At 71.0% G+C, this 922,746-nt stretch carries 750 protein-coding genes, 2 tRNA genes, 67 pseudogenes and 1 riboswitch (1 of these 820 only partly in view); of the genes and pseudogenes, 398 read left to right on the forward strand and 421 right to left on the reverse strand.

The features are described from left to right. The first annotated feature begins 1,069 nt into the window (after positions 1-1,069). The 4 genes and pseudogenes from SSPS47_RS00005 (at position 1,070) to SSPS47_RS00020 (ending at position 6,247) form a co-directional block, all read left to right on the forward strand. Positions 1,070-2,127: pseudogene (locus SSPS47_RS00005) on the forward strand (IS1380 family transposase). 202 nt (positions 2,128-2,329) lie between these two features. Continuing rightward, a protein-coding gene (locus tag SSPS47_RS00010; RefSeq protein WP_239064695.1) for an IS5 family transposase occupies positions 2,330-3,138 on the forward strand; the annotation gives its coding sequence in 2 pieces (ribosomal slippage) (positions 2,330-2,677 and positions 2,680-3,138; 807 coding nt in all). Between the two features lie 303 nt (positions 3,139-3,441). Then, the gene (locus tag SSPS47_RS00015; protein ID WP_164254299.1) at positions 3,442-5,268 is read left to right on the forward strand and encodes an RNA-binding domain-containing protein; all 1,827 of its coding nucleotides are present in this window, start codon (positions 3,442-3,444) and stop codon (positions 5,266-5,268) included. Positions 5,269-5,473: 205 nt separating this feature from the next. Next, positions 5,474-6,247, forward strand: a complete 774-nt coding sequence (locus SSPS47_RS00020; RefSeq protein ID WP_164247446.1) for an AAA family ATPase — start codon at positions 5,474-5,476, stop codon at positions 6,245-6,247. Between the two features lie 316 nt (positions 6,248-6,563). Here SSPS47_RS00020 and SSPS47_RS00025 read toward each other — a convergent pair whose 3' ends face one another. The 4 genes from SSPS47_RS00025 to SSPS47_RS00040 all read right to left on the reverse strand — a co-directional run bounded on the left by SSPS47_RS00025 (position 6,564) and on the right by SSPS47_RS00040 (position 11,681). Next, positions 6,564-7,184: a hypothetical protein gene (locus SSPS47_RS00025; RefSeq protein ID WP_164247448.1), complete on the reverse strand. Its 621-nt coding sequence runs from the start codon at positions 7,182-7,184 to the stop codon at positions 6,564-6,566. After that, the gene (locus SSPS47_RS00030) at positions 7,185-9,974 is read right to left on the reverse strand and encodes a DnaB-like helicase C-terminal domain-containing protein (protein ID WP_164247450.1); all 2,790 of its coding nucleotides are present in this window, start codon (positions 9,972-9,974) and stop codon (positions 7,185-7,187) included. A 551-nt stretch (positions 9,975-10,525) separates the two neighbouring features. Then, positions 10,526-11,350: a helix-turn-helix domain-containing protein gene (locus SSPS47_RS00035; protein WP_164247452.1), complete on the reverse strand. Its 825-nt coding sequence runs from the start codon at positions 11,348-11,350 to the stop codon at positions 10,526-10,528. Between the two features lie 58 nt (positions 11,351-11,408). Then, positions 11,409-11,681, reverse strand: coding sequence for a hypothetical protein (locus SSPS47_RS00040; protein ID WP_147878444.1), 273 nt, complete (start codon positions 11,679-11,681; stop codon positions 11,409-11,411). A gap of 182 nt (positions 11,682-11,863) precedes the next feature. Between SSPS47_RS00040 and SSPS47_RS00045 the strand changes: the two genes are divergently transcribed. Continuing rightward, positions 11,864-12,100, forward strand: a complete 237-nt coding sequence (locus SSPS47_RS00045) for a SpoIIE family protein phosphatase (RefSeq protein WP_164247454.1) — start codon at positions 11,864-11,866, stop codon at positions 12,098-12,100. 299 nt (positions 12,101-12,399) lie between these two features. On the opposite strand, the pseudogene SSPS47_RS00050 reads toward SSPS47_RS00045, so the two are convergent. Then, positions 12,400-12,690 (reverse strand): annotated as a pseudogene (locus tag SSPS47_RS00050) (HNH endonuclease); the annotation flags it as partial. A 74-nt stretch (positions 12,691-12,764) separates the two neighbouring features. Then, positions 12,765-13,277 carry a hypothetical protein gene (locus SSPS47_RS00055; protein WP_164247456.1) on the reverse strand — a complete coding sequence of 171 codons (513 nt, stop codon included), beginning with the start codon at positions 13,275-13,277 and terminating at the stop codon, positions 12,765-12,767. A gap of 280 nt (positions 13,278-13,557) precedes the next feature. Here SSPS47_RS00055 and SSPS47_RS00060 point away from each other — a divergent pair, with 280 nt between their 5' ends. Continuing rightward, entirely contained in the window at positions 13,558-14,262 is a 705-nt protein-coding gene (locus tag SSPS47_RS00060) for a hypothetical protein (RefSeq protein WP_164247458.1), read from the forward strand. An 18-nt stretch (positions 14,263-14,280) separates the two neighbouring features. Here the strand turns inward: SSPS47_RS00060 and SSPS47_RS00065 are convergent, their stop codons facing one another. From SSPS47_RS00065 to SSPS47_RS00085, 5 genes and pseudogenes are all read right to left on the reverse strand, one after another. Further along, positions 14,281-14,754 carry a hypothetical protein gene (locus SSPS47_RS00065; protein ID WP_164247460.1) on the reverse strand — a complete coding sequence of 158 codons (474 nt, stop codon included), beginning with the start codon at positions 14,752-14,754 and terminating at the stop codon, positions 14,281-14,283. A gap of 379 nt (positions 14,755-15,133) precedes the next feature. Then, a tRNA-Met gene (locus SSPS47_RS00070) sits at positions 15,134-15,207 on the reverse strand. A gap of 58 nt (positions 15,208-15,265) precedes the next feature. Further along, positions 15,266-15,838 carry a transcriptional regulator gene (locus SSPS47_RS00075; protein ID WP_164247462.1) on the reverse strand — a complete coding sequence of 191 codons (573 nt, stop codon included), beginning with the start codon at positions 15,836-15,838 and terminating at the stop codon, positions 15,266-15,268. Continuing rightward, a pseudogene (locus SSPS47_RS00080) lies at positions 15,839-17,336 on the reverse strand (helix-turn-helix transcriptional regulator). Positions 17,337-17,350: 14 nt separating this feature from the next. Further along, entirely contained in the window at positions 17,351-17,683 is a 333-nt protein-coding gene (locus SSPS47_RS00085) for a hypothetical protein (protein WP_164247464.1), read from the reverse strand. Positions 17,684-17,832: 149 nt separating this feature from the next. Here SSPS47_RS00085 and SSPS47_RS35910 point away from each other — a divergent pair, with 149 nt between their 5' ends. From SSPS47_RS35910 to SSPS47_RS00095, 3 genes are read left to right on the forward strand one after another with little or no spacing between them, the layout of a single operon-like run. Then, the gene (locus SSPS47_RS35910; RefSeq protein ID WP_275405127.1) at positions 17,833-17,961 is read left to right on the forward strand and encodes a hypothetical protein; all 129 of its coding nucleotides are present in this window, start codon (positions 17,833-17,835) and stop codon (positions 17,959-17,961) included. Between the two features lie 52 nt (positions 17,962-18,013). Beyond that, complete coding sequence (locus tag SSPS47_RS00090) at positions 18,014-18,313, forward strand: transposase (RefSeq protein ID WP_164247466.1); 300 nt, start codon at positions 18,014-18,016, stop codon at positions 18,311-18,313. Then, the gene (locus SSPS47_RS00095; protein WP_164247468.1) at positions 18,310-19,197 is read left to right on the forward strand and encodes an IS3 family transposase; all 888 of its coding nucleotides are present in this window, start codon (positions 18,310-18,312) and stop codon (positions 19,195-19,197) included. Before SSPS47_RS00090 ends, SSPS47_RS00095 begins: the two co-directional genes overlap by 4 nt. A gap of 30 nt (positions 19,198-19,227) precedes the next feature. On the opposite strand, the gene SSPS47_RS00100 is transcribed toward SSPS47_RS00095, so the two are convergent. Further along, the gene (locus SSPS47_RS00100) at positions 19,228-19,578 is read right to left on the reverse strand and encodes a hypothetical protein (RefSeq protein WP_164247470.1); all 351 of its coding nucleotides are present in this window, start codon (positions 19,576-19,578) and stop codon (positions 19,228-19,230) included. Between the two features lie 241 nt (positions 19,579-19,819). Here SSPS47_RS00100 and SSPS47_RS00105 point away from each other — a divergent pair, with 241 nt between their 5' ends. The 4 genes and pseudogenes from SSPS47_RS00105 to SSPS47_RS00120 all read left to right on the forward strand — a co-directional run. Next, positions 19,820-20,752, forward strand: a complete 933-nt coding sequence (locus tag SSPS47_RS00105) for an ISL3 family transposase (protein WP_239065191.1) — start codon at positions 19,820-19,822, stop codon at positions 20,750-20,752. Positions 20,753-20,790: 38 nt separating this feature from the next. Next, a complete protein-coding gene (locus tag SSPS47_RS00110) occupies positions 20,791-21,099 on the forward strand; it encodes a transposase (protein WP_164247473.1) in 309 nt (102 codons plus the stop codon). Further along, the gene (locus tag SSPS47_RS00115; RefSeq protein WP_164247475.1) at positions 21,096-22,013 is read left to right on the forward strand and encodes an IS3 family transposase; all 918 of its coding nucleotides are present in this window, start codon (positions 21,096-21,098) and stop codon (positions 22,011-22,013) included. Before SSPS47_RS00110 ends, SSPS47_RS00115 begins: the two co-directional genes overlap by 4 nt. A gap of 29 nt (positions 22,014-22,042) precedes the next feature. Further along, positions 22,043-22,243 (forward strand): annotated as a pseudogene (locus SSPS47_RS00120) (integrase core domain-containing protein); the annotation flags it as partial. A gap of 7 nt (positions 22,244-22,250) precedes the next feature. Here the strand turns inward: SSPS47_RS00120 and SSPS47_RS00125 are convergent. Both SSPS47_RS00125 and SSPS47_RS35915 read right to left on the reverse strand, forming a co-directional pair. After that, positions 22,251-22,793, reverse strand: coding sequence for a hypothetical protein (locus SSPS47_RS00125; protein ID WP_203557750.1), 543 nt, complete (start codon positions 22,791-22,793; stop codon positions 22,251-22,253). Between the two features lie 204 nt (positions 22,794-22,997). After that, positions 22,998-23,129 carry a hypothetical protein gene (locus SSPS47_RS35915; protein WP_275405128.1) on the reverse strand — a complete coding sequence of 44 codons (132 nt, stop codon included), beginning with the start codon at positions 23,127-23,129 and terminating at the stop codon, positions 22,998-23,000. A gap of 288 nt (positions 23,130-23,417) precedes the next feature. On the opposite strand from SSPS47_RS35915, the gene SSPS47_RS00130 reads away from it, so the two are divergent. Further along, on the forward strand, positions 23,418-24,854 hold the full coding sequence (locus SSPS47_RS00130; protein WP_164247477.1) for a WD40 repeat domain-containing protein: 1,437 nt from the start codon (positions 23,418-23,420) through the stop codon (positions 24,852-24,854). Between the two features lie 60 nt (positions 24,855-24,914). Here the strand turns inward: SSPS47_RS00130 and SSPS47_RS00135 are convergent, their stop codons facing one another. Next, complete coding sequence (locus SSPS47_RS00135; protein WP_239064696.1) at positions 24,915-25,247, reverse strand: hypothetical protein; 333 nt, start codon at positions 25,245-25,247, stop codon at positions 24,915-24,917. 121 nt (positions 25,248-25,368) lie between these two features. Between SSPS47_RS00135 and SSPS47_RS00140 the strand changes: the two genes are divergently transcribed. Further along, positions 25,369-26,595 carry an IS256 family transposase gene (locus tag SSPS47_RS00140; RefSeq protein WP_203558006.1) on the forward strand — a complete coding sequence of 409 codons (1,227 nt, stop codon included), beginning with the start codon at positions 25,369-25,371 and terminating at the stop codon, positions 26,593-26,595. Positions 26,596-27,032: 437 nt separating this feature from the next. On the opposite strand, the gene SSPS47_RS00145 is transcribed toward SSPS47_RS00140, so the two are convergent. From SSPS47_RS00145 to SSPS47_RS00190, 9 genes and pseudogenes are all read right to left on the reverse strand, one after another. After that, a complete protein-coding gene (locus tag SSPS47_RS00145; RefSeq protein WP_239064697.1) occupies positions 27,033-28,043 on the reverse strand; it encodes a Dyp-type peroxidase in 1,011 nt (336 codons plus the stop codon). A gap of 88 nt (positions 28,044-28,131) precedes the next feature. Next, the gene (locus SSPS47_RS00150; RefSeq protein ID WP_164247481.1) at positions 28,132-28,527 is read right to left on the reverse strand and encodes a hypothetical protein; all 396 of its coding nucleotides are present in this window, start codon (positions 28,525-28,527) and stop codon (positions 28,132-28,134) included. A gap of 350 nt (positions 28,528-28,877) precedes the next feature. Further along, positions 28,878-30,257 carry an RHS repeat-associated core domain-containing protein gene (locus SSPS47_RS00160; RefSeq protein WP_164247483.1) on the reverse strand — a complete coding sequence of 460 codons (1,380 nt, stop codon included), beginning with the start codon at positions 30,255-30,257 and terminating at the stop codon, positions 28,878-28,880. A gap of 21 nt (positions 30,258-30,278) precedes the next feature. Continuing rightward, complete coding sequence (locus SSPS47_RS00165) at positions 30,279-35,966, reverse strand: IPT/TIG domain-containing protein (protein WP_164247485.1); 5,688 nt, start codon at positions 35,964-35,966, stop codon at positions 30,279-30,281. Positions 35,967-36,013: 47 nt separating this feature from the next. Beyond that, a pseudogene (locus tag SSPS47_RS00170) lies at positions 36,014-37,147 on the reverse strand (ISAzo13 family transposase); the annotation flags it as partial. A gap of 658 nt (positions 37,148-37,805) precedes the next feature. Further along, positions 37,806-40,868 carry a glycoside hydrolase family 38 C-terminal domain-containing protein gene (locus SSPS47_RS00175; protein WP_164247487.1) on the reverse strand — a complete coding sequence of 1,021 codons (3,063 nt, stop codon included), beginning with the start codon at positions 40,866-40,868 and terminating at the stop codon, positions 37,806-37,808. A 96-nt stretch (positions 40,869-40,964) separates the two neighbouring features. Further along, entirely contained in the window at positions 40,965-41,948 is a 984-nt protein-coding gene (locus SSPS47_RS00180) for a LacI family DNA-binding transcriptional regulator (RefSeq protein ID WP_203558007.1), read from the reverse strand. Positions 41,949-42,136: 188 nt separating this feature from the next. Then, entirely contained in the window at positions 42,137-43,126 is a 990-nt protein-coding gene (locus SSPS47_RS00185; protein WP_164247492.1) for an ROK family protein, read from the reverse strand. Further along, positions 43,123-44,775 (reverse strand): class I mannose-6-phosphate isomerase, encoded by a 1,653-nt coding sequence (locus tag SSPS47_RS00190; protein WP_164254302.1) that lies wholly within the window; start codon positions 44,773-44,775, stop codon positions 43,123-43,125. Before SSPS47_RS00190 ends, SSPS47_RS00185 begins: the two co-directional genes overlap by 4 nt. 346 nt (positions 44,776-45,121) lie before the next feature. Between SSPS47_RS00190 and SSPS47_RS00195 the strand changes: the two genes are divergently transcribed. From SSPS47_RS00195 to SSPS47_RS00220, 6 genes are read left to right on the forward strand one after another with little or no spacing between them, the layout of a single operon-like run. After that, a complete protein-coding gene (locus tag SSPS47_RS00195) occupies positions 45,122-46,435 on the forward strand; it encodes an extracellular solute-binding protein (RefSeq protein WP_164247494.1) in 1,314 nt (437 codons plus the stop codon). Beyond that, on the forward strand, positions 46,432-47,391 hold the full coding sequence (locus SSPS47_RS00200; RefSeq protein ID WP_164247496.1) for a sugar ABC transporter permease: 960 nt from the start codon (positions 46,432-46,434) through the stop codon (positions 47,389-47,391). Before SSPS47_RS00195 ends, SSPS47_RS00200 begins: the two co-directional genes overlap by 4 nt. Before the next feature lie 2 nt (positions 47,392-47,393). After that, on the forward strand, positions 47,394-48,254 hold the full coding sequence (locus SSPS47_RS00205; RefSeq protein ID WP_164247498.1) for a carbohydrate ABC transporter permease: 861 nt from the start codon (positions 47,394-47,396) through the stop codon (positions 48,252-48,254). Positions 48,255-48,303: 49 nt separating this feature from the next. Further along, positions 48,304-49,485, forward strand: a complete 1,182-nt coding sequence (locus tag SSPS47_RS00210; RefSeq protein ID WP_164247500.1) for a glycoside hydrolase family 76 protein — start codon at positions 48,304-48,306, stop codon at positions 49,483-49,485. A gap of 57 nt (positions 49,486-49,542) precedes the next feature. After that, positions 49,543-52,650 (forward strand): glycoside hydrolase family 38 C-terminal domain-containing protein, encoded by a 3,108-nt coding sequence (locus SSPS47_RS00215; RefSeq protein WP_164247502.1) that lies wholly within the window; start codon positions 49,543-49,545, stop codon positions 52,648-52,650. Positions 52,651-52,708: 58 nt separating this feature from the next. Further along, positions 52,709-53,644: a transposase family protein gene (locus SSPS47_RS00220; protein ID WP_203557751.1), complete on the forward strand. Its 936-nt coding sequence runs from the start codon at positions 52,709-52,711 to the stop codon at positions 53,642-53,644. Between the two features lie 614 nt (positions 53,645-54,258). Here SSPS47_RS00220 and SSPS47_RS00225 read toward each other — a convergent pair. Further along, positions 54,259-54,428: pseudogene (locus SSPS47_RS00225) on the reverse strand (DUF302 domain-containing protein); the annotation flags it as partial. 156 nt (positions 54,429-54,584) lie between these two features. On the opposite strand from SSPS47_RS00225, the gene SSPS47_RS00230 reads away from it, so the two are divergent. Genes SSPS47_RS00230 through SSPS47_RS00240 form a run of 3 tightly spaced genes read left to right on the forward strand, consistent with a single transcriptional unit; the run spans position 54,585 to position 57,095 of the window. After that, a complete protein-coding gene (locus SSPS47_RS00230; protein WP_164247506.1) occupies positions 54,585-55,949 on the forward strand; it encodes an MBL fold metallo-hydrolase in 1,365 nt (454 codons plus the stop codon). 40 nt (positions 55,950-55,989) lie between these two features. Further along, positions 55,990-56,355, forward strand: coding sequence for a rhodanese-like domain-containing protein (locus SSPS47_RS00235; RefSeq protein WP_203557752.1), 366 nt, complete (start codon positions 55,990-55,992; stop codon positions 56,353-56,355). Then, positions 56,352-57,095 (forward strand): sulfite exporter TauE/SafE family protein, encoded by a 744-nt coding sequence (locus SSPS47_RS00240; RefSeq protein WP_164247508.1) that lies wholly within the window; start codon positions 56,352-56,354, stop codon positions 57,093-57,095. Before SSPS47_RS00235 ends, SSPS47_RS00240 begins: the two co-directional genes overlap by 4 nt. A 24-nt stretch (positions 57,096-57,119) precedes the next feature. On the opposite strand, the gene SSPS47_RS00245 is transcribed toward SSPS47_RS00240, so the two are convergent. After that, complete coding sequence (locus tag SSPS47_RS00245) at positions 57,120-57,398, reverse strand: metal-sensitive transcriptional regulator (RefSeq protein WP_124276065.1); 279 nt, start codon at positions 57,396-57,398, stop codon at positions 57,120-57,122. Positions 57,399-57,490: 92 nt separating this feature from the next. On the opposite strand from SSPS47_RS00245, the gene SSPS47_RS00250 reads away from it, so the two are divergent. Further along, a complete protein-coding gene (locus tag SSPS47_RS00250; RefSeq protein ID WP_164247510.1) occupies positions 57,491-58,057 on the forward strand; it encodes a rhodanese-like domain-containing protein in 567 nt (188 codons plus the stop codon). 23 nt (positions 58,058-58,080) lie between these two features. Here SSPS47_RS00250 and SSPS47_RS35040 read toward each other — a convergent pair whose 3' ends face one another. Next, positions 58,081-58,584 carry a hypothetical protein gene (locus tag SSPS47_RS35040; RefSeq protein ID WP_239064698.1) on the reverse strand — a complete coding sequence of 168 codons (504 nt, stop codon included), beginning with the start codon at positions 58,582-58,584 and terminating at the stop codon, positions 58,081-58,083. Positions 58,585-58,598: 14 nt separating this feature from the next. After that, a complete protein-coding gene (locus SSPS47_RS00260; RefSeq protein ID WP_164247512.1) occupies positions 58,599-59,516 on the reverse strand; it encodes an IS3 family transposase in 918 nt (305 codons plus the stop codon). 53 nt (positions 59,517-59,569) lie between these two features. Between SSPS47_RS00260 and SSPS47_RS00265 the strand changes: the two are divergent. After that, positions 59,570-60,009 (forward strand): annotated as a pseudogene (locus SSPS47_RS00265) (DNA starvation/stationary phase protection protein); the annotation flags it as partial. Positions 60,010-60,077: 68 nt separating this feature from the next. Here the strand turns inward: SSPS47_RS00265 and SSPS47_RS00270 are convergent. After that, positions 60,078-60,335 carry an HU family DNA-binding protein gene (locus SSPS47_RS00270; protein ID WP_164247514.1) on the reverse strand — a complete coding sequence of 86 codons (258 nt, stop codon included), beginning with the start codon at positions 60,333-60,335 and terminating at the stop codon, positions 60,078-60,080. Between the two features lie 199 nt (positions 60,336-60,534). Here SSPS47_RS00270 and SSPS47_RS00275 point away from each other — a divergent pair, with 199 nt between their 5' ends. The 3 genes from SSPS47_RS00275 (at position 60,535) to SSPS47_RS00285 (ending at position 62,901) form a co-directional block, all read left to right on the forward strand. After that, the gene (locus SSPS47_RS00275; RefSeq protein WP_164247516.1) at positions 60,535-60,948 is read left to right on the forward strand and encodes an SRPBCC family protein; all 414 of its coding nucleotides are present in this window, start codon (positions 60,535-60,537) and stop codon (positions 60,946-60,948) included. A gap of 81 nt (positions 60,949-61,029) precedes the next feature. After that, positions 61,030-61,245, forward strand: a complete 216-nt coding sequence (locus tag SSPS47_RS00280) for a hypothetical protein (protein WP_164247517.1) — start codon at positions 61,030-61,032, stop codon at positions 61,243-61,245. A gap of 813 nt (positions 61,246-62,058) precedes the next feature. Next, entirely contained in the window at positions 62,059-62,901 is an 843-nt protein-coding gene (locus SSPS47_RS00285; RefSeq protein ID WP_239065192.1) for a SpoIIE family protein phosphatase, read from the forward strand. 66 nt (positions 62,902-62,967) lie between these two features. Here SSPS47_RS00285 and SSPS47_RS00290 read toward each other — a convergent pair whose 3' ends face one another. From SSPS47_RS00290 to SSPS47_RS00300, 3 genes and pseudogenes are all read right to left on the reverse strand, one after another. Continuing rightward, a complete protein-coding gene (locus tag SSPS47_RS00290) occupies positions 62,968-63,363 on the reverse strand; it encodes a hypothetical protein (RefSeq protein ID WP_164247520.1) in 396 nt (131 codons plus the stop codon). Between the two features lie 280 nt (positions 63,364-63,643). Then, entirely contained in the window at positions 63,644-63,925 is a 282-nt protein-coding gene (locus SSPS47_RS00295; RefSeq protein WP_164247522.1) for a hypothetical protein, read from the reverse strand. Then, a pseudogene (locus SSPS47_RS00300) lies at positions 63,922-64,182 on the reverse strand (hypothetical protein); the annotation flags it as partial. The gene SSPS47_RS00295 and the pseudogene SSPS47_RS00300, both read right to left, overlap by 4 nt. Before the next feature lie 2 nt (positions 64,183-64,184). Between SSPS47_RS00300 and SSPS47_RS00305 the strand changes: the two are divergent. From SSPS47_RS00305 to SSPS47_RS00315, 3 genes and pseudogenes are all read left to right on the forward strand, one after another. Continuing rightward, positions 64,185-64,670, forward strand: a pseudogene (locus tag SSPS47_RS00305) (PP2C family protein-serine/threonine phosphatase); the annotation flags it as partial. Positions 64,671-65,093: 423 nt separating this feature from the next. Further along, on the forward strand, positions 65,094-65,972 hold the full coding sequence (gene uppS / locus SSPS47_RS00310) for a polyprenyl diphosphate synthase (protein WP_164247523.1): 879 nt from the start codon (positions 65,094-65,096) through the stop codon (positions 65,970-65,972). Further along, positions 65,969-67,441 carry an oxygenase MpaB family protein gene (locus SSPS47_RS00315; protein WP_164247525.1) on the forward strand — a complete coding sequence of 491 codons (1,473 nt, stop codon included), beginning with the start codon at positions 65,969-65,971 and terminating at the stop codon, positions 67,439-67,441. Before uppS ends, SSPS47_RS00315 begins: the two co-directional genes overlap by 4 nt. Before the next feature lie 228 nt (positions 67,442-67,669). Here SSPS47_RS00315 and SSPS47_RS00320 read toward each other — a convergent pair whose 3' ends face one another. Further along, a complete protein-coding gene (locus tag SSPS47_RS00320; RefSeq protein ID WP_164247527.1) occupies positions 67,670-68,266 on the reverse strand; it encodes a TetR family transcriptional regulator in 597 nt (198 codons plus the stop codon). Positions 68,267-68,320: 54 nt separating this feature from the next. On the opposite strand from SSPS47_RS00320, the gene SSPS47_RS00325 reads away from it, so the two are divergent. From SSPS47_RS00325 to SSPS47_RS00340, 5 genes are all read left to right on the forward strand, one after another. Beyond that, a complete protein-coding gene (locus SSPS47_RS00325; RefSeq protein ID WP_239064699.1) occupies positions 68,321-69,208 on the forward strand; it encodes an NAD(P)H-binding protein in 888 nt (295 codons plus the stop codon). A 124-nt stretch (positions 69,209-69,332) separates the two neighbouring features. After that, on the forward strand, positions 69,333-69,467 hold the full coding sequence (locus SSPS47_RS35920; protein ID WP_275405129.1) for a hypothetical protein: 135 nt from the start codon (positions 69,333-69,335) through the stop codon (positions 69,465-69,467). A gap of 469 nt (positions 69,468-69,936) precedes the next feature. Beyond that, on the forward strand, positions 69,937-70,875 hold the full coding sequence (locus SSPS47_RS00330; protein WP_275405130.1) for an AfsR/SARP family transcriptional regulator: 939 nt from the start codon (positions 69,937-69,939) through the stop codon (positions 70,873-70,875). A 177-nt stretch (positions 70,876-71,052) separates the two neighbouring features. Then, on the forward strand, positions 71,053-72,390 hold the full coding sequence (locus SSPS47_RS00335; RefSeq protein WP_164247531.1) for a tetratricopeptide repeat protein: 1,338 nt from the start codon (positions 71,053-71,055) through the stop codon (positions 72,388-72,390). 18 nt (positions 72,391-72,408) lie between these two features. Continuing rightward, on the forward strand, positions 72,409-73,017 hold the full coding sequence (locus SSPS47_RS00340) for a tetratricopeptide repeat protein (RefSeq protein ID WP_164254307.1): 609 nt from the start codon (positions 72,409-72,411) through the stop codon (positions 73,015-73,017). 722 nt (positions 73,018-73,739) lie between these two features. Here the strand turns inward: SSPS47_RS00340 and SSPS47_RS00345 are convergent. From SSPS47_RS00345 to SSPS47_RS00360, 4 genes are read right to left on the reverse strand one after another with little or no spacing between them, the layout of a single operon-like run. After that, positions 73,740-74,870 (reverse strand): XdhC/CoxI family protein, encoded by a 1,131-nt coding sequence (locus SSPS47_RS00345; RefSeq protein WP_164247533.1) that lies wholly within the window; start codon positions 74,868-74,870, stop codon positions 73,740-73,742. Next, on the reverse strand, positions 74,863-77,034 hold the full coding sequence (locus SSPS47_RS00350) for a xanthine dehydrogenase family protein molybdopterin-binding subunit (protein WP_164247535.1): 2,172 nt from the start codon (positions 77,032-77,034) through the stop codon (positions 74,863-74,865). Before SSPS47_RS00350 ends, SSPS47_RS00345 begins: the two co-directional genes overlap by 8 nt. Continuing rightward, a complete protein-coding gene (locus SSPS47_RS00355) occupies positions 77,031-78,023 on the reverse strand; it encodes a xanthine dehydrogenase family protein subunit M (RefSeq protein WP_164247537.1) in 993 nt (330 codons plus the stop codon). The genes SSPS47_RS00350 and SSPS47_RS00355 overlap by 4 nt, the downstream gene beginning before the upstream one ends. Further along, complete coding sequence (locus SSPS47_RS00360) at positions 78,020-78,598, reverse strand: 2Fe-2S iron-sulfur cluster-binding protein (protein ID WP_164247539.1); 579 nt, start codon at positions 78,596-78,598, stop codon at positions 78,020-78,022. Before SSPS47_RS00360 ends, SSPS47_RS00355 begins: the two co-directional genes overlap by 4 nt. Positions 78,599-78,860: 262 nt before the next feature. Between SSPS47_RS00360 and SSPS47_RS00365 the strand changes: the two genes are divergently transcribed. Then, positions 78,861-79,457, forward strand: a complete 597-nt coding sequence (locus SSPS47_RS00365; protein WP_164247541.1) for a TetR/AcrR family transcriptional regulator — start codon at positions 78,861-78,863, stop codon at positions 79,455-79,457. Between the two features lie 534 nt (positions 79,458-79,991). Next, complete coding sequence (locus SSPS47_RS00370; RefSeq protein WP_164247543.1) at positions 79,992-81,611, forward strand: cytochrome bc complex cytochrome b subunit; 1,620 nt, start codon at positions 79,992-79,994, stop codon at positions 81,609-81,611. Between the two features lie 639 nt (positions 81,612-82,250). On the opposite strand, the gene SSPS47_RS00375 is transcribed toward SSPS47_RS00370, so the two are convergent. Then, a complete protein-coding gene (locus SSPS47_RS00375) occupies positions 82,251-83,048 on the reverse strand; it encodes a DUF427 domain-containing protein (protein ID WP_164247545.1) in 798 nt (265 codons plus the stop codon). A 51-nt stretch (positions 83,049-83,099) separates the two neighbouring features. Between SSPS47_RS00375 and SSPS47_RS00380 the strand changes: the two genes are divergently transcribed. Continuing rightward, positions 83,100-83,252 carry a hypothetical protein gene (locus SSPS47_RS00380; protein ID WP_164247404.1) on the forward strand — a complete coding sequence of 51 codons (153 nt, stop codon included), beginning with the start codon at positions 83,100-83,102 and terminating at the stop codon, positions 83,250-83,252. A 67-nt stretch (positions 83,253-83,319) separates the two neighbouring features. Here SSPS47_RS00380 and SSPS47_RS35045 read toward each other — a convergent pair. Together SSPS47_RS35045 and SSPS47_RS00385 are read right to left on the reverse strand one after the other, a co-directional pair. Further along, positions 83,320-83,427: pseudogene (locus SSPS47_RS35045) on the reverse strand (IS30 family transposase); the annotation flags it as partial. A gap of 164 nt (positions 83,428-83,591) precedes the next feature. After that, the gene (locus SSPS47_RS00385; protein WP_164247547.1) at positions 83,592-84,260 is read right to left on the reverse strand and encodes a hypothetical protein; all 669 of its coding nucleotides are present in this window, start codon (positions 84,258-84,260) and stop codon (positions 83,592-83,594) included. Between the two features lie 431 nt (positions 84,261-84,691). On the opposite strand from SSPS47_RS00385, the gene SSPS47_RS00390 reads away from it, so the two are divergent. From SSPS47_RS00390 to SSPS47_RS00405, 4 genes and pseudogenes are all read left to right on the forward strand, one after another. Then, the gene (locus SSPS47_RS00390; RefSeq protein WP_239064700.1) at positions 84,692-86,083 is read left to right on the forward strand and encodes a DUF4331 domain-containing protein; all 1,392 of its coding nucleotides are present in this window, start codon (positions 84,692-84,694) and stop codon (positions 86,081-86,083) included. After that, complete coding sequence (locus SSPS47_RS00395; RefSeq protein WP_164247549.1) at positions 86,080-87,375, forward strand: tetratricopeptide repeat protein; 1,296 nt, start codon at positions 86,080-86,082, stop codon at positions 87,373-87,375. The genes SSPS47_RS00390 and SSPS47_RS00395 overlap by 4 nt, the downstream gene beginning before the upstream one ends. Then, positions 87,372-88,862 (forward strand): High-affinity nickel-transporter, encoded by a 1,491-nt coding sequence (locus SSPS47_RS00400; RefSeq protein WP_164247551.1) that lies wholly within the window; start codon positions 87,372-87,374, stop codon positions 88,860-88,862. Before SSPS47_RS00395 ends, SSPS47_RS00400 begins: the two co-directional genes overlap by 4 nt. A gap of 310 nt (positions 88,863-89,172) precedes the next feature. Further along, positions 89,173-89,433 (forward strand): annotated as a pseudogene (locus tag SSPS47_RS00405) (GNAT family N-acetyltransferase); the annotation flags it as partial. Positions 89,434-89,618: 185 nt separating this feature from the next. Here SSPS47_RS00405 and SSPS47_RS00410 read toward each other — a convergent pair. Continuing rightward, positions 89,619-89,783: a hypothetical protein gene (locus SSPS47_RS00410; protein ID WP_164247553.1), complete on the reverse strand. Its 165-nt coding sequence runs from the start codon at positions 89,781-89,783 to the stop codon at positions 89,619-89,621. Positions 89,784-90,011: 228 nt separating this feature from the next. Between SSPS47_RS00410 and SSPS47_RS00415 the strand changes: the two genes are divergently transcribed. Next, a complete protein-coding gene (locus tag SSPS47_RS00415) occupies positions 90,012-91,283 on the forward strand; it encodes an APC family permease (RefSeq protein WP_164247555.1) in 1,272 nt (423 codons plus the stop codon). Between the two features lie 19 nt (positions 91,284-91,302). Here SSPS47_RS00415 and SSPS47_RS00420 read toward each other — a convergent pair whose 3' ends face one another. Beyond that, the gene (locus tag SSPS47_RS00420; RefSeq protein WP_164247557.1) at positions 91,303-91,665 is read right to left on the reverse strand and encodes a DUF6223 family protein; all 363 of its coding nucleotides are present in this window, start codon (positions 91,663-91,665) and stop codon (positions 91,303-91,305) included. Positions 91,666-91,893: 228 nt separating this feature from the next. On the opposite strand from SSPS47_RS00420, the gene SSPS47_RS00425 reads away from it, so the two are divergent. Both SSPS47_RS00425 and SSPS47_RS00430 read left to right on the forward strand, forming a co-directional pair. Then, positions 91,894-93,021, forward strand: a complete 1,128-nt coding sequence (locus tag SSPS47_RS00425) for a sensor histidine kinase (protein WP_164247559.1) — start codon at positions 91,894-91,896, stop codon at positions 93,019-93,021. Continuing rightward, complete coding sequence (locus SSPS47_RS00430; protein ID WP_164247561.1) at positions 93,018-93,680, forward strand: response regulator transcription factor; 663 nt, start codon at positions 93,018-93,020, stop codon at positions 93,678-93,680. Before SSPS47_RS00425 ends, SSPS47_RS00430 begins: the two co-directional genes overlap by 4 nt. A gap of 345 nt (positions 93,681-94,025) precedes the next feature. On the opposite strand, the pseudogene SSPS47_RS35050 reads toward SSPS47_RS00430, so the two are convergent. Continuing rightward, positions 94,026-94,477, reverse strand: a pseudogene (locus tag SSPS47_RS35050) (aminoglycoside phosphotransferase family protein); the annotation flags it as partial. After that, positions 94,476-95,417 (reverse strand): SDR family NAD(P)-dependent oxidoreductase, encoded by a 942-nt coding sequence (locus SSPS47_RS00435; protein WP_164247563.1) that lies wholly within the window; start codon positions 95,415-95,417, stop codon positions 94,476-94,478. The pseudogene SSPS47_RS35050 and the gene SSPS47_RS00435, both read right to left, overlap by 2 nt. 109 nt (positions 95,418-95,526) lie before the next feature. On the opposite strand from SSPS47_RS00435, the gene SSPS47_RS00440 reads away from it, so the two are divergent. Further along, a complete protein-coding gene (locus tag SSPS47_RS00440) occupies positions 95,527-96,192 on the forward strand; it encodes a TetR/AcrR family transcriptional regulator (protein WP_164254309.1) in 666 nt (221 codons plus the stop codon). Between the two features lie 37 nt (positions 96,193-96,229). Continuing rightward, positions 96,230-96,448 (forward strand): annotated as a pseudogene (locus SSPS47_RS35055) (transposase); the annotation flags it as partial. A gap of 246 nt (positions 96,449-96,694) precedes the next feature. Here SSPS47_RS35055 and SSPS47_RS00445 read toward each other — a convergent pair. Continuing rightward, positions 96,695-97,300, reverse strand: a complete 606-nt coding sequence (locus tag SSPS47_RS00445; RefSeq protein WP_164247565.1) for a lytic polysaccharide monooxygenase — start codon at positions 97,298-97,300, stop codon at positions 96,695-96,697. Between the two features lie 268 nt (positions 97,301-97,568). Here SSPS47_RS00445 and SSPS47_RS00450 point away from each other — a divergent pair. Next, positions 97,569-97,997, forward strand: a pseudogene (locus SSPS47_RS00450) (IS701 family transposase); the annotation flags it as partial. Between the two features lie 28 nt (positions 97,998-98,025). Continuing rightward, a pseudogene (locus tag SSPS47_RS35060) lies at positions 98,026-98,339 on the forward strand (IS5/IS1182 family transposase); the annotation flags it as partial. A gap of 8 nt (positions 98,340-98,347) precedes the next feature. On the opposite strand, the gene SSPS47_RS00460 reads toward SSPS47_RS35060, so the two are convergent. Beyond that, positions 98,348-98,944, reverse strand: coding sequence for a TetR/AcrR family transcriptional regulator (locus tag SSPS47_RS00460; RefSeq protein ID WP_164247569.1), 597 nt, complete (start codon positions 98,942-98,944; stop codon positions 98,348-98,350). Between the two features lie 92 nt (positions 98,945-99,036). Between SSPS47_RS00460 and SSPS47_RS00465 the strand changes: the two genes are divergently transcribed. Next, positions 99,037-99,933: an EamA family transporter gene (locus SSPS47_RS00465; RefSeq protein WP_239064701.1), complete on the forward strand. Its 897-nt coding sequence runs from the start codon at positions 99,037-99,039 to the stop codon at positions 99,931-99,933. Positions 99,934-100,637: 704 nt separating this feature from the next. Here SSPS47_RS00465 and SSPS47_RS00470 read toward each other — a convergent pair. Genes SSPS47_RS00470 through SSPS47_RS00480 form a run of 3 tightly spaced genes read right to left on the reverse strand, consistent with a single transcriptional unit; the run spans position 100,638 to position 103,192 of the window. Then, positions 100,638-101,432, reverse strand: coding sequence for a MerR family transcriptional regulator (locus SSPS47_RS00470; RefSeq protein WP_147875994.1), 795 nt, complete (start codon positions 101,430-101,432; stop codon positions 100,638-100,640). A gap of 12 nt (positions 101,433-101,444) precedes the next feature. Then, positions 101,445-102,239, reverse strand: a complete 795-nt coding sequence (locus tag SSPS47_RS00475) for an ABC transporter permease (protein WP_164247571.1) — start codon at positions 102,237-102,239, stop codon at positions 101,445-101,447. Further along, entirely contained in the window at positions 102,236-103,192 is a 957-nt protein-coding gene (locus SSPS47_RS00480) for an ATP-binding cassette domain-containing protein (protein ID WP_164247574.1), read from the reverse strand. Before SSPS47_RS00480 ends, SSPS47_RS00475 begins: the two co-directional genes overlap by 4 nt. A 783-nt stretch (positions 103,193-103,975) precedes the next feature. On the opposite strand from SSPS47_RS00480, the gene SSPS47_RS00485 reads away from it, so the two are divergent. Next, on the forward strand, positions 103,976-104,605 hold the full coding sequence (locus SSPS47_RS00485; RefSeq protein WP_239064702.1) for a M23 family metallopeptidase: 630 nt from the start codon (positions 103,976-103,978) through the stop codon (positions 104,603-104,605). 184 nt (positions 104,606-104,789) lie between these two features. Here SSPS47_RS00485 and SSPS47_RS00490 read toward each other — a convergent pair whose 3' ends face one another. After that, positions 104,790-107,573 (reverse strand): BTAD domain-containing putative transcriptional regulator, encoded by a 2,784-nt coding sequence (locus SSPS47_RS00490; RefSeq protein ID WP_239064703.1) that lies wholly within the window; start codon positions 107,571-107,573, stop codon positions 104,790-104,792. Between the two features lie 1,586 nt (positions 107,574-109,159). On the opposite strand from SSPS47_RS00490, the pseudogene SSPS47_RS00495 reads away from it, so the two are divergent. Then, a pseudogene (locus SSPS47_RS00495) lies at positions 109,160-109,896 on the forward strand (SDR family oxidoreductase); the annotation flags it as partial. A gap of 99 nt (positions 109,897-109,995) precedes the next feature. After that, the gene (locus SSPS47_RS00500) at positions 109,996-110,340 is read left to right on the forward strand and encodes an ester cyclase (RefSeq protein ID WP_164247578.1); all 345 of its coding nucleotides are present in this window, start codon (positions 109,996-109,998) and stop codon (positions 110,338-110,340) included. Positions 110,341-110,615: 275 nt separating this feature from the next. Here SSPS47_RS00500 and SSPS47_RS00505 read toward each other — a convergent pair. Continuing rightward, positions 110,616-111,526, reverse strand: a pseudogene (locus tag SSPS47_RS00505) (MerR family transcriptional regulator). Positions 111,527-111,871: 345 nt separating this feature from the next. Between SSPS47_RS00505 and SSPS47_RS00510 the strand changes: the two are divergent. Further along, entirely contained in the window at positions 111,872-112,603 is a 732-nt protein-coding gene (locus SSPS47_RS00510) for a hypothetical protein (protein WP_164247580.1), read from the forward strand. Positions 112,604-113,160: 557 nt separating this feature from the next. Here SSPS47_RS00510 and SSPS47_RS00515 read toward each other — a convergent pair. Both SSPS47_RS00515 and SSPS47_RS00520 read right to left on the reverse strand, forming a co-directional pair. Continuing rightward, the gene (locus tag SSPS47_RS00515; RefSeq protein WP_239064704.1) at positions 113,161-114,036 is read right to left on the reverse strand and encodes a S1 family peptidase; all 876 of its coding nucleotides are present in this window, start codon (positions 114,034-114,036) and stop codon (positions 113,161-113,163) included. A 240-nt stretch (positions 114,037-114,276) separates the two neighbouring features. Then, a complete protein-coding gene (locus tag SSPS47_RS00520; RefSeq protein WP_164247584.1) occupies positions 114,277-117,246 on the reverse strand; it encodes a family 16 glycoside hydrolase in 2,970 nt (989 codons plus the stop codon). A 556-nt stretch (positions 117,247-117,802) separates the two neighbouring features. Between SSPS47_RS00520 and SSPS47_RS00525 the strand changes: the two genes are divergently transcribed. Further along, on the forward strand, positions 117,803-118,999 hold the full coding sequence (locus tag SSPS47_RS00525; protein ID WP_203557754.1) for a hypothetical protein: 1,197 nt from the start codon (positions 117,803-117,805) through the stop codon (positions 118,997-118,999). A 194-nt stretch (positions 119,000-119,193) separates the two neighbouring features. Here SSPS47_RS00525 and SSPS47_RS00530 read toward each other — a convergent pair whose 3' ends face one another. After that, on the reverse strand, positions 119,194-120,024 hold the full coding sequence (locus SSPS47_RS00530; RefSeq protein ID WP_164247588.1) for a phytanoyl-CoA dioxygenase family protein: 831 nt from the start codon (positions 120,022-120,024) through the stop codon (positions 119,194-119,196). Between the two features lie 118 nt (positions 120,025-120,142). Between SSPS47_RS00530 and SSPS47_RS00535 the strand changes: the two genes are divergently transcribed. Then, complete coding sequence (locus tag SSPS47_RS00535; protein WP_164254311.1) at positions 120,143-121,009, forward strand: AraC family transcriptional regulator; 867 nt, start codon at positions 120,143-120,145, stop codon at positions 121,007-121,009. Between the two features lie 259 nt (positions 121,010-121,268). After that, the gene (locus SSPS47_RS00540; protein WP_164247590.1) at positions 121,269-122,162 is read left to right on the forward strand and encodes an aminoglycoside phosphotransferase family protein; all 894 of its coding nucleotides are present in this window, start codon (positions 121,269-121,271) and stop codon (positions 122,160-122,162) included. 504 nt (positions 122,163-122,666) lie between these two features. Here the strand turns inward: SSPS47_RS00540 and SSPS47_RS00545 are convergent. Continuing rightward, positions 122,667-123,164: an NUDIX domain-containing protein gene (locus tag SSPS47_RS00545; protein ID WP_239064705.1), complete on the reverse strand. Its 498-nt coding sequence runs from the start codon at positions 123,162-123,164 to the stop codon at positions 122,667-122,669. A 156-nt stretch (positions 123,165-123,320) separates the two neighbouring features. Here SSPS47_RS00545 and SSPS47_RS00550 point away from each other — a divergent pair, with 156 nt between their 5' ends. From SSPS47_RS00550 to SSPS47_RS00560, 3 genes are all read left to right on the forward strand, one after another. Next, positions 123,321-123,545, forward strand: coding sequence for a hypothetical protein (locus tag SSPS47_RS00550; RefSeq protein ID WP_164247406.1), 225 nt, complete (start codon positions 123,321-123,323; stop codon positions 123,543-123,545). 5 nt (positions 123,546-123,550) lie between these two features. After that, positions 123,551-124,609 carry a hypothetical protein gene (locus SSPS47_RS00555; protein ID WP_164247592.1) on the forward strand — a complete coding sequence of 353 codons (1,059 nt, stop codon included), beginning with the start codon at positions 123,551-123,553 and terminating at the stop codon, positions 124,607-124,609. A 571-nt stretch (positions 124,610-125,180) separates the two neighbouring features. Next, a complete protein-coding gene (locus tag SSPS47_RS00560) occupies positions 125,181-126,047 on the forward strand; it encodes an NAD-dependent epimerase/dehydratase family protein (protein WP_164247594.1) in 867 nt (288 codons plus the stop codon). A gap of 755 nt (positions 126,048-126,802) precedes the next feature. Here SSPS47_RS00560 and SSPS47_RS00565 read toward each other — a convergent pair. The 4 genes from SSPS47_RS00565 to SSPS47_RS00580 all read right to left on the reverse strand — a co-directional run bounded on the left by SSPS47_RS00565 (position 126,803) and on the right by SSPS47_RS00580 (position 129,458). After that, entirely contained in the window at positions 126,803-127,396 is a 594-nt protein-coding gene (locus SSPS47_RS00565) for an isochorismatase family protein (RefSeq protein ID WP_164247596.1), read from the reverse strand. 307 nt (positions 127,397-127,703) lie between these two features. Next, a complete protein-coding gene (locus tag SSPS47_RS00570; protein WP_239064706.1) occupies positions 127,704-127,853 on the reverse strand; it encodes a hypothetical protein in 150 nt (49 codons plus the stop codon). 723 nt (positions 127,854-128,576) lie between these two features. Next, complete coding sequence (locus SSPS47_RS00575; RefSeq protein WP_239064707.1) at positions 128,577-129,029, reverse strand: ATP-binding protein; 453 nt, start codon at positions 129,027-129,029, stop codon at positions 128,577-128,579. Between the two features lie 78 nt (positions 129,030-129,107). Further along, entirely contained in the window at positions 129,108-129,458 is a 351-nt protein-coding gene (locus tag SSPS47_RS00580) for an STAS domain-containing protein (protein ID WP_147876015.1), read from the reverse strand. 272 nt (positions 129,459-129,730) lie between these two features. Here SSPS47_RS00580 and SSPS47_RS00585 point away from each other — a divergent pair, with 272 nt between their 5' ends. Genes SSPS47_RS00585 through SSPS47_RS00595 form a run of 3 tightly spaced genes read left to right on the forward strand, consistent with a single transcriptional unit; the run spans position 129,731 to position 132,929 of the window. Beyond that, positions 129,731-131,383, forward strand: a complete 1,653-nt coding sequence (locus SSPS47_RS00585) for a PP2C family protein-serine/threonine phosphatase (RefSeq protein ID WP_164247599.1) — start codon at positions 129,731-129,733, stop codon at positions 131,381-131,383. Further along, positions 131,380-132,534 carry a cobalamin B12-binding domain-containing protein gene (locus tag SSPS47_RS00590; RefSeq protein WP_164247601.1) on the forward strand — a complete coding sequence of 385 codons (1,155 nt, stop codon included), beginning with the start codon at positions 131,380-131,382 and terminating at the stop codon, positions 132,532-132,534. Before SSPS47_RS00585 ends, SSPS47_RS00590 begins: the two co-directional genes overlap by 4 nt. Further along, a complete protein-coding gene (locus SSPS47_RS00595; protein WP_164247603.1) occupies positions 132,531-132,929 on the forward strand; it encodes an STAS domain-containing protein in 399 nt (132 codons plus the stop codon). The genes SSPS47_RS00590 and SSPS47_RS00595 overlap by 4 nt, the downstream gene beginning before the upstream one ends. 44 nt (positions 132,930-132,973) lie before the next feature. Here the strand turns inward: SSPS47_RS00595 and SSPS47_RS00600 are convergent, their stop codons facing one another. Next, on the reverse strand, positions 132,974-133,213 hold the full coding sequence (locus SSPS47_RS00600; protein ID WP_164247605.1) for a hypothetical protein: 240 nt from the start codon (positions 133,211-133,213) through the stop codon (positions 132,974-132,976). 98 nt (positions 133,214-133,311) lie between these two features. Between SSPS47_RS00600 and SSPS47_RS00605 the strand changes: the two genes are divergently transcribed. Continuing rightward, on the forward strand, positions 133,312-135,285 hold the full coding sequence (locus tag SSPS47_RS00605; protein WP_203558008.1) for an ABC transporter ATP-binding protein: 1,974 nt from the start codon (positions 133,312-133,314) through the stop codon (positions 135,283-135,285). Positions 135,286-135,353: 68 nt separating this feature from the next. Here SSPS47_RS00605 and SSPS47_RS00610 read toward each other — a convergent pair whose 3' ends face one another. Beyond that, positions 135,354-135,965, reverse strand: coding sequence for a substrate-binding domain-containing protein (locus SSPS47_RS00610; protein ID WP_239064708.1), 612 nt, complete (start codon positions 135,963-135,965; stop codon positions 135,354-135,356). Between SSPS47_RS00610 and SSPS47_RS00620 the strand changes: the two genes are divergently transcribed. The 3 genes and pseudogenes from SSPS47_RS00620 to SSPS47_RS00630 all read left to right on the forward strand — a co-directional run. Then, positions 135,946-136,914 carry an extracellular solute-binding protein gene (locus SSPS47_RS00620; RefSeq protein WP_239064709.1) on the forward strand — a complete coding sequence of 323 codons (969 nt, stop codon included), beginning with the start codon at positions 135,946-135,948 and terminating at the stop codon, positions 136,912-136,914. The two genes, SSPS47_RS00610 and SSPS47_RS00620, sit on opposite strands and share 20 nt — an antisense overlap. A 4-nt stretch (positions 136,915-136,918) precedes the next feature. Then, on the forward strand, positions 136,919-137,902 hold the full coding sequence (locus tag SSPS47_RS00625) for an acetylxylan esterase (protein WP_164247609.1): 984 nt from the start codon (positions 136,919-136,921) through the stop codon (positions 137,900-137,902). 44 nt (positions 137,903-137,946) lie between these two features. Further along, positions 137,947-138,634, forward strand: a pseudogene (locus SSPS47_RS00630) (septum formation family protein); the annotation flags it as partial. Between the two features lie 103 nt (positions 138,635-138,737). Here SSPS47_RS00630 and SSPS47_RS00635 read toward each other — a convergent pair. Together SSPS47_RS00635 and SSPS47_RS00640 are read right to left on the reverse strand one after the other, a co-directional pair. Further along, positions 138,738-139,034 (reverse strand): DUF4235 domain-containing protein, encoded by a 297-nt coding sequence (locus SSPS47_RS00635; RefSeq protein ID WP_147876031.1) that lies wholly within the window; start codon positions 139,032-139,034, stop codon positions 138,738-138,740. A gap of 147 nt (positions 139,035-139,181) precedes the next feature. Then, positions 139,182-139,496, reverse strand: a complete 315-nt coding sequence (locus SSPS47_RS00640; protein WP_164247611.1) for a glycosyltransferase — start codon at positions 139,494-139,496, stop codon at positions 139,182-139,184. 280 nt (positions 139,497-139,776) lie between these two features. Between SSPS47_RS00640 and SSPS47_RS00645 the strand changes: the two genes are divergently transcribed. Further along, positions 139,777-139,977 (forward strand): DUF1918 domain-containing protein, encoded by a 201-nt coding sequence (locus tag SSPS47_RS00645; protein WP_147876033.1) that lies wholly within the window; start codon positions 139,777-139,779, stop codon positions 139,975-139,977. A 334-nt stretch (positions 139,978-140,311) separates the two neighbouring features. Here SSPS47_RS00645 and SSPS47_RS36140 read toward each other — a convergent pair whose 3' ends face one another. Together SSPS47_RS36140 and SSPS47_RS00655 are read right to left on the reverse strand one after the other, a co-directional pair. Further along, the gene (locus SSPS47_RS36140; protein WP_343234860.1) at positions 140,312-140,566 is read right to left on the reverse strand and encodes a hypothetical protein; all 255 of its coding nucleotides are present in this window, start codon (positions 140,564-140,566) and stop codon (positions 140,312-140,314) included. A 439-nt stretch (positions 140,567-141,005) separates the two neighbouring features. Continuing rightward, on the reverse strand, positions 141,006-142,088 hold the full coding sequence (locus SSPS47_RS00655) for an epoxide hydrolase family protein (RefSeq protein WP_164247613.1): 1,083 nt from the start codon (positions 142,086-142,088) through the stop codon (positions 141,006-141,008). A 145-nt stretch (positions 142,089-142,233) separates the two neighbouring features. On the opposite strand from SSPS47_RS00655, the gene SSPS47_RS00660 reads away from it, so the two are divergent. Then, on the forward strand, positions 142,234-142,716 hold the full coding sequence (locus tag SSPS47_RS00660; protein ID WP_164247615.1) for a MarR family winged helix-turn-helix transcriptional regulator: 483 nt from the start codon (positions 142,234-142,236) through the stop codon (positions 142,714-142,716). Positions 142,717-142,777: 61 nt separating this feature from the next. Here the strand turns inward: SSPS47_RS00660 and SSPS47_RS00665 are convergent, their stop codons facing one another. Together SSPS47_RS00665 and SSPS47_RS00670 are read right to left on the reverse strand one after the other, a co-directional pair. After that, positions 142,778-143,608 (reverse strand): XRE family transcriptional regulator, encoded by an 831-nt coding sequence (locus SSPS47_RS00665; RefSeq protein WP_164247617.1) that lies wholly within the window; start codon positions 143,606-143,608, stop codon positions 142,778-142,780. Continuing rightward, positions 143,605-144,423, reverse strand: coding sequence for a peptidoglycan-binding protein (locus tag SSPS47_RS00670; protein ID WP_164247619.1), 819 nt, complete (start codon positions 144,421-144,423; stop codon positions 143,605-143,607). The genes SSPS47_RS00665 and SSPS47_RS00670 overlap by 4 nt, the downstream gene beginning before the upstream one ends. A gap of 303 nt (positions 144,424-144,726) precedes the next feature. Between SSPS47_RS00670 and SSPS47_RS00675 the strand changes: the two genes are divergently transcribed. The 3 genes from SSPS47_RS00675 to SSPS47_RS00685 all read left to right on the forward strand — a co-directional run bounded on the left by SSPS47_RS00675 (position 144,727) and on the right by SSPS47_RS00685 (position 146,911). Continuing rightward, the gene (locus tag SSPS47_RS00675; protein WP_164247621.1) at positions 144,727-145,176 is read left to right on the forward strand and encodes a peptidoglycan-binding domain-containing protein; all 450 of its coding nucleotides are present in this window, start codon (positions 144,727-144,729) and stop codon (positions 145,174-145,176) included. A gap of 124 nt (positions 145,177-145,300) precedes the next feature. Then, on the forward strand, positions 145,301-146,053 hold the full coding sequence (locus SSPS47_RS00680) for a hypothetical protein (protein ID WP_164247623.1): 753 nt from the start codon (positions 145,301-145,303) through the stop codon (positions 146,051-146,053). Between the two features lie 183 nt (positions 146,054-146,236). Further along, complete coding sequence (locus SSPS47_RS00685) at positions 146,237-146,911, forward strand: hypothetical protein (RefSeq protein ID WP_239064710.1); 675 nt, start codon at positions 146,237-146,239, stop codon at positions 146,909-146,911. 185 nt (positions 146,912-147,096) lie between these two features. On the opposite strand, the pseudogene SSPS47_RS34665 reads toward SSPS47_RS00685, so the two are convergent. Continuing rightward, a pseudogene (locus tag SSPS47_RS34665) lies at positions 147,097-147,774 on the reverse strand (LmbU family transcriptional regulator); the annotation flags it as partial. 118 nt (positions 147,775-147,892) lie between these two features. Between SSPS47_RS34665 and SSPS47_RS00690 the strand changes: the two are divergent. Then, on the forward strand, positions 147,893-150,310 hold the full coding sequence (locus SSPS47_RS00690; protein WP_239064711.1) for an ATP-binding protein: 2,418 nt from the start codon (positions 147,893-147,895) through the stop codon (positions 150,308-150,310). After that, positions 150,307-150,963 (forward strand): response regulator transcription factor, encoded by a 657-nt coding sequence (locus tag SSPS47_RS00695; protein ID WP_203557755.1) that lies wholly within the window; start codon positions 150,307-150,309, stop codon positions 150,961-150,963. The genes SSPS47_RS00690 and SSPS47_RS00695 overlap by 4 nt, the downstream gene beginning before the upstream one ends. A gap of 9 nt (positions 150,964-150,972) precedes the next feature. Here the strand turns inward: SSPS47_RS00695 and SSPS47_RS00700 are convergent, their stop codons facing one another. Beyond that, a complete protein-coding gene (locus SSPS47_RS00700; protein ID WP_164247625.1) occupies positions 150,973-152,439 on the reverse strand; it encodes an NF041680 family putative transposase in 1,467 nt (488 codons plus the stop codon). Positions 152,440-152,650: 211 nt separating this feature from the next. Here SSPS47_RS00700 and SSPS47_RS00705 point away from each other — a divergent pair, with 211 nt between their 5' ends. Both SSPS47_RS00705 and SSPS47_RS00710 read left to right on the forward strand, forming a co-directional pair. Next, entirely contained in the window at positions 152,651-153,034 is a 384-nt protein-coding gene (locus SSPS47_RS00705) for a hypothetical protein (protein ID WP_164247627.1), read from the forward strand. A gap of 112 nt (positions 153,035-153,146) precedes the next feature. Beyond that, positions 153,147-153,503 (forward strand): DUF1801 domain-containing protein, encoded by a 357-nt coding sequence (locus SSPS47_RS00710; protein ID WP_239064713.1) that lies wholly within the window; start codon positions 153,147-153,149, stop codon positions 153,501-153,503. 151 nt (positions 153,504-153,654) lie between these two features. Here the strand turns inward: SSPS47_RS00710 and SSPS47_RS00715 are convergent. From SSPS47_RS00715 to SSPS47_RS35070, 3 genes and pseudogenes are all read right to left on the reverse strand, one after another. Then, positions 153,655-154,066: pseudogene (locus SSPS47_RS00715) on the reverse strand (transposase); the annotation flags it as partial. 127 nt (positions 154,067-154,193) lie between these two features. Next, positions 154,194-154,628, reverse strand: a complete 435-nt coding sequence (locus SSPS47_RS00720; protein ID WP_239064714.1) for a hypothetical protein — start codon at positions 154,626-154,628, stop codon at positions 154,194-154,196. Positions 154,629-155,003: 375 nt separating this feature from the next. Further along, positions 155,004-155,723 (reverse strand): annotated as a pseudogene (locus tag SSPS47_RS35070) (transposase); the annotation flags it as partial. Between SSPS47_RS35070 and SSPS47_RS00725 the strand changes: the two are divergent. Then, positions 155,720-156,661 (forward strand): annotated as a pseudogene (locus SSPS47_RS00725) (monooxygenase); the annotation flags it as partial. The pseudogenes SSPS47_RS35070 and SSPS47_RS00725 sit on opposite strands and share 4 nt — an antisense overlap. Before the next feature lie 217 nt (positions 156,662-156,878). Then, entirely contained in the window at positions 156,879-157,163 is a 285-nt protein-coding gene (locus tag SSPS47_RS00730; RefSeq protein ID WP_164247629.1) for a hypothetical protein, read from the forward strand. A gap of 50 nt (positions 157,164-157,213) precedes the next feature. On the opposite strand, the gene SSPS47_RS00735 is transcribed toward SSPS47_RS00730, so the two are convergent. After that, positions 157,214-157,882, reverse strand: coding sequence for an O-methyltransferase (locus SSPS47_RS00735; RefSeq protein WP_147876046.1), 669 nt, complete (start codon positions 157,880-157,882; stop codon positions 157,214-157,216). Positions 157,883-158,344: 462 nt separating this feature from the next. Between SSPS47_RS00735 and SSPS47_RS00740 the strand changes: the two genes are divergently transcribed. Further along, the gene (locus tag SSPS47_RS00740) at positions 158,345-159,457 is read left to right on the forward strand and encodes an integrase (RefSeq protein ID WP_164247632.1); all 1,113 of its coding nucleotides are present in this window, start codon (positions 158,345-158,347) and stop codon (positions 159,455-159,457) included. A 190-nt stretch (positions 159,458-159,647) separates the two neighbouring features. Here the strand turns inward: SSPS47_RS00740 and SSPS47_RS00745 are convergent, their stop codons facing one another. The 10 genes from SSPS47_RS00745 to SSPS47_RS00790 form a co-directional block, all read right to left on the reverse strand. Then, positions 159,648-160,736, reverse strand: a complete 1,089-nt coding sequence (locus tag SSPS47_RS00745) for a polyprenyl synthetase family protein (RefSeq protein WP_164247634.1) — start codon at positions 160,734-160,736, stop codon at positions 159,648-159,650. A gap of 7 nt (positions 160,737-160,743) precedes the next feature. Continuing rightward, the gene (locus SSPS47_RS00750) at positions 160,744-161,748 is read right to left on the reverse strand and encodes a UbiA family prenyltransferase (protein ID WP_164247637.1); all 1,005 of its coding nucleotides are present in this window, start codon (positions 161,746-161,748) and stop codon (positions 160,744-160,746) included. A gap of 112 nt (positions 161,749-161,860) precedes the next feature. After that, entirely contained in the window at positions 161,861-163,051 is a 1,191-nt protein-coding gene (locus tag SSPS47_RS00755) for an FAD-dependent monooxygenase (RefSeq protein ID WP_164247639.1), read from the reverse strand. A 72-nt stretch (positions 163,052-163,123) separates the two neighbouring features. After that, positions 163,124-164,746 (reverse strand): NAD(P)/FAD-dependent oxidoreductase, encoded by a 1,623-nt coding sequence (locus SSPS47_RS00760; protein WP_164247642.1) that lies wholly within the window; start codon positions 164,744-164,746, stop codon positions 163,124-163,126. 103 nt (positions 164,747-164,849) lie between these two features. Further along, the gene (locus tag SSPS47_RS00765) at positions 164,850-166,007 is read right to left on the reverse strand and encodes a PhzF family phenazine biosynthesis isomerase (protein ID WP_164254318.1); all 1,158 of its coding nucleotides are present in this window, start codon (positions 166,005-166,007) and stop codon (positions 164,850-164,852) included. A 2-nt stretch (positions 166,008-166,009) separates the two neighbouring features. Beyond that, complete coding sequence (locus tag SSPS47_RS00770; protein WP_164247644.1) at positions 166,010-166,318, reverse strand: hypothetical protein; 309 nt, start codon at positions 166,316-166,318, stop codon at positions 166,010-166,012. Beyond that, positions 166,315-166,938, reverse strand: coding sequence for an isochorismatase family protein (locus SSPS47_RS00775; RefSeq protein WP_164247646.1), 624 nt, complete (start codon positions 166,936-166,938; stop codon positions 166,315-166,317). Before SSPS47_RS00775 ends, SSPS47_RS00770 begins: the two co-directional genes overlap by 4 nt. Beyond that, entirely contained in the window at positions 166,935-168,158 is a 1,224-nt protein-coding gene (locus SSPS47_RS00780) for a 3-deoxy-7-phosphoheptulonate synthase (protein WP_164247648.1), read from the reverse strand. The genes SSPS47_RS00775 and SSPS47_RS00780 overlap by 4 nt, the downstream gene beginning before the upstream one ends. Positions 168,159-168,187: 29 nt before the next feature. Beyond that, entirely contained in the window at positions 168,188-168,676 is a 489-nt protein-coding gene (locus SSPS47_RS00785) for a PhzA/PhzB family protein (RefSeq protein ID WP_164247650.1), read from the reverse strand. Between the two features lie 610 nt (positions 168,677-169,286). Further along, positions 169,287-169,664 (reverse strand): GNAT family N-acetyltransferase, encoded by a 378-nt coding sequence (locus SSPS47_RS00790; protein ID WP_239064715.1) that lies wholly within the window; start codon positions 169,662-169,664, stop codon positions 169,287-169,289. Positions 169,665-169,959: 295 nt separating this feature from the next. Between SSPS47_RS00790 and SSPS47_RS00795 the strand changes: the two genes are divergently transcribed. Then, a complete protein-coding gene (locus SSPS47_RS00795; protein ID WP_164247654.1) occupies positions 169,960-170,598 on the forward strand; it encodes a GntR family transcriptional regulator in 639 nt (212 codons plus the stop codon). A 21-nt stretch (positions 170,599-170,619) separates the two neighbouring features. On the opposite strand, the gene SSPS47_RS00800 is transcribed toward SSPS47_RS00795, so the two are convergent. After that, a complete protein-coding gene (locus SSPS47_RS00800) occupies positions 170,620-171,423 on the reverse strand; it encodes a carbon-nitrogen hydrolase family protein (protein WP_203557756.1) in 804 nt (267 codons plus the stop codon). Positions 171,424-171,465: 42 nt separating this feature from the next. Further along, positions 171,466-172,830, reverse strand: a complete 1,365-nt coding sequence (locus tag SSPS47_RS00805; protein ID WP_164247657.1) for an MFS transporter — start codon at positions 172,828-172,830, stop codon at positions 171,466-171,468. 142 nt (positions 172,831-172,972) lie between these two features. Between SSPS47_RS00805 and SSPS47_RS00810 the strand changes: the two genes are divergently transcribed. After that, positions 172,973-173,659 (forward strand): DUF2848 domain-containing protein, encoded by a 687-nt coding sequence (locus SSPS47_RS00810; RefSeq protein WP_164247660.1) that lies wholly within the window; start codon positions 172,973-172,975, stop codon positions 173,657-173,659. Between the two features lie 39 nt (positions 173,660-173,698). Here SSPS47_RS00810 and SSPS47_RS00815 read toward each other — a convergent pair whose 3' ends face one another. From SSPS47_RS00815 to SSPS47_RS00845, 7 genes are all read right to left on the reverse strand, one after another. Continuing rightward, positions 173,699-174,481, reverse strand: a complete 783-nt coding sequence (locus SSPS47_RS00815; protein ID WP_164247662.1) for a thioesterase — start codon at positions 174,479-174,481, stop codon at positions 173,699-173,701. A 58-nt stretch (positions 174,482-174,539) separates the two neighbouring features. Continuing rightward, the gene (gene fabG / locus SSPS47_RS00820; protein ID WP_164247665.1) at positions 174,540-175,280 is read right to left on the reverse strand and encodes a 3-oxoacyl-ACP reductase FabG; all 741 of its coding nucleotides are present in this window, start codon (positions 175,278-175,280) and stop codon (positions 174,540-174,542) included. Beyond that, complete coding sequence (locus SSPS47_RS00825) at positions 175,277-175,522, reverse strand: acyl carrier protein (protein ID WP_164247667.1); 246 nt, start codon at positions 175,520-175,522, stop codon at positions 175,277-175,279. Before SSPS47_RS00825 ends, fabG (SSPS47_RS00820) begins: the two co-directional genes overlap by 4 nt. Positions 175,523-175,548: 26 nt before the next feature. Continuing rightward, on the reverse strand, positions 175,549-176,580 hold the full coding sequence (locus tag SSPS47_RS00830; protein WP_164247670.1) for a beta-ketoacyl synthase N-terminal-like domain-containing protein: 1,032 nt from the start codon (positions 176,578-176,580) through the stop codon (positions 175,549-175,551). Further along, complete coding sequence (locus tag SSPS47_RS00835) at positions 176,577-177,710, reverse strand: beta-ketoacyl synthase N-terminal-like domain-containing protein (protein ID WP_164247673.1); 1,134 nt, start codon at positions 177,708-177,710, stop codon at positions 176,577-176,579. Before SSPS47_RS00835 ends, SSPS47_RS00830 begins: the two co-directional genes overlap by 4 nt. Continuing rightward, positions 177,707-179,542 carry an AMP-binding protein gene (locus SSPS47_RS00840; protein WP_164247676.1) on the reverse strand — a complete coding sequence of 612 codons (1,836 nt, stop codon included), beginning with the start codon at positions 179,540-179,542 and terminating at the stop codon, positions 177,707-177,709. Before SSPS47_RS00840 ends, SSPS47_RS00835 begins: the two co-directional genes overlap by 4 nt. Before the next feature lie 302 nt (positions 179,543-179,844). Beyond that, a complete protein-coding gene (locus SSPS47_RS00845; RefSeq protein ID WP_164247678.1) occupies positions 179,845-180,279 on the reverse strand; it encodes a VOC family protein in 435 nt (144 codons plus the stop codon). Positions 180,280-180,485: 206 nt separating this feature from the next. Between SSPS47_RS00845 and SSPS47_RS00850 the strand changes: the two genes are divergently transcribed. Together SSPS47_RS00850 and SSPS47_RS00855 are read left to right on the forward strand one after the other, a co-directional pair. Continuing rightward, positions 180,486-182,279 carry a histidine kinase gene (locus tag SSPS47_RS00850; RefSeq protein WP_239064717.1) on the forward strand — a complete coding sequence of 598 codons (1,794 nt, stop codon included), beginning with the start codon at positions 180,486-180,488 and terminating at the stop codon, positions 182,277-182,279. A gap of 104 nt (positions 182,280-182,383) precedes the next feature. Further along, positions 182,384-183,028 (forward strand): annotated as a pseudogene (locus SSPS47_RS00855) (response regulator transcription factor); the annotation flags it as partial. A gap of 58 nt (positions 183,029-183,086) precedes the next feature. On the opposite strand, the gene SSPS47_RS00860 reads toward SSPS47_RS00855, so the two are convergent. Beyond that, positions 183,087-183,782: a type 1 glutamine amidotransferase domain-containing protein gene (locus SSPS47_RS00860; protein WP_203557757.1), complete on the reverse strand. Its 696-nt coding sequence runs from the start codon at positions 183,780-183,782 to the stop codon at positions 183,087-183,089. 140 nt (positions 183,783-183,922) lie between these two features. Between SSPS47_RS00860 and SSPS47_RS00865 the strand changes: the two genes are divergently transcribed. Together SSPS47_RS00865 and SSPS47_RS00870 are read left to right on the forward strand one after the other, a co-directional pair. Continuing rightward, on the forward strand, positions 183,923-184,327 hold the full coding sequence (locus SSPS47_RS00865; protein WP_164247686.1) for a nuclear transport factor 2 family protein: 405 nt from the start codon (positions 183,923-183,925) through the stop codon (positions 184,325-184,327). Between the two features lie 742 nt (positions 184,328-185,069). Then, complete coding sequence (locus tag SSPS47_RS00870; RefSeq protein ID WP_164247689.1) at positions 185,070-185,963, forward strand: S1 family peptidase; 894 nt, start codon at positions 185,070-185,072, stop codon at positions 185,961-185,963. 156 nt (positions 185,964-186,119) lie between these two features. On the opposite strand, the gene SSPS47_RS00875 is transcribed toward SSPS47_RS00870, so the two are convergent. Further along, entirely contained in the window at positions 186,120-188,252 is a 2,133-nt protein-coding gene (locus SSPS47_RS00875) for an MMPL family transporter (protein ID WP_164247692.1), read from the reverse strand. A gap of 109 nt (positions 188,253-188,361) precedes the next feature. After that, a complete protein-coding gene (locus tag SSPS47_RS00880; RefSeq protein ID WP_239064718.1) occupies positions 188,362-188,856 on the reverse strand; it encodes a MarR family transcriptional regulator in 495 nt (164 codons plus the stop codon). A gap of 347 nt (positions 188,857-189,203) precedes the next feature. Between SSPS47_RS00880 and SSPS47_RS00885 the strand changes: the two genes are divergently transcribed. Continuing rightward, entirely contained in the window at positions 189,204-190,298 is a 1,095-nt protein-coding gene (locus SSPS47_RS00885; protein WP_164247695.1) for a polyprenyl synthetase family protein, read from the forward strand. Between the two features lie 242 nt (positions 190,299-190,540). Here the strand turns inward: SSPS47_RS00885 and SSPS47_RS00890 are convergent, their stop codons facing one another. Then, on the reverse strand, positions 190,541-192,610 hold the full coding sequence (locus SSPS47_RS00890; RefSeq protein ID WP_164254322.1) for an FAD/NAD(P)-binding protein: 2,070 nt from the start codon (positions 192,608-192,610) through the stop codon (positions 190,541-190,543). A gap of 413 nt (positions 192,611-193,023) precedes the next feature. Between SSPS47_RS00890 and SSPS47_RS00895 the strand changes: the two genes are divergently transcribed. From SSPS47_RS00895 to SSPS47_RS00930, 8 genes are all read left to right on the forward strand, one after another. Further along, complete coding sequence (locus tag SSPS47_RS00895) at positions 193,024-193,653, forward strand: hypothetical protein (protein WP_164247698.1); 630 nt, start codon at positions 193,024-193,026, stop codon at positions 193,651-193,653. Between the two features lie 85 nt (positions 193,654-193,738). Next, positions 193,739-194,746, forward strand: a complete 1,008-nt coding sequence (mvk, locus tag SSPS47_RS00900; RefSeq protein ID WP_164247701.1) for a mevalonate kinase — start codon at positions 193,739-193,741, stop codon at positions 194,744-194,746. After that, complete coding sequence (gene mvaD / locus SSPS47_RS00905) at positions 194,736-195,791, forward strand: diphosphomevalonate decarboxylase (RefSeq protein ID WP_164247704.1); 1,056 nt, start codon at positions 194,736-194,738, stop codon at positions 195,789-195,791. The genes mvk and mvaD overlap by 11 nt, the downstream gene beginning before the upstream one ends. After that, entirely contained in the window at positions 195,788-196,912 is a 1,125-nt protein-coding gene (locus SSPS47_RS00910; protein WP_164247707.1) for a phosphomevalonate kinase, read from the forward strand. The genes mvaD and SSPS47_RS00910 overlap by 4 nt, the downstream gene beginning before the upstream one ends. Further along, positions 196,909-198,072 (forward strand): type 2 isopentenyl-diphosphate Delta-isomerase, encoded by a 1,164-nt coding sequence (gene fni / locus SSPS47_RS00915; RefSeq protein ID WP_164247710.1) that lies wholly within the window; start codon positions 196,909-196,911, stop codon positions 198,070-198,072. Before SSPS47_RS00910 ends, fni begins: the two co-directional genes overlap by 4 nt. 14 nt (positions 198,073-198,086) lie before the next feature. Beyond that, entirely contained in the window at positions 198,087-199,148 is a 1,062-nt protein-coding gene (locus tag SSPS47_RS00920) for a hydroxymethylglutaryl-CoA reductase (protein ID WP_147876078.1), read from the forward strand. Between the two features lie 2 nt (positions 199,149-199,150). Further along, positions 199,151-200,320, forward strand: coding sequence for a hydroxymethylglutaryl-CoA synthase (locus SSPS47_RS00925; RefSeq protein WP_164247712.1), 1,170 nt, complete (start codon positions 199,151-199,153; stop codon positions 200,318-200,320). Between the two features lie 155 nt (positions 200,321-200,475). Beyond that, positions 200,476-201,459 carry a ketoacyl-ACP synthase III gene (locus SSPS47_RS00930; RefSeq protein ID WP_164247715.1) on the forward strand — a complete coding sequence of 328 codons (984 nt, stop codon included), beginning with the start codon at positions 200,476-200,478 and terminating at the stop codon, positions 201,457-201,459. 121 nt (positions 201,460-201,580) lie between these two features. On the opposite strand, the gene SSPS47_RS36145 is transcribed toward SSPS47_RS00930, so the two are convergent. The 8 genes from SSPS47_RS36145 to SSPS47_RS00970 form a co-directional block, all read right to left on the reverse strand. Then, on the reverse strand, positions 201,581-201,874 hold the full coding sequence (locus tag SSPS47_RS36145) for a hypothetical protein (protein WP_343234861.1): 294 nt from the start codon (positions 201,872-201,874) through the stop codon (positions 201,581-201,583). Positions 201,875-202,027: 153 nt separating this feature from the next. Then, positions 202,028-205,702: a condensation domain-containing protein gene (locus tag SSPS47_RS00940; RefSeq protein WP_164247718.1), complete on the reverse strand. Its 3,675-nt coding sequence runs from the start codon at positions 205,700-205,702 to the stop codon at positions 202,028-202,030. A 443-nt stretch (positions 205,703-206,145) separates the two neighbouring features. Beyond that, on the reverse strand, positions 206,146-206,895 hold the full coding sequence (locus SSPS47_RS00945) for a thioesterase domain-containing protein (protein WP_164247720.1): 750 nt from the start codon (positions 206,893-206,895) through the stop codon (positions 206,146-206,148). A 327-nt stretch (positions 206,896-207,222) separates the two neighbouring features. Next, positions 207,223-208,044 carry an AfsR/SARP family transcriptional regulator gene (locus tag SSPS47_RS00950; protein WP_164247723.1) on the reverse strand — a complete coding sequence of 274 codons (822 nt, stop codon included), beginning with the start codon at positions 208,042-208,044 and terminating at the stop codon, positions 207,223-207,225. A 212-nt stretch (positions 208,045-208,256) separates the two neighbouring features. Further along, entirely contained in the window at positions 208,257-208,970 is a 714-nt protein-coding gene (locus tag SSPS47_RS00955) for a ScbR family autoregulator-binding transcription factor (protein ID WP_164247726.1), read from the reverse strand. Between the two features lie 752 nt (positions 208,971-209,722). Further along, positions 209,723-210,604 carry an AfsR/SARP family transcriptional regulator gene (locus tag SSPS47_RS00960; RefSeq protein ID WP_147876085.1) on the reverse strand — a complete coding sequence of 294 codons (882 nt, stop codon included), beginning with the start codon at positions 210,602-210,604 and terminating at the stop codon, positions 209,723-209,725. 306 nt (positions 210,605-210,910) lie between these two features. After that, positions 210,911-212,497, reverse strand: a complete 1,587-nt coding sequence (locus tag SSPS47_RS00965; RefSeq protein ID WP_164254323.1) for an acyl-CoA carboxylase subunit beta — start codon at positions 212,495-212,497, stop codon at positions 210,911-210,913. A 127-nt stretch (positions 212,498-212,624) separates the two neighbouring features. After that, the gene (locus SSPS47_RS00970; protein ID WP_147876106.1) at positions 212,625-212,813 is read right to left on the reverse strand and encodes an acyl-CoA carboxylase epsilon subunit; all 189 of its coding nucleotides are present in this window, start codon (positions 212,811-212,813) and stop codon (positions 212,625-212,627) included. Positions 212,814-213,186: 373 nt separating this feature from the next. On the opposite strand from SSPS47_RS00970, the gene SSPS47_RS00975 reads away from it, so the two are divergent. Continuing rightward, positions 213,187-214,185: a ScbA/BarX family gamma-butyrolactone biosynthesis protein gene (locus SSPS47_RS00975; protein ID WP_164247729.1), complete on the forward strand. Its 999-nt coding sequence runs from the start codon at positions 213,187-213,189 to the stop codon at positions 214,183-214,185. Between the two features lie 99 nt (positions 214,186-214,284). On the opposite strand, the gene SSPS47_RS00980 is transcribed toward SSPS47_RS00975, so the two are convergent. Continuing rightward, positions 214,285-215,151: an NAD(P)H-binding protein gene (locus tag SSPS47_RS00980; RefSeq protein WP_164247731.1), complete on the reverse strand. Its 867-nt coding sequence runs from the start codon at positions 215,149-215,151 to the stop codon at positions 214,285-214,287. A 192-nt stretch (positions 215,152-215,343) separates the two neighbouring features. On the opposite strand from SSPS47_RS00980, the gene SSPS47_RS00985 reads away from it, so the two are divergent. Further along, complete coding sequence (locus SSPS47_RS00985; protein WP_164247734.1) at positions 215,344-216,021, forward strand: ScbR family autoregulator-binding transcription factor; 678 nt, start codon at positions 215,344-215,346, stop codon at positions 216,019-216,021. Here SSPS47_RS00985 and SSPS47_RS00990 read toward each other — a convergent pair. Both SSPS47_RS00990 and SSPS47_RS00995 read right to left on the reverse strand, forming a co-directional pair. Beyond that, positions 216,014-217,633 (reverse strand): FAD-dependent monooxygenase, encoded by a 1,620-nt coding sequence (locus SSPS47_RS00990; protein WP_164247737.1) that lies wholly within the window; start codon positions 217,631-217,633, stop codon positions 216,014-216,016. The two genes, SSPS47_RS00985 and SSPS47_RS00990, sit on opposite strands and share 8 nt — an antisense overlap. A 46-nt stretch (positions 217,634-217,679) precedes the next feature. Continuing rightward, positions 217,680-218,264 (reverse strand): TetR family transcriptional regulator C-terminal domain-containing protein, encoded by a 585-nt coding sequence (locus SSPS47_RS00995; protein WP_164247740.1) that lies wholly within the window; start codon positions 218,262-218,264, stop codon positions 217,680-217,682. A 70-nt stretch (positions 218,265-218,334) separates the two neighbouring features. On the opposite strand from SSPS47_RS00995, the gene SSPS47_RS01000 reads away from it, so the two are divergent. The 3 genes from SSPS47_RS01000 to SSPS47_RS01010 all read left to right on the forward strand — a co-directional run bounded on the left by SSPS47_RS01000 (position 218,335) and on the right by SSPS47_RS01010 (position 220,359). Beyond that, positions 218,335-219,336, forward strand: coding sequence for a PEP/pyruvate-binding domain-containing protein (locus tag SSPS47_RS01000; protein ID WP_203557758.1), 1,002 nt, complete (start codon positions 218,335-218,337; stop codon positions 219,334-219,336). Continuing rightward, positions 219,230-219,793, forward strand: a complete 564-nt coding sequence (locus SSPS47_RS01005) for a GPP34 family phosphoprotein (protein WP_239064719.1) — start codon at positions 219,230-219,232, stop codon at positions 219,791-219,793. Before SSPS47_RS01000 ends, SSPS47_RS01005 begins: the two co-directional genes overlap by 107 nt. 128 nt (positions 219,794-219,921) lie before the next feature. Then, positions 219,922-220,359, forward strand: coding sequence for a nuclear transport factor 2 family protein (locus tag SSPS47_RS01010; RefSeq protein WP_164247746.1), 438 nt, complete (start codon positions 219,922-219,924; stop codon positions 220,357-220,359). Between the two features lie 286 nt (positions 220,360-220,645). Here the strand turns inward: SSPS47_RS01010 and SSPS47_RS01015 are convergent, their stop codons facing one another. After that, positions 220,646-221,344, reverse strand: a complete 699-nt coding sequence (locus tag SSPS47_RS01015) for a haloacid dehalogenase type II (RefSeq protein WP_164247749.1) — start codon at positions 221,342-221,344, stop codon at positions 220,646-220,648. 84 nt (positions 221,345-221,428) lie between these two features. On the opposite strand from SSPS47_RS01015, the gene SSPS47_RS01020 reads away from it, so the two are divergent. Next, positions 221,429-222,001 carry a CGNR zinc finger domain-containing protein gene (locus tag SSPS47_RS01020; RefSeq protein ID WP_164247753.1) on the forward strand — a complete coding sequence of 191 codons (573 nt, stop codon included), beginning with the start codon at positions 221,429-221,431 and terminating at the stop codon, positions 221,999-222,001. A gap of 58 nt (positions 222,002-222,059) precedes the next feature. Here SSPS47_RS01020 and SSPS47_RS35075 read toward each other — a convergent pair whose 3' ends face one another. Then, positions 222,060-222,335: a hypothetical protein gene (locus SSPS47_RS35075; RefSeq protein WP_239064720.1), complete on the reverse strand. Its 276-nt coding sequence runs from the start codon at positions 222,333-222,335 to the stop codon at positions 222,060-222,062. Positions 222,336-222,855: 520 nt separating this feature from the next. On the opposite strand from SSPS47_RS35075, the gene SSPS47_RS01030 reads away from it, so the two are divergent. Continuing rightward, a complete protein-coding gene (locus SSPS47_RS01030; protein WP_164247756.1) occupies positions 222,856-224,421 on the forward strand; it encodes an MFS transporter in 1,566 nt (521 codons plus the stop codon). 308 nt (positions 224,422-224,729) lie between these two features. Here the strand turns inward: SSPS47_RS01030 and SSPS47_RS01035 are convergent, their stop codons facing one another. Beyond that, positions 224,730-225,857 (reverse strand): AI-2E family transporter, encoded by a 1,128-nt coding sequence (locus SSPS47_RS01035; protein WP_164247759.1) that lies wholly within the window; start codon positions 225,855-225,857, stop codon positions 224,730-224,732. 192 nt (positions 225,858-226,049) lie between these two features. Between SSPS47_RS01035 and SSPS47_RS01040 the strand changes: the two genes are divergently transcribed. Continuing rightward, on the forward strand, positions 226,050-226,592 hold the full coding sequence (locus SSPS47_RS01040) for a DUF1707 domain-containing protein (RefSeq protein WP_164247762.1): 543 nt from the start codon (positions 226,050-226,052) through the stop codon (positions 226,590-226,592). 114 nt (positions 226,593-226,706) lie between these two features. Here SSPS47_RS01040 and SSPS47_RS01045 read toward each other — a convergent pair whose 3' ends face one another. Continuing rightward, positions 226,707-227,045 carry a hypothetical protein gene (locus SSPS47_RS01045; RefSeq protein ID WP_164247408.1) on the reverse strand — a complete coding sequence of 113 codons (339 nt, stop codon included), beginning with the start codon at positions 227,043-227,045 and terminating at the stop codon, positions 226,707-226,709. Positions 227,046-227,809: 764 nt separating this feature from the next. On the opposite strand from SSPS47_RS01045, the gene SSPS47_RS01050 reads away from it, so the two are divergent. After that, positions 227,810-230,668, forward strand: a complete 2,859-nt coding sequence (locus tag SSPS47_RS01050) for an AAA family ATPase (RefSeq protein WP_164247764.1) — start codon at positions 227,810-227,812, stop codon at positions 230,666-230,668. Between the two features lie 230 nt (positions 230,669-230,898). Here the strand turns inward: SSPS47_RS01050 and SSPS47_RS01055 are convergent, their stop codons facing one another. The 10 genes from SSPS47_RS01055 to SSPS47_RS01100 form a co-directional block, all read right to left on the reverse strand. Further along, positions 230,899-241,584, reverse strand: a complete 10,686-nt coding sequence (locus SSPS47_RS01055; protein ID WP_164247767.1) for a type I polyketide synthase — start codon at positions 241,582-241,584, stop codon at positions 230,899-230,901. A 127-nt stretch (positions 241,585-241,711) separates the two neighbouring features. Then, on the reverse strand, positions 241,712-252,577 hold the full coding sequence (locus SSPS47_RS01060) for a type I polyketide synthase (protein WP_164247770.1): 10,866 nt from the start codon (positions 252,575-252,577) through the stop codon (positions 241,712-241,714). Positions 252,578-252,668: 91 nt separating this feature from the next. Next, a complete protein-coding gene (locus SSPS47_RS01065; protein WP_164247773.1) occupies positions 252,669-253,979 on the reverse strand; it encodes a methylaspartate mutase in 1,311 nt (436 codons plus the stop codon). Then, positions 253,976-254,449: a cobalamin-dependent protein gene (locus tag SSPS47_RS01070; RefSeq protein ID WP_164247776.1), complete on the reverse strand. Its 474-nt coding sequence runs from the start codon at positions 254,447-254,449 to the stop codon at positions 253,976-253,978. The genes SSPS47_RS01065 and SSPS47_RS01070 overlap by 4 nt, the downstream gene beginning before the upstream one ends. A 5-nt stretch (positions 254,450-254,454) precedes the next feature. Continuing rightward, positions 254,455-255,699, reverse strand: a complete 1,245-nt coding sequence (locus SSPS47_RS01075) for a type III PLP-dependent enzyme (RefSeq protein ID WP_164247779.1) — start codon at positions 255,697-255,699, stop codon at positions 254,455-254,457. Next, entirely contained in the window at positions 255,696-257,195 is a 1,500-nt protein-coding gene (locus SSPS47_RS01080) for an AMP-binding protein (RefSeq protein ID WP_164254324.1), read from the reverse strand. The genes SSPS47_RS01075 and SSPS47_RS01080 overlap by 4 nt, the downstream gene beginning before the upstream one ends. 35 nt (positions 257,196-257,230) lie before the next feature. Then, positions 257,231-258,937: an AMP-binding protein gene (locus SSPS47_RS01085; RefSeq protein WP_164254325.1), complete on the reverse strand. Its 1,707-nt coding sequence runs from the start codon at positions 258,935-258,937 to the stop codon at positions 257,231-257,233. A 24-nt stretch (positions 258,938-258,961) separates the two neighbouring features. Further along, positions 258,962-259,213, reverse strand: a complete 252-nt coding sequence (locus SSPS47_RS01090) for a phosphopantetheine-binding protein (RefSeq protein WP_164247782.1) — start codon at positions 259,211-259,213, stop codon at positions 258,962-258,964. 94 nt (positions 259,214-259,307) lie between these two features. Further along, positions 259,308-260,306, reverse strand: coding sequence for an ACP S-malonyltransferase (locus SSPS47_RS01095; protein ID WP_164247785.1), 999 nt, complete (start codon positions 260,304-260,306; stop codon positions 259,308-259,310). A 73-nt stretch (positions 260,307-260,379) separates the two neighbouring features. Then, positions 260,380-261,276, reverse strand: coding sequence for a proline iminopeptidase-family hydrolase (locus SSPS47_RS01100; RefSeq protein WP_164247788.1), 897 nt, complete (start codon positions 261,274-261,276; stop codon positions 260,380-260,382). A 413-nt stretch (positions 261,277-261,689) separates the two neighbouring features. Here SSPS47_RS01100 and SSPS47_RS01105 point away from each other — a divergent pair, with 413 nt between their 5' ends. From SSPS47_RS01105 to SSPS47_RS01120, 4 genes are all read left to right on the forward strand, one after another. Beyond that, positions 261,690-262,913 (forward strand): cytochrome P450, encoded by a 1,224-nt coding sequence (locus tag SSPS47_RS01105; protein ID WP_164247791.1) that lies wholly within the window; start codon positions 261,690-261,692, stop codon positions 262,911-262,913. 89 nt (positions 262,914-263,002) lie between these two features. Then, on the forward strand, positions 263,003-264,232 hold the full coding sequence (locus tag SSPS47_RS01110; RefSeq protein ID WP_164247794.1) for a cytochrome P450: 1,230 nt from the start codon (positions 263,003-263,005) through the stop codon (positions 264,230-264,232). A 28-nt stretch (positions 264,233-264,260) separates the two neighbouring features. Further along, on the forward strand, positions 264,261-264,452 hold the full coding sequence (locus SSPS47_RS01115) for a ferredoxin (protein WP_164247797.1): 192 nt from the start codon (positions 264,261-264,263) through the stop codon (positions 264,450-264,452). A 19-nt stretch (positions 264,453-264,471) separates the two neighbouring features. Further along, positions 264,472-265,233 carry an alpha/beta fold hydrolase gene (locus SSPS47_RS01120; RefSeq protein ID WP_164247799.1) on the forward strand — a complete coding sequence of 254 codons (762 nt, stop codon included), beginning with the start codon at positions 264,472-264,474 and terminating at the stop codon, positions 265,231-265,233. A gap of 82 nt (positions 265,234-265,315) precedes the next feature. On the opposite strand, the gene SSPS47_RS01125 is transcribed toward SSPS47_RS01120, so the two are convergent. Genes SSPS47_RS01125 through SSPS47_RS01140 form a run of 4 tightly spaced genes read right to left on the reverse strand, consistent with a single transcriptional unit; the run spans position 265,316 to position 270,709 of the window. Continuing rightward, positions 265,316-265,960, reverse strand: coding sequence for a response regulator transcription factor (locus tag SSPS47_RS01125; RefSeq protein ID WP_164247802.1), 645 nt, complete (start codon positions 265,958-265,960; stop codon positions 265,316-265,318). After that, positions 265,924-267,387 (reverse strand): sensor domain-containing protein, encoded by a 1,464-nt coding sequence (locus tag SSPS47_RS01130; RefSeq protein WP_343234862.1) that lies wholly within the window; start codon positions 267,385-267,387, stop codon positions 265,924-265,926. Before SSPS47_RS01130 ends, SSPS47_RS01125 begins: the two co-directional genes overlap by 37 nt. Further along, the gene (locus tag SSPS47_RS01135) at positions 267,384-269,909 is read right to left on the reverse strand and encodes an ABC transporter permease (protein ID WP_164247805.1); all 2,526 of its coding nucleotides are present in this window, start codon (positions 269,907-269,909) and stop codon (positions 267,384-267,386) included. The genes SSPS47_RS01130 and SSPS47_RS01135 overlap by 4 nt, the downstream gene beginning before the upstream one ends. Next, complete coding sequence (locus SSPS47_RS01140) at positions 269,909-270,709, reverse strand: ABC transporter ATP-binding protein (protein WP_164247808.1); 801 nt, start codon at positions 270,707-270,709, stop codon at positions 269,909-269,911. The genes SSPS47_RS01135 and SSPS47_RS01140 overlap by 1 nt, the downstream gene beginning before the upstream one ends. Before the next feature lie 360 nt (positions 270,710-271,069). On the opposite strand from SSPS47_RS01140, the gene SSPS47_RS01145 reads away from it, so the two are divergent. Continuing rightward, positions 271,070-271,336, forward strand: a complete 267-nt coding sequence (locus tag SSPS47_RS01145; protein ID WP_164247811.1) for a hypothetical protein — start codon at positions 271,070-271,072, stop codon at positions 271,334-271,336. A gap of 7 nt (positions 271,337-271,343) precedes the next feature. Here SSPS47_RS01145 and SSPS47_RS01150 read toward each other — a convergent pair whose 3' ends face one another. The 4 genes from SSPS47_RS01150 to SSPS47_RS01165 all read right to left on the reverse strand — a co-directional run bounded on the left by SSPS47_RS01150 (position 271,344) and on the right by SSPS47_RS01165 (position 301,331). Then, complete coding sequence (locus tag SSPS47_RS01150) at positions 271,344-275,270, reverse strand: type I polyketide synthase (protein ID WP_164247813.1); 3,927 nt, start codon at positions 275,268-275,270, stop codon at positions 271,344-271,346. A 39-nt stretch (positions 275,271-275,309) separates the two neighbouring features. After that, positions 275,310-291,068: a type I polyketide synthase gene (locus tag SSPS47_RS01155; RefSeq protein WP_164247817.1), complete on the reverse strand. Its 15,759-nt coding sequence runs from the start codon at positions 291,066-291,068 to the stop codon at positions 275,310-275,312. 64 nt (positions 291,069-291,132) lie between these two features. Further along, the gene (locus SSPS47_RS01160; protein ID WP_164247819.1) at positions 291,133-295,890 is read right to left on the reverse strand and encodes a type I polyketide synthase; all 4,758 of its coding nucleotides are present in this window, start codon (positions 295,888-295,890) and stop codon (positions 291,133-291,135) included. Continuing rightward, on the reverse strand, positions 295,890-301,331 hold the full coding sequence (locus SSPS47_RS01165) for a type I polyketide synthase (RefSeq protein ID WP_164247822.1): 5,442 nt from the start codon (positions 301,329-301,331) through the stop codon (positions 295,890-295,892). The genes SSPS47_RS01160 and SSPS47_RS01165 overlap by 1 nt, the downstream gene beginning before the upstream one ends. Positions 301,332-301,665: 334 nt before the next feature. On the opposite strand from SSPS47_RS01165, the pseudogene SSPS47_RS35080 reads away from it, so the two are divergent. Beyond that, a pseudogene (locus SSPS47_RS35080) lies at positions 301,666-302,142 on the forward strand (SDR family NAD(P)-dependent oxidoreductase); the annotation flags it as partial. Positions 302,143-302,249: 107 nt separating this feature from the next. Then, positions 302,250-302,489: a hypothetical protein gene (locus SSPS47_RS35085; RefSeq protein WP_239065373.1), complete on the forward strand. Its 240-nt coding sequence runs from the start codon at positions 302,250-302,252 to the stop codon at positions 302,487-302,489. A gap of 36 nt (positions 302,490-302,525) precedes the next feature. Here the strand turns inward: SSPS47_RS35085 and SSPS47_RS01175 are convergent, their stop codons facing one another. Further along, positions 302,526-303,554 carry an aldo/keto reductase gene (locus SSPS47_RS01175; RefSeq protein WP_164247825.1) on the reverse strand — a complete coding sequence of 343 codons (1,029 nt, stop codon included), beginning with the start codon at positions 303,552-303,554 and terminating at the stop codon, positions 302,526-302,528. Positions 303,555-303,793: 239 nt separating this feature from the next. Between SSPS47_RS01175 and SSPS47_RS01180 the strand changes: the two genes are divergently transcribed. The 5 genes from SSPS47_RS01180 to SSPS47_RS01200 all read left to right on the forward strand — a co-directional run bounded on the left by SSPS47_RS01180 (position 303,794) and on the right by SSPS47_RS01200 (position 311,047). Beyond that, positions 303,794-304,297 (forward strand): hypothetical protein, encoded by a 504-nt coding sequence (locus tag SSPS47_RS01180; RefSeq protein WP_164247827.1) that lies wholly within the window; start codon positions 303,794-303,796, stop codon positions 304,295-304,297. Then, positions 304,267-305,685, forward strand: a complete 1,419-nt coding sequence (locus SSPS47_RS01185; protein WP_164247830.1) for a hypothetical protein — start codon at positions 304,267-304,269, stop codon at positions 305,683-305,685. The genes SSPS47_RS01180 and SSPS47_RS01185 overlap by 31 nt, the downstream gene beginning before the upstream one ends. Then, positions 305,682-307,046 (forward strand): VWA domain-containing protein, encoded by a 1,365-nt coding sequence (locus tag SSPS47_RS01190; RefSeq protein WP_164247833.1) that lies wholly within the window; start codon positions 305,682-305,684, stop codon positions 307,044-307,046. The genes SSPS47_RS01185 and SSPS47_RS01190 overlap by 4 nt, the downstream gene beginning before the upstream one ends. A gap of 63 nt (positions 307,047-307,109) precedes the next feature. Continuing rightward, entirely contained in the window at positions 307,110-308,222 is a 1,113-nt protein-coding gene (locus SSPS47_RS01195; protein WP_164247836.1) for an AAA family ATPase, read from the forward strand. After that, on the forward strand, positions 308,219-311,047 hold the full coding sequence (locus SSPS47_RS01200) for a DUF5682 family protein (RefSeq protein WP_164247839.1): 2,829 nt from the start codon (positions 308,219-308,221) through the stop codon (positions 311,045-311,047). The genes SSPS47_RS01195 and SSPS47_RS01200 overlap by 4 nt, the downstream gene beginning before the upstream one ends. Before the next feature lie 19 nt (positions 311,048-311,066). Here the strand turns inward: SSPS47_RS01200 and SSPS47_RS01205 are convergent, their stop codons facing one another. The 3 genes and pseudogenes from SSPS47_RS01205 to SSPS47_RS01215 all read right to left on the reverse strand — a co-directional run bounded on the left by SSPS47_RS01205 (position 311,067) and on the right by SSPS47_RS01215 (position 313,531). Continuing rightward, a complete protein-coding gene (locus SSPS47_RS01205) occupies positions 311,067-311,900 on the reverse strand; it encodes an NAD(P)H-binding protein (RefSeq protein ID WP_164247842.1) in 834 nt (277 codons plus the stop codon). 241 nt (positions 311,901-312,141) lie between these two features. Further along, positions 312,142-312,453 (reverse strand): annotated as a pseudogene (locus SSPS47_RS01210) (NPP1 family protein); the annotation flags it as partial. Between the two features lie 217 nt (positions 312,454-312,670). After that, entirely contained in the window at positions 312,671-313,531 is an 861-nt protein-coding gene (locus SSPS47_RS01215) for an NmrA family NAD(P)-binding protein (protein WP_164247845.1), read from the reverse strand. 119 nt (positions 313,532-313,650) lie between these two features. On the opposite strand from SSPS47_RS01215, the gene SSPS47_RS01220 reads away from it, so the two are divergent. From SSPS47_RS01220 to SSPS47_RS35925, 7 genes are all read left to right on the forward strand, one after another. Beyond that, on the forward strand, positions 313,651-314,049 hold the full coding sequence (locus tag SSPS47_RS01220) for a helix-turn-helix domain-containing protein (protein WP_164247849.1): 399 nt from the start codon (positions 313,651-313,653) through the stop codon (positions 314,047-314,049). A gap of 451 nt (positions 314,050-314,500) precedes the next feature. Beyond that, on the forward strand, positions 314,501-315,448 hold the full coding sequence (locus SSPS47_RS01225) for a hypothetical protein (protein WP_164247852.1): 948 nt from the start codon (positions 314,501-314,503) through the stop codon (positions 315,446-315,448). Between the two features lie 258 nt (positions 315,449-315,706). Next, positions 315,707-316,678, forward strand: a complete 972-nt coding sequence (locus SSPS47_RS01230; protein WP_164247855.1) for a sugar phosphate isomerase/epimerase — start codon at positions 315,707-315,709, stop codon at positions 316,676-316,678. A gap of 119 nt (positions 316,679-316,797) precedes the next feature. Next, positions 316,798-320,082: a PQQ-dependent sugar dehydrogenase gene (locus SSPS47_RS01235; protein ID WP_164247858.1), complete on the forward strand. Its 3,285-nt coding sequence runs from the start codon at positions 316,798-316,800 to the stop codon at positions 320,080-320,082. Between the two features lie 314 nt (positions 320,083-320,396). Further along, the gene (locus SSPS47_RS01240; RefSeq protein ID WP_164247860.1) at positions 320,397-321,584 is read left to right on the forward strand and encodes an ROK family transcriptional regulator; all 1,188 of its coding nucleotides are present in this window, start codon (positions 320,397-320,399) and stop codon (positions 321,582-321,584) included. A 100-nt stretch (positions 321,585-321,684) separates the two neighbouring features. Continuing rightward, positions 321,685-322,041, forward strand: coding sequence for a PRC-barrel domain-containing protein (locus SSPS47_RS01245; protein WP_164247863.1), 357 nt, complete (start codon positions 321,685-321,687; stop codon positions 322,039-322,041). A 183-nt stretch (positions 322,042-322,224) separates the two neighbouring features. Next, positions 322,225-322,356: a hypothetical protein gene (locus tag SSPS47_RS35925; protein ID WP_275405131.1), complete on the forward strand. Its 132-nt coding sequence runs from the start codon at positions 322,225-322,227 to the stop codon at positions 322,354-322,356. Between the two features lie 276 nt (positions 322,357-322,632). On the opposite strand, the gene SSPS47_RS01250 is transcribed toward SSPS47_RS35925, so the two are convergent. Together SSPS47_RS01250 and SSPS47_RS01255 are read right to left on the reverse strand one after the other, a co-directional pair. Further along, positions 322,633-323,472, reverse strand: a complete 840-nt coding sequence (locus SSPS47_RS01250; protein WP_239064721.1) for a serine hydrolase — start codon at positions 323,470-323,472, stop codon at positions 322,633-322,635. A 145-nt stretch (positions 323,473-323,617) separates the two neighbouring features. Beyond that, positions 323,618-324,394 carry a chitinase gene (locus SSPS47_RS01255; RefSeq protein ID WP_343234863.1) on the reverse strand — a complete coding sequence of 259 codons (777 nt, stop codon included), beginning with the start codon at positions 324,392-324,394 and terminating at the stop codon, positions 323,618-323,620. 354 nt (positions 324,395-324,748) lie between these two features. Here SSPS47_RS01255 and SSPS47_RS01260 point away from each other — a divergent pair, with 354 nt between their 5' ends. The 4 genes from SSPS47_RS01260 to SSPS47_RS01275 all read left to right on the forward strand — a co-directional run bounded on the left by SSPS47_RS01260 (position 324,749) and on the right by SSPS47_RS01275 (position 327,123). Beyond that, positions 324,749-325,369 (forward strand): L-threonylcarbamoyladenylate synthase, encoded by a 621-nt coding sequence (locus tag SSPS47_RS01260; RefSeq protein ID WP_147876144.1) that lies wholly within the window; start codon positions 324,749-324,751, stop codon positions 325,367-325,369. 128 nt (positions 325,370-325,497) lie between these two features. Next, on the forward strand, positions 325,498-326,097 hold the full coding sequence (locus SSPS47_RS01265; protein WP_147876145.1) for a molybdopterin-dependent oxidoreductase: 600 nt from the start codon (positions 325,498-325,500) through the stop codon (positions 326,095-326,097). Next, the gene (locus tag SSPS47_RS01270; RefSeq protein WP_203557759.1) at positions 326,097-326,831 is read left to right on the forward strand and encodes a ferredoxin reductase; all 735 of its coding nucleotides are present in this window, start codon (positions 326,097-326,099) and stop codon (positions 326,829-326,831) included. Before SSPS47_RS01265 ends, SSPS47_RS01270 begins: the two co-directional genes overlap by 1 nt. Position 326,832: 1 nt before the next feature. Continuing rightward, complete coding sequence (locus SSPS47_RS01275; protein WP_164247868.1) at positions 326,833-327,123, forward strand: DUF6510 family protein; 291 nt, start codon at positions 326,833-326,835, stop codon at positions 327,121-327,123. A gap of 41 nt (positions 327,124-327,164) precedes the next feature. Here SSPS47_RS01275 and mmsB read toward each other — a convergent pair whose 3' ends face one another. The 6 genes from mmsB to SSPS47_RS35090 all read right to left on the reverse strand — a co-directional run bounded on the left by mmsB (position 327,165) and on the right by SSPS47_RS35090 (position 334,328). Then, positions 327,165-328,400, reverse strand: a complete 1,236-nt coding sequence (gene mmsB, locus SSPS47_RS01280) for a multiple monosaccharide ABC transporter permease (protein WP_187280210.1) — start codon at positions 328,398-328,400, stop codon at positions 327,165-327,167. Positions 328,401-328,405: 5 nt separating this feature from the next. Further along, positions 328,406-329,947: a multiple monosaccharide ABC transporter ATP-binding protein gene (gene mmsA / locus SSPS47_RS01285; RefSeq protein WP_164247871.1), complete on the reverse strand. Its 1,542-nt coding sequence runs from the start codon at positions 329,945-329,947 to the stop codon at positions 328,406-328,408. Next, positions 329,944-331,059, reverse strand: coding sequence for a multiple monosaccharide ABC transporter substrate-binding protein (gene chvE / locus SSPS47_RS01290; RefSeq protein ID WP_164247874.1), 1,116 nt, complete (start codon positions 331,057-331,059; stop codon positions 329,944-329,946). Before chvE ends, mmsA begins: the two co-directional genes overlap by 4 nt. 12 nt (positions 331,060-331,071) lie before the next feature. Next, positions 331,072-332,037, reverse strand: a complete 966-nt coding sequence (locus tag SSPS47_RS01295) for a hypothetical protein (RefSeq protein WP_164247877.1) — start codon at positions 332,035-332,037, stop codon at positions 331,072-331,074. Positions 332,038-332,154: 117 nt separating this feature from the next. Then, complete coding sequence (locus tag SSPS47_RS01300) at positions 332,155-333,168, reverse strand: alcohol dehydrogenase catalytic domain-containing protein (protein ID WP_239064722.1); 1,014 nt, start codon at positions 333,166-333,168, stop codon at positions 332,155-332,157. Next, complete coding sequence (locus tag SSPS47_RS35090; protein ID WP_164247895.1) at positions 333,165-334,328, reverse strand: mandelate racemase/muconate lactonizing enzyme family protein; 1,164 nt, start codon at positions 334,326-334,328, stop codon at positions 333,165-333,167. Before SSPS47_RS35090 ends, SSPS47_RS01300 begins: the two co-directional genes overlap by 4 nt. A gap of 184 nt (positions 334,329-334,512) precedes the next feature. On the opposite strand from SSPS47_RS35090, the gene SSPS47_RS01310 reads away from it, so the two are divergent. From SSPS47_RS01310 to SSPS47_RS01325, 4 genes are all read left to right on the forward strand, one after another. Beyond that, a complete protein-coding gene (locus tag SSPS47_RS01310) occupies positions 334,513-335,280 on the forward strand; it encodes an IclR family transcriptional regulator (RefSeq protein ID WP_164247898.1) in 768 nt (255 codons plus the stop codon). Positions 335,281-335,865: 585 nt separating this feature from the next. Further along, complete coding sequence (locus tag SSPS47_RS01315; protein ID WP_164247901.1) at positions 335,866-338,868, forward strand: family 16 glycoside hydrolase; 3,003 nt, start codon at positions 335,866-335,868, stop codon at positions 338,866-338,868. Between the two features lie 124 nt (positions 338,869-338,992). Beyond that, positions 338,993-340,003, forward strand: a complete 1,011-nt coding sequence (locus SSPS47_RS01320) for an SPFH domain-containing protein (RefSeq protein ID WP_164247903.1) — start codon at positions 338,993-338,995, stop codon at positions 340,001-340,003. Beyond that, on the forward strand, positions 340,000-340,902 hold the full coding sequence (locus SSPS47_RS01325) for a hypothetical protein (RefSeq protein ID WP_164247906.1): 903 nt from the start codon (positions 340,000-340,002) through the stop codon (positions 340,900-340,902). The genes SSPS47_RS01320 and SSPS47_RS01325 overlap by 4 nt, the downstream gene beginning before the upstream one ends. Before the next feature lie 263 nt (positions 340,903-341,165). Here the strand turns inward: SSPS47_RS01325 and SSPS47_RS01330 are convergent. After that, positions 341,166-341,726: pseudogene (locus SSPS47_RS01330) on the reverse strand (xylosidase); the annotation flags it as partial. Between the two features lie 200 nt (positions 341,727-341,926). Between SSPS47_RS01330 and SSPS47_RS01335 the strand changes: the two are divergent. After that, positions 341,927-342,319, forward strand: coding sequence for a hypothetical protein (locus SSPS47_RS01335; protein WP_164247909.1), 393 nt, complete (start codon positions 341,927-341,929; stop codon positions 342,317-342,319). Positions 342,320-342,328: 9 nt separating this feature from the next. On the opposite strand, the gene SSPS47_RS01340 is transcribed toward SSPS47_RS01335, so the two are convergent. From SSPS47_RS01340 to SSPS47_RS01350, 3 genes and pseudogenes are all read right to left on the reverse strand, one after another. Beyond that, entirely contained in the window at positions 342,329-342,613 is a 285-nt protein-coding gene (locus tag SSPS47_RS01340) for a hypothetical protein (protein ID WP_164247911.1), read from the reverse strand. Positions 342,614-342,745: 132 nt separating this feature from the next. Beyond that, a complete protein-coding gene (locus tag SSPS47_RS01345; RefSeq protein ID WP_147876166.1) occupies positions 342,746-343,117 on the reverse strand; it encodes a hypothetical protein in 372 nt (123 codons plus the stop codon). An 83-nt stretch (positions 343,118-343,200) separates the two neighbouring features. After that, positions 343,201-343,828: pseudogene (locus SSPS47_RS01350) on the reverse strand (hypothetical protein). Positions 343,829-344,328: 500 nt separating this feature from the next. Between SSPS47_RS01350 and fusA the strand changes: the two are divergent. After that, positions 344,329-346,458, forward strand: coding sequence for an elongation factor G (gene fusA, locus SSPS47_RS01355; RefSeq protein ID WP_239065198.1), 2,130 nt, complete (start codon positions 344,329-344,331; stop codon positions 346,456-346,458). A gap of 117 nt (positions 346,459-346,575) precedes the next feature. On the opposite strand, the gene SSPS47_RS01360 is transcribed toward fusA, so the two are convergent. The 4 genes from SSPS47_RS01360 to SSPS47_RS01375 all read right to left on the reverse strand — a co-directional run bounded on the left by SSPS47_RS01360 (position 346,576) and on the right by SSPS47_RS01375 (position 350,977). Then, on the reverse strand, positions 346,576-348,159 hold the full coding sequence (locus tag SSPS47_RS01360) for an AbgT family transporter (protein ID WP_164247917.1): 1,584 nt from the start codon (positions 348,157-348,159) through the stop codon (positions 346,576-346,578). 28 nt (positions 348,160-348,187) lie between these two features. Next, positions 348,188-349,201 (reverse strand): poly(3-hydroxybutyrate) depolymerase, encoded by a 1,014-nt coding sequence (locus SSPS47_RS01365; RefSeq protein WP_164247920.1) that lies wholly within the window; start codon positions 349,199-349,201, stop codon positions 348,188-348,190. 187 nt (positions 349,202-349,388) lie between these two features. Beyond that, positions 349,389-350,189, reverse strand: a complete 801-nt coding sequence (locus SSPS47_RS01370) for a creatininase family protein (RefSeq protein ID WP_164247923.1) — start codon at positions 350,187-350,189, stop codon at positions 349,389-349,391. Beyond that, positions 350,186-350,977: a GntR family transcriptional regulator gene (locus SSPS47_RS01375; protein ID WP_203557760.1), complete on the reverse strand. Its 792-nt coding sequence runs from the start codon at positions 350,975-350,977 to the stop codon at positions 350,186-350,188. Before SSPS47_RS01375 ends, SSPS47_RS01370 begins: the two co-directional genes overlap by 4 nt. Before the next feature lie 278 nt (positions 350,978-351,255). Between SSPS47_RS01375 and SSPS47_RS36150 the strand changes: the two are divergent. Further along, a pseudogene (locus SSPS47_RS36150) lies at positions 351,256-351,360 on the forward strand (fic family toxin-antitoxin system, toxin component); the annotation flags it as partial. A gap of 121 nt (positions 351,361-351,481) precedes the next feature. On the opposite strand, the gene SSPS47_RS01385 reads toward SSPS47_RS36150, so the two are convergent. Further along, positions 351,482-351,970: a hemerythrin domain-containing protein gene (locus SSPS47_RS01385; protein ID WP_164247929.1), complete on the reverse strand. Its 489-nt coding sequence runs from the start codon at positions 351,968-351,970 to the stop codon at positions 351,482-351,484. A gap of 274 nt (positions 351,971-352,244) precedes the next feature. On the opposite strand from SSPS47_RS01385, the gene SSPS47_RS01390 reads away from it, so the two are divergent. From SSPS47_RS01390 to SSPS47_RS01405, 4 genes are all read left to right on the forward strand, one after another. After that, on the forward strand, positions 352,245-352,712 hold the full coding sequence (locus SSPS47_RS01390) for a DUF5709 domain-containing protein (protein WP_147876171.1): 468 nt from the start codon (positions 352,245-352,247) through the stop codon (positions 352,710-352,712). Positions 352,713-352,763: 51 nt separating this feature from the next. Next, positions 352,764-353,453, forward strand: coding sequence for a DNA polymerase ligase N-terminal domain-containing protein (locus tag SSPS47_RS01395; RefSeq protein WP_164247931.1), 690 nt, complete (start codon positions 352,764-352,766; stop codon positions 353,451-353,453). Continuing rightward, a complete protein-coding gene (locus tag SSPS47_RS01400; RefSeq protein WP_164247933.1) occupies positions 353,434-353,808 on the forward strand; it encodes an MmcQ/YjbR family DNA-binding protein in 375 nt (124 codons plus the stop codon). Before SSPS47_RS01395 ends, SSPS47_RS01400 begins: the two co-directional genes overlap by 20 nt. A gap of 84 nt (positions 353,809-353,892) precedes the next feature. Then, entirely contained in the window at positions 353,893-354,807 is a 915-nt protein-coding gene (locus SSPS47_RS01405; RefSeq protein ID WP_164247936.1) for an alpha/beta hydrolase, read from the forward strand. A gap of 24 nt (positions 354,808-354,831) precedes the next feature. On the opposite strand, the pseudogene SSPS47_RS01410 reads toward SSPS47_RS01405, so the two are convergent. Further along, positions 354,832-355,319: pseudogene (locus SSPS47_RS01410) on the reverse strand (carbonic anhydrase). A 420-nt stretch (positions 355,320-355,739) separates the two neighbouring features. Between SSPS47_RS01410 and SSPS47_RS01415 the strand changes: the two are divergent. Continuing rightward, positions 355,740-356,741: pseudogene (locus SSPS47_RS01415) on the forward strand (homoserine O-acetyltransferase); the annotation flags it as partial. On the opposite strand, the gene SSPS47_RS01420 reads toward SSPS47_RS01415, so the two are convergent. Beyond that, positions 356,711-357,316, reverse strand: coding sequence for a DJ-1/PfpI family protein (locus tag SSPS47_RS01420; RefSeq protein ID WP_147876177.1), 606 nt, complete (start codon positions 357,314-357,316; stop codon positions 356,711-356,713). The pseudogene SSPS47_RS01415 and the gene SSPS47_RS01420 overlap by 31 nt on opposite strands. A 52-nt stretch (positions 357,317-357,368) precedes the next feature. Then, positions 357,369-358,340, reverse strand: coding sequence for a DJ-1/PfpI family protein (locus SSPS47_RS01425; protein WP_164247939.1), 972 nt, complete (start codon positions 358,338-358,340; stop codon positions 357,369-357,371). 169 nt (positions 358,341-358,509) lie between these two features. On the opposite strand from SSPS47_RS01425, the gene SSPS47_RS01430 reads away from it, so the two are divergent. After that, the gene (locus SSPS47_RS01430) at positions 358,510-359,700 is read left to right on the forward strand and encodes a S8 family peptidase (RefSeq protein WP_239064723.1); all 1,191 of its coding nucleotides are present in this window, start codon (positions 358,510-358,512) and stop codon (positions 359,698-359,700) included. A gap of 165 nt (positions 359,701-359,865) precedes the next feature. Next, complete coding sequence (locus SSPS47_RS01435; protein ID WP_164247942.1) at positions 359,866-360,210, forward strand: hypothetical protein; 345 nt, start codon at positions 359,866-359,868, stop codon at positions 360,208-360,210. Between the two features lie 170 nt (positions 360,211-360,380). Here the strand turns inward: SSPS47_RS01435 and SSPS47_RS01440 are convergent, their stop codons facing one another. Further along, on the reverse strand, positions 360,381-361,334 hold the full coding sequence (locus SSPS47_RS01440) for an FkbM family methyltransferase (protein ID WP_164247945.1): 954 nt from the start codon (positions 361,332-361,334) through the stop codon (positions 360,381-360,383). A 214-nt stretch (positions 361,335-361,548) separates the two neighbouring features. On the opposite strand from SSPS47_RS01440, the gene SSPS47_RS01445 reads away from it, so the two are divergent. Next, the gene (locus tag SSPS47_RS01445; protein ID WP_164247960.1) at positions 361,549-362,436 is read left to right on the forward strand and encodes an LLM class F420-dependent oxidoreductase; all 888 of its coding nucleotides are present in this window, start codon (positions 361,549-361,551) and stop codon (positions 362,434-362,436) included. A gap of 169 nt (positions 362,437-362,605) precedes the next feature. On the opposite strand, the gene SSPS47_RS35095 is transcribed toward SSPS47_RS01445, so the two are convergent. Then, the gene (locus tag SSPS47_RS35095; RefSeq protein WP_147876182.1) at positions 362,606-363,010 is read right to left on the reverse strand and encodes a nitroreductase family deazaflavin-dependent oxidoreductase; all 405 of its coding nucleotides are present in this window, start codon (positions 363,008-363,010) and stop codon (positions 362,606-362,608) included. A gap of 395 nt (positions 363,011-363,405) precedes the next feature. Then, positions 363,406-363,801: pseudogene (locus tag SSPS47_RS01455) on the reverse strand (hypothetical protein); the annotation flags it as partial. A 348-nt stretch (positions 363,802-364,149) separates the two neighbouring features. On the opposite strand from SSPS47_RS01455, the gene SSPS47_RS01465 reads away from it, so the two are divergent. Both SSPS47_RS01465 and SSPS47_RS01470 read left to right on the forward strand, forming a co-directional pair. Next, entirely contained in the window at positions 364,150-365,982 is a 1,833-nt protein-coding gene (locus SSPS47_RS01465; RefSeq protein ID WP_239064724.1) for a hypothetical protein, read from the forward strand. Positions 365,983-366,120: 138 nt separating this feature from the next. After that, positions 366,121-366,948, forward strand: a complete 828-nt coding sequence (locus SSPS47_RS01470; protein ID WP_164247963.1) for a nucleotidyltransferase domain-containing protein — start codon at positions 366,121-366,123, stop codon at positions 366,946-366,948. Positions 366,949-366,964: 16 nt separating this feature from the next. Here the strand turns inward: SSPS47_RS01470 and SSPS47_RS01475 are convergent, their stop codons facing one another. From SSPS47_RS01475 to SSPS47_RS01490, 4 genes are read right to left on the reverse strand one after another with little or no spacing between them, the layout of a single operon-like run. Beyond that, positions 366,965-368,920, reverse strand: a complete 1,956-nt coding sequence (locus SSPS47_RS01475; protein WP_164247966.1) for a glycogen debranching N-terminal domain-containing protein — start codon at positions 368,918-368,920, stop codon at positions 366,965-366,967. Further along, entirely contained in the window at positions 368,917-370,326 is a 1,410-nt protein-coding gene (locus tag SSPS47_RS01480) for a hypothetical protein (protein WP_239064725.1), read from the reverse strand. Before SSPS47_RS01480 ends, SSPS47_RS01475 begins: the two co-directional genes overlap by 4 nt. Beyond that, the gene (locus tag SSPS47_RS01485; RefSeq protein WP_164247969.1) at positions 370,323-371,123 is read right to left on the reverse strand and encodes a sugar phosphate isomerase/epimerase family protein; all 801 of its coding nucleotides are present in this window, start codon (positions 371,121-371,123) and stop codon (positions 370,323-370,325) included. Before SSPS47_RS01485 ends, SSPS47_RS01480 begins: the two co-directional genes overlap by 4 nt. A gap of 12 nt (positions 371,124-371,135) precedes the next feature. Beyond that, complete coding sequence (locus SSPS47_RS01490) at positions 371,136-372,209, reverse strand: zinc-binding alcohol dehydrogenase (RefSeq protein ID WP_164247972.1); 1,074 nt, start codon at positions 372,207-372,209, stop codon at positions 371,136-371,138. A gap of 192 nt (positions 372,210-372,401) precedes the next feature. Here SSPS47_RS01490 and SSPS47_RS01495 point away from each other — a divergent pair, with 192 nt between their 5' ends. The 8 genes from SSPS47_RS01495 (at position 372,402) to SSPS47_RS01530 (ending at position 383,044) form a co-directional block, all read left to right on the forward strand. Then, complete coding sequence (locus SSPS47_RS01495; RefSeq protein WP_164247976.1) at positions 372,402-373,802, forward strand: extracellular solute-binding protein; 1,401 nt, start codon at positions 372,402-372,404, stop codon at positions 373,800-373,802. A 31-nt stretch (positions 373,803-373,833) separates the two neighbouring features. Beyond that, positions 373,834-374,862 (forward strand): sugar ABC transporter permease, encoded by a 1,029-nt coding sequence (locus SSPS47_RS01500; protein ID WP_164247979.1) that lies wholly within the window; start codon positions 373,834-373,836, stop codon positions 374,860-374,862. Then, positions 374,862-375,743: a carbohydrate ABC transporter permease gene (locus SSPS47_RS01505; RefSeq protein WP_164247983.1), complete on the forward strand. Its 882-nt coding sequence runs from the start codon at positions 374,862-374,864 to the stop codon at positions 375,741-375,743. The genes SSPS47_RS01500 and SSPS47_RS01505 overlap by 1 nt, the downstream gene beginning before the upstream one ends. Positions 375,744-375,789: 46 nt before the next feature. After that, entirely contained in the window at positions 375,790-376,986 is a 1,197-nt protein-coding gene (locus SSPS47_RS01510; RefSeq protein WP_164247985.1) for an ROK family protein, read from the forward strand. An 81-nt stretch (positions 376,987-377,067) separates the two neighbouring features. Beyond that, on the forward strand, positions 377,068-377,979 hold the full coding sequence (locus tag SSPS47_RS01515) for a Gfo/Idh/MocA family oxidoreductase (protein ID WP_164247988.1): 912 nt from the start codon (positions 377,068-377,070) through the stop codon (positions 377,977-377,979). 85 nt (positions 377,980-378,064) lie between these two features. Further along, positions 378,065-380,122 (forward strand): bifunctional aldolase/short-chain dehydrogenase, encoded by a 2,058-nt coding sequence (locus SSPS47_RS01520; protein ID WP_164247991.1) that lies wholly within the window; start codon positions 378,065-378,067, stop codon positions 380,120-380,122. A 127-nt stretch (positions 380,123-380,249) separates the two neighbouring features. Further along, a complete protein-coding gene (locus SSPS47_RS01525; RefSeq protein WP_275405187.1) occupies positions 380,250-381,695 on the forward strand; it encodes a rhamnulokinase family protein in 1,446 nt (481 codons plus the stop codon). Positions 381,696-382,084: 389 nt separating this feature from the next. Then, complete coding sequence (locus SSPS47_RS01530; RefSeq protein ID WP_164254334.1) at positions 382,085-383,044, forward strand: TauD/TfdA family dioxygenase; 960 nt, start codon at positions 382,085-382,087, stop codon at positions 383,042-383,044. Positions 383,045-383,114: 70 nt separating this feature from the next. Here SSPS47_RS01530 and SSPS47_RS01535 read toward each other — a convergent pair whose 3' ends face one another. Next, positions 383,115-383,399, reverse strand: a complete 285-nt coding sequence (locus SSPS47_RS01535; RefSeq protein WP_147876192.1) for a hypothetical protein — start codon at positions 383,397-383,399, stop codon at positions 383,115-383,117. A 180-nt stretch (positions 383,400-383,579) separates the two neighbouring features. Here SSPS47_RS01535 and SSPS47_RS01540 point away from each other — a divergent pair, with 180 nt between their 5' ends. Then, positions 383,580-384,779, forward strand: a complete 1,200-nt coding sequence (locus SSPS47_RS01540; protein ID WP_164247993.1) for a PP2C family protein-serine/threonine phosphatase — start codon at positions 383,580-383,582, stop codon at positions 384,777-384,779. A gap of 66 nt (positions 384,780-384,845) precedes the next feature. Here SSPS47_RS01540 and SSPS47_RS01545 read toward each other — a convergent pair whose 3' ends face one another. Both SSPS47_RS01545 and SSPS47_RS01550 read right to left on the reverse strand, forming a co-directional pair. Then, positions 384,846-385,742, reverse strand: coding sequence for a PRC and DUF2382 domain-containing protein (locus SSPS47_RS01545; protein ID WP_164247996.1), 897 nt, complete (start codon positions 385,740-385,742; stop codon positions 384,846-384,848). Positions 385,743-386,029: 287 nt separating this feature from the next. Then, entirely contained in the window at positions 386,030-387,700 is a 1,671-nt protein-coding gene (locus SSPS47_RS01550) for a glycoside hydrolase family 13 protein (RefSeq protein ID WP_164248000.1), read from the reverse strand. A gap of 308 nt (positions 387,701-388,008) precedes the next feature. Here SSPS47_RS01550 and SSPS47_RS01555 point away from each other — a divergent pair, with 308 nt between their 5' ends. Continuing rightward, on the forward strand, positions 388,009-388,437 hold the full coding sequence (locus SSPS47_RS01555) for an SRPBCC family protein (protein ID WP_164248003.1): 429 nt from the start codon (positions 388,009-388,011) through the stop codon (positions 388,435-388,437). Positions 388,438-388,842: 405 nt separating this feature from the next. On the opposite strand, the gene SSPS47_RS01560 is transcribed toward SSPS47_RS01555, so the two are convergent. Together SSPS47_RS01560 and SSPS47_RS01565 are read right to left on the reverse strand one after the other, a co-directional pair. Continuing rightward, positions 388,843-389,166 (reverse strand): L-rhamnose mutarotase, encoded by a 324-nt coding sequence (locus SSPS47_RS01560; protein ID WP_147876198.1) that lies wholly within the window; start codon positions 389,164-389,166, stop codon positions 388,843-388,845. A 186-nt stretch (positions 389,167-389,352) separates the two neighbouring features. Further along, positions 389,353-389,988 (reverse strand): hypothetical protein, encoded by a 636-nt coding sequence (locus tag SSPS47_RS01565; RefSeq protein ID WP_164248005.1) that lies wholly within the window; start codon positions 389,986-389,988, stop codon positions 389,353-389,355. Positions 389,989-390,189: 201 nt separating this feature from the next. Between SSPS47_RS01565 and SSPS47_RS01570 the strand changes: the two genes are divergently transcribed. Next, positions 390,190-390,543 (forward strand): PRC-barrel domain containing protein, encoded by a 354-nt coding sequence (locus SSPS47_RS01570; RefSeq protein ID WP_187280214.1) that lies wholly within the window; start codon positions 390,190-390,192, stop codon positions 390,541-390,543. Positions 390,544-390,625: 82 nt separating this feature from the next. Here the strand turns inward: SSPS47_RS01570 and SSPS47_RS01575 are convergent, their stop codons facing one another. Next, a complete protein-coding gene (locus SSPS47_RS01575; protein WP_023543681.1) occupies positions 390,626-390,829 on the reverse strand; it encodes a cold-shock protein in 204 nt (67 codons plus the stop codon). A gap of 325 nt (positions 390,830-391,154) precedes the next feature. On the opposite strand from SSPS47_RS01575, the gene SSPS47_RS01580 reads away from it, so the two are divergent. Then, positions 391,155-391,904: a class I SAM-dependent methyltransferase gene (locus SSPS47_RS01580; RefSeq protein WP_164248008.1), complete on the forward strand. Its 750-nt coding sequence runs from the start codon at positions 391,155-391,157 to the stop codon at positions 391,902-391,904. 4 nt (positions 391,905-391,908) lie between these two features. Here SSPS47_RS01580 and SSPS47_RS36155 read toward each other — a convergent pair whose 3' ends face one another. The 8 genes from SSPS47_RS36155 to SSPS47_RS01615 all read right to left on the reverse strand — a co-directional run bounded on the left by SSPS47_RS36155 (position 391,909) and on the right by SSPS47_RS01615 (position 398,372). Continuing rightward, positions 391,909-392,142 carry a DUF6629 family protein gene (locus SSPS47_RS36155; RefSeq protein ID WP_343234920.1) on the reverse strand — a complete coding sequence of 78 codons (234 nt, stop codon included), beginning with the start codon at positions 392,140-392,142 and terminating at the stop codon, positions 391,909-391,911. Continuing rightward, a complete protein-coding gene (locus SSPS47_RS01585) occupies positions 392,139-392,534 on the reverse strand; it encodes a hypothetical protein (RefSeq protein ID WP_164248011.1) in 396 nt (131 codons plus the stop codon). The genes SSPS47_RS36155 and SSPS47_RS01585 overlap by 4 nt, the downstream gene beginning before the upstream one ends. A gap of 137 nt (positions 392,535-392,671) precedes the next feature. Beyond that, complete coding sequence (locus tag SSPS47_RS01590; protein WP_164248014.1) at positions 392,672-394,804, reverse strand: alpha-galactosidase; 2,133 nt, start codon at positions 394,802-394,804, stop codon at positions 392,672-392,674. 197 nt (positions 394,805-395,001) lie between these two features. Further along, complete coding sequence (locus SSPS47_RS01595) at positions 395,002-395,517, reverse strand: GNAT family protein (protein ID WP_164248017.1); 516 nt, start codon at positions 395,515-395,517, stop codon at positions 395,002-395,004. 57 nt (positions 395,518-395,574) lie between these two features. After that, positions 395,575-396,003, reverse strand: coding sequence for a pyridoxamine 5'-phosphate oxidase family protein (locus tag SSPS47_RS01600; protein WP_164248019.1), 429 nt, complete (start codon positions 396,001-396,003; stop codon positions 395,575-395,577). Between the two features lie 47 nt (positions 396,004-396,050). Further along, complete coding sequence (locus SSPS47_RS01605; RefSeq protein WP_164248023.1) at positions 396,051-397,034, reverse strand: aldo/keto reductase; 984 nt, start codon at positions 397,032-397,034, stop codon at positions 396,051-396,053. Between the two features lie 68 nt (positions 397,035-397,102). Continuing rightward, a complete protein-coding gene (locus tag SSPS47_RS01610; protein ID WP_164248025.1) occupies positions 397,103-397,465 on the reverse strand; it encodes a VOC family protein in 363 nt (120 codons plus the stop codon). Positions 397,466-397,616: 151 nt separating this feature from the next. After that, a complete protein-coding gene (locus tag SSPS47_RS01615) occupies positions 397,617-398,372 on the reverse strand; it encodes a VOC family protein (RefSeq protein WP_164248028.1) in 756 nt (251 codons plus the stop codon). 135 nt (positions 398,373-398,507) lie between these two features. Here SSPS47_RS01615 and SSPS47_RS01620 point away from each other — a divergent pair, with 135 nt between their 5' ends. Continuing rightward, the gene (locus SSPS47_RS01620) at positions 398,508-399,104 is read left to right on the forward strand and encodes a hypothetical protein (RefSeq protein WP_164248031.1); all 597 of its coding nucleotides are present in this window, start codon (positions 398,508-398,510) and stop codon (positions 399,102-399,104) included. Positions 399,105-399,164: 60 nt separating this feature from the next. Here SSPS47_RS01620 and SSPS47_RS01625 read toward each other — a convergent pair whose 3' ends face one another. Then, entirely contained in the window at positions 399,165-399,692 is a 528-nt protein-coding gene (locus SSPS47_RS01625; RefSeq protein ID WP_164248035.1) for an SRPBCC family protein, read from the reverse strand. Between the two features lie 351 nt (positions 399,693-400,043). Between SSPS47_RS01625 and SSPS47_RS01630 the strand changes: the two genes are divergently transcribed. Then, complete coding sequence (locus SSPS47_RS01630) at positions 400,044-400,523, forward strand: hypothetical protein (protein ID WP_164248038.1); 480 nt, start codon at positions 400,044-400,046, stop codon at positions 400,521-400,523. Between the two features lie 158 nt (positions 400,524-400,681). Here the strand turns inward: SSPS47_RS01630 and SSPS47_RS01635 are convergent. Together SSPS47_RS01635 and SSPS47_RS01640 are read right to left on the reverse strand one after the other, a co-directional pair. Continuing rightward, positions 400,682-401,518: pseudogene (locus SSPS47_RS01635) on the reverse strand (chitinase); the annotation flags it as partial. Between the two features lie 174 nt (positions 401,519-401,692). Next, on the reverse strand, positions 401,693-402,601 hold the full coding sequence (locus SSPS47_RS01640; RefSeq protein ID WP_164248041.1) for a glycoside hydrolase family 16 protein: 909 nt from the start codon (positions 402,599-402,601) through the stop codon (positions 401,693-401,695). 340 nt (positions 402,602-402,941) lie between these two features. On the opposite strand from SSPS47_RS01640, the gene SSPS47_RS01645 reads away from it, so the two are divergent. The 6 genes from SSPS47_RS01645 to SSPS47_RS01670 all read left to right on the forward strand — a co-directional run bounded on the left by SSPS47_RS01645 (position 402,942) and on the right by SSPS47_RS01670 (position 408,671). Further along, positions 402,942-403,790 (forward strand): endonuclease, encoded by an 849-nt coding sequence (locus tag SSPS47_RS01645; protein WP_164248044.1) that lies wholly within the window; start codon positions 402,942-402,944, stop codon positions 403,788-403,790. Between the two features lie 188 nt (positions 403,791-403,978). Then, positions 403,979-405,409: a glutaminase A gene (gene glsA, locus SSPS47_RS01650; protein ID WP_239064726.1), complete on the forward strand. Its 1,431-nt coding sequence runs from the start codon at positions 403,979-403,981 to the stop codon at positions 405,407-405,409. A gap of 86 nt (positions 405,410-405,495) precedes the next feature. Further along, positions 405,496-405,858 carry a DUF1304 domain-containing protein gene (locus tag SSPS47_RS01655; RefSeq protein WP_164248047.1) on the forward strand — a complete coding sequence of 121 codons (363 nt, stop codon included), beginning with the start codon at positions 405,496-405,498 and terminating at the stop codon, positions 405,856-405,858. Beyond that, positions 405,855-406,463, forward strand: a complete 609-nt coding sequence (locus tag SSPS47_RS01660) for a TetR family transcriptional regulator (protein WP_164248049.1) — start codon at positions 405,855-405,857, stop codon at positions 406,461-406,463. Before SSPS47_RS01655 ends, SSPS47_RS01660 begins: the two co-directional genes overlap by 4 nt. Positions 406,464-406,537: 74 nt before the next feature. Beyond that, on the forward strand, positions 406,538-407,071 hold the full coding sequence (locus tag SSPS47_RS01665) for an SRPBCC family protein (protein WP_164248052.1): 534 nt from the start codon (positions 406,538-406,540) through the stop codon (positions 407,069-407,071). A gap of 187 nt (positions 407,072-407,258) precedes the next feature. After that, positions 407,259-408,671: a SpoIIE family protein phosphatase gene (locus tag SSPS47_RS01670; protein WP_164248055.1), complete on the forward strand. Its 1,413-nt coding sequence runs from the start codon at positions 407,259-407,261 to the stop codon at positions 408,669-408,671. 13 nt (positions 408,672-408,684) lie between these two features. Here SSPS47_RS01670 and SSPS47_RS01675 read toward each other — a convergent pair whose 3' ends face one another. Beyond that, complete coding sequence (locus tag SSPS47_RS01675; RefSeq protein WP_164248058.1) at positions 408,685-410,175, reverse strand: hypothetical protein; 1,491 nt, start codon at positions 410,173-410,175, stop codon at positions 408,685-408,687. Between the two features lie 230 nt (positions 410,176-410,405). Between SSPS47_RS01675 and SSPS47_RS01680 the strand changes: the two genes are divergently transcribed. After that, positions 410,406-411,527, forward strand: coding sequence for an aminoglycoside phosphotransferase family protein (locus SSPS47_RS01680; RefSeq protein WP_164248061.1), 1,122 nt, complete (start codon positions 410,406-410,408; stop codon positions 411,525-411,527). 71 nt (positions 411,528-411,598) lie between these two features. Here SSPS47_RS01680 and SSPS47_RS01685 read toward each other — a convergent pair. Then, positions 411,599-412,258, reverse strand: a pseudogene (locus SSPS47_RS01685) (carbohydrate-binding protein); the annotation flags it as partial. A gap of 58 nt (positions 412,259-412,316) precedes the next feature. On the opposite strand from SSPS47_RS01685, the gene SSPS47_RS01690 reads away from it, so the two are divergent. Together SSPS47_RS01690 and SSPS47_RS01695 are read left to right on the forward strand one after the other, a co-directional pair. Next, complete coding sequence (locus SSPS47_RS01690) at positions 412,317-412,928, forward strand: ROK family protein (protein WP_239064728.1); 612 nt, start codon at positions 412,317-412,319, stop codon at positions 412,926-412,928. 340 nt (positions 412,929-413,268) lie between these two features. Next, positions 413,269-415,269: a peptidoglycan recognition family protein gene (locus tag SSPS47_RS01695; RefSeq protein ID WP_164248068.1), complete on the forward strand. Its 2,001-nt coding sequence runs from the start codon at positions 413,269-413,271 to the stop codon at positions 415,267-415,269. Between the two features lie 93 nt (positions 415,270-415,362). Here the strand turns inward: SSPS47_RS01695 and SSPS47_RS01700 are convergent, their stop codons facing one another. From SSPS47_RS01700 to SSPS47_RS01715, 4 genes are all read right to left on the reverse strand, one after another. Then, positions 415,363-416,478: a chemotaxis protein gene (locus SSPS47_RS01700; RefSeq protein WP_164248071.1), complete on the reverse strand. Its 1,116-nt coding sequence runs from the start codon at positions 416,476-416,478 to the stop codon at positions 415,363-415,365. Between the two features lie 178 nt (positions 416,479-416,656). Then, entirely contained in the window at positions 416,657-418,987 is a 2,331-nt protein-coding gene (locus tag SSPS47_RS01705) for a glycoside hydrolase family 95 protein (protein WP_164254336.1), read from the reverse strand. A gap of 157 nt (positions 418,988-419,144) precedes the next feature. Further along, the gene (locus tag SSPS47_RS01710; protein ID WP_147876234.1) at positions 419,145-419,645 is read right to left on the reverse strand and encodes a hypothetical protein; all 501 of its coding nucleotides are present in this window, start codon (positions 419,643-419,645) and stop codon (positions 419,145-419,147) included. Between the two features lie 78 nt (positions 419,646-419,723). Beyond that, positions 419,724-419,966, reverse strand: a complete 243-nt coding sequence (locus tag SSPS47_RS01715) for a DUF397 domain-containing protein (RefSeq protein WP_023543626.1) — start codon at positions 419,964-419,966, stop codon at positions 419,724-419,726. 280 nt (positions 419,967-420,246) lie between these two features. On the opposite strand from SSPS47_RS01715, the gene paaK reads away from it, so the two are divergent. Continuing rightward, complete coding sequence (gene paaK / locus SSPS47_RS01720; protein WP_164248074.1) at positions 420,247-421,551, forward strand: phenylacetate--CoA ligase PaaK; 1,305 nt, start codon at positions 420,247-420,249, stop codon at positions 421,549-421,551. Between the two features lie 46 nt (positions 421,552-421,597). Here the strand turns inward: paaK and SSPS47_RS01725 are convergent, their stop codons facing one another. Next, positions 421,598-423,112 (reverse strand): acyl-CoA synthetase, encoded by a 1,515-nt coding sequence (locus SSPS47_RS01725; RefSeq protein ID WP_164248077.1) that lies wholly within the window; start codon positions 423,110-423,112, stop codon positions 421,598-421,600. Positions 423,113-423,211: 99 nt separating this feature from the next. Continuing rightward, the gene (locus SSPS47_RS01730; protein WP_164248080.1) at positions 423,212-424,318 is read right to left on the reverse strand and encodes an ionic transporter y4hA; all 1,107 of its coding nucleotides are present in this window, start codon (positions 424,316-424,318) and stop codon (positions 423,212-423,214) included. 131 nt (positions 424,319-424,449) lie between these two features. On the opposite strand from SSPS47_RS01730, the gene SSPS47_RS01735 reads away from it, so the two are divergent. Then, positions 424,450-426,285, forward strand: a complete 1,836-nt coding sequence (locus SSPS47_RS01735) for a serine hydrolase domain-containing protein (protein WP_164248083.1) — start codon at positions 424,450-424,452, stop codon at positions 426,283-426,285. Between the two features lie 45 nt (positions 426,286-426,330). Continuing rightward, positions 426,331-427,032 carry a DUF6882 domain-containing protein gene (locus SSPS47_RS01740; protein WP_239064729.1) on the forward strand — a complete coding sequence of 234 codons (702 nt, stop codon included), beginning with the start codon at positions 426,331-426,333 and terminating at the stop codon, positions 427,030-427,032. A gap of 24 nt (positions 427,033-427,056) precedes the next feature. Here the strand turns inward: SSPS47_RS01740 and SSPS47_RS01745 are convergent, their stop codons facing one another. The 3 genes from SSPS47_RS01745 to SSPS47_RS01755 form a co-directional block, all read right to left on the reverse strand. Next, complete coding sequence (locus SSPS47_RS01745; protein WP_164248086.1) at positions 427,057-428,649, reverse strand: NAD(P)/FAD-dependent oxidoreductase; 1,593 nt, start codon at positions 428,647-428,649, stop codon at positions 427,057-427,059. A gap of 414 nt (positions 428,650-429,063) precedes the next feature. Next, complete coding sequence (locus SSPS47_RS01750) at positions 429,064-431,331, reverse strand: serine/threonine-protein kinase (RefSeq protein ID WP_164248088.1); 2,268 nt, start codon at positions 431,329-431,331, stop codon at positions 429,064-429,066. Next, positions 431,313-432,209 (reverse strand): oxygenase MpaB family protein, encoded by an 897-nt coding sequence (locus tag SSPS47_RS01755; RefSeq protein WP_164254338.1) that lies wholly within the window; start codon positions 432,207-432,209, stop codon positions 431,313-431,315. The genes SSPS47_RS01750 and SSPS47_RS01755 overlap by 19 nt, the downstream gene beginning before the upstream one ends. A 261-nt stretch (positions 432,210-432,470) precedes the next feature. On the opposite strand from SSPS47_RS01755, the gene SSPS47_RS01760 reads away from it, so the two are divergent. Further along, on the forward strand, positions 432,471-434,024 hold the full coding sequence (locus SSPS47_RS01760; protein ID WP_164248091.1) for an ATP-dependent DNA ligase: 1,554 nt from the start codon (positions 432,471-432,473) through the stop codon (positions 434,022-434,024). A gap of 318 nt (positions 434,025-434,342) precedes the next feature. Here the strand turns inward: SSPS47_RS01760 and SSPS47_RS01770 are convergent, their stop codons facing one another. The 4 genes from SSPS47_RS01770 to SSPS47_RS01785 form a co-directional block, all read right to left on the reverse strand. After that, the gene (locus tag SSPS47_RS01770) at positions 434,343-435,383 is read right to left on the reverse strand and encodes a phosphatidylinositol-specific phospholipase C domain-containing protein (RefSeq protein ID WP_239064730.1); all 1,041 of its coding nucleotides are present in this window, start codon (positions 435,381-435,383) and stop codon (positions 434,343-434,345) included. A 208-nt stretch (positions 435,384-435,591) separates the two neighbouring features. Next, positions 435,592-437,538, reverse strand: a complete 1,947-nt coding sequence (locus tag SSPS47_RS01775) for an NAD(P)-binding protein (protein WP_164254339.1) — start codon at positions 437,536-437,538, stop codon at positions 435,592-435,594. 151 nt (positions 437,539-437,689) lie between these two features. Then, positions 437,690-438,901, reverse strand: a complete 1,212-nt coding sequence (locus SSPS47_RS01780) for a methyltransferase (RefSeq protein ID WP_164248096.1) — start codon at positions 438,899-438,901, stop codon at positions 437,690-437,692. A 64-nt stretch (positions 438,902-438,965) separates the two neighbouring features. Further along, positions 438,966-439,259 (reverse strand): hypothetical protein, encoded by a 294-nt coding sequence (locus tag SSPS47_RS01785; RefSeq protein ID WP_164248098.1) that lies wholly within the window; start codon positions 439,257-439,259, stop codon positions 438,966-438,968. 631 nt (positions 439,260-439,890) lie between these two features. Here SSPS47_RS01785 and SSPS47_RS01790 point away from each other — a divergent pair. From SSPS47_RS01790 to SSPS47_RS01800, 3 genes are all read left to right on the forward strand, one after another. Next, complete coding sequence (locus SSPS47_RS01790) at positions 439,891-440,562, forward strand: hypothetical protein (RefSeq protein WP_164248102.1); 672 nt, start codon at positions 439,891-439,893, stop codon at positions 440,560-440,562. A gap of 82 nt (positions 440,563-440,644) precedes the next feature. Then, on the forward strand, positions 440,645-441,352 hold the full coding sequence (locus SSPS47_RS01795) for a class F sortase (RefSeq protein ID WP_239064731.1): 708 nt from the start codon (positions 440,645-440,647) through the stop codon (positions 441,350-441,352). A gap of 58 nt (positions 441,353-441,410) precedes the next feature. Continuing rightward, on the forward strand, positions 441,411-442,205 hold the full coding sequence (locus tag SSPS47_RS01800; protein ID WP_164248106.1) for a GNAT family N-acetyltransferase: 795 nt from the start codon (positions 441,411-441,413) through the stop codon (positions 442,203-442,205). Here the strand turns inward: SSPS47_RS01800 and SSPS47_RS01805 are convergent. Further along, the gene (locus SSPS47_RS01805) at positions 442,202-443,155 is read right to left on the reverse strand and encodes a sensor histidine kinase (RefSeq protein WP_239064732.1); all 954 of its coding nucleotides are present in this window, start codon (positions 443,153-443,155) and stop codon (positions 442,202-442,204) included. The two genes, SSPS47_RS01800 and SSPS47_RS01805, sit on opposite strands and share 4 nt — an antisense overlap. Positions 443,156-443,169: 14 nt before the next feature. Beyond that, entirely contained in the window at positions 443,170-443,439 is a 270-nt protein-coding gene (locus SSPS47_RS35105) for a hypothetical protein (RefSeq protein ID WP_239064733.1), read from the reverse strand. Positions 443,440-443,812: 373 nt separating this feature from the next. Here SSPS47_RS35105 and SSPS47_RS01810 point away from each other — a divergent pair, with 373 nt between their 5' ends. Next, positions 443,813-444,016 (forward strand): cold-shock protein, encoded by a 204-nt coding sequence (locus SSPS47_RS01810; RefSeq protein WP_023543603.1) that lies wholly within the window; start codon positions 443,813-443,815, stop codon positions 444,014-444,016. A gap of 375 nt (positions 444,017-444,391) precedes the next feature. Further along, positions 444,392-445,915: a DEAD/DEAH box helicase gene (locus SSPS47_RS01815; protein WP_164248110.1), complete on the forward strand. Its 1,524-nt coding sequence runs from the start codon at positions 444,392-444,394 to the stop codon at positions 445,913-445,915. Between the two features lie 97 nt (positions 445,916-446,012). Here SSPS47_RS01815 and SSPS47_RS01820 read toward each other — a convergent pair whose 3' ends face one another. Next, positions 446,013-446,315: an SCO5918 family protein gene (locus tag SSPS47_RS01820; RefSeq protein WP_147875601.1), complete on the reverse strand. Its 303-nt coding sequence runs from the start codon at positions 446,313-446,315 to the stop codon at positions 446,013-446,015. A 294-nt stretch (positions 446,316-446,609) separates the two neighbouring features. On the opposite strand from SSPS47_RS01820, the gene SSPS47_RS01825 reads away from it, so the two are divergent. Further along, on the forward strand, positions 446,610-446,927 hold the full coding sequence (locus tag SSPS47_RS01825; protein WP_147875602.1) for a hypothetical protein: 318 nt from the start codon (positions 446,610-446,612) through the stop codon (positions 446,925-446,927). 45 nt (positions 446,928-446,972) lie between these two features. Here the strand turns inward: SSPS47_RS01825 and SSPS47_RS01830 are convergent, their stop codons facing one another. From SSPS47_RS01830 to SSPS47_RS01840, 3 genes are all read right to left on the reverse strand, one after another. Then, positions 446,973-447,617, reverse strand: coding sequence for an endonuclease (locus SSPS47_RS01830; protein ID WP_164248113.1), 645 nt, complete (start codon positions 447,615-447,617; stop codon positions 446,973-446,975). Continuing rightward, positions 447,614-448,009, reverse strand: a complete 396-nt coding sequence (locus SSPS47_RS01835; protein ID WP_164248116.1) for a hypothetical protein — start codon at positions 448,007-448,009, stop codon at positions 447,614-447,616. The genes SSPS47_RS01830 and SSPS47_RS01835 overlap by 4 nt, the downstream gene beginning before the upstream one ends. Positions 448,010-448,293: 284 nt before the next feature. After that, positions 448,294-450,981 carry a SpoIIE family protein phosphatase gene (locus tag SSPS47_RS01840; RefSeq protein WP_164248119.1) on the reverse strand — a complete coding sequence of 896 codons (2,688 nt, stop codon included), beginning with the start codon at positions 450,979-450,981 and terminating at the stop codon, positions 448,294-448,296. 223 nt (positions 450,982-451,204) lie between these two features. On the opposite strand from SSPS47_RS01840, the gene SSPS47_RS01845 reads away from it, so the two are divergent. Together SSPS47_RS01845 and SSPS47_RS01850 are read left to right on the forward strand one after the other, a co-directional pair. Continuing rightward, positions 451,205-453,391 carry a DUF6351 family protein gene (locus SSPS47_RS01845; RefSeq protein WP_164248123.1) on the forward strand — a complete coding sequence of 729 codons (2,187 nt, stop codon included), beginning with the start codon at positions 451,205-451,207 and terminating at the stop codon, positions 453,389-453,391. Beyond that, positions 453,388-454,275 (forward strand): SMP-30/gluconolactonase/LRE family protein, encoded by an 888-nt coding sequence (locus tag SSPS47_RS01850; RefSeq protein ID WP_164248126.1) that lies wholly within the window; start codon positions 453,388-453,390, stop codon positions 454,273-454,275. The genes SSPS47_RS01845 and SSPS47_RS01850 overlap by 4 nt, the downstream gene beginning before the upstream one ends. A 251-nt stretch (positions 454,276-454,526) precedes the next feature. On the opposite strand, the pseudogene SSPS47_RS01855 reads toward SSPS47_RS01850, so the two are convergent. Continuing rightward, a pseudogene (locus SSPS47_RS01855) lies at positions 454,527-454,775 on the reverse strand (helix-turn-helix transcriptional regulator); the annotation flags it as partial. Positions 454,776-454,853: 78 nt separating this feature from the next. Continuing rightward, entirely contained in the window at positions 454,854-455,375 is a 522-nt protein-coding gene (locus tag SSPS47_RS01860; protein ID WP_164248129.1) for a hypothetical protein, read from the reverse strand. Positions 455,376-455,495: 120 nt separating this feature from the next. Between SSPS47_RS01860 and SSPS47_RS01865 the strand changes: the two genes are divergently transcribed. The 3 genes from SSPS47_RS01865 to SSPS47_RS01875 all read left to right on the forward strand — a co-directional run bounded on the left by SSPS47_RS01865 (position 455,496) and on the right by SSPS47_RS01875 (position 458,584). Next, positions 455,496-456,854, forward strand: a complete 1,359-nt coding sequence (locus tag SSPS47_RS01865) for a BTAD domain-containing putative transcriptional regulator (RefSeq protein ID WP_164248131.1) — start codon at positions 455,496-455,498, stop codon at positions 456,852-456,854. Between the two features lie 154 nt (positions 456,855-457,008). After that, the gene (ligD, locus tag SSPS47_RS01870; protein WP_164248134.1) at positions 457,009-458,016 is read left to right on the forward strand and encodes a non-homologous end-joining DNA ligase; all 1,008 of its coding nucleotides are present in this window, start codon (positions 457,009-457,011) and stop codon (positions 458,014-458,016) included. A gap of 136 nt (positions 458,017-458,152) precedes the next feature. Then, positions 458,153-458,584: a VOC family protein gene (locus SSPS47_RS01875; RefSeq protein WP_164248137.1), complete on the forward strand. Its 432-nt coding sequence runs from the start codon at positions 458,153-458,155 to the stop codon at positions 458,582-458,584. A gap of 83 nt (positions 458,585-458,667) precedes the next feature. Here the strand turns inward: SSPS47_RS01875 and msrA are convergent, their stop codons facing one another. Together msrA and SSPS47_RS01885 are read right to left on the reverse strand one after the other, a co-directional pair. Beyond that, positions 458,668-459,186: a peptide-methionine (S)-S-oxide reductase MsrA gene (gene msrA, locus SSPS47_RS01880; protein WP_164248140.1), complete on the reverse strand. Its 519-nt coding sequence runs from the start codon at positions 459,184-459,186 to the stop codon at positions 458,668-458,670. Between the two features lie 92 nt (positions 459,187-459,278). Beyond that, complete coding sequence (locus tag SSPS47_RS01885; protein WP_164248143.1) at positions 459,279-459,905, reverse strand: NAD(P)-binding domain-containing protein; 627 nt, start codon at positions 459,903-459,905, stop codon at positions 459,279-459,281. A 332-nt stretch (positions 459,906-460,237) separates the two neighbouring features. Between SSPS47_RS01885 and SSPS47_RS01890 the strand changes: the two genes are divergently transcribed. Then, positions 460,238-461,362 carry an acetate/propionate family kinase gene (locus tag SSPS47_RS01890; protein ID WP_239064734.1) on the forward strand — a complete coding sequence of 375 codons (1,125 nt, stop codon included), beginning with the start codon at positions 460,238-460,240 and terminating at the stop codon, positions 461,360-461,362. A gap of 242 nt (positions 461,363-461,604) precedes the next feature. Here SSPS47_RS01890 and SSPS47_RS01895 read toward each other — a convergent pair whose 3' ends face one another. The 4 genes from SSPS47_RS01895 to SSPS47_RS01910 all read right to left on the reverse strand — a co-directional run bounded on the left by SSPS47_RS01895 (position 461,605) and on the right by SSPS47_RS01910 (position 463,692). After that, positions 461,605-462,102: a hypothetical protein gene (locus SSPS47_RS01895; RefSeq protein ID WP_164248149.1), complete on the reverse strand. Its 498-nt coding sequence runs from the start codon at positions 462,100-462,102 to the stop codon at positions 461,605-461,607. After that, a complete protein-coding gene (locus SSPS47_RS01900) occupies positions 462,086-462,577 on the reverse strand; it encodes an RNA polymerase sigma factor (RefSeq protein ID WP_164248152.1) in 492 nt (163 codons plus the stop codon). Before SSPS47_RS01900 ends, SSPS47_RS01895 begins: the two co-directional genes overlap by 17 nt. A 117-nt stretch (positions 462,578-462,694) precedes the next feature. Next, a complete protein-coding gene (locus SSPS47_RS01905; RefSeq protein ID WP_164248155.1) occupies positions 462,695-463,330 on the reverse strand; it encodes a class F sortase in 636 nt (211 codons plus the stop codon). Then, positions 463,327-463,692, reverse strand: coding sequence for a Tat pathway signal sequence domain protein (locus SSPS47_RS01910; protein ID WP_164248158.1), 366 nt, complete (start codon positions 463,690-463,692; stop codon positions 463,327-463,329). Before SSPS47_RS01910 ends, SSPS47_RS01905 begins: the two co-directional genes overlap by 4 nt. A gap of 163 nt (positions 463,693-463,855) precedes the next feature. Here SSPS47_RS01910 and SSPS47_RS01915 point away from each other — a divergent pair, with 163 nt between their 5' ends. The 3 genes from SSPS47_RS01915 (at position 463,856) to SSPS47_RS01925 (ending at position 466,380) form a co-directional block, all read left to right on the forward strand. Continuing rightward, entirely contained in the window at positions 463,856-464,764 is a 909-nt protein-coding gene (locus tag SSPS47_RS01915; protein WP_164248160.1) for a hypothetical protein, read from the forward strand. Next, positions 464,761-465,522 (forward strand): hypothetical protein, encoded by a 762-nt coding sequence (locus SSPS47_RS01920; RefSeq protein ID WP_164248163.1) that lies wholly within the window; start codon positions 464,761-464,763, stop codon positions 465,520-465,522. Before SSPS47_RS01915 ends, SSPS47_RS01920 begins: the two co-directional genes overlap by 4 nt. A gap of 201 nt (positions 465,523-465,723) precedes the next feature. Next, complete coding sequence (locus tag SSPS47_RS01925; RefSeq protein WP_164248165.1) at positions 465,724-466,380, forward strand: maleylpyruvate isomerase family mycothiol-dependent enzyme; 657 nt, start codon at positions 465,724-465,726, stop codon at positions 466,378-466,380. A 22-nt stretch (positions 466,381-466,402) separates the two neighbouring features. Here the strand turns inward: SSPS47_RS01925 and dhaK (SSPS47_RS01930) are convergent, their stop codons facing one another. The 3 genes from dhaK (SSPS47_RS01930) to SSPS47_RS01940 all read right to left on the reverse strand — a co-directional run bounded on the left by dhaK (SSPS47_RS01930) (position 466,403) and on the right by SSPS47_RS01940 (position 468,344). Beyond that, entirely contained in the window at positions 466,403-467,398 is a 996-nt protein-coding gene (dhaK, locus tag SSPS47_RS01930; protein ID WP_164248168.1) for a dihydroxyacetone kinase subunit DhaK, read from the reverse strand. A gap of 78 nt (positions 467,399-467,476) precedes the next feature. Further along, positions 467,477-468,133 carry a dihydroxyacetone kinase subunit DhaL gene (gene dhaL / locus SSPS47_RS01935; protein ID WP_164248171.1) on the reverse strand — a complete coding sequence of 219 codons (657 nt, stop codon included), beginning with the start codon at positions 468,131-468,133 and terminating at the stop codon, positions 467,477-467,479. A 22-nt stretch (positions 468,134-468,155) separates the two neighbouring features. Further along, a complete protein-coding gene (locus SSPS47_RS01940) occupies positions 468,156-468,344 on the reverse strand; it encodes a hypothetical protein (RefSeq protein ID WP_164248174.1) in 189 nt (62 codons plus the stop codon). An 82-nt stretch (positions 468,345-468,426) separates the two neighbouring features. Between SSPS47_RS01940 and SSPS47_RS01945 the strand changes: the two genes are divergently transcribed. The 3 genes and pseudogenes from SSPS47_RS01945 to SSPS47_RS01955 all read left to right on the forward strand — a co-directional run bounded on the left by SSPS47_RS01945 (position 468,427) and on the right by SSPS47_RS01955 (position 470,313). After that, positions 468,427-468,975: a GNAT family N-acetyltransferase gene (locus SSPS47_RS01945; RefSeq protein WP_164248177.1), complete on the forward strand. Its 549-nt coding sequence runs from the start codon at positions 468,427-468,429 to the stop codon at positions 468,973-468,975. Positions 468,976-469,437: 462 nt separating this feature from the next. Further along, positions 469,438-469,827 (forward strand): annotated as a pseudogene (locus tag SSPS47_RS01950) (DUF2267 domain-containing protein); the annotation flags it as partial. 228 nt (positions 469,828-470,055) lie between these two features. Beyond that, on the forward strand, positions 470,056-470,313 hold the full coding sequence (locus SSPS47_RS01955) for a hypothetical protein (RefSeq protein ID WP_164248180.1): 258 nt from the start codon (positions 470,056-470,058) through the stop codon (positions 470,311-470,313). A gap of 461 nt (positions 470,314-470,774) precedes the next feature. Here the strand turns inward: SSPS47_RS01955 and SSPS47_RS01960 are convergent, their stop codons facing one another. Then, positions 470,775-472,109: a DUF1996 domain-containing protein gene (locus SSPS47_RS01960; protein WP_239064735.1), complete on the reverse strand. Its 1,335-nt coding sequence runs from the start codon at positions 472,107-472,109 to the stop codon at positions 470,775-470,777. A gap of 207 nt (positions 472,110-472,316) precedes the next feature. After that, positions 472,317-473,788, reverse strand: a pseudogene (locus SSPS47_RS01965) (discoidin domain-containing protein); the annotation flags it as partial. On the opposite strand from SSPS47_RS01965, the gene SSPS47_RS01970 reads away from it, so the two are divergent. From SSPS47_RS01970 to SSPS47_RS02015, 10 genes are all read left to right on the forward strand, one after another. Continuing rightward, positions 473,784-474,752, forward strand: coding sequence for a LacI family DNA-binding transcriptional regulator (locus SSPS47_RS01970; protein WP_164248186.1), 969 nt, complete (start codon positions 473,784-473,786; stop codon positions 474,750-474,752). The pseudogene SSPS47_RS01965 and the gene SSPS47_RS01970 overlap by 5 nt on opposite strands. Positions 474,753-475,009: 257 nt before the next feature. After that, entirely contained in the window at positions 475,010-476,017 is a 1,008-nt protein-coding gene (locus tag SSPS47_RS01975) for a DUF3048 domain-containing protein (protein WP_164248189.1), read from the forward strand. A gap of 413 nt (positions 476,018-476,430) precedes the next feature. Further along, positions 476,431-477,132 carry a hypothetical protein gene (locus tag SSPS47_RS01980; RefSeq protein WP_164248220.1) on the forward strand — a complete coding sequence of 234 codons (702 nt, stop codon included), beginning with the start codon at positions 476,431-476,433 and terminating at the stop codon, positions 477,130-477,132. Between the two features lie 7 nt (positions 477,133-477,139). Next, positions 477,140-477,775 carry a MauE/DoxX family redox-associated membrane protein gene (locus SSPS47_RS01985; RefSeq protein WP_164248223.1) on the forward strand — a complete coding sequence of 212 codons (636 nt, stop codon included), beginning with the start codon at positions 477,140-477,142 and terminating at the stop codon, positions 477,773-477,775. Further along, positions 477,751-478,284 (forward strand): hypothetical protein, encoded by a 534-nt coding sequence (locus tag SSPS47_RS01990; protein WP_164248225.1) that lies wholly within the window; start codon positions 477,751-477,753, stop codon positions 478,282-478,284. Before SSPS47_RS01985 ends, SSPS47_RS01990 begins: the two co-directional genes overlap by 25 nt. Further along, entirely contained in the window at positions 478,281-479,195 is a 915-nt protein-coding gene (locus SSPS47_RS01995) for a peptidoglycan-binding protein (protein WP_164248228.1), read from the forward strand. Before SSPS47_RS01990 ends, SSPS47_RS01995 begins: the two co-directional genes overlap by 4 nt. Further along, complete coding sequence (locus tag SSPS47_RS02000; protein ID WP_164248231.1) at positions 479,196-479,384, forward strand: hypothetical protein; 189 nt, start codon at positions 479,196-479,198, stop codon at positions 479,382-479,384. A 72-nt stretch (positions 479,385-479,456) separates the two neighbouring features. After that, complete coding sequence (locus SSPS47_RS02005; protein ID WP_239064736.1) at positions 479,457-479,960, forward strand: hypothetical protein; 504 nt, start codon at positions 479,457-479,459, stop codon at positions 479,958-479,960. Positions 479,961-480,765: 805 nt separating this feature from the next. Then, positions 480,766-482,514 (forward strand): glycoside hydrolase domain-containing protein, encoded by a 1,749-nt coding sequence (locus SSPS47_RS02010; protein ID WP_164248234.1) that lies wholly within the window; start codon positions 480,766-480,768, stop codon positions 482,512-482,514. Positions 482,515-482,561: 47 nt separating this feature from the next. Further along, on the forward strand, positions 482,562-483,500 hold the full coding sequence (locus tag SSPS47_RS02015; RefSeq protein ID WP_239064737.1) for a penicillin-insensitive murein endopeptidase: 939 nt from the start codon (positions 482,562-482,564) through the stop codon (positions 483,498-483,500). 60 nt (positions 483,501-483,560) lie between these two features. On the opposite strand, the gene selD is transcribed toward SSPS47_RS02015, so the two are convergent. Then, entirely contained in the window at positions 483,561-484,604 is a 1,044-nt protein-coding gene (gene selD, locus SSPS47_RS02020; RefSeq protein ID WP_164248237.1) for a selenide, water dikinase SelD, read from the reverse strand. Between the two features lie 56 nt (positions 484,605-484,660). Between selD and SSPS47_RS02025 the strand changes: the two genes are divergently transcribed. The 3 genes from SSPS47_RS02025 to selB all read left to right on the forward strand — a co-directional run bounded on the left by SSPS47_RS02025 (position 484,661) and on the right by selB (position 487,886). After that, a tRNA-Sec gene (locus SSPS47_RS02025) sits at positions 484,661-484,754 on the forward strand. Between the two features lie 34 nt (positions 484,755-484,788). Beyond that, entirely contained in the window at positions 484,789-486,096 is a 1,308-nt protein-coding gene (selA, locus tag SSPS47_RS02030; protein WP_164254344.1) for an L-seryl-tRNA(Sec) selenium transferase, read from the forward strand. Positions 486,097-486,098: 2 nt separating this feature from the next. Next, positions 486,099-487,886 carry a selenocysteine-specific translation elongation factor gene (gene selB, locus SSPS47_RS02035; protein WP_164248240.1) on the forward strand — a complete coding sequence of 596 codons (1,788 nt, stop codon included), beginning with the start codon at positions 486,099-486,101 and terminating at the stop codon, positions 487,884-487,886. 321 nt (positions 487,887-488,207) lie between these two features. Here the strand turns inward: selB and SSPS47_RS02040 are convergent, their stop codons facing one another. Beyond that, positions 488,208-488,771: a C40 family peptidase gene (locus tag SSPS47_RS02040; protein ID WP_164248242.1), complete on the reverse strand. Its 564-nt coding sequence runs from the start codon at positions 488,769-488,771 to the stop codon at positions 488,208-488,210. A gap of 337 nt (positions 488,772-489,108) precedes the next feature. After that, positions 489,109-489,879 carry a M15 family metallopeptidase gene (locus tag SSPS47_RS02045; protein WP_164248244.1) on the reverse strand — a complete coding sequence of 257 codons (771 nt, stop codon included), beginning with the start codon at positions 489,877-489,879 and terminating at the stop codon, positions 489,109-489,111. 916 nt (positions 489,880-490,795) lie between these two features. Between SSPS47_RS02045 and SSPS47_RS02050 the strand changes: the two genes are divergently transcribed. Beyond that, the gene (locus tag SSPS47_RS02050; RefSeq protein ID WP_164248246.1) at positions 490,796-492,016 is read left to right on the forward strand and encodes a metallophosphoesterase; all 1,221 of its coding nucleotides are present in this window, start codon (positions 490,796-490,798) and stop codon (positions 492,014-492,016) included. A gap of 645 nt (positions 492,017-492,661) precedes the next feature. Here SSPS47_RS02050 and SSPS47_RS02055 read toward each other — a convergent pair. After that, positions 492,662-493,470 (reverse strand): IS5 family transposase gene (locus SSPS47_RS02055; protein WP_239064695.1). Its coding sequence is split into 2 segments (ribosomal slippage): positions 492,662-493,120 and positions 493,123-493,470, totalling 807 coding nucleotides; the frame shifts between segments, so codons are not numbered across the junction. Between the two features lie 185 nt (positions 493,471-493,655). Between SSPS47_RS02055 and SSPS47_RS02060 the strand changes: the two genes are divergently transcribed. From SSPS47_RS02060 to SSPS47_RS35115, 4 genes and pseudogenes are all read left to right on the forward strand, one after another. Beyond that, entirely contained in the window at positions 493,656-494,240 is a 585-nt protein-coding gene (locus SSPS47_RS02060) for a DinB family protein (protein ID WP_164248248.1), read from the forward strand. Between the two features lie 46 nt (positions 494,241-494,286). Then, positions 494,287-494,874 carry a transposase gene (locus SSPS47_RS02065; RefSeq protein WP_164248250.1) on the forward strand — a complete coding sequence of 196 codons (588 nt, stop codon included), beginning with the start codon at positions 494,287-494,289 and terminating at the stop codon, positions 494,872-494,874. A gap of 19 nt (positions 494,875-494,893) precedes the next feature. Further along, positions 494,894-495,211: pseudogene (locus SSPS47_RS36160) on the forward strand (GNAT family N-acetyltransferase); the annotation flags it as partial. Positions 495,212-495,552: 341 nt separating this feature from the next. Beyond that, positions 495,553-495,726: pseudogene (locus tag SSPS47_RS35115) on the forward strand (HNH endonuclease); the annotation flags it as partial. Positions 495,727-495,777: 51 nt separating this feature from the next. Here SSPS47_RS35115 and SSPS47_RS02075 read toward each other — a convergent pair. Further along, a complete protein-coding gene (locus SSPS47_RS02075) occupies positions 495,778-496,725 on the reverse strand; it encodes a lytic polysaccharide monooxygenase (protein WP_164248254.1) in 948 nt (315 codons plus the stop codon). A gap of 346 nt (positions 496,726-497,071) precedes the next feature. On the opposite strand from SSPS47_RS02075, the gene SSPS47_RS02080 reads away from it, so the two are divergent. Together SSPS47_RS02080 and SSPS47_RS02085 are read left to right on the forward strand one after the other, a co-directional pair. Continuing rightward, entirely contained in the window at positions 497,072-498,463 is a 1,392-nt protein-coding gene (locus SSPS47_RS02080; protein WP_164248256.1) for a glycoside hydrolase family 6 protein, read from the forward strand. 165 nt (positions 498,464-498,628) lie between these two features. Further along, positions 498,629-498,958, forward strand: a pseudogene (locus tag SSPS47_RS02085) (N-acetyltransferase); the annotation flags it as partial. 143 nt (positions 498,959-499,101) lie between these two features. Here SSPS47_RS02085 and SSPS47_RS02090 read toward each other — a convergent pair. After that, positions 499,102-499,729: pseudogene (locus SSPS47_RS02090) on the reverse strand (transposase family protein). Positions 499,730-500,291: 562 nt separating this feature from the next. Here SSPS47_RS02090 and ureA point away from each other — a divergent pair. The 6 genes from ureA (at position 500,292) to SSPS47_RS02120 (ending at position 505,463) form a co-directional block, all read left to right on the forward strand. Continuing rightward, positions 500,292-500,678, forward strand: a complete 387-nt coding sequence (gene ureA / locus SSPS47_RS02095; protein WP_164248258.1) for an urease subunit gamma — start codon at positions 500,292-500,294, stop codon at positions 500,676-500,678. A gap of 212 nt (positions 500,679-500,890) precedes the next feature. Next, positions 500,891-501,289, forward strand: coding sequence for an urease subunit beta (locus SSPS47_RS02100; protein ID WP_239064738.1), 399 nt, complete (start codon positions 500,891-500,893; stop codon positions 501,287-501,289). Between the two features lie 33 nt (positions 501,290-501,322). Continuing rightward, entirely contained in the window at positions 501,323-503,197 is a 1,875-nt protein-coding gene (gene ureC / locus SSPS47_RS02105; RefSeq protein ID WP_164248262.1) for an urease subunit alpha, read from the forward strand. Between the two features lie 7 nt (positions 503,198-503,204). Continuing rightward, the gene (locus tag SSPS47_RS02110) at positions 503,205-503,858 is read left to right on the forward strand and encodes an urease accessory UreF family protein (protein ID WP_164248264.1); all 654 of its coding nucleotides are present in this window, start codon (positions 503,205-503,207) and stop codon (positions 503,856-503,858) included. 25 nt (positions 503,859-503,883) lie between these two features. Further along, positions 503,884-504,609: an urease accessory protein UreG gene (gene ureG, locus SSPS47_RS02115; protein WP_164254345.1), complete on the forward strand. Its 726-nt coding sequence runs from the start codon at positions 503,884-503,886 to the stop codon at positions 504,607-504,609. Beyond that, positions 504,606-505,463 carry an urease accessory protein UreD gene (locus SSPS47_RS02120; RefSeq protein WP_239064739.1) on the forward strand — a complete coding sequence of 286 codons (858 nt, stop codon included), beginning with the start codon at positions 504,606-504,608 and terminating at the stop codon, positions 505,461-505,463. Before ureG (SSPS47_RS02115) ends, SSPS47_RS02120 begins: the two co-directional genes overlap by 4 nt. A gap of 238 nt (positions 505,464-505,701) precedes the next feature. Here the strand turns inward: SSPS47_RS02120 and SSPS47_RS02125 are convergent, their stop codons facing one another. Continuing rightward, complete coding sequence (locus SSPS47_RS02125; RefSeq protein WP_164248266.1) at positions 505,702-507,126, reverse strand: non-reducing end alpha-L-arabinofuranosidase family hydrolase; 1,425 nt, start codon at positions 507,124-507,126, stop codon at positions 505,702-505,704. Between the two features lie 1,103 nt (positions 507,127-508,229). Here SSPS47_RS02125 and SSPS47_RS35120 point away from each other — a divergent pair. Further along, positions 508,230-508,385, forward strand: a pseudogene (locus SSPS47_RS35120) (1,4-beta-xylanase); the annotation flags it as partial. Position 508,386: 1 nt separating this feature from the next. Here the strand turns inward: SSPS47_RS35120 and SSPS47_RS02130 are convergent. The 5 genes and pseudogenes from SSPS47_RS02130 to SSPS47_RS02150 all read right to left on the reverse strand — a co-directional run. Continuing rightward, positions 508,387-509,748: pseudogene (locus tag SSPS47_RS02130) on the reverse strand (bifunctional serine/threonine-protein kinase/ABC transporter substrate-binding protein); the annotation flags it as partial. Further along, a complete protein-coding gene (locus SSPS47_RS35125) occupies positions 509,745-510,239 on the reverse strand; it encodes a hypothetical protein (protein WP_164248270.1) in 495 nt (164 codons plus the stop codon). The gene SSPS47_RS35125 and the pseudogene SSPS47_RS02130, both read right to left, overlap by 4 nt. A 587-nt stretch (positions 510,240-510,826) precedes the next feature. Then, positions 510,827-512,038 (reverse strand): MFS transporter, encoded by a 1,212-nt coding sequence (locus tag SSPS47_RS02140; protein ID WP_164248272.1) that lies wholly within the window; start codon positions 512,036-512,038, stop codon positions 510,827-510,829. A gap of 95 nt (positions 512,039-512,133) precedes the next feature. After that, positions 512,134-513,087, reverse strand: coding sequence for an EamA family transporter (locus SSPS47_RS02145; RefSeq protein WP_164248273.1), 954 nt, complete (start codon positions 513,085-513,087; stop codon positions 512,134-512,136). A gap of 54 nt (positions 513,088-513,141) precedes the next feature. Then, on the reverse strand, positions 513,142-513,807 hold the full coding sequence (locus SSPS47_RS02150) for a disulfide bond formation protein DsbA (protein ID WP_164248275.1): 666 nt from the start codon (positions 513,805-513,807) through the stop codon (positions 513,142-513,144). 258 nt (positions 513,808-514,065) lie between these two features. Here SSPS47_RS02150 and SSPS47_RS02155 point away from each other — a divergent pair, with 258 nt between their 5' ends. The 10 genes from SSPS47_RS02155 to SSPS47_RS02200 all read left to right on the forward strand — a co-directional run bounded on the left by SSPS47_RS02155 (position 514,066) and on the right by SSPS47_RS02200 (position 523,564). Further along, the gene (locus SSPS47_RS02155) at positions 514,066-514,941 is read left to right on the forward strand and encodes a LysR family transcriptional regulator (protein ID WP_164248277.1); all 876 of its coding nucleotides are present in this window, start codon (positions 514,066-514,068) and stop codon (positions 514,939-514,941) included. Between the two features lie 46 nt (positions 514,942-514,987). Next, positions 514,988-515,446, forward strand: a complete 459-nt coding sequence (locus tag SSPS47_RS34675; RefSeq protein ID WP_239064740.1) for a transposase family protein — start codon at positions 514,988-514,990, stop codon at positions 515,444-515,446. A gap of 321 nt (positions 515,447-515,767) precedes the next feature. Beyond that, positions 515,768-516,034 carry a hypothetical protein gene (locus SSPS47_RS35130; protein WP_239065201.1) on the forward strand — a complete coding sequence of 89 codons (267 nt, stop codon included), beginning with the start codon at positions 515,768-515,770 and terminating at the stop codon, positions 516,032-516,034. Between the two features lie 485 nt (positions 516,035-516,519). Further along, positions 516,520-517,512 carry a dihydroxyacetone kinase subunit DhaK gene (dhaK, locus tag SSPS47_RS02170; RefSeq protein WP_164248279.1) on the forward strand — a complete coding sequence of 331 codons (993 nt, stop codon included), beginning with the start codon at positions 516,520-516,522 and terminating at the stop codon, positions 517,510-517,512. 97 nt (positions 517,513-517,609) lie between these two features. Next, positions 517,610-518,209 (forward strand): dihydroxyacetone kinase subunit DhaL, encoded by a 600-nt coding sequence (gene dhaL, locus SSPS47_RS02175; protein ID WP_164254347.1) that lies wholly within the window; start codon positions 517,610-517,612, stop codon positions 518,207-518,209. Beyond that, complete coding sequence (locus tag SSPS47_RS02180) at positions 518,206-518,616, forward strand: PTS fructose transporter subunit IIA (RefSeq protein WP_164248281.1); 411 nt, start codon at positions 518,206-518,208, stop codon at positions 518,614-518,616. The genes dhaL (SSPS47_RS02175) and SSPS47_RS02180 overlap by 4 nt, the downstream gene beginning before the upstream one ends. 121 nt (positions 518,617-518,737) lie before the next feature. Further along, the gene (locus SSPS47_RS02185) at positions 518,738-520,765 is read left to right on the forward strand and encodes an NADPH-dependent 2,4-dienoyl-CoA reductase (protein ID WP_164248283.1); all 2,028 of its coding nucleotides are present in this window, start codon (positions 518,738-518,740) and stop codon (positions 520,763-520,765) included. A 29-nt stretch (positions 520,766-520,794) separates the two neighbouring features. Continuing rightward, positions 520,795-521,436, forward strand: coding sequence for a PadR family transcriptional regulator (locus SSPS47_RS02190; protein WP_164248285.1), 642 nt, complete (start codon positions 520,795-520,797; stop codon positions 521,434-521,436). A gap of 209 nt (positions 521,437-521,645) precedes the next feature. Next, the gene (locus tag SSPS47_RS02195; RefSeq protein ID WP_239065202.1) at positions 521,646-523,028 is read left to right on the forward strand and encodes an FAD-dependent monooxygenase; all 1,383 of its coding nucleotides are present in this window, start codon (positions 521,646-521,648) and stop codon (positions 523,026-523,028) included. A gap of 80 nt (positions 523,029-523,108) precedes the next feature. Beyond that, positions 523,109-523,564: a tellurite resistance TerB family protein gene (locus SSPS47_RS02200; RefSeq protein WP_147875669.1), complete on the forward strand. Its 456-nt coding sequence runs from the start codon at positions 523,109-523,111 to the stop codon at positions 523,562-523,564. A gap of 99 nt (positions 523,565-523,663) precedes the next feature. On the opposite strand, the gene SSPS47_RS02205 is transcribed toward SSPS47_RS02200, so the two are convergent. Together SSPS47_RS02205 and SSPS47_RS02210 are read right to left on the reverse strand one after the other, a co-directional pair. Beyond that, positions 523,664-524,674 carry a M56 family metallopeptidase gene (locus SSPS47_RS02205; protein WP_164248287.1) on the reverse strand — a complete coding sequence of 337 codons (1,011 nt, stop codon included), beginning with the start codon at positions 524,672-524,674 and terminating at the stop codon, positions 523,664-523,666. A 4-nt stretch (positions 524,675-524,678) separates the two neighbouring features. Then, a complete protein-coding gene (locus SSPS47_RS02210) occupies positions 524,679-525,086 on the reverse strand; it encodes a BlaI/MecI/CopY family transcriptional regulator (RefSeq protein WP_147875671.1) in 408 nt (135 codons plus the stop codon). Positions 525,087-525,221: 135 nt separating this feature from the next. Here SSPS47_RS02210 and SSPS47_RS02215 point away from each other — a divergent pair, with 135 nt between their 5' ends. Further along, positions 525,222-525,797 carry a TerD family protein gene (locus SSPS47_RS02215; protein ID WP_164248289.1) on the forward strand — a complete coding sequence of 192 codons (576 nt, stop codon included), beginning with the start codon at positions 525,222-525,224 and terminating at the stop codon, positions 525,795-525,797. 104 nt (positions 525,798-525,901) lie between these two features. On the opposite strand, the gene SSPS47_RS02220 is transcribed toward SSPS47_RS02215, so the two are convergent. The 3 genes from SSPS47_RS02220 to SSPS47_RS35135 form a co-directional block, all read right to left on the reverse strand. Continuing rightward, entirely contained in the window at positions 525,902-527,185 is a 1,284-nt protein-coding gene (locus tag SSPS47_RS02220; protein WP_164248291.1) for a cation:proton antiporter, read from the reverse strand. 6 nt (positions 527,186-527,191) lie between these two features. Next, positions 527,192-527,677: a TrkA C-terminal domain-containing protein gene (locus tag SSPS47_RS02225; RefSeq protein WP_078078737.1), complete on the reverse strand. Its 486-nt coding sequence runs from the start codon at positions 527,675-527,677 to the stop codon at positions 527,192-527,194. A gap of 335 nt (positions 527,678-528,012) precedes the next feature. Beyond that, positions 528,013-528,291, reverse strand: a complete 279-nt coding sequence (locus SSPS47_RS35135) for a hypothetical protein (RefSeq protein WP_239065203.1) — start codon at positions 528,289-528,291, stop codon at positions 528,013-528,015. Here SSPS47_RS35135 and SSPS47_RS02230 point away from each other — a divergent pair. The 3 genes and pseudogenes from SSPS47_RS02230 to SSPS47_RS02240 form a co-directional block, all read left to right on the forward strand. Continuing rightward, positions 528,241-528,804 (forward strand): annotated as a pseudogene (locus tag SSPS47_RS02230) (sensor histidine kinase); the annotation flags it as partial. The gene SSPS47_RS35135 and the pseudogene SSPS47_RS02230 sit on opposite strands and share 51 nt — an antisense overlap. After that, positions 528,801-529,568 carry a response regulator transcription factor gene (locus SSPS47_RS02235; RefSeq protein ID WP_164248295.1) on the forward strand — a complete coding sequence of 256 codons (768 nt, stop codon included), beginning with the start codon at positions 528,801-528,803 and terminating at the stop codon, positions 529,566-529,568. The pseudogene SSPS47_RS02230 and the gene SSPS47_RS02235, both read left to right, overlap by 4 nt. 86 nt (positions 529,569-529,654) lie before the next feature. Next, entirely contained in the window at positions 529,655-530,515 is an 861-nt protein-coding gene (locus SSPS47_RS02240) for an ABC transporter substrate-binding protein (RefSeq protein WP_164248297.1), read from the forward strand. A 74-nt stretch (positions 530,516-530,589) separates the two neighbouring features. On the opposite strand, the gene SSPS47_RS02245 is transcribed toward SSPS47_RS02240, so the two are convergent. Continuing rightward, the gene (locus SSPS47_RS02245) at positions 530,590-530,805 is read right to left on the reverse strand and encodes a hypothetical protein (protein WP_164248299.1); all 216 of its coding nucleotides are present in this window, start codon (positions 530,803-530,805) and stop codon (positions 530,590-530,592) included. A 288-nt stretch (positions 530,806-531,093) separates the two neighbouring features. Here SSPS47_RS02245 and SSPS47_RS02250 point away from each other — a divergent pair. Both SSPS47_RS02250 and SSPS47_RS02255 read left to right on the forward strand, forming a co-directional pair. Next, positions 531,094-533,526: pseudogene (locus tag SSPS47_RS02250) on the forward strand (beta-L-arabinofuranosidase domain-containing protein). Between the two features lie 292 nt (positions 533,527-533,818). Further along, the gene (locus tag SSPS47_RS02255; protein WP_164254349.1) at positions 533,819-535,543 is read left to right on the forward strand and encodes a coagulation factor 5/8 type domain-containing protein; all 1,725 of its coding nucleotides are present in this window, start codon (positions 533,819-533,821) and stop codon (positions 535,541-535,543) included. Between the two features lie 115 nt (positions 535,544-535,658). Here the strand turns inward: SSPS47_RS02255 and SSPS47_RS34680 are convergent, their stop codons facing one another. Further along, positions 535,659-535,808: a hypothetical protein gene (locus SSPS47_RS34680; RefSeq protein ID WP_167756268.1), complete on the reverse strand. Its 150-nt coding sequence runs from the start codon at positions 535,806-535,808 to the stop codon at positions 535,659-535,661. Positions 535,809-536,003: 195 nt separating this feature from the next. Between SSPS47_RS34680 and SSPS47_RS02260 the strand changes: the two genes are divergently transcribed. Both SSPS47_RS02260 and SSPS47_RS02265 read left to right on the forward strand, forming a co-directional pair. Next, positions 536,004-536,486 carry an NUDIX domain-containing protein gene (locus SSPS47_RS02260; protein WP_164248301.1) on the forward strand — a complete coding sequence of 161 codons (483 nt, stop codon included), beginning with the start codon at positions 536,004-536,006 and terminating at the stop codon, positions 536,484-536,486. 33 nt (positions 536,487-536,519) lie between these two features. Beyond that, entirely contained in the window at positions 536,520-537,281 is a 762-nt protein-coding gene (locus SSPS47_RS02265; protein ID WP_164248303.1) for a glycoside hydrolase family 75 protein, read from the forward strand. An 82-nt stretch (positions 537,282-537,363) separates the two neighbouring features. Here the strand turns inward: SSPS47_RS02265 and SSPS47_RS02270 are convergent, their stop codons facing one another. After that, positions 537,364-538,887, reverse strand: a complete 1,524-nt coding sequence (locus SSPS47_RS02270) for an amino acid permease (protein WP_164248305.1) — start codon at positions 538,885-538,887, stop codon at positions 537,364-537,366. Positions 538,888-538,990: 103 nt separating this feature from the next. Continuing rightward, a complete protein-coding gene (locus SSPS47_RS02275) occupies positions 538,991-539,989 on the reverse strand; it encodes a hypothetical protein (protein ID WP_164248307.1) in 999 nt (332 codons plus the stop codon). A gap of 257 nt (positions 539,990-540,246) precedes the next feature. Here SSPS47_RS02275 and SSPS47_RS02280 point away from each other — a divergent pair, with 257 nt between their 5' ends. From SSPS47_RS02280 to SSPS47_RS02290, 3 genes are read left to right on the forward strand one after another with little or no spacing between them, the layout of a single operon-like run. Beyond that, positions 540,247-541,752, forward strand: coding sequence for an FGGY family carbohydrate kinase (locus SSPS47_RS02280; RefSeq protein ID WP_164248309.1), 1,506 nt, complete (start codon positions 540,247-540,249; stop codon positions 541,750-541,752). Further along, a complete protein-coding gene (locus tag SSPS47_RS02285; RefSeq protein WP_164248311.1) occupies positions 541,749-543,218 on the forward strand; it encodes an NAD(P)/FAD-dependent oxidoreductase in 1,470 nt (489 codons plus the stop codon). The genes SSPS47_RS02280 and SSPS47_RS02285 overlap by 4 nt, the downstream gene beginning before the upstream one ends. Then, positions 543,215-544,531, forward strand: coding sequence for an FAD-dependent oxidoreductase (locus tag SSPS47_RS02290; protein ID WP_164248313.1), 1,317 nt, complete (start codon positions 543,215-543,217; stop codon positions 544,529-544,531). Before SSPS47_RS02285 ends, SSPS47_RS02290 begins: the two co-directional genes overlap by 4 nt. Before the next feature lie 135 nt (positions 544,532-544,666). Here SSPS47_RS02290 and SSPS47_RS35140 read toward each other — a convergent pair whose 3' ends face one another. Beyond that, complete coding sequence (locus tag SSPS47_RS35140) at positions 544,667-546,799, reverse strand: aldehyde dehydrogenase family protein (protein WP_239064741.1); 2,133 nt, start codon at positions 546,797-546,799, stop codon at positions 544,667-544,669. Between the two features lie 583 nt (positions 546,800-547,382). Between SSPS47_RS35140 and SSPS47_RS02305 the strand changes: the two genes are divergently transcribed. The 5 genes from SSPS47_RS02305 (at position 547,383) to SSPS47_RS02325 (ending at position 554,162) form a co-directional block, all read left to right on the forward strand. After that, positions 547,383-549,128 carry a TIGR03767 family metallophosphoesterase gene (locus SSPS47_RS02305; protein ID WP_164248315.1) on the forward strand — a complete coding sequence of 582 codons (1,746 nt, stop codon included), beginning with the start codon at positions 547,383-547,385 and terminating at the stop codon, positions 549,126-549,128. 258 nt (positions 549,129-549,386) lie between these two features. Further along, a complete protein-coding gene (locus SSPS47_RS02310; protein WP_164248317.1) occupies positions 549,387-549,917 on the forward strand; it encodes a subtilase-type protease inhibitor in 531 nt (176 codons plus the stop codon). A gap of 406 nt (positions 549,918-550,323) precedes the next feature. Continuing rightward, positions 550,324-550,515 (forward strand): putative ATP-grasp-modified RiPP, encoded by a 192-nt coding sequence (gene tgmA, locus SSPS47_RS02315; RefSeq protein ID WP_147875692.1) that lies wholly within the window; start codon positions 550,324-550,326, stop codon positions 550,513-550,515. 16 nt (positions 550,516-550,531) lie between these two features. Next, positions 550,532-551,464: an ATP-grasp ribosomal peptide maturase gene (tgmB, locus tag SSPS47_RS02320; protein WP_164248319.1), complete on the forward strand. Its 933-nt coding sequence runs from the start codon at positions 550,532-550,534 to the stop codon at positions 551,462-551,464. Between the two features lie 763 nt (positions 551,465-552,227). Continuing rightward, positions 552,228-554,162 (forward strand): RICIN domain-containing protein, encoded by a 1,935-nt coding sequence (locus SSPS47_RS02325; RefSeq protein WP_164248320.1) that lies wholly within the window; start codon positions 552,228-552,230, stop codon positions 554,160-554,162. Here SSPS47_RS02325 and SSPS47_RS02330 read toward each other — a convergent pair. Continuing rightward, positions 554,155-554,967: a UbiA family prenyltransferase gene (locus tag SSPS47_RS02330; protein WP_239065204.1), complete on the reverse strand. Its 813-nt coding sequence runs from the start codon at positions 554,965-554,967 to the stop codon at positions 554,155-554,157. The two genes, SSPS47_RS02325 and SSPS47_RS02330, sit on opposite strands and share 8 nt — an antisense overlap. A 208-nt stretch (positions 554,968-555,175) precedes the next feature. Between SSPS47_RS02330 and SSPS47_RS02335 the strand changes: the two genes are divergently transcribed. Genes SSPS47_RS02335 through SSPS47_RS02345 form a run of 3 tightly spaced genes read left to right on the forward strand, consistent with a single transcriptional unit; the run spans position 555,176 to position 557,842 of the window. Continuing rightward, on the forward strand, positions 555,176-556,282 hold the full coding sequence (locus SSPS47_RS02335; protein WP_164248324.1) for a 3-oxoacyl-[acyl-carrier-protein] synthase III C-terminal domain-containing protein: 1,107 nt from the start codon (positions 555,176-555,178) through the stop codon (positions 556,280-556,282). Between the two features lie 13 nt (positions 556,283-556,295). Beyond that, positions 556,296-556,832 (forward strand): isoprenylcysteine carboxyl methyltransferase family protein, encoded by a 537-nt coding sequence (locus SSPS47_RS02340; RefSeq protein WP_164248326.1) that lies wholly within the window; start codon positions 556,296-556,298, stop codon positions 556,830-556,832. After that, positions 556,829-557,842, forward strand: a complete 1,014-nt coding sequence (locus tag SSPS47_RS02345) for an NAD(P)/FAD-dependent oxidoreductase (protein ID WP_164248328.1) — start codon at positions 556,829-556,831, stop codon at positions 557,840-557,842. Before SSPS47_RS02340 ends, SSPS47_RS02345 begins: the two co-directional genes overlap by 4 nt. 35 nt (positions 557,843-557,877) lie before the next feature. Here the strand turns inward: SSPS47_RS02345 and SSPS47_RS02350 are convergent, their stop codons facing one another. The 4 genes from SSPS47_RS02350 to SSPS47_RS02365 form a co-directional block, all read right to left on the reverse strand. After that, entirely contained in the window at positions 557,878-558,363 is a 486-nt protein-coding gene (locus SSPS47_RS02350; RefSeq protein WP_147875699.1) for an NUDIX domain-containing protein, read from the reverse strand. A 22-nt stretch (positions 558,364-558,385) separates the two neighbouring features. Next, positions 558,386-560,065 carry an apolipoprotein N-acyltransferase gene (gene lnt, locus SSPS47_RS02355; RefSeq protein WP_164248329.1) on the reverse strand — a complete coding sequence of 560 codons (1,680 nt, stop codon included), beginning with the start codon at positions 560,063-560,065 and terminating at the stop codon, positions 558,386-558,388. A gap of 252 nt (positions 560,066-560,317) precedes the next feature. Continuing rightward, on the reverse strand, positions 560,318-560,905 hold the full coding sequence (locus SSPS47_RS02360; protein ID WP_164248331.1) for a hypothetical protein: 588 nt from the start codon (positions 560,903-560,905) through the stop codon (positions 560,318-560,320). 123 nt (positions 560,906-561,028) lie between these two features. Then, positions 561,029-561,817 (reverse strand): aspartate/glutamate racemase family protein, encoded by a 789-nt coding sequence (locus SSPS47_RS02365; protein WP_203557764.1) that lies wholly within the window; start codon positions 561,815-561,817, stop codon positions 561,029-561,031. Between the two features lie 58 nt (positions 561,818-561,875). On the opposite strand from SSPS47_RS02365, the gene SSPS47_RS02370 reads away from it, so the two are divergent. Further along, the gene (locus SSPS47_RS02370) at positions 561,876-563,048 is read left to right on the forward strand and encodes a glycosyltransferase (RefSeq protein ID WP_164248333.1); all 1,173 of its coding nucleotides are present in this window, start codon (positions 561,876-561,878) and stop codon (positions 563,046-563,048) included. Positions 563,049-563,087: 39 nt separating this feature from the next. On the opposite strand, the gene SSPS47_RS02375 is transcribed toward SSPS47_RS02370, so the two are convergent. Next, positions 563,088-564,386, reverse strand: coding sequence for a TerD family protein (locus tag SSPS47_RS02375; RefSeq protein ID WP_164248335.1), 1,299 nt, complete (start codon positions 564,384-564,386; stop codon positions 563,088-563,090). Between the two features lie 241 nt (positions 564,387-564,627). Here SSPS47_RS02375 and SSPS47_RS02380 point away from each other — a divergent pair, with 241 nt between their 5' ends. The 4 genes from SSPS47_RS02380 to SSPS47_RS02395 all read left to right on the forward strand — a co-directional run bounded on the left by SSPS47_RS02380 (position 564,628) and on the right by SSPS47_RS02395 (position 569,552). After that, positions 564,628-565,146, forward strand: coding sequence for a DUF6643 family protein (locus tag SSPS47_RS02380; protein ID WP_164248337.1), 519 nt, complete (start codon positions 564,628-564,630; stop codon positions 565,144-565,146). 82 nt (positions 565,147-565,228) lie between these two features. Further along, on the forward strand, positions 565,229-566,194 hold the full coding sequence (locus SSPS47_RS02385) for an MOSC N-terminal beta barrel domain-containing protein (protein WP_164248339.1): 966 nt from the start codon (positions 565,229-565,231) through the stop codon (positions 566,192-566,194). A 132-nt stretch (positions 566,195-566,326) separates the two neighbouring features. Further along, positions 566,327-566,935 (forward strand): hypothetical protein, encoded by a 609-nt coding sequence (locus tag SSPS47_RS02390; RefSeq protein ID WP_164248341.1) that lies wholly within the window; start codon positions 566,327-566,329, stop codon positions 566,933-566,935. 187 nt (positions 566,936-567,122) lie between these two features. Beyond that, positions 567,123-569,552, forward strand: coding sequence for a right-handed parallel beta-helix repeat-containing protein (locus SSPS47_RS02395; protein ID WP_164248343.1), 2,430 nt, complete (start codon positions 567,123-567,125; stop codon positions 569,550-569,552). Here SSPS47_RS02395 and SSPS47_RS02400 read toward each other — a convergent pair. Then, the gene (locus SSPS47_RS02400; protein ID WP_239065205.1) at positions 569,522-571,927 is read right to left on the reverse strand and encodes a hypothetical protein; all 2,406 of its coding nucleotides are present in this window, start codon (positions 571,925-571,927) and stop codon (positions 569,522-569,524) included. The two genes, SSPS47_RS02395 and SSPS47_RS02400, sit on opposite strands and share 31 nt — an antisense overlap. A 270-nt stretch (positions 571,928-572,197) precedes the next feature. Here SSPS47_RS02400 and SSPS47_RS02405 point away from each other — a divergent pair, with 270 nt between their 5' ends. Next, positions 572,198-573,028: a DeoR/GlpR family DNA-binding transcription regulator gene (locus SSPS47_RS02405; protein ID WP_147875711.1), complete on the forward strand. Its 831-nt coding sequence runs from the start codon at positions 572,198-572,200 to the stop codon at positions 573,026-573,028. Next, positions 573,025-573,486 carry an SRPBCC family protein gene (locus SSPS47_RS02410; protein WP_164248347.1) on the forward strand — a complete coding sequence of 154 codons (462 nt, stop codon included), beginning with the start codon at positions 573,025-573,027 and terminating at the stop codon, positions 573,484-573,486. The genes SSPS47_RS02405 and SSPS47_RS02410 overlap by 4 nt, the downstream gene beginning before the upstream one ends. 174 nt (positions 573,487-573,660) lie before the next feature. On the opposite strand, the gene SSPS47_RS02415 is transcribed toward SSPS47_RS02410, so the two are convergent. Continuing rightward, the gene (locus tag SSPS47_RS02415) at positions 573,661-574,770 is read right to left on the reverse strand and encodes a PLP-dependent cysteine synthase family protein (RefSeq protein WP_147875713.1); all 1,110 of its coding nucleotides are present in this window, start codon (positions 574,768-574,770) and stop codon (positions 573,661-573,663) included. Positions 574,771-575,037: 267 nt separating this feature from the next. Here SSPS47_RS02415 and SSPS47_RS02420 point away from each other — a divergent pair, with 267 nt between their 5' ends. Beyond that, positions 575,038-575,355 (forward strand): hypothetical protein, encoded by a 318-nt coding sequence (locus SSPS47_RS02420; RefSeq protein ID WP_078078698.1) that lies wholly within the window; start codon positions 575,038-575,040, stop codon positions 575,353-575,355. Between the two features lie 214 nt (positions 575,356-575,569). Further along, positions 575,570-576,130: an ATP-binding protein gene (locus tag SSPS47_RS02425; RefSeq protein ID WP_203557765.1), complete on the forward strand. Its 561-nt coding sequence runs from the start codon at positions 575,570-575,572 to the stop codon at positions 576,128-576,130. A 753-nt stretch (positions 576,131-576,883) separates the two neighbouring features. Here SSPS47_RS02425 and SSPS47_RS35145 read toward each other — a convergent pair. The 4 genes and pseudogenes from SSPS47_RS35145 to SSPS47_RS02445 form a co-directional block, all read right to left on the reverse strand. Next, positions 576,884-577,030: pseudogene (locus SSPS47_RS35145) on the reverse strand (ABC transporter ATP-binding protein); the annotation flags it as partial. After that, positions 577,027-577,353: an SHOCT domain-containing protein gene (locus SSPS47_RS02435; RefSeq protein ID WP_164248349.1), complete on the reverse strand. Its 327-nt coding sequence runs from the start codon at positions 577,351-577,353 to the stop codon at positions 577,027-577,029. The pseudogene SSPS47_RS35145 and the gene SSPS47_RS02435, both read right to left, overlap by 4 nt. A gap of 179 nt (positions 577,354-577,532) precedes the next feature. Next, positions 577,533-578,270 (reverse strand): YhjD/YihY/BrkB family envelope integrity protein, encoded by a 738-nt coding sequence (locus SSPS47_RS02440; protein ID WP_239065206.1) that lies wholly within the window; start codon positions 578,268-578,270, stop codon positions 577,533-577,535. A 298-nt stretch (positions 578,271-578,568) separates the two neighbouring features. Further along, positions 578,569-579,783 carry an ROK family protein gene (locus SSPS47_RS02445; RefSeq protein ID WP_164248353.1) on the reverse strand — a complete coding sequence of 405 codons (1,215 nt, stop codon included), beginning with the start codon at positions 579,781-579,783 and terminating at the stop codon, positions 578,569-578,571. A gap of 76 nt (positions 579,784-579,859) precedes the next feature. Here SSPS47_RS02445 and SSPS47_RS02450 point away from each other — a divergent pair, with 76 nt between their 5' ends. Then, the gene (locus SSPS47_RS02450; protein ID WP_164248355.1) at positions 579,860-581,233 is read left to right on the forward strand and encodes an MFS transporter; all 1,374 of its coding nucleotides are present in this window, start codon (positions 579,860-579,862) and stop codon (positions 581,231-581,233) included. A gap of 71 nt (positions 581,234-581,304) precedes the next feature. Continuing rightward, complete coding sequence (locus tag SSPS47_RS02455) at positions 581,305-581,676, forward strand: hypothetical protein (protein WP_239064742.1); 372 nt, start codon at positions 581,305-581,307, stop codon at positions 581,674-581,676. A 7-nt stretch (positions 581,677-581,683) separates the two neighbouring features. On the opposite strand, the gene SSPS47_RS02460 is transcribed toward SSPS47_RS02455, so the two are convergent. The 3 genes from SSPS47_RS02460 to SSPS47_RS02470 form a co-directional block, all read right to left on the reverse strand. Next, the gene (locus SSPS47_RS02460) at positions 581,684-582,349 is read right to left on the reverse strand and encodes a response regulator transcription factor (RefSeq protein WP_164248357.1); all 666 of its coding nucleotides are present in this window, start codon (positions 582,347-582,349) and stop codon (positions 581,684-581,686) included. Beyond that, positions 582,346-583,587 carry a sensor histidine kinase gene (locus tag SSPS47_RS02465; protein ID WP_164248359.1) on the reverse strand — a complete coding sequence of 414 codons (1,242 nt, stop codon included), beginning with the start codon at positions 583,585-583,587 and terminating at the stop codon, positions 582,346-582,348. Before SSPS47_RS02465 ends, SSPS47_RS02460 begins: the two co-directional genes overlap by 4 nt. Positions 583,588-583,750: 163 nt before the next feature. Beyond that, positions 583,751-585,163 carry a geranylgeranyl reductase family protein gene (locus tag SSPS47_RS02470; RefSeq protein WP_239064743.1) on the reverse strand — a complete coding sequence of 471 codons (1,413 nt, stop codon included), beginning with the start codon at positions 585,161-585,163 and terminating at the stop codon, positions 583,751-583,753. Positions 585,164-585,262: 99 nt separating this feature from the next. Between SSPS47_RS02470 and SSPS47_RS02475 the strand changes: the two genes are divergently transcribed. Together SSPS47_RS02475 and SSPS47_RS02480 are read left to right on the forward strand one after the other, a co-directional pair. After that, positions 585,263-586,627, forward strand: coding sequence for a dipeptidase (locus tag SSPS47_RS02475; protein ID WP_164248361.1), 1,365 nt, complete (start codon positions 585,263-585,265; stop codon positions 586,625-586,627). Positions 586,628-586,773: 146 nt separating this feature from the next. Continuing rightward, the gene (locus SSPS47_RS02480) at positions 586,774-587,517 is read left to right on the forward strand and encodes an MBL fold metallo-hydrolase (protein WP_147875723.1); all 744 of its coding nucleotides are present in this window, start codon (positions 586,774-586,776) and stop codon (positions 587,515-587,517) included. Here SSPS47_RS02480 and SSPS47_RS02485 read toward each other — a convergent pair. Then, a complete protein-coding gene (locus SSPS47_RS02485) occupies positions 587,458-588,504 on the reverse strand; it encodes an NUDIX hydrolase (RefSeq protein ID WP_147875724.1) in 1,047 nt (348 codons plus the stop codon). The two genes, SSPS47_RS02480 and SSPS47_RS02485, sit on opposite strands and share 60 nt — an antisense overlap. Positions 588,505-588,733: 229 nt before the next feature. On the opposite strand from SSPS47_RS02485, the gene SSPS47_RS34685 reads away from it, so the two are divergent. Next, on the forward strand, positions 588,734-588,901 hold the full coding sequence (locus tag SSPS47_RS34685; RefSeq protein WP_187280177.1) for a hypothetical protein: 168 nt from the start codon (positions 588,734-588,736) through the stop codon (positions 588,899-588,901). Between the two features lie 177 nt (positions 588,902-589,078). On the opposite strand, the gene SSPS47_RS02490 is transcribed toward SSPS47_RS34685, so the two are convergent. Continuing rightward, positions 589,079-590,062, reverse strand: coding sequence for an ROK family protein (locus SSPS47_RS02490; RefSeq protein ID WP_164248362.1), 984 nt, complete (start codon positions 590,060-590,062; stop codon positions 589,079-589,081). Between the two features lie 172 nt (positions 590,063-590,234). Between SSPS47_RS02490 and SSPS47_RS02495 the strand changes: the two genes are divergently transcribed. Further along, entirely contained in the window at positions 590,235-591,281 is a 1,047-nt protein-coding gene (locus SSPS47_RS02495; RefSeq protein ID WP_164248364.1) for a LacI family DNA-binding transcriptional regulator, read from the forward strand. 278 nt (positions 591,282-591,559) lie between these two features. Here SSPS47_RS02495 and SSPS47_RS02500 read toward each other — a convergent pair whose 3' ends face one another. The 4 genes from SSPS47_RS02500 to SSPS47_RS02515 all read right to left on the reverse strand — a co-directional run bounded on the left by SSPS47_RS02500 (position 591,560) and on the right by SSPS47_RS02515 (position 595,508). Continuing rightward, positions 591,560-592,864 carry an aldolase/citrate lyase family protein gene (locus SSPS47_RS02500; RefSeq protein WP_164248366.1) on the reverse strand — a complete coding sequence of 435 codons (1,305 nt, stop codon included), beginning with the start codon at positions 592,862-592,864 and terminating at the stop codon, positions 591,560-591,562. 181 nt (positions 592,865-593,045) lie between these two features. After that, entirely contained in the window at positions 593,046-594,008 is a 963-nt protein-coding gene (locus SSPS47_RS02505; RefSeq protein ID WP_147875742.1) for an electron transfer flavoprotein subunit alpha/FixB family protein, read from the reverse strand. Positions 594,009-594,095: 87 nt separating this feature from the next. After that, positions 594,096-594,887, reverse strand: coding sequence for an electron transfer flavoprotein subunit beta/FixA family protein (locus SSPS47_RS02510; RefSeq protein ID WP_164248368.1), 792 nt, complete (start codon positions 594,885-594,887; stop codon positions 594,096-594,098). Positions 594,888-595,085: 198 nt separating this feature from the next. Beyond that, positions 595,086-595,508: a thioredoxin family protein gene (locus SSPS47_RS02515; RefSeq protein ID WP_164254353.1), complete on the reverse strand. Its 423-nt coding sequence runs from the start codon at positions 595,506-595,508 to the stop codon at positions 595,086-595,088. Between the two features lie 92 nt (positions 595,509-595,600). Here SSPS47_RS02515 and SSPS47_RS02520 point away from each other — a divergent pair, with 92 nt between their 5' ends. Further along, on the forward strand, positions 595,601-596,017 hold the full coding sequence (locus SSPS47_RS02520; protein ID WP_164248370.1) for a DUF4395 domain-containing protein: 417 nt from the start codon (positions 595,601-595,603) through the stop codon (positions 596,015-596,017). A gap of 176 nt (positions 596,018-596,193) precedes the next feature. Then, on the forward strand, positions 596,194-596,916 hold the full coding sequence (locus SSPS47_RS02525; protein WP_164248372.1) for a lysophospholipid acyltransferase family protein: 723 nt from the start codon (positions 596,194-596,196) through the stop codon (positions 596,914-596,916). Positions 596,917-596,976: 60 nt separating this feature from the next. Here the strand turns inward: SSPS47_RS02525 and SSPS47_RS02530 are convergent, their stop codons facing one another. The 4 genes from SSPS47_RS02530 to SSPS47_RS02545 form a co-directional block, all read right to left on the reverse strand. Next, complete coding sequence (locus SSPS47_RS02530; RefSeq protein ID WP_164248374.1) at positions 596,977-597,669, reverse strand: phenylalanine--tRNA ligase beta subunit-related protein; 693 nt, start codon at positions 597,667-597,669, stop codon at positions 596,977-596,979. Between the two features lie 97 nt (positions 597,670-597,766). Continuing rightward, complete coding sequence (locus tag SSPS47_RS02535; RefSeq protein ID WP_164254355.1) at positions 597,767-598,837, reverse strand: low specificity L-threonine aldolase; 1,071 nt, start codon at positions 598,835-598,837, stop codon at positions 597,767-597,769. Next, entirely contained in the window at positions 598,834-599,604 is a 771-nt protein-coding gene (locus SSPS47_RS02540) for an SDR family NAD(P)-dependent oxidoreductase (RefSeq protein WP_164254354.1), read from the reverse strand. Before SSPS47_RS02540 ends, SSPS47_RS02535 begins: the two co-directional genes overlap by 4 nt. Before the next feature lie 85 nt (positions 599,605-599,689). Next, a complete protein-coding gene (locus SSPS47_RS02545) occupies positions 599,690-601,087 on the reverse strand; it encodes a DUF6421 family protein (RefSeq protein WP_164248376.1) in 1,398 nt (465 codons plus the stop codon). A gap of 261 nt (positions 601,088-601,348) precedes the next feature. Here SSPS47_RS02545 and SSPS47_RS02550 point away from each other — a divergent pair, with 261 nt between their 5' ends. Beyond that, positions 601,349-602,032 (forward strand): glycerophosphodiester phosphodiesterase family protein, encoded by a 684-nt coding sequence (locus tag SSPS47_RS02550; protein WP_147875748.1) that lies wholly within the window; start codon positions 601,349-601,351, stop codon positions 602,030-602,032. A 93-nt stretch (positions 602,033-602,125) separates the two neighbouring features. Here the strand turns inward: SSPS47_RS02550 and SSPS47_RS02555 are convergent, their stop codons facing one another. Both SSPS47_RS02555 and SSPS47_RS02560 read right to left on the reverse strand, forming a co-directional pair. Continuing rightward, entirely contained in the window at positions 602,126-602,683 is a 558-nt protein-coding gene (locus SSPS47_RS02555; RefSeq protein ID WP_164248378.1) for a GNAT family N-acetyltransferase, read from the reverse strand. Positions 602,684-602,919: 236 nt separating this feature from the next. After that, complete coding sequence (locus SSPS47_RS02560) at positions 602,920-604,044, reverse strand: glycoside hydrolase family 71/99-like protein (RefSeq protein WP_239064744.1); 1,125 nt, start codon at positions 604,042-604,044, stop codon at positions 602,920-602,922. Positions 604,045-604,600: 556 nt separating this feature from the next. Here SSPS47_RS02560 and SSPS47_RS02565 point away from each other — a divergent pair. From SSPS47_RS02565 to SSPS47_RS02590, 6 genes are all read left to right on the forward strand, one after another. Beyond that, positions 604,601-605,314 (forward strand): DUF5134 domain-containing protein, encoded by a 714-nt coding sequence (locus tag SSPS47_RS02565; RefSeq protein WP_164248380.1) that lies wholly within the window; start codon positions 604,601-604,603, stop codon positions 605,312-605,314. A gap of 144 nt (positions 605,315-605,458) precedes the next feature. Continuing rightward, positions 605,459-606,394 (forward strand): M56 family metallopeptidase, encoded by a 936-nt coding sequence (locus SSPS47_RS02570; RefSeq protein ID WP_164248382.1) that lies wholly within the window; start codon positions 605,459-605,461, stop codon positions 606,392-606,394. A gap of 32 nt (positions 606,395-606,426) precedes the next feature. After that, a complete protein-coding gene (locus SSPS47_RS02575; protein WP_164248384.1) occupies positions 606,427-607,131 on the forward strand; it encodes a phosphatase PAP2 family protein in 705 nt (234 codons plus the stop codon). A 19-nt stretch (positions 607,132-607,150) separates the two neighbouring features. Beyond that, positions 607,151-607,846: an HAD-IA family hydrolase gene (locus tag SSPS47_RS02580; RefSeq protein WP_164248386.1), complete on the forward strand. Its 696-nt coding sequence runs from the start codon at positions 607,151-607,153 to the stop codon at positions 607,844-607,846. 398 nt (positions 607,847-608,244) lie between these two features. Then, positions 608,245-609,591 carry a M14 family metallopeptidase gene (locus tag SSPS47_RS02585; RefSeq protein ID WP_164248388.1) on the forward strand — a complete coding sequence of 449 codons (1,347 nt, stop codon included), beginning with the start codon at positions 608,245-608,247 and terminating at the stop codon, positions 609,589-609,591. A 169-nt stretch (positions 609,592-609,760) separates the two neighbouring features. Beyond that, positions 609,761-610,381: a TetR/AcrR family transcriptional regulator gene (locus tag SSPS47_RS02590; RefSeq protein WP_164248390.1), complete on the forward strand. Its 621-nt coding sequence runs from the start codon at positions 609,761-609,763 to the stop codon at positions 610,379-610,381. 1 nt (position 610,382) lies between these two features. On the opposite strand, the gene SSPS47_RS02595 is transcribed toward SSPS47_RS02590, so the two are convergent. Beyond that, positions 610,383-611,876, reverse strand: coding sequence for a hypothetical protein (locus SSPS47_RS02595; RefSeq protein WP_164248392.1), 1,494 nt, complete (start codon positions 611,874-611,876; stop codon positions 610,383-610,385). Between the two features lie 153 nt (positions 611,877-612,029). Between SSPS47_RS02595 and SSPS47_RS02600 the strand changes: the two genes are divergently transcribed. Further along, complete coding sequence (locus SSPS47_RS02600) at positions 612,030-612,743, forward strand: DUF305 domain-containing protein (RefSeq protein ID WP_164248394.1); 714 nt, start codon at positions 612,030-612,032, stop codon at positions 612,741-612,743. 41 nt (positions 612,744-612,784) lie between these two features. Here SSPS47_RS02600 and SSPS47_RS02605 read toward each other — a convergent pair whose 3' ends face one another. Further along, complete coding sequence (locus SSPS47_RS02605) at positions 612,785-613,495, reverse strand: DUF6214 family protein (protein WP_239064745.1); 711 nt, start codon at positions 613,493-613,495, stop codon at positions 612,785-612,787. Between the two features lie 214 nt (positions 613,496-613,709). Here SSPS47_RS02605 and SSPS47_RS02610 point away from each other — a divergent pair, with 214 nt between their 5' ends. The 4 genes from SSPS47_RS02610 to SSPS47_RS02625 all read left to right on the forward strand — a co-directional run bounded on the left by SSPS47_RS02610 (position 613,710) and on the right by SSPS47_RS02625 (position 618,285). Further along, complete coding sequence (locus SSPS47_RS02610; protein WP_164248396.1) at positions 613,710-615,119, forward strand: FAD-dependent oxidoreductase; 1,410 nt, start codon at positions 613,710-613,712, stop codon at positions 615,117-615,119. 474 nt (positions 615,120-615,593) lie between these two features. After that, positions 615,594-616,268 carry a uracil-DNA glycosylase gene (locus SSPS47_RS02615; RefSeq protein WP_164248398.1) on the forward strand — a complete coding sequence of 225 codons (675 nt, stop codon included), beginning with the start codon at positions 615,594-615,596 and terminating at the stop codon, positions 616,266-616,268. Beyond that, positions 616,265-617,269 carry a BadF/BadG/BcrA/BcrD ATPase family protein gene (locus tag SSPS47_RS02620; protein ID WP_239064746.1) on the forward strand — a complete coding sequence of 335 codons (1,005 nt, stop codon included), beginning with the start codon at positions 616,265-616,267 and terminating at the stop codon, positions 617,267-617,269. Before SSPS47_RS02615 ends, SSPS47_RS02620 begins: the two co-directional genes overlap by 4 nt. Positions 617,270-617,364: 95 nt before the next feature. Beyond that, on the forward strand, positions 617,365-618,285 hold the full coding sequence (locus SSPS47_RS02625) for a hypothetical protein (protein WP_147875762.1): 921 nt from the start codon (positions 617,365-617,367) through the stop codon (positions 618,283-618,285). A 98-nt stretch (positions 618,286-618,383) separates the two neighbouring features. Here the strand turns inward: SSPS47_RS02625 and SSPS47_RS02630 are convergent, their stop codons facing one another. After that, positions 618,384-619,415, reverse strand: coding sequence for a lactonase family protein (locus SSPS47_RS02630; protein WP_239065207.1), 1,032 nt, complete (start codon positions 619,413-619,415; stop codon positions 618,384-618,386). 265 nt (positions 619,416-619,680) lie between these two features. Next, entirely contained in the window at positions 619,681-620,610 is a 930-nt protein-coding gene (locus tag SSPS47_RS02635) for an SDR family oxidoreductase (RefSeq protein ID WP_164248402.1), read from the reverse strand. Positions 620,611-620,750: 140 nt separating this feature from the next. Here SSPS47_RS02635 and SSPS47_RS02640 point away from each other — a divergent pair, with 140 nt between their 5' ends. Next, positions 620,751-621,431, forward strand: coding sequence for a TetR/AcrR family transcriptional regulator (locus SSPS47_RS02640; protein ID WP_164248404.1), 681 nt, complete (start codon positions 620,751-620,753; stop codon positions 621,429-621,431). Here SSPS47_RS02640 and SSPS47_RS02645 read toward each other — a convergent pair. Further along, positions 621,423-621,716: an antibiotic biosynthesis monooxygenase gene (locus SSPS47_RS02645; RefSeq protein WP_164248406.1), complete on the reverse strand. Its 294-nt coding sequence runs from the start codon at positions 621,714-621,716 to the stop codon at positions 621,423-621,425. The two genes, SSPS47_RS02640 and SSPS47_RS02645, sit on opposite strands and share 9 nt — an antisense overlap. A gap of 157 nt (positions 621,717-621,873) precedes the next feature. On the opposite strand from SSPS47_RS02645, the gene SSPS47_RS02650 reads away from it, so the two are divergent. After that, positions 621,874-622,590, forward strand: a complete 717-nt coding sequence (locus tag SSPS47_RS02650; protein ID WP_164248408.1) for an HAD family phosphatase — start codon at positions 621,874-621,876, stop codon at positions 622,588-622,590. Here the strand turns inward: SSPS47_RS02650 and SSPS47_RS02655 are convergent. The 4 genes from SSPS47_RS02655 to SSPS47_RS02670 form a co-directional block, all read right to left on the reverse strand. Then, complete coding sequence (locus tag SSPS47_RS02655; RefSeq protein ID WP_239064747.1) at positions 622,526-622,951, reverse strand: metalloregulator ArsR/SmtB family transcription factor; 426 nt, start codon at positions 622,949-622,951, stop codon at positions 622,526-622,528. The genes SSPS47_RS02650 and SSPS47_RS02655 overlap by 65 nt on opposite strands. A 52-nt stretch (positions 622,952-623,003) precedes the next feature. Further along, complete coding sequence (locus tag SSPS47_RS02660; RefSeq protein ID WP_147875770.1) at positions 623,004-623,480, reverse strand: VOC family protein; 477 nt, start codon at positions 623,478-623,480, stop codon at positions 623,004-623,006. Positions 623,481-623,578: 98 nt separating this feature from the next. Next, a complete protein-coding gene (locus tag SSPS47_RS02665) occupies positions 623,579-623,998 on the reverse strand; it encodes a TOBE domain-containing protein (protein ID WP_147875771.1) in 420 nt (139 codons plus the stop codon). Positions 623,999-624,166: 168 nt separating this feature from the next. Further along, positions 624,167-624,598, reverse strand: a complete 432-nt coding sequence (locus SSPS47_RS02670) for a cold shock domain-containing protein (RefSeq protein WP_164248410.1) — start codon at positions 624,596-624,598, stop codon at positions 624,167-624,169. Positions 624,599-624,731: 133 nt separating this feature from the next. Between SSPS47_RS02670 and SSPS47_RS02675 the strand changes: the two genes are divergently transcribed. Both SSPS47_RS02675 and SSPS47_RS02680 read left to right on the forward strand, forming a co-directional pair. Further along, positions 624,732-625,712, forward strand: coding sequence for a YihY/virulence factor BrkB family protein (locus SSPS47_RS02675; protein WP_164248412.1), 981 nt, complete (start codon positions 624,732-624,734; stop codon positions 625,710-625,712). Between the two features lie 43 nt (positions 625,713-625,755). Beyond that, positions 625,756-625,986, forward strand: a pseudogene (locus tag SSPS47_RS02680) (alcohol dehydrogenase); the annotation flags it as partial. A gap of 106 nt (positions 625,987-626,092) precedes the next feature. On the opposite strand, the gene SSPS47_RS02685 reads toward SSPS47_RS02680, so the two are convergent. Further along, complete coding sequence (locus SSPS47_RS02685; protein ID WP_147875776.1) at positions 626,093-626,668, reverse strand: TerD family protein; 576 nt, start codon at positions 626,666-626,668, stop codon at positions 626,093-626,095. 290 nt (positions 626,669-626,958) lie between these two features. Between SSPS47_RS02685 and SSPS47_RS02690 the strand changes: the two genes are divergently transcribed. The 3 genes and pseudogenes from SSPS47_RS02690 to SSPS47_RS02700 all read left to right on the forward strand — a co-directional run bounded on the left by SSPS47_RS02690 (position 626,959) and on the right by SSPS47_RS02700 (position 631,067). After that, on the forward strand, positions 626,959-627,423 hold the full coding sequence (locus SSPS47_RS02690; RefSeq protein ID WP_239064748.1) for an ATP-binding protein: 465 nt from the start codon (positions 626,959-626,961) through the stop codon (positions 627,421-627,423). Between the two features lie 818 nt (positions 627,424-628,241). Beyond that, positions 628,242-629,426: pseudogene (locus tag SSPS47_RS02695) on the forward strand (Ig-like domain-containing protein). Positions 629,427-629,558: 132 nt separating this feature from the next. After that, positions 629,559-631,067 (forward strand): phosphoesterase, encoded by a 1,509-nt coding sequence (locus tag SSPS47_RS02700; RefSeq protein ID WP_164248414.1) that lies wholly within the window; start codon positions 629,559-629,561, stop codon positions 631,065-631,067. On the opposite strand, the gene SSPS47_RS02705 is transcribed toward SSPS47_RS02700, so the two are convergent. The 7 genes from SSPS47_RS02705 to SSPS47_RS02735 all read right to left on the reverse strand — a co-directional run bounded on the left by SSPS47_RS02705 (position 631,054) and on the right by SSPS47_RS02735 (position 640,181). Next, a complete protein-coding gene (locus tag SSPS47_RS02705; RefSeq protein WP_147875785.1) occupies positions 631,054-632,982 on the reverse strand; it encodes a GAF domain-containing protein in 1,929 nt (642 codons plus the stop codon). The two genes, SSPS47_RS02700 and SSPS47_RS02705, sit on opposite strands and share 14 nt — an antisense overlap. Before the next feature lie 67 nt (positions 632,983-633,049). Beyond that, positions 633,050-634,534 carry an MFS transporter gene (locus tag SSPS47_RS02710; protein WP_164248416.1) on the reverse strand — a complete coding sequence of 495 codons (1,485 nt, stop codon included), beginning with the start codon at positions 634,532-634,534 and terminating at the stop codon, positions 633,050-633,052. Positions 634,535-634,629: 95 nt separating this feature from the next. Further along, positions 634,630-635,427 (reverse strand): 3-hydroxybutyrate dehydrogenase, encoded by a 798-nt coding sequence (locus SSPS47_RS02715; RefSeq protein ID WP_147875787.1) that lies wholly within the window; start codon positions 635,425-635,427, stop codon positions 634,630-634,632. Positions 635,428-635,577: 150 nt separating this feature from the next. Next, positions 635,578-637,041, reverse strand: coding sequence for a 3-hydroxybutyrate oligomer hydrolase family protein (locus SSPS47_RS02720; protein ID WP_164248418.1), 1,464 nt, complete (start codon positions 637,039-637,041; stop codon positions 635,578-635,580). Positions 637,042-637,108: 67 nt separating this feature from the next. Continuing rightward, a complete protein-coding gene (locus tag SSPS47_RS02725; protein ID WP_239065208.1) occupies positions 637,109-638,551 on the reverse strand; it encodes a PHB depolymerase family esterase in 1,443 nt (480 codons plus the stop codon). A 186-nt stretch (positions 638,552-638,737) separates the two neighbouring features. Then, positions 638,738-639,397 carry a CoA transferase subunit B gene (locus SSPS47_RS02730; protein WP_164248422.1) on the reverse strand — a complete coding sequence of 220 codons (660 nt, stop codon included), beginning with the start codon at positions 639,395-639,397 and terminating at the stop codon, positions 638,738-638,740. Then, a complete protein-coding gene (locus tag SSPS47_RS02735) occupies positions 639,381-640,181 on the reverse strand; it encodes a CoA transferase subunit A (RefSeq protein WP_164248423.1) in 801 nt (266 codons plus the stop codon). The genes SSPS47_RS02730 and SSPS47_RS02735 overlap by 17 nt, the downstream gene beginning before the upstream one ends. 203 nt (positions 640,182-640,384) lie before the next feature. Here SSPS47_RS02735 and SSPS47_RS02740 point away from each other — a divergent pair, with 203 nt between their 5' ends. Then, entirely contained in the window at positions 640,385-641,095 is a 711-nt protein-coding gene (locus SSPS47_RS02740; RefSeq protein WP_164248425.1) for a family 16 glycosylhydrolase, read from the forward strand. Between the two features lie 49 nt (positions 641,096-641,144). Here SSPS47_RS02740 and SSPS47_RS02745 read toward each other — a convergent pair whose 3' ends face one another. From SSPS47_RS02745 to SSPS47_RS02760, 4 genes are all read right to left on the reverse strand, one after another. Further along, complete coding sequence (locus tag SSPS47_RS02745; protein WP_164248426.1) at positions 641,145-641,870, reverse strand: cation:proton antiporter; 726 nt, start codon at positions 641,868-641,870, stop codon at positions 641,145-641,147. 301 nt (positions 641,871-642,171) lie between these two features. Continuing rightward, positions 642,172-643,113 carry a hypothetical protein gene (locus SSPS47_RS02750; RefSeq protein ID WP_164248428.1) on the reverse strand — a complete coding sequence of 314 codons (942 nt, stop codon included), beginning with the start codon at positions 643,111-643,113 and terminating at the stop codon, positions 642,172-642,174. A 102-nt stretch (positions 643,114-643,215) separates the two neighbouring features. Beyond that, on the reverse strand, positions 643,216-644,142 hold the full coding sequence (locus tag SSPS47_RS02755) for a serine hydrolase (RefSeq protein ID WP_164248430.1): 927 nt from the start codon (positions 644,140-644,142) through the stop codon (positions 643,216-643,218). Next, positions 644,139-645,065 carry a LysR family transcriptional regulator gene (locus SSPS47_RS02760; RefSeq protein ID WP_239064749.1) on the reverse strand — a complete coding sequence of 309 codons (927 nt, stop codon included), beginning with the start codon at positions 645,063-645,065 and terminating at the stop codon, positions 644,139-644,141. The genes SSPS47_RS02755 and SSPS47_RS02760 overlap by 4 nt, the downstream gene beginning before the upstream one ends. Before the next feature lie 242 nt (positions 645,066-645,307). Between SSPS47_RS02760 and bla the strand changes: the two genes are divergently transcribed. Then, on the forward strand, positions 645,308-646,285 hold the full coding sequence (bla, locus tag SSPS47_RS02765; protein ID WP_164248434.1) for a class A beta-lactamase: 978 nt from the start codon (positions 645,308-645,310) through the stop codon (positions 646,283-646,285). Here the strand turns inward: bla and SSPS47_RS02770 are convergent. From SSPS47_RS02770 to SSPS47_RS02835, 14 genes are all read right to left on the reverse strand, one after another. After that, the gene (locus SSPS47_RS02770; RefSeq protein WP_164248436.1) at positions 646,269-646,997 is read right to left on the reverse strand and encodes a DUF6390 family protein; all 729 of its coding nucleotides are present in this window, start codon (positions 646,995-646,997) and stop codon (positions 646,269-646,271) included. The two genes, bla and SSPS47_RS02770, sit on opposite strands and share 17 nt — an antisense overlap. A 1-nt stretch (position 646,998) precedes the next feature. Next, positions 646,999-647,991, reverse strand: a complete 993-nt coding sequence (gene hypE, locus SSPS47_RS02775; RefSeq protein WP_164254360.1) for a hydrogenase expression/formation protein HypE — start codon at positions 647,989-647,991, stop codon at positions 646,999-647,001. A 116-nt stretch (positions 647,992-648,107) separates the two neighbouring features. Further along, on the reverse strand, positions 648,108-649,211 hold the full coding sequence (hypD, locus tag SSPS47_RS02780; RefSeq protein WP_164248438.1) for a hydrogenase formation protein HypD: 1,104 nt from the start codon (positions 649,209-649,211) through the stop codon (positions 648,108-648,110). Beyond that, positions 649,208-649,510, reverse strand: a complete 303-nt coding sequence (locus SSPS47_RS02785; RefSeq protein ID WP_147875806.1) for a HypC/HybG/HupF family hydrogenase formation chaperone — start codon at positions 649,508-649,510, stop codon at positions 649,208-649,210. Before SSPS47_RS02785 ends, hypD begins: the two co-directional genes overlap by 4 nt. Positions 649,511-649,553: 43 nt before the next feature. Then, the gene (hypF, locus tag SSPS47_RS02790; protein ID WP_164248440.1) at positions 649,554-652,175 is read right to left on the reverse strand and encodes a carbamoyltransferase HypF; all 2,622 of its coding nucleotides are present in this window, start codon (positions 652,173-652,175) and stop codon (positions 649,554-649,556) included. A gap of 2 nt (positions 652,176-652,177) precedes the next feature. Continuing rightward, positions 652,178-652,711, reverse strand: a complete 534-nt coding sequence (locus SSPS47_RS02795; RefSeq protein ID WP_147875808.1) for a hydrogenase maturation protease — start codon at positions 652,709-652,711, stop codon at positions 652,178-652,180. A gap of 1 nt (position 652,712) precedes the next feature. After that, a complete protein-coding gene (locus SSPS47_RS02800) occupies positions 652,713-653,030 on the reverse strand; it encodes a hypothetical protein (protein ID WP_164248442.1) in 318 nt (105 codons plus the stop codon). Positions 653,031-653,085: 55 nt separating this feature from the next. Beyond that, complete coding sequence (locus SSPS47_RS02805) at positions 653,086-653,292, reverse strand: hypothetical protein (protein WP_147875810.1); 207 nt, start codon at positions 653,290-653,292, stop codon at positions 653,086-653,088. Positions 653,293-653,437: 145 nt separating this feature from the next. After that, positions 653,438-654,919, reverse strand: a complete 1,482-nt coding sequence (locus tag SSPS47_RS02810; RefSeq protein ID WP_203557766.1) for a hypothetical protein — start codon at positions 654,917-654,919, stop codon at positions 653,438-653,440. Beyond that, positions 654,916-655,614 (reverse strand): DUF6084 family protein, encoded by a 699-nt coding sequence (locus SSPS47_RS02815; protein ID WP_164248444.1) that lies wholly within the window; start codon positions 655,612-655,614, stop codon positions 654,916-654,918. The genes SSPS47_RS02810 and SSPS47_RS02815 overlap by 4 nt, the downstream gene beginning before the upstream one ends. Continuing rightward, positions 655,611-656,369, reverse strand: coding sequence for a DUF5947 family protein (locus SSPS47_RS02820; protein ID WP_203557767.1), 759 nt, complete (start codon positions 656,367-656,369; stop codon positions 655,611-655,613). The genes SSPS47_RS02815 and SSPS47_RS02820 overlap by 4 nt, the downstream gene beginning before the upstream one ends. Next, positions 656,366-657,427, reverse strand: coding sequence for a NifU family protein (locus SSPS47_RS02825; RefSeq protein ID WP_203557768.1), 1,062 nt, complete (start codon positions 657,425-657,427; stop codon positions 656,366-656,368). Before SSPS47_RS02825 ends, SSPS47_RS02820 begins: the two co-directional genes overlap by 4 nt. Beyond that, complete coding sequence (locus SSPS47_RS02830; protein WP_147875812.1) at positions 657,420-659,192, reverse strand: nickel-dependent hydrogenase large subunit; 1,773 nt, start codon at positions 659,190-659,192, stop codon at positions 657,420-657,422. Before SSPS47_RS02830 ends, SSPS47_RS02825 begins: the two co-directional genes overlap by 8 nt. A gap of 106 nt (positions 659,193-659,298) precedes the next feature. Beyond that, positions 659,299-660,354, reverse strand: coding sequence for a hydrogenase expression protein HypE (locus SSPS47_RS02835; protein WP_164248446.1), 1,056 nt, complete (start codon positions 660,352-660,354; stop codon positions 659,299-659,301). 199 nt (positions 660,355-660,553) lie between these two features. Here SSPS47_RS02835 and SSPS47_RS02840 point away from each other — a divergent pair, with 199 nt between their 5' ends. From SSPS47_RS02840 to SSPS47_RS02855, 4 genes are all read left to right on the forward strand, one after another. Beyond that, positions 660,554-660,874, forward strand: a complete 321-nt coding sequence (locus tag SSPS47_RS02840; RefSeq protein WP_203557769.1) for a hydrogenase maturation nickel metallochaperone HypA — start codon at positions 660,554-660,556, stop codon at positions 660,872-660,874. A gap of 4 nt (positions 660,875-660,878) precedes the next feature. Next, a complete protein-coding gene (gene hypB / locus SSPS47_RS02845; protein WP_164248450.1) occupies positions 660,879-661,607 on the forward strand; it encodes a hydrogenase nickel incorporation protein HypB in 729 nt (242 codons plus the stop codon). Positions 661,608-662,183: 576 nt separating this feature from the next. Then, the gene (locus tag SSPS47_RS02850) at positions 662,184-662,636 is read left to right on the forward strand and encodes a hypothetical protein (RefSeq protein WP_147875816.1); all 453 of its coding nucleotides are present in this window, start codon (positions 662,184-662,186) and stop codon (positions 662,634-662,636) included. 101 nt (positions 662,637-662,737) lie between these two features. Further along, positions 662,738-663,580 carry an SAM-dependent methyltransferase gene (locus SSPS47_RS02855; RefSeq protein ID WP_164248452.1) on the forward strand — a complete coding sequence of 281 codons (843 nt, stop codon included), beginning with the start codon at positions 662,738-662,740 and terminating at the stop codon, positions 663,578-663,580. On the opposite strand, the gene SSPS47_RS02860 is transcribed toward SSPS47_RS02855, so the two are convergent. Next, entirely contained in the window at positions 663,561-664,481 is a 921-nt protein-coding gene (locus SSPS47_RS02860; protein WP_164248454.1) for a helix-turn-helix transcriptional regulator, read from the reverse strand. The two genes, SSPS47_RS02855 and SSPS47_RS02860, sit on opposite strands and share 20 nt — an antisense overlap. Positions 664,482-664,574: 93 nt before the next feature. Then, positions 664,575-664,802, reverse strand: a complete 228-nt coding sequence (locus SSPS47_RS02865; RefSeq protein ID WP_164248456.1) for a DUF397 domain-containing protein — start codon at positions 664,800-664,802, stop codon at positions 664,575-664,577. A 300-nt stretch (positions 664,803-665,102) separates the two neighbouring features. Between SSPS47_RS02865 and SSPS47_RS02870 the strand changes: the two genes are divergently transcribed. The 3 genes from SSPS47_RS02870 (at position 665,103) to secD (ending at position 668,475) form a co-directional block, all read left to right on the forward strand. Continuing rightward, positions 665,103-665,363 (forward strand): hypothetical protein, encoded by a 261-nt coding sequence (locus SSPS47_RS02870; protein WP_164248458.1) that lies wholly within the window; start codon positions 665,103-665,105, stop codon positions 665,361-665,363. Between the two features lie 208 nt (positions 665,364-665,571). Further along, complete coding sequence (locus SSPS47_RS02875; protein WP_164248460.1) at positions 665,572-666,030, forward strand: hypothetical protein; 459 nt, start codon at positions 665,572-665,574, stop codon at positions 666,028-666,030. Positions 666,031-666,105: 75 nt separating this feature from the next. Further along, entirely contained in the window at positions 666,106-668,475 is a 2,370-nt protein-coding gene (gene secD, locus SSPS47_RS02880; RefSeq protein WP_164248462.1) for a protein translocase subunit SecD, read from the forward strand. A gap of 113 nt (positions 668,476-668,588) precedes the next feature. Here secD and SSPS47_RS02885 read toward each other — a convergent pair. The 6 genes and pseudogenes from SSPS47_RS02885 to SSPS47_RS02905 all read right to left on the reverse strand — a co-directional run bounded on the left by SSPS47_RS02885 (position 668,589) and on the right by SSPS47_RS02905 (position 675,455). Continuing rightward, positions 668,589-669,799, reverse strand: a pseudogene (locus SSPS47_RS02885) (S8 family peptidase). Positions 669,800-669,972: 173 nt separating this feature from the next. Then, complete coding sequence (locus tag SSPS47_RS35930; RefSeq protein WP_275405133.1) at positions 669,973-670,095, reverse strand: hypothetical protein; 123 nt, start codon at positions 670,093-670,095, stop codon at positions 669,973-669,975. After that, positions 670,092-672,641, reverse strand: coding sequence for a glycoside hydrolase family 2 TIM barrel-domain containing protein (locus tag SSPS47_RS02890; RefSeq protein WP_164248464.1), 2,550 nt, complete (start codon positions 672,639-672,641; stop codon positions 670,092-670,094). The genes SSPS47_RS35930 and SSPS47_RS02890 overlap by 4 nt, the downstream gene beginning before the upstream one ends. Positions 672,642-672,946: 305 nt before the next feature. Continuing rightward, positions 672,947-673,942, reverse strand: a complete 996-nt coding sequence (gap, locus tag SSPS47_RS02895) for a type I glyceraldehyde-3-phosphate dehydrogenase (RefSeq protein WP_164248466.1) — start codon at positions 673,940-673,942, stop codon at positions 672,947-672,949. A gap of 112 nt (positions 673,943-674,054) precedes the next feature. Then, complete coding sequence (locus SSPS47_RS02900; RefSeq protein ID WP_164248468.1) at positions 674,055-675,011, reverse strand: helix-turn-helix domain-containing protein; 957 nt, start codon at positions 675,009-675,011, stop codon at positions 674,055-674,057. A 21-nt stretch (positions 675,012-675,032) separates the two neighbouring features. After that, entirely contained in the window at positions 675,033-675,455 is a 423-nt protein-coding gene (locus tag SSPS47_RS02905; protein WP_147875829.1) for a YjbQ family protein, read from the reverse strand. 134 nt (positions 675,456-675,589) lie between these two features. Between SSPS47_RS02905 and SSPS47_RS02910 the strand changes: the two genes are divergently transcribed. Beyond that, on the forward strand, positions 675,590-676,651 hold the full coding sequence (locus SSPS47_RS02910; protein WP_239065209.1) for an NAD(P)-binding domain-containing protein: 1,062 nt from the start codon (positions 675,590-675,592) through the stop codon (positions 676,649-676,651). 57 nt (positions 676,652-676,708) lie between these two features. Here the strand turns inward: SSPS47_RS02910 and mltG are convergent, their stop codons facing one another. Continuing rightward, a complete protein-coding gene (mltG, locus tag SSPS47_RS02915; RefSeq protein WP_164248472.1) occupies positions 676,709-677,563 on the reverse strand; it encodes an endolytic transglycosylase MltG in 855 nt (284 codons plus the stop codon). A 106-nt stretch (positions 677,564-677,669) separates the two neighbouring features. Continuing rightward, complete coding sequence (locus tag SSPS47_RS02920; protein WP_164248474.1) at positions 677,670-679,514, reverse strand: NovA family novobiocin export ABC transporter; 1,845 nt, start codon at positions 679,512-679,514, stop codon at positions 677,670-677,672. A gap of 99 nt (positions 679,515-679,613) precedes the next feature. Between SSPS47_RS02920 and SSPS47_RS02925 the strand changes: the two genes are divergently transcribed. The 4 genes from SSPS47_RS02925 (at position 679,614) to SSPS47_RS02940 (ending at position 685,690) form a co-directional block, all read left to right on the forward strand. Then, on the forward strand, positions 679,614-680,069 hold the full coding sequence (locus tag SSPS47_RS02925) for a MarR family transcriptional regulator (protein ID WP_164248475.1): 456 nt from the start codon (positions 679,614-679,616) through the stop codon (positions 680,067-680,069). Between the two features lie 191 nt (positions 680,070-680,260). After that, on the forward strand, positions 680,261-681,745 hold the full coding sequence (locus SSPS47_RS02930; RefSeq protein WP_164248477.1) for a Gfo/Idh/MocA family oxidoreductase: 1,485 nt from the start codon (positions 680,261-680,263) through the stop codon (positions 681,743-681,745). 283 nt (positions 681,746-682,028) lie between these two features. Continuing rightward, complete coding sequence (locus tag SSPS47_RS02935; RefSeq protein WP_164248479.1) at positions 682,029-683,903, forward strand: ABC transporter ATP-binding protein; 1,875 nt, start codon at positions 682,029-682,031, stop codon at positions 683,901-683,903. Continuing rightward, positions 683,900-685,690, forward strand: coding sequence for an ABC transporter ATP-binding protein (locus SSPS47_RS02940; RefSeq protein WP_164248481.1), 1,791 nt, complete (start codon positions 683,900-683,902; stop codon positions 685,688-685,690). The genes SSPS47_RS02935 and SSPS47_RS02940 overlap by 4 nt, the downstream gene beginning before the upstream one ends. A gap of 146 nt (positions 685,691-685,836) precedes the next feature. Here the strand turns inward: SSPS47_RS02940 and SSPS47_RS02945 are convergent, their stop codons facing one another. Then, a complete protein-coding gene (locus SSPS47_RS02945) occupies positions 685,837-686,628 on the reverse strand; it encodes a metal-dependent hydrolase (protein WP_164248483.1) in 792 nt (263 codons plus the stop codon). Between the two features lie 168 nt (positions 686,629-686,796). Here SSPS47_RS02945 and SSPS47_RS02950 point away from each other — a divergent pair, with 168 nt between their 5' ends. The 4 genes from SSPS47_RS02950 to SSPS47_RS02965 all read left to right on the forward strand — a co-directional run bounded on the left by SSPS47_RS02950 (position 686,797) and on the right by SSPS47_RS02965 (position 691,524). Continuing rightward, positions 686,797-689,319: a DEAD/DEAH box helicase gene (locus SSPS47_RS02950; RefSeq protein ID WP_164248485.1), complete on the forward strand. Its 2,523-nt coding sequence runs from the start codon at positions 686,797-686,799 to the stop codon at positions 689,317-689,319. 85 nt (positions 689,320-689,404) lie between these two features. Then, positions 689,405-690,277 carry an acyl-CoA thioesterase II gene (locus SSPS47_RS02955; protein WP_164248487.1) on the forward strand — a complete coding sequence of 291 codons (873 nt, stop codon included), beginning with the start codon at positions 689,405-689,407 and terminating at the stop codon, positions 690,275-690,277. A 50-nt stretch (positions 690,278-690,327) separates the two neighbouring features. Then, the gene (locus SSPS47_RS02960; protein ID WP_164248489.1) at positions 690,328-690,816 is read left to right on the forward strand and encodes a glutathione peroxidase; all 489 of its coding nucleotides are present in this window, start codon (positions 690,328-690,330) and stop codon (positions 690,814-690,816) included. A gap of 192 nt (positions 690,817-691,008) precedes the next feature. After that, positions 691,009-691,524 (forward strand): excalibur calcium-binding domain-containing protein, encoded by a 516-nt coding sequence (locus SSPS47_RS02965; protein WP_164248491.1) that lies wholly within the window; start codon positions 691,009-691,011, stop codon positions 691,522-691,524. A gap of 66 nt (positions 691,525-691,590) precedes the next feature. Here the strand turns inward: SSPS47_RS02965 and SSPS47_RS02970 are convergent, their stop codons facing one another. After that, the gene (locus tag SSPS47_RS02970) at positions 691,591-692,823 is read right to left on the reverse strand and encodes an acyl-CoA dehydrogenase family protein (protein ID WP_164248493.1); all 1,233 of its coding nucleotides are present in this window, start codon (positions 692,821-692,823) and stop codon (positions 691,591-691,593) included. 152 nt (positions 692,824-692,975) lie between these two features. On the opposite strand from SSPS47_RS02970, the gene SSPS47_RS02975 reads away from it, so the two are divergent. Beyond that, positions 692,976-693,629: a TetR family transcriptional regulator gene (locus tag SSPS47_RS02975; protein ID WP_164248495.1), complete on the forward strand. Its 654-nt coding sequence runs from the start codon at positions 692,976-692,978 to the stop codon at positions 693,627-693,629. Positions 693,630-693,708: 79 nt separating this feature from the next. On the opposite strand, the gene def is transcribed toward SSPS47_RS02975, so the two are convergent. Continuing rightward, positions 693,709-694,245 carry a peptide deformylase gene (def, locus tag SSPS47_RS02980; protein ID WP_164248497.1) on the reverse strand — a complete coding sequence of 179 codons (537 nt, stop codon included), beginning with the start codon at positions 694,243-694,245 and terminating at the stop codon, positions 693,709-693,711. 257 nt (positions 694,246-694,502) lie between these two features. Here def and SSPS47_RS02985 point away from each other — a divergent pair, with 257 nt between their 5' ends. From SSPS47_RS02985 to SSPS47_RS34695, 11 genes are all read left to right on the forward strand, one after another. Beyond that, a complete protein-coding gene (locus SSPS47_RS02985) occupies positions 694,503-695,789 on the forward strand; it encodes an ROK family protein (RefSeq protein ID WP_164248499.1) in 1,287 nt (428 codons plus the stop codon). Between the two features lie 5 nt (positions 695,790-695,794). Then, a complete protein-coding gene (locus SSPS47_RS02990) occupies positions 695,795-696,019 on the forward strand; it encodes a hypothetical protein (RefSeq protein WP_164248501.1) in 225 nt (74 codons plus the stop codon). Further along, positions 696,004-696,204, forward strand: a complete 201-nt coding sequence (locus SSPS47_RS02995) for a hypothetical protein (RefSeq protein ID WP_164248503.1) — start codon at positions 696,004-696,006, stop codon at positions 696,202-696,204. The genes SSPS47_RS02990 and SSPS47_RS02995 overlap by 16 nt, the downstream gene beginning before the upstream one ends. Before the next feature lie 312 nt (positions 696,205-696,516). Further along, complete coding sequence (locus SSPS47_RS03000) at positions 696,517-697,194, forward strand: sugar ABC transporter permease (protein WP_164248505.1); 678 nt, start codon at positions 696,517-696,519, stop codon at positions 697,192-697,194. Continuing rightward, positions 697,191-699,500 (forward strand): glycoside hydrolase family 3 N-terminal domain-containing protein, encoded by a 2,310-nt coding sequence (locus SSPS47_RS34690; protein ID WP_203557770.1) that lies wholly within the window; start codon positions 697,191-697,193, stop codon positions 699,498-699,500. Before SSPS47_RS03000 ends, SSPS47_RS34690 begins: the two co-directional genes overlap by 4 nt. A 26-nt stretch (positions 699,501-699,526) precedes the next feature. Beyond that, a complete protein-coding gene (nagA, locus tag SSPS47_RS03015) occupies positions 699,527-700,684 on the forward strand; it encodes an N-acetylglucosamine-6-phosphate deacetylase (RefSeq protein WP_203557771.1) in 1,158 nt (385 codons plus the stop codon). Positions 700,685-701,022: 338 nt separating this feature from the next. Continuing rightward, positions 701,023-702,261, forward strand: a complete 1,239-nt coding sequence (locus SSPS47_RS03020; protein ID WP_078078556.1) for a MurT ligase domain-containing protein — start codon at positions 701,023-701,025, stop codon at positions 702,259-702,261. A gap of 48 nt (positions 702,262-702,309) precedes the next feature. After that, positions 702,310-703,038: a glutamine amidotransferase gene (locus tag SSPS47_RS03025; protein ID WP_147875850.1), complete on the forward strand. Its 729-nt coding sequence runs from the start codon at positions 702,310-702,312 to the stop codon at positions 703,036-703,038. A 138-nt stretch (positions 703,039-703,176) separates the two neighbouring features. Beyond that, a complete protein-coding gene (locus SSPS47_RS03030; protein ID WP_147875851.1) occupies positions 703,177-704,202 on the forward strand; it encodes a 6-phosphofructokinase in 1,026 nt (341 codons plus the stop codon). A gap of 137 nt (positions 704,203-704,339) precedes the next feature. After that, positions 704,340-705,290 (forward strand): cytochrome c oxidase assembly protein, encoded by a 951-nt coding sequence (locus SSPS47_RS03035; RefSeq protein WP_147875852.1) that lies wholly within the window; start codon positions 704,340-704,342, stop codon positions 705,288-705,290. Between the two features lie 61 nt (positions 705,291-705,351). Next, positions 705,352-705,516: a hypothetical protein gene (locus SSPS47_RS34695; protein ID WP_187280182.1), complete on the forward strand. Its 165-nt coding sequence runs from the start codon at positions 705,352-705,354 to the stop codon at positions 705,514-705,516. On the opposite strand, the gene SSPS47_RS03040 is transcribed toward SSPS47_RS34695, so the two are convergent. Next, on the reverse strand, positions 705,502-705,891 hold the full coding sequence (locus SSPS47_RS03040; RefSeq protein WP_147875853.1) for a helix-turn-helix domain-containing protein: 390 nt from the start codon (positions 705,889-705,891) through the stop codon (positions 705,502-705,504). The genes SSPS47_RS34695 and SSPS47_RS03040 overlap by 15 nt on opposite strands. 132 nt (positions 705,892-706,023) lie before the next feature. Between SSPS47_RS03040 and SSPS47_RS03045 the strand changes: the two genes are divergently transcribed. Continuing rightward, positions 706,024-706,995 carry an NADP-dependent oxidoreductase gene (locus SSPS47_RS03045; RefSeq protein ID WP_203557772.1) on the forward strand — a complete coding sequence of 324 codons (972 nt, stop codon included), beginning with the start codon at positions 706,024-706,026 and terminating at the stop codon, positions 706,993-706,995. A 40-nt stretch (positions 706,996-707,035) separates the two neighbouring features. Here the strand turns inward: SSPS47_RS03045 and SSPS47_RS03050 are convergent, their stop codons facing one another. Continuing rightward, entirely contained in the window at positions 707,036-707,500 is a 465-nt protein-coding gene (locus tag SSPS47_RS03050; protein ID WP_164248508.1) for a DUF2000 domain-containing protein, read from the reverse strand. A gap of 10 nt (positions 707,501-707,510) precedes the next feature. Between SSPS47_RS03050 and SSPS47_RS03055 the strand changes: the two genes are divergently transcribed. Then, positions 707,511-707,720, forward strand: coding sequence for an Lrp/AsnC ligand binding domain-containing protein (locus tag SSPS47_RS03055; protein ID WP_239064751.1), 210 nt, complete (start codon positions 707,511-707,513; stop codon positions 707,718-707,720). Positions 707,721-707,741: 21 nt separating this feature from the next. On the opposite strand, the gene SSPS47_RS03060 is transcribed toward SSPS47_RS03055, so the two are convergent. From SSPS47_RS03060 to SSPS47_RS03075, 4 genes are all read right to left on the reverse strand, one after another. Next, the gene (locus SSPS47_RS03060; RefSeq protein ID WP_164248510.1) at positions 707,742-707,984 is read right to left on the reverse strand and encodes a hypothetical protein; all 243 of its coding nucleotides are present in this window, start codon (positions 707,982-707,984) and stop codon (positions 707,742-707,744) included. A gap of 105 nt (positions 707,985-708,089) precedes the next feature. Next, positions 708,090-708,239: a hypothetical protein gene (locus SSPS47_RS03065; RefSeq protein WP_164248512.1), complete on the reverse strand. Its 150-nt coding sequence runs from the start codon at positions 708,237-708,239 to the stop codon at positions 708,090-708,092. A gap of 259 nt (positions 708,240-708,498) precedes the next feature. Further along, entirely contained in the window at positions 708,499-709,065 is a 567-nt protein-coding gene (locus tag SSPS47_RS03070) for a hypothetical protein (RefSeq protein WP_164248514.1), read from the reverse strand. A gap of 175 nt (positions 709,066-709,240) precedes the next feature. Then, positions 709,241-709,837: a hypothetical protein gene (locus SSPS47_RS03075; RefSeq protein ID WP_164248516.1), complete on the reverse strand. Its 597-nt coding sequence runs from the start codon at positions 709,835-709,837 to the stop codon at positions 709,241-709,243. Positions 709,838-710,368: 531 nt separating this feature from the next. On the opposite strand from SSPS47_RS03075, the gene SSPS47_RS03080 reads away from it, so the two are divergent. Continuing rightward, positions 710,369-711,085 carry a lysophospholipid acyltransferase family protein gene (locus tag SSPS47_RS03080; RefSeq protein ID WP_164248518.1) on the forward strand — a complete coding sequence of 239 codons (717 nt, stop codon included), beginning with the start codon at positions 710,369-710,371 and terminating at the stop codon, positions 711,083-711,085. An 87-nt stretch (positions 711,086-711,172) separates the two neighbouring features. On the opposite strand, the gene SSPS47_RS03085 is transcribed toward SSPS47_RS03080, so the two are convergent. The 8 genes from SSPS47_RS03085 to SSPS47_RS03120 all read right to left on the reverse strand — a co-directional run bounded on the left by SSPS47_RS03085 (position 711,173) and on the right by SSPS47_RS03120 (position 718,234). Continuing rightward, positions 711,173-712,786 (reverse strand): alpha/beta hydrolase, encoded by a 1,614-nt coding sequence (locus SSPS47_RS03085; protein WP_239064752.1) that lies wholly within the window; start codon positions 712,784-712,786, stop codon positions 711,173-711,175. 145 nt (positions 712,787-712,931) lie between these two features. Then, complete coding sequence (locus SSPS47_RS03090; protein ID WP_164248522.1) at positions 712,932-713,705, reverse strand: urease accessory protein UreD; 774 nt, start codon at positions 713,703-713,705, stop codon at positions 712,932-712,934. Further along, positions 713,702-714,397, reverse strand: coding sequence for an urease accessory protein UreG (gene ureG / locus SSPS47_RS03095; RefSeq protein WP_164248524.1), 696 nt, complete (start codon positions 714,395-714,397; stop codon positions 713,702-713,704). Before ureG (SSPS47_RS03095) ends, SSPS47_RS03090 begins: the two co-directional genes overlap by 4 nt. A gap of 57 nt (positions 714,398-714,454) precedes the next feature. Next, positions 714,455-715,129, reverse strand: a complete 675-nt coding sequence (locus SSPS47_RS03100) for an urease accessory UreF family protein (protein WP_164248526.1) — start codon at positions 715,127-715,129, stop codon at positions 714,455-714,457. Next, a complete protein-coding gene (locus SSPS47_RS03105; protein ID WP_147875866.1) occupies positions 715,129-716,850 on the reverse strand; it encodes an urease subunit alpha in 1,722 nt (573 codons plus the stop codon). Before SSPS47_RS03105 ends, SSPS47_RS03100 begins: the two co-directional genes overlap by 1 nt. Continuing rightward, positions 716,843-717,154, reverse strand: a complete 312-nt coding sequence (locus SSPS47_RS03110; RefSeq protein ID WP_164248534.1) for an urease subunit beta — start codon at positions 717,152-717,154, stop codon at positions 716,843-716,845. The genes SSPS47_RS03105 and SSPS47_RS03110 overlap by 8 nt, the downstream gene beginning before the upstream one ends. Before the next feature lie 15 nt (positions 717,155-717,169). Beyond that, on the reverse strand, positions 717,170-717,472 hold the full coding sequence (locus SSPS47_RS03115; protein WP_164248536.1) for an urease subunit gamma: 303 nt from the start codon (positions 717,470-717,472) through the stop codon (positions 717,170-717,172). Between the two features lie 135 nt (positions 717,473-717,607). After that, the gene (locus tag SSPS47_RS03120; RefSeq protein ID WP_147875868.1) at positions 717,608-718,234 is read right to left on the reverse strand and encodes a TetR/AcrR family transcriptional regulator; all 627 of its coding nucleotides are present in this window, start codon (positions 718,232-718,234) and stop codon (positions 717,608-717,610) included. A gap of 125 nt (positions 718,235-718,359) precedes the next feature. Here SSPS47_RS03120 and SSPS47_RS03125 point away from each other — a divergent pair, with 125 nt between their 5' ends. Beyond that, a complete protein-coding gene (locus tag SSPS47_RS03125; RefSeq protein ID WP_164248538.1) occupies positions 718,360-719,364 on the forward strand; it encodes an ABC transporter permease in 1,005 nt (334 codons plus the stop codon). A 496-nt stretch (positions 719,365-719,860) separates the two neighbouring features. Here SSPS47_RS03125 and SSPS47_RS03130 read toward each other — a convergent pair whose 3' ends face one another. Beyond that, the gene (locus SSPS47_RS03130; RefSeq protein WP_164248540.1) at positions 719,861-720,151 is read right to left on the reverse strand and encodes a type II toxin-antitoxin system Phd/YefM family antitoxin; all 291 of its coding nucleotides are present in this window, start codon (positions 720,149-720,151) and stop codon (positions 719,861-719,863) included. Positions 720,152-720,235: 84 nt separating this feature from the next. On the opposite strand from SSPS47_RS03130, the gene SSPS47_RS03135 reads away from it, so the two are divergent. The 3 genes from SSPS47_RS03135 (at position 720,236) to SSPS47_RS03145 (ending at position 722,192) form a co-directional block, all read left to right on the forward strand. Beyond that, a complete protein-coding gene (locus SSPS47_RS03135; protein ID WP_164248542.1) occupies positions 720,236-720,871 on the forward strand; it encodes an ATP-dependent Clp protease proteolytic subunit in 636 nt (211 codons plus the stop codon). A 7-nt stretch (positions 720,872-720,878) separates the two neighbouring features. After that, a complete protein-coding gene (locus SSPS47_RS03140; protein ID WP_147875883.1) occupies positions 720,879-721,187 on the forward strand; it encodes a hypothetical protein in 309 nt (102 codons plus the stop codon). A gap of 348 nt (positions 721,188-721,535) precedes the next feature. Then, a riboswitch (cyclic di-AMP (ydaO/yuaA leader) is annotated at positions 721,536-721,718 on the forward strand. 3 nt (positions 721,719-721,721) lie between these two features. Then, a complete protein-coding gene (locus tag SSPS47_RS03145; RefSeq protein ID WP_164248544.1) occupies positions 721,722-722,192 on the forward strand; it encodes a C40 family peptidase in 471 nt (156 codons plus the stop codon). A gap of 56 nt (positions 722,193-722,248) precedes the next feature. Here the strand turns inward: SSPS47_RS03145 and SSPS47_RS03150 are convergent, their stop codons facing one another. Both SSPS47_RS03150 and SSPS47_RS03155 read right to left on the reverse strand, forming a co-directional pair. Continuing rightward, positions 722,249-722,680, reverse strand: a complete 432-nt coding sequence (locus SSPS47_RS03150; protein ID WP_164248546.1) for an ATP-binding protein — start codon at positions 722,678-722,680, stop codon at positions 722,249-722,251. Positions 722,681-722,925: 245 nt separating this feature from the next. Continuing rightward, on the reverse strand, positions 722,926-724,134 hold the full coding sequence (locus tag SSPS47_RS03155) for an 8-amino-7-oxononanoate synthase (RefSeq protein ID WP_239064753.1): 1,209 nt from the start codon (positions 724,132-724,134) through the stop codon (positions 722,926-722,928). 143 nt (positions 724,135-724,277) lie between these two features. Here SSPS47_RS03155 and bioB point away from each other — a divergent pair, with 143 nt between their 5' ends. The 4 genes from bioB to SSPS47_RS03175 all read left to right on the forward strand — a co-directional run bounded on the left by bioB (position 724,278) and on the right by SSPS47_RS03175 (position 728,262). After that, a complete protein-coding gene (gene bioB, locus SSPS47_RS03160; protein WP_164248548.1) occupies positions 724,278-725,420 on the forward strand; it encodes a biotin synthase BioB in 1,143 nt (380 codons plus the stop codon). Continuing rightward, positions 725,413-726,729, forward strand: a complete 1,317-nt coding sequence (locus SSPS47_RS03165; protein WP_164248550.1) for an adenosylmethionine--8-amino-7-oxononanoate transaminase — start codon at positions 725,413-725,415, stop codon at positions 726,727-726,729. The genes bioB and SSPS47_RS03165 overlap by 8 nt, the downstream gene beginning before the upstream one ends. Before the next feature lies 1 nt (position 726,730). After that, the gene (gene bioD, locus SSPS47_RS03170) at positions 726,731-727,498 is read left to right on the forward strand and encodes a dethiobiotin synthase (RefSeq protein ID WP_164248552.1); all 768 of its coding nucleotides are present in this window, start codon (positions 726,731-726,733) and stop codon (positions 727,496-727,498) included. An 83-nt stretch (positions 727,499-727,581) separates the two neighbouring features. Further along, positions 727,582-728,262, forward strand: coding sequence for a class I SAM-dependent methyltransferase (locus tag SSPS47_RS03175; protein ID WP_164248554.1), 681 nt, complete (start codon positions 727,582-727,584; stop codon positions 728,260-728,262). A gap of 34 nt (positions 728,263-728,296) precedes the next feature. Here the strand turns inward: SSPS47_RS03175 and SSPS47_RS03180 are convergent, their stop codons facing one another. Genes SSPS47_RS03180 through SSPS47_RS03190 form a run of 3 tightly spaced genes read right to left on the reverse strand, consistent with a single transcriptional unit; the run spans position 728,297 to position 729,875 of the window. Next, positions 728,297-728,710 carry a fic family toxin-antitoxin system, toxin component gene (locus tag SSPS47_RS03180; RefSeq protein ID WP_164248556.1) on the reverse strand — a complete coding sequence of 138 codons (414 nt, stop codon included), beginning with the start codon at positions 728,708-728,710 and terminating at the stop codon, positions 728,297-728,299. Positions 728,711-728,726: 16 nt separating this feature from the next. Beyond that, on the reverse strand, positions 728,727-729,575 hold the full coding sequence (locus SSPS47_RS03185; RefSeq protein ID WP_164248558.1) for a protein phosphatase 2C domain-containing protein: 849 nt from the start codon (positions 729,573-729,575) through the stop codon (positions 728,727-728,729). A 33-nt stretch (positions 729,576-729,608) separates the two neighbouring features. Beyond that, the gene (locus SSPS47_RS03190; RefSeq protein WP_164248560.1) at positions 729,609-729,875 is read right to left on the reverse strand and encodes an antitoxin; all 267 of its coding nucleotides are present in this window, start codon (positions 729,873-729,875) and stop codon (positions 729,609-729,611) included. Between the two features lie 168 nt (positions 729,876-730,043). Between SSPS47_RS03190 and SSPS47_RS03195 the strand changes: the two genes are divergently transcribed. The 7 genes from SSPS47_RS03195 (at position 730,044) to mug (ending at position 736,682) form a co-directional block, all read left to right on the forward strand. Next, positions 730,044-730,490, forward strand: coding sequence for a GNAT family N-acetyltransferase (locus tag SSPS47_RS03195; protein ID WP_164248562.1), 447 nt, complete (start codon positions 730,044-730,046; stop codon positions 730,488-730,490). Positions 730,491-730,550: 60 nt separating this feature from the next. Continuing rightward, a complete protein-coding gene (locus tag SSPS47_RS03200) occupies positions 730,551-731,189 on the forward strand; it encodes a LysE family translocator (protein ID WP_164248564.1) in 639 nt (212 codons plus the stop codon). A gap of 143 nt (positions 731,190-731,332) precedes the next feature. Continuing rightward, positions 731,333-732,688 carry a hemolysin family protein gene (locus SSPS47_RS03205; RefSeq protein WP_164248566.1) on the forward strand — a complete coding sequence of 452 codons (1,356 nt, stop codon included), beginning with the start codon at positions 731,333-731,335 and terminating at the stop codon, positions 732,686-732,688. Further along, positions 732,685-733,707, forward strand: coding sequence for a hemolysin family protein (locus tag SSPS47_RS03210; RefSeq protein WP_164248568.1), 1,023 nt, complete (start codon positions 732,685-732,687; stop codon positions 733,705-733,707). Before SSPS47_RS03205 ends, SSPS47_RS03210 begins: the two co-directional genes overlap by 4 nt. A 46-nt stretch (positions 733,708-733,753) precedes the next feature. Next, on the forward strand, positions 733,754-734,560 hold the full coding sequence (locus SSPS47_RS03215) for an SGNH/GDSL hydrolase family protein (protein ID WP_164248570.1): 807 nt from the start codon (positions 733,754-733,756) through the stop codon (positions 734,558-734,560). A gap of 117 nt (positions 734,561-734,677) precedes the next feature. After that, entirely contained in the window at positions 734,678-736,120 is a 1,443-nt protein-coding gene (gene purB, locus SSPS47_RS03220) for an adenylosuccinate lyase (RefSeq protein ID WP_164248572.1), read from the forward strand. Between the two features lie 10 nt (positions 736,121-736,130). After that, complete coding sequence (mug, locus tag SSPS47_RS03225; protein WP_164248574.1) at positions 736,131-736,682, forward strand: G/U mismatch-specific DNA glycosylase; 552 nt, start codon at positions 736,131-736,133, stop codon at positions 736,680-736,682. 7 nt (positions 736,683-736,689) lie between these two features. On the opposite strand, the gene SSPS47_RS03230 is transcribed toward mug, so the two are convergent. Then, positions 736,690-737,127 carry a hypothetical protein gene (locus SSPS47_RS03230; protein ID WP_164248576.1) on the reverse strand — a complete coding sequence of 146 codons (438 nt, stop codon included), beginning with the start codon at positions 737,125-737,127 and terminating at the stop codon, positions 736,690-736,692. A gap of 185 nt (positions 737,128-737,312) precedes the next feature. Between SSPS47_RS03230 and SSPS47_RS03235 the strand changes: the two genes are divergently transcribed. Beyond that, the gene (locus tag SSPS47_RS03235; RefSeq protein ID WP_164248578.1) at positions 737,313-738,470 is read left to right on the forward strand and encodes an ROK family protein; all 1,158 of its coding nucleotides are present in this window, start codon (positions 737,313-737,315) and stop codon (positions 738,468-738,470) included. Positions 738,471-738,729: 259 nt separating this feature from the next. Next, on the forward strand, positions 738,730-739,683 hold the full coding sequence (locus tag SSPS47_RS03240) for an IS481 family transposase (protein ID WP_164248580.1): 954 nt from the start codon (positions 738,730-738,732) through the stop codon (positions 739,681-739,683). A gap of 230 nt (positions 739,684-739,913) precedes the next feature. Here the strand turns inward: SSPS47_RS03240 and SSPS47_RS03245 are convergent, their stop codons facing one another. Next, positions 739,914-740,678: a GntR family transcriptional regulator gene (locus SSPS47_RS03245; RefSeq protein WP_164248582.1), complete on the reverse strand. Its 765-nt coding sequence runs from the start codon at positions 740,676-740,678 to the stop codon at positions 739,914-739,916. 322 nt (positions 740,679-741,000) lie between these two features. Continuing rightward, a pseudogene (locus tag SSPS47_RS35160) lies at positions 741,001-741,510 on the reverse strand (EamA family transporter); the annotation flags it as partial. Positions 741,511-741,887: 377 nt separating this feature from the next. Between SSPS47_RS35160 and SSPS47_RS03255 the strand changes: the two are divergent. Further along, complete coding sequence (locus tag SSPS47_RS03255) at positions 741,888-743,495, forward strand: alkaline phosphatase D family protein (RefSeq protein WP_164248584.1); 1,608 nt, start codon at positions 741,888-741,890, stop codon at positions 743,493-743,495. A gap of 201 nt (positions 743,496-743,696) precedes the next feature. Continuing rightward, on the forward strand, positions 743,697-745,157 hold the full coding sequence (locus tag SSPS47_RS03260; RefSeq protein ID WP_164254366.1) for a GNAT family N-acetyltransferase: 1,461 nt from the start codon (positions 743,697-743,699) through the stop codon (positions 745,155-745,157). On the opposite strand, the gene SSPS47_RS03265 is transcribed toward SSPS47_RS03260, so the two are convergent. Then, on the reverse strand, positions 745,138-746,391 hold the full coding sequence (locus tag SSPS47_RS03265) for a PLP-dependent transferase (RefSeq protein WP_239064754.1): 1,254 nt from the start codon (positions 746,389-746,391) through the stop codon (positions 745,138-745,140). The genes SSPS47_RS03260 and SSPS47_RS03265 overlap by 20 nt on opposite strands. Before the next feature lie 83 nt (positions 746,392-746,474). On the opposite strand from SSPS47_RS03265, the gene SSPS47_RS03270 reads away from it, so the two are divergent. Together SSPS47_RS03270 and SSPS47_RS03275 are read left to right on the forward strand one after the other, a co-directional pair. Then, positions 746,475-746,975, forward strand: coding sequence for an Lrp/AsnC family transcriptional regulator (locus SSPS47_RS03270; protein WP_078078511.1), 501 nt, complete (start codon positions 746,475-746,477; stop codon positions 746,973-746,975). A 41-nt stretch (positions 746,976-747,016) separates the two neighbouring features. Continuing rightward, the gene (locus tag SSPS47_RS03275) at positions 747,017-748,699 is read left to right on the forward strand and encodes a DUF885 domain-containing protein (protein ID WP_164248586.1); all 1,683 of its coding nucleotides are present in this window, start codon (positions 747,017-747,019) and stop codon (positions 748,697-748,699) included. Between the two features lie 618 nt (positions 748,700-749,317). On the opposite strand, the pseudogene SSPS47_RS03280 reads toward SSPS47_RS03275, so the two are convergent. From SSPS47_RS03280 to SSPS47_RS03295, 4 genes and pseudogenes are all read right to left on the reverse strand, one after another. Next, a pseudogene (locus SSPS47_RS03280) lies at positions 749,318-750,170 on the reverse strand (SDR family oxidoreductase); the annotation flags it as partial. 66 nt (positions 750,171-750,236) lie between these two features. Beyond that, positions 750,237-753,260, reverse strand: a complete 3,024-nt coding sequence (locus SSPS47_RS03285) for an SMC family ATPase (RefSeq protein ID WP_164248588.1) — start codon at positions 753,258-753,260, stop codon at positions 750,237-750,239. Beyond that, on the reverse strand, positions 753,257-754,423 hold the full coding sequence (locus tag SSPS47_RS03290) for an exonuclease SbcCD subunit D (protein ID WP_164248590.1): 1,167 nt from the start codon (positions 754,421-754,423) through the stop codon (positions 753,257-753,259). Before SSPS47_RS03290 ends, SSPS47_RS03285 begins: the two co-directional genes overlap by 4 nt. Positions 754,424-754,516: 93 nt before the next feature. Further along, positions 754,517-755,143 carry a YigZ family protein gene (locus SSPS47_RS03295; protein WP_164248592.1) on the reverse strand — a complete coding sequence of 209 codons (627 nt, stop codon included), beginning with the start codon at positions 755,141-755,143 and terminating at the stop codon, positions 754,517-754,519. A gap of 99 nt (positions 755,144-755,242) precedes the next feature. On the opposite strand from SSPS47_RS03295, the gene SSPS47_RS03300 reads away from it, so the two are divergent. Then, positions 755,243-755,650, forward strand: a complete 408-nt coding sequence (locus tag SSPS47_RS03300; RefSeq protein ID WP_164248594.1) for a CoA-binding protein — start codon at positions 755,243-755,245, stop codon at positions 755,648-755,650. A gap of 25 nt (positions 755,651-755,675) precedes the next feature. On the opposite strand, the gene SSPS47_RS03305 is transcribed toward SSPS47_RS03300, so the two are convergent. Together SSPS47_RS03305 and SSPS47_RS03310 are read right to left on the reverse strand one after the other, a co-directional pair. Then, positions 755,676-756,239 carry a YbaK/EbsC family protein gene (locus SSPS47_RS03305; RefSeq protein ID WP_164248595.1) on the reverse strand — a complete coding sequence of 188 codons (564 nt, stop codon included), beginning with the start codon at positions 756,237-756,239 and terminating at the stop codon, positions 755,676-755,678. An 81-nt stretch (positions 756,240-756,320) separates the two neighbouring features. Next, positions 756,321-756,893: an XRE family transcriptional regulator gene (locus tag SSPS47_RS03310; RefSeq protein WP_164248597.1), complete on the reverse strand. Its 573-nt coding sequence runs from the start codon at positions 756,891-756,893 to the stop codon at positions 756,321-756,323. Positions 756,894-756,988: 95 nt separating this feature from the next. Between SSPS47_RS03310 and SSPS47_RS03315 the strand changes: the two genes are divergently transcribed. Further along, complete coding sequence (locus SSPS47_RS03315) at positions 756,989-757,855, forward strand: DMT family transporter (RefSeq protein WP_164248599.1); 867 nt, start codon at positions 756,989-756,991, stop codon at positions 757,853-757,855. Positions 757,856-757,915: 60 nt separating this feature from the next. Here the strand turns inward: SSPS47_RS03315 and SSPS47_RS03320 are convergent, their stop codons facing one another. Next, positions 757,916-758,659 (reverse strand): acyltransferase, encoded by a 744-nt coding sequence (locus SSPS47_RS03320; protein ID WP_164248601.1) that lies wholly within the window; start codon positions 758,657-758,659, stop codon positions 757,916-757,918. A 422-nt stretch (positions 758,660-759,081) separates the two neighbouring features. Between SSPS47_RS03320 and SSPS47_RS03325 the strand changes: the two genes are divergently transcribed. From SSPS47_RS03325 to SSPS47_RS03335, 3 genes are all read left to right on the forward strand, one after another. Continuing rightward, on the forward strand, positions 759,082-759,255 hold the full coding sequence (locus SSPS47_RS03325) for a hypothetical protein (protein ID WP_164248604.1): 174 nt from the start codon (positions 759,082-759,084) through the stop codon (positions 759,253-759,255). Next, the gene (locus SSPS47_RS03330) at positions 759,252-759,905 is read left to right on the forward strand and encodes a hypothetical protein (protein ID WP_164248606.1); all 654 of its coding nucleotides are present in this window, start codon (positions 759,252-759,254) and stop codon (positions 759,903-759,905) included. Before SSPS47_RS03325 ends, SSPS47_RS03330 begins: the two co-directional genes overlap by 4 nt. Before the next feature lie 100 nt (positions 759,906-760,005). Beyond that, a complete protein-coding gene (locus SSPS47_RS03335) occupies positions 760,006-760,536 on the forward strand; it encodes a gamma carbonic anhydrase family protein (RefSeq protein ID WP_147875917.1) in 531 nt (176 codons plus the stop codon). A 13-nt stretch (positions 760,537-760,549) separates the two neighbouring features. Here the strand turns inward: SSPS47_RS03335 and SSPS47_RS03340 are convergent, their stop codons facing one another. Both SSPS47_RS03340 and SSPS47_RS03345 read right to left on the reverse strand, forming a co-directional pair. Next, positions 760,550-761,224 (reverse strand): DedA family protein, encoded by a 675-nt coding sequence (locus SSPS47_RS03340; RefSeq protein WP_164248608.1) that lies wholly within the window; start codon positions 761,222-761,224, stop codon positions 760,550-760,552. Between the two features lie 131 nt (positions 761,225-761,355). Then, positions 761,356-761,793: a DUF4442 domain-containing protein gene (locus SSPS47_RS03345; protein ID WP_164254367.1), complete on the reverse strand. Its 438-nt coding sequence runs from the start codon at positions 761,791-761,793 to the stop codon at positions 761,356-761,358. 108 nt (positions 761,794-761,901) lie between these two features. On the opposite strand from SSPS47_RS03345, the gene SSPS47_RS03350 reads away from it, so the two are divergent. Continuing rightward, a complete protein-coding gene (locus tag SSPS47_RS03350; RefSeq protein ID WP_164248610.1) occupies positions 761,902-762,972 on the forward strand; it encodes a hypothetical protein in 1,071 nt (356 codons plus the stop codon). Positions 762,973-763,028: 56 nt separating this feature from the next. Here the strand turns inward: SSPS47_RS03350 and SSPS47_RS03355 are convergent, their stop codons facing one another. From SSPS47_RS03355 to SSPS47_RS03365, 4 genes are all read right to left on the reverse strand, one after another. Further along, positions 763,029-763,874: a fused MFS/spermidine synthase gene (locus SSPS47_RS03355; protein WP_164248612.1), complete on the reverse strand. Its 846-nt coding sequence runs from the start codon at positions 763,872-763,874 to the stop codon at positions 763,029-763,031. Positions 763,875-763,962: 88 nt separating this feature from the next. After that, entirely contained in the window at positions 763,963-765,141 is a 1,179-nt protein-coding gene (gene tuf, locus SSPS47_RS03360; RefSeq protein WP_164248614.1) for an elongation factor Tu, read from the reverse strand. 97 nt (positions 765,142-765,238) lie between these two features. Continuing rightward, entirely contained in the window at positions 765,239-765,376 is a 138-nt protein-coding gene (locus tag SSPS47_RS34700; RefSeq protein ID WP_187280186.1) for a hypothetical protein, read from the reverse strand. Positions 765,377-765,481: 105 nt separating this feature from the next. Continuing rightward, positions 765,482-766,180: a DNA alkylation repair protein gene (locus SSPS47_RS03365; protein ID WP_164248616.1), complete on the reverse strand. Its 699-nt coding sequence runs from the start codon at positions 766,178-766,180 to the stop codon at positions 765,482-765,484. A 139-nt stretch (positions 766,181-766,319) separates the two neighbouring features. On the opposite strand from SSPS47_RS03365, the gene SSPS47_RS03370 reads away from it, so the two are divergent. Then, entirely contained in the window at positions 766,320-767,063 is a 744-nt protein-coding gene (locus SSPS47_RS03370) for a TVP38/TMEM64 family protein (protein WP_164248618.1), read from the forward strand. 58 nt (positions 767,064-767,121) lie between these two features. Here SSPS47_RS03370 and SSPS47_RS03375 read toward each other — a convergent pair whose 3' ends face one another. Genes SSPS47_RS03375 through SSPS47_RS03390 form a run of 4 tightly spaced genes read right to left on the reverse strand, consistent with a single transcriptional unit; the run spans position 767,122 to position 773,279 of the window. Further along, entirely contained in the window at positions 767,122-768,189 is a 1,068-nt protein-coding gene (locus SSPS47_RS03375; RefSeq protein WP_164248620.1) for an enoyl-CoA hydratase/isomerase family protein, read from the reverse strand. Further along, positions 768,186-769,196, reverse strand: a complete 1,011-nt coding sequence (gene meaB / locus SSPS47_RS03380) for a methylmalonyl Co-A mutase-associated GTPase MeaB (RefSeq protein ID WP_239064755.1) — start codon at positions 769,194-769,196, stop codon at positions 768,186-768,188. Before meaB ends, SSPS47_RS03375 begins: the two co-directional genes overlap by 4 nt. 4 nt (positions 769,197-769,200) lie before the next feature. Then, on the reverse strand, positions 769,201-771,402 hold the full coding sequence (scpA, locus tag SSPS47_RS03385) for a methylmalonyl-CoA mutase (RefSeq protein ID WP_164248622.1): 2,202 nt from the start codon (positions 771,400-771,402) through the stop codon (positions 769,201-769,203). Further along, positions 771,399-773,279 carry a methylmalonyl-CoA mutase family protein gene (locus SSPS47_RS03390; protein ID WP_164248624.1) on the reverse strand — a complete coding sequence of 627 codons (1,881 nt, stop codon included), beginning with the start codon at positions 773,277-773,279 and terminating at the stop codon, positions 771,399-771,401. The genes scpA and SSPS47_RS03390 overlap by 4 nt, the downstream gene beginning before the upstream one ends. Before the next feature lie 437 nt (positions 773,280-773,716). Here SSPS47_RS03390 and SSPS47_RS03395 point away from each other — a divergent pair, with 437 nt between their 5' ends. Beyond that, positions 773,717-774,589 carry an undecaprenyl-diphosphate phosphatase gene (locus SSPS47_RS03395; RefSeq protein ID WP_164248626.1) on the forward strand — a complete coding sequence of 291 codons (873 nt, stop codon included), beginning with the start codon at positions 773,717-773,719 and terminating at the stop codon, positions 774,587-774,589. Positions 774,590-774,777: 188 nt separating this feature from the next. Here SSPS47_RS03395 and SSPS47_RS03400 read toward each other — a convergent pair whose 3' ends face one another. From SSPS47_RS03400 to SSPS47_RS03420, 5 genes are all read right to left on the reverse strand, one after another. Then, positions 774,778-775,035 carry a hypothetical protein gene (locus SSPS47_RS03400; RefSeq protein ID WP_164248628.1) on the reverse strand — a complete coding sequence of 86 codons (258 nt, stop codon included), beginning with the start codon at positions 775,033-775,035 and terminating at the stop codon, positions 774,778-774,780. A 317-nt stretch (positions 775,036-775,352) separates the two neighbouring features. After that, positions 775,353-775,565 (reverse strand): hypothetical protein, encoded by a 213-nt coding sequence (locus SSPS47_RS03405; RefSeq protein WP_164248630.1) that lies wholly within the window; start codon positions 775,563-775,565, stop codon positions 775,353-775,355. Positions 775,566-775,611: 46 nt separating this feature from the next. After that, positions 775,612-776,379 carry a hypothetical protein gene (locus SSPS47_RS03410; protein WP_164248632.1) on the reverse strand — a complete coding sequence of 256 codons (768 nt, stop codon included), beginning with the start codon at positions 776,377-776,379 and terminating at the stop codon, positions 775,612-775,614. Positions 776,380-776,382: 3 nt separating this feature from the next. Further along, positions 776,383-778,035: a hypothetical protein gene (locus SSPS47_RS03415; RefSeq protein ID WP_164248634.1), complete on the reverse strand. Its 1,653-nt coding sequence runs from the start codon at positions 778,033-778,035 to the stop codon at positions 776,383-776,385. Positions 778,036-778,225: 190 nt separating this feature from the next. Further along, positions 778,226-778,657: a hypothetical protein gene (locus SSPS47_RS03420; RefSeq protein ID WP_164248636.1), complete on the reverse strand. Its 432-nt coding sequence runs from the start codon at positions 778,655-778,657 to the stop codon at positions 778,226-778,228. A gap of 389 nt (positions 778,658-779,046) precedes the next feature. On the opposite strand from SSPS47_RS03420, the pseudogene SSPS47_RS03425 reads away from it, so the two are divergent. Next, a pseudogene (locus tag SSPS47_RS03425) lies at positions 779,047-780,000 on the forward strand (IS1380 family transposase); the annotation flags it as partial. Between the two features lie 421 nt (positions 780,001-780,421). On the opposite strand, the gene SSPS47_RS03430 reads toward SSPS47_RS03425, so the two are convergent. The 3 genes from SSPS47_RS03430 to SSPS47_RS03440 all read right to left on the reverse strand — a co-directional run bounded on the left by SSPS47_RS03430 (position 780,422) and on the right by SSPS47_RS03440 (position 782,410). Further along, positions 780,422-780,772, reverse strand: coding sequence for a hypothetical protein (locus SSPS47_RS03430; protein ID WP_164248638.1), 351 nt, complete (start codon positions 780,770-780,772; stop codon positions 780,422-780,424). Between the two features lie 2 nt (positions 780,773-780,774). Further along, complete coding sequence (locus SSPS47_RS03435; protein WP_164248640.1) at positions 780,775-781,239, reverse strand: prevent-host-death protein; 465 nt, start codon at positions 781,237-781,239, stop codon at positions 780,775-780,777. Between the two features lie 739 nt (positions 781,240-781,978). Beyond that, positions 781,979-782,410 carry a hypothetical protein gene (locus tag SSPS47_RS03440; RefSeq protein WP_239064756.1) on the reverse strand — a complete coding sequence of 144 codons (432 nt, stop codon included), beginning with the start codon at positions 782,408-782,410 and terminating at the stop codon, positions 781,979-781,981. Positions 782,411-782,573: 163 nt separating this feature from the next. Between SSPS47_RS03440 and SSPS47_RS03445 the strand changes: the two are divergent. Further along, positions 782,574-782,798, forward strand: a pseudogene (locus SSPS47_RS03445) (IS1380 family transposase); the annotation flags it as partial. Between the two features lie 261 nt (positions 782,799-783,059). Further along, entirely contained in the window at positions 783,060-783,995 is a 936-nt protein-coding gene (locus tag SSPS47_RS03450) for a transposase family protein (protein ID WP_203557751.1), read from the forward strand. A 111-nt stretch (positions 783,996-784,106) separates the two neighbouring features. Here the strand turns inward: SSPS47_RS03450 and SSPS47_RS03455 are convergent, their stop codons facing one another. From SSPS47_RS03455 to SSPS47_RS03535, 17 genes are all read right to left on the reverse strand, one after another. After that, complete coding sequence (locus SSPS47_RS03455; protein WP_164248642.1) at positions 784,107-784,877, reverse strand: transposase; 771 nt, start codon at positions 784,875-784,877, stop codon at positions 784,107-784,109. Positions 784,878-784,978: 101 nt separating this feature from the next. Beyond that, a complete protein-coding gene (locus SSPS47_RS03460; RefSeq protein WP_203557751.1) occupies positions 784,979-785,914 on the reverse strand; it encodes a transposase family protein in 936 nt (311 codons plus the stop codon). A 108-nt stretch (positions 785,915-786,022) separates the two neighbouring features. Further along, on the reverse strand, positions 786,023-786,952 hold the full coding sequence (locus SSPS47_RS03465) for a family 16 glycosylhydrolase (RefSeq protein WP_164248644.1): 930 nt from the start codon (positions 786,950-786,952) through the stop codon (positions 786,023-786,025). Between the two features lie 1,001 nt (positions 786,953-787,953). After that, on the reverse strand, positions 787,954-788,733 hold the full coding sequence (locus SSPS47_RS03470; RefSeq protein ID WP_103546187.1) for an NAD(P)-dependent oxidoreductase: 780 nt from the start codon (positions 788,731-788,733) through the stop codon (positions 787,954-787,956). Between the two features lie 273 nt (positions 788,734-789,006). Further along, complete coding sequence (locus tag SSPS47_RS03475; protein ID WP_103546188.1) at positions 789,007-789,654, reverse strand: bifunctional 4-hydroxy-2-oxoglutarate aldolase/2-dehydro-3-deoxy-phosphogluconate aldolase; 648 nt, start codon at positions 789,652-789,654, stop codon at positions 789,007-789,009. Between the two features lie 38 nt (positions 789,655-789,692). Beyond that, positions 789,693-790,694, reverse strand: a complete 1,002-nt coding sequence (locus SSPS47_RS03480) for a sugar kinase (RefSeq protein ID WP_275405135.1) — start codon at positions 790,692-790,694, stop codon at positions 789,693-789,695. 127 nt (positions 790,695-790,821) lie between these two features. Next, positions 790,822-791,955, reverse strand: coding sequence for a galactonate dehydratase (gene dgoD / locus SSPS47_RS03485; RefSeq protein WP_164248649.1), 1,134 nt, complete (start codon positions 791,953-791,955; stop codon positions 790,822-790,824). A gap of 210 nt (positions 791,956-792,165) precedes the next feature. Continuing rightward, positions 792,166-792,918 (reverse strand): SDR family oxidoreductase, encoded by a 753-nt coding sequence (locus SSPS47_RS03490; RefSeq protein ID WP_275405188.1) that lies wholly within the window; start codon positions 792,916-792,918, stop codon positions 792,166-792,168. Beyond that, a complete protein-coding gene (locus SSPS47_RS03495) occupies positions 792,918-793,940 on the reverse strand; it encodes an alcohol dehydrogenase catalytic domain-containing protein (RefSeq protein ID WP_164248652.1) in 1,023 nt (340 codons plus the stop codon). The genes SSPS47_RS03490 and SSPS47_RS03495 overlap by 1 nt, the downstream gene beginning before the upstream one ends. 11 nt (positions 793,941-793,951) lie before the next feature. Next, positions 793,952-794,938: a C-terminal binding protein gene (locus tag SSPS47_RS03500; RefSeq protein ID WP_239064757.1), complete on the reverse strand. Its 987-nt coding sequence runs from the start codon at positions 794,936-794,938 to the stop codon at positions 793,952-793,954. Positions 794,939-795,347: 409 nt separating this feature from the next. Next, positions 795,348-798,290: a glycoside hydrolase family 2 TIM barrel-domain containing protein gene (locus SSPS47_RS03505; protein WP_239064758.1), complete on the reverse strand. Its 2,943-nt coding sequence runs from the start codon at positions 798,288-798,290 to the stop codon at positions 795,348-795,350. Between the two features lie 184 nt (positions 798,291-798,474). Then, a complete protein-coding gene (locus tag SSPS47_RS03510) occupies positions 798,475-799,560 on the reverse strand; it encodes a mandelate racemase/muconate lactonizing enzyme family protein (RefSeq protein ID WP_103546195.1) in 1,086 nt (361 codons plus the stop codon). 61 nt (positions 799,561-799,621) lie between these two features. Then, a complete protein-coding gene (locus SSPS47_RS03515; protein WP_239064759.1) occupies positions 799,622-800,764 on the reverse strand; it encodes a glycosyl hydrolase in 1,143 nt (380 codons plus the stop codon). Further along, positions 800,761-801,642, reverse strand: coding sequence for a carbohydrate ABC transporter permease (locus SSPS47_RS03520; RefSeq protein WP_103546196.1), 882 nt, complete (start codon positions 801,640-801,642; stop codon positions 800,761-800,763). The genes SSPS47_RS03515 and SSPS47_RS03520 overlap by 4 nt, the downstream gene beginning before the upstream one ends. Positions 801,643-801,653: 11 nt before the next feature. Then, positions 801,654-802,601: a sugar ABC transporter permease gene (locus SSPS47_RS03525; protein WP_164248658.1), complete on the reverse strand. Its 948-nt coding sequence runs from the start codon at positions 802,599-802,601 to the stop codon at positions 801,654-801,656. 35 nt (positions 802,602-802,636) lie between these two features. Beyond that, on the reverse strand, positions 802,637-803,947 hold the full coding sequence (locus SSPS47_RS03530) for an extracellular solute-binding protein (RefSeq protein WP_011029023.1): 1,311 nt from the start codon (positions 803,945-803,947) through the stop codon (positions 802,637-802,639). Positions 803,948-804,128: 181 nt separating this feature from the next. Further along, a complete protein-coding gene (locus tag SSPS47_RS03535; protein ID WP_164248660.1) occupies positions 804,129-805,178 on the reverse strand; it encodes a LacI family DNA-binding transcriptional regulator in 1,050 nt (349 codons plus the stop codon). 161 nt (positions 805,179-805,339) lie between these two features. Between SSPS47_RS03535 and SSPS47_RS03540 the strand changes: the two genes are divergently transcribed. The 6 genes and pseudogenes from SSPS47_RS03540 to SSPS47_RS03565 all read left to right on the forward strand — a co-directional run bounded on the left by SSPS47_RS03540 (position 805,340) and on the right by SSPS47_RS03565 (position 811,891). Continuing rightward, on the forward strand, positions 805,340-806,818 hold the full coding sequence (locus tag SSPS47_RS03540) for an aldehyde dehydrogenase (RefSeq protein ID WP_164248662.1): 1,479 nt from the start codon (positions 805,340-805,342) through the stop codon (positions 806,816-806,818). A 442-nt stretch (positions 806,819-807,260) separates the two neighbouring features. Next, positions 807,261-809,597, forward strand: coding sequence for a beta-galactosidase (locus SSPS47_RS03545; protein WP_239064760.1), 2,337 nt, complete (start codon positions 807,261-807,263; stop codon positions 809,595-809,597). A 201-nt stretch (positions 809,598-809,798) separates the two neighbouring features. Further along, positions 809,799-810,232, forward strand: a pseudogene (locus tag SSPS47_RS03550) (transposase); the annotation flags it as partial. 170 nt (positions 810,233-810,402) lie between these two features. Further along, positions 810,403-810,822 (forward strand): class I SAM-dependent methyltransferase, encoded by a 420-nt coding sequence (locus tag SSPS47_RS03555; RefSeq protein ID WP_203557774.1) that lies wholly within the window; start codon positions 810,403-810,405, stop codon positions 810,820-810,822. A gap of 211 nt (positions 810,823-811,033) precedes the next feature. Beyond that, positions 811,034-811,324: pseudogene (locus tag SSPS47_RS35165) on the forward strand (diacylglycerol kinase); the annotation flags it as partial. Positions 811,325-811,465: 141 nt separating this feature from the next. Next, on the forward strand, positions 811,466-811,891 hold the full coding sequence (locus SSPS47_RS03565; protein ID WP_239065210.1) for a potassium channel family protein: 426 nt from the start codon (positions 811,466-811,468) through the stop codon (positions 811,889-811,891). A 103-nt stretch (positions 811,892-811,994) separates the two neighbouring features. Here SSPS47_RS03565 and SSPS47_RS03570 read toward each other — a convergent pair whose 3' ends face one another. Both SSPS47_RS03570 and SSPS47_RS03575 read right to left on the reverse strand, forming a co-directional pair. Then, positions 811,995-812,363 carry a hypothetical protein gene (locus tag SSPS47_RS03570; RefSeq protein ID WP_164248666.1) on the reverse strand — a complete coding sequence of 123 codons (369 nt, stop codon included), beginning with the start codon at positions 812,361-812,363 and terminating at the stop codon, positions 811,995-811,997. Positions 812,364-812,683: 320 nt separating this feature from the next. Beyond that, positions 812,684-812,779, reverse strand: a pseudogene (locus SSPS47_RS03575) (IS6 family transposase); the annotation flags it as partial. 173 nt (positions 812,780-812,952) lie between these two features. On the opposite strand from SSPS47_RS03575, the gene SSPS47_RS03580 reads away from it, so the two are divergent. Next, positions 812,953-813,234, forward strand: coding sequence for a hypothetical protein (locus SSPS47_RS03580; protein WP_203557775.1), 282 nt, complete (start codon positions 812,953-812,955; stop codon positions 813,232-813,234). Positions 813,235-813,673: 439 nt separating this feature from the next. On the opposite strand, the gene SSPS47_RS35170 is transcribed toward SSPS47_RS03580, so the two are convergent. Continuing rightward, positions 813,674-813,883, reverse strand: coding sequence for a hypothetical protein (locus tag SSPS47_RS35170; RefSeq protein ID WP_343234921.1), 210 nt, complete (start codon positions 813,881-813,883; stop codon positions 813,674-813,676). Positions 813,884-813,898: 15 nt separating this feature from the next. Between SSPS47_RS35170 and SSPS47_RS35175 the strand changes: the two are divergent. Both SSPS47_RS35175 and SSPS47_RS03590 read left to right on the forward strand, forming a co-directional pair. Next, positions 813,899-814,108, forward strand: a pseudogene (locus tag SSPS47_RS35175) (IS256 family transposase); the annotation flags it as partial. Between the two features lie 197 nt (positions 814,109-814,305). Next, a pseudogene (locus tag SSPS47_RS03590) lies at positions 814,306-815,706 on the forward strand (NF041680 family putative transposase). Between the two features lie 40 nt (positions 815,707-815,746). On the opposite strand, the gene SSPS47_RS03595 reads toward SSPS47_RS03590, so the two are convergent. Then, positions 815,747-816,409, reverse strand: a complete 663-nt coding sequence (locus SSPS47_RS03595; protein WP_164248667.1) for a class I SAM-dependent methyltransferase — start codon at positions 816,407-816,409, stop codon at positions 815,747-815,749. A 353-nt stretch (positions 816,410-816,762) separates the two neighbouring features. Between SSPS47_RS03595 and SSPS47_RS35180 the strand changes: the two are divergent. From SSPS47_RS35180 to SSPS47_RS03620, 7 genes and pseudogenes are all read left to right on the forward strand, one after another. Further along, positions 816,763-817,055 (forward strand): annotated as a pseudogene (locus SSPS47_RS35180) (DUF1524 domain-containing protein); the annotation flags it as partial. Beyond that, positions 817,052-817,336: a hypothetical protein gene (locus SSPS47_RS03600; RefSeq protein WP_164248669.1), complete on the forward strand. Its 285-nt coding sequence runs from the start codon at positions 817,052-817,054 to the stop codon at positions 817,334-817,336. The pseudogene SSPS47_RS35180 and the gene SSPS47_RS03600, both read left to right, overlap by 4 nt. Positions 817,337-817,739: 403 nt before the next feature. Continuing rightward, positions 817,740-818,729, forward strand: a complete 990-nt coding sequence (locus tag SSPS47_RS03605) for a TIGR00341 family protein (RefSeq protein ID WP_239064761.1) — start codon at positions 817,740-817,742, stop codon at positions 818,727-818,729. Between the two features lie 449 nt (positions 818,730-819,178). After that, positions 819,179-820,594, forward strand: coding sequence for a hypothetical protein (locus SSPS47_RS03610; RefSeq protein ID WP_203557776.1), 1,416 nt, complete (start codon positions 819,179-819,181; stop codon positions 820,592-820,594). After that, positions 820,524-821,060 carry a hypothetical protein gene (locus SSPS47_RS34710; RefSeq protein ID WP_203557777.1) on the forward strand — a complete coding sequence of 179 codons (537 nt, stop codon included), beginning with the start codon at positions 820,524-820,526 and terminating at the stop codon, positions 821,058-821,060. Before SSPS47_RS03610 ends, SSPS47_RS34710 begins: the two co-directional genes overlap by 71 nt. Before the next feature lie 611 nt (positions 821,061-821,671). Then, positions 821,672-822,145, forward strand: a complete 474-nt coding sequence (locus SSPS47_RS03615) for a VOC family protein (protein WP_203557778.1) — start codon at positions 821,672-821,674, stop codon at positions 822,143-822,145. 303 nt (positions 822,146-822,448) lie between these two features. Then, positions 822,449-823,515, forward strand: a pseudogene (locus SSPS47_RS03620) (YihY/virulence factor BrkB family protein). 447 nt (positions 823,516-823,962) lie between these two features. On the opposite strand, the gene SSPS47_RS03625 reads toward SSPS47_RS03620, so the two are convergent. Then, on the reverse strand, positions 823,963-824,535 hold the full coding sequence (locus SSPS47_RS03625; RefSeq protein ID WP_103546212.1) for a Uma2 family endonuclease: 573 nt from the start codon (positions 824,533-824,535) through the stop codon (positions 823,963-823,965). A gap of 573 nt (positions 824,536-825,108) precedes the next feature. Between SSPS47_RS03625 and SSPS47_RS03630 the strand changes: the two are divergent. The 4 genes and pseudogenes from SSPS47_RS03630 to lnt (SSPS47_RS03640) all read left to right on the forward strand — a co-directional run. After that, positions 825,109-825,237, forward strand: a pseudogene (locus SSPS47_RS03630) (undecaprenyl-diphosphatase); the annotation flags it as partial. A gap of 194 nt (positions 825,238-825,431) precedes the next feature. Then, positions 825,432-825,602, forward strand: coding sequence for a hypothetical protein (locus SSPS47_RS34715; protein ID WP_203557779.1), 171 nt, complete (start codon positions 825,432-825,434; stop codon positions 825,600-825,602). A 191-nt stretch (positions 825,603-825,793) separates the two neighbouring features. Continuing rightward, positions 825,794-826,267 carry a nuclear transport factor 2 family protein gene (locus tag SSPS47_RS03635; RefSeq protein WP_203557780.1) on the forward strand — a complete coding sequence of 158 codons (474 nt, stop codon included), beginning with the start codon at positions 825,794-825,796 and terminating at the stop codon, positions 826,265-826,267. A 128-nt stretch (positions 826,268-826,395) separates the two neighbouring features. Next, complete coding sequence (gene lnt, locus SSPS47_RS03640) at positions 826,396-828,012, forward strand: apolipoprotein N-acyltransferase (protein ID WP_164248675.1); 1,617 nt, start codon at positions 826,396-826,398, stop codon at positions 828,010-828,012. Here the strand turns inward: lnt (SSPS47_RS03640) and SSPS47_RS03645 are convergent. Next, positions 827,957-828,862: a Gfo/Idh/MocA family oxidoreductase gene (locus SSPS47_RS03645; protein WP_164248676.1), complete on the reverse strand. Its 906-nt coding sequence runs from the start codon at positions 828,860-828,862 to the stop codon at positions 827,957-827,959. The genes lnt (SSPS47_RS03640) and SSPS47_RS03645 overlap by 56 nt on opposite strands. A 168-nt stretch (positions 828,863-829,030) precedes the next feature. Between SSPS47_RS03645 and SSPS47_RS03650 the strand changes: the two genes are divergently transcribed. Further along, positions 829,031-829,471 carry a hypothetical protein gene (locus SSPS47_RS03650; RefSeq protein ID WP_164248678.1) on the forward strand — a complete coding sequence of 147 codons (441 nt, stop codon included), beginning with the start codon at positions 829,031-829,033 and terminating at the stop codon, positions 829,469-829,471. A 30-nt stretch (positions 829,472-829,501) separates the two neighbouring features. Here SSPS47_RS03650 and SSPS47_RS03655 read toward each other — a convergent pair whose 3' ends face one another. The 10 genes and pseudogenes from SSPS47_RS03655 to SSPS47_RS03695 form a co-directional block, all read right to left on the reverse strand. Further along, entirely contained in the window at positions 829,502-829,960 is a 459-nt protein-coding gene (locus tag SSPS47_RS03655) for a hypothetical protein (protein ID WP_164248680.1), read from the reverse strand. Positions 829,961-830,103: 143 nt separating this feature from the next. Continuing rightward, positions 830,104-830,787, reverse strand: coding sequence for a uracil-DNA glycosylase (locus SSPS47_RS03660; RefSeq protein WP_147875932.1), 684 nt, complete (start codon positions 830,785-830,787; stop codon positions 830,104-830,106). 78 nt (positions 830,788-830,865) lie between these two features. Continuing rightward, complete coding sequence (locus SSPS47_RS03665; RefSeq protein ID WP_164248682.1) at positions 830,866-832,446, reverse strand: ABC transporter substrate-binding protein; 1,581 nt, start codon at positions 832,444-832,446, stop codon at positions 830,866-830,868. A 107-nt stretch (positions 832,447-832,553) separates the two neighbouring features. Further along, on the reverse strand, positions 832,554-833,330 hold the full coding sequence (locus tag SSPS47_RS03670; RefSeq protein ID WP_164248684.1) for an SDR family oxidoreductase: 777 nt from the start codon (positions 833,328-833,330) through the stop codon (positions 832,554-832,556). A gap of 17 nt (positions 833,331-833,347) precedes the next feature. Continuing rightward, the gene (gene fabG, locus SSPS47_RS03675) at positions 833,348-834,109 is read right to left on the reverse strand and encodes a 3-oxoacyl-ACP reductase FabG (protein WP_164248686.1); all 762 of its coding nucleotides are present in this window, start codon (positions 834,107-834,109) and stop codon (positions 833,348-833,350) included. A gap of 174 nt (positions 834,110-834,283) precedes the next feature. Then, positions 834,284-834,667, reverse strand: a complete 384-nt coding sequence (locus tag SSPS47_RS03680; RefSeq protein WP_147875936.1) for a DUF3037 domain-containing protein — start codon at positions 834,665-834,667, stop codon at positions 834,284-834,286. Continuing rightward, positions 834,664-835,515 (reverse strand): HipA family kinase, encoded by an 852-nt coding sequence (locus tag SSPS47_RS03685; RefSeq protein WP_164248688.1) that lies wholly within the window; start codon positions 835,513-835,515, stop codon positions 834,664-834,666. Before SSPS47_RS03685 ends, SSPS47_RS03680 begins: the two co-directional genes overlap by 4 nt. Before the next feature lie 76 nt (positions 835,516-835,591). Continuing rightward, a pseudogene (locus SSPS47_RS35185) lies at positions 835,592-835,846 on the reverse strand (site-specific integrase); the annotation flags it as partial. A gap of 150 nt (positions 835,847-835,996) precedes the next feature. Then, entirely contained in the window at positions 835,997-837,916 is a 1,920-nt protein-coding gene (gene htpG / locus SSPS47_RS03690) for a molecular chaperone HtpG (protein WP_164248690.1), read from the reverse strand. Between the two features lie 130 nt (positions 837,917-838,046). Beyond that, a complete protein-coding gene (locus tag SSPS47_RS03695) occupies positions 838,047-838,697 on the reverse strand; it encodes a type III effector protein (protein ID WP_164248692.1) in 651 nt (216 codons plus the stop codon). Between the two features lie 128 nt (positions 838,698-838,825). On the opposite strand from SSPS47_RS03695, the gene SSPS47_RS03700 reads away from it, so the two are divergent. The 4 genes and pseudogenes from SSPS47_RS03700 to SSPS47_RS03710 all read left to right on the forward strand — a co-directional run bounded on the left by SSPS47_RS03700 (position 838,826) and on the right by SSPS47_RS03710 (position 842,379). Beyond that, on the forward strand, positions 838,826-839,257 hold the full coding sequence (locus SSPS47_RS03700) for an Hsp20/alpha crystallin family protein (protein ID WP_164248694.1): 432 nt from the start codon (positions 838,826-838,828) through the stop codon (positions 839,255-839,257). 104 nt (positions 839,258-839,361) lie between these two features. Beyond that, positions 839,362-839,757: a DUF2267 domain-containing protein gene (locus tag SSPS47_RS03705; protein WP_164248696.1), complete on the forward strand. Its 396-nt coding sequence runs from the start codon at positions 839,362-839,364 to the stop codon at positions 839,755-839,757. A 128-nt stretch (positions 839,758-839,885) separates the two neighbouring features. After that, a pseudogene (locus tag SSPS47_RS35190) lies at positions 839,886-840,251 on the forward strand (DUF2267 domain-containing protein); the annotation flags it as partial. A gap of 415 nt (positions 840,252-840,666) precedes the next feature. Continuing rightward, positions 840,667-842,379 carry a SpoIIE family protein phosphatase gene (locus tag SSPS47_RS03710; protein WP_164248698.1) on the forward strand — a complete coding sequence of 571 codons (1,713 nt, stop codon included), beginning with the start codon at positions 840,667-840,669 and terminating at the stop codon, positions 842,377-842,379. Positions 842,380-842,570: 191 nt separating this feature from the next. Here SSPS47_RS03710 and SSPS47_RS03715 read toward each other — a convergent pair. After that, positions 842,571-843,574 (reverse strand): annotated as a pseudogene (locus SSPS47_RS03715) (ice-binding family protein). A gap of 324 nt (positions 843,575-843,898) precedes the next feature. Here SSPS47_RS03715 and SSPS47_RS03720 point away from each other — a divergent pair. Next, positions 843,899-845,227, forward strand: coding sequence for a PP2C family protein-serine/threonine phosphatase (locus SSPS47_RS03720; protein ID WP_239064762.1), 1,329 nt, complete (start codon positions 843,899-843,901; stop codon positions 845,225-845,227). Positions 845,228-845,768: 541 nt separating this feature from the next. Here SSPS47_RS03720 and SSPS47_RS03725 read toward each other — a convergent pair. The 6 genes and pseudogenes from SSPS47_RS03725 to SSPS47_RS03750 form a co-directional block, all read right to left on the reverse strand. After that, a pseudogene (locus SSPS47_RS03725) lies at positions 845,769-845,879 on the reverse strand (cysteine hydrolase); the annotation flags it as partial. A 43-nt stretch (positions 845,880-845,922) separates the two neighbouring features. Beyond that, positions 845,923-847,464, reverse strand: coding sequence for an FAD-dependent oxidoreductase (locus SSPS47_RS03730; protein ID WP_164248700.1), 1,542 nt, complete (start codon positions 847,462-847,464; stop codon positions 845,923-845,925). A gap of 230 nt (positions 847,465-847,694) precedes the next feature. Beyond that, positions 847,695-848,102, reverse strand: a complete 408-nt coding sequence (locus SSPS47_RS03735) for a DUF3618 domain-containing protein (protein ID WP_164248702.1) — start codon at positions 848,100-848,102, stop codon at positions 847,695-847,697. Next, positions 848,099-848,512 (reverse strand): phage holin family protein, encoded by a 414-nt coding sequence (locus tag SSPS47_RS03740; RefSeq protein ID WP_164248704.1) that lies wholly within the window; start codon positions 848,510-848,512, stop codon positions 848,099-848,101. Before SSPS47_RS03740 ends, SSPS47_RS03735 begins: the two co-directional genes overlap by 4 nt. A gap of 84 nt (positions 848,513-848,596) precedes the next feature. Then, complete coding sequence (locus tag SSPS47_RS03745; protein ID WP_164254373.1) at positions 848,597-849,850, reverse strand: SpoIIE family protein phosphatase; 1,254 nt, start codon at positions 849,848-849,850, stop codon at positions 848,597-848,599. Then, positions 849,850-850,659, reverse strand: a complete 810-nt coding sequence (locus SSPS47_RS03750; protein WP_164248706.1) for an alpha/beta hydrolase — start codon at positions 850,657-850,659, stop codon at positions 849,850-849,852. Before SSPS47_RS03750 ends, SSPS47_RS03745 begins: the two co-directional genes overlap by 1 nt. A 321-nt stretch (positions 850,660-850,980) precedes the next feature. On the opposite strand from SSPS47_RS03750, the gene SSPS47_RS03755 reads away from it, so the two are divergent. Both SSPS47_RS03755 and SSPS47_RS03760 read left to right on the forward strand, forming a co-directional pair. Then, on the forward strand, positions 850,981-851,916 hold the full coding sequence (locus tag SSPS47_RS03755) for an SDR family oxidoreductase (RefSeq protein ID WP_164248708.1): 936 nt from the start codon (positions 850,981-850,983) through the stop codon (positions 851,914-851,916). 171 nt (positions 851,917-852,087) lie between these two features. After that, positions 852,088-853,701, forward strand: coding sequence for an MFS transporter (locus SSPS47_RS03760; RefSeq protein WP_164248710.1), 1,614 nt, complete (start codon positions 852,088-852,090; stop codon positions 853,699-853,701). Between the two features lie 73 nt (positions 853,702-853,774). On the opposite strand, the gene SSPS47_RS03765 is transcribed toward SSPS47_RS03760, so the two are convergent. The 10 genes from SSPS47_RS03765 to SSPS47_RS03810 form a co-directional block, all read right to left on the reverse strand. Beyond that, positions 853,775-854,617, reverse strand: coding sequence for a methyltransferase domain-containing protein (locus tag SSPS47_RS03765; RefSeq protein ID WP_147878977.1), 843 nt, complete (start codon positions 854,615-854,617; stop codon positions 853,775-853,777). A 399-nt stretch (positions 854,618-855,016) separates the two neighbouring features. After that, the gene (locus SSPS47_RS03770; protein WP_239064763.1) at positions 855,017-856,447 is read right to left on the reverse strand and encodes a BBE domain-containing protein; all 1,431 of its coding nucleotides are present in this window, start codon (positions 856,445-856,447) and stop codon (positions 855,017-855,019) included. 441 nt (positions 856,448-856,888) lie between these two features. Beyond that, positions 856,889-857,428, reverse strand: a complete 540-nt coding sequence (locus tag SSPS47_RS03775) for a GNAT family protein (protein ID WP_164248715.1) — start codon at positions 857,426-857,428, stop codon at positions 856,889-856,891. Positions 857,429-857,508: 80 nt separating this feature from the next. Then, complete coding sequence (locus SSPS47_RS03780; RefSeq protein WP_164248717.1) at positions 857,509-859,191, reverse strand: MFS transporter; 1,683 nt, start codon at positions 859,189-859,191, stop codon at positions 857,509-857,511. 226 nt (positions 859,192-859,417) lie between these two features. Next, positions 859,418-860,461, reverse strand: coding sequence for a methyltransferase (locus SSPS47_RS03785; protein ID WP_239064764.1), 1,044 nt, complete (start codon positions 860,459-860,461; stop codon positions 859,418-859,420). 87 nt (positions 860,462-860,548) lie between these two features. Then, on the reverse strand, positions 860,549-861,613 hold the full coding sequence (locus SSPS47_RS03790) for a methyltransferase (protein WP_164248718.1): 1,065 nt from the start codon (positions 861,611-861,613) through the stop codon (positions 860,549-860,551). Between the two features lie 102 nt (positions 861,614-861,715). Continuing rightward, positions 861,716-862,768 (reverse strand): hypothetical protein, encoded by a 1,053-nt coding sequence (locus tag SSPS47_RS03795; RefSeq protein ID WP_147878972.1) that lies wholly within the window; start codon positions 862,766-862,768, stop codon positions 861,716-861,718. 51 nt (positions 862,769-862,819) lie between these two features. Then, on the reverse strand, positions 862,820-863,545 hold the full coding sequence (locus tag SSPS47_RS03800; RefSeq protein WP_147878971.1) for a GPR1/FUN34/YaaH family transporter: 726 nt from the start codon (positions 863,543-863,545) through the stop codon (positions 862,820-862,822). Between the two features lie 76 nt (positions 863,546-863,621). Next, on the reverse strand, positions 863,622-872,921 hold the full coding sequence (locus SSPS47_RS03805; RefSeq protein WP_164248720.1) for a non-ribosomal peptide synthetase: 9,300 nt from the start codon (positions 872,919-872,921) through the stop codon (positions 863,622-863,624). A 67-nt stretch (positions 872,922-872,988) separates the two neighbouring features. Then, positions 872,989-875,004, reverse strand: a complete 2,016-nt coding sequence (locus SSPS47_RS03810) for an AMP-binding protein (RefSeq protein WP_164248722.1) — start codon at positions 875,002-875,004, stop codon at positions 872,989-872,991. 363 nt (positions 875,005-875,367) lie between these two features. Here SSPS47_RS03810 and SSPS47_RS03815 point away from each other — a divergent pair, with 363 nt between their 5' ends. The 8 genes from SSPS47_RS03815 to SSPS47_RS03850 all read left to right on the forward strand — a co-directional run bounded on the left by SSPS47_RS03815 (position 875,368) and on the right by SSPS47_RS03850 (position 892,381). Further along, entirely contained in the window at positions 875,368-876,093 is a 726-nt protein-coding gene (locus SSPS47_RS03815; protein WP_239064765.1) for an alpha/beta fold hydrolase, read from the forward strand. Then, positions 876,090-879,221, forward strand: coding sequence for a condensation domain-containing protein (locus SSPS47_RS03820; protein ID WP_164248726.1), 3,132 nt, complete (start codon positions 876,090-876,092; stop codon positions 879,219-879,221). Before SSPS47_RS03815 ends, SSPS47_RS03820 begins: the two co-directional genes overlap by 4 nt. A gap of 67 nt (positions 879,222-879,288) precedes the next feature. Beyond that, positions 879,289-879,489 carry an MbtH family NRPS accessory protein gene (locus SSPS47_RS03825; protein ID WP_164248735.1) on the forward strand — a complete coding sequence of 67 codons (201 nt, stop codon included), beginning with the start codon at positions 879,289-879,291 and terminating at the stop codon, positions 879,487-879,489. A gap of 33 nt (positions 879,490-879,522) precedes the next feature. Further along, the gene (locus SSPS47_RS03830) at positions 879,523-883,974 is read left to right on the forward strand and encodes a non-ribosomal peptide synthetase (RefSeq protein WP_164248737.1); all 4,452 of its coding nucleotides are present in this window, start codon (positions 879,523-879,525) and stop codon (positions 883,972-883,974) included. Between the two features lie 70 nt (positions 883,975-884,044). Continuing rightward, entirely contained in the window at positions 884,045-885,049 is a 1,005-nt protein-coding gene (gntD, locus tag SSPS47_RS03835; RefSeq protein ID WP_147878635.1) for a guanitoxin biosynthesis L-enduracididine beta-hydroxylase GntD, read from the forward strand. 88 nt (positions 885,050-885,137) lie between these two features. Further along, entirely contained in the window at positions 885,138-887,717 is a 2,580-nt protein-coding gene (locus SSPS47_RS03840; protein ID WP_164248739.1) for an amino acid adenylation domain-containing protein, read from the forward strand. Positions 887,718-888,066: 349 nt separating this feature from the next. Next, positions 888,067-889,920 carry an AfsR/SARP family transcriptional regulator gene (locus tag SSPS47_RS03845; protein ID WP_164248741.1) on the forward strand — a complete coding sequence of 618 codons (1,854 nt, stop codon included), beginning with the start codon at positions 888,067-888,069 and terminating at the stop codon, positions 889,918-889,920. Continuing rightward, complete coding sequence (locus SSPS47_RS03850) at positions 889,901-892,381, forward strand: M28 family peptidase (protein WP_164248743.1); 2,481 nt, start codon at positions 889,901-889,903, stop codon at positions 892,379-892,381. The genes SSPS47_RS03845 and SSPS47_RS03850 overlap by 20 nt, the downstream gene beginning before the upstream one ends. A 183-nt stretch (positions 892,382-892,564) precedes the next feature. On the opposite strand, the gene SSPS47_RS03855 is transcribed toward SSPS47_RS03850, so the two are convergent. From SSPS47_RS03855 to SSPS47_RS03875, 5 genes are all read right to left on the reverse strand, one after another. Then, on the reverse strand, positions 892,565-893,077 hold the full coding sequence (locus SSPS47_RS03855) for a hypothetical protein (protein WP_147878639.1): 513 nt from the start codon (positions 893,075-893,077) through the stop codon (positions 892,565-892,567). A 73-nt stretch (positions 893,078-893,150) separates the two neighbouring features. Beyond that, complete coding sequence (locus SSPS47_RS03860; RefSeq protein WP_164248745.1) at positions 893,151-894,155, reverse strand: 3-oxoacyl-[acyl-carrier-protein] synthase III C-terminal domain-containing protein; 1,005 nt, start codon at positions 894,153-894,155, stop codon at positions 893,151-893,153. A gap of 14 nt (positions 894,156-894,169) precedes the next feature. Then, positions 894,170-896,398, reverse strand: a complete 2,229-nt coding sequence (locus SSPS47_RS03865; RefSeq protein WP_164248747.1) for a 2-oxo acid dehydrogenase subunit E2 — start codon at positions 896,396-896,398, stop codon at positions 894,170-894,172. Further along, positions 896,395-896,661, reverse strand: a complete 267-nt coding sequence (locus SSPS47_RS03870) for an acyl carrier protein (protein WP_164248749.1) — start codon at positions 896,659-896,661, stop codon at positions 896,395-896,397. Before SSPS47_RS03870 ends, SSPS47_RS03865 begins: the two co-directional genes overlap by 4 nt. Beyond that, on the reverse strand, positions 896,649-897,665 hold the full coding sequence (locus SSPS47_RS03875; RefSeq protein WP_164248751.1) for a thiamine pyrophosphate-dependent dehydrogenase E1 component subunit alpha: 1,017 nt from the start codon (positions 897,663-897,665) through the stop codon (positions 896,649-896,651). The genes SSPS47_RS03870 and SSPS47_RS03875 overlap by 13 nt, the downstream gene beginning before the upstream one ends. Positions 897,666-897,964: 299 nt before the next feature. On the opposite strand from SSPS47_RS03875, the gene SSPS47_RS03880 reads away from it, so the two are divergent. Beyond that, a complete protein-coding gene (locus SSPS47_RS03880; protein ID WP_147878644.1) occupies positions 897,965-899,443 on the forward strand; it encodes an FAD-dependent monooxygenase in 1,479 nt (492 codons plus the stop codon). A gap of 12 nt (positions 899,444-899,455) precedes the next feature. Further along, complete coding sequence (locus SSPS47_RS03885; protein WP_164248754.1) at positions 899,456-900,784, forward strand: metallophosphoesterase; 1,329 nt, start codon at positions 899,456-899,458, stop codon at positions 900,782-900,784. A gap of 71 nt (positions 900,785-900,855) precedes the next feature. Here SSPS47_RS03885 and SSPS47_RS03890 read toward each other — a convergent pair whose 3' ends face one another. After that, a complete protein-coding gene (locus SSPS47_RS03890; protein ID WP_164248756.1) occupies positions 900,856-903,357 on the reverse strand; it encodes an excinuclease ABC subunit UvrA in 2,502 nt (833 codons plus the stop codon). Between the two features lie 118 nt (positions 903,358-903,475). Beyond that, on the reverse strand, positions 903,476-903,886 hold the full coding sequence (locus tag SSPS47_RS03895; RefSeq protein WP_164248757.1) for an ACT domain-containing protein: 411 nt from the start codon (positions 903,884-903,886) through the stop codon (positions 903,476-903,478). A 191-nt stretch (positions 903,887-904,077) separates the two neighbouring features. On the opposite strand from SSPS47_RS03895, the gene SSPS47_RS35195 reads away from it, so the two are divergent. The 8 genes and pseudogenes from SSPS47_RS35195 (at position 904,078) to SSPS47_RS03935 (ending at position 910,833) form a co-directional block, all read left to right on the forward strand. After that, positions 904,078-904,599, forward strand: a complete 522-nt coding sequence (locus SSPS47_RS35195) for an erythromycin esterase family protein (protein ID WP_164248759.1) — start codon at positions 904,078-904,080, stop codon at positions 904,597-904,599. Beyond that, positions 904,596-905,508: pseudogene (locus SSPS47_RS03905) on the forward strand (dihydrodipicolinate synthase family protein). The gene SSPS47_RS35195 and the pseudogene SSPS47_RS03905 overlap by 4 nt, the downstream one beginning before the upstream one ends. Next, positions 905,505-906,737 (forward strand): annotated as a pseudogene (locus SSPS47_RS03910) (dihydroxy-acid dehydratase); the annotation flags it as partial. The pseudogenes SSPS47_RS03905 and SSPS47_RS03910, both read left to right, overlap by 4 nt. Positions 906,738-907,011: 274 nt before the next feature. Then, on the forward strand, positions 907,012-907,353 hold the full coding sequence (locus tag SSPS47_RS03915) for a hypothetical protein (RefSeq protein WP_164248761.1): 342 nt from the start codon (positions 907,012-907,014) through the stop codon (positions 907,351-907,353). 19 nt (positions 907,354-907,372) lie between these two features. Next, positions 907,373-908,398 carry a polyprenyl synthetase family protein gene (locus SSPS47_RS03920; protein WP_239064766.1) on the forward strand — a complete coding sequence of 342 codons (1,026 nt, stop codon included), beginning with the start codon at positions 907,373-907,375 and terminating at the stop codon, positions 908,396-908,398. 108 nt (positions 908,399-908,506) lie between these two features. Further along, the gene (locus tag SSPS47_RS03925; RefSeq protein ID WP_164248765.1) at positions 908,507-909,709 is read left to right on the forward strand and encodes an oxygenase MpaB family protein; all 1,203 of its coding nucleotides are present in this window, start codon (positions 908,507-908,509) and stop codon (positions 909,707-909,709) included. A 182-nt stretch (positions 909,710-909,891) separates the two neighbouring features. Continuing rightward, positions 909,892-910,209 (forward strand): annotated as a pseudogene (locus tag SSPS47_RS03930) (endonuclease/exonuclease/phosphatase family protein); the annotation flags it as partial. 153 nt (positions 910,210-910,362) lie between these two features. Continuing rightward, positions 910,363-910,833: a Rieske (2Fe-2S) protein gene (locus SSPS47_RS03935; RefSeq protein WP_164248767.1), complete on the forward strand. Its 471-nt coding sequence runs from the start codon at positions 910,363-910,365 to the stop codon at positions 910,831-910,833. A 230-nt stretch (positions 910,834-911,063) separates the two neighbouring features. Here SSPS47_RS03935 and SSPS47_RS03940 read toward each other — a convergent pair whose 3' ends face one another. Then, a complete protein-coding gene (locus SSPS47_RS03940) occupies positions 911,064-911,981 on the reverse strand; it encodes a LysR family transcriptional regulator (protein WP_164248769.1) in 918 nt (305 codons plus the stop codon). Between the two features lie 73 nt (positions 911,982-912,054). Between SSPS47_RS03940 and SSPS47_RS03945 the strand changes: the two genes are divergently transcribed. Beyond that, positions 912,055-913,140: a DMT family transporter gene (locus tag SSPS47_RS03945; protein ID WP_164248770.1), complete on the forward strand. Its 1,086-nt coding sequence runs from the start codon at positions 912,055-912,057 to the stop codon at positions 913,138-913,140. On the opposite strand, the gene SSPS47_RS03950 is transcribed toward SSPS47_RS03945, so the two are convergent. Continuing rightward, positions 913,131-914,462 carry an aminotransferase class I/II-fold pyridoxal phosphate-dependent enzyme gene (locus SSPS47_RS03950; protein WP_203557781.1) on the reverse strand — a complete coding sequence of 444 codons (1,332 nt, stop codon included), beginning with the start codon at positions 914,460-914,462 and terminating at the stop codon, positions 913,131-913,133. The two genes, SSPS47_RS03945 and SSPS47_RS03950, sit on opposite strands and share 10 nt — an antisense overlap. A gap of 36 nt (positions 914,463-914,498) precedes the next feature. Between SSPS47_RS03950 and SSPS47_RS03955 the strand changes: the two genes are divergently transcribed. After that, entirely contained in the window at positions 914,499-915,173 is a 675-nt protein-coding gene (locus tag SSPS47_RS03955) for a pyridoxamine 5'-phosphate oxidase family protein (protein WP_164248774.1), read from the forward strand. 43 nt (positions 915,174-915,216) lie between these two features. Here the strand turns inward: SSPS47_RS03955 and SSPS47_RS03960 are convergent, their stop codons facing one another. From SSPS47_RS03960 to SSPS47_RS03970, 3 genes are all read right to left on the reverse strand, one after another. Further along, entirely contained in the window at positions 915,217-916,191 is a 975-nt protein-coding gene (locus SSPS47_RS03960) for an EamA family transporter (protein WP_164248776.1), read from the reverse strand. A 161-nt stretch (positions 916,192-916,352) separates the two neighbouring features. After that, positions 916,353-917,405 (reverse strand): EamA family transporter, encoded by a 1,053-nt coding sequence (locus SSPS47_RS03965; RefSeq protein ID WP_164248779.1) that lies wholly within the window; start codon positions 917,403-917,405, stop codon positions 916,353-916,355. Positions 917,406-917,489: 84 nt separating this feature from the next. Further along, positions 917,490-917,978 (reverse strand): Clp protease N-terminal domain-containing protein, encoded by a 489-nt coding sequence (locus SSPS47_RS03970; RefSeq protein ID WP_239065212.1) that lies wholly within the window; start codon positions 917,976-917,978, stop codon positions 917,490-917,492. A 301-nt stretch (positions 917,979-918,279) separates the two neighbouring features. On the opposite strand from SSPS47_RS03970, the gene SSPS47_RS03975 reads away from it, so the two are divergent. Continuing rightward, positions 918,280-918,531 (forward strand): hypothetical protein, encoded by a 252-nt coding sequence (locus SSPS47_RS03975; protein WP_164247410.1) that lies wholly within the window; start codon positions 918,280-918,282, stop codon positions 918,529-918,531. Positions 918,532-918,562: 31 nt separating this feature from the next. Here the strand turns inward: SSPS47_RS03975 and SSPS47_RS03980 are convergent, their stop codons facing one another. Continuing rightward, positions 918,563-919,168 carry a PadR family transcriptional regulator gene (locus SSPS47_RS03980; protein ID WP_164248782.1) on the reverse strand — a complete coding sequence of 202 codons (606 nt, stop codon included), beginning with the start codon at positions 919,166-919,168 and terminating at the stop codon, positions 918,563-918,565. Positions 919,169-919,318: 150 nt separating this feature from the next. Between SSPS47_RS03980 and SSPS47_RS03985 the strand changes: the two genes are divergently transcribed. Further along, positions 919,319-920,140 (forward strand): PhzF family phenazine biosynthesis protein, encoded by an 822-nt coding sequence (locus SSPS47_RS03985; RefSeq protein WP_164248784.1) that lies wholly within the window; start codon positions 919,319-919,321, stop codon positions 920,138-920,140. Positions 920,141-920,165: 25 nt separating this feature from the next. Here SSPS47_RS03985 and SSPS47_RS03990 read toward each other — a convergent pair whose 3' ends face one another. Then, positions 920,166-920,945, reverse strand: coding sequence for a CPBP family intramembrane glutamic endopeptidase (locus SSPS47_RS03990; RefSeq protein ID WP_203557782.1), 780 nt, complete (start codon positions 920,943-920,945; stop codon positions 920,166-920,168). A gap of 182 nt (positions 920,946-921,127) precedes the next feature. Here SSPS47_RS03990 and SSPS47_RS03995 point away from each other — a divergent pair, with 182 nt between their 5' ends. Further along, positions 921,128-922,746: the 5' portion of a substrate-binding domain-containing protein gene (locus tag SSPS47_RS03995; protein WP_164248788.1), read on the forward strand. Its footprint extends 142 nt past the window's final position; only the first 1,619 of its 1,761 coding nucleotides appear in the window; it begins with the start codon at positions 921,128-921,130; the stop codon falls past the right edge of the window.

Genomic DNA, 922,746 nt, shown 5'->3' on the forward strand with positions numbered 1-922,746 from the left:
CTCCTCCGGAGACATGACGCGCCGTCACTACGTGACGGAGCGTTGCACCGCTGCTCCGCAGCGGTTATGTAACGCCGCTCCGCGGCGTTACCCGGCTGACTAAAGGGGAGCGTCCGCAGTACCCTCGCCTCGCCAGGCGTTACATAATTAGGGGTGGGGGCAGTCGGCGCCCCAGAGATAAAAACGCAGGTCAAGGCAAGAAACATTCTCGGCTCAGCTGGTGGCGAGAGGGTGGAGCTGACTTGTGTTCAAGTGCGCCACCTCTCCTGCACATAATGTGTACCCATTGCGTAACGCCCTCAAGATCGATTGAGTAATTATGTAACGGCTACTCTTTGTGATGGGATTGGTGGTCTGGACCTCTTGTGAAATCTTTGATGCTTTAAAGAGGTGACAGGAAACCTCTCGGAGGGATTATGCAACTCGCCGAGAAGGCGGCATGCATTTCTGGTGCATTCATTGCGTTACATTTTTCTGTTTTCTGGTGGGGTGTTGGGGATTCTGTACCGATTCTCTCCGGGGTGGTGTTCTCCAAAGGGGTATTACGACGCAGAATGTCAGAACCTAATCCAGGCCTCGTTTTCCTTGTGCTCGGGTTTCTTTGGTCGGTTCTTGGGAGGTGTGTGGGGGAGCTGGTGGGAGGCCCGTATGACCTTTGTGTCTTCTGCCGGTCTCGTTGCCGTAGTACCGCCCAACGGTGCTTCAGTGCCTACGCCTGGGCGTAGCAGGAACGGTGTCGACGGCCGGGCGTTCGAGAAGCGGGACTTGGACCTGCTGACGGCGGCCCCGCATACTGCCCCGCCGGCTGCAGTAGTCGAGTGGGTCGACAGCCTCAGCGCTGACGAGTTCGAGGTCAGGGCCAGGCCGCAGCCGGATCGGGGCTGGACTTGCGCGCCGAGCTGGCTGCCTACGCTGCCCGGTCTCGCCCAGGGATGTGACGGGCTTAGCCTCGCGCTTTCACGAGGCGGGCTGTCCAAGAGTTGATCAGAAACACGGAAAGTGCCCTTGACCTGCAACGATAGGACTTGCTGAGGGTCCTGTTGGCTGCAAGGAAAAGAGCACTTTCCAGGTGAGAGAGCCTATCTCGTCGTACCCACGTGTCCGTGTCCAGGGAGACGGTCGGCAGGTGGTCTCGCAGGCCGGTGCGGTCCTGCTGCTGGAGACGGTCCGCAAGACGGGCCTTGACCAGGCGATATCCGCAGCTCTGGCTCCGTGGCGGAAGCGGCGGGCCGTCCACAATCGAAGAAGACCTACGGCCATCACCCGCTGACGGCCTTCGTCGACCACGGACCGGGCGGAACCGGAGAGCCCGTCGCCGCCCTCCTCCGACCGGGAAACGCGGGCTCCAACACCGCCGCCGACCACATCACCACCGCCCAACTCGCCCTGGCCCAACTACCCAAGCGCTACCGACGAGGACGGCAGACGCTGATCCGCACGGACTCCGCCGGCGGCACCCACGACTTCGTGTCCTGGCTCGCGAAGCGGGGCCGATGGCTGTCCTACTCGGTCGGCATGACGGTCACCGAAACGATCCACGAACACGTGCTGAAGGTCCCCGCCTCAGCCTGGACCCCGGCCGTCGAGGCCGACGGTGAGACCCGGGACGGGGCCTGGGTCGCCGAGCTCACCGGCAAGCTCCTGGACGGCTGGCCCCAGGGCATGCGGCTCATCGTCCGAAAGGAACGGCCCCATCCCGGCGCCCAGTTGAGGATCACGGACGCGGACGGCATGCGGATCACGTGCTTCGCGACCAACACCACCAGCCGGCCGATCGCCGAGCTCGAGCTGCGTCACCGGCTCCGGGCACGGGCCGAGGACCGGATCCGGGCCGCCCGGGCCACCGGCCTGCGCAACCTGCCCCTGCACGACACCGCCCAGAACCGGGTCTGGATGGAGATCGTCCAAATCGCGCTCGACCTGCTGGCCTGGATGCCCATGCTCGCCCTGACCGGCCGGACGAGGCTCTGGGAACCGCGTCGCTTGCGGTTCCGCCTGTTCTCCGCAGCCGGCCAGCTCGTCACCACCGGTCGGCGCAGGATTCTCCGCCTCGCCCGGCACTGGCCCTGGACCGGCGAGATCACCGCCGCCCTTGAACGGCTCGCGCTCCTGCCCAACCCCGGCTGACCAGCAACCCACCGTCCCTGCGACAGCATCACCCGCCCCGGGCAGTGGAACCCGGCGCCCACCCGACGCGACAGCCGGGCCACCGGCCCGCCCGGCATCAGCTCCGGAAAGCAAAAGGATCCACCGACTCCGTCGGCGGACCCTCAAGAAAGATCGAGGTTAGACGTCGTTTCCTTTGGCTGGGTGGGTCGTTGGGCAGTGTGTGACGAGTCTTGTTGTGCGGTTGGTGCCGGATGAGTTGTGGGTGTTGTTCCGTCGGGTGGTGCCGCCGACGGAGGTGATACGTCCGCAGGGTGGTGGCCGGGCTCGGGCGGGTGATCGTGAGGTTTTGGCGGCGATCTTGTTCGTGGCCACGTCGGGCTGTACGTGGCGGCAGTTGCCGCCGGTGTTCGGGCCGGCCTGGCCCACGGTCTACCGGCGGTTCGCGCAGTGGTCGCAAGCGCGGGTGTGGGCCCGGCTGCACCGTGTTGTCCTTGATGAGCTCGGTGCCCGCGGTGAGCTGGACTGGTCGCGTTGCGCGATTGATTCCGTCAGTGTCCGGGCGGCAAAAGGGGGTCACTGACGGGACCGAATCCGACCGACCGTGGCAAGGCGGGTTCGAAAATCCACCTGATCACCGACCGGAACGGTCTTCCGCTGTCGCTGGGAATTTCCGGCGCGAACACGCACGACAGCCAGGGCCTGGAGCCGCTCGTGCGCGGCATTCCGCCCATCCGCTCCCGGCGTGGCCCCCGCCGCCGGCGGCCCGGCAAACTGCATGCCGACAAGGGCTATGACTACAACCACCTGCGCCGATGGCTCCGCAGTCGCGGTATCACCCACCGCATCGCCCGCAAAGGTGTCGAGAGTTCACAGCGGCTCGGCCGCCACCGATGGGTCGTAGAACGGACCGTCTCGTGGCTGGCCGGCTGCCGACGCCTCCACCGCCGCTACGAACGCAAAGCCGAGCACTTCCTCGCCTTCGTCGGCATCGCAGCCACACTCATCTGCCACCGCCGCCTAACCAAATGAAACGACGTCTTAGGAAGCCGGGCTGGTGGTTGCCCGGGGTTCCGGTGCATCAGTCGCCTTGCGGCAAACCGATGCTCGTGTGTCTTGGCATGGTCGGTTCGTTGCGTGACAGTCGCCGCCTGGCCTGAACGGAGGCCAGGAGCTGCAGGGTGTGCGGGCGGACGTTGGTCTTCGTGCAGCCGGGCGCGGAGAACCATCAGAGCGAGCGGCCGGGGTGGGTGGCTGTTTGGTGTCCTCGGCCGTGCGGAGTTGGGGAATTCGATCGGCTGGGCAAGTTCTGGCCGGGATACTTTCGGGGTGTCGATGATGGATCTCGAAGCCGTCCGTGCTGCGCTGCGCGCGCAGAAGCCCGATCTGCTGCTGGAGCAGCCGGAGGGGCAGTGGCTGGACGCCAAGGCGGTTCCGTACGAGCCGCGTGAGCCGCGCGCTGTGGAGGAACTCGCCAAGGACGTCTGCGCCTTCGCCAACGGTGGCGGTGGTGTCCTCGTGCTGGGCATCGGCACGCGCGTGGTGGACGACGTGGAGATCCTCGACCAGATCATCCCGGTCCACCGCGCCTCGGTCGACCGCGACCAAATCCGCAAGCTGATCCGCGCGCACATCACCCCTGCTCCGCGCGGGGTCAGCGTGGAGTGGTCCGACGACCAGCAGGGCTGTCGCGTGCTCTACATCGACGTACCTGCGCAGCAGGCGGGCACCCTGTTCGTCGTCGCGGCACCGGTCGGCAAGCCTGGTGCGCCGCGCACGGACACGGTCGCGGTGCCCGTGCGCGAGGCCGACGGGACACACTGGCTCGCGCGCACCGAAATCCAGCGCCTGCTCTCCGCGGGTGTCGCCACCTCTGGTATGCCCACCGCCGAGACGCTGTCGAGGCTCCTGCGCGAAGCCGTCGCCCACTCCCCGTCGGGGCCGGCTGCTGTGCGCGTGGGGCAGGGCCTGCCCGCGTGGGAGCGGGAGATGCGGGAGGCGTACGAGGAACTGGCCGGTGCGGGTCTTGGGGCCCCGGTGGGTGAGGCGTACCGTCACGGGGCGGCTGCGCTGCAGGATCTGGGCCCTGCCCGGGACGGGGAGGCGGGGTGGGTGCTGTGCGTGGCTCCTCCGCACCCGCCGGTCGTGGTCGTCGCGCCTGTGTGGCAGGCGATCGTCACCGCAGGCCGCAGCAATGTCGGCGGGGATCCGCTGGCGGCGATCGGCTACCCCGTACCGCCGGGAGCGGGCGAGGGAGGGCGGGCGTGGGTGGTGGCCGCCGACGCCGTGCGGGTGGACCTGGACGGCGGCACGTGGGGCGCTGGCCGTCTGGTGCGCTCGCAGACGGATGGATGGCGGTGGGAGCCCGCTGTGCGCTTCAGCCTTGAGCAGACCCGGTCCGCACAATGGTGGACGAGCCAGGTGCCGCCGCCGCAGCTGCGCCTGCGCGCCCTGGTGACGCTTCCCTGGACCGACACCCCCGCTCTGGAGATCACCCGAACGCGGCGCCAGGACCTGGAGCAGCACCTGCCGCACAGTGCGCTGGCCGGTGCGGTGACCCTGCTGTCCCAGCGGCGCGGCGGCAGCCTTCCTGCGGCCCGGTGGAAGGCGGGCCCGCACGACAACTCGCTGCACGCCGCAAGCTATACGAGTGTGGTCACCGCCCCGGACAGGCGCCCGGCCGTGACGGCCGCCGCCATGATCACGCTCCCCGGTGTGATGGACTCTGCTGTCGTGTCCTGCGCAGACGTGCTGGTCGAGGACGCGGCGGCCTGGATGGCAGCGCTGGGCGGCCATCGGGGCGTACCGCTGGGCTTCGAGGAGGCCCAGGACGTCCTCTTCCACGCATGGGAGATGGCGGCTGAGCTGCTGCCTGCGGTCTTCGGCGTCCTGGCCCTTCGGCGGTGGGCGGCACCGCCCACGACCGAGCTGCGGCTGAGCGCCGAACGGTATGACGACGTCGATGTGGCTCCCGCTCTGTCGTCGTTCGTCGACTTCGAGCAGCTCGGTCCCGGCGGCCGCAGCTCCCGGCGGGAGATGGCAGTCACGATCACCGCCGAGCCCTCCATGCGGCGTGTCGAGCGCCAGGACGTAATGCGCCGCGCGGTGGTCCATATGGCGCAGGCTTTCGGTCACGTCCATGCGGAGGCGGGGCTGCTGTAGTGGGAGGGCGCGCGTCGGCCGGGGAAGCCGGCCGTGTGTGGTTGTCGTTGTCAGCTGCGGATGGTCGCCGCAGGGGCGGCGTTGCTGTGCTCGTCGTCCTGGCCAGCAGCGTCGCCTTTGGTGGGGGCGTGAGAATGTAAGGCATTGGTGCCCCGCGAGGCTCTGTTCGTGTGGGGGCGAGGCGGAGGATGGAGGCAGAGCGCGGGTGTATGTCACGAGGGTCCAGCTCAGGAACATCAAGGGCTTCACCGGTAGGCGGGCGGCCGATCTGATCTTGCCTGGGCGTAGCGGCTGGACGGTGCTTGCGGGTCGCAACAGTTCGGGCAAATCCACTGTGCTGCAGTCGATCGCCCTGGCACTGGGTGGACCGGCGGTCGCGCGGGCGCTGGTGTCGGACTTCACCGGCTGGATCTCGACGCGTGCCAAGAAGGGGGAGGTGGAGGTCCACGTCGTCAGCGACCCGGTGAACGATGGCTTTACGGGATCGGGCAACAAGCCTCAAGGTGAGATCTCTTTGGGCCTGCGGTGGACACACCCTGAGCCTGATCGTCATGCTCCTCGGCCTGTGATGGCACCGCTGGGTACCGGCAAGAGTGGCCCTCGCGGGCCGTGGGTGGAGAACCCGATCGGCTGGTTCTGTGCCGGATACGGGCCGTTCCGGCGGTTGACCGGCGGCTCCAGCGAAGGCGGGGCGCGGCGCGCTGAGTGCCCGCTCTTCCCATACGAGGTCGCCTTGTTCTGCACTGTCCTGCATTCCCCCGCGTCCTTGCTCCTGCTCGCGAGTGTCTTGTTCTTCTTCGTGCCGCCCTCCCTGTCCTGGTGGAGGGGTAAGGTGCGGGCCGGCTCCGAGTGGGTGCGGGCCCGTGTACGGGCCCGGGTCTGGTGGCTGCAGATGCGAGTGCGCGTCTGGCTGCTCAGCGGGCATCCGGGGTGCTCTCAGGAGGACGTCTGCGGAGACCGTGACACTGACAGGAACTGAGCCCGTTGCGTCCGGGGTGCGGTCCTCGCGCCCCGGGTAGCGTCTCGACTGACGGTCCGCACTGGGCGGACGACCTGCCGGGCCGGCACCGCTCCCGGCAGCCGGCCCGGACTCTCCAGCATGGAGGATTCATGTGAACCCAACGCGGCGCCGACCGAGGGCGCGTTGGTGGTGGTTGGCGTGAGAATGACATGGTCCTTCGTCACTCATGCCAGCAACGAGTGAGTGCAGTCCGTCAGCGTCAACGACCAAGTCACCGCGCCTGCGCCACTGACGCCCAGACGACGACGTTCAACTAGCACTCCCCCGCAGACCATCAGGCGCCGATGCCGATGTAGGAGACGTAGGTGTAGGCGCCCCAGTCGGAGTCGAGTTCGGCAATGACATCGTCCCAGAGGTCTCCCATGGCATCCAGATCGCTGGCGACGAGGGCGTCGACGGCGTCGTCCCAGATGTAGCGGACCTGCCGGTGCTGGCTCCTCAGGTTGGCGCGGCGGCGTGGCTCGTCGACGGTGGCCTGGTTGACGGGGTGGATCTCGATGCGGGTGCCGCGGCCGTTGCGGTTGAGGTGTTGCTTGAGGGCGCCGGGGTTGGTGAGCACGTTGTGGGCGCGCAGGTTCCAGTAGGCGGTGTCGATCGCTTCGAGGTTGGCTTGGCGTGGGCGCTGGGTGCCGCGGGTCCAGGCGCGAATGGTGGCGGGGGTGGCGCGGATGCCAGCGTCGGCCAGGGCTTGGGGGCCGCCTTTGGTGGTGGTGAGGTAGCGCATGCGGGCTTTCAGGCCGCGGCGGGTGTCGGCTGGGGATTTGATTCCGCCGTCGATGATCATGCGTTCGAGGGCGTCTTCGAGGGCGCGGGCGAGGGCGATTTTGCCGTGGACGTTTCCGGGGTCGCGGTCTGCGCCGTAGTTGCCGAAGTTTTTCCATCCGTCGGTCGACATCTATCGGGCGCTCTTCCTCGGCAAGGGGTATTGGTCTTTTTGTTTCATCTGGGTGGTGAGGCGGCCTTCGGTGAATACCGTGCGCCAGTCGCCGGCGACGTGGAGTTCGTCGGTGCCGCGGGCGCGGACGACGGTCAGGCCGTTGCTGTGGACGCGGTGGGATTTGTACCAGAGGTTGGCGAATGCCTGGGAGCGGATGATGTGCATCCAGTCGGGTCGGCGGATGTCGCGGTTGACGCTTGATTCTCCGATGGTGGAGGTGAATTTCGAGTACATGGATTTGATGTATTCGACGGTCACCGTGTCGTCGGCTTCGATGGCGTTTGCGCGGGCCTCGGTCAGGACCCGGCGGAATTTTTCCAGGAGGCCTTCGCTGGTGCCGGAGGTCCAGCATTCGGTGATGTGTGGGGCCTCGCACAGGCCGAGGCGGGCGCAGCGGATGAGGAGGCGGATGGTGGCGTCGTCGAGGAGGACGGGGCCGTCTTCTCGGCGGTTGCCGATGGGGTCGGGCAGGTGGGGGTGGTGCCAGGTGGGGCGGGTGGGGAGGCGGTAGATGCCGGAGCGTTTGGGGTCGAAGCCGCCGTAGGGGTCGTGGATCAGGGCGCCGATGGGCAGGTGGGTCTTGAAGGCGGACAGGAAGCTGGCGTTGGTGTCGAGGGCGTTGACGGTAATCGGGTGGTGGGTGCCGTTTTGGAGGGCGTCCATGAGGCGGGTGTTGGTCCAGTTGTGGCGGCCTTCCCAGATTTCGTCGGCGCCGTCCTTGGTTTTCTTTCGGAGGAATTCGAGGGTTTCCGGGTAGACGGTGTGTTCGTAATTTCCGCCGACGCGGGTTGCTTCGAACAGGGCCATTGCGTTCGGTACGGCCTTTTTTACCAGGGCTTCGGTTGCGGTCGTGATGTCACCGTCGTGGTCGTGGAGGGCTTCATCGACGGCGCGGGTGATCATGCCGGTGAAGTAGCTGTAGTCCCGGCTTGCGTAGCCGCCCTGGGGCGGGGCCAGGGGTGGAGCGCTGGTGCGGTGGCGCGATGGCCTGCGTGGAGCGGCGGTGTGGACTGTCGGGGCGGGCTCGGTGGGTGTGGGGGCTTGGGGATGCGCCTGCGGGGGCTGTGCGGGGGTGTGCGGGGTCACGGCCGGGGGTTGGGGTGGTGCCTGTGGCGCTGGGGTGGCCGGGTCGGTGATGCGGGCGTGGGCCAGGTCGGCGTGGAGAGTGAGGGTGGCCTGCGCGCCGAGGTCGCGTTCGGTGATGGTGGCGTGGATCTGGTCGGCGTCGCGGGTCAGGGTGATGGTGATATCGAGGCTGAGCGCGGCGATCAGCTGGGGGTCGTCAGTGTCGACGGCGGCGAGGACCGGAAGTTCGTGGGTGCGGGCCAGGTGTGCGAGCGCTTGGGCGGCGTCGGTGATCTGAGTCGGGCCGGAGAGCGGGAGCCGGGGATCTTCGGTGGTCTGCAGGCGGTCGACCACGACGAGGGCCAGGCCCGGCAGGTCCGGGACGCTTTCGGCGATCGCGCCGGTGGTCAGGTCGGTGCCGTCGTCGATGTACAGCGGAGCTTGGGCCAGGTGGTGGTGGAGGGCTGCGGTGTCGTCCTGCTCGGTGGGGGTGAGGCGGCTGGCTCGCAGGCGGCGGTAGTCGACCGGCAGGTGCGCGGCGACGATGCGGGCGGCGATGTCGGCGCGGGTGAGTCCGGAGGCGGCGTACAGGACGGGTTGGTGCTGGTCAAGGGCGCTGGTGCGTGCGGCGGCGGTGGCGATCAGGCTGGATCCGGCGCCTGGGGCGGCGGCAACGAGATAGAAGCGGCCGGGCTGGAGGCCGCCGAGGGCGTCGTCCAGGGTGCGGAGGCCCGTCGGCAGGCCCATCAGGGGTGTGGGCGTGGTGGTTTCACCGGTGGGGACGGTGGTGGGGAGGACGGTGTCGAGGGCCTGGGCGAGTGCGGCCAGACGTCGCGGGGTGCGCGGCGCAGTGATGGCTGGTGGGGCGCTGGCCGGGATGGTGGTCTCGTGACCGGCATCGGGCGTGACGGGAGTGGGGGCCGGCGGGCCCGACTGGGGCGGGGCCGAGGGGGGTACGGGGAGGGCGGTCGACGGTGTGGCCGGGTGCTGAAGTGTCGGAGTGCCGGGTGTGGGGGTGGCGGGGGTTGGAGTGGTAGCGGCTGGCGAGCCGGTGGGGGTGGTCGGGGTGGTGCCGGGTGAGGCGGGGGGCGTATGGGCAGGTGTAGACGTGTCTTGGGCTGCTGGCACCGGTTCCGGCTGTGGTTCTGAGGGCGTGGTGAGTGCAGCGGCCGCTTCGGCAGGGGTAGTTGGTAGCGCGGGTGCGAAGTCTCTGGCGGCTTCGGCTGCTGTGGTCTTCTGGACTGCCTGCTGGCCCTTAGCAGGTGGTGTGGAGTCCGGGGCTGCTGTGTCGGGTGCGGGCTCGGCTTGAGGTGCGGGCGGGGTGGGGGTGCCGTCCGCGTCTGCGGGGAGCAGTACAGCGACGGGGGTCCTGTGGCGGCACAGCACCTGGGGGTGGCCCTCCGCTCCGTGCTGGATCAGGTCCCCGAGCTTCTTGCGGGTGTCCGCGAAGCTGTGGGTGAGGGCTTCGGTGAGGTCCCAGCCCAGTTCGGTTGCGTGGGCGGGAGTGGTGAGCAGTGCATGGTGCGGGCCGCGCGTCAGGGGTGTGGGGTGCCCTTCGATGGCGGCGTTGATCAGCTGCTTGAGTGTGCTGCGAGCCTCGTGCAGCGTCGCTGGGCCGGTGCGCGCCAGGGCGTGTGGTGTTTCCTCGTCAGAGGCGGTGGAGGCTGTTCCCGGCTTGGTCAACGGGTCCTCAACTGACTCGAGTTGACTGTCCTCGCCGTGTCGGCGCGCGGCGTCTTCGGAGGCTGTCTTGGCCGCTGCGGACGGGGTGGAAGATGTCGGGAAACTCAGGGGCCAGTTGCCCGCCCAGCGCGGAGCCTGGTCGGACGGCTCCGTCGAGGCTGCAGGCGGGGCAGCGTGGGCGGGGTTGTCCGGCACGGCAGCGCCGGAAGACGCCTCACCGGTGTGGGATGAACGCGAGGAGGACACCCGGGGACTCCAAGAGCAGAAGCGGCAAGCGGGTTGTGAGGGGAAGGTCGGACAAGTCGGCTCGGCAGCGGCCGTCAGCAGGAGCGGAACGCCCACGCCGTAAAAAATGTAACGCTACCGCCTAGTCTAGCTGGCGGTACATAAAATTGGTCAGAATTATGTAACGCCGGGGTGGGAGTCGCGGGTGATCACGCCCGATCCTGCCCGGGAGGATCGGTGGCGATGGGCGGAAGACGGTAGGCCGGTAGAGCTGTCAGGCGTGATCGACAACCTGTCCCGTGGGGTGGCGCGCTCTGCCAAGGCATTCAGCTGAGCTCGGAAGGCGGCCTGCTCAGCGGCCCGTGTTTGCCTTTGGCCTCGTCCTCCGGTTCGTCGTAGTCCTCGTACGTCTCGTCCGGATGGATCTGCCCGGTACGGCGCTTGATCTCCTCGTCGCGCTCGCGGCGTTCGAGGTACTCCTGCACGGCCGGGTCGGCGTCCGCGCACGCGTACCCTCTGCCTCGCCAGGTCGGCTCGGGCGGTCGCCGGCGGTCCTCGATGCGGTCGAGGACCACGTGCCACCGGGCGGCGTCCGCCACGCTCACGTCGAAGGCTTTCAGGAGCACGGACAGCTGCTCTCGGCTGGGCAGGACCTTCCCGTTGAGGATCAGGTGGGCTGTCGAACGCGGTACACGGTGCCCGTCGGCCTTGGTCGCCTTCTCAATGGCGCAGTAAGAGGGCCGGCCGGCCCGCAGGCGCAGCCGAGTCAGTTCCTGGCCCAGGGAGGCGGGGGTGCGGACCTGCCGGGTCCGTCGGCCGCAGCCGGCCAGGTGTGGGCGGGCCTTCTCGATCGCAGCTGCCTTCCACAGGCTCAGGGCTGTTGCTTCCCGCCGCTGCGTGGAGTGGTTGCCGGGGTCACCGGCAGCGCGGGCATAGGCGAGGACGGTCTCGAACGGGGGCAGGTGGGTGCCGCGGGCGACCTGGCTGAGGGTGGAGGCTCCGCGGTACCCGGGCGCGTTCGGTGGGCCGGTGCGCTCGGACAGGGTGGCGTAGGTGGTACGGGTCTCGTCCTTGAGCTGGCGCAGGTAGGCGGCCAGGGCCCGCAGCCGAGGGCTGGCGCCGACGGCGACAGGTTTGGTGGGGCGGCCCATCGTCACCGGTTGTGACGCGGGTACCCGGGGCTCCGTACCCGCGTCACCACGAAAGGGTTCAGCCGGAGGGGGTCAGCCTCTTGGCGGTACTGCAGTGAACAGTCTTCTGATGCCGCCACAGCTGCACCACCGCCAGCCCGAGCAGCACGGTGAACACCACCACCAGCACGGCGGCGATCTCCGACTGCTGACCGCTGCCTTCCCTGCCCGACTGCAGGACCAAGCCCAGCACGGACAGCATCATCCCGACCAGGTACACCGAACGGACACGGCGCAGCTGCCGCACCGCACGGGGAGCAAGGGCAACACGCACACGCTTCATCGAGGCCATATCCGCCCGATACCCCCACCCGCCCGGAACAGACATCGAACGTTCCCGGCCGAAAGAGCGTTCACAGCCCTTACTTCGCCCCTTCACTGCTCGCAAGGGCTGCGCTCATGTCGTCAACACGGCGTTGGGACGGGGCCGCTGAGGATGCGGGGCCTCGCGCCGGGCACCGGCGGCCCGCAATCGTGCGACTTCCCGCCTGCACCGTCCTGCTGTGCGTCACGGACGGAGTGGCGGAGGCCCGGAACGCGGTCAGGGCCCCTTCTACGACCCTGCCGAAGCTGAGGCCGGTCCCGGGCAGAGACCCAGAGAGGCTGATCGACACCCTCTTCTCGTCGGCCGGCCGCTGGATCAGAAGCGAGCGCGACGACGACATGGCGGTAGTGGCCTTCGCACACCTCGGCGTCGGCGGCCAGGGGTGATGCGAACGAGTGCGTACCAGCTGAGCAGCGAACCGCTGGGGACGCAAGACGCGTTGGGCAGGGCATTGACCGTGTGCCGCGATGGCGGGGTCAGAGCGCCTGTGGGGCCACCTCCAGTGTCACCCCTGTGAGACGGGAGTCCGGGGTGCCGGGAGTCCGGGGTGCCGGGAGTCCGGGGTGCCGGGAGTCCGGGGTGCCGGGAGTCCGGGGTGCCGGGAGTCCGGGGTGCCGGGAGTCCGCGCCCGCGCGGGCGCGGACTCCCGGCGCCCCGGCACCCCGCCCAGTCCCCTCGGCTCGCCTTACGGTGCGGGGGTGTAGACGACGGCGGTGTTCTCGCACGGCCCGTCGGAGAGGACCTTCAGCGCCTCCAGTTCGCGCTTGTCGACGTTCAGGTTCCAGCGGAGCTTGGTGGCGACCCACTCCCCCACGTAGCGGCACTGCTGCCCGGCAGCCGGCGGCAGCCAGTCGGCCGGGTCCTTGTCGGACTTCTGCCGGTTGGTGCGCGCGGTCACCGCGACCAGCGAGGTGTCCGCGTCCTGGTCGTTGGCGTACGCCTCACGGCGCTGCGCGGTCCACGCGGAGGCGCCAGTTGGCGGGGAGCGTCATTCCAACTGTGCTGTATTCGAAACTGCGGTGGTCTCGGCGAGGGTGTCAGGGGCGAGCGCTAGGGTGCGTGGCCGTGGACGTCACTGATCTTGACTACCGGGCCCGGACGCGGTCCGGCTGCATCCCGCCGGAGCTGGTCTCGCGGCTGCTCGAACGCGGCCACGTCGACGTGGCCGAGGTGCAGGCCGGTCGCGGAGAGTGGTTCTGCGCGTTGGCGCGGGCGCGGTTGCTGGGTGAGCAGGGCCGACAGGCCGACGCGTTGGAGGTACTCGCCCCGTACCTGGCAACCGGCTGGTGGACGGCCGTCGTAGCTGCGGCCGAGCTGCTGGAGGGCTGGGGCCGTGTCGACGAGGCGATCGAGATCACCCGGGTCCGTATGGAGGCCGGGCATCCGATGGCGCTGGAGTCCTACACGCGCCTCCTCGCCCGACACGGTCGCGCCGAGGAGGCGTTCACCCTGCTGCGCCCGCACCTCGGCGAGCCATCTCTCGCCGAGGCTCTGGTCGATGTCGCAGGTCCCGCCGGACGCGACGAGGAAGCCGCCGCACTGCTCACCACCCGGACCGAGCACCAGTGCTCCGACTTCCCGTGGTGCTGCCGAGGCCTCGATCGCGACACGGCAATCGGGCTGCTCGCAACGGTCCGCGAGCGTCAGGGCCGCACCGACGAGGCGATCACCCTGCTGCGCACCGGCAGCACCACGATACTCAACAACTGTGAGCAACTGGCCGCACTGCTGGCACGGCACGGCCGGCTCGACGAGCTTCGGGCAACTGCGGCAACTGATAACTCGAGGTACGCCGTGCAACGGCTTGCGAGGCTGCTGGAGGAGCGCGGCGAGACTACGGGAGTTGGAGTCGGCAACCTCCGCCCTGGCGTTCACGAAGCTGACGCGCCCCGTGGACCTGCAGTGGGTCCTCGACGAGGACTCCGCCCTGGCATGGTCCGGCAGTCAGGACCCCTTGCTGGAAGTCCATGTCCTGCCGCTGGACTTTCACGGCTACTCGGCCCGAGAACTCGAACAGCTCAACACCTCGCTGCCCAACCGGATCCGCACCTCCGGAAAGGTCGGGCACGATGTCGCTCTCACCCCGTCGAAGTTCGCCGCACACGCGGCTGTGAGCATCCCCGCACGCCGCCCGCAGTCCTGGAACGAACCCCCGCAGGGCGAGCTCGCGGAGGTCCGCCTCTACAAGAGCGGACAGCTCACCGTCCGGGCCTCACTCCCCCGGGACGGGCTCGGCGCGATCCTGGATCCGATCGCGCTGCCCGAACAGCTCACCGAGCTGCTGCAGTTCGCCGGTGCGCTGAACATCGTCCAGCACGAGCGCATCGTTGTGGCGACCGCCGTATCCAAGACGTCGATGGTCAGCCTCGGCACCTTCGACCCACACCGGGAACGGCAAAGGGTCAGGCTCGCACCCCAGTCAGGCTTCACACTGCGCACCGACCCCGACGAGACCGTCACCCTCACCGCGCTGAGCACCGGCGCCCAGGAGGTCGCCACCTCCCTGGCGCGCCTACTCATCTCCCAGCACCCGCACTGGGCCGGATAGAACCTGCTTCGGCAGCACTCAGCGGCGTATCGACAGTTTCACGCGCACATGGGTGGTGAGCCCGGCGTGGATCGCGGGATCGACACAGGTCGGGTCGGCCATCGGCCCGGTGATGATCACGACGTCGCCGGTGGCGGCGACGTCACGCCGCCACCTCTGTTCGGTCGGCATGCTCCCCTCGTAGAGGGAACCCTGCCCGGGAAGCCGCACCACAAGCGACTCGCCAGACAGTCGCAGCACCACTCTCCAGCCCGGCGTGCGCACAGGGGCGAACAGTGACGGCAAGGTCAGCTGCTGTCCGCCGGCTTCGCGTACCAGGACCTCCAGGAGATCCGGTATCTCCACCTTCCCCTGGGCGTCATGCACCTGCATAGTGTGGGGCCGCAGCATGAAGATCACTGCCTCGTCGGCGAAGTACCCGCTCTGCGCGGCGAGTTGCAACTCGCTTCCAGTCGGGACGTATCGCGGCAGCTCGGTGTCATGGTCTTTCATCGGGCACCTTCTCCTGCGTGTCAGGCGGTAGCGGGCCGGCTGGGTGTCACCGGTGGAGGAAGTCCGTCCACCACTGGCAGAAGCCGGCCACGACGACGCCAACTCCGTCGCCCCCATGGCCTGTTACGTAACCGTAGGGCTGAGGAATTACGCGGCGTTCCACACACGGCAGCCAAAAAAGCGACGAACACGCCGTATGGCAGCAGATCTTCCGGTAGAGGGCACCGGCGCCGCTGCAGAGCGCGTGCGGGCGGGGAACGCGGGCCGCACGCACGCCGTGCCGGGCACTCGCACACGTAGCCCAGCGGGCCCCACCGCTGGCGGCCCGGAAACGCGACAGGGTCCGGATCCTCGAATGGATCCGGACCCTGCTCGGCAGTAGCGGGGACAGGATTTGAACCTGCGACCTCTGGGTTATGAGCCCAGCGAGCTACCGAGCTGCTCCACCCCGCGTCGGTGAAGCCAACCGTACGCCATCCCGCGATCTGCGGAGACCACCTCCGGCCAGGGGCTATGCAGCGAAGCCAACGTTGGTGCAGTACTCGTACGCCCCGTACTGGGATCCAAGATCAGGCAGGATGTCGTCGGTCCAGGCCGCGTCCAAGCCCTGGTGGTCACCGGCCGCCCACGCCCCGACGATCCTGTCCCAGCGGCGCACGTTCATGTGCCGGAAGGGAACGTCGCGCTGCAGCGGGCGGGCGACGCCGGACTGGTTGAGGGGGTGGATCTCCACCCTGGTGCCGCCGTTCGCGTTGAGGCGCTTGAGCAGGTGCCGGGCCACGTTCTGCCGGCGCACCGCCCGGTAGGCGTCGTCGATCTTCTTCAGGTTCTTCGCCGAGGGGTGGCGCTTGGCCTCCAGCCATGCCTTCAGCGTGCGGTCGGTCACCGTCAGCCCGGCATCCCTGGCGGCCTGACGGGCGTGGTCGGACCTCGTCAGATAGTTGAGGCGCGCCATGAGACCGCGCTTCGCGGTGATGGGGGTGGCGATGCCGCCGGCGAGGTCGTCGAGCTTTTGCCCGACGAGTTCGCTTCCCCTGATGCCGCTCGCGCCGAACCTTCCGAAGTCGTTGTTCCTCTCCGGCATCTACTGCTCCTCCCCCATCGTGTCGGTGCCCGCGGTGTAGAGGTCTTTGACCTTGACCTCGGTAACCCCACGGCCTTCGGGGAAGACACGGCGCCAGTCGCCGATGACGTGGAGTTCGTCGGTGCCGATCGCCCGGACGACCGGGAGGCCCTCGTCGTGGGCTTTGAGCGCCTTCATCCAGAGGTTGGCGAAGGCCTGGGAGCGGATGATGTGCATCCAGTCCGGTCGGTACAGCTCCCGGTTGTAGTTCGACTCCCCCATGGTGGAGACGAACTTCGAGTACATCGCTTTCACGTACTCCAGGGTGACCGCGTCGCCGTCGGCGATGGCGGTGTCACGGGCGTCCTTGAGCGTGATGCGGAACTTCTCCAGCAGGTTCTCCGTCGCCCCCGATGTGTAGGACTCGTGGACTTCCGGCGCCTCGCACAGCCCGTACTTCGGGCTGGACAGGCGCATCAGGAGACGCAGGGTGGGTTCGGTGACCCATAGGGGTCCTGGTTCGTCGCGCTCGCCGATCGGGTTGGGCAGCACGGCGCCGTACTCCCAGGCGGGTGGAGTGATCAGGTGGACTCCGGCGCGGCGGCGGTCGTGCGGCATGCCGGTGGTGTGCTCGAGCTGCCCGAGCGGCAGATGAGTCTTGAGGGCAGACAGATAGGCGCCGTTGATGTCCAGTGCCGTCACCTCATGAACGCCGGGCGGCATTTCGGCGCGGGTCCACTTGGGGCGCGCCTCCCAGATCTGGTCCGCACCCCGGGAGGTCTGCTTCTTCAGGATGTCGGGAATCCAGGGATGGGCGATCACGTCGTACCGGGCACCCTTGCGGGTCTCGTCCAGCAAACGCATCGTGTCCGGGATCGCCTTCTTCAACAGCGCCGCGGTGGCCGCTTCCACGTCGCCCAAGTGCTCGGCGAGCGCACCCTCAACCGCCGCACGGATCAAGCCCACCGGACCTGACAGCTCCTGGAATGCCCGGCGGGCCGGGCCCTTGGCACGCTCCGACGGCTTCGAGGCCGGGGCAGGCCGGACGGCGACCGGGGCGGTAGGGGCGGGCAGCACCTCGGCTGTGCTGTCCTGGCATCCGGCCGGGTCCAGGTGCTGGGCGAAGCCCTCCACCCGCTGCCCAGCCGGACGCCCGCACAGCACACACCGCTCCGGCGCGGTGAGTACCTCCACTTCGCCCCCGCCCTCGAACTCAGAGGAAGCGGGCTCGGCCACAGCGGACTCCACCGCCGGCTCGGTTTCAGACGTGATGTCGATGGCGAACTTGGCGCTCAACCCGTCCAGAAGGTAGGCGTACTTGACGCGCACATCGCCGGCCGGATCCCGGCCGGCTTCCCCAGGCACTGACCGTGGACGGGCTCACCCCAAGAGCACGGGCCACCTGCGCCTTGGACAGCTGAGCCTGCTCGCGCAAGGCACGGCGGGCCTCGGGGTCCGGGAGGTCGGTCTGCGGGCCGACGGAAGCGAGGAGCGAGTCGATCGCGTCGAAGTCACTCACCGGGGACGCTCCCTTCAGATGTAGGTGACGGGGTTGCGGGACAAGTGCGGGCTCTTGGTGGCGCGGCCGACGCGGTCGTCACCGCGCAGGAGTTCGCCCTGGAGGGCGTAGCGGTCGCCGTGCTTGGAGATGCCGGTGATCGTCGCGACGGCGAGGACGGTGCCTGACGTGTTGATGATCTGCACCTCGTCCTGTGAAAGGGCGCGGTCGGCGTTGAACTTCCAGATGCCGCGGCCGGCCTCCCAGGCTTCGTCCTCGCTCATGCCGGGCCGCCAGCCAATGGTCGTCCGTTCGAGCATGTCGTCCGGGCCCGCCTCGCGCTCGGGGCCGATCTGGATCTGCAGCACCCGCCCACCTCCCAGAGATTGATCTCTTTAACTTGTTGCAAAGTTACCATTCAGACACGTGACTTCGCAACAAGTTTGGAAGTAGCCAACTCGGCTGGCTCCAGCACGACTTCACCGCTCCGACCCTCGACGCGAAGGAGACCCACTCCATGGCCAAGGTGTACGGCGAAGTACTGCGCGGCATCCGCACCGACACCTGCTCCACCTGCCGCACGACCGGCGTGGAGCTGATCCACGTCCGGTTCACCGACGACTGGGACATTGAAGCTTCCCCTTGATCGTGGACACCTGGAGACTGGGACCTTGAGGTTCCAGAGGAAGTAGCACCAGGTGGGAAGCAAGTACACAAAGCGGTACACCGAAGAGTTCAAGCGGGACGCGATCGCGCTCGTCGACTCCTCTGGCAAGACGGTCACCGCCGTAGCCCGGGAACTCGGGATCAGTTCGGAGTCCCTGCGCGGCTGGTACCGCCGGGCGAAGACGGATCGGGGCGAGGGTGGATCCGGTGAACTGACCAGCGTCGAGCGCGAGGAGCTCAAGCGGCTGCGCAAGGAGGTCCGTGAACAGCAGCAGACGATCGAGATCCTGAAAAAAGCGACGGCCTTCTTCGTGAAGGAAAACGACCGGTGAGCGAGCTCTGCCAGTTGATCCACGCGGAGAAGGCGACCTACCCGATTGCCCTGCTGTGCCGGGTGCTGAAAGTCGCCCGCTCCTCCTACTACGCCTGGCGCGAGGGCGAGGCCGCCCGCCGTGCCCGGCAGGCTGCCGACGAAGCGCTCGCCAACGAGATCACCGTGCTCCACATCGCCTCCCGCCACACCTACGGCGTCCCGCGCATCCACGCCGAACTGCGCCGCCTGGGCCGGCGGGTGAACCACCAGCGCATCGCCCGCGTCATGCGCGAGCGCGACATCCGCGGTGCTACCCGCCGCAAGAGGCGTTCCCTGACCCGACCGGATGCGAAGGCGAAGCCGGCCCCGGACCTGATCGACCGCGACTTCCACGCCGAGCGGCCCGGGACCCGGCTGGTCGGCGACATCACCTATCTGCCCACCGCGCAGGGCTGGCTCTACCTCGCCTGCTGGCTGGACCTGGCCACCCGCGAGGTCGTCGGCTGCGCGATGGCCGGCCACCACCGCGCCGAGCTCGTCGTCGACGCACTGAACACGGCCCACGGCCGGGGCGGTCCGGAGTCCGGCTGCGTGGTTCACAGCGATCCCGGCAGCGAATATACATCAACCCAATTCCGGCATCACATACGGGAGTTGGGGCTACGGCAGAGCTGTGGACGCACCGGATCATGCTTCGACAACACCGCCGCGGAGAGCTTCTGGGCCCTCCTCAAGGAGGAGATCGGCACCCGCATCTGGCCCGACCGGGCCACTGCCCGCGCCGAGGTCTACTCCTTCATCGAGACCTTCTACAACCGCCGCCGTCTGCGCAAACACAAGATATTCGGCTACCTCACCCCGGCCGAGGCCAGGCAGCGGCACCAGCACACCCTTGCCGCATAACGATCACGTGTCCGAGATCGCGGGAAAACTTCACCCCGAGACATAGCCGAGGACCTTGGTGCGCTTGTTGACAACCAGGCTCCATGCGGCTGTATTCGAGCCATCCGGGCAGACCACAAGAGGACCGGGGTCCGACTTGTAGTAGTAGGCGCAGTCTCCTGTGTTCGCGACTCCGATGACCGCACCGCCAGGGCTATTGCGCATGTTGATGTTGGTGCCCTTGAAATCGGTGTGCCCGTCCCCGATCTGACAGCTGGCGGTGGTTCTGGCGACGGCGGTTTCCACACTCCGGGGCGCCGCGTGGGCGGTGGCCGGAGCACCCATCAGAGTCACCGCGACGGCGACGATGGTGAGCAGAGTCGCAGACTTGGTTTCATGCATGGTTTGAGCGTCACCTCTTCATGTATGCAGTGTGATGCCGAGAAGAACGCTATTTTCCAGCCCTTACTCTCGGGGTCGATTCGATCAGAATCGAAAGCCGACGCCGAGGTTGCGTCTCTTCGGGTAGGAGTCGTTGGCTTCGTTCACTTCAAGCGGTTCTGGCTCAACTTCCGTGCAAGGGCGACTCTGAGTGACGGTGGGCGGCTGCCGGGTGGAGCGAGAAGCAGACCGAAAATTGATCATGATCGTCGTGGTGGGGCTGACAGTCTCGCCCGTGAGAGAAGTCGTGCTCCGGTTGCAGGAGCTGTTGTTCCCGTCGGTCGCGGACGTCGCGGTGCTGTCGGTAGACGTCGATATCGCGATAGTCCGTGTTGACGCGCACAGCACTTCGCGGGGTGCCTCCTGCCCGCAGTGCGGCATGTGGTCGGCCCGAGTGCACAGCTCCTACCTGCGGTTTCCCGCCGATGTCCCGAGCGGCGGGCGAAGAGTCGTACTCCGCCTGCGCGTCCGGCGCTTCCGGTGCCAGAACAGGTCGTGTCCGCGCCGGACCTTCGTCGAGCAGATACCCGGCTTGACCCGCAAGCACGGCCAGCGCACCGAGCGGCTGCGCTCGACGCTCGCTTCGGTGGGTCTCGCCCTGGCGGGCAGGGCCGGCGCCCGGCTGTCCGCGGTTCTGGGCGTGTCTGTCAGCCGGAGCACGGTCCTGCGCCTGGTCAACGCCCTGCCCGAGCCGGATATCCCGTCTCCTCGGGTGGTCGGCGTCGATGAGTACGCCACCCGCAAGGGCCATGCGTACGGCACCGTGCTGGTCGACGTCGAAACCCGGCGACCGGTGGACCTGCTGCCCGACCGGGAGGCAGCCAGCGTGGCCGGATGGCTTGCCGCTCGTCCCGGGATCGAGGTCGTCTGCCGCGATCGTGCACCGTTCTTCGCGGAAGGCGCCAGGGCCGGGGCGCCACAAGCCGTCCAGGTCGCTGACCGGTGGCACTTGTGGAACAACCTCGGTGATGCCGCCGAGCGTGCTGTCGCCCGGCATCGCCAGTGTCTGCGCGTCCTCCTGCCCGAATCAGCCGGGAAGGAGGAGGTGGACGAGCCTGTGCTGTCGGGGGAGACCCCGGCCTCGCCGTGGAAGAGCGAGCGGTTTGAGGTTCCCCCGAGATGCGGAAGTCGATGACAGAGGGTCAGATGGTTCTCATGAGAGGAACATCGACCATGGCTGCCCCCAGAAAATACTCACTGGAGTTGCGTGAGCGTGCGGTGCGGATGTACCGCGCGTCGGATCCGAAGCCGCAGATCAAGAAGCTGGCCGTCGACCTTGGCGTCCACCCCGAGGCCCTGCGGGGCTGGATCCGGCAGGCCGAGGCCGATGCCGGCGAGCGGGATGACCGGCTGACTACCGACGAACACGCCGAGCTGGTGGCACTGCGGAAGGAGAACGCCCAGCTCAAGCGGGCGAACGACGTGCTGCGGACGGCCTCGGCGTTTTTCGCGGCGCAACTCGACCCGACCCGGCCCAGGTGACCGCGCTCCTCGACGAGCATCCACACCTGGGAGTCGAGTGCGTACTCCGGGAGCTTTCCATCGCCTCCTCCACCTACTACCGCTGGCGCCGCGCTGAGAAAGAGCCCTGCGAGCGGCGGCGCCGCGACGTCGAGCTCACCGAGAAGATCAAGGCGATCCATACCGGGTCCGGTGGCATCTACGGGTCGCCACGGGTGCACGCCATACTGAAACGCGAGGGCGTCCACGTAGGCCGCAAACGCGTCGAGCGGTTGATGCGCGAGGCCGATCTGGCGGGTCTCAGCCCGCGCCGGAGCGGTTTCACGCGCCGGGATCCCAAGGCCGCGCTCGCCCCGGACCTCGTCAACCGGGACTTCACCGCCCAGGGGCCGAACCGTCTGTGGGTCACCGATCTGACGATGATCCCGACCGCCGAGGGACCGCTGTGGCTGTCCGCGATCCGCGACGCATTCTCCCGCCGGGTCGTGGCCTGGGAAACCTCCGCCCGCGCGGACGCCGACCTGGTCCTGTCCAGCCTGGAGTACGCGCTCGCCTCCCGCGAGGTCGAGCCCGGCAAGCTCATCCACCACGCCGACCACGGCTGCCAATATACGTCCATCAAGCTGACAACACGCCTGATGAGGGCAGGAATTGACGCGTCGATGGGCTCGGCCGGCGACAGTTACGACAACGCCCTCGCGGAGAATCTGTGGATGCTGACGAAGACCGAGTGCGTCCGCGGCCGCGTCTTCACCACCAGGGCCGAAGCCAACCTCGCACTCTTCGAGTACTTCGATGGCTTCTATAACAGCCGGCGCATCCAGAAGCGGCTCGGCTACCTCAGCCCGATCGAGTTCGAGGAGAAGCACTACGCCGAGCAGACAACGACCAAAAGAGCGAACCTGAAACCCCGTCAACCCTCCCTGACCAGCTGATCAGCACCTCCCGAGCAACGGGGGAACCTCAGCCCCAGACCAACGGCAAAGTCGAACGCTTCAACCGCACCCTGCTCGACGAATGGGCCTACCTGCGGCCCTACACCTCGAACACCGAGCGGACCGAAGCCCTGACAGACTTCCTCCACACCTACAACCACCACCGCTGCCACACCGCACTCGACGGACACCCGCCCATCACCCGCGTCAACAACCCTCCGGGTCAATACAAGATTCTCATGCGGAGTCCTCGTTCATGGTGGTGCGGGCGGCGTCGATCTCGGCAACGACGCCGAGGGCTCGGTCGTAGTCGGCCTGGAGCCGGATGCGTTCGGTCTTGCGGGTGGTGCCGAGTTGGCCGATGAAGATCTTTGTTCTGTCGGCGTGCTCGACCCAGACGGGGCGGTGACCGGGATGGTAGGTGGCCTGCGGACAGCGGGCGGAGTCACACATCCCGATCAGCGGACGGTCCGCGGTGGGGGTGCCGGCGAGTTTGAGACAGAGTGCCCGGGAAGGATCGGTGAACCAGCAGTAGTTCGCCGGTCCGAGGTGCAGGACGTTGGCGCGTTTGGTCAGGAGGTTGAGGACGTCGCGGTCGTTGCGCTGGGTTTTCGGGGCCGCGGCCGAGGCGGTATCGAGTTGGGTGTCGATGCCGGCGAAGAACTCGGTGAGGCTGCGGGCGCCGGGACCGGCGGGCAGAACGCCTTCCCGGTAGTTTCGGAACTCATCCAGTACCAGCTGGAGATTGCGCTCGCTCTCGTGCTTGTTGACCTCGGCCAACAGCTCGGCCTGGGCCCCGCCAGGGCGCGATAGCGGTGGAGTCGGGTATTGGAACTGTCCCAATGCCCTTGATTGAGGTACTGGGGGGAGGGCCGGCATAGGGGTTCGAGCTGCCTCTGCTTTCCGTTCATGAGCCTCGCTAAGCGCTGACGAGGATCAGTTGGCTGGCAGGAGAGCAGGTCTCCGGCCAGCCAACGAGGACTGTCAGGTCGTGTGCTGGCCAAGCAGCCAGCTGACTATGGCCCGCACTGCGCCGGAGAGAGCGCCGCCGATGATGATCCGGTCCCACCGAGCCGCCGGGTGTCCGAGGCAGGTGTGCTTGTCTTGTGCAGACATGGGTCTTCCTTCCGCGTTGCGATCAGTTGTGCGGCGCCGCTTCTCCACTCTCAAGCACCTGCGAGTGCCAAGTCGGCTTGCTGGAGCTCATTGATGAGAACTGCCTGCGCTGGCAGGCCAGGGCTAGCAAACTTGGCGGTAGTTGACGCGAGTTGGCACAGCTGCGGTTGGAGCATCATGGCGATTCCAGAACCGGATGAGGCGTCTTGCCCTCCGGGCCCCAGGCGAGATCTAGTCGAAGCGTTTCATGCGCTCTACAGACAAGCGGGAACCCCTGGTACCCGCAGTATGTCCAGGAAGATTGGTGAGGCAGATGAGTCACGTGCTCCTGTCAGCCACGAGACGCTCGCCAAGTTACTGCGTGGAGAGGCCGTGCCCTCCTGGGCCCGGGTAGAGGCCGCCGTCCGCTATCTCGCCAGCCTGTCGGTGCACCGTCCAGATCCCGATGTGACAGTGAGGAATTTCCACGCCCTTTGGGAAGCCGTCCAGTACGGCCTGCCCGGGCCCATGGAAAGCGGGGCATCGGGATCAGGTACACACGATGTTTTTGTTGATGTTGCCGAACAGCGATATCAGAAAGAGATTTCAGAGACCAAGCAGACAACCGAAAATCCGAATTCGGACAGTAGGCCATCGGACCTATCATGGACCGTCAAGCAGCTCCAGGTCGATATTTTGCAGCTTCGGCGACGACAGGAACAATTCACAAAGGGAGGGCTGGCGACGCAGGTTGTATTGAATGTTTTGCAAGGAGGGTGCAGTTACCCGCTGGCCACTTTGACCGGTCACGCCAAAGCGGTCACCTCGCTGGCATTTTCGTGCGACGGACGCTATCTGGCATCCGGCAGCAACGATCACGAGATCCGACTCTGGGACACATCCACTCACGATCAGATCGATCTACCTCTTAGGGGTCATGCGGGCAGGGTCACCTCCGTGTCGTTCTCACCCCAAGACAGCAGGCTGCTCGGCACAGGCAGCTATGACGGCACGATACGGCTATGGGACTGCGATATCAGACAGCAGCGCGGGCCTTCCATCAGCACCGCGACGGTTTGGTCGCTGGCGTTCTCGCCCGATGGCGAAGTGCTGGCTGCGGCTGTAGGGCCGCATACTAAAGTCGTGCTATGGAATGTTGAGACTTGCGAGTCCATTGGTGTGCCGCTGCCGACGAAGTTCAACAAGCGAGGCCCCGTCAGGATAGCTTTCTCCCCCGATAGCAAAATGATCGCCGCAACAGGCATGAATTCGTCGCATGTCGGATTTTGGGAGTCCTCAACGCAGCATGCCGTCGGCGACACACTGCAAGGCCCCGCCTATTATAGAAACTCGCTGTGGTCACTCCTAAACCGTGGCATTCCCGCAGGTTTCCATGCAATTGACTATTCACGCGATAGCTCATACGTTGCAACTGGTGGAGATGACCGGACGGTGCGCCTTTGGGATCCCGTCACCCGTGTACAGATAGGAAAACCCCTTACAGGACACTCCAGACGAATTACAAGCGTCGCATTCTCTAACGAAGGGCTACTTGCCTCGGCGAGCCGGGATAAGACAGTTCGGCTATGGAACCCGGTCACCCGCGAATGTGTCGGGTATCCTCTCGTCGGACACACGAAGGCAGTCACAACCCTGGCGTTCTCGCCAGACGGTCGGATCCTAGCGACCGGTAGCGAAGACCAGACCGTGCGGCTATGGGTCCTACCCCCTCTCGGCAAGAGATGACCCAATTCCACCCAGAGTCCAACGGTTGCTGCCCATACGTTCCGGCGCGGGTCGAGAGCATTACAACCCGTCTCGGCGGCTGATGTCGGCGGCGTAGGCGGCCCAGTCCCCGCCTGATGCCTGCTGCCACTGGACGGCCACTTTGATGTGGACCCCGAGCATCCGGGCGAGGATCGCGGCGGGGACTTCGGTGGCGAGGGTGAACAGCGCGGTGGAGCGGTCCTGCCTCGGCTGAATCCCGATCTTGTGGAGGCGCTGGCCGATCCGGTCGTCGCCGAGGGGGTGCCCTGGGCGTCCTCCGGGGAAAAGCCAGCGGATGTCGTCGGGGGTGCCGATCTTGGCTTTGCCGCGGCGGGTCGCGACGAGTTCGAGGACGAGGCCGGCCAGCGGCACGGGAAGGGGGACTGTAAAACGTTCGGTGTAACTCCCGATCATGGAAGATGCATCGATGACCAGCAACAACGTGACCGAGGCCGAGACCGTCGAGCCGTCTCAGGCCGTGGTGCCGAAGTCCATGGACGACCGGCTGATCGACGAGCTCGTGAGTCGGGCCCAGGCCGAGGGCCTGCAGCTGACCGGCGAGGGCGGGCTGCTCCAGCAGCTGACCAAGCGGCTCCTGGAGTCCGCTCTCGAGGGCGAGATCACTGACCACCTGGGCTATGACAAGCATGATCCCGCCGGGAAGAACGGCGGCAACAGCCGCAACGGCACCCGCACCAAAACCGTGCTCACCGACGTCGGCCCGGTGGAGATAACTGCGCCCCGCGACCGCGAGGGCTCCTTCGAACCGAAGATCGTCAAGAAGCGCCATAAGCGCTTGTCCGGCGTCGACGAGATGGTCATCTCACTCGCGGCAAAGGGCCTGACCACCGGTGAGGTCCAAGCCCACCTGGCCGAGGTATACGGCGCCGACGTGTCGCGCCAGACGATCTCCACGATCACCGACAAGGTCCTCGAAGGCATGGCCGAATGGCAAAACCGGCCCCTGGACGCCGTCTACCCGGTGGTCTTCATCGACGCCATCCACGTGAAGATCCGCGACGGCGCGGTCGCCAATCGGCCCATCTACGTGGCCCTGGCCGTCACGACCGAGGGTCGGCGGGACATCCTCGGGCTGTGGGCCGGCGACGGCGGCGAGGGCGCCAAGCACTGGATGCACATCCTCACCGAGATCAAGAACCGCGGCGTGAACGACATCCTCATGCTGGTCTGCGACGGGCTCAAGGGCCTGCCCGACGCAGTCGAGACCGTCTGGCCCCGCACCGTCGTGCAGACGTGCGTGGTCCACCTGCTGCGGAACTCCTTCCGCTATGCAGCCCGCCAGGACTGGGACAAGATCGCCAAACTCCTCAAGCCCGTCTACACCGCGGCGACCGAGGAGGCCGCACTCGAGCGGTTCGCGGAGTTCGCCGACGCGTGGGGCAAAGAATATCCGGCGATCGTCCGGCTCTGGGAGAACGCCTGGGAGGAGTTCACTCCCTTCCTCCGCTTCGACACCGAGATCCGCCGCATCGTCTGCACCACGAACGCGATCGAGTCCGTCAACGCGCGGATCCGACGGGCGGTCAAGGCCCGCGGCCACTTCCCGAATGAGCAGGCCGCCCCGAAGTGCGTCTACATGGCGATCATGTCCCTGGACCCGACCGGCAAGGGTCAGGCCCGCTGGACCATGCGCTGGAAGACCGCCCTGAACGCCTTCGACATCACCTTCGACGGCCGACTCTCCGCAGCCCGCCAGTAACCCTCAACAACCCGAGATACACCGTTCGTTTGACAGACCCAAGCCCGGCTGCTCGCTCTCCAGTGCGCGCTGCGCACCGACAGTCGCGGGCGAACACACCTGCCCGCCGGGCTCCTGCGCGGTATGCGCCTGCGCGACAACCCCGCCCCGTGGCAGGAACTCGAAGCGGCCCGCTGGCTGCACTCAGCAGACAAAGCGCCCCGCGATTACGCCCTCACCGTTCAACTCCTCGACCCCGGCGTCCTCAACCAGGCCCCCACCCGCACCGACCGGCACCAAGCATCAGCGAAGAGGTGCACTGGGCACCAGCCCTGCCCGCCCTTCACACATCCCGGGCACAGGCCGGCGTGTGACGTGAGGCGGCAGACTTCACAGGACTCACCAGCGAGAACATATACGAAGAAAGTGCGTGCCCGTCGACAGAGTTCACGCGAGCTCTAACTGAGGGCATCGATCCACGCGTCGCCGGGCGGAGGTACGAAGAAGTACCCACCGCCGGTCGTGAGGACGTACTTCGCCAGTGCCTCACCCTCGAGCCGTTTCTGGACAGCCTCGAATCCCTTGGCCAGGTCCCGCTGGTAACAGTTGAAGATGATGCCGGTGTCACCATCGCCCCGGTCGTAGCTGTAACTACGGCGCACGAGTTGGGGCGGATTGCGGCGATCAGGGGCAGCAAGCCGCACGTGCGAGTCGAGCGGGGTCCGCCGACCCTTCGGGTCAGCCGCGAAATTCGGCTCCTCACCAACAGGCGCCCCGTCCTGCCACCTCCCGTCACGCCGCCGTCCCATGATCCGCTCCTGCTCGTCCACAGAATCCTTGTCCCACAACTCCGTCGCGAACCGAATCACCCGAACAACCTGATACCTCCCTCCGACAGCCCACTCCGGCTCACCCTGCCCCTCCCGCACAAGAACCCGGTCAGCGACCTCACCCTCGGACTCCGGATTCCCAAACCCCTCCGTGAAGTGAAACGGGTTACGGGCAGGCCCCCGGCCACCCTCGACACGATTCTCCGCCCGGAACCCGTCAATGGCCCAACGAACGGCCCAACCCACCTTGTCGGCAACAGCCTTGACACTCTCCACAGCCTTCCGCACCGCAGCGGTGTCCTCCCCCGCGACCCACACAAGAAGGTCACCGTGCGACAGCGCGGGATCAAGCAGATCCCCGAGGAGGGACGGCATCACTTTCAACTGCCGCGGCGCCTGGACTTCTGCGCCCTCGAAAAGGGCCGCCCCCGCCCCGAAGGTCACCAAAATCCGATCCCCGCCAATGGTCCGCACACCCCGAACTAACGCCTTCACTGCGCGCCCACGATCGAGCACTACTATTCCTACGCAACGCTCTGGCAGCTCGGCCCCCACAACGGCAAGCCTGCCATGTGCAGTTGCCGCTCCAAAGCTGTTCTCCGCCTCCGACGAGCCACTCCTCAGGTTTGCTGCGACCACGCCTCCTCCTACGAGACCCAGTCCGGCCGCCGACCCTGAAACCACTACCGTTCTACGCCGCACTCGGTCCTCCTGACTTCGACCGTGCTCACTCGGCAGTGATACGAAGAACGACGCTCTGCGCCATCTGTGGATCGTCAACACTGACTCTTACGCGGACTCTGGATCCGGCCACGGCGAATCGATGACAGAAGTCCTCACCCACAAGGTCCGCCACTTCGACCTCACCGTTTGGGACGTCAAATAGCCCGTCGAAGATCCCGACAGCCGCTTCCGCACCGCCCTCCCCTAGAAGAACCGTGACATCTACGGGCCCGATGTCGGGGTGAACGACCGCGATCACCATGCAGGTCGTGTTCGCCTCAACCGGCGAATCCACCGGATCAATATCTGGAATATCTCCGTCACCACCGACCGATTCAAAGCGAAGCACTCCCCACGGGACCCCCACTCGAAAGGAAGAGGCTCCGCCTTCCGCATCCACCAGTTACCCCTAGAAGTCTGTGTACGGATTAATTTTGTCGCGTATGAACTGCGCGGCCGCAATGCCCTGTTGAGAACTACACCTTCGACAGTGCGGGAACAATTGCTGCGGTACCGATTTATCCACGAATGTCAACACAGGCTGATGATCTTTAACCCAAGTCCCATTCGGGTACCCCGAGTTCATGGCGCCGCATGCATGGCAGCCGAATTTATTGCCGAGCTTATTGATGTCAACTATTTCTGTGCTATTGAATGCACGCGACTGGTTGCGCGCATCGATCGAACCACCCGCATACTTGCCAGGATAGAAGAGCTTACATGCATCACCATATCCACCCTTTTTACCGCCTATGTTATGGGCGAGTACTGGAGTGTCACCCGCCAGCACATAATAGGTGTGGAGGTCGTTAACAGTGAGGTTGTAGACGGTCGTTGACTTGGTTTGGCGGGCGATGGCCGTGATCTGGACCCAGGTTCCGGTGCTGGTCTGGAGCCGTTGACCTTCCGGCCGGAGAGGCGCTGGCCCAGCCAGTCCAGGCCCGCCTCTCCCAGGCCACCGATCACGCAGCCGGCCAGCATCGGGCTGTTGCCTGTCGGGTCGGTGTAGGTCGTCGGGGAGCTGAGCGCGTACTGGTAGAGGTTGGTGCCGCCCGCGTGGCCGATCGGGTCCTGGGAGATGAAGCGGCCGGACTCGGGGTCGTAGTAGCGGTTGCGGTAGTGGAGCAGGCCCGTGCCGTCGGACTCGCGGCCGGTGAAGGTGTACGGGTTGGTCGACGCCGCCCCGGACGTCGTCGGTTGGCCGTACGGGTCGTACGTGTAGCTCGTCGCGACCGTGCCGTCCGCGTTCGCCAGGCCCACCACCGTGCCCAACGCGTCCGTCAGATAGACCTGCGTCGCGCCCTTCTCCGTGCGGGTCAGGTACTGGTCCAGGCCCGACGTCGCGACCGTGGCCGACGTCTCGCCCGAACCATCCTGTTCCACCAGCGGGTTCGAGCCGTCCGTCAGGTACTTCTGGGTTGTGTCGCCCAGCTTCTTCGAACTGCGGGTGCCCAGGGGGTCGTAGGTGAACGTGCCCGTCGGGCCGTCCGCCACCGGGTCCAGGGCCGACAGTTGGCCTCGCGCGTTCCAGTCGTACGTCCGCTTGCCGTCCGACTTCAGTTGGCCGTCCGCGTCGTACGTGAAGGAACGGCCGCCCAGGGACGTGACCCTGTTGTCCTTGCCGAACACCGACCCCGTCTCGGCCGCGGGGAGTGCGACGGACACCAGACTGCCCGTCAGGCCCGTCTGGAGGCCTCGGATGTCGCGCGTGTAGGAGAGGTCACCGATGTCGGCGGTACCCCGCGCGTAGTCGATCGCCGAGATCGCGCCCGTCTTGTCGAGCGTGGTGGTGCGCGTGATGCCGCCCGGCAAACTCGCCGTCTTCTCACGGCCCACGGCATCGAGGCCGAACGTCACCTCCTGGCCGCCCGAGGTGACGGACGTCAGGATGCTGGAGGTGTCGTAACCGTAGAGCGTGGTCGTCCCGGCCGCCGTCATCTCCTTGCGGCGGTCCGCCGCGTCGTAGTCGTAGCCCACCGTGCCCGTGGGGCCCGTCACCGTCGTCAGTCGGTCGTAGGCGTCGTAGCCGAAGCTCTCGTCGCCCGCCTGGGTGTCCGTGATCGTCTTCGGCAGGTCCACCGCGTCGTACGCGTACGTCACCGTCGACTCGGCGACACCCGCCGCGTTCACGCCGTACTTGGTGTTCTTCGATCAGCCCAGCAGGTCGTACTCAGCCGTCGCGACCAGGCCCGAACGGCTCGTCGCCTTCGTCAGCCGACCCGCCGCGTCGTAGCCGAACAGCGCCTGCGCGCCCAGCGGGTCCGTCACCGACTTCGTACTGCCCGCGTCGTCGTACGCCCACGACGTGCTGTTCTCACGGGCGTCCGTCAGCCTGGTCAGGTTGCCGTTCTCGTCGTAGTCCAGAGCCGTCGACCGGCCCAGCGGATCGGTGATCTTCCGCGTCTGGTTCAGCGCGTCATACGTCAGCGTCGTACGCGAACCCGCCTCGTCCATCACCACGGTCGGACGACCCGCCGCGTCCAGGAACTGACTGCCGGTACGGCCCTCCGCGTCCTTCGCCGAGACCAACTCGCGGTTGCGGTAGGTGTACTCCGTCACCGCGTCCGACGCGTCAGTGACCGTCTTGATCTGGCCGTCCGGCGTGAACGTGAAGTCGGTCTCCCTGGACTCGGGATCCCGGACCGTCCGCAGGTCACCCGCCGCGTCGTACTCGAGGATGGTGGTGTTGCCCAACGGGTCCGTGACGGAGGTGGGTTGGTCGTAAGGGCCGTTGTAGACCGTCGTACCCGACTGGCGCGCCTGTGCGGTGCCTGCGAGTTCGGTGGTTCGGGTGACGTAGCCGTTGGCGTCGTACGTCAGCTCCGTGCGCCGGCCGTACGGATCGGTCACCGCGTCGATCCGGTGCTTCGGGCCTCGGTGGTACTGCGTCGCCCGCGCCAGTGAACTCCCGTACGCCTCCGTGTCCTTGACGCCGTAGCCGTCCGTGTCGAACTCCACGCGCCGTACGGAGCCGCCCGGCTGGGTCACGTTCGCCGACGTGATCTTCCCGGCGCCAGTCTCGGTGTACGCGAACGAGTACTTCGCATCCTCGGTGAGGGTCTGCTCCTTCACCCGCCCGTCCGCGTGGAAGGTGTTCGACATATACGTGATGCCGCGTGCGTCGGTTGCCGTCTTGATCCGGTTCGACGTGCCGTCGTACGTGTATCGGCTGACCTTGCCCGCGGGATCCTTCACCGTCTCCAGACGGCCCGCGCTGTCATAGGTGTAGGAGGTGGTGCGGCCGGTGTTGTCCTTCGCCGTGTCGACGCGGTGCTGGGTGTCGTAGGCCAGCGAGATCCACCTACCGCCGGAGGTGGTGATACGGGTGATCTCGCCGTTCTTGCCGTCCCGGCGCGTCAGCTTGATGCTGTTCCCGTGCCGGTCGCGGATCTCTTTCAGCGCCGCGTACTGCGGGAACACCCACACCGTGCCGTCCCGGAACGTCAGGTCCCAACCGCTGTTGTAGCCCTTCCAGATGATCTTCGAGCCCTGGAAGTCGGACGAGGTGTCGACCGGCTCGAACACCGCGTCCGTCCAGCCGGTCCCCGATGAGGTACGGGTGAAGTGGGTCTTGCTGCCGCCCGGCAGGTAGAGGTCGACCTCCTGCCACTGTTTCTTGGAGTGCAGGAAGGCGTTGCACGACAGGTCACGGCCGATGCCGAACGCCCGCTTCTCCTTGTCGCCCTGCCAGTAGGTACGCGTGACATCGGCCGACGCCGTCGAACCGGCGACCGCCAGGTCCGTACGGGAGTCGGTGAGCAGGCCCGTGGAGAGCTCGACCGGGTCGCCCGACAGCCAGTCGATGACGTCTTCGATCCAGGTGTCTTCCCACGGGATCAGGTCGTCGATGTTGAACATCGCGCCGTGGAAGGCCCAGACGCGGGTCTTCTTGTCGGGTATGACCTGGCGGCCGTCCGCCGAGACCTCACCCTTGCCGTAGACGTACCAGCCCTTCTTCTTCGGGTCGTAGTCCTGGAACTTGACCCGGGTGCCGGGGGCTTCGCGCGTGTAGTTCGGGTAGATGATCTGCGCGCCCTCGGGGAACACGTACGTTCCGCCCGGCTGCACGGTGAAGTAGACCGGGACGATGCCGTTCTCAGGCAGCGGGAACGGCGGCCGGTCGATCGGGATCGCCGTGATCCCCAGCTCCGTGACCGGATTCCCGTGCTCGTCACGGACCACCGAACCCTTGGGGATACGGACTTCGAGCCCCGGGATCTTCGGGGTCTTCAGCACGACATCGGCCTTCGCCGGAGCCGCGAACCTCACCGTGTTCTTCATGTCCAGCGGTGTCATCCACACCGGGAACCCGAGATCGACCGTCCGCCCGGCCGTCGGGCTGATCCGGATGTCGTAACGGCCATAACTACGCTTCGAGTTGTTCGCACTCGCACCCTCCACCACGAGGGTGGTGGACGTGTCGGCGATACCGCTCAGCAGGAACCGGCCGCGCGCGTCCGTCTTCGACGACTTCTTGCCCACGGAGACCGTGACCTTCGCCAGCGGCTTGCCGTCGAGCTTGAGGACGCGACCGGTCAGCGCGGTGGTCTCGGGCGGGGCGCGGAGCGCGGCCGGGCCCTTGGGAACGTCGCCGCGCCGGGTCAGCCAGTCGTAGCCGGCGAGATTCCCCTTGTCCGGCTGCCACGCGTCCGGCCCGCTCGGAGTGACGCGAGCGGCGGGGGATGCGGTGTCGTCGCTGCCGGTTTTCGGTTTGTCCGCGGACCGGCTGGGGCTGTCTGCTCCGGTGATGGCCGCGGCCGCGGTCAATCCGAGGGTGTAGGTGCCGGTCTTGAGGGTGTTGGGGTCGACCGTGAGCGTGTAGGTGCCGGTGGCGGGGAGCATCGGCAGGGCGTAGGTGACGGCGGTCACGCTCATCGAGCGCGCGTCGACCAGCCATTTGCCGTCCGGGCCGTACACCGACAATGCCCAGGCGGCGGGTGGGGTGTTCAGCCCGAGGGTGAGCTTCTGTCCCTGGGTGCCGGTGACGGTGTAGCGGCCGTTCTGGCCGGCCGTGGCGAGGGTGACGGGTTTACGCGTGCCCGTGGTGGCCAGTGCTCCGCCGTCCGCGTCGGGGATCAGCGTCGCACTGGTGGTGCCGGTGACCGGCTCGCTGGGGCGTACGAACACCCGGTGGGTGCCTGCGGTCAGCGGAGCGCGCAGATCGGCCTCCGCTGAGGATGTTCTGGTCAGCGAGCCAAGGCTCTCCTCCGTACCGTCGGGGGCGCGGTGGAAGAGCGTCGAGGTCTTGGCGAAGGTGGTGGTGTCGAAGACGACGGCCGCACCGGCGCCGGCCACCGCGTCGGTCTTGTACTCGAGCTGCTGGCCGGCGCGGGTGATCTCCCCGACGCGCGGCGCGGATCCGGCGGTCAGCGTGCCTGCCTGCACCGGCTTCGAGAGCCAGAGCGTCATGCCGCCCTTGGCCGCTTCCTCCGGTTCGAAGAGCAGGGTGTAGGAGGCCCCCGGCGTGAGGTCGTTCAGGTAGTACGCGTCGGGCGCCGTACGGGCCATGCGACCGACGACCGTTCCCGTACCGCCGGCCGGGCCGATGAGCGTGATCTCGGTGATTTCCGGCATGGTGTTCGCGGTGATGCCGATACCGAGGGACGCCGAGTCGGGTGCGGTGAACTGCGCCCGCACGCGCTGACCCGCGCGGGCGGTCGTCGTGGCCTGCTGGGGGCCGTCCGGTGTCAGGGACGTGGCTATGTCGGCGGAGAGGATCATCGAGAGTGTTCCGACCGCGCCGTCGTTCGGATCCGCGTACACACGGTAGGTACCGGTCTCCGTCAGTGGCGGGAGTCCGATGGTGGTCGACTCACCGGCGGTCACGTTGACTCCGTCGACGACCTTCGCTCCGGACGGCGCGACCACGGTGACGTCCACGTACTCGGTGAAGGTGCTGCCGGTCGCACCGAGGGAGAGGGTGTCACCCTGCTGCCCCTGGAAGACCGTCTCGGCGTCCTGGCCCGTGCGGCCGATGTCCATCGCAACCGCGGAGCCGGCGACGCTGAGCTGAGCGACGCTGACCGGCCGGGAGAGCGACAGTGCGATCTCGCCGGTCGCCAGGTCGTGGCTGGGGTGCACCGCGACGGTGTAGAGGCCGGTGTCCGGGAGGGGTTCGCTGTCCCAGTCCTCCGTGCCGTCGGCGGGGGCGGAGAAGGAGCCGACCTCGGATCCGTCGGGGCGACGGATGTCGACCCGGACGTAGCCGCCGAATCCCGTGGTTGTCGCCCCGAGGGACACGCGCTGGCCTGCCTGGGCGGAGAACCGGGCGATTCCGTCCTGTCCCGGGCGGGTGAGCGAGAGGACGACGGGCGGTCCCGTCAGGGCGAGCGTGCCGGCGTCGGCGTAGGGCGACGCGGTCACCGTGAGGGTGCCGCCGCCTCCCGCGTTGGGATCCAGCGCCAGTGTGTACGTTCCCGACTGCGGGAGCGTATCCACATCGATCGCGCCGCTCTTCCCGCCGCTGACGGCGATCGATTCGACCTGGTCGCCGTTCGGGCTGTACAGCCGGACGGTGAGTCCTCCGGGCATCTGGGCGGCGTCGATTCCCAGGCTCAGCGAGGTGCCCAACGCGCCGGTGAAGGTCAGCAGTTGGTCCTGTCCGGGTCGGGTGAGCTGCGCGGTGACGGGTGCTCCGGAGATGGCCAGCGCGGCGGTCTTCGGGTTCGAGACCACGACGGTGGCGGCGCCGATGTTGTTCGCGCCGGGGTCGAGCAGCAGCGAGTACTGGCCGCTGACGGGCACGTCGGTGAACTCGCCGTCGGCCTGCTCGCGTGAGAAGGCGAAGGAATCCACCCGCTTGCCTTGCGGGTCCACCAGCCGGGCGTTCACCGACGTGTTGAACGTGGAGCCCGTGATGCCGATGTTGATGTTGTCACCGGCGAACGCGTTGAACAGCACTTGCGCCTGATTGCCCGGAGTGGTGATCGACACCGTCGGCGGGGTCTCGTCCCCGACCGTCGTCTCCTCGGACGTCTCGATCTCCCCGCCGCCGTCGCCGTAGGCGACCCGGAAGCTTGTGGCGGAGGCCGCCTCGCCGTCCGAGGTGGCGATCTCCAGCGGGCCGCTCACCGCACCGAGCGGTACTTCGACCGTCAGCGCCGTGCTGGTGCGGGTTACGACCTCGGCGATGACACCTCCGGCGAACCGCACCACGTTCTCCGACGCCGTCGGGGCGAAGTTCGTCCCGGACAGCACCACGCGGGAGCCCACGACACCCGACGCCGGCTCGACCTTCGTGATCGACGGCGCGGGCGTGGCCAGGGTGAACGACTCCGGTGACTGGACTGTTGTGCCGCCCGTGGTCACCGACACCTTGCCGTTGACCGCAGCGGCCGGGACGCTGACCACCAGACGGGTCGCGGTAGCGGAGGTGACCGTGGCCGCCGTCGTACCGAACTCGACCGTGTTGGAGGCCGGGGTGGTCGAGAAACCGGTGCCGGAGAGGGTGACCTTCGCGTCTGCCTGGGCGCGGACGGGGACCAGGGAGAGGACGGACAGGGTGCTCGACTCGTAGCGGTCGACGCCGAGGCGGTTGCCCGCCGCGTCGTAACGGTAGCGGGCCGTCTCACCTGCCGGGTCCGTCACACCGACCAGACGGGATGCCGCGTCGTAGGCGTACACGGCGTTCTTCGTGGTCGGCTCGGCGGCAGCCGCACTCGCCGGAGCCACCGGTCCCGCCCGGCCGTTGGACAGCTTCGCCTGCGCGGAGGAAAGCTCCGAAGACGGGGAGGAGGCTCCCGATGGCGGGGCAGGAGGCGCCGCCTCGGCCGACACCAGACCCGCCGACAGGGCCAGCGCGAGCAGACCGACCGTCAGCGACCGTCGGCGTGCGGACATACGTATCCCAAAGCGTTCGCCGTGCATGCGCACCGCACCCCTCCCACGTCGCCGATTTTCACTCCGGTGGGGTAGCTGTTGGTGTCGAGGGCGGCCCTCACGCGCAGTCCGGTGCTGGTGGTGGTCGCCGCGATGCTGTTCACGATGACTTCGTGGCTGGTCAGCGGGCGGCCACGCCAGTTCATGGTGATGTGGGAGAACAGCCGGTGCTCGATCTTGTTCCACTTCGACGTGCCCGGAGGAAGGTGACACACGGTGATCGTGAGCCCGGTTTCGGCGGCGAGCCGGGCGAGTTCGAGTTTCCAGGCCCGGGTGCGGTAGCCGTTGGAGCCGCCCGCGCCGGCGGTGATCAGCAGTCGTGTTGCCCGCGGGTAGGCGGGGCGGCCTTGGCCGTGCCACCAGCGGCGGATCGACTCCACGGCGAACGCGGCGGTGTCGTGGTCGGTGCCGACGTTGACCCGGCCGGTGTTCGCGGCCAGGTCGTAGATCCCATAGGGGACGGCCTTGCCCAGCTGCGGGTCGGCGAAGTCGTGGACACCCACCAGTACTGGCTCACCTGTAGGGCGCCACTGGCGGCCGCTGTTCTCGAATGCTCCGAGGAGTTCCTTCTTTCTGGTGTCCACGCTGATCACCGGCCGGCCGGCATCCCGGTGTCCGCGGGCCTGCTCGTTCAGATAGCGGAACTGGGCATCGCGGTCGCCGTGTTGGCTGCCCTCGATTGTCTCGGCGTTGGCCCGCAGGCTGAAGCCTTCCTCCCGCAGCAGGTTGGCGACGGTGTCGGCGCTGACCTGGTGCCCGGCCCGTTTCAGCTCCCGGGCCAGGGTGCGGGTCGACTTCACCGTCCAGCGCAGCGGCGACATCGGATCCCCGCGCTCGTCCGGCTCGACCAGCGCCAGCAGGGCCGGACGCAACCCCTGGTCGAGAACTGCGACCCGTTCACGTCCTCCGCCCGGCCGCCGCACCCGGCCCAGGGGCTCCTCGCCGGCCTCAAGCCCGAACACGCCCTTGCGGACCGTCGTCTCACTCACCACCGCGGCCTGCGCGACGGCCCGGACGCCGCCATGCCCCAGCATCCCGGCCTCCGCGGCCATCAGCAGCCGCCGCTGCCGTTCGTCCAGGTGCGGGAGCAACACCACGAACCTCACGGCAAGTTGATCACGAGTCTCGTCCGGGATGCGCATACCACAACAACGATCCCCGGAACGGGAAGCAACACCTTGATTCCCTGCAAGCCCTTAGCATTCCGTGCGCGCCCGGCGATTGGCAGGGCGGACTCACTTATTCTCGAACCTGCTTCTCAGAGCCGGTGTCCTGGAGATCCATCCCCGGCAGCACCTCACGGTAGAGCGCCGAGGATCCGTTCAATTCCGGCTCCGGCAGATGACCCGGCCAGCGCAGCGCCAGAGTCCTCCCTCGGTCTGTCGTCGGTGACCGTGACGGCTTGCTCATCACCCCGGATCGTGGGGTCGCTCAAGGCGAATCGGCGCTATCCGCCCACGCCGGCCAACGGTTACTGGACAGACCTTAAGCGGAGGCGACAACACCCTCGGCGCGTCTGCCGAAGATTAGTTGTCCGGACAGACACCGCAGCGCATGGGTGGGCAGATCGATTGAGGACGGATAGAGAAGTGACCGAAGCCCCTGGTAAACGGTAGATCTTGGCCGTGACCCCGTCTACCAGGAGCTTCTTCACGTTGCAGAACGAACGAACTGGCTACCTCACCGCAAGGTTGGAAGAGCCTCATTGCCAGTCCTCGGACCGGTCACCGTCCAGCTGGCCGCGCTTGACGGTCGCTTACGGGCGGACCGAACACTGGTTGGGCGCCACCCACGGCGGACTCAGTCGCGCGGGAGCAGGCGTACGGTCACGATCTGGAACGGGCGGAAGGCGAGTGTTACGTGGTCGGTGGTGAGGGTCAGTTCAGGTTCGTCCATGAGGGGGCGTTCGAGTAGGTCGGTCAGGGTGGCGGTGGCCAGGGGGAATCCGGCGCGGAGGGTCGTCTTGGCACGGCTGCCGAGCGACTCGTAGAGCCGCACGATCACGTCTCTTGAGCCGTCGTCGGCGAGCTTGACTGCTTCGATCACGACGCCGGCGTGGTCGACCTCGACCAGTGGGGCGACGACGCTTGTGCCGGCGACGGTGCGTTCGGCAAGGTTGAAGCCGTAACCCTCGCGGACGGCGTCGCCGATGTCCGCGCCGAGCACCAGGCCGTAGCGGAACCGGTGTTCGCCCTGGTCGGCTTCCGGGTCGGGGAAGAGGGGTGCGCGTAGCAGCGAGAGCCTTGCCGTGGTTGTCGTACCGCCGGCGGGCCGTACGTCGTGGGTGACGTCGTGACCGTAGGTGGAATCGTTGACCAGGGCCGTTCCCCAGTCAGGCTCTGCGAGGTGCAGGAAGCGGTGGGCGCAGATCTCGAAGCGGGCCGCGTCCCAACTGGTGTTGGAGTGGGTGGGCCGTTGGACGTGGCCGAACGGGATCTCGCTGGTGCAGTGGCCGGCCCGGAGGTCGAAGGGGAACGCGGCCTTGAGGATCTTCTCGCGCTCTCTCCATTCGACGATGGTGTCGATGTCGAGTCGGCGGGCCCCTTCGGGCAGGGACAGCCGTTGGCGGATGCGTGACTCGTTGACGCTTCGTACGACCTCAATGGCGTTGCCGTCGGAGGTGACTTCGTCGGCCTGGGTGAGGTCCTGCACGGTGTTGCGGTAGAAGGCGTCGATGTCCCAGGCGTCCCATTGGTTGGGGAAGTCCTGGTGGAGTTGGAGTAGGTTGCCCACCGTTCCGGGGGCGAGTGCTTCGCGCTCGGCGGTCAGGTCGTACGCGGACGTGATCAGCCCACGGGCATCGACCGTGATGCGGACAAGGCCGTTGTCCAGGACGAGGCTGTCGTCGTCGCCGACTCGTACGGGTACCGACGGAGGCGCCGTGCTGCGGGGCATGGCGCCGAGGGCGGGCACGCCGTCGCGGCTGTGTGGGGCTGCGTTGAAGACGACCTCGCCGCCGTCGGCGTCCGGCGGGCCGGCGAGGGCTCGCTGGGCAGCGTCGATGAGGGCGTTCAGTTCGCGGGCTGCCTCCTGGTGGGCCTCTTCCGTTTCCCGGTGTACCCAGGCGATGGACGAGCCGGGCAGGATGTCGTGGAACTGCTGCAGGAGAACGGTCTTCCAGATGCGGTCAAGTGCGGCGTACGGGTACGGCTCGTCAGTGCGCACGGCGGCCGTGGCGGACCACAACTCCGCTTCCCGCAGGAGGTGTTCGCAGCGCCGGTTGCCCTGCTTGGTGGCGAGCTGGCTGGTGAGGGTGCCGCGGTGGAGTTCCAGGTACAGCTCGCCGACCCATACCGGCGCGTTGGCGTACTCCTGCTGTGCCTTGGTGAAGAACTCGGCGGGGCTCTCCAGCTCGACCTTCGCTGAGCCCTCAAGATCTGCGAGCCGGTCGGCGCGTGCCAGCATCTCGCGGGTGGGTCCGCCCCCGCCGTCACCGTAACCGAACGGCACCAGGGAGCGGTTGGCCGGCCCCTTGTCGCGGAAGTTGCGTTCGGTATGGCCGATGTCGGCGCCGGAGAGGTCGCCGTTGTAGGAGTCGACGGGTGGGAAGTGGCTGAAGATGCGGGAGCCGTCGATGCCCTCCCACCAGAAGGTGTGGTGGGGGAACGCGTTCGTGGTGTTCCAGGAGATCTTCTGCGTGAGGAACCAGTCGATGCCGGCGAGTTTCATGAGCTGGGGGAGTGCGGCGTTGTAGCCAAAGGTGTCGGGAAGCCACATGTCGCGCGTCTCGACGCCGAATTCTTCAAGGTAGAACCGCTTGCCGTGGACGAACTGACGGACCAGGGACTCGCCGCCAGAGAGGTTGGTGTCGGGCTCGACCCAGAGGCTGCCGGTCGGCAGGAACTGCCCGGTCGCCACTTTCTGCTGCACCCGGGCGTACACCTCGGGGCGCTGTTCCTTGAGCCAGGCCAGTTGCTGGGCCTGGGACATGACGAACCGGAAGTCGGGGTGGTCGTCCATCAGTGCGGTCACGTTCGAGACGGTGCGGGCCGCTTTGCGGACGGTTTCCCGGACCGGCCACAGCCAGGCCGTGTCGATGTGTGCATGGCCGACGGCCGAGATGCGGTGGGCGCTCGCGTGCGCGGGCGCGGAGAGCGCGGGGGCCAGCAGGGTCCTGGCCTGGCCTGCGGTGCCGCTGATGTCCTGGAGGTCGATCGCGTCGAGGGCCCTGCTCACCGCGTGCCGGATCTGACTGCGGCGCGTGGAGTCCTCGGGAAGCTGATGCATGAGCCCGGACAGCACGTCGAGGTCCTGGACCAGCTCCCACACGGTGGCGTCGAAGACGGCGAGATCCATGCGGGTCAGCCTGTACAACGGTTCGCTCGCAGGCCCGGTGGGGCCGTCGGCGCACAGCCAGGAGGCAACGTCGCCCGCACGGGTGGGGATGAAGGGATCGCCGGCGGCGTCGAAGTCGAAGATCAGCGGATTGGCGGCGGCCTCGATGTGAAACTCGAAGCCCTCTCCGCCCTGGGCCTGTTCGGCTATCAGGAGCCAGGAGTTGCGCGGATTGAGGGCCTTCACCGGTGTGCCGTCCGTCCGGTACACGAGCCCTTCGGCGGAGAACCCGGGCTGAGTGGTGCCGAAGCCGAGGTCGAGCACTGCTTCGACCCGTTCTCCTGCCCAATCCGCAGGTACGGTGCCGCGGATCCTGAACCAGCTGGTGGACCAGGCCGGTCCCCAACGCTCGCCGCTGCCGATCGGCTTGTAGGGCCCGGCGATCCCCTCACTCACCGGTACGGGTTCGCCGCAGATGTGGTGGGCGCTGACGTCGAGGGCGAGGGAGCGGGGGTGGACTGCGGGCCTGAGACGCTGGTCGAGTACCCGAGCGAGTCGGTCTTCGGTCAGCGTGCGGTCGTCGTGCATGAGACTCCGTCCAGAATTCCGCGCGCGTGGGCGGCAGGTCTGTGTGCCGAGCCTCGCCGAGTGACGGCGGGTCCGGAAGGGGCGGATGGGAAACGCTCAGGTGAGGTCGGTCCCGTATCGGATGACCTCGATGGGGACCACCGAACGTCGCACGGGCAGCGGGGTGTCGGGCCCGGCGTCAATGCGGTCGATGAGCATCTGGCCGGCCCTGCGCCCGATCTCGTCGGCGTCGTAGGAGGCGATCGTCATCGGGAGCCCAAGGACGTCCGCGAGATCGAAATCGTCGAATCCGGCCAGGGAAACCGGGGCGTCGAGGGCGCGAACCGCCCGGATGGCGCCGTGGGTGAGACGGTTGTTGGTGCAGAAGAGGGCGGTGGGGGCGTCTGGTGCGCTCAGCAGGGCGACGGCGGCGCGTTCGGCCGCAGCCACGTCGGACAGTCCACGGCGGATGTGACGCTCGTCGGGTTCCAGGCCGGCTTCTTCGTGGGCGGCCCAGTAGCCGCGGAACCGTTCGGCACCGGTGTAGAGCGCCGGGGGGTTGCCGAGGAAACCGACACGCCGGTGTCCGTCCTCGATCAGTCGGCTGGTGGCCGCTCCGGCTCCGCCGAAGTCGTCCACCAGCACGCAGTCGGCCTCCAGTCCCGCCGGCGGCCGTGAGGCGAGGACCAGGGGCATGCCGCGCAGCGCGGCCGGTGTCAGATGACGGTGGCTGCCGCTGGCCGGCACCACGATCATTCCGTCCACCTGGCTGGCGGCCAGATCTTCCACCAGTCCCCGTTCCCGGTCGACCTGCTCGGCGGTGTTGCCGAGCAGGACCCGCAGGCCGTGTGCGTAGGCCACCTCCTGGACGCCCAGCGCGAGCCGTGAGTAAAAGGGGTTGGCCAGGTTGGTGACGAGCAGACCGATCATCCCGCTGCCGCCGACCCGTAGACGGCGGGCGGTTTCGTTGCGCCGGTAGCCGAGCGCGTCGACGGCGCTCAGTACCCGACTCCTGGTCGCCTCGGTGACACGGGGGTCGTCCTTGAGTACCCGGGAGACGGTCATCGCACTGACCTCGGCACGAGCGGCGACGTCACGCATGGTCGGCGCGGCGGCGTCGCTCGGTCGGTGCTGCGCCACGGCCGGTCCTTCCTTCGTGCCGTCAGGGGTTGTTCGCCGTCGGTGGGTTGCGGGAGCCGCAGGCGCCGCCATTGTAGAGAGTGTCGAGCCCGCTGTGTCGTCCGCCCCGGCGGGTGAATGCTGCGGCCTGGCCTCGTGGGTCGGGACGGTCATGGCCGAGCTGCTCGGTGGACGACACCAGGTGCGCGGGCGGCAGCGAAGACGACCGGATCCTGCGGCTCGCCCTCCGTCCGGTGTCCCAAGGTCCAGTGCGCGGCGCCGATCAAGGGTGCGTCATCGGGCCGTCGGGCGGTGCACAGTTCCATCGTGGCGACGGTTCGATCGGCTTGTGGCCCGGTGGTGAGGCCGGCCTGCAGCGCGGGGCCGATGAGGTCGAAGGACCTGGCCATGGAGCCGCCGATCACCATCACGTCCGGCTGGAAGGCGGCACACCAGGGTGCCAGGGCCCGCCCCAGGGTGGTGAAACACTCGCTGATCGTCTCGGCCGCGTGCCGGTCGCCTCGGCGGGCCAGTCCGGCGATGGCGCTGACGTCCGGGCCTTCGGCCGGTCCGTCAAGACCTGCGGCCCGGGCATACCGCGTACGGATCGCCCACCGCGAGACCACCTCCTCCAGGGGCAGTCCGTCGACGCTGATGCGGTGGGCCCGGCCCCCGGGCGGGACCGTGGGGCCCTCGGTGACAGGGCGTCCGTCACACAGGAAGGAGGATCCGACGCCGGTGCCGAGGGTGATGCACACCGACCGGCTTCGTCCCGCCGCGGCCCCACGGTGGTGTTCCCCCAGGGCGAAGGCGTCCGCGTCGTTGAGGAAGCTGATGGCCCGCGGATGCGGCAGCCGATCGCGCAGTCCCGCTCTGACGTCGAGGTCGTGCAGCGCCTCGAACTTGCCGATGCCCCAGAACTTGCCTACGCCGGCCGTGTAGTCGAACGGCCCCGGTATGGCGACGCCCCAGTGCGCCCCGCCGGGCGCCGGGATGTGCCGGGCGGCCTCGGCGAAGGAGTCGAGGATCTCCGTGGCGCCCGCGTGGGCAGGCACCGGTCTACGAACGACGGAGTCGGTGACCGGCAGTCCGGTCGTCATGTCCACCAAGGCGGCGGTGACGTGGGTGCCGCCTACCTCCAGCACGGGCAACCGGGTCATGAGGGTGTCACCAGGGACTTGACGACCTGTACGGGCCGTGTGCCGATGGGGTGCAGACGGTAACTGCCTACCGCCGCCGGCACGGTAAGCGTCTCGGCGAACGCGAGGTCGTGACGCCGGCCGTCGGCGGTCTCCACTACCACTCCGTCACCGGCGGCGACGTTGAGGATGTGGAAACGGCCTTCCGTGTCGTCGTGTGCCGGGCCTGACCCGTCGAGTGCGAAGCGGTGGACTGCGTAGAACATCTCGGGCAGGGAGCCGACAAGCTCCTCGCGCCAGCCCGCGCCCTCACGCAGGACGCGCGGCTGCTGGACGAGATCCTCCACGACCTCGGTGCCGCGCCGCGCGGTGTCGAGGTTCGCGAAGGCGTGCTGGTGTGACAACGGCCTGGGCACCCCGGAGGCGCGGCGCAGCCAGTCGTAGAACCGCAGCGAGTACAGGTACGGCGTGGCGCTGATCTCCAGGACCAGGTTGCCCGCGCCGGAGGTGTGCGGGGTGCCGGCCGGGATCATGAACAGCTGGCCGGGCTCGGCCGGGAATGTCTGGACGTGGTCCTCGACGCGCAGCGGTGTGCCGTGTGCAGCGGACTCCTCCACTTCCTTGCGCAGCAGGTCCACGTCCGTATTTTGCCGCAGCCCGAGGAATACCCGGGAGTCGGGCTCGCTGGCGGTGACGTAGTAGGTCTCGTGCTGGGTGTAGGTCCAGCCGAAGTGCTCCCGCATGTATTGCTCCTGCGGGTGGCAGTGCAGGGACAGATTGCCGCCGCCGACAGTGTCGAGGTAGTCGAAGCGGATCGGGAACGAGGTGCCGTAGCGCTCGTGTACGTCCGTGCCGAGGAACTGTTCGGGGTGCAGGACGCACAGGAGCTGGAAGGGCAGCTCCACCTGTGCCCCGGCGTCCTGGCCGACGAGGACGCCGGCTTCGGGAGCGATCAGCTCGTAGCCGAGTGCGGTGTTGCCGTTGTCGGGCTCGAAGCCGAGCTTCTCCGCGGCCCATTTCCCGCCCCAGGCGGTGGAGTTGAAGTACGGGCGGGTGCGCACGGGCTGCCGGGCGAGCTCGGCGAGGGTGGCGCGCACCGCCGCGCCGTCCAGGGAAGCGGGGGCCTGCGGGTCCTGTACGTCGATCCAGCGGTCGATCCGGGGCGCGAGCGCATCGCGGTGGCGGTCGGCTACCGGCCAGTCCGTGTAGAAGAGACGGCGCAGCTCGCCCGGCACGTCGGGGCGTCCGAGGTTGACGCCCACGGGCAGGGTTCCGGCGGCCATGGCGCTCTCGGCGTACCGCTTGGGAAGGTCCGCCCACCAGATCAGATCGGGTGAGCACAAGGCGGCGCCGGGGCCGAAGACCAGCAAGACGCCGTTCGTGGGCCGTTCGACGGTCAGCAGGCCCTCGAAGAGGTCGGTCATCTCGAACTCGGCGAGCGGCAGGAAGAAGTCGTCGGCGTCGGCGTGAGGGGTGCAGAGCCGCTCGAGGGCTGTCGATGACCAGCGCTCGCGCACATCGAGGACGCCGACTTCGGTGGACCGCGCACGCAGCGCAGCGGCGATCCCGCTGGCGGCCTCGTCCCAGTCCAGGGCCGCGGGCCCGTCCAGGGCGAGCACGGTCGGCTGGTCGGGCAGGGTCGCCACGGCTTCGTTCCAGCCGCTGACCACGGCGGCGGTGGCCGGGTACCGGGGGTTGCGTTCGTACGGTCGGGGCTCTGAGTGCACAGGTACTCCTGAAGAAGTGAGCGGGGCAATCACTGGAGGGTTAACGATAACCATAAGGGAGAACAAGGAGTGTGCCTCCCTGTGGGGAATAGCTGCAGATGGATGGGCATACGCCTGGGAATCTTGTCACGGAGTCTTGTTTCAGCCAGATGTTGTCGTTAACATCCTCGCAATCCGAACCGCCACTGCCGCGCGGTACGGCGAGATCTCGCGGAGGGCCCCGAGCCCTCCCACCCCACCACACCCCAGAGCCAGGGATCCCCGCCGGGATCCGCAGGGAAGGGAACCCATGAGATCAACAGGCGGGGCGACACACTGGTCGTCCCACCCACTGGGCCGCCGCAGCGTGCTCGCGGGCATCGGAGCAGGGGCCGTGGCCACATTGGCCGGTTGCGCCCGGGGCGACAGCACCGCGGTGAAGCCCGGCACCATCTCGCTCGCCAATGACAACGCCACCTGGGACCAGGGGTATGTCGCGGCGGGGCAGGAGCTGAAGAAGTTCACTGGGTACTCACTTCGCCCCCTGTCCAACCCGAACCCCACGTCGTACAAGCAGGTCACGCAGATCTCACTGCAGACGACCAAGGCCACCGACATGATCAAGTGGGCCTCGGGCTACTACCTCAAATCACTGGCCCGCACCGGGGAACTCAGCGATCTCTCCTCGATCTGGACCGACTACGAACGCAAGGGCTGGGTCACTTCCCAGGCGCGTGAGGCGATGTCCTATCGCGGCTCCGTGTATGGGATACCGCTCTACGAGTCGTACTACGTGCTCTTCTACAACACGACCCTCTTCCGCAAGCACGGCCTCAAGGCGCCGGACACCTGGGATGAGCTGCTGCACAACGCCGAGGTGCTGAAGAAGGCCGGTGTCGTCCCGTTCGTCGCCACGCAGACCGGCAACTGGCCCGCCTACGAGTGGTTCCAGGAGCTTGTCAGCAAGGTGGACCCCGACTTCTACGCGGAATTGATCAAGGGGAAGGCGCAGTACACCGACCCGCAGGCGCAGAAGGCGCTGCAGATCTGGCAGGACTTCATGGACAACGGCTGGATGACGCCGGCCGACTTCGACCAGAACAACGGCCCTGCCGCGCTCAAGGCCGGCCGGGTCGGGATGTTCCTGCATGGTTCCTGGCAGTCGCAGGGGCTCGCCGCCACCGGCATGAAGCCGGGTGTCGACTTCGACGCCTTCGTCATGCCGCCTGTCGAATCCTCGGTACGCCGTTCTGTGATTACCGAGTCAGGTGTGCTCGCCGTCCCGCGCAAGGCGGTCTCGCACGAGGCGGCGATGGCCAACGCGGCGCACTGGCTGGACCCGAAGGTCCAGAAGGTGTGGACCGACTTCCTTCAGGACGCCTCGGCCAATCCGCTCTCCCGTCCCGGAAACCCGGTGATGGCAGGCCTCAAGGCCCATGCACTGAAGGAGCGTTGGACGCTGCTGCCCCGCTACGGCGAGTCCGGCCCGCCCAACCTCATCCAGGGCAACACCGACGACCTGGGGAGCTTCATGACCGGCGCCTCCTCACCGCGCGCCACACTGCGCAGCATGGCTAGCCGGGCGTCGAAGGAGTGGGCCGAGTGGGAGAGGGACGAGGCATGAGTTCTTCCGTCGAGCAGCGGCGATCGCCGCTCCCCGCGTCACCGGCCCCGACCGACCCGCGGCCCCTCCGCTCCACGCCCGGGCAGCGTCCCGGGAGGCGGATACGGGAGAAGCTGGCCGGGGCCGGGTTCCTGGCTCCCGCCGTACTCGTGGTGAGCGCACTGCTGCTGCTCCCCTTCGCCTCGACCGTCTACCGGAGCTTCTTCGACGACCGGCGCATCTCGGGCTTCGCCGGTCTCGACAACTACGCCCTCTTCCTCAGCGACCCGGCGCTGACCCGGTCGATCCAGAACACCCTGATGTGGGTGGTCGGCACAGTCGCACTGCCGATGGTGCTGGGCCTGGCCATCGCGGTGCTGACGCACAGCGGCGGGTGGTCCCGTGGGGCACGCCTGCTCGTCGTCCTTCCTTACGCTCTGTCCGGATCGGCCGTGGCGGTGGTGTGGAACTTCGTTCTCACCACCGACGGCGCCGCGAACCAGGTGCTCAAGGCGTTCGGCATGGATTCGTTCGCCCAGGGCTGGCTCCTGGAGTGGCCGGGCAACACGCTGGTGATGATCGTCGCCAACACGTGGCAGGCCGCGGGCGTCGCGGTGATCCTCTTCCTGGTCGGCCTCCAGACCATCCCGCCCGAGACCCTGGAGGCCGCCGACCTGGACGGTGCGACGGGCTGGCGGAAGTTCTGGTTCGTCATCCTGCCCCAGCTGCGGACCGTCTCGGTGATCGTCGTCGGCACCAGCCTGGTCGGCGGGCTCAAGTCCTTCGACCTGATCTGGGTGCTCACCCAGGGCGGGCCCGGTCGGCAGTCAGAGACGCTCGCGGTCTCGATGTACCAGGAGACCTTCCTCGCCCTGCACCCCGGAGCGGGCGCGGGGGTCGCGGTCGTCCTTACCGCAATCGTGCTGCTCGCCTCGTGGCTGTATCTACGGCGTCAGCTGACCCCGAAAGGCAACTGATCATGACCACCATCCGCACCACACGGAGGTCCGCTCCGCGAGCGCGGCCCACGCCGGGCCGGATCCTGCGCAACACGACCCTGGTGGTCATATCTCTGGCCTGGGCCGCGCCCACCTGGCTGCTCCTTGTCAACGCCATGGTGCCGGCCGCCGATTACAGCGGCGCGCCCCACTGGTGGCCGCAGGGCTTCGGTCTCTTCGACAACATGTCGCAAGCCTGGACGAAGGCGGACCTCGGCCCCTCCATGGGCAACAGCCTGCTCTACGCCGTCACCAGTGCCGCCGCCGCCATCCTGGTGGCCACCACGGCCGCGTTCGCGACGGTCATCATGCCGGTCAAGCACAAGACGCTGTGGTTCTGGCTGATCTACTCGGGCACCCTGCTGCCGCTCCAGGTCTTCCTGCGGCCACTGTTCCTGGCGTACGCCGATATCGGGCTCTATGACGCCCAGTTCGGGCTGTTCCTGGTGTACGTGGCCATCGCCATCCCGTTCGCGTATTTCATCATGCGCAACTTCGCGCTGACCTTGGCGCCGGAGATCATCGAGGCCGCCCGCATGGACGGGGCGTCGTGGTGGCGGATCTTCTGGCAGATCCACGTGCCGCTGTCCCGGTCCGCCATGGTGGCCGCGTTCGTCTTCCAGTTCGTCGCCGTCTGGAACGACCTGCTGTTCGGCATCACGCTGTCCACCAGCAGCAACATCCGCCCGGTGATGGCCGCGCTTGCCGAACTCCAGGGCAACTACTCCAACGTTGGCCCGCCCGTGGTCCTCGGCGGCGCGCTGCTCGTCTCGCTGCCGACCGTCGTCCTGTTCTTCTCGGCACAGCGCTTCTTCGTCAGCAGCCTCAAGCTGCACGGCTGAGCCGTATCCCGGCCGCCCCTCACCGATCCACCTTCCCGAAAGGCAGACCATGGTGAAGACATCCGCACGCGCCACACTTGCCCTCGGCGTCCTCTCCGGAGCGCTGTGGGCGAGCCCCGCCGCAGCAGCCGACAACGACCGGGGCACCACGCCTGCTACCTGGGCCCACCACGCCGAGGTCAGCTACGACGCCCTGCAGCAGCACCTCTACCAGGGCCCGCAGGAGCACGGCCTGTACCTGGAGAAGACGCCGCGCAAGGAGGAGGAGAACGCTCACTCGTACCTCTGGCCTCTGCGTGAGGCGGCCGCCGCCACCGTCGACATGTCAAAACTGCCGGGTGTCGGCGCCCGCTACGACCGCGATGCCGCCGAGCGTTTCACAACGCTGCGGCTGTACTTCAACCCCCGCGACGGCAGGCCCGGTTACGACTCCTACCTGCCCGCCCCGCTCGGCCAGGGCGGCGACGTGTTCTACGACGACAACGCCGTCGTCGGGCTCACCTTCCTGGACCAGTACCGGGCAACCGGCAAGAAGATCTACCTCGAGCGGGCGGCGGAGACCTTCGACGTCGTCGGCCGCGGCTGGGACGACGACCCCACCAAGCCGTGTCCCGGGGGCCTGCAGTGGGTCGACTCCCCGGACAACTTCATGCGCGCCGCCAACGTGACGGGCCTGTCCGCCCAACTGGCCGCCGAGCTCTACGCCATCGAGCGCGACGACCGGTACCTCGCAAGCGCGAAGAAGTGGTACGAGTGGAACTGGTCATGCCTGCGCCGCTCCCCCGGTCTGTACGACAACAGCCGCGACGACGACGGCACCGTCAACAAGACCCTGTGGACATACAACTCCGGCGCGATGATCGGCACCGCGACCACCCTCTACCAGGCGACCGGTGAGCGGAGTTACCTCGACCGTGCCGTCGAGGACGCCAACGGGTCACTCGACTACTGGAAGCAGGGCGACCGGCTGCACGACCAGCCGGCGATCTTCAACGCCTTCTACTTCGACAACCTCCGCATCCTCGACGAGGTGCGGCCGAACCGCGCGTACCGAAAGACGGCCGCCGCCTACGCCGAACAGACCTGGAAGGACAACCGAACACCTTCCGACGGCCTGTTCCGCTTCCAGCCTTCCGGCGGCGGTGACCACGCCCCGGCCGCCCAGGCCGAGACTCTCCACCAGTCCGCCATGATCCAGATCTTCGCTGGCCTCGCCTCCGACCGTTCCTGAGTCCCGCCCGCACCGAGCAACACGTCCCAGCACCGCACACGAGTGGAGACCCGTTTCATGCCCCGCCCCGAACTTGCCCGTCCCTCCTGGTGGGACTCGAACACGGCCCGCGACATCCTGCGGGACCGCGCCGTGTCCGCCGAGGGCGCCCTCGGCGGACACCCGATCAGGTTCGCCTGCGAGCCCCTGCTCCGTCAGGACGGCACGGGCGGCCTGCTCCAGTCCGTGCGGGTGACCGCGGGCCGGCCGGTCACACGCGCCCGTGTCACGACTGTCACGGGCAGTGCGTTGCGCTGCGACGCACTGCCGGGCCCCGGCAATGACACCCGGCTCCTCGTCCCGGAGGTGGACGCGCCCACCCTCGTTCTGGTTGAACTCCCGGAGCTGGCCGAGGGCGAGAGCGTCGAGGTACTTCTGACCCCGCAGCGCCACTGGACGCTGCACCTCGTCCAGCACGCCCACCTGGACATCGGCTACACCGACCCGCAGAGCACCGTGCTCGCCGAGGGCCGCAAGTACCTCGACTCCCTGCTCGAACTGTGCCGCACCACGGACGACTGGCCGGACGAGTCGAAGTTCCGCTGGGCCGTCGAAGGGTTCTTCAGCTACGAGAACTGGTCGCAGAACCGCCCGCCGAGGATGGTCGCGGAGTTCCTGGACCGGGTACGCGAAGGCCGCATCGAACTCGCCGCGATGCCCTTCAATCTGCACACCGAGACCTGTTCCACCGACGAGCTGCACGAACTCCTGCGCCCCATCCGCGAGCTGCGGGAGCGCGAGGGCATCGCCATCACCACGGCGATGCAGACGGACGTGCCGGGACAGGTCGTCGGCCTTCCCGACGTCCTCGCTGATAGCGGGATCCGCTATCTCTCGGTCGCCCACAACTGGGCAGGGCGCGCGGTGCCGCACCACGTCGGCGGCCAGGACCTGCCGCGCCTGTTCCGCTGGCGGGCGCCGAGCGGACGCGAGGTGCTGGTGTGGCGCACCGACACCCCGCACGGCCTCGCGTACATGGAGGGGTCGATCCTCGGGTTCGACGAATCCTTCGACCGCGTCGACGACCTGCTGCCGAACTACCTCACCGCACTGGCGAATCACCAGTACCCGCACGAGGGCCGCGGAATTCCCGGATTCCCCATCCTGGACGAGGAGTTCAAGGGTGACCCATACCCGTGGGACATCCTGCACCTGCGGGTCCTGGGCAAGTTCGCCGACAACGGACCGCCGCGCCGCATCATCGCAGACACCGTGCGTCGGTGGAACGAGGAATGGGCCTTCCCCGTCCTGCGCACCTCGCGCAACGAGGACTTCTTCATCGACGCCGAGGAAAGGCTCGGCGACCGGATCGAGACGTTCGAGGGCGACTGGACGGACTGGTGGGTCGACGGGGTCGGCGCGGGCGCCGTGCCGCTGGCCGCCACCCGCGACGGGCAGGCGGCGCTCGCCGACGCGCAGACCCTCGCGGGCCACGCGGAGATCCTGGGGGCATCAGACGGGACACGGATCACCGAAGCCGCGTCGGAGGTGTACCGCGCCGCCTCTCTGTTCAACGAGCACACCTGGGGTGCCGGCGACCCCTGGACACACGGCGACCACAGCCACGCCTCGGGCGAGAGGCAGTGGCACTGGAAGTACGCCCAAGCCCTGAATGCCTACGACGGGGCACACACCCTGCTCGACGCCGCGAGCGCAGCACTGGGGGAGCGGCTTTCCCCGCGCGAGGGGACGCTCGCCGGCTACTACGTCGTCAACACGTGCAGCTGGGAGCGGTCCGAGACGGTCCGGCTCTTCCTGCCCGAGAGCACCGTGCCCCTTGCCGACCCGGTACGGGTTGTCGACTCCCGCGACGGAACCCCGCTGAATGTGGTGGAGGAAGAGCAGAGCAACGAACTCCACCGCGCGGCAGGACGTTTCCTGCTGTTCCGGCTGGCCGGCGTACCGGCCCACGGGGCGGTACGAGTGGACATCGAGCCCGCTTCCTGCCCTTCGATCGAGCTGTCGGCAGAAGACAGCGCTGCGGCCGATGCCTCCACGATCCTGGAGAACGAATTCCTGCGTGTCCACGTCGACCTGTCGTCCGCGTGCATCGACTCGATCGTGGACAAGCGGTCGGGCGCCGAGCTGGTCCGCCAGGACGCCACGGTCGGCTTCAACGGCTATCTGTACGACGAGTACGCGACGGCTGGCGGGTTCAACCACCAGTCGAGCAAGACCACCGCCGACAGTTCGATGCACCTGCTGGCCACGCGGCAGACGGCACCCCCGGCGGGCCTGGTGGAACGGACATCGGACGCCACCGGCGAGACGCTGGTCTACGAATGCGCCCCGGCTGGCACGCGACGGCTGCGGGTGAAGGTTCATCTGCCGCGCGCGAGCGCACGAGTCGATCTGGAGAACCGGATCGACAAGGCCGCGACCCTGACGAAGGAGAGTGCGTTTTTCGCCTTCCCGTTCGCGATGAACTCCCCGGTCGTACGGATGGAGGCGACTGGCGGGGTCACGGGAACGGGACTGCCCACGGTGCCGGGCTCCGCCCAGCACATGCGGGCGATCCGCCGCTGGGTCAGCCTCCAGGAGGACGGCACCGGTGCAGCGCTGGCCACCCAGGACGCACCGCTGATCCAGGTGGGCGGAGTGGCTATCCCCTATGCTCCCTACCCACAATCGCTGGCACAGGAGGAACCCGGGACAGTGTTCTCGTGGGTCCACAACAACATCTGGGACACCAACTTCCCCTCGGAGCAGGCATTCGACCATGTCTTCCGCTACAGCATCGGATGGCAGAAAACACCGGCCAATGGCGGTGCGGTACTCGGCATGCGCACGGCCGCCGTCGGCAGCCGACCCCTGGTGCCGGTACGAGCCAGGCGAGTACCCGATGCCAGCCCCGGCACCACCTACTCGCAGCTGACCCTTGACGACCCGCGCGTACGGGTCGTCGGTCTGACCGTGCCGGAACCGGGACGTGTCCTCGTACGCCTGCAGTCCTTCGCAGAAGAACCTGTCATCTGCCGACTCACCCCGGGGGTTTCCGTAACTGGCGCAGCATCCGCCGACTACCTCGGCACGGTGGGTGCCACGTTGCGCGTCGAGGCGGACGGCTCCCTGCCAGTGCCAGTGTCCCGGCTCGGCACCACAGCGGTGTCGCTGACGACAATCTAACGAGCTCGTGCATGGTTGGCGGTGAGACGCCGAGTCCGTGATCGTTGATCATGGTTGCGTGGTGGGGAACTCGGCTCGTGCACTGGTCATCAGCAACCGGCGGATCACGGGCCTGACGGCCGATGTGATCGCTGAACTCGTCGCCGAAGTGGGTCCGTTGTGGCACGAGCGCCACCAGGCCAGGCTTGCCTCCCGGCCGCGCAAGCGGGCCATGGGCGCCGGCGCGAAGCACCGGCTGGTGTTTGTCGACCGGCTGCTGGCCACTCTCGTCCATCTCCGTCACGGGACTACCCACGACGTGCTGGCCTGCTGGTTTGGCGTGGACCGCTCCACCATCACCCGGGCCATCAACGAGGTGCGGCCCCTGCTCGCCGAGCGAGGGTGCACCATCAGCCCCGACGTACGGCTGCGGACTCTGGCCGAAGTCGTCGACCATCTCGGCGCGACAGGGAAGACCGGCATCATCGACGGCACCGAGATCCGGGTCCGGCGGCCGGCCCAAGGACGCAAGGACCGGGACAAGTTCATCTCCGGCAAGAACAAGCAGAACGCCGTCAAATCCATGGTGGTCACGGACGGCGAAGGACGCATGCTGTGGTGCAGCCCGACCAAGCCCGGGAGTTGCGCGGACATCACCCACGCACGCCAGTTGGGGCTGGTGGAGCTCCTGGCCGGTGGGCCTGCGGTCGAGATCCTCGCCGATGCCGGCTACCAGGGGCTCGGCGCACAGACCGGCGGACGCGTGGTGACGCCACCGCACCGCAAGTTCAAGAAGAACGCCCCGGACTGGTACGAGGATATGTACGAGCGCCAGCGCAAGGCGCACTCCTCACGCCGTATCCGGGTCGAGCACGGCATCGCACATCTCAAGAACTGGCGGGCACTCGCACGCCACCTCGGCCGCCGCGAGCACATGAGCGACACGGTCCAGGCCATCGCCGGCCTGCTGTCTCATCAGCAGGGCGCAGACCTGACATCGGCACGGCAGATGTGACCCCCGGGCCCCACCGAAGTCCTCGACGTCTCACCGCCAACCATGCACGAGCTCGTTAGCGCGGCCCGAACCCCACGTGGGATGAGATTCGGGGCGATGCGGGGCTTCCGATTGGTTATGGAACCCGGCCACCCCACGCGGGCCGTGCTCGCGCATGCCAGTGACTCATTGGTCCCGGCCCGGGTGGGGCTGGGTCGGCAGCACCCGGACCGGGGGCTGGGCTGGGACAGCGCGTGGAACAGCTGCCGGTTGTGCGCGGTCGGTTGGTTGACGACGCGGACGAGGTGCTCGACGCCGGTCCGCAGCTGAGCGAGCTCGGTGACGTCCTGGGCGCGGAGTTCCTTCAGTTCCCAGACACGTTTGTGTGCGATCTGCGTCTCGGCCGCCTTCCGCGAAGCCCTCAACGTCGTACGCCTCGAAGGCCCCGACCTCGTCACCAACCCCGCCGAAGGCCTGGAGACAGCCCTCTCCCCCACCACCGCCGTACACCTGCCAACCCGCACACGACCGGTTCCTCACCGCAGCCCGTGCCGCCCTTACCTCGGGCTCCTGATACTCCAGAAGCACCGGCCAGACGAACATCAACGCCTGACTTATCACGTCGTGATAAGTCAGGCGCCGAGGATCAGGTAGTCCTCCATCTCGTGGCCCGGCTTCTCCTTCAGCGTGGCCCGCACGTTGATCTCGGTCAGGATCCCGGAGCCCTGCTCGGCCAGTGCTTCGCGTACGGCAGCCACGTCCGTGCGAAGTCGCCGTCCACGTGCACGGTGCGGCTGTAGTCCATGGCCGTTCTCCTTCTTGTCGTCCGGTGCGTTGACACGTCCGATGTTCGGCGGGTCCGAACCGGGCAGCCTCTGACCTGAAATATACCCCCGGGGGTACTGGTGTTACGGTGGAAACAGATACCCCCGGGTAATTTCCATTCGTTAGGAGTATCGGCGTGTTCTTCGTTGACACCATTGAGCTGGAAGGTCTCGGCAACCGCAGCTATCTGGCCGGCGGCGAGAGCGCTGCGGTCGCGGTGGACCCTCCGCGCGACGTCGACCAGGTCCTGGCGGCGGCCGCCCGGCGCGGGGTGCGGATCTCCCACGTAATGGAGACCCACCTGCACAACGACTACGTGACCGGCGGGCTCGAACTCGCCCGGATCACCGGTGCCCGCTACCTCGTGCCGGCCGGCGCGAACGTCTCCTTCACCCACGTCCCCGTCGCCGACAGCGACAGCGTGGACATCGACCCCGGCAGCGGGGTGAGCCTGGCCGCGATCGCGACGCCGGGCCACACCCCGCACCACACCTCCTACGCGCTGCGCGAGGCGGGACGTGCGGTGGTCGTCTTCACCGGCGGGTCGCTGCTGATCGGTACCGTGGGCCGCCCGGACCTGGTCGAGCCGCGGCTGACCGAGGAGCTGGCCCGTGCCCAGCATGCCTCCGCCCACCGGCTGGTCTCCGATCTGCCGGACGAGACGGCGGTGCTGCCCACACACGGTTTCGGCAGCTTCTGCTCCTCGGCCCAGTCCGAGGGCGAGGTGACCACCATCGGCAAGGAAAAGAGCGCGAACAGCGCGCTGAACGTCGACGTGGACACCTTCGTCGCAGACCTGCTGGCCGGGCTGGAGGACGTGCCCGCCTACTACGCGCACATGGGCCCGGCCAACGCCGCTGGCCCCGCACCCCTCGACCTGACCCCGCCCGCCCTCGCGGACCCCGCCGAGATCACCGCCCGCCTCGCGGCCGGGGAGTGGGTGGTCGACCTGCGCAACCGTGTCGCGTTCGCCGAAGGACACGTGACCGGGGCGTTCAACTTCGAGGCCGATGGCAAGCTCGCCACCTACCTCGCCTGGATGATCCCCTGGGGCAAGCCGGTCACCCTGCTCGCCGAGTCTGCCGAGCAGCTCGCCGACGCCCAGCGCGAACTGGTGCGGGTGGGCATCGACCGCCCGGCCGCCGCCGCCACCGGCACCCCCACCAACTGGCTGCCCGCAGGACAGGCCCCGGCCTCCTTCGCCCGCTCCACCTTCGCCGGACTCGCCGCCCAAGACAGCAACGGGGTGGTGGTCCTGGACGTCCGCCGTGACTCCGAGCGGGCGAACGGCTGGATCGACGGGTCGGTGCACATCCCCGTCCATGAGCTCCACGGCCGCCTCGGTGAGGTGCCGCCAGGGACGGTGTGGGTGCACTGCGCCGGGGGCATGCGCGCTGCGATCGCCGCGTCTCTGCTGGACGCCTCCGGCCGCGACGTCGTGGCCGTCGACGACGGCTTCGACGCCGCCACCGACGCCGGCCTGCCCCTGACCACCGGCTGACACCCACCCACCGCACGAGAATGGAGAGGGGAGAACCCTGATGTTCCTCTTCCGCCGCAGCCAGCCGCGCGTCAGCGTGGACCAGGCCCACAGCCGCACCAGTGGCGACACCCCGAACGCGATCCTGCTCGACGTCCGCGAGAAGCCGGAGTGGGACGTGGGCCACGCCCCCGGCGCGGCCCACGTCCCACTGTCGAAGCTCGTCGCCGGTGCCGGCCTGCCGCCTGAAGCCTCCGACCGGCCGCTGGTGGTGATCTGCCGCAGCGGACACCGCTCCCAGCAGGCCGCGAAACTCCTCACCGAGCGCGGCGCGCAGGCGGTCGACGTCAAGGGCGGCATGAACGCGTGGGCCGCCGCCGGGCACCCGGTCCTCGACGAACGCGGGAACAGCGGCCGGATAGCGTGACCGCGCTCGTTCTCGCCCTCATCGCCGGGACCGTCGTCGGCCTCGCCCTCGGAGCCCTGGGCGGCGGCGGCAGCGTCCTGGCCGTGCCCACCCTGATCTACCTGCTCGGCTTCACCCCGTCCGCGGCCACCACGGCCAGCCTGATCATCGTGGCCGCCACCTCCGCCACCGCCCTGTACGCCCACGCCCGCGACGGTCACGTCGCCTGGAAAGCCGGATCGCTGTTCGCCGCCGCCGGCATCATCCCCGCCTACCTCGCCGGGGCTGCCGCCGACCGTGTGCCGGAAGCCGTACTGACCGTCGCGTTCGCGGTGATCGCCGCACTGGCGGCCCTACGGATGTTCCGCCCGTCCTCGTCGAAGCCGCCGGAGCGGATACGGCCCGGCAAAGCGGCCGGGGCAGGCGCCGGACTCGGCGCGGTGACCGGCTTCCTCGGCGTCGGCGGCGGCTTCCTCGCCGTCCCGGCCCTGGTCGGCGTCCTCGGCCTGACCATGCGCCGCGCGGTGGGCACCAGCCTGCTCGTCATCACCGTCAACTCACTCGCTGCCCTGACCGCCCGCACCGGGACCGGCGGCGGCCTGGACTGGGCGCTGATCGGGCCGTTCACCGGAGCGGCGATCCTCGGCGCCTGGGACGGCAAACGCCTCAGCATCAAGGTCTCCGGCAACCGCCTGCAAAAAGCCTTCGCCGGGGTTCTCCTCGCGGTGGCCGCCTTCATGCTGATCGACGTGATCGCATGAACACTCCAGCCACCGCGGCCCGGCTCAGGCCAGGGAAAGGAACAGCTTCTCCAGCCTCGCCCGCATCTCATCGCGGTCACCGGCCGCCTGTCCACCCTCGGCCATGCAGTGCTGCAGCCCGGTCGCGATGATCGCGAACCCGGCCCGGTCCAGCGCGCGGGAGACCGCCGCGAGCTGCGTGATCACGTCCTCGCAGTCCCGGCCCTCCTCGATCATCTTGATGATTCCCGCGATCTGGCCCTGAGCCCGCCGCAGCCGATTGAGGACCGACTTCAGCTCGTCGGCCGCCATCTCCAGCTCCACCGTCCACCTCCATGGAATCAAATACCCCTAGGGGTATCATACCGGGTCTGGTCACCCGACCCCCGGAACCGTACGGAAGGACCACCCCGCACATGAGCACCCCCACCGCCCTCATCCCCGCCCAGGCCGCCGCACGCCTCGACGACTACACGGTCATCGACGTGCGCACCCCCGGGGAGTACGCCTCCGGGCACCTTCCCGGCGCCCACAACATCCCCCTCGACCACCTCCACACCGCCCTGCCCGCCCTCAAGGCCGCAGCCACCCGCGGCAACCTCCTCATGGTCTGCGCCTCCGGCAACCGCTCCACCACCGCCTGCACCCAACTCGCCGCAGCCGACATCCCCGCCACCACCCTCACCGGCGGCACCACCGCCTGGGCCGGCGAAGGCCACACCCTCCACCGCCCCGCAAGCGCACAGGCCCCCTGGCCCATGGAACGCCAGGTCCGCCTCGCCGCCGGATCCCTCGTCGTCCTCGGCCTCGCCGCAGGCACCCGCTGGCACCCCGCCCGCTGGCTGTCCGCCGCCATCGGCACCGGCCTGATCTTCTCCGCCGCCACCAACACCTGCGGCATGGCCGCCGTCCTCGCCAAACTCCCGCACAACCAGCCCCGCACCACCGACCTCCACACCACCCTCCGGGCACTGCAGGACTGACGGGTGACTCGGCGGAACGTTCGTCACCGGGGCAGGCTTGCTGTGCGTTCAGGGTGGGCGGCAGTGACGTAGTGCGTAGCGGTCTTCTCGGTGATCCCGAAGAGCCTCATCAGCCTGAGGGGGTCGGCGGTTTCTGCTGCCTCGTTGAGGATGCGGTCCTGGCGCAGGCCGACCAGGGTGAGCCCCTGGGGCACGTCGTCGCGGAGCAGGGTCTTGCCGACGGCGGGATGGTCGGGGTCGAGCGGCGCTCTCTCACTGGCGATCAAACGGGGGTTGGTCGAGGCGGGCCAGCGGCGGTGGCGGTAGTCCAGCCAGTCGGCGGCGACCTGGTGAGTAAGTTCCTCCAGGTAGAGGGTGTGCCGTCGGAGGCCGCGGCGGATGACGAGGGTGCCGCATGCAAGGTCCAGGTCGCAGGTGAGGATCGTGCGGAGTTCGTGGACGGGCACGGCGTGGACAGCGGCCAGGACGAGGACCGGACGCCCGAGCGCGGCGGTCTTCGTCTGCCGCACCTGAGGTTCCCCCGTCATGCGGGAGCCGCTGATCAGCTGGTCAGCAGGGGTTGACGGGTGTTCAGATTCGTTGGTTCGGCCGTCGCCTGCTCGGCGTAGTACTTCTCTTCGAACTCGATCGGGCTGAGGAAGCCGAGGCGTTCCTGGATGCGGCGGGAGTTATAGAAGCCGTCGATGTACTCGAAGAGCGCGAGATTCGCCTCGGCCCTTGTCGTGCAGGTGCGGCCACGGATGCATTCGGTCTTGATGAGCATCCAGAGGTTCTCCGCGAGGGCGTTGTCGTAGGAGTCCCCGACGGAGCCCATGGAAGCCTCAACTCCCACCCGCATCAGTCGAGTTGTGTGCTTGATGGACGTGTACTGACAGCCGTGGTCGGCGTGGTGAATGAGCTTGCCCGGCTCGACCTCGCGGGACGCGAGCGCGTACTCCAGCGTGGTCAGGACCAGGTCGGCGTCCGCGCGGGCGGAGGTCTCCCACGCGACCACGCGGCGGGAGAATGCGTCCCGGATCGCGGAGAGCCACAACGGTCCCTCGCCGGTGGAGACCATCGTGAGGTCGGTGACCCACAACCGGTTCGGCGCCGGTGCGGTGAAGTCCCGGTTGACCAGGTCCGGGGCGGGGCTGGCCTTGGGATCGCGGCGTGTGAAGCCCTTCCGCCGCGGGCTGATCCCCGCGATGTCGGCCTCGCGCATCAGGCGCTCGACCCGCTTGCGGCCCACGCGTTTGCCCTCGCGTCTGAGGACGGCGTGCACGCGCGGCGAGCCGTAATTGCCGCCGGATTCCGCGTGGATCTCCATGATCCGCTTGGCCAGTTCGATGTCGCGGCGTCGCCGTTCGCACGGTTCCTTCTCCGCACGGCGCCAGCGGTAGTAGGTGGAGGAGGGGATGTGCAGTTCCCGCAGGACGCACTCGACTCCCAGGCGGGGATGTTCGTCAACGAGCGCTGTCACCTGGGCCGGGTCGGGTCGAGTTGCGCCGCGAAAAAAGCCGAGGCCGTCCGCAGGACGTCATTGGCCCGCACTTCATCGCCGTACACGAGATGATCGACCCGCGGGTCGAGAAGGTCCGCTCCATGACGGACGATCTCGCCGAGCGCATCGCGACTCTCGGCGGCGAGCCGAACGGAACCCCCGGCTCCCTGGTCGACGCGCGCAGCTGGAACGACTACTCGATCGGCCGCGCCGAAGCCATCGAGCACCTCGGGGCCCTCGACCTCGTCTACACCGCCCTCATCAAGGACCACCGGGAGGCCATGCGGGCCACCGAGACGGCCGACCCGGTCACCCAGGACATGCTCATCGAGCAGCTCCGCGGCCTGGAACTGTTCCAGTGGTTCGTCCGCGCCCACCTCGATCCAGCGGCGGCAAGCTCAGCACCCTCGGCGCGACCACCGAGTCCGGTGCCGCCGGACAGACATCCGACCAGGCCCGAAGCCAGCCCTGACCGCGCCGGGCAGCAGGCCCGGCCCCGGCCGTCCGGCGGGGCAGCGGTCAGCGGTCAGCGGTCAGCGGTCAGCGGACGGTGCCGTTGAGATACTCCTCAAGCGCCTGCCCCGGCCGCAGCGCCGGGCCGGAGCCCTCCAGGTGAAAGCCACCGAAACCGATCAAGGTCACCTGTTCACCGCGCTTCAGGCTTTCGGCGATCACCCCGGCGTGCTCCACCGTGCCGAACAGTGCGTCGACCACCCGCCCGACCTCTTCCCGCGTAAGCCGCTCACCAGTCCGGGCCGTCTTGCCTGCTACCGCTTCGACCAGTGCGTCCTTGTCCATCCGGACCCCTTCTCGGTGATCATCATGCTGCCGCCGGAGCGGTCTGGGGCTGCCATGACGCTCGCAGCGTGCCCACGTATAGCAGGCCGGCCGTGCCCTCTCCTCGTGGCGCGCGGGTGCCGCCGCCCGCGCAGGTCATCAGAGCGATGAATTCAGGATTCCGTTTGTCTGGGGCGCCGCTCAGGGCAGAACGGGACTCATGGGTGACTACGACAATTCGATCATGGTGGCGGTCGGGCCGGAGCGGCTGTTCTCCTACCTCGCCGACGTGCAGAACCTGCCCGCCTACATGCCCCGGCTGACCTCCGCACGTCCCCATGACGGCGACCGGGTCACGGTGACCGCCCACATCGACCCACCAGACGCGCCCGACCACGACGTCACCAGCGAAGCCTGGATCCGCGTCGTCGAGGAAGGCAAGAGCCTTCAGTGGGGAGCGCCCGGACCCCACGACTACCGGGGCCACCTCCATGTCGCGCCCGGCGACAACCCGGACAGCTCCCGGCTCACCGTCGAACTGCACACCCAGACCACCGAAGGCAGCCACGTCGACCACGGCCTTCAAGAAGCGCTGAACGGCATCAAGACCGCCGTCGAGAACGCCGAACACTGAGCAGCGCCCGCCATCGACGCCGTCCCCGGCCAGCGGGCGGCCGGCCCGAGTCTCACCCGCCCCAGAAAGTGAGTGATCCACATGTTCGTCAAGAAGCTGCACGAGTCCGGAGTCCGCGCCGAGCACGCTTACACCGCCGGCTTCATCTCCATCGGCCTGTCCGTCATCTCCTGGTGCGGATCGCTGAACGTGGAGAACAAGGGCGAGGAACGCGCCGACCGGGTGGGCATCTTCGTCGGGGAATGGGCGCCCACCTTCTTCGCCCTCGGCCTGGCCCTGTCCACCTACGAGAAATAGCGCCCCACGGCAAGCGGCACCTGCTCAGAGCGGCTGCCAGGCCCCGCGACTTACCCGGCCCGCGAACTTCCGGCGGACCACGACAGGGATGGGGAGCGAGCTTGAGGAGGGCGTCAGGAGCCGCTAGTCCGGCCGGATGCTTGCACCGGACGGCGGGTACACGCCCGGTCCACGCGACGAAGAGAAGCCCCCCATGGTGTCTGGCACGATGCCCCGGATGCTGGGCGCGGCGACTGCCGCCTACAGCGTCGCGATCTGGGGAGCGCTGTGCGCCGCAGCCGCCGGCCACGTCGGCCACATGTCCTGACACCGCCGACAGGACAGAACCGCGGTCCTCCGGCACCGGCCCGCAAGCCACGGCCTACGCGGGACGGCGGGGGGCGTCCTCACTCGGGCCCGTTGACACATCTCGTGGCAGAACGACTGACGTTCTCGTGGCAGGAGACATGGCAGAGCTCATCGCACCCACCGCACCCACCGCACCCACCTGCGGAAACGCCATTGAGGGCTCATAGGGAGCGGGCCGGGTTGCCGGGAGATCGCCTTTTCGACCAACGCGCTATGGCGGATCAGAGCGAGGCACAGGGCGGGCCGGGGCGGGCGCAGCTGGGCGCTGTCCAGCCGCCTGGTGACACCTGCGTGTCACCACCGATGGTTCAAACACTTCGGGCGAACGGCGATAGATTCACCTAAATCGGTGGCCCGGTTTCCGGACCTAGGCTGCTACGACCGTAGGGGGGCGGCACGGTGGCGAGGCCTCCTGAGGAACGCGGAGTCACGCACAGCGCTGGTGCGCGGGACAGGTTGCTGCCCGTGCTGCCTGCTCTGCTGCTGTTCATCGGCCTGTTCATCGGCCTCTTCACACCCAGCGACGTCAGGCCGGTTGCCTTCCTCGCCACGGGCATGGTTTCTGCCGCCTCGCTGCTGTCCCTCTGGGGGACCGTGCTCACCGGAGTGGGCGCGTGCGTCATCCTTTTCGGCCTGATGGTGCACTTCAATGCGCTGCGGGATGCGACCGCCTACTCGGAGCTGGCCACCGTCGCGGCAATCGCGGTATTCGCCGTCTTCCTAAACCGCCTACTCTCCCGACGCACCCGGCAGCTGGTTCAGGTCCGCTCAGTGGCCGAGACCGCCCAGCTGGCGGTGCTGCATCCGGTACCACGCCACCTCGGGCACGTCACGCTCGAGAGCGTGTACCTGGCCGCCGCGGCGGAAGCCCGGATCGGCGGCGACCTGTACGAGGCAATCCGCACCCCGCACGGCGTACGGCTGCTCATCGGCGACGTACGCGGCAAGGGCCTGCTCGCAATCCAGGCGGCCGCGAGCCTGCTCAGCGCCTTCCGCGAGGCCGCCCACGACGCGCCTGACCTGCCTCACCTCGCGCGCCGCCTGGAGACGAGCATCAGCCGCCGCGCCTCCCAGTACCCGGGGGTCCCGGGCTCGGAGATCGCCGAACGTTTCATCACCGCTCTCCTCGCCGAGATCCCGGACGACGAACCGGTCGTCCGGACCGTCACCTGCGGCCACCCGCCCCCACTGCTGCTGCACCGCGGCGAGGTCCGGGAACTGCAAGCCGCCGCCCCCTCGCCGAGCGCATCCGCTCGTGGAGCGGCGAGGCGCCCCACCAGCTCCTCAAACATCTCCACCGCGACCTGATCGCTTACAGCGGCGGCGAGCTCGACGACGACATCGCCGCCCTCATCGCATGAAAGATCACGATCGTCAGCGGCGCAGGGCGTCGCGCAACGTGATGCCGTGCCGGGTGCGAAGCCTGCGGAGCTCCCATGTCGCGACCGGGGTCACGGCCGGGGGCGGCCCGAGGGTGAGCATCAGCCGTGCTCCGAACGGCGCGCTCACGGCGCTCACCACTGGTCGGTGGTGTCGGGCGGTGGTGTCGGGGCGGGCCCAGCACCACTGGTCGAGCCGGTAGGTGTGCAGGGCGTGCAGCGGGATCTGGTGGCGCTGGCCGTGTTCGTCTTCGACCGTGATCTGGTCGCTGTCACGGTCGATGATGAGGAGCAGTCCGGGGGCGGGGCCTGTGGCCTCGGGGCGCAGGGCCCATGCCTGGCCGGGGGCGGCGAGCAGGAACGGGTCACTCGCCAGGACGTCTTCGTACACGACCCGGTAAGCGACCAGCTCGGGCAGCAGGTCCTGGGCGATGAGGTCGCGGGCCAGGCCGCTGATGAACTCGGCGGCGCGCTCGGGGCCGATGAGAAAGTCCAGGGGACTACGGGGAACTGCATGGCGAAGGACTCCTGGGACGTGAAAGTGAAGGGGTCCCAGGGGTGTCCGGCCGACCGTGTGGCCGGTGACTCAGCGGACCGCCCCTGGGGCGTTGCCGTGCCCGCGCGCCGCCCTCCGGTCACAGGGGCGGTTGTCACAAGGGGCGCGGTGAGGGTCAGGCATGGTCGTCGGCCTTGTCGCGGGTCTCGGGCTGGATGTCGGAGGCGAACCTGCCGAGGCGCGCCTCGGCCGCGTTTCCGGTGATCCAGCTGTCCGCGCAGGCCTTGTGGACGGGCTCGCCGTAATGGGAGCGCATCGGCGTGCGGCTGCCGCACAGCACGCACGGCAGGGTCCGGCCAGCGTCGACGTGACGGGCGTCGCGCCAGTCCAGCAGACCGCCGGGTGCCGGAATGCAGCCCTGCTCGAACAGCGGCGTCTTGCCTCGTCTGCGGGTCACGGCAGCAGGCCGGGCAGTTGCTGGAGCACCTGCGCGACCAGGTCCTCTGTGGGCTTTTGCCGCCCGAGCTGCCCACGTGCGGGGATCGGCAGCGCGAGCTCCTGGACGTCGGCGAGTACCAGGTGCCACGGGCCGGGTTCCGCCCACTCGGTACAGGGCGGGGAGCCGTCCGGATCCTGGTGGCAGTCGGCCAACCGGGCGACGCCGATCACGGCGCCGGTGACCAGCTCGCGGCCACGGACCGTCCGGCTGACCAGCCGACCTGGCCGGCCAGGCCCACAAGATCCACCAGGCCCTCCGCGACCACGGCCACCACACCCTCACCACCGGCCAGCTCCCGCGCATCGCCCTCGACGGAACCGGCGCACAGCTCGTCAACGCCGGACACCCCTGGCCACTGCTCCTGCGCGACGGCACGGTGAGCGAGGTACACCTGGACATCGATCTGCTCTTCGGCGCCCCCGGAGGCACTGTCTACCACGTGCAGGACCTCGACCTGCGCCCCGGGGACCGCCTCCTGCTCCACACCGATGGCATGCAGGAACGACAAGCCGGGTCCGTCGACCTGCCCGGCCTCATTCGCAACACCGCCTGCGAACATCCCCGCGAGGTCGTGCGCGTCCTGACAGCAGCGGTCACCGACACCTGCGACGGCCACTTGGCCGACGACGCCACCGTGCTGTGCCTCGACTGGTACGGCCCTCACCACGACACCCGCCACACCCACACCGGAGCCCGCCGATAAGGACCGCGCCCCGTCCCGCCGGAGACCGGCGATGGCGTCTGACGGCGAACTCACCGCCCCCGAGCCTGCCGGCGAACGCACGCGGGCCCGCCCAGGCGGTGAGCCGGGGGGCCGAACGCGGCGAGGACGGTGTCACCGGCCGCATGGCCGAAGCCGTCGTTGACCTGGTTGAAGTGGCCGGCGTCGGAAGCGCGCGAGTTCGCGGATTCTTGGGTGCGGTCACGCTCCAACCCGCGCATCGACCGGAGCTTCGAAAGGGCCTGTGCGCGAGTTCGCCGCTCTGGCACTCGGACGGATTCGATCGTACGAGTCAAGGGTGACGGCCACTCGTTCGGCCGGTCAGGGCCCTTTCGCGCTGTCAGACTTCCGGGAGGGATCGCGCCGGTGGGGCGTGGGCGAGGCGGGAGCGGCGAGGCAGGGTGGGTGACCGAGCGCGGTACGGCCGGTCGTGCCGCTTCGGACGGGGCGGGGCCGGACATGACGGACTACGGCGTGCCGCGCGCACGCGCGGTGACAGAGGACAGGCCGGGCGGGCGACACTGCGTTGGCGGACCCGGCGGGCAGCGGCGTGAAGAGGGGGCGGCGCGTGCGGGGCCGCGGCATGTGGCCTGCGTGATGGACGGCAACGGCCGTTGGGCGCAGCGGCGTTCGCTTCCCCGTACGGCGGGTCACCGGGCCGCGGAGACCGCCGTCATCGACGTCATCGAGGCGGCCCGGGCCGCCGGCGTGGAGTGGCTCAGCCTGTATGCCTTCTCCACCGAGAACTGGAACCGCCCTGGCACCGAGGTCGAGTTCCTGATGCGTATGGTGCGCCGGGTTGTGCGCAAGCATGCGCCGCTGCTGCTCGCGCGCGGCATCCGCTGCCGTTTCCTCGGGGTCGCCGACCCGCGCATCCCCCGTGAACTGGCCCAGGACTTCGACGACTTGGCGGCGCTGACCGCCGGCAACCGGGGGATGACGCTGACCGTCGCCTTCGACCACGGCGGGCGCCGGGACATCGTCGAGGCCGCAAGGTCGCTGATCCGCAGCGGGACGCCCGCCGACGAGGTGACCGAGCGGCTTTTCGCGGACCACCTGCCTTTCCCCGACACTCCCGATGTGGATCTGGTCATCCGTACATCCGGTGAGCAGCGCATCTCCAACTTCATGCTCTGGCAGGTCGCCTATGCCGAGTGGGTCTTCCCCGAGGTGCTCTGGCCGGACTTCAGGGCTCCCGACTTCGTCGCCTGCCTGCACACCTACCGGCGCCGCGACCGCCGCTTCGGCGGCGTGCCCGCCCGGACGAATGGAGACCCATCATGAGCACCGAAATCACGGGAACGGCCGACGAGGCATCCTTGTTCGGCCCGAAATCGCAGTTCAGCACCCTCTTCGACGACCCGCGCTGGGCCCTGGCCATGATCCGCGCCACCGTACTGGAGGCCGCTCACCCGCAGATCGGCGCCGCCCTCATGGACAACTCCACCTTCGTCGCCCACCCCTGGCGCCGACTGCGCAACACCTTCCTCAGCATGCGGCGTATGTTCGGCACCGACCCGACGGTACTCGAACGGGAGGCCTCCCGACTCAACCGGCTGCACGCCCGCATGAGCGGCTCCGACTCCCGCGGCCGAGCCTACGACGCGATGGACCGCGCGACCCGCGCCTGGGTGGTCGCCACCCTCTTCGAGAGCGCCGTCACCATGTGCCGGCTGAGCGGCCAGCCGCTGGACCAGGACACGATGGAGCGGATGTACGCGGAGTACCGCGCGTTCCTCGCCGCGCTCGACGGCGACGCCGCGGAACTCCCCGAGGACCTCAACGACTTCTGGCGATACTTCGACCGGGTTGTCGAAAACGAGCTGGAGAACACCGAGGCGGCCCGCGTCATCCTCTACCGGCTCTTCGACCACCTGCCCGCCCCTGCGATGCTCGACGGCGCGCCGACACTGTGGGCGGCCGGCCGCACTGTCGCCGGGCCGCTCCTGGGCGCGATCACCGTCGCCTCGCTCCCCGAGCCCTACCGGCGCCGGGCCGGCCTGCCCGAGATGCCCGGCGCCCCAACCCTCATGCAGGGCGCCTACCTCGCCGCCGGGCTCGCCCGATTCCTGCCCGAGGGCTGGATCAACGCCGAAAGCATCATCGAAGCCCTTTCACTCTCGCCGGACAGCGACGACCCCCGGGCCCGCACCGTTGCCGCCCTGCGCGTCCGCATGAAGCGGGCATCGGCCCTGCTCCGCCTCCTCACACCACTGAGCGGCAACCCCAGCCCTGCCCCGGCACCTTCGGCGGGCGCAGAAGAGAACCGGCGCTCGGCGGAGGAGTTCTTCCGCCGAGTGCTGGATCAGACCGGCGACGGTCATCTCGACTGGCCTGACCTCGCCGCCATGGCACGCGAACTGTCCACCCGCCTCGACCTGGACGAACCCGAGGAGACCCGGCTCTACGACGCCTTCGCCGCCTGGTGGCGCGAGCTCCAGGCGGCCCTCGACACGGACGGCGACGGCCGCGTCAGCGCCGAGGAGTACGCCACCGCCGTCCCCTCCCTCGCCGGACCCGCGCTCATCCGCGTCGCCGAGGTCCTCTTCGACGCCACCGACAAGGACGGCAACGGGACCATCGACGCGGACGAGTACCGGGCCCTCTTCCGCACCGCCTTCCACCGCGACCTCACCACCACCGACGGCACCGACGGCACTTACGGTCGGAGCGCCTTCGTGGGCGACTTCCTCTCCTTCATGGCGGGCCGCCGCGCGGGCACCCTGTACGACCCCCTCCTCGCCGACGCCTGACGAGCTCATGCATGCTCCAGACCAGAGTGGCCATCGTCAGAGCCTTGAACGGCGACGTGCGTCGGTGGACCGAGCAGAGCCGCGCCCTCATGAACCGGACCGTTGTCGCCTCCGGCGATGGTCGGAGGACGCCGGCACCGATAGAAACAGCGCGAAAGCGGGCTGAGCGGGCCGGTGGCAACGCGTGCACCGGGCTGCGGAGCCTTCTTCTACCGGGAGTGTCGCCTGTCACCGCAGTTGTTTGAATGCGTGGTCGGCGTCGGCTACGGCCTCGGGGTGGACGTCGTGGGCGGTTCGACCGTCGGCGACCTTCTGCCAGTTGGTTCGGGCGAGCACCCGTTGGACCGCGAGTACCTGGGCGGCCTGCAGGCGTGCGTGGATGCCCTCGCCGAGGGCGTCCGCCAGCGCCTCCTCGTCATCGAGCTGGTACCGCGTGAGCCTTCCCGCCAGGCTCGGTGTGGTGAACACCAGCCGGTGGAACGCCACCACTTCGGGATGATCGTTGAGGCCGGTGACGGGGTTGTACCGATCGAGGCCGTCCCGGAAGTGCCGGTGCAGCGCCGTCACCGGCTTGATGCCGGACCTGCGGTCACGTACCACGCGTGCCGCCTCTCCTTGGTGGTCCGCAAACCGGTGCAGCACCAGGTCTTCCTTGGTGGGGAAGTACCTGAAGAGGGTCGGCTTGGAGATCTCGGCCGCCGCGGCGATGTCGTTGACCGAGACGCGGTCGAAGCCGCGCTCCAGGAACAGCGATACGGCCGCGTCGCCGATGGCGTCGCGCGTCCGCTCCTTCTTGCGGGCCCGCAGTCCCGTCGACTCGCTCATCTGACCACCGTAACATTCATTACCAGGTTGCTTTTTTAACCTAGTAACGTTTCCATGAGCGGCATGAATCAGATCGACATTCCTCCCGTGCTCGTAACCGGGGCGACGGGCCGGGTCGGCCGCGTCGTCATCGACCAACTCCTCGACGCGGGCGTACCGGTCCGCGCCCTCACCCATCGCCCCGAGGCTGCGGCGACGCTGCCGGCGAAGGTCGAGGTCTTCACCGGCGACCTCACCGTGCCCGAGACGCTCGACCGGGCATTGAATGGCGCCGGAGCGGTCTTCCTCGTCTGGACCGCCCCGCCTCAGACCGCCGAAGCGGTCGTCGAGCGGCTGGCGGCCCACGTGCGGCGTGCCGTCTTCCTCTCCTCCCCGCATCAGACGCCGCACCCCCTCTTCCGGCAGCCCAATCCCATGGCGGTGCTGCACGCCGACATCGAGCGCCTCATCGCGGCCACCGGACTCGAGTCGACGATCATCCGGCCGGGGATGTTCGCGTCGAACTCGCTGGCCTGGTGGGCGCCCGCGATCCGGGCCGGCGAGGTCATCCGGTGGCCTTACGGCGCGGCCGAGTCGGCACCGGTCGACGACCGCGACGTCGCAGCCGTCGCGGCGCGGACGCTCTATCAGGGTGGATACGTCGGAGGCGACTACGTCCTCACGGGCCCCGAATCACTTTCCCAAGCCGCCCAGGTGGACGTCATCGGTGACGCCCTGGGGCGCCGGATCGCATTCGAGGAGATGACGCCGGACGAGTTCCGAAGCCTGTGGGAGGGCACGGCGCCCAACTCGGTCGTCGACATGCTGCTCGCCGCGTGGAGCGCGGCGGTCGGACAGCCCGCGTACGTCACCACTGCGGTGGCCGACATCCTCGGAACGGCGCCGCGCACGTTTCGCCGGTGGGCCGCCGACCACGCCACCGCGTTCACGGAGGGTTCGTAACCTCATCGACCGCGATCTGCGCCCCTGGCCGCCTCGCCGGTGTTGTCCAGGAAGCACGGCAGCGGATGGAAACCGAGGCCGCGTACTTCCGGCCGGGGCTGGGGTCGTCGACGACCTGGCGGACGTGTTCGGCAAGGTTGGCGGTGGTGACCGGCTCGCCGTGCGGGCGGGCGTGTCGGGCGCCGGCACCGTCCACTTGCCCACCTCGGCCTTCTTGGTGCCGTCCTGGCAGTACAACACCGAAGCGTCACTGCGGTAGAAGCAGATCTTGGCGTAATTGGTGACGTTCGGCCAGATGTTGACGCACGTCGTAGCTGGCCTTGCCGTCATAGCAGGCATCGGCCGCGCCGGCCGCCGGTGCGGTGGCTGCCGGCTGGAGTGAACAGCCGCACAACCGGTCGCGCCGCGACGTGCAGGAACCTCCAGGCGCCCATCGGGTCAGGTCGAACGCTCATGGGCGGAATTCCTCCCCGTTGACGTTGTTCGGTCTGTGCGGAGTGCGAGTGCCTCAGCGGCGGTTGGGCCGGACTCATCCCCGGTAAGGGTGGAGGTGACGGCTGCGGTGTCCGCGGTGGCGGTTACCACCATGGCGAGCCGTCGTGCAACACCCCTGCAGGAAACCTAGGGTTCGCTTGGTGGGGCCGTGTCTGCGGCCGGGCGCACGGGCGGGGGCTGGTGTGGAGTTTCGGTTGCTGGGTGGTGTTGAGGCACGGTCGGACGCGGGCCCGGTGGAGCTCGGACCAGCCCGGCAGCGGACGGTGCTGGCAGCTCTGCTCGTGGACGCGAACCGGCCGGTGCCGGTGGATCAGTTGGCTGACCGGGTGTGGGCGGACGGGCCACCGCATCGAGCCACGCAGACCCTGTACGGCTATGTGTCCCGGTTGCGCCGCCTGCTGCCGGGGGTGATCGCCCGGGGGCCGGGCGGTTATGTGTGCACCGTCGACGAAGAGATGGTCGACGTGTACCGGTTCCACCGGCTGCTCGGGGCGGTCCGGCAGGCCGACGACGATGCGCGGGCGGTGGCGCTGTTCCAGAAGGCGCTGGCGCTGTGGCGCGGCGAGCCGTTCGCCGGGGCCGACACCCTCTGGTTCAACACCGTCCGCGACACCCGCCAGAAGGAACGGTGGGCCGCCGAACTGGACTGCGCCGACCTGCGACTGCGGCTCGGTGAACACACCGCGCTGCTTGCCCTGCTCGCCGGGCACAGCACCGCCCATCCGCTGGACGAGCGGCTGGCCGCCCAGTACATGCTCGCCCTGTACCGCTGCGGCCGGCAGGCCGACGCCCTCGCCCACTACCGGCACCTTCGCGGCATCCTCCGGCACCGACCCCGGGCAGGCCCTTCAGCGCCTTCACCAAGCAATCCTCGCCGGGGACACGGAGCTGAGCCCCACCGTGCGCCCGGGTCCCCGACCGGCAGCCGCACCTGCGCCCACGGCTGCGCCGACCACCGCCTCGCCCGGCGTGGGCACCGCCGGCGAACGCGCCGACCCGATGCCGTCCCACCTGCCCCTCGACGTCCGGGTTTTCGCCGGCCGGGACGCCGAGCTCGACGAGCTGGACGGCCTGCTGTCCGCCGGCTCACCCGCGGTCATCGCAACCCTGGCCGGCACCGCAGGGGTCGGCAAGACGGCGCTGGCGGTGCGGTGGGCGCACCGGATGCGTGACCGGTTCCCGGACGGCCAGCTCTATGTGGACCTGCGTGGCTACGGCCCGGACGAGCCGGTGTCGGCAGCCGACGCGCTCGCCGGCTTCCTCCGCGCGCTCGGGTCGGACGGAGCCGCGCTCCCCGAGACCTCGCCGAGCGCACGGCCCGCTTCCGGTCCCTGCTCGGCCGGCGCCGGATGCTGGTCCTGCTGGACAACGCCCGTACCGCGGCTCAGGTGCGCCCGCTGCTGCCGGCCGGCATGTCCTGCTTCACCCTGGTGACCAGTCGTGACTCGCTGGCCGGGCTCGTCGCCAGGGAGGGCGCGCACCGCATCGGGCTCGACCGGCTGCCGCAAGCCGAGGCTGTCGGCCTGCTGCGCACGTTGCTCGGCGCGTCCGCCGACGCCGAACCGGCCGCGGTCGACTCCCTGGTCGAGCGGTGCGCAAGACTGCCGCTGGCACTGCGCATCGCGGCGGAACTGGTCCGTTCACGACCGGCCCATACCATCGGCGGCCTGGCCGACGAACTGACCGAGCAGGTCACCCTGGACCTGCTGGAGGTCGACGGAGACCCGCAGACGGCGGTGCGCGCAGTGTTCTCCTGGTCGTACCGGCAGCTTGACCCGCCCGTGGCGCGGGTCTTCCGGCTGCTCGGCGTGTATCCCGGACACGACACGGACGCCTACGCGGTGGCGACGATGACCGGGACCGGGCTGCGGGACACCCGCAGGGCGCTCGACGTGCTGGTCCGTGCCCACCTCGTTGAGCAGACTCCCGGCGGCCCCTACCAGCCGCACGACCTGCTGCGTGTCTATGCCGCCGAGCTTGCCGAGACCGCCGGCGACAACACGGGACCGCTGACCCGGCTGTTCGACTACTACCTCGCCGCCGCGGCCGCCGCGATGGACACCATCGTCCCGCACGAGGCCGAACGCCGGCCCGATATTCCCGCACCGGACGCCGGGACACCGACATTCGGCGACTACCACGCGGCGCTCGGTTGGCTGGACAGCGAGCGCACCAACCTGCTCGCCGCCACACAACACGCCGAGCCGGACTACGTGATCAGGATGTCCGACACCGTGTGGCGCTACCTCAACATCGGCGGATACCACGACGACGCCATCGTGTTGCATACACGCGCACTCCATGCCGCCGAAGCTCTGGGCGACGTCAAGGCCGAGGCCAACGCGCGGCGGGCATTCGGCGGCGCGGCACTGAGGACGGGAGTCGTGTTACCGGCGGTCGCTCACCTGGAGCGGGCTCTCGCCCTCTACCGGCAGGTCGGCGACCGGTCATTACAGGCAGCGACGCTGAACAACCTCGGCGTCGGGAACCGGCGGCGGTCGAACCTGGTCGCGGCGGCGGACTGCTTCCGCCAGGCTTTGACCCTCTACCAGGAGCTCAGCGACCAGCGCATGCGCGCGCCGGCCACGAACAACCTCGCACGTGTCCTGCACATCCTGGGCCGGTCCGACGAGGCGCTCGAACTGTTCGGGCAGGCTCTGGCCATCGCGCGGGAGAACGGGAGTTGAGGCAGCGAGGCGAGCACGCTGTGCGGTCTGGCGGACGCCAGCGCCGCGGCCGGTCGTCACCAAGAGGCGCTGGACTACGCGCATCGTGCCCTGACGAACGCGCGCAACGCCGGTCACCGCAGCCTCGAAGCCACCGCCATGCGGGCGCTCGGAGTCGTGCACCGCTGCCGGGGGGATCACGAGTCGGCGATACGCCACCTCGACACCGCACTGCGGATCACCCAGCGCGTAGGCGATCTGGAGGAGGTCGTGGCGACGCTCAGCGCGCTGGCCGAGGCGCACGCCGCCGCGGGGAACCCAGGCGAGGCGCTCCGGCTCTACCAGGAGGCGTTGGCCGTGGATATCGGGAGCGGCCAACGCGACCTTCGGGCCCACGCGCTCGGGGGCATCGGTGACATCCACGCCGCACTCGGCGAGCACGGGTTGGCCCGCGATTTCTGGCAGCAGGCGCTGGTGATCCACCGGGAGCTGGGCATGCCGCAGGCCGACGGGGTGTCGGCGAGGGCCAACGGGCACAGCCGCCCCTCGCCTCCTGCCGAACAGAGCCCGCGGAACCTGACACAGCCGGGCGGGACCCCAGCGGATCCGGACCACCTTGCAACGGCCGGCCATCGGCTGCCTGAATAGCTACGTCCTCGTCTGGCACCGCCTGCCCCACGGCATCGCGTCCTACCTCGGTGCGACCCCCCGGGAGTGGCCGTGCTCGCCCGACCGACCGGCGGCGTCGAGGCGGAGCTCCGCAACGAGCGACGTCCGCGAGGCCGGGACAGACACGTTTCTGGCTCTCAGCGACATCGCCAGTGATCTCCCGCTGCCCGCAGCGGGAGAAACAGCCGATGACGCCGGCGACACGCTCGTCGGTGAGCTGTTCGTCCGCGGCTGGCGCGCGGCGTTGCAGAAACCCACTGCGGCTGGACGACCCGCGTCTGGGCGCATGGCTGGACTCCCCCGGTTGTCCGACGGACAGGTCCTGCCTCGGGCAGCGGCGGTGCTGTACGGCCGTCGCGGTCAGCACGGTGCGGCCGAACCGCTGGTGGGCTCCTCCGACAGCTCCGACCTGGGCAGGACGCGCCGCAGGCTGGTGGTCGACCTGCTGATTGCCGAGCAGACGCTCTCCCCTGCGGAACACGGACTGACAGGCCCCGCAACGACGCCGGCGTCACGGCCGCGTGAGCATCGTCCCCTGGCGCCACCCAACCGCACAGCCCGTTTCCCATGCGGCGCAGACCAACGGACACAGCCGCTCGTCATGACCGACGATCAGGTGACCGCCCCGACGATCTCCTCGGTCGTTTCACAACTGGACGGGCCCGGTCATCAACACCACCTCAGCCACGCCGGCGCCCCGTTCAGGCTCTCGCCCCCGACAGGTCGCGGTGGATGGGCTCCGCCCGGCCGGTCAGCGGCAGGCCCGTGCCGCCCCGCCGGGCCGCGACGACCTCCGCCGCGATGGACAGGGCAGTTTCCTCGGGCGTACGGGCGCCGAGGTCCAGGCCGATGGGCGAACGCAGGCGGTTCAGCTCGCCCTCGCTCAGGCCCGCCTCTCGCAGGCGCCGTATCCGGTCCTCGTGGGTACGGCGTGAGCCCATCGCGCCGATGAACGCGATCGGCATCCGCAGCGCTTCCGTGAGCAGCGGCACGTCGAATCTGGCCTCGTGCGTGAGCACGCACACGACCGTCCGCGCGTCGGTAGGGGTGCGCCGCAGATAACGGTGCGGCCAGTCGACGACGACCTCGTCGGCCTCGGGGAAACGGGCTTCGGTGGCGAAGACGGGCCGTGCGTCGCACACGGTCACGTGATGGCCCAGGAGCTTCCCCGCCCGCACCAGTGCCGCGGCGAAGTCGACCGCGCCGAAGACGATCATGCGGGGCGGCGGCGTGCTGGTCTCGACGAGCAGGGTAAGTCCGCCCGGGCAGTGCGACCCGTCCTCCGAGAGTGCGACGGCGCTGGTACGGCCGGCGTCCAGCAGGGCCCGGGCCTCGGCCATGGCGGTGCGGTCCAGTTCCGGGTGGCCTACGAGCGAGCCCTGATGGGTGCCGTCGGCCCGGACGAGCAGGGCCCGGCCGAGCAGTTCCTCCGGGCCGCGTACCACCCGGGCCAGGGCAGCCGACTCGCCGGCGGCCGCCGCGGACAGCGCGGACCGCAGCACCGCCCGCTCCGGCGAGTGGGCGCGGACCGGCGTGACCATCACGTCGATGGTCCCACCGCAGGTGAGCCCGACCGCGAAGGCGTCCTCGTCGCTGTAGCCGAACCGTTCGCGCACGGACCGGCCGTCCTGGAGTGCCCGCTCGCACCGTTCGTAGACCGCGCCCTCCACGCAGCCACCGGACACCGAGCCGATCGCTGTGCCCTCGCTGTCGACGGCGAGGGCGGCTCCGGGTCCGCGCGGCGCACTGCCGCCGACGGAGACGACGGTGGCGACGGCGAACTCCCGGCCCTCCTCCGTCCAGCGGTGCAGCTCGCCGGCGATGTCAAGCATGCGCGGCTCCTCCGCCCTCCGGGGGCGCCCCGGCCGGGCCCCGCATGGCGGCTGTGAGTACGCGGTCGGGGCGGATCGGCAGGTTCCGGTGACGTACGCCGGTGGCGTGCCAGACCGCGTTGGCGACAGCCGCCGCCGCACCCACGATGCCGATCTCACCGATGCCCTTGATGCCGACCGGGTCGTCCGGGTCGTGGTCGTCCACCCAGTCCGCCTCGATGTCCGGGACATCGGCGTGCGTCGCGACGTGGTAGCCGGCGAGGTCGGGGGCGTAGAGGCGGCCGGTGTTCCGGTCGCGTACCGCCTCCTCGTGCAGCGCCATGGAGATGCCCCAGGTCATGCCGCCGACGAGCTGGCTTCGGGCGGTGAGCGGATTGACGATCCGGCCGGCGGCGAAGATGCCCAGCATGCGGCGTACCCGGATCTCTCCAGTGGTGACATCCACGGCGACCTCGGCGAACTGGGCACCGAAGGAGTGTCGTTCCTTCTGCGCGAGGGCACGGACAGCCTCGGTGGTGTCGGACCGGACGGTCAGCCCCTCCGGGGGGATGACCGGGGTCAACGCCAGCCGCTCCCGCACCTCGGCCGCCGCGGCCGTGACCGCCCAGGCCCACGAGCGGGTGCCCATCGAGCCGCCGGCGATCATCGCGGGGCCGAAGTCGCTGTGCCCGATACGGACTTGGACGTGTTCGGGCGCGGTTTCCAGCGCATCGGCGGCGATCAGGGTGAGAGCGGTGCGGGCGCCGGTGCCGATGTCGGCGGCGGCGATCCGTACGGTGAAGGAACCGTCCGCCCCAGCCGTCGCCAGGGCCGTGGAGGGCGCGGCCCCGGCGCCGAAGGACGCCGCCGCCGTGCCGGTGCCAAGGAGCCAGCGTCCGTCCTGGCGCACGCCGGGACGCGGGTCGCGGTCCGACCAGCCGAATCTGCGGGCGCCCTCGCGGAAGCAGGCCGACAGGTTCCGGCTGCTGAACGCGAGCCCGGAGACGGGGCCGGTCTCCGGCTCGTTACGCAGGCGCAGCTCGATGGGGTCGACACCGCACCGTTGCGCGAGTTCGTCGAGGGCCGCCTCGATCGCGAACGATCCCGGGGCCTCGCCCGGTGCGCGCATCCAGGTCGGGGACGGCACGTCGAGCCGTACGACGTGGTTGGCCGTGCGGTGTGCGTCGGCGTCGTACATCACCCGGGCGACGCCGGCACCGGGCTCAACGAACTCGTGCACGGTCGACGTCTGGTTCAGCGAGAGGTGTTCCAGGGCGCGCAGCCGGCCGTCGGGGTCGGCGCCGAGCCTGACGCGCTGCGTCGTGGGGCTGCGGTAGCCGGCCAGCGAGAACATCTGACGTCGGGTCATGACGACCCGTACGGGGCGTTGCAGGGCGGTGGCGGCCATCACGGCGGACACCTGGTGGGCGCGCAGGCCCTTGCTGCCGAAGCCGCCGCCGATGTGCTCGGAGCGCACCCGCACCGAGGATTCGTCGAGCGAGAACATCTTGGCCAGCTCGCCGTGGATCCAGGTGGTGCCCTGGTTGGAGTCGACGACCTCCAGCCGGTCGCCGTCCCACAGTGCGGTCGCCGCGTGCGGCTCGATCATGCTGTGGTGTTCTTCGGGGGTGGAGTACCGGGCGTCCACGACGACTGCGGACGCGGTGAGCTGGGCCGCCAGATCGCCCTTCTCCGTCTCCGCAGGCATGTGTCCCTGGGCGGGGTAGGCGCCGGGGTGGTCGGCGACGAGCTCGGTGTCGTGCGGCTCCTCGTCGTAGGTGACGACAAGCGCTTCGGCGGCCTCCCTGGCTTCCTCGGGTGTCGTGGCGACGACCAGCGCGACCGGCCAGCCGGCGTACGGCACCCGATCACCCTGGAAGACGGCGGCGGTCGGGTCCGGCGGAACGCCGAGCAGGCCGACGTAATCGGTGTTCAGGCGTGGGGCGTTGCCGTGGTGCAGAACGGTGAGGACGCCCGGCATGCCGAGGGCCGGGGCGGTCTCGACCGAGCGTATTCGGCCGCGGGTGATGGTGGACAGGACCAGCCAGCCGTGGGCCAGGTCGGCGAAGGGGATCTCTCCCGCGAAGCGGGCAGCGCCGGTGACTTTTGCGCGGCCCTCGACGCGGGTGTGCGCGACGCCGACGGCCTGTCGCAGCGCCGCGGCTCCTGGCGTGGTGAGCGTCATCGGACGTCCCCCTCGGCGAGTTCGGTCAGGACGGAGACCACGAGGTTGCGTATGAGGGTCACCTTGTATCCGTTGTCGGGCAGTGGTCTGGCGGCCGCGAGTTCGGCGTCCGCGGCGGCCGCGAAGGTCTCGCTGTCGGCGGGGGCCCCGGTCAGGACGGCTTCGGCCGCGCGGGCGCGCCAGGGCCGGGATGCGACGGCCCCGAAGGCCAGACGTGCTTCGCGTACGCGGCCGTCATCGATGTCGAGTGCGGCGGCGACCGAGCCGATGGCGAAGGCGTACGAGGCGCGTTCGCGCACCTTGCGGTAGCGGGAGCGGGCGGCGACCGGAGCCGGCGGCAGGCTGACGTGGGTGATCAACGCGCCGGGGGGCAGGGTGGTCTCCCGGTGCGGGGTGTCGCCGACGGGAAGGTAGAAGTCGGTGAACGGTATCTCGCCCGGCCCGTCGGGGGTCTCGTAGGAGACCACGGCGTCGAACGCTGTCAGTGCCACGCCCATGTCGGAGGGGTGGACCGCCACGCAGTGGTCGGAGGCGCCGAGGACGGCGTGATTGTGGTGCTCGCCGTTGATGGCGGGGCAACCGCTGCCCGGGGCACGCTTGTTGCAGGGTTTGCTCACGTCGGAGAAGTAGCCGCAGCGGGTGCGCTGGAGCAGGTTGCCGCCGGCGGTGGCCATGTTGCGCAGTTGCCCGGAGGCGCCGGCCAGTACGGCCTGGGTCAACGCCGGGTAGCTGCGGCGGACTTCGGGGTGGGCAGCGAGATCGCTGTTGGTGACGGTCGCTCCGATACGCAGACCACCGTCCGCGGTGCGCTCGACCTGGTCGAGCGGGAGTTCACGGACATCGACCAGCCGGGCGGGGCGTTCGACGCCGGTCTTCATCAGGTCGACGAGGTTGGTACCGCCGCCGAGGAACCGCGCGTCCGGGGCGGCGGCGAGGAGGGCGAGCGCACCGGCGACGTCATGGGCGCGCTGATAGCCGAACTCCCTCATGCGACTGCCTCCTTCGCGGCTGCCGTCCGCTCCTCTTCGTAGGCCTCGGCCGCACGGGTGACGGCCTGGACGATCGAGACGTAGGCGCCGCAGCGGCACAGATTCCCGCTCATCCGCTCGCGGATCTCGGCCGGTGTGAGTGGTGGCGGCCCCGCCTCGGGACCCACGTCGTCGGTGACGGCGCTCGGCCAGCCGGCCGCGTGTTCCTCGATGACGGCGATGGCGGAGCAGATCTGTCCCGGGGTGCAGTAGCCGCACTGGTAACCGTCGAGGTCGAGGAAGGCCTGCTGGACGGGGTGCAGCTCGCCTTCCTCGGCCACTCCTTCGACGGTCGTGATCTCGCGCCCCTCGGCCGCGACCGCGAGGCTCAGGCAGGACACGACGCGACGCCCGTCGACCAGGACGGTGCAGGCGCCGCACTGGCCTTGGTCACAGCCCTTCTTGGTGCCGATGAGATCGAGCCGCTCGCGCAGGGCGTCGAGCAGGGTGGTGCGGTGGTCGATGGACAGATGATGCTTCTCGCCGTTGATGTTCAGGATGATCGCACTGGAAGTCGACGAGGGAGCTGGGGCCATGATCAGCCTTCTCTGTGTCTGTTGACAGGAATCGGGCCGTGGTCAGCGGTCAGGTTTCGGTGGTAGCGGGATAGGGGCCGCCGGCAACAACGGAGAGTCGGGGGTGGGGCATGACGTGAAGGCTCGTCAGGAGGCTGCGGCTCGGCGGCGGCCAGCACTAAGATGGGAGCTAACCGGACTGCTGTCCACTCACACCGAACGTAACGGACAGCTGTCCGGTTAACAAGGACGGGATTCGGCCACGAACCCGTAAGGAGGACGCGTGCCCCACTCGAAGAAGGACACCCCCCTGCGTTCGGACGCACAGCGCAACCGCGAACGCATCCTGCAGGTCGCCATGGCCGAACTGACACGGCAGGCGGACGTCCCGCTGAGCACGATCGCCAAGAAGGCCGGCGTCGGCCAGGGCACGTTCTACCGCAACTTCCCCCACCGCGAGGCCCTCGTCCTGGAGCTCTACCGCCACGAGATGCAGCAGGCCGCCGACGCGGCAGCCGACCTGCTGGACACACACGCACCCGAACAGGCCCTGCGTGAGTGGATGAACCGCCTCGCGGGGTTCGCCATGACCAAGGCCGGTCTGGCGGACGCGATCCGACTGGTCACCAGCACGCCGGGCGGCCCCGCCAAACCGGGCCCCACCCCGGTGATGGACGCTGCCGGAATCCTGCTCCGCGCCAACGAGAAGGCCGGCACCATCCGCCACGGAGTGACCCCGGACGATTTCTTCCTGGCCATCGCGGGTCTCTGGCAGATCGATCCGCACGAGGACTGGCAGCCGAGATCCACCCGGCTCCTGGACATCGTCATGGACGGACTGCGCGCGGGGGCGCCCGGGCCCGGCGCCCCAACCACCTGAACACGCCCCAGAACCACCGCAGATGCTGTACCGGGATCACGTCGCCCTGCCGAACGCGCAACGACGAACACTCCGGCCCCACTCCGGCCGGCGCTCCACACGGACCTGCGTCCACGCCGCATCCAGCCACCGCCGGCACCGTTCACACCCTCACCCCGCCGACCCCGCCCCGCACGCACGTGCCAGTCGTGGTCCCCGCCTGTGGCTGACGGAACCGGCAGCCACACCGACAACTGCTCCAACGGCAGCGCCGCCGGCCACCCCGATCTGCTGCCGACCTGGCGACCTGCCGCCCTGGCGAGCAAAGACATCCGCCAACGCGAACCCGCTCCCTCACCCTCCGCTCGATCCACATCGCACAGAAACCCGTACCGACCCGAGCCCGTGATACCTCCCGCCACGCCGGCCCTGGGTCCGGACACCGCCACGTACTGGTGAAAGCGGCCGCGCCGTCCGTCGGTCGCGGTCGTGCGAGGTATTGATCCTCCCGGGCGAGCACCGCGCGAGTGCCCCATGGCACGAGGGGTGAGAACGATGGGCACCGAGGATCGACCGGCCGAGTCCGGGCAAGGGCGTCGGAAGCGCTCCGGGGAGAAGCTCGCGCACTGGGCGGACGGCCGCTTGGGCCTCCACCGGGTGGTGAGAGCCACGATACGGAAGGCCTTCCCGGATCACTGGTCCTTCATGCTGGGGGAGATCTGTGTCTACAGCTTCCTCGTCATCATTCTCACGGGTGTGTATCTGACCTTCTACTTCCACCCGTCATCGGCACAGGTCACGTACGACGGCAGCTACGCGCCTCTGCGCGGGCAACTGGTCTCCGAGGCATTCGACTCGACGATGGACATCTCCTTCGATGTCCGTGGCGGCCTGCTCATCCGACAGGCCCACCACTGGGCGGCGCTGGTGTTCGTCGCCGCCGTGCTGGTGCATATGATGCGCGTCTTCTTCACCGGCGCGTTCTGCAAACCGCGCGAGGTGAACTGGCTGCTCGGCTTCTCGCTGCTGGTCCTCGCCATGTTCGCGGGGCTGACCGGTTACGACCTGCCGGACGACCAACTCTCCGGAACCGGGCTCGCCATCGTGAACGGCACGCTTCTCTCCACGCCGATCATCGGCTCCTACCTGTCGTTCTTCCTTTTCGGCGGGGACTTTCCCGGCAACGACCTGGTGCCTCGTTTCAACACCATCCATATTCTGGTGATCCCCGGGATCATGGCGGCAATTGTCGTCGCCCACCTGGCCCTGTTGCTCTATCACAAGCACACCCAGTTCGCCGGCCCCGGCCGTACGAAAACCAATGTGGTCGGTCCGCCCGTTCAGGTGTACGCGGTGAAGTCGGCGGGGTATTTCTTCATGGTCGCCGGTGTGATCTTCACCGCCGCGGCAATCGCGCAGATCAACCCCATCTGGCGGTACGGCCCTTACCGCCCCGACCAGGTCTCGGCCGGGTCGCAACCCGACTGGTACATGGGTGTGGCCGACGGCCTTCTGCGCGTCATGCCCGGCTGGGAGCTCAACTTCTGGGACCACACCCTGGCTCTCGACAATTTCCTCCCGCTGATGGCCGGCGTCTGCCTCTTCCTGGCCATGGGCGTCTACCCCTTCGTCGAGGCCTGGGTGACCGGCGACGACCGGGAACAGAATCTCCTCGACAGACCACGCGACCGGCCCGTCCGTACGGGCCTCGGTGTCGCCTGGCTGAGTGTCTACGTCGTGGCACTGCTCGGTGCGGCGAACGACCTGATCGCCACGCACTTCCATCTCTCCGTGAATACGGTGACATGGGCGGTCCGGTTCGGGCTTTTCGTCGTCCCGGTGCTCGCTTACATCGTCGCGAAACGATGCGCTCTCGGTCTCCAGCGCCGCGACCGGGAAAAGGTGCTGCACGGCCGCGAGACGGGCGTCGTCAAGCGCCTCTCGTACGGCGAGTTCGTCGAAGTGCACGAACCGCTCACCCGTGAACAACTGCATTCGCTCACGGCGCACCAACAGTACAAACCGCTCCCGGCGGGCACCGAACAGACCACGAACGGCGGGCGTGCCTGGACCCGGCGGCTGCGGGTCAAGCTCAGCCGGGGCTATTACGGGGAAAACGCACAGATCACCAAACCCACCCCACGCGAATACGAAGAAATCACCAACGGGCACTGATCGCGGTCCGTCCTCACACGACACGCACACCCCCCGTCGTCCTGACCGCCGATGACGGTGGGAACCGACGGGTGGCCGGTCGCCCGCCTCCTGTATCAGAGCGTGTCCCACCACCGTCACGGGCTCGGACTGCTTGACCGTTCGGGCGCCACGCAGAAGCCGCGCGCCCTCCGGGAAGGAGGCGTCCGCCTTGAGCAGCGATCCGCGCGCCGGTCGTCGGCCGCGACCCGGGCTGTGATCCGCCCGGCACCGGGGTCGCTCAACCGGTCGACGCGCAGCACTTCGTCGTCCCCCAGCGCCAGCGTGGCCTGTACGACGTGCCAGGCGGTCACCTGCCATGCCCCACCCTTGCACTTGGGATCAGAAGAACCATGAGTGGGGGGAGTTGATCGGATTCTCCGTCAGCCGTATCAAGTATTTGGCCACAGCGGTTGGGATCTATTCGCTCGTGATAGATATTTCCTGTTCTTGTTCAATAAACGCTTCTGATCATTCGACAGCGACCGCTTCACAACAGAAGTCGGCGTGTGACTGCCATGAGCCGGGGCAGCCGCGCAGTCGAGCACCAGCAGTGCGCATCGTCCGCGTGCCGTCGGTCCTCACGCCTGGAAGCGGGGCTTGTGGTTCACCCGTGAGGCGTCAGTCGGATCTACGCGCGGCGGTCCGGTTGACAGGGGCGGGACGAGGGAGCGCGCGGCCGTCGAGGAAAATGTCGGTCTGTTCGTTGTAGAAGGCCACGAGACCGGCGATGGGCGCGAGTTGTCGGGTCGGGAAGTCGTAGGACCACGCGATGTCCGCGTGGCTGCCCGCATGCGTGGTGACGGACCAGTACGCGCTGGTGCTGCCCTTGTAAGGGCAAGCGGTGACGGTGTCGCTGGGCGTCAGCCGGGTGAGATCGGCGTGCACGAGATCGAGGTAGTAACGGGTCGGCAGGCCGGTTTCGAACACCATGACGGTCGAGGGCGCCTCGGCCAGGACCTCGCCGTCCAGCTCGACGCGGACGCTGCGGCTCGACCGGAGCGCGTCCACCCGTGTGTAGGGGCTGCGGGGATGCACGAACACCTGCTCGTCCTCCTCGAACCATGCGTCGGGGGCAGCCCAGTCGATACGTACGGTGCCCGCGAGACCCGGCGGCGCCTCTTGTGTCCACAGCCGTGCCGAGCCGGGCCGCGCGACCTCGCCGACACGCAGCCCATGGCGGCGCGCCACCCCCAGGCTCAGCTTCTGCGTGTGGTCCTCATCGACGAGAACTCCTTCGGTGAAGTCCTCCGCCGGCACGCAGTACTGCGGATAGCCGGGCCACTCCCATACGTAGACAGCCCGCATGGTGTCGAACAGCATGTGGCCGGCCAGGAAGGCGCGGATACGACGGGCGACTGGTTCGACATGTCCCGTCGGGACGATCATCTGTGGAAAGTACTGGGCGTTGTCAGGCATGAACGCTTCCCGTCCCTGGTCAGTGGTAGGGCCTGCCTGACCCACCATCACATGGTCGAGCGCGTCAAGCGCGTCGCGTGGGCCACCGGCGCGGGCGCGCACCGGCGCCAGAGACGACCGCCCGGCCTCCTGCTCGGACAAGGCCTGGTCCTGGTCCTGGCGCGGGCGGTCGGCCTGGTCCTGGTCCTGGCGCCTGGGGCCTGATACATGGGCTGTCGTGGCGATCAGGTGGCCACAGAGCGCTCCACATCCACCAAGGGATGACCTCGGCCGCTACCGCGTCACGGTGCTCGCGAGGATGGACCGAAAGGTCGGTGCCCTTGGGGAAACACTGCCACAGCAGGCCGTTGGTGTTCTCGTTCGAGCCGCGCCGCCTGGGCTGCCGGCCTTGACGAACGTCGTGGCGCGGAGCCAGGGCAGTTGCCCCCGCGCCCAGGGGCCGGATCGGCCTGCGCGAGCGGCTCGATCCGGTACCCATCGCATGAGTGCACTGACCGGACGGCTACGAGCGGTCAGCCGGCCGGCCCGTCAAAGGGCCACCCTCTAGCCGCGGGTGGGGATGTAGTCGAAGTTCGGCGTCAGCGTCCCGAACAGGCTGCCGACGCGAGGCGCCTGGCCGCCCGTCACCGAGGTGAACAGGTCTGCGGCCTCCTGCGTCAGGTAGAAGGGGGCCTGCTTGATGCGGAAGCCGGTGAAGCTGGGACGGGCCCCGGCCATGACCTCGATGTAGGTGGACTCGGCGATCGAGACCTCCTCGGAGAGACGCTTTCCGTCGACCGACACGCCCGCCGAGTAGGCCGGGGTGGGCATCACGCGGATGAAGGTGGACTGGAGCGTGATGGTCTTGCCGGAGGTCTTGTGGTGGAAGCTCAGCCCGCCGGGGTAGAAGATCCGGCCCTTCGAGTCGAGACCGTCACCGGCCGTCGAGCCGATCGGCATGGAGAAGCCGCGCTTGTCCGCGTCCATCTTGAACGGGCTGATGGCCTTGAGTGTGATGCCCTCGCGCTTCATCCAGGCCAGCGCTTCATCCCCCAGGGCCACCTGCGCGTCTCCCCACGGGGAGATGTAGGCGCCGGGGAAGGGATCGGCGACCGCGGCCGTGGGGGCGGTTGCCGACTGCTGCGGGGCGGATGCCCCGGCGGCGGTCATGCCGAGCGGCACGGTGAGTGCGGCCGCTGCGGCGAGGACGGTGAGACGACGGAGTGCGCGCATGGGTATGTGCTCTTTCTCTACCGGTGACGTGGAAAGCGCCCTGGGTCCAGGGCGCGCCGGAACCCAACAGACGTGCGCATCAACAGAGTTCGTCCGCAGTCCGGCTGGCGGACGAAGGCGCACCTTTAGCCGGGTGCGCCCATTGATACATAGAAATGTACGACTCGGACCGTTCGTTAGCCCGAAAGGCGGAAAGATCAGCGCGATTCGGTGATGCGGAGCGGCTTTGGCCTTTCGTAGATCAACAGCGCCTCACTCTGGTGGAACTCCCCCACACAGCACTGGAGAACGTCATGCCCGAAATGGCAAGCACTCCTGTATTCAGCCGATACGCCGGTCAAGGGCCGGGACTCCCGGATCGAAGGCCCGGCCCCGCCCGCCGGAGGCTTCGAGCGCTCGCCGCGACCGCTGCGGCGCTGACCGCCGCGTCGGTGGCGGGCCCGCTCACCGGCGTCGGTGAGGCGGGTGGTCACGTCGACGCGCCCTCCTCGCTGCGGGACACCGCGACGGACATCACGGACGTCTATGCCTTCACCAGCCCCGAGGACACCGGCACGGTCACCCTCATCGCGAACGTACGGCCCTTCCAGCTGCCGGGGACGGCGGCCAACGCGCTGGTGGACCATCCGTTCGCGACGGGGGCACGGTATGAGATCCATACGGACGCCGACGGGGACGGAGCGCCCGACGCGACCTACCGCTGGACGTTCCGCAACGAGGACCGCCGCCCGTTCGGCACGGGTCCGAAGGTCGGTCCGCTGCCCGTGAATTCCCTGGACGACCGGTCTCTGGGTGTCCGGCAGAAGTACACCCTGGAGAAGGTCACCGCGGACGGCACCGTCACGACGCTGTTGCGCGACGCCATCGCGGCACCCACCCATACGGGTCGCACCCTGATGCCGAACTACGGCAAGCTGCGCACCCAGGCGATCCGGGACCTGCCGGGCGGTGGCCGTACGGTCGCCACGCAGGCGGCGGAATCGTTCAAGGCTGACACCCAGGTCTTCGGCCTGTTCGTCGCCGGGACCTCGGGGCCGGTGCCCGGCTGGCTGCCCGACGCCCAGCCACTGTCCGCCCTCAACGTGAACAGCCTGGTGCTGCAGGTGCCCAAGAGCGAGGTGGCGCTGGCCGGTGACGCGCGGCGCAACCCGGTCGTCGGCGTCTGGTCGTCCGTCTCCCGCCAGAGTGCGGACCTCGGACGGAGTCTGGCCGAGCAGGCCCCCGTCTACCGGCAGGTCTCCCGGAACGGCACCCCGCACGTCGCCTTCGCCGTCCACGGGTCGACCGTCGGGCTCGCGAAGCCGGGCGGGCCCGAGGACCGCTTCCAGGCACGTGCCCCGAAGGACGACCACTTGGACGCCGACTTCCTGGCGGCGACGCTCGATCCCGTACCGCCGCGGCGCATCGAGCGAGCCCAGGGACGCAGGGCTCCGGCAACCCCGCGTCGCGACATCCAGGCCCTGCTCATGAAGGGCATCGGGAAGTCCAACGGGTCGTTGTTCGGCTTCGACCTCACCACCCACACCATGAACGCCGACGCGGATCGGTCGCGCATCGTGCTCGCCGAGCAGCTGCGGCTCAACCTCACCACCCCGGTGGCAGCGGACCCGAAGGCGCACGGCGTGCTCGACGGCGACCTCCAGGGCTTCCCCAACGGGCGGCGCCTCAACGACAACATCGACGGGCCTCTGATCAGGATGCTGGAGGGCGAGCCCGCGGGGCCGTCCGCGCGGGATCTGCTGCCCGATCCCGTCGTACGCCTCGAACCCGCCGACGCGCAGAGCACGTTCCCCTACCTCAACCTCCCGCACGCGGGCCCGTGAAGCCTCTGATCACCGCAGCGGGCGGAGCGGTGGCCGTGGCCGGCTGTGTGGCGGGACTCCTGTATCTGGGTCCGGCCGCCGAGAGCCCTGCGGCCACCGCCCCGGCCGCAGCCGCACCTGCCGGTGGTGCTCCCGCGGCAGAGGCACTCGGCACGGCCAGGAAGCGTACGAAGGCCTACCCGCGGGACCCGGTGGGATGGGCCCTGCTCGCCCGCGCCGAGATCGAACAGGCCCGGACCACGCTGGACGCCGCCCGGCTGGAGGCCGCCGACCACGCCCTACGCCGCTCTGTGGCCCTGGACAGCACACGCAACTACGACGCGGTCGTCGGCCGGGGGCAGCTTGCCAACGCCCGGCACCTGTTCACCCAGGGCCGTGAACACGGTCTGCGGGCCACCCGCATGGCACCGGACCGGCCCGACGGGTACTCGGTCCTGGCAGACGCGGAGATCCAGCTCGGCCACTACCCGGCGGCGCGCGCCGCCGCGCAGCGCCTGCTCGATCTGGCGCCCGGCTCCGCGGCGTACAGCAGAGCGGCCTACGACCTGGAGACGAACGGCAGGCCGCCCGATGCCGGCATCGCCCTGGAACGGGCGGTGGACAGCGCGTCGACGACCGGCGAGCGCGCCTTCGCGCAGACACGGCTGGGTGACCTGGCCTGGTCGCAGGGGGACGCCGACCGGGCGGCGAAGCACTACCGGTACGCCCTGGACAGCGAACCGGAGTATCCGTACGCGGTCGCGGGGACGGCCAGGGTGCTCGCGGCACGGGGTGAGCCGGACAAGGCGCTCGACATGTACGAACGGCTGACGGAACGGACTCCGCTGCCGCAGTTCCTGCTGGAAACGGTCGAGCTGCGAGCCTCGATGTCCGAGCCCGGTGATTCCGGGCCGGGCGGAGCGGAGGCCGCGCTGACGGCCCAGGTGCGGCTGTCGCGCGCGGACGGCGGCCCCGTCGACCCGCATCTGGCGCTGTTCGCCGCCGACCACGGCGACCCGGCAGTCGCGGTGGAACTGATGCGCAGGGAGTGGAAACACACCCGCGGTGTGGTCACGGCCGATGCCCTGGCCTGGGCACTGCACCGGGACGGGCACAGCGGCGAGGCTCTGGAGTACGCGCGGCGGGCGGCCGCGACCGGCTGGGACAACGCGCTGTTCCACTACCACCGAGGTGCGATCGAGCGGGCACTCGGCCTGCCCGGGGCCCGGCGCCACCTGCGCGAGGCGCTGGAGAGGAACCCCCACTTCTCTCCGTACCATGCCGTGCGGGCCAAGGAGTTGACCAGGAAATGAGGCACGTCCGCCGGACGGCCGCCACCGTATCCGCGTCGATCGCGCTGGCACTCGCGGCGGCAACGCCCGCGCAGGCACACCCCTTGGGCAACTTCAGCGTCAATCACCACGACGGTCTGCGGCTGGCGGCGGACCGGATCCAGGACACGGCGGTTGTCGACAGCGCGGAGATCCCCACCGCGCAGGACCGGGGCGCCACCGACACCGACCGCGACGGGACGGTCTCGGCCGGGGAAGCGGCCCACCGGGCGACGGAGCGCTGCACGGAGCTGGCCGGGCGGACCGGGGCGACGGTGAACGGACGCGCGCTCCGGTGGCATACGCGGAAGGCGACACTGACGTACGCCGCCGGCGCGGCGGGACTGCCTGTCGCCCGGCTGACTTGCGCACTGACGGCGGAGGCGGATCTGACCGGGCCCGCCGAGGTCGGCTTCGTTTCGGGCGCGGACACCGCGCGGACCGGGTGGAAAGAGATCACCGCAGTCGCCGGGGCCGGGGTGCGGCTGGCACGCTCCTCCGTGCCCGCGACGAGCCCGAGCGGGGCGCTGCGGCGCTACCCGGCGAACGGCGGTGAACAACCACTGGCTGTGACGTCCGCGACGCTGCGGACGCAGCCGGGGGACGCCGGTTACGGCGGGCCTGCCGGTGCGCGCGACACCCGCGCCGTGGCGAAGGAGGCGGTACTCTTCCCCGCCCTGGAGAACCGGCTCACCGACCTCACGGCGGGCCGCGATCTCACCTGGCCGGTGGGGCTGTTCGCGGTGCTGCTCAGCCTGCTTCTCGGCGCCGGGCACGCGGCGCTCCCCGGGCACGCCAAGCTGGCGGTGGCGGCCTGTCTGGCCCGCGGGAAGGGCGGTGCGCGCGCTGCCGTGGCGGTCGGCGCGACGGTGACGGCCACGCATACGGCGGGAGTGCTCGTGACGGGCCTGCTTCTCACCGCGGGCGGAGGGCTGCTGGGGGAGCGACTGCTGGGACTGCTCGGTGCCGTGAGCGGGGCAGTGATCGCGGGGCTGGGAGCGATGCTGACAGTGACGGCTGTACGAGGGCTGAGAGCCGGCGCCACGCCAGCCCACGGCCACAACCACACGCACGGGGACGGGCACTCGCACGGGCAAGGGCACACGCACGGACAGACGCACAGCGACCATCGCCACGGGAAGGCGGGCCGTACCGGGCTTCCCGCCCTCCTCGGTGTCGGGCTCGCGGGCGGACTGGTACCCAGTCCCTCCGCGCTCGTCGTCCTGCTGGGCGCGATCGCCCTGAGCCGAACGTACTTCGGCGTGCTGCTCGTCATCGGCTACGGCCTCGGCATGGCGCTCACCCTGACCTCGGCCGGGCTGCTGCTCGCCGGTGGCGGGAGCCGGCTCGCGACGCTGGGCGAGAGACGGCTGCCGGCCCTGCGCCGCTACACCCCGTACGGGGCCGTTCTGACCGCGTTCGCGGTCCTGGCGGTAGGGATCGGGCTGACGGTACGCAGCCTGGTATGAGGCCCGGGCGAGCGGCAGCGGCTGAACGACCCGCCCGGGCACCGCCGTTGCGTCCAGGCACTGAGGGACGAGGCCCACACCGCCCTCCGGAAAGCACACTGCTTTTTTATGATTTTGATGCGGTTTACGGTGGTCTTGTGGCGGGGTGAACCTGCTGTTCCCGTGATGTGGTGGCTGAACGGAGAGACGCGGTCAAGCGGACAAGGCCCGGCGACATGGACGAGCGGCATTCCCGCATCCAGCAGTACCCCTGGCTGTCCCCGGTGCTTCTCGCCGGGGCCGTCGGCCTGGAACTGCTGACTCCCGCGACGTGCGCGTCTGGGCGGCTGACGGCGGGGTGGTCATTCTCGGCCGGGGCGTGGCGGGCCGCTGGGAGACGGCGATCGAGGTGGACGAGGGGGCACGCCACCGGGGCCTGGGCCGGGCACTGGCGACGGCCGCACGGCATCTCGTGCCCGCCGGGGAGCAGGTCTGGTCACAGCAGGCTGCGGGCAACGCGCGCAGTGTGCGCGCGTTCCAGGCCGCCGGAGTCCGGCCGGTCGGCGCGGAGGCGCTCCTTATCGCGTCATAGGGGTGCCGCTCATCGGCGAACTCCGCGAGCGAGCACGGGCCGGGGGTTGACTGCGCAGAGGAGAACGGCGCGTACGCCTCGGCGTATGCCATGCGCGGCGGTAGCCGTCCGACGGACTGCACCGCTGTTCCAGATCGCTGGGCAGCCCCGTGGCCGTCCAACCCGCCTCAGGGGCACGCCGCCCGCTACCCACCGCGTCGGCTCTGCGGGCGCAGGAACCCGTATGTGTGGACCGCACCGGCGGTGTCGGCGCGGTCGACGGTGGCCGCTGCGGCGTAGTGCGAGCCTTCGGCTCCGGGGGTGACCTCGAACGCCGCGTTGCCGGCGGTGGACGCGACCGGCGTGGGCACGTACACAGGGGACAACAGGGCCTTCAGGCACGGCTCCTGGCTTCAACGGGCCCCGCCTCCAAGCACCGGCGCACGGCGGATACGAAGCTGGGCCCGCTCACATACGGAAGGTGGAAGGGGCCTTGGACCGGCCGTACCCGCGGCTGACACGCTGGGTAGCGTGGCTCGACCGGGCCGGCCGATATCGGAGTCCGTAAGAGACGCGGCTCTGCCGCTGAGGAGTGGTCCATGCGCAAGCCATCGCCGGCGGCCGTTCCGGATGAGTTGCAGCGGCGGCTCGGGGTGTTCGATGCCGTGGTGATCGGCCTGGGGGCGATGATCGGTGCGGGGATCTTCGCTGCACTCGCGCCGGCCGCGCACGCCGCCGGCTCCGGACTGCTGATCGGCCTGGCCCTCGCCGCCGTGGTCGCGTACTGCAATGCGACCTCCTCCGCGCGGCTCGCGGCCCGCTACCCCGCCTCCGGTGGCACCTACGTCTACGGCCGGGAGCGGCTGGGGGACTTCTGGGGCTACCTCGCGGGGTGGGCGTTCGTGGTCGGCAAGACCGCCTCCTGCGCGGCGATGGCGCTCACGGTCGGCTCGTATGTGTGGCCCGGACAGGCTCACGCGGTCGCGGTCGCGGCGGTGGTGGCGCTGACGGCGGTCAACTACGCCGGGGTGCAGAAGTCGGCGCTGCTGACCCGGGTGGTCGTGGCGGTGGTTCTGGCGGTGCTCGCCGCCGTCGTGGTCGTCTCTCTCACCTCTTCCTCATCGAGCGCGGCCCGGCTCGGTGTCGGGGACGACGCAACGTTCGGCGGGGTGCTCCAGGCGGCGGGCCTGCTGTTCTTCGCATTTGCCGGGTACGCGCGCATCGCCACCCTCGGCGAGGAGGTCCGCGACCCGCAGCACACCATCCCCCGGGGCATCTCGATCTCGCTCGGTATCACCCTGGTCGTCTACGCAGTCGTCGCCATCTCCGTGCTGACCGTGCTGGGCCCCAAGGGCCTGGCCGAGGCCGCCGCGCCCCTGTCGGACGCGGCCCGGGCGGCGGGCGCAGACCGGCTGGCGCCGGTCGTGCGTGTCGGGGCCGCCGTGGCCGCGCTCGGCTCGCTGCTCGCGCTGATCCTCGGCGTCTCCCGCACCACTCTGGCCATGGCCCGCGACCGGCATCTGCCCCACGGCCTGGCCGCGGTGCACACGAAGTTCAAGGTGCCGCACCGGGCCGAGCTCGCGGTGGGCGCCGTGGTGGCGGTGGTCGCGGCGACGGTGGACGTGCGCGGGGCGATCGGGTTCTCCTCCTTCGGTGTCCTGGCGTACTACGCCGTCGCCAACGCCTGCGCCTGGACCCTGCGACCTCTGGAGGGCCGTCCCGCGCGGATCATCCCCGTGATCGGGTTCGCCGGTTGCCTGGTCCTGGCCTTCGCCCTGCCGCTGTCCTCGGTGGTCGCCGGGGCCACGGTGCTGGCCGTAGGTGCCGCCGCCTACGGGGTGCGCCGCTCGGTGGCCGCACGCACACCGTGACCCGGCAGCGCTCAGCGGGTCATCCCATCGGCTGCCCGGCGCCGACGGCGCGGGTCAGCGCCCGGCGGCCGAGGAGTACGCCGCCCAGCCCCAACGGCAGCGCGACGACGGCGCCGACAAGCCCGTTGCCGGTACCGGGACCGCCACTGGAGGTGGCCAGGTGCAGCACCGCGAGGACCACGCCGGCCATTCCGACCGCGATGGCCGACATCCCACCGGTGCGCGCGCTGCCGGTACTGATCCGGCCGCCGGCACGAGTCGAGGCCAGCCGGCCGATCACCAGGCCGAGCAGTCCTGCCCCGAGGGCCAGGTTGGCCCCGGTCCGTCCGTCCCCGATGAGCCCGCCCTCGGCGGCCACCATCAGCGCTGCTGAAGTACTCATACCGCTCTCCATCCTCTCCGTCGCAGACCGCGATCTCCGCTACGCCTTGAGCATGCGCCCCGGCCCCCTGCCGGTCCTCCGGCAGACGCAGGCACTTTCCGCTGTCACCCCTGCGGCATCCGGCTACTGCGGACACAGCAGACGGCGCGCGAGTACCGCACGCGCAGCAGCCCACCTCTCCTCCCCGGGCCGGACCCGTCCACCACCTCATCCGGCTACGGTTCACCCATGAACAAAGGGCGGTTCGCTGTCCCGGCCGGGGTCACCGACTGGTTGATCGCCGTGGGCGTGGCGGCGCTGCTGCTGGGCTCCGGGTTGTCCGGGCCACACCCCTCCGGGGACCGGGAGTTGCTCGGCTCCGCGCTGCTGGCGGCCGGCGGGCTGGCGCTGGCTGTGCGCCGCCGGGCACCGCTCGTGGCCCTGGCCGTCGCCGGGCTGTCCGCAGTGGGCTACCAGGCGGCCGGATTCGAAGTGCTCGCCGTCTCCTACCTGGTGGCGGTCTACGCCGCCGTACGCGCCGGGCACCGCTCCGCCACACTGGCCCTGACCGTGGCCCTGCTGGCTGTGCTCCAGCTCTCCGCCCTGCTCTCGCACGACGGGCCCGCGCGCGAGGCCGTGACACAGGCCCGGAGCACCCTGGAGATCGCCTGGCTCATCGCCGCCTTCTCCGCCGGGGAGGCGGTGCGCCTGGCCGAACGGAGGGCGGCCGAAGCCGAGCACACCCGCGAGGAGACCGCCAGGCGCCGGGCCGACGAGGAGCGACTGCGCATCGCGCGGGAGCTGCACGACTCGCTCACCCACCAGATCTCGGTCATCAAGGTGCAGTCGGAATCCGCGGTCCACGTGGCCCGGCGGCGGGGTGAGCAGGTGCCGGAGGCACTGCTGGCGATCCAGGAAGCCGGCCGGGAGGCGAGCCGGGAACTGCGCGCCACCCTTGAGGCACTGCGCGACGACGGCACCGCCCCGCCGCCCGGACTCGACCACATCCACCACCTGGTGAAACAGTTCCAAACGACCCGCCTCAAAACGACGCTGACGATCGATGGGCACCCGCACGCCCTGCCTGCCACGGTGGGCCGTACCGCGTACCGGATCGTCCAGGAGTCGCTCACCAACGTCTCCCGGCACGCCGCCGCCACCACCGCCGCGGTGCTGATCCACTACCGTTCGGACACCCTCGCCATCCGCGTCGACGACAACGGAGAGACCACGCAGGACACCACACAGATGCCCGGCCTCGGACTACTCGGCATGCGCGAACGCGTCACTGCCCTGGGAGGACGCCTGCACACCGGGTCGGGCAGCTCAGGCGGCTTCACCGTCCAGGCCGAACTCCCCACCGACGGAGCGCCGTGATCCGTGTCCTGCTGGTCGACGACCAGCCGCTCATCCGCAGCGGCTTCCGCGCGCTGCTCGACCTCGAAGACGGCATAAAGGTGGTGGCCGAGGCCGCCGACGGCGAAGAAGGCCTGGCGCTCGTCAAGAAGCATCTGCCCGACGTCGTGCTCATCGACATCCAGATGCCCGTCATGGACGGCATCGAAGCGACCCGTCGCATCGCCGCGGACCCGGCCCTGGCCGGCGTACACGTCGTCATGCTGACCAACTACGGCATGGACGAGTACGTTCTCGACGCGCTGCGCGCCGGCGCCGCCGGCTTCCTCGTCAAAGACATCACGGCGGAGGACTTCCTGCACGCTGTACGCGTCGCCGCCCGCGGCGACGCCCTGCTCGCGCCCTCGATCACCCGTAAGCTCATCGACCGCTACGTCACCCAGCGCCCCTCCACACGCGCCGGCAGCGGGCTGAAGGAACTGACCAGCCGCGAACGCGAGGCGGTCGCACTCGCCGCACAGGGCCTGACCAACGGCGAGATCGCCGACCACATGGTCATCACCCCGTTGACGGCCAAGACCCACCTCAACCGGGCCATGACCAAGCTCCACGCCCGTGACCGCGCCCAACTCGTGGTCCTCGCCTACGAATCCGGCCTGGTAACGCCGCGCAACCCCTGACCCGGAACGCCCCTTGACCGGCCAGGCACTACGGCCCCTCGCCGCGCAGGTGCACCCACTCCGGAGGCGTGAGGGGATTGATCACGCCCCGGACAGCTGAAGTCCTCACCGGACATGAAGACCGCCGCCAGGGCGAACGGCGCAGCAGTTCTTGCGTTCACGAATTTCACTCGGCCCTCCCTATCTGTAGATGGTTTCGGTCCACTCGATGGCCCGACGCCACTTCGGGGGCCACGCGGGTGGGCGGGCGGAGCGTCCGCCCGGCCCGTCCCCCGGAAGGCGTTCAACGTGGATGCCGGGCTCCAACCGCAGTCCGAACCTTCGCGCTCCGCCGGGCGGGGCCGATCATCCGAAGCGGCGCGGGAGTCCCTCAAGACAGTCCTCAAGTCTGCTTGTGAACAGGGCCGTAGTCAGGTCATCGCGTCCGAGCTCGCGCCGGGGGACGGCCAACTTCTCGGCATCCGGCGCGAAGGCGAGCGCATCGAGCACACGCCGGTAGAGGTGAGCGGCCGGGTCCTCACTCAACGTGCAGCCGGAAGCCAGATGGCGATCAGCCAGCCGCATCCCCTCCTGGGGGCCGTGCAGGAGAGCCAGGGCCGTCGCACCCGGTCGGGCGATGTCCACGCCTGGTACGCGCGCGGCCGGGCCCCGGCCGGTACGCGCACCTGGTGAACGCCGACGAGTTGCCGGGCCAGGAGCTCGGTCCGCAACCCCGCTTGCTCCTGCCCCAACCGCACACCGCCGGGCAGCAGTGACATCAGCAACGACGGGTGGTCGCGGTACACCGCCGTCGCATCATCGGCGTGGAATGACGCCACCTGCGCACCGGTCTCGCTGAACGACGGGGAACTTCACCCCGGTGAGGTCTTCGGAGACGGCCCACAGCCGCTGCTGGACGGCCACCTCGTACGACTGCGGGCTGGAGGTGACCAGCCGGGGGTGGCCCATGACCTCGTTGCGTCCGCCGGGACCGTAGTACTGGCCGCCGAGCGCGGCGGGGTCGGTGGCGGCGCGCAGGGTCGGCAGCGCGCCCATCGCCGGCGTCTGGGTGATCAGCGGCGCGGCCCAGGTGAGTGGGAGCCGGAGGGCCGCGGGGGTGTTGCGAGCGAGCTCGGTGCTGGACATGCCGGGGTGCGCGGCCATCGCGACGGTGGTGCCGTGCGTGGCGAGTCGGCGCTGCAACTCGTACGTGAACATCAGGTTGGCCAGCTTGGACTGGCCATAAGCGGCCGCCCGGCTGTAGGACCGCTCCCACTGCAGGTCGTCGAAGTGGATCGCGGCCCGGATGCGGTGGCCGGTGCTGCTGACGGTCACCACGCGCGAGCCGGGCACCGGCAGCATCAGGTCCAGCAGCAGCCCGGTGAACGCGAAGTGGCCGAGGTGGTTGGTGCCGAACTGCATCTCGAAGCCGTCCCGGGTGGTCTGCTTCGGGGTGTACATCACGCCGGCGTTGTTGATCAGCAGGTCGATCCGGTCGAGCCGGGACCGCAGCGCCGCGACCGAGGACCGGACGGAGTCGAGCGAGGTCAGGTCCAGGGCCTGCACTGTCACGTCGCCCGTCATGCGGGCCGCGGCCTGCTCACCCTTCTCGACGTTGCGCACCGCGAGCACCACGGACGCCCCGTGCTCGGCGAGCGCCTTGGCGGTCTCGTACCCCAGTCCGGTGTTGGCCCCGGTCACCACGGCCACCCGCCCGCTCTGGTCCGGAATGTTCGCCGTCGTCCACTTCTCACTCATGTCAGGCTCTCCACTAACTAACGTACCGAAGGTATCTTCCATCGACGACGCTAAAGTACTCTCGGTACGTTGTCAACGTACCGCCGGTACCTAAGTTAGGCTGGTGATCGTGACTTTCCAGCGGGCGCGAACCGAAGAGCAGCGGGAGATCCGCCGACGGGCGATCCTCGACATGGCGTCGGCGATGCTCGACGAGATGCCCGTGGCCGCGGTCACGCTGAACGAGCTCAGCCGCCGGGTAGGCCTGGCGAAGCCGAACGTGCTGCGCTACTTCGAGTCCCGCGAGGCGGTGCTGCTGGAACTGCTCGATCACTTCCTGCAGGAGTGGCTGACGGAACTGGCAGGCGAGTTGGCCGCCGGCGTCGACGAAAAACTACCCATGACCGAGCGAGCGGCAGCGGTGTCCGAGATCCTCAGCCGCTCGCTCTCCGGCCGAGTGGTGCTGTGCGACCTCTTCGGCGCACAGGGCGGCGTCCTGGAACACAACGTCTCCGTCGAGGTCGTCGCACGCTACAAGCGCGCCTCCCTGGACCGCCTGACAACCATGACCGCCCTGATCCAGAAGTACCTGCCGGAGCTGGGTGAGAACGCAACACTGTTCAGCCTGCAAACCATGGTCATGGCCGGCGCGCTGTCGGCGTACAGCACCCCCCCACCCAGTCTGCAGGCGGCCTACCAGGCCGAGCCCGACCTGGCCCACTTCCACCTGGAGCTGAAGGACTCCTTGAGGCTGGCCCTGACCGCAACCCTCCTGGGAGTGCTACCCCGCCGCTGACCCGCGTCGCACTTGACAGGCCAAAGCCTCCGCGGTCGTGGGGAGTGGACGGTGGGGATGGATCGTCCCGGACAGGCCGTGGGAGATAGTGAGGGCCGTTGCTGCCGCAAGCTCGGGTGCGCCCGCAAGGCGGCGGGGTCGCGAACATCGATGACGAGGCGGACTTCGCGGCGGTCATCTATGCGTTGGTCAGCAGGTGTGCCTGGCGGGCTTACCACCGTGCTTCGGGGCGTCGAAGTCGACCGTGCACCGCCGTTCGTCGTTCGAACGGGACTGCTGTGGCCGGTGAAGGGTGAGCGGATGTTGAGCCCGACCATCCAAGACCCCCGACATCTCCAGCCGCTTGACGATCTGTAGAGCTTCAGAGTCAAGTGAGGAACGCAGGAAGCCCCGTCGGGGCAGGGTGACCAATTGGGGTCCCTGCCCCGACGGGGCTCGGTCGGCCGGGCGGCGGGTTACCGGCGCCCGGCAGAGGCCGGTGCCGTGTGCGGTGCTTTGCGGCTCAGCCGAAGTTCACGTCGCTGCACCACATGTAGGCCTGGTCGAGGTGCGAGGCCTGCCAGATCACGAACAGGATGTGGTGTCCGGTGTAGCCGGAGGTCTGGACGGGGAACGTGATGTCCTGTGCCGGGGCGAAGCGGCCGGTCTGCGTGATGAAGTCGAGGTTGCTCCAGCCCAGGGTCTGGGTCTTGGGGTCGAAGCCCTGCTTGCTCACGTAGACCTTGAAGTAGTCGGCACCGTGGGACGCCTGGTCGTGCATGTGGACCGAGAAGTTGTTGCCGATGGTGGTGGTCTTCCACGGTCCCGGCTTGTCCAGGCTGGCGTTCCTCGAGAGGTTGTTACTGCAGAGTGTCCCGTCGGGGGTCCGCGCCTGGAACTGGCCCCCGAGGCCGTCGCGGAGCGAGCTCATCCAGTTCCACATGGTGTCGGGGTTGGCCTGGAAGGCCTGCCAACACATGGGGTCTTGGGTCTGCATGGCCGGGTTCGCGTGGTCGGTGCCCCACGTCTTCCAGCACTGGTACGCGCGGGTGGCGGGGCCGACGACGGTGCCGTGAGCCTGGGCGGGGGTCGACCAGGTGAGGGCGCCGACCGCCACTGCGAACAGCATGACGAGCGCCTGGAGAGGCCGGCGGAGGGACGCTCGCGAACGCCCGGTTAACGGACTCTTTTTGCGCATGGTGGGGGACTCCTTCCAGTTGCAAGGCCGTGATGGGAGCGCTCCCAAAGATAGGTCTTCCGAGTGAGATGTCAATGAAGCAGACGGAGTTGACTACAGGGGTGGGTGGCGAGCAGGGAATCTGCCGTGAGCCGGAGTCAGAATCGTTCGCGGGACCGGAAAACGAGGATGCGGCCTGGACCGGTATGCCTGGCCGACGATGCCACGCTCTCCTGGCGCGAAGCCCTCCGCAGGGGCCGGGGCCAGGGGCCACCGCGTCTACAACTGGGCAGTCATCGACCTCCCCGACCCCCGACCCGGGAGTCGTCAGCTACTGATCCGCCGCAGCCGCAGCACCGGCGAACTCGCCTACCACCGCTGCTACTCGCCCGCGTCCGTGCCGCTGACCGTGCTGGTCGGAGTCACCGGATCAAGATGGCGGGTGGAGGAGTTCTTCCAGTCGGGCAAGGGCCTGGCCGCACTCGACGAGCCCCAGGTCCGCCGCTATACCTCCCGGTCCCCTGGGTCACCCTCGTCGTCCGACCCGTCCACGACACAGCCCACCGGGCTCGGTTGGTCGAACTGGCGACGCCGCCACCAGGCCCGATCCCAAGCCAGCCACTACCGACGACAAGCCACTCAGGAATGAAGATCACGAACCGCGGCTGGAGCACTAAGAAGGGGGCGAACTTGCAGGTCCGGGCCCCGTGGACCGGGGCAGCCAGGTTCCGAGATGCACGTCCTGTCCGACGCGGGCGGACTGCCCTTACGCGTCGGGCTCACCGCGGCCAACACCCACGACAGCCTCGGACTGAAGCCCTTGATGTCCCATTTCCACATGGGACACGCCATGTCCTGGCTGGCTGACTGACTGACTGGCTACCGCAGACTCGATCACCGCTATGAACGCGACCCCGGCAACTAGTTTGCCTTCCTCGCCCTCGCCGCCGCGCTCTCCTACTACAAACGGCTGCACAAACCGACCCGGTAGACACGGCCCTATTCGGTCTCGATCGCGTTCTGGATCAGGCGACTTGCCAGCGTCCGGCCATGGCCGAGGGGATCTGGTGTCCGTCCTCGTTGGAGGCCGGCCATGGCTCCGTCGTGCACGAGCAGTACGTCACCTGCCAGGGCGGCGGGATCGTTGGTGGTGACGGTCTCCGCCAGCTGGTTCAGCCGCGTGAGGAGGAGCGTGGACTCCGCCTCAATCACGGCGCGGACGGGGTGGTCGAGGTCGGCAAGCTCGGTGCTGGTCGCGAGGAAGGCGCACCCGCGGCCTGGGGTATACCGGCTCCGATAGGTGGAGACCGCGTCGAAAATGGCCAGGAGCTTCTCGGCGGGTGAGGCCGCGGCGTCAATGGCTTCCCGCCATATCCGATTCCAGCGGTCCAGGCGCCGGTGCAGTGCGGCGGTGATCAGACCGTCCTTCCCACTGAAGTGCGCGTACAGCGTGGCGGGGGCGACGTGGGCGTGGTGCAGCACCTGATCGACGCTGGTGCGGGCGATGCCGTCCCGGGAGAAGAGCTCGTCGGCCGCGTCCAGCAATCGGTCCCTGGCGGACGGTCTGGCCATGGCTTCGGCGGTGTCCTGGTCCATGCACCTCAGCATAACGAGCGTTACAGTGAAACGGTCGTTTCAGTGAGGTGGGGAGGATCGAGTCCCTCCTGCCCTCAGCCGGAGGTGCGCACGTGAAAGAGCTGACCAGCACGGGACCTGCCGGTACCCGAGCGTTCCTCGGTGCGGGCCTGGTCCTCGTCAGCTGCCTCAGCGTGCAGGCCTCGGCAGCACTCGCCCCGACACTCTTCGACCGGCTGGGTGCTCCCGCAGTCGCCGGACTGCGGCAGCTCTGCGCTGCCCTCGTCCTGATGGCGCTGGTGCGTCCGAGGGTCCGTGGCCACACGCGGCAGGAATGGGCCGGCATGGCTGTCTACGGCGCGGCGATGGCCGTGATGAACGTGGCCTACTACTGCGCGGTGGGCCACGTCCCGCTCGGCGTGGCGGCGACGCTCCTGCTCCTCGGACCCTTCGCCGTGGCGGTCGCCTCGGCGCGCGCTTGGCGCGAAGCGCTCCTCCCGGCAGTCGGCCTGGCGGGCGTAGCGCTGGTCACGAAACCGGGCGGGGCAGTCGAGTGGGCGGGAATCGCCTTCGGACTACTCTCCGCGCTCGCCCTTGCCTGCTACACCGTCTTCGCGCAGCGCGTGGGCCGGGCCTCCTCAGGACTGGAGGGACTGGCCGTGTCGGTCTGCGTCTCGGCGATGCTGCTCCTGCCCTTCTCCCTTCCCGCCGCTCCAAGCGTCGACGGATCCGACTGGGGCCTGGTCGCTGTCTCCGGCGTCGTCGGGGTGGCCCTCGCGTTCACCTTGGATTTCCAGGCCGTGAAGATGGCCACCGCCAAAGTGGTCGCGACGTTGTTCGCCCTCGACCCGGTGATGGGAGCACTGGTCGGCGCCCTCGCCCTCGCCGAGAGTCTCTCCGCGCCGGTGTTCGTCGGCATGGGACTGATCGTGGCAGCCGGTGCCGTAGCGACGTGGCGTGCTGAAAGCCTCCCAGTTTTGTCGATGCCGACCAGCACAGACCGCCCGTGACACGGCAACGGGCAAGATCATCGGTCGGCAGCTGGATGGTCGCACCCCATCAGCAGCCACTCCTTCTGCCCGGCAGCCGACGAACAGCCATGTGGGATACGGCCTCAGGCGCGGCAACAAGGCCCGCACGTGCTCTGGGACGGTCTCCAGCGGCCGGCAATCGCTCCCCGCGTCGTAGCGCGAGGCCCGGTCGGCTGGTGTCGCTGAGCACTTGGGTATCACCGACATGTCGGAGGCTGACCGCGGTACCAGCGACGTTCCCCGGTATGAATCCAGGAATCGGCCCAATGAGCTGCACGGTTTCGCGGCGTGATGAGCTCCGAGACGATGTCCGTGATGTCCGCGTCGAGCCCTGCTGCGACGTCGCGGTTCCAATCGTCGCCAGGCTGCCATGATTGCTGCTTCGGGTGCCGTTTCGGCTACCTCACGCAGGACGACAAAGGCTTCTTGAGCGTCCGGCGCTTCGGAGCGGCTCAGTGGATGAGTGAGGGTGGCTGCCTCCGCCTCTGTATCGACCGCGGCTTCCAGGGCGGCATCGTGAAGGTGGTTTACGTCGGCCGCGAACTCCAGGTCCCTGACGCGCGACGGTACAAGCCTTGAGGTTCAGCCCGCTGAGCCTCAGTTGCAGGTGGCGGTAGGGCGCCGCGGAGGCTGGCTGGGGCAGGGAATCAGGACCCACCCGGTGAACACCGCACCGCAGCCTCCTACCGCGTTCCGGCCGCACCCCGTGTCGGGTTCACGCGTTCAAGCTGGGTCCAGCCGGTCCAGCCTCGCTTCGTCAGCAACTCGATCAGACGACGGGCCGGCGGCAGGGTGTCGAACACATGCGTATCCAGCAGCTCGGCGAACGGTGGCTCCAGGCCGGTGTCGTCGACGTAGAACTCGCCCTGGTCGTTGGCCATCTGCGTGATGCAGGCGGCCAGCTTGTCGGCCAGTTCGACCAGCTGTGGGTCCGCGTCGGTGCGGTCGAGAGCTCTGCTCAGGGTGAGATAGAAGTCGATGAACTGTGGGTTGGCGATCTGCTCCCGCTTGCGTTCCATCCACTCCGGGACCCGCTCGGGTGAGCGCGCGGCCAGCGGGATCCAGCCGTCGCGCTCGACCTGGACAATCCGTTCGTCGACCCCGAGCGCCCGCAGCCGGTCAAGGTACTCGACCACCTCCTGGGGCAGTGCCAGGCTGTCCCCGGCGGCGAGACGGGCGATCCGCTCGCGGTGCCGCTGCCGCGCCCGGATCTCCCCCCGCAGCCGCTTGTCGATATCCGCGACCGCCGCGGCGAACTCCTCCTCGTCCGCCTGCAGCAGTTCCCGCACGCGCGCCAGAGGAACCCCGGCCTCGGCGAGGGTCCGGATCTTGACCAACTCGACGACGGCGCCCGCGCCATACCTCCGATAGCCGGAGTGGTCGCGCTCCGGCTCCGGCAGCAACCCCTTGGCGTGATAGTGCCGCACCGCGCGCACCGTCACTCCGGCATACGACGCCAGCTCGCCGATAGTCAGCATCGGACCAGTCTCCTAGTTCGCGGCGCGGGTCCGGTAGAGACGCCGTGACCAGAGATGGCCGACCAGCCCGATCACCACACACCAGCCGATGGCCCGGAGCGCGTCCGAACCATCGGGCGATCCGGCCAGCAGGCTGCGGAGGGCGTCGATGACCGGCGTGAACGGCTGGTACTCGGCGAACCACCGCAGCCCGGTCGGCATCGACTCGACCGGCACGAACCCGCTGCCCACGAACGGCAGCATGATGAAGATCATCGGCCAGTTGCTCGCGGCCTCCGGGTTCGGACTCGCCAGCCCCAGCGCCACGGTGAACCAGGTCATCGCGAACGACAACAGCGCGAGCAGACCGATCAGACTCAACCACGGCATCGCCGAGGCGGCGGTCTCCAAACCGAGCAGGAACGCAACGCCGAAGACCGTTGCGAGTGCCAGCGCAGTCTGGACCATTGCGCCCAGGACATGACCCGTGAGCACCGAGACCCTGGCAATGGCCATGGTTCGGAACCGGTCGATGATCCCGCCTGTCATGTCGGTGGCGACCGAGACCGCGGTGCTGATGGACACGCTTGCCACCGCCATCACCAGGACCCCGGGAGTGATGAACGTCAGGTAGTCGCCGCGGTCCCCCGCCGGGGCTCCGGGCAGACCGGCGCCCAGCGTGCCGCCGAATACGTAGACGAACAGCAGCAGGAACACCAGCGGCAGGCCGATGAGCATCAGCGTCTGCGACGGGTTCCGGGCCATGTGTCTCAGGTTGCGGCGCAGCATGGTCGCCGAATCGCGGACGGCATACGTCGCGGTGTTCATGCCGGAACTCCCTCGGGAGACTCGTCGGCGGTGGAGTGGTCGGTGAGTGCCAGGAACACGTCGTCCAGGTCCGGGGTGTGCACGGCGAGCCCCGTGACCGCGTCGTCGTCGATTTCGGCCAACAGCCGTCGCAGCGTGGTGAGGCTGCCGTCGTGCGGCAGGGTCAGGGTCAGCACCGCGGCGTTCGGGTTCGCCTCGGGGAACTGGCGCGCCAATTCGGCCAGCCGTTCACTGTCGGCGGCCTGAAGCTCGACATGGCCGCCCGGGACCAGCCGCTTCAGTTCGGCGGCGGTGCCCTCGGCGACCAGCCGGCCACCGTCGAGCACACCGATCCGGTCGGCGAGCTGGTCGGCCTCCTCCAGGTACTGGGTGGTGAGGAAGACGGTGATCCCGTCGGCCACCAACTCCCGCACGATTCCCCACAGGTCACGGCGGCTGCGCGGGTCGAGGCCGGTGGTCGGCTCGTCGAGAAAGATCAGCCGCGGCCCCGCCACCAGGGTCATGGCCAGGTCCAGCCGCCGCTTCATACCGCCGGAGTACGTCACCGCCCGCCGGTCGGCGGCATCAGCCAGGTGAAACCGCTCCAGCAGTTGCGCTACCGCGCTCTTCGCATGGCGCCGGTCGAGGTGACCGAGGTCTGCCATCAGCCACAGATTTTCCCGCCCGGTCAGTAACTCGTCCACGGCGGAGAACTGTCCGGTCACTCCGATCGCCGCACGCACCCGGTCTGCCTCGCGGCGTAAGTCGTACCCGGCGACCCGAGCCTCACCGCCGTCTGCGGGCAGCAAGGTGGACAGGATCTTGACTGTGGTGGTCTTGCCGGCGCCGTTGGGTCCGAGCAGGGCGTAGACGGTGCCTGCGGGGACGGTCAGGTCGAATCCCGCCAGCACCTCGTGGTCGCCGTACCACTGGCGTAGCCCGGCGACCTCGATCGCATTGGTTCTCGTCGTCATGCCGACCATGTTGAGAGGTTGCCCCTGCGTCAGGGTCAACTGCCGCGGCTACGGCCTCGTACTCCCCGCCGTGCCCGAGACCGTGGTGCGAGATCAGCACCGGGCGATGGTCCACTCCCACCCGACGCCGCTGTCCGAGGGCTTCAACGAGATCGCCTTCGCCGACAGCCTCTACCGGCTGGAGACGTCTCCGCCGCCTGTCCGAGGTGCGCGAAGGCGACCTCGGCCGAAACGGCACGGGCTTGGGTGATCTGCTGCCGGCCCGTCACGCGGTCCGGCACGGCAGGCCGGACAGCTACGCCGATGGCCCGCGGGTCGAGGCGCAGCGGGCCGAGGCGCAGCAGCGGCTCGCCGGGGAGTTCACCGCCGACGAAGTCCGCCGGGCCGACGCCTACTTGGCTGCGGGGTCCCGGACACCGAACGCCTGGGCGCGGGCAAAGCGCGGCTGGATCAACACCCTGGTCGTCGCACAGGAACAGAGTGCCGAGTCTGCCGCCGCGGCCGCCGTCACGGTTCCTGCCGGTGTGGATGAACCGCTGCGGTGGGCGGAGCAGCACCAGCCGGCCCGGGTACGGAACCGGGCGGCCCGCGTCGGGAGAGCGAGCTCGCCGACTTCACCGCCCGCCGCAGCGAACGCCGTGTGCGTCGGACCGTACATCTGCGATGTCGAGGACCATGCCTGCCGCGACGGTGATACGCCGTCGTGGCAGCTCGGCGAACTCCTCGCCGTCAGTGGGCCGTTGACCGCAGCCGCTACCGGTCACGGAGTTGTATCCGCTTTGTATGGCCGCCTCCTTGAATCGTCCAGTTACCGACTACAAGGGGAAGAGCATGCAGAGACATATCGGTCGGCTTCTGGCGGCTGCGAGCGTGGTTGTCACTCTCACCGTCACGGCTTCGGCTGCCGTCGCGGCGCCGCAGGAAGCCTCCCCAACAGATGCGCTGATCGCCAGCCGGCCCATCTTCAAGATGCCGTTCGACTGCGGCCAGAGCTGGCGCGGCAGCAACTGGAACGGACACAGCCCGGCGCACTCGATCGACTGGAACCACTACGACTCCAGCGGCACCCCGGACGACTCCGGCCGCCGCGTGTTCGCCAGCGCCGGCGGCACGGTCCTCTCCTCGTACTACGCCACGGACACCGGTTACGGCAACACCATCGTGATCGGGCACGGAAACGGCTGGCGGACGCGCTACGCGCACCTGAAGACCCGTGACGTCCAGCAGGGCCAGACGGTCACGATCGGTCAGCGGATCGGAGAAGTCGGCGCAACGTCCGCGCTCTACGACATCTCTCCGCACCTGCACTACGAGCAGATACACAACGGATCGGTCGTCGTTTCGGTCATTCAGGGCGTGCAGTGGAACGATTACCTGACGCGCTATCAGACCAGCAACAACAGGTGCGGCTGACGGAGTGTCTGCGACCGGTGCCGGCCCCTCGGCCGGCACCGCGTTCGTCGTGCACGGTCCACAGGTCTGCCTCTCGGGCGAAGCCGAACATGAGCTGCCGCGGGTTCGACGCCACGACGCCCGTCCTGTCGCACGGGGGAGGCCACGTCGAGGTACCTGGGACCGGGCGGCCCGCCGGCGCCCGTCAGTTCAGCAACCGCAGCTTCGCGTCGACGAGTTCGGCCTGATCACGAGCATCGAGGCGACGCCAGGTGGACAGCGAACGGTGGAAGTAGCGCCTCGCGGTCCGCTCCCGGCCGGTCGCGTGGTGCAACTCGCCCAGAAGGCATGCGACGCGCGCCTCCGCCCGGCGATCACCGAGCCGCTGTTGTACGACGAGCGCATCGGCCAGCAGCGCCGACGCCTGGCCGGCGTTGCCCTGTTGCAGGCACAGCTCCCCGATGCTCTCCTGCACACAGGCCGCGCAGTGCGTGTCGGCCAGATTGTCGAAGATGCCGAGCGCGCACTCCAGTTCGGCCTGCGCGAGGTCCGGTTCGCCGCGCAGTTCGTGCATCACCGCGATCCGGCGGCGCACCTGTGCCTCGCGGTGCCGGTCGCCGACCTCGCGGGACAGCTCCAGAGCACCGTCGAGCCACGGCGCCGCGGCTTCGGGATCCCGCCGCTCCAACCACACCGAGGCGATCGCGTTGCATGCGACCGCTTCGCCGTGCCGGTCGCCCGCCGTGCCGAATCCGCGCAACGCCGCGACGAACGTCTCCAGCGCGGCGTCGAGGTCATCGATGACCCGGTACACGGACCCGGTCCCCACCGCGGCCATCGCCTCGCCGGACAGGTGCCCGAGACCGGCGAAGAGAGCGCGCGAGGTCTCGAACGACGCGACCGCGTCGGTGTACCGGTCCCTGTAGAGGTGGAGCTGCCCGAGGTTGCGGAGCAGCGCCGCGGTCTGCGCGTCGGACGGAGCCGGCGTCGCGTCGAGCACGAGCTGATGCGTCCGCAGCCAGTCGCCGTAGTAGCCGCGCATGTCGAAGAAACTCGCCAGCTCGATCGCGAGATCGGCGGCCCGGGAGACATCACCGAGCCATAACGCGGATTCCACGGCGGCGACAAGAATGCGGCGTTCTGTTTCGAACCACTGCACGGGCCAGGCACGCACCGCGTGCGAGATCGCGGCGGCGGGCCCGGCCGGTCGAGCCGACTCGCCGAGTACGCCGAGGAAACGCGCGGGCATCGCCGCATTGGCGCAGCGGGCGAGCGCGATCAAGGTGTCGATTGCCTCAAGCCGGCGCTGCGCGCGTACGCCGGCATCGTCCGACTCGGCCAGCTCCTGGGCGTAGCAGCGCAGCAGGTTGTGCATGCGGTAACGCTGCAGCCCGAGGCGGTCGGTACCCACTACTTCGACCAGATGCTCGTCAGCCAGCGTCTCCAGTTCCTTCGCGGCCTCGTCGGCACGCCCCATGGCCGCCGCGACGAGCCAGCCCGCCACCGGCTCGTCGGCCAGTTGCCCGAAGGCGCGGAAGGCCGTCGCCGCCTCCTCGGGCAGATGCCGGTAGCTCAGCTCCGCGCTCGCCCGTACCTCCATCTCACCTGTCTGGAGCTGGTCCAGCCGTCCGCGCTCGTCGTGCAGGAGGTCGGCCAGCGTGCCGACGGTCCAGCCCGGCCGGTTCGCCAGCCGGGAGCCGGCGATCCGTACGGCCAGTGGCAGCGAGCCGCAGTCGGCGAGCACCCGGTCGGTCTCCGCTCCTTCCAAGTGCAGCCGGTCCGGTCCGACGATCGTGCCGAACAGTGCGCGGGCCTCGTCGTGTTTCATCACGCCGATGGGGAGGTGGTGCGCCGGCAGCCCCGGCATACGCCGGCGTGAGCTGACGAGCACCGCTGATCCCCCGGTGCCCGGAAGCAGGGAACGCACCTGTGAGCTGCCGAAGGCCTCGTCCAGGACGATGAGGAAGCGCCGCTGTGCGAGGCGTGAGCGGAACAGCGCGGCCCGCTCACTCAGTTCACCGGGAATGGCGCTGTCGATGACACCGAGACCGCGCAACATCTCGGCCAGGACGTCGGCCGACTCGCGCGGCTGATCGCCCACTCCGCCCAGATCGACGAAGAGCTGGCCGTCGGGAAAGGCCTCACGCACACGATGCGCCACGTGAACCGCCAGTGTGGACTTTCCAGAACCCGGCGGACCCGACAGGACCACGACGACCGGCTGTCGGCCGGCCGCTGACAACAGTCGTTCCAGCAGGGCGATCTCCTCGGTGCGACCGGTGAAGTCCGGCACATCGATGGGCAGTTGGCTCACCGGTGCAAGCGATGTACGGCGTCGGCCGACATACCCGTTTGCCTCCTCCCCCGCGTTGCGCAAGGACGCGCCCGGCTCGATGCCGAGCTCGGCGGCGAGGATCCGCTCGGCCTTGGCGTACGCGGACCGGGCCTCGATGATGCGGCCCGAGCTGTGCAGTGCGCGCACCAGCATCTGCCACAGGTCCTCCCGCAGCGGGTCCTCGGTGAGCCGGGACCGCAACTCCGCGACCAGCGGCACGTAATCCCCCATGCGCAGCCGCACGTCGAGACATTCGTCGACGGCGACCGATCGCGCTTCCTCTGCCCTGGTGATCGCCGGATCCCACACCACACTGGACGGCACGTCCTGCAGCACGCTGCCGCGCCAGAGGCCGAGTGCGGATTCGTAGCCGCGCAACGAGGCGGCGTTACGGCTGCGGTCGCGCTCCGCGCGCGCCCGGTCCAGCCGCTGTTCGAAGAGCAGCATGTCGATGTCGTCGGGTGCGACATCGAATGAGTACCCCGACGGCCGGGTGCCGAGTCCGTCGGTGGCGACCCCCGCCTCCGACAGCGCCTGACGGAGCGCGCGCACGTACGTACGTACGTTGGCGACCGCGGACCGGGGTGCGCCGCCGGGCCACAGGACCTCGGTCAGTACGTCGAGCGAGACGAAGCCGCCTGGCTGCAACAGCAACGTGGCGAGAATCGCTCTCGGTTTGGGACCCCCGATGCGGACCGGGACACCGTCCACCCGCACCTGTAGTGGACCCAGCACCCCGAATGTCGGTTCCCCCACCCGTGCCTCCGCGACAGTCGGTGACTCCGGGCACAGCGTACTGGTGCGCGATGAGGTCGAACAGGCCCATCGCTCGCTGCCACGCGGCCCTGCCCTGCCCCTGCCCTGTCCCGCCCTGCCCTGTCCTGTCCTGTCCTGCCGACGGGATGCCGAATCCAGCACGGGCGAACGGCGAACGGCGAAAGTGAACAACCACGGCCGTGGAGGCGCTGTCGGGGCGCCCACGCCATCGCCGTTGGTCGCTGCGGGGCGCGACTTGCGGCGACTGTTCCGGGCCCCGCCGTAGCGGTGACGATGGCTCAGCTGCCACCTCGGGTCGGGGCAGCCGTCCTCCAGGGCTGGTGCCGGTGGTGCTGGTGGTCGTGAGCGGCCAGTTCCACCGGTGAGGACCGTCTCGGTCCGCAGAGCCAGATGACGAGGATCATGACCAGATGCAAGAAGTGCGGGGCGCAGAAGCGCCGGTGGCCTCGTCCCTGTTCCCGGTGCCGCACCGGAGATGACAGGCTGGAAACGGCCACGGACGCCGCCGAACTGGCTGCGGAGGTCGGCCTGTTCCAGTGGATCGCAAGGGGAGCCGTGGGAGTCGTGCGGCTCCTGGCCCGCGCTCTCGGATGACCCTTGGCCCACCACGGCCAGGCCCTCGCGAGCACCGGCGGCAGGACAACACGGCCGAACGCGCCGCCCTGAGGTGTCGCGCAACGGCGACTACGAGCAGGCCCTGCGCACACCGGCGGACACGGCCCCTCCACGCCGCCGGGACCGCCGTGGAGGGGCGCTGTCTGCGGGCGGGCGCCACCATGACGCCGCGCCTACCGGGGCGGATTCGCCGCCACCACTCCCCCTGGTCGGCTTTCCCCACAGACGACGGAGGACGGGCAGCTCGGCAACGGTGCTCCATCGGACCTGAACGGGGGCAGTCGCGGCCGTTGTCGGGCAGGTCCGTACCGTCGGCGGCCGAAGTCCCTGTGCCTCGTCCTCGACGCCTGCCGCGCCGAGCCGCCCGTCGGCAGCGCAGGGCCGGCTCCGCCGCCCGGCGGAGTCGGGCCGTGGCTGGTGGCCGGCTACGCAGGGCCATGCCGGTCACCTGCCGGAGCTCGTCGCGAGTGGTGCCGCTGACGGCCTGGACGGCCATGCCGTTTGCCATGGCCATGAGGTAACGGGCGAGTAGTTCGGGGTCGGTGCCCGGGGGCAGGCCGCCTTCCTCGACGGCTTGGCGGAGCCGGTAGTGGCCTGGACGGAGCCGTTCGGGAACGCGGTGGCCACCTGGCGGGCGGTCGGTTCCCGCAACGCACGCGCTCCGTAAGAGGCAGGGCCCTCGGTGGAGCGCTCGGCGACCTCGCTGACGGGTCCTCCTTGTTACCGAAGCGGTGCCTTTTGTCGCATCTCCACGCAATCGACCGCACTCTTTCCGTATCGATCGGTACGGAAGATGCTACAGTCTCATTCTGTATCGATCGGTACTTAAATTTGCGGAGGTCGTACTCATGGGACAACTTGACGGCAAGACCGCAGTCGTCACCGCCGGCAGCACCGGGATCGGACTGGCGACCTCGAAGCGACTCGCGGCCGAGGGCGCGCACGTGTTCATCACCGGCCGGCGCGAAGCGAGCTGCAGAAGGCGGCCGCCGCCATCGGCAACGCCACCGCGGTCTCCGGTGACGTCAGCGTCGCGGCCGACGTGGACCGCCTGTACGAGCGAGTGCGGGAGCACGGGCAGGGCCTGGACGTGCTGTTCGCCAACGCGGGCATCAACCACATCGCGACGTTGGCCGAGCTCACCGAGGACATCCATGACGCGGTCTTCGACATCAACGTCAAGGGCACCTTCCTCACTGTTCAGAGGGCCCTCCCGCTGCTCAACGACGGCGCCTCGGTGATCCTCACCGCGTCCACCGCCGCCGAGGGAGGCGCGGCGGGCATGAGCGCGTACGGAGCGTCGAAGGCGGCTGTACGGGCCTACGCCCGCGCCTGGGCCGACGAGCTCGGCAGCCGGGGTGTCCGGGTCAACGCGATCTCGCCGGGCCCGGTGAACACCCCGCTGTGGGACACCGCCTTCGGCGATCGCGCCAAGGAGATGAAGGAGACCGTCGCGGCCGGCCTGCCGCCCAAGCGGGTCGCCGACCCGGACGAGATCGCCGCCGCCGTGACCTTCCTCGCCTCGTCGGGCAGCAGCTTCGTCTACGGCGCGAATCTCTACGTCGACGGCGGAATGAACCAGATCCGACCGGCCCGCCGGTGGCGCTCAGGGGAGCGGGCAACCGGGGCATCGCAACTCGTCACCCTTCGAATAAACCCCGATCCGGGGCACTGAGAGGCAACCATGTCTGACGCCGAACTGCGCAACTTCTTCCAGCGCTACATCGACGCGCTCAACTCCCATGAGTTTCAGCGCATGACCGAGTTCATCCACGACAACCCCGTCATGAACGGTCACCCGGTCACCCGGGACGACGTCATCGCGGCCCTGGAGGGCCACACCGACGCGGTCCCGGACTTCACCTGGCGGGTCGAGGACCTCGCCATCGGCGGTGATCGAGTGGCGGCCCGTCTGTTCAACAAGGGCACACCCGCGAAGGAGTGGTTGGGCGTGCCCCCCACCGGCGCCACGGTCGAGTTCGCCGAGTACGCCTTCCACAGGGTTCGTGAGGGCGCTTCTACGAGATGAACTATCTGATGACGCCCAGGCAGTAGAGCGACAGCTGACCTGACCTGCCTCTGACGGCCCGTCCGGGCCGTCTGCGCGGAGTGCTCGCTCAACCTTGGCTGCGACAGGTCACGTCCGGTGCCGACCGGGACCGCTGCAGCACCCGCTCCGAGTGGACCAGGGGGCCGACGACTGGACTCCCCGGCGGCGCGGGGGCGTACTCCAACGACTTCGGTGTCTTCGACTGGGATGTCGAACGGGCCCCGGGGGCGCCGACGTGCTGCCTGGGCCGTGTTTCAAGTGGCGGGTGAGTCCTGGGCGGACAGTTCTTCCGCCAGTTCAATACAGCGCAGGCGGGCCGGTGAGAAGTCGTAGGGCATCTTGCCGATGGCTGCGAACGCGCTCATGGAGCCGGCCTCCCGCCTGCCGGAACCGGGGTCGGCCCCGTCATCGCCGTCATCGGCGGTAGCAGGGTGCAAGGTGTCCCAGGCGTCGAAGAGGCATCGTCGTCCTTGTCCAGGCCGGACTCCTCGATGACGGCGTGCAGGGCGTTTTCCAAGGCGTGCCGCTCGCCGGCCACTTGAGCCACCCGTGGATCATCGACGGCGACGCCGTCATCGAGTGCCTCCTCGGCGTCATCGATGCGGCCGGACTCCTCCCGCAGCGTGGGATGCGTGGCCAGGGCGATGAAGCGGGTGGCCTGGACAGCCGCGCCGAGCGGACCGAAGATCCGCTCGGTGACCAGCAGGGTGTCCAGGTCATCCTGACGCAGGGAACCCTCGGGAAGGCTCTTGAGGCGTTCGGTGACGAAGCCGGAGAGCAGGCCCATCCGGCTGCCTTCGGTGCGCATCCGCTGCACGGCGGTCCGTTGCCGCCGCAACTCCGCCTCCTGCTCGGCAAGGGTTTCCTCCAGCCGCTCCAGGATGCCCGCGATACCTTCTCCGCTGTCCGCACCGGCGGAAGCCGTGTCAGTGGTAAAGGCGTCACGGATGTCGTCCAGGGCGATCCCGGCGTCGGCCATCCTGCGGATCCACAGCAGGCGGATCATGTCCTCGTACCCGTAGCGGCGGCGGTCGTCGCCGCCCCGCTCAGGCTCGGGGAGCAGGCCGATCTCGTGGTAATGGCGAATCGCCCGTGGCGTACTGCCGGCGAAGGCCGCCGCGTCACCGATCTTGACCTGGCGGGGTGGCATGAAAGACCAATGCATGAGCGGGGACCTTTCCTCAAGGCATCGGGGCCCAGGGTCTGTCGTTTGGATCAGGCCGGATCAGGGAGCGGGGTCCGGTGCGTGCGATCGCAGGGCGGAGGAGGGAGGCATGGCGGAGCCGTGCCGACCGACGACAACGCGGCGGGCGTGCGTGCCGGGGACCGCGAGCCCGGCAAGATCCAGACGACAGACCCTAGGTCCACCGGACCACATGCCGCTACGGAAGGTGCAACCCCCGTACACCCGGTCCGGGCTCGCACTCGCCGACCCGCCCTCTCGGCCGGAAGGGACGGGGCAGGCGTTTAATCGGATGTGCGTGCGGCGCGGGGTTGTTAGGTTCGCCGTGTGCCGAAGTTGAATCAGATCATCGCAGTCGAAAAGGGCGTCAAGTCCAAGGCCCTCCAGGAGCTCACCCAGGCTCACCAGGACGTGCAGAAGCCCGCCCTGCTGGCCGGCATCTCCCGGACCTACCAGCCCAAGGACGAGGAGGGCGAGCAACTGCCGCCCGAGTCCACGCGGGTGCAGATCAAGGCCGAGGACGCTCTGCGGGCGACCGCCGGGACGCTGACGCGGCTCTTCGACGTGACCGCGACGAAGGACTGGGCGAACCGGTCCGCGGTCGCGGACGTGGTGGTCGACGGTACGGTGCTGTTGCCCCAGGTGCCCGTCCCGTACCTGTTGTTCCTGGAGAAGCAACTCACCGACCTGCACACCTTCGTGCGCAAGCTGCCGGTGCTCGACGCCTCCGAGTCGTGGAACCTGGACCCCTCGACGGACTCGTGGAAGACGGACCCGGTGCGAACCATCCGCACGAAGAAGGTTCCGCGCAACCACGTGAAGGCCGAGGCCACGGAGAAGCACCCGGCGCAGGTCGAGGTGTACTACGAGGACGTCCCGGTCGGTTACTGGACCACGGTGAAGTTCTCCGGCGCGCTGCCCGCCCGGCGGGTCAACGAGCTCCTCGACCGGGTCGAGATGCTCCAGCAGTCCGTCAAGTTCGCCCGCGAGGAGGCGAACAGCACCGAGGTCACCGACCAGCGGGTCGGCGAGGCGGTATTCGGCTACCTCTTCCGGTAGCCCCCACATACGCCCTCCGTCGCGAGCGGAGGGTGCGCGATGAGCGCAAGCTGAAACTGATGTTGAAGCTGATAAGGGTGTCAGTTGGGGGTTCGAATCCCTCTCCCCGCACCACGTGCGGGGGTGGCCCAAGCCCGGCAGAGGCGGCCCCGTGAAACTCAGATTCTCGCTCCAGTCTCAGTATTCGCCGCCGAACACCGGATCGACCGAGCGTGGGCGAACATCGACGGATGGGGGTTCAAGTCCCCCCGGCGCCTCTCTCGTGGCGCTGTAGTTCAAAGGCAGAACACGTCGATCTCAATATGACCCGCGGTTCTTAAACGCCGCCGGTGTGCGCAAATGGGTGGCAAGCTGGAGCCCGGGAGCTGGACATGCTCCCGGGCTCCGTCACATTCCGTCCCGTGGTCTGTGCTGTGACCGGGAAGGTTCACCGGGGTTGAGTAATCAGGGAGGCCTGTCTCCTTGGATGCTCTTTGAGCTGGTGACGCGATTTCAGGATTCCTGAAGCGTGCTCAGTTCTTCCCGTCCGGTCGATCCGTGGGGTGAGCCCGGTGCGATCAGTAGACGGACACGCCGTAGACGGCGAGGGGCTCGACCACCGGTTGGGCGAAGGTGGTGCCACCCGAAGCGCAATTGCCGCTGCCGCCGGAGATCAGGCCGATGGCCCGGGTGCCCGAGAAGACCGGGCCGCCGCTGGAGCCCGGTTCGGCGCAGAGGGTGGTCTGGACCAGGCCGTAGACGATGTCGCCGCCACCGTAGTTGACCGTGGCGTTCAGCGCGGTGACCGTGCCACTGTGTACGCCCGCTGTGGGGGCGCTGCTCATGACCTGCTGTCCGACGGTGGGATTACCGGCGGTGGTGATGTCCTGGTAGGTGCCGTTCTGGAGGGAGACGGAGCCCTCGGCGGCACTCTGGTCCGTGTAGCGGATGAGGGCGTAGTCGTTGCCCGGGAAACTGGAGTTGACGGTGGTGCCGATGCTGGAGACGTCGCCCGTGTTCGTGCAGTGACCCGCGGTCAGGGCGTATTTGATGCCCGCGCTGTCCCGCACGTTGAAACCGACCAGACACCGGATACCACCGGGCAGCTGGATGTACTCGCCTCCGGCGACGTACTTGGTGAGAATTCCGGTGGTGCGGTTGATCTCGGGCGCCCCGGCCGCAGTGGTCGCCGCCTGTGTGAGTGCGGTGAGTTCGCCGGCGTCGACCGTGCTGTCCACGGTGACGACCACCGTGCCGGTCGCCGCGTTCGTGTGCCACGCGCTGCCCCCGATATCCGCACGCGCCAGGGCGGCGTGCGCTGCGGTGAGCTGCGCCGCGGTGGGTCTGCCCGCGCCCGAGTCGGCGGCGGCGCCCGGTGCGGTCAGCGCGGTGGCGGCCAGCAGCCCGGAAGCTACGGCGACCAGTCGTGCGCGAGGGGCGGGAGTACGGTTCACGGAGTCCTCCACCATGTCATGCCTGCATCAATTTCGGTCCGCTCATGCTTCACCGCCAAACGCCGGCCGACAAGGTGGGGATTGAGCCGCCGCACGAGGAGTCCGGCGGTGGGGGCGCGATCGACGCCGCCGAACAGCTCCGGCGGCGTTCGGGGTGCTTCCGTGCGGGCGCGCACACGCTGGTGGCGGAGCCGTCACCATGTATCGGAACGGGTCGGCCACCAGCGGTGATCAGGGTGTTCAGAGACGTTCGATCCAGATGTTGCGGAACCTCGGGTTGTCGCCGGGGTCTCCGTGGTCCTGCAACCGGATGTGGCCCGGTGCCGGGCCCTCGGGCCGGCCCGCACCTGTGGTGCCGTCGATGCTGACGTCGTTGTGCACCGACCTGCCGTTCCAGCGGAGGGTCACGCGGGCGTTCTCCACCTTGTCGCCGTCGCTGTTGAAGCGAGCCGCCCGGAACTCGATGTCGTAGCTCTGCCAAGTGCGCGGCGCGGTCGACGCGTTGACGTCCGGTGCCTTCTGCCGGTAGATCGCGCCGGCATCGTCGTTACGGGGGGTGGCGACCCCGAAGGACTCCAGTACCTGCATTTCGTAGCGCTCCTGGATGTAGACCCCGCTGTTGCCCCGGGCCTGTCCGGTCACCTCCGGGGGGTAGTCCGGCTGGTACCACTCTGCGTGCATCCGGAAGTCGCCGAACTTCTCCTTCGTACGGATGTCCCCGCCGAGCGACTCCACCGAGCCGTCCGCCACGGGCCACTTCGCCGGACCACCGGCGGCCGACTCCCAGGCGTCAAGGTTCCCCCCGTCGAACAGGCTGACGCGCTTCGTCGGAGTGACGGTCAGATTGTCGAGGTTCACATGGCCGTCGTCCTCGGACTCGTAGACGTAGGCGATGGTGTTGGCGCCCTTCCGCAACGGCACCGACTCGACGTGGGTCGCCCATGTGTTCCAAGTGCGTGTGCTGTCCAGCCAGATCTGCTTCCAGCGCTCGCCGTTGACGTACACACTCATCGACCTGGGAACGGGCTCCGGGTCCGAGTTCATCCCGCTGGCGTACCGCAGCGCGAGGTCGTGCCGGCCGGCCTTGTCGGCCCGGACGGCGAAAGTGGTGCGTGCACCCGGTTCCCAGTTGCGGTCGATGAACCCTGCGCCCGAGTAGCCGGAGTGGTTGTCGTTGAACCCGGTCCCGCCGTCCAGCGACGCGGACTCCGCCTCGTACACCGGCGGCGGCTTTGAGCCGTTGGGCAGCCTGTTGAGGCTGTACCACGCCTCGGTGCTCCACAGTTCGGCGCCGGACTCCGCGGCGAACGGACGCGGGGAGTGCAGGTGCACCACCCGGCCGGGCCGCAGGCCGTCCATCTTCAGCGTGACGGTCTTGCGGTCCGCGGAGAGCGTCGCCGAGGTGATGTCGAGGGTCTCCTCGTCGACCTTCGGGCCGCCGTACCTCGGGGTCGCCACGTATCGCCACTGTTCGGCGGTGTACTTCGCCGCCAGGTCTTTCGCGGTCTCCTCGGACAGCGGCTGGGTGTACTCGATCGTGAACCCGCCGTCGACCGCGCGCATGGCGCGCATGTCGAACGCGTCGTCCCCGGTGAGCGAGAGCTTCTGCAGGCCGTGCTTGAGCTTGCCCTGCTGGCCCCAGTTGCCCGAGTCACCAATGCCGCCGGCATAGATCGCCCCGTCCGGACCGAGGCTGATCCGGCTGACGCCGGCCTCCAGACCCTGCGCCATACGGAAGACCGCGCCCTGGTACTCGCCGCCGATCTTCTCCAGATACGCCCGCTGCAGGCCGCCGTAGGTCACGTCACCGAACACCATCTGGCCGGCGAAAGGACCCTTGGGCAGTACGAGGGGATTGCTCGGCGAGTTGGAGATCTCGCCGTGCGGCAGCCAGAGCACGGGCTCGGTCACCGGCTGGCTGTCGTACACGCCGTCGGGGTTCGTGTGGTGGTTGTAGAAGGCGCCCTGCTTGATCCGCACCAGCTTCGATGTCGGCACGTACGCGCCCTGGTTGTCGGTGACGAAGATGTCGCCCTCCGGGCCCCAGCCGAGGCCGTTCGGTGTACGCAGCCCTCCGGCCACGTAGGACACCTTCCCCGTGTCCTTGTTGATCTTGAGGGTGCTGCCGCGGTTGGGCACGAGCTGCGGGTCCCTGGTCGCACCGCCGGGGACCATGGCGATGCCCGTGCTGACGTAGAAGTGCCCCTTCTCGTACAGCAGACCGAAGGCGAACTCGTGGTAGTTGCCGCCGAACGGCCAGGTCGCGATCGTTCGGTACTCGTCGGTGACCTCGTCACCGTCCTTGTCGATAAGGGCGGTCAGGCCGTCCTTATCGGACACGTAGAGGGTGCCGTCCACGTACTTGAGGCCCATCGGCTCCAACAGGCCCTTGGCGACCAGCTTCTTGGTCACCTTCGACGGGTCGGTGGCGCCGGTGACGTTGTCCAGCAGGTACACCTCGCCGAGCTCGCTCTCCCTGCTGCCGCCCCACGTGCTGATCGCCATCCGGCCGTCCGGCAGCCAGTCCATGCCGGTGACCTGCGGCTCGAAGCCGTCGGGACGCAGGTTCGTCAGCGTGTAGTCGGGGTGCACGCCGGCCAGCGGCAGACCGTCCCCCGGAGACTCGTCGACGCCCTCGCACGCCTTGCGTCCCGGTGAGGTGACGCGGGTGACGTCGGCGTCGGTGCTCAGCGCGGAGTTGGGTACGGGCGAGAACCCGGCCGCGCCCGGCGGCTGCCACTCCAGCAGGAGGCGCTGGGTGAAGGCACCGTCCCAGTGGTCGATGCGCAGCGGGTGGAGCCCCTCGGCCAGCTCGATCGAGCCGTCCTTCGACTCGGGGCCGTGCGTGCCACCGTTGTCGATGACCTCCGTGCCGTCGACGATCAGCCGGGACCCGTCGTCGCTGGTGACACGGAAGTTGTGCTTGCCGGACGTCGGGATGCCGAGGTAACCGGTGACCTCGGTGACGAAATTGTCGGTGAGCCCGAAGTCCTCCGAGGTGGTCCAGTCGATCGTCGGCTTCAGCTTGTCGATGTTGGGTGTCTGGCCGGGCTTGAGCGTGCAGAAGTCGTCGAGAGGCACCTGCACGTCGAACACCCGCATGGTCACGCCCGGTTCCTGCGGCGGTATGTCGGGTGGTTCCGCGGCGGCCTGGCCCGGGACGAGCGGCACCAGGAACAGTGCTGAGAAGAGTGCGACGAACGGCCGCATGGGCCTTCCTCCTTGAGCGCCGAGGCAGCCGGCGGTCCAGTGGCTGACGGGCTGCCGTTCTCAGTGAAGGTGAGCCTCCACTGAAAAGGCAACGAGTGGGAAAGCGCTTTCAGCTCGCGACTGAAGAATCTGCGCCCTCCAGCCGCCGCAGCTCGCCCAGTTGTGCACCGGGAGGCTGAAAAACAGGCACAATACCGGCAGTTGGTGACCGGCCTTCATCGAATCGAGGAATGGGAAGCGCTATCTCTCATGGCGAGGACCGGTGAAGGACGACGGCATGACGCCGACCGGGTCCACGCCGCCATGGACGGGGGCCGGCGGAGCTCGTGAGCGCCGGATCATCGTGACGCGCGGCGGCTCCCAGGCATACGTCGTGGCGTCCTGGATCAAGGCGCCGATCGGGTCGACTGGCCACGCCGGCGCCCGAGTAGCCCTTGCCGGCGCCGCCCGCCACCTGTCGGCCGGATCGATCGGCTCACCGGACGGCGAGCCGCCCGGGGGCACTCTGGTGGAAAGCGATCGGCGGGCGGAAACTGCTGGAACGAGTTCGATGCGGGTGGGTGAGGGGGGCGGGGCGGATCGCCGGACCGCCACGGGAGCGGCCGGGCGGGGGCGCGGCGGGCGGGCCAGTGTCGACAGGGGCCGGTGGTTCCCCGAGCGGAGGGGCTACGCCGAGGACACCCGTCGATACGTCCAGAAGCTGCTTGACGAGGGCCGGATCGAGGAGCTGCGGTCGGCGGCCCTCACCGGTACGGCACCGGCCCGCGCACGCCTGGCGGAGCTCTACGCCGAGCAGGGCCGGATCGAGGAGCTGCGCGCACTGGCCGGCACCGGGAACGCGCGCCTGGCACTCCTGCTGACCGGCACACTGGCCGACACGACGGCCGGGCAGGACGACCTCGAAGCGGCGGTCGCCGTGCTGAAGGTGCGCCTGGAGATCCTTGAGAAGGACGCCCTCGACCAGTTGATCGAGCTGCTTCGCGCGCAGGACCTGGTCGAGGAGGCCATCGCCTTCCTCCAGGCGCGCCCGGAAGACAGTGACTACGCCGGTTGGCACCTGCTGGTCCATCTGCTCCTCGTCCAGGGCCGGATCGAGGACGCACGGACGATGGCCGGCGACAGCAGGCGCCCCTACGCCCGCACGCTGGTGACGGGCGTCCTCGCCGAGCAGGGCCGGATCGAGGAGATGCGAGCACTCGCCGCTCCATACCCCCTGGTGGCCCATGCGCTGGTCGGGCAGGGGCGCGTCGACGAGGCAATCGCCTTGCTGCAGGAGCGCGTCGACGCCGACGAGGAGTACGCACACGGCTATCTGATCGATCTGCTGGTGTCACAGGGGCGCGCCGATCAGGCCCTGTCCGCCCTGGAGGCCAAGTCGCACAACCCCTACGACGTGACCTCCACCGGACCTCTCGACGTGGCCCGGCTCCTGGACGAACAGGGCCGCGCCGAGGAGGCGATCAGAATCCTGCGGACCCGTGGGCCCGCGCCTCGACAACTCGCCGCGCTGCTGGCCGGGCAGGGGCGTACCGACGAAGCCGTCAAGGTTCTCGACCGCGCGATGGCCGACGTCAAGCACTCGTCCGTCGTTGAGGAGTTGGCCGAGGTCCAGGCCGACCTGCTCATCGAGCACGGCCGGATCGACGAGCTGCGCGCCCGCGCCGAAACGGGCCACCGGGTATACGCCGTGCGGCTGGCGGCTCATCTGGGGGAGCCCGACCCGTTGACCGGGTGGGCGGTGCCGAGCCACTGAGGGGGGCGAACGCGTCGTCCACACCGCGGACAACTGCCGACACGTCACCGGTGGGCGAGCCGCTTCCGGTTGGCCGCCCGCGCCTTCCCCGGGCAGTCAACCGGGCAGGTCACCGACTTCCCAGGCACGCCCCAGGCCGAGTCCGGAAAGTCCCGCCCGGCCTGCGGGCGGACGGCGCTGCTTCCGGACACGGCCTAGTGACGGAGCTGGGAATTCCGGTTGGCGGGTGCGGCGTCCTCGCCGTCCGGACCGGAGGTGGTCCGCCCCAGGCCCCGGCGGATCGCGATCTCCACGGGTGAGTACGCGCCGTCGGCCCGCTCCAGTTCGTACGGCGCGGCCGGCATCAGCGGCGGCTGGGCCATGAAGCGCGGCCGTGCCCCGTGGTGCGGCTGCGCCGCGTGCACCAGGAACGGATGGCACAGGAAGACGTCACCCGGGGATCCGGTGGCGAGGGTGAGCGGCCGGTGGTCGGATGCCGCTACGAGGTCCGGCGCGATGGCCAGGCCGCTCGCGCCTTCCTCCCCGTACGGCTCCAGCACCTTCGGCACGTCGAGGTGGGAGCCGACCCGGATCCGGGTCGGGGCGTCCTCTTCGCCCACCTCGCTGAACAGGAACAGCATCAGCAGGGCCCGGCCACGTGAGCGGAGGTTGGTGAAGGGCCAGGTCTCCCCCTCCACCGCGTAGCTGCCCTCGATGTGCCAGCCCGCGTCGTCGGGCTCCTCCTCGTGCGGAAAGCGCAGCGGGAAGCTGCCGAGCGAGTAACGCGGCTCCCAGCGCCCGGCGCCGGCCAGCAGGTCGTACGCCCGGTGCAGGGCCGGGGAATTGGGTGCGGCGGCGAACGGTCCCTGTGCCATCCCGCCGACCCAGTGCACGGGCTGCGTCCATGTCTCCGGGCGGTCCGGGTCCGAGCCCGTCTCCCTCCACAGCAGCCGCGCGCAGCTCGCGGCCACGCGGGGCGCGACGGCACCTTCCAGCTTGACGTAGCCGTCGCGGAGGAAGCGGGTCACCAAGGTCGTCTCGTTCATGCCGCCATCGTGCGGCGCCGCACGTCCCGGTCACCCGACACTTGCCGCACCGCTCTTCTCGGGTGCGGCGAGCAGGCCGCGCCTGATTGAATCGATGGTCGGGATCTTGGAGGCGGGCGTGCTGGAGCGGCTCAATCAGGCCATGGAGCACATCGAGCGGCGGCTCGGCGGTTCCATCGACGTGGGCGAGCTGGCGCGGGTCGCGGCCACCTCGGAGTACCACCTGCGGCGGATGTTCTCGGCGCTCGCGGGGATGCCGCTGTCGGAGTACATCAGGCGCCGGCGGCTGACCGTCGCGGGCGCGGAGGTGCTGGCCGGTGAGCGGACGCTGCTGGACATCGCGGTGCGGTACGGATACGGCTCGGGAGAGGCATTCGCGCGGGCGTTCCGCGCGGTGCACGGCGTCGGGCCCGGCGAGGCGCGGCGCACCGGCGCGGCGCTCAGCTCCCAGCCCCGGGTGGCCTTCCGCCTCATCGTCGACGGGAGCAGCAGTATGCGCTACCGCGTCGTACGCAAACGGGAGTTCAGCATCGTCGGGGCGAAGTCCCGGGTACCGCTCGTGCACTCGGGTCCGAACCAGGCGATCATCGATTTCGTCCGCGGGATCGGCGGCCGTGGAAGGGAGCTGCTGGAGAAGCTGTCCGACCAGGAGCCGCACGGCATCCTCTCGGTCTGCGACGACCTCGATCCCAGCCGGGCGGAGGGCACCGACCTCGACTTCTACCTCGGGGTCGTCACCTCGGTGTCCGCGCCGGAGGGCATGGCCACGCTGCCCGTGCCGGGCGGGACATGGGCGGTCTTCACCACCTCGGGGCAGGCGCCGCAGGCGATGCAGGCGCTGTGGCGGACCGTGTTCACCGAGTGGTTCCCGTCGAACCCGTACCGGAGCCGTCCCGGGCCGGAGATCCTTCGTACGCGGACGTCGGCGGACGGCGGCGAGGCGGACGCCGAGCTGTGGCTGCCGGTGGAACGGGAGGCCGATTGACCCCTGCCCGGCCCCAGGTCCTGTCTTCACACTGGTGTCGTTCGCCCGCAGGGCGGGGCTCACGGCGTCCGGTGCGTGCGATCGCAAGACGGAGGATCGCATCCGTACCGGCGTACTCGGGCGAGTCCGGCAACGCGGCGGGCGTGCGTGCCAGGCGTCGTGAGCCAGACGCCAGTTCGAAGACAGGACTAGGTCACAGCGAGTGATGTTCCGGAGAGCGAGAGCCGTTCCGCCTGTCGCCTCAGTACTGTGACTTTGCATGACCGACACCGAGATCGAGATCACCACAGAGCTGGTTCGCGACCTGCTGCGGGAGCAGCATCCAGACCTTGCGGGGCTGGCCATCCGCGAGGTGGCGGGCGGGTGGGGCAACCAAATGTGGCGTCTCGGGGACGAGTTGGCCGTGCGCATGCAGCGCATGGACCCCACCCCGGAGCTCCAGCTCAAGGAGCGGCGGTGGCTGCCCGTGCTGGCTCCGCGCCTTCCGCTCCCGGTGCCGACTCCGGTGCGGTTCGGCGAACCGTCCGAGCGCTTCCCCAAGCACTGGACCGTGATGACGTGGGTTCCCGGCGAACCGCTGGACCACGGCTCGATCAGCCGCGGCGCCCACGCGGCCGACACGCTGGCGGGCTTCCTCCGGGCGCTCCATGCGGAGGCGCCCGCCGACGCCCCGATCGCTGCGGACCGCGGTGCCCATCCCGGGAACTGCACGGACGGCTTCGAGGACTTCCTCCGTGCCGTCGCCCCCGACGACATCGCCGATGTCCGGGCCGTCTGGGACGACGCCGTCGCTGCCCACGCGTGGGAGGGCCCGCCGGTGTGGGTGCACGGCGACCTCCATCCCGCGAACGTCGTCGTCTCGGGCGGAACGCTCTCGGGCATCGTCGACTTCGGTGACATGTTCGCCGGCGACCCGGCGTGGGACCTCGCCGCCGCGTGGGTGCTGCTGCCCGCGGGCACGGCCTCACGGTTCTTCGAAACGTACGCGCGCGCGGACGAGGCGGCGATCCGGCGCGCCCGCGGGCTGGCCGCCATGAAGAGCCTCTTCCTGATGCTGATGGGGCAGAACGGAGATCGGGGCCTTCCCGGCGGCAAGCCGAACTGGGGGCCTCTGGGCCGGGCGGCACTTGATCGCGTCCTGAAGGGCGTCTGACGCGCGCTTCTTTTGACCTTTTCAGCGGTGGCTCCCTGTCCAGGGGGCACCTGCGCACACGTCGTCGGAGAGGCTTTCGGCCTCCCGGCGCCCGTGGACGAGGCGCCCAGCGGGTCGGCCGGCCCGTCGAAGGCGCCAGGCCGGCGGGGCTCGTCGACGGCACCGCGGTCCGGGAGCACCCGTTCCGGGTGTTCGGACACCCGGATGGCGCGGATCACGGAGTCTGGGTGCTGGGCACCCTGCGCGCCGGCCAGGCAGCGGGGCTCCAGCGGATGGAGGCGCATCTGCCCGGTCCCCGCGTCACGCACGGAAGGCCACAGCGGCTCCCCGGTGTGGGACGACGCCCAGGGCGGGTTCGTCGGAATGACCGTCGCCGCGGCATTGTCAGTGGGAACGGACAGGCGCATCTGACGGTCACCGCACCTGGAAACAGGAACAGCACAAGGCCCCCGGCTCCTGACCGCCGAGGAGGGCGGCGGACGGCTTCATACCCATCACGGCCGGCTACCGACCCGAGCCGCCGAGCTCCCGTGTAAGGGCGGCGATACGGGCGTCAAGCGGCTGGACATCTTCCGGAAGACCTTCGAGGAGGTCCCACCAGGCAATGGCTGTGGTCTCCTCGTTGGCCCGGAAGTCGCGGGCCACGGAGCAGCGACCTGTGAACACGGCCAGGTACTCGACTCGCCGGTCGGGCGCCAGGACGAACTTCGCGTATCCGATGAACCGCAACGGTTCGTCGGGCGCCTGCCCGCTCTCCTCCGACAGTTCACGCACCGCCGCCCGGCGAGGTGATTCGCCCTGCTCTATGCACCCGCCGGGCAGTTCCCAGGACCGGCGGTGCCGGTCGAGGACCATGAGGACCCGGCCGTCTCGCCACAGAGCGACCAACGCCGCCGGCAGTGGGGCATCCCCGGGCTCCGCGTCCTCGTCGCCTCGTGTGAACGAGAGCAGGGTGTTCCCGCGGTCATCGGTTGCGAGTGGTGGGTTGCCGGAGTCGACCACGTCCCGATGCTGCCCGGCCCACCCTGGTCGCACTCGTCTTCGGAGTAGTCGCCGGGGACGGCGGGAGGATGTGGAGGGCCTGGACGTTCGAGTACGAGCCCCGCTTCGGCCCGCTGGCTGAGTCGATGTCAGAGCGGTCCCCTAGTGTAATTCGGCATGAGAAAGGTGACTGTCGCCGACGTGATGACCAGAGGTGGCCGCTCCGACGGCCGGGAGCTGGAGATCACCGACGAGCGGCTGACTGTGTGTGAGCTGATCCGGCGGGTCTTCCAGAGGGTGGCCGGTCACAACGCGCGGCCGACCGAGGGGTTCCAGGGCCTGGCCCGGTCCGAGGACGCCGAGGTGACGTCCCGGAAGCCGGTTTCACTGGTGGGGGGCTGAGCGAGATGGGTCTCCCCCACCGCATCGCCGAGGGTGACATCGAGCTCGCGGACAGGACTCTCAACGCTATGGGAGTCAGGGACAGCGGCTATCGGGGCGTCGGCTGGTCGGAGCAGCTGCTGGATCAGCTGCGTCATCTTCCTCCGGAGCGTCGTCGCAGCCTCGCCCTTTCCCTGGTCGAGCGTCACCACCGCCTCGCGGAAGCCTCCGAGTTCCGGGCGAGGACACTGCTGCTGGCAGGGATCCTCGCCGCGGATCTCCCCGAGGACCCGCTGTCCGCCGAGCGGGTCGAGGTGCTCGACGACCTCGGCGCATGTCATTCCTTCTGGTACGGGGAGCACTTCTCGGTTCTGGTGGAGGCGGAGCTGGCCGCCGGCCGTTCCCTCACCCCGGCTGCGATCGCCGCCTTCCGGCGCAGTGGCATGGAGTACGGCTTCCCGGCCGCACCACTCTTCCGCGCCGGTGAGATACCCACCGACCCGGTCCTCAACGTGGGTGAGAAGTGGGCCGAGCACGCTCTGGAGGAGGTGGGGCCCGGTCCCGACGACCCGTGGCGGGCGCTGCTGGCGCACGCCCTCACCGCCACGTCCGTCAAGCCCAGCGCGAAGTGGGACAGGGTGGCTCGGCAGCTCGTCGTGCCGCTGGGCCCCGAGCCGGTGCGGGAGAACGTGGTGTCCTGGCTCGCTCTGGTCGGCGTCCCGCGCACCTTCCGGGTGGAACCCGTGTTCTGCGAGGACCGGAACTTCAACGAGGTCTTCGACCCGTACAACGCCCTCGCGGTGCGTGGCCTTGCCTGGCTGTTGTCCCTGCTGCCACCGCATTCCGACGCGGTTCGTGCGCTCGGGGCGTTGGTGGAGATCTCGCTGGAGAAGGTGCCCGCGCGGGGCCCGCGCAGTGCCAAGGTGGCGTATGCGGCCGCTTTCGCCCTCGGCCGGGTCGAAGGGGCCACCGCGCCGGCCGAACTGGACCGCCTCGCCGCCCGGGTGACGCACAAGGCCACCGCGAAGGCGATCGCCACCGCCCGGGAGGCACACGCGACTGCCCGTGGTCCGGAGGCGCGGTGAGCGAGTTGTCCGTCCGTAGGCGTCTCCCACCAGGCAGCCCGTATGTGCCGGGTGGCGCACACTCCACCGGCGTCGAACCCGTCCGCGGCCCTTGGAGTGGTGATTCCACCGCGCCCCGCCCGCGCGGGGATGGGCCCGCGGTGTCTTGACGGGCCGGGTTTGCTTCAGGCCCCCGGCGCCGTCCCCGAGTGACGCGACCTCCCCGACCGGCCCAGCGGTGGGGGGCCGGACCGCGGCTCGCGTTCGGCGGAGTCGGAGGAGAAGCCGGAGCACGTCGCGAGACCGAAGGCGTCCTCGTCCTTCCGCTGTCCACCGCGGCCCGCCGCACCCATACCGGTGTCGCGCGTGTGGCCGTCGGCGACATCGGTCCCAGCGAGAGGCCTGCCTCGCCCGGAGCGCTCACCGGCACTTCCCGCTGATGCCGGCATGCGCCGATGTCGCCGCTGCCCGGCACCGATGTCCTGAGCGGCATCGCCAATGGCGGAAGAGGTCTTGGATGCCCCTGCGCCGCAGGCCCAAGGTGGGAGGAGCGGCGGACCTCCCACCGCCATCCGAAAGGGCAGTGAGGGCGATGAAGGTCTTCATCACAGGCGGCACCGGCTACATCGGCCGCCCCACCGTCCAGGCTCTGACCCGGCGCGGCATCGAGGTGACGGCGCCGGCACGCAGCACGCACTCCGCGCGGGCCTTGTCCGAGCTTGGCGCCACGCCCGTCGCGGGCGCGCTCACCGACACCGATGTCCTCAGGCAGGCGGCAAGCCGGGCCGAGGGAGTGATCCACCTCGGGGTGGACTACGCCGAGGGCACCTCGGACGTCGACCGTGCCGCGGCGGAGGCGATGCAGGACGGCGCGGCGAGCAGCCCGTACGTGCACACCGGCGGCGCCTGGGTGTACGGCGACACCGATGGGGTCGTGGACGAGGATGCCCCGACGAGCCCGCCGGCCATCACCGCCTGGCCACTGGAGAACGAGAGGCGTGTACTCGCCAGGGCCGCCTCCGGGGAGCATCCCGTGGTGGTGAGGCCCGGGCTGGTCTACGGCCACTCCGCCGGTCTGGTGCAGTCGTTCTTCGTCGATCCGGCACGCGACTCCGGTGCGGTCCCCTGCATCGGGGACGGCTCCAACCACTGGGCCCTGGTCCATGTCGACGACATCGCCGAACTGTTCGTTCTGGCCCTGAACGCCCCGGCCGGTTCCGTCTCCACCGGGGTCAGTGACCAGAACCTCCCGCCGGCGGACGTCGCCCAAGCCCTCAGCCACGCCGCAGGTTGTCCGGGCAAGATCGACTCGGTCATGATCGAGGAGGCCGTACGGCGGATGGGACCGATTGCCGAGGCATTCGCCCTCGACCAGCAACTCACCGGTGCGCGGGCCCGCCGCGAGCTCGGGTGGGCGCCCACCCACCTCGACGCCCTGGCGGAACTCGCCCGGGGCTGAACCTCACGCCCCCGGCCGGACGACACGTTGAGGTGGCCGTCCCACCCCCTCGGCCGGCCTGGGGGTCCCGGGGACCAGTTGCGTCAGTACTGGTCGATCGCCCTTTGTCCCCGCGCGTTCCGGGATGGGCCCGTTGTCGCGATTCGATGAAGCACCGGCTGAACGACGTTCGACGGCGGTGCGATGCAGCGTGGACCAGAGTGTCGGGACCGGGTTCGTGTCGGGGGTCCCGTCGGCCGGCTGTCACCCGGCGAACCTGGCGCTGAGTCGGCCGGGACGCCGGAGATCGGGTCGTCGAACGCCTCGGGCCCGTAGTCGAACATCAGGAGTCGTACGCCGGGGGCGGCACGCTTCGTGAGCCCGGCCGCATAGGGGTCGCCGCGGTGCCGTGGAATCCCGCAGTAGCAGATCAGGCCGGAGAACAGGTCGTAGGGGCCGGGCGCGCCCACCTCGTCGAGTCGGGTGGCACCCCGCCACGGTTACGAACTCGGGCGGGGTGCCACCGCAGTCCCACGGCGGGTTGCCGTCCCGGTAGAAGTCCCCAAGCTCAACGGTTCTGCAGGTACCGGCTCGTACGCCTGGTCGACCGGATCCTTCGCCGCGAACGTCTGTTGGTCGCCCTCGTCATCACCCGATGACACCGGACCCAAAAGGACCGACAGCGGCGAACCAAGCACTGCCAGGATCATGGGCCGGTGTGTCGAAGTCCGCGGCCGACCGGATCATCGACCACCGGGCAGTGCTCGGGAGGGCCGCTATCGCGGTACGGGCGTTTCGCCGGAGACGGCGACGCCTGCCTGGCGGAAGTCGTCCAGGGTCGACGCCGTGGTGTCCGGGGCGACGCCGACGGAGTAGTCCAGGAGTACACGGGCGCGGAACCCGGCCTTGACGGCGTCCAGCGCGGTCGCGCGCACGCAGTGGTCCGTGGCGATGCCCACCACGTCGACGTCCTCCACCCCGCGAGAGCGCAACCAGTCAGCGAGGGCTGTGCCGTGTTCGTCCGCGCCTTCGAAGCCGCTCTTGGAGGCGCTGTGGGCGCCCTTGAAGAAGACGGCGTCGATCCTGCCGTCGGCGACTGCGGGGGCGAAGTGGGGGTGGAACTCTCCGCCTTCGTTTCCTGCCACGCAGTGGACGGGGAAGCTGTCCTTGAAGTCGGGGTTCTCGGAAAAGTGACTTCCGGGGTCGATGTGGTGGTCCCGGGTGGCGACGACGTACTGGTAGTCGCTGCCCCCGCTCCGCCCCACCAGTTCAGCGATCGCCGTGGCGATCCGGGCGCCGCCCGCGACGGGGACGCTGCCTCCTTCACAGAAGTCGTTCTGCACATCCACGACGATCAAGCCTCGGCTCATCACGAACACCCTTCAGCACGACGGTATGAAACAGGGAAAAGGGATGGAAGTCATCCGTCCGGGGTGCCGGGGCCATCAGGCATCGGCACCCCGGAGCGGGGAACAGCTGCTACGGGGCGGGGGTGCGGACCACGGCCGTGTTGTCGCACGGCCCGTCCGCGAGGGCCTTCGGCGCCACCGGCTCGCGCTTGTCGACGCTGAGGTTCCAAGTGATACCGGCCCCTGTCGGGCATCGGGCTGAAACCCGTGGCCACTGCCCCGTACGGACGCAGACTTTCACCGCGGACACCTCGCGGAGCCCGGTCGGTCAGGTCAGGAGTGCGATGCGGATGGCTCGTTCGACGTGGGCGGCGGTGTTGGCGTGTCCTTCGGCGTTGGGGTGGACCAGGGTGGCGCGCTTGCTGATGGGAGCGCAGTTGAGCGCTCTCGTGCGCAGGCGGGAGACAGGGTGTCGCATGGATCCTCCAGGATCGGCAAAAGACGCCCCGGGCCGGAGAATTCCCCAGGGCAGAAGGCACCTCGGCCAAGATCATCCACGCCGCCGGCCGACCCTTTCGACGAATCGGGCCTATGACCCCCGAACGAGCTAAATGATCAGATCTTTCGCGCCGTCACCGGGCACCGTCTGTCAACACACCACCCTGGCGCACTCCTTCAGAAGGTCACTCCGACAGGAGCGCTGGGATCACTTCCGAACACACACCCTGGTGCACTCACGATCACCGCCCGAGCCCGGCCGCGCGGACGGCCGCGGGCACCGGCTGCCGATCATCGTCGTGCCGGGCTCGACCCATGCTGAGCCGATGTCCGACAACGGTGCGCCACCGGGCAGTTCGGACGATGCAGAGCCCGGCGTTGAGCGCAACCACCCGCGACCTTGCGTATCGCCGGGGTTGTGAGGCCACCCTCAATCTCGCTCACGACATCATGAACGGATTCGATGTCTCCGCCGGGCAGGCTCTGGAGTACTGCCGACGTCGAGGGCCTCGACGACGAGGAATGAGCCGTTCGACGCGCTGCCGGGCGTGTGTTCAGGTGTGGGGGTCGTCGCGGTTCGCCCCGGCCGGGCCCGGTCCGGCGGGGATCCATGGCGGACCCGCGCTCGGTCCGCGCCCTGTCCACAGGTGGGTTGGTGTGCTCATGCGCGTTGTCGAGAGGCTGTTGATCGGAGCCTGTCGGCTCAGGAGAGCCTCAGCAGCGCTTCGATCCGCTTGCCCGAGCCCGTCATCGTGACGGCGACACTCTCGGCCAGCCGGCAGACGAGCAGCCAGCCGTATCCGCCGGCGGTGTGTTCACCGGGACGGCGCGTGACGGTGACCGGTGGCTGGTCGCTGGCATCGGCCACCGTGATCCGCAGCCTGTCGTCGGCCAGTTCGGCGACGAAGTCCGTGATACCGCCGCCGTGTCGCAGCGCGTTGGTGACCAGCTCGGAGGTGACGAGCAGCGCGTCGGCGAGCACGACATCGTCGAGAGTGGTCTCGTCTATCGCGCAAAACCCGCTGTGCAGCAGCGCCAGGACGTGCGCCCGCGCCGCTGCCGCGTTCGCCGGCAGGGCCGGGAGCGGCCCGGCCTCCACGGAGTCCGCGCTCGGAGCTCCGCCCTGGGTCTCGTCTTCTGCCTGTTCCGCGTTCACCGTATGCCCCGCCTGCCCCGGCGACCGGTCTTCACGCGGTGGGTTCCGGGATCGTGCGCCGTCCGTCATGTCACAGCTCTACGAGGTCACTGCGGCGTCGAGGGTCGGGGCCATGGTGAAGAAGTCCGAAGTCCCCGTGACTTCGAACAGGCGCAGCACGGTTGGGCCGAGTGGTCCGGCGACCACCATTCGGCGCCCCGCCGCGCGGTGTTCGCGCTGGGCGCCGAGCAGTACGTGCAGTACCGCGGAGTCGGCGAACATCAGCCCGGACAGGTCGACCACCGTCCTCGGGCTGTCCGCCCGGCACGCTTCTGCCAGCGCCTCCTTCAGCTCCCCCGCACTGTCGAAACCGATACCGCCCTTCACCGTCACGATGAAGACGCCCTTGTCGGCGGTTCCTGTGACCGCGCTCTCCGAGTCCTCGAACACCGGGTCAGCTTGCCATGAGCGGTGCCCGACTCCGCAACGGCGGGGGTCGGAAGCGCGCCTCCGGCCGGAGCACCTCAAGGCAGGAATGGTGATTTGCGCCTTTCACGCGCTTTAGGTGTGATTCGTTGGTATTTGCCGTCAAGGTCGGAGGTGCGGGACGGTTCTCAGGGGGCAACCGTTCCATGTCGAGATGAAAGGGGTGACGAGGCCGCACTGCGGACCTCACGAGTGTGGCGACTTCCGCGGAACAACCGACCGATACGGGTGGTGGCATGAAGAGATCCGCTCTCCGTCTGGCGCCGTATCCGGTGCTCGTCGCGGACGGGCACGGCGTCGTGCGCTTCCTCAACGACACCGCATCGGCCCTGCTCCCGCGCGCACGCCCGGGGGCGAACGTGACCCACGCGGTGCCCGCGTGGCTGGCCACCGCGCACCAGAACCTGGCCTCCGTTCCGGTCGGGAGCCGTACGCGTACGGAAGCGGCCGTCACGGCCACCTCCGTAAGCCCCGCCGTCCGCGGTGAGATCGGCGAGCGCAGCTTCGAGGCGCACCCCACCTGCGAGGAGACCGGTGAGGTCGTGTGGTGGCTGGTGGACGACACCGATCACCGGCTGGCCCGCAAGGCGCTGCACATGGAGCGCGAACGGACCGCCTTTCTGGGTGACGCCTCGAACGCGCTTCTGTCGTCGCTCAATCTGGCCCGCTGCACGGCGACGACCGCGAGGCTCGCCGCCGGACACCTCGCCGACGCCGCCCTGGTGATCGAGCCGCCCGCCGGCCGTGGGCTGGCGATGGTCTCGTGCACGCGTGACGGCGAGCCGGTGCGCCGCCAGCTCGGCGTCGAGCCCGACCTCGTCCCCGGCCTGCCCGAGGCCCTCCAGGGTTTCCCGCCGGTGCCCTCACGCTGGATCGACCCCGCCGCCGCGCCCGCCTGGATCGTTCCGGAGGGCTTCGGCACGGTCGGCTCGATAGTGGTGACCCCGCTGCCCGGCCATGGTGTGCCGGCCGGCGCCCTGGTGCTGCTCCGGGGTGCGGATCAGGCGCCGTTCACCGAGAACGAGGAGGTCTTCACCCGGCTGTTCGCGGCCCGTGCGGGGGCCGCGCTCTCCGCGGCCCGGCTGTACGCGGAGCAGAGCTCCATCACCGAGACGCTGATGCGTGAACTGCTGCCGCCGGTGCTGCACAACGTGTCCGGCGTGGAGTTCGCCGGCGCCTACCGGCCCGCGGCCGACAGCGAACGTGTCGGCGGTGACTTCTACGACGTCCACCTCGCGCCCGCCGACGCGGAGGGGCAGGAGTCCCTCGTCATCCTCGGTGACGTGTGCGGCAAGGGTCTGGAGGCCGCCGTGCTCACCGGCAAGATCCGCAACACGCTCCACGCGCTGCTCCCGATGGCCGACGACCACCAGCGGGTGCTGAGCCTGCTCAACGGCGCCCTGCTCAACTCGCACCACACCCGTTTCGCGACCCTCGTCCTCGCCTCGGCCGTACGGCACGCGGGCAGCGTGCGGTTGCGGCTGACCAGCGCCGGCCATCCGGCCCCGCTGATCGTGCGCGGCGACGGACACGTCGAGGAGGCGCGCACTCGCGGCACCCTGGTGGGCGCGCTGCCCGAGGCGACGGCCGTCACGGTGGAGGCCAGTCTCGCGCCCGGTGAGACCTGTGTGCTGTTCACGGACGGCATCACCGAGGCCAGGGGCGGCCCCCTCGGCGGCGACCTGTACGGCGAGGAGCGTCTGCACAGTGCCCTGTCCCAGTGCGCCGGGATGCCGGCCGCGGCTGTGGTGGAGCACATCCAGATGCTGGCCTCCCAGTGGGTGCGCGGTGGACGGCACGACGACATGGCCGTGGTCGCGATCACCGCCCCGCGCAACAACCACCTCAGCGCGGTGGGCGGACGCGGACCGGGCAGGTTCACCGCATGAGTACCTCCCCGCAGCACCCCGTACCGGCCCGCCCGACCCCGTTCGGAGAGGCCGAACTCCGCGGCGCCGTCGAGAAGTTGTGGGAGGCGGTGTCGCGCGGCGACGAATACGCGGCGTACGGCGTCGTCCTGGGCGCCCACGGCCAGGGAGCCGATGACGAGTCCCTCCTGCTCGACGTCATAGGCACCGTCCAGCGCAAGGTGGGCGAGGAGTGGGCCGCGAACCGGATGAGCGTGGCGATGGAGCACGCGGCGACGGCGGTCAACGACCGGATGATCGCCGCCCTCGCGGCGCGCCGCGCTCCGGACCCGGCCCTGGGCCGGCCCGGACGCGTCACCGGCCAGGACGGTCCCGGACGTATCACCGTCGCCTGTGTGGACGGTGAGTGGCACGCGCTTCCCGCCCGGCTGCTCGCCGAGGTGCTGCGGCTGCGCGGCTGGCACGTCGACTACCTCGGTGCCCAGGTGCCCACCCCGCACCTGATCGCCCATGTGCACCGTACGGGCCCGGACGCCGTCGCGCTGTCCAGTTCGCTGGCGACCCGGCTGCCCGCCGCGCACGCCGCCATCACCGCCTGCCAGTCGGTGGGCGTCCCCGTGCTGGTCGGCGGCGCCGCCTTCGGTGAAGACGGCCGTTACGCCCGGCTGCTGGGTGCCGACGCGTGGGCGCCGGACGGCCGCGCCGCGGCGGATCTGCTGGCGAGGCGCCCACTGAAACCGCCGCTCACCGGCCATCAGCCCGTCGACGACCTGCCCCATCTCGTGGACCAGGAGTACACGATGGTGCGGCGGGACAGCAGCCGCCTCGTCAAGGCCGCTCTCGCGGGACTGGAGGACCGTCTCCCCGCCGTGCGGTCCTACACGGACCGCCAGCGCCAACACACGGCGGAGGACCTCGGCCACATCGTCGACTTCCTGGTCGTCGCCCTCTACATGGACTGCGAGCAGTTGTTCACCCGCTTCCTCACCTGGACGGCGGGCATCCTCACCGCCCGCGGCGTCCCCGCGGCCTCCCTGACGCCCACCCTGGACGTCCTCGGGACGGAACTGAAGGAGTTCCCCCGGGCCGGCCGCTTGATCAACCACGCCCGACAGGCGCTGGACCGCTCCGCCGTTCCCGCCGCACGATCCGGATCAGGAGTGCTCCGATGACGACCATTCCGCCCGCCGGCCTGCTGCTGACCGTCTCGCTGACCAATGAGCACACCGTGTGCGTGAGCATCGAGGGCGACCTCGACTACGACAGCTCCCAGCGGCTCCTCGACGAGGCCCGCCGGCAGCTGTCCCGCCACACCGGCACGCGCCATCTGCGCCTGGACTGCTCCCGGTTGGTCACCTGCGACTCCATGGGCCTGGCCACCCTGCTGGCGGTCCACCGGGTCACCGACGCGGCCGGGGTGCGGCTGCATCTCGACGGGCGCCCGGCCTCCCTGGACCGCATCCTGCGGCTGACCGGCACCCTGAGACACCTGACCGACCCGCCGGTCGGCGCCGGGAGCGTTCTCGCCGAGGAACAGCAGGACGTCCCCGGCGGCGAACACTCCTGAGACCGGGCCCGCGCTCAGATACGTGCCGCGGACGTCACGGGACGTCACGTTGCGGTCGCCGACGCGGCGGACGAGGGCGAGAGCGTGGTGGCGCGGCCGGTCTCGCGGGCGGAGCGCCGGCCGTTCGCCCGGCCGGTCCTCTGCCGGATCTCCGAGAACCCGTACCGAGCGGCCGGCTCCCCTCGCCCGCACGGTTCGGCGCGGCGCACCGGTACGGTCGCCGCGCCGGTCGCGCTGGTGCCGGGGGATGTCACCCGCCCGGCCTCCCCCTCCAGGTCGGCCACCGCTCATACGGGACTCGGGAACGGGTCGGGCGGCTCCCGGTAACACGGGCGTGGCTTGACCTGAACGTCGGTTGAGGTTCTACGGTCCTCGCATGAGTATGGAGTCCACAGCCTGGACGCAGTTGCACAACGTCATGAACGCCCGCCCGGAGCGCAGATCGTTCGACCGCGCCACCCTCCGGAGAATCGCCGGCTTTGCCCGGCCGCACCGCCGTCGCATCATCCAGTTCGTCCTGCTCGGGGTCGCCACCGCGCTGCTCGCGGTGGCGACTCCCGTCCTCGCGGGCCGTGTTGTCGACGCGATCGTGTCCGGCGGTGACGAGCGGCTGGTGGTTCAGCTCGCTCTGCTCATCGCGTTCATCGCGGTCGCCGAAGCCGGTCTCGGCCTGCTCGGCCGCCGGCTCTCCGCCACCCTTGGCGAGGGGCTGATCCTGGACTTGCGGATCGCGGTCTTCGACCACGTCCAGCGCATGCCCGTCGCCTTCTTCACCCGCACCCGTACCGGAGCGCTGGTCAGCCGGCTCAACAATGATGTGATCGGTGCACAGCGTGCCTTCAGCAACACGCTCTCCGGTGTCGTCAGCAATGTGGTGACACTGGTGCTGACCCTCGCGGTGATGCTCACACTCTCCTGGCGCATCACGCTCCTCGCGCTCGTGCTGCTGCCCGTGTTCGTGGTGCCCGCGCGCCGGATGGGCTCGCGCATGGCGCGGCTCCAGAGGGAGGCGGCCGACCTGAACGCCTCGATGGGCAACCGGATGACCGAGCGGTTCTCGGCACCGGGCGCGACGCTGATCAAGCTGTTCGGGCGGCCTGCCGACGAATCCGCCGAATTCGCGGCGCGGGCCCGCAGGGTACGGGACATCGGGGTCCGTACGGCCATGGCGCAGTCCACGTTCATCACGGCCCTGACGCTCGTCTCCGCACTGGCCCTGGCGCTCGTCTACGGGCTCGGTGGCTCCTATGCCCTGCGGGGCAGCCTCGACCCCGGCGCGGTGGTCGCGCTCTCCCTGCTTCTCGTGCGCCTCTACGCGCCGCTGACCGCGCTCGCCGGTGCGCGCGTCGAGGTGATGAGCGCCCTCGTCAGCTTCGAGCGGGTCTTCGAAGTCCTCGGTCTCCGGCCCCTGATCGTCGAGCGAGCCGATGCGCGGCGGGTTCCCGACGGGCCGGTCTCCGTCGAGTTCGACGCCGTACGCTTCAGCTATCCCTCCGCAGACAAGGTCTCCCTGGCCTCGCTGGAGGAGGTCGCCTCGCTCGACACCCGGGGCGGCGACGAGGTCCTCCACGGCATCTCGTTCCGCGCCGAGCCCGGCTGGACGGTCGCTCTCGTGGGCTCGTCCGGGGCGGGCAAGTCGACCCTGGCGCAACTGCTCCCCCGGCTCTACGACGTCGACGCGGGCGCCGTCCGCATCGGCGGTGTCGACGTACGCGACCTGTCGGCCACATCGCTGCGCGACACGCTCGGCATGGTGACCCAGGACGGCCACCTCTTCCACGAATCCGTTCGCGCCAACCTGCTGCTCGCCCGGCCCGAGGCCACCGACGAGGAGCTGTGGGACGTCCTGCGCCGGGCCCGCCTCGACGGTCTCGTCCAGTCACTGCCCGACGGCCTCGCCACCGTCGTCGGTGAACGCGGCTACCGGCTCTCCGGCGGCGAACGCCAGCGCATGACCATCGCCCGGCTGCTCCTCGCCCGTCAGCGTGTGGTGATCCTCGACGAGGCGACCGCGCATCTCGACAACACCTCGGAGGCCGCGGTCCAGGCGGCGCTCGCCGAGGCTCTGGAAGGCCGCACCGCCGTCGTGATCGCGCACCGTCTCTCCACCGTGCGGGCCGCCGATCTGATCCTCGTGGTGGAGGACGGCCGGATCGTGGAACGGGGCACACACGAAGGACTTCTGAGTGCGCGGGGGCGCTACGCGGAGCTGTACCGCACGCAGTTCGAGGGCGGGGATGCGGGCGAAGGCGTGACGCACGACGGGAATCCGGGCGAGCCGGCGCGCTGTGACCTCCCGACCCGCGCGGACTTCGGCGCGGGGGTCACCCCGGACGTCGCGCCCGCGGCCGGGTAACTCGCGCACCACCGGCCCGAACAGCCGGAACGCCCGGACCCGGCGGAGCGTCGGCGTCGTCGTCGTCGTCAGCCGGCCTCGACGTCTTCGGCTCCCGCCGCCGCGAGTGCGGGAGCGGTGGACTGGGCCGGAACGGTGGTCGGCGCCGGTGCCGTCGATTCCCTGATCACCAGCCGGGGCCCGATCAGCAGTGACCGTCCGGCCGCCGGGGCCGATTCGATCCGGGCCCGCAGCTGCTGGAAGGTCTCGGCCGCCATCTCCGGAAGCGGCTGGCGGACCGTGGTCAGCGGCGGTTCGAAGAGATCGGCGAGCAGGATGTCGTCGAACCCGACCACCGCGACGTCCCGCCCGGCGCGGAGTCCGACGTCCTTGGCACCACGGCAGATGCCGATCGCACACATGTCGTTGATCGCGACGAAGCCGGTGGGCGGACGCGGCCGCGACAGCAGCTCGCGGGACGCGTTGCGGCCCAGCTCGGCCGCGTCCTTGTCGCCGAACTCGGTGGTGTCCGCGCCGGGCCACACGATCGCGTCGGCCGGGTCGAGGCCCGCCGATTCGAGCGCGGACCGGAAGCCGCGGAGCCGCTCGCGGCGGTTGACGCTGTTCACCGAACCGGAGACGAACGCCAGTCTTCGGTGGCCCAGTTCGATCAGATGGCGCGTGGCGAGCTCCGCGCCCATCGCGTTGTCCACACTGATGCTGGACAGCTACCGCAAGGACCACTTCGCGGAGGCCGGGATCAAGAAGACCCCGGCCAACTGGGCGGAGTTGCGCGCCGTGGCGAAGCAGCTGACGAAGGACGGCCGGCTCGGCTTCGACCCGTTCTCCATCGATCTGCGCCAGTGCTGGGAGACCTTCCTCTTCGCCAACGGCGGCCGGCTGTTCAGCGAGGACGGCAAGAAGGTGCTGTTCACCGAAGCGGGTGGCGTCGAGGCGCTGCAGTTCTTCAAGGACCTGATCAAGGACGGCTCGGCCGACTACGCGAAGAGGACGGACGCCGGCGCCCCCGGGGCGCGGTGGCTGCACGCCGAAGGGACCGGCGGCTACGTCTTCCCGAAGCCGGCCACGCTGCGCGCTCTGCGTGAGGAACGCACCGCGACCTGGCGGGAGATCAACCTCAAGTACGGCACGGACACTCCCGTCACCCGCCCCTATCTGACGCTGTGGCAGGACCACGGGGCGGCACCGGCCGGCGCGAGCTACTTCTGGCTGCAGGCACCGGCCGCGTCCGCCGGGCGCACCAGGCAGTGGGCGGCCGCGCCCCCGGTGGAGCTCGTCTCCGACTCGACGGCGGTACATGCCGTGCGCCGCCGCGCGGACGGCCTGCTCGCCGCGAACTTCTGGACCGCGAACTTCTGGACCGCGGGCGCGTCGCCGTCGCAGGAGCTCGCCGCGGACGGCCCCGCCTCGGTGCTGGTGCGGCCGGAGGGCCGGACCGTCACCGTGGCCCTCTCGGATCCGACGCAGTTGCGCTCCTCGGCGGTCGTGGATCTCGCCCGGCGCGGCCTGACGGTCGCCGCGGCCGACCCCGGTGTACGCGCCACCGCCACCGGGCGGGGCAGCCGGATCACCGCCGACACGGCGAACCTGCACGGCGCGACGCTCAACCTCACCCTGAAGAGGAACTAGACCCTTGCTGTTCGACATGCCCCTGGAGCGGTTGCGCGAGTACCGGCCGCGGCCGGAGGAACCGGCCGACTTCGACGCCTTCTGGGAGAAGACGCTCAGCGAGACGGCCCGTCACGGCCTGGACGCCACGTTCGAGCCGTACGACGCCGGATTCGCGACCGTGGACGTGTTCGACGTGACGTTCCGCGGCTGGGGCGGGCAGCCGGTGAAGGCCTGGCTCATGCTGCCGCGCGTCCGCTCGGGACCGCTGTCGGCCGTGATGCAGTACATCGGCTACAACGGTGGCCGCGGCATCCCGTACTCCTGGCTGACCTGGAGCGCGCTCGGCTACGCCCACCTCGTCATGGACAACCGGGGCCAGGGCGGCGGCAAGAACACCTCGGACACCCCGGACTTCGGCCCGGACGGGCACGGCTCGTCCTCCCCCGGGTTCCTGACCCGGGGCATCGAGGATCCCGCCCGGCACTACTACCGGCGGCTCATCACCGACGCGGTACGGGCCGTCGACGCGGTCAAGGCACACGAGGCCGTGGACTCCTCCAGGGTCGCGGTCCTCGGCGGCAGTCAGGGCGGCGGTCTCGCCCTGGCGGTGGCCGGGCTCCGCGAGGACATGGCGGCAACCGTCGCCGATGTGCCGTTCCTGTGCCACTTCCGGCGCGGATCGCAGATCACGGACGCGGGACCCTACGCGGAGATCGCCCGCTGGCTGTCCGGGCACCGATTCCGGGTCGAGGAGGCGATGAACACCCTGTCGTACTTCGACGGGGTCAACTTCGCGGCGCGGGCCACCGCGCCCGCGTGGTTCTCGGTGGGCCTGATGGACCGGATCCGCCCGTCCTCGACGGTGTACGCGGCCTACCACGCCTACGCCGGTCCGGCCGAGATCGAGGTGTTCCCGTACGACGGCCACGAGGGAGGCGCGGAGTACGACCTGCCGCGCAAGCTCGCGGCGCTGCGCGGTGTGTTCGGTGAGCCGTGTGCGCCGTGAGGTCACTGATCATGGGGCCGACGTGCGCGGGGATACAACCCTCGACCGCGTACACCGTCGAGATCGTGCCCTGCGACGAGGCGCACGAGGGCCAGGTCCGTCGGCGAGTTCGCGATCGACAAGGGCGTGGAGTACCCGGGCGACGACGGGATCGCGACGGTCGCGGACGACCGGTGTCCGGTCGAGGCGCAGAAGTACGCCGCGGACACCTGGGCGCTCCCCAAGGGCGTCGCCCTCTTCTACTACACCCCGACCAAGGAGAGCTGAGCGACGGGTGACCGCGCGGTGAGCTGCACCTACACCGCGGAGAAGGGCACGTTCAGCGGCACGCTGGAGACGGCGAAGTCGCTCAAGCCGGAGCAGAACACCTACCTCAAGGGTTCGAACGCGCTCTACGAGGCCCTGTGGGCGAACCAGTCCGAGAACGACACCGTCGAGGACGACCTTCCCGGCTACAAGGCGCAGGCCAAGGCCGTCGCGGCCGCGCTCGACGCGCACGTCGAGGGCCTGGACGGCATCGAGGGCACCGAGGTCGGCAAGCTCCGCGCGACACTGACGAAGGCGGCGGGGAACTGGAAGAAGACGGCGGACGCCGCCGACGCCGACACGTTCTACCTCGCCTACGACTCGGCGTTCACCGGCATCGACCCGAACAAGTCGGTCGCCGCCCGCGAGGAACTGGGCCTGGCCACCACCGTCCCGGCCGACGAGGCCGAGGTCTGGGCGAGCTGACGCTCCGCCGGACGGGCGGGGCCGTGTCCGTCAAGGACCGGCCCCGCGCTTCCGGGTATCCGGCGCGCAACGTGCGCTTCTCCGGAGGCGCGGGGAAGCGCCGTCAGTCGCGGCCGCCCTTGTCCGAGGCCGGCCAGGTGCCGGTGGCCCGTTCGATGGCCTTGGCGCCCGACCGGTCCACGGCACTGCGTACCACGGCGAAGATGGCGCCCTGCACGGCGGCGGCGAACAGCACCTCGCCCCACCCGCGATCGCGGTCCAGGGCGTCGGGTGCGTCGTCCTCGTGACGGATCACCTTCCACGTCTTCCGGAAGGCGATCCCGGCCAGCGTTCCGCCCACCCATCCGAGGGCGAATCCGACGGGCTTGTAGACGAGGGGCAGTTTCTGCTTCTTCTTCACGCGGTGTCTCCCTCTCCGGTACCGGCCCCCTGTCCGCGGGCTCGTGGGACACCTCACGGGTGCCCTCCGACAGCACCCCCACACCGCGGCCCGGCACGTGGCCCGGCCGGAGAGCGACTCCCCCGGCCGGGCCACGCGTCAGCGCCGTCAGACGTAGACGACGGCCTCGGCGCGTATCCAGCCACGGCCGTCGGCCACCGCGTCGGTGGCGACCAGCACGTAGCTCCACTCGTCGTAGGTGGCGCCCTCGCAGGTCGAGGCGCCGACGATGTCACCTGCGTACTTGGTCTTCACCACGGCGCTGTTGGGCTGCGGTGACTCGTAGACCCCGGCCGTCGGCCACACCACCTTGTACTGGCAGCCGGCCCGGTCAGCGGCGCCGGCGACCGGGCCGGTGGCGAGTGCGCCGGCGAGGCCGAGCGCGGTGGCCAGAACAGCGGTGGTGAGACGGGTTCTGCGCATGCCTGTGTGTCCCCCCCTTGGGAGTTGATGATGTGTCAGTCAGGTCGCACAGGATGACAGATCATCCGGCGCCACCGAGCACCGCCCTCCGCCTCAGGGACCGTCCGTCGCCGGGCGGGGCCGGCCGGGCCCGGTCCGGAGCCCCATGTGTCCGCGGAGCGTGAATGGGTGACTGCGCCTCAGCTGTTCGTGTCTCGAGGCGTCAGTTCACCGCTCCCGGCGTTACGCCCTGGTTAGGTCGGAGAAGCCACCCTGCCGCCCGACGAAAGGAACCGGTGAGATGCACGCCACCAAGGGAGACCGACTCGTGGTCCACGGCCGGGTCGTGGGCATGCACGACCAGATCGTCGAAATCATCGAAGTCCTGGGCACCGACGGCTCACCCCCGTACCGCGTGCGGGCGGAGAACGGACACGAGACGATCATGTCCCCGGGCCCCGACTCCGTCGTCGAGCACCGACGCGCCGGCGAAGACGGCTGACCTCGGGCGCCGCGGCGGACCGTGTTCGTGCGCCTCGGCGCGGTCGCCCGTCGGCCTCGACGAGGTGGCGCCGCGCACCCGTCCGGTGGGAGCGCGGCGCCGGTCCCCCGCTGCTCGACGGGCAGCGGGGAGCCGCCGGGTCCCGGAGCGCGGTCGACGTCCCGGCCGCGTCGCCGTTGCGGGCCTCCCGGCCGAGGGTGCCCATCCAGGCGTGGTCGCCCTCGTACACGTCGGCTTCGGAAGGGGGGAGACCGCACCGGGGTGCGGTCGTCATCGGTTCAGCGCGTCGAGACCGACGTCGTGGTGTTCGTGCGCAGAGCATCAGGCCGACCGGTCACCCGCCGTCACCGGGTACGTCGGCGGACCGGCGACGCGCGAGGATCATCCCGCCGAGTCTGCTCCCGGCCGAGGTGAGCGTTCTGTGCGACTCGACGACGAAGCCGGCGTCGCCCAGCCACGTGAAGAGTTGGGCGTGTTGCCGCCGGTGGACACGCACCTTCATCGGGTGCCCGCCGTAGCCCTCGGTCTTCAGCGTCGCCTCGTCGCCGACATGGAAGCCGAGCAGCAGCGGCCCGCCGGGGCGAAGCACGCGCTTGAAGTGCGCGAGGACCGACCGGATCTCGTCGTCGGGGACACGGATCAGCGAGTACCAGGCGACCAGGCCGGTGATCGAGGCGTCGGCGAGGGCGAGGCCGGGCGACAGGTCGATCCCCTAGGCGTCGACGCCCAACTGACGCAGATGCGCCGTAATCCTCCCCGTCCCGCATCCCACGTCGGCGACCCGGCCCCCGCCCTCGGCACGCACGTGGTCTGCGAACAACGCCAGGAAGGCGCGTTCCTCGGGTGTTTCGTCCAGGAAGTGGCGGGTCAGCTCCGCAGCTGGTGGCCACGGTGTCGTAAGACGTCCGGGTGTCTTCCAGCCAACTGCCGGTGTTCGGTCTCTCTTCCACGGCCGCAGGCTACCCAACGGCCCCGATGCCGATCCGCGGGGCCGGATCCCGGCGACGCCTGTCGGCGACCGGGTCGTCCTACCCGGTGTGGGTGAGGAAGAAGTCCCGGACATCCCCGGCGAGCAGCTCCGGCACCTCCATCGCGGCGAAGTGGCCGCCGCGGTCGAACTCCGACCAGTGCCTGATGTCGTACAGCCGCTCGGCCAGCGGCCGTACCGACTGTGTGATGTCGTGCGCGAACACCGCGACGCCGACCGGTACCGGGCACGGCTCGATCCGCCGGGGAGCGTCGTGGTGCAGCCGCGCCGAGGAAGCCGCCGTGGCGGTCAGCCAGTACAGCGAGATGTCGGTGAGCATCCGATCGTCGCCGACCGGCGTGCGGGGGTCGGTCCACTGGGCGAAGCGCTCGGCGATCCAGGCCAGTTGGCCGACCGGCGAGTCGGTCAGCGCGTAACCGATGGTCTGCGGTGTGGCGGCCTGCAGTGCCTGGTACGGGGGACGATTCGCCATCAGCTGCCTGACCTTGTCCAGCCGGGCCTCGTCCGTTTCGGACAGTTCGACGCCGGCGTCGGGGACCGGCCGGGTCGGCAGGTAGTTGACGTGCACCCCGACGACCTGCTCGGGTGCCACCGCGCCGAGCGCCGTTGAGATGCCCGAGCCGAAGTCGCCGCCCTGCGCGCCGTAGCGCTCGTACCCGAGACGCCGCATCAGCTCGGCCCAGGCCCGTGCGACCCGGACGATGTCCCAGCCGCGCTCGTGGGTCGGCCCGGAGAAGCCGTAACCCGGGATGGAGGGAATCACCAGGTGGAAGTCGCGCGACAGCGGCTCGATCACGTCGAGGAACTCCAGGAACGAACCCGGCCAGCCGTGGGTGAGGATCAGCGCGAGGGCGTCCGGTTTCGAGGACCGGACATGGACGAAGTGGATGTTCTGGCCGTCGATCCCGGTGGTGAAGTGCGGAAGTTCGTTGAGCTTCGCCTCGTGCTCGCGCCAGTCGTAGCGGGTGCGCCAGTACTCGGCCAGTTCCTTGAGCCGCGCCAGCGGGAAGCCGTAGTCCCACCCGGCGTCGGCGACCTCGTTGGGCCAGCGGGTTCGGGTGAGCCGGTCAGTGAGGTCGTCGAGATCGGCCTGGGGTATGTCGATGCGGAACGGCTTGATCATGGTCTCTTGACTCCAGGGGCGTCATTCGGCGTCCGGAAGGCCGGGCAGCCGGGCGTTTGACGTACGAAATCGTTTGTCACACCAACGTTTCTCTTGTCGGCGACGATAGTTTGTTAGTGGGACTAACGCAACGTACGATCTCGGCATGAGCGACGGCACACCCGACCTGGCGAGTTCGACCGATTGGCCGGCCACGGCCGCACGGCTGCGGAATCTGGGGACCCGGCTTCTGTCACTGGCCGCGATCCATTCGGATCGCCTGGTGAACGAGGAGTTGGCGCGCGTGGGCGCCCGTAAGTGGCACTACGCGGTGCTCGCCACACTGGACGAGTTCGGACCCGCCAGCCAGTCGGAGCTGAGCCGCCGCACGGGGATCCATCGCAGCGACATGGTCGCGGTGATCAACGAACTGGCCGAGCAGGGACGGGTGGAACGCTCACCCAACCCCGCCGATCGCCGGCAGAACATCATCGCCGTCACCGAGCAGGGCCACCGGCTGATACTGGAGCTGGACAGTCTGCTCGCCGAGGTGGAGAACGTGGTGCTCGCACCTCTGAACCCGTCGGAACGCGAGGAGTTGACCCGACTCCTCACCGCGCTGGTGGACCACCACGGCCGGAGCATGTGATCGAAGCGCGCGCTCCGGCCTTCCGCCCGCGCAGTTGAGGCGGCCCGCGTCCGGACGCGGGCTAGCCCACGCGGGCCTCGACGCACTCCCGTTCGCCGTTGGGCGGCGTGGGGCTGAAGCAGGCCCGGACGGTGCCGCCGGGGACGGCCGCGGTCATCTGGGTGTAGACGTAGGTTTCCTCGTCGGCGGTGTCCTTGATGCGTACGTCTCGGGTCGGGCCGGCCGCCGTGACCTCCACCAGGTCGCCGATCCGGGCCCCCCACACCCGGGCCCAGGTCGCACCGCACTTCTCGCTGTAGCGCAGTTCCACGTGGGCGCCGGTGGCGGTGCGGTAGGTGGTGAGGGTGGCGGGGCCGACGCTGCAGATCAGGCGCATCGGGTCCCGGCCCTCGCAGGCGTCTCCGTGGCACTGGGGGCCGAGAGAGTAGGGGGCGGAGTCCACAGGCGGTTCGTCCGCGGGGCTCCCCCGGTCCGACAGCAGGAAGAACACCAGTGCCGCACCGCCGACGATCACGGCGTACGCCGACACCAGCACCACCATGAGACGGCCCCTGCGGCCGCGGGGCCGTCCGCTCTCAGCGGGCCGGGGCGGATGCTCGGCTTCGGTGGTGGGGGGCGGCGCGTCCTCGGCCGCGGGGGCCGGGGACGCCGCGCGTCCGCTCCAGCCGGACTCGGCGATCTCCCACAGGGCCGACAGCCGCCCGTGCGGCTCGTTCGCGAGTCGACACAGCTCCTGTACGGCCTGACGAGGGGGCAGGCTCTTGCCGTTGAGGTAACGCTCCCACGAGGACTTGCTGTACGGGGTCCGTTCCGACAGCGCCGCCAGGCTCAGACCGGTACGGGCCCGCAACTCCCGCAGTGCCGCGGCCAACCGGTCGTTCTCCGCGGTCACTCGGGCGCCGCCGCCCGCAGGGACTTCCAGGTGTGCGAGCCGATGACACCGTCCACGACCAGCTTGTCCCGCTTCTGTATTCGCTCGACGGCGCGCTGCGTCCGCGGGCCGAAGACGCCATCGATGTCACCCGGCGAGAAACCGGCCCGGCGCAGCAGGCACTGCGCCTCGGCCACCTCCCGCCCCACGTGCGTGTACGCCAGGATGATGTCCGTGGTGTTGCTGTGGCCCGCGTACCAGCGGCCGTCATGCCGGGCCAAACGGCAGGTGTAGGAGACCGGTATCAGGGTCTCCGACACGGTGGCCGGGGTCGCCGGGGCCGTGCCGGCCCGGTCCGCGAGCTCGGCGCGGGCGTCGGCGAGGCGTACGGCCAGCAGGAACACCGCGGAGACGGACAACACCAGCGCCACCGCTCCGGCCATGACCGCGGCGCGCAGAGAACGCCCGTACGGCTGCTGCTCCGTGGGGGCGTGGAGCGGCGTCACCGGAGCGCCTTCCCGGCCGCTCTCCGAAGCGCTCTCCCCGCCGTCGGGGGCGGCCGGGCGTCCCCGGGCCCAGTGTTCGGCCGCTGTCTCGTGCAGCGCCAGCAGCCGCGCCGGATCCTCACCGCCGATGCGGGCCATCGCCTCGACGGCCTCCCGGGGCGGCAGTGACCGACCGTTCAGACAGCGCTGCCACGATCTCGCGCTGTACCCGGTTTTCACGCCCAGCCGGCGCGTGCTCAGCTCCCCGCGGTCCTTCAGTCTGCGCAGTCGCACGATCAACTGGTGCACGTGCGGGTGCAGTTCGGCGGGCAGCGGCTTCCAACGCGACATGTTTCCCCCATTCGCGTTCGGGACCGCTGGTCCGGCCCCGTCTTCCGCGCTCATTCTGCATCATCACCGCGCCTGCCGAGGGGGGACCCCGCCCCGGCGCGAAATCGGCGTCCCCGTTCGCGGTCGTCCCGCCGTGCGGACTCGACGGGCGACGTTCCAGCAGGTCAGAGGGTGAGACGTCCCAGGATGACGTCATTTCCCCGTCGGGCTGGCGGGGCATCGCGCCGAACCGGCAGCATCGTGGCGGAACCGGCCCGGCGCCGACGGCTCCGCTCAACGCACATCCATGAAGGAGAAAACAGCATGCGAGCTCTCACGAAGGCACTTGTCGGTGTCACCACTGCCGCAGGGGTTGCCGCCGGTGGGCTGGCCCACGCGGGGGCGGCCGTGGCGGCTCCCGCCCCGACCCAGCAGGCAAGCACGGAGGTCGCGCCACTCGCTGTGGTCAACCTGGGACTGAGCACCGCCCAGGCGAAGGACTGGCAGTGCCAGCTGCGCGTGTTGGGCTACAACACCGGGACGCCCGACGGGCTACTGGGCACCAGCAGTTGGAAGGCGGCGCAGAGGTTCTTCAACGACCTGGGCCTCGAGGCCGGCAAACCCGACGGGGTGGTCGGCGCGAACACCGTCATGGCGCTGCAGCGCTTCCTGAACATGAACCTCAAGGAGAACCTGGTCGTCGACGGCGACCCGGGTGCACGCACCAAGGCCGCGTTCGCCGAGTACGCCAACCTGCTCTCCAGCGTCTGCTGAGCCGGCCCGAGGACCATTCACCCGCCGGGGCCCGTCCGCCCCGCCTGCGCCCGCTCCCAAGGAGACGGCTCTGAGGAAGAACACCTCGCGGTGGTTGATGCCGGCCGTCGCTTCCGTGCCGGCCGTGCCCTTGTCGAGCGGCTGCGCCATCGACAAGGGCACGGCGCTCGCCGCGGATTTCGAGAAGGACTGGGCCGGCACGGCGGACGTGGCGAGGATCCACACCACCAGGAACAACACGCTGCCCTTCAGCGGGACGGCCACCGGCGTGCTGGTCCTGGCGGAGGGCGCGTCTGCCGACCTCGTGTCCGAACGGGCCGAGGAGTTGAGGGACTACGTCGCCCGTCACAGCGACATCACCGGCCGGATCACGGCGGGCGGCATCACGTTCACCCTTGTCGCGGAGCAGCGACGCACCCGTGAAGTGCTGGCACTCTGGCGGTCGTTGACGGCCGACGACCAGGTGGTGGACGGCGACATCAACAACGCGTCGCGGAAGAACACCCGCGGCTGGCGGTCCGGGATCACCGCGGCCGATGCCACCGGCGCGATGACGGTGTTCAAGGACATGGTCTCCGACGGCGGCCGGCACCGGCCCCTCTCGGACGTGACGTCCCTGACCGTCAGCCCGGAGCGAGGGGTGCGGCCGGGGCTCTCCGTTGGGACCGGCTTCGACGGCACCCTGCCGACCGAGGCGATCGCCGCGTACGAGGCGGTGGCCGCCGAGCATCCGGTCGTCTCCGCGGGTCTTCACCCTGATCGGCTGACCGTCGTCGTGGCCGAGGGGGCGGACCCGGTCCGTGCCGGGGAACTCGCCAGGAGCGCGGCGCCGGGTCTCGGTGACGCCGTCGAGGTCAGAAACGACAGCGGTGGCTGATCTCCGACGGGGCGAATCTGGCGTTCCGTCATCCGGAGATCACGCCCCCGGCGCACCGGCCGGTCGGTCGACGACGGCCCCGGCGGCACGCACGGCCGACCGGGGGAGCCGCCACGTCACCCACCCGGGTGCGCCCCCTCGTACCGAACGTTGGACACGGAAACGCAAGAAGGAGCCCATCGGGTGACCAGTACTCTGGAACTGCGAGCGCTGCGGCGGCTGCGGGCGGCTCCCGGCGGGCACTTCGACTGCCATATCGACTTCTCCGACGGAGCGGGAACCTCCCGGACAGTCGCCTACGTGGAACGCCAATTGCCGCCGGGCGGCATATCCGCCTACCTCGCGGCACGCAAGAACGGCGCACGCTCGTTCGTCCTGTGGGCGGATGAGCACCGACAGACGCGGGTCGCCTGCCTCGTCACCCTCACCGAAGGGCGGCGGGCACAGTTCGAGGTGCTCGGGCCGCAGGGCGAAACACTCGGCAGGGTCACGCGCGACAAGGCGTTCAGCCGGGGCATACGCACACGCTGGGCGGTGAGCCGCCCCACCGCCCCCGACGCCGTCGGGTACAAGGGCCGGCTCTTCTGGTGGTGCGTGTGGTGGCTCTGCTCACCCCTCCTGCCTTTCGTCATCCTCGCCCCGCTGTTCAACGGCGGTCTCGGCGGTGACTGGCCACGTGGCCCCCGCCGTATCAAGTGGCGCGCCGGCGGACGGATACCGCTGGAGTTCAAGTCCTCCGGCGACACGGTGCGTATGAAAGCACCCGACCTGGACTGGCGGCTCGGCGCGGCCCTCGCGGCCCTGATCCCCTCGTTCGACAGCCGGATGGGGAATCCGTGGGACAGCCGGACGGACTGACGTACGGGAGCGCGGGGGGTGTTACGCGCCGGTGGACAGCTCTCGCCCCGCTCCCGCCGCACGGTCCGGCGGCAGGCCGGACCGTCCTCGCGGGGGCGGCGCTGTCCCCGCGCCGTCGACCGTCCCCGCGCCGTCGATCTCCGGTGACCGCGTTCACCGAGGACGGGCTCGGCCGCCCGGTCGAGCGTGGTCAGCACCCACTGCTCCAATTCGATGCCCGACCACTCGGCGGCCTCGTGCCACCACGGGATACGGCCGCGGGGAACCACGAGCCGCCCCACGGCGCCGGACCGCTTCTCGTGTCCCGCTTCGGCCCCGGCCCCATCCCCCGCTTCGCGCGAGGCGCGCAGGGCGGTACGGAGTTGCTTGGTGGACCACTTCATCCGCTCGGCACGATCGAGCCACGCTTCCTGCTCGTCGACCGGAGTTGAGGTCAATTCGGCGTGGTGCTGGAAACTCAGCGCCGCTCGCCGTCGGTTGAACTCGAATCGCCGTGAGACCCAGGCATAGTTCCGGAGAGTCTGATATCGCAGGCCCACAGCGCGAATTCCTCGTTGGTACCGGTCCGTGTAGTGGTCTTTCCCGTACACGAGCCAGTCGCCGAGCCACCATGAGGACGAATCCAGGATTCCGGACAGCTGGCGCCCGGCCTGCTCCCAGTCCTCGAAGGCCATTGCGGCCGGTATGCGCAGACCGGTCTTCGTGGTCAGCAGCCGGCCCCGATCGGGTCCACCACCCATCGCCCCCCGCTGTCGTGGCAGCGTCCGGGCGTCCGTGCGAAGCGCCGGCGCTTTCGCGTTTCCGGAATTGGTCATCCGATTCGTCACCACGCGAATTCGTTCATCAACTGCTCGCCCCGTCATGCGCGCCCGCCACGGCGGGTCTCAACCCGTACGACGGGCACAGTAGCCCGGCTCGGTCACGGAGTGTGCCGGTCGTTCGACCCACAAGGAACGGCGGTCGCCCTCACCGGAGACCGCGGTGAGGGGATACGCGGACGGGGCCGCCGGGACGCCTGAGGGCAGCAGGTCCGGCGAGCGCCTGCTGAACGCGACCGTCGAGCGGTACGGGGTGTGGCTGCGGTCCGCCGTGCTCTGTGTGTGCGGTGCGCTGGGCATCGTCGCGGCGGACGCGACGGACATTCCTCCGGCGCTGTCTCTGCTGGTGCCCGCGCTGCTCGCCTGCGGCGTGCGGCTGTACGGGCCGCGGGCCCCGCTCCCGTTCTCCGTGCTGTGGGCGTCGGACGTGGCCGTGGTGGTGCTGACGGGGCTGTCCCAGCCGGTCATCGGCGGCGCCGGCGGGAATGTGATGGTGGAGGCGGTCGTCGGCATCTGCGCCATCACCTTCCAGCAGGAGTGGGCGCCGCGCCCGGTGGTCGGCGCCATCCTGGCCGTGCTCGGGGCCGCGGCCTGCGCGCTGGGCGACGTCCTCTCCTCCCCCGGGCGCGTCCCGGAGTCGGCCTCGTTGGTGCGACTGCTCTTCGTGGCGGGTCTGTCCAGGGCCGCGTACCTCGTCGTCCGGGAACGGGCCAGGGCGGCCGACCGGTCGGCCGCGCTCAGGGCCGCGTCGCGCCGGGAGGCCGATGTCGCCGCCGCGCGAAGGGCGACCGAGCGCGAGTACCTGGCGACCTTGCACGACACGGCGAGCGCGACACTGCTGATGGTCTCCCAGGGCGTCGGCCGGGACTGGTCGTGGCTCGCTCCACGTGCCAGACAGGATCTGGAGGCGCTGTCCACCGTGCCCGGATTCGAGACGGGGCGTGTCGACCTCGCCGAGCTTCTCGGCTGTGTGCCCGGTGCCGGGGCCTCCGGGGGCGAGGGTCGGGCACTGGTGCGGCTCAGGACGCGCATCGACGGCCCGCTCACGGTGCCGTCCGGCCCCGGCCTGGCGATATTCAACGGGGTCCGGGAGGCCGTGACCAACGTGGCCCGCCATGCCGGGGTCCGGGAAGCGGGGCTCAGGGCATGGGCGCAGGAGGGCGGCGTCGTCGTCGAACTGTCCGACGCGGGGCGCGGTTTCGACCCGAAGACCGTCCCCGCGCGGCGCCGGGGCATCTCCGGTTCCATCATCGGCAGGATGCACACGGTCGGCGGCTCCGCCACGGTCACCTCGCAGCCGGGCACCGGGACCCGGGTGCGGTGGGACTGGCAGGCCCGCCCCCGGGCGTCAGCTGTTGGGGACGCGGGGGACGTGACGCGGGTGGAGCGGGTGCCGCGACCACCCCGCCCCCCCGCCGCCCAGCACCCGGCCGTCGTCCGCCTCTTCCGCGGGCAGCTGCTCCACGGGGCCCAACTGGCGGCGCTGTTGATCAGCCTGCTGTCGCAGTTCACCCTCTCGCTCAACCGACTCACGGCCCACCAGGACGTGTACCGTCCCGCGTGGGCGCAGACGGCGGCCTTCGTCTGCCTCACCGTCGTCGCGGTGACCGGGGCCACCCATCTGCTGCGCGGCAGGCGGATCCCGCCGAGGGTGCGCGGGTGGGGGCTCGCCGCGGTGCTGGGCGCGTCGGCGGCGTGCGCGTTCACCCTCCCTCCGGAGCGGCTGACGGGTGCGGAGGACTGGGCGTTCGGACTGGTCGGCTGGCATGCGCTGGTTCTGCTGGCCGACCTGCGGGTCAGGGTGTTCGCGACGTTCCTCGGGGTGCACATGGGGCTCAACGCGACAGCTGTGCTGCTCTCGGGGCCCCCCGACGCCGCGCAGTCGGCCGTCATGGGGATCGCCGCGGTCTCCAACTGCGGCTTCCAGCTCTCCGTCGGCGTACTGACGCGCCGGCTGCACGCTGCGGCGCTGACGGCGGCGGCCGAGGCGGCACGTGAGGAGGAGCTGCGTACCCGCGAACGCATCCACGCCGACATGCAGCGCGACCACAAGGAGCGCTATCGCGCCCTGACGGCGACGACGGTTCCCCTGCTCGTGGGCCTCGGTCACGGTGTGCTGAGCCCGCACGACGAGGACGTCAGGCTGCGCTGTGGCGTGGAAGCCGCCCGTATGCGCCGCCTGTTCGCGGAGAGCGACACCGTCGCCGACCCGCTGCTGAACGAGTTACGGGCATGCGTGGAGCTGGCCGAGCACCAAGGGGCGACGATAAGTCTTGCCGTCCGGGGCCGGCCGGGTGAGGTGCCGGTGGAGATACGCCGGGAGTTGATCGACCCGGTGGCGGTGGTGGTGGGCCGTACCCGATCGGTCGCACGGGTGACTGTCGTGTGGACTCCCCGCTCGGTACGTGTGAGCGTGATCGGCGAGGACTTCGAGGACGGCCGCCCTTCGGGAGAGTCCGCTGGAGCCGGTGGCCGTGAGCCGGACGCGAGGGTGGCGGTGGCCAGAACCACGCGGGGCAAAAGTCTGTGGGTGGAGGCCAGTTGGAGACGGTCGGCGACCTCGGGAGTTGATCCGACATGAGTGACAGCGCACCGGTCAGCGTGGTTGTCGTCGACGACCATCCCGCCATCCTCTCCGGCATCGAGGCGTGGTACGCCGCGTCGCTGCGGCCCGTCACCGTGGTCGCGGCCGGCGCCTCCGTAAAGGAGGCGTGGACCGCGCCCGGCAGCACGGCCGACGTCGTCGTCCTTGATCTGCAACTGGGCCAGGGCGGACCCGCCTTCGGCAGCCTGCGAAGACTCGTCGACGCCGGACGGCAGGTGGTCGTCTACTCGATGCGGGACGACGAGAAGACGGCGCTCAACTGCCTGGACCTGGGGGCCGCGACCTTTCTGACCAAGAGCGAGGGCCGGCAGCACCTGGTGGAGGCGACGCTGGCGGCAGCCGACGAGCGGCCCTACATGCCGCCCGCGCTGGCCGGCGCGCTGGGAACGAACGCCCGCGCCGACCGCCCCCAGCTCTCCGTACGCGAGGAGAACGTGCTCATCGAGTGGTTCCAGTCGGAGTCGAAGGAGCTGGTCGCGCAGCGTCTCGGTATCTCGGTACGGACGGTCAACTCGTATCTGGACCGGGTGCGGATCAAGTACGCGAACGTCGGCCGCCCCGCGCGCACCAAGGCCAGCCTGGTGGCTCGCGCGGTCCAGGACGGGCTGGTCGACGTGGACGATCTCTGAGCTTGTTGTTTAACCAGTTCGTCGTGGTTGGGTGCCGACCTTGTGGTGGGCTGGTCGCTGGTATGCCTCGCTGCCGGTAAGGACTCGTCCCACGTCGTGGCGGGTTGCGGGTCGTCGGTTCTTCGAGCCCGGCGGCCGGCCGGGACCGGGTGTGGTGGGTTTCGGTGCACCGGCTGGAGAACCAGTCGTCGTGCGGAGGTTCCGGAACCCGCGCCGGACCCGGGCCGGGGTGAGCTTGTGCGGCGGGGCTGGCCTCTCCCACGGCCGGCGCAAGTCGGTGGCGAGCGGGCGGGCGAGGCGGAGTTGTGTATGGGCGGCGATGATCAGCCAGGTCCAGCGGTCGGCGGCTGCGGAGTCGCGCAGGCGGGGCCGGGTCCAGCCAAGGGTCTGCTTGAGCATGCGGAAGGTGTGCTCGATGTCGAATCGTCGCAGGAACGCCTGCCAGCAGCGGTCGACGTCGGCCGGGGTAGCGCCGGTGCGCGACCACCACAGCCAGACCGGCTTGTTCACCCCGCCGGACGGCAGGTGTTCGACGGCCAGGCGGATGACGGTGCCCTCGATGACCGGCAGCGGGCCGTCGTGGTCAAGCCACGCGGCCCGCTGAGTCAGCCGCGGGTGCAGCCGGTCCCAAGCCTGGGCCGTGGCCTTGCCGTAGAGGCGGGTGTCGGTGACGGTGACGGCCCGCTCGACACCCCAGGTCGAGGAGTCGCCGAAGACGAACTCCCCGCCGTGCTTGGGCGGCCGTCCGCCCTTCGGATTGGCCAGGTGGAACTCTTCCCGCGAGGGTGCCGGGCGGCGCATCACACGGTCCGACCGGGTCCGGCCCAGGATCTCGACCGGCAGCCCGGACAGGAGATGGGCGATGCGCGGGGCGTCGTATCCGGCGTCCAGCACGATCAGGACGTCCGGATCGCCCTCGGTCCACTGGCCCGCCGCGACGAGCCGTTCGACAACCTCGCCAACCTGGCGGGCGGTGACCGCCGCCAGGTCCGCGCCGGGGGCCAGCCGGACCGCGTCCAGGAACGCCGACCAGGAAGTGCGGCCGGCCTCCAGTGCGACGACGACCGAGTACGGCCAGCCGGGCATCATCTGGTGCTTGGCGTTGCCACGGCCGTAGGTGTGACAGAACGAGCGGTCCGGCACGGTCCCGGCGTCAGGCCGAAGCCACGGCGAGACATCCACCGCTAGGACCAGCCGCCCGTCGGCCGCCCGGGGCAGCGGCACCCCGGCCAGAGCCCGTCGCAGCCGGGTGACATCGAGCCCGCCGCGGTTCAGGCCGGCGTAGAGGGAACCGTGACCCCGGCGGTGCTCGGGTGCCAGGGCGAGGTCGACCAGCGACCGCACCGGCCCGTCGGTGCACAGCACGGCGTCGGTCAGCTCGAACAGCGCGTCCGCACGGGCGGTCAGGCAGTCGTAGAAGTCGGTCCGGAACCGGGACAACACGGTCAGGGACTCGACGCGTACAGCGTCGTACAACAGACTCACCCTCGCGGCCTTGACATGATCAACAGCGTCTCGACAACGCACATGATCACATCAGGGCCGCACCGCTGTCGCACCAGCTCTCAGCAGCCAACAGGCGTCAACTTCTCTTTCCGGAAGGGGCGTTAAAGAGCATCTATCCCCTCTAGATCATTTGATCTAGAGGGGATAGACTCACCACCTCGTCCCCAGAGAGGTGCCGAAGATGGACTTGCCCAGGATCGTGGCTCGTCGAGCCGGCGGCGGCTGGATGCTTGAAGTGAACGGCCTCGCGCCGGCCTACGTTCGCCGACTGGGTGAAGCGGTCGAGTGTGGACGTGCGCTCTTGAAGGCTGCCGATGCTCCTGGGGCTGACCAGGGCGTGCAGCTCCAGGTCGACTTGGGCGACGAGCTCAACCGCCGGGTCAAGGCTGCAACCCAAGCCACCGTTGACGCCCACAGGGCCCAACTTCAGGCTGCGGTGGAACTTCGAGAGACCGCCGCAGCACTCAAGAGTCAGGGCATGACCGGCCGAGACATCGCCCACGTCCTAGGCGTCTCACCCCAACGCGTCTCGCAACTACTCACCCAGCCCGACACCCGAGGTTAAAGAACAAGCTGAGTGCCTGTCTTCGATCCCCGGTGCTGGCGTACCTGCGGGGGTCAGGGCACGTACAGGAACCGGCGAGCTAGAGTTCCTCTCCTGAGAGGAAGGCATAGACATGGCAACTATCCCTGATCACGACTCCTACATCGCTGCTGCGCCGGAGGCGTTCCGCCCGGTTCTCAACCACCTCCGGGACCTCCTGCGCGGGGCCCTCCCGGATGCGGAGGAGATGGTGGCGTACAACATGCCGGGGTTCAGAATTCGTGGCACGGTCGTCGCGAGCTACGCAGCGTTCAGCAAGCAGGTCGGGGTGTATTTTCTCGCCCCTGCGATCTCAGGTCATGCCGAAGAAATCGCACAAGCTGGCCTCACAGCGAGCAAGACCGGCGTCACTTTCCCGCCGCACAAGCCGGTCCCGGATCATCTCGTGACACGGCTCGCAAACGCATCAAGCGAGCACGTTGACGACTGAGGTCCGGGTTCCCAGGCGGGGAGTCGGGCGGGCGTGAGGATGTGGGTCAGGGGACGGTCCTCGGGGAGTGATGGTGGCGACGCTGGTCAGCGTCGCCGTGCGGATCAGTCCCGGTGAGCTTCGCGGGAGTCGGGTTGGCCGCGGCGGCGGGAGGTCCGGCGGGTGATTCGCCTGGTCATTAAAGTGATTGCGGCCCAGGTGATGAGCGATTCCGAGTGCTGGATCAGCCGTTCGTAGTCTCTCGCGTGACGGCGTGCGTGCATGATCCAGGCCAGGGACCGCTCGACGACCCAGAGGCGGGGCAGGATCACGAAGCCCGGGGTGTTCTTCGGCCGACTGACCGTTTTCAAAGTGAGGTCGAGGTGTCTCTTCGCCCAGGTCACGAGCTGTCCGGCATAGCCGGAGTCGGCCCAGGCGATCGTGAACTCGGGGTGCATGAGACGCAGCCGAGACAGGACTTCCTTCGCTGCGTCGCGGTCGGTCATGTCGGCCGGGGTGACCATGACGAACAGCGGCAGGCCCTTGGTGTCGACCACGAGGTGGCGCTTGCGCCCGTTATCTTGAGCCATCGCAATGAGAACGACCTCGAACAGGGACAATGCGATGTGAGCGGTGTCCTCGACGCGGAGGATTCGAGACCTTTCCGGCTGCGGAGATTGTGTCGCCCGGCGTGTCGCTCGCTCCGGACGGTCAGCCGGATGATGTCTCGACTGTCACTCCGACGGACTGGTGTCGGAGCCGGGCGGCTACGAGTTCCATCTCGACGAACGTGCCCACGAGGCCGGTCGTCTTCAACTCGTCTGCCAGGGCCCGTGCTTGTGCCAGTGACAGGCCGTGCACCTCTCGAAGAGCGCGAAGGACGGGCACTGCACTCGCCTCGGGCGCTGTCAGCCGGAGCCGGGCGGGTCCGTGTTCCGCGAGGAGGGGCTGACGGATCGCCTCCGGAGTCGCGTCGCCGAAGTCATGCTCGCACCAGGCGACGGGGCAGGACTGGCAGGTCCCCTCAATTCCCCACCGCAGGCGCTCGCGTTCGATGGACTGGCCGGTGTCGAGTATCAGAACACCGCCGCAGGCTTCGCATCGTGTTGTGAGCTTCACGCCCTGGCTTATCACCGTGCTCCTCATCATCGGACCTTGCCCCGGATAGTGCCGTAACAGCGTCCCTTCGTCGACCGCGTATCCTCGCCGACCTGAAGTTTCCCCGCGATCACGTGTCCGAGATCGCGGGGAAACTTCACTGAGCTTGTGATTTAACGTTCGGAGTCGCGTCGGATCGCGCTGATTCCTATCCGTTCCAGATCACAGCCCCCAACCAGAACGGGAACCAGAACACCTCCTCCGGTAAGAAGGGGGTGGCGATGAACCAGATGAGGGGTAAGGCAGCGAACAGCAGGCAGCAACCCCTGCCACTCCTGCTAGAAGCGGATGACGGCGGTGTCGGATTCGTGGGCATCTCGCGAAGGTGGGGGGCGCCTACAACTCGCGCATGAGTAGCCGTACTTACGGCGTCGGCTGTGATCGCTCCTGGGATGTCCGCCGTGGCTTGGTGCCTACCTTGTGGTGGGTGGGGCGGCTGAAAGCCTCGCCGGTTGCAAGGACTCTGCCCACATCATGACGGGTGGCCGGCCGGCGATTCTTCGAACCCGGCGGCCGACCTGGGCCAGGGTGAGACGGTTTCGGTGCACCGGCCGGAGAGCCGATCTTCGTGCACAGGTTCCTGAACCCTCTCCGGACGCGGGCAGGTGTCAGTTTGTTCGGCTCGGCCGGCTTCTCCCAGGGCCGCCGGAGGTCGGTGGTGAGCGGGCGGGCGAGCCGGAGCTGGGCGTAGGCGGCGATCACCAGCCAGGTCCACCGGTCGGCCGCCTCTGAGCTGCGAAGCCGGGGCCTGGTCCACCCGAGCGTCTGCTTGAAAAGTCGAAACGTGTGCTCGATATCGAAACGGCGGAGGAACGACTGCCAGCAGCGATCAACATCCTCGGAGGCGGCCCCGGTCTTGGACCACCACAGCCATACTGGCTTGTTCAATCCGCCGCTGGGCAGCTTCTCCACGACCAGGCGCACGCCCGTGCCCTCGATGACGGGCAGCGGTCCGTCATGGTCGTGCCAGGCCGCACGGCGGGTCAGCCGAGGGTGTAACCGGTCCCATGCCTGCGCGACCGCCTTGCCGAAGAGGCGGGTGTCTGTGGCGGTCGCAGCCTGCTCCGTGCCCCAGGTTGCGGGCGACGGCGCGGGACGTGGGCGCCGAGCGCGACGGCTGGGCCCGCGAGCGCCGTGACAACTTCCTGCGCATCGTCTCGGGCGAGGAGTCCGGCGTGGATCTGGTGGCGGACGGGTGGACGTCGTCGGCCGGTCTCCTGGAGAAGCTGCTGCCGAGCTTCCGCCGCTCCGGCGGCCGGGATGCCTTCGAAGCCGCCTACGAGGCAGCCGACGCCGCCAAGATGAACGAGGTCCGCGCCCGCGTCGAGCGGACGGTCACGGACCCGGCGACGGCTGAGAGGCTCAAACCCTGGTACCGGTACGCCTGCAAGCGCCCCGCCTTCTCCGACCCGTACTACCCGGCGTTCAACCGGAGCAACGTCACCCTGGTCAACACCGCGGACACCCACGGCATCGAACGCGTCACCGAGAACGGCGTCGTGGTCGGCGGCACCGTCCACGAACTCGACTGCCTGATCTTCGCCACCGGATTCTCCGTCGGCGTCTCCGGCATCCACTCCGGGAAGCTCCCCGTCCTCGGCCGGGGAGGAAGCACACTGCTCGACGCGTGGGCACGGCACGGCGTCCGCACCCTTCACGGCGCCACCAGCAACGGCTTCCCGAACCTGATCCAGATGGGCTCACTGCAGAACGCCAGCAGCGTCAACTTCACACACGTCCTGGACGAGCAGGCCGTCCACGCCGCCGCCCTCGTGGCGGCGGCCGAGGCCGAAGGCGCCCTGATCGAGCCGGCCCGCGAGGCGGAGGACGCCTGGATCGCCACCATGGCGCGCGACGCACCCGACCACGAGTGGTTCCACGCGGACTGCACGCCCGGCTACTACAACCGGGAAGGGCGCGGCCGTCCCAACGGCCCGAGCGCCTACCCGCACGGCGCCCGTGCCTTCCACGAACTCCTGCGCCGTTGGAGGGAGGAGTCCATCGACGAGGTGCTCGCGTAAGGGGTCGCGGGAATCCGGCGCCTCGGCGGCGGGCGCCGGGCGCGCGCCGCCCGGCCACCGGCCGTACGCGATCCGGGAGCGAGGCCCGGAGCCGCCATCCGGATCACCGCGGGCGGCCCTTCCGGTGACCGCGCACCACCTCGCGGGCGAGGGGACCGCCGAGGGGGTACGGCACCTCAGCACAGGACCGAACCCGGAACCCGCGAGGAGACCAGCCATGTACGCAGCAGTACGGCGGTACGAAGGCGTGATGGACCCGCCCGAGGTGGCACGCCTCGTCAGAGAGGGTTTCGTGCCGCTCGTGCGCGGGATCCCCGGCTTCGTGGCCTTCTACCGGGTCGACGGCGGGGACGGCGTATTCGTCTCGACCAGCGTCTTCCAGGACCGGGCCGGAGCCGCGGAATCGACCAGGAAGGCATCGCACTTCGTACGCGACAACCTCGCCTCACGGCTCCCCAACCCACCCCAGGTCACGGCGGGAGAGGTCGGGGCTTCCGCATAGCCGGACCTAACGGGGACGGCCAGCAACACCTCGGACGCCCTGGCGGGCCGTCAGCGTTTGCGGGCGAGGGTCAGGCCGTCCGCGATCGGCAGGAGGAGCGACTCGACGCGGTCGTCGGCGCGGACATGGGCGTTGAACTCACGGATGGCCAGGCTGTTGCCCTCGGCATCGGCGCTTGCCGCCGCGCCGCCGTACAGCACATTGTCGGCGAGGAGCAGCCCGCCCTGACGCACGCGCGGTACGAGTTCGTCCCAGTAGGCGCGGTAGCCGGTTTTGTCGGCGTCCAGGAAGACGATGTCGATGGACGGCTCCGCGGGCAGGGACCGCAGGGTGTCGAGGGCGGGGGCGATACGGAGGTCGATGCGGTCCCTGAGGCCGGCCTCCTCCCATGCCTCCTCCGCGATGGCGGTCCACTGCGTGGAGATGTCACAGGTGAGCAGGGTGCCGCCAGGGGCCAGCCCTTCGGCGAGAGCAAGGGTGGAGTAACCGGTGAAGGTGCCCACCTCGACGATGCTGCGGGCGCCGGTGAGCCGCGCCAGCAGGGTGAGCAGAACGCCCTGTTCGTGCGGGATCTGCATCTCGGCAGGGCCGCCAAGTGCCCTGGTGCGCGCGATCAGACGGTCTTGGACGGGGGTGGGCGGTTCCGCCTGGGCCACGATGTAGTCGTACAGGGCGGGGGTGAGAGGGACCGACTTGATCTGGTCCGCGGGGCTGCTCATGTCGTCAGTTCCTTCGCCGGGAGTGGGGTTGGGGGGCCTGCCGCCGGTCGCGCCCGAGCCGGAGCGACAGTTGCGGTCCCTGATGTGCCAACTCATACAACACCAAACGGCACTCCCCTCACCGTTGCTGATCGAGCCTGTCGACGCGCCGCCGAGCGGGGTCGCAGCGGCGACGCGAGGGATCCTCCGTCCGGTTGCGACCGATCCACGAGCGATAAGTTCGCCGCACTCCATCGGTCCGGGCCATCGTTCCTCAGACGTACCGGTAGAAGCCTCGCGGGAAGGCCGAAGCCACATGGGGGAATGTTGATCAGCCCGGTCGGCAGCACAGTTCGGACGAGGTCGGAGCAGGCGGCGCGCGACCGCCCCTCACCACCGCCGCCATCCGCACCGAATCCGACCGCCGGGTGTGCCGCAGGGATTCCGGTCGGCGCGGCCACCGCGTCCCTGGCCGAGCGCCGGATGCTGGTCACCGCACTCGCCACCCGATACGCCGAGGCGGGCAGGGAGGAGAAGACGCAGACCCTCGACCGGTTGTGCGCGGCGACCGGTTGGCACCGCAGCCATGCCCGTAAGGCGCTGCTGACGGCCGTACGTCCGAAGCCGGCCAACCCACCGCGCGGGTACGCGAAGTACGACACCGACGTCGTCGCCGCGTTGCTGTTCTGCTGGACCGTGCTGGACAGGCCCGCGGGTAAGCGGCTGGCCCCGGTGCTGCCGGAACTGGTGCCGGTACTGCGCCGCCACAACGAGTTGGACATCGACGACGGGACCGCGAAGCTGCTGACGGAGATGTCCGCGGCGACGATCGATCGCCGCCTGGCGCCGCACCGGCGGCCCGGCCGCACGGCGACCCGCATACGGGCAGGTTCGCTGCTGCGCAACGAAGTCCCCCTCCTGGCCTGGTCGGAGTGGGACAACACCAGTCCGGGGTTCATGGAGATCACGGTCGTCGGCCACGGCGCCGGTGCGTCCAGTGGCGACCATCTGCACACGGTGTCCGCCACCGACATCGCCACCGGTTGGACCGAGAACCGCACGGTGCGGATGATCAACGGCGTGGGCGTCGCCCTGGACGAGATCTCCCGGATGCTGCCGTTCCCGATCCTCGGGCTCGATTCCGGGGACCACGACACGGGAGTTGACGAGATCCTGCTGCGCTGGTGCGGTCAGCGCAGAGTGACGTTCACACACGCGCGCCCCGCCCACGACGGCAGTCGGCACGTCGGCCAGAAGAACTGGAGCATGCTGCGTTCCATCGCCGACGAGTTCCGCTACGACACCACCGCGGAACTGGATCTCCTCAACAAGATCTGGGCAGCGCTGTCCGGACTCTCCAACTACTTCTGTCCGCAGCAGCACTCCGTGTCGGCGGGCGAGCACGACGGCCGGCGCCGCAAGGAGTACGACACCGCCACGCCCTACCACCGCACCCTGCGCCATTCCGCTGTCACCAGCGAGGACAAGGCGATCCTCGCCGACATCCACGTCAGCATCAATCCGGCGGACCTGCACCGGCAGATCGGGGCGATGACCGGGCGGCTGCATCTGATGGCGGCGGACAAGGCGGCGTAGCAGTCGATCCGGGGACGGGGACCCGCTCACCGGCAGGCCGCAGGAACGGCCCGGCGGGGCGGACGGATCGGGGTGATCCGTCCGGCCCGCCGGACGGTGTCGCGCGGTCGATGAGCACGGGGTGCGCCCGGTACCCGGTCGGCCGCCTTCGAATTGCCGGGCGCGATCTGTCCCGCCGCCTCTCACGGCCTTACGAGACGCGCTGTGTCGCGCTGATCGCCATCTCGGCGAGCCGGTCCTTCGCCTGATCGGTCGCGCCGCTCGTCCCGAGGACGGTCAGTGCCCGGTCGGTGCGACGGGCGATGTCCCGTTCGATGTGGTCGACCGCGCCGGTCGCGGTGATGACGGCGCGGATCCTGCCGAGTTCGTCGTCGGAGATGTCGGTACCGATCTTCGCCCTGAGGAACTCCGCCCCGGCCGGATCGCTCTCGTCGGCGCGTCGCAGCGCCGAGGCCAGCAGCACCGTCCGCTTGCCTTCGCGGAGATCGTCGCCCGACGGCTTGCCCGTCACCGCGGGGTCGCCGAAGACCCCCAGCAGATCGTCGCGCAGCTGGAAGGCGATACCGACGTTCACGCCGAACGTGCGGTAGGCGGCGACGAGACCGGGGGCCGCGCCCGCGATCGCGGCGCCGATGTGCAGCGGGCGTTCCACGGTGTACGAGGCCGTCTTGTACCGGTTGACCCGCAGCGCCGAATCGATGTCCTCGTCGCCGCTCGCCTCGGCGGTCAGGTCGAGCAGCTGCCCGCCCAGGACTTCCGTGCGTATCGCGGACCACACCGGCATGACGCGCGCCTTCGCGTCCGCCGGGAGACCGGAGGTGTGGACCATGTCGTCGGCCCATGCCTGGGCCAGGTCCCCGATCAGGATGGCGGCGCCCGCGCCGAACGCCTCCGGATCGCCGGACCAGCGCCGTGCCCGGTGCCGGTCGGCGAACGTCACATGCGCGGCGGGAAGACCGCGGCGGGTCAGGGACGCGTCGATGATGTCGTCGTGGATCAGGGCCGACGCGTGCAGCAGCTCGAGCGCCGTACAGCAGCGCAGTACCGCGTCGGCGGCCGGCCCCGACCCGTCGCCACCGGCGCCGATCCAGCCCGTCCAGGCGAAGGCCGGCCGCACGCGTTTGCCGCCGCGCAGGACATAGCCCTCCAGTTCGGCGACCGCGGTCGCGAAGCCGGGTCCGATCGCGTCGGCGTCGGCCCGGCGATCGGCGAAGAAGCCCCGGAGCGCGGCGTCGACGGTGCCCGCGCTCACGAGGGTGTCGGGGGTTTCGACGCTCATGACCGGCTCACCGGCCGATCAGGACGAAGACCGCCAGCAGCACGGTCGTCCAGCCGACGAGCGCGGCGTGGTAGGGACCGATGAGGGACTTCTTGTGCAGGGCCGCGATCGCCGAGTCCATCGTGGCGCCGCGCACGTCGCGCACCACCGTGAACAGCAGTCGCTGGCTCAGCAGCCAGGCGGCGACGAGGGGGACGAGCGCCCAGGTGAAGCCGAAGGTGGCGTACACGGAGGAGATCATCAACAGCGCGCCCACGAACAGCATCGTGGACTGGATGTACATCGTCTTGGTGAGTCCCCAGGCGACGGTGTAGGTCCGGATCCCGAACTGCTCGTCCTCCAGGTAGTCCTCGGCATGGCTGGTGACGAACAGCGACACCAGGGCCATCGCGAAGCCCGCCAGGGTCACGACGCTGCCCCACTCCAGTTCCTGTTCGTAGGAACGGAGGACGAAGAGCCCCGGCAGGAACACGAGGCTGAGCTGGAGCGTCGGCAGCTGCCAGGCTCCGGCGCTCTTCAGCTTCAGCGGGGGAACCGAGTACTGGAAGCCGAGGATTCCCACGACGGCCGCGATCAGGAGAAGATCCCAGTGTTCGGTCCGCACGGCGAGGATCGTGGCCAGCGCGGCGCAGACGACCGTCGACACGGCGATGTGGACGACGACCCGCGAGACCCCGAGCCCGTAAATGGCCTCCGACTGACGGGACTTGTACAGGGCGTCCTGCTCACGGTCGGCCAGGGCGTTCGTCATGTTACCGATCTGCATGCCGGAGATGGCGTAGAGCACGGCGAGGACCATGTTGAGCGAGAGGAAGTCCCCCCAGGAGTGCGCGCCGAGGAGGGCCGGTGCGAGGGCGACGGTGAGGATGACCGGCATGAATTCGAATCGCCGGATCACACACACGTACCGCACGCGGGTGGCCAGTGAGGGACGTTCAGCGGGTGCGCCCTGTGGATCGGTCAGAATCTCGGTGAGTTTTTCGGTAAGTGTCGCGGTGTCGGCGCTCGACATGGTTCCTTGCCTTTCTCTGCGGGAGCTCTGAGATTGCGGGGCGGCCGGCGGACGGCCGACCGCGCGGGTTGAGCGGTGGGCGGCGGTGGTCCCAAGTACCGGCGGCGGGCCGCTATCGGCGTTCGACCGTCTCGCGGTAGTCGCGGGTGATCGCCCTCAGCTCGGTGGACACATCGCCGTCCAGGCGCCCCGCGAGGGACCGTTCGGAGCGGTCCATGGTCCGGTTGGCGTGCACGATCGCGGTCGTGGCCGGCAGACGGTCCTCTTCGTACCGGCGGAGCGCGGCCACCGCGTCGTCGCCCGCGGCGAGTTCGCCGGCGAGCGTGACACCGTCGAGGACCGCCTGGGACGCGCCGTGCGCACCGATCGGATACATCGGGTGCGCCGCGTCGCCGAGGAGGGTGACCCGGTGCTCGCCCCAGGAGGGCAGCGGGTCGCGATCGACCATCGGGTAGTGCAGGATCCCGGTGGCGGTCGACAGCGTGGCGCGGATGTCGAGCCAGCCGAAGTCCCAGTCCGCGAAGTGGGGCAGCAGGTCGTCGAGACGGCCGGGGCCTGCCGGTGACGAGCCGGATCCGGTCGCGTCGGCGGCCAGGGCGACCCAGTTGAGCAGTACGGTGCCGCGTTCGGCGTGGCGCCGCGAGCAGGGGTAGGCCACCATGCGGTTGCCGCGGTCGTCCGCCGCGATGATCATCGTTCGCCCGTCGATGAACTCGGGCAGCTCCGTCAGGCCGCGCCACATCCGTACGGCCGTGGTGCGCAAGGGCGGTTCGTCCGGGTGCAGTCGCGCCCGCACGGCCGAGTGCAGTCCGTCCGCGCCGATCAGTACGCCGGCCTCCACCGTGGTCTCGGCCCCGGGCCCCGCGAGCACCCGCACGCCGTCGTCGGACTGCTGGTACCCGCGTACGTCGACACCGGTGCGGACCGCGTCCGCCCCGAGCCGCTCGCGCACCGCTTCGAGCAGCATCATCTGCAACTCGCCCCGGTGGATGGCGTACTGCGGAGCCACGTGCCCCGCGGCCACGCCGCGCTCCTCGGTCCACAGCGTGGCACCACCGCTGTTGAGGTAACGGTGCTCACGAGTGGCGATGGCGGTGGCGGCCATCGCGTCACCGAGGCCGAGCCCGGTCAGTTCGGCGACCGCCACGGGCTGGATGTTGATCCCGACGCCGAGCGGGCGGATGACCGGCGCGCTCTCCAGCACGGTGGCGTGCAGTCCGCGGGCGTGCAGCGCCAGCGCCGTCGTGAGTCCTCCGATGCCGGCTCCGACGATCACGATGTCTGCCGGGGCTGCCCTGGTCATGAAGACTGCCGCCTTTCTGTACGGATGTGCGAGGGAATGGGGTCGGGGGGCCGGTATGGGGCGGGCCCTCGCTCAGGCGGGTGTGAGGGAGGACTGCCCCTCCAGGCTGAATCCCTCGTAGTCCGCGGCGGCGACCTCGCGCAGCTTCTGCCGGTAGTTGCCGATGCCGCCGAAGTAGAACAGGGTGCGCCGTTTCCGGCCGGGGATGTTCGTGCCGAAGATCCACGAGTCGGTCTGCGCGAACAGGCTCTGCTCCGCCATCTCCCGGCACATGCCGGTCCACTCGTCCTCGGCGGTGGCGGTGGCCTCGATACGGGTGATGCCGCGCCGCCGGGCCGATCCGATCATCTCCGAGATCCACTCGACCTGGGTCTCGATGCCCGGAGGCAGGTTGCAGAACACACTGTTGGGGCCGTACACCATGAACAGGTTCGGGAATCCGTGGGTGGCGACTCCGAGGTAGCTGCTGGGGGTGTCGCCCCAGCTCTCCCGCAGTGTCGTGCCCGCACGGCCCTGAATGCCGATCCGGTTGTAGCTGCCCTCCATGGCTTCGTAACCGGTCGCGAAGACCAGGACGTCCAGTTCGTGCTCGGTGCCGTCCTCGGTGACCACGCCGGCCGGTGTGATCCGGACGACAGGGTTCTCCTTGGTCGACACCAGCGAGACGTTGTCGCGGTTGTACGTCTCGTAGTAACCGCTGTTGCAGATGGGCCGCTTGGCGTAGTAGTCGGTCGGCATGAGCTTGCGGGCGGTCTCCGGGTCGCGCACCGTCTGCGTGATCTTCGACTTGATGAACGAGGCGGCGGCTTCGTTCGCCGCCGGGTTGAACGCGATGTCGCTGAAAATGCCGAACATGAAGCGGAATCCGTTGCCCGCGTCCCAGCTCTCCTGGAAGAGCCGCTCACGTTCGGCCGGGGAGACGCTCGTCGCGGATATCTCGCTCTCCTTGAAGCCGCATCCGACGCGCGAGTTGAAGACCTGGTCCCAGATCTGGTCGTAGGTCTCGCGGCATTCGGTGAGGTAGGCGTCGCTGAGCGGGCCGTCGCCGGAGGGGACGACGTACTGCGCGGAGCGTTGGAACACCGTGAGGTGCGTGGCGGTCCGTGCGGCGGCGCAGATGAACTGGGTGCCGGTCGATCCGGTGCCGACGACGCCGACGCGCTTGCCCGTGATGTCGAGGTCCCGGGGCCAGGCCCCGGTGTGTACGAGCGGGCCGGCGAAGGTGTCCCTGCCCGGGATGTCGGGGAAGTTCGCGGTCGACAGTGGACCGAGCGCGCCGACCACGTAGCGCGCGGTGACCTCCTCGCCGCCGTCGGTCCGCGCGGTCCAGAGGTTGCTCTCCTCGTCGTACGCCAACGACTCGATGGCCGTGTTCAGTTGGATGTCCTCGCGCAGGTCGTGGCGGTCGACGACGTGCTCCAGGTAGGCGAGGATCTCCGGCTGGGTCGCGTAGCGGTTCTTCCAGTTCCACTCCTGGAGCAGCTCCCGGTCGAAGGAGTAGCGGTAGACGATGCTGTCGACGTCCGCGGCCGCCCCCGGATAGCGGTTCCAGTACCAGGTGCCTCCGACACCGTCGGCCTTGTCGAAGACCCGTGCGGTGAGGCCGAGTTCGTTGCGAAGCTTGTGCAGCATGTAGATGCCGGCGAATCCGGCGCCTATGACGAGTGAGTCGAGGTGCGTCGTCTTCTGGGTCATGACGGCCTTCCGAAAGGACGGTTGGAGAGGGAGGGTGGTGGGGAGGAGCGGCGCGCCGCCCGGTCACGGCCGGTGCGGGGGCCGGCTGCTCAGGTGTCTGCCGTCAGACATGGATGGTGCCTTCGGCGACGACAGCTCCGTGGCCGCTCACGCGCACCCGGGCGACCTCGCCGCCATCGCCCACGGTCGCCTCGGCGAACATGACCGAATGCCTGCCGAGTTCGACGCCCTGGTGGATCTCGACGGTCTTCCCGTAGTCGACGACACCGTGCCTGGCGAGGTGGATCGCCAGCGGGCCGGCCGCCGATCCGGTGGCCGCGTCCTCGACGACGCCGTAGGCGGGTGAGAACATCCGTGAACGCCACCGCTCGCCCTCCGGGGCGAAGCAGTTGGCCGCCATGTCGGGGAAGGCGGCGAGCGCCCGGTGGTCGGGCCGCAGAGCGGACAGCGCCTCGGTGTCCGGGAGCCCCACGAAGACGTGCCGGGGGCCGTTGCGGTAGATCTCCACCGGCAGGGTGGACGAGGTGATGCCGAGCGCCGCCAGCAGGGCGTCGGCGTGCTCGTAGGCCTCCCGGACCGGAATCGGCTGATCCATGGAGGCGTGGGCCCTGCCCGCGCCGGGCCCGTCGCCCGGTGCGCGGTCGATGTCGAACGGCACGACGCCCATCGCGGTCTCGAAACGCAGCCGGTCCGTGCGGCGGTCCAGCGCGACCGCCACAGCGGTGCCGAGGAGCGGATGTCCGGCGAAGGGGAGTTCGTTCACCGGGGTGAAGATCCTGACCCGCACGTCCGCGTCGACGGTCGGCGCGAGGAGGAACGTCACCTCGGACAGGTTCATCTCCTGTGCGATGCGCTGCATCTGGGTGCCCGTCAGGTCGTCCGCGTCGAAGAACACGGCGACGGGATTGCCACGCAGGGGCTCGTCGGCGAAGGCGTCGATGACGACGTACGGGTGGGATCCGTCAGGGCCGCCGGCCGAGCCCGGCCCCCGGACGGCGGCCTGGACCTCGAACCGGTCCCGGTGCGTCACCGGCCTGCCTATCAGCTCGGTGGCCCGGTTCTCCGGCAGTACCGTGGGGCGGTCGTCGTCCCAGACCATGACGGCGCCCCACCGGTTTCCGTCCGGGTCGGCGATCCAGAACTTCTCGCGCAGGCCGCTGACGGCCCGCCAGTCGTCGACGACGCCGTCCTCGCACAGGTGACGCGCCAGGTCCTCCGTCGTGACGGGTGAGCCGTCGAGGGCCCACCACGCGATCTCCATCTTCACTGCCCCAGCACCCAATCGGTCGTGTCGGTGAGAATGTGCGGCCCGTCGACGGTGAGCGGCGGCTCCGGGCGGAACCGGAGCCGGGCGGAGCGCCGTCCGCGCGGCGCGTACTCCTCGCCGGCCGCCGGGTGGCGACCGATCTCCGCGGTGCCGACCAGCCCGATGACGTCGCCGTAGTGGCCCCGGCCCTGCGGCTCGTGGCGTGTGTCGGCCCGCGCGGCGCGGCCGTGTCCGCCGGTCCCGCCGACCGGGGCGAGTTCGCCGGCGGTGGCGTCGATGACGGTGTCCGGCAGATCCCTGGTCATGACAGGAGCTCGTCGGCGGTCGTGACCTCCGCGCAGCAACGCGCGGTGTACTCCAGGGTCCGCCGGTGGTCCGCGGCGGAGAAGTCGCCGATGGCGTCGCCGGGCAGGAAGACCTCCAGGTCGTTGCTGTAGGCGTCGAGCGCGGTGGCGAGGATGCCCACGTGGCCGTACACGCCGCACACCACGAGCTGGTCGCGGCCCTCCGCACGTGCACGCGCCAGCAGTTCGGTACGGAAGAACGCGCTGTAGCGCCACTTCACGAACGTCCAGTCGTCGGCCCCCGGCGTCAGCTCGGCGGTGATCTCGCGGTCCGACGCGGAGCTGGTCATGCCGGGCCCCCAGAAGTCACGCAGGAGGCCGCGGTCCTGCGGGGTCATCCGGCCCGGCTGAGCGGTGTAGGCGATGCGAACGCCCTGATCGGCGCAGCGCTTGCGCAGCGCCGACACCCTCTCGACCAGTTGGGCGCGCATGTCCCCGTCGAACGCGGACAGGAAGTAGTTCTGCATGTCGTGGATGAGGAGGACCGCCCGGTGCGGGCGCAGACGCCAGTTGACGACGTTGGCCGGCAGGTCGTCCCGGGTCGGCAGGTCGTACGGATCGATCCGCAATCGCATGCTCATGACGTCCCCTGCCTCGTGAGAACGGTCTCCTCCCGCGAGGCGCCGGCGCGTGGCCAGACCGACACCACCTCCGCGGCCTGCTCGGGATCGAGCCGCGGGTCGCACAGGCTCGGCGCCCCCACGGCGGTGGGCGGCGTGCTCCCGGCGCCGCCGACGCATTCGGCGACCGCGTACGGGCTGGCTTCCAGATGCAACCCGTGCGCCGGTACACCCGCCTCGTCCAGGATGGAGAGGAACGCGCGCACCTCGTCGACGACCGTGGAGACGACACGGGTCTTGGTGCCGTCGGCGCGTCTGACCGTGTTGCCGTGCAGGGGATCGCTGAGCCAGAGCACCGGGCGGCCGTCGTCCCGGACCGCGCGGACGAGAACGGGCAGCCGGTCGGTGATCGCCTCCGCGCCCATCCGTACGATGAGCGAAAGCCGGCCGGGCTCGCGGCGCGGATCCAGCCGCTCGCACAGGTCGAGCAGCTCCTCGGGGGTCGTACTCGGCCCCACCTTGCAGCCGACCGGGTTGACGACCTCGGACAGCAGAGCCACATGGGCGCCGTCGAGTTGCCGGGTGCGTTCGCCGATCCACGGCCAGTGGGTCGAGCCGAGCATCCACCGCGCGTCGTCGAGCCTGCGGAGCTGCGGCTGCTCGTAGTCCATCAGCAGCGCCTCGTGGCTCGTCCAGACCGGGGCCTCGATGTCGCGCCCGGCCGGGCTGTCGTCCGTCCGCCATCCGAGGTGCCGCATCGTCTCGCGGGCGGTCATGAAACACATGACCATGCGCGCCGGGTCGGCTCTGCGGCTGCGGACGTCGGGCTCGGGCAAGTTGACCATGTGCCCGCGGTAGACGGGGAGCAGGAGCGTCCCGTCGATGTCCTCGACAGGGTTCGAGCGCGGTTTCGCGAACTGCCCTGCGATTCGGCCGACCCGGACGACCGGCAGACCGGACCGGTCGCTCAACAGGTCGGCGAGGCCGTGTACGAGACGGGACTTGGCCGCGATGTGCGGCTCGCCGCACTCGTCCGGGTGCTCGGCGCAGTCGCCGGTCTGGACGATCAGCGCCTTCCCGTCGGCGACCAGTTCCAGCGACCGCCGCAGCGTGGCGATCTGGTCGGCGCTGACGAGGGGCTGGGCCGCCGACAGGACATCGCGAACCTCGGCGAGCCGGCGCGGGTCGTCCCAACTCGGTTGCTGGGCGGCGCGGAGCTGCCGCTTCAAGCCTGCGTGCATCACGTTCGAACCCTCCCCCGGCCTCTCGCTCAAGTCGGTATTCCGGCCCGCACGACACGCGGCACCTCGATACCGAGCGAACGGAACTGCTGGCACGGGTTCATGAATTCCCGCTGCAACTTGATTTTCCCGTTCTCAAAAAGGAAGTTGTGGATGAAGTGATTCTCGTAGTGGCCTTCCGGATAACCCGGAAAGCGAATCTTGCCGGCGCCCCTGCACTCCACCCAGAACCGGTCGGGGTCCTGGGTGTCGAAGATCTCGATGTCGGTCCACTCCCAGTCGGGGAAGCACTGGAGCGACCAGACCGCGTGCTCGGCCAGCCGGTCCCGGCCCCGAATAACGATCGGCTCACCCGTCTCCGTCGTCCAGAGACCGCCCTGGCCGTCCTCGGTGAACAATTCATGGCGACGCAGCCGGTCCTGTCCGAGCGTGTGCATGTACTGGTCGACGATCCGTCGATTGTGTTCACGATTCCGAACGTCTTCCTCGGCCCGCGCGACAGTGCTCGCATTCGGCATTTCCCCGCCTTACTACGCTGTTCCGGCATGAACGCCTGTTCGACGTTGCCGGACCATATCAATGTCGACTCGGCGGCTGCAATTATCGGTTGCCTCACGAAAAATGCGCGCGCTCAACGTTTGCCGAAATTCTTCAAGTTGAACCAGGAATTCCGGCGGCTATTCGCGACCCGACCATGATCCGTGTCACCGATCGACCCAGGTCAGAGGGCAGATCGACCCAAATTCCCGAGGGCATCGAAAGGCTCGGGTGCTCCACCCGATTACGAGTGGTTCTCTAGTTCCGCAAGGCGCGATTCAAGAAACTCGCGTTCGACTACATTCTCGGTCAAGAACAGTGTTCAGCGACAGGAGATCCGCGCCTCGTCGGCGCGGCACGGTCACCACAGCAGGTCCCGGCCGGGCGGGACCGGGGTGTCCGGCCACGTCCTGGGATCCTGCCGGCAGGTCGCGGTTCGTGACCGCCCTGCGGCGCTGGTCACCGTTGCCGGTGCCACCCGGTCCGGACGGCGAGCCTTGAGTGCCGGGGCTTCGGCCAGGCCGGGGACGCCGGGGAGACGAGCGGCCGTCCGGTCGTGATCGCGCATGCCCTACCCGGACGGGCAGTTGGTCACTTGGTCGCGGCTCGTGGCTCGTCGTTCACGAAACCGAGCCGTCGGTTCATGCCGATGGCCGCCGCGTTGTCGGGGTGGTGGAAGGTCCGCAGCCGGCGCGCGCCCTGCGAACGCGCGAAGCCGATGGCCAGGAGCTTCATGGCCAGCGAGATTCCCCTCCCCCGGTAGCCCGCCAGCAGCCCGGTCATCTCGCTGAAGGCGTGCCCTTCGGGCTGGATCGACGTGGTCGCCATGCCGATCCATGATCCGCCGTCCAGGGCGAGAACGACGCCTCGGGGATCGTAGGCCGGAGTCTCGATGCGCTGGGTGACGTACTCCCCGAACGTGTAGAACTCCCCCCGCTGCGGGATGTCGGCGGAGCACGTACTGTTCAAGTCGTAGAGCGCACGCCGGTGTTCAGCCGTGTCGCCGACAGCGGCCATGGTCGTGAACTCGATACCCGCCTGCCCGCACCTTCGGAGGCGGGGCTCGAACCGGGCATCGTCGAAGGTGTCCAGGTCGAGTGTGAGCCGAACCCATTCGACGGAGATGACGGCACCTCCAGGACCACCCGCCCGAACACGTTCCGGCAGCCTATCGACCCGGAGCGCGCCGCATCACCGGAGGGCGGCGAAGGACGTCAAAGCTGTATACTTACTGTATGCAGTCATTTGGGTCGCGGGGGAAATCATGACGTCGGAACGGACCTCGGGCCGGGAGAAGGCGTACGCGTTCCTCAAGGAGAACGTCCTGACCGACCCGGACCGGCAGGGTGAGTTCCTCTCCGAGCAGGAGCTCGCCGACCGTATCGGGGTCTCCCGCACCCCCATCCGCGAGGCACTGCTGCTCCTCGCGGCCGAGGATCTCGTACGGCTGGTGCCCAAGCGCGGGGCGCAGATCGTACCGCTGTCGGGGCGGGAGATCACCGAGGTGATGGAGCTGCGCGGCATCGTCGAGCGGTACGCGGCGGAGCAGGTCGTCCCCGAGGACCGGGATCTCCTGGCGGAGCTGACCGAACTCCTCGAGCGTCAGCGCGCGTTGAGCGGGCCCGAGCACGCGAAGGAGTTCATCGCGGTGGATCACCTCTTCCACGCGACAATCGTCGCCGCGGCGGGCAATTCCCTGCTCAACCGACACTACGACGGGCTCCGCAGCCGGCAGATCCGGGTGGGTGTGGTGGCTCTCTACAACCAGCAGGGCCGCCAGGAGTCCGTACTGACCGAGCATCGGGCGATCCTGGCGGCGATCGCCTCCGGTGACCGGCGTGCCGCGCGTATCGCGATCGACAGTCATCTGGAGTCGACTCTCAAGGTCCTGCTGGCGGGCTGACGCCCGGCACGGGGCGGCCGGTCACCCTTCGAGCCGCAGGCGGCGATTGGCCAGCACCGGTACCGCCCGCCGGACCGCGGAGACCTCGTCGAGGTCCAGATCGGCCAGCAGCATCCCCGGCCCTTCTCCGAGGCGCTGCTGTACGGTCCCGTCCGGACCGATCAGCGCGCTGTGGCCGATGCCGGTGGGAGCGTTCGAGGTCGCGGGAGTGCCGGACGCCGCCGGGTCCGCCTGGCCCACGGCCGCGAGCCAGAGGGTGGCGTCGAGGGCGCGGGCGCGGGTGAGCAGCTCCCACTGCTCGCGCTTGCCGGGTCCGGCACCCCACGAGGCGAGCAGCAGCGAGAGGACCGCTCCCGCGTCGGCGTGCGCCCTGAACAGCTCGGGGAAGCGGACGTCGTAGCAGGTGGCGAGGCCGATACGGGCGCCGTCGACTTCGATGGTGACGATCTCGGAGCCGGGTGCCACGGAGTCGGACTCGGCGTAGCCGAAGGCGTCATAGAGGTGGATCTTGTCGTAGGCCGCCTCGACACCGGGACCGGTGGCGAGCAGGGTGTTGGCGACTTTCCCGTCCGGGGCCGGCGTGAACATGCCCGCGACCAGGACGAGTCCGGTCTCCTTGGCGATCCGGCGGACGGCTGTGGCCCATGGGCCGTCGAGCGGTTCGGCCAGCGGTGCCAGAGGAGTCCCGAAGCAGGCCATCGCGGCTTCGGGGAAGACGACGACGCGGGCGTCCGCGTCGGCCGCTCGACGGGCCTGTTCGCGGAGGACCGCGAGATTCTGCCCGGGGTGGGGGCCGGTGGTGATCTGGCTCAGTGCGATGCGCACGGTGCGGCTCCGGATCTCGCGAGGCGGGTGTCGGACGGGGTGTCAGTTACGTTTCTCGGTGGGCGAGTTGCGCTCGGTGAGGGTGCCGACGGGCGACTGCGCCGTGGCGTCCTCGACGCTGTCGCCGGACTCGTCCCCGTCGCGGCCCAGGGACAGTCCGGTGATCGTGACCGCCGCCGTGACCGCGACATAGAGAGCCAGGGGCACCCAGGAGTCGTGGGCGTCGAGCAACGCCGTGAAAATCAGGGGCGCGACGGCCCCGCCGATGACTCCGGCGAGCGTGTAGGCGAGGGAGGAGCCGGTGTAGCGCAGCCGCGGGGAGAACTGTTCGGCGATGAACGCCGCCTGCGGCCCGTACATGAACGAGTGGATGCCCAGCGCCACCACGACGCCGAAGGTGAGCAGCGGCCAGCTCCCGCCGCCGGTCATGGAGAAGAACACGAACGGCCACACCCCGGCGGCGAGGGCCGAAAACCCGTACAGCAGGCGCCGGTTGACGCGGTCGGACAGGGCCCCGGCCAGGGGGATGAGAAAGACCTGGAAGGAGGATCCGATGAGTACGGCGGCGAGCGCCGAGCCGCGCGACATGCCGAGTTCGCCCGTCGCGTAGGTCAGCACGAAGACGGTGAACAGCGCGTACAGCACGTCCGGGGCGACGCGGCTCAGGATCGCGGCCACCAGCGCACGGGGGTGTGTGGCGAACACCTCGCGAACCGGGGCCGTGGGGCGCGTCTGTTCGGCCTCCATCGCCTTGAAGACGGGGGTCTCCTCCAGCTTGGTACGGATCCACAGGCCGAAGACGACGAGAACCCCGGAGAGCAGGAACGCCACACGCCAGCCCCAGGACACGAACTGGTCCTCGGACAGCAGCGCGCCGAGTGCCGCGAGCACGCCGTTGGCCATGAGGTTGCCGGCCGGCGGGCCTATCTGCGCGGCCGAGGCGTAGAAGCCGCGCCGGCGCGGGTCGCCGAACTCGCTGGAGAGGAGTACGGCCCCGCCCCACTCGCCGCCGACACCGACGCCCTGGGCGAAGCGGAGGATGACCAGCGCGATGGGCGCGGCCACGCCGATCGTGGCGTAGGAGGGCAGCAGACCGATGAGGAGGGTCGCGACCCCGATCAGTACGAGGGTCGCGATGAGGACCTTCTTGCGGCCGATCTTGTCCCCGAGGCGGCCGAAGACGAAACCGCCCAGCGGGCGGGACACATAGCCGACGGCGTACGTGGAGAAGGCCAGCAGGGTGCCGGTGGCGGGATCCTCCGAGGGGAAGAAGACATCACCGAAGACCAGCGCCGCGGCCACGGAGTAGATGGCGAAGTCGTACCACTCCAGAGCGGTGCCGGTGAGGCTGGCGAGGAAGGCGCGGCGTACGGCGGACCCGCCGTCGTCGCTGGTGCTCTTGTTCACAGTGCTTGTTCCTTCATGAGGGGCGCCGGGGTGCGGGAAGCTGTCGACCTACCGGCATACTTATTGTATACAGGTCGTATGCGCAAGCCTTCCGCGCAAAGTTAACCTCGCCGATACCGCGATCGATGTGGAGAGACAACCCATGGCGCTGCTCACCTTCGAACTGCCCGACGGCACCACACGGAGCATCGATGTCGTCCAGGTGCTCAACGCCGGCTATGCCGGACGCAGCCAGGCCGACGTGGCCGCGCACGTGGCCGAACTCGCCGAGCTCGGCGTGCCCGCGCCGTCCGTGACGCCGGCGCTCTACCCGGTTTCCCCCTATCTCGCCCAGCACACCGAACACGTCAGCGTCCAGCACGGCCGCACCTCGGGCGAGGCGGAATGGGCCCTGGTGGTGGACGGCGAGGGGGAACTGCTGCTGACCGCCGCCTGCGACCACACCGACCGTGAGCTGGAGGTCCACGGTGTCGCGTGGAGCAAGAACGCGAGCCCCGATGTGCTCGCCCGCCGCGCCTGGCGGCTCGCCGACGTACAGGAGCGGCTGGACGATCTGGCGCTGCGGGCCTGGGTGACCCACGACGGGCGGGAGACGCTCATCCAGGACGGCACTCTGGCCGAGCTGCTCACCCCCGGCTACTGGGCCGGTGTACTGCGTGAGCGCGGCGATCTGGTGCCCGGTACGGTGCTGATCTCCGGCACGATTCCGATGGCCGAGGGTGTCGACCAGTTCGCGGACCGCTGGCGTGTCGAGCTGAGCGACCCGGCCACCGGGGACGTGATCGCCCTCGCCTACGACGTGGTGCGCATGCCCGCCCCCATCGGGTGAGGGAGGAGTCGGCCGAGCCGGGACGCGCGTCGGCAGCGGCTATACGCGAGGCGGCGGACCGAGCTGGTCGAGCACGGTCCGGGTGATGAGTCCGGCCAACCGCTCCCGGTGGTCGTTCAGGTAGAAGTGGCCTCCCGAATAGGTGTGCAGCCCGCGGTAGTCGGCGGTCAGGCGCGGCCAGTTGTCCAGCTGGCGGAGGGGCACGACGGTGTCGTCGGTGCCGCCGAACACGGTCAGCGGCACCGGCAGAGGCGTTCTGGGTGTCTCGCGGTCCCAGGTGTCCGCGAGTCCCAGATCGCAGCGCAGCACCGGAGCGAAGGCGTTCCACAGGCTGTCGTCGCTCAGCAGCCGGTCCGGGGCGCCGCCGGTGTCTGTGAGCCAGTCGCGCAGGGCTGTGTCGGATCGCAGACTCCGGCTCAGTGACGGCCCCGTCGAATCCGGCTGCGGTGCGCGGAAGGAGGACATCCCGAGCCAGAGGGGGAGTTCGCGCGCCCTCTCCTGGAGGCGGCGCGTGAGCGCGTAGGCGACGCGGGCGCCCACGCTGTGGCCGAAGAACGCGAACGGCCGGTTCAGCAGCGGGGCGAGGGCCTCGTCGAAGAACGCCACGAGATCGGCGCAGTCGTCGATGAGAGGTATCGCCTGCGCGTTCCCGCGGCCGGGCGCGTCCAGCAGACAGATGTCCCAGTCCTCCGGGAAAAGGCGCGTCCAGCCGCGGTAGAGCAAATGGGAGCCACCCGCGTGGTGGAAGAAGAACAGCCGCACCGTGGGATCGTCGACCGGCCGGCGCCGGGTGACCGGGCCGAGCGGGGCGGTGGGTCTCATACGCGTCCTTCTCCCCGCGGGGGGTTCGAGCCCTGTCCGACGAGGGCGGCCATGTTTCTCACATCACCAACCCGCCGTCGACGCCCAGGACTTGGCCGGTGATGTAGGAGGACCGCGGGGACAGGAGGAAGGAGACCAGATCGGCCACCTCCTCCGATGTGCCGAACCTCGACAGCGGAATCTGGCCGAGGTATTTCTTCCTGGCCCTGTCGGACATGTCGGCCGTCATCTCCGTTTCGATGAATCCGGGGGCCACGGTATTGGCCCGCACGCCGAATTTGCCGTACTCCTTCGCCATGGCCCGGGTGAATCCGATGATCCCGGCCTTGGACGCGGAGTAGTTGGTCTGCCCGACACTGCCGCGGACACCGGCGATCGAGGACAGCGTCACCAGACAACCCGCCCGCCGCATGGCCATCCGTTCGATGGCGGGGCGGCAGACATGGTAGGTGCCGTCCAGATTCGTTGTCAGCACGTCGTGCCACTGGGCGTCCTCCATCGTCGCCAGCGGCTTGTCGCGGGTGATGCCCGCCGCCGTCACCACGGCGTCGACCGGGCCGAGTTCGTCCTCCGTCGCGGCGATGAAGGCACGGCTCTGACCGGCGTCGGCGACATCGACCTGCCGGGCGAAGACGCGGGATCCTGATTCGGCCGCCTCTCGTTCGGTCTCCTTGGCGGCATCGGCGCGGGAGAGATAGCAGAACGCGACGTCGAATCCGTCCCGCGCCAGTCTGGTGACGACGGCCCTGCCGATCCCCCGGGACCCGCCGCTCACCAGAGCGATTCGCCTTTCGGTCACGCCGCCGACTCCCCGGCCAGCAGGGACTCGACCAGACCGCGCAGTTCGGTGAGATTCTCCACCGATCCGATGGACTCGTCCTTCACCGATATGCTGTAGCGCTGCTCCAGCCTGGACGATATTTCCAGGACCATCAGCGAGTCCATTCCGAGGTCCTCGGCGAAGTGGTCACCGTCACCGACCTCTTCGGGTTCCAGCTCAAGAGACTCGGCGACGATCGTGCGCAATTCCTCTGAGTCCACGGCCAATTCCATAAGGGATTTCCCAATCATTCGTTGTATTCACCGGTCAGCAGGAGGGCGGCTGCCGCGTCATCGGCGTCGGCGCCTCCGGTGAACGCGAGCACCGCTCTCGTTCCGTGCGTCCTTATATGCATGGCGCCGACGGCGCCCTGGAGTACTCCCAGCGCGCCCGAGCACTCTCCGAGTCGCGCGGTGAGATCCAGGCTCTGCCCGGCCGGGGCGGCCGGCGGTTGAGCGAGCCCGCCGGTGAGCCGGAGCCCGACCGGGGCGGGGGCCCCGGATTCGGTGAGCGCGACAGTGGGCGCGAGTTCGGCACCGCGCGTATAGGCCGACAGGTGTGCGTAGACCTCTGCCTGGCGCGCGGAGGCTTCTGCCACCGATTCGAGCACCACCGCGCACGCCACGTCGGGGGCCGTACGGCCGAGCAGTCTGCCGGCGTGTTCGGTGGCCGGCTCGACACCGACCACCACCGCTCTCCGGCAGCGCCCCGCCCCGATGAGGTTCCGGGCCCAGTGCAGGGCGTCCAGGCCGCTGGTGGCGCCGTTGCAGACGGTGAGGTTAGGGCCCCGCAGTCCGTAGCGGATGGCGACCCAGCCGGCGACGACGTTGCTCGACGTCTGCGGCAGGCCGAGCGGGCTCAGTCCGGTGACCGAGTCGCGGGCGATGGTGTCGGTGAAGTCACAGACGGTCTGCAACGAGCCCAGGTTCGAACTGGCCACCACGGCCGTGGCGTTGGCCGTGGCCCCCCGGAAGTGTCCTTTCTCGTCGAGCAGTCCGGCATCGCCGAGCGCCTGCTCGGCGGCGTACAGGGCCAGGCGCGAGGCGCGGTCCTTGTTGCGCATCTCCCGGCCCTTCAGGGCCGTCGCGGGATCGAAGCCGTCCGCGGGGGGCCGGTCGGTGAGCAGGTCCCGTACGGACCGGAGGCCGGGGACGGCGAGACCGACGCCGGTGACGACGGTCCCGTCCGGTGGTGTGCGTACGGGAGCGGCGGAGGCCGCGGGGACTTCGGGCGCCCCCGGGGACGCCTGCGAACCGCCGGGCGCCTCGGTGCCGTTCACGCTGCCGCCCCGACCAGCGCGACCGCGTTGATCCCGCCCAGACCGAAGGCGTTGATCTGCGCCGTGGTGATGTCGGCGGCGGTGGCCGCGCCACGGACCAGCCCGAGTCCGGCCGCCTGCTCGATGGGCTCGGCGAGACCGAGTACCGGCGGCACGGTGTTCCGCGCCATGGCCAGGACGGCGACGACCACGCTGAGCAACCCGGATCCGCCGAGCGTGTGGCCCGTCATGGATTTGATGGCGGTCATCAGCGGGCCTCGGCCCGGGCCCGCGAACACCTCGGAGAGGACGGCGGCCTCGGTCTCGTCGTTACGGGGCGTGCCGCTGCCGTGCAGCATCACCAGGTCGATGTCCCCGGCTCCGACACCGGCACGCCGATGAGCGTCGAGAACGGCCTCCCGTATGCCGTCGGCGTCGGGCGCGGTGGCGTGGTGGGCGTCGCAGTTCATGCTGACGGCCCTGAGCCGGGCGAGGGGGCGCCGTTCGTGGGTACCGGCGCGCCGGAGGACGACCGCGACCGCGCCCTCCCCCATCAGCATCCCCTTGTGCGAGACGTCGAACGGCCGGAGCATTTGCGGCGACTCGTTCTGCACCCGGTCGAGCATCCCGAAGGCGCTCTCGGTGAGGGCGTCCGTGCCCGCGACGACGACCGTGTCGGTCGCGCCGGACTCGATCATGTCGGTGGCCAGCCCCAGGGCGTACAGCGAGGCGGAGCAGGCGTTGGCGAAGGTGTACGTGGTGACCGCCCCGAACGCTTCGCGCAGGGCGCCGCCGAAGTGGAGGTCGGCCGGGCGGACGGAGGCGCCCTCGGTCCACCACAGTTCCGTACTGCGCTGCTCCCGAAGCGTCGTCCCGACGAGCACCGGTGTCCCGGAAAGGTCGTCCGGCAGACCGGCGTCGGCGAGGGCCTGCCGGACGGCGAGGATCAGCCACTTGGTCGCCCGCAGGGGCTCGTCACGGCCGGCGGGGCGGTCGTCGATCTCGTAGGCGTGGCGGGTCCGGTACTTGCTGACGTCGAAGGCTCTGAGCGCGCCGCGCGTCTCCTGTCCGGCACAGAGCGCGTCGAATATCTGCCCGGGTGTGCGGCCGATGTTGGCGACCGCCCCGGTGCCCGTGATGTCCCAGGTCAAGGCAGGGTCACCCGGTTCCGGAGCTGGAAGGAGGCCAGTTTTCCGGTGGAGGTGACCGGCAGTCTGTCGAGGAACTCCACCCGTGCCGGGCGTTTGAAGGGGGCCAAGCCGGTGCGGATGGCGGCGGTGATGGAGCGGCGGATCTCGCCGGTGTCGGCTCCGCTCTCGGCGACGGCGTACAGGATGGCCTGTTCCAGCCCGTGCGCGTCGGCCTGTCCGACCACCACGCACTCCCGGACGCCTTCGACGGCCCGTGCCACCGCCTCGATCTCGCCGGGCGGGACCTTGTAGCCGCCCAGGTTCAGCAGGTCGTCGGCGCGGCACAGGTGCGAGAGGGTCCCGTCGTCGTTGCGGATCGCGATGTCGCCGGTGTACACACCGCCGTCGGCGAACGTCCCCGCCGCGGCTTCGGGCCGGCCTATGTAGCCGAGCGCGACCGTGGGGCCGCTGATGTGGAGCCGTCCTTCGACTCCGTCCGCCACCTGGATGCCGTCGGTGTCACGAATCGTGGCCCGCACGCCCGGCACGGGTAAGCCGATGGTTCCGGGCATGGCCCGGCCGGCGGGGGTGGCCACGACGATGTGCAGCACCTCGGTCGCACCGAGGCCGTTGATCAGGTCGGCGGAGAAGGTGTCCCGGATCCGCTCGCTCAGCCGGGCCGGCAGGTTCTCGCCGGCGGCGACGCACAGCCGCACCGATTCCGTTCGCGGACCCCCGTCGGTGGTGCCCGCCGCGTCGACCAACGCCGCGTAGAGGCGCGGCACCGACCAGAGAACCGTCGGCCGGTACTGGTCCAGGGCGGCCGTCACGGTGTGCAGGTCGATGCTGCCGCGTACGAGGACCGCCCGGGCCCCGGCCGCGAGCGGGAAGAGCACCGTCCCGCCGAATCCGTACCCGAAGGACATACGTGCCGTGGACAGCACGGTGTCGTCCTCGCGCAGGGCCAGGGACGAGCCGAAGCCGGCCAGGACCGCCGCGATGGCACCCGCGCTGTGCCTGACCCCCTTGGGCAGTCCGGTACTTCCCGATGTGTACTGGATCAGCGCCTCACGGTCGGACGGCCACGGGGCGGCGCCGTCCCGGAGGGGAGGTCCGCCGTCTTCCTGGGCAGGGGCTTCGACGGCGTCCTGGCGTATCTGCCGGCCGGTGATCCGGCGGCGGTCCGAGAAGAGCGCTTCCAGCGCTCGCTGCCGCTTGGGCGGGGCGTCCAGGTGGATCACGTTCGCCTGGCAGTCGTCGGCGATGTAGGCCAGCTCCTCGTCGGTGAGGAGAGGACTGACGACAGCGGGTACGCATCCGTGCCACCACAGGCCGAGGACGGCCGCGACCGTGGTGACGGAGTCGTCGGAGACGACAAGTCCGCGCGTGCCGGCGGGAGTTTTGTTCGCGACCAGCGTTGCCGCGTAGCGCAGGGCCGCGTCGTACAGGCCGCGGTAGGAGACGTCACCGGCATCGGGGTCGGTGTACGCGATCCGCTCCCCGCGCCCCTGCGCGAGGTGGCACCCGACCAGCCGCTCGACGAGATCGACAAGCTCCGCCCCGGTCTTCGGCGGTCCGCTCAGCTTGCTCCGCAGCACCGCCGCGGAGTCCTCGACGCAGCGCATTGCCGCGGCGTCGACAGCACTGAGCTTCACATCGAATTCCCGCTCGACGCGGACGACCACCTCGGTCTTCTCCAGGGAATCGATGCCGAGGTCTTCGAAGAAGAGCGCGTCGTCCTCGATGCTCTCTTCGGCCGTTTCCAGAACATCGGCCACGATCGACCGCACTCTCTGCAGCGGCGTGCCGATACTCGCTATGCCGGACAAAAGGTGACACTCCTTCCCGTACATGACTTTCCGAGGATTTCAAATAATGACGAAGCACGTATTTCAGAACGCCACTCCATACAAAGGCGCTTCAAATGTCAATTATCGAACAAGGTCGATCGATACCCCTGGATCCAGATTTCCCAAACGTCGAGAACCAGCCACTTGATCCGAACGGGTCGCCATCGCTCCACGTTCGCTTCCGCTAGTCGACACGATTAAACGCACGACTCTTTGCCACACAAAAAACGGAAATACCGGCGCGTACGAATACCGGCCAGAAGTGGCGAAAAAACGCTGTCGTAAGCCGTCGTCGCGTTCGCCGCTCAGTCGAGACAGAACTCGTTGCCCTCGATGTCCTGCATCAAGAGGCACGACTCGTTGTCGTCGTCGGCGGTCAGGAGCCGCCCGCGTACCGCGCCGAGCGCGACCAGCCGTGCGCATTCGGCCTCAAGTGCGGCCAGGCGCTCCTCACCCACGAGCCCGCTGCCGACCCGTACGTCGAGGTGCACCCGATTCTTGACGACCTTCCCTTCGGGCACGCGCTGGAAGAACAGCCGCGGGCCCACACCTGAGGGATCAGCGCACGCGAACGCGGCGCCCTGACGCTCGGGCGGCAGCGAACGGTCGCAATCGCTCCAAGTGGCGAACCCCTCCGGCGGCGGCGGCACGACGTACCCCAGGACCTCGCACCAGAAACGGGCGACGCGCTCGGGTTCCGCGCAGTCGAAGGTGACCTGGATCTCTCTGATCGACGCCATCGGCCCATCGTAGAGGCGGGGTCACGCCGGCGTGATCGCGGCGGCGCCCCGGAGCAGCCGCCGGAAGTCGCGGCCCGCAGCGACCAACGGCGGCGCTCCGGGCCGGCTCAACCCCGGCCGGACCAGTTGTGGTTGTCAACTTTCGTCGCATCCCGGCACGACGCCGGGACGATGCGGCGCCCACGGGCGCTGACTATCGTCGGCCCGTGGAACTGGACGAAGCACATACCGCCCGCATCGCCTTGCCGCTGCGACACCGTCTCGCCGCCGCCTCCCCGTGGAGCCGTAGCCGGATCGCCGGGGAGAGCGTGCTCACCGTTGTCCTCGCCGGACTCGCGGGGCTCCTCGAAACCGCGTGGGACGGGGTCGGCGTGCGGACCGTGGCTGTCGTCGCGGGCATCGCCGTGCTGTCGCTGGCCAGGCGCGCGCTGCCGGCGACGGTGCTGGTCGTCTCGGCCTGCGCGGCAGCGGTGCTGCCTGCCGCGGTGCCTCTGCTGATCTACGCGAGCTGGTCCGCGGGAAGCCGCATCATGAAACCCGGGCGAACAGTCGCCGCCTACGCCGGCGCGCTCGTCCTGAACACCGCGCTGTCCACCTACGACGAGATCAGTGCGGGCTCCGGCCTGTCGATGCCTGTCACGGGTGTGCTGAGCACGGCGGTGTTCTTCATGCTGGCGATCGTGCCCGGCCTGGTGGCCCGTTACCGGGCGCAGCGCCGGTCGCTGCTGGAGGCGCAGCGGCGCAACAACGTCCAGTTGATGCGCGAGCAGACGATGGTCGCTCAGCAGGCACGCCTGCTGGAGCGGGGCCGCATAGCCCAGGACATGCACGACAGCCTCGGCCACCAGCTCGTCCTCATCTCGGTGCACGCGGGCGCCCTGCAGGTTGATCCGGACCTGACCGATCGCCAGCGGGAAGCGGTCCAGATCCTGCGGGACGCCTCGGTGGCCGCGATGAGGGAGCTGCGCGAGGCCGTTGGCATCCTCCATGAGGACCGGGACGACCGGGACAGGCCCGACGAACGTACCGAGCACGCCGCGAAGGGGACCGGACCCTCGGGGGGCACCGCCGGCGCCGCGGGCGGCAAACGTCCGTTGTCCCGGGCGGTGGCCTCCATCGACGGCCTGGTCGCGTCGTCCCGGGCCGCGGGCACGACCGTGGAAGTGCGACGGTCAGGAGCCGTACGGCCGTTGGCGCCCGCCGCCGACCACGCGGCGTTCCGCATAGCCCAGGAGGGTCTGACCAACGCCCACAAGCACGCCCCCGGCGCCCCGATCACCCTCGCCCTGCGCTACGAGTCGGACAGTCTGGTCGTGGAGGTCGCCAACGGGCCCGCGCCGTCCGGTCCGCCGGGCGCGCCGTCCGCGATCAGCGGCCGCCAGGGGCTGACGGGCCTGAAGGAGCGGGCCCGGCTCGTCGGCGGCATGGTGCACACCGGGCGCACCCCGGACGGCGGTTTCCGCATCGCGGGCATGCTGCCCTACGGCGCCGGCGACGGCGGGCCGGCCCGCCCGGACGACGCGACCTCCGTCGCACCGGACGACGACTTTGCGGGACAGCCGGCGGGGGGAGCGGCGGGCAACAGTGGGGCGGACATCAACCTCAGTAATACACAAGGGGAGTTCGCCTCCATCATGAGCAGCAGGAAGAACCTGGCCATCGGCTGCGCCGTCACCGCCGTCGTCCTCGTCCTCGGTACCGTCGCCCTCGGGGTCTGGGGGGTGAGCGCGCTGATGGACGAGTTGAAGAAGGCCACGATATCGCCGGGCGTGTACGAGTCGGCGAAGGTGGGCGATCCCGAGGCCGACGTGCAGGGCGAGCTGCCCGACGAGGACTCGTTCCTGACCTCGGACCTGGAGGACAAGGGCCCTCGGGCGCCCGAGGGCGCGACGTGCCGCCACTTCGCCTCCGACGACCCCGACGACACCTCGACCATCTTCCGGTTCTGCTTCGCCGACGGGGAGCTGGTGGCGAAGCAGACCTTCAAGGACAAGGGTTGACGGACAGGTCCGCCGGCCGACCCGCGAGTCCGGCCCCCGGTCCGGCTAGGGCATGATGGCGAAGCCGTACCATCCGCTTTGATCGACACCGCGCAGGAGGCCGCGTGATCCGGGTCCTCGTCGCCGACGACGAGCCGCTCATCCGGGCCGGCATCAGGATGATCCTCACCTCGGCCGACGACATCGACGTGGTCGCGGAGGCGGGCAACGGCCGCGAGGCGGTGGAAACCGCCCGTGGCACCGCCGTTGACGTGGCCCTGCTGGACATCCAGATGCCGGTGATGGACGGGTTGACGGCCCTGGCCGAACTGCGCACGGCGGCGCCGCACGTACGGGTCATGATCCTGACCACGTTCGGCGAGCGTGACAACGTACTGCGTGCGCTGGGCCACGGCAGTGCGGGCTTCCTCCTCAAGGACACGGCGCCCGGCGAGCTGATCCACGCGGTGCGGGCGGCCGCGGCCGGGAACGCCTACCTGTCACCGACGGCGACCCGGCACGTGGTGGACTCCCTCTCCTCCCCGGGGGCCACCGCCCGCACGGAAGAGGCGAGGCGCCGCCTCGACGGGCTGACCGGCCGGGAACTCGACGTGCTCGCCCTCCTCGGCGAGGGTCTGTCCAACGCCGACGCGGGCAAGCGGCTGCACATGAGCGAAGCCACGGTGAAGACCTATGTCAGCAGGATCCTGACCAAACTCGGGTGCGACAACCGCGTCCAGGCCGCGCTCGTCGCCCACGACGCCGGACTGCACCGGGACACGGTGCAGCTCGGGACGGGAGCTCATCCTCGGGCCGCCCAGGGCGGGTTCACCCGAGGATCTCCAGCAGGCGCTTCGCCAGAACCGCGGCGGAGGCGGGGTTCTGCCCCGTGATGAGGTTTTGGTCCTCCACCATGTACGGCTTCCAGGTCTCGCCGCGGCTGTACTCGACGCCGACCTTGTTCTTCAGATCGTCCTCCAGCAGCCAAGTCGCCCTGGGGGCCAGCCCCACCCCCTCTTCCTCCTCGTTGGTGAAGCCCGTGACTCTGCGGCCCTTGAAGGGCGACTCGCCGTGGATCCTGGTGGCCAGCATCGCGGCGGGGGCGTGACACACGATCGCGAGCGGCCTGCCCGAGGCGAGTTGCGCCGTCAGCAGCCGTCCCGCGTCGGCGTCGAACGCCAGGTCCGCCATCGGACCGTGACCGCCCGGCAGATAGACCGCGTCGTAGTCCTCGAGACGGACGTCGGAGAGCTTGAGCGGACGCCGCATCACCTCCGCGCCGCGGATGATGCCCTCCAGTTCAAGGGCTCCCTGTTCGCCACCCGCCATTGCCGGGCGCAGACTCATCATGTCGACATTCGGGGTCACGCCGCCCGGTGTCGCGACCACCACCTCGTGACCGGCGTCCGTGATCGCCTTGTACGGGTTCGCGAACTCCTCGGCCCAGTATCCCGTCGCGTATCTGGTGCCGTCCGCCAGCACCCAGTACGTCGCTCCGCTCACTATGAAGAGCACCTTCGCCATCACACGCCTCCTCGCGAGAGGTCCGAGGCAAACGACTCATTCCAGCGTAAACACGCGTTCGGCCGGACGCATACGGACAGCATCCCGGTTACCGTCCCCGCCTCGAATCAATCCGGACGCGCACAGAAGGGACGAGCACGATGGATCCCGACACCCGGCACAGGGCCGCGATCGAGGAGCACTGGCGAGCCTCGGAACGGGGGGACACCGAAGCCGAGCACGCCATCTACGCGCCGGACGCGATCCTCGACTACCCGCAGTCGGCCGAACGGTTGCGGGGCCGCGCGGCGATCTCGGTGCAGCGAGGCGGGCACCCTGCCGGCAGGCACTTCACGGTCCACCGGATCGTGGGCGGCGGGGATCTGTGGGTGAGCGAGTGCGTCATCACGTACGACGGCGTGCCCACCCACTCGGTGAGCGTCATGGAATTCGCCGGCGGACATGTGGTGCACGAGACGCAGTACTTCGCGGACGCGTTCGGCGCGCCCGGGTGGAGGGCCGCGCTCGCGGAGCCGATGCCGGGCCGGCACATCACCGGAGCCTGATTCACGGCCGGTTGGCCGGACGGTCCCGCGCGGGCCGAGGGGGCCCCGCGGTCCGCGCGGCCGGCTCGCGGCCCGAGGCGGCACTCGCGCCTCACCCGTGCCGGGAGTCGACCCGCTCCACGAGCCCGCGCAGCACACCCCCGCGGCCCTTCGCAAGAGCGCTCTGCCGGACGTATCCCTGGCTCAGAGCAACGGCACCTCGGGGACGGAGGTAAAGATTCGGCCATGTTGAGTACATGGGCAATTCAATCGAAGGGCATGCATACGGCTCGCCCCCGGAAGCCGTACCACTCGGCGCAGAGACCTCAGCAGGCGCAACGCGCCCCATCCGCACCAGACGACCGATCGACCTGTGAACCAGGTGTGTTCGCAACGTGACCCGTCGCAACCCTTCTGTAAAGACACTGCAAACAGGCTCGAACCAGCTGCCCAAAGAGGAATTCCCGGCGCGGAACGCACAAGCCGGCAGCCCGTACGTGCTTTGCAGCAACACACCCGCGGCGCCCCCGGAAAGGCGGGCGGGCCCGGCGGCCCGGGGGTCGGGAGCGGCCGTCGGGCACCCGGAGCGATGCTCCGCCCGCGGTCCGGAAGTGGTCCTTGCATCAGGAGCCGTTGCCGTCAACGATTCCAACGCGCAACTTGACAGGTCCACGTCCAGCGATCGCTGGTCAGGGAGCTGCACGCACCGACTGCCCAACCCCACCCGATGGGCTGTCCATCCCCCATACCTACGGAGGATCTCGTGATCTTCAAGCGCTTCTCTCCCCTCGCCGGCACGTCCAGACGGGCTCGGCTCCTCGCCGTGACGTCCGGTCTGGTGACCGCCGTCGCGCTCGCGGCCCCCTCGGCCGTCGCCGCCCCGGCCCCCGAGGCCAAGGCGACCGCCTCGCAGCTCGCCGACGCCAGCTCCGCCGTTCTCGAAGCGGACGTGGCCGGCACCGCGTGGTACACCGACGCGAAGACCGGCAAGATCGTCGTGACCGCCGACAGCACCGTGTCGAAGGCCGAACTGGCCGAGGTCAAGAGCGCGCTGGCCGACTCCAAGGCCGACCTGACGGTCAACCGCACCGCCGGCAAGTTCACCCCGCTCATCGCCGGCGGCGAGGCCATCACGACCGGCGGCAGCCGCTGTTCGCTCGGCTTCAACGTGACGGTCGGCGGCGTGGCCCACGCGCTGACCGCCGGTCACTGCACCAACATCAGCGCCAGCTGGTCCATCGGCACGCGCACCGGCACCAGCTTCCCGACCAACGACTACGGCATCATCCGCCACTCCAACCCGTCGGCGGCGGACGGCCGGGTCTACCTGTACAACGGCACGTACCGGGACATCACCGGGGCCGCCAACGCCTCCGTCGGCCAGTCCGTGCAGCGCAGCGGCAGCACCACCGGTCTGCGCGGCGGCTCGGTCACCGGCCTCAACGCCACGGTCAACTACGGTTCCAGCGGCATCGTGTACGGCATGATCCAGACCAACGTCTGCGCCGAGCCCGGCGACAGCGGCGGCGCGCTCTTCTCCGGCAACACCGCGCTGGGCCTCACCTCCGGCGGCAGCGGCAACTGCTCCTCCGGCGGCACCACGTTCTACCAGCCCGTCACGGAGGCCCTGAGCGTCTACGGCGCCACGATCATCTAGTACCTCTCACGACCGGCGCTCCGGGGGTGGCCGACCGAACCCCCGGAGACCCGTGGAGTGACGTGCCACCGGCGGACCGCGCTCCACGCGCGGTCCGCCGTGCTCGTGCCCGCGGGTTGTCGTACCGGGCCTGTGGCACCGGGTCGGCCGTGGCCCTCAGTGTCCGGCGGCGGTCGGTCCGTTCCCCTGCCGCCGCTGCCCGGGGCCGCGGCTCAGGGCACCGGGCCACCAGGCCGTCGGGCCGATGTCCAGGACGAGCGCGGGCACCAGGAGGGATCTGACGACAATGGTGTCCAGGAGCACGCCGACGGCGACGATGAACGCGATCTGGACCAGGAAGGCCAGCGGGATGACGCCGAGGGCGGCGAAGGTGGCGGCGAGGACGATGCCCGCGGAGGTGATGACGCCGCCGGTCGCCGTGAGGCCGCGCAGGACCCCCTCACGTGTGCCGTGCTTGAGCGACTCCTCCCGGACGCGCGACATCAGGAAGATGTTGTAGTCCACGCCGAGCGCGACGAGGAAGACGAATCCGTAGAGCGGCACCGAGGCGTCGGTGCCGGAGAAGCCGAGTACGCCCTGGAAGACGAGTGCGGAGATGCCGAGCGTCGCCAGGAAGTTCAGTGCCACGGTCGCCACCAGGAGCACGGGCATCAGCAGGGAGCGCAGCAGCCCCATGAGAACGACCAGGATGATGGCCAGCACGACGGGCACGATCAGCATGCGGTCGCTCTCGGACGTTCGCTGGGTGTCGTAACTCTGGGCGGTGTAACCCCCGACCAGGGCGTCGGCCCCCGGGAGCGCGTGTACGGCTTCGCGCAGCCGGGCGACGGTCTCCTTGGCCGCGTCGCTGTCCGCCGGGGCTTCGAGTGTCGCGTTGATCCTGACCCTGCCGTCGGCTGTCTGCGGTGCTCCGACGCCCGGTCGCCCGGATTCCGTGACGGGCAGCGCGGTCTCCACGCCCTCGGTCCCACCGGCGGCCGAAGTGACCTGGTCGACCGTGTCCGCGTTGGCGATGACGACGGCCGGGTTGCCCGAACCGCCGGGAAAGTGCTCGCTCAATGCCGCCTGCGCGGCGACGGACGGCGCTTCGTTGACGAAGAGTTCGTCGAGCGGAACGCCCTTCGAGTCGAGGGTCGGCGCGAAGGCCGCACACGCGAGCAGTCCGGCGAGCGTGACGGCCCAGACCTTGCGGGGAGCGCGATCCACCAGGGCCGCGACCCGGGGCCACACGCCGCGACCGCTGTCGTCCTTCCCCGCGTGACCGGCCGGCTTCGGGCGAGCGGGCCAGTAGGCGCCGCGGCCGAGCAGTACCAGCACCGCGGGGAGGAACGTGAGCGTACTGAGGACCGCGCACACGATGCCGATGGCGCCGACCGGTCCCAGTGCGCGGTTGTTGGTCAGGTCGCTGAGCAGCAGCGCGATCAGGCCGAGGGCGACGGTGGCGGCGCTTGCCACGATCGTCCCCGCCGACTCCCGCAGTGCCGCGCGCATGGCCTTCACGCGGTCCTCCCGGCGCTCCAACTCCTCTCGGAAGCGGGCTGTGAGCAGGAGCGCGTAGTCCGTCGCGGCGCCGATCACCAGGATCGACAGGATCCCCTGCACCTGTCCGTCGACCCGCACGATGTCGCGCTCCGCCAGGGCGTACACCACGCCGCAGGCGAGGCCGAGCGCGAGGACGGCACCGACGATGATGACGAGGGGGAGGATGACGCTCCGGTAGACCAGGAGCAGGATGATCAGCACCGTCGCGAGGGCGACGCCGAGAAGCAGGCCGTCGATACCGGCGAACGCGTCGGACAGGTCGGCCTGGTTGGCCGCAGGACCGGCGATCCGCACGGTCGTGTCCGGCACTTGCTCCGCCGCCTCGCCGATCTTCCGCAGCACGGTGGGGAGTTGGTCGTCGAGGTCGGGCCGCAGTTGGACGACTCCCTGGAGTGCCCGCCCGTCCTTGGAGGGGATGGCCGCGGACGCGGTGCCCACGGTTCCGCTCACGTCCCCGAGCGAGGCCAGGGCGCCGGTCGCGGCTTCGCGCTGCGCGGCGGTCATCTCGCCGCCGTCCCCGGTCGTCCAGACGACGATGGCGGGGAGCGTCTCGTCCTGGCGGAAGGCCCGCTGCTCGTCGATGACCTTGGTGGACTCGGCGTTCCGCGGGAGGAAAGCCGCCTGGTCGTTGGTCGCGACCTCGCCGAGCTTGCCGGCGTAGGGACCGAGTGTCCCGCCGATCCCCAGCCAGGCGACGAGCAGTACTACGGGCACGAGCCATCGCGCGAGCCGTGTGGACGTGGACATTGCGCTCCCGGGTGCGAGGGTCGAGCGATACCTTGATCGCAGACTATCTCAATCATCAAGATACTTGGGGTCCGGCCCGGCCGAACGCGCACGGGCCGCCGGGCGGCGTTCAGGACTCCTGGCGGAGCTGACCCAGTTCGTCGTTCAGAGCGTCCAGGAAACGCAGCACCGTCGCGAGTTCGTCGCTGCTGAACTGCTCCTGGGCGTGGGCCGCCGCCTGGGCGAGCGGCATGAAATGGGCGCGGGCGACCGACCGGGCGTCCGGAAGGTAGTGCAGGTGCACCACGCGCCGGTCGGTGCTCTCGCGCGACCTGCGGATATGACCGGCCTTCTCCAGCCGGTCGAGGCATGCGGTGACCGCACCGGACGTCAGACCGAGATGCACACGCAAGCGGCCCGGCGTGATCGGCGTCTCGGAATCCAGGATCGCGGCCAGCGCCTGGAGGTCTGTGGCGTGCAGCCCCTGATCCGCGGTGAAACCGTGTGCGATGCGGTTGATCTCACCGTTCATTCTCCGCAGCCGGACGGCCAGGGCCTGCAGTTCCTGTCTGCGGGGCTCGACGCCGGGGTCCGCCGCCTGCTGGGTCTTTCTGGTACTCGCCACGCGTTCACCCTATGGGCAGGGGGTGAGGGCCCGCGGGTCCGCGTCGACGGCCGGGGGCGGGTGAGGTGGGGAGGGGCTGCGCCCGATGCGGACGGAGCGGACGGAGCTGACGGAGCCGGCCCGATCCGGCTCGACCGGACCTCAAGTCACCTGACCAATACTCCCGGAGTGTAGGGACCGCACGGACCCGCGTCCTCCACCACGTCTCCGTGTTCGTCGACCGGCGAGAAGATCCGCGAGTTCCGGTCGTACGACCGGTTCGAGTCCTGACCGAACCCGATACCGGCGTCCGGATCCGACAAGCACCGGGTCGGCTGATCCTCCGTCCGTCTCAGAGAAGGGACAGCATGACCAGCACCCGACCCCGCACCGGGGCCGCCGTCCGGGCCGATGCCGTCAATGCCGCGCTCCGACAGTTCCTCGGCGCCCGCCGAGCCGAGGCCGAGGCGATCAGTCCGGCGTACGCGGCCGCCGTAGCCGAGTTGGAGGGCTTCGTCCTGCGCGGCGGCAAGCGTGTGCGGCCGGCCTTCGCCTGGCTCGGCTGGATCGGCGCCGGGGGCGACGAGCACGGCGCCACCGCCGAGGCGGTCCTGCGCACCTGCTCCGCGCTGGAGTTGTTCCACGCGTACGGCCTGATCCACGACGACGTGATAGACGCGTCCCTGACGCGCCGTGGCTCCCCCTCCGCGCACATGCTGTTCGCCGGCCGGCACCGGGAGCGGTGCTGGTCCGGCGACCCGGAGCTGTTCGGCGTCGGCGCCGCGATCCTGATCGGAGACCTGGCCCAGGTCTGGGCCGACGACATGATCCGTACGTCCGGGCTGCCGGCGCGGGAGCTGGAGCGGGTGGCTCCGGTGTGGTCGGCCCTGCGCACCGAGGTCCTGTGCGGTCAGGTGCTCGACCTGACCGCCGAGGCATCGGGCGACGAGGACGTCCGCACCCCGGTGCTGGTCGACCAGTACAAGACCGCGTCCTACACGGTGGAGCGTCCGCTGCACATCGGCGCCGTGATCGCCGGCGCGGACGCCGAACTCGTCGCCGCCTACCGCACGTTCGGCGTCGACATCGGCGTCGCGTTCCAGCTGCGCGACGACCTCCTGGGGGTGTTCGGCGCCCCCGAGGAGACCGGCAAGCCGTCCGGCGACGACCTGGTCCAGGGCAAGCGGACCGTGCTCTTCGCCGCCGCGCTCGAAAACGCGGACGCGCAGGACCCGGACGCGGCGAAGTTCCTCAGGGCCAGGATCGGGACGCAGATCTCCGACGACGAACTCAGCACGATGCGCTCCATCATCACCGGCGTGGGAGCGGTGGACCACGTCGAGCGCGACATAGCCACCCGCACCGAGCGGGCGCTCGCGGCGCTGCGGGCGAGCAGCGCGGTCGACTACGCGAAGGACGAGCTGGCCGCCATGGCGATCAGCGCGACACAGCGGACCTCATGAGCGATCGCCGCCGACGGGGTTGCCGACCGGGTCGCTGACACCCGCGCCGACAGAGCCGGCCCTGGTCTCCGGGGCCGGCTCCGCGTGCTGCGCACCGATCACGAGCCGGCCCCGCCCCCGGTGACCGACGATGCCGTGAGTGGTCCCCCGAGCCGAGGCCCATGAGCGTCCGTGCGTGGCCGCGGGGTTCGGCCCGGTCCGTGGCGGCCCCGGGCACGGGTCGGGGCCGCCACGGCGGGGCGTCATGCGGGGAGGTCGGGTGTCCGGCCCCGGGCCGGGGGCCGGCACGGCGGCAGGGCGAGGACCGTCGCCGCGATGGCGTCGGAGTCCTCCAGGGTGACCGAGCCGACGCCGGGTCTGATGCCCGCCGCGGTCACCCAGTGCACCGACTCGGTCGGCACCCCGTAGGCGAAGCGGCGGGGATGGGGTACGCCCCGGGCGTCGATCAGGTGGTAGGGGCGCTCGGAGACGGCGAGGCCCCCGGTCTCGTGGTCCGCGGCGTCGTCGCCTACGTCCCCGGTGGTGCCGGTGCCGTTGTCTTTCCGGCCGTGGGGTACGCGGTAGGGGCGGCACTGCCCGGTGCTCAGCAGCCGGCCCATCAGCGGGTCCGCGGTGCGCCGCAGATCGATCTCGGGCAGGCGGGCCTCGATGAGAACCGTGGCCCGCACCCGTGCGCCCGTCTCGCTCGACGTACCGGTGAAACAGGGGCCGGCCGGGTCGTCGGCGTCGGCGGACACCCGCAGACCGGGGCCGGTCACGTCGAGGACGCCCGCGTCCATGAGCGCCGCCATCTCCTCGATGCGGGACGCCGGCGGGCCGATGGACAGATAGGCGTTGAGCGGTGTGTACCAGTGGTCGAGGTCACCGCGGTGGGAGGCGGCGCTCAGGCCGGCGTGGTCGACGGCCAGGCGCAGTTCGTTGCGCAGGTCCCGCAGGACGTCGAGTGCGGCCTTGACCGGTCCGCCGACGTTGCCCTGGCGGGCCAGGCGGACGTCGTCGTCGAGGTGGCCGCGCAGCCAGCGCCTGAAGGCGGCCGGGCCGGTGACGTCGCGGGGGACGTAGGGGCGGGCGACACGCTGCCAGTCCCAGCGTTCCGCCGGGTCGATCCCGGCCTCGTCGAGGAGCCGGTCCTCGGCCCGTCCCGACTCCGCGCGCAGATACCTTTCGGCGAACTCCTCGGTGGCCGGGCCGGGTTCGCCGCGCGCCGTGAGCAGCCCCGCGTAGTAGACACCGCGCACCTCCTTGGAGATCAGTGGCCACAGGTCGGCGGCGAAGTCGATGGCCGCGCCGCCGCGGTCCCGTCGGCCGCGCAGCGCGGCGATGTACTCGGCGGTCAGGAGCCGGGGGAAGTAGCGGCCGTGGGCGCCCTTCTCGTTTTCGCCGCGCGCCTGGTAGGGCACACCGCGGCGGGAGCCCGCGTACAGGCGCGGCTCGCGGCCCGAGGGCCGGTAGACCAGCCGGTCGCCGGTACGGGTGAAGACACCGCCGCGGCCCTGGGTGAACAGGGCCATGTAGTCGAAGAAGTTGAGTCCCAGCCCCCGCAGCAGCACGCTCTGTCCGGCCCGGATGCCCGAGAGATCGACATCGGCGGGGTTGGCGGGGGCCACGTACGTCAGCGCGTGCCGGGCGGCGAATCGGGCCAGTCGCCGTTCGGTGCCGGTGGGCCGGGCCGGCAGGTGGCCCTGGGCGAGGACGACGGCGGACAGTCCGGTCAGCCGGGTGCCGTCCTCCAGGGTGACGGTCTGCGGGGCGCCGGAGTCGGTGTCCCTGCCCGTGTCCGTGTCGGCGTCCTCCAGGGCGACGGCCCGTACGGGGTGGACGAGCACCGTCAGGTGGGCGGCGGCGTTGGCCACGACCTGGTCGAACGCCCAGCGCAGATAGGAGCCGTAGAGCGCGCGGGTGGGATAGGAGTCGGGGCCCAGCCGGCGCGCCTCGGCGATGACCTCTCCGTCGTGGGCGGTCTCCCGGCCCGCGTCGAGCGTGCCCGATTCCAGGGCCTTGGCCCACTGGTACAGGCTCGGCCCCTCCTCCATCGGACCGTCGATGCGCACGCTGGCGTCGGTGTAGACCGTCACCTGGCAGGCGACCGTGTTCATCAGCAGATGGCGGGACTGCGTCGGGCGCCACACCCGTCCCGCGCCCGCCGGGTCCGGATCGACGACATGCACGGTGACGGCGTCCCAGCGGGGCGACTTCCGTTCCTGCGCGCAGAGCCGTTCGAGTACGGACAGGCCCCGCGGGCCGGCGCCGACGAGGCACACCTCCAGACGGGCCGTGTCCGGGGCAGGCGGGGCGGATGCGCGGGACTCCAGGGGTCCGGGGAGAAGTGGTTCCTCCGGGGGAAACCGAGCGGCCGCCGTCACCGGCGGTCCTGCGGGGATTCCGACGTCTGCTGCGCCTTCTTCTCCGTGCGTACGGTCCACAGTTCCTCCTTCCTCGGTCACCGTCGGGGCAGGCGCTCAATCAGGGATCGGTTCCGGCTGGAAGCCGACTGGAGGCGCCGGGGTCGGAGCGGCTCCGGAGCCGGTGGCCGTGCCCGCGGCCCGGGGCCGCGCCCTCCACCAGCGGGCCCCGAACGCCGCTCTATCGGGACTCAAGTCCCCGGTCGGCTAATGGGACTGCCCGCGGGGCGCGACCCCGCCGGATCAGGGCACGGAACGGAATGTGGAGATCCATCTGACGTACAGCGGTTGCCGGGGGCGATCCGCCTCATGAAGGAGCTTCGATGACGTTTCACACCTGCCCCAGAGGTCACGCTCGCGAGAGCGTCAGCATCGCTGGGTCCGTGCTCTGCGGTACCTGCGCCGGACGCGTCGAGGGCCAGCTGCGCGCGCTTCCCGCTCTGCACCAGGAATGCCTGCACCAGGCTTCGCCGACCGTCAGGCGGACCAACCCGACGAAGGTCTCGTCCGGTCGCCGCCGGGATCACCTCAACGTCTCGGTGCTCGACACCCGTCACCGCGCGCTCACCATGCTCGAGTCGTGGTCGGGAATGGTCGTGGACAAGCTGGGGACCCCTCCCCCGCCGCGTACCGTGCCCCACCTGGCGCGGTTTCTGCTGCGCCATCTCAAGTGGCTCGCGGCCCAGCCCCCGGCGGCCGACTTCGCGGACGAGATCGAGGGACTCGTCGTCGAGCTGCGGCAGACCGTCGATCCCGCGCCGAGTGTTCCCCACGCCGTCATCAGGAAGTGCGTGGTGGACAACTGCGCCGGGACGATCAGCGCCCTGCCGCAGGGCGGCGGGAGTGCGGGGAGCAGGCACATCGCCTGCTCCGCCGGGCACTCCTGGGAGATGCGTGAGTGGCTCGGCCTCCGCAGGCTCATGAAGCGGCAGCGTGAAGGGGTCGACGGATGACCGGGTCCGGGTCCGAGTCCGGGTCCGGGTCACCGGCCGAGGCACGCGATGCCGCCATGAGAGATGACAGAGGGAGCTGGGTGCGTTGACCCTACCGATCGCAGCCGAGGGGTTGTCGGAGAGCCGCCGGGCCCGCTCGGTCGGCATCGGCCGCGCCCACGCCAAGGCCATCCTGCTGGGAGAGCACGCCGTCGTCTACGGGGCACCGGCGCTCGCACTGCCGGTTCCGCAGCTCACGGTCACGGCGAGCGCCGGGTGGTCCTCCGGCAGCTCCGGCGGCCGGGGCGGCCTGTCCTTCACGATGACCGGTTCCGCGTCGCGGGAGCTGGTGACACAGGCCTCCGACGGACTGCGACGGCTGACCGAGGAGTTCATCACGCGCATGGGCGTGCCGGGCGCGCCGGCCCTGGAGGTGATCCTGGACGGTGCGATCCCGCACGGCCGGGGGCTCGGATCCAGCGCGGCCGTCTCCCGTGCGGTCGTCCTCGCCCTCGCCGATCTGCTGGGCCGTGAACTGACCGAGAGCATGGCGTTCGACCTGGTGCAGACGGCCGAGAACGTGGCGCACGGCCGGGCCAGCGGGGTGGATGCCATGACGGTCGGCGCGTCGCGGCCGTTGCTGTTCCAGGCGGGCCGGGCGGAGGAACTGGCCGTCGGCTGCGACGGGTTGTTCATCATCGCCGACAGCGGCGTCCCCGGCAGCACCAAGGAAGCGGTCGGGCTGCTGCGTGCGGGATTCGGGCGCCGCGCCGGAGCGCAGGACAGGTTCGTCGGCCGGGCGTCCGAGCTGGCCGAGGCGGGCAGGCGGGCCCTCGCCGACGGCGACCCCGGGGAACTCGGCTCGTGCCTCACCGACTACCACGAACTGCTCCGCGCGGCCGGTCTCAGCACCGGGCCGATCGACACGCTGGTCGAGGCCGCGCTGAAGGCGGGCAGCCTCGGAGCCAAGATCACCGGGGGTGGCCTGGGCGGCTGCGTGATCACTCAGACCCGGCCCGAACAGGCCCGGCAGGTCACCCGGCAGCTGCACGAGGCCGGCGCCGTACAGACCTGGGTCGTACCGCTGAAGGGGCTCGACAACCATGCGCACTGAACACTCGACCGCACCTGTGGCGGGACCGTCCGGGCAGGGCGCCACGGGAAGCGCGACCGCCGTCGCGCACCCGAACATCGCCCTGATCAAGTACTGGGGCAAGCGCGACCAGCGTCTCGTACTGCCCTGGACGTCCAGCCTGTCGATGACACTCGACCTCTTCGCGACGACCACCCGGGTGCGGCTCGATCCCGGGGCCGGGCACGACACGGCGGCGCTGAACGGCGTACCCGCGACGGGCGAGACGCTGCGGCGTATCACCGCCTTCCTCCAGTTGGTGCGGGAGACGGCCGGCAGCGGCGTGAGGGCCGTCGTGGACACGGAGAACACCGTTCCCACCGGGGCGGGTCTGGCGTCCTCCGCCAGCGGGTTCGCCGCCCTCGCCGTGGCCGCCGCGGCCGCGTACGGGCTGGATCTCGACGCCACCGCGCTGTCCCGGCTGGCGCGGCGCGGATCCGGGTCCGCGTCGCGGTCGCTGTTCGGCGGCTTCGTCGTCTGGCACGCGGGCGCGGAGACCGGTACGGCGGCGGAGGCGGACCTCGGCTCGTACGCCGAGCCGGTGCCCGCCGCGGGCATCGACCCGGCGCTGGTCGTCGCCGTCGTCGACGCCGGGCCCAAGGAGGTCTCCAGCAGGGAGGCCATGCGCCGCACGGTCGACACGTCACCGCTGTTCCGGCCGTGGGCCGCTTCCAGCGAGGACGACCTGGCCGACATGCGGGCGGCCCTGCGGCGGGGCGACATCGACGCGGTGGGCGAGATCGCGGAGCGCAACGCGCTCGGCATGCACGCGACGATGCTCGCGGCCCGGCCCGCGGTGCGCTATCTGTCGTCGGCCACGGTCACCGTGCTCGACAGGGTGCTCCAGCTGCGGCGGGAGGGCATCGCGGCCTACTCGACCATGGACGCCGGGCCGAACGTGAAGGTGCTGTGCCGCCGCGCGGACGCGGAGCGGGTGGCCGGAGCCGTGCGCGACGCCGTCCCGGACGACACAGTCCTGGTGGCCGGACCGGGCCCCGGCGCCCGTCTGCTGGGCGAGGGCACATGACGGCGTCGCGTGGCACGGTCGTACGGCGCGCGCCGGGCAAGCTGTTCGTCGCGGGCGAGTACGCGGTGGTCGAGCCCGGCAACCCGGCGATCCTGGTCGCGGTCGACCGGCACGTCACCGTCACCGCCACCGCGGCACGGAGCGGCGCTGCCGATGTCGTGGTCTCCTCCGACCTCGGCGGGCGCTCGGTGGGCTGGCACTGGCACGACGGCCGGCTCGTCTTCCACGGCGCCGGCGACGGGCGACGGAGGCGCGAAACGCTGGCGCACGTCGTGTCGGCGATCGAGACGGTGGGCCGGCTGCTGGCCGAACGCGGCCTTCCGGTACCCCCGTTGGACATCTCGGTCAGCAGCCGGCTGCACGAGAACGGCAGGAAGTTCGGCCTGGGCTCCAGCGGCGCGGTGACCGTGGCCACCGTCGGGGCCGTCGCGGCCTTCTGCGGACTGCGACTGCCCCGGGAGGACCGGTTCCGGCTGGCCCTGCTCGCCACCGCGGAGCTCGATCCGAAGGGCTCCGGCGGTGATCTCGCCGCCAGTACGTGGGGCGGCTGGATCGAGTACCGGGCACCCGACCGGACCCATGTGCTCGACCTGGCCCGGCGTCTGGGGGTCGACGGGGCACTGCGCGCACCGTGGCCGGATCACGCGGTGCGCCGGCTGCCGCCGCCCGACGGCCTGTCACTGGAGGTCGGCTGGACGGGGAATCCCGCCTCCACCGCCTCCATGGTGTCGGCTCTGCACCGCCGCACCTGGCGGGGCACCGCATCGCACCAGAAGTTCGTGGAGACCACGAGCGACTGTGTGCGCTCCGCGGTCGCCGCCCTCGACACCGGCGACGGTCCGGGCCTGCTGCACCAGATCCGCCGGGCCCGGCAGGAGCTCGCGCGCCTGGACGACGAGGTCGGCCTCGGCATCTTCACACCCGCGCTGACGGCACTGTGCGACACCGCCGAGGCCGTCGGGGGCGCGGCCAAGCCCTCCGGGGCAGGAGGCGGCGACTGCGGCATCGCCCTGCTGGACGCCGGGGCCGCGCGGGAGATCACACATCTACGGCAACGGTGGGAGAGGGCCGGGGTGCTGCCCCTGCCCGTCCGTCCCGCCCTGGAAGGGACCGAGGAATGAGCGCTCAGCGCAAGGACGACCACGTCCGGCTCGCCATCGAGCAGCACCACGGGCACAGCGGGCACAACCAGTTCGACGAGGTGTCGTTCGTCCACCACGCCCTGGCCGGCATCGACCGGCCGGACGTGTCCCTGGCCACGGAGTTCGCCGGCATCGGCTGGCAGGTGCCGATCTACATCAACGCGATGACCGGCGGCAGCGTCAAGACCGGTGCCATCAACCGGGATCTGGCCACCGCCGCCCGCGAGACCGGGGTGCCCATCGCGTCGGGGTCCATGAACGCCTACCTCAAGGACCCCTCGTGCGCGGGCACGTTCCGCGTCCTGCGCGAGGAGAACCCGGACGGCTTCGTGATGGCGAACATCAACGCCACGACGTCGGTCGACAACGCGCGGCGCGCCGTCGACCTGCTGGAGGCCAACGCCCTTCAGATCCACATCAACACGGCGCAGGAGACGCCGATGCCGGAGGGCGACCGGTCGTTCTCCTCCTGGGGCCCGCAGATCGGGAAGATCGCCGCGGCGCTCGACATCCCGGTCATCGTCAAGGAGGTCGGCAACGGGCTCAGCCGTCAGACCCTCCTGACTCTCCAGGACCTGGGGGTGCGGGCGGCGGACGTCAGCGGCCGCGGCGGCACGGACTTCGCCCGGATCGAGAACGGCCGCCGGGAGCACGCCGACTACGCGTACCTGCGTGGCTGGGGACAGTCCACCGCCGCCTGTCTCCTGGACGCGCAGGGCCTGACCCTGCCCGTACTGGCCTCCGGTGGTGTGCGCCATCCGCTCGACGTGATGCGCGCGCTGGCACTCGGCGCCCGCGCGGTCGGCTCGTCCGCGGGATTCCTGCGCACGCTGCTCGACGGCGGTGTCCCGGCACTGGTCGAGCAGCTCACGGCGTGGCTGGACCAACTCGCCGCGCTGCAGACCATGCTCGGCGCGCGTACCCCCGCCGACCTCACCCGCTGCGACCTGCTGATCCGCGGCGAACTGCGTGACTTCTGCGCCAACCGGGGCATCGACCCGCGGCCACTGGCCCAGCGCTCCGGCTCCCGCCCCCGCTCCTTCCCGGGCCCGGACCTCGGCCCGGACTCCGTCTCCGTCCGGGACGCGGGCCGGGGCGCCGTCCCCGGCTTCGTCCCGGCGAGAAGCTCCACGCACTGAAGGGAAAGCACACGATGACCGACGCACACGCCATAGCCGGGGTCCCGATGCGGTGGGTGGGACCCGTGCGTATCTCGGGGAACGTCACCACCACCGAGACGCAGGTACCGCTCGCCACCTACGAGTCGCCGCTGTGGCCGTCCGTGGGCCGCGGGGCCAAGGTCTCCATGCTGGCCGAGCGCGGCATCGTCGCCACTCTGGTCGACGAGCGGATGACACGCTCGGTGCTGGTGGAGGCGACGGACGCGCAGACCGCGCTCATGGCCGCACGGAACATCGAGGCGCGGGAGGAGGAGCTGCGTGAACTGGTGCGCGGCTGCAGCAGGTTCGCCCGGCTGATCGGCGTGCGGCACGAGATCAACGCCAACCTGCTGTTCGTCCGGTTCGAGTTCGCCACCGGTGACGCCTCCGGGCACAACATGGCGACACTCGCCTCCGACGTCCTGCTGAAGCACCTGCTGGAGACCGTTCCGGGCATCTCCTACGGTTCGATCTCGGGGAACTACTGCACGGACAAGAAGGCCACCGCGATCAACGGGATTCTCGGGCGCGGCAAGAACGTGGTCACCGAACTCCTCGTACCGCGCGAGGTGGTGAGCGAAGTCCTGCACACGACGGCCGCACGGATCGTCGAGCTGAACATCCGCAAGAACCTCCTCGGCACCCTGCTCGCCGGCGGCATCCGTTCGGCCAACGCCCACTTCGCGAACATGCTGCTCGGCTTCTACCTGGCCACGGGCCAGGACGCGGCCAACATCATCGAGGGCTCGCAGGGCGTCACCATGGCCGAGGACCGGGACGGCGACCTCTACTTCGCCTGCACACTGCCCAACCTGATCGTGGGCACCGTCGGCAACGGCAAGGGCCTCGGCTTCGTGGAGACGAACCTGACCCGGCTCGGCTGCCGGGAGGACCGCGAACCGGGGGACAACGCCCGCCGGCTGGCGGTCATCGCGGCGGCCACGGTGCTGTGCGGTGAACTCTCGCTGCTCGCGGCGCAGACCAACCCCGGTGAACTCATGCGCGCGCACATCCAGCTGGAACGCGACAACACGACCGCAAAGGTGGGTGCATAGGCATGTCCCTGTCCATCGGAATCCACGACCTGTCGTTCGCGACAACCGAGTTCGTCCTGCCGCACACGGCACTCGCCGCGTACAACGGCACCGACATCGGCAAGTACCACATCGGCATCGGCCAGGAGTCGATGAGCGTACCGGCCGCCGACGAGGACATCGTGACCATGGCCGCGACCGCGGCGGCGCCGCTCGTCGCACGGCACGGCGCGAGCCGGATACGGACGGTCGTGTTCGCGACGGAGTCGTCGATCGACCAGGCCAAGTCGGCGGGGGTGTACGTGCATTCGCTGCTCGGGCTCCAGTCGGCCTGCCGGGTCGTGGAGCTGAAGCAGGCGTGCTACGGGGCGACGGCGGCCCTGCAGTTCGCCATCGGGCTGGTGCGGCGCGACCCCGCCCAGCAGGTCCTCGTCATCGCCAGCGACGTCTCCAAGTACGAGCTGGACAGTCCGGGTGAGGCGACGCAGGGCGCCGCCGCGGTGGCCATGCTGGTGGGCGCGGATCCCGCCCTGGTGCGCATCGAGGAGCCGTCGGGCCTGTACACCGCCGACGTCATGGACTTCTGGCGGCCCAACTACCGCGAGACCGCGCTGGTCGACGGGCAGGAGTCCATCAACGCCTACCTCCAGGCCCTCGAAGGCGCCTGGAAGGACTACGCGCAGCAGGACGGCCGAGCGCTGGAGGAGTTCGCCGCGTTCATCTACCACCAGCCGTTCACGAAGATGGCCTACAAGGCGCACCGGCACCTGCTGAACTTCTGCGGGCACGCCGCCGGCCAGGACGCGGTGGCCGAAGCCCTCGGCCGGACCACCGCGTACAACACGGTCATCGGCAACAGCTACACCGCGTCGGTGTATCTCGGCCTGGCCGCGCTGCTCGACCAGGCGGACGACCTGACCGGCCGGGCCGTCGGCTTCCTGAGCTACGGGTCCGGCAGTGTGGCCGAGCTGTTCTCCGGGACCGTCGTCGCCGGGTACCGCGAGCGTCTGCGGACCGGGGCCAACCGGGAGGCGATCGACCGGCGCAGGACCCTGGACTACGCCGGCTACCGCGAACTGCACGAGCGGTCCCTCCCGGCCGACGGCGGCGACCACCGGACCCCGGCGCAGACCACCGGACCCTTCCGGCTGGCCGGGATCAGCGGCCACAAACGTCTCTACGAGGGGCGCTGACGATGCCTCGTCCCGGACCCGTGAGTGCGCGGGCGGCCTCCGCGCGCGTACGGCCCGTCTTCCCCCCCGGCATGCGGTGCGCCACCGGGAGTGGCGCACCGCATGCCGGGCGTTCGCACGCCCATGTCAGGACCACTTGAGGGGAGGGCGGCCGCATGAGCGACGTCACCATCCACGTTCTCGGTACGGGTGCCTACGTACCGGAACGGATCGTCTCCAACGATGAGGTCGGCGCACCGGCCGGGGTCGACGACGACTGGATCACGCGCAAGACCGCGATCCGCGAGCGGCGCTGGGCCGCCGACGGCCAGGCCACCTCGGACCTGGCCACCGCCGCGGGGCTGGCGGCACTGAAGTGCGCAGGCATCTCCCCGGAGCAGCTGACCGTGATCGCGGTCGCCACCTCGACGCCGGACCAGCCGCAGCCGCCCACGGCGGCCTATGTCCAGCACCACCTCGGTGCGGCCGGCACGGCGGCGTTCGACGTCAACGCGGTCTGCTCGGGCACGGTGTTCGCGCTGTCCTCGGTGGCGGGCACTCTGGTGCACCGGGGCGGCTACGCGCTGGTCATAGGCGCCGACGTCTACTCACGCATCCTCGATCCGGCCGACCGCAGGACGGTCGTGCTGTTCGGGGACGGGGCGGGCGCGATGGTCCTCGGGCCGACCGGCAAGGGCCCGGTCGTCCGGCGGGTCGCGCTGCACACCTTCGGCGACCTCACCGGACTGATCGGAGTGCCCGCGGGCGGCAGCCGGCGCCCCCTCGACGCGGCCGGACTCGGCGCCGGTCTCCAGTACTTCGCGATGGACGGGCGCGAGGTGCGCCGCTTCGTGGTGGAACAACTGCCGCAGCTGACCAAGGGGTTCCTCCACGAGGCGGGTGTCGAGGCCACCGACATCAGCCACTTCGTGCCGCACCAGGCCAACGGGGTGATGCTCGACACCGTTTTCGAGGAGCTGCACCTGCCGCGGGCCACCATGCACCGCACGGTCGAGACGTACGGCAACACCGGAGCGGCCTCCATCCCGATCACGATGGACGCGGCCGTCCGCTCCGGTTCCTTCCGGCCGGGCGAGCTGGTCCTGCTGGCCGGCTTCGGCGGTGGCATGTCCGCGAGTTTCGCCCTGATCCAGTGGTAGCGGCCCGCGAGCGGCGGACTGGCGGCGGCGCGCTGTAGGGAACGTGCGGGGGTGGCGGCGGGGCCCCGGTACGGGTGACCCGTACGCTCACCCCACCGCTGCTGCCTGGCATCCAGGCGTGTCAGGACAGCGGCCAGCCGCGCAGTGCTGCGTCGGTCATCTCCTGGAGTTCGTCGCGGCCGACACCGCTCGCGGCCTGTACGGCGATGCCGAACGCCAGGGTGGTGACACAGCGGGCCGGCAGCCCCGGATCGGCCCGCGGCGGCAGGCCGCCGCAACGGCCGGAGTCCAGCCTGCCGTTGGCGCTCTGCTCCGCGTCCGAGTCGGCCGCCACCATGCTCACGGTCCGGTACGCCAAGTCCCAGCCGGGCATCAAGTCCAACGCCGTCGAGCCCGGCCCCACCGCCACCGACATGACCGCGGCCTTCGGAATCGGCAGGCCGCCTCAGGACAGTGCACGCGGTCGTCGTGCGGACGGCGACTCCCGGCGCGGACGGCCCGACGGGAACCCTCCGGGACGAGAACGGGGAACTGCCCTGGTAGGCGCGGGAGAACTGCCCCCCGACGGTCACTGCTGTTCCGTCACCGGATCCGCCTCCGCCTCCCTGCGTGCCGCCGGGGCCGGGCCCTCCGGGACGCCGGCGTCCCGGAGGGCCCGGGCCAGATCGCGGGCGCGTTCCTGCTCGTCCCGCGCCCTGTCGGCGAGCACCACCCGCGGCGGCCGACCGCCGTCCTCCGCGATGTGCCGGGCGAGGTCGCAGGCGAGCGCGCCGGCCCCGGAGTAACCGCCCAGCAGCAAGGAACGGCCCGCGGCGTACGAGGCCAGGGCGTCGCGCGCGCCGTCGGCGCCGGTGCGCAGCACCAGTAGTTCCTGGGGCCCGGGGTAGAGGTCGGACAGCAGGTCGTAGCAGGTGGCGGGCGCGCCCGGGGGCGGTATGAGACAGATGGTGCCCGCCCGCTCGTGCCCCGCCGCCCGCAGCGTGACCAGCGGGCCGACCCGCCTGGCCGCGACGCCCACGCCCGGGTGCGGTACGGCGCTGTCCTCCAGGATTCCGAGGACTTCGCCGACGGTCGTGTGCTCGCCCGCCGACAGGGAGAGAGTGCGCAGCAGCATGGCGCTCTGGGCGAGCAGTTCGGCGGCCGCGTCCGCGTTGAACAGGGCCCGGTCGTACACGCCCGTCAGGACCAGGCCGCCCGCGCTGTCGTGGTGGGCGAGCAGTCCGACGGGCGGCGCGCAGCGGGCCGGGACGGTGACGGGGAACTCGGCCTTGATGCCGTGGACGGCGAGTTCGGCCTCCAGGCCGTCCACCGGGTGCGGCGAGTCCTCGAAGACGACGACGGTGTCCGTGCATCCCGTGTCGCGGGATCCGCGCCCGTCCCAGGCGTGGATCCAGTCGCCGGGAACCCACTCGTAGGCGGCCAGGTCGAGGGCGCGCTCGCGCAGTTGCCGCAGCAGGTCGGGCAGGGTGGCCGCCGGGTCGACGTCGACGTGCATGGGCAGCGGGTTGCGCAGCGGGCCCGGCATCAGGGCGGCGCCGTCGAAGAGCACGCCTCTTCCCGAGACGGTCACCGTGAAGCGGACGGGGGCCGACGCGGTGGCGCCGGAGCCCCAGTGGATCAGCAGGGCCCAGACGGCCTGCAGCACGCTGCTCTCGGCGATACCCCAGGTGGCCGCCCAGCGCGTGAGGCGGGTGGTCTCGACGGAGTCCAGGCGCAGCCGGGTGTGACCGGTGCCGGTCAGGCCGGTGGGTCCGGCGGGCCGTCCCGGCCAGGAGGCCGCGCCGTCGGGCGGCGTACGGCCCGCCCAGAGGTCCTGGGCGGGACGGGGGTCCTGGGCGGCGGCCCAGGTGGTGTAGTCGCGCAGGTCGGGGCGGCGCTCACCACCGGGCAGAGTGCCACCGGCGAGATAGGCGCGGTAGAACTCGCGCAACAGGATGTTCGCGCTGCGGCTGTCGAGCAGGGCCCGGTGGTAGGTGACCAGGATCCAGATGGGTTCCTCGGGCGGGGCGGGCTCCCGCTCCAGCAGCGTCAGGCGCAGCGCGCCGGGGCGGCGCAGTTGGAAGCCGCGCAGCCGGTCCTGCTCCAGGAGGGCGGACCAGTCGCCGTCGCGGAAGGTCCGGCGGGCGATGTCGGGCGTGACCCGCTCGTGGACCACCAGCCGCGGTTCATCGTCGTCGGTGAACGCGGTGCGCAGGACGGTCTCGCAGTCCAGGACCGACTGCCAGGAGGCGGTGAAGCGCGCGGTGTCGAGCGGGCCGTGCCAGATCCAGACGAGTTGCTCGACGTGGCGTCCGGTGCCGGGCCGCGTGTCACCTCCCGCGTGCAGCGCTGCCTGCTGGGGGGTGGCCCGGAAGGCGGGCAGGACGCGGGCGGCGGGTGAGTCCGCCAACTCCGCCAGCAGCTTCCGCAGTTGGCGGGCGAGGGCGTGGACGGAGGTGTCGGTGACGCCCTCGTCGGGGTCGGTGGTCCAGTTGAGGTCGACGTACAGCCTGCCGTCGCGGACATGTGCGCGTACCTCGACGCGGTGGGTGGGCGGGGCGGAGCCGGGCGGCGGGTCGCCGAGGAGCAGACAGGTCTGTGCGGGTGGCATCTCGCGCAGCGCGCGGTGCGTCTGCGGGTCGGGGCTCCACTCACGGCAGGCCCCGAAGCCGGCGCCGGCGCCGGCCCGGCCGGCACAGGCGGCCAGGGAGTCCACGAGTGCCGTCAGCCGGCCGAGGGGGCCGAGGCCGGTGTCGAGGGTGAGCTGGACCGGGTACGGCTCGGCGAGCCGTCCGACGTGCCGCCGCAGACCGTGGCGGCCCGCCCGCGGATCGCCGAGTACGTCGAAGCCGACGGACCCGGATCCCTGCCGGTGGCCGAGGGCCAGGGCGAACACACCGATCAGCACCTCCCCGGTGGTCAACGCGAGCCGCCGGGCCAGTCCATGGGTGATCCGCTCGGTGATCTCCTCCGCCAGGACGAACCCGGCACGCCGCCGCACCTCGTCGGGGACGGCGCGCGGCGTGTCGCCCGGTTCGGACACCGGGGCGGCGCCGGACGCACCACCGCGGACGGGCGACGCGGCAGCATCGGGACGTTGCCCCAAAGCGGGTAACGGGGCGGGCTCGGAGGGATCACCCGACGCGAACACCGGTGCGGCACCGGGCCTTTCATCCGGTGCGGGGAGCGGGGTGGCACTGGGCGCATCGCCCGGTGCGGGAGATGGAGCCACGCCCAAGGCGTCGTCTCGTGCGACCACCGGGGCGGCGCCGGACGCTTCACCGCGCCCGGACGACGGGGCGGCGTCGTACGCATCACCCCGTCCAGACGCGGGGTCGGCGGCGGACGTATCGCCTTGCCCGGGCGTACCGGTGGGCAGGGCACGCGCGGTCTCACGGGATCTGCGCCCCGCGACTTGGGTCCAGTGCCGTGCTTCGGCGGTGTCACCGGCCAGCTCCCGCAGTTCGGCGAGCCAGTCGGTCAGTGCGTCGTCGCGTACGGGCTGCGGGCCACCGGTCGCCGTGCCGAGGGCGGCGGTCAGGTCGTCGAGCAGGATGCGCCGGGACGCGGTGTCCACGGCGAGTTCGTGGACGACCAGGGCGAGCCGGTCGGCACGCGGTCCGGCTGTACGGCGGTCCCTGGCGAGCACGGCCCGCAGCTGTGTCCCGGTGTGCGCGTCGAGCGTGCCGCCGGCCGATTCCAGCAGTGCGGCGTATCCGGCCTCGTCGGTGAACTCCCCCTCCGCCAGCGGATCCTGGCCGCCCGCGCTCGCGTCCGCGGCCCGCGCGGTGCGCCAGCCGTCCGTGGCGTCGAGGCGCGAGCGCAGTTGCGGGTGGGCGGCCACGACGTTCCGCAGCGCCTCGCGCAGCGCAGCCGTGTCCGGCACGGGCACCGGTTCGAGCAGCAGTACTTCGTAGCGGCGTTCGCCGGGGCGGGCGAGGGCCGCGCGCTGGGCGGGCGTCAGGGGGCGGTCGGCGGGCGGCGGCTGGGTGAGCCGGTCGGCGACGCGGCCCGCGATGAACGCGGCCGGTGCTCCGTGCGGTTCGGAGAACCGCAGGGTGTGGTGGTCGGGGCCGTGCCTCAGGAGCCGGTGCCGCCAGGCGGGCCGGCCCGCGTCCTCGGCGGTCAGCTCGCCCAGGAGGCGTTCGAGCGCCGCGGCGTCGAGCGGGCCGTGCAACTCGACGTCCCAGGGCGCGGGGTAAGGAGGCCGCCCGGGGTCGACGACCACGGATATCGGAGCGTGCGGGAAGTGGTGAGCAGTCATGGTGTCCGGGGGTGTGTGGTCAGCCGCGCGTGGCCGGGTCCCCGTCTCTCCCTTCTGCGAGCGCGAAAAGAGCGTGCGGGGAACGTGAACCGCCCGGGGCACCGTGCTCCGGACGGGTGCCGTGCGAGCGCGTGGGCCGGGGACGTACGGGCGTACGAACAGGCGCGGCCGTCCCGGCTACCGCCCAACTGCCTCTCCCCCATTGACAGCCCCCTGCCCTGCCGATGCCGACGACGGTCGGCGAGCACTACGTTACGGGCAGTACGCGCCCCAAGTCCGGTTCTCCGAGCAGGTATACAGCCGGGTGCGAGCAGTGCCCGAGCGCCACCGACGCCCGCGTACGCGTACAAGTGCCCGGCGGGGCAAGGGAAACCAAGGTCCGGGGCGGTGCCGGCAGAGAGGAGAGAGGGCGGCCCGCGACGGGTGCCCGGCGCTCGACGGGGTCAGCCGACGGGCGCGGACTCCGGGAGGAGGCGGCGGGCGACGCGGCAGGCCCGGCCCAGCAGTTGAGGGAGTTCACCGCTCCCGCGGGCGAGGAGCCGGCCGGGGACGGTCCGCGATCGTACCGGCCCCAGCGTCCACCGGCGCCAGTCGTCGGCAGCGTCGACCGCGGCCGGCGGATCGTCCTCGGAGGCGACGACGAGCACCGGGGTGGTGAGCGGTCCGGCCCGCCAGGGTCTGCCGGCCGCCTCGCGCAGGTCCTGGGCCAGCTCCAGGTCCGCGCGGAGCACCGGCAGTACGGCCCGCAGCATGATCCCCTCGTCGCTGCCGGGCGGCACGACTCGCCCGCCGCCGAGGACATGCAGCAGGTCGGTGTCCGTCGCCCGGCGGACGTCCGGCAGCTCTGCGGGCGGGAGGGGCGGGGGCCAGGCGCCGACGCCGAGGAACACCGGGCCCGGCAGGCCCTTCTCGTGCAGGGCACGGACCACGGTGAGCGCCGCCAGCGAGCCGAGTCCGTGCCCGTACAGGGCGTACGGGCCGGGGCGGGGGACCGTGAACAGCGGCAGCACCTCGGCGAGAAGCCCCGTGCGCGTGGTCAACCGGGGCTCGGTACGCCGCTGGGTACAACCCGGCAGAAGGACCGGGACCGGCTCCACACCGGGTCCCACGTCCGCCGCCCAGTCGCCGAAGGCGAAGACGCCCTCGGCGGAGTGTCCGAAGCAGTACAACCGAACCGGCCGGTCGACCGACATGTGCGCCCCCTGTTCCGCGTCCGCTCCTGGTACCGCCCGGGGCGGAGATTCGATGATTGCCGGGCCGGCTCGAACGCGGCTGGAGACCTGGCCGAGACCGCGGCTCCGAGCACACGGCCCGCGGCCAGGTCCTGACCGCTGGATATCTCCGGGGAGCCGCCCCGGTGGTGTGCGCGGGTACGCCGCGAGGCGCGGGACCGTCCCCCGTACGGCCCTGCCCCCGGTGTCCCCACGAACGTTGCCGACGAGGTGGAATCCGAACCGGGCGACCCCGGGTCCTCGCCACGGCTGTCCCGGGATCGTGACGATCCGCCGGACGGCTACTAGCTAGGCGGCGTACCGGTCGAAGGTGGAGCCGCGGCGCAGGCCGGCCACCACGTCGAGTTCGGGATCGACCGCGAGCATCGCCTGGTGCAGGCGCTGGAGTTGGGTTGAGGGCTCCACCCCGAGTTCCTCTATCAGCCCCTCCCGCAGTCTCCGGTACACGTTCAGGGCGCCGGCCTGCCGCCCGGACCGGTACAGCGCCACCATCGCCTGCGCGTGCAGGCCTTCGTGCTGGGGGTGACGGGCGATCAGGTCGACCAGTTCGGCGACGAGTTCGGCGTGCCGGCCGAGCCGCAGATCGGCGTCGATACGCCGCTCGGTGGTCATCAGCCGGGACTCCTCCAGCCGCGTGACCTCAATGTCCAGGACCGGGCCGAGCCGTACGTCGACCAGCGCGGGCCCCTGCCACAGGGCGAGGGCCTGCCGGAAACTACGGGCGGCCCGCCGGTCGTCCCCCGACTCGAAGGCTTCCTGGCCCTCGGCGACCAGGCGTTCGTAGGTGTAGACGTCCACGGACTCCGGCGGGATGCGCAGCAGGTAACCGCCGTGCCGAGTGGCCAGAACGTTCTTCGCCCCGCCCGGGACGCCGGGCCCCATCGCGGAGCCGAGGCAGCGGCGCAGTTGCATGATGTACGTCTGGAGCGTGGTCATCGCGCTCTGCGGCAGCTCCGTCCCCCAGATCTCCTCCATCAGCGTCGACACCGGCAGGACGCGGCTCGGGTACAACGCCAGAAGGGCGAGAACCTGTCGTGGCTTTCCGGCGGTCGGGACGATCGAGTCCCCGTTCTCGGCGGCACTCAGCGGGCCTAAAACCTGAATCTCCATTGCTCTCCCCGTTCGTCGTCGGGTACTCCCGATGGCGGAAATTCGTCGGCGAACCAGCACGCTAACCCCACGCGCACCGGAGGCACCGGTTCCTTCAGCGGCACTTGAGTAATCCTCCAACCGCAGTTAAACGGGGAGTGCGAACCACGCAAGCAGAAGACAAACCCGTGGACATACCGCGAACGCCCTTGTACACACGGGCACCGACCGTGCTAATGCCCGAAGGTCCCCCATGCCTGCTCCGGTGCGGATGCGGGTGCGGGTGTGAGCTCCGGCTCGGGTACGAGGGAGGGCTCGGGCGCGGCGGCCGGCGGCCGGGAGCCGGCGCAGAGCAGGGTGCCCAGGTCCCGCCGGTCGGCGAGGAGCGGCAGCAGCAACTCCCAGGAGCGGGTGATGTTCTGCCGGGACAGCCAGGACGCGTCCCTGCCGCCCAGCACTTCGAAGCCCGTGGTCGCGGCGACGATGACACGAGCGGCGACGGTCCAGGGCACCCCCCGCGCGAGCGCGCCGCTGCTCTCGGCCCGGCACAGGCTGTCCTCGACCCAGCGCTGCCACTCCTTGTGCAGCGGGGACACGGCACGGCGAGCGATGTCACCGGCGAGCCCGAAGCCCCCGCGGACCACGACGTCCTGAGCGAGGGCGGCCATCAGCTCGTGCGTGGCGTCCACCACCGCTTGCAGGGAGTCGCCCTGCCGGGCCCGCGCCGACTCGGTGAGCCGGCGGACGGTCTCGGCGGCCTCCGCCTCGACCGCCTCGGCGAGCACGCCCTTGTTCGCGAAGTGGAAGTGCAGCGCCCCGTTGCTGACACCGGCCCGTTTGCTGATGACCGTCAGCGACGCGGGGACGAAACCCACCTCGGCGAACGTCTCGGCCGCGGCCCGTATCAGCGAACGCCGCGTGCGGGCGGCCCGCTCCTGTCTGACCATGCTCTGCCTCCTGGGCAACAGGCACTGAGGGGTGCCGCGCCCTGCGGGACCGCAGGCCGGCGCGGGTGCCACGCGGCGCCACTCACGGCGCCACCGGCCGCATTCGCGGTCGGCAGGGTCACGCGGAACAGACTAACAAACCGCTTGAGCGGTTTCATATACGAGGGCTGTGAACATCATTGATCATCACCGCCCACCGGACACGGGCGGACCGGCACCCACGACGGGCACGGACGCGGGTACAGGTGGGCCGAACGCGCGGCGCAGGGAAGGGGCGCGGGGCGACCGCCGCAGCGGAGACCGGAGCGGAGCCGGCGCAGGGCGGAAGTTCGCCGTGGTGGGACTTGTCTGTCGTCACATCACTGCGATGCGCGGCCGCATACCGCGGGCGGGGGCTTCATGTGTGCGCTCCTGGCCGGGGCCGTGCCCGCAGGGCTGTGGGGCGCCCTGCGGAGGCCGGGGAGGAGTCGGGCCACGCCCAAGTCCAGGGACCGGACGGACTCCCGGGTCACGCCGCCGCGGCTCGGACCCTTGGCCGGGACGGCCGAAGCGAGGGGCGGAGTGGGCGGGCGGCCGAAGGAGACGACGCCGGCCGTGGCAGGAGCGAGGTCGGAGTCGGCGTCGACGGCACAGCGGCCGTCACGAGATCGTGCGAGTGGTCCCCCTGGGACCCGGGCGGGTCGGCTTCCGGAAGGCGACCGGACCGGACCGTTCCCGGCAGACCCACGCCTTTCGGGGCCGTCGTGTTTTCGTCAGTTGACGCGTAAGGAGTTCGTACTGCCGCCCTTGCGGGGTCCGGGGACAGGAGCCACGGCGGGCGTCTGCTGCTCCGCCAGTGGGGTCTCCGGTGCGGCGGTCAGGATGGACTGCTGGAGCTGGCGCAGCCGCGACGAGGGCTCCAGCCCCAGGTCCCGTACCAGGGTGCCGCGCAGTCGGTGGTAGACGTCCAGGGCCTCGCCGCGCCGGCCCGAACGGTGCAGCGCCAGCATGAACTGGGCGTGCAGATTCTCGTGAGTGCTGTAGCGACTGGTCAGCACGGTGAGTTCCGCCAGCAGTTCGCGGTGCCGGCCGAGCCGGAGATCGGCCTCGATGCGCTGGTCGAGGGCGCACAGCCGGCCCTCCTCCAGCCGCCTGGCCTCCATCTCCAACTGCGCACCGGTCTGCACGTCGGCGAAGGCGGAGCCGGTCCACAGGGCAAGCGCCTCGCGCAGCAGCCGCGAGGCACCCTGGAAGTCCCCCTGGTCGATCGCGCGGTAGCCCATGCCCGCGAGGCGTTCGAACTCACGGACGTCACTGCTGCCCTCGCCCAGAACGAGCATGTACCCGCCGGGCGAGGTGACCAGGACGTCCTTGGCCCTGCGCCGCGAGGGCGAGCCCGAATCGACGCCGGGCTCCTGCCGGTCCAGCGCGAGCGCGATGAGGTCGCGCAGTTGCAGCACATAGGTCTGCAGCGTGGTGCGAGCACTGCGCGGTGGCTTGCCCGCCCACAGCTCGTCGATGAGGGCGGAGACCGGCACCACCCGGTCGGCATGCAGCGCCAGCAGGGCGAGCACCTGCCGGGGCTTCGGCGCGGTGGGGGCGACGGACACCCCGTTCTCTCTGACGTCCAATACGCCCAATACGTCGATCCGCACGCCGTTGCCCCCTAGTTGAGTGTGCAGTCATCCGGCACCTCACGAGTACAAAACAGGACAGACGGTTTGTCAACAGCAAACCGCTCGCGCTGTTTCGATGCACCGTACAGCAGAGCCTCTCTCAACTCTCCTTATAAAACGCTGACTTGGGCGTTTCTCTCCTTCGCACCCGCCGCCCCACAGGGCCACATCGGGGTGCCACTCGCGCCCGGTGAACGAGCGGCCTTGCACCCTGAGCGCTGTTTTCGGACAGGGCGAACAGACCGGCCGTGCTGCTCGGCCGGCGCAGTGGTCACAGATGTGCAGTTACTGCGGCGGGTTGCCGTGCTTGCGGGACGGCAGGTCCGCGTGCTTCGTACGGAGCATCGCGAGGGCCGAGACGAGGACCTCGCGGGTCTCGGCCGGGTCGATGACGTCGTCGACCAGACCGCGCTCCGCGGCGTAGTAGGGGTGCATCAGCTCGGCCTTGTACTCCTTGACCATGCGTACGCGCATGGCCTCGGGGTCCTCGGCCTCGGCGATCTGCTTGCGGAAGATGACGTTGGCGGCGCCTTCCGCGCCCATCACCGCGATCTCGTTGGTGGGCCAGGCGTAGGTGAGGTCGGCGCCGATGGACTGGGAGTCCATGACGATGTAAGCACCCCCGTACGCCTTGCGCAGGATGAGCGAGATCCGGGGCACGGTCGCGTTGCAGTACGCGTACAGCAGCTTCGCGCCGTGGCGGATGATGCCGCCGTGCTCCTGGTCGACGCCGGGCAGGAAGCCGGGCACGTCCAGCAGGGTGACGATCGGGATGTTGAAGGCGTCGCACATCTGGACGAAGCGCGCGGCCTTTTCGGACGCCTCGATGTCCAGGACACCGGCGAGGGACTGCGGCTGGTTGGCGACGATGCCGACCACGCGGCCGTCGAGCCGGGACAGCGTGCAGATGATGTTGGTGGCCCAGCGCTCGTGGATCTCCAGGAAGTCGCCGTCGTCGACGAGTTCCTCGATGACCTTGCGCATGTCGTAGGGGCGGTTGCCGTCCGCCGGGACCAGGTCCAGGAGCACGTCGGAGCGGCGGTCGGCCGGGTCCTCGGACTCGGTGGTGGGCGGGTTCTCGCGGTTGTTGGAGGGGAGCATCGCCAGCAGGTAGCGGACCTCGGCGATGCACGTCTCCTCGTCGTCGTACGCGAAGTGCGCGACGCCCGAGGTCTCGGCGTGCACGTCCGCGCCGCCGAGGCCGTTCTGGGTGATCTCCTCACCGGTGACCGCCTTGACGACGTCGGGGCCGGTGATGAACATCTGCGACGTCTCACGGACCATGAACACGAAGTCGGTCAGGGCGGGGCTGTAGGCCGCGCCGCCCGCGCACGGGCCGAGCATCACGCTGATCTGCGGGATGACACCGGAAGCCCTGGTGTTGCGCTGGAAGATGCCGCCGTAACCCGCGAGGGCGCAGACGCCCTCCTGAATACGCGCGCCCGCCCCGTCGTTGAGCGAGACGAGCGGCGCACCGGCCGCGAGAGCCATGTCCATGATCTTGTGGATCTTGGTGGCGTGGGCCTCGCCCAGCGCGCCGCCGAAGATCCGGAAGTCGTGCGCGTACACGAAGACCGTGCGGCCGTCGACGGTCCCCCAGCCGGTGACCACCCCGTCCGTGTACGGCTTCTTCGCCTCCAGGCCGAACCCGGTGGCCCGGTGCCTGCGCAGCTGTTCGACCTCCCGGAAGGAGCCCTCGTCGAGCAGCAGCGCGATGCGCTCGCGGGCGGTCAGCTTGCCCTTGGCGTGCTGCGCCTCGGTCGCGCGGTCGCTCGGCCCCGCCACAGCCCGGGCCTTGATCACGTGCAGCTCCGCCACATGACCGTGCAGATCGCCCGGTCCCGCGGCGGCCGGCACGGAGGCAGTCTTCATCGCCATCCCTGGTCCCTTCCTGGGACAAGGCCGGGAGATCTCGCCCGGCCTTGTGGAGAACATTCCCCAACCGCGTGTGCGGTCGCGTTTCCCGTGGCGGACTGCGCGCCGTGCGGTGGCGGCAGGCTCACCGCCAACTGCCGGGCGCCACGTAGCCCCCGGGCCGCTTCCACCAGTCCCACCCCCGTGGCAATCCACGAGCGGTCTCCGCCCGTGCCTGCGCCCGCAGCGCGAGCAACACCACCGCCACCGCGGCGAGTTCCTCCTCACCGGCCCGGCCGCGTTCCAGGCGGAGCACCGCCGGTGCACGCTCCATCCGTCCCACCCCCTGTCTCCTCGAGCCCGGTCATGGTCGATCAGGAGACTAGAGAAGCGCTGAGGGACCGCTTGAGGTCCGCCACGGGCGGTCCGGACAACCGGCCCTGAGAACCGCGAGTCGACCATGCGCCAGGAGGGCGGGACACCGCGATGTTGTCCGAGGTTCCCCCTGGCCAGCGGCCGAAAACATGCGGCTCACATCAGGCCCGCGGGGCCCGATAGGGAACCACCCCTTCCACAAGCGGTGCAGACGGAGGGCCCCGTACCGCTGGAATGCAAACAGGTCGGTATGTATGTTCGCCACCCGTACACCCACACCGACACCATCAGCAACAGCACCTACAGGCCAACGCCGCTCAGGGGGAACAGACATGTCTGCGAGCACGTGTCGTGCCATACACGCGTTACCCACCGCCGGCCACACCGAGTGCGACAGCAACACCCGGAGAACCACCGCCCCCCGCTACCACCCGTCCCTGACCACCACGGTCCCGAAGGAGTTCGTGCACCGCGCCAGCATCGCGGAGGTGATGCTCACCGCCTGGGAGCGCGTGGACGACAACCGCTTCACCGTCACCGCCCAGTGGCCCCGCGGACACAGCTTCTACGCCAACGTGGACGGCTGTCACGACCCGCTGATCGCCGCCGAGACGATCAGGCAGACCGGACTTCTCCTGGCGCACGCCGAGTTCGGCGTCCCCCTCGACCACCATCTGCTCGTCGGTGAGCTGGACTTCACCATCCGCCCCCCGCACTTCCGCGTCGGACCCACACCCCCCACGCTCCAACTCGACGTCACCTGCACCAAAGTGGAAGAACGCCGCGGCACCCTGACCCGCTGCCGCGTCGATGTGGAGATCCGCCGGGAGGGCCATCTCGCCGCCACCGGCGGCGGCTCGTTCACCTGCATCGGCCCCAAGATCTACCAGCGGCTGCGCGCCGCGAAAATCCTCACCGGTGAACGCGCACCGGCCATCTCCCCGGCACTCTCCGAAACCCCGCGAGCCGTCGGAAGGACCTCACCCGCGGATGTCGTGCTCTCCCCCACGGGACGGCCCGGCCGCTGGCACCTGAGGGTCGACACCCTCCACCCCATCCTCTTCGACCACCCCGTCGACCACGTCCCCGGCATGCTCCTCCTCGAAGCCGCCCGCCAGGCCACCACGGCCACCCTCGGACACGCCTCCCTGCCGCTCGCCGTCACCAGCGAGTTCACGCGCTACGTCGAGGTCGGCACAGCCTGTGTCATCGAGGCACGCCGACTCCCCGCATCAGGAGCCGACCACGAGGAAACCGTCCGAGTAACCGCCCACCAGGACGGAACAGCCGCCTTCCACGCGACCGTGACCATCGCCTCACCCGCCACGTGATCCCGGGTCCGGTGCCCGGCACCCGCCGGGCACCGGACCACTCTCCCGACGCGCCTACGGTCTCCAACTCCCGTTCCAAGCCGGGTAACTGACTGATCGTCAGGTCATTTCATTCTCCGCGAGTGGGGCGAAGACGTCGAGATGATCCTCAGCCCACTCCCGGAACGACCTCGCCCGGCGGCCCGTCAGCGTACGGACGGTGTCGTCCACCTGGGCCTTCGCACCGGCCCGCTGCCGTTCCGCGCTCTCCAGCAACGCCTCCGCGACCGGCGCCGGGTAGCGCCGCTCCAGCCCCGCGCGCGCCTCGTCCCGGCTCAGCTCCTCGAAGCGCAGCCGGACGCCCAGCAGCAGGCCGAGTTGCCGTGTCTGCCCGACCGCCGTGAGGGCCCGCGGTCCGGTCAGCGTGTACGCACACCCCGCGTGCCCCTCCTCGGTCAGAACCCGCACGGCGGCCTCCGCGACATCTCCGGGATCCACACAGGCGTTGGCCGATGTCCCGTAGAGCGCGCGCACGGTCCGCTCGGACCGTATGGAGGCCGCCCAGGCGAGGGAGTTGGACATGAACGCGCGCGGACGCAGCAGGGTCCACTGCGTCCCGGACGTCCGCAGCAGTTCCTCACTCGCACGCTGCCACCGGGTGATGAGGTCGTCGGCCCGCCGGTCCAGGACTGCCGCCGCGGACAGTTTCACCACCCGCCGCACCCCCGCCGCCCGCGCGGCATCGATGATGCGCGCGTCGTGGTCCCCCCCGACCCGGGTGGTCACCAGGAACACCGTGCGCACCCCCGCCACTGCCCGGGCCAGTGCCCGCGGATCCTCGTAATCCCCGCCGACCCTCTCCACCGCCGGCGACAACCCGGCGACCTTCGCGGGATCCCTGGCCCAGACGCGGACCCGCCGACCGGCGGGCAGGCGCCGCGCCACCTCCCGCCCCACCGTTCCGGTCACACCCGTCACCAGAATCACCCGGCCTCCCCCTTTGTAAGAACTCCCCGCTCCGGGCCCATGTCCCCGTGCCCGCGTCCGTCTCCGTCCCCGTGCCTCACCGAATCCGGTTGGCACCAGGGACAGGCACGGGAGGGACCACATGGCGGTAAGATACGGACTGGACGGTTTTTGTCGGGGTCTCCGGGCTCAGTGAAGAAAAGGAGGCCGACAGTGGTGCAGCAGGACCGTGCGATCCGCACTCGGCAGACGATCCTCGCAGCCGCGGCCAAGGTCTTCGAGGAGCGAGGGTACCGGGCGGCGACGATCAGCGAGATCCTCACCACCGCCGGCGTCACCAAAGGCGCCCTGTACTTCCACTTCCCCTCCAAGGAGGACCTGGCGGAGGGAGTGATCAGCGAGCAGGACCACCAGCTGCCCGTCCCCGAACGCCCCTGCAAGGTCCAGCAAATGGTCGACACGATATTCCTTCACACCTACCGCCTGCAGACCGACCCACTGGTCCGGGCCGGCGTCCGGCTCGCCCTCGACCAGCAGGCCCAGGGGCTCGACCGCAGCGGCCCCTTCCTGCGCTGGAGCCAGGTCGGCACCGATCTGCTGAACAAGGCCCAGGCACAGGGCGAGCTGATGCCCCATGTCGTACCCGCCGAGACCTCCGACGTGCTGGTAGGAGCCTTCGCCGGCATCCAGGCCATGTCCCAGGCCACCTCCAACTACCGGGACCTGCCCCACAGAGTCGCCATCCTGCTGCGTCACGTACTGCCCAGCGTCGTGGTGCCGTCGGTGCTCGCCGCGGTCGACGTCTCCGAGAACAGAGGGGTCTCCGTCCACCGGGCACTCCAGAACACCCGCACCACCGGACAGCAGCGGCACCCGGCGCCCCTCAACTGACCGCGCCCGGAAGGGCGTCGCGCACTCCCGCTCCCCCGCCTCCACCGAAGTACGCCCGGAGAGCGGACGCGAGACCGCCGCCCCCCGCCGCCCAGCCGACGTACCCGTCGGGCCGCACCAGCACCGCTCCGTACGGCAGACCCGGCACCGGCTCCGCACGCACCACCCGCAACACCCCTTCCCACGGCCGCGCCTGTGCCTCGTAGCCACCCGCGTCCACACTCGCGCTCTCGCCCTCGCGTGTGACTGCATCCTCGCCCGTGGCGAACAGCAGCAGCAACGGCCGCCCCCCGGCCAGCAGACGGATCACATCGGTACGTCCCTCCCCCGTCACCAGTGGGACGTTGGCCAGGAAGCTCCCCTCCCAGGGAGAGGAGTCCGCACCGCGCGCCGGCAGCACCGTGTCCTGGCCACTGACCATCGACGCCAGCACACCACCCTCCGGCGCCCCGGCCAGCAACTCACCGAACAGAGCCCGCAGCGGGTCGAGTTCGGCGTCCGGCCGCATCAGCTCCAACTGTGCCCGCGTGTGGTCGATGACCCGCTGCGCCGCGGGCCGCCGCTCCCGGTCGTACGTGTCCAGGAGCCCCTCACCCGCCCATCCACGCACCGTCAGCGCCAGCTTCCACCCGAGATTCAGGGCATCCAGCACCCCCGCGCTCAGGCCCTGACCACCGATCGGGAAATGCACATGCGCCGCATCCCCCGCCAGCAGCACCCGCTCCTTGCGATAGCACCCCGCCAGCCGGGAGAAGTCACTGAACCTGCTCAACCACCTCGGCGACCCCATCCCCACCTCCCGCCCCACAATCCGCGACACCTCCCCGCGAAACTCCTGCAACGACAGCGGCGCTCCACGCGCAGCCGAAGCACCCTCACAGTTCAACGTCCGCAACCGCACCCCACCACCCGCGACATCCTTCACCACCACCCATCCACGCGGCGTCCGATGCCACCCCGCCGCCAGGGCCCCCGTCTCCTCCAACCGCACATCACCCGCCATCGCGGACACCGTCGCCGGGTACGACCGCGATGCGAAACCCGCCAACTCGCGCACCACACCACGCGCACCGTCCGCCCCCACCACATACTCCGCGACCCACTCCACCGCCCGCCCACCAGGCCCGACCGCCGAGACTCGCACCCCCTCCGCCGTCTCACGCACCCCACTGACCCGATGGCCGCGCAGTACCGACACCCCCGCGGCCCGCGCCCGCTCCTCCAACGACCTCTCCAACGCCTGCTGTTCACACTTCAGCACCGCCACCGGCTCCCCCACCGGCACCGAGATCGTCAGCCCCGGCATCCCCGCGAAGTGAAACCCACCATTCCCACTCCCGGCACCGGTCCGGGCACCCGCGAACCCACCCAGATAACCGCGCCGCACAAGAGACTGCACCGACCGCGCGTGCAGCGTCGTGGCCCTCGGCCGACCCGACACACTCCCCCGTGCCTCCACCACCGACACCCCGACCCCGAACGCCGCCAGCTCACACGCGACGAGCAACCCCACGGGGCCCGCGCCCACCACGACCACGCCCGCCCCAACGCCGCCCACAGCCCCCACCCCGTCCCCCGGCCAAACCCCACCCGCCCCGGCACCCGGAAACATACCGCACAAGCGGTACCCACAGCGGTGCACTGCGGTCAGGCACGCACTAAACCGACCGGCCACCGAAGAGCAGGGCGAGTTGGGCGTCGAGCGCCGCCACCGCGTCGTCCTCCGCGTACTGCAGCGACAGCAGTTGCAGACCCAGCCCGTCGACGAGCGCGAGCAGACCGGCGGCCGCACGCTCCGGATCCACACCGTCCGCCGGACCGGCGGCCCGGAGCTGGTCGGCGATGAACGTCCGTGTCTCCGCAGCGAGTTGACGCAACCTGGACGCGATCGACGGCTTGACCGCGGCGTAAGCCAGAAACGCGAGCACGACGTGGTTCTCCAGGCGGCGCGTCTCGTCCAGCGGCAGCACCTGCAGCAGCAGACCGCGAACGAGTTCGAGCGGCGGCCCCGGCACGAGTTCGGCCTGTGACCGTTCGCGGATCCGGTCCATGACCATGCCGAGAGCGAACGTCATCATCTCGTCCTTGGTGCGGAAGTAGTGCTGCACCATCCCGGTCGAGACGCCCGCCTCCGCGGCGACGTGCCGCAGGCTCACCTTCTCCAGGCCGCCCGAGGCCGCCAGTCTCATCAGCGCGTCGGCGAGCAGCTCGCGGCGCTCACGGTGGTCGACCTTGCGGGGCACGCCCCCACTTTACATTGCGCCTGTAATGCCTCCGGGATACATTGCAACTGTATTGAAAAGGAGGTCCGCGATGGACGTGCTCGAACTGTCGGTGATCGACCCGGAGCAGCGGGAGCTGGTGGGCGGGAAGGCCGCCGGGCTCGCCGCGCTGATCCGGCTGGGCGAGCGGGTGCCGGACGGGTTCTGTGTCACGACCGGGGCGCACAGCCGCGGCGAGGTGCCGCGGGCCGCATTCCTCGCCGCGTACGAGCGGCTCGGCGCCGGACCGGTCGCGGTCCGTTCGAGCGCGACCGCCGAGGATCTGCCGGACGCGAGCTTCGCGGGCCAACAGGACACCTCCCTCGCGGTCGAAGGCGCCGACGACGTACTCGCGGCGGTCCGGGCCTGCTGGAACTCACTGCACACGGAGCGGGCCACCGCCTACCGCGAGGCCGCCGGCATCGCGCACGACACCGTACGGATGGCGGTCGTCGTCCAGCGCATGGTCGATGCCGAGGTCGCCGGCGTGCTGTTCACCGCCAACCCGGTCACCGGCTCGCGGAGCGAGTGCGTCGTCGACGCCGCCCCCGGCCCGGGCGCGGCCGTGGTCGACGGCGCGGCAGCCGCCGACCACTATGTGCTGGACGGTACGGCGCCCGAGGTACGAGGCTGCCTCACCCCGGCCCGGTCGAACGAACTCCGCGAGGTCGGTGACCGGCTCCAGAGCCGGCAGGGCGCACCGCAGGACGTCGAGTGGGCGTACGACCACGACGGCACGTTGTGGCTGCTCCAGTCGCGGCCGATCACCACGCTGTTCCCGGCGCCCCCGGCGCCCCCGGCGAGCGGGCGGCCGGGGCCGCGCCTGTATGTCGAGTTCGGTCATGTCCAGGCAGACCCTTCTCCCGGCCCGGACGTCGGACGGCCGCACATTCACCGGCACGGGCGCCGCGACGGGGCGGGCCAGGGGTCCGGCCAGAGTGGTCCGCGTGTCACTCGCGCTCGCCGGCGGCGAGCTGATCGATCTGCCGAACGCGCGAGCCGCGAGGCTGGACGGCGACCGTGTCGTGCCGGACAGGAGCGGGGCGGTCGATGACCATCTGCTGAACGAGGCGTCGGCCGCCCTCGCCCGGCAGGCGCCGTACGAGTCGGTCGAGGACTGGCTGTGGCGCCGGGGCCGGGGCCTCGCGGCCGTCTACCTCACCGCTCTCAAGTCGCAGGGGGAGATCACCTGGCGGCGCCGCTCCCGCTGGGCCCCCTTCGGGAGCAGCCGGGCCGTACTGACCGATACGCCCGCCCTCCGCTCGGCGCGGGAACGCCGGACATCGGACGAGCCCGTCCTCGCCTCCCTCGGTACGGCCATCGGAATCCACGATCAGGAACGCCCGCAGGACCAGCGGGACCAGCGGCTCGAAAGTCCCCCCGATGTGGCGGACGAGGCAGTGGAGACGGTGCTGGCCACGGTCCACAACGCGGTGAGGGACCTGGAAGCCGAACGGCAACGGCGGTCCATCGAGGATGCGGCCTTCGACAACATCTGGCGAGGTCAATGACACCTCTCCCGGCGGGCGGCACCGCCGGGACGCCCACATGGCCGGGTCATTGCCGGGGCCGACCCGGTCATGATAGTCATGAAACTGACTAGTACCATTCATGACTATCCAGAGGCCGGGGCCACACCATGAGCACCGCAGACCGATTCCGCGAAGCCGTCGACAACCGTGACCTGTCGTCCCTGGACGGCCTGTTCACCGAGGACATCCGCCTCTACAGCCCCGTGAAGTTCGCACCGTTCGAAGGCAAGCCGATGGTGCTGGGCCTGTTCGGGGTCCTGCTGCGCACGTTCGAGGACTTCCGCTACGTCGGTGAGCACACCGGTACCGCGCGGACCAGCGGCGACGGCGCATCCGCCCCGTCGGCGGTTCTGCTGTTCCGGGCCACGGTCGGCGGCAAGGAGATCCACGGCATCGATCTGCTGCACTTCGACGGCGACGGGCGGATCAAGGAATTCACCGTGATGGTCCGGCCCAGGTCCGCCGTCCACGCCCTCGGTGAGGCCGTACTCGCCGGGTTGGTCGCGGACGGACTCGTACCGGCAGAGGCACCGGCGCGTCCGTGACGCGTCCGTGACGCCGCCACTGCGGTGGTTGTCGGTGCCGGTGTGGAGGCGGGCGGTCCGCGCACCGTGCTCGCGGCATGTGGCACGACCTCTCCTCGACAACGTTGTCAGGGGAGGGTCATTGTTTGGCCGAAACACGCTCACGTCAAGGTCGACGGTTCGTCCCTTTCGGCCCGCCCGGCGTCCAACTCCGGCACACCGGCCGGGCGACGTGTCGCCCAGGCCGGCCGCGCGTTCGGCCGGTCCCACGACGGGGCGCGGTGCGGCGACGCCCGGGTGTGCTGGACTACGTCGCCGTCAACTCGGTGACCAGTTCGTCCAGTTCGTCGAACCGCCCGTCGAATTCGTCGGTGTCCGTCGGAGGGTCCCCGCCGGGTCGCCGGACGTAGGCGGTCCGCATGCCGCTCGCCTGGGCCGCGCGGAGGTCCCAGGCGTGGGCGGCCACCATGAGTACGCGTTCCGGTGGGCACCCGGCGGTGTCGACGGCGAGGCGGTAGACCTCCGGCGCCGGCTTGTAGGCGCGGACGGACTCGGCGGACAGGGCTTGGTGCCAGCGCAGCCCGGCATGTGCGGTGAGCCGGAGCAGAGTGGTGCGGCCGGCGTTGGAGAGTCCGACCACGGGAAAGCGGCGGGCGAGCCGGTCGAGACCGGCGACGGAGTCGTCCCAGGGTGGCAGGCGCCGGCTCGCCGTGGCCAGGCGGGCGATGGCCGCCGGTGCGGTGAGTCCGCTGTGGTCGGCGACCAGTTGGGCGGCCTCCGCGTCGATGACGTCGGTACCGGCGTACGCGCGCCGGCCTTGCCCGACGCGCCTCTGCTCGCGCTCGCGATGCCGCTCCCACAAGGAGAACGACTCGTCGACGAGGACGTCGGCGTCCCCGGACTCCGGCACGGCGGCGCGGATCTGCGCACGGAGCCCGCCGGGTTCGTCGACCAGTGTGCCGAGGACGTCGAAGACGACGACCTCGATGTCGTGGATGCGGGCCATACGTCCTCCCGTTCGAGCCGACACGTCACCGGCTCAGCAGGTGACGACCTTGCCAGCGGTACCGTCACCGGTCAAGATGGTGACGTGCATTTCGCGTATGTGAGCGGCAACGCGGCCCTCGATCTGGCCGGCACCGTGGGATCCCGCCGGGACGCGCCCGTCGACGCCCTGGCGACGCCCGCGGACCTCGGACGATGGGTGGCCGAATGCGCCGAGCTTCCCGGCCTTCCCGGTCCTTTCACCGCCGATGTCGCGGCGTTCGAGTCCGCGCGGTCACTGCGGGAGGCGGTCTACCGGCTCGCTCTGGACCGTGTGCTCGGCCGGCCCTTCGACCCGGACAGCCTCCGAACCGTCAACGACGCGGCCACCGGGCCGGCGCTCACGATCGAGTTGGGTGACGCGGGACTTCACATGGAGGGAGACCTCGCCGCGGTGCTCACGCACGTGGCCAGAAGCGGTATCGCCGCGCTCGCCGATCCGCACGCCTGTCTCAAGGAGTGCGGCCGCCCCGGCTGCACGCGAATCTATCTCGACCGCTCGCGGGGCGCCCGGCGCACCTGGTGCGGAATGGACGAGTGCGGCAACCGCGTGAAGGCCGCCGCCTACCGGGCGCGCAGACGGGCTACGGGCACAACATCTCCCCGGGGCGCGCGGTAGGTCCGTGCCGCAGGCGTACGCGGATGGCGTACGCCTCAGTCGGCCCGCGGCGCCCGGCTCAGGTCCCGCAGACCGGCACCGTCCGCACATGTCCGCCGAGGTTCTCGTCGTCGGTTCCCGCAACGGCGTCGGCGCAGCCGGGCAGACACTCCACCGCTTCGACCTTGTACCGCGGATACGTCCCCGGTACGGCGGGGGACGCCGCGAGCGTGACCCGTACCCGGCCCGCCGCCGACACGCTCACCCGGCCCGCGCCGCTCACCGCGGAGTCGAACGGGCCGTCGTCACCGGCGTCGGACGCCGAGCCCACGATGATCCGGCCGGAGCCGGTCACCGGGATGTCGGAGATGTGGCGCGTACCGTCGCCGGTCGGGTACGCCGCCCGGTACGCCTTGCGTCACGGCGCCGAACAGCGGCCGGCCCCACGAGGCGAACGTCAGCGGAGCCGCGTACAGCGTGGCGGGACGGTCGGCGCCGGCTCCCCGGTCCGCCCACAGCACGGCGAACTTCCCCTGCTGAGCGACGAGCGCGAAGCTTTCGCCCCGGCCGCCGCCGGACGCCTTGCGTACACGGTGGGTCGCCTGGGGCGGATCGTACGGCCGCGCCCTGTGGCGGCCCTGCGCCACACGCGGGCGGCGGACCACGCACAGGCCGGGTCGGCCGGGGTCAGCCGTCGTCGTCGGCCAGGGGACCGGCGACGCGTCCGGCGACAGCACGCCGCGGCTCGCGGTCCAGCCGCGCGTCGGTCGCGACCCGGGTCCAAAGAGGCAGGGCGGTCCGATTCATGGTGTTCTGACCTCAGCGCCGAGCGGCTGAGGCAGGGCCGTGGAGGTCCACTGCGAAGGAAGACATCGATGAGCGATCCGTCGATCCCCGGCCGGCCGGGCGGGACAGCGAGCGGCAGGACGGGGGACGCGGAGACCTCCGCCCCCAGACAGCCGGTGGACGAACCGGATCCGCACCGCTGGTGGGCGCTGGCCGTCATCGCGACCGCCCAGCTCATGGTGGTGCTCGACGCGACCATCGTGAACATCGCGCTTCCCTCGGCACAGCGCGCCCTCGGCATCAGCAACGGGAACCGCCAGTGGGTGATCACCGCCTACACTCTGGCCTTCGGCGGTCTGCTGCTCCTCGGCGGGCGGATCGCCGACCTCGTGGGCCGCAGGCGTACGTTCATCATCGGCCTCATCGGGTTCGCCGGTGCCTCCGCGATCGGCGGCGCGTCCACCGGACAGGAGATGCTCTATCTCTCCCGCGCGCTCCAGGGCGTCTTCGCCGCCCTCCTGGCACCGTCCGCGCTCTCCCTGCTCACCACGACCTTCCCCACCGGCAAGGAGAGGGCCAAGGCCTTCGGCATCTTCAGCGCCATCGCGGGCGGCGGTTCTGCCATCGGGCTGCTGCTCGGCGGCATCCTCACCGAATGGCTCAGCTGGCGGTGGTGCCTGTACGTGAACGTCCCCATCGCCCTCCTCGCCGTCATCGGCGCGTTCACGCTGCTCAAGGACCGAGCGGGCACCAAGGGCGCGCACCTCGACATTCCGGGTGTCTTCCTCGGCTGCGGCGGGCTCGTCGCGATCGTGTACGGATTCAGCCGGGCCGAGGCGATCGGGTGGACCTCCGCGGAAGTCCTCACCGTGCTGAGCATCGGCGTCGCGCTGCTCGTCACGTTCGCCTGGTGGCAGACCAGGTCATCCGGCCCGCTGCTGCCCCTGCACATCGTCCGGGAGCGCAACCGGGGCGGTTCGATGATCGTGATGGCGATGACGACGATCGGCCTGTTCGGCGCGTTCCTGTTCCTGACGTACTTCCTCCAGACCATCCTCGGGTACTCGCCGCTCAGCGCCGGTCTGGCGTTCCTGCCGCTCTCCGCCGGCATCATCATCGGCTCGACCCAGATCTCCGCCCGGCTGCTCCCCCTCGTACCGCCGCGCATGCTGCTGGTCCCCGGTCTGCTGCTGAGCGCCGGCGGCATGTTCTCGCTGACGTTCCTCGACACCCACTCCACCTACGCGGGGCACATCCTGCCGGGCACCATCCTGCTGGGCTTCGGGCTCGGACTGACCTTCCTGCCCATCATCTCGACGGCCACCAGCGGGGTCGCCCCGAGGGACTCGGGCGTCACGTCGGCGACCGTCAACACGGCTCAGCAGGTGGGCGGTTCCATCGGTACGTCCCTGCTGAACACGATCGCGACCACCGTCACGGCCTCCTACCTGACCAGCCATCTCGCCGCCGCGGCGCGCGAGGGCGGTCTGACACCCGCGGAGCGCAGGAACATCGTGAACACCGGCACGGTCCACGGCTTCACGGTGGCCATCGCCTGGGCGGCGATCATCCTTCTCGCGGCGGCGGTCCTCGGCGCCGTCATGATCAACGGCAAGTCACCCAGGGCCCGCGCGGCGGAGGAGTCGGCCGCCTAGGGTCTGTCGTTCGGATCAGGCCGGATCAGGGAGCGGGGTCCGGTGCGTGCGACCGCAGGGCGGAGGAGGGAGGCATGGCGGAGCCGTGCCGACCGACGACAACGCGGCGGGCGTGCGTGCCGGGGACCGCGAGCCCGGCAGGATCCGAACGACAGACCCTGGGTCCGGGCCGGCGGGTCTTCGGGAATCAGCCCGGGCCCGTCGCGGGCCCGGCCCTGCGGGCGGACGGCGCTGCGTTCCGGACACGCCCCAGGACCCCCCGCCGGCCGCGCCGCGCATCGCCGCCCGGGCGGCGTACCGGCTGCCGTCTACTGCGAGGGGATGGTCGCACCGGGGGCCGGTGACGGCGACGGGTCGGCCGCCGGCTCCTGTTCCGGGTCGGAGAGTTGCTCCCGCAGGTAGTTCCAGACCACCGCGAGCAGCGCGGCGACCGGTACGGCGAGCAGACTGCCGACGATCCCGGCCAGGCTGGCGCCCAACGTCACCGCCAGCAGGATCACCGCGGCGTGCAGGCCCAGCCCCCGGCTCTGGATCATGGGCTGGAACACGTTGCCTTCGAGCTGCTGCACCACGATGATGATCGCCAGCACGATCAGGGCGTCCGTCGGGCCGTTCGACACCAGTGCGATGAGCACCGCGACCAGTCCGGCGAACAGCGCGCCCACGACGGGTACGAACGCGGAGACGAAGGTCAGCACCGCGAGCGGGAGCACCAGTGGTACTCCCACGATCCAGAGCCCCAGACCGATGAAGACGGCGTCCAGCAGACCGACGAAGGCCTGCGAGCGCACGAACGCCCCCAGCGTGTCCCAGCTCCGCTCCGCGACGACCGGGATGTCGGTGGCGAGCCGGCCGGGCAGCTGACGGGTCAGCCACGGCAGGAACCGGGGCCCGTCCTTCAGGAAGAAGAACATGAGGAAGAGTGCCAGGACAGCGGTGACAACGCCGTTGACCACCGTGCCCACTCCCGTGACGGCAGCCGTGACGATACTGCCGACACTGTCCTGGACACGGGCGACGCCGGTGTCGAGCGCACCGGAGATCTGGTCCTCACCGATGTTCAGCGGCGGTCCGGCCGCCCACTCCCGTACCTTGTCGATGCCGTCGCTCACACCTTCCGTCAGCTCGCCGGACTGGGAGGCCACCGGCACCGCGATGAGCGCCACCACACCGGCGGCGGCCAGCAGGAAGAGGAGCGTCACCGTCGAGGCGGCCAGGGCGGCGGGCCACCCGTGCCGGCGCAGGAAGCGGGCCGCGGGCCAGGTGAGCGTGGTGAGGAGCAGGCCGACCACGAGCGGCCACATGATCGACCACATCTGCCCCAGAAGCCACACCGCCACCCCCGTAATGGCGAGGACGACCAGCAATTCGACGGAAACGCGGGCCGACGTACGCAGCGCGGCGCGGCTCTTCGCGGAGTTCAACGAGGCAGACATGGAGGTCACCCTAAAGGCACGCGCCGCGTGCGCCGTCCGTGCGCCGCCATTCAAGACCGCCCCCGGACGCCGGCACGGCCCCGGCCACTTCGACGCGCTCGGCGGCGGCGCCGGAGAAGCAGGTCGGCGCTACGGGCGCCGAACGGGCGGGTGGGCAAGTCGCGGGCGGCGGCGCGGCATTAGAGTGACGCGGTGACCTCTCTGCCGGAAAACCGGGCGCAACTGATCAGCGACCAAGACCGCGACACCGCTGTGCGCCGTCTGCAGGAGGCGTACGCCGAAGGCCACATCTCGCACGAGGAGATGGACGAGCGTCTCAACCACGCGCTCGCCGCGAGGACCCGCGGCGACCTCGCGCCTGCGCTGGACTCGCTCCCCGAGGAGAAGGCGCCCGCCACGTCCACGATCGCCGCCGCGGGCGGACGCATCAAGCGGCGCGGCGCCTGGCGGGTGCCGCGGACCCTGAAGGTCGAGTCGGCGTTCGGCGGGGTGCGTCTGGACCTGTCCCGGGCGATCATCGAACATCCGGTGATCGACATCGAGTTGCAGATGGGTACCGGCGGGGCCAGGATCACGGTGCCCCGCGACGCGATCGTCGACATCGAGGGTCTGCACACCGGCTGGAAGGATGTGCGCTACCGGGCTCGCCGGCCCTCCGGCCCCGGCGGGCCGACGATCCGGATCTCCGGGGCCATGGGGTACGGACGGTTGAAGATCCGCCACGCGTGGCGTTGAGACGGTCGGAGCGGGGCGGCCGGCTCGACTCGGACCCCGCGTCGGCGGCGACGCACTCCGGGCCGGCGGACAGCCTCGGGTGAGAACCGGACGCCGGTCCGAAGACGGACGCCGTCAGCCCGGATCCCGTCCGAGCGCGGCCACCGCCCATTTCGCCCGGGTGGACAACTCGCCGAGCGCCTCGGCGTGTTGCCGGGCGATCGTCGACAGCAGTTCCTTGCCGTGTGACATCGTCTCGCGGGCCGGCGGGGCGTCGCCGGCCTCGGCCGCGGGGAGCGCCGGTTCCAGCGCCTCGGTGACGCTGTCGGCCATCAGCACGGCGTCGCCCTCGGAGGAGGCGAGATGGACGTCCGCGACGTGGTACGCCCGGTCCACATCGAGATCGAAGGGAAAGGCCGCGAGGGCGGCCAGATCGGGGCGGGTGCGGAGCAGTCGCAGGACGCGGTCGGTCATACGGACGGACCCTGACGGGGCGTCGCCCCGGGGCGGATGGGCGGTGTCGCGGGACGGGCGGGGGGCGCGCCGGGCGCACCCGCGTGGGAGCCGATGTCTTCGGGCGGGCGGCGTCATGTCCGGCGGGTTACGAGAAGCGGAGTGCCCGCATTCTCCACTGTGACGTCCGACGCAGCCCCGCCCCCGGTCGGAGCGCGGGTCCGCTCTTTCGAGCCGGAAACGGGCGGCCCCTTGCCCGTTTCCGGCTCTTTTCACGCCCGGAACAGGTGGCAGTCATGGCAAACAGCTGACATTGGTAACTTCTGAGCAAAGGGCAATGCAGACTCGACTCCAATAGCGCACCGAGGAGTGCGTTGACATCCATTAGTGGCATCCATACTCTTCCCGCATACAGCATCGCCGCTGAAATCCCCCACTCACCGCACGGTCGAATATTGTGAACTCACCGATGGCACGGAAAATTCACACAGTCGTAGCATTCCGTCGCCCCTCCTTAACTCAGGGGCGCCGCACGGGTCGACCAACCCGGACTCGACAATCGGACACCTCGCGGCAACGAATAGCGGTCAGTAAGCAGTTCGACGGCATATGCCGAACGGAAAGCTTCTTCCGCCCCGCGCGACACTCGCGTTCCGGGCGGCATGAGCGGCAGGGCGACATACGCCAGGGCAGTCGATCACCACCGCAACCCTGCACTCCCCACCGAGTGCCGCAGCCGCGGCCTCGCAGCGAACGCCACCGCCGGATCCAGCCAAAGGGCCAGTATGCGTCTGTTCGAACGATCCAGGGAAGCAAACACGCTCGCAAAGGCTTTTGACGCCTGCTCGGCTGGAATAGGGCAATTCGTAATCATTACGGGCGGCCCTGGCTCAGGGAAGAGTGAACTTGTCCACGACACACTGAAAACGGTCGGCGAAGTCGGCGCGACCGTTCTTCTCGCCACCGCGTCGCCGACCCAGACCAAGCAACCACTCAGCATCTTTCGGCAATTACTGCGGGACGCAGAGGTGTCTTGCGTCACACTCGAACAGCTGACATCGACGCACCCTGGATGGTATCAGGAGGACAGCGGCGGTACCGGCGTCATAGAAGAACAGGATTGGCCGAATGTGGGCAGCGAAAGAGCTGTCGCACTGGCGGCCGAGGAGGCCACGGCCGCACTGATCGAACTGTCGTCTGAACGCCCGTTGATCATCGCGGTCGATGACGCTCATCTGATGGACGACGATTCGCTCGCGGCAATGCTGAGCCTTTTGCACCGGATACGGAAGAAGAGAATCCTTGTCCTCTGTGTGAGCTGGGAGCAATCGGGCGTCCGGGGGCCGGTCGTGCACCGGCAGCTCATCAGACAGCCGCACGAACGCGTACGCATCGCTCCCCTGACCGAGGACGGAGTCGCGGCGCTGCTCAGCCGGCACGCGGGCCGCCCGGTCCCGCGTGAGACGAGCGACGCCTACCACCGGGCCAGCGGCGGCAACCCGATGCTCGTCCACGCGCTCCTCGACGACAGCGCCCGTTTCGGCTCGGAGCCGGGAGAGCCCGTCGCGAGTTCCGCCTACCGGCAGGCCGTACTCACCTGCCTCGGCGGCACCAGCCCCGCGCACACGCGGATCGGCGCCGCGATCGCCGTGCTCGGCGACTTCGCCTCCGCCCGCACCGTGGCCCTGGTGTCCGGCGACTCCCCCACCACCGTCCTGGAGACCGTCAGCGTCCTCAACTCCATTGGTCTGCTGTCGGACTACGGCTTCCGTCATCCGGCGGCGGCCGAGGCCGTGCTGAGCGCCCTGCCGGAGAACGACCTGGCCCGCGTCAACACGGACGCCGCGCAACTGCTTTACCAGGCCGGAGCGCCCGAACGCGACGTGGCCGCCCGGCTGCTGGCCGCCGACGAGGTCGTCCAGCCCTGGGGACCGAAGGTGCTGCGCGGCGCGGCCGACCTCGCGCTCGGGGCCGACAACGTACGCGAGTCGATGAGTTATCTGCGTCTGGCGCTGCGCGACCGCACTGACGAGCACGACCGGCACCGGCTCCTCGCCGCACTGGGCCGTGCGGCGTGGCGGGTGAATCCCGCGGCGGCGGAGGCGTCCCTGGCGCAACTGCGCCGGGCGGTCTTCGACGGCTGTCTGGACGCGGACGACGCGGCGACCGTCCTGCGGTACATGCTGTGGCAGGGCGAGGACGCCGAGCAGGTCGCCATCGCGATCGAAGCGCTGAGCAGCCCCGTCGCCTCGGAACGGGACAACCAGTCCATCGCCGAGGTGGAGTTCATCAGACAGTGGTTCTACGGCGTTCCCGGTGTGCGCCGCCCCGGCGGATCCGACGAGAGCGACGGAACCCGGCCGGACGACTTCGACGGCGGTCCGGCGGGCAGCGGCGCGGGCGGCGGGACGGGACTGGCGGGGCTCAGCCCCAAACTGGCGCAGCTCATCGCCGGCGCGTCGGACGAGGTGGTCGCCTCCGTGGTCCAGTCGCTCCAGGGACTCCAGCTCGACCGGATGAAGCCCGAGTTGGTCGCCATGTCGCTGCTCGCCATCGCGCACACGGATCGCGGCGGGACGGCGGCCGAGGTGTGCGAGACGCTGCTGGCCTACGCGGCGCGGCGCAAGGCCACCACGTGGCACGCCCTGCTGACCGCCGTGCGTGCCGAGATCGCGCTGTTGCAGGGGGATCTGGAGACCGCGGACGCCAAGTCCGCCGAGGCGCTGGACATGATGCACACCCGTGGCTGGGGCGTGCTGATCGGACTGCCCCTGGGCACGGCGGTGTTCGCGAACACGGCTCTGGGCCGGCACGACCGGGCCGCCGAACTCCTGGAGCGGGAGCTGCCCGACGCCGTCTTCCTTACGGTCTTCGGTGTGCAGTACCTGCGTGCCCGCGGCCATCACTACCTTGCCACCGACCGGGCGTTCGCCGGACTCAGCGACTTCGAGACATGCGGCCGGCTGCTGCGCGACGCCAACGCCGAGCTGCACAAGGGCATTCCGTGGCGGGCCGACCTCGCCGAGGCCAATCTCCGCATCGGCCGGACGAAGACGGCGCGGGAGTGGGCCGAGGCGCAGGTCGAGGTGGGCGGCAGCAGGCCCAGTTCGCGGGCGCGGGGCGTCGCGCTGCGGCTGCTGGCGCAGATGAGCAGGCCCAATGTCCGGACGTCGCTGCTGCACGAGGCGATCGACCTGCTCAGGGCCTCGGGCGACCGTCGTGAACTCGCCGTGGCGTTCTCCGACCTGTCCGCCACCCACTACGAACTGGGCGACTACGCTCGCGCCCGGCTGGTCGCCCGGCATGCCGCGCAGGTGGCCGCGACCGGTCCCGTGGAGACCACCGTGGGCAGCAGGCTGGTGGCTCTGGAGCACCTCGGCCTGCCGGAGGAGCCGGGGGCGGCGATGCTGCTGACCGACGCGGAGTGCCGGGTCGCGGGGCTGGCGGCGCTCGGCTACAGCAACCGTGAGATCAGCCGGCGCATCCACGTCACCATGAGCACCGTCGAGCAGCACCTCACGCGTGTGTACCGGAAGTTGAAGGTGGCCAGCCGGGCGGATCTGCCGTCGAAGATGCTGGAGCACCGCATCCCGACGCTGTCGGACCACTTCGCGCCGGGCGAGACGGCCGCGCCCGCCGTGTAGCACGGTCGGCGGAGCGGCCGCGGGGAAGGGACAGAGACGGCACGGGGGCGTACGACGGGCCCCGTGCCGTCGCCGTGTCCGGCGTACGCGCGCGGGGCCGGCGCCCGGACCACTCCACCGGTCGGGGTGGCGGTCCGCCGCCCACGGACCTCCGTGTCCGGGCGCGGGGCCGGCCACGGAGGTCGGTTCGGTACGTCGCTGTCGCACCGTCGTGCGTGGGTGTCCACAGCTCAGTCGAAGCTTCCCAGCTCGTCGTCCAGGATGCCGAGCAGTTCCTCGGCGGACGCGGAGGACAGTTCGGGCCGGCCGGCGTCGGACCGCTCCGTGTCCTGCGGTTCGTCGGACCCCGCCCACCTGGCCGACAGGGCCCGCAGCCTGAGCGCGACCCTGGACCGCTGTTCCGCGTCGACCGACTCCGGGTCGACGAGGGCTTCGAGCCGGATGACCTCCGCCTCCGCGTCCGGGGTGCCCGGGATGTCGTCCGGCGTGATATCCAGCTCGTCGAAGAGATGGGCGGCGAGCGCCGTCGGTGTCGGGTAGTCGAACGTGAGGGTGGTCGACAGGCGCAGGCCGGTGTCCGCGCCCAGGCGGTTGCGCAGTTCGAGCGCGGAGAGTGAGTCGACGCCCAGTTCGCCGAAGCCCCGGTCGGTGTCGACGGCCTCCGCCCCGGTGTGACCGAGTACGTCACCGACGTGTTGGCGCACGGTCTCCACCAGCAGTTTCATGGCGTCGACGGCGCCCAGGGACGCGAGCCGCTCCGGCAGTGCCCGGGTGTCGGCAGCGGGCGCCGCCGGTACGTCGGCCGCCCGTGCGGTGGGGCGTGTCGTCGGCAGCAGCCCGCGGACCAGCGGCGGCGCGTCCTTGGTGGCGCGCAGCCGTACGGGCAGCAGGGCGGGCGCGTCTGTCGCCAGCGCCCGGTCGAGGAGAGCGAGCGCGTGGCCGGGGGTCAGCGGTTCGATGCCGTCCCTGGCCAGCCTGCGCAGTTCCGCGTCACCGAGTCCGCCCGCCATGCCCGTGCCGGTGTCCCAGAGGCCCCAGCCCAGGGAGAGGGCGCCGAGGCCGGTGTCCCGCCGGTGTGCGGCGAGCGCGTCGAGGAAGGCGTTGGCGGCGGCGTAGTTGGCCTGTCCGGCGGCGCCCAGCGTGCCGGCGGCCGAGGAGTAGAGGACGAACGCCGTCAGATCCAGGTCGCGCGTCAGCTCGTGCAGATGCCAGGCCGCGTCGACCTTGGGGCGCAGCACGGTGGCGAGCCGCTCCGGAGTCAGTTCGGTGACCAGGCCGTCGTCGAGCACACCGGCGGCGTGTACGACGGCGGTCAGCGGGTGCTCGGACGGGATGTCCGCCAGCAGGGCGGCCAGCGCCTCGCGGTCGGCGGCGTCGCAGGCCGCGACGGTCACCTCGGCGCCGAGGTCGCGCAGTTCCCGGACGCCGGAGGGGTCGCCGCCCCGCCCGCACAGCAGCAGGTGGCGTACGCCGTACTCGGTGACGAGATGGGCCGCGAGCAGCCGTCCGAGTGTGCCGGTGCCGCCGGTGAGCAGCACGGTGCCGCCGGGTGCGAAACCGCCGAACGGCGCTGCGGGCGGGGCGGGTTGCGTCAGCTTCGGGAGATGTACGCGGCCGGCGCGCAGGGCGATCTCCGGCTGTCCGGTGGCCACCGCTGCGGGCAGCGCCGCCTCGGAGGCGGGGTCGCCGTCGGTGTCGACGAGGACGAGCCGCCCGGGGTGTTCGACGGCCGCCGAGCGGATCAGGCCCCAGATGCCCGCGAGGGCGAGATCCGCGGGGGCCTCGACGCCGACGGCGCCGTTGGTGACGACCACCAGCGGGCCGCTTCGCTCGTCGCTGTCGGACAGCCGCTCCTGGAGGGCGGCGAGGGCGCCGCTGACGGCTTCCCGTACGGCGGCGGGTACGTCGGCCGGCGTACCGGTCGTCGCGGGGAGCCGCAGCAGGGTGGGGGCGGGTGCGTCGGGGGCGACGGCCGCCGGTGCGGGTGCGGGGACCCAGTTCAGCTCGTACAGGTCGCCGCCTCGGCCGGGCGGTGCGGGCGATGCGGCGTCGAGCTGTTCGGCGGTGATCTGACGGATGCGCAGTGCGGCCACTTCCGCGACGGGTGCGCCGGCGCCGTCGTACAGCCGCAGTGCCATCCGCTCCGTGCCCTGGGGGGTGAGCCGCAGTCTGAGGGCGGTCGCGCCGGCCAGGTGGAGGGTCACGCCCTCCCAGGAGAACGGCAGGGTCATGACGGTCGGGTCCTGCCCGGCGAGCAGGTCGATGGCGTGCAGGGCGGAGTCGAGCAGCGCCGGGTGGAGGCCGAAGGCGTCGGCGGGAACGTCGTCGGGCAGGGCGAGTTCCGCGTACACCTCGTCGCCGTGCCGCCAGGCGGCGCGCAGGCAGCGGAAGGCCGGGCCGTAGTCGTAACCCTGTTCCGCCAGGTGCGCGTAGGTGCCGGTGACGTCGACGGGCTCGGCGCCGGTGGGCGGCCATGCCGGGAGCGGGGCTGGTACGGGCGGGGCCCCGGGCAGCAGGAAGCCGGTGGCGTGCCTGTCCCACCGCGCGTCGGCGGCGTCGGGGCCGTCGGGTCGTGCGTGGACGGTGAGGGTCCTGCGTCCTGTGCTGTCGGGCGCGGCGGCGACCACCTGGATGTGTACGGCGCCGCCGGCGGTGAGGACGAGCGGCCGTTCCAGTGTGAGTTCGTCGATCCCGGCGCAGCCCGCCCGGTCGGCGGCCTGGACGGCGAGCTCCACGAACGCGCTGCCCGGCAGCAGTGTCACACCGGCCACGGTGTGGTCGGCGAGCCAGGGGTGGGTGTCGGTGGCGAGTCGGCCGGTCAAAAGCACCGTGTCGCTCTGCGCGAGGGCGACCGCCGCGCCGAGCAACGGGTGGGACGCGGCGTCCTGGCCCAGGCTCCGGGCGTCCGACGGCGCGAGTGGCCCGTCGTCGAGCCAGAACCGCCGGCGCTGGAAGGGGTAGGTGGGCAGGGTCACGTGGCCGGTGCCCGTAGGTGTGAACACCCGCTCCCGGTCGATCGGGACGCCGCGCACCTGGAGGGCGGCCAGGGCGGTGGCGAGGGCGACGGAGTCGTCCCGGTCGCGGCGCAGCGCGGCGACGAGGGTGGCGCGCTCGGGGTCGGCCAGGCTCTGGGTGCCCATAACGGTGAGGACGGAGTCGGGCCCGAGTTCGAGGAAGGTCCGGGCGCCTTCGTTCTCCAGGGCGCGTACCGCGTCGTGGAAGCGGACGGCGTCGCGGGCGTGCCGCACCCAGTACGCGGGTGAGGTCAGCTCCTCGTCCGTGGCGAGGGCACCGGTCAGGGCCGAGACGACGGGCACGGTGGGCGGTGCGAACTCGACGGCGCGCGCGACCTCTCCGTACGCGGCGAGCATCGGGTCCATGAGCGGGGAGTGGAAGGCATGGCTGACGCGCAGCCGTTTGGTCCGGCGTCCGGTGAAGTGGGCGGCGAGTTTCTCGACCGCGCCTTCTTCGCCGGACACGACGACGGCGGTGGGGCCGTTCACGGCGGCGATGCCGACGAGCGGGCCGAGATGGGGCAACACCTCGTCCTCGGTGGCGTCGATGGCGAGCATGGCGCCACCCTCGGGCAGTTCCTGCATGAGCCGGCCCCTGGCGGTGACGAGACGGGCGGCGTCGGGCAGCGTCAGCACGCCCGCGGCATGGGCGGCGGTCAGCTCCCCGATCGAGTGGCCGGCGAGCAGGCCGGGGCGTACGCCGAAGGAGTCGAGCAGCCGGAACAGCGCGGTCTCGACGGCGAACAGCGCGCTCTGGGTGCAGAGGGTGCGGTCGAGCGCGGCGGCCTCGTCGGTGCCCGGCTCGGCGAAGATCACGTCGCGCAGCGGCAGGTCGAGGTGGCGGTCGAACTCCGCGCACACGGTGTCGAGCGCGTCGCGGTAGGCGGGGAAGGTGTCGTACAACTGACTGCCCATGCCGATGCGTTGGGCGCCCTGGCCGGTGAAGAGGAAGGCGAGGGTGCCGGGCGCGGGCCTGCCCCGTACCGCCAGGGGTGAGACGCCGCCCTCGGCGAGGGTGGTGAGGCCCGCGACGAGTTCGTCCCGGTCACGGGCGACGACGGCGCCCCGGTGGGCGAGGGCCGCCCTGCCGGTGGCGAGCGCGTGGGCGAGGTCGGGCAGGGGGGTGTCCGCGACGGCGAGCAGGGCGCGGGCCTGGGCGGCGAGTCCTTCGGGAGTGTTTCCGGAGAGGAGTACGGGGAGCAACGGGCGCTGTGCGTCGGCCGGTTCGGCCGGCCGGCCGGCGGCGGGATCGCGCACGTCGGGCGCGGCCGGTGCTTCGAGGACGACGTGGGCGTTGGTGCCGCTGATCCCGAAGGACGACACCCCGGCCCGGCGCGGCCGGCCGGCCTCCGGCCACTTCCGCGCCTCCGGTACCAACTCCACGGCCCCCGAAGCCCAGTCGACCTGATGTGACGGCTCGTCGGCGTGCAGCGATCCCGGTACGACGCCGTGGCGCATGGCGAGCACCATCTTCATGACACCCGCGACACCGGCGGCGGCCTGGGTGTGCCCGAGGTTGGACTTCACCGAGCCGAGGAGCAACGGCGCACCGTCCGGGCGCCCTTGGCCGTACGTCGCCAGCAGCGCCTGCGCCTCGATCGGGTCTCCCAGCACCGTTCCCGTGCCGTGGCCCTCCACGACGTCGACCTCGGTGGCGGAGAGCCGGGCCCGCGACAGGGCCGCGCGGATCACCCGCTGCTGCGAGGGACCGTTCGGCGCCGTCAGACCGTTCGACGCACCGTCCTGATTCACCGCCGAACCCCGTACCACCGCCCACACCTCGTGGCCCGACCGCCGTGCGTCCGACAGCCGTTCGAGGAGCAGCATGCCCGCGCCCTCGGAGAGGGAGGTGCCGTCGGCGCCCGCCGCGAAGGACTTGGTGCGGCCGTCGGCGGCGAGGTTCCGCTGCCTGCTGAAGTCGACGAAGGCGTCCGGGGTGGACATGACCGACACACCGCCGGCCAGGGCGAGATCGCACTCGCCGCGCTGGAGTGCCTGGACCGCGAGGTGCAGCGCGACCAGCGACGAGGAGCACGCCGTGTCGACCGACAGGGTCGGGCCCTCCAGACCGAGTGTGTAGGCGACCCTTCCCGAGGCGACGCTGCCCAGGCTGCCGTTGCCGAGGTAGTCCTTCACGGCGTCCGGCACGCTTGAGAGCCTGCCGCCGTAGTCGTGGTACATGACGCCGGTGAAGACGCCGGTACGGCTGCCGCGCACCGAGTGCGGATCGATGCCCGCGCGCTCCAGCGCCTCCCAGGACGTCTCCAGCAATAGGCGCTGCTGCGGGTCCATGGCGAGCGCCTCGCGGGGGCCGATACCGAAGAATTCGGGCTCGAAGTCGGCGGCGTCGTGCAGGAATCCGCCGTGGCGGGTGCTGCTCCGGTCCTGTTTGCCCGGCTCCGGGTCGTACAGGGTGTCGAGGTCCCAGCCGCGGTCGGCGGGGAAGGCGGAGATGGCGTCGCCGCCCTCGGCGAGCAGGGTCCACAGCTCCTCCGGCGTACGGACACCGCCGGGGAACCGGCAGCTCATCGCGACCAGCGCGACGGCCTCTTCCGTTCCGGCGGCTCCGGTGAGCGCCGTGCCCGCGAGGGCCGGCAGGTCGTCCGCGCCGACCAGCCGTTCCCGGAGGAAGCCGACCAGGGCCGTGGCGTCCGGGTAGTCGAAGACGAGCGTCGCGGGCAGCCGGAGCCCGGCCGCCGCGCCGAGCCTGTTGCGCAGTTCGACCGCCGTGAGCGAGTCGAAGCCGGACTCACGGAAGGAGCGGCGCGGGTCGAGCACCATGTCGCGGCCGTGTCCGAGCACGTCGGCCGCGTGGGTGCGGACGAGTTCCAGGAGCAGCGCGTCCTGCTCGCCGCGCGCCAGGGCGGCGAGCCGGTCGCCCAGGGTGGCGCCGCCACCGTGCGCGGCGGTGCGCCTGCGGGCCTGCGGGGGCACCAGGGCGCTCAGTACGGCGGGCACCCGGCCCGCGCGGCGCAGCACCGCGAGGTCGAGACCGATCGGCAGGGCGACGGGATCGTCGCCCGCCAGTGCCCGGTCGAGCAGGGCGAGTCCCTCCGCCGTGGGCAGGGGGCGCACACCGGAGCGGCGCATCCGCTCGACGTCGGCGTCGGTGAGGTGCCCGGTGAGGCCGGTGCGCTGCTCCCAGTAGCCCCAGACGAGTGAGACGGCGGGCAGGCCGAGTCCGCGGCGGTGGTGGGCGAGGCCGTCGAGGAAGGCGTTGGCGGCGGCGTAGCCGGACTGGCCGGCGCCGTCGAGTGTGCCGGCCGCGGAGGAGAACAGCACGAACGCGGACAGGCCGAGATCGCGGGTGAGTTCGTGCAGGTGCCAGGCCGCGTCGGCCTTGGGCGCCAGCACCGCGTCGAGCCGTTCGTCCCCGAGCGCGGTGACGAGTCCGTCGTCCAGCGCGCCCGCGAGATGGACGACACCGGTCAGCGGCCGGTCCGGTGGCAGGGAGGCCAGCAGGGTGGTCAGTTGGTCCCGGTCGGCGACGTCGCAGCGCGCGACGCTCACCTCGGCGCCGAGTCCGGCGAGGTCTTCGAGGTCGGCGAGTTCGTCGGTGGTGCCGCCGCTCCGGCTGACGAGCAGCAGACGGCGGACCCCGTAGATCTCGGCGAGGTGGCGGGCGACGAGGCGGCCGAGTACGCCGGTGCCGCCGGTGATCAGGACGGTGCCGTTCGCGGTGAAGACGGGGTCGGCGGTGGCGCTGTCGGGCGTGGCCTCCGTGGGGCGGGCGGGACGGACGAGGCGCGGGACGAGCACCGCCCCGTCGCGCAGGGCCAGTTGGGGTTCGGCGGAGTTCACGGCCGCCGCGACGATCTGCGCCGGCGGGGTGGTGGGGCCGGCGTCGACGAGGACGAACTGGTCCGGGTTCTCCTCCTGCGCGGCGCGGACGAGTCCCCATACGGCGGCGGCGGCCGGGTCGCGTACGTCCTCCCCGCCCGCCGGTACGGCGTGGTCGGTCAGGACGAGCAGCCGGGCCGCGCCGGTGCGTCCGTCCGCGAGCCAGGTGCGCAGGGCGGCGAGTACGGGGCGGGCGGCGGTCCGCAGGCCGGGGACGGCGTCGGCCGGGCCGGCGGCGACGGGCAGCACGACGACGTCGGGGAACGGCTGTTCGTCGCTCTGTTCGAGCAGTGACTCCAGTGCGGCGACCGGGTCCCCGGCGCCGTCTGGCGGGCCGTCGCCGTCGCCGGGGGCGCCGAGGACCGCGTACGAGGCTGGGGGCTGCTCCCGGACCGCCGGGGCCGGGACCCACTCGAGCGCGAACAGCGCGTCGGAGCGGGCGGCCGTGTCCAGTGCGCCGGTGTCGACCGGGCGGGAGTGCAGGGCGCCCACGGTCGCGACGGCCGCGCCGGTGGTGTCGGCGAGGTACAGGGCGGGTGTGTCACCGCCCTCGACGCGCACGCGCAGCGCGCGTGCGCCGGTCGCGTGGAGCGCCACGTCGTTCCAGACGAACGGCAGCCGGGCGGGTCCCTCCGCGGGCGCGCCGGCGCCCACGGCGTGCAGGGCCGCGTCGAAGAGCGCGGGGTGCAGGGCGAAGGTGTCCGGTTCGACATCGGCGGGGAGCTCGACCTCGGCGAACGTCTCGTCGCCGCGCCGCCAGAGGGCGCGCAGCCCCTGGAAGGCCGGACCGTAGTCGTAGCCCTGTGCGGCGAGGTCTTCGTACAGACCGTCCAGGGGTACGGCTTCGGCGCCGGCCGGGGGCCAGGCGGCCAGGTCGAAGCCGGGCTCCGCCGACTGGGGTGCCATCAGGCCGGTGGCGATCCGTGTCCAGTCGGCGTCGTGGTCGTCGGGGCGGGCGTGCACGATCAGCTCACGGCGGGCGGTCTCGTCGGGTTCGGTGAGGCGTACCTGGAGCTGGACGGCGCCGCGCGCCGGGACGGGCAGCGGGTATTGCAGGGTGAGTTCTTCGAGGTGGCCGCAGCCGACCTCGTAGCCGGCGCCGATGGCCAGTTCGACCAGCGCGGTGCCCGGCAGCAGTACGGTCCCGCCGACTCCGTGATCGGCCAGCCAGGGCATGGCGGCGGCCGACAGCCGGCCGGTGAGGAGCATGCCTGCGTCGGCCAGGGTGACGGCGGCGCCCAGCAGCGGGTGGCCGGTCGCCGCGAGGCCGGCCGCGCCGAGGTCGCCGGTGGCGGTGGAGGCCCCGAGCCAGTAGCGCTCGCGCTGGAAGGCGTACGTGGGCAGTTCGACGGGGTGCGCGGGGTGTCCGGCGCCGGACGGCACGAGGGCGGGTGACCAGTCGACCGGTACGCCCCGGACGAACGCCTCGGCGAGGGAGGTGAGGAACCGCGCGGGCCCTCCCTCGTCGCGGCGCAGCGAGCCGACACCCGTGATCTCGGTGCCCGCGGCGTCGGCGGTCTCCTCGATGCTGTGCAGCAGCACGGGGTGCGGGCTGCATTCGACGAACACCCCGTAACCGGCGCCGAGCAGGACCTTGGTCGTGTCGCCGAACAGGACACTGCCGCGCAGGTTGGTGTACCAGTACTCGGCGTCCATGACGGTGGTGTCGAGGAGCCCGCCGGTGACGGTGGAGTAGAACGGCACCTCGGCCGCCCTGGGCCGGATGTCGGCGAGTTCGGCGAGCAGCCGGTGACGGATCGTCTCGACCTGGGCACAGTGCGAGGCGTAGTCCACGGGGAGGCGCTTGGCCCGGGCGCCGTCGGCGACGAGGGCGTCGCGCAGCTCGTCCACGGCGTCGGCGTCGCCGGAGAGCACGACGGAGGAGGCGCCGTTGACGGCGGCCACCGACAGACGGCCTTCGTAGGCGGCGAGCTTCGGCCGTACCTCCTCGACGGGCAGGCCCACCGACATCATGGCGCCGTGTCCGGCGAGCTCGTCGGCGATGGCTCGGCTGCGCAGGGCCACCACCTTCGCGCCGTCTTCCAGGGAGAGCGCACCGGCCACGCAGGCGGCGGCGATCTCACCCTGGGAGTGGCCGATCACGGCGGCGGGCTCCACGCCGTGCGCGCGCCACAGTTTCGCCAGGGAGACGAGGACGGCCCAGAGCGCGGGCTGCACGACGTCGACGCGGTCGAGGGAGGCGCCGTGCCGCAGTACGTCGAGCAGGTCCCAGTCCGTGAGCGGTGCCAGTGCTCGGGCGCACTCGGTCATCGAGGTGGCGAACTCCGGTGAGGAGTGGAGCAGTTCTCGGGCCATGCCGGTCCACTGCGAGCCCTGTCCGGGAAAGACGAAGGCGGTGCGGGACTCACTGCGGCGCTCGCCGCGCACGGTTCCGGGGGCGCTCTCGCCGGCGGCGAGGGTCGCGAGCGCGGCGGCGACGGCGGGCCGGTCGGCTCCGACGACGACGGCGCGTCGGTCGAGTGCGGCGCGTGAGGTGGCGAGGGCGTGGGCGAGGGCGGGCAGCGGGGTGTCGGTGCGGTCCAGGTGCTCCAGGAGGCGCGCGGCCTGGCCGGCGACTCCGTGCTCGCCACGGCCGGAGAGGACCAGGGGCAGGGGGCCGTGCGGGGTGCCGGCCGGGGCGGCCGGCCGGCTCTGCCGCTCCTCCTCGCTCTCCTCCGGCGCCGCTTCGACGATGACGTGCGCGTTGGTGCCGCTGATGCCGAAGGAGGAGACGGCGGCGCGCCGGGGCTCGTCGGTCTCGGGCCACGGCCGGTTCTCGGTGAGCAGTCGGACGGCGCCGGCCTCCCAGTCGACCTGGGGGGTGCGGTCGTCGGCGTGCAGTGTCATGGGCAGCCTGCCGTGCCGTATCGCCATGACCATCTTGATCACGCCGGCGACACCCGCGGCGGCCTGGGTGTGCCCGATGTTCGACTTGACGGAACCGAGCCACAACGGCTCCCCCTCGCCGCGGTCCTGGCCGTACGTCGCGAGCAGGGCCTGCGCCTCGATGGGGTCGCCGAGCGGGGTGCCGGTGCCGTGTGCCTCGACCGCGTGTACCTGACGGGCTGTCAATCCCGCGCCGGCCAGGGCCTGTCGGATCACTCGCTGCTGCGAGGGGCCGTTGGGCGCGGTGAGGCCGTTGGACGCGCCGTCCTGGTTGGTGGCGCTCCCGCGGATGACGCCGAGCACCCGGTGTCCGTTGCGGCGGGCGTCGGAGAGCCGTTCCAGCAGCAGCATGCCGACGCCCTCGCCCCAGCCGGTGCCGTCGGCGGAGGCGGCGAACGACTTGCACCGGCCGTCCAGCGCGAGCCCGCGCTGCTTGCTGAAGTCGACGAACGTGTCGGGCGTCGACATGACGGTGACGCCGCCGGCCAGCGCGAGCGTGCACTCCCCCTGGCGCAGCGACTGGACCGCGAGGTGCAGGGCGACCAGCGAGGACGAGCAGGCCGTGTCGATGGTGACGGCGGGGCCCTCGAGGCCCAGGGTGTACGAGACGCGGCCGGAGGCCACGCTGCCGAGGCTGCCGTTGCCGAGGTATCCCTCGACGCCCTCGGGCACCTCCGTGAGCCAGCTTCCGTAGTCGTGGTACATCACACCGGCGAAGATGCCGGTGCGGCTGCCCCGGACGGTCTCGGGGTCGATGCCCGCGCGCTCGAACACCTCCCACGACGTCTCCAGCAGCAGTCGCTGCTGCGGGTCCGTGGCGATGGCCTCGCGCGGGGAGATTCCGAAGAACTCCGCGTCGAACAGGGGGGCTTGGTGGAGGAATCCACCCTCGCGCACATGCGTCTTGCCGGGCGCGTCCGGGTCGGGGTCGTAGAGCGCGTCGGCGTCCCAGCCACGGTCCGCGGGGAAGTCGCCGATCGCGTCGGACCCCTCGTCGACCAGCCGCCACAGTTCCTCGGGCGAGGTCACGCCGCCGGGGTAGCGGCAGCTCATCGCCACGATGGCGACGGGCTCCCGCGCGGCGTCGGTCAGCTTCTCGTTCTCCTGGCGCAGCCGCTCGCTCTCCAGCAGCGACTCGCGCAGCGCCTCGACGATCTGTTCGACGGATGTGTCCACGGTTCGGGTCGCTCCCTGGTTGCTCGACCGTGCCTGTGTCGCGCGGCCGCGGGTCGTGTGGCGTGGGGTCGTGCGGCGGAGGGGTCGTACGGCGTGTTGTGGAGAGGTCGTACGGTGTGCGGCGCGGTCAGCCGGAGGCGCCGCGGTCGAGTGCGGCGCGTACGAGATCGGCGACTGCCATGTCCTTGATCTCGTCGCTCCGGTCGGCCGTCTGCGCCGCCGGTACCGGCGGTGTGCCCGGGGCGGCGTCCGGCGAGCCGGCGTCGCGCCCCCACGCCATCAGCGTGTCGAGCAGCCCGGCGTGCCGCAGCCGGTCCACCGGGATCCGGGCCAGCAGATCGCGGACGGTGCCCTCGTCCTGGTCCCCCGACTCACCGTCGGCGGAGGCGCGTTCGCGCTCGGGGGCGATCGTGGCCAGCAGGAACTCGGCCAGCGCCGCCGGGGTGGCGTGGTCGAAGATCATCGTGGAGGGCAGCCGCAGGCCGCTGACGGTGTTGAGCCGGTTGCGCAGTTCCACGGCGGCCAGGGAGTCGAATCCGAGGTCGGTGAACGCCTTGCGGGGCTCGACCGACCCGGCCCCGTCGTGGCCGAGTACGGCGGCGACCTCCGTCCTGACCGCTTCGAGCACGGTGAACGGGTGGTCGGGCGCCGGGATCGTGGCGAGCCGTTCGGCGAGGGTGACCGCCGTGGTCCGCCGCACCTCGCGGCGCGCGGCGGTGGGCACGAGACCGCGCAGGACCGCGGGCAGGTCGTCGCCGCGCCGGCGCAGCGCGGCGGTGTCCAGGTGGACGGGTACGAGCGTGGTCAGCCCCGATGCCACGGCCGCGTCGAAGAGAGCCAGTCCCTCGTCCGCCGTCAGGGCGCCCGTACCGGCGCGCTCGATGCGTCGCAGGTCCGCGTCGGCGAGCCGCGCGCCCATGCCGCCGCCTTCGGCCCACAGGCCCCAGGCGAGGGAGAGTGCGGGCAGTCCCGAGTCCCCGCGGTGCTCGGCAAGGGCGTCGAGGAAGGCGTTGGCGGCGGCGTAGTTGCCCTGGCCGCTCGCGTCCAGGGAGCCGGCCGCCGAGGAGAACAGGACGAAGTGCGCGAGGTCCTGGGACTTCGTCAGCTCGTGCAGATGCCAGGCGGCGTCCGCCTTGGGCCGGAGCACCGTGTCGACGCGCTCGGGGGTGAGCGTGGCGACGGTGCCGTCGTCGAGGACACCCGCCGTGTGCACGACGCTGTCGACGCGGTGGCGCGAGAGCAGCCGGGCGAGCGCCGCCCGGTCACCCACGTCGCAGCTCACCACCCGCGTGCGGGCGCCCAGTTCGGCCAGCTCCGCGACGAGTCGCGCGGTGCCTGGGGCGTCGTTGCCGCGCCGGCTCGCCAGGACGAGGCGGGTGACGCCGTGCCGGGCGACCAGATGCCGGGCGACGAGCGCGCCGAGACCGCCGGTCCCGCCGGTGATCAGCACGGTGCCCCAGTCCCTCGTCTCCGCCGCGGTGGCCGCCGGCCGGGCCCTGGTCAGCCGGGGTGCGCTCAACTCCGTGCCGTGCAGGATCAGTTCGGGCTCTCCGCTGTCGAGCACCGCGGCGATCCTGGACCGGGTGAGACCGCCCTCGTCGATGCGCACCAGTACCGTGCGGCCGGGGTCCTCGGCCTGGGCGGCGCGTACGAGACCACGCACGGTGGCGCCCACGAGCCCGGGTCCGGTCGCGACGACCAGGGTGGAGTCGGCGTGCCGGGCGTCGCGCGGCCACTGTTTGAGCACGGGGAGCACCGCGTCCAGCGCCGTACGCAGCGCGGCCGGGACGTCGCTCGGCACGCCGTGCGTCTCGGGTACGGGCAGGACGACGACGTCGGCGGGCTCGTCGAGTCCGTCAGGTGTGGCGGCGACGGCGGCGCCGAGGCCGAGGTCGTCGCCGCCGCCGAGTACGGCGTAGCCGAGCGCGGTGCGTGTCCCGGTGTGCGGGGGCAGGGGTACCGGCACGACGGTGTACAGGGAGTCGGTGTCACCGGTGAGCGCGGCGACGGCGACCGGGCGGGTGAGGTAGGACGCGACGGACACCAGGGGGACCCCGTCGGCGTCGGCGAGGTCGAGCCGCAGCTCCTTCTTCCCGGTCCGCACCAGCCTGACCCGCGCGGCCGACGCTCCGGCCGCGTGCAGCGTGACACCGCTCCACGCGAACGGCAGGTGCACGCCGTCCCCTTCACCGCCGTCGCCTTCGCCGCGGGTCCGGTCTTCGTCGTCAAGGAGCGACGAGACGTGCAGCGCGGCGTCCAGCAGCGCGGGGTGGATCCCGAAGCGCGCGGCGTCCGGCCGGGCATCGGCGGGCAGCGCGAGTTCGGCGTAGACCTCCTCGCCCCTGCGCCATGCCGCGCCGACACCGCGGAAGACGGGGCCGTAGTCGTAGCCGTCGGCTCCCATGCGTTCGTACAGCGTGTCCACGTCGACGGCGGTGGCGCCGGGGGGCGGCCAGGAGCCCACCGGCTCGGCGGGGGTGGTCCGGCGGGTCAGGGTCCCGGTGGCGTGACGGGTCCAGTCGGCGTCCTCGCCCTCGCTCTCGGCGCGGGAGAAGATCTGTACGGTTCCGTCGGCGCCGGCCGCGACCTGGAGCTTCACGGCTCCCGCTCCGGGCAGTACCAACGGCGCCTGGAGGGTGAGTTCTTCGAGCACCGGCAGACCGACGAGGTCGCCCGCCCGGATGGCGAGGTCGACCAGGGCCGTGCCGGGCAGCAGGGTCGTGCCGAGTACGGCGTGCTCGGCGAGCACGGGGTGGGTGACGGTGGAGATCCGGCCGGTCAGCAGGACGTCGTCGGAGCCGGCCCGCCGGATCACCGCGCCGATCAGCGGGTGGTCGACGGGGGTCAGCCCGAAGCCGTCCGCGTCGCCCCTGGCCGCCGGGGCGTCGAGCCAGAAGCGGCGGTGCGCGAACGCGTAGGTGGGCAGTTCGACGGGCCGGGACCGGTGGTCCCCGTACAGGGCGGGCCAGTCGACGTGCGCCCCGCGGGTGTGGACCGAGGACACCGCGGCGAGCAACTCCCGCAGCGGATCGCGGTCCTTGCGGGCGACGGGGACGAAGGAGGTCACCGCCGTCTCGGGGAGGCAGTCGGGGCCGAGGGCCGTGAGGACGGCGGCGGGGCCGAGTTCGAGGAAGGTGTCGACGCCCTGGTCGTGGAGTGCGGCGACGGCGTCGGCGAAGCGGACCGTCTCCCTGATGTGCCGGACCCAGTAGTCGGCGGAGCGGAGTTCGTCGGCGGTCGCGGTGCGGCCGGTCAGCGTGGACACCAGTGGGATGTGCGGCTCGGCGGTCGGCAGGGCCGCGACGACGGCGCGGAAGTCGTCGAGCATGGCGTCCATGCGCGGCGAGTGGAAGGCATGGGACACCCGCAGCCGCTTGGGCGAGTCCAGGCGGGCGGTGATGTCCAGGACCGCGTCCTCGTCGCCGGAGACCACCACGGCGCGGGGGCCGTTGACGGCGGCGATGCTCGTGCGGCCGTCGAGCAGGGGCCGTACCTCCTCCTCCGTGGCCCGGACGGCGACCATCGCGCCGCCCTCGGGCAGCGCCTGCATGAGCCGGCCACGGGCGCCGACGGCCGTGGCGGCGGCCTCCAGCGACCAGACTCCCGCGACATGCGCGGCGGCGAACTCGCCCACGGAGTGACCGGCGAGCGCGTCGGGGCGCAGCCCCCAGGACTCCAGCAGGCGGTAGAGCGCCACCTGGGTCGCGAAGAGGGCGGCCTGGGTGTACGCGGTCCGCTCCAGCAGGTCGGGGCGGGCGCCGAACACCACGTCGGCCAGGGGGTGTTCGAGGTCCCGGTCGAGAAGGGCCGCCGCCGCGTCGAAGTGGGCGGCGTACACGGGCCAGTTGTCGTACCAGGCGCGCCCCATGGCGGGACGCTGGGCGCCTTGGCCGGAGAAGAGGAAAGCGGTGCCGCCCTCGGTGACGGTTCCGGTGACGAGCCCGTCGTGGCCGGCTCCCCCGGCGAGCGCGTCGAGCGCGGCGGCGGTCTCGGTCCGGTCGGCGGCGAGGAGTACGGCGCGGTGCGGGTGGGTGGCTCGTGTGGTGGCGAGGGCGGGGCCGAGGTCGGCCGGGTCGGCGTCGACGGACCGCAGGGCGGTGGCCTGGCCGCGCAGCGCGTCGGCGGAGCGTGCGGAGACGGGCACCGGGACAGCCAGGGGTACGAGGTCCGGGTGGGCCGGTTCCCCGGCCTCGGGCTCCGGCTCGGCGCCGGGCTGCTCGATGATCACGTGGGCGTTCGTCCCGCTGATGCCGAACGACGAGATGCCCGCGCGCAGCGGTCCCTCGGGCCTGTCCCAGGCCTGGTCCTCGGTGAGCAGCCGGACCGCTCCCGACTCCCAGTCGACCTGGTCGGACGGGGCGTCGACGTGCAGGGTGCGCGGGAGGGTACGGTGCCGCATCGCCATGATCATCTTGATGACTCCGGCCACTCCGGCCGCGGCCTGGGTGTGTCCGATGTTCGACTTGATCGAGCCGAGCCACAGCGGCCGGTCGGCCGGCCGGTCCCGGCCGTACGTGGCGAGCAGGGCCTGCGCCTCGATGGGGTCGCCGAGGGTGGTGCCCGTGCCGTGGCCCTCGACCGCGTCGACGTCGCCGGGCCGCAGTCCGCCCGCTTCGAGCGCGGCGCGGATGACGCGCTGCTGGGAGGGGCCGTTGGGGGCGGTGAGGCCGTTGGACGCGCCGTCGGAGTTGACGGCGGAGCCGCTGACCAGCGCGAGTACACGGTGGCCGTTGCGGCGGGCGTCGGAGAGTCGCTCCATCACCAGCATGCCGACGCCCTCGCCCCAGCCGGTGCCGTCGGCGGCCGTGGCGAAGGACTTGCACCGTCCGTCGCTCGCGAGGCCCCGCTGCCTGCTGAAGTCCACGAACGTGTCGGGGGTGGACATCACGGTGACGCCCCCGACCAGCGCGAGGGAGCACTCGCCGCCGCGCAGCGCCTGCGCCGCCAGGTGCAGGGTCACCAGCGAGGAGGAGCAGGCGGTGTCGACGGTGAGCGCGGGCCCTTCGAGCCCGAGCGCGTAGGCGACCCGGCCCGAGACGACGCTGCCCAGGCTGCCGTTGCCGAGGTACGCGGCCACGTCGTCGGGCACGTCGGTGAGCCGGCTCGCGTAGTCGTGGTACATCACCCCGGCGAAGACCCCGGTGTCGGTGGAGCGAAGGGTGTCGGGGTCGATGCCCGCGCGCTCGCACGCCTCCCAGGACACTTCGAGCAGCAGCCGCTGCTGCGGGTCCATCGCCGCGGCCTCGCGGGGGCTGATGCCGAAGAAGTCCGCGTCGAACTCGGCCGCGTCGTAGAGGAATCCGCCCTCGCGGGCGTACGTCCTGCCGGGCTTGCCGGGCTCGGGGTCGTACAGTGCCTCGGCGTCCCAGCCCCGGTCGGCGGGGAAGTCACCGATCGCGTCCGTCCCCTCGGCGACCAGGCGCCACAGCTCCTCCGGGGACCGTACGCCGCCGGGGAAGCGGCAGCTCATGCCGACGATCGCGATCGGCTCGTCCGGCCGCGCCGCCGCGGTGGCTCCGGCGGCGGGCGCGGCGGCAGTGTCGTCCTCGGCGCCGTACAGCGCCTCGCGGAGATGGGCGGCGAGTGCCTTCGGGCTGGGGTGGTCGAAGACCAGGGTGGACGGCAGGCGGAGCCCGGTGGCGGTGTTGAGCCGGTTGCGCAGTTCGACGGCGGCGAGGGAGTCGAAGCCGAGTTCGGTGAAGGCGCGGCCCGGCGGGACGGCGGCGGCGCCGTCGTGGCGCAGGACGGCGGCGACCTCGGTCCGCACCAGCTCCAGCAGGGCGCGGTCGCGCTCCTGGGGCGGGAGCGACGCGGTGGCGGGGGCGCCGTGCGTGGCCGGCGCGGCGACCGGGGCGGTACGCCGGGGCGCCGGCCGGACGATCCCGCTGAGCAGGGGCGGTACGCCGCCCGCGCGGCCGCGGACGGCCGCCGCGTCGACCTCGACGGGCACGACGCGTGCCTCGCCGGTCCGTACGGCGGCGTCGAAGAGTTCGAGGGACCTGGTGGCGCTCAGTCCGGGCAGGCCGTGGCCGGCGATGCGCTCCAGGGCCGTGGCGTCGAGTGCGGCGCCCATGCCGGTGTCGGTGGCCCACAGGCCCCAGGACAGGGCGGTGGCGGGCAGGCCCAGGGCGGCGCGGTGTTCGGCGAGCGCGTCGACGAAGGAGTTGGCGGCGGCGTAGTTGCCCTGGCCCGCGCCGTCCAGGACGGCGGCCAGTGAGGAGAAGAGCACGAACGCGGACAGCGGCCGGTCGCGGGTGAGTTCGTGCAGGTGCCACGCCCCGTCGGCCTTGGCGCGGAAGACCTCGTCCACCAGCTCGTCGGTGAGGGTGCCGATCACACCGTCGTGGACGATGCCGGCCGCGTGGACGACGGAGTCGACGGGATGCCGGTCCAGCAGTCCGGCGAGGGCCGCGCGGTCGCCGACATCGCAGCCGACGACGGTGACGGTGGCTCCCGATCCGGTGAGTTCCGCGGCCAGTTCGGGCGCGCTGCCGCGCCGGCCGACGAGGACGAGGTCGCGTACGCCGTGCCGGGTGACGAGGTGACGGGCCAGCAGCCCGCCCAGCCCGCCGGTGCCACCGGTGATCAGGACGCGGCCCCAGACCGGCGGCGCCTCGGTGCCCGCCGGCAGCGCGGCCAGCCGGGGGACGGTCAACTCGGCTTCCGAGACGAGTACTTCCGGCTCCCCGGTGGCCAGGGCGGACCTGAGCAGGGCGTCGGGCAGCTCGCCCTCGTGCCGTACGAGCACGAAACGGCCGGGGTTCTCGGCCTGGGCCGAGCGCACCAGACCCTCGATCGGGGCGTGTGCGAGGGACGCCGGGGTGACGACGGCGAGAGGTGCGGCGCCGAACCGGTCGTCGGTGAGCCAGGCCTGGAGCACCCGCAGGGTGCGGGCGGTCGCGGCGCGGGCGCCCGCGAGGGGGTCCTCGTCGGCGAGCGGGACGCGGAACACGACGGCGGACGGCGCACTGTCCCCCAACTCCGCGTGTGGGGCGTCCAGTTCGACGAGGTGGTCGTCATCAGCGCCCGCGGGGACCGGGACCGGGAGCCTTCGCAGTGTGTACATCGTGTCGGCGCCCGGCACGGGGCGCGAGACCAGGCCGGCGATCTCGGCGACCGGTGCGCCCGCGCCGTCGGCGAGCAGCAGGGCGAGGGAGTCGTCGCCGGTGCGGGTGAGGCGTACGCGCAATGCGGCGGCGCCCGACGCGTGGAGCGTGACGCCCGTCCAGGCGAACGGCACGAGGACGTCGCCGCCGCGGCCGGGCGTCTCCGAGCCGTGGGGGCCCGCGCCGTAGGTGTCCGGGTCGGACGCGTGGAGGGCGGCGTCGAGCAGTGCCGGGTGCAGGCCGAAGCCCGCCGGGTCGGCGGTTCCGGACGGCAGGGCTACCTCCGCGTACACCTCGTCACCGAGCCGCCAGGCGGCCGTGACGCCCTGGAACGCGGCACCGTACGCGTACCCCTGGCCGGCCAGTGTCCCGTACAGGCCGCTCACGTCGACGGGTTCGGCGCCGGGCGGCGGCCAGGACTCCAGTCCGGCGGGGCGCGGCGCCGGGGCCGTGGCGAGGACGCCCGCGGCGTGCTGGGTCCAGGAGCCGGGCTCGGCCGTGTCGTTCTCGGGGCGCGAGTGGATCGTCAGCGGCAGCCGGCCGCTCGCGTCCTGCTCGCCCACCGCCACCTGCACGGCCACGCCGGTCCCCTCCGGCGACAGGACGAGCGGCGCGCCGAGTGTCAGCTCCTCGACGGACGCGGCCCCGACGTGGCCGGCGGCGCGCAGCGCCAGCTCCACGAACGCGGTGCCGGGGAAGAGGACGCGCCCGTCGACGACGTGGCCGGCGAGCCACGGCTGTGTACGGGTGGAGAGCCGTCCGGTGAGCACCACACCCTCGGCCCCGACCGCGACGACCGCGCCCAGCAGCGGGTGATCGGCGGGCAGTTGGCCGAGTCCGGCGGCGTCCACGGTGCCCGCGCCCTGTTCGAGCCAGAAGCGCCTGCGGCGGAAGGGGTACGTCGGCAGCGCGATACGCCGGGCCCGGTTGCCGGCGTGGAAGCGCCGCCAGTCCACGGGGACCCCCCGGCGGTACGCGAACGCCAGCGCGCCGACCGCCTCCGGCACTTCGGGCCGCTCGCGGCGCAGGAGCGGTGCGAAGGCGGCGTCCTCGTGGCGCGCGCAGTCCTGGCCCATGACGCTGAGGACGGCGTCGGGCCCGAGTTCGAGGAACGTGAGGACGCCGGAGTCCTCCAGGGCCCCGACGGCGTCGTGGAAGCGGACCTGGGCGCGGACGTGGTCGACCCAGTACTCGGGGTCGAGGATCTCCTCGCCCGCGAGGCGGCCCGTCACGGTGGACACGACCGGGATGGCGGGCGAGGTGTACTTCAGCGTCTTGGTGACGCGGCGGAACTCCTCCAGCATCGGTTCCATCAGCGGCGAGTGGAAAGCGTGGGAGACCCTGAGGCGCTTGGTGTTCCTGCCCCGCTGCGCCAACCGACCGGCCAGGGCGAGCACTTCGTCCTCGGCGCCCGACACCACGACCGCGTCGGGCCCGTTGACGGCCGCGACGCCGGTTCGCGCGGTGAGCAGTGGCTCGACCTCGTCGGCCGTCGCGCGCACCGCGACCATGGCTCCCCCGGCGGGCAGCTCCCGCATGAGCCGACCGCGCGTGGCGACGAGGATCGCCGCGTCCTCCAGGGAGAGGACGCCCGCGACATGGGCGGCGGTGATCTCGCCGATGGAGTGGCCCGCCAGATAGTCGGGGGTCAGCCCCCAGCTCTCCACCAGCCGATAGAGGGCGGTCTCGACGGCGAAGAGGGCGGGCTGCGCGTAATCGGTGCGGTGCAGCAGGGCCGCGTCGTCCTCGTCGGCGGGATCGGCGAACAGTACGTCGCCGAGCGGCCGGTCGAGGTGCATGTCGAGGTAGGCGCAGGCGTCGTCCAGCGCGTCGGCGAACACCGGGTAGGCGGAGGCGAGTTCGGCGCCCATGGCGAGACGCTGACTGCCCTGGCCGGTGAAGAGGAACGCGAGTTTCCCGGCGACGGCCGTGCTCACGGGGGTGCTGCCCTCGGCGAGCGCCGCCAGCGCCGTGCGCAGTTCCTCCCGGTCGTCGGTGACGACGACGGCCCGCTCGTCGAGGGCGGTGCGGGTGGTGGCGAGGGAGAAGGCGAGGTCGGGCAGGTCGGCGGGCGCGGCGTGGTCGACCAGGGGGAGGAGGTCGGCGGCGCGGGCGCGCAGCGCCTCCTCGCCCCGGCCGGACAGCACGAACGGCAGCACGGCGGGCACGTCGGCACCCGGTCCGCCGTCCGTCGCTCCGGTGCCGGCCGCCACGGTGTCCTCGGTGGCGTGCGAGGCATCGGGGGCCCCGGGGGCCTCCAGGACGAGGTGGGCGTTGGTGCCGCTGACGCCGAACGACGAGACACCCGCCCGCCGGGGCCGGCCTTCGGCGGCGGGCCACGGCAGCGCCTCGGTGACGAGTTCGACGGCGCCGCCGGTCCAGTCGACGTGCGGCGTCGGCTCGTCGATGTGCAGGGTCCGGGGCACCCGGCCGTGCCGCATGCTCAGGATCATCTTGATGACCCCTGCCACGCCCGCCGCGCCCTGGGTGTGCCCGAGGTTGGACTTCACGGAACCGAGCAGCAACGGCGCGTCGTCGGGACGGTCCTGGCCGTAGGTGGCGAGGATCGCGTCGGCCTCGATGGGGTCGCCGAGCCTGGTTCCGGTGCCGTGGGCGTCGACGACGTCGACATCGGCGGGTGTCAGGCCGGCGTTGGCGAGCGCCTGCCGGATGAGCCGCTGCTGGGAGGCGCCGCTGGGCGCGGTCAGTCCGTTCGAGGCGCCGTCCTGGTTGACGGCGGATCCCCGGACGACGGCGAGCACCCGGTGGCCGTTGCGGCGGGCGTCGGAGAGCCGTTCCAGGACGAGTATGCCCACGCCCTCGGCGAAGCCGGTGCCGTCGGCGCCGGCGGCGAACGCCTTGCAGCGCCCGTCGGGGGCGAGCCCGCGCTGCCGGCTGAACGCGGTGAACACGCCCGGCCCGCCCATCACGGCCACGCCGCCCGCGAGCGCGAGCGTGGACTCACCGCGGGCGAGCGACTGACAGGCGAGGTGCAGGGCGACGAGGGAGGCGGAGCAGGCGGTGTCCACGGTGACGGCGGGGCCTTCGGCGCCCAGGACGTAGGCGACGCGCCCGGAGATGACGCTGGAGGCGTTGCCGGTGAGCAGGTAGGCGTCGAGCCCGTCGGGGGCGTCGTGCAGGCGCGGCCCGTACTCCTGGACCTCGGCGCCGACGAACGTGCCCGTCGGACTGCCGTGCAGGGTTCGCGGATCGATGCCCGCGTCCTCCAGTGCGTGCCAGGCGGTCTCCAGTACGAGCCGCTGCTGCGGATCCATGCCGAGCGCCTCGCGCGGGCTGATACCGAAGAAGTCGGCGTCGAACTCGGTGGCCGTGTCCAGGAATCCACCGGCACGCGCGTAGCTGCTGCCGGGCCTGTCGGGGTCGTCCTCGAAGAGCGAGCCCAGATCCCAGCCCCGGTCGTCGGGGAACGCGGACAGCACCTCACCGCCCCGGTCGAGCAACTCCCAGAGGTCGTCGGGTGTGTTCACCCCGCCGGGGAAGCGGCAGCCGATGCCCACGACGGCGACCGGCTCGTCGTCGCCGACGTGCTCGGCGGCGACCGGCGCACCGGGGGCGGCGCCGAGGGCTTCCGCGATCAGCCGGTCGGTGAGTGCTTCGGCGGTGGGGCAGTCGTACGCGACGGTCACGGGCAGCCGCAGTCCGGTCTCGGCGGTCAGCCTGCGGTGCAGGTCGACCGCGGCCAGCGAGTCGAGGCCGAGGTCCGCGAACGGCAGGGAGGTGTCGATCCGGCCGAGTTCGGGGCGAGCGGCCCGCAGGGCGGCGGTGACGTGCGCGCTCACCCGTTCGAGGACCAGCCTGCGGCGCTCCGACGGTGGAGTGGCGGCCAGCAGCCGTGACAGTGCCGAGCCCGAACCGGTCGTGTTCATCGACGCATCTCCATTCATCGACACATGTCCATATCGGTCGACACCCGTTTGACGTGAACCGTAATTACGCGCGAAGAGAGCCCATAACCCCTTACGCCCCCCTAGCGGGCGACCCGCTCGTCGGCGGGCGAATACCGGGGCGTTCGGAATCGAACGTCCGGCGAATGTAGGACAGCGAGGAGAGGAGTTCCGTCGACGAGACCGCCCGCGCCGTGCCCGGCCCGGCGAGCCGGGGAAGCGGCATTTTCCCGGTGGTCGCCCAGCGGAGCCGGCCTTCGTCGTCCAGATAGCTCCTGCTGAGTCCCGCGTTGTCCGGATGAAGACAGTACGGGACGTCGAGATAGCCGCGCCCGAACGCCGTCAACAGCCCTTGTCCGACGTCGGATCCGAGATTCAGCACCGCTTCGACCAGCGCGGACGCCTCCGCGTAGGTCTCGGAGTCGGCCGCGGGCTCCGGGCCGCGCGAGGTGCCCTCGGCGACTGCCGAGGCGTGTTCCAGCGCGCTGACGTTCTCCTCGATGGTGGGAATGCGCAGGGATTCCGAGACCGTCTTCACGATGAGCCGCTCCGCCCCGGTGGTGACCGCCAGTTCCGCCGCCTGTCCGAGCAATGCGAAGGTGCCGGCGGGTGTTTGCGGATACAGCCCCATGTAGGCGTAGACGACGACATGCCACTGCGCGCCGGGAATTAATTCCGCGCACAGCCTGCGCAGCGCGGCGACGGCTTCCTCGTCCTGGGCGCGATGGGTCTGCTGTGCGTAGCTGACCGAGATGCTGCGCAGCCCGTATTCGTAGAAGAACCGTGCCTCCAGCGCGCTGATGGCGACCAGCAGACTGGGCGGGCAGAGCTGGCCGAGCATGCAGCCGCCGAATGTCTCCAGGTGCGGTTCGAGGCCGGGGCGCCGGCCGGAGGCGAACAGCGCGGACGAGCGGGCCCAGTTGGCGACGGACCGGGCGAGCGGGGTGCGCCCGTACGGCAGGCAGTACGAGACGGGGCCGCCCTCCGAGGCGTCGAGGCCTGCCGCCATGAGCGCCTTGAAGATGTCCTCGGGGACGGCGGAGCCGTGCCGGACCTGGACGGGGAAGTCGTCGTCGCGTATCCCGTCGAGGATGCCGTGGGTGGTGTCGAGGCCGTGGCTGACGATGGGGTAGCCGTTGAGCGCGACACCTTCGAGCAGGGCCAGTTCGGCGGATTCCAGGTCCCCCACCCTGGTGTAGCTGTCCAGGGTGAGGGTGCCGACCGTGGTGGCGCGCGCCCGTCTGGTGGCCAGCAGGCCGGCCCGCATGACGGCCGGGTCGCTCATCCCCATGCGCGGCTGGACCACCAGTCGTCCCGCTCCGTGGGCCCGGCGGACGAACGCGCCGAACCCGGCGTCGTGCGCACCGGACCCGGCGTCGTTCACACCGCGGCCCGCTGCGGCATCGAGGTGAGCATGCGCCGGAAGGTGACGATCCCCTCGGCGGTGTCGTCGAAGACCGCGTCGTAACCGGCGGCCATCAGTCCGACCGTTTCGTCCGCGCTCTGTTCGCCGTGGATGCCGAGCTTGCCGCCGATGACGACGGGGACGTCCGCCAGGTCGGCGCACTCGCGCAGGCCGGTGATGGCCCGCATGCCGTCCCGGTAGCCGTGGCCGTTGACGCTGCTCATGACGACGAGCGCGGGGCGTTCGGCACGGACCGTGCCGATGAGCAGGTCCTCGGGGACGCACGGGCCGAGGTTGACGACGCGGTGGCCGTGCTCCTCCAGCAGCAGTTGCAGGAAGACCAGACCCCAGGTGTGGGAGTCGGACATCGCGCCCGCGACGACGACGGTCGAACCGTCACCGGCGGAGGCGGCGGGTGAGGGGGTGGTGGTCTCTGTCGTTGTACTCATCAATGTCACAGGGCCTGTCCGTGTTCGTAGCCGCGTATGTGTTCGATCCGGGAGACGGAGACCAGCTCCGTACCGCGTACGACGATCTCCTTGGGTGCCGGCCTGCCGAGGAACATCAGCAGGCTCGCGGTGGTCCCGTAGGCACCGGAGTTGGGGATGGTGACGAGGTCTCCGGGCGCGAGGTCCCGCAGGCGCAGATCACGTCCGAGCAGGTCGCCGGGGGTGCACAGGGGGCCGACGAGACTGGTGGTGCGCTCGGCGGCGGGGTCGGCCTCCAACGGGCCGACGGTGACGGGGAAGATACGGCCGAGGCCGGACATCCCGCCGAACACGTTGATGCCGCCGTCGAGTACCGCGAAGCGCCGGCCGCGGCTCTCCTTCAGATTGACCACCGCCAGGAGCAACGACCCGCAGTCGCCCACGAGATGGCGGCCCGACTCGCAGGCGATGCGCGGGGCGCCCTCGCGCCAGCCGGGGAAGTGCTCGTCCAGGTCGGCGGAGAGCGCGGCGCGCAGGTTCGCGTAGACGGGCCGATCGCCGCTGACGGCGTACGGCGCGGCGAATCCGCCCCCGATGTCCAGGAAGCGCAGCGGTACGCCGAGTTCGCGCTGGAGGTGCGCCGCGGTCTCGATGGTGTTGCGGAACTCCGCGATGAGGCTGGGCTCGTCGCCCGCGTTGCTGAGCGGGAAGAAGTGCAGACCCTCCACGACCGTGCCGGGCACGTCCGTGACCTCGTGCCGCAGCTCCGGGAGCGTCTCGCTGTCGAAGCCGAACTGCGAGGGCACACCGGTCATCCTGATGCTCGTGGGCGCGCTCGCCGCGGCGCTGTTCACGCGCAGCAGACACTTGGCGACGACGCCGAGCGCGTCGGCCCGCGCGCCGACGCGCCGGAGGTCGCCGAGGGACTCGACGGAGAACCTGCGTACGCCTCGCGCGAGCGCCTCGGCCAGCTCCTCGTCGGTCTTGCCGGGGCCGGTGTACAGGATGTCGGAGCCGGGGAAACCCGCCTGGAGCACGGCGTCCAGCTCGCCGGTCGAGCTGATCTCGGCCCGGCAGCCCCGCCCGTCGTCCCCGCGCATCTCCCGCAGGATCTCGGGGTGCGGGTTGGCCTTCGCCGCGTAGTAGAGCGCGACTTCTTCGGGGAGCGCGTCGAGCAGGTCGCGGCGGGCGGTGGCGACGCGATCGAGGTCGTACACGTAGCTCGGGGTGCCGAAGTGTTTGGCGAGCTCGTGGAAGTCGGTGCCGGTCACCGCGGGGTCCCTTCGAGGAGGCGGGTGAGCTGCTTGCGGTCGTGCTTGCCGTGCTGGGTGAGCGGCAGCTCGTCCAGGACCTGGCAGGTGGCGGGGACCTTGGCGAGTTCGAGCCGCAGGGAGAGTTCGCGCAGGACGGTGTGCGGCGCGATCTCCCCCTCGACGAAGACGGCCAGATCGCGGGCCCCGTCGGGCGGTACGGCGACGGCGGCGCGTACGCCGGGGATGTCGGTGGCGGCGGCCTCGATCTCGATGGTGCTCATCCGCACGCCCCTGCGTTTGAACATGTCGTCGCGCCGGCCCTCGTAGTAGAGGAATCCGTCCTCGTCGAGATGTCCGAAGTCGCCGGTGTGCAGGCGCGGTTCACCGCTGGGCGAGGTGCGGAAGGTGCGTGCGGTGACCTCCGGGGCCCGCCAGTAGCCGGGCATCACGTGCGGCCCTTCCACGACGATCTCGCCGGTGACGCCGGTCGGCAGCTCACTTCCGTCCTCGCCGAGGACGCGCACCCGGGTGCCGGGCAGCGGCCGGCCGACGGAACCGCCCTTGCTGTCCTCGAACTCCGGGGGCAGCACGGAGATCCGCTTGCACTCGGTCTGCCCGAACTGGCGCACCACGGCGACCGAGGGAAACGCGGCGCGCAGTCCGTCCGCCGTGGTCTTGGGCAGCGCGGCGCCGGTGTTGGTGAACATCCTGACGCGGGAGGGGCCGTCCGCGCGCGTGTACGGCTCGCGCTCGGCGAGCGCGCAGATCATGGCGGCCAGGGACGGCACGATCGGCACGACCGTCGCCCCGCACTCGCGGATGCGCTCCAGCAGGACCAGGTCCGACTCGCCGTCGGCCAGGACGAGTTCGCTGCGGCCGAGGGTGGCGAGCAGGATCTTGTAGAGGCCGTAGTCCCAGGAGATGGGGAAGCGGCAGAAGACGACGTCGTCGGGCCGGTAGCCCAGTTCGAGCTGGATGGCCTCCGAGGCGAAGACCATCCGGCCGTGCGGGCAGACGACCGCCTTCGGCGCCGCCGTACTGCCGGAGGTGTAGACGAGGACGGCGATGTCGTCGGCGGACTCCCGCGCGGCGGGCCCGCCGCGCGCTCCGCGCTCGCGCAGGCCGGTCACCTCGTCCCAGAGGGTCTCCAGCGCGAGTGCCGGCGCGTCGGCGAGCGCGCCGATCCGCTCCACCGCGTCCTGGGGGACGACGACGAGGGCCGGTTCGCAGTTCTCGGTCACCGACCTCAGGTGGTAGTCCTTCATGCCGGTGTTCACCGGTACGAGGACGGCGCCGTGGCGCGCCGCGCCGTAGAAGAGCGCGACCAGTTCCCGGGTGCTGGGGACCTGGACCAGGATCCGTTCGCCCCGCCGGATTCCGCGCTCCGCCAGCCAGGCGGCGAACGCGCGGCTGTGGTCGTCGAGTTGGCTGTAGGTCCAGCGTCCGGCCGCGTCACGTACGGCCCACGCGTCGGCGGCCTGTGCCACGGCCTCGTCGAGCAGCGTGTGCACCATGACGTCCGAGCGGGCCCCGATGCCCCGTTGAGTGTTCACTTCGCCCCGCACGACCTTTCTTGGGTTCCCTCGCGTGTCCCGGTGTCCGCGGCGGCCGGCGCCGGGGCGCCGGCGGCCAGGACGGCGAGTTGCCTGCGGTCCGTCTTCCGGTTGGAGTTGAGCGGGAAAGCGTCGAGATGCGTGTAGCGCTTGGGTACGACGGCGACGGGCAGCGTCCGGCGCAGTTCCCGGGCCAGTTCGGCCGGTGGGCTCGGACGGCCCGTGTAGAAGATGGCCAGCTCGACCGTGCCGCCGGCCGGTACGGCGACGGCGACCGCGTCCTGGACTCCGTCGCAGTCGCGCGCCGCGGCCTCGACCTCGGCGAGTTCGATCCGTACGCCGTGGACCTGGACCTGTGAGTCGCCCCGGCCGAGGTAGTGCAGGACACCGTCGGCGTCACGCCTGACACGGTCGCCGGTGCGGTACCAGCGGTGCCCGTCGCGGTCGAAGAACCGGCCCTCGTCGTCCTGCGGATCGAGGTATCCGGCCGTCAACTGGGGCCCCGCGATGCAGAGTTCGCCCTCCTCGGAGGTCGAATCAAATCCCGGACCGCCTGTCGGGGCCCGTTCGCCGTCCGGTGCCAGGAGCAGCACGCCGTGGCCCTCGTGGACGGCGCCGATCGGCACCATGCCGTTGAGCCCGCGGTCCTGGCCCGGTGTCCAGCGGTGCGCGCTGACGGTGATGGTCAGCTCGGTGGGCCCGTAGAGGTTCTCGATCACGGAGCCGGGTGCGGCGGCGGCCCAGTCGTCGGCGTCCCGGCTGCTCAGCGCCTCGCCCGCGAAGAAGCTCCAGCGCAGCGTTTCCATGGCGCCGGGGCGCAGCCCGCCCATGCGCCGGACGAGAGCGACGGCGCTCGGTGTGGAGAACCAGACGGTCAGGCCGTGTCCGGCGGCGAACGCGGGCATGTCGCGGTAGGCGGCGGCCGGGGGCGGTACGAGTGTGCCGCCGGAGCCCCAGGCGCAGAAGAGGTCGAACATGCCGCAGTCGAAGTTGAGGTCGAAGTTCTGTGTGAAGACGTCGTCGGGCCCGAAGTCGTAACGCGCGTCGAGCAGCCGGAAGTAGTGGTCGGTGTTGGCGTGGGTGACCGGCACTCCCTTGGGTCGCCCGGTGGAGCCCGAGGTGAACAGGACGTACGCGACGTCCTGGGGCCGTGCGGGCACGGGCTCGGCCAGGGCGGCGTCCGCGCGGTACGGGATCCACGGCATCGGGACCGGCCGTATCGCCGCGCCGCCGATGCCTTCGCCGCCGCCGGGCCCCTCGGTGCCGCCGAGGCCCTCGGTGCCCGCCGTCAGTTCGGTGTGGGCGCGGAAGAGCGCCGGCAGGCGGGCGCCGGCGGCGGCGAGTTCGAGGAGCGCGGGGAGCGAGTCGTCGTCGGCGATGAGCGCGTCCACCCCGCTCGCCTCGATCATCCGCAGGGTGCGGGCGGCGGGGAACGTCTGCTGGAGCGGCACCGTCGTGACGCCGGTGTACAGGCCGGCGAGCAGTGTCGGGTAGGCGGAGACGCCCTTGCCGACGAGTACGCCGACCGCGCGGGGTCCGGCGGGCACCGCGGCGAGCAGTGAACCGGCGAGCCCCAGTGCCCGTTCGTGCAGTTCCCGGTAGGTCAGGGTCCCGTCGCCCGCCCGCACGGCGGGGCTGTCTGCGGAGCGTGCCAGGCCGCGCAGGAACCGTCCCGGCAGCGTGGCGTCCGTCGTGAGGGTGATGGTGTCCACGGTGGGCCCCCGCCCTCAGCCCGCGTCGCGCTGGGTCAGGCTGTCGACGGTCTTCCAGAGGATGCCGGGGGTCTCGAACGAGCCCATGGTGAGCTCGTCGCCGAGGAAACGGATCTGGTAGGTGTCCTCCAGCGCGCCGAGGAGCTGCACCATGCCCAGCGAGTCGAGTCCGAGGTCGCGCAGTTTGACGTCGTCGTCGAGCGGCTCGTCGGGGGCCGCGAAGGGGAGGAACTGGCGCAGCAGCGGCGCGAATCGGTCGTCCTGCACGGTGACTCCAAGGTGTCGTGAGGGGTGGTCGTCGTACGGCCGCCCGCAGGGCGGCGCGGTCCCCCGGGCGCTCTCGCTCGGGCGGCGTTGTCGCTCAGGCGGCGCCGACGCGGGTACGGCGTTCGTGCGTGCGGCGGGTGTTCGTGCGGCGCGGCGTCATCGCGGCGCGGGGGTTGGCGGGCACGACCTCGAAAGCCTCCGTCGTACGGCCGACCCGGCCGAACAGGTTGTCCGGGCCCGCGACGCAGACGCGGCGGGTGCCGAAGGACCGCAGCCCGTCGATGACGTCGGGCCAGTTCAGCGGGCGGGTGAAGCTGTCCAGCAGCATCGCCCGCAGGCCGGCCCCGGTCTCCACGAGCGCGCCGTCCTGGTCGGCCACGACCGGCAGCCGCGGGTCGGCGAAGTCGAGGTCGGACAGGACCTCGCGCTCGACGCGGTCACGGAGCGGGGCGAACGCGGCGCAGTGCATGGGCGGGCGCATGGTGTAGAGCGAGAGCGCGCCGACGTCGCGCAGCCGGGAGCGGAACCAGTCCACACGGTGTTCGCCGAGCGAGACCATGTAGAAGCCGTCGTCGATGTAGCAGGAGATGTCGTGCCACTCCCCCGCGGCGTCGAGGTCGGCGAAGATCGCCGTCAGTCCCTCCTCCGGGGCGCGGACGAAGGACAGCGTGACGATGTCCTGGTGGGCGTGGCGGAAGTAGTCGTCCATGCATCGCGCGAGTTCGGCGGTCATCCGGATCGCCTCGGCGACGGTGAGCGCGCCGCAGTAGGCGAGGGCCGCCTTCTCGCCGAAGCTCGGTCCCGTCACCACCGAGGGGACGATGCCCAGTTCCCGCTCCGCCCATCTCGCGGACGCCAGGCAGTTCACCAGGAAGGCGACCTGGGCGGCCTCCGAGTAGTCGCCCTCCGCCTCGCGGAAGGTGTCCACGAGGGAGTAGCCGAGTACGTCGTCGGCGATCGCGACCAGCTCTCTGGCCTCCGGGTTGACCACCATGAAGCGGCCCACGTCCGAGAAGGGCGACGGCCCCATGCCGGGGAACACCATGGCGGTGGCGTCCGGGCCGGCCGTGCCGTCGTTCGCTGTGCTTTTCATGGCCTCCCCTTGCCGGGCGCGCGTCGAAGCGCGTACCGGATCGTGTGATGGGTCGGGACGCCGCGCCGCCGCTCTACAGACTCTTCAGGAAGTCGACCATCACCTCGGTGAACCGCTCGGGTTCCTCCAGGTGCGGCAGATGGCTCGACTCCTCGAAGATCTCCCAGCGCGCGCCGGGGACCAGGTCGGCGTAGGGCCGCATGACGGCGGGCGTCGCCTCGTCGTGCCGGCCGCCGATCAGCAGGGTCGGGGTCCTGATCCGGTGCAGATCGTCGATGATCGACCAGTCGCGCAGGGTCCCGATGACATGGAACTCGTTCGGCCCGTTCATCGTGTGGTAGACGGTCGGATCGTTGTAGATCTCCATGAACGAGGACAGGAAGTCCTGCGGCCACGGCTGGATCCGGCACACATGGCGGTCGTAGAAGACCCGCATGGCGGCGAAGTACTCGTCGGTGTCGGTGGTGCCCGCCGCCTCGTGGCGCAGCAGGGTCTCCTGCACCTCGGGTGGCAACCCGGCCCGCAGCGCCGCCATTTCGCTGAGCCACAGCGGCATGGAGGCGGGTGCGTTGGCGACGACGAGTCCGCGCAGCCCGGCCGGGTTCGTCATCGCGTGCGACGCGGCGAGCGGGCCGCCCCAGGACTGGCCGAACAGGACGTAGTCGTCGGCGACGCCGAGCCGGTCGACGAGGTTGTCGAGTTCGGCGAGGAAGAGGTCCACCGTCCAGAAGCCAGCGTCTTTGCCGGGGAGATGGGTGGATCCGCCGTTGCCGAGCTGGTCGTAGTGGACGACGGGCCAGCCCTCGTCGGCGAGGGCCGCCAGGGCGAGCAGATAGTCGTGCGTGCTGCCGGGGCCGCCGTGCACGGCGACGAGCGCGGGCCGGCCTGCCTTGAGGTCACCGGTCACGCGGTACCAGGTGCGGTACTGCCGGAAGGGGACTGTGCCCTTGTCGCTGGGATCCGGTGACACGGTGAGCACCCCGTTCCAGTTGTCTGAGTGGGGACCACGGAGGCGTGATCGGGATCGACGCTAACCCCGCCGCGGGGCTGATCTGGACCCCCTAACCGCCCCTACCGGACCGGGGCGGTCGGGGCCGTCCACCGGCCGGTGTGTGGGCGGCCGGTGGCGCCTTCGTCCCTGGTCCGGGACCGGACAACCGGCAGGGGGAGGTAGGGGGGTTCGGCGGTCACGGGGGGCGGATTACTGTGCGGGAGGCGGCCGGGCCGGACACCGAGCACCGCCGGATCCGGGCCCAGGCTCCCGCCGTCGTGGGGCGTGTGGACCGCTCTCCCCCGGAGCGTCACGCGCTCCGCGGACACGTGCCGCGACCGCCGACGGGTCCGCGCCCGCCACCACCCACGTACCGAGTTCGAGAGGGCACCATGAACCCTGCCGACCGTGCCGGCGAGGCCGAGCACCCGCCGTTCCCCATGACCCGCGCCTGCCCCTTCGCACCGCCCGCCCGCTACGCCGAACTGCGCGAGAACGAGCCCGTCTCGCGGGCGTCCCTGAAGGTGAACGGCAAGCCGGCCTGGCTGATCACGCGGCACGACCATGTGAAGCAGATCCTGAGTGACTCGCGGGTCAGCGCCAACCTGAAGCTGCCGGGCTATCCGCTCCAGGTCCCGGTGCCCGACGAGATGCTCCAGGCGGTGCCGCTGACGTTCCTGTCCATGGATCCGCCGGACCACACCGTCCAACGGCGCATGCTCGCGCCCGAGTTCAGCCTGCGCCAGATGCGGGCGATGCGGCCCCGGGTGCAGGAGATCGTGGACGAGCGTGTCGACGCGATGCTGGCGGCCGGAGGCCCCGTCGACCTGGTCGCGGCGCTCGCCCTGCCCGTACCGTCGCTCGTCATCTGCGAACTGCTCGGCGTGCCCTACGAGGACCACGGCCGGTTCGAGCACTGGGCGTGGCAGATCATGAACCACGAGATCAGCGACGAGGAGCGCGGCGCCGCGCACTACGAGCTCGACAAGTACGTCGACGGGTTGGTCACCCTGAAGGAGTCCGAGCCGGGCGACGACATGATCAGCCGGCTGATCGCGCTGAACCGCGCCGAGCCGGCCGTCGAGCACTCCGACATCGTGAGCATGGCGCGGCTGATGCTGGTCACGGGCCACGAGACGACGGCGAACATGATCGCCCTCGGCATGCTCGCCCTGCTCGAACACCCGGAGCAGCTCGCCGCGGTGCGTGACGAACCGGCTCTCCTGCCGCAGGCGGTCGAGGAGTTGCTGCGTTTCTTCAGCATCTCCGACGCGGGCACCGCGCGCGTGGCGAAGGAGGACATCGAGATCGGCGGCACGGTGATCCGCGCGGGTGAGGGCATCATGCCGCTGAACAACTCCGCGAACCACGACGAGAACGTCTTCCCCGACGCCGACACCCTCGACGTGCGCCGGTCGACGCGCAGCCATCTCGCCTTCGGCTACGGCGTGCACCAGTGCATCGGGCAGAACCTGGCACGTCTGGAGCTGGAGGTCGTCTACGACACGCTCCTGCGCCGGATCCCCGGTCTGCGTCTGGAGAAGCCGGCCGACGAGCTGCGCTACAAGGACGACGCGATCGTGTGGGGTCTGTACGAACTCCCGGTGAGCTGGTAGCCGCCTCGGGGCGTGTCCTGAGAGTCCCGTGCGGCCGAGCGGGCCGTACGGAGCGAGCCAGACCCAGAGCGACTGCCAGAGAGGGCACCATGACCCAGTCAGCCGACCGGAGCGCGGACACGACCGCCCTGCCGGAGTTCCCGATGCGCCGCGCCTGTCCCTTCGCGCCGCCGGAGGAGTACGCGAAGCTGCGCACGGGTGAACCCGTCTCGCGCGCCGCGCTCAAGGTGAACGGCAAGCCGACGTGGCTGCTCACGCGCCACGACCACGTCCGCAAGGTCCTCGGGGACGCGCGGGCGAGTTCGAATCTCAGACTGCCGGGATATCCGCACCAGTTCCACATCCCGGAGGAGATGCTCCAGCACATCCGGCTGATGCTGCTGTCGATGGATCCTCCGGAGCACACCGCCCAGCGGAGCATGCTGCTCTCGGAGTTCACGGCGCGCAAGGCCAGGGAGATGCGTCCCCGGATCCAGCAGCTGGTGGACGAGCGGATCGACGCGATGCTGGCCGCCGGCGGCCCCGTCGACCTGGTCGCGGCGCTCGCCCTGCCCGTACCGTCGCTCGTCATCTGCGAACTACTGGGCGTGCCGTACGACGACCACGCCAAGTTCGAGGAGTGGTCGGCGCGGCTGATGAACCGAGACCTCAGCCAGGAGGAGTACGGCGCGGCCGTGGCCACGCTCGACGGCTATCTGGACAAGCTCGTGACCCGCAAGGAGAGCGAGCCGGGCGACGACCTGCTCAGCCGGTTCATCGAGAAGAACCGCGTCACCGAGGCGTGCGACCACCTCGACATCGTGACGATGGCCAGGCTCATGCTGGTCGGCGGGCACGAGACGACGGCGAACATGATCGCCCTGGGTGTCCTGGCGCTGCTCGAACACCCCGACCAGCTCGCCGCGGTCAGGGACGAGCCCGGGCTGATGCCGAAGGCAGTCGAGGAGCTGCTGCGTTTCTTCTCCATCTCCGATTCGGGCACGGCCAGGGTCGCGGTCGAGGACATCGACCTGGACGGCACGGTGATCCGCGCGGGTGAGGGCATCATGGCGCTCAACAACGCCGCGAACCACGACGAGAACGTCTTCCCGGACCCCGACACCCTCGATGTGCGGCGCGACGCGCGCGGCCATCTCGCCTTCGGTTTCGGTATCCACCAGTGCATCGGGCAGAACCTCGCGCGGGTGGAGCTGGAGGTGGTCTACGAGACCCTGTTCCGCCGGATTCCCGGGCTGCGGACGGCCGCGCCGGTGGACTCCCTGCCGTTCAAGGACGACGCGATGGTCTACGGCGTCTACGAGCTGCCCGTCACCTGGTGACGGGTCACCCATTTCGAGGAGGACAGCGATGCGCGTCCATATCGACCGCGACAGGTGCACCGGCTCCGGCCAGTGCGCGCTGCTCGTCCCGGAGGTCTTCGACCAGGGGGAGGACGGTCTGACCCTGCTCCTGACGGAGGAGCCGCCGGAGGACAGTTACGAGGACGTGCTCCAGGCGTCCCTCACCTGTCCGACGCAAGTCATCAGCGTCACCGACTGACGAGCGAAGGAATCCCGTCATGACCGGCACGACCGACGACACCTGGATACGTGTTCCGCACCGCAACCCCGACAGCGGGACCCGGCTGGTGTGTCTGCCGCACGCGGGCGGCGCGGCGTCGTACTACTTCCCGATGTCGGCCGCCCTGGCCCCGGACGTCGAGGTTCTCTCCGTGCAGTATCCGGGGCGCCACGACCGGCGCCACGAGCGGCCGGTGGACGATCTGCACCTGCTCGCGGACCGGATCGCCGAGGCGCTGGGGCCGTGGACCGACCGGCCGTTCGCGCTGTTCGGCCACAGTTACGGGGCGCTGCTGGGATACGAGGTGGCGCGCCGGCTCCGCGCGGCGGAGCATCGTCCGCTCGCGCTGTTCGTCTCGGGGCGCCGCGCGCCGTCGACGCACCGGGACGAGCGGCTGCATCTGAAGCCGGACGCGTCGCTGATCGCCGAACTCAAGTCGCTGGACGGCACGGTGGGGAAGCTGCTGGACAACGAGGAGATCATCGCGATGGTCATGCCGGCGTTGCGGGCGGACTACCGGGCGGTGGAGACGTACGTCCACGGGCCGGGGCCCGAACTCGACATCCCCGTCGTCGCGTTCCTCGGTGACGACGACCCGAAGGTCACCTCACAGGAGGCGGCCCGCTGGCGCGACCACACCACGGCGGACTTCTCCCTGGAGATCTTCCCCGGCGGCCACTTCTATCTGGCCGAACGGTGGAAGGAGGTGACGAGCAGTCTGCGGCGGCGGCTCGACGGGGTGGTGCACAGCACGACGTGACACAGCGACGAGGAGGGGAAAGGCCCTCTGTGACCGGTGCGTTCACCGGCCACAGAGGGCCTTTCGCTGTGCCGATGACGTGTCAGGCGTTCAGATAGGTGAGGACTGCCATCACCCGCCGGTTGACGTCGCTGTCCTGAGGGAGCGTCAGCTTGGTGAAGATGCCTGAGATGTGTTTCGCGACGGCGCCCTCGCTCACGGTGAGCCGGCCCGCGATGGCGGCGTTCGAGCAGCCCTCGGCCATGAGTTCCAGCACCCGCCGCTCGCGCTGCGTCAGTGTTTCGATGCCCGCGTCCATCGAGTGACTGACCATCAACTGGGCGACCACGGCCGCGTCCATGGCCGTGCCGCCGTTCGCCACCCGGCGGATCGCCTCCACGAACTGCTCGTCGTCGAGGACGCTGTCCTTGAGCAGGTAGCCGATGCCGCCCGTGCCGTCGGCGAGCAGTTCACGCGCGTACATCTGCTCGACGTGCTGGGACAGGACGAGGATGGGCAGGCCCGGCATGTCGCGGCGGGCCTGGAGCGCGGCTCGCAGGCCCTCGGTGGTGAAGGTGGGCGGCAGCCGTACGTCCACGATGGCGATGTCGGGGCGGTGTTGCGCCACGGCTTTCGCGAGATCCTCCCCGTTGTCCACCGCCGCCGCGACCTCGAAATCGAACGATGTGAGGAGCTGCACGAGCCCCTGCCTCAGGAGGAAAAGGTCCTCGGCGAGGACGACGCGCACGGAATCTCCAACTCGGTCACGGTGGGGCCGCCGGGTGGGCTGCTGATGTCGATCGTTCCGTCGAAGGCGGCGAGCCGCCGCCGGATTCCGGCGAGGCCGGACCCTTCGCTCATGCTCGCGCCGCCCCGGCCGTTGTCACTGACGCGCGCACGGAGCACGCCGCGTTCGTATCCGACGGACAGTTCGCCGCGGCTCGCCCCGGCGTGTTTCAGCACGTTGGTGAGCAGCTCGGACACCGAGAAGTATACGGCGGATTCGACGGGCGCCGAGAGCTGTGGGGGGATGGTCACCCGCACCTCGAAGGGCAGCGGGCTCGCGATGGCGAGGGCGCGCAGGGCGTCGGCGAGTCCGCGTTCGGCGAGGACGGGCGGGTGGATGCCCCGTACGAGGTCGCGCAGTTCACGAAGGGCGAGAACGGACGAGGCGCGCGCCTCGCGCAGGAGGCGCCGGGCCTCCGCCGTGTCCTTGTCGAGGTGGCGGTCGGCGGCGCCGAGAGTCATGCCGAGGCCGACGAGCCTGGCCTGCGCGCCGTCGTGCAGATCACGTTCGATCCGGCGCAGTTCGGCGGCCTGGGTGTCCAGGGCGCCGGACCGGCTCTCCGCCAGGTGCCGGACGCGGGAGGCCAGCCGTGTGGTGTCGGTGTGGCCCAGCAGGTAGCGGGTGAAGTAGGCGTAGCCCTTCAGGATGAACGGCGTCGTCCAGAGCCAGACGGCGAAGACTCCGAGGGACAGGAAGCCGGCGGTGACGGCGGTCGGGTGGCTGTCGACGACGATGCCGCAGTACATGCGGCCCGTGCCGTCGCCGACGAGCAGGGAGTGCCAGAGGCCGCCCGCCAGGACCAGGCCCTCACCCACGTAGTAGAGGAGTGCGGCGGGGATGAACCCGATCATGCCGACGGCGGTGTTGAGGAAGAGCCAGAGGAGGTCGCGCCAGGTGGCCCGGTCGGTGAGGATCCACTTGCAGCGGCGCATCCAGCCGACGATGTCCTTCTCGAACTCCGGCGGTTCGGGCTGGTACGGCACCTCGACCGGCACGCCGGCCCGACCCGCCAGCCGCCGGGCCCGGTTGCAGAGCCAGCGGACGGCGGGGATGCAGATGGGGAGCGCCACGGCGCCGATACCGATGACGAACAGGATCACGAAGTAGGCCGTCACCAGGAAGAGGGCCAGGGACGGCATCGTGCTCGCGCCGGCCACCGTGCCCATGGCCGTGTCGAGCGTGGCCCGCCGGGTGCGACGGCGGACCGCGGCGACGGCGAACCGCCCGAGGGCCAGGGCGCGTTCGCGCGCGTACCGCGCCCGCCCGCGCCCGGTGGAGGGCCCGCCCGCCGGTGGAACGGTCGCCGGTGGAACGGTCGCCGGTAAAACGGTGTCCGGACGTTCCCGGTCGGACACCGGCCCTTCGGCCACCATGGTGTGCTCCCTCACTCGGCGGCCACCGTCTCGACCGGCGGGGTGCGCATACCGCGCCAGGACGGGAAGAGCGTACCGCCGAAGATCAGCAGCAGGGATCCGCCGACCACGGCGAGGTAGATCCCGATGGAACCGGACGGCAGGAACGAGTCGTTCTTGACCATCGCGTACGGGACGATCGTGGTCGCGGCGGCCGCCGTGCCGAGCACGACCGCGACGACGGAGATCAGTGCCCCTTCGACGCTCAGCATGCCGAAGACCTGGGCGCGGGTGGCGCCCGTCAGCCGGGAGAGCCCGATCTCCCTGCGCCGCTTACGGGTCACCACGACCAGGGTGTTGACCACGGTGATGGCCGCGTATCCCACGATCATGGCGACGACCGTGTAGTTGGCGGTCACCAGGATTTGCTGGATGGAGTCGCTGGAGCCGCTGAGGGTGGAGCTGTCGGCCACCCGGGCTCCGGGCAGTTGCCCGGCGAAGGAGGCCAGTTCGGTGTTGAGGGCGCCCCGGTCCGCGTCCTTGTCGGCGCGTACGAGGATGTGCTCGGCGAGGCCCGCGGTGGTGTGCGGGGCGAGCGTGCCGGCCGGCAGCAACAGGAACTCCTCGTCGGGGTCGCCGGCGAAGAGGGCGACGACCTTCGGTTCGGACCGTGTCCCGTCGCCGAGCCGGACGGGCAGCCGGTCGCCGACAGCGACGCCGAACTCCTCGGCCCGGTCGGTGGACAGGGCGACGGTGTCCCCGCTCAGCGACTCCAATGAGCCGGTGACGTCGCTCAGGGACAGGTTCAGGCTCGCGCCCCCGGCGTCGACACCGCGCAGGGCGATGCCGCTGGAGCCGGATTCGGCCTCCACGAAGCCACGCGAGGTGACGAGGCCGGACGCCGCCGCCACCCCGGGCAGTCCGGCGACCTGTCCGGCCACGTCGGACCGGAATCCGCCGGCCCCGGATTCGAGTACGTAGTCGGCGCCGATGCCCTGCGCGTAGCTCTCGGCGGAGACACTGTCCTCGGTGGACTGCATGTAGAGCGTGCCGGTGGCGATCGCGATCAGCATGATGACGGGGGCGGCGGCGCTCGCCATACGGACGGGGTTGGTGGCCGTGTTGCGTACGGCGAGGCGTCCGGGGAGCCCGGTCAGCAGCCGGACGGGCCCGCGCAGGACCGCGACGACGGCCGCGCAGATGCCGGGTGCCAGCAGGGCGATGCCGATGCTGAAGAAGACGGACGCGGGGCCCGCGGTGCTCGCCAGCGTCGGACCGTTCTCCATGACCAGCAGGGTGGTGGCGGACAGGGAGATGCCGACGGTGAGGAAGAACAGGGCCAGCAGCAGGCGGTTCCTGGTGAACCAGCGGGGCCGTACCTCGCTGTCGGCGAGCGCCGCGACGGGTTCCGTGCGTGCCGCCTTGCGGCCGGCGAAGCGGGTGGCTCCCGCGGCGGCGAGGATCGCGGTGACGGCTCCCACCAGCATCGGGACCCAGCCCTGGTGGAAGACGATCACCGAGGAGAGGACTCCGCTGTCGGTGAGGATCGAGCAGATGAGCTTGCCGAGCAGATAGCCGGGCGCCACGGCGAGGGCGGTGGCGACGACGGACAGGACGGAGGTCTCCCACAGGATCATCCGACGCAGCTGGCTCGACGTGGTGCCGATGGAGCGCAGCAGGGCCATCTCTCGGGTGCGCTGCTGGAGCGTCAGGCCGAGGGTGGAGGCGACACCGAAGAGGACGACGAGCACCGCCCAGCTGCCGAAGACGGCGGCCAGGATGATGACGGTGCGCTGGGCGGTCAGGGCGCCCGGTGCCTCGGCGAGGCCGAGGCGTTCGCCGCTGAGCACACTCGCCTCGTCGTCCACCGCCGCCTCGACGGCGGCGGTGACGGTCGCGACGGAGGCGCCGTCGCCGGGCACCACGCCGATGTTGTCGACGCTCCCGCCGGTCAGCTCGTCCGCGCGGTCGTCGGAGAGGAAGACGGCGGGGTCGCCGCCGGAGCCGGACCGCGTGACGATGCCGCTGACCAGGTAGGAGTGGGAGACACCCTGGACGGCCAGTTCGACGCGGGAGCCGACGGAGGCGTCGGCGCGGTCGGCGAGGGTCTTGTCGAGTACCACCTGGCCGGCGCCTTTGGGTGCGGCGCCGTCGGCGAGGGTGTACGGGGCCAGGGACGACGAGGCCCAGTTGTGGCCGGCGGTGGATCCGCCGTCGGCGTCGGCGATGTCGGAGGCGCCGGAGCCGCCGGGGATCACGACGGCGGGGAAGGACACGTCGGGCACGGCCTTCGCCACGCCCGGAACGGAGCTCACGGTGTCCACGAGCCCGGCGTCGAGACGGCCCCGCTCGGACAGGGCGCCGGAGCCGGCGCTCTGATGGCCGGTGACCACGATCGGGGCGGCGGCGAGCCGCTTCGGCTGCGCGTCCATGCGGATGCCGGTCTCCATGAGACCGCCGCAGGCCATGACGATCGCCGCGCCGAGGAACATGGCGACGAAGGTCGCGATGAAGCTCGCCTTGCGGAACTTGAGGGTGCGGAAAGCAAGGAGACCCATCAGAACCGGCCGCCCGTCGCGACGGGCGCGGCCGGCCGGCCGTCGCCCTCCCAGGCACCGAGGCGGGTCATGCGCGCGGCGACGGCGTCGGCGGTCGGCCGCTGGAGTTCGCCCGCGGGCATGCCGTCCGCGAGGAACACCACGCGGTCCGCGTAGGAGGCGGCGACGGGGTCGTGGGTGACCATCACCAGGGTCTGCCCGGCGACGGTCACCGACTCGCGCAGCAGCGCGAGGACCGCGCCGGCCGTACGGGTGTCGAGGGCGCCCGTCGGCTCGTCGGCGAAGACGACGGCGGGCCGCGTGACCAGGGCGCGGGCGATCGCCACCCGCTGCTGCTGGCCGCCGGAGAGTTCGCCCGGCAGATGACGGGTCCGGTCGGCGAGGCCGACCCGGTCGACGACGGAGCGGATGAGCTCCTTGTCGGGGCGGCGGCCGGCCAGTTCGAGCGGCAGCAGGATGTTCTGCATCACGGTCAGCGCCGGGAGCAGGTTGAACGCCTGGAAGATGAACCCGATCCGGTCCCGGCGCAGTTTCGTCAGCTGGACCTCGTCCATGTGCGCGAGATCCGTGCCGCCGACGAAGACGGAGCCGGAGGTGGGCTTGACAAGGCCGGCGGCGCAGTGCAGGAAGGTGCTCTTGCCGGATCCGGACGGGCCCATGACTGCGGTGAAGGTCCCCGCGCCGAAGCTCAGGGTGAGTTCCTTGAGCGCGGCGACCCGATTGTCGCCGTCACCGTAGATCTTGGCGACGGCTTCGAGCCGTACCGCCGTTTCGCGGGTGGCATGTTCATTGGCGTACACAGGGACTCCCCTACCGAAATTTGATATGTATGACTCGTCGTCGAGCACAAGCGTAGGCAATGCGCGGGTTCCGGGGCATTGGCTCCAGGCGGTGTATCGGCGGTAGAACTTCTTCTACCTCCGGTCCGGAGGAAACCTCCCGGCAGACCACATCACGCCTGATGGGAGTTATTTTCGGCCAGCTCTCCCACAGTTTTCGGAGGGGCCTGGTGTCAAGGTGCACACAGCCCCACTACCGTCGGTGTCGTTTCGTGCACCTGAATTTCGGGAGTCCGCTGTATTACGCGGCGATGCGCTCGTCAATATGCTCGAACCGCACACCGAAAAAGCCCCCCACGGCAATTGGAGGATTGAGTCGCCATGCGATCGGAAAACGGTCTGGAGACGCAAGTTCTGCCCGACGGCAAGGTCGACTTCTTTCTTCCCCGGACGGGTTTGCGGCATCGCTGCGGCCCCACGGGCACCCTGATGTGGATCGTTCTCCAGCGGCAGGAGTGGCAGCCGGAGCGCGCGGCCGAGGTTCTGGCCGAACAGTGGGGCATCGCCTCCGAGTCGCTGCGTCCCGAGGTGGACGCCTGGGTGAGGCACTTCCAGAACGAGGGCCTGGTGCGCCGGTGCTCGGCGTGACGTGAGGTCACCTGCCGGGCGCACTGCCGCCGCCCGGCAGCCCCGCGAGCCAGTCGTCGACCGCCAGCGCCGTCGTGGTCGCCGACTCCTCCAGGAGCGTGAAGTGATTGCCGGGCACCTCCCGCAGGGTGTGGTCCGCGTCCCAGCCGGCCCGCCAGTCGTCGTTGCCCGCCCCGCCGGACGTGAACGACTCGGCGGGACGTACGAACAGGACGGGCGCCGTGAGCGCGCCGGGCGACCGGTCGAGGATCAGCTCGCTGTAGCGGCTCATCGCGGCGAGCCGTGGGGCGCTGAAACCGCCGAAGCTGTCCTCGCGGTCCAGCATCCCCTCGAACATCTCCCGCCACAGGTCGTCGTTGCCGCCGCCGTCGGGCAGATAGGTGTCCAGCAGGACGATCGCGTCCGCGGGGGTGCCCGCCTTCTCCAGCGACTCGGCGACGGCGTGGGCGAACTGACCGCCCGAGGAGTAACCGAGCAGGACGAAGGGCGCGTCGTCGGCCGCCGCCCGTGTCCCCTCGGCCAGAACGTCCACGACCGCGTCGAATGACAGCGGCAGCGGCTCGTCGCGGCCGAAGCCGGGCACGGCCGGCACCGCGACCTCCCTGCGGCCGTGGAAGTGCGCGGCGAAGCGGGCGTACTGGTGCGCGCCGCCGAGCGCCATGGGCGAGGGAACGCAGATCAGACGCCGGTCGGCGGGGCCGCGCGAGAGGCGTACGGCCGGTGCGACACCGCCCAGTTCGGCGACGGTGGTGAAGCCGGGCAGGATGGCGGCGACCGCGCCGAGCAGGTCCATGCCCTTCGACATCCGGCCGCCGGTCGCGGCCATCCGCAGCAGACCGCTGACGGACTCGCGGTCGGGTGCGGGGGCGGTCACGGCGTGTTCCCGGCTGCCTTCCTCGGCCTTCTCGTCCGGGACGGACACGACCCCGCGGTCGTACTCCTGACGGAGTACGGCGGCGAGCCGGGCGGGCGTGCCGTGGTCGAACACGGCCCCGGTCGTCAGGGTGAGTCCGGTGGCGGCGCGTACCGCGCCGCGCAGTTCGGCAGCGGTCACCGAGTCCATGCCCGCTTCGAGGAAGACGGTGTCAGGGCCCATGGCGCCGTCCGCCCCGTAGCCGAGCAGCGCGGCGGCCTCGGCGCTCACCAGGTCGGTCAGCACCCCGGTCGCCTCTTCCGGGGTCAGCCCGGCCAGCCGGTCGCCCAGTGGCTCACGCGCCGCGGTGGAGGCAGTGGACAGGTGCTGCGGCGTGTCGAGGGCGGGCGCGGTGAGGGCGACGTCCGCCGCGATCCAGTAACGCTCGTGCTGGAAGGCGTACGTGGGCAGCGGCGAGGCCGCCGTACCGGGGAACACGGCGGGCCAGTCGGGCGTGAGCCCGTCCGCGTACAGGCGCGCGAGACCGGTCGCGACCGCGGCGCTCTCCGCCGTCCTGCGGCGGCCGAGCGCGACGAACAGCGCGTCGTCGGGAACCGCGCACTCGCGTGCCATGCCGGTCAGCACGGCGTCGGGGCCCAGCTCCACGAAACGGCCGGCGCCGCGCTCCACGAGTGTCCGCGCGGCGTCCGCGAACCGCACCGGCTCGCGCACGTGCCGGACCCAGTACTCGGGGTCGGTGAGCAGACCGGGCCCGGCGATGTCGCCGGTGACACCGGAGACGAGCGGGATACGGGGCTCGTGGAGGACGGTCTTCTCGCAGACCGCCCGGAAGTCGCCGAGCATGTCGTCCATCAGCGCGGAGTGGAAGGCGTGCGAGACCGTGAGCCGCTTCGTCCTGGCGAAGTTGTCCGCGGTGGCGAGTACGGCGTCGGTCTCACCCGAAATCACCACCGCGGAGGGGCTGTTGACGGCGGCGATCGCGACGCCCGGCCCGAGCAGGGGCCGGACCTCGCCCTCGGTGGCCTGGACGGCGACCATCGCCCCGCCCTCCGGGAGCGCCTGCATGAGCCGTCCCCGGGCGGCCACCAGCCTGCCCGCGTCCGCCAGTCCCACGACTCCCGCCACATGCGCGGCGGCGAGTTCACCGATGGAGTGACCGGCCAGGAAGTCGGGCCGGACGCCCCAGGACTCCAGCAGACGGAACATCGCGACCTCGAAGGCGAAGAGACCGGCCTGGGCGTACAGCGTGCGGTCGGCGGCCGCGCCGTCCGCGCCCGCCAGCACCTCGCTCAGTCCGACGCCGAGAGCCGCCTCGGCCTCGTCGAAGGCGGCGGCGAACACCGGGAAGGCGGCGCGGAGTTCGGCGCCCATGCCGAGCCGCTGCGCGCCCTGGCCGGTGAACAGGTAGGCGGTGCGCGCCTTCGCACGCGTACGGCCGCGTACGACCGCGGGAGCGCTGTCCCCCCGCGCCAGCGAGTCCAGCGCGGTGAGCAGACCGGCGCGGTCGGTGCCGGTGACGGCCGCCCGGTGGGCGAAGGCGGTACGCCGGGTGCCGAGGGCCCGCGCCACCGCTGCGGGGGTGTGCTCCGGGCGCCCGGCGGTGAAGTCCCGGAGCCGGGCGGCCTGCGCCGCCAGGGCCTCGGGGGTACGGGCGGACAACGGCCAGAGCAGGACCGGCGGTTCGGCCGGGTCGGGGTACGCGGGTTCCGCAGTCGCCGGGGCCTGTTCGAGGACGACGTGGGCGTTGGTGCCGCTGATCCCGAAGGACGACACCCCGGCCCGGCGCGGCCGGCCGGCCTCCGGCCACTTCCGCGCCTCCGGTACCAACTCCACGGCCCCCGAAGCCCAGTCGACCTGATGTGACGGCTCGTCGGCGTGCAGCGATCCCGGTACGACGCCGTGGCGCATGGCGAGCACCATCTTCATGACACCCGCGACACCGGCGGCGGCCTGGGTGTGCCCGAGGTTGGACTTCACCGAGCCGAGGAGCAACGGCGCACCGTCCGGGCGCCCTTGGCCGTACGTCGCCAGCAGCGCCTGCGCCTCGATCGGGTCTCCCAGCACCGTTCCCGTGCCGTGGCCCTCCACGACGTCGACCTCGGTGGCGGAGAGCCGGGCCCGCGACAGGGCCGCGCGGATCACCCGCTGCTGCGAGGGACCGTTCGGCGCCGTCAGACCGTTCGACGCACCGTCCTGATTCACCGCCGAACCCCGTACCACCGCCCACACCTCGTGGCCCGACCGCCGTGCGTCCGACAGCCGTTCGAGGACGAGGACACCGAGTCCCTCGGCGAAGCCGGTGCCGTTCGCGTCGGCGGCGTACGACTTGCAGCGGCCGTCCGGGGAGATGGCGCCCTGCCTGCTGAACTCGACGAAGGTGCCGGGGGACGCCATCACCGTGACCCCGCCGGCCAGGGCGAGGTCCGCCTCGCCCTGCTGAAGTGCCTGCGCGGCCAGGTGCAGCGCGACCAGGGACGACGAACACGCCGTGTCGACCGACAGGGTGGGCCCTTCGAGGCCCAGGGTGTAGGCGACCCGGCCCGCGACCATGCTGCCGGTGCCGAAACTGCCGAAGTAGTCGTGGTACATCACCCCGGCGTAGACGCCGGTCCGGCTGCCCTTCAGGGTCGTCGGGTCGATGCCCGCGTGCTCCAACGCCTCCCACGCCCCTTCGAGGAGGAGCCGCTGCTGCGGGTCCATGACCAGGGCCTCACGGGGCGAGATCCCGAAGAAGGCGGCGTCGAACTCCCCCGCGTCGTGCAGGAATCCGCCCTCGTCGGTGACAGACCTGCTCCGTCCGTCGGCGTCACGCAACGCCTCCTCCCAGCCCCGGTCGGCGGGGAACGCCGTGACGCCGTCCCGGCCGCCCGCCAGCAGCTCCCACAGATCGTCAGGAGAGCCGACGCCGCCGGGATAGCGGCACGCCATGCCCACGATCGCGACGGGCTCGCGCTGCGCGGCGGTGAGCGCGCGGTTCTGCTCGCGCAGCCGCTCGGTCTCCTTGAGCGAAGCGCGCAGCGCTTCGAGCATCCTGGTGTCGGGCTTGGCGGGCTCGGCCACGTTCCTACTCCTCGTCACGGTTCTCGTCGCAGGGTCTCGTCACAGGGCGTCGTCGTCCTTGACGAGGTCGTCCAGAGCGAGGCTGATCAGGCTCTCCGCGTCCATGGCATCGATCGATTCGCGGCCGTCGTCGGCGGCGTCGGTCTCCGCGGCCCCCTGCGCGCGGACGCCCGCGAGCCGCAGCAGCCCCTCCATGAGGCCGGACTCGCGCAGGTCGGCGAACGGGATGGTGGCGAAGACCCGGCGGACCGTCTCCTCGTCGCTGCCCGGCGCGCCCCCACCGGCCGGTGCGGTCTCCGTCGTCTCCGGGGCGAGCTGTCCCGCCAGTTCGACGGCGAGGACCGAGGGGCTCGGATGGTCGAAGATCAGCGTGGCGGGCAGCCTGAGGCCGCTCACCTCGTTGAGCCGGTTACGGAACTCCACCGCCGTGAGCGAGTCGAAACCCAGCTCACTGAAGGCCAGTTGGGGGTCGATCTCGCCGGTGCCGAGCACCGCCTCCGCCTCCGCGGTGACGACGTCGAGCAACGCGGCGGTCCGCTCGTCGGGCGTCAGCCCCGTCAGGGTGGTGCGCAGCGCCGCCGACGCGGTGGACGCGGCGCGGGCCGGCCTGCGGGAGGGCCGGACGAGGCCCCGCAGCTGCGGCGGGATCCGGCCGGCGCGCGCCATCGCCGCCAGGTCGAGGGCGGCGGGCATCAGGACCGGTTCCGGCCGTCCGGCGCAGGTGTCGAAGAGGGCGAGTCCCGCCGCCTCGTCGAGCGCGGTCACACCGCCCTGTGCCAGTCGGCGCGAGTCGGTGTCGCCGAGGCGGTCGGCCATGCCGCCGCTGCCCGTCCAGGCGCCCCAGGCCAGCGACACGGCGGGCAGTCCGAGCGCCGACCGGTGGGCGGCCAGGGCGTCCAGGTAGGCGTTGGCCGCCGCGTAACCGGCCTGTCCGGGGCTGCCGAGCAGACCGGCCGCCGAGGAGAACAGGACGAACGCGCCGAGGTCCAGGTCCCGGGTGAGCCGGTGCAGGTTCCAGGCCGCGTCCACCTTCGGCCGCAGGACGGCGGCCAGGCGCTCGGAGGTGAGTGAGGTGAGGATGGCGTCGTCCAGGACGCCCGCGGCGTGCACCACGGCGTCGACCGGGTGCTCGGCGAACACGTCCGCCAGGGCGTCGGGGTCGGCGGCGTCGCAGCCGACGACGGTCGCCTCCGCGCCCAACCGGGCGATCTCCGCGACGAGTTCGGCGGCTCCTTCGGCGTCAGGGCCGCGCCTGCCGAGGAGTACGAGACGGTCAGCGCCGTGCTCGGTGACGAGATGGCGGGCCACCAGCCGGCCGAGCGCGCCGGTGCCGCCGGTGATCAGGACGGTGCCCCGCCAGTCCGGTGCGGTGTGCGCGGAGGTGCGCGGTGCCCGGACGAGCCGGGGTACGGCGAGCGTGCCGTTCCGGACGACGACCTGGGGTTCACCGGCCGCGACGGCGGAGGCGACGGCCTGCGGCAGCAGCAGCCACGACGCGTCCGCGAGGTCGGTGTCGACCAGCACGATGCGGTCCGGGTGTTCGGACTGGGCGGACCTGACAAGGCCCCAGGCCGCCGCCGCTCCAGGATCGGCGTCCGCTCCGTCGCCACGGGCGATCGCGCCCGAAGTCACGACGGCCAGTGTGGTGTCCGCGCGCCGCTCGTCGGTGAGCCAGGCACTCAACCGGCCGAGGAGTACGGCGAGTCCGTCGCGGACCTCGGCGGGTTCCGCGCCCGAGGCGTAGTGCAGGACGACGGTGCCGGCGTCCGGTGCCGCGTCGAGCGAGTCGGCCGCCGTCACCCGGACGCCCTGGCCCGCCAGGGCGTCCACGATGTCACCGCCGGTGGCGCCGACGACGGCCCAGCTGTGGCCGGACGGGACCGCGGCCACCGGCAGCTCGGCCCAGCCCTGGGTGAACAGGGTGTCCCCGCCGCCCGCCGCACGTGCGGCGAGATCGCGGGGCGGCTCCCTGAGGGCCAGTGAGTCCACCTGGACGACGGGGGTGCCGAGCGTGTCGGTGGCCTCGACGCGTACGGCTCCGGGCCCGCTCGGCCCGATCCGTACCCGCAGGGCGCTCGCGCCCGTGGCGTGGAGCCGTACACCGCTCCAGGCGAAGGGCAGAGCCAGATTCTCCGCCGCGTCCTCGCGCAGTCCCACGGCGTGCAGCGCGGCGTCGAACAGGGCCGGATGCAGTCCGAACGGCCCGACCGGATCGGCTCGCTGATCGACCGTCACCTCGGCGAGGACCTCATCGCCGAGGCGCCAGGCGGCGCGCAGCCCCTGGAAGGCGGGGCCGTAGTCGGCGCCGATCTCGGCCAGCCGCTCGTACATACCGGTCACATCGACCGGCTCCGCGCCCGCCGGTGGCCAAAGCGCGGCCTCCGCTCGCGGGGCCGGGCCGGTGGCGGGCCGCAGCAGCCCGGCGGCGTGCTCGGTCCAGGGACCGCCGGCGACCGCGGAGGAGTACGCGTGGAACGGGCGTGCGCCGCTCTCGTCGGGGGCGCCGACCGCGCACTGGACCGGTACGGAGCCCTTCTCCGGCAGGAACAGCGGTTCGGCGAGGGTGAGTTCGTCGACGGTGTCGCATCCGGCGCGGGCGCCGGCCGCGAGCGCCATCTCGACGAAGGCGGTCCCGGGCAGCAGGGTGGCGCCGCCGATGGTGTGGTCGGCCAGCCAGGGACGCTCGCGCATCGACAGGGTGCCCGTGTAGAGCGTGCCGCCGGAGCCGGCGAGGTCCACCTCGCTGCCGAGCAGGGGGTGTCCGCCGCCGGCGCCGCCGGCCTGCGGTTCGCTGTCCATCCAGTACCTGCGCCGCTGAAAGGCGTAGGTCGGCAGGTCGACACCGGCGCCGTCGGGCAGCAGCCGTGCCCAGTCGACGTCCCCGCCGCGCACGTGCAGCGCGGCGAGCGCGGCGACGACCGAGGAGGGCTCGTCCCGGTCCCTGCGCAGTACGGGCACGACGAGCGAGTCGCCGGTCAGGGAGCCCATGGCCATGGGGGTCAGCGCGGCGCCGGGTCCCACCTCCACGAACCGCCGCACACCCGTCTCCTCCAGAGCGCGTACGGCGTCGTGGAACCGTACGGCCTCACGGGCGTGCCGCACCCAGTAGGCGGCCGTACGGAGGTCGTCGTCCGCCGCCGGGGCGCCGGTCAGCGCCGATACGACGGGCAGCCGGGGCCGGTGGTAGGTGACGCTGTTCGCGACGTCCTCGAACGCGGCGAGCATCGGCTCCATCAGCGGTGAGTGGAAGGCGTGGCTGACGGCCAGTTCCCTGGTCCGCTCGAAGCGGCCGGCCAGGGCTCGTACGGCGTCGGCGGTGCCGGAGACGACCACGGCGTCGGGTCCGTTGACGGCGGCGACGGCGACGCCCTCGGTGAGCAGCGGCCGTATGTCGTCCTCCGTCGCCTTGACGGCCACCATGACGCCGCCCGCGGGGAGTTGCTGCATCAGTCGGCCGCGGGCGGCGACCAGGGCGCAGGCGTCCTCCAGGGTGAGGATCCCGGCCACATGGGCCGCGGCGAACTCGCCGATGGAGTGGCCGGTCACGACGTCGGGGGTCACACCGAGGGATTCGAGCAGGCGGTGGAGCGCGACCTCCACGGCGAAGAGGGCCGGCTGGGTGAACTCGGTGCGGGCGAGGGTCTCTTCGGACTCCATGACCTCGGCGAGCGGGCGGGAGAGCAGTGGGTCGAGCACGGCCCGCACGTCGTCCAGGGCGCGGGCGAAGACCGGGAAGGCGGCGGCGAGTTCGCGCCCCATGCCCGCGGTCTGGGAGCCCTGGCCCGAGAAGAGGAAGGCGAGTCTGCCGTCCCTGGCGGAGCCGGTGAGCACGGTGGCCGAGCCCGTGCCGTCCGCCAGGGCCCGCAGGCCGTCGAGGAGTTCGGCCGGGGTGCGGCCGACGACGGCGGCGCGGTGCGTGTGACGGGCCCGGGTGGTGGCGAGGGCGCCCGCGACGGTCCGGGCGGAGCCGAGGAGGTCCGTCGTCGCCGCCGGGTCGGCGTTCTCGCGCGGGAGGCCCTCGAAACGGTCGAGCAGCCGGGCGGCCTGGGCGCGCAGGGCTTCGGCCGTGTGCCCGGAGAGCACCCAGGGCACGGTGTCGGGCGGCGCCGAGGTGTCCCAGGCGGCGGTGGCCGGCGTCTCGGGAGCGGGTTCGGCAGCCGCCTCGATGACCACATGCGCGTTGGTGCCGCTGAGGCCGAAGGAGGAAACGCCCGCGCGCCGGGGCCTGTTGTCGTACTCGGGCCACTCGCGCGCCTCGGTGAGCAGCCGTACGTTGCCGTCCTCCCAGTCGATGTGCCGGGAGGGCGCGTCGACGTGCAGGGTCGGCGGCAGGACGCCGTTGCGCAGCGCCTGCACCATCTTGATGACGCCCGCGACGCCGGCGGCCGCCTGGGCGTGGCCGATGTTGGACTTCACCGAGCCCAGCCACAGCGGCCGTTCCGCGCTGTGTCCGGCGCCGTAGGTGGCGATGATCGCCTGTGCCTCGATCGGGTCGCCGAGGGTGGTGGCGGTGCCGTGGGCCTCGACGGCGTCGACGTCGGCGCCGGTGAGCCCGGCCGATTCGAGTGCCTTGCGGATGACCTTCTGCTGGGCGGGGCCGTTGGGCGCGGTGATTCCGTTGGAGGCGCCGTCCTGGTTGACGGCCGTGCCGCGCAGGACCGCCAGGATCCGGTGGCCGTTGCGGCGGGCGTCGGAGAGCCGTTCCAGTACGAGCACGCCGGCGCCCTCGCTGAAGCCGGTGCCGCCCGCCGAGTCGGCGAAGGACCGGCACCGTCCGTCGCTCGACAGCCCGCGGTGGCGGCTGAACTCGACGAAGACGCCCGGGGTCGCCATCACCGTCACGCCGCCTGCCAGGGCCAGCGAGCAGTCGCCCTGGCGCAGTGACTGGGCCGCGAGGTGCATGGCGACGAGGGACGACGAGCAGGCGGTGTCCACGGACAGTGTCGGGCCCTCCAGGCCGAGGGTGTAGGCGATGCGGCCGGACACGACGCTGCCGGAGCCGAAGCTGCCGAAGTAGTCGTGGTACATGACGCCTGCGAAGACTCCGGTCTGGGAGCCGCGGAGGGTCGCGGGGTCGATCGCGGCGCGTTCCAGAGCCTCCCAGGAGGTCTCCAGCAGGACGCGTTGCTGCGGGTCGGTGACGAGGGACTCCTCGTCGTCCATGGCGAAGAACTCCGCGTCGAAGTCGGCGGCGCCGCGCAGGAATCCGCCTTCGCGGGTGTAGCTGGTGCCGGGGCGGTCGAGGGTGGGGTCGTAGAGCGCGTCGAGGTCCCAGCCGCGGTCGTCGGGGAAGTCGCCGACGGCGTCGGCGCGGTCGGCGACGAGCCGCCACAGGTCCTCGGGGGACTCGACGCCACCGGGGAAGCGGCAGCCCATGCCGATGATGGCGATGGGCTCGTCCGGGTCGGCGGTGGTCCGGACGGTGCCCGCCCGCGCGGTGTCGGCCGCCGCACCGGACGTGAGACCGTCGGTGAGCCGGGCCAGCAGGAAGCCCGCCAGTGCGGAGGGCGTCGGATGGTCGAAGACGAGAGTCGCGGGGAGCCGGAGCCCGGTGGCCACGCCCAGGCCGTTGCGCAGTTCGACGGCGGCGAGCGAGTCGAAGCCCAGCTCCTTGAAGGGGCTGGTGCGATCGACCGCGTCGGCCGAGCGGTGGCCGAGAATGGCGGCCACCTGGGAGCGGACGAGGTCGACGAGCAGCGGTTCGCGCTCGCTGTCGAGGAGCCCGGCGAGCCTGCCGCGCAGCGAGTCGGCGCTCTGGCCGCCGCCCGCCGCAGCCGCCGCGCGCCGTACGGGAACCAGACGGCGCAGCAGCGGCGCGAGCGCGTCGCCCTGGGCGCGGAGGCCGGCCAGGTCGAGCTTGACCGGCAGCAGCGCGGACTCCTGACCGGCGAGGGCGGCGTCGAAGAGCGCGAGCCCTTCGTCGGTGGCCAGCGGGGCGACTCCGCCGCGCGCGATACGGGACTTGTCGGTGCCGTCGAGTGCGCCGGTCATTCCGCTCGCCTGCTCCCACAGGCCCCAGGCCAGCGCGTGCGCGGGCAGCCCACTGGCGCGGCGGTGGGTGGCGAGCGCGTCGAGGAAGGCGTTGGCCGCCGCGTAGTTGCCCTGGCCGGGCGAGCCGAGCGTGGCGGCGGCCGAGGAGAACACGACGAACGCCCTCAGTCCGAGGCCGGCGGTGAGTTCGTGCAGATGCCAGGCGGCGTCGACCTTCGGCCGGAAGACGATGTCGACGCGCTCGGGGGTGAGGGAGGACAGGACGCCGTCGGCGAGGACACCCGCGGCGTGCACCACACCGGTCAGGGGCGCCTGTTCGGGGATGCCGGCCAGCACGGCGGCGAGTGCGTCACGGTCCGCGACGTCGCAGGGCGCGGTGTCGACCTCGGCTCCCAGCGCGGTGAGTTCGGCCACGAGTGTGGCGTCGGCGCCGCGCCTGCTGAGCAGGAGGAGCCGGCGGACGCCCCAGTCGGTGACGAGGTGCCGGGTGATGACGCGGCCGAGCGCGCCCGCGGCGCCGGTCACCAGGACCGTGCCTTCGGTGAGGTCGGGGCGGGTGTCCGGGGCGTCGTCGGCGGGGGCGGTCCTGACGATCCTCGGTACGGACAGCGCGCCGTCGTCGGCGGCGGCGAGGTGCGGTTCGCCGGTGGCGAGGGCGGCGGCGACCAGGCCGTCCGGCAGCGGGTCGGCGGCGGGCCCGTCGTAGGAGAGGAGCACGATCCGGTCCGGGTTCTCGGTCTGCGCCGAGCGGACGAGGCCGCCGACGGCCGCGCCCGCGAGGTCGGTTCCGGTGATCACCACCAGGTCTGCGTCGGCGGTCGCCTCATCGGCGAGCGCGGCGCCGAGTTCGCCGAGGACGGCGTCGAAGCTCGCGCGTACCTCGGCGGCGTCCGTGCCGGCCGGTGCGCGCAGGATTCGCACGGGGCGGTCGGTCGGCGCTCCGTCGGCGGGGCCGGCGGGAGCGATCGGTGCGATCGGCTCCCAGGCCACGCGATGCAGCGAGCCCGCCAGATTCAGGCGCGCGGCTGCGGCGATCTGTTCGGTGGAGACCGCCCGCAGCGCGAGTGAGCCGACGCTCGCCACGGGGGCGCCTGTCGGGTCGGCGAGGTCCAGTGCCACCGCGCCGTCGTCCCACCCGGCGCCTTCGGCGGGGCGCAGACGTACACGCAGGGCGGTCGCGCCGGTCGCGTGGAGCTGGACGTCGGACCAGGCGAACGGCAGGAGCGCGGCGTCGCCCGCCGCGTCGGTGAGGCTGACGGTGTGCAGGGCCGCGTCCGCGAGCGCCGGGTGGAGACCGTAGCCGTCGGTCTGCTGGTCGAAGGCGACCTCGGCGTAGATCTCCGCCCCGAGCCGCCAGGCGGCCTTGAGGCCCTGGAAAACCGGCCCGTAGGACAGGCCCACGTCGAGCAGTTGCTCGTACAGCCCGTCCAGCGGGACCGGTTGGGCGCCCTCGGGCGGCCACACGGCGAGGCCGGGGTCGTCCGTGGCCGGGATCGCGGCGGCGAGCAGCCCCTGCGCGTGGCGGGTCCAGGCGACGTCGTCGCCGGAGCTGCCGGGGCTCTCGGGGCGGGAGTGGATGGTGACGGGGCGGTTGCCGTGGCCGTCGTCGGCGCCGACGACGGTCTGGAGCTGTACGGCTCCCTGCTCGGGCAGGACGAGCGGTGCCTCCAGGGTGAGTTCGGCGATCCGTCCGCAGCCGGCCTGGTCACCCGCGCGCAGGGCGAGTTCGAGATGGCCGGTGCCGGGGAAGAGGACCTGGCCGGCGACGACGTGTTCGGCGAGCCACGGGTGCGTACCCGCGGACAGGCGGCCGGAGAGCACGACGCCCTGGCCGTCGGCGCGCACCATGGCCGCGCCGAGCAGCGGGTGTCCGGTGCTGTCGAGTCCGGCGGAGGTGACGTCGCCGTTGCCGAAGACGCTGTCGAGCCAGTACCAGTCGTGCTGGAAGGCATACGACGGCAGGGGCACGCGGCGCGGCGCGTGCACGGCGAGGACGGTGTCCCAGTCGACGTCGGCGCCGCCGGTGAAGGCCTGGCCGAGGGCGGTGACGAAGCGGGCGAGTCCGCCCTCCTCGCGGCGCAGCGAGCCGACGGCGGTCACGGACTCGTCGGTCTCGCGGACGCCGATGGTCAGGACCGGGTGCGGGCTGGACTCGACGAAGAGGGTGTGGCCGGCGGCGACGGCCGCGCGGGTGGCCCGCTCGAACAGGACGGTCTCGCGGAGGTTGGTGAACCAGTAGGCGGCGTCCATCACGGCGGTGTCGAGGAGTTCGCCGGTGACGGTCGAGTACAGCGGTACGTCGGAGGTACGGGGGGTGACGTCGGCAAGGTCCGTCAGCAGCCGCGCACGTAGCGTCTCGACGTGCGCGGAGTGCGACGCGTAGTCCACCGGCAGCCGCTTGGCCCGGATGTTGTCGGCCTTCAGGCGTGCCTTCAGCTCGTCGAGCGCCCCGGGATCACCGGAGACGACGACGGAGGCGGAGCCGTTGACGGCGGCGACCGAGATCCGGCCGTCCCACGCGGCGATGCGCTCGCCTATCTCGTCGGCGGCGAGCGCGACGGACATCATGCCGCCGCTGCCCGCCAGGTCCTCGGCGATGGCCTTGCTGCGCAGGGTGACGACGCGGGCGCCGTCCTCGACGGAGAGCCCCCCGGCGACGACGGCCGCCGCGATCTCGCCCTGGGAGTGGCCGATGACGCCGGCGGGCCGTACGCCGTGGGCCGCCCAGGTGTGGGCGAGCGAGACCATCACCGACCACAGCAGCGGCTGGACGACATCGACGCGGTCGAGCAGTCCGCTCAGCTCCGTCATCGGGTCCCAGTCGATGTGCGGGGCGCAGGCGGCGAAGCACTCACGCATCCTCGCCGCGAACTGCGGTGACTCGTCGAGGAGTTCGGTGGCCATGCCGGTCCACTGGGAGCCCTGGCCGGGGAAGACGAACAGCGGCCTCGCGTGTCCGGCGGCGGTGCCCTCGACCAGGCCGGGGGCGGTGGCGCCGGCGGCCAACGCGGCGAGGGAGTGACGCAGTTCGGCCGCGTCGGCGCCGATGACCACGGCGCGGTGGGCGAAGATGCCGCGCGTGGTGGCCAGCGAGTGGCCGATGTCCGCGGGGCGCGCCCGCGGGTGGGTGTCGAGGTGGGCGAGCAGGCGGGCGGCCTGTGCGGGCAGAGCGGCGGGCGATTTGGCGGTCAGGACCCACGGAACAGGCGCGAGGGTCCCGCCCTCCGCCGAGGCGCCCGTCTCCACGTCCGCGTCCCCGTCGCTCTGTACGACGGCGGGTTCGGCCGCGCGCTCGATGATGACGTGGGCGTTGGTGCCGCTGATGCCGAACGAGGACACCGCCGCGCGGCGGGGCCTCGTGACGTCGGGCCAGGCCCGCGCCTCGGTGAGCAGTTCGACCTCGCCCGCCGTCCAGTCGACCTGGTCGGACGGCTCGTCGACGTTGATGGTCTTCGGCAGCACGCCGTGCCGCATCGCCATGATCATCTTGATGACCCCGGCGACACCGGCGGCGGCCTGGGTGTGCCCGATGTTCGACTTGACCGAGCCGAGCCACAGCGGCTCGTCCGTCCTGCTCTGCCCGTACGTGTTGAGCAGCGCCTGCGCCTCGATGGGGTCGCCGAGGGTCGTACCGGTGCCGTGCGCCTCGACCACGTCGACGTCGGACGGCCTCAACCGGGCGCTGGCCAGGGCCTGTTCGATGACACGCTCCTGGGAGGGGCCGTTGGGCGCGGTGAGTCCGTTGGACGCGCCGTCCTGGTTGACGGCGGAGCCGCGCAGCACCGCGAGCACCTCGTGCCCGTTGCGCCGGGCGTCCGACAGCCGTTCGACGGCGAGGACGCCGACACCCTCGCCCCACACAGTGCCGCCCGCGGAGGTCGCGAACGCGCTGCAGCGGCCGTCGGGGGCGAGCGCGCCCTGCCTGCTGAACTCGATGAAGGTCTCGGGGGTCGCCATGACGGCGACGCCGCCGACGAGCATGAGGTCGCACTCGCCCCGGTTCAGCGACTGCGCCGCCAGGTGGAGCGCGACGAGCGACGACGAGCAGGCGGTGTCGACGGAGAGGGTCGGGCCTTCCAGACCGAGCGTGTAGGCGACTCGGCCGGTCACGATGCTGCCGGTGCCGAAGGCTCCGAAGTAGTCGTGGTACATCACTCCGGCGAACACACCGGTCCTGCTGCCCTTGAGCGAGGCGGGGTCGATGCCCGCGCTCTCCAGGGCCTCCCACGATGTCTCCAGCAGCAGCCGCTGCTGCGGGTCCATCACCAGTGCCTCGCGCGGCGAGATGCCGAAGAACGCGGCGTCGAACTCCCCCGCGTCGTGCAGGAATCCGCCCTTGTGCACGTAACTGGTGTCGGGGCGCTGCCTCGTGGGGTCGTAGACGCGGTCGGTGTCCCAGCCCCGGTTGACCGGGAAAGTGGTGATCGCCTCGGTGCCGTCGGCGACCAGTCGCCACAGGTCCTCGGGGGTGCGTACGTCTCCCGGGTAGCGGCAGGCCATGCCGACGATCGCGAGCGGTTCGTCGGTACGGCGCCGCGTGTCGCGACCGGTCGAGCGCCGAACCTTCGGCGTGTCGCCGACCTTCGTACCGAGGAAGGCCGCGAGGGCGGCGGCGGACGGGTAGTCGAAGACGAGGGTGGCGGGCAGCCGCAGGGCGGTCTCCGCCGCGAGGGAGTTACGCAGTTCGATCGCGGCCAGCGAGTCGAACCCGGAGTCCTTGAAGGCGCGTTCGGGATCGACGGCGTCCGGCGAGGCGTGGCCGAGGACGGCGGCGACATGGGTACGTACGGTGCGCAGCAGCGCGTCGGCGCGTTCCTGTTCGCCGAGCGCGGCCATCCGCTCGGCGAAGGGCACGTCGGCGCCCTCCGCCAGGGCCTCGCGGCGGACGGTGCGGCCGGTCAGCGCGCGGAAGACGGGCGCCACCGCCGCTCCCTGGGCGCGCAGGGAGGCTGTGTCGAGCCGGACGGGTGCGAGGGCGGGCAGGCCGGAGCCGAGGGCGAGGGAGAAGAGGGCGGCGCCGTCCTCGGCGGAGAGCTGGGCCATGCCGCCGCGGGAGATCCGGGCGAGGTCGGCGTCGGCCAGGCTGCTGGTCATACCGCCGAGCGGGGTCCAGGGGCCCCAGGCGAGCGAGAGGGCGGCGGCGCCGTGCGCGGCCCGGTGCGCGGCGAGCGCGTCGAGGAAGGCATTGGCCGCCGCGTAGTTGCCCTGGCCGGGCGAGCCGACGACGCCGGCGACGGAGGAGAACAACACGAAGGCGCGCAGGTCCAGGTCCGCGGTGAGTTCGTGCAGGTTAAGCGCGCCGTCGGCCTTGGGCCGCAGCACGGCGTCCAGGCGCTCCGGGGTGAGGGCGGAGACCACCCCGTCGTCCAGGACGCCGGCGGCGTGCACGACGGCGGTGAGCGGGTGGGCGGCGGGAATCCCGTCGAGCAGCGCGGCGAGCGCCGCGCGGTCGGCGACGTCGCAGGCGTGGACGGTGATGTGGGCGCCGAGCGCGGTGAGCTCGGCGACGAGCGCGTCGTCGGGGCGTCCGCTCCTGCTGACAAGCGCGAGATGGCGGGCGCCGTGCGCGGAGACCAACTGCCGGGCGATGACCGGGCCGAGGCCGCCGGTGGCGCCGGTGAGCAGGACGGTCCCCTCCGGGTCGAGCGCGGGGCTGTCCCCCTCCGGGGGCGCGCCGGCGGCGAGCATCCGGGGCGCGTGGGCGGCGCCCTCGCGGACGGCGATCTGGTGCTCGCCCGAGGCGAGGGCGAGCGGTACGGCGAGATCGGCGTCGGCCGCCGGGTCGAGGTCGAGCAGGGTGAAGCGGCCGGGCGTCTCGGTCTGGGCCGAGCGGACGAGGCCCCAGACGGCGGCACCCGCGAGGTCGGCCACGTCCTCGCCGTCGACGGAGACGGCGCGGCGCGTGATGACGACGAGCGGGCGCGGGTCGTCCTCCTGGAGGGCGGCGAGCGCGGTGTGGGTCGCGGCGTGTACGGCGTCGGTGTCGGAGCCGGGCAGGCTGTGCAGGACACGGGGGCCGCCCGTACCGTCCTCTGCGAGGTCGGTGCCGGTGTCGGGATCGGTGTCCGTGTCGTAGACGTCATCGCCTTCGCTGTCCGGGTCGCCGAGCCAGGGCACCGGCTGCCAGCCGGTGCGGTACAGCGCGTCGCTCACCCCGCCGCCGCCCGTGTCCCCGTCGCCGCGCAGGTTGGTCAGCGGCCGGGCGGCGAGCGAGGCGACCGTCGCGACGGGTGCGCCGGTGGCGTCGGCCAGGTCGAGGCTGAAGGTGTCGATGCCGGTGAGGACGAGCCGGGCGCGCAGCGCCGAGGCGCCGACTGCGTACAGGGAGACGCCCGCGAACATGAAGGGCAGGCGCGCGGTGTCGTCGTCGGAGCCGTCGCCGAGCAGCGCGAGGGCGTGCAGGGCGGCGTCGAAGGCTGCGGGGTGGAGGCCGAAGGAGGCGGCGTCCGCGGCGGGGCGCTCGTCCAGCCGTACCTCGGCGAAGAGTTCGTCGCGGCGCCGCCAGGCGCCGCGCAGGCCACGGAAGACGGGGCCGTAGTCGAGGCCGGACGCGGCGTGCCGCTCGTAGAGGCCGGTGAGGTCGAGGGGTTCCGCCTCGGGCGGGGGCCACTCGGTGAGCGGTTCACCCACCGCGCCGGTCCCCGCGACGCCCGCCGCTCCCGCCTCGCCGAGGAGTCCCCCGGCGTGCAGGGTCCAGGGCCGGTCGGCGGTCGCGTCCTCGGGACGCGCGTGGACGGCGACGGTACGGGTGCCGTCGGCACGGGGCGGGCCGACGGTGACCTGGACGCGGACCGCCTCGCCCGCGGGTACGACGAGGGGCACTTCGAGGGCGAGTTCTTCGAGGCGGCCGCTGCCGACCTGGTCGCCGGCGCGGATGGCGAGTTCGACCATCGCGGTGCCGGGCACCACGATCCGGCCGCCGACGACGTGGTCGGCGAGCCAGGGGTGGGTGTGCGCCGAGAGACGGCCGGTGAGTACGGCGCCGTCGGTGTCGGCGAGCAGCGTGGCGGCGCCGAGCAGCGGGTGGTCGGCGGAGTCGAGTCCGGCGGAGGAGACGTCGCCGGCGCCGGTCGCGGGGTCGGCCCAGTAGCGCTCACGCCGGAAGGCGGTGGTGGGCAGCGCGACCCGGCGGGCGCCCTGGAAGAGGGCTCCCCAGCCGACGTCGTGTCCGGCGGTGTGGAGCCGGCCGACGGCGGCGAGCAGTGTCTCGGCCTCGGGGCGCCCGCGCCGTGCGGTGGCGGCCAGCACGGCGTCGGCGGATCGAAGGCTCGCGCGGGCCATGGCGGTGAGCACCGCGTCGGGGCCCAGCTCCAGGAAGCGCGTGACACCGGCCGCTTCGAGGGTGCGCACACCGTCCTGGAAGCGCACGGCGTCCCGTACGTGCCGGACCCAGTGGTCGGCGGTGGCGAGCGCCTCGCCGGCGAGGGTGCCGGTCACGTTCGACACGACGGGCACGGTGGGCCGGTGGTAGGTGAGGCTCTCGGCGACGGCGCGGAACTCCGCCAGCATCGGCTCCATCAGCGGTGAGTGGAAGGCGTGCGAGACCGCGAGGCGCTTGGTCTTCTCGAAGTGGCTTGCCAGCTCGGTGACTTCGGCCTCGGCGCCGGAGACGACCACGGCGTCCGGACCGTTCACGGCGGCGATGCCGACCCGCTCCGACAGCAGCGGCAGGACGTCCTGTTCGGTGGCCTGGACGGCGATCATCGCGCCGCCCGCGGGGAGTTCCCGCATCAGCCGGCCGCGGGCGGCGACGAGGGTGCAGGCGTCGTCCAGCGTGAGGACGCCCGCGACGTGCGCGGCGGCGATCTCGCCGATGGAGTGCCCGGCGAGGTAGTCGGGGGTGGTGCCCCAGGACTCCACGAGGCGGTAGAGCGCGACCTCGTGGGCGAAGAGCGCGGCCTGGGTGCGGTCGGTCCGGTTGAGCGGTTCGGCGGCGGCGTCGCCCGTGCCGGCGTCGCTGTCCCTGCCGGTGCCGGTGCCGGTGCCGAAGACGGTCTCGCGCAGGCCGTCGTCGAAGCGGGCGCAGATCTCGTCGAAGGTGCGGGCGAAGACCGGGAACCGGTCGTACAACTCCCGTCCCATGCCCGGCCGTTGTGATCCCTGGCCGGTGAAGAGGAAGGCGGTCAGGCCCTTGGCGGCCCGGCCGGTGATCGGACCGGGCGTGCCGTCGGCGACCCGGCCCATGCCGTGCAGCAGCGCGTCGCGGTCGGCTCCGATGACGACAGCGCGGTACTGCTGCGGGGTCCGGGTGGTCGCGAGGGCGTGGGCGACATCGGCGGGGTCCTGCTCTCCCACCGCCGCGACGATCCGGGCGGCCTGCTCGCGCAGCGCCTCCTCGGTCCGGCCCGACACGAGCCACGGCAGCGGCGACGGCGCCACACGCGGCTCGGGGGCCGTCGGTCCATCGGCGGGTACCGGCTCCTCGGCGGGTGCCTGCTCGATGATGGTGTGCGCGTTGGTGCCGCTGACTCCGAAGGAGGAGACGGCCGCGCGGCGCGGCCGGCCGGAGTCGGGCCAGGGCCGCGTCTCGGTCAGCAGACGGACGTCGCCCTCGGTCCAGTCGACCTGCGTCGACGCCTCGTCGGCGTGCAGCGTCTTCGGCAGTACGCCGTGGCGTAGCGCCAGCACCATCTTGATGACTCCGGCGACACCCGCCGCGGCCTGGGTGTGCCCGATGTTCGACTTGACGGAGCCGAGCCACAACGGCCGTCCCCGCGGCCGGTCGTGGCCGTAAGTGGCGAGCAGCGCGCGCGCCTCGATCGGGTCGCCGAGCGGGGTGCCGGTGCCATGGGCCTCGACGGCGTCGATGTCGGCGGGTGTGAGGCCCGCGCTGTCGAGTGCCTGGCGGATGACACGCCGCTGGGAGGGGCCGTTGGGCGCGGTGAGTCCGTTGGACGCGCCGTCCTGGTTGACGGCGGAGCCGCGCAGCACGGCCAGCACCTCGTGCCCGTTGAGCCGGGCGTCCGACAGCCGCTCCAGTACGAGCATGCCGACGCCCTCGCCCCAGCCGGTGCCGTCGGCGTCGTCGGAGAAGGACTTGCAGCGTCCGTCGAGGGCGAGCCCGCGCTGGCGGCTGAAGGCGATGAAGGAGTTGGGTGTGGTCATCACCGAGACGCCGCCGGCCAGGGCGAGGGTGCACTCTTCCTGCCGCAGTGCCTGCGCGGCGAGGTGGAGCGCGACGAGCGCGGACGAGCAGGCGGTGTCGACGGTGACCGCGGGGCCCTCGACGCCCAGGGTGTAGGAGACGCGGCCGGAGATGACCGCGGCGAGCGTGCCGGTGCCGAGCGCCTCGCCCTCGTCGGTCGAGCGGGCCAGCAGGTCGCGGTAGTCCTGGCCGTTGGTGCCGGTGAAGACGCCGACGCGGGCGCCGCGTACGGAACCGGGCGCGATCCCGGCGTCCTCCAGCGCCTCCCAGGACGTCTCCAGCAGCAGCCGCTGCTGCGGGTCCATGGTGACGGCCTCGCGCGGCGAGATGCCGAAGAAGTCCGGCTCGAAGTCCGCGACGGCTTCCAGGAAGCCGCCCCGGCGCACATAGCTCTTGCCGGCGGCGTCCGGGTCGGGGTCGTACAGTCCGTCCACGTCCCAGCCCCGGTCGCCGGGGAACTCCGTGATGGCGTCGGTGCCTTCGGAGAGCAGCCGCCACAGGTCGTCGGGCGTGCTGACGCCGCCGGGGAAGCGGCAGCTCATACCGACGATCGCGATCGGTTCCTGGTTCTCGGACTCGGCCTCGTGCAGCCTCCGGCGCGTCTCGTGGAGCTCCGCCGAGACCCGCTTGAGGTAGCTGAGCAGCTTGTCATCGTCTGTCATCGGATGTCGCCACTTCTGTGCGGAAGGGAGGGGGCCGTGGGCGTGGTGGACGGGTGGGTCCAGGTCACGCGGAGCCGAGTTCTCGGTCGATGAACGCGAAGACGTCGTCGGCGGTGGCCTCTTCGAGCTGTCCGGCGACGGCGCTCCCGCCGTCCGCCACGCGCTCGTCGAGACCGTTCAGCACGGCCCGGACCCGGGAGGTGACCCGGCCCTCCTGGAGGTCCTCGGCCGACAGATCGGCCAGCCGGGCCGCCAGCCGGTCCAGTTCGGCCAGGACGGAGTCCACGGACTCCTCGGCGCCCGCGAGTTCGGTGCCGAGGTACTTGGCGAGCGCGGCGGGTGTCGCGTAGTCGAAGATCAGCGTGGCGGGCAGCGGGACTCCGGCCGCCGCGCTGATGCGGTTGCGCAGGTCGACGGAGCTGAGCGAGTCGAAGCCGAGGTCGCGGAAGGCGGCGGTGGCCTCGACCCCGTCGGCGCTGCCGTGACCGAGCACCGTGGCGGCCTGGCCGCGTACCAAGTCCTCCAGGGCGCGTTCGCGTTCGCCCGCGGTCAGTCCGGCCAGCTTCCTCGCGAAGTCGTCCGCCACGGGCGCGTCGGCCGCGGCGGGCGCCGCCTGCACCTCGGGCAGATCACCGAAGAGCGGCGCGGGCCGCCCCGCGGCGAACGCGGACGCGAACTTCGCCCAGTCGACGTCGGCGACGGTCACCACGGTGTCGCCGCTCTCCAGGGCGCGGCGCAGCGCGGTCAGCGCGCGCTCCGGGTCGAGCTGTTTGATGCCCAGCGCCCGGCCCGCGTCGCGGACCGTGTGGTCAAAGGCCATACCGCCGCCGCCCCAGGGACCCCACGCCACCGAGGTGGCGGGGAGGCCGGTGGCGCGCCGGTACTCGGCCAGCGCGTCGAGCGAGGCGTTGGCCGCCGCGTAGTTGGCCTGTCCGGCGCCGCCGACGGTGGCGGTGAGCGAGGAGAACAGGACGAACGCGCAGAGGTCGGTGTCCTTCGTCAGTTCGTGCAGGTGCCGGGCGGTCTCGGCCTTGGCACCGAGGACGGCGGCGAAGCGCTCGGGGGTCAGCGAGTCGAGTACGCCGTCGTCCAGCACACCCGCCAGGTGGATCACGGCGGTCAGCGGGTGGGCGGCGGGCACCGTGTCGAGCAGCGCGGCGAGCGCGGCGCGGTCGGCGGTGTCGCAGGCGGCGAGGGTGACCTGGACGCCGGTGGCGGTGAGTTCGGCGACGAGGTCGTCGGCGCCCGGCGCGTCGGGGCCGCGCCGGCTGACGAGCAGCAGGTGTTCGGCCCCGTCGGCGGCGAGCCGGCGGGCGACGTGCTGTCCGACGGCGCCGGTGGCGCCGGTCACCAGGACCGTGCCGGTGGGCTGCCAGGGGGCGCCGCCCGGGCGGTGCGGGACGTGTTCGAGGCGCCGTGCGTAGGCGCCGGACTCGCGGACCACGAGCTGGTCCTCGCCGCCGCCGTCGGTGAGCACCCCGGCGAGGAGGCCGGGGGTGCGGTGGCCGGGTTCGGCCGGGAGGTCGACGAGGCCGCCCCACCGGTCGGGGTGTTCGAGCGCGGCGACCCTGCCGAGCCCCCACACCTCGGCCTGCCGGAAGCCGGTCGGTGTGTCGCCGGGCGCGTGGGCGACGGCGTCGCGGGTGAGGCACCACAAAGGCGCCGTGAGACCGGCGTCGCCGAGTGCCTGGACGAGGGCCGCCGTGGTGGCGACGGGGTGCTCCAGAGCGAGCAGCGACAGCACACCGGCCGGCTCCGCGCCGTCGGCGGTGTCTGTACGGTTCGTGAGCAGTGCGGCGAGGGCGGCCCGGTCCCGGGCGTCGTCCGGTACCGGGAGCGTGTCGATGTCCAGGCCCCGGTCCGCGAGCCCGGTCAGGACGGTCTTGAGCCACGGGTCGTCGGCGGACGTCTCGGGTACGAAGGCGAGCCAACGGCCTCGTACGGCCGTCTCCGGCACGGCGAGCGGGCGCCAGCCGGCGCGGTAACGCCAGCCGTCCACCTCGGAGTTGGCCTGTCGCTTGCCGTGCCAGTCGGCGAGCGCGGGCAGCACGGCGCCGACCGCGCTCTCGTCGGTGACGCCGAGCGTCGCGGCCACCGCGCCGACGTCGCCGTCCGTGACGAGCTGCCAGAAGGCGTCGCCGCGCTCCGCGTCGGGCTGTGCGGGGGCACCGAATCCGAGTGAGGGCGCGTTCTCCCAGTGGCGGTCGCGCCGGAAGGGGTACGTGGGCAGCGGCACGCGCCGCGCTCCCGCGAACACCGCTTGCCAGTCGGGACCTTGGCCGCTGGTGTGCAGCAGGCACAGGGCGTCCATGAGGGCCTTGGTCTCCTCGCGGTCCCTGCGCTGGGTGCCGATGACGTCGGGGACGACGTCCTGGGCCATGCCGGTGAGGATGGCGTCCGGGCCGACCTCCAGGAAGCGGGTGGCGCCTTCGGCGGCGAGGGTGGTGACTCCGTCGTGGAAGCGGACGGAGCCGCGTACGTGGCGTACCCAGTAGTCGGGGGTGGTGAATTCGTCGCCCGCGAGGAGGCCGGTGACGTTGGAGACGACGGGCACCTTCGGCGGGTGGAAGGTGAGTGTGGTGAGAACGTCGAGGAAGGCGTCGAGCATGCCGTCCATGCGGTGGGAGTGGAAGGCGTGCGAGACCTTGAGCCGGTTGGTCTTCTCGAACCGCGCGGCGACGGCGAGGGCCGCCTCCTCGTCGCCCGAGACGACCACGCCCCGGGGCCCGTTGACGGCTGCGATGTCGACGCCGTCGGTCAGCAGCGGCGCGACGTCGCCCTCGGGCGCGGCGACGGCGATCATGGCGCCGCCGGTGGGCAGGGCCTGCATGAGCCGGCCGCGCGCGGAGACCAGGGTGACGGCGTCGGGCAGGGACAGGACTCCCGCGACATGGGCGGCGACGATCTCACCGATGGAGTGGCCGCCGAGCAGGTCGGGACGTACGCCCCAGCTCTCCAGCTGCCGGTAGAGGGCGGTCTCGAAGGCGAACAGCGCGGCCTGGGTGTACGCGGTCTGGTGCAGGAGTGTGGACTCGGGGTCGAACATGACCTCGCGCAGCGGCTGTTCGAGATGCTCGCCGAAGGCGTCGGATATCTCGTCGAGCACCCGGGCGAACTCGGGGTGCGCGGCGTGCAGTTCACGTCCCATGCCGGGTCGCTGCGAGCCCTGCCCGGAGAACAGGACGGCGAGTCTGCCCGGTTCCGGCACGGTCCTGGGCGTCTCCCGCCCGTCCGCCAGCGCGTCGAGTCCGGCGCGGAGTTCGGCCAGGTCCCGGCCGGTGACGGCGGCCCGGTGGGGGAACGCGGACCGGGTGGTGGCGAGCGAGAAGCCCACGTCGGCGGGGTCGTACGCGTCGACGGTGTCGAGCAGCCGGCCCGCCTGCGCCCGTACCGCTTCCGCCGTCCGGCCGGACAGCACCCAGGGCACCACGGGCAGTTCGGGGCCGGACCCGGGGCGCGGGGCCTCTGGCTCGGTGGCCTCCTCGACGATGATGTGCGCGTTGGTGCCGGAGATACCGAACGAGGAGACGCCCGCGCGGCGTGGCGCGTCGGCGGCGTCCCAGGGCAGCGCCTCGGTGAGGAGTTCGATGTCGCCCGCGGTCCAGTCCACGGCGGTGGAGGGCCGCTCGGCGTGCAGGGTCTTGGGAAGTACGCCGGCGCGCATCGCCATGACGACCTTGATGACGGCGGCCACTCCCGCCGCCGCCTGCGGGTGGCCCATGTTGGACTTGATGGAGCCGAGCCGGACAGGCCGGTCCTTCGGGCGGTCCTGGCCGTAGGTGGCGATGACGGCCTGCGCCTCGATGGGGTCGCCCAGGGTGGTGCCGGTGCCGTGCGCCTCGACGAGGTCGATCTGGTGGGGGGCGAGTCGCGCGTCGGCGAGCGCCTGGCGGATGACCCGGATCTGCGCGGGCCCGCTCGGGGCGGTCATGCCGTTGGAGGCGCCGTCCTGGTTGATGGCGCTGCCGCGGATCACGGCGAGCACCTCGTGGCCGTTGCGGCGCGCGTCGGAGAGCCGCTCGACGAGGAGCATGCCGGCGCCCTCGGCCCAGGCGGCGCCCGCCGCGTCCTCGGAGAAGGAGTGGCAGCGGCCGTCGGGCGACAGCGCGCGGCGCTCGCTGAACTCGACGAACATCTCGGGGCTCGCCATCACGGCGGCGCCGCCGGCGAGCGCGAGGGTGCATTCGCCCCTGCGCAGGGCCAGGCAGGCGTTGTGCAGGGCGACGAGCGAGGAGGAGCAGGCCGTGTCCATGGTGACGGCGGGGCCTTCGAGGCCGAGGGTGTAGGCGATGCGCCCGGAGACGATGCTGCCGGAGATGGTACCGCCGACGTAGTCGTGGTGCATGAGGCCGACGAAGACACCGGTCGGGGTGCCCTTCACGGAGAGCGGGTCGATGCCGGCCCGCTCGAACGCCTCCCAGGAGGTCTCCAGCAGGAGCCGCTGCTGCGGGTCGGTGCCCGCCGCGTCCTTGGGGCTGATGCCGAAGAACGAAGGGTCGGACTCGGCGGCGTCGTGCAGGAAGCCGCCGTGCCGTACGTAGCTCTTGCCGGGCACGCCGGGCTCGGGGTCGTACAGCGCGTCGATGTCCCAGCCGCGGTCGAGCGGGAAGCCGGAGACGACGTCGGTGCCGTCGGCGACGATCCGCCACAGGTCCTCCGGGGTGCGCGCCCCGCCGGGGTAGCGGCAGCCCATGCCGATGACGGCGATCGGCTCGCGGTACTGCTCCTCCAGGTCGCGCACCCGCAGGCGGCTTCGCTCCAGCTCGGTCGTGGCCCGCTTGAGGTAGTCGCGGAGCTTGTCCTGAGTGGCGGACTCTTCCATTACCGGGCTCCCAGTTCGTTGTCGATCTTCGCGAAGAGTTCCTCGTCGGTGGCGGATCCGAGGTCGGCGGGCCCGGCCCCTGAGTCGGCCGCGGCGTGGGCGTCGTACCAGGTGCGCAGCAGCGCCTCCAGGCGCGCGCCGACGCGGGCGTGAGCGTCGTCGAGGTCGGGCAGGGCGGTGAGTTCGGTCTCGAGCCGGTCCACTCCGACGAGCAGGGACCGGACCAGATCGGCCGGGCCGGGGACGAGTTGTGCCTTGAGGTACGCGGCCAGCGCCAGTGGTGTGGGCCGGTCGAAGACGAGGGTCGCCGGGAGGGTGAGTCCGGTGGCCCTGCCGAGGAGGTTGCGCAGTTCCACGGCGGCCAGCGAGTCGAAGCCCATCTCCTGGAAGGCGCGTCCGGGCTCGACGGACAGCTCGGAGGCGTGCCCGAGCACACCGGCCACCTGGGTGCGGACGAGCGCGAGCAGGGCGCGGTCCCGCTCGTCGTCGGCGAGTGGCGCGAGCCTCTCCCGCCAGGGCGTGCCGTTTTCGGCGGTGCCGGTCGCGGCGGCGCGGCGGCGGGTGGGCCTGACCAGTGTGCGCAGGAGCGGCGGGATGCCGTCGGGGCGTGCCGCGACGGCGGCGGTGTCGAGGCGGGTGGGGACCAAGAGAGGGTCGGGGCCGCCGGCGGCGGCATCGAAGAGGGCGAGGCCCTGGGCGACGGGCAGCGCGGGCAGCCCGAGCCGACCCATGCGTTCCAGGTCGGCCGCGTCCATCTCGTCCGCCATGCCTCCGGTGCCGGACCAGAGGCCGAAGGCCATCGACACGGCGGGCAGTTTTCCGGCGACCCGGTGGGCGGCGAGCGCGTCGAGGAAGGCGTTGGCCGCCGCGTAGCCGGCCTGGCCGCCGCCGACCAGCAGTGAGGCGGTCGAGGAGAGCAGGACGAAGGCGGCGGTGTCCCGGTCCTTGGTGAGTTCGTGCAGGTGCCAGGCGGCGTCGGCCTTGGGCCGCAGCACACGGTCGACCTGGTCGGCGGTGAGGCCGGTGAGGGTGGCGTTGTCGACGATTCCGGCGGCGTGTACGACACCCCGGATGTCGTACGTGTCGAAGAGCGCGGCCAGTTGGCCGCGGTCGGCGACGTCGCAGCGGACGATGTCCGCCTCGGCGCCGAGCGCGGCGAGTTCGGCGCGCAACTCCGCTGCTCCGGGCGCCTGTTCACCGCGCCGGCTGGTCAGCAGCAGTCGGGTCACCCGGTGCCGGGTGACGAGGTGGCGGGCGATGATGCCACCGAGCCCGCCGGTGCCTCCGGTGACCAGGACGGTGCCGGCGGTGTCCCACCGGGGCCCCTCCCCCGTCTTGGCGCGGGCGAGGCGTGGGACGCGTATCTCCCCTTCCTTGACGAAGACTTCGGGTTCGTCGCAGCCGAGCGCCGCCGCGAGGAGCCGTCCGGCGTCGGCCGGTTCGGCGCTGTCGGACGGCAGGGAGTCGGTGTGCACCAGCAGGAACCGGCCGGGATTCTCCGATTCGGCGGCCCGCAGCAGCCCGGTGAGCGGGGCGTGGGTGAGGTCGTCGTCGTGTACGAGGACGGCGAGCCGGGTCCGGGCGAGGCGTTCGTCGGCGAGGTGCGAGCGGACTGCGTCGAGGACACGGTGCAGTTCGGCGCGCGCCTCGGCTGGCACGGTGTCGGCGCCGGGCGCGGGGGCGGCGGGCAGCACGACGACATCGGGAACGGGCGCGAGGGCGGCGATGTCGCCGAGGTCCGGGTGGGCGGGGACGCCGAGGCCGAGGTCGGTGGCACCCCATACGGCGGTACGTACGGGGGCGGGCGCACCGCCCGGCAGCGGTACGCGTTCCAGGCAGAACAGTGACTCGTCGGCTCCTGCGGCGAGTTGGGCGGCGCTGACGGGGCGGGCGACGAGTCCCCGTACGGTCGCGACGGGTGCGCCCCGGCCGTCGGAGAGTTCGAGGGCGACCCCGTCACCCTCGGACTTGCTCATGCGCAGCCGCAGGAGGCTCGCGCCCGCCGCGTGCAGGGTGACCCCGCTCCAGGAGAAGGGCAGGACGGCCTCGCCCTCGGCGAGTTCGACCAGGTTGACGTGGAGGACGGCGTCGAGGAGCGCGGGGTGGAGCCCGAAGGCGCCGGCGCCGGCCGTGGCGTCGGTGCCCGCGTCCTGCGGGAGTTCGGCCTCCGCGAAGAGGTCGTCGCCGCGTTTCCAGACGGCCTTCAGCCCCTGGAAGGCGGTGCCGTAGCCGTAACCGACGCGGGCGAGCCGGGGATAGAGGTCGCCGAGCGGGACGGGCTCGGCGCCCTCGGGCGGCCATACGTCCCAGTGCGCGGGCGGTGTTTCGTCCTGGTCGACGGCGAGGACGCCGTCGGCGTTGCGGGTCCAGGACGCGTCGGGCACGTCGGCGCGGCGCGAGAAAACCGTCAGCGTACGGCGGCCCCCGGCCTCGGCGCCCACCGCGACCTGGACGGCGACGGATCCGTCGGCGGGCAGCAACAGCGGTGCGTGCAGGGTGAGTTCGTCGACGGCGGCGCAGCCGGAACGGTCGGCGGCCTGTACGGCCATCTCGACGAAGGCGGTGCCGGGCAGCAGCACCGACCCGAGGACCGCGTGGTCCGCGAGCCAGGGCTGGTCGGCGAGGGACAGCCGTCCGGTGAGCAACAGGCCCCCGGTGTCGGGGAGTTCGCTGACGGCGCCGAGCAGTGGGTGGCCGGTGGGCTGCTGGCCGAAGCCCTGCGCGTCGCCGCCGGCCGCGGTCGCCTCCAGCCAGTACCTGTCGCGCTGGAAGGCGTAGGTGGGCAGGGTGGTGCGGCGGGGGCGGTGCGGTGCGAAGAAGGCGCCCCAGTCGACGGCGACACCCGCGCCGTGGAGGTGGCCCAGGGCGGCGACGAGGTCGTGCTCCTCGGCGCCGTCGCGGCGCATGGTGGCGACGGCGGCGATGTCACCGTCGAGGCAGTCGCGGGCCATGGCGGTCAGGACGGCGTCGGGGCCGAGTTCCACGTAGCGGCGCGCGCCCAGTGTGTGCAGGGCGGTGACGGCGGCGGCGAAACGCACGGGTTCACGGACGTGCTTCACCCAGTAGTCGGGTGTGGCGGGTTCGCCGTCCGCGGCGGCTCCGGTGAGTGCCGAGACGAAGGGGATGGCCGGCGGGTGGAAGGTGAGGGTGCGCACGACGCGCTCGAACCCGGCCAGCATCGGTTCCATCAGCGGCGAGTGGAAGGCGTGCGAGACGCTCAGCCGGCGGGTCTTGGCGAACCGCGCCGCGACGGCGTCGACTTCGGCGGACTCACCCGAAACGACCACGGACGCAGGCCCGTTGACGGCGGCGAGCGCGACGCCGTCCGTCAGGTGCGGCAGGACCTCTTCCTCGGTGGCGCGGATCGCCGCCATGGCGCCGCCCGCCGGGAGCAGGCTCATCAGCCGGCCGCGCGCCGTGACGAGCGTGACGGCGTCCGCCAGGGAGAGGACCCCCGCCACATGTGCGGCGGCGATCTCGCCGACGGAGTGCCCGGCGAGCAGGTCGGGCTTGACTCCGAGCGATTCGAGGAGCCGGAAGAGTGCGACCTCCACGGCGAATATGGCGACCTGGGCGTGGTCGGTGCGGGTGAGCTGTTCGGCGTCGCCCTCGATCAGTTCGGCGAGGGGACGCTCCAGATCGGGGTCCGCGAGTGCGGCGACGGTGTCGAAGGCATGGGCGAACACCGGGAAGGCGGCGCGCAGTTCGCGTCCCATACCGACGCGCTGGGACCCCTGCCCGGTGAAGAGGAACGCCGTGCCGCCGTCGGTGACGCGCCGCCCGGTGACACGGTCGAGTCCCGCGATCAGTTCGTCGGTGGTGGTGCCGAGGACGGCCGCGCGGTGGGCGTACGGCGTGCGGGTGGTGGCCAGCGCGTGTCCGATGTCGGCGGGCGGGGGGCTGTCGGCACCGGGGCGCGCGAGGTGGGCGCGGAGCTTGTGCGCCTGCGCGGTGAGCGCCTCCGGCGTGCGGGCGGAGAGCAGCCACGGCACCGTGGCGGAGCGCGGGGACGGCGCGTCCTCCTCCGCCCCTTCCGGGACCGCTTCCGGCTCGGGCTCCGGGGCCTGTTCGAGGACCAGATGCGCGTTGGTGCCGCTGATGCCGAACGAGGAGACCGCCGACCGGCGCGGCCGGCCGGTCGCGGGCCACGCCCGCGGTTCGGTGACGAGCTCGACGGCGCCGGACTCCCAGTCGACCTCGGTGGAGGGCTCGTCGGCGTGCAGGGTGGGCGGGACGGTGCCGTGCCGCATCGCCATCACCATCTTCATCACCCCCGCCACCCCGGCGGCGGCCTGGGTGTGTCCCAGGTTCGACTTGACCGACCCGAGGAGCAGGGGGCGGTCGGCGGGGTGTTCGCGTCCGTAGGAGGCGAGCAGCGCGTGGGCCTCGATGGGGTCACCGAGTGAGGTGCCGGTGCCGTGTGCCTCGACGACGTCCACGTCGGCAGGGGTGAGTCCGGCGCCGGCCAGGGCCTGGCGGATGACGCGCTGCTGGGAGGGGCCGTTGGGCGCGGTGAGCGTGCTGCTGGCGCCGTCGGAGTTGATCGCACTGCCCTTGACGACGGCGAGCACCGGATGTCCGTTGCGCCGGGCGTCCGCGAGCCGTTCGACCACCAGCAGGCCGACGCCCTCGCCCCAGCCGGTGCCGTCGGCCGACGCGCCGAACGCCTTGCACCTGCCGTCCGGGGAGAGGCCGCGCTGTCTGCTGAAGTCCACGAACGTCTCGGGTGTCGACATCACGGTCACTCCGCCGGCCAGCGCGAGCGTGCACTCACCGGACTGGAGCGCCCTGACGGCCCAGTGCAGGGCGACGAGCGAGGAGGAGCACGCGGTGTCGACGGTGACGGCCGGCCCTTCGAGCCCCAGCGTGTACGCGACCCGGCCCGAGGCGATGCTGGCCGCGCTGCCGTTGCTCAGATAGCCGTTGAGGTCGTCGGGCACGGCCGCGAGGCGGGTGGCGTAGTCGTTGTACATGACGCCCACGAACACCCCGGTCCTGCTGCCGCGCAGGTCGGCGGGGACGATCCCGGCGTTCTCGAACGCCTCGTGGCTCACCTCCAGCAGCAGGCGCTGCTGCGGGTCCATGGCCAGTGCCTCGCGGGGGCTGATCCCGAAGAAGTCGGGGTCGAAGTCGGCCGCGTCGTGCAGGAATCCGCCGCTGCGCGCGTACGTCTTGCCCAGCGCTTCGGGGTCGGGGTCGTAGAGCGACTCCACGTCCCACCCGCGGTCGGCGGGGAAGTCGGAGACCGCGTCGGTCCCGGACGCCACCAGGCGCCACAGCTCCTCGGGCGTGCTGACACCGCCGGGGTAGCGGCAGGCCATGCCCACAATCGCGACGGGTCCGTGGGCCCGCTGCTCCCACTCGCGCAGCCGGCGCCTGGCCTCCCGCAGATCGGAGGCCGTTCGCTTGAGGTAGTCGAGGAGTTGATCGTCGTTGTTCACCAACGCGCCATCCGATCGGAATCGAAGAAGCCCTCCGAGCAGCGGACGAGACGGCTTCGTGATCACGTCTCCCCGCTCCAGTGAGGCTAGGCAGGGGCCCGGGAGGCCAACACCCCCTAACCCCCCCAGCGGCCCGTGGGCGGCTCCCGCCGGGTGTTTCGGGGGCGGGCGCGGCCGTTGTTCCGCGCGAGGCGGCGAAGGTTCCCCGGCCTTCGCGTAGGGGGCTGCGCCGGGCCCGGTTCTCTCTTCTAATCCTCCGGCCGGGAACCGCTACTCATCGAGGGACGGGGGAACCGGCGTGGCAACGGTACTGATCACCGGGGGCAGCAGCGGGATGGGTCTGGAGACGGCGCTGGCGTTCGCCAGGCGCGGGGACCGTACGTACGCCTCGATGCGGAACCTCGCGAAGGCGGCCCGGCTCCGAGAGCGGGCCGAGGCGGAGGGTCTCGATCTGCGGACGATCGCTCTGGACGTCACGGACGACGACTCGACGACAGCCGCCGTGTGCGAGGTGGAGGCGCGCACGGGGCCGTCGACGTCCTCGTCAACAACGCGGGTGTCAACCATGTGGGCGCCGTCGCGACCACGCCCTTCGACCTGGCGCGGGCCGTGATGGAGACGAACTTCTGGGGTGCGCGGACCGCACGGGCCGTCTTTGCCCGCCACGCGACGACAGGGCGGCGGGGTCGTCGTCAACGTCAGCTCGCTCGTGGGACGCCCCTGGTCGGTGCCGTACGGCGGCTTCTACGCGGCCGGCAAGTCGGCTCTCGGGACGGTCAGCGAGGCCCTCGCGGGTGAGGTGGGGCGGTTCGGGATCCGTGTCGTGTGCCTGGAGCCGGGCAGCTTCGCGACGGACGTCCACACGAACGCGCTCGCGCCGGAGGTGGCGCAGGGCGGCCCGTACGGCGCCGACGAGGCGTGGCTGAGGCGGTTCATGCCCGGCACGGCCGAGGGGCCGGCGACGCGAGTGTGGTCGCGGACGCCGTCGCCGCCGCCGCGGACCCCGCCACACCACTGCACGCGCCGGTCGGCGAGGGCGCGGCGGCGGCGATCGAGATGGTGGGCAAGGTCGCCTTCGACGACTGGCTTCCCCGGTTCGTCGAGTACGCGCAGACCCTGGCGGGTCCCCGTCCCACCGCCGCGGAGCACGGCGGCTGAGCCGGGCGGCGACGCGGCGGATCGGGCGGCAGCGGGTCAGACGGCAGCGCGCTCGTCGGCCCGGCGGCGGCGCAGACGGGCCTGTCCGACGGCGGGCGGGGCGTAGGCCGTGTCCAGCGTCCCCACGTCCGTGCCGGGGGCCACGACGGCGTCGATCCGGTCGAGGACGTCGTCGCTCAGACCCGTCCCGGCACCCGCCAGGAGGTCGTCGAGGTGGTCCATCGTGCGCGGGCCGATGATCGCCGAGGTCACGCCGGGGTGGGAGATCGCGAAGGCCGTCGCCAGGTGCGTCAGCGACATCCCGGCGTCCCGGGCGACGGGGACGAGCTGTTCGACGGCGTCGAGCCGGTGCTCGTCGCTCAGGTGCTTGAAGCCGAAGCCGGCCCGGTGGGTGTCGTTGCGCTGCCCCTTGCGGTAGCGGCCCGTGAGCAGACCTCCCGCCAGCGGGCTGTAGACGAGGGCGCCCATGCCGTAACGCTCGCAGACGGGCAGCACCTCGCGCTCGATGCCGCGGTTGAGGATCGAGTACGTCGGCTGCTCCGTACGGAAGCGCTCCAGGCCGCGCCGCTCGGCGACCCACTGCGCCTCCACGATGTCCGACGCGGGGAACGAGGAGGTGCCGATGGCCCGGACCTTGCCCGCGCGCATCATGTCGGTGAGGGCCGAGAGCGTCTCTTCCACGTCGGTGTCCGGCGCGGGCCGGTGGATCTGGAACAGGTCGACGTGATCGGTGCCCAGCCGGCGCAGCGAGTCCTCCAGCGCCCGTGTGAGCCAGCGCCGTGAGTTGCCCTGCTGGTTGGGGTCCTCCCCCATCGGGAGGTGCGCCTTGGTGGCGAGCACGACGTTGTCCCGGCGGCCCTTGAGCGCCTTGCCGACGATTTCCTCGGACTCGCCGCGCGAGTAGGCGTCGGCGGTGTCGACGAAGTTGATGCCCGCGTCCAGCGCCTTGTGGATGACGCGGACGGAGTCCTCGTGGTCGGGGTTGCCCAGGGCGCCGAACATCATCGCGCCCAGGCAGTACGGGCTGACCTTGATGCCGGTGCGGCCCAGCGTGCGGTATGTCATGTCGCTCCTACGGAAATGGGGGATGCCCGTCGCGGTGCGGTGCGGTGGAGTGCGGCACGGCCGAAACGGAACGGCGTTCCGTATCGACGATACGGAACCTTGCTCCGTTTAGCAAAGAGGGCTGTCCGCGGGTCCGTGGCCAGGGCTCCCCACCGGCGTTGTCAGTGGTCACCGATAAGTTCTGTGGTGTTCCGACGTTCTGGCGAGGAACTCCCCCCTGGTGCAAAGGAGATGGTGCGGTGTCACATTGGGAGAGGTCGAGCACGGCGCGGGTGGTCCCACCCGCACGGCCCCGCAAGCTCGCCAAGGTGCCTTTCGTCGAGCTGGCCGACGGACGTCTGCAAGGCGTGGTGTCCAGTGGCTCGGACATCGCGCGGGTCTACGTCTCGTCGGTCGCGGCCGTCACTTACGCCTACGCCTGCAGCACCAACAACAACCGGCCCTGCGGCGGCGCGCGGGGCGGGTTCTGCAATCACATCCGCACCCTCGTCCAGGAGGCGGTGCTCCAGTACGGCGCCGAGCGCGTGGCCCGCTATCTGCGGGTCGAGACCGCCGAGGGCGAGCCGACCGCGCAGGTCCTCACCGCCGGTATGACGGGCACCCGTCCGCCGCAGGGGGACAGCGCCGCCGCCGCGACCGTCTTCAGCCGGTTCCTGCGCCACCTCGCCTATCTGGAACTCGCCCCGACCACCGCACCGTTGCCGGAGATGCAGTGGTTCCCGCCGACCAGGGCGGTGGCGTGATGCGTGCCGATCTGCTCACCGAGACCGTCGAAGGGCTCGACGAAGCCCTGGCGGCCGTCGACTCCTTCGACCGGGCCCTCGTCGTCGGCCTGCTCCGTCCCCACACCGTGCGGGACACCGGCCTGGCAGAACTCGCCGGCGCCGTCGCGGGGACACCGCTGGCGGCCGTGGCCGGCGAGGCGGCGGACAAGGCGGTGGCCGGCGCCGCGAGCGAGGACCACCTCCTTGCCCTCGCCGCCGCCCGCACCGCCCTGCTCGGCTCCGTCCACGACGCGCTGGCGGCCCGCGTCGAAGAAGCGACCGGCCGGCCCCGCGCGGAGGAGAGCGTCCCCGCGCCCGTGGGACGACCCGCCGGGAACCTGCTCACGGCCGCCCGTTCCTGGCTGTCCGATCTGGCGCGCTGCGGCTGGCAGGGCATCGATCACGACGTGGTCGCGGGGGCGGCGCCCGTCGTCTCCGCGATGCTGCCAAACCCGTCGCTGCGCCGCCTCGCGACTCTGCTGGACGGTTTCGCGGCCGAACTCGCCGCGTCCTGCCCGGGTTCTGCCCTGGAGCGCGTTCCCATACGCCGCTGGGCCGACCTGTGGTCACGGGCGATGGTCCTGACCGTGCCCGGTGCGGGCGACGTTCCCGCGACGGGTACGGCAACCGGCCGTCTCCTGCCCCTGGGTGTCGACGTGCAGGAACACGCGACGGCCGTACAGGCCCAGGTGCACGGCGTGTTGGAGCCCGCGGACGGCGCGGCGCCGCGTCTGGTGCGTGCGAGCGTGTCGGTGCCGAAGCCCGACACGGTCGTCGGAGCCGGCCTCTGGCAGCTCCTTCGCCCGCACATGTCGCTGCTGACCGCCGTGAGCGAAGGCCGCTCGACGGACCTCACCGACATGCCGGTCACCGCCGAGGGAGACCTGATCTGGGACGACGCGCGGGCACGTACGGGCGAGCCCGCCGACGCCCTCGCCACCGCGCGGGTCGCCCTGTCCACCGCCACGTCCTTCGCCACCGCTCCCCTGGACCGGCACCCCTCGCGCATCGCCGTCCCCGTGTTCCTGGAGGGCTACGGCGCTCACAAGGACGACGAGGGACTGGCGTTCACGGTCGCGGGGCACCGGCTGGCCGTCGACACCGACCGTATTCCGACCGCCGGACCGCTCACCGCCGAGGCCGTCGCCGCGTCGGGGGCGTGCGTCGGCCTCCTTCGCTGGGACGCCGGGGCGTTCACCGTCCAGCCGCTCGCCGTGGAGACCACCGTGCGGAAGAAGGCCGTCGCGGTCCACGCCGGGGCCTGGGCCGGCGGTACGACCGACAAGGCCGGCACCAAGGCGGAGAAGGCGGCCACCGACGCGGCGGCGGTGCTGCGCGAGCGCGCGGGAAGGCTGCTGCGGAAATGACCGGACAGAACGCTGAGGTGAGTTCGTACGACAGCCGCCGCCAGGTCCTCTACTGGCGACTTCTCGCCAGGCTCTTCGACCCCGAGGAGCAGGCGGCGCTGGAATCGGCGAGCCTCGCCGTCGTCGAGGACATCGGTTTGCCGCCCGCGCTGCTGGACCCGAAGGTGTCCGTGGACTCGACGGTGCAGCGGCACCCCGAGCTGGCGGCCGAGTTCGACGGTCTGATGGTGCCCGAGCAGCGGGCCACCACCGCGTCGGACGGCGACAGTGCCGGCGAACGTGACCGCGAGGAGGAGGTACGGCGCGCGGCGCTGGTGTCGAAGGTGCTGCTCAACGTCTTCGCGGCCGGCTCCGGTACGGTCACCGCCGGGCAGCTCTCGCAGTGGCAGTCCGACGCGGGGTGGCTGGAGCGCGCGCTGGGCTGCGAGCCCGGCGACCTGCGCGGCGGCCGCACCGGCAGGCCGGCCCCGGAGATCGGCCCGGAGCTGGGCGCCATCGAAGCCGACCTGGTCAGGCGGATGCATCTGCGTGAGGTGCTGGCCGACCCCGCGCTCGCCTCGCGGCTCACCCCGAGCATGTCGCTGATCGAGCAACTGCTGCGCGACAAGGGCAACTTGTCCGGGGTGGCACTGGCCAACGCGAAATCCCTGATCAGGCGTTTCGTGGACGAGGTCGCCGAGGTGCTGCGTACGCAGGTGGAGAAGTCCACCGTCGGCGCGCTGGACCGCTCCGTGCCGCCCAAGCGGGTGTTCCGCAACCTCGATCTCGACCGCACCATCTGGAAGAACCTCACCAACTGGAGCCCCGAGGAGGAACGGCTCTACGTCGACCGCCTCTACTACCGGCACACCGCGCGCAAGACCACACCGCAGCGGCTGATCGTGGTGGTGGACCAGTCGGGCTCCATGGTCGACTCGATGGTCAACTGCACCATCCTGGCCTCCATCTTCGCCGGGCTGCCGAAGGTGGATGTGCATCTGATCGCGTACGACACCCGGGCCATCGACCTGACTCCCTGGGTCGACGACCCGTTCGAGACACTGCTGCGCACGAACCTCGGGGGCGGCAACGACGGTCCCGTGGCGATGGCGATGGCCCGCCCGAAGATCACCGAACCGCGCAGCACGGTGATGGTGTGGATCTCGGACTTCTACGAATTCGGCCGGTCCCAGCCCCTGTTCGAGGGCATCGAGGCGGTCCACCGCTCCGGGGTGAAGTTCATCCCGGTCGGCTCGGTCACCAGCTCCGGCCGCCAGGAGGTCAACCCCTGGTTCCGCGAGCGCTTCAAGGCGCTCGGGACACCGGTCGTCTCCGGCCACATCCGCGGGCTCGTCCACGAACTCAAGACATTCCTCACCTAGGTCCTGTCCGGCGGACAGGACCTGGACGGCACCGAGAAGACCAGTAAGCAGAAAGGCACGAGAATGTCAGACCTGTTGCGCGCCCCCGCCGAGATCAAGTACGCCGAGGAGCTGGACTGGCTGGAGTCGGTCGACGACGGTCCCAAGCCGTTCTCCTGGCGTCTGTCGCCGAAGATGGTCCGTCTGTTCATCCTGGGGTCCGAGCGCTGCGACGGTCTCGACCGCGAGATTCCGCAGAAGTGGTTCGGCGACCGCAGCCTGGTCGAGCGGGCCGTCGTCACGCTGGCATCCGACCGGGGCCTGCTGCTGATCGGTGACCCGGGTACGGGGAAGAGCTGGCTGGCCGAGCTGCTGTCCGCCGCGATCTGCCGCAGCTCGACCCTGGTGGTGCAGGGCACGGCCGGCACCACCGAGGACCACATCAAGTACTCGTGGAACGTGTCCATGGTGATCGCCAAGGGACAGTCGCGTGAGTCGATGATCCCCTCCCCGATCATGACGGCCATGGAGACCGGCGCGATCGGCCGGTTCGAGGAGCTGACCCGCTCCACCAGCGACGTCCAGGACGCCCTGATCTCGATCCTGTCGGAGAAGTACATCTCGGTCCCGGAGCTGGACAGCGACGGCATCGTCTTCGCCAAGCCCGGATTCTCGGTCATAGCCACCGCGAACAGCCGCGACCGGGGCGTCAACGACCTGTCCTCCGCGCTCAAGCGCCGGTTCAACTTCGTCCGTATCCCGGTGGTGACGAACAGGAAGAGCGAGGCGGAGATCGTCCGCTTCCGCACCGAGGAGCTGCTGCGCAGGCACCAAATCGAGCTGGACGTGCCGCCCACGCTGCTGGACGTCCTCCTCCAGAGCTTCGCCGATCTGCGCGCCTCCGCCGCGGCGGCGGGCAGCGACGACGAGAAGCTGGAGTCGGCCCTGTCGAGCGCCGAGCAGATCGGTGTACTGGAGGACGCGATCCTGCACAGCAACTTCTTCGGCGAGCGCGAGCTGACCGCCCGCACCCTCGCCTCCTCGCTCGTCGGGTCGCTGGCCCGGCGGGAGCCCGAGGACCTGGCGATCCTCAACAAGTACCTGCACGGTGTGGTCGAGCCGCGCAGCAAGGACAAGGGCGGGGCGTGGCCCGAGTTCCTGGAGGGCGGCCGGGACGCGATCGCCACCCTGTCATGAGCGCCGTACCCGAGGCGGCGGCCTTCGACGCGCTGCGTGCGCAGCTGAGCGAGGCCGCCGCGGCGCTGGCCGACGGGCCCGGGGCGCTGGAGGGCATCCTCCTCGGCATCGTGGACGACGTCGACCGCGCGGTCCGCGAGCCGCTGGAGATCTTCCCCGTCTGCCACCACTCGCCGGCCTCGGCGATCGCCATGGCACGGCGGCTGCGGGAGAAGCGGCCGAAGGTCGTCTACCTGGAGCTGTGCGAGGACATGGCGCCGCTCCTGTCCGAGCTGCGCAACTGCCGGCTCCCGGTGGCGGTGCAGGCGTTCGCGAGCGAGGTCGACGGCTTCCCGGCCGACTGGGCACCGCTGTCGGTCGTCGCACCGATCACCGAGGCGTCGGCCGAGTACCAGGCGATCGCGTACGCGCTGGACACACCCGGCGTGGAGCTGGTCCTCGTGGACCGCTCGTCGGACCACGTGTTCCAGTGGCAGACGCGGGGGACGGACCCGGCGGACGTCACCGAACCCACCGAACCGGCCGAGGAGGCGCCGCCGGCCGAGGAGGAGGCCGGTCTGCACGGCGACGCCGTCGGCGTGGAGATCGGCGACCTGCGCCCGCGCTTCGCCGAGCTGGAGGAGCACCTGCTGCGCCACGGCCGGGTGCGGCACTGGTCGGAGTGGTGGCACCAGTACGTCGAGCTGCCGCTCGGCGACAGCGACCACGACACCTACCGGCAGGTCATGCTGCTGATCGGCAGCCTCTTCCGCCGGCTGGCGCCCGGCGACGCGCGGCAGACACGCGTGGACGAGGACCGCGAGCGCTACATGTGGACGAGGATGCGCGAGCATCTGGCCGCCTCCGGCACCGACGCGGCGGACTGTCTCTACATCTGCGGCGCGTTCCACGCGGCCAGCAGGGTCGAGGAGTTCGGCGTCCACGGCGCCGCGACCTTCGAGATCGGCCCGCCCAGCGCGAGCGTGTGGCAGCACGGTCTGATTCCCTCCAGCCACGCCGCGATCGAGGCCCAGTTCGGCCTCACCCCGGGCTCCGTGTCCATCGCCGCGACCCAGTGGACGAAGAACCTGAGACGCACCAGGGTCCAGCCGTTCCGGCTCGTGGGACAGGCGGGCGCGAAGAAGACGACGAGAGCGGGTAAGGCAGCGGTCCCGGCTCTCCCGGAGGCCGACGGCACACCCGCGGACCAGCTGTCCGGTTTTCTGCGTCGCCCGCCCGTGCTCGACCGGCTCGACGAGGCCGAACTGCTCGGCTGGTCGGTGGAGATCGTGCGCGCCGCGCGCCGTAACGGCTATCTCGCCTCCACCGCCGACGCCATCGCCGTGTTCGAGACGTCGATCCTGCTGGCGGGTATGCGCGACCGGGCCAGGCCCACGCCGTACGACTTCCAGGACGCGGCGATCACCTGTATCGAGAAGGACACCGTGCCGGGCCGGCGCGACGTGCGCCGCATCGTCGAGATCATGATGGGCGGCGACCGGATCGGCCAGGTCGGCTACGACGCGCTGCCGCCGCTCGCGCGCGATGTGCACGACCGGCTCGCGCCGCTCGGCCTGAAGCTCGAACAGCGCGGTGTGCAGCGGGCGTTGCTGGACATGGCGTCCGCTCCGGAACTGGAGCGGTGCTCCGATGTGCTGTGGATGCTGCGTCATCTGCTGCCGTACGGCGCCGCGCGGGCGATCATGGGCGAACGGCGGCTCGGCGAGCGGCCCATCCAGGAGTCGTGGGACCTGGCGCTGGGCACCCATCAGCGGGCGCTGATCGAGCTGGGGTACGAGGGCGTCAGCATCGAGCAGGTCCTGGAGCAGCGCCTGCGGCGCCGCGCCCACGATCCGCAGGCCACGACGGCGGACGTCCTGGAGGCCGTCGAGAACGCGACGCTGTATCTGGGCAGCCGCCGCCTCGCCGATGAACTCGGCACGCGCGCGCTGGAGGTCCTGGAGACCGAGCGCAGCGTCGACGGCGCGCCGGAGGTGCTGCGCCGGGTGCGTCGGCTGCTGGCGTACTACCGGACGAGCGAACCGGTGCTGCCGCCGTGGATCGAGTCCTTCGTCAAGACGGGTTACGCGCACTACTGCACCCTGCTGCCCACGGCGTTCACCGACGAGGACGCGAAGGTCCGGCAGGTGGCCGCGATGCTGGGCTTCCTGTTCAGCATGGAGGGCCTGGCGGTGTCGCTGGGCTGCGACCGGACCCAACTGGAGCTGGCGTTCGCGCAGTCGCATCCGCGCGAGCCGGCCAAGGTGGCGCTGCTGTGGGCGGCTCAGGTCCAGCTCGGCCAGCTCTCGCGCGCCGACCTGCGGGCGCGCTGCGACGAGCTGCTGGGCAACCCGCTGGTGGTGCCCGCCTATCCGCGCCATCTCAGCGGATTCCTGCACGCGCTGGAGCCGGTACCGCAGTTGGCGGACTTCGTCGTGGAGGCGGTGTCCAACGCGTTCGCGCGGCTGCCGGATCCCGTACTGCTGCCGTGGCTGCCGAAGCTGATCGGCACACTGCGGTCCGAGGGTGCCGATCTGGCGCCGCTGTTGATCCGTGAGGCGGGCCGGATCTTCCCCGGCCGGCTCGACGCGCTTGACGCGTGGATACCGCCCTGGCGAGAGGGGCCGGACACCGCGGGGCCTCGATCCGCCGGCTCGGCCGGTGCGGGTGCCGGATCCGGCGCCGCGCTGCTGGCCGCGCACCCGGCGACGTGCGACGCGCTCGCGGGTCTGCTGGGCTGCGAGGAATCGTGGCAGACGGCGGATGCCGCCCCTTCGGGCGCGCTGCTCGCCGCCCGCCACCCGGACACGGCGGCGGCGTTGGAGGTGCTGCTGGCCGGTACATGACGCGGTCCGGCCGGGCGGTTCAGCCGAAGGCGGCGGCGTTCTCGGCGACCCACTGCCGGAACGTCCTGGCCGGGGCGCCGATGATCCGGGGCGCGGTGTCGCGCACCGCGAGCAGTTCGTCGTTGAGGTCGCCGCCGGTCACGTCGAGCACCGCGTCGGCGGCCTCGTCGCCCAGGAAGGCGGCCATCGTACGGTGGGCCTCGGCCCTGCTGATGCCGACGAGCGGGACGTCCCGCCCCAGCACCGTCGCGATGGCCGCCACCTGCTGCCGGGCCGTGATCCGCTCCGGCCCGGTCAGCGCGTACGTGCGTCCCCGGTGGCCGCCCTCGGTCAGGGCCGCCCGCGCCACGGACGCGATGTCCGCGGGGTGGATCGTGGGGAGGCCGGAGTCCGCGTACGGCACGCGTACCGTTTCCCGTTCGCGGATGGACGCCGCCCACCACAGGGCGTTCGAGGCGAACTGCGTGGGCCGCAGGATCGTCCACGTCATACCGCTGTCCTTGAGAAGCCGCTCGACGGTCAGGTTCTCCTGTGCCGGACCGAGGTGCGGATGGGTCTGGACGGTGATGGACGACACCAGCACCACATGCTCCACACCCGCCGAGCGGGCCGCCCCGATGATCTCGGTGTCCGGGCCGATCCCCGGGACGAGAAACAGCGAACGCACACCTTCCAGCGCGCCTTTCAGCGAGTCAGGCCGGCCGAGGTCGCCCGCCACGGCCTCGGTCCCCGCGGGGAACACCGTCCGTGAGGTGTCCCGGGTGAGAGCCCTCAACGGTCCGGCACCGGACTCCCGGAGCTCCCGCACGAGGGTGCTCCCTATGTTTCCGGTGGCCCCGGTCACGAGGATCATGAATGTTCTCTCCTGCCATGGAGCGGTGGTGCGGCGAAGGCGCGCGAGGTCCGACGCTAGGACCTCAACCGGACTTCAGGTCAAGACTGCTCAGGACGGCGAAAGACCGCGACGCGGGCAGCCGTCGCGGTCTTGACGAGGTTCTACGCACGGAAGAGGAACACACGCTCACGCCGACGGGGCGGACGGCGTCGGGCCGGGGGTGTACGACACACCCCCGGACCCGGTCGTGGGGCGGTCGTCAGGCGTTGGGGTCGAACGGGATGCCGGCCGGCTTTGCCTTCTGCAGGTGGCCGTTGAAGTTGCCGTCCTTGAGGCCGAAGACGGCGCTGCCGAAGTCGGCCTGGCTCAGCCTGTCGCGCAGACCGTCCGGGTATCCGTTCCAGCCGACCAGCCGCGGGAACTGCCATCCCCCGTGGTGGTTCTCCGGCGGCTCGTCGTTGCTGTTCGCGGCGCGGAAGGCGTGCGTCCCGATTCCGTCCTTGTGGTAGACGACCTTCGGGTGTGTCCCGTCCCACCGGATCTGGTCACGCGAGTGGATGTCGAAGTTGCCGCCGCGCCGGACACGGTCCGGGCGGCGGGGTGAGCGCGTGGGCGACCACCCCGAAGAGGCCGCCCGGCTCCGGCGGTTGTCGGCGGAGCCGACCTGGGTGGACGCCTTCGCCGCCACGCCGTGGGTCAGGGACGGGCACGCCGACGGCCGCTCCGTCCAGCACCGGCCCGACCGACCGCCGCGGCCCCGCCCCCAACCCGCCGCGACAGCCGCGCGGTCAGGCCTTCAGCGCCTCCGCGACCGACTCCGCGAGCGGCGTCGTCGGGCGGCCCGCGAGCCGGGCCAGGTCACCCGTCGTACCGACCAGCAGCCCGCGCTCGATGGCCCTGTCCACGTCCACGAGGACGGCGGCCATCGGCTCGGGCACGCCGGCGCCGGTGAGAATGCCCAGCATCGTCTCGCCGGGAACGTTGTTGTAGACGATCGTCCGCCCGGTCCGCCGCGAAAGCTCCGCCGCGTACTCGGCGAAGGACCACGCCGTGTCGCCGCACAGCTCGTACGCCTTGTTCAGATGCCCCTCACCGGTCACCACCGCAGCTGCCGCCGCCGCGTAGTCCGCGCGGCTCGCGCTCGCCACCCGCCCGTCGCCCGCGGCGGCGACGACGGCGCCGTGCTCCAGCACGGGGCCCAGGTTCTCGGTGTAGTTCTCGGTGTACCAGCCGTTGCGCAGGAAGGTGTACGGCAGCCCGGAATCCAGGATCAGCCGCTCGGTGACCTTGTGCTCGGCGGCCAGCTCGAAGTCGGCGTCGGGCCCGCCCAGTACGCCGGTGTAGGCGAGTTGGGCCACTCCCGCCGCCCGCGCGGCGGCGACGACGGCGGTGTGCTGCGGTACGCGGCGGCCCGCCTCGCTGCCCGAGACGAACAGGACACGGCCACCGGAGCGGAAGACGTCCGTCAGCGTCTCGGGCCTGTCGTAGTCGCCGATCCGCACCTCGACGCCGAGCGCCGCCAGGGGCGCTGCCTTCGCGCCGTCCCGCGCGACAGCGGCGATCTCCCCGGCCGGTACGCCGGAGGTCAGCAGGGATTCGATGGCGAGACGGCCGAGGCGTCCGGTCGCTCCGGTGACGACGATGCTCATGAAGGCGCCCATCTGACTGGCGCGATTTAAGGCGATATGACCGTTTCGCAACGGACTCGATCTACGATATGTGCCGCACTAACCGAAAGGAAGTACCCACCTTGAAGTAAGGTACCGGAATGGATGAAAGCGTGGCCGAGCCCGACGTCAACCGGCAGATGTGCCCCTCCCGGCTCGTGCTGGAACATGTCACCAGCCGCTGGGGGGTGCTGGTGCTCGCCGCGCTGCTGGAGCGCTCGTACCGGTTCAGCGAACTGCGCCGCGAGATCGACGGCGTCAGCGAGAAGATGCTCGCCCAGACCCTTCGGACCCTGGAGCGGGACGGCTTCGTCCGGCGCGACGCCAAGCCGGTGATCCCGCCGCGCGTGGACTACTCCCTCACCGGGCTGGGCCGCGAGGCGGCGGAGCAGGTGTGGGGGCTGGCGCGCTGGACGGAACGGCGGCTGGACGCGGTGTTCACGGCCCGCGAGGCGTACGACGAGGCGCACGCGCCCGTACCGCCGGCCGCGGCGACCTGACAGGCCCCACGCGCCCGCCTTCTTCGCTCTCGCGAACTGCAACGCGCAGCCGCGCCGTTGACCGGTTCCCCGCCGGACCTCGCCGGAGACCGGGTTCGTTCCGTCGCGTTTTCTCCCGGCACCTCACACCTTTTGATGAATCATTAGAAAGTTCCAGAGATTCGTACCGAACCTCTGGACAGTCCCCACGCGCCGCTCTAATGTCTCGGCCCACCGGGACATGTGTTTCGTCGCGGTAACACCGCAGCCGATCGGCGTTCACCCGAACGCCCCTCACCCCACGAGTCTTTCCACGTCTCTCCCCCCATGGCCGGGCCACCGCCCGTCACGAGGCGCTGCGCGACCGCCGTCACCGCGGTCGTCGCACACGCACCGTGCAGCACCCCCGTCGAAACACGGGAAACCGGCCGGGTCACCGACTCTGCCGTGACCGCAGCGGAAGGGAAGCGACATGAAGATCCGTACGTTCATCGCCACGGCCTCACTGGTGGCATCCGGGAGCCTGGTGGCATTCTCCGGTTCGGCGCAGGCGGCGCTCTACACCACCTGTGTCGGTGACGGCGGGGCCGTGACCGTCAGCAACGACCTGGTCGTACCCGCCGGGAAGTCGTGCACCCTCACCGGCACCAGAGTCAAGGGCACGGTGACCGTCGAGGCCGGCGCCGACCTCGTGGCGGCCGGCGCCACCTTCAACGGTGCGGTCACCGTCGAGGAGAACGCCTATCTCGACCTCACCGACACCACCGTCAAGGGCGCGCTCACCACCGACTCCGCCTTCGGCACGCACCTGGAGAAGAGCACCCTCAAGGCAGTCAACGTCACCGAGGGATTCATCTACACGGTCGACTCGACGCTCGGCGGGAACGTCAACACCGCGGCCGGTGAGCTGTACGTCTCGGGCAGCACCCTCAACGGCTCGCTGACCGGTGCGGACAACCAGTACAGCGACGTGTACGACTCCACCGTCAAGGGCGCGCTCACCGTCGAGGGGAACGCCCTCGGCGGCGTGTTCTGCGCCAGCGAGGTGTACGGCGCCGCCACGTACTCGGGCAACGCCGACAACCTCCAGATCGGCGGCGAGGGCGTGCTCGGCTCCTGCGCCGGCGCCTCGTACTTCGGCGGCAACCTGTCGGTCACCGACAACACCGCCAACTCCGTGCTCGACAACACGATCGTGCGTGGCGGGCTCACCGCGACCGGCAACGACCCCGTGCTGGTCGTGGGCGAGCTGACGCGCATCCGTGGCGCGGTCACCGGAGAGACCGCCGCCGCCGGCTCCTCCGGCTCCGCCAGGAAGGCCGAACCGCAGGACCGCGGCGCCGACCTCGCCGAGCGCGCCGCCGAGCGCGCCGCCGAGGCGCGGGCCGACGCCCACGAGGCCGGCAAGTCCCGCCTCTGACACCGACAAGGCGACCGCGACAGCGCCCGTAACGGCGTCTGTCCCGGCGCGTGTCGCGGCAGACGCGGCGACACCGGCAGGTGACGGCGGCCGCCCCCGCCGCCGTACCTCCGCACCTCCACATCTCCGCATCGCCCGGCGGCTCCCCTCCCGCCGGCTGCGGCCCACCCTCCGCCGTAGTGGCGCGCGCCGACGGGCAGCGACCCTGCCGCGCGCGCCCCGGTCCTACCCTCTTCTCCTCATTCCCCAGGAGTGACCGTGAGCCATATACGCAAGTCGTTCGACCGCAGGGACTTCCTGCGCGCCACCGCCGGGACCACCGTGGCCCTCGCCGCCGCCTCCGTCACCGGGGCCGCCGCGACCTCCGCCGCCGCCGCGGCGCCGGCCAGTCTGTCCATCCCGAAGGACCGCATCGGCATCCAGCTCTACAGCATCCGCGACAAGGTCAGCGCCCTCGGATTCGGCGTCGTCCTCCCCGAGTTGGCGCGGATCGGCTACAAGGAGGTCGAGTTCGCCGGATACACCCAGAACACCGCCATCCTGGGCCGGCAGATCACCCTCCCGGAGATCCGCGAGCTGCTCGACGACAACGGTCTGCGCGCGGTCGGCAGCCACGTCGGCATCGGCAACTTCCGCTCGAACCTCCAGGGCGAGCTGGACGCCGCGCAGATCCTCGGCATGCCCCACGTGGGTACGGCCAACGCGCCGACGAACGTCAACACCGTCGCGGGTTACCGCGCCGCCGCCGACGAGTTCAACGTCTGGGGCGCCGCCGCGACCGCGCGCGGTCTGAAGCTCTACCAGCACAACCACGCGGGCGAGTTCGCGTTCGCCACCGACCAGCCGTCGGTCCGGCTGTACGACGTGTTCCTCAAGAACACCGACCCGCGCCACGTCTATCTGGAGCTGGACATCTACTGGGCGTACGTGGGCCAGTACCGCTACCCCGGGTTCGACCCGGCCGCTTACGTGCGCAACCAGCCCTACCGCTACCCGCTGTTCCACATGAAGGACGGCGACGCCAACTCGGCGAACGCCAACGGATTCGACATCGTCGAGTTCGGTGCCGGTGACCTTCCGTACGAGAAGTTCGTGCGCGACATCGGGCCGCGCGCCTCGCACGTCGGCATCTGGGAGCAGGACACCGCGCCCAACACCCAGCCCGATCCGCCGGGTTCGCTCGGCGCGGCGGAGCGCAGCTTCACGGCGCTCAAGGGACTCCTCGGCTGAGAGGGCCTCCCCCCGGAAGACAGTCGGGCGCCTCCGCGCCGGGGGCGCCCGGCTGTACCTCCGCTCCTTACCGTCAGCGATCGAGGAGACGCATCACCGTGCACCGCACCCTGAGACGCATGATCACAGGGGTCCTGCTCGTGGCACTGCCCGCGCTGGGTGGTGTGGCCGTCGCGCCCGCCGCCCAGGCGCACCCGGGCCACGAACACGCCCTGGACTGGTCGAACTACGAGAAAGTCACCCTGACGAAGGACACCGGCGAGCCGATCGACCTCGCCGTGCTTCCCGACAACCGTGTCCTGCACACCGCCCGCAACGGCGATGTACGGCTCACCGACCCCGGCACGGGTGTCACGAAGGTCGTCAACCACGTCGACGTCTACCAGAACTCCGAGATGGGGTTGCAGACGGTCACGCTGGACCCGGACTTCGCCACCAACAAGTGGGTCTACCTCTACTACTCGCCGCCGCTGAACACCCCGGCCGGCTCCGCGCCGCAGACGCTGCCCGCCGGGCAGACCGACGCGTACTGGAAGCAGTGGGAGGGCTACGACACCCTGACCCGGTTCAAGTGGACCGGCGACAAGCTCGACCTGTCCACCGCGCAGGAGATCATCCGGGTCGACGCCAACCGCGGCCAGTGCTGCCATGTCGCCGGTGACGTGGACTTCGACAGCAAGGGCAATCTCTACCTCGCGACGGGCGGCAACACCCCGGCGTCGGGCCCGAACGTCAACGGCTACACGCCGATCAACGACGCGGCCGGCTTCAACCCGGGTCTGGACGAGCGCCGCGGCGCGGGCAACACCAACGACCTGCGGGGCAAGATCCTGCGGATCGACGTCCAGGAGGACGGCAGTTACGAGATCCCGGAGGGCAACCTCTTCGAGCCGGGCACGGCCAAGACGCGCCCCGAGATCTTCGTGATGGGTCTGCGCAACCCGTTCCGGCTCGCGGTGGACCAGAAGACCGACGCCGTGATGTGGGGCGACTACGGCCCCGACGCCGGTACCGCCGACCCGAATCGCGGGCCGATGGGGTACGTCGAGTGGCAGACCACGACCAAGGCCCTGAACAGCGGCTGGCCGTTCTGCACGGGTGACAACACCAAGCCCTACCGGGACTTCGACTTCGCCACCCTCACGCCCGGCCCCGCCTTCGACTGCGCGAAGCCGGTCAACGACTCGCGCTGGAACACCGGTCTGACCGAGCTGCCCGAGTCCTCTCCGGCCACACTCTGGTACGGCGACAGGGACAGCGACCAGCCGTGGCCCGAGCTGACCGCCTTCCGTGGTCCGGGCGGTCCCGGCGGCCAGGCCCCGATGGGCGGTCCGGTCTACCACTACGACGCGGACAACCCCTCTCCGGGCAAGTTCCCGGAGTACTGGGACGGCAAGGCGTTCTTCGCGGAGTTCTCCCAGGACTACGTCGCGGCGCTCACGCTCGACGGGCCGGACGGCCCCGTGAGCAAGCTGGAGAACGTGCTGCCGAACAGCGAGCGTTCGCAGAACGGCATCCCGCAGTGGGACAACCCGATGGACCTGGAGTTCGGTCCGGACGGGGCGCTCTACGTCCTGGACTACGGCGACGGCTTCTTCCGGCAGAACCCCGACGCGGGTCTCTACCGGATCGACTACGCCGAGGGCAACAAGGCACCCACCGCCGTGATCAAGGCCGACAAGACGTCCGGCCAGGCGCCGCTGGCGGTCTCGTTCAGCGCGACCGGCTCCAGCGACCCGGAGAACGGTGACCTGACCTATCAGTGGGACCTCGACGGCGACGGCACGTTCGACGCCACCGGACCCACGGTCAACCGCACGTATCCGGACAACGGACAGTTCCAGGCCCGGCTCAAGGTCACCGACCCGCAGGGCAAGTCCGGGCTGACGAGCCGTCAGATCACCGTGGGCAACACGGCGCCGACGGTGCGGATCACCTCGCCGCCCGACGGCGGGTTCTTCAACTGGGGCGACGCGGTGCCGTACGGCATAGCCGTCGAGGACCCGGAGGACGGCACCACGCCGGACTGCGCCAAGGCGGCCTGGACCTTCGGTCTCGGCCACAACCAGCACGGCCACCCGGTCAACAGCGGCACCGGCTGCACGGGCGGCGTCCTGACCCCTGCCGACGCGGGACACGGTGACACCGAGAACGTCTTCGGCGTCCTCGGGATCACCTACACCGACAAGGGCGCGGGCGGCGTTCCGCCGGCCACCGGTGACGCCCAGGTGGTGCTCAACCCGGCGCTGATGCAGGCCGAGCACTACGACACGGCGGAGGGTGTCACGGTCGCGGACGACACCACGGCGTCGGGGCAGCGCAAGCTGACCTCGTTCGACGCGGGCGACTGGATCGCGTACGACCCGGTGTCGTTCGCCGGGATCAACGGGGTCAAGACCCGCGCGAGTGGCGCCGGCACGCTGGCGCTGCGCTGGGGGTCGGCCGACGCCGAACCGTTCGCGACGGTGCAGGTCCCGGCCGGTGAGGGCTGGCAGACCGTCACCACCGCGCTGCGGAACGCCCCTGCGGAGACCGGCGAGGTCTTCGTCACCGCCTCCGGCGGTGTCGAGCTGGACTCGCTGACCTTCCAGGGAGCGGGCGTCGCGGACAAGACGGCGCCCAAGGTCACCGCCACGCTCAACCCGCCCCGGCCGAACGGTGACGACGGGTGGTACACCAGCAACGTGTCGCTCGCCGTCGCGGCGAGCGACAACGGGACGGTGGCAAGCCGTCAGTACTCGATCGACGACGGTGCGACCTGGCAGTCGGCCAACGCGGCCGTCACGCTCTCCCGGGAGGGCGCCACGACGGTCCGCTACCGGGCGACCGACAACGGCGGCAATGTCTCCGAGGTGGGCTCGCTCACCGTACGCATCGACCGCACCGGTCCCACGGTGACGACCTCCGGTCTCGACGCGGACGGCGTCTACGGGGACTCCAAGCGCCCGGCGCCGGTCTTCTCGGCGACGGACGCGGTCTCCGGCGGGGCGACCGCGACGGCGACGGCCACGGTGGACGGCGAGGCCGTCGCCTCCGGGCAGGTGCTGGAGCTGTGGCGGCTGCCGCTGGGCAATCACGACCTCACGGTCAGGGCCCGGGACAAGGCCGGCAACACCACCACGAAGACGGTGGCCTTCACCACCCGTACCTCCTACGCGGACATCCGCGCGCTGATCACCCAGCTGCGGGCCGACGGCCTGATCACGGCGCAGGGACAGCAGCGGCTGACCGTGCGGCTCGGCCAGGCCGAGGCGCACGCCGACGCGGGACGCACCAGCCAGGCCGCGGCCGTTCTGGAGTCGTTCGCCGGTTACGCGGGCGACACCGCCCTCGTGCCGGACGGCGCGGCGGGCTCGGCCCTGGCACGGGACGCGCGGGCGCTGAAGGGAGGCGCCACCGGCTGACGACGGGACCGACAGGGCTGCCCCGCCTCCACGCCCCGCTCTCACCGGCGGGGCAGTCCTGTGCCCGGACTCCTTACGGAGGGACCCGTTCCCGAGAGCCCGTCGGTGCGGGTTCCGTCAACAAGGCGGCAACTTTCGGCGATCTGTGGAAAAGTTGTCGGTCGTCGTCCGCGCGCCACCGCGACCCCGTGACCGCGGGCCCTCAAGAGCACGGGCCTCGCCGGGCCTTACGGGGCCCGGCCCCGCACCGCCCGCGTACCGCCCCCGCGACAGCTCCCGAAAGCTGTCCGCAGGCGTCCAGAGGAGTTACGTCCGTGAACATCCAGTACCGCGTGTTGAGTCTGCTGCGTGACAACGGCCCGCTGTCCCGCGCGCAACTCGCGGACCGGCTGGAGGTTCCGCGCCCACGGCTGCTCGGCGAACTCGACCGCATGGTCGCCGCCGGGCGGGTCAGCGAGGCGGGCCCCGCCGCCTCACGCGGCGGGCGCCGCTCGACCCTCGTACAGCTCGATCCCGGTCTGCGGTTCGCGGCCGTCGATCTCGGTGCCAGCTCCGTCGACATCGAGATCACCGACGGCGCCCTCACACCGGTGGCCGCCTGCTCCGAGCCCGCCGACATCCGCTCGGGGCCGGTCGCCGTGCTCGGCCGCGTCAGCGAACTGCTGCGCGAGATGGCCGACCAGGGGCACTACACACAGCTCGACGCCATCGGCATCGGTCTGCCGGGGCCGGTCAGCTTCCGGGAGGGCGTACCGGTCTCGCCGCCGATCATGGTGGGCTGGAACCGTTTCCCGGTACGCGACACCCTCGCCCGCGCGCACGGCTGCCCGGTGGTGGTCGACAACGACGTCAACGTGATGTCCCTCGGTGAGCAGCACAGCGGTGTCGCACGGACCGTCGACCATCTGCTCTTCGTGAAGATCGGCAGCGGTATCGGCTCCGGCATGCAGCACCACGGCCGTATCTACCGGGGCGCGGAGGGGTGCGCCGGCGACATCGGGCACGTCCAGGTGGAGGCCGAGGCGGCGGGTCCCGTCTGCTCCTGCGGGAACACCGGCTGCCTGGAGGCGTACTTCGGCGGGGTGGCGCTGGCCAGGGACGCCACCGAGGCCGCGAAGTCCGGCCAGTCGCCGGCTCTCGCCGAACGGCTCGCCGAGCGAGGGGTGCTGACCGCGCTGGATGTCGCGCAGTGCGCGGACGGCGGCGACAACACGAGCGTCAACCTCGTCCGGGCGGGCGGCCACCGGGTCGGCCAGGTCCTGGCCACGCTGGTCAGCTTCATGAACCCGTCGATGATCGTGATCGGCGGCGGTCTGACCGGGCTCGGCTACCCCCTGCTCGCGGAGATCCGCAGCGTCGTCTACAAACGCTCGCTCCCGCTCGCCACCGGCAATCTGCCGATCGTCATGTCCGCACTCGGCCCCCGGGCGGGAGTCGTCGGCGCGGCGCTGCTGGCGAGTGAACTCAGCTACGGCGAGGGGTCCGACGACACGGACGACTGAGGCCGCGGGAGCCGGACGGCGCGGTCCCCGCCCCGTGCCGCGCCTCCGAGTGGCGCCCGGGCGACGGCTGCGTGACGATGGCCCAAGGAGGCGAGCCGACATGATCGATGCCGCGGACATCCGTGAATGGCGCACCCACGCGGTGGTCGACTCCGGCGGGCGCAAGATCGGTTCGCTGGAGGCCGTCTACGTCGACACACGTACCGACGAACCGGCGGTGGCGACCGTGCTGACGGGCATGCCGACCCGGCGCAGACTGGTCTTCGTCCCGCTCACGGGAGCCGTCGTGGGACCGGGCTACGTCAGGGTCGACTATCCGAAGTCCATCGTGAAGGACGCGCCGTCGATGGGTACGGACGACGTCCTGCCCGCCGAGGACGAGCAGGAAGTCTTCTCCCACTACGACCTGGCCTACCAGCCGGGTCCCAGCGGCGAACGCCAGCTCGCCCGGCGCTGAACCGGCGGGGCCTTCGGCGGAGCGCGTACGCTGCCGTCGATGGACGAGTGGCGTGGCTTCACCAACAAGGTGCTCTACTGAACGCAGTTCACGGCCCGGCTGGACGACGTCGAGGCCGCGCGCGTCGCCGCTCTGATCGCCGACGGTCTGCTCGGTGAGGACCCACCTGGCGCCCGCACCCGGATGCTGGCGGACGCCCTGCGGTCGGGTGAGCCGATCACTGGGGGCGACTGGCAGCCGCACGGCGAGCGGGAGGTCCGCGGCTTCGTCACGGCCCTGCTGACCCGGCTCGCGGACGACGGCTCCGCGACGTGAGCTCCCGCGCGGCGCCGGACTACCGTACGGGAGCCGGAACCGCGCACACCGCGGCCACCGCGGCCACCGCGTACGCGTACGCGTCCGTGTCCGTGTCCCAGTGGAACGGCCGGACCTCGGCGATCCGGCCGTCGGTGACCTTGCCGCCTCGGCCGCGTACATGCCGGTGAGGACGGTCCCGGGGTTCATCATGCTTCGAGCGTGATCGGTCCGGCGGGGCGCCGCCCGGCGGCAATCGGCCATCGACATGACCGGGCCCCACCACACAGACACCCGCTAGCGCTTCTCCGCGTCGACGAACGCCTTCACCGCGGTGGTCGCGGCGCGCTCCACCAGCGCCACTCCGGCCTCGTAGGACGGCTGCCCGTCGGACAGCACCGCGACGAGCAGGGTGCGGCCGCCGTGCTCGACGCGCCCGATGCTGTTGACGTCCCACAGCTCCGTCTCGCTGCGCGGCAGCCAGCCGTTCTTCAGTACCGGCGCGGCACCGGGACGCTTGCCGTCGTCGGCGGCGGATATCCCCCACCGCTGGTTCGCCTCGACCGTGCTCATGAGGGCGCGCACGTAGTCGCGGGAGGGCGCGGTGAGCGGTGAGTGGGCGTCGCCGAGAACGGCTTCCAGGAGCACCATCTGGTCGGCCGCGGTGGTGCGGGTCAGGCCCCAGTGACCGTCCTTGTCGGTGTGCGTGGCCTTCAGACCCAGTCGCTTGTTGGCCGCGTTCAGGCCGTCGGTCCTGCCGATGGCCTTCCAGAGCGCGTTCGTCGCGTCGTTGTCGCTCTTGCGGATCATCTCGGCGGCCAGCTCCTTCTGCGGCGCCGTGAGGGACACCCCGCGGTCCTGGGCGCCGAGCAGGAGGGCGGCGAGTATGTCGACCTTGACGATGCTGGCCGTGTCGAAGGCCCCGGCTCCCTCGCCGTAGGCGGCGGCGTGCCGTCCGTCGAGGTCCCGCACGGCGACCGTGTAGCGCCCGTCGCTCGCGGGCAGCGCGTCCAGGGCCTTGTTCATCGCCCTGTCGACGCCGGCCGACGTGGCGGCGGCGTGGGGCGCTCCGTCGGCCGTGCGGGCGGCTGCGAGTGCGGGGGCCTGCACCGTCACGGCGAGGACGATCGCTGCCACGGCCAATTGCTGGGACTTACGGAGACTAAGCACAATTCGGACATTAGGCAATACGGGCCCCGATGCGCAACGTGCGTATCGTCACACGGATACCGGCGCCCGGCCCGCTGGACCGCCGGGCACCGGTATCCGGACAGCCGGCGTTCTAGCAGGTCAGATCGCGGCCCGGCGCGGTGCGCAGCACGCGTGTGAACTGCTTGTACAGCTCCACCCGGTGCTCCATCTGCGCGGGGTTGCCGCCCTCGCACTCGGCGGACCCGTTCAGGCTCCAGATCGTCTGCCCGAAGCCCTTCTTGTTCACCATGGCGTCGTGCCCGGTCATGGTGCCCGGCCCGGACTGGGTGTTCCAGTACCAGAGGGCCGTCATCCACGCGACGGCCGGATCGGTCTCGACCAGCCACGGATTGTTGAGCAGGTCGACACCCAGCGCGTCGCCGGCCGCCTTGTAGTTGAAGTTCCAGCTGAGCATGATCGCGCCGCGTCCGTAGTACGCGTCCCGCCCGGCCGGGCAGCCGTAGGGCTGGGCGTCGTCGCAGAAGATCGGATACATGTCGGGGTTCTGCGACACCACGTAGAACAGCCCGCCGGTCTCGTGGCTGACGTTGGCGAGGAAGGCCGCCGCCTCCTGCTTGCGGGTCGTCCGGCCGCCGGTGCGCGCGAAGGCCGGGTAGACCTCGGTGGCCTCGGTGGCCTCGACGAGCCCGTCGTACGTGAAGAACGGGTCCCGGTCCGGGAACATCCGTTCGAACTGGGACTCGGCGACGACGAAACGCGGCTTGTGGCGCGCTTCCCCCTCTCCGCCCGCCGCGCCCCGGCCGCTCGCGCTCCGGGAGGACTGGGCCGCCGCGGGCAGTGCGGCGACGAGCATGCCGCAGACGAGCAGCAGGGCGGCCATGACGGCCGTGGTGCCTCTTCTGAACACTGTTGGTTCACTCCTGAACGGTGTGTGGGGACAGGCGTTCACAGGACAGCGCTCATCCACAACCGCCTTCCAGGAGGGTGCAGTTACGCGGACGTCGCCGCGCAGAGGCTACGGGCAGGCACCCCTCCCTGGAAAGGTACATACCAATTCTCGGGAAAAGCGGGGACTGCTCATTCCTCGGGGAGCGAGCGGACCTCGGCGCTCGGCGGCAGCTTGTCCCACCTCTGCCCCTACCGGCGTACGACGGCCGACGGCAACCGGCCACTCCCCCGCTCCGCACCCACCTCACGGACCACACCGGATACGGCGATCGTCAGGGGCGCTCGGCCGACGAACAGGCCCTAAGCTCGGCCAATGGCCAAGTATTTCGACGTACACCCCGACAACCCCCAGCGGCGCACCATCGCGAGTGTGGCCGAGAGCATCCGGTCCGGCGCGCTCATCGCGTACCCCACGGACTCCTGCTACGCGTTGGGCTGCCAGCTCGGCAGTCGGGACGGCATCAGCCGGATCCGGTCCATCCGGGACCTCGACGACCGTCACCACTTCACGCTGGTCTGCCAGAACTTCGCGCAGCTCGGTCAGCTGGTGCAGATCGACAACGACGTGTTCCGCGCGATCAAGGCGGCGACGCCCGGCAGTTACACCTTCATCCTGCCGGCGACCAGGGAGGTGCCGCGTCAGCTGCTGCATCCCAAGAAGAAGACGGTCGGGGTGCGGATCCCCGACCATGTCGTCGCCCAGGCCCTGCTCGCGGAGCTGGGGGAGCCGCTGCTCTCCAGCACGCTGCTGCTGCCCGACGAAGCCGAGCCGATGACCCAGGGCTGGGAGATCAAGGAACGGCTCGACCACGTGCTGGACGTCGTGGTCGACTCGGGCGACTGCGGCACGGAGCCGACCACGGTCATCGACTTCTCCGGCGGCGAGCCGGAGATCGTGCGCCGTGGGGCGGGCGACCCCGCGCGGTTCGAGTAGGCGGCCCGGCACACACCACGGGCCGGGGGCGGCTCTCGCGTCGCCGCCCCGGGCCCGCGCGCCTACGCTGGCCGGAGGCTGTCCGGACCGTGCTCCCGACCGTCCGGGCGGAGGAAGGAAGTCCCGCCATGGCGATCATCTCGCGCGGGTTCCACGGCCGGCGGCCCGCCCCCGGCCGGGATCTGCCGCCCGGACAGTACGAGGTCCACGACTTCCCCGTCCTCTCCGCCGGTCCCACACCGCGCGTGACACACGAGGACTGGAAGTTCACCCTCAGGACCGAGACGGGCACGGAGCACACCTGGGACTGGGCGCGGCTGATGGAGATGCCCGGCGAGTCACCGACGGTGGATCTGCACTGTGTGACGAAGTGGTCGAAGTTCGGCACCCGGTGGGAGGGCGTCTCGCTCGACCTCCTGATGGAGGGCGTCGAGACGGCCGCCGAGTTCGCCCTCGTCCACTCCTACGGCGGCTACACGACCGACCTCCCGCTGGAGGACCTTCTCGACGGCAAGGCGTGGATCGCCCACCGCTACGACGGTGAGGAGCTGGCCCCCGAGCACGGCGGCCCCGCGAGGCTGCTGGTGCCGCACCTGTATCTGTGGAAGTCCGCGAAGTGGGTGCGCGGGATCGATCTGCTGCTCGACGACGAGCCCGGCTTCTGGGAGGGCCTGGGCTATCACTCCTACGGTGACCCGTGGCGCGAGCAGCGGTACCAGGGCGACTGATGCCCCCGCCCGGACGGCTTCGCTGGCTGGTGGCGGAGCTGGTCGGCAGGCGTACCGAGTCGCGGACGGCCCGGACGCTGGTGTTCGACGTGCCCGGCTGGCCGGGGCATCTGGCGGGCCAGCACGTCGACGTACGACTCACGGCCGAGGACGGGTACAGCACGCAGCGCAGCTACTCACTGGCGTCCGCTCCCGACGGGCAGCGCGTCGAGCTGACGGTCCAGCGGGTGCCGGACGGTGAGGTGTCGCCGTATCTGATGGACGACCTGGAGCCCGGCCATCTTGTGGAACTGCGCGGTCCGGTCGGTGGCTGGTTCGTCTGGCGGCCGGAGCAGCGCGAGCACGTACTGCTGGTGGCCGGCGGTTCCGGGCTGGTGCCGCTGATGTCCATGGTGCGGGTGCGCGGCGCCGTGGACGGGCGGGCGCCGTTCCGGCTGCTGTACTCCGTACGCGAACCGGACGATCGGCTGTATGTGCCCGAACTGCTGCGCGGGGCGCCCGGCCTCGGCACGGCGTATCTCTACACGCGCGCCGCCCCGCCCGAACACCCGAGGCCGGTGGGGCGGTTGAGCGCGGACGACCTGGTCCGTTCGGGCTGGCCGGCCGATCTGCGGCCCATGTGTTACGTGTGCGGGCCGACCGGCTTCGTGGAGGCGGCCGCGTCGCTGCTCACCGGCCTCGGCCACGCCCCCGAGCGGATCAGGACCGAACGCTTCGGCCCCAGTGGAGGTTGAGATGGATACCGACGGAACTCGCGATCAGGTGTACGAGGACGGCAACGCCCTGGGCGGTCCGCTCTCCGAGATCTTCGCGGTCGACCTGACCGCCGCGGTCGGCCGCTGCGCCGGGTGCGGCGCCACGGGTCCGATGGCCCGGCTGCGCGTCTACGACCGGGCACCGGGTCTGGTGGCCCGGTGCCCGGACTGCGGGCGGGTGGTGCTGCGGCTGGTCCGGGGGCCCGACACGGCGTGGCTCGACCTCCAGGGCGCCTCCTCGCTCGCCATTCCCCTCGGCCCGCCGTCCTGACCGGCCCCCGACAGCGCAGTCGACGACCCGTCAGACCTCGGTCAGGCACCCACCCTGCGTTTGTTCCAGACGTCGAACCCGACGGCGGCCAGCAGCACCAGGCCCTTGATGACCTGCTGGTAGTCCGTGCCGATACCGACCAGCGACATGCCGTTGTTGAGGACACCGAGGACGAGTCCGCCGATGATCGCGCCGAACACCGTGCCGACGCCGCCGCTCATCGAAGCGCCGCCGATGAACGCGGCCGCGATGGCCTCGAGTTCGAAGTTGACGCCGGCCTGTGGGACGCCCGCGTTGAGGCGCGCCGCGTAGACGATCCCCGCCAGCGCGGCGAGCACGCCCATGTTGACGAAGACCAGGAAGGTGACACGCCGGTCCTTCACGCCGGAGAGTTTCGCCGCCGCGCGGTTGCCGCCGAGCGCGTACACATGGCGGCCGACGACCGCGTTGCGCATCACGTAGCCGAAACCGATCAGGAGCGCGGCGAGCAGCAGCAGGACGACCGGGACGCCGCGGTAGCTCGCGAGGGTCATGGTGAAGGCGAGGACCGCCGCGGCGAGCGCCACGCACTTGGTGAGGAAGAGGTTGCGGGGCAGGACCTCCAGCTCGTACTCCTTCTGGCGGCGGCGGTCGCGCACCTCCTGGATGAGCGCGAAGGCGAGCAGGACCAGCCCCAACAGAAGTGTCAGATTGTGGTAGTTGGTGGCCGGTCCGATCTCCGGGAGGTAGCCGGTGGAGATCTTCTGGAAGCCGTCGGGGAACGGCCCGAGCGAGCGCGACCCGAGGAAGATCTGTGTGCCGCCTCGGAAGAGCAGCATCCCGGCGAGTGTGACGATGAACGACGGGATGCCGACGTACGCGATCCAGAAGCCCTGCCAGGCGCCGGCGACCGCGCCGATGGCGAGGCCGAGTACGAGTGCGAGCACCCAGGGGATGTCGTGTTCGACCATCATCACGGCACAGGCGGCCGAGACGAAGGCGGCCAGGGAGCCGACGGAGAGGTCGATGTGGCCGGCGATGATGACGATCATCATGCCGATGCCCAGCACGAGGATGTAGCTGTTCTGGAGGACCAGGTTGGTCACGTTGTTGGGCTTGAGGAGTACGCCGTCGGTCCATATCTGGAACAGCACGACGATCAGCGCGAGCGCGATGAGCATGCCGTACTGGCGCATGTTGCGCCGCGCCGCGTCCAGCAGCAGATCTCGGGTCGCCGAGGAGCGCGGCTTCGGCGGATCGCCCTGGGACTTGGAGAGGTCGGTGGTGGCCGGACCCATGTCTGCTACCTCGTGTTCCTGGTCATGTGGCGCATCAGCACTTCCTGGGTCGCGTCCGCGCGCCGGATCTCACCGGTGAGCCGGCCGGCGGCCATCGTGTAGAGGCGGTCGCACATCCCCAGCAGCTCCGGGAGTTCGGAGGAGATGAAGACGACGGCCTTGCCCTGCGCGGCGAGCCGGTCGATGACGGTGTAGATCTCGTACTTGGCGCCGACGTCGATCCCGCGGGTGGGTTCGTCGAGCAGAAGCACCTCGGGCCCGGCGAAGATCCACTTGCTGAGGACGACCTTCTGCTGGTTGCCGCCGGAGAGCCGGCCGGCCTGTTCGAAGACGGTCGGTGCCTTGATGTTCATACTGGTGCGGTAGGACTCGGCGACGCGGGTCTCCTCGTGCTCGTCCACGATCCCGCGCCGCGCGACCTTCGACAGGGCGCTGAGGGTGATGTTGCGGCCGATGGTGTCGATGAGGTTGAGCCCGTACTGCTTGCGGTCCTCGGTGACGTACGCGATGCCGTGTTCCACCGCCTGTGGCACGGTCTTCGTGACGATCTCCCGGCCGTCCTTGAAGACGGTCCCGCTGATGTTGCGGCCGTAGGAGCGCCCGAAAACGCTCATGGCGAGTTCGGTGCGGCCGGCGCCCATCAGACCGGCGATGCCGACGATCTCGCCGCGGCGGACATGGATCGAGACGTTGTCGACCACCTTGCGCTGCTGGTCGATCGGGTGGTGCACGGTCCAGTCGCGGATCTCCAGTGCGGGGCGTGCCCCGGGATCCCCGTCGTACGGGGTGCGTTCGGGGAAGCGGTGATCGAGGTCGCGGCCCACCATGCCGCGGATGATGCGGTCCTCGGTGGTCGACTCGGCCCGCACGTCGAGGGTCTCGATGGTGCGTCCGTCGCGGAGGATGGTGACGGAGTCGGCGACCTCCGCGATCTCGTTGAGCTTGTGCGAGATGATGATGGAGGTGATGCCCTGCCCCTGCAACTCTCTTATCAGACGCAGAAGTTCAGCACTGTCCCCGTCGTTGAGCGCGGCGGTCGGCTCGTCGAGGATGAGCAGCTTCACCTCCTTGGCGAGTGCTTTCGCGATCTCCACCAACTGCTGCTTGCCCACGCCGATGTCGGCGACGCGGGTCTGCGGGTGCTCGGCGAGTCCCACCCGCTTCAGCAGCGCGGCGGCATGCCTCAGGGTCTCGTTCCAGCTGATGATCCCGTGTCGCGCGTGCTCGTTGCCGAGGAAGATGTTCTCCGCGATCGACAAGTACGGTACGAGGGCCAGCTCCTGATGGATGATCACGATGCCGCGCGCCTCGCTGGCGCCGATGTCCTTGAACGCGCACGGGGAGCCCTGGAAAAGGATCTCACCCTGGTAACTGCCGTGCGGATGGACCCCGCTGAGGACCTTCATCAGGGTGGACTTGCCCGCGCCGTTCTCGCCGCAGATGGCGTGCACCTCCCCCGGCGCGACGTTGAGCGTGACGTCGGAGAGCGCCTTGACCCCGGGGAAGGTCTTGACGATGGAGCGCATCTCCAGGACGGGTGCGGTCACTTCAGGTCACTCGCCTTGATGTAGCCGGAGTCGACCAGAACGGACCGGTAGTTGGCCTTGTCGACGCTGACCGGGTCCAGCAGGTAGGACGGGACGACCTTCTTCTCGTTGTCGTACGTCGTCTCGTCGTTGACCTCGGGCTTCTTGTCGTTGAGTACCGCGTCGGCCATCTGCGCAGCCTGCTTGGCCAGCGCTCGGAAGTCCTTGAAGACGGTCTGTGTCTGCTGCCCGGCGATGATGGACTTGACCGAGGCGACCTCCGCGTCCTGCCCGGTGACGATCGGGTACGGCTTGGCGGCGGTGCCGTAGCCGTCGGACTTCAGGGCCGACAGGATGCCGATGGAGATGCCGTCGTAGGGCGAGAGCACGGCGTCCACGTCGTCGGAGCCGTAGGCCTTGGTCAGCAGGTCGTCCATCCGCCGCTGGGCGGCGCCGCCGTCCCAGCGGAGCGTGGTGATCTGGTCGAGCTGGGTCTGGCCGCTCTTCACGACGAGCTGCTTCTTGTCGATGTACGGCTTGAGGGTCTTCCAGGCGCCCTGGAAGAAGTAGCGGGTGTTGTTGTCGTCGGACGAGCCGGCGAACAGCTCGATGTTGAAGGGCCCCTGGTCGTCGCCGCCGTCCTTCAGGCCGAGCTTGTCGATGAGGTAGGTCGCCTGAAGCACACCGACCCTCTGGTTGTCGAACGACGCGTAGTAGTCGACGTTCTCGGTGCCGAGGATGAGCCGGTCGTAGGAGATGACCTTGATGCCCTGGTCGGCGGCCTGGCCGAGGACGTCGCCGAGGGCCCGGCCGTCGATGGAGGCGACGACGAGGACGTCGACCCCCTTGGTGATCATGTTCTCGATCTGGGAGACCTGCTGGTCGACGTCGTCCTCGCCGTACTGGAGGTCGGTCTTGTAGCCGAGCTTCTTGAACTCGGCGACCATGTTGCGGCCGTCGGCGATCCAGCGTTCGGAGGATTTGGTCGGCATCGCGATGCCGACGGTGGCGCCCTTCCCGCCCTTCTTCTCCTCCTTGCTCCCGCCCTCGCCGCTCTGGCCGCAGGCGGTCAGCGCGAGGGCGAGCGAGGTGACGACGACGGTGAGTGCGGCGCGGCTGGTGCGCATGGTCATCAGTCCTTGTCCTTAAGGAAGCGGGAATCGGTTGAGCGGTCCGGGGTGGCGGGAGCCGAGCGGCGACATGCCGCCGCCGGCGCCGTGCCGGGCGAGCAGATCGAGGACGAGCCGCCCTCGTCGTACGCGTTCGCGTGCGGTGGCCAGGGTGATCTCACGAAGATGGCCGCCGTACGGGTAGATGCCGGGCGCCTTGGAGAGACCGAACTTCAGATACAGGGGCGCGCCTCGCCGGATCAGTTCGGCGGTCTCGTACATGCGGACGTAGCCGCCGAGGTCGTCGGGTGCCTCGATGTAGAGGTCCATCGGGGCTCGGCTGGCACGGCGGATCTCGGTGAAGTGGGCGAGTGCGAGATCGGATGGAATGTTCAGCGAGTCGGCGCCGAGGCGCTCGTAGACCGTGTACGAGGCGGGGTTGACCGGCCCGATGAGCGCCGACACCTTCAGGGTGGTGTCGGCGGGCAGGACGCCTCGGGTACGGAGCCGGTGCAGCGACCAGAGCACGCCCTCGTCGGCGACGAGCAGGCACTTGACGCCCAACTCGGCCGCGCGCAGGGCGTCTTCGACACACCCGGCGACGGCGTCGTGGCCACGGGCGCGCAGACCGCCGCCGCCGGAGTCGGTACGGGTGGCGGCGCCGATGTCCCACGTGCCGCGGGGGCCGGTGAACAGGCACAGTTCGATGTCCCGCGCCGCGCAGGCGCCGGCCATCTCGGTGATCTCGTCGTCCGTGAGCATCCAGACGCCGCTGCCCTGGCTGATCCGGTGGATCGGCACATCGAGGCGGGAGGACTCCTTGAGGACTTCGGTGAGGGCTTCGGGGCCCTCGACGGAGGGGATCTCGGTGCGCCAGGTGCCGCCGTCGGGGAAGGTGTGCGGGGACGCGTCTGCGGGGTGGCCGTCGGGGGCGGCGAGGTCGAGCGCGGCGAGCGCCCGCTCACCGGGGCGGCGGGGGCCGTGGGCTGGTGCGTCGGTCAACGGACATGTCCTTCGGTCGCTGCCTGTCGGTATTTGAGGGCGTTTTCAGTGTTCGGTATTTCGAACCACGTTCGGCGTTCACACCGCGGCGGCTTCACTGGGCGCCCGTGCGGCGGGTCAAGGGCGCAGCAGCACCTTCCCCGTACCGGGGTCGCCGCCGCCGACGAGCGCGACCGCCTCGGCGTACCGCTCCAGCGGGAACTCGTGGGTGATCAGCGGACCGGGATCGAGCAGGCCGGCCGTGAAGGCGCGTACGGCGAAGGACCAGGCGGCGGACGGGGCGCCGAAGACGCTGCGTACGGTCAGCTGGCTCAGCGACAGATGGACCGGGTCGATCCCGGTCGCGCCGGCCGCGAACATCCCGGTGAGGACGACCCGGCCGCCGCGCCGCGCCAGCAGGCAGGAGGAGGCCGCGGTGGTGGGCGCGCCGGCCGTCTCCAGTACCAGGTCGTAGTGGCCCCGGCGGTGTTCGGCCGCCGTGGGGCCGATGACCTCGTGCGCGCCGAACGCGGGGGCCAGGGCGGCGCGGGCCGTGCGCGGTTCGATCACGGTCAGTTCGCCGGGCGCGTACGCGGCGAGGAACTGTACGGCGAGCAGGCCGAGCGTGCCGGCGCCCACCACGGCGATCCGCTCACCGGGCTCCGGGCACCCGGCCCGTACGGCTCCGGCGACGACGGCGGCGGGCTCCAGGAGCGCGGCGGCGCGCAGGTCGGCGTCGTCGGCCAGGGGGTGCAACAGCCGTGCGGGGACGGTGACATGGTCGGCGAACGCGCCGGGCCGGGTGAAGCCCGTCTCGTCGTAGCCGCCGGCGCAGAGCGACGTGTCGCCGGCACGGCACCGGTCGCAGACGCCGCAGGCACGGAAGCCCTCGGCGACGGTGCGCCTGCCGACGAGCGCCGGGTCGCCCCCCTCCCCCACGGACTCGACCGTCCCGGACCATTCGTGGCCGGGGGTGACGGGGTAGCGGACGTACCCGGGGTCCCGGTGGCCGGCGTACACCTCGCGGTCGCTCAGACAGATCCCGGCGGCGGCGACCTTCACCAGCACCTCGCCGGGGCCGGGGACCGGCCGCTCGCCCTCGACGAGCCGATGGGTCCCGGGCCGGTCCACGACGACGGCGCGGCTGCTCACCGTGCCGCCTTGGGGCCGCGCTTCTCCCAGCCCTCGGCCCAGAGGTCGAACCGGGCCTGCTGCTGCGGGAATTCGGCCGCCGCGTCGGCGTCGAACTCGACGCCGAGACCTGGCGCGTGGGAGATCTCGAAGCATCCCGTCTCCGGGTCGACCTCGGGCGCGCCCGTGACGATCTTCTTGATCTCCGCGTCGGCGAAGTCGTTGAAGTGCTCCAGGATCTTGAAGTTCGGTGTACAGGCCGCCAGTTGGAGGCTGGCGGCCGTCAGCACGGAGCCGCCGACGTTGTGCGGGGCCACCAGCACGTAGTGCGTCTCGGCGGTCGCCGCGAGCTTCCTTGTCTCCAGGATCCCGCCGATGTGGCCGACGTCCGGCTGGATGATGTCGGCGGCCTGCGAGGCGAACAGCTCACGGAACTCGATGCGGTCGTGGATGCGTTCGCCGGTCGCCACGGGGATGTCCACCTTCCCGGCGACCTTGCTCAGCGCCTGAAGGTTCTCCGGCGGTACGGGCTCCTCCAGCCACGCCGGGTCGTACGGGGCCAGTTCGCGCGCCAGCCGTACGGCGGTCGCCGGACTGAACCGTCCGTGCATCTCCAGCATCAGCTCGGTGTCGGGGCCGATCGCGTCCCGCACCGCCTCGATGAGCGACACCGCGTAGCCGGTGCCGGCCCGGTCCAGTTCGAAGTGGCCGGTGCCGAACGGGTCTATCTTCAGGGCGCGGTAGCCGCGCGCCACGACCGCTTTCGCGGCCTGGTGGTAAGCCTGCGGGGTGCGCTCCGTGGTGTACCAGCCGTTCGCGTACGCCTTGACGCGGTCGGTGACCTTCCCGCCGAGCAACTGCCAGACCGGGACGCCCAGTGCCTTGCCCTTGATGTCCCAGCACGCCATCTCCACCACGGCGATGCCCGACATCACGATCTCGCCGGCCCGCCCGTAGTCGCCGTACTTCATCCGGCGGACCAGGTCCTCGACGGCGAACGGATCGGAGCCGGCGATGTGGTTGGCCTCGGCCTCACGCAGATAGCCCACCAGCGCGTCGGTCCGGCCCAGCATCCGCGTCTCGCCGACGCCGGTCAGCCCCTCGTCGGTATGGACGAGAACGTAGGTGAGGTTACGCCAGGGCGTACCGACGACATGGGTGCTGATTCCCGTGATGCGCACTGCGTTACCCCTGGAGGTTGTACGGATCGGCAGGACTGTCCTGTTCGATATTTCGTCACGCGTTCGAAATGCTGGCGTGACCGTAAACAGGGAGCCGAGGGGTGTCAATGGGTCACGCAGCAGTTAGCCTTTGTTCGTCATTCCGATCGTTGGTCGGAGTACCGAACATGAGGGGTGGCCGGAGATGGGGCGACTGGTCCCCGCGGTGACGCGGGCGTTCGACATTCTCGAACTGTTCCTGGAGGGCGACGGAAAGCTCTCCGCGCCCGATGTCATCCGCCGGCTCGGCCTGCCGCGCACCACGGTCCACGAACTGCTCACCACCCTCGCCGCGCGCTCCTACCTGGAGGCGATCCCCGAGCAGCAGGGCCGGTACCGGCTCGGTGTGCGCGCCTACCAGCTCGGCAGCCGTTACGCGGAACAGCTCGACCTCGCCGCCGAGGGCGGGCTGGTGGCGCGGGACATCGCGGAGACCTGCGACGAGACGGTGCATGTCGCGATCCTCGAAGACCTCGACGTCATCTACATCGCGAAGGTGGACTCGACGCACACGGTCCGGATGGTCTCGGCCGCCGGCCGCCGACTGCCGGCGCACTGCACCTCGGTGGGCAAGATGCTGCTGGCGTCACTGCCGGAGCCGGAACTCGATGCCCGGCTCACGGGCAGCGAGCTGTCCGCGATGACGGCGAACAGCATCACCGACCCGGCCGTGCTGCGGGCGGCCCTCGCCGAGATCCGGCGGCGCGGCATCGCGGTCGAGCACCGGGAGTCCAACTCGGACGTGAGCTGCGTGGCCGCGCCGGTGCGCGACCGCCGGGGCCAGGTGGTGGCCGCGCTCTCCATCTCCGTCCCGATGATCCGCTGGACGGAGTCCCGCGAGGCGGAGCTGGGGCACTTGGCATCGAAGGGCGCGGAGGCGCTGTCGGCCCGCCTGGGACACCGGTCCGACTAGGCCCTGCCCGACGGCCGGCACGCTCCCCTCCGGGGGTGGGGCGGTTGCGGTTGTCGGTCGTGGGCGGGGTGCGGGGCCTCCGGAGGGGCATGTCCGGACGGCGTGCCCCCGCAGCGGCACCCGGCCACCACCGCGACCACCCCGAGCCCGGCCGGCGATTGAGGCCGAACCCGGCGCCACAGGCGCCTGTCCCGTCGCCGGGCGGGCGGATTTGAAGCCCGGCCGGCGATTGAGGACACCCGACCACCGGGCGGACCCGGTCAACGAGACCGCGCAACCACCAAGCCCGGCCGGCGATTGAGGCCAAAACCGCCCGCACGGCGCGGACCCCGCACCCACCCCCAAGGACTTTTCACTCGTGCGTGGCAAAGTATTTACGATCTCGACAGAAGTCTCTAGTGTTTCGTTCGACGCGTCGACTGGTGGCGTACATGACAGCCCGCCAGCCAACCGTGAACCGCCAGAACACAGCGTCCGCATCCGTTTCCAGACCTCCGTATCCGGATCGAAGGGCTCGCCCCCGGCGGTGAACGCCGCCCACGGGCCAGGGTGTTCTTCCCGGTGCGCGAAGTGCCAGGAGGAAGAATGGATCAAAGACCGAGCCGCCGGCTGCGCAGATGTCTGCTCAGCCTGCTCGCCGTCTCGTTCCTCACCACCGGTCTCGTATCGACTCCGGCCGCCGCCGAGCCCGTCGCCCGTGAACTGCCCCCGCAGGAGCCGGGCGTCACGCTGCGTGTGTTCGACGTGCAGGTGCCGCTGGACAAGATCTGCACCCTGAAGCCCGGCCAGACCCCGAACGTGGACAAGTTGATGCCCACCATCGACTGGTCGTCGACCGAGGACTTCGGTGGGATCGGGGACAATTTCGTGTCCCAGGTCATCGGCAACATCGACGTCCCGCAGGACGGTTCCTACAACTTCCGGCTGACCAGTGACGACGGTTCACGTCTGCTGATCGACGACAAGGTCGCCATCGACCACGACGGTCTGCACGGCGCCGACCCCAAGGACGGCAGCGTCAACCTGACGGCCGGTCACCACGCCCTGCGGATCGACCACTTCGACCGCACCGGCGGCCAGAACATCACTCTCGCCTGGCAGCCCCCGGGAGCCTCCGGCTTCGCCGTCGTGCCCAACTCCGTGCTCAGCACGGACGCCGACGTCGTACGTGTTACGGCGCCCGGCCGCAAGGAGTGCGAGGGCGTCAAGGACTCCCCCGGCGACGGTCTGCCCCTGACCGACGTGCACCCCAACTACACGCTCACCGATCTGCGGCCGAGCGGCTTCGAGCCGCAGGTCACGGCGATGGACTGGCTGCCCGACGGCCGGCTCGCCGTCACCACCTGGGGTGGTACGGACAACGAGACGGGCGAGGTCTACCTCCTCAGCGATGTCACGGGCAGCACCGGGCCGGAGAAGGTCAAGGCCAAGAAGGTGGCCGAGGGCCTCAAGGAGCCGCAGGGAATCAAGTACGTCGACGGCTCGCTGTACGTGTCGCAGAAGGACGAGCTGACGGAGCTTCAGGACACCGACGGCGACGACGTCACGGACACCTACCGGAAGGTCGCGACCTGGCCGTTCGGCGGGAACTTCCACGAGTTCGCGTTCGGTCTGCTCTACAAGGACGGCTTCTTCTATCTGAACCTGTCGGTCTCGATCAACCTGGGCGGGGCGACCACGGACCCGCAGCCCGCGAAGAACCGCGGTTCCACCATTAAGGTGAACAAGGAGACCGGCGAGGTCAGTTATGTCGCAGGCGGCCTCCGTACCCCCAACGGCATCGGCTGGGGTCCCGAGGGCGACATCTTCGTGACCGACAACCAGGGCGGCTGGCTGCCCTCGTCGAAGCTCGTCCACGTCAAGCAGGACCGCTTCTTCAACCACTACACGAACCCCGCCGGCCCCTTCGACACCCAGCCGGTCACCAAGCCCGTGCTGTGGCTGCCGCAGAACGAGATCGCCAACTCCCCCAGCACACCGCTGCTGTTGGAGGAGGGACCGTTCGCCGGACAGATGGTCTTCGGTGACGTCACGTACGGCGGTCTCCAGCGCGGGTACCTGGAGAAGGTCAAGGGCGAGTACCAGGGCGCCGTCTTCCGTATGACCCAGGGCCTCGAAGCCGGCGTCAACCGCATCAGCATGGGCCCGGACGGTGCCATCTACGCGGGCGGTCTGGGCGCCGGCGGCAACTGGGGCCAGGAGGGCAAACTCTCCTACGGCCTCCAGAAGTTGACGCCCAACGGCGACAAGGCGTTCGACATCCTGGCGATGCGTGCCAAGCCGGGAGGCTTCGAGCTCGAATACACCAAGCCGCTCTCCGCCGAGACCATCGCCGAACTCGTCGACCGCTACGAGGTCGAGCAGTGGTACTACGCGCCGACGCCCGACTACGGCGGCCCCAAGATCGACGAGGAGACGCTGAAGATCCAGTCGGCCACCGTGTCCGCCGACGGCAAGAAGGTCACCCTCGCGATCGACGGACTCAAGTCCAACCGCGTGGTGCACGTGCGTTCGCCCCGGCCGTTCAGCGCCGAGGGCGGCGAGACGCTGTGGAGCACCGAGGCCTGGTACACCCTCAACTCGCTCGTCGGGGCCGAGGAGCCGACGAAGACGCTGTACGAGGCGGAGGAGGCGGCGCTGACCGGCGGCGCGCGGGTCGACACCGAGCACGCGGGCCACTCGGGCGGCGGCTTCGTGGACAGTTACGGGACGCAGGGCGCCACCACCACGTTCGATGTGCGGACGACGCGGGCCGGCAAGTACGACGTGGCGCTGCGCTACGCCAACGGCCCGAATCCCTTCGTCGGCGACAAGACGGTGAGCCTCTACCTCAACGGCCGCAAGATGAAACAGACGGTCCTGCCGAGCACCGGGAAGTGGGACGGCTGGGCGACGGTGACGGAGTCACTGCCGCTGAGCCGCGGGGCCAACACCATCGCGTACCGCTACGACAGCGGTGACACCGGCCATGTCAATCTCGACCTGATCACCGTCCATCCCAAGGACAGCCGCATCACGCTGTTCGACGGGAAGGACCGGTCGCAGTGGCAGCACACCGACGGCAGCGACGTCCGCTGGCCGCTGGCCGACGACGGCGCGATGGAGGTCTGCTGCGGTGACATCCGCACCAAACAGTCGTTCCAGGACTTCAAGTTGCACATCGAGTTCCGGGTACCGCAACTGCCACCGGATGTGACCGGCCAGGACCGCGGGAACAGCGGTGTGTATCTCCAGGAGCGGTACGAGGTCCAGATCCTGGACTCGTTCGGCAAGGAGCAGTTGGCCGACAACGACGCGGCCGCGATCTATCTGAAGAAGGCGGCGGATCTCAACGCGTCGACCGCGCCGGAGACGTGGCAGACGTACGAGATCACGTTCCGCGCCGCCCGCTTCGGCGCCGACGGGAAGAAGACCGAGGACGCCCGCGTCAGCGTGGTGTGGAACGGCAAGACCGTCCACGACGACGTGGCCGTCAACGGTCCGACGGGTGCCGGCGCTCCGGAGACCACGGCCTCGGGCGCCATCCGCCTCCAGGACCACGGGAACAAGGTGCGTTACCGCAACATCTGGATCGAGCCGACGGCCTAGAAGGTTTGGCCCCTCTCCGCCCTCTCCTCGCGCCCGACCGGCCGGGGAGAGGGCGGACCGCTTTCGTCACGTTGACGATATTGCGGCCTCTTCGATATCGTCACGTCGACGAGAAGAGGTCATCATGGCTGACATCACCAAGCGCCCCGGCTGGCGCCATCTCCGCTCCGCCCCCACCGCCCACATCCGTCACCACCGGCGGGGCCGGCTCGTCCACGACGGTCCGGGGCTGAGCTTCTGGTTCCGGGCGCTGTCCGCGGCGCTCTCCGAAGTGCCGGTCAACGACCGGGAACTGGCGATGGCCTTCCATGCCCGCACCGCCGACTTCCAGGACGTCACCGTCCAGGCCACCGTGACGTACCGGATCAGCGATCCCGCGCTCGCCTCGGCCCGGCTGGACTTCTCCCTCGACCCCGACACCGGCGCCTGGCGCGGCGCCCCGCTCGAACAGATCTCGACCCTGCTCACCGGGACGGCCCAGCAGCACGCGCTGGACGTCCTGGCCCGTACGCCCCTGGCCGCCGCGCTGTCCGACGGCGTCGCCGCCGTACGCGACCGGATCGACGCCGGGCTGGCGGCCGAACCCCGGCTCCCCGCCACGGGCCTTGAGGTGGTGACCGTGCGGGTCGTCGCCGTCCGGCCGGAGGCCGAGGTGGAGCGCGCGCTGCGCACACCGGCGCGCGAGCAGATCCAGCAGGAGGCGGACCGGGCGACCTACGAACGACGCGCCGTCGCGGTGCAGCGGGAGCGGGCCATCGCCGAGAACGAACTCGCCAGCCAGATCGAACTGGCCCGCCAGGAGGAGCAGTTGGTCGAGCAGCGCGGCACCAACGCCCGCCGCGAGGCCGAGGAGAGCGCGGCGGCCGACGCCGTACGCACGGAGGCCGAGGCGGAGCGTCGCGTCCGGCTGGCCACCGCGGACGCCGACGCGGCCCGCAGGACCGGCGAGGCACGGGCGGCGGCCCAGGCGCAGTGGCTGCGGGTGCACGGCGAGGCGGACGCGGCGACGCTGCGCGCGCTGGCCGTCGAGCGGCTCGCGGAGAATCTGCCGCGCGTCGACAGCGTCACCGTGTCCCCCGACGTGCTGACCGGTCTGCTGGCCGCACTCGGACGCCAGGACGGGGAGCGGGCGTGACGCTCGCGCCGCGGGCCGTGCTGGTCCACCGCACCACCGAGTACGAGGAGTTGCTCGCCCGGCACGGCACCCACGGCCAGGCGGCGTTCTTCCTCTCCTCCCGGGACCGGGACATCCGCGAGGTCGCCGAGCGGCACCACCGCACGCTGCGGGCGCTCGGCGACGTCGCCGCGGCCGTCCCGCACCGGTGGCGGCAGAGCCGGGTCGAGCGCGCGGACCTGGACCGGTTCCTCTTCGGTCCGGAGGACGTCGTGGTGGTGGTCGGTCAGGACGGGCTGGTCGCGAACGCCGCGAAGTACCTCGCCGGGCAGCCCGTGGTGGGCATCGACACCGACCCCGGCCGCAATCCGGGCGTGCTGGTCCGCCATCGCGCCGCCGACGCGGGCGCACTCCTCGAGGCGGCAGTCGCCGCGGGGCGCGGCGTCGAGGAACTCACCATGGTGGAGGCGGTCGCCGACGACAGCCAGCGGCTGCTCGCGCTCAACGAGATCTGCCTCGGACCCCCGGGACACCAGACGGTCCGCTACCGGCTGAGCACCGACGACCAGGCGCCGCCCGCGCCCGAGGCTCAGGCATCGTCCGGCGTACTCGTCGGCACGGGCACGGGCGCCACCGGATGGCTGCGCTCACTGTGGCACGAACGCGCCAGCACGCTCCCGCTGCCCGACCCCGCCGACCGCCGCCTGCTCTGGTTCGTGCGCGAGGCGTGGCCCTCCCCCACGACCGGAACGTCCCTCGTGTCGGGCGCGCTGACATCCACCGAACGGCTCTGCCTGACCGTCGAGTCCGACCGTCTGATCGCCTTCGGCGACGGCATGGAGTCGGACGCGCTGACACTGACGTGGGGTCAGACGGTGCACGTGGGCATCTCACCGACGACACTGCGCCTGCTGAGCTAGGGCGTGTCCGAAATGTCCCGCAAGTCCTGGCGGGCGTCGGCCCCCGGTCGGCCCGGACCCGGTGTCGTCCTCGGGTCCGGGCCGCCGAGGACGACTCGGTCCGCGTGGACGCTCAGTCCGGAGAACTGACCCGCCGGCCAGCCGGTGTTGGCGGTGATCTGCACCCGTACGTACCGGACGGACGCCGCCGAGGCGAAGGTGACCGTCACGGTGTTCCCGCTCGACGGGTCGAAGACCCGGGCGGGATTGGGCCCGCCGCCGCCCACGACCGGCGGGGTGGGACGGGTCGCGGTCAGCGCCAGCTCGCCCTTCAGCATCCGGCCGCCGTCGCCCGTGAGCCGCAGGTAGTAGTCCGCCGAACAGGCCGTACCGTCCTCGTCCAGCGCCCTGATCCCCGACCCCACCGGGACCTGCGCGGCGGTCTCCGCGGTCTTGGCGATCTGGTTGCCCTCGTTGAACTCGTCGAACATCGAGATGTAGATGCCCTGCACGCCGATCCGGCACATGTTGTAGAACTGCCGCCACATGAAGTCGCCGTGCGCGCGGTGCCCCGACTGGAGGTCGCCGGGCAGGACGCACGGCTGGTAGTCGACCCCGTTGGCGTCGCAGTGGGCCTGGTCGGGCGTGTTGACGTTGGCGTAGAAGTTGTCGGCGCCCGCGATGTCCCCGATCCGGCCGACCATCCACGGCGAGAGCATGTCGAAGGCGTGGTACACGTCGAGATACCCGGGCCGTGAGTCCTCGATGCCGCGCCGCCAGTGCGTGGGCACGCCGCCCATCACATAACAGCCGTCCGCCTTGAACCAGTTGACGACATCGAGGCAGACGGTAGGGACATGACAGTCCACCGGCAAGACAGAAGACTGGAATTTTCCGACTGTTCCACGTCATCCTTCGTGGCATGCGGCGAAATTCCCACTAAGATCCGAGATCCAGGGCGACACAACGAGTCGGCGGACGAGGTGAGTTCGACCGGACACCGGCTCCGGAAACCGCCGGGGCGCCGACCGCGTCCTACTCGTACATGACGGCCAGGCGCTTCTTCCCGACGGCGGCGTCCGCGCTCGGCGCGGCCCGGAAGACCGCGGTCGTCGTGCCCGCCGCGGTGCTCGTGTCGTACATCGACGCGTATCTCGTCCGCGCGAGCACCGGACCGACGGGGTGGCTGTTCGGCACCGAATTCTGGCTGGTCGCGTTGGTGCTCGCGGCGATACCCGTCCTCGGGTGGACCGACGGTGACGAGAGCTGGGTGCGGGTGTTCGTGCTCGACGCCCTCGTCACCGGCGCGGTCGCCGGGCCGCTGCTGCTCTTCCATGGCGCGCTCGTCGCCCTCGTCGCCGTGCCCGCCGTCGCCGTGCTCGGCGTGTCGGGTCTCCTTCTCGCGAGGACGTACGGGGCCGACGACCGCGGCGCCTGACTCGGTTGGTCAGGCCGCCCACTGCCGCGGAAGTGGCGGACGTGATCCGTCGTGCCGGCGCCGGAGTTCCTCCAACGCGACACGGTGACGGTGCAATTGACGGAACGACAGCAACGTGAGCACGGGGAAGGCGAGCACACCGGCCGTGCTGGTCAGCAGCGTCTGCTCGCCGGGGTGGCCCGCCCACAGGGCGGAGACGAGGCACGCGACGGCCAGCACGGACATGCCCGCGTAGGCCCATCGCACCCAGGTCAGCATTCCTGCCTGTTCCTCGGTCAACGGATAGGTGGTCATTCGCCTCGCCTACCCCGAATTCGCGCTGCTACCCACTGACGGCCGCCGTCACACTCGCCGACCCCGGCCGATTCAGGTCACCGGCCGGCGCGGAGGTCCCTGCCGGGGCCGGCGGCACACGCAAGTGCCCGGTCACACGACCTCGCCGGCGCACGCCTCATGGGCGCCGCAGGCGTAGCAGGTGTAGCGCATGCACCCGGTGCACAGCCCGATGTTCTCCAGCCGGTAGGTGTCCCGGCAGCCCTCGCACTCGGCCCGCTCCCGCAGCATGGCCTCCCAGCCGCTTCTGCCGCCGATGAAGTCGTACGAGGCGGCGACGTACTCCGACCACCCGATGTCGTGCTCGGCCCAGCGCCTGCCGTACCAGGAGTACAGCGCGAAGAATGCCTTGCCGGTCACCAGGTGGTCGCTGCCGCGGCCGTCGCGTATCCACTCCTCGACCAGTACGCCGACGCGCTCCTCAAGTGGCGGTCCGGGGCCGAGAACGACGCGGTTGTTCCTCATCGCTGAATTATGCGGTCGGGCACGCTCTCCTCGACAGGTTCGGAATCAGCCTGCCGGGCGGACCCGTTCAGCCTTCGAACCGGTCAGCGGACGACGTCGGCGAGCGGGGTCGCGGGGCGGCCCGTCAGCCGGGGGACAGCGTCGTCGGCCCCGTCCAGTTCGCCCGCCGCGACGGCGGTGTAGGTGGAGACCCAGGCGTCGAGCTGCCAGTCCGGGGCGCCGTAGGAGGCGCGCGAGCGGTACGCCTCCTCGTCGGTCTCCGGCCGGTAGGTGATCGTGCGGCCGGTGGCCGTCGTCAGGACGGCGGCGATCTCGTCGAACGTCAGGGACTGCGGACCGGTCAAGTCGTAGGTGGCGCCCGCGTGTTCGGGGGCGTGGGTGAGGACGGCGGTGGCGGCGTCGGCGATGTCGTCCTGGGCGACGACGGCGGCGCGCCCCTGGCCGGCCGGTCCACGGATGACACCGTCGTCACCGACGAGACCGGGCGTGAAGGCGGACGATGTCGTCCCGGTCGCCGTACGCGCCGGGGACGGCCGTGGCGCCCGGCAGTCGCGGGGCGCGGCCCGGGTCACGGGCGACCAGCCTCTGCGCGATGCCGTCCGCGGCGAGCCGGCGGGCCACGCGCCCGCCGAGACGGCTGGTGGATCCGGTGACGGCGAAGGTGGTGTCCGACGGGAGGCCGGGCGGAAGAACGGGCGGGAGGGACGACATGGTGCTCCTGTCGCGGCGGCGGGCGGTTGATCCGTACCCCGCAGGAATACCAGCCGTCGGGGGTGCGCGTGGAAACCGTCGGCGGCCTGCCCGGCGCGGTGGTGGGCGCGGGACAGGGGGCATCGGTGGCGCCACCCGCAGAAAACCCGGTGCCGCCACCGCGTGGCTCTCGTACACTCGCCACGAACCCGCGCGCCGCACACCGTCGGCGCGCACCGTGACCAGTGAGGGGAGACCTGCCGTGCGCGACCGCACCGCTGTTGTCGTCCCCCCGGCACGGTACGAGGTGATCCTGGTGTCTCGCGGCGCCCGGCTCCGGCTGCGCGGCCGGTACCGGATGTCCGTGACGAACGTCTGATTTCCCGTCAACCCGCCGTGCGGGCAACCTCGTTGGGCTGCGGCCCACGAGTGTTGTCACGCCGCGCCGGGGATCGTCGTCCGGCAATCGCGTCGACCTTTTCCATGGATCATCCCGAAAGGCTCGGGCCGTGCGTACCGACGTGCACCGTCAACACACCAATCCGCTCCCCACTGCGCTCAACGATCCGCTCAACGCCGTCCGGAACCTGGGCATCCTCGCCCACGTCGATGCCGGCAAGACCACCGTCACCGAGCGGATCCTCTACCTCACGGGTACCACCCACAAGCGTGGCGAGGTCCACGACGGCACGACCGTCACGGACTTCGACCCGCAGGAGCGCGACCGCGGCATCACCATCTTCGCCGCGGCCGTGAGCTGCGACTGGGACGGTCACCGGATCAACCTCATCGACACCCCGGGCCATGTCGACTTCGCCGACGAGGTGGAGCGTTCCCTGCGCGTCCTCGACGGCGCGATCGCGGTGTTCGACGCGGTCGCGGGGGTGGAGCCGCAGAGCGAGTCGGTGTGGCGGCAGGCGGACCGGCACGGCGTGCCCCGGATCGCGTTCGTCAACAAACTGGACCGCGCCGGGGCCGATCTCGACGCGGCCGTCGAGTCGATCCGCGAGCGCCTGCATCCGGCGCCGCTGGTGGTGCAGTTGCCGATCGGTACGGAGGACGGCTTCACCGGCGTGGTGGATCTGCTCCGGATGCGGTCGCTCGTCTGGTCCGGCGGTGACACCGACTCCTACGAGGAGGGCCCGGTGCCCGACGCTCTGGTGGCGGAGGCGCTGCGCCGCCGCGGGCTGCTGGAGGAGGCGGTCGCGGAGCTGCATCGGCTCGCACTGGAGGAGTTCTGCGCGGAGTCCACTCTCTCCGCGCGGACGCTGGTCCGCGCGCTGCGTGATCTGACCCGTACCGGCGAGGGTGTCGTGGTGCTGTGCGGTTCGGCGTACCGCAACCGTGGGATCGAGCCGCTGCTGGAGGCCGTGGTCGCCTATCTGCCGTCGCCGCTGGACGTACCGGCGGTGCGCGGCACGCGCGGCGGCGCGGTCCAGGAGCGGTCCGCCGATCCGGCGGGCCCGTTCGCGGCGCTGGTGTTCAAGGTCAACTCGACCTCCACGGGTCGGCTGACGTTTCTGCGGGTCTATTCGGGAACGGTCGGAAAAGGAGAGGCGGTGCTGGACGTGGGTACGCGGCGTACCGAGCGTGTCAGCCGGATCCTGCGGGTCCAGGCCGACCGCCACGCGGAGGTTGACCGTGCGGTGGCCGGGGACATCGTCGCGGTGGTCGGGGTGAAGGCCGCCCGTGCGGGTGCGACCCTGTGCGTACCGACGGCTCCGCTGGTCCTCGAACCGCCGGCCGTCGCCGATCCGGTGGTCTCCGTCGCGGTGGAGGCACGCAGCCGCACCGATGTCGACCGGCTGGTGCCGGCGCTGGCACGGCTGGTCGAGGAGGATCCCTCGCTGGTGGTCCGTACCGATCCCGAGACCGGTCAGACCGTGCTGTCGGGGATGGGTGAGCTGCACCTGGAGGTCGCGGTGGAGAAGGTCCGCCGGGCCCACGGGCTGGAGATCGGCGTCGGCAGGCCGCGGGTGGCCTACCGGGAGACCGTCGCGCGCGGGGTGTCGGGTCTGGTGTACCGGCACGTCAAGCAGGACGGCGGGGCCGGGCAGTTCGCCCATGTCGTCATCGACACCGAGCCGTTGGAGGCGGCGGCGGACACCGGCGGCGGGGCCGGCGCCCGTGACCGCGAGGCCGACTTCGCGTTCCGGTCGACCGTCGTCGGCGGGCGGGTGCCGCAGGAGTACGTCCGGGCGGTCGAGGCGGGCTGCCGGGACGCGCTCGCCGAGGGGCCGCTCGGCGGTCATCCGGTGACCGGGGTGCGGGTCACCCTGACCGACGGGGCCGTCCACTCCAAGGACTCGTCGGAGATGGCGTTCCGCACGGCCGGGCGGCTCGCGCTGCGCGAGGCACTGCGGGCCGGTGCGATGGTGCTGCTGGAACCGGTGGTCGAGGTCACCGTGACCGTCCCCGACGAAGCCGTCGGCGGGGTGCTCGGCGATCTGGCGGCCCGGCGCGGCCGGGTGTCGGGCTCGACCGTCCGTGCCGGCACGACCGTGGTCACCGCGACCGTGCCGCTGGCCGAACTCTTCGGCTACGCGACGCGGTTGCGCAGCCGGACGCAGGGCCGGGGCACCTTCACCGCCCGCCCGACCGGCTACGCCCCGGCGCCGGCTTCGGTGACGGGCGCGGTGACGGGCACGTAGCCGAGCACCGGACCGGGCGCGTGCCCGGCACGTTGCCGGGGGGCGCCGCCGACTTCGGCGGTGCCCCCCGGCGGCCCCGCCCGCGCACGGGCGGGGCCGCCCTTCTCCCGTGCGTGGTCAGCGCACCGGCGCGCCCGGCCCGAGCGGGATGCCGAGCGCCCACCACGCCAGGAACAGCAGCGTCCAGGCGATGGTCATCGTGACGGCGAGCGGCAGCGTGTACGACGCGAGCGTGCCGATGCCGGCGCTCTTGCGGTACCGCTGGAGGAAACCGAGCGCCATCAGGAAGTAGGGACTCATGGGTGTGATGGCGGTGGAGCCGGAGTCCGCGATCCGGAACAGCGCCTGGGTGGTCTCCGCCGGCACGCTCACCAGCATGAGCATCGGGACGAGGACCGGCGCGGCCAGCGCCCACATCGCCGAGCCGCTGGTGACCATCACGTTCACCAGGGTCAGCAGGAGCAGGATCATCAGGAAGACGACGACGATCGGCAGCCCGCTGGACTGGAGTGCCTCGGCGGCCCTGACCGCGAGGACGTCACCGATATGGGTCCAGTCGAAGTACGCCAGGAACTGGGCGATCGCGAAGAAGAGCACCAGTACGGGCGCCATCTGCTTGATGCCCTCGCCCATCAGCCTCGGGACGTCGGCGGCCTTCTTGATCGAGCCGGAGCGTGTGCCGTAGACGATGCCCACCAGACCGAAGAGGAAGGCGACGACGGCCGCGATGCCGTCGAGGAACGGCGATTCCACGATGCTGCCGCCCTCGCCGCGCAGCGGTGAGGAGACGGGCAGGAGCGCCGCGGCCAGGACGACGGCGGCGGCCAGCAGCGTGTACACGGCGCGGCGCAGCGCGGAGCGTTCCCGGTCCGAGAGGCTGAGCCCGCCCAGGTCGTCCAGGTCGGCGTCCGGGTCGGCGTCCAGGTCGGGCCGCTTGCTGAGCACGTACTTGGTCACCAGCGTGATCACGACGGCGAGCAGGAACGAGGAGGCTATGTTGAAGAACCAGTTGCTCAGCGGGGAGACGTACGCGTCGTCACCGCCGACGATCTGCGCGGCGGCGGTGGTGATCCCCGCGAAGATGGCGTCGTTGGGTGTGGGCAGCGGACTGGCGTCGTACCCGGAGGCGATCGCGGTGTACGCCACGACGACGCCGAGGATCGGGGACTTGCCCACCGCGCGGAAGGCCAGACCGCCGAGCGGCACGAGGATGATGTAGGCGGCGGCGGAGGCGACGTGGGCGACGGTGCCCGCGAAGGCCACCGCGAACACGACCCACGACGCGGGGACGCGTGAGACACCGACCTTCATCAACGCGGCGAGGAATCCGCTGCGTTCGGCGACGGCGACACCCATGATGACGACGACGATGGTCGCCATCGGCGGGAAGGTGGCGAAGTTCTCGATCATCGTCGAGACCGCCATGGCGAGTCCGTCGCCGCTGAGGAGGTTCTGTACGGCGACGGTCTTGTCGTCGGCCGGCGAGACCACGGAGACGTCCGCCGCCGCGAGTACGGCGCTGACGACGGCGAGTATCCCGGACAGGATCCAGAACAGCCAGAAGGGGTGCGGAAGTGCGTTGCCGGCGCGTTCGATGACGCCCATGGCACGGACGATCAGCGGCAGCCGGGGCTCGGTGGGGGTGCCCGAAGTGCCCGGCGTGCCGGGCGTGCCTGGTGGTGCGGGAGTCGGGGTACTCATGAGCGGATCTCCTTACTCGGTTCCTGCGTCAGCGGACGACGGATCTAGGGGTCCGGTACTGGCGCAGGAACTGCCACATCACCTCGTGCGCCTCGATGGTCTCGGTGGCGTATCCCCCACCGCTGTAGCTGTCGGCGCCGGGCCAGGTGTGCCCGCCGTCGGTGATGGCGACGTGGCGCACCTCGGCGCCGTGGTCGCAGCCGCTGTGCCGGGTGATGGTGATGTCCGGCTCCATGGTGCTGGTCTTCGGCCGGGGGCGGCAGTCGTTGCGGTCGGCCCACGCGGCGGTCCAGTCGGGGATCGCGGGCAGTCCGCGGTCGGGGTCGCCCGCGTAGGGGATGGTGACGTCGCCCGTGCCGTGGAAGTCGATGACGGGGACGGGGCGCGAGGGGCGGCAGTTCTCGCCGGTCTCGGGGTAGAAGGCGCCCGCCACGGGGGCGATGGCGGCGATCCGGTCGGACATCCGGCAGGCGAGGAGGCCGGTGAAGCCCGCGCCGTTGGACTTTCCGGTGGCGTACACGCGCCGCTCGTCCACACAGAGTGTGCGTCGCAGCTCGTCGATGAGGTCGCCGGTGAAGGCGACGTCGTCCACGCCGGCGGCGGCGTACGGCGCGCCCTGCCAGGCCTGCCGGTCGCCGTCGCCGGTGCCGATCACGCCGTTGGGGTACGCCACGATCGCGGGCAGGTTGGAGAGTCCGGAGAACTCCTCCGTACCGACGCCGGTGTTGCCCCGGCCGTGGAAGGCGAGCACGACGGGCCAGTCGTGGCGCGGGTTGTAGTTGGCGGGCAGGTGGAGTTGGTACGTACGGGAGAGTCCACCGCTCGCGACGGTGCGCAGCCCGCTCGTGCCCGGCTGCTGCGGTGCGGGCTGCCGACAGCCGTCGGCGGACGCGGGGCGGGCGGCGGGAGCGGCGGCGGCCGTCGCCGTGACGGGGGCCAGGGCCGAGCCGACGAGGGCGAGCCCGGCGGTGGCCACGGTGGTTCGGAACAGGGCGCGGGCACGCCGGCCGGGGCGTCGGCCGCCGAGCGGGGTCTGCTTCATCGCAGGCTCCTTCTGCCGTACGGCACGGGGGCTCGTACGGCTTACTGAGGGGACGGGGGTGCGGGGGGGAATGAGGGCGCGCGGGACTTCGGCGCGTGGGGAGCGGTGACGGGTCAGGGGCGTGCGCGGCGCGGGTGCGGTCGCACGCGGGGAAGTGGTGGTGCGGGAGGGGTCTTGAGGGCCCCGCTCAGGCGTCCAGCCACTCCTTGACGAAAGCGGCGATGCGGGACACGGCCGTTTCCACGATGGCCTGTCCCGCGGCGGCGGTCGCGCGGCGCGGGTCGCCGAGGACGCCGTTGGGGCTGAGCCGGTCGTAGCCCACCGTGAGCGCGGGGTGGCCGCGCCGGGAGAGCCGGGAGAGCGGATCGAGATCGGCGGTGGCCGTCGGTCCGGGGGTGAGCAGGTCGGTGCGCACGAGGTGGGGCGCGAGGTGCAGCATCTGCGCCGTCTCGGCCTCACCGCTGTGTCCGTGCACCTCACCGACGCGCATGTCCGCCACCGCGTCGGGCGCCAGCGTGGTGAGCGGCGTCCAGGCGAACTGGAGGTCGGGGCGGGTGACGAGCAGGTCCTGCGCGACGGTGCCCAGGGTGGCGTTGTTGCCGCCGTGTCCGGTCACGACGAGGATCTTCCGCCAGCCGTGCCGGTACAGGCTGTCGACGTACTCCCGGACGACGGCGGCGAACGTCGTGGTGGTGAGCGTCACCGTGCCGGCGAAGGCCAGGTGGTGCGGGGACACCCCGACGGGCAGGGACGGGCCGATCACCGCGCGACCGCCGAGTTCGGCGGCCACGAGATCCGACACGGCCTCCGCGCGGAGGGTGTCGGTGGCCATGGGCATCCCCGGGCCGTGCTGCTCGAAGGCGCCGGCCGGCAGGATCACCACCGGGCTCGACGTCACGGCGTCGGCCGCCTCGACCGTCGTCAACTCGGCGAGCCGCGTGGGCCGTTCGGACGGCGGGAGGTGCGGGAGGGGCTGTTCGGAGCTCACTGCTGTGCGCCTTCCTGGATCGTGGCCGAGGTGGTCGGAGTGGCCGGGAGCGCCGAAGTGGCCGGGGAGTCACGGTCGTTGCCGCCACCCTCGCCGTCGCTGTCGGCGCCGCTGCCGTCCTCCGGCTCGTCCGCCGGGAAGTCGGCGGCGAGGACTGCCTCCCGGATCGCCACGAGATGTGTACGGGTCAGCCGCTCGGCCGCCGCCGCGTCCCCGTCCCGTACCGCGTCGAGGATCTCCAGATGCTCGGCGTGGTCCCGGGCCCGGTCGTTGTAGCGGTGCCGGATCTCCACCTGGTCGTGGGCACGGACCTGGAGCAGTGCCTCGACGGCCTCGCGGAGCAGGGTGTTGCCGCTGGCCGCCGCGAGTGCCACATGGAAGTGCACCGCGCGTCGCAGGGATTCCTCCGGCGGGTGCAGCGCGTTGGCGGCGGCCGACTCCAACTCCCGTACGGCTTCGGCCATCCGCACGTTCGCCGCCGCCGCCGCGACCGCCGGTTCGAGCACCAGCCGGGCCTCGACCAACTCCAGCACGGAGGCGCGGGTGCTGCGCGGCAGATGCGGGTTGGCCATCAGCCGGCGCCCGATACCCGGGCCCACGTACGTGCCGGAACCGTGCCGGAACTCCACCACACCGGTGGCCTCCAGCCTGCGCAGCGCCTCGCGCACCGTGGGTGTGGTGACGCCGAAGCGGCGGGCGAGGTCACGGGAGGACGCCAGCGCGTCCCCGTGACCGAGGTGTTCCGAACGGATGATCTCGACGATGTTGTCCGCCAGACGCTCGGACAACGACAACTCACTGCGACTCATAAAGTGAATAGATCACTTGATCTCTGACGGTGTCAATGGCCGCGACAGCATCAATCGGCCACGACCCGCGGTGGGCGTGCCAGCAGTGGTGGCTTCGGCGCCGAGCCCCGGCACCCTCGACCCCACCCCCGAGCAGCGCGCCGCCGGCCGGCGGGCCCGCCAGGAGCTCGACAAGCACGACCGGGGTCACGCCGCGTGCGCGCGAGCGTGCTCGAACCGAAGACCGACGTCTCCCATCTGCCGCACGCGCCGAGCGGCTGCCCCGCGACCCGCAGGTCGACGACTACGGCCCGCTTCACGCGGCCGTCGCCCGCGCCTGCGCCCGCGCCATGGACCGGGACATCTACGGGTCCCCGCACCCCTAGGCTGCCGTGCCGCTCCGACCTCCGGCCCGGATCACGCGTCCGCCGCACGAGCGGATCGCCGCCCGAGCCGTCGGGTCCCCCACGCCGCCCCCGCTGTCCGCTTCGCCCGCTCCGGGGCTCATCCGACCTGCTCGCGGACGCTCTCGACACTGCCGCAGTCCGCCGCCAGCTGCCTGGCCCGCTCCTCGGTGAACGCGACACCGAGTTCGGCGCGTCGCTCGGCGCCGACGTTCTCGCGGGCGCCGTTGAGGATGGTCCGCTCCTCCTCGTCGAGGTGATGGGTCACGGCTTCGACCAGCTTCTCCAGCTTCTCGTCCCACTCGTCGGAACCGACCTCGCCGGTCTCCAGCAGGTCGAGCAGCGCCTCGTTGCCCTCGTCGTGCTCCTCCTCGCCGTGTTCGACCTCGGCGTCGTCGATGTTCTTGAAACGCCGCAGGGCCGGATAGACCTCCGTCTCCTCGGCGCGGGCGTGGGCGATCAGCAGCGCCGCGAACTCGCGCAGCGCCTCGGCCCGGTCCGCCTCCACGCTGCGCATCCGGCGGAAGAGATCCTCCATCGTCCGGTGGTCCCGGAGGATCAGTGCCACGACGTCGTTCTCGGTCTCCATGGGGCTCCCTCTGTCGGCTCGCTTTCCCCTCGCTGTCCGCTCGTGTGCCCGCTCGCGTCCCGCCAATCCGCGACCTACCACCACCGAACCGCCCGCAGGACATATGGGGCGTATTCTGAAGATCTCTCGTAATGTTCCTGGCCGGGTCCCCGATTTCCCGCATCATCCAGGTGTACGAGAGCCGGGCCGGGCACCCGCAGGGGGCGGCCCCGGAGTCGTCGGGCGACGCTCCGGAAGCGCGCACGCTGGAGCCCCTTCTGGAAAGGATCGAGTCATGGCCGACGAGTCACGAGGCGACGATGTGTACCAGCCCGAGAACTCGGACGTGCAGAACGGCCCCTCCGACGATCTCGATCTGGAGAACGTCATAGACGAACGCGGGCTCGACGACATGATGACCGAGGGTTACTCCCCGCCCGAGCGCCCTCTCGGCGTCAACAAGTACGGAGTCACCGACGAGGAGCAGCACGAGGGCGAGTCCCTGGACCAGCGGCTCGCCCAGGAAGCCCCTGACGTGCGACCGGAGCCGGGTGACGAGGTCGGTGACGTGCCCGACGGCGAGGGCGAACCCATGGACGCGGAGGCCGGAGACGTACGGGCGGGGCGGCTGGAGGCGGTGGACGACATCGCGCCCCGCCGGCACTCGCACGTATCGGCCCGCGACGTCGGGATCGACGGCGGCGCGGCCTCGGCCGAGGAGGCCGCGATGTACGTCTCGCCCGACGAGGACACCGAGGGCTAGGCACTGTCCGCCGGACAGGACCTGGGCACACCCGGCCGCCGAGGAGCAGACGTGGAAGACCGAGGCAACGACGGGGACCGCCTGGCGCGCTACCACCGCAAGCGCCGGTTCGACACCACCGACGAGCCGCGCGGTGAGAGCGCGGGTCCCGGGGCCGAACCGTCGTTCGTCATCCAGATCCATGACGCGCGCCGGATGCACTTCGACTTCCGGCTGGAGGTGGACGGTGTGCTCAGGTCCTGGGCGGTGCCCCGGGGGCCGTCGACCGATCCGGGTGACAGGCGCCTGGCGGTGCCCACCGAGGACCATCCGCTGGAGTACCGCGAGTACGAGGGCGTCATCGCCTCCGGCGAGTACGGCGCCGGCCCGGTCATCGTCTGGGACCAGGGCACCTACCGGCCGCTCGGGGGCGGCGGTGCGGCCGACTTCTCCGCGGCCCTGGACAGGGGCCATGCCTCGTTCCGTCTCGACGGCCGCAAGCTGCGCGGCGCCTACGCGCTCACCCGCTTCCGCGACGGCCGCGACGGCTCCGCCGAGGCGTGGCTGCTGGTGAGGAAGACCGGCCCCGGCAGCTCCCGCTCCGGCCCGGCCACACCCGACCCCCGGCGGGCCCGCTCCGCGCGCACCGGCCGGACACTGAGCCAGGTCGCCCGGGGTACGCCGGAGCGGAGTATGCCGGATCATGGAAGCGGCAGAGTCCATCGATCCGAAGGCAACGACCATGCTCGACGCAGACCCTGAGACCCGCCTCGGCGCGGACCTCGACGCCGACGACGTCCGCCGTATCGCGCTGTCCCTGCCGCGCACCGTGGAGAGGGAACTCTGGAACATCCCCACCTTCCATGTCGAGGGAAGGATGTTCGTCACGGTGCCCGACGACGGCACGTCGTTCGCGGTCCGCTGCCCCAGGTTCGAGCGCACGGAACTGATCGCGGCGGAGCCCGAGAAGTTCTGGGTCCCGCCGCACGAGGCCAACTCGGCATGGGTACGGGCCCGGTTGAGCGCCCTGGAGGACGAGAAGGAGCTGTACGACATCCTGGCCGACTCCTGGAAGCAGGCCGCCCCCGCCGATCTCGCCGAGTCCTTCGAGCAGTGATCGGCGGGAGCCGACCGATGAGTTCCGGGGCGTTCGCCGGTCCGAACCACGGACAGCGAAGAACACAGAGCACAGGAGCCCCACATGATCCCCGATGACGCCGTGAGCGACCGGAGCGCGACCGACGGCGAGGTACGCGGCGGCACCCCGCGCCTGGTCGAGGCCAACGGCGTGCGTCTGTGCGTCCAGACCTTCGGCAGCCCCGCCGACCCGACGATCCTGCTGATCGGCGGCGCGGGGAGTTCGATGGACGGCTGGGACGAGGGTTTCTGCGCGCGGCTCGCGGCCGGCGGGCGCCATGTCGTGCGCTACGACCACCGGGACACCGGCCGGTCCGTGAACTCCCCCGCGGGCGCCCCCGACTACACCTTCTGCGCCCTGCTCGCGGACGGCGTCGGCCTGCTCGACGTCCTCGGCGCACAACGGGCCCATGTGGTGGGCATCTCCATGGGCGGCGGTCTCGCGCAGTGCCTGGCCGTCACGCACCCCGGGCGGGTGGCGACGCTCACGCTGGTCTCCACCAGCCCGGCGGGTCCCACCGAGTCGAAGTTGCCACCCCCGTCGGAGCGGATGCGCGCGGCCTTCGCCGATCCCGCCCCCGAGCCGGACTGGTCGGACCGCGCGGCGGTGATCGCGTACATGGTCGAGGCCGAACGGCTCTTCGCCGGTTCGGCGCCGTTCGACGAGGACGCGGTACGCGAGTCGTCGGGCCGGATCGTCGACCGCACCACCGACATCGAGGCGGCCCTGAAGAACCACTGGGCGCTCGCGGACGACGAGGAGCCGGTCACCGTCCTGCTGTCAGAGGTGACCGCTCCCACCCTCGTCCTGCACGGCACCGAGGATCCGCTCTTCCCCCTCGACCACGGGCGGGCGCTGGCCGAGGGGATTCCCGACGCCCGTCTGGTCGCCCTGGACGGGGTCGGTCACCAGGCACCGCCGGCCCGCGTGTGGGACACGGCGATTCCCGCCGTCCTCCACCACACGGACCGGAAATGAGAACGAGTCACCGCACTCGCCGTCTCACTTCACTTCGTTGAGCTGTCCCGTCGCCACATCGAGAATGAATCCGCGGATCGCGTCCTTGTGCGGAATGAACGGGCTGACGGTGATACGCCGAATCGACTGGCGTACATCCTTCTCCAGGTCGGTGAATGCCTCGGCGGCCCACTCCGGCCGGATCCCGGTGTCCTTCTCGATGTCCCGTTTGAATTCGCCGTCGGTGAAGGTGAGCATCCCGCACTCCGTGTGGTGGATCAGGAGGATCTCCCGTGTCTCCAGCAGCCGCTGGCTGATCGCCAGGGAGCGGATCGCGTCGTCGGTGATCGCTCCCCCGGCGTTGCGGATGACATGTGCCTCACCGTCCCGCAGGCCGAGGATGCGGTAGATGTCCAGCCGCGCGTCCATGCAGGCGACGACAGCGAGCCCCCGGGACGGGGGCAGATCAGGGGTCCGGCGAACGACTGCGCGTAGACCGTGTTGTTGGCGATGGATTCGTCTGTGACGGACACGAGGGACCCACTTTCCGCGGTCGGGGCGAGGGAGCCACGGTAGAGGTCGGAAATTCGAACGCAGAAGGCGACAGGCCGCCTCGCCACAACGTCGCAATGATCCGGCAACAAACACGGTGTGTTGCCGGGCCGTTTCAGCTTCGTGGCCATTCCCGCGCCGCACTTCCACCTCTGCCGGAACGGCCTTTACGGTCCAGTGGCACGCGCCGGTTTCTCCTGTCGCAGCGATCCACCGAACCCCATTCTCCGTCTCAACCCGTGCGAGGCCGTCACCCATGAGCCAGCCCGCCGACTCCGTCACCGCCGGACACACTCCCGACGACAGTTCCCGGCAGGACCCCGGCGCCGCCTGGTCCTTCGAGACCAAGCAGATCCAACGGCGCGGGCACCGGTCGTCGGATCGGGCTCGGCGCCCGAGCCGCCGACGGGTCGAACGCGGTGCTGGTGCTGCACGCGCTGACCGGGGACAGCCATGTCGCCGGCCCCGCGGGGCCCGGTCATCCGACGGCGGGCTGGTGGGACGCGCTGGTCGGCCCCGGCCGGCCGCTCGACACCCGGCGGTGGTTCGTGGTCGCGCCCAATGTCCTCGGCGGCTGCCGGGGGACCACGGGCCCCGCGTCGGCCGGACCGGACGGGACGCCGTGGGGGGCGTCGTTCCCGTATCTGACGCAGCGTGACCAGGTCGCCGCCGAGGCCCGGTTGGCCGACGCGCTGGGCATCGCGCGCTGGGCGGCGGTCGTCGGCGGCTCCATGGGCGGGATGCGGGCGCTCGAATGGGCCGTGAGCAGACCGGAGCGTACGGGGTCCCTGCTGGTGCTCGCGTGTCCGGCGGCGGCGTCGGCCGAGCAGATCGCCTGGGGCACCGTACAGATCGAGGCGATCCGCTCCGATCCCGGCTGGCGGGGCGGGGGTTACCACCGGGCCGGGCCCGGCGGTGGTCCGCACCGCGGGCTGGGTGTCGCGCGCCGGATCGCCCATGTGACCTACCGGAGCGAGCCGGAGCCGGCCGGCCGGTTCGGCGGCGAGCCCCAGCCGGGTGAACACCCCTGGCGGGGTGGGCGCTACCAGGTGGAGTCGTATCTGGACCACCACGCGGCCAAACTGGTGCGCCGGTTCGACGCGGGCAGCTATGTCGTACTGACCGAGGCGATGAACGGCCACGACGTGGGGCGGGGCCGCGGTGGTGTCCGTGCCGCGCTGAGCCGGGTACGGATGCCGGCGCTCGTCGCGGGTGTCGGCTCGGACCGGCTCTATCCGCCCGCGCAGCAGGCGGGGTTGGCCGCCGCTATACCCGGCGCCGACCGGCTGCGGATCGTCGAATCGCCGTACGGGCACGACGGTTTCCTGGTCGAGACGGAGCAGGTCGGCGCACTGGTCGAGGAGTTGCTGGGTCAGTTCGGCAGTGGTTCGTCGGCGAGGTAGGGCGGCGCGGGCTCGTACTGGATGTACCGGCGGACCGCGCGGGCGTGGTCGCGTCCATGGAGCCGGCCGACCAGCCACAGTGCCATGTCGATACCGGCGGACACCCCCTGGCTGGTGACCAGGTTCCCGTCCACGACGTAGCGGGCGTCGCGGACGACGGTGATGTCGCCCCGGGCCTGGAGTTCGTCCTCGAAACCGTGATGGGTGGCCACGCGCCGGCCACGGGCGGGACCGGCCTCGTGCAGCAGCAGCGAACCGGTGCACACACTGGTGACCCAGTCCGCCTCGGCGGCCGTTCCGCCGATCCACTCGGTCAGCGCGGCGTTGTCGACCTCGCGGCGGGTGCCCCGCCCACCGGGGACGAGCAGCACGTCCAGGGGTGGGCAGTCGCCGAATGTGTGGTCGGGCAGGACCCGCATGCCTTTGTTGCAGCGGACCGGGTCGGGGCGCTCGGCGACCAGGACGGCGGTGTCGGCCTGGTCGCGCAGCATGGAGGAGGCGGTGAACACCTCCCAGGGGCCGACGAAGTCCAACTCCTCCGCGCCGTCGAACAGGAGCAGTCCGTACGTGGTCATGGGCGGTCCTCCGTCGTCAGGGATGGTCGTGCGGTGTGCAGGGTCCCGGTGGTCAGGTGTGGTGGTCGGTCGAACGGAACCGGTTGCGGTAGTCGGTGGGCGTCACCCCGCAGTGGCGGTGGAACGCGCGCCGCAGCGACTCCGAGCTGCCGAGCCCGCAGCGCCGCGCGACGGCGGCGACCGGTTCGTCGCCGCCGGTCAGCGCCCGTTGCGCGGCCTCCACCCGTACGCGCTCCACGTACTCGGCGGGCCCCACCCCCAGCTCCGCGGTGAACCGGCGCTGGAGGTGACGGGGGCTCAGTCCGGCACGGTCGGCCAGATCCGCGAGGGTGTGCGGCCCACCGGGGTCGGCGTGGACGGCCGCGACGGCGGCACGGATCGGGTCGGTGGCCGGCTGCGGGGACCAGAGCGGCACGCTGAACTGGGCCTGGCTGCCCGGTCTGCGCAGGAACAGGACGAGCTGCTGGGCCACGGTGTGGGCGGTCTCCCGGCCGAGGTCGTCCTCGACGAGCGCGAGGGCCAGGTCCATCCCGGCGGTGACTCCGGCCGATGTCCAGACCCGTCCGTCGCGGACGAAGATCGGCCGGGTGTCGACGGTCAGTTCGGGGTGCTCCCGGCGCAGTTGGGCGCCCCGGCTCCAGTGTGTGGTGACGCGGCGGCCGGCGAGCAGCCCGGCGGCGGCGAGCAGGAACACGCCGCTGCACACCGAGGTGACCCGGCGGGCGGTGGCCGCCGCCGCGGCGATCCACCCGACGAGTGCGGGGTCGCGCACGGCGTCGTCGACGCCGTTGCCGCCGGCCACGACCAGGGTGTCGATCCCCGTGGGATCCAGGTCGCCGACCCCGTGGTCGGCGTGTACGCGCAGCCCGCCGGCCGAGCGCACCGGGCCCGCGACGGGGGCCACGGTCCGGCAGTCGTAGCCGGGCTCCGGCCGGCCCGCCTGCTGGAACACCTCGAAGGGGCCCGAGAGGTCGAGCGACTGGAGTCCCTCGAAGATCACGAAGACGACGCGTCGCTGCTGCACGTCGTCCAGCCTGCGCCGCCGCAGATCACGTCGTCAACGACGTATGGCCCACACATCACGCCATGGCCGCGAGCACGGCTGTGACGGGTGCCGACGCCGAGAGTTCGGTCGGGTGAACCTCCGCCACGCCTGCCGATCAAGATAATTCGATCATGTTTGAGTACCTTTTATGAAAAATCGCCTGAAACTCAGCATGTTCCTGGTCGCCGCGAGCTCCGTCGTGGTGGCGGCCGGCCCGCTGCCCACCCCTTCCCAGGAGGCCGCCGCCCAGCCCCACACCGCGCCGCTGCACCGCTCGGAGGCGCCTTTGCTGGACCGCTACATCGTGTCCGTCGACGCCGCCTTCGACGCCACCAAGCTGCTCAACCGGGCCGGAGTGAAGCCCCTGTTCACATACACGAGCGTGCTGAGCGGGTTCGCGGCCGAGCTGAGCGCCGCCCAGCTCAAGACCATCCGGGCGACGCCGGGCGTGACGGCCGTCGAGCAGGACTCCGAGGTGAAGGCGCTGGAGACCGCCCCTTCGAGCAGCCGCGCCGCCGCCTCGTCCTGGGGCCTGGACCGGATCGACCAGCAGTCGCTGCCGCTGGACGGCCAGTACACGGCGGAGCAGAAGGGCAAGGGCGTCACGGCGTACGTCATCGACACGGGCATCGAGTTCGGTCACGACGAGTTCGGCGGCCGGGCCAAGGCGGGCTACGACGCCATCGGCGACGGGCAGCAGGGCAAGGACTGCCAGGGGCACGGCACGCATGTGGCGGGCACGGTCGCCAGCCGTACCTACGGTGTGGCCCCCGAGGCCGACCTGGTGAGCGTCCGCGTGCTGGACTGCACGGGCAAGGGCACCTGGTCGGGGATCCTGGCGGGCTTCGACTGGGTGGCCACCAACGCCGAGCAGCCGGCCGTGCTCAACGGCTCGCTCGGCGGTCCGAAGTCCACCGCCGTGAACAGCGCGGCGACGGCCCTGTCGAAGAAGGGTGTCCTGCCGGTCATCGCCGCCGGCAACGACGCGGTCGACGCCTGCTCCGTCTCGCCGGCGTCGGCGGAGGGCGTCGTGACGGTCGGCGCGACCGACCGGGAGGACAGGCAGACCAGCTTCTCCAACCACGGGAAGTGTCTGTCGCTGTACGCGCCGGGCGGCGCCATCGTGTCGGCCAAGCTCGGCGGCGGCAACACCTCGATGAACGGCACCTCGATGGCCTCTCCCCATGTCGCGGGCGTGGCCGCCCTCTACAAGGCCAAGAACCCGCAGGCCACGCCGGACGAGATCGCGACCTGGCTCGGCGGCTCGGCCACCCAGAACAAGCTGTCCGCCGTCGGCGAGAGCTCGCCGAACCGGCTGCTGTTCACCAACGCGCTCTGACCCCAAGGGCCCCGACGGTCGGGAGGAGACCCACATGGCGCACGAAGAAGCGATTCCGCACCCGCTGTTCGAGGGATCGACCGGGCTCTTTGGAGAACGTCCGCACGGTCGGGGACAGGCTCTCGACGTCCTGTCTCGCACCGCCCGTACCAGAAGGAGTTCCCTGTGCGACTTCGTACCAGTGTGGCCGCCACCGTCGGCGCCCTCGCCCTCGTCATCGCCCTGCCGGCCTCGGCCGGCGCGGCCGAGGGTGACTTCACCTACAAGCACGTCGACCGGGCGGGCGTCGCGCAGACGTCGACTCTGGTGGATCCGCAGAGCCGCGAGTGCATCACGCTGTCCGAGGTCGGAGACGAGCGGACGGAGCCGGCGCACTCCCCGCGCAACAACACGGACGCCACGGCGACCGTCTTCGCGGGGGCCGACTGTGAGGGCGCGCACTTCTCCCTTCGGCCCAACGGGGGCAAGGCCTCCGAGCGACTGAAGGTCCGTTCGGTCGTCTTCAGCTGATGGGCTGAGTCGCCGAACCACTGACCGGTGGACCCGGCCGGCCGAGTCGGCCGGGTCCACCGACCAGCCGCCCCGCCACGAGCGTCCGCGCACGTGCCGGGGCGGCGCCATGCGCGGGCCCGGCCGGCGGACGTCGAGCGTCGGACCGGGGTGCGGCGGCGCGGGAGCCTTCAGGCGTACTCCCTCTCCTTCGGCGTGAAGATAAGGTTGCGGCTCTTCTCGGGGCGGTCACCCGTGATGGGCACGAGGCCGCCGTCGGACTCCGAGATCCAGCGGAAGGTGTAGTCGAGTCCCGCGAAGGGCTCGGTGAGCTTGCCGAGGAGCGTCTTGTGCAGGGCTTCGAGAATGATGACGGGCCGGTCGCGCTCGATGACACCCCGGGCCCCGGCGAGCACGCTCGGCTCATGACCCTCCACGTCGATCTTGATCAGGTCGACCGGGGTCTCCCCCAGGGTCCCGTCCACGGTGAGCAAGTGGACCCGGGTGGTGAACGCGCTGGCCACCGGCTTGGTGAACTCCTCCAGCGAGGAGCCGGTGGAGAGCAGGTTCGACAGCGGGAAGCGGATGTTGATGTCGGCGGTCCCCGTGTGGTCCGAGACTCCGTTCTGGTGCAGCACGAGATTCCTCAGACCGTTCGCCCGGTGGTTGACGGCCAGCCTCGCGTGGATCGGCGGCACCGGTTCGAAGGCGTGCACGGTGGCCTTGGGGGCGGCCAGGGCCGCGATCATCGCGTAGTAGCCGACGTGCGCGCCGATGTCGAGGATCGTACGGCTGGTGGCCGCGAGCCGGCTCCAGTGGCGCAGGCTCGCCGACTCGTAACCGAAGCGCCCGTTCCACACGGTGTCGAGGGCGACGGCCTCGTCGTTCGCGCAGAACATGACGAACGGCGGGCAGTGCTCGGAGTCGATCTCGACCCAGCCGTGGTGCGGGAAGCCCTTGCGGTGCGTCGTGAGGATGTCGGAGGTCGTGACGGGCCTGACCCGGGCCGCCTCGCGCGCCGTCCGCCGGTTCGTCTCGTCGAGATCGCGGATCCGGGTTCCGACGCGCCCGCCGGCCGGCCGGCCCGGCTGTGGCTGCGGCTTCCCGGCGCTCGCGATCGATGAGATCTTACGGAGGATCTTCACTGGGCTCCTTGATGTCGTTCAGGTGGCCGGGAGGTAGGCCGATGTTGCCGACACCGGGTGAGCGGCGGATGTTGGCTCGGTGAACGCGCGGGGAACCATCCCGTCCGGTCCGCCGAACCACGCTCCGCCGGCGGTGCGCGAGGACACCGGCGGGTGGCGCGACGGCCGGGCTCGGTCGGCGGTGCGCCGTCCCGGGCCTGGGTTAGCGTGCGGTATGCCCTCTGACAACAGCACACGTTTCGGCAGGATCGGTATCTGGAGTTCGGCCCTGCACCCTTCCGACCCCGACGGCGCCGCGGCCGTCTCGACGGCGGTCGCCGAACTCGACGCACTGGGATACGGAACGGTCTGGATGGGCGGCAGCCCGTCGCTCGACCAGGTGGTTCCGGTCATCGATGCCACCCGGCACATCACCGTCGCGACCGGCATTCTCAGCATCTGGGAGCACGAGGCACCGGCCGTCGCCGAGCGGACGGCACGCATCCAGCGGGACACTGCGGGGCGCTTCGTCCTCGGGCTGGGCGTCAGCCACGGCGGATTCACGCCGAACTACGCGCGGCCCTACTCGTCCATGGTCGAGTACCTCGACGCCCTGGACGCCGCGTCCGACCCGGTGCCCGCGTCGGGGCGCGTCCTCGCCGCGCTCGGCCCGAAGATGCTGAAGCTGTCGGCGGACCGGGCGGCGGGCGCGCACCCCTATCTCGTCACGGCGGAGCCCACGGCGCAGGCGCGCGCGACGCTCGGCCCGGACGCGCTGCTCGCACCGGAGCTGACCGTCGTACTGGACACCGACATCGAACGGGCCCGTACGGTGGCGCGCGGGATGCTGTCGATGTATCTCCAACTGCCCAACTACACGAACAACCTGCTGCGGCTCGGCTTCACCGAGGGCGACTTCGCGGACGGCGGCAGCGACCGGCTGCTGGCCGCGCTCTTCGCACTGGGTGACCCCGAGACGGTGCGCACCCGCGTCGCCGAGTACGTGGACGCCGGCGCCGACCATCTGGCGCTCCAGGTCCTGACGGGCGACCGGGCCAAGGACCTGCCGCTCGCCGAGTGGCGCACGCTGGCCGAGGCGCTGGAACTGAAACCACGCGACTGACACACCGTCACGAGCCCGCCGACGCCGGTGAGTCGGCGTCGGCGGGCTCGTTGTACCGGGTTCTGTCGGGTAGTCGGACGTCGGGTGTCGGCCGGCGAGGAGCCCGGCTTCACGGAAGCGAAGACCCCGGCCGGCCACTGTCACCGGCCGACGCTCGCGGTCGGACCGGTCAGACGCGTTCCAGGACGACCACGGGGATCTCCCGGTCCGTCTTGGTCTGGTACTCGTCGTACGCGGGCCACACCTCGGCCATCCGCCGCCACATCTCCGGCTTCTCCTCCGGGGTCGCGGTGCGCGCGCGGGCGGTGAAGCGGTCGCCCTTCACCTGCACCCGGACCTCGGGGTCCGCCTGGATGTTGAGGTACCAGAGCGGAGGCGAGTCGTCGCCGCCCTTGGAGGCGACGATCAGCAGGTCGTCCCCGTGGGTCCGGTAGATGAGGGGGGTGCTGCGCTGCTCGCCGCTCTTGCGCCCGGTGGTGGTGAGGATCAGCGTGGTCGTGCCGTTCTCCCACTCGTGCCCGACCTCGCCGTCGGTCTCCTGGTAGCGCTTGACGTGCTCTTTGCCGAACAGCATCTGCCGTCTCCTTACTTGGGTCTCGCTCCGCCCGGCGGACCGCGCGTGCGGACATCTCGGGCGCGTGCGATTTCGACCGTAGCAACGTCCGCGCGGTGGCGGCCGTGCCCGGCGCGCGCCACGCGGCGCTTGGGTGATTCGGTGAACGGCGGTGCGGAGGCGGTTATTCCGATGTGCCGGTCCCGTGATTAGCGGGTCGGTCTGCCCAGTTGCAGTGTGTCGGCGAAGGAGTCTTCCCAGGTACGCCATTTCCCGGGGACTTCCGAAGGCTTTACATATGCGTACGCGTAACCGTACTCATCCTCGTACTCGTGCGCCGCCGCGACGGGAGTGCGCCCGCGCGCGTGAGCGCCGTTGCCCGCACCCTCGTAACGGTCGTGAATTTCCGACTCGTGGATCAGAGAGGGGCTGGCGCGGTCCATGCGGAGCGCGTCGACGGATTCCGCGAGGAGTTCGTATTCCGTGGTTTCGTCGCGGGTGGCGACGCGAATGAGATGACCCGCCGCCAGATGTTCCGCGACACGGTCCTGATGGTCTTGATTGTCGCGCCAGGCCCGCAGCATCTGGGGGACGTCGGGGACGTTGTCGGCCAGCGGGGCGAGCGCCCGGGCGGGGAATTTATCGCTTTCCGGGCTCGGATCGAGGCGTTCGGCAATCCAGGTCGCCCGGTCCCGTAACCACCACAGTGCAAGTGACAGAGTGGGTGCGCGATACGTTCCCAGGGGTACGCCTATACGCTGACCGCCACTGACTCCGTAGGCGGTGACATGGCACAGGAATTCATCATGCACGGCAGCTCTCCTCGCGCCGTTCATTGGTGGCCCGGCGGCCTGGGACGTAATGCTGAGTGGTGAAGGTACGCGGTGGCGGGCGATTCCCGGCGGGCGGAATGAATGATCCAGTGGGGGCGCCCAACGTATTATTATGTAGTTCTCCGACGCGCTGTCACGCCATCATTCTGGCCAGAGTTGGAGCGTGTTAATCCATCTCCTGGCCGAATTTCCGCACCGGGGCGGGACGCCCCGCCGGCCCCGTCGGACGGGGCCGCTGTCGCCCAACCGCCTTGCACCGCACCGACCTTGACGTTCACTGTATGGAGTAGCAGTGAAACGCTGCGGAACCGGACATCAGGGGGGCACATGCCGACGGGGAGAGACAGTGACGAGAAAGAGACGGGTCCGGACCCGAGCTCGGACACGGGTGCGGACACGGGTGCGGACACGGGTGCGGACACGGGTGCGGACACGGGTGCGAGCGCTGCCGGACCCACCGACGCGATACCGCCCACCGTCCCGGCGCGACCGCTGACACCGCCGCCGCCGACCGCACCACCCAGCGCACCGCCCGTGCAGCCGCCGGCGACACCGCCGCCGCCCGCCCAGCCGCCGGCCTTCGGTCCTCCTCCCCCGCCCCCACCACCGCCGCTGCCCACCGGTCCTCCGGCCGCGTCCGGGCATGTCGCCGCCGTAGCGCTTCTCAACCTCACCGGCCTCGGACTCGGTTACGTCCTGATCCGCGACCGGCTCCGTCTCGCCGTCAACCTCGCGGCGACCGCGGTGTTCCTGCTCCTCCTCCTGCCCGCCGACACCGACGGCGCACCGGGCCTGCTCGTCGCCCTCTACGCCCTCGTACTGATCGGCGCCGCCCTCGACGGCGCCCGGCGGGCCCGTGGTCCGGCCCCGCGGCCGCCGCTGGTGCTCCCCGCCCTGCGGCCCGCTCTGGCCGTCGCGCTCGCCCTCGTGCTGCTCGCGATTCCGGTGGGCGGCGCCGTCGCCTACGGAGCCGCGCAGGACGAGGCCGTCGAGCGGATGCTGCTCGACAGGCTCGCCGAAGCCGACAAGCAGGTCGAGGCGCTGCGCTCCAGTGACCGGAAGGACAAGACCGCGGGATATGTCTCCGCCCTCGGTGTCTACCGTGAACTCGGCGAGAACGAGGGCGATTCGAGGGCCGGAAAGCTGGTCCCCGAGCGCCTGGAGACGTTCTACGACGCCGTGTCCCGCCCATACGCCGAGAAGGAGTACTGCGAGGCCGTCGGCCCGCTCAAGTACCTGCGTGGCGTGCCCGATTCGGTCGACGCCGATCTGCTCGGCAAGCTGGCCGGGTGGCCTGACGAGCCGTTGGCCGTCTCACTCCTGGAGTGCGGACGTACGGGACTGGCCGCGGGCGCGTCGGGGACGGACGGCGGCGAACTGGCCGAACTCATCTCCACGTTCCCCGAGTCGGCCCAGGCGGCGGCGGTGGGGCCCGCTGTCGGCGCCGCCATCGAGCAGCGCCGCAAGAAGCTGGGCGGAGCCGATCCGTGCACGTCCACCACGGAGTTGGAGAGCATCTCGGACCTGGTGAAGTCCTTCGAGACGGACACCGCGGCCCTCAGGAAGAGCGCGGCGTCGGCCGTGGAGTCCGGGACCTACGCCTGCGGTGTGGACCAGTTCAAGGACAAGAGTTTCGACCGCGCGCTGGAGACGCTGACGTCCTTCCGGTCCACGTACAAGAACAGCGACCGCAGGGACCGTGCTCGGGACATCGCCATCGCCGCCGAGATCGCCGCGGAGCGCGCGGCGGCCGGCAAGCGGCTGCCGCCCGAGAACGCGCCCGGCGGTCCCCGGCTGGAGGTGGTGATCAGCAACGACGCCTCGGACGCCGTGGAGATCCTCTACACGGGACCCGTGACCGGCACGGTCAAGATCAAGGCGTGCGGCGGCTGCGAGAACTACTCCAGTCACGACGCCGTCGACAAGGCGTGCAAGGACTCCGGCAAGGGTTATCCGAGGAAGACGCTGCGACTGCCGGTGGGCGACTACCACTTCCTGCTCAAGCACTCGGGGGACGCGGCCGACGACGTGACGAGCACGACGGACGGGATGTCGATCGATCCCGGCTACTCCTACACCTACTGCAGCTATGTGGTCGAGACGGGGCCCTTCGACTCCATCCGGCCGGTGGACCCGCTGGAGCCGCTGCTGTCCCGGTAGCACGGGGGCCGTCCCGTACGATCTCCGGCATGGGAACGACCTGAGCACACGAGCGTGGTCCGAGAAACAGGATCCGGCCGCCCGGCCGTCGCCGGGCCGCGTTCGTGTGCCGTCACCCACTCCAGGAGAGACCAGCCCGTGTCGTACGTATCGCCCTCCCCCGTCCTGAACCGCCGCGTCGAGCGGCTGCGTGAGCTGGCCGAGGCCGAACCGCGCCTGGAAGGCGTCCTGTTGTACGGGTCGTGGACCCTCGGCGAGTCGGACGCCCACTCCGACATCGACGCGTATCTGTTCGTGCGGGACGCGGACGCCGACAGCTTCGACGGGCGCGCGTTCGTCGAGCGGATCGCGCCGCTGAAGCTGGCCCACACCAATATGTACGGCATCCTCGCCGTCGTCTTCGACGACTTGATGCGCGGGGAGTTCCACATCGATCCGGCGGGGCCGGGCATCGATCTGATCCCGTCGTGGGAGGGGATGGTTCATCTCCCCGATCCCGATTCCGCCGTCCTGCTCGACCGCGGGGGCCGGCTGACCGCCGCCGCACGCAGGCTCGCGGAGTTCCGGCCGCCCGAGCCGGTGGCGACGGCTCAGGAGCTGTGCGACGAACTCGCCAACTGGACACTGATGTTGGCCCATGTACGGGCGCGCGGGGAGACCGCCCGCGCGTACAACCTTCTGCACGCGGTCGTCTCGCCGCTCCAGCTGAAACTGTGCCGGCTGCTGCGCGGATCCATCACGCGCTGGCTCACGCCGAGCCGTGCGCTGGAGGCGGATCTCCCGGAGGCCGACCGCGCGCGACATCTCGCGACCACCGGCGGGGCGCGGCCCGGTGAACTCCGGTCGGCGGCGATGGAGAGCTGGCGGTGGAGCCGGGACCTGGCCGCCGAGGCGGCGGCGCGCTGGGGCACCCGGCTGCCGCTTCACCTGCACGACGAGATCGCGGAGTTGCTGGCCGACGGGTAAGGCCCCGGCGGCATCCTCAAGTGGCGGCGGCCCGGAGGGCCGTGAGCAGGGCCAGTGGAGTCGTCGCCGCCCATGCCTGCGGTGAGCAGGAGTGCGGATACGGGATGAGTCCGTGGCCGTCCTGTCTCGGGTGGCCCGCGATGACTTCGGGCAGCCGGTGGCCGTGCGCCGCCGCCGCGTCGAGGAGAGCGTCACTGACCCGCGCGGCTTCCTCGTGCAGTCCGTGGCGGGCGAGTCCGAGGGTGATGACGGCGTTGTCGTGCGGCCAGATGGAGCCCCGGTGGTAGGAGAGCGGGTGATACGGCGTCTGGCCCGCCGCGAGGGTGCGGATGCCCCAGCCCGAGAAGAAGTCGGGCTCCAGCAGTCGACGGCCGACGGTTCGGCCGCGCTCGTCGTCGAGGATGCCCGACCACAGCAGATGCCCGGCGTCCGAGGCCAGCGCGTCGACCTGGCGCCCGGCCCCGTCGAGGGCGAGTGCGGGAAAGCCGCGGTGGGGCATCCAGAAGTCGTCATGGAAGCGGACCCGCAACTGCTCCGCCGCTGCGTCAAGTTGGTCCGCCCAGCGGGGGGCGTCCCATGCCGTGCGGGCGAGCATCGCCGCGCCGCGCAGGGCGTCGTACGCGTAGCCCTGGGCTTCCGCCACGGCGATGGTGCCCGTCGCCTGCGTGCCGTCGGCGAAGCAGACCGCTCCGGCGGAGTCCTTCCAGTTCTGGTTGAGCAGGCCGCCGGGGTCAGAGGCGTAGACGAGGTAGCCGTGCCGGTCGAGTCCGCCGTGTTCGAACATCCAGCGGATGGCGGCGCGGGCGTGGGTCCGCAGGCGGCGGGCGAGGGTGGGGTCCCCGGTCTGCCGGGCGTGAGCGGCGAGGAGCGCGACGAAGAGCGGGGTGCTGTCGACGGAGCCGTGGTAACGGCCGTACGGGACCTGCCGGAAGCGGGAGAGCTCGCCGTGCCGGATCTCGTGCACGATCTTTCCGGGCTGGGCCACGGACGCCGGGTCGTGGGTGGTGGCCTGGGTTGCGGCGAGCGCCAGGAGCGTCGACTCGGCGACGCGCGGCAGATGGGGCAGCGTGAAGAACGAGGTGAGCAGTGAGTCGCGCCCGAACAGGGTGAGGAACCAGGGGACCCCGGCGCCGGGGATCCGCAGGTCCTCGCCGTCCGGTCCGGTGGCCGGGATGTGCAGCAGGGCGAGGTCGGCGAGACCTCGGGCGAGGGCCCGGCCGAGGGGGGTGGTGTCGTCGGTGGGGAGCGCCGGCGCGCTGTCGGTCGGCGCGGCGAGGAGCCGTGCGCTCTCCCGCCGTACCCGCTCCTCGGCCTCCTCGGGGCTGGACGGGGCGGGCGGTGGTTCGGCGGCGCCGTGGGCGCGCGCCGTGACGGTCAGGGTGAGTTCGGCGCTGCCGTGGGCGGGCAGTGGCAGCTGCCAGGTGAGGTCGCGGCCGGTGCCGTGGTCCGTGACGGTGGCCGGCGCGGGGGTCGCGGTGACCGTGGTGGCGGACCGCCAGTCGCCGCGCCGGTAGGTGAACTCGATGCCGCCTGGGACGGTTTGGATGTCCCGGCGGGCGCCGGGCTTGTCGTACGTGCGCCGGTCGCCGCGCAGTTCGAACTGGTCGGCGAAGTCGGCGTCGGCCTCGACGGTGACGGCGAGCGTGGTGTGCTCGGCGATGTTGCTGATGATCCGTACGCGCTCCACCAACCGGCCCTGGAAGAGGGCCTGTCGGCGCAGCAGTGTCCAGTGGGAGGGTTCGTCGCGGGTGCTGCCCGCGGTGAGCACCGCCGTGGTGCCGCCGTTGGGGTCGCCGGGGACGAGGGCGGTGGGCCGGGCTCCGTCGACGGTGAGCCGCCAGCGGCTGAGATGGCGCGCGTCGCGGACGAAGAGTCCGTCGGGTGATCCGCCGTGGGTGCCGGTGATGTCGCCGCTGTCGTCGAGTGCGGCGAACGTGCCGGAGTGGACGAGGAGTTGGGGTGTGGGGCTCATCGGTCCACGTCCTGGCCGGGGTCCTCGGTGCGTGCGAGCAGGTCGAGCACGACGGCCGCGGTCCAGCTGAAATCGGTCGTGCCGCGTGCCCGTCCGGTGCGCGGGTCGACGTACTCGGCGAAGCCGGAGCGGCCGGCCGAGGCGAGGATCGCCTGCCGCAGTTCGTCGGCGCGCGCGAAGGCACCGTGCTGCCGGAGTCCGCGTTCCAAGGCCCAGTTGGTGTTGAACCAGGCCGGTCCGCGCCAGTATCGGGAGGGGTCGAAGGAGCGCCCGCGCAGGTCGTAGCTGGGGGCGAGGGCCGTGGTGGAGCCGAGCCCGAAGTGGTCGCCGGACGCGGTGCGCAGCAGGGCCTCAACGATGTCGCCGGGCAGGTCGGGCACCAGGAGCGGGAGCAGACCGGTGACGCTCTTCTCCTCGATGGGCGTACCGGTGCGCAGGTCGTGGCAGAGGAACAGACCGGCCTCGGGGTGCCAGAGGCGTGCCACCAGTGCGGTGGTCAGTGCGCGGGCGCGTTCCCGGTGCGGCTGCGGGTCCCGACCGAGTGTCAGGGCGATGGCGGCCAGGGCGTGTTCGGAGACGATGAGGAAGGCGTTGAAGCCGGGGTCCTCGACGGTGAACTCGTGCGGTGCGCCGGTGCCGCTGTCGGTGCCGGCGTCGGTGTAGCCGCGGTCGCGGTAGCCGGTCGCCAGGCGTACGTAGCGTCCGTAGTCGAGATCGGTCGGCCGGTCGGCGGCGTCGCCGTGCGTGAGATCCGCCCGGCGGAACGAGGTGGCGGGCACCGGGTCGACCCGCGCCAACGGCCTGTCCCAGCAGGGGCTGTTGTCCATACCCGGTTCCCACGGGTGCAGTACGGACACGAGCCCGTGGCCACCGAGGTCGCGGTTCGCGTGCAGATAGTCGTGCCAGGCGGTGAGCCGTGGGTGGACCCGCTCCAGGAAGCGGCGGCGCCCGGACGTCTCGGGGTCGCTCTCGTGGACGAGCCACGCGGCGAGGGCGTGCACGGGTGGCTGGACGATCCCGGAGGTCTCGATGTCCGGGGGCGCGCCCACCGCGGCTCCGGCGGTGCTGGAGCGCCAGAAGTCGGGGCTGGGGAAATAGGCCTCGTGCGGTACGGCCGGGTTGAACACGATGTGCGGGACTCGGCCGTCGCCCCACTGGGCGCCGAGAAGGGTTTCGAGTTCGCGCTGTGCCCGGCGGGGTGAGAGCCGGGCCAGGCCGATGGCGATGAAGGCGGAGTCCCAGCTCCACTGGTGCGGGTAGAGGGTGTGGGAGGGCACGGTGGAGGAGCCGGTCCAGTTGGCGAGGAGCACGCGCGACGCCGCGGCGCGCAGGGCCCGGCGGCCGGTACGGGTCTCGTGGGCGCCCTCCACGGGGGGCGCGGACGGGCCGGCGGTGGTGGCCGTCATGCCCCCGACCTTCGCAGCAGGGTGGGGATGGAGCGTACGGCATCGACGGGGTCGCCGGTCAGCCGGCATTCGACGGCGAGGTAGCCCTCGTACCCGATGGAGTGCAGGGCGGCGAGCCAGGCGGGCCAGTCCAGATGGCCGGCGCCGGGCTGGAACCGGTTGGAGTCGCTGACCTGCGCGTGCCCGATGTAGGGCGCGGCGGCGACTATCGCGCCCGCCGGGTCGGCCTCCTCGATGTTCATGTGGTAGCTGTCGATGCCGATTCGGACGGAGTCGAGTCCGACCGTGCGGATCAACTCGGCTGCCTGGTCGAGCCGGTTGACCATGTGGTCCTCGTAGCGGTTGAGCGGCTCCAGGAAGAGGTACACGCCTTCCCGGCGCGCGTGTTCGCCGAGTTCGGTGAGTCCGTCGAGCAGTACGGCGCGCTCCTCCTCGGCGCCGCGCGGCGGTTCGAACGGCGGGAGGCGGCGGGAGAACATGCCGTACGACGCCGGGGTCTGGGCACCGAGTCCGCCGAGTTCGGCGATCACGGAGAGCTGGGACTTGAGCTGCACGATCGCGTCGCGGCGCCGGTCGGCGTCGAAGGCTCCGAAGAAGTGGAGCATGTCGACGCAGACGGTCGGCATGACGACGCCGTCCCGCCGGGCGGCGCGGAGTTCGGGGAGGCGTCGCTCGAAGTGGAGGTCGCCCTTGGCGCGCAGTTCGATCCCGTCGAATCCGGCGTCCCGCGCGAAGTCCCACTTCTGTTGCAGGGTCTCCCCCGGCAGCAACTGCTCCTGGCAAGCGGTCTTGAGCATGTGGGGGGCCTTTCAGAATTCCAGGACGATCTGGAGGGCGTCGACGGGGCTTTCGTCGAGGAGGGCGTAGGCGTCGGCCGCCTCGGCCGCGGGGACGACATGGCTGACGAGTGACGCCACGTCGACCCGGCCGTCGGCGACGAGCGCGAGGAAGGTCCGCTGGAGTCGTTCCACCGTCCAGCGGCCCGACAACTGCGGTGGCACACCGCCGATCTGAGAACTGATCAGCTGGACGCGGTTGTGGTGGAACTCGTCGCCGAGCCGCAGTCCGTCGCCGTCGCCCTGGTAGAAGCCGGAGGCGACGACGCGGCCGGAGACGGTGACGGACCGCAGGGCCTCGTGGAGGGCGCGGTAGGCGCCACTGATCTCGATGGCGGCATCGGCGCCCCGGCCGTCGGTGGCCTCGCGTATGGACTCGGCGACCGCGTCGTCGAGGGCGTTGAGGGTGCGGTTCGCACCGTAGGCGCGTGCGGTGGCCAGGCGGCCGTCGAGCGCGTCGACGGCGGTGACGTCGGCGCCGTTGAGCCGGGCGAGGCGTGTGGTGAGGAGGCCGATGACGCCCTGGCCGAAGACGGCGACGTCCTCACCGACGTGGATGTCGGCGGCGAGAACGGCGTTGTAGGCGATGGCGCCGACCCGGGCGAAGGCTCCGGCGATCGGTTCGAGCCCTTCGGGAAGGATGTGGCCGGTCATCCGCTCGACGGGGACGATGCCTTCGCTGCGATGGCCCCAGATGCCCCAGACGAGGTCGCCGACGCGGGGCAGTCCGGCCGCGTGCCCGCCGCTCCCCCGCTCACGTTCGGCTTCGAGTTCGGGTGAGACCTCGGTGACCTCGCCGACCTCGGAGTAGCCCCAGCCCGCGACGGGGTATTCGATGCCGGCGGCGCCGTCGCGGAAGATCCGCGCCTCGGGGTCCCAGGTGCGGGTCAGATACGGGTTGGTGCCCCGGTAGGCGGTGAGTTCGGTGCCCGCCGAGATGCCCGAGTAGCGGGTACGGACCCGCAGATGGCCCGGCGGCAGCGGGGCACTGGCGTGCGCGGCCACTTCGACGTGCCGTGGGGCGGTGAACTGGACGACGCGTTCCACGTGAGGACTCCGAGAGGTCGATCGGTGGTGAGGGTCCGGGAGGTGCTTCGTGGCACCGCCCTCGGACTTAGGTCGAACCTATCTCAGACTTATGTCTTGTCAATACGCAGAAGTAGTGCTGAGATGCCGCTATCCAAAACATAAGGCGCGACGATCCGAGCAGTTCGGGATCCGAGTAGGTGAGGGCGAGCCATGCGCAGAAGGATCCGGCGGTCGAGGACGACCGCGGCCGGCCTGGCGGCGGTGCTGGGTGCCGGTGTACTGGCGGGCTGCTCCGCCGACACCGGCCCGGCCCGTGCGGACAACAGGATCACGGTGTGGTCGCAGGAGAACCTTCCGCCGCGCATGGCGGCCACCAACAAGATCATCGACCGGTTCGAGAAGGACACGGGAGTCCAGGTGGACCTCGTCGGCGTCTCCGAGGGCCAGTTGCCACAGCTGATCATGTCGGCGGCGGCAGCGGGCGAACTGCCGGACGTCATCGGAGCCGTACCGATGGGCCAGGTCTGGCAGATGTACAGCAACGGCCTGCTCAACACCGAGGTCAGCAGCGAGATCGTGAACAGCCTCGGTGAGGACACCTTCGCCGACAACGCCCTGCGCCTGACCTCCGACGGGGGCGAACAGCTCGCCGTCCCCTCCGACGCCTGGCTCCAGCTGCTCCTCTACCGCCAGGACCGGCTCACGGAGGCGGGGCTGGCGGTGCCCGACACGTACCACAAGCTGCTCAAGGCCGCCGACACCCTCGACCAGGAGGGCCGCGACGGCATCTCCGTGGCCACCGACCCCGGCGACGTCTTCACCCAGCAGAGCTTCGAGAACATCGCGCTCGCCAACGACTGCCGCCTCGTCGACGACGCCGGTGTCGTGGCGCTCGACTCCCCCGCCTGCGAGGGGGCGTTCGACACCTACGACAAGCTCGGCCGGCAGTACGGTCCGGCCGGCACCCAGTCCGTCGACTCGACGCGCGCCACCTACTTCTCCGGCGGCTCGTCCATGATCGTCTGGTCGTCGTTCATCCTGGACGAGCTGGCGGGCCTGCGCAAGGACGCGCTGCCGAGCTGCCCCGAGTGCAGGCAGGACGGCACGTTCCTCTCCGACAACAGCGGGATCGTGACCGCGCTCGCGGGCCCCGACGGATCGCCCGCGCAGTTCGGCGAAGTGACGTCGTGGGCGGTGACCAGGACCGCGGAGACAGCCGCCTCGACCGAGTTCATCGAGTACATGATGGACAAGGGTTACGAGGACTGGTTCGGCACGGCGCCCGAGGGCAAGATCCCCGTCCGCCGGGGGACGGCCGAGGAGCCGGCGAAGTACCAGGACGCCTGGCGTGCCAGCACCGCCGGCGTCGACACCCGCAAGCCCATGAACGAGGTCTACTCCGACGACCTGCTCGGCCAACTGGCCGACGGCGTCGACAACATGAAGCGCTGGGGCATCACCGAGGGCCAGGGCGCCCTCGTCGGCGCCACCAACGGAGAACTCCCGGTCCCCAAGGCGATCGGCGCGATGACCGGCGGCCAGATCTCCTCCCGCCAGGCCGCCCGCGAGGCGAACGAGGAAGTCTCCGCCCTCCAGAAGTCACTCCAGTAGCCGCCGCCCGGCGCCCCGTCGAGGAATCCATATGACCACTGCACCGAGAGGCGCGACGACGCGCCGCGCACCCACCGGGAACCACCCGCCCAACGACAGGAAACGCCATCCGGCCGAGCGCCGTCCCGGCACCGCCGGGCAGCGCGAGAACCGCGCGGGACTCGCCTTCGTCACCCCCACCTTCCTGGTGGTCCTGGTCGTGGTGATCGTCCCGATCCTGTGGACCGTGCTGCTGGCGTTCCAGCACGCCAGGCTGGTCGACATCCAGGGCATGGGCCTGTTCGGCAACTGGACCCTGGACAACTTCACCGCGGTCTTCGGCTCGGCCGGATTCTGGTCAAGCCTCTCCACCACGCTCCTCTACACGCTCGGTTCCACCGCGGGCTCCATCGTGCTCGGACTGATCGCCGCGCTCGCCCTGCGCAGGCCGTTCCGCGGCCGGGGACTGCTGCGCGGCTCGATGCTCCTGCCGTACGTCGCGCCCGTCGTCGCCGTGGCCTTCGTCTGGCAGGTCGCGCTCAGCCCCCAGTACGGCATCGTCAACGAGTGGGGCGGCAAGCTGCTGGGCTGGGACGATCCCATCGCCTTCCTGTCCACGCGCTCCTACGAGGTGAGCCTGCTCGGGCTGCACTTCGAGATACCCCTGGCGCTGCTCACCGTCATCGCCTTCGAGACATGGCGCTACTTCCCCTTCGCCTTCCTCTTCCTGCTGGCCAGGCTGCAGGCCGTGCCGGACGGGCTGGAGGAGGCGGCGCGGGTCGACGGCGCGACGCCGTCGCAGAACTTCCGCCATATCCTGCTGCCCCAACTGATGCCCGTGATCGCGCTGTTGAGCGTTCTGCGCTTCATCATGACCTTCAACAAGTTCGACGACGTCTACCTGTTGACCGGCGGCGGCGCGGGCACGGACGTCGTCGCCGTACGCGTCTACGACTTCCTCACCGCACGCTTCGACGTGGGCGCGGCGGCGGCCCAGGCGCTCGTACTGGCCGCCGTGCTGATGGTGCTGCTCGGCATCTACTTCACGTTCTTCGCCAAGAAGGTCCAGGAGGAGTCGTGATGACACGCACTCAGTTCAGCCGCACACAGTTCGAGGAGCGCTTCTTCGGCGCCGCCCGCTGGGTGACCATCGCGTTCCTGGCCGCGATCACGATCGTGCCCTTCTACTACATGCTCCTGCTCTCGGTGAAGCCGATCGACGCCCTGCTGCTGGACCCCGGTTCGCTCTGGGTGGCCGCCAAGGACTTCACCGTCGACACCTACCGCAGCGTGCTCGAGCCGACCGCCGAGGGCGGCCAGGGATTCCTGCGCATGCTGCTCAACTCGGCGGCCGTCGCCCTGGGCACGGTACTGCTCACCCTCGCCGCGGCGGTCCCCGGCGCGTACGCCATCAGCCGGCTCAGGTTCTTCGGCAGCCGGCACGTCAGCGCGGTGTTCCTCGCCGTCTATCTGTTCCCCGCCACACTGCTGGCGGTGCCGCTGTTCGTGATGTTCGCCAAACTCGGGCTCTCCGGGAACCTGGTGGGCCTGGCGATCGTGTACATCGCACAGACCGTGCCCGTGTCGATCTACATGATGAGGAACTACTTCACGACCATCCCCCGCAGCATCGAGGAGGCGGCGGCCCTGGACGGCTGCTCACGGCTCCAGACCGTACGCAAGGTGATCCTGCCCCTCGCCCTGCCGTCCCTGATGGCCACCGGGCTGTATGTGTTCATGATCGCCTGGAACGAGTTCCTCTTCGCCCTCCTCTTCCTGGCCGCGTCGCCCGACGACTGGACGGTCTCGCTGGGGCTCCAGCAACTCGCGGGCGGCATCGAGGTGTCCAAGACCGTTCTGATGGCCGGTTCCGTGGTCCTCACCGTCCCCGTGGTACTGCTGTTCTTCGCCGCCGAACGTCTGCTGACCGAGGGCCTGACCAGCGGCGCCGACAAGAGCTAGAGCAAGAGCCAGGGCCTCAGAGCCAGAACGAGGAGCACCCAAGAACATGCCGGCCAACCAGGCGAGCCCCGGGCATCTGCTGCGGCTGATCCGTGACGGACAGGCCACCACCCGCGGCGAGTTGCAGCACGCGACCGGACTCTCCCGGTCCACCATCGGCAACCGCCTCGACCAGCTGTTCGCGGCGGGCTGGCTGCGTGACGCGACGGGCACGTCCACCGGCGGACGGCCCTCCGCACGCCTGGAGTTCGACTCCGGGCACGCCGTGGTCATCGCCGTCGACCTGGAGACGCGGCACAGCCGCGCCGCCGTACTCGACCTCGCGGGACGGATCCTGGCCGAGCGCTCGGAGCCGCTGCTCATCGCCGACGGGCCCGACAAGGTCCTCGACACACTGGCGGGCTGGTTCCCCGGCCTCCTCGAAGCGGCCGGTGCCGAACCCGCCCGGCTGTGCGGCATCGGCCTGTCCGTTCCCGGGCCGGTCGACTGGGCCACCGGCCAGGTCATCCAGCCGCCGATCATGCCCGGCTGGGACCAGTACCCGATCCCGGAGCGCATGCAGCAGGCGTACACGCGCCATGTCCCGGAAGCCGCGACGACCCCGGTGCCGGTGCTCGTCGACAACGACGCCAATCTGATGGCGTACGCGGAACAGCGCGTCCACTACCCGGACTGCTCGGCGTTCGTGCTGGTCAAGGTGTCGACGGGGATCGGCGCCGGGGTCGTCGTGGACGGGGAGCCGTACCGGGGCATCGACGGCGGCGCCGGCGACATCGGGCACATCCGGCTGCACGACCGGGCCGACGCCCTGTGCATGTGCGGCGCGTACGGATGTCTGGCCGCCGTCGCCAGCGGGCGCGCCATCGCCGGGCAGCTCACGTCGGCGGGCATCCCGACCACCTCGGGGTCCGACGTACGCGAACGTCTGGCCGACGGTCAGCCCGACGCGGTACGTCTGGCGCGGGAGGCCGGGCGCCGGGTGGGGGAAGTGCTGGTGACGGTCGTGACGCTCCTCAATCCGGGAGTGCTCGTCCTGGCCGGGGACCTCGCGGGCACCCCGTTCCTCACGGGGGTACGGGAGTTGCTGTACCAGCGCGCCATGCCGCGCACGACCGCGCATCTGAACGTCGTGACATCCGGTCTCGGCGACCAGGCCGCGCTCACCGGCGCCGCGACGATGGTGGTCGAACAGCTCTACGCACCGGACCGGGCGGACGACAGGCTGGCCGCGACGAACGGGTAGCGGGCGCGACCCCCGCACCGGGGCGGGAAGGCCACGCCCCTGCCCCCCGTACGCCCCCCTCGACCACCGTCCCCGACCGCTGTGGAGCAGACCGTGCCGTACGACCCGCACCCCTCGAACGAATCCGGCCCCGTCCGGGTCGGACTGGTGGGTGCCGGCCCCTGGGCCCGGACGATGCACGCCCGCATGCTCGCGGCCGGGCCCGAGACGGCGCTCGCCGCGGTATGGGCGCGCCGGCCGGAGGCCGCGCGGGAGACCGCCGAGCCGTACGGCGCCGCCGTCGCCGCGTCGTTCGAGGAGCTGCTCGACCGCTGCGAGGCCGTGGCCTTCGCCGTGCCCCCGTCCGTACAGGCCGAGTTGGCCGTACGCGCGGCACGGGCCGGCCGCCCGATGCTGCTGGAGAAGCCCCTCGGTCCCGATCTCGACGCCGCGCGACGGGTGGCCGACGCGGTGGCCGAGCACGGCGTCGTCACCCAGCTCGTCCTCACCAAGCGGTACCACCCGGCCACCAGGGAATTCCTGCGCCGGGCAGCGGAGTTCGAGGTGACCGGCGCGCGGTCGTGCTACCTGCACGGCGCCTTCCGCGCGGGCGAACTCGCCACGCCCTGGCGCCTGGAGCAGGGCGCGCTGCTCGACCTCGGACCCCATCTGCTCGATCTGCTGGACATGTCCGTGGGCCCGATCGCCTCGGTCCGCGGCTCGGGCGATCCGCGCCGCTGGTCGGAGCTGACCTGTGAGCACACCAACGGCGCGGTCAGCCAGGCCTCACTCTCCGGGTCGGTGGGTCTCGAACGGGCCCGTACGCGCGTCGAGCTGTACGGACCCACCGGTGAACTCACCTACGACACCGCCGAGTTGGACCATGAGGAGTGCTGGCCCGTGCTGCGCCGGGAGTTCGCCGCAGCGGTCCGCTCGGGCGTCGCGGGGCCCCTCGACGCGGCACGCGGGCTGCGCGTCCAGGAGCTGATCGCGATGGCGCACCCGAGGACGTGACCTCCCTTGACACGCGTCCGCGGCGCCGCCTACCTTCTCAATGAATCGATTCATTCATCGATCAGGGATCGAAGGAAGCCTCTTGATGACGCCCTCCCCCGAAGCCGCCCAGCACCCTACGGCCGCCGAACTCCTCGCGCGTTCGCACCGTCTGGGCGCCGACCCGCGCAACACCAACTACGCGGGCGGCAACACCTCCGCCAAGGGCTCGGCCCCCGATCCGGTGAGTGGCGCCGACACCGAACTGATGTGGGTGAAGGGATCGGGCGGGGACCTGGGGACGCTCACCGCGCCGGGACTGGCCGTGCTCCGGATCGACCGGCTGCGCGCGCTCGCCGAGGTGTACCCGGGCGTGGAGCGCGAGGACGAGATGGTGGCCGCCTTCGACTACTGCCTGCACGGCAAGGGCGGCGCGGCCCCCTCCATCGACACCGCCATGCACGGTCTGGTGGACGCCGCACACGTCGATCATCTGCACCCCGACTCCGGCATCGCGCTCGCCTGCGCCGCCGACGGCGAGGCACTGACGGCGGAGTGCTTCGGCGACCGCGTGGTGTGGGTGCCGTGGCGCCGGCCCGGCTTCCAGCTCGGCCTGGACATCGCCGCGGTGAAGGAGGCGAACCCGCTCGCGATCGGCTGTGTGCTCGGCGGCCACGGCATCACCGCGTGGGGCGACACGTCGCGGGAGTGCGAGGAGAACTCGCTGACCATCATCCGCGAGGCAGAGCGGTTCCTCGCCGAGCGCGGCGAGCCGGAGCCGTTCGGGCCGCCCCTGGACGGGTACGGCCCGCTGCCCGAGGCTAAGCGGCGGGCGCGCGCCGCCGCGCTGGCGCCGCTGCTGCGGGGGCTGGCCTCCACCGACCGGCCACAGGTGGGGCACTTCACCGACAGCGAGCCCGTGCTGGACTTCCTGGCCCGCGCCGAGCACCCGCGGCTCGCGGCCCTCGGCACCTCGTGCCCGGACCACTTCCTCCGTACGAAGGTGCGGCCGCTGGTCCTCGATCTGCCCGCTTGCGCGCCGCTCGACGAGGTGACGGCCCGGTTCACGCGGCTGCACGAGGAGTACCGGGCGCGCTACGCCGCCTACTACGACCGGCACGCCGACGCCGACTCACCCGCGATGCGCGGCGCCGACCCGGCGATCGTGCTGGTGCCGGGCGTGGGCATGTTCTCGTACGGCAAGGACAAACAGACGGCGCGGGTGGCCGGCGAGTTCTACCTCAACGCGATCAACGTGATGCGGGGCGCCGAGGCGGTCTCGTCGTACGCGCCGATCGACGAGTCGGAGAAGTTCCGCATCGAGTACTGGGCTCTGGAGGAGGCGAAGCTGCGGCGGATGCCCGCTCCGAAGCCGCTGGCCACCCGTGTCGCGCTGGTGACGGGCGCGGGGTCGGGCATCGGGAAGGCCGTCGCGCACCGGCTCGCGGCCGAGGGCGCCTGTGTGGTCGTCGCCGACGTGAACGCGGCGGGCGCGGCGGAGGTCGCCGTTGAACTGGGCGGCGCGGACCGGGCGGTGGCGGTCACCGTCGACGTGACCGACGAGAACGCGATCGCCGCCGCCTTCCGTGAAGCGGTGCTCGCCTTCGGCGGGGTGGATCTGGTCGTCAACAACGCCGGGATCTCCATCTCGAAGCCGCTGCTGGAGACGACCGCGCGGGACTGGGACCTCCAGCACGACATCATGGCGCGCGGCTCGTTCCTGGTCTCCCGGGAGGCGGCGCGGGTGATGACCGGGCAGGGGCTGGGCGGCGACATCGTCTACATCACGTCGAAGAACGCGGTGTTCGCCGGACCCAACAACATCGCCTACTCGGCGACGAAGGCGGATCAGGCCCATCAAGTACGGCTGCTGGCAGCCGAGTTGGGCGAGCACGGGATCCGGGTCAACGGCGTCAACCCGGACGGGGTGGTACGCGGGTCGGGGATCTTCGCGGCGGGCTGGGGGGCACAGCGGGCGGCGGTGTACGGGGTGGCGGAGGAGGAGCTGGGCGAGTTCTACGCCCGGCGGACACTGCTCAAGCGCGAGGTGCTGCCGGAGCATGTGGCGAACGCGGTGTTCGCCCTGACCGGCGGCGATCTCACCCACACCACCGGGCTGCACATCCCGGTGGACGCGGGTGTCGCAGCGGCGTTCCTGCGCTGACGTGGACAGAGAGCGGGGAGCCGAGAGAGCAGGGGTGACCACCGTGCCGCACACCGGGACCTCGGCGTCCCCGGGGCCTTCCGCCTCCCCGGGATCCGCCGCGTCCCCGGCTTTCGTCGCCGTCGACCTGGGCGCCACCAGTGGCCGGGTGATGGCGGCGCGGGTGGGCCGCGAGGGAGAGGGGACTCTGGATCTCACCGAGGTGCACCGCTTTCCGAACAGGCCGGTCCGGCTGCCGGGAAGCCTGCGGTGGGACGTACTCGCCCTGTACCAGGGGGTGCTCGACGGTCTCGGGCGCGCGGCGCGTACCTACGACGTCGCGTCGATCGGCATCGACAGCTGGGCGGTGGACTACGGGCTGCTCGACGCGGACGGGCAGTTGCTCGGCAATCCGTACCACTACCGGGACGTCCGCACCGAGGGTGTGGGGGAGCGCCTCCGGGACACGGTCCCGGCGGCGGAGCTGTACCGGATCACGGGGTTGCAGCATCTGCCGTTCAACACGGTCTTCCAGCTCGCGGCGGCCTCCGGCAGCGCCCAACTTATCGCCGCCAGGACGCTGTTGATGATGCCGGATCTGCTGACGCACTGGCTCACCGGCAGTGTCGGCGCCGAGGCCACGAACGCGTCCACCACGGGTCTGTTCGACGCCCGTGCGGGCGACTGGTCGACCGGGCTGATGGGCCGGCTGGGGATCGACCGGAGCCTCTTCCCGCCGATCCGGCGGCCGGGTGACGCGGCGGGCACCCTGCTGCCGTACGTGGCGGCCGAGACCGGGCTGCCGGAGTCGACGCCCGTCACGGCCGTGGCGTCGCACGACACGGCGTCGGCGGTGGCCGCCGTGCCGGCGACGGGGCCCTGTTTCGCGTATCTCTCCTGCGGTACGTGGTCGCTGGCCGGGCTGGAGCTGGCCGAGCCGGTGATCACGGAGGCGTCCAGGGCGGCCAATTTCACCAACGAGCTGGGTCTGGACGGCAGTTACCGGTTTCTGCGCAATGTCATGGGGCTGTGGCTGCTGTCGGAGAGCCTGCGCACCTGGGCGGACCGCGGGCTGCCCGCCGAGCTGGGGCCGCTGATGGAACAGGCGGCGCGGTCAAGGCCGTTCGCGGCGCTGATCGACCCGGACGACCCGGTGTTCCTCGCACCGGGCGACATGCCGGGCCGGATCGCCGTGTACTGCGAACGCACCGGCCAGCGACCGCCCACCGACCGGGCGGCGACGGTCCGTTGCATCCTGGAGAGCCTGGCCCTCGCGCACCGCGCCGCGCTGCGCACGGCGGCCGAACTGTCCGGCACGGACATCCGGGTGGTGCACCTGGTGGGCGGCGGCAGCCGTAACGAACTGCTCTGCCGGCTGACGTCGGACGCGACGGGACTGCCGGTGGTGGCGGGCCCGGCGGAGGCCACCGCCCTGGGCAACGTCCTGGTCCAGGCACGGACGCGGGGCCTCGTGGGCGACCGCGCCGAGATGCGCCGACTGGTGGCGCGGACCCAGCGGTTGCGCCGGTACGAGCCCCTGGGCGACGGCCGGGCATGGTCGGCGGCGGCGGCCCGGGTGGGACTCGACGGGTAGCCGGCCGGGGGGAGGAGTGAGGCACGGGCTCTGGAAACCGGCGAGCGGAGCCGCCGCGTGGCTGCCGGGGTCGCTCCCCGCGGCGCCAGGCGGTGAGGGTGACTCCCGTCGGCCCCGTCGGCCTCCCCTGTCACCCGGCCCGTCCCTGAGGTACGGTGCCTGCCATGGGCCCGTACTCGAACCACCGTGCAGGGGAGCCGCGTCGAAGCGGCCCCAGCGGTGAGTGCGCGCCCCGCGGCCTCAGCTTTCTGCTGCGCCGCGGCCGGGTGGGATCCCCGACCCTCTGTCGCTGTCGCTGACCTTCGGTAGCGCCCGGCCCCGGCCCGTTCCGTCCCGGCGCTCCGCTCCCCTCGCCCCACTGGTTCGTTCTCCCGAGGAGCCCTGTGACCATCGCCGCCGTATCCGCGTCCGGCACTTCCGCTGTCTCCACCGCCTCCGCCCCTCCCGCCCTGCGCGATCCCCGCATCCCCGCCGACGGCCTGTACGAGGGGCATCGGGACCTGCGCCGCGTTCCCGAGGGCTGGGAGGACCGGCCGTACGAACTCTTCGGGCTCGTCCCGCAGTCGCGCACCATCGGTGCCGAGATCCGCGGTCTGGATCTGTCGGTCCCGCCGTCGCCCGCCGTGCGCGACGAGCTCAACCGCGCCCTCCTGGAGTGGAAGGTGCTCTTCTTCCGCGGACAGCGCCTGACCTCCGACGCGCAGCGCGCGTTCGCCCTCAACTGGGGGCGGCTGGAGACCAATCCCCTGCTGACGGCGGGGGACACCGACGAGGTGGCGCGCTTCGACCGTACGACCGTCCCGACCTTCGAGAACGTGTGGCACACGGACGTCACGTTCCGGGAGCGCCCGGCGCTGGGTGCCGTACTGCAACTGCGCGAGGTGCCGCCCGCCGGCGGCGACACCATGTGGGCCGACATGGCGGTGGCGTACGACAATCTGCCCCGCGAAGTGAGGGCCCGGATCGACGGCGCGCGTGCCGTGCACGACTTCGTGCCCGGCTTCGCACGGTTCTGCCCCGCCGAACGGCTCGCCCCGTTCCAGGACGTCTTCCCCCCGGTGGAACACCCGGTGGTGCGCACGCACCCGGAGACGGGACGGCGGATGCTCTTCGTCAACGCGTCGTTCACCACCCGCGTCGTGGGCCTCGAACAGGCGGACAGCGACCGGCTGCTGCGGCTGCTCTTCCAGCAGGCGCATGTGCCCGAGTACCAGGTCCGGTTCCGCTGGCAGGCGGGCGACATCGCCTTCTGGGACAACCGCGCCACCCAGCACTACGCGGTCGCCGACTACGGCACGCACCGGCGGGTGGCCGAGCGTGTCGCCATCGCCGGCGACCGTCCGTACTGATCCGGCGCCCGCGCCGAACCGGTGTGCGCCACGGACGCCTCCGCCCGGCGAGGGCGTCGGACCGGATCCGCTACACCTCCTCGGTGAGGCCCGCGATGCGCTCGCGGTAGGCGGCGATCTCGCGCTCCGTGAGGGCGAGGCGTCCGGGGCCGGCCTGGTCGGCGGCGAGGAAGGTCGCCTGCTCCATCGCGCGGTACAGCGGTCCCGGCAGGTTCAGCAGGAGCTGGCCGTGCTCGGCGGTCTCGATCACCATCCATGAGTTCCGGTCGGCGGCACCCTCCCCGACGACGTTCGGCTCGATGGTGCTGGCGGCGACGACGGTCAGGACAGGGGGGATCGGGGTCTCTTCACTCATGCCTCCCTCCCTATCAGGGTGGCTCCGGCGGTGCCCAGAGATCGCGGCGAGTTCCCCCTCACACAGCCCGTCCGGCCGACCTCACGGCCCGCGCCCCGGCCCGCGCCGGCGTCCCCCGCTACTGCGGGTGGCCCGGACCTGCGATGCTGGAAGGAGCCTGCCGGTGAGGAGGCATCCGCCATGCCGAGTGAGAGCGTGGCCCCCGGCCCTGGTGAGCGACTGCTCGAAGGGCTGCTCGCCGAGGCGCACGCAGCTGCGCCGATGGACCTCCCGTGGCTGGTCAACAGGTGCGCCACGGCGATCGGCCTGGAACAGATCATGGTGTATCTGGTCGACATAGAACAGCGGCACCTCGTCCCGCTCACCAAGGGAATGCCCCTCCTCGGTGTGGACTCCACGACGGGCGGCCGGGCGTACCGCACTCTTGAGCTGCGGATCGAGGAGTCGGAGAACGGCATCCTCACCGCGTGGCTACCACTGGTCGACGGAGCGGAGCGGCTCGGTGTGCTCGCCATCCGCACTGCCGTCCTCGACGCGGAAAAGCTGCGCCGCTGCCGGATGATCGCGTCGGTGCTCGCGATGGCGATCACCTCGAAGAGGGCGTACAGCGACAGCCTGGCCCGGTACGCCCGTAGGGAACCGATGCAGCTCCCCGCCGAGATGCTGCGCGCCTTTCTGCCGCCCAGGACCATCGGCAACGCCCGTGTGCTGTCGACGGCCGTACTGGAGCCGGCGTACGAGATCGGCGGCGACGCCTACGACCACTCGATGACGCGTTCGACCCTGCACGTCGACATCCTGGACTCGATGGGCCACGACCTCGCGGCGGGCATGACCACGGCTGTCGCGCTGGCGGGCTGCCGCAGCGCCCGCAGGGACGGCGGTGACCTCGCCGAGGTGTCCCACACCGTCGACGACGCGCTGGCGCGCTGGCTGCCCGAGCAGTTCTGCACGGGGATCATCAGCCAGCTGGACCTGGCGGGCGGTCGGCTCCGGTGGTGCAACTGCGGGCATCCGCCGCCGCTGCTGATCAGGGGAGGCCGCGTACTGACCGGCGTTCTGGAGCGGCCGCCCCAGCCACCGATGGGGCTGCGCGCCCGGTTCTTCGAAACCCCCCGTACGGTCCACGAGGAGCAACTGGAGCCCGGGGACCGGGTCTTGCTCTACACGGACGGCGTGGTCGAGTCACGCGTCGGGGATCGCAGGGAGTTCGGCCTCGAACGTTTCACCGACTCCATCATCCGGGCGACCGCGGCGGGGGAACTCGCCCCCGAGACGCTGCGCAGGCTCATCCACTCGGTTCTCGACGCCCATGACAACCGGCTGCGCGACGACGCCACGCTGCTGCTGGTCGAATGGCGACCGCCGCGCGCGAGGTGAGAACGGGGCACGGCGTGGGTCCACCGGTCTCCGGTGGACCCACGCCGATGTGCGGTGCGCGCGGGCTCAGTGGCTGGGACCGCGCCTGCCGCCGCGTCCGCTGTCGTCCTGTCCGGGGGCGTCGTACTCGACCTGCTCCTTGCGGACGTCGGCCGACACCTCCTTCTGCTCGGTGACCTTCTCGGTCTCCAGATGCACACGCTCCACCGGTACGGCCTCCTTACGGACGACCGCCTCCTCGGCGTGCAGGATCACCTCGGTCTCGGCGTTGCCCATGGGGGCCCGGCCGATGGTGCGGTCGCCCGGCTTGATGGGCTCGCGTACGACTCGGACCTCTTCGTGGGTGATGGGCACGGTGGTCGTGACGTTCTCGGTCACCACGATCTTCCGGAGCCGTGCCCGGCCGGACTCGTGCTCCTCGGTGCCCACCCGGAGCCGTTCCTCCGAGCGCACCATGTCCTCCTCACCGCGACCGGTGGCAGGAGCGGTGGCCGCCTCGGAGGTGTCGGTCCCGCCGGTGGTGCCCGTGGCGTCCGCCCGGCCCCGGCCGCCGTTGCCCATGCCCTCCCGGCCGGCCATGCCTTCCTTGGCGGGCGTGCCGGCCGCGGGGCTCATGCCCGGCGACCCGCTGCGCCCGCTGGGGCGGGTGAGACCGTAGTGGTCGTACAGCTCCTGCTCCTGGGCGACGTCGAGGTGCTCGTCGGCGTCCATGCGAGGAGCGTCCTTGACCAGTTCCTTGGCGTGCGGTATCTGGAGTCCGTTCTCGTCTCGGCGGGCGCCCGCCAGGGGCACGAAGGACTCCTTCATGCCGAACATTCCCGTCTTGACCGTCACCCACTCGGCGCGGCCGGTCTCGTTGTCGAGGTACGCCTGCTCGACACTGCCGATCTTCTCCCCGGCTGCGTCGTAGGCGGTCAGCCCCGTGAGTTCGCCCACGTGGTGGAAGACATCGTCGGCTGCCATCAGTGATCACTCCTTGGCGGCGAGCCGGCGGGGTCCGGTATCCCCGCGCGTCTTCTGACTCGCGTTATCTCCATGCGGCACCTGCTGACGGCGGGCGGCAACAGGGGGAAACGCCCCTTTGACCCATCCGGGGGACAAAGGGGCACCGCACGCGCCCTGCTGGGTTTCGAGTGGATCAGGGCGGATTCGGCCGTTCGGGTGACACCCCGTACGGAGCGCCGGAGCGCGCCCACGCGTTGTGCGGGTATGACGACGGAAAGGAGCCTTCGATGGTGTCGACACGCCGGTCAGCCGCCCGCGGCCGCCATCCATACGGCGGTGTCGGGGCCGATCATGTCCCCCTCCAGGGTGTCGCTGGCGAGCAGCACGGTGCCTTCAGGCAGCGGCAGGGACTCCTGGGACAGGTTGATCCGGCATTCGAACCGGCCCTTGCGGAAGGCGAGTTCACCCTCGCGGGCGGGCAGCCAGTCGAACGACTCGTCGCCCCGGAAGCGGGTGCGTACGGACAGGGCCGTGCGGTACAGCTCCAGGAAGGAGTCCGGCCGCCCGGTCTGGGCCTCCACCGCGTGTTCGCCCCAGCCGTCCGGTTGCGGGAGCCAGCTGCCGCCGGGGCCGAATCCGTGGCTGCTGCCGGAGCGGGTCCACGGGATGGGTACGCGGCAGCCGTCGCGGCCCTTGGTGGTGCGTCCGGTCCTCTCCCACATGGGGTCGCGCAGCGCGTCGAGGGGCAGGTCGGAGACCTCGGGAAGGCCGAGTTCCTCCCCCTGGTAGAGGTACGCGCTGCCGGGCAGGGCGAGCGTCAGGAGCGCCGCCGCCCTGGCCCGCCGGTGGCCGAGGGCGTCGTCCGGCGCGGGGTCGGTGCCGCCGCCCGACAGCCAGGCGCGGTAGTCGATGCCCTGCGGAAGGGAGTAGCGGGTGCGGTGGCGTACGACGTCGTGGTTGGAGAGCACCCAGGTGGGCAGGGTGCCGACGGCGCGGGCGCCGGTGAGGGAGGTGTCGATGACCTTTTGGAACTCCTCGGCGTCCCAGGGGCAGCGCAGATGGAAGAAGTTGAAAGCCTGGTGGAGCTCGTCGGGCCGGGTGTAGAGGGGCAGCCGTGCCGCGCTGACGCCCGCCTCGGCGACGGTGATCCGGGCAGGCGCGTAGGAGTCGATGATCTTGCGCCAGGTCCGGTATATGTCGTGGACCTCGTCGCGGTCCCAGAAGGGGTGGTCCTCACCTTCGGGCGGTGAGTTCAGCGAGGCGGAGTCGCGACCGCCGGTGTCCCGCAGGGGCTCCACGAGGTCCTTGCGCAGGCCGTGGGCGACGTCGATCCGGAAGCCGTCGGCGCCGAGGTCGAGCCAGAAGCGGAGAATCCCCTCGAAGTCGGCGAGGACGTCCGAGTTCTCCCAGTTCAGATCGGGCTGCTCGGCGGAGAAGATGTGCATGTACCACTGGCCGTCCGGCACCCGTGTCCAGGCGCCGCCGCCGAACTTCGACTTCCAGTCGGCGGGCGGCAGGCTGCCGTCCGGGCCCCGCCCGTCGCGGAAGATGAAGCGGTCCCTCGCCGGTGAGCCGGGCGGTGAGGCGAGCGCCTCCACGAACCAGGGGTGCTGGTCGGAGCAGTGGTTGGGCACGACGTCGACGATGAGCTTGAGCCCCAGCGCGTGGGCGCGCCGTACGAGGCCGCGGAAGTCGTCGAGGGTGCCGTGGCGCGGGTCGACGCCCCGGTAGTCGGAGACGTCGTAGCCGGCGTCGGTCCAGGGGGAGGGGTAGAAGGGGGTGAGCCACAGGGCGTCGACGCCGAGACCCGCGAGATGGTCGAGCCGGTCCGTGATCCCGCGGAGATCGCCGATCCCGTCGCCGTCCGCGTCGGCGAAGCTCGGGACGTACACCTGGTAGACCACGGCTTCGCGCCACCAGTCCGGGGCGGACCGTGACAGATGGTCGCGCGGGGTGTCGAGGGTGTTCGGGATCACGGGTGCCTCTCGTACTGATCTTCGGTCGGTGGTGCGGTGGTGCCTGGTGGTGGGGTAGTGCGGTGGCGCCTGGTACGCGGGGGTTTCCTGTGTGTTTCCGTGACGTGTGGTGCGTCGTACGAAGGACAGCCTGTCATCGCCGGGCGTCAGGCTGAAGGTCACCCGTTCGAAGGTTACGTAAGGGATGTCCCAGGAACGCCGGAGAATGACTATCGACACATCGGAGTACGGGGGCGGGCGGTGAAAGCCGGTCGGGCGGGTACCGGATGGCAGATGAAGCCGTCCCGCACCGCAGGAGGAGAGCACCCATGACGTCCTCACTGATCGAAGCCGTCGACATCAAGGCGCCCGTCGCCGTGAGCTGGTCGCTGTGGAAGGACGTCGAGCGCTGGCCTTCCTTCCTCAGCCATGTCAAGCACGTGGAGCGCATCGACGCCTCGCTGTTCGCGTGGCAGGTCTCGCTGCCCCGCGCGGACAAGAGCTTCGTGGCGGAGCTGACCGAGGTCGTCCCCGAGGACCGCATCGCGTGGCGGACCTCCGAGGGCGTGCACCACGCGGGGGTGGTCACCTTCCACCGCCTCGGCGACGCGGAGAGCCGGGTGACGCTCCAGATCGAGTACGACCCGAAGGGGTTCGTGGAGCATCTGGGCGCGCTCACCAATCTCGACTCGACGCTGGCCAACTACGACCTCGGGGAGTTCCGGCGCATGGCCGAGCACGAGGCGACGCTGCGCTGACACGCCAGGGGCGGCCGAGGGCAGGGCGATCAGGGGTTCGGGCTCCGCCGGCCCGCGCCGGCGTTCGAGACCGCGGCGCAGATGCTCCGCCCTCGCCTCCGCCGCCCGGTCAGGGTTGCGGCGAGGGATCGCGTGCGGAATGCGTTCGTGCTCGGCGAGGGTCGGCGGGCCGGCCCCGGGACACCGCTGAGCCGGAAGATGTGCGGCAGCGAGCGGCCCGCGGGGCGCCCCGGGCGCCGGCGAGTGGGCGCTCGGTGACGGGTCCGTCGGAGAACAGGGCCTCGCCGGCGCCTCGCGCACGGGTGTCGGGGACGCTTCGAGCGTCCGCGCCACGGGTTCGATGCCGACGCGGGCGCCGGGCCCGACCTCGCGATCCATGGCCGTCACCTTGCCGGATGGGTACGGCTACTCCATGAGGAAGACCCGCTCCATGGGCGTCCACCAGTCGCCGGGTGCCGCCTCGGGGACCGGCTCCTGGCAGGGGTCGGTCGTCTTCCACCACTCGCGTGTCGCCTCGTCGTCGGCCATGGCCGCGAGGTCTGCCGCCAAGTCGTCGCCGTGGTACTCGAAGTAGCTGAACAGCCGGTCGCCGAGCAGATGGATCGAGTAGTTGGCGATATGACTGGCGCGCAGCCGGGCCAGCACGGGCTCCGGGACCGCCCGGTGGAGCTCCCGGTACTCCGCGAGCTTCTCCGGCCGCACCTTGATCACCTGTGCGATGCGCTGCATCAGCCCTCCACCACCGCCCGCGGGAAATCCCTCATCAGCCAGAACCTATCGGAGCGCGCCACGGAACGGGAGGAGCCCCTGCCCGCCGCGCAGGGCTTCAACGCGCGGTGGCGCCGCACGTCCTGATGGAGCTTCACACGAGCCCGGCGCGCGCCGTCCCCGCCGGCAGGTACGTACGTGGCCTGATCAGCCCGCCGCAGGGGTGGCGTCGGCGTCCGGCGCGGGCACGGCGGCCCCGTCCTGTCCGGCGTGCGTGTAGAAGACGGACTTCTGCTGCTTGGCGCGGTGGGCCTCGGACTTGGCGACGAGAAGCTCCAGCGCGTTGCGTACGACATTGATGTTGGAGTTGCGCGACGGGTGGTCCGCGGCCAGCTCGGCGGAGATCTCCGCGGCCGAGCGGGGCTCACCGTGCGCGGCCAGCAGTGTGCTCACCAACTGGGCGAGGCTCGGCTGCTTCCCGGCGGCGCCGGTGGCCGGCTTCGCGGAGCCCTTGGACCCCGACCGCGCCTTGGCGGTGGTTTTGGAGGTCTTGGCGGACTTGGGCGCCGATGCGGCCGACGACTTCGCGGCGCGCTTGGGCACACGCGCCCCGGGCACCTTCGCGCCCCGCGCGGAGCCGGCCCCGGATCCGCCGGTGAACACCCCTTGCACGCCGAGCAGGAGTGTGTGGTCGTGCTCCAGGGTCTCCAACTTGGCCTGAAGCTCCTCGATCTCGCTGCGGAGACGTTTCCGCTCCGCCGTGTTGTTCTCCAGGTCGGCGGCGACCTGGGCCTCGTACTGCGACTGGACGCTCGTGAACTCGGTGACGGCACTGTCGGACATGAATGGCTCGCTTCCTCTGGATGGCAGCTGAATGACGTCCCCCGTGTGTCGCGATGGTACTTCCGCCGATGTGTCCACCCCGAAACCGGCCATCACGTAACACCTTGCTGAACCGTGCGTGGTTGCTGGGTGTGCCCGGGGGGCAAGTGCACCTTTGAGCGGTGATCTCGCCGCGACTGTCGAACGAGAGTGAGGGCCGTGATGGTTGACATGTGGGTATTCGCGGTCGGGTCGGGCCACGTGCCGGGTATGGACCTCACCGGTTACAGCGTCCATGCGACCGACGGAACGGTGGGCAGTGTGGACAGACAGTCCGAGGGCTCTCCCTTCGAACACCTGGTGGTGGACACCGGGATGTGGGTCTTCGGAAAGAGTCTTGTCATTCCGGCCGGACTGGTGACCTCGATCGATCCGGCCGCGCGGGTGGTCCAGGTCGCGTGTACGAAGTCGACCGCCAAGGGCGCTCCGGTGTTCGAGCGCGATCACGACACCAGGGATCCGGCCTACCTCGGCGCGCTGAGCACCTACTACACCTCTTTGGTCGCCGCTTCCTGATGTCCCGTCACGACGCACCGGCGCCCCGGCACCAGAGGTGCCGGGGCGCCGGTGGACACGTGGTGTCCCTGGACGAGGCGTCCTAGGCGGGGACGATGTTCTCCGCCTGGGGGCCCTTCTGGCCCTGCGTGACCTCGAAGGTCACCTTCTGGCCCTCCTGGAGCTCACGGAAGCCCTGGGTGGCGATGTTGGAGTAGTGGGCGAAGACGTCGGGGCCTCCACCGTCCTGCTCGATGAATCCGAAGCCTTTTTCCGAGTTGAACCACTTGACGGTACCGCTGGCCATGTGTCCTCCAAAGGACTCATAACGGTTCCCGCACCGTGCGGGAACCGGAGGTGATCGCCCTGGTCCTCAGAGACGTTGAACAGCCGAATCGCCCGCGACTGTGATCACGGGCGACAAAGTACTTCGGAACCACGACAGCTAAAACTGACGCTACACGTCTCCTCGCTCCCAGACCACAGAAACGATCAAGCGTGACGTCCGACAACACCCGCACAGTGCAGTGACGGCGTGCCGCGAGCCGCATTATGTCCCCCGAGAGAGGGAAGCGTCCGCGAATGTCCCCTCCCCGTGTCACGTGTCGGAACTCTCGGTAGGCTGACCCATGATGTTCACCCCACAGGGCCCGACCCTCCGCGAACTGACCGTGCAGGCGCTCTCGTCGACCGAGCGCGGCTACGACCTGCTCGCCCCGAAGTTCGATCTGACCCCGTTCCGTACCCCGGACACGGTCCTGGACGCCGTGGCCGACGCCCTCGGACCGCTCGGCCCCTTCCGGGCCGGTCTGGACATCTGCTGCGGCACCGGAGCCGGTGTGGACGTCCTGCGGGAGGTGTGCGTCGAGCGGGTCACGGGGGTCGACTTCAGCGCCGGCATGCTCGCCACCGCCAGGTCCGCCGTGCTGCCGAAGGACGGTGCGGGCGAGGGCGGTTCGCGCGGGCCCGCCGTCGATTTCGTACGGGCCGATGCCCGCGCCCTCCCCTTCCGCGCCTCGTTCGACCTGGCCGTGAGTTTCGGAGCGTTCGGCCACTTCATGCCGTCGGAGCGGCCCGGACTCTTCACCCAGGTGCGCGAAGTCCTGCGGCCCGGCGGTGCCTTCGCCTTCCCGGTGCCCGCGCCGCCGCGTGTCGGTTCGCCGCTGTACTGGACGCTCTGGGGGTTCGACGCGGCGATGCGGGCGCGCAACGCCGTGTGGCGTCCGTCCTTCGTCATGTACTACCGCACGTTCCGGCTCACCGAAGTGGTGGACGAGTTGACCCGTACGGGCTTCGAGGTGGATCTCGTGGCGCTCGACGGCCTGGGGCGGCTGCCGGACGGCGCTCCCCGCTGCCGCATGGTGGTCGCGCGCCGGCCATGAGCGGTCAGGCCGCCGGTCCGGGCGTCTGCGTACGCCGCCGGACCCAGCCGAGCATCACGACGGACACGATCGCGGCGAAGGCGCACCAGGTCGAGATGAATCCGATCGTACGGTTCCAAAGGGCGTCCGGGCGGGTGCCACGACACGGCCGGTCCGCCCGCCGCCTCGTGGCAGCGGACGCACGGAGGGCCGACGGCAGTCCGTCGGCCCTCCGCGGTGATGCTGTCGGTGTGGTCAGATCCGCCCGCCGGTGAGCCGGGTGAGGGGGCCGTGCCCCGCCGTGGCCGTCCGGCGGCCGAGGGCGAAGGCACCGCCCACCATGCCGAGGACCCCGGCGGCGGCTCCCGCCGCCACGGCCTTGCGGTGTTTGACGACGGTCCACGCGGTGGTGGCCGTGGACGCGGCCTTGCCCGCCGTCGACATGACGGCTTGTCGACCTGTCTCCAGGCCGGCCGAGGCGGCCCGCGCGGAGGACTTGGCCTTGGCGGCCGCCCCCGTCGTGTTCTCCTTGGCGCGGTCGGCGACGGAGCCGGTGGTGCGACGTGCCTTGCCGGCTGCCGACCTCGTGCTCGCGCCGACCGTCGCGGCCTTGCCGTTCAGGGTCTTGTTCGCTTCGCTGTCTGCAGTCATGAGGTTCGTGTTGCCGCTCGGCGTGGCCTGAAACAGGCGATCCGGCTGCGATGGGATTCAAGGGGCCCAAGGAGCCAGGTCCAGACGAATAGGGACGGGCCCCCCGAGCCCCGGCTCCGGCTCCGGCTCGCGAGGTGTCAGGAGGAGACACGCCTCAGATGGATCGCCGAGTTGGCCCAGTCCCCCGTCGGCAGCTCCAGCGGCAGTCCGTGCTCCATCAGGACCGTCGCGTGGTGCGCCGCCCCGGTCGCCACATCCCGGTAGACCGCCCCCTGTTCGAGCCCGGCGAGATGGACGGGCAGCTCCGGCCGGCCCCGGCGCGGTGCCCGCTGCCAGGCGAGCACCAATGCCTCCGCCCGGTCGGGCGAGGCGTACTGAACGACGGTGGGCCCGTCGTCCCCGGGATCCCGCAGCCGGTACTGGACGCCGTGCTGGACCAGATGACGGACCTGTTTGTACGCGTCCACGAACCCGGCGCCCTCGGCGATCTCCTCGTCCGACCAGCGGGCGAGATCCCCGCCGACGGCCAGCACCCCGGCCGTCGCGACATGGAAGCGGAAGGCCAACGGCACGGTGCGCGAGGTGAGTTCGTTGGGTACGTCGGTGACCCACGCGGCCATGGTCGACGCCGGGTAGAGCTGGCTGTAGCCGTGCTGGATGCCGACGCGGTCGGCCGCGTCGGTGTTGTCCGAAGGCCACGCCTGGTCGGTGCGGGACAGGATCCCGAGGTCGACACGTCCGCCGCCGCCGCTGCACGCCTCGATACGCAGCCGGGGATGGTCGGCGCGCAGCCGGTCGATGACGCGGTAGAGGTTGTGCACGTAGGTGCTCCACAGCCGGTCGTCACCGCCGGGTCCGGCCGGACCGGCCTCGCTGAACGGGCGGTTCATGTCCCACTTGAGGAAGTCGATGCCGTTGTCTGCGACCAGTGCGGTGAGCCACCCGTACGCCCAGTCGGCGACGTCGTCGCGGGCGAAGTTGAGCACGAGCTGGTTGCGCAGCTCGGTCCGTGTGCGGTGCGGGAAGTGCAGGATCCAGTCGGGGTGCGCGCGGTAGAGGTCGCTGTCGGCGTTGACCATCTCCGGTTCGACCCAGAGACCGAAGAGCATGCCGAGGCGGTGCACCTCGTCGGCCAGCGGCCCGAGGCCCTTGGGGAACCGTTCGGGTGACGGCGTCCAGTCGCCGAGTCCGGCCCGGTCGCCGCGCCGGGCGCCGAACCAGCCGTCGTCCATGACGTACAGCTCGGCTCCCAGCTCCGCGGCGCGCGCCGCGAGGGCCATCTGGCGCTTCTCGTCGAAGTCGAAGCCGGTGGCTTCCCAGGAGTTGTAGAGCACGGGTCGCGTCTCGCCCGGGTGCGGCAGGACGTGCGCGCGGATGTACGCGTGCCAGGCGCGGCTCGCCGCGCCGAAGCCGCCGTCGGTACTGAGCCCGGCGAAGCGCGGCGTGGTGTGTCTCTCGCCGGGGCCGAGGCGCAGAGTGCTCTGGTCGTGTCCCGCTCCGCCGGTGAACCCGGCCCGGCCGTCGCAGGTGCGCTGGGCGGTGATGCGCCAACTGCCGCTCCAGGCGAGCGCGGCGCTCCACACCCGGCCGTGGTCCTCGCTCGCGCCGCCGTCGTCCAGCATCACCCACGGGTTCAGATGGTGGCTGGATATGCCGCGTCTGCTGGTCAGTACGGTCTCGCCGAACGGCAGTGTCCCGCGCCGGAGCTGGGTCTCGGCGGCCCACTGTCCCGTGACGTGGCTGAGCCGGTAGTCGGGGCGCGGCGGCAGGGTCCAGGCCGCCGAGTCGGCGCGCAGCACGACGATGTCGTCGGTGCCGGTGTTGCGCAGGGTCGTCCAGCGCTCGATCACGTCGCTGTCGTGGTGGACGCGGTAGTGCAGGCCGATGCCGAGCGGGTAGTGCCGGTCACGGAGGACGAGGTCCAACTCGGCTGAACCGCCGGGGGTTTCGCGGATTTCGTGGCAGACGGGCTCCCATTCGACGGCGCGGGTGCCGTCGGCGAAGCGGATCTGGAGCGAGGGCACGCCGTAGCGCGCGCCGCCGTCGACGGGCAACTCCTCGCCGACCGGGGGGCGGCCCTCGAAGCTGTTGGCCTCGCGGTCCACCGGGTGGGGGCGCCCGGCGATCTCCCGTGCCTCGTCCAGGGTCAGCCTGCCGCCCCAGGCCACGTGACAGGGCGCTCCGCTGCTGTCGGTCCGCACCGCGTACGAGGTGTGCGGGGTGTCGAGCAACCACAGGGCGGTGTCCGGGGCGTAGGAGATCTGGGGCATGGAGATCCTCACGTTCGGGGGCAGCACTGTGACGGCAGGTATGGAGCAGCTGGAGCCTCCAGGCCATCTCGTACCCGGGGGTGAACCCCAACGGCAACTACAGCTATCTCACCGAAGCCAATGTGAACAGGCAGACGGACGCGCTGGCGACCGCGGCGCACTCGGCCGGTGAGACCGTCCCGGCCGGTGACGGCGTCTCAGTCCGTGAGGTCGGCGGCGAGGAGGTCCATCAGGAGTCCGTCGTGCCAGGTCCCCTCGGGGCCGCGCTCGTAGTCACGCATGATCCCCACGGGCCGGAAGCCGACCTTGCCGTAACACCGGACCGCGGCCGCGTTGTCGGCGGCGGGATCGATCACGACGCGGTGGTGGCCGAGGTCCCTGATCAGATGCCTGGCCAGGGTGCGTACGGCGTCGGTGCCGACGCCGCGGCCGTGCGCGGCCGGGTCGACATAGATGTCGATGCTCGCGTGCCGGTAGTCGGGGTCCTCCTCGGCGCCCCACTGGACGGCGCCGACCGTGGCGCCGTCCAGTTCGATCACCATCGAGGTGATGCCGGGCTCGTCGAGATCCTCGGTCACGGCCGCGAGCAGGTCGTCGCCGCCGCGCCACGTCGCGTGGACCTCGGGCGTGGCGCGGATGGCGGCGAGTGCGGGGATGTCGTCGGGGACGGCGGGGCGCAGGACCACGAGGGCGCCCTTCAGTGTCTTCTCCATGAGAGCACGCTAATAGCTCAGTGGTTCGAATTTCCGCGATCTTTCCACGGTGCCGACTCAGAACCCGCCGAGGTCGCTCGACACCCACCGCTGGGGACTCATCCGGATGACGACCTGTTCGCCGTGCTCCCCGCTCGCCATGGCGACATAACCCTCGACCTTCCCGGCGGGCAGATAGCGGGTGGCCAGCTCCACGAGGTGGTCGTGGGTGCCGTCGATCCTCTCCGTCACCGGGCCCTCGACGGAGACGTACCGCACGGTCGGCGCCACCCGCTCGACCAGCAGCGAGAAACGTCCCGCGGCCATGATCAGCCTGTCCTTGCGGGACTCTGCACCCGTCAGGATCCAGAGGTCACCGCCGGGTGCGTACTGGTACCAGATGGGGACGACGAGCGGTGCCCGGTCCCCGGCGCCGGAGTCGACAGCGAGGGCCGCGATGTGCGGCTCGGCGAGGAACCTCTCGCGCTCTTCTCTGTTCAGGGCCACGGGATGTCTCCTTCGTACGAAGTACGGGGGGGTCTGTCCCGCCATCATTACCAGCGGTGGTGGATCTCCGCTCGGACACGGCGCTCGTACAGGTCGCTCACGGCGTCCAGCGTGGCCCCGGACAGCGGCGGGAGGGAGGCCGCCGCGGCGTTGGCCCGCGCCTGCTCGACGGAGCGGGCACCGGGTATGACACTGCTGACACCGGGCTGCTGAATGATCCAGCGCAGCGCGGTCTGGGCCGGCGTGGCACCCTCGGGGGCCAGCTCGGAGAATTCGACGGCCGCCGCGAGGCCCGTTTCGTAGTCGATTCCGGAGAACGTCTCGCCCTGGTCGAACGCCTCGCCGTGCCGGTTGAAGCTGCGGTGGTCGTCGGCGGCGAAGACCGTGTCCTTCGTGTATTTGCCCGACAGCAGGCCGGAGGCGAGCGGGACACGTGCGACGATGCCGACCCCCGCCTCCAGGGCGGCGGGCAGCACCGCTTCGAGGGGCTTGAGCCGGAAGGGATTGAGGATGATCTGGACGGAGGCGACGCCCGGCCTGGCGATGGCGGCCAGCGCCTCGGCGCAGGTCTCGACGCTCACGGCGTAGGCCGCCGTGCGCTTCTCGGCGACCAGGGTGTCGAGCGCGTCGAACACGGCGTCCGAGGAGTAGACGGCGGTGGGCGGGCAGTGCAACTGCACCAGGTCGAGAGTGTCCACGCCGAGGTTGGCGCGTGAACGGTCGTTCCAGGCACGGAAGTTGTCCAGGCTGTAGTTCTCGGCCCGCTGTTCGGCCCGGCGGCCCATCTTCGTCGCCACGAACACGTCGGCGGCGGGGCGGTTCCTCAGGAAACGGCCGATGAGCTGTTCGCTGCGGCCGTCGCCGTAGACGTCCGCCGTGTCGAAGAAGGTCACCCCCGCTTCGAGTGCCGCGTCGAGGACGGCGAAGGCGTCGGTCTCCGTGACATCACCCCAGTCGGCCCCCAGCTGCCAGGTGCCCAGTCCCACGACGGAGGCCTCGCGGCCCGTCCTGCCCAGTACGCGATTCTCCATGAGCACGATGCTACGTCGGGCCTCGCGGCACGATCGGGCGGGGCGGACGGGACCGCGGGGGCCGGACCTCAGAGCTGCTGCGTGAGGTTGACGGTGTTGCCGTCCGGGTCCTTGATGTGGGCGACCCGCTGGCCCCACGGCATGTCGTTGGCGGGCCCGAGCACCTGACCGCCCAGCTCCTCGACGTGCCCCACCAGCTCGTTCACATCGGCGACGTCGACGCTCAGCAGCATCCGCTGCACCGTGCCGAGCTCGACGTCCTTGTCCGACACGATACCGAGGTCGGAGTTGCCCACCCTCAGGTTGATGAAGAAGACGGGGCCTTCGTCGGGGGTGCGCGATGTCTCCACCGCGCCGAGCAGTCCCTGGTAGAACGCCAGCAGCCGGTCGATCTCGGGGGTGATGACCAAGGGCTGGATCGTGGCAGACATGTGTTTTCCTCCAGGTGATGACCGTTGGTCTCCCCGAAGGGAGTCACTGGCCGTGAATGTTCCCCCTTGGGGACCGGCTGCGGGCCCGCGACTCATCGGTGATCCGCCGGCCGGCCGCGGATCGGCGCCGGACGACCCCCTACCGGCCGGGCTACGGGGCCGTACCCACCGAGAAGAGCGCGCCCGACGGGTCGGTGACGGTGGCCATGCGCGCGTAAGGAGTGTCCTCGGGCTCGGTGGACAGGCCACCGGACGCCGCAGCGCGCCGCGCGACCGCGTCGGTGTCGGCCACGGCGAACAGCGTCCCCCAAGCGGACGTGGGGACGTCGGAACTGCCGATGATCCCGCCGATCTCGTGCCCGTCGGGGCGGCGCAGGAAGGTGAAGTCGAGCTCCGGGACCTCGTTGTTGCCGTCCAGCGTGAAGCCGAACAGCTCCGTGTAGAAGGCGCGGGCCGGTTCCGGGTCGGGGGTGATCAGGTCGTTGCGCACCAGCGAGTCGGGCTCGTTGACGATCTCGCTGCCGAGCCGGGTGCGGCCCTGCCACAGACCGAACCGGGCGCCGACCGAGTCCGTCACGACGGCTGTGCGGGCGTGGTCGGCCAGGTCCGCCGGGGGCTCGATCAGCCGCCCGCCCGTCTCCGCCGCACGACGGGCCGTGCCGTCGCAGTCGTCGGTGGCGAAGTACATGGTCCACACCGCGGCGGTGCGGTCCGGATCCGGGACGATCCCGGCGACCGGCCGGCCACGCAGCAGACAGACGGTGCCCTGGTCCTCGCCGGTGGGGTACGGCTCGTACTCCCAGCCGAAGAGCTCTCGGTAGAAGGCGAGCGCGCCGTCACGGTCGGGGGTCCTGAGGTCGATCCAAGTGGGGGTGCCTTCGGGCTGGTTACCGCTCAGCTCGCTCATGATGTGCTCCTTCGTTTCCTTCACCGGGGCTTCGGCGCGATGACCCCAACGTAGGCAGCTTCTAGGACAGAAGATGTCCTAGAAACACCTGTGGATGAGCGGCGTGCACACGATCGGACGCTCCATCATTCGGTCATGACACGCTCATCGGGGCGCCGCCCCCTCGGCCGGACGGTCCTCGCCGTCGCCGTCGGCGCCGCGTACGCCCTCACCGGCTGCGCGACGGGGACGCACGACACCGAGTCCGACGACAAGCGGTCCGCCCGCACCGCGGAGCCCGCCCGGACCGCCGTACCGCTCGGCGACACCGTGCTCGTGAACCACCCCGGCGGTCACGACGAGGCCATGCTGGCCCTGGCGGTGACGGCCGTCGTCAACGAGGCGTCCCGGATCGCGGGCGACGACGCGGCGAACAACCTGGGCGCGGGCGCCCCGGACGGCAGGAAGTGGGTCGCCGTCCTCGCGGAGGTGAGCAACGCGGGAGCGCGGCCGTACGGGTACGGCGTATCGCGGAGCTTCACGGCCGTGGACACCCTGGGCCGCAGGCATACGCCGCTGCCCGCGTCGGCCGGCCTCACGGTGGGTCCCGTCATGACCTGGCCCGTGCCGCTCGCCGCCGGACGGTCGGCGCGCGGATGGCTGGTCTTCGAGCTGCCCGCCGAAGCGGCCCTGACCACGCTGGAGTTCGGCGGTACACGGACGTCGGCGGCGTCGGCCGGCTGGGCGCTGTGAGTCCGGGTGCCCAAGCACTGTGACGTGGAGAGACAGGGCCGGCCCGGACCTCGGGGCCGGTTACTCGGCCGTCAACTCCTCGAAGTACGCCTTCTGCGCCGGGTAGTAGTCCTCGAACTCGGGCCGCGGAGCGCCGTCCAGAGAGGCGCGGAGCAAATCCAGGTAGTACTCCCAGCCCGGGCCGATCTCACCGAGACCGGCCCCCGTGTCGCGGTGCTGGATGAAGTGCAGTTCCGTACCGCCCGCGCCGGACGGCCCCTCTGACGTCCCCGACAGCCTCAGTTCGAGATTCCAGCTGCCTGCCTCGTCGACCGTCGAGACGACGAGCCGGTGCGGTGCCTCGCACGCCTCGACGCGCAGTTCCGTCCAGGGCTCCCCCTCCTCGAAGGCCAGGCGGACGCGCACCGTGGCGCCGGGGGCGCCGTCGCCCTCCCACGGGCCGAACCACCGGGCGGTGCGCGCCGATTCGGTGACCGCCGCCCACACCTCTTCGACCGGGAGGGGGAACGCGCGCGTGAGGACGAGGTCGACTCCGTCGGGAGTGCGCAGCAGCCTGCCGGTGGGGGTCGGGCTGGGGATCGTGGCCATGGGGTCTCCTGGTGTGGGCGGCCGGACGGCCGGACTACTGGTCTGGTTCCGGTCTACCACCCGCCACTGACAGTGACCCTCGGCCGCTCCGCCGCAGCTCCGCCTCGGCCCACCGGCCGGAACACGGACGGCTGGCGCATCGCGGGAACATTCGGCGACCGGTGGCCGTTGAACGCATTGTGGGTGTGGATGGAACAGTGTCCCCGGGCTCATCTAGAAATGCCCGCAGGGAAGATCGTTCGGCTGAAGCCCTGTGGAGCCTGCCGCCGCGAGGCGACCGCCGTCCGCACCCCGCCTGTACGGCCCCGACCGGTCCCCCCCGTCCGGTCGGGGCTCCTTTACTGTTCGGACATGACGGCTGAGGGGGACGCGGAGCGGCCCGGCGGTTTCGTGGCCGCGACCGGTGAGGGTCCGCCGACCCCCGACGCGCCGGAAGTCCGCGCCGCCGAGGTCCGGGTCGCCTTCGGCGGCCTGTTGCAGATCCGCCGCCTCACCAACACCACCGTTCCCGATCCCGTCGCCGTCCCGGCCGCCTGGGAACTGAACCAGCCGGTCCGCGCCGTCGCCCTGGCCCTGGAGGCGGCGGGGCTCGCACCCTCGGCGGTCGACGGGGAGGGACGGCGTACGGCCACGGGGTTCCGCGTCGGCGCGATGGCGCGGCCGGCGACCGTACGGGTGGAGTGGCTCGGCCCGCCGGGCGGCGGCGCCGCGCAGGACGAGGAGCGCCAACTGACCGCCTGTGCGGCCGCCCTGACCCCGCTGGGCTGGGAGGCACTGCTCTACCGGGGCCCGCGCCGACGACGCTTCCTGGAAGTGGAACCGGCCCTCTGAACGGGCCGCCGGGCCGCCTTCTCCCGCTTCCCGGGGCGGCTCCGCACTGTTACCGCGGCGCGAGATACGGGCCGGCGCCGGCCACGTCGGCCGGTTCGCCCCAACGCCCCATTACGGCGGCGCCCGTACGCGCCCCCCGGCCCGCGGGAGCGGCCGGGTCAGCCCCGGTACTGCGCCAGTACGCGGGTGAAGTCCCACGCCGACTGGCTCACGCCGGAGCAGGTGTCGGCCCCGCCACCGGTGCAGGGCCGGTCACGGTTGACCGACCAGAAGGTCAGCCGGGCGAGGTGACGCTGCTGCGCGTAGGCGAGGATCGTGCGGAAGTCGGCGACGGTGATGGTCTCGCCGACGTCGGTGACACCGTTCATCGACGAGATACCGGTCTTGCGGTACGCCTCGTCGTCGCCGTAGCCGTAGGCGTTCTTGACAGCGGTCTTCAGGCCCTCCGCCGCGCGGACGGACAGCGTGCCCATGTTCTGGCCGTTGCCGCCGAAGTTGAACGGCATGATCGTCCAGCTGTCGACCGTGAGACCGGAGGAGGCCGCGCGGTTGATCAGGCTGGTGTCGGGGCCGTTCTGGCCGGTGCCGAAGGTGATGTAGATCTTGATGCCGGGGTTGTTGGCGCGGATCGTCTTGAGCGCGTCCACGGTGCGCTGCTGGACGGTGGGGCTGTCGTAGGCGGCGGCCTCGATGTCGATGTCGATCGCCTTCAGGCCGTACGCGTTGATGACCTTCTGGTAGGCGGCGGCCAGCTCACCCGCGCTGCCGCAGGAGCTCTCCAGCTTGTTGCCGCTCCAGCCGCCGAAGGACGGGATGACGTCCCCGCCGCCCGCGCGCACGGTGTTGACGGTCTGCTGGTCCACCCCGCCGGTCAGCGGCCGGCTGCCGTCCCACTGCGGGTTGCAGTAGCCGTTGCTGAGGACGAACGCCGGCGTGAACCACTTGACTCCCGTGGCGTTCTGGACGGTGGTGGGGCTCGGCGGGCTGCCCCAGCCGAAACGAGGCGGTCATGCGTGGTCACCGTCCACTTCTGGCGGGGCGGCTCACCGGGTCCGCCCGGTGGCCGGTTCGCCCCCGGTCGCCGGACAGGCTGGGACAAGCCCTGTCCGGCGACCGGGGACGGAGCACTGAGCCCGTCCGGCACTGGGACTTGGAGACGGACGGGGGTCCTAGTCGCTGACGCGTACGTAGTCGACGACGAGTTGCTGCGGGAAGACCGTGCTGCCGTCGGGGTCGCCGGGCCAGTAGCCGCCGACCGCGAGGTTGAGGATCAGGAAGAACGGCTTGTTGAACACCCATTCGCGGCCACCGAGATCGGCGGGCGTACGGGTCTGGAAGACCTGCCCGTCCACCGACCACTTGATGGAGTCCGGTGCCCAGTCGACCGCGAAGGTGTGGAAGTTGTCCGCGAACGCCTCGCCGTTCGGCAGGCTGTAGCCGGCGCCGATGCCGCCCTCGCCGGAGTAGCCGGGGCCGTGCAGCGTGCCGTGGACGGTGTTCGGCTCGAAGCCGACGTTCTCCATGATGTCGATCTCGCCGCTGTTGGGCCAGCCGACGTCGCCCATGTTGCTGCCGAGCATCCAGAACGCGGGCCAGATGCCCTGGCCGCGCGGGATCTTCATCCGGGCCTCGACCCGGCCGTACGCCGAGTCGAATTTGCCCGAGGTGTTCAGCCGGGCGGAGGTGTACTCACACGTCCCGTACCAGCACTGGTAGTTGCCGGGGTTCTCCTTGCGGGCGGTGATGACGAGATTGCCCTGCCCGTCGAGTTGGGCGTTGCTGTTCCCGGACGTGTAGTACTGCCGCTCGTGGTTGTTGACGTTGTCGCCGGTCTCGATCTGCCACTTGCTTCCGTCGACGCCCGATCCGGCCGGGCCGTCGAACTCGTCGGCGAACTTGACGGCTGCGGGTGCCGCGGCGGGGTGGGGGTCGGCCGCGGCGGAGGCTCCGGCGGCGGGCACGGCGGCCACGGCTCCGGAGGTGCACAGAAGTGCGAGGGTGTACAGCGCCGTTCGGCGCCGCCAGTCCTTGAACACGGTCATGGTCATCACATCGCTTTGCGTGGGGGGCATGCGCATGACAGGTACTACTGAGAGACGAAGCGCCCGTGGCGCTTATTTCAATGCTTGATTTAAGGCAGCCCGACGGCCTCCGTCAAGGAGTTGGTATGGACCAAAATTGTCAGCAGTGTGTTTTCGGCCCATCCATGTGAACGCGCAGCCCAGGACGGGGCAGGTCAACGCCCAACGTCCGCACACTTCTTGACCTGCACATGATGGTCGCGGAGCATTCACCCCAGCGTCACAGGTGCTGTGGAAGGCTCCTGCGGAAACGTCACATCGCAACGATCGCCATGCGCAGCGCCACACGCGTCGGTTCTACGCGCGGTGATCTCCTGATCGAGAGGACACTCCCCACATGTCCCGTCGTCACCATCCCGCCGTGCGGCCGGTGCTGGCCCTGTGCGCTGCCGCCGCGGTGCTCGCCGGCAGCGCGGCCGCCGCCCCGGCCGCCACACCCCCGGCGGCCGCGCCGCAAACGACCGCCGCCGGTACCACCGCCCCGGCCGAGACCTCCGCTCTGGACGACACGTACTACCAGGGCGCGATCGGCAAGACCGGCCCCGAGCTCAAGACCGCGCTGCACGGCATCATCAGCGACCAGACGACGCTCTCGTACAGCGCCGTCTGGGAAGCCCTCAAGGTCACCGACCAGGACCCGGCCAACTCCGCCAACGTCGTCCTGCTCTACAGCGGCGCCTCGCGCGCCAAGTCGAGCAACGGCGGCGACGTCGGCGACTGGAACCGCGAGCACGTATGGGCCCAGTCCCACGGCGACTTCGGTACGTCGCAGGGCCCCGGCACCGACGTCCACCATCTGCGCCCGGAGGACGTACAGGTCAACGGGATCCGCGGGAACAAGGACTTCGACAACGGCGGCAGCCCGGTCAGCGGCGCCCCCGGCAACCTCACCGACAGCGACTCCTACGAGCCGCGTGACGCGGTCAAGGGCGATGTCGCCCGCATGATCCTCTACATGGCGGTGCGCTACGAGGGCAACGACTCGTTTGCGGACCTCGAGCCCAACGACCAGGTCAGCAACGGCTCGGCCCCCGCGATGGGACGGCTGTCCGTACTGAAGCAGTGGAACGACGAGGACCCGCCTGACGCGTTCGAGCAGCGCCGCAACGACGTCATACACGACCAGTTCCAGCACAACCGCAACCCGTTCATCGACCACCCCGAATGGGTCGAGTCCATCTGGTGACACCCCTGGGGAACACGGCGCGGCCTCCCCGGGCCTGATCGTCCCGGATGTTTCAGTGGTCGGCGTCAACTCCAAGCGCCCCCATCGGGGAACGCCGGCCGGAGCCCCCGGGTGCGGACGACCGAATCCGCGCCCGGGGGCTTCGGCCTGCCCGGGGGCGCTTCGCAGACAGCCCTCTGGAGGTCTCCGTGCCAGCCGTCCCGGCCACCGATGTCATCACCGACGCGCTGATGGAGCTCCAGCGCCGGGTCTCGACCATGGACGAGGGTGAAGTCGCCTCGTACATCCCGCAGTTGGCCACCGTCGACCCGCACACCTTCGGCATCGCGCTGACCAGCATGGGCGGCAACCACTACTGGTCGGGCGGTGTCGACACGCCCTTCACCCTCCAGTCGGTGTCGAAACCGTTCGTCTACGCGCTGGTCCTGGCCGAGTTGGGGCTCGACGAGGTGACGCGATGGGTGGGCGCCGAGCCCAGCGGTGAGGCCTACAACGCGATCAGTCTGGAGCCGGGCACCGGACGGCCGGCGAACGCGATGATCAATGCCGGGGCCATCGTCACGACCGCGCTCGTACCGGGAGCGGACGAGGAGGAGCGGTTCGGGCGGATCCTCGACTGTCTCGGCCGGTTCGCCGGCCGGCGGCTGGACGTGGACGAGGCCGTACGCGCGTCGGAGTCCGAGACCGGCGACCGCAACCGGGCCCTGACCTATCTGATGCACGGCGCGGGATCGCTGCCCGGCAGACCGGACGGTGTGGAGACGTACTTCCGCCAGTGCTCGGTGCGTGTGACGACGGTCGATCTGGCGGTGATGGCCGCGACGCTGGCCAACGGCGGCGTCAATCCCTCGACCGGCGAGACGGTGGTGCCCGAGCCGGTGGCCGTGCAGGTCCTCGCGCTCATGGCGTCCTGCGGTATGTACAACTCGTCGGGCGACTGGCTGCTGCGGGTCGGACTCCCGGCGAAGAGCGGGGTGTCGGGCGGGCTGATCGCCGCGAGTCCGGCCAGGTTCGGCATCGCGGTGCACAGCCCGCCGCTCGATCCCACGGGCACTCCCGTACGCGGCGTGGCCGTGCTGCGCGAACTGTCGGAGAGGTTCGGTCTGCATCTGATGCGCCGGTCCTCGCGGACCGCGCCGACCGTGAAGGTGGCGGAGACCGCGCGTACTGCCCCCTCGGACCGGCCGCGCAGCGAGGCCGAACGCGAGGTCATCGAGCAGGCCGGCGACAACGTGGCGATCGTCGCGGCACAGGGGATCCTCGACTTCACGGAGGCCGAGCGGCTGCTGTACGAACTCGGCGCCGTCGTCCCCGGGGAGCCCGGCTGGGTGGTACTCGACCTGGAGGACGTGTCGGAGATCAGGCCGTTCGCCGAGGGCATGCTGCGGGAGGCGCTGACCCGGCTGGCGGCGGCCGGGCATCAGGTGACGGTGGTCGGCGATCTGGCGCCGCACGCCGAGGGGTCCGCGGTCGGTGGCGAGGGCGCGTGGCGGCAGGTGCCGTCCCGTGAGACGGCGGTGGCCCGCTGCGAGGACGCACTGCTGTCGGCGGGCATCAACCGGCAGAGGGGGCAGGCCCGTTCCGACGGCGACAACCAGGGCGGCGGCGAAGGCACTTGAGAGTCCCCCCGGGCGGAGCGCCATCTGGACAGGTGTCTATAGTTCACAGACATCTGTCCATGAACCTGCCCTCGGAGGACGCTCCCGTGAGTACCGCCGCACAGATCCTGGTCGCCCTCGTGGCCGCCTTCCACGTATACGCCATGGTGCTCGAGATGTTCCTCTGGGAGCGCGGCCCCGGCCGGAGCCTGTCCGGCTTCGACGCGGAGATGGCCCGCGCCACCGCGCACCTGGCCGCCAATCAGGGCCTGTACAACGGGTTCCTGGCGGCCGGACTGATCTGGGGCCTGACAGCGGACGACCCGACCGGTTACCGCGTGCGGATCTTCTTCCTGTGCTGTGTGGTCGTCGCCGGGGTGTACGGCGCGGCCACGGCGAACCGCCGCATCCTCTTCGCCCAGGCGCTGCCGGGCGCGGTCGCGCTGGCCGCCGTGCTGGCGGCGGGATGACCGGCGAGGCGCGCGGCGGTACGGCCGGTGGATCGCCCGGCTCCGGGGCCCCGGGCGATCCGCGGGCCGCCAGGACCCGGGCGGCCCTCCGGCAGGCCCTCCTCGACGAGTGCGCGGAGCACCCGCTCGAAGAGGTGGGTGTGGCGGCGCTGGTGCGCAGGGCGGGGGTCGGCCGGGCGACGTTCTATCTGCACTACGCGGACCTCCGGGCGCTCGCCGCCGACGCGTGCGCGAGCGTCGTCCGGGAGGCGGTGGACGCGCTGCACGCGTGGCGCGGTGTGCCGGATCCCGCGTCGCCGCCGCCCGCCCTGACGGCGTTCTTCACCGGTCTCACGCCGCACGCCGCCCTGTACCGCACACTGCTGCGGCCGGGCGGTGGTGGTCCGCTGGGCGAGTCGCTGCACCGCGAGCTGCGGGAGCGCAGCCGCAGGGAGCGCGAGCTGGCGGGCGCGCCCGAGCCGGAGCTGATCGCCTCGGCCGTCGCGGCGTCCTTCACGGGTGTGCTGGCGGACTGGCTGCACGGCCTGATCGACGCGCCCCCGGAGGCGGTCGCCGCCCGGGTCTGGCGCCTGCTGGGGGTGCTCCACCGCACGCCCACCCGCTGACCGAAGGGGCGGGACACCTTAGAGTCGAGGGGGTCCGGGCTGCCTACGGAGCCCGGTACAGGATCGGAGACTCCATGCCGCGTACGTTCACCGCGTCCGACAGCGTCGTCATCGCCGCGTCCCCCACGGCGGTCTACGGGCGGATCAGCCGGCCCGCGCTGATGGGCCGGTGGAGCCCGGAGAATCCCGGGGCGACCGTCCGCACCCGGGACGGCGGCAGGGGCGGCGCCCCGGACACGTACGTGGGAATGGTCTTCGACGGCCACGACAGGCGCGGGCGGATGCGGTGGACGACGCGCTGCACCGTGACCGCCGCCGACGCGGACGAGCGGTTCGCCTTCCGTGTCCACGCGATCGGGATCCGGACCCCGCGGCTGCGCGGTCCCATCGCCGGCTGGGAGTACCGCCTCGAAGCCGTCGACGGCGGGACACGTGTCACCGAGACCTGGACGGACGACCGGCGTTCGTGGCCCGACGCCGTCGCGAACCTCTTCGACCGGGTCGCGACGAGCGGGCACACCTTCGCCGACTTCCAGGCGCGGAACATCCACCGGACGCTGAGTAATCTCAAGCGGGTGACCGAAGGACCCTCGGCGGCGGCGGACTGACGGACCGCGTCAACTCATCGCCCCGAGCCGCCGGCGACGGTAGGTCACTTACCCGCCGGTGGCATATGCCCGAAGCACCACCGGATCGAGTGTTGCCGAATCCCTTACGGCCCATAGCAGCCTGTGCAACAGTCGTAGCGGTCCACCCTTCAGACCTGGCAGTGCCACGCCTGTATCGGAGTTCGAGATGCCGTCCCATCTGTTCGCGGACCGTCCCGCCCCGCAGCCACCGGAGCGGGGCGTGGTGGAGTCCCTCATCACGCGCACCCGCAGCCTGCGCGGAGACGTGGACGCCGTGCGCAGGGACACCGTCGCTGACGAACACGACACGCAGTGGCGCTGGCAGCGCGCGCTCTGCGATCTGGCGGTTCATCAACTGGACGATCTCGGCGCCCACTTGGGGCAGCTCAAGAACGGACTGCCCGACGGCGGGGCCGAGTCGGCGTCCGCGCCGGCGGACGCCGGGGACGAGACCGGTTCGCTGCTCAACCGGGTCGGCACCGCCGAGTGGAATCTCCTCACCGACGGTGTCATCTGGTCACCCGAGTTGTACGAGATCTTCGGCCGGCCGCCCGAGAAGGGCCCGATGACACTGGACGAACTGCCGTCCGTGATGGTCCCCGAGGACCAGGCGCTCCTCCAGACGCTGGTGACCGAGTGTCTCGTGGACGGCAAGCACATCGACGGCGAGTTCCGTGTCGTCAGGACCGACAGGCGTGTCCGGACACTGCACATGATGGGCGAGCCCGTACTGGACTCCGACGGCTGCACCGCCTCCATGTGGGCCGTACTGCGGGACGTCAGCGAATTACGCCGCAGCCGGCGGGCCGTCGACGAGTCCGGTGACACGCTCCGGCGCCGCGAGCGGACCGCCAGGACCGAGCGCAAGCTCGTGGCCGAGTTGCGGGAGGCCGTGCTGCCGTCGTGGCGCGGTTTCCTCCAGGGCCCGCAGAGCGAGCCGGGGACGCTGGATCTGGCGGGCCACTATCTGCCGCCGGCCCGCGGCGGACTCGTGGGCGGCGACTGGTTCGACGCGCTGAAGCTGCCCGACGGGAGCACCCTGCTGACGGTCGGCGACCTCACGGGCAACGGCGTGACGGCCGCCTCCACGATGGCCATGCTCCTCGGCGCCCAGCGCGGTATGGCGGTGGCGGGCGTGGAGCCCGGCGCGCTGATGGGCCATCTCAACCAGCTGCTCGACACGGCCGACCAGCCCGCGCTCGGCAGCGCCGTCTGCTGCCGCTACCGGCCGGAGACACGCACCCTTCTCTGGGCGCAGGCGGGACACCCCGCCCCGCTGCTGTTCCGCGACGGGACGGGGCGCGCGCTGACCCCACTGGACGGCGTCCTGCTCGGCGCGACGTCGGGCGCCTCCTACGAACAGGCCGAGACCCAGCTGCTGCCCGGTGATCTGCTGGTGCTGCACACCGGCAGGCTGACGGACCGGGCCGGGCTGAACCGGCTCCTGGCGCTCGGGCCCCGCCTGACCGGAGCACATGACGCGCAGGACTGTGTCAGGACGGTCGTCGAGGAGTTCGGCGAGACCGGACGCGACGACGACGCCTGTGTACTGGTCGCCAGGATCGGCGACACTCCTTAGAGCGTGTCCTGCCCTAGATCTCCGAACCCTTCGGCTTCTTCGTCGGGTTCGGCAGGACCGCGTCGATCTCCTCGCGCAGATCCTGGATCCCCGCGTGCGTCCTGTACTGACCGGTGAGCCGGTACATCTCCCTCAGCCGGTCCCAGGTCCGGTGCGACGAGGTCTCCCCCATCGACACCAGCGCCAACCGCGCGTAGCGGTCGGCCTGTTCGGGATCGTCCGCGATGAAGCAGGCTGAGGCCAGGGAGAGATAGTCGAAGATCATCGACCGCTGACGGCCGTTCTGCCGCAGCTCGATCGCCCGCTTGGCGTGCCGTTGAGCTATGGCCGCCGCCGGCGGCTCGTGATCGGCGAGGGTACGGAAGGCCAGCGCCTCCATGCCGTGCAGATCCGCCTCGTCGAACATCTGCATCCAACTCGGCGGCGGCACATCGCCCTTGTCGGAGACGAACAGGTCCTCCGCCTCGCCCAGGGTCCGGCGCATGGCCTGGCCGCGCCCCATCGACGCCTGTGCCCAGGCCTCGATCGTGCAGAGCATCGCCCGGGTACGCGGCAGCACCTCGTCCCCGGAACCGGACTTGGCCAGCTTCATCAGATCCAGCGCCTCGTCCGGCCGTCCCAGATGAACCATCTGACGGGCGGCCCTGGAGAGCGCCTCGCCCGCGCGCGGGCGGTCGCCGCCCTCGCGCGCCGCGTGGGTGGCGATGACGAAGTACTTCTGGGCGGTGGGTTCGAGGCCGACGTCGTGCGACATCCAGCCGGCCAGGACCGCCAGGTTGGCGGCGACGCCCCACAGACGCCGCTGGAGGTGGGGAGGGTGGCGGTACGACAGCATGCCGCCCACCTCGTTGAGCTGGCCCACCACCGCCTTGCGCTGGAGACCACCGCCCCGGGCGGCGTCCCAGGCCCGGAACACGTCGACCGAGTGCTCCAGCGCGTCGATCTCCTGGGACCCGATGGGGGCGGCCTCGTACCGGTCGTACCCAACGGGGTCGGCGTGCAGGGGATCGACGCCGCGGGGAGCGTCGGCGGTCAGTGCGGGGTCTGTGTGCAGCCAGTCGTGCATGGAACTGCTGAGTGCGGTGCCTGCGGTGAGCACGGCGCCCGCGCCCACCAAGCCGCGTCGGTTGAGCATGAGGTCCATTCCCGTGAATTCGGTGAGGACCGCAGCCGTCCGGTCGGGCGCCCAAGGCAGGCCGTCGGGGTTCGAAGCGTTCCCGGCGTCCCGTCGTCTCCCCGCGCGTCCGTGTCGTACGAACCCGAGGTCCTCGATGGTCACGACACGGCCGAGCCGCTCGGTGAACAGAGACGCCATCACCCTGGGTACCGGATCGCGTGGGATCTCCCCCATGTCGATCCAGCGTCTGACCCGCGAGGTGTCGGTGGCCAGTTGGGGGTGGCCCAGGGCCGCCGCCTGTCTGTTCACCAGCCGCGCGAGTTCGCCCTTGGACCAGCCGGCGAGGCCGAACAGGTCCGACAGACGGGTGTTGGGTTCTCCGGTCACGTCAAGCCCCCAGGTTCTCGGCTGAGTCGACAGTAACCGTCCGTCAGATGCCGGGCGACTATTCGCCAGGCTTCGCCAGGGTGCGCCAGATGGTGTGCCACCCGTGGCGGGGTGTCGTGTTAGGAACGCGCCACCCCGGCCCGGCAGCCGACACATTCCCCAGGGTGTGGAACGGTCGCCGGGGCGGGAGGCGCGGCAACTCGTCGGTACACGAAGGGACTCGTCCGCCCATGTACACAGCGTCGTCGTACACAGCACCGTCCTCCGTGTCCGCTCCGCCCCGCCAGCCGCGGCCACCCGCGGTCGGCGGCGGGCCGTATCTCGATCCCTCCCAGGCCGGCCGGGCCAGGCGCTGGACGGGGCCGGCCAACGGGCCGCTCGGCGGCCGGCTGGACCTGTCGGGCACGCAGGGCGCGCAGTTGAGGATGGCCATCGCCTCGGTGCACCGGATCTGTCCGGAGTTCAACCCCGTGCAGGTGCTGCGGCGCAGCGGCCGCTCGGTGCTGCTGGTCGGGACGACCGGACGGACGACGGCGGTGGCCAAGTGTCTACTGGACCGGTCACCCGCGTGGGCCGAGAGCTTCCGGCACGAGATAGCCGCATACCGTTCTTTCGTGCGCCACCGCCCGCCGGTGCGGGTGCCCCGGCTGATCGCCGCCGATCCCGACAACTGCACGCTGGTCGTGGAGCGGATGCCCGGACGCGCGGCGGCCCTGTCGCGCCACCCCGCCGAGGCCCCGCCGCGCGCCGACGTACGGGCCGTGCTCGGCGCGGTGGCGCGGCTCAACACCTGGCGTCCGCCGGGCGACATGTTCGGTCCGGGTCTGGACTACGCGCGCCGGATCACCCGCTACCACGAGCTGGGTCTGTTCACCGACCGGGATCTGGGGGATCTGCAGAAGCTGCTGCACGGTCTGGGGCGCCCCGGCATGAGGCAGTTCTGTCACGGGGACGCGCTGCTCTCCAACATGCTGCTGTCGCCCGCCGGGCCGGTGCTCGTCGACTGGGAGCACGCCGGCTGGTATCTGCCGGGGTACGACATGGCGACGCTGTGGATGGTGCTCGGCAACAACCCGCTGGCGCGCCAGCAGATCAGCAAGCTCGCGCAGGCCAGGGGTACGGCGGACCGGGACGCCTTCCTGGTGAATCTGATGCTCGTGCTGACCGGGGAGATCCGTAAGTACGAGACGGCGGTGCAGCGCACCATGCGCGAGGCGCCCGCCGTCGGTGCGCACCAGCCGCCGCCGGGTGCGGCGCCGACGGGTGAGGAGCAGCGGCTGCTGCTGCGGCGGCTGCACGACGACTGCGCCATGGCGCGCAGGGCCGTGCGCGCCGCGGTCGGGACGCGTTGACCACCCGCAGGGGGACTCGATCGCCGGAGGGGCTTCATGAGCCCGTCCGGCGATCGAGCACGGTCACCGCGCTACGGCCCGCTGAACTCGACCGTGTCCACGTCGAACGCGTTGTTCTGCGGCGAGGTGAAGACGAGATAGAGCTTGTGCGTCCCGTCGTGGGCCTTCACCGGGACCGGGTCGGTGGGCCGGTAGACGTCCCAGTCCCCGGTGTTGGGGATCGGGGTGGTGGCGAGCAGTTCGCCGTCCGGGGCGCCGGCCCGTAGTTCGATCGCGCCGACTCCGTACGGTGAGGAGACCTGGTAGCTGACCGAGTCGACGCCTTCCACGCTCATCGGTTCGAAGGCCACCCAGTCGCCGTCGCTGATGTCGCCGATGCGTTTGCCGTTCGCGGCACCCGTCTGGTCGACGATCCTGGTGCCCGACTGGTCGTCGTGGTACTCGGCCTGCTTGAGCTTCGGTTGCAGGACGGACCGCCCGTAACCGGTGAGCGCCGGTGCACCGTCACCGCCGCCGTCGGTGTACTTGGCGTTGAGTACGTAGGTGAGGTCGGCGCCCTCGGGATGGCCGCCCAGATCACCGGTGTCGACGGTGCCCTCACAGCCGGGGATGTCGTTCGTCGGGTGCTCGTGGTCGTCGTGCCCGAGTGCCGGGTTGATGGTGACCTCGGAGCAGTCGACGGTCCCGTCCTCCGGGTCGGTGACCGTGATCTTGTACGGGATCCGGTCGCCCGAGTTCTTCGCCTCGCGCTTCGGGGCGCGGGCGCTGGTCGACAACGACGTGAATGTGATGGCCCTGGCCGAACAGCGGCGGGCGTTCCCCAACACCCGTTTCCTGCTCTACATCAAGGTGGGTACGGGCATCGGCTGCGACATCGTCGCCGACGGCAGGCTGCACCGTGGGGCGCAGGGCAGCGCCGGCGACATCGGCCACATCAAGGTGAGCGACCAGGAGGACCCCTGCCGGTGCGGCAATTTCGGCTGCCTGGAAGCGGTGGCGGGCGGTGCGGCGATCGCGGCGAGGCTCGCGGGCCTCGGACTTGACGCCGCGTCGGGCAGCGATGTCGTACGGCTGGTGAAGTCCGGCAACAGGGACGCGCTGCGCATGGTGCGCGAGGCGGGCCGCGCGGTCGGCGAGGTGCTTGCGGGGCTGGTGAACTTCTTCAACCCCGACACGGTGGTGCTCGGCGGCGCGCTGGCGGCCGTGCACGACCAGTTGCTCGCGGGGGTCCGCGAGGCGGTGTACCGCCGGTCGCACCCGCTGGCCACTCATGTGCTGCGGATCGAGCCGAGCCGTACGGGTGAGAACGCGGCGGCGTTCGGCGCGGGGATCCTCGCGATCGAGCACGCCCTGTCGCCGGCGCAGGTGGACCGGCAGCTGGCGCGCGACCTCACGCCATGAACGCGGCCCGGACTCCCGGGCGGACGCCCGCCTGACGGATCCGACAACGTGTCAGGTTCAAGAAACGTCAAGGTCCGATCGACATCGTTCCAGGTCGGCCGAGTCCGGACATTGGTTCACACCACTGACGCTCCGCAGGCCCGTGGCCTGCGACCCGCGAAACCCCCCGACACGCGCGCTGACGTGCGAACTCCCCGCCGTCACGCCTGATTGACGGATCGCCTCCGAGCCGATACCCCTGTACCCCTGCCCTGTACTCCGCACCGCCGGCCCGCACGACGTGTCAGGTGGCGGGTACGGCTCCGCGGGCGCTTCGCGCACCACGTCACTGGAGGCCGCATTGCAAGGTTCCGCCCCCACATCCGTCAGAACCGTCCGCAGGCGTGCGGCGCGAACGGCGGGCGCCGTCGCCTCGGCCGCCCTGCTGCTTCCCCTGGTGTCGGCCGCTCCCTCCGCCACCGCCGAGCAGCCCGCCGCCGGCGCGCTCCAGCGTGACTTCGCCGCGGCGGCGGACCGGTACGACGTACCGGCGAGCGTCCTGCTCGGCGTCTCCTACCTCCAGTCGCGGTGGGACACGCACGGCGGCGCGGCCAGTGTGACCGGCGGCTACGGCCCCATGCACCTCACCGACGCCAGGACCGCGATCGCCGAGGCGCCCCACCACTCGCACGGCACGGAGGACGCCCGCGGCGACACCTCCCGCCCGGTGAAGACGGGCGCCCCGGACTCGGTCCGCGAAGTGGTCGTGCCCGAGAACTCCGAACTGCCGGCCCGGCTGCGCACCGTCGACCGTGCGGCGAAGCTCACCGGGCAGTCCCCGGAACGGGTCAGGCAGGACACCGCCGCCAACATCCGCGGCGGCGCGGCCCTCCTGGCCGACGCCCAGCGCGCTCTCGGCAGACCGCTGAGCGCCGACCCCGCCGACTGGTACGCCGCCGTCGCCCGCTTCTCCGGCGCCGACGACGCGGCCACCGCCGCCACGTACGCGAACGACGTCTACGCGGTGATCAGGGAAGGCCAGCGGCGCCACACCGACACCGGACAGCGGGTGGCGCTCCCGGCGGCGCCCGCCGTGTCCCCCGACACCTCACAGGTGTCGAAGCTCGGGCTCCGCGAGATCGACGCGGGCAAAACGGAGTGCCCGCGCAGCGTTGCCTGCGAGTGGATCCCGGCGCCGTACGAGGAGTTCGGCGAGGGCGACTACGGCAACCACGACAAGGCCGACCGTCCCAAGGCGGAGTCCCCCTCCATCAACACGATCGTCATCCATGACACCGAGGCGACCTGGGACACCACGCTCAAGCTGGTCCAGGACCCCACGTATGTCTCCTGGCACTACTCGCTGCGCTCGTCCGACGGACACATCGCACAGCACGTCCCGCTGAAGGACGTCGGCTGGCACGCGGGCAACTGGTACGTCAACTCCACCTCGGTGGGCCTGGAGCACGAGGGTTTCCTCGTCTCCCCCGACGCCTGGTACACCGAGGCGATGTACCGGACGTCCTCACGGCTGGTGCGTCACCTCGCCGACCGGTACGACATCCCGCTGGACCGGCAGCACATCATCGGCCACGACAACGTGCCCGGTACGACCGCGGCGACCATCGCCGGTATGCACACCGATCCGGGCCCCTACTGGGACTGGGCGCACTACTTCGAGCTGCTGGGCAAGCCGTTCAAGGCGGACGGCGGGCGCAACGCGGGCGCGGTGACGATCCGTCCCGACTACGCGTCCAACCAGCCGCTCTACACGGGCTGTGTGACGGCCGGCCAGGCGTGCGCCCCGCACGGCTCGGGGGCGGTGCGGCTGCACACCGCGCCGGACGCCGCGTCGCCGCTCGTCAAGGACATCGGCCTGCGGCCGGGCGGCGGGGACTCCACGACCGGGGTCAACGACCTGGGCGCACGCGCCTCGACGGGCCAGCAGTTCGCCGTCGCCGGGCGCGAGGGCGACTGGACGGCGATCTGGTACCTCGGCCAGAAAGCCTGGTTCCACAACCCGCGCACGGCGCCCACGGCCGTGAGCGCCGAGGAGCGGGTGCTGACGCCGAAGGACGGTCTCGCGGAGGTTCCGGTGTACGGCAGGGCGTACCCGGAGGCGTCGGCGTACCCGGCCGACATCCCCGTGCAGGCGATCTCGCCGTTCCCGTACAAGCTGCTCGCCGGCCAGAAGTACGTGGTCGGTGACCGGGTGCCGGGCGCGTACTACTTCGCGCCCACCTTCGACACGACGGGGCACCGCGTGGTGAGCGGCGACGAGGAGTACTACGAGATCCAGTTCGGACACCGGGTCGCCTATGTGAAGGTGTCCGACGTGCGGGTCCTGCCCTCGGGCCGCTGAGAAGCGGCTCTCGTAGGGCGACGGGCGCCACCGGCCTGTGGGGGGTCGGTGGCGCCACCCCTGTTCTCACGGTCCGCCGCGCGCTCGGCGGTGTCAGTAGCGCAGCACCGCCGCGATCCGGTGGTGGTCGTCGAGTACGTCGTCGTCGAGGAACACCACCTGCGCACCGCCGTCCAGGGCCGTCTCGACGAGTTCGTCGACGATGTCGTCCTGCACCTCACGGCCGAGCGCCTCCCCGCCGTCGCCGTCTACCGGCATCAGATGCCCCTCGCCGACCCTGGCGGACCGCTGGAAGTGCTCCTCCACCGCCACCAGACCGGCCCGCCGCTCGCGGACCGCGTCCCACACCTCGTCCAGACCGGCGGCGAAGGTGCGCCTGCCCTTGGCGTCGCCCAGCCGGACCAGGGCCTCCCGCTCCTCGCCCCGCGCATACTCCTGGACGACGGGCCGGACCGCCTTGCCCAGCACATGCGCGGGGCCCTCGGAGAGGCCGCCCTTGGCCAGCCGGCCCGCGGCGGACCTGGAGGTGGTGCCCGCGTCCTCCAGCAGGGCGAGCGCCGGGGAGACGCCGACCAGATGGAACGGGCGGGGGTGCGCGGCCAGCACGGCCGCGAAGGCGTCGTCGACCGACCGCAGGAACTTACGCGTCTCCTCGTCCATGAAGGTGCTCGGCGTGTCGCCTATCCGCTCCTCGCGCTCGACGTCCCACGTCTCCTCGGGAGGCGTCATGGGGAAGCCGTCGGCGCGGTGCTCGTGCAGGGAGTCCCCGACACCGTTCCAGAGCGTCGCGCGGTCGGCGGCGACGCTCAGCACCCAGTAGCGGTGCAGCTGGGCGGTGGCGGCCACCAGGTTCCGGGTGAGGAAGGTGTCGCTGATGACGACGGATTCGGGCGCGTCGCGGGGCAGGTACCAGACCTGGTGCTCCTGCGCGTCGGCGAGGATCAGCAGCCCGTCGAGCTTGTGCCGCAGGTCCACCTCGGCCACCGCCCGGTCGAGCTGCACCCTGACCGCCTGGCGCGTGGCCTTGGGCACGTCCGGATCGGCCTCCATGCGGTGTACGGCCTCGGAGAGGACGTTGCGCAGGCGCACCGGGTCCTCTTCGTTCAGCGGCTCGTGCCGGTGGGTGGGCATTGTCAGGGACACCGCCGGATACGGCCTCGGCCTGCGCAGTCTCCGCAGGACTTCGGGCGTCAGATCGTTACTGTCCATGCTGCCCCTTCGCTCGGCGGAGGTCCCACACCGGCGAGCGGCCGGCTGGAGTACCCCGGACCTGTTTCCATCTTGCGGGACGTCGCCGACATCCGCAGGGGCGCGGGGCCGCCGGACGCGACGGGGTCCCGCCCCGGCTGCCGCCGCTGCCGGGACGGGACCCCTCGTACCGCCGCCGTCAGTGCCGGCCGCGGCGCGCTGTGAATTCGTAGACCCGGCCCGCGGTGGCGCGGAACCTGCTCTCGCCGCCGGGCAGCAGGGTGCTGCGCAGGGTCAGGTCGCCGGTGCGGCTCGCGGTGAGGACGATCCGGCTCGCCTTCCCCCCGGACCAGGTGATGTCGAGTGTGGCGCCGCCGCGTGCCCGCAGCCCGGTGACCGAGCCGTCGGGCCAGGACGCGGGCAGGGCCGGCAGGACCTCGATCGGGCCGTGCTGGCTCTGGAGCAGCATCTCGGCGACACCGGAGGAGGCGCCGAAGTTGCCGTCGATCTGGAACGGCGGGTGGGTGTCCCAGAGGTTCGGCAGGGTGGAGCTCTTGAGCTGCTCGGTGAGCATCTTGTGCGCGTGGTCGCCGTCCCGCAGCCGCGCCCAGAAGTTGATCTTCCAGGCCTTGCTCCAGCCCGTTCCGCCGTCTCCGCGCGCGGTCAGCGACACCTTGGCGGCGTCGGCCCACTCGGTGCCGACCTCGATCTGCCGCCCCGGGTGCAGGCCGAAGAGGTGCGAGACGTGCCGGTGGTCGTTGTCCGGGTCGTCCAGGTCCTCCTTCCACTCCTGGAGCTGTCCCCACGACCCGATGCGCAGTCCGGGGTCGAGGTCGCGCAGCGCCAGCCGGAGCCGCCTGCGGAACCGGGGGTCGTCGCCCAGGGTCTCCGACGCCTCCAGCGTGTTGGTGAACAGGTCGTGCACGATCTGCTGGGACATCGCCGCGCCCGCGGTGAAGTCGCCGTTCTCGGGCGAGTAGCTGGGGTTGACGACGAGCTTGCCGTCGCGCGGGTCGGCCCGCAGGAAGCCGAGCCAGAACTCGGCGGTCTCCTTCATCACCGGGAAGGCGGTGGAGCGCAGATAGTCGGTGGAGGCGTTGAAGCGGTAGTGGTCGTACATCTGCTGGGTGAGCCAGGCGCCCGCCTCCGGGAACCAGAACGACTGCGGGAACCGGTGCAGCCCCGTGAAGCCGTACGGATTGGTCTCGTTGTTCACCACCCAGCCGACCGTCTCGAAGATCTCCCGCGCGGTGGTGCGGCCCGGTTCACGCATCGAGTCGACGTATCGGTCGTACGGCACGGTGGTCTCGGCGAGGTTGGTGACCTCGGCGAGCCAGTAGTTCATCTGGAGGTTGATGTTGACGTGGTAGTCCGCGTCCCAGGGCGGGTTGGTGACGTTGTTCCAGACGCCCTGGAGGTTCGCGGGCAGCGACCCGGCCCGTGACGAGGCGATGAGCAGATACCGGCCGTACTGGAAGTACAGCGCTTCGAGCGCCCTGTCGGCGTCGCTCGTGCCTCCGGTGTACCGGGCGAGGAGCTGGTCGGTCGGCAGGTCGGGCAGCTGCTGGCCGATGTCGAGCGACACCCGGTCGAACAGCCCCTGGTGGTCGGCGACGTGCTCGGCGCGCAGGTCGTCGTAGGAGCGGTCGGCCGCCCGGTCGACGGCGGCGGTGACCGCGGCGTGCGGGTCGTCGGTGCGGTAGTCGGGGTAGGTGTCGGCGTAGTCGGTGCCGGCCGCGAGGACGAACCAGGCGCTGTCGGCGCCGCTGACGGTGAGGGTGCCGTTCCCGGCGGTGACGGTGCCTCCTTGCGTCCGTACGCGGATCTGGCCCTCGAAGAGCAGCCCGTTGTTCTGGAGTTTGCCCCGGACGGTGAGCCGGTCGCCGGACGCCGTGGCCGTGAAGTCGTCGCGGGGGGAGGTGTACCGGAGAGTGAAGCCGATCCTGCCCGGCTGGTCCGCGGCGAACCGGCCCGCGATGACCTCGCCGGGGTGGGAGGCGAAGAACTCCCGCGTGTACGTGGCGCCTTGGTGGACGTACGAGACCGAGGCGAGGGCCGTGCCGATGTCGAGCGCGCGCCGGTAGGAGGAGTCGGGGCCCCCGGGCGCTCCGGGGACATCGAGCAGCAGGTCGCCGAAGACGTTGTAGGAGCCGAAGTTGTGCTTGGGCTGGCCCAGCTCGGCCGCGACGGCCTGGGGGGTCATGGCCCCCTCGGCGTCGATGCGCTCCTGGACACCGCGCAGCACACCGGGCCGCGGGCTGGTCCAGTTGCCGTGGTCGTAGTCGGGGGCTCCGGGGCCGCCGGTCCACAGGGTCTTCTCGTTGAGGACCAGCCGCTCGGAGGCGAGCGTTCCGTAGATGCCGGCACCGAGGGCGCCGCTGCCGATGGGGAGGCTTTCGCGCTCCCAGTCGGCGGCGGGCTTGGTGTACCAGAGCGTCAATTCATCGGAGGGGTCGGCGGCTGCGGCCCTACCGGCCAGAGCGGGTAAACCCAGCGCGAGGGCACTGGTTACGCCGAGTGCGGACTTCATCGTGGTTCTGCGGGAGATGCCCTGAGTCATGCGGCAGACGTTAAAAGTCCGATGACTGAATTGGCAAGGCACATGACAAAACCTCGCGGCAGGCAATTTTCCTGCCGCGAGGCGGTGGGGTGGGGACGCGCCGGGCCGTGGGCGCGCGACGCCCTGCTCAGCCCTGCTGGAAGAGCTCCGCGGGGAGCGGCTTCAGCAGCGCGTAGAGATCGTCGGTGATCGGCCGGTCCCAGCTCGCGATGGTGACGAGGACGTTGTCGCTGCGGTCGAACTGCACGCAGGCGATACGGCTTTCGGAGAGCTTCAGCCGGCGCACTATCAGCAGGTTGTCCCCCTGCATGACCGGCACGTCCTCCGTGCTGACGACGTCGACCTGCTCCTCGTTCTCCAGGGCGAGCAGCAGTTGTGCCACCTCGAAGGGAATCTGGCCGTCCTCCACCTCGCGGGCAGGTGATCCCTCGGGCAGATTGCCGATGATCATCGCCGGGCCGCGTCCGCCGAACAGGTCGTACCGCAGGAAGACGCCCTGGCAGCTGCCGTCGGGGGCGGGCAGCAGACCGGCGCCCAGATTTCCGGGCCAGTCACCCGGGTCCATGGCCAGGACGTCGAAGTCCGGGCCCGCGGGTGTGGCGGCGCTGCGGCGGCGGAGGAAGGACATGCCGCCATGGTACGTCTCCCAGGGACGCCGTCGACGCGGGACCCGGGGCACGCCGGGAGCGCCGGGACACCAGCTCGGTCAGGTGAGGTCGAACTCCCCGTCGCGGGCGTTGAGCACGAAGGCCCGCCACTCCGCGGGGCTGAAGATCAGTGAGGGATTCTCCGGTTTACCGCCGTTGCGCATCGCGATGAACCCTTCGACGAAAGCGATCTGGACGTCCCCCGTGCCCTGGCTGCTCGAACGCCAGTCGGCCTTGCTCAGGTCCAGTTCCGGCTTGTCCCAGCCCGCCAACGGCTGCTGGGTGGTGGTGCTCTCAGCCACGTCCCGCTCCTCCCGGTTCGTCGTCCGGGGCCAGACTATCGATCGTTCGCGGTCCCGGACAGGCCGCTGCACGGGCCGCACCCAACCCCCTTGAGATGGCCACGAGTTGCCGTCGCAACCGCTCCTCGGACAAGGATTCGGCCGCGCAGGCGAACACGCACCGGCGCGCCTCTGGCCTTGACGCCGGTCCGGACGGCTGGATTACTGGGCGGGAAGAAGATCAACCGAATGATCGGTCGTCCGGGTGCTCGCCCGGTAGGGGAAGATTCGGGAGTCGGCCATGACGGATCTGCTGGACGCCGGGGAGCGGCTCGGCCGGGACGAGCTCGAAGCGTTGCAGCTCACCCGGCTGCGGGCGACGCTGCGGCACGCGTACGAGAACGTGCCGTTCTACCGGGAGTCGTTCGACGCCGCCGGGCTGCGGCCGGACGACTGCCGCTCGCTCGCCGACCTCGCCCGCTTCCCCTTCACCGCCAAGACCGATCTGCGGGACAACTATCCCTTCGGGATGTTCGCCGTCGATCAGTCGCAGGTCCGGCGCATCCACGCCTCCAGCGGCACCACGGGCCGTCCGACCGTCGTCGGCTACACGCAGGGCGATCTGGACACCTGGGCCGATGTCGTGGCCCGCTCGATCCGCGCGGCCGGCGGCCGGCCCGGTCACAAGGTCCATGTGGCGTACGGATACGGCCTGTTCACCGGCGGTCTCGGCGCGCACTACGGCGCCGAGCGGCTCGGCTGCACCGTCATTCCCGCGTCCGGCGGCATGACCGCGCGGCAGGTCCAGCTGATCACCGACTTCCGGCCCGAGATCATCATGGTGACGCCGTCCTACATGCTGACGCTGCTGGACGAGTTCGAGCGCCAGGGCGTCGACCCCCGGGCGACCTCCCTGCGGGTCGGCGTCTTCGGGGCCGAACCGTGGACGCAGGAGATGCGGCGCGAGATCGAGGAGCGGTTCGCGATCGACGCCGTGGACATATACGGCCTCTCCGAGGTCATGGGCCCCGGCGTGGCGCAGGAGTACGTCGAGACGAAGGACGGGCTGCACATCTGGGAGGACCACTTCTACCCGGAGGTCGTCGACCCGTTCACCGGTGAGGTGCTGCCCGAGGGCGAGGAGGGCGAGCTGGTCTTCACCTCCCTCACCAAGGAGGCGATGCCGGTGATCCGTTACCGCACCCGTGATCTGACGCGGCTGCTGCCGGGCACGGCGCGGGTGTTCCGGCGGATGGAGAAGGTCACCGGGCGCAGTGACGACATGGTGATCCTGCGCGGGGTGAATCTCTTCCCGACGCAGATCGAGGAGATCGTGCTGCGTACGGCGGGGGTGGCCCCGCACTTCCAGCTGCGGCTGACCCGTGAGGGCCGGATGGACGCGCTGACCGTACGGGCCGAGGCACGGGCGGGGGCGACGCCGGATCGGCGCACGGCCGCCGCGCGGTCGATCGCGGCGGCCGTGAAGGACGGGATCGGGGTCTCGGTGGCGGTCGAGGTGGTCGACCCGGAGACGCTGGAGCGCTCGGTGGGCAAGATCAAGCGCATCGTGGACCTCAGGACCACCCCCGGCCCGTCCGGCGGCTGAGAACGAACCGGCCACGGCCGGGACCCCGCCGCGGTGTTCGGGGCGCTCACCGCGAGAACCGGTCCCGCAGCTCGCGCTTGAGGATCTTGCCGCTCGCGTTGCGCGGCAGCTCCGTCACGAACAGGACCTTCTTCGGCGCCTTGAAGTGGGCGAGCTTCTCCCGTGCGTGGTCCAGGAGTTCGTCCTCCGTGACCTCACCCCTCGGCACGACCACCGCGGTGACCGCCTCGATCCAGCGGTCGTCCGGCAGACCTATCACCGCGGTCTCGGCGACGCCCGGATGTGTGTACAGCGCGTCCTCGACCTGGCGTGAGGCGACCAGCACACCGCCGGAGTTGATGACGTCCTTGACCCGGTCGACCACCGTGTAGAAGCCGTGGGCGTCGCGCACCGCGAGGTCGCCGGAGTGGAACCACCCGTCACGGAAGGCGTCCGCCGTCTCCTCGGGCTTGCGCCAGTAGCCGGCGCACAGCTGCGGGGAGCGGTACACGACCTCGCCCGCCGTACCGTCGGGGACCTCCTTGCCGTCCTCGTCCACGACCCGCGCCTCCACGAAGCGCACCGGGCGCCCGCAGGAGTCCATCCGGCCCTCGTGTTCCGCAGGGCCGAGGACGGTGGCGAGCGGACCGATCTCGCTCTGGCCGAAACAGTTGTAGAAGGCGAGTGACGGGAGGCGTTCGCGCAGTCGCTCCAGCACGGGCACCGGCATGATCGAGGCGCCGTAGTACGCCTTGCGCAGTCCGCCGAGTTCGCGGGTCGCGAAGTCCGGATGGTTGGACAGACCGATCCACACGGTGGGCGGCGCGAAGAGGCTGTCGGCACGTCCCGACTCCACCAGATCGAAGACGGCCGCCGGGTCGGGCCCGTCCAGAATGATGTTCTCCGCGCCCACGGCCAGGTAGGGCAGCAGGAACACATGCATCTGCGCCGAGTGGTACAGCGGCAGCGAGTGGATGGGCCGGTCGCTCTCCCGCAGGTCGAGCGCGTCTATGGCGCTGGCGTACTCGTGCACGAGCGCCCGGTGCGTCATCATCGCGCCCTTGGGCAGGGCGGTGGTGCCCGAGGTGTAGAGCAGTTGCGCCAGGTCGTCGGAGTCCCGGTCGGGGTCGTATGCCCCCGGGTCGGCGAGCGCGGCGAGCAGCGAGTCGTCGCTGTCGCGCAGCGCCCGGACGGCGATGCCCGGCGGGAGACGGTCGGCGAGCGCCGGGTCGGTGAGCACGAGGCCGCTCGCGGACTGCTCCAGGATGTACGCGAGGTCGTCGCCGGTGAGGTGCTGGTTGACCGGTACGTGGACGAGCCCGGCGCGTGCGCAGGCGAGGAAGGCGATCAGATAGGCGTCGGAGTTGTGGCCGTAGGTGGCGACCCGGTCGCCGTCCTGGAGTCCGTGCCCGCGCAGGGCGGCGGCCGCCGTCGAGACGGCGGTGTCGAGTTCGGCGTAGGTCCAGCTCCGGTCCCCGTATCCGACCGCGGTGCGGTCGGGGACGCGTCGGGCGCTGCGGCGTACGACGCCGTCGACGGTGCTGTGGAGCAGTTCCCTGACGGCGCGTTCCTCGGCGTTCATGGCGTGATACTCCGTGCCGTCACGGAGCGGGTCAAGCCCTCCGCCGGTGAACGGGGGCAGGGACCGAGGAGTGTGTCGGCATCCTCGGGGGCTCCACCCTCAAGGACTCACCGCGAGGAACACGAACGCCGCGAAGATCGCCATGTGGACGCCGCCCTGGAGCAGCGTGGCCCGGCCCGGCACGACGGTCAGCGCGCCCACGACGACGGTGAGCGCGAGCAGGACCATGTGGGTGGCGCTCAGCCCGAGGACCAGCGGGCCCTCCAGCCAGATGGTGGCGAGCGCGATGGCGGGGATGGTCAGGCCGATGCTGGCCATGGCCGAGCCGAGTGCGAGGTTGAGGCTGGTCTGCACCCGCTCGCGGCGCGCGGCCCGTACGGCGGCCAGCGTCTCGGGCGCGAGGACGAGCAGCGCGATGATGACACCCACCACGGCGTGCGGCATCCCGGCCGACTCGACGCCCGACTCGATGGTGGGGGACACCGCCTTCGCGTCGCCGACGACCGCGACCAGCGCGACGACGAGCATGACCGCGCTCAGTGTGCTCGCCCACCGGGTGGGCGGCGGCGCGTGCTCGTCCACCTCCTTGATCTCCCCCTCCTGGGTGACGGGCAGGAAGTACTCGCGGTGGCGCAGCGTCTGCATGGCGACGAAGAGCCCGTAGAGCGCGAGGGAGGCGATCGCCGCGAACGTGAGCTGCGCCGTGGAGAACTCGGGGCCGGGCTTGCTGGTGGTGAAGGTCGGGAAGACCAGGCTGAGCGTGGCGAGCGTCGCCACCGTGGCGAGCGCGCCGCCCGATCCCTCGGCGTTGAAGACGGCGACCTTGCTGCGGAGGGCGCCGACGACCAGGGATACGCCCACGATGCCGTTGCAGGTGATCATGACGGCGGCGAAGACGGTGTCCCGGGCGAGGGTGGCGCTCTTGGCGCCGCCGTCGACCATCAGGGTGACGATGAGCGCGACTTCGATGACGGTGACCGCGACGGCGAGCACGAGTGAGCCGAACGGCTCGCCGACCCGGTGCGCGACGACCTCGGCGTGGTGCACGGCGGCGAGTACGGCTCCCCCGAGCAACAGGGCCACCAGGGAGACCGCGTAGCCCGGCAGGTCGCGGCCCCAGCCGAGTACCAGCGCCACCAGGGCGAGCAGCGGTACGACCACGGTCCAGCGGGACCACAGCGATCGGATCCCGGTACGCGTCGTCATACGCCTCACGCTGTCAGAGGCGCCCGGCGCCCGCGCGGCGAGCCGCGGCGTCATGGGCCGTGCGGAGGCGGGGCAGTAGCCTCGTGCGTCGGACGGATTCGGACGGGGCGTCATGTCGGAGGGACGGGCGGATGAGCGGGGACTCGGCGGGCGGCGCGAGCAGCCGGCGGAGGCGGGGCGCGGGCAGGCGGGCGCCGGGAGGCGCGCTCGCGCCGGCGCCCGGCCCGTTCGCCGACGCGGCGACCGCCACGGGCGCCGGGGCGGGGCCGCCCGGCCCCGCGCGCTCGGGCTCCGGGAGGCCGGCCCCGACGCTGCGGCGGGGCTCCCCCGCGCGCGCCGGGCTGCTGCCGGGACCGCTGGAGCGGCTGGTGAGCGACGCCGAGCGGTTCCTGGAGCCCTCGCCGGCGCACCCCTGGTACGCGGGCGCCGTGCTGCTCGCCGGGCGCGGTGGCACGGTGGCGCTGCACCGGGCCATCGGCAGCGCCGTGCGCTACTCGGCGTACGACGAGGCGACCGACACCGGTGTCGAGTTCCCCGCCGCCCGGCGGATCGCGATGGCCGAGGACACCGTCTTCGATCTGGCGTCCGTCTCGAAGCTGTTCACATCGATCCTCGCCGTGCAGCGGATCGAGCGCGGGACGCTGGCCCTGGAGGAGCGCGTCGCGTCGTATCTCCCGGACTTCGGCGGCGCGGGCAAGCAGAATATGACGATCCGTCAACTACTTACGCACACCTCGGGGTTCGCCGCCTGGATCCCGCTCTATCGGGAGCCGACGCGGGAGAGGATGCTCCAGCGGCTGTGGGACGAGGCGCCGACGAGCCCGCCGGGGAGCGTCCACCGGTACTCCGACCTCAATCTGATCTCCCTTCAGCTCGTCCTGGAGAAGATCACCGGGCGCGCGCTGGACGTCCTGCTGCGTGAGGAGATCACCGCTCCCCTCGGTATGCACCGCACCCGCTTCAACCCGCCCGCGTCCTGGAAGCCGAGGATCGCGGCCACCGAGGACTGCCGGCAGCCGTGGTCGGGGCTCGACCGCGGTCCGGTGTGGGGTGAGGTGCACGACGAGAACGCGTTCGGCTTCGACGGGGTCGCCGGCCACGCCGGGATCTTCTCGTGCGCCTGGGACCTGGCGGTTCTGGGCCGTACGCTGCTGAGCGGCGGTGCGTACGGCCGGGCGAGGATCCTGCGACCGGCGTCGGTGGAGCTGATGTTCACCGACTTCAACACGGACTTCCCCGGTGACGGGCACGGACTGGGCTTCGAGCTCTACCAGCACTGGTACATGGGGGCCATGGCCACGCCGCGTACGGCCGGTCACACCGGCTTCACCGGCACCAGTCTCGTCCTCGATCCGACGACCGACTCGTTCCTGGTCGTGCTCGGCAACTCCGTCCACCCGGTGCGCGGTTGGCGGTCCGGCAGTGCGCCCCGGGTCGCGGCCGCGGACCATATGGCGCGGGCCGTGCCCGTCATCCCGGAGGCGGGCCGGAGCGCGTGGTTCTCCGGGATGGCCGCGGGCACCACCGCCACGCTCACGCTGCCCGCGCTGCGTATCGCCACCGGGCAGGGGCGGTTGTGCTGCTCCCTGTGGTGGGACACGGAGCCGGTGACGGGCCAACTGGTCCTGGAGGCACGGGAGAACGGGAACGGCGGCGAGTGGCGGCCGGTGCCCTTCACGACGACGCCGTCCGGTTCCGCCGAGGAGGCGGGCACACCCCGTCCTGCGGGCTCGGTCTCGGGGTGGTCGGGGCGCGTCTGGCACGGGCTGCGTGCCGACCTCGCCGCCTGGCGCGGCCGGACGGTGCGGCTGCGCTGGCGTTACGCGACCGGCGGCCCGTACGTCGGCCGTGGCGCCTATGTGGACGGTCTGCGGGTCGAGGACGGTGGCCGTACCGTGTTCGACGACTCGCGCCACGGGGACGCGGTCCGCGTCGAGCCGGACGGGTGGAGCGTGTCGGCCGACTGAACCCCAGTACGGGCGTTCGAGCGTCCACGCATTAGGGTTTCCGGGGTGACTGCGACCACCACCTTCAGCGACGCCTTCCTCCGGATGACCGAGCGGCACGCCGCCTGGGGCGCGCAACAGCTCGAAGCGTTCAACGAGTTCATGCCGACCGGGCCGTGGACGGCCGACCTCGACCAGCGCCTCTACCGCCAGGCGGAACGCGATCTGCGGATCTCGGTGCTGGGGAGCTTCGACACGTCGGACGGCTCGTGGCTGTGGGGCTGGGCGAACCCCGGCTTCGGCGGAACGCCCGTCGTCGGCGCGGCGGACGAAATACGGCGGCTGGGCGAGGCGCACGGCATCCCGGAGTTCACGACCGACCTGGTGGACCTTTCCGCGTTCGACGACCCCCGCTTCGCGGTGGAGACCCTCGTGTTCGGGGCGATGGGCGCGCTCGGCGCCTGCGGCTACATCGGCGTCCAGGCCTCCGCCGAGGGCCGTCTGTACATGGTGCCGGACGATCCGCAGGTGCCGCGTGCCGTGCCCGACGGCATCACGTTGCCGCGCGTGCTGCTGACGGGCGCGGGCCTGCTCCCCGGGAGTTCGGCCCGCGCCGTGGTGGCCGGGTACTTCGACCACCACGGACTGACTTCGCGTCAGGAGGCGGAGCTGATCAGCGCCGACCTGCCCGGCGGCGCCACGGCCGACGTCCTGTTCGACGGTGCCGGGCGCGTCGCGTCCGTCAGGATGAGGAACGTCACCCGGTAGACCCGTACGCGGCCGGATCCCGGCTCAGCCGGCCTGGGTCCGGCCCGCCTCCAGCACCGCCATCGCCGCGTTGTGTCCGGGTACGCCGCTGACGCCTCCGCCGCGTACGGCGCCCGCGCCGCACAGCAGCACGTTCGCGTGGGCCGTCTCCACGCCCCACCGGCCCGTGTCGGCCGTGGCGTAGGGGAAGGCGAGATCGCGGTGGAAGATGTGGCCGCCGGGCAGCCGCAGTTCACGTTCCAGGTCCAGTGGCGTCTTCGCCTCGATGCAGGGCCTGCCGTCGCCGTCCACGGCGAGGCAGTCGGCGATCGGCTCCGCGAGGTGCGCGTCGAGCTCATCGAGGGTCGCCTTGAGCAGTTCGTCGCGCACGGTGTCGTTGTCCTCGGCGAACAGCCTTGCGGGCGTGTGCAGTCCGAAGAGGGTGAGGGTCTGATAGCCCCGCTCCGCCAGTTCGGGGGCCAGGATCGACGGGTCGGTCAGCGAGTGGCAGTAGATCTCGCAGGGCGGCGCCGACGGGAGCCTGCCGTCGGCCGCCTCCTCGTACGCCGTCGCCAACTGCCCGTACCCCTCGGCGATGTGGAACGTCCCGGCGAACGCGTCGCGCGGGTCCACGCTCCGGTCGCGCAGCTTCGGCAGACGGCGCAGCAGCATGTTGACCTTCAGCTGGGCGCCCTCGGCGGCGGCGGGGGCGGGGGGCGTGTCGCCGAGGAGGGTGGCGAGCGCCTGTGGCGAGGCGTTCACGAGGACGTGGCGCGCGGCGACGCTGCCGGTGCCGCCCGCCTCGTCGCGGAAGGTGATCTCGGCGTGGGCACCGTCCGTCTCGACGCGGGTCGCCTCGTGCCCGGTGACGAGGTCGGCGCCCGCCGCACGCGCCGCGTCGGCGAGCGCGTCGGTGAGGGCGCCCATGCCGCCGACGGGCACGTCCCAGTCGCCGGTCCCGCCGCCCACCACGTGGTACAGGAAACAGCGGTTCTGCAGGAGGGTCGGGTCGTGGGCGTCGGCGAACGTACCGATGAGCGCGTCCGTCAGGACGACGCCCCGTACGAGGTCGTCGGCGAACCGCTCCTCGATCGCGACGCCGATCGGCTCCTCGAAGAGCATGCGCCAGGCGGCCTCGTCATCGATCCGGGAGCGCAACTCGGCCCGCTCGGGCAGCGGTTCGGTGAGGGTGGGGAAGACGCGCTCGGCGACCCGGAGGGTCGAGGCGTAGAAGGACTGCCAGGCCGCGTACTCGCTGTCGCCGCCGGTCAGGGCCGTGAAGGACTCCCTGGTCCGCTCGGCGCCGCCGCCGACCAGCAGTCCGGTCGCCCGGCCGCCGCGCTCGGCGGGCGTGTACGAGGAGACGGTCCGCTTCCGTACGGCGAACCGCAGCCCCAGGTCGTCCACGATCTTCCGGGGCAGCAGGGACACGAGGTACGAGTAACGCGAGAGACGCGCGTCGACACCGGCGAAGGGCCGGGTGGAGACGGCGGCGCCGCCGGTGTGACCGAGGCGCTCCAGGACCAGCACGGTGCGGCCGGCTCCGGCGAGATAGGCGGCGGCGACGAGTCCGTTGTGGCCACCACCGACGATCACGGCGTCGTACGAGGTGCGCGAGGGAGAGGAGAGTGCGGGCATGGCTCTTGGTAACACGTTTGGGGCCCGCACGGGACCCCGCCTCCCCCGGCCGGCCCCGCCCCGGGGCGTGTCTTCGAAGTGACGCCGTCCGGCCGCAGGGCGAGCCGCCGGCGGCCGGTGCGGTGCATCGCGGGGCGGAGGATCGGTGTTGTGGACGAACCGGCCGTACTCGGCCGACTCCGCGAGGTGCCGTGCCGGACGTCGCGGGGCCCCGAAGATCCGCCGGCCAGGGCTGGGCCCTGTCTTCGAACTGGCGTCGTCCGCCCGCAGGGCGGGGCCCGCGGCGTCCGGTGCGTGCGATCGCGAGACGCAGGAGAGGATCGCTCTCGTACCGGGCGTACGTGGGCGGGTCCGACAACACGGCGGGCGTGCGTGCCAGGGGCCGCGAGCCCGGCAAGATCCGAACGACACGCCCTAGTGCCGCCCAGCCTCGCGCCGCTGGCGCAGGGCCGCCACCCGGCGGTAGAGCTCGACCGCCTCGCCGCCCCTGCCGAGTTGTTCGAGGCAGTGCGCCTCGTCGTTGCGGCTCGCGAGGGCGTCGGGGTGGTCCTGCCCCAGGACGCGTTCGCGGGAATCCGCCACCCTGCGGTACACCGCGAGGGCGTCGGCCCAGCGTCCCAGCCAGCCGAGGGCGACCGCGACCTCGCGGCGGCTGACGAGGGTGTCCGGGTGGTCGGGGCCAAGGACGCGTTCGCGGATCGCGCACACGTCGCGGGACTCCGCGAGGGCTTCCTCCCAGCGGGCGAGCCGGCCGAGGTTCACTCCCAGGCCGTGCCGGGCGCGCAGCGTCTCGGGGTCGGTGGGGCCCTGTACGCGGGAACGGTCGTCGACGAGGCCCCGGTACAGCTCCAGGGCCTCGGCGCTGCGGCCGAGGCGGCCGAGGCTTATGCCGACCTCGTAGCGCGCCGCGAGACTGTCGGGGTGGTCCCCGCCGAGCGCGTGGGCCCGGCCGACCGCGACGTCACGGTACGTCTGGAGCGCTTCCGTCCAGCGGCCCAGCATGCCGAGCGCGTAGGCGACCTCGTAGAGCGTGACCAGTGTGTCGGGGTGGGTGGCGCCCAGGACCCTGGTGCGCGCCGCCGCCACCTCGTGCGCCATCCGGTACGAGTCCTCGATCCGCCCGAGCCGGCTGAGGTTGAAGGCGAGGTTGTGGCGGCAGCGCAGGGTGTCGGGGTGGTCGGGGCCCATGGTGCGCTCGCGGGAGGCGAGGACCGCCGCGTACACCTCGTGCGCCTCGAAGTGCCGGCCGAGCTGGCCCAGCACGTACGCCGTCTCCTGACGGGCCGCCAGGGTCTCCGGGTGGTCGGGCCCCAGTGCCCGTTCGCGCCCCTCCGTGACGCGGACGAACTCCCGCAGCGCGTCGGCCGTGCGGCCGGTCCGGCTGAGCGTGAAGCCGACCTCGTAGCGGCTTCCGAGGGTGTCGGGGTGGTCGGGCCCCAGCGCGTGCTCCCGCTCGGCGGCGACCGCGCGGTGCACCTCGCCCGCCTCGTCCCAGCGGCCGAGCCTGCCCAGGCTGAGGCCCGCGCTGTGTCTGCTGTTGAGCACGGCGATCTGTTCGGGCGAGGGCGTGGGGCGCTCGGGGCGGGCGTACCCGTCAAAGACGGCGCCCGCCGGCCCCGACGGCGTGGTCCACTCACCGGTGAGCCCGGCCGTGTGGTCCGGGGGTGTGGTCCGCAGCGCCGAGGAGCCCGTCGCCTTGTGACCGACGGTCATGCCGTACGTCCAGGAGGGCAGCCGCGAGCCCGGACCGCCGTGCGACGTGGAGCTGTCGGCCGCAGGCCGGTGCGCGAGCATCGGCGGCAGCGCCGGCGGATGGCCCTCCCGGCCGGACACGGAGCGGGCGGCGATGATCCGGTGCCGCAGCGCGGTGGCGTCCGACGGCCGCTCCTCCGGCGTCTTGGCGAGCAGGTCGAGGACGATCCGGTCCAGGAATTCGGGCAGTTCGGAGCGGTGGCTCCGCAGCGGCGTGGGGACGGTGTCCCGGTGCCCGACCAGGACGGCCCACGCGTCGTCCTGGTCGAAGGGCGGGACGCCGGTGGCGATCTCGTAGAGCACACAGCCCAGCGAGTACAGATCGCTGCGGTGGTCTATGGGGCCGCCGCCGATCTGTTCGGGCGACATGTAGTGCGGCGTGCCCATGGCGATGCCCGTGCCGGTGAGCTTGGAGGTGAAGCCGATGTCGTGGCCGAGCCGGGCGATGCCGAAGTCGCAGATCTTCACCGCGCCGTCGGTCATCCGCATGATGTTGGCGGGCTTCAGGTCCCGGTGCACGATGCCCTGTTCGTGCGTGTACGCGAGCGCGTCCGAGACCTGCTCGGCGATGTCGACGATGTCCGGCACCGCGAGCGGGCCCTGTCTGTTCTCCTCCAGGAGCTGGCTCAGGTTGCGCCCTTCGAGCAGCTCCATCACCAGGTACAGCACACCGTCGTGCTCGCCGAAGTCGTGGACGACGGTGACGCCCCGGTGCTGCAGGGCGGCGGCGACGCGCGCCTCGCGGCGGAACCGTTCGCGCAGCACCCGGGTGAAGGACTGATCCTGCTGCGGGCCCGGCGGCTTGAGGCATTTGACGGCGACGTGCCGGCCGAGCGATTCGTCCTGGGCCCGCCACACCTCGCCCATGCCGCCGCGCCCGATCAGATCGAGCAGCCGGTACCGGCCCTGGATCAGACTCGTTTCCGCCATTGCCCGCTGTCGCCCCCGTCGCCTAGCTGCGCCCTCCCCGGCCCGTCCAGTATGGCCGCCTGTCTGCGGAGTTTGGCAGCCTGTCTCCTGAGTTGGCGTGGGCTCGGCCGGGTGCCGGGCCCGAGTCTGGCCATGGCGCCCCTGATGTGCCCCGGTGGGATACGTCTGCGCAGCCGCCCGGGGACGGCCCGCAGAAGTCCTCCGGTGACGACGAGCCTGCGGGTCACGCGCGGTGGGGCGGGGGCGTCCCTGCCGTACAACTCGTGGGCGTACGCGGGCAGTGAGTCGTACGCGAGGCCGCAGACGTGCCGCCACAGCACCGCGCGGGCGGGGACGAGCAGGGGGTGTACGGGCGGGCGCCGCAGGAAGTCGTCCACTTCCCGTGCCTCGGGCCCGGCGGCCAGCTCGGGCGCTACCCGTTCGAAGTACGCCGCGAGTTGGGCCCTGTCGGCGGGCACACGGGCCGGGTCGAGGCCGACGAGGCGGGCGCCTTCGCGGTGTTCGTCGATGTAGAGGTCGGCCTGGGCGTCGGTGATCGGGAGGCCGGAGCGGCGCAGGACGTGCAGGTAGGAGTCGACTTCGGCGCAGTGCACCCACAGGAGCAGGTCCGGTTCGTCGACGCCGTAACGCTCCCCGGTCGCCGGGTCGGTGACCTTGATGCGGGTGTGGATGCGGCGGACACGGGCGCCGGCCTTCTCGGCGGCTTCGGTGGTGCCGTAGCTGATGGTGCCGACGAAGTTCGCGGTCCTCCGCAGCCGTCCCCAGGCGTCCTTCCTGAAGTCACTGTTCTGTATGACGCCGCGCACGGCGCGCGGGTGCAGGGCCTGGAGGTAGAGCGCGCGGACCCCGGCGATCCACATCATCGGGTCGCCGTGCATCTGCCAGGTGACGGAGTCGGGGCCGAAGAGGCCGGGGTCGGCGTGGACGCGGGCGTCTTTTCGGACGCGGGCGTCGGCCTGGGCGCGGGCCTCGCTGTCCCCGTGGCTCACCCTGGCTCACCCCTCCGCTGTCGACCGGACTGCCCAGGTTAGCCGCGCGCCCGCGGCCGCCCGCCGGGGGGCGCCGGCGCCGCCGCCCGGCACAGCGCCGGAGACCGCACAGGAGGGGCGCGCGGGCGCGAGGCGTTGCAGGATGGCCGCATGCTGCTGGCCACGCTCGCCCATGTCTCACGGGAGGTCGCCGCGACGTCGGCGCGCTCCCGCAAGATCGCCCTGCTGGCCGAACTGTTCGGCGCGGCCGAGCCCGCCGACGTACCGGTCGTCATCCCGTGGCTGGCGGGCCGGCTGCCCCAGGGACGGATCGGTGTCGGCCGGCACGCGCTGAAGGACCCGGCACCGCCGGCGGAAACGGCCACGCTGACCGTCCGCCGGGCGGACGACGTGGTCACCGCTCTGGCCGCCGTCACGGGCCCCGGCTCGCAGACCGAGCGCAGAAGACTCGTCCAGGAACTGCTGGGCGCGGCGACCGAGGAGGAGCAGCGGTTCCTGATCGCGCTGCTGTTCGGTGAGGTGCGCCAGGGCGCCCTGGACGCCGTCGCCGGGGAAGCGCTCGCGCAGGCGGCGCAGGCTCCGCCCGCCGCCGTACGGCGCGCGGTGATGCTGGCCGGGTCGCTCCAGAGCGTCGCCGAGCGGCTGCTGGCCGACGGCCCCGACACGCTCGCCGAGTTCCGTCTCACGGTGGGCCGCCCCGTACTGCCGATGCTCGCGCAGACGGCAAGTGGTGTCATCGAGGCCGTCGGGCGGCTCGCGCCGTGCGGCGTGGAGGAGAAGCTGGACGGGATCCGCGTCCAGGTCCATCGGACGGGTGATGCCGTACGGGTCTACACCCGCACCCTCGACGACATCACCGACCGGCTGCCCGAGGTGACGGCCGCCGCGCTGGCGCTGGACGGTGACGGCCTCATCCTGGACGGCGAGGTCATCGCCCTGGACGCGGACGGCAGGCCCCGCGCGTTCCAGGAGGTCGCGGGGCGGGTCGGCTCCCGTACCGATGTGGGGGCGGCGGCCGCCGCCCTGCCGCTGTCGCCGGTCTTCTTCGACGTGCTCGCCGCCGACGGCGAGGATCTGCTCGACCTGTCGTACGCGGAGCGCCGTACGACGCTGGACCGGCTGGTCCCGGAGCCGATGCGGGTCCGCCGGGTGGTGGTGTCCGCGCCGGACGGCGACACCGCGCCCGACACCGGGGAGGCGGAGGCGTTCTGGCGCGCCACGCTGGACCGGGGCCACGAGGGTGTCGTGATCAAGGCGCTCGACACCCCGTACAGCGCGGGCCGGCGCGGCGCCGGATGGGTGAAGGTCAAACCGGTCCACACCCTGGATCTCGTGGTGCTCGCGGCCGAGTGGGGCCACGGCAGGCGCACGGGCCGGCTGTCCAATCTGCATCTGGGGGCCAGACAGCCGGACGGCTCGTTCGTGATGCTGGGCAAGACCTTCAAGGGCTTGACGGACGCGATGCTGGAGTGGCAGACGGCGCGTCTGCGGGAACTGGCCGTGGCCGACGACGGCTTCACGGTGCGGGTGCGTCCGGAGCTGGTGGTGGAGATCGCCTACGACGGGCTCCAGCGCTCGTCCCGCTACCCGGCCGGGGTGACGCTGCGGTTCGCGCGGGTGCTGCGCCACCGCGAGGACAAAGCGGCGTCGCAGGCGGACACGCTGGAGACGGTGCTCGCCGGTCATCCCCTGTCCGGTGGCTGACGCGGCGCCGGGCCACAAGTCGTAGGGCCGCCACTCGGCGTACCGCCCCGGGTCACCCCGCGAGGCCCCGCGCCACCAGCGCCGCCCGTACGCGGTTCGAGACGCCCGGAAGGTGAGGATGCGGCGCACATGCGCCCTCACCGTCGCCTCGCGCGCCTGGAGCGGATCCCCGGTCTCCGCGTTGGTCATGCCGCCGGCGAGCGCCGCCGGCACCTGGCACTCCCTCGGGGTGAACCGCCGCGCGGTACGCCCGCGGAGAGGGGACGGCGTCGGGTTGCGCGGCCCGGGACCGCGCAACCCGACCCTCGCTCGGCCCCTCTACCGCCCCGCGCCGCGTTCCACGACCGTGGCGAGCACGGACGGCAGCGGGTACCAGTCCGCCGACACGATGCTCGCGTGCCGCCCCGCCAGCAGCGTGACGCGGTCGCGCGCCTGCGCCTGTGTGGGGTTGGTGCCGTCGATGGCGGGCGCCACCGTGTGCGCGTCCGTCATGACCACCAGATAGTGCCGCTGGTCGTACCAGGCGGTGTCGAATCCCTCGGCCGCGTAGATGGACGCGGAGCCGTCGAAGACGACGAACCACGGCCGCAGCGAGGCGTCCGCGTACCGGGTCCGGGGGTCCCCTGCGGCGGCGCCGAGCACGGCGGGGAAGGCCGCCGCGTCGCCGAGCCGTCCGGCGGCGGCGAGGTCCCGAAGGTGCGTGGCGTACTCGCGGTCGGTCCACAGGGTGTCGAGGGGGTTCTGCTGCTCGACGGTGCCGGGGATCAGCTCGAATACGAACTTGCCCACGAGCGCGGAGCGCGCCGGCCAGCCGCGCTCCCGCACGGCGCTGTCGAGGTCCGTACTGCCGCCCACGAGGTCGGCGGGGCGGTAGACCGCGTCGCCGAGCGTGGAGGTCAGGAGCGCGTCGAGCGCGGCGGGGCCGCGTCCGCCCTTGCCCTGGAAGCCGTCCTTCAGCTCGACCTTGACGAGGATCGGCCGGTGGCCGGGGTTGGCGTCGTGCCAGACCTTCATGTCCGCGAGACAGCCGGGAAGTCCCTGGTCGCGGGCCTTGGTGCGCAGCTCACCGGTGTTGGCGGCATTGACGCAATTGCTGTTGCTGCCGAGCGGGTTGCTGTGCGACACGCGCCAGGACGCGCCGAACACATTGGTCCACACGTCGAGTTCGAGCATCCCGGCACCGGAGTCCAGCGCGTCGGCGAGATACGGGAAGGTCGTCTTCTCGTACGCGTTGTGGACCCCGACCCCGGTGGAAGAGGAGTACGGCAGTTGTTCGTCGGCGACGGCGGTACTCGCCTGGCTCAGCGCGCCCACCAGCGCCAGCGCCCCGGCCGCGCCCGCGGCCACTGTCGTACGCATGAGTCTTCCCATGTTCCCGGCCTTCCCGTCATACGAGTGAAGTGACGGGAACAGTAAGGCAGTTGGGTGACGAGCGGGGGGACGGAGGCTTACCCGACCCGGCACGGTCCGCGGTACGGCGGGAACAGACGCATCCGGTGGCCGATATCAGCGACGTCCCTTCCTCCTGCCCCGGAGCCGGGGCGCCACGGACCGGCCGGGTCCTGCTCTACGGCGCAGGGGGCCCCGGCGGGGCGGCGGTCGCCTGACGGCCCATCAGTTCCGCCAGTCCCCGCCGGGTGACGGCCAGTACGACTCGGTCCTGCGCCCGCAGTACATAGCCGGGGTGCAGGTCCCAGACCAGTCCGGCGGGCCGGTCCTCGTCGTGGTCGCGCCGGGTGTCCGCGAGATCCGGCAGCCGGTCCCCCGGCGCCGCCGTGTCCAGCGCGATGACCCGCCACGCGCCCGGCCTGAACACCTCGGCGACGGTGCGCCCCTGGAGTCTCGGGTGGCCGGCCACGTCGATGGCCGCGACCAGCAGCACCTTGCGCTCGACCGGGATCGCACCGAGGATCTGACGCCCCATCATGGCGATGGCGAACGCCGGGGCCGCGAGCGTGGAGACGCTGCGGCTACGGGTCAGGGCCCGGGGGTGGGCGGCGCGCAGCGTCCGGTAGACGGCGGTGGCGAACTCGTCGTCGTACAGCCGCAGGGCGACCCGCAGGTCCGGTTTGACGGACCGTGCGTACAGGGCGGCTTCGAGGTTGGTGACGTCGATGCTGGTGAGCGCGAGCAGGGCGTGCGCCCGGTGCACCTTGGCCGCCTCCAGGACCCCTTCCTGCGTCACGTCGCCGACGACCGTCGGCACCCGCAGGCTCCGCGCGAGGGCGATTCCCCGGGCCTCGGGGTCCTCCTCCACGCACACCACCGGGATGTCCAGCTCGCGCAGCCGTACCAGCACCCTGCTCCCGATCTTGCCGAGGCCGAGCAGCACGATGTGGCCGGACAGTCCGCGGGGCGGCCTGCGCAGCGCCGACGCGTTGCGGAAGGTGCCGAGCGCTTCGAGTACGGCGGCGAGCAGGACCGGCAGCAGCAGCAACCCGGCCACCCCGGACAGGAGTTGGATGACCTGGCGGTCCAGGTCCTCACCGGTGGCGGGGTCCCCGATGGCGAACAGGTCGAGCAGCACGATGTACGTCGCGTGCAGCGGGTGGTCGTCCGTCGTGATGGCGGAGGCGACGGCCAGGGCCAGTACGGCGACGGCGATCCCGGCGAACGACCAGCGGAGCCGCCGGGAGAGGAGTGAACCCAGCGGGGCGCCGCGCCCCGTGGTCCGGCGGCGTGACAGCGGCTCGCCCTCGTGGGAGACGGCCTCCAGGACCACGGTGCCCCGGCCGGTGGCCGCCGCCGTGGTGTCGTCGTCGGGCAGCAGCCGGGGGCCGTCGTTGCCGCTGCTGTCCGAACCCTCCTCGCCCGCCGGGTCGTTGGTCGTGGAGGAGAGCAGCGCGAGGGTGCACAGACCCGGGTCGGCGACCTCGCCGGGGCCCGGCGGATTGCGCTCCACGGCCCGCAGCATCAGCCCGTCGGCCCGGACGATCTTGCTGGTGCCGGCCACGGCGGTGGCCGCCAGCGCGGGAGCGGCGGTGTCGGCGTCGGAGAGCACGGTGGTGGACGCGTCGAGCGCGGCGATGTCCAGTCCGGGCACGGCGACGGCCGCCGCCTGGTCGAGCAGCTCTTCGAGGTGCTGGCCGAGTTTGCGGTTGTAGAGCCTGATGACCAGGCGCAGTTGGGGATTGAGACGCCGGGCGGCGAGGGCCGTCCTGATGTTGACCTCGTCGTCGTCGTGGACGAGCGCGAGGGCCGCCGCCTCGGTCACTCCCGCTTCCACGAGGACATCGGTGTCGAGCTCCCCGGCCTCGATGAGCCGTGGCGGTTCGGGGTCACCCGGCCGGCCGTCGGGGCCGCCGGGGCCGCCGGTGGCGGGGCCGTACGTCCGGGCCATGACCGCCGACATCCGGCCGATGAGGGCGGAGGCCCTGCCACGGCCGGTGAGCGGGGCGGGATCCCGGCGTTCGGCGCGCACGGGCGGGACGACGAGGGCGACCTGTTCCCCGTAGACGTCACGCAGTTCACCGGCCAGCCGGTGGCCCAGCGCGTCGTCGCCGCACACGATCATGTGGCCGGGCTGCGAGCCGTGCGGTACCTGGGACGGAAGTTGCGGCAGTGACGTCACAGGCCCAGTGTGCCGAACAGGCAGCCGGGAATGGCGAGTTCCGGCCGGTCAGCCCCGGTGCGCGCGCACGATCTTCACCGGATCCGACGGCCGGTCAGCGGCGAACCGCCCGCAGGACCACGAACTTCGGATCGCTCGCCATGACGTCGCAGTTGCCGAACAGCCGCCGCAGTCTGGTGTGGTAGCCGAGGTGCCGGTTGCCGACCACCCACAGCTGGCCGCCGGGCCGCAGCGCCTCGCGCGATCCGGTGAACATCCGGAAGGCCGTCGCGTCGGTGGTCGCCTGATGGCTGTGGAACGGCGGATTGTTGAGCACGAGGTCGGCCGACCCCGCCGCCACGGTGGCCAGGCCGTCCCCGACGACGAACCGCGCCGGATTCGCGGTGTCGACGTTCTTGGCGTACGTCGCCTCGGCGGACGCCACGGCCGAGAAGGACTCGTCGATGAACGTCAGCCGGGCCTCGGGGTTGGCCACGGCGACGGCCGTGCCGAGGACGCCGTTCCCGCAGCCGAGGTCGACGACATGCTCCGGACCGCGGCGCTCGGGCAGATTGCGCAGGAAGAACCGCGTGCCGATGTCGAGGCGCTCCGCGCAGAAGATCCCGGCGTGGTTGACGACGGTCAGGCCCGAGCCGGCGCCGGCGTCTTCGGGCACGGTGTACGAGATCGGCCAGGCACCGGCGGTCGCGCGGGAGCGGGCGTGTTCGGCGGCCGGCGCGCAGAAGATCAGCCGCGCCTTCTTCACCGCGAGCGAGGTCCGGGTCGGGCCGAGGATCTGCTCGAAGAGTCTCAGTGTCGAGGTGTGGATCTCGGTGACCTTGCCGGTGCCGACCACGGTGGTCCCCCGGTGCACGGCAGGCGCCAGCCGGTGCAGCTGGTCCTCCAGGAGGGAGAGGCTCTTGGGCACCCGGATCAGCAGGACGTCGATCCGCTCGGGCGGTGTGTCGCGCGCCGAGAGCAGGCGTACGGCGTCGGTGTCGATGCCGTTGCGCAGCAGGTTGGCGTGGGTCGCCCGCTGAGCGAGGTACGAGTCGGTGATCTGTACGGGGAGGTAGGCGGCGAGCGCGGTGGCGAGCGCGCCCCAGCGGTCGCCGACGACGACCACGTTGCCGGACAGATCCACACCGGCGCGCACGGCGGCGGCCTCGGCTCCGGTCGCGGTGTCGTCCGCGGCGGCGGCCTCGGCCTCGGCGAGGTGCCGCAGCAGATACTCGTCGGCCGCGTCCCAGGCCCGCAGCGTGTCGCGGGGCTGCTCGGGAAAGCGGGCAAGGTCGAGATCGCCCCAGGGCGTCGTCAAACGGTTCATCGTCCACTCAGGCTAACCGAGCGGCCGCACCGCCCTGTCCCGGACGTAAAGCGCTGAGCTGCCGTTAGGCCCTGTCCGGCGGGTCTTCGGGGGCCCGGCCCGCGTCTGTGCGCCGCTGGTCCCGCGCGTGCTCCCTGGCCATCTCGCGGGCCCGCTGGAGCGCGATCCTGGCCTGCCGCACGGTCAGTACGGCGGCGAACTCGGACCGTGCGATGCCGAGGACGACATCGGCGTCGGCGGGTGGTTCCGGATGGTTGCGCAGGGCGATGTCCGCGGCGGCCAGCGCCAGGATGTCGTCGTCGGGCGACGCGCCCGGCTGCGACATGGTCCGCATCACCTGGTGCCAGAGCCCGCTCATGCTGTCACGCTCCCTCGTCCGCACGGCCGGCACCGTCTCCCGGTGCCGTGGGGTGGCCGATCGTGCCGAGCACATGCCGGATCATCTCGTCCGCCACGAGTTCCCGGGGACCGCTCCCCCGCTGCGGGCCCAGTGCGCCATCAGCTCGTTGATGGCGCCGATCAGGGCGACCATCGCCAGGGTGTGGTCGCGCGGCACCGCCTCGCCCCGCCCGACGGCGCGGTCCGCCTCGCCGATCCGGTACCCGGTTCCGCCCCAGGGGCACCACCGGCCCCGTCGATGCCGTCCGAATCGTCCGTACCGCCCGCGGGGTCACCTGTTGGCTCCATCCGCTCTCCCCGAATCACGCCAGACCTGGCTCACGCCACGCGCCCATGGCGGAGTCACCGGTAAGAGTGCTTACCGAGCATGGCACGCGCGGTGCGCCACCGACCGGGTTTCCGCGAATTGCCGGGGACCGCCTGGCGCGTGACCGCGTGCCCCTCCGGTAACCCGAGTGGCGGCAGTGACGGTCTCCCGGCGTGCGCTGACAAATCATCACTTCTAGCGTCGGGGTAGCTGTGCGGTGCGTTCGGCTGTCCCCGCCGTACCGCCCCCGACGATCACCGGACGATCAGGAGTGGGAGATCCGATGCGCAGGATAGATACGGCCTCGGCGGCGATCGTGGGCGCCGCGGCTCTCGTTCTCGGGGCGGGGTGGCCCGCGTTCGCGGGCGACGGGGCCGAATTCGAGTACAGCGTCTCCCCCGAGGCGATCGAACCCGGTGGCGAGGTGGAGCTCCGTACCAAGGGGTGCCGGGTACCGGCCGTGACCGTCTCGTCGGGGGTGTTCGAAACCGTCACCCTCAACGAGGGCGAGGCGAAGTCGGTCAGGATCTTCGACGACGTGAAGCCGGAGGCGGAGTACGAGATCACCTTCGACTGCGACGGAAAGATCCGCTCGTTGCCACTGATGATCAAAACGGGTGAGCCCGGTGAGCACAGGAAGCCCGGTGAACACAGCAAGCCCGGCAAGCCCGAGAAGCCGGCCGAGTCCGGCAAGCCGCCGGGACCGTGGGAGCCGCCCCGGCCGAAGCCCCCGGAGCGTCCCGAGCACTCGGAGCGCCCGGTCCACCCCGACCAGCGGCCTCATGAGCCCCGGCCGCACGGGGACACCGCGCACAAGGGTGTGAAGGCCGGCATCGGCGGCAGCACCGACGGTGGACCGAACACGGCCGGGCTGGCGGTCGGAGCCGCGGTCATCGCGGTCGCGCTCGGCGGCGCCGGCCGGCTCCTCCGCCGCCGGCCGGTGAACGGCTCCTGACCACGTCCCCGCCCCTGGATCCGGCCGTGCCTCGCCGCGCGGCCGGTTCCACGGGTCCATCCCCGGCGCCGGACGGTGCGTGATGACGGAAACGGAAAGGCTCCGGGCCTCCCGGTGGTCCATGGTCGTACTGCTGCTGCTCGTCGGTGTCTTCGTGGTGCGCATCAGCGCCGAGGGGCAGCTCGTGCTCCCGCCGCAGCCCGCCGGAGCGGGGTCCGCGGCGCGGGACGGCGGAGGGGACGCCGGAGGAGACACGGGGAGGGACGGGGAAGCGGACGCGGTGCCCCGGCCCGCCGGAGCGGCGGCGAGGGCCGCCCCTCCGCTGCCGGGCTCCACCGCGACCCGGCTCCGTATCCCCTCGGTACGGGTCGACGCGCCGCTGACCCGGGTGTCGCTGGACGCCGATGGCTGGATCGACGCGCCACCGGCCGGCCGGCCCGAACTGGCGGGCCACTTCCGGGGATCGGTGACCCCCGGCGAGCAGGGCACCTCGGTGATCGTGGGGCATGTCGACACCGCTCAAGGCCCCGCCGTCTTCTACGACTTGGGCCGTCTCGCCAAGGACAGCCGCGTCGAGGTGACACGCGCCGACGGCACCACGGCGGTGTTCACCGTCTACGGGGTCGAGTCCTTCACCAAGCACGGTTTCCCGGCCGAGAGCGTCTACCGGGCGACGGGGGCGCCCGAACTGCGCCTGATCACCTGCGGTGGTCCGTTCACCGAGAAGACCGGGTACCAGGGCAACGTCGTCGCCTTCGCCCGCCTCACCGAGACCCGAAGGGCGGCCTGACCGGCGGTGGGCGGCAAACCCTGTTGCGGCGCGGGCGGTGGGCCGCTGAAGTGGGCGAATGGACAATGAAGCGGTACGCGCGCTGTTCGACCGCCAGATGCGCAGGCAGGCGCCCGCCGACGGACCGGGGGCCGTGGTCGAGCGGGTGGGCGCCGTGGTCCGCCAGACGGCGACCGGCCCCGGCGCGGAGTCGGACGGCGGCTGGAACGGTGTCCTGTGGTCGGACCTGGACGCCGGCTCCGCGGATGCCGCGATCGGCGAGCAGATACGTCATTTCACCTCCCTCGGCCTTGAGTTCGAGTGGAAGGTCTACTCCCACGACGCGCCCCACGACCTTCCCCGACGGCTGGTGGCGGCCGGGTTCACGTCCGAGCCCGCGGAGACGCTGATGGTCGCCGAGACCGCCGATCTGCCGCGTGATGTCGCGCTGCCCGAGGGGGTGCGGCTGGTCGCGGTGACCGACGCGGCGGGTGCGGAGCTGATGGCCGAGGTCCACGAGCAGGCTTTCGGCGCGGACCGCAGCCACACCCTGGAGCGGCTGACGGCCCAGCTCGCCGCCGCTCCCGGCAGTGTCACGGCGGCTGTCGCCATGGCCGGTGACGTGCCGGTGAGCGCGGCGCGGATGGAGCTGCCGGCCGGCCCGGAGTTCGCCGGCCTGTGGGGCGGCGGCACCGTCCCCGCCTGGCGCGGCCGGGGTCTCTACCGCGCGCTGGTCGCCTTCCGCACCCGTCTGGCCGCCGAGCGGGGCTACCGCTACATGCAGGTCGACGCGTCGAGCCGGAGCCGTCCGATCCTGCGACGGCTCGGCTTCGAGGAGCTGAGCACGACCACCCCGTACGTCTACACCCCTTAGGGCGTGAACACCCCATGAGGCCGCCCCTCCCGCCGGCCGGGGCGCGGTGCGAGGGGCAGCCAGGCGCGGACGAGGAAGCCGCCGCCCGGCACCGGGCCGTACTCCACCTCGCCGCCGGCCGCCGCCGCGCGCTCCCGCACGCCGAGGAGCCCGAACCCGGCGCCGGGCCCGGCCCGTTCACCGTCCGCGCCCTCGGCGCGCCGTTCCCCGGCGGCCCCGCCGTCGTCCACGATCTCCACCGTCAGCCGGTCACCGTGGCGGACGACGGAGACGGCGGCGCGCCGGGCGCCCGAGTGCCGGACGACATTGGTGAGGGCTTCCTGCACGATGCGGTGGACGGCCAGTTCGGCCATCGGCGGCAGCCCGTCCAGCTCTCCCTCCTGCCGCATCACCAACTCGACGCCGCCGCCCTCGAACCGTTCGGCCAGTTCACCGAGCCGGCCGATCCCGGGCAGCGGGGCCGTCGGCTCGTCGTCCCTCTCGCGCAACACCGTGACCGTGGCGCGCAGTTCGCCGACCGCTTCCCTGCCCGAGTCGCGCACCTGCCGCATCGCCTTCCTCGACACCTCCGGGCGTATGTCGAGCCCGTCCAGCGCCACGCCCGCCTGCACGGTCATCGCCGTCACCGTGTGGGCGACGATGTCGTGCAGCTCGCGGGCGATGTGTACGCGCTCCTCACGCACCCGGCGCGCCGCCTCCCGCTCGCGGTCCTCCTCCGCGCGGGCGGCCCTGGCCTCGTAGGCGCGCAGCAACTCCCGCCGGGTGCGCACCACTTCACCCAGCAGCAGCGGTACGAGCGGCCAGAGCATCTCCAGGAGGGGCAGTCCCTGCGGATTGACCACCTCACGGCCCACCCGCAGCGCCACGGCGCCCGAGACGGCGGCGGCCACCATCCCGGTCCGTACCGTGCGCCGCCGGTCGCCGAGGACCGCCACGGTGTAGAGCGCCACGATCACCGGCAGGTTCAGCAGCTCACCGATGTGCCCGTACAGTGCCCAGCCGGCGCAGGCGGCCCCGTGATGACGGCGACGACCACCGGCTCCCGGCGTCTGCGCACCAGCGCCAGCAGCGAGACGGCGAGCAGCAGCCAGGTGCACCAGTCGGCCTGCCGGTACCCGGGGCCGTTCACGGCGGCGTCGGACGCGGTGAACACACCGACGCCCGCCGCCACCGTCAGGTCGGCGGTGAGCGGCGGCAATTCTCCGGCGCGGGCGCGCAGGCGCTCGAAGGTCATCACCCGGTTCACACCACGAACGCCAGACGGCCCGGCCGGGGCGCGTATACGCCGCCGGGAGTAGCCACCGGGTGAAGACCCGGAGAATATTCCCGATCGCGGATGCGGAAATTTCCTCCGGCGGCCCGGCGGATTTTCCGGTGTGCGACCCGGGCGGCCAAGACGTCCCGTACTCGATCGCATGCACCGTGCTACTGTGGACATCAGTTGCAGTTGTGGTTCCCGAAGACTTCAAGTGCTCTCGCCAACTTTAGGTGTCGGTGAGTGCGCTTTTGTATTTCCGGTGCTTTTCCGGACGGGGTAATCATCTAAAGGCGACGCGGGGTGCGCACAGTGCGGGCCCCCGGGCAGCATTGCCCTGAAGGAGATCAAAATGGCCAGTGGCACCGTAAAGTGGTTCAACTCGGAAAAGGGTTTCGGCTTCATCGAGCAGGACGGCGGCGGCGCCGACGTCTTCGCCCACTACTCGAACATCGCCGCCCAGGGCTTCCGTGAGCTCCAGGAGGGCCAGAAGGTGAACTTCGACGTCACGCAGGGCCAGAAGGGCCCGCAGGCGGAGAACATCGTTCCCGCCTGACGCCGATGCGCGAGACGTAGCCGGAGCCCGCACCTTGCGGTGCGGGCTCCGGCTACGTTGCTTTTTCTCCGGGGCCCGCCCGGTGCGCGTGACACCTTCGAGTGTGGCGCGGGACCAGGTTTCTCCTCGCTGTCCTGACGGCCGGCCGACGAATTTCCACCGATGTCGGCCCCGCACCGGACCGCCGGGCCCCCGTACTCCGGCGACCTGGTCGCCTGCGCTCGGTCGATTCCGAGCATTTCCACGTGCCGGTTCCGGCGTCTCACGCCCCGGCGCGGCTCTGTTTTGTTTTCCCCCGGCTCGTTCTTGCGATTCTTTGCGCGGTCATTCTGCCCAAGAGTTCCTCGATACGTGCCGCATCGAGAGAGGTTCAGCATGAACCGCACGCCTCGCACGAACGACCGATACTCACGCACCCGCTCAGGTGGCTCCGGCGGTGGCGGCAGCCGCTTCCGCCCGCAGTCGTCCGGTTCGGGCCGCCCGGGCTCCTCCGGCCGGTCCTACGGCCGTCGTCCCGCCGCCGTACAGGGCGAGTTCGCCCTGCCGGTCACCGTCACGCCCGCCCTGCCCGCCGTGGCGTCCTTCGCCGAACTGGACATGCCGTCGCCGGTGACGACCACGCTCACCGGCCTCGGGGTGAGCGAGCCGTTCCCGATCCAGGCCGCGACGCTCCCGAACTCGCTCGCGGGCCGCGATGTCCTCGGGCGGGGCCGTACCGGCTCCGGCAAGACCCTCGCCTTCGGCCTCGCACTCCTGGTGCGCACCGCCGGACAGCGCGCCCAGCCCAAGCAGCCGCTGGCGCTCGTTCTCGTACCCACCCGTGAGCTGGCCCAGCAGGTCACCGACGCGCTCACCCCCTACTCCCGCGCGCTGAAGCTGCGGCTCGCCACCGTCGTCGGCGGCATGTCGATCGGCCGGCAGGCCGGCGCGCTGCGGGGCGGCGCCGAGGTCGTCGTCGCGACACCCGGACGGCTCAAGGACCTCATCGACCGCGGCGACTGCCGGCTCGACCGGGTCGCCATCACCGTCCTCGACGAGGCCGACCAGATGGCCGACATGGGCTTCATGCCGCAGGTCACCGGACTGCTCGACCAGGTGCGGCCCGACGGGCAGCGGATGCTGTTCTCGGCGACGCTGGACCGCAATGTGGACCTGCTGGTCCGCCGCTATCTGAACGACCCCGTGGTCCACTCCGTCGACGCCGCCGTCGGCACGGTCACCACCATGGAGCACCACGTCCTGCACGTGCAGAACGCCGACAAGTACGCGACCACCACGGAGATCGCGGCGCGCGACGGCCGGGTCCTGATGTTCCTGGACACCAAGCACGCCGTCGACCGGCTGACCGAGCACCTGCTCAACAGCGGCGTGCGCGCCGCCGCGCTGCACGGCGGCAAGTCCCAGCCGCAGCGCACCCGGACACTCGCCCGGTTCAAGACGGGCCACGTCACGGTCCTCGTGGCCACGAACGTCGCGGCACGCGGCATCCACATCGACAATCTCGACCTCGTCGTGAACGTCGACCCGCCGAGCGACCACAAGGACTATCTGCACCGCGGCGGGCGTACCGCCCGCGCCGGCGAGTCGGGCAGCGTCGTCACACTCGTCCTGCCCAACCAGCGCCGTGACATGACACGGCTGATGGCCGACGCGGGAATCGTCCCGCAGACCGCGCAGGTCCGCTCCGGCGAGGCGGAGCTGAGCCGGATCACCGGAGCCCAGGCACCCTCGGGCGTGCCCGTGGTCATCTCCACCCCCGTCTCGGAGCGCCCCAAGAGCGGTTCGGGCAGCCGGGGCCGCGGCCGTCCGTCCCAGGGCCGGAGGCCGTCGGGGAGCGGCGCCTCCCAGGGCCGCTCGGGCGGCGCGCGCCAGTCGTCGTCGCGCAGCTGGTCCGCGTAAGCGCACGGATCCAGCGGGTCCACATACGGCGGGCCCCGTCACCGGTCGGTGACGGGGCCCGCCGTATGTGGTGCGCCGTGCGTCGTGTCCGCGCGGCTCAGCTCTGCGCGGGGGTGCCGAGCATCGTCGACGCCGTCTCCAGCGCGCTGGGCTCCGCCGCCGGGGCGGGGACGGGGCGGCAGGTGAAGCCGAGACGGGTCAGGGCGCGGGTCACCTCGGAGGCGGAGAAGTCACGGCGGTCCTGGCGCGTGATCACCTCGCCCACCTGCTTCACCGGGTACGTACGGCGGCTGATCACGACGGACTCGCCCGTGATCGGTTCGGGCTTGATGCCCTTCATCGCCGCCTGCACCTCGCTCTTGACCAGGTCGAAGGGGAAGCGGGCGATGACGCAGCGCATAGTGCCTCGGCAAGGAGAAGGGGGATGCGGAGCCATCAGCATCCCACATGAACGCCGGGCCCGGAACCGGAACCTCCCCCGCCCATGTGGACCGATGCACGCGGATTCATCCGGGCGCTCCGGAATTTGATTACCAAAAAGGGCCCGGAATCGCCGGGCGGTGGCGAATCCGCCGGGGAGATCCGGGCGGTGATCCGGATCCGGGAGGTGATCGCGGCGGAAAACCGGGCAGGCACAGAAAGAGGCGCGAAGCCTGACCCCGCTCGGCGGGGGCCGTCAACGCCAGGAGTTCGCATGACCGCGTACGTCATCACCGTCCCGGGCACTTTCCTGCGCACGCTCGACGCGGACTCGCGCGCCGTACTGCTGCGCGCGCTGCGGCCCGCGGACCCGCAGCACACGGCTCTGGGTGAGGCCGAGGACCTGGACATGCTGACGGTGAACGAGGGTGGCACCTTCAGCATCCGGCTGGAGATCGAGGCGGAGAACAAGCGGGGCGCCGAGACGGAGGCGAAGCGGGTGGCGGGCGCCGCGCTGGACAAGGCCGGGTACTCGCAGGACGAGGCGCCGCTGGGGGCGGCGTTCGTCACGGGCATCGACAGCGAGTACTGACGACGCCGGGCCCCGCCGGGCCCTGATCGGTCTTCCGGGGGCGTGTCAGCCGCCGGACGGACTCAGCTCCTCGACGATGTCGTGGTCCAGCGAGGCGCGCACCAGCGCGGCGGCAAGGGCGGCGGGGCCCGCGTCCCCGGCGAGCCGGGTGAGCGCCGCGGTGTCGGTGCCGAGGCCCAGTTGTTCGGCGCCGCGCAGCGCCCTGGTGTCGAAGTACGGCGCCACTTCGGGCCAGACGGCCTGCGCCTCGCGCAGGAAGATGTCCGCCCCGACGGGTCCGATCCCCGGCAGGTCCTGGAGCAGTCGGCGCAGCACCGCGATGTCGCCGTCCGCCTCGGCGCGCATGCGGCGTGGGTCGCCGTGCCACCGCCGGATCAACAGCTCGGCGCCGTCGCCGAGTCGGGTGGCGGTGCTCTCGTCGTAGCGGCGGTAACCGCCCCGGCCGAGGGCGTCGACGCGCTGCTGCCAGGTCGCCTCGGTCATCCGGCGCGGATTGCGCAGGCCCGCCTCGTCGAGGGCGCGCGCCGTGCCGACGGCCACGCCGGCCCGGATGGGGGCGCTCAACAGGAGGGCGAGGAGCAGCAGTTGGTAGAGGGGCTGCGGTGTGTCACGCAGCCGGATGCCGGCTTCCCGGGCGTAGGTGCTGCCGTGGGAGCGGAGCAGGGCCTGTGCGACGGCGCGCCGGTTCATCGAAATCGCAGGGGGGTCGTCCGCGCGCCGCGCGGGGGGCCGGTGTTGCCGCGGCCGGCGGCGCGCGGGGTCCCGTAGGCACGCCGACGGGCGGAGCGGCGCAGGGCTTCGGCACGCGCTTTGGCGAGGTCGGCGCGGGCATGGGCGATGCGGATCTCCTCGGCGTGGAGATCTTCCGCCGGGATGTCCGCGTCCGTGGCGGGGTCCGCGTCCGCCTTCCGCGAGTCCTCCGCCCGGGAATTCTCCGACGGGGCGTCCTTCTCTTCCTCGGCCGGCCGTGGCGCCCGCAGATGCGGCAACAGGAATTCCTCCATGCGTCCGAGCGCCACCATGACAAAGAGCATCAACACCGGAAACACGAGGGATATCAGTACGGTCGGCAGCAGCCCCATAACCCAGTCCCTTTCTCTTCCCGGCCCGGACAGCGCCGGATTGAGCGGTGCCGGCCACGAACGCGCCGACCTGAGATGCGCATGGAACACGCGGGCATGTCGTTCACGGGGCCGTGCTTCGCCCACGTATGCCGGACGGGTACCACGTCTGTTGGAGTTCACTCGTGCCTGATTCGCACTCCCACGAAGCCTATGGGCTCCGAACGGACCTCGCTCGTCGGCTCCCGAACGGCCGAATCCGAATTGACAGACCGCCTGGCCGTCCCCCCGCGCACGGGGCCCCGTCACATCGCGGGATCGACGCCGCCGAGTGCCTGCTCGGTCCAGATGACCTTGCCCTGGGCGCTGTAGCGCGTTCCCCAGCGCTCCGCGAACTGGGCGACGAGGAAGAGTCCGCGGCCCCCCTCGTCGGTGCCGGCCGCCTGGCGCAGATGCGGCGAGGTGCTGCTGTGGTCGGAGACCTCGCAGATCAGGCTCCGGTCGCGGATGATGCGTACCCGGATGGGCCCGGAGGCGTAGCGGATCGCGTTGGTGACCAGTTCGCTGAGGATCAGCTCGGTCGTGAACGCCTCCTCGACCAGGCCCCACTCCGTCAGCTTGTGTGAGACGTCGGCCCGCAGCCTGCCCACCGCGGCGGGGTCGGCGGGGATCTCCCAGTCGGCGACATGACCGCCGTCCAGCACGCGTGTGCGCGCGACCAGCAGGGCGGTGTCGTCCCGGGGGTGCTCGGGCAGCAGCGCCTGGAGGACCGCGTCGCACGCCTGGTCCGGGGTGCGGTCGGCCTGGGCGGCGAGCGTCCGGCGCAGCAGGTTCAGGCCCTCGTCGATGTCGCGGTGCCGGTCCTCGACGAGCCCGTCGGTGTACAGCGCCAGCATGCTGTTCTCCGGCAGATGGACCTCAAGGGTCTCGAAGGGCAGTCCGCCGAGCCCCAGCGGGGGGCCGCCGGGCACGTCGGCGAACATCGACGTGCCGTCGTCGTGGATGACGACGGGCTGGAGGTGGCCCGCCCGCGACATGCTGCACGTCCCGGACACCGGGTCGTAGATCGCGTACAGACAGGTGGCGCCGGTGACTGCGCCGTCGGCTCCGTCGACGGCCTCGTCCCGGTCGATGCGGGCGACCAGTTCGTCCAGGTGGAAGAGCAGTTCGTCGGGCGGCAGGTCCAGGGTCGAGAAGTTGTGGACCGCGGTCCGCAGCCGGCCCATGGTGGCGGCCGCGTGCAGGCCGTGGCCGACGACGTCGCCGACGACGAGCGCGACGCGGGCGCCGGGCAGCGGGATGATGTCGAACCAGTCGCCGCCGACGCCGCCGAGTCCGCCGAGTCCGGCCTTGGCGGGCAGATACCGGTAGGCGACGTCGATGGCGTTCTGGTCGGGGAGGCCGCGCGGGAGCAGGCTGCGCTGAAGTGTGACGGCCATGGTGTGCTCGCGGGTGTAGCGGCGGGCGTTGTCGACGCTGACCGCCGCCCTGGCGACCATCTCCTCGGCGACGGACAGGTCCTCGCCCTCGAACGCCTCGGGCTGCGCGGACCGCCAGAAGGTGACGACGCCGAGGGTGACGCCCCGCGCCCGCATCGGGACGGTGATCATCGAGTGGAAGCCCTCTTCGGCCACCAGCTTCCTGGCGCGTTCGGGGTGCTGCTTGTGCCAGCCGGAGAACGCGGCGAGATCCGGGACCAGGATCGGCTCGCCGTTCAGGACGGCGTCGCTCACGGGGGTCGACGGGGGAAGGTGGATCAGCTCGCCGACCGGGTAGAGCGAGGTGTCCTCGTCGCGGCCGCTGGAGGCGGTGCGGCGCATGGCCATCACCACGGTGGTCGGCTCCTCGCCCCGCAGGACGGCCTCGACGACGTCGACGGTCACGAAGTCGGCGAAGTTGGCGGCGGCGAACTCCGTCAGTTCCTCGCAGGTGCGGACCACGTCCAGGGTCGTACCGACCTCCGTACCGGCCTCGTACAACAGGCTCAGGCGCCCCCGGGCCAGGTCGGCCTTTCCCGTGAGCGTCTGGAGCTCGGTGGTGTCACGCAGGGTGGTCACGCTGCCGGGCGGACCGCCGTCCTGGTCCGTGGGCCGCTGGCTGATGGCGAGCAGCCGCTCGCCGACGGGGTGGACCTCGTCGGTCGCCGTCCGGCCGGAGGCCAGCAGCGCCGCGGTGTCCGGGTCCAGGCCCAGGTCGTCGAGCGAGCGGCCCTCGACGTCCGTCGGCAGGTCGAGCAGTCTGCGTGCCTCGTCGTTGGCGAGCAGCAGACGGCCGTCGCCGCCCGCGATGAGCACCCCTTCGCGTACGGAGTGCAGAACCGCGTCGTGGTGCTCGTACATACGGGTCATCTCGGCGGGTCCCAGTCCGCGTGTCTGGCGGCGCAGACGTCTGCTCACCAGGGCCGTGCCGCCCATCGTCAGCAGCAGCACACCGGCGGCGGAGCCGAACAGGAGCGGGAAATGGTCCTCCACGACCGCGCTCACGCGCTCGATGGTGATCCCCGCCGAGACCATCCCGATCACCCTGCCGCTCGCGTCGAAGACGGGGACGACGGCCTGTACGAGGGGCCCGATGGTGCCGACGATCTTCTCGGTGATGACCCGCCCCTCGAGGGCGGGCTTGAGATTGCCGACGAACTTCTTGCCGACCCGGTCGGGGATCGGGTGGGTGTAGCGGACCCCGTCGGTGTTGAGCACGACGATGAAGTCGACGCCGGAGCGCTCCCTGGCATGCTCGGCCGGTCTGCGCAGGACCTCGGCGGGATTGGGGTTTTTCAGCGCCTCCTGGATGCCCGGGGAGTTCGCGAAGGTCTCGGCCACGGCGACGGAGCGGTTGCGCGCCTCGCGCTCGCTGTCGGTGCTGCCCTGCAGCACGAGCGCGGCGGAAGCGGCGGCGACGAGCAGAACGACGATCGCCACCTGAAGAAGAAAGACCTGACCTGCGACTGTTCTCATCTTCAGAACCGAGCGCCGGCGGCCGTCGCGTCCGGGCATGCCCCCTTTGTACACCCGTCGCAAACGGTGGGCGAGCCGCGGGTACGGGGAGGCGGTCTTGACCCCGCACTCCGCCGGATGAACCATTCTGCGGGTCCGGGAGTGATGGGGAGTGACGTGAGCGTCCGTCGGGGCGTCCGCATGTACGGCGCGGGCGTGCGGGACGTGCGCGTCGTTTCCACGGACCGGTGCCCGCCGGTCCACAGAGCATGGGGGTTCATCGGTGTCCCGTCGGTCCGTCCTCGCCACCGCGCTCGCGGCCGGCGCGCTGCTGCTGACCTGTCTGCCCAGTGCCGCGGCGCAGCCGCCCGGCAGCGGCGAACGGCTGACCATCGACACCCTGTCGACCCGGCCGGGTGTGGTCACCGGCGGTGACGTCCTCGTACGTGTCGAGGTCCCGCCCCGCTTCGACCCCGACGACGTACGGATCACCCGCGACGGCACGGACGTCACGGACGCGTTCTCGGCGGCCGGATCCGCGCCCGGCGGCCTGACCGGCCTGGTGACGTCCCTGCGCGAGGGCCGCAACCGGCTCGTCGCGACCGTCTCCGGCCGGCCCGGCGCGGGCGCGGCGCTCCAGGTGCGCGACCACCCCTCGACCGGTCCGGTCATCAGCGGTCCGCACGAGCGGCCCTTCGTGTGCGGTACGGAGTCGTTCAAGCTGGTCGACGGCTCCACCCTGGGGCCGCCGCTGGACGGGGACTGCTCGGTCGCGGCCCGGGTCGACCACGCGTACCGCTCCACGGACGGGAGCGTGAAACCCCTGGCCGATCCCGCGAGCCGCCCGGCGGACCTCGCGACGACCACCACGAGCACCGGCGCGCGCGTCCCCTTCCTCATCCGTATCGAGACCGGCACGCTCAACCGGGGCGTCTACCAGATCTCCATGCTGGCCGACCCCGCCGCGCCAGAGCCGACCCGTGCGCGGCCCTCCGAGGGGTGGAACGGCCGGCTGATGTACACCTTCGGCGGCGGGTGCCGGGGCGGCTGGTACACCCAGGGCTCGGACACCGGCGGCGTACTGGACACCGAGATGCTGGGCCGTGGGTACGCGGTGGCCTCCTCGTCCCTCAACGTCTTCGGCAACAACTGCAACGACCTGCTGGCGTCCGAGACCACGATGATGGTCAAGGAGCACTTCGTGGAGCGGTACGGAGTCCCCCGCTTCACCATCGGCTGGGGATGTTCCGGCGGCTCGTACCAGAGCCATCAGACCGCCGACAACTACCCCGGTCTGCTCGACGGCATCATCGTCGGGTGCAGCTTCCCGGACGTGACGTCCGCGACCAACACCACGCTGCTGGACTCCCGGCTGCTCGACCACTACTTCACCGTGAGCGCGCCGGACGAGTTCAGCGCCGAGCAGCAGACCGCGGTCGCCGGGTTCCGTGAGCGGGCGAGCATCCCGAACCTGAGCGACGGCGCGAAGCGCCTCGACCCGGACGCGGAGTTCCCCGCCGCGCTGCCCGATGACCAGCGCTACGACGCGGACACCAACCCCGACGGGGCTCGGGGCACGGTCTTCGACCACACCGTGAACGTGTACGGCACCGACCGGCGCACCGGCGCCGCGCTGCGCCCGCTGGACAACGTCGGTGTGCAGTACGGACTCGACGCGCTGAACGAGGGTGCGATCGACAAGCGGCAGTTCATCGACCTCAACTCCCGCGTCGGGGGCATCGACCGCGACGCCGGGTTCACCACGGGGCGTACGGCGGCCGACCGCACGGCGACCGAGGCGGCGTACGGCACGGGCCGCATCCTGTGGGGCGGCGCCGGTCTCGCCACCACACCCGTCATCGACCACCGCTCCTACACCGACGACCTGCCCGGGGGCGACATACACATGGCGGTGCACGGGTACTCCACCCGCGCCCGGCTGATCGCGGCGAACGGCCACGCGGACAACCAGGTCATGCTCGCGGAGGACAACCGGCACGGCTTCAGCCTCAAGAGCCCGGCGCTGCGGTACGCCCTCACGGAGATGGACGCGTGGCTGACGTCGCTGACGTCCGCCGGGGCGCGGGCCGAGTGGACGGCGCGGGACGTCGTGGCGCACAAGCCGGCGGAGCTGACCGACGCGTGCTGGACCAGGGACGCGGAGCCCCGCAAGATCGAGCAGCGCCTGGCCTACGACAGCCCCGGGGAGTGCGGCGCGCTCTACCCGGCCTTCCCGACACCGAGGCTGGTCGCCGGAGCCCCGCTCGCCGACGATGTGATCGCGTGCCGGCGCAAGGCGGTGGACCCGGCCGACTACGAGGTGACGTTCACCGGCGCCGAACTCCGGCAGTTGCGGGCGGCGTTCCCCGGCGGGGTGTGCGACTGGAGCCGGAGCGGCCAGGGACAGCGCCCGCTCACCGGCCCGTGGCAGTCGGTGGGGGCGGCGGGCGAGAGGGGCGGGGAGCGATGACCGGGCCCCGCATCGAGGTCGCCGTACGGGCGGAGGCGAAGCTGGGCGAGGGGCCCACCTGGGATCCGGCGACCGGCCGGCTGCTGTGGGTGGACATACTCTCGGCGCGGATCCACACCTTCGACCCGGCCGACGGCCGCCGTACGGTCATGGCCACCGAGCAGCACGTCGGTGCCGCGCTCCCCCGGGCCGGCGGCGGGCTGGTGGTCAACCTCCGTGACGGCATCGGACTGTACGGCCCCGGCGGCGAGTTCTCCTGGCTGGTACGCGATCCGGTGCCGGGCCGCCGGGGCAACGACGCGGCCGTCGCGCCGGACGGCGCGCTCTGGGCGGGCAGCATGCGCTACGACGAGACACCGGGCGGCGGGGCGCTGATCCGGGTCACGGCGGACGCGTTCGGCGCACCGGACGCGCCTTCGGGGACCGTCACCGACACACGGCCCGTCACCGTCGGCAACGGCACGGGCTGGAGTCCGGACGGCCGGACGATGTACTACATCGACACCCCCACCGGCCGTATCGACCGGTTCCGCGCCGACACCCACTCCCCCGGTGAACCCCTCGTCGACGAGGGCCCGTTGGCGACGATCGAAGCGGGCACCGGGCACCCGGACGGGCTGACGGTCGACGCGGACGGCTGCGTCTGGGTCGCCCTGTGGGACGGCGCCGCGGTCCGCCGCTACACACCGGACGGCGAGCTGGACCGGACTGTCGAACTGCCCGTACTCCGGCCCACCTCCTGCGCCTTCGGCGGACCGGAGCTGCGCGACCTCTACATCACCACCGCCCGCGTCGGCGTCGCCGCCCCCCACCCCCTCACCGGCTCGCTCCTCGTCCTGCCGGACGCGGGTCAGGGGGTCCCCGGCACACCGTTCGCCGGCTGAGAGGGGAGACGACGCGGGCGGGTGACGCCGGGAGGCCTTCTCCTCCGCTGCCCCCGGCCCCGCGGTGTGGACGAGCAGCGATCCGCGGATGCCCCACGGCCTCGCGGGCGATCATGTCGCGGTCGGGGTAGCGGCCACCGATCTCGCGAGCGCCGGGGCGCTGATCCAGTCGAGCAGCCGCCGCACCTGCGCTCGTACGGCGGCGCCCGGCGCGGCGGGGCCGCGACCATCTGTCCGGCCCCCTTCTTGTGCGGGCGGGCGAGCCGGAACAGATGGTCGCGCTCGTCCCTGTCCAGCCGCAGGCTGTGATTGCGGCCCTGCTCCAGCCGTACGTAGTAGTCGACGCTCACACCCGCCAGATGCGCCAGCTCCTCCCGGCGCAGGCCCGGCACCCTGCGCTGCCCGGATCCCGAGGCGTAACCGACGTCCTCGGGCTGGATCCTGGCTCGGCGCGAGCTCACGAATTCGCCCAACTCCCCTTGCGTCCGCGTGCCGTTCATTCTCCATCGGCCGACCGGGCGGGTAGCGAGCTGCCGACGGCCGCCGGGTTCGGGCTCTCGCCACGCTGCGGCGCTTCGTCAGTCGACGCGCGCGCAGAGGTCGTCGACCGAGCCGTGGACCATGGTCACGTCCTTGTAGCCGGCCGCGCTGATGTCCAGGGTGTACGCGCCGTCGATCAGATACACACCTCGCGCCAGATTGCCGCCGTTCTCGGCGACGCCCACGAGCACCGGGCCGAGCACGTACCAGAACTGTGAGCCGTCGGAGCGATGGTCCACGGCGGCCGTGCCGCTCGCGTCGGCGTCGTAGAAGGCCCCGGTGTCGGTGTTGGTGATCCGGACCACCAGGTCCCCCCGGTAGAGGACGCGTTCCGGGGAGCCGTCCGGATGGGTCGTCACCACCCGCCGCTCCACCTCGTCGACGACTGGCTCGGTGTGGATGGGGACGTCGCACCGGACACCGGCGGGCGCGTCCCACGGTGCGGAGGGTGCGGGCTCCCAGCCGCTGCGCGCGGTGCCGGAAGCCGCGTGGGCGGGATGCGCCCCGGCCCCCAACAGCGGTGTGGTGAGGGCCAGTAGCGCTACGACGATGCCTCGCACAGAGTTCTCCCCGGTGAAGTGGTGGTCCACGGCCTGGGCACCAGCGTCCCGCCGGGCTCTGACCACGTTCTCACCACGGCCGCTTGCCGCTCCCGCCCGCGGGACTACCCTTGTTCCGCGATGAAGTTCAAGCTGCTCGGACCGTTCGAGGCCCGTCACGAGGGCCGGCCGCTCCTGACGCACAGCCGCCGCCAGGAGCGCTGTCTGCTGTCGATCCTGCTGCTCGACGCGGGGCACGTCGTGACGACCGGTCGGCTCATCGATCTGCTGTGGGACGGGGAGGCGAACGCGTCGGCGCGCGGCACCGTCCACACATACGTCGGAAGGCTGCGCGCCGCCCTGCGTACGGAGGGCGGACCGCGCATCGAGACCCGGCACGGCGGCTATCTCCTGGAAACGGGCGGGTACGAGGTCGACGCCGGGGACTTCGTCCCGCTGGCCCGCGCCGCCGCCGACGCCACGGACCCCGCCGAGCGGATCCGTCTCGGCGACCGAGCCCTCGCGCTGTGGCGGGGCCCGCTGCTCGCCGACGTGGCCGGCGACCGGCTCCGCGAGCGGCTCGGCGGCCGTCTGGACGCGCTGCGGCTGTCCACCGTCGAGCTGCGCGCCGAGACGCAGCTCTCGATGGGGCTGCACGAACGCGTCGCGGCGAATCTGACGGACCTCGCCGACGATCATCCCGAACGGGAGCGCATCGTCGCCGCGCGGATGACGGCCCTGTACCGCGCCGACCGCGCGGCCGAGGCCGTCCGCCTCTACCGCGCCACACGCCACGCGCTCTCCACCCGGCTCGGCGTCGAGCCGGGACCGGACCTGACGGCCCTTCACGAGCGCGTCCTGCGCCGCGATCCGTCCCTGGACCGGCCGCCGGCTCCCCTGTACGCGGTACGGGTCCGAGACCACTGGCTGCCGTGGAACACCAGCGGCCACCCGGCGCTGGAGTTCTGCAACACGTACGCGGGCTGGGGCGGCCCGGAGCTGCCCGGTGCGGAGTGGCTGCGCGACTACGCCGCGCTGGCGGTGTGGGCCGGCCATCTCGGTCTCGCTCGGGACCATGTCGTCACCCGTCTGGTCGCGCGGGCGCGCCGCGAACCCGGCGAGGCGGCGCACGTACTCGCCGAGGCCCGTGAGTTCCGGGCGCGCCTGTACGCCTGTCTGACGGATCCGGCCGACGCGGAGGCCTTCGAAGCGGTGGCGGGTGTGGCGGAAGCGGCGGCGAGGTCCTCGGTGTTCACCCGCGGCGAGGACGGTCTCGGCGGCTGGCATGTCTCACCCTCGGCCGGGCTGCGGCTCCCTCTCCTCGCGACGGCCCGCAGCGCCGCCGACCTGCTGGCGGATCCGCGCCGCCTCGTGGTGCGCCGCTGTCCCGGCGAGGAGTGCGGCTGGCTGTTCCTCGACAGCGGTGGCCGGCGCAGATGGTGCAGCCTGGCGACGTGCGGTGCCTCGCGGCGGCTGCGGGACGGATGCGCGACGGGCTGACCCCGGAAACTCGTACGGGTCCCCGCCGGCCGCGCGGGGACGTCCCCTAACGGGTGATCGGCCCTGGTCGTGTGCGCACTCGGCGCTCCCCCGCGGGGAGCCTTCTCCGAAAGCCGGTCGGTTGGTCGGACCCCACGGAGAGAGGCGAGGCACGATGAGCAGCCTCCTGGACACGCTGCCCGCGGACGAGCGGCGCAGACTCAACCACAACCGGTCGGGCGCCCTCCTGGCGTCCTCGCCGATGCTCGCCACCCTGACCGACCGGAGGGTGTTCGGCGAGGGCTGGATCTTCGAGCGCAAACTGGACGGTGTGCGGGTACTCGCCGTCCGGGACGCGTCGGGCGTACGGCTGCTGTCGCGCACAGGACGACGGCTCAATGCCACGTATCCGGAGATCGTGGACGCCCTGGCCGCGCAGGAGTGCGAGGACTTCACCGTGGACGGCGAGGTCGTCGCGTTCGCCCACGGCCGTACCGACTTCGCCCGGCTCCAGCAGCGCATGGGGATCAGCGACGCCCGCCGGGCCCGCGCCAGCGGGGTGGCCGTCACGTACTACCTGTTCGATCTGCTGCGCCTGGACGGCGCCGATCTCACGGCGATCCCGCTGCGCTCACGGAAGTCGCTGCTGCGCAGAGCCCTGACGTACCGGGCGCCGCTGCGCTTCACCCCGCACCGCAACGCGGGCGGTCAGGAGTCGCTGGACCGGGCGTGCGCCGACGGCTGGGAGGGACTGATCGTGAAACGGGCCGCGGGCCGGTACGAGCCCCGGCGCTCGACGGGCTGGCTGAAGCTCAAGTGCGAGCAGGGGCAGGAGTTCGTCATCGGCGGCTACACGGAACCGTCCGGCTCCCGCGTCGGCTTCGGCGCGCTGCTCCTCGGTCACTACGAGGACGGACGGCTGCGGTACGCGGGCAAGGTGGGGACCGGGTACGACCGGGCGACGCTGGTCGATCTGCGCCGGCGGCTCGACGAGGCCGCGGTGCCCCGGTCGCCGTTCGCGGACGCGGTGAAGGAGCGGGCTCCGCACTGGTCCGAGCCCCGGCTCGTCGCCCAGATCGCGTTCACCGAGTGGACGAGGGACGGGATGCTGCGCCATCCGCGTTTCCTGGGGCTGCGGGAGGACAAGGAGGCGAGGGACGTGGTGCGGGAGAGACCGGCCTGACGGGGCGGGTGGGCGGGGCGGGAAACGGGCAGCACTCCCGGACGGGCCGTACACGCGGAGTACGCGGAGTACGGCGCCACGCCACCGCACGGCCACAGACCACCGCACGACCGCGACGAAGGGCGGCGACACCCCCATGACCACCCCCGACTCCCGCATACCGCGTTTCCATCTCGCGATGCCCGTCGACGACCTCGCCGCCGCGCGCCGCTTCTACGGCGGCGTACTCGGTCTGACGGAGGGCCGCAGCGCGGACACGTGGGTGGACTGGAATCTGCGTGGCCACCAGTTCGTGACGCATCTGGCGCCCCGCCGCGCCGAGGGCGTGCGCAACGCGGTCGACGGACACGACGTGCCGGTACCGCACTTCGGGCTGCTGCTGACCCCGCCGGAGTTCCACGAGCTGGCGGACCGCCTCCGGGCGGCGGGCACGACGTTCGTGATCGAGCCCTGCGTCCGCTTCGAGGGGCGGCCGGGTCAGCAGTGGACGATGTTCCTGCTCGATCCGGCGGGCAACGCGCTGGAGTTCAAGGCGTTCGCGGACGACGCACAGGTCTTCGCCGTCTGACGGCGGGGAGCCGGCGCGGGGTTCGGAAGGTCCCCCGGTGTCCGCCCGATCGCCGGGCGGACACCGTCATCACGGAAGGCGCGTCATCGCTCGCTGCGGGCGGGAAGCTTCCAGCCCGGCCGCAGGAAGTGACAGGTGTATCCGTCGGGATAGCGGACCAGATAGTCCTGGTGCTCGGGCTCCGCCTCCCAGAAATCGCCCGCCTCGGCCACCTCGGTGACGACCTTCCCCGGCCAGAGGCCCGAGGCCTCGACGTCGGCGATGGTGTCCTCGGCGACCCGCTTCTGCTCGTCACCGATGTAGTAGATGGCCGACCGGTAGCTGAGGCCGATGTCGTTGCCCTGACGGTTGAGCGTCGTGGGGTCGTGGATCTGGAAGAAGTACTCCAGAATCTGGCGGTAGCTGGTCTTCTCGGGGTCGAAGACGATCTCGATGCCCTCGGCGTGCGTCCCGTGACTGCGGTACGTCGCGTTCGCGACGTCCCCACCCGTGTAACCGACCCTGGTCGAGATCACCCCCGGCAGACCGCGAATCAGATCCTGCATACCCCAGAAGCAGCCGCCCGCGAGGACCGCCTTCTCCGTAGCCGTGTCCGTACTCATGCGTTACTCCCTCCTCTGTCACACACGGTACTGCTCCGAAGGGGGTCGGCGGGGAGCCGGCCGGGGGCCACCCCGGCTCCGGAGGCGGCGTCTCAGGCGCTGTGCAGCCGTGCGTCCAGCTCACCGGCCGACAGCTCCACGCCGTAGACGGGGCTTCCCGGCTGGTGCTTGCGTCCTCCCCCGCCGAGGTGGCCCGCGTTCACCGGGTCGAAGCCGATGTCGCGGATCAGACCCGCCACGACGGCCACGGCCTCCTCGTCGTCGCCGGAGATGGGAATGGCCAGGCGCGCCGGATCGCCCTTGGGGCGGCCCCGGTCGCGCAGGGTCTCCCAGTAGATGGAGTTGAACGCCTTGACCAGGTTGGAGTCCGTCGCAGCCCGTACGTTCTCGCTGGAGGTGGTGGAGTCGTCGTCCAGTTCGGGGTCGTGACCGTCGCGTTCCGGGTAGTAGTTGCCGGTGTCGATCACGACCTTGTCACGCAGCTCGCTCAGGGGCAGGTCGCGCAGGTGCCCGTACGGGATCGACACGACGACCACCTGGCCGAACCGGGCCGCCTCCTCGGCGGTGACCGCCCGGATGGGGCCGTCGATCCCCGCGACCAGCTCCGCGAGCGTCTCCGGGCCGCGCGAGTTCGCGAGGGCGACCTCGTGGCCGATGCCGGCGAAGTGCCGGGCGAGCGTCGAGCCGATGCGGCCCGCTCCGATGATCCCGATACGCATGGTGCCTCTCCTGCCTGCGCGGTCGTGGGCCGGTCGCCCCGTCCGTACGGGTCGCTCGTACGGCTGCTCGTACCGCTCACTCGTACCGGCCGCCCGCACGGGTCGCGCGTACCGGCCACTCGCACCGGCCGCTCGTACTGGTCGCCTCCATGGGTAGCCGAATGGCGGCTCCCCAAACTTGCCGGAAGGCGGGCCCGGACTCACCCTGAGGCTGCGGGCGACGCCCGATGCCGACGTCAGAGCGCCCGTGCGTGGTTGCCGCGCGGGGCCCGCGTCGACACCGCCGTTCGGGCCCTGTCCGCCGAACGGGGGAGCTGAGAGGAAGGGCTGTCGTGGCCAGTCACGAACGTGACCCGGTGCTGGTGGCGGACGCGGGCTCGTCCAGCCTGCACCTGACCGTCTTCGCGAACGACGGCACGGCCCTCGCCTCGTACGACAACGCCTCCGCGCCCGGCGACAACATGTCCGGGCAGCTCCGTGATCTGCTCCGGTACGCGCCGGCGCCGATGGCGGTGGGACACCGGATCGTGCACGGCGGCCCGGATCTGCGGCAGCACACCCTGGTCGACGACCAGGTCCGGGACACCCTTCAGCTCACGGCGGACCTGGCTCCCTCCCATGTCCCGCCGGCCCTGCTCGTACTCGACGCGGCCCGTGAGCTGCTGCCCAACGTGCCGCACGTCGCCTGCTTCGACACCGTCTTCCACGCCGGACTGCCCACGGCGGCCCGTGAGTTCGCCGTGCCCGAGACCTGGCGCGGCGAGTACGGCGTACGACGCTACGGCTTCCACGGTCTGTCCTACGCGTGGGCACTGAGCAGCACCGCCGAACTGCTCCGGCGGCGGCCCGGGAGCCTGCGGATCGTCATCGCCCATCTGGGCGGCGGCAGTTCGGCGTGCGCCGTGCGTGACGGCACGAGCGTCGACACCACCATGGGTTTCACCCCGCTGGACGGCCTCGTGATGAGCCGTCGCAGCGGCGCCGTCGATCCGGGCGCCCTGACGTGGCTCCAGACCCGGCACGGCCTGTCCGCGCAGGACATCGAGGAGGCGCTCAACCACCGTTCGGGCCTGCTGGCCCTGTCCGGAACCTCCGGCGACACCCGTGACCTGGTGCGCGACCGCGCGGCCGGCGACGAGCGGGCCGCTCTGGCGCTGGACGTCTTCACCCACCACTGCCGCCGCGGCATCGCCGCGATGGCGGCGTCCCTGGACCGTCTCGACGCGCTGGTCCTCACCGGCGAGATCGGCCAGGACCAGCCGGAGGTGCGTGAGGAGATCTGTGCCGGGCTCGGCGTCCTCGGCGTCACGGGCGGTCTGCTGGTGCCACCGTCCGACGACGACGTGGCCGCCCGACTGGTCAGCCCGCCGGAAGCGACGGTGCCGGTGATCGTCGTGTCCACGGGGGAAGCACGCCAGATCGACAAAGAGACCCGCGCACTCCTGCGCGAAGCCTGAACGGACGTCTCGGGCGGACGCCCGCGCTTCGGGCGCGTCGGCTCGTCAGGCACGCCGGAGCCGCCAGACCTCATCGACGACCCGGTCGGTCAGCGTCCCGGCGGGTACGCCCTCCCCTCCCCTCCCCTCCCCTCACACACAGCACGAGTCCGGCGAGCGGCCGGCCTCGGCGCGGCTTCCGCGGTCCCCCGACGAGGTGAGCGGGGTGAAGGGGCGCTGACCGCCCCGTCGCGGCACGGGCGTCACGGCTGTGGGGGCCCTCCGCTGTCGGGGGCGGCGGGGGGCTCGACGGCGTCCCGGCCGGGATCCTGGCTCGGGCCCTGGCTGGGAGTCGCCATCGGCATGCGGCTGGGGACGTCCGAGGGAGCCCGGCCCGTCGGTGTGGGTGTGCCTTCCGGCTCTCTCCGCTCGGACGGGCGGGGGCTGACGGGAACGGAGGACGGCGGCTCGGTGGGCACGAGCGACGAGTTGCCCGGGGGCGGCGGGGCGAGCGGCGCCGTCGGGGAGGCGGGCGTGCCGGACGTCGTCGCGAGATGGAGGGGCAGCGCGACGAGCGCGGCGGCGGCGCACGACAGACCGACCCCGGCCGCGGTGCGCAGCAGCCGACGACGGGTGGCGCTCCGGCGGATCGCCTCGTACCGGTGCGGGGGTGGGACGAGGCGGTCGGAGGTGGGCCGCAGCAGGACGGCGAGGGGATCGTCGGGCCCGAACTCCGGCCCTTCGTCAGGACGTGTGGTCAAGGCTTCTCCTCAAGTGGGCGCGGAGCAGTTCGCGGGCCGCGTGGAGGTCGGCCTTGACGGTTCCTTCCTTCCGCCCGGTCAGTTCGGACACCTCCCGGATCGGCATGTCAGCGTAGTAGTGCAACAGGATCGGGACGCGCAGTCGTTCGGGCAGCGACTGCACGAGCAGCCGTACCGAGGGGTCGGCCTGCTCGGTGTACGGCCTGACCGCGGCTTCGGAGGTGACACGCCGTATCGCCTTGCGTTCGCGCTCCAGTTTGCGCCAGTGGTCCCGGACGAGATTGGCCGCGGTGACGTAGAGGAAGCCGCGGGGCTCCTGCACGGATGTCCACCGGGCCCAGAGCCGGGTGAACGCCTCCGAGGCGATCTCGTGGGCCGTCTCGTCGTCGTCGACGAGACGGCGGCACCAGCCGGCGAGGCGCGGGTAGAGGGCGGCGAACAGGTCGGACGCTGCCTTGTCGCGGGACCGTTTCAACGCTCTCCATGGTCGTGACCGCGGGTGTGGGGGTTCTGGGTGGGCTTGGGGGCTCGTGGGGAAGGAGCCCGGACCGGGGGCGCGGGTTCCGCCGGTCCGGGCTCCGGTGTGGTGGGGTCAGCGACTCGTGGCGGTCAGCGTGGCGAAGACGATCACGTTGCCGAGGTAGCCGTCATCGGTACGGGGGCCGCCGCAGGTGATGAGCCGCAGCTCAGGACGGTCCACGTCGCCGTACACGTCGTCCGCCGGGAAGTCCGCCTTTGCCACCTTCCGTACGGCGTCGACGGCGAACACCGCCGCCGTGCCGTTCTCCAGGCGCACCGTGACGCGGTCGCCCCGGCGCAGCCGCGCCAGGTGCCTGAAGACCCCGTCGCCGTGGGCGCCGACCGTGACATGGCCGGTGATCACCGAGGGGCCGATCCGACCCGGCGTGGGCGAGTGCCGGTACCAGCCCGCGCGGTCGTCGGCCGTGACCGGCGGCACCTGCATGCTGCCGTCCGGGGCCAGCCCGAGCCGAATGACGGGCGTGTCGACCCCGATGGCCGGGATCCGCAGTCCGACCGGGACCGAACGCGCCAGTGGCTTCGCCCCGTTCACCTTCGCCCCGTTCGCCTCCGTGGCGGGCCGCTCGGACGGTGGTGTACCGCCCGAGCGGTCCGCGGTCGCGGTCCGGCCGGACTCGTTGCCGCCACAGCCGACGAGCAGCGAGGCCAGCGCGGCGGCGGTGAAGGCGCGCCTGGAGGGCGACCTCACGCCCCGGTCGCCCGCCGACGGCGTACGACGACGAACGCCGCACCGCCCACGGCGAGAGCGGCGGCCCCCGTGCCGATCAGCGCGCCGTCGGTCCCGGACCCGGCGGAGAGCGGGGCCACTCCGGTGTCGGGCGCCCCCTTCGGTACGACGTCGACCTGGCCCGGGGCCGCCGGCGCCCGGGTCGGTTCGGCGCTCTCGGCCGGGGCGGGGGCCGCGGAGGGCGCCTCCGAGGGGGCGGCGTCGGCGGGCGGGCGGGTGCTGGGGACGGCGCTGGGGGTCGCGTCGTCGGCGAACGCGGGCACCGCGCCCGCCAGCACGGCGGTGCTCGCGAGTGCCATGGCACTGAGGACGGTTCGGCGCATGAGTCGCTCTCTTTCGTCGTCCGCCTGCCCGGGGACTCGGCGGGCGGGGCCAGTGATCGGGAGGAGAGACGAGCCACCGACGGACCGGGTTGCAAAGGAATGGCAAAGTCCGGCCCGGTGGCCAGCCCCTGCGGGTGTCCGTTTGTCGTGCTGTACTGACGAGATGAAGCGCAAGCACACGCCGGCGTTCGTCAAGACACTCGCCGAGCGGCCGGGCAAGGCTTCCGACACCGGCCGCGCCGAGCGGGTACGCACCAGGGTGCGGCTCATGATCGAGATCACCGCGCGGGCCGGATCGTACCGAAAGGGACTGGTCCAGGCCGCCGAGAGGCTCAGCCCCGAGGAAGCGGTGATCCTCGCCGATCTCGAAGCGCACGGGCTGCAGGTACCGCAGTTGCGGGACGTACTGCGCGGCGGCCATGTGCTGGTGGACGATCCGCAGCTGTACGAGAGCTGGCGGTTCGCCAAGGGCAGCCATCCGAGGCTGTCCAGCCACCACCGCGACATCGACAAGGCGGTCTACCCCGACATCGGGATGCGTGGACACGTCGTACGGGAGAAGCTGCACGGCCGCACCGCACAGGGCACCTGGGTGCAGTTGGAGAAGACCCCGGCCGCGTTCGGCGGGCCCAAGCTGCCCCGTCCCAGCGATCTGCGGCATCTCATGGACTACGTGGTGTACAAGTTCACCGACAGCAATGTCGGGCCCTGGGGGCTGTCGCGGATGACCGAGCGGCGCCCGCTGTATCTCTCGCCGGTTCTGGCTGTTCCCACATCCCTGTCGCCGCCGATCTCGCGGTCACTGACGCAGGCGCTGCGCCGGATCGAGGCGAACGACGACGTCACCGCCGTGTCCCAGCAGCTCGCGGACCGGTTCCCGCCGCCGGACCGGCCCGATCTGGCCGGTGAGCTGGGCCAGGCGCTGTCCGGGAGGGGCGGCCGGGGCCTGTTCGGCAACTCCGACGTCTGGGTGACGCAGACCCCGTCCAGTACCGCCGCCGCGGTTCTGCGTGAGAGTCGCGCGGCGCCTTCCGCGGACGGATGGACGGCACCGGCAGGAGGTACGGCATGAACGACGAGCAGCGCGGTACTCCTACGGCGGCGCAGCCGGGGCCGGGCGAGGCATCCGTCCCCCAGGGGCTGGTCACGGCCGTGGTGGACCTGGTGAACACCGGGCCGGTACTGCTCGGCGCGTACACCATCGCCGAACTCACCGCCGTGGACGCGATCGTGGACTTCCTGGAGGCCCGGCCGTCGGACGACGAACTCGCCGAGGCCGTCCGCTCGCTGGCCGCACGCGAACTCCTCCTCGCGGGCTCCTCGGGCGAGGAGGTCCAGGTGCGGGGAGACCTGGGCATCGCCGTCGCGTTCCAGCAGCGGGCCAGGAAGGTGCTCGACGCCCGAACGACCGGGACTGCCCCGGGCGAGCCGTGGCGGATCCTGCTGCTCCCCCAACCGGAGAAGATCTGTCTGATGGTCCGCATCGACGCGCTCGGCGTGCACCAGATCGGTCTGTACAAGCTCGACGAGGCACTCCGTACGCTGACCGAGTGGCTGCCCCGCGGCCCGTCGGCGGACACCGACCCGTCGATCGACGCCGATGCCTTGCTCACCGGGTCGGAGCGTTCCGCGCTGGTCACCGTCACCGAGTACACCGCGGTCGGATCGGCCGAGACGGCGGGCGCCAGCACCGATCTGGTCCTGGCCCGTAACGAGGGGCGGCTGCACGTGCTGTCCCGGGACCCGAGCCGGCGGGAGAGGCTGGTGGCGGCCCCGTTGGGTGACAGGGACGGTGTGCGCGACAGGCTGGCGGATCTCCTGGCCGCGTGAGGGCCGACGGGCGCTGCTTCTCCGGGCGCGGTTCTTCGGGATGTGGCTCTCAGGACGTGGGTCTTTCAGAACGTGGAAAAAAGCTCGGTCACGAGCGATGATTCCGCTTCAGGTCGGGAGTCTTCTTCCTGCACGCCCGACCTGAACTCCGTTCTGGCTCCGGTGCGGCACAGGACGCGACCCGTGACAGGAGCCTCTCCCATGATCGACCCGGAACCGACAGCGGAATCCGGCCGGAAGACCGATGTCTGGCCCTTGATACACACCGAGCGGGAGGCGCTGGCGGCCGATCTCGCCGGGTTGACCGACGCACGGTGGGCGACGACGTCCCTCTGTACCGAGTTGACGGTGCGCGAGGTACTGGCGCACCTCACCGCGTCGGCGAACCTCAACGCCGTGCGCTGGCTGGCTGGTGTGATCCGCTGCCGGTTCGACTTCGACAAGATGGTGGCCATGCGGCTGGCCGAGCACCTGGGTTCGGGTCCCGCCGAGACGCTGGACAGGTTCCGGCACTCGGTCCCGAGCACGACCAAGCCCCCCGTCCCCGCCATCGCCCTGCTCGGCGAGACGATCGTGCACGGGGAGGACATCCGGCGCCCGCTCGGTATCCGCCGCCCCTATCCGATCAGTACGCTCACGCCGGTGGCCGAGTACTACCGGGGTACGGATCAGGTGGTCCTGGCCAAGGGCCGTATCGGCGGGCTTCGACTCGTCGCGGACGACGGGCCGTTCACGGCCGGTTCCGGGCGACTCGTGTCCGGCAGCACCGTCGCCCTGATCATGGCCATGACCGGGCGCGCGCCGTACTGCGACGATCTCGAAGGCGACGGTGTGGAGACTCTCCGCGCCCGCTGCTGACACCCACCGCTCCCAGGGCTTGTCAGAACACCCGGATCGGGGTCTCGGCGAAGTCGGTGAGCAGGTCGAAGATCTCGTCGTCCAGCCGCACCAGGGTCACCGACGCGCCGGCCATGTCGAGCGAGGTGCAGTACTCGCCCACGTAACTGCGTCCGACCGTGATGCCGCGCTCGGGCAGCTGCTTGTGGGCCAGGCCGTACACCAGGTACAGCTCACCGATCGGTGTGCCGCCGAGGCCGTTCGCCATCAGTGCGACGCGGTCACCGGAGGAGAAGGGCAGGTCGTCCACGACCGCGCTGACGAGTTCGCCCACCATGGCGTCCGCCGACTGGAGCTTCTCGCGCTTGCGGCCCGGTTCGCCGTGGATGCCCACGCCCATCTCGACGGCGTCGTCGGGCAGGTCGAACAGCGGCGAGCCCTTGGCCGGCGGTGTGCAGGCCGTGAGCGCCATACCCATGGTGCGGGTGACGGAGTTGACCTTCTCGCCGATCCGGTACAGCTCGTCGAGGTCCGCGCCCCGCTCGGCCGCCGCGCCGACGGCCTTCATCACGAAGAAGTTGCCGGCGACCCCGCGCCGGCCGACGGTGTACGTCGAGTCCTGTACGGCCACGTCGTCGTCGATGAAGAGGGTACGGACGGTGACCCCGTCGGCCTGCGACAACTCCTCGGCCATCTCGAACGCCATCCGGTCCCCGGTGTAGTTGTTGACCAGCAGCAGCACGCCCTTCGGGGAGGCGACCAGCTTGACCGTCTCGTAGACGAAGTCGGCGGGTGGTGCGGCGAAGACGTCGCCGGGGCAGGCGGCGTCGAGCATCCCCTTGCCGACGCTCATCACGTGCGCCGGCTCATGACCGGATCCGGATCCCTGCACGATGGCGACCTTGTTCTCGCGCGGGGCGTCGGCACGCATGATCAGGTTGTACTCGGGCACGTACCGCAGCGTGTCGGGGTTGGCCAGGGCCAGGCCCTCCAGCATCTGCGCGACGTAGTCCTTCGGGTCGTTGACGAACTTCTTCATGCCGCACTCCTCCTGATCTGCCGATCCCGGGTCCGGGAGTCGGGAGTGGGTCCGGGCGCCCGGACCCGGTGTCCGCCGTCAGTCGCGCGCCTCCCACTCGGCCGCGACGCGCTCCGCCATGACCGCGACGGCCACCGCGCCCGGGTCGGGCGAGCCGATGCTGCGCTCGCCGGCGTAGCTCTGGCGGCCGCGTCTGGCCCGCATGGGTGTCGTCGCGTCGGCCGCTGCGCGCGCGGTCGTGGCCGCCAGGGCGGCGAGTTCCGCACCATCGGCCGCCGGTCCACCGTCGGCCAGCCGCCGCTCCAGGGCGTCGGTCATCGGAATCAGCGCGTCCAGCAGCGTCTTGTCCCCGAGGTCGGACCTGCCCCGTGCCTTGATCCCCTCGGCGGCGGCCCGCAGCATGGCCACCGCATCCGCGGCGTTCAGCTCCGGCCGGTCCTTCACGGCCCCGGCGGCCCGCAGGAAGGTGGTGCCCCAGAGCGGCCCCGACGTACCGCCCACCCGCTTGGAGATCACCAGGGCGACCTTCTTCAGGGTCTCGGCCGGCGCGTCCGAGACGAGGGTGTCCCAGTCGCCGAGCACGATCTCGAAACCGCGGGCGAGCGAGTACCCGAAATCCCCGTCACCCGAGACGGCGTCGAGGTCGCCGAAGGCCTTCTCGTTGTCCACCGCGGTCCGGGCGACGGACCGGACGACGAAGGCGAGGTCGTCGGCGTGGTTCGATGACGATGACATGACTCTCCTGACTGCTGCGGCGTCAGCGCGGCCGGGGATCGGGACCGTCCACGGGTGGACGGGATGCCGTGGAGTCCGGGGAGTCGCCGGCGGAGGGCAGGACGGCCAGGTCGGCGAGCACCACACAGGGCCCCGGCCGGACGCCGAGCGGATCGCTCAGCACCTGGGTGACGGTCTCCTCCGGCGGCGGATCGCCGAGCGAGTCGACCACCCGCCGCGGTGCAATGGCCCTCGAACGGGCCACGGCGAGGGCGACGACCGGGCGCCGTGCGACCGGGTCCTAACATTGGCCCATGCCCAATACACCGTCACGGGTCGAACTGAGCCCGCTCACCCTCGCCGACCAGGATGAGTTCTGCTCGCTCGTGAGGGCCAGCGCCGAGCTGCACAGTGCGACGATGCAGCTGCCCGCGACCGCGGAGGCGTTCCAGGACTGGATGCGCCGCTTCGAAGACGGCACGAACCGTGGCTATGTGATCCGCGTTCAGGAGACCGGTACGGCCGCCGGCATGGTCAACATCAACTCGATCATCCGGGGCCGTTACCAGGGCGCGTCCCTCGGCTACGCGGCTTTCGCCCCGTCCGCGGGGCGGGGTTATATGACCGAGGGGCTCACCGTCGCCCTGCGGCACGCCTTCGAAGACCTGCGGCTCCACCGGCTGGAGGCGAACATCCAGCCGTCGAACAAGGCGTCCCTGGCCCTGGTCGAGCGACTGGGCTTCCGTTACGAAGGTCTGTCGCCCGCCTACCTCTACATCAACGGGGCCTGGCGCGACCACGAACGCTGGGCGGTCACCGCACCGTCGCCCTGGACACCCGACCCCTCCCTTCCGGAGGTCTAGGAGGTTTCTTGCCGATCGGGCCGGGCTCGCGGGCCCGGGGCGGCCGGACCGGATACGGTCGACTCGGGCGCACATCCGTGGCGCCGGCCCAGATACCCGGCACGGCGGCGTATAACAGGCGAGCGGGCGCCGGAATTGGCTCGAACTCCGCTTCCATTCGCCGCGCGGCAGATTTTCCAGCGTTCTCAGGCATGGACCGCGAGAGCCTGGGCACTAGTCGTGGCGGCATTGGCGCTGCTGGATTCGATGGGACACCGAGAATCTCATGGCCCGCACGATCGGGTACGCGAGCGCGACTCCTCGCCCATTGCCGAGGCCCCGGCCCGTCAGGACCGGAGGACGACAGGACATCCGCAAAGGCGCGGAACAGCTGGCTCTGTCTGCCTTGTTGGCGAGAACACCCCACGACGAGGAGGGCACCTGCCCATGCACGCCCAGACCACAACAGGTCCATCGAAGGTCATGACGTTCGAGCGGATGCTTGAGACGGTGCGCTACGACGGCGCGTATCCCACCCGTGAGCGCGCCGAGGAGTCGGTGACCGGCGTTCTCACCGCCCTCGGTACGCAACTCGTCGGCGGCGAACGCTCCTCCCTCGCCGCCCGGTTGCCCGCCGAAGCCGCTCGTCTCCTCAGCGCCGCCGCGCCGGCCGAGCCCCTCAGCGGCCAGGAGTTCGTGAAGGAACTGGCCGCGCGCACCGGCGGCACCACCGCCACCACCCGCTGGGACTCCAGCACCGTTCTCACCCTCGTCGGTCGCCTCGCCGGTAGTGATGTCCTCAGCCGCGTGCTCACCCAACTGCCGCCGGGCTACGCCCTCCTGTTCGGCCGCGCCGAGCTCACGCAGATCGCCCGGCAGAAGCGCGTGAGCTCCCCCCTGCCCGCCGCCTCGCCCATGCACCCCCGCACACCGAAGGACCTGGCAGCGGCAGGGCGCTGAACGAGGCCATACCCGCGGAGGCGGGGCGCACATGTGGGGGCGATCCCGACCGATGTCGGGATCGCCCCCATTGCGTCAAGACGGTGAAGGCACGAGCGGCGTGGCAGCCGTACCAAGATCCCCGCCACCTACGATGCCCCCGTGACCAACGAATGCGGAGTGCCGGAATCACTGATCGCCCTTCAGCGGACGTTGAACGCGGCCGCGGAGGAGGCCCGGGCGCGTGGTTCGTCGCCGGAGGACTGGCGACCGTGGGTGGAAGCGGCGGCTGTGGCCGAGAACGCTTTCGCGGAACACGCGGCAGCCGCGGGCGTCAGTGCCGACAAGGTTCGGTCGGCCGCCGAGAGAGCCGCGCGCGGCCTGCCCGCCCACACCGACCCGGAAGAGCGTCCGGACTGAGCCGCTCTCCAACCACCGGATCCGCCACCCCGGCCGCCGCCGCGGACCTCCTCGCGGCAAACGGGCGGAGCGACGGGGCAAGCGCGAATGCCACGTGCAGGTCTCGGCGCGATCGGACGAAGAGGACGTCGGGGTCGTGGACCCCGTACGCCCCGGCCGGCGGTTCGGCTCGCGCTGAGCGCCACTCCCCATTCCGGCAGGGCCACGACACGGCGTGCGCCGACTGTCGGACCAGGCTCTGGGGGGCGCTGGCCGGCCACGCCGCACGGACTCCAACGCCGAGCCCGCCGGGTCCGTCTTCCGTCCTGCGAGCCAGGCCGCGACCGTCGATCTGGCACGGTCCTTGCCCCGTCTCCGGCGTCAAGAGGATCCAGGCGGCGCGGGCGACGTGCCGGCTGTCGGCTGCGCGATGCAGCCGACAGCCGGCAGCGCCATGACCACGGCGCATGCCGGCCCTGAGGTCAGAACGTGCCTGCGGAGTTGCACTTGGCCTTCTGGGTGATGCAGTCCTTCACGCGATGTCCGAGAGCGGCGTTGTCCCAGGCGTTGAAGAAGTCACCGTGGATGGACGAGGGCATGCCCGACGCCAGCCGGAAGCCCTGGGCGCTGCCGCTGGTCGGGTAGCTGGTGACGAACGAGAGGCTGGGGATGGCGACGGGGTGGGCGCCGCTGCACTTGCCGTCGTAGGTGAACGCCACGTGCGACGTGTGGTCGGGAGAGTCGAGGTTCTTGCCGTCCCAGCAGTCGGGGAAGACGAGTTGGTGGGTGAGGTGGGCCTTCGGGGCGCAGACCGGCCAGTTGCCGTCGGCACTTCTGCCGGTCTCGCCGCCCTCGCCGGCGCACCAGAACTGCCCCGGCGATCCTGCCGGGGTGGGCGTCTGCGCCCTGGCGTCACCCGCGATCATGCGAAATCCCTGCGGGAAGGGCACAGTCGCTGAGGGGTCGGGGAGCCGGGAGCCGTAGTAGACGATCATGCCCTCGGGTTCGACGGCCCTGTCGTTCTCGTAGAGGGTCGGAATCCAGTACGCCGAGAGGTCGTTGGCAGGGGTGCAACTGGTCGGCGCGTTGGCCAGCAGCGACTCGGTCGTGGAGAACGCGTCGGTGCTCTTGTTACCGAAGAAGCTGTGCATGTGGGACGCGCCGGGAAGGCCCGGAAGGACGATGGGGTCGTCCGGCTTGGAGTGGCTGTAGGTGCAGGTGGCGTTGAACTCCGGAACCCGGACCACACCGGCGGGCACCGCGGCCGGCGTCATCGCGCGGAACTGCGCCAACTGAGCGTTCCACTTGGCCTGGTCGACGGGGACCCACCCAGCCGCCGCACTGTCCCCCTCGCCGACGAAGGAGAACCAGTTGATGTTGACGAAGTCACCGGGTGTCGTGCCACGCAGCACGGCGAACACCGTCTGGGAGCCGGTGGGGTGCGTGGTGACCTGGGTGGTCCTCGTCGCCCAGTTCTGCCAACCGCCGGTCGGTGAGATCGGCATGACCGCGAGCAGCGGTCCGGTCAGGCCCGCGGTGCGCAACTCCAGCGTTCCCGAGCCGACGGCGGAAGCGATCCGGGCCGACACCGTCAGCCGGCCGGCCGCGCCGAGGTCGACGTTGTCGAAGCGCATCCAGTCGCCGTCGGCGAGATACGAGGCGTTCTTCCCGCCTCCGGTGTCCGAGGTCGCCTCCAACGCGACACCCGACTGCGCCGCGTAGGACTCGGCCTGGACGGTGACTGACGCGGCCTGCGCCTGCTGGGTCGAGACGGTCAGGCTCAGGGCGGCGGCCAGCACGACCACCAAGAGATTCACCAACAGTGTGTACAGATGTGCGGGATTTCTACGCATCTCACTTCCTCACGGACATCGGGGGTGACGGGCCTTCTTCTTGCCGGAGCGGAGCGACGGGGAGCGCGGCGGCCGGTGCCTGCGGCCTGGTGCGGGGGTGTCCCGGGCCGCCCCGAGGGAGCGGGCGGAGCGGCCCGGGAAGTTCGCGAACGCCGGACGACCGGGGGCGGGCTACTGATAGACCCGCACGTAGTCGACGAGCATCCTGGACGGGAAGGGGGTGCCGGCGTCCGTCGGGCCCGGCCAGTCACCTCCGACCGCCAGGTTGAGGATCATGTAGTGCGGGTGGTCGAAGATCCACGGCCCGCGCGTCTGCTCCACCTGGTCTCTGTCGATGGAGAAGACCGTCCGGCCGTCCAGGCTGTAGGTGATGCCTCTGCTGTTCCAGTCGGCGGCCCAGGTGTGGAAGTCGTCGGAGAAGTCGGCGTTCCCGGGCAGTGTGTACGGCGCGCCGATTCCGCCTCCGCCGTTGCAGGCGGGCGCGTGGACGGTCGAGTAGGCGGTCTTCACGTCCTTGCCGAGGACCTCCACGATGTCGATCTCGCCGTTGTACGGCCACGGCCGGCCCGTCAGGAAGTCGGCGCCCATCATCCAGAACGCGGGCCACAGACCGTTGCCCTTGGGCACCTTGATGCGTGCTTCGACGCGCCCGTAGGTGAACTGGAACGTCGCGCCGGTGGTCATCCGCGCCGAGGTGTACTGACAGGTGGTGCTGCCGCTCAACGGGTCACGCGGGCACGACGATCCGGCGGTGACCTCCTTGCGTGCCTCCCTCACCAGGTGTCCGGCCCCGTCCAGGGCCGCGTTGCGGTTGTCGGTGTGGTACTCCAGCTCGTTGTTGGGCCCGGTGCCCGGGTCGGGCCGCCACTTCGAGGCGTCGGGCCTGGCGCCCGCGCGCCGTCGAAGTCGTCGCCCCACACCAGCCGCGGCGGGTTGGCGGGGTCACTCGGCAGGGGCGGAGCCGGTATCGGGGCGCCGCCGCTGCCGTAGACCTGGAACTCCCACAGCGAGAAGCCGTAAGGGGTGGCGCGCTGTGTCCCGTACATGCGCACGTAGCGGCCGGTGCCGGAGACCGCGAGGGTCTGTTTGAAGCCCGTGCCGGCGGTCGTCTAGTAGATCGGCGTCCAGTCGGTCCCGTTCGGCGAGACCTGGATCTGGAAGGACTTGGCGTAGGCGGGATCCCATTGCAGAACGACCTTGTCGATCTGCGCGGTCGCGCCGAGGTCGACGGAGATCCAGCCGGTATCGGTCCATCCCGTGGTGGCGCTGGTGGCCCAACGGGAGGCCGGGTCCCGGTCGAAGGCCCTGGCCGGTGTGCACTCCCAGCAGTTCCCGTCGGCCTGGGAGGAGGACGCCGCGCCCGGCCTGCCGTAGGAGAGCAGGGTGCCGGTGCCGCCGCCGGGACCGCCCGTGCCGGCTGTGCCGTACACCTGGAACTCCCACAGCGAGAAGCCGTAGGCGGTGGCACGCTGCGTTCCGTACATGCGCACATAGCGGCCGGTGCCGGAAACGGTCAGGTTCTGAGTGCCGCCCGTGGCCGTGGCCGTCTGGTGGACGACTGTCCAGTTCTGCGCGTCGCTCGACACCTCGATCCTGAACGCCGTGCCGTAGGCGGCTTCCCAGTCGAGGACGGCCCGGGTGATCTCGGCGCTGGGCGTGTCCAAATCGAGCGTCTCCCGGGTCATCAACGGCGAGACGACGGTCGCCCCGCGGATCCGGGACGTCGTCATGCGCGCCGTGCAGGAGTTGGGCTACGTGCCCAACGGGGCGGCGCGCAATCTCGTCACCCGCCGCACGGACACGCTCGCCGTGGTGGTCTGCGACCCGCCTCAAGGAGTCGTCTCCGACGACCCCCTCTTCTCCGCCGTGGTCCGCGCTGTCAGCAGAGAACTCGAGAAGGCGGGCAAACGGCTCGTGCTCATGCTCGCGGAATCGGATCAGAGCCGGACCAGAGTGGTGGAGTACATCGCCGGCGGGCATGTGGACGGCGTGCTCCTGGTCGCTCTGCACGGTACGGATCCGCTGCCGGGCGCCCTGGCCCGACAGGGCCTGCCTGTCGTGTCGTTCAACCGCACCTCCGCACAGGACGTCCCGTACGTGGCGCTGGACAACGCCGGCGGAGCGGCTCTGGCGGTGCGTCATCTTCTGGAGCGCGGTCGGCGCCGGATCGCCACCATCACCGGGCCACTCGAACTGTACGAGTCGCGTGAGCGTCTCGACGGCTACCGTCGGACGCTGCGTGACACCGGCCGTCGCTCCATCGTGGCACTGGGGGAATTCACCAGAGCCTCCGGCGCCGAAGCCATGCGGCAACTCCTGGAGGACGATCCCGATCTCGACGCGGTGTTCGCGGCCAACGACCTGATGGCGATCGGCGCCCTGCGCACCCTCCATCGAACGGGCCGACGTGTCCCCGACGACGTGGCGGTCATCGGCTTCGACGACATAGAAGCCGCGTCCTACACCAGTCCCGCGCTCACCTCGGTGCGCAGCCCGATGGCCGACCAGGCGACCGCAGCCGTCCACCTGCTCCTCGGCCTGATCGACGGCGGCCCCACAGGGCCGGTGATCATGCCGAACGAACTCGTGGTGCGCGAATCGACCTGACTTCCCGGCGGCGCTGCTCACCCCGCCCCGTTCCGCGCCGCTGTGAACCGGCCGCCTCGAACGTCCGCTGCCGTCAGCGGTGTTGAGGAGGCGGACGTGGACGCCCCGCGTACACCTGGCGCGGACCGCTCCGGGGCAGGCCTCCGCCGGCAGTCGCGTTCGCGAAGTGAGAACAAGTCATACAACGGTATTGACGACCCGGCCCCGAGGAGATGAGGTGGCTGTCCATCCGACTCCCCCACGACGGAAGGCCGTTCATGCTGGGCAACACCGTCTCACCGACCCCCACCGGTAAGACCCGAGGTGCGCGCAGGACCCCACGCCTGCTGGCCGCCCTGGCCCTGGTGGGCGCGTTGTCAGCGGGGCAGGCCGCGTTCTCCTGGGCGGGAGAGACCGCCCCGCACGGGAATCCCGCGCCCACGCAAGCCACTTCGCCCTTCACGGGACTGCCCGCCGAGCCGGCCCCCGTGCTGGCAGTGAAGATCGACAACCACAAGGGCGCCCGACCGCAGACCGCCTTGGAGGACGCGGACATCGTCTTCGTCGAGAAGGTGGAGGGCGGCCTGAGCCGACTGCTCGGCCTCTACTCCAGCAAACTGCCCGCGGCCGTGGGGCCCGTACGCAGCGCTCGCGAGTACAACATCGAGCAGCTCCGCATGTTCGGCCGGCCCGCGCTCGCGTACTCCGGCGCACGGGCCGAGGTCGTGGACATGATCAACGCGTCCACGCTCTACGGCGTGTCCCACGAGGACTTCCCCGACGCCTACTACCGCGGCACCGACCACGAGGCCCCCCACAACCTCTACGGGTACGCCGACAAGATCCTGCAAGAGGCTCCCGAGGCCGGCACGAGCGACGACATCGGCTTCCGCTTCGCGGACGACGCGCCCGCGGGCGGCACGCCGACCACGGAGCGCGCCGTGGACTACGGCGCCGCCACCACCTCCTTCACCTGGTCGGCGGAGGAGGACCGCTGGCTCACGTCCTTCGACGACGCCCCCGCGACGAGCAGCGACGGCGACCGGCTCGGCGGAAAGACCATCGTGGTCCAGAAGGTCGCGATGCCGCCGGACTCCAGCGGCGAGACCCCGTACGAGGAGACGGTCGGCACCGGCTCGGCAACCGTGCTGCGCGACGGCCAGGCGTACGAGACCACCTGGGACCGGCCCACCGCGGAGGCGGGTACCACCTTCACCCAGGCGAACGGCGAGCCCATGACCTTCGACCGCGGCCAGGTCTGGGTCGTCTACGAAGAGGCCACGTAACCGGAGGCCCGACCCGGCTGAGGGCCCTGGCACCGCCGCGACGGCGCCAGGGCCCTCCCGTGCGGGTCATCGCCCCCCTGCGGGCGTTGTTCGCCCGGGACTTCGCCCGCGGCATCAATCCGCGCCGTCGGCCCCGCGCCAGAGAGAGTCGCTCCGGACCGGGCAGACCTGGATCCCGACGTCGGATGGGCTTCCCCGCCATTCGCCGACCAGCGCGAGGGCGGACCCGAGGCCGTTCCGCCGACGCCTGGGCGGCGCGTTCGTACGTGATCGCCCGCTCAGCGGCTGCCCGTTCGGCCCGTACAGCGCGGCGCGACTTGCCGGTGCAGCAGATTGACAGGGGCATGACTATTGTCTAAATTTCCCTGCGGCAGCGGTGTCGTACAGAGCCCCGCCCTCCCGGGAGGATGCACATGGTCGCATCGTTCGTCGCTCATCGCGCCCTTGATGGAGGGACGTATCACCTGGAGGGCGACCTCGACCTCCGGTCTCCGAGCACTTCGGCCGTCGAGGTGATGGCCGGTGGCCGGCTGATCGAGTTCACCGCCGGGCCCGCCTCTTTGGGGGACGATGTCGCCGCGTCCCTGGGCATCGCGTCACCCGACTCCGAACTCACCTTCCAGAAGGGCACGCTGCGCGTCTTCGAGTCGATCGAGCGCGAGCCGCGCTCGGGGCTCGTGGAGCGGCCGTCGCTGGTCGTGTGGCGCGGCCGGCGCCACGCACTGGTGACCCGGCTGTACGGCATGAGCGTGGCCGAGGTGCTCGGCCTGCTCAGGTCGGTGGGTATCGCGGAGAGCGAGTACGGGCTCACCCTCCAGCCCGATCCGTCGGCCGGAAGCGCCTTCGCGCGGCCCGCGACGGTGATCAAGGAGGTGCCCGGCCTCGGGCTGCTGGAGCTGTCCCGGCGTACGAAGGAGCACACCGCCCAACTGCCCCCGTGGAAGGGGGTGACGGTCGCCTCCGGTGAGCTGTTCCGCGACACGCTGTCCGACGGCAGCCCGTTCTTCGTGCTCTCCTCCGCCGAGATCTGGGCCACGCTGGTGCCGCTGGCGTCGACTCCCGTCGAGCGGGTGCCCGACCTCGCCGGGCGGCTCGCGCTGCGGTACACGGGATGAGCCGACGGTGATCGGGTTCTACGGCGGGCTGACCGCCTCGATCGTCATACTGAGCCTGTTCATGGGGGTGGGTTCTCACGCCGCCCGTCCGGCTGCCCTGGGTGAGGCGCTGCGGGCGCACGGCGTGCTGGGCCCGCGGTTCCGCCGGTTCGCGGCCGTCGTCCTGCCCTTCGCGGAGGGCACCTTGGGGGTGGCCGGCGCAGCCGCGCTGCTGACGGGTCACCAGCGGGGGCTGCAGGCCGCACTCGCCGCGGGGACCGCCCTCTTCGGGCTCTACGCCGGATACACGCGGCACGTTGTGGCCCTAGGCCGCGGGGGACCGTGCGGCTGTTCACGCCAGGACCTGCCCCTGAGCCGCTGGGTGACCCGGCGGGCCGCGGCCCTCGCCGCGCTCGCGCTGGCCGGCGCGGTCATCGCCGGGGCCGACCCCGTACGGCTCTCCGCGGCGGAACTCACCACGCTGGTTCTCGCGGCTGCCGCCTGCACCGTGCTGCTGTGGTCCCTGCCCGCCGCCATGCACGAGCCGACCGCGACGTCCGTTCACCCGCCGACCAGGGCCGCTGTTCACCGGCCGACCGAGACCACCGTGCACCGGACTGCCGAAGGAGTGTCGACGCGATGGACTTCACCACCAGCGCCGTGATCGCCTCGTGGGTGGCGATCGCGCTGCTCGCGCTGGTCGTCTCGGGATTGATCAGGCAGGTGCACCAGCTGTCACGAACACAGCCGCATCACCCCGGCCGGGTGGGCATCGCATCCGGCGCGTCGGCGCCGGGGCTCGATCCGGCCGGGCTCGACGGCCTCCTGTCGCCGGGCCGCGCCGCGCTGCTGCTCTTCCTCGACGCCGACTGCCGCACCTGCGGCCAGGTACTCGCGGAGGCCAACGCCTGGACGGTCCGCCAGGGTTCTGACGGCGCCCCGCGACTGCTCGGGCTCTACGCGGGCACCGGGCCACAGGCCGACGAAGGCTCCGTCCCGGTCAGGGACCACCGTCCGGAGCTGTTCACGGCCTACGACATCCCCGCCACCCCCTACGCGGTGGTCATCGATCCGGAGGGCCGGATCGCGCGTTCGGAGCCGCTCGGATCACCCACCGCGCTGTTGCGGTTGCTCGACGACATCCAACCCGCAACACCGAGGAGCCTGCCGTGACTTCGCTGGAGGACGTGCCCACGCTGCGCCGCTCGGGGAGCGGTGGCCGCCGTTCCCGGACCGGCGGGAGACTTCCGTCCTTCGCGCCGTCCAGGCGCACAGTGCTGCAGGCGGCGACCGCCGCGGGCTTCGCCGCGCTGGGGGTGTTCACCGCCGCCCGGCAGGCGTATGCCGACGGCTACGACATCTGGACCGGCGAGTGCCCGAGTTACGCCACGGACCACAACTGCTCCCCGGGCTGCGGGCCCAGCACCATCTATGCCGACGCGTGCGTGACATCGGGGGCGAACACCGGCTTCCACCGGTCGGACGGTGACACCTGGATACTGCGGCCCAACCAGTGCTACGCCGGTACCTACGACGGCTGGCTGTGGCGCTACAGCGCGGCCTGCGGCAGTTGCGGCTGCGGTATCGAACGGCGCTGCCACGACGGCTACCGCAACACCGGCTCCGGCTGGGTGAAGTCCATCTGCCGCTGGACCACCGACTGCGACTGCCCCGGATCCATCAGCTGGCCGACCCTCGGCAGCGGCGCCACCGGGCCCGACGTCCACACCATCCAGCACCTGCTCACCCACCACGGTCATCCGACGGACGTCGATGGCATATTCGGGGCCGACACCGAGGCGCGGGTCGATGAGTTCCAGTCGGCGAACGGACTCAGCCCCACGGGCACCGTAAGCCCGGCCACCTGGCCGCTCCTGGTCGTCACCGTGCGCCAAGGAGACGTGAACGATGCCGTACGCGGCGCGCAGCGGCAGCTCAACAAGCACGGCTCCGCACTGACGGTCGACGGAAACTTCGGGTCGCTCACGGGGGAGGCCGTCGTCTCCTTCCAGTCCCTGCACGGCCTGACCGCCGACGGTGTGGTCGGTCAGAACACCTGGCTCACGCTGACCGGGACGGTCTAGATGAGCGAGTCCGGCCGTCCTGCGGCCCGGCCGAGCGGCGCCCGTGCCGTACGGGCGCTGCTCACCGATCCCGTCCTGCCCGTCGCCGCCCTGGGGATCGCGGCGATCGCCGCAGTGCTCTACGCCCCCATCCTGACCTGGGCGATCACCGGCGGTCTGGCCGGCTACTCGCTCTCCGGCTCCGTTTGAACGCGCAACAGCGCGTTCGCGCTGGCCTCGCCAGGTTGGCGGGCAACGTACAGACAGGCGCTGGTACTCGGCGTGTTCACCGCCGGCCTGCTGCTCGGCGGGGTATTGACGGCCGGAGTGCTGTGGCTTCTGTCGGGTCTCTTCACACCACTGTCGGCCGACGTGCGGCAAGGGCTGGTCGTGGCCGTCGCGCTGCTCGCCGCGCTGCGCGACACGGGCAAGCTGCCGCTGCGTTTGCCGCAGAACGCCCGGCAGATACCGCAGGACGTACTGCGCCGCCATCTGGCGCGCGGCGCCCTGCAGTTCGGCTTCGAGCTCGGTACCGGCGTGCGTACCTATGTCTCGGCGAGCGCGCCGTACGCGATGGCGATCGCGGTGCTGCTGTCCGGGGGCTCCTACGCGCCCGCCCTGGCGGCCGGGCTCGGCTTCGGAGCGGGCCGGGCACTCACCCCGGCTCTGCGCAGGCTCTCCGGAAACGGGGAGCACTGGGACGACCTGCTCGCTCGGCGGCTGAGCGGCATGACCGTCCTGTGCTCCGTGCTGATCGCCACTGCCGCCTGCGCGATCTTCCGATAGCGGCACCGCCGATGTCGTGACGGGGCACGGCGGTTGTACGAACCGGTCCCGTCGTCATGGTGGTCGTGTCGCTGCCCGCGGCCGCGCCCCGGGCCGGCCCGCGGAGCTTGCGTGAGCGGGAATCCGCGTCGGGGCCGAACACCGCATCGCACCATGTGACGCAACGGCCTTGGCCTGCGGGCCAGTTGTGCCGGAGGTCTGGTCCTGTGGCAGATGGTGGCGGTGTGGACACGCAACGGTGATGAACGTCAAACTCGCCTCGGCCCTCACGGGGGGATCGGGAAGGACTCGTATCGGAGGCGCGATGCCGGGACGCACGGTGCAACTCGTTCGCCATTGTCATGGCCACGCCATCCACCGTGGGTGGCATGCCGGCCGTGGGCGCCCCGGCCCTGGCCGCCCAGGGCCACACGTGGGGCAGCACCCTGCCCGGGGTCAGGTCGGGGTCCGACGTGACTCCGCCGCAGATCCGGGTGACCGGGCATGCCGGCTGCGACAACGCGCTGGGCGGCCCGTCGAACAGCCGGCGCCTCTACGGTGACGCCGCCGATCCGGTCGGCAGTCCGTCGTTGCGCCGGCCCGCCCGGCGAGCCCGCCGTCAGGGCTTCGGCGGCGCCTTCGGCCCTTCCTGCCCCGGCCACAACGATCACACCCACGTGGACGGACGCACCAGCCGCCCCTGGTCCGCACCCAGTCGCGGCGTCCGACCGGCGGATCCCCACGCGCACAGCAGCACCTTCCCCCGTACGCGTGGCAGGTCTGCTCCCCCACACTCTCTTCCCCACTCACGAGTAGGAGTGCCCTGATGTCGTCCCGCACCCCCTGGCCCGCCCGCGCCGGAACGGCCCTGCTGGCGGTTCTCGCCGGCATCGGCGCGTTCGCCGCCCCCGGCCACGCCCTGACCGATTCCCCGCCCGAGAGCCGGCAGACCGTCACCTACCTCGGCTACCGCATCGAGGTGCCCGCCGAATGGCAGGTGGTCGATCTGGCCGAGCACCCGCGCGCCTGCCTCCGGTTCGACAGACCCACCGTCTACCTGGGCGAGCCCGCCGACCAGAACGACTGTCCCTCCCGAGTCGTCGGCCGTACGGCGGGCATCGTCGTGGAGCCCATCACCGCCCGCTCCGCGGGCCAGGCGACGGCGGCGACCGCGCGGACCCAGCGCGGCAAGGCCACCGCCCCGACCGCCGCGTCCGGCGACGACACCATCCGGATCGCGGTCGAGGACGCCGGCATCCTCGTGACCGCCGCCCACACCCCGCAGACCGAGAGCCTGGTGCGCGGCGTACTCGCCTCGGCCGACCTCACCGAGGACGCCGAGCGCACCGAGCTGCCTCGCGCGGCTCAGCGGTCCGGCGCAACTCCCCTGGCCGCGGCCGGGCCGCAGCCGGGCAGCTATCTGGGCAAGGGCTTCGACGCCTGTGCCGCGCCCTCGCAAGCCGCCATGAACGCCTGGCAGACGAGCTCGCCGTACAGCGCGGTCGGCGTCTACATCAGTGGCTCCTTCCGGGCCTGCGCCCAGCCGAATCTGACGGCGAGCTGGGTGAGCGCCCAGACCGACAACGGATGGCGCCTGTTCCCCATCGACGTCGGGCGCCAGGCACCGTGCACCAGCTACTCGCTGAAGATCTCCACCGATCCGGCCACGGCCAAGTCCCAGGGTGTCACCGCGGCGGCCGGCGCCGTCACCGCCGCGTCGAACCTCGGTATCCCGGCGGGCAGCGCCATCTACAGCGACATCGAGGCGTACACCTCCACGGCATCGTGCAAGGCGTCCGTGATGTCGTACCTGTCCGGCTGGACCGAGCGGCTGCACAGCAGCGGCTATCTGTCGGGCCTCTACTCCAGCGCCGCCTCCGGGATCAAGGACGCCGCCGACGAGTACAACAACGGCGCCCACACGCGGGTCGACCACCTCTTCTACGCGTGGTGGAACGGCGCCGCCGACACCAACACCGGTTCCTACGTGCCGTCCACCTACTGGTCCAACCACCAGCGGATCCACCAGTACGCCGGTGAGGTCACGGAGTCCTACGGCGGCTACTCGATCAACATCGACCGCGACTACCTGGACGTGGGCAACGGCACCCCGCCCCCGCCCGGTTGCACCGGGGCGAACCTCAACTTCACGGCGTACCCCACCGTCCGGAGCGGCTCGTCCGGAGACCAGGTCAAGGCGGCCCAGTGCCTGCTCGACGCCGCCGGCTTCGACCCGGGCACCCCGGACGGGATCTTCGGGCCCGCCACCACCACCGCCGCCCGGAACTTCCAGACCGGCAAGGGGCTCACGGCGGACGGTGTGGTGGGCGCGAAGACCTGGACGGCTCTGCTGTCCCGCGGATCCACCCCGGCCATCCAGAACGGCTCGACAGGAGAGGCCGTCACCCGGCTGCAACGCGCCCTGACCGCCGCGCTCGGGCGGACCGTGGCCATCGACGGCGTCTTCGGCTCTGGCACCGCCCAAGCCGTGCGCGACTACCAGTCCTCGCGCGGGCTGGGCGCCGACGGCATCGTCGGGCCGGCCACCTGGAGCGCCCTTCAGTCGGGGAAGTGAGCAGGACAGTGAGCCGAGAAGCGAACAGGAGAGTGAGGCAGGAAACCGTGAGACGACTCGCACGCATCATCACGCTGTTCACCGCGATGGCGGGCCTGCTCTTCGGACTGGGCGTTCCCGCGCACGCCTTCCCACAGGCCGCGTTCCCGCTGACGAGCAACGGCAGCCGGGGCTCCGACGTCGTCGCGCTGCAGCACCTGCTCGCCGCGCACGGCCGCACCGTGACGGTGGACGGCGTCTTCAGCTCGGGCACGCAGAGCGCCGTGGTCGGCTTCCAGCACTCCGAGGGGCTGGCCGCGGACGGCATCGTCGGGCCCGCCACATGGGGCGCACTCGCCGTCACCGTACGACAGGGCGACAACGGGCCGGCGGCGAAGGCCGTTCAGTCGCTGCTCAATGCCAAGCGGGGCACGGGCCTCGCGGTCGACGGAGCCTTCGGACCCGCCACCGACTCCGCCGTCCGCACCTTCCAGTCCCATGCGGGGATCGGCGCGGACGGTGTCGTCGGGCCGACCACCTGGCAGAACCTGCTGTGGCACTACGAGAACATCAACTTCGGCGCCGGCTCGATGTGCGCACAGAGCCCCGACGGCAACGCGGGCGCCCACTGGGCGACAGCCGGCGCCGTCGGTCAACTGGAGGCCGCCGCCGCCACGTTCGCCACCACCGGCAACGGCAGACTGCCGGTCGGCGACGCGGGCTTCGAACACGGTGGGGCCATACCCGGCCACGCCAGCCACCAGGTCGGGATGGACATCGACGTGTGGCCGATCCGCACCGACTCGGCGCAGTGCACCGCGGGGCGCATCACCTGGCAGTCGAGCACCTACGACCGCGCGGCCACCCGCAGGCTCGTGCAGGAGATCCGGGCGAAGGCCCCCGGCCATGTCCAGCTGATCTTCTTCAACGATCCGCAGCTGATCTCCGAAGGACTGACCACGAGCTACCCGAACCACGACAACCACCTGCACATCCGCTACCGGTAGCGGGCCAGGCCGCGCGGGCCCGGGGTACCTCGCCCTCGGACCCGCGGCCGTCCCCGGCGCTCAGCGGATCATCAGCGTGGTGCCGGCCACGGCGGGCACCAGCTCCCCGACGACCGGATGTCCGGGAATCTCCCCGGCGACCAGCAGTCCACCGGAGGTCTGCGCGTCGGCGAGCAGATGCAACTGGTCTTCACTCGCCCGTCCCGCGTCCAGACGCGGACGCACCCAGTCGAGATTGCGGCGGGTGCCTCCACTGATGTACCCGGCCCGCAGGGACTCGAGGGCGCCGTCGAGCACGGGGACGGCAGCGGTGTCCACCACGGCCGTGACGCCGCTGGCCCGCGCCAGTTTGTGCAGATGGCCCAGCAGACCGAATCCGGTCACATCGGTGGCGCACACGGCGCCCGCCTCCAGGGCGGCGGCACTGGCCTTGTCGTTGAGCGCCGTCATGACGGCGACGGCGTGCGCGAAGACCTCGCCCGTCCGCTTGTGGCGGTTGTTGAGTATCCCGACACCCAGCGGTTTGGTCAGCGTCAGCGGCACACCCGGCCTGCCCGCGTCGTTGCGCAGCAGCCGGTCCGGATCCACCAGGCCGGTCACGGCCATTCCGTAGAGCGGTTCCGGGCTGTCGATGCTGTGGCCGCCGCCGATGAGACAGCCGGCGCCACGGGCGACGTCGAGCGCTCCCGCCAGGACCTCCCGGGCCAGCTCCGCGGGCAGTACGTCACGGGGCCAGCCCAGCAGGTTGAGCCCGACCAGAGGCCGGCCGCCCATCGCGTAGACGTCGGACAGGGCGTTGGCCGCTGCGATTCGGCCCCAGTCGCGGGCGTCGTCGACGACGGGCGTGAAGAAGTCGGCCGTCGACACCAGAGCGGTGCCGTCACCGGTGCGCACCACGGCGGCGTCGTCGCCGTCGTCGAGTCCGACCAGCAGCCGGTTCCCGTCGCCGTCCGGGGCCGGTCCGGGGCTCCGGGGCGGCAGCAGTCCCGCGACCATCGCCTCCAGCTCCTCCGGAGGGATCTTGCAGGCGCAGCCGCCGCCACGTGCGTACTGGGTCAGCCGAACGGGGGCGGGGGACCCGGCGGCGGGGCCAACAGTCGTCATACGACGATCATTTCACCTCTTGCCCCAGCGGCGTGCGGCGATCACAATCTTGCTCCGGAGGCGTTGGGCGGGCTGGTGCCCCTCCCGATCTTCAAAATCGGTGTGGTCCGGAAACCGGGCCAGGCGGGTTCGATTCCCGTCCGCCTCCGCTGACTTCGATCGGGGTGCACGGGTGGCGGAGAAGATGCGGCAGCCGCCGACGGACACCCGGCGCCAGGTGCCGAGCGCCACGGCGCTGCTCGGCGATCCCCGGCTGAGCGAGGCGTCCGCACGGCTGGGCAGGCCGATCGTCAAGGCCGCGGTCGCCATCGCCCAGCAAGCCGTACGCGACGGACGGATCGGCCCGGACGACGCGGTCCATGCCGCTCTTGCCGCGCTCCCCGCACGCGCGGCCGGCCTGCGCCCCGTGCACAACGCCACCGGCGTGGTGCTGCACACCAATCTGGGACGGGCCCCGCTGTCGCGGGCCGCGCTGGAGGCGATGACGGCGGCCGGCGGATACACGGACGTCGAGCTGGACCTGAGCACCGGCAGACGAGCGTCCCGCGGCCGTGGGGCCCTGGCGGCCCTTCGGGAAGCGGTGCCGGCCGCAGAGGATGTGCACGTGGTCAACAACGGGGCCGCCGCCCTGGCCCTGGCGGCGGTGACGCTGGCCCCGGGGCGCGACATCCTGCTCAGCAGGGGCGAGTTCGTGGAGATCGGCGACGGCTTCCGGATACCCGAACTGCTGGCCTCCTGCGGCGCCCGGATACACGAGGTGGGCACCACCAACCGCACCCGTCTCGGCGACTACGCGGACGCCGTCGGCCCGGACACCGGCTTCATCCTCAAGGTCCACCCGTCGAACTTCACGGTGAGCGGCTTCACCCAGTCGGTGGACCCTGGCGAACTGGCGTCGCTGGGCCTGCCCGTGGTGGTCGACATCGGCTCCGGCCTCCTCACGCCCGACCCGTTGCTACCGGACGAGCCGGACGCGGCCACAGCCCTGCGCGCCGGGGCCACGCTGGTCACCGCCAGTGGGGACAAACTGCTCGGCGGTCCACAGGCGGGTCTGGTCCTCGGCAGCGCCGCCGTCGTGGAGCGGATGCGCCGCCATCCGCTGGCCCGCGCCCTGCGCGTGGACAAGTTCACCCTGGCCGCGCTGGAAGCGACTCTGCGCGGTCCCGAGCCACCCGTGCAGGCAGCGGTGCACATGCCGCTGTCGCAGCTGCGCGTCCGCACGCTGCGCCTGGCCGAGGACGTGGCGTGCCGAGGTCTGGACGCGCACGTCGTGCCCTGCGAGGCGGTGGTGGGAGGAGGCGGCGCCCCGGGAACCGCACTGCCGTCCTGTGCGCTCAGCCTCCCCGACGACCTGGCGAGGCCGCTGCGCGCCGGTGAACCGGCCGTGCTCGGCCGGGTGGTGCGCGGCCGGCTGCTGCTGGACCTGCGGTGCGTACCGCAGCCGTGCGACGGCGACATCCTTGCCGCGGTGCTGCGCGCGGCGGGACTGTGATCATGCGGGTCATCGCGACGGCGGGGCATGTCGACCACGGCAAGAGCACACTGATCCACGCGCTGACCGGCAGCCACCCCGACCGGCTGGCAGAGGAGCGGCGCCGTGGTCTGACCATCGACCTGGGCTTCGCCTGGACGGATCTGGCGTCGGGTGAACGGCTCGCGTTCATCGACGTCCCCGGCCACGAGAGGTTCGTCCCCACCATGCTGGTCGGCGTGGGGTCCGTGCCGGCCGTGCTGTTCGTCGTCGCCGCCGACGAAGGCTGGAAGCCGCAGTCCGCCGAGCACCTCGCCGCCTTGGACGCCCTGGGTGTACGGCATGGGCTGCTGGCCGTCACCCGCAGCGATCTGGCGGATCCCGGCCCCGCCATGGCGCAGGCACAGGACCGGATCCGGTCCAGCACCCTCGGCGGTGTCGAGGCCGTGGCCGTCAGCGCCCGTACCGGCGCGGGCCTCGTGGAGTTGCGCGCCGCCCTGGGCCGGCTGGCCGCGCGGCTGCCGGACGGGGACGCCGACTCCCCGGTGCGGCTGTGGATCGACCGGTCCTTCACCGTGCGCGGCAGCGGGCTGGTGGTCACCGGCACGCTCCGTGCGGGGCGGATCCGCCGGGGCGACGTCCTGGTGACCGCCCGGACCGGCCGTCCCGTGCGCGTCAGGGCTTTGCAGGCCCTCGGCGAGGAGGCCGATCTGGTGCGGGCCACCGCCCGGGTCGCCGTCAACCTCAGGGACCTCGAAAAGGAGTCGACAGGCCGCGGCGACGCCCTGCTCACGCCCGACAGCTTCCTCCCCTGCCTCCGCTGCGACGTGCGCGTACATGGCGGAACACCGGCCGCGGCACTGCCCCGCACCGCTGTCGCCCACATCGGCTCGGCGGACGTACCCGTACGCGTACGTCCGCTCGGCGCGGACATCGTCCGGCTGACCCTGCCCGCGCCACTGCCGCTGCGTATCGGTGACCGCGCGGTGCTGCGCGATCCCGGTCTGCGGCGTGTGCTGGCCGGCCTGGAGGTGCTCGACCCCCAGCCACCGGAACTGCGGCGCCGCGGCGCCGCGGTACGCCGCGCGGCAGAGCTGCGCGACGCTCGCGGCACTCCGGACGAGGCGGCCGAGCTACGGCGTCGGCTGCTGGTCAGGCTCGGGGAGCTGACAGCGATGGGGGTGGCCGTCCACACCACACCGGTCGCGGGCGACTGGCTGGCGGACCCCGCCCATTGGACCTCCCTCAGCGCCCGACTGACCGAACTGGTCACCGCCTACCGCTCCCAGCGGCCCACCGAGGAGGGGATACCGGTCGAGGCCGCCCGGCACCGTCTGGGGCTGCCGGCTGTCTCTCTGGTGGAGGCACTGGTCACGCCGCCCTTGCGGATGAGCCGCGGGCGGGTGACCGCCGGGCCCGCGGCACTGCCCGCCGCGGTGGCGGACGCGGTGCACCGACTCGCAGCGGAGCTCGCCCGCGGGCCCTTCGCCGCGCCTCACGCCCAGCGGCTCGCCGAACTCGGCTTCGGCCGCCGCGAACTCGCCGCGGCTGTCCGCCACGGAGCGGTGCTGCGACTCGCGGAGCACGTGGTGCTGCTGCCGGACGCCCCCCGGCTGGCGGCCGACCGGCTGAGCGAACTCGACCAGCCGTTCACCGTGGGAACGGCGAGCCGCGCCCTGGACACCACCCGACGCGTCACCGTTCCCCTGCTGGAGCACTGTGACGGTCTGGGCATCACCGAACTGCTTCCCGACAAGCGCCGCCGGTGCGCGCCCCTCGGCCGGCCGGCGCCGGTCACCACACCGCCCTGAACGGACGGCGGCCGTCGTACGCTTCGCCACCGACCGGCCGACGACGACTCGCACAGAGAAGGAGCCACCTCCTACAGACCGCCGGATGCCGGCGCGCCAGGCTTCACGATGACGCCCGCCTCTTCGATACCGAGTGCGCCGGGCACGGCGGGACCGGGCCCAAAACGGTCCGCCCGCTGCCGCAGACCCTGTGTCACGGGGCGCTCGGCCGGGAGACGGCAGAACGCCCCCGGGCCGGCCCGGAGGGCGTTCTGCTCACTGCCGCGTCGCGCTTCCGGCGGCGGTGGGGGTGCCGCGGGCCGCGCGCGTACGGGGAGTGTGTCAGTACTTCTTGGGACGGTACGCGTCGTACTCGTCCGCCCCGATCCCGTAGCTGAGTGTGCGGTAGTCCGTACCGTGCCCGCCGCGCTGCTCGTACGCCTTGTAGCTGGTGCGGGCGCTACTCGTCCACTTCTCGAAGATCACGACGTGGCGCGTGGTGCTGCTGCCCGCCGCGTCGATGATCAGGTCGCCCTTGGTGAGCTGCGACATGTTGATCGGCGTGGTGAAGTCCGAGGTTGCGAGCATCACCGTGTTGGCGCCGGGCTTGCCGTACTGGAGCGCCATGCTGACGTATCCGGAGCAGTCCGCACGGTATCCGCCGAACGTCGCGGTCTGGCTGTAGGGCACCTGACTGCCGTTGTTCGCCGTCAGCCAGGTCTTGGCCCGCTGGATGACGGAGTCGCGGCTGACCTTGGCGTGGACATCGCCGGCGACCTTCTTCCCGGCCGCGGCGGGGGAAGCGCTACGGGCGCCGGTCTCCACCGCGGTGGCGGAGTGGGTCAGCGGCACCAGCAGGGCAGCACCCATGGTGATGGGGAGGAGAGTTCGGGTTAAGCGGTTCATCGTTGCTCCTTTCGACGGTCTGCATACCGGTCCCGGCCGAAGACGTGTGCTGCCGCGGCGGGGCACGGAGAAGGGCAACTCTCCAAGCGTGGCGTGTACATGTCAATGGATGGACACGTGAAGATCCCCGGCACAGTGTCCCGACCGCCCGCCGTACGGCTCCGGTGCGTCGGAAGCCCCGAAGGTGTCGCCTTCGGCCAGTTCGGTCCCGCCGGCCGTGAGTTGGGCTCGTAGGGGTGTCGTCGCGGGAAGCAACCGCACGGCACGGCGGACGCCCGCCCCGGGCCGAAGCGCCGGAGCGGGCGTCGCAGGCACGCGCAGTGCGCGAACCGATGGATCACATACCGCAGCTCGGTGCCGACCAGAAGCGGCCGTCGCCACCGGCGACGTGCGTGTGATCGTCGTGACCCGGGTAGCCCGGGCCGAGGATCTCCGTGAAGCCGTGGTTGCGGGCCGCCAGAGCCAGGGCGCAGAAGCCCTGCGAGCCCGCGCCGAGGTCGGCCGCGTGGCCGTACATGTGACGGCTGTTGGCCGCGCCGCCGACGTTGCTGTTGCAGGTGACGCTGCGGAAGCCGCCGTTGACGGTGATCGGCTTGTCACCCATGGCGTGGCGCATGGCCTGCAGCTTCCACATGGTGACCAGGGCGTTGGCGCGGGCCGTGGCCGCGCTGACCTTGCCGCCGGACCAGTCGGAGTTGCAGTTGTTCAGCTCGCCGTACTCGAAGTTGACCGGGGAACAGTCGTCGTCCTGAAGCTCGTAGATCTTGCCGAAGGTGGCCGGGCCCGCGACACCGTCGGCGCCGAGACCGTAAGCCGACTGGAAGCGCTGCACCGCGGCCTTGGTAGCCGGGCCGAACTGGCCGTCGATGGCGAGCTGGCTGCCCGAGCCCGGGTATCCGGCGACCCGGATCTGGAGCTGTCGCACGGCTTCGCCGGACGAGCCCTCGCTCAGCGTCCCGCTCCAGGTGTAGCAGCCGTCGGCGGCGGACACCTCGGCGACGGCGGCCGACGAGGCGTTCGCGACCGCGGGCAGGGCTGTGGGGGCGGCGAGCGTCAAGCCGGCACCCGCCAGTACCGACACCAGCACTCTGACAGTACGTGAACTCATGTGGGGGGGCTGCCTCTCCTCATTCGTGGGCTGGAGAGGCACGAGAGTGGCGTTATTCGCAGCCCTTGTCAAGAACACGTCACGGAGTGGTAAATCAGATAAAGGCCCTGGGGATGGAGGCGCGCGCCGGTCGGCCACGGCCTGCGACGCGCCCCGGGACGGAACCCCCAGGCGGGCCGACCCCACCCGCCCTGGAACCACTTCCCTCCGGGCGCCGTGATGAACCGTCAGGACGCCAAGCCGCTCGACGTCCTCCCGTACAGCGAGTGGCCATCCGGCCCGGGGAAAAGAGATTGGGCCCGGGGCCGAGAAGATGGTCTCCCCAGAAAGTGGAGGGAGATCTGAGCCGGACCGAGAACTGACCATGTCTCTGATCTGCGAGAACGAGCAGCATCGAAGACGTCCGATCGAGGGCCGTTGGTCAGGTCATGGGCCGGCGTACCAGTCGCGTGACGTGACGAGCTGGGTGACAGCAGACAGGAACTTGTCACCCTTCTCGTTGTCGCACACGCACTCTCGGCCGGGGCAGCCCTTGACGCGATGCTCACGCACTCAACGCCTGCTGGTCGCGGGCAACTCATGCCGACGGATATGGCCGCGGCGGCGTCTTGTCATCTCGCGAAGGGCCCTTCGCCCCCGGTCCTGTCTTCGAACTGGCGTCGTCCGCCCGCGGGGCGGGACTCACGGCGTCCGGTGCGTGCGATCGCAAGACGGAGGATCGCTCATCACTCTCGTACCGGGCGTACTTGGGCGAGTCCGACAACGCAGCGGGCGTGCGTACCGGGCGTCGTGAGCCAGACGCCAGTTCGAAGACAGGACCTAAGGCCTAAGGGGCCGAGCCCATGAACGCCTGTCCGGTCGGCCCAGGGCGACCGGATACAGTGCGCGAGACGGCAGCCCGGTCAGGAGGCGAAGCGTGACCGACACCAGCGACACCCGGCCCGCCGAGGGCGAAGCGCAAGCGCCGCGGCGGAGCCGGCTGCGCCGCCTGATGCGCTACATCCCTCTGATCGCGCCCATCCTGCTCTGGGCCGTGCCCTGCTGGGTGCTCCTGTACACCGGCCAGCACTGGCCGCTGCCGGTCACGCTCGCCGGCACCGCTCTGTTCGCCCTCGGTCTCGTCGGTATGCCGCTCGCGATGGCGCGCGGCCACGGCCGGCGCCAGCAGGACCGGGCGGCGATCGCAGGTGACACCCTGCTGGGCGCCAGCTGGGTTCTGTTCACCTGGTCCGTTCTGATCGGCGGCCTCTTGCGGCTCGTCCTGACCGTGGCCGGGATCGGCGAGGGCCAGGACCGGGCCCGGACCGTCACCTGGGCCGTCCTCGCCGTCAGCGCCGTACTGCTCGGCTGGGGTTACGCCGAGGCCCGTCGCGTGCCGCGCGTGCGCCGGCTCGACGTGCCACTCCCCCGGCTGGGTACCGGGTTGGACGGCCTGCGGGTCGTGCTCATCACCGACACCCACTACGGCCCGCTCGACCGCGCTCGCTGGTCGGCGCGGGTGTGCGAGACGGTGAACACCTTGGAAGCCGACCTGGTCTGCCACACCGGCGACATCGCGGACGGCACCGCCGAGCGCCGCCGTGCCCAGGCCGTGCCACTCGGTACCGTGCGGGCAACCCGGGCCCGTGTGTACGTCACCGGGAACCACGAGTACTACAGCGAGGCCCAGGGCTGGGTCGATCTGATGGAGGAGCTTGGCTGGGAGCCGCTGCGCAACCGCCATCTCCTGCTCGAACGTGGCGGCGACACCCTCGTGGTGGCCGGCGTGGACGACGTCACCGCCGAGTCCTCCGGCCTGCCCGGACACCGAGCCCACCTCGCCGGAGCCCTGGAGGGCGCCGACCCCGATCTGCCCGTCCTGCTCCTGGCCCATCAGCCCGCGTTCGTCGACCGGGCCGCGGCGGGCGGTGTCGACCTCCAGCTCTCCGGACACACCCACGGCGGCCAGATCTGGCCCTTCCACCACCTGGTCCGCCTCGACCAGCCCGCCGTCGCCGGACTCAGCCGCCACGGCGCCCGCACACTCCTCTACACCAGCCGCGGCACCGGTTTCTGGGGCCCGCCGTTCCGCGTCTTCGCCCCCAGCGAGATCACCCTGCTCGTACTCCGCTCCCCGCGCCCCACCACCTCGACATAGCGTCAGCCGCATCACGAGGCATCACGAGGCATCAAGGCCACCTCTGACCTTTCGGCTTCATTCGGTTTGCACTCAACGTCACCTGTCCTCGTCGCCCCGTCGGCCCTTGCCCTTTTGACTGGGTCCGACTGCCGATAGGACGCCTCACACCCCATCAGGACGAGCATCAAGTGAGAGTCACGAGCGTCATTCAAGCGTCAAGATATCGCCCGTAACGCCCACACCCCACACGATGCCCACTCAAAGAACCGCAACTCAGGCGCCCTTCGCCACCGGCTCCACAATCGCCACGAATTTACACTTCGCGAAAACAGATGGGCCGAGGAGGATTACCGTTCGAGAATCCAACGGTCTGCCGCTCAAGACCTTTGCTTACGATGAATACTGGCCTTACAGGGCCGCGTTCTTGAATTTAAATGACGGTCGCGGCTACAGGGCACACATGGATGTTGATTGGCGATCATCTCCCTGGAGCGGCGATGAAACGGTTCGGTTGTCAAAGTGATTGGCGACCGGCGCAGAGAATCGGAGGGCGGTCATTGCAGGTGAGGGAGAGCTGGCTGACGGGCGCGTACGGCACCCGGCGCCCGAGCTTGTACTGTGTCCATTCCTACGCAACCGCCCGCGGCCCCCTAAGACGTCGTTTCATTTGGTTAGGCGGCGGTGGCAGATGAGTGTGGCTGCGATGCCGACGAAGGCGAGGAAGTGCTCGGCTTTGCGTTCGTAGCGGCGGTGGAGGCGTCGGCAGCCGGCCAGCCACGAGACGGTCCGTTCTACGACCCATCGGTGGCGGCCGAGCCGCTGTGAACTCTCGACACCTTTGCGGGCGATGCGGTGGGTGATACCGCGACTGCGGAGCCATCGGCGCAGGTGGTTGTAGTCATAGCCCTTGTCGGCATGCAGTTTGCCGGGCCGCCGGCGGCGGGGGCCACGCCGGGAGCGGATGGGCGGAATGCCGCGCACGAGCGGCTCCAGGCCCTGGCTGTCGTGCGTGTTCGCGCCGGAAATTCCCAGCGACAGCGGAAGACCGTTCCGGTCGGTGATCAGGTGGATTTTCGAACCCGCCTTGCCACGGTCGGTCGGATTCGGTCCCGTCAGTGACCCCCTTTTGCCGCCCGGACACTGACGGAATCAATCGCGCAACGCGACCAGTCCAGCTCACCGCGGGCACCGAGCTCATCAAGGACAACACGGTGCAGCCGGGCCCACACCCGCGCTTGCGACCACTGCGCGAACCGCCGGTAGACCGTGGGCCAGGCCGGCCCGAACACCGGCGGCAACTGCCGCCACGTACAGCCCGACGTGGCCACGAACAAGATCGCCGCCAAAACCTCACGATCACCCGCCCGAGCCCGGCCACCACCCTGCGGACGTATCACCTCCGTCGGCGGCACCACCCGACGGAACAACACCCACAACTCATCCGGCACCAACCGCACAACAAGACTCGTCACACACTGCCCAACGACCCACCCAGCCAAAGGAAACGACGTCTAAGACGTTGTCTCACGTGGCAAGTTCATCGGCTCCTTGTAGCAGCTCAGGCCACTGGCCATTGCCAGACTTCGGCTCTTCCGGTCGTTGCGGTCCACGCACGGGATCTTGAGGCCGCGAGTAGCCCATGGCAGGCTCATGCCGCATGATCGATGAATTCGCGAAGGACAACCTGCACGGGAGACTGCGGCGGGACCGCAAGGCGCTGGTCTGGAAGCTCGACGGCTTGTCCGAATACGACACCCGCCGACCGTTGACAGTGACCGGGAGCAACCTCCTCGGCCTGGTCAAACACGTGGCCAGCGTCGAGGCCAGGTACTTTGGCGAGGTCTTCGACCGTCCTTCCCCGGAACCGCTGCCCCGGTGGCAGGACCACGACGGCAGCGATCTGTGGGCGACCGAGGACGAGACCCGCGATCAGATCATCGAGTCCTACCGGCGCACGTGGGAACACTCGGACGCGACGATCGACGAGCTTCCCCTCGATGCCCCCGGCCACGTGCCGTGGTGGCCGGAGCCTCATTCCCACACGAACCTGTTCGCCGTCATGGTCCACGTCCTCGGCGAGACCAACCGGCATGCCGGGCACGCCGACATCCTGCGCGAAGGCGTCGACGGCCGAACCGGGATGCGCCCCGAACACGAGATGCAGATCAATGAGGAAGCCCGCGCCGCCTACTACGCGAAGATCGAGCAGGCCGCCAGATCGGCCGCATCGGCCAAGGCGTAGAGGACTGTGTCACATGACTTGGTGTTCGAGCGGCATGATGGCGGCCGTGAGGGCTGACCTGTCGAAGCGTCCGGCTCCTGATGAGCTCTGGGAGCTGGTCGCCCCGCTACTGCCGTCGTTCGCGGCTCGACCGCAAGGTGGCGGGAGAGCTCCGCGTGACGAGCGGGCGGTGTTCACGGCTGTGGCGCACATACTGACGAGCGGGTGTGCGTGGCGGTATCTGCCGGAACCGTTCAGCGTATCGCCGGCCACCGCGCACCGTCGGTTCAGCGTGTGGACCGAGGCCGGGTTGTGGCGCGGACCGCACCGGGCGGTGCCGGACGAACTCGGCGCCAGGGGTCAGTTGGACTGGTCGTCCGCGATCGTCGATGCCGCGTCGGTGCGGGAAAAAAAGGGGGGCTCGCCAACCGGTCCGAATCCGGCCGATCGCGGTAAGAAGGGCAGCAAATTACACGCGCTGTCCGAGGGGCAGGACCTGCCGCCGGTCGTGGCGGTGTCGGGTGCGAACCGTCCTTCGCCGGGCCCTCTCATCGACAGGAGATACGACGTGAACGCCGACATGGGACCCACTGCGGCGGCCGAACAGCGCGCCGCCGCCGGACGGGCGCCGGGCCGCGCGGGCAACCTCCACTGACGCCGAGGCCATCACCCGGATGCGCTCCGAACACGTCCTGTCCGCACCACTGACCGATGAGTGGGTCCGGCGGTGCTCGGACGAGCTGGCGCCACGGCCGACGCCGGAGGGAGACGCGCGGGCCTTCGTCGTTGACGCCCCGGACGGCACGATGGCCGCCTGCGCACTCGGCCTGATCCACCCCGTCCTGGCGGCGCCGCCGGCCTATCCCCGGGGCATTGCCGCCCGCGTACACGTGGTCGCCACACACCCGGACCACCGGCGCCTCGGCTGCGCCCGGGCCGTCGTGTCCGCGCTCCTGGACCATCTCGCCGACGTCGACGACGTGACCTCGTTCGAGCTGCATGCCAGCCCGGAGGCAGCGCCCCTGTACCGGGAGTTCGGCTTCAGCGACAGCCCGGCGCCGATGCGGATGACCCGCCACCGCCAAGCGGCCGGCGCCGTGGCCGGTGGTCAGCGGGAGTCGACGTGGGTCCCGCCGCAGCAGTTCGCCGACACACTGCCCCGGGCGGCGGCGTACGTGTGCCTCTACGCAACCGACGAGGACGAGCGGCCGCTGCAGCTGCACTCCGTCTACTCCCCCGGCCACCCCTGGCACATGATCGGCGGCGCGATGGATCTGGGCGGGGGCATCACCCTCAACCCGCGCGAGCACGACGAGGCCCGAGTCCTGCCCCTGGCCGGCGCGCCAACAGCGCCGAGGGGGACTCCGGCCCTGCGTCCTGGCTGCCGCCCAGCAGAGAGATCAGGTGTGCCTACGCGGTCGGCTTCGCGCAGGCGGCCCTCACCTACGACATGCCGGTGACGGCCCCGGACAAACAGATGATGCTGCGGCGGTGCCGTGCGACGTGAACGACGTGAACGGTGAGAGGACCCCGGCGGCGGCGCCGGGGTCCTCGGCCGTCAGCCGTGCTGCCTGGCCCGGCGGCCCCGGTTGAAGACCATCACGCCACTGGCGAAGACGACTGCCCCCAGGCCCGCCACTACCGCGGGCACGGCGACGGCCGACTCGTTGCTGGCGGCTGCCAGCTTCTCTCCGGCCGCGGCGTGTTCGGTGTGTCCGGCGGCGTGGATCGGGTCGGCCTTGGTGTTCTCGACGTCCGCCCCGATCGCCTCGACCTCGGCGGCCGACCGCTCGCCGCCCGCCAGACCGGTGACCTCACCGCTGCCGCCGTCGAAGACGACATCGGAGCAGGAGAAGAAGTTCTCCTGGCTGTCGGAGCGGATCCACTGGACGAAGAGCATGTGCTGACCGCTCCGTTGCGGTAACTGTTGGTTCCAGTAGTAGTGGCCTTCGCTCGTGCCCACACCACCGTTCTGCGGCGGGTTGGTCACCGTCCGAAGGTGGTCCAGGTCGCCCCACGCGAGGGCCTTGGTCGGGCTCCACCCGCTCTTGGTGAGGTACACCTCGAACTTACCCGGATGGGCGGCCCAGTTGCTGTACTTGAGCTGGATGTTCGCACCCGAGGTCAGGTGCGTCTTCGGCCAGTCGGTGCGGACCGCGTTGTACGCGGAGAAGTTGTACGGGCTGCGGTCGCCCGCACTGCACAGCTTCCCGTCCGGGACGTAACCCGCGCCCCTGCCACCGGCGTTGGAGTCCAGAACGGCGAACCAGTTGTACAGCGGGGTGGTACCGCTCTGCCGGACCGCGGCGGCGCAGGCGGGGTTGGACGGCATCTGGGTCGAGCCGTTCTGGAGCAGGTCCTTGTAGCACAGGCTGGTCCGCGAGCCGGGCATGATGCTGACGCCGTGCGCCGATGCCGGGGACGGCACGGACAGCACCGCGGCGACAACGCCCGCGGCCCCGGCTAGGGCCAGCGTGCGCCGGGCACGGACCGAGTTGATGGCCATGAGTTGGTCTCCTTCGTGAAGGTTCTCTTTCGAGCACCGACCGATCGGCCGGGACCTGTCGTGGGCGTCGCCCCATGCTGCGGGAGCCGACCGTTCGGGCCCGGCGATCGACCTGACAGAGGGTCTGGCGTGGATGGTGGGGGGTGATGGGAGCGCTCCCATCGGCAACGTAGCGCGTGAGGGTGGAGTAGTAAATGGCCTCGTCGCGTCCAAGTATTGACAGGTCTTGATCAAGACTTGACGATGGGAGCGCTCCCATCGTTAAGAACGTGCAACTGAACCGGGCAAAAGCGCACGTCCTCCCCCCTAGGGGGGAAGATCCCAATCCTCCGGAGGTAGTTCGCACATGACCCCCCTCACCAACTCAGTCGCCTTACCCCAACGACGAGTCCGCCCCGGCCTGGTCGCTCTCACCGTCGGCGCGATGCTGCTCACCGGCGGCGCGGTCACCCAGCTCACCACCACCCCCGCCTCCGCGTCCGCAAAGGCCGCCGCCCGCGTGGACAACCCGTACGCGGGTGCCAAGGTGTACGTGAACCCGCTGTGGTCCGCGAAGGCCGCGGCCGAGCCCGGCGGCAGCAGGATCTCCAACCAGCCCACCGCCGTGTGGCTCGACCGCATCGCCACGATCAAGGGTGTGGCGGGCGGAATGGGCCTGGAGGCCCACCTCAACAGGGCCGTCAGCCAGGGCGCGCAGACGATCCAGCTGGTCATCTACAACTTGCCCGGCCGTGACTGTTCCGCCCTCGCCTCGAACGGCGAGCTCGGCCAGACGGATCTCTCCCGGTACAAGAACGAGTACATCGACCCGATCGCGGCGATCCTGGCCAAGCCGGCCTACGCCAACCTGCGCATCGTGAACATCGTCGAGATCGACTCGCTGCCGAACCTGGTCACCAACGTCTCGCCCCGCCCGACCGCGGTCCCGAACTGCGACACGATGAAGGCGAACGGAAACTACGTCAAGGGTGTCGGCTACGCGCTGGCCAAGCTGGGCGCGATCCCGAACGCGTACAACTACGTCGACGCGGGTCACCACGGCTGGATCGGCTGGGACGACAACTTCAACGCCTCCGCGAAGCAGATCGCCGAGGCCGCGAAGGCCGAGGGCAGCACACTGGCCAACGTGCACGGCTTCATCGCCAACACCGCGAACTACGGCGCCACCACCGAGCCGTTCTTCAAGATCGGCGATACCGCCAACGACGGTCCGATCCGCGAAAAGGCCAAGTGGATCGACTGGAACCGCTACGTGGACGAGCAGTCGTTCGCCCAGGCGTTCCGCACCGAGGCCCAGAAGGAAGGCTTCTCCCCGGACGTCGGCATGCTGATCGACACCTCCCGCAACGGCTGGGGCGGCGCGGCCAGGCCGACCGCCGCGGGCCCGAAGACCACCTCGGACACGTACGTCAACGGAGGCCGCACCGACCGCCGGATCCACCTGGGCAACTGGTGCAACCAGAAGGGCGCCGGTCTCGGCGCACGGCCCCAGGCGGCCCCGGCACCCGGTATCGACGCGTACGTCTGGGTCAAGCCCCCGGGTGAGTCGGACGGCGCCAGCAAGGTGATCGAGAACGACGAGGGCAAGGGCTTCGACCGGATGTGCGACCCGACGTACACCGGTAACCCCCTCAACGGGAACAACATGTCCGGCGCCCTGCCGGACGCGCCGCTCTCCGGCCACTGGTTCCCGGCCCAGTTCCAGGAGCTCATGAGGAACGCCTACCCGGCGCTCTGACCGACGCCCGGAGCAGTTGCGATATCCGTGTCGCGGCGTGAAAGCGGGCGGGTGCGGGCCCGGTCTCCGATCTGGCCCGCACCCTTCCCGAGCCGACGGCCTCCCCGTCCCGGAGGCCGTACCAAGTCAGTGGGGCGCCGGGCCGCAGGCCGTTAACGTGCCCGTATGGAACTGACCGTCACCACCCTCGCCGAACGTCCCGAACTCGTCGGTCCGATGTGGCGGATGCTCGACACCTGGCCCGCCTTCATGCTCCACGACCCGGTGGGCTGGGTGAACATCGGCCGGATCGTCGCCGAACTGCCCAAGTACGTCCTCGTCGGCACCGACGAGGAAGGGACCGTCGTGGCCCGCGCCTTCAGCGTCCCCTTCCAACTCCGCACCGAGGGGCGCGAGACGCTGCCGGCGACCGGCTGGAACCAGGAACTCCTGTGGGCGTTCTCCGATCTGCGCCACGGCAGGAAGCCCGACACCGTCGGCGCCGTCGAGCTGTCGTGACTTGCCCGTGAGAATCTGCCGGGTCAGGGGTGTATGTCAGGACCTCAGCCCAGTAGGCCTCCGCGCTTTCCATCGCGACGGGATCCGAGTCCTTCAGAGCGCTCAGCAGACGCTCTGCGACCGTGGAGCCTCTTCCAACCTCATGCTGGCACGTGGTGAAGGGCGAGGACGGCCTTCACGATGTTGGTGACGCGGTTGGTGCTGCAGCGGAGTTTCCGCGGGAGCCGCCAGCCCTTGAGGGTGGCCATGGCCTGCTCGCCGAGACAGCGGATCTTGGCGTGGGTGGTGTTGTGGCGGCGCTTCCACTGCTTGAGGCGGCGGCCCCCGAAACGGGACCCGGACGGGTCTGCCGGCTCCTTGATACGCCTTGTCCGCCCAGCACTTGAGGCCCGCTGCGGCGAGGGCGTCGATGATCCCGTGCTGCCGGGCGGCGATGCGGTCGATGGGTAGCAGGGTGCCGTCGAGGATGACGAACGCCTTGGTCCGGATGGTCTTCATCGCCTCGGTCAGGGTCGGGGCGAGGGCGGCCAGGACCTCGATGGCTTCACGTATGTAGCGGTGGACGGTTGCGATCCCGCTGCCGAACCCGGCTGCGAGCTGGGCGTAGGTGTCGCCACACCGCAGCTGGGCCAAGGCGAGCAGGGCCTGACGTGCCACGGGCAGCCGTCGCCACCGCGTCCCGATGTCCCGACGCCTGGCCGTCAGCTGTCCGGCCAGGAACCGCAGAGAGCGGGTGGACAGGTCGATCGAGGACGGGTGGACAAGCACGCGAAGCTCCTGGCGGACAGGGTGATCTTGGTCGAGAACCCGTCTACCAGGAGCTTCGTCGTGGTGCGGGACTGTCCAACTCGCGGTCAGAGCCGCCAGCTTGGGAGAGGCTCAGTACGGCGTGAGGGGCTGAGGCAGGTTCGCGTGACAGATATTCGGTCAAATGATCGCGTCGGTATCCGTTCGGGGGTGGCTGTGCGGTTATGCGGCAGCGTCCTGGCTTGTGGCGTGATGATCGTCTGTGGCGCGGGATGGTTCGGCTGATGAACCGGTGGAGCCGCATCGCGCTGCCGATTGATGTTCATCCCTGAATCCGGGAAACCGCAGGCGTCCACGCGCAGATGCACCTGCTCGTCCAGGTGGCGACGGCCGGGGACGCGGCGGTGCTCAGCGCCGCAGGGTGCTGGTCGAAGGGGCGGCGCCTGTCTGCGGGGATTTGCTGACCGGGTGTACCTGCCGAGCCCGGTGGATGGGCCCCGGTCGGTCGGGCGTGGGCCGGGTACGCATGGTGCCGCTGTCTCTCTCGGGGCCGGGGCACTCTCACCACCGCAGAGGAGCACGGATGCACCTGATTCCCTCAGAGCAGGAGAAGCTGCTGCTGAGCGTGGCCGGGATGCTGGCCAGCTATCGCAAGGAGCGTGGCGTCAAGCTGAACTACCCCGAGGCGGTGGCGTACATCAGTTGTTGGGTCATCGAGGAGGCGCGGGCGGGCAACTACACCGTCGACCAGATGATGAGCGACGCCGACGTTCCCCTGGAGCAGCGGAAGGGGGACACCCCGGGCCGGGGCGAGAGCGTCCTGACGACCGACGACGTCATGGAGGGCGTGCCCGAGATGCTGGACATCCTCCAGGTCGAGGCGACCTTCCCCGACGGGCGCAAGCTCGTCACCCTCTACGACCCGATCCGCGCGCCGAAGGCCGCCCCGCTGTCCGCTCCCATCCGCTGAGGTCGAGTTCCATGCCCTACTTCCAGCCGCTGGCCCCGAAGCCTCCGGTGACCACGTCGCTCACGTGTCCGGATACGTGCCCCTGCTACTCGGCTCATCACTGTCAGGAGCCGCAACCCGTACCGCCCTCGTCCCTGGACCCGGGCCAGTCCCATGGCTTCTCCCGATACAAGGTAGGAGGAGTATGGGTCAGGGACCCGTCCGCAGTGCATGTGCTCAACTCACGAACCGACACGGCCGTCGTCTATGTGGTCAATGTCGGTGACCGCGACATCCAGATCGGTTCGCACTTCCATCTGGCCGATGTCAATGAGGATCTGCTGTTCTTCACCGACCTGGACACCGCCACCGAGGCCGAGGCCGTTCTGACCGACCCTCAGCGCCTGAGGTCCGAGCAGATCGCCGCGGCCCGTGAGCTGGCGCACAACCGGTCGAAGACACCGGGAAAGGCACCTTGGGGGTGCCGCCTGGACATCGCTCCTGGGGACTCCATGCGGTTCAGCCCCGAGAACGCGCCCAGCGAGGCGATCGAGGTCGTACCCATCGGCGGGAGGCGGCGTGTGCCGGGCCTACGCAAGGACAAGCCAGCTGACGACGTCGCTCTCGACTGACACGGCCCCCGTACACCCTGCTGGAGGAACACCATGGTGAACATCACCCGCGAGCAGTACGCGAAGTCCTATGGCCCGACCGTGGGGGACCAGGTCCGCCTGGGCGACACCAACCTCTGGATCGAGGTCACCGAAGACCTGACGTTCGGTGGTGACGAGGCGATCTTCGGCGGCGGCAAGACCATCCGCGAGTCGATGCTGCAAGGGATGAACACCAGTGCGCAGGACGCCCCCGACACCGTGATCACCAACGTGATCATTCTGGACGTCACCCCCGCTCTGGAACGGGGCAACGGCAATTCCATCGTGCGTGCCGACGTCGGGATCAAGGGCGGAGAGATCGTCGCGGTCGGCAAGGCCGGCAACAGCGACGTCATGGACAGCGTCACCCCTGGCCTGGAGATCGGCCCTTCCACAGACGTGATCTCCGGCGAGGGCAAGATCCTCACCGCCGGTGCCATCGACACCCACGTGCACTACATCTCCCCTTCGGCTGTCATGGAAGCACTGTCCACCGGGACCACCACGCTGATTGGCGGCGGCGTGGGACCTTCCGAGGGATCCAAGGCGACCACCGTGACGCCCGGCCCGCAGCACCTGGTGAACCTGCACCGCAGCTTCGACGACCTGCCGGTCAACGTGATGCTGCTGGGCAAGGGCAACACCGTCAGCCAGGAGGGCCTGGACGAACAGGCACTCGCGGGTGCCGGCGGTTACAAGATCCACGAGGACTGGGGAGCCACTCCGGCAGCGCTGGACGCAGCACTGAGGGCCGGGGAGGAATGGGGCCTGCAAGTCACTCTCCATGCCGACTCCCTCAACGAGTCAGGCTTCGTCGAGACCACCCTCGACGCCATCAACGAACGCGGGATCCACGTCTTCCACGCCGAGGGCGCCGGCGGTGGGCACGCCCCTGACATCCTGAAGGTGGCCGCCGAACGGAACGTCCTGCCCGCCTCCACGAACCCGACGCTTCCGTACACCGCGAACACGGTGGCCGAGCACATCGACATGCTGGCCTCCGCCCACCACCTCGATCTCAGAAACAAGAACGACCAGGCGTTCGCCGACTCCCGGATCCGTTCCACCACCATGTTCGCCGAGGACGTGCTGCACGACATGGGCGCGATGTCCATCACCTCCTCCGACGCCCAGGCCATGGGCCGCATCGGCGAGGTCGTGACCCGCACCTGGCAGGTCGCCCACGTCATGAAGGAGTGGAGCCACAAGACCTTCAAGGACGCGAACTTCTTCTACGGTGCTGGTCAGGGGCAGGGCGACAACGCCCGTGCGCTGCGCTACGTGGCCAAGTACACCATCAACCCCGCTGTCGCCCACGGCATCGACGAGTACGTCGGTTCCGTGAAGGAGGGCAAGCTCGCAGACCTTGTGCTGTGGGACCCGCGGTTCTTCGCCGTACGGCCCGAAATGGTCATCAAGGCCGGTGCCATGGTGATCGGCAACCTGGGTGACCCCAACGGTTCGGTGTCGACCCCGCAGCCGACATTCCTGCGGCCCGCGATGGCTGCCGCGATCGCCTGCCGGCTGTCCTACTCGTTCGTCTCCGAGAAGGTGCTCAACCCGCCCTCCGACACCGACCCGTACAGCACGGTGAGAGGCAGAGGCGTGTTCAAGAACTCGTTGAAGGACACCCTCGGCCTGCGGCGTGAGCTGAAGGGCGCGAAGCCCGTCAAGGACGTTGAGAAGACTGACATGGTCTTCAACGATGGGCTGTTCGGCATCGACATCGACCCGGCAACATTCAAGATCGCGGTGGAGATTCCGGGAGTCGAGGCGTCCGGAGAACACAGCCTCACCAGGCACAAGAGCCGAAATGGTTTCTGGTACCTCGACCAGCCGACACCGCCGAAGAGCCTGCCGCTCACCCAGCGATACCTGCTGTTCTGAGGCCCCGGTGAGCACCTCTCCGCTCCTGCTCGCCCTGCTGGGCGATGCCCGGCTCCCGTCCGGGGGACATACGCAGTCCGCCGGTCTGGAGCCGGCGTTGCGAGCTGGTATCGCACCCGCCGAGGTGCCCGCGTACCTGCGATCGCGTCTTCGCACCGTCACCAAGGTGGAGGCGGGCACCGCCGTCGTCGCCCGTGCGGTCGCGGCGAACGGCGGTGACCTCGTGGAGGTTGAGGCCGCCTGGGCCGCCCGGACCCCCAGCCCGGCGCTGCGGGCGAACGGGCGACGGCTGGGCCGCGGGTACCTACGGGTCCTGCAAAGGCTCTGGCCCGGCCCTGTCGATGCCCGCGCACGCACCTGGTCACGCCCCGTCGTTCTCGGCCTGCTCGCGCACCGCGCCGGAATGGACCCGTCCGACGTGGCCCGTCTCGTCGGGTACGACGACGCCCAGACGGTGACCGCTGCCCTGCTCAAGCTCGAACCACAGGACCCGATGACCATCGCGGCCTGGGTGAGTGAACTCCTCCCGGACATCGAAGAGATGGCCGACGAGGTCGCCCTTCTACGCCTCCCGGAACAGATTCCCGCCCACGGCGCTCCCCTGATCGAGCGCTGGGCCGAGACCCACGACACCATCACAGAGAGGCTCTTCAGTGGCTGAGAACACCACCGCCCCCGCCCGTGCCATGCGCCTAGGCGTAGCCGGCCCCGTCGGCACCGGCAAGAGTTCGCTCATCGCGACTCTGTGCCGGGCGCTGTCCGGCGAACTGCGCCTGGGCGTCATCACGAACGACATCTACACCGACGAGGACGCGCGCTTCCTCAAGAGCGCCGGAGTGCTGGACCCCGAACGAATCCGCCCGGTGGAGACGGGCGCATGCCCCCACACCGCCATCCGTGACGACGTGACTGCCAACCTGCTGGCGGCCGAGGACCTGGAGGCCGACTTCGGCCCACTGGATCTCGTCATCATCGAGTCCGGCGGAGACAACCTCACCGCCACCTTCTCGCCCGCTCTGGTGGACGCCCAGGTGTTCGTCCTGGACGTCGCCGGCGGCGGTGACGTCGTCCGCAAGGGCGGTCCCGGCATCGCCCGCGCCGACCTGCTCGTAATCAACAAGACCGACCTGGGCGTACACGTGGGCGTGGACGTCGAGCGCATGACGCGCGAAGGGCGCAACGTACGACAGGGTGATCCGGTAGTCGCGCTCTCCCAGCACGACGAGGCGTCCATCCGGATGCTGACCGGCTGGGTGCGCGACACCCTCGCCCACTACCGCACCGGCGGGCACACCCCGGTCGACCCGGGCCCCATGGCCCCGCACTTCCACGCCGGCCAGAACGGCGAGGAACCCCACCCGCACACCCACGCGCACGGCCAGGATCCGGCGCACGCAAGGCAGAGCGCGTGACCGGACCGACCCGCCTGAGCGTCGTCCGCACGGGAAGCCGCAGCCGCGTCCTCCGCACGACCGGGCATCTGACGGCGCGGATCATGGAACAGGACGCCCGCGGCGCCCGAGTGGGCCTGCTCGCCACCCAGGCGCTACTGCTGTCCGGCGACGACGTCCGTATCGAGGTGGACGTCGCTCCCGGCGCCTGGCTCGACATCGTGGAGACAACGGGCACGGTCGCGTACGAGGGCGACGCACCGTCATCGTGGGCCATTGACGCCACCGTGGGCGACAAGGCGATCCTTACCTGGGCGGGCAAGCCCTTCGTGGTCTCGGACGGGATCGCCACCCACCGCGACACCAGGATCCGCCTGCATGGCACCGGCAGGATCCTGATGCAGGAGAAGATCGTCCTGGGCCGCGCCGGACAGACCGGCGGGGATCTCACCACGTCCCTGAACGCGACGGACGACACCGGGCCGGTGCAGGTGGAGCACCTCGATCTGACCAGGCAGACCCGTAGCATGCCGGGCATCCTGGGGAACCTTCGCTCGATGGACACCGTCACCGCCCTGGGGTGGTCGCCTGAACCTCCCGGCGAGCCGGAAGCCGGCACCACCGGGCCTGGCGAGACGTACTTCCGTCTGGACCGGGCCGGGGCCGTACTGCGCTGGATCGGAATCGGCCGGTTCCGTGACCGGCTGTGCGACCTCGCCTTCGCAGCTTGGTGCGAGAAGGCCATACACGACCCCCGGTCCCGTGGCCACCTTGCCGCACGACGCCCGAGCCACGCCGAAACAGCCAGGCGAAGAGAGGTGCCGACGTCGGCCGGCTTCCCATCGCCGTCACCAGCAGCACCAGCAGGCCCGTAGGAATGCCCTCGGAGGACGGCGGGGACCAGGATCGAGTACGACGGCTGCCCGGTCACCAACCGCTCCGAGTGGCGTTCCCGCGAGCCCGCACCGGGAGGTGCCAGGAACCCCGGCCGCCGCACGGCTGGGGTTCCTCGAGGCGGTGGTGTCGGTCAGCAGGTGTAACCGACCCCACGTGAACCGCTCGCCAACACGCCTGCAGACCGCGCCACATCACGGTCACCGTGAATCGGGAAGGTCAGCGTTGCAGGGTGAGGATGCCCGGCCGCCACGGCAGTCGGTTGTATTCGCCGCCCGCGTTGGGGTCCTTGCCCTGGTAAAGGAACTGCAGGTTGCAGGGATCGATGGTCATGGTCTGGTCGGGGTTGTTGCGGACCAGGTCACCGTGGCTGATGTCATTGGTCCAGGTGGCGCCGCTGTTGGCCTTGCCGGCGAAGGGGTAGCTCTCACTGGCGGCCTGCGGGGTCCACGACCCGTTCAGGCTGGAGGCCGTGAAGGAGCGGAAGTAGCGCCCGTTCGCGCCCATCGCCTCGACGATCATGAGGTACTGGTTCTGGCCTTGGACCTTGTAGACCTGTACGCCCTCGAAGAGGTTGGCCTTCGTGTCGCTCATGATCGTCGTGTACGACGAGCCGAAGTTGGCCGGGAAGTTCCCGATCGGCATGCTCGCCCGGTAGATCTTGCCGTTGTCACCGGCGAAGAACAGGTACATGTTCTGGCCGTCGGCGATCAGGGTCTGGTCGATCGGGCCGGTGTCGGAACCGGAGATGCTCCCGGTGAACAAGGGCTGCGCGGCGGACCAGCCGTTGGGGTTGGTGGGGTCGCTCGACGTGCGGTAGATGAAGGGCCATGCACCCCACTGGTACGCCAGCACCCAGATGTTCTTCGGCGCGAAGTAGAACAGCGTGGGCGCCACCGCGGCCTGGCTCATCCCGGTCTGGCCGGCCGACGCCATGTCCGACCAGTTCGTGAAGGGACTGAACATCATCGAGCCGTACGACGATCCCGACACGTTCGACGCGTAGACCAGGTGCCTGCCGTTGTGCGTCACGGTGGTGAAGTCCTTCACCGCGGCCCACCCGTTCGCCGGCTGCGCCAGCACTCCCGTCGACGTCCAGCGGTACGTCGACGGAATGGGACACGCACCGTCCGTCGGCGGCGTCCCGGTCAGACCGGTCCACTTCTGGTTGCTGCCGCCGTTGCACGTCCACACCTGCACCGCCGTGCCGTTGGCCGTACCGGCGCCCACGATCTCCAGGCACAGCCCGGACTCCACGCCGACGACCGTACCGTCGGAGTTCATTCGCCACTGCTGGTTCGCACCGCCGGAACAGCTCCAGATCTGCACCCGGGTACCGGCCGTGGTCGCGTGACCCGGAACATCCAGGCACTTGTTGCCGTACACGGTCAGCTGGTTGGCGTCCGTCAACGTCCACTGCTGGTTGGTTCCGTTCCAGCAGTCGTGGATCTGCAGGTACGTGCCGTCGGTCTGGACGGCGCCCGGCACATCGAGGCACCGGCCGGAACCGACACCGCGCAAGGCGCCACCGGCAGCCGCTTGAGCCGGGGTGGCGACCAGCATCGCCGCCACCACGGCCAGGGCCGCGACCATGGCGGCGAGCACTGCGGACGGATATCTGCGGCTGAATCTTCCTCTGCTCATAGGGACTTCCTCAACCTTGAGTAGACGGGTCCGGTTCGCCTCGTCAAAGGTTGCCCGGACTGTCGGTGTGGTGCGGTGTGCAGCGGTCTGTGAGCACCACGGCATACCGCTCGTGACTTCCCGGTCCTTCCCGACCTTCTGAAAGACCGGTGGCGCCCGGCGCGTCCGGCCAGCACGGAAGAGGGCGACGCCAGAATTGGCGAGGTCATGCCATATGGCGGCCACGACTCCTTGCGGCACTGCGTTCGGGCGATGCGACACGGAATTGCCCTGCTGCGCGATGGAGCGACTCGATGTGTCCGAAATATCGAACAAAGGTCGAAGTATCGATCGGCCTTAATGATAGAGAGCCGGTGAACGACGTCAATACTTCTCGCATGTTTCGCCGTCGACTCCGAAACATTCGAAAACTTATGCGTGAAACTTCGCATGCCACACCGACCAATGGCCGAGTCGCACCACACCTGGCACCTGAGGGCGGTCCAGCGCGGCCCGAACACCAACGGGTTCACGCCGGCGCCGAAGCGGTGGATCGGCGGGCAGAACTTCCGCACCGCGCCCCGCACCGCCCCGCCCTTCGGGGTCGAGGCGCAGTGCGGAGCGATGCGTTCGCGAGCTCTTGACTGCGACGTCCGAAAGTTTCGTACTGGAAACGGAAACTTTTTCTGCGAGGAGCATTGACGATGCATCATCAATGCCTCAATCATTCCTGTCTGAGACACCGGCCGGAGCTCGCCACCTCGAACCGCACCGGCCTCGGGCATTCCGTGCGCACGGCAATCCACGCACAACCGCACTACAGATCCGCACACCAGAGCACCTGCGCCATCCCGTTTCGTTCCGGTGAGGTTCGCACCAGCGCATCCTGGCTCTTCACACAGTTGGAGAGGTACGCGACGCCCGCGGCGGTCCCCCGGCCGAGCCGCGATGGAGCAACCCCCGTGCCTGTGCCGAAGGTCGTCCCGTTCCATGACCGCGGCGTCCGGTGAATCCGTGCCACCCGGGCTCCGGCCCGCCCCGTCCGTCCATCTACTGAATGGGAGTGGGCGACGCAATCCCCTGCGCTTCAGTCCTTCCGTCATTTCTACCTTGGAGGCACCGTCATGGGCTCATATGCCCTTCCCGGACCCGCTATCCGCCGGAAGATCCGCAGCCTGCTGCTGGCGCTGCTCGTGGGCGTCCTCGGAGTGGCCGCCGCACTGGTCGCACCGCCGAGAGCACACGCCGCCGAGAGCACGCTAGGCGCCGCAGCGGCGCAGAGATCAGCTTCTCGGCGGCGTCCGGGGCGCGCTGCGCGGTGCCGCTGTCGTCGGCGGTGCGCAGCGCGAGTGCGAAGGGTCTGTCCTTGCCGGGCTCACGGGCGTTGTACCGCTCGATTGCCAGCCGTGCGCCCCGCTCCTGCGCCCGCCCGGCCGCCCTGCCCTTACCGGACAGGTCCGCCTGGATTCCGATGGCCCAGCGCGGGCCCGCGTCCTCGCCCGTACGGGAGCCGTCGTCCTGCAGCGCGGCCCAGGCCCCGCCACCGGCCGCGACGGCGAGCAGCGCACCGCCGGTGAGGGCGAACACCCGTCTGCGGGACGGGCGTTGGCGGCCTTCGTCCGCACCGGTCACCACGGTCACCGTTTCCCCGGCTTCCTGTGCCGCCCGCCCGCCCGCCGCCGTCGGCTCGATGTCGGGCAGTGCCAGCAGCTCGGCCGCGCGGTCGGCGATGCCCCTTACGACGTCCTCCGGCAGCCAGTCGGCGGCGCCGCCAGCGTCCTCGGGGGCGGCAGCCGCGGGCACGGCGTCCTCGGGTGCGATGTTCTCGGCCAGGTCCGCGGCGATGCGCTCGGCCGTGGGACGGCCTGCCGGGTCCTTCGCCAGGCAGGAGAGCAGGAGCCGGCGCAGCTCCGGGTCCTGTTCGCCCCACGCGCCGTCCGCGCCGATGTCCGGCTCGTCGTGCACCGTGCGGTAGAGCAGCGCGTCCGCCGTCCCGCCGAACGGGGGCCGCCCTGTCAGCGCGTACGCCAGCAGACACCCCAGCGAGAACACGTCGCTCGCCGGTCCCACCCCCACGCCGCGCGCCTCGGCCTGCTCGGGCGAGAGGAAACCGGGCGTGCCGACGACCATGTCGGTCGAGGTGAGCGCGGTCTCGTCGGTCGCGCGGGCGATGCCGAAGTCGATCAGCCGGGGGCCGTCCACGGCCAGCAGGACGTTGCCCGGCTTGATGTCACGGTGCACCAGACCGGCATCGTGGACCGCGCCCAGCGCCCCGGCGAGCATCCTGGCCAGCGCGCGCACACTGCGCACCGGCAGCGGACCGTGCCGGGCGACCGCCTCGCCGAGCGAGGGACCGGCCACGAAGACGGTGGCCAGCCACGGCTCCGCCGCTTCCGGTTCCGCGCCGGTGACGGGCACCGCCCAGGGGCTGGACACCCGTCGGGCCAGGTCGACCTCGCGGCGGAAGCGGGCACGGAAGCCGGGATCGTCCGCGTACTCGGCCTGGATGACCTTGACCGCGGCCAGCGCCCCCGACTCCGTACGGCCGAGATAGACCACGCCCATACCGCCGGCGCCGAGGCGGGCCAGCAGCCGGTGGCCGCCGATCGACGCGGGGTCGGTGGGCAGCAGCGGCTCGCTCACCGAGGGCCCTCCAGTTCGTCCTCGGCCACGGCGAGCATGACGCCTGTCGCCTCGGTGACGGCCGTGTCGATCTCTTCCGGGGCGCGGCCCTTGGAGCCCTTGCCGACCGCCGAGACCGTGACCTTGCCCAGCCGGCTCTGGCCCCAGATGTAGTAGTGAGGGCCGCCGAGTGCGTCGCTGTGGTACTCGCCGCTCTCGGAGATCGAGTCGTCGGAGGAGAACTGTCCGACGCCGAACGGCAGTCCCGCCGACAGCAGCCCGGTGAGCCTCTCGTCCTGGCTGAGCTGCTGCTCGGGGCAGCGCAGCGCCTCTTCGAGGGTGCGCGCCATCTCCCATTCCGCGTCGGACACCTCCCGGTGCACGACGACGGTGGCGGCGATCAGGATCGGGCCCTTGCCGCCCTTCGCGGGCAGTTCGCTGTAGCGGGTGAAGCTCGTCAGTACGGAGGACGGGAGCGGCTCGCGCTGCCAGACACAGTCCCCGTCGAGCACGGCGAGCGAGCCGGGATCACTCTCGTACGGGCTCCGCTCGACGTACCCGGCCCCGTACCGCCGGGGCTCGGCCGCGACAGCGCGGGCAAGTCGCAGGGCCTGGGCCCGGGTCCGCGGTTCACGGCTCTCGTCGGGCGAGAAGTCCAGCCCGGTGGTCGCCGCGGGACCCTGTGTCGCGCCGCCGCCTTTCGCCCCGTGGCGCCGGAAGCCGTCGCCACGGGCTTCGCCCGGTCCGTATCCGGGGTGTCACCGCTTCCGGAACACCCCACGAGCAGCATCCCGACCGCGAGACCGGCGGCCCCGTGACGTAGCCGGCCGGATCTGCCGTACACCCTGAACTCCCCTGCCGCACCCCGCACTTCGCCCCTCCATCCTGAACGTAACCAGAGGGACGCACATGAACCGCGATCAGTTCTCGGCAGACGCGGTTGATCCCCTCCAACCCAACCCATATCCCCCTCGCTACGCCCAAGCCTGGAACGAAGACGGCCACACCTCCAGCAGCAGGACCACCAAACCCACCCCGGACCCCGCCGGGACACCGACACCGACAGGCGGGGCCGCGCCGTACTTCGGTGGTCAGGGGGTCAGATAGCCGGCGTGGTCCTGCGACCGGTGGAGGCGCGGAGGATCACGGCGAGAGCGACCAGGACGATGCCGAACCAGACGACGCTCGTGACGCCCACATGGTCGGCGAACAGGCCGCCGATGAGGGCGCCCAGGGCTATGCAGGTGTTGTAGGCCATGGTGTTGAGCGACATCGCGGCCTCGAAGGTCTCGGGGGCCGCCGAGAGCGTCATGTTGATCTGGCTGAGCTGGACGACGCCGAAGGCGAGGCCCCAAAGGATCATGGCGGCGATCACGCCGAAGTCGTACGTGCCGATGGTCAGCAGCATGACAAGTGCGGCGATCATGATCAGGCCGCCCACGATGAAGCTGCCCCGCAGGCTCTTGTTGACGGTCCGGCCGCCGATGAAGTTGCCGATCGCGCCGCCGGTACCGAAGACGATGAGGACGACGGTGATGAAGCCGACGGTGGCGGACGTACTGTCCTCGAGATAGGGCCGCACGAACGTGTAGGCACCGAAGTGACCGAGGACGAAGAACACCACCATGACCAGGACCAGACGCAGCGGCACGTTCCTGACGGGCAGTTCGAAGACCTCGCGGACCGACACCGCGTTGGCCGACGGGAGCGGCGGGAGCGTGACGGCAACCGCGAGGAACACCAGAGCGCTGAGGCCGGCCCAGATCAGGAAGGTGGTGCGCCAGTCGCCGGCGCTCTCCAGCAGTGTGCCGAGCGGGATGCCGACGACGGTGGCGATCGAGATTCCGGACATCACGACAGCGGCAGCCCGGTTGGCGTGCTTCGCCGGGACGATGCGCATGGCCATGCTGACGCCGATGGCCCAGAAAACGCCGCTGGCGAAGCCCATGATCAGGCGGGTGCCCAGTATCAGCGGGTAGTTCGGGGCGATCGAGGTGATCAGGTTACCGACGGCCAGGACGGCCAGCAGTGTGGTCAGTAGCCGGCGCCGGTTGACGCGCCGGGTCCATGCCACGATGAACGGCACACCGAGACCTGCCGCGAGACCCTGCGCCGTGACCATGAGGCCGACCGAGCCCACGGAGACCCCAAGGCTCGCGCTGAGCGGGGTGAGCAGGCCGATCGGCATCAGTTCGGTGGTGAGGAAGATGAACAGACTGGCGGTGATGGCGGCCACACCCAACCATCCCCGGGTCGGGGACACCTGCTCGTGTGGCGTGACGGGGGAGTTCGTCTCGTCCTGAATGCTCATGTCGTCTCTCTGGATGTGGTCAGGCGTGGTACGCGAATGCCTCACGGCGTCGGCGTCCAACGAGGAGGTCAGGGCGTGGGGAGGTGCGCCCACCGTTATCCACCGCGTTCCTGTTTCAGAGCGGATTGGTCGGGGAGGCGCGAGACGGTGGTGCGGGGTGGAGCCGATGGGGTCCCCTCGGACATCGGTCCGGGTGGGCGCGGCTGACCGAGCACAACGGCCAGGAAGATGACGACCATGCCGACGAACTGGAGGGCCGACAGCGTCTGGTCCTTGACGAGGTAGCCCAGCAGGGTCGCCACGACCGGGCTGCCCAGCGCGAGGAAGGAGACCGCCACGGCCGGCAGGCGTTCGATGCCGCGGAACCAGGCGATGTAGCTCAGGATCGCGCCCAGGGTGATGAGGTAGGCGAACCCGATGACGTTGGAGCCGGTGAGACCGTCGGGAAGGTCTTCCAGCGACAGCCAGAACGGCAGCAGGACCAGACCGCCCGCTGTGAGTTGCCACCCCGTGAACGCGAGCAGGCCGACGCCCTCCGGCCTGCCCCACCGCTTGGTCAGAGTGATGCCCGAAGCCATGCACAGCGCTCCGCCGACCGCGGCGAGGAGTCCGGTGGTGTCGAGCGACGCCGTGCCTCTGAAGACGAGCAACACCACTCCCCCGATGCCCATCGCGCAGGCCAGGGCGTGGACGGGTCTGATCCTCTCGCCGAGGAAGAGGGCGGCGAGGATGACCACGAACATGGGCTGCGCCGACGTGACCATGGCCGCGATGCCACCGGGCAGTCGGTAAGCCGCGACGAAGAGCAGGAAGTTGAAGGCGCCGATGTTCAGAACGCCCAGCACCAGCGCGCGCCACCACCAGATGCCGACGGGAAGTTTCCGGCCGAGGGCCAGCAGCACCAGGCCGCCGGGCAAGGCCCGCATGGTGGTCGCCAGGAGCGGCCGATCCGGCGGGAGCAGCTCGGTGGTCACCAGGTACGTGCTGCCCCAGACCGCCGGAGCCAGGCCGGTCAGGGCCACCGTGAGCACCGTTTGTCTGTTCTTCATCTCGCCTCACATCCCGCGGGAATCACCGTGGCTCCTGACATCTGTCCGGCCTGCTCAGTCGAAGATCGGGTCGCGGTCGCGGTCGCGGTCGCGGTCGCGGTCGCAGCCAAGCTTCAGCTCGAAGAAGCCGTCCGTGCCCGCCACGGCCAGCACGCCGTCCCAGAGGGTTCCGGCCGCCTCTGCACGGGGAGCGGGGGTGAGTACGGGACCGAAGAACGCCAGCGACTTCCCCTCCGGGCCGGGCACGTGGATCACGGGGGTGCCGACCTCGGAACCGACCGGATCCATCCCCTCGTGGTGCTCGGCCCGGAGCGGCTCGTCCCAGGAGGGGTCCTCTGCGGCCTCGACGAGGTCGGCGGGCAGACCCGCCTCCTTCAGGGCGGCGCGGATCATGTCGTGGCCGAGCCCGGCTTTCTGGTGGTGGATCAGACGGCCCATGACGTTGTAGAGGGGGCGCAGCACCTCGTTGCCGTGCCGCCGCTGTGCCGCGATGCACACGCGCACGCAGGCCCAGCCGTCGGTCATGCCCTGGCGGTACGTCTCCGGGACCTCGCGGCCCTCGTTGAGGACCGACAGGCTCATGATGTGGAAGCGGGGGTCCACAGGTCTGACCTGCTCCACCTCCAGCATCCAGCGTGATTTGATCCACGCCCAGGGGCAGCGGGGGTCCACCCAGATGTGGGCGACGGTCGTCCCGGAACGCGGTGGCGTGGTGGTCATGGCGGTCGCTCGTCCTTTCGGTGTCACGGGCGCGATGGCGCGTGCGGGCATGCCTCGGCGCTGTGCGCCCAGGTGCGGGAGGTGGCGGAGGAGCAGCTTCCGGGCAGGCCGGACAGGCTCCGATCGGGGGCCGCCCGGCGGAGTCGGCTCGATCGAGGACGATCCCGCCGTGTGCGGTCGTCATCAGTGTCGGGCCGGGGAGATCGATGAGTCCAACACATGCTTGTCACGCGATGGATCTCGTATCACGATGGATCCATGGAGCTCCAGCAGATGCGGTACGTGATCGCCGTGGCCGAGATGAACAGCTTCACGAGGGCTGCCCAACGCTGTCTTGTGGTCCAGTCCGCACTCAGCCATCAGATCGCGCGCCTGGAGAAGGAGTTGGGTGCGAGGCTCTTCGAACGCACCAGCCGCCGGGTCCGATTGACCCCGGCGGGCGCGGCTTTTCTGCCCGCCGCCCGCCAGTGCCTCGACGCGGCGGAGCGGGTCGCCGCCGAAGTCGCGGCGGCCGTCGGGGAGGTACGCGGACGGCTCGCGGTGGGGCTGATCCCCAGCGTCGCCGCCGTGGACGTTCCCGCTGTCCTCAGGGAATTCCACCAGCGCCATCCGAAGGCCCGGATCAGCCTCAGTGTGGGGGCGAGCGACGAGCTCGCCGAGCAGGTCAGGCAGGGGGATATCGAGGTGGCCTTTCTCGGCATCCCGGTCACGGCCCGCCCCCGGGGCGTCATGGCCCGGAAGCTGGCCGAGGAGCGGCTGGTCGCCGTGGTCTCCCCGGATCACCCGCTCGCCGACGAGACCTCGGTCGACCTCCGTCGGCTGTCCTCGGAGGTGTTCGTGGACCTCCCGGCGAAGACCGCCGGCCGGGCCCAGTCCGATCTGGCCTTCACCGCCGCCGGCATCACCCGCGAGGTCGCCTTCGAGGTGACCAACGCGGACTACCTGGCCCGTCTGGTCGGCGCGGGCCTTGGCGTGGCCCTGCTCCCGCCCACGTATGCCGAGGGCCTGGCCGGGATAACCACGATCGAGGTCACGGACGCACCGGCCCGCGCCGAGTATGTGATCTGGAGCCGGGAGAGCCGCGCCCCGGCGGCCAACGCATTCCTGGAGCTGCTGGGCATCGAGGAGGAGTGAACGCAGGCGCACACGAAGAACTCCCATCTCGGGGGAACCTCAATCCATGATCCGTGTGTCAAAGGACTGGGCGCGTGCAGCAATCATCCGTAGCCAGCGGATCGCCGGGCTGACACCCGCTGTGATCGCTGAACTCGGCCCGTTATTGCACGAGCGGCACCAGGCCGTGTTGACGTCACACCCCCGCCGCCGGGCCATCGGTGCCGGAGCCAAGCACAAGCTGGCCTTCATTGACCGCCTGTTGGCCACGCTCGTGTACCTCCGCCATGCAACGGCTCACGATGTGCTGGCCTGCTGGTTCGGCGTGGACCGCTCCACCATTACGCGTGCGATCGGTGAAATGCGGCCCCTGCTCGCCGAGCGGGGCTGCACCGTCGCGCCCGACGTCCGATCTGCGCACACTCGCCGAGGCCATCGACCATCTCGGTGCGAGCGGGCAGACCAGAGTCATCAACGCCACCGAGGTCCAGGCACGTCGTCCAGCAGCCGGGCGCAAGAACCGTGAGAAGTTCATCTCCGGGAGGAACACGATGAGCACGGCGTCCCTGGCGAACCTCTTGTCGTCTCATCTTGATCATGCGGCCGGACCGTCAGCCTCTGACTGTCCCGTAAATGATCTTCGGGTTGCCCCCGACGTGGCTGCGCCGGACAGCAGAACAGCAGCCTTCCTGCGGCGTCTGTGACGACCATGGACACCTGCACAGCCGACCAAGCGACGCTCCACCGATCATGCTGCCCACCTTGGCCGACGCCGCCACAGGAGACACCAAGGTTCTCAATCCCTGCCGCGGCTCTCTGCCGACACTGGCTCCTGCGGGCCTTGGCCATGTCACGCGGAGTCCCACTGGGATCAGGAGCCGAAAGCCGGCGCGAGTTGCGGGACGCCTGCGACGTCATCGTTGACGACTTGGCCAGCCGCGTCCTCGTCCTCAACCTCCCCGGGACCGGCCAGGGGCTGGGTCAGTGGCTCACCGACGCCGCCCGCTACGGCACTCCGGCAGCAGTTGACTGCATGCACGAAACCCCCGGCACCGAGCCTCCGTCCCGCGTAACCGTCGCGAGACCGGAGCGCACGTCTGCACAGCCCACATGAGAGGGAAAGATCATCCGTTGGCGCTGGGAGTCTCCTGGGACTTTTCTGGGACTTTCGGCTGCATCAACAGGCAAGAGCGCGAAAGGACCGAAAGGCCATTTCCGCAGGTCAGCGCCCCCTAAACACCCATCATCGCAGGTCACAAAGCTGGCTGGTCTCTTCCGGGACATCTGACCAGCGGGACCCAGTAGGTCCACACGACGTGCACGGGCAGGAGCCACCTCCTACAGACCGCCGGATGCCAGCGCGCCAGGCTTCACGATCTCGCCCGCCTCTTCGATACTGAGTGCGCCGGGCACGGCAGGGACCGGGGCCCAACACGGTCTGACGATCGATCAGGAAAGTCGGCGTCAAGTCAGCGACACCCCCGCCGGGGAACGCCGTCGACCGTCACCGACCGCTGAGGCACAAGGCCCACCGCACATCGGCTGACCAGGCAGAACCCAGCTCAGAAGCCTCGCTGGTAACCGTCCGAGGAGGAACCCTTGAGAATGCTCATCAACGTGCCGGAGACCGTCGTCGCCGACGGACTGCGTGGAATGGCCGCCGCGCACCCCGATCTGTCCGTCGACGTGGACAACCGCGTCGTCGTGCGCCGGGACGCGCCGGTCGAGGGAAAGGTGGGGCTCGTCTCGGGCGGCGGCTCGGGGCATGAGCCCTTGCACGGGGGGTTCGTGGGGCCCGGGATGCTCTCCGCCGCCTGTCCGGGCGAGGTGTTCACCAGTCCCGTACCCGATCAGATGGTGCGGGCCGCCACCGCCGTGGACAGTGGTGCGGGGGTGCTGTTCATCGTGAAGAACTACACCGGTGACGTCCTCAACTTCGACATGGCGGCCGAGCTGGCCGAGGACGAGGGTGTCCGCGTCGGGAAGGTGCTGGTCAACGACGATGTCGCCGTGGTCGACAGCCTGTTCACGGCGGGTCGGCGCGGTACGGGCGCCACGCTCTTCGTCGAGAAGATCGCCGGCGCCGCCGCCGAGGAGGGCGCGCCGCTGGAGCGGGTCGAGGCGATCGGGCGGCAGGTGAACGAGAGCGCGCGCAGCTTCGGTGTCGCCCTCAGCGTCGTGACGACCCCGTCCAAGGGCAGTCCGACCTTCGATCTGCCGGACGGTGAGCTGGAGCTGGGCATCGGTATCCACGGCGAGCCGGGGCGCGAGCGGCGCGCGATGATGACCTCGCGCGAGATCGCGGACTTCGCCGTGAACGCGGTGCTGGAGGATCTGCGCCCGTCGGGCCCGGTGATCGCGCTGGTCAACGGCATGGGGGCAACGCCCCTGCTGGAGCTGTACGGCTTCAACGCCGAGGTGCAGCGGGTACTTGCCGAGCGCGGCGTGGCGGTGGCCCGTACGCTCGTCGGGAACTACGTGACCTCGCTCGACATGGCCGGGTGCTCGGTGACCCTCTGTCAGGTCGACGAGGATCTGCTGCGGCTCTGGGACGCGCCGGTGCAGACACCCGCACTGCGCTGGGGCCGCTGACCCGCGGGGGCTCGCGCGCATCCGCAGGCACGTACGTCCGACACGTACACACGACGCTCTTCGAGGAGACCATGTGTCCGACCAGGATTCCGAGCCGGTGCTCGACGTCGACTTCTTCCGCCGCTGGCTCACCGCTGCGGCGGCCGCCGTGGAGCGGGAGGCGGGCCGTCTCACCGATCTCGACTCGGCGATCGGCGACGCCGACCACGGCAGCAACCTCCAGCGCGGCTTCCGGGCCGTGATCGCGGCGCTGGAGGCGGAGCCGCCGGAGACGCCCGGTGCCACGCTGATCCTCGCGGGGCGGCAGTTGATCTCCACGGTGGGCGGCGCCTCGGGGCCGTTGTACGGGACGCTGCTGCGGCGTACGGGCAAGGCGCTCGGCGACTCGGCCGAGGTGACGGCGCCGCGGCTGGCCGAGGCGCTGGGCGCCGGGGTCGCCGCCGTGGCGCAACTGGGCGGCGCGAAGGCCGGGGACAAGACGATGATCGACGCGCTGGAGCCCGCGGTGGCGGCGCTCGGCACGTCGTTCGCGGCGGCGGCGACCGCCGCGGACGAGGGCGCGGTGGCGACCGTGCCGCTCCTGGCCCGCAAGGGACGGGCCAGCTATCTCGGTGAGCGCAGCATCGGGCATCAGGATCCGGGCGCCACGTCCTCCGCGCTGCTGATCGCGGCCCTGGCCGCGACGGCGGGCGAATGAGCACCGGGCAGCCGGTCGGTGTCGTGCTGGTGTCGCACAGCCGGGCGGTGGCCAAGGCGGTCGCCGAGCTGGCGATCGGGCTCGCGGGCGGCGGTACCACCGCTCCGGTGGCCGCCGCCGGCGGCACTCCGGACGGTGGGCTCGGCACCAGTTCCGAGCTGATCGCGGCGGCAGCCGCCGAGGTGGACCGGGGCGCGGGTGTCGCTCTCCTGGTCGATCTGGGCAGCGCCGTGCTGACCGTGAAGTCGATGCTGGCCGAGGGCGACGAACTGCCCGAAGGCGCTCGGCTGGTGGACGCGCCCTTCGTGGAAGGCGCGGTCGCGGCCGTGGTCACGGCGTCGGCGGGCGCGGACCTGGACGCGGTGGAGGCGGCGGCCTCGGAGGCGTACGACTACCGCAAGGTCTGACCGCGGCGGCGGGGTCTTCGGGGGCGGTGGGCGAGAGACCGGCCACACTTTGTGCAACTGGTTGCACAAAGTGTGGCGGCCGGGCTACTACTGGAGCGCAGCCGTCGCGCGAGGAGCCCCCATGAGCCCGTACCCCCACCTGTTCAGCCCTCTCGACCTGGGCTTCGTCACCCTGCCCAACCGGGTGCTGATGGGTTCGATGCACGTCGGTCTGGAAGAGGCCGAGAACGGCTTCGCCCGCATGGCCGCCTTCTACGCCGCACGCGCCCGTGGCGGTGTCGGCCTGATGGTGACCGGCGGCATCGCGCCCAACGACCGGGGGCGGCCGTACGAGGGCGGCGCCCGGCTCACGACCGAGGCGGAGGCCGAGCAGCACCGCCCGGTGACGTCGGCGGTGCACGCCGAAGGCGGCCGGATCGCGATGCAGATCCTGCACTTCGGGCGGTACGCCTACCACCCGGACCTGGTGGCGCCGAGCGCGCTCCAGGCTCCCATCAGCCCCCATGTCCCGCACGCCCTCACCGACGACGAGGTCGAGGAGACGGTGGAGGACTTCGTACGGGCGGCGGAGCTGGCGCGGCTGGCCGGGTACGACGGCGTGGAGGTGATGGGGTCCGAGGGCTATCTGATCAACGAGTTCATCGCCGCGCGGACCAATCTGCGCGAGGACCGGTGGGGCGGCACCTACGAGAACCGCATCCGCTTCCCCGTGGAGATCGTCCGCCGCATCCGGGAGCGTGTGGGTCCCGACTTCATCCTCGTCTACCGGCTGTCGATGCTCGACCTGGTGCCGGGCGGCTCCTCGCTCGCCGAAGTCGTCACGCTGGCCCAGGAGATGGAGGCGGCGGGCGCGACGCTCATCAACACCGGGATCGGCTGGCACGAGGCCCGGATCCCGACGATCGCCGCGTCCGTGCCGCGCGGCGCGTACACCTGGGTGACCAAGGCGCTGATGGGGTCGGTGTCCGTACCCCTGATCACCAGCAACCGGGTCAACACCCCGGAGGTGGCGGAGCAGTTGCTCGCCGACGGGCGCGCCGACATGGTGTCGATGGCACGTCCCTTCCTGGCCGATCCCGATTTCGTCGCCAAGGCGCGCGACGGGCACGCCGACAGGATCAACACCTGTATCGGTTGCAACCAGGCGTGTCTCGACCACACGTTCAGCGGGAAGATCACCTCCTGCCTGGTCAATCCACGCGCCTGCCACGAGACCGAGCTGGTCCTCTCCCCCACCCGGCGCGTCAAGCGTGTCGCCGTCGTCGGGGCCGGTCCCGCGGGGCTGGCGTGCGCGGTGTCGGCAGCCGAACGCGGGCATTCGGTCACGCTGTTCGACGCGGCGGACGAGGTCGGCGGACAGCTCAATGTCGCCGAACGCGTCCCCGGCAAGGAGGAGTTCGGCGAGACGCTGCGCTACTTCCGCGGCCGGCTCGCCCGGCTCGCGGTCGACGTACGGCTCAACACCCTCGTCACGGCGCAGGAGTTGACGGACGAGGATGCCGGGTACGACGAGATCGTGGTCGCGACCGGGGTCACTCCCCGTACGCCGCGGATCCCCGGCATCGACCACGCCCGCGTGGTCGGCTATCTCGACGTGCTGCGCGGCGCCGTCACCGTCGGCGAACGCGTCGCGATCATCGGCGCCGGAGGCATCGGTTTCGACGTCGCCGAATTCCTCACCGACGGCGGCGAAGGCGCGAGCCTCGACGCGGACGTCTACTTCCGGCAGTGGGGTGTCGACACCGGTTACCGCTCTCCTGGCGGACTGCGGGAGTCCGTACGGCCCAAGCCGCCGAGGACGGTCCACCTCATCCAGCGAAAGACGGGGAAGGTGGGCGCCGGACTGGGAAAGACCACGGGCTGGATCCACCGCACCGAGCTGCGGCACCGGGGGGTCACCACGATCGCGGGCGCGGTGTACGAGCGCGTCGACGACGAGGGACTGCACCTGACGGTCGACGGCTCGCCCGCCGTCCTGCCGGTCGACACGGTCGTCCTGTGCGCCGGACAGGAACCACGGCGCGAGCTGTACGACGCGCTCCGCGCGGCCGGCGCCGCCCCGCATCTCATCGGCGGCGCGGACGTCGCCGCCGAACTCGACGCCAAGCGCGCCATCGACCAGGGGACCCGGCTGGCCGCCACGATCTGACCGGACGGCCGGACTTTTAGGATGCGGTCATGTCCCTCCCCCACGCCATCCTCACCGCCCTTCTCGAAAGACCCTCGTCCGGCCTGGAGCTCACCCGCCGGTTCGACCGGTCCATCGGCTACTTCTGGTCGGCGACGCACCAGCAGATCTACCGGGAGCTGGGCCGGCTGGAGGAGTCGGGATACATCCGGGCCCTGGCCCCGGAGCAGCCGGCCCGTGGGCGCAAGAAGGAGTACGAGGTACTGCCCGCCGGTCGCGACGAGCTGACCGGATGGGTGGCGAGCCGGGAGGATCCCAAGCCCGTACGGGACCCGCTGCTGCTGCGCATGCGGGCGGCGGCGGTCGTGGGGACGGACGGGCTCCCCGTCGAGCTGCGCCGCCATCTCGCCCTGCATGAGCGCCAGTTGGCCGAGTACCGGGACATCGAGGCACGAGACTTCTCGCCGGGACCGGGGCCGGGGCGGGAACCGGGGTCGACACCGGAGCCGGCGCCGAAGTCAGCGCCGCGGGCACCGCAGATCGGGGGTCTCTCGGAGGCGGACCGGCTGCGGCATCTCGTGCTGCGCGCCGGGATCGATCTGGAGCGCATGTGGGTCCAGTGGCTCACCGAGGCGCTCCGCGAGTCGGACACCGCTCCGGTCGGCGGACCCGACGGCACGGAGAGCTCGTAGAGCGCGTCAACCGCGTGAGGCAGGGTCGCGAACGGAGGACGTTCGCACCGTGAGCCGACTCCGACATACTGGACGCTCACGATCAACTGCCTTAAAGAACGGGAGACATGGGAATGGACGAGGACGTGGACGGTTTGGCGGCACCCGACGCCGGAGAGCGAATCCCGCCGCATCGGCACACGGGCCGCCCCGCACGGCACGCGGTGGTGATCGGCGGCGGCATCGCGGGCCTGCTCGCGGCACAGGTGCTCGCCGCCCACGCGGACCGGGTGACGGTCGTCGAGCGTGACCGCCTCCCCGACGAGGCGAAGGCACGGTCCGGTGTCCCGCAGAGCAACCACATCCATGTACTGCTCGCCGGGGGTCAGTCGGCGCTGGACACGCTGCTGCCCGGGATCGTCGCCGAGTTGCGGGCGCACGGCGCGCCCGAGGTCGGGATGCCGGGCGAGATGGTGCAGTGGCAGTCCGGCATCTGGTATCGCCGCACGCCCTCCACCACTCATCTCCTCACCGCCTCGCGCCCGCTCCTCGAATGGCTCGTACGCCGCCGGGTTCTGACGGACACACGCATCGAAACGGTGCAGGGCACCGAGGTGGTGGGCCTGCTCGGTGACGCGGTCCGTACGACCGGAGTCCTGCTCCGGGAGCGCGGAGCGGGCGCCAAGGCCACCCGCGAAGGCGTCGTCACCCGTGCGCTGACCGCCGATCTGGTCGTGGACGCCTCCGGACGCGGCTCGCGCGCGCCCGAGTGGCTCGCGGCCGTCGGCGCCGAACCACCGGGAGAGGAGACGCTCGACAGCGGGCTCGCCTACGCCTCCCGCGTCTACCGTCCCGGTAAGAACGACGGCATCACCGACACCGTCGGCTACTACGTCGTCCCCGACCCCGACCAGGTATGCGGCGGCGTCGCACTGCCGATGGAGGACGGCCGCTACCTTGTCACCCTCTCGGGGGTACGCGGGAGCGAACCCCCTTCGGACGGGGCGGAGTTCGCCGACTTCACCAAGCGGCTGCCGCACCCGTTCCTGTACGAGTGGCTGGGGCGGGCCGAGCCGGACTCGCCCGTTCGCGCGTTCCGCAACACGGCCAACATCCGCCGCCGGTACGACCGTCCGGGCCGCCGTCCGGCCGGCTTCCTCGCGATCGGCGACGCGCTGTGCGCCTTCAATCCGGTCTACGCGCAGGGCATGACCGTCGCCGCCCTGAACGCCCTCGCGCTGCGCGAGACGCTGGCGGACCGGCGCCGTACGCCCACGACCCGGCGTGCGCAGCAGGCGCTGTTCAACTCCGGGCGGCCGGCGTGGGACATCTCCTCCGGGGCGGACAAGGAGATGCCCGGCGTCATCGGTGACGCGGCGCGGACCCGCGCGGTGGACCGGCCCGCGAACTGGTATCTGGAGCGGGTGCAGCGCAGGGCGGGCGGAAATCCGGATGTCGGTGCGGCGTTCCGTTCCGTGCTGCACCTCTCCGCGCCGCTGACCGCGCTGTTCGCGCCGCATGTTCTACGCGCGGTGCTGTTCGAACCGGTACCGCACACGCCCGCCGAGCCGCCGATGTGGCGGGAGTCCGACGGTCACGACTCCGACACCTGATAACTTCTACATCACTGTAGAAACAAGCACTGCCCGTGCCACCCCTCCGGCACGGGCAGTCCGAGACATACGGAGCACTCATGGCCCTGTGGGATCGCATCAAGGAATCCGCTCAGACGATGCAGACCCAGCTGGAGGCGAAGAAGAACGACCTCAAGAGCGGCTCGTTCCGTGACGCGAGCATGGCGATGTGCGCCCTGGTCGCCGCGGCCGACGGCTCCATCGACCAGGCCGAGCGCCAGCGCGTCACGCAGCTGATCACCAGCAACGAGGTGCTGCGGAACTTCCCGCCCGCCGATCTCCAGAGGCGCTTCGACGACTATCTGAACCAGCTCGTCGCCGACCCGGCGATCGGCAGGGTCGGCGTGCTCCAGGAAGTCGCCAAGGCGAAGAAGAAGCCGGCGGAGGCGCGTGCCGTCATCCAGATCGGCATCATCATCGGCGGCGCCGACGGCCACTTCGACGCGCAGGAGCGGGCCGTCGTACGTGAGGCGTGCTTCGCGCTCGACCTCCAGCCGCAGGAGTTCGACGTCTAGTTCCCGCTGTTCCGCTGTTCAGGCGTCGGACAGGCCGCTCGTGCGGCCCGTCCGGCGTGTGAGCAGGGGGGGCCGAACCACCGCACCGGCCGGGCGAGTTCAGAGCGGCCCGGCCGTCTTCAGTACGAGGAACAGCGTCAGTGTCGCGTTGGCGGAGGAGAGCGCCGATCCGAGCGTCCCGGCCGCCGCCGCCCAGGCCGCCAGACCCACCGCGGTGAAGACCGGCGGCCAGCGTACGGCCGACGGCGCGGGCTCCAGCAGCGCGGCGACCCGGCGCGGCACCGGCCCCGGCGCCGCGAAGCCCGCCAGCGTCGGGGTGGGCGTGCCGCGCGATACGAGCGCCGCCTTGCCGATGGCCCGCGCCACCACCCGCCGTTCGCCCGTCACCCGGGCCGCCTCCTCGTCCGCCCATCGCTCCGTCGCGTAGGCCACGGCCGAACGCAACGGCATCAGCAGCGGGTTGGCCCGCGCGGCGAAGCGGACGAGAAGCAGATAGCGGTGATGGTGCCCGGCGAGATGGGCCCGTTCGTGGGCGACGAGCGCCGCGCGTTCGTCGTCGTCCAGAGACGCGAGCATGGCTGTGGAGACGACGATCCGGCCGCCCGACTTCCCCTCGCGCACAGACATCCCGTCGCGCGCGGGCCGGCCCCCGGTGAACCACGCGCGGAGCGCCGACCCGCTCCGTACGCCAGGCAGCGCGTACGCGTACGCGGCCTCGTCGGTCAGTACGGTCAGCTCTCCGTCCGGCACCCCGGCCAGCGCGTCCTCGGCCCGGCGGCGGACACGGCGGTGTCTGCGGGCCGAGGTCGACCACGACACGGCCACGGCGAGCAGCGCGACGACGGCGCCCTTGCCGGCGGCCTCCTCGTACGGCGCGGTGGTGGGGGCCTCCCGGTCGGCCCAGGCGTCGGGGAGCGGATGGCCGGGCAGCTGCACCGTACCGACGACCACCAGCAGCCCCAGGCACACCGTGCTGCACACCGCCAGAACGGCGGCCAGCGCCGACAACAGCCGTGTGGCGACCCGGGGATGGAGATGCCGTTCGGCGAGACGCGCGATCGGCACCGCGGTCAGCGGCAGCAGCAACGGCAGCAGGACGAACACTCCCATCCGGTCAGTCCTCCGTCCCGTCCTCGGGAAGACCGAGGAGGTCGCGCAGCAGCCGTTCGTCGTCCGGCGAGAGCGTGGTGACGAAGCGCGCCAGTACGGCTTCGCGGTCCGACTCCGCGTCCAGCACGCGGCGCATCCGCAGCGCGGCGAGCCCCGCCTCGTCGGAGGTGGCACACCATTCGAAGAACCGGCCCACCCGTTCGCGGGTGACGGCCCGTTTGGCCTGGAGTCTGGTCAGGATGGTCATGACCGTCGTGTACGCCAGGTCCCCGCCGAGCCGGTCGAGCACCCAGCCCGCGTTGACCGGCCCCGGCGCCTGCCGCAGCACGGCGAGCACCTGGGCCTCCAGCTCGCCCTGGCCGCGCCGCCGCGGGCGGTCGCCCGGGACGTCCGCGCCGCTCTGTTCCCTCATGCCGTCTCCCTCCGCCCACCCTCGTCCGGAGCCATCCGGCGCAGCCCCGGCGTGGCGGCTTCGCAGCTCCGCACACACTTCTACAGTGTTGTAGATTTTTATTCCCGTCACCAGCTCGACCCCAGGAGGAGCAGCGTGGGAGTTTCCCTGTCCAAAGGCGGCAATGTATCGCTCACCAAGGAGGCACCGGGACTGACGGCCGTCCTGGTCGGTCTCGGTTGGGACGTCCGCACGACGACCGGTACCGACTACGACCTGGACGCCAGCGCGCTGCTGGTCAACGAGGCCGGGAAGGTCGGCACCGACCAGAACTTCGTGTTCTACAACAACCTCAAGAGCCCTGACGGTTCGGTCGAGCACACCGGTGACAACCTCACCGGTGAGGGCGAGGGCGACGACGAGGTCGTCAAGGTGAACCTGGCCGCCGTGCCCGCCGAGATCACCAAGATCGTCTTCTCGGTGTCGATCCACGACGCCGAGAGCCGCGGCCACAGCTTCGGTCAGGTCCGCAACGCCTTCATCCGCGTGGTGAACCAGGACGGCGGCGTCGAACTCGCGCGCTACGACCTCAGTGAGGACGCGGCGACCGAGACCGCCATGGTCTTCGGGGAGCTGTACCGCAACGGCGCCGAGTGGAAGTTCCGCGCCGTCGGCCAGGGTTACGCGAGCGGCCTGTCGGGCATCGCCGCCGACTTCGGTGTCGGCGTCTGAGCCTTGACGGCTCGCCCGTAGCGGTACACGGAGGGGTTCGGAGCGCGCCTCACGCGCTCCGAACCCCTCCGGCGTGTCCAGGGCCCGCGGCCCGGGACCGGGCCTCAGCCGTGCGAATGAGCCGTGTCGGTCGGTCCGGAGGCGGTGGGCGCCTCAGCGGTGGGCGCCTCGGCGACCGGCTCCTCGGCGGCGGACTGGTCCGGGACGGCCGGCGCCTTCGGCGAGGGCGTCGGCGAGGACTTCCGGGAGAAGCGCCGGGCGAGCGGTTCGGTCCAACGGGCGGCCAGCGGGCCAAGGATGACCAGGATCAGTACGTAGGCGGTGGCCAGCGGTCCGATCCGGGGCTCCACGCCCACGGCCAGTCCCGCGATGACGATGGAGAACTCCCCGCGCGCGACGAGCGTGCCGCCCGTACGCCAGCGGCCGGCCGTTTTCACGCCCGCTCTGCGCGCCGCGTACCAGCCCGTGGCGATCTTCGTCAGCGCGGTGACGACGGCCAGGATCAGTGCGGGCACGAGCACCGGCGGTATGGCGGCGGGGTCGGTGTTCAGTCCGAAGAAGACGAAGAACACCGCGGCGAAGAGGTCACGCAGCGGCGCGAGCAGGTTGTGGGCACCTTCGGCCACTTCCCCGGAGAGCGCGATGCCGACGAGGAACGCGCCGACGGCGGCCGAGACCTGGAGCTCCTGGGCGACGCCCGCGACCAGCACGGTGAGGCCGAGGACGACCAGCAGCAGCATCTCCGGGTTGTCGGAGGAGACCGCGCGGCTGATCAGCCGGCCGTGGCGCAGCGCGACGTACAGCACGACGCCCACGCTGCCGAGCGAGATGAGGAGCGTGAGGCTGCCGCCCGCCAGGCTCAGTCCGGCCAGCAGCGCGGTGAGCAGCGGCAGATAGACGGCCATCGCGAGGTCCTCGATGACCAGGACACCGAGGATGACGGGGGTTTCGCGGTTTCCGAGCCTGCCGAGGTCGCCGAGCACCTTGGCGATGACGCCGGACGACGAGATCCAGGTGACGCCCGCGAGGGCGACGGCGGCGACGGGGCCCCAGCCGAGCAGGAGCGCGGCGACGGCGCCGGGAGTCGCGTTCAGTACGAAGTCGACGATGCCGGAGGGGTACTGCGTCTTGAGGTTGGTGACGAGTTCGGAGGCGCTGTACTCCAGCCCGAGCAGGAGCAGGAGCAGGATGACACCGATCTCGGCGCCCGTGGCGATGAACTCCTCACTGGCGGCCATGGGGATGAGGCCACCGTGACCGAAGGCGAGCCCCGCCAGCAGGTAGAGCGGGATGGGCGAGAACCCCACCCGCCCGGCGAGCCGGCCGAGCAGGCCCAGGCCGAGGATGACGGCCCCGAGTTCGATGAGCAGCGCGGTCGTGTCGTGCACGGGCGATTATCCTCCGGTGATCAGTTCGGCGACGGCGTCCACGCCTTCCCTGGTGCCGACGACGACGAGCGTGTCCCCCAGTGCGAAGCGGAAGTCCGGAGTGGGCGAGGGGACGGCGTCGGTGCGGCGCAGGACGGCGACGATGGACGCGCCGGTGCGGGCACGGGCCTGGGTGGAGCCGAGTGTGCGTCCTGCGAAGGGGGAGCGTTTGGTGATCGGGATGTGCTCGGTGACGAGGTCGATCTCCAGATGCTGGTGCAGGTGCCCCACCGGGTCGGGCATCAGGAGTTTGGACAGTGCCGTCGCCTCGTACGGGGCCAGCGGTGTGGAGTCCTTGCAGTTGTCGTCGTCCTCGGGGTCGTGGAAGGCGACGATGCGGCGCCCGTCCTGGTGCACGACGACCGAGATGTGGCGGCCCGAGTCGGTGTTCAGGTCGTAGCGGGTACCGACTCCGGGCAGGGCGGTCTTGCTGACGTGAGCGGTGTGCTCCATAGGAAGGCGCTCCATGCGGGCATGCGTTGGCGGTGTGCGGGCGCGAAGGCCCCTTGCGTGGAATTCTCCACCATGCGGCGCGGCAGGGACCTGTCAGTCGTCGGCGGCCGGCCGCGACGCTAACGGGGTGCGGGTGCGCTCGTCCATGAGTCGCCCCTCCGCCTCGACCACCGATCGGCAATGAGCAGCCCAACGCTCAACCGAGCGACGACGGCTCGTGATCCATTTTATCGTAAAATAAAATGGGCTGATTGCGGTGGTTGATAAGGGTATTGGCAGGTATCGCCAGGGCCGTCAGGGGTGCCCGTACCGCCCGCGCCGTCCTCCGCCGCCGGTCAGGACGGAGGCGGGGTGCCGCGCCGTATGTGGTCCCGGTTCGGGTCGAAAAGATGCCCGGCCGCCCCGGAGACCACGAGCCCGCCCGCGAGCATGAGCCCGTGTCCCAGCGCGATGCCCAGCCCGAGCAGGCCGAGCCCGACAGCCAGGGTCAGCCACGCGGCGCCGCGCCGGTACTCCCGGGGACGGCAGGGCAGTCCCTGCTCGAAGGCGGCGGCGAACCGCGGCTCGAACTGCGGCGCGTCGCCGACCGGGCCCCCGAGCCGCTGCGGGACGATCTGCTCCAGGTGCAGGAGACCACCAGGGACAGCCTGGACGAGATCCGCAGGAGCGCCCGCCGGCTGCGCCCCGGCGTACTGGAGGAGCCGGGGCTGATCAGCGCGCTCAAGGCGCTCGCGAACGAGACCACCACACACACCGAACTCGCCGTCAGGCGCAGCTTCGACAGCGATCTCCCCGCGCTGGACCAGGAGGTCGAACTCGTCCTCTACCGGGTCGCCCAGGAAGGGCTCACCAACATCATCCGGCACGCGCGGGCGCGCCATGTCGGCGTGGCGCTGCACCACGGCGCGCTCGGACTCGAACTGCTGGTCAGGGACGACGGGCGCGGGATCGGTACGGCCCCCGAGGGCGCCGGCATCCGGGGCATGCGCGAGCGCGCGCTGCTGATCGGCGCCGAGGTGTCGGTGGGCGACGCGCCGGGCGGCGGGACGGAGGTACGGCTGCACGTACCCGCCGCGCACATCGGACCGGCGACGCATCTGACGAACGGGAGCCACAGACTGCCATGACCGACCCCACCTCCCGACACGGCTCCGGCTCAGGCCCCGACCGCGGCGCGGGCCACGGACACGGCTCAGCCTCCGGTCCCGAACGCGGCGCGGGCCCCGCTCCCGCCTTCGAGCCGGTGCCGACGCGCATCCTGCTCGCCGACGACCACGCCCTCGTCCGGCGCGGGGTGCGGCTGATCCTCGACGGGGAGCCGGACCCTACCGTCGTCGCGGAGGCGGGCGACGGCGCCGAGGCCATCGAGATGGCCCGCGAACACCGCCCCGATCTGGCGATCCTCGACATCGCGATGCCCAGGATGACCGGCCTCCAGGCCGCCCGCGAACTCTCCAGGCTGCTGCCGGACACACGCATCCTGATCCTCACGATGTACGACAACGAGCAGTACTTCTTCGAGGCGTTGAAGTCCGGCGCGAGCGGCTACGTACTCAAGTCGGTGGCGGACCGCGACCTGTTGGAGGCGTGCCGGGCGGCGACGCGCGACGAGCCGTTCCTCTATCCCGGCGCCGTCACCGCCCTCATCCGCAACTACCTGGACCGGGTGCGCCGGGGCGAGAGCATCCCGGAGAAGGCCGTGACCGTACGGGAGGAGGAGATCCTGAAGCTCGTCGCCGAGGGCCACTCGTCCAAGGAGATCGCCGAGATGCTCGTCATCAGCGCCAAGACGGTGGAGCGCCATCGGGCCAATGTGCTCCAGAAGTTGGGGCTCAAGGACCGGGTGCAACTGACCCGGTACGCCATCCGCGCCGGTCTCATCGAGCCCTGACCGGCGTACGGTTGGAGTCCCGGCGCGGTCCGCCGGGCAGGGTCACACTCAGGCACCGCACCACGAGAGCGGAATGAGGCGACGCCATGTCCTCGTACGGCGGCTGGGAGTTCACCGACGATCGCGGCCATCCGGCCTTCGCGGACCGACCTCCGGTCCGGGTGGTGGCCTACATACAGGCGGGCGCGACCCTGTGGGACCACGGTCTGCGGCCCATGGGCGTCTTCGGTTCCCACCACGACGGCGACTCCCCCGACCCCGCGAAGGCGGGCGGGCTGCCGCTCGACAGCACCCGGGACTTCGGCGCGGGCAGTTCGGTCGACCCGGAAGCCGTCGTCGCCGCCGAGCCCGATCTCGTGGTCGCCGTCGGCCACGGCGACGGTCAGATCTACGGCATCGATCCGGAGGCGGCCAAACATCTGGAGGAGCGGGTGCCCGTGGTCGTGATCGAGGTGGGCAAGGACCGGCCGCTGGACGGGATCAGGGACCGGTTCACGGCGCTCGCCCGCGCGCTCGGCGCACCGCGGGAGCCCGACGAGCAGGATCTGGAGTGGGCGGAGGCCCGGCTCCGCACGCTCACCGCGCGGCCCGCCGCGGCCCGGGTGCTCGCCCTGTCGGCCGCCGGGCCCGGCACCGTACATCTCGCGCGGCCCGGCACCTGGCCGGACCTGCGGGCGCTGACGGCGCTCGGTGTCGATCTGCTCGATCCCGGACACGGCGCGGGCGGCAACTGGCTGACCACCAACTGGGCGCAGGCGCTCGCGCTCGAACCGGACGTGGTGCTCGGCGACGTCCGGGCGAACGCGGCCACACCCGACACGCTCAGGGACGACCGGCAGTGGCGGGCGCTCCAGGCGCGGGTGCGCACGGTGGCGTGGAATCCGGAGGCGCCGCGCAGCCACCGGGGGCACGCGCGGTTCGTGGACGCGGTGGCCGCGGCGCTGTAGCCGCTGCCGCCCGGCCGTGGAGGCGGCGTGTCGGTGCGTATCGGTGGCGGCTGCGACCTTCTCCGCATGACACGTCACACAGACACCCGCCGGCCGCTCGGGCCCTGCCGGTACGGACCGTGGAGGTCCGCGCCGTACGGCGTCGAGGCGCAGGCCCTCCTCGCGGGAGACGCGGGGCGCAGCGACTCGGGATCCCCGTCGTGCTCCCCCGGGCGCAGGTCGAAAACGGCCTGCCCCGCCGCATCGAGTTCGAGGGTCCTGCGCGCCAGGTTCCGCTCGAAGCTGCCCACGCGGTTCAGGGCGAGCCGCTCGTCCCGACCTTCCTCGCATATCACCGCATGGCGTCGGGCCCGCGCCCCGGGCCGACGTTCCGGGCCCGACGTTACGGGCTCGCACTCCGGGCCGCCGCCCCGGCGCGGCAGTCGGGCCCGGGAGTCCGCTGCCGCCTCTCCCGCCGCCTGTCGTCAGGCGCCCGTGTCAGGCATCTGGACACGGCAGGGGCGCCGTGCCGTGATGCCAACTGCCGCCGTTTCCAACGTTGTACAGACCTTGGCCGATGCTTGTGGACGGGAGACCCAATGACGCTCGACAGACGACATTTCCTCGGCACCGGCGCCCTCGCGATCGGCGGTGCGGGTCTGGGACCCATGGCGCCGACAGCCGCGGCCGTCGCCCCGGCACGCGGCGGCTGGTACACGCCGAACGCCGCACCGCTCGCCCCGACCGCGTTCCAGAAGCTGCCGCTGGGCAGCGTCACCCCGCGCGGCTGGCTCACCGGCCAGTTGCGTCTGCTGCTCGACGGCCTCTTCGGCCGGTACGCGGAGGTCTCGCACTTCCTGCGGTTCGACGACTCCGGCTGGGTGCACCCCGAGAAGGCCGGCTGGGAGGAGGTCACCTACTGGCTGCGCGGCTATGTGGACCTGGCCGCCCTCACCGGCGACCCGGCGGCCCTCGACACCGCCCGCCGCTGGATCGACGCGATCATCGCCACCCGGCAGCCCGACGGCTTCTTCGGCCCGACCCGGCTCCGTACGGCGCTGAACGGCGCTGAACGGCGGCCCGGACTTCTGGCCGTATCTGCCGCTGCTCCAGGCGCTGCGCTCGCACGAGGAGTTCACCGGGGACGAGCGCGTCGTGCCGTTCGTCGTGCCGTTCCTGCGCTACATGAACGCGCAGGGTCCCGGCGCCTTCAACTCCAGCTGGGTGTCGAAGCGCTGGGGCGACGGTCTCGACATCGCCTTCTGGCTCTACAACCGCACCGGCGAGTCGTTCCTGCTCGACCTCGCGGACAAGATGCACACCCACGGCGCCAACTGGGTCGACAACTTCCCCGACCGCACAACGTCAACATCGCCCAGGGCTTCCGTGAGCCGGCCCAGTACGCGCTGCGGACCGGCTCCGCCGAGCTGACCCGTGCCACGTACCGGAGTTACGCCGCCGTCATGGGCGCCTACGGCCAGTTTCCCGGCGGCGGTTTCGCCGGGGACGAGAACTCCCGCCCCGGCTTCGACGACCCCCGCCAGGGCTTCGAGACGTGCGGCACGGTGGAGTTCATGGCCAGCCACGAACTGCTCACCCGGATCACGGGTGACCCGGTGTGGGCCGACCGCTGCGAGGAGCTGGCCTTCAATCTGCTGCCCGCCGCCACCGACCCGCACGGCCGGGGCATCCACTACATCACCAGCGCGAACGGCGTCGAGCTGGACAACACCACCAAGAACCAGGGCCAGTTCCAGAACGGCTTCGCCATGCAGGCGTACAAGCCGGGCATCGACACCTACCGCTGCTGTCCGCACAACTACGGCATGGGCTGGCCCTACTTCACCGAGGAGCTGTGGCTCGCCACGCCCGACCGGGGGCTCGCGGCGGCGATGTACGCGCCGAGCCAGGTGCGCGCGAAGGTCGCCGACGGCACGGAGATCACCGTCACCGAGGACACCGACTACCCGTTCAAGGAGACCGTCACCCTCACCGTCAACACGCCCGGACGCGTCACCTTCCCGCTCCACCTGCGGATCCCCGGCTGGTGCGCGGATCCCCGACTCACGGTCGCCGGACGGCGCGTGGCCGTACCGGGTGGCCCGCGGTTCTTCAAGGTCACGCGCGAATGGCGGGACGGCGACCGGGTGACCCTGCGGCTTCCGCAGCGCACCACCGTCCGCACCTGGGACGACAACCACGGCTCCGTCAGCGTGGACCACGGACCGCTCACGTACTCCCTTGAAGTCGGCGAGCGGTACGAACGGTTCGCGGGCACCGAGGACTTCCCCGAACTCTCGGTGCACCCCACCACCCCGTGGAACGTCGGTCTCGCGCCGGACCCGCTCAGAGGACTGCGGTTCACGGCCGACGACGGACCGCTGGCCGCGAACCCCTTCACCCACGAGGGCTCGCCGGTACGGATCACCACGTCGGCGCGCCGTATCGAGGAGTGGGTGGCCGACGACCAGCGTGTCGTCGCTCCCCTCCAGGACAGTCCGGCCCGCAGCACGGCGGCGCCCGAGCCGGTGACACTGATCCCGATGGGCGCGGCCCGGCTGCGGATCACCGCCTTCCCGACCGCGTCACCCGGCGGGCGTGCCTGGACGGCGGAGCCGCCGTACCGCCGGATACGGAACAAGCACAGCGGCAAGGTGCTGGGCGTGGAAGGGATGTCGCTGGACGCGGGCGGTCGTGTCGTGCAGTTCGACAACACGGGGACGGCCGACCACGCCTGGCAGCTGTCCCCCGCGGGCGGCGGCTGGTTCCTGATCCGCAACGGCAACAGCGGGAAGATCATCGGCGCCGAGGGCGGATCGACGGCCAACAGCGCGCGGGTCGTGCAGTTCGAGGACGACGGGAGCGGCGACCATCTCTGGCAGCTGGTCGACCGGGGCGAGGGCTGGTCGCTGATCCTCAGCCGGCACAGTGGAAAGGTCCTGGGCGTGGACGGGATGTCGACGGCCAACAGCGCGCAAGTGGTCCAGTTCGAGGACAACGGCACGGACGACCATCTCTGGCAGCTCGTCTGACCGGCCCTCCCCGCTGCGGGCCGACCGTACCGGTGACCGCCGACGGCCAACTCGTCGGCGCTCACTTGTTGTTCACAGCTGAACCCGTGACGGTCCATCTGTTCACAACTCTTGACGTGTACGAAACAGCGGAGCAGCATCGGCCGTGCACTCAGAGAGCGCTCTCTGGAGATTCACGGAGGGCTCTTGAGGTGTTCCCCCCACCGTTCACGACTCAGGAGAGATGCCCGTGCACGCTCCCCCCATCGACTCTCCGGCGCTCCGCGGCACCTCACGGCCGTCCCGCCGCGGGCTGGCGGCGGCGCTCGCCGCCACCCTGGCCGCGACCCTGCTGGCCTTCGTCCCGAGCAGCCCCGCGCACGCCGACCCGATCGAGGGCGGCGGTGATCTCGGCCCCAACGTGATCGTGTTCGACCCTTCGACGCCGAACATCCAGGGCAAGCTCGACGAGGTCTTCGAGCAGCAGGAGTCGGCCCAGTTCGGCTCCGGCCGCTACCAGTTCCTGTTCAAGCCGGGTACGTACAACGGCCTGAACGCCCAACTCGGCTTCTACACCTCGGTGTCGGGTCTCGGACTCTCGCCCGACGACGTCAGCATCAACGGTGACGTGACCGTGGACGCCGGCTGGTTCAACGGAAACGCCACCCAGAACTTCTGGCGCTCGGCCGAGAACCTGTCGCTCAACCCGGTCAACGGCACGAACCGCTGGGCCGTCTCACAGGCCGCCCCGTTCCGCCGTATGCACGTCAAGGGCGGGCTCAATCTGGCGCCCGACGGATACGGCTGGGCCAGCGGCGGCTACATCGCCGACAGCAAGATCGACGGCAGCGTGGGCCCGTACTCCCAGCAGCAGTGGTACACCCGCGACAGCTCGGTCGGCGGCTGGCAGAACGCCGTGTGGAACATGACGTTCTCCGGTGTGGAGGGCGCGCCCGCGCAGAGCTTCCCGGACCCGCCGTACACCACACTGGAGACGACCCCCACCTCCCGCGAGAAGCCGTTCCTCTACCTGGACGGCGACACCTACAAGGTGTTCGTGCCGGAGAAGCGCACGAACGCGCGCGGGGTGACCTGGGACAGCGGGGCACCCGCGGGCTCGTCCATCGATCTGAACCAGTTCTACGTGGTCAAGCCCGGCGCGACGGCGCAGACCATCAACGCCGCGCTCGACCAGGGCCTCAATCTGCTCTTCACGCCCGGCGTCTACCACGTTGACGAGACGATCAACGTCAACCGTCCCGACACGGTCGTCCTCGGTCTCGGCCTCGCCACGGTCATTCCCGACAACGGGGTGACGGCGATGAAGGTCGCCGACGTGGACGGGGTGAAGCTGGCCGGGTTCCTGATCGACGCCGGTCCGGTCAACTCCGAGACGCTGCTGGAGATCGGACCCGAGGGGTCGTCCGCCGACCACGCGGCCAACCCGACCACGGTCCAGGACGTCTTCATCCGGATCGGCGGAGCCGGTCCCGGCAAGGCCACCACCAGCATGGTGGTCAACAGCGACGACACGATCATCGATCACACCTGGGTGTGGCGGGCGGACCACGGTGACGGGGTCGGCTGGGAGACCAACAGGGCCGACTTCGGCGTACGGGTGAACGGTGACGACGTCCTGGCCACCGGCCTGTTCGTCGAACACTTCAACAAATACGACGTCGAGTGGTACGGCGAACGCGGCCGGACGATCTTCTTCCAGAACGAGAAGGCGTACGACGCGCCCAACCAGGCGGCGATCCAGAACGGCGACACCAAGGGGTACTCCGCCTACCGGGTCGACGAATCGGTCGACGAGCACGAGGGCTGGGGGATGGGGAGTTACTGCTACTACAACGTCGATCCCACGATCCAGCAGCACAACGGCTTCTCCGCGCCGGTCAAACCCGGTGTGAAGTTCCACCATCTGCTGGTCGTCTCGCTCGGCGGGCAGGGCCAGTACGAGCGGGTGATCAACGACATCGGCGAACCCACGTCCGGGACGTCGACCGTCCCCTCGGTCGTGGTCCAGTTCCCCTGACCGCGCCGACCCGCGGCCGGCGCCGGTAGCGGAACCGGCACCCCGTGGGCAGGGCCCGGCCTCATCATGAGGCCGGGCCCTGCCGTGCGCGGGTACCGCTCCGGTTCAGTCGTGGTCAGCGCCTGCCTCCACGCAGCTTTCCGAACAGGCGGCGGGCCTGTTCGCGCTTCCTCGGGTCCGACGAGGCCGCGCGTGCCTGACCGATCACGCGCTGCCCCTGCGGACTGCGGGTGAAGGCCTTGATGCGGTCGATGATTCCGGGCATGCCGTCTCCTGCGCTTCGATGACACCGACGACCCCGCTGAAGGGCCTCGGACTACGTCTACCCCCTCAACGCTGCGAGACTCCCATTACGTTCCCATTGCCTCCCCTTTACCTTCGGGAAGGCTTCGAAGGACCCCGCTGCCCCGCATGCGCTCCCCCGATGGCGACGGCACGCGACCCCCCTCAGACTGACGTGATGTCAGGGAAGCGAAGCGCGGGACTCCTTCTGTACCGGGTCACGGACGCGGGCACCGAAGTGCTCATCGGGCACATGGGCGGCCCGTTCTGGGCGGGGCGCAGCCGGGCCGCGTGGTCGATCCCCAAGGGTGAGTACGGCCCCGACGAGACGCCCGAGGACGCCGCCGACCGGGAGTTCGAGGAGGAGGTGGGTCACCCTCCGCCCACCGGGCACCGGGAGCCGCTGGGCGAGACCCGCCAGTCGGGCGGCAAGACCGTCACCGTATGGACCGTCGAGGCCGACTTCGATCCCGCGCTGGCCGTATTCGGCACGTTCACGATGGAGTGGCCGCGCGGGTCCGGCACCGAGCGGGAGTTCCCGGAGTTCGACCGGCTCGACTGGTTCTCCCTGGAGGACGCCGTGGAGTTGCTGGTGACGGGGCAACGGATCTTCCTCGGCCGGCTGGCTCTCTTCTTGGAGAGCCGCGACGACAGGCCGTAAGGCGCCTTCGAGAATCCGAAAGGGAACGTCTCCGTGCATCACACCGCGCGTCTCTACGCCACCGCCGGCGCCGTACTGCTCACCGCTTCGGCCCTGCCCGCCTCCGCGCACCCCGCCAGGACGCTCGACACGACGCATCTGCCGCCACCGCCCGTACCCGGCGCGGGGGCGCCCGGCCCGCCGGTCACCGACGGATCGCCCCGGCTGGAGGGCTCGGTCACGGCGGCGGCGCTGCGGGCGAAGACCCGGGACTGCTCGCGCGTCTCGAAGGGGCTGTACCGGACCGACCGGGGCAGAACCGCCGACGTCCCCGTGTGCGGCGGGAAGGGCGCCGTGTTCTGGAAGGCCGACCTGGACGTCGACTGCGACGGCCGGGTCACCGCCCGCTGCAACAAGAAGACGGACCCCTCGTTCCACGGGAACACGGCTTTCCGCCAGTCGGACGGCAAGCCGCTGAACGCGGAGAAGCTGCCGTACGTCGTTATCCCGGAGCCGAGCGGGACCTGGGACCACGCCGCGTCCGGCATCCGGGGCGGCGGGGTCGCGGCGGTCGTCCACGGGGACCGGGTGGAGTACGCGGTGGTGGGCGACACCGGGCCGACCGGGCTCGTCGGGGAGGCGTCGTACGCCGCGGCGCGCTCGCTGGGGATCGATCCCGATCCCGCGCGGGGCGGCGTCCCCTCCGGGGTGACGTACATCCTGTTCAAGGACTCCGAGGTGACGCCGATCGAGAGCCGGACGTCGGCGGTGCGGCTGGGCAGCGAACTGGCCAGGAGGTTCCTTCAGGAGGACTGACGGGCGTTCACGGTACGGACATCCTCGGTACGGAGGCGGAGTCGGCGTCGCCTCCGTACCGAGGACGTGGTCGTACGGGTCGCTAGACGATCCCCTCGGAGATCTCCGACTGCTCGCGGGCACTGCCGTAGGACTGGGGGGTGCTGTACGAGCCACGCGCCGCGTACCACCAGGCGGTCGCCAGGGCGAGTACGACGGCAAGTGCGATCACCGCGTAGTTCATGGTGTCCGTGGTGACCGGGTTCTTCTGCGGCAGACAGAAGATCACGGTGACGATCGCGACCCAGACGACGGCGATCCAGCCGATCGGCTTGCTCCAGCGGCCCAGTGTCCAGGGGCCGGGCTGGAAGCGGTCGCCGGCGCGCAGCTTCAGATAGATCGGGATCGCGTAGGCGGGCGTGATGCCGATGACGTTGATCGCCGTCACGGCGCCGTACGCGGTCGGCGAGTACAGCGACGGCACGGCGAGCAGGCAGGCGAAGCCGACCGACAGCCACACGGCGGGCACGGGCGTCTGAGTGCGGCTGCTGACGCGCCGCCACAGCGCCGATCCGGGGAGGGCGTTGTCCCGGCTGAAGGCGAAGACCATACGGCTGGCGGCGGCCACCTCGGCGTTGCCGCAGAAGAGTTGCGCCATGATCACGACAAGCAGAAGAGCGCTGGCGCCGTTGGTGCCAAGGACATCGATGAAGATCTGCGCGGGCGGCACACCGGCGCCGCTCGTCGCCGCGTAGTCCTGGATCGCGAAGGTCAGACCGGCGAGGAGGGCGAAGCCGGCGATCCAGGAGACCCAGATGGCGCGCACGATGCCACGTGCGGCGGAGACGGAGGCGTTGGACGTCTCCTCGGAGAGATGCGCGGAAGCGTCGTAGCCGCAGAAGGTGTACTGGGCGAGCAGCAGACCGATCGCGGCCACATAGATCGGGTTCTCCCAGCCGGTCTCGTTGACGAACTGGGTGAAGACGAATTCGGGCGACTGGTGGTTCTTGGGGACGACCGCGAGGATGCCGACGATCAGGGCGACACCGCCGAGGTGCCACCAGACGCTGATCGAGTTGAGAACACTGACCAGGCGGACCCCGAACAGGTTCAGCGTCGCGTGCAGCAGCAGGATGCACATGAAGATGACCATGGTCCAGCCCGGCGTGGGGTCGAATCCCCACTGGAGGTTGAGGAACGCGCCGGTGAACAGGGCCGCGCCGTAGTCGATTCCGGCGATCGCGCCCAGCAGTCCGAGCAGGTTCAGCCAGCCGGTGTACCAGCCCCACTTGCGTCCACCGAGCCGGTCGGCCATGTAGTACAGGGCCCCGGAGGTGGGATAGGCGCTGGTCACCTCCGCCAGCGCCATGCCTATGCAGAGCACGAACCCCCCGACGCCCACCCAGCCCCAGAGCATCACGGCGGGACCGCCGGTGATGAGCCCGAAGCCGTACAGGGTCATACATCCCGAGAGGATCGAGATCACCGAGAAGCTGATGGCGAAATTGCCGAAACCGCCCATCCTGCGGGCGAGTACCGGCTTATAACCGAGTTCCCTCAGCCGTTCTTCTTCATCCTGCTGCGGAACTGAATCCGGCTTCGACCAGGCCGGTGGGGAGACGGACACGGAAGTACCTCCGGGTACGGAGAGTCTCGAGGAGAGTCACGAAAATGTGCGGCGGAAGCCCGGCGGAGCCGGCGCGGGGCGCGGCAGGGCCCGGAGCGGGGCCCTAGGTGTCCGACTTCCGCTCACGGGCGGCGGAGAAGCAGCGGGCGCGGGCGCGGGCGAACACCTCCTCGACCTGTGCGGTGTCGTTCGGTCTCCGGGCGCGGTAGGACCACGGCAGGGGGGTGTAGTACGGGCCCAGCGCCTCGAACACCCGCGCCGCCTCGGCCAGTTGGAGCGACCCCCACAGGGCGTGCGCCAGATAGTTGAGGTCCAGCAGCGAGTTCTCGGCGGGCTCGGAGCGGTCGAACCAGATGTGCAGTGCCCGCAGCGCGTCCCTGGTGGCGTCCTCGGTGACCCAGTGCAGGTCCAGCGCCTTCTCGTTGCCGCCCTCCCTGCGATACCTCTCGACCCGCACGAAGAGCGGCAGCGCCTGGAGCGCCGACCCCTCGGAGGCCGAGGACGCCGCCCACTGGACGAAGTTGACCGCCTCGGACAGGGAGCCGTCGGACCTGCGGGCGTACACGAACTGGAGCATCCGGTGGTATGCCTCGCGGTTGCCCGGATCGCGTTTGTCGGCCTCGGCGAGCAGGGCCCAGGGGCCGGGGAAGAGCATGGGTCCCGGCGGCGCCAGCCGGTTCTCCTCCATCCGCTGCTTGCCGTCGAGTTGGGCGAGCGCGAGCAGACAGACCCAGGGGACGGGGTCGGCCGGGACCAGCCGCGCGGTGGCGCCGCACGCCTCCCACGCCTGCTGCCACAGATCGGTCGTCCGGGCGTGGTTCTCGCGGTGCGCGCGCAGGGCGCGCTCCACCGTCACCCGTGTCTGCATGACGACGGCGGCCTCGCTGTCCGGCTCCTCGGCCAGCCAGGTGTGCACGGTGTCGGAGCCGGCCGCGACGGCGGCGAGCACCTGCGTGCGCCGGGTCCACAGCGCCCAGCCGTGCGTACCGTCGAGCAGGTCACGCATCGACACCCAGCGTCCGGTGCGCAACTCCTGGACGGCCGACCGGAGTTCGCTGTCATGACCCGCTGGGTGGTAGAGCGGACGAAAGCGATCGCTCACGGACCCTCCGCCCGATTCTCCCGCAACTCCGCCTCTTTCCGGTGTAGTTCACATCCCGGCACCCGAGAATCACGCTACTCAGTGACACTCCGCTGTTACTCGGCGATCAGTGTAGGGGTCAATGCGACGACCTTTGAACACTTTGCTGATCTTAGGCAACCCTGAGTGCATGTCGTGACCTTGACGTCGCAGGCGGGCCGCGCCACCCTTTCGCTCAGTGATCGGACGATCACCGCCTCCGAACCGAAGAACGTGACATGCCGCCAGCTCAGCACCCCCCCGGCACCGCCGTGGACCCGGCCTCGCGGCCGGTGCTCGCCGTCGATCAGGGCACCTCCGCCACGAAGGCGCTGGTGATCTGCCCGGAACGCGGGGTGATCGGCAGCGGCTCGGCGCCGGCGCCCCCGCGCTACGGCGCCGGCGGACTGGTCGAGGCCGATCCCGCCCTGCTGCTCTCCTCGGTGATCGACGCCGGGCGCCAAGCGCTCGCCGACGCCGGCGAGCCCGTGGCCGCGGTCGGACTTGCCAACCAGGGTGAGACCGTCCTCGCCTGGGACCCCGACACCGGCGAGCCGCTGACCGACGCGATCGTGTGGCAGGACCGGCGAGCCGCGTCCCTCTGCGCCGAACTCGCCCCGCACGAAAAGATGTTGAGAGAGCTGACCGGCCTGCCGCTGGAGCCGTACTTCGCCGCGCCCAAGATGGCGTGGATCCGGCGGAACCTGACCCGCGAAGGCGTCGTCACGACCTCCGACTCCTGGCTCGTCCACCGGCTGACCGGCGAGTTCGTCACCGACGCGGCGACGGCCGGACGCACCCAGCTGCTGGACCTCGACACCGCCGAGTGGTCCCCCGCCGCCCTGGACGTCTTCGGGATGAGCGACGAGCGGCTGCCCCAAGTCGTGGACGCGGCAGGGCGGTTCGGTGTCACGACGGCCTTCGGCGACACCCCGGTCCCGCTGACGGGGCTGCTCGTCGACCAGCAGGCCGCGCTGCTCGCCCAGAACGTGACCGAGCCGGGGACGGCCAAGTGCACCTACGGCACAGGGGCGTTCCTCCTCGCGCAGACCGGCGCGCGTCCGCTGCGCAGCGGGACCGGTCTGGTCGGCTGTGTGGCCTGGCGGCTCGGCGGCCGTACCAGCTACTGCCTCGACGGGCAGGTGTACACGGCGGCCTCGGCCGTGCGGTGGCTGAGCGACCTCGGTGTGATCTCCGGCGCCGACGACCTCGACCGGGTGGGATCGTCCGTCACCGACAGCGGGGGCGTCACCTTCGTACCGTCGCTCGCCGGACTCGCCGCGCCGTGGTGGCGCGGCGACGCGAAGGGAACGATGACCGGGCTCGGTCTGGAGACCGGCCCCGGGCATCTGGTGCGGGCGCTCTGCGAGGGCATCGCGGCCCAGGTCGTCGCGCTGGCGGACGCCGTGGCCGAGGACACCGGCACGCCCCTGCGAGCGCTGCGCGTCGACGGCGGGCTGACCCGGTCGGACCTGCTGATGCAGACACAGGCCGATCTGCTGCAACTGCCCGTCGAACTGTCCCCGCTGCCCGACGCCACCGCACTGGGCGTGGGCGCCCTCGCCAGGCTCGGTCTCGACCCCGGTCTGACGGTGGAGCGGGCCGCGCCCCGATGGCGTCCCAAGAAGGTCTTCGAGCCCGCGATCGGAGCGGCCGAGGCCGCCGAGAGGCTCGGCGTCTTCCGTACGGAGGTGGACGCGCTCGTCGCCGGCCTGCCACCCGCCGGACGGACCGGCACGGTATGACCGTCACCGTTTCGGGGGCGCTGCCGGACGAGGTGTACGACGTGGTGGTCGTCGGCGCCGGGGTCGTCGGCGCGGCGATCGCCCGCGAACTGGCCCGCTACCCGCTGCGCACCGCCCTGGTCGAGGCGTCCGGCGATGTCGGCGACGGGACGTCGAAGGCCAACACGGCCATCCTGCACACCGGTTTCGACGCGGTGCCCGGCTCGCTCGAAGCCCGGCTCGTGCGGGAGGGCCGGGACAGGCTCGCCGTGTACGCCGAGGAGTGCGGCATCCCGGTGGAGCCGATCGGCGCCCTGCTGGTCGCCTGGGACGACGAACAGCTCGCCGCCCTGCCCGCCCTGGCCCGCAAGGCGGCGCGCAACGGCTACCGGCGCACCCGGACGGTCTGCGCCGACGAACTGCGCCGCCGCGAACCGCATCTGGGGCCGGGCGCGGTGGGAGCCCTCGAAGTCCCCGACGAGAGCGTCATCTGTCCGTGGACGACGACGCTCGCGTACGCGACCCAGGCCGTGCGCGCCGGGGTCGACCTGCATCTCAACTGCCGTGTGGCCGACGTGAGCGAGAGGTCGCGGCGTTCCCCGCACCGGCTCACCACCGGACGCGGACCGCTGCGCACCCGATGGCTGGTCAACGCGGCGGGCCTGTACGCCGACGAGTTCGACCGGCTGCTCGGTCACACCGACTTCTCGGTGACGCCGCGGCGCGGTCAGCTGATGGTCTTCGACAAACTCGCGCGCGGGCTGGTCACGCACATCCTGCTGCCGGTTCCCACGGCGCTCGGCAAGGGAGTCCTGGTGTCGCCGACCGTGTACGGCAACGTGGTCCTCGGCCCGACCGCCGAGGACCTGGACGACAAGCGAGCCACCGGTTCCACCGCCGAAGGACTCGCCCTCCTCATGGAGAAGGGCCGGCGGATCATGCCGGACCTCCTCGAAGAGGAGGTGACCGCCGTGTACGCGGGGCTGCGCGCGGCCACCGAACACGACGACTACACGATCCGCTCGCACCCCGGGCAGCGGTACGTCACGGTGGGCGGTATCCGGTCGACCGGGCTGACCGCGTCGATGGCGATCGCCGCGCATGTCGTGGAGCTGCTGACGGAGGCGGGTGCCGAACCGGGGACGGCGGCCGACCTCGTACCGGTGCCGATGCCGAACCTCGGTGAGGCGCTCCCCCGTCCGTACGAACGCGCCGAGCTGATCGCGACCGATCCCGCGTACGGGGCGATCGTGTGCCACTGCGAGCGGGTTTCGCGCGGCGAGATCCGTGACGCGCTCGCCGGTGACATCCCGCCGTCCTCTGTGGAGGGGCTGCGCCGGCGGACCAGGGCGCTGGGCGGCCGGTGCCAGGGGTTCTACTGCGGGGCGGCCCTGCGCGCCCTGTTCGACGCGTCGTCGCACGACACACCGGCGTACGACACACCGGCGCCCGGCGCGTCGTCGCCCGGCACGGAGGCCGCACGGTGAACAGCGAACAGCCCCCCGCCGCGACCGGCCACGCGCCGGGCCGCCGCGAAAGCGCCGTCGACGTGCTCGTGGTCGGCGCGGGCCCCGCCGGTCTGGCGCTGGCGTCCCGGCTGGCCGCCACCGGCTCCGTCGGCGTCGAGGTCGTCGACCGGGAGGACGAGCCGGGCGGCGTCCCCCGGCACTGTTTCCACTCCGGATTCGGCCCGCGCGGTCCCGGACGGCCCGTGACCGGTCCGGCGTACGCGCGGCACTGGGCGGACGCGGCCGTCCACGCGGGAGCCACCCTGCGCACGGGCGTCACCGTCACCGGATGGAGCGACACGGAGGGGCCCGCCACCGGCCCACTCACCGTCGACGTCACGAGCCCCGCCGGCCTGGAGCGGATCACGGCGCGCGCCGTCGTGCTGGCCACCGGGGCGCGCGAACGCGCCCGCGCCGCGCGGCTGGTGCCGGGCACCCGGCCCGCCGGGGTGTTCACGACGGGTGAGCTCCAACGGACGGTGCGTGTCCGGCACCGGCCGGTCGGCCTGCGCGCCGTCGTCGTGGGGGCCGAGTCCGTCAGCTACTCGGCCGTACGGACGCTGCGGGAGGCCGGGGTCGAGGTGGTGGCCATGGTGACGGAACTGCCGTACCACCAGGCCGCCCCCGCCACGGCTCTCGACACCAGGCTGCGGCACGGTGTCCCGCTCCTCGTCGGCGCGCGGGTGGGCGAACTGCTCGGCCGTGGGCGCCTGTCGGGGGTGGCGCTGCGGCACCGTGACGGCCGGAGTACGAGCGTCGCGTGCGACACGGTGGTGTTCACCGGCGACTGGATCCCCGACCACGAGCTGGCCCGCCGGGGCGGTGTCACGCTCGACCGCGCCACCCTGGGCCCGGCCGTGGACGGCTCGTTCCGTACGGACCGGGCCGGGGTCTTCGCCGTCGGCAATCTGCTGCACGCGGTCGAGCCCGCGGGTACGGCCGCGCGCGAGGGTCTGCTGGCGGCCGGACCCGTGCTGCGGCACCTGACGGACGGCGCCCGCCCGGCCGTACGAGTGCCCGTCGAGGTCGAAGCCCCTCTGCTGTGGATCGCGCCGAACCGCGTCGATCCGGCGGACCCGCGTGTGGCGACCGGCGGCTTCACCCTCCGTACGGAGAGCAGGCTCGGCCCGTGGTCGGCGCTGGTGGTCAGCCGGGGAGGGGAGGTACTGCACCGGCAGCGCCTCCTACGGAGCGCGGTGCCGAACCGGACGGTGCGGCTGTCCGCCGCCTGGACGGCCAAGGCGTGGGACGGGGCCGACGGCGAGCCCGTGCGGATCTCCGTGGAGCGGTGACAGGTCCCGGAAATGGGGCGGCCCCACCGGCAGGGGGTGGACCGGTGGGGCCGTTGGAACACTGCGGCGGGGGATGCCGCAGGCTCGGGTCGAAGAGGCATGTGCCCCCTGCCGCGCGAAACACTCCCTACGGAGTCACTTCTTCTTCCCCTTGGGGACGAACATCTTGATGTCGGTCAGGCTCGCGCTGCCCCCGTACACGTTCGTGTAGAGGTCTCCGATGACGAAGGAGTCGGGATAGGCCGATCCCGCGGGCCACTGGTCGGGCCAGCTGGAGCTGCCGTTGTGGTCGTTCTGCACGAGGGTGTTGTTGTAACGCCCGTCGTACTCGCCCGGCTTGACGTTGTAGTGCCAGATCGGCTTGTCGTCGACGACGAACGGCCGGTGGAAGCGCAGTGTCTGCTGTCCTGCGCGGGCGAAGTTGCCGCTGGCCTCCAGCGTGTAGCCGGTGGCGTCGCGTTCGATCGCGAAGACGTAGTCCTGGTCGGGCATCAACTCGGGCTGGAGCTCGGCCGCGGACGAGAGCTGCTGCTCGGTGACCCCGTCCAAGCAACTGGTCATGGACCACTGCGAGTTGCCCGCGAGACCGCCCTTGCCGGGGGTCCAGTTGGGCAGTCCGCTGATCCACATGTTGACCGTGCTGAAGCTGCTGTCCTTGTAGTCGTAGTACGTGTCGTTGCCCGAGTTGCAGACCCGGCCGCCGGTGCCCGAGCCGACCCGGTCGGGGTGCTGGGCGAAGGAGTCCATCAGGACCTTGCGGCGGTAGTGCCAGAAGTGGTTGTTGCGCGGCGCGGGGTTCTGAAAGTCCACGATCGACAGATAGTGGAATCCGTTGTACCCGTAGTTGCCCTCGCGCACGTCCTGCCACTCGCAGTACGGCGCCGACGCGTCCCCTTCCCAGCCCGGGCTGTTCGACCCCTCGCCCCAGGGGTGCTGGGTCTTGCAGCCGTCCTTGCTGTAACCGTTGACGCGGTTGTCGTAGTCGATGGTGCCGTTGCGCTTGCCGCCGAAGTCGAGTGTCTTGAGCTTGTACTCGATGCGGTACTGGTCCGGCAGGGCCTTCGTCGGACGGAAGACGGCGCCGCCGGTGTGATCGGGGACCTTCAGCTCGGCGACCGTCCCGCCGGCCGCCGTGCCGTTGGTGATGGACGGCGGCTTCTCGATCCGGCCGTCCTTGTCCCAGTCGCGCGCGGAGAGCGACGCGGTGAGCCAGCCGCCGTCACCGACCTTGAACTCCTTGCGGTAGGTGGCGAAGGAGTCGAAGGCGGTGTTCCGCGCGGGCCCGTAGTCGTTGGCGTACCACTTGCCGTTGTCCTCCATGATGGTGTCGAACGGCCGGCTGTACGTCTCACGGGTCCAGGGCGCGCCCGCGGGGTCCAGCGGCTTGGCGAAGTTCTCCGAGTGGAGCAGCTTCCAGGCCGGTGCCTTGGACTGCTTCGGGGGCTCGGCCGGCCGGTCCGCCGCCGTCGCCGTCCCGTCGTCCGGGGCCGCGTTCGCGGACCCGAGCGAGAGCGGCAGGAGAGGGCGCCGCGGAGCAGTGCCGTCAGGGCGTACCGACTCGACGCGTTCGGCCGCCTCCTCGCTGATCAACGGGCCGACGTCGTTGCCATCCACCAACTGGTCGCCGACGCTGAGTTCGGCCGCGCCCGCCAGCAGCGCCTCGACGAAGCTGTCGTGCACGCCGTCCTGGACGTAGACGCGTTTGACGGCGCAGCAGATCTGGCCGTTGCCGCGGGCGAGTCTGCCGAGGACGACGGCGTCGGCCGCGGCTTCGACGTCCGCGTCGTCGCAGACGATGAGGGCGTCGTTGCCGCCGAGTTCGAGGTGGACCTTCTTCAGGGTGTCGGCGGCGCGGCGGGCGATCTCCCGTCCGGCGGTGGTGCTGCCGGTGAGGCTGACGGCGGCGACGCCGGGGCGCGAGGCGAGTTCCTGGGAGACGCGCACGCCTCCGGTGATCACCCGGTGCGCGCCTTCGGGCGCGCCCGCCCGCTCGACGAGTTCGCCGATCCGCAGCACGGCGAGCGGACAGCGGGCGGGCGGGTGGACGAGGACGGCGTTGCCGGCGGCGAGTGCGGCCGTCGCCTTGTGGGCGTACAGCTCGACCGGGTAGTTGAAGGGCACCAGCGCGGCGACCGGGCCGAGTGGCTCGCGGACGGTGACGGCCAGGTGCTTCTCCAGGCCGGGGACGGCGCCGAGCGGGATCTGCCGGCCGAAGAGGCGGGTGGCCTCCCCGGCGAAGCCGTGAAATATCCGGACAGCGGCGCGCACTTCCTCCATCGTCTGAAAAGAAGGGCTTGCCGTTCTCGGCGGCGAGCAGGCGTGCCAGGTCGTCGGCCTCGGCCTCGATCAGCTCGGCGACGGTGACGCGCTCCGGGCCGAAGTCCTCGATCTCGCCCAGCAGTTCGCCGGTTCCTGGGTTACGCACGGGCAGCGGTGCGGTTCGGGTGGACATGCGGCGCTTACTCCCGGGTGCAGGGCTCGGCAGAAGTGCGTTCGGCACTTCGAACAAGTGGTGGCGATGCTGACGCGCGCTCATTAATTCGTCAACACGTCTTACAAACTGGGAAAGCGCTTTCGGGCACGAGTTCTGGACGGCCCCGGCAGGGACCCCGCAGCGCCGTGGACAGCGTCGCTTCCCCGTCCGGTGAACGGCGGGTGAGCGCGTCCCGGACGCCGCGAGGGGGGCGGGAGAACGTTTGCGGTTGCGAGTGATCCCTGTGCGGTGATCGGCGTCGGCCGTTGCGGCCTCGTTCATACGCGGGCCACGCCGGGTGCCCAGCATCAGCGGTGGGCCGGGACCTCAACCCCGGCGTCTCGCTGTCGCGACGTACGCACTCGGGGAGAGCGCACCATGTCACGCATCCGCTCCGCGGTCACCGCTGTCGACCGCCGTTCCTTCCTCGCCGCAGCCGGCGCCGTGAGCCTGTCGACCGGGATCGGCCTGGCGGTCGGTACGGGTGGCGGCTCCGGCAGCGCCTCCGCCGCGCCCGCGCCCACGGTGCCCGGCGCCCGCACACCGGCCACCACCCCCGCACCCGCCCCGGCCCCCACCGGCCCGTCGGCCGGACGCACCACGCTCCACTCGCTCGCCACGCCGCGCGACCTGAGCGCCACCTTCCGGCGGCTCGGGGACGGGCCCGGCTGGCGCAGGGTCGTACGGGAACAGTTCGCTTCCGCCAAGTCCGGCCGCGAGGACCGCCGTACGGTACTCAGCTCCTTCGTCCAGCTCACCGACCTCCATGTGACGGACGTCCAGCACCCGGTGCGCACCGAGTACGTACGCAGCCAGTCGTCCGGCGCCTGGCGCCCCCACGAGGCGCTGTCGGTGGCCGGAGCCGTATCGCTCATCGAGCAGGTCAACGCGCTCGGGACCGGACCGGCGACCGGCGCGCCGCTCACCTTCGCCATGACGACCGGCGACAACACCGACAACAACTCGCTGTGCGAACTCGACTGGTACCTCACCCTGATGAGCGGCGGCCTCGTCACTCCCAACAGCGGCGACCGTGAGGCCTACGAGGGCGTGCAGAACTCGGGCCTGCGGATGTACTGGCACCCGCAGGACGGCGCGCCCGACTCCGACAAGCGTCTGGGCTACCCCCGTATCGACGGATTCCTCGAAGCGGCCCTGCGCCCGCTGCGCAGTCCGGGCCTGGCGCTCCCCTGGTACTCGACCGCCGGCAACCACGACGGCATCACCAGCGGCGCGTACGCCGACCGGACCGGCTTCCTCGCCGAATTCGCCGTCGGCGACCGCAAGTTGTACGACATCCCGGACCCGGACGCGGCGACGCTCCTGGCACGGATCTCCCGGGGCGACACCGCCGACGGCGGCGCCCTGATCGCGCTGCTGCGCCGCGAGAAGCGGCGCATGCGGACGGTCACCGCCGATCCCCGCCGCGCGCCGTTCACCCCACTGCAGTACCTCTCGGCGCATCTGAACCCCGCAAACACCGGGGCGGGGCCGGTCGGCCACGGCTACACGCGGGACAATCTGGCCGGGGCGAGTCTCGACTACACCTTCTCCATGGGTGAGAACGTCACCGGGATCAGCCTCGACACCACCGACCACGGCGGGCACTTCACCGGTTCGCTCGGCACGTCGCAGCTCGACCTGCTGGAGCGGACCCTGAAGGAGCACCGCGACGGGTACGTGGTCCTGTTCACGCACCACAACAGCTGGACGATGGGCAACGAGCGGCCCGACCCCGCCCGGCCCGGCGAGGCACGGCACGACGGCGACGAGGTAGTGGCGCTGCTGCGGCGCCACCGCTGCGCGGTGGCCTGGATCAACGGGCACAGCCACCGCAACGTGGTACTGCCGCACGGTTCGTTCTGGGAGATCTCCACCGCTTCGCACATCGACTTCCCGCAGCTCGCGCGGGTCTTCGAGATCGCGGACAACAAGGACGGCACGCTCTCGCTGTTCACCACGCTGATCGAGTCGGCGGCGCCGCGCGAGACCGATCTCACGGATCTCTCCCAGCCGGGTCTGGCGTCGCTCTACCGGGAGCTCGCGCTCAACGCGCCGGGGAGCCGCCGGGACCTGGCGGGGCTGAAGGACGCGCGCAACACCGAGTTGCTCCTACGTCGCTGACGATCACATAACCAAAGGTTCACAAGTTTTTGAGCCTTAAAATCAAACCTCAACCATTGATTCCGACTGCGAATCAATCAGTTCCGGCCCATCTCACCGCTCACCCCGCACAGGCCCGGACCGGGCCGCCATGGACACACAGTGCGATCGATGCGACACGCGGAGCGACCAAAACTGGTCACGGAGCGGGCGAAGCACCCCTGGCGTGAGCAAGACTCACGTCCGTTGTCCGAGACATCGACCCAGGGAGTGTTCGAAATGCGGAGCATCGCAAGGGCTGCGGCCTGTGGAGCGGTACTGGCCCTCAGTAGCCTGTCCTTCGCCGGAACGGCCGGCGCCGCCCTGCCGTCCGGGGGCTCGCCCACCGGAGGCACCGGAGCCTCGGAGGCTGCCACCGGAGAGCCAGCCATCGGAGGCGTGCCGGTCTCGACCGGCACCGCTCCCGACAGAGAGGGGAGTCCGTACGCGCCGTCGGCGCTGGTGCTGACCGTCACGGACGGTGCCGACCACAAGACGGGGACGGTGCGGCGCGCGGTCACTCTCAGTTGCGCGCCCAGCCCGTCGGGCAGTCACCCCGACGCGGTCACGGCGTGCGCCGAACTCAAGAAGAACGGCGCCAAGTTCGACGCGATCACCGCGTCGGCGACGAACCGCGTCTGCACCAAGGAGTGGGAGCCGGTCACGGTGACGGCCGACGGCGTCTGGGAGGGACGGCGCGTCGACTACGCCCACACCTTCTCCAATTCGTGCGCCATGGACGGGGGCAGGGGCACCGTCTTCACCTTCTGAGACAGGTCCGGCGACCGGACGCCGGTGACCGGCGGCGGCCGGGGCAGGGGTCTTCCCCGCCCCGGCCGTCCGGCGTCCGGGCACCCCCGCGAGCGCCCGCGACACCCTCCACGCCTTTCACATCCACCGCCTCCGGAAGTGAGGGCCGATGGCGGAATCCGGACAGGATGTCCCAATACCGGCCCCGAAGGGAGACCGAACTCGGTTTCTCGACAACGGACTTGAGGACTTCGGACGGCATCGCCGCCACGTCACCGGCCCCGTCCTCGCAGGTCCGGGGGACGGCGGAGCCGACTACGCCTGACGGATCATCATTTGTGACTTTCCGTGCTGAGACCATTACATCTTCGCCACGTATTGTTACCTCTGTGACTGAAACACACTCGTGGGGCAGTGGAGGAGAATCATGCGACCGTTCGCGCTGAACTACGCTTTTCCGGCGGAGAACTCACCGGTCGTCGGACCTTTCACCTACGACTCCACGCTCCAGCTGAACGTCCTGCCGGACGGACGTCCCGCGATAGCCGATCGCGCACTGCTGCTGGCCGCCGGGTCGACGACCTCGACGGCCGGCTCCAAGACGCACTTCGACGACTGACCGCCCTGGTTACCCGATGACTGTGCTGATCCTGACCGCCGAGCAGGACGTCACCGCGGACATGGTCGTGGCCGAGCTGCACCGGCGCGGCACGCCGCTGGTGCGCTTCGACCCCGCCGATCTGCCGGGCGAGGCGTCGATGTCCGCCGAGTACGTCAGCGGCGACTTCCGCGGTCATCTGTCCGCGGGCGGACGCCTGTTGGGCATGGACGGGCTGCGCTCGATATGGGTGCGCCGACCGGGCGCGAGCGCGGCCCACGCGCCCAACCCCTCGGCGTGGCTCACCGCCGAGTCCGCGCACGCGTTCTTCGGCATGCTGTACTCCACGACGGCGCGCTGGATGAACCATCCGCAGGCGGCGGCCCAGGCGCGGCTCAAGCCCTGGCAGTTGCGGGTCGCGCACCAGAGCGGGTTCGCCGTACCGCCCACCCTCGTCACCACCTTCCCGCGCATCGCCCGGCTGTTCGCCGCCGAACACCGGGACATCGTGGTCAAGTCGATCACCGGCCCGCCCCCCGGTGACCCGCCGGTCTCACTGCCGACCACCCGGGTGGGCGCCGGCGCCGACTTCGAGTCGGTCGCCGCCGGCCCCACCCTGCTCCAGCGCTACATATCCAAGCGGGCCGACATCCGGCTCACCTGCGTCGGACACCAGTTGTTCGCCGCCCGCAAGGCGGCGACACCCGATCAGGTGGACGGCCGGTACGGCGAGACCGGCCACCGCTGGGAGCCCGTCGAGGTGCCCGAGCGCATCACCCGCGCCGTGTACGGCTATCTGCGCGTCGCCCGGCTCGCCTACGGGGCGTTCGACTTCGCCGAGGACGCCGACGGCACCTGGTGGTTTCTCGAATGCAACCAGGGCGGCCAGTTCGGCTTCGTGGAGCTGGAGACCCGGCAGCCGATCGCCGGGGCCGTGGCCGACTGGCTCGCCGCACCGCCACCCGTCTAGGTCCTGTCTGCAAACTGGCGTCGTCCGCCCGCAGGGCGGGGCTCACGGCGTCTGGTGCGTGCGATCGCAGGACGGAGGATCGGTGTGGTGGATGGACTGGGCGTACTTGAGCGAGTCCGACACGCAGCGGGCGTGCGTGCCAGGCGTCGTGAGCCAGACGCCAGTTCGCAGACAGGACCTGGACCACCGGCCTGCGAATGGTCGCGGAACCGGGGCGCAGCCGGGCGTCCGGCCGGGCGGGAAGGGGCTCCCAGGTCGACCGGGACCCGCCGTCGGCCGTAGAGTTGCCGACGCGGTGCGACTGCGAACATTCGGCTGTCGCACGTGCCCTCGCGGGCCTTCTCGGCGACCCCATTCGCCGGTTACCCGCAGTATTTCCCATGACCGGAATTGGATCGCGGCGGTACGAATCATTGCCCAACCCGTTCTTCAACGGCGCGCAGAATAGCCGCAGTTGGAGATCTCTTGTTTCACCCGCACGGGCTGTGCAATGGTGAACGCGCTCAGTCGGCAGCAATGCCGAGAGCGCTCAACCGTTCGATTCGGCGACAGCCGAGCGCCCGGAAAAGGCTCGGCGGCCGTCGTTGTCGACCGCTCTCCCCCGTTCTCCACCCACGGGTCGCTTTCCTGGAGGCGCCACACCGTCCACAAGGTACGCACCAATCGGACCACCCCCCTTTCAGTCGGCCGAAAATCACTGCCGCCACACACGCGTCAAGGGACTGGACACCCCCCACTCAGTGCCCTGGAAGGCAGGACCTCCGTGCAGGATCCTCGTACGTCCAGAACCACCCCGCTCCCTCCGGCCGGCCGGCCGGAACCCCGCTCCGAAGGCTCGGACGCGGATCTCGTCGCCGCGCTGAGGACCCGCGACAGCGACGAAGAGGACCACGCCACCGCGCTGTTGCTCGCCCGGCACTGGCAGGCCCTGCTCGACTACGCCGAGATCCGCTCCCCCTCGGCGGACGCCGCCTCCACGCTCGCCACCGCCGCCTTCGGCAAGGTCCTGGACGCCCTGCGCCGCTGCGGTCCCGTCCCCGCCCTGCGGCCCCAATTCCTTATGACGGCGCGTCATACGGCCGCCGTCTGGGCGGCCGGGGGACAGCAGGCCGACAACGTATGGGAGCACCACGTACCGCCCGCGGCCCCCGCCCCGGGAGGCACCGGGGAGACGGACCCGCCGGAGAATCGGCGCCTCGCCTTCCACGCATTCCAGGCAATGCCCGCGTCCGCGCGCTGCCTGCTCTGGCATACCGAGGTCGAGGCGGAGCCCATAACCGTACCGGCCGGTCTGCTCGGCATCGACCCGGAAAGCGCGCTCGCCGAACTGCGACACGCACATGAACTCTTCCGGTCCGGCTGTGTACGCGCGCATATCCAACTCGCGCCGGACAAGGAATGCCGTCACTACAACCGGCTGCTGGACGTGTCACTGCGCCGCGGCGGTGCTTTGCTCCCGGACATCCAGCAGCATCTGGTGGTCTGCGAGCACTGCGGTCACGCCACCGAGCAGTTCGTCCACTTCGAGGGGCGGGCGGCCGTGCTGCTCGCCGAGGCGCTCCTCGGTCCGCACGCCGGGCGCTATCTCGACTCCCGGCCGGGCCGGCGCGGCGCCGCCTGGGCGGCGGGAGGCGCGGGAGGAGGCCGCGGCGGACGCCACTCGCTGGGCGGACGCCCGCGCGTGCTGCCCCGTGTCACGGTCCTGGGCAAGCGTGTGATGACCACCCCCGGCAGACCGAGGACCGTACTGCTCAGTGGCCTCGGCCTCATGACCGTCGGCCTGCTCGCCATGACCGTCTCCGGTCTCACCGCCGACGACGGTGGCGGCGAGGCGATGGGCCCGGCCGCGCCCATCGGCTCGGAGAGCGGCACGGTGTCCCCCGACCCGGGTTCACAGGGCGTCGCCGGCCCCGGCCAGGAGCCGCCGACCGGCTCCGCCGGACTTCCGCCGGGTGCCGTGCGCACGGCGTTGCGCAGCGCGGACGCCGATCTCTGCCTCGATCTGCGGGACACCCGCCCCCGAGCCGGGTCCGAGGCGACGCTGGCCATCTGCTCGTCTTCCGCGCAGACCCAGCAGTGGCTCTACGAGGAGGACGGCCTGCTGCGCAACGGCGCCGAGAGCGAACTCTGCCTCAACTCCCATACGGTCGACGGCTCCCTCGTCCTGTGGCCGTGCACCGATTCCGCCGCCCCGAACGCCGCCGACGTGCGCTACGACCTGACGGTCCAGGGGCATGTGATCCCCCGGTGGGACGACTCGCTGGCCGTCGTGCCGACGACTCCCACGGCCGGTACGTCCGTCGTGTCCAAGGTCCGCGACGAGTCCACACTCCAGAACTGGTCGACCGACACCGCGCCGGACAGCCCCAAGTCCCTTCCGGTCGTGGGCGAGGGCCGGGCGACCGCCCCGCCCGCCGGGTCGACGTCCGTACGCCGGAACACTGTCGGGTCGACGGGTCCGACGGGGTCGGCAAAGTCCGTGGAGTCCCCGGAGCGCGGTGGCGGACGGCATGCCGGCGCGCGCGAGTCGGGCCGGCCGAGCGCGGGCAGAGCGGCAACGGGGACGGACGTCACCGCGGTCGTGCGGACAAGGATGTCCGGAGCCAGGGCGCCGACGCGGCCGGCGAGCGGGGCCGGCACGGACAGCAGGGCTGCGATGACGGCCGGGACGACGGCTGAGGGATCGGGACTCAGCTGACACCGGTTCCGTGTGCCATCAACAGCCCCACGTCCAGCGCCGCCACCGCCACCGCTCCGACGAACGGCGCCTTCTCCCGGCGGCGGCCGACCACCAGAGCTGTGACGGCGATCGCTCCGGCGGCCGGCGGGACGAACACGGCGCCCGCGCCGGGAGGGCCCTGCGGGCCCAGCGTCAGCACCACCGACGCGGCGACCAGCGGGACGGGGAGCAGCAACCGCGTGCCGGTGGCGCCGAATCGGTGCGGGAGCCCTCGTACTCCGTTGGCCAGATCGGCCCGGATGTCGGGCAGGACGTCCGCGAGGTGCGCCCCCACACCGAGCAGCGCGCCCGCGCCGGCGGCCCACCAGAGGGGCCAGGGGCTGCCGGGCAGACTCAGTGAGACGAGCGCGGGCAGGCTCGCGAATCCGATCGCGTACGGCAGCCAGGACAGCGCGGTGGCCTTCAGCCGCAGGTTGTACGCCCAGGCCGCGGCGACCGCGATCAGGTGCGCGGTGCCGGCGAGCACCCCGCAGGCCAGTGAGAGAGGCACACAGAGGGCGAGCGCGCCGAACGCCCCGGCCCATACCGTCCCTTCGCCGACCTTCCCGGCGGCGACGGGCTTGTCACGACGGCCGGTGGCGATATCGCGCCGGGCGTCGTACGCGTCGTTGCACCAGCCCACGGAGAGCTGACCGGTCAGCACCGCGGCGGTGAGCAGCAGACAACGGCCCGCGCCGTGGCCCGCGGTGACGGCGAGCGCGAGGGTGAGCGTGGTGACGGCGACCACCGGTCCGGGGTGGCAGGACAGTGCCAGGGCCCACACGAACGCGCCCGGTCGTGGTGCGCTGCGCGGGGTCGGGGCGCAGCCGGCCCCCGCCTCGCGTGTATTCGTCCCCGGGTCCACTTCGGCGTCCACGCGCCGATCGTAGGCGCGCCGGCTCCGTCGGCGTGGCAGCCGGACGGGCGACTTACGGTGTCTCATTCCGTCCTACGGGTGTTGGACCGGTTATGACATCACCAGGCTGGAATCGATGACCCGAATCGCCGCCGTTCAGGGCGTCCTGGCTCCGTACCGCCATCCCCAGTCCGAGATCACCGACATGGTGGCGCGCACCTGTCTGCCGGCCGGGGCCGACCGGCGCGTACTGGACCGGCTGCACGCGAGCTCGGGGGTCCGCTCGCGCCACATGGCCCTGCCGCTGGACGACTACGCCAAGATCGACGGGTTCGGCTCCGCAAACGACGTCTTCATCGAGGTCGCGGGGGATCTGGGCGCCGACGCGGTGCGCGGAGCGCTCCGTACGGCGGGGCTGCGGCCCGAGGACGTGGATCTGCTGCTGTTCACCTCCGTCACCGGCGTGGCCGCCCCCTCCGTGGACGCGCGTCTCGTCGGACGGCTCGGACTGCGCCCGGATGTGAAACGGGTGCCGGTCTTCGGTCTCGGCTGTGTCGCGGGCGCGGCGGGCGTCGCGAGGCTCCACGACTATCTGCGCGGCTGGCCCGAACAGGTGGCGGTGCTGCTGTCGGTCGAGCTGTGCTCGCTCACCTTCCAGCGCGACGACGCGTCGATGGCGAATCTGGTGGCGAGCGGGCTGTTCGGGGACGGGGCAGCGGCTCTGGTGGCGGTGGGCGAGCGTTTTCCCGCGCCCTCGGGTACGTCGGGCGGGTCGGGCCCGTCGGCCGGCGGGGCTCCGACGGTGGCCGGCCCCTCGATCGTCGCCACACGCAGCAGGATGTACCCGGACACCGGCCATGTGATGGGCTGGTCCATCACGGGTTCCGGCTTCCGGGTCGTCCTCGATCCCTCGGTGCCCGACGTCGTCCGCCGCTTTCTCGCCGACGACGTACGCGCGTTCCTCGCGGAGCACGGGCTGACGCCCGGCGACATCACCGGGTGGGTCTGCCACCCGGGCGGCCCGAAGGTGCTGGAGGCCGTGAGCGAGTCGCTCGCCCTGCCCGAGGGCGCCCTCGACGTCACCTGGCGCTCGCTGTCCGAGGTGGGGAATCTGTCGTCGTCATCGGTCCTGCACGTGCTGCGGGACACCCTCGCCCGGTCCGCCCCTGAGCCGGGCAGCCCCGGCCTGATGATCGCGATGGGCCCCGGATTCTGCTGCGAACTCGTACTGATCCGCTGGTGAGTTGGAGAACGACATGTGGTGGTACACGGCCCTGGTGCTCGCTGTCGCGGCTGAGCGGATCGTCGAACTCGTCGTCGCCCGGCGGGGCGCCCGCTGGAGTCTGGAGCGCGGTGGTACCGAGAGCGGGCGCGGGCACTACCCGGCGATGGTGGCCCTGCACACCGCTCTGCTGGCGGGCGCGCTCTGCGAAACGGCCCTGGCCGGGAGGGAGTTCGTGCCCGCGTTCGGCTGGACGATGGCGGGAGTCGTCGTCGCGGCGCAGGGACTGCGCTGGTGGTGCATCCGGACGCTGGGGCCGCGCTGGAACACACGGGTGATCGTCGTGCCCGGCCTGCCGCTGGTGTCCGGCGGCCCCTACCGTCTGCTGCGCCACCCGAACTATGTCGCCGTCGTCGCGGAGGGCCTGGCACTGCCGCTGGTGCACGGGGCGTGGGTGACGGCCGTCGTCTTCACCGGCCTCAACGCCGTCCTCATGGTGGTTCGGATCCGGTGCGAGAACGCGGCACTCGCCGTCGCCCCCGCCGGTACGACGGCCGGCGTGCCCGCGTGATCGACGTACTGATCGCCGGTGGCGGCCCCGCCGGTCTCGCCGCCGGGATCCACGCCGCGCGGGCCGGGCTGCGGGCCGTGGTGGTGGAGCCGCGCACCGCCCCGGTCGACAAGGCGTGCGGGGAGGGCATCATGCCGGGGGGCGTGGCGGCGCTGAGCGCCATGGGCGTCGAGGTGTCGGGGCGCGAACTGCGCGGTATCCGCTACCGGGACGGTGCGCGGGACGCCGAGGCGTGGTTCCGGGACGGCACGGGGCTCGGAGTGCGCCGTACGGAACTGCACGCCGCGCTGCGGCGACGGGCGGACGCGCTCGGGGTGGAGACGGTCCGGGGCAAGGTCGGTGAGGTGTGGCAGGGCGCGGACCGGGTCGTCGCCGGGGGCAGGACCGCGCGGTGGCTGATCGCCGCCGACGGGCTGCACTCGCCGATCCGCCGGGCCCTCGGTCTGGATCTGCCGGACCGCGCGCCGGCCCGCTACGGTCTGCGGCGGCACTTCCGTGTCGCGCCGTGGTCGGACTTCGTGGAGGTCCACTGGTCGCGGCACGGCGAGGCGTATGTGACGCCTTTGGGGGACGCTCTCGTGGGTGTGGCGGTGCTGAGTCGCGAGCGGTGTGGCTACGCCGAACACCTGGCCCGCTTCCCGGAGTTGGCGCCATTGCTGGGTGAACGCGCGGCAAGCGGTGTACGGGGCGCGGGCCCGCTGCGGCAGCGGGTGAGCCGTCCGCTGGCCGGCCGGGTGCTGCTGGTCGGCGACGCCGCCGGGTATGTGGACGCGCTGACCGGCGAGGGGGTCGCCCTGGCCCTGTCGACGGCGGGGGCGGCGGTGCGCGCGCTGGCCGAGGGGCGTCCGGGGATGTATCCGGCGGCCTGGTCGAAACTGACGAGGCGTCACCGGGTGCTCACCGAAGGCCTGTTGAGCGTCACCCGGAGCCCGCGGGCGGCGCGCCTGATCGTGCCCGCCGCGGCCCGGCTCCCGGCGGTCTTCACGGCGGCGGTCCACGCGCTCCAGTGACACGCGAGGACGTGGTCGCGGAGTTGCGGGGATTCTCAGTCGGTCCCCGTGCCCCGGTCGAACCAGGTGGGTTCGTCCGCGAGTGACTGCTTGATACGGAAGCGGGCGAACTCCCGCAGCTCGGGCAGCGCGTCCACGGAGAACCAGCCGACCTCCAGGGACTCGTCGTCGTTGACCCTGGCCTCCCCGCCGGTCGCGCGGCAGCGCACCGTGATGTCCAGGTACTGGCACTGGTCCCCGTTGGGGTAGGTGACGGGCCGCGGCAGCGCCTGGACGAGCACGATCCGCTCCGCCGTGCAGCGCACGGCGGTCTCCTCGTACACCTCGCGCTCCGCCGTCACCGCGGGCTGCTCCCCCGGCTCCGAGATCCCGCCGATGACCGACCAGTTGCCGGTGTCGGCGCGTCTGCCCAGCAGCACTCGGCCGTCGTCGTCGAAGACGACCGCGCTGATTCCCGGCAGCAGCAGCAACTGGTGCCCGGCGGTGGCACGGATCTCGCGGATGAAGTCTGGCGTTCCCATGCCACGACCCTATGCGCCGGCATCAGCTCATGTCGTCGGAGGCGGGCCGTCGGCGGGCACGTACGGTGCGCGCGCCCACCCAGCCGAGACCGCCGACGGCGACGGCGACCAGCAGCGCCTCGGGCAGCGTGCCCATCGTGGTGGCGGGTGTCCGCGAGGAGCGCAGCGGCATCTCACGGACCAGGGCGTCCGGGGTGAACATCTTCGACTCGTCGACGACCTCGCCGTCGGGCATGATCATCGCGCTGACGCCGCTGGTGACGGGGACGACGACGGCCCGGCTGTGCTCGACGGCCCGTACGCGGGACATCGCGAGCTGCTGGTAGGTCATCTCGCTGCGCCCGAACGTGGCGTTGTTGCTCGGTACGGTGATGAGCTGCGCCCCGTGGGTGACGGTGTCGCGCACCGCCCAGTCGAAGGCGGCCTCGTAGCAGGTGGCGAGACCGACCTTGGTGCCCGCGAGGTCGAACACGCCGACCTTGTCGCCCGGTCCGAAGTCGCGTCGCACCCGGTCGACGTCGGAGCTGAAGATCCGTACGAAGGAGCGCATCGGGATGTACTCGCCGAACGGCTGGACATGCCGCTTGTCGTACGTCGCGACGGGCCCGCGCTCGGGATCCCACTTGATCAGTGAGTTGCGCAGTTTGCCGGTGTCGGGCGAGAGCACGGAGCCGACCACCGTCGGCACGCCGATCGCCTTGACCGCGTCGTCGATGACGAGGCGGGCGTCACCGTTGCGGTAGGGGTCGAGGTCCGAGGAGTTCTCGGGCCACAGGACGAAGTCGGGCTTCGGCTCCTTGCCGGCCTTGACGTCGGCGGCGAGCTGTTCGGTGCGGTCGGCGTGGTTGTCGAGCACTTGGCGGCGCTGGGCGTTGAAGTCGAGCCCCAGGCGCGGGACGTTGCCCTGGATCGCCGCGACGGTCGCGGTGCCGTCCTCTGCGGAGTCGTCCACGAGGGGCAGCGCGGCGAGGGCGCCCACGACGGGGACGAGCACGGACAGCGCGGCGACGGCCACGGCGGCGCGCGGCACCGGCCGCGTCGTGCCCTCGGCGGGGCGGTCGGCGTCGATGTCGGCCTCGGCCGAGGGGGTGGGCGCGGCGGCGGCGTCGGCTCGGCGGGCGAGGACCAGACGGACGGCCTCGTACAGACCGAAGCCGCACAGCACGACGGCGAAACCCAGTACCGGCGTGCCGCCCACCGCCGCCAGCGGCAGGAACACGCCGTCCGCCTGGCCGAAGGCGATCTTGCCCCAGGGGAAGCCGCCGAACGGCACCCGGGCGCGCGCGGCCTCGCCGAGGATCCATACGGCGGCGGCGAACACCGGCCACGCGGGAAGCCGCGACACGGCCGCGATCCCCGTCCCGACGACGCCGATGAACAGCGCGGACACGGCGGCAAGCGCCACCCACGGCAGCGGGCCGACCTCTTCGCCCGTCCACTTCAGCAGCGGCAGCAGGAAGCCGAGACCGGCGAGGAAGCCGAGACCGAATCCGGCGCGCGGGCGCCGGCCCCGCAGGGTCCAGCCGAGCAGGGCGAATCCTGGCAGCGCCAGCCACCAGAGTGGGCGGGGCGGGAAGCTCGCGAAGAGCAGCAGCCCGGACAGTGCCGCGGCGCCGGGCCGTACGAACCGGCGCGGCCATCGGCTGCCACCGGGCGCGGGGGCGGGCTCGGTGGGTTCGACGGGGGTGATGGTGGTGCTCACCCGGCGGAGTCTACGGTGGCGCCGCCGGAAGACGGCAGTCCGGCCGGGGTGCGGGGGCGGTGCGGGACGGGTTCCCGGCGCCTTCACGGGAGGCGGCGCGTCCCCTGCTCAGTCGAGAGTCGGCCGGGTACGGCCGGTCCGTCCACCACGCCGGTCCTCCGCCGTGGGACGCACCGGCCGCCGCAGGCCCCGCCCCGCCGGCGGACGGCGCCTGCATTCCGGATACGCCCCAGCGGGGATCTCGCCGGGCTCTCAGACCCCGGCCGGGCCGAAACCCTGCTTGGCCGGGCGCGCCTTCCCGGTGGCCGCCGCGCGGAGCCGGTCGCGGATGACGCCGACCGCCGCCTCGGCGTCGTCGACCGTCACCGTGAACGTCCTGCCGTCGCCGAGGCTCAGCACGACGCCCTCGCCGCGCCGTACCACCACGGCCGTGCCCTGCTCGGGCCGCCAGCGGTAGCCCCAGCCGCCCCACTGGCGGGGTGTGACACTGGGCGCGAAGTCCGCGCCCGTCACCTGGGCGAGCGGGATACGGCGGCGTGGCAGTCCGACGTGGCCGCAGCGCACTTCCAGGTGCTCGTGATCGACCTTGACGTGTACGTGCACGAAGGCCAGCGTGCCGAAGAGGATCAGCAGTCCGGCGGCCACACAGCCGACCACCGACGCGGCCAGGGCGACGACGCCGGTGGCCCAGGAGGATTGGATCGCCAGCTCGATACCGAGCGCGAGGCAGGCCGCGCCCACGACGGCGAACAGCCACTGAAAACGGTTGGTCGCTCGGCCGGTCCAGGTTTCGGGGAGGGGCTCTGTGCCAGGCCCCCCTCGCCGGGGGTGCTCCGTCATGGGTGCAGCGTACTCACGATCCGCCCGGTGAGCACCGCCCCGACGGGGTCCGGAATGAGTGACTCCGGCAACAGATCACCGCCGGCGCCCCCACCCGCGCGCCGACAACAGCGGGCGCCGGTTCTAGTGCGCGTGGGTGACGGCGGCGAGCAGGCGGCCCTCCGCGTAGGTCAGGGCCGGGTCGGGCAGCGCGGAGGGCCGGCCACTGTGCAGGACGGTGAGGTCACCGGGCTCCGCGGTGTCCCCGGGGGCCGGTATGTCGCCGAGCCGGCGCAGCGCCTGCGCCGCGACGGCCTCGGCCGAGCCGTGGAGCGCGACATCCGCCAGACCGGGCCGCCGAAGGGCCGCGCGGATGCGTTCACCGACGAGTTCGTAGTGGGTGCAGCCCAGGACGACGGTCCTCACCTCGCCGGGTGTGCGCAGCGCCGCCGCGGCGACGGCGGCGGCGATGCCCGCCTCGTCCGCGTGCTCCACCGCGTCGGCGAGACCCGGGCACGGCACCTCGGTGACGTCGACGGAGGCGGCGAAGGTACGGATGAGGTCGCGCTGGTAGGGGCTGCCCGTGGTGGCCGGGGTGGCCCAGATCGCGATGGGCAGGCCCCGGGCCGCCGCCGGCTTGATCGCGGGGACCGTGCCGATGACGGGGAGACCCGGCTCCAGGGCGGCGCGCAGCGCGGGCAGGGCGTGCACCGAGGCGGTGTTGCAGGCGACGATCAGCGCGTCGGGCCGGTGCGCGGCGGCGGCGCGGGCCACCGTGAGCGCACGCGCGACGACGTCGTCGGGGGTACGCGGCCCCCACGGCATGCCGGCGGGATCAAAGGAGAGTACGAGACCCGCGTCCGGCCGGAGCCGACGCATTGCGGCGGCGGCGGCGAGCAGCCCGATGCCGGAGTCCATCAGCGCGATCTTCACCCGGTCACCTTAGACGACGGGCCTTGCGGTCCCGCCGATCTGGGGCAGACTGCGGCGAATGAGCGCCATTGCCTGGATCGCCGCGGTCTCGCTGGCCGCCTGGGGCTTTCTGTTGCTGGGTCAGGGTTTCTTCTGGCGTACGGATCAGCGGCTGCCGCCGCGTGAGGCTCCGCCGGTTTGGCCGTCGGTCGCACTGGTCGTGCCCGCGCGCGACGAGGCGGACATGCTGCCGGTGAGTCTGCCGTCGCTGCTGGCGCAGGACTATCCGGGGCGGGCGGAGATCTTCCTCGTCGACGATTCCAGCACCGACGGTACGGGCGCGCTGGCCAGGGAGCTGGCCGACCGGCTGGGCGGGCTGCCGCTGACGGTTCTCTCGCCGCCCGAGCCGGCGCCGGGCTGGACGGGGAAGCTGTGGGCGCTGCGTCATGGCATCGAACTGGCGCGGGCGGAGCGGCCCGACTACCTCCTCCTCACCGATGCCGACATCGCGCACGAGCCGGACAGTCTCCGCGAGTTGGTGGCCGCCGCGACGACGAACGGTCTCGACCTGGTCTCGCAGATGGCCCGGCTGCGGGTGGCGACCGCGTGGGAGCGGCTGATCGTGCCCGCCTTCGTCTACTTCTTCTCGCAGCTGTATCCGTTCCGCCGGGTCAACAAGGCGGGGGCGCGTACGGCGGCGGCGGCCGGCGGGTGCGTACTGCTGCGGACCGGGGCCGCCGAGCGGGCGCGGATCCCCGACTCCATCCGGCAGGCCGTGATCGACGACGTGTCGCTGGCCCGTGCGGTGCGGAAGGCCGGGGGACGGATCTGGCTCGGTCTCGCGGAGCGGGTGGACAGCGTGCGGCCGTATCCGAGACTGACCGATCTGTGGCGGATGGTGGCGCGCAGCGCGTACGCCCAGCTCCTGCACAACCCGCTGCTGCTCATCGGCACCGTGACCGGCCTCGCGGTCATCTATCTGGCGCCGCCCGTGGCGGTGTACGCGGGCCTGGCGGGCGGTGACACGTCCGCCGGTCTGCTGGGCGGCGGGGCGTGGGCGGTGATGGCGGGGACGTACGTACCGGTGCTGCGGTACTACCGGCAGTCGCTCTGGCTCGCTCCCCTGCTGCCCGTCACCGCCCTGCTCTACCTCCTGATGACCGTCGACTCGGCCGTGCGGCACTACCGGGGCCACGGTGCGGCCTGGAAGGGGCGTACCTACGCCCGTCCGCAGGCCGCACCGGAGCGTTGAGCCCGGCCGCGGTGGCCGGGGACGGAGCCGGCGGAGGGGTCACTTCCGGCCGGGTGTCCAGTTCATGCCCCAGCCGTACGCGTAGTCGATGGTGCGCTGGGGGCTGACTCCGCGTTCGGGTACGAGAAAACGCGCTTCGCGCTGGACCAGCAGATCGGAGCCGGTATTGGTGATCAATGCGAGCGCGCAGACCGTCGAGGGAACCGTGCACTCGCCGAGGGAGAAGTCGATCGCCGCCCCGTTCCGCGGCTGGAGTGTGACCGTCGCGTCGAGATCGGCGAAACTGCGCGCCCCTTCGTAGATCGTCACGAAGATGACGACACGGCGCAGTTGGTTCTTGTGGTCGAGGTTGATGCTGAGATTCTCGCCGTTGGCCGAACCGCCGGTGCGGTCGTCACCGTCGAGATGGATGAACGGCGGCTGGTGGAGCGCCCCGAAGGCATTACCGAGTGCCTGGACGACGCCTTTGCGGCCGTCGGTCAGTTCGTAGAGCGCGCACAGGTCGAGGTCGAGGTCGCCGTGCATGGCGACGGCACGGCCCAGCTTGGCGCCCCAGCCCTTGAACTGCTTGCGCACCTGCCAGCTGAGATTGACGCGCATCTCACCGGAGTTGCCGCCCTGCTTGGACAGCGAGACGGACGGAGCGTCCTTGGTGAGCGTGACCTTGGTGAGCCGTACGGGAGCGGGGGCCGGGGGCGCGGGCGGCGCCGGCGGTGCGGCGGGCGTGTGCACGGGCGGGGCGGGGGCCGCGACCGGGGCGGGCGGCGCGGGGGTCATCGGCGCCGGGGCCGCCGCCTGCTGAGGCTCGTCCACACTGATGCCGAAGTCCGTCGCGAGGCCCTCCAGTCCGCTGCTGTAGCCCTGGCCGACCGAGCGGAACTTCCAGGCGCCCTGGCGCCGGTAGAGCTCACCGAGCACGAACGCCGTCTCGATGGTCGCGTCCTGGCTGTCGTAGCGCGCGATCTCGGCGCCCGACGCCGCGTCGAGGACACGTACGTAGAGTCCGGGCACCCGGCCGAAGTTGCCGCCGTCCGCCGACGCGGCGACGACGATCCGCTCGATGTCGGCCTCCACACGGGCCAGATCGACGGAGAGGGTGTCCGTCACCGTGCCGGGACCTGTGCCTTTTCCGTCGTAGCGCACCGCGCCCGAGGCGTGCGCGGACTGGTTGTAGAAAACGAAGTCCGCGTCCGAGCGGACCTTTCCCGCCTTCAGCAGAAGAGCCGACGCGTCGACATCCGGGGTCCCCGGCGACGAACGCCATCCCAATTCGACACGCACACCCGGTGCCGACACCGGAACATTGGCTCCTTTAAGCATGGACATGCTCGCCCCCATCGAGAGTCGGGTGACCGAAAGTTTTCCGTCGCGCCAAACCTAATCGCTGAAACAGCCGTCGCGCCCCCGACGACCGACGAGTAACCCCTCCGGAGCTTGCCCTTTACACGATCACTACGCTGCCGGACGACCGATTTTCCCAAGTTCGCTCGCATTGGGGATCCGAAGTCGCCCACACCGCCGGAAACAACCCCCTTATCGGACTCCCCAACCGGCACATCGTGGGCTTAACTTATGTTCCATGACCTCCCCCCGCGCCACCTACGGCGGCGGTTACTACACCGCGCCGTCGTTCCCGGACACCCCGATCTACGACTCCCTGGTCGCGGAGCGGGGCATGCCTCAGATCGCCCCGATCCGAGTGCCTTCCGCCTACGACACCGGCAGCAGCCACCAGAGCAACAGCTATCTGCCGGCGCTGCCTTCGGCGCTTCCCGCACTTCCGGCGGCTCCTTCGCAGCCCACGCCGTCCTACGGCGGCTACCAGCCGCAGCCTGCGCAGCACCCCGTGCCGCTCCAGCACGCCCCGGCGCCCTATGTTCCGCAGCAGGCGCCGCCTCGCGGCTACCAGGGCGCCCAGCCCTATCCACCCCAACAGCAGCAACAGCAGCCGCGTCCCCAGCAGCCCCGCCCGCCGCAGCAGCGACCGGGGTCGGCGACGGGGTACGAGGCGATGCGCCCCGCCTCACCGCGTCCGGCGCCCGCGCCGGTGCAGTACGACGACCCGTACAACCGCCCGTACCAGAGCCGGGGTTACTGACACCGGGGGCTCCGGGAGGACCTGCGCGAGCGGCTCACCGGTACGGGCGGAGGGAGTGGGGGCTCCCTGGCAGGATGGCCGTATGTCTCAGCCGCTCACTCCAGTCCTGCACGCCCTGCGCGTCCATCCGGTGAAGTCGGTGGGAGGTTTCACCGCGGACAGCGCGGTCGTGGAGCCCTGGGGTCTGGCGGGAGACCGCCGGTGGACGCTGATCGACGAGTCGGGCACCGCTGTCACACAGCGCGAGTCGCCCCGGCTCGCGCTGGCCCGCGCCGAGCCGCTGCGGGACGGCGGGCTCGTGCTGCGCGCGCCCGGCCTGGAGCCGGTGGAGGTCGCACGCCCCAGAACGGGCGGCGCCCGGACAGCCGCGCCACGAGGCGGCCCGCGAACAACCGAACCGCGGCCGGCCGGCCCGCGAACAGCCGTGCGGGGAACAGGTGTTGGCGTCGATCCGGCGGAGGCCGAGCCACCCGCCGACGTGCACGACGTCGTGGTGGACATCTTCGGGACCAAGGTCGACGCCTCGCTCGCCGATGCGCGGGCGAGCGACTGGTTCAGCCGCCACCTCGGGGTAAAGGTCCGGCTGGCACACATGGGGGAACCGGCGAGTGCCCGGCCGGTCGATCCGGCCTACGCCCGCCCCGGGGACACCGTCGCCTTCGCCGACAGCCATCCCTTGCTCGTCGTCACCGTCTCCTCCTTCGACGCCCTCAACTCCCTGGTGGCGCAGGGCGACCACGCCGACGAGGGGCCCCTGCCGATGGACCGCTTCCGGCCCAATCTCGTCGTGGCCGGGACCGCCCCCTGGGCGGAGGACGGATGGCGCCGGATCACCGTGGGCGAGGTCACCTTCCGCGTCGCCAAGCCGTGCGGACGCTGTGTGATCACCACGACCGACCAGCGGACGGCGGGGCGCGGCAAGGAACCGCTGCGTACGCTCGCCCGGCACCGCCGCATCGACGGCAAGCTGGTCTTCGGGCAGAAGCTGGTGCCCGAGAACACCGGTACGGTGCAGGTGGGAGACGTGGTGAGGGTGTTCACGGACTGACACCGCCGCCGGTCCGACCCGTCGAACCCAGGGGTGATTTCGCTCTCCCTTCCGCCCTTTTGTGCGTGAGCCGGGCTCCATGGGGCTATGACGGACAGGGGAACGGACGGAAGACGGAAGGGGTGCGGCGCGATGCGAGCGGTCGTGGGGCTCCGGCGCTGGCGGCACAACCCGCTGCGAAGAAGGACCGATCTCGTCGAGGCGTGGGTCGCGCTCGGCGCGCTCGTCCTGATGTTCCTCGCCGTCCCGGTGATTGGCTGGATCTCTGGCACGGCGACCGACGAGGCGTTCCGGCGGACGATCCGTACCCAGCACGAGGACCGGCACCGCACGCAGGCGCTGGTGGTCCGCCTCACCACGGCTCCCGCCCGTGTCATGTACGACCCCGAGACCTCGGCCGAGCGCGAGAGCGGCCGGCCGGTGATCGCCAAGTGGACTGCGCCGGACGGGAGTCGGCACACCGAGACCGTCCGCTCGGCGCCGGCCACGGTCCGGGCAGGCGACACCTTCCCGGTCTGGACCGACCGCGGCGGACAGCTCACCAAGCGGCCGACGGATCCCACCACCGCCCGTACGCACGCCGTGCTGGCGGGAATCGGGGCCGCCGCGTTCGCCGCCGCTCTGGTCGAGGCCGCCAGACGGCTGGCGGTCGGGATGCTCAACCGACGCCGGTACGCACGGCTCGACCTGGCGTGGGCCCAGGCCGGTCCGGATTGGGGCCGTACGGGCGCGGGCAGCTGACCCGAGGGACCCGAACAGCACTTCTCACCGTGCCCGGAACCGCTCTTGGGTCAACCCACCGGTGCCGCGCGCGCTACGGTGGTGCGACCCGGTCCGCCGTCGTGGCCGGGGCTTCCTTGAATTGACCCGGAGCGGGTCCGATCGGCACGGCACGCGCAGGCGCACGAGGTGGGGACAGAACAACACCATGGCACAGGGCACCGTCCAGGTGACGCACACCGGCACCTCGCGTTGGCGCAGGCGTACCGGCGAGTACGCGTCTCTCTCCGCGGCCCTGGAGGCCGCGAGCGACGGCGACATACTCACCGTCGCGCCGGGCACCTACCGGGAGAATCTCGTGGTCACGCGCGCCGTCACGCTGCGCGGACCCGAGAGCCCGTCGGGTTCGGTGCGGATCGCGCCGCCGGACGGCGTGCCGCTCACGGTGCGCGCGTCGGCCACCGTCCACGACCTCCATGTGGAGGGCCAGGACACGACCGCGCCCGCCCTGCTGGTGGAGGACGGCACCCCCGAGCTGACGGATCTGCGGATCGTCACGCGCTCGGCCGCCGGCATGGAGGTGCGCGGCGCGGCGCGTCCCACCGTCCGCCGCTGCACCGTCGACAATCCGGCCGGTGTCGGGATCGCCGTACTCGACGGCGCCGGCGGGGTGTTCGAGGACTGCGAGGTGGTCGCGGCCGGCCAGTCGGGCGTCTCCGTACGCGGCGGGGCGCACCCGCGGCTCGAACGCTGCCGGATCCATCACGCCTCGGGCGGCGGTCTGACCGTCACCGGCGAGGGCAGCGGGCTGGAGGCCGTCGGCTGCGAGGTGTACGAGATCAAGGGCACCGGCGTACAGATCGCCTCCCGTGCCGCGGCTCATCTCACCGACTCCAGCGTCCACCGCACTTCGGCGGACGGCATCACGCTCGACACGGACGCGGTGCTGACGCTCTCCGACTGCGACATCCACGACATCCCGGAGAACGCGGTCGATCTGCGTTCCCGCTCGGTGCTGACGCTGACCCGCTCCACGGTGCGGCGCTTCGGCCGCAACGGTCTCTCCGTCTGGGACCCGGGCACCCGGGTGGACGCCAACCAGTGCGAGATACACGACAGTACGGGCGACTACCCGGCGGTCTGGGTGAGCGACGGGGCGACGGTCGTGCTCGACTCCTGCCGCGTGCACGACGTGCCGGACGCGCTGTTCGTCCTGGACCGCGGCTCCCGCGCCGACGTCGTGGACAGCGACCTCTCCCAGGTGCGCAACACGGCCGTGTCGGTGAGCGACGGCGCGACGGCGCAGCTCGACGACTGCCGGATCAGGGAGGCGTCCACCGGCGCCTGGTTCCGCGACCACGGCAGCGGCGGCACGCTCAACTCCTGCACCATCGACGGCGTGCAGACCGGTGTCATCGTCACCAAGGGCGCGGACCCGACCATCGAGCGCTGCACGATCACTTCGCCGGCCGAAGCCGGTTTCTATGTCTCCGCCGAGGGCCGCGGCACCTTCCACGACTGCCGGGTGACGGGCAGCGGCGGTTACGGCTTCCATGTGATGGACGGCTGCCGTACGACGCTGACGCGCTGCCGCACCGAGCGGTGCGCGCGCGGCGGTTACGAGTTCCCGGACGGCACCGCACCGGGCGCCGAGGGCAACGGTGCGGGACCGACCGTGGAGGACTGCACGAGCGACGAGAGCGGCGTACTGGTCGCGGCGCCGCAGCCGACGGCGGTACTGACGGCGACGCAGACGACGGGACTGCTGGGCGCGGTCCCGGCGCAGAGTGCGCCGCCCGTACCGGACGCGGCGCCCGCCGAGCCGGTGCGCGAGCCGGGCAAGGTGCTCGGTGAACTCGACGCGCTGGTCGGCCTGGAGAGCGTCAAGCGCGAGGTCCGGGCCCTCACCAACATGATCGAGGTCGGCAGGCGCAGGCAGCGGGCCGGTCTCAAGGCCGCCTCGGCCCGCCGCCATCTGGTCTTCACCGGCTCCCCCGGTACCGGCAAGACGACGGTGGCCCGGCTGTACGGCGAGATCCTGGCCTCGCTCGGGGTGCTGGAGCGCGGTCATCTCGTCGAAGTCTCCCGGGTGGACCTGGTGGGTGAGCACATCGGCTCCACCGCGATCCGTACGCAGGAGGCGTTCGACCGTGCCCGTGGCGGCGTGCTGTTCATCGACGAGGCGTACGCGCTGTCGCCGGAGGACTCGGGGCGTGACTTCGGGCGCGAGGCGATCGACACGCTGGTGAAGCTGATGGAGGACCACCGCGAGGCGGTGGTGGTGATCGTCGCCGGGTACACGGTGGAGATGGAGCGCTTCCTCGCCGTCAACCCGGGTGTGGCGTCCCGTTTCTCACGGACCATCACGTTCAACGACTACGAGGCGGACGAACTGCTGCGGATCGTGGAGCAGCAGGCCGAGGAGCACGAGTACCGGCTCGGCGCGGGCACGGCCGAGGCGCTGCTCAAGTACTTCGCCGTGCTGCCCAAGGGACCGGCGTTCGGCAACGGCCGTACGGCGCGCCAGACGTTCGAGTCGATGGTGGAGCAACACGCGAGCAGGGTCGCCCAGTTGCCGGAGACCAGCACGGACGACCTGACGCTGCTCTACGCGGACGATCTGCCCGAACTGCCCTGACTCCGAGGGCTTTCCAGCGTTCCCCGGTCCGTCGCCGCGCCGTCCCGCTGTGCGGGCAGCGCGGGCGGCAGCCGGTCGAGCAGGGCCGCGCGCTCTACGGCGAAGGCCGGATCGGCCTGGTACTCGGAGTGGCCGAGGATCGGTTCGGGCAGCGGGTGGCGCTCGGTACGGCCGTAGGCCAGCGGGTCCTTGAGCGGCCCGTGGTCCACGGCGGGTGCGTCGCCGTCGCCACCGGTCCTGACGGGCCCGCCGATGGGGTCGGTGGCGCGCCACAGGTTGCGCCAGCAGTGGACCTCCCTGCCCAGGTCGCCGAGCGGTCCGGCGCCGAAGTAGGCGGGGAACCAGCGGCCGTACAGCCGCTCCAGCGGTGAGCCGTACGTCAGCAGCGCCACCCGGTGGCGGGTGCCTGCCGGCAGCTGCCAGACGGCCGCCGCGGCCAGCACACTGCCCTGCGAGTGGCCGGAGATGACGAGGCGTCCGCCGGTGCGGGCGGTCCAGGAGGCCATCCGCCAGGTGAGGTCGGGCACCGCGCGCTCGGCGTAGCACGGCGGCGCGAAGGGGTGCGAGGCGCGCGGCCAGAACGTGCCGACGTCCCAGAGGATGCCGATGGTGCGCCGGGCGGACGGGTCGCGGTAGGCGCGGCGTCCCCAGGTGACGAACAGTATGAAGCCGAGGCCGATCAGCCAGGAGCCGAGCGCCTGCGCGGTGTCCGCGACCGACTGGACCAGCGCGGGAGCGCCCTCGGCCGCCCGGCCCGGTACGTCCCCGCTCCGCCAGGCCCCGACGACGGCGCCGATGCCGAGCAGGAGCGTGGCGCCGGAGACGAGGCCGACCAGCCGGGGCGCCGCGTCGGTGAGTTCGGCGCGGGCGCGGGCTCCGGCGATCCGGCGGGTACGGACGGAGTCCGGCGTGACCTTCTCCTCGCGCGACCCGTACTCCGCCTCCACGACGGGCGCGAGGCGACGGGCGGTGCGCACGGTGCGCACGGCGAGGAGGACGACCGGGATCAGCAGGAGCACGAGCAGGACGGGTATGACGGCGGCCTGCCAGCTGAGCAGCACCGGCGGTCCGATGATCGAGCCCTCCCCCATGCCCGGTGTGCCCGACCCGTCGAGCCAGTCGCCGACGCGCTGCGCCACACCGCCGGTCATCACCCCGGCCAGGGCGCAGGCCAGCATGGCGACGGCGGGGCCGCCGAGGCCGAGCAGGGCGATCCTGGCGTGCGGGGCGCGCCGGTGCAGGACGAGGGCCGCGGCGGCGAGGGCGACGACGAGGACGCCCTGGGCGAGGACGAGCACCGGGAACGTGATCGCGCCGGGGAGGGTGCCGGCGGAGACCCAGCCGGGGCGGGACCAGGCGGCGTACAGCACGGAGAGGGCGAGCAGGGCGAGGGAGACGGCGGGCAGCCGGCTGATGACCGCCTTGTCGAGCGTGCCGTCGCGCCTGCGCTCGCCGCGGCCCCTGCTGCACACCACCCAGAGCACAACGAGCCCGCCCACGACGAGAGTTGACTGGAGCAGCCAGCCGGCGCCCTCGCGTACGGCACTCGACGCGCCGCGGTCGTGGCGGGCGGTGGCGCCGGTGATCGCGCCGGCGACGGTGAGGAATCCGGCGGCGGTGTGCGCGGCGCGCAGGCGCGCGACGAGCCGGCGGCCGTACCAGAAGCCGGGCCTGGCGAGTGCGGGCCGGACCTTCGGGGCGTGGTGGGCGCTCTCCCCGGCCGGGCCCTCGTAGGCGTCGGTGGGGTCGGTGGTGTTCGTGACGTCCATGGCGTCGTCGGCGCTCCCGGCCCCGGCGGCCGGCTCCGGGAGACTCCCGCCCGGCACGGCGTCGGTCGGCGGGCGCTGGGCCTCGTACGCGCTCCAGGTCCGGTTGGACAGGTACCACAGGAGCCCCACCAGCGCGGCCGGTACGAGGGCGGCCAGCGCGAGGCGGCGGCCGGGCTGCGCCCACCAGCCGTCCCGCGTGGCGGACAGGAAGCCGAGCCAGGCCCGGTCGTCCGCGCAGCCGGCGGAGCCCGCGCACTGCCAGGCCACCAGGTCGAGCGCGACCTCACAGGCGCCGGCCGTCAGCAGCACGGTGAGCGTGAGGGCGAGCAGCCGTACGAGCACCCCGTAGACCCGCTGTGTCCGGGCGAGCCCGTTGGTCGCCGGGCGCATCCAGTGCGCGAGGTTGACGACCATGAAAGGGAGCAGCAGCAGCCACAGGGCGCGCGCGCCGTTCCCGGAGGTGAGATTGGACCAGCAGTACGCCTCGGGCACCGGCCCGTCCTCGTACCGCTCGGGGTGGGACTCGGCCTCCTCGTCGTCGGGACGCCGGTAGATGGCCGCGGTCTCGTCGCCCGTGATCCGGACCGTGTACGGATCGGCGAGCATCTCCTGCGGTGTGGCGCCGCCGACTCCGTGGACCAGCAGTTCGAGCGCGGCGCCGCCGCCGCTGCGGACGGGGGGCTCAGGGGACACGTCGATGACTCGCTCTCCAAGGTGGCGTCTCGCGGGCGGTGACCACCCCTCAGCGACTCTCCCCGGACGGGGGCGGGCCGACACCTGCGTACGGGGCCCAACGCCGTGGGAGGATGGGGAACCTTTTGATCAGCTGTGTACGGCGGCCACGCACAATGCCGACGTGGAAGGACAGGCCCGGTGGTGAGCGACAACCAGAACCTCCTCGCGGAACAGCGGCGCGCCCTGATCCTCGACGAGGTGCGCAGGCGCGGCGGAATCCGGGTCAACGAGCTGACGCGCAAGCTCAACGTCTCGGACATGACGGTCCGCAGGGACCTCGACGCGCTCGCTCGGCTCGGTGTCATCGAGAAGGTGCACGGCGGCGCCGTGCCGGTGGTCGAGGCGAGTACGCACGAGCCGGGCTTCGAGGCCAAGTCGGAGCTCGAACTCAGCGCCAAGGAGGACATCGCACGGGCGGCGGCCGCGATGGCGGTGCCGGGCCGGGCGATCGCGCTGTCGGGCGGGACCACCACGTACGCGCTGGCGCACCATCTGCTGGACGTGCCCGATCTGACGGTGGTGACGAACTCCGTGCGGGTCGCCGACGTGTTCCACGCCGCTCAGCCGGCCGGGACGTCGGGCGGTCAGCGCGCGGGCGCGGCCACCGTGGTCCTCACGGGAGGTGTCCGTACGCCGTCGGACTCGCTGGTCGGGCCGGTCGCCGACCAGGCGATCCGCTCGCTCCACTTCGACGTGCTCTTCCTCGGTGTGCACGGCATCTCCCCGGCGGCCGGTCTGTCCACGCCGAATCTGGCCGAGGCGGAGACGAACCGCCGTTTCGTGCGTTCGGCGCGCCGGGTGGTGGTCGTGGCCGACCACACCAAGTGGGGGACGGTGGGCCTGAGTTCGTTCGCGACGCTGGACCAGGTGGACACCCTGGTCACCGACGCCGGGCTGTCGGCCGAGGTGCGCGAGGAGATCGTGGAACACCTGCCGGGCCTGGTGGTCGCCGGGGAATCGGCGGAGCGGTGACCGTCTTCCGCGTCGAGCGCCGTACGGCCCTGCCGGCCGAGGAGGCCTGGCGGCGCGTCACCGACTGGCCGGCGCACGGGCAGCGGGTGCCGTTGACACGGATCCTGGTGCGGACGCCGGGGCCGACCGGCACCGGGACGGTGTTCGTGGCACGTACGGGACTCGGACGCGTGCGGTTCGACGACCCGATGGAGGTCGTGCGCTGGGAGCCGCCCGCGCCGGGGAGCCCGGGGCGCTGCCGGCTGGAGAAGCGTGGGCAGGCGGTCACGGGCTGGGCCGAGATCGAGGTGACGGAGACGGGGACCGGGGCCGGTTCGGACGGGCGCACGCTGGTGACCTGGACGGAGGAGCTGCGGCTCGGCTTCCTGCCGCGCTTCCTCGACGGGGTGACGGCACGGACGGGACGCGTCGTCTTCGGCCGTGAGGTCGACGGCCTTCTCCGCGGCCGGGAGCGCTGAACGCGCGACGCACGGCGCCGGTCCCGGTTCGGCCCGCGCCGCCGGCGTGACGTTCGCACGTCACTCGATTCCTCAGGAGTGACCGCGCATCCGCACAATCGAAACAGGGCGCCCCGTGACAGCTCCGTGGAGCTGACGGCGCAAAACTCCCGGCGGCGCGCTGACGCCTGACGGTCAGTCGGACCAGACCCCGGTCCGCAGAAAGCTCTCGATCGTGGCGGTGTACGGCGCGATGTCGATGTCCTGTGCGGCGAGCCAGTCGTCGGAGTAGTACTTGTCGAGGTAGCGGTCGCCCGGGTCGCAGATCAGTGTCACCACACTGCCCCGGTGCCCGTCCGCCACCATCTCGGCGACGACCTTCAGCGCGCTCCACAGTCCGGTGCCGGTCGAACCGCCCGCTCTGCGGCCGATGTTGCGCTCCAGTACGCGTACGGCGGCGATGCTCGCGGCGTCCGGCACCTTCATCATCCGGTCGATGGCCCCGGTCACGAAGCTCGGCTCCATCCGGGGTCTGCCGATGCCCTCGATGCGCGAACCGCGCTCCGAACTCGCCCGCGGGTCGCGGCGGGTCCAGCCGTCGAAGAAACAGGAGTTCTCCGGGTCCGGGACACAGACCATCGTGTCGTACTGCATGTAGCGCACATAACGGGCGATGGTGGCGGAGGTGCCGCCGGTGCCGGCCGTCGCCACGATCCACGCGGGCACCGGGTAGCGCTCCAGCCTCAGTTGCTGGTAGATCGATTCGGCGATGTTGTTGTTGCCCCGCCAGTCGGTGGCCCGCTCCGCGTAGGTGAACTGGTCCATGTAGTGGCCGCCGGTCTCGGCCGCGAGCCGCGCCGACTCCTCGTACATCCTGCGCGAGTCGTCGACGAAGTGGCAGCGCCCGCCGTGCAGTTCGATGAGCCGGCACTTCGCCGGGCTGGTGGTGCGCGGCATGACCGCGATGAACGGGACGCCGATCAGCTTCGCGAAGTACGCCTCCGAGACCGCTGTCGAGCCGCTGGACGCCTCGATGACGGGCTTTCCGGGGCGGATCCAGCCGTTGCAGAGCCCGTAGAGGAACAGTGAGCGGGCGAGCCGGTGTTTGAGACTGCCGGTCGGGTGGGTGGACTCGTCCTTCATGTACAGGTCGATGCCCCACCGCTCCGGCAGCGGGAAGAGCAGGAGGTGTGTGTCGGCCGAGCGGTTGGCGTCCGCCTGGACCTTGCGTACGGCCTCCTTGAGCCAGGCCCGGTACGCGGGGTCGCCGCGGTTCACGTCGATCGTCTGCTGCCGCTCTGTCATGCGCGCCGTCCCCTGGTCCGCCCGTGACGTGTTCCGCCGGTGTCCGCCGCGGTGGTAACCGGCGGGACACGGGCGCAACAGTAAGCCCTCGACCTGCGCAAACCATCCCTTTGGGTATCCATAGTCGCGCCTTGGACTTGGGGCCCACCGGGACCGGGCGCGGTGCTGACGGGTCGTCCGGGACGGCGGGGGAAGCCGCTCTGGCGCCCACGCGCCGAGTTGTGCAGACTTCCCTTAGCGAACAGGTACGGAGGGGGCGGATCAGCCATGGCGGAACCGGAGTTCAGCGCGAGTGGCGTCGAGATAGAGCGCTGGCCCCGCTCGCTCACCAAGGCGGGACGGGTCCTCATCCAGGACGGCAGACTGGCGCTGCTGACCAGCTACGGACGGGTCATCGACAGTGCGCCGCTGCGGGCGGTGCAGGCGGCGAAGCCGTGGTTCCGGGGGGACGACAGCACGGTGGCGACGGTGAACGGCACGCGCTACCGGCTGACCATGGGCCGGGACGGCCGGCGGCCGGAGGGCAGAGTGCTGGCGGGGCGCTTCCTGGAGACCGTACGCAGAGCGGGAGCGGCGAAGACCTGACCCCGGGCCCTGTCCGGATCCGGCCCGGCGCCTGTCTCGTTGACGCGAGTTGCGGTCCCGTGGGAGGTGGTTCACTCTGGGGTGTATCACTCAGGGTGAACCGGTGGTGACGCTGCGATCCAGCCCCGCCGGGCAGGACAGCAGCGAGCCTCGCGAGTGAGCTGCTGGTTTTTGATCCATGCCTTCTTCCGGACTCAATCGGGGAGTCGCAGCCGTGATCAGCCAGCCGAACAGGCAGTGCACGGTGGAGCTCCAGGCCCTGCCGTCGCGGATCCGCCAAGTCCGCAGAATCGTTTCTGCGCAATTGCGCTACTGGCAGCTCGACCCACTCATCGACCCAGCGGCGCTCGGCGTGACCGAGCTGCTGACCAACGTCCACCGGCACGCACAGCCGGACAAGATGTGCAGCGTCGACATCGAGCTCCTGCTCGACCGGCTCACGGTCTCGGTCCACGACCACGACCCGCGCCTGCCGACGATCAAGGAGGCCGATCCGCTCGACGTGTGCGGGCGCGGTCTCGCCCTGATCGAGGCGGTCAGCGAGAGCTGGGGAGTGCGCGCGGAGGGCGACGCGGGGAAGGTCATCTGGTTCACGCTCCCCGCCCCGTCCGCCGCCGTGCCCCGCAACCCGGTGTACGGCTCGACGACCGACGGCCCCTTCGCGTACGGGTCCTTCGCCGACAGCGCCTTCGCGGGGATCCGGGCCGTGGCCGGGGAGCGCGAACACACCGCCGCCCGGTCCGCCGTGGGTCGGGCCGCTCGTAGACCGCTTTGACGGTGCAGGTCTCCACGGCGCCGTCGGTGAAGGTCGGTCGCGTCGTGCCGCCGGTCCGCAGACTCCGTTCCTCGGCCTGCGACCGCGACACGGCGATGCCCTTGGTGCCGAATCCGGCGAACGAGCCCTCCACGGACCCGAGATCGAAGCCCTCGGCGAGTGCGGCCGGGTCGGCGACGGTCAGTTGACGGCCGTCACCGTCGATCTTCGCCACTCCCCTGCCGAGCCCCACCGCCGGGCCCACTTGGGGGAGTTCGGCCGGCGCGGGGGCGAGCGCCGGGCTCAGCCCGCTGCCTCCGCCGCCGAACGCCGGGACGCCGACCGCGAGGTCGCCGGTGAAGGAACGGGACACCGTGCGGTCCATGGTGGTCTTCAGCGAGGCGCCGAAGACCGTGAACAGGGACACCAGAGCGGCACCGGTCATCAGCGCGGTGGCGGTCGCCGCCGGGCGTGCGGGGCTGCGCAGGGCGTTGCGCTTCGCCAGGGCGCCCGTAACGCCGCGCAGCCGGTCCAGCGGCCCGCCCAGGAGCCGTACGGCGTGGGTGGCGGCCACCGGGCCGAGCACCACGAAGGCGGCCAGGGTGAGAACCGCGCCCGTTCCGGCGAGCACGAGGCACGGCGCGGCGAAGAGACCGAGCAGGATCGCGCCGATCCCGGCCGGGCCCACCGCCGTACCGACGACGGCCAGCGTCCCGGAGGCGCCCGAGTCGTCCACGGCGGTCTCGCGCAGCGCGGCCGGCGGCGCGGTGCGCCCGGCCCCGTGATCGCGGTGAGGCGGCCGGCGGGGAAGTCGACGCTCACCCCGTCCAGGGCCCTCACCTCCGTGTCGCCCCTGCTGTGGACCTTGACCGCGTCCACGACGCGGGCGGCGTGGGTGGTGGTGGGCGTGGCGGTGGTCACGCCGCGCCGCCCTTGCCCGTACGGCCGAACTGCTCGTCCAGTACGGAGAGCCGGCGCCAGTACTCGTCCTCGTCGATCTCACCGGCGGCGAAGCGCCGGCCCAGCATCGCGATGGGCGACTGCGCGTCGTGCCGGTCGGTCGTCTCCCGTACGTCCCGGGCGTCCCGCTCGAAGCGGCCGGACCGCCACGGAGGGCCGCCCCCGCGTCCGCGCCGGACGGTCCGGCGCAGGAGGGTGACGCCCACGACGATCACGGCTGCCCACACGAGCGGGAAGAACAGGATCCAGGGGCCGGGTCCGCCACTGTTCGCAAGGGCGTTCATCTCCGGTCAACTCCTCGGTTCGCGACTCTCTCGGTCTTTCTCTGTCGCTTCCGAGAGTCGCGCCGGGAGGGGGGCCGGGTCGTCGTGCGGCCGGCGGCAGTACGGGTACCTCCCGGGGAGTACGCGGGCCCGGCACGGCTGCTCCCGGCGGCCCGGGCCGGGGGCCGGCGGCGTACCTCTCAGGTCTCGTCCAGGTCCTTCAGACGCCGGAAGACCCGGCCCTCGTGGGCGAGACGGCCCACCAGTGCCCCGCCGTAGACGACGAATCCGACGCCGACGAGCCACGACTGGAGGACCAGGACGGTACCGAAGGGACCGTAGGTGACGGCGCTTGAGGCGATCAGCGGTGAGAAGACGAGCTGCGAGAAGCCCCGCAGGCCCAGCAGGCCGAGGGTGGTGGCCACCGCGCCCGGCACCAGGGCGATCCAGCGGACGCGCCCGCCGAGCAGGATGTGCTGGGCGATCCAGAAGAACAGGAACGTGCCGATGACGTCCAGCACGACGACCGTCAGCGGGCCGGTGACATCGCCGGAGGGGGAGGGCGTGTTGACGAAGCCGAGCAGCGCGCCGACCAGCAGGGCGAGGAAGACGACATGGCGCCACATGGTGTGCCAGCGGGCGGTGGGCAGGTCCCAGACCTTCTCGTAGCCGGTCTGCACGGCGGAGCCGAAGGTCAGTCCGAAGACGGCGAGCGCGGCGAGACCGAAGGCGGTGGTGCGCTGGAGCGCCGTGTCGGGCACCCCGAACAGCCGCTCGACCTCCAGTTGGGACTCATGGGTGACGCCGATGGCCTGCCCGAGCCAGCGCGCGAAGCCGTGACCGCTGGCGGGCTGGGCCGCCGCGACCAGCACCAGCACGGGGACGAGGGTGAGGAATCCGAGCGCCGCGAAGCCCATGGCGCGGTGCAGCAGCTCCATCTCGCGCCCGCTCGTCCACGCGACCCCGAGCGGTGAGAGGCGCAGCCGCCGGTCGAGGCGCTGGAACCAGCGCGGCGGGGGCGACGGGGGCTCGATGCCGGGCGGCGTCTGGGTCATAAGGGATGACCTACCCGCGATGGCGCGGCGGGCCGTCCGTGGTGCCGCCGGACGGGTGGTGGGGCGGTGGCGCGGGCCGGGGGTGACGGCCCGCGTGGCGGGTCGGGGGCGTGGCTTCGGACGGACGGACGGGGCCGGGCCGTGCGATCGGGGCCGGGCCGTGCGATCGGGGCCGGGCCCGTCAGGTCAGTGCGGCCAGGGGATCGTCCAGGACCGGCTGCCAGGCCAGCTCGGCGGCGCCGACAAGGCTGTTGTGGTCCAGCGTGCAGGCGAGGATCGGCACGCTCCCGCTGCGGCCCCACAGGCTGCGGTCGGCGACGACGGCGCGCAGCCGGGCGGGGTCGGCGTCGAGCAGTTCACGGTGCAGCCCGCCGAGGATGACCCGGTCGGGGTTGAGGATGTTCACCAGTCCGGCGAGCCCCTGGCCCAGCCGGTCGATGAGCTGTTCGGCCGCCGCGCGTACGGACCGGTCGCCGTACTCCGTACGGAGCAGGTCGCGGGACTGCTGGAGCAGCGACACCTCGGGGCCGGGGTCGCGGCCGGCCGCGTCGAGGAAGGCCAGCGGATCGGTCTCGACGTCGAGACAGCCCCGGCTGCCGCAATGGCAGGGCCTGCCCTCGGGGTTGACGGTCAGATGGCCGACTTCGAGGGCGAGCCCCGAACTGCCCGTGTGCAGACGGCCGTCCACGACGAGGGCGCCGCCGACGCCGCGATGCCCCGTGGCGACACAGAGGAGTTGGGCGGCGCCCCGGCCCGCGCCGTGCCGGTGTTCGGCGAGGGCTGCCAGGTTGACGTCGTTGCCGGTGAAGGCGGGGCCCTCGATACCGGCCGCGCGTACCTGCTCGACGAAGAGGTCGCGTACGGGCGCGCCGGCCGGCCAGGCGAGGTGCAGGGGGTTGAGTGCCGTGCCCTCGGGCTCGGCGACCGCCGAGGGGACGGCGAGACCGGCGCCGACGCAGCGTCGTCCGCTGTCGCGCAGGAGCTTGGCGCCCTCGGCGACGACGGCGCCGAGTACCTGGGCGGGGTCGGAGGAGACCGTGACGCAGCCGGGCGCGGTGGCGACCGTACGGCCGCCGAGGGCGACCAGCGCGGCGCGGAAGCCGTCGGCGTGGACCTGGGCGGCGAGGACCACGGGGCCGGTGTCGTCGACGGAGAGACGGTGCGAGGGGCGGCCCTGGGAGCCGGCCGCGGCGCCGGGACGGGAGTCGACGCGGATGAGGCCGAGCGCTTCCAGTTCGGCGGCGACGGCGCCGGCCGTCGCGCGGGTGACACCCAGTTCGGAGGTGAGCACGGCGCGGGTGGGCGCGCGGCCCGTGTGAACCAGTTCCAGTGCGGGGCCCAGCGCGCTGCGGCCTCTCTCCAGTCGTGTTCTGGTCGTCGTCACCTTGCCGTTCATGGAGGTGAGTCTCCCATGATCCCGGCGCCGGGCCGCAGCCCTGTACGGATCGGCCCCGAGCCCCTATCCTTCTTTTGTGCCGAACCTAAACAAACTCCGGACGGCCATATCGGGGGGCCGCGGCGGAGATCCCGCCCGCGACGTCCCGCTGTCCTCCCTCACCCGCCTCCGTATCACTCTGACCGTGTTCTTCGCCCTGGACGGCTTCCTCTTCGCCGGCTGGGTCGTCCGTATCCCCGCCATCAAGCAGCAGACCGGCGCGTCGGCGAGCGACCTCGGGCTGGCGCTGCTCGGGGTGTCCGCCGGGGCCGTGGTGACGATGATGTTCACCGGACGGATGTGCAGGCGGTTCGGCAGTCATCCGGTGACCGTCGTCAGTTCGGTGCTGCTGGCGCTGAGCATCGCGCTGCCCGCGCGGACGCACTCGGCGCTGACACTCGGCCTGGTCCTGCTCGTCTTCGGTGCCGCGTACGGCGCGCTCAACGTCTCGATGAACAGCGCCGCCGTCGATCTCGTCGCCGCGATGCGCCGTCCCGTGATGTCGAGCTTCCACGCCGCGTTCAGCGTGGGAGGCATGGCGGGCGCGGGACTCGGCGGTCTGGTGGCCGGTGGTCTCTCCCCCTCGGCGCACCTCCTCGCCCTCACGGGCGTCGGACTGGTCGTCACCGCGCTCGCCGGTCCGTCGCTGCTGCGCCACACGGTGCCCACGGCCCCCGGTCCGGTCCCCGCTCCCGCCGCCGTGAAGGGCGGTGCGGAGAGCGAGGGCGCCCCGCGGCGGCTCGACCGGCGCACGCGCCGGCTCGTCGTCCTGTTCGGCGTCATCGCGCTGTGCACGGCCTACGGGGAAGGCGCCCTCGCGGACTGGGGCGCCCTGCACCTCGCCCAGGACCTGGACGCCGGTGCCGGGCTCGCCGCCGCCGGGTACTCGCTGTTCGCGCTCGCCATGACGGTGGGACGCCTCTCCGGTACGGCCCTGCTCGAACGGCTCGGCCAGACCCGCACCCTGGTCGCCGGGGGCGCCCTCGCCGCGTTCGGTATGCTCCTCGGCGCCCTCGCGCCCACGACGTGGCTCGCGCTGCTCGGCTTCGCCGTCACCGGACTCGGTCTCGCCAACATCTTTCCGGTGGCCGTGGCCAGGGCGGGCGCGCTCGCCGGACCGAGCGGTGTGGCCGCCGCGTCCACGCTGGGCTACGGCGGAATGCTGCTGGGGCCGCCCGCGATCGGCTTCCTCGCCGACTGGTTCTCGCTGCCCGTGGCGCTGACCACCGTCGCCCTGCTGGCCGCAGCGGCAGCCCTGATCGCGTACTCGGCGCGCAACGTCTCGGCGCCCGAACCGAGTTCAGCCGGCCCGGCGGGCGTCCCGGCGGAGGGCTCTCAGGAGGCCGTGAGGGAGGCACGGGCCGATGTCCCGGCGGACGCGACGGCCCGCACCGCGCACCAGGAGGGATGAGTAGCCGTACTCAGGCACACCCGTTCGGGCCGTCCCACCATGGAGGCATCCAACCGACACGGGAGAGCATCATGAAGTCAGGACGCCCGACCGCACTGGCCCGGCTCGCCAAGGGCCCCGTCCGGCTCGTCCACGACAACCGGGCCTCGCGGATCTACCTCGCCCTGGTCGCCGCGGCGGCGGTCTTCGTCACCGTGGACACGCTGTTCGTGCACACCGACGACGCGTCGTTCGCCGGCGTGTGGCTCTTCGCGCTGGCGGCGCCCACCGTCTTCCTCTTCTTCGCCGGCGGATCGCTGATGGGCGAGTCGTTCGCCTCCTCCTCCGCGTTCGGGTACGTGGCGCTCATCGCCTCCGTACTCATCCAGGCCGCGGCCATCGGGGCGTTCGTCCGGCTGCTGAGCGACCGGACCGGCCACGTGCGTACGCCTCGCGAGGCCTGACCTGCCGTCAGCCCAGCCAGCCGGGACGCACGAGCCCCGACTCGTAGGCCCTGACGACCAGTTGGGCCCGGTCGCGGGCACCTAGCTTCACCATCGTTCGGCTCACATGCGTCTTGGCGGTGAGCGGGCTGACGACCAGCCTGCGGGCGATCTCCTCGTTCGAGAGCCCGATCCCGACGAGGGCCATCACCTCCCGCTCCCGCTCGGTGAGTTCACCGAGGCCGTCGGCCGAGGACGGCGGCTTGGAGCGCGAGGCGAACTCGGCGATCAGCCGCCGCGTCACCCCGGGCGACAGCAGCGCGTCGCCGTCCACCACCGCCCGTACGGCGCGCAGCAGTTCCTCCGGTTCGGTGTCCTTCACCAGAAAGCCGGACGCGCCCGATCGCAGTGCCTCGAAGACGTACTCGTCGAGTTCGAAGGTGGTGAGCATGACCACCTTCACCTCGTCGAGGCCACCGTCCCCGGTGATCCGGCGGGTGGCGTCGAGCCCGTCCATGACGGGCATCCGGATGTCCATCAGGACGACGTCCGGGGTGAGTTCGCGCACCGCGCGCACCGCTTGGTCGCCGTCGGCGGCCTCCCCCACGACCTCGATGTCCGGCTGGGCGTCGAGCAGCGCGCGGAAGCCCGCCCGTACCAGAGACTGGTCGTCGGCGAGCAGGACACGGATCACGGTGTCTCCTTGGGCTTCAGGGGGAGGACGGCCTTCACGCGAAAGCCCCCGTCCGGGCGCGGGCCCGCCTCGATGGTGCCACCGAGGGCGGCGGCCCTCTCCCGCATTCCCACCAGTCCGTTGCCGCAGCCGCCGGCCTCGTCGCCGGTCGCGGGACCCTCGTCGTCGACGCGCAGGGTGAGTACGCCCGCGCCGTAGCCGACCCGGACGTGCGCGGTACGGGATCCGGAGTGCCGCACCACGTTGGTGAGGGCTTCCTGGACGATGCGGAAGGCGGCGAGATCGGCACCGGGCGACAGCGCGACGCGCTCGCCCCGGGTCTCGACCCCGACGGTCAGACCGGCCGCGGCGGCCTGCTCCACCAGTTCGGGGAGCCGGTCCAGTCCCGGCGCGGGTGCGCGGGGGGCGGCGCCGGAGGTCCTGAGCGTGTCGAGGACCTGCCGGACCTCTCCCAGCGCCTCCTTGCTCGCGGCCTTGATGGTGGTGAGCGCGGTGCGGGCCTGTTCCGGATCGGAGTCGAGGAGCGCGAGCCCCACGCCCGCCTGGACGTTGATGACCGAGATGGAGTGCGCGAGCACGTCGTGGAGTTCCCGCGCGATACGCAGCCGCTCCTCGTCGGCACGGCGCGCCTCGGCGGCGGCACGCTCGGCCCGCGCGTGGATCCACTGCTCCCGGCGCACCCGGACGAGTTCGGAGCCGACGAGTACGGCCACCACCCAGGCGGCGACGCCCACTTCGGGCCCCCACGGGGCGCCGACGTCGCCTTCCGGCGGCAGGTGCCGGTAGAGCAGATGGCCGACCAGCAGATGGCCCGCCCAGAGCAGACCGATCGCCCACCAGGCCGCCGCGCGGTGTCCGGAGACGATCGCGGCGAAGCAGGCGACCGCGACGGTGATGAAGATCGGGCCGTAGGGGTATCCCGCGCCGAGGTACAGCGCCGCCGAGAGGGCGACTCCCAGGACGCAGAGGACCGGGTAACGGCGGCGCAGCACGAGGAGCGCGGGGCCGGCGAGCAGCAGGACACGGGCGAACGCGTCGAGCTGTTCACGGTCCGGCTGCGCCTCGGCGGCGAAGCCGGTGCCGACCGTGACGAAAACGGCGAGGACCAGGCTGGAGAACCAGGGCAGCCGCGAAAGCCGCGCGCCGCCGGGCCCCCAGTGCGTCCCACCGCCGCCCGGCCCGCACCCGCCCCTGGACCAGGGGGGACGGAACCCGGCACGGCTGATCTGCTGTTCCATACCGTCACGCTAGACCGGCCGGCGGACGCCGGGCGTCCGCCGGGCGTGGTGACCGCGGGTACTCCCGGCGTAGTACGGCGTGGCGGGTACGGACAGGAGATCGCCGGGGCAACCGCCAGGCTCCGGCGCAGCTCCCGGCGGCGGCCCCCGGAAGAACTCGCTGCTACGGGGTGACCGCGCCGTCCTTCCGGTCCTTGTCCCGCTCCTCGTCCTCCCGCGCCGGCTCCCGACCGCCCTTCTCCGTGCTCCGCGCGGCGCCCGCCTGCTGGCGGTCGAGCACGTCCAGCGCACGCCGCGCCAGCGGATGGGTCCGTACGAGACCGCCCAGGGACGTCACGCCGCGCGTGATGTCCGCGAACGCCTTCCAGGCCGGGCGGAAACCGGTGATCAACGCGTGCAGCAGACCGGGCCTGCGCTCGAAGACGGAGAGCATCCGCCGGCCGACGCTCATCTCCACCCCGAGACCCGCCTTGATCGCGAAGGCGTAGTTCAGCGCCTGGCGGCGGGCGTCCACCGCGTCGTGCGCCTCCGCGATCCGTACCGCCCACTCCCCCGCCAGCCGGCCCGAGCGCAGCGCGAAGGAGATCCCTTCCCTGGTCCACGGCTCCAGCAGGCCCGCCGCGTCGCCGCACACCAGCACCCGGCCGCGCGAGAGGGGCGAGTCGTCGCTGCGGCAGCGCGTCAGATGGCCCGACGAGACCGCGGGCTCGAACCCGGCGAGCCCCTGCTTGGCGACGAAGTCCTCCAGATAGCGCTTCGTCGCGGCGCCGTCACCGCGCGCGGAGATGACACCGACCGTGAGGGTGTCGCCCTTGGGGAACACCCAGCCGTAACTCCCCGGCAGCGGGCCCCAGTCGATGAGCACCCGTCCGGCCCAGTCCTCGGCGACCGTCGGGGGCACCGGGATCTCCAGCTCCAGGCCGAGGTCGACCTGGTCGAGCTTCACCCCGACATGAGCGCCTATCCGGCCCGCACTGCCGTCGGCGCCGACGACCGCGCGCGCCAGGATCGTCTCGCCGTCGGCGAGGACCACGGCGACCGTACGGCGGTCGGGCACGGCCGGGCCGTGCTGCTGGACCCGTGAGACCGAGGCGCCCGTACGGAGCACGGCGCCCGCCTTCTGGGCGTGCTCCACCAGACTCGCGTCGAACTCGGGCCTGTTGATGAGCCCGAAGAGCATGCGCCGGGAGCGGCGGGTCCGCGCCAGCCGGCCGTTCATCGAGAACGTGACCGCGTGCACCCGGTCGCGCAGGGGCAGTTCGAAGCCGGGCGGCAGGGCGTCGCGCGAGGGGCCGATGATGCCACCGCCGCAGGTCTTGTACCGGGGCAACTCCGCCTTCTCCAGCAGCAGCACCCGACGGCCCGCGACAGCCGCCGCGTAGGCCGCGGACGCTCCCGCCGGACCCGCGCCGACCACGACGACATCCCACACCGACCGGTCGTGCTCACCCTCGTGACCGGCCTCGGGACCAGTCCCGGGCCCGCTTGCAGGTTCACTTCCGGCGTCTGCGTTCTCGCTGCTCACGATGTGCTTCTGCTCCTGATCCGACCGGTGGCCCTTGCTGTCGCACGGCATCCTACGGCGCCTGCGGGCCCGGTCCGTTGTGGGAGGATCGAGCCCTGTCCTTCGACGCACACACAAACACACAACGTCGTACCCGCCTGGAGCGTGCCCATGCCCGTCAGTCCGATCGCCGAAACCGTCACTTCGCTGATGCCGCGCGCACGGGCGGAACTCGCGGAACTGGTGGCCTTCCGGTCGGTGGCGGATCCCGCGCAGTTCCCCCGCGAGGAGTGCGAGGCCGCCGCGGCGTGGGTGGCGGACGCGCTGCGCGCCGAGGGCTTCGAGGACGTCGCGGCGCTGGACACCCCGGACGGCAGCCAGTCCGTGTACGGCTTCCTGCCCGGTCCCGAAGGGGCCCCGACCGTGCTGCTGTACGCGCACTACGACGTCCAGCCGCCGCTCGAGGAGAGCGCGTGGGTCACGCCGCCGTTCGAGCTGACGGAGCGCGACGGCCGCTGGTACGGACGCGGGGCGGCCGACTGCAAGGGCGGCTTCGTGATGCATCTGCTCGCGCTGCGCGCCCTCAAGGCCGCCGGCGGCGTGCCCGTCGCCGTCAAGATGATCGTGGAGGGCTCGGAGGAGCAGGGCACGGGCGGTCTGGAGCGGTACGCCGAGGAGCACCCTCGGTTGCTGGCCGCCGACACGATCGTCATCGGTGACACCGGCAACTTCCGGGTCGGGCTGCCGACGGTCACGGCGACGCTGCGCGGCATGACGATGCTGCGCGTCCAGGTCGACACCCTCGAAGGCAACCTGCATTCGGGGCAGTTCGGCGGCGCCGCGCCGGACGCCCTCGCCGCGCTCATCCAGCTGCTCGCCTCGCTGCGGGCGCAGGACGGCTCGACGACCGTGGACGGTCTGGCGGCCGACGCCGACTGGGACGGACTCGACTACCCCGAGGCCGACTTCCGCAAGGACGCCAAGGTGCTGGACGGTGTGGGGCTGATCGGCCGGGGCACGGTCGCCGACCGGGTCTGGGCCAGGCCCGCGGTCACCGTCATCGGCATCGACTGCCCGCCGGTGGTCGGCGCGACGCCGTCGGTGCAGGCGAGCGCCCGCGCGCAGATCAGTCTGCGGGTGCCACCGGGGCAGGACGCCGTCGAGGCGACGAAGCTGCTCACCGCGCACCTTCGGGCGCACACGCCCTGGGGCGCGCGGGTGGCGGTCGAACAGGTCGGGCAGGGCCAGCCGTTCCGCGCGGACACCTCCAGCCCCGCGTACACCTCGATGGCCGAGGCGATGCGCGTCGCCTATCCGGGCGAGGAGATGCAGACCGCCGGGATGGGCGGCTCCATCCCGCTCTGCAACACGCTGGCGGCGCTGTACCCGGCCGCGGAGATACTGCTGATCGGCCTGAGCGAGCCGGAGGCGCAGATCCACGCGGTCAACGAGAGCGTGTCGCCGGGGGAGTTGGAGCGCCTGTCGGTGGCCGAGGCGCACTTCCTGGTCAACTACGCGCGGTCGAAGCGGGGTTAGACCCCTGCCCGGCGGACCGTCGGGGCCCTGACGTGGGCATCCGCGAAACGGTTCACCCGGGGGCCATCCGGTCGTTCTGCGGACAGCGGAAATCGCCGTGAGCGAAGTGCCGCACACGTCCCTTCCCCAATGCATACATTCGACACATGGATCTCGTTGCGATCAGTCCACGGCTGCATATGCTCCGTTTCCCCATCGGTCAGGCGTACTTGTGGCAGGACGAGAACGAGCTGACTCTCGTCGACTCCGGTCACGTCTACGCGGGTCCGGACATCGAATACGCCATCCGCGATCTTGGTCTCACCCCCGGGAACCTGCGCCGCATCGTCCTCACCCACTGCCACCGCGACCATGTGGGCGCGGCGCAGGAGCTGGCGGGGCGGTACGGCGCCGAGATCATGGCGCACCGGCTGGAGGCGCCCGTCATCCGCGGCGAGTGGCCCGTGCCCGACCCGCTGCTCCTCGACTGGGAGATCCCCCTGTACGAGCGCGGGCTGACCGTGCCGCCCGCGCCGCCCACGCGGGTGGACCGCGAGCTGGAGGACGGCGACGAGCTGCCCTTCGGCGACGGCGCCCGGGTGGTGCACGTACCGGGACACACGTACGGGTCCATCGCCGTCCATCTGCCTTACCACGGCGTGCTGTTCACCGGTGACGCCGTGGCCGCCGCCGAACGCCGGGTGATGCTGGGCGTGTTCAACGTCAACCGCGAGAGCGCCAAGCGGTCCATGATCCGGTTGGCCGCCCTCGGTCCGTCGACCGTCTGTTTCGGCCACGGCGATCCGCTCGTCACCGACGCCACCACGGACGCGGCGTCCGTGCTGCGCGTGTCAGCCGACCGGGACACCGGCCTCCAGATTGAGTACGGTCCGCCGCTCCCGGGCGCGTAGGGCCCAGCGCAGCCGCTCGTAGCGGGCGGGCGGCAGCAGTGACACCGCCTCGTCCTCGGTGACGAATCGCCAGCCGCGCAGCTCCGACCCCGGCAGCAGCAGCCGCTCGACGTCGTGGTCCGGCAGCCGGCCGCCGTCGAAGATCAGCCGCAGTCCGCCGAAGCCGGGCGGTCTCGGCGGCTCCCAGTCGACCACCAGCAGTCTGGGGACCCGGTCGAGTTCGATCCCGATCTCCTCGGTGACCTCGCGCATCCCGGCACGGGCGGGCGCCTCGCCACGCTCGACCACACCGCCGGGGAACTCCCAGCCCGGCTTGTAGGTGGGATCGACGAGCAGCACCCGGTCCCGCTCGTCGAAGAGGAGCACCCCCGCCGCGACGGTCTCGGCCGTCGGCTCGGGTGTCTGCACGATCTCGCAGAGTCCCGCCGAGCCCGCGCTGACGGCGTCGGCGACGACCGCCGCGCTCTGCGCCGGTGTGAGTCCTCCGGTGTCGACGACCAGCGCGTCGGCCGTGAGCCAGCCGAGCGCGGCGGCGTACGGCTCGATGTGCTCGTACGCCCACTGCCGGCCGCGTTCGGTCCTCGCCGGGTCGTCGGCGGCCTCGGTGCCGCTCGCCCGGCCCGCTATTCGCCTGCGCAAAATCGTTTCGTCCGGCGCCAGCAGCACATGCCGCACGGGAATGCGACGGGACGCCAGACCGCCGAAGATCTCGTCCCGGTACTCCTGCCGGAGCAGTGTCATCGGGACGACGAGCACCCCGCCCGCGTCGTCGAGCAGCGCGGCGGCCGTGTCCACGACCAGCCGGCGCCAGATGGGCAGGTCCTGATAGTCGCTCACCTCGGCGAGTCTCTTCTGCGGGAGCAGCTCCCGCAGCCCGGCACCGATCACTCCGGGGTCGTACAGGGTGCTGTTCGGGATCATGTCGATCAGCTCGCGCGCCGTACTGGTCTTGCCCGCTCCGAACGCACCGTTGATCCAGACGATCACGGTTCCCCCTCTTCCGTAGCCCCATGTGGATTGCCCGCAACACCCGGCAGTGGAAACACGTGGCCGATTCCGGCTGCCCCGTCGACACCTCGTCGTTGCCGGCCCGTGGCCTGATCGCCACCTCATACGGAGGCGGCGGAGCGTCCCGGTTCAGGACGCGTTTTCAGCCGGAGCCGTAACACATACGGACAGAAGGTCGTTGGAGACGGATGTGACAAGGGGGTATGCGATGCACCGCGTCGTACTGGAGACATTCCCGGCCGGGGACCCGCGGGGAAGCCGGCCCGCCGAGGAGTTCGCGAGGGCGCGGCGGGACGAGGGCACTCCCGCCGAGGTGGTGATGGATCTGGAGTCGGACGTCTTTCTCGTCGTGGTGGTGCCGCAGCAGTCCAGATGATCCGCCCCTGGAGAAGTCCCGGCTCCGCGGCCCTTTCGGCTCCACCGGGCCCCATATCACCAGAGTTGAACGTCCCCACCGCTGACGCGCGCGATGCCGGACGGGCGAAGTAAGATGCGCTGGAAGTGATTTGACGAGCCGTCACATCTCCTTCTCCGTCAACCTGGTGACGGGCCGTCACAACGTCGTCGGAGCGCTCATCGCCGTGCTCGCCTCTCTCTGCGCGGAGGGCCCACGGCCCAGCGCGGCGGCCGCCGCGGCGCCCACCAGACCCGCGTTCGTCCCGGTCAACGCCGGTGCCACGGTGAGGTTCCGGACGAACGACAGCGTCGCGTACTCGCGCAACGCCCTGCGCAGCGGCACGAAGAGCACGTCGCCCGCGTTCGCCACTCCCCCGCCGACGACCGCGATGCCGATCTCCACGAGCGTCGCCGTCGCGGCGATCCCCGCGGCCAGCGCCTGCGCGGCGCGCTCGAACGAGGCGATGGCGACCGCGTCGCCGGTACGGGCCGCCGCCGCGACCGCCGCCGCCGAGTTGTCACCGTCCGGTCCGGGCAGCCAGCCGCCTTCCAGGGCGCGCCGGGCGATGTTGGGGCCGCTCGCGATGCGCTCGACACAGCCGCGCCCGCCGCACGGGCAGAGGTCACCGTCGAGGTCGACGCTGATGTGGCCGATATGGCCTGAGTTGCCCGAGGGTCCGGGGTGGAGCTTGCCGCCGAGCACCAGACCGCCGCCGACGCCGGTGGAGACCACCATGCACAGGGCGTTGTCGTAACCGCGGGCCGCGCCCTGCCAGTGTTCGGCAGCCGTCATGGCGACCCCGTCGCCGACGAGCGTCACCGGCAGGCCTCCGGTGGCCCGCCGGACCCGCTCCACCAGCGGGAAGGCGCGCCACCCGGGAACGTTCACCGGGCTGACGGTGCCGGCCGCCGCGTCGACGGGACCCGCGCTGCCGATGCCGAGGGCCGCCGCGCGCGTCCACAGCGGCGAGGCGCCGACCTCCGCCAGCACCTCCGTGACCGCGCGCATCACCGACTCGCCGTCCTCGGTCGCCGGGGTCGGCCGACGGGCCTGTACGAGGATTCTCCCCTCACCGTCCACCAACGCCCCGGCGATTTTGGTACCGCCGATGTCGAGAGCGGCTACGAGGTCGTTACGCATCAGTGTCGGATCTCCAGTGGACGAGTGTTCCCCGCGGGCGGGGATGGTGTGGACGCGCGTGGGACCTGCGGGTTCACGGAACAGTCTCCATTCACTTGACAACGTTGTCCAGGGCCTATGCTCAACGCCACAAGCCTTGTACCGCAACCGAACGACGACAGGACAGCGCACCGTGGCCGACACCGCCCGTCACCCCGAGCCCCGCTACGGTAATCGGCCCACCATGAAGGACGTGGCAGCCCGTGCCGGTGTGGGCCTCAAGACGGTGTCCCGCGTGGTCAACGCGGAGCCGGGCGTGACCCCCGACACCGAGCGCCGCGTCCAGGAGGCCATCGACGCGCTGGGCTTCCGCCGCAACGACTCGGCGCGGGTGCTGCGCAAGGGCCGTACCGCCAGCATCGGGCTGGTGCTCGAAGACCTCGCCGACCCGTTCTACGGCCCGCTGAACCGTGCGATCGAAGAGGTCGCGCGCGCCCACGGCGCGCTGCTGATCAACGGGTCGAGCGCCGAGGACCCGGACCGCGAGCAGGAGTTGGTGCTCGCGCTGTGCGCGCGTCGTGTGGACGGGCTGATCATCATTCCCGCGGGTCATGACCACCGCTACCTGGAGCCGGAGATCAAGGCCGGGGTCGCGACGGTCTTCGTGGACCGTCCCGCCGGCCGGATCGAGGCGGACGCGGTGCTCTCCGACAGCTTCGGCGGCGCGCGTTCGGGCACCGCCCATCTGGTCGCCCACGGCCACCGGCGGATCGGTTTCATCGGCGACCAGCCCCGGATCCACACGGCGGTCGAGCGGCTGGGCGGTTACCGCGCGGCGATGGCCGAGGCCGGTCTGCCGGTGGAGGAGTCCTGGGTGTCGCTGGGCACGACCGTTCCCGATCGGGTCCACGAGGCCGTCGTCTCGATGCTCAAGGCCCCGGAGCCGGTCACGGCGATCCTCACCGGCAACAACCGCGTGACGGTGACGGTCGTACGGGCGCTGGCCGCGCGCGAGCGGCCCGTCGCCCTGGTCGGCTTCGACGACATCGAACTGGCCGACCTGCTGGACCCCGGGGTCACGGTCATCGCGCAGGACGCGGCCACCCTGGGGCGTACGGCGGCGGAGCGGCTGTTCCGCAGACTGGACGGGGCTGCCGAGGCACCCGGCCAGGTGGTGGTGCCCACCAGGCTGATCGCACGCGGCTCGGGCGAACTGCCGCCGCCGTCGGACAGGGCGTAGGTTCCTGTCTTCGAACTGGCGTCGTCCGCTCGCAGGGCGGGGCTCACGGCGTCCGGTGCGTGCGATCGCAAGACGGAGGATCGCTCTCGTACTGGGCGTACTTGGGCGAGTCCGACAACACAGCGGGCGTGCGTGCCAGGCGTGGTGAGCCAGACGCCAGTTTGAAGACAGGAGCTAGCCCCGACGGCGGTCGGTCGTGGTCGCCGGACATTCCCTGGGGCGTGTACGGAAAGCGGCGCCGTCCGCCGGCGGGCCGGGCCGGACCTGGGGGACAAGCCTCAGGGCGCCGAGACCGTGAGGTCCGCGCGGCGTGGGGCGGCGTAGCTCCCCAGTTCGGCGCGGGTGAGCCCGGTCAGCCGGGTGACCTCGTCGCCGTCCAGGGCTCCGCAGTCCAGTCCGCGCAGCAGATAGCCGCTGAGCGCCTTCGCGGTGGCGGGCTCGTCCATCACGTCGCCGCCGGCCCTCGCCACGTACGCCGCGAGTCGCGCGGCGGCCGGCTCCAGACCCTCGCGGTAGAAGGCGTAGACGGCCGCGTAGCGCGTGGGCAGATGGCCGGGGTGCATGTCCCAGCCCTGGTAGTAGGCGCGTGCCAGGGCGCGGCGGGTGAGCCCGTAGTGGAGCCGCCAGGCCTCGTGGACCTGGCTGGTGGGGCCGACGGGCAGCACGTTGGTCGAGCCGTCGCAGACCCGTACGCCGGTGCCGGCGGCGGCGACCTGCATGACGGCCTTGGCGTGGTCGGCGGCCGGGTGGTCGCTCGACTGGTAGGCGGCGCTGACGCCGACGCAGGCGCTGTAGTCGAAGGTGCCGTAGTGCAGTCCGGTGGCGCGGCCGTCCGCCGCGACGATCATGCGGGCCACGGTGGCGGTGCCGTCGGCGGCGAGGATGGACTGGCTGGTCTCGATCTGGATCTCGAAGCCGATCCGGCCGTGCTTCAGCCCCCGCGCCTTCTCGAACTCCTCCGCCAGCCGCACCATCGCGGTGACCTGTTCGGGGTAGGTGACCTTGGGCAGCGTGAGGACGAGCCCCTCGGGGAGCCCGCCGGCCTCCATCAGCCCGCTGAGGAAGATGTCGAGGGTGCGGATGGCCCGGTCCCGTACGGGGGCCTCCAGGCACTTCATCCGGATGCCCGTGTAGGGAGCGGCGGTGCCGTCGCCGTACGCCGCGTGGACGAGGCGCGCGGCGCGGGCGGCGGCGGTGTCCTCCTCCTCGTCGGAGCGCGGGCCGTAGCCGTCCTCGAAGTCGATCCGCAGGTCTTCGACGGGCTCGCGCTCCAGCTTGGCCCGCACCCGCTCGTACACCGGCGCCGCCAGTTCGTCGGAGATGCCGAGGGCGCGGGCCAGCGAGGCCGCGTCGGGGGCGTGTTCGTCGAGCGCGGCGAGGGCCCGGTCCCCCCAGGAGCGGACGGTGCCCGTGTCGAAGACGTCGGCGGGGACGTAGACGGTGTGGACGGGCTGGCGGGTGCCGGGGTCTCCCGGGTAGCGGCGGGCGAGTTCGGCGTCGACCGGTGCGAGTGCGGCGCCGATGCTCGCCCCGACCGCGTCCGCGAGGCTCGTCGCCACCTTCTCCTGCTGGCCCTGACCCATTCCCACGCCTCCGTCTGCCGCGCTCGATTTCCGCTATACGAAATGAATCATCCGCATGGTGAAGTTAATCGCCCGATCCGGGCTGCGTCAATGGTCGCCCGGAGCGGGCGGGGAAGCGAGTGCGCAGCACGCGGGGGCCGCGCGGTGACGATCCACCGCGCGGCCCCCGGGATGTGCCGGTTCAGCCCTTGCGCGCCTTGATGGCCTCGGTGAGCTGGGGGACGACCTGGAAGAGGTCGCCGACGACGCCGTAGTCGACGAGGTCGAAGATGGGCGCCTCGGCGTCCTTGTTGATCGCGACGATCGTCTTCGACGTCTGCATGCCCGCACGGTGCTGGATCGCGCCCGAGATGCCGGAGGCGATGTACAGCTGCGGGGAGACCGACTTGCCGGTCTGGCCGACCTGGTTGGAGTGCGGGTACCAGCCGGCGTCGACGGCGGCGCGCGAGGCGCCCACGGCCGCGCCGAGGGAGTCGGCGAGCGCCTCGATGATCGCGAAGTTCTCGGCGCCGTTGACGCCGCGGCCGCCCGAGACGACGATCGCGGCCTCGGTCAGCTCCGGGCGCCCCGTGGACTCGCGCGGGGTGCGGCCGACGACCTTGGTGCCGGTGGCCGCTTCGCCGAAGGTGACGGACAGCGTCTCGACGGTGCCCGCGGCCGCGGCCGGCTCGACGGGGGCCGCGTTGGGCTTCACCGTGATGACCGGGGTGCCCTTGGTGACACGGGAGTTGGTGGTGTACGCGGCGGCGAACACGGACTGTGTCGCCACCGGACCCCCGTCACCGGCCTGGAGATCGATCGCGTCGGTGATCAGGCCCGAGCCGATGCGCACGGCGAGGCGGGCGGCGATCTCCTTGCCCTCGGCGGAGGAGGGGACGAGCACGGCGGCCGGGGACACGCTCTCGTACGCGGCCTGGAGCGCGTCGACCTTCGGGACGACGAGGTAGTCGGCGAACTCGGGGGCGTCGGCGGTCAGCACCTTCACCGCTCCGTGCTCCGCCAGCTTGGCGGCGGTGTCCGCGGCGCCCGCGCCGAGCGCGACGGCGACAGGGTCACCGAGACGACGGGCCAGCGTCAGCAGCTCCAGGGTGGGCTTGCGGACGGCACCGTCCACATGATCGACATAGACGAGGACTTCAGCCATGGGTTCTGTTCTCCTGCGCATGCGTGTACGTGAGGGTTCCGGGACCTGCTGCGGCGGCACCGGGCGTGGCCCGGGTACCGCGTTTCGTCAGATGAACTTCTGGCTCACGAGGAACTCGGCCAGCTCGTCGCCGCCCTTGCCCTCGTCGTTGACGATCGTGCCCGCCGTACGGGCAGGGCGCTCCGTGGCCGAGTCGACCGCCGTCCACGCGCCTTCGAGGCCGACGTCCCCGGCCTCGATGTCCAGGTCCTCCAGGTCCAGCGACTCCACCGGCTTCTTCTTCGCCGCCATGATCCCCTTGAACGAGGGGTAGCGGGCCTCGCCCGACTGGTCCGTCACCGACACGACGGCCGGCAGGGACGCTTCGAGCCGGACCGTCGCCGCGTCGCCGTCGCGGCGGCCCTTGACCGTGCCGCCGTCGACCGACACCTCGGACAGCAGCGTTACCTGCGGTACGCCCAGGCGCTCCGAGAGCATCGCGGGCAGTACGCCCATCGTGCCGTCGGTGGAGGCCATTCCGCAGATCACCAGGTCGTAGCCGGTCTTCTCGATCGCCTTCGCGAGGACCAGCGAGGTGCCGAGGGCGTCCGTGCCGTGCAGATCGTCGTCCTCGACGTGGACCGCCTTGTCCGCGCCCATCGACAGCGCCTTGCGCAGCGCGTCCTTGGCGTCCTCGGGGCCCACCGTCAGGACGGTGACCTCCGCGTCGTCACCGGTGTGGTCCCCGGCGATCTGGAGCGCCTGCTCGACCGCGTACTCGTCCAGCTCGGACAGCAGACCGTCCACATCGTCACGGTCCAGCGTCAGGTCATCGGCGAAATGCCGGTCGCCCGTGGCGTCGGGCACGTACTTCACACAGACAACGATCCTCAAGCTCACGCCGGCTCTCCTACTGCATCGTCATTTCTGGGCTGCCTTGTTGCTCGCAGCATAGGCGCCTGATGGGAGGTTTTCCGGTCAGGTCGACCGGCGCACCGACCATAATATTACTCGCCAGTACATCCATCTGATGCCCGCTGTGCAAACGCTTTGAACTGTGACCTTCCCAACGCCCGCCGGACCGCCGGCCGGGAACTCTCAGTCGCCGGGCGTCGTGTCCGGCACGGCCACGCCCAGCGCGGCGATCACATCGGCCCTGCGCGGCGCCCCCGCGGCCCGGCGGACGATCCGGCCTGCCGCGTCGAGGACGAGCACGGTCGGTGTCCTGAGGATGCCCAACTCACGTACCAGCTCCAGCCGGCCCTCGGCGTCGAGCTCCACATGGGCGACGCCGTCGACCATGCCGGTCACCTCGGCGAGCGTGCGCCTGGTCGCTCGGCAGGGCTGGCAGAACGCGCTGGAGAACTGGACGAGCGTGGCGCGCTCCCCCAACTCCGCGCCCAACTCGGCGGCGCCGAGCCGCCTTTCGCCGTCACGCCCGCGCACTTTGAGCCTCCCGTTCGTACGGCGGTGCAGCATGCCGAACAGGCTCGCCGCCGCGAGCACCGCCCCGCACACCATCAGTCCCGTCGTCGTCATCCCAGGTGAAGCGTTCACACGACCGCAAAATATTCCGCGGTCCCGGCCGGGCGGCCCCGAGTGATGCCGGTGTCATGAACATTGATGTCAGGGGCCCTCGCTTCGGCGCGGCCCTCACCACCCTCGTCCTGGCCGTGGTTCCCGTCACCGGGAGCGGTGCGCTTCTCGGCTGGCAGGCCCTGTGCTACGCGGTGGGCGCGCTGGCCGGTGTGGGGCGCTCGCCGTACGGATGGCTGTTCCGCACCGCCGTACGGCCGAGGCTCGGACCGCCCACGGAGTTCGAGTCCCCGCAGCCGCCGCGCTTCGCGCAGGCCGTCGGACTCGTCTTCGCCGTGGCCGGGTTGGTGGGCCATCTCCGGGGTCCGCCCTGGCTGGCCCTGGCCGCCACGGCCTGCGCGTTGGCCGCCGCCTTCCTCAACGCCGCCTTCGCCTACTGCCTCGGCTGCGAGATGTACCTGCCGCTGCGCCGTACGGCCCGCGCCCCGCGTTGAGCTGCGGCTGACGCCCCGATCACCCGGGAATGACGTGATGAGAATCTCGCTCCGCGCCGTCGGCAGGACTGGCCACAGGCCCTCGTTTGGGGCACGATCTGCCCAATGCCGAAAACCTACGGCTGCGTAACTTCCGTCGGGAGAACCCTCCCCGGGAACAGAAGGGTCTCCTCCAGATGGCAGAGCTCGTCTACCGGCCGGTCGTCGGCGCCGCCCGCACGATGTTCAGGGCGCTGGACCTCAAGATCGAGACTCAGGGCTCCGAGAACATCCCGCGTACCGGCGGTGCCGTGCTCGTCAGCAACCACATCAGCTATCTGGACTTCATCTTCACCGGACTCACCGCGCTCCCCCAGAAGCGCCTCGTGCGCTTCATGGCGAAGGACTCCGTCTTCCGCCACAAGGTCTCGGGGCCGCTGATGCGTGGCATGAAACACATCCCGGTGGACCGGAAACAGGGCGAGAGCGCCTACGCGCACGCGCTCGACTCGCTGCGCTCCGGCGAGATCGTCGGTGTGTTCCCCGAGGCGACCATCTCCCAGTCGTTCACGCTCAAGTCCTTCAAGTCGGGCGCCGCGCGCCTGGCGCAGGAGGCCGGTGTGCCGCTGATCCCGATGGCGCTGTGGGGCACCCAGCGGATCTGGACCAAGGGACGCCCGCGCAACTTCCGGCGCAGCCACATCCCCGTGACGATGCGGGTCGGCGAGCCGCTGGACGCCCCCACCGACCAGTACGCGGGGGCGATCACCCGGCGGCTGCGCGAGCGGGTGCAGGAGCTGCTCGAAGCCGCCCAGCGCGCCTATCCGGTACGGCCCAGGGACGCGAGCGACACCTGGTGGGTACCGGCGCACCTCGGCGGTACGGCTCCGACACCCGCCGAGGTCCGCGAGGCCAAGTGACCGAGCCCGTGCGGCGACCGCACCGAAACGTCACTGCTGGGGCGGTCGCCGGGTGGGGCGTCAGCCCGCGGGGTGGACGGTGATCCGGGCCCCGGGGCTCAACTTCTCCAGCGACTCGGCGAGTTCGGTGCCCGCGGCGTCGAGTTCCGCGCGGGTCATGGGGGCCAGGCTCTCCAGCAGGAAGACCGCGTTCACCGACTCCTCGGTGAGCCGGGTACGCACACCCTGGCGCCAGTTCCAGCGCCGGCAGGTGACGCCCTCGTCGTCGCGCCACACCACCTCGCCCGCGTCCGGGTGTTCGACGGCGGGCTCGCCGCCCGCGGCGGTGTGGAACGGTTCGTCGCCGGTGGCCCGTACGAGCCGCATCGCGCCCACGACGCTGTCGATGTCCTCACCACCGACGGGGATCAGATGGGCCACGCTGATGGCGTTGTAGAGGTCGACGAGGAGATTGATCCGGGGCAGACCGCCGTCGGCGAGCGCCCGCTTGGCCAGCGCCTCGGCGGAGTTGCGGGTACGGGACGGCTTGCTGCCGAAGGCCGTGTACGCCGCGCGCCAGGCGACCATGTGCGGGTCCTCGTGCGGGGCGCGCCCGTCGAGGCGCTCGGCGAGCCGGCGCGCGGCGTCGTCCAGCAGCGCCGAACTCGCCTCGTTGCTGGGGCCGTTCACCAGGCCGTGGGCCTCGACGGCGAGCGGGGTGAAGCCGGGGACGAGGGTGTGCACCTCGTCCGACACGGTGAGAGTCAGGGTCATCGTCAGCCTTGCCTCGGGACATACGGAAGCGGTGCACCACGGCACACCATGAGGTCCACTGTAATGCACCGCCCAGCCCGAGGTCCCCGGTCCGCGGTTACCTGGCCATCTCTTCCTTGAGGGCCTGGACGAAGGCGTCGACGTCGTCCTCGGTGGTGTCGAAGGCGCACATCCAGCGCACGTCGCCGGCCGCCTCGTCCCAGAAGTAGAAACGGAATCGGCTCTGCAGGCGTACGCCCACGTCGTGGGGCAGCCGGGCGAAGACGGCGTTGGCCTGGACGGGGTGCAGGATCTCCACCCCGTCGACCGTGCGCACCCCGTCGGCGAGCCGCTGCGCCATGGCGTTGCTGTGCCGGGCGTTGCGCAGCCACAGATCGCCCGCCAGCAGCGCCTCCAACTGCACGGAGACGAACCGCATCTTGGAGCTGAGCTGCATCGACAGCTTGCGCAGCCGCTTCATCGCGCGCACCGCGTCCGGGTCGATGACGACGACGGCCTCGCCGAAGATCGCGCCGTTCTTCGTGCCGCCGTAACTCAGCACGTCCACACCGACGGTGTTGGTGAAGGTGCGCATCGGTACGTCGAGGAAGGCGGCGGCGTTGGATATCCGCGCCCCGTCGAGGTGGACCTTCATGCCCCGCCCGTGGGCGTGCTCGCACAGCGCGCGGATCTCGTCCGGCGTGTAGACGGTGCCCAGTTCGGTGTTCTGGGTGATCGACACGACCTGCGGCATGGCGCGGTGCTCGTCGTCGAAGCCCCACGCCTGCCGGTCGACCAGCTCCGGGGTGAGTTTGCCGTCCGGGGTGGGCACGGTCAGCAGTTTGAGCCCGCCGACCCGCTCGGGCGCACCGCCCTCGTCCACGTTGATGTGCGCGGACTCGGCGCAGATGACCGCACCCCAGCGGTCGGTCATGGCCTGGAGCGCCACGACGTTCGCCCCGGTGCCGTTGAAGACGGGGAACGCCTTGGCGGTGGGGCCGAAGTGGCCGTGCATGACGCGCTGGAGATGGTCGGTGTACTCGTCCTCGCCGTACGCGATCTGGTGGCCGCCGTTGGCGACGGCGAGCGCGGCCAGCACCTCGGGGTGGGCGCCGGCGTAGTTGTCGCTGGCGAAGCCGCGCGTTGCGGGGTCGTGGTGCGCACGCGCGGCCGTCGTACGGGCCCTCATGACTCGGGGGTCAGCCACAGGCGGTTTCCGTTCACTTCACCGGCGGGCCGGTCCCAGACCCCGGCGATGGCGTCGGCCAGCTCTCCGGCGTCCGTGAAGCCCGCGAACTTCGCATTGGGGCGCTCGGCGCGCATCGCGTCGTGCACCAGTGCCTTGATGACCAGGATCGCAGCCGCCGCGCGCGGTCCTTCGTCGCCCCCGGCCTTGCGGAAGTCGTCCCCCAGCGCCAGCGTCCACGCCTCGGCGGCCGCCTTGGCCGCCGCGTAGGCGGCGTTGCCCGCCGTGGGTTTGCTCGCGCCGGCGGCGCTGACCAGTACGTAGCGACCGCGGTCGCTGCGCAGCAGCCCGTCGTGGAAGGCGAGCGAGGTGTGCTGGACGGTGCGGATCAGCAGCTTCTCCAGCAGGTCCCAGTCGGCGAGGTCGGTGTCGGCGAAGGTCTTGCCGCCGCGCCAGCCGCCGACGAGGTGGACCAGCCCATCGACCCCGCCCCGGCCCCTTCCGTGGTCCTGCTCGGTCCTGGCCGCCCACGCGCGGGTGGCAGCCGGATCGAGGAGGTCGACGGTCTCGCCGGTGACGGTGGCGCCGCTGTGCGCGCGGCGGGCGGCGTCGACGGCCTCCGCGAGGCTCTCCGCGTCCGCGTCGGCGCCGACGACGGTCGCGCCCGCTCCGGCCAGGCGCACCAGGGTGGCGCGCCCGGCGGGTCCGCCCGCTCCGGCGACCGCCACGACGGCGCCGTCCAGCGCGCCCGTCCCGTTGCTTGCGCTCATGGTCGTCGTCTCCGTCATCCCGGTGTCCCCCGTGTCGGCGTTGTCGTGGTCGGCCGCGCTGTCGCGGCCCGGTCGGTTGGCGGCCTCACGCGGCTCGCTGCTCGGCACCGGCCGCCGTGATGCCCTTGGTCGAGGCGATCACGGTCTTGAGCTTCTTGGCCAGTGCCTCGTAGAACATGCTGAGCGGAAACTCGTCGGGAAGCACGTCGTCCACCAGCTTGCGCGGGGGCAGATCCAGGTTGAGGGCGTCCGGGCCCTTGGCCCAGGTCGATCCGGGGTGCGGGGCCAGATAGGTGGAGACGAGGTCGTAGGCGGCGAACCAGTGGACCAGCTTCGGGCGGTCGATACCGGCCCGGTAGAGCGTCTCGATCTCGTCCAGGAGCCGCTGGGTGACGTGCGGGGCCCTGTCCCAGTCGATGCGCAGGGTGTTGTCGGTCCAGCGCACCACGTCGTGCTTGTGGAGGTAGGAGAAGAGCAGCTGGCCGCCGAGGCCGTCGTAGTTGCGCTCGCGGGCGCCGGTGACGGGGAAGCGGAACATCCGGTCGAAGAGCACCGCGTACTGCACGTCGCGGCCCTGCGTGACGCCGTCGGCCTGGAGTTTCACGGCCTCCCGGAAGGCGGTGAGGTCGCAGCGCAGCTCCTCCAGGCCGTACATCCAGAACGGCTGGCGCTGCTTGATCATGAAGGGGTCGAACGGGAGGTCGCCGTGGCTGTGGGTGCGGTCGTGGATCATGTCCCAGAGCACGAACGCCTGCTGGCACCGGTCCTGGTCGCCGACCATCTCGCGGATGTCCTCGGGGAGTTCCACCCCGAGAATGCCGACGGCGGCCTCGGTGACGCGGCGGAAGCGGGCCGCCTCGCGGTCGCAGAAGATACCGCCCCAGCTGAACCGTTCGGGGGCCTGCCGGACGGCGATCGTCTCGGGGAAGAGGACCGCGGAGTTGGTGTCGTACCCGGCGGTGAAGTCCTCGAAGGTGATGCCGCAGAAGAGGGGGTTGTCGTAGCGGGTGCGCTCCAGTTCGGAGAGCCACTCGGGCCAGACCATGCGCAGGACGACCGCTTCGAGGTTGCGGTCCGGGTTGCCGTTCTGCGTGTACATGGGGAAGACGACCAGGTGCTGGAGCCGGTCCACGCGGTCGGCCGCCGGCTGGAAGGCCAGCAGCGAGTCCAGGAAGTCGGGTACGCCGAAGGCGCCGTCGGCCCACTTGCGGAGGTCCGAGACGAGCGCCCGGTGGTAGTCGGCGTCGTGCGGCAGCAGGGGTGAGAGCTGCTCGACGGCGGCGATCACTCGGTCGAGCGTGACATCGACGACGGCGCGCGCGGGCGCCTGTTCCGCGTCGAGGTCTATGGAGCCGTCCTTGGACTGCCAAGGGCGGATCTCCTCGACGGCGTTCTTGAGCTCGGTCCAGGCGGGGTGCTCGACCACCCGCTCGTCGTCGGCCGTATGCCGTGCGGTCCGGTCCTGCACAAGAATTTCCGTCATGTCACGTCCTCCACGGGAGAAGCGGGCGTCAAAGCACCGTATAGGTCTCTGATTCTCCCGTACAAGGGAGCGCGAGACAAATTATCCTGCCGCGCCCAAGGTCTACGGGCGATTTTCCTGCTGTTGGTGGCACGGACGGCAGGCTCCGGCGCGCACGGCTCCGACCCGGGTCCGTCCGGCGCGCCGACCGTTAGGCTGCCGCCGTGCCGCGTGGGGCACCAGCGCCGCGCGGGAGCCGCCGACGACGGAAGCGAGTCAGCCTTGACTTTCCTCACCATCGGTCATCGTGGAGTGATGGGTGTCGAACCGGAGAACACCCTGCGCTCCTTCCTGCACGCCGAACGAGCCGGTATGGACGCCATCGAGCTCGACCTTCACCTGAGCAAGGACGGCGCACTGGTCGTCATGCACGACGCCGAACTGGACCGTACGACGGACGGCACGGGCCCGATCGCCGACCGGACCCTCGCCGAGCTGCGGGAGCTCGACGCGGGTCGGGGCGAGCGTGTGCCGGTCTTCGAGGAGGTCCTGGACGCGGTGGGATCCCCGCTCCAGGCGGAGATCAAGGATGTGGCGGCGGCCCGCGCGCTGGCCGAGGTGATGCACCGGCGGAAGCTGGTGGGGCGGGTGGAGGTGTCCTCGTTCCACGACGAGGCCGTCGCCGAGATCTCCGCCCTGGTGCCGGGTGTGCGGACGGTGCTGATCGCCAGCCGCTGGGGCGCCGACGTGGTCGACAGGGCGGTCGCGGTGGGTGCCGACTCGCTCGCGCTGAACATCCGGCGCCTGACGCTGGAGGTCGTCGAGCGCGCGCACGCGGCGGAGCTCGGGGTCATCGGGTGGGTCGTGAACACACCGGACCAGTTGCGGCTCGTCAGGGCGTTCGGGCTGGACGGGGCGACCACCGACTTCCCGGAGATCCGGCGCACCGGCCGGTTCACGGCCTGACGGGCCATGCCGCTGCGGCCACGCCCGGCCGGGGCGGCGCCGTCCCGCCCGGGCGTGGCCGCAGCGCCGGGCGCCGTCGGTCAGGCGTCCAGGTCAGACCTCCGGGTCCAGCGCCTTGACCAGCAGTTCGAACGCCAGGTCGTCGCGCCGCGGTATACCGAAACGCTCGTCACCGTACGGGAAGGGGGTCAGCTGTCCCGTACGGCGGTAGCCGCGGCGCTCGTACCAGGCGATGAGGTCCTCTCGCTGGATGATCACGCTCATGTGCATCTCACCGGCGCCCCAGTCCGCGCCGGCGCGGCGCTCCGCCTCGGCCATGACGCGCTTGCCCAGACCGCCGCCCTGGGCGTCCGGGTGGACGGCGAACATGCCGAAGTACGCGGCGGGGCCGCGGTGCTCCAGCTGACAGCAGGCGACCAGCACGCCGTCCGCCTCGACCATCAGCAGCCGGCTGCCGGGGGCCTCGATCACTTCGAGGACACCCCGCTCGTCGGTGCGCTGGCCGCCCAGCAGATCGGTCTCCGAGGTCCAGGAGGCGCGGGCGTCCTTGCCGCGGTAGGCGGCCTCTATGAGTGCGACGAGCGACGTGACGTCTTCCGCCGTGGCGTCCCGGTAGGTGAGCCGACCGGGAGCGTGTGGTGCGGTGTTCATGGCGCGCGTTCTCCGATTCTCGGCCGCGGGGGGCGGCGCGCCGAGCCTAACCCCACTTCCCGGAGGCATGTCAGTGGGGTGCGCGGACCGATCGTCCGGTCCGCGCACCCCTCACGACTGCCTCTCGGCGCCCTCCTCGGCGCTCGCCCGCGGGGGCGCGGCACCTGCCCGCCGGCTGACCGCGCCGCCCGCCGGGGTCTTCGTACCTCCCGGCGGCCGGCGCGGACGGAGACCCGTTACCTCGGCGGTGTCGGCCGGGTCGCGGTGAGCCCGATCTGCTTCTTGAGCATCCGCCCGCCGTCACCGGTGAGCCGGAGGTAGTAGTCGGACGAGCAGGACGTGCCGTCCTCGTCGAGCGCCCAGATGCCGGAGCCCGAGGGGACCATCGAGCCGTTCTCCGCCGTCTCGGCGATCTGGTTGCCCTCGTTGTACTCGTCGAACATGGAGATGTAGATCCCCGCGACGTTCAGCCGGCACATGTTGCAGAACTGCCGCCACATGAAGTCGCCGTGCGCGCGGTGCCTGGACTGGAGGTCTCCCGGCATCACACACGGCTGGTAGTCGATGCCACTGGCGTCGCAGTCGGCCTTGTCGGGAGTGTTGACGTCCCGGTGGAACCGGTCGGCCTGGGCGACGGTGCCCATCCGTCCGACCATCCACGGCGAGATCATGTCGAACGCGTGGTAGACACCGGAGAAGCCGAGCCTGGAGTCGCTGTTGCCGTTGCGCCAGTGCGTGGGCACACCGCCGATGACGTAACAGCCCTGTTCCTTGAACCAGTTGATGACGTCCAGGCGCTCCGGCGGCGCGAACGGGCGCTTGTCGTCGGCGAATCCGAAGCCCCAGATGCAGACGACGGGCTTGCCGTTCTGCTTGGCGTACATGCTCGAAGACGTGTACGCCTTCATCTTGTCGGTCCAGTCCTGCTTGATCTCCGACTGCATCGCCCGCCAGTCGGTGACGTCGTACATGATGTAGAACTTCCGGCCGATCGCCTCCGCCGACTGGCGCACCTTGCGCGCCATCGCGTCCCGGATCGGACCTTCGCCGCCCATGGGGCTGAACCGCTGGAGCGCGGCGGTGTCGCAGTTGTTCTCGCGCATCCACCGGAAGTGGGTGTCGACGGTCTGCTGGTCGTGCGAGGAGAACAGCGAGGCCGGCTGCCCGTTGTTCAGATTCGGATAGGCCGTGGGGAAAGTACGTGTGTACTCCCGCATATCGGGCCACGACTTGATGGTCGTATTGCTGAGGGACGGCGGCTGGCCGGCGTTCTGGCTCCAGTGCCACCAGCTGTCGATGGGGGAACCGTCCCCCTTGCAGGCGAACCAGCCCTGGTACCCGACGCCGATCTTGCCGACCACGTCGCCGGGGGGACTCGCGGCGGGTGCCGCCTGCCTGGGCCCTGCCACGCGGTACGGGCGCGGCGCCCGCCTGCTGACTGCCGAGGACACCACCGGCCGCTGCTGTGCCGGCCAGCGCCGATGCGATGACGGCGCGTCTTGAAATACTCACGGAGTATTTACTCCCACTAGAAATCTGCCTGAAATACGGGAATCCACGGAGGTAGGGGAATTACAGGCGGCGGCAGCCCGCCCGCCTCCACGGCGCACCATCGCAAAGTAACCGCTTCCGGATGGCTGCCACAAGGCCCGTGCGGAGGCTTTGTCCAGACCAATTCAAATGAACTTGTCAGCCTATTTTCTTTACGTTTTCCGTTTCCAGCGGAATGCGAAAAGCACGTGGTTTCCGCGCCCTTGATCGCGGACGTGTCCCCCCGGTGCGCTCCCCCCGTGTCTCCCTGCGCTCGCGTGCGCCTCGAACGACTGGGGCATTTCACCGTTGACACCGTTCGTATGGACATCGTTGGAGCCGGGACCCGCCCCGAAGGGCGGACCCCGGGCGAGGGGGAGGTGCGGGGTGCACGGACCGGCGACGGCCGGCTGGCTGGTCGTGGTGCTCTGCGCGGCGGCCGGCACCCACTGTCTGCTCCGGCTGCGCAGGGCCAGGGCCACGGGGCGCGGCTCGGCGGGCGGCAGGACCGAGGGCACGGCGGGCGGTGAGGCCCTGATGGGGTTCGGGATGGCGGCGATGGCCGTACCGGCCGCGGTGGTCACACCCCCGCGCTATGTCTGGCTGGCGTACGTGGTGGTGTTCGGGGTCGCCGCGCTGCGTGCGCTGGGACCGGCCCGCAGGACGTCGCACCATCTGCACCATCTCCTGGGCATGCTCGCCATGGTCTACATGTCGGTGGCGATGGCCCTGCTGCCGGGCGGTACGCACGGCGCGCACAGCGCGGGCGGGACGCCGCTGGCCACGGGTGTGCTGCTGATCTACTACGCGGGATACGTGCTGTGGACGGGCGCCCGGCTGCTCCCGTTGCAGACCGTGACCGTGGCGGAGGGCGGGGGCCCGGTGGGGGCGGGCGCCGCCGATCACGCCGCCGGCGGCGTGGTCGGCGGCGCCGCGGGGGACGTCCGGCCGGCGGGCGCACCGACGGGGGTCGTGACGGATACGGCACCGGAGATGGCGAGGGACGCGCCGACCGGCCTCTGCGAGGACGGGCCGGAGCTGGCGCTGGCCTGCCGGCTGTCCATGGGCATCGCGATGCTGGCGATGCTGCTCACTCTCTGAGGGGGCGACCGGCGGTTCCGGCGACCGACGCCCCGGAGCGGGCCGCAGGCGGCCCGTAGGACACACCCGCGACGACCGTGTCCTGCGTCACTTGACGCCCGCGGCCGACCCCGTGAGCGGCGCCGCACTCATAAACTGGCGACCATGATGGTCTCCCTCGTGCTGCTGACGCTCGGTGCGCTGGCCGCAGTGGTCGCCCCGCGGCTGCTGGCCCGCGCCGAATGGCCCGAGCGCGAGCCGGTGGTGGCCCTCTGGGTCTGGCAGTGCGTGGTGGCCGCCGTTCTGCTGTGCTTCGCGCTCGCCATGACGTTCAGCGCGGCGGCGGCCTGGCTGGCCGTACGGGGGCATGTCTTCGCCCCCGCCCCGAGCGGGGTCGTCGAGGCGTACGCGCTCGGCGCGCACCGCCCGTGGTCGGCGGCGCTGGCCCTCATCCTGGCGGCAGGCGGGGTGTGGACGGGCGCCATGCTCACCCGTGAGATCCACCGGGCGCACACGCGCCGCAAGCGGCGCCGTACCGAACTGCTCGTGCGCTCACCGCTGTTGCCCGGCGAGGAGCCCGGCGAGGGCCCGCTGGTCGTCCTGGAGGGCGAGCGTCCGGGAGCCTGGTGGCTACCGGGAGCCGCACCCCAACTCGTCATCACCACGGCCGCCTTGCGACGGCTCAAGGGCCGTCAGCTCGATGCCGTGCTGGCCCATGAGCAGGGTCACGCCCGCGCCCGGCACGACTGGCTGCTGCACTGCTCGTCGGCGCTGGCCAACGGATTCCCCCAAGTACCGGTGTTCGCCGCGTTCCAGGCCGAGATGCACCGCCTGGTCGAACTGGCCGCCGACGACGTCGCCTCGCGCCGCTTCGGCCGGCTGACGATCGCGCTCGCCCTGGTCGAACTGAACGAGGACCGTGGGGTGTTCGGCCCCTGCCCGACGCCCGACGGCGAGTTGCCGCGCCGGGTGGACCGGCTGCTGACACCGCTCCCCCGGCTGACGGCGGGCCGTCGGCTGCGGCTCACGGCCGCGGCGGCGCTGGTGCCCGCCGTTCCGCTCGTGATCGCCTTCATCCCGGCACTACGCGCGCTGGGATAGCTTGGCGGGCCCTTCGTCGTAAGGATCACCCCATGCAATCCCCCGCGGTCCCCCCGGCGCCACGGCCGGCCTCGCCGGCACCGTCCACACCGCCCGGACCCGTGACGACGGCCCGCGTCGGCGCGGTGCTCGGTGTGGCCTCCCTGATCCTGCTGGCGCTCGTCGCCCCCGAGTGGGGCCCGCTGCTCACCCTGGACCGGACCGTAGCGGTGGATCTGCACCGGTGGGCGGTCGCCGAGCCGGGGCTCACCCACGCGAACCGGATCCTCACGGGCTGGGTGTGGGACCCGTGGACGATGCGTCTGCTGACCGCTGTCGCCTTCTTCGTCCTCTGGTTCCGCCGCGAGCGCCTGCTCGCCTGCTGGGTCGCCCTGACGAGCCTGGTGGGCGCCCTGGTGTCGCAGGGGCTGAAGGCCGCCGTCGGCCGCGAGCGCCCCAGTTGGCCCGACCCGGTCGACTCGGCGCATTTCGCGGCGTTCCCCTCGGGCCACGCGATGACCGCCGCCGTCACCGTCGGCACGCTGCTGTGGCTGCTGCGACGGCACGGCGTGAGCGGTCCGCTGTGGCGTGTCGCGCTGGTGGTGGGGGTGGTGTCGGTGCTCGGCGTCGGGTTCACCCGGGTCTGGCTGGGGGTGCACTGGAGTTCGGACGTGGTGGCCGGCTGGCTGTTCGGAGCGTGTCTGGTGGCCCTGTCCGTCGCGACTTACGAAGGACGGGCCTTGTCCCGGTGGTGGTGACCCGGCAAGGATCGGGTCCATGAAGATCAAGGGTGTGCTTTTCGACTTCTCAGGGACTCTGTTCCGCATCGAATCGGCCGGCTCCTGGCTCCGGTCCGCACTCGACGAATTGAGCGTTGCGGTGCCGCCCGCCGAGGTCCGGCGGTACGCGGTCCAGCTCGCCGTGGCGGGGGCACTGCCCGGCGGTCCCTCGCCGCAGGAGGTTCCGTCGGAGCTGGCCGGGCTGTGGGCGACACGTGACGAGAGCGCCGAGCTGCACAGGGCCGCGTACACGGGTCTGGCCCGGCAGGTCGCGCTCCCGGACCCGCGGCTGTACGACGCGCTCTACGAGCGCCACCGGACGCCGGACGCCTGGCGCCCGTACGCCGACACGGCGGAAGTTCTCGGCACCCTCAAGCGCGAGGGCATCGGCGTCGGCGTGATCAGCAACATCGGCTGGGACCTGCGTCCGGTCTTCCGCGCCCACGCCATGGACGACCTCGTGGACGCCTACGTGCTGTCGTACGAGCACGGCATCCAGAAACCGGACGTACGCCTCTTCGGCGCCGCTTGTGAGGCCATCGGGCAGGATCCGCGCGATGTGCTGATGGTCGGGGACGACCGGGAGGCCGACGGCGGCGCGGCCGAACTGGGCTGTGCGGTGCACTTCGTCGACCATCTGCCGGTGGAGGAGCGCCCGGCGGGCCTGCGGCCCGTTCTCGCCCTCACACGCTGAGAGAAGCCCGCACCGTCCCCCGGAGCGGCGGATGTCGCCCTCAGGCGTGCGGAGGGCGTGCGCGACGCCGAACGTCCGGGTGTCGAACCGGTCCGGGTGCGGGACCACTTCACGGGGCGGGCACCGGTGCCCGCCCCGGAGTGGTGCGCACGTCGCCCGACCTGAACCGCCCGGGGACCGCGAGGCCACGACGCCGGACCGGGGGACCTCGTCGAGCGCCCGCCGGAACCGCTTCGGGCGCCCGGAAGCGGGCGATGCGCGGGTACCGGTCCGGATGGCCGAAGTTCGCCACTTGACCGGATCATGTCAGCCCTCCACGATGTGGCGCGAACAACCGGCCGCCGCACGCCATGTACGGCGGCCGAGCCCCCCACACGACTCCCCATCCAGGAGACAACATGCGACTTCGCGTACGCGAGGCCAGATGGAAGGCCGCCACCCTCGCGGCCATGCTGGCACTCGCCGTGGCCGTCCCCTTCACGGCCGAGGCGGCGCCCCCGGATCCGAAGGCCGTGCCCGAGTCCCCCGTGGCCGCCGAAGAGCGCGTCAGGCAGTACGAGATACCCGGCGTGGCCGACGTCATGGGCCGTACCGCCCTCGCCTCCAGCGGCGTATCGGTGGACGAGGCGGGTGAGCGCTCGACGGTCGTCAGCGCCACCGACACCCAGGCGCGGCAGCTGCGCGCGGAGGGCTACCGGCTCGACGTGCTGCCCGGCCCGCCCGCCAGGACGAACGGCAGGGCCGCCGAGCCGTTGGACTTCCCGTCGGCCGACTCGCGCTATCACAACTACGCCGAGATGAACGCCGAGATCAACCAGCGGATCGCGGCTCACCCCAACCTGATCAGCAAGCGCGTCATCGGCAAGAGCTACGAGGGCCGGGACATCATCGCCGTCAAGATCAGCGACAACGTGGCGACGGACGAGAACGAACCCGAGGTGCTGTTCACGCACCACCAGCACGCCCGCGAGCACCTCACCGTCGAGATGGCGCTCTATCTGATCCGCGAGCTCGGTGACACCTACGGCACCGACTCACGCGTCACCAACGCCGTGAACAACCGGGAGATCTGGATCGTCCCGGACGTCAATCCGGACGGCGGCGAGTACGACATCGCCACCGGTTCCTACCGGAGCTGGCGCCTGAACCGTCAGCCCAACTCCGGTTCCTCGGCCATCGGTACGGACCTGAACCGCAACTGGGCCTTCCAGTGGGGCTGCTGTGGCGGCTCCTCCGGCACCCCCGGCTCCGAGACGTACCGCGGCGCGCGCGCCGAGTCCGCCCCGGAGGTCGAGGTGGTCGCGGACTTCGCGCGCAGCCGGGTCGTCGGCGGCAAGCAGCAGCTCAAGGCGGCGATCGACTTCCACACGTACAGCGAGCTGGTGCTGTGGCCGTACGGCTACACGCGGGCCGACACCGCTCCCGGCATGACGATCGACGACCGGAACGCCTTCGCCGCCGTCGGCGGGAAGATGGCCGCGAGCAACGGCTACACCGCGGAGCAGGCGAGCGACCTCTACATCACGGACGGGTCGATCGACGACTGGCTGTGGGGGAACCAGAAGATCTTCGCGTACACCTTCGAGATGTACCCGGGCAGCGCCGGCGGTGGTGGTTTCTACCCGCCCGACGAGGTGATCGAGCGCGAGACGAGCCGCAACCGGGACGCGGTGCTCCAACTCCTGGAGAACGCCGACTGCATGTACCGGTCGATCGGCAAGGAATCGCAGTACTGCACGGCCTGACATCCCGTCACCGTCCCGGACAGGGACGGTGGTAAAACTGTCTGTCTTGGGCGATCCCCCGCGCCGCCCAAGACAGACAGCCTTCACCCACGCCGACCAGGCCCGATGGGCGGTCCGCGGGGACGTGCCGAGTATACTGGCTAGGAGCCAGTCAACGCAGGAGTCCAGCATGTCCCCGCGGAGCCCATCGGTCAATGAAGAACTTCGCCGGCGTTCTCGCGAACGGCTTCTGCAGGCCACCGTGGAGCTGGTCGAGGAGCGGGGGTTCGACGGAACGACGCTGGCAGACATCGCCGACCGGGCGGGAGCGGCACGCGGACTGGTCTCGTACTACTTCCCCGGGAAGCGGTCGATGTTCCAGTCGGCCGTGCACCGGCTGATGCACCGCACCCTGGAAGCGGCGCTGGAGCGTGAGCCCCGTACCGATGACGGCCGGGAGCTGCTGGCACGCGCCATCGACGCCGTACTGGGCCTCACGGTCGACCATCCGGTGGTGATGCGTGCCCATATGGCCGGGATTCTCCAGGCCGAGGGCTTCGTCCAGTGCCCCGAGCAGCAGCGGCTCGCGGAGCTGCTGCGCGAGACGATGGTGCGGTACGGCTCGACGGACGTGGACAGCGACTATCCGCTGCTGCGCGCGCTGATGATGGGCGCGGTGTTCGCGATTCTGCTGCCGGGGGCGGCGATGCCGCTGGCCAGCCTGCGGGACGAGCTGTTCCACCGCTTCGGTCTGGACCCGGCGTACGCCGTTCGGCCGGACGGGGAGCCCGCCCGGCGGAACGGCCGGTGACTTAGAAGTCCTCGAAGTAGTCGGGCTGCGTCTGGACGTTGAGCTCGTCCATCTTCACCCTCTTCGCCTCGTCCGTCCGGCGGTCGTCGAGCTTGATGACGTCCAGACCCTTGGCGATGTCGTTCGAGTAGATGTAACCGTTGTAGTAGTACGCCGACCAGGGGCCGGCCGTGGTGACCTGGTCGAGGGTGACCGGGCCGCGCTCGAAGTAGCCGATCTCCTTCGGCTTCGAGGAGTTGGTGAAGTCCCAGACCGAGATACCGCCCTGGTACCAGGCCTGGACCATGATGTCCTTGCCCTTGACCGGGATCAGCGATCCGTTGTGCGCCACGCACACCTCGGCGTCCGCCTGCGGACGGTCGATCTTGAAGTAGCTCTTGAACTCCAGCGTCCGCTTGTCGCCCTTGCCGAGGATGTCGTAGATGCCGTTGGCGCCGCGCTTCGGGCCGATCTCCTCGTTGCAGGTGGCCGCGCCGCCGCCGCCGAGCTCGTCGGTGAAGACGACCTTGTTGGCGCGCTGGTTGAAGGTCGCCGAGTGCCAGAAGGCGAAGTTGACGTTGTCCTGGACGCGGTCGATGATCCGCGGCGTCTCCGGGTCCTTGATGTCGAACAGGATGCCGTCACCCATGCAGGCACCGGCGGCGAGGTCCCTGGACGGGAGCACCGTGATGTCGTGGCAGCCGGTGGTCGCCGAGACGCCCGGGTTGGTGGGCGCGCCGGGGTTGCCGCCGTCCGGGAACAGGACCGGGAAGTCGACGATCTTCGACTGCTCGGGGGCCTTGCGGGGCACCTTGATGATGCTGATGCCGTCGTGCGGCGGCTGGCAGTCCGGGAACGTGGCGCTGGGCGAGTACGAGGAGACGTACACGTACACGTTCTTGCGCTCCGGCACCAGCGTGTGCGTGTGCGAACCACACGCGGTCTCGACGGCCGCGACGTACTCGGGGTTCCGCTTGTCGCTGATGTCGAAGATCTTCATGCCCTCCCAGGAGGACTTCTCCGTCGCCGGCTGCGAGACGCTGGAGCAGGAGTTGTCACTGCGTGAGGCGTCCGTCGACAGGAAGAGCAGGTCGCCCGAGACGGAGATGTCGTTCTGGCCACCGGGGCACAGGACCTGCGCGACGGTCTTCGGCTTCGACGGCTTGCTGATGTCGAAGATCCGGAAGCCGTCGTAGTTGCCGGAGAAGGCGTACTTCCCCTGGAAGGCTATGTCAGAGTTGGTCCCCTTCAGGTGGTCCTTGGGGACGTTGACGACATGGCTCATGTTGTCGCTGTGGATGATCTCGTCCACACCGGGTATGTCGTTGTTCTCGATGGCCCTCTTGGCCTCGGCCTGCTGGCTCTTGGAGGTCTCCTCCTTGGCCGGCTTGTCACCGGGGTCGGGCGTGGCGACCGCCGGTCCGGCGGCCAGCAGTGTGGCGAAGAGCCCGGCGGCAGCGGCTGCTGCCACGCCCAGACGTCTGCGCCGCACGCGCGTGGTGTGCAACGAAGTCACTGCGTCCTCCCTTATACCCGTTCTCAGTTGAACGGCTTACGGACCTGGGCAGTATCGTCCTTCTCATGTACATCACAACAGATGGCAACCTAGATGTAATGAAAGTTTTCGATCACTCGTGTCCGTAAGCGTGTTAGGAAAGTGCCTAACCAGATGCCACATACACGTCAAGCACCCCAGGAGGTCACCGTGTTGATCCGGACCAGGAGTCCGCGTGTCCTCCGGCCTGTCGTGGCTGCCGCGGCCCTCGTCGCCCTACTCGCCCTGGGCGCCTGCGACTCGGGGGACGACGGTGCGAAGAGTGAGACCAGGAGCGGGGCCACGGGGCAGATCGTCGCCCCGGGCAAGCCCGGCGAGAAGTCCAGGACCCTCTCCCCTGAGGAGGCGGCGAAGGAACTCCCGGACAACACGCCCAACTCGTCCGACTACGGTTACGCGGCGATGATGATCACGCATCACAGCCAGGCGCTGGTGATGTCCGAACTCGCCCCGGACCGCGCGGGATCCGGCCAGGTGAAGCGGCTCGCCGAGCGCATCAACGCCTCGCAGAAGCCGGAGATCGGCGCCATGGAGGGCTGGCTGAAGCTCAACGGCGGCGAGGAGAAGGCGAAGAAGGAAGGCGGCCACGACCACGGCGCGATGGACATGCCGGGCATGGCCACCGACGCCCAGCTGGCGAAGCTGCGTGCCGCGAAGGGCAAGGCGTTCGACGAGCTCTTCATCAGCCTCATGATCACGCACCACCAGGGTGCGGTCACGATGGCCACCGACGCCCTCTCGGCGGGCAACAACGTCCAGCTCGAAGAGATGGCCGGCGACGTGATCGCCCAGCAGACGTCCGAGATCAACCGGATGCGCTCGCTGTAGGGCGCGCCCGGTGCCGGCACCGGACCGCGGGCGCGCGGGCGTCAGCGGCGGCGGTGACGCGGCGTCAGATACCCGTCTTCGCGGGCACTCGCGATGAGGCTGAGCGACTTGCGGCGCCCGTACCCCGTCGCGCACATCACCACGAGGACCGGGTCCTGGCCCAACTGCTGGGCCCTGCGGTACGTCGCCGCCACACCGCGCCGGTCCGCGCGGTCGGACGACGCGGAGTCGTCCGCGCGGTGCCGGCCGACGGACGCGGGCTCCTCCTCCGACGGAAACCGCACGTCGGCGTCCGGGGATCCGCCCTCGTACTCGTACCCCTCGTCCTCCGCCACCACGGTGACAGCCACGTCCCGCGCAGGGCGCGACGCGGCGCCGGGCGCCGCCGGGCCCGTCGCCCCTTCACCGCCGGGGAGCGGGGAGGCCTCCACCCGGTGCTGTCCCGCCACCACCCCGCGGGCGTACGCGAGCGGCGCCTCGATCCAGGCGCCCAGCTCGGTCAGATCGGCCAGCGGCAGAGGCGGATCGGCCTGCGCGTCCTCGACGGCGATCACGCCGTCCCGCTGGACGGCGAGCACGTCGACGCGGGCCCCGTCGGCGAATGTCAGCCGGATGTCGACCCAGGGCGGCACCAGTTCGTCCGGCGGAAGCTCGCAGCGGGCACCCGGCGGTGTGTCGCAGTTGACCGTTCCGTAGCCCTGCACCTCCCACCGGGGCCAGACGGGGGTCGCGGGCTCACCGGCGGAAGTCATCTCAGGTTCTGACACATTCACCACTTAATCAGGCAATTCTCCCTTATCGTCGTGGTACACACGCCTCGGCACGCATCGCACTCGGTCAGCGCACTCGGTCAGCGCACTGCCGTACCGCCACCGGCAGCGCTTCTTCAAGAGGCCACGGCGCCGCTCCTCCCCGACTCCACCAACCGGTGCGATGCTGGAAGCCTCTCGCCGGAAGGAGTGCGCCGTGCTGCGCATCGCCGTCGTCGGATCGGGCCCCAGCGGGGTCTACACCGCCCAGGCCCTCGTCCAGCAGCCGCTGGTCCCCGGCATCCTCGTGGATGTCCTGGACCGGCTCCCCGCCCCGTACGGACTCGTGCGCTACGGCGTCGCACCGGACCACGAGAAGATCAAGTCGCTCCAGAACACGCTGCGTTCGGTGCTGGAGCACGACCGCGTCCGCTTCCTCGGCAACGTGGAGATCGGCGCGCACGGCCTCACACCCCAGCGGCTGCTGGGTCTCTACCACGCGGTCGTCTACTGCGTCGGCGCCGCCCGGGACCGCCGGCTCGGCATCCCCGGCGAGGAACTGGCGGGCAGCCACTCCGCGACCGACTTCGTCTCCTGGTACAGCGCGCATCCCGACGCCGCGCCCGCGGGCTTCGGGCTCGGCACGCGCTCGGTCGTGGTGATCGGCGTGGGCAACGTCGCCGTCGACGTGGCGCGTGTGCTGGCCCGTGGCGCGGAGGACTTCCGGCCGACGGACGTGCCGCACCCGGCGCTCGGCGCGCTGGCCGGGAGCGCGGTCCGTGACGTGCACATGGCGGGCAGACGGGGCCCCTCGCAGGCGAAGTTCACGACGAAGGAGCTGCGTGAACTGGGCGCGCTGCCCTCGGCGGAGGTACGGGTGGAGCCCGCGGACCTGGCACTCGATCCGGCGTACGCCCCGGTCCCGGTCACCGAAGCGGTCCGGCCGGGGCGGGCCTCGGCGCCGTCCGCCCATCCGCTCGCCGCCGTGAACCGGCGCAACATCGAGGTCGTGCGCGGCTGGGCCGGGACGCCCGATCAGGGCCGGGCGCGCCGTATCCACCTGCGGTTCTTCCTGCGACCGGTGGAACTGCTCGGGACCGCAGGACGGGTGACGGCCGTACGGTTCGAGCGGACCGCGCCGGACGGGTCGGGCGGGGTGCGCGGCACCGGGAGCTTCGAGGAGATCGAGGCGGGGCTCGTGCTGCGGGCGGTCGGCTACCGGGGGGTGCCGCTCGCGGGACTGCCGTTCGACGAGACGTCGGGCACGGTGCCGCATCTGGCGGGGCGGGTGCTGCGGGACGCGGTGGCGTCGCCGGGCGAGTACGTGGCGGGGTGGATCAAGCGCGGCCCGACGGGGGTGATCGGCACGAATCGCGCCTGTGCGAAGGAGACGGTCGTCTCGCTCCTCGCGGACGCGCCGCGGCTGGCCGGGCGCCGGATCGCGGGGGACCCGGCCGACGCGCTCCGGGCCGCCGGGCACCGTCCCGTCGAGTGGCCGGGGTGGCTGGCGATCGAGGACGCGGAGGCGGCGCTCGGGGCGTCGCTGGGGCGTCGGTCGGTGAAGATCCCGGACTGGGAGGGTCTGCTGTCCGCGGCGCGGGGGGCGGACGGGCCGTCTGGTACATAGCGTGAGGGCGGCCGACGCGAGGTGGGCGCGGGCTACGCCGACGACGAGGCGGTGTTCGCCCTCGCCCGCGCGCACGGGGTGCCCCCGCGCGGATCCGGCCGGCCCGGACTCTGGAACGGGGTCCGCACGTCCTGGCCGTCCCGGGCACCGGCGATCCGGACCATCTCGCCGAGAACGTGGTGGCCGGCGCGATCCGGCTGTCGACCGGGGAGATCGCGCCGCTGGGCTCCGTCCACCGGGATGTCGAGCGGACGACCCGGCGGACGTCCGCGTCGGCGGAGCGGGGGCGGGAGCGGGGCGGGAGCGGGGCGGGAGCGGGAGCGGGAGCGGGGCCTTGGAGACCCGCCCCCGAGGCTTCGCGACCGCAACCGCGATCCGCGAGGGACTGTGCGCGGAGGGAAGGGACGGCGCGGCCCGAGGTCCTTGGCCGGTTCGTTGATCGCGAAGCCCGACGGCCCATTAGAGTGACGCCCCGTGGCACGTGAACTCAAAGAAATCGTCGAGTCCGGATGGGCCGACGCCCTCGCCCCTGTCGCCCAACGCATCACCGCGATGGGCGACTTCCTCCGCGCGGAGATCGCCGCCGGACGGACCTATCTGCCCGCCGGGCCGAATGTGCTGCGCGCCTTCCAGCAGCCGTTCGACGAGGTGCGCGTCCTGATCGTCGGCCAGGATCCGTACCCCACACCGGGGCACGCGGTGGGGCTGAGCTTCTCGGTCGCGCCCGACGTACGGCCGGTGCCGGGGAGTCTGGACAACATCTTCCGGGAGATGCACGCGGACATCGGGGCGCCCCGGCCGTCCAACGGCGATCTGACGCCGTGGACCCGGCAGGGTGTGCTGCTGCTCAACAGGGCGCTGACCACCGCTCCCCGCAAACCGGCGGCGCACCGGGGCGAGGGCTGGGAAGAGGTCACCGAGCAGGCCATCCGGGCGCTGGTCGCGCGGAACAAGCCGCTGGTGTCCATCCTGTGGGGGCGCGACGCCCGAAATCTGCGTCCGCTCCTCGGTCCGCTGCCCGCGATCGAGTCGTCGCACCCCTCCCCCATGTCGGCGGACCGGGGCTTCTTCGGCTCGCGTCCGTTCAGCCGCGCCAACGAACTCCTCGTCCAGCAGGGCGCTCAGCCCGTCGACTGGCAACTCCCGTGAGCCCGGTCCTCGGCGTGGACTCGGGCGGGTCCGGACTGCGGATCGCCCTCGGTTCGGTGGACCCGGCCGCGGCCGGCTCGGCGGACGGTGAGGCGCCGGTCCGGACGATCGGCACCGCCGTGTCCACCGAACCGGTACGCACCGGCCCCTCGGGCATCGACCCCGCCCATCTGCTCGAACAGCTGCTGCCCGCCGTGGAGACGCTGCTCGCGCGTGCGGGCACCGAGGCACCCGAGGCCGTCGCGATCGGCGCCGCCGGCATGGCGACGCTCGGCGACGGGCTCCGCGCGGAGCTGCCCGCCGCGCTGGAAAGCGCCCTGGGGGTACGGCGGTTGGCGCTCGCGGCCGACGCCGTCACCGCCTACGCGGGGGCGCTCGGCCAGCGGCCGGGCGCCGTCGTCGCCGCCGGTACGGGGATGATCGCGCTCGGCACCGATCTGGTCACCTGGCAGCGCGCCGACGGCTGGGGACACCTCCTCGGCGACTGCGGCGGCGGCGCCTGGATCGGCCGGGCGGGGCTGGAGGCGGCGATGCGCGCGTACGACGGCCGGCGCGGCGGTTCGACCGCACTGCTGTCCCGGATGGAAGCGGTGTTCGGCCCCGCGCCGGAAATGCCGGGGCTCGTCTATCCGCGTACCGACCGGCCCGCCGTGCTCGCCTCCTTCGCCCCCGAGGTCGCCGGCTGCGCACTCCACGACCCGGTGGCCGCGGAGATCGTCAACGAGGCGGCGAGGAATGTCGCGGACGCGGCCGTCGCGGTGTGTCCGCAGGTCGAGGGGTGTGAAGTCGCCCTGACGGGTGGGTTGTTCAACATGGGCGACCCCCTGCTCGTACCGCTGCGCGCCGAGTTGGCCGACCGGCTGCCGGGGGCCCGGACGGTGTCGGCCGAGGGCGATCCGCTGACCGGCGCGCTCCGGATCGCCGCGGCCCTCTCGACCGGATCGCTCCGACTGCCGCGCGACGGGCGACTGTTGACCGTCCCGACAGAGCGGGACGAATAAGCGGTAAGCAACATATCGAAAAAATATGGACAGATGACACACGACCGGACCCTCCCCGAACAGCCGACCCCACAAAACCAGTAGCATTCGGCGCCATGAGCTCCCCCACTGGGCCGGCACCCGGCCTGCCTGTACGAATGCCCCGACCTCGACAGTCGGGGCGGCACCGTCGACCCGAACCCGTGGCGGCGCCCGAGGGCGCGCCCGCGCTGGTGCTGGCGATGCCCGGCGACCCGAGCCCCGAGGTACGGAGCCTCGGCGAGGAGGTCGTCAGCATCGCCCGCTCCGAACTGCCGGGCCTCGACGCCCGGATCGGCTATCTGGACGGCGACGACGACGAGTACCCCGCGCTGGGCACCGTCCTGGCCCACACCGCCGAGCAGCGTGTCGAGCGCTACGAGCTGGCGAAGGCGGCCGGCCGTGAGGTCAGCGAGCCCGAGGGCATCTCGGCGGTTGTCGTACCGCTGCTCGCGGGTCCCGACAACTCCCTGGTCAGGCGCATACGTCAGGCCGTCGTGGACAGCAAGGCCGTGGCGGAGATGACCGATGTCCTCGGTCCGCACCCGCTGCTCGCCGAGGCGCTGCACGTACGTCTGTCGGAGGCCGGTCTGGCCCGCGCCGACCGGGCGCGCCTCTTCACGGTGGCCACGGCCGCCGACGGCATCATCCTCGCCACGGTGGGCGGCGACGAGGCCGTCCAGGCCGCGGGAATCACCGGGATGCTGCTGGCCGCGCGCCTCGCGGTGCCGGTGATGGCGGCGGCGCTCGACGACGAGGGCGCGGTCGCGGCCATCGCCGAGCAGCTGCGCGACTCCGGTTCGACGCAGCTCGCGCTCGCGCCGTACCTGATCGGACCCGAGCTGCCCGCGGGCCTGCTCGACATCGCGCTCAAGGAGGCCGACTGCGCCGCGTCCGAGCCGCTCGGCGCGTACCCGGCCGTCGGCAAGCTGGTCCTCTCGCAGTACACGAGCGCGCTGGGCATCTCGGCACAGACGCAAGGGTCGCCGGCGCACTGACCGGTCCGGTCCCGCGCGCCGGACGGGCTGTCGGCCCGTCCGGCGCGACCCGTTGGGCGGATCGGCCCTCCCGAGCCCGCTGGGCTCCGCGAGCGGCCTCAGCCGAAGATCACGCACGAGGCGGCGGGCGCCTCGAACGAGCCCGCACGGGACGGCACACCGGTCGCCGGATCGATGTCGAACCAGGTCACGTCCCCGGAGTGCTCGTTCGACACATAGAGCCTGCGTCCAGCCGGGTCCAGCGTGAGGTCACGCGGCCAGCGTCCGCCGCAGTCCACGGTGGTGACCAGGACCGGCCTCTCGCGGCTCTCGTCGAGCGTCAGGACCGCGATGCTGTCGTGCCCGCGCACAGCGGCCCAGAGGTACCTGCCGTCGTGCGAGACGACTATCTCGGAGGCGTAGCCCCCCTCCTCGGCGCCGTCCGGGAGGACGGGGGCCTCGCCGGCCGGCTCCAGCGTGCCCTTGTCGGCGTCCCAGCGGCAGACCGTGAGTGTCGGCTCCAGTTCGTTGAGCACGTACGCGTGGGTGCCCGCCGGGTGGAAGGCGAGGTGGCGCGGTCCCGTGCCGGGACGGAGCACGGTCTCGCCGTGGGGTGTGATCTCTCCGCTGTCGGGGTCGACGGCGCTCGTGCGTACGGAGTCGGTGCCCAGGTCGACGGCGAGCAGCCAGCGTCCGCCCGGGTCGGGCAGAACCTGGTGGGCGTGCGGGCCCTCCTGCCGGTCGGGGTGCGGTCCGCCGCCCTCGTGCCGGAGGATTCCGGCGGCGGCGCCGAGTGTGCCGTCGGCGCGGACGGGCAGGACGGTGACGCTGCCGGAGCCGTAGTTCGCGGTCACCAGGTGTCCGGCGGCGAGGGTGAGATGGGTGGGGCCCGATCCGCGGACCGCCACCGGCTCACCCAGCAGCCGTGGGGCGGACGTGTCGCCGGACGCGCGGGGTGCGACGTCGAAGGCGGCTGCCGCGCCCTCCTCGCCCTCGGAGACGGCGTAGAGCACCGCGCCGTCGGGGGCGAGCGCCAGGTAGGAGGGGTCGGCCAGGGCGTCGGTGGCGCCGGACTCCGTCAGGGCGCCGGTGTCCGTGTCCACGGTGGCGGCGATGATGCCGCGACCGCCCGCCGAGGTGAACGACCCGATGAAGACCCGCTCGCCGGCCGGTCCCTCGGTCCGCTCCTCCGTCCGTCCGCCGCTGCGCCCGTCGCTGCTGCCGTTCACTGGCTGTCCCCTGTCGCTCGATCGCGCTGTGCGTTCCGCGCGTGGTGTGCGGCCACGCCCGCGGCTCTGTCCTCCGGCGACGGTAGCAGGCGGTCTAGACCAAACCACCACGTCGGGCACTGCCGCGTGAACTACCCACCCCGGCGGTCGGTTCGCCCTTCCGAAGGAGCTGGAAGCACATCGCCGCTCAGGCGGCGTGCGCGGGGAGCGCGACACCGGTGAGGCGTTCGGCCTCCGCCCACAGCCGCGCGTTGAGCGCGTCGTCGAGCGCCCTGCGGGTCGTGCGTGCCGTGGCGGTGGGGCCGACGAGGCCGAAGCGTCCGCCGGGGCCGTAGTAGCCGGCGGCCACCGCGTCGGGGCTGGTGGCAGCGTACAGCAGAGGTTCGGTGCCTTGCTCCGCGTCCTGCGAGGGCAGGAGGTCGATCTTGGTGAACAGCCGGGTGACGGTCATCCTGCCGGTGCCGAGACTGGCGCCCGCCGTCTGGAGGTTGGTGCGGGTGTAGCCGGGGTGCGCGCCGGTGCTCAGCAGGTTCCAGCCGCGCTCGGCGGAGATCCGCGCGAGCTGCCTGGTGAGGATGAGGTCGGCGAGCTTGGACTGCGCGTAGGAGCGGTTCGCGCTGTAGCGCCGGCTCCGCCACTGGAGGTCGGTGAAGCCGATTCTGCCGTAGTTGGCCGAGCCGCTGCTCATGGTCGCCACCCGCGGGGACTCGGCGGCGAGCAGGAGCGGGAGGAGCCGTACGGTCAGGGCGAACGGGCCGAGGAAGTTGCTGCCCATCTGGAGCTCGAAGCCGTCGACCGTCTCCAGCCGGGAGGGCGGGGCCATCACTCCGGCGTTGTTGACCAGCAGGTCGAGCGGGGTGCCGTCGGCGATGAGCCCGTCGGCGAACTCCTTGACGGAGGCCAGATCGGCGAGGTCGACACGGCGTACGTCGAGACGGGCCTGTGGGTGCCGGGCCAGGATCTCGTCGCGGGCCCGCTCGCCCTTGGCGAGCGTACGGACGGCCATGACGACGTGCGCCCCGGCGTCGGCGAGCCGCCGGACGGCCTCCTTGCCGGTGCCGCTGTTGGCGCCGGTGACGACGGCGTACTTACCGCTCTGGTCGGGGACGGTGTACATGGCGACTCCTTCGGGTGATACGCGGATGACGTGCGAGGACAGTGGACGGCGGCCGTAGGAGACCGTCGGTCTCTTGCACTTCCGAAGCTATCAGACCGCCGGTCCGATAACAACAGACCGCAGGTCTGTAGACTCGCGCCATGGCACACACCTTCCAGCGCGCACGCAATGAGGAGCAGCGCGCCCAGCGCCGGCAGGCGATCCTCGACACGACGGCCTCGATGCTGACCGAGATGCCGGTGGCCCAGGTGACCCTGAACGAGCTGAGCCGACGGGTCGGGCTGGCGAAGTCGAACGTCCTGCGCTACTTCGAGTCGCGTGAGGCCGTACTCCTCGAATTGCTCGATGCGGCGTCCGGGGAGTGGCTGGAGTACCTGGAGGACGCGCTCTCCTCAGGGGTCGACGCCACCGCACCGCTGACCGAGCGTGGCGACCGGGTGGCGGCCGTGGTCGCCGGCTCGCTGGGTGACCGCCCGGTTCTGTGCGACCTGACCAGCTCCCAGGCGGCGGTCCTGGAGCGCAACGTGTCGCCTGCCGTCGCGGCCGAGTACAAACGCGCCGCGATCGCGAACGTCGGCGCGCTGGCCGGCTCGGTGCGCGCCCGGGTGCCCGAACTCGGCGAGGAGGACGCGCTGCGGTTCGCCGCCCTCTGTGTCATGACGACGGGCTCGATATGGACGCACACCCAGCCGTCTGCGGCGATGATCGCGGCATACGAGGCGGACCCCTCGCTGGCGGCCCTGCGGATCGAGTTCACCGCGACGCTGCGGCAGGTCCTGGAGGTCGTGCTCTCGGGGCTGCTGGCACGTGCGTCACGGTGAGAGCGGGCCCGGGGCGCCGATCTCGTACTGCCTGATCTCCATGCTGAGTACGACCGGGGACGGCTGTGACTCACCTGCCGTCCTGGCCAGACGAGCCGCCAGGTGCTCCGGTGACTCCCACCGCTCGTACACGTTCACACGCCCCGGCTCGACGGGGTCGGCGGCCACCACGTAGTCGAGACAGCCGGGTTCGGCCCGCGCCCGCGACTGGGCCGCCTCGAAGCCCGCGAGGAACGCATCGCGGGTGTCCGGATCGACGTATCCCTTGCCGGCGACGATCAGCATCTCGGGGCCTCCGTGGTATCCGGGGATCTCGCACGAGTGGTGCCTGGACCGCTCGCGTTCTCCCGCGCGCGGACCCGGTCGCGTACAGCGGGGGCCGCGCCGGACGCCGGCCGGCCGCCCCGGCGCGACGGGTGGCGGGCCTTGGCATGCTGGGGGCATGAGCACCGCGCGTACCCACTCCGTCCCCCGCGTCATCTTCGATCTCGACGGCACCCTCGTGGACAGCGAGCCGAACTACTACGAGGCCGGGCGGCGGCTGCTCGCCCGGTACGGGATACCCGACTTCAGCTGGGAGCACCACACCCGGTACATCGGCATCAGTACGCGGGAGACGCTGGAGGCGCTGCGCGCGGAGTACCGGATCGGCGCGCCGGTCGACGAGCTGCTGACCGCCAAGAACCGCCTGTACCTGGAGCTGGCGCGCGCCTCGACCGAGGTCTTTCCCGAGATGCGGAAGTTCGTGGAGCGGCTGCACGCGCGAGGGGTGCCCATGGCCGTGGCGTCGGGCTCGTCCCGCGACGCCATCGAGGCCGTGCTCGGCGGCACGGGACTGGACCCCTACCTCACCCTCGCCGTCTCGGCCGAGGAGGTCCCGCACGGCAAGCCCGCACCCGATGTCTTCCTGGAGGCCGCGCGGCGCCTCGGCGCGGACCCCGCGGACTGCGTGGTGCTGGAGGACGCGCCGCCGGGCGTGGTGGCGGCGCGCGCGGCGGGTATGCGGTGCGTGGCCGTGCCGTACGTGCCGGGCACCGCCGACGATCCGGCGTTCCTCGGGGCGGAGCTGCTCTTCGCGCGCGGGCAGAGCGAGTTCACGGCGCGGGCGGCCGAGGCCTGGCTGAGCGGGAGCGTGCGGGACCCGCGCCGGGCGCGTTAGCCGCCCGCCGTCCGGAGCCGTCCGGCGGTCGCTGCTGCTCGTGCTCCGACAGGTGGTCGCCGAGGCGGTCCGGACGGTGCTCCCAGTCGGTGCGCTGCCGCCCGATCCAGTCCTCGGCCGTCCGCAGCCCGGCCGGCTCGATGTGACAGACGCGGACCCGGCCGGTCTTCTCCGACCGGACCAGCGCGCACGCCTCGAGCACCTGGAGGTGCTGCATCACGGCGGGCAGCGACATCTCCAGAGGCCGCGCGAGCTGGCTGACGGAGAGCGGGCCACCGATCAGCCGCTCGACGATCTCCCGCCGGGTCCGGTCCGCCAGCGCGTGGAACACCGCGTCCAGCGAGCCCTCACAGTTAGGCATGTACTTAACTATGAAGGCTCGGGACGCAAACAGTCAAGGGATCACTTAAGTATCAGCCGGTTCCGTCGGCCGCGGCCATCAGCCCGGCGATGTCGATCTTCTTCATGCCGAACATCGCCTTCATCGCCCGCTGACCGCGCTCCGGGTCCGGCCCGTTGAGCAGCTCGGTCATCCCGGTCGGCGCGACCTGCCAGGACAGTCCGTACCTGTCCTTCAGCCAGCCACAGGGGCCCTCCTCGCCACCCTCGGTGAGCTTCGCCCAGTAGTAGTCGATCTCGTCCTGGTCCGCGCACTCGATCAGGAACGAGATGGCTTCGTCGAAGGTGAACTGCGGGCCGCCGTTGATTCCGATGTAGGTCTGGCCGTCGAGCTCGTACTCCACGGTCAGCACCGAGCCGGCCTTCCCGGGTCCGGCCTCGCCGTAGTGGGTGATGGCCGTGATCCTGGAGTTCGGGAAGATCCCGACGTAGAACTCGGCGGCCTCCTCGGCCTGGGTGTCGAACCAGAGATTGGGTGTGGTCTTCGGCATCGCTGTCTCCCGGTGTCGGCGGCTTGTTCTGCCTCTCCCCCTCCGACTGTCGCACCGCCCGGAACTCATCGCAGAGGGCGGTTCGACCGGACAGCGGCTCACCCGGTGGCGAGGGCGATCTCCGTCGACTTGATCAGCGCGGTGACGCCCGTTCCGGGGGTGAGCCCCAGCTCCTCCACGGCCTCCTTGGTGACCACGGCGGTCAGCTCGGCGCCGTCCACGGCCACCTTGACGTTCGCGAGGGCGGCCCCGAGAACGATCTCGGTGAGCGTGCCGGGGAGACGGTTGCGGATGCTCAGCCCCTCCACCGGCCCGGTGGCCAGGGACACCTCGGTCGCCTTGGCCAGCACATGTACGGCGGTGCCCACCCCGATGCCGAGTTCGTGCACGGCCTCCAGGGTGACGGCGGCGGTGATGTCCTGCCCGCCCGACAGATGGACCCCGACCGTCGCCATGACCTCGTCGGGGGTGACGGCGGTGACGGTGCCGGCGATCTGGTTGCGGATGGTCAGCTGCATGCGTGGTTCGGCCTCTCGCTGGTCCGGCGGACAGGGGTGAGGCCATTCAAAAGGATGAGCGAAGGCAAGCCACCCATCGACACCCGTGGCGGCTCCTGTCTCGTGGCCCGCCTTCGGACGCGACATCCGGAGGGGATGGTGGGCGGGGAGGCCCGCCCACCACCGCTCTCAGGATTCGAGCCAGCCGTGCGAGCGCGCCAGCTCGATCACCGACGTGCGCACCCGTTTGATCTGGTCGCCGGTCAGCGTCCCGTCGGCCTGGAGCAGCGCCTCGGTCAGCTCGTTCCGCAGCTCCACCTGGGACAGCACGTCCGAGTACTCGCCGTGCGGGTCCACCTGCCCCTGCGCCTGCCCCGTGCCGGACGCGCCCCGCTGCCCCTGCGGCGCGGCGGGGGCGTGCACGAGTCTGATCTGTGACGCCTTGGGGCCCTTGTCCCCCATCTCCAGGAAGTACTCGACCTCACTGCCCGCCTTGTACTGGTACTTCTCGTCCAGCAGATCGTTGGCGTGCATGAACACGTCCTCGTCCCCCTCACTGGGGACGATGAACCCGTATCCGCGAACCTCGTCGAACCTCAGCACTCGCCCTACATGCAGCACAGCCCCTACCTCCACGGCCCTACCTCTACCTCGATTACCTCTGCCGGGGTCCACAACGGCCCCCGGGCAACCTCTCACATCCTCCCGCCTGGGAGAATCCGTCGCCAGTAGATCAACACGAGTCGGGGGCACGATGGGCACCGTGGTGCGGGTACCGCAGACCCGGGACATGATCGGGGAAGAGCTCTCGGGGGACGAGGCGTGGGCGGCGCTGCGCACCTATGGCGGGCGCAAGTTGCTGACCGACGCGTTCCTGCGGTTCCGGTACGCGGACGGCTTCAGCTTCGCCAGGGCGCTGGCCTTCCAGTTCGTCCTGGCGCTGGTGCCGTTCAGCATCGCGCTGGTCGGCGTCGCGACGTCCCTGCACACGGAGAGTGTCGGCCGGGTCGTCGAGTTGACGCTCACCCGAATAGCACCCGGTCCCAGCGCGGAGCTGATCCGCACCTCGCTGGGCCGCACCGAGGAGGGGGCCGGTTCCGGTCCCGGGGGTGAGCTGGCCGTCTGGCTCGGTCTCGCGTTCGCGACGCTGAATCTCGCGTCGGCCATGGCCCAGATCGAGCGGGGCGCGAACCGTATCTACGGGGTGGAGCGGGACCGCCCGTTCCTCGCCAAGTACGCCCGCGCGCTCGTACTCGTCGTCGCCGCCGGGCTGCCGCTGGTCGGCGGGTTCCTCGTCCTGGTCGGTGGCAAGGCCGTCGGAAGCGCACTCGCCGAGACCTTCGGGTGGGGCGAGCCGGCGCAGGACGCCTGGGGGCTGCTGCGGATTCCGGTGGGCATCCTGCTGACGTGGCTGGCCTCGGCCGTGCTGTTCCGCCGGGCCCCGCGCCGCGACCAACCGGGTTATACGTGGCTGGCGTTCGGCTCGGCCGTGCATCTTCTGCTGTGGGTCGGCGCCACGTGGCTGCTCACGCTGTACGTCGGGTTCAGCGGGTCGTTCGGCTCGGTGTACGGGCCGCTGACGGCGTTCGTCGCGCTGCTGCTCTGGTCGAACCTGGCGGGCATCTCGCTCTTCCTCGGTCTGTCGCTGGCCGCGCAGTTGGAGTCCGCGCGAGCGGGACAGCACGACCCCGTGCACCCCGATCCGGGGCACGGCGGCGACCCGGACCATGTCTGAGCGTTCGTCTCCCCCAAGTCCGGTGCCAGGTGCGCTCAGTGCGAGCCGGATCGACACCCGCGCGCTGGCGCTGAAGGACGTCACCGCCGTGGGCGTGCTGAGCGCGTCACCCGCGCTCGCCCGCACGATCGGGCACTACGCGTCGGGCGCGGTCGATCCGCGACCGCTGGTCGCGAGCACCGTGGCGCTGGAGTCGCTGGCACAGGTGCTGGCGGGGGTACGGCCCGAGGGGGCGGGGCCGGGGCCCAAGATCCACGTCGATCCCCGGCTGTGAGCGCGGTGCGCGAGCCGGGCGGCGGCGGATCCGTCGCCGGCCGCCGCCGTCCCGCTCGTGCTCGTGACCGCGCTCGTGCTTCTCGTACTTGTGGGTCGCGCCGTTCTCAGACGTTGACGCCGAAGTCGGCCGCGATACCGGCCAGTCCGGAGGCGTAACCCTGGCCCACGGCGCGGAACTTCCACTCCGCACCGTGCCGGTACAGCTCGCCGAAGACCATCGCGGTCTCCGTCGAGGCGTCCTCGGTGAGGTCGTAGCGCGCCAGTTCGGCGCCGCCGGCCTGGTTCACCACACGGATGAACGCGTTGCGGACCTGGCCGAAGCTCTGCCCACGTGAGCCGGCCTCGTGGATGGAGACCGGGAAGACGATCTTGTCGACATCGGCGGGGACACCGGCGAGGTTGACCTTCAGCGACTCGTCGTCACCGTCGCCCTCACCGGTGAGGTTGTCACCGGTGTGCTCGACCGAGCCGTCAGGGCTTTTCAGGTTGTTGTAGAAGATGAAGTGCTGGTCGGAGAGCACCCGGCCGGCGCTGTTGACGAGCAGCGCGCTCGCGTCGAGGTCGAAGTCGGCGCCGGTGGTGCTGCGCGCGTCCCAGCCGAGGCCGACGAGCACCGCCGTCAGGCCCGGCGCCTCCTTGCTCAGCGAAACATTGCCACCCTTGCCCAGGGAAACGCCCACGATCTCCTCCTGCTGTTCGTGACTGAAAAGTGGATCAAAATCTATAACACCGGAGAACCAACGGTCCGGGTATCTTCCAGGCTCGAACGGTTCGGCGCGACCCGAGGTGCGGGACGGCGTGCGGGGTGGGGCGCGAGGGGCCGCAGTGGCATCGCGGAGAGGTCTTCGTGGAATTCCGTCCATCGCTGGGACTGGAGTGGCTGAAGCGGGGCAGGCGGTGACACAGACGGAGAAGTGGACGTAAGAAGGGTGTCCGGACCGACGGTCGCCACGGGGAATGGATCGTACGCATGGACCAGCGGGTGGAAGAGACCAAGGACCGCTGCACGGGCCCGGGCACGGGCCGGGTGGTCAGACACGGCGCGGTGTTCAGCGGGGATTCGGAAATGATCGGGGAGGCACGCCGCTTCGCGGCCGACTTCCTCGGGACCGCGCGGACCGAGCAGGGCGCGAAGGTGCCCTCCCGGGTGATCGGTACGGCGCAGTTGGTCGTCAGCGAGCTGGTGACCAACGCGTGCAAGTACGCACCCGGCCCCTGCCTGCTTGACCTGGTGTTCGACGGGGACGTGGTGGAGATCACCGTGTGGGACACGGACTCCACGCTGCCGGTGCCGCGCGCCACCGAGCCCGGCCGGATCGGGCAGCACGGGATGGAGATCGTCATCGCGCTGTGCGAGGGATACGACGTCCGCCGGGAGCCCGTCGGCAAGCGCATCAAGGTCCGCCTCGCGGCCTCGGACGACGGCCGGGCGTAGCCCCTGGGGCGTGTCCGGAATGCAGCGCCGTCCGCCCGCGGGGCGGGACCTGCGGCGTCCCGGCGCGGTGCATCGCAAGACGGAGGACCGGCGCTGTGGATGAACCGGCGGTACTCGGCCGACCCCGACAACGCGGGGGCCACGGGGGAGAGATGCCGCGCCAGGCGTCACGGACCAGGCGGGACTTTCCGGACACCCTCCAGGCCCTGCCCGGCGGAGCCGACATCGGGTGCCGGCTCCGGAGCGCCCGGCGGACGGCCTGAGCGTTCCGCCGTCCAGTGCCGGGCAGGCCGGTCGTCTCGTCCGAGCGCCGGGCCGCCCGCCCGCGCTCCGGGGCTCTCCTGGGTCCTGTCCTCCACCTGCGCCCACGAGGGGCACTGGAGGAATTTGGGGCCCAGTGCCTCTCCCGTGCGGGAGGCGAGGAACGCGCGGTACGCGTGGGCGGTGACCGGTTCCAGCCGTAGGTCCCGGCTGTCCTGCCGCTGCCCGGTCCGGCCTGCCGTCACAAGGAGTGCTGACACAGTGTGAGCCTCTCTTCCACCCCGGCCTGCTCTGCGGGGACGCCGAGGATGCTCACAGCCGCCCGTGACCGCTCCGCGCGCCGAATGTGACGGGACGACGACCGTTTCCCATCAGTGCCCGTCACATTGGCCGCACGCCTCTCACCTGCGTGTTTCGCGTGCTTAGAGTCGCGTTGTCCCATTGCCCCTGCCTTCCGACGGAGGTCTCCGTTGCGCCACTCATCCGCGCGTACCGCGTCCGTACGTCCCGCGTCCGTACGTCGCGTATCCGTACACCACCCGTCCGTACGTCTCGCGATCGCGCCCGTCGTCCTCGTCTCGCTGGCCGCCTCGCTCACCGCCTGTTCGTCCGCCGCCTCGGGTGAGACGGCGGACGGCAAGCACCCGGCGGGCGGCAAGGCGACGCAGGCCGCCGCGAGCCCGGCCACCGTCACCGTGGCCCCGAGCGGGAAGGACGCCGAGGCGGGCCGCCCGGTGAAGGTCACCGCGCACGGCGGCACGCTCACCTCCGTCACGGTCACCGACGACCGGGGCCGGACCCTCAAGGGCTCGATGGAGCCGAAGGGCACGGTCTGGGTCTCCGACCGCAACGCGGTGCCCGGCGCCTCGTACACGGTCACGGCGGCGACCCGCACCGAGGACGGCGGGAAGGGGCGGTCCGAGGCGGCGTTCAGCACCGCCCGCGCCGGCAAGGTCAACAAGACCGACTGACGGCCCGGCGAGGGCGCCACGGTCGGCGTCGCGCAGCCGGTCTCACTCGTCTTCGACAACCCGGTCGCCAACAAGGCCGAGGTGGAACGCCGGTTGAAGGTCACCACCTCCAACGACACCCAGCGCTCCTGGGGTTGGGTCCGGGACTGGTCGGGACGGGACCGGGTCGACTGGCGGCCGAGGACGTACTGGCGACCCGGCACGAAGGTCACGCTGCGCGCCGAGTTGAACGGCACCGACTCCGGGCCCGGCGGCGGCTGGTTCGTGAGGGACTACTCGACCACCTTCACCGTGGGCGCCCGCCAGGTGGTCGAGGTCGATCTGGACAAGCACCGCCTCACCCTGGAGCGCGACGGCAGGACCGTACGCGAGATCCCGGTCTCCGGCGGCACCCCCGGTGGGGACAGACGGTCCTGGCGCGGCACGGCGGTGCTGATGGCCAAGGAGGGGACGATCAACATGAACTCCGAGACCGTGGGCCTCGGTGACGCCTACGACAAGATGGTCGACCACTCGATGCGGCTGACCTGGTCCGGGATGTAGGCGCACGCGGCGCCGTGGAACGCGAAGTACCTGGGCGTCGCCAACCGGAGTTCCGGCTGCATCGGGATGAGCGACGCCGACGCCGCCTGGTTCTACCGGCAGGTGCGGGTGGGCGACCCGTTCGAGATCAAGGGCGCCGACACCAAGGGCACGGTTGAGCCGGGGAACGGCTTCGGGGCCTGGAACCTGTCGTGGCCGAAGTGGCGGGAGCGCAGCGCCCTGGACTGATCGCGCGGCCGGTGTATCGGGCAACGTTCTCTGTTCTCGATGGACCTGACCTCCGTTCACCCGGCGTTCGGTTTGGCCTCCGAGACTCTGCGGTTGCCCCCCGCGCCGGAAGTTGAACGAAAGGCTTCAACCGTGAAGGACAAGAACACCGAAGACCCCGAGCGCTCCGCACTCTCCCGGCGTCGGCTCGTCAAGTTCGCGGGCGTCGGCGCGACCCTCGCCGCGGCGGCCCCGCTGGTCGGCGCCGGTGCCGCTTTCGGCAACGAGGACGACGACGACCGCCGCGGGCCGGGCGGCTCCGGCGACTCCCGCAGACGCGCCTGGCGCGCCGGTGACCACCACGTTCACTCGGAGTACAGCGGCTCGTTCGACACGACGAAGAACCCGCCGGTGTTCAAGAAGGGCGCCGACGCGGTCTACCCGATCGTCACCAACGCGATCATGGCGAAGAACTTCGGTCTGAGCTGGGCGATGTGCACCGACCACGGCGGTCCGACGCACTCGAAGGTCAACCTGGAGCAGGCCTACCCCGACCTGCTGCGCTCGCGCGTGCTGGTACCCGAGGTGCTCCAGTTCTGGGGCATGGAGTTCGACGCGCCGGCGCTCGACCACCACACGCTGATGATCCCGCACCACACCGACGAGGCGCGGCAGCTGTTCGAGCTGGAGCAGCGCTTCGCCAAGCTCGACCCCTTCCCCGCCGACCCGGGCCGTGACACCGAGGCGAAGATGGTGGAGTTCCTGAAGGCGGCGAAGGACATGCGCCGCAAGCCGCTGGTGATCGCCCACCACGCCTCCCGTTCGGCGCCCGGACTGGGTGTCTACGGTCAGGACACACCGCGCGAGTTCCGTAACGGCAACGACGCCGCGCCCGACATCTACGTCGGCTTCGAGGGCGCTCCGGGCCACCAGGCGGGTCCGCTGAACGGCGGCGCGCGCGGTGGGTACGGCAACTACCCGACGCACGGCGGCTTCGACCAGATGACCGCGCGTGTCGGCGGTCTGTGGGACGCGCTGCTCGGCGAGGGCAGGCGCTGGTGGATCACCGCGACGTCCGACTCGCACGTGCACTGGACGCGTGGCGGCTCCGACTTCTGGCCGGGCGAGTACAGCAAGACGCATGTGCTGGCGCGGCAGGACTACGCCGACATCATGGACGGTCTGCGCAACGGCCGGATCTGGGTCGGCACCGGCGACCTCATCCGGACCCTGGACGTCACCGCGAGCAACCGCGGCGACGTGGCGTCCGTGGGCGAGACGATCACGGTCACCAACCGGGGCCGTACGGATGTCGAGATCGAGATCCGCTTCCGTCCGCTGGACGGCGAGAACGCCAACGGCGACCGTCCCGAGGTGCGTCGCGTCGACCTGATCGTCGGAAAGATCACCGGCAGGAGCGAGGACCGCGACTCCGACACCAACCCCACCACGAAGGTCGTGGCGCGGTTCGGCAGGCGGGACTGGCGCAGGCAGGGCGACGAGTACGTCGTCAAGCACACCCTGCGTGATGTGGACGGTGACCTCTACGCCCGTGTCCGCGGCACCAGCACGGACGAGGCCGAGCCGCTCGCGGACGGTCTCGAAAGCCCGTGGGACGACCTGTGGTTCTACTCCAACCCGGTGTTCGTCAAGGTCCGTTAGTCGGCGACAGGTCCGGGCTCCGCGTCAACGCGTGGAGCCGCAGGGCCAGTTGGATCTCCAATGTGCGGGCCGGGGAGTTCCAGTCCGGGCCGAGGAGCCGGCCGACCCGTTCGAGGCGCTGCACGACCGTGTTCACATGGACGTGCAGCGCCGTCTTGGTACGGGTGAGGCTCGCCCCCTCGGCGAAGTACGCGTCGAGCGTGCCCACGAGGTCGGTGCCGCGCTCGGCGTCGTAGTCGAGCACGGCGCCGAGCGTGGCGCGTACGTAGCCGCCGAGGTCCGCGCGCTCGCCGAGAAGTACGCCGACGAAGCCGAGGTCGTCGGTGGCGCCGCCGTGCCCGGTGTGGCCGAGGACGCGCAGGGCGGACAGACAGCGGCACGCCTCGGTGTGGGTGGTGGGCAGTTCGGCGGGACCGGCGGCCGGGCCCGCGGCCCCGACGGTGACGGGGGAACCGAGTGCCTGGCCGAGTTCGGCGGCCAGCTTGCGCGCGCTCGGGCCGGGGGTGTCGGTGGGCGCGACCAGCACCACGTGTCCCTGGTGGAGTCCGGCCAGACCGTTGCCGGCCTGGGCGCTCCTGGCGGCGACGGCCAGCAGGCGGTGCCGGTCGGTCGTCTCGCTGTCCGCGACGAAGACACAGTGCCGGCGGGCCAGGTCGACACCCAGCCGCCGGGCCCGCGCCGACAGGGCGCCGGGATCGCCGGAGCCGATGAGCAGGTCACCCAGCAGTTCGCCGCGTACCCGGTCCTCCGCCTCGGCGACCGAGCGGCGCAGCAGCAGGAGCAGCGCCGTGACGACCGCCGCGCGTTCGAACAGGAGCCGGTCGACGTCCGCGAGGTCGGCGCGCCCGGTGAGGGCGATGCTGCCGAGGAGTTCGGGGCCGGCGAGGACCGCGCAGACCCAGGTGCCGTTCAGCGGGACCGCCCGGCCGCTCGCCCTGGACGCGGCGACCGCGGGGGTCAGTGGCGCCAGTGATTCGGCGCGGGCGCGGGCGAGTTCGGCGCCGTCCGCGTCGTGGATGAGGATCCCGCCGTCGAGGATGTCGGCGATGGCCGCGGCCACGTCGTCGGCTCCGCCGCCGCGCAGCACGAGGTCGGTGAGCTGGTCGTGCGCCTCCTCGGCGCGGCGCATCTGACGGCTGTGCGTTCGGATGGTCTCCGATGCCGAGTTGAGGTCGACCAGTGCGGCCCGGGTCTCCTCCAGCAGCCGCGCGCCGTCGATGGCGATGGCGGCGTGGTCGGCCAGCGAGGAGAGCAGGGCGACCTCTTCGGCGGCGAACTCGCGGGGCGCCCGGTCGGCCGCGTACAGCACGCCGATGATCCGGGCGCCGACGCGCAGCGGTACGCCGAGGATCGCGCGCAGGCCCTCGTCGAGCACGGCGCTGTCGATGGTGGACGTGTGGTTGAAGCGGGTGTCGCGCTGGTAGTCGCCGGTGGCGTACGGGCGGGCGGTCTGTGCGACGAGTCCGCCGAGGCCCTCACCCATCCCGAGCCGCACCTGCTGGAAGGCCGCGGCCACAGACCCGTCGGTGACCCGCATGTAGGTGTCGCCGGCGAGTTCGTCGTTGAGGGACAGATAGGTGACGTCCGTGCCGAGCAGCAGCTTGGCCCGATGGACGATGGCGCGCAGCACGGCGTCCAGGTCACGGAGCGCGGCCAGGTCGCTGGCGGTGTCGAACAGCGCGGTGAGCTGGGCCTCGCGGCGCCGGTGCTGGCTCAGGGTCCGCCTGATGCGCAGGGCGACGTCGGTGGCGTCGTTGATCGCGGCCAGTTCACCGCCCCGCACGCCGGCCTCGCGGGCTTCGGCGGCGGGGCGGGCGAACTCCTCCGTGGGCGCGCCCCGCGCCAGCAGGTCGAGGAGCCGGCGGAGGGCAGCCACGGAGTGCCGGGTGCCTGGAGCTGTCACGTCGGCGAGCATACGGTGATCACCTCCAGGCGGGCACGGGTGCGACGGCGGGGATGCGGCCCCGGTCCGGGGCCGCCGGTCAGCCGCCGAGCCGGGCGGAGTCCTTGGCGCCGCTCCCGGTACGGCTCGCCGCGGAGCCCTGTGCGGGCTCCGCGTCCGTGTCCACGGCGGGGGCCGCGACGGAGCCGACGAGTCCGTCCTTGGTCAGGTCACGGCCCCTGGTCTCCTTGGCCACCCACACGGTCAGGACGGTGACGAGCGCGGCGGCGCTGAGGTAGATGGACACCGGCACGGACGAGTCGTAGTCCTTGAGCAGTTCGACCGCGATGAGCGGTGCGAGAGCGCCGCCGATGATCGAGGCGAGCTGCGAGCCCATGGAGGCGCCGGAGTAGCGGACCTTCGTGTCGAACATCTCGGAGATGAAGGCCGCCTGCGGCCCGTACATCGCCCCGTGGAACAGCAGACCCACCGTGACCGCGAGGGCGATGACCGGGAACGACTCGGTGTCCAGCAGGGCGAAGAAGGCGTACGCCCAGCCGACCATGCCGATCGCGCCGATCTGGGTGACCGGGCGGCGGCCGAGCCGGTCGGAGAGGGCGCCCCACAGCGGGATGGTGACGAAGTGCACCGCCGAGCCGATCAGGACCGCGTTGAGGGCGTCGCTCTTGGGCAGTTCGAGGTGGACGGTGACGTAGACCAGCACGAAGGCGGTGAGGATGTAGTACGAGACGTTCTCACCGAACCGGGTGCCGATCGCGACGAGCACCTCGCGCCAGCTCTTGCGGAACACCTGGACGACGGGTGCGTCCTCGGTGATCGCCGCGACCGGGTTCTTGGCTCCCCCGGCCGTCTCCGCCTTCCGTGCCGCCTCGGCCGCCTCGTCGGCCGCCTTCTTCTGCGCCTCCAGGAAGACCGGGGACTCCTCCACCGAGATACGTATCCACAGGCCGATCACGACCAGCACACCGGAGAGCAGGAACGGGATGCGCCAGCCCCACGCCAGGAACGCCTCGTCGGACTGGACCGTGGCGAGCAGCGCCAGTACGCCGGTGGCCAGCAGGTTGCCGCCGGGTGCGCCCGCCTGCGGCCAGGAGGCCCAGAACCCGCGCCTCTTGTCGCCGCCGTGCTCGGAGACGATCAGGATCGCGCCGCCCCATTCGCCGCCGAGCGCGAAGCCCTGGACGAGCCGCAGCACGGTGAGCAGGATCGGCGCGCCGACACCGATGGTCGCGTGGGTGGGGAGCAGGCCCATCGCGAAGGTGGCGCCGCCCATCAGCAGGAGGCTGAACACCAGGAGCTTCTTGCGGCCGACCTTGTCCCCGTAGTGGCCGAAGACGATGCCGCCGAGCGGGCGGGCGGCGAAGCCGACCGCGTAGGTGAGGAAGGCGAGCAGTGTGCCGACGAGCGGGTCGCTGCTGGGGAAGAACAGCGTGTTGAAGACCAGCGCGGCGGCGGAGCCGTACAGGAAGAAGTCGTACCACTCGATGGTGGTGCCGACGAGGCTGGCCGCGACGATGCGGCCGATGTTGGCTCGGCGGGGTGGGGTGGAGCTGGGGGCACTCATGGTGGAGTCACCGCGTTTCGTTGGGCGGGCAGGGACGGGGGTGCGGAGCCGGGCGGGAGCGGAATTCTCTGGTCGCGGGCCGGGCGCTGGGTGGGTCAGCCGGCGCCCCACCCGCCGTCGACGGGGAGGGAGGAGCCGGTGATGTAGCCGGTGTCGGGGCCGCAGAGCCAGACGCAGACCGCCGCCACCTCCTCCGGTTCGATCAGCCGCTTGATCGCGGAGCGGTCCAGCAGTACGTCGCTGACGACTTCGTCCGGGGGAATCCCGTGGGCGGCGGCCTGGGCGGCGATCTGCCCTTCCACGAGCGGGGTCCGTACATAACCGGGGTTGACGCAGTTGCTGGTCACACCGTGCTGCGCGCCTTCGAGGGCGGTCACCTTGCTCAGCCCCTCCAGGCCGTGCTTGGCGGCGACGTAGGCGGACTTGAAGGGGCTGGCGCGCAGTCCGTGCATGCTGGAGATGTTGACCACGCGACCCCAGCCGCGGGCGTACATGTGCGGCAGGCAGTGCCGTATCAGCAGGAACGGGGCCGTGAGCATCACCTTCTGCATCAGCTCGAACCTGTCGGGCGGGAAGTCCTCGATGGCCGAGACGTGCTGGAGTCCGGCGTTGTTGACGAGGATGTCCACGCCGGCGGGCAGCCTGTCGATCGCGCCGGTGTCGGCGAGGTCCACGGCGTGGCTCACGCCTCCCGTGTCGGCGGCGACGGCCTTGGCGGCGTCGGCGTCGCGGTCGACGATGTGGACCAGCGCGCCGGCTTCGGCCAGCGCCTCGGCGCAGGCCCGTCCGATGCCGCTGCCACCACCGGTTACCAGGGCGGTGCGGCCGTTGAGCGCCCGTCCCCCCGCGCTCGGCGCGGAGGGATCGGGGCCTGCGTGACGTGGGCTCTTCATGGCCGGAACGGTAGAGACACCTGAACCGACATCCCATGTGACGGTTCACCACAGTGGATGCCGGTCGGGTGGTGTCCTGCACCATAAGGTCCGCCAGGAGCGGCCCACCGTTACGCTACGTGCCCCTCCTGGCTCGCCGGTCGTCCTCCGCTACCCGCCGAGCGGGCACCGGGTGAGCAGTGTGGCCGGATCCGCCCCCTCGGGCAGCGGGAGAGTACGGCTCGGCGGCGGGCGCCTGCCGTCGTCCAGCCAGCGCTCCAGCGCGGTGACGGCCGAGCGGTGACACGGCACCAGCGGGCGGAGCCGGTCGGGGAAGGTGTCGAAGAGCGAGTCGACGTGGGTGCCGCCCTCGACCCGGTAGTACCGGTGCAGCGCGCCCCGGCCCTCCTGGCGCACCATCCGCGCGTACGTGTCGGAGGTCTTGGAGATCGGCAGCAGTACGTCGAGCGTGCCGTGGAAGCTGATCAGCGGTTTGCCGATCCGGCCGGTCAGTTCGATCTTCTCGATGGCGTCACGGACGGCGCCCGGCCGGGACTCGTAGTCGTAGTCGGCGTCGCAGGCGGGGGTCCCCGGGGTGCAGAAGGGTGTCCCGGCCTCGACGGCGCCGTCGTAACCGGGGTCGAGTTCCTCGCGGTAGATGCGCTGGGTGAGGTCCCAGTAGTACTGGTGGTGGTAGGGCCAGAGGAATTCGGAGCCCGCCGGGAATCCGGCCTCCACGATCTTCCGGTGTGCGGCGCCGGCTCCCGCGCCACCGGCCGCGTAGGCGGGGTAGGCGCGCAGGGTGGGTGGCAGGAAGGTGAGCGGATTGGGGTCCTCGGTACGCCAGAGGGTGCCCTCCCAGTCGACCCCGCCGTCGTACAGCTCGGGGTGGTTCTCCAACTGCCAGCGCACGAGGTAGCCGCCGTTGGACATGCCCATCGCGAGGGTACGGGTCACGGGCCGCTGATAGCGCTGGGCGGCCACCTCGCGGGCGGCGAGGTTGAGTTGGGTGACCCGGCGGTTCCACTCGGCGAGGGCGTCGCCGGGCGTGGAGCCGTCGCGGTGGAAGGCGGCACCGGTGTTGCCCTTGTCGGTGGCGGCGTAGGCGTAGCCGCGGGCGAGTACCCAGTCGCCGAAGGCCCGGTCGTTGGCGTACTGCTTGCGGACACCCGGCGACCCGGCGATCACCAGGCCGCCGTTCCAGCGGTCGGGCAGCCGGATCACGAACTGCGAGTCGTGGTTCCAGCCGTGACTGGTGTTGGTGGTCGAGGAGTCGGGAAAGTAGCCGTCGAGCTGGATGCCCGGTACGCCGCTCGGGGTGGCGAGGTCCTTCGGAGTGAGGCCCGCCCAGTCGGCCTCGTCGGTGTGGCCCGAGGCGACGGTCCCGGCGGTCGTCAACTCATCGAGGCAGGCGGCTTGTTGGTGTTCGGCGCCGGGGACGACGATCGTGTCCGCCCTGGCGCAGTGGCCCGGCCGGCCGGTGTCGGCGCCGCCGGGCACCGGGCCCGCCGGGGCCGCGCCGATCGCCGTCAGGGCCGCCGCGGCGAGACAGGTGGCGCGGATCCACCGGGACCGGACTCGGCCGGCGCGGACGCCGGGTGGGACGGGTGGGACGTTCTGTGGGACAAGTGGCATGGGCCATCACTCCGTTACGAGGACACGACACGCGGCACGTGCGGGGCTGCGGGACGCTACCCGTCCGTCAGGGGCAGCGAGCGTCGGCGAGGACGTAGTAACCCGTCGGGGACTCCTTCAACGTGCGGATGACGAACGTGTTGTTGAGGCCCATGTTCTGGTTCGAACCCTTGGCGTACACGTAACCACCGCTGGTGGTGGCCCGCCCGGTGCGCACGTGCTCGTAGTTGCTCGCCGTCCGGCAGACCGCCGCCGCGCCGCCGGTGCCGGCCGTGACCTGCGCCGAGCGCGCGCCCTCGGCGCCGTCCGCGCCGCGCGCCGCCACGCTGTACGCGTGTGTGGTCCCGGCACTCAGACCGCTGTCGGTGTACTGGGTACCGGTCGGCTGGGCCAGGCGCGTACCGCCTCGGTAGACGGCGTAGCCGCTCGCGTCGGCGACCGGCTCCCAGGCCAGGGAGATGGCGGAAGCGGTCGTACCCGTGGCCCGCAGTCCGGTCGGCGCGGGCAGTTGGCCGGGCCCCGGCGCCGACGTGTCGAGTCCGAAGAAACGGGTGACCCAGTAGCTGGAGCAGATGGAGTCGATGAAGTGCGCGGTGCCGGTCGCCCCGCACTGCTCGGCGCCGGTGCCGGGGTCGACCGGCGTGCCGTGCCCGATGTTCGGGACCCGGTTGACCTCCACGGCGACGGTGCCGTCACCGGCCAGGTACTCGTCCCGGCGGGTGTTGTTGGCGCCGATGGTGGAGCTGCGGTCCGGGGTCTGGTCCAGGCCGTGCACCTGGGTCCACTGATCGCGCAGTTCGTCGGCGTTCCTCGGGACGACGGTGGGGTCGTTGTCGCCCTGCCACACCGACACCCTCGGCCACGGGCCGGTGTGGCCGGGGTAGGCGTTTCCTACGCGCTGCGCCCAGTCCTGGGGCGTACGGTCCACGCCGGGGCTCATGCAGGTGAACGCCGACACGACGTCCGTGGCGCATTCGTACGGCAGTCCGGCCATCACCGCGCCGGCCTTGAAGACGTCGGGGTACGCGGCGAGCATGACCGCCGTCATGCCGCCGCCGGCCGACAGCCCGGTGACATTGACCCGCCCGGCGTCGGCGCCGTAGGCCGAGACGGCGTGGGCGACCATCTGCCGGATGGACGCGGCCTCGCCCTGGCCTCGCCGGATGTCGGCGGCCTGGAACCAGTTGAAGCACTTGTTCGCGTTGTTGAGGGACGTCGTCTCGGCGAGGACCAGGAGGAAGCCCTGGCGGTCGGCGAAGGTCGTCAGGCCCGAGTTGTCCGCGTAGATCTGGGCGGACTGCGTGCAGCCGTGCAGCGCGACCACCACGGGCGCGTTCGCGGGCAGGGACGAGGGCCGGTAGACGTACATGTTCAGGCTGCCCGGGTTGGCACCGAAACTGGTCACCCGCTCCAGGGCGACAGCCGCCTGCGCCTCGGGCGCGGGCGGGAGCAGCGCGATTCCGGTCGCCAGGGCGAGGGCGGCCGCGACGCGCCCGAGGACGCGGCGCAGCCGCCCGCGCCGGGTGGGGGGCTGTGTGGGTTGGGTCGGCTCGAACGACGGTGTGTGAGACAACGTGACCTCCAGTGGGGTGCGGTCACAGTAGGAAGCGTCCCGCCCGCCCCGGAATGTGTCCGCGCTCCACAACCCGCCCACCACAAGGGCGTCACCACCTCTTGCGGGAAGCGCGCCGCGCTGCTAAGCCGACCGTCCGGCGCCCGACGACAGGGCGACCGTCAGGTCCGCCCCGGTGGCGGCCCGCACCTGGTCCACCGTCACCTCCGGTGCCAGTTCCCGCAGTAGCAGGCCGTCAGCCGTGATGTCGAGGACGGCGAGATCGGTGATCACCCGGTCCACGACCGCGGAGCCGGTGAGCGGCAGGGTGCACCGGGTCAGGAGTTTCGGCGACCCGTCCTTCGCGGTGTGTTCCATGAGCACGATCACCTGCCGGGCGCCGTGCACCAGGTCCATCGCACCGCCCATCCCCTTGACCATCTTCCCGGGGATCACCCAGTTCGCGAGATCGCCGGAGGCGGAGACCTGCATGGCGCCCAGCACGGCGACGTCGATGTGCCCGCCGCGGATCATCGCGAAGGAGAGCGCGGAGTCGAAGAACGAGGCGCCGGGCAGGATGGTCACCGTCTCCTTGCCCGCGTTGACCAGATCGGGGTCCACCTCGTCGTCGTACGGGTACGGGCCGGTGCCCAGGATGCCGTTCTCCGACTGGAGGACCACTTCGACACCGTCGGGCAGATGCTCCGGGATCAGTGTCGGCAGACCGATGCCGAGGTTGACGTACGCGCCGTCGCGCAGCTCACGGGCGGCGCGGGCGGCCATCCCCTCACGTGTGAGAGCCATGCTCCTCCGTCCCTTCCCGACGTGCGCGTACGGTGCGCCGTTCGACGCGTTTCCCGGCAGCCGGGTCCCCCGCCCGTACGGGAACCACCCGCTGGACGAAGATGCCTGGCAACTGGATCTCCTCGGGGCCGAGTTCGCCCGGTTCGACCAGCTCCTCCACCTCGGCGACGGTGACACGTCCGGCCATGGCCACCAGCGGATTGAAGTTACGGGCGGAGGCGTGGAACCGGAGATTGCCGTGCCGGTCGCCCACCGCCGCCCTGACCAGGGCGAAGTCCGTGGTGATGGCCTCTTCGAGCAGATGCTCGCGCCCGCCGAAGGCGCGTCTCTCGCGGGGCGGCGAGGCGACCGCGACCGAGCCGTCGGCGCCGTGGCGCCACGCGAGTCCGCCGTCGGCGATCGCGGTCCCCACGCCCGCCGGGGTGTAGAACGCCGGGATGCCGGAGCCGCCCGCGCGCAGCCGTTCGGCGAGGGTTCCCTGAGGTACCAGCTCCACCTCCAGTTCGCCGCTGAGGTACTGGCGCGCGAACTCCTTGTTCTCGCCCACGTAGGAGCTGGTCATCCGGGAGATCAGTCCGCGCCGCAGCAGCAGGCCGAGGCCCCCGTCGTCCACTCCGCAGTTGTTGGACACCACCCGCAGTTCGCCGGTCCCGCGCGCCAGCAGCGCGTCGATCAGCACCCCGGGGACACCGCACAGCCCGAAACCGCCCACCCCCAGCGACGATCCGCGCGAAATGTCCGCGACCGCGTCCGCCGCGCGGGCGACCACCTTGTCCACACTCATCCGAAGCCTTTCGTCGACTCCGCCCGAGACTAGGAACCGCCCCCCGTACCCGGCCATGGCGACGGACCACACAACTGTGCGGGCTCTCATGGCGTTTCGCCTGCCGTCCCGAAAGGTACATATCCCAAGGTCACCGCCCTGGACCCGGACCGTTCCCGGCCCGTGGTCGGGTGGTGCGGTGCGAGACCGAGGTGATCGACGACATGTTCGGATCCAGCGGTACGGCGGACGAGTCCGCGAACTCCCATTCTCCTCAATCCCCCCACGGCCGACCTGTGTTCACCGCCGACTTCTCGTCGCGGGACCAGTGGGTGGCCGGCCGTTCCTGGGCGTATCCGGACGGCGGCCCGACGAACCCGGGCGACGACAAACTGGACCACCTCACCGCGGACCCCGAGTACAGCCGATCCGGTGTATTCCGCGCGACGCGAATGCCCCAGGGCACCTGGAAAACGGGGCTGTTGACCACCGAGGGCAGCACCGACGGCTTCATGGTCCGCTCGGGGGACATCCTGGAGGCCCGGGTCCGCCTCCCCCGCGAGCAGGGGGCGTGGCCGGCGATCTGGACGTGGCTGGACGGCGGCAACGAGATCGACGTGTTCGAGTACCACCCGGACAATCCGGACCTGCTGGAGCTGTCGAACCATGTGAACGGCGGCCGGCGCTACTACCGCGACCGGGCGATCCGCCCCGGCGCCTGGGTGGACTTCGAGATCCACCTCGGTGCCCGCTCGGTCGTCTGGCACATCAACGGTGCCCGCGCCTTCGAGGACCGCACCGGCGTGGGCGGGAGCTGGCGGGCCCATCTCATCGTCAACCTCTCGGTCTGCGCGGGCCGCTACCACCCGCGCCCGGACCCGGCGACCACGGAGATGTCCTACGAGGTGAGCAGGCTCCGCGTCTACCGGCCCTGAGACGGGTGACCGCCGCCGCGACACCGCACGGCGGCCGTGCCCCGCGCGCTCAGCCCGCCCACTCGGGTGTGCCCGGCACGGCCCCGTTCGCCTCGACCCACCGACGGCGGTGCTCCGCCGCCAGGTCCTCCAGCAGCAACGCGAGGACGTCGGCCCGGCGCGCGGCGACGGAGCGGGTGCCCGCCCCCTCGGCACCGGGACTGTCGTCGGTACGCCGGCCGGCCGTAAGTCGCCGAACCAGGTGCCGGACGAGCAGGGCGATCGCGAAGGGAACCACATTGGCCAGGGTGGTCAGCGGGAAGTCGGCCCCGGCGCCCTGGTCGGGCGCCACCGACACCGTGCCGCTGCCACCGCCGCCCCGCAGCGCCGGCACGGCGAAGTAGAAACTGAGCAGCACGGTCATGGGGTCGTCGAAGGAGGCCCAGGCCGAGAGCAGGGTCTTCGCCCGGCGCGACATCCGGTGACGGGCACCCATGGCGGCCACGGAGAGCGGGGCGATCTGGGCGACCGCGATACCGAGCACGATGGCTTCCGGGCCCCCGACCATCACGGCGGAGATCAGCGCCGCTTTGAGCAGCACTCCCAGGGTGAGGGCCACCACCACCGCGCGGAGATTCTCCCGCACGTCGGCGGCCTCCAACTCGTGGGTGCTGCCGTAGAGACCGATCGCCAGCAGCACTCCGGCGGTGAAGGTGTAGAGCGGCAGGTCGGCCGGATTACCCGGCTCGGTCAGCAGACCGATCGCGAGACCGGCGACCAGTGCGCCGATCGCCATCAGCGAGGTGCGCCCCGACGGCGCATCGGCCGCCCGGCCGCGTAACCGCCACCGTCTCCGAACCACTCCCGGTGCTCCCCGCATCCGATCTCGCCACACAAGATCGACGCTCGGAATCAACCGCCGTTCGCCGGTCGACCGGACCACGGACTTCGCGCACATGACGGGGCATCATGCCGTAAGCGACGAAGCGTGAAGCGGCCTCGCCCGGCACTCCCCCCACCCGCTTGTCGGTCGCACATCGGGCGCGGCCGCCGTTCGAGACACCATCCCGGTCCGGCGGCGCGTCGGCCGGGAGTCATCACCCGAAGAGGCCGCCGAGAAGTCCGCCGAGCGGGTCCGTGTCGTCCGGCGGGGGGTCGGTCGGGGCGCCGTCGGAGGGGGTCGGGCCGCCGGAGCCCGCGCCGCCGTCGCCGGTGCCGCCCGTGGGGGACTGCGAGGTCGTGGCCTCCGGCGCGCTCGGGCTCCCCGTTGTCGCGGACGGCGACACGGCGCCGCTCTCCGTCGGGGCGGGGCGGGGTGAACCGCTGCCGCCGGACCGTGCGCCGGCCGAGGGCTCCGGGGCCTCTCCGGTGCGGGTGGTGTCTCCCGAACCCGGTGCGCCGCTGAAGCCCGGTCCGGCTTCCGGCGCACCGGAGACCGAATCCGCGGGAGTCGCCGTGGAGTTCGCCGGGGCCTCGTCCTCGCTCTCCGTCAAGCCCGGTACGGACAGCCAGGGCGGCGCGGAACCTCCGCCGATCACCGCACCGCCGATCACGACGGCGCAAAAGACCCCGGTGCCGGCCAGGACCCAGCCGAGCCGTCGGAGCCGTCGCAGACGCCTCCCGCGCGGAGCGGTCGTGTCGTCGTCGTGCGGCGGCGACTCGCCGTCGTACGACAAGGACGGCACGGACGGCACGGACGGCGCGGACGGCGCGGACGTAACGGGCTCCGGCGCCGTCTCCACCGGCACCGAATCCGACTCGGGCTCGGACTCCGGCTCGGGCTTCGTCTTCACCGGCTCGGGCTCGGAAGCTTCGGGAACTTCGGGGGTCTCAGGAGCCTCGGGAGCCGGCTCGACAGTCTCGGCAGGCTCGACGTCGACCGCCCCCGCCGACCCCGTATCCGCGCCCCGCACGGTCGACTCGGCGGCCATCCCCGCGACCACCCGCTCCAGCCTGTCGAGGCGGTCGCTCAGGTCCGACGCGTCGTCGCGGGGAGTCCTCGCCCGCTCGGCATCGCCAGCTGCCCCGTGCTTTTCCACAACCGCCCCGCTCAGTGCGTCCCAGTCGTACGACGGATATCCAGCGTCACCAATGAGACTAGTACTACCGCACAGGAGGCCCGCTCCGTCCGTCGCCCTGCTTCACACCCCTCGGACACGCGCGGCGCCGGGGCCGCGCAACGCGTCGACCGCGATGCGGGCCGCGGTGCCGATGACGGCGTCCGCCGCGGGCAGCGTGGCCGCGGGGCTGGCCGCGCGGGTGAACACCGCGACGGCGTACCGGCCGTGGTCCGGGTACTCGATGACGCCGACCTCGTTGCGGAGGGTGGGCGCGCTGCCGGTCTTGCCCGCGACGTGGACGTCGTCGAAGGGGAACCCCGAGGCCAGCCGGTGCGGCCACACCTGGAGCGCGAGCAGACGGCGTACGGCGGCTCCGTGTTCGGGGGTGCATGCCTCGTCCCGCCAGATCGCGCCGAGCAGACGGGTCATGTCGCGCGGGGTGCTGTGGTTGGTGCGTGCGGGGTCCAGCGCGCGCATACGGGCGAGGACTTGAGGATCGGCCAGGGCCCCCGGGCCGCCCTGCCCGGCGTCCTCCCTGATGGTGGCGATGAAGTCGCGGAAGGTCTGGACCGCGTGGGTACGGGTGAGCCCCAGGCGCTGGGTGGTGCCGTTGACGGCGTCGAGGCCGACACGTTCCAGGAGGAGGTCGGCGGCGGTGTTGTCGCTGACGGCCATCATCAGATAGGCCGCGTCACGCAGCGAGAGACGGGCCGGGTCGAGCATGGCGGAGAGCCCGGTCGGCCCCGCCGTACGGCCATCCCCCGGGCACTCGGTCTGGTCCGTCAGATCCAGGCGCCCCGTCTCGGCGTGCTGATGGAGCGCGACGAGCAGACAGAGCTTGTGGACGCTCGCGGTGACGACGGACCGGTCCGCGCCCACGTCGATCTGGGCGCCGGAGTCGATGTCCGCGGCGTGCAGCCAGCCGGTGACACCGGCGTCGGCGAAGGCGGCGCGGATCCGGTCGCGCGGGTGGGCACGGGCGGCCGTACGGGCGGAGGGCTCGGTCATATCCAGTACTCCGCCGCCGGGCGCAGACGCGGTGGACCGGCGGACAGGTCGGGGCCGGCGGTGGCGGTACGGCCCAGTGCATCGGTGACGGTGTCGGCGAAGGCGCGTACGGCGGCGTCGCCCCGCCCCTTGGGCCAGGCCGCCGAGTGACGCCAGGCCAGCGGCGCGCCGCTCAGCGGGCGCCACGTGAGGTCGCGGTCTCCCGGACCGTGGGCGTCGCGCGGGCCGAAGGCGATGGCCCGGCCGCCCAGGAGCAGACCGCGGATGAAGCTCGGGCCCTGGCCGTGCCGGACCGCGGTGGGGGTGTAGCCGTGGCGGGCGCAGGTGGTGAGCAGTTCGTCGTGCACGGCCGGTGCGTGGGCGCGTGGGAAGAGGATCAGGTCGTATCCGGTCAGCGCGGAGAGCGGGACGGTTTCGAGGCGCGCCTGCGTGGCGTCCTGCGGCAGCAGGACGCCCAGTTCATGGCGCAGTACGGGGCCGAGCTCCAGCCCGGACACGTCACAGGGGTGGTGGATGAGCCCGACGTCCAGGTCGTGCGAGGCGAGTCGGGCCAGTTGCTCGGCAGTCGTCAGCTCGTGCAGTTCCAGTTCGACTCCGCCCTCGCGCTCCTGGAACCCGGCCAGGATCGCGGCGACGCTCTCGCCGGTGATGTCGGCCGGCAGCGCGGCGCGCAGCAATCCGCTGTGGCCCTCCTGGATACGGCGGGCCGTGGCCATCAGCGCCTCGGAGTGGGCCAGCAGCTGACGGGCATCGTCCAGCAGCAGCGCACCGCCCTTGGTGATCGTCACCTGTCGGCTGGTCCGCTCGAAGAGGCGTACGCCCAACTCCCGCTCCAGACGCCGGATGCGCTGCGACAGGGGTGGTTGAGCCACGCCGAGACGCTGGGCGGCTCGGCCGAAATGTAACTCTTCCGCAACAGCCACAAAGCTCTGCAGGTGCCTTATCAGGTCCACGACCAGGAACCATACCGTCGGTTGATCGATCCATGAGTCATACCGGTCTTGGACGTGAACGGCCGGGCGTTGTTCTCCTCTGGTCGAAGGAGGTACGGACCGGCGACAGGCGAACCCGCGGCCGAACAGGCCCCCTGGAAAGACCGGACCGCCCCGATTCACCCGCATCTCGGCGTCCGAACAGGCGCCCCCGAGAGGAAAGCCGCCACCACATGTCGACCCGTACGCGTACCACTGCCGCCGTTCCCCGCCGTGCCGCGCTCGCCACCCTGAGCAGCCTGGCGACTCTCCCGCTCATCGGCTGCGGCACGAGCACCCGAGAGGACGCGCCACAGTCCGGCTCCGGTCCCGGCTCCACACCGTCGCCGTCCGCGCCGTCGTCCTCCACCGAGTCGTCGACGGGGAGCACGAAGGCCGCGTTCGCCCGGCTGGAGCGCCGGATCGACGCCCGGCTCGGCGTCTACGCGATCGACACCGGCAACGGCCGCTCCATTACCCACCGGCCCGACGAGCGCTTCGCCTACGCCTCCACCTGCAAGGCGCTTCTCGCCGCCGTCATGCTCGACAGGTACTCCCTCAGACAGCTCGACCGGCTCGTACGCTACGACCGCAACGATCTCGCCGGCGCCGGCTACTCGCCGATCACCGAGAAGCACATCGCCACGGGGCTGACCCTGCGTGAACTGTGCGACGCGACCGTCCGCTACAGCGACAACGGTGCGGCCAACCTGCTCTTCCGCGAACTCGGCGGCCCCAAGAGCCTCCAGAGCGCCCTCGCCTCCATCGGCGACCGCGTCACCCGGTGCGACCGCTACGAGGACGCGCTCAGCGCCGCGGTCCCCGGCGACCTCCGCGACACCAGCACTCCGCGCGCCCTCGCCACCGATCTGCGTGCCTACGTCGTGGACGACGCCCTCGCACCGGACAAGCGGGCCGTGCTGACGGACTGGCTCAAGCGCAACACCACCGGCGACAAGGTCATCCGGGCGGGTGCCCCGGACGGGTGGCAGGTCGGCGACAAGACCGGCACCGGCGGCTACGGCACCCGCAACGACATCGCTGTCGTCTGGCCCCCGAAGGCCGCCCCGATCGCCATCGCCGTCCTCTCCCGCCGTGACTTCAAGGACGCCGAGCCGGACGACGCCCTCATCGCCGAGGCCGCCGGGATCACCCTCAACGCCCTGGCGTAGCCGTCACGGCATCTACGGGGGCGAGTTGGCGGGCCTCCGTCGATTCGATACGTGCCGCCTGCGGCTCCGTGACGATGTCGCACACCCAGTCCCAGTGCAGCGCCACGAGGTCGCCGGGAGCGAGGCCCGGGATCAGCGAGCGGCCTCCCGTCGACCAGCGCGCGGACTCCTGACGGGGCGGTCCGGGGATCAGCGCCGTACCCGTCCAGGTCAGCGGGCGGGACTCGACCGTGGCCGACTCGCCGTCGACCGCGCGGACCACGCCCGTCCGGATACGGCACCGGTCGAGGACCGACAGCGCCGTGGGGTTGCCCGAGGAGCGCAGCACTCCGGCCCAGGGGTAGACGTCGAAGACCTGGAAGCTGTGGTGGGCGAGGGCGCGGTCGCCCGCGTCGCGCCACGTGCCGCCCGACTGGCCGCGGAAGCGGTCGCGCATCCGGGCCAGCAGGGCCGCCGGGTCGGCCCGGTCCAGGAGGTCGTTGCCGATCCAGTACGCCTCGACGACGCGCTCGTCCAGCGGGTCGTCGAGACCGGAGGACTCGGCGAGGAATTCGAGATAGCACCAGGCGCCGTCGAACTGGCGGGCGCCGTGCTCGATGCCCTCGGTGTCCGTGGGGCGCAGCAGGGCCGTGGGGTCCGCGGGGCCACAGTAGCCGAGTTCGTTGGGCGGGTAGGCGTACCGCGCGAAGAGGATCGCGCCGCGCTCGCTCATTTCAGCAGATCCTCGGGAGCTGTTCGCCGACGGGCAGGCCGACGACCCGGGTGCCGCCGAGGCCCGTCCTGGCGACCACCATGCCGGGGTGTCCGGTGACGCAGGTGCCGATCCGGCGGGCCCGGCGGCCCAGCGGGTGCGCCGTCAGGGCGGCGAGGACCCGGTCGGCGCAGTCGGCGGGCACGATCGCGAGCAGCTTGCCCTCGTTCGCGACCTGGAGGGGGTCGAGCCCGAGGAGGCTGCACGCATCGCGCACGGTGTCCGGTACGGGCAGGTCCCGCTCGATCAGTTCGACGCCGACCGCCGACGCGGTGGCGATCTCGTTCAGCGAGGCGGCGACGCCGCCGCGCGTGGGGTCGCGCAGGACGTGCACGTCGGCGCCGGTGGCGAGCATCGCGGCGACGAGCCCGTGCAGGGCGGCGGTGTCGCTCTCGACCGTCGTGCCGAAGTCCAGGCCGTCCCGGCAGCTCATGACCGCCACGCCGTGCACCCCGATGTCGCCGCTGATCAGCACGGCGTCGCCGGGCGCGGCGCGGCGCGGGCCGATGTCGACACCGGCGGGGATCACTCCGATCCCCGAGGTGTTGACGTAGACGCCGTCCCCGCTGCCGCTGTCGACGACCTTGGTGTCTCCGGTGACCAGCCGGACCCCGGCCGCCCGCGCCGCCGCGCCCATGTCCTGGGCGATCCGGCCGAGATCGGTGAGGGCGGTGCCCTCCTGGAGGATGAACGCGGACGACATGAACAGGGGTGTCGCGCCCGACATCGCGAGGTCGTTGACGGTGCCGTTGACGGCGAGGTCCCCGATGGAGCCGCCGGGGAAGAACATCGGCTTGACCACGAACGAGTCGGTGGAGAAGGCGAGTCGGGTGCCTTCGCCGACGGTGACTACGGCGGAGTCGCCGAGTTCGGCCGCCGCGGCGGAGCCGTACGCGGGGAGGAACAGGTGCTCGACCAGTTCGGCCGACATCGCCCCGCCGCCGCCGTGGCCCATGACGACCGCGGGGGTGGTGCGGAGGGGGACGGGGCAGGCCCAGTTCTCGAAGTCGAGGTCGTCGCCGGCGGGGGCGGTCGTGGGGGCGGGTACGTGGCTGGTCGTCCCGGTCTCGGTCACTTGGCATCGACCAGTTCGAGTCGGCGGTAGGTGAAGTACGCGGCGCACGCGCCCTCGGAGGAGACCATCGTGGCGCCCAGCGGGTTCCTGGGGGTGCACTCCTTGCCGAAGGCGGCGCACTCGTGCGGTTTGATCAGCCCCTGGAGTACGTCGCCGGAGCGGCACAGAGAGGATTCGGCGGTACGGATGCCCGCGACGTCGAACCGGCGCTCGGCGTCGAACTCCGCGTACCTCCCGGACAGTCGCCATCCGCTGTCCGGGATCATGCCGATCCCGCGCCAGGTCCGGTCGGTGACCTCGAAGACGTCGCGCAGCATCTCCATGGCGGGGAGGTTGCCCTCGTCACGTACGGCGCGGGGGTAGGCGTTCTCCACTTCGTGGCGGCCCTGTTCGAGTTGCAGGATCGTGCGGCGGACGCCTTCGAGGATGTCGAGCGGTTCGAACCCCGTGACGACGACGGGGACTTGGTACTTCTCCGCGAGCGGCGGGTACTGGGAGGTCCCCATCACGCTGCACACGTGCCCGGCGGCGAGGAACGCCTGGACCCGGCAGGTGGGGGACTCCATGATGGCGGCGATGGCGGGCGGTACGAGCACATGCGAGACGAGCAGTGAGAAGTTCCGTACGCCGAGCCGCCGGGCCTGATGGACCGTCATGGCGTTGGCGGGGGCGGTCGTCTCGAAGCCGATGCCGAAGAAGACGACTTCCTTGTCGGGGTTGTCGCGGGCGATCTTCAGCGCGTCGAGCGGGGAGTACACCACGCGTACGTCGCCGCCGGCGCTCTTGACCGAGAACAGGTCCTGGCCGCTGCCCGGCACGCGCAGCATGTCTCCGAAGGAGCAGAAGACGACGCCGGGCCGGGCCGCGATCGCCAGTGCCCGGTCGATGATCTCCAGCGGGGTCACACAGACCGGGCAGCCCGGCCCGTGGATCATCTCCACCCCGTCGGGCAGCAGTTGGTCGATGCCGTGCCGGATGATCGAGTGGGTCTGGCCGCCGCAGACCTCCATCATCGCCCAGGGGCGGGTGGTGGCCGCGTGGATCTCGTCGACCAGCCGTCTGGCGAGGCCGGGGTCGCTGAACTCGTCGAGGTACTTCACAGTCCGCTGCCTTCCGCTTCCACTGATTCCCGCTGCCTTGCGGCGAGTTCGAAACCGTCACCGAACTCCTCCTCAAGGAGCCCGAGCTGCTCGAAGTTCGCCAGCGTCTGCCGGGCCGACGCCTCGTCGAGCCGCTGGATGGCGAAGCCGACGTGGACGACGACGTATTCGCCGATCTCCGCGTCGGGGATGTACTGGAGGCAGACCTCCTTGCGTACGCCGCCGAAGTCGACCTGGGCCATCAGGACGCCGTCGGCCTCGGCGGTGCTGAGCACCCGCCCGGGGACTGCCAGACACATGGTGTCGCTTCCTTCTCTCTGGATGGGTGACTCCGGCGCCGGGTCAGCCGGACGCCGCGACCAGCAGTTGCCCGAAAGCCACGCCGCCGTCGTTGGGCGGCAGCAGAACGGGACGCAGGACCGTGAAGTCCCTTGCTTGCAGGGCCCGTTCGGTCGATGCCAGCAGGACGGCGTTCTGGAATACCCCGCCTCCCAGAGCCACCGCACCGAGCCCGGTCCGCCGCCGGAACAGCTCCGCGAGGTCGACGGTGAGGACCGCGACGGCCGCGTGGAAACGCGCGGCGACCAGCTCCGGCGAGGTCCCCGCGCTCACGTCGGAGACCACCGCCCGGATCACCGGGCCGGGGTCGGCGACGACCGGCTCACCGGGGTCCGCCGGGTACACGAGGGCGAACGCGTAGGCGTCGGCGTCCGGTCCGGGCTCCCCCGCCGCCGATCTGGCCAGCCCCTCCAGCGCGATCGCGGCCTCCGCCTCGTACGCCACCTCGTGCCGTACGCCCGCCAGTGAGGCGACGGCGTCGAAGAGCCGGCCCATGCTGGATGTCGGCACACAGCCGAAGCCCGTCGCGAACTGGTGGGCCAGCACGTCGCGTTCCCTGGCCGGGCAGGCGGCGACGGCGGGCAGCTTCTCGTCCCAGTCGATCCCGGCGGCGTACAGATGGGCGAGCGCCATGCGGTAGGGCCGCAGCACGCTCGCGTCACCGCCCGCGAGGGGTACGTAGGCCAAGTGGGCGGCCCTGCGATACGACTTGTAGTCGGCGATCAGTGCCTCGCCGCCCCACACCGCGCCGTCGGCGCCGTGGCCGGTGCCGTCGTAGGCGAAGCCGATGACGCTCTCGCCGGGTCCGATGCCGTGTTCGCCGAGCACGGCCGCGATGTGCGCGTGGTGGTGCTGCACGGTGCGTACGGCCCGGCCCTTGGCGTGCGCGCGGGCCCAGGCGCCGGAGCGGTAGCCGGGGTGGGAGTCGGCCACGAGCTGTTCCGGTTCGACACCGGTCAGCGCCCCGAGGTGGTCGGCGGTGCGGGTCAGCGCGTCCACCGTGGAGAGGTCGTCCATGTCGCCGATGTGCTGGGAGACCCAGGCGTAGCCGCCCTCGCCGAGCGCGCAGGTGTTCTTCAGGTCGGCGCCGGCCGCCAGCAGCGGCGGGATGTCGAAGGGCAGCGCGAGGGGCAGCGGCGCGTACCCGCGTGACCTCCGTACGGGCAGTTCGGCGCCCGCGACGAACCGGCTGACCGAGTCGTCGCACGGCACCCGGATCGGACGGTCGTGCCGCAGCCAGGCGTCCACCAGCGGGGCGAGTTCGGTCAGCGCCCGCGCGTCGTCGGTGACGATCGGCTCACCGGAGCGGTTGCCGGAGGTCATCACCAGCACGTCGGGTCCGGGGGTGTCGTCGCCGATACCGAAGAGGAGGGTGTGCAGAGGGGTGTACGGGAGCAGCACGCCGAGGTCCGGATTGCCGGGCGCGACGGCTTCCGCGACTCCTCCGGAGACGGGCGGTGTGCGCCGGGGCAGCAGCACGATCGGCTTTCTGGTGCCGGCCAGGAGCGCCCGCTCGTCGTCCGTGACCGTCACCAGCTCCCCGGCGACGTCGAGGTCCGCGACCATGACGGCGAAGGGCTTGCCGCCGCGCCGCTTGCGGCGGCGCAGTTCGGTGACGGCCGCCTCGTCGCGGGCGTCGCACGCGAGGTGGTAGCCGCCGAGCCCCTTGACGGCGACGATCTTCCCCTCGGCGAGCAACCGCCGTGCGGCGCGCAGCGCTTCGTCGCCGTGGTGGGTCGCCCGGCCGTCCTCGCCGATCAGTTCGAGACGGGGCCCGCAGGCGTGACAGGCGATGGGCTGGGCGTGGAAGCGGCGGTCGCGCGGGTCGTCGTACTCCGCGCGGCAGTCGTCGCACATCTCGAACGCCGCCATGGTCGTCGCCGCGCGGTCGTAGGGCATGCCGGTGACGATGGTGAAGCGCGGACCGCAGTGTGTGCAGGTGATGAAGGGGTGGCGGTGGCGCCGGTCCGCGGGGTCGCGCAGTTCGGTCAGACAGTCCCGGCAGGTCGCGGTGTCGGGCGAGACCAGGGTGCGGACCCGGTCGGCGGCGCTGGAGTCGGCGATGACGAACTCCGCTCCCCCGGTGGGTGGTTGGTCCGTCTCGGCCACCGACGCCACGACGGCCAGCGGGGGTGGGTCGGTGCGCAGTCGGCGCCCGAACTCCGCGACCGCTCCGGGGTCGCCCTCCACCTCGGCGACGACGCCGCTGCCGGTGTTGGTGACGGAGCCGGTGAGCGCGAGTGCGGCGGCGGTGACATACACGAACGGGCGGAAGCCCACGCCCTGGACGACGCCGCGCACCTCGAACCGGCGCCGGACGCACGGTTGTCGCGCGTCGGCGGAGGCGCTCTCGGCCGTCGGTCGGTGCTCCGTCTCGCCGCCCGCGCCCTCGCGGGCGCCGCTGCCCATCATCTCCAGCCCCGACAGGGCTTGCGCCGCCTTCGTCTCGTCGATGATCTCCATCGCGAAACCCATGTGCAGCAGGACCCAGTCGCCCGCGGCCGGGGGCGTGTCCAGCATGCCGATGTTGATACGGCGCCGGGCGCCCTCCACGTCGACGAGGGCGAGCTGGTCCGCGTACCCCTCGACGATCTCCACGACTCGCCCGGGGATGCCGAGACACATGATCAGGACCTCCGGGTCCGGGCGGGTGCGGGTTCCTGCGTGGGTGTGCGCGGCGCGGGCCCGGCCGCCGTCAGCCGTCGGACCAGCGCGCGCACCTCCGCCACCGCTTCGGGTACGGCGGCGGCGACGGCCTCGCTGAGGCCGATGCCTTCCTCGACGCCGGCGGGGGTGCACCCCACAACGTGGGTGAGCGGAAGCGTACCGCCCAGTTGGCCCAGATTTGCCAGGACAGATACCGGATTCATGCCGTGTGCGTCGAATTCACCCGTACCGAGGTCGTCGGGGCCGACCTCCAGGACCGTCAGCTCGCCGGGCGCGCCGCCGCCGGGGCAGGCGTCGACCAGGACGAGCGCGTCGTACCCGTCGAGCAGGTCGTACGCCAGGTGCATGCCCCGGATGCCGTAGTCGACGACCCGGACGCCCGGGGGGAGCGGCGGCCCGGGGTCGGCGACGAGCCGCCGTACGACCTCCGGGCCGAATCCGTCGTCTCCGAGGAAGAGATTGCCGATGCCGGCGACGAGCAGGCCACCGGTCACGTCAGGACTGGTCCTCGGCGCGCGACGTGCCGCCGTGATGGGAAGGCCCGGTGCCTCCGTCCCCGGACCGTGACCGCTTCGTCCGGTCGGCGGGCCGTTCGTCGCCGGGCGAGCGGGTGGCGCCCTTCCCGGTCCTCTCGGGATCGGCGGACTTCATGTCGGGGTCCTCGACGGGGCCGGTCGCGCCGCCAGTCCTGGCACCGTCCCTGGTCGACGTCTCCTTGTCACCGACGTCGGCCCTCTTGCGGCGGCCCTCGTACGGCGGAACGGCGCGGTCGCCGGTGTCGATGTCGTCGGGTCGGCGCTCTTCCTTCGCCATGCTGTGCTCCCTGGGTCTGGGGGTACGGGGTTCCCGGCGGGACGCCGGTCCGGCGTCAGTTGCCGCCGGACCGGAGGTTCGGGGAGTCCGGGTCGATGGGGTCGCCCGGTTTGACGGAGGTGTCCGACTTCTTGTCGGAACCGCCGGACGGCCGGTCGGCGGGACCCGCGGACGGCTGGTCGGAACCGGTGTCGCGCGACCCCTTGGGGCCCCGCTCCGACTGCGGCTCTTCGTCGTGGCGGCCACGCTTCTTGTCAGTCATCGGATGCTCTTCTCACTCGCGCCACGCGCTCACATCGAGCGCATCTTGACGTATCTGCGGATGTCGGGGATCGATCGCACACCGACGGCGACGACCACGGCCGCCACGGCGGCGGCCGCACCCGTGGTGATCATTCCGAGGATTCTCACGATGGGTTCTCCTTCCTGTGTTCCGTTGGAGTGGGGAGGTCGTCACCCCGGCGGGGGTCCGCGTCGGGCAGCGGTTCCAGTTCGTCGGGGGCGAAGTAGAAGTAGCGGCCGTACCAGTCGTGCATGTCGGCCGCCGGGTCGTCGACCAGGACGAGGGCGACATGCACGCCGCCGTCGACGTCCGAGAGCACGGCCGTCACCCGCGCCACCTGGCCGGCGAAGAAGAGGTCCTGCGCGTCGGCGCGACGGGACGGGTGGACGCGCACGAGGCTGCCCTTGGCGACGGCGACCCCTTCGATGACCACGGAGTCGGAGTCGGGCGCCACCGAGGCGTCGGCCGCCGGGTCCCACCAGGGCGCGCCGCCGGTGTCGAAGGCGGCGGGCTCGGCGTCCCGCAGATCGCCGCGGGAGCCCGGGGCGGCAGGTGGCCGGGCGGGGCCGTGCGTCTCGCGCAGAAGGCCGTGGAGCTGTTGCAGTTCGCCCGCCGACATCGCGTCGCAGCGGTGGATGATCTCGCGGGCCAGCGGGTCGGTGGCCCGCGCCTCGGCCTTCTCCTCCTCCGTCATGGTCATCACCCGCAGGGTGAGGATCTCGTCGATCTCGGTGGAGTCGAACAGGGCGCCGGGGCTCTGTTCGGCGATCTCGGGGTGGTCATAGAGGATGATCGGCGCACCCAGCACGGTGTCCGTGGAGCCCTTCGCACCGGCCAGGACCGGCCAGCATCTGCGCTGTCGGCACCGGGCGGCGGCGGGTGCGGCCTCGTGCGGGGGCTCGCGCAGGGAGATGAACTCGGCGCCGTGGGCCCGCAGGAGCAGATGGGTGCCGATCAGCGAGGCGCGGATGGCGGCGTCCTTGTCGGTGGCGGTCGCGGGGTGCTCGTTGTCCACCGAGACCGAGAGCCGCAGACAGCCGCCGTCGCGGGTCGTGCGGGTACGGACGCGGACCGTCAGCGGTTCGCGGCGCCGTACGACTCGCCCGGCCGGCGCACCGTGCTCGTCCGTCAGCGGTTCGGCGTCCTCGCCGCCGGGGACGGTGCGCAGTTCGTCGGTCGAGCCGGGCACCGTGCCCAACGGGACGGATCCCAGGTCGAGTTCGCACTCGACGGCCTCGTCCCAGCTCAGGACGGACACACCGGCCACGTCGAGTGCACCGACGGTCGTGTGGCTCCCGTCCGGCTCCCGGCGCTGCACCTCGCGCACCTGGAGCTGGAGGAAACGGAGCCGGACGCTCACCGCGGCGGTGGCAGCCGACGCGTCGTCAGGGGCCTTGAGCAGGGCCTGCATCGCCATGCCTGGTTCCTCGGCGAAGCTGCCGGGCGCGGCGTCGGGCGGGCCGAGGACGCCGAACTGCCAGCGGGACCGGTTCTTGTGGGAGCTGGCTCGGTACGGGTACAGCAGGTAGCCCTCGTACAGCACCGCGTCGGCGATCGCACGGACATGGTCGAGCCCCACGGGGGCGGCGGGGGTCACCGGGGTCATGTGACCACCTCGCCGATCTCGTCGGCGGCGGTCCGCTTCCGCGCGTCCGCCAGCAGCGTCGTCACCGTCTCGTCCCAGCTGATCAGTCCGCGTCGTTCACGGAAGTCCGCGAAGCGCGCGAGCACGTCGTGATCCAGTCTGATCCAGCCGGAGTTGGGGAAGTGGTGGGCGATCATCCGCCGCCAGACGGCGACCGGCAGCTGGTACCGCGCCTCGCAGTCCCAGGGCACCTGCCGCACCCCGAAGCCCGAACCGCCGCCGTTGCCACCGTTCTTGGAGAAGACGGTGCCCGAGAAGAGCAGGCTGATCGGCACCGTCCCTTCCCCGAGCGCGTGCAGGTAGCGGGAGCCGATGACGTCGAAGTCGTAGGTGCAGGGCAGTGCGATGTCGACCTCGGTGGAGCCGGTGAAGCCCTGCACGGTCGTGTGGCACTGCATCCACTGGAACGGCCGCAGCGTGTCCGACCAGCGCTCGCGTTCCCCGAACAGAGCGCGCAGGGAGTCCTGTTCGGCTTCGCCGTAGTGGCGGCGCTGCGGTTCGATACGGACCTGGCAGCGCAGCACGATCGCGTGGATCCGCTCGTCCGAGCCGTCCTCGATCCGCAGCCTCGCGGTCAGCTGGGGCGCGGCGGTGTACGGCTCGGCGACGATGTCCCGTACGGAGAACTCCAGGCCGGGGGCGGTGGGGCCGCTCATGAGGTCCCGCCCGCGGCGTAGGGAGTGCGCACGGTCGTGGCGTCGCCCGCGGCCGAGTGGCCGCCCCTGCCCGCCGGATCGGCGGGCCGGCTGCGGGAGCGGACGTGCTCGAAGAAGTCGTCCATCGCGGCGTGCGCCTCCTGGCCGCCGTCGAAGCCGCGCCACAACGCGCGCAGTCGGCCGACCAGTTCGTAGCAGGCGTCGATCGGGACGAGATGGCAGGACGCGACCACTTCGCGCCCTCCGCCGCCGCCCGCCTCCATACGGCGTACGAGCAGTGCCTCGACGTCCGGGCGCAGTACGGCCAGTCCGGGATTGGCCTCGACGATGGTCGCCCAGGCGTCCAGGGGCAGTTCGGATTCGGTGGCCCCGGCGGGGCCGGGATAGAAGGCGATGGTGCGGTCCTGCGCGGAGTTGCGGAACACGAAGGCCAGACCCACCGGGATCTGGAGTTCGTCCCAGGTGCGCGCGTCCAACGGGAGCCCGTCGAAGCTCAGATACCGGTCGGGGACGGTGCGGTAGCGCAGTTCCGCGCCCTCTTCCGTGAACAGGAGAGAGCAGGCCCGGCAGCCGCACATCAGACTGCGGCTCTCCAGATTCACCACGTGCCGGTGTTCCTCGCCGATCGGCGCGGCGCACATCTCGCACCGCTCGCCGGCGGCCGGACCGGGCCGGCCGCGGCTGACCCGGAGCAGAGCGGCGACCGGTGACGCGGCACGGCCCGTGGGTACGGCACGGCCCCGGGGCGCGCTCATGTCGCGACCACGGAGGGGGCCGGTACGGGCGACGGCACGGCCACCGAGGCCGACGCGCCGTCCGCCAGGAGCGGCAACGGGTCAAGATGGGCCCCGTTCGCCTCCGCGTCGAGGCAGGCACCGGCGCGCCGTACGTCGTAGTGGGCGCGGCAGGCGGGGCAGCTCAGCACCCCGTCACCGGAGTCGCCCCCGAGCCGCCGGGCCAGCGTGGCGCCCTCCATGGGGCGTTCGCACCGGGCGCACCGGTCGCGGAAGGCGAACAGGTCGGGCCCGATCCGGCAGGCGACGACCGGCAGCCCGCCGACGGTGAAGCGCTCGACGCCGCCGGACTCCAGGGCGAGCAGGGCGGGAACCGGCTCCCAGGTCGCGCCCGCGTCACCGGCACCCGTCCCGGGCCCGGTCTCGTGGAGCCGGGAGAACAGGGCGTCCACCGGCACCAGCGGGCCCGTGGCTCCGGCGGCCGTCTCGTCGGCGGCCTCGACCTCGATCGTGGTGATCTCCGGTGCCGCGGCCTCCACCGCGCCCCGCACCGCCAGCGCGAGCGTGGCGGAGGAGGACGGGCAGCCGTCACAACTGCCCAGCAGCCGCAGCCGTACGGCCCCTTCGTCCGTGACGTCCACCAACTCCACGTCCCCGCCGTGCGAGCCGAGATACGGCCGTACGCTCTCCAGCGCGTTCTCGACCCTGGCGGCCACGCTGTACGGGTGCAGTCCGTGCACCAGCAGGACACTGGCCACCAGGTCGTCGGCGGCGAGGGCGGCCAGGATCTCGTCGTCGAGCCGCCCGTGCTCGTGGACGAGGTCGAGGAGCCGTTCCAGACCGGCGCCGTAGAAGTCGGTGACCAGCCGCACCAGTTCCTCGCTGCGCTCGCGTGCCACCACGCCGCCGGCCGCGCTCGCGGCGATCAGGGTGTCGATGCGTTCCCCGGTCGCCCGCCACTCCTCGGACCTCGCGCCCCCGGGGTTCGGGGCCCGCCCGGGCCTCGTGGGCTGCTCGGGCTTCCGGGTCTCGTCGGCCCGCCGCCGCACCATGTCGCGGACGTCTTCCACGTCACTCACTGCCCGCGGACTGCGTGGGCGAGTGCAGCAGCTCCAGTTTCCTGCCCTCGCCGAGATACATGTGGACGCCGCAGGGCAGACAGGGGTCGAAGCTGCGGACCGTACGCATGATGTCGATGCCCTTGAAGTTCTCCCGGTCGTTCTCCTCGAAGATCGGCTGGCCCTGCACCGCGTCCTCGTAGGGCCCCGGCGTCCCGTAGGTGTCGCGGGGGCTCGCGTTCCACGGGGTCGGCGGGTACGGGTGGTAGTTGGCGATCTTGCCGTCCCTGATCACCATGTGGTGCGAGAGCACGCCGCGTACGGCCTCGGTGAAGCCGCAGCCGACGCCCTCCTCGGGCACCTCGAACTTCTCCCACGTCTTGGTGCGGCCCGCCCGGATCTCCACCAGCGCCTTCTCGGCGAAGTGCAGTGCGCAGGCCGCCGCGTACGCCTGGAAGTAGGTCCGCGCCCGGTTGCGCTCGATGGTGTTGCTCCAGCGCGGGACGTGCCATTCCAGCTCGACCGGGCCCTTGAGCGCGGTCTTGGGAAGGTTGATCTTGACGCTCTTGCCGGTGGCCTGGATGTAGCCGATGTCGACGAGGCCGGCCAGTGCGGTGACCCACAGCCGGGCGAGCGGGCCACCGCCGGTGTCGAGCGCGAGGTAGTCCTTGCCGTCGAACCAGCGCGGTGACATGACCCAGCTGTACTTGTCGCCCAGGTCGCGCTTCTGCGGCTGCGGGTTGGTGTGCTGGTTCCACGGGTGCCGCCGGTCGACCGGATTGCCGAGCGGGTCGTGGGTCACGAACATCTCCTGCTCTTCCCAGTCGTTGTAGTACGACGAGCCGAGCAGGATGCGGATGCCGAGGTTGATCTTCACCAGGTCGGTGGTGACAAGTTTGCCGTCCACGACGACGCCGGGGGTCACGTACATCTTCCGGCCCCAGTCGGTCATGTCCTTGTACTCGAAGTTGCAGTGCTCGGGGTCCTGGAAGGAGCCCCAGCAGCCCAGCAGGATACGGCGGTTGCCGACCTTCTCGTAGCCGGGCAGCGCCTCGTAGAAGAAGTCGAACAGGTCGTCGTGCATGGGCACGACCTTCTTCATGAACTCCACGTAGCGCTGGAGGCGGGTGATGTAGTCCGTCATCAGCTGGATGGTCGCCACCGTGCCCACCCCGCCGGGGTAGAGCGTGGAGGGGTGCACGTGGCGGCCCTCCATGAGGCAGAACATCTCGCGCGTCATACGGCTGACCTGGAGGGCTTCGCGGTAGAACTCGCCGGTGAAGGGGTTCAGCGAGCGCATGATGTCGCCGATGGTCCGGTACCCGTGGTCGTCCGCGTGCGGCGAAACGGTGCGGTTGGCCTGCTCCAGTACGCCGGGGTTGGTCTCGGCGACCATTTTCTCGCAGTAGTCGACCCCTACCAGGTTCTCCTGGAAGATGTTGTGGTCGAACATGTACTCGGCGGCCTCGCCGAGATTCACGATCCACTCACCGAGATGCGGCGGCTTCACGCCGTACGCCATGTTCTGCGCGTAACAGGAACAAGTGGCGTGGTTGTCGCCGCAGATTCCGCAGATGCGGCTGGTGATGAAGTGGGCGTCGCGTGGGTCCTTGCCCTTCATGAAGACCGAATAGCCGCGGAAGATCGAGCTGGTGCTGTGGCACTCGGCGACGACCTTCTGCTTGAAGTCGATCTTCGTGTAGATGCCCAGACTCCCGACGATTCGGGTGATGGGATCCCACGCCATCTCCACCAGTTCGTCCTTGCCCTGGCTCGTCGCCGTCATGGGGCCGCCTCTTCTTCCGTGTCGCTGTTCGTCGAGCGATGAGTTACCAGGTGGGTGCCCCACCGGCCGGTCGATTCGCGGCCGATGGGGCACCTTTCGGATCGGACTACCAGGTGCGCGTGGCACCCGTGGTGAGCTGCTTACCGCGTCTGCGCCATTTGGGCTCGCGGTCGAGTGTGTGTGTCGTGATGCCGCGCAGGCGCCGCATGGTCGCCCCGTACATTCCGACGGCATTCGTGGAGAGTTTTCCGCCCGGGGGCTCGTCCATGAACGGCATGAATTTGTCCGGGAATCCCGGCATGGTGCAGCCGATGCAGATGCCGCCGACGTTGGGGCAGCCACCGATGCCGTTCATCCAGCCGCGCTTGGGCACGTTGCACTTGACCGCGGGGCCCCAGCAGCCGAGTTTTACGATGCACTTGGGTGAGCCGTACTCCGTCGCGAAGTCGCCCTGCTCGTAGTAGCCGGCCCGGTCGCAGCCCTCGTGCACGGTCTGGCCGAACAGCCAGGTCGGACGCAGCGCGTCGTCGAGGGGGATCATCGGGGCCTGGTCGGTGGCCATGTAGAGCAGATAGGTGAGCGTCTCCGAGAGGTTGTCCGGCTGGATGGGGCAGCCGGGGACGCACACGATGGGGATCCCGGCCTTGGACTTCCAGTCCCAGCCCAGGTAGTCGGGCACTCCCATGGCGCCGGTGGGATTGCCAGCCATGGCGTGGATGCCGCCGTAGGTCGCGCACGTGCCGACCGCGACGACAGCCGTGGCCTTCGGTGTCAGCCGGTCGAGCCACTCGCTGGTGGTCATAGGCTGCCCGGTCGCCGGGTCGTTCCCGAAGCCCGACCAGTAACCCTCTTCCTTCAGCTTCTCGTTGGGAATGGAGCCTTCGACGACCAGGACGAAGGGCTCCAGTTCCCCGCGGTCCGCCTTGAAGAACCACTCCAGGAAGTCGTCCGCGCCGCCGTTGGGCCCGCATTCGAAATCGATCAGCGGCCAGTGCACGGCGATCCGCGGAAGACCGGGCAGCGCGCCGAGTGCGATCTCCTCGATACTGGGCTGGGTCGCGGCGGTCAGTGCGACCGAATCCCCGTCACAGCTCAGTCCGGCATTGATCCACAGAACGTGAATCAGCGTGTCCTCTGCTTTTTTCGCCGCTTCTGTCGGCATAGCACCGCTGCCTTCCGGGATTGGCCCACCCGATACCCATGAACCTCATGGGTGTGGCGTCGCTCACATTGCTACCATCTACGATCCGGCAGAGCGTTCTGTCAACACGGGTTTCGTCCGGGCGGCCCTGCTTTTCGCGCCGGCGAATCAGAGCCGATCGAGTGAATTACGGGGAAGGCTGGACGGTCGAATGCATGAATTGTCAATCACTCAGAGCATTGTCGACGCGGTGTGCGAGCGCGCGGCGGGCAGGCCGGTGCGCACGGTCAGCGTCCGCGTGGGAGCTCTGACGGCGGTGGTCCCCGATTCGATGCGGTTCTGCTTCGATCTGACCACCGCGGGCACGGTCGCCGAAGGCGCCGCCCTGGAGATCGAACAACCTCCGGGAACGGCGCACTGCGTGGCGTGTTCGCGGGACTTCACGCTGGCCGATCTTGTATTGCTGTGTCCGTGCGGGAGCGCCGACGTGCGGATCACGTCGGGACAGGAACTCCAGATCATCTCCATGAGAGTGGGCTGACCCTATGTGCGGTACGTGCGGTTGCTCCGGCGGAGGCGAAGGGGGCGGCGGGACGCGGATCGCCGTACCCCACACGCACCCGCACGGCGGCGAGACCATCACCCTCGAACAGCGGGTCCTCGCCAAGAACGAGGGCCTGGCCGCCGGCAACCGTGCCTGGCTCGCCGAACAGGGCATCGTGGCGGTGAACATGATGAGTTCGCCGGGCGCAGGCAAGACCACTCTCCTGGAGCGCACCATCCGGGACTTCGCCGGACGGCGCCCGGTCTCGGTCATCGAGGGCGACCAGGAGACGACGCTCGACGCCGACCGGATCAAGCGGGCGGGCAGCACCGTGGTCCAGGTCAACACCGGCGCGGGCTGCCATCTGGACGCGGAGATGATGCGGGACGCGCTCACGACCCTGACACCGCCGACCGGATCGCTCGTCCTGGTCGAGAACGTGGGCAACCTGGTCTGCCCCGCCCTCTTCGACCTCGGGGAGCGGAGCCGGGTCGTGATCATCTCGGTGACCGAGGGCACGGACAAGCCGCTCAAGTACCCCTATATCTTCGCCGCCGCGGATCTGGTGATCGTCAACAAGATCGACCTGCTGCCCTACGTCGACTTCGACGTCGCCCGCTGCGAGGAGTACGCCCGCTCCGTCAACCCGGGCCTGACGATGCTGACGCTGTCGGCGACGACGGGCGAGGGGACGCGGAGCTGGTACGACTGGGTGGCCGAGCAGGACTGAGCCGGAGAGCGCCCCGCCCGGTCCTTCAGGTGGACGGCCGTCACCCCGGGTGCGGTACGCGCCTCCAGTCGGTGCGGTTCCGGATCTCGACGGTGTCGATGCCGTGGGACCGCTCCAGGTCGACCTGCCACCACGCCCCGGTTCGGGGGTTCCGCCGTGTGGGTCGTGGTGTTGTCGCGGCAGATGGTCCCCGCCGGCCTCGCCGTCGACGGCGCGGGAGGCGACGGCGTCCCATGCGGCGCTCGACCGCGTCGCCATCCTGCCGCGCGCCACGTCGGGCCCCGGACCGAGGATGTGTACGGAATCCGAATTCGGTTGCGCATTCATGGGGCGGGAGCGCCCGTCGGCATGTCTTTGCAATCTGACTTTGCATGACGGGGCATTCGTGCCGACCGCGCAGTGGCACACGGTACGGTCGTCACAGCTCCGAGTAAGGGGCCCATCGGTTCGTCGGGTATTTCCGTAGCGATTCCCCTTGCGGAGCGGTGGACCGCGTTTCGCGATGAGCCACCGGAAGGAGACGTGTTGAATCCGCGCCCCCGAGCCCTCCGTGTCACCGGTGCCCGTAGCCGGCCGGTGAATCAGCGCAGTCTCCTCGGCCTCGCCGCATTCGTGCAGCTGCACAGAATTCATTACCTGTCCTACGCACGGGCCAGACTGCTCGACGAGAGCGCGAGCGAGGCAGCCGTCGACGCGACCATCTCGGCCGTTGCGGGCCGGTGGAGCGAACTCCTGCGCAACGCGCGCCCCGCGGCGGACGCCTGGCAGCAGTTGCGCGCGCAGATCCAGGCGGCGAGCCGGGACACGGCGGCCGGACAGGATCCGGCGGTCGGGCGGCTGTACCACGCCCTTTCCCAGAACACGGCGGACACCGCGCTGCTGCGCTGGCGGCTCTCCATGACGCCCGAGGCCATAGCCGATCTGATGGGTATCGACATTCCGACGGTGACCGCGTCCCTCCTGACGGCCCGGCGGCAGTTCTCCGACACGGCACTGAGACAACTGGAGCACCACGCTTCCCAGCCGTGACATCTCCGGAACTCGCGGTGGTGCGCCCGCGGTCCACCCTCCTAGGATGGGGGCGCGTTCCCTGGCGAGATCGGGGCTCGAACCGGGAGGGGTTCTTTCCGTTGACGGACAACAGGCGTGTCGATTTATCCGTTCCGAGTGCGGCGAGGATGTACGACTGGCTGCTCGGCGGCCATTACAACTACGAGGTGGACCAGAGAGCTTCCGAGGAGCTGCTGAAGGTCGCGCCGACGACGAAGGAACTTGCCCGGAACAATCGCTGGTTCCTGGAACGTGTCGTACGCGTCATGGCCGAGGAGCACGGAATTCGGCAATTCGTCGATTTCGGGTCCGGACTGCCGACGCAGAACAACGTCCATCAGATCGCGCAGGCGGTCGATCCGCGGTCACGCGTCGTCTATGTCGACGACGACCCCGTCGTCCTCGCGCACGGTCAGGCCATCTTCGACGAGAACGACCGGAGCGTGGTCATCGCGTCGGACATGCTGGAGACCGAGTGCATCCTGGAGCACACCGACTTCAGGCGTCTCATCGACCTCGACCAGCCGGTCGGCGTCCTGTTCAACTCCGTGCTGCACTGCATTCCCGACGCCTCGGGTCCCGGCGACCTCGTCACGCGCGTCGTGGACCGGTTGCGCCCGGGAAGCTTCGTGGTGATCTGCCAGCTCGTCAGCGACGACGCCGAGCTCCGCCGGCAGGTGACGGAGATGATGCTGGAGCAGACCCACGGCCGATGGGGCCGGGTCCGTGAACGGGCAGAGGTGGAGCGGTACTTCGACGGTCTTCTGATCCAGTCCCCCGGTCTGGTCGATGTCACGGACTGGCGCCCGGACTCCGAACTCAAACGACGTCAGCGCAGCATCGAGTGGACGGAGTACGGCGGTCTGGCCGAAGTACCGCCGGAGCGACGGAGCGGAGCCGTCCCTAGACCTCGTACCGCTTGATCGCGTCCAGGAGTATGGTCCGGCTGTCCCGCCAGGAGGCGGCGGCCTCGTGGCTGAGGCGCAGCATCACCTCCACGCGCCGTTCCACGTCGTCCGGCTTCACGTAGTACGTCGCGTCGTCGTCCCCCTCGACATACACCATGGCGGGCGGCCCGAGGGGGCCGAAGCGCAAGTGGGCCATGGAGCCGTGGTTGGACACGACGCTGCTGTCCAGCGGCACGAACCGGATGGTGACACCGGGCCGGTCGCTGTACTCCAGGAGACCGCGCAGCTGCTCGGCCATCATCCGCGGGCTGCCGACCCGGCGGAGCAGTACGGACTGGTCCAGCAGGAAGACCGCCCTGGGCGGATCCGGCTGCTCGAAGAACCGCCGCTGGCGCTCCAGCCGCAGCTGGACGCGCTGTTCGATCTGGTCGCCCTCGAAGACACGGAGGCCGTCGCTGATGATCTGCCTCGCGTACGCGGCGGTCTGGAGGAGGCCCGGCGCGATGCGTGCCTCGTAGGCGCAGAAGTACACGGCCTCCGACTCCAGCCCGATCAGCCGCTGCATCCACGAGGCCGCGTAGTCGGAGTAGCGGTCGAACCACTCCGGTTCCACCGCGCGGCGGGCGAGAAGTGCGAGATCGGCGCGCTCGGCCGCGGTCGCCCCGTACCGGTCGGCGAGAATACCGATGTCGCGAGGGTCCGGCGGGCTCTGCGCCCGTTCGAGCCGGCTCACCTTGGAAACGGACGCGTTGATCAATTTCGCCGACGCGGTCACGGTGATTCCACGCGCCTCGCGCATTTTGCGCAGCTCCAGGCCGAGCACGACACCGGCGGCGGTCGGATTCAGACTCCGCGGGCGAGCGGGGGCGGGAGCACGGCCGAAAAGCGGGGCCGGGGTGTCTGGCGGATGGGACACGCATGCTCCGTTCATGAATAAGCGTGGCTCATCATGGCACGACGAATGCTCGCATGTCCCACCGAACTGATGCTCAAAAACACGCCAGTTGGACTACAGGGCGTCGAACTCGCCCTTCTTCGCGCCGTCCAGGAAGGCCGCCATCTCAAGCGCCTCGAAGACCAGCGCCGGGCCGTCCGGATCGGTCGAGTTGCGCATCGCGACCTTACCGCCGGGCAGAGACGCCAGCTCCACACACTGACCATTGGCCGTACTCTTCCGGCTTTTGATCCAGTCCGCCGTGATGGACCCCGCCGGAACACCGTTGCGATAGCCGTCCATAAGCTTCTCCCTAACTGTGTTCGAACAATCCGAGTTCCCGCCGATTCCCCGCCGACCCGCGCCCCTGAAGGGATAAATACGCAGACGGGAGGTGCGCGTAATCCCGTCATGCAATCAGGGGCGGGAACACGGCGATACTAGACCTGAAGATTCGAACAGAACTGTCCCCCTGAAGGGTGATCGCGAAGGAGTGTCGGACTCGACATCAGCCGGGAGATGGACGTTCGATTGGACCGGCCGGTACACCCTCACCGATCGCGACGGCCGTGCGATCGGCCGTCCTCATATCCAGGAGATGCCATGACCACCGAGCAGGAAGCACTCGACGCCATCCATCACGCGTTCGGGAACAGCGCGCACGCCGAGGTGAACACCTTCCCGGCGGGCAATGTGTCGATCACTCTCACCAAGGGCGAGCACGCGGCGACGATCGACGGACACCCGGAGAGCGGCTGGGGCTGGACGATCGACCCCGCCGACGACGAGGGATTCAGCGGACACGAGAACACGGCAGACACGCTCGGCGAGGCACTCGCCGACGTGCGCGCCGCCCTGATCTGAACCGGCGTCCGACTCCGGGCGCGCGAAGATCCGACGGGCGGGGCCCGCACACGGGTTCCCGTGCGGTGCGCGCCCGTCGGCGCGCGACGGGTACCTTGAGACGGTGATTGTCCAGGCACGGAAGTCGCGCGGTGACCGCGCGAGGCCGGCGCCGGCGAACTCAACGGTGCGGCGAACGGCTTGGGGAGTTCGGCAGCGTGCCGCGGGGGTGCTGTCAGCGCTGCTCCTCGGCGTCGTCACCCTGGTCGCTCCCACGCCGGCCTCGGCGCTCGGCGCCACGAGCACCGCCGCCGCGGCGGCCACTGCCGTCCAGCGGACACTCCCCCATCAGGCCGACCGGCCGACGCGCTCCGAGCGCTCCCGCGACTTCCGCGGGGACTCGCCCCGCGCCGCCCACAGCCACGCGGGCGCGCCGACCCGGGCGGCGTCCACGGGGCTCTGGACGCCCGAGCACACCCGGCAGCAGCACGCGCCGCAGCCCGACACGGGCGTCGTGCCGCTCACCGCGGGACTGCCCCACCCCCGCGCCGTCGTGGAGTGCGGCGTACGTCCGGGCGTCACCGCCCCGACGGCCCGGCCCTCGGGGCTGCCCGACGTCCGCGGACCTCCCTCCGGGAGCAGTCATCCGCACTGTCCCGTTCACGCGCCGACGCACCGCCTCCGGTAGAGCCGGGCGGGTCTGAAGCCAGGCCCGCCTCCCTCATGGGGGTGGCGCGTTCCGGCGCCCTCCCGGAGGAATCCCATGACTCGCGCCACCACGGTGCGGGCGGTTCTGGCTGTGGCCGTGCTGCTCGTATCGCTCTTCGTCACACTCACCATGAGCCCCAGACTGGGGCTCGATCTGCAGGGCGGCACCCGGATCGTCCTCCAGGCCCGCGACTCCGCGACCGCGACCGCGGACCGGGAGAGCACCGACCGCACGGTCGAGGTCCTGCGCCAGCGGATCGACGCGCTGGGGGTCGCGGAGCCGACCCTCACGCGCTCCGGGGAGAACCGTGTCCTCGTCGAGCTCCCCGACGTCACCGATCCCCGCAAGGCCGCCGAGGTACTGGGCCGGACCGCCCAGCTGACCTTCCACCCCGTCAACGGCCCCGCCGACGGCGAACCTTCCGAAGAAGCCGAGAAGAACAAGAAGGACGAAAGGCCCGAGAAGACCGATCGGTCCGGGGAGCTGGTCCTCCCCGACGAGAACGGGAGCCGGCTCAGGCTCGGCGCCTCGGACCTGTCGGGCGCGGGCGTCAGTGACGCCCACGCGGAGTTCGACGGGCAGCGGGGAGCCGGCTGGTCCGTCTCCCTCGACTTCCGTGACGAGGCGTCCCGCGCGTGGACGCGGCTGACCGGGGAAGCCGCCTGCCATCCACCGCAGGACGAGCGGCGCCGGGTCGCGATCGTGCTGGACGACAAGGTGATCTCCGCTCCACAGGTGAGCCCCTCGGTGACCTGCGGGGCCGGACTCCCGTCGGGTACGACCCAGATCAGCGGGTCCTTCTCCGCCGAGGAGGCCAAGAACCTGGCCCTGTTGATCAAGGGCGGGGCCCTGCCCGTACCGGTCGATGTCGTCGAACAACGCACCGTGGGTCCGACGCTGGGCGCCGAGGCGATCAGCGCCAGCGCGCGGGCCGCGGTGATCGGCGCGAGCCTCACCGCCCTGTTCATCACCTGCGTGTACCGCCTCTTCGGCGGCCTCGCCTCGCTGGCCCTGGCCGGGTACGGGCTGATCTCGTACGCCGCCCTGGTCGCGCTCGGCGTCACGCTGACGCTCCCCGGGCTGGCCGGGTTCGTGCTCGCCATCGGGATGGCGGTCGACGCGAACGTGCTGGCCTTCGAACGGGCGCGGGAGGAGTTCACGGGCCGTCCCGGCGGCGCTCCGCGGTCCGGCCGCACCCTGCGGTCCGCGACGGCCGCCGGATTCCGTAACGCCCGCACCGCGGTCGTCGACTCCAATGTGACGACGCTGCTCGCCGCCGGTCTTCTCTTCGCCCTCGGATCGGGGCCGGTGAAGGGCTTCGGGGTCACCCTGGGAATCGGCGTACTCGTGTCGATGTTCTCCGCCCTGGTCATCGCCCGGGCGCTGACCGATCTGGCGACGCGCTCCCACTTCGTTGCCGATTTCCCGGGCGTCAACGGAATCGGTCTGCCGGGCCGCGTACGTACGTATCTGACCCGCCGCGCCCCTGATCTGTTCCGCGGGTCGCGGCGGTGGCTGGTCGTCGCGGCGGCGGTGATGGCCGTCGCGGTGCTGGGAGTGGCCCTGCGCGGGGTGAACCTCGGTGTGGAGTTCACCGGCGGGCGGCTCATGGAGTACGCGACGGCCCGGCCGGTCGACGTCGACACCGCTCGTACGGCGCTGGCCGACGCGGGCTTCGCCGATGCCGAGGTCACCACGGCCGGCGGGCAGGAGATCTCCGTACGCACCGGGGACACGGGCGAGCGGGCCGAGGCCGCCATCCGCAGCGCCCTGAGCGAGGAGGGCGGGGAGACGGCGAAGGTACGGGACGACCTGATCGGCCCCAGCCTCGGCGATGAGCTGAGGCGTCACGCGCTGATCGCGCTGGGGATCGCCGTCGGGGTCCAACTCCTCTACCTGGCGGTGCGGTTCAGGTGGTCCTTCGCGGTGGCTTCGGTGTCCGCGCTGGTGCACGACGTGGTGATACTGATCGGGGTCTTCGCGTGGCTGGGCCGTCCCGTCGACGGGATCTTCCTCGCCGCGCTGCTCACCGTCATCGGCTACTCGGTGAACGACTCCGTGGTGGTCTTCGACCGTGTCCGTGAGCTGTGGGCGAGGTCGCCCGGCGCCTCCCTGCTGCCGACCGCGCGAACGGCCGTACTGCAGACGGTGCCCCGAACGGTGAACACCGGTATGGGCGCGCTGTTCATCCTCACGGCGCTGGCGGTACTCGGCGGGGACTCGCTCAGGGACTTCGCGCTGGCCCTGCTCATCGGTATCTGTGTGGGCACGTACTCGTCCGTGTTCACGGCCGTGCCGGTCGCGCTGGCGATGGAGGCGCGCCGCAAGGAGGGTCCTCGGGCGCCGCGCGGGCGGCGTGGCACGGGCCGTGCGCGTCCGGTGCCGCGTCACGGACGCCGGGCGGACAACGGGGCGCGGGTGTGAGCGCCTGACGCGGGCCGGGGATCCGGGCGTGGGACAGTACCTCTCCCACGCCCGGATCCCCGGTCGTCACGCGTCACGCGCCATGCGGCGGTGCGGCGGTGCGGTGGTTGTCGTTACGGGACGAGCCGGAGCAGCTTGTTCGGGGAGCCGGTCCCGACGCCCGTGATGACGTTGGACGTCGCGCCGTTGACCAGCGCCGTGGCGACGGCCGCCGGGGAGGCGCCCGGGTGGTTGGTCAGATAGACCGCGGCGGCGCCCGACACGTGCGGCGCGGCGAAGGAGGTGCCGTTGCCGGTGTAGGTGGCGCTGTCCGAGGTGTGCCAGCCGGCCGTGATGGCGGAGCCGGGCGCGAAGAGGTCCACGGTGGGGCCGTAGTTGGAGTACGTGGCCCGCGCGTCCGTCCTGGTGGTGGCGCCGACCGTGATCGCGGTCGACACCCGGGCGGGTGAGTAGTTGGAGGCGAGCGCGCCCGAATTGCCGGCCGCGATGGAGTACGTCACGCCGGACGCGATGGATCTGCGCACCGCGTCGTCCAGCGTGGTGCTGGGCCCGCCGCCGAGCGAGACGTTGGCGACGGAGGAGGCGACATGGTTGGCGGTGATCCAGTCGACGCCGGCGATGACCCCGGCGGTCGTGCCGGAGCCGTTGCTGCCGAGGACGCGCACGGCGACGATCTTCGCCTTCTTCGCGGCGCCGTAGGTGGTGCCCGCGACGGTCGTGGCCACGTGGGTGCCGTGACCGGCGCCGTCCTGGGCGGTGGCGTCGTTGTCGACGAAGTCCCAGCCGTACGAGGCCCGGCCGCTGATCTCCTGGTGGCTGATGCGGACGCCGGTGTCGAGGACGTAGACGGTCGTGCCACCGCCCGCCGAGTCCGGGTAGTTGTAGGTGCCGTTCAGCGGGAGGTTCGGCTGGTCGATACGGTCCAGACCCCAGGGCGCGTTGGTCTGGGTGGCGGTCGAGTGGACCTTCTGGTCCTGCTCGACGGCCGCGACCGCCGGGTCGGCGGCGAGCCTCTTCGCCTCGGCGCTGCCGAGGGTGGCGGCGTAGCCGTTGAGCGCCGACGTGTAGGTGCGCTTGATCTGGCCCCCGTAACCCGCTATCAGCTTCTTGCCCTGGGCCGTTGACGCCCTGAGTCCGGCCGTCTGCTTCAGCGTGACGATGTAGCTTCCGGGCACCGCCTCGGCCGCTCCGGCGTGCAGGATCCTGCCTTCGCCGGGGCGGCCTGGGCGGGTGCGGTCAGGCCCGCGCCGAGTACCGCCGCCAGGGTCGCCGCGGTGGTGATCGCCACGGCGGCCCGCCGCTTGGTGTCACGTACTGCTGCCATCGAGAGGGTCCTCCTCGGACGGTGGCGCGCTTGATGGTCACGCGCCGGGGGTGGGTGCCGCGTACGGGGTCGTAGGCCGCACCACGACGATGACCTCGGGAGTTCGGCCGGAACAAGCTTTCCCAGGTGATGTCATGACCGCGGCACAGATTTGACACTCCGTCAACTCGTTGTCACACAGGGGCAATGGGCCCGTCGCGCGATCTTCGGGATTCACCGCGCAGGTCGGGCAGCTGCTCGCGCACGAGGTCGGGGCGGTCGGCCAGGGCGTGCGCGAGCACCTGCCTCGACGTCATGACGAGAGGGCGTCGACGGTGCTGGTGAAGCGGCCGATCCGGGCGGCCTGCCGGCTGTCGGCGTACGCCTCCCCCGGTCCCCGCCCGAACCACTCGGCCCCGCCGAGGGCGCCCGGCAGGGCCGTGCGCAGCCCGAGCCTGGGCAATGTGCACGGCCAGGTGCCCTCGGGCTCGACGTCCAGGCGCAGTCGCAGGCGCCGCCGGTCGGCGCTCCAGTGGTAGTCGGCGCGCATCCCGAAGCCGTGACCGGCCGGGGCGACCCGTGTGCGTACGACGAGGGCGTCGCCGAGGAGTTCGACGCCCACGAGCCGGTGTTGCACACGGTGCAGCCCCGCGGCCCGCCATCGTGCTTCGTCGGGGTCGGCGGAGCCGCGGTCGTTGTCGGTGGGGGCACGCCACAGGTCGAGCCGGGGCCCCTCGACCACCAGGGCGCCGAGAGAGGTCAGTTGACCGCTCGACCGGTCGAACACGCCCGGTCCCAGGCGCAGTTCGCTGCCGGTCACCTCCGCAGCCGCACCGGCGGCCGGTGCGGCGGGTGCCCGCTTCGCAGCGATGGGGCACTGGCCCCGGGCGACGACGTGCCCGGTCGGCGCCCATGAGGTGTCGTCGGCGAGCACGGCCCGTACGGTGAGCCAGCTCTCCGCACCGGCGGCGGGCCGTTCGGGCAGTTCGGGCAGGGGCAGATCGGTAGCCGCGCCGGGGGCGAGCGGCGGCACGGTGAGGGCGCCGTGCGCGATCTCGACGCCCTCCTCCTCCAGTGTCCAGGAGAAGTCGAGATGGGCCGTCGACGCGATGTCGTAGTGGCTGGTGACGCGCAGCGCGCCGTCGACCGCCGTGATCCGCACCGGTTCGAAGACCTTCGCGAACTCGGCGAGGGCGGGCGACGGCGTGCGGTCGGGGTGGACCACGCCGTCGATCACGAAGGTGCCGTCGTGCAGGGGTTCGCCGAAGTCTCCGCCGTACGCGAAGTGGGCGCGGCCTTGCGTGTCCTGCCTCGCCAGACCGTGGTCGAGCCATTCCCATACGAAGCCGCCCTGGCAGCGCGGGTGGCGTTCGAACAGGTCGCGGTACTCCAGCAGGCCACCCGGCCCGTTGCCCATCGCATGGCCGAACTCGCAGAGGATGAAGGGCAGTTCACGGATCCGCTCGGGCCCCGCGAGCCCCTGTCCGATGCGGTCCACCTCGTCGTGGTCGGCGTACATCCGGCTGTAGACGTCGGTGTAGGAGCAGTCGCTGTCGCCCTCGTAGTGCAGTGGACGGGTGGGGTCGCGCCGATGGGTCCACTCGGCGGCTGCGGCCAGATTGCGGCCGGTGCCGGCCTCGTTGCCGAGCGACCACAGGACGACCGAGGGGTGGTTCTTGTCCCGCTCGACCATGCGGCGCATCCGGTCCACACAGGCGTCCGCCCACCGGGGGTCGTCGCTGGGGTTGCCCTGCCAGCCGAGTTCGATGAAGCCGTGCGTCTCCAGGTCGTTCTCGTCGATGACCCACAGGCCGTACTCGTCGCAGAGGTCCAGGAACGCGGGGTCGGGCGGGTAGTGGCTGGTGCGGACGGCGTTGACGTTGTGCCGTTTCATGAGCTCGATGTCGGCGACGGCGAACTCGCGGGGCACGGCGCGTCCCGACTCCGGGTGGAATTCATGGCGGTTGACGCCGCGGAAGACGATACGGCGGCCGTTCACCTTGAGTTGGCCGTCCTCGACGGTGACGGTGCGGAAGCCGATACGTACGGGGACGCGTTCGGTGACGGTGTGGACCTCGCCCTCGTACAGCCTGGGTTCCTCGGCGCTCCACGGCTGTACGTCCGCCACGTCGGCCGTTTCCCCGGCGGGCAGGGCGGTAATTCCGAGTTCGGGGACGCTGAGGCGTACGCCGCTGTCGGCGTCGAGGCGGAGTGTGCCGCGCGCGGTGGGATGGTCGTAACCGGCGTCGATCGTGTAGTCCCGTACGCCGCCCGCCGGACGCGCGAGCAGGGTGACGCCGCGGAAGATACCGGACAGCCACCACATGTCCTGGTCCTCCAGGTAGCTGCCCGCGGACCACTGGTGCACGCGTACGGCGAGCAGATTGCCGCGCCGGCAAAGCAGTTGCCCCACGTCGAACTCGGTGGGGAGTCTGCTGCCCCTGGTCACGCCCAGTTCGGCGCCGTTGAGCCAGACGCGCCCGCAGGAGTCGATGCCGTCGAAGCGCAGGAGGGCCGGCTGGTCGGCCCAGTCGTCGGGCAGGTCGAAGACCAGCCGGTGGTCACCTGTCGGGTTGTCGGTCGGCACGTGGGGCGGGTCGACCGGGAAGGGGTAGCGGACGTTGGTGTAGGCGGGGCTGCCGTGGCCGTTCAGCTGCCAGTGGCCGGGGACGGGGATCGCGCCCCAGTGCCGGTCGTCGAAGCCGTCCCGTTCGATGCCTTCCGGCGCCGCCTCGGCGGTCGGCGAGAGCAGGAACCGCCACTCGCCGTCGAGACTCAGCGCGGGGGCGTCGGAGCGGAACGCGGCACGGGGCGCCGACGAGCCGTGGCCGGGGGCGGGGTCTTCGACGTACGAGGAGGGCAATGGATTCCCCTTCGGCCCTTGGGGCGCCGGTGGCGGTGTCGCGGATGAGATGCCGGGCGCCGGAGAGCGAAACGGTGATCAGCGGCACGATCGCCACCAGCGTGCCCACCTGGACGACGCCGCAATCAGTGACATGGACCCCGGGGCGCTCCCCCGCCGCCGTCGGCCCTCCGGTCCGGGCCGCGCACCAGCCCCTGGCCGAGGCCGAGGACCGGCATCACGGCCTCGGACCAGGCGCGCCGGACGCCCGGTTGGGCCCGGCCCGCGTGGTCGAGCGGGCCGGCCGACCCCTTCCCCGCGACCGGTCAGCGGGCCAGCAGTTCCAGCGTGTCGATCAGGCGGTTCGAGAAGCCCCACTCGTTGTCGTACCAGGCGACCACCTTGATGTGGCGGCCGTCGACCCTGGTGAGTGCCGAGTCGAAGATCGCCGAGGCCGGATTGCCGGTGATGTCGGAGGACACGAGTGCGTCGTCGGAGTATTCGAGGACGCCGGCGAGCGGTCCTTCCGCCGCGGTGCGGTAGGCCGCCAGCACGTCCTCGCGCGACACGTCGCGGGCGACGGTCGTGTTGAGTTCGACGATGGAGCCCACCGGGACCGGTACGCGGATCGAGTCGCCCGACAGTTTGCCGTCGAGGTTCGGCAGCACGAGGCCGATCGCCTTCGCGGCGCCGGTCGTGGTCGGCACGATGTTGACGGCCGCGGCGCGGGCTCGGCGGGCGTCCCGGTGGGGAGCGTCCTGGAGGTTCTGTTCCTGGGTGTAGGCGTGCACCGTCGTCATGAAGCCGTGCTCGATGCCGGCGAGGTCGTCGAGCACCGCGGCCAGTGGCGCGAGCGCGTTGGTCGTGCACGAGGCGTTCGAGACGATGGTGTGCGTGGCCGGGTCGTACGCCTCGGTGTTGACCCCGTACGCGACCGTGGCGTCGGCACCGGCCGACGGCGCGCTGACGAGCACCTTCCGGGCGCCCGCCGCGAGGTGGGCGCGGGCGGCGTCGGCCGAGGTGAAGCGGCCGGTCGACTCCAGCACGATGTCGACGCCGAGTTCGGCCCACGGGAGCCGTGCCGGGTCGCGTTCCGCGAGCACGGCGATACGGCGCCCGTCCACGACGAGCGCGTCGTTGTCGGCGGTGACCGGGCGGCCGAGCCGACCGGCCGTCGTGTCGAAGGCGAGCAGCCGGGCGAGGGCGGCCGGCTCCGTGAGGTCGTTGACGGCGACGATTTCGAGGTCGCTGTCGCGTTCGAGGAGGACGCGCAGCGCGTTGCGTCCGATGCGGCCGAATCCGTTGATGGCGATGCGAGTCATGAGTGGTGTCCCTTCGGTTCCCCACCAGGTTCGCGCGCGGCGGCCACTCGTGACGGCGGCGTGAACGCCATGGTTCGCAAGGATCGTGCCAAACGGCGGAACGGACGCGGGGCTACTCGCCGTGGGCGAAGGTCCGCCGGTACGCGCTCGGTGTGGTGCCGAGGGTGCGCCGGAAGTGTGTCCGCAGGTTCGCGCCGGTGCCGAGCCCGACGTCCGTGGCGATCTGCTCGATGCTCCGCTCCGAACGCTCCAGCAGTTCCCGGGCCATGTCGACGCGGGCGCGCATGACCCACTGCATCGGTGTGTACCCGGTGTCCTGGACGAAGCGCCGCGAGAACGTGCGCGGCGACACCGCCGCGTGCCGGGCGAGCGCCTTGAGGGTGAGGGGCTCGCCGAGCCGGTGCAGCGCCCACTCGCGGGTGGCGGCGAACCTTTCGCCGAGGGGTTCGGGCACCCGGCGCGGTACGTACTGCGCCTGGCCGCCGCTGCGGTAGGGGGCCGCGACCAGGCGGCGGGCGGCGTGGTTGGACGCGGCCACCCCGAGTTCGGTGCGCAGGATGTGCAGGCACAGGTCGATGCCCGAGGCGGCGCCGGCCGACGTCAGGACGCTGCCCTCGTCGACGAACAGCACGTTCTCGTCGACCCGGACGAGCGGGTGCCTGGCCGCGAGTGCCCGCGTGTAGTGCCAGTGCGTCGTGGCGCGCCTGCCGTCGAGCAGGCCCGTGGCGGCGACGGCGAAGGCGCCGGTCGAGATGGCGGCGAGCCGGGCGCCCCCGCGGTGGGCGGCGATCAGCGCGTCGACGACCTCGGGCGGCGGGTCGTCCCGGTCCGGGAACCGGTAGCCGGGGATGAAGACGATGTCGGCCCACATGAGGGCGTCGAGCCCGTGGGCGACGTGGTACGACAGGCCGTCACCACCGGCCACCGGACCGGGCGCGGCACCGCACACCCGTACCTCGTACGGCATGCTCTCGCGGGTCGTGAACACCTGCGCGGGGATGCCCACGTCGAGTGGTTTCGCACCTTCCAGCACGAGGACGGCGGCGCGGCGCGGGCGGTGGGCCGGCATGGGCACAGGATAGGGGCCGGGTCAGCCGAGGAAGCTGAGCCGGACCTTCCGCTCGGGGTTGTCGACGTTCGTGTCGACCAGGCAGACGGACTGCCAGGTGCCCAGTTCGAGGCGGCCGGCGATCACCGGGAGGGTCGCGTGGGGCGGGACCAGGGCCGGCAGGACGTGGTCGCGGCCGTGGCCCGGGGAGCCGTGGCGGTGCTGCCAGCGGTCGTCGGCGGGGAGAAGGGTGTGCAGCGCGGCGAGCAGGTCGTCGTCGCTGCCCGCGCCCGTCTCGATGACGGCAACCCCGGCGGTGGCGTGCGGGACGAAGACGTGGAGGAGGCCGTCGCGGCCGGGCGCGGTCTCGCGGAGGAACTGTTCGCACAGGTGGGTCAGGTCGGTCACCGCCTCGTCGGTGCCGGTGGGGATGTTCACGATCCTGGTGGTGAAGGCGTCGGGCATGGGTCCTATCCTGCCGCGCCGCAGGTGTGTTCGCGTGCGGGATGATCCGTGGACTCCGGGATGTTGGTAGAAGCGTGAACGACTTCGGGGTGGCAGAGACGGTCGGGGTGGCGCGGGCCGGCGGGACACGGGACGTGGACGTCGTGGTCATCGGCGCGGGACAGGCGGGTCTGTCGAGCGCCTACCACCTGCGACGATCCGGGCTGACGCCCGACCGGGACTTCGTCACCCTCGACCATTCCCCGCAGCCGGGCGGCGCATGGCAGTTCCGCTGGCCCTCGCTCACGTACGAGAAGATCCACGGGATGCACGCGCTGCCGGGCATGGAGCTGACCGGCGCCGACGGTTCGCGGCCCTCGTCCGAGGTCGTCGGGGGCTACTTCACCGCGTACGAGGAGCGGTTCGGCCTGCGGGTCCGCCGGCCCGTGGATGTGTCGGCGGTCCGTGAGGGCGAGGGCGGGCGGCTGCGGGTCGAGACGTCGGACGGTGTCTGGTCGGCGCGGGCGCTGATCAGTGCCACGGGCACCTGGGACCGGCCCTTCTGGCCGCGTTATCCGGGGCAGGAGACCTTTCGGGGCCGCCAGTTGCACACCGCGGGCTATCCGGGGCCCGGCGGGTTCGCCGGGCTGCGGGTGGTCGTCGTCGGTGGCGGGGCTTCCGGGACACAGCATCTGATGGAGATCGCGGACGTGGCGGCGGAGACGACATGGGTCACGCGCAGGCCACCGGTCTTCCGGGAGGGGCCGTTCGGCGAGGAGCAGGGGCGGGCGGCGGTCGCGCTGGTGGACGAGCGCGTACGGGCGGGGCTGCCGCCGCGGAGTGTGGTGTCGGTGACCGGGCTGCCGGTGACCGAGGCGGTCGAGCGGGCGCGTGCGCGGGGTGTGCTGGACCGGCTGCCGATGTTCGACCGGATCACCCCGTCCGGGGTGGCCTGGGACGACGGGCGGCGAATCGAGGCCGATGTGATCCTCTGGGCCACCGGTTTCCGCCCGGCGATCGACCATCTGGCGCCGCTGCGGCTGCGCGAGCCGGGTGGCGGGATCCGGGTCGAGGACACGCGTGCGGTACGGGACGAGCGTGTCCATCTGGTCGGGTACGGGCCCTCGGCCTCGACGATCGGCGCCAACCGGGCGGGGCGGGCGGCCGTGCGCGAGATCCGGGCGCTGCTGGCGCGCGAACCGGTTCTCGTGCCATGACCGTTGGGGGTGCCCGGCCCGTCGTGGCTCGTGATCAGCCCGTCGTGGCGTCGGCGCTCAGTGCGTCGCGGCGCTCCTGTTCGCGTTGAACTCCGCCACGTTGCGCTGGTGTTCCGTGTAGTCGGCGGTGAAGCGGGTGTCCCCCGGCGCCACGGTGACGAAGTACAGCCAGTCGCCTCTCGCCGGGTTGATCGCCGCGTTCATCGCCTCCTCCCCCGGATTGCCGATCGGCGTGGGTGGCAGGCCCCTGAACTCGTAGGTGTTGTACGGGCTCTCGGTCTTCGTCTCGGAGTGCGTGGTGTCCAGCGTGCTGCGGTTCAGGGCGTAGTTGAGGGTCGAGTCCATCTGGAGCGGCATGTCCCTGGCCAGCCGGTTGTGCACGACGCGCGCCACGCGGCCCATGTCGGTGGGTGTGTCGGCCTCGGCCTGCACGATGCTGGCGATCGTCACGCTCTGATAGACGCTCACGCCGTTGCCCCGGGCGCCGGCGGTGACGCGCTCGGCGCCGAAGCGCTCGCGGGCGGTGTCGACCATGTAGCCGAGCAGGCCGGCCGGGGTCGCGCCGGCCTCGACCGGATAGGTGGCCGGGAAGAGATAGCCCTCGGGGTTGCGCCGGGCGGCGTCGGGGAGTTCGAGCCGGGTCGCGGTCGCGGCCTTCTCGGTGGTGCCGGGCTCGATGCCGAGGACCTTGTCGACGGAGGCGTACACCTGGGCGGCCCGCTGCCCCTCGGGGACGAGTAGCGACACGGTCTTCGTCTCCTCGGCGGGTGGCTCCCCGCTCGGCACCAGCAGCAGCGGCACGAGTACGGCCGTCGCGACGACCACCGCCGCGCTCACGATCAGGACCAGTCGGCCCCGGCGGGTCAGCCGGGGCCTTCGCTCGGGTGTCGCGTGCGGGGGCTCGTTCTTCATATGGGCACGCTAACCCGAATAAAGTACACATTCCGGCACCTCTAAAGGAGCGACGTGCGGACGCACCCGCGCCGCCGCGTGCCGGGGCGGCACGGCGGACGGTGTGTCAGGCGCTCACGCGCGCGTCCGCCTCCGGAGCCGGCGCCGTCGACATCGCCCCGTCCCTGCGGACGAGCGCCGCGTACCGCCCGTCGTGGTCGATCAGCTCCTGGTGCGTGCCGCGCTCGGCGATCCGCCCGGCGTCCAGGACGACGATCTGGTCGGCGTCCCGCACCGTCGAGAGCCGGTGCGCGATGGTGATGGTCGTACGGCCCTCGGAGAGGGCGTCGATGGCCTGCTGGACCGCGTGTTCGGTGCGGGTGTCGAGCGCGCTGGTCGCCTCGTCGAGTACGAGGACGGGCGGGTCGCGCAGGATGGTGCGGGCGATCGCGAGGCGCTGCTTCTCGCCGCCGGAGAATCGGTATCCGCGCTCGCCGACCAGCGTGTCGTACCCGTCGGGCAGGGAGGCGATGTGGTCGTGGATCTGCGCGGCCCTGGCCGCGGTCTCGATCTCCTCGTCCGTCGCGTCCGGCTTCGCGAAGCGCAGGTTCTCGGCGACCGAGGCGTGGAAGAGATACGTCTCCTGCGACACGACGCCGACCGCGCGGGCGAGGGTCTCGAAGGTCAGGTCGCGTACGTCCACCCCGTCGAGCAGGACCCGGCCTCCCGTCACGTCGTACAGCCGGGGCACGAGATAGCTGAGGGTCGACTTGCCCGATCCCGTGGGGCCGACGACGGCGAGGCTGCCGCCCGCCGGGACGGTCAGGTCGATGCCGTGGAGGGTGTTCCCGTCCTTCTCGTCGTAACTGAAGTCGACACCGTCGAAGCGGACTTCGCCCCGGACCGTGCCGAGCGCGACCGGCTTCTCCGGCTCGGTGATGTCGACGGGCAGGTCGAGGTATTCGAAGATCCGCTGGAAGAGCGCGAGCGACGTCTGCATCTGCACGCCGGTGGCGAGCAGGCTCACGGCAGGGCGGAAGAGACCCTGCTGGAGGGAGACGAAGGCGACGAGCGTGCCGATGGAGACGACCGTGCCGCCGGACTGGAGGACGAAACCCGCCGCCCAGTAGATGACGGCGGGCATGGCGGCCATGACGATGCCGATGACCGACATCCGCCACCGCCCCGCCATGTTGGACCGCACCTCAAGGTCGACGAGCCGCTCGGACTCCTCGGCGAAGGACTTGGTGAGCGAGTCGGCGCGCCCCATCGTGCGGCCGAGGAGGATGCCGCTCACCGACAGCGACTCCGTGACCGTGGCGGCCATGGTGGCCATCTGTTTCTGCCGTTGCAGGGTGATTCTCTTGCGCTCACGGCCGACGCGGCGGCTGATCCACACGAACACCGGCAGCAGGAGCAGCGAGACGACGGTCAGCCGCCAGTCCAGCGCGAGCATCGCGACGACGGTGGCGATGACGGCGGTGAGGTTGGAGACCAGCGAGGTGGCGGTGGAGGTGACCGTCGCCTGCATGCCGCCGATGTCGTTGGCGATCCGGGACTGGACCTCACCGGTGCGGGTGCGGGTGAAGAACGCGAGCGGCATGCGCTGCAACTGCGCGTAGACGGCCGTCCGCAGGTCGTGCATCACGCGCTGGCCGACCGTCGTGGAGATGAGGGTCTGGACGACGCCGAAGACGCCGCTGAGAACGGCGGTGAGGATCATGCCGAGGGCCAGCAGGCTGAGCAGCCCGGTGCGGCCCTGCGGGATCGCGGTGTCGAGGATCTCGCGCAGCATGAAGGGCGAGGCGACGGCCACGAGGGACGAGGCACCGACGAGCAGGCCGACGACGGCGAGCCTGCCCCGGTAGGGACGGAAGAGGCGGAAGATGCGGCGCAGCTGCGCGGGCGGCTCGGGCAGCGACGGATCCAGGGGCCTGGCCGAGGGCTTCCAGGTCGACAGTTCGGACTTCATGGGCTCCTTCGAGGGATTCGGGAAGTGAAAAAGACTTTGAGGAGCATAGCTCACTGTTACCTAGCTTCACAATGCACTAGGTCCTGTTATTATTCCCCCATGACCACCCCCGACGCCGACGGCCTGCTGGCCGAACAGCTCCTGAGGTTGACCCGCCGGCTCCACCGCGTCCAGAAGCGCTATCTGGAGCCGATCGGCATCACTCCCGCGCAGTCACGGCTGCTGCGCACGGTCGCCTTCTACGACAGTCCACCGCGGATGGCGGATCTCGCCGAGCGGCTGGAAGTGGTGCCCCGCGCAGTGACGAGCCTGGTCGACGGCCTGGAGACGAGCGACTGCGTCCGCCGGGCCCCCGACCCGACCAACCGCCGGGTGATCCGCATCGAGCTCACGGAGACCGGCCGGGGGGTGCTGCGGGCGCTGCGCGACGCGCGCAGGTCGGCCGCCGAGGACATCCTGGCACCGCTGACGGCGGACCAGCGCGACGTGCTCGGGGTGCTGCTGTCGGCGCTCGTGGGCGGACCGGTCGACGGCGTGCCGGAGCGGCGCTGCTGAGGGGCACCGCCGAGAACTTCCGGCCATCGCTCCCGAAGAGCGTTTCGAAGCGCGCCCGAAGGCGCGTCCCGAAGAGTCCAAGGGTCCGATCGAAGAGTCCAAACGTGACCCTTGCGTACCACCAGCCCCAACTACCAAGGTCCTTGCCGAGGTTCAATTCCGCCGCGCACGTCAGCTCCTATGGAGGCTTCATGAACGACGCAGCACCGCAGAACCCCGGCAGTGAGCGGGACGACGACGACAACGACAACGGCGGCTCGGTGAGCCGCCGTTCCGCTCTCCGGACGACGGCGGGTGTCGCCGGCGCCGGTCTCGGGCTCACCGCCCTGGGCAGCGGCACGGCCGCCGCACAGCCCACCGCGGCCGCCACGGCCGCCTCCGCGCAAGCCGCCCCCGTGGGCGCCGAGTCCGCCGTCCCCCCGCGCCAGGGACGCACGATGGCCGGTGTGCCCTTCGAGGGACGCTCGACGGTACGCGTCGGCATCATCGGCCTCGGCAATCGCGGCGGCAGCATGATCGACCTGTTCCTCGCGGTGCCCGGCGTCCAGGTGGTCGCCCTGTGCGACACGGTGCGGGACAAGGCACAGGCGGCCGCGGCCAAGGTCGTCAAGGCCGGGCAGCCGGCGCCCGCCGTCTACACGAAGGACGAGCACGACTACGAGCAGCTCTGCGCGCGCGGCGACATCGACTTCGTCTATGTGGCCACTCCGTGGGACTCCCACTTCGAGATGGCCAGGGCGGCGATGCTGGCCGGCAAGCACGTCGGCGTGGAGTGTCCGATCGCGATGCGCCTCGACGAGCTGTGGGAGCTGGTGGACCTCTCCGAGCGCACCCGGCGCCACTGCATGCAGCTGGAGAACTGCGCGTACGGCAAGAACGAGATGCGCGTCCTGCGGATGGCACACGCGGGCCTGTTCGGCGATCTGCTGCACGGCGCCGGCGCGTACAACCACGACCTGCGCGGTCTGATGTTCGACCCGGACTACTACGAAGGGCCCTGGCGCCGGCTGTGGCACACCAGGCTCCGCGGCGATCTCTATCCGAACCACGGCTTCGGTCCCGTCGCCAACTACCTGGACATCAACCGCGGTGACCGCGCCGTCAGCATCACCAGCATCGGTACGCCCGCGCTCGGCCTCGCCCAGTACCGCGAGGAGAACGTGCCGCCCGGCGACGCCAGTTGGAAGGAGACGTACATCAGCAGCGACCGGACGATCAGTCTGGTCCGGACGGCGAAGGGCCGGGTCGTCCGGCTGGAGCACGACGTCTCGACCCCGCATCCCTACAGCCGTATCAACAGCCTCGGCGGTACGAGAGGCGTCTTCGAGGACTATCCCGAGCGCATCTACATCGAGCCGGACCACACGGACGACGAGTGGGGCGACTTCGGCGCGTACGCCGAGTGGGACCACTGGCTGTGGAAGGAGCACGCGAATCCGCCGGGCGGACACGGCGGGATGGACTACATCATGGTCTTCCGGCTGATGCAGTGTGTCCGGCTCGGCCTCGTCCCCGACTTCGACGTGTACGACGCGGCGACCTGGACCGCGCCCGTGCCGCTGAGCCACGCGTCCATCAAGGCGAACGGCACACCGCAGCAGATTCCGGACTTCACTCGCGGCGAGTGGAAGAAGTCCCGGCCGGGCATGGACTCCGAGAAGCCGCCGGAGAAGTAGGAGAAGTGAGTCCGGTGGGCGCCGAGCAGCCGCCCTCGGCGCCGTCCGGGCGGTCGTGAGCACGGTGGAGCCCGGGCCGTTTCTGCAAAGTCCCGCCCGCCCTGCGGGCGGACGGCGCTACTTTGCGGACACGCCCCAGCGGGCCCGGCCGGCGCGAACGCGCCGGCCGGGCCCCACCGCGTTCACTCCCACGTGGCCGAGAGTCGGATAATCGATTGCCCCCGACCGTCCCCGAAGGACAACCTTGCACGGTTTGGGCCACTCCACGACTCACTGGGACGTCATGCAGATTCGCGATCTTCCGTATCCCGATCCGGGGAAACCGGATGCCCGGTCAGGCCCACGCTTCCTCTACTGGCTCGGACGCAGTCAACTGCGTGGCCAGCTCAAATCGCTCTCCTGGGGGATGCTGCACCAGCTCGGCGTCGCCGGTCTCCCGCTGGGAGCGGGACTCGCCGTACAGGCCGTCGTGGACCGCTCGGGCGGGCGGCTCGCGCTGGCCGGTGCCGTCATCGCGCTGTTCGGCGCCGCGATCACCGTCGGCGACACGATGCTGCACCGTACGGCGGTCACCAATTGGATCACCGCGGCGTCCCGCGTCCAGCAGTTGCTGTCCCGCAAGACCGCCGAGCTGGGTTCGGCGCTGACCCGCCGGGTCGCGGCCGGTGAGGTCGTCGCCGTCTCGACGGGCGACGTCGAGAAGATCGGCTGGTTCGTCGAGGCGCTGTCACGCTTCTTCGCGGCCGTCGTCGCGGTCGTCGTGGTGTGCGTCGGCCTGCTCCTGTACGTGCCGTCGATCGGCGCCGTGGTGGCCATCGGCGTGCCGGTACTGGCCCTCGCCGTACTGCCGCTGCTCCCCCGCGCCACCGCTCGCGCCGACGTCCAGCGCGAGAAGGCGGGCCGGGCCACCGAGCTGGCCGCCGACACGGTGGCGGGGTTGCGGGTGCTGCGCGGCATCGGCGGCGAGGAGCTGTTCCTCACGCGCTACCGGGAGGCGTCGCAGGAGGTCCGCCGGGCGGCCGTCCGCAGTGCCCGCATGTGGGCACTGATCTCGGCCATTCAGGTCTTCCTTCCGGGCGTCCTGCTGATCACGGTCGTCTGGTACGGCGCGATCCTCGCGGGCGACGGCCGGCTCTCGGTCGGCGAACTGGTCACCGTGTACAGCGCGGTGACCCTGCTGCTCTTCCCGCTCAGGCATTTCGAGGAAATCGCGATGGCCTACTCCTTCTCGCGTCCCTCGGCGACGCGCGCGGCCCGCGTGCTGCGGCTGGAGCGCACCTCCTACGACGACGAGCGCGGCGGTCTCGACGACTCCCGGCCCACCGGCGACCTCTACGACCCGGCCACCGGTCTGCTCGCCCACGCGGGACGGCTGACCGCCGTCGTCTGCGGTGACCCCGACGCCGCCGGACGGCTCGCCGAACGGCTGGGCGGGCACGCGACCGAGGAGGAGAAGAGCCCCTCCGTACTGCTCGGCCCGGTGGCGCTCGACGACCTCCCGCTGGACGCGGCACGCGCCTCGGTCCTCGTGCAGGACAAGGATCCGGTGCTGCTGTCCGGCACGCTCACCGAGTTGCTGGACGTGCCCGCGTCCGGGAGCGTACGGCCCCGGGACGCGCTGGACGCCGCGCAGTGCGACGACGTGCTCGCCGCGCTCGTGCAGGCGTCGGTGGACGGCAGCGGCGACCCGCTGCGCTCGCGCATCACCGAGCGCGGCCGATCGCTCTCCGGCGGCCAGCGTCAGCGGCTCGCACTGGCCCGCTCGCTGGTCGCCGACCCGGAGGTGCTGGTCCTGGACGAGCCCACGTCGGCCGTGGACTCGCACACGGAGGCGCGGATCGCGGAGGGCGTACGGCGGCTGCGCAGCGGCCGTACGACCGTCGTGTTCGCCTCGTCGCCGCTGCTGCTCGACCGCGCGGACGCCGTCGTCTTCCTCCACGAAGGCCAGGTCGCGGCCGTCGGGGCGCACCGGGAGCTGCTGCGGGACGACCCGCGCTATCTGAGCGTCGTCACCCGCAGTACGGACGACGAGACGGAGCCCGGCACCGAGGCGGACCACACCGGCGACGGGGCGGGCGACGGAACCGGCGACGGGACGCACGTACCGACACCGCTCAAGACACGCGAACAGCTGGAAGAGATCGAGGAATCCGCATGATCGGCGTGGCACCACCGGAGTACGACCCGGCGGCACCGGAGTCGGCCACGACCCTGCCCGTCGCCCGCACGTCGACGGTGCGGGCCTACGTCCTTGAGCTGCTGCGGCGGCACCGCAAGGCGTTCGTCCTGCTCATCGTCGTCAACACGGTCGCGGTGATCGCCTCCATGACCGGGCCGTATCTGCTCGGCGGCGTCGTCGAGGACCTGTCGAAGGGCGCCGAGGGAGCCAAGGAACTCCATCTGGAGCGCACGGCCGCCGTCTTCGCCGGGGCGCTGGTCCTCCAGACGGTCTTCACCCGGATGATGCGGCTGCGCGCCGCGATGCTCGGTGAGGAGATGCTGGCCGACCTGCGCGAGGACTTCCTCGTCCGGTCGGTACGGCTGCCGCCCGGCGTCCTGGAGCGGGCCGGCACGGGCGATCTGTTGTCCCGGATCACCACCGACATCGACCGGCTGACCAACGGGATGCGCGAAGCGGTGCCGCAGCTGGCGATCGGCGTCGTGTGGGCGGGCCTGCTGATCGGCGCGCTGGGCGTCACGGCTCCGCCACTGGCGCTGGCGGTGGTGGTGGCGCTGCCGCTGCTGATCGCGGGCTGCCGGTGGTACTTCAAGCGGGCGCCGTCGGCGTACCGGTCGGAGGCGGCCGGGTACGCGGCGGTCGCCGCGGTGCTCGCCGAGACGATCGACGCCGGGCGGACCGTCGAGGCGCACCGTCTGGGCCGGCGCCGGGTGGCGCTGTCGGACCGGCGGATCAAGGAGTGGACCTCGTGGGAGCGGTACAACCTCTGGCTGCGGTCGGTGCTCTTCCCCGTCATCAACATCACCCACGTCACGATCTTCCTGGCGACGCTGGTGGGTGGCGGCGTCTTCGTGCTCCAGGGCTGGATCACGGTGGGACAGCTGACGACCGGTGCGCTGCTCGCGCAGATGCTGGTCGACCCGGTCGGTCTCATCCTGCGCTGGTACGACGAGCTGCAGGTGGCGCAGGTGTCCCTCGCCCGGCTCGTCGGTGTACGTGAGATCGAGCCGGACGACGGTGACGAGAGCGTCGTGCCGCACGGGCGGGACGTCAGCGCCGACCGGGTCGACTTCGGCTACCGGGAAGGTGTCGACGTGCTGCACGAGGTGACGCTGGACGTGGCCCCGGGCACCCGGGTGGCGCTGGTGGGTCCGTCCGGCGCGGGCAAGTCCACGCTGGGGCGGCTGCTCGCCGGGATCTACGCGCCGCGTACGGGCCGGATCGCACTCGGCGGGGCCGAGCTGTCACGGATGCCCGCGGAGCGGGTGCGCGGCCATGTCGCCCTGGTCAACCAGGAGCACCATGTCTTTGTGGGCTCCATGCGCGACAACCTGCGGCTCGCCCGCGCGGACGCGGTGGACGCCGAGCTGTGGGCGGCGCTCGGCGCGGTCGACGCGGACGGCTGGGCCCGCGCGCTCGACGACGGGCTGGACACCGAGGTCGGCTCCGGCGCCACGACGCTGACGCCCGCGCAGGCGCAGCAGATCGCCCTGGCGAGGCTGGTGCTGGCCGACCCGCACACGCTGGTCCTGGACGAGGCGACGTCGCTGCTCGACCCCCGCGCGGCCCGCCATCTGGAGCGTTCGCTGGCGAAGGTGCTGGACGGCCGTACGGTGGTTGCGATCGCGCACCGGCTGCACACCGCGCACGACGCGGACGTGATCGCCGTGGTCGAGGAGGGCCGGATCAGCGAGCTGGGCAGCCACGACGAACTGGTGGCCGCGGACGGCGCGTACGCGTCGCTGTGGCGCTCCTGGCACGGCTGAGCGTTCGGGCCCGACGCGAGAGCGGAGCGCCGCGGGAGCGCGGCCGGGCGGGCGCGGGGGGCTCGCCCGTACGCGGTCCGGGCGCCGGGCGGGCGCGGGGGCGGGCGGCACACACCGCCCGCCCCGGCCCCCGGGAACCGGGCGGGTCAGATCACGTTCAGCGCCGCCGCGCCGCCCACCCCGCCGAGCAGCATGAACAACGGCATCAGCACCTTCAGCTCCACCCAGCTCCCGGCCCTGAACCGGATCGCCTTCGGCGGTCCGATGGGGTACCAGCGCTTGCGCCCCACCGGGATCGGCCACAGGATCGGGCAACCCGACACCGTCAGCGCGTCACCGATGTCGTGCACCAGCGCGCCCAGGACGATCGGCAGGCCCAGCCAGAGGTACTCCTGGCCGGGCGCGGCGAAGAGCCAGTCCGAGCCGTTGCCCGGCTTGTCCAGTACGCCGGCCAGGATCCACGCGCTCGTCGCGCCGAGCAGCCACACCAGTACGTCGCTCGACACCCTCGCCGCCCGCCACAGCAGGCCTTCGACGGCGAGCACCATATGGACGAAGAGCAGCGCGAGCACCGCCCAGCGGCCTCCGAGTACCGCGAGCGCGGAGGCGCCGCCGCCGATCATGACGGCCCAGAGCCAGGTGTGGGTGAGTGTGCGGTGGCCGCCGGTCCTGCGGGCGTCGGCCGGTTTCCTGGTCGCCTTGTAGACGGCGAACGACAGCTTGTCGACAATTCCGCAGAGCGCCTTGGACACCGGTCCGAAGGCGCGCGAGATGGTCGCCGACTTGTGGTCCAGGTCGGGGGCGAGTGCCGCCCCCGCGCATATCAGCGCGCCGACGACCAGTACCGGCCAGGGCATCGTGCGGTCGGCCGCCGCCGCCGCGGCTCCCACCCCCAGCCAGGCCGCCGCGCCCGAGAGCGAGTGCGCTGGTCCCATCATGGTCGTCCCCGCATGGTCGATCCCCGCCCCGTCGTCGCTGTGGTGGTGCGTACCGAAGGGCCCACCGCCGTTGCGGCAAGGCCCAGTTGACAGGGCAGCGTACCGGTAGTGATCTTCGGCCGGTCGTCCGGTTCCCTCTTCGGGGCGTGCGGCAGGCAAGATGGGGGTGTGACCCTTATTGATCAGCTGCCACCGGATGCCGACCCCGATGCCCTCTTCGAGGCCTTCTCGTCATGGGCCGAGGGTGAGGGGATCACGCTCTATCCGGCTCAGGAGGAGGCGCTGATCGAGGTGGTGTCCGGGGCCAACGTGATCGTCTCCACCCCCACCGGCTCCGGGAAGAGCCTGATCGCGGCGGGTGCGCACTTCACGGCGCTGGCCCAGGACAAGGTCACGTTCTACACCGCGCCGATCAAGGCGCTGGTGTCGGAGAAGTTCTTCGACCTGTGCAAGCTCTTCGGTACGGAGAACGTCGGCATGCTGACGGGCGACGCGTCCGTGAACGCCGACGCGCCGGTCATCTGCTGCACGGCGGAGGTGCTGGCCTCGATCGCGCTGCGCGACGGCAAGCACGCCGACATCGGCCAGGTCGTGATGGACGAGTTCCACTTCTACGCGGAGCCGGACCGCGGCTGGGCCTGGCAGATCCCGATCCTGGAGCTGCCGCAGGCTCAGTTCATCCTGATGTCGGCGACGCTCGGCGACGTGTCGCGGTTCGAGGAGGACCTGACCCGCCGGACCGGCCGCCCCACCTCCGTCGTCCGCTCGGCGACGCGACCGGTGCCGCTGAGTTACGAGTACCGCCTCACCCCGATCACCGAGACGCTGACCGAACTGCTGGAGACCCGTCAGGCGCCGGTCTACATCGTGCACTTCACCCAGGCGGCGGCCGTCGAGCGCGCGCAGTCGCTGATGAGCATCAACATGTGTACGCGCGAGGAGAAGGACCGGATCGCCGATCTGATCGGCAACTTCCGCTTCACCACCAAGTTCGGCCGCAATCTCTCCCGTTACGTACGGCACGGCATCGGGGTGCACCACGCGGGAATGCTGCCCAAGTACCGCCGACTGGTCGAAAAGCTCGCGCAGGCCGGTCTGTTGAAGGTGATCTGCGGGACGGACACACTCGGCGTCGGCGTCAACGTCCCCATCCGTACGGTGCTGTTCACGGCGCTGACCAAGTACGACGGCACGCGGGTGCGCACGCTGCGCGCCCGCGAGTTCCACCAGATCGCGGGCCGCGCGGGCCGCGCCGGCTTCGACACGGCGGGCTTCGTCGTCGCGCAGGCGCCCGAACACGTCGTGGAGAACGAGAAGGCGCTCGCCAAGGCGGGCGACGACCCGAAGAAGCGCCGCAAGGTGGTCCGCAAGAAGGCGCCCGAGGGCTTCGTCGCCTGGTCGGAGAGCACGTTCGACAAACTGATCGCCTCCGACCCGGAGCCGCTCAACTCGCGCTTCCGGGTCACCCACACGATGCTGCTGTCGGTCATCGCGCGGCCGGGCAACGCCTTCGACGCGATGCGCCATCTGCTGGAGGACAACCACGAGCCGCGCAAGCAGCAGTTGCGGCACATCCGGCGCGCCATCGCGATCTACCGGTCGCTGCTGGACGGTGGTGTGGTGGAGCGTCTGGAGACGCCGGATGCCGAGGGCCGCATCATCCGCCTCACCGTCGACCTCCAGCAGAACTTCGCGCTCAACCAGCCGCTCTCGACGTTCGCGCTGGCCGCGTTCGAACTGCTGGAGCCGGGCTCGCCCTCGTACGCGCTGGACATGGTCTCCGTCGTCGAGTCGACGCTGGACGATCCCCGGCAGATCCTCGCCGCGCAGCAGAACAAGGCGCGGGGCGAGGCGATCGGGCAGATGAAGGCCGACGGTGTCGAGTACGAGGAACGGATGGAGCGGCTCCAGGAGTTCACGTACCCGAAGCCGCTCGAAGAGCTGCTGTGGCACGCGTACGAGGTCTACCGCACCAGCCATCCGTGGGTCGGCGACCACCCGGTGTCGCCGAAGTCCGTCATCCGGGACATGTTCGAACGGGCCATGACCTTCACGGAGTTCACGTCGCACTACGAACTGGCGCGCACCGAGGGCATCGTGCTGCGCTATCTCGCGAGCGCGTACAAGGCGTTCGAGCACACCATCCCCGACGACCTGAAGTCGGAGGACCTGGAGGACCTGATCGCCTGGCTCGGCGAGATGGTGCGGCAGGTCGACTCCAGCCTCCTCGACGAGTGGGAGCAGCTGGCCAACCCCGAGGTGGAGACCGCCGAGCAGGCGCAGGAGAAGGCCGACCAGGTCAAGCCGGTCACCGCCAACGGCCGCGCCTTCCGGGTGCTGGTGCGCAACGCGATGTTCCGCAGGGTGGAGCTGGCGGCGCTCGACAAGGTGCACGAACTGGGCGAGCTGGACGCCGATTCGGGCTGGGACGCGGACGCCTGGGGCGAGGCGATGGACGGGTACTGGGACGAGTACGAGGAGCTGGGCACCGGGCCGGACGCGCGCGGCCCGAAGCTGCTCGGTATCGAGGAGGACCCGGAGCACGGCCTGTGGCGGGTCCGGCAGTCGTTCGCCGATCCGAACGGCGACCACGACTGGGGCATCAGCGCGGAGGTCGACCTCGCCGCGTCCGACGAGGAGGGCCGCGCCGTGGTCCGCGTCACCTCCGTGGGCCAGCTGTCCGGCGTCTGAAGAGGCGCCCGGGCGAAGGCGCCCGAGAACCGGCGTCGGACCACCGGCACCTGAGAACTCCCGAGAACTGTGGAGAACGAGAACGATGACGAATCCCGCCGGGCGGCTGGTCGATCTGCTCGATCTGGAGCGGATCGAGGTCAACATCTTCCGCGGCCGCAGCCCGCACGAGTCGCTGCAACGGGTCTTCGGCGGCCAGGTCGCCGGCCAGGCGCTGGTGGCTGCCGGGCGCACCACGGAGGGCGACCGCCCGGTCAACTCGCTGCACGCGTACTTCCTGCGCCCCGGCACGCCCGGCGTGCCGATCGTGTACCAGGTCGAGCGGGTGCGGGACGGGCGGTCGTTCACCACCCGCCGGGTCACCGCTGTGCAGGAGGGCCGGACGATCTTCAATCTGACGGCGTCCTTCCACCACGCGGAGGAGGGCGGCTTCGAGCATCAGCTGCCGCCGCGTCAGGACTTCCCGGACCCCGAGTCGCTGCCGACGGTGGCGGACGAGGTGCGTGCGCATCTGGGCGGTCTGCCGGAGGCGTTCGAGCGGATGGCACGTCGTCAGCCGTTCGACATCCGCTACGCGGACCGGCTGCGCTGGACGGCGGAGGAGATCGAGGGCGCGGATCCGCGCAGCGCGGTGTGGATGCGCGCGGTGGGGCCGCTGGGCGACGACCCGCTGGTGCACACCTGCGCGCTGACGTACGCGAGCGACATGACGCTGCTGGACGCGGTCCGCATTCCCGTCGAGCCGCTGTGGGGCCCGCGCGGGTACGACATGGCGTCGCTGGACCACGCGATGTGGTTCCACCGGCCGTTCCGCGCGGACGAGTGGTTCCTGTACGACCAGGAGTCGCCGATCGCGACGGGCGGGCGGGGTCTGGCCCGGGGCCGTATCTACGACCGCTCGGGCCGGCTGCTGGTCTCGGTCGTCCAGGAGGGGCTGTTCCGCAAGCTCGGCGGGTGAAGCGCGACAATGGACGGGATAACGGGACCGACTGCTCCGAGGAGACCTTGATGACTCTGTACGACATCGCGCTGCGCACCCTCACCGGTGAGCCCACGTCCCTGGCCGCCTACAAGGGCCGGGCGGTGCTGGTGGTGAACGTGGCGTCGAAGTGCGGTCTCACCCCGCAGTACGAGGGCCTGGAGCGGCTCCAGCAGGCCTACGGCGACCGTGGTCTGACGGTCGTCGGCGTGCCCTGCAACCAGTTCGCGGGCCAGGAGCCGGGCAGCGCCGAGGAGATCGAGGCGTTCTGCTCGACGACGTACGGTGTGAGCTTCCCGCTGCTGGAGAAGTCCGAGGTCAACGGCGAGAACCGGCATCCGCTGTACACGGCGCTGACCGCGCGGGCGGACGCCTCGGGCGAGGCGGGCGACGTGCAGTGGAACTTCGAGAAGTTCCTGATCTCCCCCGACGGCGAGGTCGTGGACCGTATCCGGCCCCGGACGGAGCCGGAGGCCCCCGAGGTCATCGCCGCGATCGAGGCTCAACTCCCCGCGTAGCGCGCGCTCCCCAGATCGGTGCCCGGCCCGTGACAGTGGGCCGGGCACCGGCGTGTCCGGACCCCTCACCGGTGCATCCACCACGCGCCCACGCCTTCATCACGGTTTCGACACAACCGGAGCGACGTGCGTACAACGGGGCAAGTCGCGCGGCTACGGTCATCCCCCGACGAAGCAGCCCTTGGGGGACACATGAGCTTTTCGCCACCCGCCGCGCCCGGCCCGAATCCGTACACCGGGCCGCCGACACCGCCGCCGGGCCGCCCGAAGTGGACGCGGAAGAGGGTGCTGCTGCCGCTGCTGGCGGTGCTGTTCTTCCTGGGGGTCGGGATCGGCGCGGCGGACGACACGGCGGGGACGAGGAACGCGGCCGACGCGAAGCCCGCCCCGGCGGCGACGGTGACCGCCACGGCGACGGCCACGCCCGAACCGGCGGTGACCGAGACGGTGACGGCCACGCCCGAGCCCGCGCCGACCGTCACCAGGACCAAGACGGTGCGCGTCACGGTCGCTCCCGCCGCGGAAGACAACGGCGACAGCGGCGGATCGGGCTCGGGCGGGTCGGACACGGGTGGCTCGGGAGGCGGCTCGACGTACTACGCCAACTGCACGGCCGTCCGGGCGGCGGGCGCGGCCCCCATCCGCTCGGGCGATCCGGGCTACGGCTCGCACCTCGACCGCGACGGGGACGGCGTGGCCTGCGAGTGACACCGATGCCCTCGGCCGCCGGACGGCCCGCGCGCTCGCGGCCCGTCCGGCGGTCGGGCACGAGCCCTACCTGATCGGCATGCCGGACAGGGTGCGTGCGATGACCAGGCGCTGGATCTCGCTCGTGCCTTCGAAGATCGTGTAGATCGCGCTGTCGCGGTGCATCCGCTCCACCGGGTACTCCCGTGTGAAGCCGTTGCCGCCGAGGATCTGCACCGCCTGCGCGGTGACCTCCTTGGCCGTCTCGCTCGCGTACAGCTTCGACATGGAGCCCTCGGCCGCGGTGAAGGGCTTGCCCGTGGCCGCCATCCAGGAGGCGCGCCAGACGAGCAGCCGGGCCGCGTCGATACGGGTGCGCATGTCGACGAGTTGGAAGGCGATGCCCTGGTTGTCGATGATGGGGCGGCCGAACTGGGTGCGGGTCTTGGCGTAGTCGAGCGCCACCTCGTACGCGGCGCGGGCCGTGCCCACGGCCATGGCGCCGACGGCGGGGCGTGACGCCTCGAAGGTGGCCATGGCCGCGTTCTTCACGCGCTCGCCGCCGGCCCCTGCGGCTTTCGCCTCGCGGGCGCGGGCGAGCCGCTCGTCCAGCTTCTCCTTGCCGCCGAGCAGACAGTGGCCGGGGACGCGGACGTCCTCCAGAACCACCTCGGCGGTGTGGGAGGCGCGGATGCCGTGCTTCTTGAACTTCTGCCCCTGGGTGAGACCGGGCGTGCCGGGCGGGACGATGAACGAGGCGTGCCCCTTGGAGCCGGCCGCGGGGTCCACGACGGCGACCACCACGTGCACGCCCGCGATGCCGCCGTTGGTCGCCCAGGTCTTGGTGCCGTTCAGCACCCACTCGTCCTTGGCCTCGTCGTGGACCGCGCGGGTGCGCATCGCGGCGACGTCCGATCCGGCGTCGGGTTCGGACGAGCAGAACGCGGCGACCTTCACGTCGTTCGCGTCGCCGTACATCTGCGGGATCCAGGTGCCTATCTGCTCTTCGGTGCCGTTGGCGAGGACGCCGACCGCGGCGAGTCCGGTGCCGACGATCGACAGGCCGATGCCGGCGTCACCCCAGAACAGCTCCTCCATCACCATGGGGATGGAGAGGCCCGTGGGGTCGAAGTACTGCTGTGCGTAGAAGTCGAGGGAGTAGACGCCGACCTTGGCGGCTTCCTGGATGACGGGCCACGGGGTCTCCTCCCGCTCGTCCCACTCGGCCGCCGCCGGGCGGATGACGTCGGCCGCGAAACCGTGGAGCCAGTCACGTACCTGCTTCTGGTCGTCGTTGAGTTCGAACGTGAACTCGGCCATCGTCTCCTCCAGCACTGCTGTTACTTACGGTAACAACAGTCTGTTACCGGCAAGTAGAGAATGTCAACCCGCGGTGGGCTGATCTGCGTCGACGGCGGGCTTGGTGTTACGTTGCCGGGGCGTCACGAAATCGCTCGGGCGGGGAGACACCCATGGGGACCACACAGCAGGCCGACCAGCACCGCTCGGCCCATCAGCGCCGCCGCCAACTCCTGGAGGCCGCCGACAGAGTCGTCCTGCGTGACGGGCCGAAAGCCTCCATGAACGCCATCGCGGCCGAGGCCGGCATCACCAAGCCGATCCTCTACCGTCACTTCGGCGACAAGGGCGGGCTCTACCGCGCCCTGGCGAAGCGTCATACGGACGCGCTCCTCAGCGCGTTGAAGGCGGCCCTCGACGCGCCCGCCGACCGGCGCGCACGGGTGGAGGCCACACTCGACACGTACCTCGCCGCGATCGAGGCGCGCCCCCAGGTGTACCGGTTCCTGATGCATCCGGCGGACGACGCCGCCGACATCCAACTCCCCGAGCAGGGCTTCGACGTGGGCCGCCACTCGGCACCGCTGCTGCGCCGCCTCGGCGAGGAGCTGGCCACCGTCATCGAGGAGCGGGTCGACCTCGGTCCCGACAGCGCCCAACTGGCCCGCGTATGGGGCCACGGCATCGTCGGCATGATGCACGCGGCCGGTGACTGGTGGCTCGGCGAACGCCCTTGCTCACGCGACCAGTTGGTGAGCAGCCTGGCCGATCTGCTCTGGGGCAGGCTGTCACTGGTGGACGACCGGGCGGGCAGTCCGGGGCTCTGACGCCGCGCCGCGCGTGGACCTCGCGCGGGCGCGGCGCGCCCGCGCCACGCGGTGGTACGGCCGCGCCCGCGCCCCGCGGTCAGCTCCATGACGCGCGGCGCGCCGCCCGCAGCACCTTGGCCCTGCGCCAGCCCGTCAGCCGGTCCGGGTAGACCAGCCCCTCCAGGTGGTCGCACTCGTGCTGGAGACAGCGCGCGAAGAACCCGGTGCCGTCGATCCGTACGGGTTCGCCGTCCACCGTCACACCCTCGACCACCGCGTGGTCGAACCGTTCCGTCCCCGCTTCGAGGCCCGGCAGCGAGAGGCAGCCCTCGGCGCCCCGCACGGTGACCCCGTCCGCGAGCGCCGGACGGGGATTGACGATGTGTCCGAGATGGCGGACGTCCTCGTCGTCGGGGCAGTCGAAGACGAACACCCGCAGTGGCACGCCGATCTGATTGGCCGCCAGGCCGACCCCGTTCGCCCGGTACATCGTCGCGAAGAGGTCCTCCACCAGCCGGGCGAGCGGTGGCCCGAAGTCCGTGACGGGTTCGCAGGGGGTGTGCAGGGCGGGGTCACCGAGCATCCGCAGGGGTCTGACCCGCCCGGCGCTGCCGGGGATCGACTTGTTCCTCATGGTCTGCCGGCCCCGCGGATCCCGTGCGCCGGCCCCTGCTCGCGCGTCGATGTGTCGTACAAATCCGGGTCCGCCGTGAAGTCCGCCCCGAGGTCACCGGGTTCGAAGGTCGCCATCGCGCCAGCGTACGTCCGGGCCCGGCGGCGCCGGCCGTACGGGTCGCATTTACCGGAACGCGATGCGCCGCAGGTCTGGTTTTCATCGGTCACCTGTGCTTAAAGTTGCGCCATCGAATTAATCTCAAAGTGAGAGGAATTGTGGCAACTACCTCGCTCCCCCGCACCTCCAACCGGAGCGCCGTGATCGCGGCCCTGCTCTCCGGCGCGGACATGGACCGTCAGCGGCTGATCGCGGACACCGGTCTGAGCCGGGCCACGGTCTTCCGCATCGTGGACGACCTGATGGCCGAGTCCCTCGCGCTGGAGGGTTTCCGGCTGCTCCGGGAAGGCCCCGGCCGGCAGTCCACGACCGTGAGTTTCAACCACCGCTCCGCTCTCGTCTGCGGAGTCGACCTCGGCGGCACCAACTGCCGGGTCGTGGTGGCGGACGCGCTCGGCCGCGCCGTCATCAGGAGCCGGGACACCACGCCGCGCGACGCGACGGCGGACGAACTCGCCGCCTGGGTCGCCGGCAAGGTCACCGACCTGGTCGCCCGGCACGGCGACGGCGTCCCCCTGCACACCGTCACGATCGGCCTGCCCGGTGTCGTCACCGGCGACGGGCGCTCCGTCGTGGCATCGCACAATCTCGGCCAGATCAAGGGCACCGGATTCATCGAGAAGGTCTCCGGCCTGCTGGGCGTCGAGACCGCCGTCGGCAACGACTCCAACCTCGCCCTGCGGGGCGAACTCCAGTACGGATCACTGCCGGACCGGGAGACCGCCGTGCTGCTCGCCATGGGCACCGGCCTCGGTTCCGCCGTCTCCATAGACGGACAGGTCCTGCTCGGCAGGACGGGCCTGCTCGGCGAATTCGGCCGGCTTCCGCTGCCCGGCCGCGAGGAGCGGCTGCGCGATCTGCTGTCCGGCGCCGATCTGGTGGCGTACGCGCGCCGGCAGGGGGTGCACGTACCGACGGCGCGTGCGCTGTTCGCGGACCCGGAGACGTACGCGCCGGTGCTGGCCGAGGTGCACGGCGCGCTGGCCCATCTGGTCACCGTCGTCGCGCTCGCGTACGAGCCCGCCACGGTGGTCCTGACCGGCGGCTTCTCGGAGTCGTTCGACACCGCGCGACTGACCGCCATCAGCGACCAGGTCGCCGGCACGGTCGGGGTGCGCAGTGTCGTGCGCCGCTCCGATCTCGGCGACTCGGCGGGCCTGCTCGGCTCGATGGCGACCTCGCTCGGCCGGCTCTACGACTCGCTGGGTGTGAGCGCCGAGGACGCGGCCTCCGTGGCCGTCGACCGCGATCTGGTCGTCCGCCGCCTCACGGAGTGCCCGACGGCCCCCACCACCCCCACGGCCGGCCCCGGCGGGACCGGCACCACCCACGCGGACGACAAGACCCCCCACACCAGGCACGACGAGCAGATGGCAGAAGGGTGACAACGATGAACCGATCACGGATCCGGTACGCACTCACGGCGCTTCCGGTTCTCGCGCTCACGCTGACGGCGTGCGGCGGTGGCGGGGTGGCGAAGTCCGACTCCGACAACAAGCTGACGATCTGGATGATGACCGGCGGGCCGGGTGACAACCCGTTGATCAAGGAGGTGACGGCCCAGTTCAAGAAATCTCACCGGCCTTCACCCCGCCCGGCGTGCCCGAGCAGCTGACCGTCGCCTCGCAGGCCAGCAAGGTGAGCCAGCCGCTGCCCGACAGCCCCGGCGAAGCGACTCTGGAGACCGAGCGCTACAACGAACAGTTCTTCTCCAAGATCGCGAGCGGTGCGGACATCGCCTCGTCGTCGGCCGCGTACGACAAGCACGCGACGGACGCCTTCAACTCGCTGGGCGACTGACACCCCTGGACGCCTGATGGCACTCACAGAGAAGCACCGTCCGGTGCGCGCACCGGACCGGGACCGACGCGCCGGGCCCCCGGACGGGCGCCGCCGGGCGCGGCGGTCCCGGATGCTGCCCTGGGCGATGATCGCCCCCGCGCTGGCCGCGCTCCTGCTGATCCAGGGCTATCCCCTGCTTCGGCTGCTGACCCTGTCGACGCGGGAGTTCGGCCCCCGGTCGCTGTTCACCGGGCAGTCGGACTCATCGGACTGGACAACTTCACCCGGATCTTCACGGACGCCGACTTCCTGGCCGTCCTGCTGCGGACCGTGGTGTTCACGCTGGTGTGCGTGACGCTGCTCATGGTGCTGGGATTCCTCATCTCGCACCTGCTGATGGGTGTCTCGCCGTGGGCCCGCGTCGTCCTCACCGTCTGCCTGGTGCTGGTGTGGGCGATGCCCATGGTGGCGGCGACCCTGGTCTGGCAGTGGATGTTCCAGCCGCAGTACGGCGTCTCCAACTGGCTGCTCACCCAGCTCCGGGTCTTCGGCGACATGTCGGTCCACGACTGGTTCTCCCATCCGACGCAGGCGCTCGGCCTGATCATCCTGCTGACGGTCTGGAAGGGGCTGCCGTTCGTGGCGCTGACCCTGTTCGCCGCGCGCGGCCAGATACCCGAGTCGCCGTACGAGGCGGCCCGACTCGACGGTGCGGGCACGCTCCAGATGTTCCGCCACATCACCATCCCGATCATGCGGCCCGTCCTCGCGATCCTGACCATCCTCGAAGTGATCTGGTCGGTGAACTCGTTCACCCCGATCTGGGTGCTGACCCAGGGCGGTCCCGACGGGGCGACCACCACGCTCGGCGTGTACGCGTACATCACCGCGTTCAGCCGCAACGAGTACGGGAGCGGCGCGTCGGTCGCGGTGGTGACCGTGGTGATCCTCGCCCTGTTCTCCGTCGCCTACGTCCGCAGGCTGTCCCGGCAGGGAGATGCCGTATGAGCACCCCGACCACCTCGTCTCCCCCACGGCGCACACCCGCGCGCCGGAAGCGCACCGTCAACAACGTCATCGCGATGGCGGTCTCCGCCGTGATGGTGTTCCCCGTCTACTGGATGGTGGCCACCGCGCTCAAGGAGCGGTCCGACATCCTCAGCACCGTACCGAAGTTCCTCCCCTGGCCGATCAGCCTGGAGAACTTCACGCGGGCGCTGGACAAGCCCGGCTTCTGGACGTTCGTCCGCAACTCCCTGACGGTCACGGTGTCCTCGGTCGTCCTCTCGCTGATCATCTCGCTGATCGCGGCCATAGCGATCGCGCGGTTCCGGTTCGCCGGCCGCAAGGCGGTGCTGATCATCCTGGTGCTGGTGCAGATGGTCCCGGCGGCGGCCATGGTCATCCCGGTCTATCTGATGCTCCGGTCCGTCGGCGCTCTGGACTTCCTGCCGGAGCTCGTCCTCACGTACATGACCTTCGTGCTGCCGTTCACGATCTGGACGCTGCGCGGGTTCGTGGACGGTGTGCCCGTCGAGCTGGAGCATCTTCGCCTACGTGATCATGAAATCGCGGGACAACTACACGCTGCCGGTCTGGCTCGTGTCGTTCAAGACGTCGGAGAGCGTCGACTACGGCGCGATGATCGCGGCGTCGACCATCTTCTCCATCCCCGTACTCGTCTTCTTCCTGCTGGTGCAGCGCCGTCTCGTGCGCGGCATGACCAGCGGCGCGGTCAAGGGCTGACCCCGGGCGCCGCGCCCCGCGCGGCTCCCCGGCTCCCCGGTGGAACCGCATCACCGCACGACCGCACGAAGACCAATCGCAAGGTGAGGACTCGAATCATGACCGAGCTGTCCCGGCTCGCCCACGGCGTGCTGTTCCCCGCGCTCGGACGCAGGACCGTCCCGAAGTGGGCGCGCGCCCGGGTCGCCGAAGGACTCGGCGGCTTCGTCCTGTTCGGCAAGGACATCGCCTCCGGCGAGCAGGTGCGGGAGCTGACCACCGCCCTGCACGGCCTGCGTGAGCACGTACTGCTCTGCGTCGACGAGGAGGGCGGTGACGTCAACCGGCTGGAGGACCACGGCGGTACGTCCGTCCCGGGCAACCACGCCCTCGGCCGTCTCGACGATCCCGAGCGCACCCGTGAGTCCGCCTATCAGCTCGGCCTCTCGCTGGTGGAGGCCGTTATCGACTGGGATCTGGCGCCCGCCGTCGACGCGGCCGTCAATCCCTTCTCCCCCAACGGCATCCGCACCTTCGGCGCCGACCGCGCGCTGGTCGCCAAGCACGCCGCGGCCTGGGTGGAGGACCTCCAGGCCGCCGGGGTGAGCGCCTGCGCCAAGCACTTCCCCGGCCACGGTCTCAGCTCCACCGACGCGCACCTCGGCACACCCACGGTGGACCTGTCCCGGCAGGAGCTGGTGGACCACTACCTCGACCCGTTCCGGGCGGCCGTCGCCGCCGGCGTCGACAGCATCATGGTCTCGCACGTCCACCTCAGCCAGTTGGACGACGTACCCGCCACCATCAGCCCCGCCGTACTCACCGGGCTGCTCCGTGAGGAGCTGGGCTTCGACGGCGTCGTCATCACCGACGCGCTGGAGATGCGCGGCATCGCCGACGTGGCGAGCCTGCCCGAGGCGGCCGTCCGGGCGATCGCGGCCGGCGCGGACGCGCTGTGCCTGGGCGCGTGGGCGTTCGGCGACGACGTGGACGCGGCGGCCGCCGCGCTGGTGGCCGCCGTGGAGAACGGCACGCTGCCCGAGGAGCGGCTGCGCGAGGCGAACGCCCGTCTCGCGAAGCTCGGCACCCGGCCGCGCGCCACCGGGGTCCCGCACGACGACACGGTCGGCGAACGGCTGGCGCGGGACGTCCTGGAGGTGAGCGGCGACCCGGTGCTCAAGGGGCGCCGCGCCCTGGTCGTACGGCTCGACCCGACGCACTCGCCCGCGCAGGGCGGCGCCTCCTGGGGCGTGGAGGCGCCGCTGCGCGCGGCGGGCATCGACGTCGAGGCGCTCGCGGTGGCGGGCGACACCTACAACGCCGAGGGCATGATCAAGGCCGAAGTCGGGCTGTACCTGGACGAGTTCGGGCCGGACGCGGACGTGGTGCTGCTGGTGCGCAGCTCGCACCGCTTCCCGTGGCAGCGCCCGGTCCTGGACGAACTGCTGGAGAGGTATCCCGGTTGCGTGGTGGTCGACATGGGGGTGCCCGGCGACGACTTCGGCGGCTTCCGGGGCTGGGTGCGCACCTTCGGTGCCTCCCGGGTCTGCGCGGGGGCCGCGGTGGACGCGCTGCTGGGCACGCGGTGACGGCGGGCCGTCCGGCGCGGTCGCCCGTGGGCGGGGCGGACGGCGGACGGCTGTTCGTCGGCGGCAGGTTCGCGACGCCGGACGCCGGTGTCGCGGACGGGTGGCTGCTCGTACGGGACGGCCGTATCCACTCCCTGGGCACCGGCGCCCCGCCCGGCGGGCCGGACATCACGGTGGATCTGGACGGGCGCCTGGTCGTGCCGGGGTTCGTGGACCCGCACTGTCACGGCGGGGCCGGCCACTCGGTGTACACGGGGGATCCCGCCGCCGTACGCGGGGCGGCGGCGGGTCATCTCGCGCGGGGCACGACCAGCATGCTGGCGTCGGTCGCGACGGTCGAACCGGCCGCGATGGAGGACGCCGTACGTACGATCGCGTCCGTCATCGACGACGGGTCCGCGCCGAACCTGGTCGGCATCCACCTCGAGGGGCCGTTCCTGTCACCGGCGCGGCGCGGCGCGCAGACCCGCACCGCGCTGCGCGCCCCCGACCCGGAGCTGATGGCGCGGCTGCTCGACGCGGCGGGCGGGCACGCGGTGTCGATGACCGTGGCACCGGAGTTGCCGGGCGCGCCGGAGATGATCCGGCGGTACGCGGACGAGCTGGTCTGCGCTCTGGGCCACACCGACGCCGACGCGGCCGGGTTCTCGCGGGCCGCCGATCTCGGTGCGCGCGCGGTGACGCATCTGTTCAACGCGATGCCTGCGCTGCACCACCGGGAGCCGGGGCCGGTCGCCGCCGCGCTGCTCGACCCCCGGCTGGTCTGCGAACTGGTCCTGGACGGGCACCACCTGGCCGACGACACCGTACGCCTCGCCCACCGGGTCGCGGGCCCCGACCGGCTCACGCTGGTCAGCGACGCGATGCCGGCGGCGGGCATGCCGGACGGGGACTACGCCTTCGCGGACCGCGAGGTGGACGTCAGGGACGGGGTCGCGAGACTGCGCGGCACGCAGACGCTCGCCGGATCGACGCTGTTCGTGGCAAAGGCGTTCCGCAGGGCGGTGTCCTCGGTGGGGATCCCCCTGCCGGACGCCGTCCGGATGACCTCGGCCACGGCGGCCCGACTGCTCGGCCTCCACGACCGGGGCGAGCTGCGCCCCGGACTGCGCGCGGACCTGGTCGAACTGGATCCGGCCCTGCGCCCGGCCAGGGTCTGGCTCGGTGGCGCACCGGTGGAGTGAGCGGGGTGGACGCCCGTGAGCCCGGCCGGATGTGAAGGACCGTCGGGGGCCACGTGACGGTGGTGTGCGGGCCGGGTCGGCCGGGTGGCCGGGGGGAGCGCGGGCCGGGCGGGGCGCCGGGGCCGCGGGGGCGGGGGCTCGGAACCGGCGCGAATGCCCCGTCGCCGTGGAAACAGACCACTCTCCGGCCCGGAAACCCCCGCGCGGGGCGCCCGTCCGGCCGCGTCGTCCAGGCGTACGTGTGACAACGATCGGCCCCTTCCCCGGTGCCGTGGTTCGGGCCCGTGCACGTATCTCGATAGGCTGAGCCCGGACCGACGCGAGGAGGATCAAGGACGATGGCAGGCAACACGGACCCGCTGTCGCCACGGGCCAAGCTGGCCGTGACGGCAGGCAAGGCCGCAGCGGCGGTGTCGCGCGCTGCGGGGCGCGGCAGCGGATCGGTGATCGGCGGCAAGGTGGCGTTGCGGCTCGACCCGGATCTGCTGGCGGCTCTGGCGCAGCATCTGGACGTCGTGCTGGTGTCGGCGACGAACGGCAAGACCACCACGACACGGTTGATCGCCGAGGCCCTGCGGGCCAGCGGACCCGTGGTGTCGAACGCGCTGGGCGCGAACATGCCGGCCGGTATCACCTCCGCCCTCGCGGGCGGCTCGGACGCCAGGTACGGCGTGATCGAGGTGGACGAGAAGTATCTCGCCGGTGTCGCGCGCGACACGACGCCCAAGGCGATCGCCCTGCTCAACCTCTCGCGCGACCAGCTCGACCGCGCCGCTGAGACCCGCATGCTCGCCGAGCACTGGCGCGAGGGGCTGGCCGGCACCAAGGCCGTCGTCATCGCCAACGCCGACGACCCGCTGGTCGTGTGGGCCGCCTCGTCGTCCCCCAACGTGGTCTGGGTCGCGGCCGGTCAGGAGTGGAAGGACGACGCCTGGTCCTGCCCCGCCTGCGGCGGTGTGATGCAGCGTCCGGGCGACGACTGGTTCTGCGGCCAGTGCGGTTTCCGCAGGCCCGCCCCGAGCTGGGCGCTGCACGGCGACCACGTCCTGGACCCGCACGGTTCCGCCTGGCCGATCCACCTCCAGCTGCCCGGCCGCGCGAACCGCGCGAACGCCGCCACCTCCGCCGCCGTCGCCGCCACGTTCGGTGTGCCGCCGCAGGTCGCCCTGGAGCGCATGTACCAGGTGCAGGCGGTCGCGGGCCGGTACGACGTGGTGTCCTTCCTCGGCCGTGACCTGCGGCTGCTGCTGGCGAAGAACCCGGCGGGCTGGCTGGAGACGTTCTCGCTCATCGACCCGCCGCCCACGCCCGTCATCCTCGCGGTCAACGCCCGTGGCGCGGACGGCACGGACACCTCCTGGCTGTGGGACGTCGACTACACCCGGCTGGCCGGTCACCCGATCTTCGTCATCGGCGACCGCAAGCTGGACCTGGCCGTGCGGCTGGAGGTCGCGGGCCTGGACTTCCGGGTGTGCGCGACCGCCGACGAGGCCGTGCAGATGGCGCCGCCCGGACGTATCGAGGCGATCGCCAACTACACGTCGTTCCAGGACCTGCGCCGCCGCGTCGGCAACTGAGACGGCCGGCGATGGACACAGACGTACTCGGAGAGGGACGAGCGAGCAATGAGTGACAACAGTCTGCGGCTGGTGTGGATCTACCCGGACCTGCTGAGCACGTACGGGGACCAGGGCAACGCCCTGGTGGTGGAGCGCCGGGCCAGGCAGCGCGGGCTCGATGTGACACGGGTGGACGTGCGCAGCGACCAGCCCGTGCCGACCTCCGGCGACATCTATCTCATCGGCGGCGGTGAGGACCGGCCGCAGCGGCTGGCCGCCGAGCGGCTGCGCCGGGACGGTGGTCTCAACCGGGCGGTGTCCAACGGTGCCATCGTGTTCTCGGTCTGCGCCGGTTACCAGATCCTCGGCCACGAGTTCGTCAACGACCTGGGCGAGCGGGAGGGCGGTCTGGGACTGCTCGACGTGATCTCGACCCGTGGCGAGGGCGAGCGGTGCGTCGGGGACGTGCTGGGTGACATCGACCCGCACCTGGGACTGCCGCCGCTGACGGGTTTCGAGAACCACCAGGGCGTCACCCATCTCGGCCCGAGCGCACGGCCGTTCGCGCGGGTGTCCCTCGGCCGGGGCAACGGCACGGGTGACGGCACGGAGGGCGCGTACAACGACACGGTGTTCGGTACGTACATGCACGGCCCCGTCCTGGCCCGGAACCCGCTGATCGCCGACCTGCTGCTGAAGCTGGCGCTCGACGTGAACGCGCTGCCGCCGGCGGACGACCGGTGGTACGAGGCGCTGCGCGCCGAGCGCATCGCCGCCGCTACGCAGCCCGTGTGACATCCCCCGTTCAGCCGGGGGGCGTCCAGCAGTCGGACGCCTGGTTCGGTCCCGCCACCCCGCGCCGGTAGGGTGGCGGGGATTCAGCCGGACGACGTGGTCCGGCCGTCGGCCCACGTTGCAAAGGTTCTCCGGGCAATGCGAATTGGTGTACTCACCTCCGGGGGCGACTGCCCCGGTCTCAATGCGGTGATCCGGTCCGTGGTGCACCGCGCCGTCGTCGACCACGGCGACGAGGTCATCGGCTTCCACGACGGCTGGAAAGGCCTTCTGGAGTGCGATTACCGCAAGCTCGACCTCGACGCCGTCGGCGGCATCCTGGCTCGTGGCGGCACGATCCTCGGTTCCTCCCGCGTCCAGCCCGCGCATCTGCGTGACGGTGTGGAGCGCGCCAAGGGGCACGTGGCCGACCTCGGTCTCGACGCGATCATCCCGATCGGCGGCGAGGGCACGCTCAAGGCGGCCAGCCTCCTCTCCGAGGCGGGGCTGCCGATCGTCGGCGTGCCGAAGACCATCGACAACGACATCTCCTCCACGGATGTGACCTTCGGTTTCGACACGGCCGTCGGTGTCGCCACGGAGGCTCTGGACCGGCTGAAGACGACCGCCGAGTCCCATCAGCGGGTGCTGATCGTCGAGGTCATGGGCCGGGAGACGGGCTGGATCGCACTGCACTCGGGCATGGCCGCCGGTGCGCACGCGATCGTCGTCCCGGAGCGCCCCTTCGACATAGGGGAGCTGACCGAGCTGGTCGGCAAGCGCTTCTCGGCGGGCAAGCGCTTCGCGATCGTGGTGGTCGCCGAGGGCGCCAAGCCCCGTGAGGGCTCGATGGAGTTCGACGTCGGCGGCAAGGACATCTACGGGCACCAGCGCTTCGCGGGTGTGGCCAGGCAGCTCTCCGTGGAGCTGGAGGAGCGTCTGGGCAAGGAGGCGCGGCCGGTGATACTCGGCCATGTCCAGCGCGGCGGGACGCCCACCGCGTACGACCGGGTGCTCGCGACCCGCTTCGGCTGGCACGCGGTGGAGGCGGCGCACCGCGGTGAGTTCGGCATGATGACGGCGCTGCGCGGCACGGACATCCTGATGGTGCCGCTCGCGGAGGCCGTGGAGACGCTGAAGACGGTGCCCGCGGAGCGGTACGCCGAGGCGGAGTGCGTGCTCTGAGCGGCTGAACCAGTGCGTTGGTACGACGAACCGCCCCCGGCCGCGAACGGCGCCGGGGGCGGTTCTACTCTGGTCCCGGGTGCGGACACTTCGCACCATTCAGGATCGTCTCGGATCATCCCAGCGGGAGAGCACGTATGGATCACGGCGGGCACGGCACGACGATGGATCTGCCGCCGTTCACGCTGAGCCGCGCGCTGGAGTTCTCACCCGACGCCTTCTTCGTCGTCGGGTGTCTGCTGGCGCTCGCGCTGTACGGCTGGGGTGTCGTGCGGCTCCGCTCGCGGGGCGACGACTGGTCGCCGGGCCGCACCATCGCCTTCGTGCTCGGTGTGCTGAGCGTGGCGCTGATGATGTGCACCGGGCTGAACGACTACGGCATGGTCATGTTCAGCGTGCACATGGTCCAGCACATGGTGATCAGCATGGTCTCCCCGATCCTGCTGCTCCTCGGCGCGCCGGTGACGCTGGCGCTGCGGGCGCTGCCGGTCGCGGGCCGGGGGCGCAAGGGGCCGCGTGAGCTGCTGCTGGCGGTGCTGCACAGCCGGGTCGTGCGGTTCGTGTCGCATCCCGTCTTCACGATCCCGCTGTTCATCGCGAGCCTCTACGGCCTCTACTTCACCCCGCTGTTCGACTTCCTCATGGAGTCGAAGCCGGGGCACATCGCGATGATGGTGCACTTCCTCACCGTCGGGCTGGTCTTCTTCTGGCCGATCATGGGTGTGGACCCGGGGCCGCACCGGCCCGGCTATCTGATGCGGATGCTGGAGCTCTTCGCCGGGATGCCGTTCCACGCGTTCTTCGGGATCGCGCTGATGATGGCGAGCGAGCCGATGGTGCGGGCGTACGAGAATCCGCCCGCGTCCCTGGGCATCGACGCGCTCTCCGACCAGAACGCCGCGGGCGGCATCGCCTGGGCGTTCAGCGAGATCCCGTCGGTCCTGGTACTGATCGCGCTGGTCTACCAGTGGTACCGCTCGGACCAGCGCCAGGCGAAGCGTTCGGACCGGGCCGCCGACCGGGACGGTGACAAGGAGTTGGCCGCGTACAACGCCTACCTCGCGTCGTTGCAGGCACGCGGACAGTAGCGCGGAAGCCACCTTTCGGGTGACGATGGTCTTTACGGCCACGGCCAGGAGGAGGACGCACATGTCCGGATCCGGATCCACGAAGGCGATGGGGATACTCACCGTCGGTGCGCTGGTGGTCGTGACGGCCTACACGGCGGCACTGGGGAGCAGCGGCTGGCTCTGGTTCGGGTGGGTGGTCCTGGGTCTGGTGACGGTGGCGATGGTCGCCTCACGGGGCAACTGACGCCGCGCCCGGCTCCGGCGTCCGTGTGTCGTCGAGGTTGTTCTCCACCCAGGCGCGCAACTCGCCGAGCGGCACGGCCACTCCACGGCCCAGCGACGTGAGCTCGTACTCGACGTGGAGCGGGACCGCCGGGTAGACGGTGCGGTCCACGAAGCCGTGGTCCGTCAGGCGGCGCAGGGTGCTGGTGAGCACCTTGGGGCTGACCCCCTGGAGCCGCCGCTGGAGCGCGCCGAAGCGCTGGGGGCCCTCTTCTAGCGCGCCGATGGCGAGCGCGGCCCATTTGTTGGCGAGCAGGCCGAGGACGTCCCGGCAGGGGCACTGGGCGGCGTAGACGTCGTGCTTGTCGTGCCGGCCCGTCGTACACGGGTGAGCCATGGGATCCGTCTCCTCGCACCGCCGGACTTCATACTTTCCTTTGGATAGTAGTGTCCCTTGCGGGTTACCAGTACCCGGAGGGTACGTTTTCGGTGTCGAAGATCCACCGCACTCTTCCAGGGAGCTTGACCCATGAGCAGTGAGCCGACGATGCGCGCGATCACCCAGGACTCCCTCGGCGGACCCGAGGTACTGCGCGTCTCCGAACGTCCGCGTCCCCGGCCGGTCCCGACGGAGGTGCTGGTACGGGTGCACGCGGCGGGCGTGAACCCGGTCGACTGGAAGTCCCGTGAGAGCGGCGGCATCGCCGGTCTTCTCGGCGAGCCGCCCTTCGTCCTGGGCTGGGACGTCTCCGGCGTCGTGGAGGAGGTCGGCTTCGGGGTGCACACCCTGAAGGCCGGCGACGAGGTGTACGGGATGCCGTGGTTCCCGCGGCCGGCCTCCGCGTACGCCGAGTACGTGACGGCACCGTCGCGGCAGTTCGCTCTCAAGCCGCGCATGGTCGGCCACGACACCGCGGCGGCCGTACCGCTGGCCGGGCTGACCGCCTGGCAGGCGCTGGTGGACGCGGCGCGCGTCGAGGCGGGGCAGCGGGTGCTGGTCCACGCGGCGGCGGGTGGCGTGGGGCACCTGGCGGTGCAGCTCGCCAAGCACCTGGGCGCCCATGTCATCGGCACGGCGAGCGCGGCCAAGCACGACTGGCTGCGCGAGCTGGGCGCGGACGAGGTCGTGGACTACACGAAGGTCCGCTTCGAGGACGCCGTGAGCGACGTCGACACCGTCATCGACCTGGTCGGCGAGGGGCACGACTCGACGACCACGCGCTCGCTGGAGACCCTGCGGCCGGGCGGCACGATCGTGGCGGTCCCGTCCGGCGTCGCGCCGGAGGTGCTGGAGAGCGCCCGTGCGCGGGGGCTGAACGCGACCGCGTTCCTGGTGGAGCCTGACGGTGCGGCGCTCACCCGGATCGCCGGGCTGATCGACCGAGGAGTGGTGCGTGTGGAGGTGGCGGACGTGCTTTTGCTGGCGGAGGCCGCCGAGGCGCACCGCCGCGTCCAGGAGGGACGCACGCGCGGGAAGATCGTGCTGAAGGTCAGGGACTGACGGAGCGTCGACCGCCGCCGCGGTGGGGCGCGTCGGCCGGTCAGCGGAGCAGGAACAGCTTGCCCACGAGCTTGCCGATCCGGTTGCGCGGGCCGACGAGGGCGACCGCGTGATACGTGAGGTCCTCGTGCTTCGTACCGGCGAGCAGGTCGAGGTACTCGTCGTAGATCCGCGACGTCTGGGCGGGCTCGGGCATGTCGACCACGAGGACGTCCTCCTTCGCGGCCGCCTTCTCCCGCAGGGCGTGGAGGGTGGCGGTGTCCGCGGCCAGGACGGAGCAGCCCGCCCAGGGCAGCCCGGGATGCACATGGCCCGATCCGTCGCGGCCGTCGCGGCCGTCGCCGCCGAGCAGGTCCGGCAGGGCCCTGCCGACGGCGGCGGCCGTACACGCCGCCGCGTTCACCGCACGCCCGGCGGGCAGGTCCTGGTCGACGACGATGACCCACTTGAGCGGGGCCCGGCGGGTGGAGAGGTCGGTCCGTACGGTGACGGCGTGCCGAGTCATCGGGCTGTTCGTGACATCGGGCCCGCACGACTTCCTCCTGCACGTGGCCGTCCCGAACGTGGACGGGCTCTACGCCTTCGTCATCGACCGCCTCACGGAGCGGCGCGAGGTCGCCGACGTACAGACGACGACGGTCTACGAGCACGTGCAGTCCCGGTCCGTCTCCCGCCCCGCCGGGGAGAGCCGGCGCCGGGGAGCCGGCCGACGGCGAGAGACGTAGGCAGGGACGCGCCGCCGGTGATCAGGCGGCCCTGTCCACCCGGGCGGGAGCCTTGCCGTTCATCTGCTGTGCCGCGTCCTGGTCCTGCCCGGCCGGCGCGCGCGTCGAACCGGTGTGGCCCTGGAGCGAGTTGAGGATGGTCATGCCCTGGCCGGCCAGCCCGGCCGCGACCTCGTTGACACCGTCGGTGCCGTTGAGGACGGTGAGGTTGGAGTCCGCCAGACCCTTGGCCGCCGAGTCCACCAGCTCCGGCAACACCTCCACGACCCTGTTGGCCGCCAGGAGTTCCTCGTTGCCGTCGCGCAGCGAGACCGCCCGCGCGGTGTTCGCGTCGGCCTGCGCCTGCGCGAGGGTCCGCCTGCGGTACGCCTACGCGTCCGCCGGGCGCCTGACCTCCGTCTCCAGCCGCTGGGCCGCCAGCATGGCCTGCCGCTCCGCCAGCGCCGTCACCGCGCGCACCGTCAGCCGGATGCCCTGCTGGGTGACGACTGGGTGTCCTGGACCTGTCGTTTGGAACACGGTCGGTCACCAGCACCCGGACGTTCGTGCCGATCGGCCGGTCGGACCAGGCCGCGTACGCCTCCGAACCTCCGCGCACGGCCACCAGGACTTCCCCGGGGCCGCCGGGCGGGATCGGGAAAACCAGCGGAAATGCCGTGGTGACCACGGCGACCGCCTCGACCACCACGGTGGCCTGCTTCTCGCCGTACCAGAGCGGCTCGTACATGTTCGGAATCGGTCCGAGATTGCGGGAGGGGACCGCCGGACGGGCCGGTGATCAGTAACCGCCGCCGTTGTTGTTCTGGGGCTGGGTGGTGACCTTCTTGCCCTCGGGGTTCATGATGAACCACTTGGCGCCGAAGGCGTTGACGTCCTGACCGTTGACGTCACCGGCCTTCTTGTCCGCCTCGAACCGGTACAGCGGGCGCCCGTTGTACGTCACCTGCTCGGAGCCGTCGTCGCGCTTCGTCGTGCTGAGCAGATCGGCCTTGAGGCCCTTGCCCGCGGCCGGCTTCGACTTGACGGTGAACGGCGGCCAGGCCGCGGCGCAGGAGCCGTTGCACATCGACTTGTTCTTGGTGTCCTTGTCGAACTCGTAGAGCGTCATGCCCTTCTCGTCGACCAGCATCTTGCCGAACTTGCCGTTCTTCACGTCGACGGCGGGCGCGGCCGACGAGGACGCGGCCGGGAGCACGTCGGCTTCTTCGCGGCTGGTGACGTCGGTGCCGCTGTCCGTACCGCTGGCGCTGCCGTTGTCGCCACCGCCGTTCGAACACCCGGCCGCCACGGTGGCGATCAGCAGGGCTGAGGCCAGCCCGGTGACTGTCCCGGTGTGCCGTGTCATCAAGGACTCCTCGGTCGTCGGCCGCCCGCACGGGCAGCACGCGGCCCGCCCGGTCGGGGCCGCCAGCCCCAGTGCACAGGAGGGCGGGCGGACCGGCCACCTGGGCGGTCCCGTCCGGAGTGCGGTCCGGACGGGACCGAGGAGTACGGGGCGTACGGGCGGGGCCGGGCGCCGGTCAGACCTCTTCGAAGTAGGCGTCCAGCACCACGTCGAGTTCGGCGGTCCACTCCTTGAGGCTGCTCCGGGAGGGTGCGTCGACCTCCGACTGGTAGTGGCGGCGGCCGGTCGTGTGCAGTGTGACGGTGAACCGGCGGCCGAACCGGGGGGTCTCGACCTCCACGGCGCCGATCTCGTCCCAGCCGAACTCCGCCTCCTCCTCGTCCAGCGTGAGCCGGATGCCGGTGCGGCCGGCCGTCATCGAGGCGCGGCGGTCGCTGACTTCGAAGACCGGCCCCTCGGTGTCCAAGTCCGTGCCGGAGTCGAGGTCCGTGCCGGAGTCGTCGGAGGCGTCCTTCGTGAAGGCGACCGCCTCGTCCGCCTCGTCCTCGGCCTTCGGGTCGGCCTCGTCTTCGGCCTGCGCGCGAGGCGTCCGCGCCTCTTCGGCCGCTCCGGGTTGCTCTTCGGTCACCTCTTCGTCGGCGGCCTCCTGAGCGACGTCCTTGGCGGCGTCGTCGGTCTCCTCTGCGAGGCGGGGTGCCATGAGCCCAGGGATGTATCCGGGATCGGTCCCCGCGGCGGGTACGGGCTGGATTATCGGATCGATGCGCTCCACGGCTGGCAGTATGGCCGATAAACCTGTGCGAGGAACACTCGGTCCACCGACGACCACACAATCACCGCGATCCCGGCGAACAAGTCCGCGGCCGGACCGAGTTGCCGGCCACCCCGAAGTCGGCGGAGTGGGGGGACGAAGTACGAGGCAGGCCTCGGCTTCTGCCCTGGAGGGGCGTCAACCACAACACGGGGACCGGCTATTGGGGCGGGACCGGCGCCCTTGCCTGCCGGTGGCGGGCGCAATGCGAGCCGGTGAATCCCGCGGTGCCCGTTACGAGTGGTGAGTTCCGTGCCGGCAACCCCGGGCAAAGGCACGCCGATTTGCCAGACATTGGCCTGAAAGCAGGGGCGTAATCGCCTGGTGTCCCCAATGGTGGCCGATGGGCGGGGGGCGGCGGGGGAAGGCTCCGTCGCGGCCGGTGAACTCGTCGCGGGCGCCGGGCGGTGCCGGGCCGCCGGGAGGGAATAGTCTCTCCGAGGCCTGGCACACCGCTACCCCAGAGCCGTCCGGAGAGTTGGGAGCGACACCGTGTTCTACTACGTCCTGAAATACGTCCTGTTGGGTCCGCTGCTGCGACTTCTTTTCCGGCCGAGGATCCAGGGGCTGGACAATATCCCGGCGGACGGTGCCGCCATTGTCGCGGGAAATCATCTGTCGTTCTCCGACCACTTCCTGATGCCCGCCATCATCCGGCGGCGCATCACCTTTCTCGCGAAGGCCGAGTACTTCACCGGGCCCGGGGTCAAGGGACGCCTCACCGCCACGTTCTTCCGCAGCGCCGGTCAGATCCCCGTCGACCGGTCCGGCAAGGAGGCCGGCCGGGCGGCGATCCGGGAGGGGCTCGGGGTGCTCGGCAAGGGTGAACTGCTCGGGATCTACCCGGAGGGCACGCGCTCGCACGACGGACGGCTCTACAAGGGCAAGGTAGGGGTCGCGGTGATGGCCATCAAGGCGCAGGTGCCGGTGGTGCCGTGCGCGATGGTCGGCACGTTCGAGATCCAGCCCCCCGGTCAGAAGATCCCGAACATCAAGCAGGTCACGATCCGCTTCGGCGAACCGCTGGACTTCTCCCGCTACGCGGGGCTGGAGAACGAGAAGGCGGCCGTCCGCGCGGTGACCGACGAGATCATGTACGCGATCCTCGGCCTGTCCGGTCAGGAGTACGTGGACCGGTACGCCGCCGAGGTGAAGGCCGAGGAGGCGGAGCGCGCGCCGACGAGGAAATTCCCGCGCCTGCGACGCTGACCTCCGCCGACGTCCGCCGATGTGAAGGAGGGGGCGGCGGCCTTTTCAGGCCGCCGCCCCCTCCCCGTCACCGGTGCTCCCCCTGCCCTACGGCTTGGGCGTGGCGTGCGGCGCGCACGTCACGTCGCGGCGGTCGAGCTCGCCGCTGAGCAGATACGACTCGACCCGGTCGTTGATGCACGGGCTCGCCACATTGGTGATTCCGTGCGAACCGGCGTCCCGCTCGGTGATCAGGCGTGAGCCCTTGAAGCGCTTGTGCAGCTCGACGGCGCCCCCGTACGGGGTGGCGGCGTCGCGCTCGGACTGCGCGATCAGTACGGGCGGCAGGCCCCGGCCCGTCTTGACCTCGACCGGTGTCTGCTGCTCCACGCCCCAGGTGGCGCAGGGCAGGTTCATCCAGGCGTTGGCCCAGGTGAGGAACGGGTGGTCGCGGTGGAGCCGGGTGTTGTCCCGGTCCCAGGTGCGCCAGCTCGTGGGCCACTTGGCGTCGGCGCACTCGACCGCGGTGTAGACGGCGTTGCTGTTCTCCGCGCGCGCGTTGCCGACCGTGTCGGACAGGTCGGGTGCGGCGGCGTCGACGAGCGCCTGGGTGTCTCCGGCCAGGTACTTGCTCCAGGTGTCGGCGACCGGCACCCAGCTGGAGTCGTAGTACGGAGCGCTCTGGAACAGACCGATGAGTTCGGCCGGTCCCACGACGCCGCCGATCGGGTCCTTCTCGGCGGTGGCGCGGAGCTTGTCCCACTGCTTCTCGACCTTGGCGACGGTGTCGCCGATGTGGAACGCCGCGTCGTTCTCGGCGACCCACTTCTTCCAGTCGTCGAAGCGCTTCTCGAAGGCGACGTCCTGGTCCAGGTTGGCCTGGTACCAGATCTTCTCCTTCGACGGGTTGACCACGCTGTCCAGCACCATGCGTCGCACATGGGACGGGAAGAGCGTGCCGTAGACGGCGCCCAGGTAGGTGCCGTAGGAGACGCCGACGTAGTTGAGCTTCCTGTCGCCGAGCGCGGCCCGCAGGACGTCCAGGTCACGCGCGGTGTTGGGCGTCGTCATGTGCGGCAGCATCCAGCCGCTGCGCTCCTTGCAGCCGTCCGCGTACTCGGCGGCGAGCTTGCGCTGGGCGCGCTTGTCGGCCTCACTGCCGGGGACGGGGTCGGCCTTGGGAGCCTTGACGAACTCCTGCGGGTCGACGCACGAGATGGGCGTCGAGCGGCCCACACCGCGCGGGTCGAAGCCGACGAAGTCGTAGGCCTTCGCGGCGTCCGCCCAGATGGCGTTCTTGGTGACGACACGGCGCGGGAACGCCATTCCGGAACCGCCGGGGCCACCGGGGTTGTAGACGAGGGAGCCCTGACGCTCACTCGCGCCGCCCGTGTTGCCTATCCGGTCGACGGCTATCTTGATCTGCTTGCCGTTCGGACGGGCGTAGTCGAGCGGAACGCTCACGTAGCCGCACTGGATCGGCTTCTCCAGGGCCCAGTCGGCCGGGCAGTCCGCCCAGTCGATGCCCTTCCTCGCGGCCCGCTCGGCGGCGACCTCGGCGCCGTGTGCCTGAGCGCTCCGGGTCTTCTGCTCCGCGCTCCGCGCCTGCGAGCCGTCGGCCGCGCGGCCGACGGCGCTCGCCGACGAGGCGGCGAGCGTGGTCGCTATGAGCGTGCCCGCGAGCAGAGTGCCTGCCGAGCCGAGTAGTGCTGTGCGTCTCAAGTGGTACCTCCCCCTGTGTGGCGCGCCGCGCGCTGCGGCGCTGTTCGTAGGGATACCGAGGGGATCCTTCCGTCTCCGGGCAGGTCGGGGCCAGGTCATGGCGCTGATTCTTTGCCGAACCGATAGCCGGTGAACCCGGTTCCGCTCAGCGGTACATGTCCGCCAGGGCGTCGTCCAGGACCTGTCGCAGCGCTCGGGCGTCCGGCGCGAGGGCGGTCACCAGTGCGCCGGGACCGCTGAGCGCGGTGAGTACGGCGGTGTCGCCGAGCAGCCGGGGCGCCACCGGCTTCCCCTCGAACTCCGGTGCCACCATCAGGAGTTGGCCGACGGCGCGGTGGCCGCCGATGACCGCGCCACCGTCCCAGCCACCAGGGGCGCCGGGCCCGAGGGCAAGTTGCTGGTCCAGCAGCGGGCGGCCCGTGTGGTGCACGGTGAGCCGGGAGGTGAAGGTGCCGGGTGCCTCCCCGTGGCGGCCGAGGATCAACTCCTCGCGCAGCACCAGCCGGGCGGCGGGGCCGAGTTCGACACGGGTGCGCGTGCGCAGGTCACTGCCGGTGACGGAGATGAGCTGCTCGGGCAGCCAGTGCAGTACGGCGCCCGCGCCGACCGTCAGACGTACGTCGTAGCCGGCGTGGTCGGCGGGCTCGTCACCGGCGCGGTGGCCGGGCAGCGCGATCATGGCCGCCGCCGCGTCCACGGTGAGGGCTGCCCCGTCGCGTACCACCGCCTCCAGGGCGAGCCGGTCACCGCCGAGGGGTGCGCTCATCGCGCCGACGACGGTGACGCGCACGTGGGCGGAACCGGTGGCCGCCCGCGTACGGCGCAGTGCCAGCGGGCCGGCGCTCTCCAGCACCGGCAGGGCGGTGCCGCCGCGCCCGTCCGGCGCGGCGGTGATCCGGGCGGTCGCGTGGACGCTCATGCGGTCCAGGCGGTGAATCGCGCGCGTACCCAGTCGGCCACCGGGGCCACCCCGTCGGGGCCGGTGAGGGAGGTGAACAGGACGGGCAGTTCGCCGCGCTGCTCCTTGGCGTCGGACGCCATGCGCCCGAGGTCCGAGCCGACGTACGGCGCGAGGTCGGTCTTGTTGATCACCAGCAGGTCCGAGGTGGTGACGCCGGGGCCGCCCTTGCGGGGGATGTCGTCGCCGCCGGCGACGTCGATGACGAAGATCTGCGCGTCCACCAGGCCCTTGGAGAAGGTGGCGGTGAGATTGTCCCCACCGGACTCGACCAGGATCAGATCGAGCGGTCCGACGGAGTCCTCCAGGTCTTCGACGGCTTCGAGGTTGGCGGAGATGTCGTCGCGGATCGCGGTGTGCGGGCAGGCCCCGGTCTCGACGGCCTGGATCCGCTCGGCGGGCAGCACGGCGTTGCGCAGCAGGAACGCCGCGTCCTCCCGGGTGTAGATGTCGTTGGTGACGACGGCGATGGACAACTGGTCGCGCAGGGCGCGGCAGAGGGCCGCGACGGTCGCGGTCTTGCCGGAGCCGACGGGCCCGCCGAGGCCGATGCGCAGGGCCCGCCGCGTGCCGTCGGGGCGCGCGGCTCCCGCGCCGTGGCCGTGCGGGTCGAGATACGGGTCGGTGTACGGGTCGGCGTGGTCGAGGTGCACGGTGCGGCTCCTTCGTGGTCGTGCGGGCGTGCGGACGGACAGGCGGGTGACCGGGTGTTACGAGGCGAAGAGGCGCACCGCCCAGGCCGCGTGAGCCTCGGCGGTGATGTCGAGCAGTGGCGCCGACGCGGCGGGCAGGGCGCCGGGGCCCTTGCGTACGGCGCGGTGCGCGGTGGCGACGGCGTGCAGTGCGGTGGCGTCGATGTCGGGTGCCAGCCGGGCCAGGACGGCGGTCGCGTCGAAGGGGTCCAGGCTGAGCAGCCGTACGGCGGCGGTGGCCGGGCCGCTGACCGTCTCGTACAGGACGCAGTGCGCGGCGTCCTCGGGTCCGAGGCCGGCCGAGCGTGCGGCGAGGCCGAGGACGATCGGCTGGTGGGCCCCGCGCGGGCGTGCCGCCGCCAGCGCGTCGAGTTCGGGGCCGGGCCAGGTGGCGCGTGCGGCGCGCATCATCTGGCGGCCGAGTCTGCGGGCGGTGGCGCGCAGGGCGGGTGAGGGGGTGCGTGCGTCGGCGGCCTCGTCGAGCGCGAGGGGGTCGACGCCGAGTACCGCCGCCGCGGCGAGCGCGGCGGCGGTGAGGCCGGTGGTGTGGAGCCGGCCCCGGCAGAAGGACGCGAGGTCGCGGGCGTCGGTGAGCCGCCCCGCGCGGACGGCCGCCTCGGCGCCGCCCGAGTGGGCGTGGCCGCCGGCCGGAAACCGGCCGTCGGCGAGGACGAGCAATGCGGCGCGGCTCATCAGAAGAGGAAGTAGCGCTGCGCCAGGGGCAGTTCGGCGGCGGGTGCGGGTTCGACCACATCGCCGTCGATCGTCACCGTGAAGGTGTCGGGGTCGACCTGGACCCGTGGCAGGGCGTCGTTCTGCCGCATGTCGGCCTTGCCGACGGAGCGGGTGTTCCCGATGGGCACGAAGCGTTTGCCGAGGCCGAGGCGTTCGGGCAGGGCGTCCTCGATGGCCTCCTGTGCGACGAAGTTGACGGAGTTGGCCGCCGGGGCCGTGCCGGTCGCGCCGAACATGGGCCGGGGCATGACGGGTTGCGGGGTGGGGATGGAGGCGTTGGCGTCGCCCATCTGCGCGTACGCGATCTGGCCGCCCTTGATGACCAGTTGGGGTTTCACGCCGAAGAACGCCGGGTCCCACAGCACGAGATCGGCGAGCTTGCCGGTCTCGACGGAGCCGATCTCGTGGTCGAGGCCCTGTGCCACGGCCGGGTTGACGGTGTATTTGGCGACGTAGCGGCGGACCCGGTGGTTGTCGGCCCGGCCGTCGCCGGGCAGTGCGCCCCGGCGTTTCTTCATCACGTGCGCGGTCTGCCAGGTCCGCAGGACGACCTCGCCGATGCGGCCCATGGCCTGTGAGTCGGAGGAGATGATCGAGATCGCTCCGAGGTCGTGCAGGATGTCCTCGGCCGCGATGGTGGACGGTCTGATCCGTGACTCGGCGAACGCCAGGTCCTCGGGGACGGCGGGGTTGAGGTGGTGACAGACCATCAGCATGTCGAGGTGTTCGTCGATGGTGTTGACGGTGTGCGGCCGCGTCGGGTTGGTCGAGCTGGGCAGGACGTACGGCTCGGAGACCACGGTGATGATGTCGGGGGCGTGACCGCCGCCCGCGCCCTCCGAGTGGTACGCGTGCAGGGTCCGCCCGGCGACGGCGGCGAGTGTGTCGGCGACGAATCCGGCCTCGTTGAGCGTGTCGGTGTGGATGGCGAGCTGTACGCCGGTCTCCTCGCAGACGCGGAGGCAGGCGTCGATGACGGCCGGGGTCGCCCCCCAGTCCTCGTGGATCTTGAACCCGAGGGCGCCGCCCCGCAGTTGGGAGTACATGGCGTCGCGCGACATCGTGTTGCCCTTGCCGAGCAGCCCGATGTTGACGGGGGCCGACTCCAGGGCGGCGAACATCCGTGCCAGGTGCCAGGGGCCCGGGGTGACGGTCGTCGCCTTCGTTCCCTCGGCGGGTCCCGTACCGCCGCCGACGAGTGTGGTGATGCCGGAGGAGAGCGCCTGGTCGACGAGGGTCGGGGAGATGAAGTGGACGTGGGCGTCGACGGCTCCGGCGGTGAGGATCTTCCCGTTGCCCGCGATGATCTCGGTCTCGGGTCCGATGACGAGATCGGGGTGGACGCCGTCCATGGTGTCCGGGTTGCCGGCCTTGCCGATGCCGGTGATACGGCCGTCCCGGATGCCGATGTCGGCCTTGACGATGCCCCAGTGGTCGATGATCACGGCGCCGGTGAGCACCGTGTCCGGGGCGCCCTCGGCCCGCGTCGTACGCGACTGGCCCATCGACTCGCGGATCACCTTGCCGCCGCCGAACACCGCCTCGTCCCCGGCGAGTCCGGGGCCGCCGGAGCGGTCCTCCTCGATCTCGACCAGGAGGTCGGTGTCGGCGAGCCGGATCCGGTCGCCGGTGGTGGGGCCGAAGAGGTCGGCGTAGACGGCTCTGCTCAGCTCAGGCATCGAGGGGGCCTCCACTCTCGCCGCGCAGGCCCGGTACGACGCGGTGCCCGGCGAGCGGGACGAGTTCGACGTCGACGGGGATGCCGGGCTCGAACCGTACGGACGTGCCGGCGGCCACGTTCAGGCGCAGGCCGTGCGCGGCGGTGCGGTCGAAGCGCAGGCCGGGGTTGGTCTCGGCGAAGTGGTAGTGGGAGCCGATCTGGACGGGCCGGTCGGCGGCGTTGAGCACGGTGAGGCGGGTGACGGGGCGGCCCTCGTTGAGAGGAACAGCGTCGTCGGCGTGGAGGATCTCTCCGGGAATCATGGCGGCGCTCCCCCGTCAGACGATCGGGTCGTGGACGGTGACGAGCTTGGTTCCGTCGGGGAAGGTGGCCTCCACCTGCACGTCGTGGATCATCTCGGGGATGCCCTCCATGACGTCGTCACGGGTGAGCACCTTGCGTCCGGACGCCATGAGTTCGGCGACGGTACGGCCTTCCCTGGCGCCTTCGAGGAGGTGCGAGGTGATCAGGGCGACCGCCTCGGGGTGGTTGAGACGCAGCCCGCGCGCCAGCCGCCTGGTGGCCACGTCGGCGGCCACATGAATGAGCAGACGTTCCTGCTCGTGCGGGGTCAACTGCACGTTTCCACCTCACTGTTGCGGCCCGGTCCGGCGTGGAGCCTGTTGTTCACCCGCACCGATTCAACACTCTGTTGAACGCGAAACGGGGTCACACGGACAGACATCGCACGTTACGGCGGAAGTTTTTCCGGCAGGTTAACCGGCCCTTTGCGCGCCCATGGACATCAACCCGCGCAGGCCGTCCTGCAGGATCTCCACCGGGGCCTCGCCGAACAGCGCCTGCTGGGCCGCGAAGCCCTGCACCGCGGCGATCATCGTGCGGGCGACGTGCTCGGCCGGGACGTCGTCGCGCATCAGCCCCGCCGCCTGGTACGCCTCGACGACCTTCACCCAGGCGACGCGCACCGTGTCGTAGCCGGTCCGCAGCAGCGCCGCGAGCGACTCGTTGCGCAGGGTCTCCCCCCACACCTGGATGAGCAGGCGGGGCATCTCGATGCCGACGACGGCGCCCGGGACGGACTCCCCGCGCAGCACGCGCCCTATCACCTCGCCGACCAGCACGTCGGGCGGGTCGGGCGGGCTCTGGAGCGCGGCCTCCTCGAACGCCTGCCTGACGGAGTCGAGCACCTCGGTGACGATCGCCCCGATCAGCTCCTCCTTGCTGCCGAAGTAGCGGTAGACGGCGCCGGCGGAGAGGTCGACCTCGCGCAGGACGTCCTGCATGGACGTGGCGTGGAAGCCGTTGCGCGCGAAACAGCGCGCGGCACCGTCGAGGATCTGTCGCCTGCGGGCATCGAGGTGCTGTTGCGATACGCGTGCCATGCGAGCAACATAAAACGAACATTCCTTCTTGACAAGCTTCCGGTTCGCGGTGACAGTGACGGGACCAGAAAAACGAACGATCCTTCTTTTTAACGCCCCCTCCAGCGGACCGGAACGAGGACACGATGCCCACCACCCCCACCCGCCGCATGATCGGCGTCATGCTCCTGATCCCCCTGATCGCCGCGGTGGCGCTCGCGGCCTTCGCGTGGCCCGCCGCGCGCGTGGCCCCGCACGATCTGCCGGTCGGCGTCGCCGGGCCGGCCTCGGCGACGGCGCCGCTCCAGCGGGGATTCGAGCGGCGGCCGGACGCCTTCGACGTGCACCGGTACGAAGACGAGGCCGCCGCCCGCGCGGCGATCGAGGAACGGGACATCTACGGGGCCGTGGTCGCCACTGACGAAGGACCGCACCTGCTGACGGCGTCGGCGGCCGGCCCCGTGGTGGCCCAGTTGCTCAGGGAGGCCGTGACCGCGCAGGCACCGGCGGGCGTCCGGGTGCGCGTGACCGACGTGGTCGCGACGCCGCCGGGGGACGCGCGAGGCGGCGTGTTCGGCGCGAGCATGCTGCCGCTGTCCCTGGCGGGCGTCGCCACCGGCGCTCTGGTGAGCCTGCTCGCGCTGCGTGGAGTCCGCGCGCTGGGCGCGCTGTTCGGGGCGGCGGCCCTCGCGGGCCTCACCGCCACCGCCCTCGCCCACAGCTGGCTGGACGTGCTCGCCGGCGACTGGTGGGCGGAGGCAGGAGTGTTCGGGCTCGCCGTACTGGCCATCGGAGCGACCGTGGCCGGACTCTCCGCACTCCTGGGCCGGGCCGGGACCGGCGTCGGCGCCCTGCTGGTGGTGCTGCTCGGCAATCCGCTCTCGGGAGTGTCGAGCGCGCCCGAACTCCTGCCGGAGTCGGTCGGCATGATCGGCCGGTGGCTGCCGCCGGGCGCGAGCGGTTCACTGCTCCGCTCGGTAGCCTACTTCGACGGGAACGCGGCGGGGACGCCCGCGCTGACGCTCACGGTGTGGGCCGCGCTGGGCCTGACCGCGGTGCTGGTGGCAGCACGCCGCACAGCCGGGGCACCCGGGACACCGGCCCCGCCCGGCACCCCGACCCCCGCGCGGGAGTCCGCCCCGGCGGCCTGACCCGCCCCGCACATCACCACACCCACCCGGACCGCGATGCCCCACGCCGGGCGGGCCCCGGATCCCGTACGGCGGATCCACGGCGGACGCCCCAGGGGGCGCCCGGAACACGGCGCCGTCCGCCCGCGGGGCGGGGACCGCGGCGGCCGGTGCGGCGCATCGCGAGGCGGAGGACCGGCGTGATGGATGAACCCGCCGTACGCGGGCGAGGGCACCTCCCGCGCCCCCTCGGGGACTACGGGGGAGAGATACCGCGCCAGGCGTCGCAGGCCAGGCAGGACATTCCGGACACGCTCCACGGGGCGTCCGCCGTAGTGCATGGCGAGGCGGAGGCTCGGGCTCACGGACGGACCGGCCGCACCCGGCCGACTCCGACAGCGCGGTGAGGCACCGCACCGGGCGTTCCGGGCCCCGGGATCCGCCGGACGGGATCCGGCCCGCCCGGCATTCGACGTCGGGGCACGCGGCCCGCCCGGCGGACCGAGGGGGCGAACGGTCAGCGCCTCTTTGGCGGCTCGTGCTTCGCCACGATGCCGAAGTCCGCGCGTTCGCCCGAAGCGGACGTCACCGGCCTGATCGCGCTCACCGAGGCGATCACGCGCTCCTCGGCGGCAGCCGCCTCCTCGGACTTGAGGCTCTCCAGTCGTTCCAGGTCAGCGGCCGACACCAGGGCTACGAGCGGCTTGCCGTGACGCGTCACGACGACGTGTTCCTCGCCGTACACGACCCGGTTGATCAGGTCCGCGAGTTCCGCCCTCGCTTGCGTCACCGGAATTTCGTAAGCCATGCTCGCCATCTTACGTTCTGTACGTCCTGTACATTTTTCACAGACGGACGAGAGCCGCGTCCGGCACGCGAGGAGAGGCACACCATGAACCGTCCTTCCGCCCGCTACGTCCTGCCCGAGTTCACCGAGCGGACCTCCACCGGGACCCGGTCCCTCGACCCGTACTCCAAGCTGTTCGAAGGCCGGATCGTCTTCCTCGGCACGGCTCTGGACGACACCTCGGCGAACGACGTGATCGCCCAGCTCCTCCAGCTCGAATACTCGGCGCCCGACCAGGACATCGCCCTTTACATCAACTCCCCCGGCGGCTCCCTCAGCGCCATGTCCGCCGTGTACGACACGATGCAGGTCGTCGGCTGCGACGTGGCGACCACCTGTCTCGGCCAGGCGGTGTCGACCGCCGCCGTCCTGCTGGCCGCCGGGGCGCCCGGCAAGCGGATGGCACTGCCCGGCGCGCGCGTCGTGCTCCAGCAGCCGGGGATCGAGGAGCCCGTACGCGGCCAGCCGTCCGATCTCGCCATCCACGCCGAGGAGTTGCTGCGACTGCGAGCCCTGATGGCGAGCATGCTGGTGCGGCACACCGGCCGGAGCGCCGAGCGGATCGACAACGACATCGACCGGGACACCGTCTTCGACGCGACGGGCGCCGTGGAGTACGGCCTGGTGGACCAGGTCGCACAGGACCGCCGGGCGTCCCTCGGCCTCCACTCCCCCCGGTGAGCGCCCGATGCTGCCACCGGAACTGCCGCCGCTGCCCGCACTGACCCGCGCCGAGGGCGACTTCGTCGACAGCTATCTCCAGGTCGTCGACCTGGTGGGCCGGATCAACCCGTCACGGGGCGACGACACGTACGGCGCGCTGCGTGCCGCACAGGCCCTCGTCGCCAGGGCCGCCGAACTGCGCGACGCGCTGACGCTGATGCACGCCAGAGGCGAGCGGGAGTTGCACACGCCGACCCTGGACCGCGCGCTGCGGGTGCTCGACGGGGAGCGCAGGGCCGGGCGTGTCACCATGCCGCCCGGACCGGCGACTTGATACGGGCCCGGACCCGCGACACGACGCGAACCGGCGGCCCACCGCCCCGTACGGACGCGTCCGTACGGGAATCGCCCGCTCGTTCGGCGTATCGACGCGCCCGCCGCGATCAGGACGGCGACTCGCGAAGGGTGATCGGCCGTCCGGCCGAAGCACGGTGCTGCGTCGCAGGTACAGCGCGTGAGTGGTCATATCAGCCGTTCACCCAATCACCCATGGCGACCCAAATGGCTCAAAAGTGACGAGTATCACATACCGTCGTTTCGGCACGGATTTTCGCTGAGGCCGCGTCAAGATCCGTGGGACGACAAGCCCCCGCCACCTCGGCGGGGCGGTCCGGGTGGACGCCGAGTCCTGCCGCCGCTCCGGACGACTGGTCGACACGAGTGGATCGGCAGGAGTGGAGGACCCGAGCAGTTCGGGGCGTTCCGACACGGACCGCTCCTCGGGGTGAAGCCGCGCGAGCGGCCGGACATCTTCGCCTGTCCGAACCCGACAGGTCATCCTTCACAGGCGGCTGACGAAGGGTTGCGCATGTCCGCGCAGACGCATGTCCCGTCGCTGCTCTCCCGGGCCGGTACCGCATCGGTCCTCCTCGCCGCCGTCGGCGGCACGATGCTGGCGCCCGGCGCCGTGTCCGAGGCCCACGCCCAGCCCGCCGCCGCCAAGGCCCTCCATGTGGCCGCTTCCAAGAAGGGCGCGCCGTACAAGCACGGGGCGGCCGGTCCGCACCGGTTCGACTGCTCGGGCCTGACGGTGTTCTCGTACAAGAAGGCGGGCAAGTCGCTGCCGCGCACGGCGCAGCAGCAGTACAACAAGTCGCGCCGCATCCCGGCCTCCAGCCGCAAACGGGGCGACCTGGTCTTCTTCCACTACGGAAACAGCGTCTACCACGTCGGGATCTACGCCGGGGCCGGGAAGATCTGGCATTCGCCGAAGTCGGGCCAGGTGGTGCGGCTGGAGCGCATCTGGTCCAAGAGCGTCCGGTACGGCCGCGTCCGCTGACGCCGGGCGGGCGGTGCGCGGCCGGCGGTGGCCGGTGTGTTCGGCACGGCCGCCGGTCAGCCCTGCGCGGAGACCGTCCAGGGCAGGGTGATCCAGACCGTCTTGCCGCCGTCCGCGGTGGGGGTGACGGACAGTCGGCCGCCGTACTCGACGGTGAGCGCCCGGATGATGACCATGCCGCGGCCGTTGTCCTGCTGGACCGCGGCCGGGAGGCGGCGCGGCCACCGCGGATGGCTGTCGGTGACCCCGACACGCAGCTGTTCGTCGCGCTCCAGGGTGATGTCGACCGTGAAGGTCGGTGACCTCCCGAAGGTGTGCTGCACGGCGTTGGTCGCCAGCTCCGAGATGATCAGGCGAACCGTTTCGGCGGTCTCGGCGTCGCCGGGCAGACCCCACTCCGTGAGGACGCGCGCGACGTATCTGCGTGCCTCCGGAACCGAGGCGGGATCGCTCGGCAGGGTGACGGATGCTTCCTGATGGTCTGCCATGGCGACGCTGTCCCTTTCCAACCGGGACGCAGACCGACCTACGGCAGATGCCCGCGAGTACGTCCCCGGATTGCGCTTCGCGACACACTGCCACCAACGGCGCCCGGCGCACGGGCGATCCGCCGGGATACGGCCCCGGTTGTCGCTCTAAGCGGTGAACCCTGCTACGCGCAAACGTATTTGAGCGGGCTCAAGTTTCCGGCCCCGGCGACCGAGGTGGGACACCCGCGGGCGGGAAGGGTGCGTCAGCCGGCCCGCCCCGCGGCCCCGGCGGGCGCGGTGGCGGCGATCGTCGCGAGAGCGGTGGCGACCTGCTGGTCCGTCAGGTCCGCGCGAGCCGTGAGCCGGATCCGGGAGATCCCGTCCGGCACCGACGGCGGCCGGAAGCAGCCCACCACCAGCCCCGCGGCCCGGCAGTCGGCGGCCCAGCGCACCGCCGCGTCCGGGGAGGGCGCCCGGACGGAGACGACGGCCGCGTCCGGGCGTACGGCGGTCAGCCCGGTCCCGGTCAGCCCTTGGTGCAGCGCGTGCGCCACCGCCCGTGCCCGCACCGCCAGCGACGGGTCCCCGCGCAGCAGCCGCAGGCTCGCGAGCGCGGCGCCCGCGGCGGCCGGCGCCAGACCGGTGTCGAAGATGAACGACCGTGCCGTGTTGACGAGTTGGTCGATGACCCGGGCCGGGCCCAGGACCGCGCCGCCCTGGCTGCCGAGCGACTTGGAGAGGGTGAGGGTGGCCACGGTCCCCGGGTCGCCCGCCAGACCCGCCGCGTGGACGGCGCCACGGCCGCCGTCGCCCAGCACTCCGAGACCGTGGGCGTCGTCCACGAGCAGGGCGGCCCCCCGAGCACGGCACACCTCGGCCAGCCGTGCGAGCGGCGCCGCGTCGCCGTCCACGGAGAACACCGAGTCGCTGACGGCCAGGGCCCGCGAACCCTCGTGCGCTCCGAGCGTCTTGTCCACGGCCTCCGGGTCCGCGTGCGGTACGACGACGGTCTCGGCGCGCGAGAGACGGCATCCGTCCACGATGGACGCGTGGTTGGCCGCGTCCGACACGACGAGCGAACCGCGCGCGGTCAGCGCGGTGAGGGCGGCGAGGTTCGCGGCGTACCCGGACGACAGGACGAGCGCGGCCTCGAAACCGCAGAACGCGGCCAGTTCGCGCTCCAGTTCGGCGTGCAGGGCGGTGCTTCCGGTGACCAGCCGGGAGCCGGTGGCGCCCGCGCCCCAGCGGCGCGCCGCGTCGGCCGCCGCGCCCGTCGTCACGGGGTGGTGCGTCAGCCCCAGGTAGTCGTTGCTCGCCAGGTCCAGCAGCGCCGAGCCGGCGGCGCGGGGCCGCAGCGTACGGACGAGACCGGAACGCTCGCGCCGGCGGGCCTCGTCGTCGATCCAGCCGAACGGATCCGGCGGAGTCGCCGGGGCGGGCGTGCCCGGCACGGGCGGCGGCTCGGTTGGCACGGCTCAGGTCCTTTTGTAGGCAGCCCACAGACCCTAACCGTGGTCGAACCCGGTTCGAGTGTGGTCATACACACACCTGAATGCACCTGTCTTGTAGGATTCATCCTTGGCCCCGAGGCCCGCCGTACGCCAGGATCGGCGCCATGGACCTGCTGAACACACTGGTGGAGAAGGGCCTTCGGCGCGAGCTGCCGTCGCGCGAAGAAGCGCTCGCCGTGCTGGCGACCTCCGACGACGATCTGCTCGACGTGGTGGCCGCGGCCGGGAAGGTGCGCCGCCAGTGGTTCGGGCGGCGGGTCAAACTCAACTACCTGGTCAACCTCAAGTCGGGGCTCTGTCCCGAGGACTGCTCGTACTGCTCCCAACGCCTGGGATCCAAGGCCGAGATCCTCAAGTACACCTGGCTCAAGCCCGACGAGGCGTCCAGGGCCGCCGCGGCCGGGGTGGCCGGCGGCGCCAAGCGGGTCTGTCTGGTCGCGAGCGGCCGGGGTCCGACGGACCGGGACGTCGACCGCGTCTCACAGACCATCGGCGCGATCAAGGAACAGAACGCCGACATCGAGGTCTGCGCGTGTCTCGGGCTGCTCTCGGAGGGGCAGGCGGAGCGGCTCAAGGCGGCGGGCGCCGACGCGTACAACCACAACCTGAACACGTCCGAGGCGACGTACGGCGACATCACCACCACCCACACCTACGCGGACCGGGTGGAGACGGTGCGGCACGCGCAGGGCGCGGGCCTGTCGGCCTGCTCCGGGCTGATCGCGGGTATGGGCGAGAGCGACGCCGACCTGGTGGACGTGGTCTTCGGACTGCGCGAGCTGGACCCGGACTCGGTCCCGGTCAACTTCCTCATCCCCTTCGAGGGCACGCCGCTGGCCGACGAGTGGAACCTGACCCCGCAGCGGGCGCTGCGCATCCTGGCGATGGTGCGGTTCGTCTGCCCCGACGTCGAAGTCAGGCTCGCCGGCGGGCGTGAGGTGCATCTGCGGACGATGCAGCCGCTCGCGCTGCACCTGGTCAACTCGATCTTCCTCGGTGACTACCTCACCAGCGAGGGCCAGGAGGGCAAGGCGGACCTGGACATGATCGCGGACGCCGGGTTCGAGGTGGAGGGCACCGACACGACGACGCTGCCCGGACACCGCGGCGGCGGCTGCGAGAGCCCGTGCGGCGGTACGCCGGCGGACGGCGCCGAACCCGCCGGCGCGGACGCCGCGTCCGCGCGGACGGACCTGGTGACCGTACGGCGGCGCGGCGCGGGTACGGACCTGGCGCCCAATGCCTGAGACCAAGGGCGGGGGCGCGCTGGATCCGGACTCGCTCCTGGCGCTGGACCGGGCCCATGTCTGGCATCCGTACGGCCCGATGCCCGGCCGCACCGACCCGCTGGTCGTGGAGTCCGCCTCCGGTGTACGGCTCCGCCTCGCCCGGCCGGCCGAGGGGCGGGACGAGCTGGTCGACGGCATGTCGTCCTGGTGGTCGGCGATCCACGGCTACAACCACCCGGTCCTCAACGAGGCGGCACACGGCCAGCTCGGACGGATGAGCCATGTGATGTTCGGCGGGCTCACCCATGAGCCGGCCGTCCGGCTGGCGGCCCGGCTGGTGGAGATCACCCCCGAACCGCTGCGGCACGTCTTCCTCGCCGACTCGGGTTCGGTGTCGGTGGAGGTCGCCGTCAAGATGTGCCTCCAGTACTGGCGTTCGCTGGGCCGCCCGGCCAAGTCGCGTCTGCTGACGTGGCGCGGCGGCTACCACGGGGACACCTGGCAGCCCATGTCGGTGTGCGACCCCGACGGCGGTATGCACGGGCTCTGGTCGGGTGTGCTGCCGCGCCAGATCTTCGCCGACGCGCCGCCGGCCGACTTCGAGCCGTACGACGAGGCCTACGCGGACCGTCTGCGCGCGCTCGTCGCCCGGCACGCGGACGAGCTGGCCGCCGTGATCGTGGAGCCGGTGGTGCAGGGCGCGGGCGGTATGCGCTTCCACTCCCCCGACTACCTACGGGTACTGCGCGAGGTCTGCGACGATTACGGCGTGCTGCTGGTCCTCGACGAGATCGCGACGGGCTTCGGCCGCACGGGCGCGCTGTTCGCCGCGGAGCACGCGGGCGTCTCCCCCGATGTGATGTGTGTGGGCAAGGCTCTGACCGGTGGTTATCTGACGATGGCCGCGACGTTGTGCACTTCGGCGGTGGCGCAGGGCATCTCGCGCGGCGAGGTGCCCGTCCTGGCCCACGGGCCCACTTTCATGGGCAACCCGCTGGCCTCGGCCGTGGCGTGCGCCTCGATCGATCTGCTCCTCGGCCAGGACTGGCAGGGCGAGGTCAAACGGATCGGGGCGGGGCTGCGCGACGGACTCGCCGAGACGGCGTCCCTGCCCGGCGTGAAGGACGTGCGCGTGCTCGGCGCGATCGGTGTCGTACAACTGGACCGCGAGGTGGACATGGCGTCGGCGACACGCGCGGCGGTGCGCGAGGGCGTGTGGCTGCGGCCGTTCCGCGATCTCGTGTACACGATGCCGCCGTACGTCACGGACGACGACGACATCGCCCGGATCTGCCGCGCGGTGGCGGCCGCGGCACGGGAGGCCTGAGATGCCGGTACTGATCGTCTCCGGGACCGGGACGGAGATCGGCAAGACCGTCGTCACGGCGGCCGTGGCCGCGACCGCGCTGGCCCGGGACCTCGATGTCGCGGTGCTGAAGCCCGCACAGACCGGTGTCGGCTCGGACGAGCCGGGCGACGTGGACGAGGTCATACGCCTCGCGGGCGGCGTCACGACGGTCGAACTGGCCCGGTTTCCCGAGCCGTTGGCGCCCGCCACGGCGGCCCGGCGCGCGGGTGCGCCGCCGGTGCGGCCCCACGAGATCGCCGAGACGGCCGGGAAACTGGCCACCGAGCACGACCTGGTGCTGGTCGAGGGCGCGGGCGGGCTGCTCGTACGGTTCGACGAGGAGGGCGGCACGCTCGCGGACGCCGCCCGGCTGCTGGCGGCCCCCGTGCTGGTGGTGGCGCCCGCCGGGCTGGGCACGCTCAACACGACCGCGCTGACCGCCGAGGCGCTGAGGGCGCGCGGTCTGGCGGCGCTGGGGCTGGTGATCGGGAGCTGGCCGGCCGTGCCGGATCTGGCGGCGCGCTGCAATCTGGCCGATCTGCCGGACGTGGCGGGTGCCCCGCTGCTCGGGGCCGTACCGCACGGCGCGGGCGCGCTCACCCCGGCCCGGTTCCGCCGGAGCGCGGCCGACTGGCTGGCTCCGGCGCTCGGCGGGGGCTGGGACGTGGCGCGTTTCACGGCGGACGCGGCGCCCGGTGCCCGGTCCCGTGCCGCGTGGGATGCGGGGACCGGGTCGGCCGAACGGTGACCAGATCCGGCCCATGAGCTGCTGAGCGCAGTCGTACGGGGAACAATCGCGGTGTCGCCCGTACGCCGGAGGAGACCCGCCCCATGCATCTGCGCAACCGCATGCCCCCGAAGGACTCCGTGCACCACCCGGTCTTCGCGCGCTTCTACGCGCGGATGAGCGTCGCCGCCGACACCAGGGGCGGCGTCGCGGCCCTGCGCGCGGAGCTGCTTGACGGTCTGTCGGGGCGGGTGTTGGAGATCGGCGCGGGCAACGGGCTGAACTTCGCGCACTACCCGGCGGCCGTCTCCGAGGTCGTGGCGATCGAGCCGGAGCGCGCTCTGCGGCAGCTGGCGGTGAGGGCGGCGACGCGTGCCGAGGTCTCGGTGGACGTGCTGCCCGGCACGGCGGAGGCGCTGCCGGTCGAGGACGAGGGTTTCGACGCGGCCGTCGTCTCGCTGGTGCTGTGCACGGTACGGGATGTGCAAGGGGCGCTCGCCGAGGTCCGCAGGGTTCTGCGGCCGGGCGGTGAGCTGCGCTTCCTCGAACACGGGCTGGCGCGGGAGCGTGGTCTGGCGACAGTGCAGAAAGCGCTCCAGCACACGGTGTGGCCGGCGCTCTTCGGTGGCTGCCATCCGGCACGGGACCCGCTCGCCGCGATCCGGGACGCGGGATTCGAGTCCGGCACGCACCGCTCCCTGCGGGTGCCGGATCCCGGCCCGCGGACGCCGACCTCACCGTGCGTACTCGGCGTGGCGTACCGACCGCGGGCGGACCTGGTCTGACAGGGCGTGGGCCCGGCCGGACGACGTCAGTGGCTCACAGACTCCAGCCGCGCAGTTCCTCGGCGATGGCGCGTACGTCGGCTCTGCCGTCCTTGACGAGCTTGGCCAGGTCCCTGACCTGCTCGGGCGAGGTGACGACCTTCAGGCCGCTCGCGACGAGGTAGCCGTACGCGACGGCCGAGGCGTACATGGCGTTCGACCGTTCCAGCGCGGGGACGTGCAGAAGGGTCTGCAGGAGGGCCGCCGCGCGGCTGTGGGGGTCGGTGTAGACGGGGGTGCCGAATATCTCGGCCTCGTGCCGGCTGACGGCGGCCACGAGCGCGCCCCAGTCGGTGACTTGCGGATCGCCGGGCATCTTGCTCTCGGCGACCATGAGCAGCCATGACAGATCGATCCGTAACGTGAGGTTGGCATGTGACGGTGTGTCAGGAGAATCGGCGTTTTCCATGGAAGCAGCTGTCTCACTAGGGGGCGAAGGCGGGGAGTTCCCGATGATCAGTATCCCCGACCTGGATGAGCAGTGCGGTGATGTTGTCCTGCCCGCCCGCGTCCATGGCGTACCCGATCAGCGCTCGCGCGTCCTCAAGAAGGCTGTGGTCACGTGGCGTTGAGTACCCGCGCCGGGCGAGTACGGCGCGTGGTCCGTCGGCCCCGGGCAGATGGCGCGTCAACCCGTCCGTGCACAGGAGCAGTCGGCCCGGCCCCGGTGGGCGGTAGCTCCGGACGCGCGCGACCGGTTCGCCGGCGTCGGCGCCCAGCCAGGCCGTCAGGGCGTCGTGCCGGCCCGAGTCGTCCTCGGTCATCGCCACGCACGTGCCGTCGTCGGGCAGCCAGTACGCGCGGCTGTCGCCGATCCACGCGCACCAGATGCCCTCGGGGCCGGCGATGCCCGCGACGTACGTACAGGCCGGGGCCTCGTCGACCGAGGCGGCCAGGGCGCCGACGGCCCGGCCCGCGCGGGCGGCGGCGTCCACGAGGACGGTCTCCGGCAGCGTTCCCTGCCGCAGTCCCGCTTCCACACGGGCCGCTCCGACATCGGCCGCGACCCGTGCGGCCCGCTCCGCGCGGGGCGACATGGACACCCCGTCGCACACGACGCCGATCGTCCAGGCACCGGTCGCGGTCAGCGCCATGGCGTCCGCGTTGACGCCGCGGCGCTTGCCGCGGTCGCTGACGCCGGCGGCGCGGGCGAGGGTGGTCTCTATGTGCGAACGGTAGGCGGGCTGGGCGCCGCCGCAGTCCCAGCAGTGGCCGTCGGGGGCGACGGTCCCGCCGCAGACGGCGCAGACGGGTGGTTCAGGTGTTCCGGTCATCGGCCGCGAATCCTGCCGGACCGGGACCGGGTCTCAGCGTGCGCCGTCGAGGCCCTTGCCCCGCCGCGCGCCCCGGTCGGTGCCGACGGTCTCCGTGTCGAACTCCTCCGCGAACACCGACTCGTACTGCTTCATGAAGTCGGCGGCGGATTCGACGAAGGTCTTTCCGATTTCACCCGCGTCCTGCTTCACGAGTTCCTCGATGTAGCGGTTCACACTCATCCCGCGCCGACCCGCCTGCCGCCGGGCGGCCTCCGCGGTGGTCTCGTCCACGCGTACGTTCAACTGAGTCTTCGCCACCCCAACAAGCTAGCGCGTGGACGCTAGCGTCGGCAAGTGGGCGGTCGGCGGCGCGGACCAGGCGGGGAACGAGGAACCCGGGAACGAGAGGCCCGGGGACGACCACATCGCGGAATCCGTTCGACGGCGCGGGCGGCGCGGTGCTGAGATTGGTCCATGGACGTAGCCATGACGAACGGGTCCGGTACGGACGGCGAGCTGCGGATCAGGGCCGCGACGCGGGCCGATCTCGACGACGTGCTCGCCTTCTGGAAGATCGCGGCCGAGGGCACCAGCATCAGCGACGACCGCGAGGGGGTCGAGCGGCTGGTGGCCCGCGACCCCGGTGCGCTGATCGTCGCCGAGCGGGCCGGGGAGCTGTCCGGCACCGTGATCGCCGGGTTCGACGGATGGCGCTGCCATCTCTACCGGCTCGCCGTCCATCCGGACCGGCGGCGCCGGGGCATCGGGGCAGCGCTGCTCGGGGCCGCCGAGGAGCGCTTCGCCACGCTGGGCGGGCGGCGGGCCGACGCGATGGTGCTCGACCGCAACACTCTCGCGCACCGGGCGTGGGAGGCGTCCGGGTACGGCCCCCAGGAGCAGTGGCGGCGCTGGGTGAAACCGCTCGCCGGCTGACCGGCCCCGGGCCGTAAAACCGGTGGCGGCGGGCGGGTCGGCGCACCTACGATCCGCGCCATGCCGAGCGCCGACCGTCTCCTCGCCTTCGCGGCCATGTCGTTCCTGCTGATCGTCATTCCCGGCCCCGGCGTGCTCTTCGTGGTGGGACGGGCCCTCGCGCAGGGGCGCCGCGCCGCGCTGACCACGGTCGCGGGGAACGCACTGGGGGCCTACGTGCTGGTCGTGGGCGTGGCACTGGGGGTCGGGGCCGTCGTCGAGCGCTCCGTCGTCGCGTTCACGGCCCTGAAGCTGGTGGGCGCCGTGTATCTGATTCACCTGGGGATCAAGGCGGTACGTCAGCGTGGTTCGCTGCACGCGTCGTTCGATGCAGACGGTCCCGCGCGGAGCGATCTGCGCACCTTCTGGGGAGGGTTCGCCGTCGGTGTGGCCAACCCCAAGACCATCGTCTTCTTCGCCGCGGTGCTCCCCCAGTTCGTCGACCCCGGCAAGGGCCACGTCACGGGCCAGATGCTCCTGCTCGGCCTGGTCTTCAACGTCATCGCGGTGGTCTGCGACAGCGTGTGGGGGCTGGCCGCCGCCACCGCGCGGGGCTGGTTCGTCCGCTCGCCGCGCCGGCTCGCCATGGTCGGCGGGGCCGGCGGATTCGCCATGATCGGACTCGGCGTCACCGTCGCCACCACGGGGCACAAGGAGTAGGCCGGTGGGTGGCCGTCAACGGTTCCGATCGCGGCACTATGCTGTGCCGTTCGCTCAGGACATGACATAGGCGTCTTCACCGACAGCGGCGGATATCGCGCCGCTGACCGGCTCCTGACCGATCATGGGACGGAGGTGAACCGATGACCGAAGTGCTCCTGCTCCTGGTGGCCGTGCTGCTCGCGCTGGCCTGTGGAGCCTTCGTCGCCGCGGAGTTCTCCCTGACGACGGTGGAACGCAGCGACCTCGAACTGGCGGTCGAAAAGGGTGAGCGTGGCGCGTCGAGCGCCATGAAGGCCGTACGCAGCCTCACCTTCCAGCTCTCCGGGGCCCAGTTGGGCATCACGGTGACCAATCTCGTCGTCGGCATGCTCGCCGAGCCGTCGGTGGCGAAGCTGATCCGTGGCCCCGTCGAGGCGATCGGCTTCTCGCCGTCCGTAGCGTCGTCGCTGGCACTGGTCATCGGTACGGCACTGTCGACGGTCGTGCTGATGGTGGTCGGCGAGCTGGTCCCCAAGAACTGGGCCATCTCCACGCCACTGGCGGTCGCCAAGGTCGTCGCCACACCGCAGCGGGTGTTCACCGCCGCGTTCAAGCCGTTCATCAGCCACCTCAACAACACCGCGAACCGCCTGGTGCGGGGGCTCGGCCTGGAGCCCGCCGAGGAGCTGGCCTCGGCCCGCAGTCCGCAGGAGCTGGTCGCGCTCGCCCGGCACTCCGCGAAGGAGGGCGCGCTGGAGGCGGACACCGCCGAACTGTTCGTGCGGACCCTCAATCTGGCGGAGCTGACGGCGGAGAACGTGATGACGCCGCGCGTACAGGTCACCGCGCTCGACGTACAGGCCACCGCCGAGGACGTCGCCAACGCCACACGCGCCACCGGGCTCTCCCGCTTCCCCGTCTACCAGGACAGTCTCGACACGGTCGTGGGCGTCGCCCACATCAAGGACGTGCTGACGGTCCCCGACGAGCGACGCACCCGTACGGCGGTGTCCGACCTGATGCGCGACCCCCTGCTCGTACCGGAGTCGCTGACCGTGGACCGGCTGCTGGACCGGCTCTCCGGCAACCGCACCATGGCGGTCGTGATCGACGAGTACGGCGGCACAGCGGGTGTCGTGACGCTGGAGGACATCGTCGAGGAGGTCGTCGGCGAGGTGCGTGACGAGCACGACCCGCACGAGACGTCCGACCTGGCCCGCGCCGGCGAGGACGCCGACGGGCGCGACCTGTGGTCGGCCGACGGCGCCGCGCGCTTCGACCAGCTGTGGGACATCGGGATGCGGGTGCCCGAGGGTCCGTACGAGACGCTGGCCGGTCTCGTCGCCACCGAACTCGGCCGGATCCCCGTCGAGGGCGACCGCGTCGACCTGGGCGGCTGGCGTCTCGACGTGGTCGACGCCTCGGGACGGCGTGCCGCCCGCGTACTGCTGCACGCGCCCCTGCCGGCGCCCGACGACGAAGAGGACGACGACCGCGACGGGGGGGCCGGACGATGACCGTGATCCAACTGTTCGTGGGACTCCTGACCCTGGTCGTGAACGCCTTCTTCGTCGGGGCGGAGTTCGCCCTGATCTCGGTGCGCCGCAGCCAGATCGAGCCCGCCGCCGAGGAGGGCGACCGGCGCGCGCGCAGCGTCCTGTGGGGCCTGCGGCACGTCTCGGCGATGCTCGCCGCCGCCCAGCTCGGCATCACGCTGTGCACGCTGGTGCTCGGCATCGTCGCGGAGCCGGCCATCGCCCATCTGCTGGAGCCCGTCTTCGACGCCGTCGGTGTGCCGCACGGGGTGGTGCACCCGATCTCGTTCGTCATCGCCCTCGCCCTGGCGACCTATCTGCACATGCTGCTCGGCGAGATGGTGCCCAAGAACATCGCGCTCGCCGAGCCGGTGCGTACGGCGCTGCTCCTCGGCCCGGCGCTGGTGGGGCTGGCCCGCGCGCTGCGGCCGGTGATCTTCACGGTCAACGCGTTCGCCAATGTGCTGCTGAAGCTGCTGCGCGTGGAGACCAAGGACGAGGTGTCGGCGACGTTCACCGACGCCGAGCTGTCCCGGATGGTCACCGACGCCGGTGACGCCGGGCTCCTCGACGACCGCGCCGCCGAACGGCTGCACGACGCGCTGGAGCTGGGACACAGGCCCGTACGGGACGTGGTCATGCCACTGGACCAGGTCGTGACGGCGCGGGTGGGGATCACACCCGTCGAGCTGGAGGGGCTGGCGGCCGAGTCCGGATTCTCGCGTTTCCCGGTCGTGGACGAGTCCCGGCGGATCCTCGGCTACCTCCATGTGAAGGACGCCCTGGACGCCATGCCGCGCGAGGAGCCGCTGCCGGTCTCCGGGATGCGGGCGATCGCCCAGGTGCGGGCGGACACCCCGCTCGACGACGTGCTGACCGCGATGCGCCGAAGCCGTACGCATCTGGCCGCCGTGCTGGACGAGGACGGCAGGCTGGAAGGCCTGGTGACCATGGAGGACGTGCTGCGTGAGCTGGTCGGGAGGCATTCGCGGGGGACCTGAGGCCCCGTCCGGGAGGGCACGGGGCGCGCGATACGATCGCCCGGCCATGGAGAAGAACGCCACGTACACCAGTCTGGTCGCCCTCGGGGACTCGTTCACCGAAGGCATGTCGGACCTCCAGCCGGACGGGTCGTACCGGGGCTGGGCGGATCTGCTCGCGGCCCGTCTCGCCGCCCGTACGCCGGGGTTCCGCTACGCGAATCTCGCCGTACGCGGCAAGCTCATCGGCCAGATCCTCGACGAACAGGTGGACACGGCCGCCGCGATGCGCGCGGACGTGGTGACGCTGGTCGGCGGGCTGAACGACACGCTGCGGCCCAAGTACGACCCGGGTCTGGTCCTCGGGAAGCTGGAGGAGTCGGTCGAGCGGCTGGCACCGGCCTGCGGACGGCTGGTGCTGATGCACAGCCCCGTCCGCCGGGGTCCGGTGACGGAACGTTTCCGGTCGCGCTGGGAGAACCTCTACACCTTCATCGACGAGCTCGCCGAACGGCACGACGCGATGGTGGTCGATCTGTACGGGGCGCGGGTGCTCGGCGAGCAGCGCATGTGGGACCTGGACCGGTTGCATCTGACCGCCGACGGCCACCGCCGGGTCGCCGAGGCCGTGTGGCAGGCGCTGGGTATGGAGCCGGCGGACGACTGGCGTGCGGAGCTGGCGCCCGCGCTGCCCACGGGCTGGCTGATGCGGCGCACCGGCGACGCCCGGTTCGCGCGGGAGCATCTGGGGCCGTGGATCGGCCGCCGGCTGACGGGCCGGTCGTCGGGCGACGGCAGGCCGCCGAAGCGGCCGGAGCTGTTGCCTTACGAGCCGCTGCCGGGTGACGCGGGCGTGCGGCACGAACGGGCGTAGGGCCTGTCGGTCGTGTGGTTCGGCGGGCACAGGGCCCGTCCTTCGGATCCCGCCGCTCCCCCCGCGAACAAGGGCGCGGCTCGGACCAGCGGGAACGGCCACGTAGAATCCGCCTACGTGACTGCTGCGTCTGTGAAGCCCCGTATCCCCAACGTCCTCGCCGGCCGCTACGCCTCGGCGGAGCTGGCCGTGCTCTGGTCCCCCGAGCAGAAGGTGAGGCTGGAGCGGCAGCTGTGGCTCGCCGTGCTGCGGGCCCAGCGGGATCTCGGCATCGAGGTGCCCGAGTCCGCCCTCGCCGACTACGAGCGGGTGCTCGATCAGGTCGATCTGGTGTCGATCGCCGAGCGCGAGAAGGTCACGCGTCACGACGTGAAGGCGCGGATCGAGGAGTTCAACGCGCTCGCCGGTCACGAGCAGGTCCACAAGGGCATGACGTCGCGGGATCTGACGGAGAACGTCGAGCAGTTGCAGGTCCGGCTCTCGCTGGAGCTGATGCGTGACCGTGCGGTGGCGGTGCTCGCACGCCTGGGGAGGCTCTCCGGGGAGTACGCGGAGCTGGTCATGGCGGGCCGCTCGCACAATGTCGCCGCGCAGGCGACCACCCTCGGCAAGCGCTTCGCGACGGCGGCCGACGAGCTGCTGGTCGCCTACGGCCGTCTTGAGGACCTGCTCGCCCGTTACCCGCTGCGCGGCATCAAGGGCCCGGTCGGCACGGCGCAGGACATGCTCGACCTGCTCGGCGGTGACCCGGCGAAGCTCGCGGACCTGGAGTCCCGGATCGCGGGGCATCTGGGCTTCGGCCACGCGTTCACCTCGGTCGGTCAGGTGTATCCGCGTTCGCTGGACTACGACGTGGTGACCGCGCTGGTGCAGCTGGCCGCGGGCCCCTCCTCCGTGGCGAAGACGATCCGGCTGATGGCCGGGCACGAGCTGGTCACCGAGGGCTTCAAACCCGGCCAGGTCGGTTCGTCGGCGATGCCGCACAAGATGAACACCCGTTCCTGCGAGCGCGTCAACGGGCTGATGGTGATCCTGCGCGGCTACGCGTCGATGACGGGCGAGCTGGCCGGTGACCAGTGGAACGAGGGCGACGTGTCGTGCTCCGTCGTCCGCCGGGTGGCGCTGCCGGACGCGTTCTTCGCCTTCGACGGGCTGCTGGAGACCTTCCTGACGGTCCTCGACGAGTTCGGCGCGTTCCCGGCGGTCGTGGCCCGCGAGCTTGACCGCTACCTGCCGTTCCTGGCGACGACGAAGGTGCTGATGGCCGCCGTACGCGCGGGGGTCGGCCGGGAGGCCGCGCACGAGGTCATCAAGGAGCACGCCGTCGCTTCGGCGCTCGCGATGCGCGAGCGCGGCGCGGAGCGCAACGAGCTGCTGGACAGGCTCGCGGCCGACGAGCGGATGCCGCTGGACCGGGCGCAGTTGGACGGGCTGATGGCCGACAAGCTGTCGTTCACGGGCGCTGCCGGTGACCAGGTGGCCGCCGTGCTCGCCCGGATCGAGGAGATCGTGAAGCGGCACCCGGTGGCCGCCGGATACACGCCCGGGTCGATCCTCTGAGACCGGCGAGGTGAAGCCCGAGGAGCTGGCCGCCGCCCGCGACCGCGTCATCCCCGACGTGGTCGCGGCGGATCTGGGCGTGCTCTTCTGCGGGATCAACCCCGGTCTGATGTCGGCGGCGACGGGGCACCACTTCGCGCGGCCCGGCAACCGCTTCTGGCCGGTGCTGCGGCTCTCGGGCTTCACCCCGCGGCAGCTCGCGCCGTCCGAGCAGGACGAGTTGCCGGCGTACGGCCTCGGCATCACCAACGTCGTGGCACGGGCGACGGCACGGGCCGACGAGCTGAGGGACGAGGAGTACCGGAAGGGCGGCCGGATCCTGGAGGCGAAGGTGGAGCGGTTGCGGCCGCGCTGGCTCGCGGTCGTCGGCATCACCGCGTACCGCACGGCGTTCGGCGACCGGGCGGCGGCCATCGGACCGCAGACGCGGACGACAGGCACCACCCGCATCTGGGCACTGCCCAACCCGAGCGGTCTGAACGCGCACTGGACGGCCGAGACGATGGCGGAGGAGTTCGGCAGGCTGCGCGTGGCGGCGGGGATGCCGGACAGGACCGAGTAGGGGCCGTCTACGGCGGGTCTGTCTCCGTCACGGCCGCGAGCAGTTGGAACGGGTGTTCCTCGCCCTGATGGGACACGCCGACCGCGACCCAGCGGCCTCCGGTACGCCACAGGTGCACGTGGCCCACGCCGTGCGACAGTTCGCGCCACGGCTCCGGTATCTCCTCGCCCTCGCCGCCGCGCACGCGTGTGCTCCAGAGGCTGACGAGCTGGGGCTCCCCCCACCGCGCCGCCAGCACCGAGGCGAGTGCGGCGCACTCGGCCTCGTACTGCTCCGCCTCCTGTACCCGGCGCGACCCGTCGTCCTCCCAGAAGCTCTCGCCGCGCGCCAGCTCCGCCAGGTGGTAGCCCGGTCCGCTCGTCCCCACCTCGGATCCGGCGCGCACGGCGGGGAAGGACCGGGCACACAGCAGATCGATGGTGGCGACGTGCCGTGCGGTGCTCATGACTCCAGTAAAGCGCCCGCCACTGACAATTGGCATGCCGTCAGACCACACTCGCGACCGGTGGCTTCCCGCCGTCGTCCGGAGCATTCCGGTACCGTGCGGTCCCCGTGCCGTCGACCGTTAGCCGCCCGGGCGACCACCGAGTACCATCCGGCAGACACGCGCACGAGCTTGGAGGACATACCGTGGGGCGGCTGACCGGCGGGGACCCTTCCTTGTTGCGGCGGATCAACTCCGCGGTGGTGCTGCACGCCCTGCGGGGCGCCGACTGCCCCACGTTCACCGATCTGACCCGGATCACCGGTCTGTCGCGGCCCACGGTCGAGGGTGTCGTCGAAGGGCTGATGGAGATCGGCCTCGTCATGGAGGCGGCGCCGGGCGAGGGCGGGACCCGCCGGCAGGGCCGCCCCGCGCGGAGGTTCCGCTTCCGGGCCGAGGCCGGGCATCTGCTGGGCATCGAGATCGGGCCGCACCGGGTCGCCGCGCTGCTGTCGGGTCTCGACGGCCGGATCATCGGGGCCAGTTCGCGTGACGCCACGGAGACCGCGTCGGCGGACGAACGGCTGGACCGGGTGCGGGTCGTCGTCTCCGACGTGCTGCGCCGCGCCGGGGTGGCGCGCAGTTCGCTGCGGGCGGTGGGGGTCGGCAGCCCCGGCATCGTGGAGGCCGACGGGACGGTACGGCTCGGCACGGCGCTGCCCGAGTGGACGGGCCTCGCCCTCGGCGAACGGCTGCGCCGCTCGTTCCGCTGTCCGGTGCTGGTGGAGAACGACGCCAACGCGGCGGCGGTGGCGGAGCACTGGAAGGGCGCGGCGACCGACTCGGACGACATCGTGTTCGTGCTCGCCGGTCTCAGCCCGGGGGCGGGCTCCCTGATCGGCGGCCGGCTGCACCGCGGCTACGGCGGCGCGGCCGGTGAGATCGGGGCGCTGCATCTGCTGGGCCGCGAGGTGACACCGGAGAAGCTGCTGTCGACGACGGACGAGCCGCTGCATCCGCTCGACGAGCGGGCGGTGGCCCGCGTGTTCGCGTTGGCCAAGCAGGGGGACGCCGGGGCGAAGCAGGCGATGGAGCGGTTCATCCAGCGGCTGGTCCACGACGTGGCCGCGCTGGTTCTGGCCCTCGACCCCGAACTGGTGATCATCGGCGGCTGGGCGGCCGGCCTCGACGGCGTACTCGACCCACTGCGCGACGAGCTGTCCCGTTACTGTCTGCGCCCGCCCCGGGTGACGCTGTCGCTGCTGGGCGAGGCGGCGGTGGCCACGGGTGCGCTGCGTCTGGCGCTGGACCACGTCGAGGAACAACTGTTCGCGGTGGACGCGACGGTGACGGCCCGCCGCTAGGGGGTGTCTTTCCGATCAGGCCGGATCAGCGAGCGGGGTCTGGTGCGTGCGATCGCAAGGCGGAGGAGGGATGCATGGCGGAGCCATGCCGACCGACGACAACGCGGCGTGCGTGCCAGGGCACGCGAGCCCGGCAAGATCGGAAAGACACCCCCTAGGTGTATTGATCACGAGCGTTGTTGACACTGGTCGGGCTTGATCATGGCGAAGACCTCCGGTGTGGTGGAGCTGTCTAGGAACGCACCACTCGGAGGTCTTCGTGTCCCACCGTAATGCCCGGCTGACCGTGTTCGGTAGGCGTCTACTGGTCGAACGTGTCTTCTCGGGCCGCCCGGTCGCGCATGTCGCGGCCGAGATGGGTGTATCGAGGGCCACGGCCCACAAGTGGGTCCGCCGCTGGCGGACGGAAGGCGAGGCCGGGCTGCACGACCGGTCCAGCCGGCCGCGCACGACGCCGCACCGGACCCCGGCCGGTATCGAGGCCCGGGTGTGTGACCTGCGCCGGGAGCGCAAACTCGGTCCCGCCCGGATCGGCCCGGTCCTGGGACTGCCCGCCTCGACCGTCCACCGGATCCTGGCCCGCCACGGTCTCAGCCGGCTGGCCTGGCCCGACCGGCCCACCGGCACCGTGATCCGGCGCTACGAACGCGAGCGTCCGGGCGAACTCGTCCACGTGGACGTGAAGAAGCTCGGCCGCATTCCCGACGGCGGCGGCCACCGTGCCCTGGGCCGTGAAGCGGGCCGGCCGGTCCGCGGCATGGGCTTCGACTACGTCCACTCCGCCGTCGACGACCACTCCCGCCTCGCCTACAGCGAGATCCACGCAGACGAGAAGGTCACGACCTGCGCCGGTTTCCTCACCCGCGCCGCCGCGTTCTTCCACGCCCACGGCATCCCCCGCATCGAACGGGTCCTCACCGACAACGCGTGGGCCTACCGCAAGGGCCTCGCCTGGAAGGCCGCCCTGGCCCAGCTCGGAGCGACCGGCAAACTCACCCGCCCCTACCGGCCCCAGACCAACGGCAAAGTCGAACGCTTCAACCGCACCCTGCTCGACGAATGGGCCTACCTGCGGCCCTACACCTCGAACACCGAGCGGACCGAAGCCCTGACAGACTTCCTCCACACCTACAACCACCACCGCTGCCACACCGCACTCGACGGACACCCGCCCATCACCCGCGTCAACAACCCTCCGGGTCAATACACCTAGGGCCTCCGGCTGGTCTTCGGGGATTTCGCCCCGGACCGTCGCGGAGCGGCTGGTGTCACGTGGTGCGGTGCCTCGCAAGGTGGAGGATCGGCGTTGTCGACGACCGGCCGTACTTGGCCGACTCCCGAAAACGCAGGGCCCCCGTGCCCCTTCGTGGGGCTACGGGGGCAGTGCTCGTTGAGGCGTCGCGGGCCCGGTGACGGGCCTGCGGTGGGACGGGCGGGCCTGGGTCAGGAAGCCTTGCGCTCGTCCGGGTGGTGGCTTATTTCGACGTCGCCCGTGCCGCCGAAGGTGAGGCGGCAGGTGTCGGCGCGGTACGTGGCCACCGAGACGGCCGCCGTGCGGCCCCCGGCGAGGTAGCGGGTCGTGACGACGAGCACGGGCGCGCCGGGCAGCCGGTCGAGTTCCTTGGCGTCGTCCACGCGGGCCGAGCCCAGCTCCACGGCGCGGTCCTGGCCCTCCATGCCGAGCCGCTGGAGCTCGCGCAGCACGCTGCGCGCGCGGGCGGGGCCGGACGGGATGTCTATGGCGGGCAGCTCGGGCACCGACTCCGAGGGGACGTACAGCAACTCGGCCGCCACGGTCTGCCCGTGTGTCACACGCGTCCTGCGGACCGTGTGGACCTCGTCGCCCGCGTCCGTACCGAGCATCTTGGCCACGGCGACGGGCGGCGCGGCGGTGACCGAGTCGACGGGCTGCCAGGCGTCCGGGTCCGCGCCCGGCCACTCCTGCTGGGTGGTCGACACGTCGACACCCATCCGCGGCGGCGCGACGGTCGTGCCCACGCCCCGGCGGCGCTGCAACCGGCCTTCGAGTTCGAGCTGTTCGAGCGCCTGACGGAGCGTCGCGCGCGCGACGCCGAAGCGGGCCGCGAGGTCCCGCTCGTTGGGCAGCACCTCACCGACCGCGAAGTCGGAGTCCAGTGCCTCGCCGAGCACGGTCTTGAGGTGCCAGTACTTGGGCTCCGGCACCGTTTCGAGCTGCGTGGTCCCCACCGTGATCCTCCGCAATCGCCGTGTCCCCGGCGGCTTTTCCATGCACTTGTTTATTAAAGGTTCCTGCACTAACTCTCCGAGAGTAGGACGGCCGATCGCGTTGGTCAAGACCAATCCTGCGGTCACTCCCGGACGGAATCGCACTCTGCCACAGACCGTTCACGCAGAGTTCGCGGGTTTGGCGTGAAACGACGACATCAGCAGGTGGGAGACCTGGGGGCGGGGACCCCACATGTCGGGACAGACACATACAGGCATGTCAGGGCGTGGGGACGCGCTCGCCCTCCGCGACCGGCAGGGCCGCCGCCCGGGCCCGGAACGCACCGGAGCCGAGCGCCACACCGATGCCCACGAGCAGGCTCCCGGCGGCCTGCGCGGGCCCGAAGGCACCGGTGCCCACAACAGACGCGGTGAGCGCCGCCGCCACCGGGATGAGGCCGGAAAGGAGCGTGGCCCGCTCCGCGCCGATGCGCTGCATCCCCATGTACCGGCAGATGAACCCGATCACCGTCACCACGGCCGCCTGCCAGCCGAGCGCGACCGCCTCCTCGCCGGTGGGGACGCGGACGAACCCGGTTCCGTCCAGGACGAGTCCGGCGATCGTCGACCCGATCGCGGCGACGCCGACGACGGTCGCGGAGAGCAACTCGGGTCCGAGCGGACGCGGTACCGGTACGGCCAGTACGGCGAAGCCGACCTCGCCGACGAGCGCGGCGAGGGACCAGGCGATGCAGGCCGCGTCCGTGCGCCCCCGGCCCTGGACGGTGAACGCGCCGACGGCGACCAGCAGCGCGCCGTACACGACGGCGCGCGCGGGATGCGGCTGCCGGCCGAGGGCGGTCGGGCGGGGGTGATGCCGGGCATGGTGGTGGACGGGGCGTCGGAAGCGGGGCCGGAGGGCGGGTCGCGGGGGTTCGGCGGGCGGGTTGTTCACCCGGGGTTCGTGTACCGGCCGTCGCCGGGCGCTAGGTCTTGTCTTCGAATGGCGTCGTCCGCCCGCAGGGCGGGGCTCCCGGCGTCTGGTGCGTGCGATCGCAAGACGGAGGATCGCCCTCGTACCGGGCGTACTTGGGCGAGTCCGACAACGCAGCGGGCGTGCGTGCCAGGCGTCGTGAGCCAGACGCCAGTTCGAAGACAGGACCTAGGTATGGCACGTCGCACCGTTCCCCAGGTCACGGTCCCACCGAACCCGCCGCAGGAGGCACATCGATGACGAACAGTTCCCCGAGTCCGGCCACGGACCGCCGCACCGTACTGCGCGGCTCCCTCGCCGCCTCCGCCGCGCTGGCACTGCCCACGACCGCCGCCGTCGCCGTCGCCGGGACGGTCGCCGGCGCCGCTCCCGCCCAGGCGCGCTCCGGCCGGCCGAGCGCCGACTGGGGTGTCCAGAGCGGCGATGTCACCTCGTCGTCCGGACTGGTGTGGATCCGCTCCGACCGGCCCGCGCGGATGCTGGTGGAGACGTCGGCGACGGATTCCTTCCGCCGCGCGCGCACCTGGCACGGCCCGCTCCTCGGCCCCGGCACCGACTTCACGGGTACGACACCGCTTCGCGGGCTGCCCGCCGGTGAGCAGGTGCACTACCGGGTGACGCTCGCCGACCCGGACGACCCCCGGCGTACGAGCGAGCCGGTGTACGGCACGTTCCGTACGGCTCCGGCGCGGCGCCGGCAGGGCGTGCGGTTCCTGTGGTCGGGCGACATCGCCGGCCAGGGCTGGGGCATCAACCCCGACATCGGCGGCTATCGCGCGTACGACGACATGCGGCGGCTCGACCCGGACTTCTTCCTGTGCAGCGGTGACACCGTGTACGCGGACGGGCCGCTGGTGCCGTCCGTGACGCTGCCGGACGGCCGGGTCTGGCGCAACCTCGTCACCGAGGAGAAGTCGAAGGTCGCCGAGACGCTGGACGAGTACCGGGGCCAGTTCCGCTACAACCTGCTCGACCACAACGTCCGCCGGTTCAACGCACAGGTGCCGACGATCGTGCAGTGGGACGACCACGAGGTGCGCAACAACTGGTATCCGGGGCAGATCCTGGACGACGTCCGCTACCGGGAGAAGGACGTCGACGTGCTGGCGGAGCGCTCGATCCGGGCGTTCGGCGAGTACTTCCCGGTACCGACGCTCCGCGCGCGCGGCGAGGACCGGCGGATGCACCGGGTGGTGCGGTACGGGCCGCTGCTCGACGTGTTCGTGCTGGACATGCGCTCGTTCCGCAACGCCAACTCCCCCGGCCGGCAGGCCGACGACACCACGGGCATTCTCGGCGCCGAACAACTGGACTGGCTCAAGCGCGAGTTGTCACAATCGCGGGCGGTGTGGAAGGTCATCGCGGCGGACATGCCGATCGGTCTGGTCGTGCCGGACGGTACGGCGAACATCGAGGCGATCGCGCAGGGCGACCCCGGGGCGCCGCTGGGGCGGGAGCTCCAGATCGCCGATCTGCTGAGGCATGTCAAGCACCGCCGGATCACCGGCACGGTGTGGCTGACGGCGGACGTCCACTACACGTCGGCGCAGCACTACGAGCCGGAGGGTGCGGCCTTCAAGGACTTCGCGCCGTTCTGGGAGTTCGTGTCGGGTCCGCTGGCCGCGGGCGGGTTCCAGGCGAACGCCCTGGACGGGACCTTCGGGCCCAACCGGGTCTTCGTACAGGCTCCGGACCGGGCGAACGTCTCGCCGATGGAGTCGCCCCAGTACTTCGGCGAGGTGGACATCGACGGTGGCAGCGGCGAGTTGACGGTGCGACTGCGGGCGGAGGGGAACAAGGTGCTGTTCAGCAAGGTGCTGAAACCGGGGCGGGTCGGCCAGTAGGCCCCGTGTGTCCGGGGCGGGTAGCCTCGCGGGAGGACGCGGACCCCGCCCCGGTCGTCAAGGTGGAACGGGGCGCGGCCATCGCACGCCATAAATCAACCAAAAGTAGTTGATAGGCGAACAGAAGCATCTTTTACCCATCAGTCACAGTACGTTCGTGATCGCGCAACACCATTGGGTCACAGTGAGGTCATGACCGATGTGACTCCATCGAAGAGTGCCCGGCGCCCCCATCACTGGCGCCGGGATCTCGTCGAACTGGCCGCCCTGTTCACCGCGGTGGCGGTCGCCGACGCTGTCGCGAACATGATCGTGCACGGGCCGGACGGACCCGTCCTGCTCGTCGCCTCCGCGATCGCCCTGATCATCACGGCCGGATTCCACACATGGTGGTCAAGGCGCCACGGCCACGCGCCACCGGTTGACGCGGCGTCGGCCGGCGGTGCGTCGGGTACGTCCGAGGGCGCTCCGGCCGGGGCCGAGGAGCGGACAGGCGCCGCCGCGGACTCCGACACCACCACCGCGCTGTGGCGGATGCGGGCCACCGTGCGCGACGCCCCCGGTTCGCTGGCCGCGCTGTGCACCGTCCTCGCCCGCCGCCGGGTGGACATCCTCACGCTCCAGACGCACCCGCTGGCCACCGGCACCGTCGACGAGTTCCTGCTGCGCGCGCCCGCCGCGCTGCCCGCGAGGGAGCTCACCGGCGAGATCTCCCTCGCGGGCGGCGGCGACATCTGGATCGAGCGCGCCGACGCGCACGATCTCGTGGACGCGCCGACCCGGGTCCTCGGTCTGGCCACCCGCACCGCCCTGGACGCCGCCGAACTGCCCCTGGCCCTGCGCCAGCTACTCGGCCGCTGCACGATCCACTCGCTGCCCGCCGTCTCCCCCACCGGTCGCCCGACCGGCGAGAGCGCCCCCGTCGAGGGGATCCTGGAGAGCACCACGATGCGGATGCGCGACCCGAACGGCGGCACGATCACCGTCGAGCGCCACCATCTGCCGTTCACACCGACCGAGTTCGCCAGGGCCCGCGCCCTGGTCGAACTCGACGCGCGCCTCGGCCCGCGCGTACCGCGCAGCCGGGACGTCCTGACGCTGCCCGAGGGCAGGATCACCGTGCGCCGCGCCGACCAGAGCGACGTCGACGCGGCGACGGCGATGCACGAGCGCTGCTCCGAGCGCACCCTGGGCCTGCGCTACCACGGTCCGGTGGGCGACGCGGACCGCTATCTCGACCATCTGCTGAGCCCGCGGCACGGTCGGACACTGAAGGTCCAGACGGCGTCCGGACGCCTCGTCGCGCTCGGCCACCTCCTGTGGGACGGCGACGAGACCGAGGTGGCGCTGATCGTCGAGGACGCCTGGCAGCGGCGCGGCATCGGCTCCGAACTCCTCGGCCGGCTGGTCGCGCTCGCCGTCGAGGCGGGCTGCGCCAGCGTGTACGCCGTCACACAGGCTTCCAACACCGGCATGGTCGCCGCCATGCGCGGGCTCGGTCTGCCGCTCGACTACCAGATAGAGGGTGGCACGCTGGTCGTCACCGCCCGCCTCAGGGGGACGGACGAGCGGCAGACGCCGGCCTCGGACGAGACACCGTACAGAGCCGCCTCCGGGACGTCGCACGGCATCCGGCCGGGTGCTACGTACGGGACCCGGTAGGAGGCGCGGTCCGAGGCGCCGTACCGGGTGTCGTAAGGACCCCGGTACGGGACTCCGGAGATCGCGACTCCCGTCCCGACCCGGCACTGAGCGCCTCGGTCAGATCACGCCACAGGTCCTCGACGTCCTCCAGGCCGACCGACATCCGCAGCAGCCGGTCGCTCACCCCGGCCGACCGGCGGTCCCCCTCGGGCACGATCCGGTGGCTGATGGAGGCCGGGTGCTGGATGAGCGTGTCCACGCTGCCGAGGCTGACCGCCGGGGTGATCAGACGGACGCCCGCGATCACCTCGTGCGGGTCCCCGTACACCTCGAAGGAGACCATCGCCCCGCCGATGCCCGGGTAGTACACCCGGGCGATGCGCGGGTCGGTGGCCAGCCTGCGGGCCAGGTCGGCCGCGGTGGCCGAGGCCGCCCGTACCCGCACGGGCAGCGTGGACAGACCCCGCAGCAGCAGATAGCCGGCCATCGGGTGCAGGACACCGCCGGTCGCGAACCGCACCTGGCGCAGCTTGCGCGCGAACTCCTCGTCGCACGCGACGACTCCGCCGAGGACGTCGCCGTGTCCGCCGAGATACTTCGTGGCACTGTGCAGGACGAGCCGGGCGCCGTGCTCGACGGGCCGTTGCAGCACGGGCGTGGCGAAGGTGTTGTCGACCAGCAGCGGTATGGAGCCGCAGGCATGGGCGACGGCGGCGATGTCCACCTCTGCGAGGGTCGGGTTCGCGGGGGTCTCGACCATCACCAGGCCGGTGTCGGGGCGGATCGCGTCGGCGATGCCGGCCGGATCGGTCCATGTCACCTCCGTACCGAGGAGACCGGCGGTCAGCAGGTGGTCGCTGCATCCGTAAAGAGGCCGTACCGCGACGACATGGCGCAGCCCCAGGCCGGACCGTACGAGCAGGACGGCGGTGAGCGCCGCCATGCCGCTGGCGAAGGCCACCGCGCTCTCGGTGCCCTCCAGACGGGCGAGCGCCGTCTCGAAGCGGGCCGTCGTCGGGTTGTCCAGGCGGGCGTACACGGGCGGGCCCTCGGGGCGGGCGCCCGTGGTGGCGAACTCGTCGATCCGCGCCGCTTCGTCACGGGTGTCGTAGGAGGGGTAGGTCGTCGACAGATCGATCGGCGCCGCGTGCACACCGAGCCGCGCGAGATCCTCGCGGCCCGCGTGCACGGCCTCGGTCGCCAGCGCCCGGGGAAGGGCCGCGGACAGGGGTAGGGCTACGGGTTCGCTCATGCCACCGGCATCCAGGGAGTCCATGGAGGCACTCTGAACATCCGGCGGGAATCTTGGGCAGTGCCCCGTGTTACGTTCGCCGGATGAGTGAGTCAGTCGTACTGGACACGGTCGACCTGCACATATTGCGCCTGTTGCAGAACGACGCACGGACCACCTACCGGGAGATCGCCGCCGAGGTCGGCGTCGCCGCGTCGACCTGTCTGGACCGGGTGGCCAGACTTCGCCGCTCCGGGGTGATCCTGGGGCACCAGCTGCGCCTCGATCCGGCCAAACTCGGCCGTGGCCTCCAGGCGTTGCTGTCCGTGCAGGTCCGGCCACACCGGCGCGAGCTGATCAAGCCGTTCGTGGAGCGGATCCGGGGCCTGCCGGAGTCCCGCTCGCTCTTCCATCTGACCGGGCCGGACGACTATCTGGTCCTTGTGGCGGTGGCCGACACGGCGGATCTCCAGCGGCTCGTGGTGGACGAGTTCACCTCACGGCCGGAAGTCGCCCGTGTCGAGACCCGGTTGGTCTTCCAACAGTGGGACTGCGGTCCCCTTATGCCGCCTTCATCAGCCATTCCACCGGCAACGCGGTCCTGAAGTAGGGTGACGCGCGGTCCTCCCTCGGAGAGGATGTCGCCATGCCAGACACTTCCAGCAGCGCGCTGCCCCGCCAGGTCGCCGACGCCTATGTCGACGCACTCATCGAACTCGATCCGATCACCGGTACCTTCCTGGGCGTCGCGGCGAGCTCCGGCCGCCTGCCCGATTTCTCACCGGCCGGAGCGCGAGAGGTCGCCGACCTCGCCCGCGCGACCCTCGCCAAGCTCGACATCGCGACGAAGCTGCCGGGAGCCGACAACGACCAGGAGCGGCGCTGCGCCAGGCTGCTCCGTGAACGGCTGACCGCCGAACTCGCCGTCCACGACGCCGAGGAGAACCTGCGCGCCGTCAGCAACATCCACTCCCCCGCCCACCACATCCGCGACATCTTCACCGTGACGCCGACCGAGACGGACGAGGACTGGGCGGCTGTGGCCCAGCGCCTGCGCGCCGTACCGGCCGCGCTGAGCGGGTTCCGCGAGTCGCTGGCCCTCGGTCTGGAACGGAATCTGCTCGGCGGGCCCCGTCCGACCGCGACGTTCGTCGGCCAGCTCACGGAGTGGGCGGGCGACGGCAGCGGCTGGTTCGACGAGTTCGCGGCTTCCGGCCCCGACTCGCTCCGTACGGAGCTGGACGCGGCGGCGGCCGAGGCCACCGGCGCCGTCGCCGCACTGCGCGACTGGATGCGCGACGTGTACGCGCCGGCCGTCGCGGGCGCGCCCGACACGGTGGGCCGTGAGCGCTACGCCCGCTGGTCGCGCTACTTCAACGGCACGGACCTCGATCTCGACGAGGCGTACGCCTACGGCTGGTCCGAGTACCACCGGCTGCGCGCCGAGATGACCACGGAGGCCGCGAAGATCCTCCCCGGCGCGACCCCCTGGGAGGCGCTGGCCCATCTCGACGAGCACGGGGAGCACATCGAGGGCGTCGAGGAGGTGCGCAAGTGGCTCCAGGCGCTGATGGACGAGGCCATCGAGGCGCTGGACGGCACCCACTTCGAACTCGCCGACCGGGTACGGAAGGTGGAGTCGCGTATCGCCCCGGCGGGCGGCGCGGCGGCGCCGTACTACACCGGCCCGTCGGAGGACTTCTCGCGCCCCGGCACCACCTGGCTGCCGACGATGGGCGAGACGCGCTTCCCGGTGTACGACCTGGTGTCGACCTGGTACCACGAGGGTGTCCCCGGCCATCACCTCCAGATCGCGCAGTGGACCCATGTCGCCGACCAGCTCTCGCGCTACCAGGCGTCCGTGGGCGGTGTCAGCGCGAACGCCGAGGGCTGGGCGCTGTACGCGGAGCGGCTGATGGACGAGCTGGGCTTCCTGCCCGACGCGGAGCGCAGGCTCGGCTATCTGGACGCGCAGATGATGCGTGCCTGCCGGGTGATCGTGGACATCGGGATGCATCTGGAGCTGGAGATCCCGGCGGACTCGCCGTTCCACCCGGGTGAGCGCTGGACACCCGCTCTGGCGCAGGAGTTCTTCGGGAACCACAGCGGCAGGCCGGCGGACTTCGTGGAGAGCGAGCTGACCCGCTATCTGTCGATGCCGGCCCAGGCGATCGGCTACAAGCTGGGCGAACGGGCGTGGCTGCTGGGCCGGGCGAACGCGCGCAAGCGGCACGGCGACGCGTTCGACGCGAAGGCGTGGCACATGGCGGCCCTGTCGCAGGGCTCGCTGGGGCTGGACGATCTGGTGGACGAGCTGTCCAAGCTCTGAAGGGCGGCGCCCGGCGTGCTGACGCCGGGCGCCGCCCCCGGACCGCCGGTCCGGGGCGCTCGGCCGGGCGCCCCGGACGGGCGTCGAGGACACCGCCCGGGGCGTGTCCGGAAACTCCCGCCTGGCCCACGGCGGCCGGTGCGGTGCATCGCAAGGCGGAGGACCGGAGCGGTGGATGGACCGGCCGCACTCGGCCGACTCCGACAACGCTGGGGGGCACCTCCCGGGCCCCTTAGGGGGGGAGAGGTGCCGTGCCAGGCGTCGCGGGCAGGGCGCGACTTCGAAAACACGGCCTGGGTCCTGTCCGGCGGATCTTCGGGGATTGGCCCGGGCCCGCCGCGGAGCGGCTGGTGTCACGTGGTGCGGTGCCTCGCAAGGCGGAGGATCGTGCTCGTACTGGATGGACCCGGCCGACTCCCACAACGCAGGGCGCACCTCCCGTGCGCCCCTCGGGGACTACGGGGCAGAGGTGCCGTGCCAGGCGTCGCGGGCCCCCGAGGATCCGCCGGACAAGGCCTGGCGGCCCGGCTCATCGGCCGGGGCCGGGCGTGGGTCCGCCGGGCGTTCGTGGGGCCAGGGGCCGCCCGGGACGGGGGTGAAGTGTTCCCCGCTCAGCAGGAAACCGCCCTCCGAGTTGATGACCTGGCCGGTGATCCACTCGGCCTCGTCCGTGGCGAGCCACGCGATCAGCCTCGCCGGGTCGTCCGGCATCCCCCACCGTCCGGCCGGGAACATCCCGGCGATCTTGTCGTACGCCTCGCCGGTGAGGTAATCCGTGTCCACGGGGCCGGGGTTGACGGTGTTGACCGTGATCCCCATGCCGCCCAGTGACGCGGCCAGGGTGTGGGTGGCCGAGGCGAGGGCGCCCTTGGAGAGGCTGTAGGCGATCTCCTCGGGCATACCGGCGCGCAGATCCTGGCCGGAGGTCATCATCATAATGCGGCTGCCGCGCCGGATACGGACCGGATGGGCGGCCCGCAGCTTGGCGTACGCCTGGATCAGCAGGATCACGGAGCGCGTGTTGGTCGCCCAGTGCGCGTCGAGCAGTTCCGCGTCGATCTCCTTGAGGCTGCCGTCCGAGCCGTCGAGGGGCGTGGTTGGCCACCAGGATGTCGACCACGCCGCCGAGCGCCTCGCTCGCCGCCGCGAAGACCCGGGCCGGGCCTTCGGGGTCGGAGAGATCGCCGGGCCCGTGCACGACTTGGGCGCTGGGATACCCGAGGGCTTCGCGCACGCCCGCCGCGACGCCTTCGGGGCCGTCGGGATCCGCGCCCCGGGGCTGGGTCCGGTCGTGCGGCACATGGTGGTGGAGGTAGATGCTCGCGCCGTACGCGGCCAGCCGGCGGGCGACCGCGTCACCGATGCCGCCGCGCCTGCTGGCACCGGTGACGAGGGCTGTACGACCCCGCAGGGGCATGTACTCGCGGCGGAGAGATTCGGCGCTGGGCTCGGGGAGTTGAGGCGTGGTCATCCATGATGGTCGGCCGTACGGCGTGTGTCATACGGATTGCGGGGGGCCAGGTCCTGTCCGGCGTACTCAGCCGTCGGCGCCGCCCGTCCGCAGACCGACCGTCGAGCCCCGGCGGGACTTCGTCACCTCCAGCTGGGTCGGGATCCGGCGGCGGAGGTCCGCGACATGGCTGACTATGCCGACGCTGCGGTCGCGTTCGCGCAGCGAGTCCAGCACGTCCAGGACCTCGTCCAGCGTCTGGTCGTCCAGACTGCCGAACCCCTCGTCGATGAAGAGGGTGTCCAGACGGGCGCCGCCCGCCTCGTCGGTGACGACGTCGGCGAGGCCCAGCGCGAGGGCGAGGGAGACGAAGAACGTCTCCCCGCCGGACAGGGTCGCCGTGTCCCGCGCGCTGCCCGTCCAGGAGTCGACCACGTGAAGTCCGAGCCCGGACCGTTTGCCGCCGCCGCTCCTCGCGTCCGAGTGGACCAGGGTGTAGCGGCCCGAGGACATGCGCAGCAGCCGCGCGGTGGCCGCCTCCGCGACCTGTTCGAGCCGGGCGGCCAGGACGTACGACTCGAGGCGCATCTTGCGGTCGTTGTCGGTGGAGGTGCCCGCGGTGAGCGCGGCGAGGCGGGCCACCCGCTCGTACTCCGTACGGAGCGGGCCGAGGCGCCGTACCTCCTCCTCGGCCCGGCGGGAGAGCCTGGCCAGCTCGCCGGCGCGCTCGCGGGCGCCCGTCAGCGCCGAGGACGCGTCGCGCAGGGCGGTCTCGGCCGCCTCGTAGGACATCAGCGCCGTGTCGAGCCGGGCGGGCGGGTCCTGCGCCGCGTCGCGCGCGTCCGGCTCGGCGAGCCGGTCGGCGACGGTGGCGGCCTCGGCCTGCCAGTCGTCCATCCGGTGGGTCAGGTGGCGCTGCTCCGGGCCGGACAACAGGGCCGCCGCCGCCTCGCGCGGTGTTTCGAATCCCGCGCGGAACGCGGCGTCCGCGAGCCGCCCGTCCGCGTCCTTCAGGCGCTGGGCCGTGGTGTCGAAGTCCCGTACCGCGTCGGCCGCTTCGGCGAGCAGCCGGGCCCTGTTCGCCAGCCGTTCGGCGTGCTCGGCGACGGTGGAGGCGTCACCGCGGGCGCGGACCAGTTCCGATTCGAGGCCGGTCTGTTCGTGGTCGAGCGCCTCGCGCCGTGACGTGCGGGCCGCGACGCGGTTCTCGGCGGACCGCTGCGCGGCGAGCCGGTCCTCGCGCTCCCGTTCGGCGCGGGCCAGCGCCTCACGGGCGGCGTGGGTGCCGGCGGCGAGGCGGTGCGCCGCCGTGTGCTCGCGGCCCAGGCGCTCGGTGAGCGCGACCAGTTCGGCGACGGTCGAACCGCCGGCCGCCGATCGTGCCGCCGCGTACTCCTCCCGTACGGAGGCGTGGTCGCGCTCGGCCTCCGTGACGGCCGCCTCGGCTCTGCGGGAGGCGGCGAACGCGGCGTCCTCCGAGGCCTGGTCGACCTGGCCCGCCCCGGCCCGCGCGGGCGCCGGATGGTCGGCGGAGCCGCAGACGGCGCAGGGCTCCCCCGCCACGAGCCGGGCGGCGAGTTCGGCGGCGATACCGCGCAGCCGTCGCTCGCGCAGGTCCAGCCAGCTCTCCTTGGCGTCGTTGGCGCGCTCGCGGGCGGTGTTCAGGAGGCGCTGCGACGCGGCGGCCCGTGCGTCGAGCGCGTCGCGCGCGCGGGCCGCTTCGAGCTGCGCGCGGGCCGGTTCGAGCTGTCCCGCGAGCTGTTCGGCGCGGGTCGCCGCCTCCTGGGACGTCTCGACGCGTTCCTGGTGTCCCCGGCGGGCGGCGTCCCAGCCGGTGAGCCAGCCGGCGGCATCGGCCAGCAGTTCCTCGTCCGCGCGGGCCTGGCGGTCCAGTTCGGCCCGTTCACGGCTGATCTCCGCGCTGCGCCGCTCGGCGCCCCGGGCGGCGTCGACCCGGCCCAGCTCCGCCAGCATCTTCCGTTCCAGCGCGGAGAGATGGTCGGCGCCTGTGTCGGTCAGTTCGGCGGGGAGCCGGGCGCGTGCCCGGTCGAGAGCGGCGGCGGCGGTGCGGTGCGCGCGCTCGGCGTCGTCGCGCAGGGCGAGCGCGGGGGCGACCCGGTCCGCTTTGCGGGCCCGCTCCAGCGCGGCCCGCGCCGCCTCGTATTCGGGGCGGCGGGCTTCGAGGGCGTCGGCGCGCCGGCGTCCGTCGGCGAACCGCTGTTGCAGCCGCGCCAGTTCGCGCGCGCCGTCGAGCCGCCGGCGTGCGGCGGCCTGCCTGCTCTCGGCTCCCGCGAGGGCGGACTCGGCGATGTCGCGGCGCTCGCGGGCCGTGGAGCGGGCGACGGCGGCCCATTCCAGGACGGCGGGCGCGAGGCCCGGATCGCCGGGCTGCCGTGCGGGCAGCGGCTGTTCGATGCCCCCGCGCGCCGCCCCGGCGATGCGCTGCCCGATGTCGAGCAGCCGCTGATCGCCTTCCCGGACCTGCTGTTCGGCGCCCCGGCGCAGTTCGGCGAGCCGCTCCTCCACGGCGGCGAACCGGCGGGTGTCGAAGAGGCGGCCGAGGAGTCTGCCGCGTGCCTCGGCGTCGGCGCGCAGGAAGCGCGCGAAGTCGCCCTGCGGCAGGAGCACCACCTGGCAGAACTGCTCCCGGCTCATTCCGAGGAGCTGACCGATCTCCTCGCCGATCTCCTGGTGGGAGCGGCTCAGGGCGCGCCAGTCGCCGCTCGCGGGGTCGCGCTCCCGCAGCCCGCTGCGGGCCTTCTCGACGGTGACGCCGGTGCCGCGCTTCTTGGGACGTGTCTGCGCGGGGCTGCGGGTGATCTCCAGCCGCCGTCCGCCGACGGTCAGTTCGAGGCACACCTCCGTGTACGTGTCCGCGTTGGCGTGGTCGCTGCGCAGGGAGGCGTCCTTGGTGGCGCCGCCCTTGATCTGGCGGGCGCCCGGCACGGCGTCGTACAGCGCGTAGCAGACGGCGTCGAGCACCGAGGTCTTCCCGGCGCCGGTCGCTCCGTGCAGCAGGAAGATCCCCCCGGCGCACAGTGCGTCGAAGTCGACCTCCTGGGTGTCGGCGAAGGGACCGAAGGCGGTGACGGTCAGCCGGTGCAGTCTCATCCGGTCACCTCGCGCACGGCGGTGTCGACGCGTACGTGGTCGAAGGCGCCGCGCAGCACGGTCCGTTCCCGGTCGTCCGGGCCGGCGCCGCTCCTCACGTGCGCCACGAAGTCCTCGGCGATCTCCTGGTCGCCGCGGCCTTCGAGGCGCCGTGCGTAGGAGGCGACGACGTCCTCGTCGGACCGGTCGGGGTCGAAGACGAGGCTGAGGGTGTGCGGGAAGCGTTCGGCGAGGCGCGCCATGGGCTCGGCGGGACGCACCGGGTCGGTGAGCGTCGCCTCGGTCCAGGACTGCTCGTGGCGGGTGAGCGCCGGGTCTTCGAGGAGGTCGGCGAGGGTGCCGCGGACCCGGGCGAGCGGGCGCGGGACCGGGCAGTCGATCCGCTCGGCGTCGATCTCGCCGTCGGCGCCGAGGTCCACGAGCCACATCGTCTTGCGGTGGTCGGTCTCGGAGAAGGAGTACGCGAGGGGGGAACCGGAGTAGCGGACACGCTCGGTGAGGGCCTGTGAGCCGTGCAGATGCCCGAGTGCCACATAGTCCACGCCGTCGAAGGTCCCGGTCGGCACGGCGGCCACGCCGCCGACGGTGATGTCGCGTTCGCTGTCACTGGCGGCGCCGCCGGCGACGAAGGCGTGCGCGAGGACGACGGACCTGGTGCCTTCCGGCCGTACGGCGAGGTCGGCCCGTACGCGGTCGAGCGCGGCGGTCAGCACGGCCTCGTGGCCCGTCCCGGCGGCTTTGAACTCGTCGCGGACCAGGGCCGGTTCGAGGTAGGGCAGGCCGTAGAAGGCCACGTCGCCGTGGGTGTCGGAGAGTACGACGGGGGTGGCGCAGCGGGCCGGGTCGGTGCGCAGGTGGATTCCGGCGTGGTCGATGAGTCCGGCGCCGACGCCCAGCCGGCGGGCCGAGTCGTGGTTCCCGGAGATCATCACGGTCGGTACGCGCGCCTCGGCGAGCCGGTGCAGCGCCCGGTCGAAGAGCTCGACGGCGGAGAGCGGCGGGACCGCCCGGTCGTACACGTCGCCCGCCACGAGGACCGCGTCGACCTCGTGCGCCAGCGCGGTGGCCACGAGATGGTCGAGGAAGGTTGCCTGTGCGTCGAGAAGGCTGACCCGGTGGAACGACCGTCCCAGGTGCCAGTCCGACGTGTGCAGGAATCTCATGATCCTTGAGAGTAACGGTGGGGTCGGACATCAGGTGTGGCCACCGGCATTTCGCCCGTGGGGCGACTGACGGCCCGTCGGTCCCGGCGGGCGTCAGATGTCTCCGTAGGCCTCATCGCCCAGCTCCAGGAGGGCTGTTCCGGAGGTGGTGTCGGCGAGCCATTCACGGAAGGCACCGATGTCGGAGGCGGGCAGTCCGATCCGCATGGTCACTATCTCCGCGTACCGCACGTCGCGCACGGTACGGCCGGTGGCGCGGAGTTCGTTCTCCAGCTTCCCGGCCCGCTGGTGGTCGACGATGATCGTGGCGAGCCGGTAGCGGCGGCGGGTGACGGTGCCGACCCGGTCGAGCGCTTCGCCCACGGCGCCTCCGTAGGCGCGGATCAGCCCGCCCGCCCCGAGCTTGACGCCTCCGTAGTAGCGGGTGACGACGGCGACGACGTACCGCACGTCCCGGCGCATGAGCATCTGGAGCATGGGAGCGCCTGCCGTGCCGCCCGGTTCGCCGTCGTCGGCGGCCTTCTGTACGGAGGCGTCGGCGCCGATGACGTAGGCGAAACAGTTGTGTGTGGCGGTGGGATGTTCCCGGCGGACGCCCGCGACGAAGTCCCGTGCCTCCTCCTCGGTGGCGGCGGGTGCGAGCGCGCAGAGGAAACGTGACCGGTTGACCTCGGTCTCGTGGGCTCCCCGGCGGGCGACGGTGCGGTACTGCTCATGCATCGCGCCACCCTAGGCCTGCCACCACGGGGCGCGCATGGCGGGCCCTCGCCAACGGGTGGGACGGGGGAATTGCCGGGCCGGGCCGACCGTTGTCCGGGCATGTACGCAGACGATGAGACGATCCGCAGGATTCTGACCTCCACGGGCGACACCTGGGCGGTCGTGGGCCTGTCCGGCAACCGTTCGCGGGCGGCCTACGGGGTCGCGGCCGTGCTCCAGGGCTTCGGAAAGCGTGTGGTGCCGGTGCACCCCAAGGCGGAGACGGTCCACGGCGAGCGGGGGTACGCGTCGCTGGCCGAGATCCCGTTCCCCGTCGACGTGGTGGATGTGTTCGTCAACGGCGAGCTGGCGGGTCCGGTCGCCGACGAGGCCGCCGCGATCGGCGCGAAGGCGGTCTGGTTCCAGCTCGGCGTGATCGACGAGAAGGCGTACGAGCGCACGCGGGCCGCCGGTCTCGACATGGTGATGGACCGCTGCCCCGCCATCGAGATACCGCGCCTGGGCTGAGCAGGCCGCCGGGGCCCGACGGTGCTCAGTCGGTGGCGACGCCGAGCCCGTCGACGACCAGGGCGCCCGGCAGGGTGGTGAACGCCTTGCCGGGCACGATGAGCTTGCCCCGGCGGCGTCCGCTGCCGATCAGCACCCACTCGGTGTCCACGACGGCCGCGTCCACGAGCAGTGTCCAGCCGGCGGGCAGGCCGATCGGCGTGATGCCGCCGTACTCCATGCCGGTCTCGCCGGTAGCGGAGTCCATCGGGGCGAACGAGGCCTTGCGGGCGCCGAGTCGCTTGCGTACGACGCCGTTGACGTCGACGCGCGTCCGGGACAGCACGAGACAGGCGGCGAGTGTGGACTCACCGCCGCGCTTGCCCGCCACGACGACGCAGTTGGCGGACCGGTCGAGCAGATCGGCCCCGTGGTGTTCCACGAAGGCGGCGGTGTCCGCGATCTCGGGGTCGGTGTCCACGTAGAGCAGCTGCTCGGCGGGTACGTCGCCCTGCCAGGCCCGTACGGCGGCCGCGACGGGCTCCGTGAGCAGGTCGAGGCAGTCTGGGGCGGGTCGGGCGTCGGTGAAGTCTCCGATGGGGGCGCGCATGGGCGTCAAGCTAACAGGCGGGCGCCGGCCGGGCACGGGCGTCGGATGAACGGGAGTGCCACGGGGCCGGTGTACGGTCGCTCAGCGCGCGGGCGGGATGGAGACGGCCATCGTCATCTCTACTGTGGTGTCGCCCTCGTTGCGGTAGGCGTGCGACACGTTCGCCTCGAAGACCGCGGAGGAGCCCGCGGCCACGGTGTGCCTCGCACCGTCCACGACGAGGGTCAGCTCGCCCGCGGTGACATGCAGCAGCTCGGTCGTGCCGTCCGGGTGCGCGTCGGAGTCGCTGTGCTCGCCGGGGATCAGCTTCCAGGACCAGAGTTCGAGCGGGCCGCGTGACTCGGTCCCGACCAGCAGGACGGTGGAGCTGCCCGCGTCGGTGGACCACATGCGGACGGCCTGGTCGGCCGGTACGACCCTGACCTGCGGGCCCTGTTCGTAGTCGAGGAGCGTGGTGATGCTGATGCCGAGGGCGTCGGCGAGTTTCACCGTCGTGCCGACACTGGGGTTCGTGCGCGCCTGCTCGATCTGGATGATCATGCCCCGGCTCACCCCCGACCGGGCCGCCAGGGCGTCGAGGGTGAAAGCTCTCTCGCCGCGCCACCGTTTGAGGTTACGGGCGAGCGACTGGGTCAGCTGATCGAGCTCCGACACATTCCGTCCAATATATTCAATGGAACAGTTCAATAGAGTGCACTACGGTGTGGTGCACCAACCGTCCACCACACTGTACTGGCGAGGTTCGCTCCATGACCGCTCTGTTCGCGCTGGCCACCGCCCTGCTCTGGGGTCTGGCCGACTTCGGCGGCGGGCTGCTCACGCGGCGCACGCCCGCCCTGACGGTGGTCGTGGTGTCGCAGTCGATAGCCGTCGCCGTCCTCGGCGTGATCGTCGTCGCGACCGGCGCGTGGACCGAGACCGGACCTCGGCTCTGGTACGCGGTCGCGGCCGGAGTCGTGGGCCCCGTCGCCATGCTCGCCTTCTACAAGGCACTCGCGCTCGGCCCGATGGGCGTCGTGTCCCCGCTCGGCTCGATCGGCGTGGCCGTGCCGGTGGGCGTGGGCATCGTCGTGGGCGAGCGCCCCGGCCTGCTCCAGCTCGCCGGGATCGCCGTGGCCGTCGCGGGCATCGTGCTGGCCGGTGGGCCCGAACTGCGCGGAGCGGCGGTCCGGCGACAGGCGATCGCGCTGACGCTGGTCGCGGCGATCGGATTCGGCGCGGTCATGGCCCTGATCGCCGAGGCGTCGACGTCGATCACCGGCCTGTTCCTGGCGCTGTTCGTGCAGCGCGTCACCAACGTCGCGGTCGGCGGGACCGCGCTGTACGTCTCGGTGCGGCGGGGCGCACGCGCGCTGCCGGAGGAGGGCGGGTTGCGGGTGATCCGGGCGGCCCTGCCCGCGCTGGCGTTCGTCGGCCTCGCCGACGTCGCCGCCAACGGCACCTACTCGATCGCCGCGCAGAACGGTCCCGTCACGGTCGCCGCCGTCCTGGCCTCGCTGTATCCCGTGATCACGGCGATGGCCGCGCGTGGCGTACTGAAGGAGAGACTGCGCGCCGTGCAGGCGGCGGGCGCCGGGCTCGCGCTGGTCGGCACGGTCCTGCTGGCCGCGGGCTGACCACCGCCCGTACGACGACCGCGCCGGCCGCGCCCCGCGCGCCGGACCCCGCCGGGCGCGTCACGACAGGTCCGGATCCAACTCGGCCAGCGCCAGCAGTTCCTGCGGGGTGACACCCTCCGGGATCGGTACGGGCGCGGGCGTACGCAGCGGCGGCTGCCAGCCCCGCTCCGGGTCCCAGCTCCGCACGATCCGCGCGGGCGCCCCTGCGACCACCGCGTGGTCGGGCACCTCGCCCCGTACGACCGCGCCCGCCGCGACCACCACGTTGCGGCCGAGCCGTGCCCCCGGAAGGATCACCGCGCCGGTGCCGAGCCAGCACCCGGGCCCCACCGAGACCCGTTCACTGCGCGGCCACTGCTTGCCGACGGGCACCTCCGGATCGTCGTAACTGTGGTTCGTGGACGTGATGTAGACGTACGGCCCGCAGTACGTGTTCGAGCCGATGGTCACCGCCGAGTCGGCGATGACATGGCTGCCACGGCCGAGGACGACCCCGTCGCCGAGCCGCAGGACCGGCTCCCCGCCCAGGTCCAGGCCGGGCATCATCCCGGCCGTCAGCGTGACGTGTTCGCCGATGACGCAGTGGTCGCCGAGCTCGATCCACGGCTCGCCGAAGACAGTGCCCTGCGGGAAGGCGAGCCGGGTCCCGGTGCCGATCCGGGCGAAGCGCAGCCTCCCCGGATGCTCGGCGCTCACCGCACCCGCCTCCTGGATCCACCGCCAGCCGCCCTGGACGGCGCGCGAGACGACCCGACGGCGCCAGGCGGTCAGGGAGGCGGAGGTGTCTCTGCTCTTCGGCACCCGTCCACGGTATCGGCGGGGCCGGGGCGGGCCGGGGCCGCGTGCTGTGACGTTCACCCCACGGCTCCGCGCCCGTCCCGGCCCCCTCCCGGCTCTTCCGCCTCGGCGTCCCCTCCCGTCCCTCCGTCCCCGGCCTCCCCTCCCGTCCCTCCGCCCCCGGCCTCCCCTCCCGCGCGGTGACCACGACTTCGGCCTCCGGCGGGGCGAGTTCACGGCCGACTCCCTCGTTGGTGGGCATCGCCCCGCGACGGCGCTGTCTTCCCGCCGGGCGTGAGTAGCGTGAACGGCACGCATGGCCCGGGAGATTCCCGGGAGATCACCGTTCCAGCCGGTGACCGGCGCTCCCACCCCCATTACGGCCGACGCGCGCCGCTCGGCCGGTCTGTTTCTCCCCCCGCGCTCGAACACCCAGGGACCGCGGAATGTCTGTGCCAGTCGCACCGAGCCCCCAGCGCATACCTACGACGCGCCCCCTGTGGCTCCTCGGCCCGCCCGCCCTGCTGCTGGGCGCGGGAGCGGCGGCCGGTGCCGCGATCGTGACCGCCCCCGCCGCCGCGCGCGCCTGGACGCTGACGACGCTCGCCGTCGCCTGGTGATCCCGGCCGTCGTCGTCGGAGCCGGGCTGCTGCTGCGGCGCCACCGCCGTGGACCGGCGGCGGCCGGCGGCGAGCTCCAGGCCCTGAACGCGCGTCTGTCCAGGAACAGCGCGGAGTCGGCCCATCTGGTGAACATCACGCTGCCCACCGTGGTCGAGCGACTCCGCGACGGGGCGGACACCGAGGAGGCCCTGGCCACCGTCCCTCCGCCGTCCGATCCCCAACTCCGGTGTTTCCTGCGGGCGTTCGCCGACGAGGTGGGGCTCGGCGAGCGCCGCGCCGCCGCCGCGACCGCCGGCCACGAGGCGGTGGTGACCAGGCTCGGCCGGATCGCCGACGATCTGGACCTGCTGCCGACGGTGACGCTGCCGGCCGCGCTCGGAGGCCTCCGCGAGGGCCGGGGCGCCGACACCGTACTGGCCGATCTGCAGCGGCCGTCCGATCCCCGGCTCCGGGCCCTGACCGAAGCGGTCGTCCGGGACTTCGCCATCAGCGAGCGGCGCGGCGGCGGTGGCCATGGAGCTCCCTCGATCGAAGCGACGACAACATGCGCCTTGGGCCGGGCTGTTGACCGGCCGTCGGTTCAGACAGGGGTGTCCTGGCCGACCTGGTGCAGGAGCGGGGCCGCCCGTCGCCTACGGTTCCGGTGAACGCACGCACGCGTGCACGAGCACGGAACACGCACGGGCCACACACGAGGCACGCTCGCACGGCCCACACGCCGGACGGACGGCAGTCGGAGGAGACGGCATGACACAGCGGCCACTGATCGCGGGTGTGGGCGGACAGGAGCCCGTGATCGATCCGACGGCGTTCGTGGCGCCGACGGCGGTGGTGATCGGCGAGGTCACTCTGGCGGCCGGTTCGAGCGTCTGGTACCACACGGTGCTGCGGGCCGACGGGGGCCCGGTCGTCATCGGCGCCGACAGCAACATCCAGGACAACTGCACCGTCCATGTCGACCCCGGCTCCCCCGTCACGATCGGCGAGCGGGTCTCGGTGGGGCACAACGCGGTCCTGCACGGCTGCACCGTCGAGGACGACGTGCTGGTCGGCATGGGCGCCACCGTGCTCAACGGGGCGCACATCGGGGCGGGTTCACTGGTCGCGGCCCAGGCGCTGGTGTCGCAGGGGATGCGCGTACCGCCGGGTTCGCTGGTCGCCGGGGTGCCGGCCAGGGTGAAGCGGGAGCTGACCGAGGAGGAGCGCGAGGGCATCAGGCTCAACGCGGCGGTCTATCTGGAGCTGGCGAGCCGCCATCGGGCCGTGCACGAGGAGTGAGAGGCGGCGGCCGTCAGTCGGTGGCGGGTACGGGCTCCGGGTCGAGCGGGCCCGCCGCGCCCCCGGCGGAAGTCTCGGCCAGCGCGGACGCCTTCTTCGCACGGTTCCTGATGACGAGCATCGAGGTGAGGCCGATCAGTACGGCGAGGACGAGGCCCAGCCAGGAGAACCGCTTCAGCCATGCCTCGGCGACGATGCCCAGCGAGTAGATGACGGCGGTGGTGCCCGCGGCCCAGACGATTCCGCCCAGGACGTTGGCGACGAGGAACTTCCAGTAGGGCATCCGCAGCACACCGGCGAGCGGCCCGGCGAAGATCCGCAGGAGTGCGACGGAGCGGCCGAAGAAGACCGCCCCCATGCCCCACTTCTGGAACGACCGCTCGGCCATGGCGATCTGCGCCTCGCCGAAGTGGTTCGGGAACCTGCCCCCGAGCCGGGCGAGCAGCGGTCTGCCGCTCTTGCGTCCGATGGCGTACCCGATCGAGTCACCGATGATCGCGCCGGCGGTGGCGCACGCGCCGAGGATGTACGGATCGATGTCGCCGTGCTGCGAGGCCAGCAGCGCCGAGCTGACGAGGACGATCTCGCCGGGGAGCGGGATACCGAGGCTTTCGAGCCCGATCACCACCGCGACCAGGGCGTAGACACTGATCGCCGGGACGGTCTCCAGCCACTCCTGGACGTGCAAGACCGGTCCTCCTGTGTCGGATGTGCCGCTGCCCGGCGTGCGCCTGGAAGGCGCACGCCGGGCAGCCTACCCGGGTGGCACACCCTTCGATGACCGGGGCTGACCCGCCCACGGCGTCGGCGGCGGCCGGGTCAGCTGTTGGGACGCAGCGTCCAGACGATGGTCATCTCGCCGGTGACGGCGCCGTCCTCCCGGTTGAAGACGACGGTGACGGGGATCTCCGGGCGCCCTCCACCGTCGAGTTCGGCGACGACGTCCGCGACCGGGCGGCCGACGGTGGCGGTCGCCGTGACGACGCCCATGGCGAGCTTCTTGTAGCCGATTTCCGCCTTGACGACGAGCGGTACGGCGCGGGCGAGCTGCTCGCCGAAGGCGGCGAGCACGACGGCGCCGCTGACGGTGTCGCCGAGGGTGAACATCGCGCCGGCGTGCGGGCCGCCGACGTGGTTGTGGAAGGCGGCCTGGTCCGGAAGCCGTACGACGGCGCGCTCGGAGGTGGTTTCGAGGAACTCCATGTTGAGAGTCCTCGCCATGGGAACGGTGGCGGCGAGTATCTCGCCGACGGTCATCTGATCGGAGTTCATGCGGGGCGATATTACTCGCGAGTAGCGTCAGTTGCCATCCTGCGACAGGGCGGCCGTAGCAGTGCGGGGAGGACCCATCTATCGTTACTCGCCATGTGGCCAGGACAGCAGCCGCCCGGGGGCGAGCAAAACCCGCAGGATCCGAATTCCAACCCGTACCAGCAGCCGGGGTACCAGCAGCCGAATCCCTATCAGCAGCCGGGACAGCAGCAGCCCGGGTATCAGCAGCAGCCCGGCTACCCGCCGCAGCCGGGACAGCAGCAGCCCAATCCGTACCAGCAGCCGACCGTGCCGCAGCAGTACGCGGTGCCGGGGCACGGCGGCGGGCCGGGCGGCCCCGGCGGTCCCGATCCCTCGCAGGACAAGAAGCGCACGAAGACGGTGGCGATCATCGCCGCTTCGGCGGTCGTCGTCGCGGCGGCGGCCACGGCCTTCTTCGTACTCGGCAAGGACGACGACAAGAGCACGAACGTCGCCGACGACCCCAAGGCTTCCGAGTCGAAGGAGCCGGAGGCGAAAAAGACGCCCGAGGACAACCCGCGCGACGGTTCGGGCGTGGGCAAGCCCACCGTCGCGGGCTGGAAGGTCGTGACCAACCCCAATCACGGGACGCAGTTCGACGTCCCCGCCGACTGGGTGGTCGAGAAGCCCGACACCTTCTCGGGCTTCGAGGACGTCGAGAAGGGTGACGGCTCGCCCGCCATCACCTTCTCCGCGCCGGCCTTCCTGAAGACCGCCTGGTGCGAGCAGGACACGGACAAGGACGGCGAGATCGAGGACGTCAGCCTCGGCGGCACCGGCACCAAGGGCGGCAAGGGCGCCAAGGACACGGCGACCGCCGCCAGCAACGAGTCCGGCAGCTGGGTCTGGGCCGCGTACGCGCAGGAAGCGACCGAGGCGCAGCAGCAGAAGGCGATCAAGGTCGAGAAGTCCAAGGCGTACACGACCAAGGCCGGGCTCAAGGGGCACTACTCGACGGCCGCGAGCACGGGACTGCCCAAGAAGGAGAAGTGCGACACCGACGGCAAGTCGATCGCGTTCACCTTCACCAACGCCAAGGGTGACTTCACGACGTGGGTCCTGTACGGCGCCAAGGGCGTCGACGACGAGATCCCCGACGAGACGCTGATGAAGATCATGAGCACCGTCCGGCTGGCCGAGTAGCCGACCGGTCAGGAGGGGCCGAGCCCCGGGCCCCGCGTGTGTGGCGGGCTCGGGGCTCAGCCGATGCCGAACGCTCCCTCGGGCGGCTCGGGGGACGCCACCGCGTCGGCGTCCCGCACGATCGGCGCGGCCCCGGTGAACCGCCGTAGCGACGCCCCGTGTTCGACACGCGCCGCAAAGGCGTCGGACGCGGTCCGGCGGGCCAGGGCCGCCGTGTCGATCGGCGCGTGCGAGGCCAGGAGTACGGCGTTGCCGAAGCGGCGCCCGCGGAGCACCGACGGCTCGGCGATGAGCGCCAGCTCCTCGAACACCGCGGCGAACGTGGCCAGTTGGGACGTCAGGAAGGCGAAGGGCGCGCCGTCGGCGAGGTTGGCCGCGTAGAGGCCGTCGGCCCGCAGCACCCGCTCCGCGAGGCCCGCGTACTCCACGGACGTCAGATGGGCGGGCACCCGCGAGCCGCCGAAGACGTCGCCGATGAGCAGATCCACCGAGCGGGCCGGCGCCGAGGCGAGCCACTCGCGGGCGTCGGCGCCGTGCACGGCGATCCCGGCCCCGTCCGGGAGCGGCAACTCCTCGGCGACCAGGGCGAGCAGCGCCCCGTCGGCGTCGACGACGTCCTGTGTCGAGCCCGGCCGGGTCGCGCTGACATAGCGGGGCAGGGTGAGGGCTCCGCCGCCGAGATGGAGCACGGTCAGTGGGTCGCCCTCGTCCGCGGCGAGATCGACGACGTGCCCGAGGCGCCGGGTGTACTCGAATTCGAGATGGGCCGGATCGTCCAGGTCGACGTACGACTGGGGGGCGCCGTCGACCGTCAGCAGCCATGCCCGTTCCCGGTCCACGTCCGGCAGCAGCCGGGCGGTGCCGCAGTCGACGGCCCTGATGACGGGGATCGCTTCGCTCACCGTCCCATTGTGCGTGCCGTGCTCCGTGGACCTGACAGCGCCCGCCTCCCCCGGAGCGGAGGAGACGGGCGCGGGGCCCGGCGGGCGGTCAGATCAGCTCGGTCACCGTGCCCGCGCCGACCGTGCGCCCGCCCTCGCGGATCGCGAAGCCGAGCCCGGACTCCACCGGCACGTCCCTGCCCAGCTCCACGGTCAGGGAGACCGTGTCACCGGGCCGCGCGACGGCGAGCTCGCCGAGGTCGATGTCACCGACCACGTCCGCCGTGCGGATGTAGAACTGCGGCCGATACCCCGTCGTCACCGGTGTCGTACGTCCGCCCTCCTTCGCCGACAGGACGTACACCCGCGCGGTGAACCGCCTGCTCGGCACGGTGCTGTCCGGCGCGGCCACCACATGGCCCCGGCGGATCGCGTCGCGTGGCACACCGCGCAGCAGCAGGGCGACGTTGTCGCCCGCCTCGGCGAACTCCATCGGCTTCCCGAAGGTCTCCAGCGAGGTGACCGTACTGAACTGCGGCCCGGACCCGGCGCCGAGCACCTCGATACGGTCGCCGACACGGACCGTGCCGCGCTCGACGGCGCCGGTGACGACCGTGCCGCGCCCGGTGATGGTCAGGACGTTCTCCACCGGGAGCAGGAACGGCGCGTCGGTGTACCTGACGGGGATCGGGACGTACGTGTCGACGGCGTCGAGCAGCGCCTGCACGGCGTCCGTCCAGCGCGGGTCGCCCTCCAGCGCCCGGAGTCCGGAGACCCGGACGACGGGGACGCTCTCCCCGCCGTACCCGTGCGCGCTGAGCAGTTCGCGCACTTCCAGCTCGACCAGGTCGGTCAGTTCGTCGTCGCTCGCGTCCGCCTTGTTGAGGGCGACGACGATGTGGTCGACGCCGACCTGACGGGCGAGCAGGACGTGCTCGGCGGTCTGCGGCATGATCCCGTCGAGCGCGGACACGACGAGGATGGCGCCGTCGAGCTGCGCCGCGCCGGTGACCATGTTCTTGATGTAGTCGGCGTGGCCGGGCATGTCGATGTGCGCGTAGTGCCGGGTGTCCGTCTCGTACTCGACGTGCGAGATGTTGATGGTGATGCCGCGGGCGGCCTCCTCGGGGGCCCGGTCGATCCGGTCGAACGGCACGAACGTGCCGGTCCCGCGCTCGCTGAGGACCTTGGTGATGGCCGCGGTCAGGGTGGTCTTGCCGTGGTCGACATGGCCCATGGTGCCGATGTTGAGGTGCGGCTTGGTGCGCACGTATGCCGTCTTGGGCATGGCTGACGTGTTCCTTCCAGGAACTCGAAGCGTGAAGGGGACCCCGGGGCCTTGCCGACCCTTCCCCTGTGGGGTCCGCCGGACGATCCGGGAAGGGTCAGCTTCGGGCGCCGTCGAGCAGCGCCGCCGCGGGGGCCGCTGCCGCGGCCGCTTCCGCGTGCGCCGCCAGGAACGCGGCAGCCTTCGGCGCGTCCGCGACTGCGGACGGCGCTGCGTGGAAGGCGTACCGGGACATGTCCCCGATGATGTCCGACCGGCGTCGTGGCGTCGACAGATTTACGGGCGTACGGCTCCGCGGGCACAGGGCATCGGGCGCGTACGGGGCCTGTCGGCGTAGGGCTCAGAGGTTCTTCAGGGCCTCGCGCACGGAGAGCGGGGAGAGCCGGTCGCGGGCGTCCTCGACGAAGTCCCGGACGGCGGCCGGGTCGGTCTTGGCGTACTCGCGCAGGCACCAGCCGATCGCCTTGCGGATGAAGAAGTCGGGGTGCCCGGACTGCCGGAGGCAGTAGCCGAACAGCCGCTCGGTGTCGGTCGCGTCCTTGTAGGTGAGCTGGTGCAGCAGCGCGGTGCGCGCGATCCACATGTTCTCGTCCGCGATCCAGGTGTCCAGCTCGGCCGCGAGCGCGCGGTCGGCGGCGACGAGACCGCCGGCGAGATGGGCGGCGAGGGCGTCGACGGTGTCCCACCAGGAGACCGTGGAGACGAGATGCCGGACGACGGGGAGGAAGCCGGACGACAGACGGCCGACGTGACGGCGGAGGTAGTCGACCGCGAAGTACTGGTACTCCCGCTCGGGCAGCTCCCAGCAGCGCAGGGCGATCGCCACGCAGTCCCTCTCGTCGGGACGCGGCAGCGCGTCGAGCACCTGCCGTGACAGCGCGCGGCGTTGGGGCGCGGGGATGCCGAGGAAGGGGGCCACGCCCTTGAGATACGCGGCGGACCGCTCGGCCCGTACCGGATCGGCCGCTGTGGCGTAACCGACGACGAGCCGTGCCAGCACGGTGTCGGCGAGATCGCTGGGCGGCGGTGCGAGGGTCATGACGTGCAGGTTATGCGCCGCCACTGACAATGCGCGGTGGTCCGCGTACGGCCCCGGGCGGGCCGAGCGAGCGCCCGAGTGGCGGTTGTCTCGCGGCTCTTGATGACAATCACATCTCTTCGTCGGTTAGTCTCCCCGAATGCTCGACCCTGTCGACAGGCCGTCCGCCGGCCTCACGGTCCGCTGTACGAGGGTGCTGCTCTCACCCTGGTCCAGGCTCTCCCTCCTCGTGCTCCTGCTGGCGTGCGCGGGGACCGCTGTGCTGGTCTACGAGCCGCAGAGATTCGTCTCGGCCGGCTGGCCGCAGCTGAGCGGCGGCGCGGCAGTGGTGCTGTTCGCCGCCGCTTACGGGGTGTGCACGGCGGCCTTCGTGCCGCGTCCGCTGCTCAACCTCGCCGCGGGCGCCCTGTTCGGTACGCAGCTCGGCCTCCCCGCGGCGATCGCGGGAACGGTGCTGGGCGCGGGCATCGCCTTCGGCCTCGGCCGCTTCCTCGGTCAGGAGGCGCTGCGTCCGCTGCTGCGGGGCCGCTGGCTGACGGCGGCCGACGGGCAGTTGAGCCGGCACGGCTTCCGCTCGATGATGGCGGTACGGCTGTTCCCCGGAGTCCCGTTCGTGGCCGCCAACTACTGTGCGGCGGTGTCGAAGATGGGCTGGCCGCCGTTCCTGCTGGCGACGGGCATCGGCTGCGTCCCGAACACGGCGGCGTACGTGATCGCGGGGTGCGAGGCGGGATCGCCGACATCGCCCGCGTTCCTGCTGGCCATGGGGTTCATCGTGCTGACGGGGGCCGGGGCGGGGCTGCTGGCCTGGTTGAAGCGCCACCGGCTGCGTCCGGCGAGCCCGACGCCCACGGAGGCCAGGGTCCCGGAGCCGGTCGCCTGACCGGTCCGCCCTCGATCGCCGGACGGGCTCGGACCACGCCCTCAATCGCCCGGCACGCTCAGGAGAGCGCGCCCGACAGCCCCAGGTCCCCGCCCGGCGGCACCGCCGAGAAGCGCGCCACGTCCGCCGGCGTGACCGCGCCCAGCTCTCCCGGCACCCACTTCGGCATGCGGTCCTTGTCGATCACCTGCGCCCTGATCCCCTCCACCAGATCCGGTGTCCGCAGCGCCGCGCACGACGCCCGGTACTCGACGTCCAGCACCTCTTCCAGTGTCCCGGCCGTCCGCGCCCGCCGTACGGCGGCCAACGTCGCCTTCAGCGCGGTCGGTGACTTCGTCAGGATGGTCTCCGCCGTCTGCTTCGCCCCGTGGTGCCCGTCGGCGAAGAGCCGGTCCACGATCTCCTCGACCGAGTCGGCGGCGTAGCACGCGTCGATCCACTCACGGGCGGCGGCCAACTCCCCCTCGGGCGGCGCCGACGCGTGGCGCCGTACGGCCACCGGCACGTCCGAGTCGGCGAGTCGGCCCGCCAGTTCGGCCAGCCGTTCGGAGGGCACGTAGTGGTCGGCGAGCCCGCAGAGGATCGCGTCGGCGGCGCCCACCGCCGCGCCGGTGAGGGCAAGATGCGTACCGAGTTCGCCGGGTGCCCGGGAGAGCAGGTACGTGCCGCCGACGTCCGGCACGAGACCGATACCGGTCTCGGGCATGGCGACACGGGAGCGTTCGGTGACGATCCGGACGTCGCCGTGTGCCGAGAGGCCCACCCCGCCGCCCATGACGATGCCGTCCATGAAGGCGACGTATGGCATCGGACAGCGCGCGATCCGGGCGTTGAGGCGGTACTCGTCGCGCCAGAACGCGGGCGACGCCGAACCGCCCGTACGCGCGTCCTCGTGGATGGCCCGGATGTCGCCGCCCGCGCACAGTCCACGCCCGCCGGCGCCGTCGATGACCACCGCGTGCACGTCCGGGTCCCGCTCCCACACGGTGAGCGCCGCGCCGATGCGCGACACCATGGCGTGGGTGAGGGCGTTGAGCGCGCGCGGCCGGTTGAGCGTGAGCCGCCCCACGCGTCCGTCGCGGCGTGCGAGGACGGTCTCGTCCTCCGTAGGAGGTCGTTCGGTCATCGGTCCACTCCCCCGGCCGGCAGGTCCAGCGCCTCGACGATCCGCTCGGCGGCCAGCGTCGCCGTCAACGAGCCCTCCCGCACCTGCTGTTCGAGCGCGGGAGCCAGGTGGCGTACGCCCGGATGGCTGCGCAGCCGGTCCAGCAGGTGGTCCCTGACCATCGACCAGGTCCAGTCGACCTGCTGGTCGCTGCGCTTGTGCTGGAGGCGTCCGCTGGTGTCGAGGACCTTCCTGTGCTGCTCCAGGCGCTCCCATACGGTGTCGAGACCGGTGCCCTCGCGGGCGCTGCAACTGAGCACCGGCGGTGTCCACGCGGCGTCGGCGGGGTGCATCAGGCGCAGCGCGCCCGCGAGTTCACGCGCGGCGGACCGGGCGTCGCGCTCGTGCGGCCCGTCGGCCTTGTTGACGGCGATGAGGTCCGCCAGTTCGAGGACGCCCTTCTTGATTCCCTGGAGCTGGTCGCCGGTACGGGCGAGGCTCAGCAGGAGGAAGGAGTCGACCATGTTGGCGACGGCGGTCTCCGACTGGCCCACGCCGACGGTCTCGACGAGGACCACGTCGTAGCCCGCCGCCTCCATGACGATGATCGTCTCGCGGGTGGCCTTGGCGACGCCGCCCAGGGTGCCGGCCGTGGGTGAGGGCCGGACGAAGGCCGCCGGGTCGACGGACAGGCGTTCCATACGGGTCTTGTCGCCCAGGATGGAGCCGCCGGTCCTGCTGGACGACGGGTCGACGGCCAGGACGGCGACCCGGTGCCCGAGGCCGGTGAGCATCGTGCCGAGGGCGTCGATGAAGGTGGACTTGCCGACGCCGGGTACGCCGCTGATGCCGATCCTGCGCGCCGTGCCGGAGTACGGCAGCAGCGCGGTCAGGAGCCGCTGCGCGAGTTCCCGGTGGTCGGCCCTGGTGGACTCCACGAGGGTGATGGCGCGCGCGACGGCCGAACGGGAGCCGTCGAGCACCCCTTTGGTGTAGGTGTCGATGTCGATGCCGGTCCGAGCTGTCACCGGCTCACCGCTCGTGGCCGAGAGCGCCGGCCAGGGTGGTGAGGAGGTCCCGCGCGGCGTCGGGGATGACGGTGCCGGGCGGGAAGACGGCGGCGGCGCCCGCGCGGTGCAGTTCGTCGATGTCACCGGGCGGGATCACCCCGCCGACGACGATCATGATGTCCTCGCGGCCCTCCCGTGCGAGTTCCTCGCGCAGGGCGGGCACGAGTGTGAGGTGTCCGGCGGCCAGCGACGAGACACCGACGATGTGCACGTCGGCCTCGACGGCCTGCCGCGCGACCTCACCGGGCGTCTGGAACAGCGGGCCGACGTCGACGTCGAAGCCGAGGTCGGCGAACGCGGTCGCGATGACCTTCTGGCCGCGGTCGTGACCGTCCTGGCCCATCTTGGCGACGAGGATGCGCGGGCGCCGCCCCTCGGCGCGTTCGAACTCCTCGACGGCGTCCCGGGTGCTCTCGACCGCCGGTGACGTGCCGGCCTCGTTCCTGTACACACCGGAGATGGTACGGATCTGGCCGGAGTGCCGTCCGTAGACCTTCTCCAGGGCGTCGGAGATCTCGCCGACGGTGGCCTTGGCGCGCGCCGCGTTCACGGCGAGGGCCAGCAGGTTGCCGTCGAGCCCCTCGCTCGATCCGGCCTCGGCCGCGCCGGTGAGGGCGCGCAGCGCGTCCTGGCAGGCGGCCTCGTCGCGCTCGTCGCGCAGCAGGCGCAGCTTGGCGATCTGCTGCGTCCGTACGGAGGAGTTGTCGACCGACCGGACCTCGATCTGCTCGTCGGTCTCGACCAGGTACTTGTTGACGCCGATGACGGGCTGGCGCCCGGAGTCGATCCTGGCCTGGGTGCGGGCCGCCGCCTCCTCGATCCGGAGCTTGGGGATGCCCTCGGCGATGGCCCGCGCCATGCCGCCGGCCGCCTCGACCTCCTCGATGTGCTGCCAGGCCCGGCGCGCGAGGTCGTACGTCAGCTTCTCCACGTAGGCGCTGCCGCCCCACGGGTCGGTGACGCGGCAGGTGCCGGACTCCTGCTGGAGCAGGAGTTGGGTGTTGCGGGCGATGCGCGCGGAGAAGTCGGTGGGCAGTGCCAGCGCCTCGTCGAGGGCGTTGGTGTGCAGCGACTGGGTGTGGCCCTGGGTGGCGGCCATCGCCTCCACACAGGTACGGGGGACGTTGTTGAAGACGTCCTGCGCGGTGAGGGACCAGCCGGAGGTCTGCGAATGGGTGCGCAGCGAGAGCGACTTGGCGTTCTTGGGGTCGAACTTCTTTACGAGCCTGGCCCAGAGCAGCCGCGCCGCGCGGAGTTTGGCGATCTCCATGAAGAAGTTCATGCCGATGGCCCAGAAGAAGGAGAGCCGGGGGGCGAACGCGTCGACGTCGAGGCCCACGTCGAGTCCGGCGCGCAGGTACTCGACGCCGTCGGCGAGGGTGTAGGCCAGCTCCAGATCGGCTGTCGCCCCGGCTTCCTGGATGTGATAGCCGGAGATGGAGATGGAGTTGTAACGCGGCATCTTCCGCGAGGTGTACGCGAAGATGTCGGAGATGATCCGCATCGAGGGGGCGGGCGGATAGATGTAGGTGTTGCGGACCATGAACTCTTTGAGGATGTCGTTCTGGATGGTCCCGGCCAGCTTCTCGGGCGCTACGCCCTGCTCCTCGGCCGCCACGATGTAGAGGGCGAGTACGGGCAGGACGGCGCCGTTCATCGTCATCGAGACGGTCATCCTGTCGAGCGGGATGCCGTCGAAGAGCTGGCGCATGTCGTAGATGGAGTCGATGGCGACGCCCGCCATGCCGACGTCACCGGTCACCCGCGGGTGGTCGCTGTCGTAGCCGCGGTGGGTCGGCAGGTCGAAGGCGACGGACAGGCCCTTCTGCCCGGCCGCGAGGTTGCGCCGGTAGAAGGCGTTGGACTCCTCGGCGGTGGAGAATCCGGCGTACTGACGGATCGTCCAGGGCTGGTTGACGTACATCGTCGGGTAGGGGCCGCGCAGATACGGCGCGATGCCGGGGTACGTCCCGAGGAAGTCGAGGCCCGCGAGGTCCTGCGGGGTGTAGAGCGGTTTGACGTCGATGCCCTCGGGTGTGTTCCAGACGAGGTCGGCGTCGCTCCTGCCGGTGCTCTCCTTGACGGCGGTGCGCCACTGGTCCTCGTGTCCGCCTGTGGGCGTGGCGGGCCCCAGGTCGATACCGGTGAAGTCGGGGACGGTCATGGCGCCACTCCCAGGTGGTCGAGGGCGGAGGTGAGTTGGGCGACGGCGTCCTCGCCCGCGGCGACGAACTCGTCGACACCGGACCGGGTGAGGCTCTCGCGCAGCTCGCCCGGGCGCCCCGCGAGGTACACGCGGGTGGCACCGGCCGATTTCAGGGCCGCGGCGACTTCCGCGGCCTGTTCGGCGTAGAGCGGATCGCTGGAACAGAGGCAGGCGATGGCGGCGCCGCTGCGTTCGAAGGCGTCGGCGGCTGTGGGGGCGTCGACGGTGACGGGGTCGTGGACCGGTTCGACGCCGCCGGACTGGAAGAGGTTCGACGCGAAGGTCACCCGCGCCGTGTGCGCGGCGGCCGGGCCGAGGGCGGCGAGGAAGACGCGGGGGCGGGCGCCGGTCGACGCGAGGTGGGCGTCGGAGCGGGAGCGCAGGGCCTCGAAGGCGTCGTCGCGGTGGACGGTGGGCAGTCCGCCGGTCGCGGCCGGGGGTGACGCGTCGCGTACGACGGGCGCCTCGGCCAGTTGGGGGAACTCGCTGACGCCGGTGACCGGTTCGCGTCGGCGGGCCAGCTTCTCGGAGCGGGCCGCCCAGGTCGCGGCGAGGCGTTCGGCGACCAGTCCGTCGCGGAGCGCGGCGCGCTGGCCGCCGGCCCGCTCGATCTCCTGGAACCATGCCCAGGCGGCGTGCGCGAGGTCGTCGGTGAGCCGCTCCACGTACCAGGAGCCGCCGGCCGGGTCGATCACGCGCCCGAGGTGGGACTCCTCGATGAGGATGGTCGAGGTGTTGCGGGCGATGCGCCGGGCGAAGGCGTCGGGGAGTCCGAGGCCGTGGTCGAAGGGGAGCACGGTCACGGAGTCGGCGCCGCCGAGGCCGGCGGCGAGCGAGGCGACCGTGGTGCGCAGCATGTTCACCCACGGGTCGCGCCGGGTCATCATCACCGACGAGGTGACGGCGTGCTGGCGCTGGGCGGCGCCGGCCGGTCCGGCTCCGCTGACCTCGGCGACGCGGGCCCACAGCCGGCGCGCCGCGCGGAGTTTGGCGATGGTGAGGAACTGGTCGGCGGTGGCGGCGTACCTGAACTCCAGCTGGCCGCAGGCCGCTTCGACGGACAGCCCGGCGGCGTCGAGGTCGCGCAGCGCGGCGACGCCTGCCGCGAGCGAGCAGCCGAGTTCCTGCGCGGCCGAGCCGCCCGCCTCGTGGTAGGGCAGGGCGTCGACGACGAGGGCGCGCAGCGCGGGGTACTCGCGGTGGCACAGCCCGGCGAGTTCGGCCGCGGCGTCCCGGAGGCCGGGAGCCTCGTGGCCGGTGCGGGCGAGGCGGCCGACCGGGTCGGCGCCGAGGGTGCCGCGCGCCTCCCCTCGCGGGACGTCGCGTTGGTCGTACAGACGCAGCAACTCGGCCGCCGCGTCGGGGAATTCGTCGCCCGCGTCGAGCGCGACCGGGGCGAGGTCGAGATAGACACCGGCGAGGGCCTCGGCCAGGCCGGAGACCGGCACACCGGAGCGGCCCACGGCCAGCCAGAGGGAGGTGGTGCCGTTGGCGAGGTCGTCGAGCACGGCTTCGTTGGTGCGTGCCGGGTCGGTGCGCGCGTGGCGCTGGCGCACGTCCCAGCCGCCCGGCGCGGCGCCTGCGGGAGTGCCGCCGCGGGTGAACGGCGCGAAGCCCGGCAGGCCGCCGTCACCGGGGTCGTCGGCGGCGGTGTAGAGGGGACGGGTGGTCAGTCCGTCTTCGAGCGTGGTCGAGAGTGCGTCCTCGGCGGCGGCGCCCGAGACGTCCCGGCCGGATTTGCGGAGTACGCCCTCAACCAGACCCTGCCACTGCTCATGGGTGGGTTCGGGGAACTCGGCTGCCAGCGAAAGCCCGCTGTCGGGCAGGAGCGTCATGCCGAGATGTTAGGACAGCTCGTTCCACGGTTATCAGGTTGAACCGATGTGACCTTGAACTCCCCTCCGTGCACCCCCTGGACGCCACCCCAAGCGCCCCCTGCGCGCCCCCGATCCCGCACGCCGCCCGGATGGTTCCGGGCCTCCTGGGACCCGTCGCCGGGGCCTGGCGCGGCCTCGTAACTCGCAGCGGCTACGCTGCCCCCGTCCGGCGCGCGACCACTCCTCCCGGGAAGGGGAGTGGATATCCCTCGCGCCGCCGGGCACCGCACCGCCATCCGTCGAGTACTCCTGCGAGCAGTGATGAGTCCGCGTGAGCACATCCACACCCCGCTCCATATGAACGACTCCGCACCCCGCCCGTCGGCACACATTCCGCCACCGGCCCGCGTTCGCACGGGTCGGTGCACGATTTTTCTTGGATGGCTTAGCACCCAATGTCTTGGTTCGAATCACTCATCCTCGGACTCGTCCAGGGACTGACCGAGTTCCTGCCCATCTCCTCCAGCGCGCATCTGCGGCTGACCGCCGCCTTCGCGGGCTGGCACGATCCGGGCGCGGCGTTCACCGCGATCACCCAGATCGGTACGGAGGCCGCGGTTCTCATCTACTTCCGCAAGGACATCGCCCGCATCGTCTCGGCGTGGTTCCGCTCGCTGACGGACAAGGCGATGCGCTCCGACCACGACGCCAAGATGGGCTGGCTGGTGATCGTCGGCTCGATCCCCATCGGTGTGCTCGGGCTCGCGTTCAAGGACCACATCGAGGGGCCGTTCCGTGATCTGCGGCTGATCGCGACGACGCTGATCGCGATGGGCATCATCCTCGGCATCGCGGACCGGCTGGCCGCGCGCGACGAGGCCGGCGGCAAGCACCGCGCCGTCAGGGAGCGCAAGTCGCTTCAGGAACTGGGCGTCAGGGACGGTCTGGTCTTCGGCTTCTGCCAGGCCCTGGCGCTGATCCCGGGTGTCTCGCGCTCGGGTGCCACGATCAGCGGCGGCCTGCTGATGGGCTACACCCGTGAGGCGGCGGCGCGTTACTCGTTCCTGCTGGCCGTTCCCGCCGTACTGGCCTCGGGGGCCTTCGAGTTGAGGAACGCGGGCGAGGGACATGTCTCGTGGGGCCCGACGATCTTCGCGACGATCATCGCCTTTGTCGTGGGATACGCCGTGATCGCATGGTTCATGAAGTTCATCTCGACCAAGAGCTTCATGCCGTTCGTCTGGTACCGCATCGCACTCGGCATCGTCATCATTGTGCTGGTCAGCGCGGGTGTGCTGAGTCCTCATGCGGCCGAATCCGGCGGCTGAACCAGGGCCGCACAGATAGCGCTATCTAGCATTTCCTAGCACCTGACTGCGCACCACGCCATGATCATCTCCCACTTGTCTCCCACCTGGGAGGCGGGACGCACTCCCTCTGAAGGGTGTTGCAATAGTCGGCAGGGGCGGCCGCACCGCGGCGCTGGTCGGCCGCCCCTCGTGCACTGCGCTCGGGTTCAGAAGCCGCGGGTGGTGAGCCACTCATCCAGCGCGACGGAAACGATGTCGCCGATGGGCAGGTGGTCGAGTTCATTGTCCAGGGCTAAGCGTTTGATCCGCTTCTTCAGCTTCAGCGCGGCGGGGACCGACGAGTCGAGACCCTCGCGCGGGATGATGCACTGGTTGAGGACGATGGCGGCCTCGGAGATGTTCTTGGGACGGCCGGGACCGTGGGCGTACGGCGTGCCCTCGCTGTGCCTCTCATGCGATTGCACGTCCTGTTCCTGGTGAGGTCTGGGTGCATCGGTCCTGACCGGAAACGCCGTACCGCCTGCCGCCGGAGCAACTGCCGGGCGTATGGCCACCTCGGCGGTCGGTGCCGTATTAGAAGCCGCTGACGTGATGTCGGCTGGGCTGTGCTGCGCAACGGGCTCGGCGGGCTGAGTGGGTTGGACCAAGGCCTCCAGGCTGGGAAGCGGAAACCACTGGCGGCAGCAGTCGCTCGTCCAGCTCGGCCATGGCTTCCGTCCCTGCCTCGGCGCCGAGGTTTTCGGCCGGGCCCTGCGCCGATGCCGCCAAGGGATGGTTCGGATTACCGCTGCTGCTTGGAGCGGGGGTCCTCGATCTCGTTGTGTGCCGCGACATGTCCATGCTGCTGATAGGGCATGTCGTCCGGGTGCCGTTCGAGCCGGATGCGCCGCCATGCTGCGTCGAAGGAGAGATTGCCCTGGCTGGCCCGTGCCAGCTGCCACGCCCGCCAGCTCGTCCAGGGCGAGAGCAGCCATCGCCACACTGACGTGCTCACCGGACCACCACCCCCAGGGGGACGAGACGGAATCCTGCCACTCGGCTCACGACTCGGCCCCTCGCTCCGCCGGGGCGTGCCCGTTGACCGGGGCTTGTGCCTTCGCGGCGTGGAGTGGCCGGTGGGCGCTGTCCATGCCGGCGGCAAGAAGCGTGTACAGCATGCGTTTTTGAGTGTGGTCAGGGAAGCCGGCGAGGAACTCGCGCAATAGTTCGACGGCCTCGTGCTCGACGCTCCGCTCGTCCTCGGGGCGATGCCGGGCGAAGGCCTCCGCGAGTGTGTTTGCCTCGTCCGCGAAGCGCGCGAGTTGGGACCAGTCGGCGTTGTCCCGCTCGAGCCATCGCACCAACAGCGCGGCAGGAGCGGCCAGTTCAGCGGCAAGTGCGTCGGTCTTCTGCTGCCGCAGGATGTCGGTCACGGCCTGCCGGCGCTGAGCGGCAAGCAGCGCGGCCACGGCGGCCCGGTCGTCCGGCAGTAGATCGAGTGTGAGCTCCGCCGTGAACTCGACAGGAGGGTCGGTGGGCAGCTGACGTACTCGGGCAAGGCGCTGGCCGCAGAGGTCCCGCGCCGAGGCGAGGTCGGCCGGGTCGCACGTCTTCGAAACCTTGCTCGCAGCGTCCCTGAGCGAGGTGCGCACGGCGCCTGCGATCTCCTCGACGGGGCTGGGGTAGGGAGGCTCGGTGAGCACGGTGGCCGTGATCCGGGCGGTGAAGCCGATCCCGGGACAGGCGCTACGTAGGCGGACCTCGAAGCGGGTCAGACCGCGCTGCACCGCTTTGCGCGCGCGGCGGCGCGACCAATGGGTGGAGGCCATCGGTCAGGACTCCGCAGAGGCGCGCTCGTGCGCGGTGATCAGGAAGGACAGCATCGGGGGCAGTCGGAGGTCCTTGCGCAGGTCGATGACCGCCTCGCCGTCGGCGACTCCGGGTTCGCCGAAGATGAGCGCCGCGACGGGGGAGGCGACCAGGTGGCCCAGCATGATCTGGTTGAGGAGGTCCGTCAGGAGCTCGGTCGGCATGTCCGCTGTCTTCCGCGCCTCGGCCCAGGCGGTCAGCAGTTGCCGGCATTCGGCTTCGACCCGGGTGTCGGCCAAGGCCGCGTTCCAACCGTCCAGGAGCGCTTCCTTGATGTCTTCCTTCTGTTCGGCCGCCGCCAGCATGACTTGCAGAACGTACGGGTCCACCCGCGGATCCAGCAGCGACAAGAAGGCCCGGTGTCCCGCCAGGTGCATATTCTCAGTGGCCCATTTGATGACGGTGCTCCACACCCGCGGCAGCTGGCCGTCGCGTGCGGCGATGTCCCGCAGCGACTCCTGCGCTGTCCGTACGGCCTCGTCCGTCTCAGGCCGGTCGAGGATGTGCCGCAGGCGCACGAGGGCCTGACGCGGGTAGTGCTCGGCGAACTCGCCCCGGCAGACCAGCGCGACGACTGTCGCAACGGCCTCCGATTCGTCCTGAGCCGAGTCCAGCAGCAGGGCACGCACCTGGACGCCCAGCGTGTCCGCCTCGGCGGCGACCGTCAGGACACGGGCGATCAACTCGCGGTGCTCAGCGCTGTAGACCGTACGTTCGTTGACCTCGGCGCCCATCTTCGTTAGCCGGGTGGTCAGATCGGGCCCGGTCAGGATGGTACGGACGTCCGTTTCCGGATCATCGCCCAGCAGCGCTCGGGCGCTGTTCTGGATGGTGAGCGCGTCCTTGCCGTTGAGGAACAGGGAAGAGATGAGCAGGGCGCGGTCCTCGGGCTTGTCCTCGGTCTCCGTGAAAACGTTCTGCACGGCCGTGCGCCACTCCCGGAAGGCGCTCAGGGCGTTTTTGAGGCCCTCCGTAGAGTCCTCCGCGGAGGCAAGCTGGGCGGCCAGACGGGCGGCGTCGTCGGGACGGCTGCTGTCGGTCAGCAGATGCCCGGCCTCACCGGCCGAGCCTTCTTCCGTCGGAGTGGTGAGCCAGCGGATCCTGTCCGGCACGTGGTGAACGTACTCCAGGTGAGACCTGGCCACGCGGTGCGGGGAAGGCCGGGCCGTGGCGCGGGCGACGACGCCGGCAACGGCTCCCGACACGCCCTCGGGCCACCCGTGTTCGTCGGCGATCACGACAAGGAAGGAGCCCGAGAACTTCAATTCCTCGGCGTGACTCACCAGTTGCTGGGCGACAAGACCGGGCTTGCGCCAGGAGCTGATCTCCGAGGCCACGTCCAGCAGATAGCACCGTCCCGGCTCATCGGGCAGCTCGCCGATGTCCGGTAGGCCGGGCTTTTCCCAGTCCGGCGCGATCGATTGGAGCTTCTGCGCCTTGCCCCTGGAGCGCTCCTCCGCCTGCGAGACCTCCCACAACGCCTTGATGCCGGCAGCGCGTTTGCCGTATCCGGGAGGGCCGGCGACGACGGCCAGCCGTGGCCCGCCCCCGGTAAGCCGCTCGATCGCGTCGATGCCGTCCGCACCCTTTCGTCGCGCACGCTCAGCTCCACCCACGCCCGGCGTACGGCGCGGAGTTCGCTCTGCGGGATGTCGGTGACCGGCAGCGGTGGTCTGCTCGTCATCGTGACGGAGCCCGCAGCCACGATGATCTTCGAGTTCTGGTTGCCGCGGATCTGCACCTGTTGGCCGGGCGTCGGCGGGACGGCGGGCGGAGGCGGTACGGCCCCAGGAGCGGTTTCCTCGCTCACAAGCTCTGCTCCGGAGCGCGGTAGTGGAAGCCACCCGAGGCGTTGATATCACCGCCGGAGACGACGACCATGCTTTCGGTGTTGTGGTGCACGCTCGTCCGTGCCCCGTCACCGTCGCTGGCTTCCTTGGCCTGGTCAGCCAGGGCTTGCAACTCCTGCGCCGCGTCCGGATGCTTCTGCAGGAACGCCGCCAGCTGGATCATCAGCTCGGTCCGCAGCCGGTCCTCCACCGACCCGCGTTCGCTCTCCGGGCTCTCGACAAGCCGCTGCCGCGCGACGTCAATCAGCTGCAGATCCTGCGCGGCGCTCTCCTCCCCGCCACGCCGGAAGAGACGGGCCACAGCGGCCCGCATGGAATCCCACGTGCTCTTGGCCATCTCGGTGACCAGAGCTCCGGCCCCCACGCCCGCGACCTGCATGATGTCCAACGCGTCCCCCTGGGTCGTATCCCCTGCTCGACGAGACGCGCAGGGGTCGGCGGCATATTCGACACATCAGAGTGGACGCCTGTGCAAGGGTCGGCAATCGAAAGCATTTGCCACATATCTGAACGCGTAATTCTCAACTGGTCGGAACCGGGCAGTCCTTGTGGGCGTGGTGAGGCGTGTGTGAGGCGAGGCGACGAAAACTCCGACAAAACGGTCTGCTGGCGGATAGTTCGCGAGACTATTTGGCCAATGGATTGCTTTAAGTAATTGTCCTGAAATGGGCGTAGTAGGCAGATGTGGGCCCCGAGTGTCGGTTAAGCGGGTGATGCATGAGCGGCGAGCGGGGGCGTGCGGGCCATGGGTTTCGTTGCTCGGGCCGGAGCGCGGTGATCGCGATCGACCTCGACGGGGTGCTGGTGATCGCACACTCGGACAAGGAGGACGCCGCACCGACGTGGAAGCGAACCCACGGCCACCACCCGCTGATGGGGTTCGTCGACCACGGACCGGGCGGCACGGGTGAACCGGTCGCGGCCCTGCTCAGGCCAGGCAACGCGGGAGCGAACACGGCCACCGACCACATCACCGCCGCTCAACTGGTTTTGGCCCAGCCACCGAAGAAGTACCGGCGCGGGCACCGGACCCTGATCCGCACCGACTGCGCGGGCGGCACCCACGACTTCGTCGCCTGGCTCGCTCAGCGGGGACGGTGGCTGTCCTACTCGGTCGGCATGGTGATCACCGAGGCGATCCACCAGCATGTGCTGAAGGTTCCGGCATCGGCATGGACGGCGGCCGTCGAAGCGGACGGCGAGATCCGCGACGGCGCCTGGGTCGCTGAACTCACCGGCGACGTTCTGGACGGCTGGCCCAAGGGCATACGGCTGATCGTCAGGAAGGAACGGCCGCACCCCGGGGCCCAGTTACGGCTCACGGATGCGGACGGCATGCGGCTGACCCGCTTCGCCACCAACACCTTGGGCCAGCCGATCGCCGAGCTCGAGCTCCGTCACCGGCTGCGGGCGAGGGCCGAGGACCGCATCCGCGCCGCCCGGGCCACCGGCCTGCGCAACCTGCCCCTGCACCGCACGGCCCAGAACCGCATCTGGCTGGAGATCGTGCAGATCGCCCTCGACCTGCTGGCCTGGATGCCGATGCTCGCCCTGACCGGTAAGGCCAGGCTCTGGGAGCCCCGCCGACTACGGCTCCGCCTGTTCACCGCGGCCCGACAGCTCGTCACCACCGGCCGCCGGCGAATCCTCCGCCTGGCCCGGCACTGGCCCTGGACCAGCCACATCACCGCAGCCCTCGAACGCCTCGCACTCCTGCCGAACCCCGGCTGACCAGCCCGCCCCCGTCCCTACGAGAGACCCCTCCGGCCGGAGCAGTGGAACCCGGCGTCCACCCGAGACGACACTCGGGCCCTCAACCTGCCCCACCTCGATCCACGGCACGAAGACGGGCCACCGACTCCGTCGGCGGCCCGTCACGCAAGATCGAGGCTAACGAGTGCTGCAGCTGAGGGTGGAGATGGGCTTCTGGCTCCTCGATGATGACCGTTGCGTGAAACGGGGCCGTGGAGAAGAAGGAGTCTGCCTCGGAAGCCGCCTCCGCTTGTGTTTGAGCCAGGTTCTCGAGCGCCTGCCATGCCTGCTCCTCCTCGGATGGCACTTCGCGCTCAAAGTCCCCGGTCGCGGCAGCCACACAGCGATCATCCCCATCGGATGCGCGCTCACCGACGATGTGCGACGCTGCGAAGCGCGCCTACTTCGTCTCGTTCGGGTGGCTCGTGTGCACCTGCTCCAGGAAGACCGTGCGCTCGTGGACGTAGAACCAGATGCGCGCGGTGCCCTTCGCAGTCGGTTTGTGCTGCCACCGCTCATGGGTCGCGCCGCCACGCTCGATGACGCCGAGCTCACCCTTGAGCCGATAGTTCGTCGGCGTCGTGGACAGTGGCGTCCGCGTGAGGAAGTCCCAGGTCTCCGTCATGGGGTTGCGGATCGTCGCAACGAGGTCGCGCCATCCCTTCTGCGCTTCGGCTGTGGCGAAACGGATCTCGTACTCGATCTTCTTCGGAGGGCGAGGAACCAGCTCGCCCTTCCTGGCGGCCGCCACGGCTACGGACGCTCCACGGTCTGATCGTCGTCGAACCACTCCAGACCGGCGCTGCCGCTGCTGAGCCCGGCCGCGACGGCCGTGGCCGTCTCCTTCCAGGAGGTCAGCTCTGCGATCGCGAGGTGCGGCTGGTCGGTGGCGAACGACGCGCGCGCCGCATCGACGAGGTCCTGCGCGCAGGACTCCCGGTCGGCCGGCGACAGCGCGAGCATCCAAGGGAAGGCCTTGGACATCCGCTCGGCGAGCGAGCCGCGGTCGTCGAGGGTGACGGTGATGAGCTGCGCGGCAAAGTTCAGCAAGCGGGCACGACCCTCGGCCTCGCGCTGCGACATCAGGACCAGAGCCTCGCCGTCGCGCCGGGTCACCGTCACGGGGTGGTCCTCGGCCTCGGCGAAGACCTCGGCGGAGTGCTTACTCAGGTCCGAGGAGCGCCGAGTCGCCACGGGGAGGTCTGCTGCTATGGTCATGGATCCATAGTATTCGGAACGTATTCGGAAGTCTAGGGGAGGCCGCAGAGTGCGTGCGCCAGACTCGACCTCCGGATGCGGTCCGATGCCAGATCTCAGCCTTCCTTGACGGCTGAGTCAGACCCGAACTCACAGCCGGTCGATCGTCGAGATGGGGCGCGCACTTACAGAGCTGCTTACCTTGCGCCTGCCGAAAAACTCATCCGTCCTGGTGGGGGCTGGTGTACGGGTGGTGTCGAGCGGGGGCGTCTGGGCGGGTGCTCTGGGCACCTGGTGGTCGCCCCGGCATGATGGCCGGTCGTGCTGCTGCGACTGGCCTATCTGGGTGTGACGAACGTGTTCGCCCTGCTGCGCCTTGCCGATGAGCGGCCATGGCAAGGACGCCGAGATCCGCGCTCTTCGCCATCAGATCGGGGTACTCCACCGCGAGACGTCGTCGAGCCCGCCGTGAACGCCGGCCTCACCTTGCCTACCACAACGGCCGCACCGAAGGCGTCAACACCCGCACCAAAAGGATCATGAGACCGCAGCCGCACAGCGCACGGATGCCGATGCCCTGGCCCGAGGGCGCTTGGGTCCCCGGGGGGACCGGACGACGGGCCGGCGCTGCCGGAGCCCACGGAGCTGCCTCACTCCCCTGCCGGCCGTCGGAATGCATGCCGCGAATTGCCCCGCCCAGCGACGCCGCGATCCAGCATCACGGCCGTCGCCGTCGGGGATGTACACCTTGGCAAGGAGATCACTGACAGTGAGGATGTGACGTGGTGACGCTGCTGGTGGGTCTGACCCCTCGGCTGACAGTGAAGCCATCGCGCAACTGGCGCAGCACACTGCGCAGGCTCTTCCCCCGCAGCGCGTCGATCTCGTCGAAGAACAGCACCAGCGGACGCGGACAGCTCCGCACCCACTCAGCCAGCCCCCGCGTGAGCCGGGACCCGGGCACCGCGTCGGGCCGGGAGGCGCAGGGCGCGAGCCCATCAGGAAGCCCAGCGGACTCCGCGGACCGCCGAATCGCCTCCAGCACCAGCAGCTCGGCCTGGCCGTAGTCCTCCCCGGCCACCTCCCCGCTCTCGCACGAGAAGTGCAGCGCCGCGTACACGCGAGTGGAGGCCATGCTGCCGGGCCAGGCCAGGACCGAAGCCGAAGCATGGATCAGCCGGACGTCAGCCACCGTGGAGCACCTCGACCCCCTGAGCACGCCGCCCCGGCTGCCGACATCCCCGAACCACGAGCCGACGGCCTGAAGCCATTCCTCGGGCACTGGAGCCCCTACAGCCCACGACACGCCGCCCGACTGAGGCTCCACCCAGCGTCACGGAACGTCAGCATCGAAGGTTCCGGCCTCGGCCTGGACGCCGGCCGTCGAGGCGGACGGCGAGGTCCGGGACGAGGCCCGGGTCGCCGAGCTCACCGGCGACGTCCTGGACGGCTGGCCCAAGGGCATGCGGCTGATCGTCCGCAAGGAAAGACCTCATCCCGGGGCCCAGTTGAGGCTCACGGACGCGGACGGCATGCGGCTGACCTGTTTCGCGATCAACACCGTCGGCCGGCCGATTGCCGCTCGAACGACTCGCACTCCTGCCGAACCCCGGCTGACCAGCGGATCCACCCGTCCCTACAACAGCCCTTCCCCACCCGGAGCAGTGGAACCCGGCGCCACCCCGAGACGACACTCGGGCCCTCGCCCTGCCCGACCTCAGCCCAGAACACGAAAACGGTCCACCGACTCCGTCGGCGGACCGTCACGCAAGATCGAGGCTAACGAGCTCGTGCATGGTTGGCGGTGAGACGCCGAGTCCTTGATCGTTGATCATGGTTGCGTGGTGGGGAACTCGGCTCGTGCACTGGTCATCAGCAACCGGCGGATCACGGGCCTGACGGCCGATGTGATCGCTGAACTCGTCGCCGAAGTGGGTCCGTTGTGGCACGAGCGCCACCAGGCCAGGCTTGCCTCCCGGCCGCGCAAGCGGGCCATGGGCGCCGGCGCGAAGCACCGGCTGGTGTTTGTCGACCGGCTGCTGGCCACTCTCGTCCATCTCCGTCACGGGACTACCCACGACGTGCTGGCCTGCTGGTTTGGCGTGGACCGCTCCACCATCACCCGGGCCATCAACGAGGTGCGGCCCCTGCTCGCCGAGCGAGGGTGCACCATCAGCCCCGACGTACGGCTGCGGACTCTGGCCGAAGTCGTCGACCATCTCGGCGCGACAGGGAAGACCGGCATCATCGACGGCACCGAGATCCGGGTCCGGCGGCCGGCCCAAGGACGCAAGGACCGGGACAAGTTCATCTCCGGCAAGAACAAGCAGAACGCCGTCAAATCCATGGTGGTCACGGACGGCGAAGGACGCATGCTGTGGTGCAGCCCGACCAAGCCCGGGAGTTGCGCGGACATCACCCACGCACGCCAGTTGGGGCTGGTGGAGCTCCTGGCCGGTGGGCCTGCGGTCGAGATCCTCGCCGATGCCGGCTACCAGGGGCTCGGCGCACAGACCGGCGGACGCGTGGTGACGCCACCGCACCGCAAGTTCAAGAAGAACGCCCCGGACTGGTACGAGGATATGTACGAGCGCCAGCGCAAGGCGCACTCCTCACGCCGTATCCGGGTCGAGCACGGCATCGCACATCTCAAGAACTGGCGGGCACTCGCACGCCACCTCGGCCGCCGCGAGCACATGAGCGACACGGTCCAGGCCATCGCCGGCCTGCTGTCTCATCAGCAGGGCGCAGACCTGACATCGGCACGGCAGATGTGACCCCCGGGCCCCACCGAAGTCCTCGACGTCTCACCGCCAACCATGCACGAGCTCGTAAGCGTTGTCCCGTAAATGATCTACGACGTGTTTGTTGACCTGCCTGCTTCTTCGTCAGCCGGCGAGGGTGAGGTTGTGCAGGCGGGCGATGCCGAGCATGGCGTGGTGGACGCCGTCGCCTTTGAGTCGGCAGTCGCGAAGGATCTTCCAGGTCTTCATCCGGGCGAAGGTGTGTTCGACGCGGGCACGGACCTTGCGGTGGGAGGTGTTGTGTTCCTCTTTCCAGGCGGGGAGTTCGGTCTGGCCGGGTTCGCGGCGGTGCGGGATTATCAGGCCGGTGCCCCTGTAGCCGCCGTCCGCGATCACCGTGGCGCGGCCGACGGCGTCCTTCGCGCCGGACAACTCCCATGCCTTGCAGTCGTTGCGGTTGCCCGGCAACGGCCGTCCAACCGCTACGACCAGCCGGGTATCGGCGTCGATGACGACCTGGTGGTTGGTCGAGTACCGATAGTTCTTCGACTGCTCTGCGACCGTGTGGTCGCGGGTGGGGACGAGGGTGCCGTCAACGATCAGCACGGCGTCACGGCGGAACCGTTTACGTGGCTGCAGTGTCAGTGCCGGGCCGAGGTGATTGACGATCCGGTCGGCCGCGGACTTGGACACCCCGAACAACGGCGCCAGTTGGCGCAGGGTCAGGTTGGTCCGCCAGTACGCGGCGACCAGCAGGACTCGGTCCTCCAGAGGCAGGCTCCACGGCCGGCCCTTGCGGACCGGATCGGTGCCTTCGCGCCGCAACGCTGTGATCATCTTGCCGAACCGACGCGGGCTCAGCCCAGTGAACGGGGCTATCCAGGACGGCTCCGACGCCGTGATCACACCAGACACGGCAAGATCATCTCACTCGTGACCGGCAGTTACGGGACAGCCCTTACGAGCTCGTGCATGGTTGGCGGTGAGACGTCGAGGACTTCGGTGGGGCCCGGGGGTCACATCTGCCGTGCCGATGTCAGGTCTGCGCCCTGCTGATGAGACAGCAGGCCGGCGATGGCCTGGACCGTGTCGCTCATGTGCTCGCGGCGGCCGAGGTGGCGTGCGAGTGCCCGCCAGTTCTTGAGATGTGCGATGCCGTGCTCGACCCGGATACGGCGTGAGGAGTGCGCCTTGCGCTGGCGCTCGTACATATCCTCGTACCAGTCCGGGGCGTTCTTCTTGAACTTGCGGTGCGGTGGCGTCACCACGCGTCCGCCGGTCTGTGCGCCGAGCCCCTGGTAGCCGGCATCGGCGAGGATCTCGACCGCAGGCCCACCGGCCAGGAGCTCCACCAGCCCCAACTGGCGTGCGTGGGTGATGTCCGCGCAACTCCCGGGCTTGGTCGGGCTGCACCACAGCATGCGTCCTTCGCCGTCCGTGACCACCATGGATTTGACGGCGTTCTGCTTGTTCTTGCCGGAGATGAACTTGTCCCGGTCCTTGCGTCCTTGGGCCGGCCGCCGGACCCGGATCTCGGTGCCGTCGATGATGCCGGTCTTCCCTGTCGCGCCGAGATGGTCGACGACTTCGGCCAGAGTCCGCAGCCGTACGTCGGGGCTGATGGTGCACCCTCGCTCGGCGAGCAGGGGCCGCACCTCGTTGATGGCCCGGGTGATGGTGGAGCGGTCCACGCCAAACCAGCAGGCCAGCACGTCGTGGGTAGTCCCGTGACGGAGATGGACGAGAGTGGCCAGCAGCCGGTCGACAAACACCAGCCGGTGCTTCGCGCCGGCGCCCATGGCCCGCTTGCGCGGCCGGGAGGCAAGCCTGGCCTGGTGGCGCTCGTGCCACAACGGACCCACTTCGGCGACGAGTTCAGCGATCACATCGGCCGTCAGGCCCGTGATCCGCCGGTTGCTGATGACCAGTGCACGAGCCGAGTTCCCCACCACGCAACCATGATCAACGATCAAGGACTCGGCGTCTCACCGCCAACCATGCACGAGCTCGTTAGCGCTCTCTCACTGGACTTGAAATCTTCCGTTCCGTGAGGTGCTGACCTACACGGCCTGATACGTCCTGACCCAGCGGTAGTAGATGTTGTTGATGCTGGGGTCTGCGAGTTCCGCGTCCGTGGGTTCGATACCTCGGTCGACGCGCCACTGATGACTCTCGGTGTTGAGGATCAGATGCATTGGCTGGTCGAAGAACCGGCTCCGGGGGTCCCTGAGGTCGTTCGACCGGTTCAGCCGGCGCACCAACCTGCCGTTGAAGTAGAAATCGAATTCGGTGGCGCTTATCCAGTGCACGCCGTAGCGGTGGAATCCATTCCGAAGAAGAGGTTGCCCGGCGCCGTCCCCAAACACCTGCCCAGTCTCACCATTGTACCCGTAGCTCCCATCTGCGAAATACCCCTTCTGGCTTCTCGCCAGTTCAGTGAAGGGGTTCCGCTGGAATATGTGGTAGGCGGTGTTCATGTGCTTTCCGTGCAATGACTCGTTGCCGTAGCATTCGATCACGTCAATCTCGTTGACGTCGTCTCTGCTCAGGAGCCAGAAATTCGATGAGAGCTTCAGCCCGCTCACACGCATGAGTACTTCGGTGTAGAGAGGGTACTCGACTGGGGTGCGGGAGGTCACGTAGCCGCAGTAGACCCTCCCGTCCGGCGCCCTGCGGCCCTCGACGATGAGATTTCCGTCAGCCACCCAGGAATGGCGCGCACTGTAGAGGCTGTTGGCCGGGCCCGACCAGTCATCCTTGTGCTGGTCCAGCCATCTGCCCCTGAAGGTTTGAGGCTTGCCGGTGTAGTTGAAGTCGTCCGAATGGCTGGGGAGAAGCTGCCAGGACCTGTTTCCGCCAGGGGCGGCCGGCACGGGGTACTGTTCCCATTCGAGGTCTGCGGCATGAGCGGCGGGTGCGGGACCCGCGAGCCCCGCACCCGCTCCGAGTGCGACGGCACTCCACTTGATGAGATCACGTCGGTTGACCACGATCGTTCTCCTTCTTCGATTCCCGCCTGGCTGAAGAATCTTATATTTGGCGATGACTTCCGCAGCCCCTGGGCGCCAAAATTCGAGAGCTCGCGTGCGTGCAAAAAGTTCCGGAACGCCCACGTGGCACGATCATTCCACGGCGCAGGAGGAGCTAGGCTCCAGGAGGTAAGTTTCTGGGCTTTCGCTCGCTTGATCATTCAATGAGGTGAACCGGTTTCCCGAATGCTACAGCGGAGTGTCGCAGGGTGACAATCGGTACGGCTGCAGTAGTTCCCAGGATTTCGTGCCGTGCCCGACTGTGATCCAGCGGCGACCTCGGTCACTCGCCCCGTCGCGCCGGTCACGATTCATCAAGCCGGCCTTCCTGTGCATGGCATCCCCAGGGCCCGCCGTGGCAGGTGAGGATGCCCCGCCGAAGCCCCGACGCATCGTCCCCTCGTCTCTGGAGTCCGACTGAAGTCTCTACCGAACCCGTACCGAACCTGGAACGGTTCACTCCGGCTGATCCCGAGCTCCCGGGCGGCCTCGGTCACCGTCCGGCCCGACGACCGCACGAGCTCGATTGCGTCCCGCTTGTACTCCTCCAAGTACCGCTTCGTGTACTTGCTTCCCACCTGGCACTGCTTCCTCTGGGCTCTCACATCTCAGTCTCCAGGTGTCCACGATCACGGGAAGGCTTCACACGACCACCTCTCCCCCAGCGCCGACACCCACCACGACGACTGCCCGGCCAGAGCGTGTCGTGGCCTCCTGCGGACGTGGACAGACGAGTCGGAATGCCGGCAGACAGGAGCCTTCGACCGGATCCACCGGGTCCGGAGAGGCGGAGCTGCCTGCCGCCGGCGAACTCGCCTGGTCGCTCGGCATCGGGGGAGGTGACGACGAGTACGCCTGGCGGTTGCTGATCCCCGCCGGCACCAGTGCCGTCAGAGGGCAAGGTTGGGCCGCCGTCGGGATTCCATGGTCACGACTGGCCCGCGAGCGGTTCACATGCTCTGTCACGTCGTCGCCCGCCGGGGACCGCTGAACATGCGGCACGGCCACGCCTCCAGAGCAGGCAGGGAGCCAAGGGGCACAGGCAACTCCTGTTGCGGCGCCCATCCGAGGTCGCGCGTTGCGTTTTCGACGTCCCAGGCCCGTGCACCGTGGATCGAGACTCCGTGGTAGACACCCGACCCGGAGGCGGACAGGGCTTGTCGCACCAACGCGGCCGCATCCGCGTCACCCAGCCAGCCGTCTGCCAGTTCGCGATGTGTCAGGGGCCAGCCGGTGAGCCCTAGCCGCAGGCAAGAAGCCCCAGCGCCCGTAGCATCGTGATAGAGTGCGGCAGCCACCTCCATCGCCGCCTTGCCGGTGCCGTAGTGGCAGCACGGGCGCGCAGGCCGATCGGTTGCAACGGGAACGTGCCCTTCTCGGTAGGCTCCGCCGGCGGCGTGCACCGAGCTGGCCAGCACCACGGTGGGCACACTCTCCTCAGCGGCGGCGTCGAGCGTGTTCTGTGCCAGTGTCAGGTTGTCGATCGCGACGGGCCACGGCGACCACGGACTGGCGTTTGCGGCGAGATGGAGCACCGCGTCGGCGCCCCGCATCGCCCGTCGCAGAGGTCCCGGGTCGCGCATGTCGCTGATCGTGATTCGCTCAGGTGAGAATGAAGGGTCTCCCGCAGACCTGTCAATGACATGAATACGCCAGTTCTTGGCCAGCGGAGGTACAACTACTCTCGCGACCCGGCCGGAGCCCCCTGTTACCACCAGCCGCCGGGACTCAGTACGTCGCATCGAATGCTCCTCATTGCATCAGCAAGCGTCGACGGAGACCCGAAGTCTCCAGGCTCTCCCGGGACCGAGGCTCAGGCAGAAAGACGAAAGGTTCCAGTCGGACACACAGACCGTCTTCTCCTCTCTTCTCGATCGCCCTCACGGCTCGCCCGGCGCGTTGGCTGCTGCTCGGCCCAGCCGCAACCGTCATCCAGCCGAAGGCACAACCACCAGCGCGCGCCCACGCCACGCCGCGCCGCGTGGAAGTGCCTTCCGCCCTGTCAGACAGGGTGGTCATGCTCTCGCCGTGCGCTCGGCCTTCTCTCGGGCCACCGCAGTGCGCAACTGCCGCACCCTGCCCTCGATCGAGCGAGGGTCTCCTGAAGTCAGTTCGCTGCCGATTCCCACAGCCACCGCACCGGCGCGGATGTAGTCGGGCGCCAGCTCGAGGGGCACACCACCGGTGGGAACCAGAGCGAGCTGTGGGAAGGGAGCAAGCAGATGCCTCACGACGTCCGCACCGTAGACGCTCGCGGGGAACAACTTGACGAAGTCGGCGCCTTCCTCAATCGCCGTGACGGCCTCGGTGGGGCTCAGTGCGCCCGCCAGGGTCGCCATGCCGTAGCGATGTGCGGCTCGGAGGACGGTGCGGTTCACCGTGGGAGATACGACGAATCGTGCGCCGGCGAGCTCGCTCATGCGCACGGTGGCTTCGTCCAGGACGGTTCCGACACCGATCAGAGCTTCGTGCGCCGGCCAGCCGTGGCTCAGGTCCGCGACGACATCAAGGGCCCCGGGAGTGGTCATCGACACCTCCACGACGCGCTGACCGGCTTTCAACAGGGCCAATGCCTGCTCACGGGCGAGATCAGGGCTCTGTGAGCGGACCACAGCGACGACCCCATCTCGGGCGATGCGGCTGGCAGTCTCGTAACGCGGCATGACTCCTCCGACGACGGTGTCCGTGGGGTGCTTGGTATTCAGGGGTGTGGGCTCGCCTCGGCAGGGGAAGCGTGTCCGGGCCATTCGTTGCCGTGCTTCGCCCGTGCTACCAGCGCTGCCGGGGCGGTAGGCAGGTCGGCGACGTCCGAGAGCGATGTCATCGCGGCACCGGCCAGCAGGTGCCCGAGTCGCAGGCAACCGGCATCGTCAAGACCCACGAGGGCTCCGTGAATCCATCCTGCGGCGAACGCGTCGCCTGCACCGACGGGTTCGACCACGTCGACCGGCAGCGCGGGCACCGCGGTCCGACGGCCTCCGCGGAAGGCGACGGCCTCACTGCCACCGTCCTTCACCACGACGACGTCCGGACTCGGGAGGTGGTCCCGAACCGCTCCCGCGGTGCGAGAAGCCCACAGGGTCTGCGCCTCGTCGAGGCCGACGAAAACCACATCGCAACGATCGGCGATGGCCATGAGCGGCTGTGCCGCAGCGTCGCGGGCGGGCCAGAGGGACGGGCGGTAGTTGACGTCGAAACTGACACTCGCTCCCGTGTCACCCGCGAGCTCAATCAGCGAGATGACCGCTTCACGACAGTTCTCCGACAAGGCCGGCGTCACACCGGTCAGGTGGATCCAGCGCGGACGCACCGCAGCGATCCGTTCCGCGTAGTCTCCGTCCATGAGCGTGGCGGCCGAGCCGGACCGGTAATAGTAGATGTCGGACCCTTCGGGCGCGGGGTCCTTGAAGTAGACACCCGTTCTGCGTCCCGGCATCGTACGCGCGAGCTTCGTCACCACGCCGTGCCGACGGAGTTCGCCAAGGACACGGAGACCCATCGGATCGTCTCCGACGAATCCGGCCCAGAACGCCGCTGTGCCCAGCCTCGAGAGGGAGACCGCGACGTTCGACTCCGCGCCCGCCACCCCGAAGGCACAGGCGGACGCCTCGTATAGACGAAGGCCGTCGATCGGCACGATCTGCGCCATCGTCTCGCCCAGACAGACGACGGCAGGCCCTCCTTCCACGACAGGCCGGGTCATCGGACTTCCGCCTCGTGCATGGTCACGGACGTTCCGACGGCTCCCTCGTCCGGCCGGTGCCCGGATTTCCTGGTCCCCATTCTGTCCCGCCTCTTCGAGGTGTCGAGTGCTTCGCTGTCGGCCCGCGTCACCAGTCACCGTGCGATCCGTCCTGGTGGGTGAAGCGGGGTGTGGTCCAGTCGCCGGCGTAGACACGGTCCATGAGCTGTGCTTCGTCGACTTCGATGCCCAGGCCCGGCCCGGTGGGTACGGCTATGTGTCCGTTCTCGACCGAGAACGGCACCGCCAGGATCCCGGCGCCGAGATCGGCCCCGTCGTCCAGTGCCAGATACTCCTGGATCAGGAAATTGGGTGTGCTGGCAGCCACTTGAAGGCAGGCGGCCAGCGAGACGGGCCCCAGGGGGTTGTGCGGGGCGAGCGCGACGTAGTGGGCCTCGGCCATGGCGGCGATCCGACGGACTTCGCTGATCCCGCCGGCATGGCAGAGGTCGGGCTGGACGACGGACACGGCCCGGCGTTCGAGGAGTTCCCGGAAGCCCCACTTGGTGAAGATCCGTTCGCCGGCCGCGATCGGCACGTTCGTCGCCCTGGCGATCTCCGCCAGGGCGTCGACGTTCTCCGGGAGACACGGTTCCTCGATGAAAAGGGGGCCCAGCGGACTCAGGCGTTCTGCCAGGCGTCGGGCCATGGCAGGTGACGTGCGGCCGTGGAAGTCGAGCGCGATGTCGAAGGCGGGACCCACAGCCTCGCGAACCGCAGCGACCCGGGCAACCTGGCGGTCGACGTACGCCACCGAGTCGAGCGCCCTTACCGGTCCGTCCAACCCGAACTTGATCGCCGTCATTCCCGCGGACCGTGAGCGCCGCGCGACGTGGGCGAACTCCTCGTCCGTGACACCCCGCGCGTGCCCGTACATGCGCACCGAATCACGGACAGCGCCGCCCAGCAATGCGTGGACGGGGACTCCCAGGTCCCTGGCGGTGATGTCCCACAGCGCCTGGTCGATTCCACTGATCGCACTGCACAGGACGGCTCCGCCGCGGTAGAAGGCCCCACGGTACATTCCCTGCCAGTGGTGTTCGATCCGTCTGGGGTCACGCCCTGCGAGGTATTCCGCGAGGTCGCCGATCATGCGCTCGACGACCCTCGCCTGCCCTTCCACAACGGCCTCACCCCATCCGATGACACCCTTGTCGGTCTCCACCGCCACGAACAACCATCTGGGGCGAACGTGGAAGGTGCGGACCTTCACTATTCTCACCGCGAATCTCCTCTTGGGGCGATATTCCTCGCCCTTTGACGACAAGCTGTAGATTCCTGAGCGGTGCGCCCGGCGGGTAGCCCGCGTACCTGCATCTGCCGCTCGGTGTCCCCGTCCCACGCGACCTTCCGGACGTGGCGGTGGTGCCGCGCTCCCCGGCCCGCGTGGACGGCGCCTCGACTCACGTCACCGAACTCCGGCGCCCAGCGCCTACCGGGCAAGCCAACCCCCGTCGACAGCGAGGACCTGGCCATGGACGTATGCCGCCGCGCGGGAAGCCAGGAAGACCGCCACGTCGCCCACATCGTCCGGGCCTCCCCATCGGCCGGCCGGGATGCGGACCGAGAGCTGCTCCAGCCGGACGGGGTCCGCAAGCAGTGCCGTGTTCATCTCTGTGGCCATGTATCCGGGCGCTATCGCGTTGACGTTGACTCCCCGGCCCGCCCATTCATTGCACAGAGCCTTGGTGAGCTGCGCGACGGCACCCTTGCTCGCCGCGTACGCGGCCACGGTGAATCCGCCCTGAAAGCTGAGCAGTGATGCGAGGTTGATGATCTTACCCTCACCGCGCTGGATCATGGGCCGCCCGAAGATCTGGCACAGCTGGACCACCGAGCGCAGGTTGACGTCGATCACCGCGTCCCAGGCATCGAGCGGGAAGTCCTCGGCAGGATGCCGGACCTGCGCTCCGGCGTTGTTGACCAGGATGTCGACCTGGTGACCGGCGAGCACTTCGGCCCCCGCGGCCGCGACGCCTTCGCGGTCCCTGAGATCGACGCCGACGTGACTCACCGAGCGTCCGAGATCTGCGGCTGTCCGCCTCAGCCGGTCGTCCAGGGCGCTCCGGCTGAGCACGACCACATCGGCGCCCGCGGTCAACAACGCGCGGCTGATACCCAGTCCGAGGCCGCGTCCTCCGCCCGTGACGACGGCGGTACGGCCCGTGAGGTCGAATGGGGAGATCATGAGACTGCCTCCCTGTGTGTGCTGAGGAGAACTTTCAGTCCGTCCGAGCCTGTGGCCGCTGCGTCGAAGGCGTCGGAAATCCGGTCGAACCCGTAGACGGACACTGGAATCCTGTCCAGCCCCAGCGCGTTGTGCGCTATCAGGTCGATCGCGGTGCGGACGTCTTCGCGCGTGTAGACCCGCACGCCGACCACGGACTGCTCTTTGAAGCACACGGCCTGAAGGTCGACCGCGGCTGGTTCCTTGTACACACCGACGATGACTACGCGGCCGAGGACACGGGTGACATCGGCGAGTTCGGCGGCCACAGCGGGGTGAGCCGCGCTGTCGAACGTCGTGTCGGCTCCGTCGCCCTGCGAGAGCTCCGCGACCGTATCCCGCAGCTGTGCACCGTCAGGGACCGCGATCAGCCCCATGTCGCTCACCACCGCACGACGGCGGGCATTCGGCTCGGCGACCACTACGTGCGATGCCCCCTCGTGCCGGGCCACCAGTGCGGTAAGTATGCCCATCGGTCCCGCGCCGAAGACAGCCACCACATCCCCGGCTTCCATCCCCGAGCGGCGGACCGCGTGCACGGCGACCGCCAACGGCTCGGTCAACGCCGCCTGCGTGGGTTCGACGCCCGCCGGAACCTGATGCAGCACCGACGGCGGCAGCGCCACGAACTGCGCGGCGCCTCCTGGCGCGTCGATACCGAACAGACCCAGCCGGGCGCACACATGGCTGTGGCCTTCCCGGCACGCACGGCATTCTCCGCAGGAGATCAGCGGTTCGGCGACCACCAGCGTCCCTTCCGGAGGCCCGCCCGGCGCCGTGACCTCGACCCAGCCCGAGATCTCGTGACCGAGGATCAGCCCCCGTCGTGCCCGCGGGTGCTTGCCGCGCACGATCCCCAGGTCCGTGCCACATATCCCGGTGCAGGCGACCCGGACCAGCGCCCATCCCGGCGGCACCTCGGGCAGCGACACCTCCTCCACGCGGACATCGTTGACGCCGGCCCACACCACGGCGCTCATGCCGCCGCCCGTCATCGCCGGGCCTCCGACCGCTGCGCAGCCGCCGGCAGTGCCTCGGGATTCACCACGCCCCGGGGCATGCGCCCAGCGCAGGCGTCGACGACATTCTCCACGGTGCGCCTCTTGAGCTCGGCGTAGGACTCCTCGCTGTACCAGGCGAGATGCGGCGTGAGTACGACGTTGTCGAACGACGTCAGCGGGTGATCCCGCGGGACCGGCTCGATCTCGTGGACGTCGATGCCCGCTCCTGCGACGGCGCCGCGCTCGAGGGCGTCGACGAGAGCACCCGTATCGATCACCCCGCCTCGGCTCGTGTTGACAACGATCGCGTCGGAACGCATCCGCGCGAACGCGTCGGCGCCCAGCAGACCGCGCGTCTGCTCCGTGAGGGGCGTATGCACGGAGACGACCTGTGCCCGCTCGAGCAGCTCGTCGAGGCCGACGGAGCGAAAACCGCGGAACGTCTGCGAGTCCGGGTCTGCGGCACTGTCATAAACGATGACTTCATAGCCGAGGCCTGCCGCCTTGCGTGCGGTGGCCGCGCCGATAAGGCCCATCCCGACGACTCCGAAGACTCGTTGGCCCACTTGGTACAGGGGACGCACCGCAGGGAGGTCGAACGAGCCGGCGCGCACGCCCCGGTCGAGCCGGGGGATGCCCCGCGCGACGGACAGGGCAAGCCCTATCGCGTGGTCCGATACCGCCTCCGTGCCGTAGTCGGGCACGTTGCACACGAGAATGCCACGCCGCGTCGCCGCCTCCACGTCCACCGAGTCGACACCGACGCCGTAGCGCCCGATCACCTTGAGGCGTGGGAGACGGTCCATCACCTGCGCCGTGATCGCCGCGTACTGCACCACGATCGCGTCGGCGCCGGCACAATTGACCACCAGAGCGTCGGCGTCCCGGGACTGGGTGACGAGGAGTTGCCCCCCTGCGGAGGCGACTACGTCTCGTTCTATGTCGAAGGAATCATGGTCGCACTCCGTGATGGCCACCAGCGGGCCACCGCCTGTCGTTCTCATAGCCGTCATCAGGCGGATCACTCTCCAGGCTCTGTGTGATGTGTGATGGTGCTCGACGGAACACCGCCCTGACGCCCCGCGTGACTCCCTCCCACCGGCGATCGCTCGGTGGGACGCCTTCCTCCGCGGTGCAGAGCGTCTGCTACGGCTTGTTCAGTTCGCCAGGCGCCGTACTCGCGAACACCCGGTACCGGCGGCGAAGCGGTCCGAACCGCGCCGACGGCGGCCTAGGTGGCGGTTCAGGCGTCTTGACTGTCGTCGGCAGCCGGCTGGACCACTTCGCCGCAGTCGAACGACCCGCCCGTCTTCGGCCACGGCCCCTACGTCCGCCTGTCGACCAGGTCGCGCCAGTCACCGCAACCCAGGTAGATAAACCGGTTTTTCACCCTACATGACGGTCCTTGCACTGACTACCGCCACCCGATGCGGCACGCGATGAGTCCTGGGGGTGCGGCGGCGCCCCCGCCACCCCCTGCACCGCGGGGACCAGTTCCATCCGGTAGGCCAGCTCGTATCGTCCCGGTCCGATCCGGTACTCCGGGAGGACGTCGGGCCCGCATGCCCCGGTCCCGACCCCCCTGTGCGCCGCATCCAGGCACACGACCAGTCGGCCGTCCTCGCGCAGATCACTGGCGTTCTCGGCGGCGAACAGCGCCTGAGGCGCATACCGCGTCGCCGACCAGCAGAAGTCACCACCGAGCGAGGTCAGCCGAAGGCGGTCGCCGCGATCGTCGTCGATCAGCTCAAGCCAGAGTGTCCCGGTGCGCAGCCCGAATTCCTGCGGCACGAGGTAGGGAGAGGGTTCCACATGCGACGACCAGCGGCCCAACATCGCCGACCGGTTCCGGTCCGGGTAGTTCTCGTGCGGGCCCCGCCCGAACCAGACGAACCGGTCGAATCGGGGGTCCACTCGGAACAGCACGCCGACACGCGGCAGGTCCGCCGCCTCGTCGGGCACCTCGAACCGGTGACGGTAATCCGCACCGCTCGCGCTCCTGGACACGGAGACGGTGTGGTCCACGATCTCGTGCGCGGGCCGCGTGTCCAGACCGGCGTCCCTCCAGCGGATAAGGGTGCGTGATCCCATCTCTCTCACACGGACGATGTGCTCCATCAGCTTGAGCCCATCGTTGTCCGTCGCAGCGCGCCACACGTTGGGCACCGGGTCGTCCGCCGTCTCGCCCGGCACCGCGACAGCCCCGTTCACCGGCGGGCCGGGGGCGGTTCTTCCGTCCCGCAGAGCGAGCTGGTCCCACGCGACGGGATGCCCCGCCGGTGCGAACCACGACTCTGTTCGGGTCCGCCACGTAATGGTCAGCAGGGCTTGCGCGGCGCCCGCGCGCGCCGCGTCCGCGGGCAGCGGCACGGCCACGCTCCCACCGGGCGCGATGTCGGGGACGTCGAGCGTGCCGGAGGCCGACGGAGCGCCGTCCAGAAGGAGTTCCCAGCCTGCCGCGAGGTTTCCCGTGCCGGCGAAACGACGTCGGTTGGTCACGTACAACCCGCCGTCCACGTACTCAGTGGTCACAGGCCGGTACACCCAGGCGACTTCGGCCGTTCCGGGGTGAGGCTCGACATCGGCGGAAACCAGGCCGTCCGCGACGAAGTTCGCGTCGTGGGGCGCGTCGCCGAACTGCCCACCGTACGCGAGGCGGGTGGTTCCGTCGGGGAGCCGCTGTCGCAGGCCGTGGTCCTTCCACTCCCAGATGAAGCCGCCCTGGAGTCCGGGCGTGGAGGTGATGACGTCCCAGTAGTCGGCCAGTGAGCCGTTGCTGTTACCCATGGCGTGCGAGTACTCGCACATGATCAAGGGGCGGTCCGCCGCCCCGGCGGCCACCTGCTCCCCGTAGGCCCGGATCTCCTCGATGCCGGGATACATCGGGCAGACGACGTCCGTGGCGTGACGGCCCCCGTCGGTCCACCCGGAGTTCCGGATGGCGTCCTCGTAGTGGAGCGGACGCGAGCGGTCGGCGCGGCGGATCCACCCCGCGAGAGCGTCGTGGTTGACGCCGTACCCGCTCTCGTTGCCCAGACTCCACTGGACCACGCAGGGATGGTTGCGGTCACGCGCCACCATGCGGGCCCCGCGCTCCAGCCAGGTCGCGCGGTACCGCGGGTCGCCGCAGAGGTACCAGTTGAACGCGTGCGACTCGATGTTGGCCTCGTCGACGACGTAGAAGCCCAGTTCGTCGCAGAGGTCGTAGAAGGCGGGATCGTTCGGATAGTGGGATGTGCGGATGGCATTGATGTTCATCCGGCGCATGGCCGCCAGGTCGGCACGCATGTCCTCCGCGGTGACCGCGGCACCGGTGTCGGGGTGGTGGTCGTGCCGGTTGACCCCGAAGATCCATACACGTCGGCCGTTCACGAGGAAGTCCGGCCCGTCGATCTCGACGCGTCGGAAACCCACGCGTACCCGGGTCGCGTCGACCACGTCTCCGGCCGGGTCGATGAGCTCCGCTGCGACTTCGTAGAGCGTCGGCGTCTCCGCCGACCAGGGGAGGATCCGAAGCCCGTCCCAGTGCAGCCGGGCGATGTGCCCGGAGAACTCGTAGGTGTTGTTGACCGCATGGGGAACCGGAGCGTCCTGAGGCCCCGCCACTCCCGCACCGTCGCGGCCCGACAGCGAAACCCGGACGCGATATCCCTCCGCCGCCGTGCTCTCGCCGAAGTCGACCGTGGCGCGGACATCGAGCGATCCTTCACCAGAGCGGGGATCGAGGTCCGCCCGGGCATCCAGGTCGACGAGTCCGACAGGCGGGCGGGCCTCGACACGCACACCGCGGTGGAGACCGGCGAGCCACCATCCGTCCTGGTCCTCGAGGAAGCTGTGCGCCGAGTACCTCACGACGACCACGGCAAGCTGGTTCCTCCCCACGCGGGCCGCTTCGGTCACGTCGTACTCGCTCCCGAGACGGGCGTCGGTGCCGTATCCGACGAACACGCCGTTGAGGTAGACGGCATGCACACTGTCAGTCCCACCCACGTGCAGCAGCAGCCGTTGGCCCTCCCAGTGGGACGGGACGTCGAAGCCCGTGCGGTACACACCTGTGGGGTTGCGCGACGGGAGCCGCGGCGGAGGCTCGGCGAACGGCATCTGGATGTTCGTGTAGTGCGGAATGTCGTCGGCCACCTGGACCGGCCAGCTACCGGGCACGTCGACCGATTGCCATTGCCCGGGCGCCCGCTCTCCTCTCACGGCATCGGCAGGCACCTGGTCGGGAGAGGGGAACAGCCGGAAGGACCAGGTGCCGTCCAGCGACAGCCGGCGGTCCCCCTCGGCGGCGGGACGCGCGCGCATCGGGAGTCGGAGCAGGGATGTCATCGTAGGGTCCGCCCACGGGCGGAGAGCACCGATGATGGGGAGCACGTCGATTCCTTACGTCATGGGACGTCACGGGGGGGAGGAGGCGGCCGGTCCCGGCCACCGCCCGCTCATCGTCATACCGGCCGTGGGTCGGTGATCCGCCGACGGTGCCGACTGGGTCAGCCGCAGGCCGGGCGACCGGTCACCCCACCGCCAGCCGGCCGAGGCGCTCGAAGTCCAGCACCACGCCGTGCCCGGGGCGGTCGGGAGCGGAGACGCATCCGTCCGTGACGGCCATCGGCTCGGCCATGTAGGCGTGCAGGCCGAAGCCGTGTGCCTCCATGTAGGTCCGGTGGGGGACCGAGGCGAGCGCATGCACCGTGAGGTCGTGCACGCCGTGCGACGTCAGCAGCATGTTGTTCGCCTCCGCCAGTGCGGCGACCTTCCTGAACGTCGTGTACCCGCCGATGTTGCTGACGTCCGGCTCGGGAAGCGTCAGGGAGCCGGCGCGGACAGCGTTGTGGAAGTCGTACAGGGTGTGGAGGTTTTCGCCGCCCGCGATGGTGTGACCGCTTTCCCGAACGATCCGGGCGTTGCCGACGAGGTCGTCGGGAATCGTCGGCTCCTCGATCCAGTGCAGGTCGAAGGGCGCGAGCGCCCGAGCCGCGCGGATCGCGCCGTCGACCGTCCACTTCATGTTGGCGTCGACCATCAGCGGGAAGGAGTCGCCGAGGTGCTCACGCAACGCCGACACCCGGTCGACGTCCTCCTTGAGGTCCGGGCGGCCCACCTTCATCTTGATGGCCCGGAATCCCCCGGCCAGGAAACGGTCCGCCTGCGTCTTCAGATCGGCGACCGGCAGTTCCAGGTCGATGCCGCCGGCATACACGGGCACGACAGGGTCGTACCCCCCGAACAGCTTCCACAGCGGCGTCCGTGCCCGGATTCCCTTCAGGTCCCACAGGGCGATGTCGACGGCCGAGATCGCCGATGTGGCGTGCCCCCCGCGGCCGGCGTAGTGCAGCCGCCACCACATCGACTGCCATATCTTCTCGATCTGCTCGGCGTCGGCACCGAGCAGGCAGCCCCTCAGGTCCTTGTCCACCATCGTCGCCACGGCCGCCCCACCATGGTTGACCGTGTAGGTGTAGCCCAGACCTGTCGCCCCGTCGCTGTCCTCGATCCGCACGGTGATGAGCTCGAAGTCCATCATGGCGCCGTGCGTCGAGTCGGTGAGCCTGGTCGGGAGCGGTATGCGATAGAGGTCGGTGCATACCCGTTCGATCATGCCTTGTACCGTCTCTCTCTGAGGTGTGCGTCTGACCCGGCCTCACGGCAGGGAGCTGAGGTCACTTTTCGTGCGGAGCGGGAAGCACGTCGACCGCCGTCGATTCCGCCGTCTCGGGGCTCAGGCCGCGGGTGTAGAACATCTTCTGTCTCTCGTCGGCCGCGAACCCCTGGATGTAGTGCCACGATGCCGTGACGTCGTGGCACAATCCCCAGCGAACCCCGTCCAGTGGCGCGACGGCGTGGTCGGGGAGCCTGAGGGGACCGGCGGCGACGGGTGGGTTCGCGATGTGGGCCATGATCTCGAAGTTGATCCCGTCGGGCGCGAACTGGATCGTGTTGCGTTCCGGTCCGTCGGTGGTGAGCATCGCGGCGATGCCGTCGCCGTATCGCCAGACGCAGGTCTCGTGTCCGCTGTTCGTCACGGGGTTGGCCGGACATCGGTGGTACGGTCCCTCGATGTCGTCGGCGATCACCAGGCCCCACCGGGTCGTGCGTCCGCCGGCGGAGAACCCTTCCCCCATCTGCTCGCCCTTGTAGTAGAGGAAGAATCTGCCTTGGAACGGGACAAGGATCGGGTCGTGCACCTTGTGGCTGTCGAAGGACCCCTGGGAGACGACGCTCAGCCGGTTGTCCTCCTCTCCCGCCCACTCACCGTCCGCCTGGGGTCGGAGAATCGGCCGGGGGGACCTGACCCACGGACCGTCCGGGCTCGGTGCCTTCGCCATCGCGATCGACTCGAAGCTCCGTAGCGCGTAGGGCGACCGGATCACCTGGTAGACGAGGTAGAACCAGCCTTGGTGCTCCAGGACCTCCGGGGTGAACACGCTCCGGTCGTCGTAGCTGCCTGGCTCGCCCCTGCCGAGGGCACGCCCCTGCTCGACCCAGGTGGCGCCGTCGTCGGACGTCGCATGCCAGATCTCGGACCAGTCCCAGGGAAAGACCTTGGCCATCGGGTCGCCGGTTCCGAAGCCGTCGGTCTCCCCGGTCGAGCGGGTGTACCAGACGTGGTACCGCCCGTCGACCGTGAGGACGGAGCTCGGGTCCCGGCGGTGTACGCCTACCTCTGGACCGAGTCCCTGGACAGGGAAGGTCCGGAAGTCGCAGAACCACTCGGGATCAGCCGGGTACCGCCTGCCTCGAACGGTCGCCGCGCTCTCTGCGGGCATGGTCATGCGCTCGTACTCCTCATGGGGGGTGGTCACTTGATCGCTCCGCCGATCCCTCCGATGGAGAAGAAGCGGTTGAGCACGGCGAACACGATCACCGGCGGCAGCAGCATGACGACCGACATCGCCATCACGGGCCCCCAGTCGGTGGCGTTCTGCTGGAAGTAGGTCTGGAGCCCGATCGGCAGCGTGAAGTTGCTCTGCGACCTCAGGAAGACGGTGGCGACCAGGTAGTCGTTCCACGCGACGAGGAAGCTGAAGATCGCCGCCGAGAGAATGCCCGGGTACGAGTTGCGCAGCACCACACGGACGAATCCTCCCCACAGGGAGGCCCCGTCGACCCAGGCGGCCTCCTCCAGCTCGACGGGGATGGAGTCGTAGTAGGCAGCCATCATCCAGCACGTGACGGCCATGCTGCCGGCGATGAAGATGACGGCCACACCGCTGAGCGTGTCCGCCATTCCGATCTTCGCGAAGACAACGAAGAGCGGGATGACGAAGACGATGACGGGCAGGCTCTGGACGACGAAGAGCGAGAGCGTGTAGCCGCCGATGAACCTGTTGCGCAGTCTCGACATCGGATAGCCCGCCAGCGCCCCGATCACGACCGCGAACACGGTCGTCCCCAGGGTGACGGCAAGGCTGTTGTAGAGGTAGTCGAGGACAGGAGTCTTGGAGAAGATCTCGACGTAGTTCGAGAAGTTCCACGAGTACGTCCCGGAGGCGGTCTGTCCCGAGCGGACCGACAGGACCAGGATCATGATGATGGGTGCCAGGGCCACGAGTGTGACGACGGACATGACCGCTGTCTTGGCCCACCCGGCAGCGGATTCCCGCCGCTGCTTGCGCGTGATGCGGTCGGCGGCGGGGGTGGCTGTGCCGGCCCGGAGGGCGGAATGTACTGGAGTGGTCATCTGTACCGCCCTCAGCCGTTCGCCGACGCACGGTTGATGCGACGGAAGAAGTAGATGGACATGGCGATCAGGGCGGTGGTGATGAGGAAGGCGACCGCGACGCCGTAACCGGTGCGGAAGTCCTGGAACACGAGCCGGTAGGCGAACACGACCAGCGTCGAGGTCGACCCGACGGGTCCTCCCCCGGTCAGCAGGAAGACGGAGGGGAAGTCGTTGATCGTGAAGATCGAGGCGAGTACCCACGCGATGTAGACGGGCTTCGACATGATCGGCAGGATGACGTGCCGGATGCGTTGCCAACGACTGGCCCCGTCGAGCCGGCAGGCTTCCTCGACACTGGGGTCCACCGCCTGCAGCGCGGAACTCATCATCATCATCATGAAGGGGACCGTCCCCCAGATCTTGAAGATGATCACGATCGCCATCGCCGAACCGGGGTTGGCCAGGATCTGGACGTCACCGAACCCGAGCTCACGCAGGAGCGTGGGCACCGGGCTGGACGGCGTCGCGACCAGGAAGTTCCAGCTCGTCGTGCTGACAACCACCGGGACCACCCAGGGCAGCAGGAGCAGCACCCGGAACACCGATCTGCCGGGGAAGGACCGGCGCAGCACGAGAGCGAGGGCCGTGCCGATCACCCAGGCCACGAACACCGAGACCACCGTGAACAGGAGGGTGAAGCGCACGGCTTCCCAGAACGCGGGGTCCTGCAAGGCGGTCGTGTAGTTCTCCAGGCCGATGAACTCCCCGGGCCCCGCGATCCCACCGTCACGCAGCGACTGGGAAACCGCGTAGAAGAGCGGATAGGCGTTGAGAGCGATGAGCAGGAAGATCGACGGGGCGAGCATCGCCGCCATCGTCTTCTTGCTCCCGGGGTGCCGGCTCTCGGCCTTCCTCTCTCGGCCCCGAGGCCTGTCCTTCCTCGCCGCCGATCTCGTCGGCACCGACACGTCCGTCATGGACGCCTCCTTCTGTGCGTCAGATGACCCGTGGGTCACATGACCTTCTCGATGCCGTCCTGCAAGGTCCGAAGGGTCTGCTCGCCACTGCTCTTTGCCTGGATGACCTGCTGGGCCCACTGGGTGATGGCCTGTCCCCCGTCGACCGCGTTGATCTCGGGGAAGGGCTCACCGGCGAGCTGGGTGAGGGACTTGCCCACGGGCAGCCACTCCTTGGTCGCCTTGACCAGGTTGGGCTGCGCCTGCACCTCGGGCAGGTCGAGGATGCTCTGGCGCACCGGGACCTTGTTGAGGACGCCCTTCTTCCAGTACGCCGACATGGCGTCGAGGTAGTAGACCGCGAAGTCCTCGACCACGTCCGTGTCCCAGTCACCGGTGTAGAGGATCAGGTCCGACGTGTACGCCATGGTGCCCTTGGTACCGTTCGGGCTGGTCAGGGGGCTTCCCAACGTGATGTCGGCCTTGAGCCGCGGGTCTTCGAAGGAATTGGCGATGTCCGGTGGCAGGATCGACAACGCCGCGGCGCCCGAGGAGAACTGGTCGTTCAGGTTCGCCACCGTGTAGCTCACGCTGCCCGGGTCCATGATTCCGTCCTTGGCCAGCTTCATGAGGAACTCCACCGCCTCCACGTTCGCGTCCGTCACGCACTGCGGCTCGCCGTCCTTGTCGAACAGGCCGCCACCGTTGTTGAACACGAACGACAGGAACGTCTGGTAGGCGTTGCCCCCGGCACCGCCCGAGGCGACCATGCCGTACACGTCGTTCTTCTTCAGCGCCACACCAACCCGGTACAGGTCGTCCCAGCTGCGCGGCTCCTCCACACCGGCCTTCTCCAGCAGCGACTTGCGGTACCAGAGCAGCCGCGAGTCCACGTTCCACGGCAGTGCGGTGTACGCGCCCTTGTACTTGAACACATCGAGCGTGCCCGGCAGGAAGTCGTCCAGCTGCCCCTTGGACCTCAGCTTCGCGATGACCCCGTCGGCCGGATGGACCGCGTCCTGGACGTAGTACTGCAACGACTGGAACGCCCCGCCCGTGGATATGGCCGGCCCGGTCCCAGCGGCGATGGCCGAGCTGAAGGTCTGAAGCCACCCGTCCCAGCTGATCGACTGGTATGTCGCCGAGCCACCCGAGAACGCTGCGGAGATCTCCTTGCCCGCGGCGAGGTAGTCCGGCCCGGGGGACCCCCAGGGCATGTCCCAGAACGCGAACTTCGAGCCACCGGAGCCTTGGGACGAGTTTCCGCCACCAGAGCACGCGGCCAACAGCACCGCCCCTGCCACACCTAGTGAGCCGCCCAGGAATCCCCGTCGGGACACACCGCTGGGCACAACAGGCTTGGTCATCGAACATCTCCCTCGAGCGTCGTTGCATCGGGATGTTCCCCCACTGGAGAACCGGTTTTCCACCGTAGCGTGGCGGCCCGTACCCCACAACCCTCGATCTCATACACGTCGACGGGCGGCTGTCTCCCGGGTCCGCGGGAGACAGCCGCCCGTCGATCAGCTCACGACCGCCTCGAGGTCGTCAGACTCGCGGAACGGCGACCGAGGCCCGCTCCACGATCTCGTACCCCCCCAGCACCTGACGGCTGCCGATCACACGGCCCTCTATCTGGTCGACGAGAGCGTCGACGGCCGCGGCTCCCAGCGTCGCCAGCGGCATGGCGAGCGTGGTGAGGGGAGGATCGAGGAACTCCGCCATGGGGAGGTCGTCGTACGCGATCAGCGACACGTCGTCGGGCACCTTCCACCCTCGGTCACGCACCGCCTTCATCACCCCGACGGCCTGCGGGAACGTGCTGGCGTACAGTGCGGTCAGCTCCGGCCGCGCGTCAAGCAGTCCATGTGCCGCCGCGCATCCGCCGGCCTCGCTGAAGGTTCCGGCGAAGTGGGCGGTGTCGTCCAGGCCCAGCTCGCGCAGCCTGCCCTGGAACCCGTCCAGCCGGGACCGGGCCGGAGCGAGGTCCAGGGGACCCGTCACCATTCCGATACGCCGATGCCCCCTGTCATGAAGGTGGTCGACGACCAGGGCGCTCGCCCCCCGCATATCCATGCCGACGTTACGGTTGGACCCCTGGACCTCCCGGTTGAGAAAGACGTGCGCCAGCCCACCGCGATCGGCGAGGAGGCGCTCGACCAGGGGGTGCTCCGGCCGGGACGACGCGACGAGGAGACCGTCCACCCGCCCGGCCGTCACCAGCTCCGCATAGGCCGCGTCGTCGTCCCCTGCTGCGTCCTCGGCGATGAGCAGCACGTAGCCGTGGTCACGCGCCCTGCGGAAGGCTCCGCGGGTGACCGCGGCGTACACGGAGTTCGACAGATCAGGGATGAGCAGCGCGAACGCCCTGGTCCGCGACACCGACAGCGCGCGCGCCGTGACGTTGGGCCGATACCCGAGTTCCGCGGCGACGGCGAGGACGCGCTCACGCGTCTCGGGCCTGATCCGGAGCGTGGTGTCGTCGTTCAGGATCCGTGAGACGACGGACTTGGTCACCCCCGCGCGCTTCGCCACGTCGACGAGCCGCGCTCGCGCCGGAAGCGCTTTCGCCTGGCCCGCCCCTGCCTCCGATGTCATTCCGTGCCCCTCTCCTACCGCCGCTGCCACGAGCATCTTGCCTGGCAGAGGATCGTGGCGTGCTCCGATGCCCGTTGTCGACCAGGCGTGTCACCGTATGGTAAACCGGTTATCTGTGACGCGCGGACGTGATTCAGGCGTCCTCGGCGGGAAGGAACGACGTGACTCACGAACTCTTCGACAGCAAGGGGCTGCTGGGCAGCGCACCGGCGGCCTTCGTCGCCGGTGAATGCGAGTTCGACTCCTCGCACGGCACGCTTCCGGTGATCAATCCCGCCAACGGGGAACTCGTCGCCGAGGTGCCCAGCAGCTCTTCCTCGACGGTGGACCGGGCCGTGACGGCGGCGGTGGCCGCGCAGCGCGAGTGGGGGCGCCGCAGTCACGTCGCGCGCGCGGCCGTGCTGGAGGCTGTGCGCGACGCGATCGCGGTGCACGCCGATGAGCTGGCGCGGATCGTCTCGGTGGAGCAGGGCAAGCCTCTCTCCGACGCCCGTGACGAGACGGAGGGCGCGTGCGCCTTCTTCGACTTCGCGATCAGCCAGAAGTACCGGGCCGTGGGCTCCATGATGGCGAGTGAGCCGGGCCGGTCGCTCGGCGTGCGTGAGGAACCTATTGGCGTGGTGGCGGCGATCCTTCCCTGGAACTTCCCGGTCGCCATCTTCGCCCGCAAGGTCGCTCCCGCGCTCATGGCCGGCAACGCCGTCGTTCTGAAGCCGTCGGAGCTCACTCCCCTCTCCGCGCTCGCTCTGGCCCGGCTCTGCCGGCTGGCCGGGGTGCCTGACGGGCTGCTGAGCGTCGTGTGCGGAGAGGGCAGGGACACCGGACGGACCCTCGTCACCCATCCAGGCGTCGGGATGGTCACCATGACGGGCTCGACACGCGGCGGCCGGGAGATTCTGGCCCAGGTGGCCGACCAGATCATCCCCGTCTCCCTCGAGCTCGGCGGGAAGGCTCCGTTCATCGTCTTCGAGGACGCGGACCTGGACGCCGCGGTCGAGGCCGCTGCCGACGCACGGCTCTGGAACACGGGACAGGTCTGCACGTGCAACGAGGTGACCTATGTGCACGCCGATCTGCACGACGAGTTCGTGCGCCGCGTGGTCGACCGGTTCGCCTCGGTCACCCCGCTCGATCCGTTCGCGGCCGGCTCGCGACTGGGCCCACTCGTGGCGGAGCGGGAACGGACCAGGGTCCAGGGGATGGTTGATGCGGCCGTCGCGTCCGGTGCCCGCGTCCGGACCGGAGGCGGCCGTCCCGACGGGGAGCAGTACCAGTCCGGCGCGTGGTTCGCGCCCACGGTGCTCACGGGCGTGCGTCCCGAGATGGACATAGCGCGGCGGGAGGTTTTCGGGCCGGTCCTGCCCATCATTCCGTTCGACGCCGAGGCCGAGGTCGTCTCCGCGGCCAATTCGACCGCATACGGTCTGACCGCCTACGTCTACACCCGAGACCTCTCCCGGGCGATGCGCATGATCGACGCCCTGGAATTCGGGGAGGTCTACGTCAACCAGGCCGGGCCCGAACAGGTGCAGGGCTTCCACACGGGCTGGAAGAGCTCCGGCCTCGGAGGCGACGACGGCCCGCACGGCTATGAGAAGTACCTCCGGCGCAAGACCGTGTACGTGCGGCACGCTGTCTGACGGCGAGGCCCCGCCGGGGGACGTCCTACCCACCCGGCCCACCCAACCCGCCCGGCGCTCGGGTGCGGCCCCGGCGGAGCGTCCGGGCCCCTCCGGGCGGGGCTCATCTTGTCGTCGCAGCCGTGTGGACAGGGCGTTGTTCCACCCGCCCCGATGCTCGCCCTGCCCTCCACCGAGCCGTCAACCCTTCTCTGAGCTGCGCTTTTGTCCCGTCACATGGTTGAACGCAGCACAGGACGCAATCTGGTGCAGATACTTGCCCCGCATAAAAAAACCGGTTTACCATCGGGCCGCGCCCCTTCGGTCACGGTAGATCGAGGCGCAGCGTGCGCAGAGACCGTGCGAGCCGGTCCTCTGCTCACCTTCCCAGATGGAGGGAGGCATGACCGTGCACAAGCGCGCTTGCACCACTCCGCCGCCGCGAGCCAGCAGGTCGTTCCGCGTGAGGTGGCCTGTCCTGATAGCGGCCGCCTGCGCCGGGTCAGTCCTGACGACCACCAGCCCTCCGGCCTTCGCGGCCGGAGCTCATGACCTCGGCGACGAGACGATGCTCTACGACTTCCAGGACGGCCGGGTACCCACCGAGGTCGGCCCGTACCAGGCGAAGACGACAATCGTCGGTCGCGGCGACAAGAAGCTCCGGGTCGATTTCCAGGCCCGGAAGAACTACTACTCCTCGTTCTCCGTACGCCCCGAGCCCGTGTGGAACTGGTCGGCGGAGAAGTCCGAGTCGCTCGGCATCGCGATGGAGCTCACGAACCCGGGCAACCGCTCCATCCAGCTCACGATCGATCTGGAGAGCTCGACCGGCGTCGCCACCCGCAGTGTCAACGTCCCGGCCGGCGGCGGTGGCACGTACTACTTCGACGTCGACAGCCCCGCGCTCCACCGCGACACCGGGCTGCGCGCCGATCCGTCCTGGCTCGCGGACAAGGACGTCACCTCTGCGGTCTGGATGTGGGGCTCCAAGGAGACGGATACGAGCCGCATCAGCCAGCTGAACTTCTACGTCGCCGGCCTGCTGCACGACCGGTCGGTCATCGTGGACGACATCCGCGTCGTCCGTGACGCGCCGGCAGACCCCGGTTACCTCAAGGGCCTGGTCGACGCCCTCGGTCAGAACAGCAAGGTCGACTACGAGGGGAAGGTCTCCAGAACGTGGGAGATCCTTCGGCAGCGCGCTGCCGAAGCCAAGGACCTTCGCAGGCATCCGGTTCCGGAGGACCGGTCCAGGTACGGCGGCTGGCTGAACGGTCCACGACTCGAGGCGACGGGCAACTACCGCGTGGAGAAGTACCAGGGGCGGTGGACCCTGGTGGACCCTGACGGCTACCTGTTCTTCTCGACCGGCATCGACAACGCCCGCATGTTCGACTCCCCGACCACGACGGGCTACGACTTCGACCACGACGCGATCCAGGAACTGCCGCCCCCCAGCCTGACGGCCGGCGGCCCCGAGGACCTCAACCGCGTCCAGAAGTCGGCGCTGCCGACCCGCACGAAGATGTCCGAAACCCGCGCCGACCTCTTCAGCAAGTTGCCCAAGTACCGCACCCGCGCAGGCGAGGGCTTCGGTTACGCCCCTGACACCCTGGCCGGTCCCGTCGCGCAGGGCGAGACCTACAGCTTCTACAAGGCGAACGTCGCCCGGAAGTACCCCGGCAGCAACTACATGGAGCGGTGGCGGGACAACACGGTCGACCGGATGCTCAGCTGGGGCTTCACCTCCTTCGGCAACTGGACCGACCCGGAGATGTACGACAACGATCGAATCCCGTACTTCGCCCACGGCTGGATCAAGGGCGACTTCAAGACGGTGAGCACCGGCCAGGACTACTGGGGCCCGATGCCGGACCCTTTCGACCCCGCGTTCTCCGACGCCGCAGCCAGAACCGCGCGAGCAGTCGCCGACGAGGTCGCGGACAGCCCGTGGGCGATCGGCGTATTCATGGACAACGAACTGAGCTGGGGCAACGCCGGCAGTTTCAGCACCCGTTACGGCGTCGTCATCGACACCATGTCACGTGACGCGGCAGAGAGCCCCACCAAGTCGGCGTTCTCCGAAGAACTGGAGGACAAGTACGGGACCATCGACGCTCTCAACGCCGCCTGGCAGACGACAGTTCCGTCATGGGAAGCACTCCGTAGCGGCAGTGCCGACCTCGGCTCCGACGAGACCGCGAAGGAGTCCGACTACTCCGCGCTCATGACGCTCTACGCCACTCAGTACTTCAAGACGGTCGACGCCGAGCTCGACAAGGTCATGCCGGACCATCTCTACGCGGGTTCGAGGTTCGCCAGCTGGGGCCGCACACCGGAGGTCGTCGAGGCAGCGAGCAAGTACGTCGACATCATGAGCTACAACGAGTACCGCGAGGGACTGCACCCGAGCGAGTGGGCGTTTCTCGAAGAGCTCGACAAGCCCAGCCTCATCGGTGAGTTCCACATGGGAACGACCACTACCGGGCAGCCGCATCCGGGTCTCGTCTCGGCGGGAACGCAGGCCGAGCGGGCACGGATGTACGCCGAGTACATGGAACAGCTCATCGACAACCCGTACATGGTGGGCGGCCACTGGTTCCAGTATGCCGACTCGCCCGTGACTGGCAGAGCACTCGACGGGGAGAACTACAACATTGGCTTCGTCTCCGTCACGGACCGTCCCTACCCGGAGATCGTCGCCGCTGCCCGCGACGTGAACCAGCGTCTCTATGACCGCCGATACGGCGACCTGGCCACGGCCGAGGGACATTACACCGGTCGGCGTTCAGCGGAGTAGCCGATCGAGAGACGGACACTCCGTCCGGGGCCGCCGCCCGCACACATGGACGGCGGCCCCGGACCCGTGGCACGTGTGCCCGCCGATACTCTGGACGTCATCTCACTTGTCAAGCTCACCGAGGAGGGCGGCCTGTGAGGCTGATCCTTTGGAGTGGACACCCTGACAATGGATCTTGATGGTCCAGGGAGGGATGTCCAGGTGGGACGCAGGTGTCCGTATCCGGAGGAGTTCAGGAAGGACGCGGTCGCGCTCTACCGTGCCGCGGCCGGGAAGAGAACCTACGCGGCAGTGGCCGCGGATCTCGGCATCACCGCAGAGTCGCTGCGGACGTGGGTGCGTAAGGACGAGGCTCAAGCCGTGCCCGGACGCCGTGACACGGGTGGCGAGGCGGAGGAGCTGGCCCGGCTGCGGGCGGAGAACGCCCGGCTGCTGAACGCCGAGAAAGAGTGGCACCTCGAGCGCGAGATCCTTCGCCGGGCGGCCGCGTATTTCGCTCGGGAGGTGAAGTGAGCCCTCGCCGCTGGGACTTCATCTCCGACAACCGCGCCGACTTCGGCGTCAAGCGGATCTGCCGGGTGCTCGGGGTGTCCCGCGCCGGCTTCTACCGCCATCTGGCCACCGGGCAAGCCCGCACGAGTAATCGTCAAGACCTGTGGGGGCCGCTCGACGGTTGTCCCGATGACGGAGGACGTGACCGCCGCGACCTGACGGGCTGTGACTCATGTTGGCCAATGCAGTGGTTGCCCCTGCGGTGATCGAAATTGGATCGTCTGCGGCTCGTGGTCAGTCGTAGGGTGCGGCAATGGACTGGAACGCCTGGCATGGCAAGTACGACGTAGCGGACTCCTGGATGGAACGGAGGCTGCGGACCGTTCAATCGCAGACCCGGGCTGCCCTGGACGATGCCCCGGCCGGGCCGCTGAAGGTGATCAGCCTGTGCGCCGGGGACGGTCGCGGCCTCCTCCACGTCCTGTCCGATCATCCACGCCGCCACGAGGTGCGGGCGCGGCTTGTCGAATTGGACGCCCGCAACACCGCCGCGGCTTCGGAGACGGCTCGCCTGGCAAAGCTGGACCAGGTCGAGGTAGTGACGGGCGACGCCTCCCTCATCGACCAGTACCGAGACATGACCCCCGCGGACCTCGTTCTGGTCTGCGGTGTCTTCGGAAACATCACCGACAGCGACATTGAACCGTTCCGGGTTCGGTACAAGGCCGCGTAGTTAAGGCCTGTCGGCGCAGGTCAAGAGGGTTTTGAAGATCCCGAGACAAGGCGAGGGGACCCCTGGTATACCTCGGGAGTCCGCCAAGACATCTCAAGGTTCAGAGGTCCCCTTGCCGTTCCAGTATTTCACCGAGCCCGCTCCGGAGGGATCGGTTCCTGTGGCCGATGCGTTCACCGCCGGCCACCTGGGCGAGCTGACGAGGTACGTCCTGGACTCCGGCGTTCTCGGTGTGATCGGCGCCCAGGTCGACAGCGCGGCCCAGGCGGCGGGAACGCTCCGCGGACGCCGAGCGCGCGCTCTCACCCAGTTGACCACGCGGGAGGTGATCGTCGACGCCGACGCCGACACGATCCCCGCCGGCGTGGACGGCGAGGCTCTCACACTGCCGACCCCGGTCCGGTGCCGCATCCAGCCGGATGCCCTGCGGGTGCGCGTCCCCCGCGACCGTCCCGGTGTGCCGCGCGTCAGGCCCCCGATGGACTGGCGCCAGGTGCGGCGGCGGCGCGCTCGACCATCCGAACGGCGGCCGGACATGGCAACTGACACCCCGACGAGCCCCGGACGCGGTGCGGCCCTGCTCACGGTGGCGCGGTCCGCCGGTACGGCGACCGGACTGGTCATCGTTTACTACCTGCCGCCCATGGACCAACCGTTGGCCGCGGGCACGACGGCCGGTCTCGTTCTCGGCCTGCTCGCCGTGACCGCGCTGTTCCTCTGGCAGGTCCGTACCATCGTCCGCTCCCCGCACCCGCAGCTACGGGCCGTGGAGTCACTCGCCGCCGTCGCCACCTTGTTCGTGCTGCTCTTCGCGACCTCGTATTTCCTCCTGGAGAACGACACGACCGGCAGCTTCTCCGAACCCCTCAGCCGTACCGACGCCCTGTACTTCACGCTCACCGTGTTCAGCACCGTCGGCTTCGGCGACATCACCGCCGGCTCCGACACCGCACGCGTCATGACGATGATCCAGATGGTCGGCGGAATCCTGCTCGCGGGCGTGGCCATCCGGGTGGTGGTCAGCGCCATCCAGGCCGGCCTGCGGCGACAGGGGAAGAAGGAACCATGAGGCTTCCGGCCGCTGAGGCTCCCTCCGGAGCCTCAGCGGCAGCCCCGCACGCCGCTACGCCCCGTCCCCGGAAGAGAGCAGGGCGCAGCGGCGGTAGGGGAGATCAGGCGTACGCGCAGATCACGTACACCGAGATGCCCACGCTGCTGTACGCATTCTGACGTCCGAGGCCGATCCAGCCCCGCCCGTCGTCCGTCGGGAACGAGCCGACCAGGATGGCATCGTTGCCCTGTGCCTCCGCGCCGCCGCCGATGGCGACCTTCCCCGCCGGGCAATACACCGTCCGCCGTTGGAAGTTCGGCACGTTCGCGTTCGGCAGCTTCACCACCTGGTACCCGTCGACCGCCGCGGCCCGGGACACCTGACCGCTCTTCGGAGCCGTCTGGCTGTCCGACGCCTGCGCCGCCCAGCCCACGCCCGACACCAGCGCCACCGCCAGCGCACCCACCCCGAGAACCCTCAAGCCTCGCATCCTGCTCCTTCACGTCCGGCAAGGCCCCGATGGCCGGCGCCTCGTCCACAACCTCCACCCTGCCTGCTTCCAGCATCCCAGAGCATCATTTACGCGACTAAACACCCAGATAGAGCGAAGGGGAAGCACGGTCTCCTCCGACGTGCCCAGCGCCCGCCCCCAGGTGGGTTTCGGACGGGCGGCCGACGTCCGGATCCAGCGGCCGGACGGCGCTGACGATGCGTCGGCGGAGCACTCGCCGCCTGTCCCCCGAGCTCCCAAACTCGCGGGTCGGGCAAGTCGGCACGTTTTATGGGCGGTTGGTGATCCGTTCGTCGACGGAGTTCCTCGACCTCGCGGAAGCTGAGCGGGAAGCGGTGGTACAGCCACACACAGTGGGAGATGACGACCGGGTACCGGTGCCCCTTGCACGACAGCGACGCGCTCCCCACGAACGACCCTTCCCTGGCTGATCAACCAGAAGATCATCCCATCCAGTCAACCAACGTGACAGCGCCCATCCGAGAGCTTCCTCGGCAACGACGTCCTGGCCACGGCCGTCGACGTACTGGCCGAGTGCGAGACCGCCGTCACCGCGTGCGCCACGGACATGCTCGCGGAGAAGGACGCGGACACACTGAGGGCGGCGATCGACCGGGATCTGGACTGCGCCGACGTCGCCGGCGCGACCCGCCGGATCCTCACCCGGCACAGTGGCCACGATCCGGCGCTCCTCACCGCACAGGTCGAGGCCTGTCTCATCGCCTGCCAGCACAGCCACGACCTGTGCAGCGGACACGCCCAGCACCATGACCACTGCCGGATCTGCGCCGAAGCCACCGCTCGCGCCACGGAAGCCTGCCGGAGTGTGCTCAAGGCTGTACGAGGCTGAAGTCCCGCGCGGTCACTCCCGCGCAGGACGTGGCGGCCAGAGGCGGAGACGTCGGCGAGCCAGGCGATGAGAGGGCGAATGGTCGTCCATGATCCGTCCGCCCAGCCCGGCGTGGGCTCGGTCGGGAGCACGGCAGTGGCTGCACGCAACCGTTGCGGCAGGTGACCGTCACCTCCACCGAGTCAAGCCGTAGCGCGCGCCCTTTCCCCCGGCGCGACAGCGCCGGGCGCCCTTTCCAGTGCGCTGGTGTGGGCACGTCCTACGCCTGCGGGTCTCTGCCCAGTAGTCGCCGCGAGGTGGCCTTGAGTTCCCGGCGGTCGCGGTCCGATTCGCGGACATCCCGAAGCGGGGCGCGTTCCGTCGGCCGAGGTCGGGCAGCGCATCTCCGAGGAGGGATCGGGCAGCAAAGTCCACACATGGGTGCCCCAGGCAGCGGCGGTCAGGAGCTTCGCCAGACAACACCGCGCTGCTCGTACTCCATGATGGACTCGACACCGAGGGCGACGGAGGCTCCGCACGCGCGGGTGAGCAGCCAGAGCGCCAGATCGATTCCGCTCGTGACACCTCCCGCGGTGACGAGGTTCCCGTCGTCGACGACCCGTGCGTCGATCACCTTGCCTCCCTGGGAGGCCAGTTCGGGCTTGGCCAGGTGGTGGGTCGTACAGAGTCGGCCTTCTCCACCGTCAAGCTCCGCACCAAGGTCACCCGCGGCGCCGGCAGCCCCGCCGCAGCCCTCGCGATGGTGTTCAAACTCGTCGAGTCCGCCCAGGCCCGCTGGCGGGCGATCACCGGAGCCCACCTCGTGCCCCTGGTCCGCACGAGCGTCCGGTTCGAGAGTGGCGTCCTGGTCGAACGTTCGCGGGGCGCTGCCTGATCTTGTGGCGGCTGGTCGGACAGGGCAATTACTCAGCTTGGTGTTTAACCTCGGCCGTTCACCTGACCCGCTGATCTTGGTTCGTTCCCGGGACAGCAGGGCGGCCGTTCTTCACGCTTCGAGGTGTCGAGCAACGTCGCGTGAAGGAACGGCCGCTGGTGAAGAGTCTCGCCCTTGAACAGTCCGCTGACGCCGCGTTGAGTGTCCTGTCCCACTTTCGTGTCCAGTTCTACGACTGCCTCTACACCCGGGCGGATGCGCTCTTCGGGCTTGCCGACGCGGTGCTGTGCTCGGACGGCCCGGTGACCTCGCTGGTCGAGTTGACGCTCACGGCCGAGCACCGGCGTGGGCACGGGGCGATGTACGACGCGGTCAACCATGGCTGGCTGGAACCGCGCCGTCTGCGCAGGCTGCTGACCTCCACGCCGCTGCCGCGGGCCGCCGACGGGCGGATCGTACTCGCGGTGGACGTGAGCAACTGGCTGCGTCCCGACGCCCCCACCAGCCCGGAGCTGTTGTTCTGCCACGTCTACGGGCGGGGCCGCAGCGCGGATCAGTTCATCCCCGGCTGGCCCTACTCCTTCGTCGCCGCGCTGGCGACGGGACGCACGTCCTGGACGCGATCCGGCTCGGGCCGGCCGACGACGCCACCGCGGTGACCGCCACCCAGCTGCGGGAGGTGGTCACCCGGCTGGTGCAGGCAGGGCAGTGGCGGCCGGGCGACGCGGACATCCTCGTCGTCATGGACACCGGCTACGACGTCACCCGCCTCGCCTACGTCCTGGCCGACCTGCCCGTCGAACTGGTCGGCCGGCTCCGCTCGGACCGCGTCATGCTTCGCGATGCCGGCCCACGCCGCTCCACCCCACGCGGTGGACAGCCCCGCAAGCACGGCGGCGTCCTCACCTTCTCCAAGCCGGACTCCTGGCAGACCACCCGACCAGGCCACCACGTGCGACACCACCCGCTACGGCAGGGCCGAAGCCCTCGCCTGGGACCGGATGCACCCCCGCCTGCAGGCCCGCGGCCCATGGCTCGACCATTGCGGCGAACTCCCCCTGATCCACGGCACGTTGATCCGACTGAAGGTCGAGCACCTGCCCGGTGACCGCGACCCCAAGCCGGTCTGGCTGTGGTCCTCACACACCGGGATGACCGGCCAAGACGTCAACCTGCGCTGGCAGGCGTTCCTCCGCAGATTCGATCTTGAACACACCTTCCGGCTGTTCAAACAGACCCTGGGCTGGACCGTCCCCAAGGTCCGCGATCCGCACACGGCCGACCTGTGGACATGGCTGATCATCGCCGCCCACACCCAACTCCGCCTTGCCCGGCCCCTCGCCGAGGACCTCCGCCGACCCTGGGAACGGCCCGCCGAGCCCCGCCGGCTCACCCCAGCCCGGGTCCGCCGGGGGTTCCGCCACCTCCGCGTGAAGACCGCCCGTCCCGCCGACGTGCCCAGACCCTCCAAGCCCGGCCCCGGACGCCCACCCGGCTCGAAGAACCGCAGGCCAGCCCCACGTCACGAGCCAGGGAAGACCGTGAAACGAATCGAAACCCTCACCGAACACGTCCGCCTGAAACAGCAGCGAGGTTAATGATCAAGCTCAGACAGAAGTGGGGCTGCCATTACAGACGTCAGCCGGATTGTGCAGTCTCACACTGACGGAGCACGTCGTAGCCCACGAACTCAAACAGTCGGGTGCTGGTGCGCAGGGGGCGAGGCGTGCCGGTGAACCGGTGCACACCGACCCCGTAGCCAGCACCCGGTTCGGACAGCCACTGCAGTTCGAAACCCTGCTCGTCGAACCAATCGCAGATCATGGGGACTCGGTCGGGGGCGGCACGGTTGCGGGTCCAGATGACGGTGCCACCGGTCTTGCACAACTGGTTGCAGGCGCCGATGGTGCCCTTGATGTCGCTGTCGGTGATGTTTCCGAAGACACCGCAGACCAGAACGAGGTCCGCGGGGGTCATGTCTCGGTACTGGTCGATGAGGGAGGCGTCGCCCGTCACTACCTCGACCTGGTCCAGCTTTGCCAGGCGAGCCGTCTCCGAAGCCGCGGCGGTGTTGCGGGCGTCCAATTCGACAAGCCGCGCCCGCACCTCGTGGCGGCGTGGATGATCGGACAGGACGTGGAGGAGGTCGCGACCGTCCCCGGCGCACAGGCTGATCACCTTCAGCGGCCCGGCCGGGGCATCGTCCAGGGCAGCCCGGGTCTGCGATTGAACGGTCCGCAGCCTCCGTTCCATCCAGGAGTCCGCTACGTCGTACTTGCCATGCCAGGCGTTCCAGTCCATTGCCGCACCCTACGACTGACCACGAGCCGCAGACGATCCAATTTCGATCACCGCAGGGGCAACCACTGCATTGGCCAACATGAGTCACAGCCCGTCAGGTCGCGGCGGTCACGTCCTCCGTCATCGGGACAACCGTCGAGCGGCCCCCCACAGGTCTTGACGATTACTCCGACGACCGTCCACGTCACCCCTTCCTCCGGACAACCCGCTGTGTACTCGCCACCACTCCCCCTCTGTCATCACCGTCAGCGGCACCTCACCGCTGTACCGGATAACGCACCGCTCACAGAGAACACACGGTCCACGACCGCATGCCACAGATGTCAGCGGCATCGAAAACAGGGTGCGGATAACACATGGTGCCGCTGGCGAACGCCTGACGCTCCGGCGCGAACACGTGGACGCAGGAGAAGCGCAAGGCCTTCGCGAACGATCTGACGCACTCGCAGCTGCTGGCCGTCTCCGCCGCCTCGAACCGGTCCAAGGGCGACCAGGGCCCGGACGAATGGCAGCCGCCGTCCAAAACCTACTGCCGCACCTAACCTACGCGCGCGCCTGGGTGTCGGTGAAGTCCACCTACGGACTGTCGGCGACCGAGAACGAGAAGACCACGCTCACCGACATGCTGGGTACCTGCCCCTCATGAACACCAACCCCCCGCAGCCGGAACAGCTCGTCAGTGAGGTGAAGGCCGGGCCGGGCGGCGCGATGACGGACGAGGTCGGCATCATCACCGGCGATCTCCCCGTCGCCACCCGCCTGCTGCCCGACGGGCGCGCCCATATCGCCATCCAGTACACGGACGCAGACGAGTGGTACACCCTCACCGGCAGCCCCGTCCCAGTGCCGCCGGAGGGCCTGGTGACCCTGCACGAGCAGATCGTGGAACGGGTCCGCCGCGGTGGTGGCGCCGAAGCCCAGCGCTGAAGGGCGAAGCCCTTCCTGCTGTCGGCCATGGAGTGCGTCCCCCTTCCGGGCGGCACGCCTGTGCCTTCACCCCGGACGCACTGACGCGAGCCCGGAAGAGAATTACCGCAGGGAGACCACAGTGCGTACTCACGGCCCCGAAGGGCTCTCCGAGCGCTCATAGGTACTGGCCGGTATGGCAGAAGGATCCGATCCGCAGCAGGACGTCACCTGCCGACGCCGGTCGGGTCCGTGGGCCTCAAGGTGTTCGACGACGTCAACATCAGCGACGCCGATTTCAGCGGGCCAAGGAGAAGATCCCCCGCTGGTCCCCTGGCCGGAGACGGACTCGCGCAGGCGCATGCCCGTGTCCTGTATGCCGAAACTGGGCTGATCGTGGTTGTTTGGGGGCATGATCGGCAAAGTGCGCGCCCGTGTCCTGCCGGCGTCCCAGCGCCGCTCGCTGGACGAGTTGACCGAGGATCTGGATCTGTCGTTTGGGGACACCGCGTCCAAGCGTTCGGCCTTCTGGACGATGCTGACGCTGTCGTCGGTCATCGCTTCCGGTGGGGTGCTCACGGACTCGACGGCGACCGTGATCGGCGCGATGATCATTGCGCCGCTGTCCACGCCCATCATGGGCATCGCCCTGGGTTCGGTGCAGCGCCGCCGTACCGGATCGGCCGGGGTCGTCCTCCTTGCGTGCCTGCTGGTGATCGTGGTCGGGATGGTCATGTCGGTGGCTCTGCCCAGCGACTACGACCTGCTGTCGAACAGCCAGATCTCCTCAAGGACGTCGCCGGGCCTGATGGACCTGGTCGCCGCCCTGGCGACCGGTTTCGCCGGCGCGGTGGCGCTGGCCCGCCGGGACGTCGCCGCCGTGCTGCCCGGGGTCGCGATCGCCATCTCTCTCGTCCCGCCCCTGGTGGTGGCGGGGGTGTGTCTGGGGCAACTGTCGGGATGGCTGGCGCTGGGCGCGCTGGTGCTGTTCGTGTCGAATTTCTTCGCCCTGGTCTTCGGGGGCATGGTGGTCTTCGCCTCGCTCGGTTACGGCGTGGAGGCCGACAAGGCGGCCGAACGGCCCGCCCGCAGGGCTTATGCCGCCATGGTCCTGCTGTTCGTCGTCGTGTTCGTTCCGCTGACGGCCAACACCGTGGTCACGTTCCTGCTCGACACGTGGACCGGCCGGACCAAGGACGCGGCCGAGCAGTGGCTCGCCGACGTGCCGGGCGCGTCCGTCACGAGTGTCGACGCGGCCTCCCGGACGATGTACGTCCACGTTCGCACCCCCGGAGACCTCCCGCCGGTGGAGTTTCTGCTCGACCGGCTCGAGGGACGGATCCCGGACGGCATCCCCGTCGTGGTGGACACCTCACGCGGTCGGCGCATCGACGCCGGAGTGGTCGGCGACTGAGCGTCGCACCGGGCCGTCCCGCCGTGCCCGTCGTCCGTGACGGGAGCGGAGCACTCGGCACACCCGCCGTCAGCTCCCGTGAACGGTGACCGTGACCCTGTCGGCCTCGGCCACGCCGTCCCAAGCGTCGACGATCGCCACAGCGCGGCCCCTCGGCCGTCCGGTCCCGTCCAGTCACCTGAACGGGTGGCGATGACGCCACGTGAGGGCGGATGGCCTCGTCCGCGCCAGGCCACTGACACCGTGAACCGTATCGCCGAGGAACTGAGGCCATGCCGACGGAACCCCCGGCGGCACCCTGCTCCTGTCCGCGAAATGGAGTTCTTGTGCGTCGTCGCAGAGCCGCTCTGCTCACCGCTCTTCTGGCTTCCCTTGTGGTGGAAGCCTCTTGTCCGGAGGCCACCGGTGGATCGTCGCCCGGACACGGCACGCTGGATCAGCGCGGTGTCGTGCGCAGTGGCAGCCGGCCCATCGCCGCTGCCGAGGTGACGCTGCTTCAGGCCGGGGACCACCCCGGTGCAGGCGCTCGTCCGCTGGCCCGCACACGCAGCGACGCCCACGGCCGTTTCAGCCTCTCGTACCATGCCCCGGACAACCCGGACGCCGTGCTGTATCTGACCGCGGACGCCGGACCGGCCGGCTACGGGCACCCCCGGGCCGCCCACCGTGTGCGGCCGGTCCGGCTGGTCGCGATGCTCGCCGCCAGCCGCCGTACCGGAAAGGTGGTGCTCAACGAGCGCACCACGGTCGCGGCGGGCTTCGCGATCGCGCAGTTCACCCGCGGAGGAAAAGTGGCCGGACGCAGCCCCGGGCTGCAGAACGCCGCGGACGTCTCCCACAACCTGGCCGACATCACCAACGGCGCGGCGGCCAGGACGCTCGCCACCGCCCCCAACGGCAACCAGACGTCCACGCTGCGCGCCTTCAACACGCTGGCCGACATCCTGTCCGGCTGCACCGCCGAACAGACCTGCGGCACGCTGTTCGACCTGGCCGGCCGGCCGGGGGCACCCGCTCCCCGGGAGACCTTCCAGGCCGTCGCGGACATCGCCCGGCTGCCCGGCAACCACGTCGCCGAACTCTTCGCGCTGGCCGACGGCCGCAACATCCACCGGCCCAGGCTGACCGCGGCCCCCGACGCCTGGACCCTCGCCCTGCGCTATGTGGGCAACGGGCACGAGCTGGACGGACCGGGCAACGTCGCCTTCGACGCGAAGGGCACCGCCTGGATCGGCAACAACTACGAGTTCAACCGCGATCCCCGGGAGTCCGTCTGCGGTTCGCGCATCCTGTCCCGGCTGACTCCGACCGGCCGGGACGTCCCCGGCGCCCCCTACCGCGGTGGTGGACTGTATGGCGTGGGTTTCGGCACCGCCATCGATCCCAAGGGCCACGTCTGGGCGGCCAACTACGGTTTCCAGGGCACCGGCTGTCCCCTCGACGCCAGCCGCCTGTACCGCAGCGTCTCGGAGTTCACCGCCGACGGCCGGCCCCTCTCACCACCCCAGGGCTGGCGGCAGGGCGACATCGTCCAGCCGCAGGGCACCGTGTCGGACCGGCAGGGGAACATCTGGATCGCCAACTGCGGCAGCCGGAGCGTGACCCGGATCCCGAAGGGGAACCCCCGCCGGGCCCGGAACATCACGCCCGGCGACAGCCTGATCAAGCCGTTCGGCGTCACGGTGGACACGCGGGGACGCGCCTGGGTGACCGGCAACGGAAGCGACAGCGTGAGCCTGCTCCCCGCAGGGCACACCCCTGCGCTCGATCACCGGCGGCGGGATCAAACGGCCCATGGGCGTCGCCTCCGACAGCCTGGGCAACGTCTGGGTGGCCAACGGAGGCGCGGTGGTCGCCCCCTGTGAGGGCACCACGCCCACCATGGTCGCCGAGGCGATCAAGGACATCGTCACCCGGCACGTCGACGCCTCGGTCACAATGGTCCGTCCCGACGGCACCACCCCCGCCAAGCCGTTCGTCAACGACGGCCTGTTCCTGCCCTGGGGAATCGCCGTCGACGGCAACGACACCGTATGGGTGGCCAACTTCGGCGGCCACCGCCTGGCCAACCTGTGCGGCGCCCGCCAGTCCGCCTGCCCGCCCGGACTCCGCACGGGCGACCCGATCTCACCGGCCGACACCGGCTACCCCAGCGACGGACTGGAACGCAACACCGCCGTCCAGATCGACCCCTCCGGCAACGTCTGGCTGGCCAACAACTGGCGGACCGTGCCCCTGCGGACCAACCCAGGCGGCCACGAGATGGTGGTGTTCATCGGGCTCGCTGCCCCGGTGCGCACCCCGCTGCTCGGACCGCCGCGGCACCTCTGACAGCCGGGGCCCGGGGGCTGAACTGCCTAGTGCCCGATCGGCGCCCGCTCCCGGCCCCGTTCCGGACTGCTCCCAGTACGACGACGATCATCGCCGGACGTCTCGACCATGGCGGACCTTCCCGCTCAGACCGGGACGGGCGACAGCGGCTCGACCGACGCGGCACCTGCTGCGTGCTGCCGACTTCCTGCGCGATCAAGGAGCACGGGGGCGTTCACCGAGGAGGAGCCGGCGGAGACGCCGAGTTCCACGACCGGCTGCCCGACACGGTCTGCCACACCGAGGGCCGCCTGCCAAACCCGACGGCCGCGATCGTGGACTGGCAGCCGGTGCGGGCGGTACCGGGCCTTCGGACGACGCCGGACTGCGCGACGGCCTGGAGGCCGAGGTGATGGGAGCGGCCCGCGCCGACATCGCCCTGGTGCGGCAGTGTGTGTGACGGGAGTGCAGGTCCCCGGGAAGACATCTGGCGGTGACGGTCCGGCCGCCGGTTGCGGGGTACCCGCACCAGGGGTCCGCTGAAGGGCGGGAGTCCGGGTTCTCAGGGAATCCGGGCCCGCAGGTCCGTTCAGTTGGAGGGAACGCGGAGGAGGCGGCCCGTAGGCGTAGGAGTGACCGGCATCGTCGCGACCACCGCAATGGTACGCGACCTCACGCGCAGCGCGAGCTGGTACTGCGAGGTGCTCGATCTGCAGTTCATCCGCGAATTCACGGTCGACGGCGCGGTATGGGGAGTCGTCCTGCACGACCGGGACGCGGACTTCGTCATCGTCCTGCAGGACCTGTCGACCGTGCCCGGGGTGCGGGACCTGCACGGCAGCCGCCCTCTGGTGCTGAACGCGCCCTCGCGGGAGACGGTGGAGAATCTGGCCGGGCGGTTCGGCGGGCTCGGGCTCGACCCGCGCGGCCCGGTCACCGACCCGGACGGGACCGTCGTGGACGTCGTCGACCCGGACGGGATCATCCTGCGTGTCCGGCACGTGACGAGCCCGCCGGACACCGGCTTCCAGGGCGTGGCGTACGACGCCGACGGCACGGTCACGGGCATCTACGCCACCCCGGCCCTCGACGTAGCCACGCCGTGATCGGTGCCGCCGGACGGCACCGATCACGGGCCAATGCCCGGCCGCGGGCCCGAGGACAGTGGAGTTTCGTGGTTCACGTCCTCGAACACCGGTAGACCGTCCACCAGGCGGCGGCGCACCCGGGCGGTTGCTCGGGACGGCGCCCCGGTCGATGGCGTAGGCGCAGCGGTAGCCGGTGGTCCGGGGGTTGCCAGGTGGCCCGGGCAACTGCGATCAAGGGCCGGCTTGCCGTGGCCGGGGGCCGTGCCGCCCGCTGGGGACCTGCATGTGACGGTGGGGCAGCGGCAGTATTCCCGGACGTTGATGCGGGGTGGCCCGTCCCGTAGCTGGCTGACGTCCGCCGGGGCGGTGCCCGTATTCTGGCCCCGTCTGTCCAGCCCTCCTGCAGCCCGTTTCCCTCGCCCTTTCGCGCGCGCCGGTCACGGACGACGCGTGACCACCGACGGGACACCGTGTGAGCACCGACCAGCCGGCAACTCCTCTGACTCCCTACCCGGCCCGCGTCGCGGTGCCGGGCCGACGCGACTGGTGGCCGGCCCTGCGCAGGACGCCGGCGGCCTTGCGAGGGAGGACGCGACGGACTGGGCTGCCGCGCTGACGTATTACGCGGTGCTCACCATCTTTCCCACCCTGCTGGTGGCGCTCTCGCTGCTCGGGATCGCCGGCGGCCCGGGAGCCGGGCACCTCGTCGACCAGGTGGCCGCCGTCGTCCCGGCGCGGGCGCGCCCCGCCGTGCTGGGCGCGCTGGAGAGCATGGCCGCCCAGCAGACCCCCGCGCGGCTGCTGGCCGCCTTCGGCACCGTCGGTGCCCTGTGGTCGGCTCCAGCTATCTGAGCGTCTTCCGTCGCGCGGTGCACGCCATGAACGGTGTCCAGGACCGCCGCCCGCTGTGGAAGAAGGCCCCCCTGACTGTGATCACCGCGCTCGCGCTGCTGACGCTGCTCGTCTCCAGTGTCCTGGCCCTGGTTCTCACGGGCGATGCGGCCCGCGCGGCGGGCCGGATCATGGGGGTGGACGGCGCCGCCGTCGCGGCGTGGAACGTCCTGAAGTGGCCGCTGCTGGCGTGCCTGGTCACCGTCCTGGTCCTGGTGCTGTTCCGCTCCGGCCAGGCCACTGCCTACGGCCTGCGGCACCGGGCCGTCGGCGGCATGCTCGCCGTCGTCCTGTGGCTCCTCGCGTCCGCGGGCTTCACTCTGTACACCACCAACTACGCGGGCACCTACGACCGTCTGTACGGGTCACTCGCGGGCATCGTCGTCTTCCTCGTCTGGCTGTGGATATCAAACCTCGCCCTCCTTGCCGGAGCCCAGTTCAACGCCGAACTCGCCACGCTCCGCCATACCCGGCCGGTCCCTTCCGACGGAGTCTGACGCCCCCTGCACGGGTGCCTCCGGGCCCGGTTCCCGCCGCCGGGCCGCACATTGGCCCGCCCGGTCGGGCAGGGAGCCCGAGGGCACCGAACCCCTACATGTCCGGTGTGGCACCAACGGGGCCGCGGACCCGGTACTGTCGCACTGCCCTGATGCCCGGGCGCGGCGGACTACTGCAGAGCCCTCGACGGGACGGGCTGAGCCGTCGGGGGTCGGGGCCCGTCCGGACGTCGGCCGAGTAGAGGACCCGTATGCGCCCGTGGCTTCGCCGAATACCGACCGTCCTCGGGTACACCACCGCCCTCCTGGCCGTCGCCGCCCTGTCCGTGGCGCAGGTGGTGAGCGTTCCGTCGACACGACCGCCTCGGCGGAGTGATCCACGAGTACCAACACGCCGCTTGACCTGCACGGACATGATTCTCGGCATGCACAGTCCGGGAGGGGTGGTCAGGGCACGAGGCTGTCGAGGTCGATGTCGACGGGGATGGGGACGGAGACCTTCAACCGGTTGCGGTGGATGCCGGTGGCCACGTAGGTGCTGGTCATGGTGTCGAGTTCGTAGGTGTGGACAGTGGGGGCGCCGATCTCGTCCTCGACGCGCCAGAAGTGGGGGATCCTGGCCTGTGCGTACTTGAAGGGCTTCAGGGAACGGTCGCGGTTCGCCGACTCCTCCGAGACGACCTCGATGACCAGGGCGACGTCTTTGGGCGCGTACCACGTTCGGTCGGGATCGTACGGGGCGGTCGTGACCAAGATGTCCGGCTCGGGGCGGCTCTTCTTGTCGAGCCTGATTGTCATCTCACGCTCGGCGTCGAACCCGGCGGGGGCGGCCTGGCGCAGGGCGAAGGTCAGGTTCTCCACCAGCCGGGCGTGCCAGGACCGCTGCGGCGACATCATGAAGATCAGGGCTCCGTCGATGAGTTCGGTGTGCCGCGGCGCCTGGGCGAGGAGGTCGAGGTCATCGGCTTCCCAGCCGCTGATCCTGGGCGGGATCATCCAGTCGGGGAGTTCGGCGGTCACGGCTTCCTCCAGGCGCCTCAAAGAGGTCAGGGGCCCTCATCCCGGATCGCGGACACGGGCGCAACGCTGGTGTCAGCATAGTCAAGCGACCGGACCTCTCACTCGGCCCGTGTGGATCCGAGGAGCCGGAGGCCCGGCCTCATGCATCCTGCCCTTGCCGAAGATCTCATCCGGGCTGGTGAGCGACCGGGGCGCGCACTGCGGCCAGTGCCTTGTTGGACAGTTTGGCCGCGGGTCGGGGGCCGGTTCCCCGCGACCACGAACGCCGGAAAGCGGCTGTACCTGGTTCGTCACGGCGGCAAGGAGTGGCTGGATGAAGATCGACACAGTCGCATCGCCGTGGAGACCCGCATGGGCCGCGAGGTCGCCGGCGTGGAAGGTCTCCACTCGCACGTTGCCCTGGCCATGGAGCAGGAGACTGCCGATTCGCTGCAAAGCAGGTGGCTGCGCCGTTCGTGGTCGGCGAGGGAGGGCACTGGAAAGGCGCCATCTCCCACTGCTCTACCATTCGATCTTGAAAAATGGTGGAAACCAGCAGGTCAAAGCCACTCAGGACACGTCGACATAGTTTCGTTCATGAAGTTCATCACGACCAAGAGCTTCATGCCGTTCGTGATCTACCGGATCCTGCTCGGCATCGTGATCTTCTTCCTCGTCGGTACGGACACCCTGAGCCCGCACGCGGGCGAATCGGCAGGCTGACCGGCGCCGACCACGCCGGGTGTGCTCAAGGACACGTTTGCCGCCCGCCCGGCCTCCAACTGCCTTACGGAGCCCAGAACCCTTGGCGCGACTGGGTTCACAGCTGACGCACCGTGGGGTTGCCCTCTCCGCGTGTGAGCTATGCCGCTCCCGGAACGGCGCGAGAAGACGACGGCGGCCCGTACCGTACCCGTATGTCCACAACTTCCTCCTCCGCTCCCGCGGCGTCCGGCGCCGTCGCGGCCAACGAGCGTATCCGCGCCCTGGTCGACGCGGCCGACGGCACGTGGCCGGCCGCGGAGTACGAAGTCCTGCTGCTGGAGTGGGCGGCCGCCCTGCACGACGGGGTCGACGAGGCCGCTTAGGGGCGTACGCCCAGGGCGCGTTTCGACAGTCGGACGAAAGGCCCGGCCAGGCGGTGACACCGTCTGGCCGGGCCTTTTTCATGGATACGGCGCATCCGGGCGCGCATCCGGGCGGCCGGCCGACTCGACCGGATGATCGACAGACCCGCACGGGCCTTGGCCTGGGACCGCCGCTGCCCGAGACTGACACGATGACGCAGCGTGTGGATCTCGCGACCGTGATGGACCGACTGGCCATCGACGAGGTGATCAGCGGCTACGCGGCGGCCGTGGACGATACCGACTGGCCCGGATTCCTTGCCCTGTACACGCCCGAGGGGCGGGCCGACCACCGTGCCGCCGGCGGGATCGAGGGATCGGCCGCCGAGGTGGCCGACTGGCTCGCCGGGGTCCTGGGGCGCTTCCCCGTGCGCCAGCATCTGATCGGCAACCGCCGGCTGGCCTTCGAGGACGTCGGCGGATATCCGGGCGACCGCGCCGAGGTGCGGGCCGACTGTCTGACCACGATGTTCCCGGAGTCCGGCGAGAGGACCACCTCCGTCGGCCGCTACACCTTCGGTCTCTCCCGGACGGACGACGGCTGGCGGCTGCACGGCGTCGTGGTGCGGGAGGGGGCGCCGGGCGGCGCGGGCGGCGCGGCCCGGCACCGGGACGGCGAAAGCTGACGCGCCGGGGGCGCTCTGTCGTCCCGCGCGCCCTCTCCCGCACACTGATCGCAAAGGCACCGCTCACCGGCGTCACCGACCGGTGCCGCCTATCTGCACCGCTCACGGGCGGGACGAGGGGGCGCGGTATGCGGGTTCCGGCCGGTCGGCGGGAGAGGTGGGTTCCGGCCGTCGGCCGGGAGGCGTGGGTCCGGCGCTCCACGTCGCGGGGGTGGCGCGGCGCCGCGGCCGTGACCGCCGGCGCGCTGCCCGCGCTCTCCTTTCCCGAGCCGGGGCTCTGGTGGCTCGCCTACGGGGCGCTCGTGCCCTGGATGCTGCTGGTGCGTACGGCCGCGACGGGGCGGCGCGCGGCCTTGGACGGCTGGCTCGGCGGACTGGGCTTCATGCTGGCCGTCCATCACTGGCTGATGCCGAGCCTGCATGTGTTCATCCTGGTGCTGGCCGCGCTGCTGGGGCTGTTGTGGGCGCCCTGGGGCTGGCTGGTGCGCCTGATGCTCGGCGGGCGTCCGTCTCCCCGGCGTACGGCCGCCGCGCTGGTGGTGGTGCCGTCGGGCTGGCTGGCGATCGAGACGGTGCGGTCCCTGGAGGGCCTGGGCGGTCCCTGGGGGCTGCTGGGCGCCAGTCAGTGGGAGGTCGCCCCCGCGCTGCGGCTCGCCTCGGTGGGCGGTGTCTGGCTGGTGACTCTGCTGGTCGTCGCCGTGAACACCGGGCTGACCACGCTGCTGACGGTCGCCACGGCGCGTACGGCCGTCGCCGTGGGGCTCGTGGCGTGCGCGGTCGGGGTCTCCTGCGCCTGGGTGTGGGCGCCGGAGCCGGAGCGGACCGGGCGGACGCGCGTCGCCGTCGTCCAGCCGGGGGTCTTCGCGGGTCCCGACGGCGTGGAGCGGCGTTTCGACCGCAGCGAGGAGCTGACCCGCTCGCTGGCCGGACGGGATCTCGATCTCGTCGTATGGGGCGAGAGCAGCGTCGGCTACGATCTCGGCGCCCGGCCCGATCTGGCGGCGCGCATCGCCGTGCTGTCACGGCAGGTGGGCGCCGATGTCCTGGTCAATGTGGACGCTTCGGGCAGGGACGGGGCGGGGCGCACGGGGATTTTCAAGAGTGCGGTGCTGGTGGGTCCGAACGGTCTGACGGGTGACCGGTACGACAAGATGCGGCTGGTGCCGTTCGGCGAGTACGTTCCGGCGCGCTCGGCGCTCGGCTGGGCCACATCTGTCGGCAAGGCGGCGGGCGAGGACCGTCGGCGCGGCACGCGCCAGGTGGTCATGGTGCTGCCCGGCGAGGGCCGGGGCGGGCTGCGGGTGGGCCCGCTGATCTGCTTCGAGTCGGCGTTCCCCGACATGAGCCGGCAACTGGTCAGGGACGGCGCGCAGTTACTCGTCGCGCAGTCCTCGACGTCGACGTTCCAGCACAGCTGGGCGCCGGAGCAGCACGCCTCGCTGGCGGCGTTGCGGGCGGCCGAGACGGGCCGTCCCATGGTGCACGCCACCCTCACCGGCGTCAGCGCCGTGTACGGGTCGCGCGGCGAGCGGACCGGCGCCCGGATCGGTACGGGCACCAGCGCGGGCGCCGTGTACGAGCTGCCGCTGACGCGCGGCACCACCGCGTACGTGAAGTACGGCGACTGGCCGCTGTACGGCGCGCTGGCCGTGCTCGCGGCCCTCTGCGCCGCCGAGGGCGCGCGGTCGCTCAGGCGGCCTGCGCCCGCGCCGCCCGCACCACCTGTTCACACAACTCGTGCGTAGCCAGCGCGTCCCGCGCGCTGAGCGTCTTCCCGGCCCGTACGGCGTCCAGGAACGCGAGCACGCACTGCTCGATCCCGCGCTGCCGCGCCACCGGCACCCAGTCGCCGCGCCGGCGGACGCTGGGCTGGCCCTTGTGGTCGACGATCTCGGCGAGATGGTGGACGGCCCGCTTGGTGTCCTGTCCGGAGACTTCGAGGATCTCCTCGGTGGAGCCGTTCATCCGGTTCATCATGCCGATGGCGGTGAAGCCCTCGCCGGAGAGCTGGAGCACCACGTGATGGGTCAGGCCGTCGCGCGTCCGGGCGCGTACGTCGATGTGCTCGACGGGGCCGGGGAGCAGGAAGCGCAGGGTGTCCACGACATGGATGAAGTCGTCCAGGACCAGGGTGCGCGCGTCCTCGGGCAGACCGATGCGGTTCTTCTGCATGAGGATCAGTTCGCGCGGGTGTTCCAGACACTGGGCGTACGCGGGCGCGAAACGCCGGTTGAAGCCGACGGCCAGGCTCGTCCCGCGCTCTTCGGCGAGGGACACCAGGCGCTCGGAGTCGGCGAGATCGTAGGCGAGGGGCTTGTCGACGAAGGTCGGCACACCGGCGTCCAGGAGCCGGGTGACGATCTCGGCGTGGGCGGAGGTCGGTGCGTGCACGAAAGCGGCGTCCAGGCCCTGTGCGAACAGCGAGTCGAGGTCGGCGTGGCGCCGCTCGCCGGGGATGTGGTGGCTGTCGCCGACCCGGGTGAGGGTGGCCGGGGTACGGGTCTGGAGGTGCAACTCCGCCCCTGGCAGCGTGGTGAGTACCGGCAGATACGCCTTCTGGGCGATGTCCCCGAGCCCTATGCAGCCGACCTTCACGTGCGTCTCCCTGTTGCCTCGCCGCGGTCCCGATCCCACACGCCGGAGCGCTTCTGTGCAGCATACGGGCGCCGCGGGAGCCCGCGGCCGGGGGCGCCGCGTCACCCGTGCGGGTAACAGCTTGCCGTTACCGCCCCGCCGCGGCTCCCGGCCGACAGAGTGGGCCGGGTGACACGGCGAACGAGAACGACAGCGGTGCTCCTGCTCGGTGTGGCCGTCGGCGGGATTCCGGCGTGTGTGGCGGTGGAGCCCGGTGCCGGGACGAGTGCGGGCGCGGGTGCCGGGACCGTACGGGCGGCTCCGCCGCGGGGCCCGGTCGAGCCGCGGATCGCGCAGCCGCCCGCCCGCGAGGTTCTGGAGGCCGCCGACCCGCCCACCCGTGCCCCTGCGACGCCGCGGGCCGTGGCGGAGGCCGTACCGCCACCGCCAGGGCGGCCCGAGCCCGTGCGTCCGCCCGCGCCGCGCCCCGGGCCCGCCCTGGTGGCCCCGCCGAAGGTGCCGGACCTGCCGGACACGGGCGCCGGGCTGTGCGCGCTCGGCGGCCGGTACGGGGGCTGGGCGCCGGCCAGCCCCCACAGGCGCGTCTGCGAGGCGGTGTACGGAGACTGACCCGGCTCGGAGCCCGGTCCCCGGTCCCCCTTACTCGTCCAGCAACTGCCGCTCCAGCCGCCCGATCGCGGTCCGCACGCCGTCGCTGCCGTGCCCGTCGTCCCCGAGCGCGTTCACGGCCGCGCGCGCCCGGGAGAGGTGGAGCCGCGCCGCGTCCGGGCGCCGGAGTTTCACATAGTCGGCGGCCAGGTTCAGATGGAGCGAGGGATAGAACGCCCGCACCGCCGGCGAGACGGGCGCCGTGACCGGTCCCTCCGCGGCGGTCAACGCGCGCAGGTCCCAGGCCAGTTCGTCGCCGGGGTCGTCCTGTGTGTCCGCCATGTAGTGCGCGAGTGTGCAGCGGTGGAGCGGATCGCCGGACTCGCCGATCTCGGTCCACAGCTCGCCGAACCGATTGCGCGCCTCCTCGCGGTCACCGCCGTGCAGCAGCATGACCGCCTGTCCGATCCTGGTCAGGACGCCGTCCTCCGCCACCTCGCGCTGCCCCATCGCCGCCGCCTCCCGCGCCCGTCCGGTCGATCCCGTCCGCTCGACGCTAACCGCAGGGACCGGCAATCCCGCACAGGCTCACCCGCCCGGCGCGGACCGCCGAGCGGGTGCTCACGGGCCGCGGCGGACGCGGCGGGACCCGGTCAGCCCAGGTCGGGGATGCGCCAGTCGATCGCCTTGTGGCCCTGGGCCGCGATCGCCTCGTTGATCTGCGTGAACGGACGCGAGCCGAAGAACTTCTTCGCCGACAGCGGCGACGGGTGCGCGCCCTTCACCACCACGTGCCGGCTCTCGTCGATCAGCGGCAGCTTCTTCTGCGCGTAGGCACCCCAGAGGACGAAGACCGCCGGGTCCGGGCGGGCGTCGACCGCGCGGATCACCGCGTCCGTCACCTGCTCCCAGCCCTTGCCCTTGTGCGAGTTGGCCTCGCCCGCCCGCACGGTGAGAACGGCGTTGAGCAGGAGCACGCCCTGCTCGGCCCACGGCATCAGATATCCGTTGTCCGGCACCGGGTGGCCGAGCTCCTCCTTCATCTCCTTGTAGATGTTCCGCAAGGAGGGAGGCGTGCGCACACCGGGCCGCACCGAGAAGCAGAGACCGTGGCCCTGGCCCTCGCCGTGGTACGGATCCTGGCCGAGGACAAGGACCTTCACCTGGTCGTACGGCGTGGCGTCCAGCGCGGCGAAGACCTCTTCGCGCGGCGGGTAGACCGGCCCCTTCGACCGCTCTTCCTCGACGAACTCGGTGAGCTCCTTGAAGTAGGGCTTCTGCAGTTCCCCGCCGAGGACGCCGCGCCAGGATTCGGGCAGCATGTCGGTGTCGGTCACGTCAACAACCTCCGGTAAGCGATCAGTTGGTCCACCGCTGAACCTACCGGTGACCACTGACAATCGCGGCTGCCGCGACTACCAGCTGGCCTTGCGGCTGAACTCCCACAGCTGCATGACCGTCTGCGGGTCGAGCGCCCGCTCGCCGCCGCTGATCTCCTCCGAGGCCGCGACGTAGAGCTTGCCCTGCCACAGCGGCAGCAGCCGCACGTCGTCGACGAAGATCTCCTGGGCGCGCTCGAACTGCTCGATGACCGCGCCCCGGTCGCTCTCGCGCCGCGACTGCGGCAGAAGCTCCGTGGTGATCTCGGGGCTCTCGTAGGGCGTGCTCAGGGCGTTGTTCTTGCCTACGAAGGGGGCCACGAAGTTGTCGGGGTCCGGGAAGTCGGGGAACCAGCCACGGCCGAAGACCGGGTACTCGCCCTTCTGGAAGCCCGCCTGGAAGTCCTTCCAGGGCTTGCTCTTCAGCGTGATCTCGAAGAGGCCGGACGCTTCGAGCTGGCGCTTGAGCTCCGCGAACTCGGCCACCGTGCCCGAGCCGTACCGGTCGGTCGTGAACCAGAACGTCAGCGGCACGGGCGTGTCGATGCCGGCGTCCTCCAGGATCGTCCGCGCCTTGCCGACGTCCGGGTCGCCGTACTTGTCGAAGAAGCTCGTGGCGTGCCCCGAGATGCCCTTGGGGACCATGGAGTACAGCGGCTCGGCCGTGCCCTGGTAGACCTTGGCCACGAGCGCGTCACGGTCGACCACCTGGGCCACCGCCTGCCGTACGGGCAGCTTCGCCGCCGACTCGTCCTTGGGGTTGAACACCAGGTAACGGATGTCGGCGCCGACCGTCTCGACCAGCTGAAGGTGCTCGTTCTCTTCCTTCTTCTGTTCGAGTTCGACGACTTCCTCCGAGGTCAGGCCTCGGTAGATGACGTCGATCTCCTTCTTCTTGAGGGCTCCGAACATTTTGTCGGAGCCCTGGAAGTACTGGATCGTGACGGCCTTGTTCTTGCGGTCGGCGAACCCCTTGTAGCTGGCGTTCTGCGCCAGTTCGGCGTTGCTGCCGACCGTGTACGACTCAAGTGTGTAGGGGCCGGAACCGGTCAGCTCGCCGTCTTCGCGGAGCTTGTCGGCCGGGTACTCCGCCGGGTCGACGATGGACATCGCGGGGGCGGCGAGCACGAACGGGAACGTGGCGTCCGGCTTGTTCAGGTTGAACGTGACGGTCAGCTCGCCGTCGGAGGTGACACCGTCGAGCGACGCGAGGAGTCCGTTGGGACCACCGTTCACGTTGATCTTCACGATGCGGTCGAAGGAGTGCTTGACGGCGTCGGCGTCGAGCTCGTGGCCGTTCGAGAACGTCAGCCCGTCGCGGAGTGTGCAGCGGTAGACCTTGTTCGTCGAGTCCGTGAATTTGCAGTTGTCGGCGGCGTCGGGCTGGGGGGTCGTGCTGCCGGTGGGGAAGGCGACCAGGGTCTGGAAGACGTTCCTGTACAGCTCCCACGAGTTGTCCCACGCGGCGGCCGGGTCGAGCGTGCTCGGCTCACTGGTGGTGCCGACCGTGATCTTCTGATCCCCTCCGTCACCGTCCGACGAGAACAAGCCACATCCAGCCAGCAGGGATATGGACGCGAGAGCTGCAGCGGCCTGCAGACTGGTCCGGTTGAACACGTGCACGCTCCTTGTTCAGCCACGAGTCGGCCGACCATACCGCAGCGCCCCATCGGTTCAATATGCAGGTCCGATGGGGCACTTGAAGCATTCACTGACAAAACGTGTCAGTGCACACCAGCATTGAGGAAAATTCCGCCGTCGACGGCCAGCGTCTGGCCGGTGATCCAGTCCGACTGGTCGGACGTGAGGAAGGCCGCGGCGCCGCCGACGTCCTCCGGAACACCGAGGCGCCCCAGCGGATAGGACGCGGCGGCCTCCGCCTCCCGACCCTCGTAGATCGCCTGCGCGAACCTGGTCTTGATCACGGCGGGGGCGATGGCGTTGACCCGCACGCCCGGCGCGAACTCGTGGGCGAGCTGGAGGGTCAGATTGACCATCGCCGCCTTGCTCATCCCGTACGCCCCGATGAACGGCGAGGCCGACACCCCGGCGATCGACGCGATGTTCACGATCGCACCGCCGTGGTCCTTCTGCCAGGCTCGCCAGGTCAGCTGGGCGAAGCCGAGGGCCGAGATGACGTTGGTCTCGTAGACCTTGCGCGCCACGCCCAGATCCAGCTCGGCCATGGGGCCGAACACGGGGTTCGTCCCCGCGTTGTTCACCAGATAGTCGACACGGCCGAACGCCTCCATGGTGCGGTCGACCGCGGCGGCCTGGTGGGCCTCGTCGTGGGCCTTGCCGGGAAAGCCGATCACCCGGTCCGCGCCCAGCCGCTCCACGGCCTCCTTGAGGGCGTCCTCACCCCGTCCGGTGATGCACACCCGGTCGCCGCGGGCGACGAGCGCCTCGGCGATGCCGTATCCGATGCCGCGGCTTGCGCCCGTGATCAGTGCGACCTTGCCGCTGTCGGGCCGGCCGCCGTCCTTCGGCTGCTGCGTCATGTCCGTCACTCTCCGGTTCAGTTGAGGGGTCCGCCGGCGACGTACAGCACCTGACCGGAGACGAATCCGGCGTTCTCGCCCGTGAAGAAGGCGATCGCGTTCGCGATGTCGTCGGGGACGCCGACCCGCTGGACCGGGATCTGGGTGGCGGCGGCCGCCTGGAACTCCTCGAAGCCCATGCCGACACGGGCGGCGGTCTGGGCGGTCATGTCGGTGACGATGAAGCCGGGGGCCACGGCGTTGGCCGTGACGCCGAACTTGCCGAGCTCCTTGGCCAGGGTCTTGGTGAAGCCCTGGAGTCCGGCCTTGACCGCGGCGTAGTTGGCCTGGCCGCGGTTTCCGAGGGCGGAGCTGGACGACAGGTTGACGATCCGGCCGAACGAGGCGTCCACCATGTGCCGCTGACAGGCGCGCGACATCAGGAACGCGCCCTTGAGGTGCACGTTCATGACCGTGTCCCAGTCGGACTCGCTCATCTTGAAGAGGAGGTTGTCGCGGAGCACCCCCGCGTTGTTGACGAGGACGGTGGGGGCGCCGAGTTCGGCGGCGACGCGCGCGACGGCGGCCTCCACCCGGGCGGCGTCGGAGACGTCGCAGCCGACGGCGAGGGCCTTGCCGCCCGCGGCGGTGATCGTGCCGACGGTCTCCGCGCAGGCCGCCTCGTCCAGGTCGAGTACGGCGACGGCCCGGCCCTCGGCCGCCAGACGTACCGCGCTCGCGGCGCCAATGCCCCGCGCCGCCCCGGTCACGACGGCGACACGCTGCTCGGTGGTGGACATGCTGCTTCTCCTCGCCCTTGGATCGCGGCGCCGGCACGACTGCTGAGCGACCGCTTAGTATTCAGCTGCCGTGACGCTAGAAGCCCTGACACCCGGTGTCAACGGCCCACGGGGCGGCCGAACATATGTCACACCGCGACCGTCCACCCGCGAACGCCCGCCCGCCCCCGGCATCTACCGCACCAGCAGGTCGAGCAGCCGCTCGACCTCGGCCGCCGGGTCGAGCGTCAGCCCCGTGTGTACGGGACCGGGCTGGACGACCGTCGAGCGTGGCGCGATCAGCCAGCGGAACCGCCTGCCCGCGTCGTCGCGCGCGGCCTGTCCGGCGGGGTCGCCGCCCGCGCAGACGCCCTCGACGGCGCGCAGCGCGGCCCGCACCCCCGCCACATCGGCGTCGGGCGCCAGGGCCTTGAGCCGGGACTCGTCCAGATGCGTACGGGCGGCGACGAACGACTTCGCGCGGCAGTAGACCAGTACGCCCGCGTTGATGAACTCACCGCGCTCGACCCTCGGCACCACACGCAGGGGCGCGTACTCGAACACATCGCGTCCGTTCATCGGCCCTCGCCTCCGCTCTGCTTCGTGGGGTGCGGCCAGGGGGCCAGGTGTTCGGTCAGCCAGCCGGGGGCCTGCGAGGGGCGTTGCTTGACGGGCGCGTCGAACGTGAGGCGCTCGTGGATGGTCGCGGCGCGCGGCAGCAGGGCCGCCACATAGGCGCGGCGCAGCGCGTCGGTGGAGGCGAACCCGGGCTCGTCCACGAGCCATTCGTCCGGCACGTCGGCGGCGACCTCGGTCAGCAGCTCCTCGGTGACCAGCGGCGCGAGCTCCTCGGCGGCCGAGGCGATGTCGGGGCGGAAGGGTGCGAGGACATGGTCGGAGGCGTCGTACGGCTTGGCCGCCGAAGCCTGGGCGCCCGGCCAGTTGTGCTGCCAGATCATGGTGGCCCCGTGGTCGATGAGCCACAGATCGCCGTGCCAGACGAGCGTGTTGGGGTTGCGCCAGGACCGGTCGACGTTGTTGATCAGCGCGTCGAACCATACGATCCGGCCCGCCTCGGCCGGGCCCACCTCGTAGGCGAGCGGGTCGAAGCCCAGCGATCCGGGCAGGAAATCCATTCCGAGGTTCAGCCCGCCGCTCGCCTTGAGCAGCTCCTGCACCTCCTGGTCGGGCTCCCCGAGACCGATGACGGGGTCGAGCTGCATCGCGACCAGCTCCGGCACCCGCAGCCCGAGCCGCCGCCCCAACTGCCCGCAGATGACCTCCGCGACGAGCGTCTTACGGCCCTGCCCCGCGCCGGTGAATTTCATGACGTACGTCCCGAGATCGTCGGCCTCGACGATGCCGGGAAGCGAGCCGCCCTCACGCAAGGGCGTGACATAGCGGGTCGCAGTGACCTCTTTCAGCATTTTCCCAGGCCACCCATCTCTTCAACCTTGCAATCCACGGCCATCTTTGGAGGGGCGTAGCAGCGGGAATCACCCGTCAACTTGCCTGGGGAGAATTTGGGGAGTTCGGCCGGCCTGCCGATCTCCCCGCTTCCCGAGCAGTCCGTCGACGGCGGTGCGCCCCTTGCTTCCGGCCTCCCGGCATGAAGTGAGCATAGTAACCGAGGGTGATCGCTGGCGAGTGCCCGAGCCACCGCGCCAAGGTCACGACAGACTCTCCGGCTCCCTCGGCGCGCGGCAAAATGATGTGGGCCTCGGCCAGCGCGGGCTTCCAGGTGTAGGTGTGGGCTGAGCCCGGAGGACATCGGCTACGCGCTCGAGGCATCTGCCTGCTCCGGTGCCCCCTGCGGGGCGCCGGAGCAGGCAGGTTGATGAGGAGTGCGTCAAGGGGAGGCGGGTGGTTACGGCCAGGTTCTCCGGCTCTCCCGGGCCGCACCCGTGGTTACAGGGTGCCGGTCAGGCGGTCGGTGAGCAGCCGGGTGAAGCGGGCCGGGTCGGGCAGGTCGCCTCCTTCTGCGAGCAGCGCGCTGCCGTAGATCAGCTCGGCGGTCTCCGCCAGTGCGGGGTTTTCGGCGTTCGCGTCGTGCGCCGTGCGCAGGGCCGTGATGAGCGGGTGTGCGGGGTTGAGTTCCAGGATCCGCTTGACCTGGGGCATCTGCTGGCCCATGGCCCGGTACATCTTTTCCAGAGTCGGGGTCACGTCGTGGGCGTCGCCGACGATGCAGGCCGCCGAGGTGGTCAGGCGTGAGGACAGACGGACCTGCTTGACCTGTTCGGACAGGGTGGTGGTCAGCCAGGGCAGCAGGGCGGCGAAGTCCTGCTCGCGCTGGGCCTTCTCGGCGTCGGTTTCCTTCTGGCCGTCGGCGGAGTCGTCGAGGTCGACCTGCCCCTTGGCGATGGACTGCAGATGATGGCCGTCGAAGGTGGGGACCTGGTCCACCCATACCTCGTCGATGGGGTCGGTGAGGATCAGGACCTCGTAGCCCTTGGCGGCGAAGGCTTCCATGTGCGGGGAGTTCTCCACCATCGCGCGGCTCTCGCCGGTCAGGTAGTAGATGGTGTCCTGGCCCTCCTTCATCCGCTCGACGTACTCGCGCAGCGTGGTGGTCTTCTCCGGGTCGTGAGTGGAGGCGGCCGACACCAGCTCCAGCAGGGCCTCGGTGTTGTCTGTGTCCTCGACCAGGCCTTCCTTGAGCGCCCGGCCGAACTGCTCCCACACCTTCGTGTAGCGCTCGGCGTCCTTGGACTGCATGCTCTTGAGGGCGCCGAGGACCTTCTTGACCAGGCGCCGGCGTACACCGCGGATCTGGCGGTCGTGCTGGAGGAGCTCGCGGGAGACGTTCAGCGACAGGTCGTGGGCATCCACGACGCCCTTGACGAAGCGCAGGTAGTTGGGCATGAGCGCTTCGCAGTCGTCCATGATGAACACCCGCTTGACGTACAGCTGCACGCCGCGCTTGGTCTCGCGGGAGAACAGGTCGAAGGGTGCCTGCGAGGGGATGAACAGCAGTGCCTCGTACTCGAAGGTGCCCTCGGCGCGCATGTGAACCGTCTCGGCGGGGGGCAGCCAGTCGTGGCTGATCTGCTGGTAGAACTCGTTGTACTCGTCCTCGGTCACCTCGCTGCGCGGACGGGCCCACAGCGCCTTCATCGAGTTGATCGTGTCGATGTCGCGGGTGGTGTTGCCCTCGGAGTCGGTGCGCTCGGTGGCCATCCGGATCGGCCAGCGGATGAAGTCCGAGTACTGCTTGACGATCTGGCGGATCTTCGATTCGGAGAGGTAGTCGGCAAGCCCGTCCTCGCTGTCGGCGGGCTTGAGGTGCAGGGTGACCGAGGTGCCCACGGGCAGCCCGTCGACGGCCTGGATGCCGTAGGTGCCCTCGCCGTCGGACTCCCACCGGGTGCCGGAGTCGGTGCCGGCCCGCCGGGTGCGCAGGGTGACCTTGTCGGCGACCATGAACGCCGAGTAGAAGCCGACGCCGAACTGCCCGATCAGGCTCTCGGCGGTGGCGGCGTCCTTGGCCTCCTTGATCTTCTCCAGCAGGCTGGCGGTGCCGGACTTGGCGATGGTGCCGATCAGCTCCACGAGATCGTCCCGGGTCATGCCGATCCCGTTGTCACGGACGGTCAGTGTGCGGGCGTCCTTGTCGACCTCCAGCGAGATGTGCAGGTCAGTGGTGCCGGTCTCGGCGAGGCTGGAGTCGGTCAGCGATTCCAGTCGCAGCTTGTCCAAGGCGTCGGAGGCGTTCGAGATCAGCTCGCGCAGAAAGATGTCTTTGTTCGAGTAGATCGAGTGAATCACCAGTCGGAGCAACTGGCGGGTCTCGGCCTGGAATTCCAGCGTCTCGACGCTGCTGCTCATGTGGGTCTCTTTCTGTGGGTACGTCATGAACGGATTTGGACTCGGGCCGGGGACGGACCGCTGCCCGTCGTCGGCGTGGTTCGGGGTGGGCCGGAGCGCACCCGTCTGGTGTGATTCTGCGTGGTGGTTGTCAGTCATCGTCAGCGGCTGTCGTCCTGTACCGGTCTTCGAGGGCCTCCAGGGATTGGACGAGGCCGGTGTGGCGGGCATCGAGGTAGGGACGCATGCCGGTCAGGGGCGCAATGAGCTCGGCGGCGTCGGTGGCGCCGAGAGCGGCATGCAGGGCGGCCTGGGCTGAGCGCGCTTCGGGCGCGAGGCGGGCGAGCGCGGTGATCTGTCCGGCGAGGCGGCGCAATTCGGCGGCGTTGGCGCGCGCCCAGCTGACGGTGGCGCGTTCGGCGGCCCTGGCCTGGCGGGTGGCCGTCACGCGCTGCTCGCCGGTGGCGCCGACGGCGCCGGGGCGGCCGCGCAGGTAGCGGCGCTCGGCGGCCTGGCGGCTGGCGACGCCGAGGGGCGGGGCGAGGTCGGCCCAGCTGGCGCCCGCGTCGCGGGCGGTCTCGATCAGCCCGGTCTCCCACCCGGCGAGCTGCTCGCGCACCTGCCGCAGCAGCATCAGGGAGGCCAGCGCCTGCTCGGAGCCGGGACCAGCGGCGTCGGGGGTCTCGTGCTGGGCTTCGCGCAGCGCGTCGTCTATGGCGGCCAGGGCCGCCGCGGCGGCGAGGAAGGACGCCGGGCTGTGGGCGTCGGTACGGGTCGTGGACGGCTGGTCGGCTGCTGTCACGGGCACCTCCCCCAGAGGGTCATCAGGTCGATGACATCATGCTTGTCATCCATTAGATGACATGTTACAACGGTGCCAGTGAGGCGCATTGGCGGTAACTGCCTGAACCTGTTGGAGGTGTTTTCACGATGTTGATGCGCACTGACCCCTTCCGTGAGATGGACCGGCTGACGCAGCAACTGCTGAGCCCGGGGACCTGGTCGAGGCCGTCGGCGATGCCGATGGACGCCTACCGCGAGGGCGACCAGTACGTGGTGGCCTTCGACCTTCCCGGCGTCCCCGCGGACACGATCGACATCGACGTCGAACGGAACATGCTCACCGTCAAGGCCGAGCGTCGGCCGGTGGCGATGGGCGACGACGTGCAGATGGAACTGTCCGAGCGGCCGCTGGGCGTCTTCTCCCGCCAGATCATGCTCGCCGACACCCTCGACACCGAGCACATCCACGCCGATTACGACGCGGGCGTGCTCACCCTGCGCATTCCGATCGCCGAGCGTGCCAAGCCCCGCAAGATCTCCATCGGCGTCGGCTCCGGCCCCAAGGAGATCTCCGGCTGACACCGGCCGGACAGGTGCGGAGGACGGGAATCCCTGATCTCCCCCTCACCCCGTCTTCCGCACCCCCAGTGGGCAGTCCGAGACGAGAAGGGGTGGCGGCCGAGATGACCCTGCGACGCGAAGCGTTTCTCAACCACGTCAAGGAACGCGGCGAGTACGGCACTGTGGAGGAAACCGGGCGCGCGGCCCGTGTGGTACTCGCGCTGCTCGGCGCGCACCTGGTCGGCGAGGTCCGCTCCCGGCTCGCGGCCCGCCTGCCGGAGGAATTCGCCCTGATCCTGCTCAACCCGCTGCAGAGCGCCGAGCCGCTGTCTGCGAAGCGGTTCGTGCGGGCGACCGCGGCCTGGATCGAGGGCGCCACCGAGCAGACCGCGACCTGGGACGTCAGCGCAGTGCTGTCCACGGTCGCCGACGCCGCCGGCCACGACCTCCTCAAAGGGATCCTGCTCCAGCTCCCCGCCGGCTACGACCTCCTCTTCGGCCACCCGCAACCCATCTGACCACTGGCCCGGTGCCCCACACCGACACCCACCCGACCCTGGCTCGACGAAAGGCATCCACCGCAATGATCACCGACGTGCGCATACCGCTTGAGCACCAGCAGCCGTACTCGACGGCGTAGGAGCAGATGCTGGAGAAGGTCCGCTACGAAGGCGCCCAGGGAGCCGAGGAAGCCGTCCGCCTGGTCCTGGCGGGGCCGTGACGCCGGCTGACCGCCGACGAACGCGTCGACCTGGCCGCCTGCCTGCCCCCGCAGGCCGCACGCGCCCTGACCGCCCAGATCCCCGACACCCAACCGCTGACCGGCTGGGTCTTCGTCAAGGGCCTCGCCGCCCGCTCCGGCGCATCCCTGGCAAACACCGCTGGGACACCGGCTCCGTCTTCGCCGCCGTCACAGCCCACACCGGACCCGACCTCATCACCCGCATCCTCCACCAGTTCCCCACCCGGCTACGCGCTGCTGTTCGGCCAAGCTGGACTCACCCCCGCCGCGCAGACGGCGAGATGCAGGCTCGGGGCGGACCCGACGAGCCCCGCCTCCCTGTCCGCCCCGGACCCCCTGGGGAAGCTGCGGGCCCGGCAGGCGGTCCGCCCCGGTCGACCGGTTCGTCTTCTCCTACGTCAGCCGTGCTGCTGATCACCACCGTCGGCATCGTCCACCGACCCGCCCGCCGCTTCTTCCCCGCAGGCCGCCGGGCGGTCGCCGGTCCGTCCGAGACGGCCGGCTTCTGCGAGCGGTGCCGCCGACGGCGGAGGGGCGAGCCACTACTGGTCGGCACCGTCCGGGCCCCCGGGTATGCCGGGTCGGGCATGCTCCTCGGGGCGCGGGGAGTGCGGACGTGTCCCGCCCCGGGGTTGCTTGTGAGAGGTTGACGGGGAACTGAAACCACCACAGGGAGGCGCGGGGGATGTCCAAGGCCAGGGCCGGTGGCGTACCGCCGGAGGGGCCGGCCCGTGCGGCGGGAATGCCGGACATGGTCGGGGCGGCGGTGTGCGTGGTGGACGAGGACGGGACCATCGCCTGGGCGAACGCGCATGCGGAGCGTGTGCTGGGCAGGGATGCCGCTGCTCTTGTGGGCCGGGACGCCCATGATCTGCTGCACCGGGACCAGCATGGCCAGCCGCTGGTCAGGGCCAGTTGCCGGATGACCGAGGCGTTCCTGGCGCGCGTCGCGCGTGTGGGCAGCGGCTGGTTCGAGCGGGGCGACGGCTCGCTGGTGGAGCTTGCCTGGCTCGTCGCGCCGTGCGCTCCTGACGGCGCTCACGCGGACACGATGGTCATCTTCACGGGCCCGGACCGTGGTCCGGACGGAGCCGGCCTGCCGGCGGGTTCCGGCTCGGCACTGTCGGAGCTGGAGCGGTTGGCGCTGCTGGCCGAGACGACCACGCAGCTGACTTCGACTCTCGACAGTGAGGAGGCGTTGCGCAGGCTGGTGCGATTGGTGGTTCCCCGGGTGGCGGACTGGGCGGTGGTCGACCTGATCACCGAACCCGACGAGGTGGAGCGCGCGATCGTGGTGCACTACGAGGACGGTGCGTTCGTCACCCGGGAAGAGTTGCAGGGGCCGATGCCGCCGGTGCCGGAGGAATCCCCGATGCCGCTGTCGCGGGCCCTGCGCGGTGCGGCCTCCACTCTGGTGACGCCGGAGACGTACCAGGGGCCGCCGGACACCGGCGTCGCCATCGAGCAGCGGCGGCTGTTCGAGGCGACGGGCATGGTCTCGGCGGCGATCGCGCCGATCCGGGGGGTCCGCGACGTGCTGGGAGCGCTGACTCTGGGACGGTCGAAGGGCCGTGAACCGCTGACCGGGGCGGACTTGTCGCTGCTGGACGATCTCACCCGGCGGACCGGGCTCGCCCTGGACAACGCCCGGCTCTACCAGCGCCAGCGCAAGGTCGCCGAGACCATGCAGCGTCACCTGCTGGCTCAGTTGCCGTCCGTGCCGGGCCTGGAGCTGGCGGCGCGGTACGTGCCCGCGCCGGACGATTCGCAGGTCGGCGGTGACTGGTACGACGCGTTCACCGTCGCCGACGTGACCACCGCGCTGGCGATCGGAGACGTGGTCGGACACGACCTGGACGCCGCCGCGGGAATGGCTCAGGTCCGCAGTATGCTCCGGGCCTACGCGTGGACGCACCACGAGCCGCCGAGCGCGATCGTGCACCGGCTGGACGCCTCGATGACCCACCTCACCGGTGTACCGACAGCGACACTGGTCTTCGGGAAGGTGGAGCAGGACGCCGACGGAACCTGGTGCCTGACCTGGACCAATGCCGGCCATCCCCCACCCCTGCTGATCACCCACGACGGGCGGGCCCGCTACCTCTCCCAGGGGCACGGGCTGCTGCTGGGCACCGGCCTGGCACCGGTGCGCGACGACGCGGCTCTCACCCTCCCTCCCCGCTCGACACTCGTCCTCTACACCGACGGACTCGTCGAGAGCCGCGACCGCCCGATCGACGAGGGCCTGGACCAACTCCGCAAGCACGCCGCCTCACTGGCCCACCGGCCGCTGGCCGCCTTCACCGACCTGCTGCTCGAACGCGCCCGGCCGCCCGGCAGGAGGAACGACGACGATGTCGCCATCCTCACCCTGCGCACACCCGCAGCCCAGACGTAGGGCCCCGGTCCAGGTCCGGAGCCCACCGGGGCAGGGACGCGGGGAAGGGGCTGCGGCGGGTTCAGCCGACGGGTCGTCGGCGCGGGTCAGCCGAATCTGAACCGCCGATCCTGTCCGGACGGACGGGCGGCCGTACGAAGCGAACGGTCGGGCACTGCGGATACGCCGGATGCGCGAGGGGGTCCACGCGCTCACTCAGCCCTGGCGGCGGCGCTGGTGCGGGCAGGCGGGACGACGACCAATGGCAGGCCGCCCTGGACCTCAACTTCCTGTCCGCGGTCAGGTTGAACACCGCGCTGACACCTACTTTGCCCGAACAGTTCCGGCTTTCCGTGACCGCGGTCGGGCTTTCCGTGACCGTGGCCCGGCTTCCCCGGAGGCATGCCGCCGTGTCCGCCGCCGGAGGTGTTGCCCACCGTGTTCCCGGTCGTGTTCCCGTTGGTGTTGCCTGAGATGACCCCGCCCGTGGACCCGCCGGTGGTCGTGCCGGTCGTGGTACCGGTCGTGGTGCCGGTCGTCGTCCCGGACGTGGTGCCGCCGGTGCAGGTGGAGCGGGTGATCCGGTTGGTGTCCAGGGTCACCGAACCGTTGCGCGCGAGCGCGCGACCGTCGATGGTCGCCCCGGTCGTGGCGCTGATCGAGGTCAGGGCCAGGATGTTGCCGACGAACGTCGAGTTGGTGCCCGGGGTGGCCGAACTTCCGATCTCCCAGAACACGTTGCACGCCTGCGCGCCGTTGATGAGCGCGACCCGGCTGGCGGAGGCGGTCGTCAGTCCGGAGCCGACCTGGAAGACCCAGACTGTGTTGGGGTTGTTCTGCGCGTCGAGTCCGTGGCCTGTCCCGCGGCGTTGTTGAACGCGGTCACGAGGTCGGACTTGGCCTGCAGGGCCACCGCGTCCGCGGAGTGCTGCGCGCCAAGGACCAGACCCGGCGGAAGGCCGGTGATGGCCGTTCCGGGGCTCACACCGATGTCGCCGGTGATGACCGAGGGGCCGGTGTTGGTGATCGACTCACCGGCCAGAACAGCAAAGGCGTCGGCCGTGCCCAGAGGCACGGGTGTGGCAATGGCGAGCGCCTGGGTCGGCGTCACCGCGACCATTGCGGCGGCGACGGCAGCCGTGAGTGTGGCGGTCAGCCAGCCGGAAACGGATCGTGGTCGAACCACGCCAGGGATGTTGAGCTTCATCGAGACCATTTCTCTCGGGAGACCGGGGGCCGACCGGGCCTCTACCGATCGCCCGGAAAGCCTTCATTCTGTCGCGGGGCAGATTACGCACGAATTTCCTCCCGGCGGCAATACACACAGAAGAGTCGTTTATGTATTTGATTTTAAATACTGTGAGAAAATGTTTCGGCCGCAAGTGACAACCATGTCGTGGACATAAAGGGCCTGCCGCTGTTCGTTCACGGTCACCCCTGCCGACATGACATGCCGCGCGTGGAGTAATGAGCCGCTGCGGCGGCTTCGCGGGTCACGTTGTGCGGAGGCAGCGGCGGGAAGAAGGCGGCGAGGCAGGTCATGGGCGAGGAAAGCGTGGACCAGCCGGAGAATTTCAGCGAGCGCCCGCTCGGCCTGCTGCCGGACCGGATGCGGGTGATGCCGCCGCATCTGATCGTCCCGCTGATCGCGGAGGAGGTGGCCGGGATCGGCGGCCGTGACGTCTCCATCCTGCTCCAGGACTACGCGCAGGAGCTGCTGGTGCCGCTTACCGGCAGGAAGCTCCACGTCGGCCGGCCCGAGCCGATGTCGGACTCCCCCGCCGGCCGGACCTTCCTGAGCACGGACATCGTCGAGGTGGCGCTGGCACACGGCGGCGTGCGGATGTATCTGCCGCTTCTGGACGGCAGCGACCATGTGGGGGTGATGGCCCTGACCCTCGACACCGTCGGCGACGAGGACAGGAGCCTGCTGCGCCGGCTCGCAGGCCTGGTGGCCGACATGGTGGTCACCAAGAACGCCTACACCGATGAGTTCTTACTGGCCCGCCGCCGGGAGCCGATAAGCGTGTCGGCGGAGATCCAGTGGAGCCTGCTGCCGCCGCTGACGATGACCGTGCCGCAGGTCGCGGTGGCCGGCATCCTGGAGCCCGCCTACCGCGTCGCCGGTGACAGCTTCGATTACGCCCTCAACGACAACATCCTGCATGTGGCCGTGATCGACACGATGGGCCACGGCCTGGACGCCGCTGTGATGGCAACCGTGGTCATCGGCGCCTACCGGCACGCCCGGCGCGCGCTCGTCAGCCTGGCAGAGAAGTACGCGTTCATGGACGACGCCGTCTCCCGGCAGTTCGGTCCCGACCACTTCGTCACGGCACAGCTGATGCACCTCGACATCGCCACCGGTGAGATGAAGCTGGTCAACGCCGGCCACCCCGCGCCGCTGCTGATCCGCGGAGGCCAGGTCGAGCGGCAACTGGAGAGCGCGACGACGTTGCCCGTCGGCTTCGGCGGCAACGAGCCCCGGATCCGAAAGCACCTACTCCGGCCGGGCGACCGGGTGCTGTGCCACACCGACGGCATCATCGAGGAACACGTCACCGGCGGCGAGCAGTTCGGCGAGGAACGCCTCATCCACTGCGTCAACCGCCTGGGGCAAGAGCCGTCGCAGGGCATGCGGGCGGACCTGCGCCGGCTCTCCCACGATCACCCGGTCCTCGCCGGCCACCGCGACCATCCGCCCGTCGGGGCTGAAGCACAGCGCACGCGTCGCCGCGCCGGCGGCCAGCACCCGGCACCGGCCATCGGCCACGCTCCACAGTCGCGCCCCGTCCTCCTCGGCGCTGAGCACATGGCGCCCGTCGGCGCTCACCTCGTACTGCGAGCCGTCCAGGGCGCCCGTCCTTGAGCGCCGCCCCGAGCGACCACCGGTAGGTCCCGGTCCGCGGTTCCCAGACCTGGACGCGCCCGTCCACGCCCTGCCACACACCGATGCGTCCGTCGGCACTCAACCTGACCGGGCACCCCGTGGCGCGTGCGGCGGAGGGAATGACGCGGGCACATCTGCCCGCCCTGCCGGCGATGTAGGTGCGTTCACTGCGATCCCCATCGTGATGGCGCCGGCAGACGCTGTCCTGGAATGCCTGGAGGCAGAAGACGCCGTTGTCGGAATTGAACGAGGATCAGTATGTGACGCCGTCGATCCTGGTGTCGATGTTTCAGGGGACGGTTCGTGAGTTGATGCCCGTTTCCGGGTGAGGAGGGCAGAGCTGTTGGTCGTGGTGGTCGGTCGACTATTGCTTCCCGGTGAAGCTACCGGCTTCGACCTCGGTGCGGACGTCGATTTCGACCAGGCGTTTCAGCTTGGCTCGGGTGCCCTCGATGTCCGGCGACGGCAACAGCAGCGGCCTCGCCTGGATCAAGGACGATCAGGGCGACCTGTCACTGGGCAGCCGCGCGATCCGGGGCACCGCTTCCCTCGCGGACGGCACGAGCAGATGGGCGTCGGCGTGATCGTACGTGTTGATCATGTCGATGACGATCAGCGCGGAATGTTCCATGCGTTCCATGATGGCTGCGCGTCCCGCGACGTGCCCGTCGGTGTCAGCCGCCCGATACGTTCCGCTTCTCCAGCGGGTGGACGGCCGGCCCCTGGAGGACCGAGCCGTCGACACCGAAACGCGAGCCGTGGCACGGGCACTCCCACGCGGTCTCGGCGTCGTTGAAGGCCACCAGGCACCCCAGATGCGTACACCGCGCGGATACGGCGCTGGCCACACCGTCCGCGTCCCGGTAGACCGCGCAGCGCTGGCCGTTGACACGTACCACCGCTCCGGTGCCCGGCGGGACCTGTGCGACCGAGTCCACGTGGGTGGTGCGCAGCCGGTCGCCGACGAAGTGCTTTGCCACGTCGGCCTGTTGCCTCAGCAGGGCGGGCGCTTCGCGCAGGGTGCTCGCCAGCCTGCGCGGGTCGTACAGGGCGGCCCACGGCGGCTCCTCGCCCAGGACGAGGCCGGTCAGAAGCCGGCCGGCCATGACGCCGCCGCTCATGCCCCAGCCGCCGAACCCGGTGGCCACGTACGTGTGGCGGGAACCGGCGTGGAAGGGGCCGACGAGCGGGACGGTGTCGGTGGAGTCGTTGTCCTGGGCGGCCCAGCGGTAGGCGGTCCCGCCGACGGGGAACCTGGCGCGCATCCAGGCGTCCAGACGCCGGAACCCCTCGCGGGGGTCACCCGTGCCGGGAGTGAAGCTCTCGCCGGTGACGATGAGCAGCCGCCGCTCGTCGTCGAGCGGTGCGGTGCGCACCGACCGCTTGCCGTCCTCCTGGGTGATGTACATGCCGGTCGGCGCGATCTCGGCGGCGATCGGGGCGGCGACCACCAGTTCCCTGCGCGGGGAGAGCCGCGCGAAGGTCAGGGCCCTGTCGAATACGGGGAAATGGGTGGCGACCACCACGTCGCGCGCCGTGACGGTGTGACCGGACTCGACCGTGACGCGGCAGGGTGAGCCCTCCGTGAGGCCGGTGGCGCGCGAGCGCTCGAAGATCAGGCCGCCCTTGGCCCGGAAGTCCGCGGCGAGTGCGAGCAGATATTTGCGGGGGTGGAACTGCGCCTGCGCGTCCACCCGGACGGCGCCGCTCACCTCGTAGGGCAGATCGGTGCGGTCCACGTACGAGGCCGCGAGACCGGCCGCCGCGGCCGCCTCGGCCTCGGCCCGCAGTTCGGGAACGGCGGCGGGCTCGGTGGCGTAGGTGTAGGCGGGCGCCCGCTCCAGGTCGCAGGAGATACCGAGCATGGCGACGATCTCGGCCACCCGTTCCACCGCGCCCTGCTGCGAGAGCGCGTACAGTCGCGCGGCGTCCTGGTCACGTGTCCGGCGCAGCCGGTCGTAGACCAGGGTGTGCAGCGCGGAGACCTTCGCGGTGGTGTATCCGGTGACGCCGGCCGCGATCCGGTCGGCCTCCAGCACGGCGACCGTCCGGCCGGCGGTGACCAGCTCCCATGCCGTGCTCAGCCCCGCGATGCCGCCGCCCACCACGACCGCGTCGACGGTGACGTCCTCGTTCAGCGCCGGGTCACCGGTGGCACCGGCGGTCGCCATCCAGAAGGATTCATACTGTCCGGGCAAGGGCTGTGAGTCGGTCATGTCAGCCTTTCAGAACGTGCTTCCGATCCGTCACGAGGCGCCCCCGGCGGCCCACCGAGTGCCCGGCCCCCACGCCCCGAAACACCGTAGATCGCGATCCTCCCCCGCTCCGGGACGCCGGGGCGTGGCGTCGGCGGAATCCACCGCGGGAACGCGACCGCCCCGCTCGTGGCGGCGGAGCCGGCCCATCGGCGGCCGGCCCCTCTCCCGAAGGCCCCGTTCCCACTGTTTCAGCCCCTCGCGCACCTCCCCGGACCCGCGTGCGCACGCTTCGATCGCCCGCTTCCTGTCCTGCGGGCCAGGAAGTACGCCAGTACGAGTGCGGCGCCACCGGCGAACACCACGCCCTGGTTCCGCCGGGCCGCCGTGGCTGCTTGTGCCGCCTGCTCGCGTACGGGCTCGGGGGTGTTGTCCCGCGCCGACCGCAACAGGTCGGCGCCTTTCCCCTGTGCCTGCCGTGCGGCCCCCGCCGCCTTTCCCCTGACGGCTGCCGCCTTCTGCCTGGCCTGTGCCTTCACGTCGGCCTTCGCGGCCAGCTCCTCGACCGTCCGTCCGAGCTCCTCGCGCGTCCCTTCGATGCGCTCACGCAGCTCGTCGGGGGTGGGCTCGTCCGCGCCCTTGTCTGGTTTCCCGGTCATCGGTGTGCACTCTCCTTGATCTGGGCGATGTCCGCCTTGACACCGTCGATGGCTTTACGGGGAGCCGGAGGGGCGGCCTCGGCGACTCCTTTCCTGCCCAGCGCCGCGAGGACGCCCGCGAGGGCGAACAGCGCGGCGGTGATCACCAGCGCGGACAGCCACAGCGGCCATACGAGGGCGAGGGCGATCACCGCGGTGGCGACCAGCGCCTGCAAGGCGATGACCGCGACCAGGCCGGCTCCGCCGAGCAGGCCGCCGCTCCGCCCGAACCGCTTGCCCTTCTCCCTCATCTCCGCCTGTGCCAGCGCCAGTTCCTCGTGCAGCAGCCTGGATATCTGTTCCGACGCCTGTTTCACCAGTTCACCCACGGGTTCTCGGGAATCGGACGTCTTCGGGTGAGATGTATCCATTGATCCACTCCCTTTCGCGGTGACATCGTCCGGCAGACCTCGAGTACCCGGACGATCGGCCCGTACCGCGTACCGGTTGCGGGCTCAGCTGTCCGAGGGGACGCCGATGGCGAGGACCGCGGTGTCGTCGTCGACGCCGGTGCCGAAGGAGTCCAGCAGGTCACGGACGGCAGCGACGGCGCGGGAGGGGGTGGTGGGGGCGAGGGCCCGGGCGAAATCGAGGAGGGCCTCGTCGCCGTAGCGGTCGTTCCTGCTGCCCGAAGCCGCGCGGGCCTCGGTCAGGCCGTCGGTGTGAAGCAGCAGGGTGTCGCCCGCCTCCAGGTGGAGGGTGGTGGTGGCGATGTGGGCGTCGGGCAGGACGCCGATGAGCTGTCCGCCGGGGGTGGGCAGGTACCGGGTGCTCGCGTCCGCGCGCATCAGCAGAGCCGGCGGATGGCCGCCGCTGGCCAGGGTGACGTGGAAGCCGCCCTGCTCGGCGGGGGTGAGCAGTCCGAAGATGACGGTGCAGAACCGTGGGTCCTGGCCGTTGTATTCGTGGGTGAGGACGGTGTTGAGGTTGCTCAGGACGGCTACCGGGTCCGGGTGGTAGACGGCGGCGGCGCGCAGGGTGTAGCGGGCCAGGGAGGTGATGGCCGCGGCGGCGGCGCCCTTGCCGCACACGTCGCCCAGGAACAGTCCCCAGGTGCCGTCGGTCAGGGGGAAGAGGTCGTAGAAGTCGCCGCCGACCTTGTCGGTGGAAGCGATGTGGTAGTGCGCGGCCACGTCCAGTCCGGGCACTTCGACCAGTGCGGGAGGCAGCAGGGTCTGCTGGAGAGTGGCGTTGAGGCGCTGGAGTTCCTCGCGTTCGCGTTCCGCCTGTGCCCGGGCGCGCAGCAGTTCGGTCTCGTAGGCGCGGCGGTCGCGGGCGTCGAAGAGGGTGGTGCGGATGAGCAGCGGCTGTCCGTCGCTGCCCGTCTTGACCGTGGAGGTGACGAGCACGGGCAGCCGGCCCCCGTCGGCCGTCCTGAGCTCCAGGGCGATGCCGCTGATCTCGCCCTGCATACGCAGCAGTGGGGCGAAGTGGGTCTCGTGGTAGAGACGGCCGCCCACGCTCAGCAGATCGGCGAACGTGCGGCGGCTCACCAGTTCGTCGCGGGTGTGCCCGAGCCAGTCCAGCAGAGTCGTGTTGATCTTCACGATCGTGCCGTCCAGCAGCGTGGAGAGGTATCCGCACGGCGCGTTCTCGTACAGGTCCTCGGCGCTGTCCTCCAGCAGGGTGGCGAACGCGGCGCGGTCGTCCTCGGACCGTCCCTCGCCGAGCGGCTGATCGCCGCTCCCGCAGTCCCCTCTCTCGCACATCATCTCTCGGCCGTGACGAACTCGGTGATCGCGGCAGCCGTCTCCTCCGGGGCGGCGAGCTGGGGGCAGTGGCCGGTCGCGTTCAGGGTGATCAGCCGGCTTCCCGCGATTTTCGACCGTACGAAGTCCCCGACCTCCGGCGGCGCTATCGAGTCGTTGGAGCACTGCGCGACGAGGGTGGGAACGGTGACGTGGGCGAGGTTTTCGCGATTGTCGGACATGAACGTCACACGGGCGAAGACGCGGGCGATCTCCGGATCGGTGCGGCAGAAACTGTTGGTCAGCTCCTCGCCCAGCTCCGGCCGCCCCGGATTGCCCATGATCACCGGGGCCATGGCGCCCGACCACCCCAGGTAGTTCGCCTCCAGGGAGCCCAGGAGTTCGTCGATGTCCTCGGCGCTGAATCCGCCCCGATAGCCGGCGTCCGGATCGTCGATGAAACACGGCGACGGGGCGAGGAGCACCAGGCCGGCGAATATCTCCGGCTCCCGCGCCGCGGCCAGCACGCCCATCATCGCGGCCACCGAGTGCCCCACGAACGTCACCGGGCCGAGGGCCAGCTCATGGCAGATCTCCAGCACGTCCTCGGTGTAGCCCTCCAGGGTGGAGTAGCGTTCCCGGCTCCACGCCGACAGGTCGGAGCGCCCCGCCCCCACATGGTCGAACAGCACCACGGTGAAGTCGCGCTCCAGCGGCGGCACCACCAGCCGCCACATGTTCTGATCGCACCCGAACCCGTTCGCCAGCATCACCACCGGCCCCCCGGCCCGGCCGGACACCGTCACATGATTCCTGCTGCGCACTGTCATACGACCATCCTCACAGAACGCTTGCCTCACAGTCGCACCGATCACGCCGATCACTCTGTCGCACCCGTTTACTGATCGCCTTGGCGCTGATACCACTACGTACCCGTGCGTCCGGTCAACAGTGAGTGTCCCCCTCCGCCCGGACCCGAACGCCCGGCGGGCGGCGGGCGAGGCACACAGCTCCGCCGCGGCCGTGACGTCTCCCGGCGCAGAACGATGTAAAGCACGACACTAGGTGTCCGGTTTCGGGGCGATCATGGAGTCACCGGTCGGCGTCGATGACTGACGCGGGCCAGGCCGTGCAGATAGATAAGGAACGCAATGACACTCATGCCCGACACATCGGCGCCAGACCTGAGCGGAAAGATCGCGCTGGTCGCGGGTGCGACGCGGGGCGCCGGGCGCGCCATCGCCGTCCAGCTCGGCGCGGCGGGTGCGACGGTCTACGTCACCGGCCGCACGACTCGGGAACGGCGCTCGGAGTACAACCGGTCCGAGACGATCGAGGACACCGCGGAGCTCGTCACCGCGGCGGGCGGGACCGGCATCGCGGTGCCGACCGACCACCTGGTGCCCGAGCAGGTCCGTGTGCTGGCCGACCGCGTCGACGCCGAGCAGGGGCGGCTCGACGTGCTGGTCAACGATGTCTGGGGCGGCGAGCGGCTGTTCGAGTTCGACAAACCGGTCTGGGAACACGACCTCGACAACGGACTTCGGCTGATGCGGCTGGGCGTGGCCACCCACGCGATCACCAGCCACTTCGTGCTGCCGCTGCTCGTGCGCAATCCGGGCGGGCTCGTGATCGAGATGACCGACGGTACGACCGCGTACAACGGAACGCGCTACCGCAACTCGTACTTCTACGACCTGGTCAAGAACAGCGTGCTGCGCATGGCGTTCGTGCTCGCGCACGAGCTGAAGCCGCACGGCGGGACGGCGGTCGCGCTCAGTCCGGGGTGGATGCGTTCGGAGATGATGCTCGAAACGCTCGGTGTCACCGAGGACACCTGGCGTGACGCGCTGGCCGAGGTGCCGCACTTCTGCATCTCGGAGAGCCCGGCCTACGTCGGACGCGCGGTCGCGGCGCTGGCGGGCGACGCCGACATCGCGCGCTGGAACGGTGAGTCGGTGTCCAGCGGTCAGCTCGCGCAGGAGTACGGCTTCACCGACCTCGACGGCTCGCGCCCCGACTGCTGGCGCTATCTGGTCGAGGTGGAGGAGACGGGCAAGCCGGCGGACGCCACCGGTTATCGCTGACGGGCACCGCTGACGGGCCGGGGTGCGGACGAGCGGCAGCGGTTCGGCACCCCGGCCCGTCAGCGGGCCATCGGTCCTTCGACGCCGCCCGCGGGCCGGGAATCGTCGGTGCTCGACGACGGCCCGCCCGGCCGGGAGGCGCGTTCACTCCCACCGACTGGGCTCTCCTCCATGACTGAGAAAGGAACGACCGTCGTTCCCCCCGCGCGCGCCGGAAGACGCGAATGGACGGCTCTCGCCGTCCTCTCGCTGCCGGCCATGCTCATCACCCTCGACAACACGGTGCTGCACCTCGCCGTACCGCACTTGAACGCGAGCCTGAACCCGAGCGGTCTGCAACTGCTGTGGGCCGTCGACATCTACAGCTTCCTGATAGCCAGTCTGCTGATAATCGCGGGCACGCTGGGCGACCGGATCGGGCGCCGCCGACTGCTGTTGATCGGCGCGGTGGGCTTCGGTGTCGCCTCGCTGCTGACCGCGTTCTCCAACAGCGCCGAGATGCTGATCGTCAGCCGTGCGCTCCTCGGTATAGCCGGGGCGACCCTGACGCCTTCCTCGATGTCGCTGATCCGCAATCTGTTCCTCGACGCCCGGCAGCGGACCGTGGCCCTCAGCGTCTGGATAACGTGCTTCCTGGTGGGCGGCGCCATCGGCCCGCTCGTCGGCGGCGTGATGCTGGAACACTTCTGGTGGGGCTCGGTCTTCCTGCTGAGCGTGCCGGCCATGGTGCTCCTGCTGATCCTCGGTCCGGTGCTGCTCCCCGAGTACCGCGACCCCAGGCCGGGCACCATCGACTTCGCGAGCATGGGCCTGCTGGTGCTCTCCCTGCTCGCCGGTGTCTACGGTCTCAAGAAGCTCGCCGTCGAAGGCGTGGCCGTGATCCCCGCGCTGATTCTCCTCGCCGGTCTCGCCCTGGGTGTGTGGTTCGTCGCGCGTCAGCGCGGGCTCACCCACCCGTTGATCGACATGGCCCTGTTCCGCGAGCGCACCTTCTCCGCGTCGCTCGGCGGGATGGGGCTCGCCCTCTTCGTGATGTCGGGATCTCAGTTCTTCATCGCGCAGTACCTGCAGATGGTGGTGGGGCTGTCGCCGCTGGAGGCCGGGCTGGCGTCGTTGCCGGGCAGTCTGGGTGGTGTGGCAGGGTCGTTGCTCGCGCCGGTGGCTCTGCGGTGGATGCGTCCGGCGTACGCGATGACCGGGGGCCTCGTGATCGCCGCGGCCGGCTTCGTGGTCCTGGCCCAGGCCGGCGCCGACAGCGGGCCGGCCACGGTGATGGTCGCGCTGGCGCTGCTGAACATCGGCGTCAGCCCCACCGTCGTACTCGGCACCGACATGATGATCAATTCCGCACCGCCGGAGAAGGCCGGGGCGGTCTCCGCCATCTCGGACACCTCTCACGAACTGGGCCTGGGCCTGGGCATCGCCGTGCTCGGCAGCGTCGGTGGCGCGGTCTACCGCAACCAGGTCTCCGGCGAGCTGCCCGCCGGGCTGCCCGAGGGGGCCGCCGCGAGTATCGAGGACAGCATCGGCAACGCTGTCGACGAGATCTCCCGTCTGCCGGAGGGCCTGGCGACCGCCGCGCTGGATGTGGCACGCGAGGCGTTCACCCATGGGCTGGTGCTGGTGAGCGTTGTCTGCGGGGTCCTGACGGTACTCACCGTGTTCCTCACACTGGGTCTGCGCAAGGTGCCCGCGGTCGTCGGGGCCGACGGGGCCGGGGACTCCGGGGAGGCCGACGGGGCGTCGACGGAACTGCTGGAAGCCGGTGGCCGCACCACCGATTGACGCCGCGACCGTGACTGCCCGGCCCCCGTCCTCGCGGCGGGGTGCCGGGCAGCGCACACGCGACAGGCCGGGGTCAGGAGCCGGACGCAGGGCCCAGCGTCGCGGCGATCACAAGGTACCCGATGTCCGGGGTGGCCGCCGCGCGGCGCATCAGGGAGATGTACTGGTCGACCGGCTCCGGTCCGTCGATCTTGGCCAGTTCGTCGCGCCGGGCCTCGACGACATCGGCCATGATCGCCCCTGTCCGGACCACCTTGTCGCTGATGTCACGTACCTCGACGTCGACGAAGCCGTGGGCGGCCAGCAGTTCGAGGTACTCGGCGGCGGTGGCGAACGAACTCACGCCGTACGAGGCGCAGATGTCGTTGAGCACCTTGCGGCCTTCGGGACCCACCGGCGGGATTTCGGCGGTGTCGGCGATCACCAGCCGCCCGCCGGGGCGCAGCACCCTGGCCGTCTCGGCGAGCGCCCGGCCCCGGTCCGGCACGTGGAGCAGTGACTCGACCGCCCACGCGCCGTCGAACGAGCCGTCGGCGAAGGGCAGTTCCATCACGTCGGCGTTCCGGAAGGTCGTCACGTCCGACCGGCCCGCCTCCTTGGCACGCTCGGCGGCCTGCTCAACCTCGACGTCGCTGATGGCGATGCCGGTGACGTGCACGTCCTTGGTCGCGACGAGCTGAAGCGCGGGTTTGCCCACACCGCAGCCGATGTCGAGGACCGCGCCCGCGGGTGCGGGGTCGAGCAGGGTGACCAGCAGGTCGGTCAGCCGGGCAGTGGCGACCTCGACGGGGCTGTCGTCGGTGTCGTCCTCCCAGTAGCCGTAGTGCAGGTTCTCACCCCAGGCGGCGTTGAGAACCTGACCGAGGCCTTCGTAGAAACTCGCGACATCGTCAACGCCGGACGTCTCGGCAGCCATCTCGATCTCCCTGTCGTGTCTGCGCCACCTTGGCCCCGGCCGCTCGACCGACCGCGAGAACGAGGCCGGGAGCTTCCCCCGAGGTGGTCGAAATCTTGCTATGACGGGTAAACAAACTCATGACCGGTGTGGGGTGTCAAGGCGGTCCGAATCAGCCCCGGTCGAGCCGGTCCGACCGAAAAGGACAGCTCAGCGGCGTGGAGAGAACCGGCTTCACCGGCTTTCCCGGGTTCGGGCACCGGCCACCCTGGCCCGTTTCCGCTGTCCGGCGGAGCGCGACCGCCTCCCGTGTTTTCCCGTATCCGCCCCCATGGGAGCCGGCTTCCGGAACACCCGAACACACCGCGCCCACCGGCCGGTTGATGAACCGGCCGGTGGGCGCCGCGTGGTGACGCAGGATCAGGTGGGGCGGATGGACAGCGGGTGGCGGAACACGTTGCGCGGGTCGTAGGTCCTCTTGACCTGCTGGAGCCGCGTGTAGTTCGCGCCGTAGTACAGCGCGTGCCACGGCGTGTTGGAGGTGTTCCACTCCGGGTCGGCGAGGTCGACGTCCGGATAGTTGATGTAGGCACCCGCGTTGATCGCGTCGGGCACCGGAACGCCGCCGGTCCTGCTGTAGACGTCCCGGTAGCACTTGCGGACCCAGGCCACGTGCGCGGCGTCGTCCGCCTCCGCCCTCCATACACCGGGGGTGAAGTAGGTGCGCAGGACGGAGTCGCGGTGCACATAAGCGGTCGCGTCCGCGCGCACGCTGTTGATCTTCCCGCCGAGGGCGGCCAGGTTCACCTGTGCGCCGGGATTGCTGATCGAGTCGTCGTGGAGATAGCGGTAGATCGTCGCTATCTGCTCATCGGTGTAACTCTTCCGCAGATCCGAGGTCTTGTCCTTCTGGCGGCCGGGGGGACCCCAGAACCAGTTGTCCCGGTCGAGCCACGCCAGCTCGGACCTGGAGTCCGTCGCGGCCGTGACGCCGGCGCCGGCGGTGACCGCGTCGAACAGCCCGTCGAGCATGGCCTCGCCGCCCGGGACCGACTTCGAGACACCGGCCATCAGGCCGATCACGCCGGCCGACACGTGCGAGGCGGAGAACGAGGCCCATATCTGGACCTCCTTCGCCCCGGGGGCGCTGTTGCGCTCGTACCACTGGCAGTAGTTGCGGATGAGCGTGGTGAACGACTGCTGCGACAGGGTGTCCCACGACCACTGCACCGTACGGGTCCGCTGATCGGAGCTACGGGGCAGGAGCTTGGTGGGGTCGGCGGTGTCCACTCCCGGCGTACGCAGCCAATACCGCGTCACCACACCGAAGTTGCCGCCGCCACCGCCCGTGTGCGCCCACCACAGGTCCCGGTTCGGGTCGTTGGCCTCGCGAGTCGCCACGACGATGCGGGGCTGTCCGTCGGCACCCACCACGACGACCTCGACGGCGTAGAGGTGGTCCACGGCGATGCCGTGTATGCGTGAGTAGAAGTTGTAGCCGCCGCCGAGTATGTGCCCGCCGAGGCCCACTTCCGAGCAGCCCGCGGAGGGAATGGTGACGCCCCAGCCCTTGAACAGCGTGTTCTGCGTCGGAGCCACGATCGCGCCCGGCCCCACGGCGAAGGCCTTCCGCCGGTCGTCGAAGTAGACGTCCGACATCTGCGAGAGGTCGATGAGGTCCTTGACCCCGGACCATGTCGTGAAGTTCTCCAGGCAGTGGCCCCCGGAGCGGACGGTGACCTGTCGGTCGGCCGCGACGGCCTTGCCGAGAGCCTCGGCGACGTGGGCCGGGGTGGTCGCGATGGTCACCTGGTCGGGCCGGTTGGAGAACCGGGTGTTGTGCGCACGCACGAAGCTCTCGTACCGGGAGTCCCCGGGCTGCACGGTGACGGAGTCGAACGCCGGAGTGCATGCTCCGCTGGCCTTCCCCCTGCCCGCCGCGGTCGCGGGCCGAGCGCCTACTAAGGCATCCGCCGCGACCAGGCCGGCCCCGGCAAGTGCGGCACGTGTAAGTAACCCACGGCGGTTCAATTCAGACATGTACGCGACTCCTCGCATGTACTGGAACGGAGCACAGTTGGATCTTGGTCATCCGCCGACTGGTCCGGCATCGACCGATCGGAAGCCTATGTCATAACGTTGGATTTGAAACGATTCTTGGATCTCCATACTTAAGTGGAATACGGGGGTCAGCCGGGCCCCTCGGAAACCGCCGCGGGAGGCGAAGTGACCCTGGGAATCGGCGCGTTGGGGAAGTCCCGAAACCGCGGCCACCGGCGTCGGCAAGCGGGCCTACGCCGGGTCCGGCCTCCAGTCCTCGGCGAGGAGACCGAGCAGCACATCGTCGAGGAACTCGCCCATCACCCAGGACGACGAACGCAGCACGCCTTCGCGGACGAAACCGTTGCGCTCGGCGGAGCGCAGCATCGCGGTGTTGTCCGACAGCGTCTCGATCTGCAGCCGGTGCAGACCGCGCACGACGAACCCGTAGTGGCACAGCACCGCGACCACGTCGGTGCCGTGACCCTTCCCGCGGGAGGCAGGCAGCAGCCCCAGCCCGATGTGCGCGGACCGGTGGTGGTTGTCGATGCCCCACAGCGTCGCGGTGCCGATCAGCGTGCCGCCGGCCAACTCGACCACGGAGAACGGGACATGCCCCTCCTCCTTGTCGTCCACCACGAGCCGCGAGTCCTCCGAGCCGGGCGTGACCGGCCGCCACGGCCGGCTCTCGGCCCGCGCGGAGCCGGCCACGTCGTCGTAGAGCTCGGCCCGCAGGATCGGGATGTCTTCCTCGTACCGGGCCCTGAGCCCGACCTCTCTGCCCCTCAACATGAGGGCTTCCTATCCGACCGGCTCGCCGGCGGCAAACCAATAAGGCGGGCGCACCGGGCCCCGGAAGACCTCCGAGGCGATCAGTGCCCCCGGTCCTCCGGTGCCGTCGCCTGTCGGTGGTAGTCGGGCATCCGCGGGTCGGCGGTCTCCAGGGATCCGTGGGAACCGGGGGCCTCGGCGGTGCCGTCACCGCCGTCGGCGCCCCCACCGCCCTCAGCACCACCGTCGTGGCCGTCGGCCTTCGGCAGCGGGCCCAGCAGGAACGCGACTGTCAGCACGGTCAGCAGCGTGAGGACCGTACAGATCACGCTGACGTACAACAGGCCGTCGGTGAAGGCCACTCGGGCGGCGCCGCGGACCGCCGTGCCCAGTTCGCCGGGCAGCCGTCCGGCCTCGTACACGGCCGAGCCGATCGTGTCCCGCACGCGTGAGGCGGCGTCGGCGGGCAGACCCGCGGGCAAGGTGTCGGAGACCTCCGTGCGGTACACGGCGGTCCCGACGCTGCCGAGGATCGCGATGCCCATTCCCAGGCCGAGTTCGTGACAGGTCTCGGAGATCGCGGAGACCGCTCCGGCCTTCGCCGGCGGCGCGGACGCGATCATCATGTCGGTGCCGAGCGCGATGGTCGGTGCCACACCGAAGTTGAGCAGCCCCAGTGCGATCATCACCGGGATCAGCCCGTTCCCCGTCTCGACCTGGGTCAGCACGGCGAAGCCGACGACGGCGATGGCGAGGCCCGTCGTCATCACGTACGCGGACCGCATCCAGCGCAGCGCCAACGGGGCCATCAGGGCACCCATCACACCGCCGATGCTCCCGGGCAGCGAGGACAGCCCCGTCTCCAGCGGAGACAGCCCCACCACCATCTGCAGATACTGTGCGATGAAGAACTGCGATCCCGACATCACGAACAGGGCGAGGGCCATGGCGCCGAGCGAGACGGCGAACGTGCGCTCGCGGAACAGTCCGGGTTCCAGCAGGGGATGGCTGAGGCGGCCCTGCCGCAGCGCGAAGACCACGGCCAGCCCGAGTCCGGCGACGAGCAGCACCACCGGCAGCGCTTCGACGCCGTCACCGGCCAGGACCTTGAGTCCGTAGACCGTCGCCAGCAGGGAGACCACCAGCAACAGCACGCTCGCGGGATCGATCCTGCCGGGGTTCGGGTCGCGGTACTCGGGCAGCAGCACCGGCCCCACGATCAGCAGCAGCACCATCGCGGGCACGCTCAGCAGGAAGACCGAGCCCCACCAGAAGTGTTCCAGCATCACACCGCCGACCATGGGGCCGATCGCTCCGCCCACCAGGAAGCAGGCGATCCAGACACTGAAGGCGACGGACCGCTGCCGCGGGTCCGCGAACATGTTGCGGATCAGCGACATGGAGGACGGCATCAGGGTCGCCCCGGCGACGCCCAGCAGCGCCCGGCTGACGATGAGCATCTCCGCGCTGGAGGAGAACGCCGTGAGCAGCGAGGCCAGTCCGAAGCCCGCCGCCCCGATCAACAGCAGCCGCCGACGGCCCACCCGGTCACCGAGGGTGCCCGCGATGATCAACAGGCCGGCGATGAGGAAGCTGTAGATGTCGACGATCCACAGCAGTTGCAGACCGCTGGGGTCGATGCTCGCGCTGAGATGCGGAACCGCGAGGTGCAGCACCGTGTTGTCGAGGGTGATGAGCAGCGCCGGCAGGGCGAGGACGGCGAGGGCTGTCCATTCGCGTTTTCCGGCGCGCTCGGGCGGGGAGAAAGTGGCGTCTTGGCTCATGTCGGAGTGCCTATCCAGCGACGAGTGGGTGATACGCCCGGCTGAGCGGCCGACGGCCGCCCAGGAGCGGTTTTTCGGACCCGGTGGGCGGCGGATCGTGGCACGCCGGACCCACGCCCGGGCTGTGCGGCCCGAGCGTCGGCGGCACCGGAATGAGGAACGGAGATCACCCTTCCCGTGGGCGGGCGGAGCCGGCACATCCGGACACGACGGTTGTCGAGGTGACTCAGCCGGCGAGCGGACGCGCCGTGATGACGCCCATTCCGCTCGGCAGTACCAGGGTCTCCTCGTGTTCCAGCCCGGCGGCCGCCAGCAGCGCGGTGAAATCTCCCCCGGTGCGCTCCCGCCCGCCGGAGGCGCCGAAGAGGGAGAGCATGTAGAGGTCCATCAGGGCGGGGAGCCGGTGTCGTCCGCCCTCGGCCGAGTCGGCGTCGGTGAGCAGGTCGATCACCATGATCCGGCCGTGCGGAGGCATCGCGGCGGCGCAGGTACGGAGGATCGAGACCGCGCTGTCGTCACCCCAGTCGTGCAGGATATGGCTGAGAATGTAGAGGTCCGCCCCCGGAGTCACGGCGCTGAAGAAGTCTCCCGCGGTGGCGGTGCAGCGGTCGATGAGGTTCCCCTCGACGATCCGCTTCTCGGCGAGCGCGACGGTACCGGGCAGGTCCACGACGACGCCGGTGCTGCCCGGGGTGCGCAGCAGCAGTTCGCACATCAGATGGCCGTTGCCGCCGCCGACGTCCACGATCCGCGGGTACCGGTCGAAGGTGACCGCCTCGAAGATCTCGTCGAGTTCCAGGCGCAGTCCGGCCTCCTGCGACCGGTCGAAGACCTCGCGCCGCTCCGGCCGCCGCTCCAGGTGCTCGAAGAGTGCGCAGTCGTGGATCAGCCGGAAAGCCGAGTCGCCGGTCCTGACGCTGTGTCCGAACTCGGCCCAGGTCCGGCCGACCTCACCGCCGAGCAGCAGGGCGGTGGGGCGTGCCGTACCTGGGGTGCCCGGCAGCAGGGTGGCACCGAGTCCGGTCAGCGCGAAGGTGCCGTCGGCCTCTTCGGTGAAGACGTCGAACGGGACGAGGGCGCGGAGCAGCCTGCGCAGGGCGAGTGGGTGGGCAGCCACCTCTCCGGCGAGGTCCTCGGGGGAGCGGCGGCCGTCGGCCAGGGCCTCCGGCAGGCCCAGCTCTACCGCCGTGCAGACCGCCCTCGACACGAGTTGGCCGTAGAGCAGCATGCGCATCCGTGCTGCGTCGTCCCGGAGTTGTGGGTGGAGCACGCTGTCACCTCCTTGTTCGTCGGGTGGGATCCCGCCCGGCCGCCGTACGGCGGCCGGGCGGGATCCACTGGCGAGGGACGTGGGCTACTACTTGGTGGCGACGATGACGCCGTGCGGCGTCCAGCCCGGGAAGGGGATGCGCTTGAGGGTGCTGAACCCGGCGGCCCGCAGGGACCGCTCGTGCGTCGCCCAGGAGTAGATCATGCCGCCCTCGGCCGGCAGCGCCGCGAAGTAGACGCTGTCGAGCGCGGCGACGACCGGACCGTCGCCCTCGTCGTTGGACATCGAGTTGAAGATGACCAGTTGACCGCCTTCGGGCAGGACCTCGTAGGCGCGGCGCAGCAGTTCGGTGTTCTCGTCCGGTGTCCAGATGACCATCTGGTGGGCGAACATCACCACGTCGCAGCCGGTGGGCAGCGGGTCGCGGAACATGTCACCGGTGATGACGGAGACCTGGTCGCCGACCCCCGCCTGGGCGATCTTCTTCTCGGCTATGGTGCCGGAGGCCGGGATCTCGAAGACGGTGACCTTGAGGTCCGGGTTGGCCTGGGCGAGCGCGATGGCGTTCACCGCGTCGCCGCCGCCGCAGTCCAGCAGGTGCTTGCGGCCGGAGAGGTCGAGCTCCTGGACGAGGTGCTTGTTCGCCAGCTCGGACCAGGAGCGCATGTAGCGGTAGAAGACCTGCTCCATGTGCGGGTTCTCGGCGAGCCGGTGGTAGAGGTCACGGCCGGAGCCGCGGACCCGGCGCAGGCCGACGTTGCGGTTCTCGCGGAGCGAGTCGGTGAAGTCGAGCTGGCCCTCGTACACGATGTACTGCTCGAAGGCGACGGTGTCCTTGAAGCGCTGCCAGTCGCCTTCGTCCATGAGGTCCTTGACTACCCCGGCCAGTCGGTACAGGCCGTCCCCCTTGACGAGGATGCCGAGCGAGGTGCAGCCGAGGAGGAGGATGTCGACGGCGCGGTCCTCGAGACTGAGCGCGTCGCGGATCTCTTCCCGGGTCAGCTCCTGCTTCTCGGCGACCAGGTCGGGCAGACCCAGTTCGCAGGCGGCGTTGAGGTACTGGAAGGCCGCGTGCCCGAAGAGGATCCGGGACAGGCCGTCCATGTCGAGCTCGATGGGCCCGCCGTGCTGGGTGGGAGCGGTGTCGGTCATGAGTGCCCTGCCTCTCGGATGTGGATGCGTCTCTACCGGTCACTGGTGTTAGCGGTCCGCGACACCGGTGGTGGTCAGGAAGTCCGTTGCGGTTGGGGGAAATCAGCTGTGGTCGGGAAGCGGCGCGGCGGGCAGGGTGCCCGCCCGCAGTCGGTGGAACTGATCGATGACACCGACCGCGGGCCGATGGGACCGGCTGGTCGCCAGCAGGCTCGGCGACTGTCTGCCGACGAAGTGTCCGCACACGCCCTTGTGCGCGTCGTACGTGGCGTCGAGCGCGGTCCGGAAGTCTTCCAGCGGGTCGGGGCGGCGCTCGGCCAGCCACGACCAGGCGTCGCTCGATCCGGTGAGCGCGGCCACCAGGGCTTCGTGGTCCCGCCATCGCAGCCCGCTCATCTGCGGGGGTGCGACGGGCGGCATCAGGGTGGGCCTGATCTCCGCCTGGTACTGGTCCGGGCTGGCGTCCCCGGCGAACTGGAGAGAGGCCCGGCAGGCCCACATGACGCGGGAGGCCACGCCGGCCGCCGCGGCGGCGAGTTCCTCGTCGCCCGCGTCGGCCGCCGCCCTGAGACTGTTCACGGCGAGGGTCCCGCCCTGCGCGAGCACCATGAACACGTGGTGCCCGCGGACCCAGCGGCGGAGCCCGTCGAGGGGTTCCGGTTTCCCGGACCGTACACACTCGGGTACGGGCAGCGGCCCGGGCAGCCGGGTGGGATCGGCCGGCCAGCGCAGCAGTGTGTCGAAGCCCGCGACCATGTCACCCCACGAGGCTTCGTCGAGGCCGGTGCCCCGTTCCTCGGCGATCTCCAGGATGCCGAGCTGGGCGTTGAGGAGGGCCGCGACGAACAGGGTGAGCGGGTCGCCGTGGTGCCGCTCAATGCCGAACGCCAGGTCGTTGTCCCGATTCGGCCGCGACTCCCGCGGGTCGTCGCCGACCAGGGTGCTCGGCACCGGGCCGAGGTCGGCGCGGGCGGCCACGGATGCGGCCAGCAGCTGGGCGAGCCCGGCCCGGTTCGCGGGATCGGATATCCGGGCGACCGCCGCCGCGAGGGCGGTGGGAGCCGCCGCCGCGATCGCGGGGGCGTCGTCGGGCAGATCCTCCGGGCGCGGCATGGGGAAGGGGACGGTGGCGACGTGGGGCAGGTAGTCGGTCATCGTGCCTCCTGTTCATACGCGTTAGGTCGGGGGGAGTCCGTGTGTCCGGGGTCAACGGCCCTTGATGAGCGGCTTGCCCAGAGGAAGGCGCTTGGCGCCGGTCGCCTGGTGCATGAAGCTGGCGAAGATGTACATGCCGAGCACGATGAAGAGGAACATCGTCGTGATGCCGACGTAGATCAGCCAGGGGTCACCGGGCTTGAGGGGGTTGTTGACGGTCTGGTCGATGGCCTGCTCGATCGAGCCGTACAGAACGAGCAGGGTCGTGGAGACGACCACGAAGAGGAACGTGAAGACCCGCGGCAGTCGCAGGGTCGTCAGCGTCAGCAGGATGATCACGATGGACCACACCAGGACGAAGTTGGCGGTGGCCTGGCGTTGTTCGATGTTCTCGAACTCGCCCATCCAGTTGTTGTTCAGCGCGAGGCTGAGGATGGAGAAGCTCAGCCAGAAGGTCCCGAACAGGCCGTACACCGCCGCGAACACCCCGTCGCCCAGGCGCATCGCCCAGACCGAGGCCATCAGCAGCATGATGGTGCTGCTGAACACCATGATGGGCAGCGAGGCCACCAGGGAGTTGGCCGGGATGCTGACGTCCTTCAGGTAGAAGGCGAGCGAGATGGAGCCGAGCAGGAATCCCCCGAAGCCCAGCATGGCGGGCTCGGTGGCCCGGGGGCCGGTGGACAGATCCGGCACGGGTGCGGCCGGCCTCGCCGCGGGAGCGGCCTCGGCGACCGGCGCCGGTGGGGCTTCGAGCGTTGTCTTTTCCTGCTTCATCGCTTTCTCCTGATCTAGTAGGGAGCGGAACGGTGGAAGGGGGAGCAGGGCGTGCGTAGAGGGAAGGGGCCGGGTGTCACCCCGAGGCGGACCGACCGCGGACCCGCCGGATGCGCCGGATCTCGACGGGGGCCGCCCAGGACGCCGGATCGGGCAACTGCCCGGCGAGTTCGGCGAGTACGGGGTGATCGAAGACGAGGTTGAGCGGTACGTCGGTACCGGTGCGTGCCGTGAGCCGGCTGATGACGCGAGTGGCGAGGAGGGAGTGGCCGCCGAGCGCGAAGAAGTCGTCGTCCGCGCCGACTTCGTTGGCGTCCAGGACCTCGCGCCATATCTCGGCGACGAGGTCCTCGGCCGGTCCGGTGGGGGCGCGGTAGGCGGTGTGGCCGGTGCCCGGTTCCGGGTCGGGGAGTGCGTTGCGGTCGATCTTCCCGTTCGGGAGGAGGGGGAATTCGTCCAGGCCGACGAATACGGAGGGGACCATGAAGTCCGGCAGCCAGGTACGGACGTGGGAGGGCAGCTCGGCGGGCACTACGTCACCGGGCTTGGCCGGTACGACATAGGCGACCAGTCGGAGAGATCCGCTCGTGTCCTCGCGGGCGACGACCACGGCTTCGTCCAACTGGCCATGACGGCGCAGGACTTCCTCCACCTCACCCAGTTCGACCCGGTGGCCGCGCACCTTCACCTGGCCGTCAGCCCGGCCCAGATAGTCCAACTGACCGTCCGGACGCCACCGCACCAAGTCACCCGTGCGATACATCCGCTCGCCCGCGTCCGAGAACGGATCGGGCAGATAACGCTCGGCAGTCAGGGCGGGGCGGGCGTGATAACCACGGGTGACGCCGGCCCCGGAGAGATACAGCTCGCCGACCGCGCCCAGCACCACCGGCCGCAGACCCTCGTCCAGAACATGAGCCGTCGTTCCGTCGACCGGAACACCGATCGCCGTCCGCACATCACCCGGCACCGTCACCGCGTGCGTCGAGTAGGTGGTGTCCTCACTCGGCCCGTACAGGTTGTTGACCTCATCGATCACCGGGTGCGCGTACAACTCCCGCACCAGCGCCGGCGCCAGAGGCTCACCCGCCAGATTCACCGTCGCCGCACGCGGCGGCACCGCGTCCGCAGCCAACAACTCCCGCGCCACGGACGGAACAGTGTTCACCAACGTCACATCGGCGTACCGCTCCGGATGGGCGATCAGATCAAGCGCACTGTCCGGTACGACATACACCGTCCCGCCCACCGACAACGGAGCGAAAATCTCGAACACCGAAAGATCGAAGGAAACCGACGTCGCGGCCAGGGTGCCCGCCAAAGCGTCGTCGGAGAAGACCCGGCCCGCCCACGCCAGCATCGACACCACCTGCCGGTGCTCGATCACCACACCCTTCGGACGACCCGTCGAACCCGACGTATAAATCACATACGCCACATCATCCGGCTCCCCCACCGCCGGAACACGGTCAACCCGACCCCCATCAGGAAAACCGTCGACAGAATCCAGCACCAACGACACACCGGAATCCTCAACCATGAACGCCACGCGCTCAGCCGGATAACCCGGATCCATCGGCACATAACCCGCACCCGACTTCAGCACACCCAACAACGCCACCACCAGATCAACCGACCGCGGCAGCAGCACACCCACCACATCACCCCGACCAATGCCCAACCCCCGCAAACCCCACGCCAAACGGTTCGACCGCTCCTCCAACTCCCCGTACGACAACACCCCACCCACACCCACAACCGCCACACCCACACCACCCGAACGATCAACCACCCCCTCCACCAACTCCTCCACACGACCACCCACCACACCCGGCACCGCCGCACCCACCGACAGCGCACCAACCCGCTCCCGCTCCCCCACCGACCGCACATCCAACTCCGCCAACTCCCGGTCGGGGGCATCGACAAGCGCGTGGACAACGGTGGCGAGCCGGTCCGCGACGAGCAGGGCGGTGGACCGCTCGAACAGGTCCGTGTTGAAGACGAGATGGCCGGTGACACGGCCGTCGCGTTCCTCGGCCTGGACGACCAGGTCGTAGGGGGTGGTCCGGAACGGAACGGGAGCCTGGCGCACATCCAGGCCGGCCAGCTCGTACCGGGGCGGGGTTCCGTTGACCGCGAGCAGCACCTGGAACAGCGGGCTGCGGTCGCGGTGCGGGCGCAGCTCCCGGATCAGCTCCTCCAGTGGGAGCTGCGGGTGGGCGCGGATGTCGTCCACGAGCTCGCGCGTCGCTCGCAGGGCCTCGGTGAGTGTGCCGTCGGGGTCGGGCCGCAGGCGGAGAGGGAGGGTATCGACGAGATAGCCGACGACCTCCGCCGTGTCCGGGTGGTCGCGGCCTGCGACGGGGATGCCGATGGTCACGTCGTACCGGTCGGTGAGCTTGGCCAGGACGATGGCCAGGGCAGTCGCGAGGACGGTGAACGAGGTGGTTCCCGCCGCTCGGGCCGCGGCGCCGAGTGCTTCCTGCGGCAGTGCCAGGGGTACCGCGTCGCCCCGGTAGGTCTGCTGCGGGGGGCGCGGCCGGTCGGTGGGCAGGCCGGCGGACGGGGCGCCTGCCAGATGGGCCCGCCAGAACTCCACGTCCTTCGACGCCGTATCGCGCTGCCAGGTGGCCACTTCGGCGTACTGGACGGTCGCGGGCGGGAGCGGTCCGGTGTCCGGGGTGCCCAGGAGCGTGCCGTAGCTCTCGGCGACCTCCCGGAAGGCGAGATCCAGGGACCAGCCGTCGGAGATCGCGTGGTGGAGGCTGATAACGAGGACGTGGTGCTCGGGGCCGGTGCGGACGAGCGTCACGTGCCAGAGAGGGCCGGTGGTGAGGTCGAAGGCCCGCTCGGTCTCCGCGTCGATCACCGCCTCCCAGTCGGTGGTGGCGATCCGGGTGAGCGGCACCTCGGGGTCGGCGCTGACGATCTGGCGGACCTCGCCGTCGATCTGGCGCAACGAGGTACGCAGGACCTCGTGACGGAGCACGAGGTGACGAAGGGCGGTGATCAGCGCGTGCTCGTCCAGGGTTCCGTCGATGTGGACGGCGCCCCTGATGTGGTACGCGAGGTTGGCCTGCGGGTCCAGCGCGCACAGCACCCAGAGCCGCTCCTGGCCGAGCGACGCCGGCAGGACGAGGGTTCCGTCGGGTTCCGGGACCCGGCTCAGCGAGCCGATCGCCGGTGCGGGCTGCTGCTGCTTGTCGGCGGGCAGGTGGGTGGCGAGTTCGCTCAGTGTGGGGTGTTCGAAGACAAGGTGGAGCGGGACGTGTGTGCCGAGGGCGGCACCGATCCGGTGAGTGAGACGGGTGGCGAGGAGGGAGTGGCCGCCGAGCGCGAAGAAGTCGTCGTCCGCGCCGATGTCGCCGACGTCGAGCAGTTCGCTCCAGATACGGGCCACCAACTCTTCTGCCGGTCCGGTGGGGGCCCGGTAGGCGGTGTGGCCGGTGCCCGGTTCCGGGTCGGGGAGTGCGTTGCGGTCGATCTTCCCGTTCGGGAGGAGGGGGAATTCGTCCAGGCCGACGAATACGGAGGGGACCATGAAGTCCGGCAGCCAGGTACGGACGTGGGAGGGCAGCTCGGCGGGCACCGCACCGCCCGGCTTGTTCGGGACTACGTACGCGACCAGACGCAGCGATCCGGATACGTCCTCGCGGGCGACGACCACGGCTTCGTCCAACTGGCCATGACGGCGCAGGACTTCCTCCACCTCACCCAGTTCGACCCGGTGGCCGCGCACCTTCACCTGGCCGTCAGCCCGGCCCAGATAGTCCAACTGACCGTCCGGACGCCACCGCACCAAGTCACCCGTGCGATACATCCGCTCGCCCGCGTCCGAGAACGGATCGGGCAGATAACGCTCGGCAGTCAGGGCGGGGCGGGCGTGATAACCACGGGTGACGCCGGCCCCGGAGAGATACAGCTCGCCGACCGCGCCCAGCACGACGGGGCGTAGATTCCCGTCGAGAACGTGCGCGGTCGTTCCGTCGACCGGAACACCGATCGCCGTCCGCACATCACCCGGCACCGTCACCGCATGGGTCGAGTAGGTGGTGTCCTCACTCGGCCCGTACAGGTTGTTGACCTCATCGATCACCGGGTGCGCGTACAACTCCCGCACCAGCGCCGGCGCCAGAGGCTCACCCGCCAGATTCACCGTCGCCGCACGCGGCGGCACCGCGTCCGCAGCCAACAACTCCCGCGCCACGGACGGAACAGTGTTCACCAACGTCACATCGGCGTACCGCTCCGGATGGGCGATCAGATCAAGCGCACTGTCCGGTACGACATACACCGTCCCGCCCACCGACAACGGAGCGAAAATCTCGAACACCGAAAGATCGAAGGAAACCGACGTCGCCGCCAGCGTCCCCGCCAGCACCTCACCCGAGAAGACCCGCCCCGCCCACGCCAGCATCGACACCACCTGCCGGTGCTCGATCACCACACCCTTCGGACGACCCGTCGAACCCGACGTATAAATCACATACGCCACATCATCCGGCTCCCCCACCGCCGGAACACGGTCAACCCGACCCCCATCAGGAAAACCGTCGACAGAATCCAGCACCAACGACACACCGGAATCCTCAACCATGAACGTCACACGCTCAGCCGGATAACCCGGATCCATCGGCACATAACCCGCACCCGACTTCAGCACACCCAACAACGCCACGACGAGGTCCACCGACCGCGGCAGCAGCACACCCACCACATCACCCCGACCAATGCCCAACCCCCGCAAACCCCACGCCAAACGGTTCGACCGCTCCTCCAACTCCCCGTACGACAACACCCCACCCACACCCACAACCGCCACACCCACACCACCCGAACGATCAACCACCCCCTCCACCAACTCCTCCACACGACCACCCACCACACCCGGCACCGCCGCACCCACCGACAGCGCACCAACCCGCTCCCGCTCCCCCACCGACCGCACATCCAACTCCGCCAGCGGAGAGTCCGGACTCTCCGCCAGAGCGGAGACGACTGTGGCGAGGCGCTCGGGGACGAGGCTCGCGGTGCTGTCCGCGTAGAGGTCGGTGTTGTAGGTGAGGTAGCCGGTGATGGCGTCCTCGCCCTGCTCCAGATGGAGCGAGAACTCGAACTGAGTGCCCGCCGGCGGGATGTCCAGCCGGGTGACGGCCAGGCCGGGCAGGTACAGATTGCGCGACGGGGTTTCGTTGAGGGCGAGCATCGTCTGGAACAGCGGGCTGCGGGCCTGGCCGTCCGAGGCGGGAGCCGCGTGCCGGACGATCTCCTCGAACGGTGTCGCGGCGTGCCGGTGCGCTTCCACCAAGGCGCGGTGCGTGGCGCTCAGAGTCGCCGCGAGGGTGGCTTGCGGGTCCAGGGTCCGCCGTAGCGGCAGTGTGTTGGTGAAGAACCCCAGAATTTCAGCGGTGTCGGGGTGCGTACGGCCGCTGGTCGGGATGCCGATGGTCACGTCGTGGCTGCCCGACAGGGCGCCGAGGACGACGGTGACCGCGGTGGCGACGACGGCGAAGGGGGTGGTTCCGGTGCTCCGCGCGAGTCGCCCCACCGCTTCGGCGCTCAACTCCACAGGGATTGCCGCGCCGTTGTGAGTACGGCGGGCCGGGCGCGGATGGTCGGTCGGGAGGTCCACGGCGTGCGCCCCCGCGAGCCGCTCGCGCCAGTGGACGAGCCCGGCGTCGTCCTCGGACACCGGTTCGGCGGACTGCGCGTGGGCGAAGTCGCCGTACTGGAGAGAAGGGGCCGGCGCCAGAGGGCTGTCTTCGACAAGTGCCGTGTAGGTGCGGGCTATTTCGTCGAGGAGAAGGGTGAGCGTCCAGCCGTCGGCGATGGTGTGGTGCAGGGACAGCAGGAGCAGGTGGGCGTCCTCCGCCCGGCGGACGATCCGGGCCCGGAACAGAGGGCCGTCGGCGAGTTCCACCGTGGACTGACGCCAATGTTCCAGCAGTTGGGCCTCGTCGTCTGCGGGAGCCGCGTCGGGCTCGGCGGACGGCAGCGGATCCCCGTGCCAGACCGGATGGACGACCTGGACGATCTCGCCGTTCTCTTCGCGCAGCGTGGTCCGGAGCACCTCGTGGCGGCGGGCGACCTCCTCGATGGCCCGTGCCAGTGCCGGGGTGTCGAGGTCGCCGGCCAGTCGTGCCCCGCCGTTGAGGGTGTAGGCGAGGTTGGCCTGCGGGTCCAGCGCGCACAGCAGCCACAGCCGCTTCTGGCCGGAGGTGGCGGGGAGGGTGATGGTGCCGTCGGAGTTCGGGGTGCGCGGCGCGGCCGGGATGGGCTCGTGGCCGTCGCCCGAGCGGGGCAGATGGGTGGCGAGTTCGCTCAGTGTGGGGTGTTCGAAGACAAGGTGGAGCGGGACGTGTGTGCCGAGGGCGGCACCGATCCGGTGAGTGAGACGGGTGGCGAGGAGGGAGTGGCCGCCGAGCGCGAAGAAGTCGTCGTCCGCGCCGACTTCGTTGGCGTCCAGGACCTCGCGCCATATCTCGGCGACGAGTTCCTCGGCCGGTCCGGTGGGGGCGCGGTAGGCGGTGTGGCCGGTGCCCGGTTCCGGGTCGGGGAGTGCGTTGCGGTCGATCTTCCCGTTCGGGAGGAGGGGGAATTCGTCCAGGCCGACGAATACGGAGGGGACCATGAAGTCCGGCAGCCAGGTACGGACGTGGGAGGTCAGCTCGGCGGGCACTACGTCACCGGGCTTGGACGGGACGACATAGGCGACCAGTCGGAGAGATCCGCTCGTGTCCTCGCGGGCGACGACCACCGCCTCGTCCAACTGGCCATGACGGCGCAGGACTTCCTCCACCTCACCCAGTTCGACCCGGTGGCCGCGCACCTTCACCTGGCCGTCAGCCCGGCCCAGATAGTCCAACTGACCGTCCGGACGCCACCGCACCAAGTCACCCGTGCGATACATCCGCTCGCCCGCGTCCGAGAACGGATCGGGCAGATAACGCTCGGCAGTCAGGGCGGGGCGGGCGTGATAACCACGGGTGACGCCGGCCCCGGAGAGATACAGCTCGCCGACCGCGCCCAGCACGACGGGGCGTAGATTCCCGTCGAGAACGTGCGCGGTCGTTCCGTCGACCGGAACACCGATCGCCGTCCGCACATCACCCGGCACCGTCACCGCATGGGTCGAGTAGGTGGTGTCCTCACTCGGCCCGTACAGGTTGTTGACCTCATCGATCACCGGGTGCGCGTACAACTCCCGCACCAGCGCCGGCGCCAGAGGCTCACCCGCCAGATTCACCGTCGCCGCACGCGGCGGCACCGCGTCCGCAGCCAACAACTCCCGCGCCACGGACGGAACAGTGTTCACCAACGTCACATCGGCGTACCGCTCCGGATGGGCGATCAGATCAAGCGCACTGTCCGGTACGACATACACCGTCCCGCCCACCGACAACGGAGCGAAAATCTCGAACACCGAAAGATCGAAGGAAACCGACGTCGCCGCCAGCGTCCCCGCCAGCACCTCACCCGAGAAGACCCGCCCCGCCCACGCCAGCATCGACACCACCTGCCGGTGCTCGATCACCACACCCTTCGGACGACCCGTCGAACCCGACGTATAAATCACATACGCCACATCATCCGGCTCCCCCACCGCCGGAACACGGTCAACCCGACCCCCATCAGGAAAACCGTCGACAGAATCCAGCACCAACGACACACCGGAATCCTCAACCATGAACGTCACACGCTCAGCCGGATAACCCGGATCCATCGGCACATAACCCGCACCCGACTTCAGCACACCCAACAACGCCACGACGAGGTCCACCGACCGCGGCAGCAGCACACCCACCACATCACCCCGACCAATGCCCAACCCCCGCAAACCCCACGCCAAACGGTTCGACCGCTCCTCCAACTCCCCGTACGACAACACCCCACCCACACCCACAACCGCCACACCCACACCACCCGAACGATCAACCACTGCCTCGAAGACTCCCTCCACGCGACTGGCCACCACACCCGGCACCGCCGCACCCACCGACAGCGCACCAACGCGCTCCCGCTCCCCCACCGACCGCACATCCAACTCCGCCAACTCCCGGTCGGGGGCATCGACAAGCGCGTGGACAACGGTGTGGAAGCGGTTGGCGAGGAGGGACGCGGTGTCGGTGGAGAACAGGTCGGTGTCGTAGCCGAGGAAACCGGTGATGCCGTCCTCGCCCTGCCACAGGTACAGCTCGCAGTCGTTGCGCACGGTGGTGGGCGCCATCACCATCGGGCGGACCGGCAGGTCGCCCAGGTGGACGACGGGCAGTTGCGGCTGGAGCACGAACAGCACGTCGAACAGGGAGGTGCCGCGCTGCCCGACCTGTTCCGCCACCGTCTCGAAGGGCACGTCGGCGCCGCCGTACGCGTCCAGGCAGGTGTCCCGGACGGCGTGCAGCACCTCACGGGCGGTCAGGGCGTCGGTGGTGTCGGTGCGCAGCGCGAGCATGGTCGCCAGCGGGCCGACGGCGCCGGGTGAAAGGTGACGTTCGCGGGTCGCGATGGGCGATCCGACAGTGATGTCGGCATGGCCGGCGGTGCGCGCCAGGGTCAGGTGGAAGGCGGCGAGCAGCACCATGAATGGCGTCATGCCGCTGCTGTCGGCCAAGTCCTCGACGCGGCGCAGCAGTTCGGCGTCGACGGAGATGTCGACGTGATCGGAGCGGAACCGGCGGGTGCCCGGTCGGGGCCGGTCGGTGGGCAGGGCCAGCGGGCGGGCGCCCGCCAGGCGGTCGCGCCAGGCGGCGAGTGCGGCCGGGTCGGGGGTCGCGGCGACCGGGGGCAGCGGGGTGGCCGGGCCGAGGGGCGTATCCGCGTACAGGGCGCCGAGTTCGGCGAGGAACACACCCAGCGACCAGCCGTCGGCCACGATGTGGTGGGCGAGCAACTGGAGGCGGGCGGTGCCGTCGGCGAAGGTCCAGACGGCGACGCGCCACAGCGGGCCGGTCGCGAGATCCACGGGTCCGGCGGCGCGGGTGTCGGCGGCGGCGCGGGCCCGGTCGCGGCCGGCGTCGGCGCCGAGGTGGCCGAGGTCGGTGACGGTCAGGTCGGGTGCGGCGTCGGCTTCGGGCGTGACGGCGCAGGCTGTGCGGTCCCCCTGGGGGAACGTGGTGCGCAGCACGGCGTGCCGCCGGGCGAGTGCGCGCAGGGCGGCGGAGAGGCGGTCCGTGTCGAGGAGGCCCTGTACCTCTGCGTCGAAGCGCAGGATGTTGGCGGCCGTGCCGGGGTGGATCTCCTCGAACAGCCGCAGGCCGAGCTGGATGGGACTGACCCGGGGGTCGGCGGGTGCGGTGGCGTCCGGAGTGCGGGCGCGCCAGCGGGCGAGGAGGTCGCGGCCAAGGGCGGCGGGTACCTGAACGTTGTCTGACACAGGCGTCGTCCTCCGTTTCGTCACCGGACGTGGTCCTCCGCTTGGTTGCCGGGTGTGGGTGTCGGCCTCACTCGTGGGACATCAGGGTCTTGACCCGTTCCAGTGCGTCGGCGGGGGGTACTCCGTCGTCGGCCCAGCGCTGGGCCAGGCGTGCGGTCAGTTCGCGGGGCGACTGGGCGCGGAGTACGTCTTCGACACGTACGGGGAGGGTGAGGGCGTCCTCGACCACCGCGGCGATCTCGGCGGCGCGCAGGGAGTCCCCTCCCATGGCGCTGAGGGTCTCGTCGGGTCCGCAGGAGGGGACCTGGCAGACGGCGGCGAAGATGGAGGAGAGGAAGAGGGTGATGAGTTCCGCTTCCTCGGCGGTGGCGGTGGCCGGTGTGGCGGTGACGGTGGTGCCGGCGAGTTCGCCCGCGAGGTGGCGGGTGCGGGCCAGGGAGTGCTGGATCTTCCCGCTGGTGGTGCGGGGGATGCTGCGGGGCGGGCAGAGGACCACGGTGTGCACGCGGACTCCGGTGGCGGTGAGGACGCGGGTCCGGATGTCGGCGGCGACGGCGGCAGGGTCGTGGTCCTTGCCGACGACCTCCACGGCGATGACGACCTCTTCGTCGGGGCCGCTGAAGGCGGCTGCGGTGGGACGTACGGCGGGGTTGTCCTCCGCTGCGGCCGAACAGAGGTCGTGGGCGTGGTGGTTGACCCCGTTCTGGATGAGGACGTCCTTGCGGCGGCCGGTGACGGTGAGGTGTCCGGCGCGCTGCCGGCCGAGGTCGCCGGTGCGCAGGTGGCGGGTGCCGTCGAGGAGGCCGAAGAGTTCGCTTTCGGGGGTGCCGGTGCTGTTCCAGTAGCCGTCGCTGATGCTGGGGCCGCTGATCCAGATCTCGCCCTCGGCGCCGTCGGGGACGGGCGTGCCGGTGTCGGGGTCGACCAGGGCGAGGGTGTGTCCGTCGATGACGGGGCCGCAGTCGACACGGCCGTCCTCGTCGACGCTGTCGTGGGCGGTCCAGTGGCGTCCGGTGACGATGAGGGTGGCCTCGGCCAGTCCGTAGCAGGGCAGGAACGCCTCGGGGCGGAAGCCGTGGGCGGCGAAGCGTTCGGTGAACCGGTGGAGCGTCGCGGGGCGGATCGGCTCCGCGCCGTTGAACGCGAGGCGCCAGGTGCTCAGGTCTAGTCCGGTGAGGTCACCGGTGGCGGCGCGCCGGTCGCAGAGGTCGTAGGCGAAATTCGGACCGCCGGTGTGGGTGATGCCGAGTTCGCTGATCTGCCGTAGCCAGGAGAGCGGGCTCTTGAGGAAATGTACGGGTGACATCAATCGGACCGGAAATGCGCCGTGGACGGGCGTGAGTATGAATCCGATGAGCCCCATGTCGTGATAGGGCGGCAGCCAGGATACGACTCGCGCGGTTTCGTCGAGCTGGAACACCTCGGTTATCGCCTTGATGTTGGCGAGAAGATTCCGGTGTTGCAGTACAACGCCTTTGGGCTGTCCGGTGCTGCCCGAGGTGTACTGGATGAGAGCGGTGTCCTCGGGGACCGCGGCGGTGCGCAACAACTCGGCCAGGACGTCGGGATCGGGGCTCCCGGATACGGTCCGGCCGCCGTTCTCCGTGCCGTTCCCGTCGCCCTTCTCCGCGCTGTTCTCCTCGGTGGTGTCTTCGAGTGTGAGGACCCGCGGGAGGTCCTCGGGGCGCAGGCCCGAGGTGAACAGTCCGAGCACCAGCGGGTCGGCCAGCAGCGTGGTGGCGCGGGAGTCGTCGAGGATCCGGGTGAAGCGGGCCGTGATGCGGTCGGTGGAGCCGAAGAGCGGCGGATAGGCGGGAACAGCGGGCACGCCGGCGAGCAGGCAGGCCCAGACGGCGACGACGAAGTCCAGGCCGGGCGGGTAGAGCAGCAGGGCGGGGCCGTTCTGTCCGCCGTCGGCTCGCAGTCGCGCCGCCGTCCTGGTGGCCCGGTTCAGCAACTCCCCGTAAGTGAGGCTGTCCACTCGCCCGTCGTCGTGCAGGTACTCGTATGCCGTCTGCTCGCCGCGGGTCGCGGCGTGCCCGACGAGGGTGTGCACGAGTGTGGGGCGAGCGGGGCTCGGCATCGGCGGACTCCATTCCCTCGGCCGCGGGCGGCCCGGTCGGATCGACGTATCAGGGAGAGTGCGGGGCTTGTCGGCGGCACGGCGTGAAGGGGACACACGTCGGCGCCGATGCAATTAAAAGCGTGCTGTCTCTCACTCGGCTCTCAGTTCCTTATCGCTCGCCTCTCAGGCCGGTACGGGGTCATTGAGCGCCCTCGGATGAAACTGGTAGAGATAGGATTCCGCACTGCGATCCGGTCGGTGATTCCCCGACCCGGCGGTGTCGATCCAGCACATTCTCGTGTTCTACGTTCGCCATCTCCGATGGAGGTAGATGTGCGCCCGACCCGACTGAGTTCCCGTTGGTTCAGATCATTCGGTGAAGTGGCCGATCCGGTCAGCGAGGTGGTGTGCTTTCCGCATGCCGGGGGCAGTTCCGCGGTGTTCCGGAGCTGGCACCGTTACACCTCGGCGCTGAAGGTCACCGCGGTGCAGCTGCCGGGCCGGGAAGTGCGGCTCGGGGAGCCGCCGTTCCAGGAGATGACCGCGCTCGTCGACGCGCTGGCGCCCGCGCTGAAGCCGCTGACCCGCCGGCCGTACGCGTTCTACGGGCACAGCATGGGGGCACTGGTCGCCTTCGAGGTGCTGCGACGGTTCGTGTCACTTGAACTGCCGCTGCCCGTCGCGCTGTTCGTGTCGGGGCGGGACGCCCCGCAGTACGCGGACCAGGAGCAGGTGCACCATCTGCCGGACGCGGAGCTGCTGGAGCGGTTGCGGGCCTGGGAGGGGATGGAGCCCCAGGAGCTTTCGCAGTACGAGGAGTTGGTGGCACTGATGCTGCCGACCATCCGGGCCGATCTGACCCTGGCGGAGACCTACGGATATGTGCCGGGGCCGCCGGTGCCGGTGCCGGTGCGGGTGCTGCGCGGTACGCGTGACCCGCTGGTGCGGCCCGGGGACGCGGGCTGGGCCCGGCAGACCTCTGAGGACTGTTCGGTACACGACTTCGACGGAGGTCATTTCTTCGTGCAGGACCACGAGAGGAGCGTCGTGACCTTCATCGAGTCGGCACTCGGTGCATCAGCCGCGAGGGAGGCGGGAACCCAGTGAGCAGTTCCTCGTACGCGGGTGGTGTCGGCAGCGGCGAGTCCCGCGACTACAGCGACTACTTCGTGCTGCCGGCCGCGCCGGCGCAGCGCAGCCTCTGGTTCGTCTGCCAGCTGAACCCGCCGAGCAATGCGGCGTACAACGTGGTGAGCGCGGTGCGGCTGACCGGCGATCTGGACGTCGTGCTGCTCCAGCAGGCGGTCAACGCGGTGGTGGCGCGGCACGAGAGCCTGCGCACCGGGGTCGGCCTGGTCGACGGTGATCCGCATCAACTGGTCCTGCCGGAGGCGCTGGTGTCGCTGCCGGTGGTCGACTGCTCGGCCCTGTCGCCGGAGGCGGCCGGGGCGCAGGTGCAGCGGCTGGCCCGGGAGCAGGCGGCGCTGCCGTTCGCGCTGGACGCGCCGCCGCTACTGCGGCTGGTCCTGGTGCGCGAGGCACCGCGCAGGCACACCATGATCGTGACGATCCATCACCTGGTGTGCGACAGCTGGTCGATGGATGTGTTCTACGGCGATCTCGCGGACGCCTACCGGGGGTTGCGGGAGCGCGGCCGGTCCGGATTCGGCGAACTGCCGATTCAGTACGCCGACTATGTCGGCTGGCTGGACGAGCAGTTGGCCGGCGAGCGGATGGACCGGATGGTCGCCCACTGGCAGGAGGCGCTGGCGGGTACGACGCCGCTGGAGCTGCCGGTGGACCGTCCCCGGGACCAGGGGCGCGGCGGGGACGGCGGCCGGGTGGAGGAGCGCCTGGACGGTCCGGCGACGGCCGCGCTGGAGGAGCTGGCCAAGCGGTCCGGCGGGACTCTGTTCATGGTGCTGCTCACCGGTTTCATGACGACGCTGGCCCGTGTGACGGGCCAGGAGGACGTGGTGGTGGGCACGCCGGTGGCTGGGCGGCACCATCCGGACGCGGAGCGGCTGGTCGGGTTCTTCGCGAACACCCTCGTGCTGCGGGCCCGGTTGCCGCTGCGCGGCGGGTTCGAGTCGGCGGCCGGGGTGGTACGCGATGCCTGTTTGGGCGCGTTCTCGCACGACCGGATGCCGTTCGACCGGCTCGTGCAGGAGATCCGGCAGACCCGGGCGCTGGACCGCAATCCGCTGTTCGACGTGATGTTCTCGATGCCGAACACGCCCGCGGCTGAGGTACGGCTGCCCGGCCTGACCATGGCGCCGGTGGAACTGACCGGTACGGCGGCCAAGTTCGACCTGTGGCTGACGGTGCTGCCGGACGGGGACGGGCTGCGGCTCCAACTGGACTACGACCGGGGTCTGTACGACGAGGCGACGGCGGCACGCATCGTGGAGCTGCACCGGCTGGTGCTGGCGGACGCGCTGCGGGACCCGGCGGTCCCCGTGGGGGCGCTGCCCCTGGCGGCGGCCCCGGACGCGCTCACGACGGAGGCGGAGGCGGGGGCGAGTGCGGCCGCCGCGCCGGCCACGACCGGGCCGCCGGCCGCGGTCACGGTGCCGGGGCTGCTGGCGGAGCGCGGCGCCGACGACGTGGTGCTGTCATCGGCCGACGCCGTGCTGACGCTGGGTGAGTTGCGCGAGTGGTCGGCGGATCTGGCCGGCCGGCTGCGGGCGGAGGGGATCGCCGGGCCCGGAATGCGGGTGACCACTCCCCCGGTGCCTTCGGCGGCGCTGATCGCGGTGCTGCTGGCGGCGTTCGAGGTCGGCGCGGTGCCGGCGTACGGACAGCGGCACGACCGGGCGGGTGCGTTCGTCCGGCGGGCCGAGGAGGAGCCGGGTGGCTGGCTGATCACCACCGGGCCGCGGTTCGACCCGGTGGCGGACGGCGGCCCGCCGGGGCCCGACGCGCCTGCCTGGTGGTCCGGTGACGGGGGGTCGGACGGGTCCGGGGCGACGCTGTCGCACGGGGCGCTGGCCGCCGCTCTGGCCGGTGTCGCCGACCGGCTGTCGGTGTCGGCGGAGGACGATGTGCTGCTGCTCGACGGCGGCGCCCCGCCGTCCCTGGTGGACCTGTTGATGCCGCTGGCCCACGCCCGCAGCCTGATGCTGTCGGGGGCGCAGGTGGCACCGGCCGGGCCGCCCGCCGCGTTCGTACTCGCCGATCCGCCGACCTGGCGGCGGGTGCTGACCGAGGGCTGGGAGCCGCCGCCCGGTGCCCGGCTGGTGTGTGTGGGCGAGGTGCTCGCCCCCGATCTGGTGGACATGCTGACGCGGACCGGCGGCACGGTGTTCCTGGGCCGCCCCGGCCCGCAGCCGATGGCGGTGCCGGCCGCGCTGGCCCCGCTGGACGAGCGGCGGGCGCGCAGGCTGGGGCCGCCGCCGGCCGGAGTGGTGCGGAGCCTGCTGGACGTACGGGGCGCGCCGGTGTCCGACGGCCTGGTCGGCGAGTTGTACGTCGCCGACCAGGCGGGTGTCGCCGTACCGGTGGGTCTGCGGTGCCGGCGGGCCCGGGACGGGGCCCTGGAGGCGGTCGGGCCCGGCGAGGGCCGGCTGTTCGTCGGGGACCGCGCCGTACCCGGGGCGGCCGTCGAGCGGGTGCTCGCCGGTTTCCCGGGGGTAGGGGCCGCAGCGGTGACCACCGATGCCGGCGGGGGCCGGCTGATCGCCTGGCTGGTGCCGGACGGCACCGTCGCGGCCGGCACCGAACAGGAGCGTGAGAGGTTCGCGGCCGACATCCGCGGCCGGGCCCGCTCCGCGCTGCCCGGCTACCGGGTCCCGGCGGTCTTCGGGGTACTGGACGAACTGCCCGTGGGCCCCGGTGGGGAGCCGGACCGGGGGGCGCTGCCGGCGCCGCCGGAGCAGGCCCCGCGCGACGCGGTGGCGCAGGTGCCGCCCCGCAACGGCGTGGAGCGCCGGGTCCTGGCGATCTTCCAGAACGTCCTGGGGCTGTCGGTGGTGGGAGTGCACTCCGACTTCTTCGGGCTCGGCGGACACTCCCTGCTCGCCGCGAAACTACTGAGCCGCGTCCGGGCCGAGTTCGGCCTCCAGGTTCCGGTGCGCGACTTCTTCCGGCTGCCGACCCCGGCCGGACTGGCCGCGGCCATCGAGGAACTCGAACGGGCCCGCGACCGCAGGCCCACCTCCGACGAGGCGCTGCTGGCCCAGCTCGCCGGGATGTCCGACGACGAGATCGACCAGCTCCTGCGCCATCTGAACTGACCGCGGGACATCCGGACCGCGGGACATGCGAACCGACCGACCACCCGACACACCACGAGGAGCCCTCATGGGTATCGACGACGCCGACACCGTCTTCCAGGTCGTCACCAACGAGCAGGACCAGTACTCGATCTGGTTCGCCGACCGGGCGGTGCCCACGGGCTGGGCCGCGAACGGTCCGGCCGGCACGAAGCAGGAATGCCTCAAGCACATCGAGCGGGTGTGGACCGACATGCGTCCTCGTTCGGTCCGCGAACGCTCCGCCTGATCGCATCCGACAGCTAGGACGGGAGTCCACCGAATGAGCGGGCAGCAAGAGATCAGTTCCCTGACGTCCGACGAGAAGCGCGCGCTCCTGGCGGGCCTCCTGGACGCATCCGCCAACGTCACCAGCAATCTCACCCTGGAACAGCGCCGTCTGTGGCTGCTGATCCAGCTGGACGAGAAGCGGCCCTGGCAGACCAGCGTCGCGGTCCGGCTGACCGGCCGGACGGACCCGGCCGTGCTCCAGCAGGCACTGTCGGCGAGTGTGCAGCGCCACGAGGTGCTGCGTACCACCTTCCGTACGGTGGACGGCCACCCGATGGCCACCGTCAGGCCGGTGGCGTCACTGCGGCTTCCGGTGGTCCAGGTGGACCCGGACCGGCTCGACGCCGAACTGGCCCGGATCGCGGCCTCCGAGACCCGCCGCCGGTTCGATCTGTCGCAGGGTCCGCTGGTGCGGGCGAGCCTGCTGCGGCTCGGCGAGGACGACCACGTACTGCTTCTGACGGTGCATCAGCTGGTCGCCGACCGGCGCTCGGTGCGGCTGCTCACCGACGAGGTCCTCTCCGGGTACGCGAACCTGCTCGGCGGGAGCGCGGAGGTCACCGCCCTCGCGGCCGAGCCGGAGGCCCTCGCCGCCGCCCAGCGCGCCTGGCTGGCCGGTGACGACGCCGAGAAGGACATCGAGTACTGGCGCGCCCGTACGGCGGGCCTGAGCACCCTGGAACTGCCCACGGACCGGCCGCGGCCGCCGGTGAAGACCATCGACGCCGACGTGGTGACGGTGGCGGTACCGACAAAACTGCGCGCCGAGCTGGACGCGTTCACGGCCGGCACCGGCCACAGGCTGTCCCGCGTGCTGCTCGCCGGGTACACGGCGGTGCTCTCCCGGCACGCCCAGCAGCAGGGGTTCGCGGTCGGCGTACCCGTACCGCCGTCCTGGCAGGACGGCGCCGGCGAACTGGTCGGCCCGCTGGAGAACACCCTGCCGGTGCGCTTCGACCTGGACGCCGGCGAGACGCTGACCGGGCTGCTGCGGCGGACCGATTCGTCCCTGGACGAGGCACTGGCGCACGGCCGGCTGCCGTTCGAGCAGATCGTGGAGGCGGCGCAGCCCGCCCGCGACCTCAGCCACACGCCGCTGTTCCAGGCCCTGTTCGGCTTCGAGGAGGAGTGGAGCAGCCGTGAGCTGCCGGGCGCCGTCGCCAGTCCGGTGAACCTGCCGGTCACCTGGACCCCGCACGACCTCGACCTGTTCGCGGTCCGCCGCGACGGGGAGCTGTCGCTGCGCGCGCAGTTCAACACGGCGCTGTTCGACCGCGACACGGCCGAGCGGCTGCTGGACCGGCTGCTGCTGCTCCTGAAGTCCGCGGTCGCCGAACCGGACCGCCCGCTGGCGGACTTCTCGCTGCTCTCCGGCCCGGACCAGGAGCGGCTCGCCGCGTGGAACGCGACCGGCACCGAGCACGCCGGGCCGCGACTGCTGCACGAGCTGGTCGGGGAGGCCGCTGCGGCCAACCCGGACACCCTGGCGCTGACCTCCGGCGCGGCGGAGCTGACATACGCCTCGCTGGAGCTGCGGGCCGAGGCGCTGGCCGCGCGGCTCGCCGGTCTCGGCGCGGGCCCGGAGACCCTGGTCGGCGTACTGGCCGACCGGTCGGTGCACACCATGGTCGCGCTGCTGGGCGTGCTGAAGTCGGGCGGCGCGTACGTGCCGCTGGACCCGTCGTACCCGGCGGACCGGATCGCGTCGATCGCCGAGGACGCGGGGATCTCCCTGGTCGTCGGTGCCCAGGGGGCGCTGGACGGGTTCGCCGGCAAGCTGCCGGGGCTGGAGGGGGTGGCGGTGCCGACCGCCGATCCCGAGGGCCCGGTGACCCGGCCCGCCGTGGCGGTCGCGCCGGACAGCCTGGCGTACGTCATCTACACCTCCGGGTCCACCGGCCGCCCGAAGGGTGTGGCGGTGGAGCACCGGCAGATCGTGCACTCCACGCTGGCCCGTTCGGTCATCGAGGCCCCGGGGCTGCCGGAGCGCTATCTGGTGCTGGCCCCGTTCACCTTCGACGCCTCGGGCGGCGGTCTGTACTGGACGCTGCGCCGCGGTGGCACCGTCGTCGTGCCCGACGAGAGGGAGGTGCTCGACCCCCGGCTGCTCGGCGCGCTGATCCGCGCCAAGGAGGTCACCCACGTCGACGGTGTGCCCTCGCAGTACGCGGTGCTGCTGGACGCCGAATCGGAGGCGTTCCCCTCGGTGCGGACGACCGTGCTGGCCGGTGAGGTGCTGCCGCCCGGTCTGGTCGAGGCGCACCACCGGCGCTCGCCGGAGGTGGCGCTGTTCAACGAGTACGGTCCGACCGAGGCGACCGTCTGGGCGTCGGTGCACGCGGTGACCAAGCAGGACGCGGCGGCCGGCCGGGTGCCGATCGGCCACCCGATCCCCAACACCCGTCTGCACCTGCTGGACAAGCGGCTGAGCCCGGTGCCGCCCGGCGTGCCCGGCGAGCTGTACATCGGCGGCGGCGGCGTGGTCCGCGGTTACGTCAGCCGGCCGGGGATGACGGCGGGGAGCTTCCTGCCCGACCCGTTCTCCGACGAGCCGGGAGCGCGTCTGTACCGGACCGGGGACCTCGCCCGCTACCGGCAGGACGGCAGCGTCGAGTTCCTGGGACGCGCCGACACCCAGGTCAAGATCCGCGGTTTCCGGATCGAGCTGACCGAGATCGAGAACGTCCTGCGCCGGCACCCGCTGGTCGCCGAGACCGCGGTGATCGCGCGGGAGGACCAGCCGGGCGTGCAGCGCCTGGTGGCGTACGTGGTCCCGGTCGTCGGACGCGTGCTGACCAAGGAAGCCCTGATCAAGCACGTACTGGCGGCGGTGCCCGACTACATGGTGCCGGGCGCGTTCGTGACGCTGGAGCGGATACCGCTCACCCCGAACGGCAAGGTGGACACCGCGTCACTTCCCGCCCCCGACCTCGGCATCGAGGACTTCGTGGAGCCGGGGACCCAGTTGGAGGCGGAGATCGCGGAGACCTTCTGCTCTCTGCTGGGCGTGCCCGCGGTCAGTGCGGTGGCCGACTTCTTCGAACTCGGCGGGAACTCCCTGCTGGTGGCGCGGCTGACCGCGCAGCTGGCCCGCACGCACGACGTGACCCTGCCGGTGGAGCAGATCTTCCGGGTGCCCACGGTGGCCGGCGTCGCCGCGGCGATCGAGGAGGACCGACGGCAGCGGGACAACGTGGACAGCGAGGTCCTGTACGCGCAGCAACTGGAGGAGCTGCACGAGGAGGTCCGGCTGCCCGAGGAGATCACTCCCGGGGACCTGCCGCACTCCGAGTGGTTCAACCCGCGCCACGCGCTGGTCACCGGTGCCACCGGTTATCTGGGCGCGTTCCTCGTGGTGGAGCTGATCAAGAGCACCGAGGCCCTCGTGCACTGCCTGGTCCGGGCGGAGAGCGAGGACGCGGCCTGGGAGCGCATGGAGCAGACCCTGCGCACCTACCACGCGTGGGACGAGTCGTACCGCTCCCGGATGCGCATGGTCATCGGTGACCTGGCCAAGCCGCGGCTCGGTCTGAGCCCGGAGGAGTTCACGGCCTGCGCGTCCCGGATCGACGTGATCTACCACAGCGGCGCGGTGGTCAACTTCACCTACCCGTACGAGGCGGCCCGCCCGGCCAACGTCGAGGGCACCAAGGAGGTGCTGCGGCTGGCCACGACGCAGACGCTGAAGTCGGTCCACTTCATCTCCAGCGTGGACGTGTTCATGGGCAGCGGCGCGGAGCGGCCGTTCACCGAGGAGGACCTGGACAGCGGGCCGATCCGGATTCCGACCGGCTACCCGCGCAGCAAGTGGCTGGCCGAGAAGATCATGTACATCGCCCGCGACCGGGGCATCCCGCTGACCGTGCAGCGCCCGTGGATGATCACGGGCCACGCCGAGACCGGTGCCTCGCACCACACCGACTACCTGTACGTGTACCTGCGGGGCTTCCTGGACCTCGGGGTGCTGCCGCTCTACAACGACGTCATCAACGCGGTGCCGGTGGACTTCACGGCGCAGGCCGTCGTCTACACCTCGCTCCGCGAGGAGAACTTCGGGAAGAACTTCAACATCACCAACCCGGCGCCCACCACGATGCAGCAGTGCTACCAGTGGCTGCGGTCGTTCGGCTACAACCTCGACGTCATCGACGAGGAGGACGCCAGGCAGCGGGCGCTGGACGTCGGCGAGGACCACATCCTCTTCCCGATGACCCCGCTGCTGCGGGTGGCCACGATGCGGCACGCCGCGCTCGACCCGGAGCTGCAGAAGCAGATCAACCCGATGGACGAGTGCCGGGTACTGACGGAGGCCCTCGAAGGTTCGGGCATCGCCTGCCCGCCGGTGGCCGAGGAGTGGGCGCACTCCTGCTTCCGGTTCCTGGTGGAAGGCGGATACCTGCCCGACCCCGAGACCTTCGTCGCGAAGCAGGACATCGCCAACTGACGTCAGGACAAGGAGAACTCGTGAACACACGAGGACGCTTCCATACGGATCGTCGGGGAGTTGGGCGCCGATGATCCGGTACGTGGACCTCGACGCGGCCGAAGGAGCCGCTCTGGACACGCTCACCCGCTCGGTCCTTCGGGACCACGGGGCGAGCAGCGCCCCTGCCCTGCTGGACGACCTGTCCGTGCAGGCCCACCGGCTGCCACCGCGTCTGATCCGGGAGCTGCGGGAGTTCCGGCACGCGGAGACGGCCTCCTGCCTGGTCGTTCGGGGCCTTCCGGTGGACGACAGCCGGCTCGGACCGACCCCGCTGGACTGGCGGGAGCCACCCAGGGAACCGGAGTCCGCGGTGCATGAGGTGGCCCTCATGCTGGCGACCGCGCACCTCGGGGACCTGTTCGGCTGGTCGACCCTTCAGAACGGACGGCTGGTGCACGACGTGCTGCCGGTCCCCGCGCACGAGAACGACCAGAGCGGTCACGGCACGGTGGAGCTGGCCTGGCACACCGAGGACGGCTTCCACCCGTACCGCTGCGACTATCTGCTGCTGCTGGGACTGCGGAACCATGACGCGGTTCCCACGGTGGTGGCCGGGGTGGACGAGGTGACGCTGACCGACGAGCAGCGGGAGGTGCTCGGCCAGCCTCGGTTCCTGATCCTTCCGGACACCGAGCACCTCAGGCACGCGCGGAAGCTCACCGAGAACCGGGGCAGCCTCCACGCGGTGCAGCGGATGCAGGACGATCCGGAGCCTTGCGCCGTGCTGTTCGGGCATCCGGACCGGCCGTACCTGCGGATCGACCCGGCGTTCATGTCGCCGCTGCCGGGCGATCAGGAGGCCGCGGCGGCGCTGACCGCGCTGGCCGGGGAGCTGCAACGGAACCTGACCGAGGTCGCGCTGGCCCCCGGTGACCTGCTGGTGATCGACAACTACCGGGCGGTGCACGGCAGGAGCGCGTTCAAGGCCCGGTTCGACGGGACGGACCGCTGGCTCAAGAAGGCGGTCGTCACCCGGGACCTGCGCAAGTCGCGGGCCCACCGGGAGACCCCGGCGGAGCGCGTACTGCTCTGACGGGCCGTGGGAGCACACAGAAGCGGCCGGACACCCGTCCGGCCGCTTCACCACGACACCACAACCGCGCTACAGGAGGCAGCGAGTCATGTCCGCATCCGTGCCCGTGTCCGTTCCCGCAGCCGGCCCGGCGGCTGTTCCCCTGCCCGTTCCCGCGGGGGTTGCGGCGGACGGCCGCTCCTGTCTCACCACCGGGACCTGGTTGGTCGACGGCCGGCCGGACCTGCGGGCGCTGCGGGCGCGGGTCGCGGCCCGGGTTCCGGAGGTCCCGCTCACCGTGCACGACCTGGTGACCGGCGGGGCGGACGGTACGGAGTGGGGCGAGCTGGTCCGGGAGGAGGCCGCCGCCGCCGAGGTGGAACCGGGGCCGGCCCGGGTGCTGTTGGCCCGGCTCGGTGCGGAAAGGTTCCTTCTGGTGGTGGTCACCGAGGATCCGCTGCCCCCGGCGGCGGTGCTGCGGTGGCTGCTGACGGACGACACCCCGTTCCCGGCGGCCGGGGACGCACCGGAGGGTCCGTTCGCGGACCCCGCCGGGGCGGGGAGCTCCGGCGCCGGGGACTCGGCGCCGGAGCCGCCGGCCTTCCTGGGCAACGGCCGGGCATCCGGGAACGCGCGGACCCTGCGGGTCCCGGCCCGCCCGGCCGTCGCACGGCTGCGGGCCACCGGAGTGACCGCCGAGGCGGCTCTGGCCGCCGCCGTCGCGCTGCTCCTGGTGCGCTGCGGCGGCTCGCCGGGGACGGCGCTGGTCGTCGCGTCCGACAGCCCCGTGGCGATCGCGCCGGGGGTGACCGAGACCGAGTCGGGCGCCGCGGCCCTGTGGCGGGCCGGGGAGGCGGTCGCCTCCGGTGTCCCGGTCCCACCGGGGTTCCGCGCGGCGCTGGCGCTGGCCGCCGGCGGCGAACCGGAGCCGGAGCGGATCGGCGCGTACACCGCGCTGCCGGTCCGGGTACCGGACGCGGTCGCGCACCACGGAATGCTGGTCCTGCTGGAGGGCGACCGGCTGCGCGTGGACCACGACACGGGTCTGTACGAGGAGACGGCCGTCGCCACCTTCGTACAGCGCCTGCTCGCCGTGCTGGACGGGCTGCTCGACGACCGGCCGGTGCACGCGATCGACGGTGTCACCGCGCCGGAGCGGACCGCGCTCGACGGCTGGTCGCGCGGCGCCGAGCGGTCCATTCCCGGAAGCTGCCTGCACACCCTGGTCGAGGAACACGCCGCACGGACCCCGGACGCGCCGGCCGTGCTGTGCGGGGACACCGAACTGACCTACCGTCAACTGGACGAGGACGCCAACCGGGTGGCCCGGCAGCTCCGCGCCGCCGGGGTCGGTCCCGGCCGGCTCGTCGCCCTGCTCACCGAGCGCGCCGCCTGGTCGGTGACCGCGATGCTCGGCGCCCTGAAGGCGGGCGCCGCGTACGTCCCGATCGAGCCGACGTACCCGCCCGAGCGGATCCGGCACATCCTGGCCGACTCGGGGGCCGTGGCGCTCCTGGCCCGCCGGCGGCCTAAATTCTCCGTCCCGGTGCCGGTACTTCCGGCCGAGGGGGCCGTCGGGCTGCCCGGCACCTCCCCCGGTGTTCCGGTCACGCCCGGCGATCTGGCGTACGTCATCTACACCTCCGGCTCCACCGGCGAGCCGAAGGGCATCGGGGTGCACCACCGGGCGATCGTCGCCTCCACGGCGGCCCGCGCGGTGGCCGGCCCGCCGCCCGGCCGGGACCTCGTGCTGCCGCCGCTGTGCTTCGACGGGGCGGCGGGCGGCATGTTCTGGGCGCTCACGAGCGGCGGCGCGGTGGTGCTGCCGACCGAGACCGAGGCGCACGACCCCATGGCTCTGCGGAAACTGCTGGAGGCCGCGGCCGTCACACACATCCACGCGGTGCCCTCGCACTACCGGATCGTGCTCCAGGTCGCGGACCGGAGCGTGCTGAGCCGCTTCTCGATGGTCGCCGTGGGTGGGGAACCACTCAGCCCGGACATCGTCGCCGAGCATCTGCGCCTGTGTCCGGACGCGCCGCTGTTCAACGACTACGGGCCCACCGAGTGTTCGGTTTGGGCCACCACGCACCGCTGCGGCCCCGCCGAGGCGGCCGGTGCGGCCATCCCGATCGGACGTCCGGTGCCCGGCTACCGGGCATATGTACTGGACACCCGGCTACGGCCCGTACCGCCCAAAGTGCCCGGCGAGATCCACCTGGGCGGTCCCGGCGTGGCTCATGGCTACCACCGGCGGGCGGCGCTGACCGCGGAGCGGTTCCTGCCGGATCCGTTCGAGCCCGGCGGGCGCCTCTACCGGACCGGGGACCGCGGGTGGTGGGGCGAGGACGGCCGGCTGCGCATTCTCGGCAGGGTGGATCACCAGGTCAAAGTACGCGGGTTCCGGATCGAACTCGGCGAGGTCGAGGCGGCGGTCCGCAGGCACCCCGCGGTGACCGATTGCGCGGTGCTGCTGCGCCGGGAGGAGGCGGGGGAACGGCTGATCGCGTTCGTGGTGCTGGGAGCCGGGGCGACGGTCTCGGAGTTGCGCGAGAAAATAGCCGAGACCCTTCCCGGGCCGATGCGTCCCGATCACATCACCGAGCTGCCGGAACTGCCGAGAACGCCAGGTGGAAAGGTCGACTCACTGGCCCTGCGCACGATGACGATTTCAGGCCAACGAGCATAGTTGGCGGCCGATCGATGCCTCGCCGATAGCCGCCTCCACGGGACCGATCTATTCAAGCCAGTCCGCATTGTGCACAGTGCAAAGAATCCCTGCCGATGGAAAAGTTCTCCGAAGAAAGTCCATGGTCATCACCAAGGGGGGGTATGGACATGACGCCTGATGCTCTCCTAAAGTTCCCTGCTGGCCTGCCAATTGCCTCGGCGCCCGGAGGATGATCTTGCCGATCCACAACGGATATTCATCTCTCAATACAGGTCACTCCCAAGAAGGACTGGACGACAATGGTCGTGACATTTTCTTTCGCATCCTGGGGCCATTACAGGTAATCATTCACGGAAAGCCAATTCGCGTGGGCAGGAATCGCCAGCTGACGGTGCTCGCGGCCCTGCTGCTTCATACGAACCGAATCGTCCCGGTCAATTCGCTGATCGACGCCGTATGGCGCTCGGCTCCGCCGGCCACCGCGGACAAGCAGATACAGACGTGCGTCTGGCGCCTGCGGAACGCCTTCGCCGCGGCCGGTGCGCCGGTCGATCTCATCGAGACCGAACAGGGCGGCTACCGGATCCGGCTCGGCGACGACGACCTCGACGCCCACGCGTTCGAGAAGTCCGTACGCCGAGCCCGGGAGCTGGTGGCCGTCGGCGATCTGGAGTCGGCCACCGCCGAATACCGCAGCGCCCTGGCCCTCTTCCGGGGTCAGCCGCTCGCCGATCTCTCGGGACCGCTCACCTACGCGGTGGCCGCGCACTGGGAGGAGCGCCGCTTCTCGGTCCTGGAGGAGTGGCTCGACGTGGGCCTGACCCTCGGCCGGCACGCCGAACTCATCAGTGAGCTCAAGCCACTTGTCGCCGAGTACCCGATGCGCGAGCGGCTGTGCGCCCAGCTGATGACCGCGCTGCACCTGTCCCAGCGCCGGGCGGAGGCGCTCACCGTCTACCGCAACAACCGCCTCACCCAGATCAACAGTCTCGGCCTGGAGCCGGGCCCCGGACTCCAGGAACTGCACCAGAAGATCCTGTCCGGCGAGTCGATCGCACCGCCGCCCGCCGTGTCGTACCAGCCCTGGCCGCCCTCCAAGGTGCCGGCCCAGCTACCGCCCCGGGTGAAGGACTTCAGCGGCCGGCGCGACCTGCTCCACCGCATCACCTCGGACCTGCGCGCGGACGGCGGGCCGCGCGTGCTGGCGCTGGCGGGCTGCGGCGGCACCGGCAAGACCGCGCTCGCCATCCATGTCGGCCACGCCCTGCAACAGCACTTCCCGGACGGCCAGCTCTACGCCGACCTGCACGGACAGAGCGACCCGGCGGCCCCGCAGGAGGTGCTGCACGGATTCCTCGACGCGCTCGGGGTGCCCGAGAAGCGCATCCCGGCGGGCCTCGCCGCCCGCGCCGCGCTGTTCCGCAGCGTCACCGCCAACAAGCGGCTGCTCATCGTGCTGGACGACGTCGCCGAGTCCTCCCGGTACGAGGCCCTGCTGCCCAGCGGCGACAGCGCGGTCCTGTGCACCGGCCGGGCCAGCCTGCTGAAGATCCCGGGCCTGACCGAGTACAGCGTCGACGGACTGCCCACCGACGAGGCCCTGGACCTGCTCGCCTCCCTGGTGGGCGTGGAACGGGTCTTCGCCGAGGTCGACAGCGCCAGGCGGATCGCCCAGCTCTGCGGACACCTGCCGCTGGCCATCCGGGCCGCCGGAGCGCGGCTGCGGGCCCGCCCGCGCTGCACCCTGCGCAGCTTCACCGACCGTCTGGCGACCCAGCGCAATCGCATCGACGAACTCTCCATAGGCTGCCTGGACATGGGAGCGCGGCTCGCGTCCTCCCTCGACCAGCTGTCCCCGGCCGGGTACCGGCTGTGGCTCCGGCTCAGCCTGTGCGACATGGAGCACGTCCCCGAGTGGATGGCCTCCGCCGTCTCCGACCGGCCCGGCGAGGACGCCCAGCGGCTGCTGGACACCCTGGTCAATCTGCACCTGCTGGCGGTCGCCCCCGGCGCGATGAAGGACGGCCCCACCTACGCGTTCAACCCGCTGGTCCGCGATCACGCCCGGCAGCGCGCCGCGGCGGAACTCGGCGCGGTCGCCGAGCAGGACGTGCTCGACCGCATCGAGATCGCCCTGCGCCGGCGGGAGAGCACCGCCGGGGTGCCACGCGGCTACCGGCCGAGTGAGGGATCCACGGTCTATGGCATTCAAGCGGTATGACACCAGCGCGGGCGGCACCCCGCCCGAGAGCCGGGAGACGCCCGCTCCCGGGCCTGTCGACCCCGGCGGCCCGAAGGATCCCGGCGCCGACGGGCAGGCCCGCGACAACCCCGGGGACCACGACACCGACCGGCGCGAACCGGTCGAGGGTCGGGCGGGAGCGGGCCGTCCCGCCGCGGCCCGCTGGGTGTTCCCCGCGGCCGTCGCCGCCTTCGCCGCGCTCTGTCTGTCGCTGGTGATCTGGGACGGCCGGATGCCCGCCGCACGCGGCCCGGACGCCCCCGCCGACACCTTCTCGGCCGCCCGCGCCACCGCGCACGTACGGGAGATCGCCGCCGCCCCGCGGCCCAGTGGCTCGGCCGCGCACACGCAGGCCCGCGAGTACCTCGTCCGTACCCTCACCGCGCTGGGCATCGACACCCGGGTGCACACCGGGGCGGCGGCGGCCCACCGGCCGGACCTCTCCCCCACCGGCGCCGATTCCAGGTACGCCGGTCTGCGGCTGGAGAACGTCGTCGCCCGCATCCCCGGTACCGCGAGCACCCGGCCCGTCGCGCTGGTCACCCACTACGACTCCACCGAGGCGGGGCCGGGCGCCAACGACGCCGGGGTCCCGGTCTCGGTGCTGCTGGAGACGGCCCGCGCGCTCCGTACCGGACCGCCACCGCGCAACGACGTCCTGTTCGTGTTCACCGACGCCGAGGAGAGCGGCCTGCTCGGCGCGCAGTCCCTGGTGAACACACCGGGCGTGCTGCCGTCCGACGCCGTGATCCTGAACTTCGAGGCCCGCGGCAGCCGCGGGCCGAGCCTGATGTTCGAAGCCGGTCCCGACACCGCCTGGCTGGTGAAGACCCTCGCCGGAGAGGTGCCGGGCGCGCGGACCGATTCGCTGCTCGACGCCGCGTACGACTACATGCCCAACCTCACCGACTTCACGGTGTTCCAGGAAGCCGGGCACCAGGGGCTGAACCTGGCCTATCTGGACGGCTACACCCATTACCACGGGGCCACCGACACCCCGGAGCAGGTCGACCCGGCCACCGTCCAGCACCAGGGCGGGCAGGCCCTCGGCCTGGCCCGCGCGCTCGGCTCCGCCGATCTGGCGCGCACCCCGGCCGGGGACTCCGCGTACTTCCAGGCCGCCGGATGGTTCGTCTCCTATCCACTGGGCGCGGCCCTGCCCGCCTCGCTGGCCGCGGCCGGGCTCGGTCTGGTGCTGCTGCTGCGGCTGCGCGCCCGGGGCCTGCTCAGCATCGGTGGCGTCTGCCGCGGCTTCCTCGTCGCCCTCGGCCAGTTGCTGCTCGCCGCCGGGGCCGCGTTCGCCCTGGCCCCGCTGACGGCGTCCGGACACGTCGAGTTCGATCACTACTACGACATCGGCGGGCACGGTCCGGCCCTCGCCGGGTTCCTGGCGCTCACCCTGGCCGTCGGCTCCACGCTGGCGCTGCTCGTCCGGCGGTGGGCCGGTCCCCGTGAGCAGGTGGCCGGCGCGGCGCTGCTGTGGATCCTGCTGTCCTGCGTGAGCGCGGTGGCGCTGCCCGGCGGCAGCCATGTGTTCATCTGGCCGGCGCTGGGTCTGCTCGCCGCCGCGGCCGTGCTCACCTCGCGGGCCGGGACGACCGTACGGGGCCGGGTGCTGGCCGCCGCGCTGGGCACGGTCCCGGCCGCCCTGCTGGTGTTCCCGCTGCTGCCGCTGCTCACCGACGCCCTGGGCCTCGGCCTGGTCGCCGCGCCGGTGGCCGTCGCGGCGCTGCTCACGGCCCTGCTGCCGGGGGTGCTGCCGGGTCTGCCGCGGCTGCTGCCGGTGACCGCGGCCGTGGTGGCGGTGGCCGTGCTGGCGGGCACCGCGCTGCTGCCTCCGGAGCGCGAGCGCCATCTGCGGGCCGACCTCGCGTACCTGTGGGACGCCGACCGGCGTACGGCCCACTGGCTCAGCGGGGCCCCCTCGGACGACTGGAGCGACCGGTTCCTGCCTGCGGACGCCGAGCCGGGTTCCGTGACCGACCTCTGGCCGGGCTGGCGGGTGCCGGTACGGCGGGGCCCGGCCGAGGAGTACCCGTTGCCCGGTCCCAGGATCACGACCAAGGTGCTCGGAGGCTCGGAGGCCGGGGGGCGGCGGGTCCGGGTGACGGCGGTCTCCGAGCGCGGCGCCCGGGAGCTGGTGATCGTCGTCAGCGGCGCGGCCGTTCGGGGCTGGTCCGTGTCCGGGGTGCCCGGAGAGTTCGCGGACGACCCGCCCGGGGACGCCGCGTGGGAACTGTGGGTCCGTCAGGTGCCCGAGCGGGGCACGGAGTTGGAGCTGGAGCTGGCGCCGGGACCGGCGACGGTCCGGGTCATCGACCGGACCCCGGGGCTGCCGGGACCGGCGGCCGGCGGGCCGGACGGCACCCGGGCACCCGCCCTCGGGATCGCTTCCGTCGGCGAGGCGACCCTGGTCGCGACCGCCCGCACGCTTCGGTGAGGGACGTGCGGCGCGGGTGTGGGGGCGTGACGTCCCGCCCCGCGCGGGGCGGGCGGCGCGCCTTTGCGCGCACGCGTGTGTGCCGGAGCCCGGATTGCGGTCGGGCTCCGGCACACATCGTTTCCTGACGGGGCGCGGCCGGGTCGTGCGCGTACGTGGCGTGCTCCCGGCGCGCCGGGCGGGTCAGCCGGACGCGGAGGCCGGGGCCGCGGCGGGGAGATCGTCGGCGACCTTCGCCGTCGCCTTCTTGAGCGAGGTGCACACCTGCGGGGTCATCGCCGTGGTCCGGCCGAGCCGCAGTTCCAGGCTGTTCTTCTCCCCCGTGTCCAGGAAGATCTTGCAGACGCCGTTCAGGGAGCCCATCAGCATCACGGCGTCGTGGTCGCCGAACCGCATCGTGCTCCGTTTGCCCTGCCCGGTGGCCGCCGCTTCGAGCGGCCGGTCCCGCATGGTCACGGTGAGGGTGCCGAACTCGTGGCTGTGGGCGGTGCAGCCGTCCCCGGACATCTCGCTCACCGAGGGCTGTCCGAGGCCGAACTCGACGGACACCGGCCTCAGCAGCTTGCAGGCGGGGGTGTCGGCGGTGTCGGAGGACTGCACGGACGTGTCGGGATCGGCGCCGCAGGACACCAGGGCCAGGCCGGCGCAGACCAGCGCGGCAGCCATCAGGGCGCGCCGGGCGGGGTGACGACTCATATCGTTTTACTCCGTTCTGTTCGGTGGCGGAAGGGGGCTCCCCGGACCGCGGGGACACGGAACGGCGGCGCGGTCAGCACTGGAGGACCGTGCACGCCCAGTGCATGCCCCGGCCGTTGGCCGCGAGGGCGACGAGGTCCCCGGGTGCCAGCTCCCCGGCCTCCTCCATGCGAGCCAGGGAGAACAGGTGGTCGGCGGCGCCGAAGTGGCCGTTGAGGGCGGCCAGTCGGGCGTTGGTCCGCTCGATCGGCACCCCGACCAGTTCGGCCTGCGTCGCCAGTACCCGGGCGTTGTCGTTGAGCAGGAGCAGCCGGGCCAGGCCCTCCTCGGCGCAGCCGGCCTGGCGGCAGGCCCGGTGGACGGCGCGGGCGGTGCGTTCGTCGATCTCCTCGGCGTAGGCGGCCAGCCGTTCGGCGTCGTGGTCGAACTGGTCGACCACGTCCCAGGCGTCCCGTACGGCGGGCGTCTCGGTGCCGGGCACGAAGGGCTGCCGCGCGCCGCCGACGTCCATCCGGAAGAAGTCGGCGTACCGGCCGTCCGTCTCCGCGTAGGAGGACCGCCAGCGCAGCGTGGGCGCGTCGCGTACGGCGACGGCCGCGGCGGCCCCGTCCGAGAACAGCAGCGAGTGGGTGTCCAGCCTGTTCCAGTACGCCTCGACGGTCCGGTTGGCGCCGATGACCAGCGCCGTGCTGTAGCCGGGATGGGTGGCGAACCGGCCGGCGACGGTGTCGAACGCGGTGACCCCGCCCACGCAGCCCTGGTCGACGAGGACCGCCTCGGCGCGGCTCAGCCCGAGTGCCCACTGGACCCGGGCCGCCGCGTCCCAGTACAGGTGGTCGGCGAGGTCGGTGAGGGCGAGTACGAGCAGGTCCACCTCGCGCGGGTTCACCGACTCCAGGGCGCGCCTGCCCGCTTCGACGGCGAGGTCGGTGACGCTCACGTCCGGCGGGGCGCGGTGGATGTACTCGTAGCCGTATCCGAGGACGCGCTCCACGTCCTCGGTGTACTCGGCCACCACGTCCTTGACGGCGGCCTCTTCGCCCATGGCCACGCCGAAGGCGGTCAACCCGTACGACACTGGAACTCCTCAGGTCAGTCGATGAGTTTGACGAGCTGTTCCGGGTCGTGGAGGGCGTCCGAGACGGCGCGCAGGAACGCGACCGCCTCCCGGCCGTTGACCACCCGGTGGTCGTGGGCGAGACCGAGGGTGACGACGGTGGCGGGGGCGGGCACCCCCTCGGCGAGGACGAGGCGGGTCAGGGGGCCGCCGACCGAGACCATGCACAACTGCGGCCACATGACGATCGGCTGGACGACCAGCACGCCGGGTTCCACGTTCAGGGACACGGTCAGCGCGCCGCCCGACAGGTCGCCCGCGGTGAACTCACCGCGGAACGCCTTCATCCGGAACTCCATGAGGTCGTCGGAGAGGTCGGCGAGGGAACGGGCGGCGCAGTCCCGCAGCACCGGGGTGTAGAGGCCGTTCCCGGCGTCCACGGTGACTCCGATGTCCACGGTGTCGGCCAGCCGTACGGTCCGTTCGTCCAGCAGGGCACCGAACAGATGGGGAAACGTGGGGTGCGTGGCGGCCACGGCCTTCACCACCGCCTCCGGCAGACCCACCTCGGCGCCGGTCTCGTCGGACAGCGTCCGCAGCCGGGCCAGCACCGCGTCCACCTCGACCTCGACCGCGGCGAAGGCGGCGGGCACCTCCTGGTGCGCGCGGGTGACCACGGCGGCGGTGCCCTGCTGGGCCCGGTCCAGCACATGGGTACGGGGGGCGGGTCCCTGACCGGCGGCGGGAGGCGGTACGGGCGCGGCGGCGACCGGGGCGGCCCCCGGCGAGGAGGCCGACGGGGACTCGGGCCGGTCCGTGGGCGGTTCGGCGAACAGCTCGGCGAGGAGCTCGCCGACACCGACCTCGGTGCCCTCGGCGGCGCGTACCCGCAGGTGCCCGGCGGCCGGGGCGACGATCTCCTCGACCGCCTTTGAGGTCTCCACCTCGACCAGCGGATCGCCCTCGGCGACCTGCGCGCCGTCGTCGGCGAGCCACTGGAGCACCAGGTAGGCGGTGTCGTTGTTGTTGAGCTTGGGCACGCCGACCGGCACTCCGGCCACGGGCTCGGCGCCCTCCGGCCGGGCTGTGTCCGGCGCGGGTGCGGCCGGGACGGGAGCGGCCGGGACGGGAGCGGCCGGGACGGGAGCGGCCGGGACGGGAGCGGCCGGGACGGGAGCGGCCGGGGGTCCGGTGTCCGCCAGTGGCCCGGCGGGTACGACGCGTGCGGCCGGCGCGCGGGGCGGCAGGGAGCGGGCCGCGGCCGTCTCGATCTCGTCGGCGATCCGCTCGGCCCCCAGCAGGACCCCCGCCTCCAGGTGCGGGGCGGTCGGCACCACCGAATCGGCCGACGACAGCGGCAGTACGGGCGCGCGCAGCTGCGCCCAGATCCTCCCGTGCACCTGAGCGGCGATCTCGGCGCCCCAGGTGCCGCCCGCGGTGCTCTCCTCCGCCACCGCGACCAGCCGGGCGCCCGCCAGCAACGGCAGCACCGGCTCCAGGTCCGGCGGGTAGAGGCGGGCCGGAACCAGTACGTGCGTGGTCAGTCCACGGCCCCGCAGCAGCCCGGCGGCCTCGATCGCCCGGTGCGCTGTCCCGCCGGGGCAGATCAGCACCACGTCGGCGGGGGCCGCGTCCACGGGGGTGACGTGCGCCCAGCCGGTCGGCCCGCCGAGCAGTTCGTACCTGTGGTGCTCGTCCACCGCCCCGTCGCGCAACACCCGCCGGGTGTAGAGGACCTTGTCCTCGAAGAGGATCGCGGGCCCGTGGTCGAGACCCTCGGCCAGCTGCGCGTACGGGTCGTGGAAGGGACTCGTCTCGTACAGCGCCAGGTTGGGAATGCCGAGGAAGTGTTTCTGCACGCTCTGGCTGTGGGTGGGGCCGTATCCGCGGTTGCCGCCCACCGGGCAGCGCACCACGACCGGCATCGGCACCCGTTCCCCGTACATGGTCACCGACTTGGAGATCAGGTTGAGCACCTGGTCGAAGGCGAGCGCGGCGAAGTCGCCGAACATCATCTCCACGACCGCCTGGTCCCCCGCGAGGGCCAGACCGCCCGCCACGCCGGTGATGCCCGCCTCGCTGATCGGGGTGCCGAGCACCCGGTCCGGGTGGCGGGAGGACAGACCGCGGGTCACCTTGAAGGCGCCGCCGTACGGGTCGAGTACGTCCTCACCGAGCAGGTGCAGTGAGGGCCGTTCGTCGAACAGCCGGTGCAGGGCGCCGTTGAGCGCCTCCACCACCCGGGGTGCGGGTCGCCCGGTCACGTCGTCTCCCGCTTCTCGGCCAGGACTCCGCGCAGGGCGCCGACGCTCCGGCAGCCGCGTACCTCACGGGCGGTGAGCCTGACACCGTAGGTCTGCTCGACACGGGCGACGATCTGGACGTGCCGCAGGCTGGTCCAGGCCGCCGTGGTGGCGGGCCCGGTGTCTTCGGTGACCTCGGCGGGGGCCATCTGGAGCACATCGGCCACCAGGCCCGTCAGTTCGGTCGCTTCTGTCGATTCGGTCGGCTCGGTCAGTTCGGCCATGGATACTCCATCCTCGTGTCCGGGAGACCGGAGCCCGTCCACGCGGCGGGCGGCCGTGCCTCCACCTCCCGGGCAAGCTGCTCCAGGTCTGCGCGGATCCTCGCGTCGAGTTCCCGGAACGGATCGCCCAGCCGGTCGGTCAGCTCCCGGTGCCAGTCGGCAGCCCATAGGCGGTCCACCTCCTCCTGCGGGCGGGTGTCGTCGCCCTTGCTGTGCGGACCCAGCCGGCGGGTGGTGAACTGCACGACCGCCGGGCGGTGTTCCTCGCGGACCCGGCGGACCACGGGGGCCAGCCGTTCGCGGATCTCCGGCACGTGATGGCCGGTTATCTCCAGGAAGTCGATACCGAAGGCTGCGGCCCGGTCCGCGATCGAACCGGCCATCTGCAGGTGCGTCGGGGTGGACTGGGCGACGGCGTTGTGTTCGACGACCACCAGGACCGGCACCCGCCACAGCGCGGCCATGTTGAGTGCCTCGTACACCGCTCCCTCGCCCCAGGTGCCGTCTCCGACGAAAGCGGCGGCGATCCGGCCGGACCGGACGCGCTTGCAGCGCATCCCGATGCCCACGGCCAGCGGCAGGCTCTGTCCCTGCACCCCGGTGGAGAGATAGTTCCGGCGGCGGATGTGCTGGCTGCCGCCGACGCCCGAACACACGGCGCCGGCCCGGCCCATGATCTCCGCGAGCAGTCCGGCGGGATCACGGAACAGGGCGAGGTAGTGGCCGTGGCCGCGGTGGTTGCTGAGTACGTGGTCGTCCGACAGCAGCGGGGCCAGTGAGACCGGCACGTACTCCTGTCCCAGACAGGTGTGCGTGGTGCCGTTGAGCCTGCCCTCGGCGAACATCCGCAGCAGCAGGTTCTCGAAGTGGCGGATGGTCAGCAGGGATTGAAGGTCCTCGGGCTCCGGGCCGGCCGGTGGCCCCACGGCAGCCGGTGGCCTCGCGGCGGCCGGTGGTTCCGGGGCGGCCGGTGCGCGAAGTGGTTCCGGCGGATGCGCGGTCATGGCGGGACGCCCCCCTGCGGGCTGGACTGCATGGACACCACCTGATCGGCCGCCACGCTAAGGCCCCCTGTTCTCAACCTGGTTCTCGAACCGCTCTCACCGGCGGACCGCCGCTCTCCGGCGCCTCTCACCTCGTTCTCAGCGTGGTTGCGCCCGCCGCGGACCGCCCTTTAACTGGCTGGCGTCCGGCGGGGAGCGGCTCCGCGCCGGACATCCGGCCGCCCTTGCCCCTGCCGTGGCCCTGCGCGCCCCGCACCCTCCCCGTGCGGCGGGACCAGCCGATCCGAAGGAGTCTGCAGATGCCGCCGTCCCCTCAGGTGCTCATCGTCGGCGGCGGGCCCGCCGGGCTCGCGCTCGCGGCTGAACTGGCCGGGTTCGGCATCTCCTGCCAGGTGGTGGACAAGCGCACCCGGCGCGCCCGGCTGTCCCGGGCCTGCACGGTCGAACCCCGCACGATGGAACTCCTCGACATGCGGGGCCGGGTCGGCGATGTGCTGGCCTGGGGCCTGGAGTGCCCGCACCCCCCGCTCGGCAACGAAGACGGTTATCTGGACTACGGACTGCTCGACACCAGCTTCCCGTTCAGCCTCTCCATCCCGCAGTCGAAGACCGAGGACGCGCTGCAGATAGCCGCCGAGAAGGCGGGCGCGGTGCTGCTGCCCGGCACCGAGATGACCGGACTGTCGCAGGACGACGACGGGGTCGTGGTCGAGCTGACCGGCCCGGAGGGTCCGACGACCGTCCGGGCCCGGTACGTCGTCGGCTGCGACGGGGTCAACAGCACCGTCCGCGAGGTCCTGGGAGTGAAGTTCGACGGCTGGAACTACGACCAGTCGCTGATGATGGCCGACGCCCGGCTGAGCAGTCCGCCGGGACCCGCCGAGTACGCCAGGATCAACCGGCGCGGCATGGCGGCCCTGTTCCCGTTCCGCGACGGCACCTACCGGGTCATCGTCCTGGACCGGGAGAAGTTCACCGTCCCCGCCGACGAGCCGCTGACCCTGGAGGATCTCAGCGAGAGCTGCGCCGCCATCCTGGGCCTGGACATCGGCATCACCGACCCGCTGTGGCTGTCGCGGTTCCGCAGCTCGCAGCGGCACGCCAAGCGGTACCGGGTCGGCCGGGTCCTGCTCGCCGGCGACGCCGCGCACACCCACATCCCGTCGGGCGGACAGGGGCTCCAGACCGGTATCCAGGACGCGTTCAACCTGGGGTGGAAACTGCGGGCGGTGCTCGACGGCTGGGCGCCGGAGAGCCTGCTCGACACCTACGAGGCGGAGCGCTACCCGATCGCGGCGGAGACGCTGCGCAAGACCGACCTGTCGTTCCGTTTCGAGACCTCGGACACCCTCCCCGCCCGGCTGCTGCGGAAGGCCGCGATGTGGTCGATGCGGATCAAGCCGGTCCACCGGCTGAACGTGCTGCACCTGTCGGGTCTGACCCTGCGTTACCCGGCGGCGGGGCGTGACCGGTGGACAGGCCTGCGGGTGCCCGACCGGCCGCTCGTGGCGGCTCCCGGCGGTCCGGAGAGGCTGTACGAGTTGTTCAGGGGCGGCGGTTTCGTGCTGACGGGTACGGACGGCTGCCCGCCCGCCGCCGCCGGCTGGGAGGCCCGGCTGCGTACGGGTGTGCTCGCCGAACCCCTCGGCGCCAGGTGGCCCGAGCATGTACTGATCCGGCCCGACGGTTATGTCGCCTGGGCGGGAGCCGAACCCGGCCGGGGGCTGACCAGGGCGCTGCGGCACTGGTGCGGTGAACCGCACCCGATCGACCGCTGATCGGGGGCCCGAATGTCCTCCGCGCTGTTCGTCGCACTCGTACTGCCGCTCCTGGCCGGTGTCCATTACTACGTGTGGCGGCGTACGGTCCGCGACACGACGACTCCCGGTTCCGCGTGGCGCCGGAGCGGCACCGTCCTGATCGTGCTGCTGGGCGTCCTGCTGGTGGCCGCGCCGCCCGGCGAGCGGGCGCTGCCCGCGCCGCTGGCCACGGCTGTCGGCTGGCCCGGCTTCGTGTGGATGGCGGGAATCCTCTATCTGGCCCTGGCGCTGCTGGTCGGTGAGGTGCTGCGCGTGATCCTGCTGCGGGTGGAACGTCGGCGGGCGACCGCCGGCGCCACCGCCGCCGTGCGGGCGACGCCCGGTGCGAGATCCATGGCGGGCGGAGACCACGTGCCCGGTACGGGCTCCGCGTCGGATACGGGTTCGCCCGAGCCCGAGCCCGAGCCCGAGCCCGAGCCCGAGCCCGAATTCGAGCCCGAATTCGAGCCCGCGTCCCCCGTCCCCATCCACCCCTCACGGCGGCTGTTCGTCGGCCGCGCCGTCGCGCTCGCCTCCGGGGCCGCCGCCACCGCCGCCGTGGGGTACGGCGCGTACACCGCGCTCGGCCCTCCCCGCATCAAGCACATCACCGTGCCGCTCGCCCGGCTCGACCCGGCGGCCCACGGCTTCCGGATCGCCCTGATCAGCGACATCCATCTGAACGTGCTGGTGGGCCGCGACCGCACCAGGCAGTTGGTGGACCTCCTCAACGGCACCGAACCCGACCTGGTGGCGCTCGTCGGCGACCTGGTGGAGGACGCCGGCGTGGCCGACCAGGGACGGGCCGCCGAACCGCTCGCGGACCTCCGGGCCACCCACGGCGCGTTCTTCGTCACCGGCAACCACGAGTTCTACTCGGGCGCGGCCCAGTGGGTCCGGTTCGTACGAGGGCTCGGACTGCGCACACTGCGCAACGAACGGGTCGCCCTGCCCGGCTTCGACCTGGCCGGGGTCGAGGACGAGAGCGGCGCCGAGCACGGTGACGGCCCGGACTACGAGGCCGCGCTCGGCGGACGCGACCGGGACCGGGCCGTCGTACTCCTCGCACACCAGCCGGCGCAGGTCGACGAGGCCGCCCGGTACGGGGTGGACCTCCAGTTGTCCGGCCACACCCACGGCGGCCAGCTGTGGCCCTTCAACCAGCTCATGGGCCTGAGCGAGCCGAACGTGGCCGGGCTGAGCCGGCACGGGGACACCCTGCTCTACGTGACCCGCGGCACCGGCTTCTGGGGGCCGCCGGTCCGACTGGGCGCCGAGCCGGACATCACCGTCCTGGAGCTGACCTCGCCCCGCGCCTGACCGCGTGCGATCGCGGCCGGACGCGGGGCTTCAACGGTCGGCGCGGGGCGTCAACCGCCCACCGTCGACGGTCAGTTACCCGATCGGTCGCCGGACTCCCCCAGCAGCGGCAGGCCCGCCGCGTACCGGCGGAAGAAACCCGCGGTCGGCGTGTCGGCGGCGGCGACCTGCTCCGGGGTGCCCGCGGCGACCACCGCCCCGCCGTCCGGGCCGGCGCCCGGCCCCAGGTCGATCACCCAGTCCGCGGAGGCGGCGACGGGGATGTCGTGCTCGGCGACGACCACGGTGTTGCCCGAGTCCAGCAGCAGGTCGAAGGCGTCCACCATGCGCTGGATGTCGGAGGGGTGCAGCCCGGAGACGGGTTCGTCCAGAACGACCAGTCCGGCCTTGCGGCCTGCCGCGCCACGCTGGATCGCCGAGGCCAGCTTCAGCCGCTGCGCCTCGCCGCCGGAGAGTTCCGTGGCGTTCTGGCCGAGTTGCAGATAGCCGAGACCGACCCGGTCCAGGGCCTCCAGCGTCTCCGCCAACTGCTTCTGTTCCGTGAGACGTTCCACGGCCTCGGCGACGGTCAGGTCGAGCACCCCGTCGATGGTCAGCCCCTCGTAGGTGATCTCCAGTGCCTCCTGCGTGTAGCGGCGGCCCTCGCAGGCGTCGCAGACCACCCACACGTCCGGCAGGAAGTGCATGTTGACCAGCTTGCGGCCGTACCCGGTGCACGTCTCGCAGCGTCCGCCGTTCGCCGTGTTGAAGGAGAACCAGGAGGACTTGATGCCGCGCTTGCGCGCCTCGTCCGTCTCCGCGAACAGCTTGCGGACGATGTCGAAGGCCTTGCTGTACGTGGCCGGGTTGGACCGGGGGGTCCGCCCGATCGGCTCCTGGTCGACCACGGCGACCCAGTTGAAGCCCTCGCCTCCGGTGACCCGGCGGACGGTGTCGGCCGCCGTTCCGTTCAGGGCCGCCTCCATCCCGGCTCCGAGCGCCCCGAGCAGACTGCTCTTGCCGCTGCCGCTGACCCCGGTCAGACAGGTCAGCCGGCCCACGGGGAAGCGGACCAGGTCGGCCGTCACGTTGTGCGCGGACAGCCCGTGCAGCTCGACCCACTTCGTGCGGTCCCCGACCGGCCGGGGGGCACGGCGCAGCCGCGGCCCCTTCCCCGCGAGGTAGTGGCCGGTCAGCGAGCGCGGGTGCGCGGCGACCTCCGAGGGTGTCCCGGAGACGAGCACCTCGCCGCCGAGCCGCCCGGCGCCCGGTCCCATGTCGATCACCCAGTCGGCCCGCGCGATCAGTTCGGGGTCGTGCTCGACCAGCAGCACGGTGTTCCCGGCGGCCCGCAGTTCCAGCGCGATGTCGAGCAGATGAGCCTTGTCCGCCGGGTGGAGGCCGGTGCCCGGCTCGTCCAGGACGAAGATGATGTCGCTGAGTTCGGTGCTGAGCTGCGCCGCGAGCCGGGTGCGCTGGAGTTCGCCGCCGGACAGGGTGGCCGCGCCGCGGGACAGCTGGAGATGGGCCAGGCCCAGCCGGTCCAGCACCCGGAGCCGGCGGGCCAGGTCCTGGAGCAGCGGCTCGCCCACCACGCGCTGTCCGGTGCCGAGTCCGTCGGTGACCCGGTCCCCCCAGGCGCGCACCTCGCGTACGTCGACCTCCAGCAGTTCGGGGTAGGCGAGCCCGCCGAGCCGTACCGACCGGGCGATGTCGTCGTATCCGGTGCCGCCGCAGGTGGCGCAGGGCATCTTGCGCATGTACGGCAGGTAGCGCTCCTTGGCGGTGGGCGTCGCGGCGTTCGCGAAGACCCTCTCCACCTCGGCGAGCGCTCCGCGCAGCGGCTCGCTGGAGGTGTACGTCCAGGAGGACGTCTCGTTCTTGTTCGGCATGTCGACGGTGGCCTCGATCCTCTCGTCACCCGTGCCGTACAGCACGTTGTGACGGAAGGCCTCGGGCAGCGACTGCCAGGGGCGGGCGAGGTCCACGCCGCGCTTCTCCGCCAGGGCGGGAATGAAGGCGTGTTCGCCGGACCGCCACTTCGCGTACCAGGGCGAGGCCCCTTCGAAGAGGGGCAACTCCGGGTGGGTGATGATCAGTTCTTCCCGTGCCTGCCAGCGCCCGCCGACGCCGTGGCAGTCGGAGCAGCTTCCCTCGGGAGTGTGCCGGTCGAAGTGGGCCGTGGTGAGGTGGCCGTCGCCGGGGACCGCGTCGGGGCCGACGCCGGGCAGCCGGGAGTACAGCAGTCCGAGGTGGCCGTCGATGCCGGTGATGGTGGCGACGGTGGACCGGGGGTTGCGGTTGAGCCGGCGCTGATCGACGGCGAGGGTCGCGCCGAGGCCGAGGACCCGGTCCACCTTGGGGCGGTTGCGCTGGGTGATGTACTGCCGGATGAACGGCGACAGCCCCTCCAGATAACGGAGTTGTGCCTCGCTGTGAATGGTGTCGATCGCTAACGAGGTCTTGCCGCTGCCGCTGACCCCGGTGAAGGCGACCACCCGTCCCTTCGGAATGCTCACGGTGACATCGCGGAGGTTGTTGGTGCGCGCCCCCACCACCCCGATGGTTTCGGCGTTGTGCGCAGAAGTTGTCATTCGTTGTGTCCTCTCCCGTCGGCGGGAGGGGAACGTACGCGTACGGAACACCCGGAAACGGCCCGGCTTCTCGTCCCGAGCGCCCCGAAATCCCCTCCCGGAAAAAGCACTTATGTTACTACGAGCGGCCGGCCGCTGATCTACGGGAGAGCCCTTCGAGCAGGGCCATCGCACGGTCGGCCACCTCGTACGGCACGAAGAGGTGGTCGTGGTGGAACCCGGCCACCACGTTGCAGCTGACTCCGGCCCCGGCGAGTTCGCGGGACACGGCGGCGGTCAGCCCGACCGCGTCCAGAGCGGAGTTCACCCGGAGCACCAGCCAGCCGGCCACGTAGTCGTACCCCAGCCCGGCGGCCTCGGCGTCCTCCTGGCTCAGCACCATGGTCAGGCCCTCGCGCTCGGCCACCGTGACGATCGGCGAGACCCCGGGGGGAACGCCGTCGGCCACCGTGGTGAACACGAAGCGCCCCGGATTCAGCTCCGGCCGCATGTCGATCAGAAGTCGTCGCAGGTCAGTCTCGCCAGGCACGGGAGACACCTTATGCAGCCGCCGGGCCCGAACGTGTATCGGACCGCCGGGCGAGGCGGCCCGTGGTACCGGTCTCCGATCGCGCCCGCTTGACCTCAACCACGGTTCATGTCCGAGCCTGTGTGTGTGCGGCACCGGCCGCGAGGAACGCGCGTCCCTGAACCGATCGGGCCGATCAAGGAGTTCCGGCGATGACCGAGACGATGCCCCAGTGGATCGGGCGTCACACCCACCGCCTCACCACGCTCGATCCCGGGGCTCCGTTGACCGATCTCCTGCCGCTGGTCGACATCGTGCGCGATGCCCGGGTGGTGGCCGTGGGCGCCTCGACCCGTCAGGCCCACGAGTTGTCCACGCTCTCGCACAGGGTTGTCCGGCTGCTGGTGGAGGATCTGGGATTCCGCTCACTCGCGCTGGAGGGGGACGACGCGTCCCGGGTCGGGCTCGACGAGTACATCGGAGGCGGTACAGGGGATCCACGGGCGCTGTTGGCCGAGGCCCGGTCCTTGATGCTCGACGAGGTACGCGACCAGGCCGCTCTCGTCTCCACCGTCGCCTGGGCCGCCGATCCGTCCTGGGACCGGGAGGCCGGCGAGCACCGGGAGATCCTGCGCCTCGCCCTGGCCGGAGACTCCGCCGGCGCCGCACTCGCCCTGCACGACCACATCGCCTCCTTCGTACGGCGGGCGTTCCCCGAAGGAGACCAGATATGACGGACCACGGTCTTCTCTCGTCGCGGGACGCGCTCGCCGATGTCGTGGCGATCCCCGTCACGCCGTTCACCGACGACGACACCATCGACACCAAGGCGCACCGGGCGCTGCTGCGCCGGCTGATCGACGGCGGTGTGCGCACGCTCACGCCGAACGGCAACACCGGTGAGTACTACGCCCTCAGCCCCGACGAGCGCCGTACGGTCACCGAGCTGACCATCGAGGAGGCGGCCGGCCAGGCCGTGATCCTGGTGGGCATCGGCCTTGAGGTGCCGACCGCCCTGGCCGCCGCGGCGCACGCCCCGGGATTGCGGGGCCACGATGGTGATGGTCCATCAGCCGGTGCACCCCTATGTGTCGCAGGACGGCTGGATCGACTACCACCGGTCCATCGCCGAGGCGGTGCCGGAGCTGGGGGTCGTCCCGTACATACGTGATCCGCGACTGCCGGGAGAGAGCCTCGCGGCGCTCGGCGAGCTGTGCCCCAACGTCGTCGGCGCCAAGTACGCCGTGCCGGACGCCGCGCGCTTCGCCGCCTTCGCGCGGGACGCGGGGCTGGAGCGCTTCGTCTGGGTGGCGGGGCTCGCGGAGGTGTACGCACCCTCGTACTTCGCGGGCGGCGCCACCGGCTTCACATCGGGTCTCGTCAATGTCGCCCCGGCCGTCTCGCTGGGGATGCTGGAGGCGCTGCGCGCCGGGGACTACGGCACGGCCATGAAGGTCTTCGAGCGCATCCGGCCCTTCGAGGAGCTGCGCGCGGCACGGCAGTCCGCCGACCACGTGACCGTCGTGAAGGAAGCGCTTGCCGTGCTGGGCCTGTGCCGGCGTGATGTACGGGCGCCGAGCCGCGTACTGCCCGAGCCGGTACGCGCCGAGGTCGCCGGCCTGATCGCGGGCTGGCCGACATGAGCACCCACGGCGACACGCCCTCCGTCCGACTACCCGACGGACGCCTCGCCCCCGAGGACCTGCGCAGCCACCAGTGGTACGGCAGTGACATCTCCTCGGGCCTGCGCTCCTTCAGCCACCGGGTCCGCACCCGCCAGCTCGGCTATCTCCCCGAGGAGCACCTCGGCAAGCCGGTCGTCGCGATCCTCAACACCTGGTCCGACATCAATCCCTGCCATGTCCATCTGCGGGAACGCGCGCAGGCGGTCAAGCGGGGCGTCTGGCAGGCGGGCGGCTTCCCGCTGGAATTCCCGGTGTCCACGCTCTCCGAGACGTTCCAGAAGCCGACCCCCATGCTCTACCGCAACATGCTGGCGATGGAGACCGAGGAGCTGCTCCGCTCCTACCCGGTCGACGGCGCCGTCCTGATGGGCGGCTGCGACAAGACGACACCGGCGCTGCTGATGGGCGCCGCGTCCGTGGACCTGCCGACCGTCCTCGTACCGGCCGGGCCGATGCTTCCCGGACACCGGCGCGACGAAGTACTCGGCTCCGGCACCGACATGTGGAAGTACTGGGACGACCGGCGCGCCGGTCTGATCGGTGACTGCGAGCTGACGGAGCTGGAGAACGGCCTCGCCCGCTCCCCCGGCCACTGCATGACCATGGGCACGGCGTCGACCCTGACCGCCGCCGCCGAGGTGCTCGGTGTCACGGTCCCGGGGGCGTCCTCGGTCCCGGCCGTCGACTCCGGGCACGAGCGGATGGCGGCCGAGTCCGGACGGCGGATCGTGGAGCTGGTGTGGCGGGACCTCACCCTGTCGAAGGTCCTCACGCCCGACGCGTACGAGGACGCCGTCGCGACCGTCCTGGCGCTCGGCGGCTCCACCAACGCCGTCATCCACCTGATCGCGATGGCCGGCCGCTCCGGGATCCCCCTCACCCTCGCCGACTTCGACCGCGTCGCCCGCACCGTGCCCGTCCTCGCCGACCTCCGCCCCGGCGGCAGGTACCTGATGGAGGACTTCCACTTCGCCGGCGGGCTGCCCGGCTTCCTGTCCCGGCTGACCGACGTCCTGCATCTGGACCGCCCCACCGTCGCGCACGACACCCTGCGCGAACAGCTCCACGGCGTCCGGGTCCACAACTCCGACGTCATCCGCGAACGCGACAACCCCCTCGCCACCGAGGGTGGTGTCGCCGTGCTGCACGGCAACATCTGTCCCGACGGCGCCGTCATCAAGCACATCCTTCCAGAAGGTGCTCCTCGGCGACATGACCGCCAAGGAGTTCGCCGACAAGGTGGCCAAGGAGCTGAACGACGCCCAGGCGGAGTGGAAGGAGCAGACCGAGAAGTGACACCCGGTCCGCGGCCGTCACCGGTCGCGGACCGGCCGCCGTACACCTGAACGAGTGATCACTTGATGGGGTCTTCGAGGATCATCGGCGCCGGCCACCGGGCACTCTGCTGGCAGGGGCGGGCACGGACGTGCCGGCCTGGGGCGGAGGGCGGGGACGGTGCGCATGCCACGGGACATCCATCGCGACGGCGGGGGCGGGGGCGGTGACGGCGGGGGCGGTCCGGTGCTCCTGCTGGCCGGCCTGGCCGATCTGGCGCTGAGTACGTGCGGGTCGGCGCTCAAGGCCGCGGGCGGTCTGCTGGGGCGCTCGGACATCGGAGCCCTGGCTGCGGAGGGCCGGCAGGATCTCCAGGCACGCGGGCGACTGGCCCTCGGCCGACTGACACTCGACCACCTGGGCTCGCACGGCCCGGGCGCCGGGGGCGAGGCGCACATGGAGATCCTCGCGCGCCACGCGCACCTCCACGCGCGACGCCGCGGCCCCGACGGCGGCGCCGGTGTCTGAGCCTTACGGGGGAGCTGAGTTGAGGTCCCGCGTCGACCGGGAACTGGAACGGTTCGTGGGCGCCGAGGCCGAGGCGCTGCTCGCGCTCGACGACGCACTGGCGCCGCTCGTGGACGTACTGACGGCGGTGACCGCCCGCGGGAAACGGCTGCGGTCGGCGTTCTGTTACTGGGGCTGGCGCGCCGCGGGGCAGCCGGACAGCGACGCGATGGTGCGGGCGGCGGCGAGCATGGAGCTGGTGCACGCCGCGGCGGTGGTGCACGACGACATCATCGACGACAGCGCTCTGCGGCACGGCCTGCCGACCGCCCATGTCGCCCTGCGCGGGGCGTTCGCGGCCGGATCACGCCGAAGGACGCGGGCGCGGTCGATGGCGATGCTGGCCGGCGACCTGCTGATGTCGTGGGCCGGCCAGATGTTCACCGGCTGCGGGCTGCCCGCGGCGTATCTGGGGCGGGCCCGCGGCCTGTGGGCCGTGCTGGCCCGGGAGCTGATCGCCGGGGAGGCCCTGGAGATCCTGCACACCGTGGGCGAGGCCGATGTGCGGCGATCGCTGAAGGTGATCCGTTACAAGACGGCCAAGTACACCGTCGAGCACCCGCTGCACATCGGTGCCGGGCTCGGCGGCGCCGATCCCGCCCTGAGCGCGGCGTTCACCGACTACGGCCTCCCGCTGGGCGAGGCATTCCAGTTGCGGGACGACCTGATCGGTCTGTTCGGCGACCCCGCGACCACCGGCAAGTCGAACACCGACGACATCTCGGCCGCCCGGCCCACCGCGCTCATCGCCCTCACCCGGCAGGCGGCGACCCCCGCCGAGCGGGCCGAGTTGACGACTCTCCTCGGGCGCCGCACCCTCACCACCCCTCAACTGCGGCGCGTGCGTGCCGTCGTGGAGCGGACCGGGGCACGCGACCGCGTCGAGGACATGATCGGCGAACGGGTCGAGGTCGCCGTCCGCGCGCTGGACGGCGCCGGTCTTCCCGACCTCGCGCACCGCTCGCTGACCCGGCTCGCCACCGCGGCCACCAACAGGCCGGGCTGACGGACCGACCTCCTTCCGACTCGCCGGCCGTCCCCCGTCCGCGGTCCGCCTCCCGCGGTCCCGCGGGCCCGACGCCACTTCCGAGCCCTTCTCTCGAAAGGTCCGTCCGTGACCTGCACCGATTTCACCGAACAGTCCCTCGACGCCCTGCGCAGCTCCGGCGACGAACTGGCGGACGCCACCGTCGCGACCCTCTTCGAACGCGGTCAGGTGGGCACGTACAACTCCCTCATGCGGTACGTCTCCACGGCCGGGCAGCCGCTGCCGGACGGTCTGCCGGAGGTCGCCCGTGAGTATCTGCACCGGACCGCCGCCCCTCCGGCGTGGGTGGACTGGGACGAGATGGAGAGGGCGCGGCTGTTCTTCATCGACAACAACGTGCACATCTCCACCGCGCTGTCCTTCGCCTCCATGCCCGCCTGCTTCCTCGTGCCGCACGTGGCGAAGCTGCTGTCGGCGAGCCATTCGCTCAACTTTCCGTCCAGGCGGATGGCGGAGACCGGGCAGTTCACCGTCCATCTGATGCAGCCGAACGCCTTCGAGGCGGGCAGCCGGTTCATCCCCGCCGCCCAGAAGGTCCGGCTGCTGCACGCGTCGATCCGCTATCACCTCGGGCGGGAGGGGCGCTGGGACGTGGCGGGCCTGGGGACGCCGATCTGCCAGGAGGACATGATCGGCGGGCAGATGATGTTCTCCATCCAGGTCCTGGACGCCCTGCACCGACTCGGCATCCATATGAGTACGGAGGGCGCGGAGTCCTACTACTACGCCTGGCGTGTGGTGGGCGCCATGCTCGGCGTCGACCAGGACCACGTGCCGGCCGACCTGGCCGCGGCGCGCCACTTCTCGGACCTGTACATGACGCGCCACATGGGCCCGAGCGAGGAGGGTGTCCATCTCACCCGCCAACTGATCGACCTGTACGAGGAGGTGGTGCCCGGCACCCTCCTCGACCCCGTCGTCTCCGCTCTCGTTCGCCATCTGATCGGTGACACCTCCGCCGACTGGCTCGAAGTGCCCCGTACCCGGTGGGACACGCTCGTCAAGGCGGTCCCGGTGCTCCTGAACGTGCTGGAGACCGTCGAGGACCGCTCCCCCCTCGGAGCCTGGGCCCTGGACCGCCTCGGCCACCTCACCACCATGTTCGAGCTCTCCTCCCTCACCCGCGGCCGGGTCATGCACTACGCGATCCCGGAGCAGCTGAGGAAGGAGTACGGCCTCTCCTCCACCGTCCCGCGCACCCGCCGCTGGACTCCCCCGGCTCCCGTGGTCTCCGCGCCGAACGGTGACGCGGCGGACAGGCACGCGTAGACGGCAACTGTTCCACCTGGTGGTTCGTCTTGATGGACAGGATCAAGCGGATGGGAAGCCATGGTGGAGCAGGCTCGGGCGCTCGGAGATGTGCCGTCGACGGCGACGACGGCACCGCGGTGGACGGGGCGGTGGACCGGTCGGCGGACCGGTCGGCGGACTCCGGGAGGGGACGGGCCGCGGTCCGGTCGTCCTCGCGGGACGAGAGCGCCGGGCTGCTGGGCGAGGCCGTGGCCGCCGAGACGACGGAAGCGGTGATCGCGCTGGGCGATCCCAACGGCACGGTCGACGACCGGGGGCTGACCCCGCTCACATCCCGGCTGAACGTGGCGGAACGGGGCTTCGCCCTCAGCTTCCCCACCGCCTTCCCGGTGGCGCGGATCGACCAGGTGATGGCCCGCTCGGCGACCGTCGCCCACATCCGCACGCTGCGCGCGACCGGCAGCGACCATCTGCCGGTCGTCGCCGGGATCACGGGTCTCGACCGCCCCGATGGCTGATCGTGGTGAGGAAACGGCCTGTTCCGGACATCGATCTCCCCGAGGAGTCCTTGAGACTTTGAGAAAGTCCTGGGGGGCTTGAACACCGCGATCCGGCGGTGCGTACCCCCTGAGGAACCGGCCGCCGGGGCCGGCCACGGACAGGGAGCAGACATGACGGGAACGCAGGACACCGCACCGACGACCGCGGGCCGGACAGTGCCGCGCCGCACGGTCGTGGCGGCGGCGGGCGCGGTCGGCCTGAGCGCGGCACTCGTCGCCTGCGGATCGGACGACTCATCGGACTCCGTCGGGCAGGCTCCGGCGGACGACGGCGCGAACGGTGGCGGCGGGCAGGGCGCGGTGCTCGCCAGGACCGCCGACATCCCGGAGGGCGGCGGCAAGGTCTTCGAGGCCGAGGGAGTGGTCGTCACCCAGCCGTCGGCCGGTCAGTTCAAGGCCTTCTCCTCCGAATGCACCCACTCGGGGTGCGCCGTCGGAAGCATCTCGAACGGCACCATCACCTGTCCCTGCCACGGCAGCCAGTTCGACGCGTCGGACGGCAGCGTGAAGAAGGGTCCCGCCACCAAGCCGCTGGGAGCCGCGTCGATCACCGTCGAGGGCGACGAGATCAAACTCGCCTGAACCAGCGGCCTCGATCACCGGCCCGTATCATCCGCCGGCCCCGCCGGACAGGACCTGGGTCCTGTCTTCGAACTGGCGTCGTCCGCCCGCGGGGCGGGGCTCACGGCGTCCGGTGCGTGCGATCGCAAGACGGAGGATCGCATCCGTACCGGGCGTACTCGGGCCAGTCCGACAACGCGGCGGGCGTGCGTGCCAGACGCCGTGAGCCGGACGCCAGTTCGAAAACAGTACTAGGCCGCGTCCGCCGCCTTCACCGCTCCCGCCGCCTCCTCCAGCGCCTCGACCGCCGCCCTGATCGACGGGCGGCGGTCGGCGTCGGCGCGCCACACCGCGTCCACGTGCCGGAACATCTTCTGCCGTACGGGCACGGCCACCACGCCCTCGGGCAGTCGCCCGCGTCCCATCCGGGGCGCGACGCAGACCCCCAACCCGCCGCCGACCAGCTCCAGTTGGGTGTGCTGCTCGCCGGCCATGTGCTCGATCCGCGGCTCGATCCCCTTCGAACGCAGCGTGAACACCAGCCACTCGTGGCAGAACTCGCCCGTCGGCCAGGACACCCACGAGTCGTGGGCGAACTCCTCCAGATCCACATCACGCCGCTCCGCGAGCGGGTGATCGGCCGGCATCGCCACATCGGCCGCGTCCTCCAGCAGGGACGCCGTCGCCAGCCCGCCGGGCACCGGCAGCCGTTTGTTGTTCCAGTCCAGTACGACGGCGAGGTCGAGGTCGCCCCGCAGGACCTGGCGGATGGCGCCGTCGGGCTCCAACTCCAGCGAGCGCACCCGCAGATCGGGATGCGCCTTGCGCAGCGAGGCGAGCGCGACGGGGAACAGACCGCGGGCCGCCGTGGGGAACGCCGACAGCCGCACCTCACCGACCACCTGGCCGCGCCGCGCCTCGATGTCCGACTGGGCGAGTTCCACCTGGGAGATGATCCGCGCGGCGTGGTCGGCGAGGAGGCGACCCGCGTCGGTGAGCCGGACGCCACGCCCGTGCTTGGTGAGCAGCTGCTGGCCGACCTCCCGCTCCAGCTTGGCCATCTGCTGCGAGACGGCCGACGTGGTGACATGGAGTCCGTCGGCCGCTCCGCTCACGGAGCCGTGCCGGGCGAGCGCGTCGAGGATCCGCAGTCTCTCCAGATTCAACATGTAAGCGATGCTACGCGAACGGGTCGAGAAATTCTCGCTTGTCCTAAGAGGTTACGGGCCGCATCGTAGCCGTATGACCACAGCGACCCCGCGCCGCACCGGACTCTCCGGATCCCCCTCGACCACCCCGCCCAAGCCGCCGGCCGGCGCCCCGGCGACGACCGCCGACGGGCCCGACCCCGCCGCGAGCCGCCGCCCCGCGATCGACTGGCGCATCCGGTTCGGCGTGCTCTCGCTGATCTGGGGCTTCAGCTTCCTGCTCATCAAGGTCGGCACCCATGGCTACGCGCCGTTCCAGGTGACCTTCGGCAGGCTGTTCTTCGGTACGGCGGTCCTCGCGGTCGCGATAGCGGTACGGCGCGAGCGGCTGCCCCGCGGCATCCGCACCTGGGGTCATCTCACGGTGGCCGCGTTCATCCTCAACGCCGTGCCGTTCTCGCTCTTCTCCTACGCCGAGCTGACGATCCCGTCGACCCTCGCGGGCATCTGCAACGCCACGTCACCGCTGTGGGGCATGCTGCTGTCGCTCGTCGCGCTCTCCGAGGATCGCCCCACCCGGCGCCGCGTCGGCGGTCTGGGCCTCGGCTTCATCGGTGTCCTGACGGTGCTGGGCGCCTGGCAGGGTTTCTCGGGGCTGGACTTCAGCGGTACGGCCATGGCCCTGCTGGCCTCGCTGAGCTACGCCGTCGGCTGGGTGTACGTGCGCCGCACCCTGGCGGGCAACGGCAGCTCACATCTCTCGCTCACCGGAGCCCAGTTGTTCATGGCGACGGTTCAACTGGCCGTGATCACCCCGCTGTTCACCGATCTGCCGACCTCCTTCCCGGTGGTGCCGCTGCTCGCGGTGATCACGCTCGGCAGCCTGGGAACGGGCCTGGCCCTGCTGATCCAGTACGGCCTCGTCGCCGAAGTGGGCCCGACGACCGGGCAGATGGTCACGTACTTCGTCCCCGTCATCGCGACGGCCGCCGGTGTGGCGGTCCTCAGCGAGCCGCTGCACTGGAACACCCCGGTCGGCGCGGTCATCGTGCTCGTCGGTGCCGCGCTCACGCAGAGCAGGAGCGGCGGCTCGGCGGCGGCGCGGAAGTCCGCACCGCCGGCCGAACCGAAGCCGACGCCGGGGCCCGCGCCCACGACGGCCCGGGCCGATCAGCCGTAGCTCCGCGCCGGCGCGGCCCCCGCCGCGCCGGCGACCGCGTCCGCGACCGATTCGATGTCCTCCCCCGTCATGGACGAGACCGTCAGCCGCACGGCGGGCGCCGTCGCCATCCGGAAGCGCGCCCCGGGCGCCACCGCCCAGCCCGCGTGCAGCAGCCGCGCCACCGCACTCGTCTCCTCGGCCACCGGCACCCATACGTTCATCCCGCTGCGCCCGTACGCCTCGATCCCCCGCCCGGCCAGGGCCCGTACCAGCGCGTCGCGCCGCTCGCCGTACGCGCGCGCGACCGCGGGGGTGTCGACCGCACCCGCCGTCCACAGTTCGACGACCGCCTGTTGCAGCAGTCTGCTCACCCAGCCCGGCCCCAGCCGCTGACGGCCCGTCACCCGGTCGACGGTCACGGCGTCCCCGGTCAGCACGGCGAGCCGCAGATCGGGGCCGTAGGCCTTGGCCGTGGACCGCACGAGCGCCCAGCTGTCCGTGACCCCGGCCAGCGGGTGGAGCGGCTCGTCGACGATGCGGTGACCGTGGTCGTCCTCGATGAGCAGTACGTGGGCGTGGGCCGCCAGCACCGTACGCAGCTCCCGGGCGCGGGCCGCGCCCACCACCGCCCCTGTCGGATTCTGCGCCCGGTCGGTGACGACGACGGCCCGCGCCCCGGCCCGCAGCGCGCCTTCCAACTCCCCCGGCAGCGGCCCGTCGTCGTCCAGCGCCATCGGCACGGGGCGCAGCCCCAGCGCGGGCACCAGATCGAGCAAGGCGCCCCAGCCCGGATCCTCGACGGCGACGGTGTCGCCCGGCCGAAGGTGCGCGGCCAGGACCCGCTCGATCGCGTCCAGCGAGCCCGAGGTGACGGCGACCGGGCCGTCGGGCACGCCGTCCTCGTCCAGCCCGGCGCGGGCGAGCCGGGCGAGTTCCGGCAGGACGGCGGCGTCCCCGTACCGCCCCGGCCGCTCCGCGTGGCGCCGCGCGGCTGCGGCGAGCGCGTCATGCAGCGGTGGCAGCAGGGCGGGATCCGGATTGCCGTCCGACACCTCCCGTACGCCCTCGGGCGCTTCGACCCGGATCGAGCCGCGCGCCGTACTCGACGGCCGGGCACGCACCCGGCTGCCCCTGCGGCCCGCCGTCTCGATGACGCCCCGGTCGCGCAGGGTGCGGTACGCGGCGGCCACCGTGTTCGGGTTGACCCCCAGCTCCAGGGCCAACTCCCGCAAGGGGGGCAGCAGTCGGCCGGGCGCCAGCTGTCCGGCGCCGATGCCCCGCTCCACGCTCGCCGAAATCTCGGCGGCACGCCGCCCTTCGATCCGATACTCTCCTAGCACAAAGCACACTATGCACTAGTACATAGGAGAAGCGCAATGCCGGAGCCCACCTCCTCCGCCGCCTACCGCCCCACCGACCGCACCGTCCCCACGCGCTCCGCCAACCGCGCCTCGTACGACCGTGACCTGGTGCACGGGATACTGGACGAGACCTATCTCTGCCATCTCGGATTCGTCCGCGACGGCGCGCCCGTGGTCCTGCCCACCCTCTACGCCAGGGTCGGCGAGCGGCTGTACGTCCACGGGTCGAGCGGCTCCCGGCCGCTGCGGATGGCGGGCGACGCCGCCGACCCCGGGCTGGCGGTCTGTCTGACGGTCACCCATGTCGACGCTCTGGTGCTCGCGCGGTCGGCCTTCCACCACTCGATCAACTACCGCTCCGTCGTGGTGCACGGCACCGCGTACCAGGTGACCGACCTCGACGAGCGGCGCACCGCGCTGGACGCCGTGGTCGACCACGTGGTGCCGGGCCGCTCCTACGACTCGCGGCCCGGCAACGCGAAGGAGCTGGCGGCGACCGCCGTGCTGCGCCTCGATCTCGACGAGGTGTCCGCCAAGGTCCGCACGGGCGGCCCGAACGACGAGCCGGAGGACCTGTCGCTCCCTCACTGGACCGGTGTGGTGCCCGTCGTACGGGGATACGGCACACCGGTCCCGGCCGACGACCTGGACCCGGCCGTCGGCCTGCCCGGCTACCTCTCGGCGCTCTGACTCCGGCGCCCGCCACGCGGTGGGTCATCCGCCGGGACCGACCTCACACGAGGACGGCCGCCTTGCGCCGGTCGGAGGCGAGGCGCGCCTCGGCCGTGGCGAGACCCACCACGGCGGCGAGCAGCAACAGCGTTCCTGCCACGGTGGCGACGGTGAGCTGTTCGCCCAGCAGAGCGACCGCGATGACCGCCGCGCTCACCGGCTCCAGCAGCATGATCACGGAGACGGTCGCGGACCGTACGACCGCCGCGCCCGCGAAGTACAGGGCGTACGCGAGCGCCGTCGGCACGGCGGCGACGTACAGCAACAGCCAGAGCACCTGGGCCGGTTCGGCCGTGTGGGGCAGCAGTCCTTCGCCGGCCGCGAGCGGCAGCACGCACAGACCCGCCACCGCGAAGGCCCAGGCGGTGGTGGAGAGGGAGTCGGCCGTACCGCCGTCGCGGCCGAGCCGACGAGTGAGCAGGGTGATGGCGGCGTATCCGGCCGCCGCCAGCACCGCGTACGCGATGCCCGCGGGACGTACCGTCGCCCCGTCACCGCCGAGCACCAGGACGGCGAGGCCGGCGAGGGCGCCGACGACGGCGATCAGGCCGCTGCCGCCGAGCCGTTCGCCCATGGTCAGCCGCGCGCCGAGCGCGATGAGCACGGGGCCGGCTCCGAGGGTGACCACGGTGCCGACGGCGAGGCCGGTCTCCTCGACCGCCGCGAAGTACGCGCTCTGGAAGACCGCGAGGCCCACGCCCGTAACAACGACGCGGATCAGCCGGCGGCGGCGCGGCTCGGCCGTTGTCCCGGCTTGAAGGGCCGCCGTCGCGCGCCTGCGGCGCAGTGCGAGCGCGCCCAGCAGCAGCACGAGGCCCCCGACGCAGCGCCAGAAGGAGAGGGAGAGCGGACCGATGTCGCTGATGCGGTAGACCAGCGAGGCGGCGGCCCCGGCGGTCCCCCAGGCGACACCGGCGACGACGAGATAGAACAGACTGCGGCCGACCGACAGGCCGGACGGGGCGGAAATCGACACGTGACTTCTCCGTGTGAAGAACGGGTTGGTGGTCGCTCATGCCGTCTCGCGGGCAGCGACGGACCGCTCGGGGACTGCCCGAGCCCGGTCTTCGTCAGCGGATGGCCGCCCGCGCTCAGGCGGCGGGAGGCGGAAGTACTGTCAGTCGCATGATCGGCAGCCTACGTGGCCGTCCGTCCGGCGGACAACCCGTCCCCCTCGGCCACGGTGGCGGAGCCGTCGTCACCGTCGCCGCTGTGTTCGAAGGGCTTCGCTTCCCCGCTCAACAGCTCCGTGTCGCCCACTCCCCCGGCCCGCGCCGTGGGCGTCGACGTCTGGGCGATGAACGCGCCCACGAGCACCACGAGACCGCCCAGGATCTGCGGCGCCGACAGGTGCTCGCGGAGCAGGACCCAGGCCAGCACGGTCGCGATGACCGCTTCCAGACAGGCGACGACACCCGCGACCTGCGGCGAGAGTCTGCGGACGCTGACGACGCCCGTGGCGTACGCGAGCACGGTCGCGATGAGCACGATCCACCCGAGCAGCAGCGGCGCGGCGACCTCGGACCCTCCCATGTCGGCGCGGCCGGCCAGCAGCGACCAGTCCATGCCCCAGGGCCGGGCGACGACGGTGAGTACGAGCGTGCCGATGAGCAGCCCGTACGCGATGACGCCCAGCGGGTCGACCGCGTCGGCCGGGTCCACGGGGTCGCCGCCCTGGTCGGAGAGGAGGAAGTAGCCGACCTGGCAGCAGGCCGCGGCGAGCGCGAGCAGCAGGCCGATCGCGTCGAAGGAGAGTCCGGACCACACCTCGACGACACAAGCGAGCCCGCCGACAGCCAGAACGACACCGACGGCCGCGGCGCGGGTGACGGGCCTGCGCCGGACGAAGCGCACCCAGAGCAGGACCAGCGCCGGCGCCAGATATTCGACGAGCAGGGCGACGCCGACGGGGATACGGGAGAGCGAGGCGAAGTAGAAGGCCTGCACGCCCGCCACGGCGAACAGCCCGAAGCCCGCCAGCAGCGCGGGCCTGCGGCGGACGAGGTCACGGTGGCGCCAGGCGAGGGGCAGCATCACCAGCGCGGCTCCGGCGACGCGGAGCCAGACCACGTGCAGCGGATCGAGCCCCGCTTCGATCAGCGGCTTGGCCGCGACACCTGAACCGCCGAATGCGAAGGCCGACAAGAGAGCGAGTCCCAGGCCGACGCTTCTCCCCTGAGACGCGTGCATGGACACATCATGTCAGTCGGCGTCAGGAGCATCGGCACTTTCACACCTGTCGAGACGGATCGTCGCCGCCTGTCGCGAGTTTTGTCACACTCCGTGAGAGGCATCCGCGATACGGCCGGTCAGCGCCCGCGCGTCCACTCCGGCCCGTTCGAGCACGTTCACCGCGCGGCAGGACCGGTCGGACGCGAGCGCGTCGAGCAGATCGAGACCACCGGCCCTGGGCTCGCCTCGCCGCCGGGCCCGTTCGACGGTGCCCTCCATGACGGTGACGGCCGAAGGCGACCAGCCGGGGACCGCGGGCGTCGCCACGACGGGGACCGAGCCCGAGTCCTCCACCGTCCCCTGCCAGCGCAGCCCGTAGCCGATGCTCCGCTGGACGAGATAGCCGAAGACACGGGCGACCTGCGGACCGCCGTCGAACGCCCCGCGCACCTCGGGGTCCGACTCCAGCAGCGAGTGGAGCAGATGGGCGGTGTCTATCTGCCGGTCGCCGTCCCGGTGCGCCCTCCTGCGCGCTCCCGACACGACGGCGGCGAGCTCGGCGGAGAGTCCGGCGTCGATGTCAGCGCGGATCGAGACGGCGGAGACAACGGTCGAATCGGACTGTTCGGGCAACCAAGGGGTAGGGCTCTGCACACTCCCACCTCACCAGCCGGCCGGTGGGGAAAACATCCCCGGCGGGGAGCATTCGAGCATCCCACCGAAGTTGGGCACAGCAGTGCGCCCTCTCCTCCTTACGAATGAGATCTCGCTCCGACGCGCAGAAGGGGCGCGCGCCGCCTTGCCTCACACCCCGGCGCGACCGTCGCTGCGGAGGCTCCGTCCCCCAGGTACGACGATGCCGCCACGACCGCCGGGGGAGATCCGATGTGGGATGCCCGCCCTGCTCGCGGTCGACGGACGGCAGTACGTGTACCGCGTGTACGCGCCGGCCGACGCCCTGCGCGGCGATGTGCTCCGGGCGGCGTTCCACTGCCACGACGAGGGTCCGCACCCCCGGGCGAGCTACCGTTTCGACTCGGCGGAACTCCGGCGGCTCCGGCCTGCGGCCCGGCCGGGCATCACGGACCGGAGACGACGAAGAGGCCCCGCGACGATCTCGGTGATCGTCGCGGGGCCCTTGTGAGCCGTACGGGGCCAAGGTGCACCCGTCGGGGTCAGTCCTCGTCGGCGAGGATCAGATAGAGCCTCTTGCGGGCGTCGTTGATGACGGCGAGAGCCTTGGTGCGCTGGTCGGCGGAGCCGGTCTTCCAGACCTGCCCGAACGCCTCCATCAGGCCGAAGCCGGCCTGCCGGATCTCGTTCATCGTCTCCCAGTCGACCCCGCGCCCGGCCTCTTCCCACGGGGCGTCGGGCCCCGATTCGGCCTCGGCGCGACCGGCCTCGGTCAGTGTGAAGAGATTCTTTCCGCCCTCGCTGCGGCTGGTGATGAGCCCCTCGTCCTCCAGGAGCTGGAGGGTCGGGTAGACCGAACCGGGGCTCGGGCGCCAGGCGCCCGAGCTGCGCTCGCCGATCTCCTGGATCATCTCGTAGCCGTGCATCGGCCGGTCCTTCAGCAGCGCCAGGATCGACGCGCGCACATCGCCGCGCCGCGCCCTGCCCCTGCCTCCGCCACGGCCTCGTCCGCCACCCCCGAAGGGGGGTCCGAAGTTCGGCCCGAACGGGCCGAAGGCTCCGCGCCGCCCATCGAAGTCGCCCCGACCCCGATGGCCGGGCCCGCACTGCCCATGTCCGTGATCTTGCTCGTGTCCATGTGAACGCATCGCTACGCTCCTCCCATCGTTGATCAGTCGCGAATCTATCGCGATGGCTCAACGATATATCGGAACAGTTCGTTGAGCAACCACCTTCGATGCCAGCCGTCCGGAATTGGCCTTGGCCTGCGGTTTCCGCGCTCTCCTACGGTGCGGAGCATGCGTATTCGAATCGTCGACGCGTTCACCGACCGCCCCTTCGCCGGCAACCCCGCGGGGGTGCTGATCCTCGACACCGGCCCGTTCCCCGACGACACCTGGCTCCAGCGGGTCGCCAGGGAGGTGAACCTGTCGGAGACGGCGTTCGCCCATCCACTGGCGCCCGGCGGCGAGGCCGACTGGGCGCTGCGCTGGTTCACCCCGGCGACCGAGGTCGACATGTGCGGGCACGCCACACTCGCCACCGCCCACGTGCTGCGCACCGCCGGACTCGCGTCGGGCCCGATCCGCTTCGCCGCGCGCTGCGGCGTACTCGGCGCCACCACTCACGACGACGGAGGGCTGACCCTCGACTTCCCGACATCGTCGCTGACCCCGGTCGCGGTCCCGGACGGCGTTCCCGCGGCCCTGGGCGCCGCCCCGGTCTCGGTGCACGACACCGCGTCGCACATCGGTGATCTGCTGGTGGAGCTGGCGGACGAGCGGACCGTACGGGAACTGACACCGGACATCCGGTCGCTCGGAGCCCTCTCCCGGCGCGGCGTCGTCGTCACGGCGGCGGCCGAGGACCCGGCCCGCGGCTACGACTTCGTGTCGCGCGGATTCTTCCCGGGCGTCGGCATCGACGAGGACCCGGTCACGGGCAGCGCGCACACGGCGCTCGCCCCGTTCTGGTCGGCCCGCCTCGGCCGCGACGAACTCACGGGTCTCCAGGGGTCCGCCCGCACCGGCCTCGTCCGCACCTTGCTACGCGGCGCCCGGACGCTGCTCACGGGCCACGCGGTCACCGTCATCGACGGCGAACTGCTCGCGGCCCCCTGAGCCCACGGCTGCCGGCGCCCGCCCGCTACGGCGTCGGCAGCCAGTCCACGTGTCCGGCCAGCAGCGCGTATCCGACGAAGGCCACGATGTCGAGCAGCGCGTGCGCCACCACCAGCGGTCCGACCCGCCCCCAGCGCCGGTAGGCCAGGACGAACACCACGCCCATCACCATGTTCCCGATGAAACCGCCGACGCCCTGGTACAGGTGGTAGGAGCCACGCAGCACCGAACTCGCCACCAGGGCGGCCATCGGTGTCCACCCCAACTGATCGAGTCTGCGCAGCAGATATCCGACGACGATGACCTCTTCGAGTACGGAGTTCTGCACCGCGGACAGGATCAGTACGGGGAACTTCCACCACACCTCGGGCAGTGATTCCGGTACCACGGTGAGGTTGAACCCGGCAGCGCGCGAGGCGATGTAGAAGGCGAGCCCGGCGCTTCCGATGCCGGCGGCGATCAGCGCGCCACGGCCGAGATCGAACCAGGGCCGGCGTCGGTCGAACCCCATGTCGCGGAGTCCACTGCCCTCTCTGAGCAACAGGTGCGCCACCAGTACCACAGGCACCAACGAGCTCGCGATGCCGAACAGTTGCCAGGCGAGATCGAGCCATGGGCGTCCGGGGGCGTGCGAACCGTTGAGCGTGGCCGCCTGATCGCTCAGCCCGCCGGGCTTGGTGACCGATCCGACAAAGCTGATCAGCGCCGACACCCCGCTCGCTCCCAGCGACAGCGCCAGGACGATCAGCACCTCGGACCGCAGCATCCTGGGCGACAGGCCTTCTTGGGGAAGAGAATCGGCCACGCGGCCCGCCTCCGACTGCACAGCTGCCTCCAGTTGACTAATCGCGCCGCAAGCCCCTTCCCGTCCCGCTAGTGTCTCGAATGCGGGTACGAAGATCGCGCTACACGTCGGGGGACGGGCGTTTTACAGCGGGCCGAGGTCCCCCATTTTCCTTGTTCAGGTCAAGGAGGGGCACCACCGCCATGGAACGTCACAGCTTGCCCGACGACGAGACGACGGACAGCACCAGGGGCCGTCGCCCGCGCCGTCGCACCGTACTGATCGCCACGGCTCTCGTGCTGAGCGTGGCGGCGGGGACGGGTGTGGCCGCGCAGAGCGGTCTGCTGTCCTTCTCCGACGGCTGCAAGGGCTCGGCCGTGCGGATCGACCTGGCGGCCTCGCCGGACATCGCCCCCGCCGTGCGGGCAGTCGCCGACGACGCCCGCAGGAACAGGGTCACCTCCGACGGCCGCTGCGTCGACGTCCGCGTCGACGCGCGCGAGAACTACGAGATCGCCGACGGTCTCGCCACCGGCACGAGCGCCCCGGACTACGAGGTCTGGCTGCCCGACTCCGACGTGTGGGTCGAGCGCGCCCTGGACGCGGGCGACGGCGTCGCGCTGACACCCGCGGGCAACGCGGCGACCACACCGGTGACCCTGGCCGCGGTCCCCGCCGCCGGCACGAAGCTCGGCTGGCCCGAGAAGACGTACACCTGGGCGGAGTTGACGGGCGCCGCGGCCGGCAAGGACGCGCTGCGGCTCGGCGCGGCCGATCCGTCGCGCAGCGCCACCGGGCTGCTCGCGTTCAGCAGCGTCGTCGGGTCGACGCGCGAGGAGGACCCGGACAGCGACAGCCGGATCGCCGCCACCGCCGAGGCGCTGGCGGAGCGGGTGTCCGAATCGGACGGCCAGGTGGTCAGGTCACTGGTACGCGGCACCGCGGACAACGCGCGGGGCAACGAGGCGGTGTTCCTCACCGAACAGGCGGCGTTCGTCCACAACTCCGCCGACGACGGCGGCTCCGACCTCCAGCTGTTCTATCCGACGGACGCGGCCCCGGTGCTCAACTACCCGCTGAACCTGGTCAACGAGCCCGACCTGACCACGGAGGAGAGCCGCGCCGCGATGCGGTTCGTCTCCCTCCTGAATGAGGACGGGCCCCAGCGGACGATGGCGGAGCACGGGTTCCGTACGGGTCACTCCGTGGTGCCCGGCGGTCTGGTCCGTACGGCGGGCGGGCGGGCGCCGCAGCCGTTCGCCCTGACGAAGGCGCAGCCCCCGGCGGCCGACATGGTCGACGAGACGCTCGGCATGTGGACGGTCACCGTGCAGGACGCGCGGCTGACCGTCGTCGTGGACACCTCGGAGTCGATGGCCGGGCCCGTGCCGGGCCGTGGCGGCGAGTCCCGGATGGACGTCACGAAGACGTCGATGCTCCAGACCCTGGCCCAGTTCACGCCGGCGGACGAGGTGGGCCTGTGGGACTTCGCGGCGGGGCTCGACGGCGCGAAGGACTTCCGCAAGCTGGCGGAGACCGCGCCCCTCGGAGAGCGCGCCAACGACGGCGTCGTCCACCGCGAAAGCCTCTCGGACGCGGTCTCCGCGCTGGCGCCGGTGCCGACCGGGTCGGCGACGGGTATGTACGACACGACGCTGGCGGCCTTCAAGGAGGCCCAGTCGTCGTACGTGAGCGGCAAGTGCAACGCGGTCATCATCCTCTCCGGCGGCCCGGACACGGACACCGCGGCCCGCACGGCCCTGATGGACGAACTGCGAAAACTGGCCGACCCCCGGCGCCCCGTCCCCCTGATCGCCATCGC

The organism is Streptomyces sp. S4.7 (assembly GCF_010384365.1).
Taxonomy (GTDB): Bacteria; Actinomycetota; Actinomycetes; order Streptomycetales; family Streptomycetaceae; genus Streptomyces.

Excerpts from the sequence above, each read along its gene's own strand:
- SSPS47_RS00015 (WP_164254299.1), top strand. The coding sequence starts at position 3,442 with ATGATGGATCTCGAAGCCGTCCGTGCTGCGCTGCGCGCGCAGAAGCCC.
- SSPS47_RS00025 (WP_164247448.1), bottom strand. The coding sequence starts at position 7,184 with ATGTCGACCGACGGATGGAAAAACTTCGGCAACTACGGCGCAGACCGC.
- SSPS47_RS00035 (WP_164247452.1), bottom strand. The coding sequence starts at position 11,350 with ATGGGCCGCCCCACCAAACCTGTCGCCGTCGGCGCCAGCCCTCGGCTG.
- SSPS47_RS00040 (WP_147878444.1), bottom strand. The coding sequence starts at position 11,681 with ATGGCCTCGATGAAGCGTGTGCGTGTTGCCCTTGCTCCCCGTGCGGTG.
- SSPS47_RS00065 (WP_164247460.1), bottom strand. The coding sequence starts at position 14,754 with ATGAAAGACCATGACACCGAGCTGCCGCGATACGTCCCGACTGGAAGC.
- SSPS47_RS00075 (WP_164247462.1), bottom strand. The coding sequence starts at position 15,838 with ATGCCGGAGAGGAACAACGACTTCGGAAGGTTCGGCGCGAGCGGCATC.
- SSPS47_RS35910 (WP_275405127.1), top strand. The coding sequence starts at position 17,833 with ATGGCCAAGGTGTACGGCGAAGTACTGCGCGGCATCCGCACCGACACC.
- SSPS47_RS00100 (WP_164247470.1), bottom strand. The coding sequence starts at position 19,578 with ATGCATGAAACCAAGTCTGCGACTCTGCTCACCATCGTCGCCGTCGCG.
- SSPS47_RS00105 (WP_239065191.1), top strand. The coding sequence starts at position 19,820 with ATGATCGTCGTGGTGGGGCTGACAGTCTCGCCCGTGAGAGAAGTCGTG.
- SSPS47_RS00110 (WP_164247473.1), top strand. The coding sequence starts at position 20,791 with ATGGCTGCCCCCAGAAAATACTCACTGGAGTTGCGTGAGCGTGCGGTG.
- SSPS47_RS35915 (WP_275405128.1), bottom strand. The coding sequence starts at position 23,129 with ATGTCTGCACAAGACAAGCACACCTGCCTCGGACACCCGGCGGCTCGG.
- SSPS47_RS00130 (WP_164247477.1), top strand. The coding sequence starts at position 23,418 with ATGTCCAGGAAGATTGGTGAGGCAGATGAGTCACGTGCTCCTGTCAGC.
- SSPS47_RS00140 (WP_203558006.1), top strand. The coding sequence starts at position 25,369 with ATGGACGACCGGCTGATCGACGAGCTCGTGAGTCGGGCCCAGGCCGAG.
- SSPS47_RS00165 (WP_164247485.1), bottom strand. The coding sequence starts at position 35,966 with ATGTCCGCACGCCGACGGTCGCTGACGGTCGGTCTGCTCGCGCTGGCC.
- SSPS47_RS00175 (WP_164247487.1), bottom strand. The coding sequence starts at position 40,868 with ATGCACGACGACCGCACGCTGACCGAAGACCGACTCGCTCGGGTACTC.
- SSPS47_RS00180 (WP_203558007.1), bottom strand. The coding sequence starts at position 41,948 with ATGCGTGACGTCGCCGCTCGTGCCGAGGTCAGTGCGATGACCGTCTCC.
- SSPS47_RS00185 (WP_164247492.1), bottom strand. The coding sequence starts at position 43,126 with ATGACCCGGTTGCCCGTGCTGGAGGTAGGCGGCACCCACGTCACCGCC.
- SSPS47_RS00195 (WP_164247494.1), top strand. The coding sequence starts at position 45,122 with ATGAGATCAACAGGCGGGGCGACACACTGGTCGTCCCACCCACTGGGC.
- SSPS47_RS00200 (WP_164247496.1), top strand. The coding sequence starts at position 46,432 with ATGAGTTCTTCCGTCGAGCAGCGGCGATCGCCGCTCCCCGCGTCACCG.
- SSPS47_RS00205 (WP_164247498.1), top strand. The coding sequence starts at position 47,394 with ATGACCACCATCCGCACCACACGGAGGTCCGCTCCGCGAGCGCGGCCC.
- SSPS47_RS00210 (WP_164247500.1), top strand. The coding sequence starts at position 48,304 with ATGGTGAAGACATCCGCACGCGCCACACTTGCCCTCGGCGTCCTCTCC.
- SSPS47_RS00215 (WP_164247502.1), top strand. The coding sequence starts at position 49,543 with ATGCCCCGCCCCGAACTTGCCCGTCCCTCCTGGTGGGACTCGAACACG.
- SSPS47_RS00235 (WP_203557752.1), top strand. The coding sequence starts at position 55,990 with ATGTTCCTCTTCCGCCGCAGCCAGCCGCGCGTCAGCGTGGACCAGGCC.
- SSPS47_RS00250 (WP_164247510.1), top strand. The coding sequence starts at position 57,491 with ATGAGCACCCCCACCGCCCTCATCCCCGCCCAGGCCGCCGCACGCCTC.
- SSPS47_RS35040 (WP_239064698.1), bottom strand. The coding sequence starts at position 58,584 with ATGACGGGGGAACCTCAGGTGCGGCAGACGAAGACCGCCGCGCTCGGG.
- SSPS47_RS00270 (WP_164247514.1), bottom strand. The coding sequence starts at position 60,335 with ATGGACAAGGACGCACTGGTCGAAGCGGTAGCAGGCAAGACGGCCCGG.
- SSPS47_RS00275 (WP_164247516.1), top strand. The coding sequence starts at position 60,535 with ATGGGTGACTACGACAATTCGATCATGGTGGCGGTCGGGCCGGAGCGG.
- SSPS47_RS00280 (WP_164247517.1), top strand. The coding sequence starts at position 61,030 with ATGTTCGTCAAGAAGCTGCACGAGTCCGGAGTCCGCGCCGAGCACGCT.
- SSPS47_RS00315 (WP_164247525.1), top strand. The coding sequence starts at position 65,969 with ATGAGCACCGAAATCACGGGAACGGCCGACGAGGCATCCTTGTTCGGC.
- SSPS47_RS00320 (WP_164247527.1), bottom strand. The coding sequence starts at position 68,266 with ATGAGCGAGTCGACGGGACTGCGGGCCCGCAAGAAGGAGCGGACGCGC.
- SSPS47_RS00325 (WP_239064699.1), top strand. The coding sequence starts at position 68,321 with ATGAGCGGCATGAATCAGATCGACATTCCTCCCGTGCTCGTAACCGGG.
- SSPS47_RS00335 (WP_164247531.1), top strand. The coding sequence starts at position 71,053 with ATGCTGGTCCTGCTGGACAACGCCCGTACCGCGGCTCAGGTGCGCCCG.
- SSPS47_RS00345 (WP_164247533.1), bottom strand. The coding sequence starts at position 74,870 with ATGCTTGACATCGCCGGCGAGCTGCACCGCTGGACGGAGGAGGGCCGG.
- SSPS47_RS00350 (WP_164247535.1), bottom strand. The coding sequence starts at position 77,034 with ATGACGCTCACCACGCCAGGAGCCGCGGCGCTGCGACAGGCCGTCGGC.
- SSPS47_RS00355 (WP_164247537.1), bottom strand. The coding sequence starts at position 78,023 with ATGAGGGAGTTCGGCTATCAGCGCGCCCATGACGTCGCCGGTGCGCTC.
- SSPS47_RS00360 (WP_164247539.1), bottom strand. The coding sequence starts at position 78,598 with ATGGCCCCAGCTCCCTCGTCGACTTCCAGTGCGATCATCCTGAACATC.
- SSPS47_RS00370 (WP_164247543.1), top strand. The coding sequence starts at position 79,992 with ATGGGCACCGAGGATCGACCGGCCGAGTCCGGGCAAGGGCGTCGGAAG.
- SSPS47_RS00375 (WP_164247545.1), bottom strand. The coding sequence starts at position 83,048 with ATGCCTGACAACGCCCAGTACTTTCCACAGATGATCGTCCCGACGGGA.
- SSPS47_RS00380 (WP_164247404.1), top strand. The coding sequence starts at position 83,100 with ATGGTCGAGCGCGTCAAGCGCGTCGCGTGGGCCACCGGCGCGGGCGCG.
- SSPS47_RS00385 (WP_164247547.1), bottom strand. The coding sequence starts at position 84,260 with ATGCGCGCACTCCGTCGTCTCACCGTCCTCGCCGCAGCGGCCGCACTC.
- SSPS47_RS00400 (WP_164247551.1), top strand. The coding sequence starts at position 87,372 with ATGAGGCACGTCCGCCGGACGGCCGCCACCGTATCCGCGTCGATCGCG.
- SSPS47_RS00415 (WP_164247555.1), top strand. The coding sequence starts at position 90,012 with ATGCGCAAGCCATCGCCGGCGGCCGTTCCGGATGAGTTGCAGCGGCGG.
- SSPS47_RS00420 (WP_164247557.1), bottom strand. The coding sequence starts at position 91,665 with ATGAGTACTTCAGCAGCGCTGATGGTGGCCGCCGAGGGCGGGCTCATC.
- SSPS47_RS00425 (WP_164247559.1), top strand. The coding sequence starts at position 91,894 with ATGAACAAAGGGCGGTTCGCTGTCCCGGCCGGGGTCACCGACTGGTTG.
- SSPS47_RS00435 (WP_164247563.1), bottom strand. The coding sequence starts at position 95,417 with ATGAGTGAGAAGTGGACGACGGCGAACATTCCGGACCAGAGCGGGCGG.
- SSPS47_RS00445 (WP_164247565.1), bottom strand. The coding sequence starts at position 97,300 with ATGCTGTTCGCAGTGGCGGTCGGCGCCCTCACCTGGTCGACCCCCGCC.
- SSPS47_RS00460 (WP_164247569.1), bottom strand. The coding sequence starts at position 98,944 with ATGGACCAGGACACCGCCGAAGCCATGGCCAGACCGTCCGCCAGGGAC.
- SSPS47_RS00470 (WP_147875994.1), bottom strand. The coding sequence starts at position 101,432 with ATGCTGACTATCGGCGAGCTGGCGTCGTATGCCGGAGTGACGGTGCGC.
- SSPS47_RS00475 (WP_164247571.1), bottom strand. The coding sequence starts at position 102,239 with ATGAACACCGCGACGTATGCCGTCCGCGATTCGGCGACCATGCTGCGC.
- SSPS47_RS00480 (WP_164247574.1), bottom strand. The coding sequence starts at position 103,192 with ATGACGACGAGAACCAATGCGATCGAGGTCGCCGGGCTACGCCAGTGG.
- SSPS47_RS00485 (WP_239064702.1), top strand. The coding sequence starts at position 103,976 with ATGGCCGCCTCCTTGAATCGTCCAGTTACCGACTACAAGGGGAAGAGC.
- SSPS47_RS00500 (WP_164247578.1), top strand. The coding sequence starts at position 109,996 with ATGTCTGACGCCGAACTGCGCAACTTCTTCCAGCGCTACATCGACGCG.
- SSPS47_RS00520 (WP_164247584.1), bottom strand. The coding sequence starts at position 117,246 with ATGCGGCCGTTCGTCGCACTCTTCTCAGCACTGTTCCTGGTGCCGCTC.
- SSPS47_RS00530 (WP_164247588.1), bottom strand. The coding sequence starts at position 120,024 with ATGAACGAGACGACCTTGGTGACCCGCTTCCTCCGCGACGGCTACGTC.
- SSPS47_RS00540 (WP_164247590.1), top strand. The coding sequence starts at position 121,269 with ATGACCGACACCGAGATCGAGATCACCACAGAGCTGGTTCGCGACCTG.
- SSPS47_RS00550 (WP_164247406.1), top strand. The coding sequence starts at position 123,321 with ATGAGAAAGGTGACTGTCGCCGACGTGATGACCAGAGGTGGCCGCTCC.
- SSPS47_RS00555 (WP_164247592.1), top strand. The coding sequence starts at position 123,551 with ATGGGTCTCCCCCACCGCATCGCCGAGGGTGACATCGAGCTCGCGGAC.
- SSPS47_RS00560 (WP_164247594.1), top strand. The coding sequence starts at position 125,181 with ATGAAGGTCTTCATCACAGGCGGCACCGGCTACATCGGCCGCCCCACC.
- SSPS47_RS00565 (WP_164247596.1), bottom strand. The coding sequence starts at position 127,396 with ATGAGCCGAGGCTTGATCGTCGTGGATGTGCAGAACGACTTCTGTGAA.
- SSPS47_RS00570 (WP_239064706.1), bottom strand. The coding sequence starts at position 127,853 with ATGCGACACCCTGTCTCCCGCCTGCGCACGAGAGCGCTCAACTGCGCT.
- SSPS47_RS00585 (WP_164247599.1), top strand. The coding sequence starts at position 129,731 with ATGAAGAGATCCGCTCTCCGTCTGGCGCCGTATCCGGTGCTCGTCGCG.
- SSPS47_RS00590 (WP_164247601.1), top strand. The coding sequence starts at position 131,380 with ATGAGTACCTCCCCGCAGCACCCCGTACCGGCCCGCCCGACCCCGTTC.
- SSPS47_RS00595 (WP_164247603.1), top strand. The coding sequence starts at position 132,531 with ATGACGACCATTCCGCCCGCCGGCCTGCTGCTGACCGTCTCGCTGACC.
- SSPS47_RS00605 (WP_203558008.1), top strand. The coding sequence starts at position 133,312 with ATGGAGTCCACAGCCTGGACGCAGTTGCACAACGTCATGAACGCCCGC.
- SSPS47_RS00610 (WP_239064708.1), bottom strand. The coding sequence starts at position 135,965 with ATGGGCGCGGAGCTCGCCACGCGCCATCTGATCGAACTGGGCCACCGA.
- SSPS47_RS00640 (WP_164247611.1), bottom strand. The coding sequence starts at position 139,496 with ATGCGCAGAACCCGTCTCACCACCGCTGTTCTGGCCACCGCGCTCGGC.
- SSPS47_RS00645 (WP_147876033.1), top strand. The coding sequence starts at position 139,777 with ATGCACGCCACCAAGGGAGACCGACTCGTGGTCCACGGCCGGGTCGTG.
- SSPS47_RS00655 (WP_164247613.1), bottom strand. The coding sequence starts at position 142,088 with ATGATCAAGCCGTTCCGCATCGACATACCCCAGGCCGATCTCGACGAC.
- SSPS47_RS00660 (WP_164247615.1), top strand. The coding sequence starts at position 142,234 with ATGAGCGACGGCACACCCGACCTGGCGAGTTCGACCGATTGGCCGGCC.
- SSPS47_RS00670 (WP_164247619.1), bottom strand. The coding sequence starts at position 144,423 with ATGTCGCGTTGGAAGCCGCTGCCCGCCGAACTGCACCCGCACGTGCAC.
- SSPS47_RS00675 (WP_164247621.1), top strand. The coding sequence starts at position 144,727 with ATGCGAGCTCTCACGAAGGCACTTGTCGGTGTCACCACTGCCGCAGGG.
- SSPS47_RS00695 (WP_203557755.1), top strand. The coding sequence starts at position 150,307 with ATGAGTGACAGCGCACCGGTCAGCGTGGTTGTCGTCGACGACCATCCC.
- SSPS47_RS00705 (WP_164247627.1), top strand. The coding sequence starts at position 152,651 with ATGGACTTGCCCAGGATCGTGGCTCGTCGAGCCGGCGGCGGCTGGATG.
- SSPS47_RS00710 (WP_239064713.1), top strand. The coding sequence starts at position 153,147 with ATGGCAACTATCCCTGATCACGACTCCTACATCGCTGCTGCGCCGGAG.
- SSPS47_RS00720 (WP_239064714.1), bottom strand. The coding sequence starts at position 154,628 with ATGAGGAGCACGGTGATAAGCCAGGGCGTGAAGCTCACAACACGATGC.
- SSPS47_RS00730 (WP_164247629.1), top strand. The coding sequence starts at position 156,879 with ATGTACGCAGCAGTACGGCGGTACGAAGGCGTGATGGACCCGCCCGAG.
- SSPS47_RS00735 (WP_147876046.1), bottom strand. The coding sequence starts at position 157,882 with ATGAGCAGCCCCGCGGACCAGATCAAGTCGGTCCCTCTCACCCCCGCC.
- SSPS47_RS00740 (WP_164247632.1), top strand. The coding sequence starts at position 158,345 with ATGCTGGTCACCGCACTCGCCACCCGATACGCCGAGGCGGGCAGGGAG.
- SSPS47_RS00745 (WP_164247634.1), bottom strand. The coding sequence starts at position 160,736 with ATGAGCGTCGAAACCCCCGACACCCTCGTGAGCGCGGGCACCGTCGAC.
- SSPS47_RS00750 (WP_164247637.1), bottom strand. The coding sequence starts at position 161,748 with ATGTCGAGCGCCGACACCGCGACACTTACCGAAAAACTCACCGAGATT.
- SSPS47_RS00755 (WP_164247639.1), bottom strand. The coding sequence starts at position 163,051 with ATGACCAGGGCAGCCCCGGCAGACATCGTGATCGTCGGAGCCGGCATC.
- SSPS47_RS00760 (WP_164247642.1), bottom strand. The coding sequence starts at position 164,746 with ATGACCCAGAAGACGACGCACCTCGACTCACTCGTCATAGGCGCCGGA.
- SSPS47_RS00765 (WP_164254318.1), bottom strand. The coding sequence starts at position 166,007 with ATGGAGATCGCGTGGTGGGCCCTCGACGGCTCACCCGTCACGACGGAG.
- SSPS47_RS00770 (WP_164247644.1), bottom strand. The coding sequence starts at position 166,318 with ATGACCAGGGATCTGCCGGACACCGTCATCGACGCCACCGCCGGCGAA.
- SSPS47_RS00775 (WP_164247646.1), bottom strand. The coding sequence starts at position 166,938 with ATGAGCATGCGATTGCGGATCGATCCGTACGACCTGCCGACCCGGGAC.
- SSPS47_RS00780 (WP_164247648.1), bottom strand. The coding sequence starts at position 168,158 with ATGCACGCAGGCTTGAAGCGGCAGCTCCGCGCCGCCCAGCAACCGAGT.
- SSPS47_RS00785 (WP_164247650.1), bottom strand. The coding sequence starts at position 168,676 with ATGCCGAATGCGAGCACTGTCGCGCGGGCCGAGGAAGACGTTCGGAAT.
- SSPS47_RS00795 (WP_164247654.1), top strand. The coding sequence starts at position 169,960 with ATGACGTCGGAACGGACCTCGGGCCGGGAGAAGGCGTACGCGTTCCTC.
- SSPS47_RS00810 (WP_164247660.1), top strand. The coding sequence starts at position 172,973 with ATGGCGCTGCTCACCTTCGAACTGCCCGACGGCACCACACGGAGCATC.
- SSPS47_RS00815 (WP_164247662.1), bottom strand. The coding sequence starts at position 174,481 with ATGAGACCCACCGCCCCGCTCGGCCCGGTCACCCGGCGCCGGCCGGTC.
- SSPS47_RS00840 (WP_164247676.1), bottom strand. The coding sequence starts at position 179,542 with ATGTACGGGAAGGAGTGTCACCTTTTGTCCGGCATAGCGAGTATCGGC.
- SSPS47_RS00845 (WP_164247678.1), bottom strand. The coding sequence starts at position 180,279 with ATGGCGTCGATCAGAGAGATCCAGGTCACCTTCGACTGCGCGGAACCC.
- SSPS47_RS00860 (WP_203557757.1), bottom strand. The coding sequence starts at position 183,782 with ATGGCGAAGGTGCTCTTCATAGTGAGCGGAGCGACGTACTGGGTGCTG.
- SSPS47_RS00865 (WP_164247686.1), top strand. The coding sequence starts at position 183,923 with ATGGATCCCGACACCCGGCACAGGGCCGCGATCGAGGAGCACTGGCGA.
- SSPS47_RS00875 (WP_164247692.1), bottom strand. The coding sequence starts at position 188,252 with ATGTCCACGTCCACACGGCTCGCGCGATGGCTCGTGCCCGTAGTACTG.
- SSPS47_RS00885 (WP_164247695.1), top strand. The coding sequence starts at position 189,204 with ATGACCAGCACCCGACCCCGCACCGGGGCCGCCGTCCGGGCCGATGCC.
- SSPS47_RS00895 (WP_164247698.1), top strand. The coding sequence starts at position 193,024 with ATGACGTTTCACACCTGCCCCAGAGGTCACGCTCGCGAGAGCGTCAGC.
- mvaD (WP_164247704.1), top strand. The coding sequence starts at position 194,736 with ATGCGCACTGAACACTCGACCGCACCTGTGGCGGGACCGTCCGGGCAG.
- SSPS47_RS00910 (WP_164247707.1), top strand. The coding sequence starts at position 195,788 with ATGACGGCGTCGCGTGGCACGGTCGTACGGCGCGCGCCGGGCAAGCTG.
- fni (WP_164247710.1), top strand. The coding sequence starts at position 196,909 with ATGAGCGCTCAGCGCAAGGACGACCACGTCCGGCTCGCCATCGAGCAG.
- SSPS47_RS00920 (WP_147876078.1), top strand. The coding sequence starts at position 198,087 with ATGACCGACGCACACGCCATAGCCGGGGTCCCGATGCGGTGGGTGGGA.
- SSPS47_RS00925 (WP_164247712.1), top strand. The coding sequence starts at position 199,151 with ATGTCCCTGTCCATCGGAATCCACGACCTGTCGTTCGCGACAACCGAG.
- SSPS47_RS00930 (WP_164247715.1), top strand. The coding sequence starts at position 200,476 with ATGAGCGACGTCACCATCCACGTTCTCGGTACGGGTGCCTACGTACCG.
- SSPS47_RS36145 (WP_343234861.1), bottom strand. The coding sequence starts at position 201,874 with ATGTCGGTGGCGGTGGGGCCGGGCTCGACGGCGTTGGACTTGATGCCC.
- SSPS47_RS00940 (WP_164247718.1), bottom strand. The coding sequence starts at position 205,702 with ATGACTGCTCACCACTTCCCGCACGCTCCGATATCCGTGGTCGTCGAC.
- SSPS47_RS00945 (WP_164247720.1), bottom strand. The coding sequence starts at position 206,895 with ATGTCGGTCGACCGGCCGGTTCGGTTGTACTGCTTCGGACACTCCGCC.
- SSPS47_RS00950 (WP_164247723.1), bottom strand. The coding sequence starts at position 208,044 with ATGGAGATTCAGGTTTTAGGCCCGCTGAGTGCCGCCGAGAACGGGGAC.
- SSPS47_RS00955 (WP_164247726.1), bottom strand. The coding sequence starts at position 208,970 with ATGGTCAGACAGGAGCGGGCCGCCCGCACGCGGCGTTCGCTGATACGG.
- SSPS47_RS00965 (WP_164254323.1), bottom strand. The coding sequence starts at position 212,497 with ATGAAGACTGCCTCCGTGCCGGCCGCCGCGGGACCGGGCGATCTGCAC.
- SSPS47_RS00970 (WP_147876106.1), bottom strand. The coding sequence starts at position 212,813 with ATGGAGCGTGCACCGGCGGTGCTCCGCCTGGAACGCGGCCGGGCCGGT.
- SSPS47_RS00975 (WP_164247729.1), top strand. The coding sequence starts at position 213,187 with ATGTCTGCGAGCACGTGTCGTGCCATACACGCGTTACCCACCGCCGGC.
- SSPS47_RS00990 (WP_164247737.1), bottom strand. The coding sequence starts at position 217,633 with ATGTTTCCGGGTGCCGGGGCGGGTGGGGTTTGGCCGGGGGACGGGGTG.
- SSPS47_RS01000 (WP_203557758.1), top strand. The coding sequence starts at position 218,335 with ATGGACGTGCTCGAACTGTCGGTGATCGACCCGGAGCAGCGGGAGCTG.
- SSPS47_RS01010 (WP_164247746.1), top strand. The coding sequence starts at position 219,922 with ATGAGCACCGCAGACCGATTCCGCGAAGCCGTCGACAACCGTGACCTG.
- SSPS47_RS01015 (WP_164247749.1), bottom strand. The coding sequence starts at position 221,344 with ATGGCCCGCATCCACGACATCGAGGTCGTCGTCTTCGACGTCCTCGGC.
- SSPS47_RS01030 (WP_164247756.1), top strand. The coding sequence starts at position 222,856 with ATGAGCGATCCGTCGATCCCCGGCCGGCCGGGCGGGACAGCGAGCGGC.
- SSPS47_RS01035 (WP_164247759.1), bottom strand. The coding sequence starts at position 225,857 with ATGTCTGCCTCGTTGAACTCCGCGAAGAGCCGCGCCGCGCTGCGTACG.
- SSPS47_RS01045 (WP_164247408.1), bottom strand. The coding sequence starts at position 227,045 with ATGACCGACCGCGTCCTGCGACTGCTCCGCACCCGCCCCGATCTGGCC.
- SSPS47_RS01050 (WP_164247764.1), top strand. The coding sequence starts at position 227,810 with ATGCGTCTGTTCGAACGATCCAGGGAAGCAAACACGCTCGCAAAGGCT.
- SSPS47_RS01060 (WP_164247770.1), bottom strand. The coding sequence starts at position 252,577 with ATGAACACGACCGGTTCGGGCTCGGCACTGTCACGGCTGCTGGCCGCC.
- SSPS47_RS01070 (WP_164247776.1), bottom strand. The coding sequence starts at position 254,449 with ATGAGTACAACGACAGAGACCACCACCCCCTCACCCGCCGCCTCCGCC.
- SSPS47_RS01080 (WP_164254324.1), bottom strand. The coding sequence starts at position 257,195 with ATGGTGCACACGCTGCTCGACGAGGCCGTGGCACAGGCCGCCGACGCG.
- SSPS47_RS01095 (WP_164247785.1), bottom strand. The coding sequence starts at position 260,306 with ATGAAAAGCACAGCGAACGACGGCACGGCCGGCCCGGACGCCACCGCC.
- SSPS47_RS01105 (WP_164247791.1), top strand. The coding sequence starts at position 261,690 with ATGAACCCTGCCGACCGTGCCGGCGAGGCCGAGCACCCGCCGTTCCCC.
- SSPS47_RS01110 (WP_164247794.1), top strand. The coding sequence starts at position 263,003 with ATGACCCAGTCAGCCGACCGGAGCGCGGACACGACCGCCCTGCCGGAG.
- SSPS47_RS01115 (WP_164247797.1), top strand. The coding sequence starts at position 264,261 with ATGCGCGTCCATATCGACCGCGACAGGTGCACCGGCTCCGGCCAGTGC.
- SSPS47_RS01120 (WP_164247799.1), top strand. The coding sequence starts at position 264,472 with ATGACCGGCACGACCGACGACACCTGGATACGTGTTCCGCACCGCAAC.
- SSPS47_RS01135 (WP_164247805.1), bottom strand. The coding sequence starts at position 269,909 with ATGGGTCTCCTTGCTTTCCGCACCCTCAAGTTCCGCAAGGCGAGCTTC.
- SSPS47_RS01145 (WP_164247811.1), top strand. The coding sequence starts at position 271,070 with ATGCGATCGGAAAACGGTCTGGAGACGCAAGTTCTGCCCGACGGCAAG.
- SSPS47_RS01155 (WP_164247817.1), bottom strand. The coding sequence starts at position 291,068 with ATGACAGACGATGACAAGCTGCTCAGCTACCTCAAGCGGGTCTCGGCG.
- SSPS47_RS01160 (WP_164247819.1), bottom strand. The coding sequence starts at position 295,890 with ATGGAAGAGTCCGCCACTCAGGACAAGCTCCGCGACTACCTCAAGCGG.
- SSPS47_RS01175 (WP_164247825.1), bottom strand. The coding sequence starts at position 303,554 with ATGACATACCGCACGCTGGGCCGCACCGGCATCAAGGTCAGCCCGTAC.
- SSPS47_RS01190 (WP_164247833.1), top strand. The coding sequence starts at position 305,682 with ATGACCGGACAGAACGCTGAGGTGAGTTCGTACGACAGCCGCCGCCAG.
- SSPS47_RS01195 (WP_164247836.1), top strand. The coding sequence starts at position 307,110 with ATGTCAGACCTGTTGCGCGCCCCCGCCGAGATCAAGTACGCCGAGGAG.
- SSPS47_RS01200 (WP_164247839.1), top strand. The coding sequence starts at position 308,219 with ATGAGCGCCGTACCCGAGGCGGCGGCCTTCGACGCGCTGCGTGCGCAG.
- SSPS47_RS01205 (WP_164247842.1), bottom strand. The coding sequence starts at position 311,900 with ATGATCCTCGTGACCGGGGCCACCGGAAACATAGGGAGCACCCTCGTG.
- SSPS47_RS01215 (WP_164247845.1), bottom strand. The coding sequence starts at position 313,531 with ATGAGCATCGTCGTCACCGGAGCGACCGGACGCCTCGGCCGTCTCGCC.
- SSPS47_RS01220 (WP_164247849.1), top strand. The coding sequence starts at position 313,651 with ATGGATGAAAGCGTGGCCGAGCCCGACGTCAACCGGCAGATGTGCCCC.
- SSPS47_RS01225 (WP_164247852.1), top strand. The coding sequence starts at position 314,501 with ATGAAGATCCGTACGTTCATCGCCACGGCCTCACTGGTGGCATCCGGG.
- SSPS47_RS01235 (WP_164247858.1), top strand. The coding sequence starts at position 316,798 with ATGATCACAGGGGTCCTGCTCGTGGCACTGCCCGCGCTGGGTGGTGTG.
- SSPS47_RS01245 (WP_164247863.1), top strand. The coding sequence starts at position 321,685 with ATGATCGATGCCGCGGACATCCGTGAATGGCGCACCCACGCGGTGGTC.
- SSPS47_RS35925 (WP_275405131.1), top strand. The coding sequence starts at position 322,225 with ATGCTGGCGGACGCCCTGCGGTCGGGTGAGCCGATCACTGGGGGCGAC.
- SSPS47_RS01260 (WP_147876144.1), top strand. The coding sequence starts at position 324,749 with ATGGCCAAGTATTTCGACGTACACCCCGACAACCCCCAGCGGCGCACC.
- SSPS47_RS01265 (WP_147876145.1), top strand. The coding sequence starts at position 325,498 with ATGGCGATCATCTCGCGCGGGTTCCACGGCCGGCGGCCCGCCCCCGGC.
- SSPS47_RS01270 (WP_203557759.1), top strand. The coding sequence starts at position 326,097 with ATGCCCCCGCCCGGACGGCTTCGCTGGCTGGTGGCGGAGCTGGTCGGC.
- SSPS47_RS01275 (WP_164247868.1), top strand. The coding sequence starts at position 326,833 with ATGGATACCGACGGAACTCGCGATCAGGTGTACGAGGACGGCAACGCC.
- mmsB (WP_187280210.1), bottom strand. The coding sequence starts at position 328,400 with ATGGGTCCGGCCACCACCGACCTCTCCAAGTCCCAGGGCGATCCGCCG.
- chvE (WP_164247874.1), bottom strand. The coding sequence starts at position 331,059 with ATGACCATGCGCACCAGCCGCGCCGCACTCACCGTCGTCGTCACCTCG.
- SSPS47_RS01310 (WP_164247898.1), top strand. The coding sequence starts at position 334,513 with ATGGGGCGACTGGTCCCCGCGGTGACGCGGGCGTTCGACATTCTCGAA.
- SSPS47_RS01315 (WP_164247901.1), top strand. The coding sequence starts at position 335,866 with ATGGATCAAAGACCGAGCCGCCGGCTGCGCAGATGTCTGCTCAGCCTG.
- SSPS47_RS01320 (WP_164247903.1), top strand. The coding sequence starts at position 338,993 with ATGGCTGACATCACCAAGCGCCCCGGCTGGCGCCATCTCCGCTCCGCC.
- SSPS47_RS01335 (WP_164247909.1), top strand. The coding sequence starts at position 341,927 with ATGACGGCCAGGCGCTTCTTCCCGACGGCGGCGTCCGCGCTCGGCGCG.
- SSPS47_RS01340 (WP_164247911.1), bottom strand. The coding sequence starts at position 342,613 with ATGACCACCTATCCGTTGACCGAGGAACAGGCAGGAATGCTGACCTGG.
- SSPS47_RS01345 (WP_147876166.1), bottom strand. The coding sequence starts at position 343,117 with ATGAGGAACAACCGCGTCGTTCTCGGCCCCGGACCGCCACTTGAGGAG.
- SSPS47_RS01360 (WP_164247917.1), bottom strand. The coding sequence starts at position 348,159 with ATGAGTACCCCGACTCCCGCACCACCAGGCACGCCCGGCACGCCGGGC.
- SSPS47_RS01365 (WP_164247920.1), bottom strand. The coding sequence starts at position 349,201 with ATGAAGCAGACCCCGCTCGGCGGCCGACGCCCCGGCCGGCGTGCCCGC.
- SSPS47_RS01385 (WP_164247929.1), bottom strand. The coding sequence starts at position 351,970 with ATGGAGACCGAGAACGACGTCGTGGCACTGATCCTCCGGGACCACCGG.
- SSPS47_RS01390 (WP_147876171.1), top strand. The coding sequence starts at position 352,245 with ATGGCCGACGAGTCACGAGGCGACGATGTGTACCAGCCCGAGAACTCG.
- SSPS47_RS01400 (WP_164247933.1), top strand. The coding sequence starts at position 353,434 with ATGCTCGACGCAGACCCTGAGACCCGCCTCGGCGCGGACCTCGACGCC.
- SSPS47_RS01405 (WP_164247936.1), top strand. The coding sequence starts at position 353,893 with ATGATCCCCGATGACGCCGTGAGCGACCGGAGCGCGACCGACGGCGAG.
- SSPS47_RS01420 (WP_147876177.1), bottom strand. The coding sequence starts at position 357,316 with ATGACCACGTACGGACTGCTCCTGTTCGACGGCGCGGAGGAGTTGGAC.
- SSPS47_RS01430 (WP_239064723.1), top strand. The coding sequence starts at position 358,510 with ATGAAAAATCGCCTGAAACTCAGCATGTTCCTGGTCGCCGCGAGCTCC.
- SSPS47_RS01445 (WP_164247960.1), top strand. The coding sequence starts at position 361,549 with ATGCCCTCTGACAACAGCACACGTTTCGGCAGGATCGGTATCTGGAGT.
- SSPS47_RS35095 (WP_147876182.1), bottom strand. The coding sequence starts at position 363,010 with ATGCTGTTCGGCAAAGAGCACGTCAAGCGCTACCAGGAGACCGACGGC.
- SSPS47_RS01465 (WP_239064724.1), top strand. The coding sequence starts at position 364,150 with ATGCCGACGGGGAGAGACAGTGACGAGAAAGAGACGGGTCCGGACCCG.
- SSPS47_RS01475 (WP_164247966.1), bottom strand. The coding sequence starts at position 368,920 with ATGAGCCCCACACCCCAACTCCTCGTCCACTCCGGCACGTTCGCCGCA.
- SSPS47_RS01480 (WP_239064725.1), bottom strand. The coding sequence starts at position 370,326 with ATGACGGCCACCACCGCCGGCCCGTCCGCGCCCCCCGTGGAGGGCGCC.
- SSPS47_RS01485 (WP_164247969.1), bottom strand. The coding sequence starts at position 371,123 with ATGCTCAAGACCGCTTGCCAGGAGCAGTTGCTGCCGGGGGAGACCCTG.
- SSPS47_RS01495 (WP_164247976.1), top strand. The coding sequence starts at position 372,402 with ATGCGCAGAAGGATCCGGCGGTCGAGGACGACCGCGGCCGGCCTGGCG.
- SSPS47_RS01500 (WP_164247979.1), top strand. The coding sequence starts at position 373,834 with ATGACCACTGCACCGAGAGGCGCGACGACGCGCCGCGCACCCACCGGG.
- SSPS47_RS01505 (WP_164247983.1), top strand. The coding sequence starts at position 374,862 with ATGACACGCACTCAGTTCAGCCGCACACAGTTCGAGGAGCGCTTCTTC.
- SSPS47_RS01510 (WP_164247985.1), top strand. The coding sequence starts at position 375,790 with ATGCCGGCCAACCAGGCGAGCCCCGGGCATCTGCTGCGGCTGATCCGT.
- SSPS47_RS01520 (WP_164247991.1), top strand. The coding sequence starts at position 378,065 with ATGACGCCCTCCCCCGAAGCCGCCCAGCACCCTACGGCCGCCGAACTC.
- SSPS47_RS01535 (WP_147876192.1), bottom strand. The coding sequence starts at position 383,399 with ATGAGTGAAGAGACCCCGATCCCCCCTGTCCTGACCGTCGTCGCCGCC.
- SSPS47_RS01540 (WP_164247993.1), top strand. The coding sequence starts at position 383,580 with ATGCCGAGTGAGAGCGTGGCCCCCGGCCCTGGTGAGCGACTGCTCGAA.
- SSPS47_RS01545 (WP_164247996.1), bottom strand. The coding sequence starts at position 385,742 with ATGGCAGCCGACGATGTCTTCCACCACGTGGGCGAACTCACGGGGCTG.
- SSPS47_RS01555 (WP_164248003.1), top strand. The coding sequence starts at position 388,009 with ATGACGTCCTCACTGATCGAAGCCGTCGACATCAAGGCGCCCGTCGCC.
- SSPS47_RS01560 (WP_147876198.1), bottom strand. The coding sequence starts at position 389,166 with ATGCAGCGCATCGCACAGGTGATCAAGGTGCGGCCGGAGAAGCTCGCG.
- SSPS47_RS01565 (WP_164248005.1), bottom strand. The coding sequence starts at position 389,988 with ATGTCCGACAGTGCCGTCACCGAGTTCACGAGCGTCCAGTCGCAGTAC.
- SSPS47_RS01570 (WP_187280214.1), top strand. The coding sequence starts at position 390,190 with ATGGTTGACATGTGGGTATTCGCGGTCGGGTCGGGCCACGTGCCGGGT.
- SSPS47_RS01575 (WP_023543681.1), bottom strand. The coding sequence starts at position 390,829 with ATGGCCAGCGGTACCGTCAAGTGGTTCAACTCGGAAAAAGGCTTCGGA.
- SSPS47_RS01580 (WP_164248008.1), top strand. The coding sequence starts at position 391,155 with ATGTTCACCCCACAGGGCCCGACCCTCCGCGAACTGACCGTGCAGGCG.
- SSPS47_RS01585 (WP_164248011.1), bottom strand. The coding sequence starts at position 392,534 with ATGACTGCAGACAGCGAAGCGAACAAGACCCTGAACGGCAAGGCCGCG.
- SSPS47_RS01590 (WP_164248014.1), bottom strand. The coding sequence starts at position 394,804 with ATGCCCCAGATCTCCTACGCCCCGGACACCGCCCTGTGGTTGCTCGAC.
- SSPS47_RS01595 (WP_164248017.1), bottom strand. The coding sequence starts at position 395,517 with ATGGAGAAGACACTGAAGGGCGCCCTCGTGGTCCTGCGCCCCGCCGTC.
- SSPS47_RS01605 (WP_164248023.1), bottom strand. The coding sequence starts at position 397,034 with ATGGAGAATCGCGTACTGGGCAGGACGGGCCGCGAGGCCTCCGTCGTG.
- SSPS47_RS01610 (WP_164248025.1), bottom strand. The coding sequence starts at position 397,465 with ATGTCTGCCACGATCCAGCCCTTGGTCATCACCCCCGAGATCGACCGG.
- SSPS47_RS01615 (WP_164248028.1), bottom strand. The coding sequence starts at position 398,372 with ATGAGCGAGCTGAGCGGTAACCAGCCCGAAGGCACCCCCACTTGGATC.
- SSPS47_RS01620 (WP_164248031.1), top strand. The coding sequence starts at position 398,508 with ATGACACGCTCATCGGGGCGCCGCCCCCTCGGCCGGACGGTCCTCGCC.
- SSPS47_RS01625 (WP_164248035.1), bottom strand. The coding sequence starts at position 399,692 with ATGGCCACGATCCCCAGCCCGACCCCCACCGGCAGGCTGCTGCGCACT.
- SSPS47_RS01630 (WP_164248038.1), top strand. The coding sequence starts at position 400,044 with ATGACGGCTGAGGGGGACGCGGAGCGGCCCGGCGGTTTCGTGGCCGCG.
- SSPS47_RS01640 (WP_164248041.1), bottom strand. The coding sequence starts at position 402,601 with ATGCGCATGCCCCCCACGCAAAGCGATGTGATGACCATGACCGTGTTC.
- SSPS47_RS01645 (WP_164248044.1), top strand. The coding sequence starts at position 402,942 with ATGTCCCGTCGTCACCATCCCGCCGTGCGGCCGGTGCTGGCCCTGTGC.
- SSPS47_RS01660 (WP_164248049.1), top strand. The coding sequence starts at position 405,855 with ATGACCGGCGAGGCGCGCGGCGGTACGGCCGGTGGATCGCCCGGCTCC.
- SSPS47_RS01665 (WP_164248052.1), top strand. The coding sequence starts at position 406,538 with ATGCCGCGTACGTTCACCGCGTCCGACAGCGTCGTCATCGCCGCGTCC.
- SSPS47_RS01670 (WP_164248055.1), top strand. The coding sequence starts at position 407,259 with ATGCCGTCCCATCTGTTCGCGGACCGTCCCGCCCCGCAGCCACCGGAG.
- SSPS47_RS01680 (WP_164248061.1), top strand. The coding sequence starts at position 410,406 with ATGTACACAGCGTCGTCGTACACAGCACCGTCCTCCGTGTCCGCTCCG.
- SSPS47_RS01690 (WP_239064728.1), top strand. The coding sequence starts at position 412,317 with ATGGCCCTGGCCGAACAGCGGCGGGCGTTCCCCAACACCCGTTTCCTG.
- SSPS47_RS01700 (WP_164248071.1), bottom strand. The coding sequence starts at position 416,478 with ATGGACAGTAACGATCTGACGCCCGAAGTCCTGCGGAGACTGCGCAGG.
- SSPS47_RS01705 (WP_164254336.1), bottom strand. The coding sequence starts at position 418,987 with ATGAAGTCCGCACTCGGCGTAACCAGTGCCCTCGCGCTGGGTTTACCC.
- SSPS47_RS01710 (WP_147876234.1), bottom strand. The coding sequence starts at position 419,645 with ATGTCCTTCCTCCGCCGCCGCAGCGCCGCCACACCCGCGGGCCCGGAC.
- paaK (WP_164248074.1), top strand. The coding sequence starts at position 420,247 with ATGACGGATCTGCTGGACGCCGGGGAGCGGCTCGGCCGGGACGAGCTC.
- SSPS47_RS01725 (WP_164248077.1), bottom strand. The coding sequence starts at position 423,112 with ATGAACGCCGAGGAACGCGCCGTCAGGGAACTGCTCCACAGCACCGTC.
- SSPS47_RS01730 (WP_164248080.1), bottom strand. The coding sequence starts at position 424,318 with ATGACGACGCGTACCGGGATCCGATCGCTGTGGTCCCGCTGGACCGTG.
- SSPS47_RS01735 (WP_164248083.1), top strand. The coding sequence starts at position 424,450 with ATGAGCGGGGACTCGGCGGGCGGCGCGAGCAGCCGGCGGAGGCGGGGC.
- SSPS47_RS01745 (WP_164248086.1), bottom strand. The coding sequence starts at position 428,649 with ATGCCCGCACTCTCCTCTCCCTCGCGCACCTCGTACGACGCCGTGATC.
- SSPS47_RS01750 (WP_164248088.1), bottom strand. The coding sequence starts at position 431,331 with ATGGCGGAAACGAGTCTGATCCAGGGCCGGTACCGGCTGCTCGATCTG.
- SSPS47_RS01755 (WP_164254338.1), bottom strand. The coding sequence starts at position 432,209 with ATGCACGGCGACCCGATGATGTGGATCGCCGGGGTCCGCGCGCTCTAC.
- SSPS47_RS01760 (WP_164248091.1), top strand. The coding sequence starts at position 432,471 with ATGCTGCTGGCCACGCTCGCCCATGTCTCACGGGAGGTCGCCGCGACG.
- SSPS47_RS01770 (WP_239064730.1), bottom strand. The coding sequence starts at position 435,383 with ATGCGTACGACAGTGGCCGCGGGCGCGGCCGGGGCGCTGGCGCTGGTG.
- SSPS47_RS01775 (WP_164254339.1), bottom strand. The coding sequence starts at position 437,538 with ATGATCGTGTGCGGCGACGACGCGCTGGGCCACCGGCTGGCCGGTGAA.
- SSPS47_RS01780 (WP_164248096.1), bottom strand. The coding sequence starts at position 438,901 with ATGAACCGTTTGACGACGCCCTGGGGCGATCTCGACCTTGCCCGCTTT.
- SSPS47_RS01785 (WP_164248098.1), bottom strand. The coding sequence starts at position 439,259 with ATGAGCGGGCTCTGGCACCAGGTGATGCGGACCATGTCGCAGCCGGGC.
- SSPS47_RS01790 (WP_164248102.1), top strand. The coding sequence starts at position 439,891 with ATGCGCAGGATAGATACGGCCTCGGCGGCGATCGTGGGCGCCGCGGCT.
- SSPS47_RS01795 (WP_239064731.1), top strand. The coding sequence starts at position 440,645 with ATGACGGAAACGGAAAGGCTCCGGGCCTCCCGGTGGTCCATGGTCGTA.
- SSPS47_RS01800 (WP_164248106.1), top strand. The coding sequence starts at position 441,411 with ATGGACAATGAAGCGGTACGCGCGCTGTTCGACCGCCAGATGCGCAGG.
- SSPS47_RS35105 (WP_239064733.1), bottom strand. The coding sequence starts at position 443,439 with ATGACCTTCGAGCGCCTGCGCGCCCGCGCCGGAGAATTGCCGCCGCTC.
- SSPS47_RS01810 (WP_023543603.1), top strand. The coding sequence starts at position 443,813 with ATGGCCAGTGGCACCGTAAAGTGGTTCAACTCGGAAAAGGGTTTCGGC.
- SSPS47_RS01815 (WP_164248110.1), top strand. The coding sequence starts at position 444,392 with ATGAACCGCACGCCTCGCACGAACGACCGATACTCACGCACCCGCTCA.
- SSPS47_RS01820 (WP_147875601.1), bottom strand. The coding sequence starts at position 446,315 with ATGCGCTGCGTCATCGCCCGCTTCCCCTTCGACCTGGTCAAGAGCGAG.
- SSPS47_RS01825 (WP_147875602.1), top strand. The coding sequence starts at position 446,610 with ATGACCGCGTACGTCATCACCGTCCCGGGCACTTTCCTGCGCACGCTC.
- SSPS47_RS01830 (WP_164248113.1), bottom strand. The coding sequence starts at position 447,617 with ATGAACCGGCGCGCCGTCGCACAGGCCCTGCTCCGCTCCCACGGCAGC.
- SSPS47_RS01835 (WP_164248116.1), bottom strand. The coding sequence starts at position 448,009 with ATGGGGCTGCTGCCGACCGTACTGATATCCCTCGTGTTTCCGGTGTTG.
- SSPS47_RS01840 (WP_164248119.1), bottom strand. The coding sequence starts at position 450,981 with ATGCCCGGACGCGACGGCCGCCGGCGCTCGGTTCTGAAGATGAGAACA.
- SSPS47_RS01850 (WP_164248126.1), top strand. The coding sequence starts at position 453,388 with ATGACCGGGCCCCGCATCGAGGTCGCCGTACGGGCGGAGGCGAAGCTG.
- SSPS47_RS01865 (WP_164248131.1), top strand. The coding sequence starts at position 455,496 with ATGAAGTTCAAGCTGCTCGGACCGTTCGAGGCCCGTCACGAGGGCCGG.
- ligD (WP_164248134.1), top strand. The coding sequence starts at position 457,009 with ATGAGCAGCCTCCTGGACACGCTGCCCGCGGACGAGCGGCGCAGACTC.
- SSPS47_RS01875 (WP_164248137.1), top strand. The coding sequence starts at position 458,153 with ATGACCACCCCCGACTCCCGCATACCGCGTTTCCATCTCGCGATGCCC.
- msrA (WP_164248140.1), bottom strand. The coding sequence starts at position 459,186 with ATGAGTACGGACACGGCTACGGAGAAGGCGGTCCTCGCGGGCGGCTGC.
- SSPS47_RS01885 (WP_164248143.1), bottom strand. The coding sequence starts at position 459,905 with ATGCGTATCGGGATCATCGGAGCGGGCCGCATCGGCTCGACGCTCGCC.
- SSPS47_RS01910 (WP_164248158.1), bottom strand. The coding sequence starts at position 463,692 with ATGCGCCGAACCGTCCTCAGTGCCATGGCACTCGCGAGCACCGCCGTG.
- SSPS47_RS01915 (WP_164248160.1), top strand. The coding sequence starts at position 463,856 with ATGAAGCGCAAGCACACGCCGGCGTTCGTCAAGACACTCGCCGAGCGG.
- SSPS47_RS01920 (WP_164248163.1), top strand. The coding sequence starts at position 464,761 with ATGAACGACGAGCAGCGCGGTACTCCTACGGCGGCGCAGCCGGGGCCG.
- SSPS47_RS01925 (WP_164248165.1), top strand. The coding sequence starts at position 465,724 with ATGATCGACCCGGAACCGACAGCGGAATCCGGCCGGAAGACCGATGTC.
- dhaK (WP_164248168.1), bottom strand. The coding sequence starts at position 467,398 with ATGAAGAAGTTCGTCAACGACCCGAAGGACTACGTCGCGCAGATGCTG.
- dhaL (WP_164248171.1), bottom strand. The coding sequence starts at position 468,133 with ATGTCATCGTCATCGAACCACGCCGACGACCTCGCCTTCGTCGTCCGG.
- SSPS47_RS01945 (WP_164248177.1), top strand. The coding sequence starts at position 468,427 with ATGCCCAATACACCGTCACGGGTCGAACTGAGCCCGCTCACCCTCGCC.
- SSPS47_RS01975 (WP_164248189.1), top strand. The coding sequence starts at position 475,010 with ATGCTGGGCAACACCGTCTCACCGACCCCCACCGGTAAGACCCGAGGT.
- SSPS47_RS01980 (WP_164248220.1), top strand. The coding sequence starts at position 476,431 with ATGGTCGCATCGTTCGTCGCTCATCGCGCCCTTGATGGAGGGACGTAT.
- SSPS47_RS01990 (WP_164248225.1), top strand. The coding sequence starts at position 477,751 with ATGGACTTCACCACCAGCGCCGTGATCGCCTCGTGGGTGGCGATCGCG.
- SSPS47_RS02000 (WP_164248231.1), top strand. The coding sequence starts at position 479,196 with ATGAGCGAGTCCGGCCGTCCTGCGGCCCGGCCGAGCGGCGCCCGTGCC.
- SSPS47_RS02010 (WP_164248234.1), top strand. The coding sequence starts at position 480,766 with ATGTCGTCCCGCACCCCCTGGCCCGCCCGCGCCGGAACGGCCCTGCTG.
- selD (WP_164248237.1), bottom strand. The coding sequence starts at position 484,604 with ATGACGACTGTTGGCCCCGCCGCCGGGTCCCCCGCCCCCGTTCGGCTG.
- selA (WP_164254344.1), top strand. The coding sequence starts at position 484,789 with ATGCGGCAGCCGCCGACGGACACCCGGCGCCAGGTGCCGAGCGCCACG.
- selB (WP_164248240.1), top strand. The coding sequence starts at position 486,099 with ATGCGGGTCATCGCGACGGCGGGGCATGTCGACCACGGCAAGAGCACA.
- SSPS47_RS02040 (WP_164248242.1), bottom strand. The coding sequence starts at position 488,771 with ATGAACCGCTTAACCCGAACTCTCCTCCCCATCACCATGGGTGCTGCC.
- SSPS47_RS02045 (WP_164248244.1), bottom strand. The coding sequence starts at position 489,879 with ATGAGTTCACGTACTGTCAGAGTGCTGGTGTCGGTACTGGCGGGTGCC.
- SSPS47_RS02060 (WP_164248248.1), top strand. The coding sequence starts at position 493,656 with ATGATCGATGAATTCGCGAAGGACAACCTGCACGGGAGACTGCGGCGG.
- SSPS47_RS02075 (WP_164248254.1), bottom strand. The coding sequence starts at position 496,725 with ATGGCCATCAACTCGGTCCGTGCCCGGCGCACGCTGGCCCTAGCCGGG.
- SSPS47_RS02080 (WP_164248256.1), top strand. The coding sequence starts at position 497,072 with ATGACCCCCCTCACCAACTCAGTCGCCTTACCCCAACGACGAGTCCGC.
- ureA (WP_164248258.1), top strand. The coding sequence starts at position 500,292 with ATGCACCTGATTCCCTCAGAGCAGGAGAAGCTGCTGCTGAGCGTGGCC.
- ureC (WP_164248262.1), top strand. The coding sequence starts at position 501,323 with ATGGTGAACATCACCCGCGAGCAGTACGCGAAGTCCTATGGCCCGACC.
- ureG (WP_164254345.1), top strand. The coding sequence starts at position 503,884 with ATGCGCCTAGGCGTAGCCGGCCCCGTCGGCACCGGCAAGAGTTCGCTC.
- SSPS47_RS02125 (WP_164248266.1), bottom strand. The coding sequence starts at position 507,126 with ATGAGCAGAGGAAGATTCAGCCGCAGATATCCGTCCGCAGTGCTCGCC.
- SSPS47_RS02140 (WP_164248272.1), bottom strand. The coding sequence starts at position 512,038 with ATGAGCATTCAGGACGAGACGAACTCCCCCGTCACGCCACACGAGCAG.
- SSPS47_RS02145 (WP_164248273.1), bottom strand. The coding sequence starts at position 513,087 with ATGAAGAACAGACAAACGGTGCTCACGGTGGCCCTGACCGGCCTGGCT.
- SSPS47_RS02150 (WP_164248275.1), bottom strand. The coding sequence starts at position 513,807 with ATGACCACCACGCCACCGCGTTCCGGGACGACCGTCGCCCACATCTGG.
- SSPS47_RS02155 (WP_164248277.1), top strand. The coding sequence starts at position 514,066 with ATGGAGCTCCAGCAGATGCGGTACGTGATCGCCGTGGCCGAGATGAAC.
- SSPS47_RS34675 (WP_239064740.1), top strand. The coding sequence starts at position 514,988 with ATGATCCGTGTGTCAAAGGACTGGGCGCGTGCAGCAATCATCCGTAGC.
- SSPS47_RS35130 (WP_239065201.1), top strand. The coding sequence starts at position 515,768 with ATGTCACGCGGAGTCCCACTGGGATCAGGAGCCGAAAGCCGGCGCGAG.
- SSPS47_RS02180 (WP_164248281.1), top strand. The coding sequence starts at position 518,206 with ATGAGCACCGGGCAGCCGGTCGGTGTCGTGCTGGTGTCGCACAGCCGG.
- SSPS47_RS02185 (WP_164248283.1), top strand. The coding sequence starts at position 518,738 with ATGAGCCCGTACCCCCACCTGTTCAGCCCTCTCGACCTGGGCTTCGTC.
- SSPS47_RS02190 (WP_164248285.1), top strand. The coding sequence starts at position 520,795 with ATGTCCCTCCCCCACGCCATCCTCACCGCCCTTCTCGAAAGACCCTCG.
- SSPS47_RS02200 (WP_147875669.1), top strand. The coding sequence starts at position 523,109 with ATGGCCCTGTGGGATCGCATCAAGGAATCCGCTCAGACGATGCAGACC.
- SSPS47_RS02205 (WP_164248287.1), bottom strand. The coding sequence starts at position 524,674 with ATGGGAGTGTTCGTCCTGCTGCCGTTGCTGCTGCCGCTGACCGCGGTG.
- SSPS47_RS02210 (WP_147875671.1), bottom strand. The coding sequence starts at position 525,086 with ATGAGGGAACAGAGCGGCGCGGACGTCCCGGGCGACCGCCCGCGGCGG.
- SSPS47_RS02225 (WP_078078737.1), bottom strand. The coding sequence starts at position 527,677 with ATGGAGCACACCGCTCACGTCAGCAAGACCGCCCTGCCCGGAGTCGGT.
- SSPS47_RS02235 (WP_164248295.1), top strand. The coding sequence starts at position 528,801 with ATGACCGACCCCACCTCCCGACACGGCTCCGGCTCAGGCCCCGACCGC.
- SSPS47_RS02240 (WP_164248297.1), top strand. The coding sequence starts at position 529,655 with ATGTCCTCGTACGGCGGCTGGGAGTTCACCGACGATCGCGGCCATCCG.
- SSPS47_RS34680 (WP_167756268.1), bottom strand. The coding sequence starts at position 535,808 with ATGCCCGGAATCATCGACCGCATCAAGGCCTTCACCCGCAGTCCGCAG.
- SSPS47_RS02260 (WP_164248301.1), top strand. The coding sequence starts at position 536,004 with ATGTCAGGGAAGCGAAGCGCGGGACTCCTTCTGTACCGGGTCACGGAC.
- SSPS47_RS02280 (WP_164248309.1), top strand. The coding sequence starts at position 540,247 with ATGCCGCCAGCTCAGCACCCCCCCGGCACCGCCGTGGACCCGGCCTCG.
- SSPS47_RS02285 (WP_164248311.1), top strand. The coding sequence starts at position 541,749 with ATGACCGTCACCGTTTCGGGGGCGCTGCCGGACGAGGTGTACGACGTG.
- SSPS47_RS02305 (WP_164248315.1), top strand. The coding sequence starts at position 547,383 with ATGTCACGCATCCGCTCCGCGGTCACCGCTGTCGACCGCCGTTCCTTC.
- SSPS47_RS02310 (WP_164248317.1), top strand. The coding sequence starts at position 549,387 with ATGCGGAGCATCGCAAGGGCTGCGGCCTGTGGAGCGGTACTGGCCCTC.
- tgmA (WP_147875692.1), top strand. The coding sequence starts at position 550,324 with ATGCGACCGTTCGCGCTGAACTACGCTTTTCCGGCGGAGAACTCACCG.
- tgmB (WP_164248319.1), top strand. The coding sequence starts at position 550,532 with ATGACTGTGCTGATCCTGACCGCCGAGCAGGACGTCACCGCGGACATG.
- SSPS47_RS02335 (WP_164248324.1), top strand. The coding sequence starts at position 555,176 with ATGACCCGAATCGCCGCCGTTCAGGGCGTCCTGGCTCCGTACCGCCAT.
- SSPS47_RS02340 (WP_164248326.1), top strand. The coding sequence starts at position 556,296 with ATGTGGTGGTACACGGCCCTGGTGCTCGCTGTCGCGGCTGAGCGGATC.
- SSPS47_RS02350 (WP_147875699.1), bottom strand. The coding sequence starts at position 558,363 with ATGGGAACGCCAGACTTCATCCGCGAGATCCGTGCCACCGCCGGGCAC.
- SSPS47_RS02360 (WP_164248331.1), bottom strand. The coding sequence starts at position 560,905 with ATGACGGAGCACCCCCGGCGAGGGGGGCCTGGCACAGAGCCCCTCCCC.
- SSPS47_RS02370 (WP_164248333.1), top strand. The coding sequence starts at position 561,876 with ATGAGCGCCATTGCCTGGATCGCCGCGGTCTCGCTGGCCGCCTGGGGC.
- SSPS47_RS02375 (WP_164248335.1), bottom strand. The coding sequence starts at position 564,386 with ATGGGGGCGAGCATGTCCATGCTTAAAGGAGCCAATGTTCCGGTGTCG.
- SSPS47_RS02380 (WP_164248337.1), top strand. The coding sequence starts at position 564,628 with ATGACCTCCCCCCGCGCCACCTACGGCGGCGGTTACTACACCGCGCCG.
- SSPS47_RS02385 (WP_164248339.1), top strand. The coding sequence starts at position 565,229 with ATGTCTCAGCCGCTCACTCCAGTCCTGCACGCCCTGCGCGTCCATCCG.
- SSPS47_RS02390 (WP_164248341.1), top strand. The coding sequence starts at position 566,327 with ATGCGAGCGGTCGTGGGGCTCCGGCGCTGGCGGCACAACCCGCTGCGA.
- SSPS47_RS02395 (WP_164248343.1), top strand. The coding sequence starts at position 567,123 with ATGGCACAGGGCACCGTCCAGGTGACGCACACCGGCACCTCGCGTTGG.
- SSPS47_RS02400 (WP_239065205.1), bottom strand. The coding sequence starts at position 571,927 with ATGCTCGCCGATCCGTACACGGTCCGGATCACGGGCGACGAGACCGCG.
- SSPS47_RS02415 (WP_147875713.1), bottom strand. The coding sequence starts at position 574,770 with ATGACAGAGCGGCAGCAGACGATCGACGTGAACCGCGGCGACCCCGCG.
- SSPS47_RS02420 (WP_078078698.1), top strand. The coding sequence starts at position 575,038 with ATGGCGGAACCGGAGTTCAGCGCGAGTGGCGTCGAGATAGAGCGCTGG.
- SSPS47_RS02435 (WP_164248349.1), bottom strand. The coding sequence starts at position 577,353 with ATGAACGCCCTTGCGAACAGTGGCGGACCCGGCCCCTGGATCCTGTTC.
- SSPS47_RS02440 (WP_239065206.1), bottom strand. The coding sequence starts at position 578,270 with ATGGAGCTGCTGCACCGCGCCATGGGCTTCGCGGCGCTCGGATTCCTC.
- SSPS47_RS02445 (WP_164248353.1), bottom strand. The coding sequence starts at position 579,783 with ATGAACGGCAAGGTGACGACGACCAGAACACGACTGGAGAGAGGCCGC.
- SSPS47_RS02455 (WP_239064742.1), top strand. The coding sequence starts at position 581,305 with ATGAAGTCAGGACGCCCGACCGCACTGGCCCGGCTCGCCAAGGGCCCC.
- SSPS47_RS02465 (WP_164248359.1), bottom strand. The coding sequence starts at position 583,587 with ATGGAACAGCAGATCAGCCGTGCCGGGTTCCGTCCCCCCTGGTCCAGG.
- SSPS47_RS02470 (WP_239064743.1), bottom strand. The coding sequence starts at position 585,163 with ATGCCGTGCGACAGCAAGGGCCACCGGTCGGATCAGGAGCAGAAGCAC.
- SSPS47_RS02475 (WP_164248361.1), top strand. The coding sequence starts at position 585,263 with ATGCCCGTCAGTCCGATCGCCGAAACCGTCACTTCGCTGATGCCGCGC.
- SSPS47_RS02480 (WP_147875723.1), top strand. The coding sequence starts at position 586,774 with ATGGATCTCGTTGCGATCAGTCCACGGCTGCATATGCTCCGTTTCCCC.
- SSPS47_RS34685 (WP_187280177.1), top strand. The coding sequence starts at position 588,734 with ATGCACCGCGTCGTACTGGAGACATTCCCGGCCGGGGACCCGCGGGGA.
- SSPS47_RS02490 (WP_164248362.1), bottom strand. The coding sequence starts at position 590,062 with ATGCGTAACGACCTCGTAGCCGCTCTCGACATCGGCGGTACCAAAATC.
- SSPS47_RS02500 (WP_164248366.1), bottom strand. The coding sequence starts at position 592,864 with ATGGGTCAGGGCCAGCAGGAGAAGGTGGCGACGAGCCTCGCGGACGCG.
- SSPS47_RS02505 (WP_147875742.1), bottom strand. The coding sequence starts at position 594,008 with ATGGCTGAAGTCCTCGTCTATGTCGATCATGTGGACGGTGCCGTCCGC.
- SSPS47_RS02515 (WP_164254353.1), bottom strand. The coding sequence starts at position 595,508 with ATGGTGTGCGGGGCGGTGCTCGCGGCGGCGAGCCTGTTCGGCATGCTG.
- SSPS47_RS02520 (WP_164248370.1), top strand. The coding sequence starts at position 595,601 with ATGAACATTGATGTCAGGGGCCCTCGCTTCGGCGCGGCCCTCACCACC.
- SSPS47_RS02525 (WP_164248372.1), top strand. The coding sequence starts at position 596,194 with ATGGCAGAGCTCGTCTACCGGCCGGTCGTCGGCGCCGCCCGCACGATG.
- SSPS47_RS02530 (WP_164248374.1), bottom strand. The coding sequence starts at position 597,669 with ATGACCCTGACTCTCACCGTGTCGGACGAGGTGCACACCCTCGTCCCC.
- SSPS47_RS02535 (WP_164254355.1), bottom strand. The coding sequence starts at position 598,837 with ATGAGGGCCCGTACGACGGCCGCGCGTGCGCACCACGACCCCGCAACG.
- SSPS47_RS02540 (WP_164254354.1), bottom strand. The coding sequence starts at position 599,604 with ATGAGCGCAAGCAACGGGACGGGCGCGCTGGACGGCGCCGTCGTGGCG.
- SSPS47_RS02545 (WP_164248376.1), bottom strand. The coding sequence starts at position 601,087 with ATGACGGAAATTCTTGTGCAGGACCGGACCGCACGGCATACGGCCGAC.
- SSPS47_RS02555 (WP_164248378.1), bottom strand. The coding sequence starts at position 602,683 with ATGAACACCGCACCACACGCTCCCGGTCGGCTCACCTACCGGGACGCC.
- SSPS47_RS02570 (WP_164248382.1), top strand. The coding sequence starts at position 605,459 with ATGATGGTCTCCCTCGTGCTGCTGACGCTCGGTGCGCTGGCCGCAGTG.
- SSPS47_RS02575 (WP_164248384.1), top strand. The coding sequence starts at position 606,427 with ATGCAATCCCCCGCGGTCCCCCCGGCGCCACGGCCGGCCTCGCCGGCA.
- SSPS47_RS02580 (WP_164248386.1), top strand. The coding sequence starts at position 607,151 with ATGAAGATCAAGGGTGTGCTTTTCGACTTCTCAGGGACTCTGTTCCGC.
- SSPS47_RS02585 (WP_164248388.1), top strand. The coding sequence starts at position 608,245 with ATGCGACTTCGCGTACGCGAGGCCAGATGGAAGGCCGCCACCCTCGCG.
- SSPS47_RS02590 (WP_164248390.1), top strand. The coding sequence starts at position 609,761 with ATGTCCCCGCGGAGCCCATCGGTCAATGAAGAACTTCGCCGGCGTTCT.
- SSPS47_RS02600 (WP_164248394.1), top strand. The coding sequence starts at position 612,030 with ATGCCACATACACGTCAAGCACCCCAGGAGGTCACCGTGTTGATCCGG.
- SSPS47_RS02605 (WP_239064745.1), bottom strand. The coding sequence starts at position 613,495 with ATGACTTCCGCCGGTGAGCCCGCGACCCCCGTCTGGCCCCGGTGGGAG.
- SSPS47_RS02625 (WP_147875762.1), top strand. The coding sequence starts at position 617,365 with ATGAGCTCCCCCACTGGGCCGGCACCCGGCCTGCCTGTACGAATGCCC.
- SSPS47_RS02635 (WP_164248402.1), bottom strand. The coding sequence starts at position 620,610 with ATGTACACCGTCCCCGACCAGAGCGGTAAGTACGCCGTCGTCACCGGC.
- SSPS47_RS02640 (WP_164248404.1), top strand. The coding sequence starts at position 620,751 with ATGGCACACACCTTCCAGCGCGCACGCAATGAGGAGCAGCGCGCCCAG.
- SSPS47_RS02645 (WP_164248406.1), bottom strand. The coding sequence starts at position 621,716 with ATGCTGATCGTCGCCGGCAAGGGATACGTCGATCCGGACACCCGCGAT.
- SSPS47_RS02650 (WP_164248408.1), top strand. The coding sequence starts at position 621,874 with ATGAGCACCGCGCGTACCCACTCCGTCCCCCGCGTCATCTTCGATCTC.
- SSPS47_RS02655 (WP_239064747.1), bottom strand. The coding sequence starts at position 622,951 with ATGCCTAACTGTGAGGGCTCGCTGGACGCGGTGTTCCACGCGCTGGCG.
- SSPS47_RS02660 (WP_147875770.1), bottom strand. The coding sequence starts at position 623,480 with ATGCCGAAGACCACACCCAATCTCTGGTTCGACACCCAGGCCGAGGAG.
- SSPS47_RS02665 (WP_147875771.1), bottom strand. The coding sequence starts at position 623,998 with ATGCAGCTGACCATCCGCAACCAGATCGCCGGCACCGTCACCGCCGTC.
- SSPS47_RS02675 (WP_164248412.1), top strand. The coding sequence starts at position 624,732 with ATGGGCACCGTGGTGCGGGTACCGCAGACCCGGGACATGATCGGGGAA.
- SSPS47_RS02690 (WP_239064748.1), top strand. The coding sequence starts at position 626,959 with ATGGACCAGCGGGTGGAAGAGACCAAGGACCGCTGCACGGGCCCGGGC.
- SSPS47_RS02705 (WP_147875785.1), bottom strand. The coding sequence starts at position 632,982 with ATGCTCGCCGACGTGACAGCTCCAGGCACCCGGCACTCCGTGGCTGCC.
- SSPS47_RS02710 (WP_164248416.1), bottom strand. The coding sequence starts at position 634,534 with ATGAGTGCCCCCAGCTCCACCCCACCCCGCCGAGCCAACATCGGCCGC.
- SSPS47_RS02715 (WP_147875787.1), bottom strand. The coding sequence starts at position 635,427 with ATGAAGAGCCCACGTCACGCAGGCCCCGATCCCTCCGCGCCGAGCGCG.
- SSPS47_RS02720 (WP_164248418.1), bottom strand. The coding sequence starts at position 637,041 with ATGCCACTTGTCCCACAGAACGTCCCACCCGTCCCACCCGGCGTCCGC.
- SSPS47_RS02730 (WP_164248422.1), bottom strand. The coding sequence starts at position 639,397 with ATGGCTCTCACACGTGAGGGGATGGCCGCCCGCGCCGCCCGTGAGCTG.
- SSPS47_RS02735 (WP_164248423.1), bottom strand. The coding sequence starts at position 640,181 with ATGAGTGTGGACAAGGTGGTCGCCCGCGCGGCGGACGCGGTCGCGGAC.
- SSPS47_RS02740 (WP_164248425.1), top strand. The coding sequence starts at position 640,385 with ATGTTCGGATCCAGCGGTACGGCGGACGAGTCCGCGAACTCCCATTCT.
- SSPS47_RS02745 (WP_164248426.1), bottom strand. The coding sequence starts at position 641,870 with ATGGCGATCGGCGCACTGGTCGCCGGTCTCGCGATCGGTCTGCTGACC.
- SSPS47_RS02755 (WP_164248430.1), bottom strand. The coding sequence starts at position 644,142 with ATGACCGAGCCCTCCGCCCGTACGGCCGCCCGTGCCCACCCGCGCGAC.
- bla (WP_164248434.1), top strand. The coding sequence starts at position 645,308 with ATGTCGACCCGTACGCGTACCACTGCCGCCGTTCCCCGCCGTGCCGCG.
- SSPS47_RS02770 (WP_164248436.1), bottom strand. The coding sequence starts at position 646,997 with ATGAGCGAGCGCGGCGCGATCCTCTTCGCGCGGTACGCCTACCCGCCC.
- hypE (WP_164254360.1), bottom strand. The coding sequence starts at position 647,991 with ATGGGCCACGGCGGCGGCGGGGCGATGTCGGCCGAACTGGTCGAGCAC.
- SSPS47_RS02785 (WP_147875806.1), bottom strand. The coding sequence starts at position 649,510 with ATGTGTCTGGCAGTCCCCGGGCGGGTGCTCAGCACCGCCGAGGCCGAC.
- hypF (WP_164248440.1), bottom strand. The coding sequence starts at position 652,175 with ATGTGTCTCGGCATCCCCGGGCGAGTCGTGGAGATCGTCGAGGGGTAC.
- SSPS47_RS02800 (WP_164248442.1), bottom strand. The coding sequence starts at position 653,030 with ATGGCGAAGGAAGAGCGCCGACCCGACGACATCGACACCGGCGACCGC.
- SSPS47_RS02805 (WP_147875810.1), bottom strand. The coding sequence starts at position 653,292 with ATGACTGACAAGAAGCGTGGCCGCCACGACGAAGAGCCGCAGTCGGAG.
- SSPS47_RS02810 (WP_203557766.1), bottom strand. The coding sequence starts at position 654,919 with ATGACCCCGGTGACCCCCGCCGCCCCCGTGGGGCTCGACCATGTCCGT.
- SSPS47_RS02815 (WP_164248444.1), bottom strand. The coding sequence starts at position 655,614 with ATGAGCGGCCCCACCGCCCCCGGCCTGGAGTTCTCCGTACGGGACATC.
- SSPS47_RS02820 (WP_203557767.1), bottom strand. The coding sequence starts at position 656,369 with ATGAGCGCGCCCCGGGGCCGTGCCGTACCCACGGGCCGTGCCGCGTCA.
- SSPS47_RS02830 (WP_147875812.1), bottom strand. The coding sequence starts at position 659,192 with ATGACGGCGACGAGCCAGGGCAAGGACGAACTGGTGGAGATGGCGTGG.
- SSPS47_RS02835 (WP_164248446.1), bottom strand. The coding sequence starts at position 660,354 with ATGCCGACAGAAGCGGCGAAAAAAGCAGAGGACACGCTGATTCACGTT.
- hypB (WP_164248450.1), top strand. The coding sequence starts at position 660,879 with ATGTGCGGTACGTGCGGTTGCTCCGGCGGAGGCGAAGGGGGCGGCGGG.
- SSPS47_RS02865 (WP_164248456.1), bottom strand. The coding sequence starts at position 664,802 with ATGGACGGCTATCGCAACGGTGTTCCGGCGGGGTCCATCACGGCGGAC.
- SSPS47_RS02870 (WP_164248458.1), top strand. The coding sequence starts at position 665,103 with ATGACCACCGAGCAGGAAGCACTCGACGCCATCCATCACGCGTTCGGG.
- secD (WP_164248462.1), top strand. The coding sequence starts at position 666,106 with ATGACTCGCGCCACCACGGTGCGGGCGGTTCTGGCTGTGGCCGTGCTG.
- SSPS47_RS35930 (WP_275405133.1), bottom strand. The coding sequence starts at position 670,095 with ATGACGTCGAGGCAGGTGCTCGCGCACGCCCTGGCCGACCGCCCCGAC.
- gap (WP_164248466.1), bottom strand. The coding sequence starts at position 673,942 with ATGACTCGCATCGCCATCAACGGATTCGGCCGCATCGGACGCAACGCG.
- SSPS47_RS02900 (WP_164248468.1), bottom strand. The coding sequence starts at position 675,011 with ATGCCGGCCCACCGCCCGCGCCGCGCCGCCGTCCTCGTGCTGGAAGGT.
- SSPS47_RS02905 (WP_147875829.1), bottom strand. The coding sequence starts at position 675,455 with ATGCCCGACGCCTTCACCACCAGGATCGTGAACATCCCCACCGGCACC.
- mltG (WP_164248472.1), bottom strand. The coding sequence starts at position 677,563 with ATGAAGAACGAGCCCCCGCACGCGACACCCGAGCGAAGGCCCCGGCTG.
- SSPS47_RS02920 (WP_164248474.1), bottom strand. The coding sequence starts at position 679,514 with ATGAAGTCCGAACTGTCGACCTGGAAGCCCTCGGCCAGGCCCCTGGAT.
- SSPS47_RS02925 (WP_164248475.1), top strand. The coding sequence starts at position 679,614 with ATGACCACCCCCGACGCCGACGGCCTGCTGGCCGAACAGCTCCTGAGG.
- SSPS47_RS02930 (WP_164248477.1), top strand. The coding sequence starts at position 680,261 with ATGAACGACGCAGCACCGCAGAACCCCGGCAGTGAGCGGGACGACGAC.
- SSPS47_RS02935 (WP_164248479.1), top strand. The coding sequence starts at position 682,029 with ATGCAGATTCGCGATCTTCCGTATCCCGATCCGGGGAAACCGGATGCC.
- SSPS47_RS02940 (WP_164248481.1), top strand. The coding sequence starts at position 683,900 with ATGATCGGCGTGGCACCACCGGAGTACGACCCGGCGGCACCGGAGTCG.
- SSPS47_RS02945 (WP_164248483.1), bottom strand. The coding sequence starts at position 686,628 with ATGATGGGACCAGCGCACTCGCTCTCGGGCGCGGCGGCCTGGCTGGGG.
- SSPS47_RS02955 (WP_164248487.1), top strand. The coding sequence starts at position 689,405 with ATGACGAATCCCGCCGGGCGGCTGGTCGATCTGCTCGATCTGGAGCGG.
- SSPS47_RS02960 (WP_164248489.1), top strand. The coding sequence starts at position 690,328 with ATGACTCTGTACGACATCGCGCTGCGCACCCTCACCGGTGAGCCCACG.
- SSPS47_RS02965 (WP_164248491.1), top strand. The coding sequence starts at position 691,009 with ATGAGCTTTTCGCCACCCGCCGCGCCCGGCCCGAATCCGTACACCGGG.
- SSPS47_RS02970 (WP_164248493.1), bottom strand. The coding sequence starts at position 692,823 with ATGGCCGAGTTCACGTTCGAACTCAACGACGACCAGAAGCAGGTACGT.
- SSPS47_RS02975 (WP_164248495.1), top strand. The coding sequence starts at position 692,976 with ATGGGGACCACACAGCAGGCCGACCAGCACCGCTCGGCCCATCAGCGC.
- def (WP_164248497.1), bottom strand. The coding sequence starts at position 694,245 with ATGAGGAACAAGTCGATCCCCGGCAGCGCCGGGCGGGTCAGACCCCTG.
- SSPS47_RS02990 (WP_164248501.1), top strand. The coding sequence starts at position 695,795 with ATGAACCGATCACGGATCCGGTACGCACTCACGGCGCTTCCGGTTCTC.
- SSPS47_RS34690 (WP_203557770.1), top strand. The coding sequence starts at position 697,191 with ATGAGCACCCCGACCACCTCGTCTCCCCCACGGCGCACACCCGCGCGC.
- SSPS47_RS03020 (WP_078078556.1), top strand. The coding sequence starts at position 701,023 with ATGGCAGGCAACACGGACCCGCTGTCGCCACGGGCCAAGCTGGCCGTG.
- SSPS47_RS03025 (WP_147875850.1), top strand. The coding sequence starts at position 702,310 with ATGAGTGACAACAGTCTGCGGCTGGTGTGGATCTACCCGGACCTGCTG.
- SSPS47_RS03030 (WP_147875851.1), top strand. The coding sequence starts at position 703,177 with ATGCGAATTGGTGTACTCACCTCCGGGGGCGACTGCCCCGGTCTCAAT.
- SSPS47_RS03035 (WP_147875852.1), top strand. The coding sequence starts at position 704,340 with ATGGATCACGGCGGGCACGGCACGACGATGGATCTGCCGCCGTTCACG.
- SSPS47_RS34695 (WP_187280182.1), top strand. The coding sequence starts at position 705,352 with ATGTCCGGATCCGGATCCACGAAGGCGATGGGGATACTCACCGTCGGT.
- SSPS47_RS03040 (WP_147875853.1), bottom strand. The coding sequence starts at position 705,891 with ATGGCTCACCCGTGTACGACGGGCCGGCACGACAAGCACGACGTCTAC.
- SSPS47_RS03045 (WP_203557772.1), top strand. The coding sequence starts at position 706,024 with ATGAGCAGTGAGCCGACGATGCGCGCGATCACCCAGGACTCCCTCGGC.
- SSPS47_RS03050 (WP_164248508.1), bottom strand. The coding sequence starts at position 707,500 with ATGACTCGGCACGCCGTCACCGTACGGACCGACCTCTCCACCCGCCGG.
- SSPS47_RS03070 (WP_164248514.1), bottom strand. The coding sequence starts at position 709,065 with ATGACACGGCACACCGGGACAGTCACCGGGCTGGCCTCAGCCCTGCTG.
- SSPS47_RS03090 (WP_164248522.1), bottom strand. The coding sequence starts at position 713,705 with ATGAGCGTCCACGCGACCGCCCGGATCACCGCCGCGCCGGACGGGCGC.
- SSPS47_RS03100 (WP_164248526.1), bottom strand. The coding sequence starts at position 715,129 with ATGAGCCGCGCCGCATTGCTCGTCCTCGCCGACGGCCGGTTTCCGGCC.
- SSPS47_RS03105 (WP_147875866.1), bottom strand. The coding sequence starts at position 716,850 with ATGCCTGAGCTGAGCAGAGCCGTCTACGCCGACCTCTTCGGCCCCACC.
- SSPS47_RS03110 (WP_164248534.1), bottom strand. The coding sequence starts at position 717,154 with ATGATTCCCGGAGAGATCCTCCACGCCGACGACGCTGTTCCTCTCAAC.
- SSPS47_RS03120 (WP_147875868.1), bottom strand. The coding sequence starts at position 718,234 with ATGGCACGCGTATCGCAACAGCACCTCGATGCCCGCAGGCGACAGATC.
- SSPS47_RS03125 (WP_164248538.1), top strand. The coding sequence starts at position 718,360 with ATGCCCACCACCCCCACCCGCCGCATGATCGGCGTCATGCTCCTGATC.
- SSPS47_RS03130 (WP_164248540.1), bottom strand. The coding sequence starts at position 720,151 with ATGGCTTACGAAATTCCGGTGACGCAAGCGAGGGCGGAACTCGCGGAC.
- SSPS47_RS03135 (WP_164248542.1), top strand. The coding sequence starts at position 720,236 with ATGAACCGTCCTTCCGCCCGCTACGTCCTGCCCGAGTTCACCGAGCGG.
- SSPS47_RS03140 (WP_147875883.1), top strand. The coding sequence starts at position 720,879 with ATGCTGCCACCGGAACTGCCGCCGCTGCCCGCACTGACCCGCGCCGAG.
- SSPS47_RS03145 (WP_164248544.1), top strand. The coding sequence starts at position 721,722 with ATGTCCGCGCAGACGCATGTCCCGTCGCTGCTCTCCCGGGCCGGTACC.
- SSPS47_RS03150 (WP_164248546.1), bottom strand. The coding sequence starts at position 722,680 with ATGGCAGACCATCAGGAAGCATCCGTCACCCTGCCGAGCGATCCCGCC.
- bioB (WP_164248548.1), top strand. The coding sequence starts at position 724,278 with ATGGACCTGCTGAACACACTGGTGGAGAAGGGCCTTCGGCGCGAGCTG.
- SSPS47_RS03165 (WP_164248550.1), top strand. The coding sequence starts at position 725,413 with ATGCCTGAGACCAAGGGCGGGGGCGCGCTGGATCCGGACTCGCTCCTG.
- bioD (WP_164248552.1), top strand. The coding sequence starts at position 726,731 with ATGCCGGTACTGATCGTCTCCGGGACCGGGACGGAGATCGGCAAGACC.
- SSPS47_RS03175 (WP_164248554.1), top strand. The coding sequence starts at position 727,582 with ATGCATCTGCGCAACCGCATGCCCCCGAAGGACTCCGTGCACCACCCG.
- SSPS47_RS03180 (WP_164248556.1), bottom strand. The coding sequence starts at position 728,710 with ATGGAAAACGCCGATTCTCCTGACACACCGTCACATGCCAACCTCACG.
- SSPS47_RS03185 (WP_164248558.1), bottom strand. The coding sequence starts at position 729,575 with ATGACCGGAACACCTGAACCACCCGTCTGCGCCGTCTGCGGCGGGACC.
- SSPS47_RS03195 (WP_164248562.1), top strand. The coding sequence starts at position 730,044 with ATGACGAACGGGTCCGGTACGGACGGCGAGCTGCGGATCAGGGCCGCG.
- SSPS47_RS03200 (WP_164248564.1), top strand. The coding sequence starts at position 730,551 with ATGCCGAGCGCCGACCGTCTCCTCGCCTTCGCGGCCATGTCGTTCCTG.
- SSPS47_RS03205 (WP_164248566.1), top strand. The coding sequence starts at position 731,333 with ATGACCGAAGTGCTCCTGCTCCTGGTGGCCGTGCTGCTCGCGCTGGCC.
- SSPS47_RS03210 (WP_164248568.1), top strand. The coding sequence starts at position 732,685 with ATGACCGTGATCCAACTGTTCGTGGGACTCCTGACCCTGGTCGTGAAC.
- SSPS47_RS03215 (WP_164248570.1), top strand. The coding sequence starts at position 733,754 with ATGGAGAAGAACGCCACGTACACCAGTCTGGTCGCCCTCGGGGACTCG.
- SSPS47_RS03230 (WP_164248576.1), bottom strand. The coding sequence starts at position 737,127 with ATGAGCACCGCACGGCACGTCGCCACCATCGATCTGCTGTGTGCCCGG.
- SSPS47_RS03255 (WP_164248584.1), top strand. The coding sequence starts at position 741,888 with ATGACGAACAGTTCCCCGAGTCCGGCCACGGACCGCCGCACCGTACTG.
- SSPS47_RS03265 (WP_239064754.1), bottom strand. The coding sequence starts at position 746,391 with ATGAGCGAACCCGTAGCCCTACCCCTGTCCGCGGCCCTTCCCCGGGCG.
- SSPS47_RS03270 (WP_078078511.1), top strand. The coding sequence starts at position 746,475 with ATGAGTGAGTCAGTCGTACTGGACACGGTCGACCTGCACATATTGCGC.
- SSPS47_RS03275 (WP_164248586.1), top strand. The coding sequence starts at position 747,017 with ATGCCAGACACTTCCAGCAGCGCGCTGCCCCGCCAGGTCGCCGACGCC.
- SSPS47_RS03285 (WP_164248588.1), bottom strand. The coding sequence starts at position 753,260 with ATGAGACTGCACCGGCTGACCGTCACCGCCTTCGGTCCCTTCGCCGAC.
- SSPS47_RS03290 (WP_164248590.1), bottom strand. The coding sequence starts at position 754,423 with ATGAGATTCCTGCACACGTCGGACTGGCACCTGGGACGGTCGTTCCAC.
- SSPS47_RS03295 (WP_164248592.1), bottom strand. The coding sequence starts at position 755,143 with ATGCATGAGCAGTACCGCACCGTCGCCCGCCGGGGAGCCCACGAGACC.
- SSPS47_RS03300 (WP_164248594.1), top strand. The coding sequence starts at position 755,243 with ATGTACGCAGACGATGAGACGATCCGCAGGATTCTGACCTCCACGGGC.
- SSPS47_RS03305 (WP_164248595.1), bottom strand. The coding sequence starts at position 756,239 with ATGCGCGCCCCCATCGGAGACTTCACCGACGCCCGACCCGCCCCAGAC.
- SSPS47_RS03315 (WP_164248599.1), top strand. The coding sequence starts at position 756,989 with ATGACCGCTCTGTTCGCGCTGGCCACCGCCCTGCTCTGGGGTCTGGCC.
- SSPS47_RS03325 (WP_164248604.1), top strand. The coding sequence starts at position 759,082 with ATGTCTGTGCCAGTCGCACCGAGCCCCCAGCGCATACCTACGACGCGC.
- SSPS47_RS03335 (WP_147875917.1), top strand. The coding sequence starts at position 760,006 with ATGACACAGCGGCCACTGATCGCGGGTGTGGGCGGACAGGAGCCCGTG.
- SSPS47_RS03345 (WP_164254367.1), bottom strand. The coding sequence starts at position 761,793 with ATGACCGTCGGCGAGATACTCGCCGCCACCGTTCCCATGGCGAGGACT.
- SSPS47_RS03350 (WP_164248610.1), top strand. The coding sequence starts at position 761,902 with ATGTGGCCAGGACAGCAGCCGCCCGGGGGCGAGCAAAACCCGCAGGAT.
- tuf (WP_164248614.1), bottom strand. The coding sequence starts at position 765,141 with ATGCCCAAGACGGCATACGTGCGCACCAAGCCGCACCTCAACATCGGC.
- SSPS47_RS34700 (WP_187280186.1), bottom strand. The coding sequence starts at position 765,376 with ATGTCCCGGTACGCCTTCCACGCAGCGCCGTCCGCAGTCGCGGACGCG.
- SSPS47_RS03365 (WP_164248616.1), bottom strand. The coding sequence starts at position 766,180 with ATGACCCTCGCACCGCCGCCCAGCGATCTCGCCGACACCGTGCTGGCA.
- SSPS47_RS03370 (WP_164248618.1), top strand. The coding sequence starts at position 766,320 with ATGCTCGACCCTGTCGACAGGCCGTCCGCCGGCCTCACGGTCCGCTGT.
- SSPS47_RS03375 (WP_164248620.1), bottom strand. The coding sequence starts at position 768,189 with ATGACCGAACGACCTCCTACGGAGGACGAGACCGTCCTCGCACGCCGC.
- scpA (WP_164248622.1), bottom strand. The coding sequence starts at position 771,402 with ATGACCGTCCCCGACTTCACCGGTATCGACCTGGGGCCCGCCACGCCC.
- SSPS47_RS03390 (WP_164248624.1), bottom strand. The coding sequence starts at position 773,279 with ATGACGCTCCTGCCCGACAGCGGGCTTTCGCTGGCAGCCGAGTTCCCC.
- SSPS47_RS03395 (WP_164248626.1), top strand. The coding sequence starts at position 773,717 with ATGTCTTGGTTCGAATCACTCATCCTCGGACTCGTCCAGGGACTGACC.
- SSPS47_RS03410 (WP_164248632.1), bottom strand. The coding sequence starts at position 776,379 with ATGGCCTCCACCCATTGGTCGCGCCGCCGCGCGCGCAAAGCGGTGCAG.
- SSPS47_RS03435 (WP_164248640.1), bottom strand. The coding sequence starts at position 781,239 with ATGACCATAGCAGCAGACCTCCCCGTGGCGACTCGGCGCTCCTCGGAC.
- SSPS47_RS03470 (WP_103546187.1), bottom strand. The coding sequence starts at position 788,733 with ATGCGACGTACTGAGTCCCGGCGGCTGGTGGTAACAGGGGGCTCCGGC.
- SSPS47_RS03475 (WP_103546188.1), bottom strand. The coding sequence starts at position 789,654 with ATGCCGCGTTACGAGACTGCCAGCCGCATCGCCCGAGATGGGGTCGTC.
- SSPS47_RS03480 (WP_275405135.1), bottom strand. The coding sequence starts at position 790,694 with ATGACCCGGCCTGTCGTGGAAGGAGGGCCTGCCGTCGTCTGTCTGGGC.
- SSPS47_RS03495 (WP_164248652.1), bottom strand. The coding sequence starts at position 793,940 with ATGAGCGCCGTGGTGTGGGCCGGCGTCAACGATGTCCGCGTGGAGGAG.
- SSPS47_RS03505 (WP_239064758.1), bottom strand. The coding sequence starts at position 798,290 with ATGACATCCCTGCTCCGACTCCCGATGCGCGCGCGTCCCGCCGCCGAG.
- SSPS47_RS03510 (WP_103546195.1), bottom strand. The coding sequence starts at position 799,560 with ATGATCGAACGGGTATGCACCGACCTCTATCGCATACCGCTCCCGACC.
- SSPS47_RS03520 (WP_103546196.1), bottom strand. The coding sequence starts at position 801,642 with ATGACCACTCCAGTACATTCCGCCCTCCGGGCCGGCACAGCCACCCCC.
- SSPS47_RS03525 (WP_164248658.1), bottom strand. The coding sequence starts at position 802,601 with ATGACGGACGTGTCGGTGCCGACGAGATCGGCGGCGAGGAAGGACAGG.
- SSPS47_RS03530 (WP_011029023.1), bottom strand. The coding sequence starts at position 803,947 with ATGACCAAGCCTGTTGTGCCCAGCGGTGTGTCCCGACGGGGATTCCTG.
- SSPS47_RS03535 (WP_164248660.1), bottom strand. The coding sequence starts at position 805,178 with ATGACATCGGAGGCAGGGGCGGGCCAGGCGAAAGCGCTTCCGGCGCGA.
- SSPS47_RS03555 (WP_203557774.1), top strand. The coding sequence starts at position 810,403 with ATGGACTGGAACGCCTGGCATGGCAAGTACGACGTAGCGGACTCCTGG.
- SSPS47_RS03565 (WP_239065210.1), top strand. The coding sequence starts at position 811,466 with ATGGACCAACCGTTGGCCGCGGGCACGACGGCCGGTCTCGTTCTCGGC.
- SSPS47_RS03570 (WP_164248666.1), bottom strand. The coding sequence starts at position 812,363 with ATGCGAGGCTTGAGGGTTCTCGGGGTGGGTGCGCTGGCGGTGGCGCTG.
- SSPS47_RS03580 (WP_203557775.1), top strand. The coding sequence starts at position 812,953 with ATGCTCGCGGAGAAGGACGCGGACACACTGAGGGCGGCGATCGACCGG.
- SSPS47_RS03595 (WP_164248667.1), bottom strand. The coding sequence starts at position 816,409 with ATGGACTGGAACGCCTGGCATGGCAAGTACGACGTAGCGGACTCCTGG.
- SSPS47_RS03600 (WP_164248669.1), top strand. The coding sequence starts at position 817,052 with ATGAACACCAACCCCCCGCAGCCGGAACAGCTCGTCAGTGAGGTGAAG.
- SSPS47_RS34710 (WP_203557777.1), top strand. The coding sequence starts at position 820,524 with ATGGGCGTCGCCTCCGACAGCCTGGGCAACGTCTGGGTGGCCAACGGA.
- SSPS47_RS34715 (WP_203557779.1), top strand. The coding sequence starts at position 825,432 with ATGTCCACAACTTCCTCCTCCGCTCCCGCGGCGTCCGGCGCCGTCGCG.
- SSPS47_RS03635 (WP_203557780.1), top strand. The coding sequence starts at position 825,794 with ATGACGCAGCGTGTGGATCTCGCGACCGTGATGGACCGACTGGCCATC.
- lnt (WP_164248675.1), top strand. The coding sequence starts at position 826,396 with ATGCGGGTTCCGGCCGGTCGGCGGGAGAGGTGGGTTCCGGCCGTCGGC.
- SSPS47_RS03655 (WP_164248680.1), bottom strand. The coding sequence starts at position 829,960 with ATGGGGCAGCGCGAGGTGGCGGAGGACGGCGTCCTGACCAGGATCGGA.
- SSPS47_RS03670 (WP_164248684.1), bottom strand. The coding sequence starts at position 833,330 with ATGACGCAGCAGCCGAAGGACGGCGGCCGGCCCGACAGCGGCAAGGTC.
- fabG (WP_164248686.1), bottom strand. The coding sequence starts at position 834,109 with ATGTCCACCACCGAGCAGCGTGTCGCCGTCGTGACCGGGGCGGCGCGG.
- SSPS47_RS03680 (WP_147875936.1), bottom strand. The coding sequence starts at position 834,667 with ATGAACGGACGCGATGTGTTCGAGTACGCGCCCCTGCGTGTGGTGCCG.
- SSPS47_RS03685 (WP_164248688.1), bottom strand. The coding sequence starts at position 835,515 with ATGCTGAAAGAGGTCACTGCGACCCGCTATGTCACGCCCTTGCGTGAG.
- htpG (WP_164248690.1), bottom strand. The coding sequence starts at position 837,916 with ATGAGCAGCAGCGTCGAGACGCTGGAATTCCAGGCCGAGACCCGCCAG.
- SSPS47_RS03700 (WP_164248694.1), top strand. The coding sequence starts at position 838,826 with ATGTTGATGCGCACTGACCCCTTCCGTGAGATGGACCGGCTGACGCAG.
- SSPS47_RS03705 (WP_164248696.1), top strand. The coding sequence starts at position 839,362 with ATGACCCTGCGACGCGAAGCGTTTCTCAACCACGTCAAGGAACGCGGC.
- SSPS47_RS03710 (WP_164248698.1), top strand. The coding sequence starts at position 840,667 with ATGTCCAAGGCCAGGGCCGGTGGCGTACCGCCGGAGGGGCCGGCCCGT.
- SSPS47_RS03720 (WP_239064762.1), top strand. The coding sequence starts at position 843,899 with ATGGGCGAGGAAAGCGTGGACCAGCCGGAGAATTTCAGCGAGCGCCCG.
- SSPS47_RS03730 (WP_164248700.1), bottom strand. The coding sequence starts at position 847,464 with ATGACCGACTCACAGCCCTTGCCCGGACAGTATGAATCCTTCTGGATG.
- SSPS47_RS03735 (WP_164248702.1), bottom strand. The coding sequence starts at position 848,102 with ATGACCGGGAAACCAGACAAGGGCGCGGACGAGCCCACCCCCGACGAG.
- SSPS47_RS03740 (WP_164248704.1), bottom strand. The coding sequence starts at position 848,512 with ATGGATACATCTCACCCGAAGACGTCCGATTCCCGAGAACCCGTGGGT.
- SSPS47_RS03745 (WP_164254373.1), bottom strand. The coding sequence starts at position 849,850 with ATGTGCGAGAGAGGGGACTGCGGGAGCGGCGATCAGCCGCTCGGCGAG.
- SSPS47_RS03750 (WP_164248706.1), bottom strand. The coding sequence starts at position 850,659 with ATGACAGTGCGCAGCAGGAATCATGTGACGGTGTCCGGCCGGGCCGGG.
- SSPS47_RS03755 (WP_164248708.1), top strand. The coding sequence starts at position 850,981 with ATGACACTCATGCCCGACACATCGGCGCCAGACCTGAGCGGAAAGATC.
- SSPS47_RS03760 (WP_164248710.1), top strand. The coding sequence starts at position 852,088 with ATGACTGAGAAAGGAACGACCGTCGTTCCCCCCGCGCGCGCCGGAAGA.
- SSPS47_RS03765 (WP_147878977.1), bottom strand. The coding sequence starts at position 854,617 with ATGGCTGCCGAGACGTCCGGCGTTGACGATGTCGCGAGTTTCTACGAA.
- SSPS47_RS03775 (WP_164248715.1), bottom strand. The coding sequence starts at position 857,428 with ATGTTGAGGGGCAGAGAGGTCGGGCTCAGGGCCCGGTACGAGGAAGAC.
- SSPS47_RS03780 (WP_164248717.1), bottom strand. The coding sequence starts at position 859,191 with ATGAGCCAAGACGCCACTTTCTCCCCGCCCGAGCGCGCCGGAAAACGC.
- SSPS47_RS03790 (WP_164248718.1), bottom strand. The coding sequence starts at position 861,613 with ATGACCGACACCGCTCCCACCCAGCACGGCGGGCCCATCGAGCTCGAC.
- SSPS47_RS03795 (WP_147878972.1), bottom strand. The coding sequence starts at position 862,768 with ATGACCGACTACCTGCCCCACGTCGCCACCGTCCCCTTCCCCATGCCG.
- SSPS47_RS03800 (WP_147878971.1), bottom strand. The coding sequence starts at position 863,545 with ATGAAGCAGGAAAAGACAACGCTCGAAGCCCCACCGGCGCCGGTCGCC.
- SSPS47_RS03810 (WP_164248722.1), bottom strand. The coding sequence starts at position 875,004 with ATGCCGAGCCCCGCTCGCCCCACACTCGTGCACACCCTCGTCGGGCAC.
- SSPS47_RS03825 (WP_164248735.1), top strand. The coding sequence starts at position 879,289 with ATGGGTATCGACGACGCCGACACCGTCTTCCAGGTCGTCACCAACGAG.
- SSPS47_RS03830 (WP_164248737.1), top strand. The coding sequence starts at position 879,523 with ATGAGCGGGCAGCAAGAGATCAGTTCCCTGACGTCCGACGAGAAGCGC.
- gntD (WP_147878635.1), top strand. The coding sequence starts at position 884,045 with ATGATCCGGTACGTGGACCTCGACGCGGCCGAAGGAGCCGCTCTGGAC.
- SSPS47_RS03840 (WP_164248739.1), top strand. The coding sequence starts at position 885,138 with ATGTCCGCATCCGTGCCCGTGTCCGTTCCCGCAGCCGGCCCGGCGGCT.
- SSPS47_RS03850 (WP_164248743.1), top strand. The coding sequence starts at position 889,901 with ATGGCATTCAAGCGGTATGACACCAGCGCGGGCGGCACCCCGCCCGAG.
- SSPS47_RS03855 (WP_147878639.1), bottom strand. The coding sequence starts at position 893,077 with ATGAGTCGTCACCCCGCCCGGCGCGCCCTGATGGCTGCCGCGCTGGTC.
- SSPS47_RS03870 (WP_164248749.1), bottom strand. The coding sequence starts at position 896,661 with ATGGCCGAACTGACCGAGCCGACCGAATCGACAGAAGCGACCGAACTG.
- SSPS47_RS03875 (WP_164248751.1), bottom strand. The coding sequence starts at position 897,665 with ATGACCGCGCATCCGCCGGAACCACTTCGCGCACCGGCCGCCCCGGAA.
- SSPS47_RS03880 (WP_147878644.1), top strand. The coding sequence starts at position 897,965 with ATGCCGCCGTCCCCTCAGGTGCTCATCGTCGGCGGCGGGCCCGCCGGG.
- SSPS47_RS03885 (WP_164248754.1), top strand. The coding sequence starts at position 899,456 with ATGTCCTCCGCGCTGTTCGTCGCACTCGTACTGCCGCTCCTGGCCGGT.
- SSPS47_RS03890 (WP_164248756.1), bottom strand. The coding sequence starts at position 903,357 with ATGACAACTTCTGCGCACAACGCCGAAACCATCGGGGTGGTGGGGGCG.
- SSPS47_RS35195 (WP_164248759.1), top strand. The coding sequence starts at position 904,078 with ATGACCGAGACGATGCCCCAGTGGATCGGGCGTCACACCCACCGCCTC.
- SSPS47_RS03915 (WP_164248761.1), top strand. The coding sequence starts at position 907,012 with ATGCCACGGGACATCCATCGCGACGGCGGGGGCGGGGGCGGTGACGGC.
- SSPS47_RS03935 (WP_164248767.1), top strand. The coding sequence starts at position 910,363 with ATGACGGGAACGCAGGACACCGCACCGACGACCGCGGGCCGGACAGTG.
- SSPS47_RS03940 (WP_164248769.1), bottom strand. The coding sequence starts at position 911,981 with ATGTTGAATCTGGAGAGACTGCGGATCCTCGACGCGCTCGCCCGGCAC.
- SSPS47_RS03945 (WP_164248770.1), top strand. The coding sequence starts at position 912,055 with ATGACCACAGCGACCCCGCGCCGCACCGGACTCTCCGGATCCCCCTCG.
- SSPS47_RS03955 (WP_164248774.1), top strand. The coding sequence starts at position 914,499 with ATGCCGGAGCCCACCTCCTCCGCCGCCTACCGCCCCACCGACCGCACC.
- SSPS47_RS03965 (WP_164248779.1), bottom strand. The coding sequence starts at position 917,405 with ATGCACGCGTCTCAGGGGAGAAGCGTCGGCCTGGGACTCGCTCTCTTG.
- SSPS47_RS03975 (WP_164247410.1), top strand. The coding sequence starts at position 918,280 with ATGCCCGCCCTGCTCGCGGTCGACGGACGGCAGTACGTGTACCGCGTG.
- SSPS47_RS03980 (WP_164248782.1), bottom strand. The coding sequence starts at position 919,168 with ATGCGTTCACATGGACACGAGCAAGATCACGGACATGGGCAGTGCGGG.
- SSPS47_RS03985 (WP_164248784.1), top strand. The coding sequence starts at position 919,319 with ATGCGTATTCGAATCGTCGACGCGTTCACCGACCGCCCCTTCGCCGGC.